Source organism: Chitinophaga pinensis DSM 2588, assembly GCF_000024005.1.
In the GTDB taxonomy this organism is placed as follows: domain Bacteria; phylum Bacteroidota; class Bacteroidia; order Chitinophagales; family Chitinophagaceae; genus Chitinophaga; species Chitinophaga pinensis.
The window spans coordinates 3,171,786-4,094,531 of record NC_013132.1 but is presented as its reverse complement, the minus strand read 5'-3'; the positions used below and the strand labels follow the sequence as shown (position 1 = coordinate 4,094,531).

Below are 922,746 nucleotides of genomic sequence, written 5' to 3'. Positions count from 1 at the left end.
GTACGGCGAACCTATAACCTTCCAACCGAAGTCCTTTAATAAGGGCCAGATCTTTGGCGGATTGCTCTTCGGATTTGGCTGGGCATTGACAGGCGCCTGTCCGGGACCATTGTTTGCGCAGATAGGGGCCGGATTCTCCGTGGTAATCGTTACGCTCTTTAGCGCAATACTGGGTACATGGGTGTATGGTAAGCTGCGGGACCGCCTGCCGCATTAGCGGATACAGCCACCCGAAGGCAGTATGGCTGATAAATACCCGTCGTTGCATATGGTGGCAGCATAACTCATTGATTACTTGCCCGCTATATACTGGGGAGATCGATTGCTTTAAACAATCATTCCCTTGCCGTCCCCAGCAGGCACTTTCCAATAGAAATTACTTGTTCTAACAAGTTTAAAATTGACACTTTTCAATCCAGGCAAGCGAAAGGAGAGATCAAACGATTACAAAGATGTTAATTTTTGGTTAACGGGACGCTAAATCATACGTTAACCAGATAAAATATAGCCTTTACCAAAATGCACTTGGAGGCTGACGGCTCTCTATTATCTTTGATATAGGTTTTTCATAGGATATGGTTAAAAAATTTAGGGCGGTATTCTTACCGCCCTTTTCCTTTTCTACTTCTTTCCGTTTATATGCTATAGTTTAGCGTTATATTAAAAGTTATTATCGGGATGACATACGCACTCATTACAGGGGCCAGTAAAGGTATTGGTCTGTCTATGGCACACGCCCTTGCTTCCAGAAAATATGATTTACTGTTAATCGCCCGTTCGGAGCAGGAACTCACTGCTGCCGCCAATGAATTGCGTAATAAATGGCAGGTAGAGGTAGCCTGGCTGGCCATTGATCTGTCCTCCCCTGAAGCAGCTGCCCGTGTCGCTGAATGGGCGGGCAGGTATCCCGTCTCTATCCTGATCAATAATGCCGGCTACGGTGTATGGGGCAACTTTTCCGACCGCTCTTTATCTGAGCACCAGCAGATGATTCAGGTGAATGCGGAAACACCGGTGGCACTTTGTCATCACCTCCTGCCTGTATTGCGTCAGCAACCACAGGCTTATATATTAAATGTCTCCAGTACGGCTGCTTATCAGGCGGTGGCCACGCTGACCTTGTATGCGGCGACCAAGTCGTTTATGCTGTTGTTTTCAAGGGGTTTGAGACAGGAGCTGAAAAAGAGTAATGTGTCGGTGACGTGTTTGTGTCCGGGGCCGGTGAAGACGAATTTTATTGATCGTGCGGGCATGCAGGCGATCAAGGAGACGGCGGATAAATACGGTATGTTGGCGGATGATGTGGCGGATATTGCCATTAAAGGCATGTTCCGGAAGAAAGCGGAGATTATTCCCGGGGCGATGAATGTGGTGACGGCGTTTATGACGCGGATAGTGCCGAAGGCAATCGTAGAAGCAGTGGCCGCCAATCTTTATAAGACCAGATAAATAATCATTTTTATTATAGATACGGGTAATATCCAGTAGGAAGAATGCACCCTTTCATTGGTTTTTCGTTATTATTTTCCTTTTCCAAATGTTTACAAGCGCTGATGTCATTGCCTTCCTGGGACTGATGCTTTAGGGCTGCGTCAGATTTGCAGATAGGATGACGGGCTGACGCCCTCCACGCATTCTTGCAACGGGGCGGGGGAAAGCGTTGAGGGCTGGGATGTTGATTAAAAGCTTGTGGATAGGGTGAACAGTGCGTGAAGGGCTAAGGCCCTTTCATCTCCATCCGCAAACCTGACGGCTGCGCATGAAGTGGCGGCTTTGTTTTAGGGAGAGATGAACGTTTGCAAAGATACCGGATGATACATGGAAGAGTTGTTTTGATTATCCTAAAAAGTATGTGTCAATGTTAATGTGATTTTACACAATCGGTAGTATGCTTAAAAAATAAGACGAATCTTGTGCAGATTCGTCTTGCTGATATGAAAGAAAGCAAATGTATTTGTGTGCTTATGTAATTATGCTTGATTTGGACAAGTGCATGTAAGCCATCCATGTAATTTACTATGCCTGGCCAGCACATTTTACTGTATATCTGATCTGATAGCTGATAGTCGACCCCTTATTTCATCACCTATATCTATTGGTAAGTGTTGCTATTCCATACACTTATCCCTTATTTATACTTTGCTGATGCTTGCTGATTCTTTATTACTCCCTGACTAATCATCTGCCGCTCCTGTGTATTATATACGGTCTGACACGATGACGAATGACCTCCATTATTTCAGGATAACACCGGCCAGTCTTTGATACAGGAGGGTCGGACTATTCTCATGTTTAGGTTCATATTTTCCGGCAATGATAGGCACATAGATCACGCGTCTGCGGCTGGCCTCTCCTATTACATTTGACTGGGCTACACGATGCCAGAGACGACCATCATGGACAGTAAGATCACCTGCATTGGGCGCGATTGCCAGTTCGTGTTTATCGGGTTTGTGACCGATAAAGTATTTCTTTCTGAACAGCATACTGAAGATGTTCTGTCTATGTGTACCAGGAATGATGCGCAATCCGCCGTTTTCCGGACGAAGATTACTCAGGTGGATACCTACATTCAGCATGGGGTTTAGTTTCCCATGCAGGAAGATATCACGTAAACCATCCGTATGCCAACCCATTTTAGTGAAAGTGCTCTCCGGACCATTCACATAATGATTCAACACCATCCCATCCTTTTCATTCTCTCCGATACGGGCGCCGGGGCCTATTAATTGTAAGAGGGTCTGTAAGCGATTGTCCTTCAGCAGATCTGAAAGTACACGCGTATGTTGATTGATAAAAGCAAATCGTTGTACTATCGGCTGACCGTCCAGATCTTTGCCATATTTCACCGGTACTCCATTCACCTTCTCTACGTTCCCCGAAATCCATCTCTGCTGCACCTCTTCTGATGCGTTGACGATCTCCTGCACCTGCTCCGGCGTCAGAAAATTAGAGAAATGGATATAACCGTTTTCTTCAAAAAATGATTGTTGCTCCTCGGTAAGCGCATTACCGAGTGTAAATGTTTGATAAGCGACAGACATAGATGCGTAGGTTTAATAAGTGTTCAGCTGTAAGTAAGCTTTAAATTAAAATCTGACTGTAATAGAAAGTGAGACTCTCCTCCCATCAGCAGAAAAACGATGGGATATAGATAATTCAGCAACAACAATAAGGGCACCTTTTGCTTATGGGTAAGCAGGAAGTCATTAAGTGATATGTGCCTGACTGGGGATGCATTATTAGTCTACTAGTTTTGTAGGATAAAGATAATTGGAATATTATTATTGAACAAAAAAATTATCTCCTCCTGCCTGCCCCCTATCCCTCGCCCCATAGTAAGAACGCGTAGAGGGCGTCAGCCCGGAATCCCATCTGAAACCGGCCAGGCCCCTAAAGACGCGAAACAACAAAACTCCAGTAATTTACCCCAACATAGCAAGAACATATAAGAAACCACCAATACTCAAAAAACTTAAGCTCACCCTTTTGACTGCTTCTCCTCAAACCGCCTCCTATTCTCCTTAATCGCCTCCATATGCTCCTGCCCCCAACTCGTCAGCTGCTGTATATGCGGCACTAAACTCCTCCCCAAGTCCGACAACTCATACTCCACCCGCGGCGGTATCTCCGGAAAAAACTGCCTTATAATCAACCCATCAGACTCCAACGACCGCAACGTCACCGTCAACATCTTCTGCGAAATATCCCCGATCGTCTGCGCAATCTCACTAAACCGCAACTTCCCCTCATGCGACAATAACTCTATTACCAAAATCGACCACTTATCGCCAAAACGATCCAACACCTGCCGTATCGGACAATCCCCTATCCATATTTTTCCATCACTATTTTTCACCATAACAAATTGATTTTCACGATCGTTACTAAAAGGTAAGTAAGTTGCCGTGACGAAACGTTATTGTTTAACATGTGTCCGCCTCCTACCTTTGTTCAGCTTTCCAAAAGAAAGTAACTCTCTTATAAGAGTAAAATTATCATAAATATTTAAAGAAATGAGAAATCGAAAATAGTGTAATACCTTAACCTAGTTTAAGATTTCTGCAACGATATATGTTGAAACATATATTCTCAAAAAAAAGATCTAATTTTAATTTTCTAAACAAGCGCAAACATGAAAAAAATCACAATCATCGCCTCTTTACTGGCACTTTCCGCAACAACATTTGCACAATCTAAATGGTCTGTAGATAAAGCACACGCTAGACTGGGTTACACTATTTCCCACATGACACTGTCTGAAAGTGAAGGTAACTTCAAATCTTACACTGCTGATATCACTGCTTCTAAAGCTGATTTCTCTGACGCTTCTTTCAACATCAGCATCGATGTAGCTAGTCTGAACACAGAAAACGAAATGCGTGACAAACACCTGAAAAGTGCAGATTTCTTTGATGCAGAAAAATATCCTACCATCACTTTCAAGAGCACTTCCTTCAAGAAAACAAGTGGTAATCAGTACAGACTGGTGGGTGATCTGACCTTCCACGGTGTAACTAAACAGGTAATGCTGAACGCAGTATACAACGGTACCCAGGAGAATGCACAGAGCAAGAAACTGGTTGCTGGTTTTACTATCACTGGTACTTTCAAACGTAAAGATTTCGGTTTCGCTACAGAAGCTCCTGCTACCATGCTGGGTGAAGATGTTAAGCTGAGGGCAAGTGGTGAATTCGTAAAAGAATAATTTAACTTACGGCAATGAAAAGATTAGTAATATTTTCATCAACACTGCTGCTCACAGCAGCAGTGTTTGCCTTCGCCGCACTGGCACAGGCATGGAACATCAGTGGCAAGTATAATATTGCCTTCTCTACAAATGAAGCAAGCGGTATCTTCAAAACCTTTAAAGGTACTATCGCTTTCGACGAAGCCAATCTGGCTGCTTCTAACTTCAGTGTATCTGTTGATGTTGCTTCTATCAACACCGGTAATGCACTGATGAACAAACACGCTAAAAGCGACGAGTGGTTTGATGCAGCGAAATATCCTGAAATCAAATACACCTCCAAAAAGATCGTAAAAGCAGGTGCTGGCTACCAGGTAACCGGCGACCTTGAAATACATGGTGTTAAGAAGGAATTCACCATTCCTTTCACTTTCAAACGCGCAGGTAACGGCGCAACCTTCGATGGTACATTCAAAGTAAATCGTAACGATTTTCATATCGGTAAACCAGGTGGCGACGTAGCTGACATGGTCAACGTAACAATAGCCGTTCCTGTTGTAAAGGGCTAATCCTTAAATCAGATATATGCTTAAAAAAATATCACTGCTTGGACTGCTCGCAGTATTAGTAGGTGGGCTTTCCGGTGTGGCTGCTCTCGTTTATCAGAAGGTGTATATTGAAACGATAGGAGAAGGATTCGTAAATGTCGCCAGTATTGCCAATATGTTCAAATACACACTGGCAGGCGCATTCGTTGCAGCAATCGGCTATTTCTTATTGAGCCTGGTGCTGAAAGGTAAAACAGACATGGTGTTTAACCTCCTGTTTGTCATCCTTACTTTCGCAAGTATACTATATCCCATCGGCCATCAACTGCCGCTGGATCAGGAATCACCTGAATTATTTCCCGGACTCGCAGTGCCTATGCACTTTTTCCCGGCGCTCGGATGGTTCGCTTTAAAGCCACTATTCGGCAAATCAATCTAACAATCCATTTGCACTGAAATTATATAAAAAGGGGCTGCTCAGTAACTGAGCAGCCCCTTTTTTATCGTCTGTACTATGACTGTCTAAGCTGTTTATACAAATGCACTGAACCCGGTGATCGCCCTTCCCACAATCAGCGAGTTGATCTCCTTCGTACCCTCATAAGAATAGATCGCTTCTGCATCCGCTACAAAACGCGCCACATTATATTCCAGCAGTATACCATTACCGCCCATTACCTCCCTCGCACGACTCACAATATCACGCGTACGCAATGAACAGAATACTTTCGCAATAGAGGCATGTTCATCTTCCAGCCTACCCTCATCCTGTAACTCCGATAAACGGTAGACCATCGTCTGCATAGCCGTCAGATTCGACAGCATCTCCACCAGGTGATTCTGGATCAGCTGGAATGAACCGATCGGGCGACCAAACTGCTTCCGCTTCTGCGTATAAGCCAGCGCATTCTCATACGCCCCCCTGGCACATCCTACTGCCAGCCAGGCGACGCCTGCACGGGTCATCCGTAATACCTTCGCTGTATCTTTAAAGGAATTGGCGTGTTGTAAACGATCTTTCTCTTCCACCACACAATCCTTCAACGTAATCACTCCGTTCTGTACTATACGCAACGCCATTTTATCGTGCATCTTCTCTACACTGAAACCCGGGGTATCCTTCTTCACCAGAAATCCTTTTACCTCATTATCATCCACATCTCTTGCCCAGATCACCAACACATCCGCAAAGGTGGCATTCCCGATCCACTTCTTCTGACCATTCAGTATCCAGGTATCCCCGTCCCGTTTGGCCGTAGTAGTAAGTCCGCCAGCCGCACCGGAACCTACTTCCGGCTCTGTCAGCCCAAAAGCACCGATCTTTTCCAGCCGCTGCATACCCGGCAACCACTCCTTCTTCTGTTCCTCCGATCCCAGCAGATAGATAGAACCCATCGCCAGACCACTCTGCACCCCGAAGAAAGTCGCCATGGAACAATCCACCCGTGCAATTTCCATTGTGATAATACCTTCCATCAGAAAAGAGGATTGAATACCGCCATACCCTTCGTAAGTCGAGCCGCAGATATCCAGGGCTGCCAGCTTCGGCAGTAACTGAAAAGGAAAATCAGATTTCACCCAGTGTTCATTGACAATAGGTTGCACCTCAGATTCCATAAATTCGCGGACCTTCAGCTGCAACGCCCTGTCCTCCGGACTCAGCATTCCGCTCAGGTCATAAAAATCACCATTTACGGGTGGTAACTCTTTTTTTCTTTCTCCGCCGCTGCTCTGCAGCATACGCATCAGACCAGAAAGTTGCTGGTCATTCATTTTACCTACAGTGGCCATTACTTTCGGCAGATCTATCTTCTCGGATAAACGCCCCAATTGTTCGAAGTCAATGTTCTTCAATAAATGGAAGGCCTGCCTGATGGTGGACAATTTAACTGCCATGGGATCAAGTATTAGTCCCTTAATTTAGCCAAAACTGTTAAATGTTCATTCCACCTGGTACAATAATTTCGAAGAATCTGTCGATATACGAATATGAGACATCTCCTCCTCTAATTTTTCGGCTACTTTTTTCCGGGCAAACAGATTATAAGGAAATCGTAACCAGACCTTAAACTTAATGGCAGGTTCTTCATTATCCAGGCGATAGCCAAAACGGATCTGTCGTACTTTACTTTTGCCCAGCGCGTTAGTGAGATGACGGACTACTTCCGCCGGATTCTCCAAAGTTGTGAACTCTTGCATGATTTGACGGCTTAGGTTTTACTCTCCAAAAGGCATTTCAATAAAAAATATTAACTCTAAAGTTCATTTCACGGACTTTCATGGGACCAGGACGGTAGACTCAGCAATGAATTTATGGATCTAATCAGGTATCTTTGGGCGAACACGTATCCTACTATGTAACGCTGATGAAACTATACCTATTCTCCCCCATCGAAAAAAAATACCGGGAGGAGTTTAATCAACATACGAGACAGCAGAATATTAAAGTAACTGCATATATAGCACTGATCGTCGCCATTGCGGCTATCTGTATCAGAGTGGCATCCTGGATCATCCCTTACCAGGAGATGCTGTTGCCGCAACGTTATACTGAATACGTTGTTATTAATAACTGCATGATCAGCATTTCTGTGTTGTTTGCCTGTCTCCTTTTTATCATTAAGAAAAAGCCTCAACCAAAGCAGCAAAATCGATACCACTTTGTCAGTATCCTCTATACGCTTTTATTTACAGGCAGTTGCATGTCCCTGACATTCGTCGCACAACACAATCCCAAAAATACAATGACAATGCTGTTGCTTGGATTACTCACTGTGGGGGTGTTGCTTATTTTCTCGATCCGCAACCTGTTGCTGGTCGCCGGACTCTCCATTGTTACATTTGTATTATTCTTCGGTATATTCCAGGTTTCAGAGGATACACGGGCACTCAACTACGTCGCTTTCTGGCTGATCATCGCCTGTTTCATGGTTGTTTCCCGCCTCATATATTCATATCATGCGAACTATTTTATCAAGCTGAAAACTATTGAAGACAAAAACGAGGAAATCCAACGCACCAACAAACTGAAAAATGAGATCTTAGCCATCGTTGCACACGATCTCCGGAATCCAATTGCGGGTATCCGTTCAGTTACACACCTGATGCAGGAATATCCCTATACGCCGGAACAGGAAGACAAATACCTCTTCTGGATAAAAGATGCCTGCGAAACGGCCGACCAGATTATTGAAGAATTACTGCTTGCAGCGAAACAACGGGAAAGTGCTCTCTTACAGACAGACTACATCTCACTGAACGAATGGCTCCAGGAGGTACGCGATAACTGGTTACAACAATCCGGCTTTAACAGGGCGATATTACTGGAATTACCTCCTGAAGAACTGAAAGCCCGGATACATACCGGGAAAATGCAAAGGGTAGTAGATAATCTGCTGCACAATGCGGCTAAATTCACGCCCATAGAAGGTGATATTACAATCGGTATGCGCCGGCACAGGGGCGGTGTCCGTATATCCATTGCAGATACGGGTATAGGTATTCCCGAAGCACTGATTCCGAACCTCTTTGATCAGTTTACCAGTTCCAGCCGCAAAGGCTTAAATGAAGAACCTTCCAATGGCCTCGGACTTCATATCTGTAAACAACTCGTACACGAACATGGTGGCAGAATTTATGTACATTCACAGGAGAATAAGGGAACGATATTTAGTATAGACCTGCCATTTACGCTGTTTTAAGAAAGCATTGGAATGAAGGACGGAGGATACGGATAGCACCTGCCATTTATGCTACTGTGTAAACGCCTGTTCATTTGCCAGGTCTCTGACTATAGTCAACCTACGTTAATGTTACCATTTTAACGCAGGATCAACGTAAGATGACTATAGTATAAGTATATTATAACAAAGAAAAAGCCCCCAAAGCAGTACACTTCGTGGGCTTTTTCCTTGTTATAACACAATTGCTTATCACGCTTAATTCTTCAGTAGTTTCTCCGCATCTTTATCATCATACTGCGTTATCAGTACCTTCAAACGTTTCTTCAGGTTTACTATATTCTTCGCCTGTGCCGGATCATTGTAAATATTATGCAGTTCCTGCGGATCGTTTTTCAGATCATACAATTCCCAGAAATCAGCAGGTCCATAAAAACGTACCAGTTTATATCTCTCCGTACGTATGCCAAAGTGAGGCGATACATGATGCGGCTCCGGGAACTCGTAATAATGATAATACATATCCTTCCTCCAGCGGGTAGTATCCCCTTTACCGCTCACCAAAGGCATAAACGAAGTACCCTGCATATCTGCAGGTGCTTTTACGTGTGCGATATCCAGTAAGGTAGGCGCCCAGTCAATATTCAGCATAAAGCTATTACTGTTTGTACCGGGTTTGATCACACCAGGATAACGCATTACAAAAGGCGTATGTAAAGACTGTTCGTAAATAAAACGTTTGTCAAACCAGCCATGTTCTCCCAGGTAGAAGCCCTGATCGGAACAATAGATCACCACTGTATTGTCGGCCAGTCCGGTGCTATCGAGGTATTGGAGGATGCGTCCGATATTCCTGTCCAGGGAACGGGCAGTAGCGAGATAATCGCGCATATAACGCTGATATTTCCACGCTGTAAGTGCTTGGCCACTCAGGTGCAGGGAATCGAATTCGTGGCTTATTTTCTGCTCATAATACTGAGCAAACGGCGCCAGCTGCTCTGGTGTGAACCTGCCGTATTCACTGTTTTTATTTTGCTGATAGTTTACATGCACTTTCAGGTCTTCTTTCAGTCGCATCGTGTTGGAGATGGTCATATCCTGGTCGAGGGCTGCACGACGGCCTTTATAGTCGTCGGAGAAGCTAGCAGGCAGCGGGAAATTAATACTGTCGTACGCGCCCAGATCAGGCAGGTCAGGCAGCCATTCGCGGTGTGTTGCTTTTTCTCCTACAACGAGCATAAAAGGACGGCTTGTATCCCGGCCATTAAGCCAGGATACAGACAAGTCCGTAATAATATTAGTGACATAACCGCCCATCCTCACCGTATCATTCGGTGTGGAAATGAAGTCCGGATTGTAGTATTTACCCTGACCAGGCAAAATGCTGAAGTAATTGAATCCCTCTGGCAATGTACCAAGGTGCATTTTACCTATCCATGCAGTCTGATAACCATTTTGCTGCAAAATACCGGGGAAAGTCTGCTGGGTATTGTCGAATCGTTTTTCATTCAGTGGATACCCATTTTTATGGCTGTATTTTCCTGTCAATAACGTAGCTCTGCTTGGTCCACATATGGAGTTGGTGACCATGGCATGATGGAATAAGACCCCTTCGCGTGCTATCCGGTCGATATTTGGCGTTTGCACATACCTGTTACCATAAGCACTGATGGCCTGGTAGGTATGATCATCTGAAAGAATGAAGATGATATTTGGTCGTTTCGACTGTGCACTCAACAGAATTGGTGCAAGGAGTACAATAAGTGCGACAACTACAGATCTGATATTCGTAATTTTCAACATAGAAGCTAAGATACTCAATAAGGTTTAGTATCCTAGTACCCACTGACAGATTAAGGGTATGATGTATGACCATATCCTCTGTCGCCCACATGTACAACCTGCAGTATACGTGTGGCAATTGCATTTACTAATTGTGGATCTGCGGCATAGTCTGCATTTGGCTGGAGGTAACCATTGATCTGCAGTAAATAGTCGATTGAATGGTCCTCGTCAAGTACAGCTTTATAGTGCTCAATGCCCATTGATTCGTGAGGCTGTACAACTACAATGTAATTGTCTCCTTTCAGATCAAAATCTAATGTAAAATCTTTCATACGGCATTTTGTTTAGGAAGAACAGTTGTATGTAATCTAAATATAACAAAATTAAAGCCATGTAGTTGCAAAAAGATTTCATTGCTGCTAGTCTTCTTTTGCCCCTTTTTCTCCGGCAAACCAATGCTCTTTCTGCTTAAAAAGTACATTAAAGGTTGTCAGCGAACCGTATATCCTGGTGATATACTGCTGCATGTTTATTTTGTCTTCATCGCTCAGTTGCTTGTGACTGTTAACCTGCTGTTCCAGCACACGAAGCCGGTCGCGGACCATTACTATTTTATGAAAAAAGACCTCAATGGGTATCTCCTTGGCCTTCAATGAAGGATCCTTCGGTTGTAATAACAAGGTGCCTCCTTCCCATCTGTCCCCCAGTGGAACGACCTCAGAAACATCGCTCCAGAGACGCAGAATTTTCAATAATGACGTTTCAACGGCTGATACCGTTTCCACTTCGATGCTCCGGTTTTCTGTGTGTAAAATTTCGAACAACGGATCTGTTTTGTCCACTTCTATTATCCCCTGATCCATGAAGGTAACTACGTACTGTGCGTATTTCACATCGATGATCACTCCGGGGCCATAACGTGCGTGCTGAACTCTCGACCCTTTGCCGGCGGTTAATTCTTCCATTCAGTGTAATATTTGCCAGACAATATAATACAAGTTATTGAAAAAGTGCTCTTTACGATATCCCCAAACAATTACATCCGGCTACGACTGCTCCCGTATCGTCGTTGACAAACCCAACCATACGGGAGCATACAATATACTACATATATCCGGACAATTCCTGTTAATTATAAACGTCAATTATACACACATTCAGTCTAAGCTGACAATAGCCTTTATAACGCCATTAGATGGTTCTAACCAACCTTCAAATTCATCCTTTACCGCATCAAAACCCACTCTGTGAGTAATATAGGTAGTCGGATCAACCTGCCCGCTTTTCATACTCCTTATCACATGTTCGAAATCTTCACGGGTAGCATTACGGCTGCTCATCAGCGTACCCTCTCTTTTGTGGAATTCCGGGTGACTCACCACCAGTTCTCCCTTCTGCAGACCTACCAGTACATATCGGGCGCCATGCGACATATAGTTAAATCCATTATTGATCGCCTGCTGACTACCAGTAGCATCAATCACAACAGTCGGCATATCATTATTGGTAATTTCGCGTAAACGCGCCATCACATCTTCCTGCTTTGCATGAATGGTATGAGATACCTGCAATTTTTCTTTACAGAAGGTAAGTCTGCCTTCATTAATATCCATCGCTATCACATGCGCGCCGGCAATACGCGCAAATTCCATGATACCCAAACCGATAGGTCCGGCCCCTATGACCAGTACAAACTCTCCCGGTGCCACACCTGCCCTGCGTACGCCATGTGCGCCAATAGCCAGTGGCTCTACCAGTGCCAACGCGTCCATACTCAGTCCTTCTCCATGTACCAGCGAGGCAGCAGGCACCTGTAGGTATTCAACCATACCACCGTCTACATGTACGCCGCAGACCTTAATATTGGTACAACAATTCGGCTTCCCGTTGCGGCAGGCAATACAGGTACCACAATTGAAATAAGGAATAAATGTTACCGGTTCTCCTACCGTAAATCCGGGCGCCTCGTCAAAAGAAACCAGCTCCCCGGCCAGTTCATGCCCCAGTATCCGGGGATAAGAGAAAAAAGGCTGTGTTCCTTCGAAGGCATGCAGGTCAGTACCACAAATGCCAATCCTTTTGATCCTTATTATGGCATGTCCGGCTTTCTGCACGGGCATATCCGCTTCGCCATATTCAAAGTTACCAGGCGTGGTACAGGTCAGTATTTTCATAAGTGCACTATCTTTCGTGTAAGGGACTAAAATAATAAAAAAAAGGCCGCATGGTATATACCACGCGGCCATATATGCAAAAACCAATCGTTTTATCCTTCTTTAGGCACCCTGAGGCTGGCAGAATCTTTGTTTCCGCTTTTCTTACGATTATTGTCCTTTCTCTCTGCTTCCTTCTCTTTTTTCTCTGCCTCTTTTTTTGCTGCCTTCTCTTTCTTCTTATAATAACCACGCAACAGGAAATTATGTTTTAAAGCTTCCATATTTTCACTAAATCCATCCGATCCTTTACGTATGGACCTCACCGTTCTCTTGGCTTCCGTTACGGTACCTTCCAGGCTGGTCGCCAGACTATCACTATACAACAGCCGTCCTATACTACCCTCTCCATGGTTGATCCTGGTGGCAATATCGGCCAGCTGCTCCGTAATGACCTCGGCATTAGCCGCCACACCAGACACCCTGTTGATCACCTGGTCATAGTCTAGCGGATCTACCGCGTGTACAGAATCACCATCTTTTACCGGTTCCGCATTTTCCTTGCCGGAACTGATGGTTATCAGCTTATCTCCCATCAATCCATCAGAACTGATACCGGCCACTGCCCCTTTTTTGATAAATGGCTGTACCTTCTCCTTGATACGCAATGCTACACGGGCCGTCGTATCAGATAATATTTCGATACTTTCTACAGTACCCACATCGATCCCTACAAAGCGGACATTATTACCTGCTTGTAGTCCGCCTACATTTTTAAAGGTACCATAGAGCAAAAATGTATTACCAAACATATTCTTATTCCTCCCAATGAGGAAAACGCCTATAAGCAATAATGCAAAGGCGACCGTAGCAAAGATGCCGACCTTGATCTTTTGTTTTGCTTTCTGCTGCATACTTCACTATTTAAAAAAGTTATTAATGAGTTCATCCGGCGACTTCGCCAATTCATCGTATGTGCCTGTTGCGATATATTCACCGTCATTCATGACGACGATACGGTCTGCTACAATACGGGCACAATTCATATCGTGGGTGATAATAATAGACGAGGTTTCATATTTCTCCTGGAGTTTTATGATCAGCTCACTGATCTCCCGGGAGGTGATAGGATCCAGTCCGGTCGTAGGCTCGTCATACAGCATAATTTCCGGCCGTAGTATGAGCGTTCTTGCCAACCCGACCCTTTTACGCATCCCTCCGGACAAGTCAGAAGGTAGTTTATCAATCGCTTCTTCCAGTCCGACACTTTCCAGCACCTCTTTCACGCGCTTTTCAATGTCCGCTTCATCTTTCATTTTTAACACGCGGGTAAGCGGGAAAGCCAGATTCTCACGTACTGTCATAGAATCATACAATGCGCCACTCTGAAAAAGGAATCCGATCTTCATACGCAGCTCACGCAGTTCATCCGGCGAAAGTTCCTTTACCTCTTTTCCCAATACTTCCAGCACCCCTTCGTCAGGTTCCAGCAAACCTGCAATACATTGTATTGTTACTGATTTACCCTGACCCGAGCGCCCAAGTACCACAATATTCTCGCCCCTGTGCAGCTCCAGGTTAATGTCTTTCAACACCTCGTTATCGCCAAAAGATTTTTTCAGATGTTCGATACGGATCACCACTTCATCATCCGTGGCCACCGGAGTTTTCTTTTCTTGTACCAATGTATCATCCATAAGTGTGTCTGCTTGAGGTTAATAATAAATCAGGTTGGTGATCTGTACTGCTATCGCATCTATCAGGATAATCCAGAGAGAGGCGCTTACCACAGCGGAGTTAGCCGCTTTTCCCACACTTTCCGTACCACGGGCGGAATGATATCCTTTATAACATCCGACAAAACCGATCGCATATCCGAAGAAAAATGTCTTTATCACAGAAGGCACGACGTCGCTAAATTCCAGTGCTTTGAAAGATTTCTTAAAAAAGAGGGTTGCACTGACGTGATCCTGTATGTTGACGCCTACCCATCCACCTAACATGGCCAGCCCATCAGCCATAATCGTTAGTAAGGGTACCATGATTGTGCAGGCAAGGATGCGCGTTACGACGAGATACTGCACCGGATTAGCGGCCGAGACCTCCATGGCATCTATCTGTTCCGTCACTTTCATACTACCCAGTTCTGCCCCGATACTCGATGCTATTTTACCTGCACAGATCAACGCAATGATCACAGGTCCTATTTCACGTATAATGGAAATGGACACCATACCGGGTACATAACTTTCTGCGCCAAAGTCTTTTAAAGTAGGTTGCGTCTGTAACGTCATTACAAGCCCGATGATGAACCCTGTAATACCAACCAGGCCGACGGACAGATAACCAACAATAAAACACTGGCGGATAAATTCTCCCCATTCAAATCCTCCCCGGAAAATATTCCGGGCAAAGCGACCGGTAAACAATACCTGATCGCCGACAATTTCCATATATCTGTTAAACGAAGATGTAAGCGCACTAGCCATAGTTATAAGCATTGGGTCATGTACAGTGGAAGCGACTATCGCTTATATAAAGCAGATGCAATTTCATGCCATCGTCGTAAAGCATGATTTTCAGGCGGAAACAGCAATAAAAAACTACTGGACTGGGTAATATTTTACACAAAATGTGAGCGACATCGTATTTACAAATCTGTTTATTATTTTTGGTGGGAATATATACCTTAATATGGCTCATGTAAAAAAGTGGCGCCTGTGTTTGTTGATCCTGTTGATAGCCGGCGCCTGTCGTGAAAAAAAGAATGCAGATTTTGCGGTAGATAAGATACCGGACCCTATGCAGCATAACAGTTACGTCAGTAACCCGGATCACCTGATCAGCGATGCGACCGAACAGACTTTAAATGAACAGATGCGGCAGATGGATCAATCCGGACGTGCGCAGATAGCAGTTGTACTGTTGGAGACGATCGGTGAAAAGGTACCGAAAGATGTTGCGCATGAAATATTCAGACTTTGGAAACCGGGCCAAAAGGATAAAAACAATGGTCTGGTTGTCTTACTGGTGAATGATCAGCATCGTATTGAATTTGAAACGGGCTACGGACTGGAAGGAGATCTTCCGGACGTGGTTTGTTATCGTATACAGCAATCAGAAATGCTGCCGTCCTTCAAACAGAAAGATCTTGATGGCGGTATGCTGAAAGGTATGACCGCCGTCGTTAAGGTGTTGAATGATACAAATGTAGCGCAGGGTGATGCACAGGAAAATGAGGCTGATGCTGCAGATGGACTATCCGATACCGCTATCGCCGCACAGGAGATGATGACAAAGATAGATAGTTTTGTAGCTGCGGATAGTGCCGGCTTCGCGCAACAATTTGGTGCTGTACCTGACAATAGCGACCCTGTCATAAATGTAGGAGAAACATCTCCTGATTACCCCCAGGAGACATATACAGCAAAAGAACAAGGAGACGATATGGGGGTCGGCACTTTAGTGCTGTATGTCTTCTATGCGATATTCGCTACCATATTCGTGATCCAGACGGGCAATGCAAAACGCAGAAAGAATACCACTTCGCTGTTTAAGACCAATATCTTCCATATGATCTGGATATATGGAGCGCCATTTATATTGACGCTGGTGTTAATCAATTTTTTTGATGTGGTATACCGCTGGTGGATATTGCCAATAATTATGTATGGCAACCTGCTGACTTACCTGATCTACCGTACGATTGTCGTTCACACAAAGGCTGCCTTTCTGCTGAAAACTGCTGACAGACGCCAGCAATACGATGCCTGGAATCAGGCCAATAAAAGTACCTGGCTGGCTGGCTTTTTCTTTCCGCTGCCTTTTCTGCTCTACTCAAAATGGCATAAAAAACGCCTGGAAGCACTCCGGTTTGAACCATATGACTGTGAAAATTGTCACCAGCAAATGGCAATATTGAAAAAGAAAGAAAAACAACAATTCCTTAACACCAGTCAGCTGGCAGAAGATAAAGTAGGTTCTGTCATATATGACGTATGGAATTGCAAGCAATGCAACAGCAGAAAAGTGCTTGGGTATCAGGACCTGGATGTCAATGCCGACGAGTGTCCATCCTGCCATGCCATCACCATGGTACCCGGCAAAAAGAAGGTATTACGTCGTGCTACCAGCAGTCGTGAGGGCGAGGGTATCCAGCATTATGACTGTAAACATTGTAATCATACAAAGCAGGAATATTATGTCATCCCAAAGCCATCTTCCGGCAGTTCAGGCAGCTCTGGCTCGTCAAGCTCTTCCTCTTCATCGTCCAGCAGCAGCTGGGGCGGAGGCAGTTCCGGAGGTGGCGGAGCAGGTAGCAGCTGGTAAAATTACGATTCACTGATCATGATCATTGTTTTTTGTCCGGAATAGGGATAATTTTGCATTATGAATTCTGAAAAACAACTGAGGAAAGGACCTAACTGGTGGCGTCAATTTGATTTTCTGGGGTTGCACCTGCTGCCGATACTGGCATTTTGGACGCACGTCACAACATTTGACTGGATTTTATGTGCGGTATTGTATGTAGTACGCATGTTCTTTGTAACAGGTGGCTATCACCGATATTTCTCGCATCGAACGTTCAAGACCTCGCGATTCTTCCAGTTCATTCTGGCAGGAGGCGCACAGAGTAGTTTACAGAAAGGTGTATTATGGTGGGGAGCTAATCATCGCGTTCACCATAAACACAGTGATACACCTGAGGATCCGCACTCTGCAAATATTTACGGTTTCTGGTATGCACACATGGGCTGGATTATGGGTCCTGAGTTCAAACCAACCCGTTACGAACTGATCAAAGACTTCAAACAACCAGAATTATACTGGCTGAACAAATATCATTGGGTACCAGGTGTTATATTGGGTGTTGCCTGCTACTTTATCGGTAACAAAGTAAATGGTGAAGGCTGGTTCGACTGGCACGCAGGTCTTTCTACACTGCTGGTTGGTTTCGTGCTGAGCACTATTTTCCTGTACCACGGTACATTCACTATCAACTCCCTGATGCACAAATGGGGTAAACCTCGTTATAAAACAGGGGATTTCTCCAAAAACAGCGCTATTCTGGCACTGGTGACCCTGGGTGAAGGCTGGCATAATAACCACCACTACTATCAGAGCGCTACCCGTCAGGGCTTCTTCTGGTGGGAATTTGATATCACCTACTACATCCTGCGTACACTGGGCGTATTCGGTATCGTTTGGGATATCAGAGGTGTACCAGAAAAGGTAAAATCCAGCAATCTGCTGACTGATGAAGCAAGAGAAGAAGTGAAAGCAGCGAACAGAAGATTGGTAGAAGAAAACAGATAAAGCAACTTTAGTATTTCTTTTTATAGAAAGGACGGTCTGGTAACAGATCGTCCTTTTTGTTTTATGTATTAATAGTTCCGCCCGCTTCCGCAGGACTTTATTCCGAAAAAATTACACCAGGATTAAAAGCGGTGCCTGTAAACTTCAATAAGGATTATCTGACAATAATGTAAACCTGTATCCTGAATATACCTGCTTCGAGGACAACGTGCTTCATTCAGGAAGACATTTCATAGAGGCAACTATGGAATATCTTTACGATGCAAGCGAGACTAAGATAATATTAGATTGATTATAAATGCAATAAGCTGATTCACATCCCTCTTTCCCTAAATAATCCAATTAAAACTTGCATTAAAACATCAGATGTTTATCAAAACATCCTACCTTTGTGAAACATCAGACGTTTAAAACGATGACTAAACCAATAAAACTTGCAGACAAAGTCATTTTTGAGCTGCAAAAGGAAATTTCCCTCGGGAAATACAAAGTGGGCGAACTGATCCCACCAGAGCCGGTATTAATGGAACAATTTGGCGTAGGCCGCTCTACTATCCGCGAAGCGATAAAAACACTCTCTAATGCGGGGGTACTCAAAGTACAACAGGGCGCTGGCACCTTTGTATGCGCTCCCGCAGAGACAACAGAACCATTAGACCAGCGGCTCAGAAGAGCCGCATTACAGGAAGTAAATCATGTGCGGCAATTGCTGGAGGTAGAAATCGTACAGCTGGCAGTCAGTCACCGCACAGCAGAAGACCTGGCAATGATGGACAGTCTTTTGCAGGAAAGATGGGAGGCGATCATTACAGACAATTACGAAGCCTGTGCCGATGCCGATATCCGTTTCCATAAAGCGGTAGCCGGCGCTTCGCATAACAGCGTGCTGGCGGATCTGTATCAGACTTTCTCCAACGCGATCATGCGCACCTTTCAGCAAAGGGAGAAGCCGCACGTATCGCAGTTCCAGCGTACGCATGAACTACACGTGCAACTGGCAGCAGCGATCCGTGAACAGCAGGCGGAACCCGCCATCAAAACTGTCAGGGCCATTCTTGAAAATAATTTTTAATCAATAACTATTGTCATGTCGATTCTGGTATTCACACTCATTCTGCTGGTAGGCGCCTTCACGGCGGGTATGCTGGGATCTCTCACCGGTCTCGGTGGAGGGGTCGTATTAATCCCTTTACTTACACTCGTATTTCATGTCGATATCCGATATGCGGTGGGCGCTTCTCTTGTAGCATCCATTGCTAATTCTTCCGGTGCCGCAGCGGCGTATATCAAAGAAGGTATCACCAACGTGCGTATCGGTATGTTCCTCGAAATAGCCACCACCACAGGCGCTATAATCGGCGCTGTACTGGCGGTATATACACCGACGCATCTGGTTGCGATCCTCTTTGGATTTGTCCTGCTGTTTTCTGCTGCCATGACGCTCAGAAAAAAGAACGAACACGGCGACAACGAAAGCAACAGTAAACTGGCCCGCATCATGCGTCTCAACAACTCCTACCCTGTCAATGGTGTAGAAGTCCCTTATAAAGTAAGAGGCGTTGCAGGTGGTTATGCATTGATGACCGTAGCAGGTGTGGTATCCGGATTACTGGGTATCGGTTCCGGCGCACTGAAAGTACTGGCGATGGACGGCGTTATGCGTATCCCTTTCAAGGTATCTACCACTACCAGCAACTTCATGATCGGTGTAACGGCGGCAGCCAGCGCAGTGATCTATCTGCAGCGTGGTTATATTGATCCGGGTATCGCATTGCCTGTTGTATTGGGCGTACTGGCAGGCGCTTTCGGAGGATCCCGTCTGCTCATGAAAATGAACACACGCAAGCTCCGCCTGCTGTTCTGCGTAGTAATCAGCGCACTGGCACTGGAAATGATATATAATGGTTTTACCGGGAAATTATAAGCAGATGAAAAAGATATTCTCAAAAGAATTCTGGCAGGAAAGAGACGTTGAACTGTTCATCGGACAGCAACTCAGATGGGGGGTGATTACCTCCAGCATTATTGCGCTCATCGGTGGTATTATTTACCTGATCAAAAACGGCGGTAATACGCCTTCTTATACTGAATTCACCGGTGCGCCGGAATACGTGAGACACCTTCCTGGTATCTTACGCGGTATTAAACAATTCGATGGTATGGCGATCATACAGTTAGGTGTGGTGGTACTACTGGCTACACCGATTACCAGGATCGCGTTTTCTGTATTAGCTTTTGCAATGGAGAAAGATACCTTGTACGTGGTTATTACGCTGATTGTATTGGGGGTGATTACATTTAGTATTTTTAGTGGCTTTGGAGGCTGAAGACAATCAAAAATTAAGAATTAAAAATTAAGAATTAAGAATTGGGCCTCAGTGAAATGACAGTCTATCATGTAAAAAGCTGCGAGGATTAACCTTTGCAGCTTTTTACATGATAGTTATTTCCCGAATAGACCAATTGTCATTCATAAGCCAATTGGAACGGGACCTTAATTCTTAATTCTTAATTCTTAATTCTTAATTCTTTACGTGTTTCGCTCATGCTGCAACAGCATATTCATCGCATGATCAAATGAACCCGCTCTCGTAATCTCGCCATTGTTCACGAAGAAGATTTCATCTGCGTTTTCAATGGTATTCAATCTGTGCGCAATGATCACGCGGGTCGTATGTGCCGGCAGCTTTTTCAATACGGCTTCCAGTTGTTGTTCTGTTACCGTATCGATATTGGCAGTGGCTTCATCCAGTACCAACAGGTCCGGATTACGTAATACCGCCCGCATAAAGGCTATGAGCTGTTTCTGTCCAAGGCTGATACCGTCATTACCAGAAACGATGTTTGTAGCCAGACCATCTTCAAAGCGTTCCAGCAGGGCGTCCAGCCCTACTTTTTCCATCACTTCCCGTAATTGCGTTGCGCTGTAATCAGCATAGGTCGGATTGCCATAAACTATGTTCTCCTGGATCGTACCGGAGAAAAGGAATGGTTCCTGCAAAATGAACCCGATTTTACGGGTACGCTCTTCCGGTGTATAAGAACGGATATCGCGGCCATTCAGCAATACCTGTCCTTCGGTAGGATCATACAAACGTGCAATCAGTGAAGCTGTAGTTGTTTTACCTCCGCCTGTAGGTCCCACCAGGGCATATGTTTTACCCTGCTCCATGTTGAAGCTGACATTTTTCAGGATCTCCTTACTATCGGCATAGCGGAACTGTACATGCTGAAAACTGATCAGCGGTGCATTCTCTTTTGCTGGTCCGGCAGGAATTACTTTCAGATCTGTTTCCAGTTCGAGGATCTGGGAGATCCTGTCCCAACCTGCCATCGCCATCTGGAAGTTAGTCCATAAAATAGCCAGCTGACGGATCGGGTTATAGAAATAAGTGGAGAAAGACAGGTAACTGATCAGCAGTCCTACCGTGAACTCACCTGCTGATATCAGATAGATACCATAGGCCAGTACGGCCAACATGGCTATCTGGGAGCAGAAAGAGAACACCGGGTTGAAGATATTATTCAGCACACCTGCAGCAGTAGCGGTTTTATAGTTCTGCTGATTGACCTGGTCAAAGCGTTTGCGGAAATAATCACGGCGATTGAATGCGATGATCACTTTAAAATTGCTCAGACTTTCCTGTATTTCAGCACTCATACCACCGGTACTTTTCATGTTGGCAGCGTTTCTTTTCTTCACCAACGGAGAAAGGATACGGGTAAAAAGCAACAGCAAAATAGCCGGTGTCAGTGTAGCGATACCCAGTTTCCAATTGATAGACAACAGGAAAATACCCGCGCCGATCATGGACATGATACCACTTGCAAACTGTACGAGGGACTGAGAAAAGAACTGGTTCATCTTATCAGTATCGTTATTGATACGGGAGATCAGGTCACCGGTTTTATTCTGATTAAAGAAGGCGATCGGCAGTTCCTGCAATTTCACAAATAATGCACTTCGCAGCATATAAAGCATACGCTGCCCTACTTTTCCCATCATCAGGGTCTGGGAGTAGGCAAAGATCAGGTTCACCAGGAATATAGCCAGCAGAAGACCTGCACAACGGAGTATGCCGGAAAAGTCCTTGTGCGCTACATAATGATCGATCGTATAACCTACCACATATGGAACCGTGATGGTTAATGTCTGGCTGATCACCATGATACCGAATACACCCAGCAATGCACGGTGTTCTGTTTTTATATAGGCCAGTAATTTCAGGAGGCGTTTCCCCGAAGTACTCTGCTGTTCGTTTGTATCTGTATTATTCAGGTTGTAATTCATAATTGCTGGTACTACGTTGGGAATTAAAGATCTGTACGTATTCGGGACATGTCTGCATCAGCTCCTGATGTGTGCCTGTGGCCACCACTTCACCATCCATCAGCAGGATTATCTGGTCAAAATGTGCTACAGAAGCTATTTTTTGTGTCACAGATATGAGCGTCAGGTGCGGATAGTTTTCCTGCACATTGTCCAGGATACGTTGTTCGGTGTTCGCATCTACCCTGGCGGTAAAATCATCCAGCAGCAGGATCTGCGGATTGATCGCCAGTGCCCTGGCCAGCATGATACGCTGTTTTTGTCCGCCGGAAAGGCTGTTCCCCCTTTCAGAAACCACGGTGTCCAGTCCGTCCGGAAGACTGGCCACAAACTCTTTCAGTTCTGCGGTAGCTATCGCCTGTTTCATCAGGTCTTCACTTACGTTCTCATTGAAAGCAATGTTTTCCCGCAGACTCATATTAAACACGATACTATCCTGGAATACGAGCCCCACCTGTTGCAACAGCGCGGTTTTATCATAGTCGGAGAGGTCCGTGTTGTCATAACTGATATGCCCCCCGTTTGGTTTCAGCAGACCGACAATAATATTGAGCAACTGTGTTTTACCGGCGGCTGTCGGACCGATAATCGCAGTACGCGTACCTGCTTTTACGGAGAAAGAGACCTCTTTCAGGATCGGTTTACCATCCAGGGAAAGGTCAATATGATCTACATGGAGGTCGCCTTTCAGGGTATCTGTCACAGTACCTTTTTCTTCGGATTCGGGTGCATGAAGTACCTCTGCGATACGTTGATAGGAAGCGGTGGCCTGTGCGATCAGGTTACTCATAAAACCGATGACGATGATCGGGAAGATCAGCATGGCGATATAGCTGTTGAAGGCGGCGATATTACCCAGGGTCATTTCTCCGTTGATCACGAAGTGACCACCCAGCATTAAGGTCGCCAGGGTTGCCATACCACCCAGGAAACTGATGACTGGTACTAGTCCTGCAAAAAGGCGGACTACCGCAATACCCAGGGACATGGATTCCCCATTCGGAGCTATGAAGCGGTCATATTCCTGCTGCTGCGCATTGATCACGCGGACCAGGGCCGCACCGGTAATACTCTCGTTAATGGTCTTATTCAGTTTGTCGACCACTTCCCTGCTCTTTTTGAAGGTCGTTCTTACCTTCCGCAACACCGTGCCGAATGCTACGGCGATGAAAGGCACGACGGAGATAACGGTCAGACCGAGTTTCCAGTCGATGCTGATCAGCAACACGCAACAACCGATAATCATAAATACGGAAGAAGCGATAGAGATGATGGCCTGCGATACAAACAGTTTGATACTATCGACGTCGCCGGTCAGGTTGGTCAGTAGTTTGGAAGGATTGACCTGCTGTATATAGGCGTAGTCCTGGCGGGAAATACGTGCAGCAAGGTCGGTACGTAACTGGCGGCCTACCCTTTCAGACATATAGGTCTGAATGATACTCTGCACATACGTAAAGATGAAAATAGCGATAGCAGCGCCGATGAATTCCACGACCAGGCGGTTCAGATCGAGCGTGCCGGCGGTGTATGCGTCGATTCCTCTGGACGTCAGGTAGGGCAGCACCAGGTTCAGCAGGTTACTACACAGGGCCATCAGCATCAGTAGGAATAACTGGCCTCTGTAAGGGCGCAGTAGAGACATTAATCCGGAGTTTCCTTTGCCCGTCTTGGTTACGGGCTTGTTGGTCTTCTTCATATCAGTAGCAAATATATAACAGGCAGCAGACCTGTAGGCTGCGGGAGGCCAAATTTACTGTAAAAAAAAAGGTGTCAGGTGCAGGTATAGGGTAATGGTACACGTGTTACAAGGAGGAAGACGAATGAACAAAAAGAATATTGCATATCCGGCAAAAAAAATCCTTCCGGAAAAACCGGAAGGACTTCGACGCGTCTGCGTCCCAGATATTTTTTATGGAGCAACCCGGTTAGGCGATACCAACCGAAGGTTTCCATGAATATTCTGTAGATTGCATGAATACCTCCTTTTCTTTGATGAATTATGAATTTACGGATTTTATCCGAAAAAGCTTCACCCATTTGTCTGTTTTAGCGAATAATTTTCGTGTTATTTATGATACTTATCGAGACCTATATTCCGACACAGCTGACCCATCTGATCAAAACCTGCTGGTACCTTGAGGTACCAGCTAAGCTGCCACATCCTTACCAGGAAGACATATTGCCCGACGGGCACCATGAAATCATTTTTCACCTGCCTCCGCATACAGGTAAACGTCGTTTTAAAGCAGGAGAATGGCTCGAAGAGCCTGCTGCTTTTATCGCAGGACAGACGCTGACCAGCTATACTTTAGCCCTGATGCCCGGCGCACGCCTGTATGGTATCCGCTTCTATCCACATACATTGTCTGCCTTTCTGAAAATGCCTGTACCAGATACCGAAACAGGTATCACACCTTTGAGCGATATCGTGCCGGAAGCACCTTTTTGGGCGTGTATAGCAGCAGATCCGCAGCAGACTTTCAGACAGTTTGAACGTTTGCTGACAAGCAGCATCAGCAAACTGGAGCCGCCATCCGGCGCTTATGACTATGTACATGCAGCGGTCGCCGCTATTCTGCAAAACAAAGGGAATATTTCGGTGGACAGGCTGATACAACGTACCGGCGTTTCGGCCAAACACCTGGATGTCCTGTTCAAACGACAGGTAGGACTGACACCCAAGGCAATCAGCAATATTATCCGCTTTAATCATTTTATTGCCTGGAAAAACCGGCATCCGGAGCAGAATTATACCGCCAGTGGTTATGAGACAGGCTTTTATGACCAGTCTCACCTCATTCGCAGCTTCCATCAGTATACACAACAATCGCCCAAAGCCTGGTTCAATAACAATACCGGCATCAATGACGTATTCGTGAACATCTGACAGTTCACTTTTTTACAATTCCGTCCGGCAGCCGCAGGATAGCTTTGTATTAAAAAAACACATGCGATTATTACTGAGCATAGCCCTTCTTCTTTCTTTCCGGGTATACGCACAAGATAAAAACATCGCCCAGTTTGTGATCTGGGAGCCTAAAGAATGCATGGAACAGGCGTTTGAAAAAGGATACCAGTTGCATTTACAGTGGCATATCGCCAATAGTGATCTCTGGGACTGGTATGGCTGGTATTTTATATCCGGACCACGGGACGGACAACTGTTGGATGCTACGGTAGATCATGCCTGGGCGGACTTTGACCAACGGCTGAAACCTGCTGAAGATGCGGCTGATAATCAACTACACGTTCATCCTTTTGCAAAACTAAGGGCTGTTATAAAAATGGAAAAGATGGCCAGCTGCGGGCATAATAAAGGCTTACAGGCCCGCTTCCTGCGAATGATCACCATCACGGCCTATCCATTAACCAATGCCATCAAAGCGCTCGATAACGTAACTAAGCAATTGCACGCAGACTGTTTTTATACGTATAAGATCGTAGATGGTGGCAATCTCCATCAACTGGTACTGCTTCTGGGATATGATAGTTTCAGTGAATTAGGCAAAGACGCGGACATTACGGAACTACTCGAAAAGCAGGCCGGTTTTACATTAAAGGGAATTGAGTCTGAGATACTGTCGTTTAAGAAAGAGATGAGCCGTTTGCATCAGTAAAAGACTGCTTTTTCTCATAGGCCTCGGCCTTCCAGAGGAGTGAAAATATCCAGCCTGTTTCTATCGTATATAACAGCAGGACAACAAGATATAGTACCCTTTGTGTTGTCTCGTCGATAATCTGCCCTTTGTTAAGAATAAGCTGGAGAGTAGCTTCTTCCGCTTCCAGGGAAGGCTCCGCCCACCTGATCACACCCGGAGGGAAAGGGTTTACTTCTTTTGGTGGAAATACCTTTTGTATACAATACAAGACCGGTTCTCCCCAACCATATGCCAATACCAGCGTAAAAACAATGAGCCAGTTACGGACCTTTCTGCCCTTTCCAGCGTCAGTCGCATACCCCCTGCCCCAGCGGAACAGTAAAAAAATAACGACGAAGATGGGGATCAGGAAGATGGCATAGAACAATATGCCAAAAGGGATCAGTATAGCCCACTCCCATAGTTTTTCCGGGAAAACATACAGACTGAGGACATCCAATACATTACGGGAAGGATATAAATAATGTCTGATATGCGGCAGCAGACCGATAAACAGAACGGCTGCAAGGATCTGGGTATGAATGGATATTTTTTTGCGTAGGGAGGCGTGAGTGGTCTGGTCCATTGACATAGTTAATGACCGAAATATAGTCATTATTCTTTATTTCAGTAAAAAGGCCCTGCTTTCGCAGGACCTTTTACAGATTACTTATACCATCCAGCCACTGTGTCCAGATAATTTTCTATTGGCATTGATCTACGCATTTCCATCAGTTGATTACCCATTGCGCTCAGTACAGTACGGAACTGTTTACTGGCGCCGGTAGCCAGGGCGTAGATAGCATCTACAATGGTTTGCGGATCGTCCAGCGGGCCATTCTTTGCCTCCTGCATCATCTGCCTGACGCGTGTTGTAATGGCTTCGTAATCCGTTATTTCCGGATGTTCATTCCAAATGACTTTATCTACGAAACTGTTACCACTCGATCCGCCCTGTTCTATCAGGTGCAAACTAATATTCAATGGCTCCAGTTCATAATACAGTCCTTCGGTCAGTCCTTCCAGTGCAAATTTGGACATGTTATATAAAGAGCCGACAGGTACGGCGGTAGTCACGCCCATGAAGGAACTGATGTTGATGAACTTCCCTCCTTTCTGTGCCCTGAAATGCGGCAGGAAGGCACGGATAACATTGATAGGGCCGCGTACGTTTGTTGCAAACTGCCAGTCAATTGTTTCTTCTTTTGCCAACTCCAATGCACCGTATGTGCCTGCCCCCGCATTATTTACTACGACATCAATTTTACCGAATGCAGCAACCGCCGCTGCTACTGCTGTATTTACCTGTGCGATATCCGTCACATCCAGTTTAAAGATCTTTATATTTTCATATTGCGTCAGCTCTGTTTCTTTCTCTGGTGTACGCATGGTAGCGGCTACATTCCAACCCTGTGATGCAAAATATTTAGCGGTCAGCTTACCCAGTCCGCTGCTGGTACCTGTAATGAATACTGTCTTTTTCATATCTGAGGATGATGATTTTTATAATACTGGAACTTTTGTTCCGCTAAGGTAGTTATAACGGAACAAAAGTTCCAAATAAATCTGCTTCTTTTTTAAAAATTCCGGAATATTAGTTCCGATTACGTACCTTTATGATTAAGAATTAAGAATTAAGAATTAAGAATTAAGAATTAAGAATTAAGAATTAAGAATTAAGAATTAAGAATTAAGAATTAAGAATTAACGCGAAGATCTCCGCTGCATTCCAATTCTTAATTCTTAATTCCTAATTGTTAATTGAATTACATCATATGGCACGAACAAAAAGATTTGACGAAGAGGAAGTGTTAGATAAAGCGATGCAGTTTTTCTGGCACAAAGGCTACAACGGGACTTCTCCGCAGGAGATCCTGGACGAGCTGGGACTGAGTCGTTCCAGTCTGTATGATACATATGGCGATAAACGTAGCCTGTTTATCAGTGCGCTGACACGTTACAGGAATACGGTGACGGGCAATATCCTTGAGCTACTGGCTACTGCAGAGAATGTACCTGAAACGCTGAAATCACTGTTCATTATTTCTAAAAACAACTGCTTTGTCAATGAAGACAAAAGAGGTTGTTTCATGGTTAATTCCATTATGGAACTGGCCACACATGATGAGGAAATTGCGGAGATTGTAAAGGAAAACAGGGAAGCGCTGGAAAATGGGTTTACGGGAGCGATCAAACGTGGTCAGGATTTGGGACAGATCTCTAAAGAAAATACGCCCCGTTCACTGGCGCGTTTTATCATGAATAACCTCTGGGGATTGACTGCGCACTCGAAATCGGGTGCTGACAAGAAAGTGTTTGACGACATTATCAGACTAACAATGTCAATGCTGAAGTGAGGCTACCCACCATATGGCGGATAGCCTCTTTTTTGTTGACTGTAGCTTTTACTGCTGCAGTCTCATGGTTTGTAGTCATATAACAAAGGCTTTAAAAGCTGGTAGATTTTGTCAATGCTTCTTTTTCTTTAAAAGCGTCTTTCAATAACTCCAGTTTAGCCATACCCCGTTCGTAAGCATCTGAACCCAGTAACAGGTATACAGGAGGCTTTTGTTCGTTGACAATCGCGATCATGGCTGCCGCTGCTTTGTCAGGATCTCCTGCCTGTTGACCATCCATTGACTCGTATTTCTCATGCGAATTTCTGATAGCGGTATATTCCGGAATCTTATTTTTCGCCATGGTCAGTGATTCTTTTGTCAGGAAACTGGTCCTGAATGCGCCCGGCGCTACAACGGTCACTTTGATACCAAACTCTTTCACATCTTCTGCCAGTACTTCGCTCAGACCTATCACCGCATGTTTTGCTGCACCATAGATGGACCAACCGGTGGCTGGCGCAATACCTGCGATGGATGAGATATTGATGATGTGTCCTGAACGCTGTGCCCTTAACTGCGGCATTGCCAGGCGGATCACATTGAGTGTACCGAAAACATTGACGTCGAAGGCATCCCGGGTTTCTTTATCAGTCAGTTCTTCTATACTACCGCCGATACCATAACCCGCATTGTTTACTACGACATCCAGTCTGCCGAAAGTAGCAATTGTCTTTTCAATCGCTGCTGTTACACTGGTTTCACTCACCAGGTCAGTTTCCAGTGGGAGGAAATCTGCAGACTGTTCACTTACCGCCTTTACCAGTTCTCCTATCTTTCTTGATGTTGCTGCCACGCGTTGACCTGTGGCCAGCAGCTGTTTTACCAGGCTTAATCCCAATCCCTTGGAAGCACCAGTTACAAACCATACTCTGTTGTTGTTGTTGCTCATCGTTGCTAAGTTTAATGATGCAAAACTACATCGGATCTCTATGCCGGTTATTACATCATTCAAAGCAATACTTGCGGAATTCAAACAATCCTGAAAGAGGATGGCGTCTGGCTGGTCTGTTTCCTGAAAAAGTTGTTGAAATGGGCCGGTTCCTCAAAGCCCAGGCAGTAACTGATCTCAGAAACGTTCCAGTTGGTGTGTTTCAGCAGGGCTTTGGCCTCGCTGACCAGACGTTCTGAGATGTGCTCGGTGGTAGTTTTACCAGTGGTTTCCTTGATGGCCCTGTTCAGGTGATTGACGTGTACGGCCAGGTGGTCTGCAAAATCCTTGGCTGAACGGAGTGTGAATCGCTGGGATGGGGATTCAATAGGAAACTGTCTTTCAAGCAGTTCTGTGAAGATAGAGGTGATCCTGGATTTGGCATCGGGATGTTTATATAATGTCCCGGTAGGCTCCAGTTTCAGGGCATAATGGATCATTTCAGTCACATAGTTCATCAGCAGATCATACTTATACCGGTAATCAGAGTTGATCTCCTCCAGCATTTTGGTGAAGATCTGGCTGACGTGTGCATCCTGTTCTTCCGTCAGCATATAAGAAGGTTTACCTCCCGGGGCGAACATGGGTAATTCATTGATACTGCCTCTCATACGCTCCGTAAAGAAGCCTTCTTTAAATATACAGAAGAAACCTGTCTTTGTTTCAGACAGGGTCTCATATGTATAAGGTACCTGGGGATTGAAGAAAGTCAGGGTGCTGCCATCCAGTTCTACGCTTTTATCTGCATAGTGATAGACATTCCGGCCTCTGACCAGGTTGATCTTATAAAAATCCCGGCGGCTGTATTTAAAGGTCTTTGCAGACGGCCCCTGGAAGTCTTCCAACCGGAACACATTGAAATGTCCTATATCCTGCTGTAGGTTTTCAGGCAGCCAGTTGAACTTCTGCTGATAGAATTCCGCTAATGTTTGTGTTTCTGCCATACTGCTAAGTTACAAAATTCAAACATTCCAGGAAACGGGTTTTCTTAAACGCTATTGATGGGGGATCAATGTGACCGGACCGATCAGACCAGAAGCCTGCAGGGGCCAGCCTGCAGCATCAAAAGACTTATAATTGATATTGACGAAATTGATCTCATGATAGTTTCGCCAGGGAATGCCATGTTGATCCATATAACGGATCCGGTTGGCCATCAGATTGGCTACTTCTATCCTGATCTCATTTTTACCTGGACGCAGATATTGCCCCACCCTTCCCTGGAAAGGAATGGCCCAGTAGATACCGGCGTCTTGTCCGTTGATGGTGACCCTGGCACTTTCGTGCACTTTCCCCAGGTCCAGCAGATATTCCTTTTCCAGCTTATCCGGCAGGGTAAATGTCTGGGTATAAACCGCTGAACCACTATAGGAAGCTGCTGCGGTATCGGAAAGACTTGTCCAGGATACCAGCTGGTCCAATTGGCGGTCGGCGGGCTTAAAAGGGCCTCCCTGGGTAAAGGTCAGGTCCCATTTGCCCGATAAAGGAAGCGGCGTTCCTGGTTTATTCAGGTATCTCCAGTTGCCAACCGCCTGCTCTGCGGCAGTGACCGGACCGGTTCTTACTATCAGCGACTGGCCGGGTTGCAACTGGATCCTGACCACATCATTCACATGGTGATGGCCCACTGTTGCGGGACCATATACTCCTGTCATCGGATCGAGGAGTAAGACGGTATCTTCAGCACCCATCTGGTTAAAAGGGACCGCATCATCTACAGCATCCGCCGTGTGATTGACGATATAATACCAGGTTCTGTCTTTGTCTTTTCTGCGGATAAACTGTAAGCCTTTCGCTGTTAGTTTTTCTCCATCGATATGCTGTATGTGTAAGGCTTCCTGTATCCCGTCATAGTTGTATATAGTGCCTTTTCCCAGCCTGGTGCCGGCTATTTTGCCTGATAAAGCCCCTTTCACTTTTTGCTGCAGTGCTTTCAGCTGCTGTCTGCGTTTATCAAGATCATGCAGACCAGGAACATCTTCCGGCATCGATTCAAAGATGACAGTAGCTCCCGCTTCTACAAGTTTGATGATCTGCTGAAATGTCTGCAGGGGCATAAGTTTCATTGCAGGAATGATCAGCACCTTATAGGGGGCTGCATTGGTACTCGTAATGAGTTTTCTTCCCTGCACCAGCGTCTTGCCCAGTTGTTTATCTGAAATAAAATCCAGTGAATACCCTGCCTGTTGCAAACTTTTTACCTGTTTATAGAAAGGTGTAGGGTGCAGCCATTCATCGATATCATGGACTTTCAATGGCAAATCTTTCCCTTTGGGATTTTCCCAGCAATCATATACCGGCCAGTAGATCAGCAGTTCATTGTCAGGGATGCCGGTCTGTAGTACGGATTGTACCCGGGAAATGTAGTTGTTCAGTCCTGTCAGGTGCGGCCAGCAACTATTAGTAGGTACGAAATTGACCGAGGCATAGAACAACCAGCCTGGCCAGGGTACATCCGGCGGAGAAAAGGTATTCCCATGATAAAATACATGATTGACACCGGCCAGAAATGCCTGTTCCACTTCAGGTTTACACTGGGAAAGGGAGGTCTTGAAATGCTCCGTCAGCCAGGTGAATGTCTCACAGGACACCAGGGGATGTCCTGTTACATGCGCAGCGGAGGAGGCGAATTTCAACATAACCGGATCAGGAGCTACAATCCGGATATCGGCACTGTCTCTTCTGAGTCCGGGGATCGGGAAATAAGTAGAGCCGAAGGTTTCGCATTCAGGGATATCGACTGCTGCGTACAGATCAAGGAGATTACCGGGAGAGCCATGCGCCTGGTTCTTTGACACACTATTGTAGCGATGTGCCCATTGGGTCCAGGGACGAGTAAAATTGTCAAGGAGTAATTCGGACATGGTTTCGCGGTAGTCAGACTTTACCCTGCCTGCCGTTTCGCTCTTCTCTTCGCTGATGAGTTCCGGCAGGTATTCCCGGAGGTCATAGCCCCTGTGTGTTTTAAAGGCGCTGAAAAACGCAGGCGTCCAGTCTGCGTTATATACTTCATAGCTATCGTTATAGAAGGAGCGTACACCCGGCGACTTGCCTTTAAAGGCAGTATCAAAACGTTGCAGGTATACCGGTAAGGCAGTGGCAGAAAGATGATCCAGGGTATATCCTTCTCCACCCGGAGCAGCCCTTTTTACCTGCTGCAGCGTCCAGCCGCTAAACAAAGCATACAGGGTCCAGTCACCCGCAGGCGGTATCCATTGGAGTTTACCCTCCTTATCTACTTTACTGATCAGGGAGATACGTTGTTTGCCATTGTAAGCGGTCAGGGCCTGTAAAGCAGCCCCTTGTTGTTTATTATCGTTGATCCGTATCTGTGCTGTAAAGGGAGTACCGCCTTTTACAGGATAGGTTTGTATAATGAGACGGGAAGCGGCTTGTGCTTTTGTGAGCTGCGGACCGCCAAACGGCCATCCCGTACCGGTGGTCAGATCTACGCCCATATTATATCCGGCAGCTGTTTGTACGGTATAGCGCAGCAGGTCGATCCACTGTGGCGAGAGAAAACTAACGTATCGGGATTCATATCCTTTCGCCCCATAGATCGGGGCTATTTCAACACCGCCAAATCCCGCATCATGCAATGTCTTCAACGACGCATCCAGACTTTTCTCATCTACCGCACTTCCTACCCACCACCAGCGGGTCCAGGGCTGATGCAGCCTGTTACCCGGTGCAGGCCATACGTCAGGGCGCAGGGTGTCAGTATGCGGTATGGCAGGTTGTTGGGCGACAGCCGGCTGTAAAAGCAGCATTGACAGGATAGCTGGCAGTAGCTTACAGGATCTTCTGATTACAGTTTTCATAACGTCATTTATTGTTCGGTAGCCGACCAGTCAAACTCAGGGTTCTCCGCCGGCATTTTGGATTGCAGCATCAGTCCGGAGAGCGCTTTCACTTTCTGTGGGTATTTTGTGGCCAGGTCATGTTCTTCTCCTATGTCTTCGGATAGATGGTACAGTTCAAAACGTTCGGGTGTGCCACGTTTTTTAAAGCGGATCAGTTTCCAGTCGTCTTTCAGCAATGCTTCCTGTAATCCGCCTTCATTAAACTGCCAATAGAAGTGATCATGCTGCCTTGCGGGTTTCGTTCCGTTCAGCGCTTTTGTGTAAGATAAGCCATCTATTCCGGATAAAACAGGGGAATGCGTAATATCACTCAAAGTGGGCAATACATCCCAGAACGCCCATGGAATGGTGCTAACCTGTCCTGCGGACACTTTACCCGGCGCTCTCACGAGCAGGGGTACTCTGATACCTCCTTCATAGAGATCGCGTTTAATGCCTTTTAGGGGGCCATTACTGTCAAAATAAATGGGGTCTGCACCACCTTCTCTATGCGGACCGTTATCGCTTGTAAAGAAGATATAAGTATTGTCGTCAAGACCAAGTTGTTTTATCAGTGCGCTGATCTCCCCTACGTTCCTGTCCAGTTTCGTGACCATCGCTGCGAATGCTGCATGTGGATTTTCCTGACTGCGATAGGTCCCGTTCTTACGCTCATAAGGCGTTTCCGGACCTAACTTACTGCTGCCATCGGCATTGAGGAAGGCTTGCATATCAGTAGCTGGCGGCGCAAGTTCTGCATGTGGCAGGGTAAATGGCAGGAAAAGGAAAAAAGGCTTGTCTTTATTGTCATTGATGAAAGACAGCGCATGTTGCAGGATCTCATCCTGGGAATAGACATTCGTGTCCCTGGGTACACGGCTGATCTGTCCTTCCTTTACTTCAAAGAGATAGTCTGTATAGTAGTTATGTGCATGTTGCTGATTCAGATAACCAAAGAAGGTATCAAAACCTTTGATCTCCGGGGAGCCTGTCGTACCGGATTCTCCCAATCCCCATTTGCCAAACATACCGGTACGGTAACCGTTCCCTTGCAGCAGCTGCGCCAGGGTACTGTCCTCCGCACGTAAGGGAAGGCGTGTATTCCCCCTGATATAGGCATGTCCCATATGCTTTCCGGTGAGCAGGGCACAACGGGAAGGCGCACAAACGGTATTACCGGAATAGAAGTTCTTGAATTGAATTCCCTCCTGCCCCAGTCTGTCAATATTAGGCGTTTTAACAGGGCTTTTGCTGTTATAAGCGCTGATATTACCATATCCCAGATCGTCAGCCAGAATGAAGATAATATTGGGTTTATGGGTCTGTCCCTGGGTCAGGATAGTAGTCAGTAACGCGCATCCTGTAAGCATGACGCGCAGCATTTTCTTCCGGTCCATAGTATTGATTGATCGACGTAAATAATTTGTTAGCGAAGGCCAATATACACAACTCTACTAAATTAATAGACTAATTGAAAATAAAAGAAAGTAATGGGGTAAATGAGTATCAGGCATCAGGATCTTGGGCTGGTACAGGTGGAATGATCTTCAATAGCAAAAGGCGTCCTGTTATAACGGGACGCCTTTTGCCTATAATCGCTTGCTGGAATTATTCAGTCACTTTAAATGTAGCTACTGTGCTTTCGATCACAGGCGCCACGCTTGCTTCGTCTTTTACTTTTGCTACACCGGTGATGATATAGGCGATGCCATTTTTCACCACTGTATAGTTGCGGGCGACAACGTCAGCGCCGCCAGTCTGGTCGGAACTGTATTTGAACCATTTACCTGCCAGTCCGTTGATTTCTTTATCACCACTGTCCAGCACCTTGAAATTGCTCATATATTTCCCCATGGTAGCCATGGTTGCTTTATGATAATCCTCGAAACTAAGCTTACCGACATTCTCACTTACAATGTTGATATTGGAACGGAAACCGTCTGTTTCAGTCGGCGCAAACAGGAAAGTCAGTTTGATACCATTCAGCGTGGTATCTGTTTTTCTCCATCCCGCAGGGGCATCAATTGAAAACTTACCTGCGCCGCTGTTCATATTCTGCTGGGCTTGTTCCAGCAGTTCCTTTGACGTCTTTGGGGCGTTATTACCATTCTTACAGGCGCTGAAAAACACGGCTCCTGCAACAATCAGTAAAGAAATGTACTTCATAAATTGGTGTTTATTAATCCGCTAAAGTAAAATCATTTTATTTAAAATCAGCATATTTCGGACAAGGACCGTGCCGTCCATACTATTCTACAATATGCTTTTTTGCAGATTTTCTATATTTAATACAGGTTTTTACCTTTTAATATATTATTTTCAACTTAACTCTTATTGTCATTATTGTCACTACCTGTGCCAGATTATGTGGTAGAATATTTCAAACAGATAGCAAATTATGGTCAGATACTATGCAATATTCAGGGATGGAAGTTATAGTCCGCTACACAATCTTGAATCGATTTCTGCTTTTTCGGAGTACGCGTATATTCTCATGACAACGGATACCTTAAAACCCAATGGTTACGTTGAATCCACCATTTATCAGTTCGTGAATGCAAAAGGGGAACTGGAAATGCTCAGAATCGCCAACTGGGAACTCCTGTATATCAGTCCCTGGACCTTCAATTCAGAAGGCCTCCGTTACTGCCTGTACAACCACCTTACGAAAACAGCCCATGAATTCCGCGGAGAAGAAACCAGCCTTTCCTTCTTCAAAAACGACTTGTTTCCTAAGTTAAGGGAGCTCTCAATTATACCTGATTATCATCAATATCTGCTGAGTGAAAAGGTAGACCTGCTGGAAGAAGAGCTGACTGAACTCAGAAGGCGGCTCTATGAAGTAGAGAAAGTATTGAAGAGATAAGCGTCAAATGACATAACTTGCTATTACTGAACAGACAGGTTATGCGCACATCAGAAGAAATTATCATTATAGGGGCTGGCGCCGCCGGCCTCCTTGCAGCCAGGGAATTATCTGCACATCATAGCGTTACCGTGCTGGAAGCCCGGGATATGATCGGAGGAAGGATACAGACCGTTTACCGGGATGGTGTCAAATCCGCCGAAACCGGCGCTGAATTCGTACACGGTGAGTTACCCATCACACTCGGTCTGCTGAAAGAAGCAGGACTCTCCTACTATCACATTTACGGAAAAATGTTCCAGGTGCGGGACGGTAAATGGGATGCCCGTTACGAAATGATCGAGGATTGGGACGGACTGCTGGAAAAAATGAGCAGCATCCCGACAGATACGACCATGCAGGCGTTCCTGGATGAACAATATCCCGTGGAACAGTATGTCAGTCTGCACGAAAGCGTGAAGTCCTTCGTACAGGGTTACGACCTCGCCGATATGACCAGGGTGAGCGTAAAAGCCCTTTACAGTGAATGGACAAACGAAAGTGAGAATAACTTCAGGATCGACCAGGGTTATACCGCCATGGTCCGTTACCTGGAAGACGTTTGCCTCCGTCAACAGGCCCGTATTGTTACCAGTGCAGTAGTACGCCATATTGAGTGGTCAGCTGGTAAGGTAACCGTCACCACGGAGGCAGGCGCCACCTATACTGCCCACAAAGTGATCATCGCTGTTCCCTTAGGCATCCTGCAACAAGGCCATATCCACTTCTCTCCTGCCCTCCCCGATCAGATGGCAGCAGCCAACAATATTGGCTGGGGTACGGTGATCAAAACAGTCCTGGAATTTAAGGAACCCTTCTGGGAAAAACAGGCACCACAAGTGGGCTTTGTACTGGGAAAGGCGCCCATTCCTACCTGGTGGACGCAACTGCCGGATAAAGCCAATGTGCTTACCGGCTGGCTGGGCGGACCACCCGCTTTTCCGCATCTCCACAAAACAGACGACGAATTGCTGGAAATGGCGCTACAATCGCTGGCCATTCTTTGTAATGAAGACGCAGATACACTGAAAGCATTGCTGACAGACAGCCATATCTCCAACTGGGCGAATGATCCGCATGTAACGGGTGCTTACAGCTACAGTACACCGGCCACAGCGGCGGCACAGGTATTATTGAATACACCGGTGGAAAGCACCCTCTACTTTGCCGGAGAAGCCCTGTATAAGGGCGCCAGTCCGGGTACAGTAGAAGCAGCGCTCAGCACAGGTAAGGGGGTTGCAGAAAGGATCTTACAGGGAATTAAGAATTAAGAATTAAGAATTAAGAATTAAGAATTAAGAATTAAGAACGCGAAGATCTCCGCTGCATTGCAATTCTTAATTCTTAATTTTTAATTCCTAATTGAAAAGGGCGTCGCAGAAGTGACGCCCTTGTTATTCATTCCATTTTTTATAACTAATTACTCATTAGAGCAAACTTTCCAGTAGTGGCTTCAGCTCCGGCATGGAAGGTCTTGGCGCATCAACAGAGACAATATTGCCCTGTTTGTCAAACACCATGAAACGGGGAATACCGTTTACATCATAGAACTTCTGCATGTCAGACCAGCCACCGGCAAAGAGCTGGATACCACCCATTTTCTTCTCTTTCACAAATGCTTTCCATTTCTCTTTATCTTCTGCCTTGTCCGTCGAGATGCTGACAAAAGCTACATTTTTACCATACATTGCTGCCTCCAGTTCCTGCATGAAAGGAATCTCCTTTTTGCAGGGACCACACCAGGTAGCCCACATATCAACCAATACTACTTTTCCTTTCAGGCTCGCCAGACTCACTGTATCACCGTTAATACCCGGGAAGGAGAAGTTGTAGCCTGTCGTCCCTTTTTTGAAAGTGCTGAGGGCTTTACGCGTCTCAAACAGTGCCTTCTGCATATTGTCAGTCAGCAGGTATTGCTTATAAGGCGCAAACACTGCATCAAACTTCTCCAGGGATCTGTAAGACCTGAAATCATTCATTAACCACACCCCTTTCAATGTATCATTGCAAAGCACAGACAAAGACAATTCCACCCGGTTGGCCAGGGTGATACTATCCAATCTTGATGCCGCCAGCATCGCATAACGCTGTACCAGGTCAGCGCCTTCTCCCAGTTCCAGGATAGCGGCAGAGCAATAGTGTTTAGGCTGGAGAATAGTGTTGTAATAAGCAGGCATGTGCTTCCTGTCAGGATGCATAGAACGCGGCATCACCAATATACCCATTGCGGTTGATTCCATGTCCGCGTCAACAGTCATCGTCAGCAGGCGATTGAACACACCATTCTTTGTATGAATGGATTTTTTAAACGTCGCTACTGCAGGCTGAATAGCATCTACTGCCGGGAAAAAGGCACGGTAAGTAGTTGTGTCGTTCAGACTGGTCTTACTTTTCAGTGGTCCGATCAGCTGTTGCCAGGTGTAAAGCAGCTTATTCTCTTCGCCACCTTTTAAAACGCTGTAATGCCCCTGGTCATCCTGAATATCCAGCGTCACCTGCTCGCCGGCCTGCAGATACACCCGGATATTGTTTCTGCTCGCCTTTCCGTCAACTGACATCGCGAGGTAGTAGTAACCGGCGGTAGGTACAGGGATAGCAAACGCGAAGTTATGTGCCGTATCAAGGGTCGTACTGGCGAATTCCACCAGCCGGCCTTCTTTCACATTATACAGTTTCATGCCATTGGCTGTTTTCAGGGCACAATTACCGCTGATCATAGCTGGCGAGGGTGCGGCATAGGTTGCCTTCATACCTGCCAGCGCTGCCAGCAGGAGGATCATTTTTTTCATATGTGAGCAGGTTTAACGTTCTCTGTAAGTGACTGTTTTGATTTTACCAAAGCCGGTGTAAGATTCACTCAATACCAGGTTACCATTCACAGGCGGTACCATATAGAGTTCAAAGCTACCGGCGCTTTCTGCAGGCAGGGCCGGGTCATATACACCCACCTGTAATTTGTTATAGTAAGCTTTCGCTGCTACGGTTGAAGTACCCATGAAGCCATCGCATTTCAGGAAAGACACTGATTTCTGACCATAGTCTATCATCAGTTTTGTAGCTTTTGTGCTGATATCATACTCGTACAATTTTCCGCCTACATTATAAAACACATAGCCCAGGTCAGGGTGTATCGCAATATTCTCTGCCTTTGCAAAGTCCGTCGCCAGTAGCTCCTCATAATAAGTCTGGGCGATGGTTGCAGCCACATTGAATCTTGCCAGGTAATATTTCTGGTGTATAGAATCAAGTATCGCATAAGTGTCCCCGCTATTGAAACGGCTGGTTTCCATAAAGCGGAGGTCTTTACCAGTGGTGAAACTAAAGCGCGTACCTGCAGGCATATCGGTGCAGTTGGCCGGCAAACTGTATATATGCCTCACGAAGCGTTTTTCATCTTCATTGTATAAAACATGTACCTCTGTGGACCCGGCTGAATTGTCAACATACCCTATATATTTTGAAACTTTGAAAGGAACGGATTTTCCATACATCACATTCACCGGTAAGCCAAAATAGATGTTGAACGTATACATATAGTAGTACATGTTATTATCACTTCCATGCAGGTACATGGTACCGGACGTGCGCTGGGTTAACCTGTCCGCATAGAAGCCTGCAGGTAAGGTACTGAATACATCTGTCTGCAAAGGAGACTTCAACTTGAATGTTTCACCATCCAGACGGCTGGTGCCATCAGTTGTACTGACATATACCGCGTGTCCTGTAATAGCAGAAGTGGTACGGACAAACTTTACGTCCACCGGCTTCCCTGTCAATGTAAGACCAGCGCCGATACTGCCTAAGACGTCGTATATAGGTTTGTACCCGTTCACGCCTTTAGATAGCATATCCAGTCGGCTGTTCGCATTGACTTCCGACAGCAATACCCATCCTTCATATACACTGGTCACCACTGCCATCAGGAATCTTTTGGAATAGCTGATACCTGTTTTCTTATCAGTCACCCGGTATATCACGGTGTACTGACCAGACGGTAAGGTAATACGTGCATCGAGATCATGGCCGTAGGACAAGGTATCGTTATCGACCGTATTACCGGTATTTGTAATGGAAGCCACCCACAGATAAGTGTAGTTGCCAGTGTCCTTTGTAGCATCCAGGGTAAAAGACAGGTCAGGCTTCAGGGTAAATACACTGCCATAGTCAACTGTATACAGACTGTCCACGCCAGAGATGTTCACCACATTGACATCGGTGTAATCGTAATTGCCCTTGTCCTTATAGCAGCTGCTCAAAGCAAATGCGGTAAGAATATATAAGAATAATTTCTTCATGTTTAGTTGATAAAAGGATGATCAATCGTTTGCGGTCTGCACACAGATCACTGGGAAGCTTCTCCCATGATCATTTCTCTGCCATCTTCTTCATAAATGATATTTCCGGCTGCGCGCTGCTGGTTAAGGTAGCGTTGCATGGCCTTACCCATATATACCGCTTCTGCAACGGATATGGTAGTAAAATCATTGATGGTCATATCCAGTTGTTCGCATATCAGCAGGATCTTTTTACGGGAAAATTCTCCCAGATAAATATCCAGCCAGCGGGTGGGCTTGGGGATCAGGTCTCCGATATACAAGGTAATTGAACCAGTGGACACGAGAGAGTCTTTCGTCTGGGGCTGTGTCAGTGTCGTATCAAAATCCTGATTGGGCATTAAGCGAAAATGCAGCAGAAACTGGCGTTCTGACATCTCCTTCGTACGGTGAATATGTACGGGAATATACATCCAGGATTTGTTGGCCGGCATGACAAAGGATTCCGCCAAAGGCTCATAATGTACACCCGCTACTGCAGAGCTCAGGCTATCAGTCACCTTTACAATGAAGTTCCTGTCCTGATTAGTCTGCCGTCCCAACAGGTCTACTCTCACCTGCAGGATGCTATCTTTCAGATTGGCATCTGCCAGGGAAAAGGTGAACAGCAGTGTATCGATACGCTGGGTATTTCTCGTATTACCGTAATTGATAGAATTATCGAAATACAGGGTGGAAGTACCACTATAAAAATCTATTGTTTCCTTTTTGCAGGCAGTCATTGCAAGTAGCAACACCGCGGCGATATAGAATGCTTTCATACTGTGATCAGTTGTAAGGAGATTAACGATAATCAGATTCACTTTTCGGCAGCGGCACTACATATGTTTTTGCCGACATGGTAAAGTTGCCGCTGGTAGCGCCACCTCTGGGAACAGTTGCCTGTGCTTTTCTTTTGTAATAGAAAAATACCTGTCCTTCGCCATAAAACTCTTTCTGATATTCTTTCCTGAGTTCCGTCTCTATAGCTGCTGTTGATGGCAGATCTGCCAGTCCGCGGTTATACCTGACCGTATTGAGATAAGCCAGCGCCGCCGTAGGATCAGTTTCGCTTTCTGCCGCGATGTAATACATCTCACTGATACGCAGCAAAGGCATCCTGTAGCGGAACAGTTCCGAGCTATCTTTATTATCCAGGTCTGCAAATTTGAAGAAGCAACGGAAGGTCTTGTTACCACCTGTAGGAATGATCCAGCTTGGATTATAGCGGTAATCGCCTTCCAGTGATTCGTAGGTCGTCGTCAGCCTTGTAGGGTGAGCGGCCAGGATCTTTGCGTCTGTCGTACTGGGCGAAAAACTACCCGTATAAGTCACATACAGTCTCGGACAATAAATATCAAAGAGATGTTCCGTCGAGAAGGTTCTGTCAGGGAAACCGCCATTACCGGTCACCAGCTTCAGGTTTGTCCACGGGAACCATTTCCCGGCGCCTTCTATCACTGCTTTTGCTTCCGCCAGTGCCGCAGGTTTATTCACACGATAGAGCTGTATTCTTGCCTTCAGGGCTTTTACGGCGAAGTAGTTCAGGCGGCCGTTACGCTGTTGTAAAAAGAAGTCCACCTGCTGCTGTCCGGGAATACGGCGCGGACCGGCACTGATCACAGGATCATTACGTAAACAGCTTTCCGCCCGATCCAGGTCAGCCAGTACGCTATCGATCAGATTATTAGCCGGCAATAGCGGACGAACATTAATATCAGCATGGGTGACATAAGGCACGCTCTTACTGGTGGAATCCGTCAGATATACCGGTCCATACAATCGTAGCAGGTCAAAATGCACAAGAGCTCTTATTGCATAAGCCTCTCCCCTGATGATAGAATCCCTGCCAGGACGCAGTACACCCGGATATTTGTCCATGTTCTCCAGCAGATTATTACTGGACATGATCACCTTATATCCATTGGTCCATACAGCATCTATCGCTGGTTCTGTCAGAGAATTGGTATATGTATAATTAGCGTGCTGATACCAGTCATGCCCGCTCGTTCCGGAAACATTATATTCCTGTCCCAGTACGCTTATAAAGGTGAGCGTGAGATTACCACCGTATAGGCTGGCTGATCCCAAATCCTGGTAGAGACCGTTGAGATGGTTGATGAAGCCCTGTTCTGTACTGTAAACAGCACTTTCCACGAACTGATCTTCCGGTTTTACGTCCAGGTATTTTTTGCAGGAGAATAATCCTGCAGATAATAAAGTTATAATAGCAGCGATCCTGAATGATCTTTTCATAATCTTACTTTTAGAAAGTGGCCCTTACACTCAATGAGTAGGAATTCGAGAAAGGATAGTCCGTTCCACGTTCGCTTTTGATAGTCGCCAGGCGGAACACATCATTTGTATAACCTGAGAAACGAAGCGTAGACAATCCGGCCTGACGCATCCATGCTTTGTTCAGCAATTCATAGCTGACATTGATGGATTCTCCTGCCAGGTAGTTATTACGCTGTACATAACGGGAAGTCATTTTCACTGCCGTGAAATCATTGATCGCCTTAAAACGGGATACATCTCCCGGTTGCTTCCAGCGCTCATACAGGGCACGTTTATCCAGGTTCTCTTCTGCTACTTTTCTGACGGAGATATTCTCTACACGGTCATACAGCGCCTGGTTAAAGACGTCGCCACCATAAGTATAGCGGATGTTCATACCAAAGGTGAATGCGCTCCAGCGAAGGTTCGCACTAAAGATGCCTTCCATTGTAGGCTGTGCATTACCAACTACGACCTCATCTCTGGCCTCATAGTCGAATGATTTGGTGCCATCTTTTTTGACAAATACTTCCCTTCCTGTACCAGGATCTATACCGGCAGAACGTACCGCCCAGATAGCATCCGGACTGCTTCCATCTCTGAAGCGCTGGAGTGAATTATTATCCTGTGCCAGATCATTCTGTTTCTCCATCATGGTCAGGAAACCACCGTAGGTACTTTTCTGGTAACGGCCGGTCATCCCCAGCGTCAGATAGAGGTTTCTCTGCAGATTGCGGATGGGTGATGCCTTCAGGTTCCATTCCACACCACGGGTATGCTGATAACCGATGTTAAAAGGGTATGCACTGATACCGGTGGAAGAGGGTGTCGTCACTAATGCGATCAACGGATCGGTGTTCTTTTTATAGTAGTCCACCGTCAATGTGATACGGTCTTTCAGGAACGACATATCCGCACCGATATCCGTTGACATGGAATTCTGCCATTTCAGGTCGGGATTACCAATGTTTTTGATAGTATACCCCTGTCCGAACTGGTTATTGGCTGAATTGATGCCGTAAACGGATTCAGAGGAAAGTCCCTGGAAATTCTGGTTACCCGTCAGACCAATATTCGCACGGAGCTTCAGCAATGTGATCCATTTCACATCACGGAGCAAAGCATCATTGTGCAGGTTATAACCGACACCAGCTGACCAGAAAGGCGAGTATTTATTATTCGTACCAAAGGAAGTCGAACCATCCATACGGAAGGATCCATCCAGCAGGAAGCGGCGGTCGAACATATAACTGGCTGTCGCCAGACCAGCTACGCTACGCCTGACTGACCTGGCATATACAGGTATACCATCGGGCTCATAACCGTAGGCAAAGGAAGGATTACCCGGCGCACCAACAGGGAAGCCTGAAGCCGTAAAAGCCTCGCGAATGCTCTCCTCATTCCTGATCTCGCCACGTGCGTTCAGGTTGACCTGGTGTTTGTCTCGGATCAGTTTTCCGAAGGAGACCATCAGGTTAGCATTGTATCCGAATTGTCTTTGTTCATCGTAGTCATACGTACCTCTGTTTTCTGCGGTTTTACCGATAAAGGTCGTATTCATCGGAGACAGGAAAGTCTTTGTTGTGGCGTTATCAGTGGTGATGTTGATACCACCGGTGATGCGCAGGTCGCTGTTGATATCATAGATCATCTGCAGATTCTCTGAGATGGCCTGTGACTTTGTATAATCGTAACTATTGAGCGTTGCATTATACAATGGGTTTCCGGCGGTATCGATCTGGTTGTTGGAAGTCCTGTATATATCAAGATATGGATCAACCGACCCGTCTGGATTTCTCTTTTCAAAGTAAGGCAATACCTTCACCCACTCTGAAAAAGAACCATATGGAGATTGGTCTGCACGGTATCCATTCAAATAGAGTTTATTGCTGATGTTCAATTTGCCTTTACGGTACTGGAGATCTACGTTGGCGCCCCAGGTGTTACGGCCGGAGCCTTTCATTACACCATTGAGGTCCTTGTAGTTCACACCTACACCATAGCGCATCTGGTTATCTCCACCTTCTGCATACAGGGCATGTCCGTTGGTGATACCGGTACGTACTGGTTCATTAAGCCAATAGGTATTGATGCCACGTTTTACATTGGTAAGGCGCCTGGCATACAGGTCATCCAGCAGGATCTGTGATTCATACAGCGGCGCCATACTCTTGTTGATCGTATATCTGCCTGCCAGCTTTTCATATTCAAGCTTCTCTGTGGCGTTCATCATATTATAGCTGGTCAGGTCAGGCGCTTCCATGCGAAAGTCATAGTTATAACTTACGCGCATAGCGCCTGGCTTGGGCTTCAGTGTTTCGATCACCACAACCCCGTTGGCCGCACGTGCGCCATACAGTGCGGTGGACGCCGCATCTTTCAATACGGTGATAGCGGCCACACGGTTCATATCCAGGTCATTGATAACCTGCAGGGTGGTTTCGAAACCATCTAATATAAATAATGGCTGGTTGGCGTTTGCGTTGGATTGCGTCTGAACGGAGATAAGACTGCTTTTACCACGTATTTCAATATTAGGCATTGCGTTCGGGTTAGCGCCTACCATATTGTTTTCGACGATGACGAAAGAAGGGTCCAGTGTTTTCAGACTTTGCAATACGTTCTGGTTACCTACGGTTTTTAATTGTCCGCCGGTATAAGTCGCGGAAGCGCCTGTAAAGCTTTCCTTCTTACGATTAACGATACCGGTTACAACGACTTCTTTTGCGTTGTTCCTCGATACCAGGGAGATCTTGAGCGATGTACGTCCTTTGAGGGCCACCATTTGTGGCTCCATACCGATATAAGAAACCTGCAGAATGGCGTCCGGAGAGGTTGTTATTTCGAAGTTGCCGCTTTCATCGGTAAAAGCCCCTATATGGCTTTTGAGGTCCAGTATGGTAGCCTTACCCAGCGCCTGCCTGTTGTCGTCTGTAATGTTACCGCGTACGGTCACCAGTTGAGACGCCTGTTCGGTAACCGTGTTGATGTTTGTTGGAGTGGACGCCGGCGTACCTCTTTTGATAACGAGTACCCCGTTTTCCATATTCCAGGAAAGGCGGGCGTTGCCTAATGCTTTGCGCATTACTTCATCGAGGGTAGCGTTTTTCACACGCATGGTAACAGGAGGCAGCTTTTTCAGCTCTTCCTGGTCGTAGATAAAACGTAGTCCGGCCTGTTTTCTAATTTCATTCAGTAATGCAGGTACGGTAATATTCTTTACGTCAAGGGTGATGCCGGGTGTAGCCGGTGTTTGCGCATAGACACCGACGGGCATGAGGGATAGTGAAGAAAAAAGCCCGGCAGGAGCAGCTGCGAGCAGTAACCATACCGCCCCCCGCCTTAAATGGCTTCCATAACAATACTTTTTTTTCATTACTTTTAATGAGATTTAGGTAATAGAACCCCCACTCCTTGTCTCCGACAAGGAACAGGTTTTACTTAGGGCGGGTCTTGTTGCAACCAGGACCCGTCTTTTTTTGTGTGATTGTGCTACTTGTTTACTGCATAACCTGTTATTGTTCTCTCTTTTTGGTTGACATTAAAATGAACGTCTGTCATTTTCTCAAGTAATTCTGTTATGGTGCTGATTTCTTTGTATTGTGGCAGATTTGCTTCGATCTTACGGTTCCTTATTTCGCCCTCAGGTAGTATGATCCTGTAATTATATATCCTCTCAAGCCGGCGGCAGATATCTTCCAGCGTCGTTTCAACAAACACCAGTTCTCCATCTTTCCAGGCCGTATATATATCCGTATCTACATTACGGACCTTCGCGTTGTCGTATGGCGCCTTGCTGAGCAGTTGCTCTCCCGGACTGAGGTAAGTACTGTCCCCCTTATGATGCACTACTATTTTTCCCTGTACCAGTGTAGCTGCGATATTATTTTCGTACGTATTGATATTAAAAGCTGTCCCTAAAACTTTGATGGAGGCATGATTGCTCTGCACAGTAAATGGCCGTGCTGCATCTGTCGTCACTTCAAAATAAGCCTCTCCTTCTACGCTCACGAGGCGTGCATCCTGTGGGAACCTTGATGGATAGCGGAGACGGGTGTCAGCGTTCAGCCATACCTTCGTACCGTCTGACAGTACCAGGTGATAAGTGTATCCTCTGGGCACTATCAGGGTATTATAGGAAATATGATCGTTCGTTTCCTGTCCCTTTTCGTATATCAGTTCCTCACCATTTACAGCTGTTGCGCCATTTAAACGTTTCAAGGTGTCGAGCTGTACTTCGTCTCCTTCAGCAGTAAGTAAGGTAATAGCGGAAGGGGATGATTTTTCGGTTGATCCGGCGGCTAGTTGAGATGGATGCTGACCAGCAGACCAGAAATAGTACCAGGACGCTCCTGCCAGTAACAATACAGCAGCTGCAGCTGCATACCCCCATATCGGACGAACCCTGATTTTCTTTGGTACATTCCAGTCAATATCCTGCTGTTGCAGGCGCTGCCCAAGCGCTGCCCAGCCTTCCTCCACATCCGCCTTCGCCCATTCCTTCAGATCCATCTCCTCTTTTATGGCCTGGTATTGACGCAGCAATGCCTGTTCTGATTCATTCAGATCAGAATCGTCCTGCGTTTGACCATTTTCCAGGTAATGGAGCAGTTTATCGTTGTCGATATTCTTTTTACTGTTGTCCATGGGCTACTACTATAATGACAAGTGAGGTTTAAAAAAGGGTGACTGGCCTACGCAACTTTTTTTTAAAAAAATAGCGCTGTATAGAGCATCTTGAAGATTACCAGGTAGATAAGCAGCTTTTCCAGCCTTTCACGCTCCTGTCTGAGCGTCTCATAGGCTTTACGAAGCTGGGTCTTCACGGTATTCAGGGAAATATTAAGTTTTTCGGCAATTTCGCTGTACTTATAACCATCTCCATTGCTGAGGAGAAATATCCTACGGCGCTGTTCCGGTAAACGTTGCACGGCCAGCAGCAATGCCGCTTTTAGCTGATCCTCTTTCTGCAGAATAGCTTCTTCCCGCTGCGGATCATAGGTATCAGGGGCTGCGGATTGTACATTGTGTTTCGTGCGGGTGGCGGCGCTGTTCTGGTAGTTGATGACGCCATTACGGATGGCACGGAAGGCATATTTCTCGAAACTATCTGGTGTGGGCAGGGTATCTCGTTTACCCCAGCAACGGAAAAAGAAGTCCTGCACTACATCTTTTGCAGCTTCCATATCTTTCAGGTAGCTATAAGCAAAAAGGCATAATGGTTGATAATGGTCCCTGAACAATTGTTCATACCGTTGTCTGTCTGTCCACTGCTCATGCATCAATAGTTCGTATCATCTTTTTGTAAGCGGAGGCACAAAATAAGAATTATGAATTAAGAATTAAAAATTAAGAATTGGCCTTGCAGCATATTATATATGCTGCGGGAGTTTGAGCCCCCGTTCGTTAAACTACTCTTTAGGGAAAAATAATAACGGCTGACCTGTATGGCCAGCCGTTCCTACTATTGTAATTTATTTATAATCTCGGATCGACTGGCTCACTTTCCAGCGCCAGCAGACCAAAAACGCATTGGTGTACTTTCCGCAAAGGCTCTTTCGCTACGAAGTGCTCTATTGCCTGTACCCCCAGTGCAAACTCCCGGAGTGCCAGTCCGCGTTTAGCGCCTAGTCCCCTCTTCTTTAAGCGGTTCAGATTGGCTTCAAGGGTGTATTCAGGACCATATATTATCCGCAGATACTCCCGGCCCCTGATCTTTATAGCGGGCTGTAAAAGGCCTTTGCTACCCCTTTCAATGAAGGAGAGCGATTTTACTACCATGCCTTCTCCATCTTTAGCCGTCAGTGCCTCCCACCAATTGACAGCGTCTGCTATGCTCCGTTCATCTTCCAGGTCCACCAGCTTCCACTTGGTCGGGATCAGGGGATTCCCCTCTCCGCCACAATAGCGGGCGATCGTCTCCATATGCCAGACGTGGTCTTTATTGAAATAGGTCTTCCCTTCGGTAGCCAGGATATGAAAAGGCGCCAGCTGATAATCTGACAGGGATTTTACTTCCCAGCAATACTGCCGGTAGGCATCTACAAACTGCCTGCACATCTCCGCCCGTTCCTCATACCCTTTCAGCAAAGGCGCCAGTTCCGGCAGATTAGCCGCTGTACGTAGGGTCTCCACCACATCTGTCATCGCGTGTACCGCAGCAGCGCCTGTAGCGGCATACTGGTGCTGTAAAAGCGCTTGTGCTTTCGCATTCCAGGGCATCAGTTCACTGTCCAGGCATACCCAGTCGGTGTCCATTTCCTCCCAGAAATTCCGCTCGGTAAGTGCATCCCTTACCATACCCAGGAAAGCCTGTTCAAGCGTTTTATCCGTGAAAAAAGCTCTTCCCGTACGGGTATAGCAGGTACCAATACTGTCTTCCTCTAATCCGAAGCGCCGGTTAACGACCGTACTGTCTTTACAAACGATCACCACGGCCCTGGAACCCATGTGCTTTTCTTCACAGATCACCTTCGTGACGTCATTCTTTTTATAATAACTGAAAGCGCCGGTCGGATACTCCAGGTAATCAGGCAAGGTGCTGGTTTCTGTAGGCGACATCGTTGGCGGCAGATAGATCAGCCACTTGGGATGTATGCTGAAGCGACTCATGGTCTCCAGTGCAGCAGTCGTATATTCCTCTCTGACAGTCACCAGATTGAGCAGACGCGTTTCTATCACCTGTTTGCCCATGAGGTCTTCTATGTCCAGCACGTCATCCTGTTCATGCTGCAGGTTATTACCGGTGCCTGGTACCCTGAGTGGACGCGTAGGTGCCATATAGGTAGCCAGCGCGGGCACATCAACCAGTTCTTTCTCCGGATAACGAAGCGCTGTCAGTTTACCACCAAAAACACAACCGGTATCGATATCAATCGTATTATTAAACCACTGTGGTTCATATACCGGGGTATGGCCGTATACCACCATAGCCTTTCCTTTGTAGCTGGATGCCCAGTTGTATCTTACCGGTAAACCGAATTCATCGATCTCACCGGTCGTCTCACCATACAGACAGAATTCACGTACCGCACCGGAACCTCTGCCATGCATCTCTTCTTTCAATCCGGCATGTGCAACTACCAGTTTACCGTCGTCCAGTACGTAGTGACTGACAAGACTATCGAGAAAGACTTTTAGGGCATCAATGAAGCTCGTTTCCTCTGCTGCCAGTTGGTCTACGGTCATCTTCAACCCGTGACTGAGCTTTACATTACTACCACGCAGATATTTCAACAGTTTCATATCGTGATTACCTGGTACGCAGAGCGCTGTACCTTCCTTTACGGTATTCATGACCAGTTTAAATACTGCAGGACTTGCAGGTCCTCTGTCGCAAAGATCTCCCAGGAAGAGCAGTTTCCTGCCTGTCAGCACCTCTACGCTATGCGTGGCTGCATCTACCCGGTGTCCCAGTTTCGTGAGCAGTGTACACAGTTCTTCATAACAACCATGTATATCACCGATGATATCAAAAGGTCCGTGTTCCGCTTTCTTCATATTCCACAATGGCTCCCGCTCTATGCCTGTAATCGCTGCTACTTCTGCTTCTGTATGGAACTCAAATATTTTGCGGAATCCTTCCGTCTTCAGTTTACCGATCCCTCTTTTTAAAGCATGTATATGATTAGTCACTAGGTGTCCGGCAAGGCTTCTGTCTGTCCGCATTTCATTACGTGCGAGACACACTTTATCCGGCAGATTCATCACAATAGCTACCGGTAAGGTGTGATATTCCCTTGCCAGTGCCACCAGGTTCTTTCTATCTTCAGATCTTACATTCGTCGCATCTACCACGGTCAGTAAACCACGTTTCAGGCGCTTACCGACAATATAATAAAGCAGATCAAATGCATCTGCTGACGCATCCTTTGTGTTCTCACTATTGCTTACCATTTCCCGGCAACGATCGCTGCTGACTATCTCGGCGTTACCGAACCATTTTTTTGCGAAAGTGCTTTTTCCTGAACCCGTTGCACCGATAAGTACAATCAGGGATAATTCAGGTATTTGTATATTCATTAAAGAGAATTAAGAATTAAGAATTAAGAATTAAGAATTAAGAGTTAGAATTTGGCAGTTAATAATTAAGAATTGAACACAAGGAATACTCCCTTATCAACGGAGCAATTCTTAATTGTTAATTGTTAATTGTTAATTGTTAATTGTCGTAAAAACTGCCATTTGCGTAGGCGCACCTACTTTTTCCGCTTCATCACCTATCGCCTTGATGACATAAGTATAGCCATAAGTTGTGCTTATTTTCTCACACCAGGTACTGAATTCTGCCCGTGTCCATTCGAAGCGGTGGTCGTTATGCCGCATCATGCTTGTATCCTCTGTAAAAGTGATATTCCATTCCTTGTTAGGCGTAGTTACCACCACCTTAGCTGGTTTAGCATATTCAAAGACCGTCTTTTCCAGTGCTTTGAGCCGTTCATGATCCAGGTGCTCGATCACTTCCACCAATGCAGCTGCATCAAAACCTTCAATTCTGCGGTCCCTGTATACCAGCGAACCCAGTATGAGGCGGAGACGCTTACGCTGATTATCTGGCAGCTGATAATATTTCAGTCGGCGGTAGGCCACTTCCAGCGTACGGGAAGAGACATCCATACCGGTAATATGTGTCAGTTGCTGATGTGCCATTAACAGCTTCAGTAACTTACCTTCTCCGCAACCCAGGTCAAGTACAGACCTGACAGGTGTGCTGAGTAATTCGTCACATACCAGTTGTAACCTGGAATCGTGCAGTTTAGGCGTCGGTATTTCCGGTTCTGAGATCATTTCAGCTTCCACCAGTTCCTCCGGAATATCATCTTTCATCAGCATCGACATGGCATCGTTCATCAGGCTTTTCTGATGACGCAGGTAACGCCTGGAGATCAGTTCACGCTCCGGATGCTTATCCAGCCAACCTTTTCCTTTTGCCAGCAGTTTCTCTACTTCCTCCTTGTTTACCCAGTAATGTTTATCATTATCCAGGACCGGAATCAGTATATAGAGGTGCGTAAGCAGTGACTGTAAGGTGACCGTATGTTTCAGTACAACGGTAAAATAACGGCTATGCCCCCATTCGGGGAATTTGTCGTCCAGCGTATACTGCGTAGCGTTTACTGTATAACCCAGTGGACCGAACATGCGTTGTATCATTTGTTCACCACCGTTAACCGGCAACACAGACAACTTCACTTCAAATGGCATCGGCATCTCTACCATTTCCGGCTTATCCTTACACTTGCCGTTCAATGCCGACGCAAATGCTTTGGAAATGGCATTGCTCATGATAGAAGAAGCCACATAAGGTCTGTCGTTCACATACTGCTCCAATGCGAAGTTATTACCCGAAGGGCCCTCATTGGCACGTACCAATCCTACGGGATCAATGTCCAGTACCATGGCACAGGTACATTCCTGCTCAGTGGCAACAGGATAAAATATATGAGCCTTTCCTTTAGAAAGTTCTATATCCTGCACCTTTGCAGGGTGTTTGTGCAACAGATAACCAAGATCTGTGGCAGGCATATGTCTGGTTGTAATAGTCAGTAACATCTTTGCTTAAAATTGATACTGTAAAGGTGCGCTACATGTGCGAAGTCTTTTTGCGCAGGAGTGGACAATCTTTAAAAAATCTTTCCAGGGAAAAACAAACAGCTGATAATCAATATCATTAAAAAGGGCGCTGGCAGGGGCATATCATGAATGCCCCTGTGTCAGTTTCCAGATCACGAAAAAGCCGATGGCGGCCAACAGGAAATATACCCACCACCAGCTGCCCATATGGGACCTGTATTCCTCATCCTCGTCATCATGGTGATGGTCGTCTTCCTCATGCTGTCCGTAATACATGTAGATCTCCCAGTAGCAGTTCTCCACCTCTTCGGCTGTCAGCGCTTTTTCCATCCCATCCTTCGTAAAACGGGTCCCAGTCAGCAGGGTCAGCCCGTTCTTGTCAATCAGCTCCTCCATAGCCGTTAGCAGCTGCTCTCCTTCTGCGTCAGCCAGTGGTCCTGCTTCCAGGTATCGCGTCAATAATGCACTTATCTGTGGTAATTCCATACGCCAATTTATAAAACATTCCCGAGTGGCGAAACTTCCTGCATGATAACTTTGCCCTATATTCCCCCTTGCCGTTCTGGAAATACCCGGTAACTTTAATGTGAAAACGCACCCGGGTATGCAATTCAGACAAATACCTCCTCCGCAATATCTCAGGGACTACATCCGGTTCTTCTGGGTACTGGAAAGTAACGATAAAGATGTTGCTGCTGCCACCTTCAGGACAATTGCTGATGGTTGCCCGGGACTTATTTTCCAGCACCGGGACCACGGCATACTGTTTCAGAACGACAAACAGCTGCCCGGGACCATTCTCTACGGACAGGCTACCAGACATGCCGCTTTGCGGATAGACGGCCGTTTTGATACCATTGGCATATTTTTCTACCCACACGCTTTAAAGTCCATCTTCGGACTGAATGCCGATGAACTGACAGATACCTGTCTTGACCTTGACGGAATCCCGGCATCCCGTGGTTTTCAGTTATCTGCGCAACTGACTGATATCAGCGCTCCTGAAGCCAGGATAGATATCCTTTGTTCTTTCCTGCTGGCACAGCTGACAAAGTATCATCAGCAGTCAGACAAGGCCATGCATCATGCGCTGGACCGTATCCGGCAGACCAATGGCAATATCTCTGTAAAAGCGCTGAGAGAAGAGTTACAGTTATCAGAAAGAAGTTTTGAGCGCAAGTTCAAACAGCATGTGGGCATCACACCCAAGCTCTTTGCGCGTATTGCGCAGTTTCAGGCATCCATGCAGTTAATCCGCCAAAGCGATTATAACAAACTCTCTGATATCGCTTTTGAAAATGAATATGCCGATCAGTCTCATTTCATCCGCGCCTTCAAAGAATTCGCAGGCGCCTCTCCTTTTCAGTTCATGAAGAAATCAGAAGAACTGATCGAGAACCTTTCCATCCTGACGAAATAATCCCGCTGCCGGTTTTGTTCTATTTTCCGCTGTCGCCCCCCAATAGCTTTGTGATATAAAACAACCTATCATGAAACTAATCATCTTTGGCGCCACTGGCGGTACCGGTAAACAACTGACGGAACAAGCCCTTGAACAGGGACATATTGTAACCGCTTTTGTACGCGATCCGTCCCGCCTGGGCATTATGCACTCCAATCTGAACATTGTAAAAGGCGACGTTATGGACGCTGCTTCTATTATACCTGCCATGCAGGGACAAGAAGCCGTATTATGTGCCATCGGCTCGCCTGCCAATAAGATCGGTACCATCCGGTCCACAGGTACCAAAAACATCATACAAGCCATGAAAGCAACAGGGGTAAAACGCCTGGTATGTCAGACCTCATTAGGTTATGGCGACAGTAAAAAAACACTTGACCAGACGCCTTTTATCTTTAAATATATCATCGTTCCGTTCATACTTAAAAAAGGCTTTGCCGATCACGCCTTGCAGGAAGAATATATAAAACTAAGTCAGCTGGACTGGGTCATTGCCAGACCTGCGAACCTTACAGACGGCGCATTAACACATAGTTATAAAAAAGGATTTTCTGCTGCGGAAAAACAGCTTAAAATGAAGATCTCTCGTGCAGATGTAGCGGATTTTATGTTGGGGCAGATCAGTGAGAATACCTATCTGCGGAAGACGGCGGGACTGTCTTACTGAAGATGGTAATTGACTGACATAAATTTCAATTAGGAATTAGGAATTAACAATTAAGAATTACTCCGTTATAAGCGGCAGCATTCTTAATTCTTAATTCTTAATTCTTAATTCTTAATTCTTAATTCTTAATTCTTAATTTATCCGAATGTGAGTTCTGCTCCCACCTCCACCTCATACGCTTCTTTATCTTTCTCGAAAATCTTTGCTGACAAAGCACCTTCCAATGTAACACGTTTATCTTTTATCCTGATCCAGCTGCCTTCTCTTAATCCGACTACCGGCAGGTCCTGTTGTACCTGAAATTCGCGGATACGCGTCTCCCTTGATTCGCCCATATGCGGCAATCCCGGAATAGGATCCAGGTAATGGGGATTCAGGTTGAAAGGGATCAGCCCCATCGTCTGGAAACTGGGTGGATATACAATCGGCATATCATTCGTCGTCTGCATATTCACCCCACCGATATTGCTGCCTGCACTGGTGCCCAGATAAGGCGTTCCTTGCTCTACGGCTGCTCCCAACAACTCCATCAGTCCCAGCTCATGCAGTTGTTTCACCAGCAGGAAGGTATTTCCCCCACCTGTAAAAAATGCCTGTGCGTCTCTGATGGCTGCTGCGGGTTCTTCAAAAGTATGCAGTCCCCGCAACTTATAACCGGCAGCGGCAAATACAGTCGCCGCCTTTTCTGTGTACTCATCATGAGAGATGCCACCCGGACGGGCATAAGGCACAAAGATCACTTCGGTAATGCCGGCAAACAATTCTTTCATGACCGGCAGCAGATAAGACAGATAGGTTTCTCCATGTAAGGTGGAGGTACTGGCTAAAACGACATTTTTCATGGGCTGCAATATAAAGAGATCAGCGATAATGACCACCTTTTCTCTCATGCTATCCCTTAGAATGCCTCACCCAGGTTAATGCTGAAGCGGGTACCGTATCGGCTGATGCCATAATCCACCGCAATATTTGTATTGGATTTCTTGTTGAATTTAAGACGCAGACCGCCGCCGCCTGCCGGATGGAAAGCGGTAAAACGGTAGCGTTCACCATCAGTCACTGTATTCATATTAGCAAACAGGACGAATCCGAATAATCCATCCCGGGTAATATCCCTCCTGTATTCCGCTTCAAGATCTATCAGCCCTTTTCCACGGAAACGGTTCTGGTCCATACCTCGGCCACTCCGGAAACTGGGGTCCCAGCCAATACTGGGCAGATCCAGGTAAGGTGTTTTTGTGCTGAGGGATGTCCAGTAAAATCCCCAGAAAGCCAGTACATTTTGCTGCTTTCCGTTACCAAGGTTGAGGTATTTACGATAATCGAGGTAAAGTGACTCCCAGTTGTCATTACTGCCCAGAAAGGTCGGATTGATCCTGAAAACGGCATTGAAATAATGCCCCGACTGCGGGTTAATGGAGTTCTGACGGGAGTCTTTCAAAAGGTTGAGGGAAACACCGGAGGAAACGGTTTGTCCGCGATCCGTCCCGTAATTATACCCCACAAATTTCGATAATTGTACACTGTCATTCGACCGGATCCCGATATTGGAATGCCAGTCCAGGTGATACCCCACACCTACCAGCCATTCTTTGGTCACCCTGCGATAGAAGGTTTCATACACACGGAAGTAATTATTGCCTAACAGTTGCTTTTGCTCGTCTGGTACGCCGTCTCCCACTCCCCAGGTATACTGCGGATTAATGATAAAGCGGATATCGCCCACCATATTGTACGCGTTATCCATGAACCAGACATTCGACCGCAATGCAAAGGAAAAACGCCCTTTAAAAGAAAAAGAAGGCGTAAAGGACACGTTGGACAGATTCGTCGTACGTCGTGGCCCCATATAAAAAGCCGCATTCGTAGATGTGATCAGCGCAATACCACCACCGGGAATATTCGAGGGCGCCGGCAGCAAAGAGTAGTAAATCCGGCGTTTACCCCGTTTCGGCGGCTTTGCCTTATACTTGATAACACTTTTGAAGATATCAATGACGTCTTTATGAGGCACAGTGTCCTCGTCTGACTCGTAATCCCACGCCCAGCGTTTATCTTTATCCTGGGCCGCCACCCAACAAGGCAGGGCTAAAAACAATATGATCAGTGAAAGCTTATTCATCCAGTTGTACAGTCTTATTTGCTGACGGAATACTAAGACTATGTCCTAATATTGTGCCAGTGGAAAAGGCCACAACCGGATGACTAACTACTTCTTCGCCAGATTAGACAATGCAATCAGACCTGTGCCCGCAATCACCGCAGCTCCGACAAAAGGCAAACCTGCACCGATAAGATCATTCACGGATCTTGAATAAAGAAATGGCAAACAATATAACATCCCCAAAATGCCCATTATAATAGCAGCCTATGCCCCAAAACGTGCAATAGTTGCATCCGAAAGCTGAAAAGATTTACCTGAAAAAGTGTTTTCAGGCGCCTGTAAATTATCCATAGGTATAATTAAGTTAAACAGAGAGAGTAAAATAAAGGAAAATCCTTATATATTAGCAATACTTAAACATTTTATGAAACGAATACCTATCCTGCTGATACCACTGTTGCTCCTGCTTGCTCAATTGCAGGCACAGAAAGCAGCACCACTATCCATAGGTGAAACGCATACTTTTCGCTCGGAGATCCTACGTGAAGACAGAACGGTGAATATTTATCTTCCGAAAGAATATAATCCTGCGGCAGACAGGCATTACCCGGTGATCTATCTGCTGGATGGTGCGATGGATGAAGATTTTGTACATATCGCCGGACTTACACAATTCCTCACCATGATCGATACCCTGCCGCCATCGATCCTTGTTGGTATTGCCAATGTAGACAGGAAACGAGATTTTACCTATCCCAGCACCATCAAAGAACTGACGCAAAAATATCCTACGACCGGAGGCGCTGCCAACTTCATCGCTTTCCTCTCACAGGAACTACAGCCTTTTGTAAAAAAGCATTATAAGGTCAATGATTCCACTACCCTGATCGGACAATCACTGGGCGGACTCCTCGCTACCTCGATCGTACTGAAGCAACCTGATATGTTCATGAATTATGTTATTATCAGTCCGAGTCTGTGGTGGGATGAAGGATCACTATTGACCATGGCCCCATTCCTTATCTCCACCAGAAAGGATATTCATGCGCATGTATTCATTGCTGTCGGAGATGAAGGTGAAGAGATGCAGGACGCGGCTACCAGACTGGCCACCGTATTACAGGATGCAAGACAAAAAGAGCTTTACACCAATTTTCTATATCTCCCCAGAGAGACGCACCGCACGATCCTGCACAACAGCGTATACAAGGCATTGCAGGTCCTGCATGTAAAACGAACCCGATGAGTGAAAACAATAGCCGCATCACTTTTCAAGAGCAGGTCATCTGGACCAATACCAGCCTCCGGGACCTGGTGTTACTACTGCTGATGCAGGAAAGCACACTACCGCAATATCAACCGGAAAGCAGATTATTACAGGACTATCTGCTGAAGAACCTAAACGTCTTCTACGATACAGAACTGGATACGATACTGGCGGATGTGGCTGTTGCAGACCAGCTGGAAAAAATGTTATTGCAGATCGGTGAAGCCATCGGGCAAAGCACCCCGAAAATCCGCAATGAGTGGCGGCAAAAATTGTTCGGCATATACCTGAAAAACAAACCCGGTACCGATAAAAAGAAAGCTGGATGGGCATTACAGCAATTACCTGATATGGCTGATCCGGCGGTCACAGCACTGCTTGGTCAGCTGACAAGAATGATCAGGGGAGAGTATATCTTTGAAACGGTTAGAGATGTTACCATTGAACAACTATCCGGCAAATGGCAGTCTATACAGGTGAAAGACACGCCACAATATGATATCAACTTCAATATGATGGATGATATCAGTCCCCGGCACGAGCCCATACGCATTTCCATTCAAACTACGGACAATACATCCTCCATTCTTGTTGAGACACCCGTATATAACTGGGCTACCCGCAAAAAGGATACCCTGGACTGGATAGCTGGTGCTGTCACTATTCATGAAGGTTGCTTGCTTGTGAGCTCCCACGGCAGAAAGGACTACCGCATTCCGGTATTGAAAATGGAGCCTGATTATTTTGAAACCTTCCTCTTTCACACGTACATAAGTCTGGAAAGGCTAAAAGCATAAAAAAACGGCTGGCAGAATAATCGCCGCTGTTGGCGTCAGGTAATATAATGGATGTCACCAGGGCATTATCGGTATATCTTCCGCCCCTTCTGCACCAGTTCTTTCTCAACCAGGTACTTAATCGCCCTGATAACTGTCTCTACCCTGAGTCCGGTGAGATCGGCTATCTGTTGCCTGGTAAGGTTAACAGGATACAATTCATCAGTATAACCGTCTCTTTCCTTCAGGAAATCTATCAGGGTAATGATGCGATGGCTGGCATCGTAGAGGCTGATCTCTTTGGCCATCATCGACTTAAAGTAAATACGTTCAGACAAGCTTTTCACCAGCTGCATCTGCAGGGTAAAGTTCTGTGACAACAACGTCAGCAACTTTGCCTTCTCCAATACCAGCACTTCACAATCCGTAATCGCGATAGCGGAGGCAGGATAGGTCACGTCCAGGAATAAAGGAGGTTCTGCAAAACTGTTACCGGCTTTGAAAATACCCTGTATAAACTCCTGACCATTCTCCCCGGTATTGACCATCTTCACTTCGCCGCTGATAATCTGGAAATAAAATCTGGCATGATTGCCTTCTTTCAGGATCGTATCCCCTTTCTTAAAACCGCGTGTCACTGCGCCTGCCTGTATGAGTATTTCGTTATCCAGCATTTTTTGTCTTTATGATCCAGGTCATAAACCCGGGTGCAAATGATTAGTTCCTTTGTGATATAAAATTACACATTTATGGAAACGGTTCATATCAACTTAAACGATAAACAAAAAACAGACGACGTCATCGCAAAACAGTTTGTACAGGTAAAAGCACAGGCTATTCCTTATAACAATGCCACACAGACGCTTAGCCTGTGGCAACAGTTCCTGCAATATGCGGAAGCGCAACAACCTAACCGCTTTGGCTGGCTCGCCTTCTCTTTCTTTATGCAGGGCTGTGTGCTTGTTCCCATCACACTGATGATCGTGGTAATGCGTGGCAACCCGTTTGAATTGTGGATTCCTTGTCTGGTTGGTTTTGTCATCACAGAAACCACCAACCTGGCCGCCATGCCTACTAAAGTCACTATTCCCGTGTTCTGGGCCGGCGTTATTATAGACCTTCTGGTTATTGCCAGTTGTTTCCTGTTTTATTGATTACAACAAATACCACCTGGGGCGATCTGCGCAAAGTGGATTCGTACAGACTTACTCCTGCAACGAATGATCGCCGCCGCTTTATTTCCTATTTTATTAAATGAATGATACGACCATGAAAAAAGATATCACGACAACAGAAGATATACAGCTGCTGGTGAATACATTTTACAGCAGGGTAAGAGAAAATGAGATCCTTGGATATGTCTTTGACGATGTTGCACAGGTAAACTGGGAAAAGCACCTGCCTGTCATGCACAGTTTCTGGGCAACCGTATTGTTTGGCAGGGCATCCTTCAAGGGTAATCCTTTGGCAAAACATACCGCATTGCATGAGCGGGTACCGCTGACAGAAGAACATTTTGCAACATGGCTGGTACTCTGGCACGAGACAATCGACGAACTGTTTGACGGCAAAGTAGCCCAGAGTGCAAAAAGCAAGGCAGAACTGATGAAGATACTGATGCTGGGCAAGATACAACAGCTTAATACTGCCAATGCGGTGTAAGCAGATATTGATGTGAATGAATGCCTGTTTACAAGCAGCTGCAAGTCAGAAGGATGAGATGCATTGCAGATGGCCTGGAGGTCATTCCGGAGTACCGGGATGGCCTCTTTATTTTTGGTGTCAGGCATTATCTTTGCACCTGTCGGTTAAGCTAATCGTTACCAGCCATGACTAAGAAACACCTGTCTTTATTACCACTACTTCTTTTAGTAGGTCACTTTGCCATCGCCCAACAATCACCTGCTGCCATACCTGTTCCGTTTAATCTCAAACAAGCCGGATATGTTACTTTGGTGATTGAAAACAGTGATGGTACGCGTGTACGTAACCTGATATCAGAAACCTACTTCCCTGCCGGCGCTAACACCGTGCAATGGGATGGGCTGGACGATCTGGGCAGAGATGCCGATGGCGCCAAACATGGCGTCTATAATGTACCGGGCAAAATGGTCGCTCCGGGTCAATATACCGTCCGCGGACTCGTCAGGGGCGCTATTCATGCACATTATGAAATGGCCACTTATTCTCCCGGTACGCCTCCCTGGAGAACGGAAGATCATACCGGCGCCTGGCTCGCTAACCATACCCCTCCGCAAGCCGCTTTATTTGTACCCGCAAAAGCTTCCCCTTCCCGCCAACCGGCGGTCTTACTCGGCTGTTATGTAACAGAAGGGCCGGATGGACTGGCCTGGATAGATATGAGCGGACGTAAACGCGGCGGACGTAGCTGGGTGGGTGGCGCATGGACAGCCGCTCCTTTTATTGCAGTGGATAATGGTCCCAAAGCACTACCAGGCAACGACGTGTATGTGGTATCTGCCTGGGAAACAGATAAACAGTCCGGCGTAGCCGAACTACGCCTCAATGCCCTGAGTGTAGGGAAAAAGAATGATTATAATGTTAAACAGATCGTAAAACGCTCATTAGGTGCAGTACCGCTGGAACAGGTAAAAGAGATGATCACCGGCTTTGCAGTGAACAATGGTATTGCACTGATCAGTATTGCGGGTAAAAATCGTATACTGATTGCCGATATTGCTAAAAGCAGGTTGACCGACAGTATAAAAGCGAATGCCCCCACCGGCATGTGTTATGATAAACAAGGCAGATTATTGTTACTCGTAGGCAATCAGCTGATCCGCTTTTCCGGTACATTACCGGATGATAAAGGACAGGTACTGATAGCTAACGGACTTGAAGCCCCTGTCGCACTTACGCTCGACAATAGCGGTAAGATCTATATCAGCGATCGTGGGAAGAGTCATACCGTTAAGGTATTTTCTCCCGAAGGAAAGTTCGTCCGCCAGATTGGTACACCAGGCGCCCCTGCTGCCGGTCCTTATGATCCGCAGCATATGAACAATCCTGCCGGTATTACCATCGATGCGGAACAACAGTTATGGGTTACTGAAAATGACTACCTGCCCAAGCGGGTCAGTGTCTGGTCCCTGGATGGAAAACTGATCCGTGCGTTTTATGGTCCACCGAAATATGGCGGTGGCGGTACCCTCGATCCACAGGATAAAACCCGTTTCTACTATACTGAAGAAAGCAAAGGCGCGATGGAATTTGCGCTGAACTGGCAAACGGGCACTTCTACCGTAAAGCAGGTCTATTATCGTCCGGATGCAGCTGATATGCCACTGGCGTTCCGTAGTGCAGCACCAGAGACACCGCTTTACTATAACGGACAACAATACTTCACCAACTGTTATAACAGTAGTCCGACAAATGGCTGGACCACTGCTTTCCTGTTCGTCAAACGTAATGGTGTAGCTGTTCCTGTAGCTGCTATGGGTCAGGCCGCACAATGGGATCTGCTGAAAAGTGACGCCTTCCGTTCCCGATGGCCACAAGGCGTAGATCTGAATGCAAAAGGCAGCTCCTCCCAGGCATTTTTTATCTGGCAGGATCAGAACGGAGATGGCCGTGCACAGGCAGGGGAAGTACAATACCAGAAAGGCAATAGTGGTGGTGTTACAGTGATGCCGGATCTTTCTTTCTGCATCGCACGTATCAATGATAAAGCGATGAAATTTGCCGTTACGGGTGTATCCAAGGCAGGTGTACCGATGTACGATATTACAAAAGGGAAAGTAATGGCAGATGGCGTCCTGACACCAGCGTCTTCGGGTGGCGATCAGTTGATGGAAGGACCTGACGGATGGAGTGTGATCACTTTAGGGGTGAAGCCCTATTCGCAGCTATCCCTCAGCGGCGTTAAAAACGGCGTCCCTGTATGGAGTTACCCCGATCTCTGGCCCGGTTTACATGCTTCGCATAATGCACCGGAAGCCGACAGACCCGGACAGCTCATTGGCACGACCCGTCTCTTAGGTGGTTTCTTCAGCGTAAAAGGATCAGCTGCTGGTCCCTTATGGGCCATCAATGGTAACCACGGGAATGTGTATGTATTTACGGCGGATGGTTTATTTGTCGCCTCTCTCTTTGAAAATATGCGCAGCGGTACCCAATGGCGTATGCCAGGCGGTAAGCGTAATATGTCCCTCGACAGTATTACACTGGGTGAAGAAAATTTCTGGCCGGGTATTACCGCTACGGATGATGGGAAGGTATACCTGGTGGATGGTGCGCGCAGTGCTGTAGTAAGACTGGACGGACTGGAAAGCATCAGTCGTTTATCTGATACAAAGATTGCAGTGAATCAGTCATCGCTGAACCGTAGTCTGGCTGTTATGTCTGCCGCATCTGCTACACAACAGCAGGCAGGCGGTCCACGTGTCCTGGAGGTAAATATCAGTACACAAAAGCCTGTTGTTGACGGTAAACTGAATGAATGGGCAAAGGCATCCTGGGCAGATATCGATAAGCGGGGTGTGAAAGCTAATTTCAATTCGAACTCAAAACCATATGATGTCAGCGGCGCCCTGATGGTGTCCAACGGCCGATTATATGCCGCCTTCCGTACCGGCAATGCACACCTGGCAGATAATTCCGGAGAAATGCCTATGGCGCCTTTTAAAACCGGTGGTGCGCTGGATATCATGATCGGTTCTTCCGATACAAAGGCAGATCCTGCAAGACGTACGGCTGTCGCAGGCGATTACCGCCTGCTCGTCAGCGTAGTAGATGGTAAACCACAGGCTTTACTTTACAAAGCCATCGTACCAGGCACTAAACAGGATGATAAAGTGCCTTTCTCCTCTCCTTCCCGGACCATCACCTTTGATAAGGTGGATAATATCAGCAGTCAGCTGCAATTTGCCGGTTCTGAGGGCAATTACGAGCTTTCTTTGCCGCTGACGGCACTTGGTATTCAGGCTGGCAATGGAACGCAAATAAAGGGCGATATAGGCATTTTAAGAGGCAGTAACGGGGAAACCACCTCCCGTCTCTACTGGAGCAATAAAGCAACCGGTATTACGGCGGACGTTCCTTCCGAAGCCATACTCGCCCCAAATCTCTGGGGCACCTTCTTATTCAAAGGGAAATAAGTACCTTATAACAAAGCGGGGGCTGGTGCAATACATGCACCAGCCCCCCGCTTTTTATTGTAAATAACTATTCTGACCGCAGACTCTTCACCGGGTTTACCAAGGCTGCTTTTACACTCTGAAAACTAACCGTCGCCAGTGTAACCAGAATGATCCCTACGCCTGCGACAACAAAAATCCACCACGCGATTTCAGATCTGTAGGTATAATGCTGTAACCACTCGTGCATAAAGTAGTAAGCCAGTGGTACGGCAATAGCTAATGCAACACCTACCAGCAGCAGGAAATCTTTAGAGAGCATGGCCCACAGATTGAATACCGATGCTCCCAGCACTTTGCGTACGCCAATTTCTTTCGTACGCTGTTCTGCCATAAAGGAGGCCATACCAAACAGCCCCAGGCAACTGATAAAAATAGCCAGTATGGCAAAGAAGGTCGTCAGTTTACCTACCCTCACTTCATTGCCGAACTTTCGGGCATATTCTATATCGACAAACTGATAATCGAACGGTTGTTCCGGATTATACTTCCTGAACACCTCTTCTATTTTTGCTAAAGCAGTATGACTACTTACCGCCGGATTGATCCTGATATTGGTGATACCCAGAAAGTCCCGGTTCATGACATACATCGAAGGACGTACTGGTTCATACGGAGATTCTGCCACCAGGTCTTTAATCACGCCAATGACGATGAACGGCGTCCCATCCCAATAGACTGTTTCACCTACAGGATTCTTTAAGCCCATCAATCTTACAGCAGATTCATTCAGGACAAAGGCGGCGGAATCGGTCGCATACGCATCAGAGAAATCACGTCCTGCCACAAACTGCCAGCCGATCGTCTTTCCGTATTCAGGCGATACGGTTTGTGTAGGCATATCAACCGTCATCGAAGGATCTTTCCCTTTCCACCTGATATCGCCGTTTGTTTGCCATACCGTAGTAACAGGTGTACTGGCTTCCGCCATATCCACAATAGCACCGGCATTTTTAAGCGCCGTTCGTACTACCTCAAAATGGTCGTGAATATTCGTCATACTCATTTCCATTGACAGCAATCCTTCCCTACTATATCCTACCGGTCTGTTTCTTGCAAACTCTACCTGCCGGAATACGATGATAGTACCGATGATCAGTATCAGTGAAGCGGAGAACTGTATTACGACCAGTACCTTTCTTGGCAAAGCAGCATGACGCCCTGCGCGGAAAGTACCTTTAAGTACCCTGACTGGTTGAAAAGACGATAGATAGAAAGCGGGATAACTACCGGCAATAAAGCTCGTCAGCAGGATGAATACAATACCTGCCAACCAGAACAGCGGTCCTGTCCATGGTATCGTAATCTTTTTATCAGCTACATTATTGAAAAACGGCAATGCCAGTTGTACCAGGATCACTGATAATACAAATCCGATTATCACCACCAGCAAAGATTCACTAAAAAACTGCCAGATCAGCTGTTTTCTGAAAGAGCCCACTGCTTTACGGATACCTACTTCGCGGGCACGTTTTTCCGAGCGTGCGGTACTCAGGTTCATGAAGTTGATACAAGCCAGCAGTAAAACCACTACACCAATGGCGCCAAACAACCATACAAACTGTATACGTCCACCTGTATTCATCCCATTTTTAAACGACTGGAAGAGGTGCCATTTACTCATAGGCTGTAAGAAGATGACCGGCTTATAACGTCTGTCTTCCGGACGTACATTATTCAGTTTTGTATCAGCGATACGGGCGGAGACCTTTGCGAGATCAGCATTGTCGGCCAGTCGTACAAATAGCAGGAATGCGTTATTGCCCCAGGGATCAGACACTGTTTTGATCCAGGCCATATATCTATCGATAAAAACATCCCAGGAAGCAATGAAATCGAGATTACCGAAAGAAGAGTTGTGTGGCAGATCTTTGTATACACCTCTCACGATGAGGGATTGTTTATTGTCCAGCAACAGGGTTTTGCCGACAGCATTCACCTCTCCGAAATAAGCTTTCGCAGCAGAAGCGGAAATAAGGACTGTACCAGGATCTTTCAATGCATCACGGGTACCTGACAACATACTGACGTCTATCAGTTCCGGGCCACCTGCTTCCATAAACCGGCCTATCTTACGCAGCTTTTTATCACCTACAGCCAATACTTTATACATATCCCAGGAAGACTTTACGACCTGTTTAAAGTTATCTCCATACTGATCACGCAATACTTCCCCCATATAATAGGGCATCGTCGGCCAGGTGTCTATCTGACCGTTAAAAGTCTGGTGCTGCATTACCTGGGCGATACGGTCATAATTACGATTGTACCTGTCATAGGTGACTTCATCCCAGATCCAGAGTCCGATCAGCATTGCGACAGCCATGCCTGTTGCCAGTCCGCCGATATTAATAAACGTATATCCCCTGCTTTTTTTGAGATTGCGCCAGGCAATTTTAAAATAGTTCCTGATCATAGTGGTATGGGTTATGCTCTCAAACTGTACAGAAAAGTATGCCAACGAACACAAAGATTGAAAATCAATCGCTTAAACCAAACAATATGTATTACAGTGTCCGTTTTCGTTACACGCAGGTGTCCGCTCCCGGATCTTTGCTACCTGCAGTAGTGTTGCAGTAAGATAATGTATTTTCATGCAACAGCCGTGAAAGGATACATTACACTGTTTGAACCCTTACAATGCCAGCTGATCATCAGGGCGGACGAAAACACTATACTTATTTTATAATTCTTGACCATGCACATTGCATTTGTTATTGACCTTCCCTCGCTGGAAGGCTTAGGCGCCACGATTACTTCTCTTGTGAGGAACTGTTCCGACACAGCACAGCTTGACCTGCACTTTATCTGCAACAATTTAGGCACCAGACATAAGAACAATCTCCTGATGTTATTACAGACGGAGAGCTATCATGGCCGTACGCGGTTCTATGATTTCGATGCGCAGGAAATGTTCGGGCATCTCAGTGCCGTACATGGTTCACGTACCAGTTATGGCCGTTTCCTGATCCCTAAACTGCTGGATGCAGACTATGTGCTCTGCCTGGATCCTGACCTGCTTATCTTACTGGATGTAATCACGTTTGATCAGATACGCTTTGAAGATCATTTCCTGGCAGCCGTACCGGGCGGTCCGTTCAGGAATACCCTGGAAGCGAAACTGCTGCCAGGGCAACTGAGCGTCTGCAAGGACGAGCAATCCTTTATCAGCGGTATGCTGTTGCTCAATCTCCGCAGATGGAAAGAGCGGGATATCTGCCATGAAATAGAGAAGATTTGTCTGCGTCATGGCATGGCTTTACAGGAAGCAGATAATACCGTGCTTAACACCATCTGTAATGGCAGTTTTTATCACATTGAAGACAGGTTCAACTGCATCTGGACACCCGGGCAGGCAACACCTTCTTTTAAGGAAAATGCCATTCTGCATTTTGCCGGTGCACCCAAACCATGGGACTTCCTGGGCAGAGAGGTACATGCAGGGTATCAGCGGTGGGCGGATTATGATACGACGTTCTGGGACAGAAGGTATAAACGCGTCGCTTTTGCCGGATTACAAAGGATATGGAAGATCAGAAAGTCACTATTCAGGTACTATCTGAAGAGTTTCAGGGCGGCGGGTAGTTTGAAATTAGGAATTAAGAATTAGGAATTGTTGCAACAAGGCTGAAGATGAAAGAATTGACAGCTGGAAGTACAGGATAATAATCGTAAATTACTTAGTCATTTCTCCCCTCTTACTATACTTAGACTATACTTAGACTATACTTATCTTTCGTTGATCTTACGTTAAAAAGGCAGTATTAACGAAAGTTAAAAGCGCTTTAAGTACGCATTTCCACTCTGGAAAGTATTACGTACTTAAAGCGCTTTTTCTAATTCTTAATTCTTAATTCTTAATTCCTAATTCCTAATTCCTAATTCCCTCCAGGTTCCATGCCTTCAGGCTCTCCAGCTTCACATCACCCTCTTTTGCAAACACTGCCCATCCTGTTGCCTTTGCATCCGGAAACAGCAGCGTGGTCAATACCTTCTCTCCTCCGTTCACAAATACCTCCAGTGAAGACTTATCCAACAGAACCTGTAACCTGATCTTACCATTGACTGGTTTTACAGTGAGTTTATCTGTTGTAACGGCAGATTGTCCGTCTTTTACAGTCGCTACATACAGTTCATTGGTGGCAGGATTATAGCCTAATATCGCCTCACTTTTGGTGTCCTTGTTCTGGACGAGTTTTAAGCCGAATTCCTTTGCCGTACCGGGTACAAAAATCAGGTCTGCCCAGTTCGTGTTTGCATCGAATTTACCGCCTTTATTCAGCTGCATTTCTTTACTGCGGATATCGGTCTGCTGCATCACCAGTTTTTTTGCGGCCGGCAGTGCTGCCAGTATTTTATCCAGGGTAGCAGCAGGCTGCTGGTATAACAGCACGCCATCGGTACCTGATTTCAGTGCAAGATCTCTGGGGATGGACATCTGGCCTCTCCAGGGATAGGTAGGCGTTTCAAACGGCATCAGCCAGCCCAGCATCATCTGACGGCCATCCGGCAGGTTATTGTAAGGGATGGCTGCATAATAGGTACGGCCATAGTCTACAAACAGCTGGTAGTTAGCCGGACGATCATTCGTGAATGTTTTACCATCAAAATCACCGGTGAAGTATTGCATACCGGTAGCGCCATCCTGGTTACCGGAAGAGATCATCAGCAACCATTTCTTTTTAGCCGGGTCTCCGTCTACAAACAGCGGTGTCATAGAAGGGCATTCCCATATCTTGCGGATATCTCCCTGGTTACCGAATTCACCCTTCAGGGTCCAGTCTCTCAGGTTTTTTGAGGCATAGAACTGTAGTTTATGTTCATGCGGTACTGCTACGGTCATAATCCATTGCTGCTGGTCTTCCATCCATACAACGCTGGGATCGCGGAAGTCTTTTTTCTGAATATTGACGACCGGGTTACCGGCGTATTGTGCGAAGCTGGCGCCACCATCATTGCTATAAGCAACAAACTGCGTTTCCAGCTGCTGTTTAGGCTGATCTGCGGTATATACAGCTACCAGTGGCGCCTTACCATTCTGGCCGAAACCGCTGGTATTTTTAGTGTCCAGTACTGCGCAACCGGAGAAGATCCAGGTGGTCGTATCTTTCTTTTCGATTTCCGGAATTGCTACGGGGAGGTGTTTCCAGTTCACCAGGTCTTTACTGGTGGCATGTCCCCAGCTCATATGGCCCCATTTATTTTCAAAGGGATTGTGCTGATAGTAGAGATGATATTCGCCATCCAGGTAAATGAGTCCGTTAGGGTCATTGGTCCAGTTCTTCGCCGGCGTAAAATGGTATACAGGCCGCCATTGCGGCGTAGGTGTCTGATCCTGCGCGATAACTGCTACGGGCAATAAGGCGGTCAGGAGGGCAAACAAATGCTTTGTCATACAGTGGAGCTTTAGTCGCCTGTAAAATAGACAATTCTGTAAATAAAACGAGGCCACCCGGTCAAACCAGGTAGCCTCATTATCTGATATGTTCAGCGGCATTACAGTTCCGCAAATATTTTCTCTCTGCTGGCAGCCAGTAAGTCCAGTACGTCCTGTTTATTACCGGTGAATGGTCCGGAAGACTCAATGTTCATAGTCGCCATTGCAGCGGCAAATTCACCCGCATATTGCAGGGTAGCACCTTTGCTGCGCTGATAGAGGTAACCTGCCATATAAGTATCGCCACAACCTGTTGCATCGATCACCATGTTCGGCAGGTAAGCCGGGATACGGTGGAATACGCCCTCCGCATAGATCACGGAACCCATACTACCCAGTGTGATCACCACTTCTTTCACGCCCCACTCTGCCAGTACCATCGCACCTTTACGTACGTCCTTATGACCGGTCAGTACTTCCATTTCGTGCTCGTTGGCCTTCAGCGTATGGATGTATTTCAATGCCTCCTGTTTGGCCGGCCAGTCGATCGCGTGTACGTTATGGTCTTCCACTTTACGCAGGTAACCCTGTACGTCCAGTGACACCTTTCCTCTTGCGGAGAGTGCTTTGATCAGCTCTACCGGAAAATCGTCAGCCAGTAATGGTCCGAGGTGGAAAATACGTGCTTCCGTATGCGACAGTGCCTCGATGGTAAATGGATCTGCTTTCTGCAATACACGCTGGGTGCGGTGATCCTGGTTTTCTGAATAGATATTCTCGAAATAGACGGTGTGTTTACTTGGCAATGCATCCACTTCAATGCCTTTCGCTCTGAGCTCATTTACACTATTCATTTCACTCTCTGCCAGCGCGGTTACCAGTCTGTATTTAACGTCCATATGACGGATAGCATTGGAAAAGTAAAACGAAGTGCCTCCTGCCATATGTACCACGGATTTCGTGGTCACTACTTTATCCAATGTGATATGCCCTACACAACAAATATCGTACATGTACTTTCTTAATGTGATTAATATTCCAGCTAATTAGGGGTCAAATATAGTTAATAGATGTCTATCTGCGGCTGGAATACTGTTTTTGGGCACCCCTTACTTTCTTTCTGATTGGTTTTCATTACTTTAGGAAATTCACCCTTCGCACAAAAGCCCTCATTTCACCCAATACGCAATTTTTACTTATCCTACCTGAAAAGAGGCGCTTTTCCTGCTGAGCTCCTCTTACAGTCTTCCCTTTAACAAAGGACTTTCTTCACGCAACCAAAATCTATATATCAGTTAATCACACTTTATCTGCAATTCAAATATGGCATTACTCTTATCTCAAAACATAATACTTGTCTTATTGATTATTCTAAATAATTTATTTACATTCACTTAACCCTTAATAAATCTGTAGCAATAAAGTCAACCAAGAGCACATTCCTAATATTCCGTCCGTTTTTCTATTCCATCATCTTTAAACAAAAATCACTATGAAAAGAAATCGACTATTGGCCCCCGCGTTCCCCGTTATTATGCTGATGCTGATGACCATCGCCTCCTGTACAAAAGACGACAAGATCCTAAACGTTCGTAAAGGCGTACTGACACCCCAACAACACCAGGACAGAGGTTTTCTTATTATCGCCAAGGAAGGCGCTAAATTAGCCGGCATCTCCGAGAGCCTGACCAAATTACGTGTCAAAGATTTTAAGCTGAAAACAGCCAACCAGGAGCTGGGTCTGATACGTGTACAGACGCCCGACCCTTCCTTCCCTGAAAAAGCAAGACAGATCGCAGATGTGCAGTCTGTAGTAGTGGACGTTGTCATGAACTGGCGGCTACCCGAAAAAACCTTCCGTGCCAGCAAACCTTCTCAGCCTGTTGCCAATGCAAAGCTGAACAATCCATTAGCCAACAATCCTTTCAGTCCATTACAGTGGGGCCTTCAATCAGTGAAAGCACCACAGGCATGGGCAAAAGGCTACAGAGGACGCGGCGCGAAAGTAGCGGTGCTTGATGGCGGTTTCCTGCTGGAAAACCCTGAAATCAAGCCAAACATTATCCTCACCCACAACTTCATCGAAGGCGAAGAAGTGCAATACCACGGTATTGAAGGATTCAGCCATGGTACGCACGTAGCGGGTACCATCGCCGCCATCGACGACGCCAATGGCGTAGTAGGTGTTGCCCCTGATGCAAAACTGATTCTAGTAAAAGTATTGAATGACGCCGGCAGCGGCGCCTTCAGCGGTATCATTGATGGTATCTTTTATGCTTCCAACCATGGCGCTGACGTCATTAACATGAGTCTTGGCGGAGAACTGCCACGTAAGACCTATACGGATGACAACGGTACGCCCGACGATCCTTCCGATGACTATGTTGTACAATACGACAGAGACGTGAAGGACCTGATCATCGCCATTAACAGGGCCACTTTATATGCGACCCTCCGGGGTACGACTATCGTAGCAGCAGCAGGCAATGATGCCTATAACTACGATGTTGAAAAACGCTTCATCACCTACCCTGCCGCAGCGCTGGGTGTTATCTCCATTGCGTCTAACGGTCCGCTGGGATGGGGTATCAACCAGGATACTTCCCTGTACCTGCCTTCCATCTTTACCAACTATGGTAAGAACTTTATCTCCTACGGCGCACCTGGTGGTAACTACAGCATTCCGCTGAATACGCAGATCGTGACTGTAGCAGGTATCACCTACTATGAATACGTATTTGATTTCATCTTCAATATCGGTTTCTGGGATGAAGCCACGAATGAATTCAGCTATGGATGGTCAGCTGGTACCAGTATGGCAGCTCCTCATGCCAGTGCGGTGATTGCATTACTGTATGGCAAACATCCAAGGATCAGTCCTGTACTGGTAGAACTTATATTGCGCAAATCATCCAATGATTATGGCGCTCCCGGCAAAGATCCGTTCTTCGGCAATGGACAGATCAATGCGGGAAAAGCAGTTAGTTATTAAAATGGGAAAAGGCATCCGCTTATGGTGGATGCCTTCCTTTTTAATATCATCTGTTCACTACTTCTTCTTACCGTAGTCAAATACAAGCTGACAAAACACTTTCACTCCTGCGTCCAGTTTTGAATCATCTATATAAAAATCAGGCGTATGGTGAGCCGCCGCTTTCAAGGGATCCTGTCCCGGCGGCAAGCCTCCCAGGAAGAAAAAGAAGGCAGGCGCTTTATCACCATAAAAGGAAAAGTCCTCTGCCCCTGTCGTCCAATCTGCTTCTTTTACATTCTCCTTTCCGACAGCCGCTTCTAATGAAGGCAGCATCTGTTTTACCAGCGCCGGATCATTATAGGTCACTTTGGTTTTAGTATCAATGGAGACTTCTGCTTCGGCTCCGGAGGCTTCCGCAATCTTTGTGGCCGTCAGTTTCATGCGTTCGTGTACATCGGCCTGCATATGACTGTCCAGGGTCCGGATCGTACCTTCCATCACCAGTTCTTCCGGGATAATATTGCTTCTTACACCGCTGTGGATCTTACCGACGGTAATCACAACCGGGGCTTTGGTCAGTTCGGCCTGCCGGCTGACGATCGTCTGAAAGCCCTGTATGATCTGCGCGGCTACCACTACCGGATCAATGCCATGCCAGGGCTGTGAACCATGGGACTGTTTCCCTTTTACCTTTACGACAAACCAGTCACTTGAAGCCATTTCTGCGCCTGATTTATACTTGATGACGCCAATCGGCGTCTGTGAATTGATATGTAGTCCGAAGATGGCGTCTACTTTAGGGTTATCCATCACCCCTTCTTTTATCATCAACGGCGCACCACCTTCTTCATCTCCCGGGGCGCCTTCTTCTGCAGGCTGGAATATAAACTTCACCGTACCCGGCACCTCCTTTTTCATGGCCGTCAATACGGTGGCGGTACCCAGTAACATAGCGACGTGCGTATCATGTCCGCAGGCGTGCATCACCGGCACCTGCTGTCCTAGGTAATCAGCCGAATCAACTGATTTAAATGGCAGGTTCGCTCTTTCATATACCGGCAGCGCGTCCATATCTGCGCGTAAGGCGACTACCGGACCAGGCTTGCCTCCTTTCAGGATAGCGACTACCCCTGTTTTTCCGACGCCGGTCAGTACTTCCAGTCCGAGGGCTTTTAAATGAGCGGCTACATATGCGCCCGTTTTATACTCCCTATTGGACAATTCAGGATACTGATGCAGGTACCTTCTCCAGGCTACTACCGAATCTTTGACCCCGGCAACATTTTTATCCAGGTCTTTCACTTGTGCCATCGACAATACCGGCAACAAGGTGAATAATGCAAGCAAGGGGTATTTCATAAGCAATAAGAGATTTGGGTTGATTGATGCCATACAAAATAGACATTTTAAGGCGAATGACATAACCCTTTACAGATAATACGCAGGAGGGCGCCTACTCATTTCAGTCAGTCCCGTGGGAAGTGATAATCATCCGGCTGACTGACGAAGGTCATGCTTCACCCCAGTCCGGCCCGCTAATTTGCAGTATCAAATTCAAGTAAACAGACTATGAAAACATTATTCAAATCGACCGCGCTGTTGTTGTTTATCCACTTTATTGTCAGTACAGGTTTTGCCCAGGTGCAATACCAGCAGAAGAGAGACTTTAATCTCAGTATCAGCGGCACTTCCACCATGCATGACTGGGAGATGAAAACATCCAAGATCGCGTGTAACGCTACCTTTACCTTCTATGAAGATGGCGAACTTGGCGGCTTATCGCTGCTCGATTTTACGATGCCCACGGAAAGTCTGAAGAGTGAACGAACGGGCCTGGATGCCGTCGCTTATAATGCTTTAAAAACAAAGCAGCACCCTACGATCACCTTTAATCTGATCAAAGCGTCCGTATCCAAACAAGGCACTTTAATCAATTGCTCCGGTAAGCTCACCGTGGCCGGCGAGACCAGGGAAGTAGACCTGGTGGCAGCTGCCAGAATGAGTCCGGACCACAGCATCAATATCAGGGGCAGTAAGCAGATCGATATGCGTGATTTCGATATCGACCCTCCTACTTTCCTGTTTGGTAAGTTCAAGACCGGCGAGATCGTTACCATCAATTTTGACCTTACTTTCAGGCAATAATTACGTATTCCACTGTCTTCCATGTAAAAACAGCTAAAAGTTCATCAGCATCTGTTAAAATATGCGTACCTGGTGCAGATCAATTCCGGATCTTACACGGGCATCACAATATTTATTTAAACAGGTCATACATGAGGAAATCATTCGCAGTATTCCCATTGCTAGTAGCTTACATGCTGACGGGAAAGCAGTTATCAGCCCAGGAGAAAGAGGGGGTACACGAAATGTCCAAAGATTACCAGGCGCCAAAGGATCCACTGGTGATCAGAAAACTATCACAATGGCAGGATCAGCGTTTTGGTCTGTTCATGCACTGGGGCACCTATACACTATGGGGGGAAGTAGAAAGCTGGAGTATCTGTCCGGTTGACTGGGTAGTAAGAAAAGGTCCGTACAGCGAAGATTATAACACTTACAGAAGCGCGTATGAACATCTGCAATACGAGTTCAATCCGGTACAATTCAACCCTGAGAAATGGGAGAAAGCGGCTAACGCAGCCGGTATGCGTTACGTGGTGTTTACCACCAAGCACCACGATGGATTTTGCATGTTCGATACAAAAGAAACTGATTATAAGATCACCAGCCCGCATACGCCATTTTCAAAAAATCCCCGAAGCAATGTCACCAAAGAGATCTTTGAAGCCTTCCGTAAGGACAGTTTCATGATCGGTGCTTATTTCTCCAAACCAGACTGGCATAGCCAGGATTTCTGGTGGAAATACTATCCGCCGAAAGACGAGTATGTCAACTATGATATTAAGAAATTTCCGGAACGCTGGAAGCAATTCAATGATTATACCTACAACCAGATACAGGAACTCATGACCGGCTACGGCCCTATTGATATTCTGTGGCTGGATGGCGGATGGGTAAGACCAGACGGCAAACAGAGCCTCGATATGCCGCGTATTGTGGATATGGCGCGTAGTCACCAGCCAGGTCTTATCGTCGTGGACAGAACCGTACCCGGTGAATATGAAAACTATACAACACCGGAACAGTCTATTCCTGACAAACCATTGCCTTATCCCTGGGAAACCTGTATGACGATGGGGTATTCCTGGAGTTACAGTCCGCGGGACGAATACAAACCATCCCGTCAGCTGGTATCCCTGCTGGTAAAGATCGTATCAAGAGGAGGTAACTTCCTGCTGAACATCGGCCCCAGCGAAAAAGGAGATTGGGCGCCGGATGCTTATAAGCGTCTGGAAGACATGGGTAAATGGATGGCGATCAATGGCGAGGGTATACACTCCTCAAGACCAGTAGCGCCTTATTCTGATAAGAACGTCTATTTCACACAATCCAAGGATCAGCACTCCATTTATGCATACTATCTTTCTGAAACAGATGATGTAACACTGCCGGCAGAGCTACGTTTTGCAGTAACAGATGTAAAGAAGATCAATAAGATAGTATTGTTAGGTAGCAAAGCAAAGCTACAATGGACAATGAAAGATGGTCATGTCACCATTAAGATCCCTAAGAGCGTACAGGCGCAAAGCGGACTGAAATACAGCGCAGCTTTCAAGATCAGTGTATAAGTTACTCAGAGACAATTAAAAGGGCTATCCGTTAGTGACGGATAGCCTTTTTGTTTATATGAAGCCAATATTAGTTAACGTTCCTTTATCAATCCCTTAACTTTTTATTTAAATACGATTAGGCATTTTTACAGCGAACCTATACGTAAACACTCTTAACTAAATTGATTATGCTCAGGAAATGTACACTTGCATTGGCGTTAGCTGTATTCACGGTATTTATTTCATCAACAGGATTTGCCCAAACGAAGATTGCCTATATTAATATGCAACAGTTGATCACCGGTATGCCGGAAGCAAAAAAAGCATTTGATACACTACAGGTTTATCAGCAGGAACTGGCGAAAGACGGCCAGGAACTGGTGACTGAATTTCAGGCGAAAGTGTCCAAGTTCCAGGAGGCGGAGCCTACATTAAAACCGGACATCAGAGAAACGAAACTCAAAGAACTGGAGATGATGAAGGCCAATATAGAACAGTATAACGCACGTATGGAACAGCGCATGGCCGAAAGAGAACAACAGCTGACAGCACCGATCATTGCAAAAGCGAAGAAGGCGGTATCAGACCTGGCTGCGGAGAAAGGATTTGCCTGTGTACTCGATAACTCAAAAGATATTGTTATAACGGCTACCTGTGAGGATCTGTTACCAGCAGCGAAACAGAAACTCGGTATTAAGTAGTCATTCATCCATTGTGAACCCAAAAGGGCGTCCGTAACGGAACGCCCTTTCTTTTTTTTTGTATAAATAACTTTGTACTTAGAAGCCGTATCTGATACCAAACTGGATCTGCCATGGATTACCGGAAGGCACGATCACACCGGAGTTCACATTCACGTTGTACACGTAGCTCCTGGTGTCTTTATCAAAACCTCCGATAGAATACAGGTTCTGTTTACCCAGTGTTTTGATAGTACCCCAATCCTTCTTGATCATATTAGCGATGTTGAAGAAATCAGCAGAAAGCTCTACGAAATGTGATTTATGGATCTTGATCTTATTCGCGATACGCATATCCCAGATACCATAGAAAGCATTTACACCACCGTTTCTTTCCGCCACCTTACCGCTGCTTTTTCTGATATAATCCTTGATACTTTCAGATGCCAGCGGATTATCGAGAATAGACTGTAAACCCTGACGAACCTTCTCAGGTACATTCTGGTTTTTAGTATCAAACACATAAGCCAGGTCATTGGAGTTTACAAAGTCACCGTTCACATTACCGCCTACTGCCAGCGAGTAACGGGTACCACCGATACCGGAATAACGGATACCGATGTTAAAGCCCCAGAAAGAAGGTAGTGTACCATAGAATACTACTTTATGACGGAACTGGTTATCGGAGTAAGACATGCTACGCAGGTTACGCGGATCATCTTTCACCATCAGTGACAGGGTCGCTGTATTAGCTACGTCGCCATTATAGGAAGTGTTATCTTTTGCATCATTCCAGGTATAGCTGAAGGAGATCTCACCATCTCTGAAATAACGGTAGGTACCATCTACGACAAAAGCAAACTGGTTCACCTTCCCTTCACTGTTCAGCTCCAGTACACGACCCACTTTTTTGCTCTTACGGCCGTCCATCCAGTTGGAGTTACCTGTTGCTCTCTTCACACTATCCAAAGGTACAAAGACGCCGCGGTTGCCTTCGTTGGGCAGCGTGAACAATGGATTGTCGACCATGTTACGGTCTACGTACATGTAGTTATGACGCGCCAGGGTCATGAAAGCAGTGATACCCATTTTAAAGCGCTCATTGAAGAAGTGGTTGTAAGAGATATTCGCTTTGTATACTACCGGGATACGGGCGTCTTTACCATTCATGTTAATGGTACCCTGACGGTCCAGTCCCAGTTGGTCAAACAACTCTTTACCAGGCGCAGATGAAGGATTCTTACGGTATTCCACGAAATTAGGCGCAGGTACGCCTACGTTCTGGATATCTACTGTCAGTACCTTGGTACCATCAAACAACTGGTTATTGATCATTGCATAGTTGTTGATATCGGAACCGAAGATCGCTGCACCAAAACGCAGGTAGTCTTTGTGTTTATCATTGATATCCCAGTTGAACTGTAAGCGCGGCTGTAACTGGAATGTATTCAGTTTATTATCCGTACGCAGTCCGAGTTCCTGGTATACTATCGGGTTGAAGTTGGCATTATTCAGATAGGTAGTATAATCAGCACGGATACCGGCAATCATTTCAAAACCTTTGAAGAGTTTGGTCTGCATCTGTGCATACAGGCCGCCTGCTACCACATTCTGGTTGATGCTTGGGTCATCCGCCAGCGCTACTTCACGTGCATAGCGGTATGGCGTCATGTTGTTAAAATTCTCCAGACCGGTAAAGTAAAAGCGACCATTCATTTCACTACCATACAGGGAGTTCATGTGACTATACATGATATCTGTACCGAAGGTAAAGTTGGCCTTATTGGTACTGAAATAAACGTTATCTACCAGTTGCACGACGTGGTTATAGAAGTGTTCCGGAGAATAACGCTGACCACCCAACTGAATATTGGTAAATACGCTGTTACCACCCACATTTGATTCTACGCGTTCAATGATTGCACGAGGAATGTTCTGTTTTGGCAACTGGCTACCCGGTGAACTTTCTTCAAAGGTATACAGGTGTTGTACTTTCAGTTCGTTTGTCAGCCGTGGGTTCAGCACCGTACGTAAAGTAGCGAGGATACTGTTGTTCACAGCTTTTGCATCCGCATATACTTCATACAGGTTGATGGAGGTATTATCGTCCCGACCTAATGGTGCGCGGTCACTGATATAGTTGTCGCGCAGTGTCAGCAGACTTTTCTCACTCAGCTGGATATCTACACGGGCAAAGATCGCATCTGTGCTTCTTTTCTTATCGAAAGAGCCGAACTGAGGTGCATTGGACACACCGTATTTGCCACGGGCAATGTTCAGGAAATTATCCAGGGTACTTTGTGTAACGTTCAGACGTTTTTCATCTGCAGGTGACTGAATATCTGCCAGCTGTAAAGGGCGGGCATCTGCCTGACGATCCCATGCGACGAAGAAATGCGCTTTGTCTTTTACAATCGGTCCTGATAAGGTGAAACCGAACTGTTTGGTAGAAAAGTCATTGACACGCTTCGCACCACGGATGTCATAATTGGAGGACAGCTGATCCGCTCTGTAAAACAGGAAGGCGCTCCCTGAGAAGGTATTGGTACCTGATTTTGTTACCGTACTGATGGTACCACCACCACTACGGCCAAACGTTACGTCGTACTGGTTAGTGACGACTTTGAATTCCCTGATCGCCTCCATGGATAATGCGTAAGGACCGCCGATACGGGCGTTCGTTCCGCTGCTGGAAGTCGGGTTTTTCGCACTGGTACCATCGATGGTAATGTTGGTAGAAGAGCCCAGCTGACCTGCCAGGTTACCGCCGCTACTCAATGGAGAGAGATCAATGAGTGAGGAGAAGTTACGTCCGTTCACCGGTAATCTGGCGATATCACGCGCAGTAACAGTGGTAGCAGCGCCAAAGTTTTCTGTTTTGTTCTTCAGTGCATTACCGGAAACGGTGATTTCTTTCATCCCTACGGTAGAAGATCTCATACCTACATTGATCCTGACGATATCTCCCTGGTTAAGCGCGTAGCCGGAAAGTTTCTGTTCGCTGTAGCCTACGAAAGATACGGTTACGGTGTATGGTCCACCGAGTGGCAATTCCTTCAGCAGGAATTCACCTTTTGTGTTTGTAATGGTCCTGCTACTAAAACCAGTAGATTCATTCCGGACAAGCACGGATGCACCGGGAATCAACTGTTTGTTTTCATCTGCAACGACCCCTGCAATGGAGGCTTGCGTGGTCTGGGCGAACAACTGTGTATGGGCTAAACAACACAGCAGTAGCAATGTAATGCTGGCAAATATAGGTTTCATAAGCGCGAAAATATAGTCATGCTGAAAGCAATGCAATACAGTTACGGCTTGTTAACGAAGATTTCATATTACGCGTCAGTGCGACATTACTTACGTGTCCATTCTTCATGGATAGGATCTCCTTTTGAGCTCTTGCCACTATGATCCCATTTATTGCCTGATACACTCCCTTTAAATGTAAGCGTTGCACCTACCCTGCTGTTATCTCTGGAGAAGAATTCTATCTTTTCTGTATATACCCCATTTTCAAATGTATAAGCACCACCGCCGGACCCAAAGAACTGTCCTGTTTTAGTATTCATGGCGATCCACTGAAACTTTGTGCCTGTGAGTATTTTAATGGTTTTTCTGTCACCGGGTTGCATGGTATTCATAGTACCGTTATTCTCTCTGCCAGTGATCTGCCATACACCTGCCATCGGACTGTTACCATCATCTATTCTTGTCCAGGTAGTTGTTTTATCGCCTAAAGTGGTGACAATATTATCTCCTTCAAAAGTGACATTGGCTTCGGGTCTCGTACCGACCTGTGCAGAGTCTGCAGAATTAAATTCGATGTTCGTAATACCGTTATCATCCCAGGTGCCTCCCATAGTTGATTTAAAACCGGTGGCATCATAGGTGATAATACTGAAATAACCAGGGATGATCAACATTAAAGCATGCGTGTTTCCTGTTTCCGCTTTCCAGGCGCCTGCCGGAGCATTTTGAGCCTGGGCGGATGCCGTCAATGTTACAGCAAAAAACAGGATAAAGAAAAAATGGATGATTGTTTTCATAACTGGTGGATTTTATAGTTGTAAATGTACATTAACAGGATGAGTAAAAGAAAAAACCTATCTTGACACGTTTCCAATAAATATCTGATGACAAATAACTCAACAGCAAAAACACCGGCTGCACTTTACCTGGAACACCTTGATAAGATCTTCCAGGTGGAGCCCGCTTTCTACAGGGAGAGCAGTATGATTGAAGGATTACCGGGTATCACGGCCATTGTATACAAGGATATCCCGGAAAAGGGGTATACCACAGCCTTTACTTATGGTCTTTCACTGGGTACACATGCGGAGTGGAAATCAGGGCGTCCGGAGTTATGCGTATGTGTGGCTTCTGACAACGATGCCTGGGGACAGGTGGCAGCGTATATTGCGAATAAACTACGCGGGGATTGTCCTTTTTTGTATGGACAGACCATCAATTTCGGTACGCGTATCAGCGAGGATTCTGATATGGATGCATTCTTTGTATTTGCACCGAGTATACTTGAGCGGGAAGATTATACCGATATAGACGTCGGCACTGATTATAAAATCAATATTGCAGGATTGTATCCGATGTATGCAGATGAAACGGAAGCATATGAAAAGCTGGGATTAAAAGACTTCTGGCATCACGCGGATTACGATAACTATAGTGTGAACAGGAAGCGGGTGACCTTATAAGAAAAGTGTATCAAATCAATTATTGAATAAAGGGAGGCTATGGCACAAGTATGCAGCAGCCTCCCTTTATGACTAATATACGCCGCTCAGGTTCGTATGACCATTACTTGCCGGCATATCATAAATCTTCTTCAGGTTCTTACCATCTACATCACAGGAATAGATATCATCTTTATTCGCTGTCGCCTTTGTATCAATACCAACGAAAAAGAGTTTTTTACCATCAGGAGAGAGATGTGCATCACCATCTATTTCCACACCAGCAGGCAGTGTGATGTTGACCTTCGTCTGACCGGTTCCATCATAATTCATCAGCCAGATCTCATTACCTTTATCCACGTCATATTTGGAAAAAACAATCTTGTTTAGCTGTGTGGCGCTTCCTGCAGCAGGATCAACAGACAGTACACCTGTATTGCTTACCGCAAGACCATCCCCAACAATGACACCACCCAATGTGGCTCTTGTTGCCGGAGGCAGGGTATAAGTGCCGTTTCCGTTACCTGCCTGGGCATCGGCAGACTTCTGACAACTGATCTGGAATAACAGTATTGCAGAGGAGAACAGGATCAATGTAAATGATCCGAGGATTACTTTTTTCATACAATGAATTTGAAGAGATAAGGGATTGGAGGCTGTACTACTTTTTTTGTCCCGAGGCGAATATATATTAATTTATTTTATAAAACAAAGCAGACAATCATGCGATAAGTTAAAACTACTGGATTTCCGGGATCGGCAATACTGTTGTTTTCATATACATTTGTCCGTAGTAAATAGAACGGATTAACCATGTCACATAGAATGTATTTGTATAACCTCTCCGGGAACGAGGTTACAGCAAAATCGTCTGCAACAACAATGCCCCTTGCCAGTTACGGCGTAAACGATACGGATGTGCGTATGATGATGGAATGGAAGTATGAATTCCCGCTTTTATTTCATCCCCTCTTTGACGATACAACCGCTATTGCTCCACCGGTCTATAATGGCAGTGAAGGGGGCTTATATGCGCCTGCTGCTCCCGGTATTGAAGCCTTGAAGGCTTTGTATGATTTTATCGAAAAGCATCAGGACACGCTGATTGATGACATTGCTGCTTTCCAGGAAACGAAAACAAAGATCTTCACCTGGTTCAGCAGGAAAGTCATCCATCCGGCCTTCCACCTGGATGCCTGGGATGTATTCAATATGAGTGATGAATCGCATGAGACACAGGCTGAAGAACTGATCGCTCTCATTCATGCAAACAATAAGGCCCTTGCAGCCGCTATTGCTGCGGATAATCCCGCATTGCTGGATAGCTGTCCTTATTTCCAGGAACAGGGTAATTATTTTAAAACGTTCAGGCAGTTACTGAATGAGCCATTGTATCAATTTGGCTGGAGTATACTGGCATCAGGTATGTCCGGCGATGAAGACGAGCTCCAGGTCTTCAGCGAAGGAAATCTGAAAGGGCTGAAAGATACAGACGGGAATGAAGTAGTAGCGGCTATCTATGAGGAGATATACGGCTTTCCTTATGGTGCAGACCTGGCCGTGGTTATGAAAAACGGTAAAGCCGGTTATATCGATAAATCGGGCAGAGAAGTAATGCCCTGCGTATTTGATGATGCATATGATTTCGAAGATGGATATGCGGCGGTTGTAGCTCATGGTAAGTTTGGACTGATAGACACGGAAGGTAATTTTAAACTTCCCGCAATCTATGAGGACGGACATGTATTATCAGCCACAGCGATCGCAGTACAGCAGGATGGATTATGGGGGATTATTGATATCGACGGACAGGTACTGCTCCCCTTCCGGGATGTGAAAGAGATCATTGCGGAACAAACGTACACATTCACTTACTACAAACTGGTAGGGCATCAGCAGGAAGAAAGCTGGTATACCCATGCATTCAAACCACTGGTCATCGGCCCCGTATCAGGTATCGAATGCTTTGGAGAATATTATATCGTTACAAAGGACGGGCGTGCAACTCTAATAGATGCCCAGGGCAATGTGTTACTGGGAGAAGGCTATCTGCATATACGTGCTGAAGAGCTGTTAAATGCGCTCATAGTACAATCAGCAGCAGGTACTGGTCTGTATATCCCTGAAAAAGGCTGGATACTCCCCTGTGTGTATGAGGCAATCTTTCCGCTGGAAGACGCGAATCCGGAAGAAGATGGTACCGTCTATGTCATCGTGAAGAAAAACAAGGAGGCCGGTTTATTTGGCGTAGGCGCTAATAGTCGCTGGATCAAAGCACCGGGTTATCAGCAGTTCAGGTGGTTGAAAAAGGATTTTCTGAGCTACCAGGAAAACAAGTTATGGGGATGTATGGATGCCACAGGGCGCTTACTGACAGAAGCGATATATACGGCTATCAACAGCAAATTTGGCTATCTGCCATATGGACTTGCACTCGGTTTTCATAGTAAGGGTATCGATGTCATCGATGAAGATGGCAGTACCCGTCTATTTCAATCTGTAGAGGCCCAGAATGAGCTCAATGACTATCCGCAGGCATGTTACTCCAAAACAGAGATACAACAGCTGAAACAAGTCGCAAAATCAGCAGAAAAGGCATTGACCTTTTTTGAAGAAGCACAGGAATATAAAGAGCAGGGGCAGTATGAAAAAGCATTAGACCTGTTCCGCCAGTCCGCTGAACTGGGCAATCCGGCAGCACTCACCAGCATCGGTCATACGTATGAAGTAGCCTATGATGATTTCGACAAGGCATTTGCATATTATTCGCAGGCAGCGCAGCTGGGAGAAGTATACGCCATGTCCAACCTCGGCCTTTCGTATCAGTATGGAAGAGGAACAGCGGTGGATATTCCTGCGGCGATTGATTGGTTTCAGAAAGCGGCCGACCGTAAACATGGGGATGCGTATCTCTACCTGGGAGATATTTATTATCATTCGACGTTTAATGTAGTGGATTATGATAAGGCGCTCTTTAACTATTCAAAAGCGCATTTATTACAGGAGCAGCCGGTGGCGGATGCAATAGGACATATCTACGAAGTGAAGCAGAACTATGAACAGGCGGTTTATTACTACGGTGTGGCGGTAGAAAACGGGAATGCTTTTGCGAAATGGCGGCTTGCCTGTCTTTATATGGATGGCAATGGGGTAGATACAGACCTGGAGAAGGCATTGCTGTTATTACACGAGGCTGTTGCAGAACAGGCGGAAGCGCATCTCGACCTGGTTGCCATTTACATGTCGGCCGATTATTACGATGAAGATAAAGCAGGCGCGCATCTGGCAGCCGCAGAAGAGGCGGAGGTACCTGATGTTGCAACTTATAAAGCCCGCTATGAGATATTATGGAAGAGACGGCGCTGATCAGCGTCGTTTCTCCAGGTATTCGATATTGGGATTGACAGCGCGTAGTTGCCCGATAAAAGCTTCCTTATCCTTAGGAGACACCAGGATCGTATCAAATTTATTGAAAGCTATTTCCAGTCTGTCGAGCGATGCTGCCGGGGCACTCAATGGATTACGTGTTGGCCTGATACTGCGGATGGACTGAACCGACAGGGTTCTTTTGAAAAGAATACCGCAACGGATGGTCAGTTCATCACCTTCCAGCTGGTATACAACAGAAAAGATCGTATAGAAAGCAAACGCTGAAGTCAATAGGATGAATGCCAGTAATCCCCAGGTATGCGAGATGACAGCGGTGATCAGCACGATCGAAAAGATGATGATAACAGGCACTATGATGCCGGCGCTTACAGCCGATTTATAGGTAATCATATGTCTTTCAGGTTGTGCAGGCAAAGATACCGAAAATTACATCGCTGTTGGTACAGTAAGGTCAGGTACCGGGATGACGGTGATCAGTCTGAAAATGCCCCCAACATTTAAACCCTTACCAGTAGCGTTATTAGGAAGAATTTCTTCGATTAAACCCTTACTACGCCGTTATTACGCCGTTATCTCTTCGTTCAGGAACGTACAGGTATGGGCATAATAACGGCATAATAAGGCTGTACAACGAAGAACAGGCAGACAGATCGAAGCTACCTGAACGCAAAAAGCATATATCCATGAGACTAAATCAGTTATTGATTTATCCCATGGATATATGCTTTTCCTTACTAAACAGGTATTTATACGGTCGGCGTAGTCGGATCTTTATCCGGCGCAGCAAGCGCCTGTTCTACGGCAACATCGGCTACCGGTGCAGGAGCTGTTACATCATCAGCAGTATCATCTGCATGATCAGCAAGACCTGCCGTGTTGATCATTTTCTCTTTTCTCCTGCGGGTAAACAGGTTTTTGAGGAAGGCGATCAATGCAGCAAAACCTATTGCGACAAATTTCCAGCCGGCGATCAGGAACTTCAGGATAATGGCGAAGAAGCCTACTTTCGCCAGTATTTTTCCCGCTACCAGTCCACCTATCGTCCATGCGGCTACCTGGTCCATTTTCGGATCGAAATCAAAGTAAGTATTCCCATCTGTGAATTTGGCCATATGCAGCACCTGGTTAATATTGGCTTTCACCAGCGGCAGTTCGTCCATCGTACAGATAGCATTCAGGGACAGGACGCCGTGACGACCCAGTATACGCACATTATAATTGAGCGTATTAGCCCCTTCTTCGTCCCCAAACTTCACTTCCTTTGCCCAGTGCAGCACCTTGTTTTTAGCGTCGTAAAATGGCTTTTGCGCCCATCCTACAATGTGCACAGTTGAGTATCCATTCTTTACACGTTCTTCATTGGTGGCTTTTTCATCGGTCTGCATATTCTTCAGCATCTCGTCGTAATCGATCTTTTCTGCGTCATCGTCTTTCACATAACCAATCTCCTCAAATTCAACGATAAAGGCATAAGACCCTTCTGTAAAAGGATCTCCTTTTGCAGGGAAGATCATTCCAAGTACATCTTTCGCATTTTCAGGCGGGTTTCCCCAGAGCGTAGTCAGTACGTACTGACTCTGTTCCTTGTTCAGGAACTTAAAGCCTTCAGGTACTTCGATATTGGCTTTACCACCCGGCAGGTGGATTAGGCCGGTCTCAAATTTTTCTGATTTTCTGACAGAATCTACGAACTGCTCATACTGCCGCTGATAAATTTCGGTAGAATCTTCCACAGGGCCGGCAGCTTTTACGGCAATGGTTGCCAGTAGTAATACGGCAACATAAATGGATCTTAACATCTGATGGTTGTTATTATTCGTTATATAGGTATATTTCTGCTGATAAGAGTTGGTTAACAACTTATTACAAACTACAATTGTCCCTTTGCGCATCAAATGTAATAAATCTCAGGCATACACGTATCATATGGGCCTCTTTTTTCAGATAGCCCCGTGCCTGCGGTCAGGAGATTATCCAGTGTTTTCACGTAGAAGCCGATCGGCAATTTGCGATTATTCATTGGTCGTTGTATGCGCATAATAATGCCCTATTTCTATGAACAGGTTATCAAAATAAAAGTAGAACCCGTAGCTGTTCCTGATCTTTGCAGGCGGTCTGTCCACAGCAATATTACCCGAGCGCAACCTTTCATAAAGTACATCTACCGCGGCTGTATCATCTAATATAAAACCGAGGTGAAAAGCCCCAGGATATCTGGTATCGTCATTTTTATCTGTCATCAGTACAAGGGTAAAATTTGCCTTGTTTGTCAGTACAGCAATGACATCGCCTTTACGCGTTTCACAATGAAAATCCAGGTATGTTTCGAAAAAAGAAACTGCTTCCGGTAGTTTTACAACGACCAGGTTTAAGTGATTAATAGTCATATTTATTATTTTATTATAACCGAACGATCATTCGCTTATGAGGTAAAAAAATTTTATGTTGCCAGTGCTGCCAATACGAGTTCGAGTGCTTTCTTTAATTTCTTTTCTGTTAATGAAAAAGCAGCACCGGCCATATTTGCATTGGAAAGATGGAATCTGACGAGTGTGTAGAACGGACCGTAAGCGATTGCCCAGAAAAGCTCCGGAGACAAGTCTTTTATTTCTCCTCTTTTAACGGCATTACTGACGAAGTCATTCATTGCCTTCCTGAAGGTGGCGGGCTTTATATCTTCATGATTGATCAAAGGAGAATTTCTGAACTGCTCGTAAAACTGATACGCAACCGGATGCTGATTGATATTTTTGAGCCGGTTTTTCCATTGCAGCCAGAGTCCGTCTGCAAATGACATCTCCGGTGAAAACCCGGTGAGGGCATCCTTTTCAAAGGTATGCTGTACACCCATGTACAGTTGATTCAGCAGGTCTTCCCTGTTCTTAAAATATATATAAATCGTAGAAGCAGAGATATTCACTTCTTTGGCCAGTTTTTGCATACTGAGTCCATCAAATCCCTCACTGACGATCATCGCGATCGCTTTTTCCCGGATCATCAGTTCTTTGTTCTCATCCCTGTTTCTCATGATACAAAGATAAACGAATAATCATTCGGTTATAATCTGGGGCGGATTATTTTTGGTCGATAATTTGCGGGCAAATGGATAACTTCAGCTAACAAGCGTTTAATCAAATACTTGTAAAACAACAATCATGAAAGATCAGACTATTATAGAAGCACAGATGTTGATCAGGAAACCTGCCAGTGAGGTATTTGATGCCTTTATTGATCCGGAGAAGACCCGGCATTTCTGGTTTACCAAAGCCAGCGGTAAACTGGAAAAAGGGAAAACGATCACCTGGGAATGGGAAATGTACAAAGTATCTACACAGGTGATCGTAAAGGAGATTGTTCCTGATGAACAGATCACGATAGCATGGAATTCCCCCGCTACCACGGTTGAATTTATATTCAACGCCGTATCAGCAGATCAGACTTATGTGATTATCAAAAATTATGGTTTCGGACAACAGGGAGCAGACCTTGTCAAGGAAGTCATGAACAATACAGGCGGATTTACAACCGTGCTGGATGGTTTGAAAGCCTATATGGAACATGGTATTAACCTGAACCTGATTGCAGATAAATTCCCCGCAGGGAAATAGTATTCAGAAGGCTTCGCCGGTGAAGAAATAAAAGCCGGGCCCTTCTCTTGTCATCCCTACATCCAGGCGCAGGAAGATGTCTTTTTTGGGGAACAGGAGATAACGTAATCCTGCGCCACCGGCAAACTGTGTTTTATCCAGCTGAAAAGCCTTTATTGCAGGTGCAACTGCGGCAGTGCCCGCAAAGATAGTAGCGCCCCAGCGCTGGCTGAATGCAAAAGGCAACATCCGGTATTCTACCTGTGCGGCCAGCATATTCTTATCTCGGTAACGCCCCTGATAGTAGCCACGCATCATCATATCTCCCCCCATCAAAGCCAGCTGGTTAAAGGGAACCTCTCCACTGATAAAATTACCGAGTAGTTGCCAGGCAAGTACATTATTCTTTTTAATGGGATGGAAAGCGCGGACGTCCAGATTCACGCTGCCAAACTGAAAATCGCTTGCCACTGAGGGATGATAACCCAGATATGAGATTTCTCCAAACCAGCCTTTCCGTACATTCAGTACATTGTGGCGGTCATCGTACACCAATGCAGCGCCAAATCCCAGATTCGTGGTACCGCCACTACCAGCAGGTAATGCATGATGTGGTCCTTCCTCCGGCTGATTGAAATCGGCGCTGAAGAGATGCTGGTAATCGATCTCTGGTCCAAAGAACAGGTTAGGACTGATCTTCCGTAATACCCTTTGTCTAAGGAGAATATAATTCGCATCTACCACTGCCGGATGATCACCATCCGTGCTATGTCCGATACCGTAATATAACAAAGGAAAGCGCTGGATCCTGGTCCTGCCCAGGAAGAACCATTTGTCTTTATCCCCATAAACAGCATTGTCTATCCAGAGACCATACTGTCCTTTGAAAGTAAAGAAAGAAAATGCCTGTACTTCACTCAACCGGTTCGTACTGTCTCCTTTGGCGCGGAAAAGCCACAATGAGGAAGCTCCTAACTCCACGCCTGTTTCCGGCGCATATCCCAGTGTCGGATATACACGGAAACTTCTTTCTGCGGCGGAAGTAGTGTCTCTGAAAAATCTGTTCAGCTGTCGGTTTACCCAGCCATTCTTTTCGGATTGAGCCATGGCTGTTGTCGTAAGGCACAACAATAGGATAATGTTCGCAATAGTAGGTCGCATATAGGAAAATATACATAAAAAGGGCCAAAGTTATAAATTGACGCCTTTTATCCGTCAATTTTATAATTAACTATATTCGTAGAAAGTACCTCATTTACCAGCACGCTGCTGTAACCCGGAAAAACCTCCAAAACATGAAAAAACAAATCAGCGAAGAAGCCTTTGACGAGATCCTGGATGAACTTGTCATATCGTACGCGAAACAGGCCGACGCCAGAGAACTACACCAGATGGCGATGGAATGGAACTGGGATGACGATAAGCCCTTCCTCCACTGGCTGATAGAGAATCCTGCTACGGATCGTGGCACCATCCTCATGATTTACTGGAAGTATGGTCCACGTTACTGGAAGCAGTTCAAAGACAGGGAACATGTACTCGCAGAAGATGAATATGTTGAAAGCTTTGATATCATTGAGAACATTGAGCAGAAGTACACCAGTGGCTTCTACAAAACGGGACGTTTTGCCTTTGATCCGAATGAGAAAGATTATGACGGAATGGTGTGGTCAGAAGAATACAGCGACAAACCTGCTGTAAGCGAAATACCGGCCGTTATGTTGCAGAAAGTGGATGGAGAAACCGTGGAGCCACCGGAAGATTTTGAAGAAGGACTCCCTCCTGCCCTGATCGAGCAAATGGAGGATGCTTATGAGCAATATGACATCGACGAAGATTAATTTATACAATAGAAAAGGATAGCTACACATGCTATCCTTTTTCTGTAGTTATCCCCCCCGCGATGCATCAACAATATTCAGTATTTAACAATAAACGCATAGATCTGAAAGGAACAAATATTGGCTGGTGTCAGATTTTTAACTAGATTTAATCAGTAAACAGACACGTCCCTTTTAGCCGAAATACCACGGACTCATATATCATACCTTACCTCAAACACCACTATAATGGCAGTCCCCCAAAAACTACGTACTGCAATCGCCCGGATGGAAGCTGCAGATGGCGCATTAGCAGATGAAATCAGCAAGATTAGAAGTAATCCCTCTTACAAGGAAGAAGCACGTGAGATCGCACCACGTATTACGACCGAAGTACCTGAAGGTTTACAGGAAGGGTTTAACACCGACTTTGCGCTGGAGACCATCGTGCTGCGCGTAGGCCGGCCGGTATTACGCATCAATGACAACCTTCCCAGTCTGGAATTCGAAGATGTAGAAAGCCAGATCTGGAAGAGTAAACTGGAGCAGGCGCGTAATACCCTGCTGCAGACGATACCTTCTGTAGGCCGTATAGAGGTTAAACACCACCCCTCTTTCGAATGGCTTGGTACGGGTTGGATGGTAGCGCCAGATATTGTCGTAACGAACAGACACGTTGCACAGGAATTTGGCAGAAGAAACGGTGACGGTTTCGTGTTCCGGCAGTTGCTCGATAAACCGGTCAGTTCTTCTATCGATTTTTTACGGGAACAGGACCTGTCACCCGATCGTTCTTTTCAGGTATTGAAGATCCTGCATATAGAAGACGATCGCGGACCAGACATTGCTTTCCTGAAAGTAGCATCGTCAGGCGGCGCCACACTCCCACAGGCATTACCGCTTTTCACCGGTACTGCTGTCAGTAACACGGATATAGCAGTAATAGGCTATCCGGCAAGGGACAGTCGCATCCCTGATGTGGCATTGATGGAAGATATCTTTGGTAAGATCTATAACTTTAAAAGACTGGCGCCAGGTAAGATAACAGCGGTTACACCTGAGCGGATCTTTCATGATTGTACTACCCTTGGTGGTTGTTCCGGAGGCATCGTATTTGATCTTTCCAACGGACAAGCGCTGGGATTACATTTCGCAGGTCGCTTCCTGGAATCCAATTATGCCGTACCTGCTGCTATTGTAGCAGAGCGGTTAGCAACAATACAACGATCTGGCCCTGTTTCTGCGGCTATCGTATCCGAGGATAAGCCACCGGCATTACAACAATTACAGGCATCTCCATCCACTCAAACAAACAATGTAAACGTGCAGACACAGACATTCTCTTTTAACGTTCCCATAGAAGTGACGGTTACTGTCGGTCAGCCTGTCATTGCAGGAGCAACAGCTGCAGCGCAAAACATACAGGCTACACAACCGGCAAACGTCGAAAGTGAAGACGAATACTATACGGAAGGTGTTGCAGAAGATTATGATGACCGTACAGGCTACAATCCTGCATTTCTGGGTAATGAGTTCATGGTACCACTGCCAGAGATTGCAGATCCTGCGAAAGCCGCAGATGTACTCCGGTATGACAGAAATGGTGAGCAGGACCATGTACTGCGTTATGAGCATTTCTCTGTTGTAATGAGTAAAAAAAGACGTCTTTGTTATTTCAGCGCTGTCAATATCAATGGCGCTAAATCAAGAAAAGCGACCAGAGTAGGCTGGCGTACCGATCCGCGTATAGCAAAAGATGCCCAGATCTTAAAAGAGTGTTATGGTAATCCGCCTAAATTCAGCCGTGGACATATGACCCGCCGGGAAGACCCGGTATGGGGCAGTGAAACAGCTGCATTACGTGGAAATGCGGATTCTATGTGTGTGACTAACACCATTCCGCAGATGCAGTCTTTTAATGCGCCGGTATGGCTCGGACTGGAAGATTATGCATTGGACCATGCACGTGAAGACGGCATGAAGATAACAGTATTTACAGGGCCTGTTTTCAGAAAGAATGATCCGGTGATCTATGGCATCAAGATACCGGTGATCAGCTGGAAAATTATAGTCTTTATAAATGATGAAACAGGAAAATTGTCGGCTACTGCTTATAAGATGTCGCAAAAGGATCATTTGCCGGAAGAAGAATTTGTCTTTGGCGAATATGAAGCTGCGCAGACTTCTATCGCGAACATTGAAAAGCTGACAGGATTATCTTTCGGAGACTTATCCGCACATGATCCATTAAATGAGCAAAACGAGTTACAAGCTTTCGCACTGGAGCATGTCAAACAAATCCGGTTTTAAATACCTTCAATAAACACTCCGATAAAAAAGTAAAAGGCTGCCTGCTATCAACGGGCGGCCTTTCACATATACTATCCTTCAATCAGGCCGACCATCGCATCTTTACATTGGGCAAGAAACATACCCACGGAGACATGTCCCTGCTGACTGCTATCCAGTCCTTGAATGTAGCTGTACGGTACATAAATGCGGCAGCAATATCCCAATGACAGCGTTAAATAACTACGCGCTGAATCTTCAAAATTCTGATCCCATTTACAGACCTGTTTCCAGTCAAACGAAAAGTATTCATCCAGGGTTTCAATTAATTTAGGCCAATCATCCCGATACCATTTTCCGGACAGCTGGTGCAGGTTGGCCGGCGTATTAATTTCCTTTCTGAGCAGCCGCTCTCCATCTGCAATAGGAATATCCAGGCTGGCGACGTATTTATTGAAATGCATGAACTTGATATGACGGTCGACCTCAACTTCGAAGAGTTCTCCATTGATGGTAACAACTTCTGCATTGACCCAATCGAGCGGCATACTATACAATGAATATCCCTGTTGTTTTACAGTGCCTGGCCAGATATCCATTATCAGATATTGTTTACCGTCATTCCCCCATAGGAAGTCCGGAATGGCTTCTGTCGCCCATGGCTTATTGACCTTTATAGACGTACGGTCCCAAAGTACATCTATCTGATCGCTGCCAATGGACTGTACGGCATAATGGAGTCGTTGGGTCAAAGGCTGACGACCTTTAAGGTCTGAGTTATCTTTGAAGAAAGGCTGAAATTTAAATGGTTTTGTCGGCACCCAATGACTGAAACGTGCTTTTACCAGTTGCAGGAAAGAATTGATGAACTGATTGGACTGACCGTTGTAGGTATAAAAATTACTTATCTGTTCGATCAGGTGCAGCATATCACTCCAGGTGCGATGCATGGGTGTGATATGTATATGTTCTTTACTGGTAAAAGGTGCGATCTGCTGACGAAGTTGTTCCTTACAATCTTCACCCGTACGTTTTACTTCGAAAATGATCTTAATATCTTTGATAGAAATCACCAGGTCAGTGATGTTCATCTTGTTGATGGCATCTATGTTCTTTTCTATGCCAGTCCAGTCTTCCCTGGCGGTCGTATCTGTTAGACCGATAGCATATAATTTGCGCGTTTCCTCCACGAGTGTAGACGTCTCTATCTGCATGTCAAAATCGATAGAAGTATCTTTTTCATGTACATAAAACAGGAAGTTATAGTCCTCGGTAGAAAGCACTTCTCGCAGAAACGCGTACAATAACACGGGGTCGTGTTTCAGACAAAGTGCGAAGGCGCGGGTAAGGTTATTTTCGATGAATGTAGGTTCTTCACTTTCGTGATAAAAGTTAAACAAATGAAGATGATGATTCATAGTATCGGATTTATTCGTTGGGTACAAGGTTGACTGAAATTTCAAAAACTGACATATTAAAAGAAGAGTTGCATTGATAGATGCAGGGTAACACCCATATTTTCTAAAAGAGAATAATTTCAGCGTGAATCGATGGTACCAGGTTTATGCTAGCCAGGAACCGGGAGGCAGGAGATCGTCTTAAAAGAGTACCGGTTATTTTACTGGGAGATACCCGATCCCGCAAGCTGGTATAGTATATGACGCGGAATGCCAGGTGTGTGCAAAAGGAAAGCGGATACCAGTCTCCTACCCTGAAAAAGGGGAAGATAACTGGTTTGTAGAGCGTGTTAATACGGATAAGAAGACCTGGTTATTTCGTATTTATTTTCCTGGAATTGAAACAGACGATAGCAGTATAGCAGTTGCTGGTTTGAAGGATCTATATCCCTATCGGGGATTGGCGTTTACCGGTAGATGCACATTGTAGTTGACAAGGCTTACTCCTGACTGATAATCAGCTCCCTAGAGCGGTCCTGAATTTGAAAAAATATGTATTTAAAAATTTTGAAAGATTAATTTTATTATTACATTTGCATCCCGTCGTTTTAATACCGACAATACCGGTTTCGGGACGTAGCGCAGCCCGGTAGCGCGCTTGCATGGGGTGCAAGAGGTCGCTAGTTCGAATCTAGTCGTCCCGACGTTAAATCTTTCAACAGGCTGTAGATCTTCTACAGCCTTTGTTTTTTTCCGGCATCATCTAACACTTCTTTTCCAAAAGCCTTGCTGCTATTGGATTTTACTATTCTATTTATTGTTCTATAAATATTGCCACCCTACAACCGGGTAGGCATTCATCACTAAATAAGCTTGTTGTTAAAACACCTGCATGGTTACCTCAAAAGGTTACCTTTTTGCAGGTAACCTTTTCACAATAAGCTATTGGTTCACCAACAGTTAAGCTATTGAGGTTTTGAGCTGGCAAACAGACCTGTTTCTAAACCTTAAAACTTATCTGCATGAAAGATGATCAATCCTTCGGTGTTCATTTTATGATCCGCAGGGATAAGGCACAGGATAATGTAGCTCCTATCTATGCAAAAATTTCGGTTGACGGTGATTCTGCCTTGCTCTCCACAAAGTATTGGGTACCCATTGCCGCCTGGGAAAACAAAAAGGGCCTGGCAAAATCAGGCATCCCAGAACTAACGCAGTTGAATACCGATCTTGAATTGGAACGTTCGGCCATTACCAACTGTTATAAAACGCTTCGTGAAGCAGGCGAATTATTATCACCTCACCTGGTAAAGGCTACCTATCTTAAAGGTTCTAAACAAGCAAATGGATCGGTGGCTCCCCGTCTTACACTCCGCACATTAATGCAGAAGTATGAAGAAGTGGAGGGCAAGCGACTTAAGAAGGGAACCTGGAAGAATTATACTTCTACATTCGCATATCTGGATGGGTTTCTTAAAAAGGAGATTCCAGGTGGAGATATACGAGTAGATAAACTAACAAAGGAGTTTCTTACCTCCTTTAAAACGTACATTCCAAAGAATCCCATAAAAGAAGGCTTCGTGTGTCAGGGAAACGGGTTGGCTAAACATATTGAAAGAACGATGCGCATGGTCAATTGGGCGGTGGACGAAGAATTACTGGACCGTCCTCCTGTAGGCTCGTATAAGGTAAAGAAGAAAAAACCTAAAAAGATCTTTCTGGATGAAGAGGAACTGGCAAGAATGGAAGCGCAAGTCTTCCTGGATGAAGAAGTTGCTTATGTACATGACCTGGCTATCTTCGCTTGTTACACAGGTCTGGCCTATTGCGATGTTATGAATGTTATCGATCAGGATATAAGCATATTGTTTGGCGCTACCTGGTTAAGTAATGAGCGTATAAAGTCTGAGGGATACTTCAAGGTGCCTCTGTTGAAGAAACCATTGAGCATTTTGAATAAGTACCGTTATGCACGTGATCGCGGCAAACGGAAAGAAATTTTCCCATATATCTCCAATCAACAGGTTAATAGGGCAATCAAAGTCATTTTACAAATTTCCCGCATTCATAAGAAAATCACTTTTCATAAGATGCGCCATACGTTTGGAACCACGGTCACATTAGCGAATAATATGCCTATTGAATCGCTAATGAAAATGATGGGCCATTCTAAAATCAGTTCAACGCTGGAATATGCCCAGGTTGTCGATAGTAAGCTTATGAAGGATATGCAGGGGTTATCAGAACGGCTGGAAAAGCCGGTACATATTCGTAGACCGGTATTCGATGGAAGCATCAGAAACCTGATGTACCAGGCTTGTAGCTGCGTAAATTAGCTTGTAGAGTATAGCAAGTTCGTTATTTCATTAAGCCCCTTCGCAGGAAGGGGCTTTTCCGTGTCATACAGGTATACCGGCTTATAAACGGGGTCATAAAAGAGGATAATGAGTTATCTTTATAGGAAACGATCAAAATGACCTACAGGGAGTATTTTGAACAATTACGTACCGACTTTGCGTATAAAACCGATGCTTATATAAAAGCGGAAAAGCAATTAACGGAAGAGCCTGCATTTATTGATGAACAGGTGATGCGCCACTTTATTGATGCTAAAAGTGCCTGGCAAATGGCTGCAAATAAGTATAATGCGTTGATCGATTTTGCTCGGCTACATAATGTTAATCCTGATGAGAACATGGTCACTCTCTCGTATTAGCCACAAGGCTGTACTGGTTAACAGAAACCTTACGCAAACGAACGCGGAGCTGCATATTTCCGCATCTTCCTCCAACAGGAACAACAATGGCTTCAGCATGATGTTCGGCGGAAACGGCCCTCAGATCAATTACACTATAAACCCCGACAGGCAGGCCATGAGCGGAGGGTTTGTAGTTTCATTTGATGATTATGAGCTGTTCTGGAAGGAAAAAGGAGTATATGATAATAACGTTACCCAGCTCGATGCGAAGCAGATAGCAGATATAATATGGACTAAATGGCTGGAAAGCGTGGGTATCCTATAAATATTTGGTGGCAGCCAGGAGCCTCGCAGTAGTTAATCAATAGCTTCTGCGAGGCTCCTATCCTACCATATGTCACGAGTATCATATCAGCACCTGGTGGCTTTATTCCGCCATAACACCTTCGTATACATATTCCACCGCACTCCCATCTTCATTCTGCACATCCCAGGCCGTCCTGATCTTAGCCTTAAGATAAGATTCATATTCATTTCCTGCAATATCTACTGCCAAGTCAAACAGCATCTTATCGAGGGTAACAGTCAACTCTCCTTTGTGATCATGGAGCGATTTAATGATTTTAAGATCTATGGGCGATAGAACCGCAGAGAGGTAGCCCACTACCTGATTAAGCCGTTGAAGGCGGCCAGCTTCGTCTTCCCGTGTATGGGATAATGTAATATGATCAATCATATAAATTCGTTTATTTTAAAGCTACTGCATTTATTTTTGTAAAATACCCTTAGATCATCACCTCGAAAAAATAAATCAAATGCGCAAAAAAACTGCGCATATTCTCCTGAAATTTATATCGACAAGAAATTTTATCGCTATTTAAAGGCTTCATTATCATGAACAATAATTTAAACGACACCAATACTACTGATGGAGTTTACTATCGCATCCCCTCACACCCAGCTATAATAAGCGCTCTTGGCAGATGTTTATATAATTATTTAGCGCTGGAAGAATCAGTAGTCGCAATTATTTATGAAGCAGATGAAACTGCTTTAACATTGGTACGTACCAAAATGGGAAATGCTAAAGTGCAGGCACTTACAAAGTTCACAAAAAACCTTCAATCTAATGGAGCACCGCAGCATCTTATCGATACACTTGAGAAGGCTATCGCTGCCTTTGATACCATCACCAGGAAGTATCGTAATGCCATTGCACATGCCACCCCCTTTACAGCAGGCAAAGACGAAAGTGGCTCGTACATGCCAGGTTTGTTTTTTCGTATAGAAAATACATACCTATACAAGCCAGACGATTTACATAGAGTTGCTTTAGCTATTGAAGAAGCTATTGATCCCCTTGGAAACGCACGCATGGCAGTAAGGGAATACATCCAATCGACATCAAAAAAATAATTATGCTTAACGTCTAATTTGTTATAATTTATTAAACATAGGGGTGCTCTCTACCGCATCTGCTGCATTTTTCAATTCCGAATCCAACAACTCATTAGCTCTTTGAAATTCAGTCTTCTCTAATTTGTCAGAATGTTCGAAAGAAAATACATTTTCTTCAGATTTAACCAATTGAACAAATGGAGTTGGAGAAGATGAAGGAGTATTGATAGAAAAATCATATCTGCTTTGCTTCAAAGGACTGTTGTCTGCATAAATGAATAATATTATTTTTAAATCTCTACTACTTCTGGATGGCGGAATGGCGATATAAAACCTTCTTGTGTAAGGCATATTATAGTGTAGAACTTTTGCAGCTAACACTTCGGTATCTACCTTTCCTTTCATTCCTGCGCTGACATCAACGCTTTCTTTTTCATAGAAGAATAACCCATAAGTACAACCTAATGAGTATGAAACATTATGGGCGGTTAAGTATCTTGAAAAGTTATGAATAGTAAGTACAAATGACAATATTGCGTGATTTCGAGCAGGTGTCGTAAATTCTTGCGTTTTAATAAATGCTCCTAAATCAGGCATTTTTATTTGCTTCATCAACGCTTCAATGTAATGGTGAGGAGCTGCTCTGGTATGCCCGTCTAATCTCATCCAATAAATGTTCTGAAACTGGTGTGGAGGAAATGAACTTCGGCTGGCCTCTAATATATAAATAAAACCTCCTTCAGGACATTGCATCTGATGATACAGGACTCCAGCGGGTGCTGGAATAATAGAGTTGACAACCCTGGCCATAAATTGGTCCTTGGGGATATTGATAGGCACAGGCGTTAAATTGCCATAGAAGTGCTTCTCCTTTACCCCGTCAGTCATAGCTTCTACACCTTCAGGACTACCCCAAACAATGATCCCTCCATCACTATTGAGGAATCCGCAGATTGTCTTTAATACTCCATTCTCCCGTTCTCTCTTCTCTTTCTCCGGTTCCTTGGCTTTATCATCCTTTACGTAATAAGATTTAAACTCTATGATGTTACTTTCAACCTTGGGAGCGTTAAAGTAATCCAACACATCATCATAAGAAACTTCGTTTAGTTGTTTGCCAAAAAGCAGTTCTGAAAACATCGTGGTTTTTTGAGAAAGGCATCAGTTTATCTGCACATGCCCTGTGATGAAATAATTATGCGTTGCCAGATTGGTTGTTACACAATATAACGAATACTTGAAGGAGTATCGGAGGTAAATATTAAAACATCCTCCTCAACACCTTCCCATTCGCCGCCTTCACCTTCCCATCCCCCAAATCCCCCCACAGATCCCCTTTCCTATCCAGTCGACGTTCAATCGTATCCACCGTAAACGCCCATCGGTCCAGCGAAGCATTCACTTCCCGCCACGAGAGCGGCGTGCTTACCAGCGGCTGATGATATGGCCGTATGCAATAAGGCGCGGCCAGCGTATCCGCGTAATCATTCTGCCCCGCATCGATGTACACGCGGGAACCCCGCTGGTTGATATTTGTATTCACCGTACTGATCTCCGGCACCAGGTCATGCACCTCCGATGCCAGCACGCTTGCTAGTAACCGGGCCTGACGAAAACCAAACCCCTCGCAGGGTATATAAATATGTATCCCCGTTTTACCCGAAGTTTTCACAAAACTCTTCAGCCGGTGCTTATCCAGCACTTCCTTTACAGCGCGGGCCACCTCTATCGCATCAGCAAAACCACGGTTCTCTGCTTTTATCAGCGCATCACCTTTCAGCTTTTCCGGACTCGTAGGATCAAGATCAAGCCACAAGTAATCCGGATACTCCGGCTGTTGTATCCGGGAAGCCCAGGGGTTGATATCTATACAGCCGGTATCCACCATAAACAGCAGCGTCTCGGCGTTGTTGGCTACCAGGTAGTCGATCTGGTCGCGCTTTCCGGCTTTCTTTGTACGGCGTGTATCGGTGAATACGGTAGCACATTCCGGCTGACGGCCCTCCATGTCTTTAATAAAGAAGCGTGGTGCTCCGGCATGGGTCAGCTTCAGGTGGAGCGATTGGGGCCGGTCTTTGATGTAGGGCAGTATCAGGTGCGATAGGCGGTTGTAATATACCAGCAGCTTGCCCTTTGGTACATCGGTCCACAGTTCACGTTCGAGGTCGTGAACACGAATGGTGCATTTGCGCATGGTAAAGTCCATCCATTCCGCGCCTTCCTGTTCTTTGTCTACGGCTTTCCAGTTGCTGTCTGTGTTCAAATAGGTGGCTCTCGAAGCACCAGGCGCCTCCACAGGCGAAATTATGGGATCGCCTTCTTCTTCACGTATAACTTCTTTCGCGTCTTTGTCTTCCCGCAGTCCTTTGAAGGGTGCCGGATGGCGAATGGTACCAGACGGGGTGTAAAAGCCGGATAGGTCAAATTCAGCTACCAGTTGCGGTTTTACAAAGTGTTGACGCGTTTCGGTTTTGGCAGTGTTAATGAAAGGTTTCTTTGTTATTTCGAGTTGCTTTAACCGCGCGAAGAGGGCCTTGCCTTCTTCGGCTGACCAGCCCCCTCCGGAGTGGTGTACGTATACCAACTCCCCAGTAGGAAGGTATTCGCCGAACATGAGGGAACGGAACCGGCTGGGTGAGTCGGCTTCGGTATAGCCTACAATAACAAACTCCTGCCGCTTACTGAGCTTCACTTTTATCCAGGCGTCACCTCTTTTGCCGGAGGCGTAGGCGCTGTCGGCTTTCTTGCCTACTACGCCTTCCATACCCTGCTCCTGCATTCGATTAAACAGCGCCCCGCCATCAGTGTAAACCGTGCTTAGCTTTAAAACCGGGCCTTCTTTTATCAGCATCCGCAGCAGCTCCTGGCGCTGGGTAAGCGGCAGGCCCGTAAGGTCTTGCCCATCCAGCCATAGCAGGTCAAAAAGGTAATAGTAAATGGCCGATCGCTTGCCGTTGTAGCGTTGCACGGCATTGAAGCTGGGTTTGCCGTCTTTACCAGGCACTACTATTTCACCGTCTATTATGCAGTCATGGCCAATAGCGGCCAGGGCTTCGGCTACCAGCGGGTAGCGGGCGCTGTAGTTGAGTCCTTTCCGGGAGTGGATGCGGGCTTTTTTCTTGCGTACGGAGGATATAGCCCGGTAGCCGTCCCATTTTATTTCGTAAATATATTCATCCCCTGGTGGAAGCGTTTTCAGGGGCGTACAAAGCATGGGTTCTATATAATCGGGCATTTTGTTGTTAACCTTCCGCACCATAGCAGTAAGTTGATAAGAAGTGAATCATGCGTCTTTGAGAACGCCTTTGACGTAGGCGGCTACTTCGTCGTTCGCGTCGGGGGTTTTCATCCGCTCACGTAAATGTTCATCCCAGTCGGTGAGTGCTTCACCAGGGGTGGCACCGCATCCGAATATACCGGCTTGCGGGTCCGGACCTAACAGGCAGCAGTAGCTGTCGCCTTCCTTGAATAGAACGGGGTGTAGTTCTCGTATGGCGCGGGGCAGCTCAGGCTGCCCGTAGTCAATCGCACACTGCATATCAGCAGGTATCTGCATCTGTTCCATAGTAAGACCCTTTGTTGGTAGCATCCAATAAACATGCCTCAACTAACTTATATCAGTAACCGAATGGCATACTTTTAGGGGCTTGTCTGTTAAAATAATATTCTATGTCAGACGATAAAAACATACGCGATCAGCGTGATAGAAACCGCGTTTCAGCGGAGGAAGGTTATGAGCTTGCTTATCTTGAGGAAAAGTTCAATCTTACAAGAGAGCAGGTAAAAAACGCAGTAAAGGCCGTAGGCAGCGACCGCCAAAAGGTGGAAGCTTACCTGGCAAAACAGTATAACAAGTAATTATGAGTTGTGAAGAATTACCAGAGCAATTAGCGCTTGCGTACGAGGGCCAATCGCTCACAGTAACCATCCTTTGTTCACTGGAAAAAACCATTTTTCAGGTTCCGTTCACCAAAGGTGCGGAACCTGTTAATATTACTATGGAGGTGGATGATGATGGTAATGAAAGCTGGCTGGAGAATGGCACACCTACCGATCGTGCGAACGAGGTAGGCCGCATATTGGAAGCTACTTGCTCATAGATATTTTAGTATCTCAATAATCTGCCGTAGATCGGTTATCGGTTCGCCATCCATCCTGTAATAGGCTCTTTGGCCGTCGTAGGTGGTGGCCGGCTGAACAGTTTCTGCCATTACATGTCCTTCCGGCACTTGCTTTATAATGGCTTTTACCTCTTCCAGCGTGTAGCTGGTTATTAGCAGTACTTCTATGTCTGGCAGGTCTTCGTCAGCGTAATCAGAAAGTATATACTCACCCGGCAGCAGGTGTATCAGCTCTTCTACATCTGCCCTGCATTCGGCACTGAACTGGTATATGTTCACAGTGCGTCTCCCTCCTGATGTTCCTGTAAAATAACGTCCGACAGTTCAGATTCGAATGCCGCTATTTCTACGGGTATCCGGTCCTTATCCGTTATCATAAAACCGGCTTCACTTCCCTGCAGGTGAAAACGGAAGGTGTCTTTTCCATCTAACCGCACGTTCACTCTAAAGAGCTGTAGTTTTCTGATGTTGATCGGGTCGAAATGAAACTCGTACTTCGTCTCTCCCACCGTAAATCCCTTCACAAATCGTTTTATAGTCATAGTTAGTTCAATCAAATAAGTCAGGCCCCGTCGGGCCTCGGTTATATAAATTCCTGCAAATCCACGGCAAAGCCAGCGGAGGATATGTCAGCTATTGGCCTTAAAACATAAGCGAAAAAGCTCATTCCTCCACAAATGCCCATCCAACCAACAAATGAAAACCAAAGAACAATCCGCCCAGGTATGTTTTTCAGCCAATAGCTGACATATCCGGAGCGCCCTCAACTATTCAGCTTCTTTATCCCCGCCTTTTCCATCTGTTCTACGGCAATGGTATGCACTCCAAATTCTTCTATTACCTTCCCGGTAATAAAGTAAAACCCCCGCTTCTGAAAAGGATATCTCCGGGCGCTTTCCGGAAAGTGTACGCTGTCTACCCAATCGCCTTTTACGTCCAGCCAGGTACCAAAGTGCATCACCTCTTTGTTCTTCTTGGTGTAAGTGTCCTTAGTGCATATCAGGTATACCAGGCAGGTAACCGTTTGGTGTACGCAGCCCGGTATGTCCGCCGCCAGCTTGTGCTGGTAAGGATCGGCATCCACCAGTTCGAACATGTTTTCCAGTGTAAAACCCAGCAGCTCTATATCCTGCATCATGTCTTTCAGCCGGTTCTGCTTTAAAGCAGGTAGCTGAAAGCTGATCTCCGGCTCCTGAAAAAGCGATTGGCCCGCAGGTATGCGCCGGGTATTCGTTTTCTGCAGGGTGTTGGCTTCCCATAGCAGTTCCCCCTTTGTTTTGCCGGTAAAGCGCAAGGCGTTTACTTTAATGAGCGTATTCAGTTGCTCCGGCGGCACTTGCGTGCGTTCTATAAAGTCCTGGAGGTGAAGATAGGCTCCGTTGCGGTCCCTTTCTTCCAGTATTTTCTCCATTAATGCGCGTTCCAGGTCTTTGATGTGTATAAATCCTACATAAACGATGTCGTTTTTTATGCTGGTCAGGTAGTCGGAGTTATTGATACAGGGGTTGTACACCGTGGCTCCGTGCTTTATCAGTTGCTGAAAGTAAAGCGCCCGGTTGTAGAATCCACCAAAGTTATTGATCACGGCTACCATAAATTCCACGGGGTAGTAAGTTTTCAGATACAGGCTCTGGTAGCTCTCTACCGCAAAGCTGGCGGAGTGCGCTTTGCTGAAGGAGTAACCGGCAAAGGAGGATATTTGCCGCCATACTTCCCGACTGATACCGGGGTCGTAGCCCCTTGCCTTACAGTTAAGGAAGAACTGCTCTTCTAACCGCTGCATTTGCTTGGTGCCTCGGTATTTACCACTCATGGCGCGACGCAGAATGTCCGATTCTGCCATGTCAAGCCCCCCGAAATGGTGCGCCACTTTTATTACGTCTTCCTGGTATACCATCACGCCGTAGGTTTCCTGTAACAGCTCTTTCATCTTGGGATGCAGGTATTCGAATTTATCGGGGTTGTGGTAGCGATAAATGTATTCCTGCATCATACCCGATTGTCCTACACCGGGCCGAATAATAGAGCTGGCGGCTACCAACGTAAGGTAGTCGCTGCACCGCAGCTTTTTCAGCAACTGTCGCATACTGGGCGATTCTATGTAGAAGCAGCCAATGGTATCGGCAGACCTGATCTGCTGTGCCACGCGTTTGTCTTGCTTAAACAGTTCTACGTCGTGTATGTCTATGGCTATGCCCCTGGTCTTGCGCACCAGGTCTACGGTGTCCTTGATATGCCCCAATCCACGCTGGCTCAGTATATCAAACTTAAACAGCGATATATTCTCCGCCACAAACATGTCGATCTGTGTAGTATAAAACCCTTTCGGTGGCAGGTCGGTAGCGGTGTAGTAATGAATGGGATTTTCACTGATCAGCATACCGCCGGGGTGTATGCTCAGGTGGTTGGGAAAGTCTTTTATCAGATCACTGTAGCGCAGTATCTGTGCGTGTACCTTATCGTCCGATTGCAAGCGCCCTTCCGCCAGCAGGTCTATCTCTGTTTTTGGCAGACCGTATACCTTCCCCAGCTCCCGCACGGTGGCTTTGTATTGAAACGTGGTATACATACCCAGCAGGGCTACATGTTCTTTCCCGTATTTTTTAAATACGAAGTCAATAATATCATCCCGGTCCACCCAACTAAAGTCGATGTCGAAATCAGGCGGCGAGGTGCGGTAAGGATTTAAAAAGCGCTCGAAGTATAAGTCCAGCTCTATCGGGTCCACATCGGTGATCTGCATACAGTAAGCTACTATCGAGTTGGCTCCGCTCCCTCGCCCTACGTGAAAGAATCCTCTGCTCCGGGCGTATTGCAGTATCTCCCAGGTAATAAGAAAATAGGCGTTGAAATTAAGGTCGTTAATGATCTTCAGTTCTTTCAGCACCCGCTCCCGTGCCACCGTATTGGTTTTTCCATAGCGGTACAGCAGCCCGTCCGTCGCCAGCTTTTCCAGTAGCTGCCGGTCGTCTTCTTTGCTGGCTGAGGCGTGTTTTTTATTCTTATCCTCTTCATAGTCCATGTCCAGGCTACACTTCTCCATCAGCAGAAAGGTATTGATGATGATCTGCGGATACGCCTCAAAAGCCAGCAGCAGTGTAGCAGGAGGCATAAAGGTTTCATGCTCACCGGCCTTGTGGGTGTCTTCTTGTTTGGAGAGTATGATGTTCTTATCAATAGCCCGCAGCAGGCGGTGTACATTGTAATGCACTTTATCCTGAAACGTTACCGGATGACGCATCAGCAACCGGCTGCCCCATTGCTGCATATCCACGCCATACAGCTTATTTACTTCCGTTGTCTGCACCCCCATGTATTCATTCACCGTCAGCAGCGGTTCGCTTTGCAGCCATTCTTTGTTAAAAGGATAGATCACAAAAACATCCGCTCCCAGCTCCACCCGGTCAGGAAAAGGCGCTTTGGCAATAAGATGTGTGGAGAGAAAACGATTGATCTGGAAAAAACCTTCATTGTTGCGGGACAGCAGCAGGTAGCACAGCGTATCTTCGTTGCGTATCTCCACGCCCGCTACCGGTTTAATGCCTGCCCGCTTACAGGCACTCACAAAGTCCCAGATGTCGGAGGTGTTGTTAATGTTGGTCAATGCCATCGTTTTCACGGCCAATTCAGATGCTGTTAGCACCAGCAGCTCATGCGGAAATGTACCGTACCGGTAGCTGAAATATGTTTTGCAGTTTAAATACATCGTTGTTCACTATTTCCTTAATCCCCTGGCTCGCATAATAGCGCCACTTCCGAATTGATTTTTGATGCTGTCGATCGCTTGGTACAGCTTGATCGATGATTCTTTATCGCTGAAAAGATTGATCTGGTAATTACCCGCTACCAGGTCGGTAAAGCTGATGCCTAGCAACCGCACCAGCAACCGCCGGTCGTAGAGTTTGTGGAATAGTTCTTTGGCTGTTTTCAGCAGCACGGCATCAGCGGAGGTATAAGCGATGGTATGGCTTTTCGTAACGGTGTTAAAATCGGAGTATCGTATCTTCACCGTTATGCAACCAGCCTGCTTATTCTGCTGCCGCAATTCAAAACCTATCTTCTCCGTCATGCGCACGAGCTGTGCTTCAAGAAAGCGCATGTCAATGGTATCGTTGGTAAACGTATCCTGCGTGGAAATGCTTTTTTGTTCAGTGTAGGGTATTACCGGCGTTTCGTCTATGCCATTGGCTTTTCGCCAGAGATCATGCCCTTCTTTGCCGAACATTTTTTCCAGCATGTATTTGGGTATGTTGGCCAGGGCGGCAATGGTGGTCACTTCCAGATCGCGCAGCAAGGCGCTGCGTTTGGGACCAATACCCGGCATTTTTTCGATCGCCAGCGGCGCGAGGTAGGCTTTTTCGGTGCCATGATACACCTGTATGGCGCCGTTAGGCTTTACTTCGTTGGTGGCTACCTTGCTTATGAGTTTGTTGCCGGCCAGTGCGTAGGATATGGGCAGTCCGGTTTCTTTGAGTACCAGTTGCTTTAGTTCTGCCACCAGTCTGGCATTGCCGAAGAATTTGTCCATGCCCGTCATATCGACGTAGAATTCATCGATGGAGGCTTTTTCGTAAAGCGGTACTTTGGAAGCGATCACCTCGGTTACGAGGCGACTGTGCTTGCTGTAGGCTTCGTAGTCGCCGCCGATTACAATGGCTTGCGGACAAAGCTGTTTGGCCATCCTCATGGGCATGGCGCTGTGTACGCCAAATTTGCGGGCTTCGTAGCTGCAGGCGGCGGCTACTCCGCGTTCTCCCCCTCCTACTATCAGCGGTTTGCCCTTTAGGGCGCTGTTATTCTTACATTCGACGGATACGAAAAATGCATCAAGGTCGAAGTGTGCTACACTTCTTTCCATATACTTATGTTTTCATCAGTTTCTTTAAAAAAAGCCTGTTGAATACTTACATGCGCACATAAGTGGTCTATTCCATAGGGTGGGAATTAAACAGGTAGTTTCTTGCTGCAATATTACCAATATTTTTAGCATTTAAAAGCTAAATAAATTAGCATTTATCCACATTGCTTGTTAGAAGGCAACATACATTTTAATTGCATAAATGCATTCTATAATAGATGCAGCAAAGCAGCAGGGCGGTAACAACATGCAGGGAGGTCGCGGCGGATCAACGCCGGGGAGCGAACGGAAGGCGAAGAAATTTTGCTGCCGCCCGTTTCTTTGGTTCTTTCTTTGGGGGACTTCTAAAGAAAGAACCTGCCCCGTTTTCGGGGCGGGCCAGTACCAGGTGGGAGAACTATTCAATCATAAGTGGCTGAAAGCGTTCGGTGTGCAGGTTAACCACGCCACCGTAGCTGAAGGTATGGTATTCGGAAAACAGCTTCCATAAATACCGGCCCGCGCATACGCCTACGATCGGGTTTACAAACAGATCCTGCCGATGCAGCGCTTCCTGTGCGGAGCAGCTAGGCCCCTGTTCTTCGCTATCAGCCCCCGCTTGCAACAGATCACCGTATAAGTCGGTGATAAAGGACAGCCGGTTCACCGTTTCATAGTCCGGAGAGGTAATCTGCTTTATCGGATTCACCGTGGAAAATATATACTGTCCGGTGTTGCGCGTATTGCCTAAATCCATATAATAAAAGGGCTGGTCGCGGTGGTGTCCTCCCCTGCTGTTGCAGCGTTTAATCAGTTCTATTATTTCATACCGCGCCGGTACATTATCTACGCAGCCAATGGTAATATTAGCATTCACCACGGCTCCTATCTGGTGAAAACTATCCCTGCTGTAAAAGCAATCATATGCCTGCCATCGGGTGCCGGAGCAACGGTTGTAGCGCGCTACCAGCGCCGCTGCTTTGTTCATCCCTACTTCGTCTTCTAAAAACCCCTGCCGCAGCCTATTGTTGTGGGTAACAACATCTCCGTCAAATACGCGCACCTGCAGTCCGGGATGTTCCAGTTCGCGCAAACAGTAGTTGATCCTCGTCAGCCATTGTACCATGCTGCTGCCATTGCCGCCGCAGCCGATCAGGTTCACGGTTACGGGGTTGGTGGGGCGCAACAGGTATTGTTCGGTAAAATGTATCTTTTTCATGCCATCAGTTTTTGTAAGGTAATAGCGGTAGGTTTTAGCAGTTCTGTAGGAAAAGCCTCGCCCGTTTGCACCAGCTTCGTCCACAGTTGTAGCAGGTTGCCCGTGATGGGCGATTCCTGCTGTATCGAATGGGTAAATTCGCTGTGAAAGAAGTAGGCCTCCCATAGCTTCATAAAATTTTCCAGATAGGTATCGTGAAAAATGGTTTTCACATTGCCCATACATACTTTACCATCGTAGCCGGTATTAAAGAAAGGAGCGCGGCACAAAGGTGTTTGCAGTCCCGGCTTTTTATCATCCTGCAAGGCATATATATACAGGTTGCTTTTGCTCGCTTTCCACACCAGCGGTGGTACACAGGCCTCTCCATCCGGCAGCTCCAGCTGGCCACCAAAGCAGAGGGAAACCTTTCTCGCAGGCGTGTACCAGATCACATGCCCGTCTACACTGGCATCAAAATGCAGCACCTGTTCCGGCAGCAGCCCCTTGCAGCGTAGAAAAGCCTGCTTTTGTTCGTCGCTTTCCGGGTAAAGCTCGTACAGCGCTGCTTTCAGCCTGTCGGCGTCTTTATAGCTTAACGGGTGCGGATTGATCATCTTTCCCCGCGCATCAAAACTGTACACCTCTGCATAAGCCGTTTCGCTGTTAGCGGAAAATACCAGCGCATACTCCGGTTGGTATGCGGAGTGTAGTAAGGCTGTTATTTCGTTCATGGTGGTCGACTGTTTCATAAGGGTAAAATTTCAAGGTCTATCAATTGACGTATCAAATCATCCAGCAACCGGGCAAAGGGCAGCCCTGTTTTTACACTGTCCTGCGGCTGGTCAAACACTTGCTTCCGGTAAGGCACCAGCGATCCGCCGTATTCGCAGAAGTCGTTATTAATGGCCTGTTCCAGCATTCGATACAGCTCCCCTTCTAAGCTCCATACAAAGGAGAGGTAGTTATACGGAGTGGCAAGGGGCGCGTAATCATCATCCTCCTCCGGTTCTTCTGAGAGGTATTCGCTAAAGCTGCCACGCGGGTACTGCGTATACAGTGTATAGGCATTTTCTGCGATGGCTTGTAGCAGGCGTTCTGCTTCCGTTGTAGGATGGTAACCCGCTAACCGTTGTGGCCATTGCGTACAGTGTATACCATTCCTTAACTTACGTCCTATCACGTCACCCCAATAATAAGCTGCTTTCAGTTCTTCCAGCGTCATTCTGTAATGTTCATATTCCACGCCATCCAGCAGCGTATCCATTAGCCACCCGTATTGGTCGTATACATAACTGTCCTCTTCCCGGTAGCTGGGTATGCCTGCATACCTCAGCAGGTAATGATAAACGCTCATAAGCAGTTCAGCGCTTTGCCGCTCTCCCTTCTTTAGCAGATCATACAGGGGCTTAAAGGGAATGAATAACAAGGTATGGGAGCAATCCACGGTACTCTCAGCACGGATGCAGTAGCTACTGCCTGTATCCTCTAATGTCAGCGTGGTTTCCGGCTCATTGTACTGTATCCATCCCTGCGCCTGTTTCAGCGCCATCAGTATATTGTTTGGAAAAGGATAATCATCCGGTACCAAGGGCTGAAACTTATATGTATCAGCCAGGTATCGCAGGGAGGTAAAGAACTGCGTGGTAAGGCGTTCCCGCACCTTTAGCAGGCGCTTGTCGGTAATAATGGGTGCAAGGCGCTGGTTTAAATACTGATGCCTGCTATCTCGCGCGGAGCGGTCTTTAACCGGTTGGCCTTTGCCTCTTCTGCGGTGGCGAAGGCGCTTATCTCCTGCATGGCTTTGTAAAGCCGCTGATGTAAGTTCCATATGGGTTCTTCTTTTTTAATTGTTTTAATCTGTCTGGCTTTCTGTTGCATGGTTATCCTTTTGATCCTATGGTAGTTTTGCATTTGTATACGATCTCGGTGGCTCCCATGCTTTCCAGTTCCGGCTGCGCCAGACTGAGTATGGGGTAGATACCGGAATAGTGGTCTAACACCTCTTCGGGCGACATGCGACCGTTGGAAGGATCAGGCAAACGAATGGGTTGTTTGCCTGTCTGTTCAACTATAAATACGCGCTTGGCGGTGGTTACGTGTAGTTTCATGTGCTAATGGTTTAAAGTAAAAGATCACTTCTGTTCTTATATATTTCCGCAATCATCGCGTCAATTTCTTCCGCATGTTCCGGAAATCGCTCCTTGCTCGGCATGGCGCTTTTTGCCTGTCCGTATTTCTTCTGCAGCAGCAGCAGTTCCACTTTCTGCTTTGCAGCCAGGTATTCGCTGTTGGGTGCTAACCTTAACTTTTCCGGCAGCTCATATCCCGGCTTTTCCTCTTTGCTGGCAGGCTTTCCCGTCTTCTGCTTCAATTTTTCCTGTGCTTTTTTGTAAGAGGCTTCTACCTCCTTTACGTTGCTCACCAAGCTGTTATCCAGCCTCACCATCCATTCGCCAAAAGCCGTGAAGTAGTCTTTATCCAGTTCTGTGGCAGGGCCGGTAATGTTCAGCGGTATTACATTGGTCAAGTGTTCGCTTTTCAGCGTTGGGTGTTGTATGGCGGTGGTAATCGTAAAGGTGTTGTCCTTGTTGCGGGTAAATACCATCGTTACAATCCCGTCTATGTTAAGTGCGTCTATCGATTGAAAGAATCCCATAAAATGATCATTGAAATGAAGAAATGCTTCCGTGCTGTAAAAACTCATATCCATTGCTTATGATCGAATCCATTACTGCCTTATCGCTGGTGCGGTTTTCATACTCCTCCTGCAGGTGCTTATACAGCCATTGATTTAATGTCTGGCATACACAGGTGCATACTTTATCCAGTTGGTCCAGTGCGTTCTCTATGTTAGGGTAACTGTCTCCGCGAGGTCCATTCACGGTGGCATCAAAATAAACCTGCACTCCATAACCTGCCGATGTGCTGTCTACTTGAACAGCAAGCGATATCAGGTCTTGCTGTATCAGCTTTACAAGGCGTTTATCATAGTCCGTACGGCAGAAGTAAAGGTCTTCTTCGGGCGCATATTCCTTCCATGCTTTATTTTCTATACAGGAAAGCATTTGCACCATATCCACATCGGCGGTAAAGCAGCTGCCGTCACCCTGAGAATAGAATCCGGAGAAGTAGATCAGGGTAATATCCATCGTTAGCCCAAAATAGCCGCACAGGTTTTGGAAGTCTTCATACACTTCGTTCCACCAGTTAAAGCCGGTGTTTATTTCGCGGCATTTGTCGAGGGCTTTGCGTTGGGCTTGCTCGTTCAGTTCATTAAAAGGAAAAACCTGTATTTCAATAGTTCTCATATAGCATTATTTTATTGTGATCGTGTAATACCCTTGCGGGTCTATCCAGTATACAAATCCACCGTTGTTGCAGGTATTGGTCGCTTCTATACAGGCGAACGCTTCATCGGCCAGTGTTTCCCTGCTGTAGTCTTTTAACCGTTTTCTGTTAAGTGCCGTTACGCCATGATACCGGTTGTAGGCGTTAATGGCATTAAGCAGCCACCGCTTGCTTTTCTCGTGGCAGGCTTCGCGTATTTCCTCCCATCCTTCTATGCTTATACTTATGCTCCATGCCATGATAATGTCTTTTTAAGGTTACCTAAATGCTTGTCCACCCACACCAGCACTTTATTACCGCTGGCTTGCGGAAAATCCTTCCATACCTGTATGCGCTGGCTGCTATGGTTATAGGGCAATACCTGCCCGTTATAATGCAACCGGGTAATAAGCTGGCTACTCAGCAGGTAACGGCTGTCCGGCACTACGCCCTCCACTTCTTCATCCCGGAAATGATAAATAAGGTAGCTGCCTTCCACGCCTGTCAGCACAATGTCGCGGCACCATCTTTCTGGCTCTGTAGCTCCGTAGTACACAAGGGTGTATACGGTATCTGTTTTAAGTGGTAAATAGGTCATTGGTTAAGATTAATGTGAAGAATAGGGGCAGCGGCAACTGCCCCGATGGCGGTATCAATAATTTTCCCCGATCAGTTGAAGGACTTGTTGGGCGCAGAATACGCCGTTGCTGTTCAACTGGCGTTGCCACGCTCCCTCGCTCGGCGCCCATATCAGTCCCCACTTTCTGCACATTTTGCGGGCAGATTCAATGGGTTTGCGGGGAAAGATCAATTGCACCCGATTGAGTTCAACGTTTTCACGGAATATCACCCCGTTCATAACCGTTTCTTTTGACTCGCGGGTGGTCGCCGCCTCCAGCTCTTTAATGCGCTCCTTTATGCGCCGCATGTTCTGATTGTTATTAGTTAGCTTATACGGTGGAAATCCCTTTGCGCCAAAGCGCGGATTACTAAGTTGCTGCCACATGTCTTCGGTGGCGAGGCTGAGTGCTAAAAAGCCGTCTTTATTGTTTTTTCGGATGCATACGTTCGCATCTTTCATAAACTGCTGCACCTCCTCCAGGTGAGTGAGCTTTTCCTGTAGTTTTTGTACGGCGTTCGGATCATCGGAAGAAATAACAGCTTCGTGTTGTTCGAATGAAAATCTCATACTGTTGCCGGGTTGTTTATTGTGCTGCCGCCCGGTAGCGGCAGGTTTGGGTGATGGTTTATTTTTGCGGGGAGGGAGGCAGGTTTTGCATGTTCTGCTACGCTCCCGCCCTGCTTTCACCCTTAGCTATAGAGAATGGCAACGGACGAGGTGGGAGGCCTGGGTGCCAGAAAAAAATACTACCCGGCGCTGGCGCCGGGTAGTATTAGGGAGCGGGGTTCCGGAAGATCTACAGGGGAAGGAAGAACAAGGGCGGCGGGTGGAGATTTTTTTCCCGCGCCCTGGCCGGACGCGTCGGCCGGCCATTATCTTTGCGAAGGGGGGATTTCAGGGCATTAAAAAAGCGCCCCTTCGGGCGCTGCTGGCTCCTATACGTTTTCTGCATCTCCTAAGTAAATTCACTGCACTTCAGCGTACATTAACAGCAATATTATTTAGCATGAATACGATCGCGCTCTTATCCAGGAGTGCGGGTTAATGGTAGGTTCGCATTTATTAATGCCAACCATCGATATTATTAATTCTGCCTTTCCAGGCAGAATTCTTTTTTTGTAGGGTTTGACTTATATTGCGTATATCCTTATTCTTAATATTCATGCAATTTAGAAACCTGGCAAAGGAATATCCTGAGTACTTAAATGATCGTTATGCCATAAGCTTCTATTCTTACGGAAACAAAGCCTTAACTAAAGAAGAAAGAGAAGCTTTCATTGAAAAATGGAAAAGTGGAACAGCTACTTTGAAGGATTGGATCAGAGCAGGCTCTGACGCGTTTTCGGCATCAACGCTAATAAACGACCCAGAAGCAATAGGCGAAACAACAGCTGCAAGGCGGTCAAAACTATATGATTGGTGGATTGAATCGATAGTCCAGCAATATCATATGAGAAGAATAAAAGACGTCCTGAGATACACACCTTCCTATGTGCAAGAGTATGCAAAACTATCTTTGGAAGAACTTGATCAGTTTTTATCAGGTAATCTGGGGCGCTATGAAGAACAGAGGTTTAGGCAGGAACTGGGATTAAAGGCTGAAGTTAATTACGGAAAGCTGATAAGTGATTTTAATTCAGGCGTATTAAAAAGTTCAGAAGATATTCATGATCCGCAGCTGGCTCACCATGCAGAAGCTATCCTGCGATACAAAAGTTATCTGGAGCTTATTGCAGCCCAAGGAATTGAGACCCCTCAGCAAAATGGCCATTCCACAGACAGCCTTACACCTCAATCTCTTTGGCCTGAGATATTTGAACTTGGTAAAAATATCACTGTAAAATACCGGTCACAGGATCATTATTATAAAGAAGATGCTTTTGTTGATTATCAGATAATCTCAGTTTCAGGAAGTTATTCACCGTCATCACTCCGAAATAAGATCGTCTCGTTATTTCAACCGGGTTTTGAGAAATTAATTGCCGAAATAAGAACGGAAAGCATAGAAGATCAGGCAGATATAATATCTGAGATAAAGGATGAACTGGAAGAGTTAAAAGATTATGTACAGAAAGCTGAGTATGTTAAAGAAGAAAGTGAATATGGTCCGCGCAAAGAATACCACTTTTTAAAATTCGACCATCTGAAGTTTGAAGGTGATAGCCCCAGCACTTTTGCATTCCACGATTCATCACGTCTGTTTATTTCGAGAAAATTAGCTCCCTATGCCGATGAATGGCTGGAAGGGATTAATGAAATTAGTAGAAAATTAGAGCATGCTGCAAATAGCTTACACTTATTGAAGCAAAGTTCCACTCCCGTAACGTATGATGTCGAGGCTATTCTTTCAAACGTATTCGTAGTAGAATCGCCTTCAGGCGGGTTACAAGGCACTGCATTTCACTTGAAAGGAGTTGGATTGGTTACCTGTGATCATTGTATCGTAGATCCTACTACAGGTAATATTCTTACGGATCTGGTTATCTACAGGGGTGGTGATCTAAATCAAAAAATTCAGGTGAAGGTATTGAAGCATAATGAACACATGGACCTTGCTATTTTGGAAATTCCGGAAGAATCACTGTCTTTTTTGAAAGATGGATTAACTGTCGGCAATTCAGACGCATTAAAACACCTTGACGATATTGCCGTTGCAGGCTACCCCAATTATAATTTTGGTGATACGGGATACTTTAATTTAGGTAGAGTATCTGGCTTTCGAGTGATTAACGGTATGAGCCATGTCCTCGTAAGCAATATCTTAGTTGGAGGAAACAGCGGTGGTCCGGCATTGAACGCTTCGGGTGAAGTGATTGGCATTGTAGCTACCGGTGCGGATAATTTTCGGCAATCGCATACAACCGAATGGCATGGCATTATTCCATCGAATATTCTGCAATTTTTAAAATAGACAAATATACACGGTCCACGTAAAATCATCAGCAACATGCAACAAACCGATCAATTCGAAAGATACGAAAAAGAAAAACCGGCGTTTTTCCAGGCAATCCGGACGCTGGAAGCCAAACATAATACCTCCATCATCGAAAAGATGAAGGAGAGAAGATATGACTTTGACAGTTTCCGTGGCGTAATGATAGAAGTTGAATTTGGTCTGTTTCTCGACCAGTTCGCCGAGAAGCTGGAATATGAACCGAACATCAACGGAAAAACACCGGATTGGCTGGCTACCATCAATGGCAGGCCAACTATCGTAGAAGTCGCCCGGCTTAAAGACTCAGCAGAAGTAGCAGAACAATCAAAATTGGATGAGGAAACCGGCATTATACATTTTCGTTTGCTAGGCAGCAAGCCTCAACGGATATTCCATAACGTTATTTGGCGTAAATCCGATAGATACGCTAACATATTGAAATCTACCGGCTACGCCTTTATCATCGGCATTTACAATACACCTGGCTCCGAAGTACGCAAATCCGATGCAGCACAATTACTCCATGGGAGATCGATCGAATATCAGTATAGCAAGAAGATCGAAATAGACAGGAGCGACACAATTTTTTATTCAGAGAATTATCCCGATATCAAGGCCATTCTTAACGGTGTACTTTGGCTGGAGCAGCCGTCCTTCGATCCATCTACCGGCATTAATGCGCAAAACCGCTTCATGTACTGGAGCAATGATAATGCGGCTAATAGCATCGGTGAGGTGGAAGCCCTGAAAGCCATTGCCGGCCGGTACGACTAAAAACCTTCATACTAAATCGCTACTTCTTTTTTTATTAAAACTTTAAACTGGGTAGGTGCCATCAATACCTGGCTTTCAATATCGCCCGTTAACTCATAAAACTCGGCAAAGTTATTATCGGCATTGTATTGATAAAGCCGGTAAATAGCATATTGCTTTGCATGCAGCCGCATGAACGCTAACTCATTATGTGTTAGATAGAAGGGAGTATATTCATTGCCGGTGGTGGTTTTAACTTCAATGTACTTTTCATTTCCCTGCTCGTCAAATGAATATACATCATAGCCCTCACCATCCTTTACAATACCAACCAGCGCTGCCTTGTCGTGCAGGTTGTGCCGCTTAAGAAAGGCTACTTCCCGCTGCAATACCAACCCCTCCCCTCTATCACCCAGGTCTTTCTGCTCCTTTCCCTTCTCCACATAGTCAATATCTACTCCAGTAAAGCTGGGTTGGCTGGCAGGCATTGTATCATAACCGTCTGTAGGCTTTTCCTTTTTAACCAACCTATTTTTAAACAGGCTTGGCTGAACGGTATGTCCCCAAGCTGCCATTACAATTTCGTCGTAATGGTTTGTGTAGGCTTCTATAAATCCAACACAGATACTAATCAAGTCGGCAAGGCTGGTATTTACCAGCTCCTCAAAAGAAATAGTATTCCGTTCGGCCTCGTCGGGAATCAATGACCTGCAAAGTTCCACCTGGCTGGGCAACAGTTTGGAATCTCTTGTTTCCTGGCAATCTATCTTGTATATAAATGCTTCCCTGGCGGCAGATGCATCGAGCCCGAAAGTAAAAAATATATCTTTCCCTTTATCTGCATCCTTAAAGATCTTTACCCAGGTATAAGGCTTTACAATGGCCGCCTGTACATTACTGCCGTCTTCACGTTCCTTCCATCCCCGCTGGCTCCAATACTTTCCTCCCTCCAGCTGAAAGCCCTCTAGTCTTTTCACTACCTCCTTTCCCAATTTGATGGTCTTATCCCAAACCGTGTCCATTAAATAGGTTTTCGCTGCTACATGTTCGGCATCCTTGGGATCGTACGATCGATATTGCCATTGTTTGAAGAACAAAAGCTCCTCCTGCTTGAAATAACCCCCATCAGCAATACCAGCATCGGTTGTTAGGGAGGCGAATTTCCTATAGTTATCATCATTCCGCCAGAATCTCTTGCATTCCTCTGCCTCCGAAAATCCGTACAGGCTATCCTTTAGCTGCTTAAATGATCCCTTACCCAGTTTCTCAGCTACTTTATAAAAGCCGTCGCCATGATCATTTCTGGCTTTATCTTTATAAATGGCTAATGAACTTAATAAGGGACGGGCCGGCACCTGGCTGTTCTCATAGGCAGAAACCTCGCCCAGCACTTCACTCAGCTTCTTTCTACCAGCCTCGCTGGAAATATCAATGTCCAAATCGCAATCTTTTACTACATCACTGTAATAAACGACCCTTTTACTTTCTCGCGCGGCTTCAATTAAATAAGTACGTACCCGTGCATTCATTTCTACTACTGTTATTTATTTACAAATAGGTAAGAGAGATCTTAAATGATTACTTTATCAGCCCTCCATTGTTGCAACTCGTCATAAAGCTTGTCTACAATGTCCCGATAGGTATAGAATATATCATCGCTATCGAGATCGTAATTTTGCCAGGATATCACTAAGTCATCAAGTATTCTATACAGCTCGCCGTCAATCAGTTTAAGTTCCGCCAGGCTGCTTTCATAGTTGAATCCATTATTAGGATCTGCCCTCATTGCCAAAAACTTACCAATAAATACTTCAACAGCCTGTGAGTAATAATTAGCACTGTATTTATAATACGTCCTGATATCATTAAGCTCCTGAATAGTGCATTTGTGCTCGTGATAATCTAACAGAAACTTTTCCCTAGGAAATCCCATATCTAAATACAAAGGCAGCATTTTGATATGATCAAGGCAATTGCCTACATGCTCCACTAGTTGTGGTGTAAATACTTTCGGCAAGAACGCTCCTCCATTAAAACGACGGCTTAGACAGGGGCCCATGTATACGCCCTTAAGACGTATGTAGATATGCAGTAGCTCATGAGTAAATGATCCCATGCAATAATTGCTTAACGGAACATAGAAAGTTACCGTTTCACCTTTGGCATTACAGCTATATTCCAAATTAGGGGACGGATGAATAATAACTTCATATTTGGAAGTAATTTCCTTCCATAACTTGTCGTTTCTACTGTCAATCAACCTGGTCAAGTTTGGGTTTAGCATTAGCTTTCTCTTAGATTAACGAGATAAGGGAACGCTGCAATTAACAGAAATTGAACTACAATACAAAAGTCCGCCGTCCAAAACCGGAAATTTCCCCTGCCGCCGCATTGTTGCACTTACCCTACCCCTGGTAACACGATCTTTTCCAAAAAACCGCCTTTATTATTTTTCCGTTAATAAAAATTTGTCAGGCTAATTCAATTTTTTACCTTCATTATCAATATGTCAGGTGAATCCCCAACCATTACAGTGATCCATTTTAAGGGGCAAATAGTACCTTTTGAACAGCTATATAAAACCAACTTCAAACGGTTGCTAACGAAAGCGCGCTCCTTGCTCGATGATGATGGAAAGGCCGAAGATGCGGTCCAGGAGTTTTTTGTGCAGTTGTGGGAGCGTAAATCAATCGAAATTACAGGATCTTCTGTTGAAGCATACCTTATGATGGGCATTCATTACAAATGCCTAAGCATTCTTAATAAAGAACAGCGTGTTAATAAATGGAAGCAGGGCTACGTCTATGCCCTGCTGGCACAGGATATAAATGTACCCAACCTACTTCAGGAGTCGCCGCGTGAGGAGCAGTTAAAAATGCTCGAAAAGGCGATTGATAAGCTAACGAACAATCAACAGGAAGTGATGCGTAAATGCTACATGGAGAACAGAAGCCAAAAAGAAGTGGCTGCCGAAATGAATATTAAAGTAAACACGCTGAAATCTCATATCGAGCGAAGCCTGGTAAAATTTAAAAGCTTTTTTCAGGAAAAATGTGGTACTTCTTTATAGATACATATACTTATAGTAGTACCCGCATGATAACCTTAACATGTCTTACAACGAAGAACAAGCATACATAGAAGTTCTGCTTATAAAGAAACAGCTCAACGAAATTACTCCGGAGGAGCTACAGCAGCTGGAAGCCCTTTTAAAAGCAAACGAAGAGGCTGTCCGGCAATCGCATTGGTTCGAAACGAAAGCTTCCCAATCCATTGGTGATATTAAAACTTTGGAGGTAGATGACAAATGGAACCATTTTCAGGCTCAAATAAACGGAGACCAGCATCCAACACGCTCGCGTTGGTGGATTCGCCCCTACTCTATTGTTGCGGCAGCAGCGGTTTTAGGAGTCGTTTTATTGGCGATGAATCAGTTCTTTTTTCAGCAGCCTGCTGCTATTGATAAAATTGCTGACCAATCGTCAAAATCCACTGCTAACCAGGTTACCTTACGCCTAGGGAATGGCACCCAGGTGGTCCTGAACCAGACTGGCCGCCAAACTGTTCAGGCAGGTGATGCGCAATTGGTTGCGGATAATAAAACACTGAACTTAGCCGAAACGAAATCGGAAGAGAATTCCTGGAATATATTGGAAGTTCCGCGGAAGCTGGATTACAAGATCAAACTACCGGACGGAAGCTCTGTCCATCTTAATTCAGCCTCTAAACTAAAATTCCCTTTAGCTTTTAACTCAAATAAGCGAGAGGTCTATATAGAGGGTGAAGCATATTTTACCGTAGTAGAGAAAGCGGAAGTACCATTTATTGTACATACCCCTGCAGGAGATATCCAGGTATTGGGTACTGAGTTTAATGTTAATACGTATGCAACCAATGTGCTTAAAACCGCGTTGGTTAGTGGATCTGTAAGGGTAAATGATAAAAATAACAGTACGGTCTTAAAACCTGGGGAATACTTAACCTGTAATGAAAAAGGCAAAAAGTTAAGTACACTTGACACTAAATCAATTTTATCCTGGAGAAACGGCGTCTATTTCTTTCGTAACACCCCCTTCAGGGAGATCGCAGATATGATTCCACGCTGGTTCGATATTCAGGTAATTATAGACGATGAAGAACTTAATAATATGCCGTTTACCGGACAGCTAGACAAGTCAGAATCGCTTGAATCATTTTTAGCGCCTATACAGTATACATCAGGGATTAATTATACTTTGCGAGGGAAGCTATTACATATCTACAAGTAATTACAGTGGGATTTTTTACCCAGGATATTTAAAGTGCTTTTTAAAAATATCCCAACTGTACGCTGAAGGCGACTGAGCAACGTTGGTTTCCGGATCCACCATTACAATGAAAGGTTTATCGCCATCATCATCCATAATGTGATTCGGAAAGGTGGAATTTGCTTCGATTTCTTTTTTTAAGCCTACTAATAGTTCTCCTATGCTGTCTGCCACGTGGTTAATCAACCACACTGCAAAATAATTGATAGTGTAATCACGTTCTTTTTCTCCAAAAGTTTTAAATGCTTTTCGTAATCTCTCAGAACAGATAAATTTAATTGTAAAATCGCCCTGGCTCAATTGCAAAGTAACTGAATAATTGTAAGCGTCCTTCTTCCGGTGAATCAGATCAGACCGATAATCATAAAGTTTTATTGCCAGTGCCCTATTAATGCCTATTATTACCTGAGCGATGCTTTTACTACTGAAAGGGTTGGTCTTATCATTGCACTTTTTTGATAAGGTAGACCAGCTAGGAGATTCGTCTTTATTATTCGTTGTAATAAAGCTAGCAAGTATCGCCATATAGTCATATACCGAAGCCAGATGAAACACTATGCTATCAAGCAAAGCAGTTACTTCCTTTTCCGCGTATTCAAAATGCGGATTTTTAGGATATATTGGATCTAAAATTTCCTTAGGCGATTCATTTAATAGCTTTTTAAAGCGGTGCTCAATTACATAATGTCTTTCTAACAACAGTTGCAAATGAAACAATGAACTAAAGAATCGATAAATAACATTATCCCTAAGTTCAAATATCTTGTGCTTGCCCCAGGTATTTTCAATGTGAAACCCATAGTCAGTTGCCAATGCATAAAATCCATCCCTCAACGCATTAAGGCGTTCGTCAACCTCTTGAAAAGCCTTCTGCCTGTCAGAAAGATCTAGTACTTGTTTTTTATTATCTCCTGAACTCATTTAATATAGTTATATTATAAATATCGACAATTTTCAACTAATAAACGCGAGCCATTAGCGGCTTCCGGTATTCCCCACCATTGAGTAATATTTCAATGAACATAAACATATGCCACTAATCCTTCAGGCGTCCAGAATGTAAGGTATTAAATTGTAATTCGATAGTTTCGATCAATGGCAGTTAAGGAGCCTTTCTCCAAATCGGGCCCTAGTGATCAATTAGCGTCTTAAATATAACGGACTTTTATCAAATTAATGAGACCCCTCAGTGGTACATTTTGACCTTAAATCATACTTAATATTAAGAAACAATTGGTGCTTGAACGTTCTTACTGCAAAGCTGCCTCATCCACTATTACTATTTTAGTCATAAAGACTTCTAAATTATGATGAGAATATCCATATTTTTTACATGCATTTATTTTGGAATCGCTGCTTTTTCATCTGCTCAGAAACCTGCTATAGATTTTGATACATATAAAACATGGAGCAACATCAGTCGCTACGAGTTGAGCTCCAACGGTAAGTATATAGCATTCCTCATCGAAAATGAACCTGGCGGCAGTCAAACTCTGATAATTAAACCAACAAACAACAAGTGGGAGAAGCAATATATAGGAGCGACATTTTCTGGATTCACCTATAACAATAACTCTGCACTAATAACTAAGTCAGGCGGAAAATTAGTCGAACTTAATCTTAAAACAAAGAATGAAAACGACCAGCCAGTACTGCCGTTGAGGAAGGAATCGCCTGAGCCAGTAAGCATCCAAAGATCTGATATACATGAAAATCGAATCATAATAAAGTCACTCTTCGATAATCAAATAGACTCTATCGACAATGTATCCAGTTTTATGACTGCAATTGACCAAAGCGCGGTAATCATAAATGTCGATGGCATAGGAGGCCAACCAGAATTATATTGGTATGATTTTAAATCACATTCAAAGAGCAAGATTTGGGAAGGACATCGTGGGCAAAAAGTAGAATTCTCTCATGAGGAAAATTGCAACTATAATTTATTTAAATGTATTAGCCCATTACCTGAAAAAAATACTTCCTTACCGGAAGTAGATATTTGGAGCTATAGAGACGCAAACTTCCCGGACCCATTCACTCCAAAGGGTAATAGTTCGGAAACTTTTTTTTCAGTTAGTTGCAATAAAGATCATTTTGTAACCAAGTTAACTTCCCATGGTGAAAGGCTTATATCGGCAAAGGGCGACTATGCCTTAGTTGAATATCGTCCTGGCAAGTTTTTATGGGAAGCCAAATGGAATGAAAATGCAAAGGCGACAATTTACTGTATATCAATGGCGAATGGAAGGAAAACTGTTGTAGCAACGCAAAGTTCTTATCAATTACTAGAAGCAAAAATTTCTCCTGATGGTCGTTACATAATAATGGCAGACAATAATCTTAAACATTATATTTCATATGATACCAAAAATGAAACTTCCAAAATTATATCTAAAAGAAGCGAAATCCTAATGAGAACCCTGTACAGTAGCATCAATATCCTGCCATTCGAAACCGTTTGGGTAGATAGTAGTCATTTTGCTATTCGTGATGATAATGATATTTGGATGTTTGATGCAAGTGGAAAAGAGGAATGTGCTAACTTAACAAAAAGCTATGGAAAAGACAACCATCTTTCTTTCCGCTTTTCATCTGTAAAATACCTCAACAAATTCCTTTTACTTAGTACGTTTGATGAAGTTAGTAAAAACTGGGGGTTTTATAGGATTTCTTTAACAAAGCGAGGTTCACCCGAAAAGCTTAGTATGGGAGACTATTACTTCGGCGGAAATGGACCTCTCATTTCCAAGGCAGAAAAATCCAATACGTATGTTATTGTAATGGAGAAATCAAATGAATCACCTAATCTATTTATTACAAATGATTTTATCAAATTCCAAAAGGTATCTAATAATCATCCAGAAAAGAAGTATAACTGGATGAAGGCTGAATTGATAACTTGGGAAAGGCCAGACAAAGTTATCTGTAAAGGCATTCTTTATAAACCGGAAGATCTTGACTCAACCAAGAAGTATCCATTAGTGGTCAGTGTTTACGATTCTTATACGGAGCAAATTAATGCCTTCATTAAACCGAATGAGTACAGTACTAGAAACGGATATGGCAATTGGCTACCCGCTGCCTGGTTAGTGAGTAATCGTTACCTAGTGTTTATACCTGATATGGAAAATAGAAAGGAAGACTCAATATTATACAGTTTACAACAAACGACTACATCGGGCATCGCAAATTTAATTAATAAATTCCACTATATAAATAAAGATAAAATAGGAATACAAGGTTCTAGCTGGGGAGGAGAATTGGTTAATTACATAGTTTCACATACTACCATTTTTGCAGCGGCTTTTAGTGGTGCTGGATTCACAGATCAAATCAGTAGAAGTGGTTTCTCAGACGCAATTTCGACCAGGTACTATTTACCGTGGGTGGAAGGACAAGAGGGTGGATCTCTAACAGATGTCCCTCAACGATATATAGATGAATCAGCTCTGTTTGCTGCAGGCAAAATAAAGACGCCTCTGTTAATTAAACATAATAAAGATGATGGCGCTGTTCCGTTTTATCAAGGGCTCCAATTTTTTAGATTGCTTCGTAGATTAAATAAAAAAGCCTGGCTATTACAATATGATGGTGGTGGTCATGGAGTGAATCCAGGTAAAAATCTTGAAGATTTCAACATACGGTTGATGCAGTTTTTCAATTATTACTTGAAAGATTCGCTACCACCAATATGGATGACAAGCATTATTCCGTCTGAATTGAAACAAACGGTCACTGGATTGGAGTTAGATTCTACTGGCAAGTATCCCTAATATCTGCCTATCCAATTTCACTGTTTTACTCAAAAAGACAGCTATAAAGTTTGATAAACTGTTATTGTTGGGCAGGTTCGTGTTGATAAACTGGTTGTAGACCAGGTAGTAGTTGTCGAAAAAGTAATGGGATTTACTGTGGTTGTATAGGTGGTTGTAAAAACAACCGTACAATAAGTCCTCGTTACTTGCGGTCCACCAGGAGTGGTTGTTGTAAGAGTAGTTCCATTACTATAAAAAACATTTAATCCTCTGGTTGCGTTAAAGGCAGATACACCCGCGCTAATTGCGATCGCAAATAATACTACCAAAGTTGTCTTCGCTTTATTAACCATTATAACAATTTTAAATTTCTAGACAGATTAATGGATCCTATTCGGCATAATGAACAGAACACACTAAAGAATAATAGTATAACGAATTTATCATCTTATATTAAATAGTCGAGTATACAGTAATTGTAAGGCAGGATCTAGTAGTGAGTTCGGTGGTATACCAGGTAGTTGTTTTGGAGTAAACCAACGGATTCACAGCGGTAGTATAAAAAGTAATAATCGGTATGGTACAATAAGTTCTTGTGACCAATGGGCCGCCAGGAGTGGTTGTTGTAAGAGTAGTGCCATTACTAAAAAAAAGAAATAATCCTCTATTTGCTTTAAAAGCTAACAATCCTGCGCTAACCGCGAATACAAATAAGACTAATAAAATCGCCTTTGCTTTACAAACCATTTTAAACAATTTAGCTTTAAGTAATCTATCTAACGAAATATGGACATGCATTTTGGAACAATCCACAATACCTTTTAAAAGGTATTGTGGATTGAGTTGTTGTCCTATTTATTAGATAGTTGAGTAAACAGTTATGGTAGGACATACTCTGGTAGTCAGACTGGTGGTAGACCAGGTAGTAGTAGTTGATAAAACCAGTGGATTCACGGTAGTTGTATAAGAAGTTGTGAAAGGAACCGTACAATAAGTCCTTGTCACTAATGGGCCGCCGGGTGTAGTTGTTGTAAGCGTAGTTCCATTGCTGAAAAATACGTTAGGAATCCTTGAGGCCTTAAATGCTAATGCTCCGCCTACTAATGCAAACATTGCAACTGCGGACAAAATAACTTTTGCTTTACGCATAATATGCTTGTCTTTTAACTAAAAAGACTAAATTCTGATAACAAACAAATATTGCCTACTCGTTTCTAATGGTTTTCGGCACACCCATTCAGCTGGAACGTCTCTTGCAAGTAGACGACAGCCTATACTATATAGTAATAATTTATGCTTTGCGATTTTAATTAGTTGCTATCTATCATATAGGAAGGTTCTTAGATACTGTGAATACTTCTATTACCGTATGCTATTATTGTTTGGTTACTTAGGCATTCCGTCAACCAACATTTACAGGGTCAAAACCTTACGGTGAATATTTGATGGATGTTTGTTATATTTTCTCCATTCTATGTGGCTTCTCGTTTATAGGCGATTAGTTCAATTCCAAATTTAACGACAGGATGTTGAAAAATGGATAATAGTTAGCCTAATAATTTGGAGACCGGGAATATTGATTAATAACTTCTTCGCTTTTATCTCTGCTAACCTGTTTTAACAGATGAAATGGGTTGGATATCCACGATGCTACGCTAAAAAAAAAGCCACTATCGGTGGTACATTATGGGCAATATTTGTACAATAATGTATAGCTAACGTGTATAAGTATGATTTGAAGACAAGTTAGTAGCTGATTAGCCCCTTTATATATAATATTTATTATAACCAACCAAAATTGAATGCGATGAGATTGTCATTATGGCTTTTCGTTTGCCTATTTTATTTGCAACTGCCAACATATAGCCTTGGGAAGGCACAGGCAGATCGAAAAATCACGCTTTCGGGAACCTTTACCTACCACCAGATTTTTAGAAGCGTCGAGAAACAAACTGGGAAACGAGTCTATTATACAAATAGTATCATTAACGACGAAGAACAGACAACAGTTCACCTAGAACAAGCTCCTTTGCAGGTAGCATTAGCTCAAATATTAAAAAACAAAGATCTGGAGTGGGTAATTGATGAAAAATACATTTCATTGAAAAGACACAATAAGTCCTCCCACTTCACATCATTGAGTACCTCTGATAGCTCGATGTCTATTACCGGAAAAGTAATAACTGAAGATGGTATCCCAATTTCAGGAGCTACGGTTTTGATTAAAGGATCTTCACTTGGAACTACCTCTTCTGCAGACGGATCGATAAAATTGCGTAACGTAAAGTCGGACATTATAATTATAATTTCCAGCATAGGTTTCATTTCAAAAGAAGTATTCCTTAAAGTTGGCAATTCCTTGGGAACGGTTCAGCTAGAAAGATATGTGGGCACTTTAGACGAAACGCAAATAATAGCATATGGACAAACGTCTAGGAGAATAAGCACCGGCAACATTAGCACTGTCAAGGCAAAAGATATTGAAAAATCTCCTGTCGCTAATCCCCTATTAGCAATAGCCGCACGGGTACCAGGGGTATTTATTCAACAGTCTACGGGAACTCCTGGAAGTGGGATAAAGATTATCATTCAAGGACAAAATAGCATTAATGGTGGCAATGATCCATTTTACGTTATTGATGGAGTGCCTTTTACATCTCAGCTATTACCTGGACTAACAGGAGAATTAGGTTTGTCCGGGCCAGGAACTCCTGGAGCTAACCCGGCCTTAAATACTCAAGGTAACCCGCTTAACTTTATTAATATTCAGGATATCGAAAGCATAGACATCTTAAAGGATGCGGACGCTACGGCTATTTATGGGTCTCGTGCAGCAAATGGCGCTATAATTATCACCACAAAAAAGGGGAAATCTGGAAAGACGGCTTTCAATGTAAACTATCAGAATGGATGGGGCGAAATATCGAAAAAAGTAAAGCTTTTAAATACAGAACAATATCTGGAAATGAGAAAGGAAGCTTACGCAAATAATGGAGTTAACACTTACCCTGTTGATGCTTATGACCTTAACGGAACATGGGATCTCAATAAATACACTGATTGGCAAAATGAACTTTTGGGCGGAACAGCTAAATATACAAATATACATGCTACATTATCCGGTGGATCGTCAAATATACAATATCTTTTAGGAGGCGGATATCAAAGCGAAGGTACTGTTACTCCAGGCGATTTAAGCGATCGAAAGACGTCAGTTCATTTTAATATCAATTCAACTTCAACTAATCAAAAGTTCAAGGTCAATTTTTCAGGAAGTTATGTATCTGACAATAATAAACTTGCAGTCGTATCAGATATTGCGAGTAGGGCTTTCACAATGGCGCCGAATTCTCCCCAGCTTTATAATGATGATGGCTCCTTAAACTGGGAGATTCGCAATGGAGTTATTACCTTTTTTAATCCTTTAGTGAATCTTGGTTCTAAGTACATTAACAAAACTTCAAATTTATTGTCTAATGCAACTTTTTCGTATGAATTGATACCAGGGCTTGATCTAAAAAGCAGCTTTGGCTACAACAAACTGTTATCTGATGAAGTATATGCGTCTACAACAAGTTTATATCCGGCGCAATTTATACCCTATCTTCCGCGAACAGCTAACTTCAATACAGCAGAAATTAGCAACTGGATAATTGAACCACAAATCACTTTTATTAAGAAGTTTGGTCCTGGTGTATTTAATGCGCTTGTCGGTGCTACGATCCAACAGGAAGATAGAAATAGACAAAATCTGAAAGCCTCTGGATTTTCCTCTGATGAATCGATGCTGAACTTGAAAGCTGCATCTTCAGTAATAGTTGCTGATGAAGATAATGCAGTCATATTAAGTCAATATAAGTATAATGCAATCTTTGGTCGCATAAACTATAACTTAAAGAATACATACTTATTGACATTTACCACAAGGCGTGATGGATCCAGTCGTTTCGGCCAAGAAAATAGGTTTCACAATTTCTTTTCAGTTGCCGGTGCATGGACCTTTTCAAATGAGCACTTTATTAAAGATAACCTACCTTTTATCAGCTTTGGGAAAATTCGATCCAGCTATGGCATTACAGGAAATGACCAGATAGGTGATTATAGCTATTTAAACCTATACCAGAACGTTTCAACTTTGGGTACGAATTATCAGGGTATTGTCGCTCTTTCTCCATTCAACAATTTTCCTAATCCTTATCTACAGTGGGAACTAACTAAAAAGCTATCTGCTACATTAGACCTGGGTGTGTTGAAAGATCGAATCTTATTCGCTATCACTTATTATAAGAACAGATCATCTAATCAACTATCAACCCAATCACTTCTTGCTGTAACCGGCGGAAATGGAATTAACACTAATCTTCCGGCTGTTGTTGAAAATAAGGGATTTGAGCTATCATTGAATAGCTCAAATATGAAAGGAAACCACTTCACTTGGAATTCTTCAATAAATGTTACAATACCTCAAAACAGACTAGTTGGATATAGTGGTATTGACGCGGAAGTAAAAGATGAATTTGTGGGCAAGGCGCTAGGTTCTTTTAAAGTCTACAACTTTTCAGGAGTCAACCCTTCTTCAGGAGTTTATGAGGTGATCGATAGAAATGGGAAAGCGACATCTAATCCCGACGCAAGCCTTGATAAAACCATTTTTATCGATTTAAACCCCAAATATTATGGCGGATTTCAAAACAGTTTCAGCTATAGGGGACTGTCATTGGATGTTCTTTTTCAATTTGTAAAGCAACTTGGAGGGAACGGTTATTTTGGAAGCTTTTTGCCAGGAGTTAGTCCTATAAATGAAGTAACATCGGTATTAGAGAGATGGCAGAAACCTGGAGATAACACATCGATTCAGAAGTTTACAACAGATTTAGCGTATGCAGACAAATTTAGAATTGCAGCGGAAAGTAATAGAGCATATTCAGACGCGTCCTATATAAGACTTAAGAACTTGTCGTTATCTTACCAGTTTTCATCTTCTCTTATTAAAAAGAGCTTCCTACAAAGTGCTCGAATTTATGTACAAGGTCAAAACCTGCTAACTTTTACAAAATACGTAGGAGGTGATCCCGAAAATAGAACTCTTAGAGGTATGCCACCTTTAAAGATGCTCACATTGGGAGCACAAATTGTACTATAGTTGCCTTGACAAACCGTCTTATAGCTAAAAATATTCGCACAATTCTACAAGACCTAAAAAAATGAACATGAAATATTGGGATATAAAATTGGGTAAATTTACATTAGGTAAATATGAAACGTTGTTAGCTGAAACCGCAAAGCATTTTAGTGTAAGCAAATATCTTTTCTTTCCCTGCGTGCTGTTAATTATTGTAAGTCTGACTAGTTGTTCCAAATTTGTGGAAGTTAATCCTCCAATAACAAACATAAATGGTGAAAACGTATATAATGAAAACGGCACCGCCATAGCTGTCCTAACAGGAATTTATGTAAACATGAGCAAAGCTGATGTAAACTTTGCTTCTGGTTGGTTAACTAACACTTGCTTTACCACAGGCCTAACAGGGGATGAATTAGACTTATGGGATAAAAACAACACCTATTATGCACAATATTATTATAACAACATATCACCCCAAGAAACTACATGGGGTAATGTTTATACCATGATATTTATTGCTAATTCAGCAATAGAACGGCTACCAAATGGGAAATACCTAACATCTGAAGTAAAAAATCAATTATTAGGAGAAGCAAAGTTTATCCGCGCATTAAGTTATTTCTACTTATTTAATACTTACGGCGATATTCCACTTACAACAACAACAGATTATAAGGTAAATAGCCTCCTACCCCGATCTCCTAAAAAAGATGTATATGACCAAATTGTGAGAGACCTTATAGATGCCCAGCAATTGTTAAAAGATAATTTTCTTTCAAAAGACGGAGTGAGTATAACAACTGAAAGAATAAGACCTTGCAAATGGGCTGCTACTGCTTTATTAGCACGTGTATATCTTTATCTTGAGAAGTATAATGAGGCAGAGCAACAGGCATCTGATATTATTGCAAATACCTCCTTGTTTGAATTGGTTGATTTAAACTCAGTTTTTGTAATGAATAATAAAGAGGCAATATGGCAATTGCAGCCGGTAGGCATCCCTGGTGATAAAACAGCTAATACACGGGAAGGCCAAGTATTTAAGCTACTCCCCCCTTGGCCTGATTTCGGCGGGCCTGCATATTTAACTGATAATTTTGTAAAAAGTTTTGAAGCAAATGACCTAAGGAGAGATAACTGGACAAATAGTATTGTCGTTAATGGAAAAAAATTCGCTTTTCCGTATAAATACAAAATTGGGTTGGAGGAAGAACCAACAAAAGAATACTCAACTGTATTGAGGTTAGGAGAACAATATTTGATAAGGGCAGAAGCAAGGATTCAACAGGGAAAACTAGCCGACGGCATCTCAGATTTGAATGTTATTCGCATGCGTGCTACTAATGTAAATGCTGATCCGGCAGATCAACTTCCTCAACTTTCTTTGACTTTATCTAAAAACGAAGCATTGCTGGCTGTTGAAAACGAAAGAAAACATGAATTGTTTACCGAATGGGGACATCGATGGTTTGATCTAAAAAGAACAGGACGTATAGACCAAGTGCTGCCACTGGTTAAGTCAGGCTGGCAATCTACAGACCAACTCTTTCCATTACCAGCTAATGAGGTTAACGGGAATCCCAATTTAGTAGGTCACCAGAATCCAGGATATAATTGATTAGATTCCAATTATCACATTTACCAGTATAAACGAAACTCTTTTGTTCATCTCTAAAATAGTCATGATGATTGTTAGAAAAATCGTATTTGCATTAATTATTGCCGCTCCTTCAATGGTCCACGCTCAGGAAAACACCTTAAATCAAGATTCGGTAAATAAGATTAGGTCTATTGTAGGTCAGGAAATATTAGAGCCTGCACTTCGTGATAAAAGCAGTTCTCCTGATTGGGGTAAAATTATCGCTTCGGTTAAAGATAAATATGGCCCAGTAGGGCAGGAAAAAGTTTATGGAACACAAATGGTGTATTATCTAGAAAAAAAAGACTGGGAAAATTTTGGTAAGTGCTATGCGCTTTATTATAAAACGGCATACAGCAGAAGTGAATATCATATCAATAATGTAACCTGGCCTATTTTTGAGCATATAACCGATCCCAACGTCTTGTCAATAGCTGCCGAAACGATGAAGTATTCAATAGATAATTTTGACAAAAGCAATTATCAGGCATACGACACTTACGCTAATCTTCTCTACAAAGCAGGTAAAAAGCAAGAAGCCATAGAATGGCAGGAAAAAGCCGTAAAAGCATTACCTAACGAAAAAGCACTCGCCGAAACACTCGAAAAAATGAAAAAAGGCGAGCCCACCTGGAATTGATCTCGCCAGCCGCATCTTTTCGACTAAAAAGAAATCCGACTTAGTATTAGTACCCTTTCCAACTTTTCGCGTTCTTAACCATGAAAACCCTTTAACCCGCGATTTTTGCCAAAGAACACGGGATTCCAATTGAGTCATAAGAGAAGGTGGCAACGCCTTCTCTTCCCATTTTTATTAACCAGCAACCTGATTTTGTGAAGAAGAACAATAACCTATACCAACCTGGTCTTGTACAACGACTGAAGAAAGACGATGAGTCAGCTTTAAGAGAACTTATTACCCACCTCACTCCTACCCTGGTGTCGGATGCGTTAGCAGTATTATCAGACCGCCAGGAGGCGGAGGATGTGGTACAAAACGTATTGATCAACTTCTGGCGGGTAAAAATGAACCTCGCAAGTGATCTGGATTGCAGAGTGTATTTACGCCGGGCCGTTCGGTACGTAAGCGTAGCGGCGGTTAGAAGCAAAATGGCAAGGAGCAAACGGCATCAGCATTATTTTTATTCGAAAGACAAATTCTACGCCCGCCTGCCGTTGGAAAATAAAGAACTGTTGCAGCAAATTGTACAAGCCATTGGCAGGTTACCACCCGCCGTGCGGCATAGCTTTAGCGACATGTATTTACACGGTAAGAGCCATAAAGAAATCGCTACAGAACATAACATCAGCCGGCAAACCGTGAAAAACAACATCTCACAGGCGTTGAAATTCCTTAGAGTTCACCTGAAGCATTTATTGCAGTAGCCAACAATCAACCGCACCCAAAAGCGGAAAAAGGGATATCCCGTTTTTAGTTGAGAGACAGGGAATATCATTCCGCGTTGTAACATCCATACAATTCTCTATTGTAACTTTACAGTAGAATCTGCTTCATTAGATCGAACATTGGTCATCGTTTAATCGTCCTTTGCTCGCCCTTTGATCGGTCGCGAACGATCAACCTACGACCAGGTACTGGTTAATTCTCGTTATTAGCATGTTTTAGTTATCTCAACAACATTAAACTTTGTTTTATGGCAAGGTATCTTAAAGGTATATTAGGCCCCTTCGTTGGCCTGGTAGGCACCGTAGTAGGTGCCAGTTGGAAAGGCATTCAGGTAATGCGCAGCCGCCCGGTAAAAAGCGGCGATAACCCCTCAGAGGCGCAGCAGCGCCAGCGGGCCATCTTTACGCTCGTAGTGCAATTTCTCCGCCCTATCACCGATGTTCTTAATACCGGCTTTCAGGCGTATAATAAGGAGCTCACCCCGTTCAACGCGGCTTTTGCTGCCAATATGGAGGCGGTTACCGGTGTATACCCGGCGCTTACCATTAACTATGCGCAGGTGATGATCGCCAAGGGCAACCTGCTGGCATTGCCGGCCATTACCGCTCGAAGCGCCGTTCAGGATCAGTTTAACTTCAACTGGGTGAACAATGCTTCGCCCGATAGCAGCAATGGAACGGATATGATCAGCTTTCTGGCGTACAACCCGGCCAAGCAGGTATTTGCCAGGGCACTGCGTGTGGTTACAAGGCAAGCTATGTCGTACAGCATGGATCTGCCCGCGGGCTGGACGGATGATGTAGTGCATGTATGGTCCTTTGGTACCAACGCGGCCGGCAAGGTAAGCAGCGATTCCCGCTACCTCGGTTCGGATGTTATCTCTTAACGGTTCTTATGCAAGGCAGCCGCCAGTGGCGGCTGCCTTTTCTTTCATCTTTAAAATGATCTATCATGGCCAGATTGAAAAAAGGCATTTTTAACGGCTTTTACGGCGTTATCGGCGGCGTGGAAGGGTATGAGCTGAACGGACAGTACATCCTCCGCTCTCGGCGCCGCAAATCCACCAGGCCGCCTACGGAAAAGCAGCTGGCCTGCCGCCTGAAAATGAAATTGGTAAATGATATGCTGAAGTGCTTCCCTGATTTCGTGAAGCTAGGTTTTGCCATCGCCGCACAAAACCAAACTTTCACCGCTTACAACGCTGCTGTGGCCTACCAACTTACCCATGCCATCACCGGCAGCTATCCTGCTTACGAGATCAACTATAGCCAGGTGCTGGTAGCACAATCCTCCGCCCCTGCTATTCAGGTAACTGCCTCCGTCTCTGTCATCGCACGGTCACTGCAGTTCACCTGGCCCCCTCACCTTACCTACCCGCATAGTACAGACCATGCCATGCTGCTGGCCTATTCCCCCTATTACCGGCAGGCAGTAGTTAACCTCTGCGGAGCCAAACGCAAACAGGGGACAGAAACCCTACCCATACCTGAAAGCTGGAACCTGCAACACCCCATCCAAACGTACCTCGCCTTCCGGTCAGAACAAACCGGCGCCTGCACCAATAGCATCTACCTTGGAAGCATCGAACAATAAGATCTCCATACCCGAAACAAGCATCGTTAACAAGCCATTAACCGATGAAAATGGTAAAATTCGTAACATGCACCTACTAACGGTAGCTCAAAATAACTTGTGGGGGTTGGTGGCCTATCTGGCCAATCCATTAAGCATTTCTAACGGTATACGATCGTAAACGTTCTTCATTTTCATTTCTTCAACCATCATCAAAAATCTCAACACTATGAAAAGAACCAGACTCTTTTTCTCCGTATTGGCGTTGCTTACTGGCGTAGGCAGCGCATGGGCATTAAATGCTCAACCAGCCGCTGACCAGATATATCACGACTGGATCGACTGGAATGGGCAAACCATCCTGTATTCGGCCACGCAAACGCAGGCACAGGGCTTTTGCTCGCCTTCGATCGATGTATGTCTCCGGGCAAAGGACAATGTGTTGATCTATACCAGTGGTTATCTGCCGTGGTAGTATAGTAATGGGCGGTTATTAACGATAACCGGGGTTTTGAACAAGCGATGGATTTAGAACGATCTGGTTAGCAGGTATGGGCCACAGAAGCCCTGTGCTTTTCCAGCCGGGCTTTAAGCTTTGCATCAGCCCATCCGCATTACCGGCGCGTTTTAAATCCATCCATCTGTGTCCCGATTCGGCGAAGAATTCTATCCTTCTTTCATGGCGTATCAGCGCCATCAGGTCCGTCGCGTTCATATTTGGCTGTGTTTCGCCAATAAGCGGCAGACCGGCCCGACGTCTTATGATATCTATGTCTCTAATAGCCGCGGGCAGTAATCCCTGTACTGTATTACACTCTGCCCTTATGAGGTAGATCTCGGCAAGCCGTAGCAGGTTGGTATATTCAGTAACCTTGAAATCCGCAGATGCATCCAGCCGTTTTCTGTATTTGAACGGGTAGTTATAAGTGATACCGTTATTGTTTTGCGATGCCACCCAGTTCGTTTGCCGCAGATCGCCTGGTTCAAAGGCGCTCATAAGCGAGGTAGTAATCGCAAAAGAAGGACGAATACCGGCGCTGGGTATAAACAGAAAACCATCCATCGTGTTATAACGCTGAATCACAGGCTGTATTTGCAGTATAGCTTCTTTACTGGTTAGCAGGAACACACTATCCGGCCCTACCAGCCGGTAGGTGCCGGAGCTAATGATCTGGGTAGCTTCCTGCAGGGCCATTGGCCAGTTTTGTTCGTAGAGATACATTCGTGCCAGCAGCGCAGCGGCACTCCATTTATTGGCCCTGGCCCGGTCGCTGGTAGGATAGTTTTCTTTAAGTAGTGCCTTGGCATCCCGCAGGTCGGTAAAGATCGATTCTTTTATAACAGCCAGGGGTATCCGGGGCATGGTTTCAATAATCAACTGATCGGTGCTGGTAACTAAGGGTACTTCTCCAAAGAACTGCATCAGGTAGAAATAAAGAAAGGCCCGGAAAAACTTTGCCTCCCCGGTAAGCTGGTTTCTCAGGCCGGCATCCAAACTTTCACTGGCAGCTAACCCTTCTATGCAGGCGTTGGTGCGGTAGATGAAGTAGTAGGTGTTTCTCCAGAATATAGTTTCGAGCGTGGTATTGCCGGAATTGAGCGTGCTGTTGGAGAATTCAGTGATCGGTACGGTCAGGCCCGTGTATACGAGTTCGTCTGCGTACAGTCCTCCATAAACAGATGCCCCGGCGCTGAAGAAGTTACTGGTGGATGATATGCCTTCGTATATACCGGTTACGGCTGCGATGGCGGAGTCGGGGTTTTGAAATATCTGCCGCCCTGCCACTTTATCGAGCGGTACGTCGGCTTTAATAAGAGAGCAGGCTTGCACCAGCAGGCAAAGGAGTAAAGAGAGTATAGTTTGTTTAGGTGTCATTAGCATCGTTTGTGGTGGCCATTAGAGTGTTAAATGAATGCCTCCGGTGAAAGTGGTAAGCGTACCAAGCGAAAGCACATTGGCTGTTTCAGGATCTCCGGCTTTGTACGGACTAATGGTAAACAGGTTCTGCCCTCTTATAAAAACGCTCAGGTGCTGGCAATGTACCCGTTTGGCTATCTTTTCGCTTACCACGTAGGTGAACGACATTTCCCGGCATTTGAGGTAGTCGCTGGCGGTAAATGCTTCGCTGGAGTTGATGATCATGGTCTTGGTGCTGTTGGCTTCACTGGAAGAAAGTGCGGAGGGCTTTTGATAAGTGGCCTGGTCGCCGGGGTTTTTCCAGTAGTCAAGTGTTGCTACTATATGGTTGGTAAGGCCTCCCAGATATCTGTCTGACAGTTGCATGGAGTAGACGTAAGATGGCGCCATCTGCTTCCTGTAATCGAACCGCGCACTGAGCGTAATACTTTTCCAGCGGTATTGAATAGACAAGCCGGCAAGCAGTACAGGATCGAGTGAGCCTATGGGCTGATAGTCTGCCACATTGTAAATCCCGTTGCCGTCTCTATCGACGAACTGGTAAAGGCCGTTAGCCGAAGACACACCGGTTGACTTGAATTTATTAAGCCCCGTTATGGGCTGGCCTACCTGAAAGAGGGTGCTGGTCTGCCGGTCGGCGTTGGCAATGGAAAGCACTTTATTACGCGGCCGGGCGAAGTTGGCAGCTATATGCAAACTGGTTTCGTCGCGTTGAATGATGTCGCCTCCTATTTCCACCTCTATGCCGGAGTTGAGCACCTTGGCATCGGTATTACGCAGCATATCGGGAAAGCCCGCCTGGGCAGGTAGCTCTGACTTCAATAGCTGATTGTAGCTTTTGTTGTGGTAGTAGGAAAAGGTGGATTGTAAGCGGCCCTTGAAAAATCGCAGGTCAAGCCCCAGCTCTTTTTTTAGTGATAATTGCCAGGTAGCGCGGGAGTTGAAGGGATCCTGCGGACTGATGCCATTCACCCCCTGGTAAGGGTTGTCGCCCCCATTGCCGGCCCATACGGCCTGGTTCTGGTTATCGTCTATGTCGTCACTACCAGTGATCCCTATACTACCACGAAGTTTACCATAGAGCAGCTTAGAGTTGTTGTGTTTTAACAGTGGTTCTTCAGAGAAGATCCATGCGCCGCCAAGTGACAGAAAGCTTCCTGTGTTGCGCAGCGGACTAAACCTGCTGCTTACATCGCTCCTGTAGGTAAAGCTGGCCAGGTATTTTTTCTTGCTTTGGTATCTTATCTGGGTAAACAGGGAGCCGTATACATATTGAGACCGGTTATGGATATTGAGGTAGTTGTGGGGAGCGTTTTCCATTGTTATCAGGTCGGCGTCGCTGGTATATCCGTCTCCTGAGAATAAAGTGCTTTTGCTGGTGATCTTTTGAAAGGAAGCGCCGATAAGCAGGGTAATATCGCCTGGTATAAAACGGGGATAGTATTCCATTACCGGTTCAACAATGTAACCCAGTATGCTCCTCTTTGCAAGCGTATAGCTGCCCTCCCTGTTGGCTACGGACCACGGGTTCTGACTGGCGATAGGCAATTGATCGGCTTCGTTGGTGGCCAGGCCACTTAAACCAGCGGTGGTTTTGATCAGCACGTTGGAAAGGGGCCGCCATTTAACTATGTTGCTGAAAAGGAAGTTTCTTTTGGCAAAAGAATAGGTTTTTAGAAAATCAGCCCGCGGGTGGTTGATCCCCGGCTCCCAAATCAGTTCGTTGTTGTCACCAAGGTTGCCGGGAGCATTGGGCGGAGTGAGCACGCCTATTAGTGATCCGGTGAAGGATTGGCTGAAGTCGTAGGAATAGCCCATAGAAGACCGAAATTGGAAGTTCATGTCATTGGTGGAATAGTCTGTAACAACGTTAACGTTGGTGCGTTGATAATACTGATTAGCCGAAAACACAGTGGTTTGTTTGAGGAAACCACCTCCGATACGGGTTTGAAGATTCCGATTACCCATGGTAACGGCAATATCGGCCTCAGTGGTTCGGGCGTTTTTACCTATCAGCTCCTTCTGCCAGTTGGAATACAGGTTAGGGTCCCACAGCGTTTGATCGGGTGAGTATCCTTTATCGGTGGGAATGTTGCTGGGGGTTAGCCCGTCATTACGGAAGGCCACCTTTCTCATAGTAAGATACTCTTGCGTATCCAGCAAGTTGTATTTTCTCGCTACACGGCCCACGCCGTATACTAAATCAACATCGAAGGTGGTTCTTCCCGGTTTTCCACGAAAGGTTTCTATCAGTATTACGCCATTGGCGCCACGGGCTCCGTAAATGGCGGTGGCTTCTGCATCTTTCAGTATAACGATAGACTTAATGGGTCCGAACATCTGCAAGCTAAACGGACTCACGCCACCGTTTACATTTTGCGAGGAAATGGAAGGACGAAGATTGATCGTTGATAGATTGCCCGCGTAGGGTATGCCATTGATCACATATAACGGTCCCGCTCTGCCGGTGAAGGAGCTTCTCCCTCTCAATTGCACCGAAACCGTACTGTTGGGCACTCCGCTGGTTTGCTCCACCAGCAGGTTGGGAACGGCACCCTGCAGGTTAGTAACTGCATTGTCGTTGCCCAGCGACTGAATGTAGGTGAAGTCTAAATGATCAATCGATCCTATAGTAGACCGTTCGGAAGCTTCTGACATGCCCGAAACAAAAACATCATCCAGGCGCTTATCAGCAAAATGCAGTTGTACGGCTATAAACCGCTGGTTAGGCGAGAGCAATAGGCGCTGCTTCTCGTACCCGATAAAGCTTATATCGAGCAGTGTATCTGCCTTACTAATAGGCAGGGTAAACCTGCCAGCATGGTTGGTACTAACACCTCTGTTCTGGCCATACACGCGTACCGTAGCTCCGGGCAGGGCCTCGCCGGTGGTGTCGGTTACCAGACCCGTTAATGTAGTAGGCTGCAATGGCAGCTCAGCGCTGGTAATACTGCTATCTTTCTTTGTTGGTTCGCGGAGCACCACCATACTGTCCCTTAGTTCCCAGGTATAACCCTTCGGGGTAAAACTTTCCTTTAAGAGCTGGGGTACCGTAACACCGTGGGCATCCACCGTAAATCCCCCTGCTGTAAGGTCAAACCTTCCCGTAATTTCAACGTTGGTCTGTTCCTTAACAGCTTTTTTAACGTCTAACAGTGTTCCATTCTTCAGCACCAGTGTTACCTTACGCTGAAGTGGTGGTATGTCTTTCCCCTGAGCAAATAAGCCGGCAACGTGTACAAAAATAGTTAGCACAAATAGGTATACGCCCTTATGGCATAAAAATCGTCCCATAGTATTTATTTAGCTATCCCCCTCTGTCTGAGGTTTTTCTACCAATATGTCAAAGCAAACAGGGCATAAAAACAAATAAGGATAACATATATCTGTAATGATTTACAGTTGCAATGGTTGTGTGTCAATTTAATGTTGGCACCAATGGCATTTGTATATAACTACTGCGGCAACCCATTTTTTTTCTAAATTTTTTTGCCGGTTTTGTCACTATTGCCATTTTGCTTTGACATATAGGTATAGGTTTCCCTCAAAATAACCATCCACGATATGCTGCTATGTAACGTGACCGGTTGTAGCATTTTTATTTAGTCAGGTCGAACATATTTTCAAATCATCAAAACAATTTGTTCAAGAAATGCAAGATGAAGAATTAATTGAATTATTAACAGGAGGTGATGAGGGCCTGGCCGAAAAGGCATTTAATGTAGTATACGACAGGTATAAGGCTTCTGCCATTCGTGCAGCGGCCTATATTACCAAAGACGCGGAAGACGCAGCGGATGTGGTACAGGATGTGTTTGCGGATCTGTGGCAGAAACGCGCAAAGAAAGAAATTGATGGCAATTTGGGAGCCTATTTAAACCGGGCTGCCCAACATCGCGCCATGAACATGCTAAACAGTGGCATTAAAAGGAAGAAAAGACATTTCCATCATGAAGAAAAGTACGGTATGTTAAGTGATCAGATGCTGAGACAGGAAAAGCTAAAACAATTAATAGAGGCGGTAGATAAAATCGCCCCTGAACCATATGCAAACGCATTTAAAGACTCAAATATATACGGAGAAGAGGACCAGGACGTAGCCGACAAATACAATATACCACTCAGGCGCGTAAGGTATCTTACTTCGAAACTCACGGCAAAACTTAGATCGATTTTTAACCCAAAGTAAGCAGCTAGTAATGCTTAGTAACATAACCACTTATCTCCTCTAAAAATGATATTATGAAAAAGAGTACCCGGCAAATTACCACCCTCATAATTGCTGAAATCACCGGATCGATAACCCATCATGAACAAGAGCTGTTAAACATGTTAGTGAACAAATATCCTCAGGTAAAAGCTTTACACGGCTATTTGCATGAGAACGCATTGCTCGTAAAAGAACATATTTCGGCAGTAAATGAACACGAAGCTTTAGAGATCATAAAAAAGGTGAAACAGCAAACGGAGCGGAAAAGAATAAAAATAATACCCCTGGCAGCGGCCGCCTGCATATTGGTGGTGGTTGTAGTAGGTATTGCCCTTTGGCGACCGGCCATGCGCAAGCACCCTCCCAATCTGGCAGACATCACGCGGTTTAGCCGCATCACGCTTTTAATTGGCCGGGATACCCTCCCTATAGCCGATACGATGGTATTAATAGATGCTACCAACGGCATAACAATGAAGAGCGGCCCTTTGCTCGCAACCATGAAGAAAGAGTACAGGGGCGCTAGAGCAAAAATAGTGGTACCGGCCGGCAAACAATGCAGGGTGGTAATGAGCGAAGGCTCCAGCGCTATGCTCAATGCTTTTTCCCAGATGGATTTTCCGCTGGTATTTGAGGAAGGAGCACGATCCGTTGATCTGCATGGCGAAGCATATTTCCGGGTGGCGGCTACTAAGGCACGTCCCTTTAACGTCCATTCGGCCAATGCAACAGTAAACGTATTAGCTACCGAATTCAATGTTAACAGCTACGATAACCATCACACGCGGGTAGCGCTGTTTTCAGGCGAGGCAACAGTTTCCGGAAGCCATACATCTGTAGCGCTGAAAACAGGCTATGCGGCGGATATAGTGGGCGGAAAGCTGGCTACCATGCGATTTGATCCCCAAAAGGAAGTTGGCTGGATGACACGCATTATACACATGGAAACAAGAGATGAAAATGAAGTAAAGGAGATTGCGTACAGGTACTTTAACGTAAAGCTGGAAATGGATGGTTGGACAACGGATAAAACCGCATTTGCAGTGATCAATCTTGATAAGCCTATCGAGGACTTTCTCACCCAGTTGATCATTGAAGGCGATATTAAGAAAGATAAAAATGGAACTTATCATATAAAACTAAAATAGATGGTTAATTAGATCCTATAAAATCCTGACTTGGCTTGAACCAATCAATTAGTCAGTTGTGTTCAGGCCCGTATTACACCCGGTTTGTTAACCCACCGTTAGTAATCGTGAACAGCCGGTAATTCCTTACTGGCTTTTTTCATTTTTGCCGCTGCTGCATAACAGCAACTAATTCGCTTCCCCTAAAAAATATACCGGATCTCCTAAGTTTTAACATGCAATATTATCGCAATTTTGAAGTAGCGAGAACAACAACTGCTTTTGCACCACCAACTGCCAGATAGCGCTTGCGGCCAAACAATTTTGCTTTTTTTCATGAAGAAAGGTTTCAGTTTATGCTGAAACCTTTTTTGCATGGAAACTTTTAAGACGAAGCGCTTTTCGTAGCATAATAATGTTGTCAGGTAGAAAATTATGCTTTCTCCAAAGTTTATAGCCATACTACTAAGTTAAACAATGCCGCACCAAACTATCTTCGTAGTGACAAAGACATAAACCGCCATATCAAGTTTTTAACCCATGAACGATACAAATACTATACATCTTCTTCAAAACTCCTGTTACTGCTGTTGTTGTTGCAAACAGTAACTATTCCATGAAGTTTTATGATATTCCACCAAACCCTAAACTGAATAAGTTCTCCTTATAAATATTTCAACTACTTAATGCTGATCAGCACTACCAATTTGATTGCAAGCAGATTGGTATGGGGAAGCCGAAAACCATCGAAGAGAGTAGGCATTGTTAATGTATTAAAGTTAGCCTTTGAAATTAAAGGCAATGGTTTTTATGAAAAAAGCTCGTATCATTTTAGCCGCTCTGGCTATCTTCGCTACAGTAGGTGGCGCTTTCGCTTTCAAAGCTGCAAGATTTAATGGTCAGCCTATCTGGCATGCAACCAACTCTCTTACCACTGTTTTGAATGGTAAAACGTATGCTACTTTTGGCGCCTTCTATACTTCTGCTGGTGCTACCCTGTATATTTCTACTACAGGTATCAGCTCTACAGTGTATAAAACTACTGCAACATTGCCTCCTACTACCGTTGCTGCAACTGCAACTGACGGTTCTGGTGCAACTGCTCCAATCACTACTTACTCTGCAGTACCTACAGTTACCCGCGTTACTACGCTGAACTAATAGCTATTGCATATTATCTTATCAGCCGGAGTTTAAGTACTCCGGCTGATTTTATCGTAGTAGTATTTCGTTATGTCAAATGTTGAATTATGCGGCTTGCGAGATTTATTGTGATCATTGTTCTTTCACTGGGGTTCCTGGGTAGTATACTGGCTTCTAACTTAGCTAAATACAATGGACAGCCAGTGTGGCATTCAACTTTTTATATCATCAGGGTAACCAACGGGGTTACCTATGCTACTTATGGAAGTTTCTGTACTCAAACAGGTACCACAGTGTTTAGTTCTTCTACAGGTGTGCTATCAACAGTGTCTAAAACCACGGCAGGCTTACCACCTACCAACGTGGTGGGAACAGCGACTAATGGGCTCGGATTTACAACATCTATTTTAACTTACCAATGTATTACGGGGGCTACACTTGTTACGTTTGTTAACTAAGCTTTGGCTTATTTAAATTATTTGCCTTATGAAATCGGCTAAAATTATGCTGGCGTGCCTCGCCTGCGTTACAGTCGTTGGAGGAGCACTTGCATTGAACGCCAGGAGATTTACCGGTTATCCGGTATGGAGAACCACCGATTATATTACTACTGTAGCAAATGGAAAAACGTATGCTACCTATGGCTTTTTTTATACCGGCACCGGTACCACATTATTTATATCCACAACGGGAACACTTTCTACCGTATATAGAACCACCATATCCCTGCCGCCCGTGCCCGTAATAGGAACAGCTACAGATGGCTCCGGCTTTACGGCTGCCATCTTTACGTATCCCGTTACTTTAACCACCACCAGGGTAGTTACTTATTTTTAGCTATAGCATAACTACCCTTGTTGTAGTTAGCGGGTATTCAATCCGGACCGTATACCTTTTGAAGAATAAGGCACTCCGGCTTTCATCCACCCCGGAAGCGGACCGTCTTTGAGGTAATGATTGAAAAACTGCTGCTGCCGTATGGAGTAATCCAATCGAACAGGCGTGCTGCTTAGTACGTGCTCTTCCCCATCGTATTGAAGCATCCATACGGGCTTGTTAAGCCGCCTCAGGGAGTTGAACAGCAGTAAAGAGTGCGCAAATGGAACGGCACCATCTTCTTTGTTGTGTACAAGCAATATCGGTGTCGTCATCTTATCTAAGGTGTAAAGCACTGAGTTGGCTTTATACATATCTGGTTTTGCCCAGGGTGGACTACCCATCTTTAACTGGCCTTCTTCTGTCATTTCTATTAAGCTTTTGCCTCCAAATCCCAGGCCCGCATATTCAACGATCATATCAGATAGTCCTGCGGTTGATTGGGCAGCGGCAAACAAGTTCGTTTGTGCGGCCAGTATGTTGGTAATATACCCCGCGAAGCTATGCCCCTGAATACCCATTCTTTTGGTATCAACCCACTTATATTGCTTAAGATAAGCAACGGAAGAACTTATTATATTGTTAAGATCGCTGCTGAATTCTCCCGCTCTGAAGCTGATATCCGGAATAAATACCAGGTAACCATTACTTACATACCAGGGAATCGAAAGCTGTCCGTTCGGAAGTTCGGGCGACCAAAAACGATTTAGTTCATTACTTCGTAGTTCGTAGTAGTTGTAAATAATGGGATAGGTTTTGCTACTGTCGAAATTTTCCGGCTTGTAAAGTATGCCTGTACCTTCTCCCCCTTCCTCAAGCGGCCAATGGTGAATTTCAGCAGTAAGCCAGTTGTAGTTGGCCTGGGGAGCAATAGAAGATAGTTGTTTGAAGTGTTTGAAATCGTCAGTAATAAAAACATTAGGAGCTTCCCGGGCCGTTTGGCGCGTTACGAGGTATTCGTTCGAGTTGCGGGCTTTTAGCGGGGCCCTGGGATGGTCTACATAGATATTGGGAACAAAGTAGAGACAATCGTCTAAACCATGGTCGGTCAGTTCATTTTCTTGATTAAGCTGTATAGTAAAAAAGCCGTTTCTTTTAGTCTGTTGATCAAGTGCTGCTAAAAGAAGCTGACTTGTTAATTCGAACTGGCTCATTTTATCTTCATCGATGCCTGCACGTAGTAGTATCTTATGCTTACTTCCAAAACTTTTGGTAAGATTAACAGGACGTTTCTTAGCTGAGGGGTCCACCTGCCATATATCATACTGATCATAAATCAACAACGCTCCGTCATTTTTCAACCATCCTGCAGTTCCTATCGGACCCGCCACTTTGGCAATGGTTCCGGGATTGATAAGTGATCCTGATATGCCATCAGATATATTTCGGGTAATACCCGATTTTATCTCATACGTGTAGTAGTGTTTTGATATGGTGTCGAACCAACATACGAACTGCTCGTTGGGAGAGATCGTCATGCTGGTTTGATTGGAGGCAATAGTCTTTCGTTTACCATCGCGAATGGATAGGAGATCGTAGGTATCTGCCAGATCCGGATTCCAGTACATATCTGCCATAAAGGTGGAAGGCCTTACAAGGGCATAACGGCTGCCGATGGAGCTGGCAAGCATGGTGTCCTGATTTTCGATCTGTATCAAATTATTATTGTAAAGATTAAAAGCAGCCGCATACTTGCGATTCCTTATTTCGCCGGCGGTAAATGCCTGGTTGGATTGAAGGAAAGCATCCTTATAGTTCCAGATATCAACGTTTGCTGCAATAACAGTGGTATCTACCGCTGGAGCTGCTGTTTCCTTCCCTAGTCGCAAAAGAATAGCGCTTCCATCTTCTGTAAACCTGGGTGGCTCATCTGCCACATAAAAACCTTTTTTTATGCTACGGCTGCCGGAGGTTATTTTTGCAATGGCACTGTCTCCACCCGCCTTAAAATAAAATATTTTATTCTCCTCTCCTTTCAGTAAAAAGCATAGCTGCTGCCCCTTCTGGTCAAATGTAATGTCATCGGGCACCGGACCAGTGTAAATCACTTTTTCTTTTCCCGTGCCTATATCTACCTGTGTTAGTTTATTCTTGCTGAAGTACAGTAGGCTACCACCCGTTTCATTTAACCAATACTTCGTAATATCATTATATGATTTTATGGTGGATGATTGCAGGTCGCGCTGTAGCAGATTTCCTTCTCTTAAAAAGAATATCCACTTGCGGCCACCCGCTTCACAGTATTTTAGTTCGCTGGCGTTGGGTATATATTGAAGCGTATCTTCTCCGCATTTCAATATTCCGGCCTTTTTATTTGCAATGAACAGCACGTAGTTACCTCCATCGATAAACCAGGCCTGCTGTAGAGAATCAAGTACCTTTTTGTAAGCGCCCTGGGTGGACTGCAGAATTTTGGTATCTCCTCCAGCCTCACCACCATAGTTATAAAGCACATACCTGCCATCATCAGATATGTGGTAATCACGCAATTCTATCCAGCTTTTGTAGGTATCGTTGTTAATGACCGGCTTTTGTGCGTGAGCAATAAAGCTTCCAAAGCAAAGCAATGCCATGCAGAAACAGACTCTTTTCATATTACACACCGAAATTAGTTATGGAACGAGGGCTTTCAAATTAAATGTATTAACGTTCCGTGAAATTACATTGCAGTATAGAACGCAATAATTGTGATAACGTACTATTAAATATTCGAGAAATTAAATAGAAGTGGAATAGTGATACTCTTTCGCTCCAAATTATAACAATGGGGTACTAAACAGGAAATTATCATTTGAGGTAGATTTAGTCAGTATTCATCTTAAACTTAGCCTTTGTAGTAAAGGCAGCATCCTTATGAAAAAAGCACGTATAATTCTCACATTTATAATCCTTTCAGCCCTGGCTGGCGGCGGATTGGCCTTTAAATTTAACGGTCAGCCTGTTTGGCGGATTACCGCTTATCTTATAACTATAATCAGCGGTAGAACTTATGCAACTTATGGAGTCTTTTATACCTCCAGCGGAGTAACATTATTTATTTCAACGGCTGGCTTTATTTCCACCGTTTATAAAACTACAGCTATCCTGCCGCCTACAACTGTTGTCGCTACTGCAACAGACGGTTCCGGCCTAACCACTCAAATAACTACTTACACGGTAATAAGTACTGTAACAAGGGTAACCGTACTTAACTAACACCCAACTATTTGATATGAATTACTCCCGCTTTATCGGTATAATATTCAATTGTATTTGTTAACTGCATGCCTCGCAGGGCTATATCTATGGATTGGTTCTTGTATATTACACCGGTAAAGTATTGTTTCGCCACCCGCTCATTATCAATCGAAACGGTTACTCCATAACACCTTGATAAAACGCGGCTTATTTCCAGAAAGTTTAAATTATTGATAAAATATTTCCCTTCCCGCCAGCTCAATACCTCTTCGGCATCAAAATCACTGGTTTTTAAACCGGCAGCATCACTTGTTAGTTCAAAGCCTGGTTTTAATAATTGCTTTTTGTTACCAGCCTTTACTGCAACAGATCCTTCCACAAGTGCCACCTTATGAACACCGCTATCGTAGGTATTTACATTAAACTCAGTACCCAGCACTTGCACTGTTCCGTGAGGAAGATGTACAATAAACGGCTTGCTGGCCTGCTTGGCCACCTTTATATAAGCCTCTCCATTGATGGATATGTCACGGCTTTCTTCACTAAATTTCAATGGAAATTCGAGGCGGGTACCCGCATTTAAATGAACTTCAGACCCGTCATTTAGGTGGATCTTATAATCCTTTCCGTCCGGCACCTGTAGTACAGCCAGCGCTCCATTATCTTCGCTCATAGCTTCATAGCTTAGCGCTTTGCTTGCTGTACTTATATTAATGTTTGCGGTATTAAGTTGCTTGGTGGCAGAGTCGAGCAAAATTTCTTTACCGTCCGGTAAGCGTAACAGCACAGAAGTATCTGTATGATTAACTTGAGAAATAGCAGTATTGTTTTTATGAAGTGTACTTTCTGGCAGCAGGTATTTTATCGCAGCAAAAGCTATTAATCCCGATGCTGCTATGGCAGTAGACAGTCTCAAAATAGTCTTTTGCCTCTTTTCCCTTTTATAAATCTGATCGAGTATCTGGGGGGCTTTTTCATCAGCAGGATGATTGGCAAGGTAGGCCCTTATTTCATCGTTTGCCAGCTCTCGTTTAAGCTCTTCTTTCAATGCCCACATGGCAGGATCTTGTCTCACAGCCTCATCGAGCATGGCTTTTTCGGAGTCGGTAATAACTCCGGATAGTTCTTTGAGGACTAACTGTTCTATTAAATATCGATCTGGGCTCATGCTATTGTATAACGCCGAAATAGTAAAAAAGTACCAGGCTATTTTTATTTTATTAATACCTGCAAGTTGTTGCGAAGTTTCTTGAGGGCATTAGATACCGTATTTTTCACTGTTTGCAGTCGAAGATTATGCTCCTGCATAATTTCAGCATAGCTCTTGTCTTCTATATAAACGTAGTTGAAGATACGCTGCTGCGCTTCACTAAGCTGTTGAAAAGCCGTTCGAAGCTGTTGCCCCAATTCCTCGTCTTCCATTGGCTTCATCTGAAAATAGTGTGACTGGCCCGCTGTGAATCCTGCATGCCTTCTTTTCCACACCTTTCTTTTCCGCAAAACAGAGGTTGAGGCGTTTTTGGTGAGTACGCTTAAATATACATCTAATGATGTGTCCGGTTTTAATTTGCTTTTAACATTCCAGAGTTTGATGAACACCTCCTGCACCACATCATCTGCTTCCATCACATCACCCAGCATTCTCTGGGCCTGCATAAAAAGAAAGTCGCGATAGCGACCTATAACTTTTGTCAATGCCTGCTCATCTCCTTCGATAAGGCCTCGCAGTACAAATTCATTGCAGAATGTGCTTTCTTCCTTCATATGCTACCTGGCGGTTGGTTAGTATACTTATAATTTTTTTATTCTATATCAGAGTTTTGGATAGCTTTTCTGGAGGGAGTATTTCGTATTGTTGTCCAATTTAGTGATAAAGTAACAATTTTTTGATCTCCCGGAAAAATTTCGTTTTCCTGGAAGACAGATTTGTTTAAAAAAATGGCAAGGTGGCATGGTACCTCCTTTATCATTTTGCGTTCTATTGCTAAAGGGGTATTCAGTATCTATAACAAACCAACCGTTCTAAGTGCTATCTGAATGTATGTACATCAGGAGATGGGGAATTATTGTTTTATACTTATTGAAATTCCTATCCAATGCTGGAGGTATATCTTTTCCCTGAAAGAAAGCTTTATCAGAAGTGATTGTCATGTATATAAGGTAAGTGCTTTTTTATTATACCTATAAAGGAACCAACCATTTTACTAACCAATTTAACTGCGATTATGCAAAAACTACTTCGCATAAGCTGTCGGCTTATTTTGCAGTCTGTATTTTTATTGCTTTGCTTTCACTTGTCTCTGTTGGCGTACAACCAGAGCGTTGTTCGCCCGCCAGACAAGTTAGTTTCATTGTCTGAAAAAGATGTTTCGCTGAGTGTTATCTTAAGGAAGATTACCAAGAAAACGGGTATTACTATCTTCTTCAACAACGCAGAGCTGTCTTCGTTTACGGGTGTTACCCTTAATGTCAAAAATGTTCCCTTCAATGAGGTAATGAATCAGCTGCTAACAGGCAGGGGATTGAGTTGGGTAGCCGTAAATGCAACTACAGTTACCGTTCGAAAAGGTAAAGTTGAAAGTTCTCCTCCTGCAACCCCTGCAGCCAGGGGAGCAGATACGGTATTAGATGTATCGGGCAAGGTGATCAATGAAAAGGGAGATCCGGTACCTGGTGCTACCGTTATGGTTAAAAATAGTAACAAGGGAAGTTCCACGGATGCCGACGGCAATTTCATTATCAAGCAAATTCCTTCAAATGCGTATCTAACTATTACAAGCATTTCTTTTGTGCCTAAGCTGATTGCAGTTAGAGGAAAGCCTTACATGGGCAATATCGCTCTACAGGAGTACGTGGGTGATCTCGACGAAACAGTTATTAAAGGTTATTACAGTACTACAAAACGGTTTAATACAGGTAACGTAACTACTATTAAGGCGGAGGATATAGAAAAGCAACCGGTATCTGACCCCTTACTTACTTTGCAGGGAAGAGTGCCAGGCATGACGATTACGCAAACTACGGGAGTTCAGGGTGGCGCAGTGAATGTTCAGATACGCGGACGCAGTAGTATAAACAATGGCACACAACCTCTTTTTATAGTAGATGGAGTACCCTACGAACCTTCTATTACTTCTCCCCCATTCGCAAATTATGGCGCGGTAGGCTTAACAGCATCTACACTTAATTTTTTGAACCCGGCAGATATAGAAAGTATAGATGTATTAAAGGATGCCGACGCCACTTCTATATATGGGAGCAGGGGAGCAAATGGCGTTATTCTAATTACCACTAAAAAGGGAAAGATCGGTAAAACCAATATTAACCTGAGTGCTAATACCGGTATCCAGAAAATGTTGAACAAACGGGAATTGTTATCAACAAAGCAATACCTCGCCATGCGTAGAGAAGCCTTTAAGAACGATGGCGAGGAACCTTCGGTTGAAAATGCACCGGACCTGATGATGTGGGATACTACAAGGTATACAGATTGGCAAAAGGAGATGATCGGAAAAACGGCCAGGTATACCGATGCTCAGGCATCCATTTCCGGAGGTACGCCTAATTTTCAATATTTAATGGGCGGCAATTTTCACCGGGAAACAACTATTTTTCCGGGCGATTTTCATACCCAGCGTGGTGGAATGCATTTCAATTTGTCTGGAAATGCTTTTGACCAGCGATTGAAAGTTTCTTTTATAGGTAACTATACGCTTAGCAACAGCGATTTTCCGGGTGGCGATTTTGCCACTAATATTTATCTGCCTCCCAATACGCCGCCGCCCTTTAATGCAGATGGAACGCTTAACTGGGCCAATTCCAGCTGGATCAACCCCTATTCACAACTGGTTAGCAGAATTCTGGAAGCTCAAACGAATAATATCGTTTCGAATGTTGATGCGAGCTTTCGGATTTTACCGGGATTGGTGGCGAAGGTAAATATGGGCTATAATGAGCTTAGAAACAGCACTTTTAGCGGAAAACTACTGGCGGGTGTGAACCCCGCTGATTTGAATTTTGAGACAGCGGAAGCTGATTATACCACTACGAAAGTAAAATCATGGATATCGGAACCGCAGATCTCTTATTCGACCATGATGGGCCCTGGCCGCTTAGAATCGGTATTGGGCGCTACCATTCTTGCCAAGAGAATGGAAAATCAATATGTGTACACCGGCGGTATTGAAGATGACGCACTTATTAAAAATCCGGCAGCAGCTACTTCTTTCAATGTGCTGGGTGCAAGTAGCTATTATAAGTACATAGCCTTCTTCGGCCAGCTTGGCTATAATATGAATGAACGATACCTGTTGAATTTCGGCTTTAGGAGAGACGGAAGTAGCCGTTTTGGTCCCAACAGGCAGTTCGCATCTTTTGGTTCGGTAGGGATGGGCTGGATTTTTTCGCAGGAAGATTGGATGAGGGCTAATGTGCCCTTCCTTAGCTTTGGAAAATTACGGGGTAGCATCGGTATAACCGGAAACGATCAGATTGGCGATTATCAGTTCCTGGATCAATACGAATTTCAGCGAGGACTGTATCAAGGCACTAAAGGGGTAAGAGTTACAGGGCTGTACAATCCTGATTACGAATGGGAAAAAACCAAAAAAATGGAATTAGGACTTGAAATGGGATTTTTAAAAGATCGCATTTCATTAAGTGTTAGCCGGTTTTATACCCGCTCCAGTAACCAGCTCTCGGTTTATTTTCTTCCTGTCATTGTGGGTAATACTACCGTTCTCGGTAATTTGCCCGCCGTTGTTCTTAACCGTGGCTGGGAAGTGGTGCTTTCTACCCAAAATATTAAACAGAAAAGCTTTACCTGGTCTACCTCTTTTAATATTTCTGTTAACCGCAACAAACTGGCTGCTTACAGCGGGCCAGATATCTCACTTAAGGAAGGAAGATCGCTTACAACGGTTAATTTGTATAAGTCCTTCGGCGTTGACCCTGTAACAGGAAAATACCTGTTCGCAAGTATAGAGGGAAAGCCGGTTGAATTAAATGCACCAGCAGATGGATTTCAGGCGACGGTAGATCCGGCCCCGGCTTTCTTTGGTGGAATGGAAAATAGTTTTACCTATAAAGGCCTGCGACTGGATATCTTTTTACAGTTCGTGAAGCAGAAAGGGCTGAGAGGCGTATTCAATAATGAGGCCCTCCCCGGCATTATGAAAAATCAGCCATTGGAAGTGCTGGACAGGTGGCAAAAAGAAGGAGATAAGGCCCTGGTACAACGTTATAATCAGAACCAAAGCATGTTCTTTGATTTCACTACCTGGAATATGAATAGTGATGCAGCGTATGGAGATGCTTCATTTGTCCGCTGCAAAAACATTGCGCTCTCCTGGCAGCTACCCGCAAAATGGATGAAAAAGATGAACGGCGGTGCCGCCAGTTTCTTTGTAAATGGTCAAAATTTATTCACAATTACAGGATATAAGGGATGGGACCCTGAAACACAATCCGTAGTTGTTATTCCTCCTGTGTTCACACTTACTGGTGGCTTTAGATTAACACTTTAATTTTTAATGTATGAGATTTACTAGCATAAGACTGTCTGCGCTTTCTTTCATCATAGCTTCTCTATTTGTCTCTTGTAAAAAATTCCTGGATGTTGGTTATCCTCCGGATAAGATTGTTCCCGAATATATCTATTCTTCTAATAAATCGGCAGCTAACGTACTCACGGGTTTATATTATGATATGCAGCTTGGTGGCAGCCTTGCACACGGCCGCTATAGCTTTTCAGTTCAACTGGGTTTGCAGGCAGATGAAATTGCCGCTTTACCCGGTAGTTTCTTAAACGGTCAGTACCGGAATATTTTTCGCTATGATTTCTGGACGACCCTTTATAAGCTTATTTATCGTGCCAATGCCGCTTTAGAAGGACTAACGGCTTCTACTTCTCTATCACCTGATGTTAAAAACCAGCTATTAGGAGAGGCTTATTTCTTAAGGGCCTTTTATTACTTCTATCTGGTGAATTTATATGGTGATGTTCCTTTAATTCTTAATTCTGATTATAAAAGTAATAGTAATGCTTCGCGAACACCCATGGCCGATGTTTATAATAAAATGGTGGGCGATTTGAAATTAGCGGAGCAGTTGTTATCGGATAACTACCTGGCACCGAACGCCGCTTCCGTGGTAGACGATAGGCTGCGCCCTACCAAAGCCGTCGCTACTGCAATGTTAGCAAGGGTTTACCTGTATCAGAAGAACTGGAAGGATGCCGCTGCGGAAGCGAGTAAAGTTATCGATAATAAAGCAGTATACGATACCGTGGCGCTTGATCAGGTTTTCTTAATGAACAGCAAGGAGGCTATCTGGCAGTTGCAGCCAAATTATGAAGAAGGCACCTTTAATAATACACTGGATGCTGATGTGTTTGTTTTGATCAACGGCCCGAACCCTTTTCAAAAACCGGTGGTGGTAGCTGACTTTTTACTGGAAGCGTTTGAAAAAGGTGATCAGAGAAGGCAGCATTGGATAGGTGTTAACCATGCTAGTAACGGAACCACTTACTATTACCCTTTTAAGTATAAAGTTTATGAGCCGGATGTGGACCGTGCGGAGTATATCATGGTGATGCGTTTGGCGGAGCAATACCTGATCAGGGCTGAGGCTAGAGCTGAATTGAATGATATAAAGGGGGCACAGGATGATCTTAATACCGTACGTTCCAGGGCCGGATTGCCTGATACCGACGCATCGGACAAAACAGCATTGGTGAAAGCGATTTTACATGAGCGTCAAATAGAGCTGTTTTCAGAATGGGGCCATCGCTGGTTGGATCTTAAGCGCACTGGTACGGTGGACGATGTAATGGGAAAGATCACCCCGCTTAAAGGCGGCACCTGGGAAAGTTATAAACAGCTTTTTGATATTCCAGTATCGGAGTTTAAGTACAATGGAAATCTGGTGCAGAATACTGGCTATCCATCCCGGTAGCTAAGACATGCTGCATTTAGGTACAAAGCTGGAGAATGTTCTTAATTTATAAAGTCATATGTAATGTTTAAAAAAGAATGTAAATGTATTTTGTTGTCACTGTCGTTGGGTGTTATATTAACTAATGTACAGGGACAGGCTAATGGGAACTGGCAGGCGCCTAAGGATGCTATCGCAACGCGCTGGACGAAGATGGTGAACCCTTCTAATGTGTTGCCGGAATATCCCCGACCGCAATTGGTACGCAATAATTGGACGAACCTTAATGGCCTTTGGGAATATGCCGTAACGCAGCAAAGTGTAGGAACTCCTGATAATTTTTCAGGCAATATCCTGGTGCCCTATCCCTTTGAATCAGCTTTATCAGGTGTAAAGAAAAGATTGCAACCGGATCAATGGCTTTGGTATAAACGCAGCTTCACCAAACCTGTTCTAAAGCCAGGTGAGCGCCTGCTGCTGCATTTTGGTGCAGTGGATTTTGAAGCGGTTGTTTTTATAAATGATAAGGAGCTGGGAAGCCATAAGGGAGGATACCAGCACTTTTCTATCGATGTAACAGATGCTTTAACTACAGGGAAAAACAACCTGGTGGTGAGAGTGTGGGATCCAACCGACAAAGGGCCTAACCCGCATGGTAAGCAGGTGCTGAATCCGGAAGGTATTATGTATACCCCCAGCAGCGGCATTTGGCAAACCGTGTGGCTGGAGGTGGTACCGCAGGTGTTTGTGCAATCGTTGAAGATAACGCCGGATGTAGATAAGCATCAGGTGAGGGTCGATTTTGCCGTAAACAAGGATGGAAAATCACCTGATCTTTTTGCCGCAGGCTCCCCTGCGGCAACCACCGGCCTTTCGGATTATACGGTTGAATTGAATGTGAAGAAAGGCACAACCGTTGTTACATCGGTTAAGCAGCCCTTAGAGAAATCGGCCTATATCACCTTACAGAATGCCCGGCTTTGGAGCCCTGACGATCCTTTCTTATATGATCTCCAGGTAAAGCTATGGAAAGGAGGCAAACTGGTAGATGAGGTTACCAGTTACTTTGGTATGCGAAAGGTGGATATACAGAAGGATAAGCAGGGTGTAGACCGTATTTTCTTAAACAACCAGTACACCTATAACCTGGGAACCTTGGATCAGGGCTTTTGGCCGGATGGATTGTATACAGCCCCTACAGACGCTGCCCTGAAATTTGATATTGAGGCGGCAAAGGCGATGGGTTTTAATACCATTCGTAAGCATATAAAGATAGAACCAGACCGCTGGTATTATTATGCAGACAAGCTGGGAATGCTTGTTTGGCAGGATATGGTAAACCCCGGTAATGATGCCCCCGCCGGCCATAGCCAGTTTGAACAGGAAAATAAGGAGAACGTAGCCCAGTTATACAACCATCCTTCTATTGTTACCTGGGTTTTGTTCAACGAAAAGTGGGGACAGTATGATCAGGAACGACTCACCAACTGGTTTAAGGCGCAAGACCCTACCCGCTTGATCAACGGCCATTCCGGTGAAATGCTGTATGTGAATGATCAGCTCCGTAGCCCATCTCCTAATGCCTGGGTAGCGGCTGACATGACGGATGTTCACTCCTACCCCTTCCCCCGTAATGCTCCGGCAGAACCAGGCAAGGCACGTGTGCTGGGTGAATTTGGTGGTATTGGCGTGCCTGTAGAAGGGCATTTATGGAGCGATCTTCAGGCTGGCTGGGGCTATGACGGCGTTGTTAGTCCTTCTGTAATGCAACAGCAATATAAGCAGATGGCTGATTCGCTGAAGGTGCTGGAGCGCTTAGGTTTAAGCGCTTCTATCTATACGCAACCCTTTGATGTGGAATCTGAACAAAATGGTATAATAACGTACGATAGAGCCATCATTAAGCTTCCGGTAGCAACTATTAGAAGCATAAATGCGCAGGTATGGCCAGCTACTAAAAACTTTCTGCTGGCTACCAAAGGATTTTCGGCTTCCGTAGCAGATACGGTATCAAAATCGTACGCGGTACGATTGAAAGAATACCAGCAAGGCAAAAAGGATTCTGCCTTTTTAAGGGCGCTCACCGTATTGGCAGATGCGCAAAAAGACCCGGCAATGGTGGAAAAGCTCGCCGCGGAACATATTAGTCAGATGAAAAATCCGCTAAGTGAGGTGAACCTGAAATTCATTATGCGGTTTACCAACACTACCCGCGATCCCGGATTTGCGGTATTATACAAAAACGTTCAAAAGGTAAACGAGATACTTGGCAAAGACGAAGCGGAAAGTAAGATTACCGCCGCTATAGAAAAGGACGAAATCAATCCCTACCTGCCAACAGACGGAAAGCCCGATTGGACGAGCATTGAAAAGCGCGCCATAACAAAGTATGGAGATTTGGGCAAAGAGATCGTTTGGCAAACCAAGGTGTTCTATGCTGCCAATCACCAGGATTGGGATGGCTTTGGCCTGGCGCTGCGGCCCTGGTTTGAGAAGTATGGCTCTAAACGGAAGTGGATCACCTCCGGCACCATTAACGCGCTGGGCTGGGCAGCATTTGAGAATACCACCAATAGAAATACATTGGAAGCAGCGCTCGTTCTAACCTCACATGGAGTACAGCAGGAGGAGCAAACCAACCTCTTGGACACGCATGCGAACCTGTTGTATAAATTAGGCAAAAAACAAGAAGCCCTTCACTGGGAAGAAAAAGCCTTAACGGCCTCTAACGGCGATGCCGAAATTCAAAATAATTATGAAAAGATGAAACGCGACGAGCCTACCTGGCCTCGCGTGAATTAATTGCATCCTTCTGCCATATTTCATTCATTGCCCCGTTGGAACCATAAAAAGGCACAACTATTATTGAGTCAATTTCCAACTAGTGGTTAACCTGCAGGAAGGCTTCGGCCTTCCTGTTTCTGTGTACAGACCTGAAACAATTTAAAATCCAATACATGAAAATATCCACATTAACAATCAAAGGATTTAAATCCTTTGGCCCGCAGGAAACCAGGATCACGCTGCGCAAAAATCTCGCTGCCTTTATTGGGCTAAACAGTGCTGGCAAAACCAGCGCGCTTGAAGCACTGAAGCGGCTATTCGGCTCTTCATTGGCAGAAAGGGAGATCTACAGAGAAGATTTCCATATTGGCAAGGATGAAAATAGCGACGAAATAACAGAAAGGGAGCTTTCTATCGAAGTAAGAATTGATTTTACGGAGGAGGAACAGGAAGCCGTGCCGCACTTCTTTTCCAATATGGTGGTAGACGATATGGATATGGATTTGTATATCCGTATCAGACTGGAAGCTACCTGGAAAAAATCGGACATGACGCCTCAGGGAGAAATTGAGATTAAAAACTATTTCATTAAAGTGCCGGAAGGCTCGACCGAACAACCTGATAGCAAACAACCTTTCCCTAATCATTTCAGGAGCCTGATTCAAATTCTGTATGTTCCCGCCATCAGAAGACCAGCCGAACAGCTGAAATATGCATCTGGCACTATCCTCTACCGGGTATTGAGAAAAATAAACTGGAAGGATGATTTTAAAGAGGAGTTTGATGCGAAGATAGAAGAGATAAACGAAGCGTTTAAAGGCTTACCAGAGTTCGCCACCGTACAAACGTCCATTACAGGCTTTTGGCAGCAGTTTCATAAGGATGAACGGTACAGAGATACGCAGATCGGATTTAGCGGAAGTGATTTTGAAACGGTACTCAAACGGCTGGAAGTATCTTTTAATCCTACAGGCACGCATAAATCGTTTGGTATAGATGAATTGGGTGAGGGTTATCGTTCCATGTTTTATCTCACCCTGGTATGTTCCCTCCTGGATGTGGAAGAAAAGATGGCTGACACTGAGGATGAAGAGTCGATCGGCGTCAACAGACCGCTGCTTACGATCCTGGCTATCGAAGAACCCGAAAATCATATTGCTCCGCAACTGCTGGGAAGGGTAATTAAAATACTTAAAACCATTGCAGAGAAGGAGAACTCACAGGTTGTATTGTCATCACATACACCTGCGATTATAAAACGGCTGGACCCGGAAAGTATTTTGCACTTCCGGATCACAGAAAACTATGAAACGGAAGTAAATAAAATAAAACTTCCGGTAAAGAAAAGTGAGGCATATAAATATGTGAAGGAAGCGGTGCATAATTATCCGGAAATTTATTTTGCCCGCCTGGTGGTTATCGGTGAAGGTGATAGCGAGGCTGTAATATTTAACCGGCTGATGGAGGTGATGAATGTTGATTTTGATGACAACATAATCACGTTTGCGCCGCTGGGACACCGTTTTGTTAATCACATCTGGAAATTGTTGGATGCGTTGAAAATTCCGCATATTACGCTTCTCGACCTGGATAGGGAGAGAGAAGGTGGTGGATGGGGACGAGTTAAATATGCGATAGAACAGTTACTTGAAGTAAATGTTGAAAAGAAGGACCTGCTTGAATTAAAAGATGGGTCAGTTCTGCCGGATGAAGACTTTAGGAAAATGCACACATGGTCAATAAAGGATAAAGATGATATCAAGAAACTGAACGACTGGGTTAATTCGCTTAAAGAGTATAACATCTTCTATTCAGTCCCTTTAGATCTGGATTTTTTAATGCTTACCCATTATACTGATGCTTATAAAAAAGCCATACCTAAGGGAGGTGGTCCCGAAATACCGGATAAAGAGAAAAATGAGCAGGGATTTAAAGACAAAACTGAAGGTGCCGTAAAAGCTACCTTAAAATCGGAAAAGGCCACTGGCTTTACGTATTCACAGGCGGAGAAAGAACTGATGATTTGGTATAACTATCATTTCCTTGGAAGAGGAAAGCCATCTACACATATTGAGGTGCTATCGAATATGACCGATGAGGAGATTATTAAAGATCTGCCCCCTGTATTTAATGATGTTTTTAATGCTATTTCTTCCATCTTAAAACCAACTTCAAAGAATGAAAAGAGTAAAGCCTGAAGATTGGCAACCGGCGGACGATATGACGCTTGAACGTACGGCGATGAATATCGCAAGGCGGTCTAATAACAAGCTGGTTGTGGCAGGGCCGGGAGCTGGCAAAACAGAATTGTTGGCGCAAAAGGCTTGTTTTCTTTTGCAAACGAATACCTGCCGCTTTCCTTACAAGATCTTGGCCATCAGCTTTAAAAGAGATGCTGCGCATAATTTGAAAGAAAGAGTGCGCGATCGTTGCGGAGATGATCTTTCAAAAAGATTTGAGTCTTTAACGTTTGACTCCTTTGCAAAACAAATACTGGACAGATTTAAGCAGGCCCTGCCAGAAGGATATAAGATAAGCGATGATTATGATGTGGAGTTAAGCGACCGGAAAATACTTGATAACTATCGTTTCGAGGATGAGAATTATCTGAACAGCACAGATCCGGAGGTAGTATTGAAGCTGCATGCTGCCACCTTGCCTCATTCGGCCAGGACTAAAGCGGAAAGAATAAGAAATAAGATCTGGAAGGAAATGCTCAGCTCCTCTCCTTCTCAATTATCTTTCAAAATGATAATGCGATTGGCGGAGCTTATTATTAAAACCAATCCAAAGATTAAAAAATACTTACAGCAAACATATCATTATGTTTTTTTAGACGAGTTTCAGGATACGACGGACATACAATATGATCTGTTTAAAACATGCTTCCTGGGTAGTGGATCCCATTTTACGGCTGTAGGAGATGATAAGCAACGGATTATGATATGGGCCGGCGCCCAGAATACGGTGTTTGAAGATTTCATGGACGACACCGGTGCCGCTCGTGTGGCACTGAGCACAAATTTCCGTTGCGCTCCCCGCCTGGTTACCTTGTTGAACCATCTGACTGAACACTTGCTCGAGAAAACAGATTTTGCTACTCCATCGGACAAATGGCAGCCGGATCAGGGCGAGTGCTCAATCTGGTTGTTTGAGAACGCTGAGAAAGAAACGCAGATTCTTTTCAGGGAAGTAAAAGAGTGGATTACGACGGAGGGCATTAATGCGAGAGACATCTGCATTCTTGTTAAGCAGCAATTAACCATGTATGCAGGAAATCTCATAGAGTATTTTAACAGAAACGGAATTAAGGCAAGAGATGAAAACAAGTACCAGGATATGCTTACCCAGGAGGTATCTGTCTTCATCATTAATGTATTATACCTCATCTATGATCCTCAAAATACCAATGCGAAAAAGGATGCATTCGATTTTCTGAGCAATATTCATACGGAGCTGGAAGACCAGCAGTTGCTTAAACTGGAGTTTGCCTTTACCAAGTTTGTTAAAACCCTTCGTAAGGATTATCCGAATCAGTTCTTTGGTGGAGACGAAATTGAAACGATGATCGCTGCAATTGTCGATTTCGCTGGCAAGGATCGCATTCGCGCTCATTTTACTCATTATAAGAATATAGGAGTGCTGAACAAAGCAATAGACGATCTGGAAAAGGAACTGCTCCACTGCTACGATGTAACGAATGATATAGTAGATGCATTAGACATGTTAATTGGCAAGGATACCATTCCTGTAATGACTATTCATAAAAGCAAAGGTCTTGAATACCATACCGTTGTATTTATCGGTTTGGAAGATGGCGCTTTCTGGTCTTACGAAAAGCAGCCGGATGAGGATAAGTGTACTTTCTTTGTGGCGCTTTCGAGGGCGAAGGAGAGAGTTGTTTTCACATTCAGCGAAGTAAGACCCAGCAAGTTTGGACCACGGGAACAGTCGATGCACACTATCAGGCAGATTGTGGAAGAACTGGAAAAATCAGGGGTGGTGGAGATTGTTGAAAAAAACTGACCTTTTCTCAGTTTTAAGCGCCTCACTCAGAAAATGAGGCGCTTGTTGTATTGGTTATCTGTTGGTTATCTGAAGTTTTATAAAAAAAGTTTACTCTGCGCAAAAAGAGTTCGCACAAGCATTGAAATTTTGTTATTGTGGGAGACTAAGCAACTACTATAAAAATATAAATTAGCGCCCAATGAAAGACGAAACATTATATACCTTATTCCGAGACTTTGTATTTGATATATACCCGCTTTTAGATCCGGCATTGGAGAAGAAATGGATCAAAAACAGATACGACAAGTATCCGTCACTCAAATATAGAGATAACGGGATGCCATACTTAAGTAATTATAGCCATAATGCCCCCTATAATATTACTGATTTGTTTAGGGGTTGGGGAGGTAAAGCTGATATTGAGATAAAAGAATTTCAGTCTTACAAAGAACTGGAAGCATACCTCCTGAATCATAAAGAATATAGGGAAACTATCTACCCAACGAATAAGGAAGGTTTGGATAGAAAACGTTTCGACTGGATGGCGATACAGGTTATTGAAGATATTCTGGAAAGATATTATCTTTTAAATAAAAGTAAGCAGCAAGATGAAACCTTGTTCCAATCCATTTATATGGAATTTGAGCACTATACTTACACAGAAAACCTGGAGTTTGATATTGCCATACCAATATTGTTTTTGCAGTTTGAGGAATCGGAACATGTTATAAATGATGGTATGTTGATAAGAAGAATCGGGGATGATTATCAACGGGCCAGGTTTAACGTTAGAAGCACTTCTTCTCTTATGCGCGATAGTGTAATTGCAGGCGCTACTCATGAGCTGGTGTTTAAAAACTGGCATATCAAAAAAGAAAAAAAGTACGCTGATACCAGCCTTAGTAATGAAAAAGCGTTTCCAATAGCACAGTTTGAGCTGTTTTTTAACGCTATCAAAATTGCTACGAATTATAATTCAGGTTTTGCTCAGATATTGATTTACCCAAAGGGGTGGGCCGATTTTTACTCAATGGATCTACCACCGTTGAGTGGTTTAACCGTTAGAAAGTATCCTAACGTTTTTGATGACCACTCCTGGAATGATTCATCTGTTCCCGTAATAACGTCCGCCGAAACTCAACGCATAGCGTCTATTTATGAGAACCTGCTTACTAGCGATAAAAATAAAATACAATTCGCGAATAAAAGGCTACGATCTTCTTACCTAAGAGATAACGAAGAGGATACGATTCTCGACATAATTATTGCACTGGAAACGCTTCTAAGCGACAATGATAAGGGTGAATTAACGCATAAATTAGCTATGAGAACGGCAAAGCTTCTTAGCGTTTATAATAAGAAGCATAATGTAATGCACGTTTTTCAGGCTATTAAAAAAATCTATAGCTATCGTTCAGCGGTGGTACATGGTACAGGTAAGGCCGATTCAAAAAGAGAAATCAAATTGCATAATGAGGCAGATCCCATTCCGGCAATCTCATTGGCTAATGACTACTTGAGGGAGGTACTTGGGATAATGATAGAGCATCCCGAATATTTAAATGCAGAGGAGGTTGACCGTTTGTTGTTGGAAGGTTAGAATTAAAGCACTACCCTATTAACAATGCCCCGCTCTTCCAGCGGGGCATTGTGGTATTATAATAAGTAATTACTTGGCCTTCTTCGTCCTTATCACCTTGTTGAAATTTTACTAGAAATGACTTTTTTGCAGGGATTAATCGAACCACCGCACTGGAGGGGCCACTCATCGCCGGCTAACCCAGTCCATGTATATTATCTGCAATTAGTTTTGCTACTACACCAACACCTATCTTATTTGCGGTATCAATAACCCATTTGCCGCCCTGTTTTAAATACTCTACTACCTTATTGCCATTTTTGTTTCTCGCTTCCGCTTCTGCATTAGCAACAGTGGCAAGTGCAGTAAATTCTTCTGGAGTTTTAGCAGTTAAATGGAGCTCGTCTTTTAGCTTTGATAATTCAGCACTTAGTGCTTCATAGTCAAGATCTGCAGGCACATTATTGTTGATTTGATTGAAGGTGCCTTGTACATTGGAATTATTACCCGTGGTAAAGCCCTGGGAATGGCTGATATTGTTTGTGGTCATAACGTTTAATTTGTCAATGATAGTAAAAACTTGCTGTTTTGTATGAGGTCGGAAATTACTGCTTTCAATTTGCTTCTTTAATATTGCCGATTCGCCAGGACGTAGCTCGTCGAATTTCTCCTGAAAATAACTCAAAAAATTGTTAACTGAAAGCTCCTGGTCTAAATATTTGTTGTCTTTTGAAATAATATCATAGGCATTATAAAGATACCGTTGCAGCCTTTGCGACTCGTCCGAAAAAGGTGTAACATGTAATACTTCCTTATAAATGGCTTCCAAAACCTTGCTAATGCACGAGTATTCTGAATGCAATCTTAATATGGAAATGCGCAGCGCTCTGTTGAGGTCAATTAATCCGGAAACTGTCTTTCTTTCATGTAACCAAACCCGGAAAGTAGTGTTGAACACCTGGTACCAGCTTCCTCTTAAACTGAAGGGGAAAGCAGGTTTTGCACCCTCCACTCGATTAAACCTAATCCCTTTTTCTTTTACCCGCTCTCCTGCATCGAGGTACACATATAGTTGCGGCACACAGGCTAGTACCGTCTCAGGATCCACCCCCGCTATTTTATCTTTACGCGTGGTATTCCGAATGTAATGCTGCTTAAGTTGTTCTTGCAATTTGTTTATGGGAACGCTCGCCAGGTGCGTGTCCTTAATCCTGACCTCTAATGACATGAGCGAGGAGAACACCTCGTTCAAACTCAGAGGATCGTCATAAACATCCGTTACGGTAAATACGAATTCGTATTTCGAAAGCACTCGCCCCTGGGAAGCATAGAAATGTTTCCCGACATTCTTAATCTTAATATTATCATCATCTAAAGAGGAAAACCGGATAGACCGCTTTATTTCACAAATACGGTCTTCACCGATCCAGTTATTCATCCCCATCTTGCGTCTTTGAATAATTGTCCCGGCGCCTCTGTAAAATTCGGTAAACGGTTCAGGTAGTGGCCATACCGGTTTTGAAAGCAACATACTTTGTTGCTCCTCCGTAAAGCTACGCAAGTCGGTGAATGTGTATTGAAGAAACAGTACCATAAAAAAAACCCACCGTGTCTAACACAAATGGGCCGAAACTTTGCATCCGCTGCTTTCGCAGGTATCAAGGTTTTGATACGAAATATCAAAAACGGTCCTATGATAGCTTCATTCCCTTTGGGTGATGCATATTAGCTCCAATCCATGGGATGACACGATGCATAATTGTTCTCAAATCGAATGCAGGTTAGGTCCTTTGCCACCCGCTAACCTAAATTACCGAATTAGTATTGACTTACCAAAAAACAGTTAACATTTAGGCATAGAAATGAGCAGCGTTAGCTACTTGATCACTTCATCCATCTTCTTAAATACCTCATCCACTACTCTCTTATTCTCCTCCGCAACATGCTTCCACGGCACCGGGCGGGTATGAATAATATCCAGCTCGTACCCGTATTCTTTTCCTAGCGTTTCTATATACTTTTTTACTTTACCCGTAGGCCTGCAGGTGCATAGTACAATATCATATCTTTTAGAAATAGAATAATCGAGCGCTATCCGTAAACGCTCTGTAAGCCCCACTCCTACGCTGATTAAGTAAATGGGAGTGCCTTTGTACTTGATCTCTTTAATGATCTCTGCTGGCCGGTGGCCGCGCATTAGCGGCCGGGTTCCTGTAATCTGTTGGTAAATGAGTCGTACACAGTCTGATTTTCCGGTGTTCTCGTATCCGGATAAATAAATAATCTTCTTCAAAACGAATGGTCAGGTTGGTTAGTCAATAGCCCTTCTTGTGAGGCGATATTTTACCAGTCTCCCTTTTTATAAAAAAGTACTCAACTACCGTGGTACATTTTTTCCTTCTTCGCGTTATACGTGGTTGCAGCCAAATTTTATGACCGTTAACAAGGGATTAACGCTTTATAAAAAATCAGCTTTCTATCTTTATCCCGGCAAAAATCGATTCACATACTCTCTATTAAAATCCACGAACAGCTATGATGTAGCATCCCCTCAACCTTATCGTTTCCCCGCTTTTCCCCGTAACCATCGTTTCCATAACGAGTAAAATGCAGTTTGCAGATGAAGCAGTTTTACTGTTTAGGGCTGTTGCTTGCCCTAACCCTTACCCTCTATGCCCGGCAGGATAGCCTTGTCGCGTTACCCGCTGGCTATCTTAAAGAAGTAAAGGCCAAAACCGATCGTTTACAGCAGCAGGTTAACCGCTGTACAGAGAAGGCAATTACAGCTCAAATTAAGCTGGAAGAAAAGCTGCATAAGCAGTACAGCAGGGTAAACCCCGCTGCTGCGGAAAGCCTTTTTAAATCATCGCTCGATAGCCTGCAACAGCTGAAAGAGCGCCTTCGAAGTAAGGTCGCTAAGCCTTTGTCTGAACTGGGTTTTGCTTCTCCTTACATGGATTCATTAAAGACTACACTGAACTTTTTAAACGATAGTAAGCTGGCAGCACTGAAAGACAATAAGGCCGTGAACGAGGCGCTGGAAAAAATGAACGGACTGGAAGATAGGTTAGGCCAGGCCGGCTCGGTGCAGGATTTTCTTACTGAAAGAAAACAGTTACTGAACACGGAGTTGGCGAAGTATACACAATTGGCCGGCAGCCTGAAGCACCTGAATAAGGATACGTATTATTATACAAAGCAGCTACAGGAGTATAAGGAAGCGTTTAAGGATAAAAAGAAGGCGGAGGCGAAGGCCATGGAGCTGTTGAATAAAGTGCCTGCTTATAAGGATTTTCTGGCGAAGCATTCACAACTGGCCGGGTTGTTTAACCTGAAGCTAACGGATGGCAAACGCAGTGTGGAGGGCTTGCAAACGCGTTCGGTAGTGGAGGCTACCATACAGGAAAAAGTGGGTACGAGCCCACAGGCGAAACAGGCGGTAAGCGAGGCGATGGACAAGGCTTCGCAGAAGTTTGACGAATTGAAGAAGCGGTTTCCGTCGTTGAATAACGCAGGTGAAATGCCGGATTTTAAACCCAATAACATGAAGACGAAAAAGCTGGCAGACCGGCTGGAATGGGGCGGTAATCTTCAGTTTAAACGTAATTCTACCTTCCTGCCTACGACTACCAACATGGCGTTGCAGTTGGCGTATAAGTTTAATGAGAAGACTTCCGCAGGGGTTGGACTATCGTATGCACTGGGCATGGGGTCCGACCTGGATCATATTAAATTATCGCATCAGGGCCTGGGCCTCCGCAGCTTTTTTGAGATGAAGGTGAAGGCCTCCTTCTTTGCGGTGGCTGGCGGTGAGGCGAATTATCTGTCGCATATTCGGCAGGTGGGTGAGTTAACCTCTTTTCAGAAGTGGCAGCCTTCGGCGCTGGTGGGCGCTGAGCTGAAACATACCATCAAAGGCAAGTGGAAGGGGGGCTTGCAGGTGTTGTATGATGTTATAGCTCACACGCAAGCGCCCCGGCAAAGCCCCTGGCAGTTCCGGTTTATTTATACAAAATCTAAATAGTTCTAATAAAGCAAATCAACCTTTTCCTAAACCAATTTTTATGAAACGTATTGTAGCATGTTGCATGGTGCTGCTGGTATCCCTTACCCTGAAGGCACAGCTTTATACCGATGTTGTTAACTATAAAGCGACCGGCACCCCTGTTTATGGGGTAAAAATTAAAACCAATTTCCCTTTTGTCAATGGCTCTCAAATGCCCAGCATTCACTTCCAGGGCTATTCCTATGGCTCGTCTGAACCCATTGATCTTACACTGGTGTATTATGTGTGGGACAATACCTTTATTCATCAGTGCCTCAGCAGCGCCGGTGCCTATACCCCACCTATGAAGCTGGCGAATGAAAATGGCAAGGTGTCCATTTTTATTGACAGCAAAAGTTATTTCCAACGATTTAATGTGCATGTAGATGCAGGCGGCCTGGCTGGCGAGAATGCATCGAACCTCGCGGGGTGGACCGCCGTGGATTCTAACCTGATCTCCTCCGCTTCGGCCGTTACCCAGGTGGCCTATGTGAACCGCTTTAGCGGTACGGTGTATCTGCCGAATGGTAAGGTAGATAGCGCTTCTACGCGCATTGAAAGCGATGGCGATGCCGTGTCGTATGCGAATATGATGTTAGGGGTAAAAACCACCACTTCGCTGGGCACTACGGCGCCGATGCTGTATAATTTATCCTTACGCAAGGATGGTTTGTTTTCTGGCAATACCACCGCCCCTACGCTGGAACTCTATGCCCTTAGAAAGAATGGAACCTTTATAGCGCCTTTTCTGGTAATGCCGGATGGTACGGTGGTGCTGGCAGGCGCGCAGAACGCGGTGAACGGGAACGTGGGCATTGGCGTGAGAGACACTAAGGGGTATAAGCTGGCCGTAGGTGGTAATATGATCGCTGAAAAAGTAGTGGTGAAACTACAGGCAAGCTGGCCCGATTATGTGTTTGCCCCTCACTATAAGCTACCTACGCTGAAGGAGCTGGAAGCGTACCTGGAACGGGAGAAGCATTTACCGGGCTTTGCTTCGGCAAAGGAGGTGGAGGAGAATGGAGTGGATCTGGCCGCTACGGCGAAGGCACTTACAAAACAGGTGGAGGAGCTTACCCTTTATATCATACAGCAGCAGAAGGAACTGGAGACATTGAAGGAGCTGGTGAAGAAGTCAGCTTGTAATTAATTAATGGAGGGTTTCTTATTTATCACTGCAAATGTTTGTTATGAAGTGGTTTTCTTTATCGCTTGCGCTGCTGGTAGCGCCGGTAGTGGCCTGTTTTGCACAGAGTAATTCTCCTAATCCGGCGGTTATACCTAAAAGTTTTTCTGCGGGACCGAACGAGGCTTCGCTGGATAAGTTTACGGAGTATGAGGTGGATTTTTCGAAGGGATTGGCGGAGGTAGGTATTCCGCTGCATACTATTAAAATGGACGATGGTGAAATTCCTATTGCATTCGGTTATCATGGTGCAGGTATTAAGGTAACGGAAGTGCCAGGGTATTTGGGCGCCGGATGGTCGTTGAGCGTGGGCGGTAGTCTCACCAGATCGATCATGGGCGGCAGGGCCGATGAGGCAAGCACTGGCTATATGAGAGATACAGTACGCACGGCTATTAATAAGCTGGTGGATGCCGACCTGTATTATTTGAACCAGGTGGCTACCGGCGAGGTGGATGCGCAGCCGGATGTTTTTTCGGTGAATGTACCGGGTGCGGCAGTGAAGTTTGTAATGCCCTGGAATAATGGGTATAAGCCGGTGACAATACCAAGAAGTGCTGTTGCGGTGGATAAGTCGTTTGACCCGGTATCGGGTAAGCTGTTTTTCACAGTGACTACTCCGGCAGGCGTACGATATATTTTTGGCGAGAATTACCGGGAGGTGACTACCTCCAATAATGGTGGCGTTGAGTCGATGGCGACATCGGCCTGGAAGCTGGAAAAGGTGATCTCTGCCAATAGCAGGGATACGGTGTTTTTTAAATACCATGCCCAGAGCAGTATTGCCATTCAGGATGTGAATGAGGTATGGGGTATCGACGATAGCAGAACGCTGGTATCGCCGGATAATGATGTGCCGTCTGGCAGTATCTATCCAAACAATTCGCAGGTGTTCCTGAATGCTTCTTCGTATTCGTCTTCTACCCTGGAATACCTGATTGATACGATTGCTTATAAAAACAGGCGGCTGGTATTTGAAGAAGCCGCGCAGGGACGTAAGGATTTTGGAAGCACCTGGCCTTCTAAGCCCTTTAAGAGCATGAAGGTGTATGCGCTTAATTATGCTACGGGCGCGTATGAGCTAACGGAAACAGTGGAGGGTTACCTGAGTTATTTTATGACGGGCACCGATACGTTAACACGTAGACTGCGGCTGGATTCTGTAAGGTTTCTGGACGCGAATAGTGTAGTAGTGAAGATGTATAAGATGCAGTACGACAACCAGGGCCTGCCCCGCAGGGATTCGAAGGCGAGGGATCTGTTGGGCTATTTTAATGGTAAGAATAATAGTACGCTGATACCAAGAATGACCCTGAATTATATCACCGGTGTAGGCGGCACAGGAAGCCCGATCACCATAGGCAGCGATATAGCGAATGGTCGTGATCCTGATTCGGTGAAAAGCCAGGCTTGTGTGTTGAAACGATTATATCTGCCTACTGGCGGGTATAATGAATATGAGTATGAGCAGAACCGGTATCTGGAGGATGATAGTATTATACTGGCCGGAGGCTTGCGCATTAAGAATATTAAAGGCTATGACCCGCTGGGGAACACGCGCCTGACGCGGTTTTATAAGTATGGTGAGGGAGAGAATGGCGCGGGTAAGAAGAACTTTGTGTTGCAGGATTTTAATTTTGTTACAGCGCAAACGCATAATTACTGGCATTCGTTTTCGGGCGGCATCATGTTGATGTTGACAAAGCGACGCCGTACCGTAGGCGCTTCACCGAACGTGGACCTGGTGCCCTGGGATGCAGCGCCGGTTATTTATAGCACGGTGACGGAGTATAGGGATAGCCTGGGATTGGGAGGTAAAACGGTGATGCGGTATACGGATCAAACCGATGTCACGTCTACTGCTTCGTATGCGAAGCCGTTCCGCAATAGCTATTTCTATCGACGCGGGCAATTGGCCAGCAAGGAGGTGTACCGGAGAACGGGTAGCGCTTATGTGCTTAAGAGTTCGCAGCAGTATAATTATCAGGCGTTTTCGGATACGCTGTACCAGTTCGCCGGATTGGTGGCTATTCGTAATTCGGTAAATGAGGGCGAATTGAATGGAGGGGTGATCCTCCCCAGCAGTGCTACGAACCCTTCGGATGAAATGTATATACAGCATAGCTGGTATGCGATCAATTCAGGAGATAACGCAGTAACGAGTGTGGTTACGCGCGAGTATGATGACAATGATCCTTCTCGCTTTTTTACTACGGTTACAAAGTATGAGTATGATAATGTAAGGCATCTGAAGCCTAACAGAACCACCACGCTGAATAGTAATGGCGATTCTTCCCTGGTGGCGTTTAAGTTTCCGGCGGATTATGTAACTACCGGCAGCACCACCGGCAACGGTGTGCTGGATGGTATGCTGAGCAGGAACATGCAGTCTTTCCCAATTGAGGTTACAGAGTATAAAATTACGAAAGGCAGCACCGCCAGAAAGTGTTATGGCAGTGTGCTGAACCTTTATAAGAGCGTGAATAACGGTAAGGATCTGGTGCCGGATGTAATTAAGCGCCTGGCGCTGGATTCTCCGGTGGTGAATTTTACGCCTTCTTCTATTGCCGCAGGCAGTATTCAGTTTGACAGCCGGTATAAGAATGTGGAGAGCTTCCCGGTGTATAGTGCTACCGGAAAGGTAGCGCAGCATGCGCCTAAAACAGATCCTCCGACTGTATTTATGTTTGATTATAGCGATGAAAGCCTGGTAGCAGTGGTGCAGAATGCGGCGCCTTCTGAGGTGGCGTATACTTCTTTTGAAACGCCTGTTAAAGGGAATTTTAGCTTTTCGGGTGCCACTACGGTGGACGCCTCGGCCCCAACGGGTAAGAAGGCGTATAACCTCTCTGGCGGTGGCATTACATTCCCCGCGCTCGTGAGTTCTAAAACCTATACGGTGTCTTACTGGACGAAGAATACGGTACCCTATTCTATTGCCGGCACAGTAAGCGGGTATCCGGTAAAGGGTAAGTCGTATGGTAGCTGGACGTATTATGAGCATAGAATACAGGGTGTTACAGGCGCTACGCTCACGGGCGCGGGATGGATCGATGAACTGCGATTGTATCCGTCGGCGGGCAGGATGGTGACCTGCGCTTATACGCCCTTTGGCGCTGTGGCGGCTAAGGCGGATGAAGCAGGTAACCTGATGTTTTACGAGTATGATGCTATGAGCCGGTTGAAGACGGTAAGGGAGTTTGAGCATATCGTTAAAACAGTCGATTATAATTATAAGAAGTAACCCCTGTAAATATTGAGTCATGAGATTTTTGAGACTTTTTCTTCTTGGTTTATTGGTGCTGGTGCCGCACCTGGCGGCATGGGCCCAGTCGTATAGCATTCAGGGGCCGTCTTGTGTTTTACCGGGACAGGCAGTGACGTTTAGCATTAATGGCTCCTGGAGCATTGGAGATAGTTTTTCGTGGTGTGTGAACGGCGGTACGATCTCGGGTGTTAGCACAAGTTGTAAGAATGGCCAGAACGTGTCGAATATTACCGTGATCTATTCGAACAATGCCGGCTCTACACAAATAAGTATGAGTAAAAATGGCGGTACTACGGTGTATTTTTCGCCGGTGGTGCTGAGCGATAATCAGATCAATGTAGGCGCTACGCAGAATATAGTGAGTGGTACGGTGCCAGATCCGCTTACCTCTGTTACCGCCATTCCTGGCTGTGAGGGGTATACGTTTCAGTGGCAGCAGAATCCGTATACGTTTAATGCCTTGTCAGACGACTGGACAGACATCGATGGTGCTACGAGCGCCACGCTTACGTTACCGGCAATGACACAAACGATGAACTATAGACGTGTGGTGTTTGCAGGTGGCTTTTCGGTAACGTCTACCGGCATCACGGTGAACGTGGTTCCGTCGCTAACGGGTGGTACCATAACCAACCCGGTAAGCCAGCCGGTGATCTATAATACCAATCCGGGTACCATTAACTCTGCCACGGATGCTTCCGGCGGCTGGAACGGCAGTTATGCGTATCAGTGGCAAAAAAGCACAGATGGTACGAATTATTCGGATATCTCCGGACAAACGGGCCTTTCCCTGAACCCCGGAGCGCTTACAGCGTCTACCTATTTTAAAAGGATGGTTAAGAGAGGCACGGAAACAGCGTTTTCGAATGTGGTGTTGATCAGCGTGTATCCGCAGTTTGTGATTGGCAGTATTGCCAGCCCGGTAGGCAGCGCGGTGAATTATAATACGTCTGTCCCGCAGATCAATGGCCCTACCCGCAGCGGTGGTGGCTGTTCGGGAAGTTATTCTTTCAAATGGCAGTCTTCCACGAATGGTACTACGTTTAGTGATATTGCGGGGGCAACGGCGTTGAACTTTACACCCGGACCGCTTACGGCTTCTACCTATTACCGGGTGGTGGTGTTCTGTGGATCGGAAAGCAGAACATCGAACAGCATTTATATTCAGGTATATCCTCAGTTAGTGGCTGGCACGCTTTCACCCGCCAGCCAGAGTATTGATTATAATACAGTGCCCACTGCTATTACCGGCACGGCAGCTACAGGCGGCAACGGCACGTACAGTTATGCCTGGCAGTCTTCGCCGGATAATATAACCTTTTCAACCATCAGCGGAGCTACGGGCGTAAATTATACGCCTCCTGCGCTTACGGCTACCACACATTATCGCAGGTCTGTTACCTGCAATGGAGTAACGGTGTATGCGCCTAAAGTGACGGTAACAGTAGATCCTCCCCTCACCTCGGGCGGTACGATTACACCGGCTACTGTTACGGTAAATTACAATACCAGTCCCGGACAGCTTTCGGGTACGGTGCCTTCTGGCGGTGGACCATTGTATGACTATAAGTGGCAGTTTTCAACGGATAATGTTAGCTGGAGCTACATCAGCGGGGCTACGGCCCAAAATTATACGCCACCTGCGTTAACCAGTAAGCGGTATTACCGCAGAGAGGCGATCAGCAATGGAACCTCTATATGGAGCAATACGGCGACGGTGTTTGTGTATGCGGCGTTACAAGCCGGTAGTATATCTCCTGCCAGCGCAACGATAAATAACAACGCGGTGGCACCACAGCTAACGGCGAATCCTACGGGCGGTAGTGGTGTGTATACCTATCAATGGCAGTCGTCGGATAACAACAGCACCTGGACAAGCATTTCCGGGGCTACAGACGATCAGTTGAATCCGGGAATGCTTACCGAAACGGCTTATTACAGGGTGATTGTTACCAGCAACGGAGTTTCGGCTACTGCTGCAAGTGTAGCGGTGAATGTATTGCCGGAGTTCTCCGCAGGCGCCATTAGCCCCGCCCTGAAGAGCATTAACTACAATACAGCCGCCGGCTCGTTTACGGTGAGCCCTTCGGGCGGTAACGGCACGTATAGTTATGTTTGGCAATATACGGAGGACGATGGTTATTGGTACACCATCAGTGGGGCTACGTCAGCAACATACACCGCGGGTACTTTAACGAAGGACAGGTCTTTCCGGGTGATCGTTACGAGCAATGGCGTTTCACAAACAAGCATAAGTGCTACCGTAAAGGTGTATCCCCAACTGGTGATCGGAACGGTGAGTCCGGCTGTTCAAACGGTTTCGGTGAACGGCGAGGCGCAAAGCTTGCGGTTGTCTACCGTGTCAGGTGGAAATGGCGTGAACAGCTTTACCTGGCAGCAATCGGCGAACGGCTCTTCATGGGCAGACATAGCCAATACGGATAACCAGAATTATCAGCCTGCTGCGGGAACAACGAATCAGTATTACAGGGTGAAGGTAACGAGCAACGGAGTATCAGTGTTCTCCAATCCAGCCCTGGTGCAGGTGCAATTGCTCGGTGGCATTATTGGCGTATCGGCATCGCCCGTGGCGCCAGGTGGCAGCGCCAGCATTACGAATGTGGCGGGTGCTTCTAATGGAGCTTGCGCCGGTGGGTATGCCTATGAATTTCAGAAGTCGACCGATGAAATGAATTGGGATGTGCTGCCTTCGGCCAGCCTTACGGGCCTTACCGGCACGGCTTTTTATAGAAGAAAGGTTACCTGTGGAGCGGAAGTTACTTATTCCAATACAGTATGCATTCGCGTGGAAGGTGCGCAAACTATTATTCCGGATACGTCTACGATGGTATCGGTTACGGAGCCAGTAGCAACAATGAAGGCATACGGATCGGGCGCTTCGGCCACGAACATGAATTATATCCGTACCAGAACGGTGCGTAAGTCTGGCGTTACTACAGAAACGGCGGCCGATGCGCTAACGAATGTACAGGATGTACGCGAGAGCACAGAGTATATGGATGGTTTCGGACGTACGCTGCAGGTGGTGGATAAGAAGGCGACGAATGCAGGCAAGGATTGGGTGAAAACGACCTTCTATGATGACTTGGGCCGGGAAGCGGTGAGCTTTTTACCCTATCCGGATAATGCTTCGGATGGCAATTTTAAACTAAGCCCTGGCAGTGTGCAGACAGCCTTTTATAATACCTTCTATGAGAATAAGGAAAACTTTTACTATTCGAGGAAGGTGTTCGACAATGCCCCGGATGATGAGGTAAATGAAACGCGTAAGCCGGGTAAGTCCTGGGAAGGAAATGCCCGTGGCAACAGAACGCTTTCACGCACGAACAGATTGAGCGAGGGCGTGCGGGTTTGGAGAATCGGCTATAGCGAGTCGGACCTGCCGGTAAGTACCGCGGTGTATCCGGCCGGTAGTTTGATGGTAACGGAAACGACGGATGAGTCGAATACCAAAACGGTAACGTATAAGGATGAACAGGGTCAGGTAGTGCTGGAGAAGGTGCAGTTTGGAGCTAAGATCGGCGAAACACATGATGACTGGCTGTGTACCTATTATGTACGGGACGATTTTGGTCGCCAGCGCGTGGTGATTACACCGAAGGCGGTAAATGCGATTAAGAGCAATTGGGTGATGACCTCTGCGATTTTTACGGAGCTGTGTTTTGGTAGTTTTTATGATAAATATGGCCTGGCGGTGGTGAACCGCATGCCCGGTGCCGTGAATGAAATGGTGTACGATGGCCGGGAGCGACTGGTATTGGAGCGGAACGGAAATGATAAGCAGCGCGGCTATTGGCGGCTGGTAGGCTTTGATGCCCTGAACCGGGTGGTAATGAACGGCCAGTACTTCTCTCCTTCTTCCAGACTGGTACTGCAGGATAGTCTGTTAACCTACGGCGTAGCGTCGAAAACGGTTACTCACAGCTATCCGGAAGTCAACCTGGTGATGGAACAGTATGGCGGGGCTGCTTTGTATGAGGCAACTACCAGCATTACTTTGCTGCCGGGCTTTAATACGAATACGTCGGCCGTTACGCTGGAAATAGACCCGGCGGCGGCGGGTGATACAGAGGTGGTAACGCTGAATAGTTTCCTTACAGCCGTGAATCCCGCTTCTCTCAAGGTAAATAAGTATTTTTATTACGATGATTATACGTTCGCCGGTGCTTTGCCTGCTGTTCCGTCGTTGTTGGGTAAGGCGAAGGTGTATAGCAATGATAACCCGGATGTTCCTGCTGCTTTTAGCACCATAAACACCGGTTTGTCTACGGGCGTTAAAGTAAGGATTTTGGGCACCGATCAGTGGCTGGTAAGTACCGCGTATTTTGACCATAGGAACAGGAATGCCCAAATAGTAAGAAATAACAGCAGTGGTGGCATTTCCACTACAACTTCGCTGTATAACTTTTCTGGGGAGCTGCTCAGCAGGTATGTTGCACACATGAACGCAGCGGCAGCCACTACTCCTACTACCTTATTGTACACGTATCATTTCAACCCGGCAGGAAAGATAGATTCTGTTAAGCTTTGCCTGAATGATGACTTTGCCGCACAGCGCACCATTTCGTATAAAACGTATAATGAGCTGGGCAAGGTGAGTAAAAAACGGATCGGCGTAACCGGAACAACCGCCCAACTGGAAACGTTTGATTATAGTTATGGCATGAACGGATTGGAGGGTATTAATAAGAGTTTTGTTAATGGTACGGGCGGTTCGTCGAATTGGTTCGGACAGGTGATTGGTTTTGATAAAGGGTTCAGTGCCCGCCAGTACAGCGGTGAGCTGAGTGGTAGTAGCTGGAAAACGAAAGGATCGGTAGCCCGCGCACTCGGTTTTGGGTATGATCAAATGAGCCGCCTGGTGGAGTCTGACTTTAGTCAGCAGAATGAAGGCAGCACCACCTGGACCAACAGCCCTGTCGATTTTTCGTCTGCCTTTAAGTATGATGACAATACCAATCTTTCTTCTATGGTGCAGTATGGTATGGATGGCGCGGTGAGCAGAAAGGTGGATAGCCTGGAAATGGGCTTTTATGCGAATTCGAATAAGCTGAATTATGTGAAAGATCATAAGAATGTAAGCGGTGGCCAGAACCGGGATGATTTTAATGAGCTGGTAAGTAATACGGCTACCGACTTTACGTATGACCAAAACAGTAACCAGACCAGAGATCGTAACAAAGGGATCGATTCTACCTGGTACAATGTGCTGAACCTGCCGGAAAGAGTGGCCGTGCCTGGAAAGGGTGTTGTTTCGTTCTTGTATGATGCAGATGGTAACAAGCTGAGAAAGCTGGTAGTAGATAGCACCAGCACACCGGTAAAAAGGATAGAAACGGATTATATGGGAGATCTGGTATATACCAATGACACGCTGAGAGAGGTATTTTATGATGAAGGCAGGATAAGAATGGTGTACAAGGAGAACAGACCTCCTAAGTTTAGCTGGGATTATTATATACCGGATAACGCAGGTAATATAAGAATGGTGATTGCCACCGAAAGCGATACGTCTAAGTACGTAGCCACGATGGAACCGGAGTATGCGGAAACGGAGAATTTACTTTTCAGTAATATCGACAATACCCGTGTTCCCAAACCGGTAGGCTATCCTGCGGACGCATCGAATGCCCCTAACAACTTCGTGGCCAAACTGAATGCACAGAATGGACAGAAGATCGGCCCTTCCCTGGTATTGCGTGTAATGGCCGGTGATACGGTACAGGTGGGCGTAAAGGCCTTTTATAAATCGGGCAGCAGCAGTTCCTACACCTCCCCTGTTAACGACCTGGTAACCGCGTTGCTTTCTGCCTTTAGCGGCGTGGGCGTGGTCGACGGTATCCATAAAGGATCAGGCGCGGGAAGCCCGATCAGTACCATGAATGCCGCCTTGTATAACGAAATGAAGAATAACGACCCATCCCAGAACCAGCCGGATAAGCTGAAGGCATTCATGAACTACGCCGGATTTGACGATCAGTTCAATATGTCGGATGATAACACAGGGGTGTTACAGGTACAGAATGCGCCCGATGCGGTGCAGGTATTGAGTACGGGCAAAATGGTGGTGAAGAAAACGGGCTTTATGTATTTCTTCGTATCCAACGAAACCGGACAGGATGTGTACTTCGACCGGCTGGTAGTGGAGCACTATGGCCGCCTGTTGGAAGAAACGCATTATTATCCGTATGGCGGTATCATGGCAGGCATTAGCAGCAAAGCATTGAAAGGCGATGACTATATCGAGAACCGCAAGCTGTTTGGCGGAAAAGAACTGAACGACAAGGAATTTGCCGATGGCGCTGGTCTGAAATTGGCTGATTTCGGTGCCCGCTGGTACAACGCCCTTGCAGGCAACTGGACCACCCTCGACCCTAAAGCCTCGGAAATGCAGGCATTCAGTCCTTACAATTATTGCTTAGGCAACCCGGTTCGCTATATAGATGGAAATGGCAAAAAACCTACCGATATTGTGTATATAGATATATACGGACGGGAAGTGCACAGAATCAAGAGCGATGCGGAGTTCAGAACATTCATTCAATTCTCCTATATGGCAGCAGATCCTGCAAAGTCGAACATAGGCTGGATAGAAGTACCGATGCCTGGCATTATCGCGGAAAAAGGGGGAATGGCTACTACAGACGATAAATATCAGCAATACGACTACCTGATCGCCGCACGTACCGGCTATGTGAACCAGGCAAAGAATGCAGGCGCTTTGCAACTGTATACAGAAGGAGGAAATCCAATACCCAAGTCGGAGCTGGCTCAGATTCCTGATCTTAATCCTACCTTGGTGAAAGCAATGGTAATGGAAGAATCTACCATGGGCGATCGCGGCATAACGGATATTATGCAATCAAACGTCCGCGGCGACTGGAAAACTTCCCATCAGTTAAAACAAGCCTATGGAATAAAAAAGGACGAAGTAATGACCCCTTCCATATCACTCTGGTTAGGCGTTAGAATACTTATGACCAAAGGATTCAAAGGCGGAATAAAAGTAGACAAAGGCGGGAAAAAGACCTACACCTTCCAGGGCTACAAAAAAGCCGTTAAAAATTACAACGGTGGCGGCAACGAGTTCTACACGGAGCAGATAGAGCAGTTGCTGAAGAAGGTGATAGAGGGTAATAAATCAATACCAAAAAAAGCCATAGAGTGGCTTAGCAGGCCTCCACAGTTAAAAATTCCAGAGCAGCAAAAAAACGAACCAATACTTAGATAAAAACATAAATGCACGTATGAAAACACCATTTTTAGTAAGCCCGTTTAGTAAAAACAGTTGTATCAACGCCCCTCAGGGTAACAGCGCGTTCAGTAATATGAAAGCAGCATTCTTGATAGGAGCGTTCATGCAGGTCTTCTTAACAGCCTGTTCGCAGAATGCAGACTACCCTAAACAGGTAGTAGAAAAGGGCGAAGTAGGAAAACAGGTCGAGTATGAGATCAAAGGCGATCCCGACCGCACCAGGTACAGGATGACCTATATGGGATCTATAAAAACAAAAAGTGATACAACGTTAAAATTTCTCAACCTGATAAATATAACCGGCGGTTTTGACAGTCGCAAAGCACATTATACCGGAGCAGTGTTATTATACGACCAGCATAATAACTACTTAGGTGATTATGCAGTACCGGACACCCTTTCGCTTCCGGTAAAAATAGAAGGCACCAGCCTTGTTTTTCCAGGTCAGCAGGATTGTAACGCCATCACGAAAATTGATTTTGCTAACCAAATTCCAAAAGAGATCTTCATCAAATGTGTAGGTGAATCAGGAGACTTCTACCCATTTGACCATGTTGATTTCTCTCCGGACCATAAGTAATGCTGCTGGCATTACTTATGGTTTATCAAACCGGAAAAACGAAGTACGCAAGCTGACCTTACTTCTCATTATCGGAATGGATGAACGGAGGTGATGGAACTATTACTTGTGCTTTGAATATCCACTAATTGGGGTGTAGTGATACGATGTGTCACCATGGTACATTCCTGCGACACACGTATTAATCTACGTTGCATGAATAATGGCTGAACAGTCTTGTTCGGCCTGGTATTTCTTTGCCCTTACGGCAAAGACAGCTTTTGCTTTGCTTCTTGTTTAACATTACTATAATGATCAGGAGATACAGGATAAAGACGCTCTCCAATGTACAGTTGGAGTTTTTTCATACGAATTCTTAGAGCTGGATATTCTTGTCCGGCTATGTATATAACCTGTATCAAATGATTGAATGGAGAAGGACAATGATGAACATACTTTTACGAACATGGCAGATAGAAAGTGAAACAGACGACGACGCTCTTTCGGAAACGGTTGAAAGCAGTAGTGACAGGAGCCATAAGAGGATACGCATCAAACTGGTATCAGAGATAACGAACTTGAATTAGTACCAAGTCCGGCCTCCAGGCCGGCATTTGTCCAACCGAGAGCTGGGTATTCTTATCCGGCTAGTTATTCTTTTCCCTCAAAGGCTGTAAACGATAAAGGTCATGTGCATTATTAATATAAAAACGAAGGGGTTCTACCAGTTTACAAGTCAATCAATTAACAAATACTATAACAACAGAATCATGAAGTACTGCTTAATTTTAATGCTAACGGTCATTTGTAGCAACACGCATGCGCAAAACACCTCGCCAGCTTTGAACAAAACGAAAGTGAACCAACAAAATGCTTCACCCAAAATTACTAAAGCGCACCCCCAGCTGCGAAGCGCTGCAACAACAAACAGCCAGACATCGAAACATCAGCCGCAAAGCTCGTTAACAACGAACAGTCAGGTGCCGAAAGCGCCGCCTGCCACCGGCAAGACGGCAATTTCTGGTAGTGCACAGGCGAACCACAGCCAGCCTCGAACGAAAGAAGCTGCCAGCGATAATACTACACAAATCAAAATGGTTCGGTCAACAGTTAACGAAGAAGACCGGAAGTTTCTGACCGCCGAAATAAGGAAGTTCGCGAAAGAAACCTTCGGCAATGATTCAGATAAAGACATTCAGGAAGACCAGTTCAAAAATGCTGCTGAAATATTTGAATTTCGGCTTGGTGCAAAACCTGAAGACCCTGCAGTGATCAAGAGACTACTGGAATCATCCGGTCCCCAGGTGGTGCAGGTGCTGAGGTCTAAATTCTTAAAATACTTCCCGCAATTTAAAATTGTGGTATTGTCCGCAATATCGACAACGGGAGCCCCGGTTGGGATGGAGTTTCACTGCATGGATGGCGACTCGGTGAGTTACTACAGTGAAACACAAAAAAAATGGTTAAAGGTCCTCTTCTCACAACCAGGTTAACGACAGCCAATCCATTCAATCATAAAATCATCATCGATGCCCTACAACGAACTGATGTCGATGGTTACAACAGACAGAATATGACGAAGTACGAACGTTTAATGGACGCTATTACCCCGGAATTAATATGTAACGGTTTTACACGGATACAAACAGAGTTTCATTGCTCCCAAAAGGGCTATCATGGTATCATTAGTATGCAAAGGAATTCGAATAGCTATACCAACAACTACAAGTTCACATTAGTAATTGGCGTAGTCTGTAGTGCCTTGAAAACATTCTTCAACGATGTGGTTCAGTTTCGGTCCTATAGAATACACGATGCACATTGGAGAGAAGAGCTAGGGCCATTCATACTAGGCAATCAACGGCATTGCTGGGTATTGAACGATGACAACATCAGCATAGTTGCCGATCAGGTGCTGGAAGTGCTTAGAAAAGTTGGCCTGCCACTGTTAAATAAATATATGGTAGAAGACCATTTGCTAAGAGCATGGAAAGTTAAAAACGGTAGCGAAATCATGGAGTTCAGGAACATGGTGAATCTTACCAGCCTATTAAGGTTTCGCGCTAATCCGCAATGGCAGGTAATCGCCAACGACTATAAAAAGAAATTACAATCTCACCACTTGTACAATGAGTGGCAAAAGCATGTGAGGTGGCTTAACAGTTTTCAATAAAGTGATGCCCATGTCAAGGCAATATAATGCACCAATACACTATCGGCATAAGCCTGCGGGAAGCTTGTTAAGTGCCAGGGCATTTTGCAATAAGGGGAACCATTATTAATTGAGATGTGAATGAGAATGATGCAAACTAATTTTTTGTTAGGTGAATGGATAATCGATGATGCAACAACCGACGACACCATGCCCGTGCTCATGAGAGACATGGACAGTCAGACGTACATACCCAAAAAGGACATACTTATCAGATTCACGGAAAGAGGCGAACTGACATACAGCAGCCCTGTGCTCGGACCGCATCCTTTCATCTACATGCGGTATCAATTAGTGAATAACAAACTGATTACACGTATGCACGGCATTCCCTACGAACGGAAATACGAGGTAGAGCCCCTACCCGATGGCAGATTGCACATAACAGGCAGCAATGATGCATCAGCTAATGAGTTCATCGGCCGCCGCGAGATGTTTCTGAAAAGATATGTTCCGGAGAAAGGCAGCGGTAAGCAGGAATAATTGAAAAATGGGAATTACCCCCATGGTTTTTTAGGTTAATTCTAGGTGCGAGTCTGGATATTCTTATCTGACTCTATGTTTTCCTTCACCGACTACCCAGTAAACAAAGATTTAACGATAACTATAAATGCAAAGAAAAATGACAACACAATTGAAACAAGGCCCATCGCGCCTCAAAACTACGGCAGCCACTTTAGAAATGAGAAGATTCAGCATGCTCCGCGCAGGCATGTCACCATTCAAACCCGTATTCTCCTTTCGTCTTTGTACGCAAAGGGATCAATTACAGGCACACTTCTACGAACAGTACCAGGGCCAGCTAGTGAGATTGCAGACCACGTTGGCGAACGACCTTCCACAGGCGGATAAGCAGGCTGCATGGAGTTTTCACTTTGACGATAATCGCCCACGTCTCCTGGAGATCGGGGGACAAACGGTAGTACTTGCGATTGATCAACCAAAACCAACCATCAATATATCCATAGATGAAATGACTGTTCAATAGCCGTCACACTTTTTTTCTATACCCATATCCGCCAACCAAAACCAGGGAACCTTGCCATTTGGCGAGGTTCCATCTATTCTTTTTTCCGAACTGAAACGAAATGAATATGAGATTTATGGTAATGAGCCTAGGTGCTATGATGATCACCATCACCACTTTCGCTCAAAAGCGTCCTCGTTATACAATATATACCGGCGACAGGAAGTATTTTAATGAGCAGTTTAATAAAATTATAAAAGAAGACTTTCCGGAAATGCAGGACATTGCTTGTAGGCCGGATATTGCTTGTCTTCGCTTTCGTTCCGATACGTTTAAGTTCCAAATAACAGCCGGGTTTTCAGGTGAACGAGAAATAGCAGCTTCACTTGAAAAAGCGTCCATCACTTTAACGAGTATCTTCTGGCGGAAACTCTTCAACGAATTTCCTGAGTTTAACTATTTCCAGGTACTTGCTTTGGATCCCAAAAGCAAGCGGGAAATAGCATTTACCTATCACTTCTTAGAAGGCGGATTGGCGGAGTACTTCAGCAAAATATACAACAGATGCTACAGAGTCGATCTCACCCCTGTCAAAAAGCAGTAATCATGAACAGGAAACTTATAATGACATGGGCCCTTATCATGAGCTGTTTTTATGCACAGGCACAGCGTAAGAGTAGAACCGCCAATAACCTTGAGGATAGGAAATACCTGACACTGCAGATCCGGAAAATAGCAAAGGAGCTCCTCTCCCCCTTTATGGACCGCGATATAGACCTGGTTCCTTCCTGGAATACCGATACTATTTTCATACATATTGATACCGGTCCTGGAACGGAGCAAGAGGAGAAACGATTCCTGGAAGATATCGGCGCCTTGTTTGTCAGAAAAATAGGATTGGAGGTGCTACCCGAATTTCCACAATTTAGATGCTTCGATCTTTCGCTCCAAACAGAGGGCCGTAAGCAGGTACACCTCCTCTTTCGTTTTGTTGGAATCAATACGGCCGAATACTTTAGTCTCAGAACAAATCAACGAATAAGAATGAGCTTTCACCCCGACCGTCCGTCGATTGAACGCGATCCGGTTTATTAAGTTGTATTCATTAACCGTTATTGCTATCAGATCTGAATTCAGCCAGAGCAGGGTTTCAGATATAGATAGTTGTCACAAAATTATTTCGCTCCTTTAAAATCATGCAGTATGATCTATCACGAACTGAGAGATATAGACGTTGCCCAGCATTACAATTGGGATGCCCTGAAGTCGCTGGTCATTAACAAAAACTATTTTCATTTTGCGCTGATGCAGCTGAACTGCCAACATATGGACACATTCCGGTACAGCCACAAAGGAAACGATGTGCGCATCGAAGCAATAGGAAGCCAATGGTGCTTTCGCTACTCTACTGATCCTGACGAGTTAAATGTAGAAGGCAATATCATAGACTTCTTTTTACATTTTTACGGTAGAAAAAATGCGAGACCTGAGCCTATTTATGCCAGGATAAAACAGGAGTTGCTCATTTTGGAAGCAGCAGAGACGCTTAAGCTGCCTGCCATCCAGCATTTAGAGCATAGAGGATACCTTCATCCGGATATCTATTTCCATTCAACAGTGCCTTTAAATGTGCAGTTCCTCTCCCATCTGGGAATACTGGACCAGAACGGCATTATCAATTACGAAAAAACCTTTCAGGCGAGATCGGTATTACAGAGAACCCTCAAAAGCAATCAGATAACCACTACAGCACGCATAGGGGGCAATACCGTTGCATTCACCTTTGAATTCGGTTATCGGAATAAAGAAAGGATAAACCTCTTTGAAGACATATACTGGAAAAAAGTGATCATCTCGTCGAATGGCCAAAGCCGGTCGTGGCAGATGAGTCGTTATAGCTTACCCGATCCCGAAACCTTATGCAACCACCTCCTAAACCCGCCTGACATACAAATACGGACTATAAATACCTACGGCCTTAACGTCCCTGAAAAGAATCCGGAGGTAAAGTTTAATCCCAAAGAGGGTTTATTCAGTCCTCACATGCACAAACCATAAGCTTATTCATTAGAAATCAAATTATCGCTATGTTATATCACGAGTTAAACGCCATTAATAAGATCGATCTTGAGAGTATAACTTTCCTGGAACTAGTCGCTTCTACCAAAAACTACTTTCACCCGATCTTCATGAAAACAGGGGCCATTCATCTGGACGTCAACCAGTACGAGTGTCAGGGATGGTACTTGTCGCTCCACAAAGTAAATAACCAGGTAAAATTTGACACGTACGGAGTTCACAACGGAACTATATTAGACTACTACACATGGTGCAATAAGTTGAAAAAACTTTCTCAGAAAGACCGATACTGGCAAATGAAAAAAGACATGCAAACACTGGAAGCTATCAAGCTCCTCAAACTTCCTGTCATTCAGGACCTAGAAGTTAAAGGTTACATGAAACCAGATCTATGCTTTCACCAGGCCATTCCATTAAACCAGCAATTACTAATGCGTCTGGGCATATTGAACGAAGAGGGAAGGCTTTCGTTTGACAAGATAATACAAACCCGAAGCGAGCTTGAATCAAGAACGGATAAAATTGAAATTAGCACACTTGCCCGCCGTGGAAAGGAAAAAGTAGAATACCGGTTTAATTTCATTGTGGCTAACAAGAAAAACATCAATCTGTTCAATGATATTCGATTGTACTGTATAGATGTTTCCTCCGCAGACCTCAACAGCATGGTAGGTATTGAAGACAACGTACTTCCCGATCCCGAAACAGTTTACCAGATGGCGCTTGAAAGGAATCACAGACATCATTTGTCCAAAGAAGAGATTCTGGCTAAAGGGTTCAACTTTTTTGCCGGCTAAAAGTAGCAATAACCAAGGCAAACCATCGCCCCCTCATCTTGGCCTTCGTCTCTCCATAGTACTCAAACCCTTGGGGAGACGAAGCCACTACCCTCCGAAAACGCCCCCAAAGTGTCTTTCGCATCACAACAATAAAAGCATCATCAACGCAATGCGGCAAAGCCCCCTCCGGGTGACAGTACGAGTTCCGAGTCAGTCACCCCTTTGCTGCCGGCGAAGCATGCAGCCACCAAGATGCGCCGTGCCACGGTGCTACATCTTGCTGGAAGCGTGCAACAGCCGACGGAAAAAACATCACCTCTTCATCTTCACTCCACCCGGCGACAGCCGCTTCGCCACCCGCTCATAAATTTTCAGCGCAACTTTAGCAGCCTTCACGTAGTGGTCAATCGAGAACCCGGTAACGCCATTGTTCATCCGGATAGCCAGGAAGTTGATAAAACCGCCCTTGTCACCCGGTCGCAGATGGTTCACGTAGGTGAAGTGGTTTTGCTCCTGGCGCACCTGTATCAGCTCCGAGTCGCCTTTGGCAAAAAGCATCCGCTCCTGCTGCGTGTAACCGTGCCCAGTCAGGTACGGCGAGAACAGATTCACTGAATTTACTTTGCCGGCAATGCGGGACAGCGACCGCAGTTGCTCCTTGCCAATCATATCTTTTCGCTTACCCATAATGCCACAAATATGCGGTAGCAGCACCCCGGTTATGGTACACCAGGTATACAGATGTATCAAAGTAAACAGGCCATCGGTATGGAAGCCACGAACAAAAGCACATAGCAGTGGTAGGTTTTGTGGTCGGCGGAGGGTGAACGGAACAGCAGCAGTCGCACGGCCACCGTCCAGTGGACCACGAGCTGGATCAGGAAAATGATCAGGTCCACCGCTACGGAGAAGATGTCGTGCAGACTATCCTGGGTGAGCATCGCGCATAGAAAAGTGGCGGGTAGAAAGATCAGGTAGTGGATACAGAGGTACCATCGCGCCCTTGTGTCGCCTACAACAATGGGCAAGGTGCGACGTCCTCCTTTGAGGTCGCCGGCCATATCGCGCAGGTCTTGTATAGGCAGTGCGAAGCCCGCCCAGGCACTCATGAGGGCGAAGTAGACTTCGAGATTGGTGCCAATATGCGCGTCCGCAGGCAGGGCAATGCTCCATTGCACGTTGAAAAGAATGAAGGTTCCCAGCGTCATTCCAACGAGATTTTTGGTGGCCCAGTGGTTGCTGCCGCCACCAAGATTGAGGTAGCAGGATACAATGATCCAGGCGATGGCGTACCAGAAAGTGCCCAGCAGTAGTCCGTACAGGGCGTAGAGGATGTTGTAGATCCAGAACCGCCGGTAGGTTTCGCGCACGGTTACCAGGCCCGTTACGAGCGGACGGTATGGCTTGTTGAGCCGGTCTTCTTCTACCCCATCGAGCTGGTTGCCCATGCAGAAGGTGTAGATGTAGAGTACCGCGTAAGAAAGGGAGGTGAGGAATGGCAGCGGCAGTTCGGCCCATGATCGGCCATGGTAGATCCAGCCGGTGAAGAAGATCATGAGGGACGGTAGTATGGTATCCCAGATGTCGTTGTCTATAAATTTCCAGGCTATGTATAGCTCTCGCTGGAGGGTCCTGCATGCAAACAGGACGGGTTTGAAGGAATAGGCGGGTGACATGGAAAGGCTCTCCTTCCCATAAATGTAATCAGATTTGGTTCATATTACTTAGTAGAAAAAGCTTTTTCGGACAAAAATTGGCGGTTAATACTTAATGAGTTATAGAATTTCAGCATATTTTTCCAGTACATCGGACAAGATCGCCAGCAGCAGGTTTCGGTCGATCGGTTTTAGTATGTGCGCGGCGGCCCCGGCCTTTTGGAAGTGGGCGACGTGTTCTTCTGAGGTACTGCCACTGGCAATGATGACTGGCGTGTGCAGGTGAACGTGACGCAGGTATTCGAGCAGACCAATACCTCCCATGCCCGGCATGTGGTGGTCGGAAATGATAACGTCAGGATGATACACCGCCAACTGACTGATAGCCTGTTCTGCCGTGTCGGCACAGGCCACCTGGGCGCCGGCCAGGGTGAGTATTTTTTCCAGCAGCTTCTGGTTCATCATGTCGTCTTCCGCTATCAGGATCTTTACACCGGCAAGTGGTTGCGTGGGTGCTTCAGCAACAGGAACTGCGTTGGAAGGGGTAACCACCAGCTTTTCCGGTGCAGGCGTGCCGGCAGCGTCACCGGCAACAGCTTTCACATATGGCAACCGCACGGTAAAGCGGGTATGCGTAGGCCCCGTATGTACGGAAACGGAGCCATGCAGGTACTCTACCAGCTTCTTGGTAATGGCCAGTCCCAGCCCCGTTCCGGCCGTCTGCAGGTTGCGTTCGGAGTGGAATTGCTCGAACAGCAAAGCGGCTTTGTCTTCCGGAACATAACTCTGGTTGGTAAAACTCAGCTCCATTTCCTCGCCCCTTAACCGCGTGCTGATGGTGACTTCACTGTTGTTAAGCGTGAACTTTATAGCGTTAGACAGTAGGTTGTTGGTGATCTTCAGTATGAAAAGACGATCACTTTTCACCTCCTCCACCCTCCTGTCGTAGGAGCGAACAATGCGCACGCCCTTGCCTTTGGCCAGGGATGCATGCTGGTCGATGCTCCTATCCAGCAGGTCGTGCAACGAAAATTCGGAAAGCGATAGCTCATTAAACTTACCCGCTTCAATCTTCGCCATATCGAGCTGGTTATTGATAATATCCCGCATAATGGTGCCGCCATCGTGCAGATGGTTGATCACTTCCAATATTGCCTCACCATCCCGCAGCGTGAGTAGCTGCCTTTCCCAATCCAGCAGCAGCTCGGTATTTCCAATAATCGTATTGAGCGGCGTACGCAGTTCGTGGGAGGTTTCGTGCACGTAGTTGGTTTTTTGAAGGGAAGCTTCTTCCGCTTCCTGCTTCAGGCGGTCGTTCTGCCGGATCATATTCACGGTAACAAAGAGCATCAGCACCATCATACCGCCGCAACAAAGTATGGTTACGATGGGCAGAAATTCAGGCGGAAAATGTTGCGCGGGTATGAACTTGAAGCTGCGGTTTAGATAGACCACCACCCATAAGGCAATAGTAGCAGCGATAAACCCGGCGCGGGATTCCCAGGCCTTGTATACCTGGCAGCTGGAGCCGATAAGGTACACGAAGAGAAAGGCGGCAATCAGTTCTACCGGCATGGCCTCTCCCAGCCAGGCACCGAAGTACACGGCACTGAAGCAGTGGGTAAGGTACATGCCTATTTTTGAGTAGTGATACTTACCACGGTAGTTGAGACAGATAAGCGTAGCGAAGGCGCTGGCTTCGAGGATCAGCGCAATGAGAAAAGGGGTGGACGGAACGATGGAGTAGATGATACCACCAAATACGATCACCATCATGCCGGTTACTGCGGCAATGATATTAAAGTTGCGTAGGGCGCTGCGTTCTTTTTCGGGTACACTGTTTTCTCCTGCACGTACAATGGGCCTAACGAAATGTTGTAGTAATAGTTTGAGTTTGCCAGTCAGGGTAACAACACTCAATACCTTTCCGGGACTTTTCATAAAGCGTAAGGTTCGAGGGAATAGCCGTTAGTTTTTCCAATTAGTCATAAGCAAATTAGAATTTTTAAAACGGTTTGCGGTTAATGACTTGTTAATAGCCGTTGATAAGAGCGGCTATTATCTCCGTCGGCTTTTGTTTTCAGGGGCGCTGGATATAGCCACACGCCGGGTTATACTGCTATACTGCTTCAGTATTTCTTTTTTGTTTATGTCGAGCAATTTAAAGCCGAAATACGATTTTTGGCTGCCGTTCTCCACCTGCCTGCGGGCATGCTGCACAAAAGCATCGGCTTCTTTTTCATTAGCTACAGGACGGTCGATAGGAAAGCGTTGTCCATTAAGGAAATGCGGTGCTACATCATAATGTAAGTACATAAGAGGTGATTTTAAAAATGAGGATGAATGATTTTACATCATAAAATTGTAGCACGTCTAACTCACTTTTATACATCGCCCATACACCTGTATGCCTTATGTGCATTGCTATCTGCTAAATTTTTAGTAAACTTGATATTGCAATAAGGCTCATTGCTTTCCCTTACCCTCCGGGAGATGCGATGCATGTAGCCCCTTAACTTGGTCTCAAATCCAAACCATTGAACGACATACCTGCAGTTATGAAATTCAAGGTTCCGCCCAACATGGAACCGCACATTAGAGTTAGCAACAAAATCCCTTCTTCGCATGCACAGTACCAGGTAAGCCATGCGGGAGCAGAGTTCGTAACAGGCGATTTTGGCTCTTTTCTCACCCAGGAGATAACTACCCCATTCTGGAGACTGGGCTGGCTGAACTTTTTTATTAAAGAAGACAGCTACTTATACCCTACGACGCAGACTGCTATGGTGGCGTTGTATGCTACCATTGACGGCGACATACCCTGCAAGCTGGAAGGCTTTGGCGACCTGGTGCTGCAAAACAGGCGGTATGGGTTTTACTACATTCCGCCGGAAGTGAAGAACGAAGCTTTTTTTCAGGCAGGGGATTACGATGCGGTGTATGTATCGTTCTCGCTCACGTTCCTATCACAGTTCATAGACGAGAACCCCCGGTTTAAGGACCTGTACACCCGGCAGAACGAACAGGTAAACAGCGGCATAGCGTTGCCAACCTACCCTATTACGCAGGTGGAGCTGGATATTTTGAATAAGATACGCTATAGCCGGTACAAGGGTAAGAGCCAGGAACTGTTTATTCAGGCAAGGATCAACGACCTGCTGGTAAGCTATTTTCAGGCGCTGGAAGGTGCGGGTAAGGAGGAAGTGGATACTAACGAACTGGAACAACGCATACAGGATGTAGCGAATTACATAACGCATCATCTGCACCAGTCCTTATCCATAGCGGATCTGAGCAAAAAGGCCCGACTGAACCTGGACAAGTTTGAAAAAACGTTTAAGCAGGTAATGGGCAGCGCTCCGCAGAAGTTCATTGAAGATACGCGTATGCAGGAAGCAGCCCGGTTGCTGCGTACAACCGACATACCTATTGCAGATGTGGCGTACAAGGTAGGCTATGCAGATCAGGGGTATTTTACCAAAGTTTTCAAGCGCGTATTTGGTGTTACACCACGTAAATACCGGCAGGATAATTCTGACGCTAACAATAGCGTATAAATGAATGATTTAGGGCTATACTGCAGGTATGTTGCGGTGGAATTGAAAGATTCCTAATTTTTAAATGAAATTTTACCAATCCATTCCCATCAATTTCAGCAATTTTACTACGCAATAGATAAGCACCAAAACTTAACTATGTTTAACCTAAAGAGTATCCACAATGTTCGTTACAAAATCTCTACCTCATTGATAAATACTTTTACCTTATAGGTTGCCAATGCCTAGATAAAATTGGTTCCAGGTTTTCTGATCTGCTATCGTAGGGAGATAGCAGATCAGCGGACCGCCCTCAAAATAGTATAAAAGAGAATTATAGTTACCATTGTATTCATGGGCTGCACTTGCAGTATAAGATGTATTTTATGAAAACAAAATTAGTTAAACTGATTACTAGCCTGCTGGTTCTCCTTTTCGTATATGCCGGTCTGATCAAACTGTTCGATCATGCTAATTTTGAATTACAATTGGCTAAGTCACCATTCATGTTAGGCATGTCGTCATTGGTATCCTGGCTCTTACCACTTTCGGAATTAGCCGTCGTTGGACTTTTGTTGTTTGAAAAAACACGTCTTATTGCACTTTATTGCTCCTTCTTTATGATGGTCTTATTTACCGCATATATTATCGGCATATTAAACTTCAGCTATTATATTCCTTGCTCTTGCGGAGGTGTACTAAACAGTTTAGGATGGAACGAGCATTTGATATTTAATGCCTTCTTTGTCATTATTTCCTTGATTGGAATTATTCTACAGAAAAGGTTAAATATTGAAGGATTACGTCCAGCAACACCTCAATTTGGATGATTTTTACTATACTTAAATAACCGCTATGAGAAAGGTTTCCGTAATTGTGTTTAGTCTGGTATTAGGTGTATCTGCTGCTTTGGGGAACTATTATATGTTTCCGGGAGAGGCAAAACACCATGCTGAAAAGCCGGAAACTTGCGACCATAGTGAAGGTGGTATCCTGTGTGCTTCCGAATATAATGACGCGAATGTTATTGTGAGGGAATGGTACCACGAAGCCCAATAAAACGATATTTCAAAGATATTTAAATGCGCATTTAATGGATAGGATGCGGTTTTTACTGGGGTCCTTGACAACCCTTCTAAGGGTTTAGCAACAAACACACATGTTAATCATTAAAATCTGTTAAAATGAAAAAGTTATCTTTCATCGCCATTGCCCTGGTTTTAGGAGCTTCTGCTGCTATCGCTAATTACTACATCATTCCTGGCAGCTCACAGCACCAGTCAACTAAACCAGCAAATTGTACATTAGAAGACGGAACACTGTGCGCTACTGAATTCACCGATGCAGGTGTTCAGGTTAGAGAGTGGTTCAGACTTTAACATTTTCCATTGCAGGGCTGTTTATTCAGCCCTGCAATAAATATTCAATATGAAGACGATCATCATCTTTATAAGCGCGTTATTAGTTGTTGTTATATTATTTCAGCTTTCCAGGTCGAATGAAAGAAAGACTGATTTCGCCAGAAAAAAAGTAAACATCACTTCAACCAGCAAATTAGATGCTCCTTACAACGATTACAGACTTATCGGAAAAACGGCGCATAACATCTTTATATATTCCCATACAGATTATTCTATTAATTGCTTAAACACGCAAACCGGAAAACTCTCAAAACTTTGGAAGGCGAACAATATGATGGACAGCACTTATAGCATGTCTTTTACATTACAATATGATTCCCCCGCCCTTTATAAAATAGACTATAAGAACAAAAAAATAATTAAATCCCTATCCGGTCAAAATTCAACTGAGGTTGTTAAAGATTTTTCAGACTTAGCGTTCTCAAAAGGCTATCTAGCGGACACTAATACTTTAATTTGCATGAGCTATCCTAAAGGCCTGAGGGATAGGTTATTCACCTCTGTTAATTTACAAACTGATAGCCAGGCAATTTCTAAGGATATAACCCTCATAAAACATGATGGCGGTATTTCGGAGGACGGCATGCTTAATTACGACAAAAAGACTAAAAAACTACTTTATCTGCACTACTACTACAATAAATTTACGGTGTTTGATAAAGATTTAAACAGCCTCAAAAATGGAAATACCATTGATACGTTTTCATCGTATAACGCTAAACTAAATGAATCCAAAAGTGACAACGGAACAGTCTTGACAACAGCTGCCCCTCTTAACACACTGAATACATACTCCTGCACAGATAATGGATTGCTTTATGTAGTGTCTACATCTTTAAAAAGAAATACGCTATTTTCAACTACCAATATATCGCCCATTGATGTCTATGACTATATGACTAACCAATATAAGGGTACATACTTTATTGAAACGGATCGGAACGATAAAATAAAAGGTATTGCTGCTTTGAACAATCAACTAGTTATTTTAACCACTAATAATGTACTGATTGCTAACGTTACTACTGCCAACTAGAGTAGGATATATAGGCAAAAATAAAGCTACGCTGTTGCGTAGCTTTATAATGGTTAGTTTCTAATTTTTATTTAACATTTACATCAAAACTTAGCGGTAAGCATCATTGGTATCCCAAGTTCTGCTTTAATGCTGGATTAGCCTTTATTTGCAAAGCCGGTATGGGCCATAGTTGATCTGTGGTCTGCCAATTTTGACCTTTTAATGGCTTCAAAACATTGTCAGCTTGCCCAGTTCGTTTAAGATCGAACCATCGGTGCCCCCACTCTGCGAATAGTTCGATCTGCCTTTCATGCATAATGGCAGCTAAACATTGCTCTTTATTAATTCCTACTGGCAAATCAGGCAATTTAGCTCTTGAACGAACAACATTCACATCGCTTCGCGCACCTTCGACATCGTTGTTATTAGCCCGTGCTTCAGCTCTTATTAAATACTGTTCAGCTAAGCGAAGTACTATATAGTATTCATTAAGGGGATTACCGCCAGATCTGATTTTATACTTATAAGGATAATAAGAAGGATTGCCGTTCGACATAACACTTCCTACCCAGTTAATTCTCCTTTCATCACCTGCTTCAAAATCGGATAAGAGCCTAGTGGATACTGGATACAGAACCGTTGAAGTAGAGGGAATAAAACTTGCTCCTACCCAGGTATTATTGTTTGGATTGACGGGCTTGAACTGAAAAATCGTTTCTTTACTATTGTTTAGGAAAGCTGTCGATGTGGTTGGAAGTGGAGAAAAGATCTCAGGCTCAATTACCTTACTTGCTTCATCTTCAGCATTAACCCAATCCTGCATGTATAAATAGACTCTGGCCAGCAACGCATGTGCGGCATAGCTATCGGCACGTATTTTCTCTGAATTATACCCTACAGGTAACAATGTTGCCGCTTCCTTTAAATCAATCACGATTTGTTTGTAAATATCTGTTACCGCTGCCCGTGGTAAATTCTGGTTGTCCTGGTATTTCGTAGTAGTCGCCAGGGGGACAGGGCCCCAGATATTGACTAAATAGAAATAAGTAAACGCCCTTAAAAACCTCGCTTCACCTGCGAGTTGCTTTTTTAATGCTTCCGGAAGGCCATTTGATGCATCTAAACCTTCTATGGCAGCATTTGCTGAGTAAACGTAACTATAGAGGAAACTCCAATAATTGTTGATGTCGTTATTATCGGTGGGAATGTTATTATTCAGAAAAACGTTTGTTAATGGACTGAAATTGGACAATTCATCAGAAGCCATACCACAATTCAACGTGATTGCCCGGCTTATAATTCCAGAATTAATCCTGATCATTTCCTCATAAATACCTAAAACGGCAGAGTTAGCGGTATTTTCATTGTTATAGATTTCGCTACTTACGTACTTATCCTCTGGAGGAGCAATGTCGAGGAATTTATCGCAACTAGTGAGCGAAAGAAGTATAAGAAACGAAAGTGCCACTATATTATATCGGAAGTTGTACATAATATTATAATTATAAAGTTATTTGAATACCGCCTGTCAACATTCGCAATGGGGGTAATCCGGAAATCTGAGTTTCAGGATCTAATCCTTTGTAGTTAGTAATTGTTAATAGATTCTGGCCCTGAATATATATCCTAAGCAGTGCTATTTTATACCTACTTAACAGTTGACTAGGTATACTATATGATACAGAAAGGTTCTTTAGTCTTATGAAAGATGCGTCAGTTATCGCGGCTTCAGAATTACCTAGCTTGTTCCAAGCTTCATAAGCATCTCCAGTTGACGCGGTATACTTTTGAAATTCTCCTCCCGTCTTACCCGTTTGCCATCTATTGAGCACATCGACAGGCTGATTCATTATAGCACCTGGTGGATTAGTACTTAATATTGGATTTAAATAGTTATTCCCTTCCTGTTTTACGAACTGAAAAAGGAAATCAACTTCGAAATTTTTAAATCGGATATTATTCAAAACACCTCCGTAGTACTTAGGATCTAAACTTTTAGTAACCTGTTGGTCAGTAGGCGATGATATGAATCCATCTCCGTTTACATCTAAATATGTATAAATGCCTGTATTAGGATCTATACCGGTGTTCTTATATACTTTTCGAGCGTTTAATGGCTGACCTATTGTATAAAATGCAGCATAGCTGGTATTTTCTATACCAGGAAAGGAGACTAATTTATTATTGATAACACTGAGGTTTACAGAAGAATTCCAAGACCAATCCTTTCGGGCTACATTATTTGTCTTCAACTCAAATTCAACTCCGGTGTTCTTAACAACCGCAGGAAAGTTACGGACCACAAGAGAAAAGCCAGTTTGTGTAGGTAATGTATAGTTGATTAGCTGATTGTCACTCTTGTTTTTAAAATAATTAGCATTGAATAAGATGGCGTTATTTAGGAATCCGAGTTCGAGCCCAAACTCAAGTTTTTTATTCACCTCCCAAGCATAGTCTGAATTAAAGATTTTTGTAGGCATAAGTGCTGAAACACCTCCATACGGGTAGATCGTGCCATCGGAGAGATCTAAATATTGATAATCGCCTATCTTGTCGTTTCCAGACGATCCATAACTGCCTCGTAACTTTCCATAAGACAGGAAGGACAAGTTGTCTTTTACGAAAGCCTCATTGAAGAATAACCAAGCAAGACCTGCCGATGCAAAGTTTCCATATTTTTTACCAGGTCCAAATCGCGTGGAACCGTCTCTTCTTCCATTAAAGTTGACAATATACTTATCATTCAAAATATACTTTAGCCTTCCGAATAATGAAACAAACCGATACTGGCTGTAGTTTGTTCTGGCGGTAATATTAGAGGCGCCTGTGGTTGTTCCAATTGTACCATCATCATTGTAACCACTTGCATTTATTGTATTACCACTTATCACCGACTCTTGAAAAGTGCTTCCTACCAGTGCTTCGATATTTCCACCGAACAAACGGTTAACATACTCTATTTGAGGTTCAGCATTCCATGTTTTTATTGTATTGTTTCCAAAATCTGCTGTGGCGATTACAGTATAGTCAGGATTCTGAGATGCGGCAGGATTAGTGCTGGTTTGCTTTAATTGAGTGTTAGTAAAACCCAAATTCGCCTTAACAGATAATCCATTATAAATGGAATATTTCAAATTGGCATTGCTTATAAAATTATCCGTTAATGCAGAATAGGACTTCAGGAGATAGGCATAGGGATTTTGGAAATTATAGCCTTTATAATACCACATTAATTTACCGTCCGGAGTGTGCGTATCAGGGAGGTTAGGAATTAATGAAGAAACAAAAGAAAGATCCTGACTTATTAACCTGTTGTTGTCATTGGAATAACTAGCGGATATATCTGCTTTAAATCTGTTGTCAATTGAACTGTGATTTACATTTAAACGGGCTCCGATTCTCTTGTCGGAAAAATCACCAGGAAAAACAGTTGTCTCGTAATGGTAGTTGCCACTGAATAAAAAAGTAGTTTGTTGACTTCCACCTGAAAGCGACAGTTGAGCATCCCTGTATTGAGACGTACCTCCTATTAGTTTACGTTGCCAGTCGGTACTCCTTGTAGTATCCCAAACCAAAAAATCATACGCAGTTGCATCAGAAGGTGCTACACCGTCATTTTCAAATGCTTCCTTTCTCATGGCAACATACTCCTTGGTATTCATGTAGTCTAGGAATCTGCTTACTTTCCCATATCCGGCAGATAAATTTAAACCAAGTTGTGTTTTTCCGGTTTTACCTTTCTTCGTTGTAACTAATACTACTCCATTAGCGCCTCTACTGCCATAGATCGCGGTAGCATCTGCATCCTTCAAGATATCTATACTTTCTATATCACTTGGTGGTATGCTATTTAACGGATTTTGGTAGAAAATTTCACTCCCACTTAACAAATTTATTGGTGTAGAATTAAAAGGTACGCCATCAATCACATATAAAGGTTCATTTCCGCTCTGTATTGAATTCCTTCCCCTGATTTGAACATTGACACGAGATCCGGGCATGCCTGTATTTTGAGTAACAACTACCCCTGCAAGCCTGCCCTGAAGGGTTAGCATTGCATTGGCTACTGGTTGCTTTTCTATTACTGCGCTTTTAATGGTACCAATTGATCCTGTATTGTATTTTTTCGTTGTAGTACCATAGGCAATAACAACGGTTTCTTCTAACAAATTAACGTCTTCCGACAATACCACATTTATGGTGTGGCCAGCCGATATTTGCATATCCTGAGCCCGATAACCGGTATGACTCACATGAAGTGTCCCTTGAGGCGTTTGAGTATTCAAAGAAAATTCACCACTTTCATTGGTAGTCGTACCAATTGCAGTACCTCTTATCATTACCGTAACTCCTGGGATTGCAATACCTTTTGAATCGTTAACCCGTCCTTTAATAAGATAAGTACTGTCGGTACGGGATGAAGAACTGTTATCAGTAGCACCAGCCTGACTTTTAATAATAAATATATTCTTATCTATGAACTTATAGGAGAATCCTTTTTCCAAAAACAATGTTTTTAAAGCTTCGGAAACGGGTTTCTTATTCTGATCAATCGTAACTCTCCGTTTGATGTCCAAATCTCCGCTATAATTAAAGCGCAAGCCTGTTTGCTTTTCTATGCTCTTAAGTACTGTTATTAGCGGAGCATTGACAGCAGAAAGTGATACTGGTATGTTTTCTGCTACTGCTGGTGTTTGACCTAATATAGTGAGAGGACTATTTAGGAAATAGCACATAATAGGAAAGAATATAAAAAACTTTCCGTTTTTAAGCAATTTTAGCATCTGTTTAAATTTAGTTTGGTTGATTGTATAGGTAATTTATATTGCATGAGTCGGATAGCAAAAGCTATCTAAAACCATTCTTATCGGAAGTCAAACCATTATTGCTCTTTTTTTTCAGTATGAAGACTTCATATTCTCTTGTTGCTTCCTCAATCGTTAATCCATATTTTTTAAGATTCTTTCTGATTTCAGTCCAGTTAGGATATTCGTTAATATCTAATCTCATATAGAGATTTATGGATTGAGACAACGAACCAGTTGTAGCGTCTACCACAGGCTCCACATTATTAAAGGCATTTAAAAATGTAGCAAGTTTTTTAACGTTCGCAAATTTCCACAAATTAGTAGAGTCTATATCTTTTCCGGTTAAACGAAAACCGGAGCTATCATTGCTATTAACCCCCTTAATTTGTCTTATTTCCCAACATTTACCAATTCGTGTTTCAATGTGGCCGTGGTAAGGTGTTTTGTTGTTTAAATCCTCCAACATCCCCTTGAAAAAGGCTTCCTGTGGAATAGCATTTTTCAATGCAAACTCATAAGCGACCAGCTGCTTTACATCATTTGTGTCCGAACCTGCAAGATCAACGATAAATCGTTTGCGGTTAACAGCTCCCATAAGCTCTCTCGGAACTGAGTATGTACTATAAAACAAACGTAAGATCCTAACATTCAATCCAACGAACCTCTTAACCGAATAAGCGTCAAGTGAGTCTCTAAATATTGCTAAACTAGATGCAAGGCCAGGAATTTTTTCCGCAAAAAGTGAATAGGACGTGATAGATGCCCTTTTAAGTATCGACGGGTCCGTATAAAGAGGTTTCGTATCGTCAAAGGTCAAATTGTCTTCTTTCATGTTTAGGCTGAGCTCCTGATTATTCATAGCCTGCCTAACATTAGCTTCCGTAATTTCCGTTGCTTCTGTAATAGCTTTCACTTTGCCATCTTTACCTATCCACACCTCATGCGGTATCATTTTATGTGGGAAAAGTTTGTGCAAAACAGTATCCTCAGTAATGAATGGAAGTTTAATGTTTTTTAATTTATCACTTTTACTCAAAAATTTCTGGACCTCGTTCGTGGTTTGATAAGTTACAGGAATGATAATTATAGAATCTTTGAATGTAGTATTTATAGAGTCGAGCTTAGGCAAAGATGCCACACAGGGACCACACCACGTTGCCCAGAAATCCAGAATGATTATTTTACCCTTAAATGCACTAAAATCCAATACATCATTCGAATAATTGTAAAGGCTACTGATTTGTAGCATGGGCAAAGGATCCCCTACTTTTAGAGGTATATGGCTCATGGCTGAATCTACTAGCTGCTTATAATTAATCTTCCTGCCAGCGCCTCCCTGTGCAATACAGGAATTATTAAATAAACAGCATACATACAGTATGCATATAGATGCAATTCTCGAAAAACTCGACATAAGCTGTTAGAGTTACTTTGGTTGGTTCAATACATCATTCGTCATCCCCATGACCTAAACAATGTGAAAATGATGTCCCTATACTACTAAGTATCAAAAACAATCAAATTGCACTATTCGAATTAGAACTTTTTTTATAATTTTTTGCCCGAAACATTAAAACAGTATGAAAACCAGCCTCTTCGTTAGGGAAATTAGACATTAACCTCCCGTTAACAACCAAAGAGGCCATATTTTGGTTAATTAGTAGAGGATTAGGGAGCTTATACAACTTACTAGCTAAATACTATTACTAACGCTTACTTCATCTTATTAAACTTTCGTCATATATATTAATATTTCGAAAGTATCATACATCTTTATATTTTTGTTGAAACCGATCATACACCAACGAATCACTTATCCTCGTGATTGTTTAGGCCAATTTTGGGGTGGCCAATTAGTGTTTACGTATAGTCAGGGTTTGAGAATGCAATCGACAAATGATATTGAATTATTACAGCTTATAAAATCGGCGGATGAATCAGCATTCGTTGAGTTGCATGACCGTTATCATAGGGTCATGTTCCTGGAAGCGCGCAATCGCCTCGAAAGTGAGGACGAGGCGAAGGACGCTGTGCAGGAAATTTTTATGTGGGTATGGGAAAAACGCCATAAAATTAATATCCAGCACTCCTTTCGGGCTTATCTTCTACAGGCTATACGGTTTCATTGCTCTAAACGTATTCAGGCGGAGTCTTCTTTGAGAAAGAAGCAGAAAAGGTATTCGGAGGGAATGATGGAGATCTTTACCAGCAGCCTGCCAGTGGAGAATAAGGAGCTGAACCAGCAGATTCGGGCGGCCATGGAAAAGGTATCACCGGCCCGGAGGGCGGCTTTTAAGAAGGTGTACCTGGATGGAAAGTCGCTAAAGGAAGTGGCGGAGGAGCTCGGCATCAGCATTTATACGGCGAAGAATAATATTATTAATGCGGTGAAAACCCTCAGGGAGAACCTGAAAAATTTACATTAATTGTTACTAAGGATAGTACTTTTTGCCGGTTTCGGCTACTAGGTAGTAGATAGTTTATTAAATGAAAATCGATCCAGAACATATCAGAACGCTTACCCTGTATGAAAAGGGCGCCACCATTACACCTGAAGAACAGGAGTATTTGTACGAGGCCGTTGTGCAGAATGAAGAAGCGAAACAGATCTACAGAGAGCTGATGACCGACATCTCGCAGGAGGAGCTGAACCGGGTATCAACGGAGCTGAAAGCCGATATTAAGGTGAGGCTGGCGGCTGCGAAGCAGAAAAAACAACGGGCAAAGGTTATCAGCATAACAGCTACGGCCGTGGCAGCGGCAGTGTTGGCAGGGGTAGCTATTTTGCCGGTAGTGAATAAAAACGAGCCAACCAGGGCTCCCCTGGCTCATGCTAAAGCTAATAACGACATTGAATTGAAGATTGGGGATGCGGCAGCCATTAACCTGGGCGCCCAGCAGGGCGTCATTAAATCAGGCAACGCCACCTTAAATAATAGCAACCAACAACTCTCACTAGTGGATGCGGCAGGCGACACACGCCTGGCCACCCTCACGGTGCCAAATGGCAAGGAGTACGTAATGGCATTGCCAGACGGCAGTACGGTACACCTGAACGCGGCTACTTCCTTAAAGTTCCCCTTGTCTTTTACCGGTAGTTCACGGGAGATCACCATTTCCGGGGAGGCTTATATTACGGTAAAGAAGGATGCTGCCCGGCCGTTTTTGGTGCATCTGCCGCATGGTACGGTGCAGGTGCTGGGTACGGAGTTTAATATCAACACCTACAACCAACAGGAAGATCGCGTGGCACTGGTAAGCGGTTCTATCAGGGTGAGGTCAGGAAATGACTCTTCGCTGGTAAAACCGGGTTATGAGACAGTAGCAGATGATGCCCCCGGCCTGGCAGTGGATCAATTCGACCCGTACGACGTACTTTCCTGGAGAAAAGGCGAGTTTCCGTTTACGAACGCTTCTCTGAAAGAGGTGGCGGTACTTATAGAGCGTTTTTACGGCATTCCAGTTGTTTTCGAAGGCAGTACTTCCGCTCAGCAATTTACGGGCGTAATAAGCCGGAAAACACCGGTTAATAACTTTTTGACAGGATTGAAGCTAACCGGCTTTGTGAAGGAGTTTAGCTTTGACAAGGATGGCACTTTGCATGTTAAATAAAAAAAGCCGGTCTTATGTAAGACCGGCCGTGGATTTATTGAGGCCAACTATATTTCTGAAAAGTGTGACAGTTGCTTCTTTCGTTTCAATTTTACATACTGTATGTAGCCGAAACCCATTCCAAAGGCGAGGCTAATGATCATTGGACCAACGCTGTTTTCGTCAAGGCCTTTCAGATATCCCGATAGCAGAACGGAAACAAAAAAGATCAGCCCTCCATGAATAGCGGATACCTTGATCTGCTGGGTAAGCATAAGGAACGTAACAAAGCCAAACACGCCAAGTATGCCGCCAAAAGGCCCCGTATGAAACAAAGGCGAAATGTTGGAGAAGAGAACGGCCTCTATATTGCCTACTATTCCCGCTGCCAGGTATATTCCTAAAAAAGTCAGTGTTCCTACATATTTCTCAAACAGATAGCCCTGTATAAAAAGGATAGTAGTAGTTACTATAATATAAATGTACCCTCCATTCAGAAAAAGATAGGCGACGATCCACCACCATTCTCCCTGCTGAACCACTGAATGGATATGTTTGCCTAGTTGATCCATCTCCTCAGGTCCCAATTTCATGACATCATATCCGCAGCTCCAGGCTATGGCAAATACAAGAAAATTAATGGCTATAAGAACAGGAGTAACTAGGTATCCCTTCCTTGGCAGGAAGATATTGACGAAAGTGGCGATAGCGTTCCGTAATTGAGGCTCCGCGGTAGTATATTGCTTGTTGGACATAAGTACGACTGTGTTTCATCTCTTGTTGCATTAGTTGCTGAATAGTAACACGTGCAATGCAGAAAAAATACAGATACACTCAAACAGCCCCTCTTTAACTCCTTTAAACTCTTTAGCTCTTAGCTACTTGCTCAGGTGCAGCACCTTTCCTTCGTACCGGTAATAAATATCCCCGGTATTTGAGAGAACAGTAAGAAACAGATCCAGCTCTTTCTTTTTATCAAGGTGGCCTGTGAAGGTCACCTTGTTCAGTTCCGGATCGTCGATCACTACCTGTATATCAAACCACCGCTCGATCATACGGGCGATGTCTTCAACGGGCGCTTCATAAAAGAAGTAGATGCCCTTCATCCAGCTAAGGGTTGACCGGCTTTCGAATTCCTGTATGGAGATATTCTCGCCGTTGTTAACCACGGCTTCTTTTCCGGGCTGGAGAACTACCTTCTGGCGGCCTGCCGCTACGGCTACGGCGCCGTTAACGAGCGCGGTTTTTATTTTGCCTTGTTGGTAGGTATTAATATTGAATTCGGTACCCAGCACCTGCACATCAGCCGACGAAGTGTGTACGATGAACGGCTGACTGGCATTGGCTGCTATGGTAAAATAGGCTTCGCCCTCTACATATACCTCCCGGCTTTTTCCGGTAAAGGCTAAAGGGAACCGCAGCCGGGTGGCGGAGTTGAGCCGCACCTTTGAGCCGTCTGGCAGTGTGATGGCGTAGTCCATCTTTGCAGGTACAGTAAGTTCGTTCCAGCCGGTAGGCGGTGTGGCGGATGCGGGAAGGCTTAGCCCCTGGTTGCTGGCAACTAGTTTAGCATCGCCTGCCTGTATTACCTGGCGATTGGCCTGGGTAAGGTCGTATGCTTGCCCGTTAGCGAGCTTGAGTTGTATGCCCGTTGCCTTTATTGGTTCATTTGCTTTTGCTAGAACAGGTTGATCACCGGAGGAGCGGTTAAAGTAGAAAATAGAGCCTATGCCGATGATCGCAACAATACTGGCGGCTGCCACCAAGGTAGTGCGCTTTATAGCTTGTTTTCTGCGAATATGCTCAAGATGTGGATGAAGCGTTGCCCATTGGCCACTGGTGTCGCGCAAAGCGGGCTGCGCATCAAGTACACCCCGGCGGATCTTTTCCTGCATGGCTTCCTGCATAGCTTTTGCTTCAGGATGCTGGAGCAATAGCTGGTTTAATTCTTCCTCTTCTTCTGCCGTAAGTTCACCAAGATACTGCCTGAATAATAGGGCATCTATGCGGGCTTTTTCTTCATCGTACATGTTTTGCAAAGGTTGTTGCTCTTGTTAAGACGGTTATTCGCTAAAAAATGGTGACTAAGGAACTAAATTAAGATGAATGAAGGAGTTTTTTAACGGCTCTTTTTAAATGGGTGCGAAAGGTGTTGAGCGATATGCCAATGAGTTTGGCACCTTCGGCGTGACTTTTCCGGTCGTAGTAGAACATGCGGAAGGCGTTTTGCTGCTGTGGTGGCAACTGCTGAAAGGTTACCTGAAAATCGTTCCATTGTTGCAGCTGGGTTTCGCGCTGCTGGCGCTCGTCAACCGGGTTTTCCCAGGAGTGGTTTTCCTGCTCAGCGTTGATGAAGTATCTCCTTTTTCTTTTAAGCTGCGTTTGCTCACTTTTTACGTAGTCGAGACACCGGTTATGGATCATAATGAACAGGAACGACTCGAGCGATTTGTTCACGCGCTTCCACAGTTTCTTTTCCCACATTTTTATGAAACATTCCTGCACAAGATCTTCCGCAGCAGTAGTTTCTCCTACCATGCTGAGTGCTTTGTAGTATAGCCGGTTGAAGTACCGGGCATATAGCTGCTCAAAAGCTCCCTCCTGCCCTTCTTGCAGGGCTTTGAGTAGTATGTCTTGTTCACACGCCATAAGAGGGCTTAAAAATATAATTTCCTCTGTTTAGTTCTGGTTAAGTCTTTATTAAATACCTACGGATGTTGGTCAGATTCCGTTTTTTTTCCAGGATTGAGGGAAGGCTAATAGTGAGGTGATTGTTAAACAAATATACTTAGAAATGAAGGAGCTTGCCAAATATTTCTCCGTGTGTACTCATTCGTGCAAAAGCTTGAATGCACTATGATGGCAGCATGAATTGAATTGATTCTGATCCGCTGATTACCGTACATGTAAAACTTTGTGAGTAGGGAAAGAAATTGTACCAAGGTAAGCAATAAAGCGAGTAAATTTATAACAGTCAACCTAAGCTTCGCATGATGCGAATGATTACCCATTAACCTTGTTGTATGAGATTGCACGTACATCCCTCTAACCTGCCCGACCCTGGCATTGTAGCAAAGCCGCCTCCATCTGTTCGCGCCTTCATTATCCCCTGGGCGCAGATCGATTACCGGACGTACAGCTTTGGAAGTATTCTTCGCCAGCATTTTAGAAGCAGGCATTTTACGATCTATCACTTCTTATTTGATGTGGTTAAACCCACGCTGGTGGAGCTGCATTGCTCTCAGCCTTATGTAGCCTTGCAATTTACGCTCGTTGGCAAATGTTATGGCAAACTACTGGGAGGTATGAATTATGTGGCGGAGGAAGGGAAAACAATTCTGTTCTACCTGGCGAAAGGCATCCATAACGGCACGATTGAAACGGGCCGGTATCAAAGCATATTGATTCAGTTCAACCTGATGATGCTTACAGAGCTGGCAGAGGATATGCCCTTCCTGGAAAAGCTGCGGGAACGGTTGTTGACACTGGCAGGCAAAGGCGATCAGCTCCCTCCCCTGCCCATCAGCTATTTTATGGCGGGTGTAATTGATAAGATGTTAAAGAGCCGCCTCACCAACGGAGCACTTAACCTGGCATTAAAAACAGGCATCTTTGAGCTGGTAGGCCTTTACAACCAGGCGTTGACTAGTAGCGAGTACACAACCAACCTCCCTGCTGTTCAACACAAGGATAAGCTGGTGGACATGTACAATACGATCCTGTACCGGCCCAATATACGTAGCTGTAAGCTATCGGTATTTTCGCAGAAGTACTTTTTAAGCCAGGTAACGCTAAGCCGCTATTTTAACCAGCTTTTTCAGGTGCATGTTGCCGATTTTGTTCTGGAGCAGGTGATGAAGAAGGCCACCTGGCTGCTATTGAACACAGATAACCCGATTGCTGATATTGCGGAAGAATTGGGCTATTCTTCCGTATCCAACTTTTCCCGTGCCTTTACGGAGTATAGCGGCCACTCGCCTATGCAACTGCGAAGAAGGAAGGAATAGTGGCCTTACTAACAAAGAAGCGTGTGAACAAATGTTTGAAATGAATACTCGATTGTCGCAAATGAGAACAACCATCTTAGATTTTTAGCAGAAATTAGAGTTCATTGGAAGTAGTAACCCGGTCCCTCAAAATGACTGGAAGGTAGTATATACTAGCTATGATGGTATTGTAAGAACCGGATGGAAAGCCGGTTGCCAAACGCTTACCCTTACGTTTAAACAGATGATTATGCCTCCCGCACTGCAAAGTGGGTGATGAACAGCCATTGCCCCGCATGTTACATTCTTTCTAACCTAAATACTATGCCTGTATGACCACGGATATTTTGCACCGCGTGCAAAGGATAGATCATTTAATTAAAATTAAAGGTACCGGCTCGGCTGCCACCTTAGCCAAAAGGCTGGGTGTATGCGAGAAAAGCGTGTACCTCCTAATTAACCTGATGCGGGATTTTGGAGCGCCAATAAAGTTCTGCAACGCACGTAAGACGTTCTATTATGATATAGAAGGTGCGTTTGTTATCTCCTTTAGGCCCGCTATTACGCACGATCAAACCCTGGAACTCCAAGACTAAACACCATGAAAACAACTGAGCCCATAACACCTTCCACTGAGGAAAATACCGTGCAGCCGCAGGCCACGCTATCGAACAGTAAGGTGATAAACCAGCATTATCTCATTACAAAGATCTTAAGAGATACGCCCAAAGGAAGTGTATTTAAATGCTTCTACCTCAAAGGCATTCTGAAAAGTGGTATGTGTATTTTAAAATCAGGTAAACGAGGCGCCAGTATGGACAACTGGGGACGGGATATGAGAGACAAACTGAAATGGCAGGAGGAGTTACATAGAAAGTTACAGTATCTCGTTCCCCTACCTCGTTTGCTGGATGCGTTTGAGTATAGGGACGATTATTATATAGCTATAAGTTATATTAATGGCCTATCACTTTCAAAAAAAGTTCATGAAGTAGGAAGAGATTTTCAAAAGCAGCTGCAAATGGGCAACAAAAAGGCTATTGCAGTTTTATCTTACCTCATAAACATCACTGAAATTTTGAGCCGGCTTCACCACAATGGGTATGTACATCGCGATGTTACTGTCGAAAATTTCATAATAACCAAGTCCGGTAAAGTATATATAATTGATATGGAACTGACTTATTCTATGAAAGATGCTATGCCTGATCCACCTCACAAATTAGGAACCTATGGATATATGTCACCTGAACAGCTTATGGGTACAAGACCAACAGTGAAAGAAGACATTTTCGGCTTAGGAGCATTACTGTTCAAGGTATTGACCGGAATAGACCCCAATAAAGTAGTCGGCGGCCCTGCTGAGGAGTTACAACACAAGGCACAATTTTTCGTGACAGATGCAATACTGGCCCAGTTAATTGCATCGTGCTTAATGCCTGATCCAAAATATAGGCCGGAAATAAGGGAGATCAAAAACGTTTTGGAAATGTATAGATTAGATATAACTCGGGGTAGAAAGCGGCCTATCTTGTCTCCTGGTGATAACCTTACAGAAGAAAGCTATATAACAACGATAATTCAACGCACTATTAATTGCATGGCATCGCCATTAATGGTAAAAGAAGAACTATGGTTTTCTGAGCGCATGGACATGGAAGCCAGTCAGGAAGCAACATTAAACATTGCCCATTACCCTTGCTTCAGCCGGGGAGTAATGGGTGTTTTTTACCTCCTGGGAATATGCAAACGTGCCGGATATGACATCAGTAATCACAATTCCATAATTGACAACAGTATTGATTTTGTTGTCAATATCCTCCAAAATAGTTTCAACGATTTGCCACCCGGACTTCATTTCGGAAGGGCAGGCATTGCAGCAACAATAACTCTGGGAATGGATATGCAGCTGCTTAAACCAGAATTTGATCATAAGAAATGGATCATCAAATTGTTAAAGGATGATCCGGAAGAGTTAGGCTTTATGAATGGCATAGCTGGTATTGGCATGGCAGTATTAATGTGTTCGGCTTATTTGCCTTCAGAGGATGTTGAACGAAAACTATTTCAGTATGTTAATCATATAATAGAGGGTCAGAGAAAAAGTGGAAGTTGGCAGCGCATAAACAGCAGAGGTAAGCCAGAAGTAAATATAGGCTTTGCGCATGGAAGCAGTGGAATTATCTGGTTCCTTTTTGACTATTATGAGCAGTTTGGCAACTCCGATGTATTAAAAGCCGCAGAAACTGGATTAAAATACATCATAAGGAGATCTAAAAAACGAAATAACGGAAGAATTGACTGGAAAAGCGATAAAGAAAATGAAATGGATTACTGGTGGTGTGAAGGAGCGCCCGGTATAGCCATGGCATTTCTGAAGGCTTACAAGGTTACTAAAAAGCAGGTGTATAAAATGTACGCCACGATGGCATTGAATACACATGAATCTCATATCGTTAATAACAACCTTACGCAATGCCATGGCCTGGCTGGCCTGGGTGAAATTTATTTAGAAGCATATGCCATTTTGAATGAGCCAGAATGGCGCGAACGGGCGCTGTGGATTGTGAAAGCATTGATAGAGTTAAAAAAGGAACATCCAATATATGGTTCTTACTGGCTGCTTCAGAAAAAATTATATCCGGTAGCTGACTTCATGATAGGAAACGCAGGAATTATTCATTTCCTGGTTAGGTATTTAAAGCCTCGTGAAATATCATTCCCATTATTACGATCATGTTAAAAAGATTGGGGTCCAGGCAGTTTCAAAATGGTTTATATCTTGTATTTTTTGTAGATTTCCTATAAAGAATATTTGAAAATGAACTTTTTAAAAATGCTTAAAAGTAGGTTAGGAAAAAAGACGCTTCGCCCTACCCCAGCACCTTCCTCAACAAGCCAGGGACAAACAACGGTTAGATATCTGAACAATCACAACATTTTGAAGTTCTTGGATGACCTGGAAAGGTATACCGTTCGTGATTTAAAAGAGTTGACAAGGGTAGCACGGACCAATGAATGGTTAGATAAGTTTAGAAAACGTAAGGGCGAAGGAAGGTGTGCTACAGCGGCTGCGAGTCTTTGTTTTGCAGTTATCGAGCAGGTTGGTCTGATTTTACGAAATGATTTGGTCGACCCTGCTAATCCTGCTGATCTGACACTGGCAAGGACAGCATTGAAAAAGGGAAATAGTAGAAACGCGGAGTCATTTTTTGCTTATGCACAATCGAAGGGTATACAAACCATAAACAATAGCTATTTACAAGCCATTTATATCCTATTCCGAAATAAAATAACGCATAACTTATTTCCCGCTCATGGCCTGGGAGTTAGTCAGGACAGCCGGAATAATTTAACGGACCTGGTAATATCAATAAACGGTGCAAATAGTCTTAGCATAAATGCACTAGTCGATTGTATTGTGAGAGTAATCCTGAACCTAAGAAAAGATGTTAACGATTCCGGCAATTACTACCTAGTGCTATCTTTAAATGATACACTAACGCGTTTATCGGATGCTGAGATAACGAATTTGAGAAATAAATATGCAGATCCAGACACTATTAGAAAATATCCTGCTTTGCAAACTGAACTTCACAGGTTGTTACCGGGCTTCAGATTTTAATAATGTAAACGTTACAGTAACGAATTTTTATCTCAATTGCTTTCAATCTGAAAGAACCTGTTCAGATCATTTTTAACGGTCACAGGAACGCTCTTTATCTTTTCATACGCCTTTCCGTTATTGCAGTAATAAAACGTTGGGTGTAAGAAAATTAGATTATTAAGGTAAGCTGAGTTAGTTCCATCAAAATACACTTGTCGATCTTTCGATGGAACTCTCTTATTTTTTGATGAGAAATAGGAATGAATAGCCTTCATGCCATTTCCGGTAATAATAGCGATGTGATTATTTGGCAATTGATTAAGATATTTGTTAAGATAGTCAATACATCTATCGCGGCAAAACGGGCAACTGGCATCTATAGGTATAATCAGTATGGCTAACGAATCCTTGTATTGGGATTTAGTAGAATCATTTATAACATCCATCAGCTTGCTGAAAATAATTTGTTGCTCATTCAGAGGAATGGGACTGGAGCTGCTGGCGATAGGTCTTTGGGGTTCGCTTCTACATGAAAACAGCACCGGTAGTATAATGGCAATAAGAAAATTGATTTTATTATTCATAAAATAACAGTTTATTTGATAGCTGCCTGAATCTTAGATGGTTTGTAAGAATAATCCAACCTAACCAAGTAGATAGTATCCTCCGCGGCATCACGGTGAACAGGAGCATATATTCCTCGGGGAGTCACCAGTAAAGAACCAATATCTACAGAATGATCTATAATGGATTCTCCTACTATCTTAAATTGACTATCAAGAATAATTAAGCTCCGATCCTTAATAAGTCTTTTTGAAATGTAGTTTGCATCGGTAATTTTCTGCTCTGCTACGCGTAAGTAATAATTAGCAAAGGTGTCATGATATATCTGACCATAAGTATTTCTCTGCAGAAGCGCTTTATGGCTGTTTTCGCTTCCCTTAAAATCATCAGCAAGATAAGACGATGTATTACCTTTGATATACTTGCTTCCTGCTGGGTACTTGATGGCAAAGCTCTTAAAATCCGTGACTTCTATACTGCTGTCAGCGGGCAGGCTAAAGACAAAATACTGCTTTTTACGATCGTAACTGTAAAACGGCGATAATAAACCTTTATCGTAAATACTATCTACAAACTCCTCAGTGATGCCATGTAATAAAAAAGATTGATGTTTACTCCAATCGATTTTATACATAGTTCTCCATTTCTTACGATCCTTTCGTTCTCTAGGGTCCAGTGTTGGAAAGGCCGGTGCATACATTACATTACTCAAAAATACAGGCTGTTTCCCGTTTATAAAAAATGTAGAGGCTCTGAAGGGCCTATTAAGCAACTTAATGCTATCTCGCACAGTTAATAGGCTATCCACTAGGAAAATGTGCATGTCTGCATAAACGTAAATACTGTCAAAATTTTTGAAGAAAACCTTGGTACTGGAAATATTCCTGTTTTGAACCATAAGCCGCCGCATATCCAACTTAGCCAGGCATTTTTCTTTTTTAAGATCGTAAATATGATAAAATCTTTTGTTTAAATCTAAAAAAGCAAATATTAGATCATTACCTACCTGTTGACAATTGAAATAAGCGAATCTGTTAGATGTCGTTGAATCCACTGCCAGCTTTATTGTATCCTTCGTAATGATTACCTGTATACTATCATAATTTGGACTGAATTCAGCAACATTAGTTTCTTTGATGGGCTTCTCATATTGACAAGCAACTAAAAAGAACAGACAAGCAATTACTTCTATCAGAATTTTATAGAACTTGATCGGTCTCATATTCAAATGAATAAGTTAGATAAAGGCTATTCATTCTGAAATAGCCTTTATCTGAATTACAGAACGATATTACTCAAATGGGATTCTGGCAAAAAGGATCAGAGAACCTTTGATCGTCTCCGGTAGTAGTACAGTCAAAGGGCTCTACATTGGTTTGACAAGTATATATCCCTTGGCTTATCTGAATACATTGGCCATTAGGAATAAATTTTTCAGTCTTGTCAGCAGCTTGAGCTGAAAGTCCTACAACCGCTGTTATGGAAGAAGCCGCCAAAATAAGCATTCCCCAAATGGTTTTTGGTTTCATAATAACTGTTTTAAATGTTTTATAATGTTATCAGCGCTGAATTGTCATTTACAAAATTAGCTTGGCGAATTGTAATAGTATTACAATTCGCCAAGCGTCTATTTTAATTGAGTAAGGCCTGGGGTATCCAGGCCTTACTCAACTAAAATAACAGTAACTTTTACTTAAGTAGTCTATTAATCAGTTCAATTTCATCTTGCCCATTTCCTAGGGGTCTTGAATCCGGAGGAGATGCCCTGACAATCCTGGCCGATTTATCAATAATTACGAGACGCGGATATCCCTGAACGCCATAATCATTTATGATCTGATGACGATTACCCTTTCCTTCTGTGTATAAACATACACCTAAGCCAGTAGAGTATTTGCCTTTAGCTAAGCTGTTCAACCATTGTTCCTTCTCCTTATCTATAGAGACATTTATAATTACAACATTCGGATTATCATTAAAATGTTGTTGTATTTGCCTAAGAGTGGGAACTAGCTGAGCACACGGATGGCATCCTGTAAACCAGAAGTCAATTAAAACTACCTTACCTTTGAAATCGTCTAATGTTACTTTCTTGCCAAAGTTATCAACCAAAGAAAAGTTAGGTGCCAGATTACCCTTAGAAAATGAATTAGACTTCTGGTAAAGACCTTTTACAAATTCTTTGTAGCTTTTAAAACCAGTCTCTGATAAATAATCTTCAATGTCGCTTTTTAGAAAACTGGAGCTTAAGTCAACGTACTTTATGTATTTTCTAAACAACCTGGTTAAAATTCTTTCCCTAAACATTCCTGAATAGCTATTTTTGGACAACAGGTACTCATTATGATAAGTAAAATCTAAACTACTAACAGAAGCTCCGGATTTCCTCATTTCCCACTTCACTTTATTAGGAATGGCAGTTACATGAACGTATGACAAATATGAAAGGGAATAAGCTAAATTCTTATTATAAGCAATCTTGTTAATGAAGGACTTATTTACAGTTGAATCATAAATTGCGAGCAAATCCTTCTCTGTTAAGCCGAATTGTTTATATTTCCTTACGAAATCATCTAACTTGCTCAACCGGTAATGTTCAAGTGGACACAGTATTGAGGCCTGAACTAGCGGATAAACATCCTCAGAAATAGAATCTTTCTTACTTTCAAGATAAGCCAATCTCACCCTTTGAAGATCCTTATAATAATTTGATGTTATTAGGTAATCGTCTAACCCTGAGCATACGAACTTAGCCTTATTTTCAGACTTTATCATGTTTGTATTTATTTCATCAGCAGCCTGTTGAACACGGCATTTAAAAGCACCCCTTCCGGAAAAAGTAAGTTGATCCCATTCCTTATTTTCGACAATCTCGATATGAAGACTATCTCCTGGCTCCAAATAAAAAACGTTATTCAAATTATATCCCACGGCAAACTGAGCCACGTGCTTCAAGATACAGGAGACGGAGAAATAGCCCTCTTTTACAGGGACCGTTATCACCCAATTATGCCAGTCAGCAATATCTTCATTAGCATCCCAATAAAACATAATGCTATCTATCCTTTTTTCTGATTTTATATGACCACTAATTTTAGACATTCTAGCGCCCTGACTGTTAAACTTGTTTTGGCAAAAAAGATGTCCAGAAACCAGAAGAAATGAAAAAAACAAAATGGTACTTTTCAGAATCAACAATTTCATGTTAGTTTAACAATAAGACGGCATAAATGAGAAAATGGTGACAAGGGATAACTTAAATATTCCCTCAAGTGTACCAACCGAATAATTTCATCAAAAACTTGTCACTATTTACATCTACCCTATCGTCTTCTATCTATAACCTAAGTCCAAAGGATAGAAATAAATTAAAAACTTAAACAACCACTCATGTTTCAGAAAGCACTACTAATGGTGTTCGGCTTATTCCTGTTTTTCTATATGTCAGGTTGGGGACAAAAGAAAACCAGACAGGAGCGAATAACAATTTCAGGAACGCACACTCTAAGAAAAGTTTTTGACATTATCTATGACCAGTCAGGCATTCAAATCACCTATAATAACCAGGTATTAAATGATCGCGAAAAGGTTAGTTTAGAAATAACAAATAGTACCATCGACGATGTGCTACAACAAGTATTAAAAGGGAAAAATATTGTTTGGGTAAGAGAGGAAAAGTTTATATCTATTAAATCCTCTGTTCAAAAAAACAATAGTCAAGCCAATAGGACAGATGCAGGCTTTAATATATCAGGCATAGTTCAGTCTCCTGACGGAAAAAACTTAGCTGGTGCAACAGTAATGATAAAAGGTACTGGAAACGGCACTGCATCTGACAATATGGGTAGGTTTTCTTTAAACAATGTAGCTCCCAATTCTAAGTTAACAATTTCTTATACAGGATACATTTCGCAGGAGATTGTTATATTAAATACATCGGATTTGACAATAGTTATGCACCCTGCAGATAATTCACTTGAAGAAACGGTTGTAGTTGCATATGGTACTACCACAAAAAGAGGTAATACAAGTGCTGTTACTGTTGTAAAGGGTGAAACCATAGCTAACCTGCCTAACAGATCAATTGATCGTAGTCTTCAGGGGCAGGTTCCAGGCTTACTAATAACTGCTGGAAGCGGAGCACCAGGAGGCGGAACAAGTAATTTTGTGTTACGAGGCGTTGGCACTGGTGCCGACCTGAGATTAATGGGAGGAATTGTTAGACAACCACTTATAGTAATTGATGGAGTACCAACATCTTCAGTTAATACTGTCCAATATCAAACCGGATCGAATCAGGCATCCTATACTAATCCGCTTGCACAGTTCAATCCAGATGATATTGAAGCTATATCCATTCTGAAAGATGCCGCCGCCATAGCCCTATATGGATCCAAAGCCAGTAACGGCGTGGTCTTAATATCAACCAAGAAAGGGAAAATTGGCAAATCTTCGTTCGCTTTACATCATCAAACTGATATTGCCAACCCACTCACCTATTCAGATAAGATGTTGAATCAAGATGAATATTTAGCCTTATTAAAAGAAGCTTACGTTGCTTCTAATCCATCCCAATGGACTGATGCTGCTATTGAAGCAGACTTAAAAACCAAATTTCCTACGTATGTAAACGAATCAGGTGATAAAGTATTTTATAGTCAACCTGACTGGTTTGATGCTATTTATAGGAAAAGTGCAATTACTGTAACCAACGAAATATCTAACTCCGGCGGTGGCGAGAAGAATCAATATTATTTCAGTTTGGGTCATACTACCCAAAAGGGCACAGTTAAACACACAGGCTTTGACAGAATTGCGGTTCGTTATAATTTTGCTAACCAACCTGTCAAATGGTTAAACTTTGGGCTTAATTCTACGATAACTTATACAAGTCAGAACTATCTTAAAAGCGGATCGGAAGAGCAGTCAAATTCAGGAAATGGTTTCGCCTACACTATATCACCCTTAAATCCGGTTAGACTACAAAACAATCAATATAACCTATATCCCTTCGTAAGTAGTGGTCTCACGTACAACAATCCGGTCGCCGAATTAGATTATAATATTAACAGAACCCAGTCTTACAGAGGATTAGCAAATTTTTATGCGCAGGCAAATATTACAAGAAATGTTACAATACGAACACTTTTAGGGGCTGACATATTGTTTGCACAGGTCAAAGAAAAGATTGATCCTAGATTATCCGTTAGCTTCAATCCACCAGGTGTTGGCCTGATTAACCAATCTGATCCCTTTTCCTCCAGGATTATTAACACAAATACTTTTCAATATAGTAATACCTTTAACAATTCAAATACAGTAGAATTACTGTTTGGACAAGAAGCTCAAATTGAGAAAAGCGCATTCTTCAATGGTTCAAAACAAGGCCTTTCTGTACCATATTTAACCGACCTTTCGGCTGCATCTACTATCTCTGATTTAAATGGAAGTGAGAGCAAATCGACTCTTTTGTCTTATTTCGCTCAGGGAAATTATAACTACATGGCTAAGTATTACTTTTCGACCAGTTTTCGCCGTGACGGTTCATCTAAGTTTGGAACTAAAAATCAGTATGGCAATTATTGGTCAATTGGAATGGGCTGGGTACTTTCAGAAGAGAAATTCCTCAAAACTGATTGGGTAAACTTTCTAAAGCTAAGAGGAAGCGTTGGTACTTCAGGCAACTCTGCATCCCTCAGTTCAACCGTTAGATACGACTTGGTAAGTCCAAGCGCTTTATATAATAACACTGCCGCTGCGACAATTACCCCAGGAAATCCCGAAGTAGAATGGGAAAAGACTTTTAATCATGACATTGGTCTTGAATTCACGCTATTCGGGAAAGCTTTATCGGGAACAGTGGATTGGTATTACAGGCGCATTTCTGATTTGCTGTATAGCTTTATGCTACCAGGTACATCCGGTGCTACATCTGTTATGCAAAATATTGGTGAAATGGAGAATAAAGGTTGGGAAATAGCTCTACAAGCGAACTTAGTCAAATCGCCAAACTTTAATTGGAACCTTCAGGCCAACTGGAGCACTAATAAAAACAAACTCATAAAAGCCAGTTCTCCTTTATCAGTTACACAGTTCGTCGCGGATAAAGAAGGAGAGAATTTTAATTCATACTATTTAGTTAAATGGGCAGGTGTAGATCCCACTGACGGAAAGCCACAGTGGTATGATTTAGAAGGCAAAATCACAAAGACGTATGCAATTGCAAATAAGCAAATTGTAGGCAAACCCCAGCCAGACGGTTTCGGAGGAGTAACAAACAACTTCAATTATAAAAACTGGGATTTATCATTTTTATTCTATTACCAATATGGATACCAGATTTATGATTTTGCTAAAAGCTCATTACTTAATGACGGAGGAACTGCGAGCAATGCTTATTCCAATCAAATACGGGAGGCATTAGATAGATGGCAGAAACCGGGAGATAAATCACCAAATCCAAGAAGAATATTAAACAACACCGATGGAGGAAGCTCAAATGCGTCAACACGTTTTCTGTCAGACGGTGACTACATAAGGCTTAAAAATATTTCATTAGGATACCAACTCCCTGCTCATACACTGCATAAGATAAAGCTCAGTAATCTTCGCGTCTATTTGCAAGGGAACAATCTCTTTCTAATTACGAAGTTCAATGGATTTGATCCTGAAAATGTAGGCGTAGGATACGCTCAAACTCCCTATCCTCAATCAAGATCTTTTTCCATTGGTTTAGATGCTAAATTTTAAACTTCTTATTATGTCAAAATATTTAAATAGACGCTTTTCTTTTCTCGTAATGATATTTGCAATGCTATTGTTTGTTGCTAGTGCATGCAAAAAAGATTTCTTGAATCCGCCTACTACAAACCAGGCTGTAACGGATGAATTTTTCACCAGCCTTTCCAGTTGCGAACAAATGCTTAACGGATCATACGTCATTCTGGCTGAGCCATTTTACAACGGAACAAATACTATTATTTACCCTGATGTAGTAGCCGACAATGTAAAACCAGTGATTGGCGGAACATTTCTTACTGCGCACTATTCATGGGCACAAGTGCCATCAGATCTTACTACCGGCACATCCTTCAATTTGAATACTACCTGGCGTACAGCATATCGTATAACACGGCAATTGGCATATGTTCTAAAGTACATTGATCAATTTCGTAATGAAAATCCTACTAAAGCCGACGATATAAAAGGCCAGGCCCTGGCTTTACGGGCGTTGGTATACTTTCAGCTTGTAAATATGTTCTCACAACCTTACAGTTTTACGGCCAATGCTTCACATCCTGGAATCCCTTATGTAATCGCAGAGGACATCACGGAAGGCGTTAGCGGCAGAGAAACAGTACAGGATGTATATCTACGTCTTATAGCTGATTTAAACGCAGCTATACCATTATTGAGTAATCAGTTGTCTAATAAAATTTACATGAATAGAACGGCTGCAAAGGCCCTGCTTGCCAGAATCTATTTATTTAAAGGCGACTACCAAACTGCGAAGGCATTAGCTGTCGATGTAAACAACAACGTTCCAATAATGATTGCAAACTATCCGTCAAAGCTGTTTACAAACACAGAGACAGAAGCATTGTTCCAGCTATTACCTATGCAAAGGAGCCTTAATGGAAGCGTTACCACCAGTTACGCTGGTTACTATTTTTCGACCACTAGTCTTTCTTTCATCGCCACAACTGATATAGCAACCTTGTTAAATGAAATCCCGACGGATGCAAGAAAAGCATGGGTTACTGCTAGTGGAACTACTTTCAGAATAAGCAAATATCCGGCAAATGTAATAAGTGGATTTACCCAAACTGCCAGGTCTCACTATCAAACACTTTTACGCTCATCTGAAATGTATCTAACTGCTGCAGAATGTTACGCCAAGTTAAACAATGAAGATAGCGCTCGTTGGTATGTCAATGCTATTCGAATACGCGCTTATGGTACTGGCTTTGAAACTGTTGCCACTGGTCCAGCTCTACTCGATACAATAGCGAAAGAGAGACGTAAAGAGCTGGCATTTGAAGGGTTCCGCATGTATGATCTACTACGTAACAAACAAGGAGTCAATCGCAGTGATGCAAATTCGCCAGACGCTTTAACCCTTCCCTACCCTAGTCTGAAGGCAGTTGCGCCTATTCCAACAGTTGATGTGCTAGTTAATGACCTGAAACAGAACGACGGCTACAATTAACCTTCTTCAACCCTCAAAATAACCGTCCCCATGGCTATGAAGACCATACCTTTCCTATTGATAATACTGATTCCCTTATTCGCCATGCCCCAACAGCCTGTTGACGGCCCCTATGTATTCGAAAAAGGCGATAGCCTGCAAGTATTCACCATTATGCAGCAGGGCGATCAGTCTTTAGCCGACCGGAAGATGGCACCCCGCTTGAGTGCTGTTGATCAGGCGCTGGAGGTAATGGTTCCTGTAGACCGGAATGCAGGATTCCAGGTGAAGCTTCGGGCCAGGAATGCAGTGCCTTCCGATATCTATGCGGCACCCAGCAGGCTTTTTATTGTTTCGGATATCGAAGGAGAATTTTTACCGGCAAAAAGGCTGCTGATGGCGGCTGGCGTGATGGATGAACAGTATAACTGGATCTTCGGCAATGGCCACCTGGTTATTGCCGGAGATCTATTTGATAGAGGCAGCGAGGTGCTGCCTTGGCTATGGCTGCTTTATTCGTTAGAGGAGAAGGCTATGGCCGCTGGCGGCCAGGTGCATGTTATCCTGGGAAATCATGATATTATGCAGCTATCAGGTGATTACCGGTATACCGACGCCCGGTATTTTAAGCACGCCTGGCTGATGGGCCGCTCCATACGGGCTGTTTTTGATGAAAGCAGTATCCTGGGCAGATGGCTACGGACGAAAAATGTGGTGGAAAAGATCGGCGATCTGCTGGTACTACATGCCGGAGTATCGCCTAAGCTGCTTAGCACAGGCATGACGGTTACCGATATCAATAATCAATGCAAGCGGTATTATGGCCTGAGCCGCAGGGATATTCCCGATAGCTCGCAATTTTTATTCGATAACCGCTCACCTTTCTGGTACCGGGGCTATTTTATGGAGCCTAAGCAGCCAATGGCGCTGGTAGATAGCACGTTGCAGTGGTTTAATTGCAAACGGATCGTTGTCGGTCATACGGTGATGGATTCCATTAGTTCGCTTTATGATGGTAAGGTGATCGGCGTGGACGTTAATCATCATGAAGGAAAACATGAGGGGCTGTTGATAGAAGCAAATGGTATTTTTGTGGTGGATGCTGCAGGTGGTAAACGGCCATTGTAATAATTGCCTATCGGCGTTCAAAAGCTACGCGTACAAGTAACGCTGATATATCATCGTTACATCTTAGAAACGCCGCCGCCGTTGCGGATATCGTCCCATTCTGGAAAATCTTTCATAGTTGATCCTCTCCTGTTGCTGTTGCAGTTTAGCTCTTTGGAGTTGCTCTTCTTCACTTGCCGTTTTTATGTTGTGTATAGACGTGGTAACCCACGACAGCAATTTACCGTTTTTGGCCGCTTCTATGAACGCTGAGCGATGCCATTCAACAAGTATCGCCGCTGTTCCTATCCGGGTAGGGAATAAGCAATAAATGCTATTTCTAACATCCTGGTTATCCTCCATCGATCCATCTCCCCAAAAATCGAAAAAGACGGGAACGGAGCTTCCCACCCATGCTGATGGGAAGTATTCATCAGGGCGGTTAACGCGGAATGTCCGCTGTGCTACCACCTGAAGATCCTTTCTTATCCCAAGGAAACGGGGAAAATCGCCCTTTAGCCTTGTGCCATCCACTACCCAGATCAGGTTGTGATAAAACGCTTCACGGCTGGCTCGTTCTTCCGGATCAATAGCTGAGTGCTGAAACTCTATGGTAAGGCCATGACTGGTACATAGATCGGCAATGTGTTTTTCGTCGGTCCGTTCGTCGGGCAGAAACACTTCCTGCCATGCTAAAGGGAAATTATTTTTCCATGCCCGGTGCCAAGCGGTTTCAGGCTCCCACCAGCGATCGCACATTTCAGTGGTTTGATGCGCCCAGTGGTGTATTCTTTTTGTGCCGCATTTGGCGGTTACCGGCTGCGTACAGCCCGGACAGGTACCTTTTAACTTCGGAGCGGCCGGGGTGAGTTTGTTGTTTACATAGGCAAGTCGCATAGTGTCCTATTGTATGCTTTTGGGGAATTAGTTGGTAATATAGGGCTTCTTGTTATCACTTAAAAGAACAAACTGGTATAGGCTTAAGATTGTTTAGCGCTATGCGCTGTTTAACGTCAACGTTCATGACACCCCAGAACGACACTCAATCGTTTGAAATCCGCTATTGGCAAGTAGGTTTCGTTCCAGTTGTGAAAACCCGCTTCAAACGCTTTTCCTTCGATAACCGCACTGTCAGGCCCTAAAAGCCTGCCGGTTTTATTCGTTTATGCCCCAATGCACGACACTCAATTGACACTCAGGAACATTTTGTATATTTGCAGTGTAAAAAGGTCTTTATTTACCGGCTCAACACCTCATTGGTTACCCGCCGGAAAAATTCAAACTATAAGTTGTTGATTTATAAAAAGTTGGATGCACTGTTATTCGTTCAGTCGTCCCGACTAAAAAGAAAAAGCCCTTCAGGTCCTTGGATTTGAAGGGTTTTTCTTTTTGATAAATTCAGATCTATCAAGAAGGGATTTCCATTGATTTATTGTGCGTGATTTCCATGCATAGACAATATGCAAACAAATTAGGCTACCCTGTTGATTTCTGCGTTCAAGATAGTTTTTATGAAAAGTAAGAAGGCGGTAGAAAAGTTACACTGTACACAAAGACATTCTGATTAGGCAGAAATTAGCCATCTTAAAAAAAGGCGATATGTTAATTTGATATGATTTTATTGACATTTGTCACAGTGCTTTTATTAACAAATGTCCTTTCAGGCGGGCACGGAAATCTTCAACTCTGGATCGTAAGAATACTTCGAATAATCCAGTGCCTGTTGAGCTGCTACGAACTAAATAGACGACATAATCAATGAGTTGAATATTCTATTTAAGCTATTCCCAGGTATGAGAAGCTGACACGTTTTGGAAAGCAGATGTTTTATACACTAATTTCAAGCCTATACCCTTTTCCACGTATCACTACAATATTGACGTTCGGGTCAAGTTCCAGCTTTTTTCTAAGTTTTGATATAAACATATCCAGGCTACGTCCCACAATTACACCTTCATCTTCCCATATCTCTTTTTGCAGCCGGCTCCTCTCTATTGTCTCGTTAGGCGACAAAGCGAAAATCGAGAATACACGGGTTTCAGTGCTGGTTAAGTCTATCGTAGTTCCATTTATTATCAGTCGACGATGCTTCGCCTCAAACAACACTGCACCCAAAGCAATCATACCCGTATGCTGATTATTTTCTGGTAAAACCTCCGGCAAAGTCTCCGGCAGGGCTTCAGGTAAAGTTGCAGGCAATACTTCAGATATAGCAGTTCGCGGTTTAACGGATGTAAACAACATAAAAAACAAAAATGCTAAAAAGGGCAGGCTCCCTAAAAGATACCCTCTTTTTGCTGTATTGACGTTCCGGGGTTTGAATTGAATGTTGATCATGTAACAGGCGGTGGGCTGCTTTCTTCCTCTACAGGCTACGATATCATCTTTTCTATTTTGGGATATAGCATACCCATAAGCGACACTGGCGTCACTACAGTTCAGAACGTTAACGACATAATCACCGGCGAGCCTGTCCTGGGCCAACAAATGCTGGGTAGTATTCACCAGGGAATCCGTTTTAAAAGTAAGCTCCTTCTCAAACCTGATTTGGTATTCATTTTCCCCGATCTTTTTTACCGGGAGCACCCTTGACGTGCTGTCGCCCGACTGTAAAAGCAGTTCATGTCCGATCCTGCGAAGTAACACCTCTCTCCTGGCAATATCAAAGCCGTCCCTGTCCTCCATACCAAAAGCCAGGCAGACGACAGAGATAAACAGGAATAATATCAATCCTGCCAGGTATTTGCGTTTTCCGTAGAAGACATTTCGACTAAGACGCATATTGTCAATATTTTATTTACAAAGTTTACAATTCTATTTACAAGCCGGATACATTGCCCTGAAAGATATCAAAGTAATTTCGTCTGGGCAGCTTTGATATGAAGGGAAAGATAAAAGAGCCGTTTTATACCGCCTGACGATCATCCTGGTAACAGCGGTAAATGAGACTGAAAGGTAGCCTATTTGACCCGTACTATTGCTCTTTTTCTTTATCGATAATTTCTGACAATAAATAACACAAATCATGAAATACACACTGATGTATATTTTCCTCTGGATGCTTGCTTTTCACACTTCTGGCAAAGGACAAAACAAAGCAGATCTCACCAAAGAAAATCTCAAGTCCGAAATAAAAAATATAGTTACTGCATCCGGACCTAATGAAATCACCCGAAATATTATACAAGACAGGAAGGGCAACATCTGGATTGCCTCATGGGAGGGTATGTTTCGATACGATGGAAAATCCTTTACCAATATGACCAGTAATGTGAGTAAGGCCCGTTTCTTTTCTGTTTTGGAAGATAGCAAAGGTAACTTCTGGTTCGGCTCTATTGGTGCAGGTGTTTATTGTTATGATGGGAAATCCTTCCGAAATTTCACGGTCAGGGATGGACTGCTTAATAATGATGTCGGCAGTATTTATGAAGATAAAAAAGGCAACATCTGGTTCGGTGTCTTTGGAGGAGTAAGCCGCTACGATGGGAATGCCTTCCAGAATTATATCATCAATGGAGAGACGATGAATGAAGACCGGACAGGGAAAACATTTCCGGATAGACCACCTTATGAAGTCAATGCAATTATTGAAGATGAAACAGGCAAGTTTTGGTTTGCTACAAGAGGCAATACCTTCGTATATGACGGAAAAACATTCACCGTTTTCACCCACGAAAACATACCTTTTAAGAATGTTCGTTCTTTAATCAAAGACAAAAAAGGAAATATCTGGCTTGGCGGCCCTGACGGTCTTTGGCGTTATGATGGTAGTGCATTTACCAATTTCACGAAAACGTTTGTTGGTTATATCATCGAGGATAAAAAAGGTAATATCTGGACCAGTTCAGAAAGAGATTATAGTCAAACCTGGGCGCTTTCCATGTATGACGGAAAGACATTGTCCAATAAGGCCTGGGCACTTTCCCGTTATGATGGAAAGTCCCTATCCGATGGCAGGCCCAATATAACCGAAATACAGTCCGTAGAAGGCATGTTTTTCGGCATTTTAGAAGATAACAAAGGCAATATCTGGTTTGGCGCTTTAGATGGCGCGTATCGTTATGATGGTAACACCATTAAAAGTTTTAAAAACAAAACAGGGCAGCTATAACACGCATAACCGTACATAAATATGGACGTTTCAAGACATCAAATTTGGACGTTCTACGAAACCAGGGTACATAAATCATTGCTGATATTTGTCATGCTATTAAAAAAATGATCATGGCAAAAACAGTATCAAAAAGTACATCAGACAAAAAGAACTACATTATCACTGGTCCGACATCAGGCATTGGTTATGCAACCGCACTGGAGCTTGCCAAACATGGCAACGTCATCCTGATGGGCAGGAACCCGGATAAACTGAACCAGGTAAAAGAAGAGATTGTAAAAGCAGGACATCAGGCGGTCACCGTAGTATGTGACATGTCAGATCTGAAAAGTATTCAACAAGCCGTCGCGAAAATTATCCAGCTCAACGTACCTATTGCAGGACTGCTTAATAATGCGGGAGTAATGCTGACAAAACCAGGTAAAAACGCGCAGGGATGGGACTTGACTTATGCTACCAACTATCTGGGTGCATTCGCATTAACAGAAGCCCTGGCGCCTTACCTTTCTGATGGCGCGAATGTGGCCTTTATTTCATCAGCGATTGAAGATCCTGAACGTAAACCCGCCAAAGCGATGGGTATGAAAGGAGCGCGCTTTATTTCTGTGGCAGCAAGTGCAAATGGTGAATGGTTGGCTGACGGCTCTAAATTGGGAGGCATAGACGCATATGCCACCTCGAAACAATGTGTACTTGCCGCCGCTTTATACTTCGCCCGTGAAAATCCGCGATTACACTTTAATGCGATTGAACCGGGGATCACGCGTGGCACTCGTCTCGGCGGTGCAAATCCAGTCGTACAATTCATTTTCGGGCATTTAATGGCGATCATACCACCATTCTCTCATTACGCCAGTACACCCAGAAAATCGGCAAAAGTCATTACCCGGGTATTGACGGATGACTCCAATACAAGCGGCGTTTATTTTGACGAAAAAGCGCAGCCAATGCGCGGATCTATACTAGCACATGATCCTGTTTTCCAGGAGAAGGTGGTACACGAAACGAGGGCTTTTCTGGCAAAGTTTTTTTAACTTCCGATACGCGTATGAAAGTATCTGTCAGTCAAACCCGGCTTGTAGGTCCGCCAGTACCCCAGGAACAATTTATTCCTGAACATCTTTTTTTCTACCTGGAAAAGGGGGTAATGAGCGGGTATTATGGCCACAAAACTTACACCTTATCATCAGGTGAGTATGGCATTGCCCGTAAAAACCGGCTCAGCAAACAGCAGGATATTCCTTATGACGGAGATATCGAAAAGATCATCTTCGTCTTTGATGAAGCATTTTTAAAAGCCTTCCAGAAGAAACACCGTTCAGAAGCGGTAAGATTTAATGCTACTGAGAGTTTCGTCAGGATTGATGACAGATCCCTGGTACCGGCATTTATTCAGTCTTTGAAGCCTTATTATAACGAAAAGGGCCAGATCGATCAGGAATTTTTTGACATCAAGCGTGAAGAGCTTTTACTAATCCTGTTGCGTTTGCAACCAACACTCGCAGGTATATTTTTTGATTATGCGGTGCCGGAAAAAATAGACCTGGAGGCCTTTATGAATATGAATTACAGGTTTAATGTGAGTGTCGAACGGTTCGCCTTTCTTACCGGGCGTAGTTTATCGGCATTTAAACGGGATTTTCACCTGATCTTTGGTCAGACGCCTAGCCGTTGGCTGGTACAAAAGCGTCTGCAGGAAGCGTACTTTTTAATCGAAAAAAAGCAACAAAAACCAACAGATATATTCCTGGACCTCGGATTTGAAACCTTATCCCATTTTTCATTCGCCTTTAAAAAGCAATTCGGTCAGACGCCGACAGCATTAGCCAGGCAATCGAAGATTCCTCCTGCTTCAATAGAATAACAAAAGATAAATTTCACTATCCCGACACTCATTACGGATACCTTTTCTGGCGATTCGGATACCTTTTATTTTGGCATTTCCTGAAACTTTGCTCCCATAAAATTAGAAGAGTATATGCAATTACAGAACAAAGTCGCTATAGTTACAGGAGCCTCAAAAGGCATCGGAGCTGGCATAGCCAAACAAATGGCTGCTGCGGGCGCTAAAGTTGTCGTAAATTATGTTTCCAGTGCAGAGAGTGCTGCTGCAGTGGTAGCTGCAATAACAACAGCTGGTGGAACTGCCATTGCCATACAGGCCGATACGGCTAAACAAGAAGACATTCAGCGCCTTTTCACACAAACCATCGCTGCTTATGGTAGCTTAGATGTGCTGGTGAATAATGCGGGCATTTACGAGTTAGCCCCCTTGGTGCATGTTACAGCGGATAGCTTCAACCGCATCTTTAATATAAACGTATTGGGCATCATTTTAGCATCGCAGGCGGCAGTACAATTTTTTGGTGCTAAGGGTGGTAGCATTATTAATATCAGTTCTTTTGCCAGTACCCGTCCGGAGCCATATTCCCTGGTTTATGCCGCTTCTAAGGGAGCTGTAGATTCAATCACCATTTCGCTTGCACAGGAATTAGGACCACAGCATATCCGGGTGAACGCTGTTCAACCGGGAGGCGTACTAACAGAAGGAGTTGCCAAACTCGGCGCAACTGCTGATTCTGAGCCAATCAGACAAACAATCGCAAGAAGTGCACTTGGCCGGATGGCCACCCCGGAAGACATCGGCAATACCGTCGTATTCCTCGCTGCTGATGAAGCAAGTGTCATCACCGGCCAGTTTATTGAAGTATCAGGTGGTTTTAAATAATTGGTGAGAAATTGAGGACCTGTATGGAACAGTGAGTACTTCGCTTGCTGTTCCATTGATAAACCGGACATCATGAGCCGCACAGCAACCGACATAAAAAGTATCAATTCTGTTTCAGAAATGCATCGGCTACTGCAGTTGCCACCACCGAAACATCCTTTAATTACTTTGATTAATCATGCGGATGAATCACCCGTTGATGAAAGTCCGGCTACCAGGTTGGTCATGAACTTCTATCATATATGCATTAAACGGGATTTTCAGGGACAAATGCGCTATGGTAAACATTACTATGATTTTGATAATGGTACTATGACATTCACCGCCCCCAATCAGGTAATGGGCGTTGATCAAGGGAAGGAACGGAGTCGTAATGGCTGGTCTTTATTGTTTCATCCTGACCTGATCCGGAACTACGCCTTAGGGAAATCCATCAAAAATTACGGCTTCTTTTCTTATGAGGCGAATGAAGCCCTTCACCTCTCAGATGAAGAAGAAAAGCTGATTGAAAGCCTTGTTCGTAATATTGAAAATGAATATCTCTCAAGGGTCGATAACTTCAGTGCAGATGTGATTACCTCAAATCTCGAATTATTACTCAATTATTGTAACCGGTTTTATAGTCGACAGTTTTTAACCCGTAAAATGGCAAGTAATGACCTACTGGTCAAATTTGAAGAAGCCTTATCAAAACATTTTGAACAAGATCTGTCTTCCAATCTACCCACTGTTAACAGCTTAGCAAGTGATTTACACGTTTCACCTGGGTATTTGAGTGATATTGCCCTCTATCTGTCAAAGAAAAAATAGACGATAAACATCCCCACGAACGTAAGAATGCCTAATGCCATGGATATCCAGAAGGGAGATAAAATCCATAACCATGACCAACCGGCCATCGGACTCACGTCACAAAGCTTCAGTACAACAATAAGAGAGGTTAACGGAAATATTAATTTCACTCCTCCGGGGATATGTTTCCACGTCTGGTTCCGCGGTTTTGTTATTTCTGGTAAATCGCTCACTTATAATCTGATTATTCGTAGTAAAATAAATAAATAACGGAAATCCTCCTATTTTAAATTGTCTTTAATTGGGCTTACGACTTCTAACCTGATTTATGTAGTAAGTGCGATAGTTTCCAAAGCAGGTAACTGTTTATAGTATGGTTCAAGCACAGCTGGTTTCTCGATCAGTAGCCGCACATGCAGCAATAGTCGCGCAGCACTATACTTTTATAAACCGAGAACAGCTACTGTTTTTTTAACCTAACCGTAAATTTTAAAATGGGATTACAAGAAAAAGAGAACACACTTGCCGGCTTCCCGCTTGAAATGGAAGTAAAGTAGGAAACACTATAACAAACGACGATTTTTCTAATCGTCCAGCTATTCCGACAGCAATAGCATTAGCTGAACATTTTCGTTATCAGGGAGTTGATTAAATCCCAATCTGTGTGTTTAGTTGGCTCCCCTTTCAACACAACCAGACTTTTCTGGAATTCAGCCCTTCTTTCCTGGTGTTCCTGTACCAATTGCTCTTTATTGAGACGTGTAGTACCCCAGTCTTTTTCCACCGCTATTCCTACCTGTGTGTCCATGGCATCAAAAAAGCGATGTCCAAAGTCTTCCATTTCATTGACAAATGCTTTGTATTCCATTTCAACAGCTCCGTTCTGAGCTGTCCACACAGGAATATTGTTTTCTGTCAGATGGTCTGCCTTCCAGACAATAGAAATATTATTCCCGTTTCTGAAAAAGCTGATGCCCGGTCCGCCAGTTAAATGCATCGCATTCAACGTTCGGCTGTATATCCATTCAATCGTCTTCTCGTAGGTATCTACATCAATGGAAGCATCTTCAGCTGCATTATCTATCCATTTTGTAACAGCCGTGTAAAACCTGTACAAATAGCTATTATCCTTTGAAATTGCGTAAAAAGCATCCGGGACAGATTCAGCAATAGATTCAAAAAGACCTGTCCAGTCTTCTATCAAACGCACCAATTGATATTCGACATAAGTAGAGTCGTTTCCATTCCCACCAGCCAATACTTCATTTGTATATTCGTAAAGCGTCGTCTTATTTACATCAAGCCAATATTCACCATCCGTGAGCGCGGTCCAGTCCATGATTGTATCCGGTTGATCACCCCAGGGAATGATGTTATCCGGATGCCTGAGTTTGAAATTAATGAAAGCCATAGAAAAAATTAAAAAGTCAAAGTATCGGCAAGGTAGTATAAAAAGTGAAATAAGTTGAATCCTCATTCCGGCTAATCATTCTCTCGTTTTGGTTTATTGGGGGCATTGCATTCGTGAGACATTTGCATCATAACAAATATCAAACGAATAAATTCTCAGACAATGAACAAGACTATATTGATTACAGGTACCTCTACAGGATTTGGCGCATCAGCAGTACATTACTTCGCACAAAAAGGCTGGAATGTAATTGCCACCATGCGTGACATCACAAAAGCAGGAGACCTGCAAAACATGGATCGTGTTTTCGTTACAAAGCTGGACGTACAGGACAAATCAAGTATCGAAACGGCTATCACAGGAGGTATTGAACGCTTTGGTAATATTGATGTGGTAGTGAATAATGCCGGATATGGTCTCTTTGGTATTTTTGAAAGTATCTCTCCGGAAGGCATACAGGATCAGTTTGCTGTCAATGTATTCGGCGCAATGGATGTTGTAAGAGCCATCCTCCCGCATTTCCGTGCAAAGAACAACGGTACGATCATTAATATCAGCTCAGGTGCCGGCGCCATAGGTTTCCCGATGGCCTCTGTTTACAGCGCTTCCAAATTTGCGTTGGAAGGCTGGTCCGAAGGACTGAGATATGAACTTGCATCCCTTGGCATCAAGGTAAAAATCGTTGAACCAGGCGGCGCAACAAAAACGGCTTTCATAGAACGTATGGGCGGGGAAAGCGCTGGCTTGCAGGCGATCGAAAACTACATACCGTTCTTAGAGCAGATTGGTAAAGTATATGGCGGTATGGCAACAGCTGCGGACGCAGATGCCGTAGAAAAAGTGGTTACTGCCATCTATGACGCTGCGACAGACAACACCGACACACTCCGTTATGCTCCTACCAATGACATTCAAGCCCTGCTGAAAGCACGGCGTACGACTTCTGAAGAAGCTTACCAGCAATTTACAAGCGGGGTATTCGCTCCGGCAGCTGAATCAGTCAGCCATTAAAAAACACCAATGGAGGTAAGACCGTTATCCACTGTTGGTCTTACTTCCGTTAACATTCGTTCGCCTGCAAATTGGCTATCTTTACAAGCATAATTAGTCCGGACAACTCCTTTTATTAGTTACATGCAGGTATATTCATTAGAATAACCTCGCATTACTGATACAAGCACTGCGCTGACCTAATTCAACAAGAAAAGCATTGTACAATGATTGATAAATCCGTTCCTAAAAAAGGGTTACATCACTTCAGATCTATCTCTGATCTGTGTAAAGCTTTAGGCGTTTCAAGTCCGCGGCATCCGTTGATCGCCGTCATCATCAATCATAACGAAATGAAACCGGACTCTCCATTAAGATACCTGTTGCATGATTTCTACATGGTCTCCTATAAAAGTACGATGAACGGCAAACTAAAATATGGACAAGGGTATTATGACTTTGATGAAGGTGGGTTAATATTTGTCGCGCCTAATCAACCACTATCTATAGTAGACGAAAGTGATCCATGCCAGGGTTACAGCCTGTTTTTCCATCCGGATATCATAGCGGGAAGTCATCTGGCCAAATCCATCAACAAATATGGTTTCTTCTCCTATAACATCAACGAGGCTTTACATCTGTCGGAAAAAGAACGACAGAAAATCTTACATCTCTTTGAAGAAATCCAGGATGAATTAGATACATCTATTGATGACATCAGTCAGGACCTGGTAGTCTCCTATATTGAAGTTTTACTGAACTACAGCAACCGGTATTACAAACGGCAATTCATTACAAGAAAGACCGTCAGCAGTCCGATTATAGAACAATTTGAAACACTGCTGAACACGTACTATACCGATGAAATGGGCCTGCAACATGGTATACCTACGGTGAAGTACTTTTCAGACCAACTGAACGTATCTTCCGGTTATCTGAGTGACCTGTTGCGCAACCTTACCGGACTGAACACACAACAGCATATTCATGCAAAGCTGATTGAAGCAGCTAAACAAAAACTCTCTACCACAGCGCTTACAGCGGCAGAAATCGCATATGAACTGGGATTTGAACATCCGCAGTCATTCAATAAACTCTTTAAAAGCAAGACGAACATGACGCCGCTACAGTTTCGCGAGGGACTTAAGTGAGTGAAGGTATCTGAAGATCGCTATTAATAAAAGAGGATGTCTGCCATATAGCAGACATCCTCTTTTATTGAATGATTATTGCAATACCGCCATATTAACCGGCAGTAATGATGAACAGTTTATAACTTCTCACACAAAAGGACATTATTCAGATAAAGATCCTTTCTGCGGGGCAAAATAGCCGCTAACACCATCGCATACAGGTTCATGGAACTATATACGACCAGACGGGCCAATGACCTTACAACCGGTATTTTACGGAAAACTGGTAGAATATGCTTCGCTACATAAGTAATCTTTAATTGCATAATCGTCTCTATGTTACCGCCGGTTTTATCTATCTGCAATACTTTAAAACCACTCTTTTCAAATAGGCTGCGCAATGCAAATTGCGTATAACGGGCATAATCGTTGGGTTCTTCATGCTCACAGATCGCAAACGGACAAGTGATCAGTATACGACCTCCTGATTTCATTACCCTATTGATCTCCAGCAAAATCTCTTCCAGGTTGAATACATGCTCAAATACCTCGGTACTGAACACTGCATCAAAATGCTGATCCGGGAAAGGCAGGTGTCTGCCATCATAGAAAACATCTACAGGCTCGTCATCATGCGGATGGCCTTCACTGTCATAATCCACACCGATATATTCATCCACAGAAAACAGACTCTTATAGGGTTTTGAACCACAGCCAAAATCCATTAAACGCCCTTTCAATTGAGGAATGTAAATAGTCAGCGCATTCAGGAGCGCCTTCCTTGTGAGATAGGCCGGATAGCGTATGTCCGGGTTAAAAGCGTAAGGTATTTGTCTGTCTGGCATCTGGTAAAAATAAAAATAATTTTCAATACGCAGCAGCTTACTGGAAAAAGGGAACACGCAAGGGCAAATTAAAAAAACGCTATATTTGCCCCGTTCAAGTTCTTTTTCTTTCCCCAACTTAAAAAGGTTCTGCTTAGCCGCAGATTAATAGGGAATCGTGTGTAAATCACGAACTGTCCCGCAACTGTAAGTAACACAATCAGTTGCTGCCAAAAAATATCCACTGTTCAGCCGAAGGCGGATGGGAAGGATGGTAGCAATGTTACAAGTCAGGAGACCTGCCTTTTTTATGCTGGCAATGCTTTCGTGGACTGAAGCAACGTCGAGAATGGAGGTGTATAGCCGGGGTGTAATAAACAATTACGCCCGTGGACTATTTGTGTATTTATACAAGCCTCCGGCCTTTTCTGTATAGCTGTACCCGATCGCATGGTAAAGTGCTGAAGAACATTTTTTTTATATTCTTCATCAACGCTATCAATGCAAATTTCTACAACAGGTAATGCCAGAACAGGTCATTATTACTTTTCTTTCTCTTTACAGGTTGTTTTTCTTTGTGCGCTTGTATGCATGGTGCATCCTTTTTTACAGGTGAACAAACTCCATGCACAATCGCAGACAAACGCAGCTCGTACCGGTGATTTGCGCGGACAGATCACTACAGAAACGGGGCAACCATTGGCGGATATCACCGTAAGACTACATGGCACCGGTCATGGTACAGTAACGGATACGGAGGGCCGCTTTACGTTTTCAAACATCCCTGAAGGGACATATACACTCGCAGCCAGCGGCGTAGGTTACCACACTGGTAAACACCCGGCTGTTGTCACCGGCGGACAAACAACCTCTCTCTCCTTTCAGCTGAACAGCCATACCGGCCAGCTATCGGAAGTAACAGTGAGTACCGCACAGGTATCCTCCTTTGCCGGTATTAATAAAATAGCGGTTCCTGTCAGAGACTTACCGCTGACCACCTCCGCAGTTTCTGCCCGTACACTTGAACAAAGAGGGACAGACGATCTGGGAGAAGCCATAAAAAACACGACAGGCGTACGTGCCAATACTACCTATGGCGGTTTCCAGCACTTCACTATCCGTGGTTTCAACAACTTTGTGTTACTCGTAGACGGTGTCAGAGATGAACGTCATAACATCTCTACCAGTGCCCCCAGTACGAACCTGGCTAATATTGAGCGTATTGAAGTACTGAAAGGACCCGCCTCTGTATTATTTGGGCATTCCGCACTGGGTGGTATCATTAACCTGGTACGCAAACGTCCTTCTAAGGAACAGAAAGCAGAATTCTCCGCCTCTTATGGCAGCTTTAATACCCGTCGTATGCGTGCTGGTGCAGGTGGTGCAATCAATAATAAACTCGCCTACAGAGTAGACGTCGGATTATCAGAAACAGATGGCTATCGCCAATCAGGCGTCAATACTAACAATGCTTATCTTGCCTTAGAATACACACCAACCTCGCGTGACAACTTCTATCTGAGTGTTGGCGCTAACAAAGACAAATATGATACAGATGCAGGTATTCCCGTAATGGAAGGCGGTAAGATCGCCCCGGGTATGAGCGTTGATACACGTTACAATGATCCCGCGGATTTCCTGAAGAATACCCGCTACGATTTCCAGCTGCGATATACGCATCAGTTCAACAGTAAACTCGTACTGTCTGACCAACTGTCTTACTCCTACGATAACATCGATTATCTTTCAACAGAGGAACTGACCTTCAACGAAGGAATGGACTCGCTGACACGTACCTCTCCCCTGTATTTTAATCATATCACCAAACCCCTGCAAAACCAGCTGGAGCTGACGTATACGACGCAAACAGGTAATATCGGGCATAAATTATTGTTTGGTTATTCCCTCAGCATCTTAGATCGTAAAACTTACAACGGTAATATTTCTGGTAGCGGACTTTATGCACAGATCGCGGTACAAAATCCGGTGCTGAGTCAGGGTAATATCGATTATTATCAGACACAGTACAGGGCGACAGAAGAGCAGGTACATGGCTTCTATGTACAGGAATGGCTGAAGTTATCGGATAAACTGAAAGCATTGGCGGGCCTCCGTTATGATCTCTTCAGGGGCACTTATTATACCAATAAGATAGACAGAACTCACCATGTAACAGATAAAGGCGCCAAAACAGACATCCCGTCTTCCGCATTCACGTACCGCGCAGGACTGGTATATCAGCCCATTGAAGCATTGTCCGTATACGGGTCTTACTCCACCTATTTCAAACCTTCCCGCAGGGTTGCACCTAATGGTGAAACCTTTGATCCGGAAGATGGTTACCAGGCAGAATTCGGTTCCCGGCTGGACCTGAGCAAAGCATGGTCACTCACTGGTTCGCTTTATTATATGAGAAAGAATAACCAGGTGGAGAGTCTGCCGGGTGGTCTATACAAACGTGTTGGTGCTGCGGATTCCAAAGGATATGAAATCGAATTGCAAGGTAGTCCGCTGGCAGGGCTTGATGTCAATGCCGGGTATACATTTACGGAAGCAAAGTATCGTCCTTTTGCAGGAAGTGAGATCAATGCTGTTGCAGGCAAAACAGTGGCGCTGGCGCCTGAACACATGGCCAACATATGGGTAAACTATCAACTGCAACAAACTGCCTTACGTGGTCTGAGTCTGGGGATGGGTATGAATTACATGAGTGATACTTATGCCAACAGTAATAATACATATGTATTGCCGGCATATACCATACTGGATGCAGCCATTGGCTACCAGACCGGTAAAATTGGGCTGCGGTTGAATGTAAACAATATCGCCAACGAGCGTTACTTCGCCAATGTGATTATTACAAATCAGTTCTATCCGGGTGCTACCAGGAATTATCTGCTGACTTTTAAATATTCCCTCTGAATACCAGCATCCCTGCTGCTGTAAAAGTAGTGGGGATGCCTCTCTTTCATCCTCCGATTATATTTCAAATGTTTATTAAACAGCTGAAAAAAATCATTCTGCTACTACACCGGTACCTGGGCTTTGTATTGAGTCTTCTGTTTGTTATCTGGTTTATCTCAGGCTTTGTGATGATGTATGTGAGTTATCCGACGATGAAATATCATCAGCGCCTGCAACAGTTACCAGCGGTGAATATGGATCAATGCCATCTCAGCGCAAAACAGGCGATTACAGCAGCACAACTTACAGATACGGTTACTATTATCCGATTGGGTATGTTACTGAACCGGCCTATTTACAGGATCGTTACACAAAAGAATAAACACCTGGCCGTCTTTGCCGACAATGGTGAGCTTTTGCCTGAAGTAGATACGGCACTGGCCAGCCAGATTGCACAAGCTTTCGTTGGCGGCAGGAGCCGTCCGGCATCTGTTGAAAAATTAACACAGATAGATCAGTGGATGGCAGCGCATCGTTCTCAGGGATACCTGCCACAGGTCTATCGTTTTAAAATGGATGATCTGGAGAAAACGTATGTGTATGTGTCCATATATACCGGCGAAGTGGTACAGATGCTGAACGCCAGACAACGTTTCCTGGCCTGGTTAGGGCCTGTTCCCCACTGGATCTATCCGACAGTACTGATCCGTAACCGGCCCCTATGGAGTCAGGTAGTGATATGGGTGTCCCTTATTGGGGTAATAATGAGCCTCACGGGTATTGTAATGGGTTTTATCCGTTATAAAAGAAAGAAAAAACAGTCGATCGCTTTTAGTCCTTATAAGAAACCCTGGTTTCGCTATCACCACTACACCGGATTTGTGTTTGGGATATTCATATTCACCTGGATACTGAGTGGCTTATTTTCTATGAGTCCGGTTGACTTTGGTCCCGATAGCGGCAAAATACTGGAAGAGCACAAACGTTTATCCGGCGGACCGTTAAACACTAGCGCATTTACTTTATCACCAGCACAAGCATGGAATGTATTCAAGCCTTTATTAACGGTCAAAGAAATACAATTGATACAGGTGTTGGGTAAACCTTATTATCTCGCTTACCAGGATTATCATCATACCCGCTTACTGGCCGCAGATCAGGCTGATGGACTGCCATTTGACATATTCTCTTCCAATGCATTGACAGAACAGATACAAACATTTCAACCAGGACAAGCGATACAGGATACAGTTGTAATGAACAGTTATGATAATTATTACTATTCCCGCACCTATGAGAAGCGTTTACCTGTACTGAGAATCAGAATGAATAATCCGGAGAAAAGCTGGTACTACATTGATCTGAAAACAGGCCAGCTGGCACTGAAACACGAAAAAGGAAGCCGTATTGAGCGTTGGCTATATCATGGATTACATAGCCTGGATTTCGGATTTCTCGTATATAAAAGACCCTTGTGGGATACAGTTATGTGGCTACTCCTTTTCGGAGGCTTATTAGTCAGTATCACCGGATTGGTACTCACTGGAAAATGGATTAAAAGAAAAGCAAAAAAAATCAGCTCATAACAGTATAAATAACTGGTGTGGCATTCCCTCTGGGAGGATGGGAATTGTCGCTGCCACTGCCGTCCCGGTTCACCGGGGCGGCTATTTTATTTAAAGTATATGAGCCTATACTATAACTATAGTCTGACTATAGTTATAGTATAGTTATCTTACGCTTGTGCTTCGTTCAGAACGCAGCATAAGCGTAAGATAACTATAGTCAGACTATAGATTAAGGCTGTCCGTTTCCTCCGGAAGCACCATAGATCTGACCGGTAGCATAACTACCATCACTAGCTGCCAGCTGTACATAAATAGATGCCAGTTCGACAGGTTGTCCTGGTCGTTTAAAAGGCGTATCTCCCCCGAAATTTTTTAGTTTTTCCATAGTCGCGCCGCCACTTACCTGCAGCGGAGTCCAGATAGGACCAGGAGCTACACCATTCACACGAATACCTTTTTCTGCCAGCTGTTTGGCCAGTGATTTTACATAGCTGGTAGTGGCTGCTTTTGTCTGTGCGTAATCATACAATTCTGCGGAAGGATCAGTGGCCTGTTCGCTGGAAGTAGCAATAATCACAGCACCTGGTTTCAGGTGTGGCAAAGCGGCCTTTACGGTCCAGAACGGCGCATAAATATTTGTCTTCATGGTGGCATCAAATGCCTCACTGGTAATATCCAAGATACTTTTCTGCGTCTGCTGACGTGCTGCATTATTTACCAGGATATCCAGGCCACCCAATTGGCGAACCGCCTCTGCTACCATTTTCTGACAAAAAGCTTCTTCCCGCAGATCACCGGGAATAGCAACTGCTTTGCGACCGGCTTTTTTGATCAGTTCCACCACTTCTTTTGCGTCCTCTTCTTCAGCAGGCAGGTAATTGATGGCTACGTCAGCACCTTCACGCGCATAGGCAATAGCGGCAGCACGGCCCATACCTGAATCACCACCTGTAATCAATGCTTTTCTGCCGGCCAACCGGTTTGATCCTTTATAACTGGCTTCACCATGATCGGGTCTGGGTTCCATTTTGGCGGCCAGTCCCGGCCAGGGTTGAGATTGCTCTTTAAACGGAGGTTTGGGGTATTTTGAAACGGGGTCTTCTAATCCTGCGCCAGCGTCTGCTCCCGCCGTACTTCCTGCCGTAGCACCAGCAGAAGAGGCACTGAATGCCGGGTTGACCATCAATGATGCCAGCCCCACTCCGATACCCCCGATAGCCTGACGACGATTATATAAATTTTTGCTGTCCATATAAAACACTTTGAATGAGTAATGAATGGTAAAACTTACCTCATCTTTTCATCCGAATTTCATACCAGCAGCATTCTTCATCACAGCTTCGCCGTTGCAGGATTGTATCTGTAGAGAACTATACCTGCTGAACGTTTATAAGCTGCTACACTTCCGGGCAATGCTTACTTAAACCGGCTGACGATCTGCTTACATGCCAGCGAACTCAGGGCCATGATCGTCCATTGGGGATTGACGGTGATACTAACCGGGAACAGGGAAGCATCGGCTACAAACACATTATTATAACCCTCCAGGCAGAAAGACTCATCTACGACACGCTGTGTACGGTGAGGCGACTGACTACCCGCCATCAGGTTACCGCCCTGCGGGTGAGCTGTACTGACGGGCAGGTCTTTCATCCTTACGGGAAAGCCGGATAATTGTCCGATAAAACGGTCAACTTCGTCTTCGTTGGTGAGATCTATTTCGATGCCTGGCTTTGTCGGAATCACTGCTTTCACAGCGCCCCCGAACCGGCCTAATTCTATCAGTTTTTCAATGGCAAACTTGATCTTTGAAATATCTTCCTCACCTAATTGCCATACAAATGCCTGTCCATTGATCAAATCAGCCTTTTTAAGCACCTCTCCCCCAGCGGATGAACCAATGAGTGCCCCCAGGTTGAGATAATAGCAATAACGGCCTGTAATAGCGTCTCTGCGGTCAAAAAAGAAAGGGATGCTGCTAAGACCAAAAGAGGCAGGCGGATTGAAATACGTCTCAAAAATAGCCCTGCCCTTACTGTCCATCGCAGCCATCGTGATCTGATCGCCATCATACGCCCTGACAGGGCGGTCAAATTCAAAGGCCACCGGTAAGGCAAAATTGCAGCTCAGACGTTTACCTATATTCTCGTTCTTAACGCCACTGCGCATCAGGAAATGGCTGCTGGAAATCACTCCGCCGGCAACAATGACCGCCTTCCTCACTTTTACCCGCTGTAAATTGCCATTATCCGCACGTACTATCACTTCTCCGGCCCTTCCCGGCTGTGCAGGATCTTCGATGAACTGTACTGCCGTCATATTAGGAATGACCTTTACGCCCCTTGATTCCGCCCAGGGAATATAGGTTTCCAGCATACTGCGCTTACGCATCCGTTTATTTCCTAAATTCCAGTTACCGTCTCCCATTGTATGCAGGTGATTGACCAGTACCGGAAAGGTGGTGATCAGCTTATCTGCGGCGGTCCGGTTATATCGTTCAACTGCCTGACTGAACCTGGCGGCAACCTCCCTGTTTACGCCATTTGCTTCCAGTGGTTTAATCGACAATTCAGCAGCAATCTGTTGATATTCCATATCCAGTCCGGACAAATCTATATCATACTGCTGTTGCCATATTTCCCTGATCGTATTAGGTATCGTAAAACAAACGGCATTGTTGACAACAGTCGTACCACCTACGCATTCTCCTTGTAAAAGGGTCATGCTGAAGGTTTTTGTCTGCTGTAATCCGCCTTCCTTATAGACCTTCTTCATCATCTCTATCTCCGTATCCTGGAAATCCTGTAAAGGCTGATAACGGGTTCCTCTTTCCAGCAATAGGATACTTCCGGGATTTGCTACTGTACATGCCAGTCTGTAGGCAGCCACGGCCCCTCCCGCACCCGAACCGACAATAAAATAATCCACCTCCTGTGGCAGTTTTTCCTCTTTCACAGGTGTGGTTACTCTCGGTGCTACTTCTTCTTTTTCCGCTATACCGGCAGGCTTGAAATTAGCCGGATCTTTTTCATCATGCGGCAGCCGTGCAATACTTTCATGCGGCGGCGGATAAGCAGGCATATCACCCTGTGTACGATCTCTCGCATTGACAGGTACATACCCCATGGCATTACGCACATTGATAGTAGAGAAATTTGCAAACATGATGATGGAATTCAGGGACAATCCTATCTGATACGCCAGCTCCGCCAATGGGGGAATAAATGCCCGTTTACGCTGCCATTCATTACGGAAGAAATAGCGGCTCAGATAGTACCGTTGTTCATCCCTTTGCATGGAAGAAAAACAGGGCCGGATGCCATAGACCAGGTTCAATACATTTTCGAAGAGTGCAAAAGGCAGGTTCAGTAATCCTCTTTTACGCCCTTTGATACCACCCGCATATTTATCAACCAGTTCCAGGTCACTTGCCTGTTGCTGGTTATCACTGCTAAAAAAAGCATTGCTCAATGCCATCACATTGATGGCAGAAGAAGGACTTAAAGTATTAGTCGTATAATCAATATCGTAGTACATTTTTCTGATCCTGATCATCAGTGTAGCCAGTAAAGCATGTACTAATGCAAACAATGGGAAATACCAGTTCACCTGTACGCCTGCGCCGGATCTGGTGGTGATAAACACGCCGCCATTCAGATCACCGGTGATCAGCCATAACACCGCGATACTACCACCTGCCAATAATGGGATGACCAGCGCATTAAAAAAATGATTACGTAGGGCTTCTTTATTGATCAGGAAGATACACAATACAGCCAGGGTGGCATACAAGGTAACCGTATTACCGACCATCGGATCCGGCGCTCCATAAACGGCTCCTATTCCGCCATCTGGTGATGCTTTTAAACGAATCAGTACAATAGCTGCACAAAATAACATGAAGAGTACAGACATCCCGGTATACAGGTATTTCACCAGTGTAAGCGGTACGGAAAAATTAATCGGCAGATCTCTCGCAGCTGCATGTATTGCTGCTGCTTTTTTATACGCTATCGCCATCCAGACAAACAGTACCAGCAAAGCACCGTCTGTGATAGCAGAGGTCAGTAAAAAGTTAGTAGGATCCGATGCCTGCAACGCCCTGCAATAATGGAATACCAGCGCATAGACGGTAGACACTGAATGTCCAGCAAATAATGCCAGAGAACAGTGATAACGCAGAGACTTATTATACGCAGCCACAAAAGCGAGCGTAGTCATCAGGATGATCTTAAAATAAGTATTGATGGCCAATGCCGGATTAGCATAAGTCATCTTTATCAACTGTTGTACCTGACCCGGCCAGGCATGTTCTCCCAGGACGCCAATGATCAGTACCAGCAGATAAAAAAGATAGAAAGACCCCAATATCCGCAGTGCCAGAAAAGCAAAATCCCTGCGGGGTTTCGGAATATTTTCGGAAGAACGCGCTTCGCTGAAAAACAGTTTGTAAGCCCTTTCATCAGGTTCGGTGATATCCTCTTTTTTCCCGAACAGCAGCCTTGCCGCAATCCGGTACAACCAGATAGACAATACGCCGAAAATAAGGGCATATAAGGCGAATATCAGCAACAACCGCAATACCGGCGGCTGGAGCGCTGCGAATATAAAATGACCGTCGTATTCCCAGCAGGCAGGATGCAGGGCGCTGCTTTGACGGAAATGATTTTCCTGGTACAGATCATATAGAAAAAACGGGGCGAATACCAGCAGAGCGGTGACCAGCGAAGAACATTTCCGGAGTAATATATTTAGCGGACCATACAACAGGCTGTTAACAACAGCCATAACGATCAATACCGTTGTGGTGCGGAAATGCAGCGATGGTCCTGCCAGCAGGAACAATCCCACGCTGAGGATCGCATTGATCAATATCGCCAGGAGCATACGGGCAAAAAGTGGTGTATAATCCAACGGATCCCGCTTTACATAACCGTGGAAATAAAACAATACAGGTATATGCATAAGGGCAATTTAACCGGGGGTAACGAAAGCTGATTGAACACAAATACTAAAAGAGGCCCGCCCGGAACGACGAGCCTCTTTCTGAGGTTGGATATAAAGTTAACCTGTTATTCTATAACCGGCAATACCAACCAGTTTGTATTTATAAGGTAAGGGGCTGCCTGACTAAAAACCGGTTATCTGTCGGGAAGACCGGCTGACAAATAAAACTGCGGGAATTTCACCCGAATTTCATTATATTTATAACAACAGTGAATGTTTGATGATGTTCTAAAATCTTATCAGCTACCGAATGACGCCAGATCGTATCAGACGGTACTTGCTTTTCCCCTGTATGCTGCTACTCCAACTGTATGGCTGCAAAGGTGATAGAACAATCAGGCCATCCGGGAAGGTGTATATATCCAGGGAAAATGGTAAGTATACATTATATCGAAACAGTACCCCGTTCCTGGTAAAGGGAGGAGCCGGTTACACTAATATGTCCACGTTGAAAGCAATAGGAGGTAATACCATCCGTACCTGGGATACCGCCAATCTTAAAGCAATTCTGGATGAAGCTGCTGCCAACAACCTTGCCGTCGTTGCAGGCTTTTATGTTCCCGAAAGCAAGTATCTGGACCATTTTTACCGTAATGAAAAGAAAGTGGAAGCACAATATAATGCCTTCCGGAAGGTCGTATTACGTTACCGCTCCCACCCTGCTTTGCTGATGTGGTGCCTGGGTAACGAAGTAGACTTTCCTTACAGTCCTAAATACAACCGGTTCTATGCCGTTTATAACCGCCTGCTCGACATGATACATGCCGAAGACCCGGATCATCCTGTTACCACGGCGATGATCAATTATCAGTTCAGAAATATTATGAACATCCGGTTAAAGATCTCCGGACTTGATCTGCTATCGTTTAATACTTTCGGCGATCTGAAAAAACTGGACGAGCAGCTGTCGGATAATGACTGGTTATGGAAGGGTCCCTTCCTCGTCTCTGAATGGGGGATCTATTCTCCGCAGGAATCGCGGACGACGGCATGGAGCGCACCGATTGAACCTACCAGTACCGAAAAAGCAAAATATTATCATGAATTCTATACAAAATACCTTCCGGTAAACAATCCACGTTTCCTTGGCGCACTGACCTTTTACTGGGGATATAAAACGGAAATCACGCCTACCTGGTACAGCATCGTCGATCAGCATGGCGCTCAGACAGCCCTCCTGCAGGAAATGGAATCCTGCTGGACAAACAGACAGCCGCTACATCCGGCACCGGCGGTAGAAAGGTTGCTGATAAATGGCAAGAAACCGATCGATAACATCTTTCTGTCTCCTGACACGATACAGACTGCTGAGTTGAAAATGATAACGACTGATACCTCCCGGCTCCGTATTCTATGGGAAGTGACAGACGAGGATTTTGACCCTGGATACAGCGCTACCATCCACGTTTACGATGCAGGGATTACTCCTCAGAACAGCGCACGGATCACCTTCCGTTCGCCATCAAAAGAAGGCCCCTATCGTATCTATTCATGGGTCTATGACAAATATGGAAATATTGCAACTGCCAATACCCCCTTTTACGTAATTGAAACAAAAGACAAAAATACGGGCACGCGTATCCCGGCCTACGCGCATTGAGTTATTGATCCTTAGGTTCATCATTGTAACCGGGATAGCCAGTATGGGAATACTCCTGTACAGCCTCTTCAACCCTGCCAACATAGGAAATAAACCCCTATATTGGCTGATGATGTCGGGCATTATCTACTTTTGCCTGAAAGTGCTGCACGAATGGTATCACTACTTCTGTATCTCCATGCCCGTACGGCCCCGTACTAAAATAAATCCCACGGTAGATATATTTACCACCTTCTGCGCCGGAGAGCCGTATGAGATGATCATAGAAACACTCACCGCCATGCAGGCTATTACCTATCCTCATACCACCTGGCTCTGTGATGAAGCCGATGATCCCTATCTCATAGCCGTATGTCAACGACTGGGCGTACGGCACGTCACCAGGACCAACCGTAAAGATGCCAAAGCAGGTAATATCAATAATGCCCTACAATATGCTACCGGCGAACTATGTGTTGTGATGGATCCGGATCACGTACCGATCCCGGAATTCCTCGATCGCGTAGTGCCTTACTTTATTGATCCGGAGATAGGATTTGTGCAGATCGTACAGGCATATGGTAATATCGGCGATAATATCATTGCCAAAGGCGCCGCCCAGCAAACCTTTCAGTTCTATGGTCCCATGATGATGACCATGAACACTTACGGTACGGTACAGGCAATAGGCGCGAACTGTACCTTCCGACGCAGCGCACTCGACGCTATCGGTGGTCATGCTGCCGGACTTGCAGAAGATATGCATACCGCCATGCAATTACACGCCAAAGGCTGGAAATCAGTCTATGTACCGGAAGTACTAACCCTTGGATTGGTGCCTTCTACTCTCTCTGCTTACTATAAACAACAGCTGAAATGGGCAAGAGGAACGTTTGAGTTACTGGTCACTACCTATCCCAGATTGTTCCGGAAATTTACCTGGCGACAAAAACTGCATTATGGTACACTCCCTTTTCATTATTGCTCAGGAGTCATGTCTTTTATCAACTTCCTGGTGCCGGTGCTCGCGCTGGTACTGGATATCATCCCCTGTCAGTTCGATCTGCTTTCATTCGGTATTATCAGTATTCCTTTTCTGGCCAGTACGATACTGGTAAGACATTTTGTACAACGCTGGGTAATGGCAGAAGAGGAAAGCGGGTTTCATATCGTCGGCGGACTACTACAGATAGGCACCTGGTGGATCTATGTGTTAGGACTGTTCTATACCATTATCCGTAAAAAAGTACCCTACATACCAACCCCCAAAGATGATAAAGAAGGTACCAGCTGGAAATTGTTTATTCCTAACGGTATTGTTCTGCTGGTTTCAATCACGGCCATCATATACGGATTGTGGCTGGACTGGAATCCTTATTCATGGGTGATGGCAGGCATTGCATTTATCAACTGCCTGATCATGCTGTTTAATATCCTGGCAGGTATCTGGAAAGGTCGTATGAGTAATGTCGCGCCGCAAACAACCATGGAGGTTATATATCATCATTACTATGCAGTTAAAGTAAGACTCTGGAAGTTCAGACACGGTGTGTATGTCATGATGCGTAAGTCTGCCATGTCGCTTACATTAATCGTTTGTGGTTTCACCTCCTGGTTTATTTATGAGGATAATAAACCTCCTCCTGCTTATCAGTCAGCACACGCATACAAAGAAGACGTCTTCTATACAGGGATATTCAGTCCGGCAGATTCCAGCGGCATGACGGCCATGGAGCATGTAATGCATTACGTTGCCGTGAAAGGAACCCCGTTTAATATCATCTCCTGTTACATCCCCTGGGGAGATATGCCTGCCTGTCTGCCAGATGATTCACTTATGAATGAGATTTATTCCTTTCATGCTGTTCCGATGATCACCTGGGAACCCTGGGCCGCTCTTTTTAAAGATCAGTTTAAAGACGACGAACTGCGTAATGAGCTGAAGATAATGACACATATCAGCAACGGCAATTTTGATGGCTACCTGCAACAGTTCACACAACGTATCATTGCCTTGCGCCGGCCTGTATTCATCCGCTTTGCACATGAGCCGGACAATCCTGCTTATCCATGGTCAACAAAAGGACATAACAAAGCCGCAGAGTATATTGCCGCATGGAGATATGTGCATGACTTCTTCCAGCGGGCAGGGGCCAGAAATGTGGTATGGGTATGGAACCCATGGAAAGCAACGGCAGCAAACAGGTATTTCCCCGGCAGAGAATATGTTGACTGGCTGGCTGTTACGATGCTTAATTACGGCAGACTAAATCCCGACGGACAATGGTACAACTTCAGTCAGTTGTACCAGCCATTTCATACACAGGCACTTTTCCGCTCAGGATTGCCGGTGATGATCGCAGAAACAGGTTCTCTGGCCAGAGAGCCCGGACAAAGCGGCTGGTTACAGGACGCATTTGCGGATATTACAGATCATTTTCCGGAGGTAAAAGCCACTATTCTTTTCAACAGCAGTTTCGATAAAAACACTGTCGGCAATACCCATGTAGACATGCTGAACTGGGAACTGCTGGAACCTTCTGCACCATTGTCACTGCTCAATGATCTGCAGAAAAACAGTGCTGCTCCGATAAACAGACCGGTTATGCTGCCTGCCGTTAATGTGGTGAAGCATAGACAAAACACCCTGTTGAGCGATACCATCAGAGGTGTTATCTATTCAAAGGGAATCCCCTGGTTCAGGAACCATCATACGCTGACGCGAAAGGAAGTGATGACAGATCTCCAATCCATGCAACGTATCGGTATCAATACGATCAGACGCTATGGTCCAGGTGTATATGATCACAATATTTTTTCCGTTGCTGCGGATCTGGGTATGCAGATACAATACGGTTTCTGGCTACCGGAACCCACCATTGAGCAGGGGCTTGAAGAATGGCCGGAAGCCTATATCCGTTCAGTAGTGAATACCGTCCGCAAAAACAAAGACAACAACAATATCATCGGCTGGCACCTGGGGAATAATTACTGGGAAGCACTGGACGATAGCTACATTGCGCCTTCATTGCTCTATCACCAGGACCAGTATATCCATTGGTTGCGCAAGCTGGTACGGCAGATAAAAGCAGTCGATCCCGGCAGACCAGTTACACTCGATGTACCTGAGGGACACCGCTTCTCGCTCACCGTACAAACGATCGCGGACGCCATTCCGGAACTCTCTGCAATAGGACTTGTATCTCCCAAAGATCCTGGCGGTGGCAGTATTACCGTTACAGATATACCGTACTTCTTCAGCGGTATCAATGCGGACAACTATATATCCTCCAACAGAAAAGGACCGGTTTTTATTGATGCCTGGCAGGATGCGCAAACAAGAGACGCGATCACATTCAATGGGCTGACGGACCTGTATGGCCACTACAAACCCGATGCGGTACGTCTTGCGCAATACTGGCATGGCAGCGTTGATGCACCTGCATTACCTGCGATAAAAATACTGAAACCGGCAAAGGTGACTGATCCCGGGGCTGTACTGACTTACAGTGCACTGATATCGGAAAAAGGACAATGGAACCTGGACGGCTACTTCGATCCCTCACTACATTTTGAGTGGTACCTCTACAAAACAGATGGATGGGAAAATGGTATTTATATGGAACATGCAGGCAGCGGCCCGGTGCTCCACCTGCATATCCCCGAATCGCCGGAACTATACCGGCTGTATCTTGTAGCGGGGAAAGGACAATATGTAACGACCGCCCTTTCCAATCTGAATACGCCACTGATAAAATAAACGCTTTATTTATCTAATCCGAAGAAGTGACAGGCTTCAGACGGACTATCATACGCCGTAGAAGTCATCCCCAACAACCTTGGGAACCTGAATGTCTGCTGAGGGACGGTATGCCCACCACCCGATATACTGATCAGTTTTACAAAGGCATGTCCTTCTTTTATCCATGTACGCTGAGAGATCGTTCCTGATGTGGTTTCAGGTTGTTGTTCTACAGCGTTGTTCCTGTCTGCAAAATGTTTTGCCGTAGCAGGCGCAGAAATACCGATGCCTACTTTCTTAAAGAAAAGCGTTACTTCTCCTCCCTTATAAGGAATGATCTTATCGGCTGTACCATTGATCAGCAGTACTGGTGGAGTAGCGCCCTGCATCGTACATGAGCAGGTAGCGGCATCCGGTAAACTGGCACACACTGCTGCGATAGCAGCTACCTTTTCAGGTGTTTCCATAGCGAGTCTGAAAGCCATTTGTCCGCCGTTGGAATAGCCAAACACAAACACCTTTGCCGGATCAATATTATATTGACGTTCATAGTATGCGATCAATGTATGCAAAAAGCCCATATCGTCAATATTCAACTGTTTTGCCTCAAAAGGAGCATTGATACGGCAATCATTCCAGTTGCCTTTATAACCGTCGGGATAAGCGACAAGAAAGCCATGTTTATCTGCCAGCTGATCGAAGCTATAACCGGTCCATTCCCTGAAACGCTTCCCGTCCAGACCGGAACCATGTAACATAATGACAAGTGCCGGATGATCGGGTGCTTTAGCAGGCACATATGAAAGGAAGCTACGTTCCAGTTCGCCCACCTTAATTTTAGATGTTCTGATAGTTGCGCTGAGCGGGGGCGTCTTAGGTATGGGCGTATAGACATAGTAACTGTACAAAGCGGCGATGATGACCAGTAATACGGCCAGGCTGATACATCCAATCTTTAGTAAATACATTGCTGATAGTTTTAATTTCCTGTAATGCCGCAAACTTATGTACATTAGTTCCCGCTTTCGTATTGATAAGTTAAAGGTTAGCGCTAACCTTGAAGTAACTGCCTGAACTATGCACGAGTGTAATTTTAAGGATCCGTTATCCGATCAGCAATGTGAAGAGATGATCAATGCTGTGGGAGACGCCCTGTATGTCATCGGAGGAAAATGGAAACTGCGGATTATCATCGCACTTTCCAATGGAAGGAAACGTTTTAACGAATTGCAGAAGGCTTTAAACGGTATTTCTGCCAGGGTCTTGTCAAATGATCTGAAAGATCTTGAACTGAACGGTTTCGTCCGCAGAATTGAACGTAGTGAATCCAGCACATTGCTGGTAGAATATGAATTGCTGGAGTACAGTCACACACTGCTGAATGTCATCTCCTCGCTGAATGAATGGGGCACCATGCATAAGAAAAAGATCATGCATAAAGATTGAAAAAAATAGCCCCCCCAAGAATGGGGAACGGCCTAGATTAAAACAGAAAATCTTTATTACATCATCTTACGATATTTCTTGTGTAATTGAACGGCAGCTTTCACGGCGTCTCCCTGTGGCTTTACGGCATATTTATCATGCCCGTTCGCCCATTTCCACTCAAATGCCTTCACCTGCTCTTCAAATGCCTTTAAATCGGCTGTTTCGCCCTTTTTGAGGCTGGACTCCAGCAAAGTGAAGAACTGCTGCCAACGAGGCTTATAAAAGCCTTTAATCAGCCCGTTCCACTGACGGTTTGAATATTCGTGTACCGGACTATCCTTATCCCCCCACAAGGTCACCAGGTCTTTTGCATTGAACTCATACAGGTCCTGCTCTGCCGGCGTAATACCATTACTGCGCGCATCGCTTACCCATTTGCCCAATAGAAATCCTTCCTGAGTCCCCAGCAGCATATCCATGTCATCCAGTAGTCCGATGAATTGTGTGCTGTATTGTTTAAATGCCGCCAGATCTTTATTGCGATAAGCAGTCGCTACACGCTGTTGTAATGGACTGGCATAGTTACCAAGCACCTGACGGGTCAGGTCTACCAGGTCATACTTAAATCCTTCTGTTGGCTTCAGCTGTGCGGCTGCATTGATGAAGAGATCCCATGCCGGTACTACTTTGGCAGGATCATATTCAAGTTTGGTCTTTACTCTCTCTGCTGCGATATCCAGTGTTGGTCTTGCAACAATGATCGATTCCGGCGCGCCTTCTGTCGGACCGCCAATATACACGGTATGATACAGGATCTGCCATGCCTTGTTTACTGCCTCATTCTCTGCACCGTATCGTTGTTTTGCATACGATTGCAGCCAGGTATCTACGTTGATCGGCTGATCTCTCCAAACGTTATCAATCATCAGCTGGTACAGCGCAGGATTCTGCTCAATGCCCTCCGGCGTCAGACCAATACCCGACATCTTTCCGGAAGCAGGATCATGCAACGCAGTAGCCGGATCGTGTGCAGCGGCATCCATTCCACCCCACATACCGGTATTACCACCAAAGTTGTGCAGCATATTCCAGATCCATGGTTTGCCGTAATAAGCCTGTGTATTCCTCCATTCAGGATGACTTTCACTATACAGATCCAGTACGATCATATGATCATCAGGCACTGCATTTAACAAGGCTCTGATCTGTGGCTGATGCCAGTAACTCGCATTATAATGGAACATCCATCCCTGCATTACCCACACGGCTTTCGGATCAGCAGCTGCCATAGACGCATATACCTTACGACTCATGGCATCCAGGAATGAAGAATCGCTCGAAGGCGGCACATTTTCATTGAAGGTATCCGCTGAGTAAAAGTGATCAGTACCAAAAGCTTTGGTCTGTGCTTCCAGGAACTTCTTCCCGATCTTGTCAAACATCGGACTGTTTGGATCGAGGATATATACATCCGGGAAACCAGCGTCCCAGTTAGTCGGCTTTACGATCTCATTCGGATATTTATCTTTAAAGGCTGGCGGTACGTGTCCGGTAAAGGCTGGTAATATTGGCAACATACCCATACTACGTTCTGCGGCCAGTATCTGTTGCTGTAATACCTTATGGCTGTCTTTCCAGTGTTGTGGCAATGGACCGCCCCATGCATCGATATTCCCCATCCAGAGCCAGGAGAAATAAGCGGGTCCGCTGAAGAACTTGTCCAGTTCTGCATCCGTAAAGCCCATCTCTTTATACACTTCCTGCCAGATCGCTTCTTCACCGGTAAGCGCCAATGGCATGTTAATACCATTCATCGCCATCCAGTCTATTTCCTGCTGCCATCTCTCCCAGTTCCACCAGCTCATGCTGTACTGGAATGTACAGTAGTTGATATAATAACGGTACCTGTACGGCGTCACATGATGCTCTTTCTCTTTCACAACCGGCAATACAGCCGGCAGGTGCAGGTTGGTGCCGTTCCAGGTAATGATTGAATTACAGTAATTTCTGAGATAGTAGTTCAATGCTGATGCTACGCTCACGCCGTTGTTTCCGCGCAACATAATACGGCTGCCGTTACTTTCTATTTCAAATACATCCTTTCCGTTATCCGCAGGCAGGTATTCGCAGGTAAATGCGGTAGCCCTGTCCTTTACTACCCTTTTCAAAAACGCCTCCGTAGCGGCCTTGTCCAGCTGTGCAAACGCAGGTAATCCCGCGGTGCTGAGCAACAAGGCAGCAATGATCTTTTTCAATTGCATGAAGAAACTACTTTAAAGGAAAATGGCGGATGAAACCAGCCATTTTCCTTCAGATTGATGAATGATAGTTGTGTTAGTAATTCTCGTTTTGCTTCAGTACACCATTGCTCTTATCAATCTCTGTTTGGGGCAATGGGAAATAATAATGCTTAGGTCTGATGAAATTACGTGCCTGCACCAGGATATTACCATCTCTGCCATATTTGGGCTTATTATAGTAAGTGGTAATATCCAGCAGACCTGCTTTGTCCCAACGCATCAGGTCCTGATGGCGTTCATTTTCACCACTCAGTTCCATACGACGTTCATGGATAACGGCTGGCATACCTGCGCCGCTTACATCGCCCAGGCCCGCTCTTTTACGCACTTTATTGATCTCTGTATCACCTGCACCCGCACCAGCGGTACGGATCTTCGCTTCCGCTACCAGCAACATGATATCTGCTGTTCTCAATAAAGGCGTTTTCAGGGAATAGTTCAGACCACCGTTAGGTTTCCAGTAAGAGAATTTACGGAAGTGATAACCGGTCTCTGACATGTTTGCATTGTATGTGGCGATAGAAGAACCGATATTGATCTTATCACCAGGAGACATGATCGATACTGCCTTACGCGCATCATTCTGTTCGAATTCATCTACCAGTTGCTTCAGTGGCTGGTGGAAGTTCCATCCGTTCCATTCACGCGGTGTATAGTAAGTAGTGAAATCTGAGTAACCCCAGGTATCGCTTGTCTGCACGGCAAACAGCATTTCATCATTGTTACTTGTTTCTGGTGTGAAGTTCGCTACATAAGTCGGCGCAAGATTGTACTTACCGCTGTTGATCACTTTCTCACCATAGATGATTGCCTGATCCAGCTTTTCCCAGTACATATACAACTTACACAGTAAGCCCCATGCGGAACCTTTTGATACACGACCTCTGTCAGCACCTTCATAACTATCCGGCAGTAAGTCTGCCGCTGCCAGCAGGTCCGTCTGGATCATGGAGCGCAGACTGTCTATACCTACTTTCGGTTTGTTATAATTACCTGTCAGTACATCGTCTTCTGATACTACCGGCGCTTCTCCGTATACCAGCATCAGTCTCCAGTATGCAAATGCACGCAGGAAACGTGCTTCACCCAGACAACGGTTTTTAATATCCTCGTCGATGGAAGTGATTTTTGGAATGTATATCAACGCACTGTTTGCGCGGTTGATCATTTCATATTTCCATTTCCAGCCGAAACGGACCTGTGCATTTGCTGCATCGTAGGTAAGGTTTTCGATGGCTACATCTTCAGAATGGTCACCTGCACGGTACTGATCGTCAGAAGGATCATCAAAGGTAAACTCGGCATGTCCCGTGAAATCTTCTTCCAGCAGTACGTTGTAAATACCGGTAATACCATTAACTGCGTCTGACTGGTTACGCCAGTAGGTAGCGGTCGTATAGGTGCCTTTCGGTGTTACGTCCAGGATGCTATCGCAGGAAGTCATGGAAGTGAACAGTACCGCAGCTATAATTAAAAGTTTATAACGATTTTTTGTTGTCATGGTTCATTGGTTAAATGAAGCTTAGAAATTCATTGAAGCACCAAATGTTATACTTCTTGCCTGTGGATAGGTGGCTACGTCCACACCTCTTTGTTTATTACCGTCTGTATAACCCAGTTCAGGATTCAGACCGGAGTAGTTGGTGATGATGAACATATTCTGTCCGGCTACATACACACGGATACCAGGCGCATTGGACTGGCCACCCCATACTTTCGCAGGAATGGTATATCCGAGTGAAACGTTGCGCAGGGCGAAATAGTTACCTTTTTCAATGAACCTGTCTGACGTACGGTAGTTACCATTGTTATCGCTCAGGGTCATACGGGATACGCTGTTGCTGGTACCCTCACCATGCCAGCGGTTCAGCTGTTCTGCATAGTAATTGTATGAATAGGTGGGATCCAGGCCCTGCATTTTATCTGCGTTATACAGTTTTACACCTGCTACACCGGTAAAGGAGAGGTTCAGGTCAAAGCCTTTGAAGTTACCACCTGCCTGGAAACCGTATTGCAGACGTGGGTTAGGATCACCCAGATACACACGGTCGGCTTCCGTGATTGCACCGTCATTATTAACGTCTACGAAACGTACGTCACCTGGTTTGATATTCGCTTTCCTGCCATCTTTAGCGATATAAGGATCGTTGTCTATCTGTGCCTGGTTCTGATACAGACCAGCTGTTTTCCATCCGTAGAAAGAAGCGATTGGCTGTCCTTCGTAGGTACGGGAGATTTCCTGGTTCTGGCGACCGTAGTTAGACGAACCGATATAAGAATTGCTGGAATACAATCTGGTCACTTTATTCTTCAGTACAGTGGCGTTAGCGGCTAGGAAATAAGTAAACGCTTTTTTACCACCCTGATAGGACACTTCAAACTCCCAACCGTGGTTGTTCAGTCTGCCCATATTCTCATCAGGCACTGTAGATGTACCGTGCAGGTCCGGCTTTGCAGCAGGTACCAGCATGTCGATGGTATTCTTGTCAAAGTAAGTGATGGTACCATTCAGCGCGTTGTTCAGGAATCCGATCTCCATGCTGATGTTGGTCATGTGTGCTTTTTCCCAGGTAATAGCGTTGTTCGCAAGACTGGAATTCCAGATCCCGGTATAAGGCACATCACCGAAGTTATACTTACGGTTTTTAACCACGGTAGCTAAGTACTGGAATTCGGTCACGTTCTGGTTACCCAGTACGCCCCATCCACCTGTCAGTTTCAGATTGCTGACAGCATGTACGTTATTCCTGAAGAAGGCTTCATCAGAAACACGCCATCCTGCAGATACAGCAGGGAAATAGCCCCAGCGGTTACCCGGTGCAAATCTGGAAGAACCATCTGCACGCATAGTAGCGGTCAGCAGGTATTTGCCTTTAAAGCTATAGAAACCTCTTACAAATCCGGATGCCAGGATGTTGGTAGCATAATAGTTACCAGCGGCATTGTATACGATGGAACCATTGTCCAGCACCAGTACATAAGGAGATTCATCATCAAAGCCATTACGCTGTGCGTTGAAATAGCTACCTGTATATTTCTGGTAGGAAACACCGCCTGTTAAGGATATCTGATGTTTCTGTGCAAGGGTCTTATTATAACTCAGGAAAGCTTCTCCCAGGTGTTGATTGGTACTTGTATTCGCCTGGTTTAATTCTGCATCGTCACGGGTACGTACCTGTGTCAGTGTCTTAGGCAGGAAGCTGAAAGAGTTGCTCAGCGTTCCGTCAAATGCGTAGTTCAGCCGCAGTTTCAGGTCTCTGATGATCTCTACTTCTGCAAAAGCATTTGCCAGGATACGATAGTTCTTAATCCACGCATCTGTTGTTTCAGCGGTATATACCGGGTTGTTGATGTCACCCAGTTCATTGCTGCCCTGAGCGGATCCGTAGTTACCTGTTTCATCCTTCACAGGAATAGCAGGGTTGAAACGCAGGGCGCTGAAGATAAGACCCGTCTGTGAGGAATAGGTATCCAGTGAATTACCCTTACGGGCGGTCAGTTGTAAGTTCTCCCCTACTTTCAGGCGGCTGTTGATCCTGTGTTCGGAATTGATACGTACGGTGAAACGTTTGAAATAGGTATTGGTGATCAATCCTTTTTCATCATAGTAGCCCAGTGAGAACAGGTAGTTGGAAAATGCACTACCGCCTTTGATAGACACATCCGCATTGGTCACGTGACCGGTATTGAATAATGCTTTCTGCCAGTCGCTACGCTGTACCGCATAATATGGATCCTGCCAGATAGCTGGTACGGACAAACCATCATTGGTATAACGTTCCTGTTTCAGTTTTACGAGATCAGGCGCAGTTAACAGCGGCAGATATTTACGCACGTTAGATACACCACGATAGATGTTTACGGAGGTATTCAGCTTTTCGTTGTAAGTACCTTTCTTAGTGGTAATGATGATTACACCGTTAGCAGCGCGGGTACCATAGATAGCAGAAGAAGAAGCGTCTTTCAGTACTTCCATGGAAGCGATATCATTATTATTGATATCACTCAGGCCGGAAGAGGCAGCAGGCACACCATCGATCACGATCAACGGTTCTGAGTTATTGATAGTACCTGTACCACGGATACGGATACTTGGCGTCGTACCAGGAGATCCATCCGAACGAACGATATCGACACCAGCTACGCGGCCCTGAATGGCCTGTGCGGCATCACTCACCGGCAGGTTTTTGATATCTGCGCCTTTTACGGTGGAGATAGTACCGGTCAGGTCGCGTCTTGTCTGTACACCATAACCCACTACTACTACGTCATTCAGACTGGTAGTACTGGTGGACAGGGTAATATTATTCAGGTTGGAGAGCGCGCTGACAGTCACCGGAGAGAATCCGATAGTCTTGAATACCAGCGAGTCATTGTTTTCAACCCTGATAGAGAAGCTACCAGTAGCGTCAGTAGTTACACCCCTGTTTTTGCCTTTTACGCCTACGGTAACACCGATCAGCGGCTGGCCTTTATCATCTTTTACCTTACCTTTTACAGTGATAGCGGTATCCACCGGCAGTGACAACATATCGCCTTCCAGCGCCATATCAGCCATCACGCTCCGGGTATTCCGGGTAATAATGATCTGTGTTTTATTCTGTTCGAAACTAAAATCAGAGGTATTGAGCAGTTGTGCCAGGACTTTGTCCACCGGCATATTGCTGACATGCATACTTACGGGTGCAGTCGCCTTGATGTGGGAGGAATTGTAAACAAAACGGAAAGGCGTCATCTGCTGGATCCTTTCCAGAACGGCTGACAGCTTCATATTGCTGACAGTCAGGTTGATCTTTACTTCTCTGATATCCTGTCCGTCGGTATTATTGGCGAACAGAGAAAATGAAAAGGTAAAGGCAAATATCAATATATAAACCGAACATCGCATGAGAAATAATAAGAATTGGATACACGAGCCCCGTGTATGCGCTGTTTTTTCCATAACTTTAATACGATTTGTTGTTAGTAAATAATGAATCCAGGGTATGCAGGTTTGGCGACATGAAATACCCTGTACAGGCGTCCCCTGTACTCAGGTGCAGGGACGTTTTGTTTATATTACGTACTGTTTATACTCTGCGGCATATATGTCCAGATGGTTTTTCTCTTCCTTAATTACATGACAACCCGTGGTTTCTGTTTCACTCACTGACAACCTTTTCCTTCCAGCGTCACAATGCTACTGTCTGCACTGAAGGTATATGTTGTATTATTGATCTTACAAAGTAGATCTATCACACGGGATACTGCTGATTCTTTCTCAAAACTGGCAGTGATCATACACTGCTCTAACGTGTTGTTGGCGAATACTACTTTAACATGATATTTTCTGTTGATGGCCCGGGCTATTTCCCCGAAAGACTGATCATAAAACTCCAGTTGTCCGCTTGTCCAGGCATGTGCGTTGGCTGATACTACTTCCTTCAGTACCGGTGGATGCTGGCTCGCATATTTCAGTTGTTTATTAGATGTCAGTACAGTAACTGTTTTTGTTTGTTTGTCCTCCAGTCTGACTTTACCACTTGTTACCGTGATATAAAAAGGCTCGTCAGGATAAGCTTTGATATTGAATGCGGTGCCCAGTACCTGTGTCGTCATACTACCCGACTGTATGATAAAGGGCTTCTCCGGATCGCTGGCTACATCGAAATAGGCTTCCCCTGTCAGATCCAGTTTGCGTTCGTTGAAAAACGGAAAATCTGTATATACCAGGCGGGTTTCAGCATTGAGCCACACCTTACTTCCATCTTTCAGCACGATCTGCTGTGGATACCGTAGTGCCTTATAAACGGCTCTGTTGCTGAAAAACACAGTGAGCAATCCTCCTGTAAGCAGCAGCAATGCGCCTGCCGCCATCTGCCATGCTGATAAGCGTTTTACCAATGACCGTCGTGAACGATGATGGGCTTTTACCCGCTGATCGATCTGCTTCTTCATCCTTGCCTCCAGCGCAGCTTCGTCCTCTTCTGGCAGGTTGATGCTCAATTCCTGCTGATTAAAGGAATAATACCATTTTTCCAGCAAGGCATGCTCCTCAGGAGTGGCAGTACCTTTCAGGTACTTAGCAGTCAGATCAGTCAGCTGTTCTTTGGTCATAATTTCATAGTAAATACAGATAAGAAACGTTTCCTGACAAAGCACAGCAAACCGTGTTCTAAGTAATAGTGTAAAAAAGGCGACCCTACCCTACCTCTCCTGAAAAAATATTTTTTGAATGCTTCCGGTCAGAGGAACCAGACCATGTGTTTCAGTTGTACACGTAACTGACGGAGCGCCCTCGTAATATGCTTTTCGACCGCTTTTGTGGAGATGTTCAGTTTCTCGGAGATATTTTTATTTCCCAGTCCTTCTTCCCTGCTGTAGTGGAACACGAGGCGACATTTTTCCGGTAAACGGTTAATTTCCCGGTTGATCTCATCCTGTAACAATCTGCTTTCGGCGGAAGGCTGCTCTACCGGCAATGACAAGAGCTCTTCCAGGGAAGCAGTACTGTTGGATGGCTGGGCAAAATGATGAAAAACGGCATATTTGGTAGCCGTAGCGAGATAGGTATACAGGTATTTAATATCGGAGCGTTCGCGGGCAGCCCAGAGGCTTGTAAATATCTCCTGGACAATATCTTCTGCTGCCTCACTATCTTTCAGATGGTAAAACGCCAATGCATATAATTTACGCCAGTAGCGAAGGTAAATTTCGTCGAAGGCTTTTGCGTCAGAAAGCCTGACCCTGTTCAATAGTTCATTGTCCTCCAATACGCTGTATGACATAGGCGCCGGTAAAAAGTAACTCAAAGTACCAATAATAATTTTCAAATCCAATACACCGCTTACCGGCAAAACATAAATTTAATCAAGGCTGTACCGCTTTGGAAGGCTTTATTTTCGTTATCTCGCAGACAACGTTCTGTTCTTCATCATCTGAAATAACAGGAGCCGATGCAGGTCTGATATTCATTTTACTGTAAAAAAGGTCGTTATCACAGAAAATAACACCACTGAAATCGCAGTTGTCGAATGTCAGATATTTGATCCCGGATGGCATAAAGTCCCTCCTGTTTATCATATCAGACAGCCAGTACCAACCTGCAATAATACAAACAAAACTAATATATCGGCGCATCCATTACATCATCCCTGGCGGGATCGGTGACATTTTACGATGAATGCACGGAATATAAAAGCAGGGATCCTAATGCCAATAATACATATAACAATGTGATTATTAAATGATTAATCATTCGTTCTATTCATTTTCAGTTATTTACCGGGGAAAAGTAAAATAGCGCCTGATGCGCTGCCTAATGCGAATTTCTATTACTTTTGCAGCCGGTATTTTTTCTAAGAAAAGGTATAGACACAGTTAGTAAAGCATGCATATATTACTCAAAAACGTTCAGGTAGTCGCTCCATCGTCCCCATTTCACGGACAGCAGCAGGATATTTTAATTGAAAACGGCATCATCCGCCAGATTGGGACAGGGCTTTCCGCTCCTCAGGCCAGGGTTGTTTCCGGAGATAATCTGCACGTATCCCTCGGATGGACAGACCTTTTCGCTCATTTCAGCGATCCCGGTCAGGAATACAAGGAAGACCTGCAGAGTGGTGTTGACGCAGCTGCCAAGGGTGGCTATACTACCGTGATGATTGTGCCGAACACCCAGCCGGCCCTTCATACAAAAGCACAGATAGAATATGTGATCAGCCGTACCCGCCACAGCGCGGTACAGGTACTGCCTATCGGGGCGGTGACCAAAAACCTGGAAGGAACTTCGCTGGCAGAGATGTACGAAATGAGGCTCGCAGGTGCGGTTGCTTTCTCAGACGGATTGAAACCGATCCAGTCACCGGGTATTATGCTCAAAGCCCTGCAATATGTAAAGGCTGTTAACGGTACTATCATCCAGTTGCCGGATGACCTCAGCATCTCTTCTCATGGTCTGATGCACGAGGGTATCTACAGCACACAGCTGGGTATGCCGGGTAAACCAGCTATCGCAGAAGAACTGATCATCCAGCGCGACCTTGAGCTGGCACAATATACCGACTCCCGTATCCACTTCACGGGTATCAGTACACGTAAATCAGCAGAACTCATTGCTAACGCGAAAGGAAAGGGTATTAAAGTGACCTGCTCTGTGACGCCTTATCACGTTTCGCTGACGGATGCACACCTCCTCTCTTACGATTCCAATCTGAAACTGAATCCTCCACTGCGTACAGCTGAAGATGTACAGGCATTACGGGATGCGGTGAAAACAGGTGTTATCGACTGCTTTGCTACCCATCACCTGCCACAGGACTGGGATGCCAAACAGGTAGAATTTGAATATGCAAAGAATGGTATGATCGGCCTGGAAAGCGCCTTCGGCGTACTGCGTAAGTACCTGCCGGAAGTACCAGTTGAAAGACTGATAGAAATGCTGTCCGCGCAACCAAGAAAGATCTTCGGACTGCCGGAATTGTCACTTTCTGAAGGCGCGACTGCCAATCTGACTATATTCAATCCGGAAGAAGAGTGGGTACTCAGCACGGCGCATCTGGCCAGCAAGTCTAAAAATTCAGCGTATATTGGCGCGGAATTGAAAGGCAGTGTGAAAGGAATCATCAACGGCCAATATGCCCAAGTTTAAAACAGTCATTCGTGTATGAGTAATGCAACATATCCTAATCCCGGTATAAAATGGGGACTGATAGCCGCTGTAGTGGTGATCGCTACAGGTATAGCCCTGTATTATACCGATCAGCCTACGTTTTTCAGCCTGAAATTCAACTTTATACAACTGCTTATATGTGCGATTGCCGGCTTATTGGCTGGCCTCGAACAAAAGAAACATCAGGGTGGCTTCATCGGTTTCAAAGCCGGGTTACAGCCTATCTTTGCGACTTTTGTTATCGGCACACTGGCAGGTACAGCCCTTACCTATATCATTGTCAACTTTGTAGATCCTGAACTGCCGGCCCGTATGAAAGCCATGGACCTGAAGATGCTGGAAGAGATGTCTAAAACCCATCAGGGGCCGGGTGTTACCGAAGCAGATCTCGACGCGCGACTGACCGAACTGAAACAAAGCGACTACAGCATCACCTTCGTAAGAAGCATACTATCCTATTTTACCGGATTATTCCTTGACTTTGTGATTGCTGCAATACTGGCGGTTGTTATCCGCAGAAAGCGTATTGCATAGATTGGCACTTAATTAGATAGATAAGCATCCTAAACACATTGTTATAAACATGGATATTTCCGTAATCGTTCCCTTAAAAAACGAAGAAGAATCACTGCCTGAACTGGCTGCCTGGATTGACCGTGTCATGCAGGAGCATCGATACTCATATGAAGTATGGATGATAGATGATGGCAGCACTGATAATTCCTGGGATATCATTCAGCAACTCGCCGCCAGCAATCCAAATATAAAAGGCATCAAGTTTCAACGTAACTATGGTAAATCCGCCGCCCTTAATGAAGGCTTCAGAGCCGCACAGGGCGATGTGGCGATTACTATGGATGCCGACCTGCAGGATAGTCCTGACGAAATTCCTGAACTATACCGCATGATCAAAGAAGATGGCTTTGACCTGGTCAGCGGCTGGAAGAAGAAACGTTACGACAGCGCACTCACCAAAAACCTTCCCTCCAAATTATATAACTATACCACTACCCGCATGAGCGGTGTAAGGCTGCATGACATGAACTGCGGACTCAAATCCTACAGTCGTAAAGTCATCAAAAGCATAGAGGTATATGGAGAAATGCACCGTTACATCCCGGTTATCGCCAAATGGAACGGTTTCAGGAAGATTGGTGAGAAAGTGGTAGAGCATCGCGCCCGTAAATACGGCACCTCCAAGTTTGGCCTGGAACGCTTCATCAACGGCTTCCTTGACCTGGCTTCCATCATGTTCATCAGCAAATTCGGAAAACGTCCGATGCACCTCTTCGGCGCACTGGGCACACTTTCCTTTATACTTGGTTTTGGTATCTCCGTATACCTGGCCATTCAGAAATTTGCCTACTCCCAGTATAAGATGACCGAGCGTCCTCTCTTCTACCTGGCCCTGCTGGCAATGATCATAGGGTCACAGTTATTCCTTACCGGCTTCATCGCCGAGCTGGTCACCAGGAACGCGCCGGAGAGGAATGAATATCTTGTGGAATCTATCCTTGATCGCACTAAATAACAGCAGATGGCTAAAAAGAAAATTCTTTTTCTCGGTCCGGCATGGCCATTCAGAGGTGGCTTGTCTGCCTATAATGAAAGACTCGCGGAAGAACTGCAAAAAGATGCAGAAGTAGAAATCTGGACGTTTACCGTACAATACCCCTCCTTCCTTTTTCCGGGCAAGAGCCAGTTTACGGACGCTCCTGCGCCTGCAAACCTGCGTATCCGCAGACTGATCAATTCTGTCAATCCGCTGAACTGGATCAAGGTAGGCCGCATGATCCGTAAATGGAAGCCCGATCTGATCGTAACCAAATACTGGCTCCCGCTGATGGGACCATGTCTGGGTACGCTGCTTCGTCTGGGTAAAAGTAAACACACGCGGGCAGTGTCCATCCTCGATAACGTGATACCACATGAGAAAAGACCTGGTGATGTGCCATTTACAAAATACTTCCTCAAACCCGTAGATGCGTTTATCGCTATGAGCCAGTCCGTACTGGATGATCTGCGTCAGTTTGAGCCCGGTAAACCAGCTTCTCTCATTCCTCATCCTGTATACGACAATTACGGTACGCCTGTATCAAAGTCAGTAGCCAGGGAACAGCTGAAACTGGAGCAGGATAAGAAATACATCCTGTTTTTTGGCTTTATCCGTGAATATAAAGGCTTAGATCTGCTGCTGAAAGCCATGGCCGACGAACGGCTGAAAGCAATGGACGTACGCCTGGTAGTAGCAGGTGAGTTTTATGGCGACTCCGCTAATGTTATGCGTCTCCTGGATGAACTGAAACTAGGCGAAAGGGTGATCCTGCACACTGATTTTATTGCAGAAGACGCGGTAAAAAACTATTTCTGTGCAGCCGATCTGGTGGTACAACCTTACAAAAGCGCCACACAGAGTGGTATTTCCCAGATAGCTTATCATTTTGAAAAACCAATGGTGGTTACCCGTGTTGGTGGCCTGGTTGAAATGGTACCGGACAATATCGTCGGTTTCCAGTGTGAACCGGAACCTGCAGATATCGCTGCTAAGATTGCGAAGTACTACACCGACAACCGCGAGGCTGATATGACGGCCGCTGTTCGTGTAGAGAAAAAGCAATATTCCTGGGAAAGACTGGCCGGAGAGATTAACCGACTGGTTTACAGTAAATAATACGATATATTACATGCTTTAACCGGAAAGATCTGCCAAGGTCGTTCCGGTTATTTTTTTGCGGTTAATATATAAGCAATATTTTAACTTCTTTTAAACAAGATCGCGAGATACACATGCGCAATTGTTTTATCTTGCAGCACTTATAAAAACGGAATTACTGTGATTTATCGTAGCAAAGCACCATTACGCCTGGGCCTGGCCGGAGGCGGAACAGATGTAAGCCCCTACTCTGACATGTACGGCGGCGCAATCCTCAATGCCACTATTTCCCTTTATGCCCGCGCAGCGATCGAACCTATCACTGAAAACAAGGTTTACTTCGAATGCGCCGACAGGAATGAAACACTGGTATGCGAGGCTGACTTCCCGCTTCCGCTGGATGGTAAACTGGAGATACTGAAGGGAGTGATTAACCGTATACATAAAGACTACGGCATTCCGTCCGGCTTTAAACTGACCACTTTTGTAGATGCGCCCGCCGGTTCCGGTCTGGGTACCTCTTCTACACTGGTTGTAGCCGTACTCGGAGCCTTCGCTGAATGGCTGAAACTTCCCCTGGGTGAATACGATATGGCACACCTGGCCTACGTGATCGAAAGAGAAGACCTGCAACAGGCAGGTGGTAAACAGGACCAGTATGCCGCTACTTTCGGCGGTGTGAACTTCATGGAGTTCTATCACGACGATAAAGTAATTGTAAACCCGCTGCGCATCAAGGATAAATACCTGGATGAACTGGAGAACAACCTGGTATTGTACTATACCTCTACCAGCCGTCTTTCCAGCAGCATCATTTCCGAACAACAGAAAAACGTTCACGAAAAGAAAGAAGCTTCCATTGAAGCCATGCACCACCTGAAAGAACAGGCAGTCATGATGAAAGAAGCTCTTCTTCGTGGTAACATTGATAAAATTGGCGATATTCTTGATTACGGTTTCCAGCATAAAAAGAACATGGCCAAAGGTATTACCAACTCACAACTGGATAATATCTATGACGCAGCTAAACGTGCAGGAGCATCCGGTGGTAAGATCTCCGGCGCCGGTGGCGGTGGATTTATGATCTTTTATTGCCCGGGTAACAGCCGCTATCAGGTAGTGGAGGCACTGAATACTTTCGGCGGACAGGTTAAACGTTACCACTTTACGCACAACGGCGTAAATAGCTGGTGCATGTAATTCTACAATTGAACAACGACATCATTTCATGAGTAACAATATCATCAAAACAATACAGGAAAGTATCGCCGTAAAGCAGGCTATCTGCGAAGATGCAAACCTGATCAATACTATACAGCAGGTAGCTAATGTAATCACCAGCAGTCTGCAACAGGGACATAAGATCCTGTTCTGTGGTAATGGCGGCAGCGCGGCTGATGCACAACACCTCGCAGCTGAATTCTCCGGACGTTTTTATAAAGACAGAACACCGCTGTATGCAGAAGCGCTGCATTGCAATACCTCTTATCTGACCGCCGTAGGCAACGACTATGGTTATGACCAGGTATACGCACGCATCCTCAGAGGTATCGGTCAGGCGGGTGACGTACTGGTAGGTATTTCTACCTCCGGTAACTCCGCTAACATCCTGGAAGCGTATAAAGTAGCGAAAAGCAAAGGAATGATCGTCATCAGTATGACCGGTCACTCCGGTGGCAAAATGAAAGACGGCAGCGATTATCTGCTGAATATGCCTTCTTCTGATACCCCTCGTATCCAGGAGTCACACATCACCGTCGGACATATCATCTGCGAAATCGTTGAAAACAATCTCTTCCCATGATACAGGAATGTATTGTACTTGCCGGCGGACTCGGAACACGCCTGCGTAGTGTAGTAGCCGATAAACCCAAATGTATGGCGCCTGTCAACGACAAGCCGTTCCTGTTCTACCTGTTGCAGTACCTGATTAAACAAGGTATAACCCATGTCGTACTGTCCCTGGGCTATAAATCAGAACAGGTCATTGAATGGTGTGAACAGGCTGGATTACCACTCACGCTCTCCTACGCAATTGAAGAAGAACCATTAGGTACCGGCGGCGCTATACTGCACGCTATTTCTCATATCAAAGGTGATGAATGTTTTATTGTCAATGGTGATACGTTCTTTGAGGTATCATTATCAGACTTCCATCAGTTTCATCAGCAGACACAAAGTAAACTGACCCTGGCATTGAAACCAATGCGCCAGTTTGAACGTTACGGCAGTGTACAGCTGGATCAGCAGGGCCGTATTACCGCCTTCCTGGAAAAAAAATACTGTGAAGAAGGACTGATCAATGGCGGTGTATACGTGGCTTCCAGCGAATACCTGCAAAGCCTGGGACTACCACAACAGTTCTCCTTCGAAAAGGAAGTACTGGAACCACAGGTACAAAATAACCAGGTGTTTGGCTTTGTAAGCGATACCTATTTTATCGATATCGGAATACCGGCTGACTATGAACAGGTCCAGGTGGATTTCCGTTCATAAGCCTACTAATTGAAGAATATGCAGATTGATGCTTCCTGGACATTGTTCCTCGACAGAGATGGGGTGATCAACAACGAGATCAAAGACGGATACGTGCTCAGCTGGGATATGTTCCATTTCGAAGAAGGTGTACTACCCGCACTGAATCACCTGGCAAAGAAATTCAGCCGTATCGTACTGGTTACCAACCAACGTTGTATAGGCAGAGGACTATTGACAGCAGAAGGACTACAGGAAATACATACCAGGATGCTGGAAGCTATCAGCGCCAAGGGTGGCAGAATAGATAGGATCTACTACTGCCCGGATATTGACAGTAACAGTCCCTGCCGTAAACCGAATGACGGCATGGCCCTACAGGCCAAAGCCGACTTCCCGGAAATAGACTTCTCCAAAGCCATTATGGTGGGTAATACGTTGAGTGATATGAAATTCGGTAAGGACCAGGGTATGACAACCGTTTTCATCCCTTCCACCAAACCGGATCTCCCATTCCCGCACCCGCAGATGGACTATCGTTGTAAAGGACTACTGGAATTTTCCGAGCTCATACAATAATTTTGTATCATATAACGTAATAAGCCTGTAGTTTTCATTTCAACTAAAATTATGATCAGAACCTGCTTTCTATTGTTATGCTGCACATTTCTTTCCTATACCGGCCTGCAGGCCCAGAAGGTAAGGATCAGTCCCGCTAACGAAGAAGTCCTGCGTAAACAACAGGATTCATTACAGGTCCTTTCAGACCTGATCCTCCGTGGACGGGATGAGGCCATCAGACAGAATGCAAATGACCGTTTTATTCCGAAACTGGTACAGGCATTAAAAACGCCCTATTCTTTTTACTTCAGATTTGACTCGCTGACCACTATTTCCATTCAGTATCCGGCAGATAGCGCCTTCCGCATCTTTACCTGGGGACTGGAGCAGGAAACCAGCTTCTATCACCACTACGGGGCGATACAGATGCGCACCGAGGGAGGAGAACTGAAACTGTACCCCCTGTTTGACAGATCTGACTATATCAACAATCAGGACACCATCACCAACAATAAAGAATGGTATGGCTGCATGTATTATAAAGTACAGCACCGCCGCTATTTCAACAAGGATTACTATACCCTCTTCGGCTGGGATGCCAACAATATCCGTAGTCAGAAGAAAATGCTGGATATGCTGACTTTCAAAGATGGCGAACCGGTATTTGGCGGTCCGTTTTTCAGTTTTGCGGAAGACACTATTCCTAAAAAGACGCGTAACCGTATTATACTGGAATATAAAAAAGACGCCACCATCAGTCTGAGCTATAACCCGGAAATGGACATGATTGTATATGATCACCTGATCTCTGAAACCAATCAGCCCTCCAAGCCATCTACCTTCGTACCGGATCTCGATTATGAAGGCTTCAAATGGAAAGCCGGCAAATGGATGCACATTGAAAAAGTCTTCCATGATGCGCTGCCACAAGGCAAGGTCCCTGTAGACCAGCCAATGAATCAGAAGCAGAAAAGGATGATGGATCCGCGCACTGCCGAGGATATCAATGAAGGCTTACAACAACCGAAAAAGCCCAAAGGCAAAAAACAATAAATAAAAAAGAGGGCATCCGCTAAATGGCAGATGCCCTCTTTTTTTATCCGGATACAAACTCCGTTTATTTCCCTTCCCCTTATTGCACCAGCACCTCATCTACAAATAACCAGACGTACTTCCCTTGAAAAGATACCCTTCGGGAATGGTACCAATTGTCTTCGCTACAATCCGTATATAACGGGCCTTTTTCTTCCTTATATTGACATGAAATGACTCCAGGCAAGCTCACCCATTACAGAGCCTTTAAGGTTCTTTTGGGTGCCTGCCAGCTCATATTTCTTTCCATTGCTAATCCTAGTAAAATAAAAAGCCGTCCCGCTGAATGCGAGACGGCTTTTATAAATTGATAAGATATTATCAGAACAATTCTCCCTGTCCCTGTACACCTCCTTCATCTGGTTCCTCTTCGTCAGAGGCCAGTTCGGCACTGATCAACTCTTCTCCGGAGATACGTGTACCTACGGTTCTGTAGTTGGTTACTTCCACGAATTCAGCCAGGTTGATTTCCTCTTCATCCGGGTTACGTTTCTTACCTGTTTTCAGCAGGATAACCGGCTCGGAGTGAGTGGTGATCATTTCCAGATAGTTACCTGCGCCTTCTTTGATGAAGAGGAACTTGTTGTTCATGGTCTGCGTTTCGATCTTGAAACGTTTTGCATTGAACTGTTTCTTGTCTGCATCAAAGTAGATAGCGGATACGACCTTCTCAGGATTGAATTTCTCGATATAAACAAGCTCATTCGGATCATAACGGTTAGTCAGTTCGAAGTTTGTCAGCTCGTAAGTACCATTTTTAAAGGCTACAAAGATCTTGTCTTCTCCGTCGAAGGAACCGATATAAACACCACGTTCTTCCATATTGAGACGTCCGATCTCTGCATCGTACCAGATCTTCTGGCCCGCCAGTGTAGAGGCGCCTTTCTCTTTAAATTTCACGTTGCGGATCGGGTATTTCGTCACCTGGTTACCTTGGGAGTTACGTCCCTTGATGGCAATGGTTTCAAAATACAGGTCAAATTCCTTGTTACGCGCTGCACAGTTAGGGCTCAGACGGATGCTTACCACTTCTGCCTCTCCGTTCGGATTAGCAGAGAAATAATGCACTTTTGAATTCTTCTCTCCTTTCACTGTCAGATCATATTCCTTATCACGGGTAATACCTGTTACATTGAAGCGTTTGGCGTAACTCATACCGGTCTTGCCATCCACGTAAATCATGTTGTAGGTAGTACGTTCGTCATTCTTTCTGAATACATCTACGTGAATGATATCCTTACCTACGAAGACTTTATCAGCTACTTTGGTAATGATCATCTTACCGTCTTTTTTGAAGACGATGATGTTATCGAGGTCAGAACAGTCGGCAACGAATTCATCTTTCTTCAGGGAAGTACCGATGAAACCATCTACTCTGTTCACATAGATCTTCGCATTGGCAATCGCAACCTGCTGTACCTGGATCGTATCGAATGTTTTGATCTCGGTAATACGTTCGCGGCCTTTGCCATATTTCTTGAGCAGGTTCTCATAGTAAGCGACAGTGAAGTCAACCATATTGGCCAGGTCATGCTTCACATCTTTGATATCCGCTTCTATGGATTTGATCTGCTCATTCAGTTCGTTGATATCGAGTCTGTAGATACGGCGTACCGGTTTCTCCGTCAGTTTCAGGATATCTTCACGGGTAATCTCTCTTTTCAGGTTCTTCTTGTAAGGAGCGAAACCTTTGTCGATAGCCGCAATCACTGCTTCCCAGTCTTTGTGTTTCTGCTCCAGTTCCTTATAGATTCCTTTTTCGAAGAAGATCTTTTCCAGGGAAGTATAGTGCCATTTGTCCTGCAATTCGCTGAGTCTGATCTCCAGTTCGCGTTTCAGTAAAGCCTGTGTGAAATCTGCAGAAGATCTCAGCAGTTCGCTTACCGTCAGGAAACGTGGCTTATCGTCGATGATCACGCAGGCATTGGGTGAAATGGATATCTCACAATCTGTGAACGCATACAGCGCATCGATCGTAATATCAGGAGAAATACCAGGCGCCAGCTGCACTTCAATCTCTACATCTTTCGCGGTATTATCTACTACTTTCTTGATCTTGATCTTACCGTTATCATTGGCTTTTACGATAGACTCCATAAGAGCGGTAGTCGTAACGCCATACGGTACGTCTTTGATCAGCAGCGTCTTTTTATCTTTCTCTTCGATATGTGCACGTACACGTACTTTACCACCACGACGACCATCGTTGTAGTTAGCCACGTCTATCATACCGCCGGTAGGGAAATCCGGGAAGATCTCAAATTTCTTTCCTTTCAGGTATTTGATAGACGCTTCCAGCAGTTCTATGAAGTTGTGTGGTAATATTTTGGTAGACAAACCAACCGCAATACCTTCCGCACCCTGTGCCAGCAGCAAAGGGAACTTCATAGGCAGTGCCAAGGGTTCATTCTTACGACCGTCATAGCTCAGCTGCCATTGGGTAGTTTTGCTGTTAAAGCCTACTTCCAGCGCGAACTTAGACAGGCGGGCCTCAATATAACGGGCTGCTGCTGCATCATCACCGGTACGTACATCCCCCCAGTTACCCTGGGTATCTATCAGCAGGTCTTTTTGTCCGAGGTTAACAATCGCATCACCGATAGAAGCATCCCCATGCGGGTGGAACTGCATGGTGGACCCTATCACATTGGCCACTTTATTAAAACGGCCATCGTCCATTTCCTTCATCGCATGCAGGATACGGCGTTGAACAGGCTTTAAACCATCTTCCACGCTGGGTACCGCACGCTCCAGGATCACGTAGGACGCGTAATCAAGGAACCAATTCTCATACATATCCCCCAGGTGGAGGATATTCTGTAATGATTCGTCTGCCGGTTGTGTATTATCGATGTCGCTCATAATCTTATTTATTGATCATCTTTTCAAATTCATCTCTCCAGATACGTATGGAATCTTTCCGTACATCAGCCATGGAGTTCAGTTCGATAAAGCAGCAGTCTGTCACGGCTATCAGCTGGTGCCAGACGTTCACGGCCACTTCTATGCGGGCCGGCGCTTCGATCGTAATGGTCTCTATCCTGTTGCCATCCAGCGTACACCAGTCCATACTGGCTTTACCGGTCAACAGGTAAAGTATTTCCGGATTCTTATAATCAGCCTTTCCTTCGTGGTAATGCTGTCCGCTGCTGCTACCGGCTTTTCTGTAACACAGAATGAAATCGCCGCTACGGTCCGTATTCCATTCATAATTACTTCCTCTTTCATCTTCTCCGCTCAGCTGTACAGGCGTTACTTTTACCATTTTCCGGGTGTTAGGCGTTAGTTGTTTCCGAAGGTATTTTTACTTCAAAATCTTTAATTGTTTTCAGCTCTCCCCTGCTTTCCAGTTTGCCCTGTTTCACTTGTTCTTTCACTCTCCATCCGAGAAACTGGTCCATCACCGGGTATTTCAGTTTACCGGTTACGGCGTTCACCAGTTTAGAGGCTTTCTGGAATTCCGCTGTTGCAGCCTGCAACAGGTCTTTGTCATAGAAAGCAGCAGGTTCTCCCCTGAGTTTTTTACCACCTTCCAGCAGACGGATACCGGCATTTTCATTCATCATGCGGCTCCATTCATCGCCATCTATTTCAAATTCTGCCAGCGATACCGGTCTTGCCAGTTTCTTTGCTTTCAGGAATTCTTTTGCGAGAATCTGATGCAGGTGAGTCGGGTAAAAAACGCTTCCTTTTTCATTGAGGAACGGAAGGTTGTTCAGGTAAATAATATGAATGCGGCCGGCGAAGTCATATAACTGACTGATCAGCCAATAGTAACCACATACGTCTCTGGCATTCTGGCCAGCCCAGAGGTATACTTCCTGTTCAGGATCAGCTTTGAGCAGGGCTTTCAGCTGACGGAACTTCTCCTGGTCGCCTGTTTCTTCTTCCGGCTCAGGCGTCGGAGCAGGCTGTTCACCTTCCAGCAAAGTTTCTGCTACCGGCTGGGGCTGAATGCCTGACAGTTGCATCCACCATTGTTTGCGGGCGTTCTGACCATCCTTTGTATCGAGGATAAAGAGAGGACCTATGGACAGGTCATCTTCAAAATAAAGTATGTCTCCTTTCAGCTTTTCATCCAGTTCAAATGCACCAGATAGTGCAGTCGCGGATGGTTCGCCGAAAACGATATGTAGCAGTGCCATTGATTTCTTTGATATGCTGATTATTTACCGCTTGCTTCTACAGGTTCATCTACTGTATCCACCAGGTCTTTTTCATAACGGAGGTTGCCGATAATAAATTCCTGTCTGGTCTGCGTATTTTTACCCATGTAATATTCCAGCAATTTCTGAATATGCGTGTCTTTGGACAGGATCACCGGTTCCACTTTCATGTCATCATTGATGAAATTAGCGAATTCGTCCGGAGAGATCTCTCCCAGCCCTTTGAATCGGGTGATCTCAGGTTTATTGCCCAGTTTTTTGATCGCTTTTATTCTTTCCTCGTCTGTGTAACAGTAAATCGTCTGTTGTTTATTACGTACACGGAACAAAGGTGTTTCCAGTATATAAAGGTGACCATTCTTAACCAGGTCAGGGAAGAATTGCAGGAAGAAAGTCAGCAATAAAAGGCGGATGTGCATACCGTCTACGTCGGCATCGGTAGCTACCACAATCCTGTTGTAACGAAGCCCTTCCAGGCCTTCTTCAATATTCAGCGCATGTTGCAGCAGGTTAAACTCTTCGTTCTCATACACGATCTTTTTCGTCAGACCGAAGCTGTTCAGCGGTTTACCTCTGAGACTGAATACAGCCTGGGTTTCCACGTTACGGGACTTGGTGATGGAACCACTCGCAGAGTCACCTTCTGTGATGAAGATGGTTGTATTCAGTCGTTTGGTTTCCAGATCGTTTTTATCTTTTCCGCTCACCTCTTCATTCAGGTGAATACGGCAGTCGCGCAGCTTACGGTTATGCAGGTTCGCCTTTTTCGCTCTTTCGTTGGCAAGTTTCTTAATACCAGCCAGTTCTTTACGCTCACGCTCACTCTGCTCAATACGTTTCTTCAGTGCTTCCGCAGTAGTCGGGTTTTTATGCAGGAAATCATCCAGGTGTTTGGACAGGAAATCCAGCACGAAAGCCTTCATGGAAGGACCATTCTCGAATACGGTCAATGAACCGAGTTTAGTCTTCGTCTGGGACTCAAACACCGGCTCCTGTACCCTTACAGAAATAGCGGCACAGATAGACGCACGTATATCTGTCGCCTCATAGTCTTTCTTATAAAAATCACGGAGTGTCTTTACAAATGCCTCACGGAAAGCCGCCAGGTGCGTACCGCCCTGGGTGGTATGCTGACCATTCACAAAGGAATAGTATTCTTCACCGTATTGGTTCTCGTGGGTAATAGCGACCTCGATATCTTCTCCTTTCAGATGGATGATCGGATAGCGCAGTTCATCCTCATTGGTTTTACGCTGCAGGAGGTCCAGCAGACCATTTTTGGAAATATATTTCTTGCCGTTGAAGCTGATGGTCAGTCCTGCGTTCAGGAAACAATAGTTCCAGATCTGGTTTTCCAGGAACTCAGGAATAAAGCGGTAGTTGCGGAAAACCGTATCATCCGGCGTGAATGTCACCAGGGTACCGTTAGGCTCACTGGTATTCGCTTCTTTATGTTCCTTTGTCAGATTGCCCCGTTCAAATTCTGCCACTTTACCACGGCCTTCACGGAAAGATTCGACCCTGAAATAGCTGGATAAAGCATTCACGGCCTTGGTACCCACACCGTTCAGACCAACAGACTTCTGAAAAGCCTTACTGTCATACTTGGCGCCGGTGTTGATCTTGCTCACCACATCCACCACTTTTCCCAACGGAATACCCCGACCGTAATCGCGGATGGTTACGTTGTGTTCAGTCACCCTGATATCGATCTGCTTGCCGAAACCCATTGTGTGTTCGTCAATACAGTTGTCAGCAACCTCTTTTAACAGTATATAGATACCATCGTCCATACTTGAGCCGTCGCCCAGCTTACCAATGTACATACCCGGACGCAGGCGGATATGCTCACGCCAGTCAAGCGACCGGATCGAGTCTTCGGTATAGGCAGCAGAGAGATCTTTCTTATCCGTAGTAGCCATAATTATATAGAAATTCCAATTTACAGTTTTATAACAAGCGGACTATCAATGCACCATCTATGCCAGTCTTCCTCAGGGTCATTTCTGCAGGCATGATGTCCGGGCAGCGAATTTACTAAAACTTTTAGCAAAATCCGGTTGCTGGCAAAAATACAGGTTTCGGCGTTTCATCCCAAGTATTAGTTATACACTACGCTTAAATATATGAATAACAGTTATTTGAGGACCGTTCTGATACCAGGTTTTACTCAATCAGGCCGGGGCCTGATTTCGCCAAGATAAGACAAATATATTTTCTTCAAAATATTGCTCCCGGGAGAAAAGCTTTTCAGGATAAAAGTTTTTGAGAAATGATACTTAATATAACTAAATATTTTATATTTACAGTTAGTCGTCTTTTTGAGCAAAAACCTGGTAAAACCTAAAGTCCTAATCTATGAAAACTACATTCCTGATCTCACTGGCAACAGTGCTGTCCATCGCGCTACTCGTTACTTACATGGTTAGAAGAGAGCAACGCTCCATGAGCCAGCTCAGCGCACGCTTCATCAAACTTGTCCAGAAATTTAATTCCTGGCAGATGATGAAATAACAATATTTCACTATTTAATACGTCATTTCCTATGAAAGCGGGACTGCTATTTAAACTGGCCTGTTTACTGATCGCCTCTATGGTGCTGGCTGCACATTTTGTACGCAAAGCACTGAGCAAACTGGGGACTACTACTGACAATCCAACAAAATAATTCATCAGTAAACAACTAAAATGAAAAGGGCGAAAGACTAATGTCTTTCGCCCTTTTCTCTTCGTTATGTCAGCGATAAAACGTAATTACCTGTTGTAATACTTGTTAACAGCATCTGTACGGCTCCTTACATGCAGTTTCTCATAGATATTATGCACGTGTCTGCGCACCGTCTCTATACTGATAAACAGATTGCTCGCGATCTCCTTGTATAAAAATCCTTTAGAAAGCTGGTCCAGGATCTCTTTCTCCCTGGAAGTCAATGCCTCCAGCGCCGGATTCGGCTTCGCCTGCTTCTGGAAATATGCCACTACCCTACGGGCAATCTGAGAACTCATAGGAGAACCGCCTTCATGCAGGTCTCTGATAGCACTCAACAACTCGCTGGGAGGCGTTTTTTTCAATATATAACCACTTGCACCTGCTTCCAGTGCCTGGAAGATCTTGTCATCATCCTCATACACCGTCAACATCATAAAATGCATATCGGGATATTCTCCTTTTAAACGCGCAATACACTCGATTCCATTCATGCCGCCCGGAAGGTTAAAGTCCATCAGCACAACGTTGGGTAACAAACTGGGGATCTGTTCCACCGCAGTCTCCGCATTATTAAATGCGCCTATACAAGCATACCCATCAGAGCCATTAATCAACAATTCCATGGCTGTACGGATATCATGGTTGTCTTCAACAATCGCCACAGAAATAATATCCATGTTATCCTGAGATTTCTTTTTCGAGTATACAGTCATCTATATCAGTTGTTATGTTAAGAGAGAGGTCAACGTAATAATACCACGTTTATGTTATCTTACAAATCTATATTAAATTAATGGGATATCTAGCAAAACTATCGTACCATGATGCGACTTGATATCAGCGTTTCCACCGACGGCCTGCATCCTCTTCTGAATATTCTTTAATCCGTTTCCAAACAATCTTACTTTCTCCTGATCAAAGCCTTTGCCATTATCTTTAATCATAATCGTCATGTTCTTATGCATCTGTATTTGTATTACTACCTCAGATGCCTGTGCATGTTTCACCACATTATGTAAGGATTCCTTTACCGCCAGATATATATTACGCCTGGTACCCCCACTTAGTTTAATATTGGGGATACTTTCCGGAATATAGAACTGGTGGGTGATATGCGCATGTTCCAGAAAATCGGCCGCAAAGCTGCGCATATAAGCAATCAGGTTCTCCAGTGAGTCATTCGAAGAATTCATCGCCCAGATGATCTCGCTCATTTTGTCTACCAGCTCTCCTGCCGCCTCTGATATACGTTCCAGCTCCTTCGTCTGCGATGTATCTGTGATCTTCCGCTTCGCGATCTCACTCAGCAGACGTATCGTAGACAATCCCGATCCCAGGTCATCATGCATATCACTGGAAATTCTCGCCCTTTCCTGGTCCACCGCCTGTTCTTTCTCCAGTTTCAGTTTCTCATGACGGATCTTGTAATCAAGATAAAGCGTAGAGAAATAATAAGCAACACCCAATAATAACAGCAGCAACAGGAACCTGAACCACAATGATTGCCAGAATGGTATCCTGATCGTGATTTCCAATGTGGTAGGCGTCGAGTTCAGAATATCATCGTTATTGGATGCCCGCACATTGAAAGTATAGGTACCCGGACGCAGATTCGTGTAACGCGCCATCCTGAATGCACCTGCCTGTACCCAGTCTTCATCCGCTCCATCCAGCTTGTACTGCACCTTGTTCTTCAGCGGATTTGTATATTCCAGTGGCACAAACTCAATAGCGATGGTATTGTGATTGTAAGGCAATTCTATTCTGCGCAACAGCGATAAAGCCGTATCTGACTCATAAGGTTTATCCAGCACCTCCATCCGCATGATCACCACTTTCGGCTTGGAAGTATTCTTCTTAAAATCTTTAGGATAGAAGCCATTTGAGCCCCTTATACCACCAAAGAAGAGTTCTCCGTCCACCGACTTGAAAAAAGCGCCTGTATTGAACTCATTTGACTGCAAACCATCCTCATGATTGTAGGTCGTGATCTCGTCACCTGAAGGATCAATCTGTGAAAGCCCTTTGTTATGGCTGACCCATATTTTGTCCTTCTCATCCAGCAATACGCCATACAGATAATCATTGATCAATGCAGGATAGTCGTAACTATTGTAATGTTTCTTTCTGTGGTTATTTTCATCCAGTACAAACAGCCCTTTGGAAGTCGCCAGTAATAATTCCTTACCGGCTCTTTTGCTGATCGATTTCACGATCGTACCCTGCGGCAGGGTGATCATCTCCCAGCCTGCACTGCCCGTCCGCTTCACGTATGCAGCCACTTTGGTACCCACATATTTATTCCCCATCAGGTCTTCGTAATAGGTAGTCAGAATCTCATCCGGGAATTCGTGTACGATTGCCACTTTATATCCTCCATGCTCTCCCGGCATGATCTGTAACAGATAACGGCCGTAGTTGAAGTACACCTCGCCGCTGGTCCGCTTGAACAGGAACGGATAGATGTCTTCCTGTGGCGGCAGCCCCAGTGCGCTCACATATTTCGTCAGGTCCTCAAATTTTCGGGTATGTACATTGAACAATCCAATGTGCATGTCAGAAAAATGGAACCAGAGGTGTTCAAAATCTTCCCTGCAGATCGCATTCAGATTTTTCGCAGGGAATACCCCTTTGCGTTCATCGTTTGGTATGCGCTCCAGGAACTTGCCTCCTTTTTCGTAGATATCCAGTCCGTCGTTCAGCAGTCCTACATACAACTTACCATCGTCGTGCTTATAAACAGCCCTGACCATATTGTGCGTGGTAGCCGGCGAACGATAAAGATTGAATACTTTCTTATTAGGAGAATATTTTTTGATGCCATCTCCATCTGTACCTACCCACATGTTATCCGCAGCATCTCTGTACAGATAGGTCACTACATTCCAGGACCGTGTTTCAGAACCGTTAAAGCTGACAATACGGGTAACGATCTCATTGCGTTTTACATTGTAAATCATAATGCCGTCCGTACCACCGATCCAGATATTACCGTTCTGGTCCAGCTCCAGGCATAAAGGAATGAAATTAGCATCCTTAGGATCACGCTGATCGAAAGGTATATCAGTGTATTTGTTCTGCTTTTTATTGAAAATGATCAGATGTCCACGGCAGGCAATGATCAGAGAGTCTTTATTGAGGTTTTTAAGTACTGTGTGAGAAGTGATCCCGGGCAGACAATAAGTGGTTAAGCGGAGGTTTTTGGTATTCATCGCCAGCAGCTCACCTGCCTCAAAGTTCATCCAGATGGTATTACCGTCCTTATACATGGAATTGGCGGAAACACCCCTTTGTAACATCGCCTTTGGGTAGAGAATCACCCTTTTTTTGACATAAGTGGAATCGTCGAGTATATAGAGGCCTTTGGAAGGGCGCCATACCCACATGCTGTTAGTTAAGGAGTCTTCACCGAGTATTCTGAACTTATTGCCACTGTCGCGCTCCCCGTTGTTTTCATACATCGTGTCTTCCAGCACCGTCTCAAAGGAGTTTTTATACTCGTCATAGACACTGATACCGTAATTATGCGTCAGCATCAGCTGGTGCCTTCTGTTACGGTATAGGGAATACCCTTTGTACCCTTTCAGGGCAAAGCGGTTAATCAATGCACGTCCCCCATTGTTATTCCGGACTACCAGGTTTCCTTTCCCCTGTCCGGCCCGTTCCTGTAAACTAGGATTGAACCTGTATTCATTGAACCCATATCCGTCGAACCTGTTAATGCCATCATGTGTAGCGATCCACATAAAGCCCTGATTATCTTCCAGGATATCATAGACAGAATTCTGAGACAAACCCTCATTCACCCCATAAGAGTCAAAAATGTAAGGCTTATCCTGTGCGCTCAACACAGATACGGATAAGGTACATAGGAAGAAAATTAATAAGGTCCTCGTCATCTGCGCCCGCGATTGCAATGCTATTTAGTAAAAGAGGTTATAAAAATACTGAGTCACATAACGCAGTGCTTGCAAATATATAAATCTACCGCACACTTTCTAATGATTTTGTATTTTTCTTGCCGCAACCTAACCCATTCAAACCAGAAAACAACATGTACAGCAAAACGACACCTGCCACAGTAAAGGTTTCCCACTGTAAAGCACTTTTTTTAAGCTTTCTTTTTTCAATTGCCTTTTTTCCGCTCTTTGGGCAGTCCGGCTATGTCATTCACTCAGAACAGGCTCCTATTAAGGGTATTCGCGGGATGAACGTTGTAAACCATAGCGTTATCTGGGTATCAGGTACCGAGGGAAAGGTCGGACGTTCTGTTTCCAACCGCGGTACTAACTGGGAATGGCTGACGGTACCTGGCTATGATACCTGCGACTGGCGTTCCCTCGTTGCTTTCAGTGATAAGCGGGCGCTGCTATTAAATGCCGGTGAACCAGCACATATTGTATTAACTACGGATGGCGGTCAATCGTGGAAAGAAGTCTACACTAATACAGCGAAAGGCATTTTTTTCGATGGTATGGTATTTAAGAATGCAGCAGAAGGCATGGCGATCGGAGATCCTGTAGATGGTAAATTCACCATTATCCGTACAATGGATAGCGGAAAGACCTGGCAGCCTGATCCTCCGGCAAAACTGCCCGAAGCCAAAGAAGGAGAAGCCATTTTTGCGGCCAGCGGTACCAGTTTGCGGATGCTACCCAACGGACAGGCCTGCTTTGTTACCGGCGGTAAACACAGCCGTTTCTTTATCGGATGGGATAAATGGAAAGCTAACAACTGGAACTTCACACAGGGCGAGTCCAGCCAGGGCGCTTTTTCTGTCGCGTTTGCGGATCAGCTGAACGGAGTAGCTGTCGGTGGAGATTATCTGAAGGATTCTGTTACAACAAATAACTGCTTCATCACAAAAGACGGTGGTCGTAGCTGGCAGGTGGCAGTGACGTCTCCCGGTGGCTATCGTTCCTGTGTACAACATATTACCGGTAAAAAATACCTGGCTACCGGCCCTTCAGGGACCGATATCTCGGAAGATGGCGGTCTGAACTGGCATACTATCAGCAAAGAAGGATTTCATGTTGCAGGCGTAGCGCCGGGCGGCGTATTTGTATGGCTGGCCGGCAGTAAAAAAACCGGACACTTCCGTACGATGCAACAATAAATTTTATGAAAAAGGGGTGCAAAAAAACACCCCCGGAAAAAAATAGGTTAAAGCAAAAAGTACATTAATACTACTCAAGGTAGGATATACACGAATATGTTACATACACGTTTTAGCGAATGTGTTATTTTTACCGGTAAATGGCTGGTAAACAGCCTCCACCGCAAAAGCGTGTTAAAACAATATTTTTTACCTAATTTGGGTAGTGACAGGGAAAGGGAATCAACTTGTTCATACAGTCCTACAACCAAACGTAACACTGGAACATTGATTCAGGAAATTTAAAAGCGATCTAATGCAAGTAACAACCTCCTCGGGGAAATATTCGGCGAAACATTATCCGGATAATATCAAAGACTGGAAGAAAGAAGGCAACTACTTCTACTTTTATACAACAGAAACAATCCTGGAAGTAAGGATCATCTCAGACAAGATCGTTCGTTTCCGCTACGCAGCCGACGGTAATTTCCAAAGAGACTTCTCTTACGCTGTCAGCGACAGGCTCGAAGAATCGCCTGTTAACTTCGGATTGCACGAGTTCGAAGAAAATTTCGAAATCTACACAGAGGCATTACGCATCTACATCTCAAGAGATGACCTGCGTCTGACCATCACTGACCTGGAGGGTTGTATCATCAACCAGGACGAACTGGGTTTCCACTGGCAGTATTATCTGCAGAAAGGTGGTAAAATCGTGTATTGCAGTAAACAGATCCAGGAAGATGAATGCTTCTTTGGGATGGGTGATAAACCAACTGATCTGAACCTGCATGGCAAGCGTATGGAGAACTTCGGTACAGACGCTTATGGCTTCCAGAAAGACACCGATCCTTTGTACCGTAATATTCCTTTCTACTATGGTTTACATCGTGGTAAAGCATACGGTATCTTCTTCGATAATACCTTCCGCACCATTTTCGATTTCGGTAAAGAAAGAGATAATGCAACCAGCTTCTGGGCAAGAGGCGGAGAAATGAATTATTACTTCATTTACGGACCTGAACTGCTGAAAGTGGCAGAAGGATATACCAGTATCACCGGTACTGCCGAATTGCCGCCATTATGGGCATTAGGCTATCAGCAGTGTCGCTGGAGCTACTATCCGGATACACGTGTAAAAGAAATAGCTGCTGAATTCCGTAAACGTGAAATACCATGCGACGTCATCCACCTGGATATCGATTATATGGAAGGCTTCCGCTGCTTCACATGGAGTAAGGAAGGTTTCCCGGAGCCGGCTGGACTCATAAAAGAACTGGCTGCACAGGGCTTCAAGGTAGTCGTGATCATCGATCCTGGTATCAAGGTAGATCCGGATTACAGCATCTATAAACAAGGTATACAGAATAACTACTTCTGTAAACGTGCAGATGGGGCCTTAATGGAAGGCGATGTATGGCCGGGTAAATGCGTATTCCCGGATTATACCAATCCGGAAGTCCGTAAGTGGTGGGCCGGCCTGTTCAAAGAACTGGTTGATGTGGGCGTCAGAGGCGTCTGGAATGATATGAACGAACCTGCCGTATTCGAAATGGGTACCTTCCCGGAAGATGTACGCCATGACTATGACGGAGAAGCGGTGAGCCACCGTAAGGCGCACAATGTATACGGACATCTGATGAGTAAAGCGACAGCTGCCGGTATGAAGAAGTACCTTATGCCGAACAGACCTTTCGTGATCTCCCGTTCCTGCTATGCCGGCGCACAACGCTGGACCTCCTTCTGGACCGGCGATAACGTATCCAGCTGGGATCATTTGTGGCTGGCATCTGTACAGGCGCAACGCATGGCAGTATCCGGTATTTCTTTCGTAGGAAGCGATATCGGTGGTTTCATCGGCGAACCCGATGGCGAACTTTATGTACGCTGGATCCAGCTGGCAGTATTCCACCCGCTGATGCGTACGCACTCTGCAAGTAATGAAACCGGTTTTAACCAGGAACCCTGGAGTTTCGGTACAGAATACGAAGCAGTCGCAAAGAAGTTCATACAGCTACGCTACAGTCTGCTGCCTTACTTATATACTACTTTCTGGCAATACTCCCGTTTTGGTACCCCTATGCTGCGTCCGCTGGCATTCGTGGCACAACATGACAAACAAACATATGATCGCTCACATGAATTCATGTTAGGTGATTCATTGCTGATAAGTCATGTATCTGAACAGGGCATGAAAGAAAAAGAAATATACCTGCCGGAAGGACAATGGTATTACTATTTTAATGACCAGATGTATACCGGCGGACAGGTCATTAAAATCGCTACGCCACTGGATGAAATGCCATTGTTCGTAAAAGCCGGTGCTGTTATTCCGAACTATCCGAAGATACAGCATGTAGATGAACGCAATACAGAAGAAATGATGCTGCATGTTTATTATTCAACAGAAGAATATAGCAGTTCATTATACGAAGATGCAGGCGATCACTACGGCTATAAAAATGGTCAGTATAATGATATCCGTTTCAAACAGCGCTCTGAAAAATCACATTTCGCGTTGAGAAAAAAATACTTCGGTCAATACAATGCAGCGTACAGAAAACACAATATTTCCGTGCATGGTTTACCGTTCAAAGCGAAAGAATATGTGTTGGATGGAAACGTTGTAAAGCTTACTCCTGCTAACTTTGTGGGGAATGTTGTAAATATCGTGGTGGAACGTAAATTCGAAAATCTCATTATCAGATAAACGAAGTAAGTGGACTTTTCACTGATTATAAAACCCAAATTCTTTCACAGAATTTGGGTTTTGTAGTTTTAAACCCTACTTAAAAAAAAGGGCACTGTAGATTGAGATCTTAGTGCCTTTTCATAACCTATGCCAACTTTAGAGTTATCCAAAATTAGGATGTTATAACTTATAGACAAAGCATACAAACGTCGTATAGCCAAAATGAACAAAATGAACAGATGCGAATTTTGTGAACGGCTCAGTTTATGTTAATGCCACGTTACAAATGGATTTTCACGATCGTCAATGTGACATTTCTTAACATTTCATTCACTTTCTTTATTATCTAATTTCAATTGGCGTTCTCACGCTACAGTTTGTCAATTCTACTCCACGCTTATTGTAAAAATGTGAGAAATTTAAACGTGTAAAGTTGTTATCCAATGCGTTATACAACCGATCTTTCATACGCGGCATAATAGTTGTGCCTACTTTCACGAATTAGAGTCAATTTCCTACGTTAGATGGAACCCATTTTTTAACCTTTCAAATTCATTCTTATGGCTGCAGAACAAAGCAATCACTTCACAGAGCAGGACAAACTGGAAAGGGAAAACCTCAATCAAGACCGTGAATCAAGAGAATCAACAGCACATGGAAGTCATGCAGAGAACAAACATTCAACTCCCTCAGAAGACAAAACGACAACAAGCCGCAAAGATAAACGTGGTTTCGCATCCATGGATGCAGCGATGCAACGCGCTATAGCCAGTAAAGGCGGACGCGCAGCTCACGCACAGGGTGTTGCTCACGAGTTTAATTCCGCTGAAGCCCGCGAAGCAGGCCGTAAAGGCGGAGTAGCTGTCAGCAGAAACAGACAGCACATGGCTGAAATAGGCAAAAAAGGCGGTGAAGCTGCTCACAAAAAAAGACAAAAAGATAGTTCGAATTCATCGGTGTAAGACAACACGGTTTCTTTCCTTTAACTGGAACGCCTGGTAAGTATTTAAGTACATACCAGGCGTTCCTTTTTTTATACATTTGCCAGATATATTTAATTGTTAAAACAAGCATCCTTTGCAAACACTTATTGCTAATTCCCGTCGCCTCTATCCCTTTCTCCTGCCCTATCTCGGTATACTGATACTCGTACTGGCAGCCAGGCTTTTTTATTCCAAAGAAGACATCTACTTTTTCATCAATGGCCTGCACTTCCCCGCCGGCGATGTATTTTTTCCCTATATGACTGAATTAGGTAGTGGTGTATCTGCTGTAGTCATATGCCTCCTGCTCCTTTTCTTCAGCTATCGTAGCAGCGTTTTAATGGCCTCCGGTCTTATCCTGAGCACCGCCGTTAATGTATCTCTTAAAAATCTTTTTAGCGCGCCCAGACCCAGCGTTTACTTCGCAGGGCACACACGTCCGATATACTATGTCCCTGATGTGGAACTCCTGACCAATAACTTCAGCTTCCCTTCAGGACATACCGCCTGCGCATTCACCATCGCAATGGTGCTGACATATGTCACTCCCAATAAAAAGATGGGATATCTCTATCTGCTCTTTGCCCTGCTGGTCGCTTATTCCCGCATGTATATGAGCCAGCATTTCCTGGAAGATGTCACAGGTGGTTCCATTGTTGCAACAGTAGTGACCCTGATCTGGCTGACATGGTCCGGTACCTGGTCATTCTTTAAGGATCCGCGCTGGGATGGCTCACTGAGCAGAAAGAAAAATGCCGCATAAAATAAAAAGCGCCCCGGTCATAATGACCAGGGCGCCCAAAATATTTCTCCTTAGATGATTGGTTACTTACTTCAAAATTGTAGGTTCGTCTGTTCTGTTCATTGTGATGAGACCTTCTGATTTGCTACAGTCAGCTCGCTGTTAGTGCCCTCTTTATTTCTATTGAGACTTTTGATACAGTACCCGATAACTATTATCCTTTATTGCCCTTTTTCTTCTGGTTCTGGTGAGGTAATGCAGGTGGTGCAGGTGGTGTTGCAGGTTTTTCCGATGCAGCCGGTTTTACAGGCGCTTTTCCGAATTCTTCTTCTGTCACTGGCTCTCCGCGTCTATAGTATTCCTTCATCATCTTTCCATCTTCGTCATATACTTTCCACATACCATTACGCTGGGAACTGCCATCTCTTTTTACTTCCTCGAATTTTTCATCTCCGGTGATCGGATCCACGATTCTGAAGTAGTCTACTTCACCGTTGATGTCCATTGCCACGAAAGCACCTTCCGCGCTGACCTTACCGTTTGGATAGAAATAACGTGCATAGCCATTCAGCTGGTCGTGTTTGTAGGTTTCTTCTGCGATAATTCCTCCGGATACGGCATATTTCTTCCATATTCCTTCTTTTTTGTTATCGACATAGTTTCCCTCCCAGGTATAACCCGGTTCTCCGCGGACTTCAGGCATTTCCTCCTGCCATTCCCCTTGTTTGCGCTGCTGCTCGTCAACCTTGTTGACCCGGACCTTGGGCATCTGGGCAAAAGCCGCCAGGACCATGAATTGCAGCATTAAAAATACACTCAGTTTTCTCATAGGATTAATTTGTGCAAAAGTAGGTATAAAAAAAAACCGGCACAACAAAGTTGCGCCGGGTATAAATAGTCGTCATTTTTTGATTTAACCTGAATTACCTATTTCTTCAGCTTAATCTCTTCTACTTTCGTATTATCACCTCTGTTCACCGTAACACCCGTCACCGTGGTGTCTTTGTAGCCATTGGATGCATTCACAAATACTTTATAAGTACCTGCTTTCAATCCTCTCAGCTTGTATTCTCCATTCTTCCATGGTAATGCATAAGCCGTGTCCTGATCATTATAAACCGTGATCACAGGGAATGCCTGCCATGGACTTACTTTACCAGAAATACTACCTGTCTGTTTCACCGTGAATACATGGATCACCGGACGCAGTAAGAACTCTCCCTTACGTGTCTGGATAATAGAACGGTCTACGTCAAAGTCCAGCCAGAGGCGGAAATTGCCGTTTGAAAATTCTTCCCACTCATCATGACGTACCTGGATTACCAGACGTACCTGTCCGGAAGCAGACTTCAGCGGATAAGTCACACTGTCTTTTACCAGGTAATTGTTGTCGCCCAGGGTGATCATGATCTTTTTGATCTTTCCCTTAGGAACGATACCATCGCCCAGGATCGTGTCGGTACCATTACGCAGAGACAGTACATCATATACGCCTGCGCGGATACCCAGAGAATCCCATACCTGACAACTGTCTTTGTTGTCGCGGCGGTCTTCCCACCACCAGCAGCGGTGATAATCATCGCCCCAGTTGTCGTCGTTGCCGCGGGTAGTTTCGCAGGTATCTACCAACACCTGCACCTTGCGGATGTCCAGGAATACGTTGTCGAAAAATCCCGGATCATCTGACAAATAAATGTTTAGTCTTTGTTGCCCTGGACCAGGTGACAAGGACGCGGAATTGTCCTTCTGGCAGGCATGGAAAACGAAAGCCAACAGCAATAATGCGGCTAGTCCCCATCCGGTGGTTCGGAGATAGGTCTTCATAAAAAGAATGGTTTATGGTTAATAATACGCCGCGTCAGAAGAGTACTTCTCTGAGTAAGGCAGTATTTAGATAGCAAAAATAAACAAAAGTTTAACACAGTAGTAAAAACTCTTATATATCCTTAATATCGGGACCATCAACCTTTATATGGTTATTTTATTGCTCTTTTGAAAATACTCGCGCCCAGCGGGGGGATGCGGAGTTGTAAAGAATGGGTTTTTCCGTTCAGGGGAAGCGCCTGTGCCTCCAATATGCCTGCATTCACTACTCCACTACCAAAAAACTCGGCGTGATCGCTATTAAGAATCTCCTGCCATGTGCCGCCGCCGTCTATACCTAACTGATACAGCTCATGGGCTGCCGGGGTCATATTGAGCACGATCAGCATATCTTCTTCCGGTTTGTAGCTCTTACGGAGATAGGCCAGTATACTATTATCATAATCCGATACATTCACCCATTCGAAGCCATAGTACTCGAATTGTTTGATATATAATGCGGGTTCGGAGGTATACAGGTGATTCAGCGCTTTAACGTACCGCTGTAAGCCCTGGTGAGAGAGGTGTTCCAGCAGATGCCAGTCCAGTTCTGATTTATAATTCCACTCGGTTGTCTGTCCGAATTCATCGCCCATGAACAGCAGTTTAGTACCAGGATGGGTAAACATATAACTGTACATCAGGCGTAAGTTGGCCAGCTTCTGCCAGTCATCGCCCGGCATTTTATACATCATAGGCGATTTACCGTGTACCACTTCATCATGGCTGAGCGGCAGCATGAAATTCTCCGTAAATGCATAGGCAATACTGAAGGTCAGCTGATCCTGGTGCCATTTACGGTGATAAGGATCGCGCTTAAAATAAGCCAGGGTATCATTCATCCAGCCCATCATCCATTTCATACCAAATCCAAGTCCACCCATATAAACAGGTCGGGATACGCCATAGAAGTTGGTAGATTCCTCTGCGATCGTCTGCACATCCGGAAACAATTTGTAGATCGTCTCATTCATATGTTTCAGGAACGACACTGCTTCCAGGTTCTCCTCTCCTCCCAGTTCATTGGGCTCCCATGCCCCTGCCTCACGGGAGTAATTCAGGTGAATCATGGAGGCGACGGCATCCACCCGCAGCCCGTCTATATGGTATTTCTCCAGCCAGAATACGGCATTACTGAGCAGGAATGAACGTACCTCGCTACGGGCATAGTTGAAAATATAGCTGTTCCAGTCAGGATGATAGCCCTTACGCATGTCGGCATACTCGTAAGTATGCGCGCCATCGAATCTGTACAATCCATGGGCGTCATAAGGGAAATGAGAAGGCACCCAGTCCAGGATGACACCTATACCTGCATGATGAAATGCGTCGACAAAAGCCATGAAATCCTGCGGAGAACCGTATCTTGAAGTAGGTGCATAATAACCGGTACCCTGGTATCCCCAGGAACCATCAAAAGGATGCTCCATGACCGGCATCAGTTCCACATGGGTGAAACCCATATCCTTTACGTAAGGTACCAGCATGGCGGCTATTTCCGCGTATGTATAGAATAATTCGTGATTAGATTTATCAGGCCGGCGCCAGGAGCCCAGGTGTACTTCATATACACTGAAAGGACTTTCCAGGCTATTATGTTTATGACGCTGTTCCATCCAGCGCTTGTCTTTCCATTTATAATCCAGCTGCCAGGTTACAGAAGCCGTCAACGGACGCTGTTCCCAATAGTTAGCGTAAGGATCTCCTTTTCGCAGTTCTTCCCCGGAATTGGATCGGATAAAATATTTATAGAGCGCGCCTTTTTTTACCTGTGGGATGAAGCCTTCCCATATGCCGGACTTGTCCCATCTCGGGTACAAAGTGTGACTATAATGATCCCATTCGTTGAAATCTCCGATAACGGATACATATGCAGCATTAGGCGCCCAGACAGCGAAATAAGTTCCTTTTACGCCTTCATATTCCAATGTATGCGCCCCGAATTTCTCATACAGGTGCGCGTGAGTTCCTTCCTGAAACAGTTCTACATCCCTGGCGGAAAGCAGGGAAAAGGGTACTACCGGCTGTAACTTCGACTTTTTATTTACTGTCATAATAGGGTACTGCTAAGAGTAACAATATAGCTTAAATACTAACACCATCAAGTATCAGACCGGAAAAGAAATTAGGAATTAAGAATTAGGAATTAAGAATTAGGAATTAAGAATTAAAGACTGCCGTGAAGATCTACGCTGCATTCCAATTCTTAATTCTTAATTCCTAATTCTTAATTGAAAAAGAGAAAGTCCGTAAGAAATAGTCAGACTATCTCCTACGGACTCACAATTATTATTACTTCAGTCTACCGACTAGTATCTCTTTCTGAAACCACCAGCACGGCTGCCACCGGCGCCTGCGCCACCGCTGTTGCTACCTTCCCAGCGTCTGCCACCGCTACCACCTTCACGTGGAGGACGGCCACCGCCACCCGAACGACGTTTATCGCCATCCTGAGACATTTCGATACGTACGCTACGACCATTGTATTCTGCTTTCTTGAAGGTCTGCTGGAATTTCTCCACAACATCATTCTCTACTTCGAAGAAGGAATAAACACCTTTCAGATCGATACGACCTATTTTGTTACCACGTACACCACTGGTGTCGCACAGGTAACGTAACATATCACCACGGGTGAAGTCATCTACCGAACCAAGGTTGATAAACAGACGGGTAAATTTACCGTTGCTACTTCTGCGTTCTCCACCTTCAGCAGATCTTCTTTCTTCTTTCACATTCAGATCAGGTGCATCCTGATAATATTCCAGGAACTGATTGAATTCAAGAGAAGCAAAGCGTTTGATGATCTCTTCTTTGGTCATGGACGCAAACTCTTCAAATATGCGTTCCAGGTATGGTTCGATCTGCTCTTCGTTTACAACTACGTTGTGCACTTTATGAACGAGGCCGAACAGTTGTTTTTCACATACTGCGAAACCATCAGGCACGTCTACTTTAGTGAATTTCTTACCGATCACTCTTTCGATCTGACGGATCTTTCCGGTATCACGACCAGTAATGATCGCGATGGAAATACCAGACTTACCGGCACGTGCGGTACGACCACTACGGTGTGTGTAGTTTTCTACATCATCAGGCAGTTCGTAGTTGATTACGTGTGTTACGTTGTCAACGTCGATACCACGGGCTGCAACGTCCGTTGCTACCAGTACCTGTAATGATTTTTCACGGAAGCGTTTCATTACCTTATCACGCTGCTGCTGCGTCAGGTCACCATGCAGGGCATCTGCATTATAACCGTCACGGATAAGTGATTCCGCGATTTCCTGTGATTCTATTTTAGTACGGGTAAAAATGATACCAAAAATCTCAGGGTTGTAATCCACGATACGTTTCAGTGCTGCGTATTTTTCACGCGGACGTACTACGTAGTATTCGTGTTCGATGTTAGCGTTACCGCTGTTTTTATTACCTACGGTCAGTTCGAAAGGATCTGACATGTACTTCTGCGCAATGCGGCGTACTTCCTGAGGCATGGTAGCTGAGAACAACCAGGTGGTTTTCTCTTCAGGCGTATTGGATAATATATTATTGATGTCTTCCTGGAAGCCCATATTCAGCATTTCATCTGCTTCATCCAGTACAACATAACGTACATTCGCAAAATTTACTGCCTTTCTTTCGATGATATCGAGCAAACGGCCGGGAGTTGCCACTACGATGTGCACTCCTCTTTTCAGATCGCGCAGCTGCTGCACGATGCTTGAACCACCATACACCGCTACGATGCTTACATCACCCAGGTGTTTACTGAAGTTTTTCAGGTCATTGGTGATCTGCAAACATAATTCACGTGTTGGACACAAAATCAATCCCTGTGGATGACGTTGTTTAATATCGATCTGCTGTAACAGCGGCAGGCCAAATGCTGCCGTCTTTCCTGTACCCGTCTGGGCCAAACCTACAAAGTCCCGGTCACCACCCAATAACACAGGAATAGCTTTTTCCTGAATTGGCGTAGGTGCAATAAATCCCAGGTCCTGGATTCCTTTTAAGATGGGCTCCTGTAAGCCTAAAGTTTCAAATGTAGTCATTGATTTGCTTTGATCAGGCTCCGTCGGGAGCCTTGGTATACTATTCAGTTTTGTTAAACTGATTACTCTTGAAATAAAATTTAGTGCCGGTCAACAATCACAATGGATCACACTCATCATTGTTTACACCAGTTCCCCTTCCAGGTCATAATCATATGCCTTGGTGATCCTGACATTAACAAATTCTCCGGGTTTCAGGCGTTTGCTGGTATTAATGATTACTTCATTATCTACTTCCACAGAATCGAATTCTGTGCGAGCCAGGTAACGGCCTGATTCTTTTTTGTCTACGATTACACGGAATACCTGGCCAACTTTTTCCTGGTTTTTCTCCAGGGAAATTTCCTGTTGCGTTTCCATGATATCCTGTGCCCTGCGTTCTTTTTCTTCCGCAGGGATATTATCTTCCAGCTCGTAAGCACTGGTACCTTCCTCGTGACTATACGTAAATACGCCTACCCTGTCCAAGCGCATCTTCTCAAGGAAGCGTTTGGTCTCTTCCACGTCTTCCAGCGTCTCACCCGGATAACCGGTGATCAGCGTGGTACGCAGACAGATGCCGGGTACTTTTGCACGGATAGCGGTAATCAGATCTTCCATTTCAACGCGTGTAATCTGACGTTTCATGGATTTGAGCATATTATCGGCCGCGTGTTGCAACGGCATATCAATATACTTACAAATATTCGGGAATTCATTCATTACGTCCAGCACTTCCATCGGGAATTTGTGCGGGTAAGCATAATGCAGACGGATCCATTCCAGACCTTTCACCTGTGCCAGCGCTCTTAAGAGGTCGGCCAGTCTACGCTCCTTGTACAGATCCAGACCGTAATAAGTCAGTTCCTGTGCAATCAGCATGATCTCCTTCACACCTGAATTCACCAGTTTTTCCGCTTCTGCTACCAGTTGCTCGATAGGACGGGATACGTGACCACCGCGCATCAACGGAATAGCGCAAAATGAGCAGGTACGGTTACATCCTTCAGCAATTTTCAGGTAAGCATAGTGCGTAGGAGTAGCCAGCAGACGTTCACCGATCAGCTCTGCCTTATAATCAGCATCGAACTTTTTCAGGATCAATGGCAACTCCATTGTACCAAACCAGGCATCTACACCAGGAATTTCACTTTCCAGGTCTCCGCGATAACGCTCGCTAAGACAACCTGTTACATATACTTTCTCCAGGCGACCCCGATTTTTCAACTCAATCTGTTCCAGGATGGTGTTGATAGATTCCTCCTTGGCCTTATCAATAAAGCCACAGGTATTTACAACAACGATATTGTGATCCTTTTTGGCGCTTTCATGCACCACATCGATTTCATTGGCCAGTAACTGACCGCTGAGCACTTCAGAATCAACCATATTCTTGGAACAGCCAAGCGTAATAATATTAACCTTATCTTTCTTTAAAGTTTTTGTCTTCAAGCGCGAATATTTTAATCTGGCAAGAGGGCCTGACACCCAGTTGCTTACCGCCACGAAGACATCCAGACACGAATTGAAGAGAACAGCGAGACTTACTGTTATGTGACTATGAGCCTAAGTGGGGGTTATTTAACTAAGAAATGCAAAGGTAATACTTAATTGTGAATTGTCAATTACCAATTGCGAATTGTATGTTAAAACAATATTTTGATGATGTGAAATATATGAATTCTTCCTATTATTAGCAGTCTATGGGCTCATCCGGCAGCTTCCAAAACCCTTTCTGCCCGTCTTCTGGCCACTTTTCTTTTGTAATGATACCACCATTCCGGCGCCAGTCTGATCAGGAGGTTGTTCATACTTCTGAGTCCGACGATATGATACAACCCATTCAGCTTTCCCGTCAACGTCTCATCCAATGCCCGCAGACTCATCGCAAAACCGCTGTCCATATATTCCATATGATGCCAGTAACCACCTGGCATAAACAGTGTATCACCATGCTCCAGCACCGTTGTATACGCCTGGGCTTTCTCCAGTGCCGGGAAATGCTCGGTATCCAGGTGATCATGCCAGTTCACAAAGCTGGCGGCACTCTCCACCGTAAAAGGCATCCGGTATATATACGGAGATTGCCTGTTTTCCAGCAATAACACCCTTTTTCGTCCGATAAACTGTGTATGGAAAATATGAGAGAGATCAATATCGTAATGCATATGGGCGACCGACCCCGCCCCGCCCACAAAGAGCATGGGATACTTCTTCAGAAAACCGGATAGCAGCTGATCCGGCCATGTGAAATCCTTCACTATTTCAGGGGCATGCTGGAAGATGTTAAACAGGAATATCCGGAGTTGTACCGGTCCTTTTCTGACCATATCCAGGTATTCTCCAAAGCTGATGTAGGTATCTGCCCCATTTACCAGGGTTTTGGCCCCTGCACGTTCATTATTATATAATCCTACCGTCTGTTGCCCTACGATGGATTTGAAATAATCCCAGGTCCATTTCTCATATGCCGGCCAGTTTCTACTCAGGCCGGTAATCACTAATGGTTTCCGTGGTTCGAAATACTTCTTACGGAATACTTCAGCTGAAATACTCTCTACGCGATCTATGGAGGTTAAATGCATAAAGAAGATACATTAATGAGTACGTGAAACAATAGATACACCGGCCTTTTGCCGGGTAAGGATATTGAGCGTAAAGCAGATGGTAGTATCTGCCAAAGCAAACACCGCAATAATAATGCCGCTGCGCATAGCAGATATGGGTCGACGCAACAGCTACCAACAAAAAAAAGAGACCATTAAGGTCTCTTTTCATTATCATCAAACACTTACTGTGTTTATTACTCTTTTATGCTAAACAGTGAGTCTACGAATTCCTCTTTACTGAATACCTGCAGATCCTCCATTTTCTCACCGATACCGATATACTTCACCGGTATTTTAAACTGATTAGCGATTGCCAGTACGACGCCACCTTTAGCGGTACCATCCAGTTTGGTAATAGCCAGTGCAGTTACTTCGGTAGCCGCTGTAAAATGACGGGCCTGTTCCAGCGCATTCTGTCCGGTAGAACCATCTAATACCAGCAGCACCTCATGCGGCGCATCCGGAATCACTTTCTTCATCACACGTTTGATCTTACTCAGTTCATCCATGAGATGGGCTTTGTTGTGCAGACGACCTGCGGTATCGATAATGATCACTTCAGATCCCTTTGCAGCGCCACTTTGTACGGTATCGAAGGCAACAGCTCCCGGATCGGAACCCATCTGCTGTTTTACGATCGGTACACCTACACGGTCACTCCAGATGGTCAGCTGATCAACCGCTGCGGCTCTAAACGTATCTGCAGCGCCGAGTAATACAGACTTACCCGCTTTCTTGAAGTTATAAGCCAGTTTACCGATAGTGGTCGTTTTACCAACACCGTTTACGCCGACAACCATGATGACATAAGGCTTCTTATCAGCCGGCACATCAAAGTCACGGAATCCGCTATCCGGAGCATCTACGAGCAGACCTGCAATTTCTTCCTGCAGGATCTTGTTCAGTTCTGCGGTACCGAGGTACTTATCTTTCGATACGCGTTTTTCTATTCGGTCAATGATCTGTACGGTTGTATCCACACCAACATCAGCAGATACCAGTGCTTCTTCCAGGCTGTCCAGTACTTCTGTATCAACGGTGGTTTTACCCGCAATGGCACGGCCTATTTTGGTAAGAAAACTATCTTTCGTCTTTTGTAATCCCTGGTCCAGGCTTTCTTTCTTCTCCCTTGAAAATAGCTTATTGAAAAAACTCATGGTTATTCTTTTGCGACCGACAGTCCGGCGTCAATAGGATATGTATTGACGGTAGTCGATTGTTAAGGCGTTAAGTTACAGAAAATACTCCATACTAGTAGCGTATTGACTATTGGGGCTCAGCGTTTAGTGGCAGTTATATAGAAAAAAGATATAACTGGCATTAGCATACTTATTACCAACACAAAAAGCTGTCCTGATAACGGACAGCTTTTATAGTATAATTGGTAAAGCCGAATTACTTCTGGTTAATGTGCTCCACAACTTTATCCTTGTGCACGATAGACTCTTTGAAAGAGTATGCACCAGTTTTAGGAGAACGTACAGCTCTGATTACTTTAGTCCAAACTTTGGACTCAGCTGCTGCCTTCGCGTCTTTTACTTTCGAGTTCTTAGATGCCGCTTTTGCCATAATATTATTAGATTAAAAGTTAAAGTGAATCGTCAAAAGTTACCTGTTAATTGCTAATCGCGACCGAATGCACTAACATGCTACCGATTAACCCTCAACATTAACGATCAATTACTTAATTTCTTTGTGTACAGTTACCTTTCTCAGGATTGGGTTGTACTTCTTCAGCTCCAGACGCTCTGGAGTGTTCTTCTTATTCTTGGTGCTGATATAACGGGAAGTACCTGGCTGACCTGAAGTCTTATGCTCTGTACATTCCAATATCACTTGCACCCTGTTACCTTTTTTTGCCATTTTGTATACAAATTAAAGTTGAATGCCAACAATTAGATATTCTCTCCAGCTGCACGCAAGTCTTTAACTACTGCATACAAACCATTCTTGTTGATGGTTCTTAAACCATCAGCTGATACTTTCAAAGAAATCCAGCGATCTTCTTCCGCCAGGAAAAAACGCTTTTTCTGCAGGTTAGGCAGAAATCTCCTCTTTGTCTTAATATTAGAGAAGGAAACATGGTGACCCGTAATCGGCTTCTTTCCTGTCACCTGACATACTCTTGCCATGATAGAAAAATTTTGGATTGCAAAAGTCGCACTTTTTTGTCGATTTTGCAAATAATTGTAATCCGATTTTATTAACACTTACGAGATGTGTAAATCCAAATTAGAATTCACCTCTCGTAAATATCTGAATATCAACAGAATCCATCGGTAGAATTTCTGAAGTATAAAGATATCCACATTTTGAAATTCGCACAGAATCAGCGATCTATTTTTACAACAGGGCCAATTTATGCGATCCTTTGCTGCCTTACAGCAGTACTACCAGGCTTCTCAATACAGCACCTAATCTCACTCCTTCCAACACACGCTGTTGTGAAGTACCATGTTTCAGTAACGCATCTTCGTGTGAAGTCACGCACATCTCACAGCCGTTCAACGCCGATACCACCAGGCTCACCAGTTCGAAAAACTCTTTACCTAAAACCGGATTCGCCATGATGCTCATACGGATACCTGCTGGTGTAGCAGTGTAAAACTCCTTATTTACGAAATGACGGAAACGATAGTACACGTTGTTTGCGTTCATCAGGGATGTACAGCTGTAGATTTCAGCAATCTCCTTGTCTGTAGCACCTTCCTGTGTAGCCAGCTTTTCAAATGCGGCCTGCAGCTCTACGTGTTTCTCATTTACTGCAACTGACAGACCCAGGAGGTATGCCTCCTTTCTGGTCAGTGTAGCGGCAGATAATGAGTTGGTAACGTTTATTTTAAGATCTTTCAGATAACGGGCGTCAGTGTTGGCCAGGGTACGTAAACGATCAGAAAGATGCGCCTCGGTTAACCCTACTGCTTCCAGCAACTGTACAGCCGTATCAGTATTTGAAGTTGCGAACATAATAATTATTTTGCAAATGTCTGTAAAAAATAAAAAGTCCATAGCCGGACGATCCTTTCGGATACAGACTATGGACCTTAAAAAAGATTATGCGTTCAGTGTAGCCTGGCCTTTTTCCCAGTTACAAGGGCACAGCTCGTCTGTCTGCAGCGCATCCAGTACACGCAGTACTTCTTTCACGCTACGACCTACGTTCAGGTCATACAGAGATACCCAACGTACGATACCCTGAGGATCAACGATGAATGTAGCACGGTAAGCAACTTTTTCATTTGCTTCCAGGATACCCAGCTCTTCAGCCAGAGATTTGGAAGTGTCGGCCAGCATCGGGAACTGCAGGTTACGCAGATCTTCGTGGTCTCTTCTCCATGCAGCGTGTACAAACTCAGAATCAGTAGAAGCACCAATTAAGATAGCATCACGGTCAACGAAATCCTGGTAATGTTTGTTGAATTCAGCGATTTCAGTAGGACAAACAAACGTAAAGTCTTTTGGCCACCAGAACATTACTAACCATTTGCCGGAATTCTTCAGTTCTTCGGAAGACAGTTCATAGAACTCTTTACCTTTCTCGATTGATACTACAGCGGTCTTCTTGAACTCAGGAAAGCTTGCTCCTAAAGATAATGTTACATTCTTCATTGTGCGTATATGATTTATTATTTACGTTATATCCTGTTTATATATCCAACTTTCCGGACGCGTGTCATATTCACATGAATTACATATGTCCTTTACGGTTATTCGGGTGCAAAATTGCATGTCTCCTCATTATTAATCAAATAGATTTTGAATACCCCGGCATTGAAATTCTCTATATGCTGTCAAAAATGGCCCTCCTCCTAACTTTACGGCGTTTTTTAATTTTTATTTTATTCCATTAATACAACCTTAACATAAAGTGAAGCCAAACGGAACAATTTGGCACGTTATTTAGTTATATATAGTACCAAAACTTTAACGAATATTATTAAACGACAGGCTATGAAACTAAAAAACGTACTCTTGGTGATTTTTACGATTGGAATTGCACTCATCCCGTTAATTAAAAACGGTCTCGGCAAACATGATGAATTTGATGCTACACAAGACCTGTTCATCTAATGGTTAACGCGCAGATGGTGCCGTATCCTGTAAGAATGACTTTCCTCATGGAGAGCAGGCACTGTTATGCTGGTCAGTCAATGGTAAATGCATCGTTATACTGCGGCTTTACGATTGATTGTCAATACTTTTCCTCTGCCAGTTCACTAATGACTCATTAGTAGCTATCAGCGGGGAAATGCCCCGCATAGCGAACGCATATAGGCTCTCCTTTATTAAAGGATGAACTCATTCCCCATGAAGGAATTACTAATTATGGTTAATTGGTAGTTCCTTTTCGCATTTTAGGCAGTCTTATACCATTTCATAAGCATTCCGGCAGATCTGCGAAATATCGCTGTTTAACATATGAAATCAATGAAAATGGCCCTCATACAAAAAGGCTTCCGCAACGCGAAAGCCTTTTCTATAATATGAATATCGTTTTACTCCACAATCAGTTGCAAATGATGTTGTTAAACATCCACAACATCACGTTACATTATTAATTAAATCTCTAAAGCTACTGATTCCCAACATCTTAACTGTTTTGAATCCTTCCGCATAAGATACCCCAACCATTTTGCCGAATGTAGCGTCTCTAGCTATTACGCCATCAAAGAACGCGGAAGAAGAAATGTAGGTCTTCGGTTCACTATCACCTGCCGCAGCCAGGAACTGGGTCCTGTAGGCCCTGATCGCCTCTTTTTTACGCTCTATGACAGACGATACGTCTATCACAAAATCGGGCTCCTCAAAACGGTCCTGCAGGAAGTGAAATACCTGTTTAGGTCTCCAGGCTGCCTGCGGTTCGCCATTATCAAATGTTTCGATACGTCTCAGACCTGCCAGGAAACAGCTGTCTGCTATCAGACGGGCTGCTCTTCCATGATCCGGGTGACGGTCCTCAAATGCATTGGCCAGCACAATATCCGGCTGGTATTTGCGGATCGCAGCGATCAGTTTGATCTGTTCTTCGGTATCATTCCGAAAGAAGCCGTCTGCCAGTCCGAGGTTATCTCTCACCGATAATCCCATCACTACTGCAGCATCCGCTGCCTCTGCCGCTCTTATTTCAGGTGTACCACGAGTGCCGAGTTCTCCCTTTGTCAGGTCCAGTACCCCAACCTTCATCCCCTGCGCGGCATGTACCATCAGGGTACCTGCACAGGCCAGCTCCACGTCATCAGGATGTGCAGCGATAGCCAGTATGTCTAATTTCATCGAAAATATCCTTTCTTTTGGTGGAGTGCAAAGATAATGCTTAGTTAGTCTTACTGGTGATTAGTATTCCGTATCGCTTGCCGGCATGATCACCGGGCACATCTGCCAGTTTTGCAGCGGGTATGACTTTTATGCTGTCAAGGTTCTTTCTTTCCAGGGCAGCCAGCATTTGTGCCTGGTTGCTTTCAATCGGCGCTCCATCCAGGATATACAGAAACGCACTGTCGCTCCCCTCCTTTTTCAGTTCCTGCTGATAATCAGCAGACAGCTCACCAAACATACGCGTGTATCTCTTTCGGGCAAAAGGCACTGTTTCAATAAAGATTACACCATCCTCACCCCTCGGACCATACTTTTCCTTCAATTTTGATCCCTTTACGATATCAATCAAGGCGATCTTTGTAGGATCCAGTCCTTCCATTCCATTCTTACTTTCCACACTATCAATGAAGATCAGGCCATTCCGGGGAACGCCAGGTATCGAACTCAGGTCTTGTGACATAGCGGCAGCCCCACATAGCAGCAGGCATGCGATCATGAAAATTCTTAAATGCATGTGTGAATTTACGGCAGATTTGCCAGAACAGGGGTTAGCTTAGGTAGAAGGGATTGTTAAAATGAGAAAAGGTCATTCAGCATGAGAAAGGACACTTAGTAGTTGTATGCCCGGGAACCACGGTACATCTCTATTTCCTGTACAATGGCCTCAATATCCCTGTCCTCCTGGGTGTCATAATCGCTCTTCAGGTTACCGCCAAAGAAAAAAGCTACCGTCTGCCACATACGGGCGGAGAAACCACCTTTCAATTCCTTGATAATCTCATAACAGTTCTGCCCGGTCTCCCTGTTAATCAGTTTCATCAGCACCTTTCCCTGGTAAACAGACAGGTTTTCCAGCTTGTCGCCAAACTGGTCTTTCATCTTCTTCTCGATTTCCGAGAGATACTTCTTCCGGTCTTTTTTGTCGTGCAAGGTGGCCAGGTGAGAATTAACGTCTTTTAATATTCTGGCCGCAGATTTCGCATAAGGGTAAGTCACGTACACCGCATTCCGCAAACGCGTCCATGCTTCGCGTTGTTTCCGGAACTTTTTAGGCAGCTTGTCCACGACCTCAAAGATGTGTAAAGTGATGGAAGGAATTGTGTCTGAACCAACTATAATAGCCCCCACTGCAATACTGTCTGCTCCATGACGCGACTGGGCATAACCCCTATTGCGACCGGCAAGGCATAAAATGCTGGCAAACAGGATGAAGAAAGCGGTGAGACGACGCATAAACTCCTAATATGATCTTAAAATTATACTAAAGATATGCTAAAAAAACGATAGCTGCTAAGAGCAGGAAAAACAATAACGAGGCGTTTAAATAAGGGTTTATTCCGGGAGGCTTTTCATAGATAAGCCGTAGATAAACCATAGATAACCCGTATATATCCCAATCTTACAGATACGGGTTATCTACGGCTTATCTACGAGTTATCTATGGGTTATCTACGAGATATCTTGCCGATTGAAACAAGTTTAAGCACAATGTCTTAGGTACAAAAAATCTTACAGTTGACTTATTGAAGCAGGATTAGCTTTACAGGTGTGAGATTATTTCAGCGAGCGCCTTACATGTGTAAATTACTCATTGGGTATAGTCCTGATATAGGTTACGCTATGTTCGATAATCATGGTTTAGGTGGACATGTAGGACAAGTCTTCCAGAACAAACTGCTGTATGCAATATTTGCTGCACATCAAAAACCAACATAATGAATCGGACGAATTAAAGCTCAGTTAGCCAAATCACTAAACCGTGGAAAATGCTGCTTAGTGACTGCTATAAGTTGAAGGAAGTGAATAAAAACAGCCTCCTGCAGATTGTCTGTAAACGGAGGTCGAAGCAAAGGGATAAAAGTAATGAAAATAACAGCTTTACTTACATCATCACTTCAAGTAGTATAGACATCATATTGATAACCAGATAAATGCAATTTTATTTAATTGATCTGCTTTAGAGATACTTACCGATGATTCAGGAAGCTCCGTAACGTGCTTTTTATGCCTCTTTACGTCGTAAATGACCTGATTTTTCATCCTACTTAAAGTAGAATTTGAAGTACAGCGAAGAGAGAAATCTATGCCTTACAATAATTATTTATGCAATAATCCTGCCCCTTTCAAATGACATGTTCCCTGGGAAATTATACTGATCCCGACTATAAAAATCTACAGTTAAAACAAAATCATTAAACACTGATAATCAATATAATAATTCTATCAGATTCAATATTTAACACCACCTGGCAGACCGGAGTGGCACTCCATCAAGCCTAAAACCTTGATTTACACATTTAAATGACCGTGTCAAACAATTCTATTTCTCTGAAAAACAATTATTTATAAAGAATAACTCAAAAAAGAAATGCAAACCTCCTGACACAAAAAAGCCTGCTACGGCCTTAGCAATAGCAGACATTATTTGCCTGGTCTTTAATTCAATATTGGATAGCTGTGATTTCAACCTGGTCAATTAGGAAATGTATGGTAGAAGTGGCTGAAATGTTATGTAGCAATATAACGCTTTCTTACTCAACTTTCTACTTCACAGGTAGCAGGCCCAGCTTTTTTTCTGCGAATGAATCAATCACCCTTTCTACCGCCGGGACATCTTTGGAAGTCAGATAACAACCAATCACATGTGCATCCGCATCCGGGATGGCTACTGCCTCTTTCTTATCCGCCGGCGTACCAAGGGCTTTATGCATGGCAAGGATCGCAGAGACCTTTACCGTTGGATCCTGGTGTTCCTTATCCCGAAAGTAATAAACGTTCAATGCCGGCTGTTTAACGCTGTGAAACACGCCTGGTTCCATCGTTGTTTCCAGCAGACTTTCCAGTTCGACTACAGCTTCTAATCTATATTTATTATACCAATATTTACCCAGCTCCGGCTTTTTCGGAGGCGCCTGTCTGTAATCCCCGTTGCAAACCAGACGGGCCAGTTGTAAGCCCCAGGGATTATTAGCAAGAAAGGCCATGTCGTCATTGATCGCCACATTCGGCGACATATTGATAATGGCATAAATATCATTAGGGTAAGTAGCGGCAAGTTTTAATCCGAGGGTACTTCCGGTCGAGCACGTCACAAGAATCACCTTTTCACCCAGCGCCTTCCCGATACCCAGTGCCTCTTTAGCATCCCGCCACAGTCCACTGGCGGTCATCGTCAGCAAAGGCTCCGAAGTATCCAGTCCGTGACCATCCAGGCGGGATAGGTAAAGGTTGCAACCGTATCGTTTTGCGAAATCCCGGTGTACAGGATTACCTTCCTCCTGACTGGCAGAAAAGCCGTGCAGGTACACTACGCTGAAAGGCGTCTTGTGATGCAGGGAATCATACCATACGATCCGGGCTTCGTTATCAGGCTTTAACTTGTGAAAGCTTTCCTTCGTGGCAACATATTGATCTAATGCTGAAGGTTGTTGTGGGACGGTGGGTAATAAAGGGTCATACCGTGGGGTAACCGGTCGGGGACCAAGGTAATATACAATTACCAGTATTGCTATTACAATCAGGGATATTCGCAGCCAGCTGCTTTTCATGGGAAGTGTATTGTTTTATTCCCGGAGACAGGGACTAGCTGGCGCCTGTCCCCGGGAATAAAAGCGTTATGACTGAATCGATTTTGACTTGTTCGCTTTCACTCTTTGCACAATACTCATTACAAACCCAACAACCATCACCAGGATACCTAACCACAATACATTGATGTATGGGAATATAAATGCTTTCATCACAATATAATCCTTAAACGTATCTGATTCCTTTACTTGTATCTGTATCTTTTTCTCTTTTGGCAGCACTTTACTAAACTTAACATACAGCGACAGTGGCGCAACGGTATCTGGTACGATTACTTCGTAACTGCTGTCACGCAGACTATACACCGGCATCAGGTTGTACTGCTCGTTATTTTTAGTCACCACTCTCAGTTGCGCACCTACCGCCAGGTCATTTGGCTGCGGCGTGTAATTGCGGTTCTGTGGCTGCGGCTGGATACCTTCCAGTATGATGTAACCATTGGCAAAGAACACGGAATCACCCGGCGCGATGTCATGATTATTATACTGGGCAGTATCGCTGGAAGCATCCTTGATAGGCACTGCGGTGATATAAGTAAAGATATCTTTTGTAAAATAATGTTTCGAATCCGGGTTAGGCGTCAGCTGCTGCTGGCCTTTGTTGCTCAGGAAGGCATCCGGATGCAGGGTAAATTTCTCAAGAATATTACCATTTGACGGGTCACGACGCTCGTAACGCACCAGGTAGTAGGTCTTTGCATCACCTTCTGCCAGGGAGTCACCAGCATAGGTAACATGATAGTCGCCCATCTGTACCGGGAAGTTCTTTGGCAGCATCAGGTTTTCCCTTGGATTTTCCTTGCTTTCCTTACCGAAGAATCCGCCATCCAGCATTTTCATCCTGTCGATAGAGATCACCTCTTTCTTAGAAGAAGAGATCAAAATACCTAACAGGACCATACCGAAGCCAACGTGTGCAACGGAACCGCCCGCTACGCGTAATTTGCCTTTCTGACCTACTATGATAAACATAGCGTTTGCCACGATGGCATATACACTTGTGAAGAGCATTACATAGATTGCTCCCAGGAAACCACCGCCGTAAGCATCGTAAGTGATATTTCCGAAGATACCGATCAGACCAGTAATCACAAGACTGATCACAGTAGGAATACCGATTTTCTTAATAAAATGACCTTTAGGCGTGTCTTTGTATTTCAGGTACTGTACGATTGCTGTCAGAATGCCCAACACGATTGCCACGAAGATCTGGATCTTATTATAATGGAAGACACCATCGGAAGGAGGCGCTATGTCCTGCTCCAGACCAAACAGTTTCTTGAGGCCCAGTCCGTTGATGATCTTGTTCCATACCGGAATAGAAGTCGTAAAGGTGATCTGGATGGCAGCGATCATCAGGATCAGCGCACCGACAAACAACCAGAACTCACGGGAGTAAGTGCTTGCTTCTTTCGCTACATCAGGTATCTCCTTACTTCTGATGATCAGCAGGGCAAACGCCGGTATAACAAATACCGCCATATAGACCAGCAACTGACCACTCATACCGAGATCGGTAAATGAGTGTACAGAGGTATCACCCAATACACCGCTACGGGTCAGGAAAGTAGAATATAGGATCAGTACGAAAGTGATAAAGAAGAAGAAGAAAGTTGGTTTCAGTGCATGACCGGAAAACTTAAAGGCCAGCAGGGTATGTATACCCGCTACCAGGGTCAGCCATGGCACCAGGGAAGCATTTTCTACCGGATCCCATGCCCAGTAACCACCGAAAGTCAGTGATTCGTATGCCCAGGCAGCTCCCATCATAATACCTGTACCCAGGATCATGGCAGAGAACAGTGACCAGGGCAGCGCTGGTTTGATCCATTCTTTATATTCACGGGTCCAGAGACCGGCGAAAGCATAGGCAAAAGGAATGATGGTAGACGCAAATCCCAGGAACAGTACCGGCGGGTGGATCACCATCCAGTAGTTCTGCAGGGAAAGGTTCAGCCCATTACCGTCCTTGATGAAATCAAGATAATTCGCATTAGCCACCCATGGTAATCCCTGGTTTTCTTCTGCCAGACGTAGCAGCAGGAAAGGATTGCTACCAACGCGGTAATCTAATATATAGATACCGATCAGCATACTGCCCAGGAAGATCTGTGCAAAAGACAGGGTCGCCATTACCGGCGCCTCCCATTTCTTACCAAAACGTATCAGGAGCAGGCCCAGTACACTGTGCCAGATGGACCACAACAGGAAACTACCTTCCTGGTCAGCCCAGAAGCTGGAGAGCAGATAACTTACCGGCAGGTCGCGGGAGGAGTTCCTCCATACGTATTTGTATTCGAAATAGTGATTGTATAAAGCGTAGTACAGACTGCCGAAAGTGGTGAAAACGGCGAGGGCTTGTATAATGAATGCCCAGCGAGCCAGTTTTTTCCAGGAATTCTTCAACACATCATCTTTGGACTGTACCGCCATAAAGTAGCTGATGCTTGCTAATATAGCTGCGACAAACGCCAAAACTGCCGAAAAATGCCCTATCTGTCCGGGCAACAGATGTTCCCCTATGTATTTTGTATCCAAGACCTGATATTATTAAAAGACCGCAGACGGTCGTCTGCGGACGAAAATTGAATAATAGTTATATGTGGAAGATGGCCCTTAATAATTATGCTTTTCCAATCGCCACCTGATCATTCTTATATTTTGAAGGACACTTCATCAGTATCTTGCTGCATTTGAACTCTCCATTAGACATTTTTCCGGTCAGTACCACACTTTCCGCTTTTTCAAAGTCGGTTGGCTTGGTACCATAGAAAACAACAGGCTGGATCTCTCCTGTTTTATCAACTACATAAAAACGAAGCAGATTGGCATCTTTTACCGGATCATATTCCAGTGTCTTTGTTGTATCGAGTTTACCGATCACCTGAAATTCCTTTCCTTCTTTCTGCCGGGCTGTCGCAAATGTCTCATAAGTACTGAAATCGCCTGCTACTGTTACAATTACGCCAATAGCTACAGCAATGAGTACCAGCAGGACAATATTAGATTTCTTCATATCGCAAATAATTCAGATTCTTCCTTAATGCTCCTTAATCAAAAGTGAAAAGCCGTATACCTTGTTTTTCTTCAATATACAGTCTTCGTCATTGGCAAAATTACGCCAAAATGAACTTCAAGTGTCTTTTTTTACATAAAAGAACACATGATCTTTATCATATAAATTATGGAAAATGGATGCAGCCCCAACTGTGGTAAGCCTCTTATGGTCAAAGCATCATAAATTACTATCTTTGCGCCGGAAAAATCGTTTTGTATGAACGGTTTTTTCCTGGGACCGCCTGTAGGTGGCCTCTTTTTATCAAATTACATTATCATGGCGGATTTATCTCAATTTGATCCCAATTCGGTAAGCCTGTTGTCCAACAACATTTTTGGCCTGCCTACAACTGAAGAGGATGCAAAACTGGTACTATTACCTGTACCCTGGGAAGTGACGGTTTCTTATACGCACGGTACGGCCAGAGGTCCTGAACAGATCTTCAAAGCCTCCCTCCAGGTGGATCTGTATGATACAGATGTAAAAGACGGATGGAAAAATGGGTTTTTCATGCGTGATATCGACAAACAGCTGCTCCTGCGTAGCGATTATCTCCGCAAAGAAGCTGAACTCTACCTTAAATTTCTGACAGAAGGTGGAGATGTCTGTGAAAATGAATTTCTTAAAAAGACCCTGATTGACGTCAATACCGGTACGGTAGCCATGAATGACTGGGTATATCGCCAAACCAAAGACCTGCTGAACAGCGGCAAACTGGTAGCCCTCGTTGGCGGCGACCACAGTACCCCGTTGGGCTTCTTCAAAGCCATCGGTGAGAAAAAGGGCGATTTCGGTATTCTCCAGATAGATGCACACTGTGACCTCCGTAATGGTTACGAAGGTTTCCAGTACTCCCACGCCTCTATTATGTATAATGCACTCAAGGAAGTTCCTCAGCTGACCAAACTGGTACAGATCGGTATCCGTGATTACTGTGAAGAGGAAGTAGATTATATTAATAACAGCAATGGGAAAGTGGTGACCTTCTTCGACAAGGACATCAAAACCCGTCAATATGAAGGTGATACCTGGAAGACGATCTGTGACGAAATCGTTGCTACACTCCCCCAACAGGTGTATATCAGTTTTGATATCGATGGTCTGGATCCAAAGCTGTGTCCGCGGACGGGTACCCCGGTACCTGGCGGCTTCGAAACAGAACAGCTGTATTACCTTTTCCGAAAAATCATTGGCAGCGGCCGTAAACTGATCGGCTTTGACCTGAACGAGGTAAGCACCTCTCACGATGAATGGGATGCGAATGTAGGCGCAAGGGTGCTGTTTAAGCTGTGCAATCTATTGATACTATCGAATCAGTAACAATTAAGAATTAGGAATTAAGAATTAGGAATTGGGCTGCTTCGGGACGAGGGTATATATATTATATAAGCACCTTGTTAAAAAGCGGCCTGATAGGATTTATATAAAAAAGACTGTTGATGAGCGACAATATGACTAAATACAGGATCAGGATACTCCAACCGAATGCAGAGACGCGCCTTCGCATGCAACCTGTTATGCACGGCCTGGCCGGCATTCTCTTTTTAATGAATGGAATAGGTGCATACAACAGTCCGTCGCCTAACTGGGCGATGGCCATCTTTTTTATCATACTGGGTATTGGCAGTCTGGCGTTTCCGTTTTTCATGAAACGCTTCCGTAATATACAATCGGCCAACAGCCTCGCCCGCCTGATCCAGGCATTTGTGAGTCTGACCGGTTGTCTGTTCTTCCTCAGCCATATGCAGCCGCTCATTGGTATCCTGCTATTCCTGACAGGTGTTGCTTCCGCTTATATCGGATGGGCAGAGTATAAGCTCTTCCAGCCTTGTTATATTAAGATTGACATGATGGGTCTGAGTCTGCCGGGTACCTTTTCAGACAAGGTGATTGGCTGGAACCAACTGAATAACGTAATTTTGCGGAATGACCTGCTCACGATAGACTTCAAAAACAATAAGGTATTACAACTGGAAGTGATTGACGAAACGGGTGCAGCGACCGCGGAAGAAATGAACGCTTTTTTTAAAAGCAGAATCTGATAACGCAGCGGACAATATTACAAATTCAACAAGAAACTATCTGAACATTTGAAACAGTCTCCATACATCCTTTATTCTGATGGTAAAGGCAATATCTTCGAAGACACCTCCATGCTGACTACCGGCCGTAGTGGCTGGGACGCCTGGCCGATCGATCCGGAAGAATGGATAGAATTGCCGGAAGGTGGTTCTCTTTATGAACTGCCAGGACGCCGGGGTATCGGTCTGGATGCTAAAACCGGTGAAATGGGTATCTGCGACAAGGGATGGGCCGTTGCTGCCTTTATTCCGCCTGCACATACCGGTTATTACCTGGCGGCATACGAAACGATGCCGGATGCACCTACCCTGCCCCTTTTCTGCTATACCGCAGTAGGTTGGCTGGATGGTAAGTTTTATGTACCTGCTACCCGTATCGAACAGGACATCCGTCAGGAATGTGCCGGTTTTGATGATAAAAAGGTGAAACAGGGCGTAGAACAATTACTGAGCGCATATCCGCACAACCGCCTGGTGCAACACCTGGCAGATAACTGTGCCCTGACATACCACTGCCCTGCTGCCCGTAACTATTTCATGGGTCGCTGGGAATGTCCGATCCCTTCCTCTCCTGCGTGTAACGCCAACTGTATCGGTTGTATTTCTTTCCAGCCGGAAGAAGAAACAATCGTATCTACACAGGACCGTCTGCGTTTCAAACCGACTGCTGAAGAGATTGTGGAGTATACAGTCCCTCACCTGGAAACAGCGCCGTTCCCGATTGTGAGTTTCGGACAGGGTTGCGAAGGCGAACCACTGCTGATGTGGGAAACCATCCGCGAATCCATCATTGAGATCCGTAAACATACACCGAAAGGCAGTATCAACATCAATACCAACGGTAGTAAACCAGATGCAGTACGTGAACTGTGTAAGGCAGGTCTGAACAGCATCCGTGTAAGTACCAACTCTGTACAGGAGAAATTCTATACGCCATACTACCGTCCGAATAACTATAAATTTGAAGACATCATTGAAAGTCTGAAAGTGGTACGTGAATTTGGCGGATGGACGTCCATTAACTATTTCACTTTCCCTGGTATGACCGACAGCGTGGATGAATATGAAGCGCTGCGTAAGCTAATCAGGGATACCGATCTGCAGATGATCCAATGGCGTAACTTTAATATCGATCCTGACTGGTACCTGGGTCGTCTGGGTATTACCGAAGTAGGCGACTGCCTTGGTATCAAACAGCTGCAGGAGCTGATCCAGGAGGAATTCCCTCACCTGAAATATGGTTATTTCAATCCACCGATTGAGAGGATCACGGGTGATTACGAGAAAGACTTCGCACACTACTAGTCAATTAAGAATTAGGAATTAACAATTAAGAATTGATGGGTTAGTGTCTTACAATGATCTTTAATTGTTTTAAGATAAAAGAGCAAGGCGTCTGCTGATATCAGCGGACGCCTTGCTCTTTATGTTTATTCAGTTCGGGGAATACTAACTTTTTACCAGTATTTCCACCTCTTTATTATCAGCTGTTTTTTTATACAGGATATAGAATCCTATTCCGGTCAGAGTACATAGCGCAGTGGTACAATACCACCAGGAAGAAAAGCCGTAGTGGCCGACCATAAAAGAGCCCAGCGTAGGCGCAAGTATACTTGATATGGAGAATGACATGGTGTAGAGACCTGCGTATTGTCCGCGGTTATGATCACTGCTTCTCATGACAAAAAACGAGTTCATAAAAGGAATACTCAGCATCTCTCCTGCTGTGAATAATAATATAAACACGACGCCTGCGGCGGCTACCGGTGGCAGTAAGTTAAAGCTCAGATAACCGATACCGGCCAGTATCACACCACGGGTGATGAATTGCAGGCTATGCATCTTTCCTTCCAGTTTATATACCAGTACCATTTCAAAGAAAGCGACCAGTAAACCGTTTAACCCCATCAGCATACCGATGTGGGCTTCCTGCATATTGACCACTGACTTCAGGTATAGCGGTACCATGGTGGATAGCTGAAGGAAGCCGGTGGTAAATACGACGATCAGCAGTACGAAAGCGAGGTACACCCCATCTTTATAAACGCTGTCTGATTCATTGGATTTCACGCAATCTACCGGTTTAGGTGGCTTAGGCGCTACTTTTACCGGTGGAAGCAGTACCCGCATAATGATGATGGCGATGATACAACTTAAACCATCCACCCAGAAAAGGAGGTGATAACTATAACCCGCCAGAATCCCCCCCAATGCCGGTCCGACGGACCAACCCAGGTTAGATGCCAGTCTGTTAAGTGAATAAGATCTTGTGCGGTTTACAGCGGTACTATAATAAGCCGTAGCGGCAACGTTTGCCGGTCTGAACGCATCGCCCACACAACTCAGTATAAAGATGCAGACACAAAACTGTGGTAAGGTGCGCATCTGTCCCAGTACCAGGAAAATGAGCCCCTGTAGCAGCAGGCTCCAGAACTGCACGGGATAGAAGCCGATCCTGTCGGAAAGACGTCCGCCGATAAAAGATCCGCAGATAGCGCCTGAACCGAAACAGGCCATTACAATCCCCGCTTGTTCGATGGAAAAATGCAGTTCATGCGTCAGATATACCGTCATGAAAGGTATTACCATTGCGCCACTGCGATTGATTAACAAAACTACAGCCAACAGCCAGGTTGAAGGTGATAGGCCGGCATACGCCTTTCTGTACAAAGAAAAAATTGGTGACATCCCTGAAGCTCTAAAGATGGTACAAAATTAGGTGAATAAAGTTGATGCTGGCAATAATAATTACACATGAAAAACAGTTAAATAATTATCTGATCCCTTTTCAGGACCTGGCAGTCGGAAATATTGGGATTCAGCGGGTTATCAGAACGGGTAATAAGACACAGGATAAGAAAAGCCTGACGGGCCGGACAGGCTGTATACACTTTAAAAAATATCCTTACTTTTGGGTATGCCGAAAAAAGAAGACAATACGGACAAGAATTTAAAAGCAGCCGGCGCCACCATTGCCGTACACGCATTAGTGTTAGTTGTGCTGCTACTGGCAGGTTTCTCTGCACCGCCTCCTTTACCGGATCAGGATCTGGGTATGGAAGTGAATCTCGGTACTTCAGATGAGGGTATGGGAGATGAACAACCATTGAACCCGAATCCACCGAGCAGTGGTGAGGCCAGTGCGTCTACCCCTCAGAATGAACCTGTGCCTTCGGCTGACAATGCTACCCAGGAAGACATTGCCACACAGGATGATGAAGAGGCTCCGGAGATCACCAAACCGGAAAAACCGGTGGAGAAACCAAAGGAAACCAAAAACCTGGAACCAAAGCCAACCAAAACACCTCCTAAAAAGAATTCAGATAATCCGCCGGCGCCGGTACCTCCTGCGCCGAAGCCTAAAGCAGTATACGCAGGTGGCAGCTCCAGCAGCAGCAACAGCGGTAATAACGCCCAGAGCAGTAATAACTCTACCGGCGAAGGTAATACGGGCAAACCAGGCGACCGTGGCCAGATCAATGGTAATCCTGACGGCGGCGGTTATACCGGTGGTGGTCTTGGCGGTGGACGTTCAGACTTCCGTCTTAATGGCCGTACCCTGCTGAGTAAACCTTCACTGACCTACGATGGAGACCAATCAGGTTATATTGCGGTTAACATTAAGGTAGACAGGCAAGGTAATGTGATCGCCACTTCGCACTCCCTGAAAGGTTCTACGCTGAATAACCCACGTCTGATCGAAATTGCCAAAAGAGCAGCCTCTCAGCTGAAATATAACGTTAACGACGACGCACCTGAAGTACAGTTCGCACTTATTAGATTTTATTTTAAAGTACAATAAGATATTTAAATATATTTGCATGGGAAGAGATCGCTGATCTTTTCCCATTTTCTTTTGTAGTGCCCGCCAATAAACGGCTAGATATTTGCGTTATTGGGGGGAAACCGAACTGCCAACTAATTACTGCATATGCCATTTCGTGTAAAGCTGTTAAGACATCTACGACTGTTATTCATTGCCATCTCTTTATTTGGGTCATATGAGGCCCGGGCTCAGTTTACCTTAGGAGGTTATTCCAATAGCCATTACGCGGGTATTCATGGTGTGCCCAACAACCCTGCGATGGCCGCAGGTACACATTACAAATGGGACGTTAACATCGCCGGTATCAACGCTGCTGCCGGTAACACATATATCCGTTTCCCACGCTCTATTCTTCTGCATCCTCCTGATTCTCTGAGAGACCTGAAAAGAAACCGTGATTACTTCCCGGATACAGCAGGTACAGGCAGACAGTTTGCATGGGGCAACGTAGACGTGATGATGCCATCCGTACTGTACTCCCTCGACGAACTCAGCGCTGTTGCATTCACCTGGCGTGTACGTTCAATGGTTAACGGTGGCAACGCTACTACTGATGTTGCCAACTTCTTTGCACTGGACTTCCCGAATCCCCGGTTTAACAACCAACGTTTCGACATGGAATGGGTAAACGCCAGCTTCCATTGGTGGAATGAGTTCGGTTTTACTTATGCCCGTGTACTGAAAGATGATGGTAATACCGTATTCAAAGCCGGCGCCACCTTAAAACTCCTCTCCGGCGTAGCCGCAGGTTACGCACAGGTAGAAGGCGCTTCCTTTGCAATGCATTCTACTACCAACGGTGAAATCAACGATGGTACCCTGAAAGTAGGCTACAGCGATGGACTGGCTAAATGGGAAAGCCCTACCCTGAGCAACTATAAAGTATTCGGTAATATGGGTCTGGGGATGGACCTGGGTATCACCTACGAATGGCGAGAGGTGATAGACGGTCTGACCGGTTACGATGACTCCCAGTGGAATCCCGAAGCGGATGACTACAGGCTCCGTTTAGGTGTATCCCTCACCGACCTCGGTAGCATCACCTATAAAAAGTCACCCGACAGCAAAGACCTGGACCTCCGCACAGAAAACATCAATACCAGCGATCTGAGGCAGCGCAGAGGTGAAAGTGTACAGGCATATTACCGCCGTATCAGCACTTACTTCAACGAAATTCCTTCTGATGAAAAGTTCCGTATGAACACACCTGCGGCACTGAATCTGATGGCAGACTATAACATCGACGGCCGCTTTTATGTAAACGCTGCTGGTCGTCTTGCGCTGAACTCCGGTAAATATGACCCTAGCAAAACATACGTGATGTCTTACTTTCAGGTAACGCCACGTTATGAAGCCCGTCATATCGGTGGCTATCTGCCTTTGAGCGTAAACCGTAACGGACAGTTCGATGCCGGTCTTGGTCTGCGTCTCGGTCCATTGGTCATCGGATCTACCACCATGTTATCTAACCTCTTCCAGAAGAACAAAAACCGTCTGGATGGCTTCGTAGCCCTGCGTATCATTCCTATCAAACGCGGTGAAGGTAAAGTAGGATGCCCTGGCACCAACTTCTAAGAATTTTACCGACGATATTTATATGAGTTAATTTACATTTGGGGTCCGGAACAAATCTTGTATTTGTTCCGGCATACCAAATGTATATGAACTACCAGGAAACGGTTGACTACCTCTATCAGCAGCTACCCATGTTCACCCGGGTAGGCGCCAGTGCCTTTAAAAAGGACCTTCACAATACGATCGAGCTTTGCAAACAGCTCGGCGATCCACAGCATAAATTCAAATCCATACATGTAGCCGGCACTAACGGAAAAGGCTCTACCAGTCATATGCTGGCAGCTCTATTCCAGCAAGCAGGTTACAAAACAGGATTGTACACCTCTCCTCACCTGCTTGACTTCCGTGAGCGGATCCGTATCAACGGAGAAATGGTGTCTAAAGAATTCGTCGTTGCATTCGTCGAACAAATGCAGCCCGCTATCGAAAGCCTTGAACCTTCCTTCTTTGAACTGACCGTCGCCATGGCCTTCCAGTACTTTGCACTGGAACAGGTCGATATCGCCATCATCGAAGTTGGCCTCGGCGGCAGATTAGACAGCACCAATATCATCACCCCCGAACTTTCCGTCATCACCAATATCAGCTATGACCACATGCACATCCTCGGTAATACCCTGCCGGAGATTGCATCGGAAAAAGCGGGCATTATCAAAGCAAATGTGCCGGTCGTTATTGCACAGACGCAGTCAGAAATTGAGTCTGTCTTCATCGATAAAGCCGCCTTCCTCGGTGCACCGATTCATTTCGCTGATCAGGAATGGCTGATCCAGGAGACGGAATTTGCCCAGGGACAGCTAAAATTGGGCCTGCAGCATACGCATAGCGGCGATATGAAAACCATCCGGACAGACCTGAGCGGCCAGTACCAGATGAAGAATATTATGGGCGTGCTTTCGGCGTGGAAAATACTACAGAAAGCGGGTTGGGAACTGCCGGAGCAGACAGTCCTGACGGCGCTGTCTCATGTTAAAAAACTGACCGGATTGCGGGGGCGTTGGGAGACGGTTGCACATGATCCGCTGACGATCTTTGATGTGGGGCATAATGAAGCAGGGATTACAGAGATTGTGCAGCAGCTGCAGCATATGGTGTATCGGCATTTGCATATTGTGACCGGGTTTGTGAAGGATAAAGAGGTGAATAAAGTGTTGCCGTTGTTCCCAACGGCGGCGACGTATTATTTTTGTAAGGCGCAGTTGCCAAGGGCGATGGATCAGCAGGAGCTGGCGGAGCTGGCGCAGCAGCATGGCCTGAGAGGGCATGCGTATGAGACGGTGCAGCAGGCGTTTCAGACGGCGAAGCAGCAGGCACATAAAGATGATATTGTGCTTGTGTGTGGTAGTTTCTTTATCGTTGCAGAGGTGATGTAATTTATTAATTCATATTTGAGAGGACTGCGTAGTTGGTATGCAGTCCTTTTTTTTTATGCTGCGGTTTAAGATAATAAGTGTTTCCTTCTGTTCGTCTTGGCGGGTTAGATGTTTTCAGGATGCACTTTTGGTTGATAAGCTGTGTTGGGCTCCTGTGCTGCAGTTTCAGATAGGCCCGCGAACCTATCTGAAACCCTCCGCTGTTATCGCCTGGCCGGGAGCATATTGGTTTTAGTAAGTAAGTGAGTGTTTGGATCTGTTTCTACTTCTCAAACCGTCTGCGGTTATCGCCTTGCCTTGAACATATTGTTTTAGTAAGCAAGTACGTGCTGGCCTTGCATCAGCAGGTGATCAGGATAGGCACAAAAAAAGGAACGCTTGTATGTCAGGCATCGTTTGATGTTGCTGAATACAAGCGTTCTTTTATGTGGGTAGTACGTTGATCTCAGGTGTTTGGACCAGGATTCATCTACGGCTACTATGCGATGTACAAAGTACAGTACTTAATGTACGATGTATGCAATGTTATACTATACGCATTTTGTGGTAATGCGGTTATGCAGGTGTATATTGTATACTGCATCACTGTAGTGCATGCCTTATGCCTTTTGGATCTTTAATTCCTTCAGACGCAGTAATGCATAGAACAAACAGCTGACGTGCAGACTTTGCAGGATCTGGTTGTCGAGGAGCAGCTTTTCTACGTCTTCGAGATCCATGAAGACGAGTTCGATTTCTTCGTTTTCGTCGAGATCCTGTTCCTGTACCTTTTTACCACCGGTGGCCAGGAACATATGTGTCAGGTTGTTGCTGGAGGCAGGATTGGGTGCAACGGCGCCGAGGTTGATGAGTTTATCAAATTCGTAGCCGGTTTCTTCCAGTAATTCACGGCGCATGGCAAATTCAGGGGATGGATCTGTATCGTCCATTGTGCCGCCGGGAATTTCGAGGACCGCTTTACCGATGCCTTGTCTGAACTGGCGGACCATGATGATACGGCCGTCGTCAGTTACAGCGACACAGTTTACCCAGTCATTGTATTCCAATACATAATACGGTTCAACAATCTTTCCCTGAGGCGTTTCACATTTGTCGCGACGGGCTGTTAACCAGTTGTCTTTGAAAAGGTATTCAGAACTTAATGTTTTCCAGTCTAATGATGCCATGATTCTTCTGTTTATTGTTTAGTGCCAGTTATTGCGCTCTTTTAATCTTTCTACCTGTGCCAGGTGATGCCGGCCATGCCAGGAATAGGTGCCGGCCAGGGTCCTTAAAGCGATGGTTTTACCGCTTTCAGGATGTACAAATGTGCGGGCCCACTGTTCCGGTGTCAGGTTATCCATGAGGTTTACCCAACGGGTATGTAAGGCATGTAATAAAGTCAGCGAAACATTGATGGGTGTTTTCTTTACATCCGGTAATTCCGCCCAGGCACTTTCATTATAGGCTTTGATGACAGGATTGTCTTCTGTCAGCGCCCACTTGAAACGGGTGAGTGCCTGCGTGTGACTGTCCACCAGATGGTGTACAACCTGGTATACCGCCCAGCCTTCGGGTCTGTAAGGAGTGGCTAACTGCGCCTCGTCCAGACTTTGTACTACGATCTCTATCAGGGATGGTAAGTATCTGATATCGCTAATGTAACCTTTCAAAACGCGGTCTGAGATTTCAGCAGGCGCTTCGAATTTGCCGATAGGGTATTTGAGTTGCTCCAGGTCGATGTCCATAATCGTGTCAGTATGATTTGGGTAATATAAAAATCGGGAGGATCCACACTAATCTTCTCTCAGGCCTTTGCCGGTCATGTGGATGAACACATCTTCCAGATTGGCTTTCTTCACTTCTTTCTTACGCTCAAATCCACCGGCTACCAGCTGATCAATCAGGCTGTCAGGAGACTCCAGCGCAATGATACGGCCGCTGTCAACAATCGCACAGCGATCGCAGAGGAATTCGGCTTCGTCCATGTAGTGTGTGGTAATAACAACGGTAGTACCCTTGGCGCGTACTTCCTGGATCAGGTCCCAGAGATTACGTCTTGCCTGAGGATCTAAACCGGTTGTGGGTTCATCGAGAAATATAATCTTAGGCTTGTTGATCAGCGTTGTGGCAATGGAAAAACGCTGCTTCTGTCCGCCGGAGAGTTCTTTATACTTGGCTTTCGCTTTATCTTCCAGGTTAAAAGAGGCCAGCAGCTCTTTAGGATTGACTTCCTGGTTGTACAGTCCGCAGAATAGCTCTATCAGTTCTGTCAGGTTCAGTCCGGGATAATATCCTGAACTCTGTAACTGCACCCCTATCAGCTTTTTGATGGATTCCGGATCCTTATCCAGGTCATACCCGTCAACGATCACTGTTCCGGAGGTTTTATCCCTCAATGTCTCTATAATCTCTAAAGTAGTGGACTTACCTGCGCCGTTAGGGCCTAAGAGGCCGAATATTTCATTTTCGTAAACATCGAAACTGATACCTTTAACTGCCGTAAAATCGCCATATTGCTTAACCAGGTCCTTTACTTCGATAATCTTCCTCTTTTCCATGGAACGAAAATACAATTCAATTAGGAATTAGGAATTACGAATTAGGAATTGGGACATAAATGCTCCTAAACCAGCCAATAATTTCTTCAGGGATATTGACTTATTTCTGTATAATAAAAAAAGCGGGGTGCTTTATATAATGAAGCACCCCGCGTAAAATGTTATTAATTAATCATTAGTAATAAGAATCCGATTCTCTTCTCCATCATCTCCGCTGCATTTAATTCCTAATTCGTAATTCCTAATTCCTAATTGAATTGGCTATTTCTTCACGAAAAACTGCGTAAAATAAGTAACCTTTCCTTTCTGAGTAGCACCGATGCCGATCAGGTTAAAATCACCCAGCATATTGCGACGGTGACCGGGGCTCTTAATCCAGCCATCTACCACACCTTTCGCATCCAGGTTACCATAAGCCACGTTCTCTCCTACGCCGGATACACCATGGAATTTCAGTGTAACTGCGTCATTACGGATCTCAAACTGATCGTGACCAAAGGCTACTTTGCCGGAGGCCATGTTATCGCTGTGCTTCTGGGCCAGCTGTGAGCAGTATGATTCCAGTTTCAGGGGAGGCAGACCTTTGGTGGCTCTGAACTCGTTGGTATAATAAAGGATGTCCTTGATCAGTTTTGCGTCGCCGTCGGCAGTCGGTTCCTTGCTAACAGGAGCAGGTCCCTCTTTTACAGTGGTATTGCTTTTAGCAGGTGCTGCCGATCTGGAACAGGAAAATACGAACAGGTGGAAAGTCAGAAAAAATCCGAATACGGCAAATGTGAGCTTGCGGTTCATAGTGTGTATGGTAATAGATAATAAATAATTTACATTAGACAAAGATAACCAGTGCTGGTTTAGCAATAGTTATACCAAAAGCTCATATTTGCATTTTTTTCTAACTATTTACTATTCGCTGCCAAACATCCATCATGTTTCTGGACCCCAAAAATACCGGCACCCGCTGGTGTAATTTGGATGGTTTCAGTTCCAGCAGTCTTTGTCTGCCGGTAGCCATTGCCAGTCCGCCGGCCTTTTCCATGATGAATGACATGGGGTTGCACTCATAACATAAACGCAAACGTCCCCCTGCATATTTTCCAAAAGCCGGATACATGAAAATTCCTCCCTGAATAAGCGTACGGTGTACCTCTGCCACCATACATCCTACAAAGCGATGGCGGTATATTTTGCCATGTTCATCTTTTGCCAGGAAATAGTCGATCGCATTACGGACCTTATCTTCATAGAGATGATAGTAACCTATGTTGACGGAAAAGATATCACTTTCTCCTGGGCATTTAAGGTTCGGATGGGACAGACAGAACTCTCCGATAGACGGGTCGAGCGTGAAGCCCTGTACACTACGGCGGGTTGCGTATACCAGCATGGTGGAAGAACCATAGATGATGTAACCGGCTGCAATCTGTACATAACCCGGTTGCAGGAAGTCTTCCAGTTCACAGACAGTACCGGTAGGCGTTAACCTGCGATAAACAGAAAAGATGGTACCGATAGAGACATTGACGTCGATGTTACCGGATCCGTCCAGGGGGTCCAGCAGCACTACATATTTGGAGTTTTTGGAGTGCTCGTCGTCAAAGGCGATAAAGTTCTCTTCCTCTTCAGAGGCTACTCCGCAGCAATAAATACTACTACGCAGAGAACTGATGAACTGATCATTGGCAAATTCATCCAGTTTCTTAACTTTCTCGCCCTGTACATTGATTTTGCCCGCCTCTCCAAGAATATCGGCGATACCGGCCTTGTTGACTTCTACGTTCACACGCTTGGCCGCCAGACCTATATCTCTCAATAAACCAGACAGTTGTCCTGTTGCTCCGGGGTAATTCCTCAGCTCCTGGATGGTAAACTCATCCAGGGTCATTACTTTTCTGTTCATATATAATGGATTAGTTTTCTCATAACTGTGAGCTGCCTCTGGCATTCTCGTCTCGTCAGCTAATTTACCGAAAACGGACATTTTAATGAAACTGTCATTTTCCACGAAACAAATTTTAAAACAAATTCAAAGTTGTCTTACTTTGCCCCGTATTTTTTTCACGGAAGATTAAGCATATATGAAGGTTTTCAAATTTGGAGGTGCAAGTTTAGAAAGCGTTGAACGTATTCAACAGGTAGCTACTATCGTACAGTCATTCCCGGATCAGCAGATACTGATCGTGATATCGGCGATGGGCAAGACAACGAATGAACTGGAGAAAGTGGCGCAGAACTTCTATCTGCGCAAGCGTGAAATAGCAGCGCAGCTGCTGCATAACATTGAAGAGCAACACCTTGAAGTAGCAGATAAACTGCTGGGTACCCGGGATAATCCGGTATTCGAACAGTTACAGCAATTCTTTACGGAGGCCGAATGGACACTTGGCGAAAAGCCAGGCCGTTCATTCGATTACTATTACGATCAACTGGTAAGTCTCGGCGAATTACTGAGTACTGCTATCGTCAGCGCTTATTTTAACCTCGCCGGTGTGAATAATAACTGGATGGACGTTCGTGACGTATTCCGCACAGACGATACCTTCCGGGACGCAAATATCGACTGGACCGTAACAACACAGAATGTTCAGGAAAAGGTGCTCCCCCTGTTTAAAAAGGCTAATATCATCATTACGCAGGGTTTTATCGGCAGTACTGACCAGAATGAAAGTGTAACACTGGGCCGTGAAGGCAGCGACTACTCAGCCGCCGTATTTGCCAATATGCTGAATGCAGAAAGCCAGACCATCTGGAAAGATGTGGAAGGTTTGAAAAACGCGGATCCGAAATTATTCCCCAACACCATCAATATCCCTGAAATTAGTTACAGTGAGGTGATCGAAATGGCTTATTATGGTGCACAGGTGATCCACCCAAAGACCATCAAACCACTCCAGAACAAGCAGATTCCCCTTTATGTAAAGAGTTTTCTGAATAAAGACCTTCCGGGTACCGTGATCAAGGAAGAAACTGAGACAAAGCAGTTACCGCCCATCATAGTACTGAAGAAAAATCAGGTGCTGCTGACCATCACTTCCCGCAACTTTGACTTCATCACAGAAGACAGGATCAGCGACGTCTACGAGCGTTTTCACCAGCTGAAAATCAAGATAAATTTGATGCAGAATGCCGCCATCAGTTTCTCCTGCTGTATTGATAATAACCCGGAGAAAATAGAGGCTTTAATGAAGGCATTACACGATGACTTTAAAATCTCATATAACGAAGGTTTGGAATTACTGACCGTTCGTTATAACCAGGATGGATTGTTGGAAGAACTGAGCAAAGACAGGACTGTCTTGTTGGAACAACGATCACTCATCACAATTCAGCGTTTACTGAAATAAAATTTCCTACCTTTTTGCAACCTTTTCAGTGCAGGTTCGTCTTTTAATAAACAACCTGCATGAAAAAGGTATCCATATTTATAATTATAACCCTGGGTATCCTTGCCATTATTGCACTGGAGGGCAGGGCTTTACATCAACTGCGAACGGAACGAACGGGTGCCAGCCCCGCAATGCTTCCATTTTACCTGCTCTGTGTCGGATCCGAGTGGGTGATACCCGCTGAGAGTAAGCCATCCCACCAACACGCTGAGATTTAACCTTATGAAAAAAATTCTTTTGATTGTCATCCTGGTAATAGCCGGGTCAGGCACTATTTATGCCCAACAGGTTTCAGGAAAGATCACCATTAAAACAACGGAAACCAACGGGCACCCCATTCCTTTCGCCAATGTACTATTACGGAAAGCGAAGGATTCCTCTCTTGTAAAAGGTGAACTGAGCTCCCAGGAAGGAAGCGCCACCTTTGATAAAGTAGAGGCAGGCCGTTATTTTATCCAGGCCAATCTCATGGGATATACCAATGCCAGCACCTCGGTATTCAGCATTGACGCACAGCACAAACTGGTGCAGCTCCCTACGCTGACACTTTCTCCGGCCTCTAAAACACTGGAAGGCGTCACCGTATCTGCCCAGAAACCCTTCATTGAACGAAAGAACGGCGCTACCGTATTAAACGTGGAAAGCAGTCTGGCTGCCTCCGGCGGAACCGCCCTGGATGTACTGAAAAGAGCGCCGGGTGTACAGATCGACAAGGACGATAATGTGATCCTTCAGGGTAACCAGGGAGCGACCATTATGCTGGACGGCAAACTCACCTACCTCTCCGGCGAACAACTGGCTAACCTGCTGAGAAGTCTGCCGACTTTGACGAAGGCGGTTTGCTGTGTGCTTCTCCCGGACAGATCATCAATCATGGTGATGGAGACAACGCCGTATGTTCTCAATACACCCTACTGCTGCATCCGGATTTTCTCTGGAACTATCCGCTGGCTAAGAAGATCAAACACTACGGCTTCTTTTCCTATACAGCAAATGAGGCGTTGCATCTATCAGAAGAAGAAGTGGCCACGATCCTCTCTATCTTTGATTTGATCGATAAAGAACTAAATAGCAGGATTGACGAGTTTAGCCAGGATGTGATTGTATCTCATATTGACTCATTACTGAATTATGCAAACCGGTTTTATAAACGTCAGTTTATTACGCGAAAGGTAGTGAACAATGATCTGTTAACCAGGCTGGAACAGGAGATAGATACTTATTTCAATAATGACACCTCTGCCAGTCAGGGCTTACCCACCGTTCAATTTCTCGCGGAAAAACTACACTTGTCGCCCAGTTATCTAAGTGATATGCTGCGATCCCTGATAGGGCAAAATGCGCAACAGTACATTCATGAGAAGTTGGTAAATAAATCAAAGGAGTTATTGTCTACAACAAATCAGTCCGTATCGGAAATTGCTTTCCAGTTAGGATTTGAACACTCCCAATCGTTTAGCAAGTTTTTTAAGATGAAGGCGAAAGTATCTCCTTTACAATTCAGGCAATCGTTTAGTTGATACCGCCATAACAGATCGCATCACTTTTCCCTTACCTGCAATCCTGTTATGACAAACCCCAATTAGGTTAGTTTGCCGTTCCTCATGTTCCCGAATTTTGAGAAAAAATAAGGAACGATGAAGATTGTTATCACAGGCTCTCTGGGCAATATTGGTAAACCACTGACCGACAGATTAATCCGTCAGGGACATCAGGTCACTGTTATCAGCAGCAAAGCGGAACGCCAATCAGCGATTGAGGCAGCAGGTGCGCAGGCCGCAACAGGCACATTTTTCGATGTTGACTTTCTTACAGAAACCTTCAAAGGTGCTGATATTGTATACCTGATGGAAGCATGGGAAGGTATAGGCAGCATTTTCGACAAAGACATTGACTTTGTTGCCGCATTTGAACAAATCGGCAATAACTACAAAACAGCAGTCGGACAATCCGGCGTCAAGCGCATTGTACATCTCAGCAGCATTGGCGCTCATACAGATCAGGGAACAGGCAGCCTTTATCTCCACAACAGAACCTGTCGCCGGGTTATTTAGGCGATATGCTGCGTACATTAACAGGACAGAATGTACAACAGCTGATTCACGGTAAACTGGTTGAAAAAGCAAAAGAAATATTATCTACTTCAGATTTGTCTGTCGCAGAAATCGCCTATCAACTGGGCTTTGAACATCCACAGTCTTTCAGCCGGCTCTTTAAGACAAAAACCAGTTACTCTCCACTGGCGTTCAGACAATCTTTCTTATAGTCAATAGTGATTCTTTTCTTACTGTCCGAAGGTCAGTAAATTATTATCCGGATCCAGCATGGCAAACTCCTTTTGTCCCCATGGTTTTACCTGGAGATGTCCATTAGGATGGATAGGCAAACCTTTGTCCAGCATAGATTGGTATAAACCGGCGATATCATTTGTCCTGATATAGATCTGCCCGTAATTGGATGCAGGATCGAGCTCTTTGTATTCGAAAAAATGCAGTTGGATCTGGTCTTTCTGTACCATCAGGTAACCATCATAATCTCCACCAAAGCGCTCAAATCCTAGTTTATTGATATAAAAATCTATTGTAGCCCTTTTATCCCTCATGGGCAATTTTGGGTGAACGGCGGTCATCATAAGTGAAGCTATTTGATAAAATACTCCGGCAAATATGGCATTCTTCTCTCAGATTACAACTTGATTAGCATCAAGAAATGTTACTGCGCAGCCCGGATACGGCTAAGCGTCTCGGGGGTGATCTTCAGATAGGAAGCAATGAATTTCAATGGAAAAGTCCGGATGATAGTTGGTTTGTGTGTCATCAGGTGATTATATTTCTCTTTCGGAGACATTCGCTGGTCATAAAAACCTACACGAAACCAACCCGGTTGTAAGATCTTACCCAACTGAAAAAATACCGGAGAAATACCGATCAGCTGATGTAGGGTATGGATGCTTAATGTCAACACTTCACAATCTGCAAAGGCTTTTATAGGATGTTCAGCCGCTTGCTGCAAAAAGAAGCTGGACGGACTGACGACGCAATCATAGGCGCAATAGAGCTCAATGATATTTTCATCTGTATCTTCAGTATAGGACTCATAACAAGACCCAGTCAGCAGGAAGCTGATGGCATTGCAGATGGCTCCCTGTTGCAGGATATAATCATTCTTAGCGATATACCGGTGGCTGCATTTTGATGCAATGAGTTCCAGTTCGGCAGGAGAAAATGTACCGATGTCCTGTAAACACCTTTGCAAGGCCATTATTTGATCCATATGCAATGATAATAGCTGGCGGGCAAATGCAGAAATGAATTATTGACCTGCCTATCATTCCACCGCTCCTGCCTTCTTAAAATCAGCGGCTGCCAGGTCTTTTTTTCCCATCTGCTCATACACCTTGCCCCGTTCCTTATATACGTCCACATCATTCGGGTCCAGCTCAATCGCCTGGGTATAATCTTTAATAGCCGCCTTATAATTGTTCAGGTACTTATACGCCAATGCGCGATTAACATATATCGTCTTACTGCCAGGATCCAGTTTGATGGAAGTGCTAAAATCCTGGACGGCCTGTTTATAATCTGCTTGTAAAGCATAGGCCAGTCCGCGAACCGCATAACTTTCTGCTTCTTTTGGCGCCAGATCGATCGCCTTGCTGATATCAGCAATGGCTAATGCAGGCTTATTGACGTATGTATAAAGATTCCCCCGGTAGCGATAGGCAACTGCATTAGGCGGACCTTTGGTGATTAAGGTAGTAAAATCTGCTATAGCCGGTTCATATGCGCCCCACTGGTAGTAGGCCAGCCCACGATTATAATAGTGCTGCAAAGCATCCGGGTCGATTTTAATCGCGGCTGACAAATCAGCGATTGCTGATTCCAGTTGCTTTGTTTCTATATACAATGCACCCCGGTAACCCAATGCAAGCGATGACTGCGGATCGAGTGTGATTGCGCTTGTAAAGTCAGCAATAGCGGAGTCTGTCTTATTAAGTTTTGCATACAGGTAGCCGCGATCCCGAAAAGCAGCGCTGTTCCCGGGAAACAGCGTAATCACTTTTGTATAATCACGAATCGTCAATGCATACTTTTCTTCAAGCGTTGAATAAGTTGTACCCTGGGTAGCATAGAATTCTGTGAACGGTTGTTCTTCTATATACTGTTCCGTCGTATCCGAGATATCATCAGCAGGAGCTGAACTTTGTTTAGGTCCTTTCCCCTGCAGATAAAGATTTTGCAGACCGTAATAGGCTTCTGTATTATCCGGATCGAGTGCGATTGCTTTCTTATAATCCTTTACCGCCTGTTTATTTTTCTCCCGGCTCTCATAGGCGCGCGCCCGTTGTAAATAAGCACTATCATCCTTAGGATCCTTTCCTATTTTCTTCGTATAATCCCGGATCACCGATTTATCTGATACCGCATTCTGAGCGCCGGACAAATCCCCTCCTTTTGCATTTAGTGCAATGGCCCTTGAGAAGTCATTAAAAGATAATTCCGGGACGTTAATTTTCGTATAAAGATATCCCCGGAGACAATAAGCCCAGGCATAGTTTCCATTGAGATCAAGCGCCTTATTCAGGGCAACAAATGCATTTTTATCATTCTCCTTCCGGATATAGGCAAATCCAAGGTTTGCATATGCGGAGTCAGTGGGATGAATGGCGATCGCCGCTGTAAAACTCTGAATGGCGGCATTATAATCCTTCTCTTTGAGGTAGCTCTTTCCCTCAGCATAATACGCAGTTGATCTGCTATGCACCAATAATGAATCTGTCTGGCCGTAAGCCATTGTTGTAGTCAGCAGTAAAAGTCCTGATATATTTCTTACTAGTTTGAGCGGTATGTATTTCATACGACGTATAGCTTGGGTTAACAAAATCGAACGTCCACTAACTACATAAATCGAACCAAAATGAAAACGGCAGCGTTTGACAGACAGGGAGATGATATCCATAAAAAAAGCGCACATTCGTGCGCTTCAAGTGTTCCCAGGCATTAAAAAGCCAAAACAGATTGCTATAATATTTCAGATCATCACTCGTTTACCTAAAAATGATCAACATAGTCTCAACACTTCAACATATTATTATCATTCTCTTTAAAAACCTATCAATTCCTCTTTCAAAAAGCCAGGATGCCGCCCAACAATACAAACGGCATCCTGGAATATACATTCACACAACCTTAACTATTTCGCCTCTGCCTTCTCCGGCAATGCTACAAACTGGATTACATTCTCACCGTTCAGGTACTTAGTGGCAGCCGACTTAACAGAATTACCCGTAATCTGCTTGAGTCTCTTTTCCACATCAGGTAATGCTTTCAGTTCTTCCTCTCTTTCCAGTCTGCCTGCAATGTATTGCAACCAGAATTCATTGCTTTTTACCTGCAGTTCAATCTGCGTTCTGTATCCGGCTTTAAACTTCTTCAATTCATCGCTGGTAGCGCCTTTGCTTTGCAGATCGGCGATATCCTGTGCTACCAGGCCTACCAGGTGGTCTACATGCTCTGGTGCGCAACCAAAAGAAACGTTGATAGCAAATCGCTGATCAGGCTCTTTCATCATGCTACCCTGGGCAGATGGCGTATACACCTCTCCTGCTTTCTCTCTCAGGCTGGTCAGCAATCTGTATTGCAATACTTCTGTCAGCGCCTGCAGTTGCAGGTTTTCTTCAGCACTGTATGCACATTCGCCGTTGTATACCAGCAACACCGTAGCTTTATTACCTTTCCCTTTTTCTACTACTTTTACCAGTTTGCCTTTCGGTACCTCTCCGTGAAGGATGACACCTTTCTCTTTCAGGTTTAATGCAGGCAATGCACCGAGATAACGCTCCAACAGGGGCTGAATGCTATCTGCATTGAAGTTACCGACAAACACGAAATTCGCCTGAGAAGCATCTGCAAACCTGTCTTTATAGATAGCCAACGCTTTATCAAGGCTGATACTATCCAGTCTTTCCAGTGTAACCGGACTTGTACGATAGCTATAACCACTCAGTACAGCACTAACGGTATCTCTGAACACATTGTTAGGATCATCATACCTGTTTCTAACCGCTTCTTTAGAACGGGCAATCGCGTTGCTGAATAAAACAGGGTCTTTACGTGGCGCTGTGTAGCGCATGTAAATCAGCTGTAATGCCGTTTCAAGATCTTCTGTTCTGCAACCACCGTTGATACCCTGGCTACGACCACCGATATATGCACCTACAGCTGCTGATTTTCCGTTCAGCATTTTTGATAACTGAACAGGAGAATATTCGCCCAAACCGCTACCACCGATAATACCGATCGTATTGGCGGCTGTCGGAAATTCTTCATTGGAATATTTATTGATACCTCCCGGTGCAAAAGACATGAACTGAATCTGGTCATTGGCATAGTTGGTCGACTTCAGCCACACCTTGATACCATTGCTCAGCGTCAGCTGTTTGATATCCAATGCGGCAACAGCAGACTGAGACACGACTTTACCACCTGCAGGAATGGTTTTCAGCAACACACTGGTAGCGGTAGAATCGTTATAAGGCTTAATAGCGGCAACGGCCATTTTATTAAACCATCCTTCGATAGTAGCGGAATCAGGCAGATTACCTTGTTCCTTTTCAGGCGCTACCAGGAAGATGTCCCTGTTGGTAGTCGTAATGAAATGCGTACCTACCTCTTTGATATCCGCTAAGGTGATACCGGGCAATGTCGCTTTCACGAAATCATATTCCCAGTCGAAACCAGGTGCAGCAGCACCATCCAGGAACAAACGCTGATATTCCGATACATAACTGCTGGAAGGCGTTTTGCTTTTTTCCTGTTTAGCGGCATCCATGCTTGTCGCATAGGCCAGCTTCACCCTGTCTAATTCAGCCTGGGTAAAACCATCACGTTTTACCTGTTCTATCAACTGCCAGGTATCTGTGAAAGCTTCCTGCAGTTTACCAGGTTTGGCTGTAATGGAGAAAGTGAATTGCTCCAGACCACCGGAGAAACCACCAACACCCGCTTTAACACCCAGATATGGAGGATTTTCCTGCTGGCTTAACTCTCCGATTCTATGACTCAGCATCTGATTAAACAGGGATGTTTTCATGGCATTCCTGTAATCGGCAGTGGTGATCAGTTTGGAACCCGGATGTTTTACCAGCAACTCAAGTTCTGTTGCTGTCAGTTCGGGATCCGTAATCGTTCTGAACTGATTTTTGCCTGTCAGCTCGATTTTATATTCCGGACGTGGACGCTCATTAGCCGGATTCTTCAGATCAGCAAACTGTTTCCTGATCTGTTTTTCAACAGCATCCACATTAATGTCGCCTACCACTATCAGGGCCTGCAGATTGGGTCTGTACCAGTCCTTGTAAAAACGGTGGATAGCGGCTACCGGGAAGTGCTTCAGAACAGTGTCAGTACCAATAGGTTGTCTGACAGCATATCTTGAATTATTGAACAATACCGGAATAGTCTGTTGTTGTATTCTGTTACCAACGCCCTCCTGTAATCTTTTCTCTTCCAGGATAACGCCTCTTTCCTTATCTACATCATCCGCATCCAGGATCGCTTCCTGTGCCCAGTCACGCATGATATTCAGTCCTTTACCTACCATAGCGGGATTGTCAGTAGGAATAGGCAACTGGTATACGGTTTCATCAAAAGAGGTATAAGCATTCAGGTCTGCACCAAATCTTACACCTGCTTTCTGTAGATAATCAATCAGGTCATTCTTCTTAAAATGCGTGGTACCGTTGAAGTTCATGTGCTCCATGAAGTGTGCCAGACCCAGTTGGTCTTCATCTTCTAAAATGGAACCTACTTTATTTACCAGGTAAAAGAACGCTCTTTTTTCCGGCTCTGCATTTCTGCGGATATAATAGGTAAATCCGTTTGGCAACTTACCTGTACGAACTGCGGTATCAAGAGGCATAGGCTGGCCCTGCTGTTGCGCAAAAGCTGCTTTTCCATTTACCAGCAACAGCATTAACCCTGCTGCAGCCCAATGGCGATAGTGCATAATTTGTTTTTTTTGTTGTAACATCCCCCCTCAGGGATTATCAATTTAGACTATAACATATCCAGTATTCCTTCATTCTCAATAATGATCATGCCCTGTCTGTCAGTAGTAATACCTTTCTGCAGCTGATATGTATACTGCGGCACGTTATTGTTCATGATGGTTGGAAGGAATTCAAACGCGATCTGTGATCCACCATTATTCAATGCATGTCCGACTTCAAATATATGCGTGGAAATGATAAAGAAACAATTTGTAAAATCAGTGAACGCTTCAGTTACCGCCAGGGTAGCGTCATAAGCATCTTTTACGTTTGTACCTTTGAACAGCTCATCAAAGATGACAAACAAAGATTTATCTGTAGCTACTTCTTCTGCTACCTTTTTCACGCGCAGTACTTCCGCATAGAAGTGACTATATCCTTTATTCAGGTCATCGGGCACATTCACGGAAGAATAAATACCATCCAATATAGAAAATTTCACTTCAGTGGCTGCTACCGGGAATCCCATATGCGCAAGATAAATGAGAATACCTGTCGACTTCATCAATGTTGACTTACCCGCCATGTTTGCACCGGTAAGAAACAGGACATTCGTACCGGCATTAAAGGACAATGAGTTAGCGACGCCCTTATCAAGCCCCGGATGTCTCAGTCCTTTAGCTTCCAGTATATTCCGATCCTTCGGTAATGCCTGTGCATAGGAGAAGCCTTTTGCCTTCGCTACGCCTGCTACTGCCAGGTACAGGTCTGTTTCATAGATCAGTTCAAGGAGCGTTTTCAGCTGACTACGAAATACGCCTGTCAGCATATGATGCAGCCGTACATTATCCATTAAAGACCTGGCAGGCTTAGAGAAATCTTTCAACCGGTCATCTGTAGTGATCGTGCGTACGATCTCTGACCATTTTACCCATGGCTGATCGTTATCGCGTCCTTCCTGCTCCAGCTGTTTGAGTAGCTTTTCACAGGCTTTTAATACGGAGATGCTGCTTTCTATACCTGTTAAGGTCAGGTCATAGGTATCATCTTTTACCAGTACTGATGCTACTTTCTTCCGGCTTAATTCCCATAATGCCATGATATAACTCCCGTCACCGCCTTCATCCATATAGGATTCCATACGTTCCAGCTGCTTTTCATCAAAAGGGAAGCTGACAGGATGTTGATTGAAATAGCGGAAAACAGCACTTCTGTTGTTGATCGCTTCCACATCCGATAAGGGATGCAGGAACATGGCATCCAGTAATTTCTCGGCGCCCCTGGTTTTTACCTGGTTAAAAAGACTGAAAACAGAACCAGGATTAAATTTACCTAACAAGGACAAATCGTCTAGCATTTGTTTGTCTGCAATAAAGCTCATGCGTTCTTATTTACTGTTTTTTTTCTCGCCAGGATATCCAGGATACCTTCGTTTTTAATAATTACCATACCATGTCTGTCAGCCGTAATACCTGATTGCAGCTTGTGCGTGTATACAGGTTTATTACCTTCCATCAGCGTCGGCAGAAATACGAAATTAATATTTGCACACTTTTCCCTCAATACATCACCCGCTTCAATAATGTGTGTAGACACTACAAACATGCAGTTCTTTCTGCGGGCAATTGCACTGGTAACGGCAATTGTAGCTTCATGTGCATCTTTTACGTTTGTTCCGCGGAACAGTTCATCAAAGATGACAAACAGGTATTTATCCCTGCTTAACTCCCTCGCCACGTTTTTGATACGCAGTACTTCCGCATAGAAGTGGCTGGCGCCCATGCTCAGGTTATCCGGCAGGTTGATGGTGGTGAAGATGCCATCTCTCACTGAAAACTCCATTTTTGAAGCGGGTACCGGGAATCCCATCTGCCCCAGGTACATACAGATACCCAGCGCCTTCATGAAAGTGGATTTACCCGCCATGTTCGCACCCGTCAGAAATATGACATTACTGGATGGTGAAATGTTGATGGTGTTCGCCACAGGCGTCGTTAGTGAAGGATGGTAAAAATCCTCCAGGATAACGGTTTGCTGTTCACGCGGCAAAGCGAGCGGGAAAGAGAATTGCTTCTCTGCCGCGATACGTGCTACAGAAATATAAACGTCTGTCTGATAAAGTAGCCGTAACAGCCTGTTCATAACATCCCGTTGCCGGAAGCGGAGTATTTTATCATACTCCGCCACCTTGGCAAAAGGTAATTTTTGTTTAGCTGGTTCCTGCAGGATCGCCTGTAGTTCATTCTCCTTCAGAAGTTCTTCTATAACGGCCAACTCTTTACTGTAAGGAGTGCCTGTCATCTGCCGGCGTATTGTATCGGCAAACTGAATAGTAGTCTGCAAGATCGCGATCAGGCTTTCCACACCTTTCTCAATCGCCTTATACGCATTGTCTCCTGCTATGAGCTGGTTTAATTTTCTCTTCAGATTGTCCTGTTGATCACTCAAACGGCTGCGTTCATCCGTATCCAGCAGATATTGTTCTGCACCGTCAAACCAGGTAGCGTCATAAGGAAACGCGATCCCGTTTGCTCCAAATAAACGGATAGTAGTACTACGTGCATTCACTGCATCTACTTCCGACAATGGATTACGGAACATTTCTTCCAGCAGCTCTGATCCTCCTCTTGTATGCGTACGGTTAAAGATGGAATATATACCACCGTTCGTACCGCTTTTACCGAAGATATTCAGATCATTCAGTGTTTGTTTATCCGTCATTAAGCCCATACCAGCAAATGTTTTTACTTTCTTTTTCTTCTGATCAATAAGATAGTGCTACCAATCAGCAAAATACCCGGAATAACCCACATGAGAAAGTATTTCAGTCCTTTTACACCTTCTTTGGTCAGGGAAATATCGTTATCAGTAGAAGGCGGACGACTTACATCTACCGGTACGGTGCCATAAGATAACCAATGGAACATGCCCGGGATCAATGAGAAGTTAGATGCGCCATAACGTCTGATTGGAGGATTCATACCACCGTTGCTGATACAATCGGCATCTCCCAGGATCATAATACGCTGTTCCTTGTTGCCTACTTTTCTTGACAAAGCATAGGCAGTTACAAAGCTGTCCACTTTTTCTCCGGCAGCAACATCTACGGAAGCAGAATCATTGACGAAGTCAATCGTTTTAACCTCATTCCATGTTTTCATGGTATCTACTGTCTGCAATACCGGAACTGCGTTAAAGCCTTTTTCAGGACTAAATACTAAACCCGCGCTTTTCACCATTCCTACATATCTGCGTTGTGCACGCATCAACTTGTATATCGGCGCAATTTTCTCTGCTGCTGGTGTAGCAACTGCCATTACAACGTTTGCCGCTACATCCTGTTTAGGCTGCACCAGCTGACCAGGAATAGTTTTAACACCGAACTGCTCAATGAAAGCTTCCATTACAGGAGAGCCTGGCTTTAAGGTAATAGCGAGGTTACCGCCATTAGCAATATATACGTCCAGTTTCTTTTTAGTAGCGCTATCCAATGCTTCTTTCATATCTGAGATAACGATGATATCGATACCCTTTGGAATCTCTTTATCACCTGTCAGGTCAAGAGCTTCCACATCACAACCCTGGTTAGTCAGTGCATAACGAAAGGTCTTTACAGAAGAGAAGAGTGTATAGTCTTTGATCCTGTCTCCTTCGATTCCTCTTTCTCCATGCCCCTGCAGGAAACCGATTTTAGGCAGCTTCATCACCATTCTCTTGAACATAGCCGTTACCTCGCCTTCATCCGGGAATTTCATCATATCCTCATAGATCCTCAGCCATGCTTTCTGCCCGTTACCTCTTTCTACTAAACGAACAAAGGTATTGCCCTCATCCGTCAGGTTGACCTGTTTCTTGATCTGCTCAGGCGTCAGGAACATATTGATATCCAGATCACGGATCTCTGCTTCCTTAGCAGCCATTTCAGCGAGCGTTTTATTCTTATAAACAAAATCCAGTCGTGGATTATTGCTTGGTTTATCGTAGTAGTAAACGTATTTCAGTTTGGTTTCCGGTTTGAAACGGATATACTGTTTTAGACGTTCCTTATCTTCATTTACCTGGCTTGGAATACCGTTGTAGTATTCTCTGTCGAGGATGTTCACATAAGTGGTGATAGTGAGGTCTCCATCGAGCTTAGCCATCACAGCCTGACTGTTGGGCGTCAGTGTATTACGTTTCGTCTCTGTCGTATCCCAATAAGCCATGAGCATAGGACGGGAAGTAGCATAGCCCACCAGCATCGCCCCAACCACCACTACTGCGTATCTCCCCCATACTACTGCAAAAGAAGCATGAGTACGGTTAGCCTGTAATTTCTGGATGCTCAGCGTGAGGAACATAGCGATAACTATCACAAAGTACAGTACATCTTCGCTACAGATCAATCCCATGATCATCTCATTACAACGACCGGAAATAGACAACCAGTAAGTAATATCACGAACAAAATCAATATCCTGCCCTACCTGTTTCATATAACTGAGTGCTGCCAGCAGCACCAGCGTTCCTAATGCAGCCACTACCTGATAGGAAGTAAGGCATGACATAAACAGGCCAATAGCCGCATACGCACACAGTAGCAGGTATAATGACAATAAGCCTGATAATACGGGAGCCAGTTCAAAGTTTTCTACGGTGCACATACCTATCACCACATATATCATCAGTATGCCGATCAGTATCAGACTGTAAAGCATCATGGCCGTGAATTTACCATAAATGATCTGTGCAGAGGTTACAGGTGAAGAGTACAATAATTTAATAGAACCACTGCTCAGTTCACGGCTCATCAGCCCCATGGTAAGCAACGGCATATACAGATATAGATACCCCTGAACGGTTGAAAATAAACCGAGCTGACCGGAGAAAATGCCTGCCGTAATAAAGTAGTTACCCAAACCAATGTTTTTAGCGCGAACAACCTCCTGCAGGTGCTCAGCAAAGGCCATTCCCGTCTGGAAAGTAAAAACTATCAATATCATCCAGGCGATCGGCGAATAGAACAAGGTGAACAATTCTGCCTTGGCGATCTTAAAAATACGTCTCATTTAATATCTTGTTATCGGATTTTACTTATTGTTTTTCTTTGACAGTCTGGCAAATACCTCATCAAGTGAGCTCTTTTCAATGATCAGTTCCATCAGTCCCCAATCCTGGCTCACACTGGCAGCAGCAAAGCGTTGTGGTGTTTTCTTTTCACCATCATAACCCAGACGGTATCTGAAAGGAGCAATCTGCTCTACGGATCTGATACCTTCCACGCTCATCAGTGCATCACTTACAGGAGGTGTATCCAGCGTGACTACAAGTGTATTGGGTTCTATGTAGTTATCAAACATTTCCAGTGAACCGGAGAATACCATCTGTCCTTCTTCGATCATTTTGATCTCTCTGCAGGTAGCCTGTACCTCTGTGAGAATGTGCGTAGAAAGCAGAACTGCACGGTCCAATGCGATCTGTTTGATCAGGTTACGTACTTCCACTATCTGATTCGGGTCGAGACCATTGGTAGGTTCGTCCAGTACGACAAACTTCGGGTTGTGTACGATCGCCTGTGCGATACCCACACGTTGCTGATAACCACCGGAGAGGTTACGTAAGAGACGCTCTCTGAAATGCGCTACGCCGCATCTTTCCAATGCATCGGCCACCGCTTTCTTTACCTGTGTTTTTTCTACCATTCTCAGTTCAGCACAGTAGGTCAGGTATTCCTCTACCGTAAAGTCGAGATACAGGGGCAGTTTCTGCGGCATAAAGCCAATATTGCGTTTAGCAGCTACAGGATTTTCTTTCAGGTTGACGCCATTGATAAATACTTCCCCTTTAGACTGCTTCAGCACCCCACAAATGATATTCATTGTGGTAGATTTACCAGCTCCGTTAGACCCTAATAGTCCGACTACTCCCTGGCTGCTGATCTCAAAATTTATATCTCTTACCGCCCACTGTGACGCGTACCGGTGAGATAAGTTTTCAACTTTTACGATAGTATGTTCCATTCATTACGGATTGTTTAATAAATAAAATAGCAGGCGTAAGCACGGCTTACACAATTACCAGCAACAATAAAAGATCTGGGAGTAACTAACTTCCAATTGCCCGGGGACTTAAACCCCGGACAATTGGAAGGGTTAGGGATCAATAAGTGGCGTTCGCGATGGCGCGTACGTCAATATTGAATTTTGACTTATAGTAGTTCACTAATAAGTCGAACTTCTGTTTGATCATAGGATATGAAAGATATGATGCCATCTGCGCGTCGGTACGTGTCAGGATAGCAAGAAGATAGGTCGTCTGATCATTGCTCTTGGCTTGCGGCCAGGAATAGGTTCCGTAGTACCACTCAGATGGATTTCCGTTTGGCAAATAAGAGGCTGGTAAGAATCCTCTTTGTCTGAATGCATCGACGTTAGCAGGGTTGGACGCATTGATCGGAGATGCCGGGTAAGTCACATAATCACTGATATCATAGAAAGCAGCGGGGAAATCCATGATCTTATTCTGGATATAGTAATTCCAGATGACCTGAATCAATATATTCCTTTTTGCCACTTTATCAGCTGATGACATGGTGCGCAGTGATGCGTTCATGCCGGCAAAGGCGATGGATTTTCCTATTACTTTGTAGTCGAAATAGAGGTATTCTCTTCCCGGCGGATATCCTACACGATACTGTTTAATAGTATCGGCCATAAATACGCGATAAGGGATACCCTGGGATTTTTTGAAGTCTTCAGGTAAAAACTTCAGCCAGATATCATCCAGGAATTGCAGCATATCCATGGTGTAGGCAGGATTTGCCAGCACGGCTGTATCAATTTTAGAATTTCCTCCACCCGTTGACGGCACCCACAGGAAGTCTTTCTGTGTGAAATTATAGAGGAAATAGGAACCGTAGGTATTGTAAAGGGATTGAATTTTATCATTGGCCTCCGCTGGTGCATCACCCTGTGGTAAAACATAATCTACCGGTACATCGATCTCGGGGCCGATAGCTACGTCCTTTTTGCAGGAATACAACACAACACTGCAAAGACAGGTGATAATAAATATATGCTTCATAGATGAATGAATTGCTTGTTAGTATTATTATTGTCCTACTCTGTCTGGCATCTGACCAGAAGGGTTCTGTTTAAGTGCCGAATTCTTCAATATCACACTTGTCGGAAAAGGCAATACATACATAGCATCGTTCTTAGTAAGCTTGTATTGTAAAACACTTTCCCCCAGATCATGCTGATAACGATGTTGGATCTCAGGCATACCATAACGACGCAGATCAAACCAACGGAAACCTTCGTATGCAAATTCCTTACGACGCTCATCCCGTACTGCCTGCAGCAAGGTTACCTTATCGGTGATCACTTCATCCGCATACCCCTCAATACGTTTACGCCGGAGATCATTCAGGTCTTTCAGGGCGCTACCCAGTTCACCCAGTTGCACATTGGCTTCTGCCCTGTTCAGCAAAGCTTCTGAAGAGCGTAAGGTTTGTGCCAGATCAAGTCCTGTAGGCAGCTTAGACACCAGTTGTACATTGGTATTTGTTTGCAGAGAAAAGCCGACCCTGTACCTGGCGTCGTTGCTATCGTAGGTGGACAGGAACCTTGCAGCAGGCACATAAGTACTCTGGTTAGGCTGTGTGTTGCCACCAAACAGCCACTCTACCTCAGCATTATTATAAGTAAGCCATGTACCAGACTCTGTAGCAAGCGTGGTCATGTCCAGTATCTTACCCCCCTCTTCAAACACCTTATTGGCTTCTGCCACACTTTCTTTCCATTTCTCCATAAAGAGATATACTCTTGACAATAAAATATGAATGGCAGGTTGATTGATATGATAATCTCTGCGCATAATCTGCAAGGGATCCATCAATGATGATGCTTCCAGCAGGTCATGTACGACCAGGTCATACACTTCTCCGACTGTGGCCTGCGGCAAGGGTGTTGACACGATGCCTGATGTCACCTTTAATGGTATACAAAGCGACTTTGGGTTGTAGTTATAAGGCTCTCCATATACATTTGCAAGCCGGAAATAATACATTGCCCGTACCGCCAGTGCCTCTGCTTTTACACGATCTTTTTCCTGCTGGGAACCGATAGATTTATCTATATTTTCCAATACAGCATTACAGCCTAATATTTTCGTGTAATACTGTGCATAGGCGGTAGCTGAAGGGTCTTCTGCAATCAGCACGCCCACGCCATTTATATCGGCCAGTTTAGGCTGCCAGGTATACCAGAGGTAGTTCACCTGTGCATCATAAGAACCTACTACATTAGATGGATCATTTGCATATTCCAGGAAGAAATCAACGTCATCATCCATGAAATAAAGAAAATTCAATGGCTCTGAATTAGTCATATATCCGGATCCAATCAGCAATTCTCTGAAATCTGTCGCCGTTTTAGGAATCACGTCACTCTGCGATTTCTCCTCCAAAAATTTTTTACAACTGCTCAAAGTAAGCAGACCGGCCAGACCGGCTATTAAAAATAACTTACGTTTCATGCGCTATAATGTTAGAGTGTCATGTTAAATGAAAGCGACGCCAGTCTGCGTGCCGGCCAGCCCACTGTTTCCGGATCATAACCTCTCCATTTCTTATCAAATGTGATCAGGAAAGGGTTTGTTAAACTGAATGATGTGCTCAGACGTTTAATATGGATTCTTTCGAGTATCGACTGTGTGAATTCATAATTCAGTGACATCTGACGACAACGGATAAAATCAGCATTTCCCACCATATAATCAGATGCATTATACAAGGTATATGGTGTCAGTGTTGTTGATTTATTTAACTGCGGTAAAGTCAACTCATAGTAACGGGGGTTACCTGGAGGGATTACCGGCACATTGGTATTTAATTCATCTCCCGGATGTTGCCAGCGTTCTTTCAGGATACGTGGCACATTCTGTTCAGGAGTTGGGGCGCCACTTGCATTATAAAATGAAGGCAGACGTTTGCTGGCGCCAAACGCCACTGCAAACTGCGCACTGAAGGATATATTCTTATACCTGAACATGGTATTGGCACCACCTGAAAAATCGGGTTCCAGTTTTCCTGATTTAACGAGGAAATCAAGATCATTGGAAGTAGGCTTGATATCCAGATTATTAAACATAGGGATACCGGTGTTGTGGTTAAGTCCCGCATAGGAATAAGAATAGAAGGTAGAGTATGCCTCGCCATTCACAATCGCCTGACCGCCCAGATAGTCGGCTAGCAGGTTGACTCTTTCATTCTCTTTCACCTTGTTTCTTGCCAGACCAGTATTCACAGAAATCTGCCAGCTGAAGTCCTTTGTTTTAACAGGGATAACACTTATAATCAGGTCATACCCCACATTTTCTATCTGAGAGCCAAATACGGTTGCAGAACCCATACCGTTTTCAACAGGTATCTGGCGGGAAGCCAGCACATTACTTGATTTCCTGTAGTAATTCGCTGTCGCATTGAATCGGCCATTCCATACAGAAACATCCAGCCCAAGGTTCCAGGTCTTGGTTTTTTCCCAGCCTAAATCCGGGTAGGGCAAAGACTTAATATTAAGGGTGTATTGTTTGAACTGGTCATTCAGCCCTCCGTCTGTGGCGATAAGGTATGGAGACACGGCTTCCACTGCGTTACCCTGATAACCATAAGTGGCAGACAGATCCAGCGCATTCAGCCAGTTGTTGTTGTTAAGGAATTTTTCATTTGCAAGGCGCCATCTGCCACCCAGTGACCAGGTAGGTTGAAAACGTTTGTTTTTATCCTGGCCAAAACGATTAGAGGCATCCAGTCGCGCGTTAAAGTTGAAAATGTAACGGGCGTCATATGCATACACAGCAGAGAAATATTCGCTCAGGAAATTGCTTTCCTGGTTCACGATCCTGGAATTCAGTCGCATGTCCTCATGCAGGTTTGGCGCGGAAAAATTTGTCAGCATTGCCGGCATCAAAGGCACCGGTGCAAAGCTTTCTCCGCGGTAGCGCAGATAACCATAGCGGGTATTGGTGCTTCCTTCCAAAAGAGAAGATCTTGCTTCGATACCACCCTGTAAGGTCATATTATGCTTTTGTGCAAATGAGTGGTTGTAAATAAGGGCATTCCTTACGGTATAGGATCTGTTGGATGCACTTTCCAGCTGTGCCAGTCCTCCGAAAGGCAGACGGCTGGCCAATTCTTCAGGGCTATTGGAAGACACCGTACCAAATTCATACCCTCTGTATTGCGTAGCAAAGTAAGAGAGTTCGGTCGCATAGGATTTGATGTTGGAGGTGGCTGAACTATAAGAAAGCAGACCCTGGTATTCCAGCCCTTTTGCCAACTCATAACGTACATCGATAGTAGATCCCAGTGTAGTCGTATTATTTCTGTTACCCGTATTGTCTATTTCGTTCTGAATATTGTACAGGTAAGAAAATTTATTGAGATAGGAAGTACTGGAGATCTGGCTTACCTTCTCATGAAAGAAAAATGTTCCGTCATCGTTATACAGCGGGATGGTCCTGGCAGTCTGATAGGCATAATCGAATGGATTCACACCATATGCGAAACCATCAGTCTTACGTACAGTACCATTCAGCAGGAAGTTTACAGTCATCTTCTTACCAAATTTCAGGGTCGTATTAGATGAAGCGGAAAAAGTACTCAGATCATTTCCTTTAGCTTCTCCTTTCTGCTGTTGCACATTGAAGGAAGTTCTGTTCATGATCTTCTCTGTTCCTCCGGAGATGCTGATACTGTGATTCTGGTTAAAGGAATTACGAAAAAGCAGTTTAAACCAGTCTGTATTCTGGTTTTCCATTTTTCTATACCTTGCCAGATATGTAGGGTAGTCTATTTCTTTATTTTGTAATTGCTGGATAAGCTGACCGTAACCAATTGGCAAAACAGTATTGGTATAACTGTCGCGGTTGGCGTATACTTCTTTGGAGAACTGCATCAGCTCCTGGGAGTTCATCAGATCATACATACCATAATCAGGACGCTGACCCACAGACAGACTGTTAGTATATGAAACAGATAACTGGCCAGGGCGTGCTTTTTTGGTAGTAAGAACGATTACACCGTTGGCTGCCTGAGAACCATAGATGGCGGTAGCAGACGCATCTTTCAATACAGTGATGGTTTCAATATCATTAGGGTTCAGCCAGGCAATAGCGTTAGATGCGATTAGTCTGAGATCGGCAACATCACCTGCCAGCGAACCACTACCATTCGGAATAGGAAGCGGATCACGCTGAATGATACCATCTACAACCCAGAGTGGTTCCTGATTACCCAGAATAGTTGAAGTACCACGAATACGGATCTTAGGACTTCCGCCTACCTGGCCCGTCTGTGTTATTACAGACATACCGGGAACAACCCCCTGTAACATCTGATCGATCGAGGTTTCACCCGCAATTTTTATCTCATCGGCTTTTACAGAATATACAGCGCCCACATAGTTACCTTTGTTGACGTTCATATAACCGGTAATCACCACATTATTCATTTCGTAATCCTTCCTGTTCAGGGTAATATTCAATACAAGATTATTACCTTCTGTCACCAGCAAAGAGCTGGCCTGCGCTTTATTGAGTGTATAAGCAGAGTATCCGTTGGCAGATTTCTGCACCGCGATTTCCAACGATTCGAATCCCAGCATGGAAACCTGGATCACTGTATTTTCAGGAAGGTGATTGAAGTAAAAGGTACCGCTGTTGTTGGTGATCGTACCATTGACGGTATTTTTAATTCTCACGGATACACCCGATAACAATTCCCCTGTACTGGTACGGATCGTACCGGTGATGGTAGTTGGAGGTAATACTTCCGCAGCTTTCCGTGACAGAACGATCGTTTTGTCCTTGATAAGATAAGTGACCGGCTGGTCCTTCAGCATTTCATCCAGAAATTCCGTTAAGGGCATATCCTTGGCGGAAACTGATACTGTTGCGGTTTCACTGATGGTATTTGTATTGCTGAATACAACATATCCGGTTTGCTGCTTGATGGCAGAAAAAACTTGTTTGTAAGGTATAGTTTTACCTGATATAGAGATAGTTTGTGCATGCCCTGTGGCAGCGGCCTGCAAGATGACGGTAATTAGTAATACAGCGGTCAGTTTCATAGCCAGAAAGATTTTGGTTAGGCTGGCGCTTGTAACCCGGCGATCGGGTGGCCAATAGCGTTTTTTTTGCATAAATTGCATCAGATTTGGTTGTTAATAAATGTGAATCGAAAAGACATTAATGGACTAACCAGGTCATGTTAAACGTCACGGCCGCAATCCGTGACGTTCTTTTTATTGGTTAGTTTTTGACAATACATCTCCTGACCGGAGTTCCTCCAGTAATTAATTACGCTTTCGGCATAGCTTTGGTTGTTTACTTGTTTATTACGATGAGCTTGCGTCCCTCCACCCTAAAGTCGACCTGAAATCTTTTTAAAATATCTAATAAGTCTGTTAAAGCAATCTGCCTGGTCATTTCCCCGATAAACTTATCTGCATTCGGAATACCATTCTCATATACCACTTCTATGTCATACCATCGTTCCAACTCGCGCATGACTTCTTCAAGGTTGGCGCCGTCAAAGTTGAACAATCCATTTTTCCAGGCTAATATTTTCTCCGGATCCTGATTATCTGTTATGGTGATCTTATTATTTATTATCCCCGCCTGTTGGCCTTGCTGTAGTGTTACAGCCTTTTTATGATCGGTTGATGGCACTCCTACCCTTATGCTACCATTAATAAGTGTGGCACGGATGGCGCGCTCGTTCTCGTATGCATTCACATTAAAAGAAGTACCTAAGACTTCTATATCAATCTTGTCTTTAACTGCTACAATAAAAGGCTTATTTGCATTCTTTATGACATCAAAATATACCTCTCCGGTTATTTCTACCCTTCTTTCATTCCCAACGAAGCTGGTAGGAAACCTGATAGAACTGGCCGCATTCAGCCATACATTAGTCCCGTCGGGCAGTGTTACCTGGAATTGTCTGCCTGCGGGTGTAGTCATTATATTATACTGAGCATCCATATTTCCGGTTGTGGTCGGATCGTATACTAACTGTCCTTCGGAGAGGACGATGGATGCACCGCTCTGATTAGCTATTATACCACTGCGCAGACTATCCAGGACTACTTCCCGGCCATCTGACAGTGTAAGAATGGCTCCTTGTTTACCAGGCTCAATGTTGACCGGTACTGACGCTATTACAGCCGGTTTGTTGTGGAGACGTGATGCCCAGTAATAAGAACCACCTACTAAAAGCATGGCGATCGCTGCTGCCCAACCCCATTTTCTCAGATAAACAGGGCGTATGCGTACAGGCTCGTCATTAAATTCAGGTATATGCTGGCTAATCTTACGGATTATTTTGTCTGAATCATAGGTATAGAACTGCTGCAGATGCGTGGTGAGCTGCTGGGGATCAGTCATCTGTTCAAACAGATCACGGTGGTGGGCTTCAGCATTTATCCATGCTGTCAGCTCAATCTCCTCAGCTTCATTCAGGCTGTTATCAAGATATTTAGCGATTAATGCGGCTATATAATGATTCTTTTCTGTCATGCTATACTACTAAAACAACTAACTCCACTTTATATACCGGTCTACTTTAAACTTTTTTTAAGTTTTTTTTACCGGTGTAAAATATTCAACGCTAAAACGAGCATGGGCAAGGAAAGTAACTTATTTTTAAGGATGGCGGTACGCAGTAATGCTACCCCTTTGGCTTTTTGATTCAGCACTGTCTGATAAGCCATATCTAATTCAGCGGCGATTTCGGGAGCGCTTTTCCCTTCTATAATGGCCAGGTGTACAACCTGCCGGCATTGTGGTGGTAATTTTTCTATTTCCCCTGATATAATATGTAAGACTTCTGTTTTTATATATGCATTCTCTACATCTATTGAGAAACGTTCGGCCCCCCTTTCTATGGAATTATGAATATTATCATGGCGTTTTTGCGCCTTTATATAATTAAGTGCCGCATTTTTTGCTGCGGTGAACAGGAAAGACTTCAATTGTCCTAAGGAAGGAAAATCCTCTTTTCGCTGAAAAGCGTTGATAAAACATTCTGAAACAATGTCCTCTGCCGCCATAGTATCCCCGATCAGCTGCTCTGTAAAAAAACAAAGTGACTGTTGATAGAGCGTATATACCTGGTGCAAAGCTTTTCTGTCTCCTCGCTGAAAGGCGGAAATCAGCTCAATTTCTTCATATGCTGTTCTGGCTGACAATTCGGTTAAATCCAATTGAAGTCACAAACTATGTTAAAAAAAGTTAACGCTCAAGAGTATCTCGCAAATATTTAAAATATAATTAAACGACATATAATATAATATTGGCCCCTATCCTTGTAAAAAGTGCATTCTGTCGCTTTAAAACAACCAATTATAATTAAATAAACGAACTGAGCAGCCATCTTACTATAAATTTTTAGTGAACCGTCATCCATTCCTGATATCTGGTGTCCTGCTCATATTTGTTATATGTCCGAAGCCGCTGCATTTATCGACCGCATCAAAAGTGCTTATACCAGAGAAGAGCTACCTGCCAAAACTTTGCTGGCAAAGGAAGGCGTATTAGCCCGGAAGTTATTTTATATTGATAAGGGTTGCTGTCGGTGCTGGTTCAACAACGACGGTATAGACGTTACCTTTCAGTCTCTTTTTGGTTGTCAGATCAGTTCCGTGGTACGGAATGGAAACTGCTGCTTTTTAATGAGGAAAAACTAAGTGGTCAGCATGAACAACCGGAGGTGATCAACAATTTAGAGGAAAATATCAGTAAGGCTTATGGCATAGATAAGGGAGCCGTGTTGATCAGACCTGATGGTTATATTGCTTTGATAGCTGCTACAGCGGAGATGCACTGGACTATCTGAAAGATTTAAACCGCAATTAGCTTGATAGAAGAAACCCGGCAAGCCTACACTTGCCGGGCGTGTCTTACTGGCTACTTTGCAATCTGCAAAAGCAGATCGCTTACTTTATCTGCCTGAGTGAGCATCGGGCAGTGTCCTGATTCAACGGAGTAAACATTTTTAATACCAGCTGCACTGATCATCTTTTTCTGCAGATCAATAGTGATTGCATGGTCCTGAATAGTTTGAATATAATATTTGGGAACGCCCGCGAAAGCCGGGTTCTTTAAAAATACTTTATCAGCCTGTGGAGCGATAGGCTCTGGTCTGTTATTGTCCATGAGCAGTTTTTTCACCTCGTCATTGGCATCCTGTGCGAATACAGGAACGATTTTATCGTTCGAAATAATAGCAAGCGAGCCATCTGCAGAAAACTCTAATGACGGACCAAACAAAGAATTAGGATCCATGGTGGTCAGATCAAGAATGGATTGGTTGTTAGCAGGAACGAAACCGGCCAGGTATACAAGCCTTTCCACCTTGCCAGGAATTGAATCGGCAACAGCGGTAATGATCGCGCCACCAAGACTATGCCCCACCAGTACTACCGGACCGTTTGTTGCATTGATCGCGGCCACCACTTTATCACGATAAGTGTTGATGGTAATTTTTTTAGGATCAGTCTGATCCTGACCATGGCCTGGCAACTCCACAACAACTACGTTGTTTCCGGAAGCTTCCAGTTTTGTTTTTACAAACTGCCATGCATAAGGCGCCTGAAAAGCACCGTGTACCAGTACAAAGGTTTTTGAAGGATGTTCATTGTTGTCATCTTTAGAACAACTGCTGAAAGTTAACAGCGTAGCTATTGCCAATAAGCCTAAATAGACCAATGGTCTTGCGATACGCGTTCCTAAGTGTGTTTTCATGTCTGTGTGATTAATTTCCACAAACCTCGGCCGATTCTATCTGCTAATTTTTCACTTAGGTTAATTTTCGGAAAAGTTCCGGGACATAGGGGTAACATGCTTATGACCTAACACAGCGTATAAACGTTTTAGGATTACTTTTTTTCTTCCGGATTTTCTTTTTTAAGGATGCCCTTTTCAACACTTTCATTCAACAATTGCTCTGCATATGCCCAGATAGCGGTGGAACCATGCTGGATAGCTTTCTTCTTATCATACACTTTTTGGTAATCAACATTAAATTCAACCCAGGTACCGCCATTGTTTGACGTATTCTGCAATAAAGGCTCAAACCTGTCCATCGTTTTTGCAAATTTTGCATCATCAGTAAGACCTTCTTCAAACTCTTCCCATATGGCTATAAATTCCTGCGCCTGCGCTTCCGGCAAGATGCCGAAGATACGTTGTGCAGCCAGGCGTTCTTCGTCTGTATTCGTATGATTTTTCGCAGTATCATAAATAAAAGTGTCGCCTGCATCAATTTCAACCAGGTCATGAATCAAGACCATCTTTACGACCTTCAGTACATCAATTGGCTTGTCGGCATGTTCTGCCAGCACGAGCGTCATCATTGCAAGATGCCAGCTGTGTTCTGCATCATTCTCGTGCCTGTCGCTGTTAAATAGTTTAGTTCTACGTTGGATGTATTTTAACTTATCAATTTCTTTGATAAAAGCTACCTGTTGCAACAATTGGTTTGTGTTCATCAGTTTGCGCGTTATGAGATAATTGTAAAACGCAAAGGTAAGTTGCCTGCACACAATAAATGCATGTAGCTGATGTAAAAACAAAATAGCTTCACAGGTTTGTGAAAGCTATTTTATCGTTCAATGTATGAATCTCCTGCTGCTATATTACCGGGAAATTACCGCCGTCTATGGCATAATTCGCACCCGTGATATAGGAAGCTCTGGGCGTAACAAGGAAGTAGATCAGTTCTGCCGTTTCTGCCGGATCAGCCATTCTGCCAAGTGGTACACCGCCCACTCTTTCGAAAAGCCGCTGGGTGATTCCTTCGACTGTAAGACCTGCCTTCTGTGCCAAATCCTCCAGAAAAACCGACATTGCCTCCGTATTATTCAACCCGGGAGATACGGTGATGACCCTGACTCCTTTGGCAGCTACTTCCTGCGATAGCGACTTACTATAAGCATTTAATGCTGCTTTAGCGGCGGTATAAGCCATCGTAGACTCCCAGATCGGGAACTGGCCACTGGTAGACGAGATATGGATGATAACACCGCTCCCCTGCTCCAGCATTTTGGGTAATAAAGCCCGGTCCAGGCGGACTGACGACAGTAAATTGATCTGCATCGCCTGATTCCAGTGATCGTCTGTTAATGTGCTGAATCCTCCTCCTGGGAAAGTATTAGCGCCCATGTTGTTGATAAGGATGTCCACTCCGCCAAATAACGATTGGATCTCTGTAGTAACTTTAACCACTTCTGCTGGCTGTGAAAGGTCAGCCGGTATGAAATGATAAGCAGGATTAGCCTCTTCCGGCTGGTTACGGGCAGTGACGATCACTTTTGCACCTGCCTCCAGTAATCTGGCGGTAACTGCTTTTCCGATGCCTTTGGTACCACCTGTTACGAGGGCTATTTTGCCTTTGAGCTCTCCCTGTTGATCTTGTTGATTGTTCATTGTTAGAATAAATTTACTTTTGTTTCGTAAAGAAACTAAAGCAAATAATAACATCCTTCTTTGCATGGCTAAATAGTGGTTACATGCTGGCAACTAAAAGGCAAAAAGTGGTAACATATTAGTAACTAATGAGAAAAGCGCTTCAGAATCCAGAGAACTGCGCGGTCGTACGCACAGTAGGGTATATTGGAAACAAGTGGAAGCCGATCATACTGATCAGGCTCCTCACGAGTGGTAAAGTTCGTTTTGGCCAGCTGGCCTCCAAAATACCTGACATATCCCGAAAAATTTTAAGTCAGCAGTTAAAGGAGCTGGAAGAGGACAAACTGATTATTCGTCACAGTTTTATGGAAAAACCACCACGCGTTGAATATGAGCTAAGCAGTCTGGGAAAAACACTCATTCCTGTATTAAAGGCGATGTTTGATTGGGGTAATCAGCTGGAAGAGCCTGATAAAAGATGCATCTGGGAGCCTGTGATTGATTAACAGCAATCTGTATATCACGTTTCGGGGGGCTAAGCAATTAAGTGTTGTTTTAAATACTTCGCCGTCTCAGATACCTTATTTTCCAGCAGCTGCCTGACATTTCCCTGGAAGACCAGTTCACCGCCATATTTACCGGCTCCGGGGCCAATATCCAGGATCCAATCTGCCTGTGCGATGACATCCAGGTTATGCTCAATGACAATCACGGTATTGCCCTGCTCTACCAGCCTGTCCAGGACTTGCAGTAGTTGCCCGGTGTCTGCCGGATGAAGTCCGGTACTTGGTTCGTCAAGTACGAGTATTTTATTGGCTTCCGCCAACTCGGCGCTTAACTTTAAACGTTGCCTTTCACCACCTGAAAATGTGCTGAGGCGTTGTCCTAGTTTCAGGTACCCGAGACCGAGTGCAATCAGCAGTTCAAAATGTGTGACAAAATCATATTGCTCAAAAAAGGTCATCGCTTCCTCTACTGTCAGATTCAGCACCTCTGCTATATTCTTATGCAGGAATTTATACTTTAAGACTTTAGGATCAAATCCGGTTCCATGGCAGACGTCGCATGGTTGTTCAATATCATCCATAAAGGCAAGGTCTATTTTTTCAACCCCCAAGCCTTTACAATCAGGACATGCGCCGAGACTGTTGGTACTGAAAAGCCGGTCACTGACCTTGTTTGCTGAAGCAAACAATCTTCTTAGTTTGTCAGACAGGTCCAGATAGGTCAGTAATGTACTTCTTTGACTGCCTGTAATCGGAGACTGGTTGATTATTTTCACCTCCGGCAATTGTAGCGGCAACACCTTCCCTATCAGTGTACTCTTGCCAGAACCGGCGACGCCGGTAACGACCGTTAATACGTTCCTGGGAATATCCACTGTAATATTCTTAAGATTGAACAGGCTGGCATTCTCTATCCTGATGGATGTCTGAGCCGTACGTGGGTTGTCTCTGTATGTACGTTTCTGTGAAAAATACTTCCCGGTCTTACCCTTTGAAGCGAGCAATCCTTTAAACGATCCTTCATAAATAATTTCTCCCCCATGGACACCTGACAGCGGACCTACATCTATTACGTGATCCGCGATCTTGATGATATCCGGGTCATGCTCTACAATCAGTACCGAGTTTCCTTTTTCCTTTATTTTCCGGATGATCTTTGAGATGTTATCCAGATCCTTTGCATGTAGACCAATACTTGGTTCGTCGAAAATGTACAGCAGATCCTCGATACTATTTCCCAGATGTCTGACCATCTTGATTCGTTGTGACTCACCGCCTGAAAGCGTATCAGTGGTTCTGTCCAGTGTAAGATACTGCAACCCTATGGTGACTACATTCTCCAGCTTTTTCTGCAACTCGTACCGTATTGCGCTAAAGGACTTCGAAGAGAGCGTATGAATAAATGCGAGTAGTTCGCCAACAGGCATTGCAGAACAATCTGCAATATCCATTCCCTTGATTTTACAGGAAAGTACCGTTTTGTTAAGCCTTTTGCCCTTACAATCAGGACAGCTTACCGTGTTTATAATTTTCTGCAGTTCCTTTTTCCGCAGATGATGTTCTTTAGATTCCTTTTTAAGAAAGTCGTTTTTAATCCTTGGCAGTAAGCCGATATACTGCATTGTTTTGCCCCAAGACTTATCCGGATGCGGTGGCTTATGTTCCTCCGCATAGAGTAGTAATTCCAGTTCTTTCTTACTATAGTCTCTTAGTTTTTTATCCCGGTCAAAATAACCTGAATGGGCATAACGGATCCATCTATAGCCTCCAGGCTGGAAGGTAGGGAACAATATGGGGCCTTCATTCAGTGACTTATCCTTGTCAAGCAGTGCATCTGTGTTAATCGTACTTATAAATCCCAGTCCTTCGCAGGTGGGACACATACCCTGGGGGTGGTTAAAAGAAAAGATACTTGAATAACCTACAAAAGGGTTTCCCATCCTAGAAAACAAAAGCCGTAAAGAGGCGTAGATGTCAGTTGCGGTCCCGACTGTAGACCTGGCATTACCTCCTATCCGTTTCTGACTGATGATAACAGGAACATTCAGGTGTTCAATCTTATCGACATCCGGAATACCGAGATGGCTCAACCGGTTCCTGGTGAAGCTATGCTGGGTTTCATTTACCTGTCGCTGTGCCTCTGCGCCGATCGTTTCGAAAACCAGGGATGATTTTCCAGATCCTGATACCCCGGTAAAAACAACAATCCGGCCCTTAGGGATCTCCAGTGAGATATTTTTGAGGTTATTCTGGCGGGCTCCTGATACCTTTATCATACGGTTATTCGATTTCATATGCTGCTCTTTGTTGTTAAAGCAACGAAATTAGACCAGGGTTGTGACAGCTATATGTCAGGGGTGCTGTAGTGCTGTTGAAAAAATTCGCTTAGTGTCATTTTTTGCGGTGTAAACTTCTCTTGTAAGGGTTCCAACAGTACTATCCTGTCCAGGCGGAAAACCCGAAAGTCCTTTCTCAGTCTGCAGTAAGCTATTATCAACCAATTGTCGCCTGTCCCGTAAAATGCAAATGGTTCAATTATCCTGTCTGTAGCTACAGCATGTTCATCCATGTATTTAATTTTTACCAGCTGCGCATTGGTCATTGAGATTTGTAATTGCGACAGACAGCTGCTTGAGTGTTCTTTATAGGCAGCTTGCTTAACAATGGTCCTGTCTTGCAACAAATTGACCTTTTCCTTCATTGTTTCCCGGAGTAATGCCTTGATCTTTGCTGTAGCGCCGCTGAATGCCGCCACGAAAGAGGCATCCTTATTTCCCGAGACGATCTCTTCCGCGGTAATAAGCGCATTAGCCTCACTTTCGGTAAACATGACCGGCGGTATACGATATCCATCCATTAAAGTATACCCTACCCCCTCTTCAGTAACTACGGGCACACCTGCCTGCTCCAGGGTTCTTATATCCCTGTAAATGGTTCTGACACTCACGTCAAATTTTGCCGCCAGTTCTGAAGCTGTGACAATCTTTTTAGTTAGTAAACGTATCAGGATAGCGGTTAGTCTCGTCAACCGTTTCATATCAGAGGGGGGCATACTATTCGCTTTATGTACTGTTTACAAAAATCAGGCAAATCTGTCTCCCCGGGTGACTTTAACAATTTTCTGTTTTTTTTCTAAAAGAACACGGATTTTAACTAAAGTGAAAATTCCCCTGATAATTTCAACGGAGCTTTGAAAAAACAAAATACACACATTTAATTTTTCAAAGCTATGAAACTGAATATCAAGAAAATATCGATCGCAGCATTATTGGCCATCGGATGCAGTCTGACATTTAACGCACCTGTTGCCAAAGCCCAGGACGCTACTGACCAAAAAACCCTTACCCAGGGTGACAAAGCACCTAATTTCTCACTGAAAGACCAGGATGGTAAAACATTCAAGCTATCCAGTGTTGTTGGTAAGAAAAAGCTGGTTATTTTCTTCTATCCGAAAGATGAGAGTCCGGTATGTACTGCAGAGGCATGTGCATTCAGAGATGCTTATGAAAAGTACAAAGATGCTGATGCTATCGTAATTGGTATCAACAATGGTACAGTAGAGAGCCATAAAGCATTTGCAACTAAAAATCATCTTCCGTTTACCCTATTGAGCGACCCAGGCAACGTAGTGTTGAACAAATTCGGCGTAAAAGAGCAGGATTTCGGCAACAATATGAAAGCGAGTGGTCGTGAAACTTTTGTTATCGGTCTGGATGGCAAGGTCGTTTACAGTTTCCGTGATTTTATGAAGGGCGATGAACATTCCAGCAAGGTATTAAGCTACCTTTCAGGTAAATAATTTTCTCTGCTTTTTAAGCGCCGGGCATTTATACGTGTCCGGCGCTTTTTTGTACATCCAAAAAGAAATAAAGATGCGCATAAAGGAGCCTGCTAATTATGCAGACGGAAAAGCTATTTTATGCTTTAATTGCTTATGAATTTTATGACACTCCTTATTAAGGTTTGCAAAATCGAAGTCTTTATTGAATTCGTCCTGGCCTGCCCATAGAAACGTATTTGCTGCTTCTTCTTTGAACGCCATAAACAATTCACTTCTGAAAAGAGGTTGCATTTCCGGGTCTTCTATTTGAATAGCATAATCTTCGATAAGGCCAGTTAAGGTATATAAGTCATCGAGCGCGGCATGAAGAGAATCGAAGTCTTCCTTTAAGATATCAAAATCCAAAGTGTTATATGGAATGGACTGTGAATGCAGATACACCGACCATTGTTGAAGGTTTTCGTGATCATCAAAATTAGATTCCAAAGCAATGGCTTTTGAGAGCGTTTCAATATCCCGGAAAAAGAATATGCGCTGTTTTACATCCAATAGCCATTTATCAGTCTCCTCGTCAAACATATCAGTTCCCCATACGGCGAAATAATGCTGATTGTCAAAAATCACATCTACTAAATACTTCCGAAATTCTTCGGATGCCTCTTCTAATGATTTTATCATTTTACTTAATTTTAGCAGGATATTCGTAGTGATGTTTCCTCGACGTATCAGCGCGAAATTCCCTTACTCGTCTGTCCCAGAGATCCTTTTGCCTCTTGACCCGCCATTCCTTTGAAAAGAAAAAAAAGAATACATATACAATGAATCCACCGAAAACGGCGCCTTTTAAAAATATTCCTATATTTTTCATTTACCAGTAGCTTATGCGACTATTCATACATTGTAGCAGCAATTAATATGTGACCAAATGTCTTCCAATCTACATGCTGAGGAATTGGCAATCCAGTATTTTTATAAAATCCATTCATATCCTCTATCCAACTGTACATAGCGTTCAGATAGCTGCGTAGATCCTTATTTTCCCATGATTGAGGATTTGTTTCGAATTGTGTAATGAGTTTATCAAAAAAAGCCAGAAAATCTTCCTTGCTATTTATTTCAAGAGCGTCATTTGTTAAATCATCCATATTATTTAAAGAAGAGTTGTATAAAAAAAGACAATAAATATGAGAAAGAAGTAAAGAATTATCAAATCAATTGTGATGATATCTGATAAACACCTTGAGCACAAAATTGATCGTTTATTCATGCTTTGTTGCTATACCCAATGGTACATCACAAAAAAAAATCGACATAAGCTGTAATTTAGAATCCGTCAGAACAAAACTCAATCTTCGTCCACAATATTATTCAATGATCCTACATAAACGCTGGGATTTAGTAAATTTTCAAGGCGACCTATCTTTAACAAATCTTCGATGACCTTTTCGATACACTCACGGGTCAGTTCTTTAACAAACAGATCAGGAGGACGGACATAGGCTCCATTCAAATTCTCTCCATTCTGCTGATCGATTAGTCTTGACGTCTCAAGGTATTTAAATGTCCAGACGTTTATACCATAACGTATTCCTTCTTTGGTATCAACATGAATGTTGCAAAACTCGTTTTCAACATCATAATCGCCGTAGTCCACTGCTTCAAATTCCAGCCAAAGCTTAAAATCAGGCATAAGGTATTCTTATATTTTAAAGTTGTATGCGAATATACTACAACATCCATATAATATGATTGAAACAGACAATACATCGCAGCCCGGGTAGGAATACATCTTTAGCGTTAGGGTATTCGGAATGAGATACGAGAAGTTATATAAGCTCCCGCCCCTACTCTTCCTACTTTATTTCTGAACCTGGCTGAATATGGATTCCAGCTCTTGCTGGAATTGTTCGCCCCGAAAATTTTTGGCAACAATTTTCCCGCTTGGATCAATCAGGTAAGATGATGGATTTTAATACTTTAGATGAAGTAAGCAATTTTATTCGCCAGTGACTTAGGCAGGTGATATAACATCATCACGTTTTTCAATCTTAGAAAGGAGGCATCACTAAACATCACATCAGAACTGAAATAGCGGCTTGAGGTATCTTATTTGTAAATCAAAAAAGTATGGTACGGATTGTATTGATTGGAAAGGGAAAAAAGAGAATGAAATGGATTACTGGTGGTGTGAGGGAACTCAGGGTATTGCTATGGCCTTTTTAAAAGCTTATAAAGTCACGGAAAATCCAATCTATAAATGGTACGCGACAATGGCCTTTAATATGCACACACCTCACGTAATAGATAACAATCTCACACAATGCCATGGACTAACAGGCTTAGGAGAAATATATTTGGAAGCTTATAGTATCTTGAATGAAGAAAAATGGCTCGATCGTGCCACCTGAATTATTCAGGTATTGATTAACTTAAAAATGGAACACCCTAAATATGGACCATACTGGCTGACACAAAAGAAGCTGCAGCCTACAGCCGATTTTATGTTTATCTTATCCAAAACTAAAGCTGTTAAAAATTACAACGGTGGCGGCAACGAGTACTACGTGGAGCAGATAGAGCAGTTACTGAAGAAGGCGGAAGAGCAATATAACTCAATGTCGAGAGGAGCCAGAGAGTGGCTTAGCAGGTCTCCACAGCTAACAATTCCAGAGCATCAAAAAAACGCACAAATAATCAAATAAAAACATAAATGCACGTATGAAAACACCATTTTTAGTAAGCCCGTTTAGTAAAGATAGTTTTAGCAACGCAGGTTTTACCAGCTCAGCATCTGGCAGTACAAGTGCTGATGGTGCAGGCGCTAAAAGGACAGACTCCATCAGCGCCAGATCCGGCACAGGGAAAATAGCGTTGTACAATAGTAAGGCTGCATTTTTAGTGTGCTCGCTTATTCAGATCTTCTTAACAGCCTGTTCTCAGAACACTGACTACCCCAAACAGGTAGTAGAAAAGGGCGAAGTAGGAAAACAGTTCGAGTATGAGATCAAAGGCGATCCTGACCGCACCAGATACAGGATGACGTACATAGGATCTATAAAGACGAAAAGTGATACAACGTTAAAGTTTCTCAACCTGATAAACATAACCGGCGGTTTTGACAGTCGCAAGGCACATTACACCGGAGCAGTATTATTATACGATCAGCATAATAACTACTTAGGGGACTATGCGGTACAGGACACCCTTTCACTTCCGGTGAGAGTGGAAGGCACCACCCTGGTTTTCTCAGGTCAGCAAGATTGTAACGCCATTACGAAAATTGATTTTTCTAACGAAATTCCAAAAGAAATATTCATTAAATGCGTAGGCGATTCAGGAGACTTCTACCCATTCGACCACGTTGATTTCTCTCCAGACCAGCAGTAATGCCCATGGCATTACTGCTGATTTATCAAACCGGAAAACGAAGTACGCTCGCTAACATTGCTCCTCATTAGGAGAATGGATGAACGGAGGTGATGTCCAGGACTGTACAAAACCATTATCTGGATATCCTGAAATTCTTTAATAACCGGGCCACCAATGCGGCGGCAGAATCATTTAATGCGAAGGTAAAATCATTTAGAAACGCTATGAGAGGAGTAAGGGACGTGAACTTCTTCCTTTTTAGGCTCGTTAAATTATATTCCTAATGGCAATCCCCCAAGAATTCAACTTGATCCCCAAAAGGCAGTTGATAATAAAGACATTAAAGATACTCCGTAAAAAACTAACAGCTCCAAGTCATTGAACTTGAAGCTGTTAATTTTTTCGTGATCCCGCTGGGACTCGAACCCAGGACCCATACATTAAAAGTGTATTGCTCTACCAACTGAGCTACGGAATCATTCCTTCTTTTTGTAATTGGGAGTGCAAAGATAGGATAATATATTTTATAAACAACACCTTTTTAAAAAAACTCCTTCAAATATTTCATCACATGACTTATCGAACATGCTCAAAACCTTATCTACAAAGCACCTCCGGCCCAGTTATTCAATCTCGCCGCCATCAATAAAACACCACACATCTCATGAAAATCTGCACCTTTGTTCGCATGAAGTATAATAGGTGCTCTGTTTCTGATCCTTACTGAAAGCTGATTAAACTCCTTCTTTCCACCTTCCCTTACTTTGCGTAAACTCTCTTTTCCATCTAATCCGATCAGCTCCGCTGGGTAGAACCCTTCAATATCACTAAGTAGGACTGCACAATAAGTCTTTCCATCAAAACCCACTACTTGTCGGGTACATAACAAAGTCCATTCACCACCTGGCTTTGTGAAAAACAGAACAGGGACTCCCATTAATGACTCATCGATATGTGATGACAATGCTGCTTGTTGTTCAACTGCCAGGTCGTCAAACAAGCAATTAAATTCCGACAATCCAGGAAATTGCCGGACCTTACATATATACCTCTCTTTAAGAAATTGGTCCGTTTTCTGTGCCATATGCCGCTATTTCTTCCGGAAATACTTTATCTGCTCCAACCTCACTTTCGCGTCTTCTTCACTATAGTCAGCCTTCGACAATTGTTCAATGGATGCATGATTCTCAAATCTGAATTGTTTGACACCAGGTCCTACTGATAATAAATTATACTCGTTACAGTTATTACAACGTATAATAGACCAGCTGAAATCCGGGATGCTCGGTTCTTTGCACAGGATAGAAGTGCGCAACGGTAAGTTACAGCTCGTACAGGGCTGTTCTATCGTTTCTATAATTTTCTCCTGTCGCTTTAGCAGGTTGCTTATTCTAAGCATTGCGCCCAGTATCATACCATGCAGCCAACTATTCAGATCATGTTTTATATCGGCATCAACGATCCGCGACAATTCATAATAATAGTCACAGATCAGCCCACGCTCTTCTGTATCAAAGTAGGAAGCATCAAGATTTTCCAGGCTGGTTTTAAGGATCTTCGATAATTTCCTCTCATTAAGATCCTCCTCTACTGCGGCAATCAACTGATCGGTACATATATTCATCTGCGTCTGTAACCACTGGCACAGCTCATCATCAGAAGGGTTTAAACCTCGTTCCTGAAATACACCGTAGGAAAATTTGTCTCTGCGTTTAAAACCAGATAGGGCAGTCAGGATATGTTCTTTCTCGCTCATAATTTTCATAGACATTGGAAGACAATCAGGGGATATATGCTCTCAAATGTGATCAGATTCTATCTCCCATGGGTACAGCATCTTTCTATAAGATCTGCAATGCTACTAAAATGATTGCAAAAAGAGGCAAAATAAAATAAGATCTATTGTTTGATTTTTGCAGTTTTTGGATTGATATCCGCATATTTAGCCGTGCCGATACCCCAAATTTTGCCCGTCAATTAATCAGTTTTTTATGGCTACGCACAAAATAAAGGCGCGGAGACTACATCAGCTCGGCATCAAACACCTCCATTTGGATGCTATCGCAATTCCGCAGCCAGGGTCGAATGACCTGCTTATCAGGGTAAATGCTGTATCTATTAATTACAGAGACAAGTCTATCGTTGACGGCATTTACAATCCGGACATTTTAAGCAAAGATCCCAACACCCTGGCCTGAGATGCCAGCGACACCATCGTGGCGCTGGTACATATATAAACAGGAAACGGCGTTCGCTATTAGCAGAACACCGTTTCTTAGCAGCTCCTGTATTGAAAACCAGGGAACTCAATGTTATAAATCTGCTATTCGTCAAAAAACCAATCGAGTAAATCCTCTCTTCCATCCTCAAATGTATTTTTCCAATCATCTGCATCATCCAGCACCTCTCTCGATAAAGTCAGGGATTCATGTATTGGCTCATAATCTGAATAGTCATACTTTGACCAGATCTTTTTGATCTCCTTGAAATACTTTTTAATTAACTTTTCTGTGTCATCATCCTCACCGTATGCAATAAGAAAAGCTGTCCATTCATACACCCGTTCCTTTTCCTTCAGTTTATCTGCCTCGCGGATCAGGTATATTCCGAGATCATAAGCATACATTAACTCCAACGTTGGCTCACCTTTTCTCAACGGAGAACCAAAATCGATGTAGATCTGCTTGTCCATCGGATCAAAATAAGCAACTACGTCATTTCGCAGATGGATTCCATTTCTTTTTAATATCCCGGTTAATAAACTCAATGTCCTTTTTTTTGAGGAGTTTCTCAAAATAGGCTTCATTTCCTTTATAATCAGGGTGCTCTGTGCAGTCGATCGTTTTCGTATAACCTGTCTTGAGCAGAACAGGCATTACTCTGAAGTTCGTGAATGAACAATCGTGCTGGTCCTGTATAGCATACAGGTTCCCAATCAATTGAATTTTCTTTTCGTTTGTTGTGTCTATTTTATCAACCAGGTTAATTCCTTCTTCTACCAGGCTTTCAATTTCCCACATGGACATGATTATAGGGTTTTAGGGGTTAATTTGAAAGCAAAATATACACTATTTATATCTAAAGCAAGCAGGTAATCATTCGCTGTTTCTAAAGTCCCATTCGATGCAAAATGGTATGGAGATAAAACGTAATCGGGAAATATGGGCAATACAAAAGGAAATACAGATATCTCTACAAGCAATGAACAGACCTATCTTTAACTAACAAAAAGAAATGCTATCATAATTGTCGAACTAAAGAATATTGCAAGATGAAAAGTTTCATAAAAGAAAATACCAGATCAATTTTTATAACACTGTTGCTATCCTTCACAACAGCTACGGTAGCTAATGCACAACGTGTATCCAGGGATTCATCAATGATGATGGACAAAATGGAGCCGCAACAGATGTCTTACACCATTCCACAAAAACCGGAAGATATCAGTCCATTACTAAACGGGGAAAAGATTCCAAAAGCGATATTGACCGATTTATCCGGAAAAAAATTCGACCTCAATAAAGCAGTGTCGGAAAAACCGACCGTGCTGGTGTTCTACCGGGGAGGCTGGTGTCCCTATTGCTCCAGACAACTTTCCGGCTTGCAACAAGCGGCCCCCGATCTCGAAAAGTTGGGATATCAGTTAATCGCAATAAGCACTGACACTCCGGAAGAACTTATGCAATCTGCAACAAAAGAAAAACTGGACTATACATTGCTTTCCGACGCCGATCTATCCCTATCAAAACAATTTGGGATCGCCTACAAAGCACCCGAAGCATATTGGAACATGTTGCCTAAAACAACTGGTGGCCTGGATACAGCGTTGCTACTACCCGTACCATCAGTTTTTATATTAGACAAAAAAGGAACCATCCATTTCGAATATATCAACCCTGACTTTAAACAAAGATTAAGTGCTGATCTATTAAAAGCTGTCACCAATAGCATCAGGAAGGATCTCTAAATATGTGAGCGATAATGCAACTAAAATTAAAGAGAAATAGATATTCGGATTGGTCGGTTGCCGGATTACGTACAATTGCCGGGATTGGTTTTATTGTACACGGCTGGGCCAAGATTAGCCGGGGAACAGCAGGTTTTGAAAAACTACTTTTACAAATTCATACGCCCTATGCCCACTTCATGAGTATTTTGGTTCCCTATCTGGAACTAATCGGAGGTATGTTGCTCATACTCGGCTTTCTCACGCGAATTATATCCACAGCGCTTATCGTTGTAATGTTAACTGCAATGTTCACGATACATATCCGTTATGGCTTCAGCACTATCCAAACGACGGGCCTGAATACGGATGGCCCAATATTCGGTCCGCCGGGATATGAAATCAATCTGCTCTATATTGGAATTCTTGCTTTTCTATTGATAAATGGAGCAGGAAGAGTATCAGCAGATAGTGGAATAAAAAGAGGAAGCGCATGATAATGGGTACGCGGTTACAAGTTGAAGATGTAGTTAAAAGGGGAAAGACCGCATATGATCAGTCCATCTCATGCTGGTTGATAATATTCAATGGGTAATGTTCACCTAAGCCGGCATCTCGCAGTGCTTTCCTGAATACCCGTCGGTAATCGGACGGAGTGGTCATTAGCAGCCTTAAAAATGTTCGACGCAGAGAACTAAGACCACCGAATCCGCACATTTCTGCAATACTTTCCAGTGAGTTGTCAGTATCCTCCAATAATCTCCTGGCCTGCTCGACACGCACTTTCTCTACAAATTTTGCCGGGGAAGAACCTGTCTGCTTATTGAATACCCTGGTAAAATTACGGGGGCTCATATTCAGGTGATCTGCAATCCTTCTCACATCTAATTGTTCATTCAAATGTTCCAGCACCCAGGTTCGTAATTTCTGGCTAAGACCTGTACTTTCCGTGGACGGTAACAGATTAGCAAACTGGCTTTGATAACCTGGTCTATATAAATAGACTACCAGTTCCCTCGCTACCTGGATAGCTATTTCCTTACCAAAATCTTCCTCGACCATAGCCAAAGCCAGGTCGATGCCTGAAGATACCCCGCCTGATGTATAGATATGTCCATCCTTGACAAAGAAGGGATTCGTGTCTACGCTGAGCTGTGGATAGGTTTTTTGTAGTTTTTCGTTAAGTCCCCAGTGTGTTGTTACTTTATGATTGTTGATAAGACCTGCCTGCGCTAAAGCAAATGCGCCCGCACACACAGAAGCGATCCTCCTTGTATTATTGGGTGTTCTTTTTGAAAGCCATCTATAGAAAGGTTCGAACAATTCGGTGAAAGATTCATGGGAGTCATAATTGGATATAATCAGCGTATCGATACGCGACCTGATGTCAATTGCACTAACCTGGCATAAAATATCTGCACCTGCTCCTGTAACTACTTTTTTTTCAGCTGTAGGAGAAGCGATCCTAACATCATATCCTTCATGGATATCGGAGTGTTTTAAAAATATATTGGCAGTTGTAAATACGTCTGCCGGGCCAACGAAGTCCATTAGCATACGGCCAGTCATAGCCACAATAACAACCTTCTTTTTCTCTGTCTTTCTTTTCACTACAAGAACCCCTTCTTTCATAACAACAAAATTAGGTTTTGCGCATATTGTCTCAAAGGACATAAATGACGCACTTTAGGCCATTTTTCATTGCTGCAAAAAAAATCATATTCCATCTATCATGAAAATTCAAATAAATAAAAATCAAATCATTATCTAAGCAAAAGAGATAAAATTAAAGTCCGAAAATGCATTCATTCTGCAATTTCCAGATATGATTTGCGGTGTAGTGGAATTGCGAATACAAACAGAAGGCAGATAACTTTGCGCCATACTAATGAGGATGGAAATGACAAAAGCAACACTAGCCGGAACAGGAATACTAAGAAAAGGATCAAAACAAAAAAACTATACTCCCTTGATCTGGACATTGGCGATTTTCATCAATGGTCTGATTACGGTGTCCTACTTCTTACCAAAGATCGATACACTAAAGCACTATAATTTCTCCGTATTACCTTTAGTCAATGCGGTATTAAACGGTTCAACATTTATTGCTTTACTCACGGCGTTGATCGCTGTCAATAAAAAAAATGAGCTATTACATAGAAGTTTTGTGTTTCTGGCATTCGCGTTTACTTCTTTATTCCTGTTTTCCTATTTGCTTTACCATTTTTCAACTCCTTCAACGCAATTCGGAGGTAGTGGCGTTATCAAAGGGATTTACTTCTTTATACTGCTCACGCATATTTTTCTGGCTGTTTTGATCGTACCGCTGGCACTGATCACTATGGGATTTGGGTTAAACGGTAATATTATAAAACACCGTAAAGTCGCAGCGTGGACAATGCCCATATGGTTATATGTGAGTCTCACGGGTGTCATCGTTTACCTCATGATATCTCCTTATTATCCTCATTAATATTTCTACACTTTTTTATCACTCCATATATAAATTTTATGAATAGAAATCTGATATATGGCATGTTAGCTAATGCTATCATGCTTTCGGGCTGCTCATCAGGCGGTACACAATCGCCAACCGCAACAACACCAACAGTACCGGTGGCCACCGTTAATGCAGGTGACGCCGTTGTCTATACGGAATATCCGGCGAAGATTGAAGGTCAGAACGACATTGAGATCAGAACACAAGTTGCGGGAATACTGGAAAAAATCTACGTTTCCGAAGGGGCATATGTAGAAAAAGGCGCTCCCTTGTTTCAAATTGACGCGCGACCATATCGCGAAGCATACAACAATGCCGAGGGAGAATTACTCGCTGTCAAAGCAGGCGTAGTCACTGCAAAACTAGAGGTTGATAAGCTAACACCACTGGTTCAAAGCAAGGTGGTATCTGCTTACCAGTTAAAAACCGCACAGGCTGCCTATGAAGCTGCCCTGGCGAGAGAAAAACAAGCAGCAGCCAAAGTCGGAAATGCGAAGATTACCTTGGGTTTCGCGACCATCACGGCACCGGTAAGTGGATATATCGGCAGACTTTTCAAGAAAACAGGAAGTCTCCTTGCGCCTTCGGACACTCAGCCCTTATCCTATCTTTCTGATAACCGGGAAGTACATGCCTATTTTTCTATTGGAGAAGCTGATTTTGTCACGTTCAAAAATGAGTTAAAGGGCGCTTCAATTGACGAAAAATTAAAGCATGCGGCGGCTGTAAATATGTTGCTTTCCGGAGGAACAGCGTATTCGCAAACGGGCGTATTGGATATGGTTGACGCGGCTTTTGATAAAAATACCGGAGCAATCACTTTGCGCGCGACATTCCCCAATAAAGGAGGTTTACTTCGTTCCGGTAATTCAGCCCGGATAAAATTGGCACTTAAACAATCCGGAGTGATCCGCATCCCCCAATCTGCCACTTTCGAAATGCAGGATAAAACATTTGCGTTTATCGTTGACCAAAATAGTAAAGCACGACAGGCGGCACTGACCATATCCGGATCAACGGGAAATACCTATTATATCTGCGGTGGATTAAAGGATGGCGACCGGCTTGTTCTAAAGGGGTTGGAGTCTCTTAAAGATGGTACAGTCGTAAAACCTGAAAGATCGAACGAAAAATTGGCCAGCAATTAATTTTAATTACAGAATCATGTTGAAAGTTTTTATTGACAAGCCGGTTATCGCAACGGTGGTTTCCATCATGCTGGTGATTCTCGGTTTGGTAGGTCTGATGGACCTGCCTATACAGCAATTCCCCGATATAGCGCCGCCAGTGGTACAGGTGTCAGCCAACTATCCTGGTGCAAATGCAGAAACTATGGTGCGTGCCGTAGCGCCGCCATTGGAAGAGGCTATTAACGGAGTAGAGAATATGACTTATATGAGTTCTACCTCTGCTAATGACGGAACCCTGATTATTTCGGTCTATTTTAAGTTAGGTACTGATCCTGATCAGGCGGCGGTAAATGTGCAGAACCGTGTATCATCTGCTACCGGACTCTTACCGCCTGAGGTAGTTCAGGCCGGCATAAACACCCAAAAGGTACAGAATTCACTCATTATGGCGATCAATCTGATGAGCGAAAATCCTCAATTGTATGATGCGACTTATCTGACCAACTACGCACAAATAAATATCATACCGGAACTAAAACGCATACAGGGTGTTGGTCAGGTCACCTTCTTTGGTAGTAACAGGGATTACTCCATGCGGATCTGGCTCAATCCGGCACAAATGGCCACTTACAACATCACCCCTACTGAGGTGATGACTGCCGTCAAAAGTAAAAATCAGGAAGCAGCTCCCGGAAGATTTGGAGAGTCAAGCAACAGGTCTTTTGAATACGTGTTAAAATATGCCGGCAAGTATACTAAACCGGAGGATTATGGCAATATGATCATAAGAGCGAACGCAGATGGTAGTATGCTCAAACTGAAGGATGTGGCGAAGGTTGAATTAGGCAGTTATACTTACAACTCGCTAAACACGGTGAATGATAAACAAAGTGTTTTATTCCAGGTCATACAACTGCCAGGTTCTAACTCAAGGGAAATACAGACAAAGGTGGCAGCGTTTCTAAAAAAAGCAGAGAAGGATTTTCCCCCTGGCATCAAACAGCAAATACTTTACAATACGAAAGATATGCTGGATCAATCTATCGATCAGGTGGAGCATACTTTACTGGAAGCCTTTATCCTCGTCTTTGTTGTAGTCTATATATTCTTGCAGGACTTCCGGTCAACGCTGATCCCTGCCATTGCTGTTCCTGTAGCAGTTATTGGAACATTTTTCTTTATGTCCGTCTTTGGGTTCTCCATTAATTTGCTGACTTTATTTGCGCTTGTTCTTGCCATTGGCATTGTTGTGGATGATGCCATTGTGGTCGTAGAGGCAGTGCATTCCAAATTAGAGCATAGAAACATCAGCCCCAGGAAAGCCACTATGTCTGCCATGCATGAGATCACAGGTGCGATCATCTCAATTACCCTTGTAATGGCAGCGGTATTTCTTCCGGTCGGTTTTATGCAGGGCTCAGCAGGTGTCTTTTACAGGCAGTTCGCCTTTACGCTGGCGATTGCTATTGCCATATCTGCGTTAAATGCCCTGACGCTTAGTCCGGCCTTATGTGCTTTACTACTGAAAGATGTCAATCATGACCACCAGGAAAAACCGGCCAATTTCAAGCAGCGGTTTTTCATTGCATTCAATAAAGGTTTTGAAAACGTCACCGGTAAATATGTTGGAGCGGTTAAAACAATGATCAGATTCAAGTGGGTTAGTCTTGCCGGATTATTACTGGTCGTGCTGATAACTGGTTGGCTGATACGCAGGACGCCTACCGGCTTTATTCCATCAGAAGATTTAGGTTTCATTGCGATCTCAGTGAATCTTCCTCCAGGCTCTTCGATGAACAGAACGCAGGCGATCCTCGATGAAGCGGCTAATAAGGTGAGGGATATGAAAGCAAAATTCGCCTTCAATGAGGTTGCTGGCTTTAATGTGTTAACCAGTTCAACAAGTCCATCATCCGGCGTAGCTTTTTTCAGGATGAAAAAAGACGGAGAACGTGGCGAAATGAACGACGTCTCTGCTAATATTGCTGAACTGCAAAAGCGCCTGAATACGATAAAAGGTGCGCAATGCTTTGTATTTTCCTTTCCAACGGTGCCTGGCTTCAGCAATGTCGACGCGCTTGATCTGGTCCTGGAAGATAAGGCAGGTGGCAGGCTAGATAAGTTTGGAGGTATCGCGAACCGCTTTATTGCTGAATTAATGAAACGCAAGGAAATAGCTATTGCCTTTACGACATTTCGCGCAGATTATCCTCAATATGAAATGCTGCTTGATCATGAAAAGATCGAACAACTCGGGGTTGATGAAAAAGATGTGTTAAGCACTATGCAATCTTATTTCGGCAGTGCCCAGGTCTCTGATTTTAACCGGTTCGGTAAGTATTACCGTGTAATGGTACAGGCAGAGAAAGAAGAACGAGCTGATCCTGCATCCATGAATGAAATCTATGTAAAAAACAGAGCTGGTAACATGGTGCCAATAAATACGCTCGTAACTTTGAAAAGGGTATTCGGACCAGAAGCCATTACCCGTTATAACCTTTTCAACTCAATAGGCGTCAATGCCGTACCCAAACCAGGTTATAGTACAGGAAATGCGATCCAGGCTGTCAGGGAAGTAGCTGCAAACGTATTGCCTACAGGTTATTCATTCGAGTTTTCGGGAATGACGAGAGAAGAGATCTCTTCCGGCGGCCAATCTTTACTTATATTTAGCCTCTCTCTGTTATTCGTCTACTTTTTATTGTGTGCCCAATACAATAGTTACATACTGCCATTAGCGGTGGTATTCTCTGTTCCTACCGGTATCATTGGTGTCTTTCTGGCAATCGGTATGGCTGGTATTGACAATAATATTTACATCCAGGTAGCACTTATTATGCTGATCGGATTGTTGGCAAAAAATGCCATTCTGATCGTCGAATTTGCGGTGCAACGCAGACATGCAGGACATACACTGGTAGAATCAGCATTGGAGGCTGCCAGACTTCGAATTCGCCCGATCATAATGACATCAATTGCATTTGTAGCAGGTATTTCTCCTATGATGCGAGCGACCGGCCCTTCTGCTATGGGTAATCATTCGATTAGTATAGGTGCGGCCGGCGGCATGCTGGGTGGGGTCGTTTTAGGGCTCTTTATCATCCCTGTATTATTTGTTGTGTTCCAGGCGCTTCACGAAAAAGTTGCCGGAAAAAAGATACTGGTTGAAGAGGATCTGGTGCTTAAACATGAACCATCACCTGTTCTTTAATCGCCTAATATACAAACCATGAACCATCATAAAAAAATATATCTGCTTCTTTTCTTCATGGCTTTGGCAGGAGCCTGCAGGGTATCAAAAGACCTGCCAGATCAACGACCGGAGACACCGTCCGCTTTTCGTAACGGCAATGATACAGACACTTCCAGCATTGCAGGTATTCCCTGGAAGTCTTTTTTTACGGATAAGGTGCTACAGGAGTTGATCGATAGTACTTTAGCAAGGAACTTCGATATGCAGTCAGCACTTAAAAACCTGGAGCAATCGCAATTAGTGCTGCAACAGTCTAAATGGAACAATGTTCCTGTCGTGGGCTTAAACGTTACGGCTTCCACTACGAATCCATCAAACAATAGTTTAAACGGTTTGACGCTTGGGCAGTTTTTAGGGACAGATCACCTGGAAGACTACTCCGCAAATCTAAGCGTTAGCTGGGAAGCGGACATATGGGGTAAAATCAGGAATACAAACAGACTGGCCCTGGCTTCCTACCTGCAATCCCAGGAAGCCCGTAAAGTTCTGCAGACGGGCCTGATTGCAGCTGTATCACAAGGTTATTTCAATCTTTTGATGCTGGATGCGCAGCTGAATATTGTCGAAAAAAATCTTACACTCAACGACAGTACAGTGCTTATCGTTCAGTTACAATACGAAGCCGGCCAGGTCACCTATCTGGCGGTTCAGCAAGCGATTGCCCAACGTCAGCTGTCAGCGGGCTTGCTACCTCAATTGGAGCAGGCAATTATTATCCAGGAAAATGCAATTCGCTTCTTAAGCGGACAACTTCCAGACAAGATAGATCGAAACAGCTTGCTTGAAGACATCACCTTTCCTTCGATCTTATCTGCAGGTATCCCATCTGAAATGATCAGCCGGAGACCTGATGTTAAAAGCAGCGAATTTGAGCTGATGATAGCTAATTCACGGGTTGGTATTGCAAAAGCTCAAATGTACCCTTCATTACGGATAACTGCTTCCGGCGGCGTCAACTCACTCAGGGCAAGTGATTGGTTTAATATACCGGGCTCCATCTTTGGTGTCGTAGGTGGAGGTGTACTGCAACCCTTACTTCAGCATAAAGAACTAAGTACGCAATACCGGGTAGCTCAGCTAGAACGCGAGAAAACCGTTTTACTTTTCAGGCAGACGGTATTGAAAGCTGTAGGTGAGGTATCGGATGCATTGGCGAGTATCGAAAAACTAAAGGTAAGGGAAAGCGTTACGGCTGAACGTGTAAAAACCCTGCAGGAAGCTACGATAAATGCAAATGCGCTTTTCCAAAACGGCATGGCCAACTATCTGGAGGTGATAACTGCTCAAAGTAATGTGTTACAATGTGAACTTGACCTTGCAGCCATTAAATGTGCTGAATTAACAGCGATATCAGACTTATACCGGAGTCTTGGCGGTGGTATTTAGCAGCGAATTGATTATTCAGCAACATCATTATTAAAAAAGCCAGCTGCTTTTACAAGCAGCTGGCTTTTTTAATTTGTAATAGCTAATACTTGATCTGACAGATTAAGCATTTTTGATTCGCAAGATCGTCTATAAACCTGTGCATATTTCATGGATAAAAGGCCTCAGGTTGACACTTTTCCTCTGGCATACAATTGATCAATCTTTTTCTCATTAGCTAGTTCCTTGCTATCTAACCAGGTTTGCATGGGCGTTTTCCCAAAGCAGTAACGCCCGCTATGGGAACGTTCTGTATTATAATAATGAAGCCACCTGTCAAGATCTTCTTGTAGCGCATCCAATGAATCGTACATTTTCTTCCTAAACGCAATAGCATAGAACTCTTCCTGCATTGTTCGGTGGAATCGCTCGCAAATGCCATTGGTTTGAGGACTTTTGGCTTTGGTCCGTGTATGATCAATATCTTCGATAGTCAAGTATAACTGGTATTCGTGATGTTCTCTAGCTCCGCAATATTCTGTTCCGCGATCTGTGAGAATACGAAGTAGATCAATTTCCTGCTCCTGATAGAAAGGTAACACTTTATCGTTGAGTATCTCCGCGGCAACCAGTGCATTTTTTCGATCATAAAGCTTAGCAAATCCAACCCGAGTATAAGTATCAATAAATGTCTGTTGGTAAATTTTACCCACTCCCTTAATGTATCCGACATAATAGGTGTCTTGTGACCCGAGGTAGCCAGGATGGTGTGTTTCAATTTCGCCCCTGCTTTCCTGTTCTTCTTTTTTACGTTCCAGGGCAGCAACCTGGCTTTCTGTGAGGATAAGACCATCCTGAGCAACTTTGGCTTCTAAAGCCTTTAAGCGCTTCTGCATTGTCTCTAAATCGTGCCGCAGCCACACACAGCGGATACCAGCCGGAGATACAATGGTTCCTCTTTTCCTTAATTCATTGCTAGCGCGAGATTGTCCCTGTTCAGGATGCTCAATGGCGTAAGCAACGACTGCTTCTTCGTCTTGACTAGGAATCCGATTCTTTAGCAGAGGCTTACTGCGACTGATCTCTTTGAGAGCCAGTTCTCCTCCCTCTTCATAAAGTTTCTGGAAACGATAAAATGAGTCCCGACTATAGCCCATAACTTTACAGGCTTCGGATACATTGCCGAACTTCTCGGCCAACTTCAACAGACCCATCTTTGGCTGGATAATCTTTTGAATTGTTGTCATGACTTTAATCTTTTACAATTATTAATTAACAATAACTGTCAGATTAAGTTTTAACTTTTACATATAAACTATTCCCCCAAAAAAAAGCTCCAAGTCTTTAAACTTGAAGCTTTCCCTGTGATCCCAGGTATGGGAAACTCGAACCAAATCATTGAAGAATTAACTACACTCAATAGCAATTGGCATTAATGAGTTAAAATAATATGACAAAAGTTCGAGGCTCTTCTTTGGGTAGCTAACAAAACTGTAAGGATAAGTCTTGACTATTTCAATTAAAGATCAAAACCTCCTCCTTCTACCAAATAAAAACTGTTTGCTTCTTAAAGCGTTTTCACGCTGCTCATCTGTCCATAATTCTTGCCGTCTCTGCGTATCCCAAACCGCGGCTGTCTCATTTTCTTATCTAAAACCGTTCATAAGTCCCTCAAACCATAAAAGCCATTCACCTTTAATCACTTTCTTAATGAAATCATCAGGTGTTAACTCCGCAAAAACGGCGCTTCCTCCAATTGAGATCGGGAACAAGCAGTACAGATATTTGTGTGCATCGAAAATATTACCTTCCGGGGCTACAGCTCTAAAGTCGAATATAACAGGTTTGGAGCTGCTCAGCCATGTAGAGTGAAAGCATTCTTCGGGACGGTCAACATGGAATATGCCACTCTCTTCAGTAAACTTAAACTTCCCCTGATTTTTAAAAAAACGCGAATAATCATTCTTTCGGAATGCTCCATCAACCACCCAAACCATATTCCCATAAATACTTTCCCGGGCGTCGCGTTCTTTTTTTTTAATACTTGAATGTTGAAATTCAATTACTAAATCATGTTCAGTTTGGACATCGGCAATATGAATTTCATGAGTTCGTACATCCTGCCTAAAAACTTCTTGCCATGGTTGGGGAAATTGACTTTTCCAGGATCGATGCCATTCAGTTTCTGAATCCCACCACCTATCGCACATCTTTTCGCCGGCATGTGCCCAATGGGCTACTCTCACATCACCACATCTTGCAAAAACTTGCTTTCCACATCCAGGGCAAGTTCCTTCTAGCGCATATAGAGCTTCAATAAGTTGACCATCAACTAACGCAAAGCGCATATTCCAATTCTTTAGATTTTCTCAGCCTTTTAAGCATCTATGCTAATCTTTGGGTAAGACAGAATAAATTCTCAGTAAGTCACGTGAGTTAGTGATTGAAGAATACCTGATACCTTTTCTCGTTTAACATCTTGATCTGCGGGAACTACTTATCAAGAAATAACGTGCGACGCATTTTTCAGGTGGGATAGCAGATAGCAACAGGCAAACAAATATTTATCTTTTACAGCTTTATTGTCATTTTTTAGAGGCCATTTCAAGAAGTACACAATAACATTGCTAGTTTATTCCATCGTAATTGATTCAGTCCTGATGACAATATCATTTCCTGTATTCTCGCTATACCTGACTATAACAATACCTGGCTTACTGCGATCAATTTCGATTGGTGTTACACCGTCTTCCCATTGGTTACAGTGAGTTGAAAAGGGAGGCACCGCATGTCGCCAATTCCCCATTTTATAGGTGTATACATGGTACAATCTCCAACAGCTGGTGAACCAACCAGGTAATAATCCGAGTTCGTCTTTGCCATCCAGGTTAAGATCTCCAAGGTTGTTAAGTCCACCACTTATACAATTTTCCACCTTAATCTGCGGAATATGATTAGAAAATTTCAGATAACTAACACAATCCCCTACGCAATCCATACCTTCTTCATCAATTTTAGGAGGTACCAACCATACAAATTCCGTTTGACCATCTCCATCAAAGTCTCCCTTAATAGCACCTGTAGGTATTTCATTTTTCTTCTTTTCAAGATTTCGATCGGTAGTCATGTCTCCTTCCACTATGATTTTCCAATCGTCTCCTATTTTCCGGAAGATCAGATAAGCTGAATAATCTTTTTCGGTATCATCGAACTTCACTGTTTTGATAAAAATGCACTTAAAATCACCACTGTTCTGCATTTCCGTTTGTACGTTGCCAGTAATATGTTGTCTGAAATACTTATATTTCCCTAGAAGATTAAGTTTAAGTTCAATACATGCGTTTTTTTCTAGCGGTGTCCCGTATATAAGAACAGAGTTGGCAAAAAGTTTCGCAAAGACGCCTATATCTTTTGTATTATGAGCATCATTCCATTCATGCACTAGATGTTCGAAATCCTGAGATAATACTTGAGCATTTATTATATTGGCCGAGGTTGAATTGCTTGAAGTGTTTGATCGCTGGTTTAATAACAGCACTATTGACAAAATGATTAGGGCACTACATAAGCTTGCAACAAGAAAATATACTCCTCCTCTTTTATGCGAACTACTTTCCGCGTGCATCATATTTTCCTTTTCGCGTATTTTTTGTTCTGCTTCATTCCTGATGCGCTCTTCTCTTCCTGCATAACGGTTACGCAGCTCCTCTTCTCTTTTTCGTAGCTCTTCTTCAAACCTTCTTTTCAACGTTTCTTCGTACCTTTTGAGGTCATCACTGTTAATTTTAGATGACCTAAACTGCCTCAATCGCTCATCGTAGGCCTTTCTTTTAACAACATTAGAAAGTGCTTCATAGGCCTCCTGTATGGCTTTAAATCTTTCTTCAAAAAACTGTTCTCCGTTATTCTTATCAGGATGGAACTTTTGGGCTAGTTTTCTATAAGCAGTTTTGATTTCTAGTTCTGTAGCATTATTTTCGACACCAAGGATGTAATAATAATCTCGCATAAACAAGTATAAGGTAAGTATAGCTTTAATTCACATATTGAAATTTACAAAATATAGTAGGATTTTGTAAAACTTTCTTTGTATATATAACATATAACCGATGGTTTGCATAAATCCTCATTATCCTCGCTCTATTAAAAAGGTAGACTTCTTCATATAATCCAACCTCCTAACTTATTAAGATCATTGAGGGTTAGATCTGTTAATATTGAGAACAAGTTCTACGTAATTGCTTTCCGAAGAAAGTTTACAATATGCAGAAAGCGAATTTGATAGCTGGATGGACATAGCATCACTATGAATTGGGTTTAAATAGCAGTGTCAGATCTGTTCGACTGGCTCGATTAGATTGGTTGCGTCTTTAATTGTGATGGACAGGATTTTATGATCTTCAAGTCACACATTATCTGCGTTTCCAAGCCATTGAATGCAAGTGTTGTTCGCGAGCTTGATTTAAGCCTTGTCACAAACAGCTTGAGTTTCAGTATGTGTACTGGATGCGCAAATGCAAAAGAAAACCCACTGGGACTCGAACCTGTTTAATAGTTGATAATGAAGATAATGTATGAAACGCCCAAAAATGTAAAAGCTCCAAGTCCTTGAACTTGAAGCCTTTAATTTTCCTGTGACCCCAAGTATGAGAAACTCGAACCAAATTATTGATGAATTAACTATATTCATTAGTACTTACTAACAATATGTTAAAATAGTACAATAAAAGTTCGAGAATAAACTCAGGGTCTATGATCTTTGTACTTACTCTAATTTAATCCCAATACTGTTTAAAAGAGTAATATGTCTATAAAGGGCGAAATTTTTTTCCTTTCGGTAAATAAAACAGACCAATTTTGACACCTTATGTTATAGAAAAATTAAATTCCATCAAGGCAGTTCGTAAAATTTCAACCTAAATTGCCGACTATCAGTGCCTTATCTTAAAATTCATGTGAATGAAAACTATAAAAAAAATTAAGCTCTTGAATTTCAAGCGCTTTCCCAGCCTTGAAATAGAATTCCAGGACGATCTGAATTTGCTTATCGGAGATAATGAAGCTGGTAAGAGTTCCATTTTATCTGCCATAGATCTGGTGTTAAGTGGTAGCCATAGTAAGGTGGAAAGCCTGGGAATAGATGTTCTTCTGAATTCTCAAGCTGTAGAATCCTTCTTTGCGGGAGCTAAACAGTATAATCGCTTACCAAAGCTTGAAATTGAATTGTATCTCAATGATCAGCAAAATGCAGAACTAAATGGAAGAGCCAATTCTGAAAATAGAACATGCGATGGCCTCCGTCTTTGCTGTGAGCCGAATGACAGTTTGAGTCACGAGATCAGCCAAATTCTATCAGAACCAGACAACAATTTCCCATTCGAGTATTATACAATCAGCTTCAAAACATTTGCGAATCATCCTTATACTGGATATACGCGTTATTTGAATCATGTTCTGATCGACAGTTCCCAAATCAACAATGAATATGCAACTAAGGAATATGTAAAAAACATGTATCGTGCGAGTGTAAGCGATGTTCAGCGTTATAAGCATTCGAATGAGTACCGAAGGTATAAAGGCGACTTTACAAATAATAAACTCATAGATGTAAATAGAACACTGTCCGTTTACCAATTTGGTGTACGTAATAGTACCAAAGCAAACCTATTTACAGACCTTACTCTAAACGAAGGCAGTATTAACATTGAAAATAAGGGTAAAGGGAAACAATGTTTTATTAAAACGGATTTTGCATTAAATAGAAGGCATTCACTTGATCTTATCTTACTTGAAGAACCTGAGAATCATTTAAGCCACGCTCATACCAAAAAGCTGATTGATCAAATAAAAGGCACTGCCGAAAAACAGCTTTTCATTAGCACTCACAATAGTCTGATTAGTACCCGTTTAGATTTGAGAAAGTCCATTTTATTAAACAGCAATACTTACGTGAACGCTGCTTTGAAGGACTTATCCAGGGATACTGCTAAATTCTTCATGAAAGCTCCAGACAACAGTGTTATTGAATTTGTGTTGTCGAACAAGGTATTATTGGTGGAGGGAGATGCAGAATATATCCTTCTAGAGCAATTTTACCGTAGGGTTTCAGGTAGTTCGCTGGATGCTGATTTAGTGCATGTGATTTCAGTTGATGGCACTAGTTTTAAACGTTATATGGAGCTCGCTGCGTTATTAAATATCAGAACTGCTGTAATCCGAGATAATGACGGAGATTATAAGAGTAATTGCATTGATAACTATGCAGGATATACTTCAGAAACTATTCAAGTGTTTGCTGATCAAGATCCTGCAAGGCGCACATTAGAAATTTGTGTATATCAAGATAATACGGCACTTTGTGACCGTGTATTCACTACCTCTCGTCGTGAATTGCCAATTCAAGAATATATGTTGAAGAATAAAACTGAAGCAGCATTTAAACTGCTGGACGATGAAGTAGCAAGAACAATAATAGTTACGCCTAACCACATAGCAGAAGCAATAAGATGGATAAGAGAGTAATTTTTGCAGTTGCAGGATCTGGCAAAACAACATATATAATCAACAAGCTAGACCTACAAAAGAGAGCACTTATACTAACGTATACAAATAACAATTACAATAATCTAAAAATCGGCATTTCTAAAAAGTTCGGTTATATACCTGCGAACATCAAGGTAATGACGTATTACGACTTTTTATATAATTTCTGTTTCAAGCCTCTATTATCTCATCAAGTAAAAGCCGCTGGCATTAATTGGTCACCTAACACCTCTAGATACCATAAGGCTACTGATAGGGGATATTTTATCGATAGTTTTGATCGTCTTTATAGTAATAGAATAACAAAATATTTTAAAGAAACCGGAATTGAAACTGAAATCAACGAAAGAGTGGTTCAATATTTTGACATGCTTTTTATTGATGAAGTTCAAGATTTTGGCGGACATGACTTCAACTTTTTAAAAAACATTGCGCAGGCAAATATGGACATTTGCCTAGTTGGGGATTTCAACCAGCACACATATGATACAAGTAAAGATGGAAATGTAAACGGTACTCTGCATGATGACTATAATAGGTATCAGGCACATTTTAGATCTATGGGCTTATCCATTGACACCACGACTTTAGTAAAAAGCTATCGCTGCAATCCGGAAATTTGCAAATTCATTACGATTAAACTCGGTATCCACATTGAATCTAATCGCACCGATAAATCGCAGTGGTATACGGTATCAATGGAGGATGAAGCCGAACGACTATTCAACAATAATGCAATAGTTAAACTTTTCTATGACGAACATTCAGCATATAAATGTTATAGCAATAATTGGGGCGCCTCAAAAGGCGAAGATCATTATAATGACGTCTGTATAATTATGAACAGAAAAAGCTGGAAGCATTTGGAAGATGACAACCTCAACACACTTCCTTCAGCAACCAAAAATAAATTATACGTAGCTATCTCACGTACAAAAGGTGATTTATACTTTGCACCGGACTCGATGTTTAAAGCGTATAAAAACAAGTAACTGAGAAAGCATAAACTAGGCAAAATTCTGTAAAAAACTGTTACTAGTGATAATTGCAAATGCCGGGTTGGGATTTCGTGTTCAATAAATAAATAAATAAGCATCGTCAACTGCCATTTAATTGTAATATCAGCATTAGTCTACATAACTATATTTTTTGCGTACTAAAGATATTTGCACTTTCTTCAAAACTCACACGGACATGACCAATCCAAGTATCTATACAATCATTATTCTTGGATAAGGACCTTCCTTTACCATAGAAACTAAATAATCTTTTGTGAAATCGTTTTTATCTAATTTTAATATAATAAACGCCTGACTATCTTCTGTACGTCGCATTAAATAATCCAAAAATAGACCGGCCATACTGCCCCATACATATGCATTAGTCGCATCAATTAAGAGTTCTTTACAAGTTTTATCTATTTTGATATTATTGAGATTTGAAGGATAATATAAAGATTCTTTCTCAATTAGAAGAAAACATGGGGCATTATATTTAAACTCTCCAATCTCATCAGAAAAGGCAAGTGTCGTAACATTTGGATTGCCTTCCTCATATTTAAATTCACAAACACCTTTATACCTTTTCATGAAGTCGCGCATAATTTTGATGCCTTTTCCATCTGTTGTCGCTTCTGCTGTAAATGGATTAAAGCTCTTTTCACTATAATCATAGATAGAGATAGTATTTCTGGCTACACTGATTTGAGCATTGGGACTGTAGCCATGCCCAAAGAGGTTCAAGATTAGTTCTGAACAAAAGTGAAACAGATCTCTACGCAAATCCTTGGAAAGGTTTAAATCCTCTAGTCTAAAAAAATCTTCGATTTCAGCCTCCTTGCTAAAGGTTTCGATTAGAGATTCACAAATCTGATATTCTTCCCGCTTTCTAACAGCAAATGGATAATAGCCACTTGCCTGCATTTGCATAAAAGGAGTTTGCTCATATTTACCAGTAAGTAATATTTTTTTTAACGCATATTCGTGAATTACAGGAAGAGTCAAGTAATTATTCTCGTTGTCATAAATGCTAGGGTTATCAATTGCTTCAAGAATATACTTTGTAAAAACCCCATTTTTATACTGAGGGAAAGCCTGTGATCTTTCATCTTGTTTACAGGAACAGAGGAAAAAAAATCCTTCCGATCCTGCGATATATCTTTGTTGATAGTAAGCCGTCATTGCCGCATCTTCACCAGACTTAAATTCTATTCCAAAACCTGAATGGCATGCATCCAATACATACACCTGATTAGCAGGTACTAACTCACTTAATCGCTCGTAGATGGTTTGGGTAGACACTAGGTTTTGATGAAATTCTAAAAATGTTTGACCTTCTTTAAATTTTCCATGTCCAGAAAAATAAAAAAAAATACTGTCATTTTGGCCAGTAAACAATTGGCTAATCAAATTTATGGTTCGATTAAGCTCTCCGTAAACATCAGCGACTGGTGCCTGTTTAGTGCTAACTATTTCAAATATGTTCTCGTTGGCATAAAGACAATTACTAAGCAATCGCTTTTTCAATTCGACTACATCGTTAGAACAATATCGTAAAGGGAAATTTTCATAATCATTAATGCCTATCAATATGGCATAGCGGGTTTCGCTCATGTTCTTGATTTAAGGGATAAAGCCTGAATATTCCATTTTTCAGACTTAACTATTTATTAAAATAATAATGGCTGCCTTGCAATTATCGTTGTTTGTCATCTAAGACTAATCGCCAAGACTTATGCGAAAACAGTACGGAATTGTCTAAATCACAAGAACTGTTTATGATGCCTAGCACTTTGACTATTGACATCGGCGAAAGTCATCCTGTTAGCTAAATCGCTAATTACCATTTTTTACAAAAAACAACACCTCATATTACTTCTAGAAGAAGAACTTTCCTTGAGCACGAAAACCCTTGGGATAAGGGTACGGCAATTTTTCCATTTCTGCTAATTCGCCATTTCTAGTATAGATGTCAAAGATTTTATCTCGATTTTTACCTTGAAGATGTTTACCTGTTCTTCTTTCCAGCCAGGCGCTTGCAGTAACGCCAACAAATTTCTTATAATATGCTCTTGCTGCCAATGGCGACGACATGCTAAATTTTTCGCGGGAGTTGCCTGTCAAATTAGCTTGAGGATGTGACGAATGATCGTATTTCCACCAAACCGAAATTCGTAATTCTTCAAATCCAATATCATCCCATAAAACTACGGATGGAAAACCAAATAAATCAAGTAACACATGCCCTTTAGGCTCATGCGAATAACTACCGGACTTTGATTCCAATGTAATTAAGCCTCTCTGCAATAATTCATTCGTAGCTGCAATGAGAAGTTTACGATAAGGATCTATTTTCAGTGAAGAGCCCTTCACAGACTCACCTGGAACTGATACTGAAGGGGAAGCTAGATCAATACTTTTGTTTTTCCGTTTAACTTCAACTTCATATTTATTCACAAAATCTTTCCAATTCGAAAACCCCACAGAGGCTGCGGCCATATCCAAGGCTTCATAGTGAGGTACTTGCTGTATTTTCTTAATGCTTTTAGCTTTTCGCTTTATGTAGGCTGCAGTATAGCCATTGACTTTTTGATCCATCTTTTTCCGATCTCCCGGCGAAAAAATGTCACTCGTCAACCATCCTTCGAAACGGGAAATGGTTTCGATAGTCATAAAATTGAAGGCGGTGCCGATTCAGCTTTGCTTAAGACGAGTGGCAAGCTTCCGCTAAGCTCCTAGCGAATATACAGAAAGCAGTATAAAAAACAAAATGCTTTCGTGTATTACCTGACATTTATCCAATAGATATGTCTAAAACAGACAAACCGGGCAAAATACCCGGTTCGTCTATACGATAGTTAATAAACGTCTTTCAAATTATTCAGCTGATAATATCCGGAGTGACTTAGCCGATTCAGTAAATTTTCCGATATTCTCTGGCTTAATGTTTAACAGTAAGATTTCATGATTCCCTTTGACTATCACTTTTGTCTCGCGGCCTTTCTGAGGCATAAAATCTGCTTGTTCGTCAATGTAATCTATCAATGGTAAAAAATGGTCGAGATAGTCCACATCAGGTATAAAGCTGCTGTCTTCTTGGTTAGCTGATTGCGAATGATTTGTTCTTACAATCAGGTTCTCACCGTTCTTATAGTTGAACAGCATATAAGAAGGCATATCTTCATAGTAATCTCTCAGTTTTGACGGTAGCTGCAAAGTATACCGTGATGGTTTAATAGCGGGTCCATCGGCAGACAGTGGAGGATACTGCGGCAATGTAAAGACCAGCGAGTCTTCATACTTTTTAAATAGCTCAGGCGACAGTTGTTTATGTACTAATGGCAGATCCTTCTTTTGAGCCTGGGCACATGAAGAAATACACAAAACTAATACGATACATTTGAGAGAAAATTGTAGCATAATCTGGATTTTAATTTAACAAACATTATCGAACTGGAGGAGGATTGTTATTATTATTGTTATTCTCGCGTCTTCGCCTCTCTTCTTCTTGCTGCCTAATGAATGCTTCAATTTTTCGGCGTTCTGCTTCAAATTTACGCATTGCTTTTAGGAAATCATCCCAATCTATTTCAGCAAAAAGACCATGCTGATTGAAGAATCCTAGCGCTCGGTAGATTGTAGGGATCATTTTTCCTCCCATTGCATTGTTTGGATCAGCTTTCCTATCACCACCTCTCTTATAGCCTAACACAATGTTAGGTCGGTCATCATTATGCTCTTGCAAGTCTTCCAGATCTCCCGGAGTATGGTCTGGCCTATTTGCGCGTGAAGACGGTTCGGCCAAACCCATTTCAAGTAATTCATCTTTTGCATCATTCCACCTACTTGGATGCGTATGTCCACTCATTCTGTAAAGATCTCCACGCTGTACCAGATTGGCGCGTGCTTGCGCAGTTACTTGTGGCGGGACTTCCCTTGCTAGTCCCTGGAAAACTGCACTGACTACTCCCCGCGTGCCTATCTCAAAATAATATTCTGTGCCATTCGCCTCAGTTGAAGTATAAGCCTCATTCATCGCGCTAAGCATTTCTTGTCCGGGATTGATCAGGTAATAACCATTGTCAATAAATCTATTGACTGTTGCTTCATCTTTGCTTTTAGTTAAAAGTAAATTTACGTTATTTGTACCATCCTCTCTGTGAGCAACTTTTTCGCCTTTTAAATTTATATAATCGCTCCAGGGCATCATTCCATCAGGATCAATAAACTTAATTGGGTTATTGAATGCAAACGTGTAAGGAGAATAACGCCTCATTTTATTTGCTTTGGGATCTACGATCATCCAGCGGCCTATTTGTGGATCATACATTCTGCTCCCGAAATCGTACCAGTCTAATGAGCCACCATCTCGATACTCCTTACTTTGAAGTTCCTTTCCAGCAAATAAGATCCGATTTCTACTGTATCCAGCCGCTGAAAATGCTTGGGTGCTGATACCTGCCATACTTACACCAAATGGATAGTAATGCATACTTTGAACCAGCGGGCCTGATGTATGGTTTATCACCAGATTATCGAAAAACACATCTTGCGCACTCTCGTTGCTTACAAATATATACACAAATCCGCTTTTTTGAATGGCGTAGCGTATTGTAGCCAGATTTTGAATGGCGTCGGGCGCTCCCTGAACTTGACGCACATAAGAGTTTTCCGGTATCAGTTTAAATTGATTATCGTAAGCCACTACATGTAAGTAAGCTTTAGGCTTATCACTTAGGTTTTGTGCCGGGTCCTGGTTTAATAACGTGGTATAATCTGTACTGCTAAAGGTATTTGCAATAGGAGCATTCGGCCCAGTGGCATTGTGTGCACCATTTACAGCACCGGTTGCAAGGAAAGCTTGGACTACGGACATCAACATTTGAGCAGGGGTTGCGTAAGACGTGCTTGCTGCTGTTGATTTATAAAAAGCCTTTACCGCTACCTGTATGGTGTCACCTGCCTGTACATATAGCGCTTTACCTGGCCCGATCTTCTGGCCGTTCTGTGCATTGAGCCTAATCAGGTAATCATTAGGATTGGTAGTCGGGTCATTGGGGTATCCAGAAGGCTTAGCTGAACGTGTCAAATCTATATTGCTAAACAAGGCATTCTCCAAAGCACTTCTGCTACTTTCCATTGTAGCAGCATAAATAGCCGTGTCGCTCCGGGTAGTCAAAACCACACGAGTGCTGCCCAGGTGATCTTTTATAAAATATTCTTTTTTGAAACCATTAAGGATACCATTTTTTATCACAGGAATAGTACGGCCTTCGGGATGGTTTATATACTCTAGCGTATCGTTCCTATATGTAAAGCCATCCATGTAATAGGTCACATCCACATAGCCAGCAATTGATGTGTCATTAACAATTTTACTAAGTATAGTGCCGTCACCACCGGTTTGGTAAAAAATGCTTCCTCTTCCACTATCCTGTACAATTGCTGGGATATTGTTGTGGTTATAATATATAGTAGCAATGTCCTTATTATCGTCTTTTGTAATAAAACCCGCGGAATTATAGGTATAATCGGCGCCCTCGTTATTGTCTATCTCTTTAAAATCGCCCAATCGACTATTAGCTACATTCTTCTTATCTGTGACGTAGCTCAGCTTATTACTTCCTATTAAATAGCCATATTTCAAACTATCGATCGTTTTGATTGTCTTACCATCCATGCCCACCTGTTTCAATGCAAGGATATTTCCATTAATGTCGTAACTGATACCATTTACTGAAAAGTCAACCTGATCATTTGTCCAGTTGCTACTTCCGCCATTCTGTTGCAAAAAATCTGCCCGAATAAGCTGTTGGGATGTGTTATATTCATAACCATATAAGCGACCTAAACCATCTGATCTGCTTTTCCATTTGGCACCTGCGATGTTACCATTGTATTGGAGCTTGGAGAAACCACTATCGAAAGAAAGCTGCTCACCGAACCAGTTACTCGTACTGCCCACATTATTAACATAATCTTTATTGATACTTGTCATCCAATCTTGCAGATTGTGTTCATAATTGACGCTTTCCAGTTGTACTGTAGTACCAGTAATACCTAATCGTTTCTGTTTGATTCTGCCCAATTCATCGTAAACCGTAACTGCAACAGTTTCTAATGGCCCATTGTCATTGATTCGTTCCTTTACAGAATCGACACGGCCTGCGGCATCATAATGGTTCATTCTTAGCTGGGTCACCACAGGAGTGAGAGTAGATCGTGGATTGGTCTGTTTCGTATAAGTGCTCAATTCTTTTCCGGAAAAATCATATAGCGTATTTGTGGTAGTTTTTCCTCGCAATATTGTCTTTGATCACTTGTGTTGCTCTGTCCTTTTTATCATAGTAGAAAGTAGTAGTAAGCCATACATCCAGTAATTCGACCCGGATACGCTCGCCTGTTTTCAAACCTCGCGTATTTGTGCTTGGACTAGTAGGTAATACTTCAGCATACGGGTTACTACCAGCCAAGACCTTGCCGATGTCTGTGGGGTCATAGTTTGATTTGCCCTGGAAATTGTAATCATCGTAGTAAGTGTATACCAATGGAAACAAATTACCGTCCGTTCCGACAGGTATAGCGCTTGTATCACTATAGGGGTAAACCCTAAAGTGCTCCTCCCATTGAGCGCGAGTATAATTAAACGTCAATAATGCTTTTAGAATTTCTCTGCCCTGCCCATCATAACGAAAGACCTTCCAGCGCCCGGTTTCCTTCAGGTTACCATCTCTCCATAGAGCTATCTTATCATGTTTATTATATACGTATTCAATGCTATCTGCCCCTGGAATCTTCTCAACAATGATCTGCTTCCTTGCATTATACCTGTAGATAAAACATTGTTCCGTGATTACTGAACTTGTTAGCGACCAGTTGCTACGGATTATTTCTACGCCTCTCGGCTGTATCACAAAACGCAAGTTACGCAAGGCGTCATAAACATAATAAGTACATGCCCAGCCAGTATGTGCGTTACCTGGATTGCTGGTAACTTGTACCTTACGAAGTACAAGCAAATCATCCATATCCTTATATTCTACTACCTGTCTGCCATTCGGATCTGTGACAATCATTTTTTTCAATGTACGGGCAGGATAGAATCCGGTTGATGTAGGAGTAACTGCTGATCCGATTGTCCATAGACGTACAGAATCTGATACCACGTTTACGGCGTAAGTTGATATTGTAGGATGATTACCGCCAAACTTCGCCCAGGAATCACCTGGGCTGTAAAGACGATTTTGCCTGTTAAGCATCGATTTTTCATACTCAGTCTGTCCATAAAAGGTACTTTCACCTGCTACGCCAGGATTTAGGCTGATGTCCTGATAAAATTGTCTCTGAGCCGCAAAGGCATCGGACTTAAAAAAGCCGTCATTGTTGTTGCCATTCTTAGGTACATATGGGGCAAAACTATATTGTTCTCTTCCAACGCTGTCGTAATGAGTAATGCGAACGATATCTTTACCAGATGGACTTGTTTGTTTGGTTACAGTCTGTATTGTTCTACCTAGACCGTCCAAATATTCTGTAGTACGGAATACCTCAGCAACAGATCTGGAGGTAGATTTGACGGCGTTAATATCGGCAGTTGGATATTTAATTTCCCATGTCCGTATGAAATTGATTTGGCCGGCTTGATAACTTCCAGGGCTAAAGACCTGACTGACCGAAGGTCGCGTCACATTTGATGGAGCATTTTGGGCAACTAGTTTGCCGGTAAAGGCAAAAATGAACAACCCAAAGCCTATTATTGTATTTTTGTATATGCGTTGCATATGAATATGGTTATTGAAGGGTTGGAACTTGGAATTGATAATCGTAGACTTTCATTAGTTTTCGCTCCCTATCACTTACTGCGATCAGACGACCTAGAGCATCGTAGCTATATCTGATGATTTGATCGCCTGCACTGCTTACACTAGTCATTCCTACCATTGGCTCATAAGTGTAAGTCACCATCTGAGCACCTTCTGGATACAACTTCAATTCATCTATTTTGAAGTTTCCGGTAAGATTGATTACTGTTACCCCACTAATCTTGTGCTCAAAGTACCTCCAGCCGTTTACATTAGCAGTTCCATGTATGTACGCAATAGTTCCCGCTATGGTGAATGGAGTAGTCTTATCTGTCCAGTAACTGAGAATGTATGTCCGGTTTATATCCAGTCCGGATTTGTAAATACCAGTGAGTGGACGATGAACTACCTTCCCAGTCATCGCATTGGTATCAGCTATAGAGTTGTCCTCGTAAATCCAGCCACCTCTATTGTCTGCTTCAAAAGAAGTATAAGCAATCTGATCTATTGTTGTATTAGTCGCCACTGCTGTTCTGTAACTGAAACGATAATCCCATATGGTGCTTATCGGAGGATTGTAGTCCGAACTAAGCTGATGGACTACTCCGCTGTCAAATAACACAGACGCTTCGCGCATGTACCTGGAATCTTTGGATAGATTATTACCACTAATGCCTGATGGGCTAAAGCTATTACTTGGAGCCGCTATCGGTAGTGTCTGCAATTGATTCGGACTTACCCTGAAGGAGTCATTCATTCGCTTATGGAGATTGATCTTGGCATCAACGAGCAGTCCCGCCTTAAATGTAGACTGTTCTACACGTTCATTGTTATTGTCTAATGCCATGCTGTATATAGCAGCCAAGTTGGAATCGGCTGTGCTTCTGTAACCACGACGGCACCAATAATAGTCAGTAAATCCCAGCTCTTTTTGCAGTCTGCAGTCAGAGTATGTAATGCGGGCATTGTCCATACATTTCTGATAGGCCAAAAATGCATTTGTATAACAAGCACCTCCCTGACCAGCGCAAGCATTCTGCGCAGCTGTGTAGGTAGCTTGACAAGAATTGCAGACATTGCGATAATTATTACTGCAAGTGAGAACGTAACCACAATTAGGTTCATAATCTTTGACATATTTATTTGTCGTGACTATTGAATCTCCTTTGGAGTCGAAATAGACTTCTTTAGTGGGCGCATTGTGATACTTACTGCCATAATAAACTGTTTGCGTATTGGTCAAAAAATCTGGACCGTCCTCAGCATACATTGTCGTATATATCACTTCCCTATATTTCCGGCTACTCGTGAGCCAGTAGAAAGTACCTAAGTAAGTGCCTGAAAGTGCAGCAGCCATAAAACATCGAGTACTGTCAGTAGGAGTATCGTAATGATGAGTATACAATACATCTTTTAGGATCTTTCCATCGCTACGGAAATGCATTTCCTCTTTTAGTTTGCCTCGTAGGTTATTGTATTCGTCGGGAGCATAAGGAAAATTAGGCACCGAATAAGAGCAGGTACTACGGTCTACGCTTGTTACTGCAAGAGAAGGTGTTACATATCCAATTGGCATTCCTGTATAATAGCGATATACGGAATATCCATTGTCGGGTTTACCTACGCTTACTTCCTCATAACCGATATGTTCACCTTGACTGGTACTCATTGGTTGTATGCTATTGGCGGAGCGAAAATAGGGGAAACCTACACAGGCAATACATCCTTGTGGACTGCAAGCTTGCTGAAAGCCGGATGGCGACCAGTCTCCTAATTGCGCCACCAGATCATTACGTATCAGCGCTGCATAAACAGGACGGCTGTAAAGTATTCCACTGCTGCGGCCATTTTGATTATAATCATATTGTGTAGCATTCGTTGTACCAGAAAGATGGTCGTATGCGAGTATATTTTTGATGCGTAAGCCACCAACAATCACATCTGTAGGGCCGCTAGAGCCAGTATATCTATCAATAATACCGGTTGCACCGTTCCCAGAAGTAGAGCCATTTTCAAAAGTATTCTTGATAATGGTCATAGTATATACTCCGTCTGGCAGCGTACGAATTATGGAGTCTGTCAGCTTCGTATCAGTGTTCGTCGAGATACTGATATAGTAGTCGCCTGTAGTGTTGTTTTTTAGCGAAAAATGAGCATCACTCCCCCCGGTAGTATTCAATAATGTTATTTTATAAGAGCCACCGACTAGCGTAACTGTGTCTGTTTTAACTTCAGGATTGCTGCCGTCATAGCCTATTGCCAGATTTTTCCTGTTTACATATTGTGGTGTGCCAATTGATGTAGTGACGAAATGCGGTTCAAATTGATATTCTGTATTACCGCCTGTCGGCCAATAAATCCGCTTTAAAGTACCAGCCCGCATTTGCGGCCAGCTCGGCGCTCTATTAGCGCCTGATATTACAGTAGTAGTACCTGTTTCGGTGATAGTAGGTGTCAGCTTCGCATTACCTGTTTGTCCATTATAGAAACCCCAATAGTCTTGGGCGAAGGTAAGCCTACGGGGAACGAACTCTGTAAAATATTCAAACTTGATGGCCGGTTGCGAAAGCTGGCCGGTACAAGACATTTCCTTTATACTATCAAGGCGAAGACGTTTCCGGTCTGTATTGATTGTCAGGCTACCTAGTTGAGTAGGTAAAGCTGTAGTATTGTCCTGGAAATAACTAGTATAGAAATTAAACCGCTTACAGAAGCTGTGATTATTGGTGATATCAATAGAACTAATGGGACGCGCCTCTGAATTGACTTCAGAATCTCCTAATTCCTTCGTGTTATATCCACCTAAATCTGTACGTGCTGCACCATAATTAATCAGTACAGATCCGGTTTTCCAATCTATACGAGTAAGCCGTTTCCCTTTGACGAAGTTCTTGATCAGATTTGCGTCATATGAATTGGTATTATCTAGGCTGCTTATTGGTGCGGATGTGATGCTATGAAAGCTATAGTTCTCAGAAGCATAAGTAAATGTTATGGTCTGAGCCAAATCAGTACTGACAATTTGCGTCAGATACCAGGTAGAAATCACTTTCCCCTCTTGAAAACCTGTAGCAACAGTAAAAGGGCTAGTAACTTCTGCATTATCAGGACTTAACAATATACCGCCGAAGTTATAACGAGTACCATCAGGAGTAATCAGTACGAAGGTTCCGATACTATTCCCTCCTAGATAAGTACAACGGATTTCAATATCTAGGTTCTTTCCGTCTGCAAGGATCACCGGCTTGCGATCATCAGAGAAAAAGAATTTTCCGACGTAGCCTGCAAAGTTAAATGTATACAAATCTGGTTCTCCATCATGCCGACCAGCGGCAACACCCTGCCAGTCTTGCATTAGGTTGCTGTAGAAGCGACGCATGTAACCTGTGTCTGAATACCATCCATGATCCTGGTTGTAGATAGTACTGGTACTCCTTTCGTCAGGAGCGCCGCGAACTGTTCGAGTAATAACGCCGCCAGCATTTAGCGCGAAGCCTAGTCCTGCTGCACTACTTGGTTCAAGTACTTTAAGCCCGGAAGGATGATTCCCTAATGTAATTGGCAATTTGAGATTGCCGGTTTCGATGGTGTAAATTGGTATGCTGATTTCCGGAATACCCGTATGTGTATTGACTGGGAAATCCACATATTTTCCCAGACTTGCAGGTGTAGGGGAGGAAATGGTAGTGCGGTCATAAATATTGTCCTGTGCCAGACCGCAAACAGCGGATAGTAACAGGAAAGTCATGACCATGACCTTTCTGAAAATAGTACGTTTCATCTTAAGGTTGATTAAATGATAATGATGAATTAGAATTTGTAGTGGTAACGGATTTTTAGAGAATTAGTTTGTGGGATACTGCGTTGGGCTTCAAAGTCATAAAGTAGCAACATGCCAGCCTTATCACTTACCATTACTTTTATACCAGCAAGACTGCTGCGTGACCAACCGGTCCATTTTTTCAGCTCAGTCATTGAATTAATACGCATAAATTTGTTGTACTCAATCCCAGCAGTAGCGTGGAGTCTCCCTTTGAGCCTATAATTGGCAAAAGACCGAAAACCAATTCCCTCAGTAGTGAGCGTAATGTGTGAGAGGCTTTTGCCCCAACCGACCTTATATACTAAACCAAAACCTGCCTGAGTCTTGGGGCTAAACTTATAAGCAACCTCTAAGGCTATATCAGTCATTGTAGGAAGTAATGTTGTACTGCGTTGCGATTGGACATTTCCTCCGTATTCCAAACGTTGTAGAAAGCGTTTTGTCTTCAAGGGATTGGGTTGGAAGTCTGGCATGTCATCTACAGAACCGGCTCCACTTGATACTTTCTGTTTTGCCTGGTCAATAACTGATACCGATTGATCCATTTGTTGGCTAACTGTCTGTTGGGCAGAAGGATCAGAACCAATACTTTGCTGAATCTGTTGCTCTACCACACTACGACCTTGCAGATTTTGCAGGGCTTGTGTAGGATCTTCGCTCATATTTATGTTGAATAACCCAGACAGCATAGAGTTCTTTTGCATGAAAGTCTGGAACATCTTATTCTTACGAAGCAATTCCATAGCCTTTTTTTCGGCTTTAGATGGATCATACAGTATATCTCTATATTCGTTAAGTCGCTGAGTATAATAAACAGCTTGCCTATTCATGTCGCTAAGGATATGCCTACAATTTGCTATCCCTGCCAGCTCCTTTGACAACTGCTGTTTGCGTTCTCGGATTTGCTCTTGGATTTGCGAAGATATATTCAGTTGGTCTTTTACATTAAGTAGATTTTGTTTGGCTTTTTCCAGTTCATTACTGCTTATGATACCTTTCAGTCTTTGATTGTCTAAAAAGTCCAGGATACTTTGAAGGGTATCTGTGTAATTGTCTAAATAGCCGCCTCTACTCACTCTTTCCTTCGATTTGGAAAGCAACTTATCCTTCATATTAGATGCCCTATTGGTACTTATGCTCCATAAAGACTCCACACGCGATGGATCGGCCTTTTGGAGTTTAGTCTTTAGCTCGTTTTCCAGCTTTTCCATTTTTCGCAGGGCTTTCAAGCTGCTTCTAGCAACGAGGTTTTCTACTCGTTTTGTTTTGTTCTGGACACTGTTCAGATATTTTCCAGGTAATTGGGATAACAGGCTATCATCTGCGCTGGGCAATTGGATGCCCTGAGCGCTGACCGTTAGGCATAACGCAATGAATAGCCCTGTGAAGAAGTATTGCTTCATGTGCTATAGTATTATACAGGAATGTTAGAGTTTGGGATGTTGCTCAGGGATACGGTGGGGTCTCTATTCGTTTTTTAGGTTTAAGGTTTTAAGAGTTATGGACAAAAAAGAGGCACTTATTACAGGATTGAAGGTAAAACAGCTTTTCAACAAATCTGTTAATGACTCGTTAATCTTTGGAGATTCTTTTATAATGCGCGTCGAGGTTCTTCAGATGCTTACTAAATAATCATTGTTTAGACGAATACTGTCTCATGTCTTCGACCGTCCTAAATTTTTTTAATTTTGAGAGCAAGTCATTGGCTTGTGAAATCTCCTTACCTATATACCTGAAAATTAATTGTGGGTCAACTTCGATATATAAACCAAATCTGTATATCTCTTTAATTCCAAAGTCAATAGGATTTCTAAATTTATTGGAGAAGCGCGTGTGATTTACTCCCATTTCGTCTGCCATAGCTTTCGAAAATAACGGTTCCAAATCGCGCAATCTAGAAAGCTTTCCAGCTTCGATCAGTGTTTTTATAGAAAGACATTTGGAGGCGATGTCTTGTTTAAGCTCCTCAAGACTTTTAGTTTTCCGACCCCGTGCTTTCGGAGAATCACTTTCCGTTGAATTTCTCGTGCTCTTAGCCATAGACAATATTGATGGTTAGCAAAAATGCTTAAACACGTTGAGAATGAGCTTATTAATATACTACTCGACTATTTATATATACAATCTGTTTACAGATTTATTTGTATCGTATATTTTATTTGCTTAGATTGCTATCGAAATGACTATACTTGTATATAGCTATAGATAATGAGTTTACTTTTTCATAGGAAATCATTATTTTGCGCTACTAGGATATAAATGTAAGCGTTTAACGAATCTCGTCTATCGAATCTGACAGTTTAAAGCACGAGTGTAAGTTAAGGCGCCCAATCCATATAAAAAGGGTTGGGCCTACTTACGTATTGTGCTTGACTACCGAAAGGTAGTTGGCTTTGTCAGAGCCAGATAGACAATGCGGGTAGGTTCCGACCCTTTTCATTTCCGTTCTGTTCAATGCTTCTTCTTATCCGTACGCATTCTTTCCTTTCTATTAGTCTACTTTTTATCTTTCAGCTTCTTCAATGGGCTTGTCTTATTTCCATGTAAACATTAAAGGAAACTGATTCTTGTTATAGGCCAAGTAATTATTTATTAGGTGATAAGCTATCATCTAACAAGAAATCTATTACTGATCAGTAGAATTGATGTAAACGAAATGGCATCTATAGTGTTTTCTCCACTGTTTCTTGCTTATTTGATACTACGGCTTTCTCTAACCGTTATAACCAACGTTTATGAATAATAACAAAAAAAAGTTAACTCAAAAAGACAAGTCTTTCGCATTCTGTTTGTCGGATGACGAAATCCTAAATCCGGAAGATGTTTTCTTCTCCTTCTGTGATAGATCCAACATACGTGCGGAAATTAATAAGCTAGATCGATTGCTAGAAACGGTATCTAAGACTGATTCTGAGAACATTCGCCTTTGTTATGATCTCGTTGATAATGAATATAGGCGATTAATCGAAGCTGCATTTCTCTTTACGGGTATTCAAGCCAACGAGGAGGTATCCGTGGAACGATTTCTTGGTTTATTTGCTCATGAGATTAAAACTCAAATATCAGGGGCCTCCTTAGCGGTAGAAGCCATAATGGAAAAAACGGAGCCATCCTTTTCTTCTCGACCTGATTTAGCTTTCTATTTGACTACTCTCAGGAGTATTCTTTTTAATAGCAGCCAGATTCTCACTAATATGATTACTACCGTCCGATTTAGTGAGAATTTTTTCACACTACGGACTGATCCCAAGTCATTTAAAGTAGATGATTTTATAGATAGCTGTACAATTCCCTATCAGCTTTTTAATGAGAATTTTAACAAAAACCTGATAGTGGAATTGAATGAATTACAGGGCAAAACGCTACTCACAGACGAAGTTAAGCTCGGTCAAATTATTCAAAACCTTTTAAGCAACGCTTACAAGCATAGCAAAGGGAGAGATATTCTATTAGTCGCAAGTAGCGAAGATCGATGGGTTTCTTTTTCAGTTATTAGCCATGGTCACACAATCCCAACAAAAGAACTTAAACAGCTTTTAAAGATATATTATAAAGCCAGCCAAAGTAATGCAGGATACGGCATAGGACTGTATTTATGCGAACTGTATGCAGAACATCTTTTTGGAAACATCAAAATAACAAGTAATAAAGGCGTCACCACTTTTACAGTGAGCATTCCTTGTGAAATAAGAGACTAAAGTGGCATAGGTCATCCGGCAGTGGAATCTTCCTACGCCGGAATCTATTTCTAAACTATCATAACTATACCTCAATCTATATTATGAAAAATTTGCCCAATTGGCATGAAAATCCGCTCTCACTTACCAATGATGAAATATCTGATCCTATAAGTGTTTTGTCAGATTTCCTTCATTCTTACCCACTGCCTGAAGTCAGGGAATATATAAAAGCACTACTTCTTATGGCATGTAGCGACCCTGATTGTAACGCAGCATTCAATATAATTTTTTGTGAAGACATTATTCGTTTAATCGAATCATGTCATATAATAAATCAAACAAACAATGGAAGAAATAACAGCCAATGAACGTGTCATATCAAGGATAAGGGAGCGTCATTTTAGAATTTGGAATATGAAAAATGACACAATGGGACTAAATAACAATAAGCAATCCGACAGCAATAGTAAGTCAGTCAATGATTTAGCTAATTCCCAAGAGAAAAAGACGAGGAAAAAGTCGACATCTAAAGCGTTCTTAAATTCGACGTTCCCGACCTTACTTGACTTTAAGCATCCATACCGTCAGATTCTTATGGCTATAAAAACGAAGCCATTCTTGATAATGACCGGCATATGTGGTACCGGTAAATCTAGGTTTGCGAGAACCCTTGCGTACCAAACATGTCCGAAAAATTTACAAGAAGGAGGGCAACCGGGTAATTTCCAAATGATAGCAGTTCAATCAGACTGGCATACTTCAGTTGAAGTAATTGGATGGACGAACTTACAGGGCATTTATCAATTTACTCCTTTTATCCATTTCCTGATAAAAGCGTGGAAGCATCCCAATACTCCATTCATATTATGCCTTGATGAAATGAACCTATCGAAGGTGGAAATGTATTTTGCGGATTTTCTGTCTATAATTGAAAGCCGTCTTTGGGTTAGAGGTGAGCTCACATCGGATGCATTTATTCCTGCAAGTCAATTTAGATCTTGTTTAGAAGTAGATCCTGATTTATGGGCTAAAATTGGGATAAAGATTGATGAAAGAATGCAGCAGAGATTTCTAACAAAAGGATTGACCCTACCTCCTAATCTAATAGTGATCGGCACTGCAAATATGGATGACGCCGGAAAGAAGTTTAGTATGAAAGTATTAGACCGAGCTTCTATTATCGAAATGCCCGATGTTGACTTTTATAATGGTATCAAATCAAGCGATACGGATCTGAAGTTTCCGGATGTTCCAATATCTCTTGACCAAATATCGGGATTAATGCTATATGGGAGAGAAGCGTATGAGTTTTTTCCCAAAAACGGAGATTTGATCATTTCAGAACTTTGTGCCTTAGATAAAATACTCTTGGAAACGCCGTTTAGGTTCGGGTATCGGTTGCGCGATGCGGCCCTTATATATTGTAGTCACAACTTTAACTTGCCCGGATCTACCAATAATAAAGAGTCGGTTTATAAATATTTAGATGAAGTGTTATTGATGAAAATGCTTCCTCGTATATCTGGTTTCAGTGTGACGGAGAAACTGATTGACAATTTACTTTGTTTCACTAAAAATAAATATCCGCTGAGCTTTAAACGGCTTACACTGATGAAAAACGGAGCTAATGAATATACTGGCTTTTCTTTTTGGTAGGTGTTATTGTATACGTTAGGCATTGCACCATCCAGATAACTATATTACTAAGCACACATTTAACTCGATTTTAAAAGAATTTAAATAAAAAGCAAATATTCTCAAATCACAGTCAAATAGTTTTAGAATGTTTTTCATCTAGAGTTGAATAAGTTCAACAAAGCCCCCTTCTATTGATTGAGGGGCTTTGATGTCTAACGGCATTTTTTTCGGTGAAATTTGAAGATCTTTTTTACCATCTGAGCAAAAGCAGGGAACCAGTTTATGGCGCAGTCATAAATTGCCTTCAAATAACATTCCTATGTCTCAGGTGATTACTTTAAATGACTGGCTAAACATTCAACCCACTAACACAGAAACAGACCAGCGACTATACCTCACAGAAGATGAAATACGATCGTTCAAGCAATTTGAAGATGCGAGTCCTGAAGAGCTAAAAAACATCATTGCCACGCTTCACAGCCTTGCTTTAATCACCTACGACTTGTATTGTAATAGATTAAAGAATGACGAAATATCTTCCGCTGCCTGATTCTAGTATTCTGTTAACCTGATAAAATTAAACATTAAAGACCCATGCAAGATCAAGATATTTTCTCCAAATATGCTAAGGGAGCAAAGCCCATAGTAAAAGACAACCGTCTATGTGTCATATACACCAGAGTGTCAACTAAGGAACAAGCAGAAGGGAATTTGAGCCTGGAAACCCAGAAAAAAGCCTGTAATCAATTAGCTGGTAAGCAAGACTATGAGATCCTAGCTTATTTCGGTGGTACCTACGAATCTGCCGCTAGTGATGAAAGAAAGGAGTTCAAGCGAATGATTGAGTTCTGTAAAAAGCAAAAGAGCAACGTTAAGATCATTGTTTACAGTCTTGATCGGTTCAGTCGTACTGGTGACAATGCCATCTGGCTCACTCGTCAGTTACGCGACTTAGGCATTCAAATCATTTCAGTTACACAGCCCATAGATACAAAGAATCCAGCAGGCGTACTTCAGCAAAATATCTTGTTTCTCTTTAGTCAGTATGATAATGATTTAAGGCGGCTAAAGACCATAGAAGGCATGAAAGAAAGGCTGCTGAGAGGTGAATGGCCTTGCCATGCTCCTTTAGGGTATGACCATGTGACTGTCAACGGCCAAAAGACAATTGTGATTAATGAAACAGGGAAGTTATTAAGGAAAGCCTTTCTATGGAAAGCCAATGAGGGTATAAGCACTGTCGAAATCCTCAAAAGACTACACGCTCACAGCTTGAAACTTACCAAGCAGGCCATTGGCAAAGCGTTAGTAAACCCGTTCTATTGTGGATTACTGTCTCATTCGTTATTGAATGGCGAAATAGTGGAAGGAAAACATGAAAAACTGGTGAGCCGGGATATTTTTCTAAAAGCCAATGAAGAAAAGAACAAGGTAACTCACGGCTTTGTACAAAATCCGTTAAATGAAGCGCTACCGTTAAAACTCTTCATGAAATGCGAAGCCTGCGACATGTATTTGAGGGGATATTTGGTCAAACGTAAGAACCTATACTATTACAAATGTGACAATGGTAGCAAATGTTCTTGCCATATAAGCGCTGCCAAACTGCACGATCGGTTTATGACTATCCTCAGCGAGGTAACCCTTCCTGAAAAGTATATCCCTCTTTTTCAGCTACAATTGAGAAAGCTATTTACTACCGTCAATGCAGAAAGAGAGGAAACGACTAAACATCTTAAAGCAAGGCTTACGGAACTGGAAGAAAAGATTGATAAGCTGGAGGAACGTTATGTTGAAGATAAGATCACAGAAGAGCTTTATAAAAAGTTCGCCGATAAATACGTTACAGAACGTAAAAAGTTGCTGGAGGAATTACAATCGTCTCCAATAAACGCCTCGAACCTCGAAAAATACATCGAATTTGCTACTCAGAAAGTCACAGAACCCGCACTAGTATGGGATCACAGCAATTACAGAGAAAAACAACGTTTGCAGAAAACAATATTTCCTGAAGGCATCTATTATAACAAGGAAAATGACCAACCTCGAACCACTAAAATAAATCCATTATTCGCTCTCGTTGCAGACCTGACGGGCACTTCATACAAAGAAGAAACCCGACCTTTTGAGACTATTCTCAAGAAGCCGGGCTTTCGTGATCCCGCTGGGACTCGAACCCAGGACCCATACATTAAAAGTGTATTGCTCTACCAACTGAGCTACGGAATCAATCCCTTTCTGTGATTGGGAGTGCAAAGATAGGAAATATATATTCCGATCCAAATATTTCTTTAAATAATTTATCCCTTGCTAAAATGTATCTTAAACTTCACTGCAGGATCATCGTTCTCTTTCAGATCAAACACATGCAGTAAATAGTATTTTCCTTGTACCCAATCCTGCACTGCATTGTCATAATACGGACTACCCGGATTACCGCTCTGTCCTCCGGGATAGATACCATAAGCTTCTGTCTTCGCGCTCAGCTGTACTACCATTTTCCATGAAGGACCATGCAATTGTTTTGTCGCATTTACAATATGCCGGCCACCGCCCGTACGGAGATTCATTGCGCTGAAAGGTATAATAGATCGTGTCAGGTGACGGATATTCGTACCACGGAAACGGCCGAACTCCAGTTTCTTTTGCGCATCTAATGTTTTGGCACTGTCTACCGCTATTGTGAACGCGCCTAAAACAATTTGTGAGAGTGTCTCTTTTTCTGGTGTATGTTTATTATCGATGAACTTCATGGAAGAGTCCCGCAACAACCATAACAAGGTTGTTTTTTCCCAGGGCTGTTGTAGAGGTGTTTTGTCTACAAGTATGTCATCGTCCCAAACAGACGACTGCAATTCATCCCAGAAGATATTAAAGATAGTCGCTGCCTTGCTGTCAGGTCCACTTTGTAAATCCCATTTATCAAGGATCTGCCAGTAATTCTTCTGATCGGCAGTCAGCAGTGATACCGGCAGATGTTTGCGTATCAAAGGCAGAGCGGCCCGGGCAAAAGGATTCAGGTTATCGTTTTGCAGATCCATCATGTCCTGTATCGTGATCTGGCTATCAGCGGCCAGTACTTCATTGATGCGTTTGCCACGGAACAGGTCGAAGTCTGCTACATAGCGATATGGGTAGGTGCTGTCTGTCGGATGCTGATTGGCAGAGCTTACAAAACCACGTGCCGGATTGTAAATATGTGGGTTCTCACCTTGCGGTACATATCCCTGCCATGCAAAGGAGCTATCACTGCCCGGCATGATCCATTTTCCCTGATCTTTCCAACGTAAAGGGAACTGTCCGTTATGCCAGAGTGCTATTTCACCGGTTTTAGCAGCAAAGGCGAAGTTCTGTGCAGGACAAGCATAATATTTTAAAGCGGCGAGATAATCATTGTAGTTATGTGCTTTGTTAAGTTCCAGGAAGGTCCTGATTTCAGCAGAAGGATCAAGTGCTTTCCAGCGCATGGCAAGGAACTGATGATTGGTAGCCGTGTCCGGGAAAACATTGTCGTATACCACAGGGCCCCAAACAGTATAGGCAACAGTATCGTAATAAGGCGCCGCTCCTTTGACGTTGATCTTTTCAATACGCATTTCTGCATCGCGGTAAGTCCCGTTGAAGAGATATTGCTGCTTCCCGTTACGGAACTGCATCAGGTAATAATCTTTTACATCCTCAGCTGCGTTGGTCACGCCCCAGGCAATATGATCGTTGAAGCCGATGATCACACCAGGTGCACCTGGTAATGTAGCGCCATAAACGTTCATCTCAGGTGTATGGATCTGCGTTTCATACCAAAGGGAAGGTAAACTCAGGCCCAGGTGAGGGTCATTACAAAGGATCGGCGCACCGGCACGTGTTTTCGAACCTGCCACTGCCCAGTTGTTACTACCATTGTCGGGATCAGGTCTCTCCTCTTTGAAGTGCAGCGCAAGACCGGCGGCATTCAGGATGCTATCCACGGGTAGTGTAGCCTTTACTGTCGGCGTCGGATATTGTGTGCCACGGGGAATGATCGGATCGATGCTATCGCCGAAATCAGGGTACAGATTGTCGAAGTCTGCTTTACTGAAGAGGCGGCGGGCATTGGTATATACCAGGTCATTCACACCGCCGGCCAGATCTGCCGCCATCATTTTGAGTAACAGTGCTGAATTCAGCGGCGTCCATTTCTCCGGTTTATAATTCAGCAATTTGTATTCTAAAGGAAGTGTCGCATTAGTGAGGGTATTAATGTAAGCATTGATCCCATCGGAATAGGCATTGATTGCCGGACCAGCCACTGAATCTGCCTCCATTGCCTTCAGGGCCTGTTCGGCGCCATACAGCATCCCGTTACGGCGCTGCTGACGATCATAAGGGATCATTTTTGCGCCCAGGATCTCTGACAGGCGACCTGCTGCTGCAAAAGATTGCAACTCCATCTGCCATAACCTGTCACGCGCATGCATATATCCCTGTACGTAGTAAGCGTCAGTAGTATTTTCTGCGAAGATGTGAGGCACCATCCTGTCGTCCAGCCAGACTTCCACCTTTCCCTTCAGACCAGGCACCTGTAAATCTTCATTATAATCTTTACTGATAGAGGTCGCGTTTTGCCAAAAGCCTTCCTGCGGACTTAACAAACGTCCGAGTGGTGGAAGTGAGCCCCAGGATCGGTCAAGGCAAACTATCAGTGCAATGGTTATCACCGCTGAAACGGTAAAGGGAACAAATCTCATACGTGCTTACTTGTTCTGCTAATATACATAAAATATGCCGCAGCCATCAGCGTTATCCTGCCAGGCCCTTTATCAGACGGTCTACTTCTGCCTCCGTATTGAAGCTGTGTAAGACAATCCGCAATCGCTCTTTGCCTTTAGGGACCGTCGGATGCAGGATAGGCCGGACATCAAGTCCGGCGGACTGTAACCCGATCGCGATCCTCCGCGTCTCTTCATTTCCAGGGGTCAGGACGATCTGTATAGGCGTCTCGCTGTATAAAGTACTAAAACCCACTACTCCTTTCCTGAAACGGTTGATTAAAGCAGACACGTGTTCCCTGGCCGCCTGCATATACGGGAAAAGTTCATAACTGGCCACTATTGCTGCAATGGCTGTAGGCGGTAATGCCGTGGTATAAATAAATGAACGGGAAAAGTTGACCAGGTAATCCCGCAGGTGCGGACTACCTAATACCACCGCCCCATGACAACCCACCGCTTTACCGAAGGTGTGTACTCTGGCAAAGCAGGCATCCTGTAATCCCAGGTGCTGTACGAGCCCTTCTCCTTTTAAGCCCACTACACCGGTCGCATGCGCTTCATCCACAACCAGATGTGCGCCATGTTTATCGCAAAGCGCTGCCATTTCCTGCAAAGGCGCAAAATCCCCATCCATGGAATACACAGACTCTACTGCCACGAAAATATTACCAACAGCATGTTGCAATTTCTTCAACAGGTCTTCCAGGTCATTGTGCAAAAAAGAAAATGCCTGTGCCTTGGATAAGCGGATCCCATCCCTGATGGAGGCATGTATTAACTGGTCATAAATGATGGTATCCCCTTTCTGCGGGACCGCTGAAAACAGGCCCAGATTGGCATCATACCCTGAATTATAAATCAGTCCTGCCTTTGCCTGATGAAAGGTAGCCAGCATTTCTTCTGCTTCCTCTACCCAGGCATAGTTGCCGGCCAGCAGACGTGATCCGGTACTACCATGCATATACGGCCTCGCCTGTAATAAGGTATGGACTCCTTCCTGCATGGCTGCACTCTGTGCGAGTCCCAGGTAATCATTGGAACAGAAGTCCACCGATCCGGGCGCTGGTAATCTCAGCCGGCGGAATGCGTGCTGCGCCTCGCGCTGCGCCAATTGCTGCAAAAGAAAATCTTCTTTCATCTCCCAAAGCTAAGTAACTTTGCCCTATGAGTAAAGTCTCCATATTAGGTCTGCATCTTCCTACTGATCCGCGCTGGGTAAACCTGGCAGCTATCTCCCTGGAAGAAATTCTGACGGACCATGCCTTCTGCGAACAAAAAGCCGCTACCTCCTGTATTTCCCTGATCCAGCGCTATCCTGAGAAAGATAAACTGGTACAGGAACTCGCTCCTATCGTTACGGAAGAATGGGGCCATTTCCGTCAGGTACTGGCTGAAATGCGTAAACGCGGGTTCTCTCTCGGTAAACAGCGAAAAGATATGTACGTGAATGCCCTGATGGAACACCAGAATAAAGGGGGAGATCCGCAAAGTGTACTGCTGGACAGATTACTGATATTCGCCCTGATTGAAGCCCGTAGTGCGGAGCGTTTCCGTTTGCTGAGCGAGGGTCTGGAAGATGAATACCTGAAAGAGTTCTACCGTAAATTCATGATATCTGAAGCGGGACATTATCGCCTGTTCATCGATCTGGCCAGAGAATATGTACCGGAAGAAAAAGTGAAAACCCGCTGGCAGGAATGGCTGACACTGGAAGCTGATATTATGAACAATCTGGAAGTGCGTGGAGACAGGATGCACTAAAAGTTAAATCCGATGTTGACATACATCCGTAAGCGTCCGTCCTGGTCACAATACATCACGGACGCTTCTATTGGACCCATAAAGGAAGAATACCCGCCCGTTACCCCGTAGCCACTCAGATATTTATACTTAGAAGATACGTCTCCCAGGAAGTCATATACTGCCACACCCGCACGGGGTATTGCGTAGGTATTCCGCATAAATTCATACTGCCAGGACAATTGCAGGGTTGCGGCGCTGGAAGTCGTAATCTCTGCCTCCCGGATACCGACCAGTGGCAACTGGTTACGGATCACGTTATTCAGACCTCCCAACAGGAATGCATTAATTGGTCCCTGCCGGTGTGTAAAATTAGCGGCTCCACCCATCTGTACCTGGAAGGTATTTCTCGGATTGAATGGCACATTGTATTTCGCCTGTAAAATCGTGCGCTGGTAATCATTAAAATTAAATCCATAGTCTGATGGCATGATCTCTACTCCATCCTTATAAACCCTGTAGCCCGTCTGCTGGTGATATACCCAACCGGATTCAAACTGCAGATCCATGCCGCGATGCGGATAGACCTTTCTATCCAGTGAATTCACTCCAAAGAACAGGAAACTATTCAGCTGATTACCATTCCCTCTCAATACCTCCACCGATTCATAGCGCGGACTGATATTCATGAACTCGTAACGCGTGCCTAAGCCCATCGCCATCATACTATTCAGGGTATACTGGAACTTCGCCTCACCATTCAGGTATTTCAGATGATACTCCATCTGTCTTTTCAAGTTTTTGTATAAGGAAAGTGCATCATCTTCAAAATAAACGCCCAGTCCGAAGCCAAAGTTCCGCTTTGGTCCCAGGTATTTGAAGAATTCACCCTGTACTCTCGGATTCTCACTGATCGCCAGACTTACAAAAGCACGGGAATTCGGTACCACAAAATTGCGTTGTGTGATATTGATGATCGCACTGGCATTCGTAAAACTGTTATACTGCAAGGCAAACTTCACATAGGTCAGCGGGTTTTCCTCCACCTGTATATCCATGATACTTTTACTGTCTCCCTGCGGGTTCAAATGATAAGTGATCATTTTATAGAAACGTGTACCGAATACATTCAAGACCGCGTCTTTGATATCCTGTGGTGTATAACAACCGCCCTTCACCAATCCCAATCTTCCCAGGAAAAAGTCAACATCTGAATGCACGAGACCTGTTACACTAATGTCTACCAGTTCAATATCGGGTGTAAATGGTAAGCGGTCCTTCACAAAAGGTTTCTCCGATGGGTACAGGGCATTGAGTGAATCCGCCATCTGTTTGAAGATCGGGTACATTTCGGCGCCCTTTTTCTTCCCTATTGCCAGCAATGAATCCACACTTCCGAAACTGGCAGCGCTATAATCATCGAGATGATGTTGTATATATATGTCTGTCAGTTTCTTTGCCTGTTTAAAATCATCTGCGTCTTTGTAAAAGCCTAACTGATAGATAATATCCAACGGTGTCACCAGCTGATCCGCTTTACGCAAACCACCACTGACATTGGATCCGATCACCAGGTCAGCCCCCATTTCCTTTGCCGTGATCACCGGGAAGTTACGTACGACGCCACCGTCTACCAGTTTTCTGTCGCCGATCTTCACAGCAGTAAACACAGAGGGGATCGCCATACTGGCGCGGATAGCGGTGACAATATCACCTGTATCCAGGGTAACTACTTCACCGGTAGTGACGTCTGTGGCAATACATTTAAAAGGAATATTAAATTTTGAGAAGTCTCTGACATTGTTAACCGGCCAACACAAACGGGCCAGTTCCAGCCAGAGTTGTTCGCCCGCAATTACACCAGAAGCCAGTTTCGGCTTTCCATATTCAAAGGGGATCTCTATCAGATATTTATTGTATTCGCGTTTTTCTTCGTAGGAGATATCCGTCAGGACCGGCTGGTTGGAGAAGAGATTATCCCAGTCCATCTGACGGGCGAGTTTTTCAATGGCGTCGCCGGAGTAGCCCATGGCGTACAGTGACCCGACAATGCTCCCCATACTGGTACCGGTTACATAATCGATCTTTAATCCCGCACTATCCAATGCCTGTAAAATACCAATGTGCGCCAGTCCTTTGGCGCCACCACCACTGAGTGTCAACCCTATTTTAGGTCTTTTTGCCGCTTCCTGTGCGAAAATAGCCACAGGAAACAGTAAAAAAATGAAGATAATAACTAAAGCCAGTCGTTTACGCATATATGATTAGTGTGGTGCTATCCGGAAGCCTGAAAAAGTTCATTGAAGATACTCATAATAAAGACGTATTTCAAGCGCCTTTCCCCTATTTAAATATGTAAATACTATAACATTTACAACAATTTCCCTATATTATACATCGATATCAACCAAGTAACCACGTACACGTCTATGAACAACAGCAAAATCTCACAATCCATCTGGCAGGTAATACTGGCCTCTTCCGCCGGGACACTGATTGAATGGTATGACTTCTACATCTTTGGTAGTTTGTCCGCCATCATTGCCCAGAAGTTTTTTCCGCCCAGCAATCCTGATCTGGCCTACATTGCCACATTGGCGACTTTTGCCGTGGGATTCATTGTTCGCCCTTTTGGCGCCATCGTCTTTGGCCGGCTGGGTGATCTTACCGGACGTAAGTACACCTTCCTGCTCACCCTGTTGATTATGGGCGGCTCTACCTTTGCTATCGGGCTGGTACCCGGTTATGACAGCATTGGTATGATGGCCCCGATCATAGTATTGTTGCTCCGTCTGCTACAGGGCCTTGCGCTCGGTGGTGAATATGGCGGCGCCGCTACGTATGTCGCAGAGCATTCTCCGCATGACCAGCGGGGATATTACACCAGTTTTATTCAGACGACCGCCACCCTTGGCCTGTTCGTCTCGCTGGCGGTAATTCTGCTGACACGTTCCAGTCTGACACCGGAAGACTTTAACGCCTGGGGCTGGCGTATTCCTTTCTGGCTGTCCATTTTGCTGGTCGTGATGTCCTACTACATCAGGATCCGTCTGAAAGAATCGCCCCTGTTTGCCAAACTGAAATCAGAAGGCAAAACCTCACTCAATCCCATCAAAGAAAGTTTCGGTAAAAAAGAAAACCTCCGCCTGGTATTACTGGCACTTTTTGGTGCTGCCATGGGTCAGGGCGTGATCTGGTACACAGGTCAGTTTTATGCATTGTCATTCCTCCAGAAAACGATGCAGGTAGAATTTGTACAGTCCAATATTATTATCGCCGTCGCCTTGTTACTTGGCACTCCTTTCTTTATTTACTTCGGTAAATTATCTGATAAGATTGGCCGTAAGAAGATTATGATGACGGGTATGCTGATCGCCGCGTTGGCTTATTATCCGATTTATGCCGGTATGGATCGTATCGGTGATCTCAGTAAGAAAACAGAAGACGTTCCCCGTTTCAGTATTGAGAACTCCATCAGTCGTAATGACAAAATGCAGAATATCGAAAAATCTGTAAAAACAACTACTTATACAGATGGAGCAAAGTACCGGGAAACAACGATCTCCACTGATGGAAAAACAGAAACCATCAAAGAGGTCATCGTCAGCAATACACAACTCTGGCAGCTGATCTTACTGGTATTCATACAGGTGGTTTTCGTCACTATGGTTTACGGACCCATTGCCGCATTCCTCGTAGAACTGTTCCCTACCAGGATACGGTATACGTCCATGTCATTGCCTTATCACATCGGGAATGGCGTCTTCGGCGGATTGTTGCCTACAGTGGCCACACTGCTCGTTACCGAAACGCACAATCACCTGGCAGGACTTTTATATCCTATCGCGATTGCACTGGTCTGCTTCGTGATAGGTGTCACCGGGATTAAAAAGAATATGATCAGTGAGGAGTAACTATCATATCTTTTCATGATTGGCGGAAGAATCTTCACTATTTAATTTAACTATTATTCAGTATCAATCTGACAACACAAAACCCGCGTAATAGCCTTGTATTACGCGGGTTTTATGTTTTTATAAATCTCCTTATATCGTTGGATATCAACCTGTCCAGACAGCTTTTTTTTAGCTCCTTTTTGTAGTTATCAAAAATAGTCCTAACTTTTCCTTACAATATGGATCTGTGTTATTGTTTAGTGAGTTTCCCCAAATTCCTGATCATTTATTATTACCCCCAAAGTCACAACAGCAAGGAGAAGCCAATAGTACAGTCATTATCAGTAAGTCTATCATTAAGGTATACCGTTATTTCTGTCCGAACGCAAAACGGTTTACCCCATTATGTCTGGCATCATCACCACAATACCGGGCGCACTTAGCCGCGGACTGTTTGCCATAGCCGCCGTTGGTTTATTTTATTATACTAAATGTAATGCTGTCATGGGAGAAGATTTTTGTAATGCTTTATCGGGCAATGACCGCCGCGTATTGCAACAGCAGACGGACAGCTTTTTGCGTACCCTCAACGCCGGCGCAAATCAGCAAGAGAATATAACAGCCATCATTCAGTGGCTGTCCGCCCATCCCTGCGTCAGTCAGGTGAAAGCCGGACATGGTATGCTGCGCTCTGATCCGCCGGTGAAGGAGTTTTTTGTAACGATGAAAGATAGTCCGGGCGGTAGCGTCACCATCGGCGTAGAATTCGCCCCTGACAAATTGAAATTTCATACAAAATAACTGCAACAATGAACCCCAATGAACTGCATTCACAACAAAACGAGATGCTGAGCAACCTCGAAAGTGTAAAGCAATCCCTATTGCAGCTACCGAATGTTATAGCAGTGGGAATCGGCATCAAGGAATCCAACGATACCTTCACTGATGAAATAGCCTTCCGCGTCTTTGTAGAAGAGAAAAAACCACTGAATGAACTGAAACCGGAAGAAGTGGTACCCTCTGTTATTGCCGGTGTAAAAACCGATGTACTCAAACCTTACGTCGTCAAACCACGACCTGACGTATGTGGGACCGAACGCAGAACACTCACCAAACACAGACCCTTACAGGCAGGCATTGCCATCTCCATCAACGCTACGTCTTATGGTACGCTTGGCTGGTTTGGCAGACTCACCGCTGACGACAGCGTAATATTACTAACCAATAAACATGTGATCGGCAATACCGCAAACGATAAAGTAGCGCAACCTAAATTAGGCGATGTCAGCAAATGCTGTTGCTGCGAATGCGGAGATGATAATGCCATCGGCAAAGTATTGTTTGGTATCAAAAATAATGTCGTCGACTGTGCGATAGCGCGTGTCGACGAAGAATGGACGGCAGGACTTAATCTCCAGATCACCAATGACGCCACTTCTGAAGTACTGGAAGTCGCTTCTCCTCCTACGGCTGCGGCAGTAGTAGGCGATGTGGTGAGAAAGATAGGCGCCCGCTCCGGATTTACCACCGGTGTGGTCGTACATATCGGTGATGCAGCAGTTGCAGGTACAGACCCTGCGGGAGGCACCATTACCATTATACCCGATCAGGTGCTGGTGATCCCACATTCCACAGAAACTTATCAGGTATCTGATATGCATACCGGCACACAGGTGTGTAAGTTCGCCTTCTCCAACAACGGAGATTCCGGCTCTGTCATACTCAATGCCGATAATAAGATTATTGCCTTGTTACACGGCGGTGATGAAACCACCAACTCCGTGGACATAACCTTTGCCAATAACATCGCGAATGTGCTGGCAGCGTTAACTACCGGCACATTCCCTGTTACACTTTCCTCGACAGATGCAGGCAGACGCGATACAATTAAAACACGCACCATCACAAGATCAGCGCCTGTCACAACAGACAATCAACTGGAAGCGCTACGCGACGCCAACAAAGACAGCGTACTTTACCAATTGTACGAGAAACATCATGCGGAAGTCTTACAACTCATCAATCATAAACGTCCGGTAACAGTCATATGGCAACGTCACCAGGGGCCTGCATACGTCGCAGCCCTCACACGTGCCGCCAGGGAAACGGGATATGAACTGCCTTTAATCATCAATGATATCTCGCGGGAAGACCTGCTGTTAGCCATGGAGAACACATTACATGCGCACGGATCTGCTGCGTTAAAGCAGGATTTGATGTACTACAGAGAAGCCATACTTGCCTCGCTTTGTCATACGCAAAGCCTGGATGCGATTGCGGCTGTCTGTAAGGCCACCGGATTGATTGAAGCCATTCCATCCCCGTCTATACCTAAACTCATTTAGCAATGGCAGCAGCAAGACAAATAGGTACATTCGAGGCGATCACCATGGGCATCGGACACTTTCTGTCTCCATTGGAACAGGAGCTTGCCGGAGGAAAGGCGCGGGATCTGCTGGCTTCCCTGGGATTACAACTCCCACCTGCTGCAGACGGCGTGCCTGCCTTCTCCAGTGCTATTGCCGATACCTATAATAACGCGAAACAGATTCCTACGCTGATCAATAGTCTGGTAACAGCTATCGACGCGGAGAACATCGGTAATATCTTCAATGCCTCCAAAGACCTTGCGCAGGCGATTGTCAACACTATCAAAGGCTTTGACGGTGTAGCTACTGCCATCAACGGACTAAGTGGCCCAACCGGCATTCCTGGTCCGGTGTTAAATGATTTTGCCACGAAGCTGCCGGGGCGTCTGATGGATTATCTCATTGTACGTAACATCGAACAGGCCCCTGTCATACCGGAAGTCCTCGAATTTATTGGTGCGATAGAACGAAAACTGGTGAATGCGGGTTCTGGTGATCCTAATCTGCCGGAGTTTGAAGAATACAGGTTCCATATTGATAAATTGATGGACTTCCTGTCTGCTCCGCTGGACCAGTTAAAAAGCATCTACGACTGGGGTGCCAGTAGCTTTAATGGTGATAAATTACTCCCGGCGCTACAGCATCTGGCCAACTGGGCAGGTTATCCGGCAGTGATCGATACCAGCGTCAACCCGAATGTGCTGGATATCTTATTCGCAGAAATCTCTCCTAAAACAGATATCAATCCAAAAGGGATCTCCATCCGGTTGGTGAAGAAAATAGACGTTGATAAAAGTATCCCGTTCAACCAGGGAGGCGACTGGCAACTGGAAGCCCTGATCAGCGGAGATATTGAAGCCTCCACTGCTGTAACCATTCAACCGGATGGCAATATCACCTTTGCACCGCCTACCGCTACTGTCAATGGTGATTACGGTGTACGCTTTACTTCCGGTAAGGCAGATGGTACACCTTTTATCATCTTCGGACAGCCCGGTAACTCGCGACTGGAAGTCAAACAGTTCATTCTGGAGGCCAAGACCAAATTGAGTTTTGGAACCAGTACGGCTCCCACTGCCCCGTTTGTGATCAGTGGCGATATCAAGGGCGGTAAACTCATTATTGACACTTCCGGTGCAGATGGTTTCATTAATAAGTTGCTGTCAGGGATCAGGATAGAAAATGAGTTTGAGCTGGGTATGGGCTTTAGCTCTTCTCAGGGACTTTTCTTCCATGGCAGCAGTGTGCTGGAGGTACGACTAAACGTACACCTTTCTCTTGGTCCGATAGATATCAACGGACTCTATCTGTCCTTCGGGATGCAGGGAAAGGAATTCCCTATCGGTCTGGCGACAGATATCAAAGCCAGTCTCGGACCACTGAATGTCGTAGTAGAAAACTTCGGCGTACAGGCCAAGATCAGTGTACCAGACGACCGAAAAGGCAATGCAGGTCCGCTGAATTTCGACATAGGTTTCAAACCGCCGAAAGGCGTTGGTTTATCGATAGATGCCGGCATCGTGAAAGGTGGCGGTTACCTCTATTTTGATTTCGATAAAGGAGAATATGCCGGTGTGCTGGAACTCTCCATTGTTAAGATTGTCACTGTCAAAGCCATCGGGCTTATTACGACAAAGTTGCCCGATGGCAAGCCGGGCTTCTCTTTGCTCATTATCATCACGGCGGAATTCGGTACTGGTATACAGCTAGGTTTCGGATTCACGTTACTCGGACTGGGAGGTTTACTTGGTTTAAACCGGACTATGTTACTGGAGCCACTGGCATCTGGTATCCGTACAGGCGCTATCAACAGTATTATGTTCCCGCCGGACCCTGTTGCCAATGCACCGCGTATTATCAGTGATCTGCGGACATACTTCCCTCCTTACGAAGGAAAGTTCCTGATTGGTCCCATGGTGAAACTGGGCTGGGGTACGCCGACGCTGATCAGTGTAGCCTTTGGTATTATCATCGAGATACCGGGTAATGTGGCGATCATCGGCGTGTTAAGGATCAATCTACCAGACGAAAATGTGCCGATCGTCACTATTAACGTAGCCTTTGTCGGTGCGCTGGAATTCGACAAAAGCAGGATCTGGTTCTTTGCTTCCATGTTCGACTCCCGGATCCTGTTTATGACGATGGAAGGAGACATGGGATTGCTGATGGATTTTGGTTCCAATCCGAATTTTGTGTTGAGCGTAGGAGGTTTCCATCCGCAGTTCAATCCACCGCCATTACCTTTCCCGAATCCGAGACGTATACACATTGACGTACTACGTACGCCGGTAGCGCGTATTACGGCAGAGAACTATTTTGCCGTCACTTCCAACACCGTGCAATTTGGTTGTCGTGCAGAGTTCTTCTATGGCATCAGCGCCTTTAATCTGCATGGTGATTTCAGTTTTGATGCGCTGTTCCAGTTCTCGCCGTTCCGGTTTATGATCGATATGTCCTTCTCACTGGGCATGGATGTATTTGGCGTGGGCGTGTTTACGGTACGACTCAAACTACATCTCAGCGGACCAGCACCCTGGAATGCGCGCGGTACAGCTACGCTGTCTATCGACCTCTGGCTGTTCTCTATTGATATTTCCGTCGACTTTGATATCACCTGGGGTGAAGCGGACAATCCGAAACTGCCAGCCATCGATGCTATACCAATCCTGGTGATTGAATACAACAAGGCAGATAACTGGAAAGCGGAGATCCCTGCGAATCTGACCCTGCTGGTATCCCTGCGTAAGCTGGATACCACAATAGAAACGCTGGTATTACATCCGCTGGGGACTTTGCGTATCAGTCAGCGCGCTATCCCTTTAGGCATCAATGTGGACAAAGTAGGCGCGAATCCTGTTCAGGATGCACATCTGTTCTCCGTAGAAACTGCCAGTCCGGGACTGACCATCACGAGTGTCGCTCCACAGGAACGATTTGCCATTGCGCAGTTCCAGGAAATGAGTGATGCGGATAAATTATCACGTCCTGCTTTCCAGGAAATAAATGCCGGTGTTGAACTGGCCTATTCCGGCAAACAGTTAGGTTCTTCTAAAGTGACAAAGCGTATCGTGCGCTATGAAGTAAAGATCAATGATGTGGATGGCAAACGCCGTGCGTTCCGCTGGTTTAAGAATATAGGTACCCTGTTCTTCCACTGGCTGGGCGGTAATGCAGTCAGCTATTCCGCACTGTCTTACAGCAGGAAGAAAGCCATGGTACCAACGCTGGCAGATGATAGGATTAAGGTCGCACAACCTGGTTATGTAGTAGCCGGCGTGAATGATAATAAGCCATTGTCCAGCGCACCGGTATTTGCTTCAGAAGCCCATGCACATGACTATCTGCAGAAAACGTTTATCAATAATCCCGGGATGATAGAAGAGATTCATGTCATTCCAACATTTGAAGCCACAGCAGTATGAGTATTGCAACTTATTCCTTTCTGCCTTACCTGCGTCAGGGACTGGCAAACGGTCTGCAATCATCCGGCGGAGCCCGCGGTACCTTTACCGTGGATCTGAAAGTACGCGGTGACAGCGCCACTGCCCCTGTTGAGCAAAAGAAGGTAGAGATCTATGGCCCCGGAGACATTGTCGGCATAGATCCCCGTGCGATTGTTAAGACTGACCCTCACCCCTGGATTACCAATTTTGAGCCGAATTACCTGGCTTATCTCGACTTTTACAGCGAAGACTACCCCTGGCGCTATACGCCGGTACAAGCGACCGGAAAGCGCTTAAATCCATGGATTTCGCTGGTCGTACTGGCGGAAGGTGAGTTTACCGAAGTCGGACAAACAACAGGACGGCCATTGCCGGCCGTTAAACTGAGCAATCCGGGCATCCGCGACTTCTTCCCCAAAGCCGATCAGCTATGGGCCTGGGCGCATGTGCATATGAACGGCGACCTGACTGCCAGCGACAGTACCATCGTAGTAGACGGACAGGTAGCTGTAGATGCGGCATTGGACAAGTTGCAGGCAACGCTGAATAATAACGCGGATATGGCGTATTCGCGCCTGATGTGTCCACGGAAACTATTACCAAGTACCCCCTATCATGCGTTTGTGATCCCGTCTTACGAGAGCGGACGTCTTGCAGGTCTTGGTGCAGACGCTGCGGCTATTGCGGCAGCCGCATTGAATATCGGCTGGCAGCAGCCGAATGTGGAATTCCCTTATTACTATCGCTGGCAGTTCAATACCGGCAAAGAAGGGGACTTCGAATACCTTGTGAGGTTATTGAAACCCAAAGTAGCCGACAGTCGTGTAGGAAGACGCGTCATGGACATGACTAAACCGGGCGCTAATCTGAAATGGCAGGAAGACCCTGCGCACAATCTGGGCGGTATACTCCGTCTCGGGGGCGCCTTACAGGTACCGGACGAAGCGCTGACAGATGAAGAAATTGAAAAGAAGGAAAAATTTGATAAATGGGCCATCCGTAATCTGCCGGCCCTGCATCCTTTCCAGGTGCAGCTGGCCGGCTTTTTAAACCTGGCGGATGACTATAACCTGGTGAAATCTGCGGATGCCAATGTAAATGCGAAGGAACAAAGCCAGCTGGATATTGATCCTAATGAGGATGAAGATCCGCTGATCACCCCTCCTATTTACGGCAAATGGCACGCCATGGTGGAACGTGTATATGTAGACCGTGATGGTGCCCGTATAGATCATAACTACAACTGGTTGAATGAACTGAACCTTGATCCACGCTTCCGCGTTCCGGCACATTTCGGTACACGTGTGGTACAGGAGAACCAGGAAGATTATATGGAGGCGGCCTGGGAGCAGATCGGCGAAGTCTTAAAAGCCAATAAGAAAATACGTTTTGCGCAATTCGGGATGGCGGCGGCCACCGCTTTGTATAATAAGCACCTGATAACCGCGAATGCGGTATCTGCACCTAAAACATTACTGCTGACGGCGCCTGTACAGAAGCGGATCATGTTTAATAATGCGACCGTCTTCCATAATATGCGGCAAAGCGTATTACCCAATACAATACTGTCAGCACCCATGCGCAGGATTGTCAGACCAAGAGGACGCATTGCCTTTCATCTGCAAAAACAATTACCTGCCGGTGAAAAACTACGGCTGGAAACTGTCGTGGCAAAAGTCAATGACGGAGAAATACTACCTGCGCCTCCAAAGACGGTTCCTCCAGCATTACCGACTGTTGATAAAGTAGCAGGTAGTCTGGAACCGAATATTCCACCGTTCCTCAAAGACCTCCTGCGTCGCCACAAGTGGTTGCCACTGGCAGCATTAGGCATTGCCATACTGATCATACTCCTGTTACTGTTGTTTGGAGCGGGTGGCGGATTATGGGCTGTGGGCATTGTGATCGCAGCTGGATTTGTCTATCTCTGGCGCTTGTTGTCACAATGGGCGAAAGCATTGAATGCAGCGGCAGCAGTAGCATCAGACAACCTCATGTCTGCTACGGTGGATGAAATGCCGAAGAGCACTGATTTCCATCTGACCGATATAGGCGACACATTCAGACCCACTACAGGTAATACCGATAGTGCGAACAGCGTAAAATTCAAACAATCACTGAAAGATATGTACCGCCTCTTCGAAGGCGTAAAAGCGGAGATCCCTGCGAAACGCGTACCGATCCAGCTTAATCTCCCACAGGTAGCGACGACGGTCGTCACCCAACTGCAACCACAAAAGACCATACCCGCCTGGATCTGGCAACAGGTATTCTTCCCTCCATGGATAAAAGATCAGATAGATACGGAAAGGTTCACAGAAGCAATGGCCTATCCGAAGATCAACAAACCGATGTATGAAGAGCTGAAGAAAATCTCTGATGAACTCTTCCTGCCAAATGTTGATAAGATAGAACGAAACAGCATGACCTTACTGGAAACGAATCAGCGTTTTATTGAGTCTTATATGGTGGGACTAAACCATGAGTTTGCGAGAGAGCTGTTATGGCGGGAATATCCGACGGATCAGCGCGGTAGTTATTTCAGACAGTTCTGGGACGTATCCAGTGTGTTGAAAGATCCTGCTTTGCAGGGTGAGGCAGAAGAGATTGCACGCGAACCTTACTATGACATTCCTAAACTGCATTTCTGGAAAAGGGCCAGTAAACTGGGCGGTCACGATCATAGGCAGCCGCCAGGAGAACCACCAAAAGAAGAAATCGTACTGGTGATACGCGGTGAGTTGCTGAAGAAATACCCCACCACTGTCGTGTATGCACATAAAGCTATCTGGTCTAAGAACAGTAATGGGCAGTTTGATGTGAAGCTGATCCGGAGTCTGCATATGCAGGCGGAAGGCGACAAAGAAAAGCCTGATCCGGAAGTGGTACGTACCCCTCTATATCAGGCGAAGATTGACCCGGATATTTATTTCTTCGGATTTGATCTGACGGTGGATGAAGCGAAAGGAGAAAATGAACCCGCGAATCCAACATTAGAAAACGCCGGATGGTTCTTTGTGTTGAAAGAAAGACCCGGTGAGGCGCGCTTCGGACTGGATGTTACGGCCACAGATGGCGGCAATCAGAATCTGGTCAGCTGGAATGACCTGGACTGGGCGAGAGTCTTACCAGGCGATGGCGCCATAGACGTACTGAACCTGCCGGCGCCGCTGTCGCTGCCTGCCAGTGCGCCGCCGGTTACTGACTCTAACAACACGGAAGAAACAGGACAGCGGGACCAATATCTTGACGACAAGCAGATCACCTGGGATAGCAATGTGGACGCTGCTAACCTTGCCTACATCCTCTACCAGGTGCCCATGATGGTGTGTACACATGCGGCAGACATGCTTTTAAAGAAATAAACTAATTAAACAGCTCATGGCCGATTTTGAACAAACCAGGAACGAATTAAGCAAAGGTCGCAACGATCGCGACAATGCGCGGCAGGACCTGAACAGTGCAGCCTATCAATTACGTCGCCTGCAACAGGAGCTCGATGCACTGGAAAGACAGAAAGGAGATAATAACCCTACGTATTTAAAGCGTCGTGCAGCACTGGAAAAGCAGCTATCTGCAGCGAATAACAACTATAGCAGACAGCAGGAAAGGTTCAAAGGTATCAGCGGACAACTCGTTCAGCTGGAGAATGCTTTTGAATTCTTCACAGATCCCCGCAGGGAGCTGAGTGCACACTTCTCCAACCAGATCCCCTTCCTTTTATTTCCCTTGCGTTTGGAAACCCGGTTCAAGACTGTCGATAATGTTCCGCAGTTATGGGTACGTGTTTATCCGGATGAATGCCTGGTAGATGGTTTTGAGCCCTTACTGTCTGAAAAGGAAGTGAACAATGCCGCACGTTTCTGGGCGGAGTATTATAGTGCCGGTACGTCTGCCGATCCTGACAATCCGGATCCTGCGGTTGTTAATTTACAGAAAGCTGCATGGGCCTTACTGGTAGGTGCAGCAGGTGACGGCAGGGCCGCCTGGATCACCCGGCAACTGAAACCAGATGAGACGACCAGCGTATTTCCTTTACGCATAGAGGATGCCGTTATCCTTGCGATTGCGACTGACAACTGGGATGCCGGTGCACAGGCAGCGATTTTCGATCTGTTCACTAAATTATGGTATGCCTATGGTAATGAGGCATTGTCTGTACAAATTAAAGATCAGTTCAATACGGCTAATCCGACGCTGAATGCGGATGCCGTTTTCACTACCTACCGGCCTGTTAACTTCGATGACAGGTTACCCATCAACATAAAGAAGAGAGAAGATGCAGACGTGAAGATAGCAGTAGCCGTCTTTCCGGACCTTGCAGACAAAGCCGGTAAGGCACATGGCTGGTCACAGGCTTCACGGGTGAATCTGTTGCCTGAAAGACTGGCATTGATCCGTTATAAAAACAATGCGGCTATGGAGCCGGTATTTGGCAGGACCATTCCGGCTACACTGGCTACCAGCCCAGACCCTTCTGAAGATGCGGAAAAGCAGTTTGAACAGAATGAGGCGTATGACATGGAATTTGCCGAAGAGATCAAATGGATCGCTGATTTTGATAAGGCGATCAGTATCGGTATGGGCTTTCGTATTAATCTTGCGCCCGATGAAGTGAATGGCTTTCAACGGCTGATTGTACTAGGCGTGCGACTGGGCAGTGATGCGGTAACCGGTAAGCAACAACTGGAAACATTATTCGATCATCATTACTTCAGTAAAAAAGGATTTACGCTCTTACCACAGGGTACGCCGACCAACAATACGGGCAGCAGCAATTCCGGTTATACCGGCACAGAAGATCCTGATAAGACTTTCGACCTGTATTTTAAAGGAAAGGCTGGTTTTACAGAAACCCCTGATGCCAACCTGAAACGCGATGGACAGTGGATGGCAGAGTGGCTGGGACTGGACTATGCGACCTTTAAAAAGGTACTGTACAGTGACCGGAAAGACCAGGCAGATGCCCGTAATATGAACATCGCCCTGTGGCCCGGTACAATGGGTTATGTACTGGATGCACTGATGCAGGGAGGATTTAGCGGAGAGACACAACTAAATACGCGTACATTCTTTAATAGCTATGTCAGCGGAAGAGGCGCCGTGCCTGCTATCCGTATCGGCAACCAGCCTTATGGCATATTGCCTGTAGCGCCTTTTCAGCGCCTGGAGTGGCTTAATCCGCAAACACCGGTGCCAGGGATCGCTGTGATCAATCAAAGCTTTCCTGCCTTTCTGAGAGGGCTTTATCAGCTCTTATTACAACTACATGAACGCTGGCGGGATGATATGCTGAACCAGGTACCTTTTGTGGCAAAAACGTCTTCTCAACCTTACCAGGATCTGCTTGATATTATCGGGCTGCATCCTAATTCGGTGGAGTTTCATCGCCGGTATATGGAGAGCCTTATTGAAATGAAGAATAAGGTGAGTATAATTAATCCGGCCTTCCAGTTCAACAGTAATATCGTCAGTGATGCCGTCAATTTATTACAATCACTCAAATATCCAACGGAGATACTTCCGCAGATAGCCGCCTTGTTAGGCTTGCCATGGGAAGCGCCTATTCTGCAACTGATAGACGATCAGCCTTTATCCGAAGAAAAAGGTATCCGTGAATATACCGCTGACCATAAGAATTACATTGCAGCACTGGTCGCACAGGCCAGTAAATCACTGAATGCAATACGTACAGGCGAGGGGCTATCGGAAAGACCAGCGGCTGAGTTATACCGGTTGTTAAAGTATGCACTTGAACTCGCCTATCATAAAAGCGCCGTAGATGCGGCGGAAGAAAAGAAGGTTTTCAATGCACAACAGCTTCTTGCGATGCGCACGGAGCAACCGTTTATGCATCAGCAATGGAAAGACACGGTAGTGGAAAGCCGTTATGCATTGTTGTATGATACCGTACCACAGATATCGTCCAACAAGACAGTATCCGAATACATCCGGGATTCGATCTTCCTGGAAGAAATTCCCTTCCATTCCCGCTATCTGGCTTCACAGCTGAAGGCGCTGGAAAACCTGAGTGATGCTTCTACGGCAAGACTCGAACGGGCGTTTGTCGAACACCTGGACAACTGTCATTACCGGCTGGATGCCTGGAAGAGTGGTTTGTTGACACTGGGGCTGTCAGACATGCGTAATAACCAACCAGGGGCGCATTATGATAATCGCAGCACAGGTATTTTCCTGGGTGCATTTGGCTGGCTGGAAAATGTAAAACCGGAGAAGAACAAGGTGCTGACACCTAAGCAGATTCCGGAAGAACTGAAAGACGACTTCAACAAAAATGGCGATAAGGTTTTTGTAACAGATGCCGCCAATGAAGGATATATTCATACTCCTTCGCTGAACCAGGGCGTTACAGCGGCGGTATTACGCAATGGGTATATTTCGCATGGTAAGCCGGATGCCAATAATGTGCTCGCGGTTAATTTGTCTTCCGAAAGAATACGACTGGCCTTGTCCGTGATTGAGGGCATACAGGGCGGTCAACCGCTACCCGCGTTACTAGGCTACCATTTTGAAAGAACATTGCATAACCGCAGCGACCTGACCGCTAAAAAGATCGATAGTTTTATTTATGCGATCCGTAAAATATTTCCGCTGAATGCGGACCAGTTAAAGGACACAAGGGTAGCCAATACCAACGATCCCTCCGTGGATCCTGATACCGTTCCGATTACTGCCATCGAAGCACGTAATGTGGTTCATGGCAGTAATCTGGTTAAACATGTACAACAACAGACAGGTGTCAACCGGCAGTATCCATTCAACTTAGCCCTGCCTGACGGCGAAACCGTGATCAAAAACGCGATCACCGAGACTGTTTTACAGATCATGGATATCGCGGATGCGATTGCAGATCTGGGTATCGCAGAAAGTGTACATCACGTTGTAATGGGCAATACGGAGCGGGCAGCAGGTGTATTGGAAAGTTACAGTAAAGGCAACTATCCGCAGGAACCGGATGTGATACGCACGCCGCGTAGCGGTCCGACGCTGACCCATCGCGTGTCCATTCCATTTACCTATATAGCGACAAATGCAGGCGGAGCGCCCCGTGCACTGTCAGAGCCTTCTGTGAACCAGTGGCTGACTGATATACTTCCTCCCTTGAATAAGATCGTTTGTCAATGTGCATATTTCAGTCGGGCGGATGGTACAGAAAAGCAACTTGAGATCTCCCTGCAGGCTATCGGACTGGATCCGCTGGATCTGTTGTATATGCTGAATGCGCTGGATACGCAATCACTGAATGAACTTGACGACCGTTTGCTTTTCTTTATACACAGCACTGCTGACCCCATCATCGACAGTGCAATTACCTTTAACTACATCGAAGAACCAACAGACACCAGTAAGCTATCTGTCTTCCAGGTGATGCCGTTAGTGAAGAGTCTGCGGGCGCTGATCGTTGAATCGAGTCCGCTGACACCTGGTGATGTCGCCCTTCCGAACGAAGTGGATAAAAATGACCTGCCCGCCCCGGAACTCTCTTCACAAAGAGTGCTGGGCTTACGGGATAAACTGGCTGCCGATCTGGCGGCTGCGAAAGGAACAGGTGGTATTGTCAAAGCACTCCAGGACCTTCCAGCCTTCGATACACTGACAGATCCGCAGGCGGAGACAATCCGGCAAAATGCGGGTACGACCCTGCAACGCTTTGCTGCATTCCTGCTGACATTAGGCAGCTATGGCTTACCGCAGACCAGCATCGGCGGTATCTATGCGCAGCAACAACAATGGTATGTATCCTTAAAAAATAAGGTAAAGGAACTGGGAGATCGCTGGGCACAGAAAGCAACCGATTATACGACTTTGCTGACTGCAAACCCGGTACCAACAGAAGCGATATTGCTGCACCTTGAAAGACTGATTTCTTCTACTACGACAACCGGTGTTACCCTACCGGCGGTTCAAAGTAAAAAGAACCTGTTTGATCTGGAACTAAACAAACTGTCGACCATCCTTGCTACCCGGTACAATAGTGTGTTTGCACTCATACAGGACATCCGGAATGTACATACCGAGCCGTTTGATAATGTGACACTGGACATCAGCAATGAACTGCGGCAGATACCTGTATTCATTTATGATTTGCAAGTCCGTGCGGCGGAATTGCTTACCGAACTGGAAACAAAGAAGATCCCGGCGATCAATGCCATACTGGGAGATCTGCCGACATTGAGTCCGGTAGACCAGGCGAAACAGGTAGAAGCAGCTGTGCGGATCATCCTGGGTGATCAATTCAAGCTGTTCCCCCGTTATGCCTTGCCTCCTTCGCAGCAGACAGAGATCAGCAATTCCTGGAATGATACCAATGCCCTGCTGAATCATCTGACTACTACCGCCGGTTACCTGAACCCGGTAGAGGATTGGTTGCACGGTATGGCGCGTGTGCATGATAAAATGAAACACCTGGAAAATTGCGTCCTCATAAGGGAGGCTTTTGGTAAGGCGGAGGGAGATATGATCCTGCATCCGGTACAATTGCCTTATCTGACAGCAAAGTATCACTGGATGGCCATGCCTTTCCCACAGGCGGATGTAGATCTGGAGGCGCAGAACATACTATTGTATACGGCATATACACCGGCTTTAGCCCCCCCGCCGAATGAAGTATGCGGCGCACTGGCGGATGAATGGACGGAGATCATTCCCGCTACGGAAGAGACAACAGGCATCACCTTTCACTATGACCGTCCGAATTGTGAAGCGCCACAGACGCTGCTGCTGGTAACACCGTCCCGGCATACAGGTAACTGGGACTGGAACGACCTGGTGGATTCGCTGACGCATACGCTGGAATCTGCCAAATTGCGGGCCATAGGTCCGGAACAGTTCAAGGATACACCGTTTGCCACGCTGTTGCCTGCGGTCATTGCTGTGGAGAGCCTGTTCCCCTACTCCATTGTACTGGATAACAAATTACATTATACCACCATCGCTTAACCTTCGTTTATGTTAATACCTGCCGAAGTCGAACTGAAACAGATTACCAAAGCAAAGGCGTTCCCCGTCTCCTATTCCTGGAGCCGGCTGGAAGGACGTCCTGTTACCGATAACTTTGACCGAGCATTAAAAGCGGAGGTAAGAGACGCCCTGTGGATGCTGACCCGGCAATGGCAGCTGGGTGAGTTTGAAGGGGATGATGCAGGATCGCCTGTTACGGTAAAACTCTCTACTTCTGCCATTGAAGTGAATAAATACAAGGCGGATGATCAGACTGTGCAGTCCTTTAATAAGAACATCCCCTTTGAAGCGACTGTCGAACAACGCCCTGTTCCCTTTAATACGCTGCAACAGGACCTTTCCCTGGACTTACGGCTGATTATGGGGAGACGCTGGTTACTGCTGCTGAAGAATAAAGGGCTGTTAGACGCCCCTATGAAACAGTTCTTCCTCGATCATTACGGCATCCGTAAACCGGCGCCTACTAATGCTGCAGATGCCGGTATCTGCGCACATCCGGAGACCTGGCAGCAATATGCGGCGGTCGCCGGGCGTATGGTTGATGGCGGTAAACTGTATCTTGAGCTGAAAGATAATACCGTTCCTCATTACTACGATCTGCCTGATTTTCCTCCCGCCGATCATACTGTATTGGATGGCATAGAAAAAGAGTTCCGTACCTGGTTTTCGAATCTGTTATACCAGCCGGAAGATCCAATCAATGATGCCTGGAAACCGGAACAACTGGAATACCAGTTTGCGATTTCCGCACCTGCGGGTAACGGAGAAAAAGTGCTCCATGCAGAAGAATATTATCATGGACACCTGGACTGGTATAATGTCGACGTGGCGAAGGATACGCCTACATTAGGCGAATTACCACCTGATGCGCCGCCGCCCCCGGTACCAGTGAAAATCACACAATCATTAATACCAGCCCCCGTTCAGTTCGAAGGTATGCCGAATACACGCTGGTGGGCATTTGAAGATTCCCGGACAAACTTCAGTTATGTCAAGCCGGATACAGCCGAATTAGCAAAACTCCTACTCATTGAGTTCGGGTTGATCTATGCGAATGACTGGTACCTGATTCCTTATAAACTCCCTGTAGGCACGCTGACCAGTATCAAGGGCCTTACCCTGACCAATTCCTTTGGCGAGAATTTCTGGATAGATGCTGCCGGTAAAGGAGATACGAACGATTTCCTGCGCTGGAATATGTTCTCCATGAAAGTGGATAGTGCAACACCTGTGCCTACGGATAATGACCTGCTTTTATTGCCGACTGTCGCTAAGATACAGGAAAGCAAAGCCCAGGAAGAAGTACTTTTCATCCGGGATGAAATGGCTAACATGGTATGGGGTGTAGAAACAATCATTCCCCTGCCTGGTGGTACCAGTAAATCAGGATTCGAAGCCGCAGTAGAGTATCATTCCTTTTTGCAAAAACTGATCGATGATAGTGGTGTTGTGCTGCCTCCTGGTCCGCCGGTAAAGGATGGTGATGAAGAAGCCCGCATAAGATATGAAGTGATGAATGCTATACCGGAAAACTGGATACCATTTGTGCCCGCACATGTTGAAGGGAGTAACCGGGAGGTACAGTTGCAGAGAGCAGCTATGCCGCGGATATTGAATAATGATCCTAAAACAAGGCCGGATAAGATTCGTCCGAGGACGTCCTTGTTGCAGTATAAGCTGGCGGAGAAAGGGGCTTATTTTATTCATGAGGAAGAAGTGCCGAGATCCGGGGTAAGAGTTGCGCAGTCTTATCAGCGGACGAGGTGGAATGACGGGAAAGTGTTTGTATGGTTTGGGGTGAGGAAAACGACGGGTAAAGGTGAAGGTAGCAGCGGATTAGGGTTTGACAGGATTGTGAACAGGCCGGCTGATACCCCTTGATATGGATGCGCAAGTTTCTTCAGGGCTCATATTAAAGAAGCGTTCAGGATCGGCTGTATTGATCACCATTTCCTGTAGTTTATCCGCCGGATATATTTTCGCACGGTTCTTTTGTGGGTCATAGCAAAAGATGAAACTCTTTGTTCTGCCTACATAGTAAAATGTACTATCGGAAATAATCTTGTTGCCATCAAGAACCATATCCGTTCCGCTATATAAGTAACGCTCCTTTACGAGTCTTGCGTTTAACATGCTATCCAGGCTGGTTAATAATATAGAAGAGGTAAACATAAATACAAGTAATTTCCATTTATAGGCGGGATTCTTCTGGAAGAATCCCAGATCTCCCTTAGCTGTATAAGTGAAGAAAATAAGCGCTACTGGCAGGTATACTGCCATGCAGATCACCAGAAATTGTCCTTTTGCCTGTGTATTTGTGTCAGATGTGATAATATGTATCAGCAACAGGCAAAAAGAAAGTAGTATATTAAATGAAAAGCTCCATCCGGATAGCAATACAATCAACGGGATAAGCAATAACAGGTAATTCGGAAGCTGGTGCAGGAACAGCTCGCCTATTTCAGAAATGTCGACGTAGTCAATAATGGGTATATTGAAAGTGTAGTAGTAAGTGACAAGGTTTACGACGCTTACTAAGATCATGAGAAATGAGCACTTCAGGAAAAGGTCCAGTGAGGAGGAAATCTGTTCCTGATTGTTGGGAGGTTGTTGGGGGTATTGTGTATAGATACTCATGGGTCGATTGATATGCGAGACGCTATTAAGAGTAAAAGGAACTTTCAGAATACATTACTATACGTTTTCTGTCATTAAAAAAAATGAGCCAGACTGATATTATAATAAAAGCATAATGCGGACAAGGTGCTAATACTAGATTCACATTCGCTGTTTCTATCCTGCCTACATGAATACTAGTGTCATTGTATACATCTTCCTGAGTGAGAGATCTTTCTTCCCGGAGTTGCTTTAGCACAATAGCAATACTCGTTAATAGCTTTAGTGTCACGTATCTGTCCCATAGTATCGTGAAAGTCATTACAAAGTTATTTACCCGAAGATTATTTCCCAAAGTTTGTAATATGACTTTATTCCTTCATTTCCGGGAAAATCAACGAAATCTACAAATAAAAAAATAGACATTTACCTATATTCAAAGAAATAATGATCTATTTACTTCAGCAATATAAGTGCAAGAGAATTTATTAAGCAGTATTCATCTGACCGGTTATCTCATACAGAGGCGCCGGTTAGCATGCATCCATACGTCAACACCGCTATACACACGAGACACCCCGGCTATACAGGTGGACTTATGCCGGAGTTGATGTACTTTTCTCTCTTGGCAGATATTTACAGTAAATAAAGAAGAAAGTTACCTTTAAGGCAATAGAAGACTATTACAGCAAGCCTGTTTACAAAAATGGTATATCATTCACATACAATATCCAATAGAAAAATCCACTCCAAATACATACCTGCAGCCAATATCCGCTATTCCCGCTGAACGAACACCTGCCGGCAACCCTCATATGCAGCAATGGCAGTCACCGACGGCATATGATGCAATATCTGACGTTGTGGATATACTAAGTTATTGATGACCTCTTTCGGCTCAGGCAGTTCCACGGCAATAATATCCGCTGCCATATACTTCATATTACCGGAAGGCAATTCATTATACAGCCCTCTTACCTGCAAGGTCACTATCAATACACCATCTCCCGGCACATCCAAGGGCAATTCCGCACCTGCAAACGCCTCCCCTGTTTTAATAACCAGCCGGACAGCATCAGTCGCTATTACGGTATGCTTCGAAAAACTGATACGGGCGCCGATTACTTTTACTTCCAACGCCGTTATGCCATCCATCTCCGGCAATACCTGCGGCGGAATATATAAAGTGCCTTTGTTGACACACACCGGCATTTCAAGGAAGAACCGTTCTATCCCTGTACTTTGATTAAAACGGAAGCCCTGAAGCTGCGTAATACCTCCCGCCTGAATAAGCGCCTTATTTAATCTGTTAATCCGTCCTGTATCACACCGAACATCCAGTTCGTTTGCGAAAGCACTACGGATCAATGCGCCTTTTTTGCTCGCCAGACCAAAGCGTTGTGCTGCCTGGCGGGTAGCGACCGTCTGCCGGATGCTTGCCGGTTTGGCCCGCAACAGGAATTTCCCTTTGCGTTCATAGCCGATCATGTTACCAAGTTGACCGGTAAAGGTGATCAATGAAGTTTGTTTTGCCATATGATATGATTTGGGTGATGGTATGAAAATACCATATTTCCGGGCCTTACTGATTGCTCCGGATTGAAGACTATCTAAGCCAGCCCGAAGTTGCTTTGCAAAAAGTCCAAAGCTATCTTTACCGGGTTGAGCAATGGTCAATGCCACCCGAATTACCTTTCGAAAACGACGAAAAACAGCGGCGGGATCTATCTTTGTAAGGGGAAATTTCCCGGCCTCATGCGTTGATAAAAAAAATAATACATAATTAAATAATTTAGACCTATATTGGGTCAGGATTCTATGATTTGAGTATTTTGCTTGCGAACTATTTTTGCTATTTTATAGTAACTAATCCTTCTCATCTTTAGCTCTCGCCTTAGTCTTCTTTTTACGGTCAACCGTATATATGTCAGGAACTATTTCAAACCTACACACATTATTTACTCAGGGGGTTTCGCCTGTAAAAATCCTGTGCTCACTTTAAAACACAACATAGAAGCATGTCCTTTATAGAAAATGTATTGGCTCGTCCAAGTTACGGATGGAAGCACGAGGATGGATCACTTGTAAAACCGACGCCTAAACAGCTGTTTTCGGAATTTTTCCGCAGACTGGACATTACCGCTTCGCGTAAGAACTGGTTGCCATTTTTCGCCTGGCTGAAGATCCTGAGTCTGTGTCCGTTCTTTTTCATCTTCATTGCAATGGAAATAAACGACTTCAGCATCTGGCATCTGGTAGCTGGTTTTGTGTACGGGATGATCTTTATGGGCACGCATGGTACGATCTGGTATCACCGTTACGGCACACACCAGGCATATCAGTTCACCAATAAATTCTGGCGCTTCCTGACAGGCAACCTGGTAATGAAGATGATTCCGGATGAAATCTATGTCGTATCACATCATGTGCATCACTCCCTGTCCGATAAACCGGGCGATCCATATAACGCAGAAGGCGGCTTCCTCTATTGCTTCCTGGCCGATGTGAACCACCAGCCTATTGCGAAGGACCTGAGCGAAGAAGATTATAAAAAGGCAGCTGCGCTGATGAGCCATACCGGTGTTAAAGCAAACAGCTATGAGCAATATCAGAAATGGGGCTCTATTGCACACCCGCTGACGACCATACTGGGAACGATCGCTAACTGGGGTTTCTGGATCACAGCATTCTATCTGATCGGTGGTCTTTATCTGACGGCAGCTATCCTAACCGGCGTATTCATCTGGGGGGTAGGTGTAAGGACCTTTAACTACGAAGGACATGCAAAAGGTGAAATCAAACACGTAGAAGGCTTTGATTATCACTTCAAAGATAAATCTATTAATCAGTGGTGGCCTGGTATCGTTGCCGGCGAATGGCATAACAATCATCACCTCTATCCTGCCAGCGCAAGATCAGGTTTCCTGAGAGGACAGATCGATTTTGCATGGTATTATATCAGGACGCTGAAGTTCATCGGTGGCGTCAGCTCCTTCCGGGATTCCAAAAAGCAGTTTATGGAAACCTACAGGAAACCTTACCTGGAAGAATTAGAAAGAATGAAAGCTGCCGCTAAGCAGCCGGTAGTCGCCGAATAAATAAATAAAACGTTTTGTGAAAGGTGTTTGGCAACAATAGAATATTTTCTATTTTGCGAAACACCTTTCGTATTTTAATTAAATAATCCAAAATGTTCGACACCCTTACCAGTCTTATAGGACTGCCTATCTCTGATGACCGTATCATAGCATTTATTGAAAAAAACGGATTCAAATATCCCAAAAAGCCAACTATCTCTAACCGTTCTACTGACACTACCTATTGGGTGGAAAATAAGAAACTCGGCTTCGACCTCTTATTCAGTGCACAGGTTTACGTGGACAATTACCCCTTAATAGCCGGGGATAAAAAAGGTATTTTTATTCCGATACTGAGCCATGTCAGATGGCATAACAATAAATCAAAAACCCGTTTGCCCCATGACCTGGATTTCAACTTCAAATTTGATGCGTTAAAAAACTTACTGGGAGAACCAACCCTGAAAAGCAGCGATATTGCACGGGTATGGATAAATGATGACGGGAGCGAGAGTTTTTACCGCTGGCAATTGCCCGTAGACACTGAAAAAAATATTTACTGGGGATTACAGTATGACGATGATGACAGCATCCGCGATTTTAGTCTGGGTCTGCCATACGACATGCCTGTCCTTGAGTTTTATGATAAATTCATGAGTGAAAACTTCACTACCTTCTCAAAAGCAACAGGATTCTACAGAACGGCCAAGTTAATGTTCCTCCAGTGGGCTATCGAGCGGGACCTGCTGCAACTCGATACTGAAAAGGCGAAAATCGCAGCTGCCATCAAGGAAAGAAAAGCTCCCATAACGGACATGATCAATGCGCTTGACAGAGGCTACGTGCTGGAAGATGACTTTTCCTCAGAAAATAGCTTTGCCCGTATCTATACGCATAACTTAAGTGGCTTTAATATACTCTATACCCAAGACGTAGCTTATAATTTTCTTCAGGATGCTACACTGAGAGAGAATTACTTCGGAGAAGCTGCCAGAAAGGAACTGAGTGCGTTCGTGTACAATGAGGAGAATTATCAGATCGTAAAAGGCATCATTGACAACCGGCTGGCAGAATATAAAAGCCATAAATTCAGTAAAAGCAAACAACTGGCTTAATTACCAGTAACAATAACAATATTAGTGATAAGCCATCTCCGTATATTGGGGATGGCTTATTCATTATAAGAAATGTAAATTGCAGAGATGAAAGAAAAAACGATCAGGGCATTGTACGATGAGGAATCGATCACTGTTTATCAGGCATACAATGGCCTTATTGCAAAAAGAGCGGTAGAAGCGCAGACATTCACAACCCCTCCGTTTAGAAGAGATAGAATGACCTGGATCAAACCCTCTTTCTGCTGGATGATGTATCGTTCCGGATGGGCGACCAAAGAAGACCAGGAGTATATCCTGGCGATTAAAATAAAGCGTAGCGGATTTGAATGGGCCTTACAAAATGCAGTATTATCGAAATTTGATCATAAGATCCATAGCACTACTAACGAGTGGAACAGGTTACTGAAAGCATCTCCGGTAAGGGTGCAATGGGACCCGGAAAGAGATATTTATCTGCAACCAACCGATCAACGTGCCCTTCAGATCGGGATATCGGGTACAGCTGTTGATCAATATATTTCTGAATGGATCATCGGGATAGAAGATATCACCGCTTATTCTCAACATATCGGACAGTTGGTGAAGGTACGTAAGATAGAGGAAGCGATGGCATTACTGCCCCAGGAACGCCCTTACCCTTTGCCTGTATAGGCAGGCAGTGCGCCATCGCATCTACGCCTTATCTTCTTTGCCATCAGCAAATTCTTTTTACACCTTCAATGCACCACGGAAACCTCTTGCCGCATAGTAAGATTCCGCTCCATTGTGATAGGTAAAAATATGATCGTAACGGCGGTCACAGAAGATGGCGCCACCTAATTTTCTGATCTCAGCAGGTGTTTTTACCCAGCTGGAGGTTTTCAGATCAAACTTTCCCAGTTCCTGTAATGCACGGTACTGCTCTTCCGTCAGTATTTCTATACCCATCTCTTCTGCCATATTGATCGCACTGTCTTCGGGTTTATTTTCTTTTCTGGATGCCAGCGCTTCCCCATCATAACAGGTACTTCTACGGCCCTTCGGACTTTCAGCCGCACAATCAAAGAATGTATATTCGCCGGTCTTCTTATCCTGTGCTACTACATCCGGTTCACCACCTGTTTCTTCCATTGCATTGAGCGACCACAGTTTATCTGCACTGGCTTCCAGTTTCGCCGCCACCGCTGCCCATTCAATACCTTTATGGCGGGCCGTATGCTTCTCAAAACGCGCCTTCAGTGTCTTGAGTAGCTCTTCCTGTTGTGCAGATGACAATTTCTTCTTGGTATTCATAGCTTGAATTATTGTTGTTGATAAGATAGACCCGGCATTATGTAGCCAAGTGACTACAAATATACATGTAGCTATTTGACTACGCAAATTTTCTCAGAGATATCCCCAAATTAATTGAAATACAAGTAAATAATCCTGCTCAGGACGGATGAATGATCCTGGTACAGACGTTATATCGGGCTGCTTCCTCTATCACCCGGGCAGGACCGGCACTCCCCACATTCCTGACTTCATTCCATAAAAGCATAAGGGTCATGTGTTCGCTTCCGTTTGCCAACGCATCCTGTAACATGCGGATGTTCAGTTGCTGGAATACATTCGTTTTACGTTGTTCTGTCGTTTGTTTCTCCTACATGACTACCGGCAACATAGACAGCAAACGGTCAAAACGCTGATCCCATTGCTGGCCGGCAAATGATACTGATTTCTGTTTAATACGGCAGGTGTCATCGGTAGATACAGGGTAGCCGGAATGCCCAGTTCCAGACATGCCTCCAAAAAAGAATATCGCCACCACAGGCGCCGGAGGCAATGCCCTGTAATTGTTCCCGCTGTGCTAACTCTTCTACTAATTGTGCTGATGCAGCACTGCTGCTGTGACAATCTGTTTAAAGATACAGATAACTGTACGAGTCGCCAAACACGTCATTAGTGCAGGAAACCACTGTCTCTATTGCTGGAAATCAGCCGCTAAATGCCTATATTAGAGACTGGTATTACCCAAGCCAGCGATGATTGAAATATTTCAGAATATCCGGGAGATCTATGACTTTAGAAAGCCAGTTGAAGACCTGGCTCATTTCGTCGAATTCTTCTCAGAATCCTCCCCTTCCGGCTTCGATCAGTACTTTGCCAAAGGACATTCCCAATCGGGCATGTTTGCCAGCTGGACGCCCACTTTTTATATCAACCTGGGCACTCCCTACCGGATCCAACTGGATAAGGTTTTTCATCATATCGGTGCGACAGATGATATACTGATCCTGCGAAACGGTCAGGTGACAAGACATATCCTGCCGACAGACCTGATCTTTACAGTAAAGTTCTATCCCGGCGGACTGGAAGCTGTTCTTGGTATCAGTCAGACCAAACTGGATCACAAGGTTATTCCCCTTGGACAGGTATTACCTCCTTCTTTGCTGATGAAGATGAAACAACCCATCACCTTTACAGAACGGGTGCTCATCATACAGGAATATCTCCTCCTGCAAAGAGCCAAACGCGCAAAGAAAGACCATTACCTGAAAATAGTCAACGACGCTATCGGAGAATACCATACTACCGGCATGCAGCTCAACACTTCCCAGGTGGCAGAACGGCTGTTCCTGACCTCCAAAAGCATCAACCGTTATTTCTCTAAAGTGATCGGTCTCCCACCCAAGGCCTACTTTTCCATCCTGCGAACGCGTGCTGCCCTGACCGCCTTTATCCAGACCAGAGAGACTTTCGACCCATGGGACTATGGCTATTATGACCTCAGTCACTTCTCCAAAGATGTGATCAAACTTACAGGTCAACGACTGAGCGATACCCTGTAAATTGTCCGTTTTTTACTTTCTCAGCAATCCCCTTGTTACGTTCTTTGTATTATGAAAAAGACACTCCATACGCTATTTATCCTTTTGGCTATCACGCAATTATCATATGGCCAACGATATACTGTTTCCATCACGCCCTACCCGCAACTGGTAAAGGCCGATCCCCGGCTGATACTGCAAACGGGCTACCTGGTGGTACCCGAAAAACGTAGTAAACCCAATGGACGTAAAGTGAAACTACCTTTCTTCTTCGTACGCCGTCCCGACCAGGATGCCAGTAAAATGGTGAGCCTGTATATGACAGGAGGTCCTGGTTACAGTACCATCGACTTTATCGATAGCATCAGCTATAATTCCGGCTTCCTGCGTTATGGCGGTTTCATTGCCATTGACCAGCGAGGTACCCGTAAAGCACAACCCTGCCTGGAATGCTTTGAAGTAGACGCAGCCATCAAACAGAGCTACCGGGAAAACAAAAACAAAGACAGTCTGATACGGATAGCTGCCACACAATGCCGGGAAAAATTGCTACGACAAGGTATTGATCTGTCAGCATATAATACTACAGAAACAGTAGAAGACATCAACGATCTGCGCCTGGCCCTGCATATAGACTCTCTCAATCTCGTTGGCATCTCCTATAGTGGTGGATTGATGATGGCGGTGGCTAAAAACCATCCTGAAGCAGTACGCGCCCTGATCCTCAATTCTCCGCTACCCAGCTTTACACGTTATGAAGAAGAAGCGATGTTCAATATCAATGAAGCACTGGAACAGGTGTTTACGAACACCATGACTGATTCGCTGAATAAACCGGAATATACAGACCTGCGTAACCGTTTTCACCAATACTTTACGGATATACACGGAAGGAAGTTTAGCATCCGGTATCTGGAGAAAGGACAGCATGACAGTATCGACATTACCTATACAAAAAATGAATTGCTGGATGCTGTGTTAGGTCATATGAATAACACACAGATAAGCGCCGTTCCTGCCGTGATCAATGACATTATCAATGGCCGGCATCAGGACTATATAAAAGAAGTCCTGGATGGCTATTTTACGACAGATACGCACCTTTCGATGGGTATGCGCTATTCCGTCTATTGCAGTGAACAGATTCAATATTCGAACCCTGTACTGATCAAAAAACAAGATGAGGTACTCCCCTGGCTGGCGGGTTATGCTTTTAATAATGTCGACCATCCTGTCTGCGATTGCTGGAAAGTCAATCCGGCGCCTAAAACAATGAAAGATCCCTTGTATTCATCAGTCCCTGCGCTGATCTCTGCCGGTGATATTGACCGCTGGTGCCGTCCGTTTTACAACCGTCTTATCAAACGATATCTGCCTAACGGTCAACTGCTGATCCTGCATAATAAAGGACATGGATGTGGCTTCGCCATAGATGGTGTTTCTTATGTTGACGGTTTTATCAGTGAACCTTATAAAAAGCTGGTATCTCAGTCTAAAAATCTTATTGTAGAATAAATAACTGCAATAAAAAGGTTGAATTTTGACCGATGGGAATAGCCTTTGAATCAAAAAAGTAAAATCCTGTCCAGAAATGGACTGTTTTCGTTCGCTATCGAACAATCAGACGATCACCAATTCCTCAATGTATGCGAGAAATAAGCCTTTCGGGAGGTGGCATGAGTCTTGAGCGAGCTCAGAAACTTCATCCACTATGCTAAACAACTACTTTAAAATCGCCTGCCGGAATATTGTCCGCAACAAAGCCTTCTCCGCGATCAATATCATGGGGCTGGCCCTGGGTATTGCGTCAGGTCTGATACTGTTGTTATGGGTACAGGATGAACTACGCACCGGCAGACAATATGCCGATATAGGGCGTTTATTCCGCATCATGGAGCACGAAATAGCCGATGGAAGGATCGTAACGGATGAGGATACACCGGGTCTCATGGCGGATGAAGTCAAATCACATATACCTGAAATTGCCTATGCAGCTGGTATCTCTACGAATGAAGAGCATGTGTTGAGTGTAGGAGAAAAATCCTCCCGGTTAACAGGGTGTTTTGCGGGAGCAGACTGGTTCCACATCTACAATATACCCTTACTCGCCGGGGCTGCCACATCTGCGCTAAGCATGCCTGATAATATTGCGATTTCCCGTAAGGTAGCCACTGCTTTCTTCAATGATCCCTATACTGCCCTTGGCAAGAACGTCCGTTTTGATGGTTCGGATTATAAAGTAACGGCTGTATTTGAAGATCTGCCACATCAATCAACAGATAAATATGACTATCTGCTGAACTGGCAACTTTACCTGAAAAGAGAACCCTGGCTCACTGTATGGGAGAATACAGGACCAGGCACCCGTATTCAGGTGAAACCAGGTACTGATCCTAAAAAAGTGGAAAGTAAACTGAAGACCTTTCTGAAAGGCCGCAATAAAGATATCAGTGCCGTTTACAACATCGAATTGTTCCTGCAACCGGAAGCGGACGCGTACCTTTATTCTAACTTCAGCAATGGACAGCGCGATGGTGGTCGTATCGGGTATGTACGGCTCTTTATTATTGTAGCCGCGTTTCTGCTGCTGATCGCCACCATCAATTTTATGAACCTGACCACCGCACGTTCCATCAAACGCGCAAAAGAAGTAGGTGTCAGAAAAGCGATCGGCGCACAACGCCTTTCACTGATCTGGCAGTTTATGCATGAAGCCCTGTTGATGACGGTGATTGCCACCATCCTGGCAATTGCCACTGTATGGTTAAGTTTACCCTTCTTCAACAGGCTGACAGACAAGACGCTGTCATTGCCCTTTGGAGATCCCGCTTTTGGCATATCGCTGTTAGGAATACTCATTGTTACGTCTCTGCTATCCGGTAGCTATCCGGCATTCTTTCTCTCCGCTATCAAACCTGTACGGGTGCTGAAAGGAACGTTGCAAACAGGCCCAAGCGCACAATTATTCAGACGTGGACTGGTAGTCTTTCAGTTTGTATTGTCTATCCTCATGATCGTTGGTACGATCGTCGTTTATCGGCAGATGAAATATATACAGCGCAAGAATCTGGGATTTGATCGCGAAAATATAATCATCCTCCGTGGTGAAGGTGACATCGCGGCGCACTTCCAGACCTTTAAACAGGAACTCTTACAGCAACCGGATATTCAGTCTGTCTCACATATGCAGACCAATCCTTTGCAGAATCGCAATACTACGGACATCGTAAACTGGCAGGGAAAAGATCCCAGTCTGGCGATTCAGTTCAATAATACAGCAGTAGGATATGATTTCGTTAAAACAATGCACTTGCAAATGCTTCAGGGAAGGGACTTTTCGCCCGCCTACGGCGCCGATTCGACCAATTATCTGATCAATGAATCCACCGCGAAACGACTGGGGTATAAAGATCCTGTCGGGCAACCATTGACATTTGGCAAACAGGCGGGTATTATTATAGGCGTACTGAAAGACTTTCATTTCAATTCATTACATGTGCCTATTCGGCCTATTATAATCCGTTTGAATGAAAAACAGGTGTACGATCATATTCTGATTAAAACCCAGCCGGGACAAACGAAACAGGCACTCGCCGGTATTGAAAGACTTTGCCGGAAGATGAATCCGGACTATCCGTTTACATATTCATTCCTGGATAGTGACTTTCAGAACAGCTACAAAAGTGAGACCATTGCCGGTAGTCTCATCGCCATCTTCGCCTGTCTTTCGATATTTATCGCCTGTTTGGGTTTGTTTGGTCTGGCAGCCTTCACGGCTGAACAGCGGACGAAAGAAATAGGAGTAAGAAAAGTACTGGGTGCTTCTGTGGTAAGTATCGTCAGACTGCTATCCGGCGATTTCCTGAAACTAGTCTTCGCCGCTATTATCATTGCGTCTCCCTTGGCCTGGTATACTATGCGTCAGTGGCTTGATACATTTAGCTATAAGATATCCCTGTCCTGGAGCGTATTCCTGCTGGCAGGATGTATCGCCATAATGATAGCAATACTGACAATTGGGTTCCAGAGTGTAAAAGCGGCTTTACTGAATCCGGTAAAGAGTCTGAAGGAGGAATAATATTAAAGGATGGATATTACCTCCTATTGCCAAAAAGTTATACTTTTAGCCTACACTAAATTGTAACTCCATCCTATGAGTATGGTCCTCGAGCTTCTTCGTGCGACGCCAGCCGAACTTGAAGCCTACATACAAGACAGTTCTTTATTGGAAGACAGGATTTATGAAGCTGAAGAAGAAGATCCCGCTATGGTCAATCTGGATAAATCCTGGGAAGGCATCCTGTTTCTGCTTACCGGTAAAGGGCTCCAGCACAATGATCACCCCATGCAAAAAGTTTTCTTCAGTGGACAAAACATTGACGATGACATGGACATCGGATATGGCCCCGCAGAGTACCTGACGCCGGAACAGGTGAAAGAAACATATGCCGAACTCTGTGCAATCACCGAAGAAGAACTGACAGCCAGATTCGACCCGGCGCGCATGCTTGAACTGCATATTTACCCGGAGATCTGGGAAGAAGAAGGTATAGTGTATTACCTGCTTGCCTTTTTTAATGAATTGCGTACCTTCTATGCGAAAGCCGCAGAGAACAACGAGGCCGTGATCACTGCGATCACCTGATCTGATCTCATACAATATGATATTAAAAAAGGTCCACCGTATGATGGACCTTTTTTAATGATTCCCCCCGTAGGTGGTTTATTTTTTAACGTTGATACAGTGCGTAACGATATGCGCTACTGTTTTGTAAGGCTTACCATTGTGCGTACCAGGCGTCTTTTCATTCGCAGATACTTCTAACAGGTACTGACCTGATTGCAGTGGTACAAAAGATGCTTCTCCTTTGTCATTGCTTTTGAATTCCTTTACCCAGCCATCCGGAGAGATCGCTTCGATCTTCGCAGCAGCTAGTGGCAGTTTATCGCGTAATACAGTCAGTCCCACTGTACCTTTAGGCTCTTCAGCAGCCGGTACCACAGCCAGTGCAGTACTTGCTGATAATTGTGAAGGCGTTTCTTTCCCTACGATTACCGTAGCCGTTGCATAATATTCTATTTTGGTTTCACCGTAAATCGTTTCTACCGTATGGCTGATAGACAGTGTATAGTTACCATCTGTCGCCGGTATGAAGTTACCTGCAAGATGATTCCCGTTTTCTTTGATAGCAATTTCTTCCCGCTTGCCATCAGGCACTGTCACATAAAGCTTTACATCCTTTAAATTGCTGAACCAGTGAGTAACGGAGTCTCTTTGATTTTCTGCATATTCACCCAGGTAAACGCGCACATCCTGCGACTTATTCTTCGTGCCTTTCAGCGCGGTTTCAATCCAGACTGCATGTGCGGAGGCCAGGAAAGCGCATAACATCAGCGCAATGCTCAATGTGATTTTTTTCATCTTATATCGGATTAGCGTTTAGTAGGAAAACAAGTCATATCGTTACATATCATGTACGAATGACCCATCGATCCCTGATTTACATTTTGCAGGGCAAAAATGCACTAATCCGGATGGAGCAGCTACGCGAATCGGAAATTTGTTTTACGCAAAAGGGAAATAGATGGATATATAGGCGTTTTATCACATCTTTTGTTTGATCCGGTCCTGGATAGATCCGATCAAACCAATCGCTTCCTGAAGACGACCATAGGCAGCCCCATTGTCCAGGGCCATTTCTTTCTTTGTCACTTCCTTGCCCGTCAGAAAGGCTTCCAGATAAGACAGGAAGACAGCGCCTTCGCTGTTTAATACATTGTAGATCTGGTCATTCAGACGGTCGCCTTCTGCACGCAGTTCATTATTGGTCAGATCCGTTACATTCCGCATCTGCCGGAGTACCTCTCCCATCTGCGTTTTCAACACTTCTGCATTTCCGGGATCTGGATTACCAGGCGCCACATTCTTACGAAAGATGCTGTCAGACAAATTCTTTCTTGTCTTTGTATAAGCAGCAAGATCTGTTTTGAGCAATTCCAGGTTACGAACCAGCTCCGCCCCTTTATCACGAGTAAAATATTTATCTACGTTGGAATGGAGATGCCGGGTCCAGGTCAATAGATTCTTTGAAACGTCTTCTACCGGTACGGACTGCGCGTGGGCCGTCGCAGAGAACAGGACTATCATTAATATGAAGAGTGGGCGTAACATCGTTTATATGTTTTAAATAAGAAAAAGGGAAAACAGTGGAAAATTAAGAATTAAAAATTAAGAATTAAGAATTGGAATGCAGCGGAGATCGCTCCGATCATTAATTCTTAACTTTTAATTCTTAATTTCTAACCTGGTGCCAGCGATAATTGCATAAACTTTAAGACTTCCTCATTCACATCTTCCCGTGCCAGCATTCTGAAATGGTGATTAAACTGATGTGCATCCCCCGGTACAGGCGCTATCTTCTGAAAACAAAGATTATCATTGTAAGGCTGTGTAAAAGGGAATACCACGTGTACAAAGCTTTTACCCAGTTGCGTGATCCAGGCTATCCGTTTATCTCTTATCCCGATCCCCAGCATAGATTTGGTGGGATACAGGTAAATGTCTCCCAGTTGCTGATATTGCGTGATCAAATGAGATAACAATGTTAAGGTCTGTTCAGACTTTCCGGCAATGAATGCCTCAAAAAGAGTTACTGTAGATTTATCTTGTATCAGTTTCGATAACATGTTTTTAAATAAATTTGCAGTTAATGAAACACTGTTTCCTGCAGGATGATCTTTGTACGTAATAAAGATATCAAATTTGCAGTGTATCAATAGAAAATGAATCACATTAAATAATCAGGACACTATATAAAGTACTAACATGCATGTAGCAACGGAAAGACTGGCAATAAGACCGATCCAGGCCGGTGATAAAGATCAGCTCTTCGCATACAGATCGGATGCGGAAACCAACCAGTTCCAGGGCTGGATACCTGCCTCTTTAGAAGACGTAGAACGCTTTATTGACAAACAACCAACGGTGTTTAACACCCCGGATACCTGGTTCCAGCTGGTGATAGTAGAAAAGACGAAAGACCTCATTATCGGTGATATTGGTATTCACTTTATAGGCAGTGAACAATTCGAATTTGGCATCACGATCCATAAACAATATCATCAACAGGGATATGCGGTTGAAGCACTCAGGGCTGTGATCACCCATATGTTCAATGATCTGCACAAACACCGGGCAACTGCCTCTATCGACCCGGAAAATTATCATTCCATACGGCTGGTGGAACGGCTTGGGCTCAGAAAAGAAGCACATTTTAAAGAAAGTCTCTTCTTCAAAGGCCGATGGGTAGATGATCTGGTCTATGCTGTGCTTAAAAAAGAATGGATCTCTAATTAATACTAACAAATGGAATTTACAATAGCACCTGTCAGCAAAGCTGACTATATGGAAATTATCACTGTCTGGGAGAAGTCTGTACGCGCAACACATCATTTTCTACAGGAAGAAGATATTCAATACTACAAACCACTTATTTTAAATACCTACCTGGATGCCGTGGAACTACGTTGTGCGAGAAATGCTGCCGGTATTGCAGGTTTTGTTGGCGTTGCGGAGCATAATATAGAAATGTTATTTATTGATCCGGAGTACCGGGGTAAAGGTGTAGGTAAACAATTACTGGATTATTCGATCAAAATGCTACATGCAGACAAAGTAGACGTAAATGAGCAGAATGAACAGGCAGTTGGTTTTTATCTGCATTGTGGCTTTGAGATCATTGGCCGGTCGGCACTCGACTCAAGCGGGAAACCTTTTCCGATCCTGCATATGCAATTGCATCGGCAAGATTAAAACCAGCGGCACTAAGATCATGCTTAGTGCCGCTGTTGTTTTATGGTATATCCACGCGACACCTGAATATCAGGGCGCTTAATTCCTGCGATATCTGGAAGTTATCGAAAGCCATATTCGCCGCGTGTGTACGGATACCTGCCTTACCACTGATCAGTGGAGAAGGATCGGTATAATCGATTGCCGGCGTAGACATATCATTGAGATAGATCTTTATGTTAGCTCCGTTTAATACGGCCCTGAGTTTATAGGTTTGTCCCGGACTCAATGCCTGTGTTTTGGAAGCCAGGGAAGTCCAGTTATAGTTCTGTTTTCCCAACACAATGCCACCGGCGTCTATGCCTGCGTAATAGCCCTGAAAGTAATCAGAACTAAGGGCATTGGAAGTACCGAATTCTGCGGCTGCCGGGTTTCTCACCCTGAATATCAATCCGCCATTACCGCCAGAAGGACATTGCACATCCGCTTCTACCGTATAATCCGTCCATCCTGCATTTCCCATCAGGCGTTTGCCAAATCCATCAATAGCCGCCCTGCCGGAAGCAATGGAGTAATTGCCGTTATCATAATTCCACAGTCCTGAGAAGCTACCGGAATTGAAGTTATCCGAACCATTGGGCGCCGTTGTCGTTCCTGATTCAAACTTCAATGAGGAGAAATCAAATTCCCCTTCTACCGTCTCCAGGCGGATGGTATGATTACCTGCCGGCAAATTCAGGTTCTTCAATACGGCTGTACGCCAGGCTGACCAATCGCCTGTTGCGGGGATCGCCACAATGCCGGAAACATCTGCGCCATCACAGGATACACGGACTTTACAAGCGGTGTAAGTAGTGGCATACCGGAGTTCCAGGTGATAAGGCCCTGCCGCCTGCACATTTACATTGTAGTGGTACCATTCACCAGTCTGGTTCCAGCCGATATTCTCTCCGCCTTCTTCACAGTCGCGGATATCTACCCTGTCTGTCCGGTATTTGCCACCGGTATTTTCGATCGTCAGGTCGTGATAACCCACTCCTTCTCCTCCTTCGTTATAATGTACCGCCGGGATAGTGCCGGGTACCGGTTTATAAAAACCGAATACGCCGCTGCCATTCACCCGGTTGCTGAAAGCGGTAAATCCGAAGTCGGCATGATCGTTATACGTGGCTACCCCAATCTTACCGCCGGCAGTAATATTAGCCGTACGGGTTGATTTCAGCATACCATCCAGGTAAATGCGGAAGGTAGTGCCCTGTTTTTCGACGCGTATGACATGCCATTTCTGATAGTCCCAGCCAGCTGGCAGCGGAATAGCGCTTACGCCGACAGAGACGCCATTCACTTTGACATCTGTTTCCAGTGTGTTATTAAAACTGCTTAGCAGTGCGGAACCAAACGTATTTTCATCTACATAAGAAAACACGGCGCCAAAGCGTGCGCCATTCCCTCCCCTGCTCATTTCCTTCATATTGAATTCAGCCGTGTAATCGGCTGCTGAGGTAGCGGTCGTAACTTGGCGATACCATTGCGTCGTCGTCTTGTTATCCTGCCACATCAGCTCCTGGTTGAATATTCCCCAGTTACCGCCGTTAATGTTTGTCCAGTTACTGCCAATGGCAGTACGGTCAAAACGGTCATAAAAGGTCGGTAATGCCGGCGATGGTTGGGTCCAGTAAGTAGGACCATATACCAGCAGTTTGTCGCCGTTAAAGCCCATCGGATCGATATTCAGCTTCCTGTTAGGACCGACGATACTACTTTGACCTAATAGGTTGTGATAGGCAATAAACCAGGTATCCAGATCCGGACCAATCACGGAACCGCTGTGTCCCAGTCCGAAGAAGCTCCCTTCCGTATTCAGGACAATAGGATTGTTCGTCCCTGCTGTATAGGCTCCTAATGGCGTGGTAGCTGTTGCATAATGCACCCGGTAGCCCCTGCTGAAGACGTGATTACCCGTATAGGTCATGTAATAAATACCATTGCGCTTAAAAAGCGTGGAGCCTTCTGTCCAGCCGTTCAGCGAGGTACCACTCAAGGTACTGCCTGCACCGGTGATCGCTAAAGGACCACTCATGGCAGCCGCCTGTATGCCCGAGCCCCCGGCATAGGTGAAGTACATCTGTGCGTTGTCGTCAATGAATACAGAGCCGTCAATGGTATGGCCTATGTTGCCGGTCTGCACGGTGAAAGGTCCCGTCGGACTGCCGCTAGACAAAATATAATGTCCATTACCTGCCGGAGATGTATACATGTAGAAGGTACCGTTCCAGTAGATCACTTCGGGTGCATAGGCGCCTTTGGTGATGGTAACTGTATTGTCTACACAAAGACCTTCGTAGGTCCAGTTGGCCAGGTCCCAGCTGCTCCAGCATTTAACCCCGCTCTGGTCGTCGCGGGTGCTGCAATACAGATAGAACTTACCTCTGAATTTAAGGATATAGGGATCTCCTATACCGTATTCGCCCCATTCCTGTGGAAGTGTACGGGGATTGATGACCTGACTGTAAACCTGCGTGGAACAAAGGATAACGCTAAATAACAACGTAAACAGGTGTCTTACAATGGTATTTTTTCTTTGGATCGTGCTCCCTTTGAGGCAGGGCACGAAAAAGTGTGAGGGCATAAAATAGGTTTTCATAAAAAAATGTGATTTCACAGATAAGATAAATCTTTAAATCGACTCATTCTTTCGAAATAGCGAGTATCCTTCCCCAATAGCTTAATCTTAAGTTAACACCTGTTTTGTTTAACTCAATTAAACTTTGTTTAGTATTGCTATTATAGATAAAGCATTGATCATCTATCTGCATTGATCCATGAAGCCAACAATTATGACTACCGCCTCATGACAATGGCAATTACAATCTGCTGACATGAAACAGTTTATACGGTCCGGTCTTGAGAAGTGGCCCTATAGCGTCGTGGCTGTTATTACAGCCCTTGCTGCATTCGGCGCATATACCAGCATGTATGCATTCCGGAAAGCCTTTTCTGCTGCCACATTTGAAGGCGTGGAATATCTTGGCGTAGATTATAAAGTATGGCTGGTCATTTTCCAGGTGATCGGGTATACCTGTAGTAAGTTTTATGGTATCCGTTTTATCGCGGCTATCGAAGGGAGTAAACGAGGTCTTGCCGTGCTTTTCCTGGTAGGAATCGCCTGGCTGGCTTTGCTGTTTTTTGCGCTTGTACCGGCGCCCTGGAATGTACTGTTCCTCTTTGCCAATGGCTTTCCCTTAGGCATGATCTGGGGATTGGTATTTGGCTACCTGGAAGGCAGACGCGCAACGGAGTTCATGGCGGCTGTAATGTCGGTTAGTCTCATATTTGCCTCCGGTTTCGTCAAAACAGTTGGTCGTACCTTACTGGATCAGTTTCATGTCAGTGAATACTGGATGCCTTTTCTGACAGGCTTGTTATTTGCAGCTCCACTGGTGTTCTTCACTGCTATACTGGATTGTTTACCACCGCCTTCCGCGCTCGATCAGCAATTGCGATCGGTAAGAAAACCTATGACTGCGGCAGATCGTAAAAGCTTCCTTCACAACTTTGCTCCTGGCATTGCATTACACTGATCATTTACATCGTACTCACCGTTACCAGGGATCTGCGGGATAATTTCGAAGTGGAGATCTGGCACGACCTCGGTGTAAAGGATGTGCATATATATACGCTGACTGATTCCCTGATATCGTTACTGGTATTGATTGCACTCAGTTTGCTGATCCTGATCAGACATAATTTCAAAGCCTTTAAGGTCATCCACCTCATGATCATCGGCGGGTGTATGCTCACGGGCATCTCACTGCTTTTGTTCCATATGCACCGGATAGATGGTATCACCTGGATGAGTCTTGCGGGTCTGGGATTATATATGGCTTACATTCCCTACAATGCGATTTTCTTTGAAAGAATGATCGCTGCCTTTCAGGCAAAGGGTAATGTGGGTTTTGTGATGTACATCGCAGATGCAGCGGGATATCTGGGCAGTGTGACGGTGCTTCTTTATAAGGAATTTGGCAACAGCGCTGGTGTGAGCTGGAGTCATTTCTTTCAGCAAAGCCTTATCTGTGTCGCTATCGCAGGTAGTGTTGCAGGTATTTGTTCGCTTGCATTCTTTGTACACAAAAAGAAAGTAAAAAATATGGACATGCCAATATTGGTGGCATAAACAACATTCAGCAGTACCTCCGCATATGAATAGTTTGAAGTATACGATGACACTGCTCCTGGCAGCAGGCAGTCTTTCCGCTATTGCACAAAAAAAAGACAATACCCTTTATCCCGAAGGAATTCAGCATGTCGTAGTAATCGGCGTGGATGGCCTCAGTCCGGATGGCATCCGGCAGGCAGCTACGCCCGTATTGCATAAGATGATTACGGAAGGCAGTGTGAAATGGAATGTACGTACCGTCCTGCCTTCTTCCAGCAGTTCCAACTGGGCCTCCATGATCATGGGCGCAGGTGTTGAACAACATGGTATCACAGACAATGACTGGGAACGTGACGCGCATTCACTGCCTGCAATTGTACGCAATGAGGAGGGTATCTTTCCGACTATCTTTGGCGTTTTACGTAACAACTATCCGCAAGCAGAGATAGGCGCGGTATATCACTGGGGCGGGTTTGGCCGTCTCTTTGAAAAGCACGCAGTATCCTATGATAAGACTTTCTCTACAGAAGATTCCACCACACAGGCATTCACGGCTTATCTGCAAAAGAAACCCTTATTCGCCTTCCTGCACCTCGACCATGTTGATGGCGCTGGCCATGAACACGGACATGGATCAACAGCCTATTATCAGGCCGTATCCAAGGCTGATTCCCTGATCGGAGAAGTATTGACAGGCATCAAAAAAGCAGGTATCGCACAGCAAACGCTGGTCATCGTAACTGCAGATCACGGCGGCGTTGGATATGGACACGGCGGCGCTACGCCGGAAGAAACAGAAATTGCTATGATCCTGTATGGTAAAGGGATCAGAAAAGGATATCTGATACCTGAACAGGTAGCTACATATGATCTTGCAGCGACGATTGCTTTTGCACTGAAGACAGTCCCGCCCTATGTATGGATCGGCAGACCACTCAGGAGCGCTTTTGAAGGCTTTGCTGCACCATCTAATCTATGGTTGGGCAAATCACTGCTCTCCGCGCCTGTGATCGAACCCAAAAAGTACCTCTACCAGCAGGCCGGCGGTTTATATATCAATACCACTGCACAGGTAAGTATCAGCACCACCGCGCAGGATGCAGTGACCAGGTATACCCTGGATGGTAGTCAGCCGGATCACACTTCTCCACGCTATACACAAGCTTTTACGCTGAAAAAGTCTACTGTAGTGAGAGCTGCTTCGTTTGACAAAAAAGACAATGAAAGCAGTCCGGCAGTCGCTTATTACAGACTGGTGGATAGTACGCAGGGTAATGGACTGCGCGTGCAACTTTATACCGGACAGGGATGGAAATACCTGCCATTATTTAAAGACCTCACACCTGTGAAGGAATGGCAGGCATATGAATTTGCGTTAAACCGCGAACAACTATTGTCAATGCCCGATCGACAAAACGGCGTATTCGGCATTGTCTTTACAGGTTATCTGCAGATAGATACCAGCGGAGAATATACGTTCTACAACAGCTCCGATGATGGTAGTAAACTTTTTGTAGATGAAAAAGAAGTCGTTAATAACGATGGTAATCATGGTGTAACAGAGCGCTCCGGCAGTATCCTTTTAAGCGCAGGCAGGCATCCGATACGGGTAGAATTTTACAATGGAGAAGGCGGTTTCTGGCTGGATGCATTTTACAAAGGGCCAGGACTATACAAACAATTGATCCCGGCGGACAAACTTTTCTTAAACAGGCAATAACCATTCAAAACATAGACTTATGCAACTGAACAGGCAGGAGATTGAAGCGCGTATAGAGGCCATCTTCAATCTGTATAATAAGTACGGTCAGGAGGAATACGGAGAAGGCGTTACACAATTAATGCACATGGTGCAGGCGGGTAAACTGGCGCAACAGGAAGGTTACGATAATGAAATGATACTGGCTGCTTTTTATCATGATATCGGGCATTTCCTGGAACACGGGGAAAGCATGGGGGTATACGGGAAAATGGCACATGATCAGTTGGGCAAACAATACCTTGCAGAAAACGGTTTCCCTGAAAAGATGGGTATACTGGTCGCAAGTCATGTAGACGCCAAACGCTATCTGACCTACAGCAATGCAGCCTATTACGACCTGCTTTCCGAGGCTTCCAAAAAGACACTGGAATACCAGGGCGGACCGATGACGGCTGAAGAAGCAGCCGACTATGAAAAAGATCCTTTGCTCGACAGCTATATCAAGCTGCGTTACTGGGATGACCAGGCCAAAGAGATCGATATACCGGTAAATCCGGCGGATGTGCAGATGTTCCGGGAACTTACGCTGCAATACCTGCTGGCATACCATGGATTACCTGCATAAAGGCAACAAGGCAGTCCGCCGGCCAGACTTTTTCCGCAGGGAGTATTTTGTTTACCGCTGAGTTCTATTATATTGGGGGTTGAATCATATCAACGTAAATAGATCCATGCTGAGAAACATCTTATTGTCAGGTCTGCTGTTGGGGACTCCCCTGTTTGCTTCGGCGCAGCAGCCTAAAACCCAAACCAATATCTATAACAGGTCGCCCTTGTCTGCTGATAGCTATGTACAGCTGCCACTGGGAAGTATCAAGGCGAAAGGATGGCTGCTGAAACAACTGGAGTTACAGCGTGATGGTGCAACTGGTCATGCGGAAGAATTATACCCGGAGGCGGACAATCTCGGACCCGCTTCTGACTGGCTGGGTGGCACGGGTTCCGGTTGGGAACGTGTCCCCTATTATGTAAAGGGACTGACCGCACTCGCTTATACATTAGACGACCCGGCATTAAAGGCACGTTCTCTCAAATGGATCAAATGGACATTGGATCACCAGCACCCGGACGGCTCTTTCGGTCCCGCGAAAATGAAAGACTGGTGGCCACGTATGCCGATGATGTATGCTTTGCAGAGCTACTATGAAGCCACTGGTGATAACAAGGTCATCCCCTTCTTTACCCGGTATTTTAAATATGAACTGGCCAACCTTGATTCCGTACCTCTGTACGAATGGAGTAAATCCAGGACCGGCGATAATATCGAAATCGTCTTCTGGCTGTATAATAAAACCGGCGATAAATTCCTGCTGGAACTGGCGAAGAAACTGGATCAACAAGCTTACCCATGGGCGGATATCTACACGAATAACGCCTTCTATCACTTCGGCGGTGATTTCCATACAAAACATAGTGTGAGTGTCGGACAGGCATTAAAATTCCCTGTACTGTACGCACAACTCAACCATGACGACGTGTACCGGCAGGCTACGCAGAAAGGCATGGCACATCTGCTGCGGGATCACGGACTGGCAGGTATTATTGCCTCCGGCACGGAATTCCTTTCAGGTAAAAGCTCCTTCCAGGGAGTAGAAACCTGTACAGTGGTAGAATGGATGCAAAGTCTGGAAACTGCCAGCAGGATCGTACATGATGCACATCTGGGCGATCAGCTGGAAAAGATCGCTTTCAATACATTACCGGCACAATTCAGCCGGGATATCAAATCTCATTTATACTATACCCAGCCCAATCAGCTGTTTTGCAAACATGGCAACAGCGGTTTTGATGAAGATTATGATGGTGGCATCCTGCTGAGTCCTTACTCCGGTATGGGTTGTTGCCGTTATAATATGCACATGGGCTGGCCTTATTTCGTTAAAAACAGCTGGGCGCTGACGAGCGACAAAGGTCTGGCTGTAATTGCCTATGCGCCGGTAGAAGTGAATACGTTTGTCGGAGAAGGTGTGGGGGTCAAACTCAATGTTGAAACCAATTATCCATTCGAAGAAACTATCCGGATCCATGTAGATCCGAAGAAAACGGCGGCGTTTCCGTTGACACTCAGGATACCTGCCTGGTGTAAGTCTCCGGAAGTGAGCATTAATGGTGTAAAACAAAACGGAGTTGCCGCCGGTGATATGCTTACGCTGCGCCGTGGCTGGGAAAAAGGCGATGTAGTGTCGCTGCATTTCCCGATGGAAGTACATTTCAGCGATCAGGTCAATCAGTCGGTAACTGTGGAACGCGGTCCGCTGGTATATGCCCTGAAAATAGATGCCGCCTACTCTGTTCGAAAGGAGCATCCGGTAAAAGGCTTCTTTGACTATGAAGTTAAACCTACTTCTCCCTGGAACTATGCACTGGCGGTCGACCGTAATCAGGCAGCACAATCAGTAAACGTAGAACAGCAGGCCATGCCGGAAAACCCTTTTGTACAGGCGACGACGCCTGTCCGTCTGAAACTGAAGGCACAAAGGCTGTCCTCCTGGAGAGTATCTGACAATGAAATGCACGCGGAAGAAGTGCCGAATAGTCCGGTAAGTTCAACAGCTGCACAGGAAGAAATCACACTGGTCCCTTATGGTTCGGAGAACATCCGTATCAGTAATTTCCCGGTGGTCGGTACGCCTGTGGCGCCTGCGGGCAGCTTCCAGGAAGATTTTACCAATGCGACATTAAATACCTGGATTAACTACGGACAATGGTTCATTAAGGACGGCGCTATCCACGCGGCTTCCAATAAAGGTTCCTGGGGTTACGGCATACACGGCGTGAAATGTATTCCTTCCAATACCTATTTCGGTGACCTGCGTTGTGAAGCGTCTGTCAAAATAGGTTCTGCTGGCAATGCGGGCATCATTTTCCGGGTTTCTTCACAAAACCTGGGCGCTGATGCCTATAATGGCTACTATGTCGGTATTGACGCTGAAAATGGCAAGATACAACTGGGTAAATCCTCCGGCAGGAAATGGACTTTACTGATGGAGTATCCGCAGCAGCTGGAAAAGGACAAAGCCTACACGATCAGGATAAACGCCGAGGGCGATCAGATCATGGTTTACTTTGAGCAGGGCAGCACACCTGTTATTACGGTAACAGATAGTGAATTTGCGGCAGGTACGATAGGCGTCCGGTCTTTTGACTGTATGGCTACAGTAGACGATATTAAAGTAACCGCTTTATAATAAACGTATTCAATCAGGCGAAAGGCCCGGCACCCTTATCCGGGTCTTTTGTCTTTATGCTTTTTAACCCATTGATAGTCACTCCCTATACTATCAATTCATAAAAAAAACTCCACTGCGCAAAAAAAGTGCGCACCGCCGCTCTAATATTGCTATCATTAAAGCCATTGCGATGATCAGGAAATTTTTACAGCGTATATCCGGAACAAACAATAACCCAACTGAATGGCGGACAGACAAGTCCCTGTTCGACTTCATTTCCAATCACCTCACACCGGATGGACGACTTGACAAGGCTGCCTACGATTTACCTGACCGGGAGAAAGCACCCGATGAGATTCAATTTGCACCAGGTTTGCTGGATGCCATGGTTGGCGGAAATCAGTCTGTGGAATCACAGGCATTGGTGGACACACTGATGACACACCTGGAAGCCATCGCCATCAGGGGAGATAAAACCAGCGAACAGGCATTCTATCAACTTATTACGGCAAATGAAGGCATTACCGATGTGGTGGACGATCTCCTGGAAGCAGCCGCAGAAGCAGCATTACCATTGGATCCATACCTCGCGCCTTTTGTAAAAGACCTGATCACCAGATCCGGGCACCGGAATGCTGTAAAAATGGGTATTTCCATCGGCGGTTTATGCAGGGACACGTCCATGTTGTCAGCCATTAAAATCCTGGCGCTTCATGATGAATTTACCTTGTATGCAGCCATTGCACTGTTTAACAGTTCAACGACGCCTGTCGGGGAGCTGTGGGACCTGGCAAAGAAGGTAGACGGCTGGGGTAAAATTCAACTGGTAAGCAGACTGGCCACCCTGGAATTATCCGAAGAGATCAAAGACTGGCTTATTCTTGAAGGCTATAAAAACAGTATTATGATTGAGTATCTGGCGTATACCTGCGCGACCTATGGTCAGTTGCAGGAAAAACTAGCCGCATCAAACATCGATGATGCTCTTTTCAAGGCATCAAGTGAAATTATTGGCGCCATGATCTATGGCGGTCCGGCAGAAGACATTTCTATGTATACGGATGCTCCGGCTACCGTAGAACACTATATCCGGCACGCTGCCGAACATGCCAGTGATATCACTGACTTTGTAGATCTGGAAAAGTTAAAACAATTCCTGACCAGATTAACAGAAGACATTGGCGAACACGCCAAAAACGGATGGACGGAAGATATCATTTCCAACTGTCTGATCGATCTGTTAAAGATCCTGCACAACGACAACTGGAAACAGCTGGCGATCGAAGCACTGACAAGTGACAACGACGGTATTTACTGGCATGGTAAAATGGCCGCCGCTTCACTGGGCATTGATATCTGGGATACCTCCTGGAAAAGACTGCAACAGCATCCGCTGAGCAGTTCCCACTGGTATGACGTGACCCATCAGGCGCCGGCAGCTATGACAGACACCGTGATTGATTTTGCATTAGCACATCTGCCGCTGCAGGCATATGCAACCGGCCCTAAAGATTCAATGGGCTTCGGCGAAGGCTTCGACAAATATCAAAGCCTGGAATATGTGGTAACATTCCTGGAAAATCATCCTCAAAAGGGGGAAACGATTATCCTGGCAGCACTTGATAGTCCGGTAACCAGAAACAGGAATATGGCCATCAGGACGCTGCAGAAATGGACGCCGGCTTTATGGTCAGCCGCCATATTGGCGAAAGTAAAACGACTCAGCACAATAGAGCCGAATACCAATACCAAGGAAACCCTGGAGAAACTCCTGCAGGAACACCAGCTGTAAACCAACGCAGACATCCAGGCATCATGCGATACCTCATTATAACAGGGATCATTCCAGTCGGAGATGATCCCTGTTTTTGTTTCTACGACTATCTGCAAAGAACTTAGACATTCTTTGTACTTTTACCGCGGCAGGACCAGCAATACACCTTGATGAAAAAGCCCGCAATCATAATACATACAGAGGAACTGAAGAACAAAGGCGTCGATATCAGTCCGATAGGCCAACTGCAGGATTATGCGCAGATCGCTCACCGGGATGATCATTATATGTTTATTCTTCAGCAGCAGGGACGTTTCATCTGGGAACTTGATTTCACCGAAATGCCCCTGAAAGGCCCGACTTTATGTTTCGTAACACCGGGGCAGGTACACAAATACATCAGCTACGCCAATTGCGAGGGATGGATGGTATTTGTCAATGCTGAACGCATTCCCAATCAATACCGGGAGATCTTTGAGACGTATGTGAATACTCGTCAATCCGTTGCTGTAAAGAAAGAGGATGCCGCATTCCGCGTAGCGGCGCTGTTAGAAGAAATACTTGCGCAACCGGCATTACCATTAAGGGCGACGCTGATCGATTCAGCCGTAGATACTTTAGCAGGACTGATCGCATCCGGTATTGTGCAATCACAGCACTCCCCCGCCCTCGTCGGCGGACAGAAATACAATACAGTGATCCGTTACAAGCAACTGGTGATTGCACAATGTAAAACCTTAAAACAGGTGAAAGCATATGCCTCCCTGCTCAATATCACGCCCCTTTATCTCAATGAAGTGGTGAAGGAGATCACCGGCTTTCCAGCAAGTTACTGGATCAACCAGGAAATACTACTCGAAGCTAAACGCTTATTATACTATACCCCGCTAGATGTGAAAGAAATAGCCTTTGACCTGGGCTATGAAGACCACGCTTATTTTTCCCGCTTTTTCAGAAAAAATACCGGTATGACGCCGACCGAATTCAGGGGATAAAAACCATTATTTGTCCTATTATAACCATTGATCGGCTAACCTGCCCTGCCAGTGGCTATCCTAGTTTTGCATCGTTAAATTTATCTGAATGAATACGATACAAACTATCAACAACACGCAAAGCAACACCCCTCCGGACACGTTTTCGTCGGCTCGTACCGCTGCTGAAAAGACATTTGCACAGATCATTATCCCGATCATTATTTCCGTTTTTGCCATATATCTTACTATCGGTATGACACTGGGCTCCATACCAGGGTTTGTCAAAAACGATCTCCATGCAGGCAGTCTGATTGTCGGCATAGCCATCGGCCTGCAATCACTGGCTACCTTACTGACAAGGGCGTATGCGGGCAGGATCACAGATACCAAAGGCGCTAAAAAAAGTAACCAACATGGCGTATTACTTATTATGGCGGCGGGTGTGATCTATGTACTGGCAGCAGTATGTAGTCAGCAGGTGAGCATGGCCTTAGGACTGGTCTTCCTGGCGAGGATCATACACGGCATCTCAGAAAGTCTGTCGATAACCGGCGCCCTCACCTGGGGTATTGGTCTGGTGGGTACTTCGAAATCAGGCAAGGTCATGACCTGGAATGGTATCGCCATGTATGCAGGCATTGCTGTCGGTGCACCGGTAGCGATATGGATGAAGGGAGCTGTTGGCATCAGTTATGTGTTCGGACTGATTATATTATTGTCCGCTATCAGCTGGCTGGCTACGATCAGGCTGAACGCGCTGCCGGTAGATGCGGCACATTTAAGACCACCGTTCTACAAGGTCATCGGACTGGTTACCGGACAAGGTCTCGGACTCGCATTTGCGTCTATTGGATTTGCCTGTATATCCTCTTTTATTTCCCTGTTATTTACAGAAAAGAACTGGGGGAATTCTTCTCTGGCTTTTATAACATTTGGTGGTTTCTATATACTGACGCGCGTATTTTTCTCTTCTTTTCCTGATAAATACGGTGGATACAAGGTGGCGCTGGTATCATTGTGTATAGAAGCATTTGGTCAGCTATTGATAGGTACAGCGTCTTCTGCCACTATGGCTATTGTGGGTTGTAGTCTGACGGGAATAGGTTTCTCCCTTATGTTCCCATCCTTAGGTGTACTGGCTATCAGGAAAGTATCGCCACAAATGAGAGGCACTGCATTGAGCGCTTATTCTGCGTTCTTTGATCTCTCGCTGGGACTGGCCGGTCCTATTGCCGGTATTATCGCCGGGTGGTATGACTACGAAGCCATTTACCTGTTTGGTACGGTTAGTTGTCTGCTGGCTGTTATGATCCTCTTCTTCAACAATAAAAACCGGTAGTGTAATACCTGTACCGCGCAACCCCCCACCAGCCCCAAGCGCTGGTCTTGCCCAGTGGCAAATAATACAAGCCCTGCGTTCATAGGTATAATGGGATTTGAAGCAAAAGTAATATATTGCTACTTTTGCCATCCAATCAACGGGAACTAAATTATGGCATCGGGTATTTTTGCAATTTTAGATGATATAGCCAGCTTAATGGACGACGTGTCTGTGGCGGCTAAAGTAGCAACCAGAAAAACAGCAGGGATCTTAGGAGATGATCTGGCCGTAAACGCGGAAAAAGCAACCGGTTTTCTGGCTTCCAGGGAATTACCTGTATTGTGGGCCATCACCAAAGGTTCTTTACTGAACAAGCTCATCATCGTTCCGATCGCTTTATTGCTGAATGCATTTTTTCCTATCGCCATCAAGGTTGCATTGGTACTCGGCGGATTTTACCTGGCATATGAGGGCGTAGAAAAGATTATAGAGTATTTTTTCCATCACGAAGCAGCAGGTCATGAAGCAGCGGAAGCTGTGCAGCTCAGTGCCAGTGAGGCAGAAAAAGCGAAGATCAAATCTGCGATTGTAACTGACTTCATCCTTTCTGTAGAGATCGTCATTATTGCCCTGGGATCTGTACTGGAAGCAGAACTGGTTACACAGATCCTGACCGTTTCCATTGTTGCCATACTGGCGACGATCGGTGTATACGGTATCGTTGCCCTCATTGTCAGAATGGACGATGCAGGATTTAAACTGATCAAACACTCCGGCAATAAAGGGGCACTCTCTGTATTAGGAGGTTTGCTGGTAAAAGCACTTCCATTGATTATCAGAATGCTGGCCGTTGTCGGAACAATTGCTTTAATCCTTGTTTCAGGGGGCATTTTCGTTCATAACATCGACTTTTTACATCACCTGCTGCCGACGTGGCCATCCTTTATTAAAGAGGCCGGCATCGGACTACTTGCCGGTTTATTGACAGTAGGTGTCGTAACCGTTAGTAAAAAGATCGTGGCATTGGTAAAGCGCTAATCTGCAAGGACATACGAAACATTTTCATCACTGTAAATAACCGGCCGGCTGCACCTAGCAGCCGGTTTTTTTATGTGCTGATCGTGGTATTCAGACAGGAAAGCTAAGCACATTTTTATTTCTCCGAAATACTCAAACCACCCCTCAGCCATACTTTACTGACACTCAAACCCTTATGCATTTACACTTATTTCTGTTTATTTCCTCCACGCATTAAAAATGTCCGTTAAATGTCTTTACTTTGCTCCCTGAAAGGAGTACAATATAACCTAACGTGTGATTATCCCTTAGACCTTTATCTATGAAGTTTGTTTTCTTTATTCTGTCGTTACTGATAGCAGGTAACGTCTATTCGCAATGTACGAGTAGTACATTCAGATTTATTCTGAGGGGAAATGGTTCGGAATCAGCTCAGAGTATTATTGAAATTGCTGGCGGAGACATGATCATTGGTGGAGAAACCACCAGTTTCGGCGCTGGTAACACCGACCTGTTTCTGACCAGGATCACCCGTAGTGGCCAGATCGTATGGAGTAAGACCTACGGCGGTGCTGCACGTGAGCAATTCAGAAGAATGAGTCTGGCGCTGGATGGTTCGATCATTTTAGCTGCGCAGACTTTCTCTTATGGCAATTCCGGCGGTGAAGCGATGGCTATGAAAATAGACGTTGACGGTAACCTGCTATGGTCTTCCAAATTTTCCATCAGCGGCGACACCAGCCTTGGTCTTGACATTCTCAGTACCACTGACAATGGCTACATTTTAACCGGACTTGAATATGCTTCCAGCTATGCATCCGACTGGATGATCGTAAAACTTGATGATGCAGGTAACATCCTCTGGACGAAAAGGCTTGCCTTGGATTCAGACGAAACAGCTTATTCTGCCATCCAGAAAGGCGATACCCTGATCGTGACCGGTATGGGGCGCCATCCTTATGAACACGTCGACATATACCTTAAAATGTCGCTGGCCGATGGTACATTATACACTACTGACGCTTACAGTATTGATAACAGAAGCTCTTTCAGTACAAAAATTGAACATTCTCCTGTAGGAGAATACCGTGTGGGTGTGCATATTATCGATGGCGCCGATTATACCCAGAAGCAGGATGGTTTTATCATCTTTGATGACAACATGTTGCCCAAACAGGCATTTAAACTGGACATCAGTACACCTTATAATAATGGCTGGTATTCAGGGTTTGTACAAACTGCGGATAACGGATACATCCTGGCTAGTAGTCCGCGGACGGGCAACACCGGCTACCTGTTCAAATTTGATCAGAACCACAACCTCGTATATACCAAACGTTTTACCTCTACACAGCAAATGTGGACAGGGTATACCATTGAAGCTACTGACGGAAGCATCTGGACAGTGGGAAGCGAAGACAATCACGTACTTGTGATGAAGCTGACGGCCGCTGGTATGTTTGACAACTGTCCGAATGAAGATGTGTCGAGAACGACTACCCCTGTCAGCTATACCAAAGTGCCAGGTTATGCCTTTAACTCCATCACTGACTATAATTTCCTGAATACACAATTCACAGCGGCCAGCACCAATTTTACGTTTAACGTAGATTCTCTGTGTAAAACGGCGGCTGTCTGCGGAGATATCAGTATACAAGGAAGAGATACGGTGTGTAGTCTGACGGATTCTGTCACATACATTGCCCGTACAGGTGCATGTGGTATCGGCACTGCCAGCTGGACATTGCCTGCAGGCGCTACTTCCAGAATCGTGAATGACTCAACGATCAGGGTCGTATTCGGTACTGCCGGTGCGCAGCAGCTTATCGTAGAAAACCAGCTTGCCTGTGAGGTACAGCGGGACACGTTGCTGGTACGTGTACTGCCGGCGCCTGTTCTGGAACTGGGAAGAGACAGCATTGTCTGTAACGGTCTGGCGGTGACGCTGGATGCCGGTGCCGGATTCCGTACCTACAGATGGCAGGATGGCAGCACCGCACAGACGTATATTGTGAATGGAATGACAGGCAGATATTACGTAACAACCACAGACTATTGTAATAATGTATTTTCAGATACGATCCGTGTGAACTACCGTTCCCTGGCGGACTTCTCCGTGTATCCGACTGATACTACCCTTTGTTCTCCATCACCGATCAACTTCCTGGCTACAGGGGGAGATACCTACGTATGGACGCCGGCTACCTATTTAAATAATGCCAGTATCAGCAATCCGGTAGGTACGCCAACGGCATCGATCGTGTACAATGTAATGATCTCTGATACCGTTTGTATGAGAAACCAGCAGTTGACTGCTACGATTCATATCGAAACGCCGCCTACCCTGGAACTGGGTGCTGACACGATTATCTGTAACGGCGCTGCTGTAACGCTGGATGCCGGTGCAGGTTTCCAGACTTACAGATGGCAGGATGGCAGTACGTCCAGCACACTCACCGCAACTGCTGCAGGGGAATACTATGTAGACGTTACTGACAACTGTAATCATATCATATCAGATACCATTCACCTGAGCTACCGGACTGCTACACAGTTTGCCGTAACGCCGACTGATACCACAGTCTGTGCGTCTGCGCCGGTGAATTTCCAGGCTGCAGGTGGAGATGTCTATACATGGACGCCGAATACTTACCTGAGCGCTGACAATGTCAGCAATCCGATAGCGACGCCAACACAGTCCATCACTTATAACCTGGTGATTTCTGATACTGTTTGTAACAGATCTCAATCATTTAGCATCAATGTCAACGTAGCGCAGGTACCTACGCTGGAACTGGGAGCCGACAGCACCATCTGTGATGCCGGCAATATAACGCTGGATGCCGGTGCAGGATTCCGTAGCTACAGATGGCAGGATGGCAGCACTTCACAGACACTCACAATAAATGCTTCCGGTACGTATTATGTAGACGTCATTGACAATTGTAACAATGCATCATCAGATACGATTCGCATGAACTACCGTCCGGCTACACTGTTTACGGTAACGCCGGCGGATACCGCTATCTGCCTTCCCGGACAGATCAACTACCGGGCTGCAGGCGGAGATACTTATGCATGGACGCCGAATACATACCTGAGCGCTGACAATATCAGCAATCCGGTAGCGACACCGACACAGGCGATCACTTACAATGTAGTGATCTCTGATACGGTTTGTCACAGAACACAAACACGGACAGTGAACGTTACGATCAATCAAACACCTCTGCTGGAACTGGGTGCTGACAGTACCATTTGTGACGGTCGTGTGATTACACTGGATGCCGGTGCAGGATTCCGTACTTATAGCTGGCAGGACGGCAGCACTTCCCGTACTTACACGGTGAATGCACAATCAGGCGAGTACTATGTAAGAGCAACGGACAACTGTAATAACATAGTAACAGATACGATCCAGCTGGACTACCGTTCTGCGGCTGCATTCACAGTAAATCCGAGCGATACCTCCTACTGTGAACTTTCTCAGATCAACTTCCTGGCGACAGGCGGAGATACTTACAGATGGACGCCGAGCACTTATCTAAGCGCTGATAATATCAGCAATCCGATAGGTATGCCTACTGAGTCGATTGAATATAGTCTGCTGATCTCGGATACGGTTTGTCACAGAACAGAACAAATGACGGTAAGGATCAATATTGATCCGGTACCGGATGTGACTGTCTCTAAATCCAATGATATCAACTGTTCCGTGGGCGCCGCACAACTGATCGCTACAGGCGGTACCCGTTATGAGTGGTCTCCGGTAACGGGACTGAATAATCCGGCAGTAGCGAACCCGGTTGCACGTCCGGGAGCAAGCACCACCTACGCGGTAAGAGTCTACAATGCAACAGGTTGTTATACAGACGATTCAATCAGGGTAGAATTCCTTAAAACGGGTAGTGCCGAGATTTACGCACCGACAGGTTTTACACCTAACGGAGATGGCGTAAACGATATATTCCGTCTGAGAAGTTCAGGAGAGAATAAAATCAAAGTCTTCTCTGTGTACAATCGCTGGGGAGAACTGGTATTTACCACTACTGATGCCTCAAAAGGCTGGAACGGTATGTACAAAGGAGCCATGCAGGAAGCGGGTAGTTATTACTGGTTTGTACAGGCGTCTAACCCTTGTGACGGAGAGTTTTTAAGGAAAGGACATGTGATATTGATTAAGTAAACATATTGTAAGAACATAAAAAAAGCTGCCTGGTGCCAAAAGACACCAGGCAGCTTTTTTTATGCCAACCTCTTTCCTGCCAGCTGATAAAATGGAATACGCTATCTTTAATATATTGATACTTAATGGCTAATAAAGTTATCTATGGTTCATCTTAAAATGTTACTATTTGCGCTGTTGTTTGCAGTTGTCGGTCATCATTGTTTTGCGCAGGAATCCCTCCCTCCTGCAGGCGTTGACAGTACCACAATTAATGAAGCGTTGCTGGTGAAGGAAGAACAGCAAAAGCGAATAGATTCATTAGTCAAACAACAGTTAACCAAAGAACTAGCTGTTGTGGCCGGCAATGTCAAGCGTACAGAAGAACTTGAAGCACAACTACGGCGTATTGCAGTAAATGACTCTTTGCGCAATATCACACAACTGGAAAAGCTCAAAGCCCTGAAAAAAAGCACAAATGGTTATCCTGTTATTCTTAATCAGGATACCTTGTTTTTTATTTTTACACGCACAGGGTCTTTTAATGCAAGAGACAGAGCCAGCGCGGTATCAGGTAAAATAGAGCGATTGTATAAAGCCCCTTTCTTCGAAGCTGATTCACTGGTAATGGTTGAAAACGAAGGTTATTATGACATCATCTACAACAACAATGAAGTTATTATCAGCATAGGTAATCTGGACGGACTTTGGTTTGGCAAAAGCAATATAGATCTGGCCCAAACGTATCTGGCTATCATCAAACAAACTATTACGAAGGAACGCTCGTCACATAGTCTTGTTAACCTGCTGAAAAGGATTGCCCTTGTAGGAGTGATCATTATCCTGCTGACGCTCATTGTCGTACTGGTAAATAAAATCTTCCGCCGGATAGCTGTATTCATATCAAAAAACAAAGAAAAATACCTGCATGACCTCCGTCTCAGAAAGATAAAAATCATAACCGCTGTCCATCTCGAAAAGGCATTGCTCAGATTAAACACGGTCATAAAGATCCTGTCTATTGTCCTGATCGTTTACCTGTCATTTCCCCTTTTGTTCAGTGTATTTCCTGAAACAGAAGCCTGGACCGACACACTCCTTAAATGGATCTTATCTCCATTAAAATCTGCAACCAGAGCTATCATAGACTATCTACCCAATCTCTTCAAGGTAATAGTGATTTATTTCATTTTCAGGTATCTGCTGAAAGGGATCAGATACTTTTTCGATGAAGTGAAAGGAGGGAATATTCAACTTGGCGGATTTCATCCTGACTGGGCAATACCTACTTTTAACATCCTCCGGTTTGTGCTTTACGCGTTTATGTTAGTGCTGGTATTTCCTTTCCTTCCCGGCTCCGGCTCACCCGCTTTCCAGGGAGTATCCGTATTTCTTGGCATCCTCATTTCACTCGGTTCATCCAGTGCTATTACTAATATTGTGGCAGGTCTCGTTATTACTTATATGCGTCCGTTCCGCATTGGGGACCGGGTAAAGATTGGTGAGGTTGTCGGAGATATTGTAGAAAAGTCTATGTTGGTAATACGGATAAAAACGATTAAAAATGAAGATGTGACGGTGCCCAATTCGATGGTATTGTCCAGTTCGACGATCAATTATTCAAGTCACACCAAAAGTGAAGGTCTTATTGTACACTATACTGTTACGATCGGGTATGACGTACCCTGGCAACAGGCATATGAATTGCTGATTGCGGCGGCGTTAAAGACTGTACACGTAGAGGAAGCTCCCAAACCATTTGTGTTGCAGACCAGTCTTGATGACTTCTATATCTCTTATCAGATCAATGCTTATACAAAAGAAGCGAACAAACAGGCAGTGATATATAGCAATCTTCTTGAAAACATTCAGGATGTTTTTAACAACGCCGGAATAGAGATTATGTCTCCCAACTACCATGTAGTCAGGGATGGGGGAAAGGTATAATCTGCTTATCTGACTATACTCATCTTTCGCTCATCCAACCTTTGTTAACGAAAGACGAACGAAGGATGACTATACTCAAAGCAGCATCAAAGCTTAGTTTTATAATATCTCGATATACCCTTCTGTGCCATTGACCCGGATTCTTTGTCCATCCTTAATCAATTTAGTGACATTGTCTGCACCTACCACTGCAGGCAAACCATATTCCCGGGCAATGACAGCACCATGTGTCATTAATCCTCCGACTTCTGTGACCAGTCCTTTTATAGACACAAATAAGGGCGTCCAGCTGGGATCGGTAAAGGCAGTCACCAGTATATCTCCTTCTTCCAGATCCGCTTCCTCCATGTTCAGGATTACGCGTGCACGACCTTCTATTACACCGGCAGAAACCGCCATACCTGCAATGGCATCAGCCGGAAGATATGTATGTTTATATCTACCTGTAATAACTTCACCGTCAGATGTAATGACACGAGGGGGTGTTAGCTTTTCATATAAGGTAAACGCAGCTTTCCGTTGACTGATCATTGCGTTATCCAGCTTAGCGCTGCGTACGACTTCCTGTAGTTCTTCAAAAGAGAGGTAAAAGATATCCTCCTTTTCGCGGATAATATCAGCCTGTGTAAGTACCTCCGCAGCTTTCAGTAATGCCTGTTTATAGATGAAATAGCGATTGACCATACCATATTTAGGGTATTCCCGATAGCCGATAAAATTCCGGAGACGGCTGATCATTTCTTTGGTGTCACGGGCCTTCCGTTTACCATTGGGCAATTGCAGTAAACGGGCTAATAATTCCTGTTCTTTCTGGCGGGCGTCCTGTTGCCCTTCTTCAAATTTTCGCCAGCCGGCACCCGTTTCGAAGTTCTTGATATTACTGAGAATAGCAGGCAATAATATCGCAGGCTTTTCGCTCCAGCGGGTTTTCGTGATATCAATTTCTCCGACACATCGCATACCGTATTTATCGAGGAAAGCAAGAATGGCATTACGGGATTCCTGACCACCTTCGAGTGCAGGTAATTCATCAAGGAAGTTATCTGCTTTTGTTTGTTGCAGGTAGGCAACGACGGCCGGGTAAGGACGAATAACATCTGCGACGTGCAGCAGTGCCAGGCCCATTTCAGAAGTGATGTTATTGGCGACGGATTGAGAAAGGATATCGGCGGCGCCTTTTTCACCCAGCCATTTATTCATTTTATCATTGAGCCATTCAGTCGCATTGATGCCCGCCATAATCACAGCCATGCTCTGTACTTTAAACATGGCGGCTTTTTGTTGCCGGATATCTTCCAATATGAAATCCAGGCTATCGGGTACAGACAAGTGCTGCATGTTTTGTTTTAAGGCTGCGATGGATGCCTGTGTAGTATTGATCAGATCTGTAACAATTGCCGGATCGTTTTCAACAGGCGTCTGTGCTGCTGCCAGCGGATGTACTTTAGCAGGTGTATTCATGTCATCCGGGATCTTCCTGATAAAATCATTCCGCTTTGTAATGGTCAGGAGTGCATCTTTTATCAGGGGATGGGATTTTCCCAGCGTTTCTATTACCCCTTTCCTGCTGGCAGGTTGCGAGAGTTGCCGGGTAATATCTATAAATATTCTCCCGCCGGCGACCCGCATCAGGGCAGGCGTCATCAACAGGAAAAAAGAGAGTCCCAATGGCTTCATGGCGTCCGTCATCATCTGGTTATGTCCGACAGAAACATATACCCGGTTTTCGGTATCATCTGCTTCGGGGATCGGGTATAAAGTGGTGATAGGACGACTCTGGACGATAAAAAACGTACCGTTTGCCAGACACCATTCTATGTCTTGCGGCTGACCAAAATGTCTTTCTATCTTTCTTCCAAGCTCACTCAATGCGAGCACCTGTTTATTGGTCAGCGAGGGCGTATGTTGCCGTTCCGGAGGAATCTCCTGTGTGGCGGTACCACCCTTTGTCAGTGAAAGAACAGCTTGTTTCTTTACAGCGATTTTTCTGCTGATCACTTTACCGGCACGTACCTTATAATTATCCGCATTGACGATACCGGACACCAGGGCTTCGCCTAAGCCGAAACTGGCATCGATAGATAATACTTTTCTGTTGGCAGTCACCGGATCTGCGGTAAACATGATACCGGCGACTTCGGGAAAGATCATCTGCTGCACGACGACAGACAGATATACCTTTTTATGATCAAATCCGTTTTGCAGGCGGTAAGTAACCGCCCTGTCCGTGTACAGTGAGGCCCAGCAACGGCTGATATGTTGCAGAATGGCTTCTTTTCCGATAATATTCAGATAGGTATCCTGCTGACCAGCAAAGGATGCCGTCGGCAGGTCTTCCGCGGTAGCACTGGAACGTACGGCGAAAGCCTGTTGTTCATCGAACGTGTCGAGGTATGCGCTGATCGCTGCGGTGATATCGTCCGGAATGGTAATATTTTCGATAAGGCGACGAATCGAGGTACAGACTTCACTGATCCCTTTCCTGTCATCCGCTTTCAGGGTATTCAGCTGATCCAGCAGGGAACTGAGTTCCGGACTATTCGCTGTAATCGCCTTATAAGCCGTTGTAGTAACACAAAAACCTCCGGGCACATTAATTCCTTCTATCTGAGATAAAACGCCCAGATTGGCGCCTTTGCCCCCTACAAATGCAAATGCCGATGCATCAATATCCTGCAATCCAAGTATGTAAGCACTCATATCCGACGCTTTTATGGTTATTTATTATTGAGTTTATCTGTTGTTTCCTGCATGATGGCAATGGCCTGTGAGAAATAACTTTCAATGATACTGCGTTCGTTCTCAGCAAAGGAGGCCAGGAGCTTTTCCGACTGACTGCGGAAGCTTTTATAGAGCGGCGTCAGCAAGGCCATGATGTTTTCGGTAATAGGTTCAATCAGGACTTTCCGTCTGTCATCCTCGGCAAATCGTCTTTTTACCAGCTTTTTCTTCTCAAATCTGTCTATCAATCCGGTCACTGCACCGGTAGTCAAACCAGTGAGTGTTGACAGCTCCCCTGCAGTCATCTGCCCTTTTTCCATTAAGAAGCCGAGGTATTTATGGTCAGTACCTGAAAGTCCGGCCTTCCGGGCAACCGCCTCGTGCATCTGGATAGAAGTATATGCGTATAACTGGCTCAGCTTTCTTACCTGCCTGATCTGATCTTTATCCATATATTATCTTATCAACTAAATATCTTAGACACTAAGATAATATTATCCGGACAATCAAGATGAATAATTTTCAATTCCGGTATAAATATGCCTGGGGAAGGAAGATGAAAATAGCAGCTGCCTGTAAAAGTTTACATTTGTAACAGAGAATAGAAAAAGATGCGTAAAACAAACAAGTCCATTCCTGTCAATCACTTCGACGACACGTATAACTCAGGCATGTCTATTGAAAAAATATTCATCAAAAACTTACGCTCTTTAGAGGAATTAGCCGAGGTCGAAGATATTGATACTATTGAGGGAATTGCGGAAGCCCACCGGCATGATCGTCACTCCTTCTACCTGGTTGAAGGCGGAACGCTTTCGATGGACATTGACTTTGAACATTACAAAATAAAGCCTTCATCCATCATGTACATGCATCCTGACCAGGTACACCGTACAATGGAATTTAAGAATGTGACGGTTGTCAGTCTGGCGATCAATAACGAAAACCTACATTCTGAATACCTGCAGCTCCTGGAGGATATCACACCTGTCAAACCTTTGGTATTAAAGAAAGAGACTTTCGATACCATTGCAGAAGCGGCCGCGCTCTTCATACAATTATCCAAACGGGATTATAACAAGGTATACCATACTTTATTAAAAGACTGTTGTAATGCACTGGTTGGGTTGATCATCGGACAATACCTGGAACAATCCAAACCGGCTGATAAACTCTCCCGGTTTGAAATCGTCACCCAATCCTTCCGGAAGCTATTAGACCGCACATTTACTACTGTAAAACGCCCCGCTGAATATGCCCAGCAATTAAACTTATCTACACCCTACCTGAACGAATGTGTCAGGAATACTACTGGCTATTCTGTTTCCTATCACATACAACAACGCGTTATTTTAGAAGCCAAACGACTGCTTTATCATTCCGACAGATCTGTAAAAGAGATAGCTACTATATTGGGCTATGATGATTACCCCTACTTTTCACGCCTGTTTACCAAAGTCACCGGTATGACGCCGCTGGCTTTCCGGAACAAAAACCTCGATTAGTCCAATACTTACTACGTTTTACCATTTTCCAGTCCGGCTGCCGTTCGTTCCTTTACAGCGTAAATTAAATGGTATAAGCAATGGACATACTAAGAAAGAAAAAAGTACTTGTTTCCGGTGCAAGTTTCGCCGGACTTTCAACCGCTTACTGGATGAACAAAATGGGCTATGACATTACCGTCGTAGAAATCTCACCTGATCTCAAGAGAGGTGGCACACCTGTTAATATACGCGGCAACACCATAGATATCGCTCAGCGCATGGGTATTCTTGAACAGATAAAAGCTAACAGGCTTCACCTGGAGTTATGTGAATTCAAGGATGCGGAAGATGTAACAGTAGGATCTATGTTATTGAGACAAGCAGGTGAAGCCCTTCCCGATGATGATTTAGAGATTGAACGGGATGTATTGCTGGATATCCTCTTCAACTCTATAAAAAACGATGTTGCATTTATTTTCAGCAACAGCATTACCACTATTGATGAAACCGCGGACGAAATCCATGTTGTATTTAAGGATGGCTCCCAGGATTCATTTGACCTGCTCTTTGGTTGTGACGGTATACATTCAGCCGTGAGAAGAATCTGGTTTGGACCTGAATCTGACTACATTCATTTTCTCGGACAATACTTTTCTATTACGATTGTCAACAAACTACTGATAAAAGAAAACAGTGCACAGTTTTATAATGTACCGGATAAGGGCATTATGTTGAATGCCTATAACAATAAGACTGATATCATTTTCTGTTTCCGTTCGGATATAGATATCCCTTATGATTATCGCGATGAAGCACAACAAAGAGCGATTATTTCCACACAGTTTGCAGGTGAACGCTGGAGAAGCGCTGAACTCCTGGAAGAAGTGCGGCAGTCCGGGACTTTCTATTTTGACAAACTGTGTCAGGTAAAAATGCCTTCCTGGACAAAGGGTAAAGTAGTCCTGGTAGGCGACGCTGCCTATTGTGCTTCTCCTGCTGCCGGTATGGGAGGATCCCTGGCAATAGATGGCGCTGCGGCATTAGCAGATGCTATGTATACACACAAGGATGACCTGGCGCTGGCATTCCAGGCGTACAATAAAGATTTCCGTCCTTTTATTGAAGCAATTCAGGAAGAAGCGGTAAAAAATGGATTAGAGTCCTTTGTGCCGAGAACCGAAGAAGCCATCCAGAAAAGAAATACGGTAGGCTTTTAAATGTTTCTGGTCTAAAAAGGCTACTTGACATTCCGATATGAAAAGCATATGTTTGTACATACATAATAATATTCCATGTACAGACATATATACATTATTATCGTTATAGCCATCTTTAGCTCCTGTGTAAGTCAGCGGGAAAACCTGTCCCGGTATGTAGATCCGGGTATCGGTACCGCCCATAGCCGCTGGTTCTTTTATACCCCGGCCGCGTTACCGCATGGTATGGCGAAACTGGCCCCTTCTACAAACGGGCATTATGGTAATCCCAGTGGATGGGAAGCTGTTGGTTATGATACCCGGCACCGGTCTATAGAAGGATTTGCGCATTTTCATGAATGGCAGGTAGGCGGGATTGTCGTGATGCCTGCGACCGGTCCGAGGATACTGACACCCGGCAGCCTGGAAGATGCAGAAAAAGGACTTAAAAACGGTTATAGATCCCTCTTTGACCATAAAAGCGAGGTAGCCCAACCGGGATATTACAAGGTAAAACTGGATGACTATCACATCACTGCCGAACTGACGGCCACTGAACGGGTGGGTTTTCACAGGTATACCTTTCCGGCAGCACCTGATTCCAGGATTATACTTGATATTGGCAATAAACAGGGAGAAAGTGGTGAAGTACTGGATGCAGCAGTACACATGACGGATGAAAGACATTTCGAAGGATTCGTCACCACCTACCCTGCCTACATCAAAAAGTATGATCCACAGGGAAAAATATCCATGTATTTCTATGGAGAGATCAGCAAGCAGCCCGCCACTGTAGGTGCATTCAATGCCAATGGTATACAGGAAAACAGCAGGGAAAGTAAGGGCAAGGGTGCAGGCTTATTCCTTGAATTTGCCACTACTGATCAGGAAGTCGTAGAACTGAAAATCGGTCTTTCCTATACGTCTACCCTTCACGCACAAAAGAACCTGGTGGCAGAGGCCACCGGTATTGACTTCAAAAAGGCACAGCAACTGGCAGCAAAGGTCTGGGAGGGTGAACTGGGCAAGCTTAAGGTCAGTGGTAAAGCAGTACAGGATAAAACCAAATTCTACACCGGACTGTATCATGCGCTTTTAGGACGCGGTATTATCAATGATGCCGGACAAGCGAATTTATATAATACGGATGCTATCTGGGGCGCTTTCTGGAACCTGACGCAACTCTGGGCACTGGCTTATCCGGAACATTACAATGACTATGTACGTTCGCAGATCGATGTGTATCAGAAACGGGGATGGTTTGCAGATGGTGTTACCAATGGCTATTTTACTTCCGGCGTCGGTACCAACTTTGTGGGACTGGCAATTGCGGCTGCTTATCAATGTGGTATACGTGATTATGACACAACATTAGCTTACAAGGCCATCAGGGAGAATGAGACTGATGGTACAGACAGGCCCGTAGGATCCGGAAAACTGGATGTAGCAGCCTTCAATCACTATGGCTACTCCCCTTATCTTGAAGAGGATAAGACTGATTCGACCGGGTCCCGGTTTGCGGCCTCTCATACACTTGAATATAGTTTTAGTGCATTTGCTACCGCACAAATGGCGAAGGCCATGGGTAAAACAGCGGACTACGACTATTTCATTGGCAAATCGAAGGGATGGCAACGGCTCTTTAATCCTGCATCCAAACTGATACAACCTAAAACTGTCAATGGCCAGTTTATTGACAAATTTGATCCCCTGGAACCCTGGCGGGGATTCCAGGAAGGGAATGCCGTACAGTATACCTTCTATGTACCACAAAATCCGGCTGGTCTGATCGAGGCCATCGGTAAAGAGGAATTCAACACGCGGCTTGACAACATCTTTACGGTTGCCCGGCAAAACAGCTTTGGCGGCGGGAAGACAATCGATGCGTTTGCAGGTATCAAGGCCAGTTACAATCATGGTAATCAGCCTAACCTGCATGTCAGCTGGTTATTTAATTATTCCGGTAAACCCTGGCTGACGCAAAAATGGACCCGTGCCATCTGTGACGAGTTCTATGGTACAGAAAGCATACATGGTTATGGATATGGTCAGGATGAAGACCAGGGCCAGCTTGGCTCCTGGTATGTGATGGCCGCATTAGGATTGTTTGATGTGAAAGGATTGACAGACCTTCGACCAGTGATACAGCTGGGTAGTCCGGTATTTGACCAGGCAAGTATCCAACTGGGCAATGGTAAAACCCTCCATATCACCACCGAAAATAACAGCAAGGAAAATATATATGTGCAGGAAGCCCGCTTTAATGGTAAACCATTGGAGAACGCGTGGTTGTACCGCGATGAGCTGATGAAAGGAGGTAAACTATGGATGAAGATGGGGAATGTGCCGAATGAAAAATGGGGTAGAGAGGCGCCACCTTCTGTGCAATAAACATCATCAGCGTTCACATAAAGAATAATCCCGGATCATATAACATGATCCGGGATTATTCTTTATGATATACAGCGATCTCTTTTATCAATCACCGTTGAAACCTACATAAAAAGTGGACGTCATATCGCTGATAGAAGGATTCGCATTGGATACAATCCGAATCTGTATCAACGGGCTATAGCCAGGACTGATGTTTGTAGGCAGCAATGGCGTATTCTCTACACGATAATAGCCGGTATTTGGCACATTAGCAGCCAGTGTACCTTTAAGAGAGCCTTTTTCAAAAAGCTGTAATGATACGGTTGGTGTATTTACCAATGTATTGTTCCAGGTGATGTCAAAGCTTGCATAAGGCTGGCTGTAACGATCGCCACCAAAAATGCTGTACCCATATAATGGTTCATACTTGCCTTCCGGGAAGGTGATCCAATGGTCATAGGTCTGCCATGGATAGAGATAAGCGATCGCTGCTTTGTCGTAAGTAGAGAAACCATTCCATGGAAGTACTACACCACCGTTGTAAGGACCGGAGTTCATAATTGAACTGGGATCGCTTTGTGGCGTACCAGGTATTAAATAACCAGGATGGTATTCATCGGTGTGCGCCAGACCTAATACGTGTCCCAGTTCATGTGTAAACAGGAATTCCTGCTGACTGAGACTCAGGTTGGCGCTTAGATTGGTATTCACGCGTATTCTCCATCCAGGATAACCTGAAGATGGGAATTCAGCTTCTCCCCAACCTGAAATTGAATTATCCTGGAAAAAGGTAACATCTGCATAAGTACTGAGGTTAGCACGCTCAATAAAGCTGAAGTTAACCTTACTGTTTGTTTCCTTTGCCCAATGACCTAATGCTTCCTGGATACCCACTTCATAATACAGGTTTTTGAGTATCGGATCAACATAGACTTTAATATTTTCTACATTGTAAGAAGTAATAAGAGTGGGGTATTGCCATTGTTCAGTATGAACGTCTTTGTCATTTGATGCTTTTTTCATGGCAAAATATTGTTCTACCTTTTTTACATCTGTTGCATTTTTTCTGAATAGCAGATCTCCTGATACTTCATAATAATCGCCACGGTCTTTAATCTTTTCATCACTGAAACCGGCATCTTTGAGGGTTTCATACAATTTTTTGTCGGTAAGCGTAGCGCCGGAGGATTGGGACTTTTCTGCATCATCCTTTTTACAGGATGCAGCTGATACAAGTACAGCAAGGGCAATGCTGAGACGAAATAGTCTTCGGGTTTTCATAATGTGCATTTAGATTGTGAGAACTGGGTTAATGATATAAGGTTATTAAGATTTGGCTTACGGTTGATAAATCGAGGGTGCTAACTGCGTTTAACTGAAATGAAGATATAAATTAAAGGAAATAGAACTGGAAACGAGTGGGTTATCAAATTGTTAACAAAAGGATTAATATATCCGGAGGAATGTTATCATCCGCGATATAAGTTGTCAAACAGGTCTGTAATAATGGCAAGGTATGATTCTGTACCGGTTTATCGTTGTTTCATCACATTTTGTATGTGCAGTATCATTTCTCACATACATTAGATAACTGGTACCGATGTTGAGAACCTTATATTAACCTGATCATGATAGGAAGTTATGTCAAAACATCCACACGCAATTTATTGCGCAATAAGCTATTCTCCTGCATCAGTATTGTTGGTCTTGCCATCAGTATGTCTGTCGGCTTATTACTTATTGCTTTTGTACTGGATCTGCGATCTTATGACAGGTTCCATAAGAACGGTGAGCGGATCTACCGGATCTCCAGTGTGGCTACATTCAAGGGAGAACAAGGTGGCAAATATGCATCTGCATCCATAAAAACCGGGAAGTTGATAAGAGAAAAGCTGACAGGCATTGAAGAGGTGGCTATTTTACGGAATGATTTCTCGCAGGACGCGCAGGTTGGCGACCATATTTTGCCTATCAAGGGCTTCTGGGCGGAACCTTCGTTCTTTCGCATCTTTACCTTTCCGATGCTGCAAGGCAATGCGGCGACGGCTTTAAGAGACCCTTATTCGATTGTGCTGACAGAGACGGCGGCCAGGAAACTATTTGGCAATAAAGATGCGATGGGCAGCATGATCAGGTTTGATACACTCGAATATCGTGTGACTGGTGTAATGAAGGATGTTCCTTTCTTTTCACATATCCATTTTGAAGCGTTAGTGTCACTGTCGACCGCCGATCAGCTCAATAAAAATGATCCGCACTTCGGAGACTGGACTAATATATGGTCTAACTTCGTGTATATCCTGCCATCGAAAAATGCCGACATGGCGGCTATTCAGTTGCAACTCGATGCCATTGCAAAAGAAGAAAACCTGGCTGACAAAGATACCCGGATCCAGCTTTCGCCGCTTCCGCTATATAATATTGTAGTTGGAGAGAATCTGCGTCGTTCAGAGGGAGGACCTGGTTACGTAGGACCGCATGTGCCACCAGTCGTACTTGGGCTACTGGGTGGACTTGCATTGGTTGTGATACTGTCTGCCTGTTTCAACTATACCAATCTTTCGATCGCACGTGCCATGCGCCGTTTTAAGGAAATAGGTATCCGTAAAGCCATCGGCGCCGGTGCAAGCCAGGTAAGGCTGCAGTTTCTTGCGGAAGCAGTTATGATCTCTCTGATAGCCCTTTTACTCTCATTCCTGCTTTTCCTACTATTACGTCCACAGCTTATCCATCTGGCTCCGGAAATGCAAGGTACCGTGAAACTTGACCTGACTCCGGCTATGATCATTTCCTTTATCGTCTTTTCTGTCACTGTAGGCGTTATTGCCGGTTTCATGCCTGCCATCTTCTTTTCAAAGGTTAATGCTATCAATGCGCTCAGGAATGTATCATCTGTAAAAGTATTCCGGCACCTGACACTCAGGCGGGCCCTGGTCGTGATACAATACACGGTCACGTTAATCTTTATAACGGCCACCTCGATAGCTTATGTACAGTATAAAAATATCCTTGCATTCGACCTGGGCTTTCGTACAACAAACATTCTGAACATCTATACGGAGGGTAATAAACCCAATGTATTGCTTAATGAACTGCGTGAGATACCGGAGATTACTGCACTATCCAGGTCTCTGATCGTTACCGGAATAGGCAATTACTGGGGTGGTAACATGAAATATAAAGATGTCAATGACTCCACCCTGGTCATGACCAATCATGTCGACGAAAACTATTTACCACTGCATGGATATAAGCTTATTGCCGGCGGAAATTTTATTTCAAGACCGACTACAGCAGAAGCTGTCAGCGAGGTAATTGTTAACGAACAGGTGCTTAGGCGATTCAATATAGGCATCCATGCTCCCGAAAAAGCAATCGGCGAACAGGTAATGTTGAACGGTCGCAAATTGACGATTGTAGGAGTTATGCAGGACTTTCACTATGGCAAGGTTGAAAATCTCATCGGACCGGTAGCATTCACCTGCTGGACACCGGAAGACAGGGCGGTTATTAACGCCAGCGTAAAAAGCGATGATATGCCGGCGACTATGGCTAAAATTGAGGCGGTGTGGAAGAAATTCGATCGTGTACATCCATTCAATGCTACATTTTACGACCAATCGATAGAAGATGCATATAGTGAATTTTCTATCATGATTAAGATTATTGGATTTCTGTCGTTTCTTGCTATTTCTATCGCTTCGATGGGGCTGTTCGGTATGGTAGTATTCACCACCGAGACACGACTAAAAGAGATCAGCATCCGGAAGGTGATGGGCGCCAGTTTCGGCAACCTTATATACCTACTGAGCCGTAACTTCCTTTTATTACTATCGATATCCGCAGTCATCGCGCTGCCCGTCACATATCTCTTCTTTGAGAAAGTTGTGTTGAGTAACTTTCCATATCATACACCTGTTCAGATTGTCGAGTTGTCTATTGGATTTTTGGCAGTACTGCTGATTGCAATTATTATGATCGGGTCACAGACGATGAAAGCGGCGAGGGAAAATCCTATAGCGGTACTGAAAAGTGAATAAAAAGTATCTGACAATCCCGAAAACCGGGAGAATCTGCGGGCAGGGCCATTGCAAAGCGGATTATAGCAAAAAACCTCGTAGAGCTTACGATCCACGAGGTTTTAGTGTTTTGTGTCCCAGGTATCAGTACCTCGGACACAAGCATACAAAATTTACTTCCTTTATTTCTCCATAGATCTGTATAACGTTTCCTGCCTATTTACAGTTGCTGCTAATTTGAACAACAATGTTTATAGGACCTATCAGGCTGTATTATTACAGATGACAATTGGGGCAGGTAGTTTGCTCCAGGGATGTCAGACAAACATCACCTTTAGGTTTTGGCTGACTGAGATTGGCAATTTTGATTTTCACTAATTGGAGCTTCTTTGGAGTTGTCTTCTTTTTCATGGTGATAATATTTAATACAATAATCCTCTCCTGTCTTTAGCCAGGGGGCAATGCCGTGGAGTGGTTGTTCAGCATATAATCGAAATGCCGAAATGCTTCAGCGTGTTATTACAGGTAATATGCAAGGTGAACAGGCTACACTATCCTCTATCGGGTTAAGCTTTTAGGGTGATCAGAGCGCGTAATAGCCATTACTAATTTAGGGGAAATTTTTCAATAAGCAGTAAGAAAGATACAAGAATCGCCTATCGCCATAAATATTACCTGGATTATTCTTTACATCCCAACAGCCAACTACCCAATATACAAATCCTGTATCTATTGTAATACTGAGCAATACCACCAACACTGTCTTAAAAAATCACAAAGATGCAATGCGACAAATTCCACCAAACAGGATCGAAGCAATATCCCCTGCTGTTCCATCAGTTGCGTTGTTATCGGACTTAGTTCCAACAGTCCTCATATACAATAACTACGTTCCTCCTGAGCATACACCAGGAACCGCACATCAGAATTCTCCATATAGTACCGCATAACAACATGGTCCTCCCCTTTTGAATAGTTTATTCGCTAAAATTGTCGCATATTGCAGCCCAAAATATAACTTAAACGATTAAACTGTCTTTGTACTAAAGAAGTGGACAATAAAAAATATGCCAGCAAAAAAAATTCCTATCAGACCATATTGACGCCATATCCTCGTCTTTCCGAAGGACTGCACTTTGTATTTCACACCACATGACCATCATTTAAACTTATAATACAAGCTGATTAATGAAAGAAAAGAAATTAATATCCATCGCCATTACGGTGGCACTGGTAGTATTTGTAACTTGTGTAAGGCTACGTGAATCTTCTGGTAATAAGAGCTCAGACAAACCTAAGAAAACCAGTACGGCGAAATCCGCTCACAATACCACAAAATCATCCCGCAATATCACAAAATCATCTGGTAGTACGACAAGATCATCTGAGGCGACAACAGCCTCACGAATGATTGTACCTTCATCATCCAACGATTGCGATACACGGGTAAAAAACACCAGCGATAACAATCATCTGTTACTAGGCAACCCATCTGATGCACAACCATGCATGATGCTTGTCAACAATTATCTTATAGACAGAACGTATTATGTGGCGTCTTACAACAGCCAGCGTGGTATCCCTAACTGGGTAAGCTGGCACCTGGATGCCGATGATCTGGGTAAAACTAACAGAACTGATAACTTCAGGGCAGATCCTGAGTTACCCGGCAACTTTTATCATGTAGAAGGCACCGACTATGTCAACTCTGGTTTTGACCGTGGACATAACTGTCCCTCCGGTGACCGTAGTAATAATACCAGCGCTAACGAGTCTACGTTTCTGATGAGTAATATGATTCCACAGGCACCCAGGAACAATAAACGTGCATGGGCAGGCTTTGAGGAATATACGAGAAATACACTTGTAAGACCCGGCAATGAATGTTATATCATTATGGGCAGCTATGGTACTGGTGGTACCGGATCAAAAGGAAAGGTGAAAACAATCGATCAGGGAAATGTTACGGTACCTGCACGTATCTGGAAAGTAGTAGTGGTTATTCCCGCCGGGGATAATGACCTGGAACGTCTTGGCAGCAGTGATGTTACTGTTGTCGCTATTGATACACCTAATAATAATAAAACGATTGATAACAGCTGGCGAAAATATATTACCTCTGTGAAAGCTATAGAAGATTCGACCGGTTATCATTTGTTGTCAAATCTGCCGAAGAAAGTGCAACTGGCACTGAAATCAAAAGTATATGTGCCGTAGTTACTGAAGTATTTAAGTTACACCAATAAAATGGGCCTGGCTCAATTGATCCAGGCCCATTTCGTATTACGGCGATAATGCATTAAGAGCTGCGTTCACCGGCGGCTGTCCTGATTATCTCTTCACTTGCATCCCTTGCTCCGGAACATACTTATCATACTCCATATGTTTTGCAATGCGCAGAGCCGCTTCTTCTCCCCTGAGTCGCGCCACCAGGTGCAATGCCCCGTCGATGCCCGCTGATATACCGGCGGTGGTAATCACCCTGCCATTGTCCACGTAGCGTACGTTGTTTAACACTTTAGCGCTGGGAACTGCCCCTTGTAAATTTTGGATACTGTTGTGAAAGGTGGTTACAGTCAAACCATCCAGCAGACCTGCTTTACCCAGTACGAACGCCCCCGTACAAACAGAGAAGTAGCCTTCAGTGGTGGCATCGCGCTTTTTGATCCAGCTGATCACCTCCGGATCGTTCGTTGCTATACCATCATCCCCACCGAAAATAGCGAAGTAATTAGCAGGCGGTGCATCCGCAATGCTGTAATCCGGAATCACTTTTAGTATACCTTGCACTGTTACCGGCGCTTTGGTTTTACCAACAGTAAATATCTTAAATCCTGCATAGGAGAATACTTCCATCGGACCGGCAAAATCCAGCACTTCCGTGCCATCATACAGGTAGAAGCAAATGGAATAAGTAACAGGTTTAGCCGTATCTTTTGGCATCAGCGCCATACCACAGTGGGCGCAAACGCCGGGGGCATGATGAATAATGGAGTCACAGGCACGTCCACAAGGCGGGCATATATAATTAGCTTGCTGTTGCTGTGCCAGCCCCCACAAGGGAAGGCATAATAGTAGGATAAACAAATGTTTCATGGGCATTAATTCTGCGAACAAATTATACCTATATAATTTGTAAAGAAGGACAACACCATAGCAAATCGGGCCATTTTAGCCATTACTCCATTTTCTTGCCAGCTGGCTTAGCTGACGGCTGCTACCTATGCCGCAGGTTTTGCCTACCCAGGCCAGTTTATGCCCTTCCTTTAGTAACTGAGCGGCCTTCTCTTCCCGGAGATGGCGGATGTAATCTCCTATAGTCATACCAGTAGTTGTTTTAAAGAGGCGTGTGAGGTTGCGGGGCGACATATGCGCCAGTTCTGCCAGTTCAGTAATAGTGAGTTTAGTATGGAGTTGCCGGGTAATATGATCCTGCACCTGATGCACCTGGTGACTGATATGCTGCCGGTGTTGCAGATGAATACTATGCTGGGAAGCATCACCATCCCGGCGGATGTATACCACCATATCTTTAGCTACTGTATAGGCGAAAGCCGGCCCATAATCTGCTTCCACCAGGTACAGCGCCAGATCAATACCCGTAGAAATACCAGCGCTGGTATAGATATTATCACTTTTCACAAACAGCTTGTTCTCTATCACGTTAGTCCGCGGAAAACGTTGCGCCAGCGCCTTCGTATATCCCCAGTGAGTGGTACAGTCGCGACCATTCAGTAAACCCGCTACCGCCAGTACAAAAGCCGCTGTACATACCGAACAAACGGTAGCCCCGATTGCTGCCGCATGCTGCAACCAGTGTAACCATTGGTCATCCGCCGTATGATCCCATTTGCTGAGGTCAATCCCCGCTACGATCACAATATCTTCCGGCTGTACCACCACAGCCTCAAGCGGCTCTACTTTTGTAAAGCCAAGACCTGCGGAGCTTCCAATGGACGGATAAGGAGATACATAGCGTAATTCATAGGGACGACCGCAACATCCTGCTTCATAAAAAACTGTTACGGCGCCTGCCAGGTCCATTAAATGAACATGGTCCAGCAAGAAAAAAATAACGCGCTTTTCCATGAAACTAAGGTAAGGATAAGATTATTAAAGGTCGCCTCATAGCATCCGGGACAAGCACCGGGCAGTATCGGGAATAATCCGTCTATCATTACTTAACTTTTGCTCTTTGTCATCCTCTTTCCCCGCCTTGCATTTACCATATAATTTGGCGAAATTAGCTTCTGTTTCAATCAAAATCTTTTCATGCCATTCGTTTTCTCCCTCCGGTAATGCAACATATTACATTTTAATATTGCTTTATTGAACGACGGACAATTTATTGATGCTTCTGGGCTTTGCCGCCGCATTGCAGCTGGTGATGAAGCCGCATTTAGCCAGCTGGTAGAGCTGTTCGCTCCCCGCCTTCAGGCTATGGCGGCCCGTATTACCGGCTCTGTAGCTGTGGCAGACGACCTCGTTCAGGATACCTTCCTGAAAGTATGGCTCTCGCGCGACCAATTGAGCGATGTTGCCCAACCGGCAGCCTGGATAAAAAAAATATGCTTTTACCGCGCAGTAAACCATGTGCGCCGGCAATCTATTCACGATCACGTGATAGACGCCGTCGGACTACAAAAAGAAAATACCGTAAAAACGGCTGAGATCGTGGAGTTCCGACAGCTACTGACGATGGTGAATACCGCCGTGCAGCAACTCCCTGAAAAACAACGCCAGGTATACCGTCTGAGCCGGGAACAGGCCCTTAGTATCAGCGAGATTGCCGAGCATATGGATCTGGCGGTTAGCACCGTCAAAAATCTGATGGTCATGGCACTTAAAAGCATCCGCACTTCCCTGCAAAAAAGTGGCTACCCACTATTTGTCCTGCTTTTATTAGACTTCCTTTATTAAATATGCCTCCACCGAAAAAAACTTTGCTTTTTTTCGGTACCAATCGTCTTCCCGATTGTCTGGTATAGATAGGGAGCCATAACTCGATTATTTACTCCTATTTATAATGAAACCAAACGCCCGATTAACATATTTACTGGAACGCCTGGTCAGCCACAACGCTACAGCGGAGGAGCTGGACGAGCTTAGCGCCCTGGTCGACCGTGACGTCGCCGATGCATCTATCGATGATACCGAAAGCTGGCTGGAAGTTCATGTCAATCAGCAGCTCCCCGCCTACAATCCCCAACAATGGCGACAGGTGGCTGATCAGATCCTGCGGTCGGATAAACTACCTGCCGATCCTGTTGCGCCGCCGGCAACGCGTGTACACTACCTCCACAAATGGTGGTGGGCAGTAGCAGCCGTCGTACTGATAGCAGCCGGGGCCATGTATCTTAACCGGAACAACCCACGGCCCGTGCGCCAGATGGTACGCAATGCCTCATTGGACGTTGCACCCGGACAAACCGGCGCCATGCTCACACTCGCCGATGGTTCGCAGCTCGTACTGGATAGCACCGGTAATGGCGTCATTACCCGGCAGAACGGCACTTCCGTGGCAATGCAAAACGGCGATCTGCAATATACACCGGGACAGGCATTGGCTGGACCAGTACAATATAATACCATTAGTACGGCCAAAGGACGGCAGTTTACTATTACGCTGTCAGATGGCACTAAAGTATGGCTCAATGCCAGCAGCTCGCTACGGTTTCCGGTGGCATTTAACGGCTCCGACAGAACGGTCGAATTTACAGGTGAAGGATACTTCGAGGTGGCCGCCAATGCCCGGCAACCATTCCGCGTGCATGTGCCGGACCAGATCAGCCTGGAAGTACTGGGTACCGCCTTCAACATCAATGCCTATACCAATGACCGGAACAGTTATACCACGCTGGTGAATGGCGGGGTAAAGATATCGCCGGCGGGAAAAACCAGTGGCGCTGTAGTGTTAAAACCGGGTGAGCAATTGCTGGTCACAGGCAGCCACTTCGATGTAATGAGCAATGCAAATGTGGAACAAGCCATCGCCTGGAAAAACGGCTTTTTTAATTTCGACAGTGTAAGTCTGAAAGATATGATGCGCCAGCTCGAACGCTGGTACGATCTGGAAGTGGTATACGAAGGCAATGTGCCGGATATCATGTTCTTTGGGGAAATGAGCCGCAATTTGAAATTATCTGACGTATTAAACGGGCTGGAACGATCCAATGTACACTTCCGGCTGGAGGAAGGTCGTAAGCTAATCGTAATGCCATAGTATATTTTACCTATGCCTTAATTATCAATTGAAATCGTAAACATGAAGTAATATTTATCAACTAAGATCGGGCTATCAGATAAAAAAACCGGAAGTGCGGCAAACACTCCCGGAAGATTGTTGGTAGCTGCAAAACGGGTTTCGAGACCTCCATTTTTAACAACCAAACGTTGCAAATCTATGCAAAAAACAGCTTACTGGAGCCGTTGGGGTATGCCATGCCGGCTTCCAACCAAAATGCTTCGGATGATGAAACTAACCAGTGCCTTTCTGCTCCTTTTTTGTTTACATGTGTCAGCCAACACCTTTTCCCAGTCAATTACCTTCTCCGGAAGAGGGATACCCATGAAACAGGTATTCGCGGCAATAAAAAAACAAACCGGATATGTAGTATGGGGAAAGTCGGATCTGCTGCAACAAGCAGATGCAGTTTCGGTCTCCGTACAAAACATGCCGCTACTGAGTTTCCTGGACCTCATCGTTAAAAACCAGTCTTTCAATTATAAGATAACAGACAATACTATTTTCATTTATAGTAAAAATGATCCTGTATCCGGCGATGCCACTATCGCAAAAGTCACCCCCTTGGCGGGACGGGTAACCGATAGTCTGGGCGTACCATTGATCGGTGCTACCGTAATAGTAACAGGTGGTGGCCGGTCGGCCATTACCGATATGAATGGCAGCTTTTCCGTTCCTGCAGATGCAGGGAATGTGCTGCGCGTCAGCTTTATTGGTTATCAAAACAAAGAAATTGTTGTTACCACCGCCATGCAACAGGGAGGCAACATCGGCACCATCATACTGACCCACGTTTCTTCTACGCTGAATGAATTGAACGTAACCGCCAACACCGGCTACCAGTCTATCCCAAAAGAACGCGCTACCGGCTCGTTTGGCGTTATTACCGAAACCACACTGGGCGCCAGGATGGAAACAAGTATTATGGATCGCCTGGAAGGCACCGTGCCGGGGCTTTTCATTCAAAACGGCGTGCCTACTATCCGCGGTCTGTCTACTTTATATGGCAATCAGCAGCCATTATATGTGGTAGATGGATTTCCTTATGAAGGAGACCTCAATTATATTAATCCTGCCGATGTGGTAAACGTAACTGTGATGAAAGATGCAGCAGCAGCTTCTATCTATGGCACACGCGCGGCCAATGGCGTGATTTCCATTACCACCCGTCACGGCAGTAGCCGGAAGCCGGTTGTGACCTTTAGCAGTGGCGTTTTTTTCTCGGCCAAACCAGACGCCGGTTATATGAATCTGCTCAATTCCTCCCAGATGGTGGATCTGCAACAGGAACTCTTTAACAAATGGCACCCAGGCTTCAGTGACGGGATCAGACGCACAGGCAACACCAAAGTGCTGCAGGCATTGTATAACCAGGAACAGGGCTATATTACTCAGGCGGAACTGGATGCGACCCTGGGAAGGCTTAAAACACAGGACGGGCAAAGTCAGCTCGAAGATCTGTTCATGCGCAACAATGTAAAACAACGCCATGCCTTTTCTGCCAGTGGAGGCAACGATATACATCAATACAATATGATGATAAACTATACCGGCAATAGCGGGTATGGTTTACGAACCAGCAGCAACGATATCAACCTGGGGCTGAGAGACCGCGTAAAAGTGTTTCGCTGGCTGGATGCCGAAATCGGTACCAACACCAACATCCGCACAGGAAAATATCAACCCGAAAGCCCCGAATCGTTTTACTGGAACATGCCCTATGAAATCATCCGCAATCCCGATGGCAGTCCGGCTGATTTCACGAAACTAAAATCGGATTATGAGATCCAGCGTCTGATCAGCCTGGGCCTGCATGATGAATCTTACCATCCACTCGAAGAAACGGACCGCGCTGATTTGTCGTATTGGTCGAACTACTTCCGCGTACAGGGGGGCTTTACGGCAAAGATTATTGAAGGACTCACGCTCGATCTGAAATACCAGACCGAACGCGGCACGAGCTATAATAAGCAGTATTACAACTCGTCCTCTTACTATGCCAAAAGGATGATCAACGATGCCGCGCAGGTCATCGACAATGAGCCGATAAAAAATGTTCCCGACGGCGGACAACTATACGAAACACGCGGTAACTCCAAATCGTACACCGCACGTATGCAGCTGAACTTTGACCGGACTTTCGCCTTGAAACATCACATCTCCGCCCTGGCCGGCGCCGAACGCAGGGCCATTTCGAATGCCAGTACCTCCGTATTTAAAATGGGCTACAGCGATAACAACCTGCAGTTCCAGCCAGTAAACGAACTCGCACTCGGCAACCTTAAAGGAACGCAGTCGCTAACCAGCACCTTTGCCCTTCCCTTTAACGACGGCAACAATTTCTATTATGGCGAAGAAAGATACATTTCAATATATGGCAACGCTGGTTACACCTATAACGGCCGATACAATCTGACAGGTAGTGTACGCGTAGACAACTCCAACCTCTTTGGCACCGATCCCCGCTACCGTTACCTGCCGTTATGGTCGGTAGGCGCGAGCTGGCGAATCACCGAAGAAAACTTCATGAAAGATATCAACTGGCTGAACAGTCTGAGCATTCGTTCGACCTACGGTTTAGGTGGCAACGTGGCCCGCACCGTCGGACCGTTCCTTCAGGCACGTTCTACATTTTTTGCTGAAGCCAATGCCACCGCCACCGATATCATATATCCGCCCAACAAATCATTGCGCTGGGAAAAAACGGCCACCACCAACCTCGGTATAGACTTCGCCGTACTGAACAACCGGATTTCCGGGTCTATGGATTATTACGTGCGCAATACCACAGATTTACTCGGCGAAAAAACGATCGATCCCACTAATGCCTTTCCCAACGCATTGATCAACTATGGCAGTCTGAATAACAAAGGTTTCGAACTGGCATTGAACACCCGCAATATTGCAGGGAAGAAATTTTCCTGGAACAGTACACTGGCATTGAGTTTCAACAAAAACAGGATGACTGAGATCAACACCAAAGACGAAACTGTTTATACGCTTACCGGCGGCTATGGTGTAAACAAAATCGGTTATCCGATGGATGCCGTATTCAGCTTCCGTTCAGCAGGACTCGATCCCACCAACGGTTCCATGCTGGTATACGATGCCGACGGGAAAATAGTCCAGAACTATGATCAGAGCGGTACAATCGTAGCCAACATGACCAATGTGAAAGGGTTGGTATACAGCGGAACACTTCGCCCCATCTACACTGCCGGACTTACCAACAGCTTTACCTATAAACAGCTTTCCCTCAGTGTAATGATCATTTCCAATGGTGGCAACGTGATCCGCGATGTAGTGCCTACCATCCAGACCAACTTTCCACTCAGGAACACCGACCAGCGTGTAGCGAATTTCTGGCGTAAACCGGGCGATGAGAAAATACCAGGTATTATGCCTGCCCCCGACCTTAAAGGCGATGGCGGCAGTTATTACACACTCCTCTCCTATGCGTCTGACCGCAACGTACTCAAAGGCGATTACGTAAAAGTGCGCGATATTGCCGTCACCTATAACTTTGAACGGTTGCTGTCGCGGATCAGAAAACTGGCTGCTGCCAAACTGACTCTCCAGGTGCAAAATCCATTTTCGTGGCACGCCAACGATGCCGGTATAGATCCGGAAGCGTACGAACACGCCTCACAATATGCCAACAGGCTGTTGCCGGTGATGCCAGTTTACTCAGCAGGCATTGATATCACCTTTTAAAAAAGCGGAACCATGAAAAAATTATCTATATATATATTCAGCTTCGTTGTTTTATCCGGTTGCGACAAGTTTCTGGACATCAAACCGAAAGATAAGTTCATTCCCATCACCACTACCGACTATGAGAACATGCTCAATTCGGGTACCATGGTTAACTTTGGCGATTATTTCTGGGATTTGCAGTCCGATGACGCATTTTTACCCGAAGGAGAACCCGGCAACCTGTATACGAAGCAGCAACTGCACGGCCGGCGCATATACACCTTTAACAACAACCCCTACGATCAGGGCGCCAACGATTATCTCTGGAGTGAAGGTTATAAAAGGATCTTCTACTACAATAGTATCATCAACAATATTATGGATGCTACCGAGGGAACGGAGGCCAACAAGAAGAGCGTTCGCGCCGAAGCTTATCTGGGCCGTGCTATGGAGCATCTGCAAATGGTAAATGTCTATGCTCAGCATTACGATGCAACTGTTGCCGCCACAACGCCCGGTATTCCCATTGCGTTGATCGCCGACATCAATGCTAAATTTACCCGGAACAGCGTAAAAGAAGTATACGATCAGATTTTGCGCGATGGAGAAGCCGCAGTAGCTGATCTTCCCGAGAAAAATAAACTCACAAAATTCAGGGCTTCAAAAGCCGGCGGATATGCACTACTGGCCAGGACCTACCTGTTCATGGGCGATTATGAGAATGCCGGTAAAAACGCTGCACTGGCTATTTCTCTACAGGGCGGACTTAAAAACATGAATGATTACAGCATCATCATCCCCGGTCCGTTTCCGAATGTGCCGGGTGCACCGCTGGGCTGGACCAACATCCCGGATGCGCAGCTGAATCCTGAAACCATCGTGGCGCGACATTTCCTGCGGCCATTCGGCTTGGGCATGGATGTTTGCGCTTCACCAGAATTGAGTGCCTTGTTCACCAACGACGATAAACGCTGGACACTGTATTATGCAGATGGCTGGCCGCCAGCTCCTCCGTTCAATTATATGTCGAGGTACCAGGTAAAGATTTTCCTTCGCGGAGACTTCTACAGCAACTATCTCAACGTGCCTGAAATGTACCTCATACGCGCCGAATGTTTCGCCCGCGAAGGCAAAAAACAGGAAGCCCTGGACGATATCAACAAACTACGTTTGAACCGGATTACACCGGCCGCTTACAAGGTATTTATGCCAGCAGATTTCGGGAACGATAATGAACGTATACTCCGTTTCGTACTGGAGGAAAGACGCCGTGAGCTGGCATTTACCGGTATACGGGTTATCGATTTGAAACGTCTGAACAAGGAAACCCGTTTCCGTAAAACAATTAAACATACCGCCGAAGGAAAAGAATATGAATTGCAGCCCGGCAGCGACAAGTACCTGCGGCAGCTGTGGCCCAACGCCACCATATTTAACCCTGACTGGCCACTGAACCCATAAAAATATCCAACCAACCATACCCTTCAGGCGCCGGAAGTTTCCGGCGCCATTCATCTCTTATTGCGTAATAAATTGAATATGCAGGATAATATCGTAAAAATCGAAGGACTGTTTCACCGTTACAGTAAAGACTGGGCGGTGCAGGACATCAACTTCGAGATCAACAGGAACGGTATTGTAGGACTACTCGGTTCCAATGGCGCCGGAAAATCTACAACCATGAACATCCTTTGCGGCGTATTGAGCCAAACCCGTGGCCAGGTGTTAATAGAAGGCATCGACATGCGTACTGACCCGGAAGAAGCCAAAAAACGGATCGGCTTTTTGCCGCAAAACGCCCCGCTGTACCTTGAACAAACCGTAGACGAATACCTCACTTATTGTGCGCACCTGCGGTTGATAGAAAAACGAAAGATTCGCGAATCCGTGGACAAGGTGAAAGAAAGATGCGGCGTAGCGCATTTCAGCAAAAGGCTGATCGGTAATTTATCCGGCGGCTACCGGCAACGGGTAGGCATTGCCCAGGCGATCATTCACCGCCCATTGCTCGTTGTCCTGGACGAGCCCACCAACGGCCTCGATCCTAACCAGATTCTGGAAGTACGACAACTGATCAAAGAAATTGCGACAGACCGCTCAGTAATTTTTTCTTCCCATATCCTTTCGGAAATACAGGCTACCTGCCAGGATATCATCATGATTGAAGGTGGCAAAATCGTGTTTAAAGACACGATGGATACTTTCAACAATTACATCGAACCGGATAGCCTGGTGGCCACCATGGAAAATCCACCTGCAGCTGAAGAACTGAGGGCAATCGGAGGCGTAAAAGAAGTAGTGTTCCTCACGGAAAAAACCGTTCGTATGCGGTTCGATCCCACCGCGGACATTGCAGAAGAACTGGTGGAAATGAGCGTTCACCGCAAATGGCGCCTGAAAGAAATCACACTGGAGAAAAGTTCGCTCGATGCCATTTTCGCACAGTTATCCAACAAAACATTTAAACCATCCGTTCAATCATGAAAGTAAATATCAGAATAGCCCGCCAGGAACTGAGTCTGCTGTTTCATTCGCCGGTAGCCTGGCTCATCCTGATCGTGTTTCCCGTACAGATAGGCGTTAACTTTCTTTATTACATACAAATGATCGGCCGCGCACAGCGTATGGGTAATCATTTTAACGATGTCACGTCCATGGTGTTTGCGGGATTACAGGAAGGATTTTATCCCGGTGTAAAGAATACCCTCTACTTCTACATTCCACTACTTACCATGGGTCTGATCAGTCGTGAAACACACAGTGGTTCCATAAAACTGTTGTTATCATCTCCCATTAAAGTAAAAGATATCGTACTCGGTAAATATGTGGCCATGATGGGCTATGGCGCACTATTGCTCGTTATTATTTGCTTGTACGGCGTGGCAGGCTCGTTTTTTATCACCGATATCGATTGGATATTTTTGGCTTCCGGCGCTATCGGACTATACCTGTTAATCTGTGCCTATTCAGCCATCGGACTGTTTATGTCTTCACTCACTACCTACCAGGTAGTAGCGGCGATCAGCACACTGGCAGTATTGGCGGGACTTAACTTCGTAGGCGGGTTATTCCAGGGGAACGACACCGTACGACATATCACCTATTTCATGTCGATTGCCGGCAGGACCGAACAATTTATTTTCGGGCTGATCAGCACCCAGGACATCATTTACTTTTTGATTGTGATCGGCTTCTTTTTAGCCATTACAGGTATGCGGCTGCAAGACCAGCGAGAGGCCCGCTCAAAGCCCGTACGCACTGCCCGCTATATCGGGTTGGTCGGACTGTGCTTCCTGATCGGCTATCTGAGCACCATTCCCGCTTTAACCGGTTATATTGATATGACGGCTACACAAACGCATACACTGGGCCAACAAAGCCGGGAACTGATCTCCAAAATGGAGCATCCGCTAAAAGTAACGACTTACGTAAACATCCTGGACAATAACTACTACCTCGGAGCACCCGAAAAGAAAAGTGAAGACGAACGAATCCTCACTCCCTATCGCCGTTTTATGCCCGATATGAAGATGGAGTACGTTTATTACTACGATTTTTCCAATAATGAAGGACTTTACAAAAACTATCCTGGGGAAAGCGATGGAGCGATTGCTAAAAAAGTTGCCGATATCCAGGACCTCGATTTCAGGAATGTACTGAAACCAGACGCTGTAAAGAAGATCGTAAATCTGAATCCCGAAGAAAATCGACTGGTAAGACTATTGGAGTATGGTGATAAAAAAACCTTTTTACGCTATTACAATGATATCCGCATCTATCCTGGCGAACAGGAATTTACCGCAGCGCTGAAAAGGCTTATCACGCCTGAAGACATCCCAGTTATTACTTTCCTGCACGGCAATGGCGAACGCAGTATTACCAAAGCCGGTGATGCTGAGTTCAGAACGTTCGTAAACGAACTTACATTCAGGGGAGCACTCATCAACCAGGGTTTTAACGTTGATACGGTAAACCTCGCACAGCAAGACATTCCCGCATCCACTTCCGTACTGGTGATCGCCGATCCAAAAACTGCATTCTCCGACGAAGTACAACAAAAACTGGTGCAGTACGTAGCTAGTGGCAGAAACCTTTTTGTGATCACGGAACCCCTTTCCCAAAACGTTGTAGCACCGCTTTTACAGCCGCTTGGTATACATCCCGAAGCTACTACGATACAGGAAGAAAGCCGCGATTACGCGCCCGACTTTATCCTTGCGCACTTTGCTGACAGTGCAGCCACGATAGCTCCTAAACTAGCCGGCTACAGGGCCGACAACGGCGTGGTATCGATGGTAGGGACCTCTGGCATCAGCTACCGGGACACAACCGGCTTCCACATTGTACCCTTGCTGGTAGCTAAAAACAACAAAGCGCTGGCCATCGCCGCGCAACGCAGTATCAATGGCAAGGAACAGCGGATCATCGTGACCGGCGATGCCGATTTCATGAGTTCCAGTGAACTAAGCCGCCGCAAGCCATACAACTGGAATCAACCGCTCATTACAGAAATGTTCCGCTGGTTCACCTACGGCACGTTCCCTGTTAACACCGGCGCCATCCGCTCCAAAGATGCGATTGACAGCGACGATCGGGGCATTTTAATGATGCGTATTATCTTCTTTGGTGTAATACCAGGCGGCTTGTTAATCTTTGCCGCCGTACTATTATTATACCGCCGGAGGCGATAAAAAGTAAAAGCTGCTGCAAGTATAACAGCTGCTTTTATATATGTTTTCGAAGACTCACTCCAAACCAAATTCTTCAATGGCAATTTGAAGGGCACGAGCGCGAGCTGCAATATTGATAAAAAAGAAGAGGATGTATCGAAAATAAATGAACATCCTTAGAATTACTTAAATGACTACCTGATTCCATCAGGTACCCGAATAAAGAGAGCCTGTATCTTACTTTTGATACAGGCTCTTCTTTTCCAGTGATCCCGGGATGGGGAACTCGAACCAAATTATTGATGATTTAACACAACTATGCAATATCGATTTTAACGATGTCAAAATAATACAATAAAAGTTCGAGGTATAGCATCTGGGATCTGGCTAACCGGTTTAATATGATCTTGATGTATAATGAACACGTGGGTTTTAGTTCTTCGGATAATCCGTACTATTAGATATGTTTTCCCATTCATCTACTTCTTTTCCAGCCTGCGCCGTTTTCATCCGGAATGCAGCTACCGAATCAGACCCTAAAGGCAGATGTATTGGCGGATTTTCGCTGGCGGCCAATTTAATAATTGCCTGTGCAAGTCTTACGGGGTCGCCCGGCTGATTACCGTCTATCTGACTAATAAACTCCCTAATATGCCCTACCGTTTCTTTATATGCATCTAATTTAATCTCAGACGCCTGATATGATTCAGTTGAAGCAAATTTTGTTCTGAAATATCCAGGAGCAGCTGTTGTAACATATATGCCTAATGGTTTTACTTCAAGTGCTAACCCTTCAGTTATACCTTCAACTGCAAATTTAGTTGAGCCGTAAAGGCCAAAGCCAGGCACAGATGCCGTATAGCCAAGTAATGAAGATATGTTAATAATATGTCCGGACTTTTGGCTTCGCATATGAGGTAAAACAGCCCTGGTAACGTTCAGTAAACCGAAAACATTGGTGTCATATTGTTTTCTTACCTCATAGTCGGATACTTCCTCGGTAGCGCCAAGCAAGCCATATCCAGCATTATTAACCAATACATCTAAGCGTCCGAATTTGTTTATAGCATCCTGTACACCTTGCTTTACCTGATCCTCTTTGGTAACGTCGAGTGTCACAACCAATGCATTCTCTTCGTTGTTAAATATCGCTTTAAGATTTTCGGCATTGCCTCTGACTGTTGCCGCAACTTTATCACCGGCTTTAAGTGCTGCTTTGGCTATTTCCAATCCAAAGCCTTTTGATGCGCCTGTTATAAACCAAACTTTTTGCTTTTTCATGATATTATTTATTATTCCTGTTTCAAAATGAGATTCTAACATTTAGTGTCCATGGGCTTCGTTTGAAACTTCACTCCAGGCATCCCATTCCGCATAGCGGGTTTGATAAACCTGTTTTACCCAGGGATAAGCCTTGCTGCCAAGAAATAACCGTAAGGGAGGTTTTTCACTGTCTACGAGTTTCAATATCGCCTGGGTAGTCGCCTCGGGTTTACCAAAGAAATCCGGAGTAAAGCCTGCCTGTAGGTCTGCCTTTACCTTATCATAGACAGGATTCGCATTTGTATGAATGGCTGAAGCACCACCCCAGTCAGTTGAAAATGCATTGGGTTCTACCATAGAAACTTTTATACCGAGTTCTGCTACTTCCTGCGCTAAAGATTCTGTTAAACCTTCCACTGCAAACTTAGATGCATTGTACAAACCGAGTGTTGGAACAGTTACTACCCCCAATACACTTGACAACTGAATAATATGGCCACTGTTCTGTTCCCGCATAATTGGCAATACCGCTTGTGTTACCCAAAGCAGGCCGAAAAAGTTTGTCTCCATCTGGTCACGGGCTTCTTGCTCAGTAGTTTCTTCAATGGCACCGAACAAACCATAGCCGGCATTATTTATGAGCACATCAATAGCGCCAAAATGTTCTTTTCCCGCTTTGACAGCAGCAAAAACTGCATCACGGTCATTCACATCAAGTTTAAGTGGGAAGATTTTTTCTCCATAATTTCCTACTAAGTCTTTTAGGTGACTTATATCGCGGGCTGTAGCAATTACTTGATCACCGCGATTTAAAAATGCTTCTGCCCAGATTTTACCAAATCCACGGGAAGCGCCTGTAATAAAAATTGTCTTTGTCATTGTTGTATGGTTTATTAACAACTCAAAGATCACATTGAAAGTCGAGGTGACTACGTGACCTACATCACCTTGATGACAATGAACTCATTTTGTGATGTATATCACACATTGGGGCGATGGATAGAGAAAGTAATGTTTGGGAACTTAATAATGCTGTTGATATGCAGATAAAAGCTGATTATAGTCAGAAAAACCACTTTTACTATTCCGCTCAACAGGTAGCTGAATCTGAGAATTATCATAGGGGCTCTTCATCTTTAAAATGCATAACAAACATAAATGAGAAACCAACTGGTCAGAAACCAGTTTAAGGAGGAATGTTATGTTGACCAGAGATCACAGAATAACTTTATCAAAAGCTTGCCTGTAAATTAAATAGAACGTAAAAAAGCGCTGGAAGAATTAAAAGTGTTTCCGGTAAACGCCTTGAATCTGGACAAAACTCATCGAATGGCTACCTAGCATGTCACAGTACTCGTGCTAGTATGGAATCACAGCAACAAAGAATACAGAAAACGATATTCCCTGAAGACGTCTATTATAACATGAAAAATAACTGGTATCTAAAAAGAATCCTGGCTGAAACTCGAACCTGCCTGAAGGTTAATAATGAGGATTATATGCAGCTGGAACAACATTTTGTCACCTGACCGATAGCCTTAGTCCTTAACCCCCAGAACAATTAGTGAACCAAAACACATCTTTAATTGGAAAAAGCAAATGTTAATATGAAATTATTTTATACAAACGATGTGTGCTATATTCAAGAATAAAAAGAGCTTTATGAATGTTAAATGCAAAAATTGTCTACCAGAAGAGGGGATTGAGATTCCAGAATTAAGTCTATCAGAGAAAAAAAGAATATTGGAATTGAAGCTCCAATCCCCTATCTATTCAGTAAAATATCTTATCGATTTTTGTGGACTTAGCCATATGGAAGCCAAATATATTGTAACTCATGTTAATAGAACTTATGGACTTTGCAATAGGTGCAATTTTGACAAGCTTGATAAGGAGTATATGATTTGCCCTAAATGTGAGTCATTAAATTTTAATTGGAAATGCTGAAATATACGGCTCTAGCAAAGATGGTTTAGTGGTATATTATACACCGCTTCACCACACTGTTAGACACACTTACCTAAAATAGGGCTCGAGTTTGATTAAAGCTGGCTGAATGATTTAATAGTAAATATAAAGAGAACAAGTTTGTTGATTTAAGAATTTTCATACTCCTTTTCTTCTGTGTGAAGGATTCATCGTAAAAGCCACCCGTTTGGACTCGAACTGGCTTAAAGGTTGCTAATTAAGATATTGTATGAAATGCTATAAAACAAAAACGCTCCAAAGTCGGTAAAGCCTTCGCTCACGGAAAGAGAGCTGGAGGTTTTGCGGTTGCATGCCCAAGGCTTTTCAATCGATCAGATTGCGGAGAAGTTGTTTGTAGCTCCGGACACGGTGAAATATTACCGTAGGAGGATCTTTGAACGACTTGAGGTGGGCAATGTGATGGATGCGTTGTGATTTGTAGTGGCAAGTAAGTTGATTTGAGGGTTAGCTAAAGGGCGATGGCTTTTGCCAAAAAATGTACTATCATTGTTTAACTCAAGAGAATTCCTGTCCGTGTAATTCGGACCACTTCAACTTGCTGGCGATTTTCAGATAGCACCATATCGGCAAGCGGTCACCGTTGGTGAAAATACGTGGAACCGACAAACCTTTAATTAAACAACAAAGGCAAAATATGAAGTATTTCTTCTTTTTTATTTTCTTTATTTCGATCAACACCTGTGCGCAACAAGTGGATATTATAGTGATAGGTGTTTCCCACAACTATAGCAACTACCCCGGACAGGATTTTTCCGGCATTCATAATAAAATCAAAAAATTCCAACCTGATGCTTTTTTTGGCGAATTCTTGAGTAAGGAAGATGAGCGCCTTGTGATGGATTATTGGTGTAAACAACCCAATATCCAACGGCTAAAAATGCTGATGAACAATCGAAGTATACCAGTAGCGTTGCTCCCTAAGAGAATTGACAGCCTAAAAAAATTATCGCTAACAGAACCTCAAAACTATCGGGTAAAAACTGACTTAGCCCATGCTTATTATCTTAATCAGGACGTTGCAAATGGACATTATCAATTTTGGCAAGTTTTCAATAATCTCCAGCAAATACCTAATGCTGAACTTGAAAACTATGTCAATAAATTACTTAGTCCCCAATTGGATACAACGGGGCGGAGCATGAAAAGACTAAAAACTTCTGAATATGCGCTAATCGCATTTCCAATGATGCAGGAGATGGGAATTCAGGAATTGCTTCCTATGGATTGCCAAGATTACGATTTGAATTGGCAAGCATCCTGGGTAGCATTCGATGCAAAATTCGATGTATTTAAAAAAGGTACTACAACATCTTTTAGAAAAGAATTGAAATCTAATTTGGATAAGATCAATAAGGGGTATGAAAAGTATGACAGTGTAGAAAAATCTTCGAAAAACGTAACGGAATGGTTAAACACAGAGGAGGCATCTGCCATTGCTGCCTCAGGGGATTTTTATTTGCCGGAGATGTATGATATGAATAACTTCCCTAAAGAAGAAATGCTTTCGAAAATACATTGGTGGATAATGAGAAATAAGGGAATGTGTGATAACGTTGTGAACAGAGCGAGAAAGGCAGGGGCGAAAAAAGTAGTCGTTATCGCCGGGGCTAATCATAAAAAGTATATGCAGGACATTTTCGAAACTATGCCAGATGTAAGGGTAAGAAATATCAATGAATTCGAATAGATATAATCCATTCACTAAACCTGTCAACCAAAAACACACTACCTGAATTAGGACCGTACGACCCAATATTGTTTTGGGCTATCAATCACTCTGTCAAACACATTGAACTTGCTAATCTCCACCTATATTTGCTTGGGATATTTTTCTTTCAAAATCAAACCACAGTGTCCGTCCTTGCACATCCAATCTGTTATAAAAAGTTTTTTTGTACAAAGAACTTGCCCCGGGGCCCACTCCTTGGCCATATCGACTATTTCGCTTAAGCATTTTAACGAATTTATCAATAAATGATTTTACTTTTTTGTCCGGTGTTTTTGATATGATCCGAAGACTAAGCATTTCCAATTCGTCCTTAGTATGGCGTCCACCAAGCCCCTCAATTGCATGTACACAAAATTCGTCATCATAAAAGCTATCAAACTTCCCCGGATCGAAAGTTTCGGAGGAAATAAAGAAGGAGCGGTAATGCTCATCGATATTTTCAGCCAGCTCCTCCTTCGTTGCTATTTTAATAAAATTCCATTGGGTACCGATTCTTTTTTCCAGATAAAAATACAGATCCATCTCATTTACTAAATCCAAAATTTCAGTATAAAATGAGCAAATGTTAATGAATATGTTTGTGAGATTAGCCATATTTATCTTTACATGTTCTTGCTTATTACCAAGCCAGAATGAATGATTTTTTTTATTTACCAGCATCTTTTTTGCGGATCCGGTAGAGTTTCTTATCACTGTTGGCAAACAATGCATACCGGAGATGAGGGTTAGTATAATACATATAACCATCTACTCTCTCTAACGGCTGTACTTTATTTTTAGAGAAATTGCCAATAAGCATACCGTCAATTTTAATAGATGAATTGGGACGCTCTTCGTCCAGATACATGAATTCTTTAATTTTTATCGTATCCTTGTGAAATACAATATCGGTAAAGAGATAACCTGGGTAAAGCACAGCAGTGAAACCGGCCGCATTGCCACCAGGCCCGGAAAACTTAATCTTCTCTTTTTTCAGCCGGTGAAAGTAACGGTAGATTAAAGTAGCAGACTGGGTGATTTCACCCTTATTTACAAAACTTTCATCTGGTCGCCTGAAGAGATTGTTCCAAAGAAGTTTCTGTGTGTCAGACCATGGGAAATCCCTGCCGGTATTAAGGGTCGTATAAAACTGGAAGCATTGATCACCGTTGAAATAGGTCAGCACAGTGAAAGTTATGGGTACCTGCGTAGCCTGGATCTTTCCGGCAGCAGCTTTTTCCGGCAATGCACTCTTTGAACGATAGTCCACTAAGACTATACTTTGTGCAGCTTTAATTTCGGCCAGCTTGCTTTTCTGCATGGCCGTGTCCCAATTCAGCCTGGCATTTTCTGTTCGTATTTTAATGGGTACTTTATTTCCGTTAAAACTCCATGTATAATACTCGTTCATCTCTTTATCGATGATAAAGCCTTTTACAAATGCTAAATCGCCGCCCCTGCGATCAAGCCTTAACGAGTCAGTGATCTCTCCATCAATACCGAGTTTATAGAATGTATTGTTTCTCTTACCGTGGACCGTGTAGATGATCACATCGTTCTCTTCAGTTAAAAAAGACTGTATGTTCTCCTCACTTTCAAGTAGCAGTTCCAGCCTCGCCGCTCCACTTTCTATCTCATTAGTGCTATCGATCGGTTGATACCATTCATATTTTTCTGGTATCTTGTCATGATTCTCCCAATTGCAAGCAGTGGAAAACACCTGGTACAAAGCCGCTACAATACCTGTGAGTGGAAAAAAACAAAAACCTTTCATGGTGAGAAATATAAATCAATTACTGGATACTCGATTTTGAGAAAATAGCTGCCAATCAATACTATCATAATATGATAAAATCGAATAGGAGCTGTATACGACTTAACGATCAGGGATAGGACTTCTATATTTCTCACCAGCCACCTTCCCCTAAGTTGTCAAAGTCCTCAATATTGGAAAGTTTGGCTAAGCCTTCAAGAGAAATATCTGACCATTTTTCATCGAAAACCTCGTCTCCACCTTCTGCGGTAACATTTTTATTAATCCGCTCCAACCGTCTTTTGGTTAAGAAATTAATGCTTACCTGCCTGTCGATCCTCGGGCCGGTATTGTTGCTGGCATCATAGCCAATAAGATCAAAGTCTGCTCCCCGAAACCTGAAGGTATATTTCCAGCATCCATACCTGCCATGTGCGTAATGTATATAGAGCTTATTGCGCAAAATTTCGATGGAAAGCTCCGGAGCCGTATACACCCCGCCGTCCTCATTTTCAGATGAAAAACATTGCAGATTTTCCACCGCCTTCTTAAACTGCCCTTTCCTCCCCAAAAATATGATCAGTCCGCGGCGATTCCTGTCTATTAATTTGTTCCCTTGATCCATCTCAAACCCGCCCATTTCTGTTGATTTCACTATGAGAATGCTGTCCGGTATTCCGTCTCGATTCAAATCACCTCCAATGCGATCGACAACCCGGTATCCCTTTGGCGCTGTGAGTTCTGGCGCAACTGTTTTCTTTAGTGCAAGCACCTTCTCAGGTTGGAACATACTGTTGAAAGCTTGCGGTTGAGAATAAGCGTTTTCAATCAGGGCGGGGCTATAACCCGAGGATAAAAGAGTTACTAAAATATGTATGGAAAAATATGTTATCATTGACAGCAAAATTTATGCGCGTAAATTCATACAGTGCCTAAGGTTACCTTCGCTTATTTCTCAACACTAATGTCCTCCAGTTGATAAGAATCATCAAGCTGGCAATATATTTTCATATCCGGATATTGTTTTTTTGCTTCAAAGATCATTACAACAACATTGTCGGGATAAAAACATAAGTGTACTATATCCAGTGAGCTTTCAAGACTGGCGTAATCTTCCTTTGAAGGTTGATAATCCGACTCCCCATAGGCGGCGTCAGTCAATTCCCTGGCAATATCTTTTTTTAGCCGTGCAATGGTCGTAGCGCTTAGACCATTCGCCCAGTCACCGGCACTTAAAATCAGCTCGGTAAAATCCGACTGATCTGAAGTATCCTCCTCTTCCAGATCTAATTCGGCAATAACTTTTACGGAATCGGGCAGCGTAAGATATCCAACCATACAACCGTCTTTTAACTTTAAATCGTTAAAAAGTTCAATATTGTTAGGCATTCAGATAGTTTTAAAAACTTAGGTTTATAGGCTTTCCTTATACGATAATCCAGAAACATATCGCTAAACGACAAAAAATTGATGCATTATTGCGGATGAAACCGAATAGTCATACGAAACTAATTTTGTACTCTTATGAAGCGGAGGCTACAGATCAACGTATGCCTTATCTATAATAAAGTCTATTGCTTCCTGAACTGCTATCCGCCCTTCGGTCTTTGTAAGGTCCAACCCACAAAAGGTATTATTATTAGTGGTGGCATAAATATTAAGGTAGTAGATACCTGAGACAAGCAGAGCAGTAATTGCGCGATACACCGGTGCCTTCGTACCGAAATGAGGATCACAGATATTTTTAAAGACTGCCTCTCCTTCTTTCTCTCTGTTATCGGCGAGCTTTTTCAGTGACCGCCGCTTTTCGCTAAGCCCCCATAAAACTATTTTCTGCAGCTCCTTGTTTTTAAATACATAGTCAAACTGCGACAGCAGCAAAGCTTTTGTAAGCGCTTGTCCACCATCTTTCAGATCGGCTTGCTTCGGTTCGTATCGTACATTACTCCAAAAATCCTGACTCCCGATATACTCGTCGATCAGCTTGTCCGTACCACCGAAGTAATCATAGATTAGCTTTTTATCAGCACCGGCAATAGAAGCAATGTCATTGACCTTCAATGCCATATATCCTTTCGATTTCAATATTTTTCCAACCGCATGTAAAAATTTCTTCCGGGTCCTCTCTTTGTTTTTAAGAGCGCCATCTGTAGTCTTTCTTTTCATAATGGTAGAAGTACGTGCAAAAATGGTACAATCGAATATAGTATAAAAATATCACTATTTAGTGATATTTTTATCAGACCCACTAAGCTGAAGCGGTATTATAATGAAAGAATATTCACAGCGTGAAAAGCATAGCCTGCAATAAGGTCCTTTGTATTACCCATACAGCGAACCAGATCTACCTACAAACGTTAAGTAATTTTATTGTCAGGAGCCCGTTTTGTCAAGAAAATGATATCGGGATGTTAATTTGTAATGATCGTGTACGCTCATCTTTTATTGCAATTATTTAGAGTAATTGGTCGAACGATCAACAAATATCACCTTACCTTCCTTCATGACGAATACTACGTTTTCAATCGCCTCGATGTTTGTTAATGGATTTTTATCCAAGGCAATAATGTCCGCGAAATATCCCTTTTCGAGTAGTCCAACCTTTCCTTCGCCTGCGATCAGGATGCCAGGATTCATTGTAGCTGATTGTAAGATCTGGATGTTGTTCATTCCGGCTTCAATATATGACCTGTAAGTGCTTACGGTTACCTGTCCCCGATTTCGCTGTGCATCTAAAAAGTACATATCTGATCCAAAGGCAATCTTGACGTTTGCAGCCAAGGCCCGTTTAATCCTTTGCTGATATCTTTCAACGCCCGTTCTATCTGTCGGAACAAGATATACGCCTTGCGCAGCCATAAGCTTAAGCACATCGCTTGACAAGGTGTATCCATGCTCGATCGAATTTACCCCAGCTTTGATTGCCATTAGCGAAGGTCCATCACCATTGGTTGCATGAGCAGCTACCTTAAGATTAGCTTTGTGTGCTTCTTCGACAATGGCATTGAGCTCTTCCTGATTTAAACACATCCGGTCGTTATTAACGATAATTTTGATGCAGTCAGCACCATCATAAATAGCTTCTTTTACAGCCCTTCGGGCTTCCTCGACTCCACTTATTTCAACATACTCCCTTTGGACGAGTTCTCGCCGCACATCGTCCGGCATCCTGGTGAATTGCCCTCCAATGGGCGATATGGCACGGGTGGACGCAAATACTCTCGGACCGGGAATCCAGTTCTTGTTGATAGCATCACGAAGGGCAATATCTGCATTGACACCTGAATTGCCAAGGTCCCGGACAGTGGTATATCCAGAGTTGATCATATCGCGCGCATTTCTGACACCAATCAAGGCTCGTGTGGCATTATCTATAACGGCGGTCTCAACAACTATATTTGCTCCTGGTACTTTCTCCAGTTCATATTGATACTCATGACATAAATGGGTATGAGCATCTATAAGTCCAGGAAGTAAATACTTATCACTAAGATTAATAACAGTAGCACCCACGGGGATTTCAAGGTTACTCCCTGCTCTTTCTATTTTCCCGTTAAGGATATGAATAACTGCTTGTTCAATCAATCTACCATTTCTGACATCTATCAGGCCTTTTGCTTTTATTACGGTAAACTTATTCTGTTCCGGTGCCAGATCTTGTGCATTCGACACATGAGAAGCGATAATGCAGACAAACAGATTAAAGAAAATACATACTATCTGTGCGGAAGGGGTTGATCTTTTCATTTGAGTTTTATTATTAGTATTATTGGGTAGAGACATTATGCAAACCTTTGCTCTTCGATACGGGAAGTCTTATAACGCGTTCTGAGAGATCATTAATTCTTATTTGCTTGAAAATGATATTCACGTGGAAGACAGTATTTGTCGGTAACAAGAAAGTCATTGGTTTTGCCACATTAAATATGGATGCGAAGGTCGTTTTTTCCTCCTAATATCGGAAATAAACCAGGAGCTGCTGGCGCTCTTTTGATGTTCAATGGTTGGAATTTGAATTCTATAGGATCACCGTTTACGTGTTGGGCAAGAAAGTTATCCAAATTGTCTTATGAAACCATAACGATCGTGAACAAGTAAACGTGGAGCCGATAATTTAAGAATGATAGTTCAGCTTAATGGAGAATGCGATGAAATGAGCACTTTCACTGGATAACCGCTTTCATTTTTTCACAGTTATCAATTAAGTTGTGTGAAAATATCGATTGATCGCCATGATAAATAATTATTGATATACAACCTAATGAGACTCGAACCTTCTATAGGTTTGAGAATATGCGTGTTATGTTTTTTAACAAAAACAAAAACGCTCCAAGTCTTTGAACTTGAAGCGTTTAAAGTTTTGTGATCCCGCTGGGACTCGAACCCAGGACCCATACATTAAAAGTGTATTGCTCTACCAACTGAGCTACGGAATCATTCCCGCTGAACGGGGGTGCAATATTACACTTAAAGATTTACAATTCCCACTTTTTTTAAAATTTTTCTTCGCGTAAACTTTTTTCACCTGCCTTCAAAGTGTTTCAACTCCTTCTCCAGCCGCAAAAACGGGTGCTCTTCCATCAACTGTTTTGTCTTTCGTGCATACGTCTGTAAGAACTGCTGATGCTGCGCTCCGTCTGGATTAAACGGCCTATGCTGCATTGCGCGGATGATCTCTGCTACGCGTGGTAACAGTTGTTTATCCGACTCTTCCAGACAGTTCGCAGTAAAATGATCCCACACATAATTTATGGCTTGTTCATTCGGATGTACCAGATCTTCTTTATAGAATCTGTAATCGCGCAGATCATCTATGACCAGTTCGTAAGCCGGGAAATAAAAAAGTCGATCGAATTTATTCACCAGATGGTGTACGGTTTGCATCAGCACTGCCTTACTGAGATTATTCTCCACAACACCGTCACGTATATAACGTACAGGGCTAATGGTAAACAGGATCTTTACTTTTCTGTTACGGAAAAATAAACGGTGCATCAGGTTGTCCAGTGCGGAGATGGCATCCGGGGGAGATAAAAGTTTCTTATAGAAAGATGCTGCGGGTACTTTATGGCAGTTACCCACCACATAGTTATTGCTGGTCAATGAATAAGTAAATGCAGCACCAAGGGTAATAATGAGCCAATCTGCCTCTTCCAGTTGTCTTATGGCAGATTCCTGAGCGGTATTGATACCTGAGAGTACCTCTTCGGGATTGACACCGGAGAAACGGCTGTGATGGTCCCAGCTATGCCATAAGTCATTTTGCCGGAACAGATCATCTGTAGTATATTTTTTACCGTCGAGATAAGTATGTAATGCCTGTGTGATGCTGATGGGATTATAAAGGATCCCATGAGGATTGATCAAAGCATCGAAGTGATATTGTTGTAAGCGCTCTCCTATTTCTTCTGCGAAGCAGGAACCAACCATCAATATCTTATCGGTATATCTGACAGGTGTTGCAAGCGGAGAAACGGGAAAGGTCAGACGAAAATTTGTCATGATACAAGACTAATAAAAAATACGGTCTGCTAGCTGCTGAGCGATCTGTAATGCAGCGAAGTCCAGTCCCAGCTGTTCGTGACGCTGTACGCTGAAGTCGAGCAGACGCTCAGTTGCAAGATTGCCGACCAGTTCATCTTTGGCCATCGGACAACCACCAATGCCTTTTATGGCGCTATCAAAACGTCTGCATCCCTGGTCATAGGCAGCGGCTACTTTTTCCTCCCAGTTATGGGGAGCAGAATGAAAGTGTGCACCGAATGCTACTCCCGGGTGAGCAGGTATAAGCGTAGAGAACAGTTTTGTGATGATCTCCGGATTGGCAACACCAACCGTATCAGCCAGGGAAATTATTGTAATGTCCCTTTTTACCAATTCTTCCACCCATTGTAAAGCGATGGAAGCATCGTATGGATCCCCATAGGGATTACCAAAACCCATAGAAATGTAGACCACCAGCTGTTTACTGTTTTTGATACACAGTTCCTGCATAGTATCTACCAGCTCCATTGAAGCACTGATCGTTTTGTTGGTATTACGCAACTGGAAAGTCTCGGAGATAGAGAAAGGATATCCCAGATAAGAAATTTCATCGAACGCCACCGCTTCTTCAGCTCCCCGCTGATTAGCGACGATTGCCAACAGTTTGCTCCTGGCACTGCTCATATCCAGACGGGATATCACATCAGTGGTATCGGCCATCTGGGGAATGGCTTTAGGCGAAACAAAGCTGCCAAAATCAAGGGTATCAAACCCTACCTTCAGCAGGGCATTCAGATACTCAACCTTTTCATCCGTGCTGATTAACCTGTGCCAACCTTGCATGGCATCACGTGGACATTCGATCAATTTCATTTACTGGAGATTTTTATGCGCCTCTCTGTTTCATGGCCTCATACAGGATAATGCCCGCCGCAACAGAGACATTGAATGACTCAAAGTTTCCGGCCATAGGAATGTGGAACAGGGTATCCGAAGCTTTTATCAATGCCGGGAACACGCCTTTGTCTTCCGATCCCATAATTACTGCTACCGGCTCCTGCAGCTGACAGTCATAGAGCTTTGTTTCAGCCTCCATTTCGCTGGCAATCACCTTGATACCATTCAGATGGAGGGTATCAATCGCTTTCAACAGACTGTTCACCCGGCATACGGAGATTGTTTCCAATGCTCCTGCAGAAGACTTAATCGCTTCCTCATTCAGGGCAGCAATTCCTCTGTCAGGGATAATGATTGCCTGAGCCCCGCAACACACTGCACTACGGGCAATGGCGCCGATATTACGGACGTCGGTAATACCGTCCAGGATCAGGAATAAAGGAGTCTGGCCCTGTTCGGTTACATGAGATATCACATCCTGAAGATCCAGGTAGTTGATATTGCCAGTGATGGCCACACAGCCCTGGTGATTGGCAGAGGTTAACCCGTTCAGTTTCTCTACCGGAACCAGATTTATCGGAATATTATATTGTTCTGCTAACTGTCTGATCTGAGGGATAATCTCCCCTGTTGCACCGCGCAACATAAAAATACGCTCAATGGCCTTGCCTGCTTTCATCGCTTCCACAATTGGCTGTCTGCCAATCACCAGAGATGATGCCTTGGGCCTGGGAGCATGCTGACGGAAACCGCCAGGCTTCTTAAATTTTCGTTGTTCCATTACTGCAAAGAACGGAATTTATAGTCAATTAGGAATTACGAATTAGGAATTAGGAATTTCCGATTCCTATAAACTGACAGCTAATATCCCGTATTTCTAAGCTACAAGGCTGACTGAATCTCGCCTTCCAACATCATCAGTTTTAGCTTCAGAATGGCGGCAACAGACATGGAATCAGTGATTTCATGGTTTTTCACCATCTGATAAGCGGTCTCAAAAGGCACTTTCTTAGTGAACAATTGTTCAGTTTCTTCTGGTTCTGCCTCGCGCTGTTCCAGGTTACGGGCCAGAAATATCACAGCCGCTTCATCTGAGACTGAATTGGACAGGTGCATGTGGACAATGGGTTGCCAGTCTGCAGCTACCAGACCCGTTTCTTCCAGCAATTCCCGCTGAGCTCCCAATAACGGATCTATGCCTAATGGCCCACCGCCTTCGGGAATCTCCCAGCTGAATTGTTCAAGTGGGAAGCGATACTGCCCTACCAGGTATATATTATTGTGTTCATCCAGGGCCACCACGCCGATTGCGGCGTTCTTAAAGTGTACCACGCCATAGATGCCATTACCCCCGGAAGGGTTGATCACCTGGTGTTCTGTCACTTTTATCCAGGGATTATCGTATTTCTTCTCGCTGGACAAAATCGTCCAGGGGTTCTGTTGCATTTCCATACAGGGACGAAAATAAAAAAAAACCGCCTCGTTAAGAAACGAGACGGTGTCAACCAGATGTCGGCGGTAAATACCTTTTGAACATCATACCTAAATCTAAATCGTATCTTTTATAATATTATTTTCACTTGTGATAGATGATGTTTTAAATGATGCAAATAATCCGTCACCACATATTGCAGTGTGACAGGTTCTTTCTCATTAATACTGATAAGGTTGTTTAGTGCTCCGGCGGGTATGGCGCGTATTGTTAACGCCAGATGTCTGTTCATCACCGCCCATAATTCAATAATTTCCTGCCAGCTGCTCAACTGCCAGGCTTGTCCCTTTACCCAAAATTCCTGTGTATAGCCAGGAATTTCCAGCAAAGATATTTGTTGTGATCGTATAAAACGAACATTATTATTAATTGCTGAATCAATTAAATGTCCGACGATCTCCTTTGGACTCCATTTATACCTGGAAAACCGCTCTGCTGCTGTCATTTCTGACATCTCACGTAAAAGCGGTAACGCCGCATTTACCGTTTTCAGAAGTTCCTCCGCGATGATATAATGAGGATTTTCCTCGGCCAGAATGATCTCCATCTTGATATCACTCCGCACGTAACGTCCCTCTTCCACAGGAATTTCTCTAAATCCGAGCTTCTGATACATCGTGATGGCAGGCGCCAATCTTGTATTGGAGTATAATATGACCTTTTCCAATCCTTTTTTCCTGGCCAGGTCCAGGATGCCTTTTGCCAGCTTCCAACCTATCTTATGTCCCTGATAAGCCTCGTCCACAGCCATCTTGGTCATCTCTGCACTAACGGCGTCTATTGGTTTCAAGGCGACTGTTCCTACAATATTTTCACCTACAGCGGCAAAAATAATGTCTCCTCCTTTGGCGAGAATATGCTTATCAGGATTACCAAGCACGTCCACGTCTACCGGCTCTACGGTAAAATACTTTTCTATCCACCACCGGTTCAGTCGTTCGAAATGCACTTGATAAGCTGGTATGTAGTCGATGAGTCTAACCTCATGATTTAGTGGTTCCATATTCTTTTTTGTTTCTGTTTACAGCCATATTTACCATATAAACGCCGCCCAAGGTTACCAGGCAGGAAAGCCCTGTTGTCCAGTTCAGGTGCTCCTGCAGGATCAGCCATCCCAGTAATACCGCCACAATCGGATTAATATAGGCGTATACGGAAGCCAGGGAAGTCGGCAGGTTGTTCAATGCGAACACATAGGAGGAGTATCCCAGTATGGAACCGAAGAAGACAAGATAAAAAATGCTCCCCCAAAGCTCCCTGTTAAAACCGTCTAACGGTAAAGAATACCCCATTAGTATGGCTGTCCCTGTCATGACAATACCACTGAACAGCATCTGAAAACCGGCGCCGTATAAAAAGTTTATCTTGAGCGCCCATCTTGCCGTCAGTACCGAACCGATCGCCCAGCTGATACAGGAGATCAGGGTCAGGAAAATACCGAACCGAAACTCCGGATTTGCAAGGCTCGGCAGATAATCATAGAAGATCCCTCCCACACCCAGTAATCCAACCAACATGCCTGTTATCAGCAAGATGGTAAATTTTGTACGTTGTACCAGGAAATAACTGAATATAGTTATCCAGATAGGCACTGTTGCAACAATAATTGCACAAAGACCACTGGGAATGTATTGCATGGCCCACGTAATTAAACCATTGCTCATACAAAGCATCATGACCCCAATTACAAAGAGACGTGACAGAATAATCTTTTCCGGAAACTTAAATCCTCTCAGCAAAAAGAACCCGGTTAAAAGGATACCGGCGATTGTTTGTCTGACTCCCGCCAGCATTAATCCGTGCGTGTGGCGTACGCCAATCCTGGAAGCCAGATAGGTGGTACCCCAGAAAATACTTACCAGCACCAATGCCATATAGGCATTCGTGTTTGACTTTTTCATACTCCGAAGTTGTTATGGTGAATTAATAATAGATCAGTCTTCTTCTACAGTAGGCCCGGCTGCCTGTTGCAGCATATCTTCCCATGCAATGGTCAGATCCTTTTCTGTAGTGCGCCAGTTGACGAATGCCGCGCGGATAGCCGGAACGCCCTGATAAACTGTTGGCGTCATCATAACTTTACCGCTATCATTCAATGCTTTCAGGAATGCATCGATGCCTGCCTGTTTTTCTTCGTCCGCTACATGCAGCGTAAAACAAACAACGCATAACCTGACAGGGGCCAATAAGTGGAAAGCATCACTCTCACTGATCAATGTTCCCAACTGACGGGCTAACTGTATATTATTATTCACAATAGCTGTATATCCTTCGGCGCCATAGGCCACCAATGTGAACCAGGCCGGCAATGCACGCAATCGTCGTGAATTCTCAGGTGTATAATTGCTGTACTTAAAATCTTTCTCAGGATCGCCCAGGTAAGCAGCGCCTACATTCTTAAATGTATCCAGCTGCAGCTGTAAATGGCGGGTGAATACCATTGCCGCATCATAAGGCACATTGAGCCACTTGTGCGCATCAATAGTGATACTATCTGCCTCTTCCCATCCATCTAACAGCTGCTTATATTCAGGGACACATGCTGCAAATGCGCCAAAGGCTGCATCCACATGTAGCCAGAAGTTATACTCTTTCTTCAATGCCACAATTGCCTGCAGGTCATCAAAGTCAACTGTATTAACAGTACCTGCACTCGCCAGCACAATCAATGGTTCTCCTTTATGTGCCAACAGGTATTCTTTCAATGCTTCAATATCAAATGCTTCTCTGTCTGGTAAGGCGGGAATCTTTACCAGAGCATTTCTTCCAAAGCCTAACATGGCCATTGATTTCACACTGCTGGAATGTGGTGTACAGGAAACGATCTTTGCATTTGCCAATGCAGCCATTCCTTCCTGTGCTACATCAACACCCAGCTGCTTTCCTAACCATTGTCTTGCAATAGCCAATCCGGAGAAATTTGCCATGGTAGCCCCAGTTACAAAGTTTCCGGAAAAAGCATCCGGCAACCCAAACAGTTGCCGGAGCATTGAGATGGTTTCTGTTTCTATTTTGAATGGCGGTATGTCTCTGTCTGATGCGTTCATATCGAAGACGGATGTCAGCCAGTCTCCGGCGATCGCTGGTATCGTTGCGCCTCCCGTTACAAAGCCCCAGTTACGCGGACCACTATTCCCCGCGAGATGTTCTTCGTATCTCTTTCTGAATTGTGAAAGCGTATGCATCGCCCCCATTCCCTTTCGCGGAAGATCAAAATTCTCAAATGAAGCAGTCGCCGCCTTGACTGGCAAGGTCTCTACGCTGGATAAGAATAACACGCTGTAATCCTTAATCTCCTGTAAGAAATTATCTAATTGCTGTAGATCCTGGTTCAATAACTGATTCATCTGAGGTGGATTTATGGTGAATGGGTATCAGACTTCAAAATTGGAATAATTCCGGGATATAAAACAGATTCAGTTTTGTAATTTTTGACCAGATCAGATTTGAAATTTCAGGGACTAGATCAGTTGATACTTTCGGTATGTTATGTTTCGCTTTATTTAAGTTTTGTTTTCTTGCGGAATATTATTGTTGTATCAAAACAGCTCCAGTGAACCGAATTTCTGTTTGATTTCATGCTCCAGCAGCCATTTCTTGCGCCACAATCCACCTGCATATCCGGTCAGCGAACCATCGCTGCCTATTACACGATGACAAGGTACTACGATTGCAATCCTGTTCTTGCCATTAGTCGTCCCTACCGCACGGATACTCTTCGGATTATTGATACGTTTAGCCAGCTGCAGATAGGAGATCGTCTGGCCATACGGGATGTCTTTCAGTTGTTGCCACACTGTTTGTTGGAACTCGGTTCCTGGTTGTGCAACCGGAAAATTGAATCCCTGTAAACTACCTGCGAAATAAGCATTTATTTCTTCCACACATTGTAGCATGATATCGGATAGTGGCTCCTGTGTAGGGACTCTTCCTTCCTTAAAAGTGAGCGTATTGATCGCATGGTCATTTCCAATAATCGTCAGAGACCCTACCGGCGTAGTAATAATATGGATATGTTCTATCGTCATAATAATCAGTATTGAAGATGTTATAACACTATTGCATTAATGATCTCCATAAATAAAAGGTGGCATATGCGGCATATTCCCGCCAATGCCCTGTGTATGCTTTTACGTCTGCCAGCGACGGTTTAGCTGTCAGCTGTAACTGTTGCTTCAACGCATTATGTAGTCCGGCGTCCTCCAGCGGTAATGCCTCGTGATGACGGTGATATTTCATCAGCACATAATTGGCGGACCAGTTACCAATCCCCCTGAAAGAGATCAGATGCGCTCTTGCCTGCTGGTAATCCATTTCCCATAACTGCTTATCCGTCAGCAGACCACCAGTCATCGCTTTTGCCAGTCCTATGATATAGTCCGCCTTACTACGTGAGAACTGCATGGCTATCAATGACGCAGGTTCCAGTGATGCAACTACTGCCGGATGTGGATAGACATAATAGTCTTTCCCATTTATTACAGCGTGATGACCGAATGCCTGGATAAACCGCTGCCGTAATGTATAGGCGAATCCCAGGGTGATCTGTTGTCCGGTAATACTCCATGTCAGCGCTTCAAACAAATCAGGAATGCCGATCAGTCGCAATCCCTTATAACGGTCAGCTAATGGCTTTAAGACAGCATCCTTCTTTGCGAACTTATAAAATGGCCGCAAATCAGCTTCCAGGTGTAACCAATGGCTGATATACTTTATAATATGCGCGTCGTCGATGTCTTCGCCAGGTCCGTCCAGCACCCTTGCCTTCAATGCCTTGGCAGCAGGATCATCACTGATTTCCAGCAATACAGGGTGTCCGTTGGATATCACCATTTTCTGTACCGCATTATCCTGTACATAGTGCAGACATTCTTTCTCCGATCTGCTCAGAAACACCAGGCATTCTGCGAATGAGAAGTTATCATGATCTGTAACAGGTATATGTATCAATCGGCTGTTCTTCATGTGTTTCCTGGTTTTGTCAGGGCTTGCAGCGTTTGCAGGCACGATATCCGTTTTTCAATGCCTCTTCCCTGGTGATGTAAAATGTTACGTTATCCGGACGTGGATTTGCAAAGCAAGAGGGCTTGCAGAATATACCGGTAGTCCTGACTGCGTTGTAGAAAAGTCCGTCGAAATCTTTATCCTTACTCAGCATAGCCTGCAGCATCACGGGTTGGGTTAGCGGCGATCCCTGCTTGTATGCAGCCTCTTCCACGAACACGCCGTGATCGTTCTCCAGCGAGCGTTCTCCCCATTGGAGATAAGCGTCCAGCCACTCTTTCAGTGCATAAAATGCGGCTTTATTCAGATAACCGTAGCGTTCTCTGCCAGCCTGGTAGATCTTTATCCAGCCGCTTTCTTCCAGGAATTGTAAGTGTTTTGAAACTGCCTGACGAGAGATCTCCTTGAAGTGCTCGTTGATCTGGTTCACGTTTAGCGGCTGCAGACGCAGCAGTGACAGGATTTCTCTTCTTACCGGATCGGCGACGCCTTTAAATAGCTCGTCCATTGCGCAATTTTTTAGTTGCATAAAATTATGCAATTTTATAGTTGCGCAAAATATATTTCGTATGAAATTACCTAGTTGAGGCGATTGAGGTGGTTCCTGGGGGTTTAGGTTAATAGTTATTGGGAGGTATGAGACGTTTAAAGGATTGGCGTCGTTTAGAGTTGCAGATGGCCGATGGACTGGTGTCCTAGCTATTTGTGGTATCACCTGTTTGAAGGACTGGTTGAGACAGGGGCGTTGCTTTGGGTTTCAGATGGGCCGACGGGCTAAAGCCCTTTGGCTCCATCTGAAACCCAAAGCAGATACTGTCGGATAACTGATTTATTGTTTTTCTATAACAATAGGGAGTGAGCCTAAGTCTGGGTAATTGCTATGCTTACGTATCATACTGTGGCTTATATGGTGTGTATCGGCAATATCCTGGAGTGTATAACACCCCAAAATGCGGAAACCATATCAGTTTAAATTTACTTACATTTGAACCAGATCAGTTCAACCAATAGCCATGTTAAAAACCGCTGAACATCTTTATCTTCAGATTGCCGACAAACTGGAGCAACTTATTGCCAAAGACGTATTGAAAATTGGAGACAAGCTTCCTTCTGTTCGTACCATGAGCGAGGAACAGGGAGTTAGTATGAGTACTGCTTTTCAGGCTTATTATCATCTGGAAGCGAAGGGACTTATTGAATCCCGTCCTAAGTCGGGGTACTATGTCATCTTTAGTCCGCGGCGGATGCCGGAGATGCCTAAAGTCTGTGAGGCTGTTAAAAAGCCTTCGGAGGTTACTGTGCATGAAATGGTGACACAGGTTTCTCAGGATATGAGATTGGAAAATATTACCCGGTTTGCTTCTGCTGCGCCGCCGGAGTCGATGTTGCCGGCTGCCAAAATCTCTAAAGCACTTATACAGGCGCTGCGGAAAACACCTTTTGCGGGTGTGGGATATGAGCCTGTGCAGGGGAATCCTGATCTCCGCAGACAAATAGCCCGTAATTCTATTCTGTGGGGTGGTGCTGTCAGTGAAGATGAGATCGTTACTACAAGTGGTTGTATGGATGCGCTGACACTTTGTTTGTCAGCCGTTACGCAACAGGGAGATACGATTGCGATTGAAAGCCCGGCGTATTATGGTTCCCTCCAGCTGGCAGAAACGCTTGGACTGAAGGTGCTGGAAATACCTACGCATCCTGGTACAGGGGTCGACCTGGAATACCTGGATAAGGCTATTCCCAAGTTTAAGATCAAAGCCTGTCTCTTTGTGACCAATTTCACCAATCCGCTGGGCGCCTGTATGCCGGACACACATAAGCGTGAACTGGTGAGGTTACTGGAGAAATATGAGATCCCATTAATAGAGGACGATATTTATGGGGATATGTACTTTGGTAAAGAACGTCCTGGTGTCTGCAAAACTTTCGATACCAATGGACTTGTGTTGTTATGTAATTCCTTTTCCAAGTCCGTCGCACCGGGTTATCGTGTAGGCTGGACAATTCCCGGCAGATACCTGGAGAAAGTACTGAACCTGAAAAGGCATCACTCTATCTCCTCTCCTTCCCTTCCGGGTGCAGCAATTGCCTGTTTCCTCGAAAATGACCGCTATGAGCATCACCTGAGAGGAATGCGTAAAGCCCTGCATACACAGTATATGCGACACCTGCAGGCGATCAGAGAGTATTTTCCGGAGGATTGCTGCGTGTCTCGTCCGCAGGGAGGTTTTGTACTATGGGTGGAACTGAATCCGAAAGTGAATACATATGAGTTGTATGAACAGGCAATCAAGCATAAGATATCTTTTGCACCCGGCAGGATATTCTCTTTACAGGATCGTTATACAAACTGTATGCGTATCAGCTATAGTAATCCCTGGAGCAAACAGATGGACGACGGACTCAAAACACTGGGCAGACTTATCAGAAAGCTATCATAAATAAAAGGACCGGGATAAGACTATCCCGGTCTCCTGTTAAACCTACAACTGTATATACTAATAAAAGTTTTATGCTGTTTTACGATAGTTCCAGATAGCCCAGCCATTCAATACCAATGCAAAGGCCAGTTCGTACAGGAATTGCATTTTTATATCCGCAAAGCGACTCCCTTTCAACACCACCATTCTCATCACATCTATAAAATGTGTCACCGGGGTTAAGTTGGCAATCATCTTCGCCCATGGCGGCATATTATCCACCGAAACAAAGAGTCCACTCATCAGCATGAAGATCATAATGAAGAAGAATGCCACAAACATCGCCTGCAACTGGTTATCGCTGTAAGTAGAGATCAACAGGCCGAATCCCAGCAATGCTACCAGGTAAACAGCCAGAAACGCGTACAGGAGCAACAGACTACCCAACGGAATAATACCATAGACAAATCTCGCCAGTAACAATCCCAGGGTGAAGTCAACCATGCCAATCACCCAGAAGGGAATCAGCTTACCAAGGATAAACTGCCACTTTTTAACAGGTGTTACATTGATCTGTTCAATGGTGCCGATCTCTTTTTCCTTTACGATATTTAAAGCGGCGATAAAGCCTCCTACCATGGTCACCAGTAATACCAGTATTCCCGGCACCATATACAAACGATAGTTCATATTCGGGTTGAACCAGTTTGAAAACGTTACGTCTATAGTACCTGGTCCGGGTGGTGCTTCCGGCAACCACTTCATCCGGATCTCATTGTTAAAGTCCGTCAGTATGGTATTGAGATAAGCGCTTCCCAGACCGGCTTTTGTGCCGTTAATCGCATCAGCAGCTATATATACTGATGCCTTATTTTCCTTTACAAGGTCTACTTCAAAGTGAGGTGGTATTTCCAGGATAATGTCCGCTTTCTCCCGTTCGATCTGTTGTCTTGCGGGTGTGTAATCCGTATAATAACCTGTAATATGAAAATAACCGGAAGAGGCGATCTTAGCCACCATCTGTTGTGTATAAGTAGAATGATCCCTGTCTACAACAGCCAGATTGATATTCTTTACCTCGAAATTCGCAGCCAGTGGCATGATCAGCAGCTGCATCATCGGCATCACAAAGATGATAGGCAGTAAGCCTTTATCACGGAAGATCTGCCTGAATTCCTTTTCCAGTAGTAAGCGTAATGTTCTCATGACAGCCGTGTTTTAAAGCTTTTAATACTGATGGTTAGTAATACCAGGGTCATACCTGCCAGTATGAGTGTTTCTTTCCAGACCACTCCGATACCCAACCCTTTCAACATCACGGCTTTTACGATGACGTAAAACCAGCGGGATGGCAGCAGATTGGAAATCAACTGAAGCGGTAAGGGCATATTCTCCAACGGAAAGATGAAACCTGTAAAAAGAATGGTAGGCAACATCATGCCCATCATAGAGACCATCATGGCCGTCTGCTGGGAACGGGTGACGCTGGAGATCAGTAATCCGAGGGAAAGACAGCTGATAATAAACAGTGTGCTTTCGAAGAACAGAAGTGCCAGGTTTCCCCTGACCGGCATTTCCAGGGCAAGTACACTTAGTATCAGTATGATGACGAAATCGACCATCGCCAGTGCCAGATAAGGCACTGCTTTTGCCAGTACCACATAAACGGGTTTGAATGGCGATACCAGCAGTATTTCCATGGTACCCATTTCCTTTTCTCTTACGATGGATACGGAGGTCAGTGTAGTACAGATGATCATCAATACCAGGGCCATTACACCAGGTACAAAGTTCATCGAACCATTCAGTTCGGGATTATAGAGCATACGGGTAACGGGGTCTATCCGCATCGGGATGTTAGCCGTCGGATTGACCTGTTGCTGATAATCCGCTACAATCGCAGTAATATAATTAGTCAGCGTTTTGGCCGTATTCGGATCAGAAGCATCAGCTATCACCTGTAACTGTGCCACCTGTCCGTTCAGCAGATCATTTCCAAAGCCAGTCGGGAATACCACCGCGCATTTTACCTTCCCTTGCCTAAATGCTTTATAAATATCTTCATCTGAAGCAGTGCTTCTGTTGATATCAAAATATTTGCTGGCAGCGATCATGGTAGTCAGCTGTTGCGAAGCGGCATCCCCGGCATGATCTACAATAATGATCTCCGCATTTTTGATCTCGGTGGTGAGCGCGTAGCCGAAAAGGAGGATCTGCATGATCGGCAGTCCGAAGAGTATCAGCAGGGTACGCCTGTCCCGGAAGACGTGATAAAATTCCTTTCTGACAAATACCATGAATTGTTTCATGTGTATAATAAATTTTAGTCGGCAGAGCGTTTTGCGCTTCTCGCCAGTGCATAAAATACTTCGTTCATGGAGTTTGCCCCGAATTGCCGGCGTAAGTTCGCTGGTGTATCCAGTGCATCTATGCGCCCATCCACCATGATGGAGATCCGGTTACAGTATTCTGCTTCATCCATGTAGTGCGTGGTAACGAATACTGTAATCCCCCTTTCTGCTGCATCATAGATCAGGTCCCAGAACTGTCTCCTTGTAACGGGATCTACGCCACCAGTCGGTTCATCCAGGAATACAATCCGGGGTTGGTGGATAATGGCTACAGAGAATGCGAGCTTTTGTTTCCAGCCCAGCGGCAGACTCCCCACCATCATCTTTGCTTCCTGCTGCATACCTAGCTTTTCAATCAGTTCGTCTCCCTTCTCTTTTAGCTGTTTATCTGATAAGCCATATACGCCGCCATAGAAACGGATATTTTCTCTTACGGTCAGACTCTCATACAGTGAGAATTTCTGACTCATATAGCCAATATTCTTTTTAATCTCTTCCTGTTGTCCGAACACATTAAAACCCGCTACGGTCGCTTCTCCTGAAGTAGGGTAAGACAGTCCGCAGAGCATACGCATAGCTGTCGTCTTGCCGGCGCCATTGGCGCCAAGGAAGCCGAAAATCTCCCCTTGTTCCACTTCGAATGAGATATGATTGACTGCAAAGAAGTCCCCGAAACGTTTGGTAAGATCTTTACAGGTGATTGCCTTGTTGTTCATGTCCACACTATTTCGGGTTACTTAATTTTTCGATAAAACAATCCTCGATATCCGGTCTTATCTCCTTTATATCTACTGTCTGATGACCTTTGTTTTTGAGGTAAGTCAGCAATTGTGCAGGATGGTCTTTTCCATCTTCCTGAAAGGCAACATGCAGTTTTTCGCCTGCAGCATAACATTGCCTGATGCCTTCATAGCTTCTTGTATCCGGCAATAACAGGTGTACTTTCGGCGACCTGAGTGCGTACAATTTGCCAGGGTAAGCAGCTACGATATTATCCGGTGTATCGATGGAGAGGATGTGTCCTGTCTGGATCAAAGCGATTCTTTCACAAAGACTGGCTTCATCCATATAAGGCGTAGAGACGACGATGGTGATGCCTTCATTTTTAAGGCGTTTCAGCATGTCCCAGAACTCCTGACGCGATACAGCGTCGACACCTGTGGTAGGTTCGTCAAGAAAGAGTACTTCCGGCCGGTGCACCAGTGCACAGGAAAGTGCGAGTTTCTGTTTCATCCCACCTGATAACTTACCGGCACGTCTGTCTTTAAAGGGCGCAATCTGTTCGTAGATATCTTTGATCAGCGCATAGTTTTCAGCGATGGTCGTACCAAACAGTGTGGCAAAGAAATTCAGGTTTTCTTCTACGGTCAGGTCCTGATAAAGTGAAAACTTGCCTGGCATGTATCCTACGCAGCTACGGATCTGGTGGAAGTCTTTCACCACGTCATATCCGGCTACGGTAGCCTTACCGGCGTCTGACAACAATAAGGTAGTCAGTATGCGGAAGATGGTAGATTTACCGGCGCCATCCGGCCCTATCAGTCCGAAAAGCTCTCCTTTCTTTACTGAGAAGGATACATTTTCCAATGCCGGAGGCGCATCCTTTATATAGGATTTGCTGATATTTTCCAGTACGACTGTATCCATGATTAATGGAATTGAGTGAGCGCAAACATGCCTATTTTCAGATATCCGTCATTCGGAACGCGTACTTTGATTGCATAGACGAGGTTCGCGCGTTCTTCTTTTGTCTGGATGGTCTTTGGCGTAAATTCTGATTTGCTGGAGATGTAAGAGATGACACCCGGGTAAGACTTGTATTCCTTTTCACCGGCATCGATCAGTACTTTTACGTGTTGTCCCAGTTTGATTGCAGGCAGTTGTGTACCTGTGATATAAGCTTTCAACAACAGTGTGTCAGTATCAGCGATCTTATACAATGCCTTTCCTATCACGGCCATTTCCCCCTGCAGTGCATAGCGGGCGAGTACGGTGCCTTTTACGGGATTGGCCACTACCCCTTTCCCGATTTCATCATCATATCTGGCCAGTGATTTCTGCAACGGGCCTTTTTCACTCAGGACGCTTCTGTTCTGGTTTGCGACATTGGTTTCGCTGACGGTGAGTTGCTGACGGGTAGCCAGTATCTGTTTCTGCATCTGGTCGATAGAGGCGTTCATATCATCCAGTTGTTTAGGCGTAGCGGCATCTTCTTTTACCAGGTTCTCTGTACGTTTCTGTTCATGCAGCAGTTGTTTCAGCTGTGCTTCCTGTATAGCGAGTTGTTTACGTACAAGCGCCAGTTGTGGCTGAGGATCCGTCGTCTTTTCCCTGAGTGCGCTGATAGTGGCTTCTGTCTGTTCTTTCTGGAGTGTGAGTCCGTTAACGTCTATTTGTCCGACGATAGCGCCTTTTGCAAGTGTATCCCCTTCTTTCGCGGTAAAGGACAACAATTGTCCGTTCTGCTGCGCAGAGACGATTACTTCATCCGCTTCAAAATTGCCCTGTGCGTCAGCTTCTGTTTCCTTGCCGGAACATGCTGCCAGGCAAAAGAAAATTACGGGGATGGCTAAGTATTTCATATCTCAAATGACGATTTTATTAGTTACCTGATGTGTTTTTATGATTGTACTGTGCCTGCAACAATTGTATCTCATGCAGGACGAGTGATAGTCTGGCCTGGTTTTCAGCATTCACCTGACTGATATAGTCGTGCGAGGTGATAACCCCGTTTTCCAGTTGTGCGACTGCTGCCTTTTTTACGGAAGTACGCAGATCAATGATTTCCAGGTCTTTCTGTATAAGATCGGTGTACTGGGCCACTTCCATCTGTTGACCGATCATGGTCTGCTTTGTATTAAAGAGGAAGGTTTCTCTCTGTACATCCAGATCCTGATGGTTGATGCGCAGCAGCTGTTTACTGTTCTTATTGGTATATAAACTACCCAGGGCCCAACTGAAGCGGACCCCGCCTATTCCGTAAAAACCGAAATCATTGCTTACGATATTAAGAGTAGGCCGGCCGTAATTGCCCTGTACGAATGCATTGACCTTTGGCAGGTAACTCACTTTCAGCTGTTTTTCCTGGATGGCCAGGCTTTTCTGCTGATAGTCATACAGTAATAGTTCCGGCCTGCGTATTTCGGGGGATAAGGGCGTCTGTGCAGGACGTACCAGCCGGACCTGGTTATCCAGGGACTGATTGATAAAGAGTCCCAGCATCTGCAGGTAAGCTTGTCGGTTGGTTTTCAGCTGTGTAGTGGATTGATCGGTGTTAAGGATCTCCGCTTTCAGTTCGTCGAGGCTACTACGTAAGGCGGTGCCATTGTTGACAGCTCCCTCTGTTTTATGCGCGCCGCTCTGGATGTCTTCCTTTCTGAGCTGGTTCTGCCGGAGCTGTTCATCTATCAACAGGATACCGAAGAAGAGCTGACTGACCCGTTCCCGGATATTAAAGAGGTTGACTTCCAGCTGTTGTTGCTGAACAACGGTGTTTGCCTTACTGAGTTCCTGCTGATAATGAATATTACCTCCATCAAAAATGGTTTGTGTAACTTCTGCCTGGACCTTATACTGGTCCTTGCTGATCTCCGGGGCGCCTGGAATGGGGATGGCTACTACCTGCGTCTGATAGGTAGCCTGTCCGGAGAAATTCAGCTGTGGCAGATAGCCTTTAGCGGCATTGGCCACATTATAAGCACCGGCTTTGCTGATCAGTTCCCGCTGCCGGATGAGCGGATAGTTCTTTTGCGCCAGCTGATAACAGTCTTCCAGCGTCAGGGAAGTTTGCCCCATGGCAGGTGAGCTACATAATAACATGGCCCATACGAGATACTTCATCATTACTAACTGTTTATTTTAACCAATTGGTTAATTTATATTCCAAAAAAAAGCCAGTTAAGGCTTTAACCAGGCGAGTATTACATCTGCCACCATTTTCTTCCGTTCTTCTATCAGCAGATCGAACTGTACGTTGTCTTGCTGAAAGATCCCCTGTACGAGTGGCCGGGCCACGAAGGGGAATATACATAGTGATACGATGTTCAGGAAGAGCTGAATGGGGCTGACTTCCCTGATTTTACCATTTTTACCTGCTTCGATCACTTCCCTCATGAAATTCATGACGCTGCCAAACGAAGGCTGGGAATTGAGCCTTTTTATCATGATCTCCGGGCGCTGATTGACCTCGCTTAATATAAATATCGGGAGGTAAGGCACCTGGGAGATACCGGTGATATAATGATTTATCACTTCTTTAATCTTCTCCTCTATTGGTTTAGACCCTTCCAGGATATGTCCCAGGGGCGTCACTACTTTAGAGAATGCCTCGTTGAACACGATCTCAAACAGTTTGTCCTTACTACGATAATAATAATGCAACATGGCTTTGTTGATACCGGCTTCATCTGCAATATCCTGCATACGGGCTCCATCGAGTCCACGTTTTACAAAGATCTTTCTGGCCGCTTCTATGATCTGTTCCTCTGTATTTTTTTCCTGTGCCATTTTAAACTATCCGATTTAACCATTTGGTTAATCAAAGGTAATATGCAGATATTAATCTGCAAAATGTTTTAAAAAAATGATCAGCTTAACTGTCCGAAGAAGGAAGAGAGGTATTTCATCATCTCTTTGTTAATGGTTAACTGAACATTGCGTCCGGTTTTGTCATAAATCAGTATCCCACTGTCTACCAGGATCTTAATATGGTGGGACACAGTGGGTTGAGACAAACCGGTGAGTTCGGTGATTTCGCAGCATTGGATAGCGGATTGCCGGGAGGCGGCCAGTATAATGGATAACCGGTGCTTGTCAGCGATTGCGTTTGCTGCTTTCTCTATCGTTACTGCGTCCATTCTGTAAAAATAGATATTTTTCGAAGCCTGTGAAAATACGGACGGAAAATAGCGAACTCATATTTATAAATATTTTCATCATTAACAAAAATTAACAACCGTATACGTCTGACGTCCGTATATCAGAGACACCTTATTGCCAGCTATGAAGAGTTACAGGCATGTGCAGATCCAGTTGTCGTTCAACAAGAATGAGCCGATATACCAACAGATCAAAGCATATATAATTAATGAAATCGTGAGAGGCAGGCTTCTCCCGGGAGCCTTATTGCCAGGGTCCAGGGTACTTGCTCAGCAACTTAGAGTTAACAGGAATACGGTCATGCTTGTGTATGACCAGCTAATTGCCTCGGGATGGCTTACTTCTCATTACAAGAGTGGCACCCGGGTGAGTGATAGTATGCCCTCAGGGCATACGGGTCCACCGGGACAGGATAATCCGCCGAAACAGCCCCTCCAGATCCCTTTCCGTCATGTGAATATCTCTCTCCCCCCATCCAATCCGAGTGGTAATTATGATATAATATTTGATGATGGTCTGCCAGACCTCAAACTGATCCCTGTTGCCGAAATCACCAGAGAATGCAGAAGGCTTGTGCAACAGGACGACCAGCGTACTATATATAATAATAATAGTGAGCGGGGAAACGAGTATCTGTTGCAGGAGATCAATGCAATGTTAAATAATGACCGCGGACTGGCTGTTACTACAGAGAACATTTGTATTACACAGGGAGGACAGATGGCTTTATACCTGACGGCGCAAACACTTTTGTCGCCTGGCGATCACGTAGCTGTGGAGCAGCCGGGATATCAGCCGGCATGGCAGGCATTTGCGATGGCGGGCGCTCAATTGCATTATATACATTCTGATGAACAGGGTATTAACCTGGATGAACTGGAATCACTTTGTCAGCAGACACCGTTGAAGGCATTATATATTACGCCGCATCATCAGTATCCGACTACAAGTACATTATCCGTAGAGAAGCGTCAGCAGCTGCTGGCGCTGAGTGAGCAGTATAACTTTATGATCATAGAAGACGACTATGATCACGAGTATCATTTTCATACACATCATATACCACTGGCTGGTATGCCACATGCGGACAATGTGATCTACATAGGATCGGTAATGCATACACTACCGATCAGCTTTGTGTGTGGTCCGGCGGACTTTATCAAGTCCCTGGCTGCTTATCGCAGTATTGTGAACAGAGAGGGTGATCCGGTATTACAACAGGCGGTTGCCAATCTGATGATAGCGGGCGATATCAGGAAGCACATTCATAATACCCGTTACGTATATATGAAAAGACTGGATCTGGCCCACAATATCATACACTCTGTCTTTGCCGGACAGGCGCATTATACGCGTCCACAGGGAGGACTGGCCATATGGCTACAGTTGTATAAACAGGTGGAGTCAGAACACTTATTACAAAAGATGCAGTCGGCAGGTGTGAACGTAGTGAATCCGTTAAGTTATTATAATCCTAAGTACAGTCATGCGCCGGGTTTGCGGCTTGGTTACGCGTCAATGGATGAAACGGGCATTATAAAAGGATTGGGAAAACTGGCAAAGGTGATTCAGCAATTATAATGATCCTTTATTATCGGATGATGATATGACTCTGGCTGGCCCTGACAAGCTGGAATGATCTATACAGTCAATCTGTAATTCTGCGGATAACAACTTTTTCTTAAAGAGGCGGCAGTAGTGCTGCCTTTTTTTGTTGCCTTCATAGTGTGCGCAACTATAACACATACGTTGCATACCACCTTTGTCTTTATCATACAGGCCGGCGATGATGGTATAAACGGACTGGTACAAACTGCTTTTCTCCTGTAAGGGTCTTTTCTGCAATATGGTATCCAGTTCGGCGATATACTGTTCTGCCTGTGTCAGCACGTCTCTGCCTGTATCGGTAAGCAGGAATGAATAGCTACGTCTGTCACGCATATCTTCTTCCATCCGCAGAAATCCTTTGCTGACAAGTGCTGCAGCTGCATCACTTACTGTGGGACGACTCAGTTGTAACTCCGTAGCGATATAGGCCACTTTGTTCACTTCGACGGTATGATGACCTGTAAATAATAATATCTGTAATTGTAAGGGCGTTATGCCCAGCATTCTCGCCTGCTCCCACTGCATTGCCTTGAGCATATCACTCAACCGCTGTAATGACAGCAAGAGTCTTGCGTCCAGCGAAGTAAGTTGTTGCTCAGGACTGAATCCTGATGTTTTCTTCATTGTCAAATGTAAAAGGAGGACAAAAATAGATTGTAGATAATACTGATATAAGTACCAGATATTAGTTTTTTTTGAATAGTCTGGCCCAGTGGAAGTCAATTAGCAATTAGGAATTAAGAATTAGGAATTAAGAATTATATGCTAAGGAGCTGCCTGTGAATAGATGACCTGAAGCAATATCAGATGTATTCATTATTTGATACTAAACTCACTGGTAGTTAACCAATTCCTAATTCCTAATTGTTAATTCCTAATTGCATTTATCTTATCTTAGATTTATAACTGTTACAACGGCCCCGCCCCATCACGTATTTATACGTTTTATTTCCAGCATTTCTACCCGGTAAAAACCCGGTCATATCTATTAGCTTACATATTCATTCATTATAAAACCGCTATTATGAAGCACCGTAACATGATACGTTTCTTTTTCGTGGCCATCCCCATCGCCGCACTTTCAGCATGTACTCATGGTCCTTCCACCCCAAAAGGCGACATTCCCCTGGATCAGAGCAAAGCCTTCGAGCACGTTATTCCCATTGAAGAAGCCCGGAGCCTCCGGCAGGGTTATCTGGCCGGCAGAAAGGAGTTGCAGGCTAAACTGGGAGGTAATTACCTGGACAGTGCTTTTAACATCCCTGAAGGAGAAACGTTTAACCGCCATGCCATCGCCGCCATCCTCAATGCCAAAGGAGCTGACGGACTTCGCATCTATTTCGGCAAAGATCAGAAGGGCCAGGTAAGACTGGTATTACTGCCTGTGGATGCTGAGGGAAAAGATATTCTGACAACCCTTGTAGCAAGGGAGAAAGCTGCCAACGTACCGGGCGTTTCGTCTGCCAAAGCGGGTTCAATGGACCAGGCCATGGAAAGTGGTCAGCGTTGTCCTCCCCTGTGTAAAAGTGCATTATAATCATCCCTCATTATCCTTGTCCTGATGAATAATATAGGCGCCTTCCTGGTAAGCCAGCTGGTCATTATTCCTCTAGCAATAGGGCTGATACGCTTCAACAGAACGGTTGCAAGCTTTCAGCCCTTCCTGCTACTTCTCTCCCTGGCGTTCCTGTCGGAAACGATCGGCTTTATCTGCATCCGTGTACTGCATACCAGCAATGCTGTTCCTCTCAACCTGTATGGTCTTGCCGAGTCTATTGTGATTGTATACCAGTTCTTCGTATGGGGTACGCTCAAGCGAAAGCGTTTGCTTTTTATCGGATTACTATCTGGTTTGGGAGGAATCTGGATTACGGAAAATATCATCTTTAACAGAATAGAAAGCTTCAGTCCTTATTTCCGGGTGATCTATGCCTTCGTGACGGTGTTGCTCAGCATCAACGAGATCAATTATCTCATTGTAAAAGATAACAAATCATTATTCAGGAATGCCCGGTTCCTGGTGTGTATGGGATTTATCATCATCTTCATCTATCAGATTATCTATGAAGCGTCGATGTTTATAGGTTCTGATACGGTGCTCTCGCTGCGTATTATTTTTATGTTTAATTATATCAATGCTTTTGTAAATTTGATATATGCAATAGCAGTGCTGTGCATACCTGTTAAGCCATCCTACTATTTCAACAAACATTTCGACGCATAGCCGAAAGCCACAACGCCCCCAAAATGATGATGCCCCATGGACGACAAAATATTTTATATCACCATATTTATCTCGCTGCTGATAGCCATCATCATTCTGTTTTTCGTCATCTCTATTGTCTTGTATCATCGCCGGTACATACAGCTGCAACGCGAACGTATCGTTGCGGAAATTACCATCCTGGAGAATGAAAGGAAAAGGATTGCCGCTGACCTGCATGACAGCATGGGCCCTTTATTATCTACTATCAAACTCAATATTCATAGTATCGAGGTGACAGATGAAAGGGACCATCAGATCATTGTCCGCTCTTCCGGTTATATCGATGAGGTGATCAAAGGACTGAGGCAGATATCACACAACCTGCTGCCAGCGACACTTGAGCGTAAGGGGCTTACGGAGGCGTTACATGAATTCATCCGCCAGTTGTCAGGTAAACAGGATCTTGAAATTAAGTTTCATACTTCCGGAAAGATCGACATTGCGCCTGAAAAACAGATCCATATCTTCCGTATTATACAGGAGATCACGCACAATACCCTGAAACACGCCAAAGCCACACAATTACAGATTGTGCTGACGAGAGAAAACGGATTCTACCTTGTACTGGTGAAGGAGAACGGGATCGGGTTTGATGTAAAAAAAGCCAGAAATGAATCTGCCGGACTTGGTATGAAAAGTCTGGCGATCCGTACAGACATCCTTCGGGGCTCACTGTCTATCGATTCTGTACCGGGCCAGGGTACCAACTATTTCGTAAAAATTCCGGTGGGATAATGTAACTTTATAACACGTTTAATCCCGGTCACACAACTTACCCCAATTCTAATAATCAATGAATCACGACATCCGATTAGTGATAGCTGACGATCATGAGATATTCCGTGACGGACTTGCATTAATGCTTTCAAGACAACCTGACATTACCCTTGTAGGGCAGGCCAACAATGGCAGGGAATTACTGGAACTACTGACAAGCGTCGAAGCGGACGTAGTCATGACTGACCTTAAAATGCCTTTGATGGATGGCATTACGGCTACCCGTGCATTACTACAACGTAATCCAGACATTAAGATCATTGCTTTGTCGATGTTTGATGAAGAGGAGCTCATTGTGGAAATGCTGGAAGCGGGTGCAAAAGGTTATCTGCTGAAGAATGCAGATAAACAGGAGATCATCGAGGCGATTAACAGCGTGTATGAAGATCATATTTTCTATTGCCGGCAAACTTCGGCCAGGCTGGCGGCGATGATTGTCAAGAGTCGTTTTAATCCTCCCAGAGAGAATAATGCGGTCACTTTCACCGACAGGGAGAAAGAGATTATCCGGCTGATCTGTCAGCAATTTACCGCCCAGGAAATAGGTGATAAGATATTTCTGAGTAAGCGTACAGTGGAGGGACACCGCACCCGCATCCTGGAAAAAATGAATGTCAAGAATACCGCCGGTGTCGTGGTTTTCGCCCTGAAAAACAACCTCATCAGTGAGGCTGAACTGCTCTGAGGTTTCGATTCCTGCGGATCTGTGCGTATATTTGCGGCAACCAACACAAGAGTGCCTATGACACGTATAGCCCTGATCCGTCACGGAAGTACAGCATGGAACAAAGAAGGGAAAATGCAGGGTAGTACAGATATTGCCCTGGACAATGAAGGACTTGAACAAGCCAGAAAACTGGGCATACGCCTTTCTGACGAATCCTGGGACATCGTTTACACCAGTCACTTATCCCGCGCAAAAAGGACGGGAGAAATCATTGCCGCCGAACTCGGCATTGAAGATGTGCGTGAAGATAAACGTATCATGGAAGTTTCCGGAGGTCAGACTGAAGGAACAACGGAAGCAGACAGGATTGCCAAATGGGGAACCGGCTGGCGTCAGCTGGAACTGGGTATGGAGACGGAACAAGCGGTTCTGACCCGTGGTATGGCTTTCCTGGATGATCTGATGCAGGAACATGCCGGCAAACACATTGTCATTGTCAGCCACGGCAGCTTTATCCGCCATCTACTGAAAAAACTGGCGCCCAGCCTGGTACAGGATTCGAATCTGAAAAACACCTCAGTTACGCGTTTTACTGTGAATGACGATGTATGGGAATGCGAATTGTACAATTGTACAGCTCACCTGGTATAGCAAATATTATCATGAATTTATATGAGTGCCGGTCCAGTTCCGGCACTTTTTTTGGCCTCATATGAGCGTTTGGCCGGAATGCCCCCTATCAGGCTAAAAAATACGTTTGACAGGAAGTATACAGGGAGTATATAGGGAGTATCTATGCTTGATCTCATGCAGTATCCAGGTCTAAAGTGGCCAATTCATGACCAAATCACCACCTTTAAAGTGGCTATTTTCCATCTAATCATTAGTTTAATAAACAAGTGTCCGTTAACCATGGGCTGAATGGCCCATTATACCGTCATTACGCCGTTATTAAGCCCATATTTGTTCGTTCCTGATCGAAGAAATATGGGCGTAACAACGGCGTAATAAGGGTATACAACGAAGAAAAAGACCCTATATCGGCTATAGATAAGCATTCTAAGGCCAGGGGTAATTATTTTTTGCATCCCCGTTTCATTTAATTACTTTTGTTACCCGCAGAACGAAAAGAGGAATCATGGAAAAGATATCAAAAAGACATAAGGAAAATAGTCATGCTTACGAAATGAAGTGGGATGCAATCGGTATAGGGGCATCTTTAGCCTGTGCCGTACACTGTGTACTCCTGCCGGTCATCTTCACCACACTGACCCTGTTTGATATAGATATTTTAAAAAATGTAATGCTGGAGGTTCTGACGATCCTTGTGTCCATGAGTATAGGTGGCTGGGCTATCTGGAAGGGATATAAACGTGTGCATGGACAGAAATCCGTGCTTGTATATTTCGCGATTGGTCTGACGCTGATGATTGCGGCCAACTTTATTCATGGCAGCGCCTTTGAAATGGGGTTAAAACTGATCGGGGCTACCTTACTGATCACTGCACATATAAAAAACTGGCGGGGCTGTCGCAATTGCGAAGTGCATGCTTCTGCTAATCATACCACCACCTCTTCTTCTTCTATGGCTGCCTGAGCCGCCAAAGGCGGACCGTACCACTGCTAACGCAGCAGTACGGTAGTACCTTTCTTAAATACTTTCTTACCGGTATCTGTTATTGTATATCGTAACATCCAGACATACGTACCTATATCAGCAGGTAATCCTTTCACGGTACCATCCCACTTCTGGGTCCAGTTCGTTGAGTGGAAGACGAGTTGTCCGACACGGTTATATACAGAAAAGTCGAGGTCCGTTGCTTTATATGCACTCAAGGGATACAGGAAATCATTCTTTCCATCATTATTAGGCGAAAACGCGGTAGGCACATCGATGTAACAGCTGGTAACTGCTTTGATCACATGATCTGTTGTATCCAGACAATTCTGTGCATCCAGTACGATCAGGCGGATCCGATAATCCTGCTCCTTACGTGTAGGATAATATGTTTGTGGCAATGGTGTGGCGTCTATACTGGTAATACCATTTCCATAATCCCAGAGATAGGATACGATGTTACCGAAGCTTTCATTCTTAGGCGATACGACGTCCATCGGGCAATAAGGCCCGGGGTCAACGCTAAAGATCGCTCCCAGCGTACGTTCCAGGTTGATCTCCTTGTACACTGAATCCCGGCATACACCATTGGAAACCAGCAAAGAGACCTTCTTGATGCCAAAGTCACCATATACTTTATTGACATTCTGCGTATAGCGATTATCCGTACTATCGAAATTCCAGTGCCAGTAATTCACGCTATTGGCGCCGTTATGTGTCAGATCCAGCACACTTAACTTACAATTTCTATTTAAACCAAAATCAAAATCTGCTGATACGGTATCGACTGTATGAAAATTCACCACCTGTCCTAAAGGCGCCGGCTGACCACATTCTCCCAATATCGGCGTACCATCGCTACCGGTAGTCAGCGTGATCGAATAATTTCCCTGCCGGTATAAGGGTTGCGTAAATTCTATCAGGACGGTATCCGCCAGATTATTGCTGTTACAGATCCCTGATGCACCACGGATACTGGCTGCCGGCGATCCGCTCAATCTGAAATCACTGCCGTTAGGTGCAATAGAACCACAACGTACCGGCACTGATAACGGAATCTTTATCTTATCCGGCGCGCAACCTGGCGCTACTACATCATACAGTACCACTGTAGGTGGAACCTCAACGCGGAAACTTGCGTGTTCTCCTACTGCGAGTCCGTTACCACAGATATCCAATATCGTATTCCCATCACTACCATTCTTCACTGCAATGGTATAATCTCCCGGCGCCAGCGGAGCGCTGGTCTTCACCAATATTGAATCGGCGTCGAATCCATTGGTACAATTCACACCTGTAGCACCCACAATCGTACCGGTACCACTGGTTAAAATGAATTCGGTCCCGTTGGTACTAAGTGTCTTACAAAGCGTCTCCTTGCTGAGCTTAATACCTATCGTATTATCATGGCAATAATAGCTTGCCCATTTAACAGCTGGTATACCCGGACTGGTAATATCGGCTGTGCCACCACCAAACTCCAGGTCATACCCTGACTGTGTCTGGGTAAAGTGGCTCAGCAATAAGAGGTACTCGTGTCCTTCTATCAGCGTCGGCATTTTGCTGAACAGCGACATTCCCAAACCACCACACACATCAAAAGACGTCCCTGCTCCGGAAGCGCCCGTTATACCGCCCTCCCCTGACCAGTTCATACATACGTATAAGCTACGGTCTGTATAGGCATCGTTAGGGTTACGTCCGGTAATATCAAAGATCTGCCAGTCATAGTCATCTTCCATGACTTTAGGCGTGATCTTAAATCCGAGTGTACCACCTTTATAACATGTGAATTTATACCAGAAGGGGTTGATATCTGTATGTCCGCCGTCACCACTGCCATTACAACCGGGACCCAGAATAGGTCTGCCGCCACAGATAGGAACGGACTCCTGGCTAAAGACTTTTGTTCCACAGACGGGGAAGGCCGTGGAAGCATTCTGACCAATCCCTGTGCAAGTGGTCTGAGCCTGCGTTCTAACAATGTTGGCAAACAGCAGGATTAAAATTGGGTACAGGAAGCTGAGTTTAGATTGCATGTTTATGGTCCGTAGTGGGTATCTGTAATGCCTAAAAATAGTTTTTTTTCCCGAGCAAAACCAATCTGACAAAGGATTTTAAATAGATGAATATGTATCTTAAAAAGATTTTTTTTGAAAGTTCGATCAGTTTTATACTTTTGCAGCGGAGAAATGGCAGAGCGGTCGAATGCGGCGGTCTTGAAAACCGTTGACTGTCAAAGGTCCGGGGGTTCGAATCCCTCTTTCTCCGCAGAAATTAAAAGCCTTCAGATGTGATCTGAAGGCTTTTTTTATGGCAGACGGTTGATGCGCGGTCTTGTCAGAACTAAGGATCAAGTTGAAAACCTGGAACTTGCCATCAGGCATAACTACTCGTATCATTCAGGAATTGATTATTATTGATAATGCATCAGAACAGCATCATTTCGAAACAGATAATTTCTACTGTTACCCAGAGAGGCCCTGATAAAAGCACATGCCCTTCTGAGATAGCCAGAATGCTCTTTGCTGACAATTGGCGGGACTATATGCAGCAGGTCAGAGATGTAGCAATTGATTTGCAAAAGAAGGGGTTGATCATTATTACTCAAAAAGGATTACCAGTTGATATCAATGATTTCAAGGGTCCAATCAGAATAAAGCTCCAGAACAAATTATAACATAAGCTACCCCCTATTGAATTAGCCTAGACCTTTTTATGGCAGATAGTTGATGCGTAGTCTTAGATAAAATGATTTTGACTAATCAATATCCCGGGGTTTGAATCTCTCTTTCTCCGCAGAATCTCGAAGAAGCCCGCGCTAGTCAAGGATTTTCTATTTTAAGTCGGGTATTTAGCTGAGTTCCGATTAATGCCCTCTCATTTTTTATGTTATTTTCTTAAGGCTAACTATCACTTACTAAGATACTTGTAAATAGATTCTTACACTCCCTCCACCAATACCAAAATAGATTTAGAAAAAGTGTATGCATTCCGGTGTATCATAATACTCCCTGAAGTTTCTGCTAACAATAAAATGAAATGAGAAGTTTGAATTTGAGACGGATACAATCCCCTGCCAAGTTTGATTTACACGTTAACTACAATACATCTATTCCGTTCCCAAAAAAACATGAAAATTATTGCGCTTCTTATATCGTTCAGCCTGCAGCAGCTACATGTCATAGACTGATTAGTGATTATTGGGGAGATGTTCTATGACATTGATGATACAAATCTTCATTGTCACCTCATTGGCGCAGTTGCTAACAGTTCTTGTTACTATATCCCATCCTGGGGGTTGATTAAGGATATAATTAGAAAATTAAGCTTGGGATGCTGCTTCCGGTACATAGAAACGTAAAAGCAAAGCCACAAACTACTTAACGTATTTGCGGCTTTGCTCTTCTGCTTTCTTAACAGACAAAGGCAATCGATGTTTTAAAACATCCAACTATTAGTATCTGGGTCTAAATCCAGGGCGTGGTCCGGATCTTGAGAAACGATTATTTTCCGGTCTTTCAGGTTTTGGACGAGCCTCATACACTACTATTTTCTGGCCATCAACTACAGAATTATTCAATTCCTTAATTGCCAGTACTGCATTGGAATCGTCTGGCATTTCAACGAATGCAAAACCTTTAGAACGGCCACTGTACTTATCATAAGCCACATTAATACTATATACAACTCCAAATGGGTCAAATAAAGACCAGATTTCATCTTCAGTTGTTCTGTCACTTATATTACCTACAAAAATATTCACAAATATAATTTTAATTAAATATACATACTACTGAAAAACAGGGAATGAGGAAGAAAAAGAAACTCAAACTAGCTCAGAAGACGCCAAATGCAATCTTGTTAAAGTTAGAGCAATAAATTGAGTATTACAGGATTAATTTCTGGGGATTGGATTATTAGCATTAGCACATCACCTGCGCAAAGCAGCTTAAAATGGCTGAAGAATTTAAAATTAGCGCATTTATAGAGGACCTACAAATTCTTAAAAGAAGTTCTTCTTTTATAAAATACTGAATTTCAATTAGATTATCCAAGAACTGGTTCGAACATAGTTTCTCTTACCTCGCAGAAGTTAAAAGCCTTCAGATGCGTCTGAAGGCTTTTTTTATGGTGGATGATTAATGCGCGTATGTCCATACCATATATTTTATGTTTGCACACCAAAATCACCCCTATTTGAGCACTTAGTGTAAACATCACACGACCAAACCTAATAAAGATTCCGCTAAGAATTGATTTTCACGCGATTTACACAGCGTTGAATATTGTTTCTCCGGGAGCGTCTCTAACTGTAATCTTCGTTCATTGTAATTTGTCTGATCTGAATCTTTTTAGATAGACGCCGTTCTGTTCTTTTTCCTTTGCTGTATAATCTGGTATACGGTACCGGCAATAAACAATACCAATAGGATTAGCAGCGTCTTAGCAATTATAGGATCTTTTATATCCTTAGCCAGCGGGTGACCTAACGGAACACGGGTGAAAGTTTCATTAACCGTTGGTATCAGTGACAGGAAAAAGCTGAAAGACAAGCAAAAGTTTTCAAAATATCTGGCTCTAACATTCCCTTTCTTTCTCCAATAAAGCAAATATGCGCCAATAATTAAAATAACGATAAATATCGAAAAAGCATGTCCCGGATTAAATCCACCATGTTTGGAGATACCTAAAGCTGTTAGTGAAGTAACTAACGTACCATAAAAATAAATTTTACCAGATAACTTGCTTAAATCGATTTTTCCAAACTTTACAAATGCTATCAGTGCAGCAATGATGGCTACTACGCCTATTACAGTATGAAAAATTCCTAAATTTGATAAGCCCATGATTTTTTCAGTTTTAAATTAATTGCCATTAGTGACATTGCAAATGTAGTTTTAAACAATAGGGAGCATTTCGTGATTTAGTTCAATCTTTTGGTAATTTGGTTCAAATCATTTAAACGTGGTTTCCCTATACTTTTTGCACGATTTAATTAGCTTCTGTAAGAAGTTTGTTTTTCTTCCGGGAATTAATGCTTCTACACAACACTTGTTACTTCCTAACGGCACCAGGTATCTCCAAGCATGGGATAGGCTAAGTGGCTACATCGGGATTTGTTAAACGACCTGTATTTAACAAATTAAGCATTTGAACCAAATAACCAAACTATTGGCCTTATTCACAAAATCCTTATCTGCTTTGTATCGCATCTTTGTACTGTCAATACTGGCAATCAAAATAAAAACTATAAAAGATGAAACGTACAGCAAAAGCACAATGGACAGGAAATGCAAAAGAAGGAAAAGGTGAATTAACTACTCAGAGTGAAATATTAAACAAAACAAACTACAGTTTTAAGACGCGCTTTAGTGGTGAAGAAAAAGGAACAAATCCCGAAGAATTATTAGCTGCAGCGCATGCAGGTTGCTTTACTATGGCTGTAAGTTTTGCACTTACCGAACAAGGCACGCCGCCAGCATTACTGACTACTGAAGCTACTTTGTCAATGGAAGGTTTTGCTATATCTGGAATACATTTATCTATTACAGGCATCATACCTGGAATCAGTTTGGATACATTCAGTGACTTCGTAAGAGCAGCAGAAAAGAACTGCCTAATATCTAAAGCATTAAGTATACCGATTACTTCGGAAGCCCATCTTACTTTTATTGAAAATTAAAGCAAAATTCTGCGAATACTGATAGCATCCAATTCAACAATTAAGGAGCATGACCTACTTTGGTATTTGACAGCCATTAAAGAGTGGCGTATATTATGACTGGAAGCGACATCTGTTTCCAGTCATAACTTATAACCAGGCAAAGACAAGATCATTAGCAGCTATAGCCCTGCCGTTGACCATTGATTATATAATAATAATTATAGTTCGGCATGTATACAAAGTGTAATAAATCAATTTTTGTCAGTTGATTTCATAAAAAAACTGTTTTCCTGTACATTTGAGGTAATTAGTATTGTCCTTAAAATTACAAATACAAAAATCACATCCTGTCTGTGCATTCACAGCTGTCGACAGACCAACAAATAAGAGATATGGTAACTGACTATAAAAAGATGGACTTATTTGGGGAAACCTTTATTCAAAAAGTTATATTACAACCCCCTTTCGAGTTTCCCTTTCCAGTAAGAGACAGTGCATGTTTTTTATTCTCTATGGAGGGGGACTTACAATTTCACCAGGAAGAAGAGCAATATGAAGTTTCAAATAACTACTCGTTACTTCTAACATGTGTAAACAGTGGAAAGAAAGTCAGCAACTCCGCAAAAAGTACTAAAAATGAGGTTGTAGTTATAAGTTTTCACCCTGGTACCTTAAAAAAAATTTATGAGAGGGACCGGCCTTTACTGCTTCAAAAGCCGAAAAATAATATATCAAATCAATGCAGCGAAAAGGTAAATAATGATTTTTTGATAAAAAAATATATTGAAGGTCTTTTGTTCTATTTTGAAAATCCCTCTTTGGTAAATGAGGATATTTTAATTATAAAATTAAAGGAAATTATTCTTTTACTTTCGCAAACTCAAAATGCTGACACAATCCAGGTAATTTTATCTCAGCTATTCTCTCCGGCCACTTATACTTTCAAACAAATTATAGAGGCAAATATATTTTTACAAGTAGGTGTTGAAGATCTCGCACAGAAGACCAATTTAAGTGTTTCATCTTTTAAAAGGGAGTTCGCAAAACATTATAACGACTCTCCAGCCAACTATATCAAAACTAAAAGGCTTGAAAAGGCCGCTGAATTGCTTATCGCCTCTGATGAACGTGTCACGGATATTGCATTTGATTGTGGCTTTAATGATCTGGCAAATTTCACGAAAAGTTTTCATGATAAGTATAATATTACACCTACTAACTATCGCTTGAAATCAAAGTAAGCACTTATAAATAAGACATTTTTTTTCTGAATGGGGTAAGCTCTGCTTTATTTTCGGGTATACTATACAGTTCATCCGGGGCTGATAAAGACATGGACTACTTTTAAACAAGCCTTCTTTTCACCAATAAGAATTGCTGTATTGGTTTATAAATTGTTTTGATCCCTTTTTTCAATCCGTCCTTATATGCGGCCAGGTACTTTGCTGATAACTTAGGATTTTCGTCAAAATGCAAACGATACAATTCAAATTTACTGTCATTTACCAACTCCCTTGCATAATGTAGCCCTCTGCCGTATTCACCGTAAGCAATTTTCCTTACCCCTGACTCAATAATGCATTCAAAACAAAAGATGGCAATAGAAAACTGTTGACTGGCTATTCTTACGCCAGCCATTGTATATAATACATCCGCATTATCCGGATTGATAATGAATGCTTTAATGATATACCTTTCAGCCATTCTCCATTTCCTTTTATCTATCTGCTCACGCATAGTATTGTCATCTTCAAACCTGCATTCATCAAGATAAGTCTGGGCAATACACTGAAGCAGGTAATAATCTTCTTTATAATCCAGTTTTTTAATAAGATTCCTGGCCTTTACAGAATCCGTTCCAACTGTATTGCGGTATTCATCGATTATTTTTTCTTTGTTTATCATCTGATTGAATTATTTTTTGCGATTTAGGTATATGATAAATAATTGTATACTGCAGCTATATGCGGCACGAATTTATTTACATGGCATATTGTCCCATCATATTTCGAAGAACACGATAAGCTGAGGTATTGACAGACAAACGTATTATTTACTTATAATCAATCAACGAGCATCCGGATTTACACTTTGATCGTCCGTTTTGTCGCCATAAAGCCTGCTCAGTACCCAAACCGCCCAACCTATATAGGCCAACAGGATTGCCAGCTCTGTGATCAATAATGACAATGAAGGCTTGGCTGGCTGTGCAAAATCATCCATTAAAGCCAGTATACCGCTTCCCTTGTCTACCGGGGGCACATAACTACTATATTCTTTCACAGCTCTCTGATAATAAGCTATTCTTGTTGGAATCGAAATAACGATCGATACCAGAAGGATATAACAGGCGACCTGGAGCGGCAATTTTTTTTGTTTGTCACGAAATTGCACAAAGGCAATCATTAGAAAAACTGCAAACAAAATTGAAAAAAGCGGTATATACGAAAGGGTATAACTCCTGGTCCACATAGCCAACGGATATTTTATCGTATCCAGGACTTCGTGTGGGAAGCACAGGAACAATGTAATACGTGCTGCATCGGGTAGCCGAATAGTCAATAGATTCAAACCCAGGGGTAAGATCCATTTTACAAGGATAATCAAAGCTATCACTGCCGCCGATGTTGTAATCTGTTTTCGCTGGAGGGTCTTCATAGGTACATTTTAAGACGAAAATAGAAAATTGCCGGGTGGGAAGCAATATACCGGAATAACAGGATAAACTTGCCGTTGAATTCCCAGGGAAGACACCAGATATAAACCGGGTGATAATAATCACTAATTTTGAGTCGATGGATAAATTGATTGAATACCTATTGCAATTTGGCGCCCTTGACAGCGACCAAATTCAATTTATTTCCAATAAAGGGAAAGTGGTGACGCTGGTGACAAATGAATATTTCTCAGAAGCGGGAAAGACACCTAAGTATGTCGGTTTTATTCTTAAAGGTATTTTTCGGACTTGTTTCTATAATAACAAGGGCGATGATATTACGCATGATTTTATTGATGAGAATAATTTCGTCACCGATATGCAAAAGTTCGAAGCACAAGCTGTTGCCACTGAATATATACAGGCAATTACCGACTGTGAGGTGATCGTTTTTACGAAGAAAGACTGGGATGACATTGGCAAAACCATTGCTAATTGGGATGCCATTACCGGGCTAATATTAAGAAAATGTATCGGAGAAATTTTAGAAAGAAGAAACTTTCTGGTGACAGGAGATGCAACTGCCCGTTATATATCATTTATGAAAAAGTTTCCGACTTTCATTAATCGTATTCCGCTTTCGTATATCGCGTCCTATTTGGGAATGGCACAACCCTCCCTTAGCAGGATCCGAAAAAATATCAGCGAGAAAAACGCTTTTTAGCATTTGTTAAATGCCATGGTGTAAGATCTATGAATATTTGCATTCATAATCTTAAACACCTAGCAATGAGTAGTAAAGTTGTATTAATAACAGGAACCAATAGTGGATTTGGATATGTAACAGTAAAAACGCTTGCTTCCTTGGGGCACCGCGTGTACGCTACAATGCGGGATATACAAGGAAGAAATTCGGATCAGGCCAACGAGCTTTCTGCCATACCGAATGTATCGGTATTGGAGTTGGATTTGACGGATGAGAACAGTGTCAGTGATGCAGTTGCTACTGTGATCGCTAAGGAAGGTGCGATAGATGTACTGATTAATAATGCAGGCTTTTCAATGGTCGGTTTCGCAGAGAGTTTTACCGTTAGGGATGTACAGGAGCTTTTTGATGTCAACGTTATCGCGCCCTGGCGCTTAATAAAAACGATATTGCCGACAATGCGTAATCGGGCTGATGGGCTTATCATCAATATCAGCAGCGGATTTGGGAGGTTTTCATCACCTTTCTCAACCATGTACAGCGCTACAAAATTTGGTTTAGAAGGCATCAGCGAAGGCTTACACTACGAATTGAGACCTTTAGGCGTGGATGTTGCCATTGTTGAACCGGGCCCTTTCCCTACCGGAATGATGAATAATATCAGATACGGTTCTGACCAGTCGGTTACACCTGCTTACGAATATTTTGCAGAATTACCCAATAAGGTAGGTGCAGCTATTGGTGAATTGCTGCAAACAGTTCAACCTGACCCGCAAGAAGTAGCAGACGCCATTAACAACTTGATCAATCTATCAAAAGGACAAAGACCGCTGCGCACCGTGGTAGACAGGGCAACCGGCGAATTTGTAAAAGCAGCCAATGATGCAGTTCAGGTGCAATACGAAAAGGGATTAAGAGCTTTCGGAATGGGTGAATTGCTGCATTAATGCGCTATCAGGAAACGAGGCTGTATCATTTTTATCAATGATACAGCCTCGTTTGGTTAGCATATACACCTGATAAGGTAATGCTGAGTTACCTGAACATCGTTATATTCGTTACACCGCCATCTGATAGGATTTCGGTACCTACGACAAAGGATGATTCGTCAGATGCAAGAAATACGGCGGCTCTCCCAATGTCTGACGGCTGACCAATCCGTCCGGCTGGTATTAAATCTGTCCAGATTTTCTTAACGGTATCAACCTGTTCTTCCGGAATAAACTTATCAAACACTGGAGTATCTATTGTACCTGGTGACAATACATTTACACGGATCTTTCTATCCAGGAGGTCTAATGAAAAGCCCCTTGCAAAGGAAATGACTGCGGCTTTCGATGCCCCATAAACCGACATACCCGGAAATGCGCGGTGCCCGGCTATTGATCCTATTAGTACAATTGAACCGCCATCATTCATATAAGGCAATGCTTTATGCACTGTAAAATATACGCTTTTTATATTCAGGTCTATGTAGGCATCAAAATCAGCCTCTCCGATATCGGCAACAGAGCCCATTTTTCCGCCTTCTACCGCGCCGCCCGCATTAACAACAAGCGCGTCGATTTTTCCGTATTTGTCATATGTTTCCTTAAACAGGCGTTCGAGATCATCCAATTTCGTAACATCGGCCTGAATACCAATAAATCGTCCATCCAGGCGAGCAACTGAACTGTCTATTGCGGCCTGTTTTCTTCCTACGATGGCGCCTACGGCACCTTCGCTTTTAAATGCTTCAGCAATACCAAATCCGATCCCACTGTTACCACCTGTTATTACGGCTACCTTATTTTCCAACTTCATAAACATTAATTTTTACTATTTTCAAAGGTCACACTAAGCGCCTGATACTGAAAGGGCATTTGACGCAAAATGCTTGTGACAAATATCACAGGTTACTACCAGGTCGCGCTACCGGAATGTCGGCAATACAATCGTCTTTTAATGCCTGCATAGCTTCCTGACTAACAGTGTTCGAACCGTGATATCTATCAAACAAAGGACGGACAGGGTAGACAGGTCCGAACGGCACTATCGCTGTTCTGTCACGAAAATTTCATTTCTTTAGGCTGAAGCAGATAAACACCGATTTTGAATAATTTCGCTTAACGTATAGAAAATAATGTTTGAAGTATTTGAACAATACCTAATTGAAAAAGCCGGACTGAATGAGCAGGAAATTGCAGCGGTACGGGCCGTCAGCGTGGAAAAGAAACTCCGCAAAAGGCAGTATCTGCTTCAGGAAGGAGATGTTTGCGTCAATAACTGCTTCGTTGTAAAAGGATGTCTGCGTTTGTATCTTGTAGGCGAAAATGGTACCGAACACATGCTGAGATTCGCCGTAGAGAACTGGTGGATGAGCGATCAGGAAAGCTTAAATAATGGTATACCATCTAAAAACAACATTGATGCGCTGGAAGATTCTGAATTGATCCTGATCAGTCAAACAGATTACATCCATTTACAAATGACTATCCCCAAGCTACGTGACATGGTCGAAACCCTTAAAGCAAGAAGTTTCGAAGCCAGCCAACGCCGGATAGTCAGCAATATCAGTTTTTCAGCGGAAGAAAAATACCAGCATTTCATCAATACTTACCCGGACATCTTTTACCGGATTCCGCTACATATGATCGCCTCATATCTGGGCATCTCAAGGGAAACACTTAGTCGCGTCAGGAATCATTTCCTTCACAAATAAAGCGCGTATCAGAAAACCTTATTGAATTCGCTTCAGGATCGAACAAAGATCAGATTACAGCCATACCCGCAGGGTATAATATCTATCTCCTTTTTTTAACCCTTCCATATTTGACCGTTAACGTAGAGGAGCAGGTGTCAGGGCTACTCTTTCTCCACAATTATGCTTTTGACATAGTGACAAATGTCACATGTATTTTAAGTCAAATGACCGCTATCTTCCAATACAGTCGTCCTACTTTTGACCCGAAGCAAAGACGGGAAATATTCGCTATCCGCACTGACTTCATAAACTTCAATTCAAAAAAATGAGACTCAAAAACAAGGTAGCAGTAATAACCGGCGGCAACAGCGGAATAGGATTCGGTATAGCCAAAGAATATGCGGCAGAAGGCGCAGTAGGTACAATTGTGGGTAGAAATGAAGAGACGCTTAAAAGTGCTGTAGCTGCACTTGGCGATCAATTTATTGGGATCAGATGTGACGTAACTAAATTGGATGAGCTGACTGGCATGTTTGCCGAAACAGCGCAGAAATTCGGTAAACTGGATGTACTGGTCGTAAATGCAGGTGGCGCCATAGGTGCAGGTACTGCCGGAAATCTGGCGGACGTTACAGAGGATAGTTTCGATAAAATAATGAACCTGAACCTCAAAAGCGTTTTCTTTACTGTACAGAAAGCACTCCCCTACTTAAAAGATGGCGCATCGGTAGTGATGATCGGCTCTCTTGCAGCACACAAACCCCTGGACGGACTGACGACCTATGGAGGCGCTAAAGCAGCTGTAGTGAACTTTGCCCGCTCGTTTTCAAAAGACCTGGCCAATAGGAAGATCCGGGTGAATATATTAAGTCCCGGAACAATTGATACCCCGGTGTTCGAAAAGTTTGGAATTCCTACGGATATCGCCATGGAGCTAAAACAACATGTCGGCACCTCGAACCTCGTTCAGCGTATAGGGCTCCCCTCAGAAATGGGTAAAGTGGCCGTTTTCCTTGGTTCTGACGACTCTTCTTTTGTAATCGGCCAGGAAATCGTTGCCGATGGCGGAGTATATCACTTTTAAACAGGTTCCATACCCTTACTTATTGTTAAACAGTAATGTTACCCGTGCCGCAGATTTCAAAGCGCATCATTAACGGTCTTTGAGCAGTTAACGCCATTCTACCATTCGGATGAACAATTTTTGCTATTTGGCATGCTTTTTAATTAAATAATAACAACTAACAATACAAGCATGAAAACTAAAACTGCTCCCAGCAAAGTATTAATCGTTGATGACGAAGGAGACCTGTGTCTGCTGTTGAACATACTACTCGAAGGAAAAGGAATGGAGGTCGAACATGTACAAAGTATTGCCAAAGCTGAGGAATTTCTTCTACAAGAAAAGCCTTCTCTAATATTATTAGACAATCGCCTGCCTGACGGTTTTGGCATCGACTTTCTAAATTTTGTAAAAGAAGAACATCCTGCAGCAAAAGTCATTATGATCTCTGGTATTGATGCGGCGGCTGAGGATGTAGCACTCGAAAATGGTGCTGATGCCTTTCTCAAAAAACCGTTTACAAAAACACAGTTGCACGAGGCGGTTAACAAGCTATTGAATAGAGAAGAAACTGTTATTTCGCCATTCTAAACGCGCTCCGGCGATGTTATGTTTGCAATTTAAATAGCATATTGAAATGGGCAGGGCATTCAATTGCCCTGCCCTATTGATGAAAAGCCTTGTAATTTACAAACATTTCTGTTTTAGACAAATATGTAGCGTCCTGCTTCATCGCGATAATAGCTATTCTTGCTTTAGTGTCATAAGCTTTTCTGAAATCATATTCCACCATATTGATTTGGGATGTGTTGTGTCTTGCTTGATGATAAAATCAGTTAAACGTTCTCTGTAAAAAAAACCAGGCACGTAAAGTTGAATACTATAACCTAAGGAATGGCTTATCCAGATTTCAGATTTGGGAGTACTTGTTACTGTGTCGAGTCTGTTTATAAAAAAGTAATCAATTAAGTCTCTTGAATCGAATGACATGGCTTTATTGTTTGTCGGCTCATGACTTGCATTATTGAAGTACGACTTTACATATCCCTGCCCATTATCAATCCACAAAATGAACCCTTTCTCCCCGGGCAAGGAGCCATTATCAAAAATGTATTTGCAAAGCATAATTGTGTCGATCCCTTTTTTTATTAAGGAACAAGCAAAATCCTCCGACTGCTTATCAATATTGTTAAGTCCGGCCCGACTCCAGCTATTGTTTACATTTCTAATTTTGAATTTACAACCAGCAGCATAATTTACATTATTTATGGAGTCATTTATCCAATCCTGCTCGTATTGTTTGTGACTGTCCAATAGATCCACGCTTGTAATGTAGGAGCAAGCTACAGGAACATAGTTACCTTGAATTTTTAGCAAATAAATATATTTATTTACACCCGACTTTTCGGTGAAGATATGCGTAACAATACCGGTATCACCCGCCTTGGGCTCAAATGTACCCCAACCACTTTGTCCTCCTCTTTTCCTTATCTCTTCAGATGGCCACTTAATCTTTTTCGACATATCAAGTGTGGAAAAAACGCCGCCCTCATGCCAGATCTTCACAGGTCTTCCAATAACATCCTTTACATCAATTGAGTCTTTCAAACAATAGTCTGGTTTGATGGTTTTGCTGTAATGTATCAATGCCTGGCTTTTTAATGTCAGGTTTGAAAAAAATATCAGGCCAGAAAGTACAAGTATTATTAGATGTTTCATTGTTCTTTGTTATGATGTAGAAAGAAACTATTTCTCTTCTACCGTACAGGAGTGATATTATTAAACTTGATTTAAATAATAACAAAAAAGGTTTTGTAATATTAATGCTTTTAAAATTATCAATAAGAAGGCTCGACGGTTCTCCCTGTAAGTGCGCAGGAGATTAGAAGCTGTTCGCGCTTTCTGTTTTATCCTATACCCTACACTTACCTTTTGTTCGGCACCGAAGATCAGTGTAAATCAATGCATCAACTATACGTCCAAGATCCAATTCATTAAGAAAAAATAAATCAGATTAGAGCTTATAATGAAATATTTTATCCCGTTACTAGTAACAGTTTGCTTTGTTTTAGGATGCCGTCCCTGCAAATGCTGTAAGTCGCATAACAGAATGCTCGTCCGAATCGATACAACTAAGACGCATAAATATTGGGGAAAGATGTGCGTGGTTAACGTGAAAGATACACTGTATGAAAATAGCGCAGGTCTGGTGTGTTTTGACATATTTGAGAGTGTAACAGGCAGAAGGGTGGAGGATGGTGTCATATGGTTTGATGGCGTTGATACATTTAAGCTGGAGTTCAATAAGGGCCAGGGATGCCGTATGATACCCAAAGGTATTTACAAGATCACAGTAGCAAGTTTTGATGGATATTCATTGGATGCCATTAAGAAAAATGTAAAAATTGAAAACAATAGAATAGATTTCAGATGTTATATGGGAAGATCCTTACAGTTTTAAGTATTTCAGGATCGACCATTTGGATAGGCTATCTAACATCAAGATACCAATGTTCTATACACCTGCCTGCAAATAAAAAAGAGCCTGTATCAAAAGTAAGATACAGGCTCTCTTTATTCGGGTACCTGATGGAATCAGGTAGTCATTTAAGTAATTCTAAGGATGTTCATTTATTTTCGATACATCCTCTTTTCATCATATAGTATATCCACTTCCTACATCTTAGCGAAAGTCAGTTTAATGCTATTCATATTCTTACGGTGGATAACTACGAAATACATCCCTGCCGGTAAAGCAGCAACATTTACAGTTAGCTTACTATCACCATTCAACGTTTCATATAGACACGCTTCCCTGTCGCACTGGAAATTTCAACATTACTGGCTGTTAAGGAAAACCCGCGTAAAAAATTATGGTAAGTGTTCCGATATATCTATGATATTCGTTGTCAGCAGGCGCTGTCCTGGCATAACTTTAGAACCCGTAAATGCCACCGGAAACAGCAAGCTGCTCTCCGGTAATCCATGCTGATTCATCAGAAGCTAAAAACACGGCTGCTTTTGCAATATCTTCAGGCTGTCCCATTCGGCCAAGCGGCGTATTTGCAATCAATACTTTCTCAAAATCACTGCCCATCACGCCCGATGTATGTGTACCTTCAGTTTCCACGGAACCTGGCAAAAGAGAATTGATACGGATATTTCTGGCACCCAGTTCTTTTGATAAAGCAACGGTTATAGCATCCAATGCAGCCTTTGACGCAGAATACACGGATCCTGTTACCATAGGCATTTTACTGGCGCCGGAACTGATATTGATAATGTTCCCTCCTTTATCGCCAAACAATTTTAATGATGCCTGTATCGTCAGAATAGATCCCCAGACATTTGTGTTGAATTGCTGGTGAAATGTGGTAGCCGATACCTGTTCAATTGGCTCGTATTGATAGATACCTGCATTATTGATCAAAACATCTAAACCACCAAAAGCATTTTTGGTTTCGTCAAACAGCCTGTTAACATCGGCTTCGTTTGCTATATCTGCCTGTACAGCAATAGCTGTACCTCCATTATCAGTAATCGCTTTTACTACCTTCTCTGCGCCCTCTTTACTGGCTGCATAATTCACTACTACCTTTGCTCCCTCTGCTGCGAGATACTTTGCTATAGACGCTCCGATTCCTTTTGATGCACCTGTTACCAGGACTACTTTGTTATTTAATTTTCCCATGTTTCTATTGATTTAATTCCTGAGCTACAAAGGTAGAGCAGCAAAGTTTATTTTAGTAACCTTGTAACTAAAAGTAACAGTAACATACAGGTAACAAGGTAACTCCTATGATACCAGGAAAAGTATCGGACCCCAATAGCCGCTTTTATTTAGACTACAGCAAAAGTGGTTTAGGGTAATTTCTTACTGCGTGTCCGGAACTTTTTTTAATAAAAAAAACATAAATGAATACAGGAATCAAACCAATTAGTAAATGCTGAACTGTTGACTATATGTTCATGCCGCCGGAAACTTCTATACGCTGCGCGGTAACCCATCTGGCCGCATCTGAGCATAAGAAGGCGACTACTCCGCCGATATCGTCTGGTTCTCCTACACGACCTAATGCGGTCAATGCAGTTACGTTGGCCCTGAATTGTGCATTATCCTTTACGATACCACCACCAAAATCTGTAGCAGTCGGTCCGGGAGCAACCGAGTTCACCCTGATACGTCTGGAGCCCAGTTCTTTTGCCTGATAGCGGGTAAGCGTCTCAACGGCGCCTTTCATAGATGCATATGCCGAATAACCGGGTACGCCTGATTGTGCCAGTCTGCTGGACAGGTTCACAATAGCCCCGCCATCCCGCGTGTAATGAAGTGCCTGTTGGGTAAAAAAGTATACTCCTTTGAACAGGACATTCAGGAGCAGGTCGAATTGTTCCTCTGTTGTGCTTTCAAAAGCCATGTGTAATCCGATACCGGCGTTGTTGATCAGATAGTCAAAACGATCGGTGTGAAAGTCTGTCTGCAGAATAGCAGTGAGTGTGGTAAAGAATGTGGGAAACGCACCCGTATTTTCTGTACTCAGTTGTAATGCAACAGCGTGTACGCCGGTGTGCTTTATCTGTTCAACTACTGCGAAGGCTTCCTCTTTCCTTGTATTATAGGTGATAATAACATCCGTTCCCTGGGCAGCTAATTTTAAAGCGATGTCTCTGCCAAGGCCACGGCTCCCACCGGTGACCAGTGCTACTGTCTTTGATACTGACATGTTCTATAGTTTAATTGTAGACACGAAACTATAGCAGCCTGAAAAATCGAAGCGTAGTCATTCAATGGTTATGATAGGACAAATAATGGTTTTAATTTGCTAAATCCTACAGGCCGGGGAATAAAAAAGGGAACACTTATTATAAGTGCTCCCTTTCTGTTTTAAACGCGGCCCCCCATTATAAAAATTATTCTATCATCACCAGGATTGATCTTACTAATGTTCTTTTCTACGTACGCCGGTGCTTGTAAAACCAGCCAGATTACCTTTCACATGATCCTCGTCAACAGGATCTATTGTTAAAGTCACATCATAGTCCTGGGATGTAAAGTCAATCGCCGCCGTCTTTCCGTTTTCAGTCACTTTGGTAATCTTAGTCAATTCTGCCCCGGTTGAGTCCTTTATTACCCCTCCTAGTTTACCATCCTTTCTTTCAAGTACAAAGGTCCTTTTCACATCACCATAAGGGGTACCAAAAATCATTACATCCCATGTACCAGGATAAAAATCTTTTGATTGTGCCTTTATGCCAGATACGGCAAATAGGCTAATAAACAGCACAAGCGTTGCTTTCAGTTTTTTCATGTGGTTTGTAGTTTTTGGTCGTTGGTATTTGATGTTTTAGTGATTAATCCTTCATTTCCCACAATAGTGGTATTGTCTTAATAATCTAACAGTTACACCATTTAGTATATTTCACTAAATGAATATAAAGACAATATTTCATTATTTAGTAAATTTTACTAAATAAATTTTAAAAGAGACTTTCCGCCACCGGAAAATGTTATTTTTGGAGATGCAAACAGAAGAAGAATTCAGGGATTTTATACTAAACGGACACTTGTATTACATTCCCCACGTTACTATCGACTGTGCTATCTTTGGTTACCATGCACAGCAACTCAAGCTGTTGCTTATCAAACACAGAAACATCGATAACTGGTCTTTGCCAGGGGGATATATTAAGCGTGCTGAGAAGTTGCTGGACGCTGCCAATCGCAATATAAAAGACCGTACAGGCATTGACAATCTGTTTTTGCAGCAATTCAAGACTTTTGGCGATCCGGATCGCATTCAGTTTGACAAATTCGATAAAAAGAAATGGCTGGAAGACACCGGATTGCCATCCTGGGAGGGCAACTGGCTTATTAATCAGACGATTTCGGTTGGTTTTTACGCTATTACTGATTTTTCAAAAACCAGACTACAGACAGACTTCATTACTGAGGCATGTGCCTGGTTTGACATTAATAATCTGCCACCGCTGGAATATGATCATGACGAAATGGTGCAGGAAGCGATGCATACCATGCGACTGCATCTGTATCACTATCCGATCGGGCTCAATATGCTGCCTGAAAAATTTACTTTGAGCGAGATCCATGCTTTATATGAGACATTATTGGGGAAAAAGCTGGACGTCAGTAACTTTCCAAAGAAACTGCTTGCGCTCAGACTGCTAAAAAAACTGGATGAAAAAAGGAGCATTGGCGCACACCGCTCGCCACATTTATATAGCTTTGATAAAGAAATGTATGCGTTAGCTTTGAAAGAGGGACTGGTATTAAGTTAAGACAGATACAATAAATAAACGATCTGACACCGGCGGACAAGCAATCAGGACGATTTATACCTGCATCAGGTTCATAGATAGCGATCAACCAGAATTATAGCATTCAAATTAAAGAGCTGATAAGTCATGTGCTCAACAACTACCAACAGCAATGACTGAACACGCATGATGGCATTATAGGGGGACTTTCGTTCATGACACTTTCATTTGAAAGTTACTGTTAAATTTAATTATTATATTGTTCGGGACAAGATGACGTATTATAAGAAGCTCACGGATCCGGAGTTGGCCGACCTGTTGAAGACCGGCGACGAAGCTGCTTTTAAAGTGGTCTATCAGACGTATTGGGACAAATTGCTTGTCATCGCAGGCAAACGTCTGGGAGATATCAATGAAGCAGAAGAAACCGTTCAGGATATCTTCCTGAATCTCTGGCGGCGTAGGGAAAAGTTTGAGCTGAAAGTCAATTTTGAACATTATTTTGCTGTGGCCGTCAAATTTGAGGTCATCAACCGACTGGCAAAAAGGTCCAGGGAACAGCAAAGAAATGATGCCTTTGCAAAAGAAACCCCGGTACAGCAGCTTCCTGTAGATGTCCGTTTCGACCTGGAAACGCTCCGTAAGGAACTGGAAACAACGATTAATACGCTTCCTCCCAAATGTCAGCTGATCTTCAGAATGAGCCGGGAAGGCAACCTGACGAATAAGAAAATTGCAGAAGCCCTTCATATTTCAGAAAAGGCCGTCGAAAAACATATCACTACTGCACTGAAAGTGCTCAGGTCCCGTTTCGGATCCCGTTTTACCATTGTATTGCTGTTATTGTCAGGCATGAAACATTAATTTCCCCTGCTCTATAGGACGATGCAACTATAATTTTCACTTTTTTTAATAATTTCTTAAAATTAAGGTAGGGTATCGTTCATTCTAATTGGCTATATAAAAAAGGAGCCGATATGAATCAACCAAACAACCCAGATCGGATTAACCTTCTCGCCCAAAAATGGCAGGAGGGCACTATAACAGCAGAAGAACGGGAGGAATTCGAAAAGTGGTACAATAATTTTGACAACTCTCTGGAAATAAACTCGGATGAATCGCAGACAGCAATGGAGCAGCGACTTTATAGTCTTATTGCCCAAAAAGGAAATATCCGTACAAAACAAACTATAAAATGGCCGCGCCTGGCAGCAGCGGCATCAATACTCCTTTGCCTGAGTATCGGCAGTTATTATTATATCAGGCAGGGTGAAGTAAAACAAGCCGCAAAGGTCATCAATCAGGACGTATCTCCAGGCAGTAATAAAGCGACACTGACCTTGTCGAATGGTCAGCAAATCTCGCTGAATGATGCAGGAAATGGTCCGTTGGCTGTCCAGGGAAATACTAACATCACCAAAACATCAGACGGGAATCTCGCTTATGAACCGGCGGACAAGCATACACCGGTATCTGCTTCAATTATTTACAATACAGTGACCACACCATTGGGGGGCCAATACCATCTTAGCCTGGCAGACGGAAGTGAGGTATGGTTGAACGCCGGTTCATCTATTAAATACCCGACAAGCTTTAACGGAACAGAACGAAAAGTCGAGATCACCGGCGAGGTTTACTTCGAAATTGCGCATAATGCGGCTAAGCCTTTCCGGGTCCTTACTTCACAGCAGGTCGTAGAAGTATTGGGCACACATTTTAATGTAAATGCATATCTGGACGAGACAGATATCAAAACCACTTTGCTGGAAGGTTCGGTGAAAGTAACCGGATCGAATAATACCAAAATCATACAACCAGGAGAACAGGCCGTTTTGAACAGCAATGGCCTGAATGTTACAAAAGCAGACCTGGAAGAAGCCGTTGCGTGGAAAAACGGTGAATTCCGGTTCAATGATGAAAAGATCGGCAGTATCATGCGCAAGCTCTCGCGCTGGTATGACATAGAAGTCACCTTCAAAGGTCCGGTGCCGGAAGAAGGGTTTAATGGAAAAATATCCCGGTACAAGAATATCAGCCAGGCATTAAAGATGCTCGAAAAAACAAAGGCCGTTCATTTTCAGATTGAAGGAAAGAAAGTAGTTGTGACGCAGTAGCGCTATGCTATCACGCTATCAGTTTCTGAAAAGCCATTCCGGGGTTCGAGACCGGAATGACTTAATGAATGGATATTTTCAATAGTCTTTAAACTATTTAAACCGCGAAGCACCCGGATCATCTGGACAATGCAAAGGTGCGACGCCTAAATCCATACTATACAAATGTACAAACTTCACGCTAAGATTCCCATGCAGCCGCCCGGCTGTATGGCTAAAATGCTATTGACTATGAAGTTAACTGCACTTCTCATGATTGTATTTACGATACAAGTCAGTGCGTCAGCCTTTGCTCAGAAAATCACGCTAAAAGAAAAGAACACACCGCTTGGTGAAGTTTTTAACAAAATCAGTAAGCAAACGGGCTATGATTTCTTATACACCACTTCTTTGCTCAGGGCCGCTAAACCAGTGAACATTGACGTAAAAAACACGGAGCTGAACGTCGTTCTTAAGGCAGTTTTTGCCGATCAGCCTTTTGATTTCAGCATTGAAGACAAATCAGTGGTCGTTACACCGAAGGCAAAACAGGTGGCACCGGCTGGTTCTTATAATATGCGGGCACTCATTGAAATCAAAGGCACCGTTGTAGACGCGGCGTCCGGGCAGCCAATTTCGGGTGCGATCGTCCTTATTAAAGGTTCCACACAAGGTGTGAGAACTGCGCCAAACGGCTTTTTCGTATTAAATAATGTTGACGAGAACGGGGCTATTATCATCAGCGCTGCCGGCTATACATACAAAGAGCTGCCTGTAGCCAAAAACATGGGTACGATAGCACTGGAAATTGCGACCAAGAATCTTAAAGAAGTAGAAGTAACAGTGAATACAGGTTACCAGCGCATCAAGCCTGAACAAAGCACAGGCGCAGTTGCCCAGATTAGTACAAAAGCCTATGAATCGAGAGTTAGCACCAACTTCCTGGATGGTCTGGTCAACCGTTTACCGGGTCTGATGATCAATAACAGCGTCTCCTTTACCAGTACAACACCAGGTGCAACAGGATCAAACTCAAGGAGTCTGTTCAATATTCGTGGTATATCCACCATGTCAGCTAATCAAACTCCGTTGATCGTGGTGGACGGCTACCCAACGGAGCTGAGCCTGAATATGATCGATCCCAATGAAATCAAAAGTGTAACTATACTCTCAGATGCAGCAGCTGCTACCATTTATGGGGTGAGGGCTTCTAACGGTGTGATCGTTATTGAACGTAAACAGGCGCTTGTCGGGAAACCAAGATTCGAACTCCGGCTTACCTCCAATATCACCCCTAAAGAAAACTATAACCGGTACAGGTACGCAGATGATGCCTCTGCCATTGTTACGGACTATGAACGAAGTATTAATACCGGTAGCGTCAATGCAACTACCTGGCCATTGTTATCAACGATCGGGAGCAGTGCTATTGTACCACACACGCCGGTGTACTACCTGCTTGCCCAGGCTGCTGCAAAGGTTATAACACCGGAACAATTTGCGTCCTCGTATGCAGCATTACAGCAATACGATAATAAGAATGAATACAGTAAATTACTATTGCGCTCAGCTGTCACCCAGACCTATACTTTAAGTACTTCAGGTGGTAATGAAAGAGCGCTGTATTATATTAAAGCAAATTATACACGCAACCGCCTGTCTCCACGTAATAATGATGATAATAACTGGTTACTCTCTGCAAGGACTACGCTGAAATTATCGCCAAAATTAACGCTGGATTTAACGACTGACTATGCAGAGTTAAGGAATAATAGTGCTCCCGTACCCGGCCTTGAAAGCCTCTCCCCTTTTGAAGCGCTGCGGGACGTTAATGGTAATCCACTTTATTCAACCAGAGTATCTCAGGTAAATCCTTATCTGAATAATTCACTGATGGGCAAGGGTTTGCAGGACATTCTTTATTATCCATTGGTTGATGTAGAGCAGATCAGTGATAAAGTCAAAACCGTCAATAATAAAATTACCGCCAACTTTAATTATAATATCGGTAAAGGCTTCGGATTGTTATTCGGCGGTATTTATGAGAACTCAAATACTGACACCCGTCATTATGCATCAGAATTCTCTTCTGAAGCAAGGGAGTATGTCGCTCAATACGTCACTGTCAATACAGATGGTACACTTAATTATAACATTCCCAAGGGTGGTTACCTGAGACAGGAAGCAGATAATTTCTTCAGCTATACAGCCAGGGCGAGTCTCTCTTATAACAAAAAAATAGCTTCTGATCATTCGTTTAATGCTATCCTGGGCGGAGAGTTGCGGAACGTTGTTTCAAAAAGTAATCTGGCTTCTTACTTCGGGTATAGCGATGAAACATTACTACAGCAACCAGTGAATTATGTAGGCATCACTGACGGATCAATAAGAGGTACTTTCCTGACAAGCTCGCCTCTTGCTAACCGCTATAATTCACTTTTTGGCCAGCAATACAATGAGGACAGGTACCTGTCGGGCTTCTCCAATATCGTTTATTCGTACAGGGATATGTATTCACTCAGCGGAAGTATCAGGATTGATCAATCCAATCTTTTCGGCACTAATCCTAAATATAAATATAAGCCGCTATGGTCCATCGGAGCGCGATGGAATGTCGAGAAAGAACGCTTTATGCAACAACTTGATTGGGTAAATCAGCTGACATTCCGTGCATCTTATGGTTTTAATGGTAACGTCGCGAAACTCTCCCTGCCACAGGTTATCGCAGGATATACGCTGACTCCTTACACAACTCCAAGAAGCACTGCCCTTGAATTACTATCCTATGCCAACAGCAGCCTGAGATGGGAGCAGACAAAGAATATTAACTTCGGAATGGACTACCGCATATTTACACATATCGATGGAACCATCAACTATTATATCAAGAAGAGCACCGACCTGCTTGGTAATTCGTTGATAGACCCTACGATAGGTATTAGTCCTTCCATTATCAACAATGCTTCTATTAATAACAGGGGTATTGAGCTCAGGCTGAATGCAGACTGGATCGCCCGTAAAAATTTTAACTGGAATACGGGATTTGTTATTGCAAGAAATACCAGCAAAGTAGTGGATGTTTACCAGCGGGTTGCTTATAATCCACAGACGTTAAATTCATTAGGATATGTGAAAGGCTATCCGGTAGGTGCGATGTTCTCCTATCGTGACGCTGGTTTAAGCAGTGCCGGTTTTCCACTGATAACAAATGGAAAAGGTAAAGTCTATGAGGTTGATAACAGCTCAAATAACACGCCACAGGGCCTCATGCTTACCAGTCTTCTTTCCAATGACACATCAGGCGTAACGCGTTATGCCGGCTCTTCTATCCCAACGATTAACGCTGGTCTGAGTAACCGGTTCGACATTGGCAGGTTCTATGTTTTTGCAATGGTCAATTACTACGGCGGGTTTAAAGTACGCGTTCCGGTGCCTGATCCTTCCGTTCTCCGACCACTTGCAGGGTCTGGCAACTACTGGAAAAATCCGGGGGATGAAAACCACACAGATATACCAAACCTCGCTACTTATAACAGCGGTAATCCCAGCTTTGTATACAGATATTCAGATAAATATGTTGTCAACGGCGATTATATCACATTAGGCGACCTTACGCTGTCATATAGCCTGGATAATCAGCCATTCGTAAAAAATATTGGATTTACGCACTTCGAAGTGAAACTACAGGGGTCTAATTTATGGACAAAGGGTTTTAATAAATACAATTACAGCGCGGCGGCAGGCAGTTTCCAGAAATCCTACATCACGCCGACATATTATCTGACAATTTTCACCAACTTCTAATAAGAAAACTAATGCACCGTTATAGTTATACCTTACTTTTTCTCATACTGGGTTGTTCGGTATTCACCGGCTGTGACAAGTACCTGGATATTCAACCGAAAGGCAAAACCCTTTTATCTACAGTGAACGATTATGACCAGTGGTTGAACGCTCCATCACTTGCCAATAGTTTCGGGGCTCCTTTCGGGTACACCAACTTCATGACTGATAATGTCGATTTCGTAAACGCAGCGACACCCCCAACTACGCCACAGGAACTCCTGTATACCTGGTCACTACAGTTTACATCAGACGTTGTTAGTGCGCCGGTTTTGTGGGGTGAGCATTATGCACACATTAACCACTACAATACTGTTGTTTTAGGCATTGATATGGCGACCAACGGAACAGGAAGCCAAAGGAGAGCATTGAGAGCGGAAGCACTGCTTGGCAGATCGCTGGAATACTTTTACCTGGTAAATGAATATGGAAATCCTTATGACTCAATGACGGCTGGTAAAGATCTTGCAGTTCCGTTTGTAACATCCAATGATGTCACACAAACAGTACCAGGGAGAAGTACGGTTGACGAAATCTACAAACATATCATTGATGATACCAACGAAGCCCTTGCTGATTTGCCGGTAAATAACAGCATGAACCGACTGCGTGGTTCCCGTGCAGCAGCATACAGTTTATTGGCCAGGATCTACTTCTATGCACGTAACTATACTGAGGCCAGCAAGAATGCAGAACTTGCGCTGAATAATACGCAGGCAACAATGATCAACCTGAATGGGCCGCTTCCTACGTCGGACCAGGTAGGCGTCCGTCCTGACGTTATATATGGCAGATTTGTTCTTGGCAACTTCCCCGCAGCTTTAGATTTTATGCGCTCTTTTGCCGGCAACGACCTGCGGGTGACCCGGATGTACTACAGTCTGGACAATTATCAATATACAACCCGGGGAGCAACTTCATTTATTCCCCTGCAGGTTACGCCATCTCTACAATATGTTAATACTGGTACGTCGATACAGGAGATGAAACTCATTATTGCTGAAAACGCTGCCCGAAATGGAGAGCTGTCAGTTGCCTTGCAGCAACTGGATGACATACGTAAAAACAGATTTGCCGCATCGAGCTATGTGCCTTTTCAATCTTCCGATAAAGACGAAGTACTGGAGGAAGTCCTGCTGGAAAGGAACCATGAATTGGCATTTTCAGGATTGCGCTGGTTCGACATGCGAAGACTGGATAAAGAAAACAGGATGGGAACAGTGACCAGGTACGATGCCAACGGGAATGTCATTGCCACACTACCTCCGCATAGCAGCCGATATACGCTGCAAATACCAACTCAGGTTTTAAGTTTTAATCCGGGAATGCCACAAAACCCATAATATTTACATTTATGTCTAAATCTTATATCATCATATTATGCTGGCTGACAATGCTATTAGCTGCCTGCTCTAAAGAAAAAGGCATTGAAGCATTACCAGATAACAGCGTTGCTTTCGATTTAAAGGCAGGAGAAGATACCGTGGTGATGCCGCTGTCTATTCAGGCTGACTCTATTATCACCGTCAATTTCAAGGCGATTTTATCAGGCTCCCCCTCTTCTACTGATCATTGGGTGAATTTTGCAGTGGACACATCCAAGATGAGTGCGTACCGCCTGAAATACGGAGCCGCATTAGCGCTTCCATCTAATTCTTATCTTTTTTATAAATCACAGACCCGTTTAACAGCCGGTTCATCCACTTCTGAGCCAACGCAGTTAAATATAGTCATGCAAACCAAGCTGACCGAATACACTACTTATGTACTGCCCATTGTGATTCAGTCAGTAGACGGAAAACTGGAAGGACCCGCCAAAACGGAAGTATTGTATTACGTATTTAAGACAGGCGCCCCCCTGGTTATCAGCAAGACAGGTTGGACAATCGCCGGAGTGTCCTCGATTTTCGGCTCTTTTGTAGCCCCGAATGTGATAGATGACAACAAAACAGGCACTTACTGGACCAGTAACATTACGCAATCTATGCCACAATGGATAAGTATTAATTTTAACAGGGATATTACTTTTTCCACTGTGAGTTATTCGGTCCCAACCTTACTGAACTACCCTGCTCAGGGTGGCTATCCAACTTCTATGCAGATTGAAACCAGCATGGATGGGAACACATGGGTGGACAAAGGAACATTTGCCGGTGACATTAATAATAATACGCAGGCGATCAACATAGGAACAACCAAAGCCAGATATCTACGTTTTACATCATTAGCGTCCGTTAAATATGCAGGCGTTTATTCCGCCATATTCATCAGTGATATATCCCTGGTACCTTAAAGGAAAAATAAATCAATAACAAATGAAAACAATCAGATTAATATTAGGAACGATGTGCCTGCTTCCATTGGGACTCAAAGCACAAAACAGTTTCTCTGTTCAGGGAAAAATAGCTCCGAAAGACGTGCCGTCAATGGTTTTCCTGAATTATTACGAGGAAGGCAAATCAGTTAAAGATTCGGTAATGCTGCAAAAAGGACAATTCAGTTTCAAAGGCAAGGTGAGTAGTCCGTCAGAAGCCATGATCTACCTGAAAGAACAAGATGCAAAACAAACTACCGGAGGTGACGAAATCACATTCTACCTGGAAAATTCGAAGATCACAATCACCTCGCCGGATTCACTCTGGAAAGCAACTGTCAAAGGTTCAAAAACCAATGACGACCAAGCATCACTTCGTCTGCTGCAAAGACCCTATCGGAAAGTGGCAGACTCCATTATGCGTGTTTACAACAGCTGGACACCTGAACAGCGAAAAGATACGGCGCTGACAAAAACACTTGCACCTCCTATGCGTGCATCCCAGGCCGGCTATGACAGTGTGAACCGCGCATTCATCAGCAGTCACCTGAACTCCTTTATTGCATTACGTGTATTCAAGGAAATGGAACTGGGTTATGATTTCAACCCGGATACTGCGGAAGCAAGATTTGCACGTTTCCCGGCTAAGCTGAGAGAATCTTATTCAGGAAAGAAACTGGCATCCATGATTGAAATAGGTAAAAAGACCAATACAGGTGTGGTCGCTATGGATTTTATTCAAAACGATACGACAGGAAAACCTGTTAAGTTATCAGACTTCCGCGGACGATATGTACTGGTGGATTTCTGGGCGTCCTGGTGTAAACCATGCCGTGCAGAGAATCCGAATCTGCTGAAAGCCTATAACAAGTTCAAAGACAAGAATTTTACGATTCTGGGCGTATCGCTGGATGATGAAGATGGCAGAAAAGCCTGGCTGCACGCCGTGGCAAAGGATGGTATGCCATGGACACAGGTCTCAGATCTGCAAGGCTTTAAAAGCAAAGCCGCAATTGACTATGGGGTAAATGCTATTCCGGCAAACTTCCTGATTGCACCGGATGGAAAGATTGTTGCCAGGAATCTTCGTGGCGATGATCTCGAAAAGAAATTGGCCCAGATATTATAAACACACTAATAATGTTAAACGTGAAACCATTTAGCTTACTCATATTTTCAATCGCTATCTGCTGTTTACCACTAACCGTGCTTGCACAGAAAGGGTATACCATCACCGGTAAAGTCGGACAGTTAAAAGTTCCGGCAAAGGCAATGCTGCTCACCGTTCAGAACGGTGCTTTCAGAAACCAGGATTCAGCGATCATTAAAAATGGCGTTTTCCAGTTCAAAGGCAAAGTGGAAGAACCCAAACAGGCGATCGTATCAATCATCCGCGATGGCGCAAAAGGTGCAGAAGCATCTAACGACTATATTTCGTTCTTTCTTGAAAATTCAAAAATCACTTTAAAGGGAACAGATTCTATCAGGAACGCGCAGATCGAAGGTTCAATAGCTGACAAACAAAACCGAGACCTCGAAGCATCTATACAACCATACACCCGACTCATTATAAGGTTAAACGATGAATTCCGCGGCAAACCTAAGGATGACGCATGGAAGAAAGCATCAGACAGTGTCACAAACGCTATCGCCCAGATCAAACTGCTCAATGCCAGGTTCGCCGAATCACATCCTAATTCCTTTATGGGCCTTTATGTGTATCATTACAATGTTCTTGGCAGTAAATTCAACCCGGCAGAGGTAGAGCCGATATTTCAGAAATTTTCCCCTGCATTACAGTCTTCTCCGCTTGGTATACGCACACTGGAAAAATTAACAGCAAGCAAAAAAGGACAGGCAGGCGTAAAAGTGACTGATTTCACACAAAACGACCTGAACGGCACACCATTTACGTTGTCATCACTCAGAGGCAAATATGTACTGGTTGACTTCTGGGCTAGTTGGTGCGGTCCTTGTCGCGCGGAAAGCCCTAATCTGGTGAAGGCCTACGAACAGCTTAAAAACAAAAACTTTGAAGTTGTCGGGGTATCTCTGGACGAAAACAAGGGCGCCTGGGAAGCTGCTGTCAAGAAAGACGGCCTGCCCTGGATCCAGGTTTGTGATATGAAAGGATGGAAAAACGATGTAGCTGTACTTTACGGTGTAAACTCAGTGCCACAAAACTTTCTGATCGACCCTAATGGCGTGATCATTGCGCGTGACCTGCGCGGCGAAGGGCTAACGGAAAAGCTATCCACGCTGATCAAATAAACATCAGGACGATCAACAAAGGTATTTATTCAATAACCAGCCAACCAAGGGGCGCCTTCCTATGAGGAGACGCCCCTATCCTTTTCCTCCACATATACCCCATAGCCGTCTGAAAAAACGTGTATCTTCGTGCAAGAATATATCTTACACAATAAGCCTCAACAACCGCTTTAGACTATGGAACCGGAGTTTCCTATTTCCACCTATATTACACTACAGAAAGAACTCAATACAGAACGGGCTTCGCTTGAAAAAGAAAAAGCAGACTGGAATTTAGTCAGAGCAACCCTTAGTGAAGCGGAAGCCGAAGAGCTGGACAACCGGTTCTGCACAGACATTGAATATCTTATCAGGACGATATACAACCCAACTGCCCCTCCTTTACTGGAATACCGCAATTCACTCAGGGCACTTGTAAAACAAGGAGCTTCCGCCAGGTTAATGAGTACACATGAACTGGACGGCTATAACCTCGCGATGTTCATTAAAGACATCTACCGGATCAATGGAGAGGAAGAACTGGACCTGGCAGCAGATATTGTCAGAACAACCATTATCGCTGATGCAGACATGGAACATCAAAAAGCATATGTAGGCAATGGCGGTATTACCTCCATTGAACAGGTATGCGCATATCTTGCCATTGGGGTAAACTGGGAGTTTGCCAAACTCACGATTGAACAATACGGCTTCTGCTATCGTATATTTCCCTGGCTCGCGCAAAGGCAAGATCCGTTGATTTCCGAACACGGAGAATACAACGAGCCCTATCATCTTTTCAGACGTATGCTCCGCTCATCTCCTGATGTAGAAGATCTCCAGGAGAAAACATTACTGCGGATAATGAGCCTTGGATGGACACCATTTTCAATCACTGATGAATGGTTAAGCGCCCGTGCTTTTGCCCAGGTAGCACTCGCTAATTACAGATTACTGACCATGCTGATACCATATGAGCGGGAAGAACTACAGCCATATCTGGACATTGCACGGGAAAGAATAAATCCGGTTATCGTCAAATACCTGTTGAATGCTTTCACCAGTGATAAGAAGATCAGAAAGCATGTCAGAACCTTCTTCTCCCATCGGCCTCACTGGCTGTTAAAAAAGATCCTCTCAGAGACGCCGGAGACGATCTTTGACCTGGTAAGAAGAAATGAGCAGGACCTGCTGATACCCTTCCTGAAACATTACAAACAGGATATCATTGCGTTGCGGAATAAAGACGATCAAACCTTATTACAATATGCTGTAAAATGCAGAAGTACTGTAGAGAATACCATACAGCTTTTACGGCAGACAGGCATTGCAGAACAGCGTTAAATACACCCTCTTATTTTCCGGTCATTTTTTTCAGCGCTTCCTGCATCATTTTGCCTGCCTCGGCGACTAACTCTTTATTAATTTTAGCCGTTTTCTTCGTATTCTTCAGTAATGCCTTACCTGGTTTCAATATCAGATGTGCCAGCACATCCTTACCTCCCCAGAAATAATCATACACGAACGCCTCACCCTCGTCTCCAGCCTCCATATATAATGCGGCGCTTTTCAATACAGCCAGCATAGGTAGTAACTCGTAGTAATTCTCCCCAAACATTCCGCTGGCAAAGTAGTATACGCCCTCTTCGTGTTTTTCCAGGCTGAGTGTTTCGTCTGTATCTATAAAAGATTCAAACACTTCGCCATTTGTATCTTCTGATTCCATCGGAATTTCTTTAAGCGGAGATTTGGAGTACATCTCACGGCTATCCCACCACGATGTCCAGTCTGCATCTACTTCGGGAGTTGTAAGTTCCGCTTCAAAAAAGCGTTCGAGGTTTTCTTTTTTAATCTTGAGTTTAACGAATAAAGATCTTAGTTCTGACATAAAATCCAATGTTAATTTGAGCTGTAAATACAACGACTATGGTTTTGGGAGCCGCTGCGAATGAAGTCAACGATGAAATATAGGTTATATACGGCCTCTAATATATAAAAAAACATTCAAGTCTTTAATTCTTTTTCACTACTTCGCTATTCCGCAATAAATCATTCCGGGTAAATGCCTATTGCAAAAAGAATATTGGTTCAACAAGCTGATATATAAGCGTACCCGGGGACTCCTTCTTTGAATTATTTGAACAACTACATTTTACCGCCTTTTTATAGCTATGTTTTCTTCTACTACACGTAGTAAACTGTCATCTATACATTCAGTAAACGTATTAGAATATACCTGAGATGTATCATAACTCCTCCCCAGGGCCAGCCGGCAGGATACCCGATGCGCTCCGGTAAAATGACTGATCTTGGATACAATTAACTCTCCCGGCATCAGATAAATGTGAGGTTGTCCTGTACCACAAAACCAGCCTTCACCTAGTTTCTCTGTCACTTTTACCCATTGTCCCCGGCTATTCAGCATTTCGCGATGTACTGTTGAAACACTAAAACTTATTCCCATTGAAACAGCCGTATCTGAAATATTACGTATAAGCACCACGGATGCATGATAGTAACGGTTAGAGTCACAATAACGGTCAATAACCCGATCCTCATTCAGGTACTCTACCGGTTGGCATACAGCCGACAGCGTATCTACCTGAATAGCTACATTAGCGCCTGATAACTTATAAACACAGTACGGTGGATGTTCTCTGAATCTCTTCTCCCGGCGCAACCAATAACGTTTGCCGGTACGGATAGTATCTGTCGTAGGGCCAATGTAAAATATAGGATATGAATCATCTTCCAGAGACTTTAAATATTCATTAGCAGTGAAGACAGTGTCTTCCAGGATAAACGTCCCTGTGTTAAAATAACTGACAGGTATAGGTTTACGAAAACATGAGGACAACAGTAATAGTAGTGAAATAATAATCCCCGTTCGCATAGTGTTTTTAATATAGATGCGAGACAGGGATTATTCCATATTGTTGTCCTTCCAACAGGACCTGTATTATACCTGATATGTAATTACAGATAGCTGGCTACTGATTCCAGTCTGGGTACAGCAATGCCCTTGCTTTTTGCTTCTGCTAATACATCCCGGCAAAAAGACTTCACTTCTTCCGGATTGGAATGATTCAGCAATGAATGTCTAAAAGCAGGATTTAACTTCATCACTGTTCTCATTAATAAACTTACCAGCGATGGTGGTAGTTTGAAAAGCGCTGCTTCCCCCTGTACCTTTATACCCCGCTGTTGTAATACAGGAAACAATTCCCGCACATTCAGTACCACCTGCTGACCATGCTCCTTTGAGGATAACAACAGTCCTAAAGAACCTGCACGCAGCGCTTGTGAAAGTAAACCGGCATTCACCAGGAAGTGAATGGATAACCATGTTTTAAAATCCTTGTGTTCCAGGATCTTAAATCCGCTTGATTTAAACAGCTGGCGAACGGCAATTTCCCGTGCTGTAGGTGCTGTACCAAAGGTGCCAAAGTGAACACGACCAAACAATGCCCCTTTCAACACCCCCCGCTGATCAACACCACCTGCTGCCATAGGGAAGCCCCAGGCCAGCTGGTCTTTGGGTAATGCGGCTGCTTCCGTCATGGGATCGTTCCAGAAGTTATTGAAAATGAGTATTGTTGCATTGCCTGCTTTACCTGATAAGAATGCAGCTACATTCTTAAATTGATAGTGTTGTACACTTACAACGATCAGGTCATAATCATGATCCGGTGGTAAATCCTCCCGCATGGTCACCCGCCAGGTGGTCTGAATATGTTTTCCCCTGTCATAGATATCCAAAGGAATCGCCGCTGCTTTCTTCCCTGGTCTTACATAAAATTCAACGGTATGTCCTGCTTTTTCCAGGACATAAGCATATTGCGCGGAGATAACCCCACGACCAAACATCAAAATTTTCATTGGCTTATTGTAGTATGGTCGCTAAATTAGAACTAATATTAGGTTGTGAAAAGAGGGAACGCCTCCGTCCCCTAAGCACTTTGTAGTTAGAAATGAGCCTGACAATGGATGACGACAAAAAAAAATTTGAAAGATTTACAGCCCTGCAGGAAAAAATATCCGCAGGGCCAGATGCCTATAAGCATAGTATACTCTACGACTGCTGCTCGATATTCGCCAATAAATGGAACCTGTTAGTCGTGGTATCACTCATGCAGGATACCAAACGGAACAGCGAATTGTTACAGCAGATCAATGGTATCTCCCATAAAATGCTGAATGAATCACTCAAAAAACTGATCAGTTTAAAGCTGGTAGAACGAAAGGTATATCCTGAAGTACCGCCCAGGGTGGAATATTCACTGACCGAATTTGGCCGGAGTCTGTCTGGTCCGCTTTTAGCTTTTCTCGACTGGCATGAAGAGTGGAAGGATAAATTTGAAACACTCTATCAATGAACTCTCAAATAGCATGTTTTCATTTACTTTAGTAACTTTGTAACAAATAGTAACCTGGAAATAGTAAATTAGCCTTTATGGAGTGCAGGAATGCTCAAGGAGAAGAACACAAAAGAGAAATGATGGCGGTGCAGGATTCAATGGATGTACTGAACGGGAAATGGAAAATTCCTATCATTTCATCCATCTGTTATTATAAACAAAGACGATTCTCCGACGTTTTGAATGATGTAGACGGTATATCAAACAAAATGCTGAGTAAGGAATTAAAGGAACTGGAGGTTAATAAACTGATCAGGCGGATCGTTCTGGATACGCAACCTGTAACGGTGCTGTATGAACTTACGGAACATGGTAAAACCTTGCAGACAATTATTAATAACCTGACAGAATGGGGAATTAAGCATAGGAAGGAAATTGTGGGCAGGTAAATACTAACGCTTCTCTATATTGTCCTTACAAACAGCTATCTGCTTTTTCATTTCATTCAACTCCTGTATCTTCTCATCAATCTGCACCAACTTCTTATTCAACACTTCAAGCTGCGCTTTTTTACTGATCTTTTTCAGGTACCATGCATCAACCACTTCTTTAATCTCACCCAACGTAAATCCTACGGCTTTCGCCATTTGTATAAACCGCAGTTTGTCGATAACATCATCGCCATAATACACATACTTGTTGGTTTTTACTTCAGGCTTCGTCTCCCCGTTAATAAGACCTGATTTCTCGTAAAAGCGGATGGTACCAATCGGGATACCTGTTTCCTTTGACAGCTGGTTAATTAATCTCATTAAAAAAAATATATGAACTATGAAGTATACTGTATAGTTTTCAGTACCAAAAGTATTATTTAAGTTTGATCCGACAATTGATTTAATAAAAGATAATCGGATGTATTCGGATCAGGAATTGCTTCAGAACCTTCCAGGTTTTGAGAATAAATATGCAGTGGTGAATGGTGTCAGCTTGCATTATGTACAGGGTGGTAAAGGAGAACCTTTGATTTTAATTCCCGGATGGCCGGAAACATGGTGGGCTTATCATAAAGTAATGCCCTTGCTCGCTTTGCATTATAATGTGATAGTAGTGGACCTGAGAGGGATGGGCGGCTCAGATAAACCGTCAGCAGGTTATGACAAAAAGAATATGAGCAAGGATATATATGACCTGATACAGTTATTGCATTATGAGAAGGTGCATATCTGTGGTCATGATATTGGCGCCCATGTAGCCTTTAGTTTCGCGGCCAACTATCCGGAAGCTACCGGTAAGTTAATGATGCTGGATACACCGCATCCTGATGATTCGATGTATCAGTTGCCTATGCTACCTATACCGGGTTTGAATTATACATACCCCTGGTGGCTGGCATTCAATCAGGTAAAAGAACTGCCGGAAGCGCTGTTGGCAGACAGGATGCATCTTGTCATTGACTGGATTTTCAACACCATGCTACAGCATCCGCATCACCTTACGGATTTTGACAGGGCGGTTTATAGCCAGGCGTATGACAGTCCGGAGGCGATCCGGTCTTCCAATGCATGGTATCAGGCATTTACCCAGGATATACAGGACATGAAAACTTATCATACAATCAGCAGCCCTGTTATGGGGATCGCCTGCAGCAACATCTATCAGATGCTAAAATCCTTCCTTACCAAAGCTACTGCTGAGGTCCGGCTGGAAGAAATCGAGGACAGCGGTCACTTTTTATTAGCGGAACAGCCACAGGCAATAGCCCGGCTGATCATAGGTTTTTTGAAGTGAGACCGGGATATATCCTATCTTTACAGCTTGAAAATGAATGCAAATCTCGCCGAAATTGCGGCCATCGCACAGCAAAAGGAAGCTGAAAATCAGTCGTTTAAAGCGTATTTAAAATCTCAGCCAGCTGATGATATAGATCAACTTGTGCAGGAACTCGATGCACTTGTTACACCTCAGGTCGATTGTACGGCCTGTGGTAACTGCTGCCGTTCTCTCATGATTAATGTGGAACCTGATGAAGTCACCCGGCTGGCGGCACACCTCAGCCGGACGGAAGCGGATGTAATAGACAGTTATATAGAAACGGGGGTTAATAACAGCATGATGGTGATTAACCGGATCCCTTGTCATTTCCTCGAAAATAGCATGTGTACGATCTATGAGCACCGGTTTGCAGGTTGCCGGGAGTTCCCCGGACTGCACCTGCCACAATTCACCAACAGGCTATTTTCCATGATGATGCATTATGGCACCTGCCCGATTATTTTCAATGTACTGGAGGAAATGAAGGTAAGACTGGACTTTAGCGCTGATATGCCCGTTACTTGAAAAGAAGCAGTAAAAAACACATGAGAAATCTGGTTTCCCGTTACAGTATTCAAAAAGAACCTACAACAACTGATCTGATCTTAATACCCTCTTAATAAAGCATATAAATATCTTCTGCTAATTGTACAGCAGGCTGCTGCACAATTAGCAGAAGATGGTATTAACTGAAGATCATCTCAGGTGTATCGACTATGATAAATGCATCTGATACATCTGAATATAGAAATCCATTTTGCTGCAGCTTTTGCATTTGTTGAATAAACAGATCAAAAAAGCCATTAGAGTTAATGATAAAGATCTTCTTATTGTGAAGACTCAGGCTGTTCCAGGCCATTACCTCTATCATTTCATCAAATGTGCCAATACCACCCGGTAAAATAATCACGGCTTCGGATAAACTGTACATCAGCTTTTTTCTTGCATGCATATCCTCTACCACATGCAACTGCGTTAACCTGTCGTGCCGGAACTCTCTTTGAATTAACAAATCCGGCATCACTCCCACAACCTGTCCTGCATGATCCAATACCTCATTAGCGACTACTCCCATCAAACCACTGTTCCCTCCGCCATAAACAAGCGTCACTTCATGTTTAGCTAACAACTTTCCAAGGACGGAGGCATGTTGAGCAAAAATAGGATCAACACCGAGTTTAGAACCACAGAATACTGCGGCTGATTTAAATTGTAAAAACATAGTCAAAAGTAGCAAATTATTATGGTGTCTCCAGTTTCCACAACTGTGCATCAGCGCCATTCCAGGTCCATGACCTTACATCTGCGCCCGGCGTAGGATCACCATCCGCCAAGTCCATCACATTATTACTTCCTTTTGCCATAATCCGATAATATCCGTTACCGGCTGTTTCAATCCGCCACAACTGGCAATCATTTGACAACACATCCCATACCTGAATATTCGCCCCTCTGTCAAGTCCACAGGCATTCAGGTCTAAAGCTTTGTGATTGGGCAACGCTGAGATGATCTTATAATAACCATTGTTCTGATAGGTAAATGTCCATTTCTGACCATCACAATTGGTTCTTGTCCAGGTTCTTACGTCCGCATTCCCAGTGGCGCATCCCGGAATATCAAGATACAGACCGGCTCCTGCGGTCGTATTGACCCTGGATCTGATAACGTATTGTCCATCAGGAACAGGATTAGGCGTATAACAGATACCATCGTATCCGACTACACCGGAGTTGGTAATATTTACCGGCAGTATATTTCCTGCACCATCAAAAAATAGTCTGTCAATAGCCACCTGTCTTTCGTCCACATTGGTACTTGTCCGCCGATGATAGACAAAATAATATTCATCACTACAACCAGCCTTGCGGATCACTGCATTATGACCCGGGCCTTTAACAGGGCCCAGTGGAGATGTAATACGCCCTTTATAAGTCCATGGTCCCATAGGACCGCTGGAAGTGGCATATTCCACATGGTAGTCGTCATTCCTGTAATCGTTAATGGAATACATGAAGTAATAAATACCATTTCGTTTCAACATATAAGGCGCTTCGAAATAATTAGATGGTTTATCATGACTGCGGGTACCAGTCAGTGATATCATATCAGTATTCAGACGTTGCATATTCAATGTCGTATTACCCCAATAAAGATACGCCTGTCCATCTGTGTCAATAAAGGCCATCGGATCAATAGGATCCGTTCCGTCTCCGGTAGCCAGTGCACTACCCCGGTCAATAAAAGGCCCTGTCGGACTCGTACTCACTGCAACCCCTATTTTCTTGGCTGCCGTAAAGTACATATAGAAATTGCCATTACGTGCTACCACGGACGGCGCCCATCCCCCCGTATGCGCCCAGCTGACGTTGTTTAAATCCAATACGACGCCCTCATCATTCCAGCTTAGCAGGTCAGTGGACGAATAAGCGTGAAATTGGCTGTTATTAGGCCCGATAGCGGTGGTATAGACGTAATACTTGCCATTGGCATAAATGATATCCGGATCGGCTGTAGGAACCGGTAAAACAGGATTTCCGCTCATAAGATCAAGTGCGGCTAAAACTACAGGACTGGCATTGGGATCCGCAACGGCAAGCGCAGACGGACGATGCAGATTGTTATCATGTGAACAGGCACCGATACACATACTAAGTACAAATGCATAAAGCAATAATCTGGTGGAATTTTGCTCAGTTTTTCTCATGGGTTTTCAATTTACTAGTAATAAAAAGAACCTGCGTCGGGTATAAACGCAGTAGTCTGGTAGCAATGGAGATAGGCGGGTTTACGGAGAAATATCGGCTATCTCTAAATTTAACGAAAATGTCCGGTATTTTTGCCCTGGATGGCCAGGCAAAAGCAGGAATTTCAGGATATACAATAGTCTGACTATAGTTACTCTCCGTTAGCGCTGCCTTTTGAAGGCAGCACTAACGGAGAGTAACTATAGTCAGACACTACTGACATAGGGTTGTCACCTCCCCCTGGTAAATTCGCTGCCAATAATCAAAAACACAAATAATGGATATTCAACAGTTTAGCGTAATTGGTATCAGCATCGTAACCACAAACGAAAACGGACAGTCAGAACAAGACATCCCGGCATTATGGCAGCGCTTCTTTTCTGAAAATATACAGGCATTGATTCCTAACAAGATCGATGATACGATTTATAGCATATATACAGACTACGAGAAAGATCATACCAAACCATATACAACCATCCTGGGTTGCAGGGTATCCTCCCTCGATGTCATCCCTGAAGGCATGACAGGAAAAACAATAAATAGCGGGAAATACCACCTGCAGGTAGCAAAAGGGAATGTATCCCAGGGCGCCGTCTATCAGGAATGGGTAAAGATCTGGAATTCAGACCTGAAAAGAACCTATACGGCCGATTTCGAAGTGTATGGGGAACGTGCGCAAAATCCGGAAATGGCAGAAGTCGATATCTTCATCGCTGTTGAATAATGTTACAATACATAATGAAGCGGAGAAAGATTGACTATATTGTAGCAAAAGAATATTACAATTGCTGATGACCAATGAAGAGTTAAGGATGCGCTTGCTGCAATATGGGAAAGAAATTTTCAAACCGGGAGATTTTCATGATCAACTCGCCCCTGCCGTGATGGGTTATTCAGATCTCTTATCTGCACACTTTGTTATAGATGCGAAGGAAGGAAGAGCGCATATCAAAACGCCCCACGGAAACGCCATCGGCTCTTTATGGGCAGCACATTGCGGACGGGAAGTATTGAGAACCCAACGCTTTTCAAGAGGACTTGCTCATGCAATATCGGTAGTGCTGCTCAAAGGCAAAAAGCCCGTACACGTTTTATATGCCGGAACAGGCCCTTTTGCCACTTTAGCCTTACCTGTTATGATGACATTCAAAGCGGAAGACGTGCAGTTTACATTCCTGGAAATCAACCCTGAAAGCATTAATGTATTAAAGCGGGTCATAGATACTTTAGACCTCCATGCTTACGTGAAAGACATTCATCAGTGTGACGCGTCTGTATGGGAAGTTGTTTCAACTGATGTGGATATCGTTATCAGTGAGACCATGTATAAAGCGCTTTCAGCGGAACCGCAGGTGGCCATTATGCTCAATCTGGTCAGTCAGCTCCCACCGGAAACCGTTTTTTTACCTGAAGAAATTAAGGTATCACTCTGCAAATGGAACCAGCGGGATCAAGTGCCGCAACAAGTAGCAGAACTGATTTCTTTTGATAAGGAATGCATGTATTCCATCATCCAACAATCATCCGGTAAAAACTGGGTATTCAATAATCAGCAGATACAGCTTACACTGTCGGAAGAAGAACAACTTTATCTGGCGACAGATATAAGGGTCAATGAGGGGAATACGCTGCTCCTGAATGAAAGTTCACTGAACCTTCTTGCAAAAGTAAAGCTTACCAAAAAACAAGGCGCCATCAGCCTGCATTGCCGGTATAGTCTGCAAGATCCTACCGGGTTCAGTATCAGCGAAATTGAATAGCATCTTTTTATATTGAATAACGGGGTTCGTCACTTATATGAGAATAAGTAAGTATTATCTGCAAGCAACACTCTATCCATTCCTGATCACAGTCGCCATTACGGCTATCTTTACCGTCGTAGAAAACAAGCACCTGAGTAGTCAGGGGTTGACACAGAAAACGGCTATAACAACAGCCATTCTGTCCAGTATTTTATACTGTTTGTTGCTGAATGTACTCTGCCTCACTATTTTCTTATGTAAACTGGAAGTAGTAAAAAACAGCCTGTTACTGACAGTATTAAGCTGGTTTTTATTACCCTTGTCCCCTACTTTAGTGATCATCCTCAAAGATTTCAACTACTACATGGACATTGGATTATCATCAGCAAGCGGGGACCTGCTGTATTTAACATTATTGAATGGACCACTTATAATCGGGTTGATCCGGGCGTTTATATCTTACAGGAAAGCATTATCCTCTCTTCAACAGACAGATAAATAATTTGAACAGCCAGGCAAATGCCCGGCTGTTCAAAAAACACAACTGCTAAAACCAACCTCTTTTAGTCTCTTTTATAAAAACAGCTATCACTTTACCTGGATCACTTTTGTAAAGTGAATGTTATCAGCGGCAGCACCTATCTGTAATTCAAATGCACCTGGTTCTACAACATAATTCATCTTTTCATCGTACAAACCCAGCTCTGAAACCGGTATTTCCAACTGTACTGTCCGGGTTTCTCCTTTCCTGATCAATTCCTTGCTGAATGCCTTTAACTGCTGTACAGGTGTTGCAACTGAACTCACCTTATCACGCACATATACCTGTACTACTTCCTTTCCATCCCTGTTGCCGGTGTTTTTTACATCGACGGCAATTTTGATAACGTCTTTTTCCGTCAATATAGTGTCTGCTATTCTGCAATCCAGGTATTGAAAAGTTGTGAAACTCATTCCTGTCCCAAATGCCCAGAGCGGATCCGGACGATCAAAGATATAATGGCCTTTAGGCTCTTCCGGACTACCAGGTCGGTCGAAAGGTTCATTACGATCTGTTATAAAATGGTTGTAATAGATCGGCGTATTGCCGGTACTACGTGGGAAAGAGACGTTCAGCCTTCCGGAGGGATTCACCGCCCCTGTCAGTATATCGGCCAGTGTATTACCTTGTTTTTCGCCGCCATACCATTGTACCAGCAGAGCATTAGCATTTTCCTTTACCCATGGCATAGCCAGTGGTTTACCTGCGATAAATATAACGATAAATGGTTTGCCTGTTGCTTTAATGGCTGTCAGCAGTTCCTGCTGTACACCTGGTAATTCCAGTGAACTGAGATCAAAGCCTTCTCCCGCAGTAGAATATTGCGGACTCCTTCCCAGAAAAGTACTACGCGTTCCTATAGCTACAATGGTCAGGTCACTCGCCATTACATTTTTTACTGCAGCTGCTATACCTGTCGTATCCTTACTCCACCAGTCGCAACCCTGTGTATAGTGCAGTTGTACCTTATTGCCAATCGCTGCTGTCAGACCTTCTAATAAGGTAGTCCCTTCTTTGGTATTACGACTGGTCCAGGAATAATCACCAAAAACGGTCTGATCTGCATTAGGGCCAAGCACGGCGATCGACTTATACTTTGCTACATCCAGCGGGAGAATGTTATTTTCATTCTTGAGCAGAATGGCGCTTTCATCGGCCACCAGTTTGGCTATTTCGACGTGTGCCGCACTGCGCACTACCTTACTCACCCTGGCCGGATCGCCAAAGGGATTCTCAAACAGTCCCAGTTCAAATTTAACCGCAAGTACATGGCGAACTGCCTCATCGAGATACCTGATGTCCACCAGACCACTTTCTACTGATTTTTCCAATGTACCCTCATAAGCTCCGTCCACATCCAGATCAATACCTGCGATCAATGATTGAATAGCGGCCTGTTCACGGGAATCTACCATATGATGAAAGCTCTGTAAACGTTCTACTGATCCCCAGTCAGAATAAACATAGCCTTTAAAACCTAACTCTCCACGTAAGATATCTGTCATGTAATAGCGGGAACCACTTACCGCTACGCCATCATAAGCGCTGTAACAGGACATGACAGATAAGGGATTGGTATTCGCGATCACCTTTCTGAAAGGATACAGGTACAAACTTCTCATATCCCGCTCTCCCCCACTCACATTAGCACAGTTCAGTCCTCCTGAAGGTGAACCATGTGCCACAAAATGCTTAGGCGTACAGGTGATATTGAAGGACTGATACCCTTTAATAAAGGCTGTTCCCATTTCAGCAATAAGGAATGGATCTTCCCCAAAAGTTTCTTCCACACGTCCCCAGCGAAGTTCCCGCGCAATATCCAGTACAGGAGAAAGTATCTGATGAATACCAATGACCTGCGCCTCCTCTCCTGCAGCGGTGGTCATCTTCCTGATCAGTGCAGGATTAAACGTACTGCCCTGCGCCAGTTCATGCGGAAAGAGGGTACAATTGTTTTGCAGAATCCCTTCGATCCCTTCCACAGCAGTCAATACCGGAATGCCCAGCCGTGTTTTTTTCAACATGTAAGTCTGGAGTTGCTGGTACATCTCTGCGCACTCCTGCGCATTCATACTCATTTCATGTGTACAACCGAAACTCTCTCCTTTAAAAATATTCGCTATTTCATCAGTCTTTCCGGCTCCCCTGTTTTGCAACTGCAATACCTTTTCCCGTAGGGTCATGCGTTTCAGCAGATCTTCCACACGTGCAGATATCGGGGCTTTCTTGTTTTTATACAGCGCCGTATCCAGTTGTTGACCTACGACAGCAGATATGCCGTAAGTCAACATGAATATGCTGAGAATGATTATTTGTTTCATTTCCGTACGATATGGTTATTAAATGGTTCTGCAGTGAGCTTGAACCCATCTTTACCAACTGCATTGCTATCGAACTCAATCGTTACTGTCTTTGTCTCACCATTCATCAGGGAGAAATAGTTATCACTAAAAATGGCAGGAAGAATCTGCTTACCATCTGTAGCACCGGTCAGCAGCAGTCTGATTCCAAAAGCGGCGCTTGCCGATGATACCGGGTTATTGATTGTAGCGGTAACATATGTTTTGCCATCTGCTTTAGTGGTCTTGTATTGTACTTTCAGCTCCGCCTTTCCAAGGGTATTTAAAGCGCTATAGTCCTTGCGCTTATTACCACGCCAGTAAAAGTTTTCAGAGATAGGCCGACCATCCTTACCGGCAAGCTTCAGTTTGATGAAATGTACGTCACTCAGTCCGGCGCTGGCCACATCCCCCTGATATACTTCAAAATCAAACAGCGAATACCCCCACCAGCTACCGCGCTCTATACCATGCATTCTTACATAACGTGCAGACACTTCAGGGAAAACAATCTTCTGCTGCCCAACACGTCCTTCATCAGTACGGTATACCTGCTGCCATCTTGAATTATCATCAGAGACCTCTATTTTAAAGGATTTCGCATAAGCCTCCTCCCAGTTCAAACCGACGCCATTTACTACTGCTGTTTTTCCCAGATCCACACAGATCCATTCATCATCGTTATACCTGCTGGCCCAGCGCGTCTGTGCATTGCCATCATTGGTAGCAGATGGATCTCCGTCCTGGGAAGAAGAAGCAAACATCTTTTTACCTCTTGCGAGATCCGTCTGATCTGGTGTCAGATCGAGTTTAAAGGCTTCACCCGCACTATAAGCAGGAGAAGAAATTTGGGCAGATTTACTGTATTGTTTAACAATACGCCCATCCAGGTTATAAATTTCTGCACTGGCAGTAAGATCGGTCACCTCGCTACGCGTGGTGTTTACGACCTTAATGGCATTGGTAACCGGGTTCCATTGGATGTGTAATGGCTCACATGCCTTTTTAGCTCCAAAATAAGCCCCCGTGAGGTCGTAATAATAATCGTAGGTCTGCCATACCATAGATGGATATGCGGACTGGCTCATCCAGGTCATTACACCAGCGGCATCTTCTCCGATGTGATCCAGCCAGCCTTCATACATCGCTTTATTACTTTCGAGATTGACAAACTGCGCCTTACGGCAATAATCCTCAATACCTTCCGGTTTTCCATATCCACGGGAGATCATCTGGTCGTATTCATCCGGACCGGCATTGAAGGCATTCGGACCAAAAAAGTGCTGATTCCACATTTCATTACGCGGCCACCACTTCTCCTGTGGCATAAACTTCTTAAAGCTCTCTATGTTCACAAAAACAGCGGTGCCGATCTCACTACGCATTCCCCAACCTTTGTTGCCACCAAGACCTGTCGGATAAGCTGTAAAGTAATACCTTGGATCTTTTGCCATCCAGGGACCACTACCGGTCAGTCCTTCCGCATGAGAATTAGGTTGATAAAAGCGGTCTCCTTTATCAAAAACACGCACATCTTCCCTTAACCAGTTATTCAATGGTGGTTCTGGCCAGCCTTCATTATCTGCACACCAGATCGCCACAGCAGGATGATTCCTGACACGTTTGATTTTTTCGATGGCGTTGGCATTGAAAGCCTGTAGATCAGCAGGCAGATTCGGATTAGAATTCAACCAGAATTCATCCCATACCATAATACCATACTTATCGCAGGCTTCGTAGAACTCTTCATCAGTCGTCAAACCGATCCAGTTACGGATCATATTAAAGTTCATTTCCTTGTGCAGACGAACCTTCGTATCGTATTCAGCCCCACGGCAACGCAACATGTACTCCGACATACCCCAGTTACCTCCTTTGATAAACACCGGCGTACCATTGATTGCAATATGCAACACATCACCGGTAGTATCATAGCTATAGCGTTTAACACCAAACTTGACCTGTTTTTCATCGGAGATATTATCCCCTACCGTCAGTTTCAGATCCAGCTCATAGAGATTAGGCGCGCCATAACCATTGGGCCACCATAAACGGGGATTGTTCAATATCAGTTGTTCAAAATCGCGTTTGGTAAAGCTGATATCTTTGGTGCTGTTGCGATTAACACGCACTTTCTGTGAAAACTGGATGTTACCAGGCATGATAGTACCCTGTAAGGTGCCATCCACATCCTTCGAAGCGCTGTTTTTAACCTGCATGGATAAGGACACATAAGCCTTTGCATTGGTCGGCAGGTCTGTACGTACCCATGGATCCTGTATGGAGAGATCGCCGCTGGCGCTAAGGAACACTTTATCTGTAATACCTGAATTTAATCCGGGTACATATGGGATCCAGTCCCATCCTGCACTCGCCACATAATTGGGGCTACCCACATTCGCCAGTGGCTGTATAGGGATGCTTACAAGTACTGCCAGTACATTATCTCCATTGGTCACAGCATCATCAGTAATGTCAAAATGACCACGATCCATAAACCCATCCAGGTTACCAAGCAGTTTTCCATTGAGATAAACGGATGCCTTTCTGTTGACACCATTAAAGTTGAGCCAGACTCTTTTTTGTGCATAGGCTGCTGGTATTTTGAACGTCGTTCTATACCAGAAATCCCTGTCATATTTACTGCGATCTACCTTATAGATATTATCGCCGAAATTGGGATCTTCTTCCTTGCCCGCGGCAACAAAAGAAGAAAAGGTAGTACCCGGCACGATTGCTTTCGTCCAATCCGATGTTTGTAATTGCGAATCCTTTGCATTTGTACCGGTTTCGGCAGCTGATTTTACATACCAGATCTGCTGGTCTGAACTACCCAGACTGACAGTATTTACCTGTGCAGCCACTACTGTTGGAAATCCGAGGGCAGCCATTACAACCAGCGCCCTGCCTAATAAATGGTTCATTCCCGTCATTAGAAAATTGAGCTTTAAAAAATATATTCCTGTAACAAAATCCCGGTATTGTAAGACCGGGCAACATAGCAGCCATGCAACACGACATTACACGGCTGCCTGTTAATGATTATCTTATCCTGAGTGCTACTTTTTTGAACTGCAGATAGGTATAAACTGATCCGCTGACCACCCATCCAAAGGTGACGGTGGTTTGCTGTGTCAATGTGAATGTAAGCGTATGTGTACCGCCGATAGATCCGCCATCTCCATGGAATAAAGCCAGTACGGCACTGTTACCACTGAGGTTATCGATATCAGGCAAGGTTGTACCGGTGGCCACCACCTCATTGGCATCCATGCTACCACCGTTGCCTGCTGTTACAACATCCAGGTCGTAGGTACCGGCAGGCAGTGTGAATGATTGATACACTTTACCATTCACCAGCGGCGCATCACCCCAGTTCTTTGATTCAAAGTGAATACAACCGCCATTATCCGTAGACCATCCACCTCCCTGATCGTTATTCTGGTTCCTGGCATTGGCGTTCACCTGCCAGTCTCTTGGCAAGCCCCATTTGCCGGTTCCATTATCACTTCTGTAAAAAGGATCTCCAGGATTCTTGATAAATACAGCCGTTACGTCGCCGGCACGTGTGATCTGTGCAAAATTGCTGACATCCCCCACCTTAAATGTATCCAAGGCATTGCGCTGAGGAATATAACTGGATTGATAAGTGACGGTGGTACCGAATTTAAAATCGGCCAGGGTAATGGCATTGCTGTCCGGAGATAATTCTACTGTCTGTAACATATCATTGTTATCAGTGTATTGCAGCTTCGTGCCTGTATTGATAGAATCAGGCGTATTAAACTGTACCCTGACACTACCGTTGAGCAGATCCAGGAGATAGGGTGTAGCGGCATTATAAGGGCGGTTAAAGAGACCACTCTGGTATTTAGTACCATACACCCGGACACCGTTAAGATTCACCGCTATGGATGTCCTTCCTTGTCCGTCGACGGAATACACATTGAAATTATACGTACCCTCACTCAGGCCCGGAACGATCACAGCCGCCGTGTCATTCGGATCATGACTATCCGCTGTAAGCGTCAGTGAATCCTGTTTATTATTCCAGTAGATCTTATAATGGGTGATCTTAGGATCGGGACTGGGATTCCAGTAAAGCATCGTACGCAGGTTACCCGCCCTGTAACCGGCATTCTGGATAATACCTGGATAATAGATCTCCCCATCTTTCACCAGGTCTCTGTAGGCTTCGTTCTTTTTGGAACAAGCCGCCATCGTCACTGCAAATAGCAGCCAGCTGATATTTTTTATGTTCAGGTTCATTGCTTTGCTCGTTGTTGTGGTTATTGCGGAATTCCGGAAAAGGTGACTTCTCTGATAATCGTGTAATCAAGTCCGAACCAGGTATCTTTCACGACAATCCGGACGTACTTTACTGGCGGGATACCTGTCGGCATACTAAAATCAATCCCGTTATTTACATAGGCTCTGTCAGCCGCATTGGTTTGTCCCTGTGGCAAACCGGAAGGAGGATCCGGTACCCGGAAATTGCCGAGGCATATCCAGTCACCGCTCTGTGTACCCTGTGGTACACCGCCGGGCGTGGTCGCATCTGCAGGGTTTTCAACGTTAGAACCATAGATGGTAAAGTTTTTCGGATTGTTGGCCCCATAGTCCCTGAAATACATCATAAAATGGGTCAGCGTATAACTTCTGCCGATACCAAAAGAACATTGCATCAGTCGCTGACTGGTACCGATAGTCGTCTGCCAGGCATTAGCACTGTTATCTTCTGTGATATTACCATCCCACATGTTCTGTACGACACCACCATAACCGATTACGGCATCACTTGGCATGAGGTAAGGAAAGAAGTTCCTTTTATTCAGTATTTCTTCATAACCGGGGGTAATTGTCACGACCATCGTATCAGAAATATTGCCGTATCTGTCGGATATATAAACACCAAATTTGGTGGGCTCAGGCTTATAACCTCTTAATGAATAGTTAATGGCGGCCAGATTTGTATAGTTTTCGTTGGCTATTGCAAAATTGCCGGTCACCGGATCTATAGTAAGAGTATTGATGGCAATTGCATTCTTTGCCGTATTAGCCGCCTGTATATTGATCCCACCATAGTCACTGCCTATTTTAAGTGATTTCCTGATCAATGCGTAATAAGGGGTATCAGGATGTACCACAACCGTTACCGGATCGGAAGCAATATTAGAACGGGTCACTGCCTTCAGTGTCACTGTATACTCCTTACTGTCATGGAAGCCTTCCAGGCGGAGGGTATCGAAGAAATAACTTGATTTGATCTCCCTGTTGACACCATCCCGAATACTATAATTAGCCACTACATACAGCAGGTCCTGGTCACCGGGCAGATCGTATTTAACAACTGCTGCTCCATTGTAGTTGGTCACTCTTACATTGGTGACCGGCCCTGGTTTATTCTTACCGGTAGCATCCGGTTGCCGGTAAACATCGTCTTTATTGCAGGCGCTCAAGGTAACTGCTGTCAACACGATCAGCAGTATGGCGACTATATGATAATTTGTTTTCTTCCAGTTCATAAAATAACGTGTAATTGGTTTATCAAAATCATATTACCAGGCCGGATTCTGAACGAGATTGCTGTTTACAACAAGGCTGTTTGTTGATATCGGCCACAGGTAGTCGCGGGTACCAAACACAGGTATCTCCACGTTCTTCGCCCGGTAATAGTTGATGGCCTGGTCTTCATAGACACTCCATCCTTTCAGGGGAGCGCTTAATACCATCTGCAACTCTTTCCATCTTCTCAGGTCCCATCCGCTCTGACCTTCAAAACAGAGTTCGATACGGCGTTCCTGGTGGATGATATCTCTTAAACCGTCTTTGCTGTTTGGTTTGTTAGGATCTTTTGCATACCGGGTCCAGGCATCTGTTACACCCAGCAGGCCGGCACGTTCCCTTACCCTGTCAACATAGGACAAAGCCTCTGCCGTCGGTCCGTTTACTTCGTTAAGCGCTTCCGCATACAGCAGATAAAGACCTGACATACGCATTACCGGCATAGAGAAGTCCGTCCAGTTAAACCCGTTATCATATACGGTGAGATAGTTGGCCAGCTTTTTAGGCCAGTAACCGGTGATATTGGTTTTCTGTAATGTCTTCGGACCAGCAAGTGAGGATTGTCCGCGTGCTTCCACATAATGCGGGTTAGCGCCATCCAGGATGCCATTTCCAAACCATATACCGCCATCAAACCCGATGCTGGCATAGAACCTTGTCTCCCGGTTAAAATGGGCTTTAATGGTCGTATAACCCTGTTTAATGTAGGGTGCATTTTCAGCATCTCCCATCTGTAACTGATTACGGCCACCGTAATCCCAGTTTTTATCCTGTTCTATCGGCACGCCATTATTAGTATAAAACAGATCAGTCGTGGAGATAGGCACCGCAAAGTAGGCTGGGTTATCATTGTCATTCTGGTTCGCACGCTGCGTCATACGGGGTATGCAATACTCCTGTCCGTGCCATATCGCATTTAAAGACCAGATCAGTTCTGTATTGATATCCCAGCGTTGCGTCAGCGAGGTCTGGAAAACAAGTTCCTGCCTGATCTTGTCCGGTAGGTTACCGACACCAGGTGCGGGTATAAAGGTGTTATTCAGCCGTAAGCCTACACCTTCGCATACATCGATCGCTGCTTTACATGCGGCAGCTGCTTTTTGCCATTTAGCAGCATCATAAGGGGAGAAAAGTGCGGTCCCTTCTTGGTCTTTAAAATTGGAATAGTCAGGATTTCCATTGAACAAAGGACTGGCGGCCGTCATCAGCATTTCTGCTTTAATGGCCATTGCCGCTGCTTTCGTCACTCTGCCTAACTCCTTGGCAGGGTTATCGATGGTGGCAGGTAAATCTGGTATTGCTTCATCCAGCAGTGCTGTGATGTAATTCACGACTACATCAACCGGCTGCCGTTTCACTTTCACTTCCTCCGGACTGGCCTCTACCGGCAGATTTTTATCTACTATCGGTATAGGGCCATAGAGACGCAACAGGTAGTAGTGGTAATATGCTTTTAAGAATTTGGTCTCCGCAATCCATCTGATTTTCTCTTCAGCTGGCAGATCCGCCGGTTTATCAATATTCTCCAGCATGGTATTACATTTCCGGATGGCCTTATACATAGCGATACCGTTACCGCTACCATCCCAGTAGTTTAATCCCGGATTACCTGCGTTCTGTGTACCGGTAATCAATGCAAACCCGGTTATATCAATCGGATTGCCAGGCAGATTCATTGGAAAGATGATCTCTGAAGACATGGTGAAGCCAGGGCTTCTGTTAAGGTCATTGAGATTCTGTATCGCATTATAACAGGCAAAGAGATAATTTTCCGCTTCATTTCTGCTTCTGAATGCATAATCCAGCGTACCCACATCAGGCGGTACCACATCCAGGTATTTTTTACAGCCGTTGCCGGACAGCAACAAACCGATCAGGCATAAATATTTATATAATGATTTCATATTGTTTGCGCTTGTTTTAGAGGTTGACATTGAGACCGGCATTAAATACTTTCTGAATAGGATATGCGAAGCCGCTGCCACCCAATTCCGGATCCCACAGCTTGAAAGAACTCCAGGTAAGCAGGTTCATCCCATTCAAATAAATTCTGCATTTCTGGATGCCCAGTCGCTTGATGACAGGTGCTGGTAATGAGTAACCGATTTCTGCGGATTTAAGACGCAGATAAGAACCATCCCTCAGCCACCAGGTACTCGGCTGCAGGTTATTCTCTATATCGTTACGATTGATCCCTAAACGAGGATAAAGCGCGTATATATCCTGGTTGTCTTCTGACCAGTGACTATCCGCAAACTGTTTGAGCAGCTGCGTATTGCCGTAAACATAGGAATCCGGACTCTGCACAAAAGGGCTGACTCTTTTAGGATCAATGAAGAAGGATACCCTTGCCTGTCCCTGGAAGAATGCGGAGAGATCCCAGCTTTTATACTGTATGGAAAAGCCGCCACCATATATAATTTCCGGCACCATCGGGTAGCCGACAAAAGTCTGATCCCGCTCATTGATTACGCCATCTCCGTTGAGATCATAGTATTTAATGTCACCTCCTCTTGGCGCTTTACCGGTAGAAGAAAAGATCTGCGAAGGGGAACTCTGCGCTTCTGCATCGTCTACGAAAAGGCGTTCAGCAATATAACCATAACCTGAACGGATCGGGTGACCAACAGTACGGCGCCATGGCTCCGGATAATCCGGTTCTTCATAGTAAGTGTATTTACTGGTAGCCAATGTAAAGTTACCCCGACCGGATACCAGCAGGTTTTTCCCCAGCTGACTTCTGTAATCCGCAGAAAGGTCAATCCCTTTTGAGCGGGCCTTACCCAGGTTGGCATATATATCTGCTTCCAGTCCGTTGGTAGTTGGAATATAAGAGCGCTTCTGCAAAATGTTATAGCGGTTGTAGTTGTAATATTCCGCTGTAATGTTCAGGTTTCGAAGTGTTGTAAGCTCCAGCGCGAGGTTCAGTTGTTTAGATGTTTCCCAGGTCACTTCAGGATCGGGATAGTTGTTAATGGCAACGCCAGGTCGGCTATAGCCACGGTTGATACCGAATTCAGCTCCACCTCCTCCAGCAAGGTTGACATTGGAACTGTAGAAGAACCTTCTGTCGCTGATTGCGTCGTTACCTACCAGGCCATAGCTTCCCCGGACTTTTAACCTGTCAAAAATATTATGTAATGGTTGGAAGAATTTCTCTTCTGACACGATCCAGCCACCACCGATTGTTGGGAAAAACCCAAAGCGGTGTTCTTCAGAAAATCTTTCTGAACCGTTATAGCCGAAGTTAAATTCTGCGAAATACTTTCCTTTATAGTTATAGGCGGCACGACCTGCCAATCCCATGTTTCTGTGTGGTAATGCATCCACCAGTTTGCTCGCATTGGAATAAACGACCTGTTGTCTGGTTAATACGAGTGTACCAGACACATTGTGATCTTTGAACTGTCTGCTATAATCGAGGTTACCCTGTATGTATACATTCGTATTGATTGTTGAGCCGCCAGGAAAATATTCCAGGTACTCGATCGCATCTCCCGGATTCTGATTCAGCCAGCTAAGGGAATAGCTGTTCTTAGCCCTGTCATAGGAAGCGACATTATAGTAGAAAGGCTTGTACCCCAGATTAGCATCAAAATAAGCATACCTGTTGGTCTCGAACAAACCATGAAAATGTAGTCCTTTCGTCAAAAAATCAAACTTCTGGTTCAGTTCCAGCTGTGCTAATACACGGGATTCAGAAGAGGTTTTGTGCCCTCTCAGTAGCAGCGCATAAGGATTGTTAAAAGGGATACTGTTAAAAGTACCCTGTGGTGCGCCAAAAAGAATATGTTGCGTTGTAAGGTTTGCGGAATCTGCCGGGAAATAAGCAGGGAATAAAACAGGACTGGTATGTAAAGCCAGGTTGTAGATATCCGAGTTAAATGAACCATCTGTTGTCAATGGTCCCTGATAGGAACTAAAGGTACCGCTGAATCGTAATATTATCTCCGTTGTTTTGGTAAGGTTCAGATTGACATTGGAACGTAACTGGTAGTTCTGAAATTTGATATTGTTGTTATTGTTGTTGTTCCTGTCCTCTGCGAGGTTACCATGATCCAGGTTATAAGAGCCTGCCACATAGTATCTTGCCAGCGGACTACCACCACTGATACTCATATTCCCGCGTTGGGTACTTGTACGTTTCTTGAGCAGTACACTTAGCCAGTCAACAGCAGGATATACATATGGATTATAACCCGGGGCTTTATTAATAGTGTTGATCGTGTTGTTGATCTTATCCTGGTTAAAAGGGAGTGGCTGCGTCGGATCACGGGTCAGTGTACCTTCGTTGAACAGCTTCATATAGGTAACAGGATCGGCGATCCTGAGGGATTGGGTATTCTGGGAAATCGCATTTTCCAGCCTTACGTTGATGGCGAGTTTACCCATCTTACCTTCCTTGGTATTCACCAGGATCACCCCGTTTGCACCACGTGCACCATATAGAGCGGTAGCACTGGCATCTTTCAGGATAGAGAAGCTGGCGATATCATCCACGTTCAACCGGGCCAGGTCATTTGTGCTGAGTTCAATGTTATCGATCAATATCAGCGGGTCTACCTTATAGCCAAATGTGGTCACACCACGGATAAAGAACTGGGCGTTATCCTGACCGGGTTGTCCGGTAGGCTGATAAGCGATAATACCAGCGGCTTGTCCGCCTAAGGCCATTGTCAGGTTACTCGCAGGAATCTTCAGATCAGCCGGTCTTACAGAAGTCACCGATCCTACAACCGCCTCTTTACGTTCCTTCTTACCAAAAGCCGTGATCACCACTTCTTCCGCACGCCTGATATCATCCTGCAAAACAACTTTCAGTGCTTTATTAGTACTGGTAACCGTAAAGATCTGACTGACAAAACCAACATAGGAAATTCTCAAGACTGTGCCTTCCTTTACAGTCAGCACGAAGTTGCCGTTGGCATCTGTAACGGTACCTATTTTAGGATTATCAGCAACAGTAACAGTCACGCCAGGCATGGTCTGTCCTTTGGAATCAGTGACATTACCCGTTACGGTAATGTCAGCATCGGCTGCCTCGATATTATTCTTTTTAACAGCACCGCCTTCATGCGCCATCCCGATACTGATATTCTTATCCTGGATCGTGTAATTCAGCGGCGTATTTTTCAATACCTCTTTCAGTGCTGTTTCCAGTGGTGTGTTATCAAAATCGGCATTAAATCGTGGCAGATCTTTGATCATCTTTGCCGACCATACCACATTGTATCCGGTTTGTTTATTCACTTCCACGAAAAACTGTTTCAGAGAAATATCTCTTTCGTGCAGTGTCATTTTTTGTGCGAACACCGAGGCGTTCGCTTGTAACAGAGAGAAGAAGAGCAGTACTGTAGTGATCTTCATAAATCGCAGAATTTTTCCTGCCAGACCGGGAGGCCTGCAAGTGTTGACAATAAAAAAATGTGGCATCTGATAAAAGACGGTTTAAATAAATAACGTGTTGAATCGCCCAAAGACGCAACCGGACGGCCTCTCCAGGTAGCTTCTCTTCAGCATAGTTGGTTATAAATGATATTTTTTGGTTGCTTACTTTCTACTGATCATAATGGTGGTTCCTTCCTGCCGGAAGCGGGCGGCCCCGGTGTTTTCAAGGAGATTAAGCAGTACAGAGATATTACTCTGGCGGGTAGCTACCACACCAAAGGTTTCACTACGCAGGCTTTGATCTTCAAAAATATAACTGACATTGTACCAGCGGGACATTGCTTTCATAATGGTTTCCAGCGACTGATCATCAAAACGGAAATAACCATCTTTCCATGCAATCACGTCGTCAATATTCACTTTGGATACTTTCATGGCGCTCTGATAATTTGCCTGTTCGCCCGGTCTGAGTGAAGCCTGCTGCTCACCGGCAATTACCCGTGCAGCGCCACTGACCAGGGTTGTACTGATACCCGGTTCATCTCCATAGGCTTTGATATTAAACTCCGTTCCCAGGTCTTCCGTAATAACCGATCCTGTGACTACCCTGAACGGCATCTTTTCGTCGTGCGTTACCTGGAAATAAGCTTCACCGGTTAATGTGATACGGCGCTCGCTGGCATTGGAAAATGTGACAGGAAACTTCAGACTGGACATCGCATTGAGCCAGACCGTCGTCTTATCCGGCAACACGACCATAAACTGACTACCAGCAGGCGTACTGATCACGTTATAAGCGAGCGCCCCATTGCTACCTTCCTGTTGTTCTCCTCCCTTAATATTATATATCAGCTGACCATTAGCAGCTTTTGTAACAGTCACATTACCCTGAGTGGCGATATCGCCGTTTGCAGCGTCAGAAAGCAACACCTGGCTACCATTGGAAAGTGTCAGAATGGCGCCACCTGCCAGCTGTTTACCGGTCGTATCAATCCCTTTTTGTACAAGCTGCTGCTTGGGCCTGTGTTTTGTAAAATATATACTGGTGGCTGTAATGGCAATGAATGCCACAGCGGCAGCGACCGCCCATTTTTTCCAGTTCCGGGAAGAGGTGTTCAAACCGGTCGCTTCATGGATACGGGACAGCATTTCGTGGTAAACCTCATCCTCCTTTTCATAGGATACAGCATCATGGTATGACTTTTCCCTATACCAGGCATTCAGCTCCTCCTCTTCGGCTTCGGTAGCTGTGCCATCGGTATATTTCTTAACTAACTCATTAATTCTCTGTAAATCCATATGTTAGTTTGCCGGTGGAATTATTCAACCTGGTCGTATGTTACAACGACGGCTGCTTTCATAACGTACTATATGTATATAGTGTCCATGAAAAGGGTGCTACACCCTATGAGAGAAAAAATTATTTTCGGAGCAATAAGATCTGGGCGATCGTCAGTAATGGGATACCATGGTTTCTCAGTTTACCACGGATAATGCGCAATGCCCTGTTTAATGTATTTTCCACCGTTTTCTTGGTGATGCCGGTCCTTTCGGCGATTTCCTCATTTTTAAGCCCCAGATTCCGGCTGTAATGGAATACCAGGCGGCATTTTTCCGGCAATTCTTCTACAATGCCGTCAATCATATCTTTTAAAAAGCGGGCATGTAATTGCCCTTCCTCTTCATAACGATCGTCAAAAACGTAGTTTTCCTTTGCGAGCAGTGCACGACGCTGCTCCTTCCGGTAATATTTAAATACCTGGAATTTAACGGCAGTGGCCAGATAAGCAGCCAGATTCCGGATCTCGTAGCTATTACGCTTCTCCCAGAGGTCAATGAACACCTCCTGCACAATGTCTTTGGCAGTATAATCGTCCTCACTGTGATTTAATGCGACAATGAGCATTCTCTTCCAATACCTGTTGTAAATCTCGTTATAGGCGCCTTTTTTACTTTGTTGAAGGCCTTGCAACAGTTCTTCATCTGTGTATTGTCCGTATCCCATATTCAACCATCTAAGAAGCAATAACGTGTAATTATCCTCGTTTACATGACATCGGCAGCCCTTTTTACAGGTATAAGCAGCCTGGTACCTGTGTGGATCTGTAGTACAATTGCCGACAAAGGTATAAATAGTTATCGGCTTGTGGTAGTTACCCGATGATTTCGTGCTGAAGGGGGAAGAAACCGTTCCTCCTATGCAGAAGGAACGGTTTGGCAGGTTCAGCCTGCTATTGTTTGACAAATTTCAAGACCTGGTTAATCCCTGTTGATTTCAGTTGTATTAAATATACGCCTGTTTTCAGATGGTCGACCGCGATCGATTTCCCGAAGGAGCTCAGCTCCAGCTGACCCGAATTATTATATATTTTAATACTTACAGGTGTTTTGAGCCCACTTATATATAGGGTCGTCTGGGCCGGATTCGGATACACGGCAATAGTTCTTGCTACTTCTTCCGGATGGGTATCCGTAGCAGCCAGTGCCGCAACAGCAGCTATCTGCTTTACAGTATTAGTACTTTGTGCCAGGTTGATAACAGGATCACTGCCAAAGACACCTGCACCATCCAGCGGCGCATAAATTTCAAGACTCGATTTGAGCAAATTACCATCTACCATCGCGTTAATCTCCTCTGCGACCATACCGGAACGATAAAGGAGTAAGGTACTGTAGTTCGCCGCAGGGGCATTAGCTCCATTCAGGTCGAACATCGTTGGTACTATCTTTTCGTTGACTGAACCCTGCAATACCTTATCCACATATAACAGGGTTTTGCCCATTGCATAATAATGCGTCAGGGTGACTTTATGCCATTGATTGTTGTTGAGCACAGTAATACCCGGAATACCGGCTGAGGAAGCAGACGTATAATCTATTTTACCCGAAGCATTGATTGTTAATTTGTTCTGCCCGGCTGCAGTTGTGATCAGCAATACCTGTCCTGTGGACGAAGTCTGTATGTCATAAGAATAAGTAAAGGAATGCAGGATCTCTTCCGGTTTGATCTGCAATTTATATCCGCTGCTGGCACTCAAACTTAAAGAGGTACCGTTTATTTTATAGGGCTGGGTTTTGCCTGCCTTCAGGGCATCAAACAAAGAAGGAACAATGGCATACTTAAACTCCTGGTGTCCGGCATCATTCGGATGCAGATCATCGCTTTTATAACCAGTAGCCCATTTACCGGCTCCATTGTCCAGCGCTCCTAATAAATTTACACTGGCAACGTTCCAGGAATGAATCAATAAGTTCATCTGTTTAACAAAGTTGTACTCGGTTGCGGTATAATCTTCCCGGCTGTAACAGTTGGTAATGATTGGTTCAATCCCCTGCTGTCTTGCTTTATTGATCAGCAGTTTCAAATTGTCCCTGAACTGATTGAATGTCGCTTGTCCGCCAGTAGTGATGCCTTCGTTTCCCAATGACAGTGCATAAATTACATATTTACCGCAAACCGGTAACAGGTCCTTATCCCACCTGTTTATCACACTAATGGTATTATTACCCGGAATGGAAATATTCGACACATTCCAGGTCTGCCCTACTCCACTGCCGGCACGGGCGGTAAGCAACTGCGCATATAACTGGGCATATCCCTGGTTGTTGGTCGCCCCCGTACCAGAAGGAACAGAAGAACCCATAATAGCGATGCGGCTGATATCTTTTGTAAGACAAGCTGGTTCAAAAGCAACTGGGTCTACCTGTTGCATTTTCATCACGCCCAGGTAACCAAATGCACCTTCTGTTCTGGTGACCGTCAGGTTGATATGACCATTGTCATCAGGCATGATAATATCTGAGGTCCAGATGGTTTTGTTATTACCATTGTACCCCGTTCCGCCCAGATCTGTTCCTGAGGTTTGCAGCGTTCCGTTGTAGAATGTAGCGCCTGTCAGCGAATAAGTGGTAACGCGTTTTTCAGGATCATTCCGGGTACCAAACAAATTAAAGACGTAGCCTTTTGTTTTATCCAGACCTCTTATAGAAAGATCAGATGATCCGGTTGTGTAAAAATAGTCCTGTGTAGCAGCAGGAACAGCTACATCACCCAGCAAAGCTGCATTCGGTGACAGTAAACCGCCATTCTGAATACCATTGGAAAGAAAACTGGTAGTAATCGTAGCATATGCCCCGGTAGCTGCATTTGCTTTATCTACAAAATTAACCCGTGGAGCAGTCGTATTGATGTTGGTTACATTGTTCCAGTAGTTACCATTCTGATCAGGACTCGTAGTAATATTCCCGTTGGTAACATCATTAGGACCAAAATCAACATATACTGTTTTTAAAGGCGTCACAGGCGTCCTGACCTCCTCAATTTTCAGCACACCGATATAGCCGAAAGCACCCGCTTCTCTTTTAACGGTGATGGCAATCTGGCCTTTTATATCAGGGACAATCGTACCGGTGGTCAGGATTGTGCTGTTATTACCATTATAGCCTGTTCCGCCTAAATTTGTTCCGGAGGTCTGCAATGTAGCAGTATAGGTCGTTTTACCAACAAGTGTGTAGTTGGACCGGCGCACTTCCGGATCATTACGCGTAGCAAAAAAGTTAAAGACATAGCCCTTACTGACATCCAGCCCTTTTATGATAAAGGCGGCGGTATTGTCTGTATAAAAATAATCCTGCGTAGCTGTGTTGATCGCAAAATCCTTTAGTAAGGTGGCATTTGGTGATAATAAGCCGCCATTTTGAATACCATTAGTGCTAAATCCGGCGGTAATATTTATAAACGCACCCGAAGATGCGTTCCTGTTTGTTACCAGGTATACTGACGAAGCAGTTGTTGCAGCATTGGTAACATTGTTCCAGTAGTTCCCGTTGCCGTCCGGGCTCGTGGTGATATTGCCATTAGTGACATCATTCGGGCCGAAATCTACATAGAAAGTCCTGAGGGCCTGGGCATAGGTGTTGGTCGTGACAACACAAAGCAGTAAAAGATAGAAAAATAGTTTTTTCATGGTTTAATTTTTAGGTGAAGTGGACAGACCGGTAATCATCTGATGAAGGACAGATCCGGTCAAAACGGGGTACTGGGAGGGTCGCTATCATATGGTTAATGACATAAAGTGGAATCTCATGATGAGGTGATACAGGTCATAACGCCTCAAATGACAAATCAAGATAAGTATTTAATGGAGCAAATAGTAAAAAATCTAAGGAAGTATGCCGTATTAATAAAAAAAGCCCTCAGACGTATCTGAAGGCTTTTTGTTATAACATCCTTTTATAAACGGCTATTCAGCTCTCAGGCTTTTAACCGGGTCTGCTATTGCCGCCTTTACAGACTGATAACTCACTGTCAGCAAAGCAATTGTTACCGATAATAGTCCGGCCACTACAAACACCCACCACTGTATACCTACCCGGTAAGAATAACTTTGCAGCCACTGATCCATGCTCCACCAGGCGACAGGTGCTGCCACAAAAAATGAGATGGTTACCAGTTTCACAAAATCTTTTGACAATAACCCTGTGATACTGAGCACGGAGGCGCCCAATACTTTTCGTACGCCGATTTCCTTGATCCTGTTTTCCGCCATATAAGTAGCCAGACCAAATAAACCGAGGCATGAGATGAAAATAGTCAGCCCTCCGAACAAACCAGCCAGTATACTCTGGCGTTTTTCGTTTTCAAACTTCCGCGCATATTCCTGGTCAACCATTCTCGGATCAAACGCATATTCAGGATTGTATTTCTTAAATATGGTTTCCGCCTTCCGCAGGTTTTCTGCTATAGCAATATCCTTATTCAGCTTGATCTGCATCACGCGGAAACTCATAAAACTGCTTTTCGCACCGCATATCAGTATGGGTCTGGTGGGTTCATAAGGACTGGTCAGAATGAAATCCTTGATCACTCCTACAATATGCCACCGTATATCCAGATCATCTACTGTCTTACCGATCGGGTCTTTAAATTGCATGATCTTTAATGCCGATTCATTTATAATCAGACCTGTTGAGTCGGTCGGATATTTCTGCAGATCAAAATCACGTCCCTGTACAAATTGCAGTCCTGCGGTAGTTCCCAATCCTTCATCGGATAAATACCGGTCGAAAGAAGTTTTATCATTAGGGTCTTTCCCTTCCCAGTTCTGTCCCCACCCATTGCTCCATCGTTCTGTAAGCGGAGAGTTGGTTTTTGTAACAGAACTGGCGACTCCTGATGCCAGCAATTCGTTTTTAATCAGGGCATAATTCTTAGGTATATCTCCCGTCATAAACTGGTACACGAGATGTTCCTTGTTATAACCTGCATTCCGGCTACGCGCATAGTCTATTTGTTGCTTGACGATAATCGTGCAGATAATCAGGATGGTGGAAAATGTGAATTGTACCACCACCAGCAATTTCCGGGGAGTTAATACTGCATTCGCGCTCCTGAAGGTGCCTTTCAATACCTTAATAGGTTGAAATGAAGACAGGTAAAATGCAGGGTAACTACCCGCCAATAAACCAGTGAATAATATAAACCCGATAAATGCCAGTATTGCATAGGCATTGGTAAAGTCGATAAACAACTGTTTGTCGGTCAACTGGTTATAGGCAGGTAAACATAGCTGAACAATAAACAGCGCTATGATACCGGCCAGGAAAGCAAGACAGATAGACTCTCCGATAAAATGACCGATCAGGGATGACTTCTGTGCGCCTATCACTTTTCTTATTCCTACCTCTTTTGCCCTTTTTTCACTCCGCGCTGTACTGAGGTTCATGAAATTGATACACGCAATTACCAGTATAAATGCGGCAATGATGCCAAACAGTTTAACAAAAGTACCACGGCCGCCATTATCTTCTACCCCATTGGTGAAACTTGAATATAAACGCCAGCGATCCAGCGGATAAAGGAACAGCTGCCATTTCAGTGTTTTGGCGTCGTCGCTGTAATGCTGTTTCAGATCTCTCGCCTTCAGTGATGCCGCTGCATAACTTGCATTCGGTTTTAACAGAACAAAAGTGGGTGTACTGTTATCATTCCAACCCAGATCATGCCCTTCCCCATTTTTCAGATTGCTCCTGGGCAACAGGAAATCAAAATCAAACCGGGTGTTATTAGGAAGATCTTTGAGTATACCGGTAATGGTAAAATTACCCAGTTCTCCGATCTTTATAATTTTCCCCAACGCGTCTTCCTGATTGAACAAACTCTTCGCTGTGCTTTGTGTAACAACCACCCCGTGTACATCATTCAAAGCCGTTGTCGGATTACCTTCCAGCATCGGAAAACTGAATAGCTGCAGAAACCCGGTATCAACAATATTTCCGGACCTCATTATTCTGGTCTCCCCGTGGGATAACAGTTGTGAATTATTATGATTGACCCTGACCACACGCTCCACTTCCGGCAGATCTTTTTCCAGCGCAGGGCCAACCGGGTCAGACACCGTATTCCAGCAGGACGTGTTCCCTTCTACGGATACCCTGTTCCATACTTCGTATATCCTGTTTCTCTTCTCATGGAACTGGTCATAGCTGACCTCATTCTGTATCCAGAGCAGGATGAGTATGGTAGCTGACATGCCGATGGCTAAACCCGTAATATTGATAATGGAAAAGCTTTTATTGCGGATCATATTCCGGCAGACTATCCTAAAGAAGTTGCTGATCATAATAAGTCAATGATGTGAACAGGGCAAATTGATGGGAAGAATGAGCCAAAAAAAATGCCAGTTCGCCTTTCTCTATGATTTACAGGACTATACCATCGGTATAAACGTAAATTTGTTCATTTCTGACACAAAACCTGTCCGGTTTTGAACAATAATTGCCCTCGGTCTGCTATTTTAAAAGTCCGCTCATTGCCCACCCTTCAACAAATCATCCAAATGCGATGTACCCGGTTTAGGCTTATTATCGGCATATTCTTTTGGCGTCACCTTGAACTGCTGCAGGAAACATTTTGAGAAATAGGATGGAGAACTAAAGCCCGTCATATAAGCGACTTCCGTTACCGTATGTTCACCGTTTACCAGGAGTTTTGCCGCATGTTTCAGTCTTACGAGCTTTATCAGTTCGTTAGGCACATATCCCGACAGGGATTTCAGCTTTTTATGCAGATTGGACCTGCTCATGGCCATATTCCGGCTCAGCTCCTCTACTGAAAGCTGCGGATCTATGATACGTTCTTCAATAATGCTCACTACCTTTTCCATAAATGCTTTATCGCGGCTATTGGTAGCTAACACGCTTACGTCACTGTTCGGCTGTTCTGAAAATTTCAGCCGGAGACTTTCCCTGGATGCCATCAGGTTTTTCGCCACCGCCACAATATGTTTGAATTTAAAGGGCTTCATGATATAAGCATCCGCGCCTGCTTCAATGCCTTTCAGCTCTGATTCACTATTTCCCCTGGCAGAAAGCAGCATAAAAGGAATGTGACTATACTCGATATTGGTTTTGACCTGCTGACACAATTCAATCCCGTCCATCTCTGCCATCATAATATCAGAGATCACCAGGTCGATGGCATGGGCCTCAATCAAGGCCATAGCCGCCTTCCCGTTGGCTGCCTTCAATACACTATAGCCGGTATCGCGGAAACTAGCAGCCAGGAACGTCTGTATCGCCATATCATCCTCTACCACTAAGATCAACGGTCTTTCCTCATCAAGGATATCGTCCTCCTGGCTATGTGCCTGTTTAGGGGCTTGTTCTTTTGTAACCGGTAGTTCCAGGGTAAAAATGGTCTGTTCCCCTTCCCTGCTTTCCACCAACAGCTTCCCGCCATGTTTATCTGCCAGGGAACTGGCCAGTGCCAGACCAATACCGGTACCTCCCGGGTGACGATCCTCCTGTCCTTTCCTGACCGTGGTAAAGAACTGTTTAAAGATGTTTTTCAGGTCGTCTGAGGGTATGCCAATTCCATCATCTTCCACACTGATACAAAGTCTTGCCACATCACTTTCTACACTGGTCATCTCATAAACAGAGATGCTGACTTTTTTCTTTGCATACCGGAATGCATTGATCAGGAGATTGCTCAGTATCTTATTCAGCACTTCGGGATCTGCTGGCAATGATAAACTGCTCACCCGTATGCTCAAAGTAAATTCAATATCTTTCTGATAAGGCAGTGCGGAAAACCTGGAATAAATAGATTGCACCAACGATACCACTTCTACTTCTTCCTTCCGGATCTCATACGCATCGCTTTCGATTCTTCTGAAATCAAGCAACTGGTTCACCAGGTCCATCAATCTTTCTGCATTTTCGTCCATTACAACCAGCTGTTGTTTTTCCTCCTGCTGCCACTTATTCATGGACAACAGTTTCTCTAATGGTGCAATGATCAGTGATAAGGGTGTCCTTATTTCGTGCGCCATGACTGTAAAGAATTCAATCTTCCTGGCGTAAAACTCCTGCTCTTCCTTGTTTTTCAGTCGTTCTATCCGAATCTGGTGTTTCCTCCGGATATAAGCAGAAGAATACAGATAAACACCATAGGCAGCGCCTAATGCCAGCAATACAAAAATGATATACGCCACTGTCGTTCTATAGAAAGGCGGCTTTATAATCACCTTCATGGTGGATTCGGTCACATCCCAGTTACTCTTCTCTTCTGTAGCCTTTACCCGGAACGTGTAAGTACCGGGCGACAGATTGGTATAAGTAGCCTTGCGCTGGTCGCCCACATAGTTCCAGTCTGTGTCAAAACCATCCATCTTATAAGCATAACTCAACTTCTCTGGTGCACTGAAATTAAGGGCAGCGAATTCAAAACTGATCACAGATTGGTCATGTTGTAAAACCAGTTTACTGGCATAATTGATCTGTTTAGACAAGGGGCCATCCTCCTGTATCGGTACATTTCTGTTGAACAACTGAAAGTTGGTAAAAGAGACACGGATCTTGTCTGTCACCGTGGAAACTTTCTCCGGATAAAAAGCATTAAACCCTTTGATACCGCCGGCAAACAATTTACCGTCTGACATTTTATAAAATGCCTTGTAGTCGAACTGACGGCTTTGAAGGTTGTCCTGTGGTGTAAAATGCCTTGCTTTGTGTGTTGCAGGATCTATACTATAAATGCCATTATTTGTCGTTATCCAGATCAGTCCTGCATCATCCTGCCGGATACCATATACCACATTAGCATTGATACCCGCTTTGTCATTGTAAGCTTCTACCTTCCTGGTACGGAAGTCATACTTATGCAATCCGCCACCGTCTGATCCTATCCAGAGATGCCCCTGGTGATCATCATACAGACTGGTCAGCTTGACCATCCCATCTGCTACAACTCTGTCCCATTGGTCGGTTTTCTTATTATAGAATATCAGGCCATTGTTGTAGGTAGCAAACCAAAGGGTCTTATTATCGTCTTCATAAATATCATAGATGATGGTGTTACTAACGCCTTCGCGGAGTACCCGTGTAAAATCACGCCGGCCACTATCATACTGGTCCAGTCCTTTGTCTGTCCCGATCCACATACCACCGTCCCTGTCCTGGTAAATACAGAAAACATTGTTGCTGTTCAGGGAATGAATATCTTCCGTATGGTGCTGCAAACAGGTTACCTTACCCGTCCTCGGGTCCAGTACGTTGATACCGGCCGCAAACAATCCTATCCAGATATTACCTGCGTTATCTCTCAATAAGGTGTGAATATTGTGATAAGAGAGTTTCTGCTGTGTGGGCAGAAACGGATATTGCTGGAAGGTATGGGTGATTGTATTAAAGTATTGTAAGCCGCCGTCTTCTGTACCGATCCACAACTTTCCGGGACCATCTTCCAGGAAGGAGCTGACTGCACGGCCTGACAGTCCATTTTGTTCTCCTGTAGGATAATACAATTCAAAGACAGGTCCTTTCTCATTAAAATAACTGGCGCCTCCGAAGAACGTTCCTATCCACATCGTACCAGCCCTGTCAGGGAATAAGGAGTAAATGGCATTGTCGCTGATACTGAACGGGTCATTTCCTTTGTTGATGTAGGCTGTAAATCTGTTTGTCGCAATATCCAGTACATTCAATCCCTTCTCTGTCCCCACATATAACTTATCCGGGGACACCTGGCATATCGCCCGTATAATATTATCATTGATGTCATAAGGATGGCCATTATTGCGGTACACCTGAAAGTTACGCGCCACGGGATCCCATTTGCACAAACCGCCATTCATGGTGCCTACCCACATGATACCATCCTCGCCTTTATAGATAGCATTGATCACATCATTACTTAATCCGCTGGTACCTGCATGCAGATTGGTAAATGTACCGGTAACAGGATTATAGATATCAATCCCATCTCCGTACGTACCGATCCAGATATTTCCGTCGTCATCCTGTGCGATCCGGGTCACATTATCGCTGGACAAGCGGGAATTGCCTGCCTTAAAGTTATGGAGAGATTTTTTCTGCGGATCATAGCTGTATAAACCATTCAGCCGTGAAGTAAACCAGATGATACCCTCCTTATCCCGGAGGATATCAAAAACAGTTTTCTCCTTTGGCGGACCGAAATGAGAAAACTGTTCTTTTTCCAGATCAAGTATGTATATCCCGCTTTCAGTACCTATCCAGAGATGTGTACTATCGATACGGGTGATGCAATGTAAAAAGTTGTTGCCGAGGGAAGTAGCGTCGTTCTTTTTGTACTGAAAGTTTCTGAACTGGTATCCATCAAAACGACTGATACCGTTTTTGGTACCAAACCAGAGATAACCCTGGTCATCCTGTGCAATCGTACGCACAGTGCTGGAAGGCAGTCCTTCCGCCACGGAATAATTCCGAAAACGTATCTGCTGTCCGCTGGTCTGGTAACACAAAAAAATCAGGCAATAAAAAAGAAGCTGCTTCATCGACTCATATCTGTCCATTTCAATCTGGCGGACAACACCTCATAGTAACATTCACGTATTATTTGCACAACTGTTTGATAAAGGCTTCTTCGTCTTTACTGAAAGGCGTTCCATCCTTTCTGTAGATATCATGAAACCAGAGCTGTGGTTCTTTCCCATCAGGCATCGGCGTATCCCAGGCGTAGATAGTATTGGTTTTTCCGCTTACGAATCCCCAGTTGATAGCGCCTACATTTTCAGCTTTGAGCAATGGCAGGATCAGCTGAAACAGACTTGCATTTCTCCTGGCCATGTACTCCGTACAGATCAATGGTCTGTCATACTTCCTCAATGTATCAATGGTATGCCGATGATTATCAATGTACGCATAATTATGGTAAGTGATCACATCAGAATTTTCCAGCTGAAACCGGTTCAGTTCACTGAATGCAGATCCGTCGTTCCACACACCGGCAGATATAGGTTGTGAAGGTCTGATTTCGCCCGCCCATTGAAACACCTTCTGTAGCAGGGGCATACTTTTGCCCAGCTGTTTATTATTGCCGGGCTCATTGTAAAGATCCCACAACAGTATACGATCGTCATTTTTGAAAGTAGTCAGTACATCTTTTACATAAGCCTCTAATACTTTCAACGTATCAGGATGCGTGTAGATCATCGTACCTGGATCTCTTACCCAGCCGGAGTTATGTACACCTGTTTTCGGTTCCGGTTGTTTTCCAAGCCAGGCGGTATCATTCCAGCAATCATCAAAAAATACAAACAGGGTTTTGATATGATGTTTTGAAGAGATGGTCAGATAAGTATCCAGTCTTTTCTTAAATCCGGCCTTATCAGCAGTCCACAACAGGTGATGCAGGTATACCCGCATCACATTAAATCCCAGGTTTTCTGCCCAGCCCAGTTCGCGGTTAATAGTGGCCGTATCAAAGGTTTCCGGCTGGAACATTTCCAGCTGATTAATAGCCGTAGAGGGCTGGAAATTACTTCCCTTCAGCCATCCCTGCTTTGCATACCATTCCTTTGCCTTCGCGGCGGACCATTTACTTTGTGCGGTAGCGATGTTTACAGAGAACAGACCACACACTATCCATATCATTAGGTTTCTTATGCGCATACATTTACGTTTAACAGTTGATCAATCATGCTATTTTTTACCGGGTTTAGGAAACACATTGTGGGTATTTGCCCATTGTCTCCATTGTGCCGTCATACGGGCGACTACATCGGGATGCTGTGCCGCCAGATCGTTTAATTCCGTTTCATCCTGGTTGATCTTGTAGAGATGCCAGGTGGAATCGCCGGACAAGGAGACCAGTTTCCAGTCGCCTGCTCGTACATAACGGGCGTTGAAATGCTCGTTATATAACACATCATGTCCTGGCTCCTGTTTACCTTCGAAAGCTGGTAGCAGACTGACCCCAGTGGAAGGAGTAATACTATGCCCCTTATAAGTCTGCGGATAACTGGCTTTTGCCACATTCAGGAAGGTAGGCATGAAATCCATGACGTGTGCGAGTTGGTCTGCATACGCCCCTTTCGCTTTAATACCCTTCGGCCAGTAGGCAATCATCGGCGTACGCACACCGCCTTCATAGGACTGTGCTTTCGCGTATTGATAAGGCGTATTCACTACATTCGCCCAACGCTCTCCAATGGAAGCAAAGGTGGTCTGAGGACCAGGCAATACATCTTTCTTTACCGGGTAACTGATCTCTTTTCCATCCCTGGTTTGTCCCGGACGATCGAAGCCCGGACCATATCGCATACAGTTCTCCGGACTGGCGCCGTTATCGCTTAAGAATATGATAATCGTATTGTCCAGTTTACCCGTTTCCCGTAATGTCTGAATCAGGCGACCAATGCCCTGGTCCATACGATCAACCATCGCAGCATGTACTGCCATGGCCCGTGCATCCCAGTCCTTATCCGGATTTTTATCCCAGCTCAGCTGGTTATTGATACGGGGCGATAATGGTGTGGTTTTGGGATCGATCAGCCCCTGTGCTACCATCCTTTTATAACGAGCTTCCCGGATAACATCCCAGCCACCCTTATAAGTCTGTTCGTATTTCTTTATGTCTTCCGGTAATGCCTGTAAAGGCCAGTGCGGGGCAGTATGTGCAACATACAGGAAGAAGGGTTTATCTTCTTTACTGAGCGCTCTCACATAGCTGACAGCTGTATCGTTGATCGCGTCTGTATGATAATAGTCTTTCGGAACACTTTCCACCGGCGTCGTACCATTCACCAGACTGAAAGGATCAAAATAATCGACCACACCGAAGATATTACCGTAATACTTTTCAAATCCTCTGTTGACAGGATATTGTTCCACTGGTGAGAAGTAAGGATGTGATGCCTGGTGGTTCAGCCATTTCAGTTGTGCTGCCGGTGTGGACTGTTCCACTGTATTGGATACATGCCACTTGCCTGACATAGCCGTATGGTAACCGGCATCTTTCAATACCTCTGCCAGTGTAACCGTATTCTCGGTGATATAACCCCTATATCCGGCCTCTGCTCTCGCGGTCGTCATCTCGCCGATACCTGCCTGTTGATTATATAAACCGGTCAGCAGGGAAGCCCTGGAAGGGCAACAACGCGAAGTATTATAGAAATGCCTGAAGCGCAGACCATTTGCTGCCAGATAATCGAGATTGGGTGTTTGTATCTCCCCGCCGTAACAACCAAGATCTGAGTAGCCAAGATCATCCGCCAGTATCAGCACGATATTGGGTCTTTCATCCTTACTTACTGTTGTCTTGTTGTTCTTACGACTCCCTGTACAGGAAGATAGAATGATCAATGATGATAGTAATACATTCCGCGCTTTCATAGTGTCAGTTTTTTCAGTTCAGCTTTCAATGTCTTTATGATTTCCGGATGTTGGCCGGCGAGATTATGCGTTTCTCCGGGATCCTTATGCAGATCGTATAGTTGTTCCACAGGTGACAGTCCGGTAGCTATTTCCTTGTTTTTCATCCAGTCAGGCGTAGGCGTCGTCTGAGGAGCGATATACTTCCACCTTTTATCCCGCAACGCCAGGGTGTAAGATTCTTCCAGCAGGTATTTCCTGCCCTGTACTGACTTGCCCAACCATACGTCCAGCGCATTCTGACTGTCAGGTGCAGCGCCTGCAGGTAATTTTTGTCCTGTCAATGCTGCAAAAGAAGCCATCAGGTCTACCTGCGAACACAAAGCCGCTGAAACACCAGGACGTATAGTACCCGGCCAGTAGGTAATGGTAGACATCCGGGTACCGGCTTCAAATGCGCTGTATTTCCCACCATTGAATATCCCTGCCGGTTTATGACTTTTGTTCAGTTGTCCGGCCTGGTCTTCATAGCCATCGTCTAATACAGGACCATTATCACTACTGAATACAATCAGTGTATTTTTCGCGATTCCCAGTGAATCCAACAGCTGTGTGATCTCTCCCACTAACCAGTCCATTTCTGCAATGACGTCTCCACGGGCGCCAAGTGCCGTAGTACCGGCAAATTTCCTATTCGGTGTACGCGGTACATGGATGTTAGGGAAAGGATAATAAAGGAAAAACGGCTGCTCTTTATGCGTAGTTATGAAGTCTTTCGCCTTTCCGTTCAACACCATCGGGATCTCTTCATCTACCCAACGGGCACGCTTGCCACCGGTCATGAAACCGATCCGGCTGATGCCGTTAATAATCGTATTGCTATGCTGTGTATCTGCCCGTTGCTTCAGCAATTGTGGATCTGAGAGTCCGGTAGGTTCATCCCCGATCATCGCGGCATAACTCACAGCAATAGGATCATTGGGATCCAGGTCAGGTACCCTTCCATTCTCCACAAAGACAGTAGGTACCCGGTCAGTAGTAGCCGGAATAATAAACGAATAGTCAAAACCTATCTCATTCGGCCCCGGACCAATGTTATCATTCCAGTTAATAACGCCGTTCCCCAATCCTAAGTGCCATTTACCGATCACGGCGGTCGTATACCCTGCCTGCTGTAACATACGTGGTAAAGTATACGTATCCGGTGGGATCAGCAAAGGCGCATCACCAGGAAGGATAGCTGCTTTCTTTCGAAAAGCATAAGTGCCTGTCAGTAAGGACAGTCTTGATGGCGTACAGGTAGCCGCTGTACAATGCGCATCTGTAAATCGTACTCCTTTACTGGCAAGACGGTCGATATTCGGTGTTTTTACTGCCGACGCGCCATAACAACCTACGTCACCATATCCCAGGTCATCTGCATACAAGAGGATAATATTGGGCTTTGACTGGGCAGTTACACCCGATCCGGATAAAGCGCATAGCGCAGCCAGCAATAGTATGATATGGTATTTATTTCTTTGCTCCATAATGCACAATATCTACAAAATCATTAAACCATAAAGGATTAGGCGTATAAGATCCATCTGCCTGCTTTTGCAGACTCTTCATCGGGAATATCGGATTCACAAACCATATACCGGTACCAGGAGTGACCTTTGCCGGGGCGGACTGACTCAGATAACCATAAGTAGCCAGCACCACACCATACTGCCGGAAATATCTGTAGTAGGTCTTCATAAAATGCGGCGGAAACCAGGACCGGGAAGCAAACATACGCTCCCATTCTTCCGCACTCACCTTCTCCGTATTCACTTTACTATACCATTCGTACAACTTCATATCAGGCGGATAGTTGTATTTACGGGCAAAAGCGATACCAGCTTCACTACTTCCCAATTCGTCGGACACATGCTGATTATACAAGCGAAAAAGAGAGAATTCCGGCACAATGATCGGTTTATCCGGCATAATAGTACGAACAAAACGGAACGCTTTTTCCATATCAAGTGAATCACTGATATGCAGATGGATAGCCAGTCCTTTGATACGGCTATTGTTCTGTGCCAGCCGGATCAATCCTGTTACTCCCGGCTTCTGCTGTTGTTCTTTTTCAAACAGTGCAGGCAATGAGCCTGCATACACATCAGGACGTGTCAGCTGTGGATGTTGCCGGTAATAAGGCTCCACCACTTCATTCAATAATCGCTCTGTAAACCTGACCAGCGGTACGATGCCTTCTGCATTGACCTGCAGGTCCTCTTCCATCGTTTCCAGGTTAGGTTCATTACCCAACTTAAAAATGTCTATAGAAGCGCCCACACGATTGAGTATAGCGGCTACCGTTGCAAAATACTTTTTCTCTTCCGCCGAACCCGGAGCTGGTATCGGCAATTTATATTTCCTGAAGTCCCAGCGGAAGCCAAAGGCTACTTTATAACCCGCTTTTTTCGCTTCGATCAGTTGCTGTAAACCCGGTTCGGTAGCTGGGTCCTTTGCGCCATTGATATATTCAAAAATATAAGGCGTAGTACGGATCCACTCCACCGGTGTTTTCCGCAAATATGCCATATCAATGATCTCAGGATCGTGATTAAAGTTAGCGCCTATTTCCTGGGCATACATGCCGCCAGGAAGCAATATTATCAACGCTGTAAATATCTTTCTGATCATGTTAATTTGATTTAAGAGCGTCATAGAATTTTGCCGCACGATCTGTATCCGGCCGCAGTTTCCCATCTGTCCATTTTACCGGTACAAGTCCTGGTCTGCAGGTAACCGTAAACTTTGTACCCATGATCCCTCTTGGGTTAAAGAAGGTAGTTGACCACCAGTAACCATCCAGGTCCTTAAAGATATTGTTATGACCACCTTGTAAGATAGCGGCATAACGCGGACCATAAGGACCATAAATATTATCAGCTTCTGCCACTACTACATCATAGCTATACAAAGAATCCTTTCTATTTTTATCATCCCGCAGGTATGAAAAAGTACTATCCGCTTTTTTTACAGACCAGATAGTTTGCAGGAGCTGGTATTTCCCCTCATGCCTGGTGATAAATACACCTTCAATATAGGGTTCCTGTTGATAGGGTGTTTCTTTCAATCTGCGAAAAGGTGCTGCTACATCACTCAGATCGTCCTTCATCCTGGTGATAAAATGATTATGTCCGATCAGATATACCGCGCCGTTATCATCTTCAAAAAGGCTGAGATCTATATTGGGGAAGAGTGCCTTTTGCCTGTTCCCTTTTATGTTTCTGTAAGGTCCTTCCGGCTTACCTGAAATACTTTCCAGTACAAAAGATCCGATACCACCATTGATACAGGCGATCAGCAGCCATTTCTTTTTACTTTTGATGTAATGCAACTCAGGCGCCCATACTGCACGGTAGAATGAATCAAGCAGGTCTTTGTTGGGAGACATCGCTCCAGGCTCCAATACTTTTCCTTTTTGCTGCCAGGGAGCAGCGTCCTTGTCAAAGCTCCAGATCCTTCCCATAGACTCCCATTGCTGCATATTTTTTGATCGCCACAGATACAGTCCGTCATTATAATCCCAGCAATGCACACGCCCTGCAGGAAACACTCTGCCAGGCGTAGCTGTAGTACCGGTCATATAATAATATCCATCCGGTCCGGTCATAACGTATGTATCCCGCATCCATTGATCCATCACCGGTACGACGGATGCCGGTACGGTTAAAGCAGGATCGCCAACCGGCGCCGTTGGGTTACTGTATGTAGGGGACTGTCCATAGGATACCAGTGCAGACAGGCATACAAACCATGTGATAGCAATACTTCGTTTCATCATAATGAATACTTCCTTTAGCTTATACTATTGATCAATAATCCGGGTTTTGCTTACATGCCGGATTCGCATCAATTTCCGTCTGGGGTATCGGGAATAATTTATGCTTGTCAGCGGCAGCAGTAATCCCTCTTGCTTTCGCCAGTGAAATGAATTTATCATGACGCAGCAGGTCTTCTCTTCTCAGACCTTCACTATAAAACTCCCATGCTCTCTCCCGCAGGATCAGGTCTCTCAGTACTTCTTTACCTGTAGCATCCGCCATCGTCAGATTGCCGATACCCGCTCTTTTCCTGACCTGGTTGATCAGATCCAGCGCTTCCTGTGTAGGACCATTCACCTCATTCAATGCCTCTGCACGGCTCAGTAATATGTCGGCATAGCGGATAATAGGCACGTCGTTGCCGCTATGGTTTCCGACAGTGGCATTATCCCAGTATTTCAGACTTCTCACATTATCCGGTGTGGAGAGCAGGTTCACCCAGGCATTCGAGGTATTTACATAGTGACGCAACAGGAGAATGGATCGCTGGTCATTGATGGTATCAAATGTATTGGTAAATGCGGAGCGCATTCTGTATTGTGTGGCAAAATTGGCCATAGAAGCTGTCCAGACAAACGAAGGCACCTGAGCGGATGTTTTGAAACCAGGCGGTAAAGCACCTGCTGAATACCAGTTACCAAAGCCATCCTGATTCCGGCAGGGATGTACCATAATCATTTCCTTGTTACCTTCATTTTCTACGGTGAACAGGTTCTGATAAGTAGGGAACAACTGGTAATACCCGAAATTTGTGACCTGCTGACAAGCATCCGCTGCCTTCTGCCATTGACGGGTATTGAGATAGAACTTGGCCAGCACACTCCAGGCAGCGCCCTTATTAGCCCTGGCAAACGCTTCCTCCTTACCGGGATCCGGCAGATCAGTAATGGCTGCTGCCAGCTCCGTCTCTATAAAAGACTTCATCTGTTCGTCCGTTGCCCTTGCCAGTGTTGCTTCAGCAGTACTGGATGTACGCAGCGGCACCGGGCCAAACCAGATATACAGCAGATAGTAGCCATATGCCCGCAGGAACCTGGCTTCTGCCGCATAGCCTTTTTTGCTGGCATCCGGCGCATTTACGTTGCCGATATTTTCCAGTACAATATTCGCATCGCGGATTGTACGGTAAGTAGGCGCCCATACGTCTGCCTGCAAAGTACCCAGCGAAGCATCCCATGTAAAGTTGATCAGCTGCACCAGTGTGAGGTTTTCCGCACCACCGGTATTATAGCCGACATCAGTGGTTACTTCCGCATTGTTGATCAGATAGCGGGTGGGTGTTGGATTTTGAATACCTGCATAAGAAGAAAACAAAACGGATCTGATTCCTTTCTCTGTCGTCAATACATTTCCAGGTGCGAACTCTCCCGGAGGCGTAACATCCAACGCTTTCTCACAGGCAGTTTGAGTCAGTATAGCGACGATTATTAAAGACAGTATGATAAACTTTTGCATAAAATCATTTTTAGAATTGAACATTTAACCCGAATAAAAAGCTGCGTGTCATCGGGTAAGAGCTATAGTCTATTTTCAGGATATCATCACCGATGGAATTCACAGCAGGATCAATGCCCGAGTATTTGGTGATGGTGAACAGATTCTGGCCGGTCACATAAGCCTGGAGCCCTTTTATTACTTTATTATGCAAATTGAAATCGTAGCTGAGCCTTACAGATTGCAGCCGCAGGTAAGAAGCATCTTCTACGGTTCTTGAATTCACTGTTTGTTGTCCCTGTGATGTAGGGTTGACAAATGAAGGATATTCATTTGTCGGGTTCTCCGGTGTCCAGCGGTTCAGGTAAGGTTTTGCCAGTTTATTCCTTCTGAAGCTGATAGGAAAATAACTGTCAATAGCTGCATTGTTCAATACACTACCGCCTTTTGAACCTTCCAGGAATACAGAGAGTGATACACGTCTGAAGCCGAAAGTATTGGTAATACCATAGGTAAAATCAGGCAGTGACTTACCAAGAATAACACGGTCGTCTGCATTGATCTGTTTGTTATTATCCAGATCCCTGAACTTCAGATCACCTGGTTTCACACCGGTTGGCGCGTTAGAGAAATCATCATGCGTCTGCCATACGCCCAGTACTTCATATCCATAGTAAGACCCCAGGGATTCGCCGGGTTTGATAATACTGGCATTGGTAATGAAACCTGCGCCACCGGTGATGATCTGTTTCAGCGGTCCGAGACTTAACACCCGGTTCTTTACAGTAGAGAGTACAGTACCGATGTTCCAGTTGAAGCCTTGTTTACTGCGAAGCACATCGGCGGCAATATGCAGGTCAATACCGGTATTTTTCATACGACCGATATTCTGCGTTTTTACAGCAAAACCAGTACTCAAAGGTTGTGGCAGATCGAGTAGCAGGTCTGAAGTACGTCGTTCATAATATTCAAGTGAACCGGTAAGCCGGCTATCGAAGAGTGCAAAGTCGATACCGATATCCGCCTGTTTAGCCGCTTCCCATTTCAGGTCCGGGTTGGCTACACGGGAAGGCGCCAGGGAGGTATAACGGTTTCCGCCAAATACGGCATCTCCTCCGCCGGAGAAGGTGGTGATATAAAGATAATTGGCGATCGACTGGTTACCGATCACACCATAGCTGACTCTGAATTTCAGTTCATCGATAAAGCTGACACCTTTCAGGAAAGACTCTTCATGCATTTTCCAGCCCAGTGCGACAGAAGGGAAATAGCCAAAACGGTTATTAACGCCGAACCTGGACGATCCATCTGCCCTGAAGCTGGCAGTCAGCAGGTAACGATCTTTGTAACTATAGTTCACCCTTCCCAGGAAGGAAATGATTTTTGTAGATGCACGGCCGCTACCAATCTGGTTCAGGGTACTGTTGCCGGTACCGATGGCATTATAGGTAAGATCGGGTAATGCATATCCACGACCGTTACCACCAAAGGAATTGGATCCGAAATGTTCAGAGGTAGCGCCTGCTACTGCATTGATAACATGATCCTGACCAAATTCCTTTTTATAATTCAGCGTAGCCTCTCCCATGTAATAGTTCACGTTACCGGTATTAATGGAAGCGATACCGCCTGTGGGTGCACCCAATATCGTGGATGGGTCCAGCCAGGTATTACGCTGGGTAATATTCACATCCCCGGATCCTTTTATTTTAAGCGAAAAGCCTGGCACGAAAAAGTACTCGCCATACACAGTACCGAAGGTCCGGAACCCGTCACTATTAGCATATTGTCCATTTGCAAGAATCAGCGGGTGATCGATGGTAGTCATGAACGGTGAGCGGTTATAGCTACCATCCGTATTGAATATCGGATAGCTGGGATCGTAGTTGATCGCAGCATATAAGGCACTGGCGTTTTCATTTACACCGATCCCTACAGAGTTGAAGTTATCCCGTATATAAGAGGTATTGAAGCTGACCCCAAATGCATACTTCTGTGCCACGCTATTTTCGAGGTTCAACCGCGCAGTATATCTTTTTACAGAAGAATTCTGCAATACGCCTTCCTGGTTGAAATAACCCAGTGAGGCATAGAAACGCGTATTGTCCTTTCCGCCGGATAAAGAAAGGTCATGGCTCTGTACATTGGCGGAGCGGTATAGCTCCTTTTGCCAGTCTACATTTACCGGGTCATTGGTCACCCTTTCGGAGGCAACCCCGCCGCCGTCGTCAATAATGGCGTTTAGTACGTCTTTATATTGCTGACCGGTCAGCATTTCCAGTGAATTGGATGCTTTCTGTACACCATAATAGGTGCTGTAGTTAACGCTTAGCCTGCCGCTCTTCCCTTTTTTAGTGGTAATCATGACTACCCCATTGGAACCACGGGAACCGTAAATAGCGGTCGCAGAAGCGTCCTTTAGTATTTCGACTGACTCAATATCTGCCGGGTTCAGACTATTCAACGGATTACGGGGATTGGGCGTAGCTACAAAGCCGGCACCGCTACCTGTTACCGGAGAAAGGTTATTCACCGGCATCCCGTCAATGACATATAAAGGGTCATTTCCGGCAGTAATCGAACTCGCGCCACGGATCTTCACGCTCATGGCACTGCCAGGTTCCCCGCTTTTCTGGTATACCTGTACGCCGGAAGCACGTCCCATTAATGTCTGCTCGACGTTGATATTGGCGCCTGGTGTAAGATCTTTTGATTTCAGGGATACGACGGCGCCCGTCACATCCGACTTTTTCACTGTTCCATATCCGACAACGACCACTTCGCCCAGGTTCTCGTTCTTTAATTCCAGGGCGACCTCCAGAGTGCTATTGTCAGCTACAGGCACTTCCCGGGTGGCATAATCCACTAAATAGAATAATAATACGGCCTTATTGTCCTGTACCTGGATCGAAAAGTTACCGTTGGCATCAGTGGTGGTTCTGGTATTCCCCCCTTTTAATAATACGGTTACGTTGGCCAGTGTCGTCCCTTTGTCGGCTGACGTAACCTTCCCCCTGACAATTCGGTTCTGGGCATTCGCCAGCAACCCAAAAAATAATAGCAATTTGATCAGCAGCAAACGTGCAGCAAGTGTTGGAATTCTCTTCATTTGAAATTGGTTTTAACGGGTCTTGGCAAACCAGGGATGCAGGAATGAGTGCCTGAGGCTCAGTGGTGGAATTGCCCCTCAGTGTTCCTGATGTATTTTAAAATTGCGGCCGTAAGGTGGGTGGGCCAGATAAGAAATGATGCCGCAGGAGCACTAAACGGCCCTGTCAGCGTTTTTGAAAAACGTAACGTACTCTTCATGATGGAATTTATATTGGCTCGTATAAAGTACCGTTCAATAGGTCGTTACGACTGTAATTTTTGTAGCAAAAAATGAGAATTATGTAGCAATAGTGATGGAGACAAAAATATATCAAGCTGATTTACAACGTCTTACATTTATTTATATCACTAGAGTAGGTCTTACAGTAACTTTATTAACAGCTGACGCTTTTCTTACCTGTATAAATGTTTATGCCTGAATCAGCTATTCTACCTGCGGGCATCATCGCCGGCCTTTTCTTCGATGTATCCCCTTACTACACCGCCATTACGCCGTTATTTCTTCGTTCATGAACGGAGAGATAGCGGCGTAATGGCGGGGTAGTAAGGGTTTTATCGGACAAATAGGGACAAACATTAGCCTGAACCCTATAAGCTGTCATCAGTAAATTTTCCGCATTGCGTAAATTCTTTTCCCGATTGTTAAAGGGTTAATACGGCTGACTGCGCCAATTTTGCGGAAATTACACCCATCACACCATGAGGCAATTTTTTCAGATTTTCCTCTTATTGTTACCTTTCTACTGTTTGGCGTCTGTGAATGAAGAGAATGATTTTGGTACCATTAAAGGCAAAATAACAACCAACGACAACCGCCCTGCATCCGCGGTAACCATTATGATAAGAGGTGCAAAAAAGACAACACTTACAAACGAGGATGGTACATTTACCATTTCGCATGTTCCGACAGGCACTCACCAGCTGGAAGTATCCCTGGTTGGTTATGCCCCTTTACAGGAGGAAGTAAGTGTGGAAAAAGGAAAGGTGACAGAGATCGCGCTGCAATTGCAGGTATCCAGTACACAGTTGAAGGAAATATCCATCACTTCCAATCAGAATAAATTCAGTCGCAGGGAAAGCGAGCAGATCGCCCGTCTCCCCATTAAAAATCTGGAAAACCCACAGGTATATTCAGTAGCGGGAAAAGAACTGATCGAAGAACAGGTGATCACCGAGAGAACTGACCTCTACCGTAACATCCCCGGGGCAGTACCCAATTTCGCCGCCGGTGGTTCCCAGGGTATGACCATCCGTGGTTTTTCAAATGGCATGGGTATGCGTAACGGCATGGTTACCAGCGCCATCGTTCCACTGAACCCGATCATTCTGGAAAAAGTGGAGGTGATCAAAGGCCCCTCCGGTACTTTGTTTGGCAGTAACCGTAATACCACCTTTGGCGGCGTATTTAATTATGTCACCAAAAGACCTTATGACACCTTCGGTGGTGAAGTCAGCCTTACAGGTGGCAGTTTCCAGTTTGGCCGTATCACCGCAGACATCAATACACCCCTTAATAAGGAAAAGACACTCCTGTTCCGCCTGAACGCAGGCGCCCAAACAGAAGGTTCTTTCCAGGACCAGGGCTATGCTAAAAACTATACCATTGCGCCTACCATTACCTATCAGCTGACCGACCGTCTGAAATTAACGCTGGATGTGGAGCTGACCAGGGCTTCTTATACCACTACCTCCTTTGGTATAGACTCTATGAGCAAAGTGACGGCCCGTAACTTTAAAGACCTGCCGATCGGCTACAAACGCTCTTATATTAATAACAGCGTAGATGTATCCAACGGTATCAATAATATCCAGGCGCAGGCAGAATACAAGATTTCCGACAACTGGACTTCCCAGACCAACTACCTGTATTCCGAGGGCTTTTACAAACACCTGCTCTGGACGACACTGTCACTGGTAAGTGATTCCATAATGGCCCGTACCGTCAGGAACCAGACGCCGGAGACATTTGGCAATATCCAGCTGCAACAGAACTTTATCGGTGATTTCTACATTGGTTCCTTCAGGAACAGGATGGTCATCGGACTGGACTACAACTATAACTACAATCAGTTGTACCGCGCCACCGTATCATATGATAAGGTAAACATCAACAATCCGTTACCGGATATCAGTGCAGAGAAAATAAATGCCCTGGCTTACCAGAAGGGCTTTGTAGGTACAACCTCTAAAGCGTACAATTACAGCGCTTATATTTCGGATGTATTTAATATCACGCCTTCCCTGATGGCAATGCTGAGTTTACGTGCTGACCGTTTTACGACGGACGGAACCTACGCCATCGCCACCGGCAAATACACCGGAGAGTATAGCCAGAACTCACTGTCCCCTAAATTCGGACTGGTATACCAGGTCGTAAAAGAGAAAGTATCCATTTTCGGTAACTACATGAACGGTTTCGTAAACCTGGGCCCTGTAACCCAACCGGACAACACGATTCTCACCCTGAAGCCGCAATATGGCAATCAGTGGGAAGGTGGTGTAAAGGTGGACCTGATCGAGGGTAAACTGAGTGGAAGTGCCAGCTATTACGACATCGCTGTAACTAACTCCACCCGTACAGAAGTACAGGATGGTAAGACCTTCACCCGTCAGGACGGTACACAACATAGCAAGGGTTATGAAGCTGATATTACTACCAGCCCTGTATCCGGCTTAAATATCGTAGCTGGTTACGCACATAACGAAAACAAATATACCAATGCCAGCCCTGCCCTGCAAGGCAAATATGTGACCGCCAGTCCTAAAGATGTAGCAAACATCTGGATCAGCTATCACCTGACACGCGGTAAGGCAAAAGGGCTTGGTTTTGGCGCTGGCGCGAATTATATCAGCGATTCCTGGTTTGAGGCGACCAACACCTTTGTATTGCCTAGCTATACACTGGTCAATGCAACCGTATATTACGATCAGCCTAAATTCAGATTATCTGTGAAAGCCAATAATCTGCTGAACCAGGAATACTGGAATCCGGTAGGTACGCCACAAAAACAACTGAACTTCCTGGGTAGCATCGCCGTGCGATTCTAGGCTATCTGTTTAAAAGCATAAAGAGAGAGGGTGTCCGCCATTAATAGCAGACACCCTCTCTCTTTTAGTGAACGGGTAAAAGCAATTATTAGTGCTGTACCTGTGAAATATCCTGTTGCTGCAAACTGGTATAATCCAACTTGCCATTAGGCGTCAATGGAAAATCATCCACCAATTTCGCTTTAAAGGCTGTCGGATGTAGCCCCAGCTTTTTAGCCAGCAGGGATCTTATATAACCTTCTTCCAGTCCTGTCAGCCGGTGAAATACCAGCAGGTGTTTGTCTTCAACACCGACACAGGCAAATGTTTCTCCCTGTATCTCCTGTTTTAATATGCTTTCTACTTCATCGAGGTTAATACGGGTACCAAACAACTTTACAAATCGTTTCAAACGACCGGTAATATAATAGTACCCATCTTCATCACAGGTAGCTACATCACCGGTATGCAACACCGGTAAACGCTCAAAAGTAGTCAGATCAGCTGCTAATGTAGCATAACCGCCGAATACATTGGGTCCGCTGTATAACAGTTCACTGGTATCAGGGGCCAATGTGAACTGACCTCCCTTGATGGGTTTACCAATGGACCCGTTTTTTGTCAGCAGGTCATGAGGTGGCATATACGCCATACGGGCAGTCGCCTCCGTCTGACCATACATCACAAAAAACTGCTTGTTTCTGTCAGCCATGTATTCACCGAAAGACCGGATCAGGATACCATTCAATTTCCCACCTGCCTGTGTCATGTATCGCAATGAAGGATATTCCTTGCGGTTAAACCCGATCCGGTGTAATAGCTCATAGACATAAGGTACGCCTGCCACAGAAGTATATCCATAGCGTTCCATATCCTCCCAGAATTCCTTCTGTACCACATCCCGGTTACCACATACGATCTGTCCGCCGGCAATGCTGTTGGTTGTAAACACAGACAGTCCGTATGAATAGAATACCGGTAAGTTCAATGGTGTAATATCACTGTTATTTACAGGCAGATAATCAAGAATGGACAAGGCATTTTGTACCAGGTTATCTTCGGATAATTTTACAAACTTGGGCGAGCCGGTCGTACCTGAAGTACTCAGTAATAATTTTATATCCGGGTGTATTACATTCCTGATGCCCCTACTATTACAGAAGAGCATATTATCCTGTAAGTCCCAATCGGGTATGGCAGTTCTTGTTACATCGTAAATGTAATAAGGTGCATATGTCTCTTCCAGCCGCTGTTTATAATCAGGATGCAGCTTCGGACTTAGCAATGCCAGGGTTAACCTGCTATTCAGACATTGTAATAACATCTTTACAGATGCAATAGAATTATCCAGGTATAGAAATGCCAAAGCAGGTCTTTCTGTAATATCCCAGACGTCTTTCATCAGATCCGGCAGCGTATAACTGTCTCCGGTCACTGCATCGAGATACCGGAGACTTTTATTCTGCGCAATCAATCCATATAAACTCATATCTCTATGTTATGCTTTCTAAGGGTTTCCTTTACTTTTTCCACGCTGCTCATTTCCAGTACTTCGTCTGTATCAATAGTGATATCAAAAGCAGCTTCCAGTTCTGTAATAAGATAAATGTGCGATACAGAATCCCATTCCGGGATACTCTGATAATTAAGGTCATCCGTTACCTGTTCTGCAGGTATAGATAATGCAGCTGCGATGATATCGTGTAATGTTTGAGTTGTGTTCATAAGACAATATTTTTTGATCAGATCTTTACTTTTTTCCATTTACCGCTACGGAATACGATAAGACAAGCAGCGGCCAATACTATTTCAGATGCCAGTATAGCAATGAAGATACCCTGTGGTCCCCAATTGGAATGTATACCTAAGAACCAGGCCAGGGGCAGCTGTGTTATGTAAAACATCAGCACATATAACAGGGTGACCACATTCACAGAACCTGCGGCATTCAGTGAGCGGGAGATCACCATTGTATATCCAAAGAAAAAATAAGCAATAGACATATAACGGAGATAAAGCGCCGCATGCTGCGCAACGGTTTGTTCGCGGGTAAAAATGTGTACAATACTTTCTCCGGAGGCCAGCAGAAATAAGGCGATACTACCCAGAAAACACATATTGAAAGCGCCGGTTTTCCAGACAGATTGCTCTGCCCTTTCCGGCTGACCAGCACCCAGGTTCTGCCCTGTCAGGACACCGGCAGCATTAGCGATACCCCATGCGGGTAATACCGTAAACATGATAATACGGTTCGCCACAATATAGCCCGCTAATACACTCTCTCCCAGTTTCGCAACGATGATAATCATCAGAAAACGGCTGGAAGAAGGAATGATGTATTGTAGTGTACCGGAGACTGCCAGTTTACATATACGTTTAATGATAGCCGGCACCAGCATCAGTTGCTGTCTGCCGATCTTGATCACTTTTTCCGCCTTTGCAAAATACCAGCATTGATAACTTACGCCTACAAGATTCGCGATACCGGTAGCCATTGCTGCGCCTAACAATCCAAAGGACGGAATAGGACCTACACCAAAGATGAGTACCGCACACAATACGGCATTCACAGCATTGGACAATAACAATGTACGCATCGCCATGGCTGCATTACCTGCACCTCTGAATATACCATTCATTAATACGCGCATCACCACCAGCAGAATACAGCCAAACATAATACGTGAGAACAGATCGCCCTCATGTACGAGTTCGGCGGAAGCGCCTGCCAGGTGCAGGATACTTCTGTTAAAGCTGATGGATAGTGCGCTGAATATGACAGAGATCGTGATACCCAGGTAGATGGCCTGCATCGCTGCAAGGCCAGCCGTACGTGGTTTCTTCTCTCCTACCCGCCTGGATATAACAGCAGTAGCGGCAATACTCAGGCCCATCGCTACAGAATGGAAAATGATGACCACTGAATTGACGATCCCTACAATGGTGATAGCCCTTTCACCCAGGCTGCTCACAAAAAGAAGGTCTACCATCACAAATAAGGATTCCATCGCCAGTTCCAGCATGGATGGTACAGACAACAGAAAGGTGGCGCGATTGACACTACCGGAGGTAAAATCTTTCTCCGTACCGGCAATCGCGCTCCTGAACAGATTTAATATAGAACGGGCTCTCAGCAGCACAGCATTCATTCGTAATATGGTTTAACGTTAATGGATGGCTAAGTTACTAGCAGTTTCTTTGACATTGATAACACCGAAATCCTGGTAGGCAATGCGCTCTTCTATCTTATACACTTCTCTGCCCGCAATCGCATTAATGATATGTGAATTGCGATAAGCGCCCATGCCCAGATCCGGCGTTACAAAACCATGCGTGTGCAGTTCTGCGTTCTGTACAAAGATCTCGCTGTTCTGGATATCTATGGTGTAGTTACGGTGTACATCCATCAGGTTGTCGGATGTACGACGGATACGCTCTTCAATACCACTGATGATAGCAGGCTCATTGTATTTATACCCTGTTGCCAGTATAACCGACTTCGTATCCAATGAGAAGCGGCGTTGCTGCTGCACATGGTTAAAATGTAAGGTATAAGTATCTGCACCGGTTCCAGGTTTGATGTCCGTCAGCTCGCTATTGGTGTTTAACTGTACATTGAGCTTTTTACCCCCCACACTCATTTCATACATGGTATCAAAGATCTCATTGATCAGATCATAGTTGATGCCTTTAAAGAGCGTATTCTGGGCCGCCAGGATCTTCCTGCGGCGCTCTGGTGGCATTTCATAGAAATAGTCCACGTACTCCGGAGATGTCAGCTCTAATGTCAGCTTTGAATATTCCATCGGGAAAAACCTGTCCGCACGTGTAAACCAGTTCAGTTGCAGCCCATTCGCTGTTGCTGGCAACAGGTCATAAAATATCTCCGCAGCACTCTGGCCGGAGCCAATGATCGTCAGGTTTCCTTTTTCCAGTATATCTGCCTTGTTAGGAATATAAGCGGAGGTATGAATGACGCCAGGCAGTTGTTCCCTGTTCACAAAAGAAGGTGTATAAGGTTGTGTACCTGTGCCGAGTACCAGTTTTTCCGCATACCAGGTAGATACATCACCTGTCCTGGTATTTTGTACCGTTACTTCATACAAACCGTCTTTATAAGCCAGGCGGGACACTTTATGAGAGAAGCGGCAGGAGGGCAATTGCTTTATGGCCCACTGACAATACAGATTGTATTCTCTGCGCAGCATGTAATAACTCTCCCGGATAAAGAAAGGATATAAACGACCAGTTTGTTTCAGAAAGTTGAGAAAGCTGAACCAGCTGGTAGGATCAGCCATCGTTACCAGATCAGTACCCATAAAAGGTGTTTGTAAAGTTGCACTGTGCAACATCAGACCAGGATGCCAGTCGAAGCCTTCTGACTGATCAAAAAATACGGCGCTTACGTCTTTAACAGGATGCAGCAAGGCAGCAAGTCCCAGATTAAATGGCCCTATGCCGATACCAATAAGATTATATACGGGAGCGTGTTTCATGAGTTGTTTGTTTAATTGTTGGAATGGTGTTTTGTGCAGCGAGATGCTGGTTCTCCGGAAATTTCGCCCAATACCATTCACGGTAACAGAAATTGAGATTGGCCTTTTTATGTGGCAGCTGTATGACCTTCTCTACACGGAAGCCAACATGTGCTTTGTTCATTAATGCAGCCAGAGATTCCACAGATCCCTCGCCTACCATCTTACCCACTTCCGGATGCGCAAATACCCAGTCAAGCATACATTGGGTGGATGGAGAGGAAAACTTCAGCTTAGGGTCTACCGGTGCAATGAACTGATGGGTGCCGTAATCTGTTGGCAAGGCATCGTAATAGTCCGCCAACACATCACGCACTACCCAATACACTTCAAAGTTGTAACTGGGCGTACCATTGATTTCTCCTATGTAACTATGCGACCAGTTTCCCGGCAACATCGTGCGGTAGTACAGTTCCAGTTCACGCAGGGGCCAGTCCATCTTCCAGATCTTCTTTGCATGTTCACGGTTAAACCAGTCATGCACCATTTCCAGATCACGGTCGATATCAAATGGCCGTATACTGACAGTGATATCTTCTTTCGGAAAATACCGGCTGTATACCGATTCTTTCCCCACAGGCTGAATAAGCGCAGCTGAAAAGAATGCCTTGTGTAATGGATTGGGATAAGGACGAGTCACCTTATCCTCTCCCAACAGAAAGGATAACAATTCATTAGGCACCGATAACTTATTACTGTTTAACAAGGGATGATCCACCAGTGATTGTTCACATCTTTCGTAAATGGCACTTAGCAGTTTTGTTTCATCTGCCTGTTGCTGGTAACCCAGACAAGCCACCATGGGTAATACATCCTGTACCAGCCATTGCTCCGGTGCTGCGTGCCGACTGATATCTGTAACCGATAATAAGGTATTAAATGCTGCCATATTCCCCCCTTCCAGCTGCGACGGACAAGGGAAAGCGGATAACTTATCCAGCGCCTGTTCCAGTTGTATGGCAGGATATTCCTCCTTTAGATGATCGGCTATTACTGTCAGTAAGCGCGTAGCATCGATCGTACTGATCAGATCATCAGAGAGCGTTCTCTCTATTGCAGGATAGTCAAATACATGATAACCGCTTTCAGAGAAATAACGGAACGGAACAAATACTTCCTTTCCAGCTATACTGAAGTCCAATCGCAAATGGAACCGATGCCCTGTAGTGGAGAAATAGTCCGCAAGTGCCTTGTCATATTTTGGGATGCCTTCATAACAGCTCCAGTTGGAGAATCCCCTGCAATAGCTGTTAATGATGGCAGTCATAATAGGTGTGTTCATTTTTATTGTTTTACCTGTGACAGCCATCGACGTATTTCCTGTACAGCCAGCTGCACACGCAGCTGACCAAATAGTCTTCCCTGTTCAGGTGTTGCCAGACAGGGATCTCCGGATACGCCGGCAGCATCCAGCGGACCATTACCCAGATGCGTCGTATCTCCGGCAGCCAGATAAGCGGTGCGTACTGCTGCTGGTAATACGGCCCAAGTTTCCGCTGTATCCCACAAGCCGCCATGTCCACCGGGCACCAGTCCCTGACGGGCGATACCGGCTTCTATCTGCGCTCTTGCTGTCGCGTATCCATCACTTGAAAAGAAAACCCGTACTCCTCCGGGGCGGAGCGTACTATCCAATTTGGCTGCCAGTGTTTTTAAAGGACGCTGACTGTTAAAGTGATCACTCATCAGGATGATATAACGGAAGCCGGAACCCACCATACTTCGCACCAGTTGTTCATTTACATCAGAGAAAGTCTGATCGGTCAATGAAATGGTACCAGGATAACGTTCCAGTACCGGACTGTTAGGTGCAAAAGGAAGTACCGGTGCTACAAGCGTATTACCCAGACTATCCGCGATCTGTGCTGCATACCGGTATACACGATAGTTGTGCTTACCTAGTGCCAGGTGTGGACCAGACGCCTCTGTACCTCCGCTGAAGATCAGCACTGTGTTAGCTCCGGCAGCCATACGAGTCGCCAGTTCCCGCGAAGTCATGGCCTCTATCAATACCTGTTCAGGCGCTTGTGCCCATACACGGATACAGATAAGAAAGAGCAGACAAATAACACCGGCTATCTTTCTCATACGGTGGCCATTTTAGTGTAAGACGGCGAAGGACTGAAAGCCGCTATCGGGTTTTCTACAATGCCAATAGCAGGCACATCGAAAGGATTTGCCCTGTTGCGTAACTGCCGGTTATTACTGATCTGTAAGCGGTTCAATGCATCCGGATTAATCTCTTTTACAAAGAGGTCATACTGCTGAAACTTCTGTTCCAGTTGTGGATGTCTTTCCCTGTATGTCAGTATTACCTGTGCTACCAGTTCCCAGAAACTTTTCTCCGGATAATCCATATGCTCTTCGAGAATGGCCGCTATAAAGCGGAAAATACCATCGAATATCTGTGTGAATAATGGCAGGGTTCTTACTTCGTCAGGTACGCTCACACGTAAGCGACTGGCAATTTCCGGCAACGGTACCTCTGCACTGAGTACAGATACTTCCTCTCCTATATCTTTCATGATCGTGCGTACCGGCACATGATTCTCCAGTACGAGTATGATGTTCTCGCCATGCGGCATAAACACCATATCATGCTGATAGAAACAATGCAGCAAAGGACTCATGTAAACATGTATATATTGCTGTAACCACGCATCTGCATCCAGACCGGAAAGTTGTATCAGTTCGGGCAGCAACGCCTCTCCCTGTGTATCAACATGCAGCAGGGCTGCCATGGTCATAATACGCTGACCAGCTTTCATTTTGGATAAAGGACTTTCTCTCCATAATGCAGCCAGCATTTTCTTGTATGGATTGTCTGTCTTCGTCGCCTGCTCATAGTAATGATTCGAATAGCCGGTAGTGGCAATCTCCCGTAGCGTACAGAAGCCGGTCTCCTGAAGGTAAGCATCCTGTAATACCAGGTTATTCACCCATTCGTTAATACCAGGTGTCGTACGCATAAAATAAGGCGATAAGCCACGTACATACCCCATATTCAGAATAGAAAGGGCCGTCTTGACATAATACTTCTCCGGATGATCTGTATTGAAGAAGGTACGTATAGATTGCTGTGGCAGGTACTGATCCTGCCCATATCCCAGTAATACCAGTTTATTAGCCGCTACATCAGGTGCAAAAATACCCGCCAGCTTATTATACCATTGCCAGGGATGCACTGGTATATAAATGTATTCCGCCGGCTGTAAGCCTTTGCCGTTAAGTATGGCATCAAAATCAGCGGCCTGGCTACCCAGTTCCTGTTGCTTCACCTGTGCATAATCCAGTGGGGCAATGCTGGTAAATTCCGTGCAACTTTGATGTCCGGCCAACCACAACAAAGGCATCGGCTGCGCAGCTTCCGGTGCAAAACTGCGGTAATCACCGGCATCAAAACCCACCCTGCCATTATTGGCAATAAAGCGGGGATGCCCGGTCATGGCATGTTCTATTTCCTGGTAGCCCGCGCCAGCCAGGTATGCGGAAGAAGGACCTCCCTGCACATGCATATAAGCACTGCCATACAAGGTTGCTGCCACTTCTTCCATATATACCGGCAGCATGGAGGGATCCATATTCAATTGTTCACTGAACTCTACGATAAATGCCAATGCATCCAGCGCAGCGGGCTGTCCGTTTACCATCTTTTCAATGGACTCCGTAAGGATATACCAATGATTCAGGTGTAATATTTTTGCGCGGAAGCGATATTCTATATCAGGTTGATCAGACGTCAGCACATACACGACCCATCCCTGTTTTACATGTCTGTAGGAAGGTTGTATGATCTGTTCATGCGCATATTCCGCAATCATCTTACGGATGTGCAGGCGGTTGACACGCGCCCATATTTCCGGTTGCAGGTGCGCAACTGCTTCCCGGGGAGTAACTGTATTAAACATGTCAGTATCTTTAAATAATTAAACGACCGCTACCTGTCTGTGCTTAAAGGCCGCCAATGGATTTTTAAACGTGCCTGCAAACTGCTGGCTTTTGAAAGGATTGTTAGGCTCGATCATCCGCTGGTTATTACGGATCTGCAGCCTGTTCAGACAGGTTTTGACGATTTCATCCGCAAACAGATCCGTGCGTTTGAACTTCTCTTCCAGTTCGGGGTGTAATTGCTGATAACGCTGAATACATTCTGCCGCCAGTGCCCAGAACTGTTCCTCCGGATAGTCGGCATGTTCCACAAGGACATGTGACACAAAGCGGAAGAAGCAATCAAAGATCTGGGTGAAAATAGAGAGTATCTTTAGTTCTTCCGGCACCGGAATCACAATGCGTCTTACATTCTCCGGCAGATCCAGTTCACTGTTTACGACCGCCACTTCTTCCGCGATATCTTTCATGATCGCTTTTACCGGCACATTGTTCTCCAGTATCAGGATCACGTTTTCACCATGTGGCATAAAACGCAGATCGTAGTAGTAGAAACAATGTAACAGCGGACTCAGATAGCAATCCATATACTGCTGTAACCAGCTGGTGATATCGAGACCGGATGCCCTGATCAACGCAGGTAGCATTGCCTCGCCATGTGCATCTACATGTAGTAAGGCGGCCATTGTCATCAGGCGTTGTCCTGCCTGCAATTTGCCAACCGGACTTTCCCGCCAGAGTGTCGCCAGCATTTTCTTATAGGCGCTCTCTCCTTTGATCGCTGTTTCAAAGTAATGATTGGTATAGCCCATGGTCGCGGCCTCCTTCAGCATCATGAAGCCCTTTTGCTGGAGATAAGCATCCCCTTCTATGATACCGGCTACCCATTCGTTGATACCCGGGGTTGTACGCATATAGTACGGGGAAAGACCGCGCATAAAGCCCATATTGAGGATGGACAATGCCGACTTCACATAAAAGCGTCCGGGGGTAGTGACGTTGAATAAGGTACGCACGGATTGCTGTGGCAGGTATGCATCTTTACCATAACCCAGGCAAACCAGGTTGTTGGCAGCGATATCCGGTGAGAAGATACTCGCCAGCTTGTTATACCATTGCCATGGATGGGTTGGCATCAGGTAATAATCTTCCGGTTGCAATCCTTTCTCTTTCAGCATACCATGAAAACTTGTGATAGTATCGGTGTCAAGCTCCTGTTGCAATACCTCTTCATATTGCAGGGTGTCTATACCTGTAAATACGGTTCTGCTTTTATGACCAGCCAGCCAGATAACCGGGAAAGGCGTGGCTGCTTCCGGGGCATATTTGCGGTAATCCACCGTATCATACCCTATACGGCCATTATTAGCCACAAAACAGGGATGACCGGCCATCATGGCATGTTCTATATCCTGGTAGTCTGCGGCCGTTAATTCAGTCGCTGTAGTGGTATTATAGGTATGCATATAGGCACTGCCATACAGCGTACTGATAATCTCTTCCAGATAAGTGGGTAACAGCACAGGATCAAATCCCAGTTGCTCACTGAACTCGGTAATAAAGTGCACTGCATCCAAAGGAACAGCTGCACCGTTTACGGTTTTTTCAATAGAGGCGGTATCTATGTGCCAATGGTCCAGGCTCAGTAGCTGGGCACGGAAGCTATAGTCGATACCAGCTGCGGGCGACAAGGTATAGTGTCCCCAGCCGGCAGTTGTTGCCTGCAATACAGGCGTTATCAGCAATTCATGTGCAAATTCTGCAATGATCTTACGCACATGTAGTCTGTTCACCTTCAGCCAGGTGTCTGGTTGCAGATGGGCGACCGCTTCTGCTGCTGATATATTGTTCGTTTGTGGATTCATAAACGGGCTTTTATTGGCGCCATGCAGCACCAGTCTCTTTAATGGTGTTAAGAATGAAATGTACATCGTCCAGGGTGGTCAACGGATTCAGCATAGTAAACTTCAGATAGAAGTTACCGTTGACACGTGTACTTGCCACTAATACCAATCCGGTGTTGAACATCGTCTTTTTGATGTATTGGTTCAGGGCATCCAGATCGGCAGGATTATACTGTTCCGGTGCATATCTGAACAGGATGACACCGATATCCGAATAACTCAGCAGTTCCAGTTCAGGATCCAGTCCGATGACTTCCGCAGCTTTTTCCGCTGTTTCGATGATGGTTTCCGTATACGCACCGAGTTTCTGTTTACCCATCAGTCTCAAGGTGAACCACAACTTCAATGCATCAAAGCGACGGGTACTCTGCATGATGGACTTATTGATCTGGTTCAGATCGTCGTAATCTTCATCCTTTGGATTGAGATAGTCGACATGCATACGTAACAGCCGCAGGTATTGTTTATCCTTCACGATAAAGGCACTGCTGCTGATAGGCTGAAAGAATGATTTGTGATAGTCGATCGTAACAGAATGTGCTGTTTCCATACCATTCAGTAAATGACGGTATTTCTCCGTCAGCAGCAGCCCACATCCATAGGCAGCATCTATATGATACCACAGGTTGTATTTAGCCGCGATACGGCCTATATCAGCCAGCGGATCCAGGTTACCGAAATCAGTGGTGCCTGCGGTAGCCACGACTGCAATAGGAATATTCCCTTGTTGTATCTCCCTGGCAATCGCTTCTTCCAGCAGTTCCGCATCCATACGGAAGCGTGCATCTGTTTTTATTTCTACTAATGCCTGCTCCCCCAATCCTAACAATGCAGCGCCTTTATGGTTGCTGAAATGTGCTTTTTCTGAAATGAAAATGCGATAACGGGAAGCATCCCCAGGTAAGCCCTGCTTTTTAATATTATGACCGCCGTTTGTAATCGCATAGTGATCTCTGGCTAGTAATAGACCCATCAGGTTACTCTGTGAACCACCCGCTGTAAATACACCATCAGCAACTGTACCGAAGCCAATTTCACGTGCCGTCCAGCTAATCAGCTGTTGTTCCATCAGGGTACCGCCTGCACTCTGGTCCCAGGTATCCTGAGAAGAATTGATGGCAGCAATCAGTACTTCAGCTGCAACTGCCGGTATCACCACCGGGCAATTCAGATGTGCGATGTATGCTGGCAGATGAAAGGCAGTGGCATGTTTTACATATAGTTCCTGTACTTCCTGCAGGAGACTTTCGTAATCAGGTAATGGGGTATCAAAATCTACTGCTGCAAATGCTGCTCTCAGTGCAGTAGAAGAGACGCCGCTGAAAGGCTGGCGATTCCGGTGCAGAAAATTAGTGACCAGTTCGCGTGCGCCATTGATGGCGTTTTCATATTCAGCAGCCGATCCTTGATGAAAAATATCTTTATAGGTCTCTTTTACAGGCAATACAATGTCCTGCAGCGGCTGTTCCCAGCCTGCAAATGCGGTAGTACTCATATGTGGATGCTATTTTTCCGGGTTTGATTAAAGGTTTGCCAGGTGAGCGCTATATACTTTTCCGTAGTGCTCTTCCATGATGAGATAAGGGTTTTCGGGGTGGGTTACTTCACGGATGTTAATCAGGCTGGTTTTGCTCATCATACGTAACATAAGACGGCGTTCGCATTTTACCAGCTGACCATTTTCCTCTCTGAAGCCTGCCAGGAAAGCATTCCGGCCATGGGCACAAAGATGATTATTCACAAAGATCAGGTCACCTGACTCAGGAACGAAGTCATTATATATCAGTTTGCGCGCCTCTTCCCAGAATCTTTTCAGATTATGTAAAGCTTCAGGATCCTGATTGGCGTCTTCATTATAAATCTGTTCCGCAGCATCAAAGCGCATGAAGGGAGCGGATCTGCTACCATATAAAACAGAAGTACGGATGTCATCTCCCAGGGCTTCTTCGGAAGCATAGTTCGCATCCTTCGGACACTTATAGATAGGCTTGAAAAGCTCCTGTAATATCGCATCCGGTCTGCCATGAGAGCGGATAGAATATAAGGTGGAAGGCACACGTTCTTCATTCCGCAGGAAAAGAAAACTCAGAAAATCAGCCGCATTATGCAGGAAAGCATCTTCTGTATGTACAAAAAGATCTGTACGGGAACCTGAGCCTGTTTGTGTAAAGCTCATATTCTCATCAGGAATAATCGCGTGCATTAAGCCACCACCTTTTCGCTGCGCGAAATACTCGACGGGTTTGGATGGTACAGCGCCATGTAATAAGGAGGAAATGAAGCCATATTCCATAATCTTTTCATGGTCGGTTTCCTGCCAGGAACGTGGGGTTGGGCCTAATTCATCCTGACCTATTTCTATCAGTCCACGCAATACGACAGCTCCGTATTGCTGGTCGGAAAAGTCTGTACCGAAATTACTCAGCACCTTTGCTATACGCTCCGGTAGCAGCGTATAGGCATTTAAGTGCAGCATTGAAATAAAACCGGGATCATCATAGCTTTTATACTTTCTTTTTAGCTTTTTCCCGATATAGGTAATTTCCAGTTTTTCTTCTTCAGTAATATCTATTATCAAAGGCTGTAAAGGAGGTTCAGCAGCAAAATGCATAGTGCGCGGAAGGTCCTGGGCTCCTGGGCTAATTGTGGGTGTCACGTCTAAGGGTCTCATTCAATAAAATGTTTTAACGTTCAAGGTTGAAGAATGAAAATGATTAATAAGGGTCTGACATATGTTGTTACATGAAATTTCAGTAACAACAACATGCAAAAGGGCGTCTTTTAATGTTATAAATGCTTATCGGATTAACTAAGCGTCACAAATTTGCATCATCTGCGTTGAGTGCGATAATCAAAAGCGGAAAACATTTTACGCAATCAGGAAAAGACATCTGGTGGCGGGTTTCGGAGGTCAACAATATTATTTTTTCATTAAAGCAGCTAAAACGGAATAAGGTAAATGGTACTTTTTCGTATAGACATTTTTAAAAAATTCAATGGGGTAACTAACTATACGAAAGTACACATTTTTTTTCATCTCTGCAATCCCGATGCAGGAGAAAATGTTTCATCATGATTACTTATAGTTGACAGAAAAATAGCCTTCGAATTGATCCAAAGGCTATTTATAAATGAGCGTGAAGCTGTTAAGTTATCCTAGAAAATCCATTTCCTCTTTTGAAAGCGACATTGTGGCCGCTGCTATATTTTCTTCCAGATGTCTGATAGATGTTGTACCAGGTATTGGCAGTATCCATTCAGATGTATGTAATAACCACACTAGGTTCAGCTGGGCCACGGAAATACCATGTGCATCTGCCACCTGTTTAAGCTTTTGCTGTTCCGTAGGCAGAGATGTCTGCAGGGAGAAGAATGGAATAAAGGGTATCTCCTGCTGCTCACAGTAAGTCAGTACTTCGCCTCCCTGAAAAGCAAACGGACTTTCCGGGTCAGTAATCCGCTGGGTATAACTATATAAGTTCTCCACGGTAGCGATATGAGTTTTCCCTGTAGCATATTTAAATTGTGCGACATTCACATTGGTTAGTCCGAGGTGCAGGATCTTTCCCTCTTTTTGTAATTCCAGCATTGCTTCAAACGATTCCTCGTAATCACCTTCACTACCTTGTCTTTTTCCCAGGTGCACTAACGGCAATTGTTCCAGTTTTAACTCCTTTAAGTTATTCTCTACACTTTTGCGCAGTTCTTCCGGTCTGGCATATGGCTGCCAGCTTTTATCTGCTCCACGGATAGCGCCCACCTTTGTTGCGAAAATAAGGTCGCCGGAGTAAGGGTAAAAAGCATCCGCTAAGAGCTTATTCGTGATACCCGGACCATAGAAATCTGCCGTATCAAAAAAGTTGACGCCCAGATCCGCTGCTCTCCGTAATAATTGAATAGCGCTGTTACGGTCTGCCGGTTCGCCCCATATATCCGGTCCGGTCAGGCGCATCGTGCCGTAACCAGGTTTTCTGACAGTTAATGGATGTGCCGTATGTTTTCCGATGATAATTTCCGATTGATTCATCCTGTTGATTGTTTATGATGGTTTACCGGGTCTGATACACTGCTCCTCAGTTGTCTGAAAGTGACTTTCTATAAGCGGAAGGTGTCTGTCCGGTAAATCGTTTAAAGAACTTAGTAAAATTGGATACATCGTAGTCCAGGCGATGCGCTATATTTTTAATGGACAGTGAAGGGTCTGCCAATAGCTTTTTTGCCTCTTCCAGGATACGGTGTTCATAAAAATAACAGGCATGATGCCCCGTATGTAACTTGACAATATGACTCACATGTCCGGGGTGCAGACACATGACCTGAGCGATCTCTTTCAGTTCATACATCTTATTAACCCTTCCCGCCATAAAATCATCGATATGGGCGTTCAGTATCTGCATGAACTGTGCGGCTATTTCCTCTTTACGGTTTAAATAATTCGCTGGAATGCTTTTTCCCATGTCAACCCTGTTATGTATTACTTAGTGCAAATATCAGCCCCGGGAGATGGAATAAATGGTGAAGTATCTAGTTTTTTGGGACAAGGGGTAAAAAAGTCTGTAAAACAAGAATCCCGGCCATTGCAGTAGCCGGGATTGCCATCGATATTGTCTGCCAGAGGCGGACGATTCCTGTTTATAAATATTGCGGCTGTCTTGTACCTGCTTTATAGTACAGTTCGGCCAGTTTCTTCTGATAACCGGATATAATACTCTCCCGCTTTATTTTCATGTCAATCAGCTTGCTTTCGCGGCTATTGATAAGAAACAGCGTACTCTCCCCCAGATCGAATTTCTGCAACTCACCGTTCAGCAGTAGCTGTTGGTTGTTGATACTCTGGATCTGTACGGTCATTTGCGATTTATATGCCGTCAGACTATTATATGACGCGGTAATGGTCGTACTGATCTCCCGACCGGATTGCACCAGGTCGTAGCTTAGCTGTTGCTGTTTGATCTTTACTTCCTTCAGTTTACCCCGCTCTGATCGTAAAAAGAGAGGAAACGCAAACTCTACGCCTACCTTGTAATTACTCCAGTTAAAATCGTAGTAATCCGGTACATGGGAACCAAAATCCCTGCGCGTTGACAATAAAGCGCCGCTGATATTGACCTTTGGTTTCAGCAGTTCCTGCCGGTAACGGCGTTCAATATCCAGCTGATCACCTTTCGCACGCAGTTTTACCAGTTCTGGATGTTGTCTGTCAGCCTGGCCTAATAAAGTATCCAGCAGGTTCCTGTCAGGCAGATGCAGGTCCTGATCTACTTCCTGCGGAACGGCGTTAAGGGGTAGCTCCAAAGGAACCCCATTTTCATTCCATAGATGGTTGGAGAGTATCAGCATGGCGTTCTGCACTTCTATGACGCTTTTTGCCAGCTGTATTTCCCTATCCTGAACGGTAATACCCGCCTCGATGGAGTCGATAGGAGGTTTATCACCCATGAGCGTCTGACTGCTGACTGCGCGGAAGCGCTTCATGGCCAGATCAACTCCTTCTTTAACGAGCATATATTCCCTGTAGGCATAATACCAGTTCCAGTAGTCTTTAACGGCATCAAACCACACGCCGTTGATCTGCTTCACCTTGTCCGCCTCAGCGTAATTAACCATCGCTTTTGCCTGCCAGAGGGTACTGCGTCGCGCATCTATCAGCATTCCCTGCCCCAGCGGTATGCTCAGCCCTATTGCGGTAAGTCCATCCGTACCGGTACGTGTCTCGGGAGCGGTATAGGTGCCTACGTTACGGTCATACCCAACTTTCAGGTCGGCGCCTGCCACATACAGCGGCACTTTCAGTTCGCCACCCCAGTTATTATAGTATTCTGTATTCCCAAATAATTTACGCCCTAATGCCGCTTTCAGTGCCGGGTCAAAATACCCCAGGGACTGTAGTACATGGGCCCTTGCCACATCGCTTAATAATGCCGCCTGTTTTACGATAGGATGATGCCTGAAAACAATTCCTTCCAGGTCTTCCAGCGAAAACATCCTGCCAGTATCCGCCACCGGCGTGGTCTGCGCAAAAGCGCTTCCCCGCAGCAGCAGTAATACAAACAAGCCGGCAGCTAAATAACGTTTTAGTTTCATCATCATGTTTATAAAGTGTACACCGGCTTTATCATTTCTTTCCAGACTCTTTCTCAGAAGGTTCTTTCTCCAGACTTGGCGGGAAGCCGTTCAGCTGTCGCCAGATCTCATACCATAAGGGTACTGAGCGGAGAATAATACGACCATATACGCCAGAGCCCTGTCTGAGCTGTATAGGCCATGGTTCGTCATTCTCCGGTACCGGCGCCGTCTGTTTTATCAGCAGACGGTATTTACCGCCATTACTGCTCACACGGTCGATCGCCCATACCTTACCGGCGAAAGTACCTACCGCTACAGAAGGCCAGCCAGAGAACTGTACCGAAGGCCATCCTTCAAACTGGAGTCGTACATCGCTGGTATCGAGGATCAGCGGTACGTCCATCGCGTTTACATATAGTTCAGCTGCTACCTGCGGATGCAGGGGTTGCAGTGTGGCGATGGATTCCCCTTCTTTAATGTTCTCACCAATACCAGCCTTCAGCGTCTTTACCACAAATCCATCCTGTGGGGCACGCACAATGTATAGCGCACGACGTATAGATATATTGGAGATATCATTCCGCAGCTTAGCGATCTCTCCGCGTACACTCGCACGGCTGGATAAAGCCGAACTCATATCAGATTGTGCTTTTGCCAGGGATTCCTGGTACTTGGCTTTAATATTATCCAGGTCGATAAGAGCATTTAACAAGGCCTGCTTCGAGTTATTAAGCTTGTTTTGTTGTCCGATCACCTTAGCCTGGTCTTCCTGTAATTTCAGGCGACGGGTTTCTATATCCGTAAGGGAGAACAATCCGTTTTTATACCCCGACTCATAACGCTGTAAACGCGCTTTCGATGTCTCATAAAAGTTCTGTACCGCCACGAGATCAGCGCTGTCTATCTTGACATAGTTTTCGGACTGATGTACTTTATTTTCAGCAGCCGATAACTGATAACGCAGTCCGCTACCCAGCGCCTGTATCTGTGCATTGGTTGCATCCATCTTCTGTAAGGCGGCTGCTTCGCTGCCCTTCTTTGCTTCCAGCTGTTCATCCAGTCGCAAAGGCAGTTCCGGGTCAAAATAGGACTGGCTGGTCTCTGATATCACGAGTATGGTATCTCCTTTCTTCACTTCCTGTCCTTCTCTTACGGCCCAACGCTCGATACGTCCCCCAATCTGGTTCTGTACTGTTTGTGGCCTGTCTTCTGGTCTTAACGCTGTTACCGTCCCTTTACCAGGGATCGTCTGCCGCCAGGGCAGGAATAAAATAATGATCAGCAGGATGAGGCAAACGGTGATGATCCTGCCCAGTATACGCGAACCCTTTACCTTGATCAATTCTGACTGTGACTGTGTCGCCAGTGTTTCTATCTGCTTATCGTGTAAGCTGCTATGTGCTAATTTCCCCATTTTATTTTCCCTCCTCTAATTCCAGATCAGTTACGACAGCCAATTTCTCGCTGCCGGTAACCATGTCAAAAACAGTGTTCAGGTTAGTCATCAGTTTTTCTACCGCATAACTGATCTGTACAATAATCACTTCAGCAGCTACGAACTGTCCGAAGGTCATTTGTCTTTCTACCACGAAAAACGAACCCAGGAGCAGGAGTCCACCCATCAGAATAGTACGCAGTGCGACGGAACTGATAAAGAATTTCTTCAGCACACTAAAATGATCATTACGGGCCATAAGATAACGGGCGGTGATCTCGTCAGTGGTTTTAGCTACTTTATCCATCATTTCGGGCTTACCACGGTATTTATCCAGGTCAGCCGCTACATCTTCCAGGTGCGCCACCAGTTCGTATTTATGACCTGATTCTTCAATACTGGTTTGTACTCCTTGTTTGTAATACAACAGGATGACTAATGCAATGGCCAGTAAGGCAAAAAGTCCTACGGCCATGAATACAGGATGATAAAACGAAAGCAGTATGGCACTGAAAAATATCTGAACAGCAGCGGCAACAATGTCCACCAGCAGTTTGGTCAGCCCTTTCTGTATGGTGAGAATATCAAAAAAGCGGTTCACCAGTTCCGGCGGATGTTCACCCTGGAGTTCTTCTTTTTTAATACGCGGCAAACGGAAGGCGAACTCCATGGACGCTTTTGCAAATATTTTCTGTTCAATAAACTCAACCAGTGTGAGCTGGCCAATTAAAAGTGCGCCTACAATCACAACACCTATCAATACTACAGCTATCAGTATGTAGGTTGAGCTATACATAGATCCATTGGACAACAAATTATATACTGCCGTCGTACCCAAAGGCAGTGTCAGTCCGATGATACCAATCAGTACGGCATAAATAAAAATGTAGTTAATAGAACTACGCTCATGATGTAACAAACGCACCAGTCTTTGCCAGGGCGAAGGAGCATTGGCATGCTTCTTATTCTTCATAAAAAGATATTAATATCCGGTAATAAATAAACTACTTAGCGCTGTGATACTACAATGTTACGTATGCCTGCCTGCGGGATATATACACATGACTATCCCCTGCGCATATACAATACTGCTATGCACCAAAACAAACTAAAACATGGCATTATCAACCAATACGAACCTACCCGCCATACGGGAAAGCACGTTACGTCCTTACATGTAATATCAGGCTATATGGAGTGGAGGTGGCGTGAGAACATCCCTGAGCGGTTCTTTAAAGATTGTGTAGCTGTACACACACCATAAAGTGGATGGAGGAGTTGCCCAGGTAACTGTAAAATTTAAGTCGTTCTCAAAATATGAAAAAAGCTTTTTAGCGCTTTTATTAAAACAGTCCTCGTTTGTATCGGGACCGCGTGTTTCGTCGTTATTCGTATTCTCTATGTCACAAGACTTATAATGGGTATAGTAATCAATAAGAAACTCGCAGGACTTTACAGTGAACACCGTCATCAGCAGTATCCATATTATCCCCTTTGTTGATCTGTTTCTTAACCTGTTCACTATATCCACTTTCGCAAATATAGTGACTCAGGGCCTTTTATACAAACCTGACGGATTTCTTAACAATCACTTTAACAAAAAATTACTATCAAAGATGCACTTAAACATGTGAAAAAGAAAGCATTTATCAACAGTAGTACTAACTAAAAAAGGTCTGACAGCTTCAGTCCCAATACCTATTTCTACCATATATTCTCCGATTTGTACCGTTGTATTAAATGCTAATGCAGGATCTTTGTACCGTTTTTTTAAGTAATTTAAAGTATATGACCTTTACGGAATACCAGGCGCTATTTGACGATATATTATCAAAGAGCGCTGAAGAACATACCGCACCATACAACAATCATGCATATCTTGAATATGTGAAGCTGAACCGTTCACGCATGAGCCGCTGGTTTAAAACAGGGAAACTGTCTTCTAAACTGACTGAACTAGTCGAAAAAATTACAACACCTCAGCAATGGGTCGTGATTACCGAAGCCTGGTGTGGTGACGCCTCACATAGTGTACCTTTCATGAAAATGATGGCGGACCTGAATCCTTTGATCGACCTGTCATTTGAATTAAGAGACAGCCAGCCATATAACATCGAGCATTACCTGACCAACGGAACCCGGTCCATCCCCAAGTTAGTGGTACGGGATGCGGATGGAAAAGACATCGGCACCTGGGGACCACGTCCCAAGGACTGTCAGATCATGTATAAAACCTTGTTGAGCAACCAGGCATCTTCTGAAACGATCAAGATCGAGATGCAAAACTGGTACAACAATAATAAAGGTGTTGACATACAGGAAGAATTGTACGAGATGTTAAGCATGGCACTGCAACAGCAGGAAGCCTAAGTATCTTTCCCCATTACTAAACCTGCAACTGTTTTAGCAAGCGATCATTCATACTTCGGATATAAAATACAAATATCTGCTTGTTCTGATGGCAATATGCCATATATAATAAAGAGTATAGTAGCTTTGTCTTACAATCATACCGACAACTATGGATAAGTTTGATAGTAAGATACTCCGGCTGCTGATACAAAACGCCCGCATCACCGGTGCTGATATTGCCCGGAAAATTAACCTCTCTCTTCCCGCAGTTACAGAAAGACTACGTAAGCTCGGCCGCTCCGGTATCATTGACAGTTACACCATCAGGGTGAACAGGGAAAAACTTTCGTTGCACTTAATGGCTTTTATCAATATCTGGATTGATCATACTAAAAACACCAACGTCAAAGACCAGATTACCGCAATAGACGAGGTATTGGAATGTCATCATGTAGCGGGTGACTATGACCTTCTTTTAAAGGTACTGGTAAGCGATACAGCTGCACTTGAAAACCTGCTGGTGAATAAGATAAAAGCCATCAAGGGGATTACACGTACGAGTACTACTATTATTCTCAGAAGTTATAAAGAAGAAATTAACTCCAAAGCTTTCTGATATGACCATCACGCATCTCCATCTGTTGATGGAAAAATTTGAGACCTGTACTTTGCCGAAAGAAGAATGGACACATGCCAATCATTTTGTGATGGCGCTCTGGTACTGTACCCGATTGCCAATACCGCAGGCTATTGAAAAGATAAGAGGCGGGATCAAAAAGTATAATGAAAGCATTGGCGGAAAAAATACGGCAGATGCGGGTTATCACGAAACGATCACCTTATTCTATACCCGTACCATTGCGGATTACCTGCTGACAGCCCATATCCACACACTGACGGACGAGACACTGCATACCTTTCTGCAACAGGCATTTCTGAAAAAGGATTATATCCTCCGGTTTTACAGCCGGGACCTGCTCATGAGCAAAGATGCCCGGCTGTATTGGAAGGCTCCTGATAAAGCAACGATGTATTCCGTTTAATAGCACGATCAGTTCACACCGGATATTCCGGAAAGATATCAGTAGACGGCACTGGCGGTCGGTCCGCTGGAAGGTCTGTTCAACAATGTAAATGACTGGTTATGATCTATCAGGCGGGCGAAATAAATAGCGCCTGCACGGGTCAGGTGCCGGGTATCCTGACTGATAAACATACAACTATCTGTAAATACAGGCACTTTGCCATTTTCATCAATCACCATCCCTATCAGATCGATGTATTTATTCCCCCACTGTGACTTCAGGTCATTGTTTATTTTAAGCGCCTGCTGACGGATATTCACGCGCTGTGTACAGTAGTTATTATCCCCCCTCCTTCTGTAGAAGATCCCGTTGTTGGTACCGAAATTCTTATTACCCACGATCCATACTTTCGTCGTATCAATATCATATCGTTGTGTCATTGCGCGGAAGGTATCTACTCTTATTTCGGTGAAGAAGATCACATCAGCCTTCGCAAGCCGCTCCTTAATGTTCTTACAGGAATTGATGTTGTAAGTGTAACAGATATCCAGATCCTGTCCGTATTTTGATTCCAGCAGGATATTAGACCAATCACGCGCATAACTGTTCCCGATCACCAGCGTTTTGATCTTTCTGTCGCCTGCATATAGTTTATCCAGGTCATAGATCCGAGAATTGTATGCCTGGTGTAAATGTCCGTTTGATTTCCCCTCACTATTCGTCGCATACAATCCCAATTCCGGTACATCCCTGATGATACCAGATCTCATATATAGAAACAGCGAAGACACAGAAGTTAACAACAGCACTACGGCAGATACAGACAGCAGCATTTTGCTACTCACCTTCGCTTTGTTTCTGAATGGCTGTTCTATGAACTGATAAGACAAAACAGACAACACCAGTATGATCAGAAAGAGTACCACCGCACTGGCGATATCAATTCTTTCCAATACGAAGTAGCGGCTATAAGCTAATACGATCTGATGCCACATATACAGGCTGAAACTGATCTTTCCTATCCAGACCATGTATTTATTCTCCAGGAACGCATTCGTCAGTCCTTCGTTGGTATTGCCCGGTAATAGTAAACCCACTGCTGACACCACTACTAAGAGCAGATTAACAACTGGTGAGAGATACACACCAAACAACAGGACGCATAATATGATAAAGAGGAAGCCAATTTTATAGCGGTGATCAATTGTCCTGTTCCTAAAAAAGATAGCCCCTAAACCACCTAGTGCCAGTTCGAAAAACCGGTACTGGATCAGATAAAACCGGGAAAAGGTATTAGAAGTCGATAAAAAGAAAAACAGGGAAACGACTGTCAATGCGATCAGCAAAGGCAGTATCCATTTCTTTCTTGCACCTGTAAGAAAGAGGAATATCAGGGGATAGATCACATAAAACTGTTCTTCCACACCCAGACTCCAGGTATGCATGAGAGGTTTATAGTCATTGAAAATATCCCAGTAGTCGCCGACTGTCTTCAGCAATAGTATATTATTTGCAAACAGGTTGGTAGCGATGACTGACTGACTGAGGTTTTCCAGGTCATCCGGCAGCATGACAAACATCCCTGTTACCAGGGCGATAAAGGTGGTAAACAATACTAGTGGAATAATACGCCTGATCCTTCTCATATAAAAACTGATAATAGAGAAACGATCTTCAAGGGCTTCATTGTAGACGATCTTCGTAATTAAGTAGCCACTGATGGCAAAGAAGATGTCAACACCGAGATATCCGTTCGGTAGATATCCCATATGAAAGATAATTACTGAGAGGACAGCAAGCGCTCTGAGTCCGTCGATGTCTTTCCGGTAGTGCTCCGGTTGAATGGTAGCCATGGACATATGTTTTTTAGTTGATCAAGAAAGAAATGGTTCATTCGGCTCCAATGGAGCTAAGGGGTTTGTCTGGAATCAGATTTCGTGTCTTTGGTATGCAAAAAGCCTGTCGGTTGATTCAATTGTGGTCATCTTCAATGTCCGGAAGAACTGGGGTTATCCGGGCTAAAACGCTCTTAATGTATTCGCATTAATGGAAACAATAGTTGTCAATAAAGTGTCTCAAAACGTAAAGGTTGATATTGTGTCCGGCATCTGAGATGCTGCCTGTCTGGTTATTGATAGAATAACCTAAAATAACGCTAAAAGCTGACTCCGGAAATGCCTCATTTAAGCAGTTTCCAGTAGCCAGCACCCTATAACTTGATGATTTTCTTTAATTTATCACCTATACTAAATCGTATGAGTAACGGATGTCCACGTGGATATCAGACATCCGCAGGCAGAGGTTGAGCAGCAGGAATATCCATAACTGCAGGTTTGAGCGCCCGTGCTTTTCTATGCAGATAGATACAGGATAAAACAATAATAAGCGCCGCAGCTATACATAGGATGATATAATAGGGCATTCCCACCAGACCTAATATGTCCTGCTTATCCTTGGGAAAAAACAGGAATAAGGCGGCGGTTCCGTTGTTCGTTGCATGTACAATGATGCCTGGAATAATGGAATTAGTCTTGTAAAATAACCAGCCCATAAACAGACCGATGCAAAAAGCAGGTAATGCCTGCCAGGGATTCATGTGTATCAGACCAAAGAATAAGGCGGAAATGATGATCGCCTTCCGCGGCGGATAGCGCTTTAATAATCCTTTTAACACGATACCGCGACAAAGTGTTTCTTCCAGTAAAGGCGCGGCTATGACAATAGTAATAATTGAAAAAAGATCGTTCTTGAACAGGTCCTCAAACATTTTCTCAATGACCTCAGGCATTGGTATCAGCATCGCCAGGCGCTCCATTCCTACCACTAAAGCCAATGTACTGATGATAATTACCGGTATCAGTACGGGTTGTATCTTATTAATGCTCAAATTGAGGGGCGTATGCTGCCATTTTTCACTCCTTTTCGCTGCATATCTGATCGTGAGTAACAAACCCATTGTGTATGAGATGAAACTTAACAATGATTTGAGTAAAGGTGAAATCCGGTCTCCCGCAATAGCTGTTATAACAGCTCCCGCTATTCCTATCAGCATCATGCATAAAAGCATGATCCCGAATATCCTGAAGAGTGATTTTATATCAGGATAAGCCACTTTCGCAGTTGACTGAGGGACATTTAAAGTATGTATTACTTCATTTTGAAATTCCTGTTCCATTCATGCATTGTTATATACGGTAATTTAACACATTTCCCTGTTATCAAGCCTCTCTGCAATGACTACTATTGATATTTTGTTCAAATTGCCGGAATGATCTACATTGTGTCAACAGACAATACTTTGTGTATACTCAGATATTAGTCATGTTTCGTTGATGCTGCGTTGATCAACGCAGCATCAACGAAACATGACTAATATCTAAGCATCATTTAACCGGAAACAAACAGTTAACAGCAGCTGTACGAACCCGCTTCCCTGGACTACCCATATTTCTACATTGTGGCATTGTGAAGATATCCCATATTCACCTAATTTTGCATCCGCAAAACGCTATGACAGCTGTGGTTACCGGCTCAGCAATACCAACCTGTACATCTTCTTCTTAGTTGAAAACCAACTAAATAGCAGATCACCGGATCATATTAAGGTAAATCTTAAGGAATAGCCACGGCAAACAATCACGATAAAATAAGCAGGGATACGTACATGAATCTTTCTGATCTTCTTATAAATGACAAGGAACAGGTATCGCTCGACGATGTACTGTTAAGTCAGGACAATAAAACACGCATCGGACAACTCATCAAAGAGCATTTTTACATCGTGGAACTGCATAATGTGGGGCTGCCGGTGAACAACAAACTACTCTTGCACGGTAGCTCTGGTTGTGGCAAAACGACGACTGCCAAGGCAATTGCCAGTGCACTGAAAAAGCCATTACTGATCCTGGACCTCAGTAGTATCGTATCTGCCCGTATCGGTGAAACCTCCCAGAACATCAAACAGATCTTCGATAAGGCCATCCGGGAGAAGGCTGTGCTGTTCCTGGACGAGTTTGACCAGGTAGGTAAAGCCCGCGGTAATGACGATAAAGACGTGGGAGAAATGAGGCGTTTAGTTAATACACTCATACAGCTGATCGATTATTTCCCCGACAAGTCACTGCTGATAGCAGCCACTAACCATGCGCATATCATTGATAAAGCCCTCATGCGGCGTTTCCAGTTGCACATTTCCTACGAAATGCCTACCGCCACGGAACTGGACCATTACTACGACAAACTGCTGAGCAAATTTCCGCCCGATATGCAGGCCATTACCCGCAGGTATGACATCTCCTATGCCGAGGCCAAAGATGACGCCTTTACCCAGCTAAAAGCGACCTTTATCAGTAAGCTGGAGCAAAAGGTGGATATATCTGTATAATAAGACATCATCAACTTATATAAAAGACAAGCGCCGGTGCATCCTCTGAATGCACCGGCGCTTGTCTTTTATACGATAGCAGTCTTAATCCTGTACCCTTATTGCCTCTTCCAGGTTATCAATCGGCGCCTGGTTCAGCTCATATCCGGAATATCCGAAATTCTGATTTAACCTGCCATTTCTATTGGCATCAATATCTGATTGTGGTACAGGCCATAAGATATGATAAGGACTTGCCGTAAACTGCGTACCATATACGGTCTTTACACCCTTATTATAGAAGTTATTGTACCGGGTGATCCTTTCAAACCAGTAACTGCTTTTAGACAGATTATCTACCTGGTACGTTTTCCCGAATTCATCCGGGATGTTCGTAGTAGCAAAAATGTAAGAGATACGGCTTAATTCCACATGTCTTAATTCTTCATAATAAAGCTCCCTTGCCCTTTCATCCAGGATTACACCAATGTTAATCTCGCCTGGTGCAAACATCTGTGTACAATGCGCACGACGACGAATGGCATTTACATCTTCAGCGGCTTCTGCATACCTGCCTTTCCAGAAATAAGCCTCTGCACGCAGCAGATAGGTCTCTGCCAGTCTGTAGATGTACCAGTCGCTTGCACCGCCATCATAGTTATCTACTGTTTCAGAACGCGGTGTCTCTACCCATACCTTATAATGTGGCCAGTCAAACCAGGTCCTGATGGTGTCGGTCACCAACAGCTTACCGGAGCTATTGTATTTCTGCAGTTGCTTTCCGTAGTACTGGTCACCGCTGCTCAGCAGCGAGGGATGGTTATACACCATATCTTCCATATGCATCCAGTTACCAACGGCACTGTTGTGACGCAAATCGCTGGTATCCGTCCAGATCGTATTGCTGCTATACCAGGTAGGTCTTGTTTTGGCAATCCCTCTGCCATAGGTCTTACGCAGGTCTATCTTATCCTTCGTCTGACTATAGCTGGTACTCATGCCTTGTTTACCGGAAGGGGTACTGATCAGCTGATTGCCCGTACCGGAATAGAAAGGAAGCGCATTGCGCATGGTCACCATATTCTGTCTGCTATTGGCAAATTCTTCTCTGCTGATCAGGTTGAAGATCGTTTCCCTGTTCGCCGCAATGGATTTATTCTGTCCGCGGTGCAGGTCCCATATCACATTCCTGGTGATGTTATGAATGGCTGGCGCCGGATTGACAAATGTGCCGAAAGGTTGTGTCATCAGGGAATAGCCAGCACTGTTAATAAGGTCATTCGCCACTGCAATCGCTTTGTCAAACTCACCGGCAGCCAGGTAACATTTGATCAGTAACTGCTGACAGGCGCCTTTTGTGACCGTACCATAGTCGCCATTGGCAGGTACATGTCGTACGGCGAACTCCATATCAGCTACCAATTGCTGCAAAATGACGCCTCTTTTAGTAGAGCGGAAATTGAACTTAGGCGAAGTGATCTCTTTGGTCAGTAAAGGAATATCTCCGAAGTCGAATATCAGCCACATATAGCGGAAGGTGCGGTGGAAATAAGCCATGCCCATCATCTGATTACGCAGCGTCGTATCAAGCCCCTGTACACGCGGCAGATTGGTGACAATCGTATTGGCATATTTAATCCCCTTATACCCCTCAAACCAGAAGAAGTTGATCTTATTGGTATTGACGTCGTTATTATTGGAAGTAGGCGTGATCATGGCATTCAGGTCCTGTGCAGGACCTGACTTGTCTGTCGTACCATCTATCGCTACATCAGAAAAAAGCAGGTCAGTCAGCAAAGGTGCTCCTTCTCCTGTCCATACGTAAGTCAGGTTCCTGTTACAACTGGTGATGGCGGCCTGCAATCCTTCTTTTGAAGTAAAAGTAATAGAGGGCTCATAGAATGACTGCGGGTCAGGCTTCAGGAACTCTTTAGTACATCCCTGTGATACGTGTAAGGCCAGCGTCAGCAACAATATCCTGGTAACTTTATTTATCTTGATCTTCATAAAAATCAGTTTGAAACATTAAAATGAGGCTGTAATTCCGACTGTATAATACCGGGGCATTAATGAAGTGGTTTCCGGATCCCAGTATTCCCAGTCTTTCGCCCATACCGCTACGTTGCGTACACCTGCATATACCTTGAGCTGGGCCATATCCATTCTCCTGGCTACATCAGGAGGCAGCGAATAAGACACCGATATGTTATCAAGGCGGATATATGTTTTATCAATCACACGGGAAGGCGTGATGTTCTGCACATTGGTGGAATTCAGTCTGGCGTAAGTATCAGAAGGATTTTCAGGCGTCCAGTATTTTCTCACATAAGAATTGATCCTGTCCGTCTGCGAACCGAAGTTATTCAGATAATCGGTGGAAGTCGCCTTATGTCCCCAGTTCGCATAGATATTAAAAGAGAAATCAAAGTTTTTGAAGATAGCAAAGTCATTGCGCAGCGTCCAGCGGAAGCGTGGTGTGGTCGTACCCAAAAACTTCTTATCGGCATTGGTATATTTTCCATCTCCATCCACATCTTCCACTTTCACATCCCCGGGGATCTCTCCATATTTAGCCGCCTGTTCTCTTTCATTTTCCTGCCAGATTCCCTGTACATTATAGGTCCATATTGAGGACAGATCGTGACCGATAAACCATCCGTTAGAGATATCGTCAATCTCTTTGGAGCCGACTAATTTACCATCTGCATTTAATACGTCTTCATAGGTATAGTAGAGGTGCTTCACCTTATTTCTATTAAAGAAGAAGCCAAATGTGGTACTCCATTCAAAGTTCTTTTTCTGTATGTTCTGAGAAGTGATTCCTAATTCAAAGCCTCTGTTCACCACTTCCCCGAGATTGGTCGTTACGGTACTGAAACCGGTAAAATCAGGCAGGGACTGATCCATCAGGAGATCGGTGGTAGGCATATAGTAAACTTCCATATTACCGGTAATCCTGTTATTGAGGAATCCGAAATCCAGACCGGCATTCCAGGAGGAAGTAGCTTCCCATTTCAGACCATAGTTGGCCATACGGTCAACGTACAACTGAGACAATTCATACACCGTGCCATTCGATTGCACATAAGGATAACGGCCTGCACCGGTGGTCAGATTAGACAATGCCTGGTATATACCGATGGAGCGGTTACCGTTCATACCCCATGACAAACGCAGTTTACCGGTACTCATAGGCGACCAGTGGAAGAAACGTTCATCTGCAAAGTTCCAGGCAAAAGCGAGGGCCGGGAAAGTGGCTCTTGGATTGGAAGCGCCAAATGCAGAGTAACCATCCCGGCGTACAGAAGCCGTGATCATATACCTGTTATCATAGGAATAGAACAGGCGGGCCATTAACGCATCACCGGTACTATGCTGGTCATTACTGCTGACAGTCGTCTTTAAAGGATTGGCAGCACCGATATTATGGAAACCCAGGGCATCTGTAGGAGAAAAATCCCTGGCAGTAATACTTTCATTCCAGGAACGGTGTTCTTCTGCGTTCTGAAGCAGGGTCACTTTCACTTTATGTTTACGGGCGAAGGTATAATCCCATGAAATGATGTTATCGATCTGCCAGTCAAAGTTTTTGGTGTTTTCCCTGATTACTTTTCCGTTATCAGACCATAATGGGTTCTGCGAGGATTCATGATACCTGTTATAGAACCACTGCATTCTTGGGGAGAAATTCAGCTGATAGGTAATGTTGAATGGCAGTTTGATCGTCTGGTAAATGGTGGTATTTAACACCGTAAATCCTTTCTCCAGTTGCTTGAACTGATTACCATAAGCTGTATTGACACCCTGGTTTACACTGGCGCCCATGGGCTGTCCGTCAAGGATGCCATTTGAATCCAGCGGAGAGGCATAGGGAGAGTTATTAATAATCTGTCCTTCCCAGTCCGCAGCCAGATTACCATCTGATCTATCCTGGAAATTGATATTTACGCCGGTGTGCATCCATTTATTCACCTTTCCGTCCAGTTTGATATTCGACCGGTATGCACGGTATTTATCACCCACCACGATACCTTCATTATTGAGGTATCCCATGGAGATATAGTAATTGAGGGCGTCTTTATTTCTGCCTGACAGACTTACATTATAGTTCTGCTGTACACCATGCTGGAAGGAGCCGTCAAACCAGTCATAGGTTCTGCCTTTTGAATAATTAAGCCTTTCTTTTTCAAAAAGACCGATACGCAGCAACCAGATCTCTTCAGGCGTTCCGGTCAGCGCATCGTAAGCTAACCAGTCGTCCAGGGAGACGCCATATTTATTAAGATTCTCTGGTGTAGGATTTACATATTTAGCAGGCGTAGCCCATCTTGTACCACTATTAAAGAGGTCGGAGCGGAATTTCAGATATCCCTCCGCATCATATACCTCGCGTTTTTTACCCATGGCAGCAACACCTCTGTTGGCGTCAAAGCGGATAGTAGGTTTATCGGAAGTACCTTTTTTCGTTGTAATGATGACCACTCCATTGGCTGATTTAGCCCCGTATATAGCGGCGGCGGAGGCATCTTTCAAGATATCAAAGTGTTCGATATCCTGTGGATTGATCTCAGATAATTCCCCGAAGAAGATCACGCCATCCAGTACGATCAGCGGATCATTACTTGCTTTCAGGGAACGTTGTCCGCGTACCAGCATGTCTCCCCCACCCTTTGCGGAAGTATTTTGTCCGACGTACAATCCAGGCACACCGCTACGCAGCAGGTCCTGTATAGAGCGGGGACTCTCCTTTTCCAGGCGGGCTGTTTTCAGCTGACTGATAGAGCCGGTAAGGTCTTTTTTCTGCATGGAGCCATATCCTACTACCACGACTTCATTTATCTTCTGTTCGCTGTTTTTAAGATCCACCCGTAAAGAGAATTCAGCGCCTGCTTTCAGGTTATAGCCTGACAGGGTTTGTCGCTCATATCCCATAAAGGAAAAAGAGAAAGTATACCCCGGACCTGCCGGCAATCTGGTGAAGGTGAAATAGCCGGCGCTGTCGGTTTGTACAGAAGCGGTAAAACTGTTTGTTGCATTTTTGACGGTGACACTGACACCCCAGAGCGGTTCGCCGTTTTCTTCGCTTTTTACAATACCCGATACATCGGAGCGGCTTTGCTGGGCATGCAGCAATAAAGGAATAATGCTTAGGATGACTGCAATACATAGCAGTACACACGTGGAATTACGCTGTTTCATTTTCTATAATGTCTGAGATTAGGCAAATAAGGTCCCTTTCGTTGATTCGCTCAACGACCCGATAGTTTACGTGCTATATGTTCTTGCTAATTTTTCTCCCTTATGATATAACGATTCTGGTCTTTCTCAATAGTAAGTTGGTTTAGTATTGCTATATCGTTCAGTATAGTTTCTAACTTGTCTGTTTTTCGCATTCTTCCTGAGAAGTATTTGTTATTGATCTCAGAAGGATAATAATAAATCTCTATCTGGTAGTAGCTGCTGAGCTGATCGAATACTTCTGACAGTGGTGATATGTCAAATGTATAAGAGTCAGGCCGGCGTACGTGATAATCAGCACCACCGGCAGGTGCAGCTCTCACCAGCTGTTCTGCTGGTGCATTACGTTTAATGCTGGCTACCTTGTTTACTTTGTCATAGATCAGTTCATCACCAGGACGGAGTATTTCTTTTCCGTTCCATTGCTGTGCCAGCGTATCCGCAGCGGTTACCTGTACTTTCCCCTTGTGCAGTTTTACCCTGATCACATCGCTTTCATCAAATGCATCTACGGTAAAGGAAGTGCCTAGCACTGTGGTGGCGAGCATATCTGAGTATACAATGAATGCCCTGCTTTGATCTTTCTCTACATTGAATAAGGCCTTTCCCCACAGATATACCAGCCTGTCTCTGTCTGATACAAATGGTTCATAATACCGGATGTAACTATGTGGCTCCAGTACGACAAAAGATCCATCTGCCAGCTGTACACGCAACTGTTTATCTGTATCGTTCCGTTTTTCCGTCATCTCCTCCTGCGTGCCGGCATGGGCGATACCACGCTGCACACGGGATTCCCTGACGGTCAGATAGGCCCATAAAGACCCCACCAGGAGACTGACGATTACGGCTGCAGCTGCCAGCCTGATCATCATACTTCTCCGGGAGTTTCTGAAGGTTTGTCTGCTGACTCTTTCAAACAGATCCTCCGAAAGCTCCTGCGGGAGTTCTTCATTTACTACATATTGATCCCAGTCATCTTCGTTCATATACCTGTTCCACTCTTCGGGATTATTCCTGAAATATTCCAGTACCTGCTGTCTTTCATCATCAGTACATTCATTCCTGAAATACTTGTCAATCAATTCCCTTTGCATGGTGTCGAGTTAAGATAATGGGACTTTGTTATTAATATCGTTTGAGAAAGAGGGAACCCCTAATGGGAGGAGATTTTTTTTTTCAGATAAGGTACAGCAGGAGGAACAACAGTAACAGCACGCTCCTTAAATAACTGATAGCTAAAGACATATGATTCTCTACCGTTTTAACCGAAAGGGACAGTTGTGCGGCAATTTCTTTGTAGGATTTAAATTCGTAACGGCTGAGCTCAAAGACTTTTCTTCTGACAGGGGGCATACTATTTACTGCCTGGCGCACCCTGATCAGCTGTTCGCGTGCTTCAATGGTATCGGATATATTAACGGTGTCTGATTCGGGCGGGTTCTCCTGTTTGAGAAAGCGGCCTTTAACGGCTTCCTTTCTGAGGAGATCGATTGAGGTGGCCCGGGCAATATGGAAGATCAAACGGCTGACCGGCTCTGATTCATCCAGTTTATGCCTGTAATCCCATAGTTTGATAAAGGTAATCTGGGTAGTTTCTTCTGCGATATAGGGAGAGTGGGTCTTGGAGAGCACGTAGAAATACACCTTCCGGTGATATTCATTGAATATATCACTGAAAACGGAAGGATCTCCTTCTTTCAGCGCGGAAATAGTATTAAACGTGGACATGATGCACTAATATAGAAATAAATTACCGATAGTAGTCCAAAAATTTCTATCGATTGCATAGAAGGTGGCGGAGCACCGTTTTTTAGGATATAATGCGGGAGCCGGTGAACCGGTATAATGGTCAGGGATATATGCGCATAAAAGTCGGGCCTGTTATATAGATATGATTATCAATACTATTCAGGTAGTAGCGTGTTAAAAAGAATCAGCACATGATTTTATTATTTTAACTATATTTAGTTAAGATTTACAGGGACAACGGGGTTTATTAACCTCTGACAAAACGTTATGGTAACTACCTCAATTGATCTTTTATCAACTCCGTTTGCCGCTCTTTAATATCGTTAATTCCAAAATTCAAGCATTCATAGAATGTATTTAAATGACTTATCCCGCACCCTGGCTGCAAGCACAATTGCATCCTTTTTCCATGGCAACAGCAGCTTATAATACATCCACTGCCTTCGCCACATGGATCCGGGCCAACGCTGGACACTAGACACTACATCTTTAATCACACATAACATTAACCTCATGAATCTCAAAGACATTTTTACCAAGAAATCTGAAATATGGACTTATGCCCCTCTGACGCCTGACCAGATACCCGATGAACCTAAAACCGTAGAAGACATCCCGATGAACAAAGGGTATCTGAACATTACCGTACGTTCTATGCACATTACCGACGTACGTAAGTTCACTTCGACTTATTACGGTGTCGTACACAGTGTCGTAAAGCTGAATCACCAGGGAGGTAAAGACGCAGTTTTTCAGAATGTCACCTCTCCTTCCGAACTCAAAAAGCTGGATGGCAAACACCTCGACAGGGTGATCGTTAAAAATATACCGATTGTTAGCCTGGTACCTTACCGCGGAGAAGAGGTCAGTCTGGAACTGGGACTTTTCTCTGTGAAACAGTCCGACCTGGCAGCTCCTTTCATTGACCTCCTGGAAACCATGGCCTCCACCGCCGGCGTATCCGTACTCAGTGCAGCCGTACCTTTTGTAGAGCCCCTGAAAAAAGGAATCGACGGTATCATCGGAACGGATGCTGACTCCGCATTGGAGATCGGTATTGCCACCACCTTCAATCCGCCTAAAACAGGCTGGTTTGTAGTCATGCGTACACCCAAACAAAGCAACATTATCCCTACACTGGAAGTTACCCCTTCTGACTATGTACTTGTAGATAAAAACTCAAAAGAGCCGCTGAAAGATTATCCATATGTGATCTATTCCATCGCATATAGCCGGGAACGAAATGACTGGTTTAAACTGCCTTATCTGATGGATAGCTATCAGGCCATTCAAAAAGCGATTCAGGATGGAAAAGATACAGATGCAGAGGATAGTCTGAAGGTATTTAAGCGATATGCCATCACCAGCCCGGATATTTTAAGAGAAGACGCGATACGTATCTGTAAACTGGTGGAAGAGGAATTAAAGAGTGTACTCTCCTTTACACTGGAGACGAAATCAATTGCACCTGGTAAACAGCTACGGGATCTGGAATCTTATCCACTTTACCAATAGTCCTCCTACCCTGCTATGGAATGGAATAATATTTTAAGAGAGTTAAATTATTACCTGGCGAACCTGTATATCACAGACTTCAATCACCATACGAAGCTGAGATTAATAAAACTGGTTGGTCTTCCTGCACATCTGATGGAGTTTCCTTCCCCGGCTGTGGCCACCTGGTTTTATATTATGGAATTCGCTGAGGGACGTAATAAACTACTGCCCTTACTGGAACTGATCGCATCTCCTGAAGAAGGAAATGGAGACGATCAGTTTCTGCAGGGCGCCATTGCCATGCTCAAGGCAAAAAAGGATGTCAAATCAGTCACACTGGACCTGTCTAACTGGAAAGGAGGCAACGATCTGCAACTATCCAGAGAGAAAATCATGGGTAAAAAAAGTACGTTGCTGCCGATCGGATTCCTGGAAAATGGCACAGAAGCGGCAAAGGCAGTTGTACGTATTGTATTGGGCAATACGATGGCCACCGGTTTTCTGATTGAAAATAGCTGGCTGATTACGAACAACCATGTACTCGCAGATATGGATGCCGCCGAGTCGGCCATTATTGAGTTTGGTTATCAGATCAAAAAGGGCGTACGGCTTTCAGAGACGAAAATAACCGAACTGAAAGCTGAATACAGCTGTAAACTGACCCCAGGTTTACGGGAAAGTCCCTTATTTGAAACCAATAAGGAAGAAGACTGGACTTTGGTAAAAATTGACGACCCGGCCATTACTTCTTATGGGTCATTCAAGCTGTCCAACACAGGTGTAAGGGCCGGCGACTTTGTGAATATCATCCAGCATCCATTGGGCGGACCGAAACAGATTGGTATTTACAACAACATCGTACAATATGCGGATCAGGATATCGTGCAATACCTCACAGATACAAATGACGGATCCTCCGGTTCTCCGGTCTTAAACAGCGACTGGGAGGTCGTGGCTGTTCACCATGGCGGCGGATGGCTGATGGACAAAGCAAGTGGACAAAATGTAAAAAGGAATCAGGGTACGAACATTGAGCGATTGAAAGACACCATTAAAAAATTCACCGAAAAATTAGTCTGACATGGTATTTTCTGACAGACAGCTACACAAAATTCAGACTATTTTATACCAGCGACCTGCAAACCTCGCTGAGGTTTATCTGAAACATGCAAATATACATAGCCCCCTTTCCGGAGGTGCAACCAATGACTGGGTAAAATGGGGAGAAGCGCTTGCCTTTGTCAATTCATCCAAAGAGCGGATGAAAAGATTTCTCGAAGAAGCACTAAAGAGCGAAGAGCTGCCCGTATTACGTTACTATTATAATGAGCTGTTGTCCAGCAGGGAGAATCGACTCCTGCAACTGGCGCATGACCTGATTACCGGACGTTGCGTAGTATTTCTGGGACCCGATGTATTGACATTGACAGAAAACAGAAACATCGTTTCCTTCAATGAATGGATGTCTTACCAGCTAATGGAAGAAATGAATCTCAGCAATGTATATTATGACAAAAACCTGCGCGACAATCTCAGTTACATGGCTAGTTGTTACAGGGAAATGCCTAATTATGTGCATGGAGACATTGCTCATTTATCAAAAGAAAAGTTTGAAGAACACCTCAAGAGCAGAAGAATTAATCTCTCCCTATACCAGGAACTCAGTAAGCTACCGCTCAAAATAGTGATCAATGCCAACCCTGATGAACTATTATATAACGAAATCAACAAAATAAAAACAGATGGCTGTAGGTTGGCATATTATGATATGTCCTGTAGAGACGCCGGACCGGAGCCGGAAGAACTGTCAGACATGCAGGTGTCTGACGATGGAGAGTTTTCGCCTGGTCAGACCGTTGTATATAATCTCTTCGGCTCATTTCGCAATGAAAGCTCCGTATTGCATACCGAAGCGGAATTCCTTGATTTCATCAGCCGGGTGACGATGGGCAATCCAAAGATAGATGAAGAATTACTGTCTGAATTCAATGAAAAGGACAGTTATCTTTTCCTGGGATTTGACTTTGAACAATGGTATTTCAAGGTATTGTTCCATTTGTTCAAACTAAAGAAAGAACAGAACAATGCCGTTTCCTGCAATGTGGAAGATAACGATCCTAACAAAAGACGCCGCATTAGTCCCAGCACACGGGAATTCTTTGAAGAGGAATTCCGTATGTTTTTTGTCAACGATGAACTCGTGACATTCATTGCCGATCTAAATGCCGTACTTACCAATATCACCCCCAGAATTGTATGATAGGCACTACAACACTTCCCAGTCGTTATCCGGGTATAGTCGCTTTTGATGAAAAACAGCACTCCCTTTTCTTTGGCCGGAGCCGGGAGAAAAAGGAGCTGTTGCAGATGTTGAAAAACGAGCGGACCATTGTATTATTTGCCAAATCCGGTGTAGGTAAATCTTCGCTGATCAATGCCGGACTTATCCCCTATATGCAGGAAGACGGATTTTACCCGATTAAGATCCGCTTTCAGTACACGGAGTCTGGTCGCATGAAAACACCCTTACAGATATTACATGAGGTGATCTCTTATAAAATTAAAAAAGAAGGGACCATTCAACAACGGTCAGCTGATATTCTTTTCGATAAAGAGAAACCCCGCCTATGGGAATTGTTTAAGGTACTTGAGTTCCCGGTATATGAGGAGAAGAAAGGCATAAATGATTATCTGGTCAAAGAGCTCCTGGAACAAAACACAGGCACGGCTGCAAATGAAGTAATCACAGATAAAATAAGCCGGCAGCAAATCCCTGTGCTGATCTTCGACCAGTTTGAAGAGTTCTTTAACTTCCCTATAGCACAGCAACACGACTTTCTCGCAGAACTTGCAGAGTTATTGCATGAGATGTGTCCAAACCGCATACTTGAATGGCTACGTTCTTTCAGCAGTGCATCAAGAACAGAGGAAATGATCATGTGGTCTAAACAACCCATTATCAAATGTATATTCGCCATACGCGGGGATAAGCTGGCAGAACTGGATTCCCTACGCAGATATATTCCATTGATTCTGCGTAACAGATACCGCCTCGGGGCATTAAATACCATCAATGCCAGGGAAGCGGTTACAGGACCGGCCAGTTTATCTGATCAGGAATTTATATCCCCTCCCTTCAAAATAGACAAACTGTGGCTGCAAGCTGTTCTCAATAAATTAACCGGGAACCAGAAAACGCCTAATAGTGAGACATCACTGGACGACGAGAAAAAGTATATACCAGAAACAGGTATTGACGGGTCACAGCTGCAGAAAATATGTTCATATATCGAACAAAAAGTCACAGAAAAAAAGACACCAGGGTTAGTGGTGAACGAGGATACAATAGGAATACTGGATGTTGAAAAAGTGCTGGATAGCTTTTACGAGGACCAACTTATGAAAATCGGAAAGGACCAGGACATTGCCTTGTGCCGGAAAATTATCGAAGATCATCTGGTAGCCGGCGGTGGACGCACCAGTCTGACGGAAGGGCAGATCACAGAATTGCTGGGGAACAATACGCATTTACTGGAAAAGATGATGGAGGTGCGTCTGGTAAAGGAAGAATTTACGCATCTCGGGAAGACATTTGAGCTTAGTCATGATACACTCGTACGGGCTGTGACGAAGTATGCAATCATTAATAAAGAGAAACGACTAGAATCGGAGAAAAAAATACTGGAAATACAAAAGAAAACGCAATCGCGTTATACAAGGATTTTCGTTTTATTAACGTTATTCATTTTTCTGTTATTTATTTATGTATTAAACACAAGCAGAAAAGCAACCAAATATCTCAATAAAAGTCTGCTGCAACAGGGCCAGGCATATTATAATTCCAATAATCACCGCACTGCTTTTAGAATATGGTCTAACAATAACAGTTTTGTATTATTTGACCGACCAGGTCAAAACCGGTTGTCCGCAAAACTCGATTCTTCTTTCTTTTATGATATTTCAGGTGGTAAACGGATAGAATGGTTACCTCCTAATCATTATGTCGTACAGGAAAATCAAATGTTATTGAATATATATACCATTACTCCTGGCCAGGAAAATCAACTGCAGGTAAAATCCTACACCGATCTTAAATTATATGCCCATTCTAGCTCCAACAACTACTTGCTATGTAAGAATTCAAAAAGCAAGCTAATCATATACGATGTCGTTGCTAATGATACATTCAGTATTGCACAAGAGTATGTTTTACCAAAACAATTTATAAAAGATGTTGGCAAAGGAAAAGTGCCTGATTATGATCCTGAGGAGGAACCAGGAATCGAAAGTTTCGTCGGGGCAAATGACTTCATATGGTTTAAGACGAAAAGAAATGTGGTCACGGTATACGATCTAAAAAATAGACGGCCTGTCAATATAAATCTCATGATTACTTCAGATGACCCGTCAGAATCCATGTCATCTGCAACAATATCTCCAGACGGGAAATTAATGGCTTTTTCTGACACGACAAGAAAAGATAGAATGTTAATCGTTTACGACATCTCCAATCCGAGGCAACCAGTGCTGAGAGAAAAAACACCTATAACAACACTCATTACAGAAACAAACTCAAATGAGTCCATTGTTTATAAACACAACGATTCCATCTATTTTTCCTCTTATAAAGATGGCTGGCGTCATACCGCCAGCAAACGCGACAAACTACAGAGAATATTTTCCTTCAGAGAACGAAAATGTATCATTTATATGTCAGATACAACCGGCATCAAGATCTGCGACATATACGGAAATATCATAACACGTATTGCCGATTACAACCGGACTTATATTACAAATCCTGACTTCGATCCCCGACGACAATATACACTGGGCCTATCATTAAGCAACGGCATATTAACATATGTAAATAACGCGCGAATACTCAAATCATATAACCTCCTCCCGTTTAAAGAAATTCGGACGTTAAGAGTTGTTCGAGGTGTTTCACCTAATAGAGAATATTATATCCGTTTGGATTCAATAGGACACTTATCAATCCGGCGGATTGACAACAACCAGATTATCTTCCCATTTGGGGGCGAGAATGCCATCATGCCTAAATTAGTCAATTATGGTATAGTGAGACCACAGTGTTATTTTAATCCTCAGAGCACAATTATTGCCTATCTGAGAGACAGTAGTGACGGCCATCACTATCTGGAAGCAGTAGCGCTGGATAAAAAAGAAATTATACATACGCAGCGTATAGACAACTCTACATCACTCCTTTCTTTCGATGGAGAAAAAAACGTCATGCTTGAAAACGAGGAAGATAACATTGGCATAATCATTCTAAATAATCAAAAACGTACGCAGCAATATTTCAACAAATTATATCCTCATTTCACCGATGCTGAAAAGAAAATACTGGATGATAATCTTTAAACCTGTTGACGATATTGAGATGCTGGAGATTAAAGACAATCACAATTTATCAATAACATTCTTATACCCTCTTCCGCATCGTAGATGGCATATATTGTATTAGCATCGCTGATGGATCTCATTTTCTTTATTTTACGATAATCTTCGTCATCGCTCTCTACATTGTCTATAAAGTCGTTATAGACTACGTAGCCCCTCTTATTGGCTAAAATATAATTATAGGAGAAAAAGCCTCCGATATTGTTATAATTGCTACTGAATTTACTACCACGGAAAGTCCAGTCATAATGCGGACGGCGGAACTGATACCACATATCGATTGCCCCGTCTACAGACTGTCTCTTTGGAATAGCATAACTACTTGTTTCTTTACCCGACTGACCGATCTGCACAATACCGATCTGCCTAAGACTGGTTACATATGCACCGCCACCTCCTTCTCCAGGGGCAGCATTACGTCTGTCGACATCTATCTAAAATCATACGATTGCCTTTCGCCCGTTTGTGCGGACGTCTCTATGGCGTGGATCATTCTATGTCTGATCATGGCATCCTGGAAGGTAGGCGCCTGACCGGAAAGAATCAGGGGGTAGTTCTGTCCGGTATTGGTAGGGATCGGTCCCAGAGAGCCGTCCGGGATCAGGTTATATTCCGCCGGAATTATCAGTTCTTCCAGCGGACCGTTTTCTCCTTTACTGGCTTTAACGTTCAGGTCAAACACCGCCAGACTAGCCCCAGGGGCTGTAATCTGGATATCGCCTTTTGTACCGTTGATTTCCCATAGGAAATTGGTACCTGGCAGCGTACCTCCCCTGAAATGAGCCGTCGCCACAGCGCCGCTTTCCAGGATGCCGCTTACAGCCACCTGATCCGGCGTATTGGCAGGGATTTCCTCTCCTGTTTCTATTACCATCGTCTTTGTTCTCCTGATAGCTGTAGTTGCAGAAAGGCTTGTAAACTCCCCCAGTACATGACACAGGGCATCCACCGCATTGGAAAAGATCACCGGTAATAAACCAGCGCCTGTTTCCGGATTAACGATATAAGTATTCGCCTGATCTATGGCCGCGCCATAGAGAATGCCAGCACCTACCATGGTGGTAGACAACACCTCTCCGATATGCCCCTGCGCAATATAGTCCCTGATAAACCGTACCGCCGGCACCGACCGGGATTGTAAGCCTACAAAGCCTTTTACCCCTTTTTCCTTTACCAGGGCAGTCAGGGCTTCCGCCTCCTGCAGGTTCCGGCCTAAAGGCCATTCACTAAAGACGTCTTTTCCGGCAGCCGCGGCAGCGCTGATCAGTTCGAAATGAGAAGGTACTTTTACCGCCACCAGTATCATATCTACCGCTTTACTGTGTACCAGTTCCTGTATTTCATTATAGACCAGGGGAACATCAAAAGCAGTTTTTAAAGTATCCGTATGCTCCATTTTTGAAGTAAACAATGCACTGATCTCATAGTCTGGTAATGTCTTCAATGCCGGGATGTGGGCCCAGGCAGCCCATCCTCTTTTTTCGCTTGCGCCGATAATACCGACCCTTGTTTTATTTGCGTTCATATTACATTCATCATTTTCGATATCAAAGGTATCTTCAACTTGCTATACCTTTGTCAGCAGTATCACGGATGATACCATACCATGAAAGATCAATGCATCAAAGTACAGCAAACCGAGGAGGACATTAAAGCCCTGCAGGACACCATCTATGTGATCGGTGGCAAGTGGAAACTGCCTATTATACATTCCATCTGTAACGGCAATAACCACTTCAAAGAGATCGAGCGGAGCATACCGGGTATCACCACGAGGATGTTGTCGAGAAGTCTGCGGGAGCTTGAGGACAATAAACTGATCACCCGCACCGTCGATCCGAATGTACCGACACTGGTAGAATATGAGTTTACCGAATACGCGAAAGAATACGGTGTATTGATCAATGAAATGATCAGGTGGGGTAAACATCATAAGAAAATGATCATTGGCCAGCTATAATACCGCCTTATAAAAATAAAGACACCAGCCAGGAATAGCCGGTGTACTGCTTAAACCTACAACTGTATCAATCGCTGATGAAGCAATTGTTAGAACTGTTAAATTTTTAGTCTGCGGCAAATATTGCACTTTCTTCCAGGCTTTGCCTGCCACATCTGATGAACCGACTATAATGTAGTTTGAAGAGGAAAGATCCCGTCATGAACCGTGACAGGGATACAGCAATACAACTGGTGTATTGTTAGTGAAGTGGACGATGAAGGATAATAAGTGGATGCGATACACTGATGGCAGATAACTCAGGCCCGCTGGCGTTCCGCCAGTTCTAATCTGACCATCGTCTTGCCGGCTTTACGCTCTTTCTTCCAGTATATTCTATGTAAAAGCGGTCTTAAATGTTTCCATCTTTCAGTAGCAGTAGTAAGATGTCCTTTTCTTTTATATGCCATAGTAACAGGGGATTAATACCGGAAGTCCGGAAAACAAAACGAATATATATTTTATTTACCAGACTCCCGGTGATACCGCTTTACTTTGCTTCAAAACGGTCTATCATGTTCCTGATACAACGTACTGTTTCCCCGGGTTGCTCTTCCGGCACATAATGCCCTGCATCTTTCACCACGATCACTTCCGGCGTTGCCAGCTGTTGTAAAGCATTGCCTATCTGTTCGCCAAGTGCATATTGTCCGCCCAGGGCCAGTACCGGTACCTGTAAACGGTGCAGATCTGCCCTGTTATGCTGTGCACTGGCTGTAAATGCCCTGTAATAGGCAAAACCCTGTTTCAAACGTTCTATACCCGTATAAGCCCGTACATATTCGTCCTGGTCCTGCTCATTGATGGCCGTTTTAACAAAGGATTTGTTGGAGAAATACCAGGATAAATACGCTTTCTCCTTTCCTTCTACCAGTAACTCCGGAATATCGCTTACCGCATGGAAATAGAACTGCCAGATTTTCTGCGCATTTTCCGGTTTGAATACGGCTTCTGACATCAGTCCGGGTATTGCTGCATCGATGACTGTCAGGGTATTGAGCTGTGCTTCATGGTTCAATGCAAATGATACGGCCACCCAGCTGCCTACATCATGAGATACCAGGTGTACCTTGCTGATGTGGAGCTGGCTGATAAAACGACTGATCAATGCCGCTACAGCTTTTGTATTATAAGCCGGCGCCAGACCACTGTTACCCAGTCCGGGCAGGTCCACTGCAATAACCCTGTTATGCTTCGCCAGTAATGGCATTACTTTCCGCCAGACGTAGGAGGTCTGTGGCCAGCCATGCAATAACAGAATGACGTCTCCCTGACCTTGTTCATAATAACAAAGCTTTGTACTTTCGATCTCTATAAATTTTGCTTCAGGCATTTGTGCTTTCATTGTGCTAACGGATAAAAATGGGATTAGTGCTGTAAGAATCATCAGGTGTCTCATACCGCAAATTTAGGCCCGCGACCGTCCGGACAGGAAGACAAAAAACCGTTCATTTCTGCCAATGCTGACGGTCGCTATATTACAGATCTACCATGAGCAAAGAAGAGAAACATATCGTCATACTGGTGCCTTCCAATTCCGCATTGATGGACATGGCAGGACCCATGGAAGTATTCAGCAGAGCAGCGGCAGAACAGACTAAAATGGATCATCATCTGCAATATATCGTACATACTGTATCCGGTGAAGCCACGAGGCAGATCGTCACTTCATCTTTCCTGCCGATATTGTGTGAATCAACTTTCGAAGAAATCAACTACCCCATCGATACACTGATCCTTTCCGGTATTCCTGCGGATGATGATCAGCCATTACATCCCAATCTGCTTCCGTGGATAGGCGCGCAAGCCAACCGGGTACGGCGGATCGGTTCCGTTTGTTCTGGTTCTTTTATGCTGGCACAGGCAGGCGTATTAAATGGCAAAAGAGCTACTACTCACTGGCGGCTCTGCCAAAAGATGAAAGAAAAGTATCCGGACGTACTGGTAGAGCATACCCCCGTCTTTGTAAAAGACGGACACATTTATACTTCCGCCGGCGTTACCACCGGAATGGACCTGGCGCTGGCACTGGTAGAAGAAGACATGGGGAGGACATTTGCGCTGGACATTGCCAGACAAATGGTCCTCTTTCTTAAACGTCCCGGTAATCAATCACAATATAGTACCATGCTGGCGGCACAGGCTACGGACTATACACCCATCAACAATGCGTTGTCCTGGCTGCAGACGCATCTCCATGAAGAGATCAGCGTCGAGCGACTGGCACAGGAAGCTGCCATGAGTCCCCGTAATTTCGCCCGGATATTTGTACAGGAATTGCATATTACCCCTGCCAGGTATATTGAAAAACTGCGTGTCGAACTGGCCTGCAGAAGTCTGACGGAAAAGAAACTGACCCAGGCAGAAATCGCCTTACAAAGTGGCTTCGGTAATGCAGACAATATGCGCAAGGTATTCCTGCGGGTCATGGAAGCAACGCCTTCTGAGTACAGAAAACGCTTCAAAAGTGCGCTGCACACCTAACAGTGTAAACCTGACTTTGCGTCGTCTCTCCCCTATTCCGGCCAGCCTTCTGGCAGGTTTTTCCTTATAAATTCCTCCTTCTGCTGCCATACTGACCCCGATTTTTCCAGGGTAGGGTATTTGATGTGCCATTATAAATCGATTTTATTAAAACTATGGATGCATATTCTCAACTCATCATTGACGCTGTCGAGAAAGCCAGTCCCGCAGTTGTCAAAATAGAACGGTTGGAACGTCGTGGTAACCAGGAAACGGTATCCGGAACAGGATCCGGATTTCTCTTCTCGTCTGACGGTTACCTGTTCACCAACAGTCACGTCATCAATGGCGCCACCCGTCTGAAAGTGCGGCTGCAGGATGGACGTGAATATACGGCTACCCTGGCAGGGCAGGACGTGCCTACCGATCTGGCCATATTGAAGATTGACGCAGGGGAGTTTGCGACGGTAAAACTGGGCGATTCCGATGATCTGAAAATCGGACAACTGGCCATTGCCATCGGGAACCCACTGGGCTTCCAGCATACGGTAACTGCCGGTGTGATCAGTGCAGTCGGCAGGTCGCTACAAGGACAAAACGGCGTTACAATGGATGCAATGATACAGACAGATGCAGCGCTGAATCCCGGCAATTCCGGCGGACCGCTTATCAACAGTGAAGGCGAAGTAATCGGTGTCAATACTGCCGTGATTATGGGTGCACAGGGACTCTGCTTTGCGATCAGTATCAATACCGCCAAAGCTATCGCCAATCAGCTGATCCGTTTCGGGAAAGTAAAACGGGCCTATATCGGCGTTGCCATGCAACAGATAGACCTGGTACCCCGTTTACGCAGTATTCACCAGATCCGGAACAAACAGGCGCTGTTTGTATCTAATGTAGAACGTTACAGTCCGGCGGCCAAAGCCGGTATCCTGAATGGCGACATTATTTTCCAGTTCAATGACCACCTGGTAGAAACAGCCGACCAGTTCTTCAAAATGCTCACTTCTGATAAGATCGGACAGTTCCAGTATATCAACGTGATCAGGGATAATACCCTCCTGGAGCTACGCATTACACCTGTTGAAAGAGGCGACTGATCATCACACCACATGAAAATACAAAGGGGTAGTAATCAATGATTAATACCCCCTTGTATTGTATATCATCGCACTATGCAAATTAATAGTGCATAATACCCCTCCGCCTGTTCCATTCCAACAGAAACATCAGTAAATTAGAAGAGATTTCGAATTCCACGACTCACACTTTATACTCGTTCCTTATGGGTAAACAATTGTACTTCGCGATATTGGCCCTATTGCTGTTCAACCTCTCTTCCGTTCCCCTTGCGGCACAAAACACCGGTATCTTTGACGCCCATGGCGATATTGGTCAGGTGAAACATCCGGGTAGTCTGCAATACGATCCCAAAACACAACAATACACCATTACCGGCGCCGGTACGAACATGTGGTTTGGCAGCGATGAATGTCATTTTGCCTGGAAAAAGATGAAAGGTGATTTTATCTTACGTACCCGTGCACAGTTTAACGGGAAAGGTCAGGAAGCACACCGCAAATGGGGACTGATGGTACGTAGTAGCCTGGATACAGGTGCACAACATGTCAATGGTGTGGTACACGGCGACGGACTCACCTCTCTTCAGTACAGAAAAACCAGCGGCGCGAATACAGAAGAGATCAAAACCGGTGTGAGTGGCGCGGACATTGTCCAGCTGGAAAGAAAAGGAAATACCTACACCTTATCCGTTGCGCGTAATGGCGTTCCTTTTAGTAGTGAAACACTCGATGATATGCCTCTGGGCGATGAAGTGTTTGCAGGGCTTTTCGTCTGTTCACACAACGCCGATGTAACAGAAAAAGCGGTATTCAGCAATGTACGGCTGACAGCACCTGCACCTGCGGACCTGAAGGCTTACAAACAGTATATAGGCAGTCAGCTGGAACTGATGGATATTGCCACCCAGCATAGTATCATCGTTTATCAGACGCCAGGATCTATACAGGCGCCTAACTGGAACCAGGATGGCCAATCCCTGATCTATAACAAAGAAGGGAAATTATATCAGTTCGACCTGCGTACCCGGACACCTTCACCGATCAATACCGGTGTAGCAAAACAGAATAACAATGATCACGTGTTATCTTTTGACGGAAAGATGCTGGCCATCAGTAGCGGTGAAGGAGAAAACGGGGCTTCTGTAGGATATGTCGTTCCACATACCGGCGGAGATCCCGTTCGTATCAATAAGGTCGGTCCGTCTTATATGCATGGCTGGTCGCCTGATGGGAAATACCTGGTCTTTACCGGACAAAGGAACAACGACTTTGACATATACCGGGTGCCTGCAAAGGGTGGAGAAGAAGTACGGCTGACGACTGCACCTGGTCTTGACGACGGCCCCGAATATACACCCGACGGTAAGTACATTTATTTCAATTCCGTGCGTAGCGGTATGATGCAGATCTGGCGTATGGCCCCTGATGGCAGTAATCAGACGCAGATAACAAATGATGACTTTCATAACTGGTTTCCGCATATCTCACCGGATGGCAAATGGATCGTTTTCCTCTCCTTTCTGAAGGAAGAAGTAGACGCATCGGACCACCCTTTCTATAAACATGTATATCTGCGGCTGATGCCGGCAACGGGAGGCCCGGCGAAAGTAATTGCCTATCTCTATGGAGGACAGGGCACGATCAATACGCCTTCCTGGTCGCCTGACAGTAGGCGTATTGCTTTCATCAGCAATACAAATCTGTTGTTTCCTGTATTTCCGATGGAAAAGTAAGCTTAACGGCGGCTCAGTTGCTTGTTGATCTCTACGGCGGCACTGATCAGGGCCAGGTGGGTAAAAGCCTGCGGGAAGTTGCCCAGGTGTTCTCCTTTCATGCCCAGTTCTTCACTGAAGAGCCCTAGGTGATTGGCATAACCGATCATCTTCTCAAAGCTTTCCACCGCCAGGTCAATTTCCCCGCATTTGGCCAGCGCTTCTATGTACCAGAAAGAACACATGTTAAAGGTGCCTTCCACTCCGTCAAGACCATCAATCCGCTCAAGGTGATTCCGGTAGCGGTAGATCAGTACATCCAGCCGGAGGTCGCGATCTATGACTTTCATGGTAGACAGCCATCTTGGTTCCAGCGGCGTAATAAAATGTGTCAATGGCATCAGTAGCGCGCTTGCGTCCACCGTTTTTGCGCCTTTATACTGTACCCAGGCGCCGAGTTCTTCGTTCCAGAAGTTATGATAGATATCGTTGTAAATTTCATCACGGACGGCCTGCCATTCCATTTCGGGATAAGGGAAGGAACGATGTTCTGCAATCTTGATGGCCCTGTCCATCGCTACCCAGCACATTAAACGCGTATGCAGGAATTCGCGTTTCACGTTCCTGATCTCCCAGATACCATGATCGGGTTGTTTCCAGCCGGCCACCACACTGTTTACCTGTTGTTGTATCAAGGTCCAGAATTCGTAGGTGATCGGTTTATAAGACTTGTTGTAGATATAGATCGTGTCAATCAGTTCTCCGTAGATATCGATCTGCAATTGTGTGGCTGCAGCATTCCCGATACGTACCGGCCTGGCGCCTTTATATCCGTCCAGATACTTCAGTTCGTGTTCCGCCCCGCTTTTAGTACCGTCCACTTTGTAGAGCAACTGGAGTTTACTTTCCGTACAAAGGCTGGAAATCCAGTTCATGAAGTTTGTCGCCTCGTCGTAGAAACCCAGTTTCAGGAAAGCATACATGGTAAAAGCTGCATCCCGGATCCAGGTAAAGCGGTAATCCCAGTTACGGCTGCCGCCAAGGGTTTCTGGTATACCGAAAGTAGCTGCTGCTATTACTGAACCATACCTGGCGGAGGTGAGTAACTTCAAAGTAATGGCGGAACGCTGTATCAGTTCCCCGTAATGCCCTTTATAAGTCGATTTCCCTACCCATTCCCGCCACTTTGCGATCGTTTGGTGATAGGTATCATGTGCATAGTAATTAATGCCGGAAAAGGCTCCTTTATGGTCTTTTTTAACAGCCTGTAATACGATATGCGCCATTTCGGACTCCTTCAGCGTAAACTCCGCATAACCATCCATCCGTTTCAGCTGCAGTGGAATATCCGCTATCAGGCGTAACTGCACATTCCCATCATTAATAGCGGTGAAGATGATCTCATTCTTTTTCTTTTTCAGGTCTGCCTCGTGTTTCGCCTCCGCATAATCAAAACGGGGTACGCAATGTAACTTGAAAGTAATATCGCCACGGATCGCCTTGATCTTACGCACGATGGTGCTGTCCGTCTCGTCTCCCGCTGCCTGCAGGGGCATATAGTCCGTCAGTTCGGCAATACCTGATTCAGAAAAAAAACGGGTCAGCAAGACCGCCGTACCGGGTATATACAATTGTTTGGAGTTATACTCCCCCATCTGTGGTTCTACGGAAAAGAACCCGCCTTTTGTGGAGTCCAGCAGGGATGCGAAAATAGTGGGGGCGTCAAAGCGGGGAAAACACATAAAGTCAATGGACCCCGTCAGGGAAACCAGGGCGACTGTTTCAAGGTTGCCGATGATACCATAATTTTCAATACGCTGATATGGCCGTTCCTGATGCTTCATACTGGTATTTATCATGAACCATGCCTAAAACAAAGGTATCCCTTACCTTTACTGCATGTTACAATTGCCCATTACTGTGCGTATTCCTACTGACGCGGAACTGGACCACCGTCCTGATATTGATGAAATTCTTATCCGGCGGAGAAAGGCGAAGATCGTAGAAGGATACAATCTGCAGATGAACGAAAATCCGAAGCTACCTTACCGTTTTCAGGCGACTATCAATATCAATAACGATCGTTTATGGGCGCTTTTTCTTACACTGGCAGAGACACTGCCGTCGAAGGTAAGTTGCGTATATGGCATTTATGAGGAAGAGAACATGACGACATCCCTTTTACAGAAGGATTTTGTGCTGAAGGAGCTGGAGAAATATGGGCCCGAACTGGCACAGGATTGTCTGCTGGAAGCCGGTATGTTGTTTCAGACCAAAGATATCCTGATAGAACTGGGTATCAGTGCCAGTAAATATATCCGCTACTGGGGCGCAGAACTGGAACGGTTTCGCCTGCTGATGCAATCCTTTAAGCTACCTTTTGTAGAAGGACTTGAGTTTATCGATGAATACCCGAGAATAGTGACACCCCTGCGGGAACTGGTCAGAACAGCCAAAGCACCGGAGACAGTGTTGTATTATCTTGATCAGGCATTCCGTGTAGACAGAACCGCCCCTGAACCTTTCTTTGACTGATAAAAAATATCCCGGCTGTCCAGCAGCCGGGATATTGGTATGTGTTGCAAAAAAGATCGCTGTTCATCACCTCCCGGTGTGATAGTTATTAGTTACTAATTATGGCAACACATTAATGCGATACGATTTCCCGTTACAATGCAGGATTAGCTGCATAGTCAGCCCACAGCTGATCAACAGTTTTACCGGTCAGCGTTACCCAGGTATTAGCAGTGTAGGTGTGATTACGTAAAGCAGTATTCAGATTGGTTACAATCGTGTTGCTCACGTGATTTTCCAGCCATGCCAGGAAACGTGCGGTTACGCGATAAGAATTCGTATAAGACTGAGATGAAGAAAATGCAGGCAAAGACCATCCTGCTGCTGAGTTATTCACGCCGTATCTGTAACGTACCAGGTCAGCAATACCCTCAGTTAACCAGCCGGGAGTACCGCCGGTATAAGCCTGAATGATATGCATGATCTCATGCGTTGCTACGTCCACATCCTGTGGATTGCTCTGGAACCATGCCGCACTGTAGGTAACTGTTGTACCGGAAGTATAGGCTACTCCACTGTAATTAGGGTCAATTACATAGGTAATTGATTTGGTGACACCGGGGTTGAAGCGGGTCAGCAATTGCGGATAGGTACCAAAGAAGATGTCTACGATCTTCTGACGTACGGTCTCATTGAAATTAGGATCGTTGTTGGTCAGCGTCAGTTTATAACCATTGCTGGTATAAACAACAGTGCCAACAGGTACTGCGAGCGCGGCAACTTCGCCCGTTGCCCTTGAGTTTTCATTTACGGCCTTTTCTTCGGGAGTGACGCTATCAGATTTGCTACAGGCAGACAACAAAAAGATACCAAGGGTACCGATAATCATGGAATTTTTAAGCGAGTGTCTCATTTTTCTGAGTGGGTTTACAATAGGAGGCAAATGAACAACGCGATCTACCCTTATAAACGCATGATGTATCGTTTTCGTACATCCTGGCCCCCACTGCCGGTAGCCTGTTTTTTACTTGACAAGTTGAATCCCCTACACTGCCTGTACATCCGGCCATCCGGCTGCTTCTTCCAGCCGTTTCCGGGTATATTCCAGTCCGGTCTGATAAATAGCGTCGAAACGCTTAAAATCAAACATCCCAAACTGTCCCAGTCCATCCGGTTCTATAAAGAGGCTGCATAATTGCCTGTTTTTCAATACCGGCTCCTGGATAGCCATATGCATGGTACGATCCATCGCAGCCGAGATGCTGCCTCCCGGATTGTAAGGCGTCATGGGATTGACATGTACGCCGATAATATCATTATAAACACCCAACAGCGGTTCAAGCGGCAGGTTGCTGGATATCCCCCCATCGATATAAGGTATACCATCTATTACCACCGGGGGAAATAACATGGGAATAGTCGAAGCCGCCAGTACCGCCGGAATCACTTCTCCTTTGGAAAAAACAGTTTGTCTGCCGGTTCCATAGTCCGTCGCCGCGATATATAAAGGAATGGGCAAAGATTCAAAAGTAGTATGACGCAGGGTCTGTTTCAGTACCTTCTCTACCGTCTTTAATGACAGGAAACCAGATTTGAGATTCCGCCACTGCATAGACAGTCCCATCTTTGTATGCTGGAATATTTCTCTGACTTCATCCGGACTATAACCATCACAGATAAAGGCAGCAGCGATAGAGCCGGCACTGGTAGCTGCAATCGCCTGGGGAAAGATGTCCTGTTCTTCAAACGCTTTTAATACACCGATATGAGCATAACCACGGGCCCCACCACCAGAAAGCACAAAGGGACGTCGCATAGGGATTTTCAACTGCTGATTCATCCGGCTAATATATATAAAGAAAGTAAAATCTGCTACCTTTAGTGTCATCAATAATAACCCATGAAACGCTGCTATCTGCTACTGAAGACCGCACTGATTGCCTGTACCCTGCCGGTATCTGCGCAGTCAGTTCCGGACGCCACCACAAAGACCGTCTGCATTACCCATGCAAACATTATAGACATAATTAACAACAAAACACTGCCTGATCAGACAATCATCATTGAAAATGACCGGATCGTCATGACAGGGCCTTCCAGGAAACTGAAGATCCCTGCCGGCGCGACCACCATCGATGCTACAGGACGCTTTGTAATGCCGGGTATGACAGATGCGCATATACATTTCTTTCAGAGCGGCGGACTGTATACCAGACCTGATGCACTTGACCTGAGACATGTCTATCCCTACGAAAAAGACCAGCAATGGGTAAAAGATCACCTGGGCGACCTGATGGCCCGTTACCTGGCCTGTGGCATTACCACGGTAGCCGATGTGGGTGGTCCGCTGCGCAACTTCAGTATCAGGGAACAGGCAGCAAAAGACTCCCTGAGTACTAATGCCTGGGTGACTGGTCCGCTGATATCAACTTATCTGCCGCCCAACCTGGATAAAAACGATCCTCCTATCGTGAAAGTGACTACCCCGGATGCAGCACGTGAACTGGTCAGAAAACAAGTCCCCTACAAACCTGATTTTATTAAGATCTGGTACATCGTGGTGCCTGGTCAGCCGGCAGAAAGCACCTTGCATATCGTACGCGCAGCCATAGAAGAAAGCCACGCGCACGGACTAAAAGTTGCGGTACACGGTACGGAATACCAGACTGCAAAACTGGCGGTCAGCGCCGGTGCAGACATTCTGGTGCACAGTGTAGATGATCAACTGTTTGACAATGAAATGCTGCAATTGCTTAAAAGTCATCAGACCGTATACATCCCCACATTAACCGTGATGCATGGTTATAAACGGGCCTTTACACAACAGTTTGATTTTCCTGCACAGGACCTGGCCTATGGCGATCCGTTTATGCTGGGTACCTTGACTGATCTCCAGCACATTGACAGCAGCGTGGCTAAATTCAGTTACAAACAACTGCGCACCCTGCATCACGTACCATCAGAAGAAGATACCATCATGCTGAAAAACCTGAAACTGGCACAGGATGCAGGTATTAATATCGTGACAGGAACTGATGCCGGGAACATCGGTACACTACACGCCTCTTCTTATTTTACAGAACTGCAAGCCATGCAGCAAGCCGGACTGACCAACATGGAAATCATCCGTGCAGCGACTATCAATGCGGCCAGGGGTTTCGGAAAAGACAAAGATTATGGCAGTGTTGAAAAGGGAAAAGTGGCAGATCTCCTGCTGTTATCCAAAGATCCTGTACAGCACCTGGATGCACTGGCACATATAGATACAGTCATACACCGGGGTAAAACCATCGAGGCCGGAAAACTATTACCTGTTACACCAGCCATACTTGCCCAGGAACAACTTAATGCCTATAATGCGAGAAACATTGATGCATTTCTGGCGCCCTACAGCGATAGCGTAGTCATCTCCGATCAGGCAACAGGACAGATAATGATGAAGGGTAAAGAGCAGATGCACCAACGGTATAGCAGTCTCTTTGAACGGGCGAAAAACCTGCACTGTCAGCTGGTGAACAGAATGGTGTTGGGGAATACGGTGATAGACCAGGAAAGTGTTACGGGTATGGGGAATAAACCACTGGAAGCGATTGCCATTTATACGATTGAAAACGGGAAGATAGCACACGTGTCTTTTATCTCTCCGGGAAAGAAGTAATAGTACGGTAGCGTATTACCTCTCCCCACAGCTTTTGTGTATATTTAGCTCATGAGTGGTATTACAGATCTGTCCCAGTTACTTAAAAACATGACACCTCAGTTACAGGAGGGTGAGTATGTTTTTTGCACTGTCCCTGATAATCAGGCGATTGACATAAAAGAGGTGCTTGGTAGCTTCCGGGAAGAAGAGGGAATTACACTGATTCTCTCCCGCGAAACAGCTGACAGACTACAATTATCCTATACATACATTGCCGCCTGGATCACCCTGAAAATACATTCTTCGCTGTCTGCCGTCGGACTCACCGCCGCTTTCTCCGCTGCACTGGGCCGGGAAGGAATCAGCTGTAATGTGGTGGCTGCTTTTTACCACGATCATATTTTCGTGGCAAAAGAAGATGCCGGAAGAGCGATGGAAGCACTTAAACAACTCACTATCAACAATTAGGAATTAGGAATTCAATGCAGCGTAGATTTTCGCGGAGTTAATTCTTAATTCTTAATTCCTAATTCCTAATTCCTAATTTCTTCTTCCCGTTCACTACCGCTCAAAAGAACAGATAGCCGCTGTTATAAATTAACGCAGCTCCTCCCTCCCCCCTGGCGCTTTGAAAATAATTTTTGTATCTTTCGTCAGTAAATCAGATTCACCTATCTATCCCTAACGAAACCTACATGAAAACGAACACACTATCACGGATAACAACCGCTGTTGTTGCTATCTTCTGTATGAGCGTCACCACTGTACTCGCACAAAAGAAAGTGCCTAATCCTGGTACATTAAACATCGAAAGAAATGGTTCGGTCTTCTCCTCTAAGGATATCAGAGGGAATGCGACTATTGGCAGCAGTAAGATGGCCATTATGAACATGGAGTGTACACTACGTGACGGAAAACGAATCCTGTCCCTGAGATTTGATCTGAAAAAAATAGGGGAATTCAAACCAGTTACTATTACGTTTGATAAGTCTACCGGAGAGGACCAGGCAGGCAACTTTGCACAGTTCCTGAACTATCCGCAGGATGAAGCAACAGAAACTGCAGACGAGGGTTCTGGCAAAGACGTATCTTCCAGTGCAGAGAAAGGTTCTTTCACGCTGACGGAGATCAGATTTGATGATGTGAAAGCGTTTATTTCCGGAAACTTTGAATTTACGGGTCCGAATGACATAGAGTCCGGCGCTGAAAAAACCGTTACTGTTAAAGGCACCTTCAGCGGCGTACAGGTCGTTTGTATGGGTCCTCATCCATGATATTATGATCAAGGGCGGGCATCCTGCTGAGGTATGCCCGCTGTTGACTATAGTTCTTTACCGGTCAGGCAATAAAAGAGATTCTGTAACTGGTGTACATATACCAAAGGTTGTCCGTAAGGCACCAATTGTCCCGGCGCTTCTGCCAGCAGCTGAAAAGAGTAACCTTCATCTCTCACATAGATACTGTCCTTACGATTATATCTGAAGGAAAATACATTTTCATCTTCCCCGTGATCTCTATCTCCCTGTACAAATCCCAGACTGTTAAGATGTCCCGTATCGAGCGTTAACGGATGCACACTGGCCAGCGGCAGTTTGCTTTTAGGCAATGAAGAATTATAGATAAAGCCGTCCAGTATCCCTTCCACTTCAAACACCGTCTCATTCATATACAGATCATAATACCATACCAGGTTGCCGGAGCGCACGTCAGTTGCTTCTATCATGATACCATATCTTTCTGCAAGTATAATGGTATATTCTAATTATCAAATGAGACACTGCGACTTTCCTTTATAATATCTTCCTCTTCAGGATCATTCCTGTCTATCAGTCCGGCAAATACCTGCACTTTCCCGCTTTTAAATACTACACTGTCAACACCCGCATTCGCACCTGGCCTGCGCATATTGTTGAAAGCCATCTTCTTTTCCCTTCTACGGCCTACATTCACTGCAACCACTCTGACACTGTCTTCCGGATCATTACTGGTGATGTTGTATACAATCTGCCCTGTTACGGCGTCATAATCAAGTACCTGCTCATATTCCTGGTATTCCGGCTGACTTTCCTTACTCACCGTCATCACCGCAAAACACGCAGTTCCGCAATAGTATTCGAAGAAAAGGTGCTTTGCATTCTCCCCGGCATAACGGGGAATGTATTTCCAGCTCAATGCCAATACCTCTGACTGCGGAATAAGCAGTTTACTTTTGCCGTTAACACATTCAATATACAGGTCTTTGTATTTTGTCTTATCGTCCCTTACGAGATATCTGACCGACCACCCACTGGCCGTCGTGGTATCCTGTGGCATCATGCCTCCTTCAGCATACTCGTCATCTTCTCTGTTCAGAGGAATCATTGCAGCTGAATGATTGCCGCGTGCTGTCTTGCTGACAGTACCGTCACTTTCTAAGAACTGAGCAGCAGTATTTTGTGTATTTTCAGCTGGTTGATGGCAGGCAGACAGGAAAGCCGCCACACATGACAATGCGTAGATCTTTGCGTATTTCATAGGTAATATTCTATGCATTAAATGTAGCTAACAATTGGCAATTGGCAATTAGGAATTAGGAATTAGGAATTATGCCTCTAAAAATGTGTTTCTGTAAAACTAAACCCTGCTGAAATAATTTTTTCTGCATAGCGTTTTTTATAAAATAATGACATTGTCAGCTTACAAATGTTTATGGCAACTTAATTCTTAATTCTTAATTCTTAATTCTTAATTCTTAATTCTTAATTCTTAATTCTTAATTCTTAATTCTTAATTCTTAATTCCTAATTCCTAATTCTTTAAAGTAGTATATTTGAACGGCTCTACCCTCATGCCCTGGATATTTCACGTTAAAGAACCGACGCAGATTTTCAACACCCTTTATGTAAACTCAAAATAACCTGGTAAAATCTATGAAAAGCCTGTATCTGTCAGCGATCCTGCTGGCTGCCGCTGCATTGCAAACGCATGCACAAACACCCGTTTCTGTTGGCGCCGGAAGCTATGCTTCTTTTCCTCCGGCCTCAGAAAACACAATCGATGGGAATAACGATGGTAAAGGAGATCTCTATCAGTTTGTCTATGACCGGCCCATTTATGTCGCGGCTGACAAAATGAACAAACCTATTCCGACCAATGACTGGTGGACCGACCTCGTAGTATCACAGTATGGAGGCCTGATGTGGGCCTATCCCTTAGTGGCTGATCCTGAGGACTATGGCGTTAAAATGTATTATCCGAACAGCTTTGTCGCCGACGGTTCTAACATTGCCTATGGCGGTAGTATGATGATCAAAGCTGCCGGCTATACGCCCTCAAAAGCGATCGCTAAAGACTGGTCTGACTGGGGACTGGTAATGTCTCTTCCTGACAGTCTGCACAACAAAAACATGGATGTGACCATGGCACATGGTATTCCATTTATGTGGCTGGAAACACAGGGTATCAATCCCGAATTCTCTTTTGACAGAGGCGCATCCTACCTCACACAAAGCGGTAGCGCCATTCAGTTCCCTACCAGTAATTCCTTTGTCATACAGACGGATGGCCGTTATTTCGGTATCCACCTGAGTGGCAGCACGACTGCAGAATTACAGGGACAACAGTATGTCAGGATCGACCTGGGATCTGTACAGACCATTACTAAAGTGAAACTGAACTGGGAAACCGCCTTCGCAAAAGGTTATGCCATCCAGGTATCCAGTAATGGTACTACCTGGAGCACCGTGGCCTCGGAAGTGAATGGTAACGGCGGACTGGATAGTCTGAGTTTCAACACTTCCGGTCGCTATATCAAACTGGCGCTGGGTGAGAAAGGCTCAATCTATGCCTATTCCCTGTGGGAGATGGAAGTCTTTAATGGCGCTACGCTGCTCTCACGCAACAAACCGGTAGAAGTATCTTCAGTAGAAGCTGCCTTTGCCGGCGCCAATGTCAACGATGGTAATACCGGTACCCGCTGGGCCTCCGATGGCAGTGCAGCAGAACGACTGGTACTGAATACCGGTAATGGTAACGCGTATTTTGTAGTATCTGCCCTGCCTGCACCGGGCGACCTGCCGACTTACGAGACCTATGCCTTCAACAAGGTGACCAACACCGCTGTAGGCTATGATTATGATGCCAATGCCGGTAAAGTGTATGTCAACTGGAATATTACCACCGCAAACCTGAAAGGACAGGCTGCCGGTAATACAATACAGGGCTTCCTGCCACACCTGTATCAGAATGCGGCCAACAGTATCGCATTCACAGCGGTCAACTATGTAACGCCCAGAGGATCTATGAAAACGGCTATCGGAAAGACCTTCTCATTCACGTATGATTTTAATGGTATCCTGCCTACTTATAATTCACCTTACCGGAACGCGGCAGATGCCAGTCCTTACAACGCCAACGCCATGTTTGACATGCTGACCCGCTTCTCTAAGAAAACCGGTTATGGCGGCGATACCTACTGGGGTGGTAAAGACCTGGTCAACTATGCCAAATACACGCTCATGGCAAAGGAACTGAATCACCAGGCTTACCAGTCACTGAAAGCTAAAACAAGAGAGAGCCTGGTCAACTGGCTGACCTATACCCCGGGTGAAACGGAGAAATTCTTCGCCCGTTATGACAGATGGGGCGCTATTGTTGGTTTTAATGAATCTTATGGTTCTGCCGAATTTACGGACAATCATTTCCACTATGGTTACCTGATCTATGCCTGCGCATTATATGGTATGACAGATCCGGATTTCCTGACACAATATGGTCCGATGATCAAACTGGTGGCTAAACAATACGCCAACTGGGACAGAACGGACAATTTCCTGCCTTTCTTCAGAACATTCGATCCATGGATCGGACATAGTTATGCGGGCGGTACCAGTTCGTCTACCGGCAATAACCAGGAGTCTACTTCAGAAGCGATGCAATCATGGATCGGACTGTTCCTCCTTGGCGACATGCTGAATGATGAAGCCATCCGCGATGCCGGTGCTTTCGGTTATATCAGCGAAGCGTATGCCACACTGGAATATTGGTTTGACTGGAAAAACAGGAACCTGCCGGCAGCCTATCCGCACAACATAGTAGGCATTCTTTCCAATCAGGGTTTTGCTTATGGCACTTATTTCAGCGCCAGTCCCGTACACATCCACGGTATACAATACCTGCCGGTTAATCCGGGTTTCAAATACCTGGCGAAGGATACCACCTGGGCGAAAAGAGAATATAGTGATATGATGACGGAATCAGCAGCGATAGACGGACATACCAGCGAAACTGATTTTGGTGACGACTGGGCCCATGTGGCACTCGGTTTCCGTCAGTTATTCGACCCTAAATATGCAGCTGGTTTCATGGCCAATAACCTGGCCCTGGCGCCTACTGACACCAGGTATATCATGGATTACGAAGTAGCAGGTATGACTTACTTCTACACCCATGCAAATCAGAACCTGGGTTTTTTCTCCTTTAACTTCCGTACCAATTTCCCTTCCAGCAGCGTATTCGAAAAGAACGGCGCCTTCAGTTACGCAGTAGCATATAATCCTGCTGCAAGCGCAAAAACCTGTAATGTGTACAATGCTGCCGGAGCGATCGTAGCTTCTTTCAATGTGCCTGCCAGAACCCTGGTGACCTATCCTACCCTGCCCACTACCGGACAACAGCCAACAGGTTGTTACGGTCTGTTACCGGCCACCGCTACTGCCACTTCCGGTAATGCGGCACTGGCTGTTGATGGTAGTCTGGGCTCCCGTTGGGAAAGCGCCTTTACAGATCCGCAGCAACTAACAGTTGATCTGGCTGTGATTTCCACCGTGAATAAGATCAGTATCTCCTGGGAAGTAGCCAATGCGAAGAACTACACTCTGACCGGATCTTTAGATGGTAATACCTGGTTGCCGATAGCTACGAAAACCAATATGCCTACGGGCAACAGGACTGACATCATTGACAACCTGAATGGCAACTACCGTTATATCCGTATGGATGGTACAGCCAGGAATACGCAATGGGGTTACTCTATTTACGAGCTGGAAGTATGTGGTACAGCAGCTACCGGAGCAGCGCCTTTGGTCGCCGACAATACGCTGGCCAGCAAAGCTGAACTGAAGACCGATGTAACAGCACCTATCCTCTATCCGAACCCTGCCAATGACTGGGTAAAGATCCAGAGTAAAACGAAAGACATTTACAGTCTGACGGATCTTCAGGGCAAAATGATTCAGACCGGCAAACTGGATGCGGGTATCAATACCATAGATATCAGCCGCATTCCAAAAGGTCTTTATATCATCAGGATCAAAGATCAGACTTTCAAACTCATCAAATCCAATCAATAAACAGCATCGCTGTATAAACAACGAGGGTGTACCGATAAAACGGCTACACCCTCATTTTTATAGTGAACAAAACAATCCTCTCAGGACTCGGCAGACACGGCTACCGCTTCTGCAAATGGCTGCAGGTCATTTCTCAGTGTTTCAATAATGTCGACAAACTTATCGGCTACCAATCCGAAACCTTCATTGGTAGGATGAATTTCGTCATACCAGGAATCACGCGCCACAATATCTCTCACATTGACATAATATACTACGCCAGGGAATGCAGCCGCTACTTTCTGTAGCCGTTTGTTGAATTCGTCGACAATAAACTTAATCACGGATTCTCTTTCCGCCTGTGGATTCATATGTTTCAGGATCATGTATTTACCCAGCCAGCTGGTTTTCTTTGGCTGCAGATCCGTATCCACCGGTATGATATAGTCATAGCTATGCACCAGTATGCGCAGGTTAGGATAACGGTTGTGCAGTTCTGTGAACATATCCTTATACCATCTTTCCAGGTCGTCCAGTTTGTCATTGAAAGCACCTTTGAGATAGCGGCCCGGCGTGATATCATCTTCTGCCGGTGTATCCCGCAGGAACTGCTGGAACTGTGACCCGAGTATATCATTACCACCACCGCTCACCAGGAATATCTGGGCCTGTTCATCTTTGATGGCGTTGAGGTATTCTTTTTCTTTCAGATAGTGCTCCAGGGTATCGCCTGCTTCTGCGAAGCTACGGATCGCATACAGCTTATACAGGTGATCAAGGGTATCCAGTAAACGGATAGGGTACTGGAACCAGGAATCGCCCTCTGCAACGATACGGAGCCGGTCTGTTTTCTTCAGGCGGTTATACAATCTTCTCCGCTGACGGGTTTCTATGGTATTCGCCGCCCATAATACCACATCGCCCCAGATACCTCTTTCTTCTTCCGGTAGTTTTATTTCCGGTTTCAGTTTCAGCTGGGTCGGCTGTCCGTTCTCGTCAGGCACAAGGTCATAATAAAGCCCTGCGGCGAAGTAAGAAGTCTCTTCGTAGTCCATCAGTTGTTTCAGGATCTCACTGTCAATACGATTGAACGCCGGGTTATTAAACACCAGTGTGAGCGTTTGTGTGATCCAGCCATTGAAGACTGCAGGTGTTTCGTCCTCCATCACTGCGCCACGGGTTACTTCCATTCCGCCTCTCAATATTCCGCGGTCTCTGTCTGCCAGTACATACGGCGCAGGCAGATTACCCAGTCCCAATGCCTTCACATTAAATTCTTCTGTGCTGGCAATGAGCTTCAGGGTCTCTATGCTCAGTGGCCAGTTATATTCTCTTACAAAATCATCCTGGCGGATAATAATCCGGTCTTTCCCTTTTTTAGCCATGATGATAAACTTACCTGGTTCCAGCAGCCAGGGTGATTGTACCTGGTAATCCAGGTAACTGCTGAACTGTATACCCAGGTAAAGCGCAGCTACATATAAGTTTTGATTAGTGGTATTGGTCAGTTTTATTTCCATAGCACCTTCCCAGAGATCTGCACTTTCTTCAAAATTGAAGGTGGCCCTTCCGGAAGAAATATCCAGTTTCTCACGACAACCATCCGTATACAGGCGGGTCAGTTCGATACGCAGGGGTTGCTCAGGAAAGCCGGGAGGAATACTGCTGTTCTGTAATTCTTTAATAAAATGCCACTGGGAAATATGCTTCAGTGTTTCCACCAGTTCCAGGTTGCCATTATCTTTCAGGAGATCCAGCGGACGTACTACCGGACGATAAGGATCATTGGCACGTGTGATCACAGCCTCTCCTGCACGGATATGCAGGGTATAATCTGCACTGCGTCCGTTCTCTCCTGCGGCAGTCTGGAATTCGAAATGACCGCTTGCTTTGCTCTCTATTTCATCCAGCAGTTTAGCCATCTCAGCAGGATGACCATTACTATTGTTCAGTTCAAGCAGGATCCGGCCACTCATCAGTCCTTCTACAAAGGCCTTATGCGCACGGTCCTGATCAGGACTTCCATCAATGCGAAGGCTACTGTAATCAATAAACACGTTATTAACTACAGCGTTCCATTTACGGCTGGTATCTGCGGCATCCGCTATTATGATCTTTGTGTTTTTGTCCACACCATGAATAGCTCCCAGGTTCAGCTGCCAGCCTTTGGTGTTGTAAGTTACTTCACCAATAGTAGTCTGATCACTGAGACTGCGGTTCAGGAATCCGAGCGCCAGCAGTTCGTCCATGTTACCAGAAACATAGATCTTGGGCGTCTGTTCAAAACTGAAACGCAGGTATTGCCTGATACGGCTGCTTAATTCATTGTAAGAGACATTACCGGTACAGGCATCAAGTGCGCCAAGGAGTTTCTTGGTGAAGACGCCTTCGCCATTTACCTCTACGGCAGACTGATTACTTTCACAAGCTGCCATCTGGATATGAATACCTTCCGGTAAAAATTCATCCGGCTTCCTGCCTTTGATATCCTCTTCTTTGATAACATCACCGAAGATAAATTCCGTCCATTCACGTTGCGGGAATGCACCGGAATAACGGGAAGTATCCTTAACCATCCGTTTATTTACCTTGTCATTCTTATAAGCGGTGTCTACCAGGCGGCCACGGGTATTATCACCGGAGTGGCAACAGTCGAAGATGGTCACAATGTGCGCACCTGTCTTTTCATAAAGTTTTGCGAGCATATAACGCAGCTCTTTATCTGTCAGCAGAAAGTCCGCTGCTTTTTCTGCACCACCATCATAACAAACCAGGCATTCCAGTTTGCCGTCAGTTTCATCCCATATAGGAGCGGCATCTTCCTGGGTACCATGGCCGGAATAATAGACAAGGATCGTATCTCCCTTACCCGCATTGCCCAGGTGTTCTTCAAATGCTTTTACCATTCCGGCACGGGTAGCTGCTGCATCTGTCAGTTTCACGATACGGCAGTCAAACGGCGTACGGTTTTTTAAGTAGCTCTCTACCTGTTGTACGTCATGCAGACAACCACTCAGTTTACGTACCCTGTCGTACTCATTGATACCGGCAAGTAAGGCGTATACCTTACCGCTAGGCTGTGTAATATCTTTCTTAGCGTTTCCTTCGTAGTTCAGTGGATTGTAACCTTCATTGTCGGTAGCTTCCGGTGCGCCTTCCTCTACACCTGTTGTATCAGCAAACTGCGCGTTGATACCTGCTTCGGATGTAACAGCGGGGGATAATTCACGGGCGGCAAAACTCAATGAACGGGCAGTTGTGGCAGGTGTGAACTCAGCGGCAGTAACACCACTGATCAGGGTGTTCCAGTCAAAGGCAGGACCGATATCCCACTTACCGGAGGCGCGGTAGTTGATATGGGAGACAATACCTTTAAAAGTGAGTACATCGTTGGTCGTGGTGTATCTTTTATCTGCCGGCAGGAATTGTCTCGGGATATTATACTTCGCTGTCAGATAGCGCAGCAGAATGATAGTGCTTTCTATCTGTTCCGGGGTATAAGCCGCATAATACACCTGATCCCTGAATGGCTGATTGATCTTAATATAAGCGGCGCTATTACTCAATGCGCAGTATTCATCAACCGGACCAGGTTTTCCATTGACAGGCTGACGGGAGTAAATAGTTTCCAATACGCCGTCGTGCGGTACGAGATAGGCATAATTAGATAGTTCGATACCAATACTTACTTTGTCCTGTGCATTCTGTGTACCCTGATTGCCAAGTCCCGGACCGATATGACCGGACCAGTTGGCAGAAGGAAACAACTGATAAATGGTACCATCCCTTGCGATGACAAAGGGAACGGAAACATGTCTGTCCTGTGTGGTCAGGCTTTGCATGTCGGACCTCAGATTACCGGCTGTAAAATGCAATACTATCCGTTCCTTGTTGTGGGTTGCCGGATAGAAATAATTGCTGCGACCAGGTTTGTACAATTGTCCTTTCAGAAACAACTGTTCATTGGGAACCTGCAGGGAAAATGGCGTCAATAGAGATGCTGCTTCACTCTTGAAACGAGCCTCGATCTGGGGTAAGGAGTCGTATCTCATGTAGAGGTTAATTTAAATTTACTGGGGGTACTGGTAATGCCGGTGCTTTATGGATTAAATGATCGTGTAAAACGTGAAAATTGTGACGATAAAAACTGAATTCCCGAAATGTACTATATATGATTATGCCCGTTCCAAATATATGATTTAAAATCCAGAATCACCTGACAATCCTTACATTACGATACTTATCCGATTCCACGGATGTGCCTGTATACATATTTACCCCCTTTTTATCGGGAAGTCCACATTAACATAATAGCCATATTCAATACTTAATTATTCATGAGATATAATAGCATGATCTATAGTCTTGTTCCCATTCCGCAGAATCAAGCAGGATTTTAGCAATAAATACTATTATTAATTCTCTTTAAAACAACGAGTCATGAAAAAGCATCTTACAACATGTTGTTTGCTGATCGTATCTGGCGCATTTGTTTACTTCGGGGTAAATACAACGCCATCGTACGCAGCAAGTATAACAGACGACGAGGCATATGTTGCCTCTTTTGATCAGTATAAACAGGACACAGTTCCCGGTACTGACACATCCAGACACAAATCGAAAATGAAACACAAAATGAAAAAAGACACCACCTGGAAAAAAGACTCAATACCCCAATAAGCTAACTATACAGGCAGCCTCCGTGTAAAAACGGGGGCTGTTTCTTTTGATCACTTATCCCCTGCGTTTCGTCACATTTAGCGGGCAGTCCTCATTCTGTTCACTAGTATTGCTGTCAAATCGCACACTACTATGAAACACGCCAATTTCCTTATGCTCGTCCTGCTCTGTGCTATACAGGTTGATGCGCAGCGACAGTTAGGGAAACTCAATCAATACTTTAATCATGTTGCGCAGCAGGGATACATGAATGGGAATATACTGCTGGCGCAAAACGGGCAGACAATTTACCAGCGCTCTTTCGGCATGGCTGATATTGCCACCGGCAGACCCAATAATGACTCCTCCCGGTTTAACCTGGCTTCCATTTCCAAAGTATTTACATCTACCGCGGTCCTGCAATTAAAAGAGAAAGGATTGTTGCAGTTGAATGATACTTTTCAACATTATTTTCCGTCGTTTCCTTACGGCAATATCACCATCAGGCAGCTGCTGACACATACCTCCGGATTACCTGATCTGGAACTCTATGAATCACTGATCAGGGCATATCCCGATACGATCGTCACTAATGACATTATCATCCCGACCCTTATCAAAGAAAAAACAGCCCTGTATTTTTCTCCGGGCGATCAATTCAGGTATTCCAATACTAACTATTCGCTGCTGGCTTTGCTGGTAGAACGGTTAAGCGGACAGTCCTTCGCTGCCTACCTGCGCCAACATATATTTGAGCCGGCTGGTATGCGGCTGACCAGTTGTGATGCTTCGTCTTTCCGGCCGGCAGATAGGGCGATTGTGACGCCGCAGGTCTATGGTATGCTTTACGACTCCGTCTATACAGCAGTCTTTAATGTGAAACGGTTCATGTATACTGCCTATAATAACGATGCGGCAATCGGAGCATCCAATATCGTCAGCACAAGCGGCGATCTACAATTATTTGACAAGGCTTTCTTTGAAGGCCGGTTGATCAGTGCAGCATCAATGAAAGAAGCTTTTACACCTGTTGTATTGAACAATGGCGATACCTTATGGGAGCATATGGATACGATGAGGGGAGCAGGGAAAGGCAGTTACGGATTGGGATGGGGTATTTTCAGACAACCGGGATTCGGGACGGCAGTCGGACATGGTGGTTTTAAATTTGGTCTGGCGACCTTTTATTACAGGAATATAGACCTGGGGCAGACGATCATTGCTTTTGACAATGCACCCGGGCCTCCCTTCGGCGATGTGGTCACCTCTGCGTTCTGTATTATGAATCAGCAACCTGCATTTCCCACGCATGTCAGACAATCGCTGGTCCGGTTATTTGCACAGGCTATTACCCAATATGGATTTGACAATGCGGTGAGTTGTCTGAATACCTTAAAGAGCGATACCAGTCATTACTATTTCAGCGAAAAAGAAATGAACCAGCTGGGGTATGAGTTTCTATATTTTTCTTCTTTCCCGGCACATCAGCAACTGGCAGTACAGACATTTATGATCAATATGCTGTTGTACCCGGACAGTTTCAATACATATGACAGCTATGCGGAAGCGCTGTCAGCGACAGGCAAAAAACAGGAAGCCATCCTTATGTATCAGAAGTCCATTGCGTTAAACCCAAACAACGAAGACGGTATAGAGGCCCTGCAACGTTTACTCAGCCAGCATTAAGGGGCAGCCGGTCTGTGTTGTAAAATAGTGTGGCATTTACACGCCACACTATTTTTTTATGATTATCTGTTGTTCAGATCGGCAATCATGGACACCAGCTGTGAAGCGCTGACAGGTTGCAGATTGAAGCTGACAGGTGTATAGTTAGTACCACTGGCAGGCGCTGCAATGGTCGCATCCAGGAGCTGTGCATAGAACTGTCCGTTAAGGGCAGTAATGGCCAGGAATGTACCTTGCTGTCCGACAGGTATAATTGACTGATAGCTCAGGAAGCCGTTAAAACCGGCAGGTGCATTCAGGATGATGTTAAAGAACTTAACAACAGAGTTAATGTTCCTGGGTTTAAAGAACAGCATACTTGGCTGCTCAGGAGATGAATTAGGCGTGTCATTGTTGTATACATCAAAATAACCCAGTACGGTTGTTTTAGGTCCGGTACTACCGCTGAACACGTCGCAGTTCCTCCATTGCAACAACTGGGACAGCTGGAAATCAAGCGTACCGGTAGTTGCATTGAACAGGGCATAATCAGGCGCCTGTGTCCAGTTGATACCAGGATCCTGTGAAGCAGGTTGTGTGACAGATGTAGGCTGATTCAGCTGATTGTAACCATTGATGGTGTAGTACACGGTTGTATCACCATCCCACATAGGTACTTTTTCCTGTGGACGAACCTGGGTTCTTACAACGGTCTGTACGGCGATTGGCGCAGCCAGTACCAGGTCGGCCCCAGCTTCTGTAGCACGTACAAAATACTCTCCGTAAGACAGCAGATAAGCGCCGGCAGCAGCAGTCGGTCTGTTGCTCAGCACAAAGTCTTTCGGACTCAATACTTCTCTGATAGCCACTGAAATCGGACCGGTGGGTGCGCTACCATCTTTTCTGCGCAGCGCGCCGGCAGGAATGGTATACTTATTACCGTTTGTGGTGGTAACGGTTACCTTCTCCTTACCCTGAACGGTGAAGAACTGGGTTTTAGGACCTGCACTGGCAAAAAGCTGTGCCAGTAACTGTGCGTCTCTGTTGGGTTGTGCTTCCGCAGCGGCAATGTTGCTTTCGGGATTCAGTTTTTCTACAGTGGATTGTTTGTTACAGGAAACAACGGCAATAGTTGTCACCAAAGCGAGTGCTCTGACAAGGGATTTCATAAATTATCAGTTTTTAGTTAGGAAATTTCCAGGGTTGTTACGTTTTGCTACATATAGGTGCGACTTGATGCAAAATTAGATGTTATGACTTGAAATCATACCGCAGGAAACAATTAGGAATTAGGAATTAAGAATTGGTTAGCCGACAGTGTGATTTGCATGTCATATATTGTATAATTGGGTGGGTAATACTTATTGCATATTGCAAGAATTTTTGATGATAGCTGTATTTATTACTAATTGTTATATGCACTAAAAAACTACATGAACCTGCGGCCAAATGTATATTAAGCGGATGCTTATTGATGAATAAATTCTTAATTCTTAATTCTTAATTCTTAATTCCTAATTCCTAATTGTTTTATATGCTGAGAAATTGCTGCATGACATCTCTCTTATAATCTGTAAAGCTTCTGCCGGAGAAGTTCTTAAAGAACTTACTGAAGTGGGCGATATCATCAAACCCTAAACTATAGGCAATTTCCTTCATACTGGCGCCGGAATAGGTTGCCAGACGCTTGGCTTCCAGTATGACCCGTTGCCTGATATGATGGCTGGCAGGGAAACCGGACATTTTTTTAACCATCTCATTCAGGTGGTTCGGCGTTACCGCCAGTTCGTCGGCATATTCAGCGACGAGCTTATATTCCATATATTTCTTTTCAACAATGGAGAAAAACCGGTTGACCAATGCTTTGTTGCCTGCTTTTATAACAGGCGACATTGCGGGGCGATATTGACGGGTAAGGTAGATCATGAAGATGTTCAGTAATCCCCTTAATATTTCTGATCTGAGCAACAGGAAACTGGCAAACTCTTTCAGCATCTTTCCTGCGAGATCTTCCATTTCTTCACGGATGTCGGCGGACAACTGAATAATGGTAGTACCGGACAGCTTATGAAAGGAGCTGGCGTGAAATATCAGGGCGGCATTATCTTCGGGCATCAGCAGAAATTCTGGGCTGAAAGTGATCACAAACCCTTTTGTGCTGGTATCAGGCTTGAACTGATGCAGCTGCCCCGGGGTCAGACAATACACCATATCCGCACTCACCTCATGCTGCTCATTGTCTACTAGATAATCACCACTCCCCTCCAGTACCCATACCAGCTCAAAACTGTTATGCAGGTGCGGCTCACCATCTTTCAGGTGGTGGTTACGCCCCACATCTTCCAGTTTATGTATCTCAAAGGGTACGGTCGTCTTGTCTTCCCGGGCGGGGGGCTGTTCCGATTTGCTCTTTGAGGCTCGTTGTACGATGCAACTTCGACTAGTTTTTGTCATAGAGTGTAGTTAATGGTTCCTAAAAATTGGTCAGGCGTTGTTTTCTTCCACCAGCTCGGGGGCCAGTGGGAAGTCTATTTCTATCTGGGTAAGATTATAGAGATAATTCATGGCGATGTTATCGCTGATCTGCAGGATGAGATCTACAAGGTTCCCTTTGTCATATCCAGCCTCAAAAAAGCGCTCAAGGGCGTCAACGGACACCCGCCCCTTATTTTCCGCGATCTCCTTTGTCTGGCCGGCTAAGGCGCTTAATCTCGGATGGCTGCTGTTCCCTGTTCTGACAGCCATCAACTCTTCTTCTGATATACCATTTTTCCTGCCCATCGACGTATATGCACTCTGGCAATAACGACAACCGTTCACCTGTGCCATCACCAAGCTGACCGCATCCCTTTCCCGGTTATAGAGGGAGGTTTTTGCGGTCTGAAAGGCCAGGTACTTATTCAGTCCGTTTTCGGAATAGGCGATTGTGGCATATAAATTCGGCACCATTCCCAGTCTTCTTTGCAATGTGTCAAAGGCCGCTTCGTTTCCAGGATAAATCTGCTCTCTTGTGGGTACGCTAAAGTCTATCATTCTTCTTACTGTTTTGTTGTGACGTTGGTATAGCGGCATAGGGAAAACAAAACACATACCATACGGATAAAGGATTGGGAAACAGTCATTTGATGAAAAATCACCATTCGACAATTAACTATATTTAGTGATTTCGCTGTTTTTCTCCACTTTATTTAGTGAATAGTCGTGACTTTTTTCGCTGCGCGAAAGAATTAGGAATTAACAATTAAGAATTGGTCGCAGTAATTGAGTCCTTTATTATTTAATGAGTCAATAGAGAAGGTGCTTACCATGAAAATTCTTAATTCTTAATTCTTAATTCTTAATTCTTAATTCTTAATTCTTAATTCTTAATTGATTTTACGAAATCTAATAAAGGAATTCACGTGAAAGCCTGCGATATGACGAAATATCGTGTTTTTATATCGAGCCAAAATACGCAACCATGTGAATATCAATAAATAACAACTCAGGCATACAATTGGCCATTACGTTGGCATAAAACCACTGCATTATGAAGTATCCAGAATATTGCCCCCTGTTAAAGCTCGAAGACGTAGACGCCAATCTGCCATTCCAGATCCGTACATTTAAAAATATGCGGGAAGAAATCATCGCGCACAATAGCTCACCGCATAAACAAAACTATATAGAGATCATCTGGATCACAAAAGGAAGCGGTACCCTGGTACTGGACCTTGAAATCTTCAAACTGGAAAGTAACAGCATTTTTTGTATTACCCCCGGACAGTTACATCAGCTGAGAGAAGATGAAAGTACCGAAGGCTTTATATTATCATTTACCGAGGCATTCCTGCACATGGGTGAACAGGAATTTGACCTGATGTATAATTCGGGGCTGTTCCAGGCGTTCTCCCGTTCTGCAGGTATCAGCGTGAACAACGATATCGCGAGAGAGATGCAGGAAGTTGCATTAAAAATGCTGAAGGAATGTAATAATGTCTATCTGTTCAAAACGGAGATGCTACGCCGTTATCTGAAAATCTTCCTGATTTATGTTACCCGCCAGTTTCAGGGACCATTGACCACCGTTATTCAGACGCGTAACCTGGAGCTGACGGAGAAGTTTAAATCCCTCGTAGAAGTTAATTTCAAAACACACCGGAAAGTAGCTGATTATGCGAAACTGCTGGCAGTAACCCCTAACTATCTCAATGAGATCATCAAAAAGACGACTGCCTATCCCGCGAGCTATCATATCCGCCAGCGTATTATACTGGAAGCAAAAAGAAGGGTGGCCTATTCCGATGAATGTATGAAAGAAGTGGCCTGGTATCTTGGTTTTTCTGACATTGCGCACTTCAGCAAATTCTTCAAAAATGCAACCGGTATTACCTTCTCTGATTTCAGAAAGGAATGCCTGGTTATCAGCCCCGCGTGATAACAGGCATTCCTGCAGTTTTTTATTCTATGATTTTCAGCAATACAGTACTTACTGAGTCCGGTTTGGACAGAAAAGGACTATGTCCTGTATTGAGCGCATATATATTTTTGATACCTGCCGCAGCCGCCATCTGATTTTGCAGATCTATACCGATCGCGTGATCCTGATTGGTGTGGATATAATACTCGTCAACTGAACCAAAGTTGGCCGCTGTAACAACCGCCTTATTCGTGAACGGGATAGCCGGTTCGTCACGATATTTCGCGACCAGCTGTTCTTTTACTGCAGCTGATCCATCCTGACAAAACACATCGATCAGATTCTCTGGTTTTACCGCAATGGTAGCCGGTGTCGGAAAGATCAGTGAAGCCGGCAGTTCCGATTGTTTATCCATACCGGATAGATCCAGGACAGACTGACCGTTTGCAGGTACAAACGCCCCTATATACACCAGTTTCTCAATCTGTGCAGGTATTTTTTCGGCAGTAGCCGTAATCACTGCACCTCCCATACTGTGTCCTACGAGGACGACCTTTTGTTTCGTTGCATTGATTGCCGCGATCACTTTATCCCTGTATGCATCAATAGTTACGTTCTGCGGAGCAGTCGTATCTTCTCCATGTGCGGGTAGTTCGACAACGACCACTTTCTGCCCGTGTTGTTCAAGCAGTGTTTTTACGGATTGCTATACAAAGGCGCCCTGCCAGGAACCATGAATGAGTACAAAGGTTTTCGCCGGCGGGGCTGAGAGGCATATAAAAGATAAGCCCCTGAGCAATCATGGCTGATTTGTCAGGAGCTTTTATATAGTAACAGTGTTCGTTTACTGTTGCAGATATTTCTTCAGTTCTGCACCGGCATGATCCATCGCAGAACGCGTACCAGAAACAGTAGCGAGTGGGTTTAATAATCCCCAGTCATGGATCATTCCCTGGTAACGCACCAGCGCTACCGGTACCCCTGCCTGATCGAGTTTACGTGCATATGCTTCTCCTTCATCACGCAATACATCATTCTCAGCTACCAGCACTAATGCGGGCGGGAGTCCTTTCAGCTGTTCTGTCGTCGCCTGTAAAGGTGAGATATGAATATCGCTGCGTTGTGCAGGTGTCGAGTAATTATCAAAGAACCATTTCATCATTTCTTTTGTCAGGAAACGGCCTGTTGCAAACAGGTTGTAAGAACCGGTTTCGAAATCGGCGTTTGTTACCGGCCAGAGCATTACCTGTCCTTTGATTGCAGGCCCGTGTTTTTCTTTCGCAAGAATAGCTACAACAGCAGTCATATTACCACCCACGCTATTACCAGCCAGTGCCAGGTTCTTACCATCTACACTGATCTCATCACCATGTTCAGCTACCCATCTGGTAGCAGCATATGCCTCATTGATCTGTGTAGGGAATTTTGCTTCCGGTGCAGGTGTATAATTAGGGAAAACGGCAACAGCGCCGGATGCCACTACCAGGTCACGCACCAGTCGTTTATGTGTAGGGAAATCGCCCAGCACCCATCCACCACCGTGGAAGAACATGAACACCGGCAGTTTACCGCTCACACCAGCAGGACGTACGATATCCAGTTTGACGGTGATTCCTTCAGATGTGATGGTCTTCTCGGAAAACTCCACGCCCGAAACATCTACCTGTACGGATTCCTGTGCACCTGTCAGCACGGCGCGTGCATCCACAGGTGATAATGTTTCCAGTGGCTGGCCACCACTTGTATTTAAAGCGTGCAGGAACGCTTTAACTTTGCTGTCAATAGCAGGATCTACATCCGGATCCAGTGGTAACCTGATCTCTGTGCTCATTGTGTTTAAAGTTTATGTTGATGAATTAACAATTGCCAAAGGCGAATAGTTGCAAAGCTATTTCCAATATAGTGCCAGGACAATTGCCAATTACCTGCAAGTGTTGTCATTTTTATCGAGCAGAAAGATGTTATGACGCCGGTTACTGCGACCATCTGCACGATAAAAAAGACAAAACATACTATGATCTGACAATTGATCTATAGCGGGTCCATGCATAGATTTGAGTTCCATTACAATAGAACATGAACACCACATACAGCGCTGCGCGGTTGAATGATGCGGAAGTACTTACTATGATGTCCACGGAATTATACGGCGAGATCATCAGCCGTAAAAACCTCGCTCAAAATAAGATCGTATCTACCTTACTTTTTTATGAACAACATCACGACATGGGTACTGTCAGCATAATTGCATGTGATGGAGAACCGGCCGGATATGCCATTTCATTCTGTTACTGGAGTAACGAATACGGCGGACTAATGCTCGGGATTGACGAATTGTACATACGCCGGCAGTATCGCAGAAAAGGCATTGCCGGTAATTTTATCAGGAGTCTTATCCACGCAGGCGGACATGATCAGCCTTACGCGGGTATTGAAGTCAGTATGCACGTAGCCAATGATGCCGCCATTAAATTTCTCAACACACTGGGCATTCTGCAACATGCGCAATCCACCTATGTGAGGCTATTCGGTAAGGAGTACTAACGTCCATAATTAATACAAATTAAACCCTGATTCCTGCATTGCTATACAACATCATTTTTTTCACCTTTGTATTGTTATCAATAAGATATCGGATCATCAGCGAAAATTAAACCTGATATTTTTATCAAGTTGGCATTGGTTACCAAACGGCTGTTTCTATTCAGAAACAGCTTTTTTTATTATAGTTAACAACAAAAATAAATAGCGCCACAGAGTTGTGGCGCTATTGGGTTACAAACATTTATCTACCTATTACAACTGTTTTATTTTTCATCCCCTATTTCCAACCTCCTCCCAGACTCCTGTATAATTCAACAGAAGCGCTCAGTTGCTGACGGGTAATATCAGCCTGTGTGAGTGATGCCTGTAACGACCGGCCCTGCGCAGTGATCACATCCAGGTAGTTAGCCATGCCACTGCGGAACAGCATTCTTGCCTGAGAAGTAGCCAGCGCCAGTGTAGTTACCTGGTTAGAGGCGATTACCTGCTGCTCTTTCAGCTTATCCAGTCTCACCAGGGAGTTGGACACCTCTCCGATCGCATTCAGCGCTACCTGTCTGAACCTGATCACCGCTTCTTCACGCTGAATCTTTGCTACTTCAAGGTTCGTTTTGAGTTGTCCACGCTGAAACACCGGTTGAGTAAGACTTCCTGCTACCATACCAAACAGCGAAGCCGGTAATGTAAACCAGTCGCTTGCTTTAAAAGCATTCACGCCGCCACTTGCCGTAATGTTCAAGGCCGGATACATACTGGCCTGTGCTACGCCTACTTCTGCATTCGCAGCTACCAGCGCCATTTCCTGTTCTTTTACATCCGGTCTGTTACTCAGCAGTGCTGCAGGTACGCCGGCAGGCATCAGTTCGCGGAGTGGTGTGGTGATCAGCGTCGTACTATATGCCACCGTACCAGGCAGTTCTCCGGCCAGTATACGCAGGGTATTCTGTTCGATCGCTTTTGCCTGTTCCAGCTGCGGAATCAGTAAAGCAGCTGTCTGACGTTGTGCCTCTGCCTGTTGTACCGCCAGTTCGGTGGTTTCGCCGGCCGTCTTCTGCAAACGGATCATCTGTACGATAGTATCACTCAGTAATACGTTGCTCCTGGCGATTTCCAGCTGTGCATCCAGCATCAGCAGGTTATAATAACTGTTGGCAATATCTGCCACCAATCCTGTCTGTACCGCATGCATGCCTTCAAATGTACCGAGGTAGCTGGCCAGTGCCGCTTCCTTGCGACGTTTGATCTTACCCCATACATCGATCTCCCAGGAAAGGCCGGCATTCAGACTGTAGTCTTCGATATGCTCAGTACCCAGGAAAGTATTCAGACTGGTTCCGTTCAAACTATTCTTTGAAGGGATGGAAGTAGACGCTGCTGCCTGGAGATTTACCGTTGGCAGCCAGCCTAATTTCGCTTGTTTTAAGTATGCCTGTGCCGTTTCTATGCGTTTAATTGCCAGTTGCAAATCATAGTTCCCGCTCAGCGCCCTTCCTATCAGTCCCTGTAATGTCGTATCTGTAAAAAACTGTTTCCATTCCAAAGTCGCAATGCTGCTGTCAGCACTTGCTGCCGACACTGTATCATTGTACTGAGCCGGCAGTGCCAGGGAGGGTCGTTGGTAATTGCGACCCACCCGACATGCTACCAATCCCGCAACTATAAGTGTAGAGACGATTGAAAGGCGAATATATTTTAGTGTCATCCTGTTTTCTTTATACTTTAATATTAGAAGCGCTTATACGGTTGCATCGCTTGCTGCATCTGTATGTGTCGTCTTGAACGGCTTACCGCTGATCCTCTCCTGTAAATACTGGAAAATGATAAACAATACAGGAATAGCGAAGATACCCAGTATCACACCTGTCAGCATACCACCAGCCGCGCCGGTACTGATGGAACGGTTACCCAATGCCGAGGAACCTGTCGCCCGCATCAGCGGTGTCAGACCAGCCACAAAGGCGAAGGACGTCATCAGGATCGGACGGAGACGTAAACGGGATGCTTCCAGTGCAGCAGCTAATAGTCCCATACCATTACGACGTCGCTGTACGGCATATTCCACGATCAGGATCGCGTTTTTCGCCAACAGACCAATCAGCATGATCAGACCTACCTGCACATATATATTATTGTCAATACCAAACAGGTTAATGAATACGAATACACCGAAGATACCCAGCGGAATAGACAGTAGCACTGACAACGGCAGGATATAACTTTCATACTGTGCGGCCAGCAGGAAGTATACAAACACAAGACATAACAGGAAGATGATACCTGCCTGTCCGCCTGCCGCAATCTCCTCTTTCGTCATACCTACCCACTCATAAGAATAACCTCTTGGCAGGTATTGCTGTGCCACTTCTTCTACTGCCTTGATCGCGTCACCGGAGCTGTAACCAGGTTTCGGCTGACCGTTAATCGTTACGGCATTGAAGAGGTTATTACGGGTCACTGTTTCCGGACCGTATACTCTTTCCAGTTTCACGACTGCATTCACCGGTACCATTTCACCGGTACTGTTCTTTACAAAAATCTCGTTCAATGAAGCCGGTTCTGCACGTGCAGGCGCTTCCGCCTGTACAATTACACGGTAGTATTTACCGAAGCGGTTGAAGTCGGAAGCGAAGGTGCTGCCATAATATACCTGCATGGTCTGGAGGATATCTGATAAAGAGATACCCAGCTGTTTGGCCTTTGCTTCATCGATTTCCAGGTTATATTGCGGGTTACCGGCATTGAAGGTGGTGAAGGCAAAAGCGATCTCTTTACGTTTCATCAGTTCGCCGATAAAACCATACGCCGTATTGGCCAGTTTATCGATTGGTCCGCCGTTACGGTCCTGCAGGATCACCTCAAAACCATCCACGTTACTGAAACCAGGCACGGTCGGAATGTTAAACATGAAGATATTGGCTTCCTTGATGCCCGCCAGTTTAGCCTGCATCATGCCCATTACATCTTTCAGGTCTTTCATCTGACCACGCTCTTCGTGTTTCTTCAGTTTCACGAAACCTACGGCAGAAGCAGAACTGTTAGAGTTGGTGAGCAGGTTGAAACCCGATACGCTCAGGAAACTGTTCACTGATTCCAACGCTTTCATTTCCTTCTCTACTTTATTCACCACTTCCTGTGTACGTTGCAGGGAAGATCCCGGCGGCATGGTTACAGAATATACCACAAAACCATTATCCTCTGTGGGGATAAAACCGGTCGGGGTTCTCTTCACCAGCCATACGGTCACACCGATAATAATTGCCAGCGCAGTTAAAGGCACCCATTTGCGTCTTACAAGGAAACGAACGCTATGGATGTATTTATTGGTCACTGCTTCAAAACCGGAGTTGAAAGCTGTAAAGAAGCGCTTACCAAAACCTTTTGTATAAGCAGTGCCGTGCGTTTGATTGCTATGGTTGTTCTTCAGCAGCAGCGCACATAAGGCCGGACTCAGGGTCAATGCGTTCAGTGCGGAGATCAGGATGGCAATTGCCAGTGTGAAGGCGAACTGCCGGTAGAATACCCCTGCCGGTCCCTGCATGAAACCAACCGGTATGAATACCGCTGCCATTACGAGGGTGATGGAGATGATCGCACCGGATATCTCCTGCATACTGGTGATCGTGGCTGCCCTTGGGGACATATTAATGGTCTCCATTTTTGAGTGTACGGCTTCGACGACCACAATGGCGTCATCCACCACAATACCGATGGCCAGTACGAGTGCGAACAGGGTAAGCAGGTTGATGGTAAAACCAAACAGCTGCATGAAGAAGAAAGTACCGATGATCGCTACAGGTACTGCGATAGCAGGAATCAGGGTAGAACGGAAATCCTGCAGGAAGATGAACACAACTATAAACACCAGGATAAAGGCTTCTATCAGTGTATGTTTCACCTGGTCGATCGATTCATCCAGGTATTCCTTGGTGCTGTAGATATTGAAATAATCTACCCCATTCGGGAACAGCCCGGCTGCTTTTTTCATCAGCTCGTTTACCTGCGTCTGTATTTCGTTGGCATTGGAACCGGCCGTCTGATAAATCGCGATACCGATACCATATTTACCATTTACGTGTGTGTCACTGCTATAAGTAAAGGAACCGAATTCTACACGTGCCACGTCTTTCAGGCGCAGCAGCGAACCGTCTGCATTTGCTTTCAGTACGATGTCTTCATACTGTGCATTCTGGTTACGCTTTCCTTTGTATTTGATCACATATTCAAATGCTTCCTTGCTGCTTTCACCGAAACGACCTGGTGCTGCTTCAAGGTTCTGTTCACGGATCGCGCTCAATACATCCTGGGGAGACAGGTTATTGGCAGCGAGACGGTCAGGGCGCAACCAGATACGCATAGAGTAATCTTTCGCACCGAATACCATTGCCTGACCGACACCGGTCACACGTTGTATTTCGGGGATGATGTTGATCTTTGCGTAGTTCTGCAAAAACTTCTCATCATATTCAGCCATTTCGCTGAACAGGTTCACCACCATGATCATACTGTTCTGCTGTTTCTGTGTGGTGATACCTGCGCTCACTACTTCTACCGGCAGGAGGCTGGTCGCTTTCGCCACGCGGTTCTGTACGTTTACAGCGGCGAGGTCAGGATCAGTACCCAGTTTAAAGTATACGGTCAGCGTCATGGAGCCGTCGTTGTTGGAAGTGGAGGTCATATAGGTCATGTTCTCCACACCATTCACTGCTTCTTCAATAGGCGTTGCTACTGAACGGGCTACCACTTCCGCGTTCGCACCCGGATAGGAGGCTGTTACGGCCACACTGGGCGGTGCGATATCGGGGAACTGCGTCACGGGCAGGGTGGCGAGCGACAATAATCCCAGCAATACCAGGATAATGGACACCACCGTTGCCAGTACGGGTCTTTCTATAAATCTTCTTAACATAATTGCTTGCGTTAGTTGTTTGTCAGGATGTCCGGAGTGTACTATCCCCTGCGGTCTTTTCAAACCGTGACAGCGGGGAGTACATTACTATACTGTCGTCAGTTAGAGCGGTCTGGCTTTCAGCAGACTATCCATTGAAATGGGTTGCGGTTGAATCACCATTCCATCACGCAGACGGTCTAACCCGGTGTATACAACAGATTCACCGGCGCTCACGCCTTTTGCCACGAAATAGTACGCACCATTTTTGCCTGATACGGTGATCGGTTTGCTTGCTACTTTATTACTGTCGCCAACAGTAAATACGAAGATCTTATCCTGTAATTCGAAAGTAGCTTCCTGTGGTACCACCAATGCAGCAAAGGATTCAGAGAGTTTTACTTTACCTGTATTGCCGGAGCGCAGCAGACCGTTCGGGTTTGGAAATGTAGCGCGGAAACTTACGGCGCCCATTGTTTTATCGAACTGACCTTCCATGGTTTCGATGCGGCCTTTTTCAGGATAAATGGTATTATCGGGTAATACCAGTTCAACCGGCGGCAGTTGTTTTACTTTTTCCGCGATGGTATTGCCTGGGAATTTATCCTTGAATTGCAGGAAGTCAATTTCACTCATAGAGAAGTAAGCATATACTTCATTTACATCAGACAGCACGGTGAGTGGCTGCGCTTCGCTACGACCTACAAGGCTACCATTCTTATAAGGAATGCGGCCGATATAACCGCTCACAGGCGCTGTGATCAGCGTAAAACCTACGTTAATTCGTGCATTGCTGACCATGGCCTGTGCCTGTGCTACATTGGCTTTTGCAGCCTGGTAAGCGGCTTTGGCCGTTTTCAGCTGTATGTCGGATACAACATTATTGTCTACCAGCGGCGTCAGTCTGGATACTTCCAGCGATGCTTTTTCTTCATTGGCCTGTGCCGCCAGCAGACTGGCTGATGCGTTGCTCAACTGTTCCTGATAAGGACGATCATTGATGCGGAATAATGGTTGTCCGGCTTTCACATAAGCGCCTTCATCTACAAAGATCTTATCGATATATCCATCTACCTGTGCACGGATCTCCACGTTCACCTTACCTTCCAGTGCAGCGTTATATTCACGGTGAGTGGAAGCAGGAACCGCGGCGGCCTTGAATACAGGCAACGCAGTTACAGGAGGAGCACCACCTTCCGGATTAGCGGAAGAGGAAGCGCAACCTGATAATACTGCCAGCAGTATCAGGCTATAGAGAAAGCCTACAGGCTTTTGTTTGTAAACTTGTTGAAATAAGTGGTTCATACGGTTTTGTGTTTTCTTTGATTATTGACAATAGCCGGACACGCTGTAATCTTTATTGGCGATTTCAGACACATTGTGGAGCTATGGGCAAACCTTGCCATATCCCTTCCCGGTTGATGGAAAGAAAATAGTTGTCGTTGCGTAGTGTTGGAACTACGGGGTAGATTTACTAATAATAGCTAATAGAGAAATTTGGTTCCTGATAATTAACAGGTGAGATCATTGTACTTCATGAGCGTTCGGTTTTAGTTGACGATTGCTAAAACAGTTTCCATTCTATCCGATTTACAAAAATAGGACGTATAAAAAAGAAAATCATTTAACTAATTACGGTATTAATTGTACTTTTCACGGATGCTACGTTGAAAAGAAGCAGGTGTTGCACCTGTATGTTTTTTAAAGAAGCGATTAAAATAACCGTCATCTTCAAAGTTCAGTTGTCCTGCAATCTCTTTAATTGTATGTTCACCCCAATACAATAACCGCTTTGCTTCAGTAATACGTTTTTCGTCTATAATTTGTTTAGCGGTCTTCCCTAATGCGGACTTAATCGTGTCATTCAGGTGACCTGGCGTTACAAACATCAGTTCTGCGTAATGGGCTACCTGTGTTTTATCTTTATAATGGATGTCGGACAGTTCATTGAATTGTCTGACGATACGGTTAGGTAAGGTATCCGACTGGATAGAGGCGATATCGAGTTGCGGCAGTCTGGCGGTAGCGGCCATCAGCGATTTCAGCTGACTACGGATGATCAGGTCACTGAGTGGCTGCGGATTTTCCGTTTCTCTGAGCATGAGGCGTGCAAAGCCCAGCAGCTCTTTGAGCTGTCCGTCGGTAAGTGGCACAATCGCTTTTTCAAATACGCATGACCAGCACACCATTCCACTGGCAGATGTTTCTGGCAGCAAAAATTCCGGAGAGAAGGAAATGTTCACAATTTCAGACAGGCTATCACCGGTATACCGGTAGATCTGATCAGGAGATAACATGATCAGTGCCGGTGCTTTCACGGTATATTTTTCGAAGTCTATATATTGTATGCTTTCGCCGGATAATAACAACGTAAGGCTGTAATTGGAACGTCTGTGCGGCTCAGACACATCTTCAGGTTGTACCAGATAGGTTGTACGGTCAATATGAAATCCTCTCACAGGATTACCAGGCCTGTTGACGTCGGCATAGTCGTAAACGGGTATCAATACATTATTCCTCATAATACTTGACGTTTGGTATTAGTAATGCACACTACAGTAAATAAGGGGATCAGGCAGATCTCATTATTGGATCCGGACAGAAGCAGGTGGTAACAAGTAGTATTAACGTATGGTGTTCGTTATGGTGGTACAAAAGTATACATTCCACCCACAAATCATAGTTATTCTTCTGATATTAATTTATATCTCGATAATTTAGTTCCATACAGTTTGCGCTACTTTTCAATCCTGCATTTAATTAGCCGGCTAAATAAATAATTTAAAAAAAAGGAAAAATGCGCCTATTCTTCCTCTTCTATGTTTTCCAATACCTGCATTAGCAGTCGTCTGAGCAATACCTTTTCTTCTGTACTCATGTTTTTTACCATCTGCTGTTCCAGCTTATTCCAGGTAGTATCTATTATATCGGTGGCTGCTTCTTTTCCTTTATCAGTCAGGCTGACTCTCACAACCCGCTGATCGTTATTACATTTTTCTTTTGTGAGAAACCCGTTTTTCTCCAGTCGTTCGGCTGTTCGTGTTACAGTTGCGGGTGTTACTTCCAGATTTTCCGTGAGTTCATTCATCGTCATAGGCCCCCCACACAACAGCTGCGCCAGGAAGTGCTCCTGACCGGCGTGGAGCTGATGGGCAGCCAGCATCTGGTTGCCTTTATTCCTGTGTACCTTGCAGATCTGCGTCAGCAGGTGACTGATGGTACTACACATCATCGGTCTGTTCATAAAACGAAGATAATACAAATTAATTAGCCGGCTAAAGAAATATTGCAAGTATTGAGAATTATTGGAGCGGGGTCAGGCGAAAAACCATTAATTATTAATTTTCATCAAGTGTTAAAAGGCATTCGCATCCTTCCTCACCTAAAAGCTTTCAGGGGAGAAAATGGTCGCTGAAACAATTGCTGACCTGTCAAGTGAACCTGCATTAAATATGCTAGTTATAAAGTTGCTTCGGTTGAGATTTTATTCAATATTTCAGATAATTCCCAGATAAGCCGTAGATAACCCGTATATAAGCCGTAGATAACACATTCTTATAAGTACGGGTTATCTACGGCTTATATAAGGGTTATCTATGGGACGACATTGGTTTATATCATATTACGAAGCGAGACAGTATAGTTATTCAGTACAGAAAAACCTTACAGTTGATCTATTGAATGCAGGATAGCATTACAGGTGTGGATTGTTTCAGCGAGCGCTTTATATTCAGGTCCAAAAAAAAGGGCGCCTCAAAATGAAGCGCCCTCCTGATTATAATATGTAATAAATGCTTAATTCTTCATTAAGTACTACTTAGCCGTTTCTTCTTTCGGCCGCTCTTTCACCAGTACCAGGTCAGACAGTGCCACGTTCATCGGAATATTGCCGAGTTTTACGATACCGCGTTTGTCGCGGACTTCCATCAGCTTTCCTACCTGGCCATTGCTCTTGATCTTTACCTGGTCGCCCAGTTTCAGGTCGGCTCCTACTACCTCCAGGAATTTATCCTGAATTTTCTTTTCGAAGCGTTCGTTGATCTGTTTCTGGCGTTTATGGAATAACAGGGCTTCTGCCTGTTTCATGACTTTCTGTTTGTCATCTGTACGTTTCCACTCAAAAACAATCTGTTTCAGCTTGCGCTCCATATCCTTGAGGTACTGGAGTTCTTCTTCCTTGATCTGGTTTTGCAGTTTCAGGGTAGTGAATTGCTGGGTTTTCCTTTCCTTATCGGACAGGATCTCGTATTCACGTTTCAGCTTTTCATTCTCCTTCAGGAGTTTCTGCAGTTCTTTCTCCTTGGCTTCTACTTTCTGCAGATCCTGTTCTGCTTTGTTGAGCAGTTTATCCAGCTGGAAGTGCCCTTCGTCCACCAGGTTTTTGGCCCGGGCAATGAGGGCAGGCTGCAGACCGATACGCTGCGCGATAGAGAACGTATACGAGCTACCTGGTTTACCTACGATCAGTTTGTACATAGGCGACAGGTTTTCCTCGTCGAAGCCCATAGCGCCGTTGATGATACCACGTACCTTATTGGCCATTACCTTCAGGTTGAGGTAGTGGGTGGTAACGATACCAAAAGCGTGTTTCTTGGCCATTTCTTCCATGATCACCTCTGCGAAGGCGCCCCCGAGATTCGGGTCAGAACCGCTACCTAATTCATCGATGAAGAACATGGTCTTACCATTGGCGTTCTCCATGAAGTACTTCATGTTCTTCAGGTGAGAACTATAAGTACTCAGTTCAAATTCCAGGGACTGAGTATCACCGATATGGATCATCAGCTGACGGAAAATACCGAGTTGTGAGCTGGGGTGTACAGGCACCAGCAGGCCTGCCTGCAGCATGAGCTGGATCAGGCCGACCGTTTTCATGGTCACGGTTTTACCGCCGGCATTCGGACCGCTGATCACCAGGATATGGTTATCCTTGTTCAGGGTCAGGTTCACCGGGATGGTCGGTTTCTTGTTACGGCGGTTATACAGGAGCAGCAGCGGGTGGTGCGCGTCTACGAGATGCGCTTCCGCGTGCGGCGTCAGCATGGGGTAGTTACCGTCCATGTCCAGCGCCAGTTTGGCTTTTGCCCTGATAAAGTCGTATTGTCCGAGTATCTCGTGATAGTTATTGAGCAGGTGACTGTGCTGACTGAGCTGGTGGGTCAGTGTACGCAGTATTTTGTACACCTCTTTACTTTCTTCCCTTTCGAGGGACATCACGTCATTGTTCAGTTCTATCGTTTCTTCCGGTTCGACGAAAGCAGTACGGCGGGTATCGGACTCCCCGTGGAGGATACCTTTCACCATACGTTTGTTTTCGGCGTAGATCGCCACTACCCTTCTTCCGTTCAGGAAGGCTTCTTCCGTATCGGCGAGGTAGCCAAGTTTACTAAGTTTACTAAGACAGCGCTCAAATGCGCGGCGTAGTTCGTTCCTTTTACGGAACAGGTTCATACGGATTTTAGCCAGTTCAGGGGTGGCGTTGTCGCGTACTTCTCCATGCTCATCAAGTACTTCGTCGATGAGCGCGGTGATTTTCTTCTCATAGTGGGTATGAGTAATCACGCTGAACAGTCCTGCATAAGTGACACGCCTGTCGTGATCAAAGAAACGTACAATGCTGTGCATACTTTCCGCCAGCTTACGCAACTGCATAATCTGTTCTTCGCTCAGTACAGCACCCTGGATGCTCAGCAAACGCAGTTCATTTTTCAGGTTCAGTACATAATCGTTGGGAAAGTGTTCCTGCAGCAAAGTCAGCTGCTTGTATTCATGGGCCTGTTGCAGGGCCGTTTTTACATAATCAATGTGGGTGTGCAAACGCAGTTCATCTGCCATTTGTTTGCCCAGCTCCGTTTTACAATGCTCTTTTAACAAAGCCTGTACCTTGTCAAATTCCAGCTGTACCAGTGCTGAATCGGGAAAATATTTCATCTTACTTATCCATACAAAGCCTGTAAACCCTTTGTTTACAGACGGTTAAAATTGGCTGATGCCGTTCCGAACCTTCTACGGGCCGGCAAAAGGAATGTTAAAGTTACTTAACTTGCTGGTTTATTCCGTTAATCTTGTCGTAATTTAACTGGCTCCGGGTATCTGAGCCCTGACCGCAAAATGCTACTTTCAACATTTAAAAATCATGCGAAGATACTCAATATTAAGCTGTTTACTGGCACTAACTATTTGTGCCTGCGGACAGGGTGAAAAATCAAAGGATAAAGTACCAGACGATATGGCAATCAGCAATAACATAAAAGCAGCTAAAGCCACCTTTGGCGGCGGATGTTTCTGGTGTACAGAGGCACAGTTTCAGTACCTGGATGGGGTGATCAGTGTGGAATCGGGTTATGCAGGCGGCACCGTTGCCAATCCCGGTTATGAAGACGTGTCAACCGGTACTACCGGCCATGCAGAAGTCATACAGGTGACCTACGATCCGGTAAAGATCTCCTATGACGAGCTATTACAGGCTTTCTGGCAAAGCCATGACCCGACCCAGCTAAACCGGCAGGGAAATGATGTCGGAACGCAATACCGTTCCGTTATCTTCTATCACAATGAGGATCAGCACAAACTGGCCGAATTGTATAAACAGAAACTGGATGCATCCGGCGCATATGATAAACCGGTAGTCACTGAAATAGCCCCCCTGACGGATTTTTTTAAAGCGGAGGACTATCACCAGAACTATTATAACGAAAATGGCTCCCAGCCATATTGCCATTTCGTTATACAACCCAAACTGGCCAAATTCAAAAAAGTATTTAAAGATAAATTAAAGACGAATTAACTTATTGTTATACAAGTTCTTGCTAACGCGAATGGGTAAACCTCATTCGCGTTTTTACATAATGTCCAGACATTACATATTTTTACATATTTAATATTTGGCGTATATTGCACTCCGGACAATATCCCGACCCTATCACACAGCAACTGTTAAGCGCTATATATACCTAAACCCATGAAATACGAACTATCCCCGGGCGCAACTATCTCCGAACAGGAGAAAGCCTTTCGCTCCTTTATCAGCAACGACCCTGCGCTGAGCTACTTTCTTGAAACCGGCACCCTGCGCAAGAATGCGAAGTTTGCCAAAGAAGAACTCTACAAGGACCCGGCGTTCCTGGCTTTTATTGCTCCTTATTTTGAAGACATCTATGTGAAGGCTGTATTCAGGTGTTTTGACCTGAAAGACACAAACCTGATCAGCGATATCGCGGCGAATCCCCTCCTGCTGGACGACACGCACAAGAAAATCGCGTTTGATAAGATCTTCAAACTCCTGGAAGATAAAAAGGCCAGACTGATATCTCTCTACAACAATATCCAGATGGGCTACCAGGTGGATATGATCGAATTGTCAGAACAGACAGGCGTAATGACGATCTGTATACTGAACTATCTGCCGGTTGATTTTCAGGCATTCAGAACGACATATGGCAATGAGATCGTTAAACTGGTACGTTCACTGATGACCAAAGACTTCAACAGTGCACGTAACATCATTACAGACGTACGTCAGCTGAAAGCGGATGCACAAACAACTTATGATGCAGAACAACTGTATCAGCAGATGGAAAATGCAGCACAGAAAGCAGCTGCTGTGGAGAGTGCAAGAGAAGAGAGAAGTAGTGGCGGAAATATCATCTGGGCGGTGATCGGGTTTATTATTTTTATTATTAAGATGATAATGCTGTTTGCAGATTAAGCTTTGATATGATGCATTGATGCATAGCTGAAAATGACTATAAACAGAAAGGCTCCTCAATTGATTGAGGAGCCTTTCTGTTTATACCGTAAAGCGGCCCATCACTTTTTGGCCCGCCTTTCTTTTATTGACAGGAAGCCCTGGTACCAGGGTAACATGCGGATATACGCAGAAAAATGTTCTGCCACCTTGAAGCCCGTTTTTTCATTTACCGAAGCATACTCATACACAGGAGGATCATCCCCAGCATTTAAAGGAAACCAGGCTGCAGAAGGTCCATGGAAGTCAAAGTTAAATACGAATATGTTTTCATCAATTTTCACCATGTCATCCCCTGCAGCCATTTCAATAGCGGCATCTCTCATTCCCTGATATTCGGGATACTCAAAACTATTCTCTGCAATTGTAAAAGAACTGTACTTGCCAAATATCATGACAAGCTCACGATATGCCCTGGGAAACTTAATCCCGAGCGAACGTTCCAGTTCGTCTACTTCTTCTGCGGTACAAGGATCATCGTACTCCATATATACAGCGCACTCCTGTAGAAAATCCAGGTATAAATATTCAGGCGTCTTCATTATCTCTTGTATTTTCCTTCGTAAACAGTAATCTCAATATTAAATCTTTTCTTGAAATCTCTGATAACATTCAGACATGATGGACAAACCGGACGTTCAGTATACAAAATCAGCTCCTCTATATCTTCCGCCCTTAATTCTTTTTTCTCTAGTTTCTCCAGAAGATCTTCAAAATACTTCGATTCAGAATCCTGAATACGAGGGCCCCCAACTGTAAACTGATCAAAATGCTTATTATCCTCGTTTACTTTCTTTATAGTACCCTCGATGCTCTCGCTAGTTCTGTCGGCGGTGCGGCCTCCGCTATGCGACACTTCCTGTATCGGTTTGCCATTTTTCATCCGGCGCTCAACTACCAGTACATTCGAATTCGGATGGATAGTAAATGCTTTTCTAGCTTCGTCTATTTTACCCCAGCCTTTGGCATCCAGGGCTGCATAGCGGAATACGGCGGAGTTAAGTACGGCATTCGCAAAATAATCCTTATTAAAATCTCCGTTTTTATTCATGTACTCCGTCATTTTTCTTCGGGTGGCCGCATATTCTACAAATGGTTTCACATCCTCTGCATTTTTGACACCCTCGATCGCTTCTTCAATAGCGGAATTCATTACAGTAAATAATTTCGGATCATCTGCACAACCTGTCAGTAAGGCTTCCCGGTAAGTGGCAAACTTTTTACCTTTTACTGTAACCTCTACTTCGGGCAGGGCATTTGCTATCACCTGTAAAATCCTTGCATTCTCCTGATATGCCTTTACAAAATCAGCATTTTTTGATAGCCTCAGTGCCAGTTCACTACCAATGCCAAATATACGTTTAAATTCAACTACCAATTCACTCACTGTAGTTGCTTTGACTGCTTTTAGGCCCAGTGTTACCACATCTTTATCAGATGCCGGCGGCACGGCCTGTTTGCCTACCACAACACTTGTACTATTATCTATATACCCTGCTTCATCGATATACCTGAAACTGTTATCTGCCTCAATCACACCGTTAGAGTATACCCTTACCGGACCATCATTAGCAACCACACTACGTTTTAATTTACGGCTCAGGTGCTGTGCGGTTTCAATATCACCACAGGATAATAATACCAGTTGTTTATTGGCCGGGAACAGCCCTTCATTTGCAAGGATCCAGTTGGCGAGGGAACGATGGTCCATTATCACCTCTTTACCGCCATGCATTACCTTGAAATCTCCACCGACCGCATGAACCGCCAGATAAATATTTGGATCCGCATCTTCGGCAGTATTTAACCAGGATAATACTTTGTTAATATCCTCCTCTTTACTGATTGTTACAGCCCTTCTGCTGATCTCAGCTGCATCTTCTGCCACTTCCGGTAAATGAGCCGCTGCAGATAATTCCTGTCTTATACGTTCCAGCGCCGCTTTCTCTCTTAACTGTTTTGCACTCAGTCCACTCTTACCATATTTCGTATTCAATACGGCATCCAGTTCACTTACCTTCCGTTCAATTCTAGGTATCGCCAATGCCATACTTGGCAAAGAACAAACGAAAGACGCAATCTGAAGACTCGTTCTCAGTTGTGGAGAGATCGCATCTTCATCCAGCAACTGTAAACCGATACCCGCTGTAGAGCCCAGCAGATCAAGCGCCACAATAGACTTTCTGACATAATTACCTGCCGTAAAGAGGATTTTGGCTTGTCCGATACCGATGACCATTGTGCCGACATCAAACGCCAGCCATGCCGTTTTCGCTGCTACGTCCGCGGTATTGATCTCTGACATTAAGCCAACCTGTATCGCAGGTATATTCAGAATGGTACCCTTTGCGAACGTTGAATCAACGCCGTTGATTTTGATGGTGAAGGAACCTGCTACCTGTACAGATACGATATCATTATAGTTATATGGCTTTTCATCAATGAGGATCTTATTACCTTCAGGGAAATCAATGCCGGCATTCTTAAACTGCAGCATATCTCCTTCCAGTTGCGCCACAATATCAGGATGATCGATCTGTTCCGCCTTCTCCGCTATCAGATAATTACAGTGCCCTGTGTTAGTGATCATGTTGCTATAAGTCATCATGGTCGCTATCTGCATCTTTGCAGGCATCAGGAACCTGTTGAATGGATTATAGATGTTACTGAACAAGATGCTATCCTCTATATATTTCAGCAAGGCCGTCTGATCTGCCACACCCTTAAAGCTGGTAAGGAGCTTCAGGTATACCTCGTCCTCATGTGGAAAATCAGTGGTACTGTTCTCGTATAGCTTTGTGATAATTTCCAGCGCGATGCCTCTCTTATTAACAGCTACCGTCTGCAGATGTATATAAGGCTCGTCCCTGACATGCGGGAATACTTCATAAACAGAAGCTCTTCTTGTCAACGTATCCCAGAACTTATTATCGGTCGCTATGGCAGTGACAGTGATATAATTCACAAATTCCGTGTAGAACTTCTTATAGAACCGGACTTTATCACCTGTATAGGCCGTTTTTATCTCAGCGCTATCTGCCAGTAATTTACCCCATGGATAATCTGTCGCTCTTTCCGGTCTTGAGTCAGAATAATGCGTCGTTGACAATGGCATATCAAAACTCAGCGGTACTTCCCAGTTACCGGGCTTCTCTCGTCTGCCGCCGGTTACGCTCTCTTCTACTACCACTTCCGGCTGTGTAAACCGGGTGAAGTATTCGGGATATACCTGCCGTACCTGTGCGATCTTATCCAACCAGAGATATTCAGCACCAGCACAATGATTTTTCATCATGCTTACGGTAGTCGTAGCAATACAGTATGGACACCTGTTGTTCACATCAGCAGGTAACTCCTGACTTAAAGTAATAAACGACAGCGGATCATTCATGATCGTGTTGACCGCAAATGGCCGGAATGTTTCTGCAAAGTCCACAAACTTCCTGATCGGATCTCCTGCTTTATATAAGGGAATAGTATTGCGTGTGAACTTATACATCCTCATCTTGCCATCGCACTGCAACGGATAGATAAATCCGTCAACCATGTCTTCCGCAGCTTCCTGCTGGAACGCGGTGCCCGTTGATTCGCTTTTGTACGTACCGGTATTATCATAATACAGATAACGTTGTACTGCATTGCCGGTATCTTTCAGTTCAAAACTTCTTACTGCCCCTACTGTAAGATCGGGACCGAAATTCAGCTGATCTGTGGCGGCTGATTTATAGACAGCTCCATACTGGAACTCCACCTTACCCAGCTTTTCCCATGGTACTGCCAGTACGGTTGCAGAAGGTGTCAGGAAGGAGACGGTCTTCTTATCCTTGTTCAGGAATATCTTACTGATATTTACACCAAAGTAGTTTTCACTATCCGCATCATCTTCAAATATGCCCCATACACTGCCCGGATCATGCAGGATATCCCACTGGTATTTCAACAGTCTGTATCCACCGCTATAATCCATCAGGTTATCCGTGGTCCGTTTCTCCAGTCCGATACCTTCACCGAATGTATGTTCCAGTGTATAGTCTCCATGTCCGATCTCATGTAGTACGGTACGCACGACGGCCTCTCTTGCAGCATCCTTTGTGAAGATGAAACCAAACTGGCTATTACGCGGCATTTTACCTAACAGATCTCCGTCAGCTAAAGCCACTTCATCTACAACAAACAGGTACACGGCATCATCGCTGAGTTTTGTCCTTTTCTTATACAGTTTCTTCAGTATTTTCTCTTCACCTGTAAAGTTGTTGCTCAGGAATGCGCTACCTCTGTCCTGCAATACGTTGTCATGATTGCTATCCCAGTCTTTGTTATTTTTGAAAGACTCATCCACTTCAACCGTGTAGTTAATACCCAGTTTTCCGTAGATGTGTTGCAGGCTATCCAGTAATACTTCTTTATTGACAACTGCCTCACCGATTGGTATCAGTACAACAGTCTTCTGCAATGGCGTATAACTTGCCACCAGCAGTTTACCCATACTGATATACCCGCCTTTTCCATCAGGATAAGCCGCATATACTTCCTGGGCATCACCACCAGGACCACCAGTTACTTTCACGGAGTATTTAGCATCACCCAGGTCTTTTGACTCCAGGACAATGCCTTTACCTGTCACAAATTTCAACTTGGAACTTGTGATATCAGCGCCAGCGCCCTTGAGTATCGCCACCAGTTCTTCCTGCACACCTGGTACAATTGCTTTCGCGCTTACGCGGTACTTACCATCTGCCAGGGATTCATATTTATTCTCTAATACAGATTTACCGCTATAGCTATCTTTCCATTCATCAAATGCATATGCATTATCACCCGATGCGGAGAATGTCACTGTACCTTTGCTCAGGTTCAGTGTTTTCAATGATGCCAGGACTTCTTTCGTCAGTGAAGTATCACGCTTACCAGCGGACGTTACCTTACCTCCTTTATCAATATTATACAGGTTGCCATCTGCATCTTCCAGCACCAAAGGCAGGGTCTTACCTTTGTCTTTATAGTTGATAACTTCTTCTTTACCCGTCTCACTATCTTTCAGCGTAATGGTACCTGCGTCTACATTTACTTTAATATTAGCCGGAGAGAAGATCTTCAGTTTTGTCGTGATATCAGGAACGATATCTCCTGTTTTCACCTTACCGACATCATTACCACCGCGTTGTTCATCTACTTTATCCTGGATGAATTTATCGATACCCTCGGTCACGGCGTGCATCTCTCCTCCTGTCACGACCATATCCGTATTGACAGTTACATCTTTAAACTCCATCTGCAAACCGATACCAAAGCCCAGGGTAATCACACGGCCTTTACCGGTGAATTTACCAGCACTGCCACTTACTTCTGTCAGTATCACATCGTAGTTGCCTACGCGGAAAATACTGCCCACATGTGCGCTTGCCAATGGCTCTTTATTAGCCGGTGCTGTCATCAATGCAGGATCGCCACATACGAAGGTTTTAGCGGAGTCGGTCTTCAGTGTCACAACATCACTCAATGGTCCATAGATACCTTCTATTTTCCATTGTAACCTACCTTCATAGGCACGACCCGGTTCTAAGCCATTCGCCGTAAATGCGGTATCTCCTGCTGATTCCTGCGTCTGCCAGTCAAACTCTGTACTGCCTGTTTTAGCTGCACGGTATTGCAAACGATAGGTTTCCACCTGGTAGCCTGCATCTGCCAGTGGCCAGCTGAAACGTACGCTGCGCTGTCCTGTGCTGCGCCCTCCTAATACAGGTTTCGGTATATTTCTTTGAGTAAAAGGATTATTTCCCAGGTAATTGAAAGTGCAACTCAGACTCAGCCCGTTATTGCTGAACATATCCCTGCCGCTCTTATCCCGTGCCTGCACTGTCCATACATACTGCATACTATCTCTCAGCTGCGGCTCTCCCGGACCATATACAATGGTATTCATCTCTGTCACCAGTGTATAGATCGGTTTAGCGCTTCTGACGATATAATCAGGATTGCTGCCTGCCGGTCTTACTTCATACAGGGAGAAGACATATTCTGTACCACTACCGGGTAAAGGACTAGGGGAATTACGGCTGCTCCAGTTGAATGTCAGGAACTGCGGATCCAGTTTTTCCACACGGCTGTTACAGATAGGAAGGTTCAGTAAAGGCGGATCATTTTTCCGGAAGAAGAAGACATTGGCCCCTGTGTTACTGACCTGTACCTGTGGACGACGATAGTCATATGCTGTAAATGAAATGCGGTAAGCCCCTTCCGGCAAGGAACGGGTCTTCTCGTATACTTCCCGGCTGAAACCGCCGCTATACTGGATATTTGCCGGATTGAGATAGTCCGCCAGATCGATACCACCGATGATGGTAGGAATACCCGGACTTAAAGTCAGAGGTTTGGGAATAAAGTTCGGCGACGATCGCATGATCACACTGCCATTCTGCTCTACAGTCACCTGTAGCCTGATATCATAACTGGGTACGGTCAGGTCATTCTGTACGAGTATCACACGTAATTTATCACTACCCGGCACTGCGTAATCCGGCAGATAAACACTATAAGGCGGTACGATCTGCGTACTGGCTGTGACAGGGTATTGCTGGGCATCAGCATGATAGAAGCCCGTGAGCAGCGTCAGCAGGCAAAGCAGGTATCGGAATATACGAGGCATTTTCAATGCAGGATATGTTATCAAAACGAATAGGTATAGTTAAGGGTGCTTGTCAGTTCATTGTAACCACGCTGATTGGCGGTAGCACCGCGTAGTACCCATGAAATATTAGCCCCTATGGTGTGGGATTGCTTATTGAAGAACTTTCTTTTTCCTTCACTGTCTGTAGTGGTTTCAGACTGCCTGCTCTTCGGACTGTAGTTGATATTCAGGCCGGTATTGAACAAGGTACTGTTGGTCGTCGTTTTCAGTCCTTCGCCCAAAGTACTTGTTGCCTCAGTGATATTATACACCGCAGAAACACCTGTCCGCAAGGTCTTCTCCAGGAAGAGCTTATTCACATTCACACCAGGACCGACAAAAGTAGTGCTGAGTCCTGCGGCGCTGTTCTTGTAGTAGTTCACCGATGCACTCATGGTCAGGTCCTTCGGCGGTAGCGTATAAACATAACTCAGATTAGACGTAAAAAACTTACTGAGTACAGGTCCTGTGCTATCATTACTGCTACGGTCGCTGGCGTACTGATAAGAGGCATTGAAAGTAATCGCCTGCTGTCTTTCCTTATTACCTGTATGATACATGACCATACCGTTGTAGGTATTGTTTACCTGGTAAAAGTCGAGCGTATCCAACGGATTATTGAAATAAGGATCGATCTGTGGTCTTACACGGGTATAGTTACTGAAGTTGGAGTAACCGCCATTGAGTACCCAGTGTTGTCCGGCACTGACGTTGGCATTCCCGTTCACTACCCAGCGTTTGGCCTCACTGTTCTTACTGTTATCCAGGTTATTGACCTGCATACCGGCGTTTGCGGATAAATTCACTTTACCGTTGAACAGCTTAAAGGTGGGCGCTACGGTGATGTTACGCATATCGTTCACTACATTATACGCGCCGAGCGTGACATAATCAGGTGCGACCCTTTCATAGCGGAGTTGCAGGGTATAGAAGGAGCCATTATAACCCAGTCCGGCCTGTATGGCGTCAAAGTAACGGGTATTATTCGTCGGCGAGAGAAAGTGACTGAGCAGATTGGAAGTACCCCGGCTGCTGTCAAATGCGTTCTTCTCTCCGCGCACATCCCTGTTGAGGGCAGACACTGAATATTCCAGGTCTACGAAGATGTGTTGTATGAGCGTCTGACGTACGTTAAAAGCAATAGCGACATTCTCCCTGGGAGTGATAGTCGCATCGTCAGGTATATAAGGCAATGAAGATGCATCATCCTTTGCGTGGAAGAAAGAAACGCCATAAGTATTTCCTTCATTCTCATAAGCTACTTTCAGCCCCTGCCCTTTGCGTTCGAAGGAAGCCCTGCTGTAACTTTCAGGAGACAATACATCAAAGGGCACTGCTTTCAGCAAGGTGCCATACATCGCGGAGATATGCCATTTGGGGGGTGTCAGCTCAACGCCCACACCATTGAACATATGCCCAGCCAGTGTATAATTACTGAAGTTCATACTGGTATTTCCCACGTACAGCCGCGCCCATTTATAAGAAGGTGCAAACCTGAACTGGTTGAATGGCTGCGAATAATTCTTTCCCTGGTTACTGTAACTAAAGGAAAATGGCATATCATAGCCAAACAGGTTAATATTAATGTTCCCGTTCACATACCAGGCAAACGGATCCCGCCTGCTTTCAATACCATGTGCCGCATAGGCTGTGGTACTGGTACTGAGCGATCCATTCATGGTGACGCCCTTCTTTGTACTAAAGGCGTCCAGCGCCTGCGCCTGTGCAGGACGTACATCCAGCAAGCAGGCGCCTATAGACACAATGAACAATAGATATAGGTACTTCATAGGTTAAAGGGCATTTATCGGGATATAATAAACCGGACATCCCTGCTTTCGCTTTCAGTGATGATCCTCAGGATGAATGTGCCGGAAGCGGTACCACCGACAGTAATATTATCGTCTATCTGTAAAGCTGGCGCATATTGACGTTTTGCAGAAATGATACCGTTCATATCATATACATAAGCCACGACCTGCTGTTTGCGGTTCAGCTTTACGGTGAATCTGAAATAACCGTTGTTCGGATTCGGTGACAACATGACCGTATCAATAACACTGACAGGTACAGTGTAACCCGGACCAGACAGCGGATCGTACGGACTGATGATCAGGTCTTTTCTTTCTGTATAGGTACACTCTCCGAAAGTAGCCGTCATCTCCACCCAGTAAGTGCCCGGTGCAGAGAACTTAATCAATGGCGTACCATCGTTTTCATACCCCAGTAAAGTGGCAGCAGGAGAATAGTTCCAGCGAACATGATCCGGCGCCGGCAGACTGATTTCCCTGATGATCAGGGTATCCATCGCATTCTTACGGGAAGCCACCAGGAAGTTGATATCTGGTTTGACATTCACCTTACCGATCTCAAAGTTTTGCACCACCTCACAACCATGTGCGTCCTGTACGCTCATGTTGTACTGACCAGCGTCCATTTGGGTAAATGCACCCGTTGTAAGCCAGTTGCTCTGGTTGAGCGAATATTTATATGGTAAAGTGCCACCGTCTACAGCTGCATCGATCGTACCGTCGCTCAGTCCGTCACAGATAGGAGGCGCTGTTACTTCCAGCGTCAGTTTATCCGGTTGCGTCACCTCATGTGTGAATGTGCGGAAACAACCCGCACCATCAGTCACCTTTACGGTATAAGTACCGGCAGGAATCTGTTGTAATGTACTACCTGACCCCCCCCCAGCATTCCATTCGTAGGTATAGCGACCATCGCCACCTGTTACATGCATCACGAGCTTTGCATCTGAAAGCGCATTACAGCTAACGTTGGTAATATCGGCAGTGGCGTCAATCGGTGGATACATAGCTTTGATCTCCTGTGTGATATTCACCCTGCAACCATTCAGGTCTTTGACAGACAATGCATATGTGTTGGCAGGTAATGCTTCAAATAAGGCTGCTGACTGCCAGTTACCATTATTCATCGCAAAGGCATAAGGTGTGGTACCTCCACTTGCCTGTAAATGAATCTTACCAGTAGGGTTTGCACCACATGGAAGATCTTCTTTACTGCTGACCGCCAATTTCAATGCGGCAGGTTGTTGCAGTACCACCTGGCGATTAAGCACACAACCACGGCCATCTGCTATTTTAATGTTGTAGTTGCCTGCCGGCAGATTATTATAACTATTTGTAGCAGTGTATGCACTGTTATTGACACTATAAGTATACCCGGTGTAATTACCACCGTTCCCACCGTTGGTTGCCAGGCTGATACTACCATCACTCAGACCATTACAGGAGATCTGTACACCGTTATAGGCGGAGGTAGTGACTACCGTATTCAGTGCTATGGCTGGTGCAGATATCTGTTTCACAGCAGATACCGGAGAGTAACATCCGGCAGCATCTTTTACACGGATAGTATAAGCACCATCGCCTAATTGCGTGGTATTGGTAAATGTATTATTGTAAGCACCGCCATTCCAGGCATATTCGTTGGTGAGGATACCGGTACCGCCATGCGCCTGTACCTGTATCGTTCCTTTCTGTCCATAGCATACGATGTCATTCACGGTAATATTGTCGATCACTATAGGGGCATTAACAGGTACAAGGCTCACTGTAATGGATTTACCACAGCTGTTGAGGTCTTTTACCCAGATCGTATAAGTACCTCCTACGAGGTTACTGAAAGTAGTGCTGGTCTGCCAGTGGCTATTATCAATACTGTATTGTAAGCCACCTGCGCCACCGCTACCTGCTACCGTGATACTACCGGCAGGTACGTAGGCACAAGGCACGTCCTGTTTACTTGCCAGGGTCAGGTCAATAGCCAGGGCGGATTGTGTAAACTGATAATTCCGGGAAACGATGCAACCTCTGCCGTCTTTCACATGTAATGTATGCGTACCGGCATTGATACCTTGTATCAGTGGTGTTGAAGTATACGCACCGTTGTCAATTGCATAGGTGTATCCGGTATAATTGGCGCCGTTACCGCCAGTAGCCTTGATATCGGCGAAGGCATTACTACCGCCGTTACAGGAGATATTAAATCCGTTATAATCAGATAATGTCGCTGTCAATGCCAATGGCGCAGTTGGTGTGGTGATCAGCAATGCGGTAGGGTAAGTGGTGATACAACCTTGTCCGTCGGTAACACGTAAAGCGTAATTACCCGCTGTGAGTCCGGCGCCACTGGTATAGCTGGCCGCGTTTGTCCAGTTGTCCGTACTGAGACTGAAAGCGTGTATACCATCACCACCGGCAGCATCAATGCTGATATGCCCTGTCGTACCGTAACACACCATATCAGTCACTACTGCACTATTAATCGTCAGCGCAGGATAAGTATACACGATGCTGATAGCAGTATCTTTTGTACAACCATTTGCATCTGTGATATGAATCGCATAATTACCAGCCGGTAACTGTTGCATCATTGTGCCTGCTGTTACTTCCGTACCGTTTACTTTGAGTATATAAGGAGCAGCGCCACCTGTGATGTCGGTCCTCAGTGTACCTGTAGCAGCGCCGTTACATAAGATATCGCTCTTTGTGAGCGTTACCGCGATAGCTGGCTGTAAGAGGGTGACTGTCTTCGTGATCTGACAACCTCTGGCATCTTTTACCTTGATCGTATAAGTACCGGCTACCAGGTTGTTGAAGACAGCATCGGATTGATAAGTAGCACCATTGATGCTGTACTGGTAACCAGTATAGCTACCACCATTTCCGCCCTGAGCATTGACAGTGATCTTTCCGTCACTGGCATCTTTACAGGATATATTGAATCCATGATAATCAGATACGGCCATGGTGAAGTCCAGTGCCGCAGCAGGGAGTACTATATTATAGGTATTATCGGCGTCTGTTTTACAACCATTGCCATCTTTTACCTGTAACTGATAAGTAGCTGTTGTTGTAAAAGTAGTGGCTGCGGTGAACGGCGTATAAGTCGTACCACCGTCTGTCGACCACGAATAGGTATATGCACCGGTACCGCCGCTGGCGCTCATACTGATATGCACACCATCTGCCAGACATACGGCATCTGTTACTGTGATATCTGTGATCTTCAGTTCGGTCACATCGTTGATCACTATTTCATCTGAAGTGATTGCACAGGCAGGCGCTTTCGCATCCGTGATGATAACGCGGTAAGTACCGGCAGGCAATGCTTCAATCTTCGTATCTGTTTCAAACCAGAAGCTGTTACCGGCCCAAATGTTATTCTTCAGTTGCTGCCAGGTATATTTATAGGAACCGGATCCACCGTTTACGGTTGCTTTTATCGTGCCATCTTCCGCCTCAAAGCAGGAGATCAGCGTAGATTGCAACTGTACGCTCAACGGACTACGCTGGAAGATATCTACCTGTTGGCTGATCTGGTCATTACAACCGGCGGCCTGGTTTGTTAACTGAATGGTATAGTTACCTGCAGGAAGGTTATTGAAAATTCCGTTGGCATTGGTACGTGTACCGATAGCAGCGCCACTCAATGTGAATGTATAAACACCACTTCCACCAGTAGCGGAAAATTCCAGTCTGCCATCACTACCGCCATTACAACTTACAGAATCACGTGCGTTCATCTGTAATGTCAATGGAGCGGGTGTAATCAAAGTAGTATCCCCATTCCATGGAGGACAACCCGCTATATCATCATTAAAGAGTTGTACGATATAGTCGCCACCTGTTAGTCCGGAGAAGGTATAAGTACTCTCCGTCACGGAACCGGATTGTTGTTGTATTTCGCCGTTCTTATACAGATCGTATCTGAATTTCGATACGCCTGTTGCATTAGCGGTGAGGGTAATGCTACCATTACCTGGCACATTACAGGTTGGTTCGGCAATAAAGATATCACCGGTCACCTGCTTCGGTTGTGTCAGTTCAATATCGGCGCTTGTCTTGATCTCACCACATTTATTATTTCTGACCCGCAGGCGGTAAAAACCTGACGGCAGGTTATTCCATGTCATCGTCGCGCCGTTACCCGGCTGTTCGGGGATATAAACCGTATTATCACTATGCAGTAATGTAAACAGGTACTGGCCCGCAGGATCTCCTCCAGTGGCGATTGCCGTCAGCTGACCATTATTCGCATTATAACAACTGATATTCTTGTGTGCTGACACATCTTCTGTCAATGTCACGACTGGAAAAGAACTTACGGTAAAAGGGTAACTGGAAAAGCAACTTCTTGCTTCCTGTCCGGGGTTGACAAACCACAGTGTATAGTTACCTTCTGTCAGTTTATCGTAGTAGATTTCTGTGGCCAGCGGGACAGTGCCATCACTCTGAGCGATACCATTACCACAGTTGGAGTTCGTTCCGGGGAAACATGGATCTGTTACAGTACCGGGTCTGAGTATCCAGCGCATAGTAGAGTTAGGGCCGCTCAAAGCGCCCGCAGGTACTCTAACGCTACCATTTGATTCGCCCAGGCAGGTCATTACTTTCTGCACCATGGAGCTATTCACGATCGGCGGAGGTGATAATATCTCAACATAGCTAGCCGGCGTTGCCGACCAGGGAGAGTATTGTGGTCTGCCGCTGTATACCGCTTTGGCGCGACAGCGGAAGCGTACATACTTTGAACCTTCAGATAATTCCGGGATCTTTTGTCTTACGTTGAAGCCCATGCTATAAGACACACCATACACACTCGTTGAATCGAGATTTTTCCAGTTGTCTGTTCCGGTATTCAGGATATTGTATTGATACACGACAGAACAGGTCACTATATTATCATTAAACAGATATCCGTTATAGTCGGATATAAGCGATAAAAAGCCATTTCCACACACTGTACTCACATAAGTAGAAACAGTGTTGGGCGCCACCATTGCATACAACCATCTGGCTGTCATTGTGCCGCTACCATAATTATAGTTAGTATACGGTCCTACAAAAGGCAGATCTTCTCTTTGATTTCCTTCAAAGGCAAATGGATAAATGACATTGGTATATATACCGGGGCCAGATCCATTGGGAAAATTAAGCTGATAGGGGCCTGCTACTTTGATGGCTGCAGCGGCTACCAGTCCGGGACCAAGTGGCGTTCCTCCCAGACCCTGGTCCGTTGTATACCCTGTGTACTTCACAGTGGTATTATTCGGCGGAGGAGAACCCTGAATCTGGGCAAACAACCAGCTGGAGGTGGACATTGTCTGTTGCTGCGCAGCCAACGGCTGCACCTTTCCTGCTATTAAGATGGTTGTACAGAACAACCAGGTAAGTATTTTGCTAATTTTCATCAGCTGTAGATTTAGAATTTAATTTCTACCACTCTGCTCATCTCTGCTTTCACATCTCCTTTCATCACAGCGGTAATTTTATATTTATAAACATTGCCTAAAAACACTTCATTATCTGTCCATTGCTGGATGCCGGCATCGGTAGTGGTATACAGGATAAAGGGGTTGTCGTTCTTGGCACGATAGATACGGTATTGTTTCACTTCCGGCTGGTTATACTGCCAACTCAGTTCAATGTGTTTCTTTTCTGTATTGACAATGCCTTTGAAGTTCTTTACAGCGTTCCGTTTTCCGGTTTCAAACCAGATATCGCCACTGATTTCTTTTGCGTGATTACCGGCGTCATCATACACCATCAGTTCGTAGTAATAGGTATTTCCTGCTGTTAATGCGGTGTCTACATAACGTTCACGCTTAGCAGCGGTATCCCATACAGCGGCTTCCCTGCGGGTGCTGTCTTTGGTATTGATACTGTACAGTGCATATTTCACTACGTCCTTACTGGAACTGTTGATCCATTCCAGTACAATTGCATGCAGACTGTCAGAGCGGTATGCTTTGGTGATCAGCGGACGGGAAGGTGCAATCGTGTCTGGTCTTCTCAGCATGATGTAAGGAGAATATTCAGAGGGATTGTAGTTCTTATCGACTGCAATCACTTTATAAAACACATGTGCCGTCAGCGTGTGTAAAGTCACGGTATCGGCAAACAGTGGACGTGCTAATATCTCACGAGTTACTTCCACAAATTCTTCTTTATTGCTGTTCGCCCGGAATACACGATAACCGCGTAAGTCTATTTCTGTATTGGCCGTCCATTGCAGGGAAACAATACCCACGGAGTCAATCTTACCGGCTAATCCCACAGGCACTGCCGGAGGCGTACTGTCTATCAGTTGCGCAAAGTAAGGGAAGGAATAAATGGCCTTACCACTCTTTGTAATACCCTTGATACGATAGTAATTGGATGTTAAAGGCTTGTCATCCGTAAAGGTGAGGGCGTTTCCTTTCAGTGTACCTACCGGTGTAAAAGGACCACGGCTATTATCGGCACGGGTGATGATCAGTTGCGACAACTGCTGGGATAACTTGCCTGGCAGGGTCCATTGCAGCGTGATCTTTTTATTATCTGCAACAATGATCGTGTCCATTACAGGACGGTCAGCTACAGCCGGTACCCCCATTCCTTCGACGGTCTGAGAGTAAGGACCATATTCGCCAAAAGGCGAGATCCCTTTTATGCGGTAGGTATACCTGTTATCGTTGTCAGGGAGTGAATCCTGGTAATAGGAGAAACCATTCTTATCCGGTGCTGTCGGTATCACCGGCAGTGCAGATACAGGTTTGAAGTTCTTGCCATCTACTGCTCTTTCTATCACATAGGCAGAATACATGCTGCAGGAGTAAGTGGTCACCCATCCCAGTGTAGCGGTGCTGTCTGCACATACAATGGCCAGTTCCTGTGGTTTTGCCAGCAGGAATGTTTCTTCCAGGGAAGTCACGATATAGGCGGTGTCGATGGTCAGATTCTGGGGCTGACGTGCAGGTGCAATACGATAGGCGTAACGCTCTCCTTTTTTCACGTCCGTATCTTCCAGGTACAAGGCGGCACTCTGTGCTGCAGTCACAGACAGGTCTGCATTCAACAGGGCCATGCCCATGCGCCAGTCATTAATATTCTGGTTTTCCAGGAAAGAGCCGATACCTTCTTCCGGCGTTACTTTCTTTGCTCCTTCGCCGTAGATCAGTTCTGCCATGATGGCGATCCGATCATCTTTTTCGGCCAGTGCTTCCATGCGTTCCAGCAGATAGGGCTTTAAAGGCTGGCGTGTCAGCATCACGGGTTTAGGGTGACTGACAAGAACGCCGTTCTCGGAAATAGTAAAACGTTCAACGGTATAACCATATTTATTACCGATCTCCCAGGCAATATAGCTGGAAGGAGACCAGCGTAAACGGATCATTCCTTCTTTGGGGGCAGCCAGACCAGCGATCTTATGCACATTTTCCTGTGCATAGGACCGGTCTATACCGCAGCAGAACAACATCACGGAACACAAAAGGGTCAATAGGATACGGTGCATTCGACTTATAATTTATAATAGATACTCTTGGTTATTGTTGATGATATCTGGTTGAGACCCGGTAAGCGATATTGTATCTCTACCGGATAATAAATGTTGCCATCGAGTTCCGGGAACATGGTGTTCAGTAGGGTAGTCACCTTCGCTGATCCCTTTCCTTTCACAAAGAGACGACTCGCTTTACCAATCAGGTCAATGAAATCTTCATGTGCGGTAAAAGGCACGAAGTACATGAACCGGCAGGCCCCTGGCTTCAATGGCGCCACGCCGTCTGTGATGTGGTTACTTTCCAACTGGTGATAGACATCATTGTTATTATACATCTGCACCGCTTCCAGTGGAGGGACACCGCCTGTCGTAGCAGGATCACGGGACACTGTCATAGATGGATCAAAAGGATAGCCGTTATACAGGAGTGGCAGGATCTTGTTCTGCAACCAGGAGTTGTTGGTACTTGCCCTGAGATACAGCAATGGTTTGGTATTCATAGCCCCATCCCCTTGTATATCAAATCTGTCAAACTGTTCGTCTGTATTGAATCGCGTACCGATCACAGTTACCCATCCGGTAGCTACATCCCAGACGTCCTGTTGACTGGTCACCGCGCTCATCTTCTCACTGAAGGTGTTGTATTTGCTCGTACGGAAACTGTAGGCGATCACTTCTTTATCTGCCTCAGAATTGGCGTTGCCTTTCAGGGCCGTCTGGGTGATTGTGGTACTGTCCCCCAGATCGCTTACCGTGAGATTTTCTTTCTTTGTTACGTTGTTGGCAGCGGTTTCACCGTCCAGTGAGGATCTCACAATATTATAGGTATAGACCATTTCTCTGGACATACCGTCCGGAATGTCGAAATTCACCTGCGCTGTTGATTCATCATAGGAGACATTGGCACTGATCGCCTGTTTCTGGCCGGAAGTAAACTTCGCTGCTATGCTATAGTTCTTACCCTGGTCATCTGTCTTTCTGAACAGTTTCGGCTGACCATATTTCAATTTAATGTACCCTTTTTTATACTCCCCAGGCAGGAAGTTATACTGATTCCTTACCGGATAAGTGTAAACTACGTTATCCCAACCGATAGTTGTTGGTTCTTCACCGGTGGTGAAGGTGGATGATTTCACTTCGTAGTCAATATTCTTACCATCGCTTTTCAATGCGTCCCATGCTGCTCCATTCTGTTTTTCAAAATGCACTTTTGCGGAAGCCGTCAGCGTACTGAGTCCGGGGAGGATATCGCGCTGTTGCAGATAAGCGGACATACCATCCGGGTTAACGATCAGTTGTCCGGTGATAGGCGTTTTATCTTTCATCAGTTTTACTTCATCCAGTTGCGCACGATAGGTAGCCACCTGATCATATTCATTCATCATAGAGAATGGACGCTGGATAGCGATATTAAATGCTACCTGCGGAGAAGAGAATACACTTACTTCTGTACCCTGGTCATCCGGTTTGATTTCGCTGATCACTTCTACATTGATTTCTTTTGCGCCTACGATATCACACTCGGAGCCGAGTTCTACTTTGATATTGGCTTTTCCTTTCACCATGCCGCCCAGTACGGAGTATTTCACGCCCACCATACCTCTGAACCAGGAAGGGTTTGGTCCTTTAGCCTGTAAGAGTACGGCGGCAGTTAATTTTGCGATAGAGAATCCTTTCTTCTTACCGAATACTTTCACACGGATACCTACATCCCCTTTCAGATAAGCGTATGCCTGTCCGGCAGCATACCATCCGTTAAAACCGATCACACTGTTACTTCCTTTACATTTTGCCTCACCATAGTTGCGCAACAGGATATCAGCACCAGCACCAACTGCGAACTCGCCGTAGACGCCATAATCAAAGGCAAACCCTGTTTTGAAGTGTGCACCGAAACCAAAACCTTTACCGGTACTCATGGTATTCTCCATGGCCATGAAATTGGTATTGATATCATCAAACACCTCATTCACTTCGGAAGGCAGCGGTGGCATATCTTCTACCCTGGAACCCATCATGAAGTAACTTCTTACTTCTGCGAGTCCGGCGATAGAAAGACCAAACATCTGTGAAGGACGTCCTATATAGAAGTACCAGTCATCGGGACCGACATGCAATGCGGCTTCCCCTACCAGTCCTCTTTCATTCACACCTTTGAGCACCCCCATAATGTTGATATAGGTTTTCATGTTGGCATCGAAAGTGCTGTTCACGTTGTCGTAGCGCATTTTGAACTGTACCCACGCCGGTGCGGAATCATCTTCTTTTGCTTCGTTCTTGCTTTTTGCTTTCAGCGCTTCGTGCATCACATAACCTGCACCATCAAACTGTGCGTACCGGAAGCCGCCGTTGGAGCCAAACTGTACTTCCAGGGCCACGTTCACATTGACCACCATTTCTGTAGCCAGTGCCAGTGATACACCGCCCATAAAACCCAGACCAGCGTCTTTTGATGGGACATACTGGAAGATCTCGCTGACGTCTTTCATGCCCCCTTTCTTGTCGATCGCATTCCTTGAGTCGTATGGATCGAAGTTAGAAGGGCGTTCCATATGATAAGACATACCACCCATCATCCCTGTGATCTGCAAGACCGGTGGTACAGGAATGCTGACACCTATATAGGCATCCACATGCCAGTAACGGTAGTCGTCTTTCGAGCCGAAGTAAGCAGTTGCTTTTGCCTTTGGAATCGGACCCGGTATGGAGAAATCAAGCATACCTCTGAAACCGTTACCGTATACCGGGTGCTGATCAAACAGCGTGATGATACCGTGCATCTGGAAGGCCATTACTTTCACAGTCAGATCGATATCGCTGACGGTGACCTTGTCCAGTTTCCAGTGGGTGGCTATTTTTTCAATCGCCACGTTATTCACCATAACGGTTGACTTCTCCTCTTCCTGAGCAGCTGTGACAACAAATCCGGCGCTGCCGCTGAAGCCTTTGTCACCGGAGTTCATGAAGTTCAGTTTCACCGTAGCGCCTACGGCAACCTTTCCTTCTGAAATCCCCAGACTGAGGTCATCAAACCCGATCGGGAAACCGCTCATTTTGGAACCGCCATCCGTAGCGATATCAAATGTACCGCTGTGTACATAAGGTTTTTGTGTGGATAGTGTCAGGTCTTCGAAGGAGATCCCTTTTACATTGAGGACGCTTTTATTGAGGTCTACTTTACCCGTCAGCGTTGCTTTAGGAATAAAGTCTTTATCTGTTTTGGTTACCTCGATGCGGCAGTCTTTATTTAAAGTGATATTACCGGCAAAGAAGGAATATGTTTTATCAGCGGTGGTCTGTAAGGCGAAGGAATAATAAGTGTCACCGCCACGCATACTGACGGTAGCATCATAGTCAAGCGGATCGTCTCCCAGGAAACCGATTTTTAGTTGTCCGCCGAGAGAACCCCCATTCAGTTTATTCTTACTGAAACTCAATCCTACTTTTTCAATCGACAGTGGCCATCCACCAGCGCTGGCATCTCCCAGTTTCACAATATTCTCTGCTTTGATGGAACCGCTCACCCCCTGATCGTCAATAATAAAGTTGGTTACATTTACTTTTGGCCTACCCTGTTTTGATGCCATCTGTTGCGGTAATCCCACTTCCAGTTCCTGTAAGTAGAAACCTCTCCACAACAGCGGACTGGAAGGATCTTCCAGCATATCTGCCGTAACGTTCAAGCCACCCGGATTCGCCACATCGCTCATATCTATTACGGCGTGTTTCACCTTAAAGCTGAAGTCATTCAGACCGCTGATCCGGAAGGCAGGAATATCAATATCAGCCATGATATTGCTGAGATCTTTGGCATTGACATTCAGGGCTGCTTTTACCTTGTCTTCATTCGGATTATCGGGCTGTAACCAGCCTTTATCGAATTCGAACATACCGGCGAGATTAGCTGACTTAAAACCGTTACAGTCCCATTCCACGAAATTACTGCCATTGCCGGGGAAGGTGAGTTCAACGTGTTCGTTGATATGCACTTCCTGGTCATTGAGCAACATGAGTTTTGTGGATGTGCCGGCGCCGATACCTCCGGGAGTAAAAGCAATATTCTTTCCTCCGAAGATCAGTTCGCGGTTCGTACCGGGGAAGGTAAAACGGAAATAAGCGCTTAAAAAAGCTCCTTGCGGCGTCATACGTACGCTGTCGATGGCAATGACATAGACTTTACCGTTGATCTCCCGGACAAGGCCAACTGGCAGGGTACCGAGGGATTCATTGGTCAGGAAGCTGATAAACTTGTTTTTTTCCTTGATCTTATTAAACACGCCAATCGCATAATCTTCTATTCCGGGTTTTGCGGTGTCCGCCGCGGGGAAAGAAGTTTTCGCATCTGCTGCAGTACTAACGACAGGCTTTAATAAGAACAGTAATAAACAAAACACTGCCATTCGCAGTGAGGTTACAGGGTTGTGGTTCATAGGTTCGGTCAACAGGATAGGGTCCTTGATGTTAAATATTATACAAATTTAACAAAATATCACTTATTATTCATTTTTGAAATATATTTTTCTTAACACGCTGTAATTCAGTCTTGAAGCAGAAAGTAAGTGGCACAGACAGGCGGTTGAGGTAGCTATAGTACGGGCTGACGCATCTGGGAAGTGAAGATAAAAGCGAGTATGATGCCGGCCCGAGGTGGAGTTGATACGGGGTATAGATGATATAACAGAGACCTTTTACCGGAGTGAACAATCCAATTGTCAGGCCCGGTAAAAGGTCTGCTGGTAGTTATTCCATGGTTGATTCATGGATCATATGATTGATCTTTTTCTGTGTTTTGCGGAGATGGCGGTTGGCTACACGACGGGCATCATCTGCAGTGGATTCTGCCCCGTCCAGCAGACGTTGCATACCATTTCTGCTACGTGTAAGATAAAGGATAACTCCTGCTGCTGCTACGCCGACAATGGAAGCGGCTATCAATGCTTTTTTCATGGCTAAAATTTTTTGGTCCGCAGTGGTTAATACAAGAGTTATACCAATTGATGCCAGATTTTATATTTTTGCCGGCACAATCGAAATCAAATATGCCCGAAACCACAACCACACCTGTCTACAGCATTCCGTTAAAATACCGGAAAATGGAAAATCTGCATATCGTTTTCTGGTTGCTGAAAGATATAGGCTGGTGCCTGATCTGGAAGCCACTGGGCATTGCTATGATATTTCCTACGCTGATCATTGCGCTTGTCATTGCCTACCGTACACGGCAATTTATGTCCGAACTGTGCCATAACCTTGCGATTGCGGTATGGATTACGGCAAACTCCTATTGGATGGTCAGTGAGTTCCTGCACTTCGATGCGGAGATTGTTACGGGGACCATTACCTACAAACATCTGGCGTTGATTCCTTTCCTGACCGGTGTGCTGATACTGACATATTATTATTGCTGGTATAAACCAAAGCATCCGGAGGAACTGGAAACCATGTAATCTCAGCGGTCCCACCACATACGGTATAACCAGTCATCCGTCCCTCCCATTCTGTCCAGGGCTTCCTGGTAATGGATGGTATTGCTGAATGCTTCTGTGGCCGGATAGAATAATCTGCGCGGCAACACACCGTTTGTCTGAGACTCACTGCCTTTATCAGTGATCGGCGCCAGCACGGGATAACCGCTGCGGCGCTGATTGGCATATGCTTCAAAGCCATTGGGAAACAAAGCGACCCATTTCTGCATATTGATCTGCTCTATTTCCTTTCCCGGCGTCAGGACGTGTGCGTTGACAAAGGCATTAATATTTTCCTCCGGGATATAACTGATCTCCGGATATAATTTCAACTGATCGATAGCAGCCCTTATTCCCTGCTGATACCAGCGATTCGCCGTTTCCGGTATCCATCCTCTCACTGCTGCTTCAGCCAACAGGAAGCAGACCTCTGCATAGCCCATGTGCAGAAAAGGTGTGTGTAACTGATAAAAAGGCTGGTTGATGAAACAATACTTATTCGCAGCAGGAATAATGACACCCTCCGGACTCACATACCGCAATTCATCATCCCAGTAGTACATACCCGGTGCGATAGACAGGTAATGGGTGATGCTGGTGATGTCATTTCCATCTGCGTCCTGGTTTGTAAAGAATGTGGGGAGTCGCGGATCATTTTCTGTCTTCAGGTAATTCACAAAAGTGCTGCAGCCTTTTGCCCATTGATAGACCTTGTCTTCCTGTAATGCCTGTGCATAACTGTTGCCTCTCAGATCGGGATAGGCGTAGTCATCGTGCAGCATACGAAAGTTGTCCATTTCGTCTGTCATCAGTCCTGCTGCATAGGCGGTCTGCACTTGTATCTTCGCCATTGCAGCATTGGCTTTGGTCAGCCGCATGGCTAAGCGCAAACGTAAAGATGCTGCCAGGCGTTTCCATTTGATGATATCACCACCGTAGAGAATATCATTGTAGATCGGTTCCTGAGACAGATCAAACTGCGCAGCTGCCTCGGTTAATTCTTTGAAGAAGTCAGCATAGATATCTGCCTGCCGGTCATACGCCGGTGTATAGTTTTTTCCATACCAGGCCATACCGGCTTCTGAGTAAGGAATATCGCCATAGGTATCTGTGAGCAATGAAAACACATAGACTTTCAGTATACGCGCAGCAGCGCAATAGTTGACTACTTCAGGATTGTCTTTATGACGCGCCAGCAGATCCGCCAGTTGTTTGATACTTTTCCCATAGAGGTTTTCCCACATACAGTTGTTATAAAACTCATTCAGGATATACTTCCCGCCTGCACTCATACCGGGGGCGCCACTGAGGTACTGTACCATGGGTTGAAACAGGTAAAGATTCGGATACCCCATCTCTCTGCCACCATCCATAAAGTAAGCAGCAGCAGTCAGCTGATCTCCCGGCGGAATACTGTCTGATTTACGCGGATCGGTATTGATCCTGTCAAAACCTGCTGTGCAGGATGACAGTAATATTATGAGCAGATATATATTCCATCCGTACTGTTTCATCCGCATTGCTTAAAATTTGACATACAGTTTGATACCGTAAGATCTTCTCATCGGCAGGGAACCATATTCCAGGCCCTGCGCCGTGGTATTGTTATAACTTGATTCAGGATCAATATTAGGTACCGCCTTATACAGGGTCGCCAGGTTACGACCTGTCAGTGATACAGTTGCTTCTTTGAACCGGGTGGAAAAACGAGGCAGCTGATAATCGAGATGCAGCTCCCGTAATTTTATAAAAGAGGCGTCATAGACAAAAGCTTCAGGAATATTGTCAGACACCCGTGTCCAGTAGGTCTGCGGATTAACGTACGCCTGTACTTCATTCCCTGTGCCTGCCTGTACACCGCTGACCAGCAATCCCCCCGTAGGCGTCCATTCTTCCGGTCTTTTACCTGCGCTGACACGTTCCTCTTCGGAGCGGGTCCATGCATCTCTGCCTGCCAGCGTGCCTTTTTGTTTACCGTTGCCGTAGGCAAGGAGATTGGTTATAGAGTAGATATTGCCACCATACCGGATGTCCAATAGTATCGTCAGACTAAGCCGCTTGTAAGTCACTTTATTGGTAATACTGCCCGTCCAGTCATACTGGTTATTTCCCAGGTAGCCATCTGTGGTAGTATACTTCGGCAGGTTATTCGCGTCGAGTACCATCCTGCCCTGTACATCCCGCAGAAATTGTTTCCCGCTGATCATCCCGTAAGCCTCCCCTTTTTTTGCGACGATAGAGGCATTACCCCAGCGTCCGACAGCCATGGTATAATAGGGTGAAACCAGCGTATTCAGGGAGCGTATACGATTACAATTGCGGGAAAAAATAAAACGGGTATCCCAATGTAACTGCTGACGGGTTAAGGGCACGAGGGTGAGTCCCAGTTCTATTCCCTGGTTACGGATATTGCCGGAATTGATCACCGCACTCGTATAGCCACTGGATGAAGACACAGGAGCATTCAATACCTGATCGAGGGTATTGGTATGGTACCAGGTGGCATCCAGACTGACACGATCATTAAAAAAGGCGAGATCCAGGCCCGCTTCATATCCTTTGCTGATACCGGGACGCAGGTCGGCAAAAGGCACATTATCCACGGCTACTCCACCAATCGAATAGCCTTTTATACTGGGGATATCCGGATTATAGGCATAGCTTAAACGCAGCAGGTAAGGCTGTGCGGCATCTGTACCTGTTTGCGCAACAGAGACACGCAGTTTACCGGAAGACAGGATACGTTTGTCTTTCAGCAGTTCACTGAACTGAAATGCGGCGGAAGCAGAAGGGTAAAAATAAGCATTGTGATCAGCAGGTAATGTAGACGACCAGTCATTACGGCCTGTCAGCGAGAGATGCAGCAGTCGTCCGTAATCTTTATCCAGGGAAGCATATATGGAATTAATCCGTTTTCTGAGGATCATTTCATTGCGCATACGTGTACTGAAATTTTCAATACCCCTGTTTCCCCTGATGTTCATTTCCCTGCCGGTGGTATTACGCACCCGTTCCTGGTAGTCCATACGCGTGGCGCCGGTGTTCAGTGTAATTCCCCAGCGGTTTAACTGGCGGCTGTAAGTAAGCAGGAGATCTGTATTACTCTCCCATAGTCTTCTGTCTTTAAGCGAGATAGCGCCTAAGGGATTGACCGGTGTGGAGTAATTCATCAGCTCATAGAAAGAAAAATCGGAGTAGTCCATACCAGAACGAACGTGTACCGCCAGATCCGGGGATATCTTATACTTCAATTGCAGGAAACCATTGAGCCGGTTCTGTACACTGGCATTGGGCTGTTCATAGACAGCCCAGTAAGGATTGACCTGGTAGGTGTTGTTATTCCAGTTGATATAATTACCGGTGACGCGATCTTTATAATGCTTCAGCCAGTTCAGATCAATATTGGGCGCTACACCCGTTAATACATAACCGACATTGTTAGGATTATCGGAGAGTGCCGGGCGGTTCTGCACCTGTTCGTTCAGCCAGGCCAGCCGCGTATCCAGTTCGAAGCGACGTCCCAGAACGGTTGTCACCCTGGCAGAAAGATTATGCCTTTGCAAACCGCTTTGTGGCAGGATATCGTGCGTACCTGTATTAGTGTAGGAGAAACGCAGCTGTGTATGTTCATTCCCTGTTGCAGCGGCCAGGGTATTGATGCGTGTAAAGCCTTCACGGAAGAAGTCAGCAATGGAATGACGCGCCTTTACGTAAGGCGCCTGTTGTCCGTTCCATAACCACACCAGGCTATCCGGGTGCAGTTTTGGTCCCCAGCTGTACTGGGATACCCATCTGGCTTCTGCAGCGCTGACAGGGAGTACGCCATCGCGTCCGCTGCCATAGCTATCCTGGAAATCGTATTGATTGTTGGTCTGCTCCAGCTGTATATTCGACGTAAAGGCCATTTCCAGCCCTTTACGAACACCTTTCCGGGTTGTAACAAGAATTACTCCGTTTAAAGCCCTTGTTCCGTATAAAGCAGCGGAAGCCCCTCCTTTAAGCACGGAGATCGTCTCGACATCATCAGGGTTAATAATGGCCGTTCCGTCACCCAGGTCATAACCGCCATACCTTTCTGCCTGTCCGGGAGAGGAATTATTGACGGGGATACCATCCATGACCAGCAAGGGTTGGTTATTACCGCCTAATAAACGCATACCTCTGAGGGTCAGTTTGGTCGATCCTCCCATACCGCTGTTTACCGCACTCACTTCCAGTCCGGCTACCTTTCCACTCAGGGTATTCATGGGGTGTATATCCCGGGCAGCCGTCATTTCTTCTCCTTTTATTTCAGCATAGGCATAACCCAGTGTGTACTTGGGCCGGTTGATACCCAAGGCTGTTACTACCACGGTATTCATCTGCATGATACGGGCAGGTTGCAAGGTATCGGCTGTCAGGGAAGTTTGTTTTTTAAAGCGGATGATAATCTGGTGACCGATGGTCCTGATATCATATTTTGCGGGAGGAAAGATACGTTCGAGGATTGTCTGTACGGTGATATCGCGTTCATTGATAGTAACGGATGTACGACCTTCTAATATTTCGTTGGGATAAGCAAAGGAGTTACCTGTTTGCTGGCTGATCCACTTCATGAAGGTAATGACCGGCATGTTCTTCACCCGTACATCCAGGCGTTGCTGGAGCAGTGCTGACTGTTGTGCCGTTCCTGTGAGGAATACACATATTGAACAGGTGATCAAACCTAAGATGGCCAGGATCCTCATGTGGGTTAAAGGAGCTCAATTATTCATCTAAAACGGTCGCCAGGATTTCCATAGCTTGTTCGGCCGGCGTGTTATGCAGGTGTAAGGTAATACGTTTATGTTTTAGATTTTCAGGTATTTTTAAGGCAGGGATTTTATAGTAATCTGCGATCACTTTTGCGACGTGTACCGCTTCTTCATTTTCGAATAACAAATCATCTGTAGCCCATACACACTGGTTGCTGTAATCACCCTGTGGATGCAGGATTTCGCCACTTGCAGCATCTGCTGTTCCCTTGTTTCCATCACCACTACTGAGTACCAGATTTTGCCCGTTCTGTTGTAAACTTATTTTCCCTTCAAACACGATTACCTCTGTTCTATTCTGTTCTATTCGCACATTAAATGCCGTACCTAATACACGCACAGTTGCATCTCCTGCCTGTACAAGAAATATATGTTCGGCTGCTTTCATTACATCGAAATATGCTTCGCCTGATAGGAGGACAACGGTGCGGTCAGAAAAGGGTTGTTTATATTTCAGAGAGGTACCTGGTTTGAGATATACAAGTGAACCATCCGGTAACGAGAGACTATCCCGGTCTGCGGTGTGAGCGATATAAGTGGTCCAGCGGACAGCAGTTGTCTGCCACCACCAGATACCTGTACCCAGGAGCAGGAGCAACACAGCGGCGGCCACTGTTTTCCAGGGGAACATGCGCTTTACGGGCGTATCTGCTGCTATCACCAGCAGGAGTTCATTCCATCCTTGTTCGCTGTCAAATGGCACGGGGGGGACTGCTGCGGCAGCTTCCCAAAGCTGCTTCAGTTCTGCATACAGCAGGCGGTTGTCTTCCGACTCCCGCAACCACTGGTTTAATGCAGCCTGTTTGTCCTTGTTACTGGTATCTGTCAGACAATCAATGACAAATTCAGTTACGTCCTTGTTGTTCATCAGTTATACATATTACGACAATTCAACGCCGTGTTACTTTGATGCTACTCTAATTTTTTTCCATTCAGCAACTGTGTACGCAGGTGCTTCAGGGCCACTGCCAGCTGGAAATAGACGGTATTGACCGCAATGCCCAGTTTATCTGCAATCTCGGCAGGTTCCAGTCCGTCGAAACGACTGAGCAGGAAGATCTCCCGGCAACGTGGCGCTAAGGTCTGTACCAGCCGCATGATCTCTTTCTGCAGTAAAAGATGGTCGGTTATATCATGCAGGGAAACACTATCCGCCTGCCATTGCAACGCTTCTTCACTCACATGACGGGCCCTGCGCTTCAGTTCATTGATACTTCTGTTAGTAACCGCACGATACAGGTAATGCCGCACATTTCCGGTAATGTTAATCTCCGGCCCTTTTTCCCACAAATGGGCAAAAAGACCCTGTACGACTTCCTTCGCCAGGTCATAATCCTTGACCCAGCGGTAAGCCAGCAGATACAGTTCTTCACTGTACGCATTGTAAATATTCCGGAATACGTCGGCATCACGGCTACGGAGTGCCTCAGTAGCTTCATCAGCAGAGATATGGTATCCGTCGTGCGTCATCAGTCGTTTTGAATGGCGCACAAAGTATTATTTTTTTTAAATAATTGATGGGGAAAATAAACGGTCTGGCTAATAGGTTTCAGCTGCTTTATTCGCTAAGCAGTGAAAGATCCACATAATTATCCTTCAATTCCACACCGGAAAGACGCAGTTTCATCGCCTCCTGTAACAGGTAACAGATCTTCCCTGCCGCAGGGATATACTGCAACCCATCCTGACGGATGTTGGAAATACAGTTCCGGCCTTCGTCCGTATTCCCGGGACGGGGATTAAAGGTGATATAGGCTCCCATACTATCGGCAGCACTCAGTCCGGGACGTTCTCCTATGAGTACAAGTGTCATCTTTGCCTCCAGCAGATCCCCTATTTCATCTCCTATTGCCACCCTGGCCTGCTCTGCCAGACAAACCGGCGCGATGGACAATCCGGCTGTTTTCAGCATGGGCAGTAAATGATTCAACAAAGGAGCAGTATGTATATTCATAGCAGTAGCGGAAAGTCCGTCGGCAATAATAATAGCGACATCTTTCTGCCGGAAGGCATCCGGCTGCGCCCTGAGCATATCAATACTCTGTGTATCCAGACGGCGTCCTTTGTCCGGACGTTGCAGGTATTCATAACGATCAGCGGCACTGCTATGTAAGGGTAATACCGGCAGCAAAAATGCGTGTAATTCTTCCAGCAGCAGATTGGTATCCAGTTTTGAATAAACCGCATCCCTGGCATGTGCATGTGCCAGTCTGAAAGACAAGACTTCTTTCAGCGGAATAGCCGTTCCTGTTCTTCCCAATGCAATCCGTGCAGTGGTGAATGCCTTGAGTGAAGACCAGGGATCTTCCTTTACTGCGTTGCTGTGTCGTATATTACTCATCCTGCCTGATAACTTAATAAGTGATGTGCTTTCCCTACCTGTTGCAATTGTCCCTGTGCATCGGTAATGCCTTGTTGCTGTAACCAGGCATCAAATTCCGGCGCTGCTTTTAATCCTAATACTTTCCGTGCATATAGTGCATCGTGAAAAGAAGTAGACTGATAATTCAGCATGATATCATCTGCACCCGGTACGCCCATAATAAAGTTACAACCTGCTACACCGAGTAATGTCAGCAGATTATCCATATCATCCTGATCTGCCTCCGCGTGATTGGTATAGCAGATATCCACACCCATCGGCAGTCCCATTAACTTACCACAGCAATGATCTTCCAGCGCCGCCCGGATGATCTGTTTACCATCGAAAAGATATTCCGGTCCGATGAAACCAACGACGGTATTTACCAGCAAAGGAGAGAACTGCCGGGCTACGGCATACGACCTTACTTCACAGGTCTGTTGATCTACACCGGCGTGTGCATTGGCAGATAAAGCGCTCCCCTGTCCTGTTTCAAAATACATGACGTTATTGCCTGCCGTACCTCTTTTCAGGGACAGCGCCGCTTCATGCGCTTCTTTTAGCATATTCAGGTGAATACCAAAACTGCTGTTTGTTTTTTCTGTCCCACCAATAGACTGAAATACCAGATCTACCGGCGCCTGGTGCATGATCTGCATGGCAGTGGTGACATGACAGAGAATGCAGGATTGTGTGGGAATGTCGAACTGCATTCTCAGCTGGTCCAGCATCCGTAGCAATTGTATGACTGTCTGCGGACTATCCGTAGCAGGATTGATGCCGATTACCGCATCGCCGCTGCCGTATAGTAGTCCGTCGATGATACTCGCCGCTATACCTTTGGGATCATCCGTATTATGGTTAGGCTGCAGGCGTACAGAGAGATGTCCTTTTAAACCGATGGTATTCCTGAAGCGTGTAACCACTTCACATTTCTGCGCTACACTGATCAGGTCCTGGTTGCGCATCAGTTTAGAGACAGCAGCTACCATTTCCGGTGTCAGTCCTTTTGATAATTGTTGCAACGTGCGGGTGTCTGCTGCGTCGCTTAAAAGCCAGTCCCGCAGCTCTCCTACTGTAAAATGACTCACAGGCGCAAAAGCCGCATGGTCATGCGTGTCTATGATCAAACGTGTGATCTCATCCTCTTCATAAGGGATGATGGCTTCCTGCAAAAAAGCCTTTAAAGGTATGTCTGCCAGCGTCATCTGCGCTGCAACTCTTTCTTCATAGGTATCAGCGGCAAGACCAGCCAATGCATCTCCTGAGCGGAAAGGCGTTGCTTTTGCCAGCAGTGTGCGCAGGTCGGCAAACTGATATCGTTTATGTTGTATGGTATGTTGATATGACACAATTATCTTTTTTATCAGGCTATTACTTCCCCTGGCTCGGGCGTTGTTTCCTTATGTTTTCCTGTTGACACAAAAACACCCAGGGCAATCACCATTCCTGCAAAGAAGAGAATACCCAGCTGCCAGTTATAGTATACAATCGCAATTAATGATACGATGGACAACACTAAAGCAATCCCTGGAAACCAGGGATAAAAAGGCGCTTTAAAAGGACGTTCGAGCCCTGGTTCTTTCTTCCTTAAAATAAACAGGCTGATCATGCTCAGGATATACATCACCACAGCCCCCATAACTGAGAGGATCACCAGCTGGTCTGTCTTACCGAAATAGAGCGCGCCTACTCCTAACAGTCCGCCGACGATCAGTGCCACATAAGGCACCTGTCTTTTAGGACTGAGCACTGCCAGTACCGGCGGCAGGTAACCTCCCCTGGCCAGTGCAAACAGCTGGCGGGAATAGCTGATAATGATCCCATTGAAAGAGGCGATCAATCCAAAGAGACCAATACCGGCAAATATCTTGGTAATACCGCTTTGTTTACCCAGTACGACGCCGATAGCCTCCGGCAATGGATAATCGATGGTGGATAACTGTCGCCAGTCTGTAATACCACCAGTGAGCACCATCACCCCTACGGCCAGTATCGCGAGTGTGAGCATCGCCGAGATATATCCTTTGGGAATATTAGCCCCGGGATTCTTTACTTCTTCCGCCACCATGGCGATGCCTTCTATACAGACGTACAGCCACATGGCGAAAGGCAATGCAGCGAATACCCCCATCCATCCGGCAGGCATGGCATCATGCAGGAAATTGGCTGTACTGAAAGAAGGCGCTACGATGCCCATGTATATGAGCAGTTCCACGACTGCCAGTAAAGTGATGATAAGGGAGAAAAAGGCCGACTCCTTTATCCCCAGCAGGTTCACGCCTGTCAGTATCACATAAAAAGCGATACCGCAGCCAAACACCGGCAGCGCCGGATGCAGAAAGTGCAGATAATTGCCCAGGGCAAAAGCGATAGCGGGTGTGGCCAGCAGGAACTCCACAGCGGTAGCATATCCGGCTATGAGTCCACCGAAAGGGCCCATCGCCCGGTGTGTATAAGTAAACGGTCCGCCGGCCTGCGGAATAGACGTTGTCAGTTCAGTAAAGCTGAAAATAAATGTGATATACAGTACGGTAATGATAACAGTAGCTACCAGAAAACCGACAGTACCTGCTACATCCCAGCCATAATTCCAGCCGAAATATTCACCGGAGATGACCAGTCCGACGCCAATGGCCCATAAGTGTATGGGTTTGATTACTTTCTTTAAAACAGTTTCCTGAGCAGACATATAAATACGGGATTACTGGCAATGCATGGCATCACCACTGGTTGATATAATCTATTCCCGTTTCCCTTCGTGAAGTCCTGTCAAGTTACGCAAAAAGATCACATTTCCATCTGCAGGGAGGCATTACGGCTACCGGCAAATTTGAACCTGTATTCTGTGGGCGTCAGACCGACTTCTTTTCTGAATACTTTACGGAAAGCTTTGATATCGTTGTATCCGCAATCGAGCATTACAGCGAGGATACTGTTACCTGTCTGTTCCAGCATTTTCTTGGCGGCTTCTATACGCGTTTTCTGCAGGTATTCGATCGGTGTGATACCGGTGGCCTGTTTAAAGCGCCTTACGAAGTTGCGGCGGCTGGCAGGAATATTTTCCATAAAAGATTCCACATTACGCGCTTCACGAAACTGGGCTTCCATCCGCTGTTGCACTTCCGTGATCAGTGGATCTGCGTGTTTTTTATCAGGCAGGAACATACCGAAATAGGATTGTGTGTCACGGTCCATATCAATGGCAAACAGTTTGGCAGCTTTTACAGCCATGTCCTGTCCGCAGTATTTTTCTACCAGGTACAACAACAGGTGAAAGGTGCTGGTAGCGCCACCACTGGTATAAATACCGGAGGCCGCCGTCAGGACTTTATCAGGTTGCAGTAACACATCGGGAAAATGACCGGCGAAAGCGGGACAGGCATTCATATGAGTAGTGGCAGGTTTACCATCCAGCAGACCGGTAGCCGCCAGCAGGAATGCGCCGGTACAAAAACTGGCTATTTCCGCACCTGCATGATGTTGCTGACGGATCCAGGGGATGAACGTATTATTGGCGGTAATAGCCATATCTACATCACCTGCAATGAAAGCGGGAATCAACACAACATCTGCTTTCACCGCATCTTTCAACGGCACCGTACTATAGCGGCCGTAATGCGGTAAGATGTCTACACCTTCCTGGTCAGGCAGGACAAGCTGTATATTGAAACAAGTTGGCTGCTGGCCGGCGGCATACATCGAATTGACTGATTCAAACACATCAAGAATCGCGGCCGTACTGATCAGCCGATGATTGTAAGTGAGCAACAATGCCAGATTCGTCATAACGTAATTACAGGTTTTAAAACAAGTACCTGTTAAGTTACAACATTTGTCCCAAATACCCCCTATGACTGTGTTTTTAAGATGTTCAAGAAAAGATTCTAGTTCCGTATCTTACGGTACGTAATTCACGAAATCAATGGAAAAGAAAAAAGCAGGTACTATTTTATGGCATGACCTTACCGTTCCAGACGCAGGTATTGTCAGTGACTTTTATCGTCAGGTGATCGGTTGGGAAAAATCTCCCCTCAGTATGGGAGAATATGATGACTACGTCATGCAGGTGCCGGACGCCGGAGAAGGCGATCATACGATGACCACAACCGGTGTTTGTCATGCGAAAGGACAGAATAGTTCTATTCCTCCGCAATGGATGATCTATGTCGCTGTTGATGACCTTGAAAAGAGCATGGAACAGTGTACCCTGCACGGCGGGAAGATCATCGGTGAAAAACGCAGTATGGGACAGGAAGCAGTATACTGTCTGATACAAGACCCTGCCGGCGCACATATGATGCTGTACCAGCAGCTGTAAATTCAATTAGGAATTAGGAATTAAGAATTAAGAATTGTAATGCAGCGGAGATTATTGCGGCGGTGGAAGTCTTTGAATATTGTTTACAATGGAGTCAATAATAGAAGAAATTCCTAATTGCTAATTGCTAATTGCTAATTCCTAATTGCTAATTCCTAATCCTAATTGCTAATTCCTTTCCCTATACATTCCACACCTAACTATGAGCACGCTTTCATATCATATACTTCTACAAGACCGCAACGTATTCCGCAATAGCCGAATTCAAATCCCTCGAAACATGAAGAAAACCATCAATTCCCTCCTCCTTTGCATGACTATGGCAGCTATGGCCACTTTATTATTTATGTGCAAAAAACAGGATCAGAACAGCAATGCGCCATTGCTCAACAAAAGTCTGACAGCAGCAGCCGGAGTGGCGCCCGCTGTTTTTGTTCATCCGGGCGTGTTGAATACACAGGCCAGTCTGGACCTGATCGGCTCGCAGGTCAACGGTGGCGAGGCCATACGTTCCGCCGCCTACCAGAAAGTACTGGATTTTGTCAATGGTAATGCTTTACCGACAAAATTCTGGGAAACCGTTACCGTGGGTTCCAACGGAGCCACTACAGAATCCAAAAGCCAGATCAGAAAAGACGCCGTACTGGCGTATGCACTGGCACTCCGCTGGGCGAAAACCGGTACAGCAACCTATGCACAACAGTGCATTGCCATTCTGAACGGCTGGTCCTACACGTTTAAACAATATGCGTTAATGGACGGGGCTAACCAGTACCAGCCCTCCCTGGAAGCATCCTGGACGACGCCCAGTTTTGTAGCAGCAGCAGAGATCATACGCTATTACAAAGCATTCGGACAATCAGCCGGCTGGTCAGATGCCGATATTAACCAGTTCAATAACTACCTGAACCTGGTAAAGAACAATTACATCAACAACACGCCAGCGTACAACAACAACTGGAATGCCTCCGCAGGTTATGCAAAGATGGCGATCGGCATTTTCCTGAACAGCGCGACAGTTTACCAGAATGGCTATAACATCATCGCACAGCACCTGCCGATTATTATCAAAGCAGATGGTACCATTCCGGAGTACTGTGACAGAAATGACTGCGTGCATTTCCAGTATTCACTGACTGCATTCTCCTACGCAGCGCAACTGGCAAAGCTACAAGGGGATAATTCCCTCTGGACGTTCAATTCCAACCTGCTCAGCAAAGGATATGACTACATGAGAGCGGCATATAATCAAACTACTTCTTGTAACAAATGCTCAACTTCCAGCCCGGTATTCCCTGGTACGGAAGTCGCATATGGTTATTATAAAACAGCTAACCTGCAATACCTCCGGGAATTGCAGGATCCGTTAGGAGTACCTAACGACAAAACGTTCCTTGGCTTTACCTCCTACACGCATTTTAACGTACCAGGTATCTGATAACACACTATCAATTGCATCAACAGGCTATTAGCGGATAAAAAAAGACCGTTCCGGTATATACCAGGAACGGTCTTTTTTTATTCAGTCATCTATCAGACCATTTAGTTTCGCAAATGGATCGTGATGTGGATCCTCGTTCCATTCGTATTCGGCTCCATTGGCGACACTGATAGCAACATCATGTCCGAATAGTTTTTGTATAAGCGCCAGGGCCATATCAGTGCCTGCTGAAACACCTGCAGAGGTAAAAAACTTTCCGTCTTCCACCCAACGGGCCTGCTTTATCCAGACGACCTTATCACGCTGGCTGGTCGCCCATTTAAATGCCCGTTTATTGGTGGTCGCTTTTAAGCCGTCAATTAACCCGGTTCTGGCCAATATAGCCGCCCCGGTACAGATAGAGGCCACATGAGGTGTACGTTCGGCCAATTTCCTGAAGGCGTCCACAAAGGGCTGATTATTCACTTCCCGCCGGGTTCCCATACCTCCTGGAATCAGCAGCATATCCAACGTGGTGATTTCGTCAAAGGTACGGTCAACGACCACAGCAGGACCTGCGCTGCTTTTTACGATTCCGGACCGCTCCCCGATCATCAGTATATCTACCTTGTCTTTCAGGGCGCCAAACATCTCCAACGGACCGAAAGTATCGAGCAGTTGAAAACCATCAAATACCACCATGCCCAGTTGCAATTTATTATCATTGTTTTCCATCATAGCTGTATGCGCCCCTATTGTTCGGGCAATTCCCTCAATGGCCCCAGCGACAGCAAAGCTGTTGCCGCCACCATCGACTTAATAAAGTATCTTCTTGATTCGGGTGATTCCGTTTTCATCCAATGTCTTTTTGCATTAAATGATGCATTTACAGCCGCCGCCATGGATACTTAGCCTCCCGTTTCAACTGTATGAAAATACTGCGTATATAGACAAGATCCAAAAGGAAAGTAGTTCCTACAATGATATTCATAAAATGGGAAGTAGTTCAGCGTTCATCATTGGATGACTTTATTTACCTGCTGCCAGATGCTGCCGGTGAAAGCAATGGGCTCTTTGCAAAATGATTACAGGCAAGCACGTATCCTTTGTTCAGATAAAGCCTGTGTGCATCATGTAACATGTACCCGCTGTCAAGATGTACAAACTTAATATCCGCTGCCAATGCGACACCATCTACAAAGTCGAGGAGCGCACCTGCATAGCCCTTACCACGGGATTCCGGATCGGTATACAGATCGTCTATATAAATAGACCAGCTTGTTCTTAATGTATGCATTATCCTATAACCGACGAATGCTGCTGCTTTCGTGTTGTCTTCATTAGGTATATATGCCAGCTTAAATGCTTCTTGAGCCATCATATCTATGATCAGGTCGATATAAGTGGCACTATCCAGGTTTGTCCTGAATGCAAAAAGCGCTTCCTTACAAAATGCTATCTGTTCTCTTGTTTCAGCGATGATTATCTCCATTTTATAAACTTGTTATTGATTAGTCCTTTATGTTTTTGTGTATAATTACACTATTAGTCTCTTCACCTTTTCTGCGGCGACATCCAGTAGTTTTGCACCCATATCTACACCATCCATTGTGACGGCTGATATGTCTTCAAGTCCCATAATAGTGAACACTGTCCTCAGATAGTTACTTTGGAAATCCATGTGCTCATAATATTCCCCTGAACCATAGCCGTCGTTACCGCGCACCATCAGCAAGTACACCTTTTTCTCTTTCAATAATCCTGTATAGGGGTTTTCAGGATTATCCTTACTGACTAAGACCGTCTCGTTTACTCGCAGCACCTGGTCAATATATGCTTTCAGTGCGCTGGGTACGGACCAGTTGTACATGGGTGAACCCACAACAATGACATTTGCTTCTTTTAGTTCGGCAATCAGCTGATCGCTTATTTTAAGCGCTTCTAAATGTGCTGCGGTTCGTAATGCAGCTGGTTTAAAAGCCCCGGCTATCCATGTTTCTGTTACATGTGGAATAGACTCCTGTCCGACTTCCCTGTAAACAATAGCATCATCCGGATATTTTGTTTGCCAGGTTTCGACAAATACATTGGTCATATACCTGCTTAATGACCGTTCCTTACGGGCGCTCGCGTTTATTATTAATACTTTATTCATCATTACAATAGATTTAAAACAGATACATTGTTCCTGTAATACCGATGTAGACGTTAGCCTCTCCAGGATTCCCCAAACAGCCCAGGGGATCTGGTACAGGCCAAAAAACAATCTCTTTTGAATATCGAAACAATGATCGGATAGACGGATAACTGTTGTGCATTTCGTAATTCATTAACGAGGCAAAATTATCCCAGGTGAAAACCTGTCTGACGGGCCAGACAATAATATTCAGGTAGTCCAGCTGATTTATCAATTTCAGCAGTTTGATTCCTATCACATTTTGGCTACTTTTGACAGCTGTCATTCCATAGCTGCGCTTATATGCTTCCTTATAAAAATTTGCTTGTCATAGATAAAAACAGCGACGCGGCTGTTTTTAACCAGATTGCTATGCAATTCATTCACCTTATAAAGGAAAACTTTTGCCAGGTACGGCATTACCAAGTACGCGTACACTGGCACTTGATCTGGGGCTACACCGGAAAACGATTGTGGCAGCTTATGAAACCCTGGTTTCGGGCAACTGGGTGGATAATCTGCCACGCAAAGGCTTCATCGTATCACCTAATTTACCGGTCCTAAGGCCACAGTCTTACCATAATGGCCGGATCGGCGCATATGATGCAGATCCCGGATTTGAATATGAACAATCTGACAGCTTTCCTTATCCCTTATCGTTACCGGCTAAAGACGGGATCATCATTGATGATGGATTTCCTGATATAACATTGCTTCCCAGTCAGGTGATGCTAAAAGAATATAGACATGCATTGGATCATTCCGTGTTGAAGAAAATAAGCGCAGGCTGGGACATCGAAGGATCTTCAGATTGCAGACATGCGCTGTGCGACTTTTTGAACCAGACGCGGGGAATAGATATCAAAACCGACAATCTGCTGATTACAAGAGGCGCCCAGATGGCGATCTACATAGCGGCGGCCCTGATCATTAAACCAGGGGATAAAGTGATCGTTTGTGAACCCAGCTATATCTTCGCTAATATGGTCTTTGAGCAACTGGGGGCGGAATTAATCCGGGTGCCGGTTGACGGTGAAGGCATGAATACAGAAAGCGTGGAAGAGATACTGAAAACGCAGCGGGTCAGACTAATTTATATTATTCCACATCATCATCATCCGACTACCGTCACCATGAGCGTAGCACGGCGACATCATTTACTCCGGTTGATCAGACACTACCAGCTCGCCGTCATTGAAGACGACTATGATTATGACTTCCAGTTTCAGTATGAACCTTATCTGCCACTGGCCAGTGGCGATCATGAGGGCAACATTATATATATAGGATCATTGACCAAAGTCTTAGGCGCCCCTTTCCGTCTGGGCTATATGGTCGCTCCGGAAAAATTCATCCACGCTGCCGCTACCAGGCGAATGCTAATCAATTTGAGAGGAGATATCTTCACAGAGCAGGTCGTTTCGAATCTGATTAGGGGCGGTGAATTGACACGTTTAATACAGAAAGCCAATAAGGTATATCGTCAGCGCTGCCATTTCTTAGCAGATCTGTTAGATACAGAACTGGGCGACGTGCTAAAATTAACACGACCTAACGGAGGTATGGCACTCTGGCTGCGCTTCAACCCTGATCTTCAACTGACCAAAATACTTGAAAAAGCTGCTGGCAGGGGTCTCAGGATAATGGGGAGTATTTACGCCAAGGGGAATAACGCAACATATAATGCCCTTCGGTTTGGCTTTGCCTCACTCAATGAAGCCGGGTTAAGCAAAGCCGTAAATATCCTTAAAACATCTATCCACAAACCGAAATAATTAAAATACAGACACTTACAGCAATTCTCCACAGGATTTTTTCCTTGTATAAGAACCCTTTTGCCCCATTTCCCCTAATTTTTTCAAAAAAAAAAGAACCTATGCAACGCAACGTACGTTTTTAATACATACCTTTGAAACATGAGCTTATTTAAGAAAGATCCAACTCCTGATATGGTGCCTACCAAAACAGAAATGGACGTACTACAGGTACTCTGGCAGTATGGCCCTTCTACTGTGCGTTTTGTGCATGATAAGCTGAACGAGCAGAAAGAAGCCGTTATCTATACCAGTACGCTGAAACTGATGCAGGTAATGAAGGAGAAGGGAATGCTGGACCGTGATGAAAGCAGCATGAAACATGTTTACAGCGCTGTTGTGGAGGAAAATAAGGTAAAGGGTACTATGCTCGGCCGCTTTATGGATACTATGTATAACGGCTCTCCCAGCGATCTGATGGTCGCCCTGTTAGGTAACGACAGGACTTCCACTGAAGAACTGCAAAAGATAAAAGAGCTGCTGAAAAAAATGGACGATAAATAGTCAAATACAAGCCCATGTATCTGTACCTCGACATACACTCCCTTGGAGAACGCCTTTTACAGGCATTCAGCTGGATGCTGGTGCATTCCCTCTGGCAGGGTATGCTGATTGCGCTGCTGGCAGTGATATTCTTACAGCTAAGCAGCAAAGCGGCATCCGCCGTGAGGTACAATATTCTGTTAGTACATTTTGCCGCATTTGCGCTGGCCTGTATGGTCACCTTCTTCCGGGAACTGACAGGCAGTATATCACAAAGGTCGGTACCACTGGCTGACAGTATCGGACATGGCGCTTCTACCCTCTTCCGGCTAGACGCAGTGCATGTAAAAACATTGGCGGTCAGCAGTGCCGCTCATATCTCTGCTAATGCACACCTGCTCGTAATATTGTGGGCGCTGTTCTTCGCTTTCCGCTCCCTCAGAATGATACAGGGAATGCGTTACCTGCGTCATGCCAGAAAACAGCAGGTATATACCGCAGCGGAAGAATGGCTGGAGCGTTTACAACAGCTCTGCAAAGCGCTGGGTGTGACGAAATCTGTCCGTCTGCTGGAATCTGCCTTTGTAAAAGTACCGGTAGTGGCGGGGCATCTGAAGCCCGTTATACTGATGCCGGCTGGTTTATTGGCAGGTCTTCCTGCCCAGCAGATTGAAGCCGTATTATTACACGAACTCGCACATATCCGCCGGCATGACTACATCATCAATCTGTTACAGGTATGTTGTGAAACGGTCTTCTTTTTTAATCCCGGGTTTCTCTGGATCTCTGTGCTCTTACGGGATGAAAGAGAACATTGCTGTGACGATATCGCCCTGCAGCAAACAGGTAGTAAAAAGACCTTTATCGAAGCGCTGATCAGTTTCAAGGAATACACGCTTTCTTCACAATACCCGGCGGTCGCATTTCCTGGCAGAAAAAACCAGTTATTGCAAAGAGTCAGCCGTATTATCAACAACCGGCATCAATCACTGGGAACAGCTGAAAAGATCTGTTTTTTTACAGGCATAGCGATGTTAAGTGTGGTATTATCCACCGCTGCCATCACGCAACTGGGGCGTCATACCAGCATGAAAATAAATACGCCTTATGTACTTGCCAAAGGCGAAGAAATTCTTGCACTTCCTGTAAAGCCGCCGCGGGATACCGTTGTGCCAACACCACCAGCAATCGTAGTGACACGACACGAACCAATTGTCACCGTTACCCATCATAAACCGGCGGTAAAAGTCGCCCCCCAGGTAGAAGTGCGACATGTTTCAGCAGCATCTCCTGCACCAACGCCATCTACCGCACCGTCACCTTCTGCTGCACCGCCTGTAAGCGATGCACAAATGTCCGCCCCGTCGCCCGAAGTACAGGCACAGCGTTATATGATAGAAGCTGACAGACAACAGAAAGAACAGGTAAGATTAGACAGGCTGCAGGCAGAGAGAGACAGACATCAGGCGATGATGGACAAATTGCAGGCTGACCGGGATAGGAAACAGGCAGTACTCGACCGCTTACAGGCGGATAAAGACAGGGAACAGGCCAGACTGGATCGCATACAGGCAGACAAAGACAGACAACAAGCCGACCGTGACAGAGCACAGGCAGAGAAAGACCGGCAACTAGGGCTGATAGACCGCTCAAAGGCTGATCAGGAACGTGCAGTGCATGAAATGGCCCTGGCAAAACATGAAGCAGAAAAAAAGGCTTTGCTTATGCCGCATTATAACGGCAACTATAACGTAAACCGTTATCAGGGTAAAGCACAGTAATACAGGCCACCTAAACACACAGGCCGATCATTCACATTTAAAAGTTCAGTTTTTAACAACTGCGCATACTGCGCGGCAGGCAGTTTATTGCCCTCACTATCTTCTATTCATTATACACTAACAATATTTTTTCACCGTCACCGGCTGAGACAGGCAATTTATTGCCTATACCTACCGGCACATTATTAACAATTACTAAATCCATCAGACATGAACGCGATCAACACCATGCGTAACACTTTACTGGCTGGTTTACTCATTTGCAGCGTCAGTGCTTACGCACAAAAGAAACCAAAGCCAACTATATATGGCACGCACACCAACAGGAATACAAATACCAATGAAGAAACCATCAGCACTGACAAGGATGGTCAAACCTATGAAATGACCTTCATAGACGGTAAAATGACCTCTTTCTCTGTTGATGGCAAAACAATTCCTGCGGAGCAATGGGGCAGCTACCAAAAGCAGATCGATGAAATTAAGGAGCAGGTAAAGAAAGACCGCGAGCAGGCTGAGAAAGATCGTGCACAGGCAGCAAAAGACAGGGAACATGCGAAACTGGACCGCATACAGGCCGATAAAGACAGACTACAAGCCTTACAGGACAGAAAACAGGCAGAACTCGATCGCCAGCAATCATTAAAAGATAAAGCCCAGGCAGATCGCGACAGAGCCCAGGCGGATCAGGATAGAAAGCAGGCAGAAAAAGACAGGCAACAGGCCGTCCTCGATCGTGCGCAGGCAGATAAGGATAGAGAACAGGCAGATAAAGACAGAGCACAGGCAGATAAAGACCGTGCTGCTGCTGAAGAGGAGAGAAAGCTGATCAATGACCTTGTCAGCGATCTCGTAGCCGATAAACTGATCACTGCTAAAAGCGATCTACATGAACTGGTGATCAGCGATCAGGGAATGACACTTAATGAGCAGCAACAACCAGACGCTATTTATCAGAAATATATCAGTAAATACCAGGACCTTATTAAGACCGGTATTTCATACAAAGCTGAGGGTGGGAATATTTCAATCCGGCGGAACTGGAGGAAAAAATAAAATCTGCTGGTGAAGAAAGAAAAGGCCCGCCATTACGGCGAGGCCTTTATTTTTTTATGCGATAACCAGTGAAATTCCATGCATGCAAAATACTATCTGCCTGCACGGCGGTAATAATGGTATGATGCGGCTGGTCCGGTGCGAAAAACTCATATTTCCAGTGGTGCGTACTATCATAAAAGTAATAGATAGTCACCCCTTCATGTCCACCTTCCACCTTCCGGACGATATTATCCAATTCGCCGATGATCTCATCCTCTTCCACATTTACAATCTTCATACTTCTATACACCGAATCTTTCTTTTGCCCTTCCGGCGGAAACCATGCCTTGCGTTCTGACCTGTTTGGCGTCGTCCAGTCTTCAGGCAGCGGCAGGATACCTAATCGCTTTCTTTCCTCGTTGTATTTCACACCATATCGTCCGGCAGCAGGACCATATTTGTCCCATAAGGCCGGACCAAAGAAAGTAAGAAATATTGCTACTCCTGTGACAACCGGCATCCATTTTCGATTTTTTAACATAGATCAGGGTAAATTGACAGCTCCTTAAAAAAAAGAGACTGCCTGTAATAAAGCAGTCTCTCCTTTATTCATTATTCCGGGATCAAGTTACTTAATTTCTTTCAGCATTTCGGTCACCGCTGCTTCCAGCTGGTTATCCTTTCCACTGAAAGCATCTTCATAACGCAGCGGTACACGGATATCCGGTTCCAGCTGTGTATTCTCCAGCGGATGATCGCCTGTTTTACCGAAGGTTGCTACCATCGGGATACCAAATACCAATGACTGATCAATCTGTCTTTCCCACCATACGGCAGTACCTGTTCCTGCTACCGGCATACCGACCAGTTTACCCAGGTTGTCCTGTTTGTAAATGAAAGGGAAGATATGCGCGTCGCTATAGTTACCCTCTCCCATCAGTACACAGCTTGGTCTTGTCCAGCGGGTCTGTGGTTCGAAGGATTTTGTACGGTTACCCTGTGGTGCAAAGTTCAGATAGGTCTTACCATCCAGGAAGTTATACAGATCATCATGCAACCATCCGCCACCATTGAAACGGGTGTCCACGATCAGTGCTTTTTTCTCCCTGTTCTTACCCATTACTTCGTCGTATACAGAACGGAAGCTCGCGTCGTTCATACCCTGTACGTGTACATAACCTACTTTACCGCCACTGAGTTTATCTACCATCGTCCGCATGGTGTTTACCCAACGTTTGTACATCAGGTTACCTTCTTCACCGTTGGAGATGGGTCTTACAGACTCGTCCCAGTGTTTGTTAGCAGCAGGATCGTAGATGCTTACCAATACGTTATTACCCGTCTTACGGTTCAGGAATAAGGCCCAATCCTGTTTAGCGGAAACTTCTTCTCCGTCAATACGCTCGATGATATTGCCTTTCTTCAGTTTGCTGAAAGCCTTGTCAAACGGTCCGCCGCTGATCACTTCATCTACTTTCAGTCCGTTGCCTGTATAGGTTTCATCATACAATAATCCCAGTGCAGCAGTGTTATCACCATCAGCGCGTCCGCCATAATAACGGCCACCTGTATGAGAAGCATTCAGTTCTCCCAGTAATTCACTCAGCAGTTCCTGGTAATCGTAGTTGTTGCTGATGTAAGGCAGAAAACGCTCATAGTTCTTGGCATACATTTCCCAGTCTATCTTCTTCAGTGTCGCCGGATCATAGAACTTGTCTACTACCTGTTTCCAGGCGTGTTCGTAGATATAACGGCGCTCCGCTTCCTGATCGAGTACAAACTCCGTATTGATGGATACAGGTGTTATTTTGCCGGAAGAGGCGTCTACTTTTACCACGCTGCCACGGTTGCTGACAAACACGGTATTACCGTCTTTGCTCAGGGCGATACTACCCGGACTACCACCGAGTTTAGCCAGTATTTTGGTTTCTCCGGTTCTCGGTTCGGTTGTCCAGAGATCATAGCCTTTTTCAAAGGCGGCCATATAGAAGATCTTGCTGGCATCGCTGTTCAGCACATAATCACCGATAGAGGCGCTGTTAACCGTAAATCTTACAATCCTGCTATCCAGGTTATTGAAATCAGGATTAAAAGGCTTTTTAGGCGCTGCGCTGTCTTTTTTAGCCGCTACCGTATCCTTTTTCTTAGCGTTATCTTCTTTCTCTTTCAGGAGGTTAAAATCGTCTTTGGACAGCTTAAATCTGTCATAAGCTTCCTGGTCGAAGAACACGCCGAAGATGTCTACTTCTGTGCTTCCCTGGCGTGCCAGTCCGCGACGACCATCACGGTCGCTCAGCCAGGTCATGATTTTACCATCTGACGCCCATTTGGTGTTGCCTTCGCCAAAACCACTCATTACCGGATAGATTGTCTGTCCTTTACCATCCGCAGGAATAATCCCTGCATTGGTGACATTGAAATAACCCTGGTGGTCATCTGTTACGATCCATTTGCTGTCGGGACTCCAGGCAAATTCCCAGTCACCGTCAGAATAGGAGAAGTTGCGGCCGGCAGGTAAGAGGGTACGGCTTTTCTTTGAAGCGATATTATATACGCGGAGTACGTTACGGTCTTCTACAAAAGCGATCTCTTTTCCGTCAGGAGAGAATACCGGCTGGAATTCTTCTGCATCCGTAGCGATCAGCGGTTCTTCTTTCAGCAGGGTAGCTGCAAAGAAATAAGGCTCTTCTGCACGTACGATGGTTGTCTGATACACGTCCCAGTTACCGTTCCTTTCGGCGGCATACACCAGTTTCTTTCCATCAGGCGACCAGGCAACAGAACGTTCCTGTTGCGGCGTGTTTGTGATACGTTTGGTCATATTACCTTCTACGCTGGTCACAAAAACCTCCCCACGGGCCACGAATGCCATTTCCTTTCCGTCAGGACGCATAGCAAACTGGGTCACGTTACCACTGATGGGAATCGGTTTGGTAACGGAAGAACGGCCGTCATTGAAGATCTGTACAGCAAGTTTCTTTGGCTGCTGTCCTTCTTTGAGGGTATAGATTTCACCGTTCCAGGTGAAGCAGAGCAGGTTATCATCAGATTTAGACAGGTGACGTACCGGATGTTTTTCGAATTTCGTCAGCTGTTGCATCTTGTTTTTATCTATAGCAGATGCTTTGAAGAGGTTCTGGGCGATCCCACCTTTTTCACTCAGGTAGTAGATATCATTGTCGCCGGCGAACAGTGGTTCGCGGTCTTCTCCTTCATAGCCGGACACCTGTTTATAGGTTTTCGCAGCTACATCAAACACCCAGATATCTCTTGTTACGGCAGAAGTGTGGTGTTTACGCCATGGATCTTCATAGCCTTTCCTGTCCTGAAAAATGATCTGTGTGCCTTTGCTGTTATAGTGGGCATTTTCTGCGCCGGCGGCACTTACCAGCAGGGAACGGCCACCCGTAACAGGTACGGTATACAGATTGGCAAACAGTCCGGAGCTGAAGCGCACGCTCGCAGCAGGTGCATTACGGGAGCTGCCGAAAAGTACCTGTTTATTATCAGGTGAGAAGTCGTAAGGATAATCGCTGGCGCTGTTGTAGGTCAGACGAACCGGGGTACCGCCGGTAGCAGGCATTACGAATACATCAAAGTTACCGTAGCGGTCACTGGCAAAAGCCAGGTATTTACCATCATGGCTCCATACGGGCATCATGTCCTGTGCTTCATGAATGGTGACAGGTACTGCAACCCCACCATTTACATCTACGCGGTAGATGTCTCCTTTGTAACCGAAGGCGATGGTTTTACCATCAGGAGAGATAGCGGGATATCGTAGCCATTGTGCATTATCCTGCGCCTGGCTAAAGCCGGCAGTACAGCACATCGTCAAGGCAAGTAGTAGTTTTCTCATAAAAAGGCGGCTGTTAATTCGCCTCTCAATATAACAAATGCAATGACGTATTCCAGTGAGGAAATGATAAAAGGTGCGCTCTCCTGATGGTTTGCTTTTTTAAGGTTGCTGTCCTTTGGCTACCACACTATGTTTACGGCCATAACCAAAGTAAATGGCAAAACCGATCAGTAACCATACAATCAGCCTGATCCAGGTATCCAGGGGCAGGGAGAACATCATGAGTAAGCAGGTCAGAATACCCAGGATAGGCACTACCGGCACCCATGGCGTTCTGAATGTTCTTGGCAGATCGGGCTGTTCTTTCCGCAGGATGATCACTGCCAGACATACCATTACGAAGGCAAGCAAGGTACCGATACTGGTCATTTCTCCTACTACATGAATAGGTACCAGTCCGGCGAAAAGGCTGATGAACACGCAGAGTACGATATTGGATTTGTAAGGCGTTGCGAAGCGCGGGTGTAATCTGGAGAATACCGGTGGCAGCAAACCGTCTTTACTCATGGAGTAGAACACGCGGGACTGTCCGAGGAGATCTACCAGTATCACGGACGTATATCCGATCAGGATAGCTGCGATCACAGCGAGGAACAACCACTCATACGGGGTATGTGCAATGGCGACTGCAACCGGGGCAGCGTTGTCTTTAAACTCGGTATAATGCGCCAGACCGGTCATCACGTAACCAAACAGGATAAAAAGAATTGTACACACGATCAGGGAACCGAGAATACCTATCGGCATGTTCTTTTTAGGGTTTTTTGTTTCCTGTGCCATGGTGGCAACGATATCAAAACCAATGAAGACAAAGAAGACCACACCTGCACCACGTAATATACCACTCAGTCCGAAGTGCCCGAATTCGCCGGTATTCTGCGGAATAAAAGGTTTATAGTTTTCCGGATTGATATAATGCCATCCTAAAGCGATGAAGACCAATACAACACTGATCTTCAGTGCTACTACAATCGCATTGAATAAGGCGGAACCTCTCGTACCAAAGATGATAATAGAGGTAATGAATACGATGATTAATACAGCGGGCAGATTGATAAACCCATGTATCTGCGTACCATCCGCCAGTTTGACCAGTTCAAAAGGAGACGTGACCAGTTGTGCTGGCAGATGAATATTGAATTTAGCGAGGAAGGTCACCAGGTATTTAGACCAGCTGATACCCACGGTAGCAGCGCCTACGGAATATTCAAGTACCAGGTCCCATCCGATGATCCAGGCAAACAGTTCCCCCATCGTGGCATAGGCATACGTATAGGCACTACCTGCTACAGGCACCATAGAGGCCAGTTCTGCATAACAAAGCGCACTGAAAGCACAGCCTACGGCTGCCAGCAGGAAAGACAGTATAACGGCTGGTCCGGTGTTATTAGCAGCAGCGATACCTGTCAGGGAAAACAGTCCGGCGCCTATGATTACTCCAATTCCTATAGCAATAAGATTAACGCCTCCGAGATTGCGTTTTAATGTATTGGCCCCGCTTTGGGCTGCTTCCTGTTGAAGACTCTCAATTGACTTTTTTATCACAGGTAAAGTTGGTTTGGCTGCAAAGGTAATCGCTTCAGATTACCCTACAAAATTAATAGGCTTTAACATGACATTTAAAAGACGAAACTATTTTGGTTTTGTTAACGAGTCATTAACTATATCAAGCGACCTCTTTTATATCTTACAGTCTTATATTTCATAGGTATAGGGATATCAGACAGCTGCTCTTTATAGGGCGGCTTATCTTTTTTTAAGCGGTTTCCACTCACAACACAGGTAGATTCAATCCCTATAAACCTTCTCCCGTATTGATTTACAGCGAAATACTCCTTCTGTCTTTCAACAGCGTCACTGCTACTGTGATGACAGCAGTCATTTTCAAAATCAGTAAAAAATATTGAGCAGATTTTTAGTTACTACCGGCAAGTGTATGCATGACAATTATCTGATTAAACAGATCACCGTAGAATATGCAGATTTATACCGTAGGTATATCGGGGGATATTAATAGCGGTATATCGGCTTTTAGCAGAGGGAAAGATTAATCAGGTGAGATTCGGTAACGAAGATACGAATTTGAAAAAACATTATACATTTATTACTTCAATATCCCTTTAACCTGACTTATGATGCTGCCTACAATATTGCCGATCCTTCTTTTTCGTTAACTTTAAGTACATGATACAAGAAGAAGGCCCTCTTACCAATGAAGACATCCGGCTCCTGAAAACTGCAGGACGAATTACGGGTATACGCTGGCTGCTGCTGTTATTGTTCACCGCTATCACGCTTATTCTCGCATCATTACTGCTGATGGCCGTGTGTGGCAGACAAGCACGCATCTATATTCCCGTATCCGTTACCCTTTTTATCTCTATCGCTATCTGCTTTTTTATGTGGCGCAGCGCCCTTAAAATGAGAAAACGCAGCAGAAGCGGCCTGCATAAAGGAAGGAAAAAAATAGTGCGTATGCGCATCAAGAATCTCATTGCCAGTCCCAAAGGAGATCTGCAATATATCACCTACAACCACGAAGTCATTGAAGTAAAATCCGCCCTGCCGGACAGAAGCTTTTTCTTTGAACAAAAATCTACTTATCAACAAGCCATTATCAGCAATATTTCCGGTCTGACTAACTATGAAGTCATCCTCCACATCAGTATGAAAGGCAACATCCTGCTGAAAGCAGAATACCCGCATACCTACTACCGTGAGACCACTGCCCGTATCACCCCGGACGACCTGCAACTGATGAAAGAAAAACAGGCCACCCTTGTCAAACTCTTCCTGACCGGTTGTACTGGTCTGGCACTCATACTACTGCTGGGAGGCATAGCCAAAGGTAATTATTCCAACCTCTACCTCGTCATTGCCGGCGTATACCTGGTCTTCTTCTTCCTGGCCACACCAGCCTACTATGTTTACAATAGCTATACGCAGGCTGAAAGTAAGGTAATCATCCGGGGAAAGGTCACCGAAATCATCTCTACTATGCAACCTAACCGGGGCACAGGAGATGTCTATTATCGCATCTGCGACAAACTATACCTGGTCAGACCCATCGAGAATATCGGTGCCAAAGTGTTGCCAGGAAACGAGGTTGAACTCCATTTTGTGCGAAAAGCCAATGGCAGACGCGGCAGGATGCTCTATGATATCAAATGCCAGCGCTAACAAAAAGTTAGTACCTTTGTATCCTGCCAAATGTGAGAAAGATGCCAAAATTTTCTACCACACCTCCTGAAAGCGAAGCAGCATGTAATGCCTCTCTTCAGGCCCTGGGTGATGCCTTATATGTTATCGGAGGAAAATGGAAACTCCGGATCATCATCGCCCTTTCCGAAGGACTCAAAAGATTCAACGAAATACAACGCAGAGTGGATGGTATATCAGCCAGGGTATTATCCAGCGAACTGAAAGATATGGAACTGAACGGCTTTATCAGCAGAACGGTCCACCCTGGTAATGCGAACCTGGTAGAATATGAGCTGACTGAATACAGCGGTACCTTACAGGACGTTGTCAGGTCGCTGATAGACTGGGGAACCATGCACAGAATAAATATCAAAAACAGGATGAAACAGGTAGCCGAAACAAGCTCTTAAAACGATGCAGTTAAGCGACGGGAAATTTTATGGCAATACTGTTCGTCAGACGATACTCACTCATTTCTGTCTGACGCAAACCGTGTACAGCGCTGATGTAGCCCTGCCACGGCACCATCATGAAAATCCTTATTTCAGCCTGCTGCTGGAAGGTAATTACCTGGAGAAAACACAAAAGGAAGAAACGATCATTGCTGGCGGACACTCTATATTCCGCCCCTTCGATCATGAACATGCGAATATCTTCGACGGTAAAACCGGTAAATGCTTCAATCTTGAGCTCAAAAATGATATCAGCAGCCATTTTTCCCGGGAGATGAAAGAGCAGCGTCCCATTATCCTGCAACAATCGTCGCTGGACCTTTTCCTCCTGTATTACCGTTTTATCAAAGGCCATCCGGCAGATACACTGGACATGTTGTCTTTTGAGATCATCACTGCACTGTTTGAAAAGCAACAATTGTCACGCTTCGGACAAACACCCTGGATCAACACCATCACCGCACGTATCAATGATATGCCGGCAGAACAACACAGCGTGGATAGTCTTGCCGCTGTCGTGAACGTACACCCTGTCTATATGCTGCGTAAGTTCAAAGAGAAAACCGGTCTGCGTCTCTCTGAATACATTACCCGTGTACGACTGGAAAAAGCTGCCAACAGCATTGTGGCCGGCAAAGACAACCTGACCGCCATCACCTATGACAGCGGTTTCTATGATCAGCCGCATTTTACACGCCAGTTCAAGCGTTATTTCGGCGCCTCCCCCAGAGACTTCGGAAAGACCTTAAAAGGTTAGTTACATACAATTTTTCCCCTTCTGTCTTCCCTTACTTTGTATACAGGAAAACACCCTGTATAACATGAAAAAAATATGGCTCCCGATTATATCGTTTATCATCAGTATACAAATATGCAGCGCAGTACCCGTCCATCTGTTATGGGACAAAGCCGAACAGGCATTCTTTAACTATGACCTGTCCGGGTCGGCGGCTGCCATCAGAGAGATCATCCATTCACCGCAAACAACGCAGGAAGACCGGGCAAAAGCATTCCGTACCCTGGCAGGAAGGGACTGGCAGTTTTACAATGATTATACATTGGCTAAGAAACATATTGACAGCGCCCTCTCTGCTTTCGCTACACCCGACAACTATACCCTGCTCAGCGATATTGAAGCCGGTGCTGCTCACTACAGCGCTTCGCTGACCGCCGCTGATAAAGCACTCTCCTCCGCCAGATCTCCCGCTGAATGGCAGTCCGCCGCCCTTTGTTATGCCCGTACCGCTTTTCTGCAAAACCACACACACGGTACACTGAACACCCCTGTTTTACATAAAGCGGCCAGTCTGCTGCAAACGGTCCTGGAACAGATGCCAGGGCATCCACAGGCAGCCAGACAACTCATTGGTATCGGCATCCTGGACAAAAACGGTCCCCTGATACTGGCAGGATGGAAAGCCTATTTCCACTTCTCCACCCCTCAAAGCGTATGGAACTACCAAAAAACAAATGCGGAGACCTTAGCGGCCATTTTGCCACAGTGGACAGGCCGCAATACCACAGAGAATGAAAAGATTGCCCGTGCCCTGGCCAGTTCGCGTTTCTATGAATATGCGGCCTTGCTGGCCACACCTGCCCAACAGGATATCTTACACTATGCCGCTTTTCTACGGCAGACGGATAAACTGATCACATATTATTATCAACAGCTGGCATTAAAGAAAGCGAATGACAGTCTGTTTGAAACACACTTACTGCAATCCTGTGCACAGCTCCTCCAGCAACTGCACCTGTCTGCCGGTACGCAGCCATTAACCTATGATACTTTCCTGGAAATCATGACACCCCGCTTTGGTACCAGCGGCTTTCTCGGCGTCAGTTCCGGCTTTTCCTCCAAAGAAATATGCCTCGGCCACATCGTCAATATCACCCATAAGGAAGTCCTGCAATACGGGTACAAAGGCTCGCTGACGTTCATTGAAGTAGACCTGATGACTTCCAACGGCTTTACGGGTTGGTTTACAGACGGGAAAAGCAGGAATGGAGGCTGGTCTGTGAATGATACCATTTACCAGGTCAGGGAAGCATATATAGAGGAACCGATGAATGTCTGGACCATGGTGACCGACAGCAGCGTACGTAAAGAAAGACTCGCGCCTTTTGAAAACGTAATGGGCAGCCATGATACCGCCACTATTCTTAACGGTATAGGTGTGCGTATGCGCATGGATGCACTGGACACGCTTTATGCGGTACTGAAAAGACAGGGATTACAAGGCAGGGATCTGCAGGTGGCTTTTATGACCGCCTTTGAAACCAAACAACAGGATGCCTCCATATTTGCACATGAAGGCAGACATAGTATCGATCAGATCTATTTTAAAAAGGAGTTTGAGGATGCTCCTTCCAAAGAAAGAGAATACAGGGCCAAACTATCAGAGATTGCCTGTGCTGAGTTCCCGGTATTCCTGCTCGGTAAAATTATCAGCAGAACGGGACCGGGTGGTCATGGACAGGCCAATCAGATGATCCTTAATGAGGTACTGCAGTGGATGTACAAACACCCCTCAGCTATCAATGGATATGATCCGGAAATACCTGCCATTAAACAGATCTACCTGTTATCTGCAGCACAGATCAGGAACTGTTTCAGAGACATAGACCCGCTTTATAAAGGATAATAATTATTCGCCTTTCAGACTTTTTACAGGATCAGCTACCGCTGCCTTTACTGCGTAGAAACTCACGGTCATCAGTGCGACACCTACTACCAGGAATGCAGCGGTGGCGAATATCCACCAGCTGACTGTAATACGGTAAGGATAACTCTCCAGCCATTTATTACTTACTATCCAGGCTATTGGCATAGACAGTACAAAGGATATGATCACCAGTTTCAGAAAGTCTGTGGATAGTATGGCTACTACCGCAGCTACAGAGGCTCCCAGTACTTTGCGTATACCAATCTCTTTGGTTCTTTTTTCTGCGGACAGGACGGACAAGCCGAATAGTCCGATACAGGAAATAAAGATCGTCAGAATTGCACTGAACAGGATGATCTGCTTCCATTTGGCTTCAGACTCATACCGTTTCAGGTTTTCATCATTCATGAAAGTATACTCATAAGGACTCAGTGGAAAGTATTTCTTGTAAATAACTGCAATATGCGCCAACGCGGCGGTTTCCTTACCTGGTTTTATTTTGACAAAGGTCGCACCGTATTGATTGCTGTTCTTCATCGTAAAGAGCTGCTCCGTGATGCGTTGTTTCAGGTCTACATAATGATAGTCTTTCACGACGCCCACTACGGTATACTTTTCGTCTTTGTTATACCAGAAGTTGACCTCTTGTCCGATAGGATCTTTCCAGCCGGCCGTTTTTACAAACGCTTCATTCACCAACACCGCGTGTGTCGAATCCGAAGGAAAAGCTTTAGAGAAATTTCTACCCTTTACGACAGGTATTTTCAATAGGGGCAGGTACTTTTCATCTACTGTCTCATAGCTGAAATTAACTGTCAGATCCCCATTCACTTTCGCCGACGTCATCCAGTCCCCTACGTTCTTAAATGCGACATCTGCAACAGCGCCATTCCGCATCAGGTCTGCTCTGAATGCATCTGCCCGCAGATAAGGAATACGGCTATGCCTGAGTATCACCAGGTCCTTATCATCATAGCCCAGCTGACGGGTAGTCAGATAACGAAACTGGCAATAGATCGTAATAGTACCTATGATCAGGAAAGAAGCCAGCGTAAACTGTAATACCACCAGTCCTTTCTGCAGATAATTCTTACCGGATAAAGTGAACCTGTTGTATAATACTTTCACTGGGTTAAAACCAGACAATACCAGTGACGGATAGAAGCCTGCCAGGAAACCGGTCATAAAGAAAAGTAACAGATAGCCCCCTACCAGTTTAAAATCGAAGAGGTAACTTATCGCCAGTGCTTTATTGGATAATTCATTAAATACCGGCAGGGAAAGCTGCACGAGTATCAGGGCCAGTATAAAAGCGGCGATGCTGAGAATAAAGGACTCTCCCATGAACTGCATAATAAGCTGCATTCTTCCGCCCCCGACTACCTTACGGATGCCTATTTCTTTTGCACGTTTCACAGAACGGGCAATGGTCAGGTTTACAAAGTTAATACAGGCGATCAGTAGAATGAATGCCGCAATACCGGAGAGAATGTAGGAGAAAATAGGATCACTGGCGTCTGTCAGTCCGTTGTCCGCTCTGTAGGTTTTACTGAGGTGCAGCTCATTCATGGGCTGTAACTGGTAAACCGTCTTACCCTGCGGACCATATTGCTGCTGCTGACGTTCAAAAACGGCTGCTGACTGTGCCGTATAGACCTGTTGCATGTTGGTCTCTACCTGAGTTCTGTCAGCGCCCGGATCCAGTACAACAAATGTATTGAGGAAGAAATTGAACCAGTTTTCATCATTGCCCTCATCCTGTGCCGAAGCCCGGATAGGAACTAATATCTTGAATTTAAGTGAGGAGTTCTGTGGTATTCTTTTGGCGACGCCCGTTACGGTATAGGGTTTAAACTGATCGTCACCCTGTTTCATCATCAGGACCTTTCCTAATGCATCCTTTGTGCCGAACTGTTCTTTCGCTACATCTTCTGTAATCACAACTGCATCAGGCGCCAGTAAAGCTGTTTTCGGATTACCGCTGAGCAGCGGAAAAGAGAAGATAGAAAAGAAGCTGGAATCAGCCAGGTGTATTTGCCAGGCTTTAATATGCGCACCGTTCTTCACATCACGCATATCCTGTTCTACCCTTGTAAAGGCATTAATACCCGGTACATCCGCTGCAAAACGTGGTCCCTGAAGATAACCGGAGTAACCCATGGCCCCCTCTCTCTTGCCTTCCACATTATACTGTACGGTACTGATCCGGTAGATATTATTCAGATTGTCATGAAAGCGGTCATAACTGACCTCGTCTTTCACATACAAAATGATCAACATACCACAGGCAAGGCCCATACTCAGTCCGAGAATGTTAATGCCAGAATAGATCTTATTCCTTAACAGGTTCCTGAATGCAGTCTTAACGTAGTTTTTGAACATAACGGCTAACTTACTGCGGCGATCGGTGCAAAAATAATGTCAGTTTAAGCAGTAAATGATTATCAATTAATTACACTAAGCCACCGCAGTAGAGGTGTCCGCTTTTGATACAGTTACTGTCCGCTTTCAGGTGTTCCCTGCAATGGCGTCCATGGAGCTGGTAATACTTTAGCGCGTTTGGCATAATCATCCCAGATCGCACTCATTTCCTTTACCATATCAGGATGTTGGGCGGATACATCGTGTAATTCACTTCTGTCAGTTTTGATATTATAGAGTTCCCATTTACCCAGCTCATAGTTCTTCCATTCACCATAGCCATCTTTCTCACTCAGCAATTCGCCTTTAGCGACCAGTTTCCAGTCTCCCAGGCGTACGGCCCTGTTCATCTCATGTTCCCAGCAAAGCGCTTTACCCCTGTCCAGTGCTTTACCAGTGAATAAAGGCACCAGGCTGATCCCCTCCATCGGAATGATCTTATTGTTATGCCAGTCAGATGGATAGGAAGCACCTGCCAGTTCGGCTACCGTTGGCATGATATCAATAAAATGACCTACAAAATTGCTGCTGTTATGCTGGCGGATACCTGCCGGATAATGAATGATCAGCGGTGTAGAGATACCGCCCTCATGTACCCAGTGTTTATACTCACGGAAGGGCGTATTGGAAACATTGGCCCATACCTTTCCATATGAAACATAAGTTGTTTCCGGACCACCAATGATACCCTCTCCTTTCATGATCAGTTTACCGTCTCTGGTCATTTTAGGGATCACATCATACTCTACTTCGCCTTTTGCCCTTGGTTTTATCTTTTCAGGGTTTGCTGCTATCGGACCGGTTTTTCCTTTTGTACCGATTTCCTCTGCGCAACCACCATTGTCCTGCATAAACATTACAACGGTGTTTTCATCGAGACCCTGTTTTTTCAGTTGTGCCATAATCTCCCCGATTCCCTGGTCCATTTCATCGATCATTGCGGCATATACTTCCATTCTTGCTGCCTGTACCGCTTTGTTCTTTTCGTCTTTCCAGTCAGGCGCATCGGAAGGGGACAGTTCTGCGTTGGCAGGCAGGAGACCCAGTTTCTTCATTTTCTCAAAACGCTGTTTACGGATAGCCTCCCAGCCTTTATCATACATGCCTTTATATTTCTTAATATCAGCCGGTTTTGCCTGTAAAGGCCAGTGTGCGGCCGTATAAGCCAGGTACATAAAGAACGGCTTAGCAGGGTCGCTTTCGCTGATAAAACGAATCGCTTCATGCGTTACCGCGTCTGTATAGAAATAGTTAGCTGGCTGGTAAGCAGTATCAGTTGCGGGTGTTATCAGCTGATTTCCCCGGCACAAAGTAGCAGGATCATAATAGCTGCCTGCACCCTGTATCGTACCGTAAAACCGGTCAAAACCACGTTGTAAAGGCCAGTTGGCCAGCGGACCATCCTGGCGGATACCCTGACTGACATGCCATTTACCCACCATCAATGTGGTATAACCTGCCGGCTTTACCACTTCCGCCATCGTTACGGCATGTTTACTCAGTCCTCCCTGGTAACCTTCCAGACCAGCATCTTTATCCCGCATCCAGCCCATTCCTGCCTGATGGGGATACAACCCGGTAAGCAGGGAAGCCCTGGACGGACAACAACGGGCGGTATTATAAAACTGTGTAAAACGCAGCCCGTTTTTATACAACTTATCAAGATTGGGTGTCTGGATCTCGCTGCCATAACAACCCAGATCCGAATATCCCATATCGTCACTTAATATTACAATGATGTTCGGCCGCTTAGCCAGCTGCTGTGCAGACACCTGGAACCATACACTCAGGCAGACGATGAGGGAGAGGAAGTTTTTCATGTGATAGAAAAATAGGAATTAAGAATTAAAAATTAAGGATTAAGAATTGAGCTGTTTCAATTGCATCCTATAAAAATTCATTAACGTGATAGTTTACCGGAAAAATAATTCTTAATTTTTTAATTCTTAATTCCTGATTTCTTTAACATATCAGTTTATAGCCCACACCTCTGATACTAAGGATCTGGATGCCCGGTTCATCTTTCAGCAGTTTACGTATATGTGTCATGAATACGTCCATACTGCGCGTATTATAGTAGCTGTCGTCATTCCAGATCTTTAACAGGGCTTCCTGTCTTTCCAGGATATCGTTTTTGCGGCGAATCAGCATTTCCAGCAAAGCTGATTCTTTAAAGGATAAGGTATGCTTTCCGCTGGAGGTCACTAATGTCTGCTGCACCGTATCCAGGGTACAGGTTCCAAAATGATACAGTGTTTCCTTCCCGGCTGGTTGCTGTTGCGGGGCGCCCGAGAAACGATATAGTAAGGCTTCTATACGCACCAGCAGTTCCTCCATACTGAAGGGTTTCTTAAGGTAGTCATTCCCGCCTGTCTTAAACCCTTTCACCACATCTTCTGTCAGTGATTTTGCACTCAGGAAGATGATCGGCACCTGGTGGTCTAACAGCCGGATCTCTTCTGCAATCGTGTAGCCATCCTTGGATGGTAGCATGATATCCAGCACACAGATATCGGGCTGAATGGTTTCAAATGCGGACAAAGCTTTCTTTCCGTCGGTAATCAGGTGTACTTCATAGCCGCTTGCTTTTAAGCCATCACTGACAATGCGTGACAGAAATGGCTCGTCTTCTACATATAATAGCTTATAACTCATGTTGCTGCCGGTAAACTGATCATAAAATCGCTGCCCTTTCCAGGCTCACTTTTCACTGTAATGGTACCATTCAGGCGGGTGACGATACTCCTGACGTAGTTCAGTCCCAGTCCTGATCCCTTTACATCGTGTATATCTCCTTTCACGGGCACACGGAAAAAGCGGTCAAATATTTTATCATGATAGATCTTATCAATGCCTGGCCCGTTATCCTTAAAATGCACCACGACCCTATCATGGACAACCGCACAGCTGATTTCCAGCAGAAGCGGCGCTATTGCATACTTAATCGCATTTTCAATCAGGTTATAGCATACATTCGTCAGGTGTACCGGATCTCCATATACAAAACAGGGTTCGGGTGATAGCTCCAGCTTACATACCGCACCTGCATTCGCCAGTTGTAATTCCATCGAGCGCACTACATCCTGCAGGCCGGTCTGTACGTCATACAGCACCCTGTTCAACGGATAATCAACATCCTGTTCCCTGCTAAGGTTTAATACCTTCTCAATCATCAGGTTCAGGCGTTGCAGTTCCTGCCGGCCGATAGACAGGTATTCTTCCAGCTTCTGCGGCTGTTGTACCAGGTCATAACGGGTGATGGACTCCAATGCCAGGGCGACGGTCGCAATAGGCGTTTTCAGTTCATGGGTCATATTACTGGTAAATGCGACCCTGGCTTCTGCATACAGCCGCTGATTGCGCATCAGTCGTATGATAAAGTAAAAGGCCGCACAGGTCAGGACGATCATCAGCAGAGAGGAGAGTACATAATAACGCATTTCATACCACACATATCCGGTAATGGATTCTACCTGTATCTGACAACGTCGCCTGTATTCAAGATTATAGGTATACAGATCACTGATATAACCGGGATCATCAGGGTCCCTCGCTACCCCGATTTTATCCCCTAAGTCGCTCAATATGATATGAAACTTACTGTTCAGACCAATCTGTTGCAATCGCACCCTGACGGTACTATCCATCATCCGTAATATCATTGAATCAAGACCGGGTATTTCCGGCGAAGAATAATACCTTCCGCTTTTACGTCTTTTGCTGCTTTCGCTGCCCGGGCGGAAGAAAACGAATTTAAAGATGATATAGGTGGTGTCTTTACTATCATCTGACATATCGAAGGCTTTATACATATTAGGGGCTCCGAGTCCGTCGAAACCCTGCCGTAACTGTATCCACTCCGGTGACAATAAAAAACGACGATATATAGTGTCCTTTAAACCGAGATACTTCGCGCTTTCGTAGGAAACCTCCTTTGCCGAATTATTAACGATCTGCTCTATCTGATCGCGGACATGCGCCCGCTGTTCAGTAAATAACTGTCTTAACCAGGCAATTTGCAGCACTATGCTGACAAGCACCGAGATGACCACAAGTGGATAAGCGTATTTTGCAGAAAGCCATTTCATAACCCGAAAATAGCCATTTTATCATGCGCTTATGCAGATCAGGAGCGGATTTAACTTTATTTAACCGAGTTTAACTTTCGTTTACAGCCCTTCAGAATACGTTTGCATCACAAAATTACAAATGATGAAAACGATTCTACCCATATTTATACTGATCAGCTTTACGCTTTCGGCAGCGGCACAGCAAAACCGCCCCGATACCATGAAAGTACAGCAGCTGAAAGATATTGTTGTAACCAGTCGTCTGCCACAGGTGGAACGCAGGAACGATAAAGTGATCTTCAACGTACAAAATAGTATCCTGGCCAGCGGCAGCACTGTATGGGATGCATTGCGTAAAGCGCCAGGCATACAGACCAACGAAAATGGTCAGGTAACACAGGGTACCAAGAGTATGACCGTGTATATAGACGGCAAACAGGTACAGATGACCGGAGAAGATCTTACCGCCTACCTCAGCGGATTACCAGCTGATAACGTCTCCAGGATAGAGATCATGCGTACACCTTCTGCCAAATATGATATTCAGGGTGGTGGTATTGTCAACATCATCACTAAAAAATCGAAAGCACAGGGTTTCAATGGGACTATCAATGGCGCCTATACACAGGCTACATTCGGTAGCCAGACTGCCGGTGGTACCTTCAATTACAAACAAAACAAACTGAATATCTATGGTAACTATGGCTTTAGCAATAAAAGCATCAGACGCCAGATGAATACCTATACCATTTACCAGACACCTGACTCCTATTCTGACTGGCGTGGCAAACGTACAATCGATCCGGTGAATAAAAGCCATAGTTACCAGTTAGGGCTGGATTATGATATCAATCCCCGGCAGGTGTTTGGTTTCCGGGTGACTGGTTTTAACTCCGACCGTAATACCGACTCCAGGACCATCACCAATGTATTCAATGACCATGTATCCGTGGCTGATTCTACCTTGAACACCAATGTCCGTTCAAATTCCGCCAGCAACAACTACAGCTTTAACCTGAATTACAAATTAAAACTGGACAGTGCCGGTAATAGCCTCAATATTGATGTTGACTATGTACCTTACGCCAACAATAGCCGGCAGTATGTCAACGCCCTTACTTATATACAGGATAAAAACCTCAATAACAATTTCAACATATTCACACCATCGACACAACGTATTAATATATGGTCAGGAAAAGCAGATCTGACTTATAAAATTGCCGGAAAATGGGCGATGGAATCAGGGATAAAATACACCAGTATTGCCTCAGACAACCTCTTCCTATACAATAATGTGCTTGAAGGCGCCTTTTCCCCGGACGACGGTAAAAGTAATAACTTCAAATACACGGAGAATACGGCTGCCGCTTACACCAGTATCAGCGGTACCCTTGGCAAGTGGGACCTGCAGGCGGGATTAAGAGGAGAACATACCCGTACTACCGGTAATTCCATTACACAACAACTCATCACCCGTAGAAACTACCTCCGCTTATTCCCTACCCTCTTTATCACCTATAAGGCATCAGAGGATCATGTGTTCAGTTTCAATTATAACAGCCGCATGGAACGTCCGGCCTATATGCAATTGAACCCTGCCAGATCGTACAGCAGTCCTTACAGTTTCCAGCAGGGTAATCCGGCGCTGCGACCTGCTATATTCCGAAGCGGTGAACTGAGTTATACCTTTAAACAAAACTATACGCTGACTGCTTCCTATTCGAAACTGCAAGACCTGGTCAGTAATGTAACGGTACAGGATAACGTCAGCAAAACATTTTACGACACACAGCAGAACCTTGATAATATCGAAGACTATACCCTGGGCTTCATGACAAACCTCCGGCCTACAGACTGGTGGGATATGAATGTAACGATCGAAGGCGCTTACCGCAAACAACATTCTATGTACACAGACGGTTATTTTTCTTCTGACGACTATATTCTTTACCTGAACACTACCCAGTCATTTGTTCTCAGCAAAAAACACGGTATAAAAGCGGAACTCTCCGGCAGATATGAATCGCCTGTTTACCAGGGTGTATATCATGTTGACAGGACTTCAGATATCAGCCTGGGATTCAGCAAATCTATATTAAAGCAACAGGGTACCGTTAAACTCGCTTTTGCAGATATATTTTATAAGAATCCTTACAAGCTGGATATCGCTTATCTGCAACAACGCAATGGTATGATACAAAAGAATGATACAAGGAATGTATCCTTATCCTTCTCGTATAAGTTCGGGAAAAACACCTTCTCTTCGCGTAAAAGGCAGACGGCGAGTGAGGAAGAAAGAAGAAGAGCCAACTAAAAACAATTAGGAATTAGGAATTAGGAATTAAGAATTAGGAATTGATGGCAATTGTCCTCAATTCCTAATTCTTAATTCCTAATTCCTAATTAGCTTATCGGTTCAGATAACTGTGATCAGAAGATATATCTCGCTCCTACCTGCAACTGCCATCTTGAAATCAGGTCAGGGTTAGTAATGAAAGTACTTCTTTGTGAAGGATCGAACTGATAAATCGCTTTACCATTTGTTTCTCTTCCTGCAAAACCCAGCGGCTGATAGTAACCACTGTTACTCGCATACTTACGGAGCCCCCATTTACTGCTGATCAGGTTACCCAGATTCACCACATCAAGGCTGATCTGTATAGTGCTGGTTTTCTCTTTACCTTTGAAGTTGAAGTCCTGTAACACACGCATATCGATCTGACTGAACCATGGTGTTTCACCCGCATATTTACCGGTATACTGACCACGGTGACTGCTCAGGTATTTATCCTGACCAATAAATGCTTCCAATGCAGCGCCTTGAGCGGCAGCATTCTGGGTGTTACCGTCTGCATCTGTCAGTGTAGCAAAGCTCATATTCCTGATCTCTGCGGCAGTAGGTACATACATCAGGTCATTCGCAGCAGAACCATCATTATTCAGGTCGCCACCGTACACATAAGAGAAGCGGTTACCGCTTGTCCAGTTGGCGAAGAAGGAAACAGTCGTGGCATATTTACCTTTACCATATTCAAACTTCTTGATACCCGCCAGCGTAAAACGGTGTTTGTTACCATACAGGGAGGTTGATTCCACTGCCCTGTTAGCATTCCCCAACACCGGATTACGGTCGAAGGCATCACCGGAAATCTCTGCTGAAATAGAACTGGCATCTTTTGCAATCAGGAAGTTATATCCGAACATGAAAAAGTAGCCTTTACCAACGGTCTGTTGTGCCTGGAATGTCGCGTTGTAAGAATAACCGGCTTTTACGTTTGTGAATACATAAGTAGCCGTACTTCCTTTGTCAGCTGCCTGGTAGATTTCGCGGTTGTCGCCGGTACCTGAGTTCAGGGTGCCGGTTGGTGTACCCAGACCATAGTCACGCACCATCATAGAATTGATATCTTTTGAATACGCGAAATCGCCGGTCAGTACTGTTCCGGTAGGCAGTTTATAATCCAGACCGATATTAGAACGCCAGATCTGTGGCCATTTGAAATTATGCGCCGTTACGTTGTAATAACCGGTGAAAGGATTACCTATGGCATTACCTACCCATACAAAGGGGAAGCGGCCCGTAAAGAGTCCTGTACCACCACGCAGTTGCACGGTCTTATCTCCTTTGATATCCCAGTTAAAACCTAAACGCGGAGACACCAGGATCTTACCGCTTGGGGTACTGGTATTATCGATGGTCTGCCCGGGACCATTCTTAACCGGATTACCATTTTCATCAAACAGGGTCAGGTTATCTGCATTCGGCACAGTCGGAGAACCTGTTACAAAAGTACCTGCGAATGTTCCATCCTGGTTCACATTAGGGCTGTTATAACTTGCTTTGGATGGGAAATAAAGCGCTTTATCGAAACGCACGCCGTAAGTCAGTTTGAAGTTGCTCGCTACGCTGAATTCATCCTGTAAATAAGCAGATACCTGTCCGACGGTCAGGTAGTACCAGGTCCACTGGTCAGCCGCCACACGGTTCTTTGCATAAGTTACATTGGCATCATATTGTCCGGTCTGTACATTGTTCAGGAAGGTACCAATATCTACTCCGGAGAACACGGTAAAACCAAATCCTGTCAGGTTAAAAGAGTTCCCAAACTTAAACTGCTCATAAGAAGCGCCTATGGTCAGCGTATGTTTCGGCAGGATGATATTGAAGTTGTCCGTCAGCTGCAACGCGTCCTGGTTCAGGCGGTTATTGATAGAGAACGGTTCATATCCTGCTACGATGTATGGTACATTGTATTTCGTGATGTTCAGCACCGGGAAAGGCGAGGAGAACGGATCACGTTTATCTCTGAAGCTGGTGAATACCGCCCTGAACTTATTGGAGTAGGTATCATTAAAGTTAGACTTCAATTCCAGTCCGAAGGAATGCAGTTTATTAATCATCTTGTACCCGGAGTTACGGAATTGCAGGGTAATTGCGTCCGGTCCGCGGCGATTGATCGCATTCGGGTGTGCACCTTTTTCCTGCGATGCATCCAGTCCGTTATACGTAAATGACAGCGTATGTTTACTGTTGATCACCCAATCCAGTTTCGCCAGCCATTTATAGTTCTTACGCTTATACTCATAATCCTGGTAAGGGCCTGTCACATATCCAAAACGACTGCTGAGTGAATTACTTACGGCTACGAGGTCTGATTCCAGTACGCGGGACGTAGTTACATCTCCGGCGTTGCTGTTATTCCTCGCTACGTAAGCACTTGCACCATCTGTACGTTGTTCTGTTTCGAAATTCACGAAATAGAACAGTTTATCTTTTTTGACTGCACCTCCCAGTGAGAAGCCTCCCTGGAAGTGATCAAGTGTGGGTACCTTGAGTTTCTGTCCGTCGATCTTATCACCGGAGATAGCATCATTCCTGTAAAATGCATACACTGTTCCGGCAAACTTATTACTACCACTTTTCGTTACGGTATTCACACCGGCGCCGGTAAATCCGGACTGCGTGACGTCATACGGCGCAATGTTGATTTGTATCTGATCTATCGCATCCAGCGAGATAGGTTGTGCGTTTGTTTGTCCGCCGGGAGCTGGTGCATCCAGTCCGAACGGGTTATTAAACACCGCCCCATCCAATGAAAAGTTATTATACTGTCCATTCCTTCCCGCAAAGGAAATACCGTTATACGTCGGTGAAGCAGAAGGTGTGATGCGCAGGTAGTCGTCTGCCGAACGTGATATCGTTGGCAGTTGCCGGATCTGTTGCGCACTGATATTGGTAGAAGCACCGGTACGCTGGTCATTGAAAATAGTGGAGCGTCCGCTGATCACCACTTCGTTCAGTTTGCCCGTCGATTCGGAGAGACGGAGGTCGAGTGCGGTGTTTTGTCCGAGTGTGAGGAATACACCCGTAGCAGTTTCTGTGGCGAATCCGGTATATGAGGCAGTAACGGTATATGGCCCGCCTACACGAAGATTGGGGACTACGAAGCTACCGTCTGATTTCGTAACGAGGCCTTTGTTAATGCCTGCGTCGGCGAAGGTCACCCTGATAGTCGCACCAGGTAATGGCTGGCCTGCTTCATTTTTGACGATACCGCTGAGAGTTGCGGTGGTCACCTGGGCTTGCGCCCGCAGTAGCAGAAAACAGGCAATGAATAAGCTTCCTAATAGCTTAGTTAGATTTGGTTGATGCATCTTTTATAAATTGGGTGGATAAAAAGCTGTTACAAATAAAACCGTAAACGCCCTCCCTACAAGCCCAAACAACCTATACAAGTTACTTCAAATTTTGCGTATTGGGGTCAGTAGATCTACTGAAATTTCAGTTTTTGAGTGGGGGGATTTGGATATATAGTGAAAATCATCAGGTGTGTGTTACTGGGTTGAGTAGTGCGGTTTTGTTTCAGTTTTTGAGTGAAGGGGGACGGTTTTGGGGAAGGGATGAAGGATTTAGAAAATGTATGCTGCATTCTCTCCTATCCGGTTTACAGACTGATCTTTCCCCAATTAGCTGCTTTCAGCGTCATTTATGTTAAAATTATATCAGTCTTCTTAAGCTGATTGTTTTACAGATGCCGGTTTGATAATACTCATCTTACGTTGATCCTACGTTGGTGAACGTAGGATCAACGTAAGATGAGTATTATCAAATAAATATCTAAACAGGTTATAAGTAACTATATCGATGAACCCCTTTGACGACCTTGAAACCGACGAGCTTATTCACCTATACTATTTTAACATCATCGCTACTGGTAACCAGATGCTCATGTCACTCTGCCCTCTGTTTGACCAGGCGTAATAGGGAATCAAAGTGATGGCCTGGGGGCGGGATTCGTCATTTAGGGGCTGATAGAGCGCCTTATTCTGGTTATTGGTGATCAGGAGACGGGCGACTCCGTCAAGGGCTGTAATGCGGCCGTTTGCGATTTTCATAGAGCGGGGCTCAAAGTGGATGTTGGAGGGGATCAGGATGTTGGTCAGGGACTGGTCCTTTAAATCGGGGGATTCAAGGCAGTATACGACCGGACCTCTTTTGACGGCGACCTGGTTGCGTGTCTCCTCTACAAGGGGATTGGCAGTGATCAGGGTGGCCGGCATGTCGAGGGTGAGGGTGATCTTGTCTCCGGACTTCCATTGGCGGTTCAGTTTGTGATAGGAAGCGGGGGTGATGGATGGAGTGGCTGTTTGACCAACAGGTTTACCGTTGATGGTGATGCCGGCCCGCTGGCACCAGCCGGGTATACGGAGGGCAATGTCAAAAGGGTGAGCAGGTGCGTCCTTGATGGTGATATTGATGGTACCATCCCAGGGGTAGTCGGTTTCTTGTTCCAGACTGAGGGTGCTGCCGTCCTTGAGTGTCGTCTTGAGCTGGTTGCCGCCGTATAGGTCGATGTAGATACCTTTATCATCCAGACTGTAAAAGTAGTTGCTGACCTCAGCGATGGTGCGGACCGTATTCGGGGGACAACAGTTAGATAAAGCAATATAAGGCTGCCGGCCACCCATCCAGCGTAGCTGGTAGGGAAAATCGCGGGAAGCAGCTAAAGGGTTTGTGTAGAAAAAGTCTGCGCCGTCCATACTCACACCACTCAGGATACTGTTGTAAAGGGTGAGTTCTACGATATCGCCATACTTTGCATCTCCGGTAAGTTCAAGCATACGACGGTTCCATAACAGGTTACCGATGTTGGCGCAGGTTTCATTGTGGGCAAATAAGTTGGGTAACTGGTAATTCCTGCCGTAAGACTGATGTACCTTCTGTACCGTGTCAGGATTGTAGGAAATGCCATCTACGGATACCCCGTCATATAAAGCACCACAACCACCAGTTACATACATCTTTTTGTTAATAACGTCATCCCAGAGGAGGTTGAGGGTATGTAATAAGGAGGTGTCGCCGGTTTCAGCGTATACGTCTGCTACGCCGGCCAACAGGTAATTAGCTCTTACTGCATGTCCCGCTATTCTTTTCATGTCGCGGAAAGGGACACGATCGGAATTGTCGTCCGTACCTGGTGTTAGTCCGCGGATGTCAATAAGTTTACGGGCAAGTGCCAGGTACTTTTTGTCCCTGGTGGTCCTGTAAAGTTCTATGATACCCATGTAGTGAGACGGACAGATCGCATTACGGGCCTGCTCAGGACTGGCAGTATTGTAAAAGCCTATCAGGAAATCGGTCGCTTTCTTTGCCACCTCCAGCAGATTGGTTTTGCCGGTTGCTCTGTAGTGGACACAGGCCGCTGTCATCAGGTGACCGAAATTATAGGCTTCGAAACTGAGTTTATCGTCAAAAAGATGTTGTTTACCGGTTTGTTGTTGTTCGATGATGGATTTGGTGTAGACATAACCATCCTTTCGCTGTGCCTTGGCAATGACGGCAATGGCTTCGTCCATCATGCGGTCCAATGCAGGATCTTTGGTAACGGCATATAAACCGGCGACCGCTTCCAGTGTTTTGTAGAAATCACCGTCATGGAAAGAGGGACCAACGAAAGTGCCGGTATCTAGTCCGGCGGCTATTTCAAAGTTTTTGAAGGAATGGCATTTCTCCGCATCATGGTAAGTTTTCCAGAGTGCGGGCACCATGGTGTTTTTACATACTTCGTAGCGTTCTGCCCAGAAGCCTTTCGTCCATTGTACGCTGCCCATGTCAACATCCTGTAAACGTGCGTATGGACTAGCGCTGGTGTTGATCAGTCCTTTCTGCGCAAAGGATACACAGGATGCCAGCGTAAGGACGATCAGCAGCAGGATTTTATCTGGTTTTTGCATGTGTTTCCGGTTTTGGCGCCTGATAATTCACTACGTAACTGGTGGCTGCCCGCATGGCCATCTCATACCAGTCTTCTCCTTTGTTTACCAACGTACCTGTTTTGCATACTGGCTTTATTTTACTGCGAAAACGCAACAAGCCGGTACCGGCAGCAGTCGTGATCTTCATTTCCTTCGTACTGCAATAGAGCACGATATCACCATTGGGTGTCGGCACCTTTCCTTCCATCCATTGTAAACCACCTAATGCAGGTTGTACGGTGTAGGTATTGTATCCGGCGGAAGTAGGTTTTACGCCCAGATAGTATTTTCCTAACAGGTAAAGCGGACTCGCTCCCCATGCATGACAGAGGCTTCTGCCAAATGCACGACCGTACATCGCATAGTGCTGTACGCCTGTTTCCGCAGGATTGTAGACTTCCCAGAAACTGGTGGCCCCCAGTTTGAGCATACCGCCCCAATAGTCCTTCATTTCTTTTAGTACGTAGTCCTGTTCTCCCATGGCACATAATGCTTCCAGTTCATAGAAACGCATATAAGGGGTAGTGATCTTTTGTATACTGTCGTTCAGTAAAACAGATTGTTTTACGGCATTCTTTTGTGCTGCGTTGAAGTAGTCGTAAAAAATGGCAAACATATTAGCGTAACGGGTAACATTGGCTGTCTGCTGACCATCGACCCTGCTGTGTACCAAAGCTTGCTGCTGTTGATTCCAATAGAGCTCAAAGAGTTGTTTCTTCAGTGTGGCGGCATATTGATTGTACTTTGCTGCATCAGATTTATCACCGACAAGATCGGCACAAAGGCCCATGGTTTCCAGACTACGACATAGCAACAATTGCTCAAAGCTGACAGCGCCTTTCTTACTTAATCCGTCGGCCCAGTCTATGAATACCCAATCACCGGATAAGCCCTGCATCAGTCCTTCTTTATTTCTTCTGCCAAGACAGTATTCCATCATGGTCTGCATACGTGGGTAGAACTGTTTAATAAACGACTGGTCACCGGTGTAGAGGTAGTAGTCATAAATGCTGAGGAACCAATAAAAGGTATAGTCCATGATGGTATTGATATGGCTGGTCACCGGGTCTTTCCCTCTCAAGGCGAGGATGGTTCTGGATACAGTGGCATTATCAAAATACAGGTAATAGTTCATCAGGTAACTCTGATACGCATCACCACTCCATACCCATCTGTCACGTTTGATCCCGTCAATGAAGAATTCACGGGTATTGAGTTCGAAGGTATATTTTGAGATATCATAGATACGGTTGACCTCTTCGTCTGAGCAACGGAACTGTCCCCTCTCCTTCAGACCTGCATATTCATATAACATAGAGATACTATCTACTTTGACATCTCCGCTGGTAACGATATTAACATAACGGAAGGCTTTGGAAGATGGTAGCAGGGAATCTGTTTTAGAGGATTGCCTGGAAGAAAAGACGTCGTATGTCTCGGCTGACTTTGCATGCAATGCTTCCTCTTTGCTTTCGCCATAATATAAGGTTACGTTACCGGTACCCTGCACGCCATGCAGGCGGATAAAGCCGAAGGTCTCTTTCCCGAAATCAACGAGTGTACCACTGTTACTTTTATTGGTACTGACGGCATATTGTGGCCGTACAGGTAGTTTACAGGCGGATGGTAACGTCTGCGAATGATGAAAATTCCAGCTACCTGCATTCAACCATTTTGTCGCAGACACGTCAGAGGCTTTACCTGTTTCGTCAATCCATTCCTTATCTTCAAAGGTTACCAGCCAGCTGCTGTCGGACACGATCGTTTTTCCTTCCACATAGACAGCAGGTACGTTTGCCTGATTAAACACTTTGATATTGATGCGGTGATGACCGGCTGGTACTGTTATCTGTTGTGGTACGCCTTCTATTGCACGACCATCTATTTTAACGTTATAAGCGCCTTCTGTGTAGATCTTTACTGCTTCGGCAGTCGTCAGATCAAAGTCTTTGTGAAAATCTATCAGTGGATAATGGCTGTCATATTTCCAGAATACAGGATAAAAAGTATTCCTCTCTGTACGACGGTTCTGCATGTTATTACTTAACCAGATTTCGAAATCACCGGGGTACCATATCCAGGTAGGCCGGGATTGCGCCAGGAGATCCTGACAAAATACAAATAAGGTAATGAGCAGCGGGCAGGCTTTCAGCATGTTGTTTTTCATAATCCGTGTCCGTTATTGATGATGTTGATTGATCGCTTGTATTGGAAGAGACGTTGTCTTTTCAGACAACAGATAGTGGTAAGCAGGTTCCAGTCCGGCAGTTTGTTTGATACTGTCGCTTACCTGCGGACCATTATCTTCCCAAACGTTATTCGGTCCGTTGGCGTTCTGTAAGAACTTCTGTGCCGGACACCAGTTATGTGCCACCGTATAATAGGCAGTGCCTTCATCTGTATACAGGTAAAACCAGTGATCGGGAATATGTGCGTATGGCGCTTTGTAGATACTGTCGATATAGTTATAACTGATTGTTGACCCCGGTTGTGCAGATAAAGTATAAATACCGGCAACGTCATACATATGCCGGGCATAGTGATGGATCTTATTGGCAATGACCCTGTTATTGTGCATCACGTTAACGGTCTTTGTCCATCCCCAGCCTACACTGATACCCGTATAGGAGACTTCATTGATTTCATTATGTGCGATCGTCACATCGCTGACATAACCGGCGCTGATACCCAAAGTGCCCCAATCTTCATTGGTAACGTTTGTCAGGAGGTTATTCATTACTCCTATATTGCTGCATACCGCTCTTCTATCCTGCGGATTGTAAGGGAGGTGTGTTTCCATGGCTTCATCTGAGTAGATCCCCAGCTGAATACCGGTTCCACCGATATCCCTGAACAGATTTGCGTTGATGGTATCATAGTGACAAGCAATGCGGTAATCCAGTCCGGTGGACGCCAGGTGTTCGAAGCGGCAGGCATCAAAGGCGATATGATCAGCATAAGAGACATCTACGGCTGCCGGAGGCCGACCAATCCATGCCTGGTTTTCCAGTCCCTTCTTATCAGGCGTACCAGGTGTTTCCAGTTTATAGGCATCCAGGAGATAGAGTCCTGCCTGTAGCGGTACATGCCCCTTTTGTGAAGGACGCAGCCAGGAGGTGTGTTGAAAAGAGATGCCTTTAAAAGCGATATGCGATACAGGATGATCGAGGGTACCTTGCAGCACGATCAACGATTCCAGTACGGGAGCAATGACGACAGCGCGGGACATCTCCTCCTGCGGAAGAGGCATATAATAGAGCTGCTGTGCCTTTACATCGAGATACCATTCACCAGGTTCATCGAGAAGAGACAAGGCGTTTGTCAGCCAGAAGGCAGAGTTCCCTGACGCTTTGGATATCCAGGGTGCGGGCCATGGATGTGCGGACTGTATTTTACTTTCCGGTTCGTGAAAAGTCAGCAGCGTACTATCACCACGTACTGTCATACTTTTGATACGCAGGTTGGCGATAGCCCACCATTGGTGGATGAACATTTCCAATCCGGAAGTATTGTTTAATCCGCGGATATGCGAAGAGGGTATCCAACAGCTACCTGTCTGATGATCCCAGGAGAGAATACGGCGCATACTATCACCATTGGTATCTTTTGCGCGAATGGCTTTTGTGTTATTGACCCAGAGCTGGCGGAAATTGAGTAATGCATTACCAACTGCAGGTACATCCGCCACCCATATTTTAGGATTATTCCTGAGTGGACGCCAGGCAGTAATACGGATACCACCACTAAACACCGGATATTCTCCAGCTGCAGCTTCAATGATAGTGGGACTTTCCGATGTGCCTGCATCTTCGGGACGAATAAATACAGGTTCATATAGTGTGTAGGTGCCACCTTTTATGATGATATGTATACCATCATGTCTAGCGGCATCCTGTAGTCTTCTTAATTCTCTTGCTTGTTGCAAAGCCGCGCTTAAAGTTGCTTTGGGTTGCGTGATAGTACCCGGGTATTGATCATTTCCGGTAGGCGCAATATAAATATTCGCAGCATCTACCGATAGGACATACAGACAAAAGCAACTGATGATCCACCATTTCCTCATTGTGCAGTAGTTATTGCCTGACTCCATACCTTTTCCAGTTGTGTAAAACCATGGATAGCAGTCGCCGGCAGGCGTTCTCCTTTTTCTCCGAATACATACATGGCAACAGGCTGCTCAATGGTGATCTTTGATTCATCGGCAGCAGCGCGGTTCAGACCAAGATACTTTGCCATAAAGTCGTAGACTGCGGTTCTTTTATTGATACCGAAATCGTGTCCTTCAGTGGGCAGGTGTACGTTGCTGACATAATCTGTCTTGCCATAGTAAGTGTAGATTTTCTGCAGATAAGGAAAATCGTGTTCAGGTGTTTTATCGGTCCAGTCGCCACCATCACTTACCAGTAACTGCGGATGCGGGGCTGCCATCGCAGCGATTTCTACATTATCGGTACGATTGCCGCAGGCATGAACCGGCATACCACTTTCACAGGGACAACCACCATAGAAATAGGAACTGATGGCCACTACGGGGGCGCTTACTTTTATACGGTCATCTACGGCAGACATCAGAACGGTATGACTACCAGCGCCGGATCCACCAGTGATACCGACACGGGAGGTATCCGCGTCTTTTAGTGAAAGCAGGTAATCCAGTATACGCACGGAACCCAATGCCTGTATGGTCATGGAAAGACTTTTCCGGTGATCGGCTTCCTCGAATTGCAACTGGGATTCTCCCCAGGCAAAGAGATCATAGCTAAAAGCCATCGCGCCCATACGGGCGAGTACCGCACAACGGTATTGACAATCGGGACGATACCGTTGTTGTTGCCAGTGACCATCGGGATTAAGGATCACCGGTATCTTGCCTTTGTATTTTGCAGGTTTGTATAGTGAGCCGTTGATATACACACCAGGTAAAATCTCAATAGCGATGTTACGTACGGTATAACCGTCATACTTTCTTTCTGCTGTGATGATGGGAGATGATGCAGGAGCGGCAGGCAGATGTGCTAATTGCAGGGCTTCCAGCAGACAGGGTTTCAGTTGTGCTTTACGCTGTTCCCATTCCTGTTGATTATTATACTGCGCCGCTATTCTATCCAGTTCGGCCCAGCCATCAGATACTGCCCAGCGGTAATATTCATATTCACTCAGCTTATACAGGCCCTTGTCCTTTTTCACTTTCAGGTCAAGCGGCGACAATATATTTTCCAGTGTGGCTTCTAATGTAGGACGGTATCGCCAGTCGGCATAAGCGACGTATTTATTGGCCACCAGTTTTTCATTGTAGCGGATCTGTACGCCAAACTTCTTCTCAACATCCGCGATTACTGCTTTCAATGGTCGTTTGTAAGCGCTGTCGGAAGTCTGCTGTGCATACAGACGGGTATAAACAAAGAGTAAGCAGCCCATGGAGAGCAGCAGGAATTGCATCGTTTTTTTCATAACATGGCATTATGCGAAACGGAATCTAAAATAAAATCACAGAGAGATCATCCTATGCTGTCTACTTACCGGAGAAGTCGAAGTATAGTAAAATCTGTAATGCCCTTTCCGGTTCTTTCTCATAATCATAGAATATGTTTTTCTGTCCCATAGGACCGGTTGTTTCATTTCGCTGTGTTTTGGTACCTATACTACTGATCCCCTGCAGAAAAGAGATATCGCCGCTGGGGAAAATGGGTTCATAGTTATGCCACTGGTCTGTTTTCCAGGCAGGTGTGAATAAGCGCAGGAACAGGCTTTCATTCTCTGTATACACCCGGAAATATTGCTGCCTGGTTTTAAAACCGCACCAGTACATATTGGCGTAGTAGCCTTTGAATTCCGGGTAATTCCAGCTCTCCCCTGTCTCGGTGTCATTATAGTCTTTATGCCATATACCGAAACGGGTACCCTTTAAGCGGTTTTTCCAGACCCTGTAAGGCCCATCTCCCATATAATCAACACTCACCATGTCGGACGCCGGAAAAGAGAAATTAAGGCCTGCTAATGACGTAAAATAAGCATCAGGGAAATAACGTACTGTCATTTTCACTATGCCCGATGGATAGATGGTCCATTGGAGGGTGTTATAACTTTGTTTGCGGTCAAAGGTAGAACTGATTACCAGGTTCTTCTCTTCATAGTGATGGGTGAAACCAGCAAAGTTGTTTTCTCCTTCCTGGATGATGGGACCATTATTAAAAGGAATGGTCTGGCCATTGCTGCGGACATTTTTTAGCAGCCCTTTGTTTTTGCTGAATGTCAGTTCAATATTTTTCGTGCTTACGGTCCAGAGGGAATCTGCTTCTTTGAAGAAAACTTCACCATTCCCAAGCGTATCGATGCTGCGATGTGTGACCTGAGCAGGATTGACAATGGGAAAACTCCAGGTAAACAGTTCACGTTGTTCCTTATCCCTGGCCGTAACGTAGAGTACATCATAGGAGGACCAGTTGGCAGGCAATTGTAATTGCAAACGGCCTTTTTCAAATGGAGCGACATCAGGCGCTGCAATAGCGAATGAATCCCTAAGTTTCATGTCGGATCCGGCCAATGTAGCGGAGAAGCTGCATTGATGCAGGTTCGTGAATGCATAGCGGTTTTCGATATGCAGTATACCGTCAAATGCAGGTGTAATTTCTCTTCTTTCCATATAAACCGGGCACCACACTTCTTTGATCGTAAAGAAACTACCTTCCTTTTCATGATGCGGCCCGACGATACCGTCTGCGCCTCTGTGATGATCTGTATCCAGGGAGTCATGCAGGTCTTTCCTTACTACACCCTGATCTGCAAAATCCCAGAGGAAGCCGCCTGCACTTAGTGGATTGTGCCACATCTTTTCCCAATAGTCTTCCAGACCGGCACCATGGCCACCATCAAACTGTCCGTGGAGGAATTCAGTCGGCATGACGATCTCTTTGCCATGCTCGTAGTTAGCGATGCCATAGTCGTATTCACGGTAGTGTTGTGTTTCGATACCATTGAACAATTGCCAGGGATGTACGACAGGACGTTGTTGCGGATCCAGTTCCGGAAAGAGGTGATCCAGTGCTTTATTGTGTCCGCCTTCATTACCATTGGCCCAGATAACGATCGATGGATGGTTTACATCGTGGGTAATCATCTCTTTTACCAGACCAGTACCTGTTTCGGTATCATAATTTCCATGCCAGCCGGCCTGTTCGTCCATTACATATAATCCCAGGGAATCGCATGCCTCCAGGAAATGTGCATCAGGCGGATAATGAGACATACGCACGGCGTTCATGTTCATCTCTTTGATCAGCAATACATCTGCGATACTGATTGCCTTACTGGTTGTTCTACCACTCTCCGGGCGGAAGGAATGACGATTCACCCCTTTAAACTTCATCTTGACACCATTGACATAAATACCATTGCGTTGCCTGAGCACGACAGTGCGAAAGCCGATACGCTGCCGGATAGTGTGAATGACCTTATTATTATAGAGCAGCGTAAACTCAGCGGTATACAATGCCGGTGATTCTGCGGACCATAATTCAATATGTTCATATGTTGCGTCGAGTTGCAGGGAGGTACCGTTGACGGTTTTCGTCTGCAAAGGACCGACTTTCCGCAGTGCTTTATCATACAACTGCATCGTTACCTGAGTAGCAGTGGAAGTCTGCAACTGCACATCCGCGTGTAAAACACCCTCCGCAGTAGCATTCACCTTCACCATTTCAATATGTTGCGCGGGCAGGGCTTCCAGGAATACGGGCCGGAAGATGCCGCCGAAGATCCAGAAATCAGCCCTGCGCTCCGCCGCGTTGACGGACTCATTCGCAGAATGCTTTGCTACGGTGACTTCCAGCAGGTTTTTAGATTGACCATATTGCAGTAATGAGGAAATATCATATTTAAAAGCATAGAAAGCGCCCTGGTGTACCGGACCAGCAGAGACGCCATTGACTTTTACAGTGGCATCGGTCATTACACCTTCAAAAACGATGTTCACCTTTTTGCCTTTCCATGCAGCAGGAACCTGGAAGTTATACTTATATAAACCTTGCTCCTTTCCACGGATACTGTCTTTTGCAAAACCATAGTCATATTTACCAAAGCCCTGTAATTCCCAGCAGGAGGGTACAGGAATAGTCGTCCATTTACCGGCGTTGCTGCCGCCAGTACAGAAAAACTGCCAGTTGACCGTATGATCACTCCCCGTACCGGAGAGGCATTGTATTTCAGTGGATTGCGCCATGGCATGTAGTGCCATGACGAGTAAAGTCAGACATATCAGTGGAATTCGTTTCATCATCCGTGCTTTATTTTAGGATAGCAGGCGGATGACAAGATAGTAAAAAATCCTTTGTAGAAATAGAAAGCAGGCACTTTAAATGTAAAAAAGACACCAATATTAAAAAGAAATTAAGAATTAAGAATTAAGAATTTGGCACGGGAAAAAGCCTGAAATGCGTAGAAATAGTCGGAAATTTGCTTCGCATCAGTACGATAGACCCATGAAACTGTTATCTGAATCAGCGTTAATAACATCTGCCATAGTGGCGAATAACCGTATGAACCGGGAGCGCAATGCCAGTGGCGTCAATAGTTATGAACAGGAGTTTAAGTTCAAACCGGAAGCATGGCTGGCGGCATACATTCAGCAATATGGCCATGTAAAATGGCTGGACATCTGCTGTGGTCAGGGGAAAGCGTTGATACAGGCGGCTGGTCAGCTGGCGAAGAACCAGTTACAGGACAAGGCGGCGTTAAGTGGTATGGATCTTATTGATGGGTTCTGGTCCGTACCTGACGGTGTTAACTGTTTGTCTTTTGCTATACAATCGGCTGTCAGCTGGGAACCCGCAACACCATACGATCTCATCACCTGTGTGCATGGCCTGCACTATATGGGTGATAAACTGCACGTGTTATCAAAGATATTTGCAGCTATCAGCGAAAACGGTGTGTTCTATGGTAACTTTGATGTGAATAGCGTGATCATCACCGGTGCCGGCAAAGATCATCTGAAAAAGATCTTCCGGCAAAATGATATACAATACAATGCCAGAACGAAAGTCTTGTACTGTAAAGGGCCAAGGGCAGTCACCTTCGGAAGGGAATACGTGGGAGCTGATGACCAGGCCGGACCTAATTATACTGGTCAGGAAGCTGTTACTTCTTATTATAACTGATTATTATAAAATTATACCTATGCCGCAGAGCAGTACTTATCAAAGAACCGAAGCACCCAGTTTATTAAGAATTGCCATTGGGGCGTCTGTCAGTATATTATCTGCATTTGTATTGGGGAATTGCTATGCAATGTCCTCTTCTCACTCAGGTACTTACAGACCGCAAATCGTATTCATTATCATCATCCTTGCCTTCATGTTCCTCTTCAAATGGCTAAGAGGCTTTACGAAAAGTAATAACCGGACCCTCCATCTGGTCATTGCAGGACTTAGCTGTTATATCTGCTGGGCTGTCAGTTGGGATATACAATCATACGGCGGATTAAAGGAATCGGTCGCTTTACAGCTACCCTTTAATCCGAGAGTGTTGTTTCAAAATATACATGAGCGGTTTGAATACCTCAGCAGTAACACCCGGATTTTCATCTGTCGTCCGGTCATATTGTGGATTGGTTACCTGGGAGAATTTGCCGCATTTGTATTGCTGGCAAAGCGTATATCATCCAGTAAAGTATAAAAGACTTTACTTTTCAAAGATCCAGGTCTTAAACTCAAGCGGTGCGTTCAATAATGCGGCTTTAAATGCTGCGGCATTGTTATAGGCCAATGCGGGTAACAACCGCTTTTCATATTGCACCTGCAATTGATCCGGTTGGAAAGGCCAGGGGCTCACCGTAAGTGTATCTGTGTCTTTCTGGATAAGCTGATACTTCTTTTTATCAGGTCCCCGGCTGATGTCTACAGCCCGATGTTCTGGCTGATTCTCACGTTGGCACAGCAACAGGGAAAGGGCATCGCACCATTCCAGCAGGGCATAGTCCCTGTCAGCCTCAGCGGATGTCATTTTCAATTGATGTCTCCACTTCACACGCGCTTTTTGTTGTTCTTTCAGAAAAGCCGTTACCCGTTTCCCACAGTTTTTCCCGCATACAAATTCCAGGTGCATAGAACAGAGTAAGGCAATATAAGTGCTCTTGCTAAGGGCAAGATTAATGGTATTGATACAATGTTCAATCGTAATCTCACGCATCTTAAAATCTACGGGACCACCTGAGGCGGTAAGCAGATCTGCTCCATTAAGCTCTGTTTGTCCGTCATCATGTTCTGCTATCGCCATTAATGTCTCCAGCCAACGATGCGTCTTCACATTATCGTTCCAGTTATATGCGATTGCTGCGGACAGCATCCCGTGGGCACGTTGTGTAATGATCTCCCAGCCTTCACTTGTATAATTAACTATCATCTGCTGATTAATTATATCTTATGCAATTGAAAATACCCCAGATGTATTTCATCGGCAGCGCTACTATGAGCAGGCGTAAGCCGGATCTGATACCGGACTTTATCTTCCGGAGCCAGCAGATCGTCAATACGATATATCTCATCCACATCTATCCCGTATTTCTCATCAATGTGCGTATTGGCGCCTTTTACGGCGGGAATTGCATTCGTCTTAAAGAAATCAGTCCGTTTCGCCGCTTTCATTGCGCCTGTGCGGTCGTCCTGTACCGTCAGCAGGGTATCATGTTGTTCTTCCAGTTTACCGGACTGATATCCACCCAGGTTAATAAAAAATAATTTCCTGGCGGATGGGATCAGTGTTTCCGTTTTGGGAATAACGGTTACGCTGTACCCATCGACATTGGTCACTTCCCGCCAGCCATCAATATGCAGACTATTCCCTGCTTCAGGCCAGAAAGCCTTCATTTGTGGAACCAGGTCCCGAAGACTGGCGGCAATTCCAAAGAAATAGTCGTGCTGTTCCACATGACGTCCCCGCCCTCTGGACCCTAATAACACCATATATAACTTGAGCGGATAATCTGCTGTCTGTTGCATGTCAAAAAAAAATAATTGTAAGAGGAGTAGTACAATTGTCAGACCATTCATCACATTAACTCCTTATATAGGCATATTTTTTATCTATGCCCTTGGATAAACCGACAGATGGTTTAATTTTGCCGCTGTGAGAAAAGTATGCCTCTACATACTGGTAATATTTATGACAGTGGAAACTACTTCCCTGGATCAGTTTCTGAAGCTGCCGGTGCTGTTTGAGCACTTTAAGGAGCATCAGGAGCGTGATCCTAAGGTGAGTCTGCTGGAATTTCTCGCTATGCACTACTGGGGACAGGACCTGGACGACAATGACAACGCCAGGGATAATCAGCTCCCTTTCAAAAAAGTAAATATCAATATCCACCAGGTACTGATTGTACGTTTCTCTGCTGTACCGCAGATCATTGCGGCTGAACAGATCATCCCACGGACATTTATAGCCTATAAGGACCAATATCACCCGGATCCTGACCTCACTTCTCCTTTCAGACCGCCCTGCGCCTGATTTGCCCACATTTTATTTATTCAATGCGTTGACCTGATATAGCGGTATTATCTCCGTTAGTGTCCTGCATTGATTTTCCAGCAATTTATTCAACAGCAATCATGCTCGATAAGATCATTCAATTCTCAGTTAAAAACAAACTGGTAATTGGGTTGTTCATGCTGCTATGGATTATCTATGGCATCTTTGAAGTGACCCGTCTGCCAATTGACGCCGTACCTGATATCACCAACAACCAGGTACAGATTATTACGACCGCACCTGCTTTGGGAGCACAGGATGTGGAAAGACAGATCACCTTTCCCATCGAACAGGCCATCAGCAACATTCCGCATCTCAAGGAAAGTCGCAGTATGTCCAGGTTCGGATTGTCATTGATCAGTGTTGTGTTTGAAGACGATGCAGACGTCTACTGGGCCCGTCAGCAGGTAACAGAAAGACTGCAACAGGTCGAGATAACGGCGAATGCCCGTAAACCGGAACTGGCACCTGTTTCCACCGGTCTAGGGGAAATATACCAGTATGTATTACGTCCGGAGCCCGGTTATGAAGGCAAGTACAATCTTGCAGACCTCCGCACCATACAGGACTGGCTGGTGAGAAGACAGTTGCTCGGTACAAAAGGCATAGCAGATGTATCCACCTTTGGCGGAGAGTTAAAACAATATGAGGTCGCTATCAATCCCTATCAGTTGAAATCACTGGGACTGACCATTAATGACGTCTTTACCGCACTACAGACTAACAACCAGAACACCGGCGGCGCTTATATAGAAAAAGGGCCGACCGTGATGTATATCCGTAGTGAAGGGCTGGCAGGCAGCATTTCAGATATTGAGAATATCGTCGTAAAAAATACTTCTGCCGGCGTACCTGTACTGATCCGGCACGTAGCCAGTGTGAGAATGGGCGCTGCTACCCGTTACGGGGCGCTTAATTACAATAATACCGGGGAAGTGACCGGGGCCATCGTGATGATGCTGAAAGGGGAAAATTCCTCTGAAGTGATCCAGAATGTAAAACAACGTATTGCGGAGATCCAGCAGACATTACCCGAAGGACTGCGTATAGAGCCCTTCCTGGATCGTACGAAAATGGTGAACAATGCGATTGGCACTGTAGAGCATAATCTGCTGGAAGGTGCGCTGATCGTCATCTTTGTACTGGTGATATTCCTGGGCAACCTGCGTGCGGGATTGATCGTAGCATCTGTCATCCCCTTATCCATGCTTTTCGCCATTATTATGATGAATACCTTTGGCGTGAGTGGTAATCTGATGAGTCTTGGTGCACTGGACTTCGGTCTGATCGTAGATGGGGCCGTGATCATTGTGGAAGCGATTCTCCATCACCTGCATTTTTCTAAAAAATATCAGCACATAGACAAGTTATCCCAGGAAGAAATGAATGCGGAGGTAGCTGGTTCTTCCTCCCGTATGATGAATGCGGCGGTATTCGGACAGATCATCATCCTGATCGTATACCTGCCTATCCTTTCCCTGCAGGGCATTGAGGGTAAAATGTTCAAGCCGATGGCACAAACCGTCGCGTTTGCCATTATGGGCGCCTTTATCCTGTCTTTGACCTATGTGCCGATGGTGAGTGCATTGTTTATCAGTAAAAAACTCACACACAAACCGAATCTTTCTGACCGTGTAATGGATAAACTGGAGCGTATCTATCAGAAGGCGCTGAGCCGGGCATTGCGCATACGTAAGACGCTGGTGGCTTTTGCCTTCGGCTTATTTGCCCTGGCAATACTCATATTCAGCAGAATGGGGGGTGAATTCATCCCACAACTGGAAGAAGGTGATTTCGCCGTAGAAACAAGGTTACTGATCGGTACAAACCTGAGTACAACGATTGCTACTTTCCAGCAGATCTCCGGTTTGCTGAAATCCAAGTTTCCGGAAGTGGAGAAAATCGTATCACGTATCGGCAGTGCGGAAATACCGACAGACCCGATGCCGATTGAGGGAGGAGATATGATCATTGTATTGAAAGATAAATCTGAGTGGACCAGCGCGAAAAGTTTTCAGGAGATGGCGGATAAGATGTCGGCGGTGGTACAAAATGCAATCCCTGGTGTGACCATGGGCTTCCAGTTCCCCGTACAGATGCGTTTCAACGAACTAATGACAGGCGCTAAACAGGATGTAGTATGTAAGGTATTCGGAGAAGACCTGGATCAACTGGCGAAATATGCAGAGCAGATCGGGAATATCAGTAAGACGGTAAAAGGTACTGCGGACTGGTATGTGGAAAAGGTAACCGGTATGCCGCAGGTGGTGATTCGTTATAACAGGAATGAGATCGCGAAATACGGTCTGAATATCGATGAAATAAACCGTACGGTAAATGCGGCCTTTGCAGGCGCTGCTGCCGGACAGGTATATGAAGGTGAAAAAAGGTTTGACCTGGTCGTAAGAGTGGGTAACGAAGGCCGCCGTAATATCGAGGATGTACGTAACCTGATGATTGCTACATCCACCGGCAACCAGATTCCTTTATACCAGGTGGCGGCTATCGATGAAATAGAGGGACCTAATCAGATCCAGCGTGAGAATGCCAAACGTAGAATTACGATAGGCTTTAACGTGAGAGGTAGAGATGTGCAGTCTATCGTGGAAGAATTACAGCATAAGATCAACAGTAAAGTAAAACTGGAACCGGGTTATACCCTTACTTATGGCGGTGCTTTTGAGAATCTGCAACAGGCAAAAAAACGACTGAGTATTGCGGTACCTGTATCGCTGCTGCTCATTTTTGCGATGTTATACTTTGCCTTTTCTTCTGTGAAAGAAGGGGCGCTGATTTACACAGCCATTCCGCTATCTGCTATCGGCGGTGTATTTGCACTGGCGATACGCGGCATGCCTTTCAGTATCTCTGCCGGTGTAGGATTTATTGCATTATTCGGCGTAGCCGTACTAAATGGTATTGTATTGATCTCTGAATTTAATCGTATCAAAAGCGAAGGACGTATCACAGATACGTTAGAACTGGTGATGCAGGGGACCCGTAACCGTCTGCGGCCGGTATTGATGACAGCTGCGGTAGCCTCTCTGGGTTTCCTGCCAATGGCATTAAGTGATGGTGCAGGAGCAGAAGTACAACGACCACTGGCGACGGTGGTGATTGGTGGACTGCTGACAGCTACCCTGCTGACCTTATTTGTATTACCCGCCTTGTATCTCTTATTTGAAGGAAAGAAAAAAGTGACGGTAAATAAGGCGGTGATCATTGCAGGTATCTTATTCCTGAGCATTCCTGTAGCAAAGGCACAGGAGCGCCCGGTGGGACTACAGCAAGCCATCAACATTGCGATGCAGCATAATATGCAGGCGGCGAATGCCCGTTTGAATGAAAGAGCGGAGGGGCTACGACAAAAGACGGGTGTGGACCTTCCCAAGACACAGTTAAACGCCGATTACGGAAAGATCAACAGCATCAATAACGATAACCGCTTTGGTATTACGCAGGCATTGAGTTTTCCGACGGTCTATGGTCATCAGAAAAAGGCATTAAAAGAAAACTATCTCGCGGCACAGGCACAGACACAGCTGGCCGAGCAGGATATACGGGCGAATGTCCGGAGGGTGTTCTACGACTGGGTATGGTTGTATGAAAAGCAGCAGTTGTTGCAGTATGCGGATAGTATCTATCATTTATTCGAAGAAAAGGCGACCCTGCGTTTCAAAACAGGGGAAACGAATATACTGGAGCAGACAACGGCGGTATCTCATAGACAGCAGATTGCGAATCAGCTGGAGATGTTATCTGCTGATATACAGGTAGCGACTAAACAGTTCAATTTGCTGTTGGGAGATAGTATTGCCTATCAGCCTTCCCCGGACAGTATCCGGCTGGTGTACAACACGGTGGCAGATACCAGTTTCAGTCAGCTGCCGCAGATCAAAACCCTGGAACATGTGTCAGCCGCTGCACAATGGCGTTGGCGGACGGAGCGATCAAAATTGTTACCGGACTTCTTTGTGGGATATAATAACCAGAGTATTAATGGTCTGCAGAACGTGAATGGTCAGGAAGTATTTTATGATAACAGCAAACGTTTCAGTTATGTGAATGCGGGTATTAATATTCCCTTGTTCTTCGGTACACAGCGTTCCAGGGCAGCAGCTGCACAGATAGACTGGCAACTGGCGCGTCAACGGACAGATTATGCGCTTTTACAGACACAAACGGAATGGCAGAATGCACAGACGCAGCTGCGGAAGTATGCGGCGAGTCTGCAATACTACCAGACAAAAGGGCTGGAGAATGCGGCGGCCATCATCACAACAGCCGATAAACAATTTGTAGGCGGAGAGATCGACTATCTGCAATGGGTGATCCTGGTGGACCAGGCCATTGGTATCCGGAATGAATATCTCGATATGCTGAACAACTATAACCAGTCTGTTATACAGGTACTGAAACTACAAAATAGCTAATTCAACAAGACATGCACAGATATCTCTTTTTATATGTCCTTTTCCTGGCCGCGTGTAGCAGTCATGAAGCCTCCAAAGCACCCGCAGCGACAGAGGCTGCACCAGCAACGGCTGACAGCAATGCTGTTAGTCTGACGCCGGAACAGATCAAAAACGCCGGTATTGAAACCGGTACTCCTTCCACGGCAGCGGTCAACGGTACCCTGCGTTTACAGGGCACGATCGACGTACCGCCACAGAGTACGGTCAGTGTCAGCTTTCCGCTGGGAGGTTATCTGAAAAAAACAGACCTGTTGCCGGGCACACATGTCCGCAAGGGACAGGTACTGGGCGTACTGGAAGATATGCAGTTCATCCAGTTACAGCAGGATTATCTGCTGGCCAAGGAGAAATTCAGCTTTGCGGAGACCGAATACAAGCGCCAGCAGGAACTGAATGCCAGCAAAGCCAGTAGTGATAAAGTATTCCAACTGGCGAAAGCGGAGATGGAAAGTCAGCGTATTGCCATGCAGGCGCTGGGACGTAAACTGGAGCTGATCGGGATAGATCCTACCCATTTACATGCGGGGAATATCTCTAAAAGTGTGAATATCTACTGTCCTATCAATGGATTTGTGGCGAAAGTGAATGTGAATATCGGCAAATACACTTCTCCGACCGATGTATTGTTTGAGCTGGTGGATCCCAGCGATATCCATTTATCCCTCACAGTATTCGAAAAGGACGTCAATCAGCTCTCTATTGGTCAGAAGGTAATTGCTTATACCAATGAGCACCCCGACAAGAAATATGAGGCAGAAATCCTGCTTATCAGCAAAAACCTGGATGCAGAGCATATGGCGACCATTCACTGTCATTTTAAACAGTTTGACGCTTCTTTATTGCCCGGTATGTTCATGAATGCGGAAGTGGTAGTCAACAATGTGACGGCCCTGACGGTGAATGAAGCGGCGATTGTCCGCTGGGAGAATAAATTCTATGTCTTTGAGGATAAGGGCAATAACCTGTTTAAAATGGTTCCTGTGACGCCGGGTAATGTGTATGAGGGACAGGAGCAGTTTTCAGCGCCAGGTATTACGGAGACAACCAGACTTGTTACTAAAAATGCATATGCACTGTTGATGAAAATGAAAAACAGTGCGGAAGAAGAATAGTTGAACCTACACCAGTACACGTAAACAAAACACAAAGGCCCGCCGTTCCGGCGAGGCCTTTGTTGTTTTTATCTTGCAGACTATAAACGCCAGTCCACCGGTTCAATACCGGCCTTAGACAGCAGTTCATTCGTCTTGGAGAAGTGTTTACATCCAAAAAAGCCTTTATCGGCACTAAAAGGCGAGGGATGGGCTGCTTTCAGGATATGGTGTTTGGTAGCGTCGATCAGGACCTGTTTATCCTGTGCGAAACGTCCCCAAAGAATAAATACCACATTTTCCTTCAAATCAGACACTTTCCGGATCACGGAGTCCGTGAAGCTCTCCCAACCTATTTTGCTGTGAGAAGCAGCCTCGTTTGCCCGTACAGTGAGCATTGCGTTGAGTAGCAGCACCCCATTATCAGCCCACTTTGTCAGGTTACCACCCTGCGGGATCGGCAGGCCCAGATCTTCTTTCATCTCCTTATAGATGTTCACCAGAGATGGCGGGGGCTTGATACCATCCTGTACAGAAAAACATAATCCGTGGGCCTGATTGGGACCATGATAGGGGTCCTGGCCCAGCAGTACGACCTTCACCTTGTCAAAGGGGGTATGCTCGAATGCATTGAAAATCAGGTTTCCAGGAGGATAAACAGTATTTCCTACCGCTTTTTCATGCTTGAGTGCCATGACAATTTGTTCGAAATAGGCTTTGTGAAATTCGTCTTTGAGGACCTCCTTCCAGCTGGGTTCAATTTTAACCTCCATATTTTTTTTTAAAATTTATTTTGAATTAATGGATTTTTACATAGATTTGCACTCCCAAATGAAACGCTAATGTATGGCAAAAATTTGGAAAACGGACCGGTAGCTCAGTTGGATAGAGCAACTGCCTTCTAAGCAGTAGGTCAATGGTTCGAATCCATTCCGGTTCACTAGAAAGCGCGATTTACATCGCGCTTTTTTTATGCGATAAGTTCGTAGATATTGCGGCAAATCCTGCTGACCTGGAATAACACAAGTGCTTATACTTGTACCGCCTGGTAAGCTTTCAAGGATTCTTACATGGCTTTCAAAAAGGATCAGAGGTATTCACTAAATAAAATATCCCGGCTACATAAAGCAACCGGGATAATTTATTCCATCGTCAACTTTTTTAACGACGATTCATATCATACTGCTCAGGTTATTGCACCGCCAGCGCAAACCGTTCCTGATCCACATTGGATTCCGGCCACAAGACACACTTTGTTCCATTAGCGGGATTAGCTCCTGCCACGTTAACGCAGCTCGATGGTGCACATTTCGGTTTCAATTTATAATAGCCGTGATAGTCGTAAACAACTTTAAATGCCTGTGATGAATTGTTATTACTTGTCCATATCTCTATCGGGGTGTTGTTCTCGGCGCTTCCTCCGGTCACATCCAGCGACGTCCCTGTGTTATGCTGTGGTACAAGTCTGAAATAACCATATCCCAGGGATACCATCCGGAATTTCTGATTTAATCCGTTATTCCAATCCCATATTCCGGCAAGTGAACCACTGGCGGAACCAGCGATATCCAGGGCACTGTTCTCGTTAATCTTCGGAATCAGTCTGTAAACTGAATTATTGGTAATGCCAGTTGGCTGCGTTGTCGGCGTGATCTGCTGCATAATTACGCCTCCAATACATTCTACCGCTGTCGTAACGTTATCGGATGGTGTGGTCGTTGTCCAGTTGTTCCACATCAGGTTTCTGTCTGTGCGGCGTATATTCCAGGCGGCATCAGCATTCTGTTTCATCCAGGTGTAATAGGTACTCCAAAGATTGTTATCCCGAACAAATTCGCCCAGTCCCCTGATAAATTCGGACTGCCAGGTACCCTGACGTTGTCCATTTGTCATAATTCCGTTGACCGTCTTATTGTTCCTTACATAATCCACTGACCGTTTGGCATCATCGTAATACACAGCATTTCCGGTCAGGCGGTGAAGGTGATTGGCTGCACTGACAAAAGCACCAATATTATAAACATTGGCATCGGCGCTGACTGTTCCATCAGGACGGATATTCTCATATACAGCACCCGTAGCTGAATTATAGAGTGTAGCCTTTACCCAATTGTATATCGCTATCACTTTGTTCAGATAGCCGATATCCTTCGTGGCCTCATAGATATAACAGCCCAGAATCATTTCAGGGTTGTTACTCAGTCCGGATTTACTTTCGTGGTTAACATCCCACCAGACGCCTCCGCCCAGTTCAGTTGTCCAACCGCGGTTATAACTACGATCAAAGGCATATTTCGCCTGATTAAGATAGGTAGTGTTGCCGGTTATCTGGTAACCCCGTGCAAAGGCAATACCTGCCCACTGAAGGTCATCATTGAAATCATTCCAGTTCCAGTCATATAATCCGCCGCTGCCCTGGTTCTGCTGTAGAAAGGTATTCAGCATATTGGTTATCAGAGTTCTATGAGCACTACTCTGCGTGCGCAGGTAAACGTCTTCGACCATCTGAATATCCAGCGCCTGGCGCCAGAAATAATCCTTGCCCGAAACATTCAGGGCCTCTTTGTAATATTGAGTTGTTCCGGAAGAAACCAGAAAACTCGAATTGAATGAATTGAACGCCGCATCGGCATTAGGGTTAGCTTCCACCAGCAATAATGCGTTGGCCGCTGACTTTGTTGTCAGATCCAGCTTGTCTACGGGCAGTGATTGCTCTGCTTTCTTACAGGAACTGAGTAGCAGAAGCACACTTGCAAATGTGACTGCAACTCCGAAAAGGTTGCTTTTCAGTGTTTTCATAAATGGAATTTTCTTTAGAGGTTTAAAATTTCGATTATATATAGGTATCCCTGCATCTTTAGGGTTCCATAGTGGTTTTTTCAGATGGGGATGATGCAAATAACAAACATTCAACCTTCAGGGGCTTGCCCATTCGTCCATATTTTTTGACGTAAAGTATTTTGTTGCCCTTTGTTGTGTAAATGTGGAAGAAAATGAAAAATTCAGGTCCGAAAGGCCTCCTGGGCAGGGGGAAAATGGTAGAAATAACGGTAGATGGACTAACTGATTATGATAATGCAGATCTCTATCTCTTAATAGAGAAACCAGTATTAGGAGATCTGCACCAACAGTATTATATTGATTTGACCGGAAGCTGCAGATAAGAAGAATGAGCTCCTCCGGTGTGTATGATATGCTTTCCTTTATTTTCCGGAACCGCAGCCGGATCAGGATACTCCTCTCTGTCTATTTTCATAGACATAAAAGTACAAAAATCAAACTGGTCTTATGTCTCACTTAAAGAGGTTTCTTATAAAGCCAACATTCTTCCAATACTAGTATAAAACTATTCTCTGAAACAGTGAGTGGAGATTGTCTATTGCTGATTCCCTATTTTGATGCGTTTCTCAGACCTTTTACAAATTCGGAAGGAGTGCTTCCATATTCTTTCTTAAACATCCGTGAAAAGTACGAACTGCTCTGTAGCCCTATTCTGTCGGCGACTTCTGACAGCGTTATATCCTCGTGTGTCATAATATAAATAGCCTGTTTTAAACGAATTGTCTTAATAAATTCGCCAACGGACTGTCCTGAAATGCCTTTGATTTTCTGGTAAAGCTTTGTACGACTTATGTTCATACGCATACACAGGAATTCCACTTCCAGCTCAGGGTTTTGTATATTTTCCTCAATAATCTGGAGCAATGTATTCATGAAATCCTTGTCTTTTTCTGAATGCACTAATTCCGTGGCCTCTATGAGATGATCTTTCGTATAGCGCTGTTTCAGTTTCGAATTCTGCTCAAAAATATTATTAATAGTCAACAGAAGGAGGGACATATTCAGTGGCTTTGCAAAATAGTAATCAGCCCCTGACTTCAGACCTTCTATTTTGGTTTCCAACCCATCCCTGGCAGATAAAATTACGAAAGGAATATGGCTGGTCTCGAAGGTTTGTTTAATGTGTTTACACAAGTCGATACCATTCCCGCCCGGCATCATTACATCACTTATTATCAGGTCAGGATTAAGTTCTGTGGCTATAGTCATTGCACTATTTCCATCCGCGGCTTCATGTATATGGTAATATGGTTCGAGCGATTCGCGCAAAAAGGTACGTAGCTCCTGGTTATCTTCCACTAACAGGATATGCCTGGCTTTTCGGGTACTCATTGGCGCCGTAGGCACAGGCTTTGACAATAATGGCGTTGGACTATCCAGCTGCTCCAACTGCGACCCCGACATACTTCCGGGCTCTATGATCTCACCAGCGCTGTAGTTTTCTTTACCCCAGGGTAAGGCCACCAGAAATTCCGTGCCCTTATTCCGCTCACTAAATACGGCTATCTCTCCTTTGTGTAATTGAGTAAGACTCTTTACTAAAGCCAGGCCAACACCAGATCCCAGGTGATGGTTGCTCACCCTGTAATAACGATCAAATATGCTTTGAATAGATGCTTCTGAAATTCCAATACCACTATCGGAGACCAGGAAATAAATATATTTGCTGGCCTTAAACTCATTTGGCAATCGGAAGCCCGTATCAAAAGATGGTTTAAACTTATCCTCATCCAGAAAATACTGCATGGTCACCTTACCACCGTTGCTTGTATATTTAAAAGCGTTATTTAACAGATTCAGCAAAATCTTCTCAAGTACCTGTGCGTCAAAATAGCTTATAATATCCCGTTGGCCTATATCGCCTGTGATATTAAAGGCTATATTTTTACTCTCTGCTAGAGCTCCAAACTCTGTATATAGGCTCTGGCAAAATTCATCTATTGACATAGGCTGTACCTGTAGGCGGATAGCGCCATCTGCTACCTTTTTAAAATTCATCAGTTCACTTACAAGATTGATCAACCGTTTCACATTGCGTAGCATGAGCTGGTAAGCATGTAAATGTGTTGACTGGCCATCATGTGAGATCAGGTATTCAAGTGGACCACGGATAAGCGTTAAGGGTGTACGGAATTCATGGGAGATATTTGTAAATAACTGTAATTGTTGCTGGTACATTTGCTCACGCTGCTGATGAATGTCTTCTCTTTGTCGTTCTGCTACGGCACGCAGTAGAAGCTCATTCTTAAGCCGGTACCACCGGGCCTGATAAATATAAATACCTACCAGGACCGCCATAATAAGTAAAATGTAAAATAGCTTCGCCGGGAAGCTCTTCCACCATGGTGGTATCATAATAATAGTTACGCTGGCCTGCTGACTATTCCAGACGCCATCATTATTAGAGGCTTCTACTATGAATTTGTACTCAGTAAAGTCAAGGTTACTATAAGCGGCGCTGGCATGGTTACCATCTGTATATTGCCAGACGTGATCGTAGCCTTTCAACATATACCGGAAGCGACATTTCAAAGGGTTCGCATAGTGCATGGCACTAAAGAAAATTACGAAATTATTCTGCAGATAATTAAGGCGTACTGCGGCGACGTTTGTGATATAACGGGCAGAGTCCGCAGCTTCGTTGTTCACAGAAAGGCGGCTAATTTGTGGGACGGCAGCTATAGGGTTGGCTGTGATCTCCAATGGCTGGAAATAATTCAACCCGTTTATACCACCGAAGAATAACATTCCATTGGCTCCGCGGCAGGAAGAATTAACCTTGAAGCTGTTTCCCTGTAGTCCGTCTTTTTTATCATAGCGAATTACCGCACCAGTACGCGGATCTAAACGTTGCAGACCATTGCCTGCCAGCCATATAAAACCTTTATCATCTACTTCCAGTCCTTCTACATCTTTAAAAACACCTTTAGTAAACTGGGTAATGGCGTAAGTATCATCAGCACGGAGGATTATGCGGTTCAGTCCGCCGCCGATAGTTCCTATCCAATATATACTGTCGTTCTGTTTTGCAATCGGATAAGTATAGTTGGAACTAAGTGAATTAGGTTTACCAGTAGCTTCGTAGCTCCAGCTTTTTACAATATTACCTTCCTTATCTATTATAAGTCGCTTCAGGCCATGTGTACTGGAAATCATCAACTGGGGCTTCACGGAATCTGCATGTATAAAAAAGCTTTCCCCGTATTCTTTTACATGGTATTTCCCTACGGCGTCTTTAAAGATTACGCCAAATTTATGTGTATGGTCACCAAACCAGATATTACCAAAGCAATCTTTGGCCAATACATCTATAACATGTGCAGGAAAATTCTCTGCCCCCGGTGGTCGCCAAAGTTCCTGGCGATTGGGGCGCATGACAGTAATACCGCTCTGCCCCCCTATCCACAAATTATGCTCATTGTCAGTTGCCAGTGCCGTGATTGTATTCTCAGGCAGACGCACCGTACTATTATAATTGTTATATACCTGTACCACCTGCTGCTTCTGAAGATCATAGTGGTTCAGCCCATGATCGCTTGTGCCTACCCAGAGATCCTTCCCGTTCTCGTCCAGAATGGCCCGCACATAGCTACCCGAAAGAGAGTAGGGAGTTTCCGGCAGGTGCTGAAGGGTATAAAATTTCTTTTCATTAAGGTCAGCATATTGTACCCCATTGCCAAAACTGACGGTCCATATACATTGAGATTTGTCAATGAAAAGGCTTTGAAGTCCGCTTAGATCGACGTATTTAATGGGACTTTCATTATTGATCTCCTGAACAAAAACCAGGTTTTTATCCAATCTTGTCAGACGCTGACTGCTATTAATCCAGTAATTGCCTCCCGCCTCCTGCACCATATCGCTCACCTCACCACGAATGGCAGCAGTTTTGACCACGCTCGGGTAGTCGCCCACTGTCTGAACCAGGTAAAGTCTTTCACCCGTAGCGAGTAACAGGTGTCGGTTTTGGTCAATAAAGAGTTTGCTGAAGTGATTTTCGGCGCAACCTGCCACTTTTATCATATGCGCAATACCATTTTCGCCCAGCACCCATAAGCCACTTGTAGTAGCCAGATAGAGCTGTCCCCCGACGTCCATAGCTATGTCACTGATGCCGACGCCTTCAGGCAGATGCAGCTTCTTCTCCTGTAGGGTTGTGCCTTTCAGCAAATAACAGCGCAGCTGATCTTTGCTAGCGAGGGCGTAAAAGGTATGTGATGAGGAGATCACAATTTTCGTAAGGTCATTCGCTGACGATCCCTGGCTAACCGGGTAATCGATATATTGACTTGTACGGGTATCAAAACGCTGAAAACCGGCTTCTGTACCCAACCACAAAAAGCCGGTACTGTCGACTGCCATACAGATCACGCGATTGCGGTAAGCATTATTCAGGGGTATATTACTATTATAATATCTCCGGACGTTGTATCCATCAAATTTGTTGATGCCAAAAAGAGTCGACACCCAGATGTATCCCCATCGATCCTGCACAATGTCAGTAGCATCTGTATGAGAAAGTCCCTCATCTACCGTGAGGGCGTTAAAATGGTAAGGGTATGATTGTCCCAATACATGCTGCCTGGTTGTCATCAACATGATCAACCCTGACAACAACACTTTCAAAAAATATCTGTACGGCAGAACTGAGCGTTTTTGGTTTAATACAATCACTGGCAAGTTTACAAATTAAAAACCGCAAAACACGCTACAGTTGGAATTCTTACCTATCAGATGTATGATAGTGACAGAAAAATGTACGATCTGGCAAGCGCATATTATCCACTCCTATAGAAAATAAGTACAAAAGTGTTGGTCATATGCATACAAAGGCAAACTGCCTACCCCTACTTTTCTCAATTTTGAGTTTCTACAATCTTATACCATCATTATCAAATTCCAGTTACAAAACATCCACGCATGAAACGAACACCAACCGACGGAAACAGCTTTAATAAGCGGTGGCTTTCCGGCGTAACCTTGTTGCTGATTTTATTTTTACCATTACTGTCACTTGGCGCAGATATAACAGTCGCCGGACTGATAACGGACGCCTCCGGCCAACCAATACCGGGCGCTAGTATTTTAATAAAAGGGACAAACACGGGCACGCAAACAGACGCAATCGGACACTTTACGCTGAAAGCACCAGATAAGGCTACACTGGTGGTTTCTTTTTTAGGCTATGAAAGCCAGCAGATACCGGTCGCTGGCAGAGCAGTTATAAATGTTCAGCTGCAGGAATCAGCTAAAGTACTAAACGATGTGGTTGTAGTAGGTTATGGTACACAGAAACGAACTTCCCTGACTGCAGCTATATCGACTATTAAGACTGCCGAGATTGCTAACAAACCGGTCGTGAATCTGAGCAACAGCTTAGTGGGAAGAGTATCAGGACTTATTGCCACTCAGGGTTCTGCAGAGCCGGGCTTTGATGCCTCTAATATCCAGATCCGTGGTGCCGGCTCCATCGGAAGTACTGCTCCACTGCTTATCGTGGATGGTGTACCCCGTGATTTCAGCCGGCTGGACCCTAATACAGTAGCAACTTTTACCGTATTAAAAGATGCGGCTGCAGTGGCGCCTTATGGCGTTGCAGGGGCCAATGGTGTAATTCTGGTAACGACCAAAACAGGTAAGGCTGGTAAACCTACACTGGCTTACAATGGATATTATGGATTTCAGAACCCTACGCGCGTACCTAAGTTTGTAAACTCTTACCAGTATGCAATGCTGCGTAACGAGGCAAATGCCAACGATGGACAGCCTGCCGCCTACAGCGCAGAAGATATTCAGAAGTTCAGAGACCATTCTGATCCCGATGGCCACCCTGACGGTCACCCGCTTGACGACATTATTAAGCCTAACCGGCCAATTACTTATCACAACCTGTCTTTAAGCGGTGGCGGCAGCGACTATCAATATTTTGCGTCCGTCGGATACCAGCACCAGGATGGTATGTGGAGTACCACGTATTTGAATAAATATATGGCTAATCTGAGTCTGACTGCGAACGTAACTAAAACCACGAAGGTTAGTCTGATGGCTAATGGTTACGTCGAAGACCAGCATTTTCCTGCTACCGGCGCGGGCAGCATTCTCGACCAGGCCATGCGTCAGGCGCCTACAACGCCGGTTTATTACAGCAACGGTTTATGGACAGGCTATATTGGTCAGTCGCTTATTGGTGAAATTTACCATAGTGGCTACCACCTGAGTGAAAACAGTTCCCTGATCACCCAATTGTCCATTGATCAGCAATTACCTGTTAAAGGACTCAGTATCAAAGCAGTAGTTAGCTACGACAATGGTCCGGACCCTATCTTCAACAACAAAACTTCCTTCCAGCGCGAATACCGGACACCCATCCCATTCTGGAACGTGGATACGACCAAACGTCCATACGAATATGTGAAGGGTATTCAGGGAAATTCCAAGGCCCAGTTCTACGAAGATTTTTCGATGAATAAGGCGCTTACTTACCAGGGAATGCTTAATTATATTGGTCACTTCGGTAAAAGTGATATTACTGCGCTGGCCGTCGTGGAAAATCGCTCGGTAAAATATCAGACGTTCCGCGCACAACGTATCAACTATAACCTGGACATTGATGAGCTGAACTTCGGTGGTCCGGCCGCTTCAGATGCAACCAGCTCCGGACTATCCAACGGTCAGCGCCAGCTCGGATACGTCTACCGCATCGGTTATAGTTATGACAATAAGTATCTTTTCGAGGCAGCTGGTCGTTACGATGGCAGCTACCTGTTTGCACCTGGTAACAGGTTTGGCTTTTTCCCTGCATTCTCTGCCGGCTGGCGTATTTCCGAAGAAGCATTCATGAAAAAGATCACATGGATAGATCAACTTAAGTTACGAGGTTCCTGGGGCGAATCCGGAGCATATCCCAGCTCCGGCGGCAGCATCCAGACTTACCAGTACCTGAGTCCTTACAATGTAAATGGAAATTCTGCTGTAATTGGCGGCAATACTACACAAGGCATCAAAGAAGCGCTCCAGGGGAATCCTGATATCACCTGGGAACGTGCCAGGAAAACAGATATAGGATTTGATATAAGTCTGTGGAAAGGCTTATTGAGTATAGAGGCAGATTATTTTAGTGAAAAACGTTCCAATATGCTTGTAGGCATAGGTAACTCCTTACCCGCAGAATATGGTATTGGTGTAGGTTTGATTAACGCTGGTATCATGCAGAACAGGGGGATTGACCTTAGCCTGGGCAGTAGCAAAACATTCTCTAACGGTTTACGACTGGATGTGACGGGTACTTTTACCTATGCACGTAACAAGCTGCTGAAAGTATACGAGAACGATGCTACCTACAAAAATGTCAATCGCCGTCAAACCGGACGCCCTAACGGTACGCAGTTTGGCCTCCAGGCCATCGGCTATTTCCAGGAGAATGATTTCAATAGTGATGGAAGCCTGAAAGCTGGCATTCCTGTACCCAGTTTCGGTAATGTAAAGGCGGGAGATATACGTTATGCCGACTTATTAGGTCCAGACGGTAAACCCGATGGCAGAATCGATGCAAACGACATCACCCGCATCGGTTACTCCAGTACACCTGAAATTATTTATGGCCTTGAGCCTCGTCTGTCTTACAAGGGATTTGACGTGGACCTGCTGTTCCAGGGTTCCGGTCACAGTTCCCTGTATGTGAGCCAATACTTTGTATGGCCCTTCCAGTCATCCGGCTCAGCCACTGAGCTGGCATACGAGGATCACTGGACGCCTACCAATACTGACGCATTATATCCAAGAATTACAGGCGCACCTACCGCCAACAATACACAGCAATCATCCTGGTGGATGCGTAATACATCCTACCTGCGGCTTCGTAGTGCTGAGCTGGGATATACATTCTCATCCAAAACCCTGGGTCACAGTATCAGCTCGCTCCGCCTGTACGTTTCCGGGCAAAATCTCTTCACCTGGACTCCCCATATCAGGGAAATACTGGATCCGGAGAATAACAGCAGCAATATGAACTACTTCCAGCAACGGGTTATCACATTCGGTATTAATGCCACTTTTTAAATGTAAAAATCATGCAATATAAATATAATTCATACGGTCATGTCCTCGTGCTGGCACTGCTGATCTTCATTACGAGCGCCTGCAAAAAAGATGGCTTTCTGAATGTAGATCCAAAAGGATCCCTCACTGATGAAAGCACCTTCGCCACTGAAGCAAATGCTGATCTTTTCGTAAATGATATTTACGACCAGCTGCCTGATATGAATAATGAATCTCAGCTGCTGGACCAATGGACGGATAACAGTTGTGTAGGCGCCACGTGGATGACAGGACAATCCCTCATCCGTTCTAATGCGTTGAATCCATCAAATGCGCCGGATGGACCTGGCGCTATGTTTAAATGGTCCGAGAACTACAGCCGAATCCGCAGATGTAATGTGTTCCTGCAGCAAGCTGCAAAATACCGGGATCATTTCTCCGATGAATGGTATCAACAACGCGTAGCGGAAGTAAAATTCCTGCGTGCACTGTTTTATTCCTTCTTGTATCAAAACTATGGAGGTGTTCCGCTGATATCCGAGCCACTGAATAATCAGACGATGGGCGACAAAATATTCATTCCTCGCGCCAGCATGGAGGAGACGCTGGCATTTATCGAAGCTGATTGCGATGCCGCGGCTGCTGATCTGCCTACAAAAGCTGCTGCTACAGGCCGCGCTACTAAAGGTGCTGCCCTTACCCTTAAAGGAGCAGTAGATCTGTTTGCTGCCAGCATCCTTGTAAATACTAATAACGATCCGGCCCGATGGGCAAAAGCTGCCGCTGCTAATAAAGCGGTTATAGATCTTAATGTTTATGACCTCTTCCCTGACTACAATGGGCAATTTCTGGCAGCAAACAACTGGAACATTGAAACGATCTTCGCAAGAGGGTATGCAGTCCCAAGCAAAGGACACCGCCGGGAAGGTATGCAGGGACCAGTGATTGTACATGGCGTACAACAGGCATGGGGAAATCTTGAACCTACCCAAAATCTGGTGGACGACTATGAAATGGCGAATGGCCTGCCTATTACAGACCCTGCTTCCGGTTACGATCCGCAACAACCATATGTAAACCGCGAGCCACGATTTTATGCGACGATTGTATATGACGGCTCTACCTGGCAGGGTTACACATTCCTATCACGTGTAGGCGGCAATAACCAGATCGATCTGGGTTCCTCCAGCGACATCAGTAATACTGGTTACAATGGCAAAAAAACCCTTGACGAATCTATTCTTGGCCAGACCAGTCTCGGAATTTACCCCGGTACTTCCAACTATATCTTTTACCGCTATGCGGAAGTACTGCTTAACTATGCTGAAGCGCAAAACGAAGCTACCGGACCGGATGCCAGTGTATATAGTGCCATTAATAGTGTGAGAAGACGCGCTGGTTTACCTGCGTTACCGGCAGGAATGACCCAAACCGAAATGCGTATAAATATCCGCCGCGAACGCAGAATAGAACTTGCGTTTGAAGACAAACGCTGGTACGACATCCGCCGCTGGGATATCACTACAAAGGGGGAAGCCGTACTTACTCATCCGCAATATGGTATGAAAATTACGACGGAGGCTAATGGTAGACTAACCTATACCAAGGTACCCATATTTAACAGTACATTCTCACAACATATGAACTGGCTGCCCATTCCACAAAGTGCAATGGAACAAAACACACGACTTACACCTAATGCGGGATATTAAACGTTGTATGGTATAAATAAACCAGTACAGCGCCGGCTCCCCGGCGCTGTACTGGTTTAATGAAGCGGAACCAATCTCTTTACTAAAATAAAATCATGAAGTTTTCATTATTAAGTCTATTGATTGCCGTCAGCATGACCGGGTCGTCTTACGCATTCCAGCAAATACAGCTACAGCACGGCCCATGGCACAGCAAAACTGACACCGCGACTGTGCCCAAAGAAATTGAAGATCCGGAATGCCTGGGTATCAACAAAGAACCTGCCCATGCCACCCTGATGCCTTACGCAGATCTGAAAGAAGCACTCAACGCAAATCGCTATGCCTCTTCTTTTTCAAAGTCACTCAACGGCACCTGGAAGTTCAATTACGTACCCTGGCCGCAACAAAGACCGGTGGACTTTTACAAACCAGATTTTTCAGTGGAAAAATGGGCAGATATCAAAGTACCGTCCTGCTGGCAGGTAGAAGGTTATGGCACACCATACTATAGTAATTTCAATTATATCTTTCAGAAGGATTTTCCCCGGGTAATGAGTACTCCGCCAGTCAATTTTACAGCCTATAAAGAACGTAATCCGGTAGGCAGCTATCGCCGTAATTTTGATGTACCTGCTGACTGGGATGGCCGGCGGATATTTATAACCTTTGATGGCGTAGACGCAGGTTTTTTCCTATGGGTGAATGGTCATAAAATTGGCTATAGCGTCAATAGCCGCAATGCTGCGGAGTTTGACATCACTGAATTTGTGAAACCCGGCGCAAATATCATTGCTGTGGAAGTGTATCGTTTCACTACCGGCAGTTATATGGAAGATCAGGACATGTTCCGCCTTAGCGGCATTTTCCGCAATGTAACGCTGTGGAGCGCGCCCCAGGAGCATATCCGTGACTTCCTTATAAGTACTGATCTCGATGCGAACTATGTGCATGCCACCCTGAATGCATCCGGTAAAATAAAAAACTACGGCACTACAAAAACACCAGCAAGAAAAGTATCCGTAGAATTGTATGATGGTACAAAACTGATTAAATCAGGTACAGCGGATGTAAGCGCCCTTCAGCCAGGCGAGGAAGCATCCTGGAAAGTCGCTTTTCCGGTATACAATCCCCGTAAATGGACCGCTGAAACCCCAGCGCTTTACACTACTGTAGTTACTGCACTTGACGGAAAAAAGGTAATAGAAACCATGTCGTCCCGCACCGGTTTCCGTAAAATAGAAATCAAGGGAAGGGTATTCATGGTAAATGGTGTTGCAGTAAAACTGAAAGGTGTAAATCGTCACGAGAACTGGCCGGAAACAGGACATACAGTGTCTGAACCCGATATGGTCCGGGACATCCTGCTGATCAAACAGGCTAACTGTAACCACGTGCGCACGTCACACTACTCCAATGATCCCCAGTGGTATGAGCTATGCAACGAGTACGGCCTCTACCTGCTCGCAGAGGCGAATGTGGAATCACACGGCGCATGGGACGAATTTAATGAAGATCCCCGCATTAAAGCGGCTATCATAGACCGGAATATCTCTAATGTGGAGAATTTCAAAAATCATCCTTCAGTCATTATCTGGTCTCTCGGCAACGAATGCGGTAGCGGAGGCACCAATTTCCGCGCAGCATTGGCCGCGATCCAAAAGCTGGATCCCACCCGCCCTACGCACTATCAGGGATTTGGCACAGGTGATAAAAACCCCAGTGATATGGACAGCGAGATGTATACGCAATTACACGAGGTACGTCGCCACGCTACTGAACCAGGCCTGACCAAACCATTCTATCTCTGCGAATACGCGCACGCGATGTTTAACTCGATGGGCAGCGTAGAGGAATATAGCGACTTGTTTGATGAATATCCGGCATTGTTAGGCGGTTGTATCTGGGAATGGGAAGACCAGGGTATCTGGAACCGTATTGATCCTCAACACCCCATCATTGCTTACGGCGGAGGTTTTGGTGAATGGCCAAACGACCGTTTCTTTATTCATAAAGGCGTAGTATTTTCTGACCGCAGTGTCAAGCCTCATTACCCGGAACTAAAACATGCATATCAGTGGATTAAAGTTAAACCAGTTGATATTGCCCGGGGTAAATTACGAATATTGAACAAATACCAATTTATCACGCTGAATGGCTATAATGCCAGCTGGACGTTGATGAAAAATGGTGTTATTACCGATAGCGGAAAAATAATGCTTCCGCCTGTTGCAGCAGGCGATTCTGCTGACGTACAATTACCCAGATTCACTAAGCGCACATCAAATGCTGAGTATATTGTGCGACTTTCTTTCAAATTGACAAATGAAGAAAGCTGGGCGCATAAAGGTTTTGAAGTAGCCTCACAGCAACTGGAAATACCTGGCGGGAATGGCGACTTCACAGGCATTATGCAAAAAGGCCCACTTGCAGTAAAAGAAGCTGACAATGATATCGAGATTGATGGCAGTAATTTTTCACTTGTTTTTAATAAGCAGAAAGGAACCTTTACCTCGATAAAAAGCAAGGGACAGGAAATGCTGGAAACAAACGGTGGCCCCCTACTCCATTTATGGCGTGCCCCTCATCGCAATGACGACATGTGGGCGGATGATGAATGGGAGCGCTATGGTCTTAAAAGAATGGAGTGGAGCGCAAGCGATATAGCAATAAAAAATGAGGGTGATATAACTATTACTGCAACACTAAATGGAAAAGGCCGCAACGGCTTCACCGTAAATCACCAGGTTTCCTATGTAATAAGCGGTGATGGTGTGGTAAAAGTAAATAATAACCTCAGCTTTGGAACTGTGAATATTCCACTCGCAAGAGTTGGTGTAAGATTACTACTAAAAAGTAATCTGGATAAATTTCAGTATTATGGCCGTGGCCCTGAAGAGAACTATGCTGATCGTAAATCAGGCGAAGATGTAGGTATCTGGGGAAGCAGTGTAAAAGCGCAACTCACTCCTTACGAAAAACCCATGGAATGCGGTAACCATGAAGATGTGCGCTGGGCGACTGTGCGTAGCAATGAGGCTTCACTGTCTGTTGTAAAAACTAAAGACCTCCTGCAAGTATCTGCCCTGCCGTATCGCGACGAGGATCTGCAGCATGTTGAGTATCGCATAGACTTGCCGGAGAGCAAACTTACGGCGCTTTGCATATCCACACATACTTTGGGTGTAGGCTCAAACTCCTGTGGTCCCCGTCCTCTTGACCGCTTTGTGCCGCGTGCTGTGTCACAATCTTTTTCTTATGTACTAAAAATACAATAATTCTATGGTCGTTTGACTATCCTCGGGATATGGGTTGATTGTCTGTAATCGAAAAGGACATATCCCGGGGATAACCAACGATCAAGCCTTCTAACAATCCTTTACCATATCATTGGCCATCCCGACGGATACTCCTGACGCTGAAATAAGATGGGCAACTGATCAAATGTTAACCTGGTAGTTCAAGGTAAGTTCATCACCTGCCTTTCCTCGTATGCCCCAATTACGCGCCGGTGTCTCGATAAGTGTGATCTCTACATCATTCGGTTCAATACCCAAAATGGAGCGAAAAGATGCAAAAATGAGCTGATATAATTTTTTCCTGGCTTCGACCGTACGCCCCTCAAATAGCAGTATCTCTATAATCACATATCGATCACTACGATCTTCCGGATAAAGGAAATCACCATTATCAAGATATACGCATCAGGCATATGAACCCTTTTTTCATCACCAATGTACCTTCAGTTCGGGGTTGGCAAAAAAAATACAACAATACAATTACTGGTGAAACCTGGCAATATCCTGAGTTTAAAGGTTATCACTCTGAGATATCGGCCAATACCGTAGTAGATAATCTCAATTAGGTGCTGCATTCGCGCCCTTGTGTTTTCAGAATGACACTATACATTGTCATTCAACACATTATCAGCAATTTCGCATCCATTCCGGTTCACAAAACGAAAGAGGCTATCAAATTGAGATGCCTCTTTTGTTTATCTCAAATTTATCGATCTCGCCATCTTCTTCGGCTTGTACGTCCTTTCTGTTTTGTTAAAACCAACCTGAAATTTTACTTTCGTACAATATGAATATTTATACTACCCCTGGGGCTGTTACCATTACCTGTCATAAGCGAAACGCACTTTATCTGGAACAGGAAATAAAGGAGCTTGGCTTTGAGCAGACAGAAACTTTTGTTACCGGTGTAAGGTTAAAAGCAACAGTAAATGAATGTATCAGGCTCAACCTGAATCTCCGTTGCGCCAGTCAGGTGTTATATAGTCTTCAATCTTTTGAGGCAGGTAATGCGGATGATGTGTACAATAATATTCACCAGTATCCCTGGGAAGATATTTTACCCGATGGCGGTTACTTTTCCATCACCAGCAATGTCAGCAACGAAAGTATCAATAACAGCATGTATGCTAACCTGCGCGTGAAGGATGCCATTATTGACAGGATACGTGAAAAAACGGGGAAACGTCCCTCTACCGGCGCAGCTTTAACGGGCGCCGTCATTCATTTGTTCTGGAAAGATGAACATGCCGAAATATTTGTCGATACCTCGGGTGATTCACTGGCCCGTCATGGGTACCGTGCAATATCCGGTCCTGCGCAAATGCTGGAATCACTGGCTGCCGCCACCATTTATGCTTCCCGTTGGGACAGAGTGAGTCCATTCGTGAATGTTATGTGCGGTTCCGGTACTGTTGCTATTGAGGCCGCAATGATCGCCACTAACCGCAGACCTGGTCTGTTCATAACCAACTATGCCTTCATGCACCTGAAGGGTTATGATATACAGGTATACCAGCAGGAGGATGCCCGGCTCGAAGAGCAGATCAAAGAAATACCGGGGCTTCGCATTATCGCCACTGATCACAGTGCAAAAGCCATCGAGAGTGCCCGTAAGAATGCGATAGCAGCCGGTGTAGGCAAACTGATAGAATTTGCTGTTTGTGATTTTACTGCCACAAAGGTGCCTCCCGGTGTGCCCGGTGTTTTTTATGTCAATCCTGAATACGACGAGCGAGCAAATGAAATAATGGTGCTCGAAGAAACATATAGTCGTATCGGTGATTTTATGAAACAAAAATGTGGTGGTTACTTTGGCTATGTATTTACCGGTAATCTGGAATTGGCTAAAAAGATCGGCCTGAAAGCTAAACGACGTATAGAGTTCTATAGCAGTACTATTGACTGCCGCCTGCTGGAATATGAATTGTACAGCGGTACCCGTACGGAGCCAAAAGTAACGGAGACTCCGCCTACTACAGCGTAAATCAATTAGTCATAATGATACCAGGTAGAACGGTTGACGCCATATCAGCGTCGTATTATCTCCTGTATGTAGCCGGGCCAGCAAATGCCGATAAATATGAATGAACTGACTAAGATCCTGCTGGAATATTCTTCTTTTAACCATCAGGAGATCGAACTTATAAGTGACCGTATCAGGCACCGAGAACTTTCCCGGGGCGATTACCTGCTGAAATCAGGAAGGATTGCCAGGGAGCTGGCATTCGTCACATCCGGCATTATCCGTGTGGCGCTGCAATCGGAAACAGGAGATGATATCACCAGGGCCTTCATCCCGGAATATCATTTCGCATTAAATTTTAATAGTCTTAATAATCAGGTGGCATCCGGCGTCAGCTTTATTGCTGTAACAGATTGCCGGCTCCTTGTCATCGTTGAGCAGGACTTAACGGAGTTGGGCAATACGATCCCTCACTGGCAGCGATTCCTGTCAAATATCGCTGTCAAAGTGCTGTCCAATAAAATGAATCTGCTGAATGACATGATGTTACAGGATGCAGAGACGCGGTACTTAGAGTTCTTAAAAATATATCCGGGATTGGCCAACCGTATTCCATTGTCGACCCTGGCATCTTACCTCGGTATCAATCAGTCTACGTTAAGCCGGATACGGAGAAATATCTCATAGTTTTTTGACAATTGTCAAAAAAAGGACTGTTGGGAAAGGTGAATTTTGAAGAAAAACAACATGTCAATTTATTCACCAGAAAGCGCTCCATACGGCAAAATTGATATCAGCAATTGGCGGCAAGCCCATAACAACAAATGGGCATTCAACCATGTCAATGAAATCATTCCCACGACAACAGTAGAAAACGACAGTCAACGCTCATTTATATTCCGGCACACTGAAGAAAATATCAACGATCCGCTTTTTGAACAGCTTCTAGCTGAGACGGAAACAGATGCGATAATTGTTCTGCACAAGGGAAGAATCGTCCATGAACAGTATGCCAATGGGAATAATAAAGATACACATCACATCCTTATGTCAGCAACCAAGGCAGTTATCGGCCTGCTTGCCGGGATCATTGAACAAAAGGGCATGATCGTCCTTAAAACGCCGGTGTCAGCTTATATCCCGGAACTACATGGAACGACTTATGGCAGTATCACGCTGCGCAACCTGCTTGATATGCGTTGTGGTATTATTCTCAATAAAGAACAGGAGATGCGTTATGCAAAGGCCGCCAACTGGGATCCTGTGCCGCCAACAGATACCCGGATCGGCCTACATGATTTCTATCTGGAATTAAACAATCTGCAACCTACTTCCGATGATACTTTCCGATATATTTCCGCCAACACCGATCTGCTTGGCTGGGCGATTGAACGGGCAACAGGCCAACCAGTAAACAAATTGCTGAGTGAAATAATCTGGCAACCAATGGGGGCTGAACATCCTGCATATATGACTGTTGATATCAATGGAGCAGCAAGATGTACAGGCGGACTGTGTGCAACAATCCGGGACTTCGCTTTACTGGGACAATCTATCATCGGCCAAGGTGGACAGCAACAAGGCATTCCGGCAATTATACCTTCTACCCTGTTGGATGATATTGCCGAAAATGGTGACCGGGAAGCCTGGCAGAACGGAGAATGGGGGAAAGCATTTGCGGCGATCAGTGATAATATGGCCTATCGCTCCGGATGGTATATCATTCATTCCGATCCGAAGTTAATATTCGCCATGGGCATTTATGGCCAATATCTTTTTCTTGATCCTTTTAACCAGATAGTGATCGCCAAGTTTTCATCCTGGAAGGATTCATTGGATTATAGCGCCATCAGTAAGACACATCAGCTGGTAGCCAGGATACGCAGTATATTGACCGGGGAAACCGTTTAGACCCCTTCAAACATTGATGCAATTGGTTATGCTCATTAAGCTTATAAAGAGAAGGTGCCTCAATTTGAGGCACCCAATTGTCTTTTATATTCCAGCGGTGATAAATTAGTCTTTGCTTTGAACAAGCGGCTAAGCGACTGTGGATGTTCGAACCCCAACACATAGGCAATCTCACTTACGGAGCGTTCCGTTGTTGATAACTGTTCTTTAACATGCTCGATGACCCTGTCCTGGATATAGTGCTGCGTACTCTTTCCCGTCAGTAGTTTTAGTAAGCTGCTCAGATAACCTGGTGAGACATTCAACGATGAAGCGATATACTGAACCGTTGGAATGCCCTTCGTCGAAAGATGTTCCTGATTGAAATACTCGTCTAACAAGCTTTCCAGGCGCTCAAGGATAAAGTGACCTGACTTTTTACGGGTAATGAACTGACGCTGATAAAATCTGTCGGCGTAGGTCAGCAGTAATTCAAGTTGCGCAAGGATGACCGGCTCACTGAATTTGTCAATGTTGTTTTTATATTCCTGCGCCATAATTTCCATAATACCCTGAATGGATTTCTGTTCCTTATCAGACAGGAATAAAGCTTCATTGACGGAATAACTAAAATACTCGTATTGCCTGATTGACTTTGACAGGGACGTTTTCCAGAGAAAATCAGGATGAATCAGTAATATCCAGCCGGAACGGTTGATGGAATCTGCGCTCAGCAGCTCAACTTCAAATACCTGTCCGGGCGCCATGAAAAACATCACTCCTTCTTCAAAATCTCCGGACTGCTGACCATACTTCATATTGCCCTTAAAATCTTTATCCAGCAGGATCGTGTAAAAATCAAAAACAAAACTCATGCTGGCTTTACAAGGCAGGGTAACAGACTCATAGTCAACCACGCTGATCAGTGGATGCTCAGGTTTGGGAAGCCCCATTACCCTATGATATTCACTGATTGTTTTTATACTATGGACCACCTTCTTTTCCATACCCGAAGTTAATGATTAATGTTGCGTGATTTCTTCCAGCTTTTTAACAAGGTTTTCAGGTTGTTCACGCATAGCGTAGTGTCCGCCTTCAAGACTATAGATTTTCCATTTTCTTTCCTTTGCTCTTGCAATACCCATTTTGTCGTGAGCAGGACTTCCTTTCCCGTCCTTGGTCATCTGGATAAATACTGCCGGGATTTTCCGGGCCAGGGGATTGCTCAGTTTTACCGGCTCGATAAAGGTGTTAAGCGGTTGCGGAACATCTTTCGGCGTCGTTCCAAAAGGATAAAGTACCATACTATCTTTTATATTCCCCTGGGTCATAGGCGCCCATAGATCACCACACACATCTTTGGCGCTTTCTCCGTCATTAGGCACCATTGCATCCAGATAAATGAGTTGTTTGATGCGACCCGGCACCTGTTCTGCTACCCCGGAAATCACCATTCCCCCATAACTGTGGCCAACAAGGATCACATTATGCAGGTCTTCAAACTGCATCAGGTTCCGGATGTCGTTGATATAGGTTGTCAGGTTAATGCCGGGATTTGCCAGATGAACTCTTTCTCCCAGTCCGGTAAGTGTAGGCCGGTATACGATATTTCCGTGTGCGCTTAATATAGAGTCAACTTTTGCGTAGTCCCAGCCCCCGTCCCAGGCACCGGGAACGAACAAATAGGTATCGCGTTGTTGTCCATGACAGATAGCAGAGATGGTGAGGCTCAAAAAGAAGATTAGTTTTTTCATGAAATAACATTTAGTAGACACAAAATTGGCTTGTCTACTGCTGGCGGGCCTAACCGAATCTGCTTTTGTTGTAACAAAATGTGAGATGTCATTATTGAGCTCTCTTCTCAAGAGCAAAAACGTCCATTATAAAATAAAAATCCTCCATGTTCCAGGAATGAATACCAGGCCATCTTTGCATTGAAATAATCGTTTACAGGTCAGCGCTAAAAAAGGCTTGACCAGAATGATACCAATACGATTTTACACAATTCAAAATATGGAATTATGAAGCTATTTTATTTCACAGATCCGATGTGTTCCTGGTGTTATGGCTTTAGCACTACGGTGAAAAAGATAAAAGAGGAGCATCCTGATGTTGACTTACAAATTATATCTGGCGGATTTGCGCCGTTTAGCGACCAGGTTGTAACAGATGAGTATAGAAAATTCCTGGAGTATCACTGGAGAAATGTAAACCTGCGAAGCGGACAACAATTTGATCATGCAATGAAGTTTGTGTCAGATACCTTCCGTTATGACACCGAACCCTCAAGCCGTGCGCTCACAGTAGTACAAAGCCTATTACCGGAAAAGGATTTTGAATACCTGCGTCTTTTGCAACAATCATTTTATGTCGAAGGCAGGGATATTACAAATGATGGCGTATTAGCTGACCTGGCTGAAGCCATTGGCATAGATAAGCACACTTTTTCAGCGCGTTTTCATTCCGATGAAATGAAGCGGAAAACATTGCAGGGGTTTGAGTTTAGCCGTCAATTAGGCGTGCAGGGGTTTCCAACACTGCTTACTTTAGAAAAAGGCGCTGTTAAGGTGATCTGCCGTGGATACCAGCAATATGACGCATTAAAAGGCGCTATCGATCAGCAGTTAAGTATGGCAAGCGAGATAACGTCAGGCGTTGGTCAGTCCTGTTCAGGTGAATCCTGCGAACGCTAAGACTTACCCACTATACAAAGTGTGCTCCCGTGTATTGTGAGGCAGGGGGTGTAAGATGGGGCACTACAAACAAAAATGATTTATCAATAAATTTCATTTAAGCATGTCGGTTTCAGATCTATTTAAGCCGCTTACGCTGTTGCATGGTCCGGCCATGAGAAATCGTTTCATGATGGCGCCGCTTACCAATCAGCAAAGTGAGCATGATGGCACCGCATCCGAATTCGACCAATTATGGATCGAACAGCTTGCAAAAAGTGGCTATGCACTGATCCAGACCTGCGCAGCCACAGTAGAAGCGGGAGGCATCGCATTTGAACGCCAGTTAGGTATTCACAGCGATGATCATTTACCAGGTCTCAGGAGGATGGCCAGCAGCATTCGTGAAGGAGGCGGATTGTCAGCGGTGCAGTTACACCATGCCGGGCATCGTGCCGACCCGTTATTAGGGGGAATCCCTTCACCTGCTTCCAGTGATACATTGCCAGGCATTAACGCGATCACAACAGAAGCGGTAGAGCGCATTCGCGACAGTTTCATCACGGCGGCAAAGAGAGCGCAACTGGCGGGTTTCGATGGTATCTCCGTACACGGTGCATTCGGATGGATCCTTTCGGAATTCATGTCTCCGGATTTGAATAACCGTAAGGATAAATATGGCGGAAGTCTGGAAAACCGTGCACGGTTCACGATCGAAGTGATCAAGGGCATTCGCCGGAGCTGCGGACCAGACTTTCAGATTGGCTGGCGACTGTCAATCGAACGCTACGGATTGCGTATGGAAGAATTGCGGGAAATCACCGGGGAGATCTTCGATCAAGAGCTGATCGACTATCTGGACCTGGCTTTGTGGGACTCTGCGCAGATTGTACGGGAAGGAAAGTATAAAGGGAAGACTATGCTCAGCGTATTTACTGAACTTCCCCGAAAGGGCGTGCGTCTGGGGGCAGCCGGAAAAATCTATAGTGCCCGGCGAGCAGGAGAATTGCTGGATGAAGGTTGTGATTTTGTGCTGATTGCACGGGCGGGTATTCTTCAACGGGATTTTCCCCTTCAGGTGATGGCCAATCCTCTTTATGATAGTCCTAAGCCACCAGTACCGGCCGAATATCTTCGGAAAGGGGGACTAAGCGAGCGGTTTATCAGTTCATTGCGGGGATGGCAGACCTTCGTGAAGCCAGGATCTCCGTGAATACTATCAACAGCGCGTAAGACGGGCTTTGTTTCCAACTGGCATTAAACGAACAGACATACTAATATAATACGCGCGCTTGCGCAACAAAGGCTTGCAATTAATTGCAGGTCTTGGTTGTTTGTGCCCGGAAATCGAAAAACTACAACAGCAGTATCCCATTGCAAGCACCCGCATAAGCACGTTACAGCAGGCAACCGGCAATGCCCATCTTTTGTTTAAGATTGGTATCGCTAATTACCTGGAAGTAATAACTGCCCCAAATAATATGCTGCAAAGCGAACTGGAGCTGGCTTCCTTTAAGCGGCAGCAGCTTAGCGCTGTGGCAAGGCTGTACTGCTCGCTTGGCGGCTGGAAATAGGCAGGATTATAAGTGGATGTGGGCACACAAAGTTGTCCATTAAATAGTCGAAAACATCCATTCATCACGAACGTAGACACAGCGATCTTTGTGTTATAAATCAATATATATGAACAAAACAGCAGTAATCATTTTATCTGATCCCAAAGCTGGTTCAGAAGAAGCTCTTGGACGTGTATTCAACGCATTAGCGTCGGCATATGAATTTAAACACGCAGGTGAAGATGTAAAGATCATCTTTCAGGGTGCAGGTATCAGATGGCCTGAGCAACTGGAGAAAGCTGATCATCCTGTTAATGGACTTTATCTGCAGGTAAAGGATTATGTACATGGTCTTTCTAAAGGCTGCGTTACCGTATTCGGCACGGAAATTTCCGGATATGATCTGTTAAGCGATAATGAAGTACCGGGAACGCCAGGTCTGCCAAGCTTACTTAATCTGAGAAATGAAGGTTACAATATCTTAGTTTTCTAATCAGGTTTGCTGACTGTCCTCCGGTTATGCGGGGGACATTTTTTACTCTTAACTTTAATACGCGGAACAGGTTTAGGTTTCATATCCATCTACGAAAGAAAGCAGCAGAGCTACTATGTTTAACCTCATTCAGGGCATCGCGGACACTGGTTTGAAAACTATCTCATTGAGATCAAAAGAAATTTATTTTTCTATTTACTGTGAATTACTTTAAGGATTTTGCAATCGTTTTTTTGAATTTCGATATAAGCAACGCCCCCTCTTTTCTTTTTAGGAAGCGAGCCATCTACTGCCCAAACACTATCTCCCACCAGAGAAACAACATAGGGTTTTTCATCATAAATTCTCTCCCCATAAATAGGCAACCAAATAGCTTCGGCTATTTTCTTTGCTGTTTCCTCATCTGGCACATAGTCACTAGCGCTCGTTTTATCATTCGTATTCTCTTTTGCGGAGATACATATGGAGGTTATTAAGGCAACCAAAATAAGAAGCATAACATTTTTCATACTACCACCATTATTTACCGTTAAAATAATAGAAAAATCTGTTAGCAGTATATAGCCCGTGATATATCTTTTGAGAGAGCATACAGTATGGTAATAAAACAAATACCTTCAGGTATGTCGCCTGAAGGTATTTATTCGTTACTTCTTTCACGGAAGAAGGAAAATATCAATCAATGTGGATGCTCGCAATGCCTTTTTCCAGAGCATGTTCTTTAATCCCTGGAAGTTTGACACCTTCTACCCGGAAAACGGTCACGTCAGTCATCCCTAAAAGTCCCAGGAAGCTTTTCAGATAAGGCGCAACGAAATCATTAGGTTTAGAAGGGCCTTCGGAATAAACACCCCCGGAAGACATCGCTATATACACTTTTTTACCTTTGACCATTCCAACCGGTCCATTTTCGCTATAACCGAAGGTAATGCCAGCCCTGGTAATATGATCGCCCCATGCTTTTAAGGTAGTAGGAATCGTCAGATTATAGAGTGGTGCACCGATGACGAGGATATCGGTTGCCATTAATTGTTTCACTGCCTCGTCCGAATAGCGTATTGACGCTTTGGCTTCTGGTGTCAACTGATCAGCCGGTGTAAACATCGACTGAAGGATCAATGGCGTCAGATGCGGGATGTCCAGGTTGTTCAGGTTGACTTCTTCGACTGTACTGCCGGGGTACTTTTCGATAACCTTATTCACAATTGCATTGCTGAGTTTATAACTGTAAGATTCATTGCCCTGAATACTCGAAATCAGATGAAGGATACGTTTCATAAAACCTTGATTATTATTTATTAGCATTATATAGCGGAGACCCGGCGCCGGCTTTACCCGCTCCTGCTATTACTGCCAGCAAAGGTACTTGTGACAACCGGTGAATGGATCCTACTTACCTAAAGGAAAGCGCTCACTTTCAGGAAAGTGCGTAACTTTAGATATGGCTATAATGGTTGATAACAGAGAGACGATTCCTTCCAAACAGGAATGTGACAGTTCACTTAACTACGTGGTGGATGCATTATATGTGCTTGGGGGTAAGTGGAAATTACCACTGATTTTAAGCCTTGTACAATCCCCTAAGCGGTTTAATGAAATTCAGCATGAACTGAGCGGGATATCTCCGAAGATACTGGCGAAAGAGTTGAAAGATCTGGAGCTGAATGAATTTATTACGCGTAAGGTATACGCCGGTACACCGGCAACGATTATTTATGAGGCAACACCTCATAGTCTGACGTTGAAAGATGTATTACGCGAATTAAGCGCATGGGGGAAGGAGCACCGGCAGAAGATAAAAATGAGTATGAGACGGGAAGCTGAAAAACGTGCCTAAGCAGGTTCTTCTTCAGGGATGCTTACAGATTCCGCTCTTTCATCGTCAACAGCGCATTTTCAACTGCGGAAAAGAGTCTGAATTCAACGCTTATGGTTGTTCCTTTATTGCTGTGAATGCTAAACTGTCCTCTGAGTTGTTTTGCGAGTCCCTGCATCATTTCCATTCCCAGTGAGCTTGATTGACGGATATCAAAATCTGGCGGCAAACCTTTCCCGTTATCGCTAATCGACATCACCACTGTATTGGTATCTTTATGACTACGGAATGTAACGGTGATTTCTCCTCCATTTTTACCAAACGCATATTTAATGGCATTGGTAATGGCCTCGTTTAATATCAGTCCGACAGGAACAGCCTGTGCTACGTCAATGTTAATCCCTGCTATCTGCTGTATAAATCTGACCTTTCTTTCTGAAGTATCAAATCCATCCATCATATATCTCAACAGATCCGCTACATATTCCGGCATATTGATGCTGGAGAGATTATCCCCGCTATATAGTTTCTGGTGGATCAATGCAATTGATCTTACCCTGTTACCACTTACCATGATTGCTTCAATGGCATCTGAGTTTCTAAGATGTGCTGATTGAGAATTCAGGAGGCTCATGATAATCTGCAGATTGTTCTTTACCCGGTGGTGTATCTCCTTCAGTAACCATTCTTTCTCTTTCAGAAACTGGTCTTTCTGGGACAGGAGTGTTTGCAGTGCTTTATTTTGTCTGTCAATCTCCTCCCCCTGCAATTGCAGTTTAAGGTTGCTACGTTGTTTATTACGATATCCGTAGTAGGCCCATATAGCCAGCAGAAGCAGGAAAAGCGCACCTGCGATTATGACATTTCTGACTGTATTGGCTCGCTGTAAGGCTGCTACGTTCTTTGTTTCTTTATTACGAAGTATTTCGATGTCCTTCAATCGCTGCTCTGTTTGATATTTAAGACTCAGCTCATTCATTTCCCTGCTTCTATGTACGCTATTGATCGAATCATACAGATTTTTGTGGCGCTCAAAGTTTTTGATGGCCGACAGGTAATTTCCGAGGGCAGAATCCGATTTAAACAGTAGCTCATAGGTTTCCAATGCCTGTCCGGCATCGAGGAACTGTGCATTTTGCATTGATTTATTCAGATATAGATTTGCTTCACGATATCTTCCGCGTTCAGCGTAAAATTTACCCATCAGAAAATTAGCCCCACTACCAGTTACTCTCGAATGTGATACATTGATATTCCTTCCGTTTTCCTCCGCTGCTGCTCTATCCAAACTTAGCATTTCAAGATATGATTTCTCTGCTTTAGCATAGTCACCCATTATTGCATATATCTGTCCGTAGGTACTTGCGTTTTCCTGTCTGTCACTTATTGATGTGGATGGATGTGCTTTTATATAATCATCCAGGAATGCCACTCCCTTTTTATGATCGCCACTGACAACCATGACGTAAGCTATTTCATTTGCAACGTGTAGTTTGGCGGTACTATTTCTAAAATCAAGATGATTAAAGGCAATCTGAAAATGTTTGAGACTGTTGGGATAATCCTGAATCCTTGAATATAAGATACCCAGTACAAGGTTAATATTGGCCTGTGCTATAATGTCATCTTCTTTTGTAACTTTTAAAGCCTCCAGTATGTAATATAAAGCTTTATCATACTGTCCGGTAAACCGATAGAAATCGCCGATATTGGTGTATGTTGTTGGTGTAACTCTCTCTCCGATGGATTTAAGTATTGTCACAACTCTCAGCAATTGTTTTTCAGACGAGTCTATCTGATTATGATTCCCATTTACAATACCAAGATCCCGTAAGCTATAGGCTGCTTCCTTCAGATTATTTGCGAGATAATAGTAATGTACGGCCATTTCAAAACTATGGCGGATATCCTCAAATGTGCTGTCATTCTCCGGTGTATTGTTACCTAATTTCGACCAGGCCTTTGCCTCCAGACCATAATCCTTTGCTTCATGGTGTTTATTAACGATCCTCATGAATGATTCCCTTCCAGCCAGGAAGTCTCCTTTCTTGAAGAAATATTTTCCCTGAAGCACAAGACACTCCTGCCACCAGCGGATAGAATGATATTCTTCACAGATTTTTATAGCCTGAAGTACCAAGGGGAGAGCTTTTGCATATTCCGGGTCGTCTCTATCAAATTTGAACACATAGTACTCTCCGATTCCCAGCATCAGGCGGACACGCTGCTCGCCATAAGCAGCTTCTACCAGTTTCGTTGCCTGGCTGACATCTTTCTTTTCCGTGTAAAATTTGCAAAGCATATAGCCAGCTTCATTCCTGCCTTCTGTATATTTCAGCTGGCCACTCAGCTGGTAAGCGGCATTAGCGTACATAAAACAGCTGTCTAACTTTCTGTCAGCAGCTCGTTGATGCCAATAGATATGGGAGGCTCTGATAGCTAATTGTATGTAATTCGTATCCCGTTTGCCATTGTTCATTGTCCTCACCACTGTGGCGCCGTCCGTCTCTGACTCCCGCTTCACTGCCAGTTCAGGAGGAGTATTTTGGGCATATGTTACAAGCGGGGATAAAAGCACTGGTATCAGATAAAACAAAAATCTGCGTAGTCCCATTATTCTGTTTAGTTATAAGGTAAAACTTCAGCGTAGAAGGTCGGCCGGTATGTATACCAAATTGAGGGTAAGATAGTAAAAGAATTTCCGATTCTCAATATGAGTGTAAAGGAAACATTTAATATATTGTATAATTGAAAGCGTTGTTGATTGCTCCTTTTGATATAACGTGATCAGGATTTACATAAAAATCCACACACCCGTACGTTATGAAAAACGTATCCACGTATGGTCAATTATTCAGAACAGGTCTGTTGTAGTATAGAGAAGAGATAGTATTATTCTGCCACTAAGGAAAACGTATACGCACCCACAGATATAAAAATATTTTATGAAATGTTTAAAAAGTTCAGATTACCAGATATGCTGGCTACTGGTTTTATTATCGATTTTGCATGCCTCGTGTAAGCAAGGCAATAAGGATGCCTATGAAGGCTGGACAGTCTATGGCGGTACGAAAGATGCAAGGCATTACTCATCGCTCGCGGCGATCGATACGAGTAACGTGGGGCAGCTGCGGGTTGCCTGGACGTATCGTACCGGAGATGCCGATACCGCCCTTCATACACAGCTACAATGCAACCCGATTGTTATAGATGACATGCTGTATGGCACTACCCCTAAAATGAAATTATTCGCATTGCATGCGGCAACGGGGCAACAAGCCTGGGTTTTTGATCCCGCTACCAATATCCGGCCAGCTACTAATGCGGGCGCTAACCTGGCGGCATTATTCTCAAATACCGGCCGTGGCCTTACCTACTGGACCGACGGCAAGGATGATAAAAGAGTATTTTATACTGCCGGGCCTTATCTCATTTGTCTGAATGCGGCCGATGGCAGCCCTGTTCCGGCCTTCGGTAATAAAGGCTGGGTTGATCTCCATGATGGATTAGGGTTTGACGTGAAGGACCGTTTTATTACGTCCAATACGCCTGGTATCATTTATAAAGATCTCCTGATTGTCGGCTCCCGTGTAGCGGAAGATGCCACGGCAGCTCCTGGTCATATCAGGGCGTACGATGTTCACACGGGAGCGATAAAATGGGTATTTCACACCATTCCTCAACCTGGCGAAGCCGGTTATGATACCTGGGAGGATAAAGAGGCATGGAAGCATCTCGGAGGGGCGAACTGCTGGGCAGGTATGAGTCTGGAAGAAGAGACGGGAACCGTATTTGTGCCCACCGGCTCTATTGCATCTGATTTCTATGGCGGAAAGCGGCCGGGCCAGAATCTGTTCGGCGACTGTATCCTGGCACTGGATGCTGCCACGGGTAAGCGTATCTGGCATTTTCAGACGGTGCATCATGATCTGTGGGACAGAGATCCGCCGGGAGCTCCTGTATTAGTCAATCTTACGAAGGACGGGCAAAAAATTAAGGCACTGGCACAGACAACCAAGACAGGGTTCATCTACTTGCTGGACAGGGCTTCCGGCAAACCTGTTTATCCTGTGGAGGAACATCCTGTACCTACTACTTCTGAACTGGCAGGGGAACAACCATTTCCTACCCAACCCTACCCAACCTTTCCCAGGCCTTTTGTACGACAATCACTCACAGTTGCTGATCTGAATGACCTGGTGTCAGACTCCTCCTACCAGGATCTTAAACAGCGCCTGGCAGGATACAGGACGGGGTATATTTTCAATCCGCCGTCAAAACAGGGCACTGTCATTTTCCCCGGCTTTGACGGAGGGGCAGAATGGGGCGGTCCTGCGTATGATCCCGGCACAGGAATATTATATGTCAATGCGAACGAAATGCCCTGGATCCTGACAATGATTGAGGCAAAGGAAACATCAAGAAAAGAAGAAAATTATATAACAGCGGGTAAGAGGCTGTACAAATCGAATTGTATGGCCTGTCACGGTCCTGAAAGACAGGGAGGAGGTAATTATCCATCCCTGTTGGCGGCGAACAAAAAGTACAATCAGGAGACATTCCATCAACTAATTTCTGCCGGCAGGGGAATGATGCCTGCCTTTAATCAGCTTACAGATCAGGAAAAAGACGCTATCGCCTCTTTTATCCTTGATATGAAAGGCAAACAATCACAAAAATTCGTCTTCGAAGACAAAACAGCTGATAGTTATCTACATCTCCCCTACACGAACACCGGTTATAATAAGTTTCTTACCAAAGAAGGCTATCCGGCCGTGAAGCCACCCTGGGGTACGCTGACAGCTATTAATCTCAATACGGGAGAATTTGTCTGGAAAAACACTTTAGGCGATTATCCGGCATTCAAGGCGAAGGGCATACATACCGGCACTGAAAATTATGGCGGACCGGTTGTTACAGCGGGAGGACTGCTGTTTATTGCGGCTACCAGGGATAACAAAATGAGGGCATTTAATAAAAGTAACGGGAAATTGTTATGGGAGGCTGAGTTACCGGCATCCGGGTTTGCGACACCTGCTGTTTATTCCGTAAATGGTAAACAATATGTAGTGATCGCCTGTGGTGGCGGCAAACTGAAAACAATATCGGGAGACGCTTATGTGGCTTTTGCACTTCCCTGATTATTTCAGGTTCTTGTGTTTGTCTCCCCATTTTTCAAGTTGCTTAATAATGGGTTTCAGTTCGTAGCCAATAGGCGTCAATTCATATTCTACACGGGGCGGTACACCTGCGTAGACAGTTCGTGTGACAATCTTACTATCCTCCAGTTTCCGGAGTTGTAATGTCAGCATTCGTTCTGTAATATTTGGTAATAATTTTCTCAGTTCGCCAAATCTGAGTTTCCCGTTTATTAACCAGGAACAAATCACCAAAGCCCATTGCCCGCCTATAATATTTGCGGCATAGACTTCTGAACACTCATCCGCCAGTGCCTGTTTATTGGCAAAGTTGGTGGATGTTTCTTTTATCTTCGACATTACTTACATTTTTTATAGTACCCCACATTGGGTAGTTAAGGTACAAATTTCGCGCTAAGCACTTTAATATTGCTGCAGAAAAATGATCATCAGATGAAAACATTGGTAGTCGTTATACATCCTGACATTAAAAGTTCGGCTGTTAACAAAAGATGGGTAGCAGCGCTTCACGAGCATCCTGAAAAATATGTCGTTCACCAGCTGTATGCCGTGTATCCTGACGAAAGACTTGATGTGCAGGCTGAACAGCAGCTGGTTGAGCAATATGATAAAATTGTATTTCAGTTTCCCTACTACTGGTTTAATTGTCCACCGTTATTCAAGAAATGGTTAGATGAAGTACTGACGTATGGCTGGGCATATGGAAGTAAAAGTGGTTATAAAATGTCGGGGAAGAAAATCGCACTGGCGATATCAGCAGGTGTTGACGAGCACGAATACAGGCAATCGGAACGATATAAATATACGCTGGAGGAATTAACACGTCCTTTTGAGCTGAGTTTTGAATATGTAAAGGCGGATTACCGGCCTCTATTTGCGTATTACGGAATGGAGTTCAACACGTCGGAAGAATGGATCGAGCGAAGTGTGCCGTTGTACCTCGAATTCCTGGATGCGTTGTAAGTAACTGGCAGGTGGTCTGGTATCATCTTTGAAAGACAAATGATATTGGCGACGCAGCTAATTCCCGAAGATGATAGTTTGCAGAAGCCTGATCATTTAAATTCATTACTATGGCAACCTTTATTAAATCATCCACTGAACAGACATCCGGAAGAATTGTCAATCTTGATCTGGTAACGCATATCAATGCAGGGAACGGCGAAACCGGAGATTATCAGATACGGTTTTACTTTAGCAAAGAGCATTATGAGATATGGTCTTATGAAGATCTTGCTGCCCGTGACAGGGACTATGACAGCGTTCTTTCTAAAGAGGTGAGAACATTAAGCGGTACATTGGATATTTAGGCTTTGTGCTGTTTTAGGTTTGGGGCGTCCGCCGACGGCGGGACGCCTTTTTATTTTATATTGCAGTTATAGTTAGTTGCACACATCCCTACCGATACCATATCAGCAGATCTTCTATCCTTTCGATATGCAGATTTTCCTTTGTATTGATATGACGGAGGCGTTCCTCCAGGAGGACAAGCTGCTTTTCAGCTTCTTCCACTGCTTTTCCCAGTGCGGCTCTATCAATGACCAATATTGTATCCGGTGGTGTTGGTTGAAGTGGCGCATTTTCCCAATATGGGTATTTATCGGGAATATTTACTCCCTCCTAATTCGAATATTCAATTTCAAGTACGGGTATGAGTTCTATTATCATATACTATTGTAAATGGAACTGAAAGTTTTCAGGTTATCCCAGAGCGGATATTCGTTTTTCCCATTGTGATATTTTGCATATATCTCATGGTAAAAGCTTTCCGTCCCGGTAAAATCATATGTACTGATCGTTATGCCTTTTTCTACGATAACGGCATTTATCTCTTTCTGAATATCTATTGTTAGTTAACATTAAATCCATACAGGCATTTATGTGCCCGGACAAACTCAAGCAAGTTAAAGAATATATATGCAGTTTTGAAGAATGCCATTATAAAGACAGAGAAAGAAGATAGTCGGTACAGTGTTCAGTATGGCCAGAAAAATATCTTAGTTACATTTACTCGTCAAATGGCGCTTCACCAAGAAACTCTTCAGGAACAGGAATTTTAAGTGTTCCGGAACGATGGTGCTCTATACACGTACACATATGAAAACGATGTGGATATGGCTGCTTACGGTCCAATTCATCCTGAAAAAATGCCAGAAACCCTTGCTTGAACCCTAACCTTGGGTAATGTTGAAGAACTACTTGTAAATCTTTAGGATCAATACTTATTTCAGGCGGCAAAGCGGTCAGATCATAGAGAATACCAAGCTGCATCAACCGAGTTGTTTCATCTTTGAAAAGATTAATATCGCCAACATGCAATGCTATGTTATGCCAGACCCTCCACGAACGTTCATCTGACACACCATGTTTGAGCAGGAAATTCCTCGCCGCGTGCGCACCTTCGATCTCAAAGCGGTTATGGCCACGTCCAGCATCAGTAAATCCCAAATCGTGTAATATTGCAGAAATGAATATCAATTCTCTGTCGGCTTTTGAATTCTCCTTTCGGGCGAGCAGTTCGGCAAAGTAATAGCAACGCATAAGGTGGTTGAAGAGCATTTCATTAGAAACCGAGCGGGCAAATTCCGCTGCCTGTCGGGCTATAGCCGAATCAGGCACTTTAATGTCCAGGATCATATCTATAGATTTTTATTTTATAAACACATTTACCTATTCATCGAACGGAGCGCCATTTAGCCAGGCTTTCGGATCGGGAATTTCAAGTTTCTGTCCTTGCTCATGTGCGATACAGGTACACATATGAAAACGGTGTGGATAAGGCGTTTTAGCGTTCAGTTCCTCACGGTGCATCTCATAGAACCCTCGTTTAAAATCCAGACGAGGGTAGCGCTTCACTATTTCTGCTACATCCTGTGGATTGAGTTTAAGTTCTGGCGGCAATGCAATGACATCATATAATATTCCCAGCTGGGAAATCCGGGATTCATCTTCTTTAAATAAATTGATATCCCAGGTATGTGCAGCAATATTTGTCCATACTTTCCATGTACGATCATCGGATACTCCCCAGGCTTTCAGATATCGACGAGCTGCATGTGCCCCTTCAATTTCAAAACGATTGGGCCCGCGGCCGACGTCTGTAAAACCTAAATCATGCATGGTCGTCGACAAGAAGATAAGTTCACGGTCGGCTTTTGAATTTTCCTGAAGAGCGAAAAGTTCAGCAAAATAGTAACAACGCATCAGGTGATTATACAGCATATTATTTGACGTAGAGCGAATCAGATCGTGTGCTTGCCGGACTACTTGTGTGTCCGGCAGTTCAAAATTAAGCATCATAAGTTCCTTGTTTTTAAGTGTCCCCCCCGAACACATGACCATTAAAATATTGTCTACAAGTTATACGATCAGCCGACGGCTGATCGTATAACTTTATCAAGCCTTACTCTCATCCGGAATATCCCTTAAAACCTCCGTCAGTTTGCCGGAATTCATCTCATAAAAAAATCCATATAGCTTGATGTTCTTAGGTACTGCCGGGCTATTCCGCAGCAATTGAAGATCATGTTGCAGCGACTTTTCATAATCCATGATGGCCATACTATCATGATCTATGACACTGGTCAGATCGGCATGGTGATGTTCGTGGAATTCATTGATCAGTTGTTCAGGAGTGAATGCCGTAGCGCCGCAAAAAGAATGATGCACGACTACAACGTTCTGAACGTGGAAGAGGTATTCCATAGTAGCTACTGACTGCAACGCAGACAATGCGCGGCCACCTGCATTCGACACTTCAAACAGCGTGCGGGTATGACCTACCCTGGCGCCTTCTTCATTGATAATGTTTTCTCCGGGATAGACCTCATCACCGAAATAGGTGGCGACCGCCTGTGGAATTTCCGCGGCACGAGGGTCGAAGCAATAGATCACGATGGTCTTCATCGGGATTGCCTGATTAAATCCCTGGAAATTCGATTGATCGAACCAGGGCTGTGTTCTGAATTGAAATTCTTCAAATTTCCCCATTTTATTTTCCTCCTTTGTTTTAATGATTCCTTTTTTATAATTCAATCATTTTAACAAAAGTATACAGATCTGTCTACTTATCCAAATAAAAGTAGACAGATCTGTGTACTTTTACATTATCCTAAAACAATGCCGGAACATCAGCGTTAAAAAATAAATCTTAATTTGCCGCTTTCAGTTGGCAGAATGCTATATTGACTAATTGAGAATTACTATGTTGAATACTACTTCGGATTTCAGGGACCTGCGCTTTGAGAAGATCGAATCACTGAAACCACGTGAACGGGTTTTGAAAACGGCGATTGCTCTTTTCAACAAGCATGGTGTACATACTATCGGCATCGATCGTATTATTGCTGAAAGTGGCGTATCGAAAAGATCTTTCTATAACTACTTCCCCTCTAAGTCGGACCTTATTGCTGCGTACCTGGATTTTTGGGATGCTTTTCGTTTTGACAATCTCGAAAAACACATTTCAATTGCGAAAGGTGGCGCCAAAGGGGAGATCCTGGCAGTCTTCGACTCTCTTGAAGACTGGATCACCCAATCGGACTTCAACGGTTGTAACTTCACCCGTGGTTTGAATGAATTCAGTGACGAAGATACCAGACCACTTCGCGAGAAAGTGGACGCCCATTTTAAAAAGAGTACAGATTTTATAACTGCCCGTCTGGCTGATCTTGTAAAACCTGGTAAAACGAAGACGCTACTGCCACAACTCTTGAGTCTTATTTTGGGGGCAATGGTTGTTGCTCACATAACGGGAGACACAAAAATCGCACAACTTAATAAAAAAATTGCCCGGACCTTATTAGAAGAGTAGCCAGGGTACTGAATGCACCTTTATATTTAACCCTGCTTACGCCATGAAGGCGTAGCTTTTCCTGAATTCGCTTGGAGTAATACCAATATTCTTTTTGAAAAACTGTGTAAAATTTGGTTGTTCGGCAAAGCCAATCGATATTCCTATATCATTCAATGTCCAATCTGTTTGCAGCAACAGTGCTTTGCTTTCTTCTAACAGGCGGTTTTTAATATGCGTACTGATATTCTGTCCTGTGTATTTTTTCAGCATGGCATTCAGGTAGTTTGGCGATAGCGCAAGGCGATCTGCAAACTCTTTTGCGGTCTTGATGCTGATCGGGTTCTGTTGATTTATATTTGATGCCTCCATTTCCAGTAACCGGAAGAAGTGATGGATATGTCTGTAATCCTCAGAGACGCTATCCGGTTTGGGAAATTCTGCTGTCTTCACGCTCTCCACGATCAATAGCTGCAGATATGCCTGCAAGGCATCTTCAGACAGTGCTCCTCCGGCGTTGCCATATTCATGCATCTGCAAAAATAATTTATTGATCGTTTCTGCCGGAGCCTCCTGAAGAGTGATCACGCTTCTGCTCGTGTCAGTAAACAATTTATGCTTATCCATTGCGTATTTCAACATTGAATGTGCATCAACGTATCTTTTCTTAAAAAGACAGTAATGACCTACCAGCGAGGATGAGAAGCTACGCCAGGAAATGATCTCATTCGGATGAAGAAAGAGAATTGTTAATCCATTGATCCGATAGTTATTCTCACCAAGGGAGAACAATCCGCTTCCTTCTTTAATAAATAAAATCTTATAGAAATCCCGCCTGTTAGGAGATATATAATTCTCACAGGCAATCGACTCACTGTTCACAACACGAATATTCCAATTCTGAAAATAATCCCTTGTGACGGGAGTCCGCATGGGAAAATCCTGCAACTGAGAAATAATAGCCATGTGGGGTATCAGTATAGATTAGAACGATTTAAAGAAGTACGGAAAACACGCCGGTAATCAGACGGTGTTGTCATCAGATGGCGTAAGAACATCCTACGCATGGATACCAGATTGCCCAGTCCACAATGTTCTGCGATCCTCTCCAGTGGCATGTCAGTATCTTCCAGGTATTTCCGGGCTTTTTCCACCCTCATCTTTTCTATAAACTTCGCCGGGGGCATCCCCGTTTGTTTTTGCACTACCCGTGTAAGGTTACGGACACTCATATTAAAATGATCGGCTATTCTGCCTACATCTATTGGTTCATGCAGATGTTCTTCAAGCCAGTCCTGTAATTTTTTTCCGATGTTGGCTCCTTCATATGCAGGCAATAGATTTCCAAACTGCGCCTGGGAACCGGGTCTGTTCAGATAAAACACGAGCTGTCTGGCAACCCTGTTGGCAATATCCCGTCCGAAATCTTCTTCAACGAGTGATAGTGCGAGATCAATTCCTGATGAAACGCCCGCTGAACAATAAACATTTCTGTCCCGGGTAAAAAATGCGTCCGGATCGACTTCTATCTGCGGATACTCCTTCTTTAACTGGTCAAGCATTGACCAGTGTGTCGTGGCTTTCCGCCCATTCAGTAATCCAACTTTCGCCAGGGCAAAAGCCCCGATACATACGGAGGCGATCCGACGCGTATTATGCTCATTCTTTCCTGCGAGCCACTGATAAAATGGTTCCAGATCGCTGGCTACAGGTTCCAGGTGATCTTCTCCGGCTACGATCAATGTGTCTATCAGCGTATCAATGTCCATCGCACAGGTCTGGAAATTAATTTCCATGCCTGTAGTCGTACGAATCTTCCTGTCACGCGTAGGTGCGACAACTGAAATATCATACCCCTCTTTGTTTCCCAGCTCCAGCAGGCATTTATCCGCATTCGTAAATACATCTGACGGACCGGCAAAATCAATGAGCATTTGTCCGGTAAGGGCTACGATTACGACTTTCTTCTTTGTTCCGGTATGATTAGCGCTAATAGATTCATTAATCATTGTCCAAATTTAAAGACCAGGAAATTTGCCCCAAAGGACATATTTTATACAATTTAGGACATCTGGTCTTTTTCGTACTAATTTAGCTATCTATTTCAGTAGCACTGAATTTCCCCACCCAGGCATTGATCTCTTCATCTGTTTTCGCTCTGCCGGACCTATATATCTCCAGGGCGTCCTTACCTACGGGCAGATGAACAGGGGGATTCTCCACTCCGGCCAGCTCAACGACCACTTTTGCCAATTTAGCCGGATCTCCCGACTGATTACCATGCAGGGAGGCGGGCAGACTTTTCATCTGTCCTACTGCGGTTGATTCATAATCTGCAATCGGATTTGTTGCATAAACATGGGAGCCGGTACTCAGGAATTGAGTACGAAATAATCCGGGCGCCAGCGAAGTGACTTTTATATTAAAAGGGGCCAGCTCGAGCGCCAATCCTTCAGAGATACCTTCCACAGCAAATTTAGTAGACCCATATAGTGCGAATCCCGGGATAGCACCATACCCAAACAAGGAAGAGAAATTGATAATATGTCCTGAACGGTGCCGGCGCAAATGCGGTAACACAGCCCGCACTACATTCAGCAGCCCGAATACATTTGTATCGTATTGTTTTCTCGTCTCTTCATCGGAAGCTTCCTCGATGGCAGCCACAATGCCAAAACCTGCATTATTTACAACCACATCCAGTCTTCCAAACCTTGTTATCGCTGTACCAACAGCCTGCTGAACTTCCTGTTCATTTACTACATCCATATTCACAACCAGCAGCTCAGGGACATTTCCCAATGCGGCTTCCAATTGTTCCACATTACCTCTGACAGTAGCAACCACTTTATCTCCGGCAGCAAGTACCGCTTTTACGATCTCTAAACCGAATCCTTTACTCGCACCTGTTACAAACCATATTTTCTGTTCCATAATTATATTTTATTTATTAGACTATTCCATTATTTAAAACCTATCGGATTTCGATCTGCCCCCTGGTAGGGCAATCATTATTGATTATTCGAATGCTGCTCTCGTTCTCGCGAAAAATTCAGCAAGTGTTGTTGGTTTCTGGCCAGTGATCGATGCTACATTATCATTTGTACCTGCAAATATGCCATCAAGACAATCCTGCGCAACATGGGTGACATGCTGGGTAAAATGAGTATGAGCTCCTTTTTCAGCGTCTGCTTTAGTAAATTCCTGTATGCTGACCGGATCGTAGGTAATTTTCCGACCCAGTACATCCGAAAGAATTTCGCTCATCTCAAACACATCATATTCTTCAGGGCCATAGAGATTAAGGGTTTTACCCGCATATTCACCGGGATTTACAAGAATTGCGGCCACGACACGTCCAAGATCATCAGAATCCACCGGAGCCCAGCGACCTTTTCCAAAGGGCAGCTTAATTATATTGTTTTGCCGGATATCTTCCCGGATGTATAAAAACCAATCATCAAAAAAAGTCGGTCTCAAGTGCGTCACTGGCACACCTGACATGTCCAGTAACCTTTCACCCAACCAATGGTCCTGAGCAGCGTTACTTTTAGCATTACGTCTGGCCGATACCTGAGACATATTAACGATACCTTTAAGCCCCGCCTCTCGGGCTGCCTGGGCGAAATAAGCCGTTGCCGGCAAAACGCCCGGTGTCAGGACCGGGAAACAGAAATACGCGGTATCAATACCCTTCATTGCTGCTGACATATCATCAAACCGCAATAAATCTCCTACTACTATTTCCACCCCCCGAGCTGCAAGCTTCTCGGAACGTTCGTCCTGACTATGTACTAAGGCCCTCACCGGAAAGCCCAACCTGAGCAACTCTTCAACAGCACTTCCGCCGCTCTTGCCTGTTGCCCCGGTCACCAAAACTTTGAATTGCTTATTCATATCTGTATGTTTTTGCTTTAGATCAGAGGTCATACATCCTGTGAAGCATTACGTTAGCCTTGTCAACGTAATATTTATGAATTTCAACTATGCCTCAATAGTATCAATGTTAGCCATCCCTGTGAGAGGATGTGCTTTTACTTTTACAAAAAAATCAGCGTGGGTATCTCCCAACCTGTGATTAATAGTAATTACAAATCCTGGATATGGTCATTAGTACCGGGAATAAATGGTCTGATCATTATTTTTATAGCCGGCCGTGGGTTTAAAAAGCTCCCATACCAATTCCTGGGAGCAGGAGCTTTTACATAATGCAGGTCAGGTATAATAGCGCGATAAGCCATTTGTTTACTCCGGCCCTTGATAACATACTTCATACACGACGTATGCATGCTTATACACGGAGTATATAGGGAGAAGCTCCATACGATGGGTAATTTTGCACATCGGATTCGCTAAGCAGTAACGCGACCGTCCCGGTTTTATTTCTGATCCACATCTACAAAAACATCAAAAGGAGCCCCTTTAAGCCACTAAATACAGGCACCCCCTAAAACACAAAACATTCAACAGTCAAAATTTGGGTACTTAAAACTCGATTGTATTGAAATTAAAAAGCCCCTGTAATTACAGGAGCTTTTCAGTATTTCTACTATTTTCTGATCGCTAAACTTCGCGCGCGGTTTGACGCAAGTTTATAATAGTTTAATTGTTTATTAATTAAAGTGGTGCAATATAGCACCCGTACGAAGTGTAATATTTACTTAATGTGCAGGCCATTATTACACCAGGTATAAGGAACAATTCTGCATCCTTAGGGAAGTGCTTTTTTTGCCTACCACATCATTTCTACGAGGTCTGGCCCAACAGGGTTAATTCCTCGGATCCTGTTTGCTCATTAGCTGGTATTCTTTTGGCGGCTCCTGGTGAAGCAGGTTACGAACAAAATAATCCCATCTGCGGCGCATCATGTAAGGTCCATCTCCTGCGAAACCATGTCTGGCATGTGGGAATACGATCAGATCATAGTCCTTATTGGCTTTTGTCAACGCATCTATCACCAGTAAAGTGTTATAAGGAGGCACATTATCATCCATCATACCATGTGCCAGCAACAGTTTTCCTTTCAGGTTACCGGCATAGAGGGCATTTGCCTGTTTGGCATAGTCTGACTCGGATGTCAATCCATTATAACGCTCTCCCCAATCATCTTCATAGCTACGATTTTCGTGGTTACCTGATTCTGAGATACCTACCTTGAAGAAATCCGGATAACGGAATAATGCGGCGGCAGTGGCGAAACCTCCTCCGGAGTGGCCCCAGATACCTACGCGGCTGGTGTCGATGTAGGTGTAACGGGCTGCCAGTTGACGTATACCGGTGATCTGATCAGGCAGCGTATTTTCTGCCATGTTACCGTAGTTCATATCATGGTAACTTTTACTGCGGAGCGGGTTACTGGTTCCTTCCAGTACCATCACAATGAATCCAAGCTCTGCGAGCGCCTGGTGGTCCAGACGGGCTGGCAGGAAAGACCAGTCACGTACGCCACCTCCCTGCGGACCAGGGTAGATATAATCAATAATAGGATATTTCTTTTGGCTATCGAGATGAGTCGGCGTAAACATTACACCATAAATGTCGGTTTTCCCATCGTGGGCTTTTACGGAGAAAGGCACAGGCGCTTTCCAGCCAGTAGCTGTCAGGCGTGAGATATCGGTCTTTTCCAGGCTCACCATCAATTTACCTTTCAGGTTGCGTAAAACAGTGATTGGAGGAACGTCTGGTTGAGAATAGCTATCCACGAAGTATTGTTCATCGGGAGAGAAGCTCAGTTTGTGGTTGCCCGTCTCAGGTGTCAGATCAGTGAAGCCGCTGCCATCAAAATTTACTTTACAAAAATGGCTGAAATAAGGGTTATGCGCATCCAGACCACAGGCGTTAAAGAATATCATTCTATTCTTTTCATCGACCCGCTGCACGCTGGTAACCAGCCATTGTCCTTTGGTGATCTGGTTCTTTACACGTCCGGTTGTTGCATCATAGAGGTACAAGTGTCCCCAGTCATCACGTTCGCTATACCAGATAATTTCATTCGTTTTCTTCAGATAATGCCAGTTGATCGCATCTTGTCCGGATTCAAACTGGGTAGCTACGTTTTCTTCCAGCACTTCACGTACTGCGCCGGTAGCTGCGTTAGCGATACGCAGTTTCTCCTGTTTGTGATTCCGTGAGGTAGATACGAATGCCAGTTCGGTATTATCATCACTCCAGTCAACATCGTCGAAGGTGCCGCTGGAAGAAATATCATCACTGAGGGTGCCACGATGCGGATCGGCCGGTACCTGTATCGGAATCACTTTTGCCTGATCAACATCAATGATCACCCGGTGGATCATGGCAATCACCGGATCTCCTGCTAATGGGTATTTCCAGGCTTTCAGCACTGGTTTACCGATATTAGTAGTAACGAGGTACATATCGCTTACCTGGCGCTGGTCCTGTTTGAAGGTGGCAATTTTACGGGAGTCATGTGACCAGCGTAATACGGGTTTATCGCTGCTGTGCCAGCCGGCATTGTCAGTGGCGTATCCGAAGTCCTTTATGCCATCTGTGGTCAATGCACGTTCAGCACCACCGGAGATTTCGCGCACCCATAAGTTATCGTCTTTTATAAAGGCTGCGAGACGACCATCAGGGGAGACTACTTCATTGGGACCGTAAGTCACACTATTTTCAGTTGTCTGCTTAGCTTTCTGACATTGATAAGACTGTAAGTCACAAGTCCAGGCATCCCCTGCTACATTAAAACTGATACTTTTATCAGCGTTTATAAATCGGAAACTGCGGAAGGGCAATGCGTAGGCCTGATAGGTTTTACCTGTTGCCCGGGATAGCGCTGCTGCCAGTTTCTCATGATCGAAAGCGGCAGTACGGGTTGCTTTAGCCGGATTGACGAGAATAAACTCAGCACCGCGGGCCGTTAATGTACGGTACCAGCACCTGCCATCTTCCAGCCACTCGGGTGCGACCGGAAGGTTGTCTATCAGCTGGGAGGTGTTATAAATAAGCCGGCTTTCGGCGAAGCGGTAGTTGTCGGCCGTCAGCGCTTGCTGCGCATACAGCTGGCTGGCTGCAAGAACACAGGAAACGGTTAAAAGTAGTTTGTTCATATTCAATTCCAGATGCATGGGCTTGTTAGTTCGGACTTAAAGGTAAGATTGTGAAGGTAAATTACCAGATATAAGTCCCCTGCATACTTATCTGTTGTTCATATTTCTTTTGTACACAAGTAAACGTAAGGCATTAAAGACCACCAACAGGGTTGATCCTTCGTGTGCGATGATAGCCGGACCGATATTGGCGACACCGGAGATCGTCAGGGGTATTAGGATGGCCACTACGCCGAGGCTGACAACCAGGTTCTGCCGGATCACGGCTTTGCTTTTCCGACTCAGCCCGATTGCAAAGGGCAGATTATCAATTTTATCGGCCATTAAGGCAATGTCTGCCGTTTCCAGGGCCACATCACTACCGGCGGCTCCCATGGCAATTCCGACGGTGCTTTTGGCCATTGCAGGGGCGTCATTCACCCCATCACCTACCATCGCCAGTTTGTTTTCCTGTTTCCGTAATTCATCAATGGCGGCGACCTTTTCTTCCGGCAGTAGGCTTCCCCGTGCTTCCGTAATGCCGATCTTTTTAGCTACCGCATCGGCAACGAGTTGGTTATCACCCGTCAGCATGACCATCTTTTTGATGCCCATCTCTTTTAATTCGCTGAGTACAGATGCGGCTTCCGGTCTTGGCAGATCCATTACACCCAATATACCGAGATAAATATCTCCCTTACGGACCAGCATGGCGGTATTTCCTTCCTGCTGTAACGCTGCTATTTTCTGTGTGATATCTGCTGGTATATCAGCGCCTCCGATAGCTTTAAATAGTTCGTCGTTACCTATCCAGACCTTCTCTCCTTTCAGGCCGGCCTCTACCCCTTTTCCCATGACGGCTTTTACATTGTCTGCATCTTCGATGCTGGTATTCCCCAACTTCTCCATACCACCTTTTACAATGGCAGATGCCAGTGGATGATCGCTTTGCTTTTCTACGGCAACAGCTACCCTTAAAAGTTCCTTCTCGCTGGTTCCATTCAGTGTGACGATGGTGTTCAGCCTGGGTTTTCCTTCTGTCAGTGTACCTGTTTTATCAAATGCCAGTGCCGTCAATACGCCAAGATCTTCCAGGGGACGTCCACCTTTGATTAACACTCCTTGTCTGGCAGCTCTTGCTACACCACTTAAAACCGCACTTGGCGTTGAAATAGCCAGCGCACAAGGACTTGCAGCCACCAGTACAGCCATGGCGCGATAAAAGCTTTTGCTGAATGATTCATCGATGACAAGAAAAGCAAACAACAGTAAGGTCACCAATATCAATACTGCCGGCACATAAAACCTTTCTATCCTCTTAGTGAATTGTTGTGTGGGAGATTGTTGCTGTTCTGCTTCTTTTACCATCTGCACGACACGGGCCAACGTAGAGTCTTTTGCTTCTTTTAAAGTTTTGATCTCAAGGACGGCGGCTCCATTGATTGTTCCTGCAAATACTTTATGCTGTCCGGGGATTTTCTTTTCGTCCGGATAATCTGTTCCGGGATCAGAGACCGCTACCTTTTCAACAGGTATACTTTCCCCGGTGACAGGCGCCTGGTTTACGGCACTGGTACCCGATACGACAATACCATCTGCCGGTATTTTGCTATTGGGTTTTACCAATACAACATCTCCTTTCTTTAATTCCTCTACTGGCACCTCGACCTGCGATCCATTACGACGTATCAAAGCCGTTTTAGGCGCCAGGCCGGCCAGTGCTTCAATTGACTTCCGGGCTTTTTCCATAGCCATGTGTTCAAGCGAATGCCCCAGGCTAAACAGGAATAACAATAATGCACCCTCTGCCCACTCCCCCAAAGCAGCAGCACCTGCAGCAGCCACCAACATGAGGAAATCAATTTCAAACTGACCTTTGCTGATACTTTCTACTGCTTCTTTTATGGTGAAGAATGCACCAAAAATGTAGGCTATCACAAAAATGGCAATTCCAATCCAGGCAGGTTGGAGCTGCAATAACTTTTCATCCAGAAATCCTGCGAGGAGGAATGCGCCACATATTAGTGAGAAGATCAATTCCGTGCTTTCTCCGAAGAGACCTCCATGTTTATGCGCATGTTCATGCTGATGATCATGCGCTTCGTGCGGTCCTTTATGATTCGTGTGTTGACTATTACTCATGATACTTTAAGGTTAATAACAGGTATAACAGGCGATTTTACAGGTCATATTTAAGGGAGGGAAGAAGAACATTAATGTCCTTCTTCTTCACTGTTCTTTAGTTTTGACAACAGGTCGTATGCACCATTAAGAACGATTTTACCATTTACATTTCTATCTTTTGGTAGTTCCACCTGCACAAAACCTCCATCAGCATTCCCAACAGCGATTTCGATCATTTCAAAATAGTGTATTTTTTCTGTACCTGTTACTGGCGTCCCCATGTCTCCACTGGCAGATGCCTTTTCCTTAGAGGTATGCTCACCAGCCGGCGCCACAGTTTCGACAAATATGTATTTCTTTCCACTGAAATCTACAATGGCGTTTTCCGGCAAGGCAAGCGCCTGCGTTTCGCCGGTTTCTATCAGGGCTTTCAGGTAGGTTCCCGGCAGGAATGCCTTACTGCCGCCATCCGCAATTGCATGGACAGTGACAGTTTTATCAGGTCTGATCTCCCGCCCCACCAGCTGCACGGTTGCTATCTGTTCAGTCGTTTCGCCCGCCAGTGTAAAGCGTACCCGCTGACCGGGTTTCACCATGACTGCATCTTTCTCGAATACGTTCAGCTCCACATGAAGATCTGCGCCGTCTACTATTTCAAACATCACATCATTAGGATTAACAAATTTCCCGCCATTAACGTTCACTTTTGTTACATAACCACTTACGGGAGAATAGACGTTTACACGGCTCCGTATGTTGGAAGGTGTCAACGAAGACGCATCGATATTAATCAGCTGCAGGCGCTGGCGAAACGCACTTTCTCTTGCCTGGGCAACCTGGTATTGTGCTTTTGCCTGCTGCAGGACTTTTTTTGAGTTTACGTTCTCGCTGGCGAGTGTCTGCTGGCGCTCGTATTCCGCGTCAGTCAGTTCCAGCTGGCTTTTACTTTCCAGGTAGTCCTGCTGCAACTGCACATAGTCCTGGTTTTCCAGTACCGCTATCACCTCTCCTTTTTTAACCGTACTTCCCTGTAACAGCGGCGTTGATTTGATGATTCCCCCCATTTGTGTGGTGACGCTTGCCAGGTTTTGCGGAGGCACATCAATATAGCCATTCACTTTCAGCAGACCACTGATCGCTTTCATTTCAGCCGCACCCAGTTTCACACCGACTGACTGGTATTGTGCCGGTGTGACCTCTACTATATTTTCGTTTTCTGTATGTCCTTCTTCTCCTGTTGTATTCGTTTCTGCTGCTTTCTTTCCTCCGCAGGCGCTGAAGGTTACTACCATCACGCTTGCAATTGTTATTACGAAGAGGTTTTTTATTTTATTGTTCATACTTATGCTCATTTATAGACCAACCAGGTATTTGATCCGGTAAACTGATTGATTATATTGATTGACTGTTTGCAGATAATTAAAACGCAGGTCTGAAGCCGTCCTGAGTGCCTGCAGATACTCCACATAACCCACTTCTCCATTCTGAAAGGATAGCTGCGCCTGCTTCAGAATAAGCACTGCGTTGGGCAATGCGCTTTTCTGGTAATATTCAATACTGCGCGCATTCTTTAGCATTTCCTGGTATGCCTGTTTGTATTCTCCCTGCAGATTGTTCTGCAATAACATTAACTGACTTTCGGCTATCTGCTTTTCGATCTTCGCAGCTTTCACGCGGGAAGCGAAGGACCTGAAGAATATCGGGATAGCAATACCGGCCTGCAGTCCCTGGAAACGCTTTCCCCCACCGAAGTATACATCCTGTCCGTTGACATTCTGCATACCGATAATAGACTGGTTAAAGTAACCCAGGGTAAAGTCTGGCGCGGACAAAGAACGTTCAAGATGTACAGCCCTTTCTGCGATTTCAACCTGTTGTTTCTGCTGTGCCAGTAAGGGACTTTGCTGTGTATTGGTGTCAGGCGGTGTTAATAAATATGCATCGGGCTTGTACTCTTCTTCAGCGAGTATGATATCATCCGGCGTGTTCAGCAGGCGTTGTAATTCTGCTTTATAAGCGCGAATGTCCGCCTCGTTCTTCTCCATCTGATTATGTATTTCATTGCGCTGGGTCTCGGCGGTGGCGGACTCCAGGAGTCTTGTTTCGCCTGTCTGATAACGGAGGGCCGCCGCTTTCTGAAATCTTCCATAGATAGAATCCTGTTGTTTATACAGTACTTCCAGTGCATAGTAGTAGGATAATTGTCCATATGCACTCCTTACTTCGTAAATCAGTCCGGTCTGATTTACTGCCAGTCCGGTCTTTGCACCTTCGATACGCGCCTCCGCCAGTTTGCTACGATTCTTTAATACGCCTGGATAAGGAATAGACTGGGATATGGTGATGTTATTATCCCGGTTATTACTGTTGAACTGTCCATACTGGACATCCAGGTTCGTTTTACCGATGTCTCCTGATGTTCCTTTTAATGCCTGTTGCCGGTCGATCTCCAGATTAGCGGAACGGATGGCAGAATTGTTTTTGATGGCGGTTTGGATAGCCGCTTCCATAGTCAGACCGCTACGTTGATCCTGGGCTTTGGCTGCCGGGGAGAATGTCAGGAGTGATCCCAGCAGCAATATGATGGAGGCTACTGCCGGCAGTTTCGATATTTTAGGCTTCCAGCCTTCGAAGTAGGTGTATAATACCGGCAGTACGACCAGGGTAAGGATGGTTGAGGTGATCAATCCGCCAATCACTACTGAGGCTAAGGGTTTCTGTACTTCTGCACCGGCAGCAGTTGAAATAGCCATTGGCAAAAAGCCGAGGGAAGCCACTGTTGCCGTCATTAATACCGGTCGTAGACGTACTTCTGTTCCTTTCAGCACTATTTCATCCAGTGAATAGCCGTCATCTTCTTTCCGCAGGCGGTTAAACTCAGTAATGAGCACAATACCATTTAATACGGCCACACCAAAGAGGGCGATAAAACCAACACCTGCCGAGATACTGAAAGGCATCCCTCTCAGGAGTAAGGCAAAGATTCCTCCGATAGCTGCCATCGGAATCGCGGTGAATATGAGGAGCGATTGTTTTACAGAGCCGAAGGTAAAATAGAGCAGCAGGAGGATCAATCCCAGGGCAACCGGCACGGCGAGGGAGAGTCTGGCGCTGGCTGCTTTCAGGTTTTCGAATTGTCCACCGTAAGTAATATAATAACCGGTGGGCAGTTTGATCTGCTGATTGATCTTTCCTTCGATCTCATTTACTACACTTTGTATGTCTTTTCCGCGTACGTTGAGTCCGACTATAATCCTTCTCTTTGTGTCTTCACGCTGGATCTGGTTAGGGCCCAGTTTAAAAGTTACATCTGCGAGTTGTTCCAGTGGTACCTGAATACCGGTAGAAGAAGTGATGTATATATTCCTTACATCTTCGATGCTCTGGCGGTTTTGTTGTGATAGTCTTACGACCATATCATATCGTTGTTCACCTTCATAGACCAGGCCCGCTGATTGTCCGGCGAAAGCAGCATTTACTGCTTCATTGACACTTTCTACACTCAGGCCATACTGTGCGATACGGTCACGGTTAATGTTCACAACGATCTGAGGCAAGCCTTCCGCCTGTTCCAGGTACAGATCTTTTGCACCATCCACTTTGGAAACGATTGTGCCGATCTTCTTTGACAATTGTGTAAGTACGTCGAGGTCGTCCCCAAAAATCTTTATACCAATATCCTGTCTTACACCTGATATCAATTCATTGGAGCGTAATTGTATAGGCTGAGAGAAGCCAAAGTTTACACCCGGCACCTGTTTCAGCGCCTCGCTCATCTTTTCTGTCAGTTCGTCCCTATTGCGGGCAGATGTCCATTCCTTTTTATCTTTCAGGATGATGGTCAGGTCACAGGCTTCCATCGGCATAGGATCAGTTGGTATTTCCGCAGCACCGATCTTTCCGACTACTTCCTTTACTTCGGGGAATTGCTTTACCAGGATAGCGGAAGCCTGGTTTACCTTGTCGATAGTCTGCGACAAGGAGCTACCGGTCAGCAGACGGGTCTCTACCGCGAAATCACCCTCTTCCAGGCTGGGAATAAATTCACCACCCATGCGGGAGAAGACTAATATACTTATCACCAGTAAGGTGGCAGCTGTAATAGTAACGAGCAAACGTTTTCTCAGTGCACCTTTTATGATAGGGATATAGCGTCTGTGCAGGAAATCCATCATACGGTCAGAGAAAGTCCGCTTATGTGTGGTATTCTTACTCAATACCAATGCTGATACCATGGGAACGTAGGTCATAGACAGTATAAAGGCTCCCAGGATGGCAAAAGAGACGGTTTCAGCCATCGGGCGGAACATCTTACCTTCAATACCGACCAGGGCGAGAATAGGCAGATAAACGATCAGGATGATGATTTCGCCGAAAGCAGCAGCAGAACGGATCTTTACAGCGGACTCCAGTACTTCCTCATCCATTTCCTCCTGCGTTAGTTTACCCCGGTTTTTGAGGCCAAGGTGGTGCATGGTTGCTTCTACGATGATCACAGCACCGTCGACAATAAGGCCGAAGTCTATTGCACCAAGACTCATGAGGTTGCCCGATACACCAAAAACGTTCATCATGCCGATGGCGAAGAGCATCGCTAATGGAATCACGGAGGCCACTACTAATCCGGCCCGCAGGTTGCCCAGGAATATCACAAGTACAAAAATGACGATCAGGGCGCCTTCGATCAGGTTTTTGGCTACGGTACCAATTGCCCGGTCTACCAGGGCGCTACGATCCAGGAATGGTTCTATAACGACCCCTTCCGGCAAGGTTTTACTAATACGTCCGATCCTCGATTTCACTTCCCCTACTACCTTTTTGGCATTGGCGCCTTTCAACATCATCACGATTCCTCCTACTGCCTCCCCGCTGCTATTCGCAGAAGTACGGGTCAGGGCGCCATATCGGATGGAATTACCGATCTGCACCGTGGCAACGTCACGTATCAGGACGGGCACACCGGCTTCACTATTTTTCACAACAATTTTATTAATATCATCCAGGTTTTCCACCAGACCTTCTGTACGAATGAAATATGCATTCGGCTTTTTATCTATATAGGCACCACCGGCGTTCCGGCTGTTCAGTTGCAGTGCATTAAAGATCTCTGTGATGCTGAGATTATAGCTACGCAATTTATCCGGATCGAGTGCTATTTCGTACTGCTTGAGTAATCCACCGAAACTGTTCACTTCGGCTACACCGGGTGTTCCCAACAGCTGTCGACGCACGATCCAGTCCTGTATACTACGTAACTCCCTGGCATTGTACTTTTCTTCAAAACCAGGCTTTGCGTGAATAACATACTGGTATATTTCTCCCAGTCCGGTTGATATAGGCGAGATCTCCGGATTACCCAGACCTGCGGGTATATTATTCTTAGCCTCGGCCAGCTTCTCGTTAACCTGCTGGCGTGCCCAGTAAATATCCACATCGTCATTAAAAACGATGGTCACCACTGACAGGCCAAACCTGGAGATAGAACGTACCTGTTCCAGTTCGGGGATAGTAGACATCACCTGCTCCACAGGAAAAGATATCAGGCGTTCTACCTCCTGCGCTGCAAGCGATGGAGACAAGGTGATTACCTGTACCTGGTTATTCGTAATATCGGGAACGGCGTCAATGGGTAATTTTTTCAGCGAGTAGATCCCCCAGATGACCAGGCCCAAAGTCATGAGCGCAATGATCAACTTATTCTTTATGGAAAATTGAATGATTCTATTTAGCATTTCCAACTATTTTAATCGCGGTTACGATCTGCAAGAGCGTAATACCGCAACAGATCACATCATGCGACGGCGGCGTCTATAACAGACGTAACATAAGGCAATTTATCTGGCAGATACAGGCATGTGCAGCAGTCCTGTTTTAGGAACTGGCAGGCATACGTGTTTCAGATGAATGAATGAGTTACCTATGTGGGATGGTCCCACTCAGGTTGAAGAGATGAATAAATAAGAAATAGATTAAAACCGGGGAGGTTGCCAGATAGAGGCGGAAATCTTTATTACCGGAGAAGACAGATAAGACGCATACACCGGTTCTGGTAAGTTACTGATGGCAATAGTAATAGGATCTAAATGAACCTGGTAGTAAGGAACGGAACAACATGCGCAGGAACATAAAGGAGTGCATTCATCATTGTGCTGACTATTATGTTCATGGTTCTGCGTCATCGTCTGCGTATTGCCTTCAGGCAAGCGGTTTGCATCAGCGCAGGGCACGAAGCCGAGCACGAACATAACCAGACTTAATATGAAAGTGGCAATTCGCATGATGTAAAGTTAAAATGTTATCGGAATATCACCAACAACTAAAACAACAACTGCGTTGCAAACCGGTTTTTCAGCGAATAGGGTACTGTATTGCTCCGTTTGTAATAGTAACGGATCATCGTTTTGCCTTATCTTGTGCTAGTTTATTATAAACAGTATGGATAGAGGAATAATGGATTCAAAAAGACGTGATTTAAACCAGGGCATGGCCGAGAGAATTCTTTCTTTGGACTGGTCAAAGACCCCTGTAGGTGAAAGATCCTCCTGGCCGCAAAGTCTTATATCCACGATTAAGATGTTGCTTGGTTCGAGATATCCGATGATATTATTATGGGGAGAAGAGCTTATTCAAATATATAATGATGCTTACACCGCGTTGATCGGCGATAAGCATCCCTATGCCCTGGGCAAGTCAATCAAGGAAACCCAAGCTGAATCATGGGCCGTCATAGGACCGATGATCACAGAAGTGATGACTACCGGCATATCCAACTGGGTACCTGAGCAATTACTTGCTGTAAATCGTACTGGGTTTAATGAAGAAACATATTTCAGTCTTTCCTATAGCGCTGTTGAAAATGATGAGAATAAGATTTCGGGGATGCTTTGTGTGTGCAGTGAAATCACCCATCAGGTTGTAGCAGAAAGACGGTTACGCATACAACGTGATCTTTCTGCTGCAGCCAGTAACGCCAATAGTATTGAACAGGTGTTTGAGGATATTATGGCAGTAGCTGGTAATTATACAACAGATCTCCCATTCACGATCCTATATATGCTGGAAAATGAGCAATGGGTTTGTCGTGGGATGACGGGCGTGCCTGCCGATGAATATGCATCTGCCCCATGGCAGATGGAGAAGGCTATGCATGGGCAAACCATCATAACTGATAATGTAGCGCAATTCATGACAGTACGGGGAGGATTATGGAACGAACTGGTACAAAAATCAGTAACAATACCCATTCCTTCCGCGATACCATCCAGGCCACTTGGGATGCTGGTCGCAGGAGTTAACCCTAATGCGGTACTGGATGAAAACTACTTATCGTTTTATGCACTGCTGTCCGGACAAATATCTGTAGCTGTCAGAAATGCATTTGCTTATGATGAAGAGCGTAAGCGCACAGCTTATCTGGCGGAAATTGACAGGGCTAAAACTGCTTTTTTCAATAATATCAGTCATGAATTCAGGACGCCCCTTACGTTGATCCTGGGACCGCTCCACGACATCCTTATCCATCAGGCCAATTCAAGTAGCAAGCACACCATTGATCAAGTCAGTATTGCTTACAGCAATGCGGTCAGGTTGCTAAAGCTGGTAAATACATTACTGGATTTCTCACGTATAGAGGCTCATAGAATGCAGGCCAGTTATACTCCTGTCGATTTATCACAGTTTACAACTGAGCTAGCCAGTTCTTTTGAATCGGCTATTAAAAAAGAAAATCTCTTCTTTCACATCGATTGTACCCAACTAAGCGACGTTATCTATGTGGATACACAGATGTGGGAGAAAATTGTCTTTAACATTTTATCCAATGCGCTTAAATTCACTTTTACAGGTGGCATTTCTGTCTCCTTGCAGGAAACAGCTGAAAATGCGGTGCTTATAATTTCAGATACTGGTGTGGGGATACCTGCAGAAGAGTTGCCCCATATATTTGACAGATTTCATCGTGTCACCTCATCGCGTTCACGTACGCATGAGGGTACAGGAATCGGGCTCGCACTTACCAAAGAATTGGTGACCATCCATGGAGGAGACATTACGGCTGTCAGTCAACCGGACGTTGGCACAACATTTACCATACGTATACCAAAAGGTACTGCTCACCTGGATGCTAAGTCAATCAGGGAATTCATTGATAAAGAGGGAACTGATTTCTTACAGGAAAGTTATACTAATGAAATTTCTTCCTGGCAAAGGATGGATGACAAAGCAATTACTACTACCGATGCGGATGGAGATCTTATCCTTGTAGTGGATGACAATTCACAGATGGCCAACTATATTCAAAAAATGCTCTCAAGGCACTGGAAAGTAATAACTGCCAGCAACGGGCGTGAAGCACTATCATTGATCTATCAGGAGGCTCCTGCACTTGTAGTCTCTGATGTGATGATGCCTGACATGAATGGTTTTGAACTGCTGAATGCCATAAAAAGCGATGTTGAAATCAGCAACATTCCAGTGATTCTGCTGTCTGCCCGGGCAGGAAAAGAAGCCACCATAGAGGGGCTTGAGAAAGGAGCAAATGACTACATCATTAAACCATTCTATGCGGACGAACTGATTGCCAGGGTATCCACACAGCTACAGCTCAGGAAAGCGGAACTTGCAAATACGCATCTCAGGGAGCGTGCAGAAAGTCAACGCCTGTTTCAGAAAGAACTGGAGCGCATGGTAAGGGATCGTACTGCTGACCTGACAAAGATCAATGCCGAACTTGAGCAATTTGCTTTCGCTGCAAGTCACGATCTGCAAGAACCGCTTCGCAAGATATTGCTCTATTCGCAGATGCTCGCAAATGAAATTTCTTCAGATCAACAGAAAGCTGGCAGATATCTGGAGAAAATAATGACTTCATCTGCGCGGATGCGTAACCTGATTAATGACCTCCTGAATTTTTCACGCCTCAGTATAAAGGAGGTAGCATTCACATCAACTGATCTCAATACAATTCTAGAGAACTTACTAGTTGATCTGGAGCTACAAATCAACAGGTCACAGGCAAAAATTACATATACCGATCTACCGGTCATAGAGGCAGTACCACTACAAATGCAGCAGCTTTTCTTCAATTTGCTTTCGAATGCACTTAAATTCAGCGATACCAGAAGAACTCCGGCTATTACCGTGCAAGCCAGTATAGCAACATCAGCGGATGTAGCTTTACTTAGTGTACCTGACCCGTCAGCGGAATATGTCAAAATTGTCATAACAGACAATGGCATCGGCTTCGATCAGAAATATGCTGATCAGATCTTTACCATGTTTCAAAAACTACATCACCGCACAGCTTATGCGGGGACCGGTATAGGACTGGCATTATGCAAAAAAGTGGTAATTAACCATCATGGTATTATTCATGCAATGTCTGTTGAGGGTGAGGGCAGTAAGTTTACGATTATACTTCCGTCGCGGCAATCAACCCCAAATGGGGGTACCGGTGTTAGTGACGGGGCAGACTTATAAAGGATGACGGGGTGCAAATGAATGCATTGAGTCTGGCAATATTTTTCAGCACTTTACTAAAGATTACTTATGGATATCCAGTTGCTCCTTACGCATATGCGACAATTCGTTGAACCAACCGAAGAGGAAATTGCCTTTCTGGAATCCGGTTTGATTGCCAGACCCTTTAAACAGGGAGAAACCATTGTGCAAAGTGGCGATCCGGCGCGCTACCTGGCATTTGTCAATCAAGGGTATACGCTTACCTATTATACCGATGGAGAAGGCATCGATCATGTGATCCGTTTTGCAGCAGCGGGCTGGTGGTCAGGAGATCTTTATAGTCTGAGTACAGAGGCCCTCACACCATTAACGACTAAAGGTTTAAGCGATGGCGAGTTATTGCTATTACCAAGATTAGTACAGAATCAGATGCTGGATAAGTACCTGAAGTTTGAGCGGTATTTCCGGAACCTGTTTCAGACTGCCCTGATGCGACAACAGATGCGTTTTGTCGAAAGTCATTCTATCCCTGCTGAGCAACGCTATTTAAAGCTAAAGGAAACCTTTCCGGGCGTAGAGCAATACCTGCCTCAGAAGTATATTGCATCTTATCTTGGCATTACGCCAGAGTTTTTAAGTAAGATCAGAAAACAGCTTTCCCGAAAAACGTCTTAACCCAGATTAATTTCTTTCCGCTTTTTTACTAACCTGCTTTATTAACGCGGGAGTAGTACCAAGGTACCTTTGCTGCATCACTAAATGAAGCAGTATATGAACGATCAAAGTAAAATCAGCTGGAAAATTGATAACGGACACTCCTCTGTAGGATTCAAGATACGACATATGGCCATCGCCAATGTAAGCGGTGCATTCCTGGACTTTGAAGGCCAGGTGTACAGTACATCGCCGGATAGCTTTGAAGGAGCGGCTGTTGATGTTGAGATCAGGGTTGATAGTCTTAATACCAATCATAGTGAACGGGATACACACCTCCGGTCCGAACTATTTTTTGACGCAGCAAAATATCCTGTCATCCGTTTTAAGGGCATATTGCGTGGCGATCAACTCAGTGGTGAGCTAACCATGTGTGCTATTACAAGGAATGTTGTATTGGAAGCCAACCTGATGGGATCAGGACAGGGGCGTTTCGGAGAGATGCGGGCAGGGTTTGAATTAAACGGAAAGATCAACAGGAAAGATTTTGGTCTGACATGGAGCATGCTGACGGAAGCAGGCGGCCTGATCGTTGGTGAAGAAGTGAAACTGGATATGAATATTGAGCTGGTCCGATCTTAACTCCAATATGTGGATTATTTCAATAATCCACCTGCTGACCAAACACAAGGCTCCCGGCATCATTTTACGGGCAATACTATTTTGAAAAGAGCGCCTTCCCCTGCTATTCCTTCCGCTTCGATTGTACCACCATGACGTTCTACGATCTTGCGGCAGAGGGATAATCCAAGACCGGTACCTTCGTACTGGTCTTTTGAGTTGAGGCGATAATAGGTCCGGAAAATATTCTGCGCATTGCTTTGATCAAAGCCAATTCCGTTATCCCTGATACAAATAGCCACATATTGAAGTTTTGGATTCAGTCCGTTGACAATCACTTCCTGTTCATGCAATATACCCGCCGAAATTTCTATCTGTGGAGGTATATCAGGTCTGGAGAATTTTAGCGCATTATTGATAATGTTATAAAACAGTTGTTGCAGCAATACAGGCATACCCTTTACAACAGGCATCACATCTTTAAAAATGATCTTTGCTTCTTTCTGCTGTATGGCAAGCTCCAGATCTGTCTGAACATATTGCATGATTTGATTCAGATCTGCGTGCATACTCTCCTGCTGCTGACCGTCGACAGAGGCATATTGCAGGATACCTTCGATCAGTGCTGCCATTCTGGTGGCCGCATGTTCAATCTTCTCACTGTATGCGACTGCTTTGTCGGTATTACCTCTTTTTAGTTGCTCCTGCAAAAGGTTTGTGAAGATACCAATCTTACGGACCGGTTCTTTGAGGTCATGGCTGGCGACATGTGCAAACTGCTGCAGTTCATTATTTGAACGGAGAAGTGCCATATTCGCCTGATTCAGCTGTTCTGTTCTTTCCGCTACTTTGTTTTCAAGCAGGACCAGTGACTGTTGCTGTTCATCAACGTCTGTCAATGTACCCATCCATTCGATAATGTTACCTGCAGTATCTAAGATGGGCGTACCCTGCGAGAGGAACCAGCGATAGTTGCCATCCTTGCCCCGTAACATGTGGGTTATTTCAAATGGCTTATTTTTGGTCCAGGCTACTTTAATAAAATCAATCACTTTCTGGAGGTGATCAGGATGGTGTAGTTTCTTCCATCCCCATCCTTTCATATCCTCCATCGTTGTTCCGGTATATTCGAACCATCTGTCGTTATACCAGTACATATTGCCATCGGCATCAGCCATCCAGGCAAGATTCTGTATTTTGTCTGCTAATGTCCGGAACCTTGCCTCGCTAACTTCCAGCCTTTTCTTATTTTCTGCCACTATTTGTGAAGCTACCCTGGTTTCGGTAATGTCTTTGGTGATCGCCAGCTGGGCGTGACTACCATCTGCCATGATATGCGGTATTGCGCGTGTCTGCAGATAACGGCGTGTTCCTTTCAGCCCAACCACCTCATATTCCCATTCCAGTGTATCGCCTGCACATACACGCCGGTTCATGTCTAACCAGAGCGTACGGTACTCGGGAGCGATAAGATCGAAAACGACTTTACCAATTGCTTCATCCATACGTATGGCGTCAATATATGACAGACCAGTTTTGTTAATATAGAGAATGATACCTTCCTGGCTTACTAATTTTACACATTCAGGAATGGCTTCCATAACCGTATTTCCAAAAAGATTATCGATGTTGCTGATGAGAGGCTTTTCCACTTTATTAACGTTGATATGTCATTTGTCCCCGGATGAACTAACGTAGGGATCAGATTAGCTCATGGTATCTGCCAATATACAACAAATTAAATGCCACCAAACATGATGTTCAGTTCCATCCCTATCAGTCACCGGTTTCGTCATGAGGTGCATCTACCGGTTTTGACTGTGATGATCCTTTTTGCCGCAGATAGATCGACAGCACTACGATCGTGAAGACCGACAAAAACTCGCTTTGCCAGTTCTGGAAGGACTCAAACCAAAAACGAGGTTCGGCTATATATTGGCTAAACGACTCCGGAGGTAGCCCTTTCTGCGCCAATTGATCATTTTCATCTTTCAGACTACCATAAAAGTGCAGGATAAAAGACAGGATGAACAGTGTTAGCAGGGCGATTGTGAGTGAATGCTTATAAACCTTAAGCACCCATCCTCCCTTCCGTACCGCCCAGGGAGCTCCTTCACGGTCAGGAGAGGGTTCGCGGTCAACTTCTTCAGGTTCATCACATTTCTTTGACTCGGATGAGCCTTTTTGTCTCAGGGAGATTGTCATCACCACCAGCAAGGCCATTTGCAGAAACTCGCTTTCCCAGTTCTCAAAAGTAGCCTGTATGAAATGTCCGGAATGAAAATACTCACCTATTTTTACAGCCGCCTGGCCTTCCTCCATTCTTTCCTTATTATACTCTGATAAACCGGTAAAGAACTGGCCGAGCAAGCTAAGGGCAAAAAGCATAAAAAAAGCGATGGATAGTCCATTGTTACGTAAAAAGCTGCGCATGTTCGGTCTTATTAATCTAAAATATACCGATACCAATTACGTACCATTTACATTAGGTCTCCTAACCTTACCGGGACAACGAGAGGCGGCCGTCAATATAGGTCAGCCGATAGCAGCAAAGCATATAAAACCTGTAGAGGTAACGACACGGGCCGGTACATTCGTACACAAATTTCCTCGATCCCGGGTAATGCTACTTCCAACCGTTTTCAATAAATGGTTCACCGGCTGGTAAAGGTTTATCAATAGCCGGAGCTAGGCTCATACCTAGTTCGGGCCACTGTCCACCGACTACCTCTCTTGCTGATGTACCGGTCAACTCGTTATATGGTGCTAATGCTGTCAGGTTTTGCAGGTAAAGCACAGCACCGAATGCTGGATCTTTTGCGGTGAAATATAACAGTCCGGAACGTGTGCCGACCTGTTTGACGTGTACTTCGCCGGCTGTGTTTTCTGGTTTATTGTCCTCAGCAGATATAATGATGTCACGCGGCCAGAAAGGAACGAATAATGGCACCGCGGGCGTAAAGGTTGTCTGATAATGTAATGCGGGCAGATCGTCGTTATCAATTGTGATGTGTATCCGTTGTGCACCTGTGGGACTATCTGTCCCGATATCAACGCCACTGTCTGTTTTGATACAGTATTGTACAGTCAGCTGGCCCGCGGGACAGAAAGCAGCCCTAAACATAACTTTCGCACCTGAAGAACGGTTGACCGTTACCCATATGGAATCAGGTGCCGCATGTACCTGGAATACGAAGGAAGCATATTCTGTTTTATAGAGTTCCAGTTTTTCATCAGTTGTAAAATAGCGGGAAGCAGCCACAGCCCATGGCGACAATGCATTCAGCATAGCAATTAGTTTATGATCCTGAAACGGGTCGTTAACCGAATCTTAAAATCAAATGCTAATACTATACATATCTATTCCAGCAAACAAAGCAGCTGTGTACGGATTTCCGCTTCCACTGTGCTGGAGAATATTATTCCTACATCATGCTTTAAAAACAGGCAACAGTACTTCATCTACCATGGACTCAAGCCGCTTCTCACTGATATTATCAGGGCGGACCAGGTTTTCCATCCTGATCATATCAAAGGGGAGCATTAATGTCGCCTTGCTGACTTTCTTCACCTTCTCCCCTCTCGATTGCGCCTTTTCCAATAGGGTTTCCATTGCGCGGATATATTTATCCAGCGCAGCCGTATGCACAACCGGCTCCTTATTGTTTTCCTTATCCTGCATCCGCAGATAAAAGTAATTATTCAACACGTCCGCACCGATCTCCATATACATCTGCTGGTAAAAGGTAAGGAACTGAATAAAATCGCCACGTAGGCTCCCGGTATCTTTCATCTCTTCCAGAAAATCTCCTTCAAATAACCTTTTGGCTTTGTAGGTATAAATATCCTGTAACAGGTCAAATGTAGTGGGCCAACGGCGGTACAAGACAGACCGGCTTGTTTTGGCAGCGTCTGCAATCTGTTGAAAGGTAATGTTGGCTGGTTTTATCTCCTCCATCAACTTCATCGTTACCTCATACAGGCTTTCCAGCAGATCATCCCCCCGTCTTCTTACATTTTTTTGTTCCTCCATACTTCCTTTTTCTGGCTATAAAAATACAAAATAAGATACAATTTGTTTCTTTTTAAAAAAGAAACCTATATTTGTATTAGAATACAATTTGTATCTTATAAATCTTATTTATGAAACATCAAAATGTACACTCATGAACGGAGTAAATGAAATAAATGACTTCTCCATAGCAACGCTGGCCGGATTTTTCAATAGCCATCATGATAAACTGCTCTGTACGGCAGATAAAAACGGCGCACCTAATATCGCGCTGATGGGTACTCCCAGGATGACTGACAACGGCAGCATAGAACTGGAGTTAAGCGATGAACCTTCTATAACATTGCGGAACATGCGGGAAAACAAAGAGGTGGTATTCATGCTTTACCTTTCCGGACAAAGGGCCAGGGATTACAGTGGCGCCAGGGTATACGCAGAGGTCACGGAGATCATAACATCCGGCGAGAAGCTGGAGAAGATAAGGGCGATGATCAGAGAGCGCTTTGGGAACGAAAAAGCGGATGAGTTAAAAGCGACTGTCACTTGTCGTATAAAGAAAGTACGTCCGGTGGTAGACCGTGGTCAGCAATGGAATGAGGCCGCTTTTGAAAATGCCTGATAGAAATGGATCGATGGTAAACCAGTTAAGCAAATCCTAATCGCAAGGCAGAATGATCAACGGCGTTGTCTAATGCTGCCTGAAATATAAAAAAGGAGCGCTCCATCTTTCGATAGAGCGCTCCTTTTTTATGCCTGTTAGTTGATATCGGTTTGTCTATACTTTGACTATAGTCATCCTTCCTTAGTACTCCGTTTATATCGTAGCATCAACGTAGAATAACTATAGTAAGCTTACAGGATGCCCCATTATTTACTGCGAAAATACGCGTTTTTCCCGCCTCAGCCTTCTAAAAGTTATCTGGCGCGATACCTATTGTTATTAGTAGCACAGGATGCAAATACTCATACGGCCCCGGATAAGGCCGACCTAAAGAATTAGTATCCGTGATGCTATCGGGAAACGAAAGGAATAAGCAATTGTTCTTAATCTGTATGTTTATTTACCGCTTGCTTTAGTGTTGGGTATAAAATCAATCCTATCACGAAGCCGCTGAGCCATCCACCAATATGCGCAGCATTATCAATATCGCCTGTCATACCCATGATCAGGTTATACGCGATAAAAACCAGGGTGCTCACAAGTGCGGTCCTGGCTATCTCCGGTGGATAAACTTTCGTAATCAATGGTGCAACAAACACACCATACAATCCGAATACTGCACCTGAAGCACCGACGCTAACACCTACATCACGCCATTCGGCGTATATACCCGTAAGCGGCAACCTGCTGATTTCCCTGATCGTATTCGGCTCCGTCAATTTACCGGCGGCCGTTGAGATATAGTACTGGGCAATAATTACCGGCACGGTCAGGAATATCCGGGTAAGCATACAATACAGATCTTTCAGATTACTACGGCCAGATAACTGCAGCATTAGCAATACTAAATCTGCCCCGGAGGTAAATCCATGCTGCTATGGCTGCCAATCCTGCGCGAATTGCAAAATGTGTAACACCTTCTTTTAACTGGAACAATTCCAGCCTGATGATGAGCAACCAATGTAAAAAAGTATAACCGGTTGTTAGTCCGATAAGTAGCAACAAATAGGGCTTGAAAATGATATGCAGTTTACTTTCATTGTTTAGGGCTCCAATCGGATCAATTTGCTGTATTGCGCTGGTCCTGTCAAAGTTAAAAGAAAGCAGCATATCATATTGCTATCTCAAAATTGTAACAAGTTCTTCGAACGGCTTACGTACCTTTTTCAATGGCAGGTTCCAGTCATTGACCTCATTGCGGTAACCCAATGCCAGCAGCATGGAACTCTTCAGTCCTTTTGCGGGTAATTGAAGGAGATCATCTAACGCAGTCGCATTAAACCCTTCCATAGGGGTTGCGTCGATCCCATTCAGGGCAGCGGCAGCTACTGCCAGTCCGAGGGCAATATGGGCCTGTTTGGCTGCATGGTGAAAGTTTTCATCCAGGCTGAGTTGTCCGAAGTATTGTTTGGCAAACCGGCGTTGTTTGTCGGCCGCCCCTGGTTCCAGCCCCCTTTCTTTTGTCAGGTGATCAAATACCCGGTCAATCCTTTCCGGACAATATTCATCCCAGGCCGCAAATACGAGTAAATGCGAAGACTCCACTACTTGTGGCTGGTTCATAGCAATGGGAAGTATCTGTTGTCTGAGTTGCGGGTTACTGATGACGATGATCTCGTAAGGTTGCAGCCCGATACCGGAAGGCGCCAGGTGGGCTGCTTTTAAGATCATATTTAGCTGTTCTTCCGGTACCACCGCTCCCGTCATCCGCTTGGCGGCATATCGCCACTGTAAGGCATCTATCAGTGACAGGTTGAATATCTTGCTCATCGTTTTGTATTTTAATTGTTTCCGATGATGCAAAGATCGGTTGACCGGTGGGCGTCGTCCATTGACAATTACCTGAAAAAAAAGCAAACAAATGTCAATGGATATGGACTACTTACTTTTTAGCCGCGTTCTTACGGATACGCGTCAGGGTTTCGGGAGTAATGCCGATATAAGAGGCAATCATGTGCTGGGGCACGCGATTGGCAATAGCAGGGTGTTTTTCGAGGAATTGCTGGTATTTCTCTTCTGCCGACAGGCTAATGTTAGCAAGTATACGGTTCTGAGACACCAGGAAGCTCTTTTGCAGAATGTTGTTCACCAGGTTGTTTAACTGAGGGATCTGCTGACAAAGCCCATCAAAATCCTCTTTTTTTATGAGCACGACTTCCGAATCTTCAATAGCATCGATATTCAGGCGGGAGGGAGTTGCGTGCATCAGACTTTCACGATCGCCACACCAGTAGTTTTCCGGTGAAAAGTTCAGGATATGTTCCATTCCATTGTCATTGACAGAAAATGTTTTCAGGAAGCCACGACAGACAAAGGCGTTATATTTCCAGACATCTCCTTCCTGCAGCAGATACTGCTTCTTACGGAGCTTCTTCACGATCGCCACTTCTGCAATGGCAGCGATTTCCTCCTCCGACAATTCAATCTTTTCCGTCAGGTATTTCTGAAAAGCAGCAAACATAGTATTGAGTTGTATTGATAGTCGGTAAAGATATTAAATGGGCGCAATAATTGTTTGTATAAAGGCCCGGGGCGTATACTTTACTATTGAATCGGCAAGTATAACAGGGATTTAAACAAGAGAAACCAGCTTCTCCTTCAAAATCAATACACTGGCTTTAAACCGGCTTTATTTTAAAATTTCTTCTTATTTATTAAAATATTCGTTCCAGCTGTTCGTCTTATTGATTAAAACAGGATTTTTATTCATATGGTTAGAAGGTTTTTATTGATACTATTACTCTTCCTGGCAGGTGATCTGTATTTTTACCAGGCAGTTACTACGCTTTCGCACAATCCGACACTCGACCTCAGCTATTGGCTGATTGATATATTATTGATCGCGGGGATTATAACCGCCATCGTGCTGCTCAGATCAGGCAGACATGTACAGCGTTTTATGGCAGTGTTGATGTCTACAATGCTGCTGATCTTTATTCCTAAGTTATTCTCCTCATTGTTTCTGCTGGCCGAAGATATCATCCGGGTATTCCGGGGCTTCCCTCCCAGAAGCATTTATGTGAGCGAGGCTGCACTGGCCGTGGCTACGGTGCTTTTCCTCGCTATTCTGTTCGGTCTGACGCGGGGCAAGCACTTTTACAAGGTTAAACGGGAGACGCTTCATTTCCCCGACCTCCCGGAAGCATTTGACGGCTTTACTATCACCCAGATCTCTGATGTACACTCCGGTAGCTTTAGCGATGCTGCAGGCGTACAGAAAGGACTCGATCTGGTGAACGCCCAGAATAGTGACTTGCTCCTGTTTACAGGCGACCTGGTCAACAATATGGCTTCCGAAATGGACCCCTGGATACCTATGTTCACCAAACTGAAAGCGCCTTATGGTAAGTATTCCGTGCTGGGCAATCATGACTATGGCGACTATATCCGTTGGGAATCGCCTGCAGCAAAAGAAGCAAACCTTACACGCGTTAAGGCAGTCCATGGGGAAATCGGTTTCAATCTGTTACTGGACGAGGCTGTTAAAATCACCAAACAAGGACAAAGCATTGCGCTGATCGGCGTAGAGAACTGGGGAAAAGGCGGCTTTCATAAATATGGCGATCTGAAAAGAGCGACTGCTCATGTACCTGACAACGCCTTTAAAATACTGATGTCTCATGACCCTTCTCACTGGGATGAAGTGACGGTAGACCATGACCAGCATGTACATCTTACACTTGCCGGACATACCCATGGCATGCAGTTCGGTATTGAACTGTTTGGTTTCAAATGGAGTCCGATCAAATATTTCTATAAGCAATGGGCGGGTATGTACAGCCAGGATGGTAAATACCTGTATGTGAACAGAGGCTTCGGCTACCATGGCTTAAAAGGCCGGGTAGGCATATGGCCGGAGATCACAGTGCTGACCCTGAAACGGGGGAATGCCGCTTAAGCGATGTAAACCGTGCCGGTGTTAAACGCACCGGCATGGTTTGCTGTTTACCCTCTGACACCTTTATATACCAGTTTAGTAAAGAAGTCCGGTCCGATCACGAAATTACCCCACTGTGCATCGTAATCACGCGTAGGCTTCGCTGCAATCACTTCCTTGAGGGACATACCGCTTTTCTTCAGTTTACTTACCTTATCGTTAATCGCTACCAACATATCCCTGTAGGCCGTCAGCTGTTGCTTATCTCCTACCGGACCATGTCCCGGAACTATCAATGTTTTATCCTTAGCGATGCTCACATTATGATCAGCTGCTTTGATCATGCCACCGATGCTTCCACCAGTGTTGTAGTCAATAAATGGATAAAAGCCATTCCACCAGGTATCTGCTACATGCAGTACATCACTATCCGGGAAATATACAGAAATGTCTGAGTCTGTATGTGCAGGTGCATAATGCCAGAGCTGGAGGGTCTCTCCCTCGAATGGCAGCATATATTCCTTTTCAAATACGATTGCAGGCAAAGCGTCTGCCGGTGCAGGTGGAAAGGTATAGTTCCAGTCCTCTACCCGGACCGTCTGTGAGAGCCGCTTCCGTGTGTTGGCGTGTGCGATGATCTTTGCGCCTGCCTGGTGTACCCATTCGTTACCACTGGCGTGATCAAAATGCCAATGCGTATTGATCAGGTACTGGAGGGGCGCCTGGCTGATAACGCTTATCTGCGCTTTCATTTTATCTTTCGACACATCAATACCCGCGTCCACCAGCAAATTGCCTTTCTTTCCTGCTGCCAGGATGATATTGCCGCCGGAACCATCCAGTAAGGTGAGATTGCCGCGTAATGGTTTAGCTACTACCGGCGACTTCCTGGCTTCGCCGATGATCATTGTAACCGGACTTTCTGCTTGTGCAAATACTGATTTCGGGGAGAGCATAAAGGCGCCGGCCAGCACGCCTACCGAGGATATAAAATGCCTCCGGTCCATGGAATGTTGTTGTGATTTCATATGTGTCTTTTTTTTCGTGGCAAAGGGAAATGCTTTGTCCCTCTGTCTGAACCAATTCCGGTGCCAACAGAACAACTTATTAACAAACAATCACTTGCAACACACAACTAGTGAATATCAGAAACGATATTTCGCTAAATAGTTTCAGGGCGTGAATGATGCGGATGTGTATGTGAGAAGAGTGATAATTTATTAAATCCTTACTTTTTTAATTAAATTTAAGCCAGGGGGAAATCTTTATATTTTCAGTGGTGAACGAATACACACATAATGATACCGACCAGGAACTGCTCAGTCTTATCAAAACAGGGTCAGAAATAGCATTTCAGCAATTATTTCAACGACATTGGGAAAAGCTGTTCGTATCCGCCAGTAAGAAACTGGGCGACCAGGAACTGGCGCAGGAACTTGTGCATGACTTGTTCCTGGATCTCTGGCGACGCAGGGAAGAACTTGCAATAGTGAATCTTCCGGCATACCTCGGAAAGGCCCTCCAATACCGCATTATCAATAAACTGATTTCTAAAAAAGATAAGTTCTTCTTTGAGTTACTGGAAAATACAGAAGAATCGCTTTACAAAGCAGATCAGGCCCTGCTGGAAAAAGACCTGACTGCTCTGATCATATCGTGGGCAGAAATACTGCCGGAAAGACGGCGTCAGATATTTATACAATATTATCTCCACCACCTCACTACCCTTGAAATTGCCGATAATCTCAGGATATCCCAGAAAACGGTACAAAACCAGCTTAGCATCTCTATACAGGATTTAAAGGCACATTTCGGCCATTTGCTTATACTTCTGGTCCTGCTGGACGAAACTTTGTAAATCTTTTAAAAAAAGTGGCCAAAGGTCGGGAAAGCGCTCCTTTTTTGCTGACTATATAGTTAAAGCCACCAGTTATGTACAATTCGGGTAAGGATCAACAATACTTTTTCAAGCTGCTCAGCAGGTATAACGAAGGAAAAGTTACACCGGAAGAAGCGGCATTTGTTGATCGTTACCTTGAATTACTGGATTACCGGGAAAAAGATGTTCTAAAAGATTTCGACCAGCAAAAAGTCCAGATAGCGGCCAGTATGCAGGAACGGCTGCTAGAAAGCATCCGGCATGAGCCGGTTGTAAACCGTATATACCCTGTACGCAGATGGCTTACAGCAGCGGCTGCTGTCCTGTTATTACTCGGTAGCGGATATTATTTCTTTGAGAGGCAACATACACCGGCAAAACATCAGACGGCTCAGCATACGGATATTCTTCCCGGAAAAACCGGCGCCATTCTCACCTTAGCGGATGGCAGTAAAATTGTACTGGACAGTTCACGGAACGGCGTAATCGCTATGCAGGGTAACACCACAATACAACTGAACAACGGAAAAATACGCTATAATAAAGGTGGCCATGAAAGCTCCCCTGCAAGTAAGCCGGTGGGATACAATACGATCACTACGCCTCGTGGCCGCCAGTATCAGCTGGTATTGCCTGACGGAACCAGTGTATGGCTGAATGCGGCCAGCAGCCTTAGCTATCCGACTGATTTCAATGGGAAGGAGCGCAGGGTAAGGGTAAGTGGTGAGGCTTATTTTGAAGTTGCCAGTAATGCCAGTCAACCATTTATAGTAACAGTCAACGATGCGACTACCATCCAGGTATTAGGCACGAAATTCAACATCAACGCTTACAAAGATGAATCCAGTATTAATACGACCTTATTACAGGGGGCAGTAAAGGTCACCTACCGGAAGGCATCGCAACTGCTGAAACCAGGACAAGCCGCACAGATCAGTCAGGAGCTGCGGTTGATACCAACAGCTGATGTCAACGGCGTAATCGCATGGAAAGAAGGTGTATTCGCATTTAATAATGCCGATCTGCCAACTGTCATGCGACAGCTCGCGCGATGGTATGATATTGAAGTGAGCTATGAGGGCAGCGTATCAGCGGCTACGTTTACAGGGGAAATAGATAAAAGCCTGACCTTATCACAGGTATTACAAGGATTAACAGCTACAAGCATCAACTATAAAATCGAAGGAAACAGATTAATTATTATTCAGCATTAAAGAGAACCAAAATCGCGTGAACTAAATGAAAAAACCGGGTGCAAAGATTGGCGTCCTACCCCCGGTTTTCGTTTAAGTCTTGCTTATTACTCAACATTAAACGTTGCAAATGTATGCAAATCATGGGTTATTTCAATCCCGGCGTCCCCCCTATGCCTACGGGGACCAGATCAACCAAAAAAGTACTTGTGATGAAATCAATCATCCTCTTTTTCTTCATGGTCGTGCTACATATCAGTGGCAGTGTATCGGCTCAGACAGTCACTTTTACCAGTCAGTCAGCGTCATTACAGAAAGTATTTGCCAGCATCCGGCAACAAACGGGCTACAAGTTTTTCTACCGTAACGAAGATCTGCAGGATTCCAAACCAGTCACAGTACAGTTGAAAGATATGCCTTTGATCAGGACATTGCAGATCATCCTGGCCAATCAGCCCCTGACATATAATATACAGGGCAAAACGATTTTCATCAGCCGTAAGGCTTCGTCAATAGTGGAACCTGCCGCTGTTGAAGCCGTAAATCATTCTTATATTGTCGGCACCGTCAAAGACGATCAGGGCCAGCCTCTGCCCAATATTACTGTTATGTTGCGTAACAGGTATCGGTACGTTATAACCAATGAAAAAGGAATATTTACGTTATACGGCCTGGTTCCTGATGATACACTTCAATTCAGCAGCATTAATCACGAAAGTGTAGTAGTCCCTTACTTTCAATTGTCAGAGAATATGACTGTTATCATGCGTTCACGTATTAGTGCATTATCAGCAGTAACCATTTACAATACCGGGTATCAGCAGGTGAGCAAGGAAAGGGCTACCGGGTCATTCGGCAAACCGGATATGGAAGTATTCAGAGAACGTGTCAGCACCTTTGACGTAGTGGGCCGTCTTGAGGGACAGATACCTGGCCTTACGGTAGGAACGGGCAGCACTACATCGGGTAGAACGGGTAACGGGTTCTCAACGAGGTCGAGTGTGATCAGGGGATATTCTACTATCAGCGGCGGACAACCAACCAATCCATTGTATGTGGTAAATGGCGTGATCACCACAGATTTCAGTTCTGTGAATCCGGATGATATTGAAGATATCACGGTCTTAAAAGATGCTGCAGCAGCAGCTATCTGGGGTGCAAGAGCTGCGAATGGCATTATTGTTATAAAGACTAAAGAAGGTAATAAAAATCAAAAACTAAGCGTCAGCTACACAGGTTCCATCAGTTTTCAGGGCAAGCCGGACTTTGACTACAGTCAGCGTATGAATAGTGCTCAATATATTCAGGCTGCCAGAGAAACATTTGACCCTGTTAATTATCCATGGAGTTCACTGGCCACACAGGTGGTGCTGCCGCATGAGGTAGTGCTCTATAATCAGTACCGGGGCCTTATCAGCGCTGAACAGGCTAATAAAAGCCTGGACAGTATGGGGCGCATTGATAACCAGTCACAGATAAAAAACCTGTTCTATCGCAATCCGGTAACGACCAATCATACGGTGTCTGTGTCGGCTGGCAATAATGTGTATGCACTCTATGCTTCACTGGGCTGGACAGGTGTACAGGATAACGTTCCCGGTAATAAGAACAACACCTATAAAGTCAATCTTAGCCAAAGCTTCAATGCAGGAAAACGGATCAGCGTTACATTAAACACCTCCCTGATCAACAGCGTTTCGAGCAGAAAGAATGTGCCATCCGTGGATAATTCTTTTGTGCCATACCAGTTATTTGTTGACGAACACGGCCAGCAGCAGAACCTTGCGTTTACAAACGGCTGGTCGGATTCTACCCGCAATAACTACTCAAGAAGAAGCAGGGTGAACCTGGATTATTATCCCTTACAGGAAATTAACTATGCTCATTCCAATACCAATACGATCAGTATCAACATGACAGCTAATGTTGGTATCAGATTGTGGAAAGGACTTAGTTTCCAGGGGACTTACGGCTACCTGAAAGCGCCAGGCACCCTGAGCACATTCACAGACAGTCGCGCCATTGGCCAACGTAAACAGTTGTTATCATTCACAGTGGCACCTACAGCGGCATCTGCGCCGGTGTATTACCTGCCGGAGAATAACAGCTTATATATTTCCAACAATAATGACCAGCGCAACTGGACGGTGCGTAACCAGCTGATATATACCACCACCCCCAGAGCAGGAAAGGATGCGCTGACCTTACAGGCAGGTCAGGAGGCACAGGAAGCAAGTGCATCACGGACCACAACAAACGTGGTTGGCTATGATGAAGCCCTTGGCACCTACCCGTTAATTGACTATGCCCGTTTACGGCAGGGCGTATTTGGCACTGTAACAGGCTTTGGCTTTTTCAGTACGCAGCCTTACCAGATATTCAGTCAGCTGACCCGTTTTACTTCCTGGTTTGCATTGGGCAGTTATACTTTTGATCATAAATATAGTCTGGATGTCAGCTGGCGCCAGGATCACAGTAATCAGTTTGGCAGCGATATATCTGTACAGAATAAACCGGTTTGGAGTGCAGGCGGTAAATGGCAGTTACGTAACGAAAGCTTCATGCAACAGGTGAAATGGGTCGATGCGCTGGCATTAAGAGCGACCTACGGCATCACCGGCAACTCTCCTTATGTGGGTGCGGCTTCATTGTATGATATATTAAATGCGCAACCACAGTCGCAGACCGGTGGCGTAGCCGGAGATGCACTGACACTGAACCAGCCGGCTAACAGAAAGCTGGCGTGGGAAAGAACCCGGACCATCAATGCAGGAATAGACTTTTCCGTACTGCGTAGCCGTATCTCCGGTGCGATCGATATGTACAGTAAAACTACTACGGACCTGCTGGGAAGTGTGCCTTTAAATCCATTTACCGGCTTTAGCAGCCAGACTGGAAATGTAGGTAAACTAGTCAACAAAGGGATCGAATTCTCCCTGCGCACGGTAAACATCAGGAAACAGGACTGGAGCTGGTCCAGCAGCCTGGTATTCAGTTATAATTATAACAAACTCGTGTCTTACGCGACATTGAATCCTTCACTCAATACGGCTAGCTACAAAATATTTGCGCCCTTTTGGATAGGATACAATTCCAAGCCCTTATTTGGCTATCAGTTCGCAGGACTGGACAATGTAGGAGATCCGCAGATCAGGCTGGCAGATAAAACAGTGACGAAAGCTCCTAACGTTACAAAACCGGAAGACATCATATATATGGGTACTACTCAACCGCCGGTCAATGGAGGATTTACCAACCGTTTCCAGTATAAGGGGCTTTCGCTTACAGTGAATATGATTTTTAATACAGGCGCCGTCATGCGCAGGAACGTCAATATCTTCTATAGCGGCAGAATGCCTACTTCTACATCGCTGGGAGGCAATAATCTGTATACATCATTCCAGGACCGCTGGAAACAACCGGGAGATGAATTAAAAACTGATATTCCCGCATATGTTTCCAACCCAGGTATCAGCTATTCACGCAGGGATATCAACTACTATGCTTATGGCGACAACAACGTCATAAGCGCATCCTATATCAAAGTACGGGATCTGACCCTGGCTTATGAACTACAGGCAGCTGCGCTGCGCTTCCTGAAACTACAAAGACTAAACATTTATGCACAGACCACCAATTTCCTGATCTGGACGGCCAATGATGAGCGGATAGATCCGGAAACAGGTTTCCCGGGCGCACTGTATAAACACCAATACAACCTGGGGATAAATGTTACACTTTAATTCAATTAAACAGAGAAGGATGAGAAAGCTTATATATATCACCATCATGGTTTCCTTTATTGCCTGCAAGGATAGTTTCCTGGAGGTAGTTCCGCTGGGATCACAGGTAGCAGTAACAACAGACGACTATGATAAACTGATGAATGATCCGGCATATTATCTTCAGTCATTTGCAGGCGGCTGGCAGGAACAAACCCTCATGGAAGATGATATTGATGCAGAGGAAGTTTATCTCTTACAGGGTAGTCAGCAGATGCTGCGACTCTTTCAGTGGCAAGATGTCATTTACCAGCAACAGGATCAGGCGCCGTGGGCGGTAACGCTCTGGCTGGAGCAGTTATATTCCCTGAACAAGATTATCAACGAAGTGATGGTTTCCAGCGGAGGCTCCAATGAGCAGAAAAGATCTATTCGTGCACAGGCGCTGGCAACCCGTGCATGGACCTATTTCCAGTTCATCAACTTCTATGGCAAACCTTATGTTGAAAGCACTGCTGGAAATGATCCGGGCTTTCCTATCATAGAACAGGCAGATGTGAGTATGACCGGCTTCACACGCGCATCTGTACAGTCAGTGTACGATTTCATTATTAAAGATCTCAATGCGGCTATTGCAGACTTACCGGTAAAACCGCTGATACAGACCAGGATGTCCCGGCCTGCTGCTGAAGGATTACTGGGCAAAGTATATCTGTATATGGGACGGAATGATGATGCATTAAAAACGTTCAATGCTGCATTTACTGATCTGGCGGGCAGCGATAGCCATTTGTATGATTATAATCAGACACTGGCTCCAGGTGGCGCTTTTCTACCTGTAGATATGATGATCGGACCCTCTCAGGGGCCGGGCAATAACCAGAACGACCTCACGGAAGCGGTGATATCGAAAGTATTCTACAACGGACCTTACAGTGGTAATCAGCTCGGGAATAATGGTCTGGTACTGGCGCCATGGGCAGCGGCATTGTATGGTGCATCAGACCTGCGGCTGCAGTTATATACCAACACCAATCCTGATCTGTCGCCCAATACCGGCGGCCGTCTCCGGAAATATGGCGTACAATATGCAAGAATGGGCCTGCAATTACCTGACCTTTATCTGCTTCGCGCAGAATGTAAGGCACGTCTGAATGATCTGCAGGGGGCAGTGGCTGATATAGAAACCCTTCGCAAAAACCGTATGCCTGCTGCCGACGCTACTATTCCGGCTAGCATCGCAGGTAACCAAACGGCGCTGATCCGTTTCATATTTGACGAGCGCGTCCGTGAGTTTGCTGCTGAAGGCTATCGGTGGTTTGATATGCGAAGACAGTCTGTAGATCCCCTGTTCGCCGGTCAGGTATTCACACATACACTCCATAAGGCAGATGGTACAGCAGCTACCTATACACTAAAGCAACCCAACCGCCTTGTGCTACAGTTGCCGCCCACATTAGTTAATGCTAATCCGGGTATACCAAACAATCCTTAATCCAACACAAAAAAATAATCAATGAACAGTATTGTAAAGCTGGAGCATTTATCACATCGCTACACCAGCTCATGGGCAATCCGTGACATCAATATGGAGATCAGTCAGACTGGTATAGTAGGTCTGCTTGGTTCTAACGGCGCAGGTAAATCCACTACGATGAACATTCTGTGCGGCGTACTGAACCAGACAGAAGGTAATGTATTTGTCAATGGTATCAATATGCGGGAAAACCCAGAGCTGGCAAAACAGGCTATCGGATTTCTTCCACAACATCCTCCTTTATACATGGACCTGACGGTAGACGAGTACCTCACTTACTGCGCCGGTCTGCGCCTCATGCCAAAAGAAAAAATTCAGCCGGCATTGAAGGAAGCGAAGGAACGTTGCGGTATTGCACATTATAGTCAGCGCCTGATCCGTAATCTTTCCGGTGGTTACCGGCAGCGTGTGGGTATTGCGCAGGCTATTATACACCGGCCATCACTTGTTGTGTTAGATGAACCGACTAATGGACTCGACCCTAACCAGATCATTGAAGTAAGGTCACTGATCAAAGAGATCGCTACAGACCGTGCGGTAATATTTTCATCTCACATCCTGTCAGAGATACAGTTGTTGTGCAAGGAGATCAAAATGATAGAAAGCGGTAGAATTGTGTTTGCAGATACAATGGACGCCTTCAATAACTATGTCGAACCACACAGTGTGCTACTCCATATGGAGAACCCTCCACCGGTGGCAGCATTCATGGAGATAGCCGGTGTTACTAAAACAGAGTTTCTGACGGAAAGACAGGTACGCATTTATTTCAGTGGAGATCAGGATATATCAGAACGTCTCATCACTGCAAGTGTACAACAAGGCTGGAGACTGAGAGAGATCAGTCTTGATAAGACCGCTCTGGACGAAGTATTTAAACAATTATCCAATCAATCATCACAATAAAGCAGCATGAAGACGGTTTTCAGAATTGCGAAAACAGAATTACGTACCCTTTTTTATTCCCCTATAGCATGGTTTTTATTGATCGCTTTCCTGGTTCAGTGCGGCATGGCGTATATTGCTGGTCTTGACAGTAATGCGCGCACACAGGAAATGGGCGGTATGGGACTGGAATATATGACCCGCCTGACTGACCGTATTTTTGCAAGCAAAGGCGGCGTATACAGTGTGGTAATGCAAACACTGTATCTCTATATACCGTTGCTGACCATGGGGCTGATAAGTCGCGAGGTCAATAATGGCACTATCAAATTACTTTACTCCTCCCCTGTTAAGGTCAGCGAGATCGTATTTGGCAAATTTCTGGCGATGATGGTTTACAATCTGCTCATGATATTGATATTGGGCATTTTCATTGCCGACGCCCTCGTCCATGTCAATCATGCAGACGCAGGTATGCTGCTTTCTGCTTCTCTGGGCTTCTATCTGCTTCTATGTGCTTACTCCGCCATCGGCCTGTTTATGTCCAGCCTCACCTCTTATCAGATTGTGGCAGCAGTATGTACATTCATCATGATTGGCGTATTGACTTATATCGGTACTTTATGGCAGGGTATTGCATTCGTAAGGGATCTCACTTACTTCCTTTCGCTCAGCGGACGTACTGAGAAAATGCTGGGCGGATTGATTACCAGTAAGGACCTCATCTACTTCGTTATGATCATTTACATTTTCCTTGGTCTCAGCATTTTTAAACTGAAGGCAGGAAGGGAATCCAAACCATTTGCCGTAATAGCCGGCCGGTATGCCACCATTATTACTTCAGCGCTGGCAATCGGGTATATCACATCCCGACCTGCATTAGTGGCCTATTATGATGCAACGGCCAACAAGTCAAGGACACTTACACCTAACGCGCAACATATTATTAAAGAGCTGGGGGATACGCCACTGGAAGTCACTGCATACAATAATATGCTGGGACAATTCTATTATTTCGGTGCTGAAGAGTACCGTAATATGGACATTGCCCGCTGGGAGCCTTACATGCGTTTTAAAGACAATATAGACCTGCAATACGTTCAATACTATGACAGTGTATTAGATAATCCAGGCATGATGCGTTTTTACCCTGGTAAAGATCTGCAGGAGGTAGCTACACAACGTGCCAAAGGCATGGGACTAAAGATCTCACAGTTCAAGACACCCGCGGAAATCCGCAAAGTAATGGATCTGCGTCCTGAAGGCAACCGTTATGTCATGCAGTTAAAATACAAAGACCGTGTTACGCTATTACGTGTGTTTGACGATCAGGCACAGTGGCCGGGAGAAACAGAAGTAACTGCTGCATTAAAACGCCTTTTACAGGCAAAAATCCCTAAAGTCGCGTTCCTGACAGGCAATCTGGAAAGGAGTATTGAGAAAACGGGAGAACGGGAATACAATACGCTGACGAAGCGGAATAGTTTCCGATATGCGCTCGTTAATCAGGGTTTTGATGTAGATACCGTTTCATTGGAATACCCTGGTGTTCCTGCGGACATTTCAACACTGGTCATCGCAGACCCTAAAACTGATCTCAGTGGTATTGCACTGCAAAGAATCCGGAGATATATAGATAACGGCGGTAATCTCCTTATTGCCGGAGAGCCGGGCAAACAGGCGGTCCTGAACCCCATGTTGCAACAGCTGGGCGTACAATTGATGGACGGAACTGTCGCACAACCAAGCAAAGACATGACACCCGATGTGGCTTTGCCATTAATGACCGCTACGGCTGCAGGCTTCTCCAAAACCCTGGCAAAAGCGTTTAAAGATAGTGTAGTGATATCAATGCCGGGAGCCGCAGGACTTTCTTACAGTGATAGTATTTTCCAGGTAAAACCTTTGTTAGTAACAGACGCAGGGAAAAGCTGGGTAAAGAAAGACAAACTGGTGGCAGATTCCGCCGACATATTATACAATCCGGCCAATGGAGATGAGAAAATAGCCGTTACTACTGCTGTAGCACTTACCCGCAAAGTACATGACAGGGAACAGCGTATTGTGGTAGCTGGAGACGCGGACTTCCTCAGCAATTCAGAGCTATCACGATATGATGTAAAAACAGCCAATTTCTCCTTTAACACCGCTCTTTTCAGCTGGTTAAGTTATGGTGAATTTCCGATTGACACGTTCCGTCCGGATGCAAAGGATACCCGTGTATCAATAAGTAGCGATAAAGTGGAATTACTGAAAATTTTCTATCTATGGGTATTACCAGGTGTCCTTATCGCTTTTGCTACTATTCTGCTCATCAGGCGTAAAAGGAAATAAAGCATATGTTATTTACTACAGACAAACAGACGCTGGAAGACCTGAATATATTCGGGAGACATGGCGGGAATGCGGTGTACAATATCTTTAACCAGACGATTTCACGTGGAGGCGCTGCGCTACTGGAAGACATGTTCCGTCATCCATTGTCAGATCATATCACGATCAACAGGCGCAGCAGTATTATTCAGCAATTTGCAAAACCGGGTACTGAATATCCTTTTTCTGCCGTGCTCTTTGATGCCGTGGAGCCATACCTCGGCAATACGGATGAACGGACAAAACTGTCAGCCGATGACCAGTCCATCAGCAAAAAACTGGCGGACATGATCGCAGCAGACGGAAATATGCAGATGGTTTATAAAGGAGTACAGGCATTGGTGGAGATAATGCAAAGTACACAGGCTTTTGTTGACAGGAAAGAAGGAGGCACCGCATATGAAACTGACAGGAACACGCTCGCTTCCCTTCTTTCAGCGCCGGCATTTTCCCCGGTGCTGGCACATCGGGGAAAATTGTCTCATGCTACGATCGCATCTTATGATGTACTCCTGCGTTTCCGCCACCGGGAGTTGATTCAGCAATTACTGCATCAGCTCTATTACCTGGATGTATACCTTTCTGTAGCAAAGGTAGCCGCAGCACGTGGATTTGTATTTCCAAGCGCCCTTGCACGGGGCTCCTGTAGTGCTATTGTGGAAGGGGTGTATCACCCGCTGTTGAAAAACGCAGTACCCAATACCGTCCATATCACGGAAGAAAATAATGTACTCTTTCTGACCGGAGCGAATATGGCAGGGAAGTCTACATTTATGAAATCGCTCAGTATTGCATTGTTCCTGGCGCATATGGGATTTCCCGTTGCTGCGGCTAAAATAGAATTCTCCGTACTGGATGGTATTTACACGACGATTAATCTGCCCGACAATCTTGGTATGGGCGCAAGTCATTTTTATGCGGAAGTACTACGGGTGAAGAAAATAGCCCAGGAACTCAGCCAGGGAAAGCATCTGTTCATTGTGTTTGACGAGTTATTCAGAGGCACTAATGTGAAGGATGCCTATGAAGCCACCATTGCTATCGCGAAAGGATTTGCCGGTAAGCGTAACAGCATATTCGTTATTTCCACGCACATCATCGAAGCGGGAGAAATATTGAAAGCAGCATGTGCGAATGTACATTTTGTCTACCTGCCTACGCGTATGGAAGGCGACAGACCCGTATATTCCTATACACTCGAAAGTGGTATTACAAATGACCGGCATGGTATGATCATCATTCACAATGAAGGCATTCTTGAAATGCTGGAAAACGGCTTGTCCAAAAAGAAATGAGCATGAGTTTTATAGCTGATAAGCAAACGCTGGAAGACCTGAATCTGCTCGGCAGGTTCAAGCCAAACTCCATCTATAACCTTTTTTGCAAAATCAAAACCACCGGAGGGGACCGACTGCTGGAACGTATGTTCCAGCAGCCCCTTATTGATCCTGCCGCTATTAACAAACGTAGCGCCACCTTCCGGTACTTTCAGGAGCGGCAACTATCTTTCCCTTTCACTAATGAACGTTTTAAGCTGGCAGAAAACTACCTGATCATGGGTGGAGGGACAGGGCTGTCCGTTATTCTCAAAAAGAAACTGAATGCATTTCTGAATGACGATGCGTATGAAAAACTGCGCAATGGATTGGCTGCTGCTATAGATGTATTGCTTGCTTTCCGGACTTTTCTGCAACAACTTACAGATTTTGCGGATGCAAACGCCTGGCGCAAAATATTGTCTCAACTCAGCTGGCTGGATAATGCCCATGATTTGTCTATCATGACCGTAGCCCGGTATGACCGTCAGCTGCGACATACGTTGCGTGCGGAAATGGAAACCCTACTGGAGGGTATTTACCAGCTGGATGTTTATATCGCTGTCAGCGATGTGGCCCGGCAACGGGGCTTTCATTATGCGACTGCATTGCCGGCCTTTCCTGCGATGTTCCATTCCACAGCATTACGACATCCTGCACTCAACGCAGGGATCAGTAATCCAGTTGCACTTAGCGAGGAATCCAATGTCATTTTCCTGACAGGCGCAAATATGGCGGGCAAATCTACCCTGATGAAGTCGATTGGTATTGCTGTTTATCTGGCGCACATGGGTTTCCCCGTAGCGGCAGCTGATATGAAATTCTCTGTTCGCGACGGCCTTTACTCTTCTATTAATGTGCCTGATAATCTGAATCTGGGATATAGTCATTTTTATGCAGAGGTACTCCGGGTTAAACAGGTAGCCGCCGAAGTCGCTGCCGGAAAAAACCTGCTGGTGATCTTTGACGAGCTGTTTAAAGGTACTAATGTCAAAGATGCTTATGATGCTACATTGGCAGTCACCGCTGCATTTGCCCGCTATCATCATTGCTTTTTTATCATTTCTACGCATATCATTGAAGTGGGACATGCACTGGCATCAAATCCCAGTCTGCAGTTCTGCTATCTGCCTACTTTGCTGGAGGGTACAATCCCCAGGTATACGTACAAGCTTGAAGAGGGGATCACGAATGACCGGCATGGTATGACAATTATCGAGAATGAGCGGATACTCGCATTACTGGAAGGATAATCTTTTTTCCACAAGACAAATGATTGATTCAACCTAAACAAAAAAGTTCTGTCAGTAATGGCAGAACTTTTTTGTTTAGGCTGAATACAAAAACACCAGCCCATGACTGGGCCGGTGTACTACTTAAAACCTACAACTGTTACACTTAAAGTGCATCGTATACTAAACTGTTATTTGCATGAGTACTTCATGCGTGATATCGTTATGGATATATTCCTGTCCCGGTACTATTAAAATGGCAACAGCGATACCGTTATATTCGCATACGGTATGGTACTGATATTATTGGAAAGGAAATACTTATTGGATTTCTCATTCCGTTCATACTGTCTTGAGGTCAGCGGGGTCAGTACGCCGCCGTTCACCCCTAACATTAAAAGCTTACCTACACGAAATTCCAATCCCGGGCCCGTTTTCAGGTCCACAGAAGAGAAACTTGCATCTGCGGGCAGTACTGCATGTGACAGGCGGAAGAAGGAAACAGAACCGGCTATAGCGCTACCGAAGGTGAACCAGCTTCTTTTTGACAAAGCAGTTCTTACACCAATACGTTGCGGCAAACTGATATCCAGTTCCAGCTTGTTGGGGAACATATGCCAGTATACAAACAGCGGCAAGACCGGAATATTGACCGCCGGATCGACGTTTAATAAAAGGCCCAGGCTTACATTGGTAGTACGTGTCTGTTTCAGTTGAAAGATCATCCCACCCAGGAAACTGATCTTCTGTGCCAGCCGGTAATCGTCCGAGAGGACGGTAAGACTACCTGTATAAATCACCCGACGGCCAAACAGGGAATCTACCCGCTGAAAGGAGGCGCTTACCCCTACCGTCACCTTATTCATCGCCGTATCATGCACATTTATATCAGCCGGCATATACACCTTATTGCTCACCAGGTTGAAGTACTGGTGGAATAAGCTGAAAGAAGCAGTGACCTTATTCTTTCCCCAGGCCACTACCGGTACGTTAACAAGCGCTGAAGTGCGTATCTGGGATATTTTGCCGTCAAACAGGTTATTGCCATAGAGCTTACCATTAATATCTGCATTAGATACAAAATCAGTAGAGACCATGACCTGCCGTAAAGACACGCTCCTGATGGCCGCCTCCCGTATATACACCTTCTTTATTGAATCTATCATTCTCTTCTGCGCAGGAGGCACCTGCCCCTGCCCCATCAGTTCATTTGTAACAAAAACAGCAAAAAGGCCGAAGTAAAGAGAGGACTTCATCAGCGATGTGTTTAATTTGTTGTGGTAAAAGAATCCCAGCCGGCAGCCGGAACAAGTCATTTGTTACAGCTGCCGTTATCTGGTTATAAAGAAATATGATCAGGTAGTACTTAACCTGGTATCAGGTGTTGATTTTTTCTGGAAGCGGTTCTTCAGTCGCTCGATGATGACGTACATGGCAGGTACCACAAATAAGGTCAGGATCATTGAACTGGTCAGGCCACCGATGATTACCCAGGCCATGCCGTTTTTGATCTCAGAACCAGCACCTGTTGCCAATGCGATGGGCAACATCCCCAGGATCATGGCGAGGGTTGTCATCAGGATAGGACGGAGACGTTCTTTCCCTGCTTCGATCAATGCATCATTCACACTCCGTCCTTCTTCTTTCAGCTGGTTGGTGAAATCGACAATAAGGATCGCATTCTTCGACACCAATCCCAACAACATAATGACACCGATGATGGAGAAGATATTCAGTGTCTCCATAGCTAAAGCCAGTGCCAGCAGCGCACCAATCAGTGCAACTGGTATAGAGAACAATACTACAAACGGATAGATGACACTTTCATACAGGGCCACCATGATCAGGTATACCAGCAGAATCGCGGTTATCAGTGCCAGTCCCAGACTGGAGAATGCATCCCCCTGGTTTTTCACGTCACCCAGGTATTCTACAGATACACCTGGCGGTAATTTAATACCAGCCACTTTTTTCTTTATATCCTCAGCCACTGTTCCTGATGGACGCCCGGCCACATTGGAGTTTACAGTAATAGAGTTCAGGCGATCACTTCTTTCCAGTACGCTTTCTCCCATTGTTTCCTTTACATCTGCAAACTGACTTAACACAAAGCGTTGTCCGTTATTGTTGGAAAACGTGAGGTTCTTTACATCATTGATATTGGATCTGTCATAGCGGTCAAGACTCACCAGGATATCGTATTCATTTCCTCCCTGTTTGAATTTACTATTATCATTACCGCTGAATGCATTCTGTAATGCTCCGCCGACCTGGGCGGCGTTAATACCCAGCAGTGTCATCTTCTCACGATCCAGCTTTACTTCAATCTGTTGTTTAGGGGCTTTTACAGATAATTGTACGAACTGTGTACCCGGCACACTGGCTACTTCTTTCATGTATTGTTCTGCGATAGAGCGCACAGCTTTCAGGTCCAATCCTTTGATGGCGATCTGAATAGGCGCCTGGGTACCATTACCTGTAATGGAGGTAGGAGAAGCGGTGACCTTTGCACCGGGAACAGCAGCGGTCAGCTCCCTTTGTATCATGATACCAAACTCCTCCGCCGTCATATTCCGTTCATCAGCACCTTTCAGGGTAACCGTCAATTCTGCCCGGTTGGCATTGTTGCCGCTTCCGGCTACGCCACCTGTGATAAAGCCGATACTTGAAAATACCTTGTCTACTTCCGGACGCTTCATGACTATCTTTTCTACTTCCTGGGTCACCATGTTCGTCTGGTAAATACTGGAAGAAGGATTCAGTTCAAGATTGATCATGAGCTCTCCCTGATCTCCCGAAGGGATAAAAGAAGCGCCAATAAAACCCTTTGCCAGCAGCATAACAGATCCAATGATCATGACGATGACACCTGACAGTAACCAACGTTTCTTTTTCAGCATCACCACCAGTAAGCGGGCATAACTTTCTTTTATGTTGTCGATCAGGCGTTCAAAGCCCAGGTTGGCTTTACCCCACCAGCTTTTCGGATTAAGATATTCCAGGCGACCAAACCGGCTGGCCAGCATAGGCGTCACAGTAAAGGACACAAAGAGGCTCATCAGCGTAGATACTACTACAACCAGTGAGAATTCGCGGAGAATGGCCCCTATAATGCCCCCTGACATCGCCAGCGGCAGGAACACGACCACGTCCACCAGGGTGATGGCCATGGCCGTAAAACCGATCTCATTACGTCCTTCCAGGGCAGCTGTTCGTCTGTCTGATCCCATTTCCAGGTGTCTGTAAATATTTTCCAGCACCACAATAGAGTCATCCACCAGGATACCTACCACCAGCGAAAGGGCCATCAACGTCATCAGGTTGAGGGAGAAGCCCAGCAGGTACATGGCAATGAAGGTCGGAATCATTGATGATGGCAGTGCCACCATTACAAACATGGAACTCCGGAAGCTGTGCAGGAAGGCGAGCATCACAATACCTACAATGACTACGGCCAGTACCAGGTCTTCCATTACTGCGTCGGCGGAACGGAGTGTGTATGTAGACTGATCCGTGGAAATAGTAAATTTCAGCTGGTTGTTTTTATACTGTCCTTCGATACGTTCGAAAGCGGCTTTTACCTGCCGGCTTACGTTCACGGCGTTTGCGTCTGATTGTTTGATGATCTGGATACCGATAGAAGGCACCCCGTTGATGTGGTTAATCGCGGTCGCTTTCGCAGTCGCGTCTACTACTTCTGCCACATCCCGTAAATAGATACTCCCCTTTCCTGGTTGCTGACGGACGATCAGATCGCGCAGCTGTGCAACGGAAGCAACATTCGCATCATATTGAATAGTGAACTGCTGTTCTGTTGTTTCGATGCTACCTGCCGGAAATGACTGATTCGCGTTATTCACCGCATTCGTCACATCGGAAATACTTAATCCGTAGGCCCACAGTTTACTTTGATCCACATTAATCTGGATCTGTCTTTCATCTCCCCCGATAATATTCACCTGTCCTACCCCTGTTACGTTCTGAAGGATCGGACGCAGTTGTTTATCTACGAATTCATACATTGCGGCGGGCGTCAGGTTAGATGTGACACCGGCACGTACCACAGGCGCTTCTTCCAGGTTGACTTTATTCACCAGCGGACGATCAGCATCATCGGGTAGATCGTTGATGGCCTGATCTGCCTTACGCTGTACGTTTGCTTCTGCTTCGTCGATATTGGTACCGTTTTTAAACTGTATGATGATCTGTGAGATCCCTTCCTGGGAAGTGGAATTGATCTTATCCAGCCCTTCAATCGCCGCAAACACATCTTCCAGCTTCTTCGTAACAGATGATTCCACTTCCGAGGCCGAAGCGCCGGGATAGATCGTACTGACCGTGACCGTTGGCACTTCTATTTTTGGAAGCAGGTTATAATTCAGTTTATTGTAGCTGATCAATCCGAAAAGGATAAGCACCGTAAATATCACAATGATCAGTAAAGGCCGTTTTACGGCAACTTCTGCTATTGACATGAGCGATAATATTTTTATTTGGAGACACTGACAACACTGCCATCCTTTAAATTAATCTGACCGGAGGTCACCACCTGTTCTCCTGGTTTCAATCCACCGAGCACCTGTACCATGCCGTTCACATCAGCGCCCGTCTGTATTTTACGCTGGTGTACCACGCTATCCTGCAATACGTATACGGCAGCGTCTTTCACGCTCTCTGTCAGTGCTTCTCTGGGGATGACCAGTACCTGCTGTTCTGTCTTCCGGGAGAAATCAACGTATACAAATGTGCCTGATCTGAGCAGGGTTTCGTTGTCGTTTCCGATAAGGATCTCTACGAGGTAGTTGTGCGTTTCATCTGCCTGCGGACTTATAAAGCTGATCGTACCACTGAATGTTTTACCGGGATAGACGTCTGTGCTGATCTTCACGGGTTGTCCTTCCTTCACTTTATATACTTCGGCTTCCGTAAGATTCACCTGTACTTTTGCACGGGAAAGATTAACAATGGAGGCGATCTCCGTACCCGCATTTACAAACATGCCCTGTTCTACTTTCTTGGCAGCGATCACACCGCCTGTAGGCGCCAGAATAGCGGCATCTGAAATATTCTTTCTTGCCTGCTGTACCTGGTTAACGGCATTTTCATAGTCCTGTCTGATACCGTTAACTTTCTCCTGTGTAGCGGCCTTACCAGCCAGGAGTTCGGTGTATACATTCAGGTCATTCTTCAGTTTGGCGGCGTTCGTTTCTGCCTTCTGCAATTCCAGTTGCGCGAGGCGGGTATCTGTCACTGCCAGTACCTGTCCCTGTTTTACCTTATCGCCCAGGTCGAAGTTTACTTTTAATAGCGTACCACCTGACATAGCCAGGGCTTTTGCTTCTTTAAACGGGGCGAGGTTACCCGTTTTGAGAATATTGATCTCCAATACCTGCTCTGCAGCTGCTGCGACTTTTACAGGAATACGTACAGCGGCAACCGGGGCCGGATTATTCTTTTCATTCAGTTTGCGCTTATTAGCGGCCAGCTTAAACACGATCAGTGCAACGATCGCTATGATGGCAATAATGGTAATATATCTGGTTCTCATGTGCTGATTTATAAAGCCGTATAAAAAGTCTTCAGGGTGCCCGCAGTCTTTTCCAGTTCCAGTCTGGCAAGAATGAGGTTGTAAAGGGAGTTGAGATAATTATTCTGTGCTTCCTTTACCGAGTTCTGTGCATTGAGCCAATCGGTCATATCGGTGGTACCTTTTTCGTACTGCAGGTTGGTCACCTCAAATACTGATTGTGCGAGGTCAATATTTCGCCGGTTGTTTTCCACATTGCTCTGTTCCTTCATCGTCTTTGTCCGCGCGTTCTCATATTCCAGTTCATATTTTCCTTCATCCAGTTTCAGTTTCTCCACTGCGTTCAGGTGTTTGTACTTCGCCTGATTGTACTGTGCATTGCGTTTAAAGAAATCCAGTAAAGGGAAACTGAGTTTTAATCCGATAGCAGAGTAAGTACTCATGGTAGAAAATGACTGATTCAGTTTATCTCCAAAGCCAATGGCACCATAACGGGCGTAGGCGGTCAGGCGGGGATAGATACCGGCCTTAATACGCCGCTGATCAATATCCAGTAGTGATGCGTTGACTTGTGAAAGCTGATAGTCTGTACGATTGTAGACGGAGAAGTTCTTATCTTCTGCCAGTGCCGGCGCTACTACGCGCAGGTTACCCTCTGCGGCATTACTGTCGACCAGGATCCGGTCTTTAATGGGGTAGCCCATTTCATACTTCAGCTGATTCTCTGACAAGGTGATGTTACTTTCTGCTACCGCGATCTGAGATACGGCATTATTATAGTCCACCGTGACTTTATCCAGTTCCTTTTGCAGTACGGTGCCTTTATTGACACGTTGTGCGGTTACATCCATCTGTTGACGGTATTTCTCCTGGTTACTTTTCAGCATACCCAGTTGCTCCCGGTAGATGAAAATCTGGTAGTAGGCGTTTGTGATGTTGTAGATGATCGTTTCCTCGCTCTTCTTCTGGTTGAGCGTAGCCTGCTGTACGTTGTACTTGTTGGCTTTTAATCCCACGATCAGTGACTGGTCATAAATCGTCTGATCCAGCTGGGCGGATCCGTTGGAATTAAACTTTTTAGTGAAGGCCACACGGATATCGTCTGGTCCGAAGATACCAGCAGGGATAACCGTTTCCTGTACTTTCAGGTTGTCATCCAGGGAGCCATTCAGGCTAACGGAAGGCAGATAGGCGGCGAGCGCTTCTTTTGCCTGTGCATCTGCGGCTTTCTTTTCATTGTCATAGATGACATTGTTACGGTTATTCTTCATACCGTACTCAATGCAGCTACGTAATGTCCAGACTGACTGTGCAAAGAGTCCGGAGGGCAGTAATGCAAGTGTTGCTAATAATAGTTTTTTATTCATATATCAACTAAGAGATCCATAAAGTCCGTTCCGGCCGCCTCTTTACAGGCGCCGTTCAGCAATTAAAAGCAAAGCTAGATGATACCCGGGTGCGCTTTTTTTATATTCTTATGAGCGACACAGATGGGGTTATGAAATGACCAAAATCACAAACGAAATGCCAATACAATTAGGAATTACGAATTAGGAATTAGGAATTAAGCGTTAAAAACCAGGAGAGTCTATACTAATCAATATGGGGCAGTATCAAAGATAGTTATTAGCGCATTCAGATGGAAAAGCCATCTTCAGGACATTTGAGTTACCAATTCCTAATTCGCAATTCCTAATTCCTAATTAATTACTGTTCTACCCAACGGAGGAAATCCTGGGCTTTGAGCCTGCTGATAATAATCTTATCCGGCGTCTGGCAGGTAGTTTTCACGATAAGTCTGCGGTTGAAATAATGCTCGATATCCAGGACGATATTTCTGCTGATAATGAACTGCCTGTTAGCCTTAAAAAAGACCTGTGGATTCAGCATTTCTTCGAGCTGTTCGATGGTATAGGGAACGGTATATTCCGGTCCTTCCGTGGTATATATCCTGACAATCCCGTTAGACGTATATACGAAGGAAATACTGCCGACCTTAACAGGAACGATCTTTTCCCTGTAGTAGATCAGAATGGACTGTTTGTAGTTGTTGTCCAGCTGATTCACCGCCCTACTCAGATTGGTAGCATATGCACCCGCAGAGAAGTGTTCCCGGATACGGTTATATTTCTGTAAACTGCGTTCCAGCATACTCTCCTCAATGGGCTTGAGTAAGTAATCAATACTGTTGGATTCAAAGGCATTAATAGCGTACTGGTCGAATGCAGTGGAGAATATCACCGGTACGTTGATCTGTACTTCTTTAAAGATATCAAAGCTCAGTCCGTCTCCCAGCTGTATATCCGAGAATATAAGATCCGGCGTCGGGTTTTCACGAAACCACGTAACAGCAGTCGCCACAGAGGGTAAGATAGCCATGACATTGATCTCGGGATCGATGTTTTCCAGCATAGACTTTAACTCAATCGCTGTTCTCCGTTCGTCTTCAATTATGATTACGTTCATTGCTGATTAAAGGTAAACTGACTGTAAAGGTTTCCTGGGTGTCGTTCACCCTGATATCTTTGTTAAAGAGCAGCTGATACCTGTCTTTAATATTCTGCAATCCCAGACCGGTGCTTTCTGTCGTCACCTTTTTAGGGCGACAGTTGTTAACTACCTCTAATTCTCCTTTACTATTGACAGAGAGGTGAATATGCAAAGGTGCTTCCGGCGACAATACGTTATGTTTGATCGCGTTTTCCAGCAGCAGCTGTAAGGATAGCGGAGGAATGAGGCAATCCAGGTAACGGTCGGGCACCTCAATATTTACATCCAGGGCTGTTTCAAAGCGCTGGTGCAGGATATAGAGGTAAGAATGAATAAAAGAAAGCTCTTCAGAAAGGGATGTCACATGGTGCTCATTGTAATTGAGCAGGTATCGGTATACATGTGCCAGCTGAACAACGAATTTCTTGGTATCCGTGTCGGCGGCAATGTTCTTTAAAGTGCTGAGTGAATTAAAAAGGAAATGAGGACTGATCTGTTGTTGCAACGATATCAGCTGTGCATGCAGATGTGCCTGTTTAAGGTGCTCGTTCTCCAGTTGTGTCTTTTGCAGGATGTTGTTGGTGTAGACGATATTAAATACGATATAACAGATCATGCTAAGATAAAATCCTGCCATCAGTCTCCTGAGGAAATCTGCAAAGGTATCTCCTGTCATAGCCTCACGTGGAGGTACTAGTCCCGGCGGCAGATACTGGTCATAATAGTATATAATGCCCAGGGCAATCACCATCGCCGTTGTAATACTGATAATGATCCTTGCCCTGTTGTGTATGGGTAATTTCAGGTTCCTGAAAAAGGCGTGTACAAGCCAGCAGGAAAAGATCAGAAAAGTGATTGACAGGATATGTCCAAGCACTTGTCCGATGCCCCATAGCCTGACTTCTCCCAGCCTTATAACAAATGTACTACCGGCGAGTATACCGATAAGGATAAAGCACCATTTAAAGTGGTATGACCTGAACATGCTGCAAATGTACACATTAGGAGCGCCGGACGGCTCTTAAATGACCCGAAATGGACATTTTAAGGTCTGAAATGGCCGATCCTCGCCACTGCCTATTATATACACCTGTACTATCTCAGGGACCGTGTCTTCATTTTCACTTTTCGAAATCAGGAAAAATGCCTCTTTTAGCCGTTCCGTGGAGTAATATTCATCCACGGATGTGATGATCTGTTTAACAAGTCCTTTCATAGTAAATAGGTAAACCGGTTCAGATACATTCTTTTCCATTTAATCTGAATTCTCAGGCATAGCGTCCGTTTTCACATTTGTGCTATGCTCCGGCCTGATCATCTTTTAGCTTTACAGTCAATTCAATAACAACATGAAAATCACCAGTATATTATTCATCACCCTACAGCTCCTGGCGGGATGGCAGGCGAATGCACAGCACAAGGATGCGCTGAACGCCCGTTTCAATACCATGACCAGGGAAACGAGTCCTGAAAAGAATGTAGCGGCCATCGCTGCCCTTATAAAAGCGTTTAAACTTGATACCATTAAAGACGCAGGCGATATTGACATCATGAAGGGGATCACTGCACTGACCTTTCTTAAAGTAAAAGACTTTCCTCATTTTGAAGTTTATATCAGCCAGATAAAGAATCCGTTTAACCAGACTTCTTATCTGAATATGGCCGTGAATGAGCTGATTAATAATAAAACAAGTCTGACATATGCGGAACTAACGGCGAAAAAGACGGTTGATTTGTACCATTCTTTTAAAGATGATCCTTCTGCAAGGCCGGCAGATTTTCCTTTACAGGACTGGAACCGGTTTATGTCCATGGCACAATATCCTTATTATCGTTCTTATGCAGAGATACTTCATATCAACAAGAAGGATACGATAGCTTTGGATTATATAGAGAAGGCTTTTAGTTACCTCCCGCTGGACAAAACGGATCAATCCTCTGCGGAGTTATACGCAGCACTTTTGGAAGCAAATCATCGGGAAGACGATGCCTACGATATCCTACTTAATAGCGCATCAACGGGCAATGCCAGTCTGCAGATGCAACAACAACTCAGAAGACTGTTAATTAAAAGAACGGGTAACGCAGTACAGGTAACCCATTTCCTGGACTCTCTTCAACGCAATATAGTACAGGCATACAAGCAGGAACTGATGAATAAAATGATCAAAGACATAGCTGCCCCCGGATTCACGCTTACCAACACGGAAGGCGAGCGCATCTCGCTTGCTGATATAAAGGGTAAGGTTGTCGTACTTGATTTCTGGGCTACCTGGTGCGCGCCCTGTAAAGCAGCTATGCCAGCAATGGAACAATTAAAACATACGCATCCGGAGCTCTGTTTGCTCTATGTAGCCACCATGGAAAAAGGAGCAGATGCGATCAGCAGGATAAACCAGTATCTTAAAAAACATATGCATCCTACCAGTACATTGATCGATGTCCCTGTGGCGGGTCATCCGGATCGCTTTACAACAGCCGGTGCTTATCATGTGAAGAGCATCCCATGCAGGGCCGTCATTGATAAAAAAGGAAAACTCCGGTTTTTGTCTGAAGGATATACTTCGGATACAGCGCTAATCAATGAAATGGAAGCCATGATCGATATTGCCAAAGAGCAATAAGACAGCTCCCGGATAAATCAATTATATTGAGTCACCTAATCATCATTCATCGAATGCGCACAGCAAATCTCCTGTTTATACTGGCGTTTTTTATCGGATTGTCTTCTGCGAATGCACAGGCATCCAACACCATACGCTTATCCGCTATTCGCATAAGCGGTTCCGGACTTCTTTCCAGCCGAATAGAGAAGCTGCCTGACCAGCGTCTTGTGCGGGTCTATACTGCCGGTGGATTTATTACAATAGATCCGGATCAAACGGCTGGCTCCCCGCTGCCTCCGCATTATTATGATGCGTATTACACGAACAGTAAAAACAAGTCCAGAGATAGCTTCTCAGCAGGAAAGGGTACACCGCTGTATCTTAAGGTAGGACAGGAATACACGGTTGATATACGAAATCAGCAGACGGACTCGCTTATCATCAGCTATCTTATTAAAAGGGTGCAGCTGATACCGGATATCATGCTGTACAGGAAGCAACGAGGACATGTACTTTCAACGCGTATTTCCCATAATAACCCTGTTAAAATACAACTCCAACCAGGGGAAAAAATCGCAGTGGGACTCGCAGGTATACCTGAAATCGACAGTACTGAAATTGAATACACACTCGTCAACCTGAAAACCAGGAAAACAACCTATGTTGTCAGCAATACAGGCGCCGGGCCATTTGACTTTGATTCAAATACAGAATATCAGTTATGGTTCAGGTATTCTATTCAACAGGAAAATATGGGCAGCTGTTACCTGAGCGTACAAGGTTATTGGTATCAGTCCCCGGTCGTATATATTGCGCTTACCTTGCTGTTGATCGCAATTTGTCTGCTGACTATCATAAAGGGTTTTAAAAGAAAACTTCGTACCTCCAAAGCAAAGCAGGATAAACTGGAAGATGCCGCTATCAAATTACAATCCCTGTTAAATCCGCACTTTACCTTCAATGCCCTCAGCACTATCCAGGGATTGATGAACACCGGCCGTATCGATGAAGCGAACCTGTACTTACAGGAGTTCAGTTCCTTACTAAGGAAAGCATTATCCAAAAGCCAGCAGGTGCTCAATACACTGGATCAGGAATTGGATATGATGCGGCTCTACATCGGATTAGAGGCTTTAAGATTTAACTTCAGCTGGCAGATAGAAGTAGCCGAAACTTTACATCCTACGGACATTGAAATACCTACCCTCCTGCTACAGCCATTGATAGAGAATGCTGTTCATCACGGTATGGCAGGTACGGGCGATAAAGGGCGGCTCCATATTATCTGTAAAGAAGGAGACAAGAAAGATACCCTCGTCATTATCATCAGTGATAATGGTACCTGGAAACAAACAAGCGCCGAACCAGGTTATGGTCTGCGACTGACGGAAGCCAGGATACAGACGGCGAATAAACTATTCCATCGTACACAGTCAATAAGTCTTACTTTTAATAAGCAATCAGGCACAGCGGCTGTTTTAATCTTTCACAACTGGATAAATCAATGATCACGGCTATCATCGTAGATGACGAAATCATCAATATCAATAACCTGCGAGCCTTACTCAACAGACATTGTAAGGCGATCGAAGTAACGGGATCTGCGATGAATGCAGCGGCTGCAAGAAAGGCTATTATGCAGCTTAAACCGGACGTTGTCTTCCTGGATATCGAGATGCCGGACGAAAATGGCTTTGACCTGTTAAGGTCCATCAAGGAGATTGACTTTGAAGTGGTGTTTGTGACCGCATACGATGCCTATGGCATCATGGCGGTGAAATTCTCTGCCCTGGATTACCTGCTGAAGCCTATCAATATCGAAGAACTAAAGATCACCGTCAGTAAAATAGAGGAGTCTGTCAATAGCAAAAACCAACACCAGCGACTTGGTAATCTGCTACATTTACTGGATCAGCAGCAGCCGGATGCCTACCAGAAGATTGCCTTACCGACACAAAAAGAGACCTTTTTTGTACCGGTAAAGGAGATTATCCGGTGTGAGTCATCCAATAACTATACAACCTTTTTTCTTACCAATGGCAGTGAACACCTGATATCAAAACCCCTCTATGAATATGAGGAATTACTAAGCCCCTATGGGTTTATTCGCTGTCATCAATCACACCTGGTAAACCGCATACATGTAACAAGTATGCTGAATGAAGACGCCGGTTACCTGATCCTGCAGGATACGGCAAAGAAGATCCCTATTTCAAAGCAAAGAAAGAGTCTGGTGAAATCCTTACTCCGTATGTAACGGCTAGTTGAATGATTTCCTGAAGTCCAGCGGAGAGAGCGTCGTTTGTTTCTTAAAGAATTTATTGAAGGACTGCGGATATTCAAATCCCAGCTGATAGGCTATTTCTGCGATAGTAAGATCTGTTGTACTCAATAACTCCCTTGCCTTGTGGATCATTTTCAGCTGGATGTATTGCTGTGTATTTACGCCTACCAGTGTGCGTAACATATCACTGAGATAACGTTGGGACACGTTGAGTTTAGCCGCTATTTCCTCTACAGCGGGGATACCTTCAAACAAGGCATTATTGCGATCGAAATAGTTGCGCAACATATCATCTAAAGTGGAGAGCTGATCGTTGTGCACGGCTTTCCGGGTGATAAACTGACGGTTGTAGAAACGGTTACTGTAATTGAGTAGCTGTTCTATTTGTGAGATAATAATATCCTGACTAAAGTGATCGATAGCTGCATGTAGCTCCCGTTTGATGCTTTCAAAGATGCCCATGATGACGTCTTTTTCCTGTTCGGAAAGACCGAGTGCTTCATTCACGGAGTAATCAAAGAAGCCATAATCTTTGATTGTTTTAGCCAGGGGATAATTACGCAGGAAATCAGGATGGATGAGTAAGGTCAGTCCGCTGTAATCCGCTTCTTCCTCCCCTGCGGCAATCACCTGCATTGGAGATGCAAAACTCAGTCCGCCTTCGTCAAAGTCGTAGTACTGTTGTCCGTACTTAATCTTTCCCCTGAAGTTAAATTTAAGGGAGATCTTATACATATTCAGGACCATCCCTTTGGAGAGTTCGGTCACATCAGCAGTAATCTCCGCGTAGTTGGTGACGGTGAGTAATGGGTGTTGCGGAGCAGGTAGTCCCAATGCTCTGAGTAATTCAGATACGGAGTTAAATACAGGCGGCGCTTTTTTCTGTCCCATGATACAAATGTATTTAAAAGTGAAGGGAATTCTATCCCTTCACCGTGATATTGAGCTGGCTTATTCTCCGAAGAAAAGCGTTGTTCTTTCTTTATGAAAAGCGTCATTGCCAATGGCAAGGCTGCGGGCATACAGTGTTTTTGCATCCTCACCCGCCAGGTAGCGTAGCTGTTCTTTCCCGTCGGTAGCTGCTTCATACACCACCTCCGCAATCTGCTCAGCTGTTGTAAAAGCTGTGGGATCAAAGCCTGCGTATAACTGTCCCATCATCTTTTCATAGGCAGGATGTGCCGCAGTGTCAAGAGAGCGGCCTGTAAAGTCGGTTTTGATACCACCAGGCGCCACTGTTTTGATCCCGATTCCCAGTTGACCTAATTCATAAGACAATGCTGCCGTCCAGCCCTCCATGGCAAATTTACTGGCACAGTACACGGAACTCAGGGGAGGACCGAACACGCCTCCCATAGAAGTCGTAGTGATAAAGAGTCCCCTACCCTTTTCCCGGAAATAAGGAATAAAGGCTTTGGTGATCCTGATCACGCCCATGACGTTTGTTTCAAACTGCCGGGTGATCTGCTGATCGCTCACTGCTTCCAGTGGCGCAATCAGGCCATAACCGGCATTATTAAATACTACATCCAGCTCGTATTGCTGTGTAATCTTTCCTACTGTCTTTTCAATCTGTACAGGATCGGTTACATCCAGTGATATGAGTATTACATTATCCAGCTGAAGCAGGTCTGTTTCCTTTTCAGGGTTCCGCATAGACGCTATTACGCGCCAGCCCCGGGCAGAGAATAATCTGGCGGTAGCTTTACCTAATCCGGAGGAAGCGCCTGTAATAAAGATCGTTTTCATGTGTTGTGTTTATACCACAAAATTGAGGGAACCAGCACCCGCCGTAATAGCCGGATTGGTAAATGTTGTATCCGGGTTAGTAAAGTATCCTGCAACCGTAGTCATATATTTTATTATTAAATAGGTTGACTTTTTCAACTTATTTACTTTACTTCGCGCTATGAATTGGTTGAAAAAGTCAACCTTTTATTACAATCTCAATTAACAGGAACAATATGCGTAAGATCGAATTATCGGATATACAGATAAGAAACACCTTACTGCCGGGTGACCTTGGCTATATAGCCCATATGCACGGCGACCTTTATGCCAGGGAATGCGGTTACGGCATCAACTTTGAAGCCTATGTACTGGAAGGCTTAAAAGACTTTGCCCGGGCGTACAATCCTACACAGGACAAGGTATGGATCTGCCAGCATGAGGGAAGGATCATTGGCTCCCTTGTAGCACAATACAGAGGCACCCAGATACAGCTGCGTTATTTCATTTTCCAGCCGGAGTACCGGGGCATTGGTCTCGGCAAAAAGCTCCTGGAGGAGTTTATAGGGTTCGTGCGGGAGAAAGGCATCCGGCACATTTACTTACTGACCTCGGAGGAGCAACATGCTGCTATTGCCTTGTATACTAAATTAGGATTTACCCTGACTGAGGAAAAGTACTCTGAAACGTTCGATAAACCATTAATCGAACGTCGTTATGACCTGACATTGTCTTAATTTCGCCCCTCATGATCTGAGCGTGTGTCCGGCGCTAATAACGCATTTTATGAAAGATAAAAAAATCATCGAAAGTATAAGAGCATTTAACAGGTATTACACGGATCTGATCGGCCTGCTGGACGACCATTTACTAAATAGCGACTATTCTCTTGTAGAGGCGCGAACCTTATATGAAGTATATTCACATCAGCCCGTGAGCGCCTCTCAGATCATGGCCGAAATACACATTGATAAAGGCTACCTTAGCAGAATATTGAAGCAGTTTGAGAAAAAGGGGATCATTTCAAAAGAGATTTCGGATGAAGATGCAAGAATAACACTGGTATCTCTCACTGAAAAAGGCACTCAGCTTGTTCATGAACTGAATGATACATCCAATCAGCAGATAGGTGCATTGATAAAGAAACTGACAAAGGAAGAACAGCAGGAGCTACTAAGACACATGCAGGCGATCAGGGAGCTGCTGGGTAAGCATTGAATCAAAACGCCGGCTACTTATTAACAGGATATACGAATCATAGCTAACATTCATATTGCTACACGATGCATACAAACGACAAATTTATGGCGCGTTGCTATCAGCTTGCCGACATAGCCGCAAAAGAAGGTGAAAGTCCGGTAGGCAGTGTTATCGTCAAAGATGGCATCATTATCGGAGAAGGTTCAGAGAAGAGCAAACAACAGAAAGACATTACCCGCCATGCTGAAGTAGTGGCGATCCTGGACGCCTTGCGCAATACAGACAGCCTGGCCGGATCCGTCTTATATACAAATGTGGAGCCTTGCCTGCTCTGCTCCTACGTCATCCGTCATTATAAGATCGCGGAAGTAGTGTTTGCCAGACACTCCGGAGAACTGGGTGGCACACATCAGCCTTTCGATCTGCTGACGTCTCCTGATTTTAAGTCCTGGGCCCAACCACCGGTCATCACTATATATGAAGAGAAAGCAACTCATTGATCTGTCCTGCCGGCAAATAATTCAGCACAACGGCACAAGGCAGATGTAATGGCATTTTTATTGATCAGATACCCATGATAGTACTTGTATGAGTTTCCCATGTAAAGTAATCGCCTTTGGCATTTCGGCAGGTGGACTACCACCATTAAAGTCCATCCTCAAAATGCTTCCCGGGGATTTAAATGCGGCTCTCGTTATCGTGCCACACCTTTTTCCTGATTACCGTAGTCATCTGGATGCTATACTGGAAAACGCAGTATTCAGGCCGGTATTGCGCATATACCATGGTATGCATATTGTCTGCGGCAGCATTTATGTGCTGCCGGAAGGAAAGATCCTGGGGATTCAGGACGGTGCATTTATACTTTCGGAGAGGCCGGAGACCGAAAAGATCAACCAGGCCATCGATCATTTCTTCCATGCAATGGCTGCAGAAATCGGATCGCAAAGTATTGGGGTGATACTGTCGGGAGCCGGATATGACGGCATCAAAGGAGCGAAGGCGATAGAAAATGAAAAAGGTGTTGTCATTGTGCAGGATCCGGCAACAGCCGAATTCCCGATGATGCCACAGGGATTGATTGCTTTTGATCACCCGGATTATATATTGACGCCGGAGGAAATTGTGAATAAACTGACGGCGCTTGCCACTGCAAATTCTCCCCAGCACCAATAAGATCCATTCACCCTTTCTATACGTCTTTATATTTTCTTTTTACACGACACCGGAACATCACTCATTTGTCACCGGCAATCTGGATAACCGTCTTGCCGACCATCCTTCCTGTTTTACTTTCCTGAATAACCTGATGCACATTGTCCATATTAAATGTATATATCTTACCTAACCAGGGATTGATCCTGCCCGCTTGTATGAGCTCACTTACCTTGTCCAACAGTGTGTGTGAGGCATCCAGAAAAACCGGTACGTAGGCAATTTTTCTTCCGAAATAAGCACTTATCATTCTTAAGCCTATATTGACGGCTAATTTCAGGGCGGAGGGCACAGTCACCTTTTCATCTTCATCTCTTGCTATCGTAACAAACCGCCCCTGAGAACGGAGCACTTTTTTGGCATCTAGCCATTGTTCCTTACCACCAACACAGTCTATCACCATATCCAGTGAATTTTTATCCAGCAGACCGGCCCACTTTGTAGTGGTATAGTCAACGGTAATATCTGCGCCTAAGGATCTGACAAAATCGCTGTTCTTCTTACTACACACACCGATTACTGTTGATGCGCCAAGTGCTTTTGCGATTTGTACGGCAAAAGATCCTACGCCTCCGGAGGCGCCTATAATACAAACACGGCTATTCTTTGTCAATCCGCCTTTTGTAAGCGCCAGATATGCCGTCTGCGCCGCCAAAGGAACAGCCGCCGCCGCTGCATAACTGATGTTTGCAGGTTTTATACTGACCAGGTCTTCTTTCACGTTCACATATTCAGAAAGACCGCCGCCGTTTATTTTGTTATCACAGTATACGGCATCCCCTGTTTTAAATCTCCTGACCGATGATCCGACAGCAACAACATCACCTGCGATATCAAAAAAAGGAACAAAGGGAAACGTACGTTTATGAATTAAACGCCTGTTTCCTTCCATCATCTGCCAGTCAATCGGGTTTACTGAAGTTGCATACACCCTGATCTTTACCTCGTCTGCCATCAACTCATTTACCGGATGTGTATCAGAGAATATTAAAGCATCTCTGCTATTCCCATACTGTAATTGAATAACTGCTTTTTGTTTGTCCATTTGATGTTTTGATGCCATACTGCCAGCCGTTTTGGTCTTGTAAAAGTTTTTACAAAGAAATTTAAAAATCAGTATACTTTAGTATGCAGTATACAATAGTATATCAAACGTAGTTTATGAAAAAAGTATCCAGGCAGCAGATAGATCTTCAGGTTGACCTGAAATATCTTGAAGACACCTTGTTTGTAATCAGCGGAAAATGGACAATGAAAATAATATCAGCGCTTAGCTGCGGGAATAAAAGATTCAGGGAGATCGGGAAAGCGATCCCCGATATCACTTTCAGAATGCTGTCGAAAGAACTGCAACAACTGGAAGCCAACAAACTGATCTCAAGAACGGTTACTACGGAGGGAAGAATGCTTATTCATTACGAGATCACTGAATATGCCAAAACGCTTATACCTGTCATTTCTGAAATGATTAAATGGGGAAAAGATCATAGGAGGGCGTATCGAAGCGTATGATACGCCGTTACTGACAGCAACACCTGGTAATCCCATTTCCTGCTTATCCTTCTTTCCGTTGCCGTTTTTATCTACATAGACAAATCCTGTGGCTGTCTCTGCAACAGCGTTTGCTATGGGCAACATACTGCCCATTACCCGCAATACGCCATACAGGTATTGCGGGTGCAATATATTTTTACGCATGTGTTAAATCATTTAAAAAGATCAGGATAGTACTTTCTTATCAGCGCCTGATTGTTGGGATCCAGCTGTTGCAGCAACACAGGTTTATCCTGTGGGCGCAATCCTTTCTGGTTGATGACGTTCATTAAACTCCAGTCTTTCGCTGCTTTGCCCGGTGACGGATCTGCCGGTTCCTTTGCTTTCAGGTCATAGCGGGTAAAATCGATGACGTAAGCAGGTGCATTCTTCTGATGCCAGTCGCGTAATAGCGCCAGCCGGAATGTTTTATTCATGAACCAGCGGATCTCCAGGTTGTTATAAGAATCTCCCAGTCCGGAGCCCCGTTCAACAAAGCGATAGTTCATATCCTCATTCGTTTTGTGCTTTTCACGCCACATCATCCCAAACTCTCCGAAGGTCACAAAGCGGGTATCCGGCCAGCGCTTTTTTGTCTCTGTCACCCAGGTTTCCATGGCTTTGCAGATAAACTCCTGTCCGAACTCGTGCGTCATCTGTGCTTCCCAGATATTCGTCACCCAACCGATTCCATTTAACTCCACACCTTTATCAAAGTGAATGGCCTGTGTATGCATCACTTCGCGGATGCCCAGGTCCAGTCCCCATCCTGTATAGGTCTCGATGGGACCTACGCCCCTGCGGCTGTTATATCCTTCAATACCGTGTCCCATTGCTCCGCTACGACGTGCGCACAGGAAATCGACCGTCCAGCCGTCCAGGTTTACACAGTCAATAAAATCCTTTTTACCCTGTGCAGGCTTACAGAAATGCTCTCTGGAAGGATAAAAGGGATAGGAAGGAGAACCATCTGCACCACCACCATCGATATTATGCTGACTCCAGATCACGGCGTGTGCAACATGGATATCTTCTTTTTCTGCCAGGTAACGGAGATTATCTGCAGCGAGGAAACCACCCATAATAGATTTCGGGCGATATCCGTTACCTACCATTTTCGATATCAGTTGGATGGCTTCAGACATTTCCCTGTTTACACGTTCCCTGGGCAGGTACATTGCCGGGAAATAACCAGGGAAATAAGATACTTCGTCACCATATTTCTGCTGACACTCCACTACGTAGGCTCTGATCTGTTTGTAGTTTTCCGCCTGTTCTTCCAGCGCATTCAGGGTAAATCCCCATGTCAGTCGTCCGTCAGGGTTATTCTTTGCAAATGCTTCCCTTAGTGCGCGTACCCCTTCCAGGGTATGCCAGCTACGTTCATCACGCGGATGCAGTTTCACATCTCTCGATACTTCCCAGGGAGTAGTCCGTATCATGATACATAAGGTCACAAAACGTTTTCCATCCAGTGTGATAGCGGTATCTGCGACGGGTGAGGCCATCACCATACGTGCATATCCCAATGTGACAATCAGCAGCAATAATGCCTTCAAACAATGCTTCAAGTTGTATACTTTTTCCATGAACAATAATAGTAAGGAGGAACACCCCGAATAAAGACATTACGGTTTCTCTTTGCCGTACAATTCTCCCCATGCACACAGGGCATCCATGATCGGGATCAGTTGTTTACCCAATTCGGTCAGTTTATATTCTACCCTTGGCGGTACTTCCGGAAATACTTCTCTTGTGAGAATACCGTCTCTTTCCAGCTCACGTAACTGTGCGGTCAGTGTCGTATGCGTAATATGTTCCATTTCTCTGCGCAACTCACCGAAACGTTTCGGGCATTCCCGGCGGATCGTATCCAGCAATAACAGTTTCCATTTACCCCCGATCGCCTGCATCGCTTCCATCATCGGATTGGGTGGCTGTTCTTCAGATATTGGTTGTGATTGTCTGTCTTCCGTTTTTTTTTGCATCACACTGTATTTTTTTAATTCACTAAACCACTGTTATTCATCAATAGTATCTTTTTTCATACCAGGTACGTTCTGTGACACTACTTGTCTGATAAGCATGACCTGCTCAATTTTGTTGCAACAAAAATACATAAAACCATCCTTAGGGATAATTATACACAGGATATGCGTACGATGCTTCGTCAGACTATTACTTACAAAACAACTTCCTATCCGTCGATCTACCGTTGGGTAGCATTGTTAATCGTCTCAACAGCGGCTTTTCTTTCCGTGGTGGATCTATTTATCGTGAATGTGGCTTTACCCTCTATACGGGAAGGTATTCATGGTACAAACGGCGACAGCCAGATGGTCATTGCCCTGTATCTGCTGGGACATGCGATATTTCTGATCACCGGAGGACGGTTCGGGGATTACTATGGTCATAAAAAGGTGTTTATCTGGTCCATGCTGCTATTTACAGTCGCTTCTGTATGTTGTGCCGCTGCACAAAATGCCACGCAACTGAATATTGCACGGCTGCTGCAAGGCACATTTGCCGCGTTTATGGTACCACAGAGTATTGCCTACATTCAATTCCTCTTTCCGGAACATCATGAGCGGGCAAAGGCTTTGGGTATTTATGGCGCTATTGCCGGCATTGCGTCTGTATTGGGTCAGTACCTGGGTGGCTTATTACCGGAAATACAAAGTGCCATCAGCGGCTGGCGATGGCTGTTCCTCGTCAATCTGCCTGCAGGGCTATTATCTGCTGCCGCTGCGGCGTACTGGCTGAAGGCGCCTGCTACCAAAATCAACGGCCGACCAGACTACAGCGGTGTGCTGAAGCTAAGCCTGGGACTGATCGCACTGATCTATCCATTGATCCGGGGAAGGGAATTGGGCTGGCCCTTGTGGAGTGTGCTTTTATTGCCACTTTCCTTTGTATTACTGGCCTGGTTTATCAGGGACCAGTATTACAAGCAAAAGAAAGGAAAGCAGTCCCTGATTGATCTGCAATTATTCCATAACCGCAGTTTTAATACCGGCCTGATGACGGCAACCGCCTATTTCATTGCGCAGGATTCTTATTTCCTGATTAATACGGTATTACTGCAGACCGGCATCGGCTTATCACCTTCCTCCACCGGCAACTATTTCGTCATACAGGGCGTAGGATATGTGGTGGCAGCTATCTTTTCTATCCGCCTGACAGTCCGGTATGGAAAAGCTGTCTTGCAGGCGGGTGTACTGCTGATGTTGACCATGTTGCTCGTGCATATACTGATCATGGAAACGGCGCCTGCAGATGCGCTGTTATCGGCCACGGCCTACCGGCAGGTATTCCTGGCGGTGCTGTTTTTATATGGAATGGGCTGCGGATCGGTATTGCCTTCCCTCCTTACCATTACATTAAAGAAAATCCCCACACATCTGGCATCTACTGCGGCGGGTGCGTATGTGACTTTTCAACAGATCTCTATTGCGTTGGGGGTGTGTATTACCGGCGGACTTTTTTTTCAGTTCCTGGGAGCGCATCCTTCGTTGGCGCAATGGCTGACGGCTTATCGCTGGGCGACGGGCGCTAATATGTTCTTTTTACTGGTAGTGGCCGCGGCTTTGTCCGTTAAAAAGGATTGATTATGCCTATTATACCGTCATTATCCCTTTACTACGCCGTTAGTGCTCCGTTGATGAACGAAGCATTAACGACGTAATTAAGGGATAGTAAGGGGATAATACGAAGAAAAGGGAGATATTCTGCCCCTACCGGGTACCCGAAGTAAACACGACGTATACATGCTTCATACACGGCGTATAGGTAGACTTGATCACCTTTACCCAATGATTTATAATCTCTTATACTACCTGATAGTGGCAATGCAGGGAGTCATAGTAACTTTACATAAGTTCTTTGACAGTATGGATTTTAATACAATATAAACTATTGATAAAGAAATCATAAAAGGAGAAAAATGGGCTAAATAATGGCCTCTTTTCATACAATATCCGGCAGTGGAAAGGCGTTATATAAGCGTAATAAAATACGTTTTTCTAATGAAGTTCTTTGTTAATCCCAACGACATTATCCTCGAATTCTGGACAAGAAAACAGTACAATCCAGCCCCTTACCAGGAAGTAAAAGGTTTTTTCTTTACGCCTGAAGAGGCAGCTAACAATGTGGATGCTGCGAATCTCTTTGATCATTTTCTAACATTGGCCCAGCGTGATGGCTTCCTGACTTATTCCAGTCATGAGTATACCAATCCGGATGGTAGTCCGATGAAGATTTATTCTCTGACGGCGCATGGCAGAGAACTGGGGCAGCGACTGGTACAAGCCGGTACCTTGTAAGATCTTTAAGCTGTTATGGAAACCGGGGCTGATGAGGTGTGTATACCACTTCATCAGCCCCGGTTAATTTTATCGTTGCTCCGGGAAATTACAGGGAACGGATATATTCATCCAGTTCTTCTTCTTTTGCCAGACTTAACTTCAGTTTAATGCGGTAACGCGCCATAATGATACTTTTAGGCGCAATACCCAGTCGCTGTGCTACTTCCTTGTTGGTGAGTCCAAGGTAAATGTAGGAGCAATGTTTCAGGTCCAATCGGGAGAGCATATTCGCAGACCGTTCTTTTAACTTCTCAAAGAATTCAGGGCTGATGTTATCAAAATCAGCTTTATTATCTGCGAAGGATTCATCCAGCTTTTTATCATGCTCGATGATATGGTTGAGTTGTGATAACACAGATTTATCATTCCTGTTCCTGGCAATTGTCTGTTGCAGGGTTTGCAGCAAAACTGTTTTTTGTTCTACCTGCAGGGTACCGGCCAGGAGGTCTTTTTCTAAGCGTTCCTGTCTTTCCTGTAAGAGCTCATGTTCTGCGATCAGCCGCATGGCTTCTTCTTCACTGAGACGGGCCTGTAATTCGGCTTCCTGTTTTTCCATGGCCAATTGCCTGTTCTCATTCTGTTTCAGCTGTGCGAGTAAAGCGGCATCTTCTTTTTCTTTCTGCACCAGGCGCAAACGGAATCGCAGGGATCTGAAAAGAAAGACGGCAGCGGCCACAGAGGCCAGTCCCAGACCAATATACAGATAGCCTAGTCTTTTATGCAATATGGCGGTCTGTTCTAAGGTCCTGAGTGCCGTTGCATTTTTTTCTGCCTGGTATTTTGCTTCCAGCTCCTTCGTCATATTCATCTTTTCTTCATTATACAGGTCCGTATACAAGGCTGCATATTTCTGCTGGTATTCGTAGGCTTCTTTATAGTGCCCTTGTTTTTCGGCCACTGTTGCCAATGAGCTCATAAACTGTACCTTGGTAGCCAGGTTCCGCGCACTGTCGGCATTCACAAATTCCAGTCCTTTCAGCAAGAGACCTTCTGCTTTTTGATAATTACCTGCGGCTACTTCATAGTCGCTTTTCATACCATAACAGTTGGCCACTACCTCAAGATGATGGGTTTCCATGCCTATCTTCTGTGCAAAGTCGAGGTAATAAAATACGCTGTCACGATAGGACGCCGGGAGATTCTGTGCATAGAGATCTGCGGTATTGAGCGCTATAATGGCCATGGTGCTATGAAAGATCATACGGTCTTTCCGGGCCAGGAAGAGCTGCATAGCTACCCTGTTGTAGAAGAAGGCTGCATCCAGTGCGGAGCGGTCATCCTGGTGTTCCATGTGATAATATTGCCAGTAGGTGCCTAAAGTCTGATAGGCCATGAGGATGTTATCATAGTCCATGTCTTTAATGGCAGCCTGCAAACATAGCTGCGCGTATTTCTTATGCAGGGGACTATCATACAGGTTCGCATATATACTGGCGATAATATAATAGACAGAAGACTGATAGTTTACATCTTTGCTTTGCTCCAGGTATTTTAATGACTGTTGTGCGCTTATGAGTGCTTCCTGCGGCTTTCCCTGCAGGTTTTCCATCCAGGCTTTTCTATACCAGGCGATTCCTTTTGCCAGGGCATTCTCAGTCATTGTAGCATAAAAGACAGCACTATCTACCATCTGTGCAGCAGCAGTGAGGTCATTTTTTTGCAGATAGATAGGCGCCAATATGGCATATGCCATTGCGGTATGTTGTACATCTGAAAGTGAGCGACTGAGTTGAACAGCCTGTAAGCCCAGGCTGATTGCATGATCAGTTTCTGTAATAGATTTTGCCCTTGCGAGCAGACTGAGGGTCATCACCCGCTGTTCAGTTGTGATATTTTTTTGTAATAAAACCCGGCTCATTGAGTCCGCTGGTATATTGGCCACACAAACAGTCGCTGAAAAAAAAGTAATTATAACGGATATGACTATCTTATTGATTATGTGCAACATATAAGCTCTTGTAAGTTTCATGTAGATGGCATTCTCACTCTCTTGTAGAGCATTTGTAGATACCAGATTTTCATTTTCGCTGCCTGCGCTAACTATTTTGGAGGACAAATAAGCGAACGTAAATATAAGTAAGAAGATAAAATCAGCGGGTAAATGATGGAATATTTTGAATACCAGGAAGAGAATGTATCCTGTTTTTTTGAAATCACGTTAGAGCACAGGGTAGTCAGAACACGTCATGGACGAAAGGGGTCAAAGGGCGTGACGACGGAGAAAGTATTCGGGGATGCAAATATGGCAGCGAAGGAATATGAACGATTATTACAAGAGAAGAAAGAAGACGACAGTTTTTATTTCAGACTAGGGGATACTTACCGGTTGTAAAAAGCATGCGACTTATGCAGGCACTGTCCTCTCATAGCGCAAAGCTTTATTCAAGTACTTTTCGCATCAGGAGATCTGTCTGATCATCTTCCCCAAGCCGGAAAACATGTGTACTAAAAGGGACAAAACCATTCTTTTCATAGAAGCGTATGGCTTTTTTATTGTTTTCCCATACGCCTAACCAGATGGATGACTTATGTTGTAGCTGTGCAACCTCCAGCGCCTTTTCATACAGCAGCTGACCTACCTTTTTACCATGGTAAACGCCCAGTACATAAATACGTTCTATTTCCAGTGAATCTGCTTCTTTCAGGTCGGTCTGTGCTTGTCCGGTATTCAGTTTCAGGTAACCGATAGGACCGGGACCATCCCATACGATGTAGAAGAATGATTCGGGATTGTTCAACTCTGTTAATACTTTTTCCTTACTGAAATTATTATCCAGATATTGTTTCATATCTGATTCCGTATTGCAGTGCGCAAAGGCTTCGAAAAACGTCTGCTTTCCTATCTGTTGTAAAACACTTACTTCCTCCGGAGATGCCTGACTGATCCTGATATCTTCCATACTATAAACCGTATTGTTCTTTTTCGATGACGTAAACAAAATTCAATTTAGGATTTTCTCCGAAATACGCAACTTCCTGTTCGCTGGCTTTCTGTGCACCAAGGCGGGATATAGCAATCTGAGAACGGATATTTTGTGCACCGATATGGAAATACACAGCGGATACATACCGGAAGAGATAGTCAAGCATCATTTTCTTGACGGACTGATTCAGTCCTTTTCCCCAGTACTTTCTGCCATAGAAAGTATAGCCGATCAGGATGCTGTTATCTTCCGGATTGTAATCGTAGATACGTGTGCTGCCCATGACTTCACCCGTTTCTTTGTGTACAATCTTAAATGCGCCTTTGCTTTGCAGGGCGCCCTCAAAGAAGTTTTGAAATACGTCCCTTTTCCAGCGGTCTTTATTAGGATGCTGTTCCCATACCAGCGGATCGGATGCAACCTGGTATAATAACTCAAAATCGTCTTCCTTCAGCGGGTAAAGGATGACCCGTTCATTTTCCAGTGTGGGTTGAAGATTGAACTGCATATACTTTCTGTCAGTTTATTTAGCGTGATAGTGTAAATCTTACTTTGTGTTTTGTTATGCCACCAATTCGTTTATAGAACTTAATGGCGCTGTCATTAAACGCAGGCGTCTGTCATTGCACATTGATACAGTTCCGGGCTTTGCCGATGGCGGCGGTGCAAACTTATTCAAACATTGGATTACCTTCATAGTCCAATTCGAAGATAATGGATAGTCCAATTATACTACAGGTCTTTGCGGGCATAAAGCCTGATTTTTCTGCGGAAAGATCGGTTTACCTGCAATTGGCGGATGCTGTACTGACATTGATCAGGCAGGGAAAGCTGCGTTCCGGACAAAAATTGCCGGGTAGCAGGGATCTGGCGGCACTATTACAAGTCAACCGGATCACGGTGTCCAGGGCCTATGAAGAACTACAGTTACAGGGTTGGCTGGAGAGTGCGGTAGGCCGGGGGACGTTTGTTTCCAGTCATCTGGGCGATCATACACGTGAAAAACTGATCCGGACAACAATGGCAGCAGCAGCAGTCAAAGCGGGGTTCACTATTCCCTCTAAAGACTATCCTGATAATACGCAGGATGTACCTGTGACGACTTATCACCTGGACGATGGTTTTCCGGACCCGAGATTAGCGCCGCTGAAAGAGTTTTACCGGGCCTACCGGAGCCAGTTAAGCCGAGGCGGATTGTATTATCAATTTGGGAGTTATGGCAATGCTGCTGGTCCGAAACACTACCGGCAGGCTTTGTCTGACTATCTCAATGATACCCGCGGACTAAAAACTACTTACCGGAATATCTTATCTGTCAGAGGTACCCTGATGGGAATTAACCTGGTGTGTAATGCGCTGATCAGTCCGGGAGATGTGATTGTATCCGGTGTGCCCGGGTGGAAAAGGGCGCAGCATAATTTTGCACATAGCGGTGCTACACATATTGGTATACCGGTAGATGAACATGGATTAGTGGTGGAGGAGCTGCGTAAGATCTGTGTGCAACAACCTGTGAGAATGGTGTACGTAACGCCACATCATCATTATCCGACCACTGTGGCTTTGCGTATTGACAGAAGACTGGAACTGCTGCGGCTTGCCAATCAATACGGGTTTATCATCTTTGAGGATGATTATGATTTTGATTTTCACTTTAAGCACCGGCCACTTTCCCCATTGGCCAGTGCAGATGAAAACGGGATGGTGATCTACTGTGGATCTTTTAGTAAGAGCTTCTCTCCTGCTTTCCGGATGGGTTACCTGGTGGCAGCGGAGAATGTGATTGAACTGTTATCCAGGGCACGTATACTGCTGGACCGGCAGGGAGATCATATCCTGGATAATGCGATGGCGGATTTATTGAATGACGGGACGATACAACGTTATCTGCGCAGAACTTTACCTGTGTATGAAGAACGGCGGGATCATTTCTGTGGATTACTGCAACAGCAGTTAAAAGATGTGGTAAAGTTTGGGGTGCCTGAAGGAGGTATGTCTGTCTGGACGGTCTTTGATCAGGCTGTGGACCTTTCACTACTGTCAGCAAATGTATTCAAAAAAGGACTGACTATTTCCAACGGAAAGGTGCATGTTTATCCACAATTTAATGCGAATGCGCTGAGATTAGGTTTTGCTTCTGCGTCTACAACAGAATTGACAAAGAGTGTTGACATATTGAGAGAGAGCCTGTTTTAATAAAAACAAACAGCCGCTGTTCGTCAGAGCGATACAGCGGCTGTTACGATATACTATATTCCTTTTAGTGGAAGGTTACGCTTGATTTTACACGAGCTGTCTGTGGCACAGGCATAGCAGCCTGTCTTTTGATCAGTATGACAGCAAAGAGCACACCGCCAACGGCCATTAAGGAACCCACCAGTACCGGAGAGTTATAACCATAACCGGCGATGAGCGGCAGGCCACCCAGGAATGCACCAAGGGAGTTACCAATATTAAAAGCAGCTTGTGTTACACCAGCACCGAGCATTTCAGCACCTTTTGCCGTTCCTATCATCAGTATCTGGATAGGTGCTGCCAGCGCGATAGATAATGCCCCTGCAATAAAGGTCAGCACCAGTGATACGGGTTGAATGGCAGAAAAGAAGTAGATACAGGTCAGGGTGATAGCCATAGCGACTAATAAACCTGCACAGGTTTTGGCAGGGTCAAATTTATCTGCCATACGACCACCGATAAAGTTTCCAACCACCATACCGAATCCTGCCAGTACCATGATACCGGATACGCTGTCAGCAGGGAAACGTGAGATATTGGTCATCAAAGGCGCGATATAACTGATCCAGGCGAATAATCCACCGGTACCGATTGCGGTGATAAGAATGATCAACCATGTTTCGGGGTTCCTGAATATCTGGAACTGGGAACGGGTATCACCTTCCTGTTCGGCAGGCAAGGCCGGTAACCAGGCTTTCAGGAATATCAATGTAATCACGCCGATCAGGGCTACTATGCCAAAGGTATAACGCCATAAAAAGTGATGCCCAACCCAGGTACCTACTGGTACGAGTAAGAGGTTAGCGATCGTAAGACCGGCAAACATCATAGAGATGGCCTGTGCCTGTTTGCCTTTATCTGCCAGCCGGCTGGCCACTACTGAACCCACGCCAAAGAAAGCGCCATGCGGCAGTCCTGAGAAAAAGCGCGCGAGCAGCAAAGTAAAAGGTGAAGGTGCAAAAGCAGATAAGCCATTGAAAGCAGTAAAAACGATCATGAGTCCGATCAGTATCTTCTTCGGCGGATAGCTGCCACTCATCAATACCAGTAGAGGCGCACCGATTACTACGCCCAGGGCATAGGAAGAGATCATATGACCTGCCTCTGGTATCGTGATCTTCATGCCCAACGCGATATCAGGCAGTAATCCCATCATGACAAATTCTGTTGTTCCAATTCCCAGTCCGCCCAACATCAGGGGGAATAAACTCTTCTTCATTCCGGTTTGTTATTATTTAATTGTGCTGACGACAATTATCCCAGCAGTAAACTTTAAAATTAAGTATAATAGAGTACCTCGTTCAGCTATTTAAGGAATGAGTTACTGTACTATCGTTGACATAACGTCACCAGACCAGCAGTGTAAACTAATAAGTCGTTGGAGGGAATTTATAAAGGAGATGGTGCAAAGTTAAGACTTTGGTAGCAGCATTTGTTGTTGTTTCCGATATTGGGCAGGACTGACGCCATTATGCTTTTTAAACAGCCTGTTCAGGTGACTTTTATCTGTAAAGCCAAGTCCGTCGGCAATTTCATTCATACGCATATTACTGTGGAGCAATCTGCTTTTCACCATCCGTAATTTATAATGAATGATATACTCCTGCAGGGTTTCATTGGTCTGTTTCTTAAAATAGCGGCCCAGGTAATGCTCGGAGATACCAAATTGCCGGCTGATCGCTTTGGCCCTTATCTTCTCAGGTGAGGCGATATTCGTCTGTACATACTGTAAAATCTCCAGGGCTTTTTCGGCTGTGTTTTCATTTACCTTTTCCGGCAGCAGGGTCGTGATATTGCGTACGATCAGCATCAGGACGGTATCAATAAACTGTAACAGCAATTCCTGGTGATAGAAACTACGCTCTTCATGTTCTCTCATAACCGCTTCCATAATGGACTTTGCCACTATCTGATCACCTTCATACCGCAACAGGCAGCCTGGCTGGTGATTGGCATTCTTTAGTATATAGGCGATGCTCTGGCGGGAGCGCTCCTGTACTTTAGAGGAGCCAATATAGGATTCATTGAACCGAACAAAGAGCAGGGTCGTTTGTTCCTGTATATCGAAATGGTGCGTATCGTCGGGACCGATCAGGAACAGGTTACCCGGCGCGTATTCCAGCCCCGATTCATTCACAAAGTGTTTACCTGTGCCGGATACCACATATATCAGTTCGAAAAAGCTGTGGGAATGGATAGGCCGCGGACATTCATCCATAGGTTCAGAAACAGCAATTTCGAAGGGTTCGTATAAGTGCGACTTGACCATAGTACAAAAGTACACTTTTATAGCAAACCTATACCCCAAATAAACCCCAGAAGAGGTACATCTTTGCTATGCAATTCACAGAAAGGTCATCGGAGATGGCCAACATCATCAACAGATAAATTTCAAACAATGTCTACTGATACACAGATCAATGACAATATGAAGGCGCTCGTACTGGAAAACTACGGAGAAGCGTTTAAGGTGAAAACACTACCTGTTCCTGTTCCGGGGAAAGGACAGGTATTGGTCAGAATCATCGCCAGCGGGGTCAACCCACTGGATACGAAGATCAAAAGAGGCGAAGGCAAACATGCCAGACAGGCGGTACCCGCTGTACTGGGACTGGACCTGGCAGGTATTGTGGTGGCTATCGGAGCAGATGTAACAGACTTTAAACCAGGCGACGAGGTATATGGTATGGCAGGCGGTATTGGCGGACGTCAGGGTACCCTGGCAGAATATGCGGCAGTAGATGCGGCACTACTTGCCCCTAAAGCAGCCAATATCAGTATGCGGGAGGCCGCAGCCCTGCCACTGGTGTTTATTACCGCCTGGGAAGGGCTGGTTGACCGTGCCCAGGTAAAAGCAGGACAACGTGTACTGATCCATGGCGGCGCAGGCGGTATCGGCCATGTAGCGATACAGCTGGCACGTGCCTTTGGCGCGACTGTGTTTGCCACCGGTAGCAGTCATTCTTTAGCAGTCATCGGACAGTTAGGCGCTACAGCGATTGACTACAAAAACATGAGCGTAAAGGAATATGTGGACAAATACACCGATGGAGAAGGATTTGATATCGTTTTTGATACGGTGGGAGGAGAAACACTGAGTCAGTCGTTTGAAGCGGTACGCACCTATACCGGGCATGTAGTCAGTGCACTGGGTTGGGGCAGTCATAGTCTGGCGCCGCTGTCATTCAGGGGAGCCACCTATTCCGGCGTATTTACCTTATTACCCATGCTGACCGGGAAAGGGATGCAGCACCATGGCGATATCTTAAAAGAAGCCAGCAAACTGGCGGCAAACGGACAATTGAAGCCATTACTGGATAGCAGGAGTCTGTCACTGGAAGATACAAACCTAGCGTATGAGGCCATTGAAAGTGGCAGTGCAAGAGGAAAGCTGGTGATCAATACCTAAGTAACATAGAAAAGGCGGCACTTTATAAAATTGAGTCATCTGGTAACGGCAGACAAGTACGGATCAGGGATTCTCATAGGGACAAATTTATCCGTATTGCCATATTCGACCAATGGGAGTAAATTTACCTTATGTACGAAAAGAAAATTCCCATCAATCTGAACTGCGGCCTTGATCTCATCGGAGAAGTGTTGTATGGTAAATGGAAGATCCGTCTGTTATGGTTTATCCATGAGGGTTTTCAACGTCCGAGTGAATTACAGCGCAAGATACCTGATGCTTCCCGGCGTGTATTGAATGTACAGTTAAACGAACTGGAAGCAGCAGAACTGGTGACGAAAGTGGTGTATCCACAGGCGCCGCCGAAGGTGGAGTATAGTCTAACGGAATTTGGTCTGACACTGATACCGGTGATCAGTGCTTTAGGGCAGTGGGGAGATGCGCATGAAGAACGCCTGCGATCGGCGATATTGAAGCGGCATATTCCGCAGGAATAGCTGCTATCAAGACAGCTAAGATCGAGTAAAACAGCGCTATAAAAGAAAAGCGGACTTTGATCAAAGTCCGCTTTTCTATATCAGATGCGATGAAAACTATTTGCTTTCCAGTAATACCCATGGACTGCTATCTTCTGAAAGCAGGTCACAATGTCCGCCATGGAGTTCATCCAGCTGCTCGATGTCTCCGGTCCACATGGCGAACCCTATGAGATAGTTTTCCCCGAGGTTGGCCCAGCTGGTATAATTATGTAACAACTCCTTTCCGAATTTACGGATATAGCGCATGGATTCTTCTCTTGAGAGGAAGCCGGCATCATAACCCCAGCGACAGAGGTTGATAGCGCGACCCAGGTCCCAGGTGAGGGCATCCAGTTTACATTTCTTGCCTTCGAAGCAATCGGATATTTCGCGGAGGTGTTTATAGCATTCAGAAATATTGGCGGCATATTGTTCTATCGGCACATCATCGCCTTTAGCCGCAAAGTCCTGCTGTAATTTATCCAGCGCTTCCGGACGTTCACGTACCGGCAGGGTAGTCAATATCTGCCAGATGGGCTTAAAATAGACCCGATGCCCTCTTGTGGCCAGTCCGTCGATCGTGCTTAATAACTTATCCCGGGTATTGATATGCCAGTCTCTTCTGAGCATATGCCTGATTTCATCCTGTTCGGTATCGGTTTCGAGTGTATCCAGTCTTTCTCCCCGGAGGTAGATCAGATTGGCGCCACAGGCGATATACTGGCGGTCATGCAGGGACAGTACGCCGTCCTCGCTGATCAGAGGTTCATCCTCAACAGCTTTATCTCTTTGCTGCTCGCGTTCTTTCATCGCTTTGGCAGCGATTTCCTTTGCCCGGCTGTTGAGCTTCATTAATTTTATGATAACGAATACGATGTAGACTGCGGCTACTACTCCGATGATAATAAACGTTTTCATGTGGAATCTGTTATATGGTGTCCCTGGTATCGGTGCGGGACTTTCCATTGTTACTAAAAGCTGTTTTCTCTCCTGACCTGTAATAGTGACGATGTGTCTGAATAGTGTTGTCTCCCTTTCAGCAAGGGATGTTTTTCATATGCTATGCAATATCGCATTTTTAAAGGGAATATTTGTCACTTCGTTGTCCGGAACAGGGGAATGATAACAATAGTTAACAGAAAACATGAACGCAATGAATAAGAAGAGGATTATCTTTGCGCACCAACATTTAAGAATGTAATACAATCTATTATGAAAAAAGGCTTTTTTGCATGTATTATTGCTGCCACACTTCTATTAACCAGCACTGGTTGTGAAACCTCCCAGCAGATACTCAATAACCTGCCATCCTACGGACAACTCAGCACTACGCAGATAGCAGCTGGTCTGAAAGAAGCACTGACCATCGGGACACAGAACAGCGCTAACAAACTCTCCTCTCCCAACGGCTTTTTTGCGAATGCCGCCCTTAAAATCCTGATGCCGCCGGAAGCGCAGAAGGTAGAAAGCACCTTACGCAGCATGGGTATGGGCAGCATTGTGGATAAAGCGATCCAGTCCATGAATAAAGGGGCTGAAGAAGCTGCAAAATCAGCTGCGCCTATTTTCGTAAATGCGATCAAACAAATGACTATCACTGATGCTTTAGGCATCCTGAAAGGTGGTAATAATGCGGCAACCAACTATTTCAAAGACAAAACCACTGCATCCCTGACAGCGGCTTTCCGCCCGGCGATCAGTGAAGCGCTGAAAAAGGTGGATGCTACTAAATATTGGTCAGACGTTTTCTCTGTATACAACAAATTCTCTTCTACCCCTGTAAATACTGACCTTACTGCTTATGTTACTGAAAAAGCAGTTGCCGGTATCTTCTCAGAAGTAGCTCTAGAAGAGCAGAAAATCAGACAGGACCCGGCTGCCCGTGTGACTGATCTGCTGAAAACAGTGTTTGGCAGTGCACAGGCACAACAGAAATAAATTTCCTGCTTAGGATAAAAAAGAAGATCCCGTACAGCTTATAAGGCGTACGGGATCTTCTTTTTTTATTATTTTACACCCTTTATCCCTAGTCCCTGCCGCTACCGGCTCCTTATACGCTTATGATTCGAAAATCCCTTGGCATTGCCCGGATAGTGACACACGTCCTTGTATTCATTGTCCTGACCATGCTGACACAGCTGGGAGGCGTTATCTATCTGATTTCCAGGCGTACACATCCCCTGATCATGCAGAAAGTGACCAGGCCCATGCTGCAGCCACTGGCTAAAATCGGCGCGTTCCTGCTGATCTACCTGTTCAGTACCCTGCTTATTATCCCCGTGCTGGCCAAACCTTTTGGCAGGGTGCCGTTGCCTGTCTTCCGTAAGGATGGTTTACAGCCTTTGCGACTGACCACCTGTCTGTTGAACAGGCATTATGTAAGACCGGTCATGAGACATGCCGCCCTGGATATTGCTTTGAAAATGAACCGTTTCCATCCCGGAACAGCGGTCAATTACCTGGATGGTGGATTTCCTTTCTTTAACAGCTTTCCCATGCTGCCGCATCTGAGTCATAATGACGGGAAAAAACTGGACCTGGCTTTCCTTTATATCGATAAAGCAAGCGGCGCCCCTTCAGATAATGCGCCTTCTGTGATTGGTTACGGAGTGTGCGAGACGCCACGCCCGGGAGAAATCAATACGGCTGAAAGTTGTCGGGAACAGGGCTATCGCTGGTATAATGTCCTGCAGCAGATCGCCCCGCAGGGAAACAAGCAGCGATATATGTTTGACAGCCTGCGGATGCGGGCATTAATGACTGTTATCATCTACCATCCTGCTATCCATAAGATATTTATTGAGCCACATCTGCAGACACGCCTGCAGCTGGAAAGTGATAAGATCCGTTTTCATGGTTGCTATGCGGTACGGCATGACGACCATATTCATATTCAGCTGTAAGAGCGGACTTTCTCTTTTACGAGTTTCTGGTCCAGGTATTGAATGAGTAATATCAGTGCCAGTCCGACAGGCAGGATAGGTCCATAGTGCGATAATAACTGCATGACAGGACTGTTGCCGCTAAAAAACACCAGGGCGGACACCGCCCCTCCACCCAGTAACAGGCAGACGGCCGCTATCAGCAAGTTAAAGCGGACCTCTGTTTTTCTGCCTTTTTCCAAGCGGATCCTGGCGCTTACATTCGCCGCAAAACGAATAGACAGGTCCGGTACGACCGGCTGCTCCAGCACCTCCCATAAGGCGGTGTAGTGTTCCAGCTCCTGCTCCTCTCCGGCAGATAATGCTGCATCAGGAAGGCTTAACCCCTGTTCCAGCATCTCCTGTAATTTCTTTTCATCTATCTCTTTCATGATACCTCATTTTTAAGATAAACACCTAATTTATCCTTCAGCAATTTACGTCCACGGAAAAGATAACTTTTCACGGTTCCTTCCGGCATACCGGTTATTTCTTCTATCTCCTGGTAAGAAAACTCATTCAGATGATATAACGTCAATACCGTTCTGTATTGTTCAGGCATCTGGGCGATCAGGCGGTTAACATAGGCCGTCACGTCCTTTTTATCCAGCAGGCCGCCAGGATGTTCATCCGTAAAGCTATAATTTTCAATATCCTCCGGGTGAGATACCGTACGACCACTACTATACTTTTTACTGTAGTTAATAGCCGTCAGATAGGCGATACGGGCAATCCAGGTAGACAGGCGGGACTTATACTCAAAGCGCCGCAGGTGCTGGTGCACCTTGATAAATACCTCCTGACAGATATCTTCCTTGTCTTCCTGCGTATTGATGATCCTGTTCACCACATGGAATACCAGCCCCTGATATTGCGTTACCAATACCTCAAAAGCTTTCATATCTCCATGTAAGATGCGGGGAATTAGTTCCTTTTCATCAATCATGTCAGAGTAGACAACGGTTTATTACTAAATGTTGCAAAAAATCTGCTCATTTTGCAACATTTTTGGAAATACGTCTGTCTACTGAAAAAAACAATCGTATATGTTCAATATCATCGAAACACTTGGCAGCTTTATCATGATCATCAGCGTTTTTGCTATTACGGCATCCCTGATCGTTTCTTTCCTGAATTACAGGCTTAAAAGACGGTTGCTGGATGCAGGACCGATAGACGACAACGCCCTTAAACTGCTTCCAAGCATTCCAAAAAGCAGCAGCGATATGCTGAAGTGGGGAATTATCCTGTTTTTCGCAGGACTGGGACTAATTGTACTGGAGTTCATACCATTCAACGTAGAAAGCTCTCCGCTTCCTTATGGTGTTGAAACCGTATTTATTGCTACCGGCTTCCTGGTATATTATTTCCTGATCAGCAGGAATAATAAGTAAGCCCTTTCGTTTCAGACCAACCTACTGCCCACTCCCACCATACAATTCCAATTTTTCATACGCAATACCCCGGGTTCTAAAAGCATTACCGCTTTGAACGGGCATTGCCATGCCTAAAAAGACCGTTATGTATAAACTGTTATTATACCTTGCCTGTAGTATTCCCTTACTGCATGTCAGTCTGACAAGTCAGGCCCAGACAGCAGACACCCTCCGCAGCCGGGGACTTAAAACGGTGACTGTCACCGGACAAAAACCACTAATCCGACAGGAGGTAGACCGCCTCATATACGACCTCCAGGCAGATCCCGACAGCAAAGGCAGTAATCTGCTGGAGATCATGCGAAAGGTGCCTTTTCTGTCTGTGGATGCTTCCGGTAATCTATTACTAAAGGGGAACAGTAGTTATAAGGTGCTGATTAATGGGAAGGAGTCAGGTATGTTTGAAAGAGATCCCGCTATGGTACTGCGAACAATTCCTGCTTCTACGATACAGCACATAGAGGTGATTACCACACCACCGTCGAAGTATGACGGAGAAGGATTAACAGGGATCATCAACATTGTTACTATCAGGCGTAAAGCAGATGGGTATAACGGAACGATTAACATCAGTGAGCGCTTTCCGGCCAATGGACCGGGTGCAGGTGGTTCATTCGCTATGAAAGAGGGGAATCTGGGCATCTCTGTTTATGGCGGAGCAGGGTATGATCGTCGTCCACATGCGCGCAATGATATGCAGCGAACGGCTTATGCCAAGGTACCCATTACGCTGTTACAGGAAGGCGACCGGCATAACCATCGTAGCAATGGGTATTTCGGCACAGAGCTAAGTTATGCGGTAGACACCCTGCATCTGTTGACTGCACAATTCAATTTCAATGCTTACGGCGGAGCAGGAGAAGATCAGCTGCTTTCCCGTATGATCAGCGGTGGCAATGTTAACCAGCAATATGCCATGCACAGCAGCAATAACAATCATGGCAATGGGATGGATGCCGGGATCAATTATCAGATCACTTCTCCTGAACATAAAAACAACCTGATTACCTTTTCTTACCGTTATGCCACCAATGGCAGAAAGCAGGCGTATGAACAGCAATTTACAGCTACAATCAACTATGATATTTCCGGTTACCTGCAAGACAATGATGAGCAATTCAGGGAGCATACGTTACAGGCAGATTATGTTCGTACCTTTCGGTACTTCAGTATGGAAGCAGGCGTAAAGGGTATATGGCGTAGCAATTATAGTGATTATCTCAATGCCTACCTGTCAGCTGATCCTGTCTCAAACGGGTTTGACGGACAGCAACGCGTATTCAGTGTATATAATGCGTATACTTTCTCTTCAAAACACTGGGACCTGAAGGCGGGTTTACGTGCGGAACAGACCTTTATGGAAGCCAGCTGGCAAAGTGATTCTGTGAGACTGCACAAGCAATTTCTTAACCTGATTCCATCGGTAGTCATCAACAGAAAGTTGGGTAATAACAGTTCGCTGAACCTGGGCATTTCCCGACGCCTGAAACGACCTAATATCTACAAGCTTAATCCATTTAAAGACCGCTCCAATCCCTCGCAGGAATCATCCGGGAATCCGGCATTACGTCCGACGCTGACTACGAACGTTCAACTGGGATATAGCTGGTCAGGGAACCTATCTTTTAATGCGGCTGTCAGCTATGCGTTCCTCAACAATATGTTTATGGAGATTACCTCCTATGATACCGCCCGGAATATTACCACTACAAGCATCGAAAATAATGTCAGGGGTAGTGGTTTAGGATTTGACTATACCATCAACTATCCGGTTACCAAATGGCTGAACCTGGGTATTAACGGCAATGCGGTTTATCTTTCATTGGATGGCGCGAGCAACGCTGCCCCTATTGCGCTGCACAGATGGAATTATGCTATCAACGGAAATGCATCTGTACGCCTGAATAAAGGCTGGAAACTGAATACGTCGTTAAATATAACCGGACGTAACCAGGCGTCCTTACAGGCGACCAATAATGCTGTTACTGCTATTACCATCGGAGGCAGTAAAGATCTGATAAAAGATAAACTGACCTGTTCTGCTGGTATCAGCAATCCATTTCAGGCATACAGACAGAACCGTACAGCGCTCTCAGATAAACTATTTACGCAATACAACAACACACAGGAATATTTCCGGACGGTCAATGTGAGTATCAACTACAATTTCGGCAGACTGAAGCAAGCTATCCAAAAGAATAGGCGCGGTATCAGGAACGACGACGGTAATTAAGCGGGGTTCTTTGTATATTAGTATACAATATTGAATGACCCATATACAAACGATGATCTCATGAAATACAGGAAATTAGGAAACACAGATGTCTCTCTCTCCGCTATCGGATTGGGATGCATGGGCATGAACCATGCTTATGGAGAAGCCAATGATGCTGAATCCATCGCTACATTGGAACATGCTATAGCGCTCGGCGTTACATTCTGGGATACGGCCGATATTTACGCTAATGGTAAAAATGAGGAACTGGTGGCAAAAGTGTTGAAGCCAAACCGTTCTAAAATATTCCTTGCTACCAAGTTCGGATTTACTTTCACGGATGGACAACCCGGCGGGTTTGATGGCTCACCGGCATATATGCGCAAGGCGGTTACGGATAGTCTGAAAAGATTACAGACAGATGTGATTGATCTTTACTATGTGCATCGCGTAGACCCCAAGATACCAATAGAGGAGACTGTGGGTGCGATGGCAGAACTGGTAAAAGAAGGAAAAGTACGTTATCTGGGATTGTCAGAGGCAGGCGTGAATTCTATTCGCAAGGCCCATGCGGTACATCCTATTTCGGCTTTGCAGAGTGAATACTCTCTGCTGACAAGAGATGTGGAAAAGGAGATTATTCCGTTGTGCAATGAACTTAAGATCAGTTTTGTGCCTTTTAGTCCGCTGGCACGTGGTCTTGTGACCAATACCCTGGATCTGGGCGCACTGAAGGATAATGATTTCAGGAAGTCGCTTCCCCGTTATCAGGCGGCACATGCCGATAATAATCAGCAACTGGCAGCTGCATTCGCAGAACTGGCGGCAGCTAAAAACTGTACGGCAGCGCAACTGGCTTTGGCGTGGGTGTTGAATCAGGATGAAAACCTGATACCTATTCCAGGTACTAAACGCAGGAAATACCTGGAAGAGAATGCGGCGGCGGTGGATATCAGCTTATCTGATGCAGATAAAAAGGAGATTGATGCTTTACTGGCGAAGTATCCGGATACCGGCGAAAGGTATGGAGCTGCACAGCAACAGCTGGTAGACAGAAGTTAAAAATTAGGAATTAGGAATTACGTGTTCGTAATGGGAGTATCGTTTAGTTATTAAGATATAGTAAAAAGAGACTGGCGTAAACCAGTCTCTTTTGCTTTTACAGCTGATCAAACAGATAATCCAGTTGTGCTTCTTCCAGTACGATACGATTGACGTTCTTTCCTTCCTGGTCCCATTTCACCAGGCGTATTACACCTTCTGTGATTTCTATACCGGTGATATCTCCATCACTGAAACAACAGCAGCCGGTATTAAAGTAACTGGGGCTGACCATTGTTTTGACAAACTCCTTTCCTGCATATTCTGCTCTGCGTTTTTCCAGGGATTCCTGTAAAGCCTTTGCCCGCTCCTGGTCACCGGCGGCCAGCGCTTTCTCCAATGCCTTGGTAAGGCGGTCTATGTGGTCCATAGAGGCAAACACCGGTTTATGCGTATGACCGGAGATCAGCAATGTTTTTCTATACTGTTGGCTCCATTCATACATGATGATGTTGTGTTTATCTACGAGGTCAAAGCTATCTGACACCGTATCGAGTCTGATGTTGAGCCAGCGTTGTATAGGCGTCCATATGGCTGCTACAAACCATTTACTGAAAGCGTTACCATCGGCTCTTTTATCGCCCTGGTGACCATGCGCCAGGAAGATGGTTTCATCGGCATTTTTATACTTCATCTTCAGTACCAGGCCTTCGTATACCTTCAGTTCTTTTCCAAATATTGGTTTGAGGAACTGGTCCCGGGGGATCTGGTAATTCCATTCCAGATCGTGATTACCAAAGATGCGGTAGTAGCGTTGTTGCTGCAGGAACAGTGCTTCTTCCAGCAAAGCGGTTCTATTCTTTTCCAGAACGACAGAGGGTTTATTTTCCCAGAGTTCTTCACAATCACCCAGATTGATCAGTGTGAAGCCTTTTTCATAGTAATAACGCAATGCGGTGAGGTAAGAAGTCTCGGCGAGCATGAAGTCGTCAGAGCCGTCTCGTCCACCTTTATGCTGATCTGAAAATACAATGATAGAGGCCTGTTGATAGTCGTAAGTCAGGACAAGTCCTTTGTCCTTTTTCCCCTCCTCTATCTGTTTATATAGCTGGGAAAGTGATTCGAATATAAGCTTCTTATCGGGATTGGAAGAGAAGCGCCGGGACAGACGTATAATGAGGTTACGCAATAGTTTCTTCATATCTGAAAAGCTAAGGTTGCTGATGTTCTGGCATAATATTTCAGGAAGATAATTAAAATGTAAATGTATGAAACGGAAAACAATTTATATCAACTATCATGCGGAAGACATCCAGGTGGATATTGATGAAAGTAAGGGCAACCGTTCGTTCCTGGTCTATATGCCCGGAGAAGAGGGGCACCTGGATATTGCTGTGAGGACAGATGTGGCAGGTAATGAAAACTGGTATGAAGGAGAACAGGCGACTCCCCGCGCGAAGGAGATCGGTGAACTGATTGAGTTAGCCACGATGTAGTTATATACGCTGGAAGTCGGCGGGTCCGACCAGGAACCATTCTCCATCAAGTTCCAGTACATCCCCTGGCGCTACAGAGCGGGTACCATCTGCCACAAGTGGATCCGGTGTAACCTCTTCCCTGCTCACCCATGGGAGGTCTTCATTCTGGCATATTTCAAATGCCTCGCGCAGATCGGTGGCATCCACATCTGCGATATGTTGCAGGTTCTCAATTTTCACGTCTTCGCCTGTCAGCGGAAAACCTAATGTATAATCAGGATTAAAGTATACTCTTATCATAAAATTAATTTACCCCTTTTCTGATTCACAAAAAAGGTTCCAATTCTTTAACATTTCTTTAAGGGGTTACCTTTTGCGGTTTACTGGTATAAAATGTAAACAACTTTCTTATGCGTGTCCCCCTATATTACATGGCGCCAGTGGTGCTGCTGACAGCTGCATGCTCTTCCGGTTCGAATCATCACAGTTATAGCGAGGCTGCTGATTCCGCGGCTATATCAATGAACGAAGTGGCGCAGGCCGCTGATTCCACGGGTTTTACCAACGACATTAGTTCGGTCAATTCTCCATCCCGAAAACGCATCAGGACTGCGGATGTACGCTGTCGCGTAAGTAGTGTATTCAATGCCGTATCCACACTGGAACATGCGGTGCGAAGTGTTGATGGAATGGTCTCAGAAAGCGTGATGCAGAATGAATCAGTCGTAATCAGAGACATTGCGTATTCCGCTGATTCTCTGAAGCGTATTGAACTTTTTACGCCTACGGCCAATCTCACTTTACGCGTGCCTGCCGCCAGTCTGGACTCTGTTGTACATACGCTCACCGGTATGGCTACCTTCATTGATTATCGCACATTAAAAGATGAAGATAAAACGTTGAATTACCTTTCTAACGCGATGAAAAACAACAAGCCTGCACCTGCTGTTGTAAAACCTGCTGCGAAAGGTACGACGCTCGATGTAGCGCAATATAAGGATCAGAAGTATGAAACAGAAACAGACAGAAGGATTCAGAATCTTGCTATCCTGGATGATGTACATTATGCCACATTTACGGTACAGTTATTTCAGCCACAGCAGGCCGATGAACAGATTATTGTGAACCCTGAAAGAGTGACCCGTGCGCAGTTTGGTACAGAATTCCTATTGGCTGTACGTTCTGGTTTTGAAAGCTTTGGCGCCTTATTTATATTCCTTGTCAGCTGCTGGCCTTATCTTATCCTGCTGGCGTTGGGGTTATTTATCTATCGTAAAACATTACGCAAAAAATTAAGTCCACAGTAGTCTTCCACTTGCCCGGAGCGTATAACTATTGTTATATTCATCACTGAGCTCCCATCATACATTACATCACTGTAAATTTCTTTTATGAACAAGTTATTCCGTACCTGTTGCGGCCTGGCATTGCTATGCCTTTCCATCAGCTGTGGCCAGTCTTCAGATGTCCTATCCTTTCTCAACACTTCCAATCTTCCTTTTGTGCTATTGGACATCAACACAGAAAGAGATACCACATTAGCACTTCCAGGTGGAACAATCATAACATTTCCTGCACATGCACTGAAAGCAGCAGGAAGCCAGACTGCCTATCTTCTTGCAACAGAGGCATTGACAACAGAGGACATGTTATCAGCCGGATTTCGGACCCAAAGTGGCGACCAGCCACTGAGTAGCGGAGGCATGATTTCTCTGGAAACCCGGCTATAATAGATAATAAAGGTATTACCTGTATCCTGACCTTATATCTATAGCTAAACCCTGTTATTGATTTCATCCGTCTCTATACATATGCACATAGCCCGGCCAGTTATACTGAGTCGGGCTTATTTTATTAACAACTTAATAATCAGTAACTTAAATTATTTATATGCCGTTTTATGGAATCTTTAACAAACGCGCATCATACCCCCGGAAGATCAACCAACAGTAGAATTAAATCTATATTTATGTCACTTAAAAACTGATACCCTTGAAATTAACTATACTCCTTCTCTTTTTACCAACTGTGCTTGCTGCTCAGGTTAACACCAGCGTTGACCCCATCATATCGCAGGATTATACCGAGCAGGTAAGAAAACTGAGAAGCAGCATTGATCCGGTTGATTCAGTAGCATATAAGCGGAATACAATGCTGAGGCTAAAAGGTCAGTTTTCGCCTGGTACGCACATTAGTCGTCTGAAGATTGCAGATGGCTTTATGCAGATATCACCTGTATGGCCCCGTACCCTGAAGTTATCGGGGAGTTATAGTGGTACCATTGAATTCAAAAACCACAACCGGCTACCGGGATTACAAAACGATTATGCACAAGGCAGATCATCTGACGGAGCATTGACATGGAGGGGAGCGGAAACTGGAGAAATGTTCAGTTACGGTCCGGCACTGTCATCACTTGAATTTGACGGTAGCAGCTACCCCTATGACCAGTCAGGGAAACTGGTACCCGCCGGAACGGGTAATGGTAATTCCGCTCACCCCTATCGGGAGGGTATTTTCAGGACGGCCATGGTGCAATCCCATCAGCTGAGAATACTATCAGAATTATATCGTTATGGGAAACGTAGCTGGAATTTCGGGTTAAAACTGGGGCACGGTAACGAACAATTAATTATCAGGGACAATAAAGGATCATCCAATAGCCTGGCAACTGAATTAGGTACTAGTATCAAATGGCTGACGATTAAAGGTACTTACCTGTACAGCGAACAGGAACGCACAACAGCCAATCGCAATGGATTGTTGAACAGAGCCTATCAAAATGCAATATTAACCCCTGTCAGCTTCAGTAATGAGCAGGGTACAACACTGGGAGAAGGACAACGCAGTTACAGTGATATGGCAGATAATCCATGGTACCTCCTGAGAGATAATAAAAATAAGTACAACTGGAGGGAGCATAATGGTAGTCTGCTACTGGTATTAGAAAAACAACACTGGTATGCAAAGATCCACCAAACCTTGCAACAGGTAAAGGAGGAGCATACAGAACGCTATCGCCCTGGTACATTTGCATGGGCAGACGGACAATATACCAACAGAAGCAAAAGAGATCTTAACTATCAGTTACAGTCACAGGCAGCACATGAAATTGAGTATGATAACAATGATTTTGAGTCAAGAATCCAGTTCTCTCATACGTTTAACAGCGAACACACCCGGATACGCTATCAGCCTGATAACAGCAATTATAATTATCAACGCTCGTCTCATGATCTGTTCATCAATACAGTCAATAAATTTAAGACAAGAAATGTGACAGTCATACTGAATGCCGGTAACAAGGGATATATCTCCAATACTGCTGTGAAAAATAAGTTCCTGTTGCCCTCTGTGGACATGGGTATCACACTGGAAAATGTTTTACGCGTACTGACCTTGAATGCTTCAGCTTCTTATCATATGATCAGCAGAGAGCTGGCCATTAATAAACCGATGAACTATACCAATCTTTTACAATATTCAGTGGGCGACATATCCGGATTCCGTCCGGTAAACGAAGTCAGCGGATTCCGTGGAGTGAGCACCATCAATAACCGCGAATGGGATGCTCATCTCAATCTGTATCACAGACGCAATTTCTCACTGACAAGCAGTTTTTATATCAAAAACATATATGATGATATTTATCCTGTTTTCGAAAATGGCGGTATAGTATTAAAAAACCTGGCGGATCTGCGCACAAAGGGTATGGACCTGACGTTCGGCGTGTCCAGCAAACGTCTGCTTAAAAATGTTTATTTAAACAGTTCTCTATCGGTCTTTTCATATCGTACCCTTGTCACTAAAGTACGGGAAGGATATAATTTCACCCCTATTGCAGGCTTCCGTAATGTACATAAAACACTGGTTCAGGGGCAAGCGCCGGGTGTGATCGTAGGTAATGCATATCAGCGGGATGTGGCAGGAAATATGGTCATTGGAGCAGACGGATTCCCGCTGGTGAATCCGAGTCCAACATTAGTAGGCAATCCGATTCCCGACTTTGTAGCCAAATGGAGCAATAACATTAACTGGAAATGGTTTGCTTTAGGAGCTGATCTGGAATGGAAAAAGGGTGGCCAGGTGTGGAATGGTACACAGGCCGTATTGGATTATTACGGTCGCTCCGCCAACAGCGCAGCAGAAAGGAATATTACCGGATATGTGTTCAAAGGGGTTAGTACGGACGGACATATCAATGAAATACCGGTAAAATTCTACGACCCCTCTCAGGGAGTTGAAACGAATCGCTGGACCAGATACGGCATCACAGGAGTGGCAGAACAATATGTGCAGAAAGCGGACTATCTGCGGCTGAATACAGTTGGTCTTACTTACAGGATCAATCTGAACAGAAACAAACAGCAGCTTAAGCTCGTCACTTATGTGAATAATATTCTTTTATGGTCTCCTTACAAAGGAGCAGGTCCTGATCAGCTGCTGTATGATCAACCCAATACATCAGGACTTGATTTCTTCAACCTTCCCGCTGTAAAGACATATGGATTCAATGTTACCTATCAATTCTAAGACCCATGAAGTTCAATATAAAAGCATTGCAGCTGTTGATAATGGTACTGCTTTCCTTTGGTGGCAAAACAACGGCACAGCTTACAGATTATAACAACAATAAAGAAAAGATCTACATACAAACCAGTCACGTATTCTTCAAACCAGGCGAGGACCTTTTTTTCAAGATCTACCTGGTGAACGCAAAAAATCAGTTCATCTCTGTACTAAGCAACGTTGTGTACGTAGAGATCGTAGGACCTGCGGGAAATATTATACAAACACACAACTATCATGTGGAGGATGGCTATGCAACAGGTCACTATAAGTTTGACGCATCCGCCAATGGCGGTATTTATAAGCTCAGGGCATACACCACCTGGATGAAAAATGAGAAAGAAAGCACCTGGTTTACAAAAGAGGTTACTGTTCAAAAGGTGATTGCTCCCCGTGTGTTGATGAAACTGGACTTTCCTCAAAAAGGGTATGGCCCGGGAGATGAAGTAAGCGCCTTATTCTATCCGTAGTCTTGCAGATCGTCCTATCACCGGATATGAAACCAAATTCACGGTATCACTGGGAGGTAAAGCTGTTAAGACAGGTACTTTTAAGACCGACAGCAAGGGGAAGGCAGATGTCAGATTCAAACTACCGGCTGACCTGGAGACCAATGACGGCCTGCTAAATATTACGATCAATTTTGACGGCTATACAGAAGCTATCTCCAGAAGCATCCCTATCGTACTGAATAAAGTCGACCTGCAATTTATGCCGGAAGGTGGCACCCTGGTAGATGGATTATCTACCAATATAGCCTTCAAAGCCATTAATGAATTTGGCAAACCAGCTGATGTAAAAGGCGAAATTAAGGACGATAACAACAATACCGTCGCTACGTTTGAAAGCTTTCATGACGGTATGGGACAGCTGGCATTCACGCCAGAACCAGGCAAAAAATACAGAGCGGTATTAGCCAAGCCTGCCGGCGTTCGTCAACATTTTGATCTTCCTGCTGCCGCGAAGCAAGGGCTTGTGATGAACGTGAGTAAAAAAGGGAAGTTATTGCAGTTCAATATTGCAGTAACCCGGGATATAAATGTAAAACTGGTAGGACAAAGCAAGAATGACGTGCATTATCTTCAGGAATTATCGCTCAGGAAAGGCACACAGGTCGTTGAGGTAGATGCAGAAAAGTTCCCTGTCGGTATAGCCCGGTTCACGATTACAACCAATACGCGGCTTCCGCTGGCAGAGAGACTTGTATTCCTGCATCCTGACAGAAAACTACAGGTAAAGATCACTGCTGACAAAGAACGTTATCAACCAAGAGAGAAAGTCACCTTACATTTAAAAACGCTGGACGAAGCCGGTAAGCCGGTGGCTTCTAATTTCTCACTGGCTGTAATGGATGATAAACTGTGGTCACTGGCTGATGATAAACAGGACCATATTCTCTCCTGGCTACTCATGGGTTCCGAATTACATGGTAAGGTAGAAGAGCCTCAATTTTACTTCAAAGATGAGGAAAAAAAGGCCATTCCGGCACTGGATCTGGTGATGTTGACCAATGGCTATCGTTACTTTGATTACATTGACTACCTGGAAAAAACAGGCAGACCTAAATTTAGCCCCGACCTCAATAATATTATCACTGGTGTGATTGTAGATAAAAACGGTAAGCCTGTAAAATCAACCGTCTATTTGCTGAGCAGTATTAATCGTTACAACTATGATCAGGGCGAGGTTATTCAGCAGGCAACAGCAGATGATGGGGTTTTCTTCTTTACAGATATTACCTCTGCGTTCAGCTATCATTTACTGGCCTCCTCTGCCCGCAAAAGAGAACCTGTCAGTATTAAGTTGTTAAGAGAGGGCGTGGATTATATCCCTAGCCCCGCCCGAAAGGTAAAAGACCCTTTTGAAGACGATCGTCTGCCACCACCGCTGCTGGCAGAAAGAGGGAATAAAGATAAAGTAGAGATGATGGAGGATGTCTTTAAAGAAAAAAAACAGGCGCCAAATAAGCCTGACAATTTCGCTATAGGGAAAATGAATGACCGTAGTCTGAATGAAGTGGTTGTGGTGGCGTATAATCAGACAACCAAGCGCATGATAACAGGATCCATTACAACAGTTAAAGCACAGGATCTTACAAGCACCGATGTGCTTTCTGTATTGCAGGGAAGGGTTTCGGGCCTGGAAGTCACAAGGCCGACCGGTGCTGGCGGAGCGACCATAGTGATCAGAGGTGTTTCATCATTACCCCAAAACGATCAACCGCTGATAGTCCTGGATGGCGTACCGATATCAAAAATATCCGATATAGTCAACCGGGAAGATATTGATTATATAGAAATACTCAAAGATGCTGACGCAACAGCTATTTATGGTAGCAGAGGCGCTAATGGTGTCATCTTGATTACTTCCAAAAACAATAAACGCCCGTCTATTGTATTCAACCTGGAACGCACCGATTACTATGCATCACAGACAGTACAACTTAAAAAAGATCAATATACGATAGCCAAACACTTTTATGCTCCCAAATACCTGTCTCCCAATACGACAAAAAGGGATGATTTCCGGGAAACGATTTACTGGAATCCGGTTGTACAGACCAATAAAGATGGAGATGCCAGTGTGGAATTTTACAACTCTGACGCCAATACTACTTTTCGCGCTATCGCAGAAGGTATCGGCTTCAATGGTAAGCTGGGACGAGCAGAAAAGACATATGCAGTACAATCTCCTTTGACAGTAGACGCTAAACTGCCTCCTTACATGACTGCTGGTGATATTGTACAAATTCCGCTGGTAATAAAAAACAATACGGACAAAGCCATCACCGCCAAAATTGACATCAGTCTTTCCGGCGATATTGAACTGCGACCTTACCTTGACACCATCAACATTCCATCAGATAGTGCCGTTCAGGTACCAGTTACTGTCAGGGCACGTACTGCGACAAATGGATCCTTTTCCTGTAAAGTAATGGCGGGAGACAATAAGGAAAGTCTGTATCTGCCAGTCAGTGTCACCAGTAAAGGTTTCCCTGTGACCACGACAATATCGGGCAACAGATCAAAAGAAACCAATTTCACCATCCATCATATGCTTGAAGGAACACTGGCTACCGAACTGAAGGTATTTACAAAGATGGAAGACCGTCTGTTGAGTGACGTAGAAGCCATGTTAAGGGAGCCATATGGTTGTTTTGAGCAGACCTCCTCTACTACTTATCCCAATATCTACATTCTGAAATTACTGCGTTCTTCGGCTAAAAAACATACAGCAGCAGAGCAAAAAGCGATGGACTATCTTATCACCGGCTATAAACGGTTGATAGGTTTTGAGACAGCGGAACATGGCTTTGAATGGTTTGGCCGCACGCCGCCTCATGAGGCATTAACAGCTTACGGATTACTGGAGTTTACAGCCATGAATGAGTTCATTAAAGTGGACAAAGGTATGCTGGAACGCACACAGCAATTCCTGCTGGGACGCAGAGATAAAAAAGGGTCCTTCAATATCCATAAGCAGGGACTGGACGCATTTGCATCAGTACCAGATAAAATCGCAAATTGCTACATCGTATATGCACTAACTGCTTCCGGTATCAAAAACGAGATCAAACTGGAATATGAAACCGCTGTTAAAAAAGCGCTGGAAAGCAACGATGCTTATCTGTTATCGATGATGGCACTGGCAGCCAGCAATATGGGCCGTGCAGATGATTTTAATACACTGCTGGCTGCAGCCAAAGAAGCGAAACTGAATGCCACAACAACCGTGGTTAACTCCAGGAGCAGTTCCTTACGTGTAGAGACCATGGCGTTGTATGCTTTGGCGCTCATGAAAGAAAAAACGCCTGACATAGGTAGCATTTCCAATCTGATTGCTGATATCATGAAACAGAAGAGCTATTACGGATACGGCTCTACACAGGGCACCGTACTGGCACTACAGGCAATATGCGGCTATCAGCAACTGATAGGCGATCAGATAGCAGGTTCGCAGATGGAAATAAAAGTGAATAACAAAACTATTTATGCCGGCGCCAGCGCAACATCTTCCATTAACAATATCGTTGAAGGAGAAAATACATTCTCGATCAAATATAAGGATGAGAAAGCCAATGCGCCTTATCAGCTGGAACTGGCTTATTTCACATCCTTACCACCTAATGACGCTCAGGCAGAACTGCAACTGGCGACTGAATTATCTACCAGTCAGACGAAAGTAGGAGAAACTGTCAGGATGCAGGTGGCAGTGAAGAATATCAAAAATATCCTTCAGCCAATGAGCATTGTAAAAGTGGGTATTCCTGCCGGTCTGACCGTACAGCCATGGCAATTAAAAGAAATGATGGAGCAGGGACAGATCGCTTACTATGAGATATTTGACAACTATCTGGTATTGTACTGGATGGGTTTTGCACCAGAAGAAACCAAGAAGGTGAACTTCGACCTGAAGGCTGAAATAGCCGGTAAATACAAAGGAAAGGCAAGCACCACCTATTTGTATTATACCCCGGAATTCAAGCACTGGAATGCAGGTACCGAAATTACCATCGAACCTTAATACTGTTGTAATGTAATAGCAAACGGGCTGTCCACCTTCAGCGGACGGCCCCTTTTTTATACAGGCTTACCATCCAGTATATTGCGGATCATTTCCCTGATCTTTAAACTGGATGTATTGCTGATTTTAGGCGTTGTACGTGTAAATATAATACCTGCTACATGGTGCTTCACATCAATCCAGGGATGTGCACCAAATGCACCCGGACTGCTATTTTCTTCGGCCACTCCATTTGCATTAACTACGTCTCTCCAGTTACCCATACCATAACGCACTTCTTCTGTTTTGTATGGCGTATAAGGATTAAGCGGATAAGGCGTATTCTCAATAACGGCAGCGGCGGTCTGGTCCTGCAGCATTTCTTTAACAGCTGCTTCACTCAGGATGCGACGCTGGTGAAACATACCTTTATTAAGCAGCATTTCCAGGAAGTTCAGGTAGTCCCTGGCACTAGTGCGTACACCACCTGCTATGAGCGGATTATCTGGTCTTACAAGGATGTAATTCGCCTGCATTTCACAGGGGTTGGCGATCCGTTCGTTGAATAAAGTCTGCCAGCGTTTTCCACTCACTACCTCCGCTATTCTACCGGCAATATGCATACTCACACCACCATAGTTAAACGCTTCTCCAGGTTTATGAATCAGATCTGTATAGCGCGCAAATGAGTCTACTGCTATTGCCAACGGCAGATCTTTGCTATATTCATAGCGCTGCGGAGAGTCGCCGGGAAAACCGGAGGTATGCGAAAAAAGCTGTCTGATTGTAATATTTCCTTTACCATACGCAGTGAACAGGGGGAGGAATTTACCCACGGTATCATTCAGTGAAAGTTTCTTTTCGTCCACCAGGGACATGATTACAGCAGCAGACAACCATTTAGAAGCTGAAGCGATGATACGCGGCTGTGTAATATCCAGGTTGACTTCTTTCTTATAAATAACAGCGTTATTTTTTGATACGAGTACTGCAACAGCGTTACTATATTCTTTCACATGTGCGTCGACGTAAGTATCTACTTTAGTGAAATCATATTTAACAGGATCAGGTGTTAGTCCTGGTTGTTTGGTACAGAGTGTGAAGATGAGACTGGTGGAAAAAAGTAGCCATTTCATATTTTAAGATTTTCATTACATATATACGGAGATTATATAAGTTGCACCAAGGATTTTCGTGCCAACTGGATTTTTTTTAGGGGTGAAGCAGAAAATTTGCGGACTCAGGCAGATAAACGGTTTTAGCATTTCTTTAACTAATATTATTTTAATGAAAACTAATGCCAGCGTACCCCTTCCTTCACATATGAATACATACCTTTAGGCAGATTAAACCCACATTAATATGAGAACCCTCACTCGCCGGCTGCTCTGGATAGCAGTCTTCTCCGCATTCATTGCCTCCTGTACAAAGGATGACAATCAGACACTTCCAACGCCATCTTCTACTGACACCCGGGAAGCAACTGTCGAAGCAATCACACTTTCAGAAAATTTTGAATCCGGCACCAAAGCTGCCTATGCGGCCACCAATGTAACGCTTGGCAGCGGTAGCTGGAATTTCGACGACGCACTGATCGGCAATCTGTCTACAGATGCCAAGACGGGCGTTGCTTCTGCACGTATTCGTAACACGGGATCTATTACTATGAACTTCAATGCCACCGGCGCCAATACCATCAGCATTGCGCATGCTGTATTCGGCTCAGACGGCAGCAGTACCTGGCAACTCTGGATCTCTACTAACAATGGTAGTACCTACACGCAGACAGGCAGTACTGTCACTTGTTCGTCTACAAGTCTGCAGACGGTAACTTTCAACGTAAATGTAACAGGCAATGTTCGCCTGTCCATACGAAAAGTATCCGGTGGCAGCAATCGTATCAACATCGATAACATTACCATTAATACCACTGGTGGCGGTACCGGTGCTGGCGATAACAGCCACCTGTTGCTAGGTAATCCAAGCGGAGCTATGGCAAGTATCGCGTTTCCTACCAACTATCTGGTAGACCAGACCTATTACAGCTTCTCTTACAATAACGCGAGAAGTACACCGAACTGGGTAAGCTGGCACCTGAACAGCGGTGATGTAGGGAGTACCTCCCGTCAGGACGACTTCCGCCCTAACACTGCTTTGCCTACGGGCTGGTACCAGGTAGGTTCCGGCAGTTATTCCGGTAGTGGCTTTGACAGGGGGCATAACTGTCCTTCAGGAGACAGAACCTCTTCTGTCGCAGCAAATTCTTCTACATTCCTGATGACGAATATGATTCCACAGGCGCCACAGAATAATCAGCAGACCTGGAATAACCTGGAAATATATATCCGTTCGCTGGTAACTGCAGGTAATGAGGTATATATAATTATGGGCAACTATGGCACTGGCGGTACGGGAAGCAATGGCGGTACAAGTACCTCAATCGATAATGGTCATGTGACGGTACCGTCTAATGTATGGAAAGTGATTATTGTGATCCCTGACGGTAACAATGACCTCAGTCGTATCAGTACTTCTACCCGTGTGATTGCTGTTAATACTCCTAATATCAACAGCATCAGCAGTGACTGGAAGAGCTACCGGACTACTGTTGATGCGATTGAATCTGCTACAGGATATGATCTGTTGTCGGGTTTACCTACCAACGTACAGCAGGTGATAGAGGCACAGGTAGACAATTTATAAACAAAGGATTAAAATAAAAAAGGAAGCCTCATCCTGGACTTATGCCGGGACAAGGCTTCCTCTTTCATTTTTAATTCTTAGTCGACTTACAGTTTTCCAGGTAAGTTCACATAACCAACCAGCAATCCGCCGGTTTTCGATGTATTAGTAACCTGATAGTAGTTTGTAGCAGATACACCAGAAGCTGCGATTGTAGCAAATTTGAAGTTAGCCAGCGCGCCGGTACCTTCAGTTGCAACTGCACCATTTTCCAGGTAAATGTAGTATTTCGCGTAGATGGTACCCACACCTTTCAGCGGAGCAATGAATACGTTATTGTTAACGATGTTCTTGCCGGTCTGACCGCTGTAACCGTTGATACGGAGGGTATTACCTTTTACGTTTGCTACTGTGTTATTTACGAATTGTACGGCTGCACCACCTGCACCTCTCATGCTCACACCGTCACTTTCGTTATCAGCAAACAGGTTGTTTTTAACAACGTGTACTGTACCTGAACCGTAGAACTGATACAGTTCACCCCAGCCATTACGAACGATGTTATCGTGGGTATTGGTGTTAGTAGTACGACCACCAATCAGGATACCACCATTATGTGCTGTATTGTGCTGTGTAGCCCAGTTGGTAACAACGTTGGAATGTACTTCCAGTTTGTCGATAGCTGCTGTCTGAATACCATCCAGACCGCTGTTAGATACGGTGTTGCCGTAGATCAGTACGTTGTACCATTTGATTGGCTCAACATACTGGTGACCGGCAGTCATACCTGAAGTAGCACCATAGTAAGGTACATTGGCAGTCAGGTCCCAGTAAGTAGCTGTGTGACCGATGTACATTGCCTCGTTCCTGGTATTATTAATAGAAATACCGTGGATAGACAAATTGTACATTGTAGAGTTTGGATATGCAGTAGACGCATCTCCTTTTACAGGTTCAGTTTTAGCGACGATACCGGTACCACCGTTGTTCATACTCAGGTTGTAGATCTCGAAGTTGTCGGTATGTTTGCCCAGGTGAATGTTGAAGTAAGCTTCTCTTACTGAAGTGGTAGCACCATTGATAACCATATAGTTTTTGCCATTAGGGCTACCTAATTTGATATAGTGGCAATTGTCAAATGAGAATGCGCCAGGATATCCGCTAGATCCAGTCCAGGAAGGATCACCGATGGTAGCAACTGTACCAGAAGCATTTTGGATTTTGATAGGAGCAGCTGCTGTACCGCTCATGTTAGAAATGAAAACCGCTTTGAAGTTTCCTTTCAGATTAATAATGTCTCCGGCTTTGTAAGTACCACTCTTGTTGTCTATAACCAGTCGTCCGTTTGCGTCCGGCCCCAGTGTGAATGTCCTGCCTGTTGCAGCGGTGACACTTGTTTCAGAATTTTCGATAGTCTTGTCAATGCTTTCGTCTGTCTCTTTCTTACATCCCACAATAAACGAAAGGAGTGTTGCAGCGGCAATAAGCGCATGCCGGCGGTAGTCATGTCTAATTTTCATGGTTCTTCTATAAATGTTATGGTTCAGGCAAGCCGCATTTCCTTGCATATTTTTCCCCTGCAAGCGGCTATAATGATATGGTTTTAAATATTAAATTTTCCCTTAATGTTGTTCGGCCAAAAGTTTTTCTCTAAATATTAGCATTTTTTCTCTGCAATGCGTTTTAACTGATAACAATACCCCCTTTTTTTTTAAAAGTTTTCAAAAAACTGCAAAAGTACTTTCTCCAAAACGGGAGCGAAGTTAAAATATTATGTGTGTAATAAAAGTTTTTTTTCGCCCCAAATACCAGAATATCAATATCTAATATACAAAATAAATATACGTAATTTTTCTTAATGTGTTAATTATTTATAAAATAAACTTTCCAGCGGACAGAACAGACAAGTCGGTCTACTATGCAGCCGAACACATATAAAAAAGTAGTTTTATAACGTAGACGAGAGTATTAAAAATAGTTAGTTTCTCTAACGTGAAAGAATATATAACAAAATATATAATACATAATTAATCTCCATGCATCTCAGGGTTGATGGGTATTTAACACTTATTGATATGGGCCGTCTATTTTCTGCGTGTTTCTTATGATCAGCATATATATCATCCAAGCATTATTAAAAGTTGCCTGTAGCAACTATACATTTTGTTATGCTTGTACACTCCGCTTGTCTTCATAAATCAATAATAATCAACTACTAATACATCTGGAACCGTTTTTGCAAGCACTACAGTATATAACGGGCATATAAAACAGCAAGGTTTTACATGCCTTTTTATTCAGCAAAACAACTTTATATGATGACGAAAGCACAGTATGTTGTTGCGGTTTGGCTGGCAAATTTTAACCATGAGAAAGAACTGCGGAATTATCTTGAAGTAAAGTACGATGAAGATGGCAACAGCCTTTCAGCATTTGGCGACGCTGTAGGCATGAGGCACTTCGACATCGACTTCCTTGAACATGCTTCTTTCACCAACGCGATGAAACCTGAAGAGATTATTAATGGGGTATCCTTTAGTGAATACTTCAAAGATGATCTTACTCCTCTGATTAACCATGACATATTATATCACCACAACACCATTATCTTCCTGTATGGAAAACAGGACCGATATGGCGCTATCAACGAGCATATATTCACCCTGGCCAACATGCCCCAACGGCAGTTGCCATTCAGTTTTATTGGTACGGTTAAATTTGAGATCGAAAACCAGTAAATATACTGGTAGCAGTAAAAGAAGGTAATAACGAAGAAGGGCTTACAATACGTAAGCCCTTCTTTATTTAATTTCCATTGTTCTTTCTCTTTAATGATCCCATTGACCTTTATTTTTCTGAAAACTATAGATCAGGTAAAATAAAGCCGGCAGGATAAAGATGCTGCCTAACAGCAATGCCATTGCCAGTGAATAAATAGTCCGCTCCTGCCCTGCGTGTTCCATCAGGGAGAGATACTTCCCTCCTTTCAGAATAACAATATTGGGATAGTGTCTTAAAGTAATTGCTAAAAGGATCATGGTCACCTGGAAACCTGCCAATACCCGGATGATATACACCTTCCCTTTTTTCAGTAACAGGTACCAGAGCAGGATCAGGGACAGCACCGCCGCTGTCAGCGACATTATTCCCACTGTATTATCAAATAACCATTTGTCCAGCGGAATACCTTCTGCCTTTGCAGCGGTAAACACCAATCCACCGAAAACGACTGCCGCCACATTCATCTGTTTGGCCTTCCGGATAAAACGTACTTTACTTGCATCGTCTTTTGTTTCCCCGATAATAAAGATAGCTGCCAGATAACCACAAATAGCCACCGTAAAGAAGCCTACTGTTATGGAAAACCAGTTCAACCAGCTGAATACATACGCAGAAAGAAAATCACCTGCATTGGTATCTATTCTGCCAGATACGGCACTTGCAGCAATTACTCCCAGAAAGAAAGGCGTTACAAAACTGGAATACACAAAAATCTTGTTATAGACCTTCTGCATATTATCTACCACAGCGTCATAATTCCTGAAAGTAAAGGCGGTTCCCCTGGCGATGATACCAAACAACATGATCACCAATGGTATATGCAGATGCGTAGAAACCGTCGTATAGATTTGCGGGAAGCCTACAAACAGTACCACAATGGCTATGATCAGCCACATATGATTAGCTTCCCATACCGGACCGATTGCCTGGTACATGGTGGTACGTGTATATTGTTTATTCTTTGCAGAAGTAAACATCTCGATGATGCCCGCGCCAAAATCAGCTCCGCCTAATAAGATATACAGCAGAATAGCTGCCCATAGATATGCAATCACTACATAGATCATGATACTGAAGTTTTAAGCTGACGGTGAAACATCATATAATTTACCAACCATCCTGATCTGCCTGTATAACAGGAAAGTCACGATCAGGGAAAGGGAGATATAGACTGCTGTAAAGATGTAAAAAGAATAGGCAATACCCGGCATCGGTGTAACGGCATCTGCGGTACGCATGATACCATTGATGATCCAGGGTTGACGGCCGACTTCAGTCACTGTCCATCCTGCTTCCACAGCAATAAACCCCATAGGCGTGGCCAATACGAATGCCCGCAGGAACCAGGCCTGCTGCATCCAGCTTCTCTTCTTCCAGATAGCGATAAAATAACACACAGAGATCAGTAACAACAGCATTCCTATTCCCACCATCACCTGAAACGCATAGTGTGTAATTGCTACCGGTGGATGATCCGCTTCAGGTATTTTATCCAGTCCGTTGACAGGCGTTTCAAAATTGCTATGTACCATGAAGCTGAGCATTCCGGGTAATTTAATCGCGTATTTTACTTCCTTTGCTTCTTCGTCAGGTACTCCACCCAGTATCAGTGGCGCCGCTGCTTCTGTATGAAAATGGGCTTCCATCGCCGCCAGCTTAGCAGGCTGTCTTTTAGACACATCTTTTGCAGAAATATCTCCGCTTAGCGGTTGCAGCAACGCTGCTATACACGCAAACACGGCCGCGATCCGGAAGGATTGTGTATGAAAACGGATATTCTTTTTCTTGAGAATCATGAGCGCATGTATACCCGCTACGGCAAACCCCGTTGCTGCAAACGCCGCTATACACATATGCAATGCCTGAGAAAACCAGGCATCATTAAACATCGCTTTGATCGGATCTATATTCAGGTATTGTCCGTTGACGTAGTCAAATCCCGCAGGGCTATTCATCCAGGCATTCGCAGCCACAACTAGTATACCAGATACCAGTCCGCTGACACCTACTACCACACCTGTAAACCAGTGAAACCAGCGGTTAAACCTTCCCCATCCATATAGAAAGAAACCCAACGCAATGGCCTCTATGAAAAAGGCAGTCCCTTCCAATGAAAAAGGCATCCCGAAGATGGGTCCTGCGTGTTTCATAAACTCAGGCCACAGCAATCCCAATTCAAAAGACAATACGGTTCCTGACACGGCGCCGGTAGCAAAGAAGATTGCCACTCCCTTACTCCATGCTTTGGTAATATTCCTGTATACAACATCATTTGTTCTCAGCCAGTAAAAGTGCGCTACAGCCATAAAAAAAGGCATCACCATACCGATACAGGAGAATACGATATGAAAGCCTAAAGACAGTGCCATCTGCGACCTGGCAGCTATGAAATCATTCATGTAAATCCAATTTACGCCTCAAAGCTACTAAATACCCGACAGGCGACTATGACAATTATCATTTCGCAAAGAATGGATATAAAAAAGGCTTTAAGTGTTCCTTAAAGCCTTCTCATTTTAGTATTCTGTAAATGTTGATTTCATCACCCTTTCCTCTTCCTTTATCCTGTTTACCAGCGGGATCAGATAGATCATTAATCCTGCTATCAGCGTTATCCAGGCATGGAAGAAAATAGCCAGACCAATCAGTTCCGGTATAATATTCAGGTAATAATTCGGATGTTTTACCAGGCGAAATAATACGGACTTATTAATAGCGTGGTAGCCGGGAGGTGCAATGATCAGTTTGACAGTCCATACGTGTCTGATCGAATAAATCACATAATACAGCATACCAATGGCCGCTACAAAAATACCCAGTCCGAGATAGCTGACGGTATCATCAAAAAAGGCGCCTCTCAGCGATCCTTCTGTTGCGGCGGCAACATAATAAAGCGTATGCGCCAGCACCAGTAAGGTGGAATTCTTTTTACCGTACTCCACGGCGCCCATTTTTTTAAGCTTACGCTCGTTTGAACCAGAGATAGCCACACTAATAAAACGTGCGATAACGGTAATGAAAAAGATTGTTGTGGTAATGGTATTCATCGGGTAATGGTTATTTTCTTTAATGCTATTACTTAGGACTCCAGCATAAACCAGTCATATCCTTCAATATGAAGATATTCTGCCGGTACTTTTTTCAGTATCTCCCCTTTCTCTCTATGCGGCGGATAACCTTCTGCTTTAGTACGGATGAACTGTTTTTTATTTTCCGGATCCCTGTAGATATATTCTACGGGTTCCACAATGGTATCCTTCCATTGTAGTTTATAGAGGGGCACTTCTCCCGGATGACCATATTTAACACCACGAATGATCTTTTCATCAGGAAAAAAGTCAGGATTGATAAAATGATAAGTATCCCCAAAGCCTCCTGTACGGGGATCATATCTGTAAACAGTATAGTCATTCCGCAGACAGCAACCGGAAGAAGCATAGGTGATCAACATATAATCTTTCAGCTTATCTCCATTCACATCGCCAATACTATCTCCTACAAAATTGTTCACCGGGATTGTATCGCTTGTTATTAACCTGAAATGATCCTGCTCAAATAAATATACCTGTTCGAGAACATCAAACTGGAAATTACCGGTCGTACCTTTCACATACAAATGTGTCCTTGCCGGATCAAACAGATGTCCATAAATAAGGGCAGTGCGGAGCGTGTCTCCTTCCTGCACAGGCATCAGTAACTGATGAGTAAATTGGCCCTCTTTTGAATGAACTGCTGCGTAACTGAGCGCATCACGAAGCACTTGTCTGGTAACGGAATCTCTGTAACCAGCATTCTCCTCATACGTTCGCTGTACTTCACTTTTCCCTGATTCGTCTGGTGTAACAGTCGTATCCGTGGTGACGCCTGGAGGGGGAACAGTCTGACAGCCGGTCAATGCTATAAATAAAACTAAAAAGAGGGTTCGCACTTATAATGGTTTATATCACAAAATAATATAAAATCTTGCGAAGCGCCATCTTAAAAAATGAATCTTTACCTTGCTTTCAGTAAACGATCAGCCATGGACGCCAGGACCTATCTTGATACATATTTCCCCCAGTTTGAAGCGGGGTTAAAGGAACAGATTGCCATTAACACTGTTATAAAGACTATCAAAGCGGGAGAACAACTGATCCAGACCGGCCAGTACTTCCGCTCTACAATGCTGGTCGTTGAAGGCAGACTGAAACTATACAGGGAAGGTGAAGAAGGAAATGAGTTCTTCATGTATTACCTGTTACCGGGGAATGCCTGTGCATTGTCTATGGTTTGTGCCACCCAGACACACCAAACCAGCGAGATCATGGCTAAAGCAGTGGAAGACAGTATCGTACTGATGGTTCCTCTGTCCATGATGGAACAGCTGATGCAGGAGTTTAAAAGCTGGTACAGCTTTGTAGTGGAAACTTACCGTAGCCGTTTTGAAGAATTATTAAGCATCGTTGACCAGGTAATGTTCAAAGGAATGGATGAACGGCTGGTTGTATATCTTGATAATCAACAGAAAGTATTGCAAACGCAACAGCTTTATATCACCCACCAGGAGATCGCCAATGACCTGCATTCATCCCGTGAGGTGATTTCCAGGCTGTTAAAGAAGATGGAGCAGCAAAACCGCTTAAGGCTGCACAGAAATTATATCGAAATGCTGCCTGTGTGACCTGAGTCACCAAACTACTCCCTTCGTCATGCGAGCTTTGTGTCATAAACATCACCTATGACAATGCTCAGATATCTTAGTCAGCCGTGGCCCTGGTATATTGCAGGACCTGCAATTACCGCCGTCATGCTGTCGCTGCTCTATTCGGGGAAGACTTTCGGATTTTCATCCAATCTCCGTACCATATGCTCCATCGCCGGGGCAGGCACAAAAGTGCCCTTTTTTCAATTCGATTACAAAAAACAGTACTGGAACCTGCTTTTTCTCCTGGGCGCCATAATAGGTGGTTTTATCAGCCGATGGCTCATGAACTCTGGCCAGTTGCAATTATCTGGTGAAGCTATTCGGGACCTTCAGGCACTGGGGATATCCTTTGACGGACAGTTACTACCAACGGCATTATTCGGCACACAAGCCCTACTGTCGTTCAAGGGGTGGATCATGCTGGCCGGTGGAGGTTTCCTCGTCGGTTTTGGCTCCCGTTATGCCGGCGGCTGTACTTCCGGGCATGCCATCAGCGGATTATCCAATCTGCAATGGCCGTCTCTCATTGCCGTTATGGGGTTCTTTGCCGGCGGACTTATCATGACACATCTATTTTTTCCATTAATCTTTTAAGATGCTGAAAGGAATCAGATTCATTATTACAGGCATTGCCTTTGGAATTATTATGAGCAAATCAGAAGCTGTATCGTGGTATCGTATACAAGAGATGTTTCATTTCCGCTCCTTCCATATGTATGGGCTCATCGGGTCAGCTGTTTTATCCGGCATTGCAGCGGTCTGGCTGCTGAAACGTTATAATATAAAAGATCGTCATGGTATACCCATTACGTTTACAGCTAAAAATAAAGGCTGGAAGCGCTATCTGCTGGGAGGCAGCATATTTGGCCTGGGTTGGGCACTGACCGGCGCTTGTCCCGGACCAATATTTGTACTATTGGGGCAGGGTTTTCCTGTCATGCTGCTGGTCATAGCAGGTGCACTATCAGGTACTTATACATACGGCATACTCAGAGACCGTCTTCCTCATTGACATTTAAAAGCGATCAGATGAAAGTTAAACAGTTTGAAGATAAATCACTTGCTCACTATTCCTACGCGATCCTGGAACCAGGCAGCGCTTCGGTCGTACTGATTGATCCGGCCAGAGATCCGCGGCCATACCTGGACTATGCTGCTGCACAAGGGGCAAAAATAGTCGCGGTCATAGAAACACATCCACATGCGGATTTTATCAGTAGTCATGCAGAGTTAAAGGAGCTGACAGGCGCTGATATCTACTGTTCCGTACATACGGATGCCGACTATGCTCATAAGACCTTTGATGACGGACAAACCATTAGTATCGGCACTATGACACTCCGTGCCATCAATACACCAGGGCATTCGCCTGACAGTATATCAATCGTGTTGAACAATGCGGGGCAGGATTATACGGTGTTTACCGGCGATACCTTGTTTATCGGAGATTGCGGGAGACCGGACCTGCGGGAAAATGCAGGTAATCAGAAAGCCAAAAGAGAAGCCTTAGCCGGACAAATGTATCATTCGCTTCGTGATAAACTGCTGCTGCTGGCGGATGATGTTGTCGTGTACCCTGCGCATGGAGCGGGTACCCTTTGTGGTAAAGACCTGCGCGACGCATCACAGTCCACAATAGGTGAAGAGAAAAAATCCAACTGGTCATTACAGTCCATGGAAGAAGCGGACTTTATAACCACCCTGTTGAAAGACCAGCCCTTTATTCCCCAGTATTTTGGTTATGACGTTGACCTGAACCGGAAAGGCGCTCCTGCTTTGCAGGCATCTCTGTCTGCCATCAGAATTTTACAACCAGCTACGGCCTTTATTCCAGATGAAATCGTCATCGATACCCGGCCAGCTGAAAGCTTTAAAGCCGGTCATCTTCCAGGCTCTTTTAATATTATGCTGGAGGGAAAGTTTGAAACATGGCTGGGCGCTATCGTCCCTCCGGAAGATCCTTTTTATCTGCTGGCAGCCACACAGGAGCAATTACAGGCAGCCATGGAAAGAGCGGCCCGCATCGGCTACGAACCATTTATTAAAGCAGGCCTGATACTTGACTCCGGAAGCGAACAACAGACACCTTTTGACCCTGTGTATTTCCGGGAGCATAGTAAGGACTTTACTATTATCGATGTACGCAATGAACCGGAAGTAAAGAAACGACAGATCTTTCCACATGCCTTACACATACCCTTGCCGGAGCTCCGTTTACGTCTCAAGGAGATTCCCCTGGATAAACCCATCGCTGTTCATTGTGCAGGAGGTTATCGTAGTGCTGCCGCCAGTAGTATACTGGAAGCGGCATTACCGGATAACCTGGAAATTACTGACATCGGTGAACACATCAAGGAATTTTAATAATTGTGTTACTTTTCCATCAATAGTGCAACCACGGATTATTTCTTATCAAGGCAATATAACTCCTCTACTGCAGCACCATTGCCGCATGGACAGTTATATTGCCAGACTTAAACCACCTGCACTTTACAATGAAACGTTCTGCAAAAACCCTTCTGTTGTCCGCCCTGTGTACGGCTTTTGCGGCTGACAGCTATAGCCAGTCTTCCTGGCAGATGCAGCCAGTGCCCATCCAGACCCGTTGGGCAAAAGACGTCAATCCTGATCACGTATTACCTGAATATCCACGTCCACAACTGGTCCGTCCTAAATGGACCAATCTGAATGGCCTCTGGCAATATGCCATTACAGCAAAGGAAGCCGCCATTCCTACTTCTTTTGATGGTCAGATACTCGTCCCCTTCCCGGTTGAATCCGCCTTATCAGGTGTAAAAAAGCCCGTATTGCCAACGCAACGTGTGTGGTATAAACGTAGCTTCTCCAAACCGGACCTGCAGGCAGAAGAAAAAGTATTGCTGCACTTCGGGGCAGTGGACTGGCAAAGCAAAGTCTATGTCAACGGGAAGGAAGCTGGACAACATAGCGGAGGATACCAGGCATTCTCTTTTGATATTACCTCGCTGTTGAAAGAGGGAGAAAATGAACTACTCGTAGACGTTTATGATCCGACGGATCAGGGACCTAATCCCCATGGTAAACAGGTACTGGCGCCCAAAGGCATCCGGTATACTGCAACGACGGGCATCTGGCAGACGGTATGGCTGGAAACTCTGCCAGCTGTCTATATCACCGATCTGGTTATCACACCTGATGTTGACGGAGGCTATCTGTCTATTAAGGTGCATACATCCGGCGACACAAAATTTACAGTGGAAGCCGAAGCCAGTGCAGATGGCAAAATGAGCGGTTCTGTAAAAGGAGCCGTCAATCAGTTATTGAAGCTGCCATTACGGAATGCGCATCTCTGGAGTCCGGAAGATCCTTTCTTATATGACCTTAGCATCCGGCTCATAAAGAATGGCGTTGTAAAAGATAAGGTCACTTCGTATGCCGGTATGCGGAAGATTGAGATCAAGAAAGACAGTAAGGGACAGGAACGTATTTTCCTCAATAATACATACACCTATCATCTCGGGGTACTGGACCAGGGTTTCTGGCCGGATGGTATCTATACAGCGCCCACAGACGAGGCTTTACGTTTTGATATAGCGGCTATCAAAAGCATGGGGTTCAATACCATCCGTAAACACATCAAAATAGAACCTGCCCGCTGGTATTATCATGCTGATAAACTGGGTATGCTGGTATGGCAGGACATGGTCACCTGCGCCAGTCTGGATGCGGACGCAAAAGCCGCATTTGAGGCAGATAATGCAGCAAACGTGCAACAGTTATACAATCATCCCTCTATTATCTGCTGGGTACTGTTTAATGAAGGTTGGTACAGTTATGACCAGCCCCGGCTTACACAATGGTTTCATCAGAAAGATCCTACACGGCTTATCAATGGGCATACCGGAGAGAATTATGACAAGGAAGGCGCTACGACTGTTGTCAATAAATGGCCAGGCAGTGACCTGGCAGATATACATGATTATCCGGGGCCGGGTATTGCACCTGCCGTACCAGGAAAAGCGCGTGTACTGGGAGAATGGGGCGGTGTAGGCGTACCTGTAAAAGGTCATCAATGGAACGCAGCGGCAGGATGGGGATATGTGAAGATCACACCATCAGAAATGACGGAAAAATATTCTTCTATGGTAAAGAAGCTGAAGCAATATGAAACAGATGGACAATCCGGCTCTATTTATACGGAACCTTTTGACGTGGAGATAGAAGAAAACGGAATGATCACCTATGACCGCGCAGTGGTGAAAGTACCTATGGAAGTACTAAGACAGTTACATGCTCCTTTTGTTCCACAGGAACGTAGTAAACCGCTGTTACCTATGCTTGCCTTAAAAAATGCGGATACCAGTTCCATTCCTGATCCCCATCGCCGGCAATTCCTCGCCTTACTGGAACTGGAGGCAGATGTAAAGAAAACACGTAACTACAAAGCACTAACGGATACTTTAACAGATTATCTCCAACATGGCGGCAGCAGCTTCTCTCCTGCCAAAATTGCCAGCATCTCAAAGAAAGTGTTTGAAGGTACCAGTGATGTCGGTTTATTAAATCAGGCTTTAAAATGGATGGAGAAAGCAGTGGATATGGAAAGGAATTCATTTACCATGAGCACTTATGCCAATCTGTTATATCGGCTCGGTAATAAAGCCGAAGCGCTGAAATGGATGGATAAGGCAGTGGTACTGGCGCCGGAAAATGAGCAGCCGGATTATAAGGTAGTGATGGATAAAATGCAGAGAGGGGAAAATACGTGGCCTGCAAGCAATATTAATTAAGCAGTAGGTAAGAACTTTTCATAGTAACTATATGCTGAACTATTTTGATGGCATACGAAAAGAGGCGTTCGCTAATTGCGAACGCCTCTAATTTTTTATAGTCGTTTATAACTATCGTTTTCTTTTCGGTTTCGCACCTCTCGTTTTGGGCTTACCATACTTCAGCTTCATCTTATCCGCATGACGGATCTTCACATTTACTTTTTTATTCTTTGCTGATTTCTCATGGAAGGCTGGTCCTGCTTCCTCTCTGCTAGGTAATTTGATCAGGAAGTTCTTCATTTTCACCTGTGGTTTTTCATCTTCGGTCAGCACGTCAGAGATTACCAGTTCTTCAGGTAAAGGCAATACAGGAATCTGATAATTCATCAGTTCCTCGATATTGTCTTTGTTTTCTTTCTCCTGTGGTTTGGTAAACAGGATGGAATGCCCTTCTTTATCAGCACGACCGGTTCTTCCGATACGGTGCATATAGCTTTCGGGTACTTCCGGTGTATCAAAGCTGATCACATGTGATACTTCTGCAATATCCAGACCTCTGGCGATGATATCTGTAGCGATGATAAAACGGTAGCTACCGTCTTTGAATTTATTAACTGTATTAAAACGGTGGTTCTGCGCCTTATTGGAATGAATCACGCCTGCCTGTTCGGGGAACTTGGTTTCCAGTTGCTCGTACAGGTCATTAGCCATTTCCTTGGTGGCGACAAATACCAGCACCTTGTTCATAGAGCTGTCTTTTGCCAGCAGCAGTTCAAGGAGATTCACTTTTGTATAGAAGTTCGGCACGTCATAGGCTGACTGGCTGATATTTTTCAGCGGCGTACCTGCCGGTGCTGCTTCTACGGTAGCGGGCGCGTTAAAATGTGTTTGTATCAGCTTTTCCACATCCTCGGTAATGGTAGCGGAAAACAGGAGATTTTGTCTTCTGACAGGCAAGAGATCAAGGATACGCTCTACCTGCGGACGAAAACCGAGATTCAGCATCTCATCCATCTCATCGATAACGATTCTTTTAATCGCCTTGAGTTTCAGCGTACCGCTCAACACAATATCTACCAGGCGGCCGGGAGTAGCGACTACTACGTCCAGTTTACCGGAGGCGGTCTCCATTTGCGGATTCATATTCACACCTCCGTAAAAACCGGCTATTTCTACGCTCATATAAGGCGTCAGCTGTTTAACAGCGTCTACTACCTGTACCACCAGTTCACGGGTAGGCACCAGGATAAGTAATTGCGGAAAGCGTTCTTTGGAGAATTTAAACTGTCGCAGACAGGGCAGCAGATAAGCGAAGGTCTTTCCCGTACCAGTCTGGGCAATGCCACATACATCCTGACCGGACATCACTACTGAGAACACCTTTTGCTGTATGACCGTAGGCGTTTTATAGCCCAGGTCTTCCAGTGCATTGAGTAAAGGTCTGCTCAGGTTTAAGTCATCAAAAGTCATAATACTGATAAAAATGAACGGCAAAGGTACTGCTAATCCTGCACATTCGTTGCCTGACGGGCATTATCTGTCAAACCGGAGCCAGGACGGGAGATATTCTTCCAGGAAAGCAGCGCCTGCTCTGGCCCTGAGACGGGTACTTATTAACTGTAATACAAGCAGCAGCCCGGTGGTGATAGCAAGGGCGACACAACAGTAAACGCCGGCGGGGATATCCCGGGCATAGAGGTACATATTGTATTCTTCTGTATTCATCAGCAGGAACACAACAGCGCCTGCAGCATAAGTAAATATGATAGTCAGCAGGGATTTACCGATCCGCAGCCAATAACGGTCTTCTTTAGAGGATAATAATTCCGCGACGTTCAGCAACAAGAGGCTAAACGATAAACCATAGGTAAAGATCCATCCCTGATATATAGTTTTGCGATCCGCTTCCAGCAGACTACTCTTGAAACCTAGATAAAGTACGTTGTTCGGAATCATCATTGTTAACCAATAAATTATGCCAAAACACACAACAATGCCGATATAAGGAAGAAACCCTCGGAATGCCATCAGGGAAATATTAGTTTAAAGCAAATATATTAATATAAGTATATATATTCTTATGCCAGTCATCCTGAAGTTATACAGAACTTATCCCGATTTTTATATCTTGTCTGTTCCGTTTTTAGTTTAAAAATCATGTTACCGATGAGAATCAGACGCTTAAGTGCCATGGTTGCGCTGTCTTGTTTTATGGCGGCGCCACTGTTTGCACAGCAACAGAAAAGGCCGAATGTACTTATAATTTACACTGACGACCAGGGCACCCTGGATGTGAATTGTTATGGCGCCAAGGATCTGCATACCCCTAATATCGACCGTCTGGCCAAGGAGGGGGTTCTCTTCAGCCAGTTCTACGCAGCAGCGCCAGTATGTTCTCCTTCCCGCGCATCCCTGCTGACGGGCAGGTATCCACAGCGTGCACAACTGGATAATAATGCACCCAGTGAGGAAGGACATGCCGGAATGCCGGGATCGCAGTATACCATGGCAGAAATGTTTAAAGATGGCGGCTATACGACAGCGCACATCGGTAAGTGGCATATCGGTTATTCACCGGAGACCATGCCGAATCAACAGGGATTTGACTATTCCTTTGGTTTTATGGGTGGTTGTATAGATAATTATTCACATTATTTCTACTGGGCGGGACCTAACAGACATGACCTGTGGAGAAACGGGCAGGAGATCTGGGAGGATGGGAAGTTCTTTGCTGACCTGACAGTACAGGAAGTAAACGGATTCCTGGAGAAAAACAAGCGGGCTGATAAGCCTTTCTTCCTGTACTGGGCGATCAATATGCCCCACTACCCTTTACAGGGACAGGAGAAATGGAGACAATATTACAAAGATCTGCCGGCGCCACGCAGAATGTATGCTGCCGCAGTTTCCACAATGGACGAAAAGATCGGACAGGTATTACAGCAGCTGGACCGTCTCGGACTGGCGGAGAATACGATCGTTGTATTCCAGTCCGATCAGGGACATTCCACAGAGGACAGAAGCTTTGGCGGTGGCGGTTTTACCGGTCCGTACAGAGGGGCGAAATTCAGTCTGTTTGAAGGTGGCATCCGTGTTCCGGCTATTATCCGCTGGACTGGACATCTGCCAAAGAACGAGGTACGTGATCAGCTGTGTGTAAATATCGACTGGTATCCTACATTGGCCGGACTTTGTAAAGTGGCTTTACCGCAGCGGAAGATTGACGGAAAAGATATTCAGCAGGTGATCACTTCTTCCAAGACCAGCTCTCCTCATGACATTTTCTTCTGGCAATCGCAGGGCACGAAGGAGAATCCGCAGTGGGCTGTCAGACAAGGTAACTGGAAACTCCTGCACAATCCTTCCAGTGCGAAGAAAGCAGAAACAGGCCCGGACGACCTCTTCCTGGTGAATCTGCAACAGGATACTTCAGAAGCGAAGAACCTGGCAGCACAACATCCGGAGATTGTCTCTTCCTTAAAAGAGCAATACCTGAAATGGATCAACGAAGTCGTACAACAATAATAAAGGGGGCCATTTGAGCCCCCTTCTTTTTTATTGCTGTTGATAGCGGCCTGCTATCTTTATCAGTCTGTCCGGGTAATCGGTAATGATACCATCCACTTCCATTGACATCATCTTCTCCATCTCAGCCGGTTCGTTCACCGTCCAGGGTAATACTTTTACCTTCTTTTCATGTGCTTCCTTTACCAGTTCAGGTGTTACCATCAGGTAATACGGACTGTAGATCGCAGGCGTGAATCCTAGTTTCTGCAGGTTATCCGTCAGGCTATATTTGTTCATCACAAGGAATGCCAGTACCTGTTTAGGATCCGTTTTGTGGATCACCTGGAGCGTACGCGGATCAAAAGACTGTATCGTCACTTTGTCTGCAATTTTCTTTTTCTTTATCACATCCATCACCAGACCTGCAAACACATCCGGTTTAGGATGAAATTTATCATCCCCGTCCGGAGAACATTTTGTTTCAATGTTATAGTTCACCGGTTTCAGGTGATGCTTTTTAATATATGTTTCTACACTATCAATCAGATCAGACAACAAAGGCTTATATGCCTTTATCTTTACCTGTTCAGGGAATTTCGCATAAGGTTTAGCGCCTACATCAAACTTACGGATACTGTCGTAAGTCATGGTATATAACGCATACTGCTTCTCCTCTTCCTTCTGAATATCCGAACCATCAGGTTTCCGGATAAACTCAGACGACATGAACACATCATGCGACACGACTACTTTTTTATCTGAAGAGATTACACAGTCCAGTTCCAGGGTTCTTACTCCCAGGTCAATGGCGTGTAACATAGCGGGAATGGTATTTTCAGGCATTAATCCTCTGCCTCCGCGGTGGGCCTGCACATCAGTTTTCTGTTGTGCGCAAACATTTGCTGTGAATAATACAGCTGCTAATGGTAAAAGAATGGTACGTTTCATCGACATGCTATTATAATGGCAAGTTGATACTTTCAGCAAGAAAATTAAAATTATCTTAATGTTAAGAGAATCTACAATAATTTTTTGAGAGTCTAAATTTCGTATGTATTTTAGTCTCTGGCTGCAGGTGCAGTTATCTCTCACGAATTGAATACTCCGGCAATCATTTTGTTTTTAGTTTGTTAATCTTAACACTTTCGTTATGGGGAGCAAGCCATTCTATGATCCTGTCTATATCATTGAGTTAAATGAGCAGCGGCTGGAGCAGTATGCGAATGCGTTGCAGAAGAATACGGAGAAGTTCACTACGTTGTTAGTGTTATATTCTGCGTTGTGTATTTTTCTGGTACCAGTGTGTCAGAAATTGTTTATTGAGAAGGCGGTACGGGATGTTGGGTTTTATTGGGCGTTTTATGGTTTTGGGGCGTTGTTTGGGGTGTCGTTGGTGTTTGCGGTGTTGCAGATGTTGCCGGAGAGACTCAAAATGCTCAGGGATCCTGAGGTGTATTATAGATATACTAAGCAATTCTACGAATATCAGGGTATGTCCCAGGAACAAGTAGACCTTTACGTAAAGACAAATTACTTATCTGAACTTGAAAAAACATTGATAAAAGAAGAATCAGACTACTACGTAAAACAACGTTCTACAACCTCGCATTTTATTTTGCAACAACTGCTTTCATCCCTTACCTGTACTGCATCTGGAATAACATAAATATCAAAAAAAGAATGAATCATTAACCAATCCGAATATTAATTCAGTAATTTCACCAAAAACCAATCATCATATGTGGAGAAAAATCTAAACAAAAAGAAATAGATGAATATGCAGTTAAAAATCTCATTTACAAATTGCCTGGTGTTGATGTCAGTAAACTAATTCCTACCGACAGTATGACGGGATGGTTATATCCCTGGGGATTTGTCCCTGACAGACATCAGAAAAATCCTATGCTCAAATGATGTGTGAGCAGTTCATGGAAAAGGAACGAAACAAACGTAATGAGTAATTATCTAATAGTTGACACCCGAAAATGTGGAGAAAAAATATCAAAACATAAAGAATAGATGAACATGCGCTTGAAAATCTGATTTACAAACTGCCTGGCGTTGACATCAGTAAACTACTTCCTGTTGAGGGTATGACTGGATGGCAATATTCCCGGGGAGCCTTACAGACATCAGCCTAAGTCAATTCCAGCAATCATCTACCAGCAATTAATGAAAAAGAAACGTAAAAGCCAAAACAACAACTAGCTATTAAGAAGCACTAACCGTTATTGTGATTAGTGCTTCTTCCTGCTTTTCACAATCACCCCAAATGGACCATACTTATGCTGCATAGCAGAAAACGTATCCGCAAACGGTACTGTTGCAACATCAGGGGGTTTTGTGTTCAGATCAGGCCAATCCTTCTCAAACAATTTCTCCGTTCTCGGTTGGGAATTTACAAACGCTGCTACATCCCAGGCTTCTTCATCTGTCAGATGTGCATTGTTCAATGGCATATTAGCTTTGATATATCCGGCAAATTTTGACAGTCTGAAGATACCGGCACCGTTATTATAACTACGCGGTCCCCACAATGGAGGGTAAACATATTCTTTTGTCAGCGGATCATACTTTCCCATTCCATCTGCACCATGACATTCCCGGCATTTACTTTCAAATACCAGTCTCCCTTTTGACGTATCAGCCGCCCGAAGTAAATAGGGCAGCTCTCTGATACCACTGCCGGGCGGCTTAGCGCCATTATTCACTGTCATTCCAACCCATTCGATATAGGCGATCATTGCCTGCATCTCACGACTCTTTCTATCAAGCGGTGAGCCGTTCAGACTTCTGATAAGACAATCGTTTATACGCTTATCCAGCGATTCAATCGTTCCGCTCCTATCGCGGTAACGGGGATAGTTGGCCGCTGTTGCCGCATAATTATTTCCCATGAATTTCGTCCCCGCTTCCAGGTGACAATTCTGGCAGTTCATCCCGTTGCTGATAGCGGCTACCTTGCCACCAGGGCCCAGATAGACAGCGGTATGCACAATCAGATCCCTTCCATACCGGATCAGATCTCCGGATGTATTATGCGGAATACTGGCGGTATCAGGCGCTGTCCAGACGTGCTCCACCCTTTTACAGGAGACAGACATGGCTATAACACCTGCTACGATGTAGCCGGACAGTAACGGTATACGAAAGTACATAGCCTATGATTGGCAGATCAACCAGCGAAACAATACGAACAATTCTTTTCCTGCGCACGACCTATCGCCCATACACCAGAGGGTACAACCTGCACACCTGGTAATATGCCGGCCATCCAGTCTTTCTTCACTTCTTCCGCTTCGGTGCCCATCTGCTGGGCAACAACGGCGCTATAAACTGTCAACGCAACATTACAGACGCAGAACATCACGCCGCTCTCCTGTAGTTCATTGATACCAATGGCTACATTACCCACACCCGGCACTTTAAAATCTCCTGGTTTGGGCTGCCAGAAAGGATTCCTGGTGGCAGGCGTTTTCGTCAGCGGATCGTCAGCCTTAAATACTTCGCCAAATTTATATTTGGCCCATAAGTCATCTTTCATGGCATAAGGAATCGCATCATGACGCAAGACGACTACCACGCCGCAATCTTTTTCAGGGACGCCAGTAGCTTCATTCGTGAGTAAAAAGACACGTGCCCAGGCAAAAGGCATGATCTCATGTGGACGAGGAACATCGATGATCATGCGGTGTTTCCCCTTGATCCTGTTCATCCAGGCATCGGGGTCCTCGCTGTTGGTAGCAGTGGTGGCAGCAGCTGTAGCAGCTTGCAACGGTAATGAGGAAAGTACAGGTAAACCTAATGCGGTTGCGCCCAGCATCATCTTACCCAGGAAGTCACGGCGGTTCGTAAGCAGGTCAGCATTTTCCATGTGTACAATTTTTATATCAGTTCAGTTGCGGCATAACGACAAACTAGCCCGATGGGGTTATATTATTGGTATTCTGGAATACGGCCGGTTACATGTGAAGTATAAACAGAAGTGCTAGGAACAAAATTAGGAAAATAAATGAGGGTGGCATCGGATAAAAGTGACAATTTTAAGCGATCGCCTGTTCGAAGAGTGAAGGGGTACCGGTATAGGCTCCTGGCAAACAACCCGCAAAATAATGGAACTCATTGATGAAGTGCGTCTGATCGTAATAACCACAGTCCTGCGCCAGTTTTGCCCAGCACAATTGTTTTTCTTTTTCTATGTGCGCGATCGCTTTTCTGAAACGGGTGATGCGACAAAACATTTTAAGATGCAGCCCTGTCTGTAGAAGAAACCCTCTTTCCAGTGTTCGTTTTGTCTGAAAGGTGGCGCGTTCCAATTGACGGATGATCACATTACCACCAGTATCCAGAATAATGCGCACTGCATCGCGTATACTCCTGGTATATTGTTTTTCCTGCTGCAAATGCTGCCCTAATAAAGTATCCAGCAGGGTACACATGCTTTGTGCGTCCTTACATTGCAATAGCTGCTGCTGGATATGATCCAGTTGCAAAATATCCTGGAACAGGTGACTTTCACTGCCGGCTACACCTTGTACAGCCAGTATTTTCATGGCCGGATCTATACTGAAAGCGAGTGATTGATGATGTGCGGGAATGAGCAGGTATTGTCGCAGGTATTCGCCGGTGTGTCTGTTCTGTACAGCAGGCGTTTCCCCAAGATTAAAAAACAGTAAAGGATGTACCTGGGGTAATAAAGTGTAATCGCGGCTGATAAGATCCGGAAAATCAGCCTGCAGGACAATATAAGCACGTATATGGTCCTGCAGCTGATCATCAGGCTGCAGATATTCTTTACAGAACATACCGCTTTTAAGATCGGGAACTGACATGGCAGGTATTCTCTGCTTAAAGATCGCCAATTCCCCTGATATTCCGGTTATTTCGCACCATCAAGGGTGCTTTGTTTATAGCTGTTGATAACAGGACGGTATTTCACATTTTCAATCCTGATCACTACCGGATTAGGCCATTTCCTGTCAGTATAGAAACGTTGTCCGTTTACGGCGGAGATCAGCAGTCCGACAGGCGTGGACTGTGAATAAATACCTGCATCAAAACCCTCTTTGTACTCTACCAGTTCGCTGGCATATCCAAGGATAGCCACTTTCGTCTGTGGATTGCCTTCCAGGGTGCGCAGCACCAGTTCCTTTCGCTCGCCATATTTCCAGTCCTTTCCGCCCGGTACAAAAGCGTATACCGTACTCGTATCTTTTCCACGGGTAAACCAGATATTTCCCTCCCGGGCAATGTTCCAGGGTCTTACACCGTGTACGGACTCTCCGTTTGCCAGGTTCCAGAGTGCCAGTTCACGGAGCAGGGCTTCCTGTTCTATCTGGATTTCACCGTCCGGTTTAGGTCCGACGTTCAGCAGGAGGTTCCCTCCTTTTGCACGGGTTTCGATCAGCATGTTGATCATTTCTGTACCTGATTTCTGCGGATCGTTGGTCGGTTTATATTGCCAGTCGGTACCCATAGTAAAGCAGGCTTCCCATGGACCAGGCATGATAGCCTCCGGCAATTCCTGTTCAGGCGTGTTCATTTGTCCGCGGGTGACTACAATATCCGGTTGCAGTTCCCAGGCATATTCTTTCAGCCCCTCTGCCGGACCATCAAAAAAGATAAAATCGATCTTTCCGTAGTTGCTAAGCAATTCTTTCAGCTGGGATTTGTCATATGCCATCAGCCCAGGATTCTTTTCCGGGAAATGTTGTGGCAACTGCATTCTGCCGATCGGTACTTTATGTTTGTAGAGGTAATAGAAATCTTCAGGGGAAAAGTACACTCCGATAGCAATGCCCTGTTTACGGAATGCGTCGAAAATGGCGCGGGTGGCATCCTTCTTAAACGGGGTATTCATGATGTTGAAGGGTGTCGTTTTGGTATCCCACATACAGAAGCCGGCGTGGTGTTTCGCAGTGAAGACGACGTACTTCATACCGGCGAGTTTTGCGAGTACGGCCCAGTCATCCGGGTTGAATTTATGCGGATTAAAGGTTTTGGGCAGTTCGGTGGTAAAACGTTCCAGGTATTCATCAGAAGCGCCTGCCATGGAATGACTGATCACCGCTCCGACCTGGACATCCACGCTCCAGTGAATGAACATACCTAAACCTAGGTCCATAAACCATTTCTCCTTTGCGGGGTCATTCGCTGTTTTTTGTGCGCTTGCATACATACACACGACCAGGCAGGAAGCTGCCAGAAAGATTCGTCTCAACATATTTTGTTCACTTTTGGCTGAATGATAATAATACACAGAAATGTCAGTAAGTGCAAGTGCTCAATTGGGGCGGCCACAATGATTTTCAATGTTATAGGGGTATTCGGGAGATTTACCGTTAAATAACTATCAACATCCGGTAAAATCGGTCAATTGGGAAAAACACCCCGTATTGCACAAAAGTGCTGTAAATCAAATCGAAAGCTATCCGCAGTGAAATGTGCTACATTGCTCACTGTCGGGCTGCTCGGGACTGGTCTTCAGGACAATACAGATAATTTCACCGGATTGGTAGATAGAAATTAACATTTTATATCTATCACACTTAATTACATTGCTTTATATTTACATTTAATTGTATTTTTGAACTAATGCTGACTTATTATATCCTACTTCCGTTTATCTACATGATTTCCCTATTACCGTTTCCGTTATTTTACGGACTCTGTGATGTGATGTTCGTGTTGCTGTATTATGTAATCGGCTACCGTAAGAAGGTCGTATTACAGAATCTGCAGAATGCTTTTCCGGAAAAGTCTGCTAAAGAAATTGAAAAGATCCGCCGCCGTTTCTACCGCTATTTCTGTGATCTGTTACTGGAAACATTCAAAACGCTGACTATTTCCAGGGCAGCTGCTATCAGGCGTTGTAAACTGACGCCGGAAGCACAGGAACTGTTTGACCGCTATGCAGCAGAGAACAGAAGCATTATGATCGTGATGGGACATTACGGCAACTGGGAATGGGCAGGTAATACGTTTAGTCTGCAGGGAAAACATCACCTCTACGTAGTATATCATCCACTCAGCAATAAATATTTCAACGGACTGATGTATCGTATGCGTACACGCTTCGGTACCGGTCTGATTGCTATGAAAGATACTTTTCGTGATATGGTGGCGCACAAAAGTGAACTGGATGCGACAGCTTTTATTGCTGATCAGACACCGGCTCCTACCAGCGCTTACTGGACTGATTTCCTGAATCAGGATACGCCTGTATTCCAGGGTACGGAAAAGATTGCCCGCAAAATGAACTATCCTGTGGTATATGTACATGTACAGCGGGTAAAACGCGGCTATTACGAGATTTCAGCACGTACGCTTTTCGATCAGCCATCCGCTACAAAAGACGGTGAGATCACTACAGCACACACACAGGCACTGGAGCAGGATATCTGCGCACATCCTGAATACTGGCTGTGGAGTCACAGAAGATGGAAACATAAACGCCCGGTGCCGGCACAAGAGCCGGCCGTCGCGGAGCCAGCTATATAGGCGTAATTAACAATAAAAAAAGCTGCAACATCCGATAAGAAGATATCTACACCACATTTATTACTATCAATGCTAACTGGAAAACAATTAATCCTGGCAACGAAGCCATATGCGAAAGAAACGAAGTGGAAAAGCTGGTATTACACGCTTTCTACTGCCGCCATCCTGATCGCGCTTTTTGCCTGTACCGCTTTCTTACCGTCACTGTTTCTGCGTATACCATGCAGTATACTCACCGGCCTGGTGATTGTGCGCATGTTTGTCATATATCATGATTTTCAACACCATACGATTCTTTATCAGTCAAAAGCGGCGAATATACTGTTCAGCGCTTTTGGTGTGTTCATTCTTGCGCCGGCAAGCATATGGAAGCGTTCGCATGATTATCACCATGCACACAATTCCAAACTGTTTACCGCAAGCATCGGTTCTTTTCCGATCATGACACAGCAGAAGTTCCAGGAGTCCACGCCTGCGGAGAAAAGAGCATATCTGGCAGCCCGTCACCCGCTGACGATCCTGTTTGGCTATTTCAGCATGTTCATGATAGGTATGAGTGTAAAATCATTTACGAGCAGCCCATCCCGCCATATGGACTCCCTGCTGGCGCTGGTGCTTCATTTCGCCATGGGTACCCTGCTGTACATCTATATGGGCTGGTTGAGCCTCCTGTTGCTGCTGATCGTTCCGTTCTTCATTGCCTGTGGGATCGGGGCGTACCTATTCTATGCACAGCATAATTTCCCGGGTGTTACCTTCAGGGATAAAGAAGGCTGGTGCCATGACAATGCTGCTATGGCCTCTTCCAGCTATATGCAGATGAATGCATTCTGGAAATGGGTAACCGGTAACATCGGCTATCACCACATTCATCACCTGAATTCACGTATCCCTTTTTACCGTCTTCCGGAAGCAATGGAAGCGATTCCGGAGTTACAGCGGGCAAAGACTACTTCACTTTCTCCTAGGGCAATTCTGGCCTGTCTGAGGCTGAAAGTATGGAACCCTGAGATCAATAAAATGATCGCACTGGGCGAAGTAAGCGCTGATCCTGTGAGTTATGAATTAAGAGCCTGATCCAGGTAGTAAGATATACCGGTAGCAACCGGCATTGAAAGACAGATCTTCCCGGTCTGTCTTTTTTGTTTTTACAGCTATTTGTCCTGAATGCCCCCTAAAAGGGCAAAAAATAGCTTAGACACGAAGTATACAGGGAGTATACAGGGAGTATCTACGGGAAAGCTATACCTAAGCATAGTAAAATAAGTATCAGAAAAAGTATGCTTTGTTCCCAGATCAGGGTTATATAATCCTCATCCTTCGTTCATCCTTCGTTGGTGAACGAAGGATGAACGAAGGATGAGGACAATCTAACTAAGTCTTTACCATATTCAGGTATAAATACCTGTCATATTCAGGTACTTTCTACCCGGATTCCCGACCTGGCCGAAGCTATCTTTGCTATCATCGTTTAACCTCCAAAACAACCCCAAAATGTCCAAAGAAAAAAATGGCCGCACATCGGCCGCTGAAAAACAGTCCCTTGTTGACATACAACACATCCGTACCCAGGTGGTACAGGACAGAACCCTCTTCAACCTTGATGCCGTAGGCCGCAATTATAAACTGGGCCAGGCATATAAAAGTGTCCGCAATCTCAAGCTGACGGATAAGAATAATATACAGCTGAAAACGTATGCGGAATACCTGCAACTGTATAAGAAATTCCTTGACCTGACACCACTGATCGAAGAAAAACCACGGCCTTCCTATCCTTCCGGAGAAAGCTATCTGAATACCTATAGTCTGCTGCGTTTTCCCCGGGGTAAGGTCCTGGTGATGGTACATGCCGATATCTTCACACAGGTACAGGATCGTGTAAACAGATATGTGCTTGACCTGGGCCGTGATGGTTTCTGGGCGACGATCCACGTTGTAAAGGGTGGAAAGCCTGCCTATATCCGGAATTATATCCGCAGTAAATCACCGGCAGGCGTCGTGATGGTCGGCGCGATTCCCGTTCCCTGGTTTGAAATGGATGATGATTTCTATGGCGCACATGCCGAGTTTCCCTGCGACCTTTTTTACATGGATACCAATGGTACCTGGACAGATGCAGATGCTGACGGTAAATACAATGCTGTTAGCGGAGATGTGAGTCCGGAGGTATGGGTAGGACGTATCTGGACACCCACTGCCAATGGGAATGATGCTGTATTAATCAATAACTATTTTGACCGTAATCACCTGTTCCGTACCGGCGGACTGGGACATTCCCGTTCAGCACTCGCTTATGTAGAAGATGACTGGACAGGCTTCGATGATTGTGAAATGGATCTGATGACTCCTTCTGCCTATATTACCAAATACACTAATCCTGACATTACAGATGCCGATCTGTATAAAACAGAAATCAACCGTACACGTTCTTTTGTACAGCTCTGTTCTCATTCCTCGCCTCATGTACATTCTTTCCGGATCCCCGCTGAGGGTACGACGGAATGGATTGACCGGTCTTATTTCAGAGACGAACGTTGTCCGAATGCAAACTTCTTCAACCTGTTCTGCTGTAGTACCGCCCGTTTCACAGAAAATGATTATCTCGGTGGATGGTACATCTTCGATAAAAGCGGCAGTGAGACCAATATGGGGCTGACGGTTGTAGGCAGTACCAAAACAGGGTCAATGTTATTCTTTGCTGATTTCTATGAGCCGATCGGCAAGGGTAGTTGTATCGGACAAGCCATGGTACAATGGTGGCAGGCGCGCGGCGCTGATCATGATCTGGGAGAAAGACAATGGTTCTATGGTATGAGTATCCTGGGAGATCCTACGCTGACCTGGTGGAAGGGAGCGGTTCCAAGATTGCAGGAACCTGCTGAAGGCGCCGTATTCAATCATTATCCACGGACGCTGACCTTCCGTTGGTTGCCGGTGAATATTCCGGGTGCGACCTATTCCCTGGAGGTAGACGCCTTTGGCGCCATTAATGCCGGACAATGGGCAGCTCAATCGTTCCGTAGTTTTGGTGTATATCACAACATTACAGGCACTTCTTTCAACCACAGTTTCGTTGGCGCACAACCTGGCCGCTGGCGTGTACGAGCGAAAGTGGGCGACCGCTATTGCTCCTGGTCTGAGTGGTCCTATTTCCGTTTCACCATCTGATAATAACCCACAAGCCGACAAATACAGGGTGACCGCTCCGAAAGGGAGACGGTCACCTTTCTTTTAATATTCTCCGGAGGCGCCACCACCACCACCGGTACCACCACCATAATTGTATTGGTCCGGTTGAGGCGAAGGTGTATGACTCATTGTTTGCGCAATTATCAGGGATTCTATCTGTACTGCTTCCATCATATTCCGTTCATTTGCAGAATCGGCGGTGAAACCATTACGGGGCACTTTCAGATAGCGTATCAATCCGTAGGCAATACCGATCATCACCAGACCACCGACCGTCATCGCCACTTCTAATGGCGCCACACTATGATAATAACGGATGGTGTAAACCATTACAGCGATCAGCAATAATCCGACACCGATCAGGATCCGGTCTTTTCTACGGATACCGAGATAGATGTATAACAAGGGCAATGCAACTGTCAATATCCAGAAGATCCAGCCACCTGCAATATCCTGGCCTTCCGCCAGATCGAGGTTGAACATCTCAATGCTTAATTCTCTTACTACAAAATAGTTGCCACCCAGGTACAAGGTCAGCAGGGACACTCCCTGCAACACCTGTAAGCAGGTCTTATAATGACGGTAAGTATGGATCTTCGATAGCTTCAAACTTACAATGTATACTCCCAGGGATATCAGCATCACCGTAAAGGGAACAACAATCTTTCCGGGGGTACCCAGGTATTCCAGTATAGAGAACAGCAATGCCAGCAGCGATAAATGTGCCACGATACTCATGCCCACATCTGCGAAACGCAGTACAAACAAGGTAGATAATAGCAGGGTAACCAGGCAATAACCCCATGGATTGCCCTCTGCATTCGCAGCGAGTATTACGCCACCCAGGATAAAGCCACCGGCAATCCATATCAGGGCAGCGTCTGCACCGGACTTATAGTGTTTCTTATCCTTCACCATGAACTCTGCCAATGCATATGAACCAGCACCGAAAAAGAAACAGAGTACAGAAAATGCTTTTTCACTCATGGCGCTTACCATGATCAGACAAAAAAGTCCGAAGGAAAACTGCATGATAATGGTGGTCAATATAAAAATACCGATCCGCATGTAGGGATTAGGTGTGTAGAGATCAACCGGATAAGCAGCTTTCACCGCTTCCAGTTCTTCAGGCGTAATAAAGGCTCTTTCTTTGGCATCTTCCGCCTGCTCCTGTATATCGCGGTTATCTAATGATTTACTGTTATATGCGATCATGCTTTTTTCAGTTTTTTGTTCAGTTTCACAAGTAAAATCACGAAGGCAATAGCCGATATGATGAAGTATAATAATCCGGCGTAGATAGCACCGATATCATCTATCTCTATTAACAACTGTACTAATACATAGCTCAACCCGACATAAGCATACAGGGTAATGATCAATGCAAAATAGAAGGATTTATGTTTGATGGCCTGTGACATGAACAGGGCAACAGCGCCTGTAAGCAGGAAACTCCAGAGGGCGACACCACCATCAAAAGCGGTAAACAATCCCGCCAGCGTCGCTATAAGAAACACGTGGACACCGAAGTTGCTGTAAGTAAAAGTGAAATGCGCTTTGATATTTTTATACTTACTGACCGCAGCAGCGCCCACCAGGATAATACCCAGCAGTAGTCCGCTGTAGATCAAAGGCATACTGCTGAAATCATTACTTGTCAGCAATTGCAAAGGTGTTACCGTTACTCCCATCCAGGCGGCGAGGTTGGTGATGCCCATGCTCAATACGCCGAGATGATCGAAGTAATACGCGGCAAAGAACAGGATAGCCATTGGAATAAAGGTCGCCATGCCGTAACGCGTACCAAATACATTATACTGTACCTGCAGATACGTAATGAAAGTAATCAGCAATAAACATCCTAACAGGAGGATGTAATCGAAAAGCACGTTCGGGGCGGGCACTTTCTCTTTTGAGAATGGCAGTTTGTGTTTCAGGCAATAATAAAAACATCCTGCACACGCGAGGGCGATCGCAAGGAGAATCACCTGGTGACCGATCGTATCGATATTTTCATACACGAGAATACCCAATCCACCGCTCAATAGCAATACGCCGAGATAGAGGATGGTTTTGAGTTCCCAGTGTACAGAAAAAAGTCTGTGAGCAGTGACCGTCCGGATCTTTTCTGCGGACGTAGCGGAGATAATACCTTCTTTTTGAAGTCGTTCAAACAATTCTTGGTCCATAGCATTCAAATGACCCGGGAAAATATAACAAATAATTCATATTGACAAAGATTCTCCGGAAAAGAAACAGGCTGTCTCCGGCGTGTATACCGGCGACAGCCTGTCTGCTAAGTGGATGTTATATCGTTAATTACCCCAGGTCACATTGATGTTATGTGCTTTGGCGTATGCTTTTCCTTCGTTGGTCAGTTTGATAAACAGCTCCTCAAAGTGCGCTGCGTATTTGTTGTCGATCTCCAGTGCCAGGGCTGCGATATCTTCTTTAGATCCGCCACTGTCACAGAGTTTCGCAAGTGCTGTATATTCATTCTGGTAAACCGGCAATACATATTCATGTAAAGCGATGGAGGTCTGCAACATCTCTTTTGTTTCATCGGTCTGCTTCAATGCCTTGATATCTTTCAATGCTTTCTCGATGTACTTTGCTTTGCTGTCTACCATGGTGAATGCCTGATTTTTAGCTGTATCTCCTTTTACACCTTCGTACTTCACGGTAGTGGCGATCAGCATCCTGGTGAAATTCTCACTGGCGAAATCATTAAACATATTGGTATTGAGAACAGCCCTGTCAAAATAATTTTCGGGGGTGGGGTTAGTACATGCGGTAAAAGCCAGGAATAAACCCAGGACGAACATGTACATGATGTGTTTTGCTTTCATGTTGGCTTTTTTTTAAACGGGCGAAAGGCAGCAATTATCGTTCCATAACCTGTTGTAATAGCCTGGTTATCTTTCTGGCCTGATGATTGCCAGCATTATAATTGTACTGTTATCCTCAATTTCCATTAAAACCTGCTATTATGGAAACCGAATCCAAAAAGATAAGACAAGGGACTTCATTACCTGTTATTTTACCCGGTCTCGGCACTGCCGGCTTCCAATGGTCTTACCAGATCAGTAATACGGCATGTGTAGAAGTCAGCCCGCACGACGAGGAGACGGATGCCATCCGGCAGGAAGCCCGTATCAATAATGAAGAGTCATTTGTGATCAACGGGAAGGAACCGGGACAGGCAACTGTCACTTTTGAGCAACGCCGCACCTGGGAAACAGAGGGGCCTGCCATCAACTCCAGAAAATTCGAAATAACTGTCATCTGACCTTTTTTCGGGAATTTCTTTCTAAAACCTGCCATCTTCAGACCCCGATAGCTGTAAAAACAGACTATCCCTTACCTGTTTTAATTATTGAAATAAAAAATATATATTCCCTTACCCACCCTTTTTTTTCATCTCCGAGTATTTACCTGTGAAAGTTAACTGTTGCTGGCGGATGCTTCCTTCAGGGGCCTCCGTAATTGTGCATGGCTATATGCCTATACCCTGCCAATTTATTGACCGAAATCTAATGACCGTTCATGAAGCGCATCTTTACTATTACCCTATTATTGTCCATCTATACCAGCACGCAGTTAATGTATGCACAAACCTTTACACCGATCACCGTAACGGGTTATAATGCAGACATTGTAGCAGAAGCAGGTACTGATGCGGTGGCGGTAACGTCTACCGTGATTGATGGCAGCAACCACATATTGTATACCCAGTCATTCGCAGCTACCAATGGTATCGACGGTGGCATCGTTGACAATGGTACTTTCGTCAGCGGTACCCGTACTTACCAGATGAACCCTTACACGGCTCCGAATGGCTTATACCTGTCCGCCAGCGGCAATGTAGCCAACTCCCTGGCGGCAGGCACACTGACGCTGGCTACACCGGCGATGTACAGTAACCTGAGTATCCTGGCTTTTGGTACAGAGAATAACAGTACTGTCATTGTCACCCTCAATTATACGGATGGTACATCCTCCAATGCCGGTACGCTGCAGATCAAGGACTGGTTCTTCGGAACACCTTTTATCTTCAGTGGGATGGGGCGTCTCACCCGGACAGCCACTTTTCCGACAGTAGACGGATTGCCGAGCGAGCCCCGTATGTATTCCTTTGATTTCAACATCCCCTGTGCAGATCAGTCTAAGCTGGTGAGCTCTGTTTCATTCCTGTATGTACAGGGACCGAATATCAGTTCGCGGGCACTGATTGTTGGTCTGTCAGGTGTATCCTTTACACCGCTGACCTACACCAGCACCAAAACAGATGCTGTCTGCGGAGGAGCCAGCGGCAGTATTGCCGTTACGGCAACCGGCGGCACACAACCACTCTCCTACAGCTGGAGTACTACACCAGTGCAGACCACGCCTACAGCGACCGGACTGGCAGGTGGCACTTATACCCTGGCTATCAGAGATGCTAATAACTGTGTGACCAATGTGACGGAAACCGTGGCTATGTTGTCTACTACCACCTTGACCGCAACGGCTATGCCAACACAGATCTGTGCCGGTGAGACATCGACACTCAGCGTGACTGCCAGCGGCGGGACGGTCAGCAACTATTCCTGGACACCGGGCAATGGGACCGGGAGCAGTATAACTGTTACACCAACGGACACCACTTCTTATATCGTATCCGCACAGGATGGATTGGGTTGTACAGTCAGAGATACCGTGGAAGTAGCGGTTAAACCTACACCTGTTGCTGCCTTCAGCGTATTGCCAGATACAGTTTGCCTGGGAACGGGTAATACGCTGACGTTTAGGGGTAACGCAGGACCGGGCGCCACCTACAACTGGCACAACTTTGCCGGCGCGACGGTACAAAACGGTACGGGAGCAGGTCCTTATGATATCCGTTTCAATGCAGCAGGGCAATACCCGATACAATTACAGATCACTGAAGACGGTTGCGTGTCAGCAATGGCCACGCATGATATTGTGGTGTCACAACCACCTGTTGCTTCGTTTACTGTCAGCAAAACGCCCATCTGCGCGGGGGAATCCATCACCATTACTTCTACCGGCAGCAATGGTCCGAATGCAGTGCCTACCTGGAACTGGGGAGGTGGCGCCATAAGAAGCGGCAGTGGGTTTGGTCCATATTCAATCACTTATGAGCGGAATGGCACCATTACTTTTTCCATCAAAGACGGTGTATGTGCTGATACGGCAGTACCGGTAGCTATTACTGCGATACCGGTACCTGTACCTGATTTCTCAACCGATCTGACGACAGGTTGTGCGCCACAGGAGATCAGCTTCACCAATCTGTCACAGCTGGCCGATAGTTACACCTGGTCACTGGGTAATGGTACACAGACTACTGAAGAAGACCCTGTTGGCAACTATACAGCGCCTGGTACCTATACGGTTTCACTGACTGCCAGCGCCCAGGGATTGTGTACAAAGACCATTACAAAGACAGCCCTGATCAACATACTGACACCACCTGTAGCAGCTTTCAGTGCTGCCCCGGGAGAAAATGTACCCGTAGAATTTAAGAATGGCTCCTTTACGTTCAATAACACCTCTGAATTTGCAGTGAACTACAGCTGGGATTTCGGAGATGGCAATTCCGCCGATACAGAAGACGCACAGCACAAATATGAATTACCCGGCAGCTACAGAGTAACCCTTTACGCAGCAAATGAGATCGGCTGTACTGACAGCATCAGTCATGCATGGTACATCGTAACGCCTGACCTGGTACTGGAAATTCCGAATGTATTTAGTCCGAATGGAGACGGGATCAACGACACCTGGAGCATCGACGGTCTGAAAGCAAGGCCAATGGCTACAACAGAAATCTATAACCGCTGGGGCCAGATCGTATTTACGGGCATCGGTTATACCCCATGGGATGGCACCAGACGTGGTCAGCCGCTACCAGTGGGTACTTATTATTATGTCATCAAAACATCGGCAGACGAGAAGCCCTACACAGGATGGGTGGCGCTGCTACGGTAATAAATTTAGTATCAACCAAA

General features: G+C 44.9%; 711 protein-coding genes, 6 tRNA genes, 5 pseudogenes and 1 riboswitch (1 of these 723 cut by a window edge). Of the genes and pseudogenes, 331 read left to right on the top strand and 391 right to left on the bottom strand.

The genetic code is table 11. The features are described from left to right. Nucleotides 1–217, top strand: the final stretch of a protein-coding gene (locus CPIN_RS16530; RefSeq protein ID WP_012790973.1) for a DUF6691 family protein. 263 nt of this gene lie to the left of the window's left edge; only the last 217 of its 480 coding nucleotides appear in the window; its start codon lies off the left edge, out of view; its stop codon occupies nucleotides 215–217. A gap of 461 nt (nucleotides 218–678) precedes the next feature. After that, nucleotides 679–1,449: an SDR family NAD(P)-dependent oxidoreductase gene (locus tag CPIN_RS16525; protein WP_012790972.1), complete on the top strand. Its 771-nt coding sequence runs from the start codon at nucleotides 679–681 to the stop codon at nucleotides 1,447–1,449. Nucleotides 1,450–2,234: 785 nt separating this feature from the next. Here the strand turns inward: CPIN_RS16525 and CPIN_RS16520 are convergent. Beyond that, nucleotides 2,235–3,044 (bottom strand): phytanoyl-CoA dioxygenase family protein, encoded by an 810-nt coding sequence (locus CPIN_RS16520; protein WP_012790971.1) that lies wholly within the window; start codon nucleotides 3,042–3,044, stop codon nucleotides 2,235–2,237. A 437-nt stretch (nucleotides 3,045–3,481) separates the two neighbouring features. Beyond that, nucleotides 3,482–3,862 (bottom strand): winged helix-turn-helix transcriptional regulator, encoded by a 381-nt coding sequence (locus tag CPIN_RS16515; RefSeq protein WP_012790970.1) that lies wholly within the window; start codon nucleotides 3,860–3,862, stop codon nucleotides 3,482–3,484. 273 nt (nucleotides 3,863–4,135) lie between these two features. On the opposite strand from CPIN_RS16515, the gene CPIN_RS16510 reads away from it, so the two are divergent. From CPIN_RS16510 to CPIN_RS16500, 3 genes are read left to right on the top strand one after another with little or no spacing between them, the layout of a single operon-like run. Further along, nucleotides 4,136–4,708, top strand: coding sequence for a YceI family protein (locus CPIN_RS16510; RefSeq protein WP_012790969.1), 573 nt, complete (start codon nucleotides 4,136–4,138; stop codon nucleotides 4,706–4,708). A 14-nt stretch (nucleotides 4,709–4,722) separates the two neighbouring features. Continuing rightward, the gene (locus tag CPIN_RS16505; RefSeq protein ID WP_012790968.1) at nucleotides 4,723–5,259 is read left to right on the top strand and encodes a YceI family protein; all 537 of its coding nucleotides are present in this window, start codon (nucleotides 4,723–4,725) and stop codon (nucleotides 5,257–5,259) included. 16 nt (nucleotides 5,260–5,275) lie between these two features. Continuing rightward, a complete protein-coding gene (locus CPIN_RS16500; RefSeq protein ID WP_012790967.1) occupies nucleotides 5,276–5,677 on the top strand; it encodes a hypothetical protein in 402 nt (133 codons plus the stop codon). A gap of 92 nt (nucleotides 5,678–5,769) precedes the next feature. On the opposite strand, the gene CPIN_RS16495 is transcribed toward CPIN_RS16500, so the two are convergent. Then, nucleotides 5,770–7,134, bottom strand: a complete 1,365-nt coding sequence (locus tag CPIN_RS16495; protein WP_012790966.1) for an acyl-CoA dehydrogenase family protein — start codon at nucleotides 7,132–7,134, stop codon at nucleotides 5,770–5,772. Between the two features lie 45 nt (nucleotides 7,135–7,179). After that, nucleotides 7,180–7,437, bottom strand: coding sequence for a hypothetical protein (locus tag CPIN_RS16490; RefSeq protein ID WP_012790965.1), 258 nt, complete (start codon nucleotides 7,435–7,437; stop codon nucleotides 7,180–7,182). A gap of 134 nt (nucleotides 7,438–7,571) precedes the next feature. Here CPIN_RS16490 and CPIN_RS16485 point away from each other — a divergent pair, with 134 nt between their 5' ends. Beyond that, nucleotides 7,572–8,939 (top strand): sensor histidine kinase, encoded by a 1,368-nt coding sequence (locus CPIN_RS16485; RefSeq protein WP_044218918.1) that lies wholly within the window; start codon nucleotides 7,572–7,574, stop codon nucleotides 8,937–8,939. A gap of 237 nt (nucleotides 8,940–9,176) precedes the next feature. Here the strand turns inward: CPIN_RS16485 and CPIN_RS16480 are convergent, their stop codons facing one another. From CPIN_RS16480 to CPIN_RS16450, 7 genes are all read right to left on the bottom strand, one after another. Beyond that, entirely contained in the window at nucleotides 9,177–10,721 is a 1,545-nt protein-coding gene (locus tag CPIN_RS16480; RefSeq protein WP_044218915.1) for a sulfatase family protein, read from the bottom strand. Between the two features lie 50 nt (nucleotides 10,722–10,771). Next, entirely contained in the window at nucleotides 10,772–11,035 is a 264-nt protein-coding gene (locus tag CPIN_RS16475) for a hypothetical protein (RefSeq protein ID WP_012790962.1), read from the bottom strand. A gap of 87 nt (nucleotides 11,036–11,122) precedes the next feature. Further along, the gene (locus CPIN_RS16470) at nucleotides 11,123–11,668 is read right to left on the bottom strand and encodes a DUF8685 domain-containing protein (RefSeq protein ID WP_012790961.1); all 546 of its coding nucleotides are present in this window, start codon (nucleotides 11,666–11,668) and stop codon (nucleotides 11,123–11,125) included. Between the two features lie 192 nt (nucleotides 11,669–11,860). Further along, the gene (locus CPIN_RS16465) at nucleotides 11,861–12,877 is read right to left on the bottom strand and encodes a zinc-binding alcohol dehydrogenase family protein (protein WP_012790960.1); all 1,017 of its coding nucleotides are present in this window, start codon (nucleotides 12,875–12,877) and stop codon (nucleotides 11,861–11,863) included. A 92-nt stretch (nucleotides 12,878–12,969) separates the two neighbouring features. Further along, nucleotides 12,970–13,770, bottom strand: coding sequence for an MlaD family protein (locus CPIN_RS16460; RefSeq protein ID WP_012790959.1), 801 nt, complete (start codon nucleotides 13,768–13,770; stop codon nucleotides 12,970–12,972). Between the two features lie 6 nt (nucleotides 13,771–13,776). Next, nucleotides 13,777–14,553: an ABC transporter ATP-binding protein gene (locus CPIN_RS16455; protein ID WP_012790958.1), complete on the bottom strand. Its 777-nt coding sequence runs from the start codon at nucleotides 14,551–14,553 to the stop codon at nucleotides 13,777–13,779. Nucleotides 14,554–14,571: 18 nt separating this feature from the next. Beyond that, nucleotides 14,572–15,345: an MlaE family ABC transporter permease gene (locus CPIN_RS16450; RefSeq protein ID WP_044221761.1), complete on the bottom strand. Its 774-nt coding sequence runs from the start codon at nucleotides 15,343–15,345 to the stop codon at nucleotides 14,572–14,574. Nucleotides 15,346–15,550: 205 nt separating this feature from the next. On the opposite strand from CPIN_RS16450, the gene CPIN_RS16445 reads away from it, so the two are divergent. The 5 genes from CPIN_RS16445 (at nucleotide 15,551) to CPIN_RS16425 (ending at nucleotide 20,499) form a co-directional block, all read left to right on the top strand. Further along, nucleotides 15,551–17,185, top strand: a complete 1,635-nt coding sequence (locus CPIN_RS16445) for a TPM domain-containing protein (RefSeq protein ID WP_044218912.1) — start codon at nucleotides 15,551–15,553, stop codon at nucleotides 17,183–17,185. A 60-nt stretch (nucleotides 17,186–17,245) separates the two neighbouring features. Next, complete coding sequence (locus CPIN_RS16440; RefSeq protein ID WP_012790955.1) at nucleotides 17,246–18,172, top strand: acyl-CoA desaturase; 927 nt, start codon at nucleotides 17,246–17,248, stop codon at nucleotides 18,170–18,172. Between the two features lie 391 nt (nucleotides 18,173–18,563). Further along, nucleotides 18,564–19,244: a FadR/GntR family transcriptional regulator gene (locus CPIN_RS16435; RefSeq protein ID WP_044218909.1), complete on the top strand. Its 681-nt coding sequence runs from the start codon at nucleotides 18,564–18,566 to the stop codon at nucleotides 19,242–19,244. Nucleotides 19,245–19,259: 15 nt separating this feature from the next. After that, on the top strand, nucleotides 19,260–20,096 hold the full coding sequence (locus CPIN_RS16430; protein WP_012790953.1) for a sulfite exporter TauE/SafE family protein: 837 nt from the start codon (nucleotides 19,260–19,262) through the stop codon (nucleotides 20,094–20,096). A 4-nt stretch (nucleotides 20,097–20,100) separates the two neighbouring features. Beyond that, nucleotides 20,101–20,499 carry a DUF1634 domain-containing protein gene (locus tag CPIN_RS16425; protein ID WP_012790952.1) on the top strand — a complete coding sequence of 133 codons (399 nt, stop codon included), beginning with the start codon at nucleotides 20,101–20,103 and terminating at the stop codon, nucleotides 20,497–20,499. 203 nt (nucleotides 20,500–20,702) lie between these two features. Here the strand turns inward: CPIN_RS16425 and CPIN_RS16420 are convergent, their stop codons facing one another. Together CPIN_RS16420 and CPIN_RS16415 are read right to left on the bottom strand one after the other, a co-directional pair. Continuing rightward, the gene (locus CPIN_RS16420) at nucleotides 20,703–22,463 is read right to left on the bottom strand and encodes an ABC transporter ATP-binding protein (protein WP_012790951.1); all 1,761 of its coding nucleotides are present in this window, start codon (nucleotides 22,461–22,463) and stop codon (nucleotides 20,703–20,705) included. Then, nucleotides 22,444–24,201 carry an ABC transporter ATP-binding protein gene (locus CPIN_RS16415; RefSeq protein ID WP_012790950.1) on the bottom strand — a complete coding sequence of 586 codons (1,758 nt, stop codon included), beginning with the start codon at nucleotides 24,199–24,201 and terminating at the stop codon, nucleotides 22,444–22,446. Before CPIN_RS16415 ends, CPIN_RS16420 begins: the two co-directional genes overlap by 20 nt. 375 nt (nucleotides 24,202–24,576) lie before the next feature. Between CPIN_RS16415 and CPIN_RS16410 the strand changes: the two genes are divergently transcribed. Then, nucleotides 24,577–25,392, top strand: a complete 816-nt coding sequence (locus CPIN_RS16410; protein ID WP_012790948.1) for a helix-turn-helix domain-containing protein — start codon at nucleotides 24,577–24,579, stop codon at nucleotides 25,390–25,392. Nucleotides 25,393–25,453: 61 nt separating this feature from the next. Further along, complete coding sequence (locus tag CPIN_RS16405) at nucleotides 25,454–26,122, top strand: hypothetical protein (RefSeq protein WP_012790947.1); 669 nt, start codon at nucleotides 25,454–25,456, stop codon at nucleotides 26,120–26,122. Here the strand turns inward: CPIN_RS16405 and CPIN_RS16400 are convergent. Together CPIN_RS16400 and CPIN_RS16395 are read right to left on the bottom strand one after the other, a co-directional pair. Continuing rightward, nucleotides 26,091–26,729: a hypothetical protein gene (locus tag CPIN_RS16400; RefSeq protein WP_044218906.1), complete on the bottom strand. Its 639-nt coding sequence runs from the start codon at nucleotides 26,727–26,729 to the stop codon at nucleotides 26,091–26,093. The genes CPIN_RS16405 and CPIN_RS16400 overlap by 32 nt on opposite strands. 80 nt (nucleotides 26,730–26,809) lie before the next feature. Beyond that, a complete protein-coding gene (locus tag CPIN_RS16395) occupies nucleotides 26,810–27,628 on the bottom strand; it encodes an SDR family oxidoreductase (protein ID WP_012790945.1) in 819 nt (272 codons plus the stop codon). Between the two features lie 290 nt (nucleotides 27,629–27,918). On the opposite strand from CPIN_RS16395, the gene CPIN_RS16390 reads away from it, so the two are divergent. Then, nucleotides 27,919–28,500 (top strand): TetR/AcrR family transcriptional regulator, encoded by a 582-nt coding sequence (locus tag CPIN_RS16390; RefSeq protein ID WP_012790944.1) that lies wholly within the window; start codon nucleotides 27,919–27,921, stop codon nucleotides 28,498–28,500. A gap of 91 nt (nucleotides 28,501–28,591) precedes the next feature. Here the strand turns inward: CPIN_RS16390 and CPIN_RS16385 are convergent, their stop codons facing one another. The 5 genes from CPIN_RS16385 to CPIN_RS16365 form a co-directional block, all read right to left on the bottom strand. After that, entirely contained in the window at nucleotides 28,592–29,431 is an 840-nt protein-coding gene (locus CPIN_RS16385; protein WP_012790942.1) for an SDR family oxidoreductase, read from the bottom strand. Nucleotides 29,432–29,511: 80 nt separating this feature from the next. Then, nucleotides 29,512–30,414 (bottom strand): helix-turn-helix domain-containing protein, encoded by a 903-nt coding sequence (locus tag CPIN_RS16380; protein ID WP_012790941.1) that lies wholly within the window; start codon nucleotides 30,412–30,414, stop codon nucleotides 29,512–29,514. 51 nt (nucleotides 30,415–30,465) lie between these two features. Beyond that, nucleotides 30,466–33,291, bottom strand: coding sequence for a glycosyl hydrolase (locus tag CPIN_RS16375; RefSeq protein WP_012790940.1), 2,826 nt, complete (start codon nucleotides 33,289–33,291; stop codon nucleotides 30,466–30,468). 8 nt (nucleotides 33,292–33,299) lie between these two features. Then, nucleotides 33,300–34,709: an arylsulfatase gene (locus CPIN_RS16370; RefSeq protein ID WP_063715249.1), complete on the bottom strand. Its 1,410-nt coding sequence runs from the start codon at nucleotides 34,707–34,709 to the stop codon at nucleotides 33,300–33,302. Nucleotides 34,710–34,920: 211 nt separating this feature from the next. Next, nucleotides 34,921–35,478, bottom strand: a complete 558-nt coding sequence (locus CPIN_RS16365; protein WP_012790938.1) for a hypothetical protein — start codon at nucleotides 35,476–35,478, stop codon at nucleotides 34,921–34,923. 232 nt (nucleotides 35,479–35,710) lie between these two features. Here CPIN_RS16365 and CPIN_RS16360 point away from each other — a divergent pair, with 232 nt between their 5' ends. Continuing rightward, complete coding sequence (locus tag CPIN_RS16360) at nucleotides 35,711–36,178, top strand: hypothetical protein (RefSeq protein WP_012790937.1); 468 nt, start codon at nucleotides 35,711–35,713, stop codon at nucleotides 36,176–36,178. Between the two features lie 41 nt (nucleotides 36,179–36,219). Next, nucleotides 36,220–37,488: a flavin monoamine oxidase family protein gene (locus CPIN_RS16355; protein WP_012790936.1), complete on the top strand. Its 1,269-nt coding sequence runs from the start codon at nucleotides 36,220–36,222 to the stop codon at nucleotides 37,486–37,488. 156 nt (nucleotides 37,489–37,644) lie between these two features. Here the strand turns inward: CPIN_RS16355 and CPIN_RS36720 are convergent, their stop codons facing one another. The 10 genes from CPIN_RS36720 to CPIN_RS16305 form a co-directional block, all read right to left on the bottom strand. Continuing rightward, nucleotides 37,645–39,006 (bottom strand): TlpA family protein disulfide reductase, encoded by a 1,362-nt coding sequence (locus CPIN_RS36720; protein ID WP_012790935.1) that lies wholly within the window; start codon nucleotides 39,004–39,006, stop codon nucleotides 37,645–37,647. 12 nt (nucleotides 39,007–39,018) lie between these two features. Beyond that, nucleotides 39,019–40,512: a PKD-like family lipoprotein gene (locus CPIN_RS16345; RefSeq protein ID WP_012790934.1), complete on the bottom strand. Its 1,494-nt coding sequence runs from the start codon at nucleotides 40,510–40,512 to the stop codon at nucleotides 39,019–39,021. A 47-nt stretch (nucleotides 40,513–40,559) separates the two neighbouring features. Continuing rightward, entirely contained in the window at nucleotides 40,560–41,312 is a 753-nt protein-coding gene (locus CPIN_RS16340; protein WP_012790933.1) for a DUF4843 domain-containing protein, read from the bottom strand. Nucleotides 41,313–41,334: 22 nt separating this feature from the next. After that, on the bottom strand, nucleotides 41,335–42,786 hold the full coding sequence (locus CPIN_RS16335; protein ID WP_012790932.1) for a RagB/SusD family nutrient uptake outer membrane protein: 1,452 nt from the start codon (nucleotides 42,784–42,786) through the stop codon (nucleotides 41,335–41,337). A 10-nt stretch (nucleotides 42,787–42,796) separates the two neighbouring features. Then, nucleotides 42,797–46,183: a SusC/RagA family TonB-linked outer membrane protein gene (locus CPIN_RS16330; protein WP_012790931.1), complete on the bottom strand. Its 3,387-nt coding sequence runs from the start codon at nucleotides 46,181–46,183 to the stop codon at nucleotides 42,797–42,799. Nucleotides 46,184–46,299: 116 nt separating this feature from the next. Continuing rightward, the gene (locus CPIN_RS16325) at nucleotides 46,300–47,454 is read right to left on the bottom strand and encodes a FecR family protein (protein WP_012790930.1); all 1,155 of its coding nucleotides are present in this window, start codon (nucleotides 47,452–47,454) and stop codon (nucleotides 46,300–46,302) included. Nucleotides 47,455–47,516: 62 nt separating this feature from the next. Further along, the gene (locus tag CPIN_RS16320; RefSeq protein WP_012790929.1) at nucleotides 47,517–48,089 is read right to left on the bottom strand and encodes an RNA polymerase sigma-70 factor; all 573 of its coding nucleotides are present in this window, start codon (nucleotides 48,087–48,089) and stop codon (nucleotides 47,517–47,519) included. Between the two features lie 196 nt (nucleotides 48,090–48,285). Beyond that, nucleotides 48,286–50,829 (bottom strand): polynucleotide kinase-phosphatase, encoded by a 2,544-nt coding sequence (locus CPIN_RS16315; RefSeq protein WP_012790928.1) that lies wholly within the window; start codon nucleotides 50,827–50,829, stop codon nucleotides 48,286–48,288. A gap of 132 nt (nucleotides 50,830–50,961) precedes the next feature. Then, nucleotides 50,962–52,359 (bottom strand): 3' terminal RNA ribose 2'-O-methyltransferase Hen1, encoded by a 1,398-nt coding sequence (locus CPIN_RS16310; RefSeq protein ID WP_012790927.1) that lies wholly within the window; start codon nucleotides 52,357–52,359, stop codon nucleotides 50,962–50,964. Between the two features lie 144 nt (nucleotides 52,360–52,503). Continuing rightward, nucleotides 52,504–52,866: a hypothetical protein gene (locus tag CPIN_RS16305; RefSeq protein WP_012790926.1), complete on the bottom strand. Its 363-nt coding sequence runs from the start codon at nucleotides 52,864–52,866 to the stop codon at nucleotides 52,504–52,506. A gap of 118 nt (nucleotides 52,867–52,984) precedes the next feature. On the opposite strand from CPIN_RS16305, the gene CPIN_RS16300 reads away from it, so the two are divergent. After that, the gene (locus tag CPIN_RS16300) at nucleotides 52,985–53,800 is read left to right on the top strand and encodes a helix-turn-helix transcriptional regulator (protein WP_012790925.1); all 816 of its coding nucleotides are present in this window, start codon (nucleotides 52,985–52,987) and stop codon (nucleotides 53,798–53,800) included. A 70-nt stretch (nucleotides 53,801–53,870) separates the two neighbouring features. Next, nucleotides 53,871–54,509 (top strand): NAD(P)-dependent oxidoreductase, encoded by a 639-nt coding sequence (locus CPIN_RS16295; RefSeq protein WP_012790924.1) that lies wholly within the window; start codon nucleotides 53,871–53,873, stop codon nucleotides 54,507–54,509. 137 nt (nucleotides 54,510–54,646) lie between these two features. Here CPIN_RS16295 and pepE read toward each other — a convergent pair whose 3' ends face one another. Continuing rightward, on the bottom strand, nucleotides 54,647–55,351 hold the full coding sequence (pepE, locus tag CPIN_RS16290) for a dipeptidase PepE (protein WP_012790923.1): 705 nt from the start codon (nucleotides 55,349–55,351) through the stop codon (nucleotides 54,647–54,649). 56 nt (nucleotides 55,352–55,407) lie between these two features. Continuing rightward, the gene (locus tag CPIN_RS16285) at nucleotides 55,408–56,631 is read right to left on the bottom strand and encodes a BamA/TamA family outer membrane protein (RefSeq protein ID WP_012790922.1); all 1,224 of its coding nucleotides are present in this window, start codon (nucleotides 56,629–56,631) and stop codon (nucleotides 55,408–55,410) included. Nucleotides 56,632–57,037: 406 nt separating this feature from the next. Between CPIN_RS16285 and CPIN_RS16280 the strand changes: the two genes are divergently transcribed. After that, the gene (locus CPIN_RS16280; protein ID WP_012790920.1) at nucleotides 57,038–57,859 is read left to right on the top strand and encodes an alpha/beta hydrolase; all 822 of its coding nucleotides are present in this window, start codon (nucleotides 57,038–57,040) and stop codon (nucleotides 57,857–57,859) included. After that, nucleotides 57,856–58,677, top strand: a complete 822-nt coding sequence (locus tag CPIN_RS16275) for a hypothetical protein (protein WP_012790919.1) — start codon at nucleotides 57,856–57,858, stop codon at nucleotides 58,675–58,677. The genes CPIN_RS16280 and CPIN_RS16275 overlap by 4 nt, the downstream gene beginning before the upstream one ends. Before the next feature lie 65 nt (nucleotides 58,678–58,742). On the opposite strand, the gene CPIN_RS16270 is transcribed toward CPIN_RS16275, so the two are convergent. Next, nucleotides 58,743–59,330 carry a Crp/Fnr family transcriptional regulator gene (locus CPIN_RS16270; RefSeq protein ID WP_012790918.1) on the bottom strand — a complete coding sequence of 196 codons (588 nt, stop codon included), beginning with the start codon at nucleotides 59,328–59,330 and terminating at the stop codon, nucleotides 58,743–58,745. A gap of 75 nt (nucleotides 59,331–59,405) precedes the next feature. Here CPIN_RS16270 and CPIN_RS16265 point away from each other — a divergent pair, with 75 nt between their 5' ends. The 3 genes from CPIN_RS16265 (at nucleotide 59,406) to CPIN_RS16255 (ending at nucleotide 63,773) form a co-directional block, all read left to right on the top strand. Next, a complete protein-coding gene (locus CPIN_RS16265) occupies nucleotides 59,406–59,810 on the top strand; it encodes a hypothetical protein (protein WP_012790917.1) in 405 nt (134 codons plus the stop codon). Nucleotides 59,811–59,925: 115 nt separating this feature from the next. After that, complete coding sequence (locus CPIN_RS16260) at nucleotides 59,926–60,318, top strand: group III truncated hemoglobin (RefSeq protein ID WP_012790916.1); 393 nt, start codon at nucleotides 59,926–59,928, stop codon at nucleotides 60,316–60,318. A gap of 167 nt (nucleotides 60,319–60,485) precedes the next feature. Further along, a complete protein-coding gene (locus tag CPIN_RS16255; protein WP_012790915.1) occupies nucleotides 60,486–63,773 on the top strand; it encodes a hypothetical protein in 3,288 nt (1,095 codons plus the stop codon). 67 nt (nucleotides 63,774–63,840) lie between these two features. On the opposite strand, the gene CPIN_RS16250 is transcribed toward CPIN_RS16255, so the two are convergent. Beyond that, nucleotides 63,841–66,228, bottom strand: a complete 2,388-nt coding sequence (locus CPIN_RS16250; protein ID WP_012790914.1) for an ABC transporter permease — start codon at nucleotides 66,226–66,228, stop codon at nucleotides 63,841–63,843. A 282-nt stretch (nucleotides 66,229–66,510) separates the two neighbouring features. Between CPIN_RS16250 and CPIN_RS16245 the strand changes: the two genes are divergently transcribed. Next, a complete protein-coding gene (locus tag CPIN_RS16245) occupies nucleotides 66,511–67,422 on the top strand; it encodes a glycosyltransferase family 8 protein (protein ID WP_012790913.1) in 912 nt (303 codons plus the stop codon). Nucleotides 67,423–67,683: 261 nt separating this feature from the next. Here the strand turns inward: CPIN_RS16245 and CPIN_RS16240 are convergent, their stop codons facing one another. Together CPIN_RS16240 and CPIN_RS16235 are read right to left on the bottom strand one after the other, a co-directional pair. Next, nucleotides 67,684–69,207 carry a glycoside hydrolase family 32 protein gene (locus tag CPIN_RS16240; protein WP_012790912.1) on the bottom strand — a complete coding sequence of 508 codons (1,524 nt, stop codon included), beginning with the start codon at nucleotides 69,205–69,207 and terminating at the stop codon, nucleotides 67,684–67,686. Nucleotides 69,208–69,308: 101 nt separating this feature from the next. Then, nucleotides 69,309–70,202, bottom strand: coding sequence for a PfkB family carbohydrate kinase (locus CPIN_RS16235; RefSeq protein WP_012790911.1), 894 nt, complete (start codon nucleotides 70,200–70,202; stop codon nucleotides 69,309–69,311). A gap of 479 nt (nucleotides 70,203–70,681) precedes the next feature. Between CPIN_RS16235 and CPIN_RS16230 the strand changes: the two genes are divergently transcribed. Further along, a complete protein-coding gene (locus CPIN_RS16230; protein WP_012790910.1) occupies nucleotides 70,682–72,181 on the top strand; it encodes a S8 family peptidase in 1,500 nt (499 codons plus the stop codon). Between the two features lie 57 nt (nucleotides 72,182–72,238). Here the strand turns inward: CPIN_RS16230 and CPIN_RS16225 are convergent, their stop codons facing one another. Continuing rightward, complete coding sequence (locus tag CPIN_RS16225) at nucleotides 72,239–73,522, bottom strand: amidohydrolase (RefSeq protein ID WP_044218893.1); 1,284 nt, start codon at nucleotides 73,520–73,522, stop codon at nucleotides 72,239–72,241. Nucleotides 73,523–73,732: 210 nt separating this feature from the next. Here CPIN_RS16225 and CPIN_RS16220 point away from each other — a divergent pair, with 210 nt between their 5' ends. From CPIN_RS16220 to CPIN_RS16210, 3 genes are all read left to right on the top strand, one after another. After that, on the top strand, nucleotides 73,733–74,308 hold the full coding sequence (locus tag CPIN_RS16220) for a YceI family protein (protein WP_012790908.1): 576 nt from the start codon (nucleotides 73,733–73,735) through the stop codon (nucleotides 74,306–74,308). Nucleotides 74,309–74,439: 131 nt separating this feature from the next. After that, on the top strand, nucleotides 74,440–75,855 hold the full coding sequence (locus tag CPIN_RS16215; RefSeq protein ID WP_012790907.1) for an alpha-L-fucosidase: 1,416 nt from the start codon (nucleotides 74,440–74,442) through the stop codon (nucleotides 75,853–75,855). Between the two features lie 170 nt (nucleotides 75,856–76,025). Beyond that, nucleotides 76,026–76,538, top strand: a complete 513-nt coding sequence (locus CPIN_RS16210) for an OmpH/Skp family outer membrane protein (RefSeq protein WP_012790906.1) — start codon at nucleotides 76,026–76,028, stop codon at nucleotides 76,536–76,538. 78 nt (nucleotides 76,539–76,616) lie between these two features. On the opposite strand, the gene CPIN_RS16205 is transcribed toward CPIN_RS16210, so the two are convergent. After that, entirely contained in the window at nucleotides 76,617–79,784 is a 3,168-nt protein-coding gene (locus tag CPIN_RS16205) for a TonB-dependent receptor (protein ID WP_044218888.1), read from the bottom strand. Nucleotides 79,785–79,870: 86 nt separating this feature from the next. Then, nucleotides 79,871–80,563 carry a hypothetical protein gene (locus CPIN_RS16200; protein WP_012790904.1) on the bottom strand — a complete coding sequence of 231 codons (693 nt, stop codon included), beginning with the start codon at nucleotides 80,561–80,563 and terminating at the stop codon, nucleotides 79,871–79,873. 87 nt (nucleotides 80,564–80,650) lie between these two features. Between CPIN_RS16200 and CPIN_RS16195 the strand changes: the two genes are divergently transcribed. Beyond that, nucleotides 80,651–81,229, top strand: coding sequence for a suppressor of fused domain protein (locus CPIN_RS16195; protein ID WP_012790903.1), 579 nt, complete (start codon nucleotides 80,651–80,653; stop codon nucleotides 81,227–81,229). A 72-nt stretch (nucleotides 81,230–81,301) separates the two neighbouring features. Here the strand turns inward: CPIN_RS16195 and CPIN_RS16190 are convergent, their stop codons facing one another. Further along, complete coding sequence (locus CPIN_RS16190; RefSeq protein ID WP_012790902.1) at nucleotides 81,302–81,832, bottom strand: TolB family protein; 531 nt, start codon at nucleotides 81,830–81,832, stop codon at nucleotides 81,302–81,304. Nucleotides 81,833–82,021: 189 nt separating this feature from the next. Between CPIN_RS16190 and CPIN_RS16185 the strand changes: the two genes are divergently transcribed. After that, nucleotides 82,022–84,574, top strand: coding sequence for an SEL1-like repeat protein (locus tag CPIN_RS16185; RefSeq protein ID WP_012790901.1), 2,553 nt, complete (start codon nucleotides 82,022–82,024; stop codon nucleotides 84,572–84,574). On the opposite strand, the gene CPIN_RS16180 is transcribed toward CPIN_RS16185, so the two are convergent. The 4 genes from CPIN_RS16180 to CPIN_RS16165 all read right to left on the bottom strand — a co-directional run bounded on the left by CPIN_RS16180 (nucleotide 84,575) and on the right by CPIN_RS16165 (nucleotide 87,626). Next, nucleotides 84,575–84,988, bottom strand: a complete 414-nt coding sequence (locus CPIN_RS16180) for a PH domain-containing protein (RefSeq protein ID WP_012790900.1) — start codon at nucleotides 84,986–84,988, stop codon at nucleotides 84,575–84,577. Nucleotides 84,989–85,344: 356 nt separating this feature from the next. Further along, complete coding sequence (locus tag CPIN_RS16175; protein ID WP_187294781.1) at nucleotides 85,345–86,397, bottom strand: DUF2167 domain-containing protein; 1,053 nt, start codon at nucleotides 86,395–86,397, stop codon at nucleotides 85,345–85,347. 213 nt (nucleotides 86,398–86,610) lie between these two features. After that, on the bottom strand, nucleotides 86,611–86,985 hold the full coding sequence (locus CPIN_RS16170) for a VOC family protein (RefSeq protein WP_012790898.1): 375 nt from the start codon (nucleotides 86,983–86,985) through the stop codon (nucleotides 86,611–86,613). 53 nt (nucleotides 86,986–87,038) lie between these two features. After that, nucleotides 87,039–87,626 (bottom strand): TetR/AcrR family transcriptional regulator, encoded by a 588-nt coding sequence (locus tag CPIN_RS16165; protein WP_012790897.1) that lies wholly within the window; start codon nucleotides 87,624–87,626, stop codon nucleotides 87,039–87,041. Nucleotides 87,627–87,753: 127 nt separating this feature from the next. Between CPIN_RS16165 and CPIN_RS16160 the strand changes: the two genes are divergently transcribed. Beyond that, on the top strand, nucleotides 87,754–88,206 hold the full coding sequence (locus tag CPIN_RS16160) for an SRPBCC family protein (RefSeq protein ID WP_012790896.1): 453 nt from the start codon (nucleotides 87,754–87,756) through the stop codon (nucleotides 88,204–88,206). Nucleotides 88,207–88,209: 3 nt separating this feature from the next. Here CPIN_RS16160 and CPIN_RS16155 read toward each other — a convergent pair whose 3' ends face one another. Further along, entirely contained in the window at nucleotides 88,210–89,346 is a 1,137-nt protein-coding gene (locus CPIN_RS16155) for a BamA/TamA family outer membrane protein (protein WP_012790895.1), read from the bottom strand. Nucleotides 89,347–89,480: 134 nt separating this feature from the next. On the opposite strand from CPIN_RS16155, the gene CPIN_RS16150 reads away from it, so the two are divergent. Both CPIN_RS16150 and CPIN_RS37920 read left to right on the top strand, forming a co-directional pair. Then, entirely contained in the window at nucleotides 89,481–90,026 is a 546-nt protein-coding gene (locus CPIN_RS16150; RefSeq protein ID WP_012790894.1) for a DUF4274 domain-containing protein, read from the top strand. 228 nt (nucleotides 90,027–90,254) lie between these two features. Beyond that, nucleotides 90,255–92,315, top strand: coding sequence for a DNA/RNA non-specific endonuclease (locus CPIN_RS37920; RefSeq protein WP_012790893.1), 2,061 nt, complete (start codon nucleotides 90,255–90,257; stop codon nucleotides 92,313–92,315). A gap of 71 nt (nucleotides 92,316–92,386) precedes the next feature. Here CPIN_RS37920 and CPIN_RS16140 read toward each other — a convergent pair whose 3' ends face one another. Beyond that, nucleotides 92,387–93,712 carry a hypothetical protein gene (locus tag CPIN_RS16140; protein ID WP_012790892.1) on the bottom strand — a complete coding sequence of 442 codons (1,326 nt, stop codon included), beginning with the start codon at nucleotides 93,710–93,712 and terminating at the stop codon, nucleotides 92,387–92,389. Nucleotides 93,713–94,321: 609 nt separating this feature from the next. On the opposite strand from CPIN_RS16140, the gene CPIN_RS16135 reads away from it, so the two are divergent. The 4 genes from CPIN_RS16135 to CPIN_RS16120 all read left to right on the top strand — a co-directional run bounded on the left by CPIN_RS16135 (nucleotide 94,322) and on the right by CPIN_RS16120 (nucleotide 96,714). Further along, a tRNA-Pro gene (locus CPIN_RS16135) sits at nucleotides 94,322–94,395 on the top strand. A gap of 318 nt (nucleotides 94,396–94,713) precedes the next feature. Further along, the gene (locus tag CPIN_RS16130) at nucleotides 94,714–96,027 is read left to right on the top strand and encodes a site-specific integrase (protein ID WP_012790891.1); all 1,314 of its coding nucleotides are present in this window, start codon (nucleotides 94,714–94,716) and stop codon (nucleotides 96,025–96,027) included. A 137-nt stretch (nucleotides 96,028–96,164) separates the two neighbouring features. Further along, on the top strand, nucleotides 96,165–96,407 hold the full coding sequence (locus CPIN_RS16125; RefSeq protein WP_012790890.1) for a hypothetical protein: 243 nt from the start codon (nucleotides 96,165–96,167) through the stop codon (nucleotides 96,405–96,407). After that, nucleotides 96,379–96,714 carry a hypothetical protein gene (locus CPIN_RS16120; RefSeq protein ID WP_012790889.1) on the top strand — a complete coding sequence of 112 codons (336 nt, stop codon included), beginning with the start codon at nucleotides 96,379–96,381 and terminating at the stop codon, nucleotides 96,712–96,714. Before CPIN_RS16125 ends, CPIN_RS16120 begins: the two co-directional genes overlap by 29 nt. A 102-nt stretch (nucleotides 96,715–96,816) precedes the next feature. Here CPIN_RS16120 and CPIN_RS16115 read toward each other — a convergent pair whose 3' ends face one another. Next, nucleotides 96,817–97,125, bottom strand: a complete 309-nt coding sequence (locus tag CPIN_RS16115; protein ID WP_012790888.1) for a hypothetical protein — start codon at nucleotides 97,123–97,125, stop codon at nucleotides 96,817–96,819. A gap of 158 nt (nucleotides 97,126–97,283) precedes the next feature. Between CPIN_RS16115 and CPIN_RS16110 the strand changes: the two genes are divergently transcribed. Then, nucleotides 97,284–97,805 carry a hypothetical protein gene (locus tag CPIN_RS16110; RefSeq protein ID WP_012790887.1) on the top strand — a complete coding sequence of 174 codons (522 nt, stop codon included), beginning with the start codon at nucleotides 97,284–97,286 and terminating at the stop codon, nucleotides 97,803–97,805. A 21-nt stretch (nucleotides 97,806–97,826) separates the two neighbouring features. Here CPIN_RS16110 and CPIN_RS16105 read toward each other — a convergent pair whose 3' ends face one another. The 3 genes from CPIN_RS16105 to CPIN_RS16095 all read right to left on the bottom strand — a co-directional run bounded on the left by CPIN_RS16105 (nucleotide 97,827) and on the right by CPIN_RS16095 (nucleotide 101,352). Next, nucleotides 97,827–98,927: an AlbA family DNA-binding domain-containing protein gene (locus CPIN_RS16105; RefSeq protein WP_012790886.1), complete on the bottom strand. Its 1,101-nt coding sequence runs from the start codon at nucleotides 98,925–98,927 to the stop codon at nucleotides 97,827–97,829. A gap of 121 nt (nucleotides 98,928–99,048) precedes the next feature. After that, entirely contained in the window at nucleotides 99,049–101,046 is a 1,998-nt protein-coding gene (gene ligD, locus CPIN_RS16100) for a DNA ligase D (protein WP_044218883.1), read from the bottom strand. 24 nt (nucleotides 101,047–101,070) lie between these two features. Next, nucleotides 101,071–101,352 (bottom strand): hypothetical protein, encoded by a 282-nt coding sequence (locus tag CPIN_RS16095; RefSeq protein WP_012790884.1) that lies wholly within the window; start codon nucleotides 101,350–101,352, stop codon nucleotides 101,071–101,073. Between the two features lie 104 nt (nucleotides 101,353–101,456). Here CPIN_RS16095 and CPIN_RS16090 point away from each other — a divergent pair, with 104 nt between their 5' ends. Both CPIN_RS16090 and CPIN_RS16085 read left to right on the top strand, forming a co-directional pair. Further along, entirely contained in the window at nucleotides 101,457–101,645 is a 189-nt protein-coding gene (locus tag CPIN_RS16090; RefSeq protein ID WP_012790883.1) for a DUF3606 domain-containing protein, read from the top strand. 2 nt (nucleotides 101,646–101,647) lie between these two features. After that, complete coding sequence (locus tag CPIN_RS16085) at nucleotides 101,648–101,887, top strand: hypothetical protein (protein ID WP_012790882.1); 240 nt, start codon at nucleotides 101,648–101,650, stop codon at nucleotides 101,885–101,887. Here the strand turns inward: CPIN_RS16085 and CPIN_RS16080 are convergent. From CPIN_RS16080 to CPIN_RS16020, 13 genes are all read right to left on the bottom strand, one after another. Next, nucleotides 101,882–102,187: a hypothetical protein gene (locus tag CPIN_RS16080; RefSeq protein ID WP_012790881.1), complete on the bottom strand. Its 306-nt coding sequence runs from the start codon at nucleotides 102,185–102,187 to the stop codon at nucleotides 101,882–101,884. The two genes, CPIN_RS16085 and CPIN_RS16080, sit on opposite strands and share 6 nt — an antisense overlap. After that, the gene (locus CPIN_RS16075; RefSeq protein WP_012790880.1) at nucleotides 102,184–102,450 is read right to left on the bottom strand and encodes a hypothetical protein; all 267 of its coding nucleotides are present in this window, start codon (nucleotides 102,448–102,450) and stop codon (nucleotides 102,184–102,186) included. Before CPIN_RS16075 ends, CPIN_RS16080 begins: the two co-directional genes overlap by 4 nt. A 221-nt stretch (nucleotides 102,451–102,671) precedes the next feature. Next, nucleotides 102,672–105,614, bottom strand: a complete 2,943-nt coding sequence (locus CPIN_RS16070) for a DNA polymerase III subunit alpha (RefSeq protein ID WP_012790879.1) — start codon at nucleotides 105,612–105,614, stop codon at nucleotides 102,672–102,674. Between the two features lie 9 nt (nucleotides 105,615–105,623). Beyond that, on the bottom strand, nucleotides 105,624–106,766 hold the full coding sequence (dinB, locus tag CPIN_RS16065) for a DNA polymerase IV (RefSeq protein ID WP_012790878.1): 1,143 nt from the start codon (nucleotides 106,764–106,766) through the stop codon (nucleotides 105,624–105,626). A 397-nt stretch (nucleotides 106,767–107,163) separates the two neighbouring features. After that, complete coding sequence (locus tag CPIN_RS16060) at nucleotides 107,164–107,964, bottom strand: PRTRC system ThiF family protein (RefSeq protein ID WP_012790877.1); 801 nt, start codon at nucleotides 107,962–107,964, stop codon at nucleotides 107,164–107,166. Beyond that, nucleotides 107,961–108,695 carry a hypothetical protein gene (locus CPIN_RS16055; RefSeq protein ID WP_012790876.1) on the bottom strand — a complete coding sequence of 245 codons (735 nt, stop codon included), beginning with the start codon at nucleotides 108,693–108,695 and terminating at the stop codon, nucleotides 107,961–107,963. The genes CPIN_RS16060 and CPIN_RS16055 overlap by 4 nt, the downstream gene beginning before the upstream one ends. Next, a complete protein-coding gene (locus tag CPIN_RS16050) occupies nucleotides 108,692–109,774 on the bottom strand; it encodes a hypothetical protein (RefSeq protein WP_012790875.1) in 1,083 nt (360 codons plus the stop codon). Before CPIN_RS16050 ends, CPIN_RS16055 begins: the two co-directional genes overlap by 4 nt. A gap of 52 nt (nucleotides 109,775–109,826) precedes the next feature. Further along, complete coding sequence (locus CPIN_RS16045) at nucleotides 109,827–110,054, bottom strand: PRTRC system protein C (protein WP_012790874.1); 228 nt, start codon at nucleotides 110,052–110,054, stop codon at nucleotides 109,827–109,829. Between the two features lie 11 nt (nucleotides 110,055–110,065). Further along, the gene (locus tag CPIN_RS16040; protein WP_187294780.1) at nucleotides 110,066–110,650 is read right to left on the bottom strand and encodes a hypothetical protein; all 585 of its coding nucleotides are present in this window, start codon (nucleotides 110,648–110,650) and stop codon (nucleotides 110,066–110,068) included. Then, the gene (locus CPIN_RS16035) at nucleotides 110,610–111,254 is read right to left on the bottom strand and encodes a DUF8835 domain-containing pootine (protein WP_012790872.1); all 645 of its coding nucleotides are present in this window, start codon (nucleotides 111,252–111,254) and stop codon (nucleotides 110,610–110,612) included. Before CPIN_RS16035 ends, CPIN_RS16040 begins: the two co-directional genes overlap by 41 nt. Before the next feature lie 6 nt (nucleotides 111,255–111,260). Further along, nucleotides 111,261–111,533: a hypothetical protein gene (locus tag CPIN_RS16030; RefSeq protein ID WP_012790871.1), complete on the bottom strand. Its 273-nt coding sequence runs from the start codon at nucleotides 111,531–111,533 to the stop codon at nucleotides 111,261–111,263. Further along, nucleotides 111,518–111,871 (bottom strand): hypothetical protein, encoded by a 354-nt coding sequence (locus CPIN_RS16025; protein WP_012790870.1) that lies wholly within the window; start codon nucleotides 111,869–111,871, stop codon nucleotides 111,518–111,520. The genes CPIN_RS16030 and CPIN_RS16025 overlap by 16 nt, the downstream gene beginning before the upstream one ends. A gap of 54 nt (nucleotides 111,872–111,925) precedes the next feature. Further along, nucleotides 111,926–112,462 carry a hypothetical protein gene (locus CPIN_RS16020; protein ID WP_012790869.1) on the bottom strand — a complete coding sequence of 179 codons (537 nt, stop codon included), beginning with the start codon at nucleotides 112,460–112,462 and terminating at the stop codon, nucleotides 111,926–111,928. Nucleotides 112,463–113,057: 595 nt separating this feature from the next. Here CPIN_RS16020 and CPIN_RS16010 point away from each other — a divergent pair. After that, nucleotides 113,058–114,806, top strand: a complete 1,749-nt coding sequence (locus CPIN_RS16010) for a S1 family peptidase (protein WP_012790868.1) — start codon at nucleotides 113,058–113,060, stop codon at nucleotides 114,804–114,806. Nucleotides 114,807–114,842: 36 nt separating this feature from the next. After that, the gene (locus tag CPIN_RS16005) at nucleotides 114,843–115,604 is read left to right on the top strand and encodes a hypothetical protein (protein ID WP_012790867.1); all 762 of its coding nucleotides are present in this window, start codon (nucleotides 114,843–114,845) and stop codon (nucleotides 115,602–115,604) included. Nucleotides 115,605–115,615: 11 nt separating this feature from the next. On the opposite strand, the gene CPIN_RS36710 is transcribed toward CPIN_RS16005, so the two are convergent. Beyond that, nucleotides 115,616–117,112: a protein NO VEIN domain-containing protein gene (locus CPIN_RS36710; protein WP_012790866.1), complete on the bottom strand. Its 1,497-nt coding sequence runs from the start codon at nucleotides 117,110–117,112 to the stop codon at nucleotides 115,616–115,618. Between the two features lie 41 nt (nucleotides 117,113–117,153). Next, nucleotides 117,154–117,843, bottom strand: coding sequence for a hypothetical protein (locus CPIN_RS15995; protein WP_148230580.1), 690 nt, complete (start codon nucleotides 117,841–117,843; stop codon nucleotides 117,154–117,156). Between the two features lie 246 nt (nucleotides 117,844–118,089). Between CPIN_RS15995 and CPIN_RS15990 the strand changes: the two genes are divergently transcribed. Both CPIN_RS15990 and CPIN_RS15985 read left to right on the top strand, forming a co-directional pair. After that, entirely contained in the window at nucleotides 118,090–118,653 is a 564-nt protein-coding gene (locus tag CPIN_RS15990) for an RNA polymerase sigma factor (RefSeq protein ID WP_012790864.1), read from the top strand. 40 nt (nucleotides 118,654–118,693) lie between these two features. Next, nucleotides 118,694–119,851, top strand: coding sequence for a FecR domain-containing protein (locus CPIN_RS15985; protein ID WP_012790863.1), 1,158 nt, complete (start codon nucleotides 118,694–118,696; stop codon nucleotides 119,849–119,851). Between the two features lie 15 nt (nucleotides 119,852–119,866). Here the strand turns inward: CPIN_RS15985 and CPIN_RS15980 are convergent, their stop codons facing one another. Then, nucleotides 119,867–120,811, bottom strand: a complete 945-nt coding sequence (locus tag CPIN_RS15980) for a hypothetical protein (RefSeq protein ID WP_012790862.1) — start codon at nucleotides 120,809–120,811, stop codon at nucleotides 119,867–119,869. A 386-nt stretch (nucleotides 120,812–121,197) separates the two neighbouring features. Here CPIN_RS15980 and CPIN_RS15975 point away from each other — a divergent pair, with 386 nt between their 5' ends. Beyond that, nucleotides 121,198–123,666, top strand: a complete 2,469-nt coding sequence (locus CPIN_RS15975; RefSeq protein ID WP_012790861.1) for an alpha/beta hydrolase family protein — start codon at nucleotides 121,198–121,200, stop codon at nucleotides 123,664–123,666. An 840-nt stretch (nucleotides 123,667–124,506) separates the two neighbouring features. Here CPIN_RS15975 and CPIN_RS37905 read toward each other — a convergent pair. Continuing rightward, nucleotides 124,507–124,797 carry a hypothetical protein gene (locus CPIN_RS37905; protein ID WP_012790858.1) on the bottom strand — a complete coding sequence of 97 codons (291 nt, stop codon included), beginning with the start codon at nucleotides 124,795–124,797 and terminating at the stop codon, nucleotides 124,507–124,509. A gap of 658 nt (nucleotides 124,798–125,455) precedes the next feature. Here CPIN_RS37905 and CPIN_RS15970 point away from each other — a divergent pair. The 7 genes from CPIN_RS15970 to CPIN_RS15940 all read left to right on the top strand — a co-directional run bounded on the left by CPIN_RS15970 (nucleotide 125,456) and on the right by CPIN_RS15940 (nucleotide 133,867). Beyond that, on the top strand, nucleotides 125,456–128,791 hold the full coding sequence (locus tag CPIN_RS15970; protein WP_012790857.1) for a SusC/RagA family TonB-linked outer membrane protein: 3,336 nt from the start codon (nucleotides 125,456–125,458) through the stop codon (nucleotides 128,789–128,791). A gap of 67 nt (nucleotides 128,792–128,858) precedes the next feature. Continuing rightward, nucleotides 128,859–130,391, top strand: coding sequence for a RagB/SusD family nutrient uptake outer membrane protein (locus CPIN_RS15965; protein WP_012790856.1), 1,533 nt, complete (start codon nucleotides 128,859–128,861; stop codon nucleotides 130,389–130,391). Between the two features lie 64 nt (nucleotides 130,392–130,455). Continuing rightward, a complete protein-coding gene (locus tag CPIN_RS15960) occupies nucleotides 130,456–131,052 on the top strand; it encodes a tetratricopeptide repeat protein (protein ID WP_012790855.1) in 597 nt (198 codons plus the stop codon). A gap of 194 nt (nucleotides 131,053–131,246) precedes the next feature. Then, nucleotides 131,247–131,798 (top strand): RNA polymerase sigma factor, encoded by a 552-nt coding sequence (locus tag CPIN_RS36705; RefSeq protein ID WP_187294779.1) that lies wholly within the window; start codon nucleotides 131,247–131,249, stop codon nucleotides 131,796–131,798. Nucleotides 131,799–132,067: 269 nt separating this feature from the next. Continuing rightward, a complete protein-coding gene (locus CPIN_RS36700) occupies nucleotides 132,068–132,706 on the top strand; it encodes a DUF6266 family protein (RefSeq protein WP_012790853.1) in 639 nt (212 codons plus the stop codon). Between the two features lie 65 nt (nucleotides 132,707–132,771). Then, nucleotides 132,772–133,413: a DUF6266 family protein gene (locus CPIN_RS15945; protein WP_012790852.1), complete on the top strand. Its 642-nt coding sequence runs from the start codon at nucleotides 132,772–132,774 to the stop codon at nucleotides 133,411–133,413. A 208-nt stretch (nucleotides 133,414–133,621) separates the two neighbouring features. Then, complete coding sequence (locus CPIN_RS15940) at nucleotides 133,622–133,867, top strand: hypothetical protein (RefSeq protein WP_012790851.1); 246 nt, start codon at nucleotides 133,622–133,624, stop codon at nucleotides 133,865–133,867. Nucleotides 133,868–133,885: 18 nt separating this feature from the next. Here CPIN_RS15940 and CPIN_RS15935 read toward each other — a convergent pair whose 3' ends face one another. Next, complete coding sequence (locus tag CPIN_RS15935; protein WP_052306818.1) at nucleotides 133,886–135,268, bottom strand: RagB/SusD family nutrient uptake outer membrane protein; 1,383 nt, start codon at nucleotides 135,266–135,268, stop codon at nucleotides 133,886–133,888. A gap of 21 nt (nucleotides 135,269–135,289) precedes the next feature. Beyond that, nucleotides 135,290–138,604, bottom strand: coding sequence for a SusC/RagA family TonB-linked outer membrane protein (locus tag CPIN_RS15930; RefSeq protein WP_012790849.1), 3,315 nt, complete (start codon nucleotides 138,602–138,604; stop codon nucleotides 135,290–135,292). 358 nt (nucleotides 138,605–138,962) lie between these two features. Here CPIN_RS15930 and CPIN_RS15925 point away from each other — a divergent pair, with 358 nt between their 5' ends. The 4 genes from CPIN_RS15925 to CPIN_RS15910 all read left to right on the top strand — a co-directional run bounded on the left by CPIN_RS15925 (nucleotide 138,963) and on the right by CPIN_RS15910 (nucleotide 142,627). Continuing rightward, a complete protein-coding gene (locus tag CPIN_RS15925; RefSeq protein WP_012790848.1) occupies nucleotides 138,963–139,499 on the top strand; it encodes an RNA polymerase sigma factor in 537 nt (178 codons plus the stop codon). Between the two features lie 53 nt (nucleotides 139,500–139,552). After that, nucleotides 139,553–140,668 (top strand): FecR family protein, encoded by a 1,116-nt coding sequence (locus CPIN_RS15920; protein ID WP_012790847.1) that lies wholly within the window; start codon nucleotides 139,553–139,555, stop codon nucleotides 140,666–140,668. Nucleotides 140,669–141,457: 789 nt separating this feature from the next. Further along, nucleotides 141,458–141,808, top strand: a complete 351-nt coding sequence (locus tag CPIN_RS15915) for a hypothetical protein (RefSeq protein WP_012790846.1) — start codon at nucleotides 141,458–141,460, stop codon at nucleotides 141,806–141,808. A 468-nt stretch (nucleotides 141,809–142,276) separates the two neighbouring features. Then, on the top strand, nucleotides 142,277–142,627 hold the full coding sequence (locus CPIN_RS15910) for a hypothetical protein (RefSeq protein WP_012790844.1): 351 nt from the start codon (nucleotides 142,277–142,279) through the stop codon (nucleotides 142,625–142,627). Nucleotides 142,628–142,653: 26 nt separating this feature from the next. Here the strand turns inward: CPIN_RS15910 and CPIN_RS15905 are convergent, their stop codons facing one another. After that, nucleotides 142,654–145,260 (bottom strand): alpha/beta hydrolase family protein, encoded by a 2,607-nt coding sequence (locus CPIN_RS15905; RefSeq protein WP_083781110.1) that lies wholly within the window; start codon nucleotides 145,258–145,260, stop codon nucleotides 142,654–142,656. A 259-nt stretch (nucleotides 145,261–145,519) separates the two neighbouring features. Between CPIN_RS15905 and CPIN_RS15900 the strand changes: the two genes are divergently transcribed. After that, the gene (locus CPIN_RS15900) at nucleotides 145,520–145,861 is read left to right on the top strand and encodes a hypothetical protein (RefSeq protein ID WP_012790842.1); all 342 of its coding nucleotides are present in this window, start codon (nucleotides 145,520–145,522) and stop codon (nucleotides 145,859–145,861) included. Between the two features lie 7 nt (nucleotides 145,862–145,868). On the opposite strand, the gene CPIN_RS15895 is transcribed toward CPIN_RS15900, so the two are convergent. Together CPIN_RS15895 and CPIN_RS15890 are read right to left on the bottom strand one after the other, a co-directional pair. After that, the gene (locus CPIN_RS15895) at nucleotides 145,869–147,011 is read right to left on the bottom strand and encodes a FecR family protein (RefSeq protein ID WP_012790841.1); all 1,143 of its coding nucleotides are present in this window, start codon (nucleotides 147,009–147,011) and stop codon (nucleotides 145,869–145,871) included. A 44-nt stretch (nucleotides 147,012–147,055) separates the two neighbouring features. Beyond that, the gene (locus CPIN_RS15890) at nucleotides 147,056–147,607 is read right to left on the bottom strand and encodes an RNA polymerase sigma factor (protein WP_012790840.1); all 552 of its coding nucleotides are present in this window, start codon (nucleotides 147,605–147,607) and stop codon (nucleotides 147,056–147,058) included. A 587-nt stretch (nucleotides 147,608–148,194) separates the two neighbouring features. On the opposite strand from CPIN_RS15890, the gene CPIN_RS15885 reads away from it, so the two are divergent. The 6 genes from CPIN_RS15885 to CPIN_RS15860 all read left to right on the top strand — a co-directional run bounded on the left by CPIN_RS15885 (nucleotide 148,195) and on the right by CPIN_RS15860 (nucleotide 161,168). Then, complete coding sequence (locus tag CPIN_RS15885; protein WP_052306817.1) at nucleotides 148,195–151,368, top strand: SusC/RagA family TonB-linked outer membrane protein; 3,174 nt, start codon at nucleotides 148,195–148,197, stop codon at nucleotides 151,366–151,368. A 10-nt stretch (nucleotides 151,369–151,378) separates the two neighbouring features. Beyond that, nucleotides 151,379–152,797, top strand: coding sequence for a RagB/SusD family nutrient uptake outer membrane protein (locus CPIN_RS15880; RefSeq protein WP_012790838.1), 1,419 nt, complete (start codon nucleotides 151,379–151,381; stop codon nucleotides 152,795–152,797). Nucleotides 152,798–152,860: 63 nt separating this feature from the next. Further along, on the top strand, nucleotides 152,861–155,578 hold the full coding sequence (locus CPIN_RS15875) for a glycoside hydrolase family 2 (protein ID WP_012790837.1): 2,718 nt from the start codon (nucleotides 152,861–152,863) through the stop codon (nucleotides 155,576–155,578). 155 nt (nucleotides 155,579–155,733) lie between these two features. Then, a complete protein-coding gene (locus CPIN_RS15870) occupies nucleotides 155,734–157,758 on the top strand; it encodes an ATP-dependent nuclease (RefSeq protein ID WP_012790836.1) in 2,025 nt (674 codons plus the stop codon). Next, nucleotides 157,739–159,586 (top strand): UvrD-helicase domain-containing protein, encoded by a 1,848-nt coding sequence (locus CPIN_RS15865; RefSeq protein ID WP_012790835.1) that lies wholly within the window; start codon nucleotides 157,739–157,741, stop codon nucleotides 159,584–159,586. The genes CPIN_RS15870 and CPIN_RS15865 overlap by 20 nt, the downstream gene beginning before the upstream one ends. Nucleotides 159,587–159,767: 181 nt before the next feature. Next, a complete protein-coding gene (locus tag CPIN_RS15860; protein WP_012790834.1) occupies nucleotides 159,768–161,168 on the top strand; it encodes a HEPN domain-containing protein in 1,401 nt (466 codons plus the stop codon). A 175-nt stretch (nucleotides 161,169–161,343) separates the two neighbouring features. Here CPIN_RS15860 and CPIN_RS15855 read toward each other — a convergent pair whose 3' ends face one another. Together CPIN_RS15855 and CPIN_RS15850 are read right to left on the bottom strand one after the other, a co-directional pair. Next, complete coding sequence (locus CPIN_RS15855; protein ID WP_044218854.1) at nucleotides 161,344–162,741, bottom strand: hypothetical protein; 1,398 nt, start codon at nucleotides 162,739–162,741, stop codon at nucleotides 161,344–161,346. A gap of 282 nt (nucleotides 162,742–163,023) precedes the next feature. After that, a complete protein-coding gene (locus CPIN_RS15850) occupies nucleotides 163,024–163,344 on the bottom strand; it encodes a hypothetical protein (protein WP_012790832.1) in 321 nt (106 codons plus the stop codon). 423 nt (nucleotides 163,345–163,767) lie between these two features. Here CPIN_RS15850 and CPIN_RS15845 point away from each other — a divergent pair, with 423 nt between their 5' ends. From CPIN_RS15845 to CPIN_RS15785, 13 genes are all read left to right on the top strand, one after another. Further along, nucleotides 163,768–165,171 (top strand): hypothetical protein, encoded by a 1,404-nt coding sequence (locus tag CPIN_RS15845; protein ID WP_012790831.1) that lies wholly within the window; start codon nucleotides 163,768–163,770, stop codon nucleotides 165,169–165,171. 40 nt (nucleotides 165,172–165,211) lie between these two features. After that, nucleotides 165,212–166,342 (top strand): hypothetical protein, encoded by a 1,131-nt coding sequence (locus CPIN_RS36695; RefSeq protein WP_012790830.1) that lies wholly within the window; start codon nucleotides 165,212–165,214, stop codon nucleotides 166,340–166,342. A 40-nt stretch (nucleotides 166,343–166,382) separates the two neighbouring features. Beyond that, nucleotides 166,383–169,622 (top strand): hypothetical protein, encoded by a 3,240-nt coding sequence (locus tag CPIN_RS15835; RefSeq protein WP_012790829.1) that lies wholly within the window; start codon nucleotides 166,383–166,385, stop codon nucleotides 169,620–169,622. Between the two features lie 19 nt (nucleotides 169,623–169,641). Continuing rightward, nucleotides 169,642–176,898, top strand: coding sequence for a DUF8696 domain-containing protein (locus tag CPIN_RS15830; protein ID WP_012790828.1), 7,257 nt, complete (start codon nucleotides 169,642–169,644; stop codon nucleotides 176,896–176,898). A gap of 16 nt (nucleotides 176,899–176,914) precedes the next feature. Then, complete coding sequence (locus CPIN_RS15825) at nucleotides 176,915–177,502, top strand: hypothetical protein (protein WP_012790827.1); 588 nt, start codon at nucleotides 176,915–176,917, stop codon at nucleotides 177,500–177,502. A 749-nt stretch (nucleotides 177,503–178,251) separates the two neighbouring features. Continuing rightward, the gene (locus tag CPIN_RS15820) at nucleotides 178,252–178,974 is read left to right on the top strand and encodes a hypothetical protein (protein WP_148230577.1); all 723 of its coding nucleotides are present in this window, start codon (nucleotides 178,252–178,254) and stop codon (nucleotides 178,972–178,974) included. Between the two features lie 80 nt (nucleotides 178,975–179,054). Beyond that, a complete protein-coding gene (locus CPIN_RS15815; RefSeq protein ID WP_187294778.1) occupies nucleotides 179,055–179,654 on the top strand; it encodes a DUF4304 domain-containing protein in 600 nt (199 codons plus the stop codon). A 126-nt stretch (nucleotides 179,655–179,780) separates the two neighbouring features. Beyond that, a complete protein-coding gene (locus tag CPIN_RS15810) occupies nucleotides 179,781–180,176 on the top strand; it encodes a hypothetical protein (RefSeq protein WP_044218848.1) in 396 nt (131 codons plus the stop codon). A 139-nt stretch (nucleotides 180,177–180,315) separates the two neighbouring features. After that, nucleotides 180,316–180,681, top strand: coding sequence for a hypothetical protein (locus CPIN_RS15805; protein ID WP_012790823.1), 366 nt, complete (start codon nucleotides 180,316–180,318; stop codon nucleotides 180,679–180,681). Between the two features lie 106 nt (nucleotides 180,682–180,787). Next, a complete protein-coding gene (locus CPIN_RS15800; protein ID WP_012790822.1) occupies nucleotides 180,788–181,264 on the top strand; it encodes a hypothetical protein in 477 nt (158 codons plus the stop codon). A 2-nt stretch (nucleotides 181,265–181,266) separates the two neighbouring features. Then, a complete protein-coding gene (locus CPIN_RS15795) occupies nucleotides 181,267–181,755 on the top strand; it encodes a hypothetical protein (RefSeq protein WP_012790821.1) in 489 nt (162 codons plus the stop codon). Between the two features lie 108 nt (nucleotides 181,756–181,863). Continuing rightward, entirely contained in the window at nucleotides 181,864–182,718 is an 855-nt protein-coding gene (locus CPIN_RS15790; RefSeq protein WP_012790820.1) for a hypothetical protein, read from the top strand. A gap of 29 nt (nucleotides 182,719–182,747) precedes the next feature. Then, nucleotides 182,748–183,536, top strand: coding sequence for a hypothetical protein (locus CPIN_RS15785; protein WP_012790819.1), 789 nt, complete (start codon nucleotides 182,748–182,750; stop codon nucleotides 183,534–183,536). Nucleotides 183,537–183,830: 294 nt separating this feature from the next. Here CPIN_RS15785 and CPIN_RS15780 read toward each other — a convergent pair whose 3' ends face one another. The 4 genes from CPIN_RS15780 to CPIN_RS15765 all read right to left on the bottom strand — a co-directional run bounded on the left by CPIN_RS15780 (nucleotide 183,831) and on the right by CPIN_RS15765 (nucleotide 187,489). Further along, nucleotides 183,831–184,205, bottom strand: a complete 375-nt coding sequence (locus CPIN_RS15780; RefSeq protein ID WP_044218839.1) for a hypothetical protein — start codon at nucleotides 184,203–184,205, stop codon at nucleotides 183,831–183,833. A 59-nt stretch (nucleotides 184,206–184,264) separates the two neighbouring features. Next, entirely contained in the window at nucleotides 184,265–185,074 is an 810-nt protein-coding gene (locus CPIN_RS15775) for a UbiA family prenyltransferase (protein ID WP_187294777.1), read from the bottom strand. 219 nt (nucleotides 185,075–185,293) lie between these two features. After that, nucleotides 185,294–187,114, bottom strand: coding sequence for a hybrid sensor histidine kinase/response regulator (locus tag CPIN_RS15770; protein ID WP_012790816.1), 1,821 nt, complete (start codon nucleotides 187,112–187,114; stop codon nucleotides 185,294–185,296). A gap of 117 nt (nucleotides 187,115–187,231) precedes the next feature. Next, nucleotides 187,232–187,489, bottom strand: a complete 258-nt coding sequence (locus tag CPIN_RS15765; protein WP_012790815.1) for a hypothetical protein — start codon at nucleotides 187,487–187,489, stop codon at nucleotides 187,232–187,234. A 266-nt stretch (nucleotides 187,490–187,755) separates the two neighbouring features. Here CPIN_RS15765 and CPIN_RS15760 point away from each other — a divergent pair, with 266 nt between their 5' ends. The 5 genes from CPIN_RS15760 (at nucleotide 187,756) to CPIN_RS15740 (ending at nucleotide 191,166) form a co-directional block, all read left to right on the top strand. Next, nucleotides 187,756–188,730 (top strand): helix-turn-helix transcriptional regulator, encoded by a 975-nt coding sequence (locus CPIN_RS15760; protein WP_187294776.1) that lies wholly within the window; start codon nucleotides 187,756–187,758, stop codon nucleotides 188,728–188,730. A gap of 365 nt (nucleotides 188,731–189,095) precedes the next feature. Then, nucleotides 189,096–189,539 (top strand): MauE/DoxX family redox-associated membrane protein, encoded by a 444-nt coding sequence (locus CPIN_RS15755; protein ID WP_012790812.1) that lies wholly within the window; start codon nucleotides 189,096–189,098, stop codon nucleotides 189,537–189,539. Between the two features lie 25 nt (nucleotides 189,540–189,564). Then, nucleotides 189,565–189,768, top strand: coding sequence for a hypothetical protein (locus CPIN_RS15750; protein WP_012790811.1), 204 nt, complete (start codon nucleotides 189,565–189,567; stop codon nucleotides 189,766–189,768). A 125-nt stretch (nucleotides 189,769–189,893) separates the two neighbouring features. Beyond that, nucleotides 189,894–190,088 (top strand): hypothetical protein, encoded by a 195-nt coding sequence (locus tag CPIN_RS15745; RefSeq protein WP_012790810.1) that lies wholly within the window; start codon nucleotides 189,894–189,896, stop codon nucleotides 190,086–190,088. Nucleotides 190,089–190,137: 49 nt separating this feature from the next. Further along, nucleotides 190,138–191,166: a hypothetical protein gene (locus CPIN_RS15740; RefSeq protein ID WP_012790809.1), complete on the top strand. Its 1,029-nt coding sequence runs from the start codon at nucleotides 190,138–190,140 to the stop codon at nucleotides 191,164–191,166. A 103-nt stretch (nucleotides 191,167–191,269) separates the two neighbouring features. Here CPIN_RS15740 and CPIN_RS15735 read toward each other — a convergent pair whose 3' ends face one another. The 3 genes from CPIN_RS15735 to CPIN_RS15725 all read right to left on the bottom strand — a co-directional run bounded on the left by CPIN_RS15735 (nucleotide 191,270) and on the right by CPIN_RS15725 (nucleotide 197,244). After that, nucleotides 191,270–192,640, bottom strand: a complete 1,371-nt coding sequence (locus tag CPIN_RS15735; protein WP_012790808.1) for a RagB/SusD family nutrient uptake outer membrane protein — start codon at nucleotides 192,638–192,640, stop codon at nucleotides 191,270–191,272. Between the two features lie 10 nt (nucleotides 192,641–192,650). Next, nucleotides 192,651–195,932: a SusC/RagA family TonB-linked outer membrane protein gene (locus tag CPIN_RS15730; RefSeq protein ID WP_012790807.1), complete on the bottom strand. Its 3,282-nt coding sequence runs from the start codon at nucleotides 195,930–195,932 to the stop codon at nucleotides 192,651–192,653. Between the two features lie 64 nt (nucleotides 195,933–195,996). Then, nucleotides 195,997–197,244, bottom strand: a complete 1,248-nt coding sequence (locus CPIN_RS15725) for a TlpA family protein disulfide reductase (RefSeq protein WP_044218836.1) — start codon at nucleotides 197,242–197,244, stop codon at nucleotides 195,997–195,999. 595 nt (nucleotides 197,245–197,839) lie between these two features. On the opposite strand from CPIN_RS15725, the gene CPIN_RS15720 reads away from it, so the two are divergent. Together CPIN_RS15720 and CPIN_RS15715 are read left to right on the top strand one after the other, a co-directional pair. Then, nucleotides 197,840–198,382, top strand: coding sequence for an RNA polymerase sigma factor (locus CPIN_RS15720; RefSeq protein WP_012790804.1), 543 nt, complete (start codon nucleotides 197,840–197,842; stop codon nucleotides 198,380–198,382). 61 nt (nucleotides 198,383–198,443) lie between these two features. Next, nucleotides 198,444–199,568: a FecR family protein gene (locus CPIN_RS15715; protein WP_012790803.1), complete on the top strand. Its 1,125-nt coding sequence runs from the start codon at nucleotides 198,444–198,446 to the stop codon at nucleotides 199,566–199,568. 47 nt (nucleotides 199,569–199,615) lie between these two features. On the opposite strand, the gene CPIN_RS15710 is transcribed toward CPIN_RS15715, so the two are convergent. The 3 genes from CPIN_RS15710 to CPIN_RS39620 all read right to left on the bottom strand — a co-directional run bounded on the left by CPIN_RS15710 (nucleotide 199,616) and on the right by CPIN_RS39620 (nucleotide 202,085). After that, nucleotides 199,616–200,302: a rhomboid family intramembrane serine protease gene (locus CPIN_RS15710; protein ID WP_012790802.1), complete on the bottom strand. Its 687-nt coding sequence runs from the start codon at nucleotides 200,300–200,302 to the stop codon at nucleotides 199,616–199,618. A gap of 123 nt (nucleotides 200,303–200,425) precedes the next feature. After that, entirely contained in the window at nucleotides 200,426–201,577 is a 1,152-nt protein-coding gene (locus CPIN_RS15705) for a FecR family protein (RefSeq protein WP_012790801.1), read from the bottom strand. 67 nt (nucleotides 201,578–201,644) lie between these two features. Continuing rightward, a complete protein-coding gene (locus CPIN_RS39620; protein ID WP_369126334.1) occupies nucleotides 201,645–202,085 on the bottom strand; it encodes an RNA polymerase sigma factor in 441 nt (146 codons plus the stop codon). Between the two features lie 485 nt (nucleotides 202,086–202,570). Between CPIN_RS39620 and CPIN_RS36690 the strand changes: the two genes are divergently transcribed. From CPIN_RS36690 to CPIN_RS15680, 3 genes are all read left to right on the top strand, one after another. After that, the gene (locus tag CPIN_RS36690; RefSeq protein ID WP_012790799.1) at nucleotides 202,571–203,554 is read left to right on the top strand and encodes a helix-turn-helix domain-containing protein; all 984 of its coding nucleotides are present in this window, start codon (nucleotides 202,571–202,573) and stop codon (nucleotides 203,552–203,554) included. 580 nt (nucleotides 203,555–204,134) lie between these two features. Next, a complete protein-coding gene (locus CPIN_RS15685) occupies nucleotides 204,135–206,276 on the top strand; it encodes a lanthionine synthetase LanC family protein (RefSeq protein WP_012790797.1) in 2,142 nt (713 codons plus the stop codon). 78 nt (nucleotides 206,277–206,354) lie between these two features. After that, nucleotides 206,355–207,158: a hypothetical protein gene (locus tag CPIN_RS15680; RefSeq protein ID WP_012790796.1), complete on the top strand. Its 804-nt coding sequence runs from the start codon at nucleotides 206,355–206,357 to the stop codon at nucleotides 207,156–207,158. Between the two features lie 32 nt (nucleotides 207,159–207,190). Here the strand turns inward: CPIN_RS15680 and CPIN_RS15675 are convergent, their stop codons facing one another. From CPIN_RS15675 to CPIN_RS15660, 4 genes are all read right to left on the bottom strand, one after another. Beyond that, a complete protein-coding gene (locus CPIN_RS15675) occupies nucleotides 207,191–207,724 on the bottom strand; it encodes a hypothetical protein (protein ID WP_012790795.1) in 534 nt (177 codons plus the stop codon). An 11-nt stretch (nucleotides 207,725–207,735) separates the two neighbouring features. Further along, complete coding sequence (locus CPIN_RS15670; RefSeq protein ID WP_012790794.1) at nucleotides 207,736–208,926, bottom strand: DUF4221 family protein; 1,191 nt, start codon at nucleotides 208,924–208,926, stop codon at nucleotides 207,736–207,738. A gap of 73 nt (nucleotides 208,927–208,999) precedes the next feature. Then, nucleotides 209,000–209,233: a hypothetical protein gene (locus tag CPIN_RS15665; RefSeq protein ID WP_012790793.1), complete on the bottom strand. Its 234-nt coding sequence runs from the start codon at nucleotides 209,231–209,233 to the stop codon at nucleotides 209,000–209,002. A 160-nt stretch (nucleotides 209,234–209,393) separates the two neighbouring features. After that, complete coding sequence (locus CPIN_RS15660) at nucleotides 209,394–210,806, bottom strand: TlpA family protein disulfide reductase (protein ID WP_187294775.1); 1,413 nt, start codon at nucleotides 210,804–210,806, stop codon at nucleotides 209,394–209,396. A gap of 288 nt (nucleotides 210,807–211,094) precedes the next feature. Here CPIN_RS15660 and CPIN_RS15655 point away from each other — a divergent pair, with 288 nt between their 5' ends. From CPIN_RS15655 to CPIN_RS15645, 3 genes are read left to right on the top strand one after another with little or no spacing between them, the layout of a single operon-like run. After that, nucleotides 211,095–214,454 (top strand): TonB-dependent receptor, encoded by a 3,360-nt coding sequence (locus CPIN_RS15655; protein ID WP_012790791.1) that lies wholly within the window; start codon nucleotides 211,095–211,097, stop codon nucleotides 214,452–214,454. A 10-nt stretch (nucleotides 214,455–214,464) separates the two neighbouring features. Next, a complete protein-coding gene (locus tag CPIN_RS15650) occupies nucleotides 214,465–215,913 on the top strand; it encodes a RagB/SusD family nutrient uptake outer membrane protein (RefSeq protein ID WP_012790790.1) in 1,449 nt (482 codons plus the stop codon). A gap of 36 nt (nucleotides 215,914–215,949) precedes the next feature. Then, entirely contained in the window at nucleotides 215,950–217,020 is a 1,071-nt protein-coding gene (locus CPIN_RS15645; protein ID WP_187294774.1) for a metallophosphoesterase, read from the top strand. Between the two features lie 63 nt (nucleotides 217,021–217,083). Here CPIN_RS15645 and CPIN_RS15640 read toward each other — a convergent pair whose 3' ends face one another. Together CPIN_RS15640 and CPIN_RS15635 are read right to left on the bottom strand one after the other, a co-directional pair. After that, nucleotides 217,084–217,896 (bottom strand): competence protein CoiA, encoded by an 813-nt coding sequence (locus CPIN_RS15640; protein ID WP_012790788.1) that lies wholly within the window; start codon nucleotides 217,894–217,896, stop codon nucleotides 217,084–217,086. A gap of 930 nt (nucleotides 217,897–218,826) precedes the next feature. Further along, nucleotides 218,827–219,729, bottom strand: coding sequence for a winged helix-turn-helix domain-containing protein (locus CPIN_RS15635; RefSeq protein WP_222838212.1), 903 nt, complete (start codon nucleotides 219,727–219,729; stop codon nucleotides 218,827–218,829). A gap of 295 nt (nucleotides 219,730–220,024) precedes the next feature. Between CPIN_RS15635 and CPIN_RS15630 the strand changes: the two genes are divergently transcribed. From CPIN_RS15630 to CPIN_RS15610, 5 genes are all read left to right on the top strand, one after another. Continuing rightward, nucleotides 220,025–221,110 (top strand): ligand-binding sensor domain-containing protein, encoded by a 1,086-nt coding sequence (locus tag CPIN_RS15630; RefSeq protein ID WP_012790786.1) that lies wholly within the window; start codon nucleotides 220,025–220,027, stop codon nucleotides 221,108–221,110. Between the two features lie 113 nt (nucleotides 221,111–221,223). Further along, entirely contained in the window at nucleotides 221,224–222,147 is a 924-nt protein-coding gene (locus CPIN_RS15625; protein WP_012790785.1) for an SDR family NAD(P)-dependent oxidoreductase, read from the top strand. Between the two features lie 14 nt (nucleotides 222,148–222,161). After that, complete coding sequence (locus tag CPIN_RS15620) at nucleotides 222,162–222,977, top strand: helix-turn-helix domain-containing protein (RefSeq protein WP_012790784.1); 816 nt, start codon at nucleotides 222,162–222,164, stop codon at nucleotides 222,975–222,977. Between the two features lie 114 nt (nucleotides 222,978–223,091). Next, nucleotides 223,092–223,841 carry an SDR family NAD(P)-dependent oxidoreductase gene (locus CPIN_RS15615; protein ID WP_012790783.1) on the top strand — a complete coding sequence of 250 codons (750 nt, stop codon included), beginning with the start codon at nucleotides 223,092–223,094 and terminating at the stop codon, nucleotides 223,839–223,841. Nucleotides 223,842–223,913: 72 nt separating this feature from the next. After that, nucleotides 223,914–224,651 carry an AraC family transcriptional regulator gene (locus CPIN_RS15610; protein ID WP_187294773.1) on the top strand — a complete coding sequence of 246 codons (738 nt, stop codon included), beginning with the start codon at nucleotides 223,914–223,916 and terminating at the stop codon, nucleotides 224,649–224,651. A gap of 598 nt (nucleotides 224,652–225,249) precedes the next feature. Here the strand turns inward: CPIN_RS15610 and CPIN_RS15605 are convergent. Then, entirely contained in the window at nucleotides 225,250–226,044 is a 795-nt protein-coding gene (locus CPIN_RS15605) for a DUF5984 family protein (protein ID WP_012790781.1), read from the bottom strand. Between the two features lie 162 nt (nucleotides 226,045–226,206). On the opposite strand from CPIN_RS15605, the gene CPIN_RS15600 reads away from it, so the two are divergent. Then, nucleotides 226,207–227,055 carry an SDR family oxidoreductase gene (locus CPIN_RS15600; RefSeq protein WP_012790780.1) on the top strand — a complete coding sequence of 283 codons (849 nt, stop codon included), beginning with the start codon at nucleotides 226,207–226,209 and terminating at the stop codon, nucleotides 227,053–227,055. Between the two features lie 206 nt (nucleotides 227,056–227,261). Beyond that, nucleotides 227,262–228,185, top strand: coding sequence for a helix-turn-helix domain-containing protein (locus CPIN_RS15595; RefSeq protein ID WP_012790779.1), 924 nt, complete (start codon nucleotides 227,262–227,264; stop codon nucleotides 228,183–228,185). Nucleotides 228,186–228,304: 119 nt separating this feature from the next. On the opposite strand, the gene CPIN_RS15590 is transcribed toward CPIN_RS15595, so the two are convergent. After that, the gene (locus CPIN_RS15590; protein ID WP_044221688.1) at nucleotides 228,305–229,012 is read right to left on the bottom strand and encodes a class I SAM-dependent methyltransferase; all 708 of its coding nucleotides are present in this window, start codon (nucleotides 229,010–229,012) and stop codon (nucleotides 228,305–228,307) included. A gap of 107 nt (nucleotides 229,013–229,119) precedes the next feature. Next, a riboswitch (cobalamin riboswitch) is annotated at nucleotides 229,120–229,312 on the top strand. 180 nt (nucleotides 229,313–229,492) lie between these two features. Here CPIN_RS15590 and CPIN_RS15585 point away from each other — a divergent pair. Continuing rightward, nucleotides 229,493–231,913: a TonB-dependent siderophore receptor gene (locus CPIN_RS15585; RefSeq protein ID WP_222838211.1), complete on the top strand. Its 2,421-nt coding sequence runs from the start codon at nucleotides 229,493–229,495 to the stop codon at nucleotides 231,911–231,913. Between the two features lie 68 nt (nucleotides 231,914–231,981). Then, the gene (locus tag CPIN_RS15580; protein WP_222838210.1) at nucleotides 231,982–233,481 is read left to right on the top strand and encodes a PepSY domain-containing protein; all 1,500 of its coding nucleotides are present in this window, start codon (nucleotides 231,982–231,984) and stop codon (nucleotides 233,479–233,481) included. A 211-nt stretch (nucleotides 233,482–233,692) separates the two neighbouring features. Here the strand turns inward: CPIN_RS15580 and CPIN_RS15575 are convergent, their stop codons facing one another. Continuing rightward, on the bottom strand, nucleotides 233,693–234,715 hold the full coding sequence (locus CPIN_RS15575; RefSeq protein ID WP_012790775.1) for an SDR family oxidoreductase: 1,023 nt from the start codon (nucleotides 234,713–234,715) through the stop codon (nucleotides 233,693–233,695). Nucleotides 234,716–234,879: 164 nt separating this feature from the next. Then, a complete protein-coding gene (locus tag CPIN_RS15570) occupies nucleotides 234,880–238,428 on the bottom strand; it encodes a GMC family oxidoreductase N-terminal domain-containing protein (protein WP_012790774.1) in 3,549 nt (1,182 codons plus the stop codon). Between the two features lie 490 nt (nucleotides 238,429–238,918). On the opposite strand from CPIN_RS15570, the gene CPIN_RS15565 reads away from it, so the two are divergent. Then, a complete protein-coding gene (locus CPIN_RS15565) occupies nucleotides 238,919–240,070 on the top strand; it encodes a glycoside hydrolase family 2 TIM barrel-domain containing protein (RefSeq protein WP_187294772.1) in 1,152 nt (383 codons plus the stop codon). A 43-nt stretch (nucleotides 240,071–240,113) separates the two neighbouring features. Then, nucleotides 240,114–243,809, top strand: a complete 3,696-nt coding sequence (locus CPIN_RS15560; RefSeq protein WP_012790772.1) for a glycosyltransferase — start codon at nucleotides 240,114–240,116, stop codon at nucleotides 243,807–243,809. A 5-nt stretch (nucleotides 243,810–243,814) separates the two neighbouring features. Here CPIN_RS15560 and CPIN_RS15555 read toward each other — a convergent pair whose 3' ends face one another. Continuing rightward, on the bottom strand, nucleotides 243,815–244,759 hold the full coding sequence (locus tag CPIN_RS15555; RefSeq protein ID WP_012790771.1) for a CE1 family esterase: 945 nt from the start codon (nucleotides 244,757–244,759) through the stop codon (nucleotides 243,815–243,817). A gap of 109 nt (nucleotides 244,760–244,868) precedes the next feature. On the opposite strand from CPIN_RS15555, the gene CPIN_RS15550 reads away from it, so the two are divergent. Further along, nucleotides 244,869–245,237: a winged helix-turn-helix transcriptional regulator gene (locus CPIN_RS15550; protein WP_012790770.1), complete on the top strand. Its 369-nt coding sequence runs from the start codon at nucleotides 244,869–244,871 to the stop codon at nucleotides 245,235–245,237. A gap of 56 nt (nucleotides 245,238–245,293) precedes the next feature. On the opposite strand, the gene CPIN_RS15545 is transcribed toward CPIN_RS15550, so the two are convergent. The 6 genes from CPIN_RS15545 to CPIN_RS15520 form a co-directional block, all read right to left on the bottom strand. Further along, complete coding sequence (locus CPIN_RS15545; RefSeq protein WP_012790769.1) at nucleotides 245,294–247,480, bottom strand: alpha-N-acetylglucosaminidase; 2,187 nt, start codon at nucleotides 247,478–247,480, stop codon at nucleotides 245,294–245,296. A gap of 73 nt (nucleotides 247,481–247,553) precedes the next feature. Continuing rightward, nucleotides 247,554–249,020, bottom strand: coding sequence for a RagB/SusD family nutrient uptake outer membrane protein (locus CPIN_RS15540; protein ID WP_012790768.1), 1,467 nt, complete (start codon nucleotides 249,018–249,020; stop codon nucleotides 247,554–247,556). Between the two features lie 21 nt (nucleotides 249,021–249,041). Then, nucleotides 249,042–252,407: a TonB-dependent receptor gene (locus CPIN_RS15535; protein WP_187294771.1), complete on the bottom strand. Its 3,366-nt coding sequence runs from the start codon at nucleotides 252,405–252,407 to the stop codon at nucleotides 249,042–249,044. 257 nt (nucleotides 252,408–252,664) lie between these two features. Next, the gene (locus CPIN_RS15530; RefSeq protein WP_012790766.1) at nucleotides 252,665–253,615 is read right to left on the bottom strand and encodes a FecR family protein; all 951 of its coding nucleotides are present in this window, start codon (nucleotides 253,613–253,615) and stop codon (nucleotides 252,665–252,667) included. A 128-nt stretch (nucleotides 253,616–253,743) separates the two neighbouring features. After that, entirely contained in the window at nucleotides 253,744–254,286 is a 543-nt protein-coding gene (locus CPIN_RS15525; RefSeq protein ID WP_012790765.1) for an RNA polymerase sigma-70 factor, read from the bottom strand. Between the two features lie 82 nt (nucleotides 254,287–254,368). Next, nucleotides 254,369–254,560 carry a hypothetical protein gene (locus CPIN_RS15520; protein ID WP_012790764.1) on the bottom strand — a complete coding sequence of 64 codons (192 nt, stop codon included), beginning with the start codon at nucleotides 254,558–254,560 and terminating at the stop codon, nucleotides 254,369–254,371. Nucleotides 254,561–254,888: 328 nt separating this feature from the next. Here CPIN_RS15520 and CPIN_RS15515 point away from each other — a divergent pair, with 328 nt between their 5' ends. From CPIN_RS15515 to CPIN_RS15475, 9 genes are all read left to right on the top strand, one after another. Then, complete coding sequence (locus CPIN_RS15515; protein WP_012790763.1) at nucleotides 254,889–256,148, top strand: dihydroorotase; 1,260 nt, start codon at nucleotides 254,889–254,891, stop codon at nucleotides 256,146–256,148. A 15-nt stretch (nucleotides 256,149–256,163) separates the two neighbouring features. Beyond that, nucleotides 256,164–256,703 (top strand): DUF4199 domain-containing protein, encoded by a 540-nt coding sequence (locus CPIN_RS15510; protein WP_012790762.1) that lies wholly within the window; start codon nucleotides 256,164–256,166, stop codon nucleotides 256,701–256,703. 49 nt (nucleotides 256,704–256,752) lie between these two features. After that, nucleotides 256,753–257,700: a glycosyltransferase family 2 protein gene (locus CPIN_RS15505; protein WP_012790761.1), complete on the top strand. Its 948-nt coding sequence runs from the start codon at nucleotides 256,753–256,755 to the stop codon at nucleotides 257,698–257,700. Nucleotides 257,701–257,706: 6 nt separating this feature from the next. Next, a complete protein-coding gene (locus CPIN_RS15500; protein WP_012790760.1) occupies nucleotides 257,707–258,840 on the top strand; it encodes a glycosyltransferase in 1,134 nt (377 codons plus the stop codon). A gap of 162 nt (nucleotides 258,841–259,002) precedes the next feature. Next, the gene (locus tag CPIN_RS15495; protein WP_012790759.1) at nucleotides 259,003–260,022 is read left to right on the top strand and encodes a GHMP family kinase ATP-binding protein; all 1,020 of its coding nucleotides are present in this window, start codon (nucleotides 259,003–259,005) and stop codon (nucleotides 260,020–260,022) included. A 28-nt stretch (nucleotides 260,023–260,050) separates the two neighbouring features. Further along, on the top strand, nucleotides 260,051–260,626 hold the full coding sequence (locus CPIN_RS15490) for a D-sedoheptulose-7-phosphate isomerase (RefSeq protein ID WP_012790758.1): 576 nt from the start codon (nucleotides 260,051–260,053) through the stop codon (nucleotides 260,624–260,626). Further along, nucleotides 260,623–261,318: a nucleotidyltransferase family protein gene (locus CPIN_RS15485; protein ID WP_012790757.1), complete on the top strand. Its 696-nt coding sequence runs from the start codon at nucleotides 260,623–260,625 to the stop codon at nucleotides 261,316–261,318. The genes CPIN_RS15490 and CPIN_RS15485 overlap by 4 nt, the downstream gene beginning before the upstream one ends. Nucleotides 261,319–261,336: 18 nt before the next feature. Beyond that, nucleotides 261,337–261,876, top strand: a complete 540-nt coding sequence (locus CPIN_RS15480; RefSeq protein WP_012790756.1) for a D-glycero-alpha-D-manno-heptose-1,7-bisphosphate 7-phosphatase — start codon at nucleotides 261,337–261,339, stop codon at nucleotides 261,874–261,876. Nucleotides 261,877–261,927: 51 nt separating this feature from the next. Continuing rightward, the gene (locus CPIN_RS15475; RefSeq protein ID WP_012790755.1) at nucleotides 261,928–262,911 is read left to right on the top strand and encodes a hypothetical protein; all 984 of its coding nucleotides are present in this window, start codon (nucleotides 261,928–261,930) and stop codon (nucleotides 262,909–262,911) included. Nucleotides 262,912–263,271: 360 nt separating this feature from the next. Here CPIN_RS15475 and CPIN_RS15470 read toward each other — a convergent pair whose 3' ends face one another. The 4 genes from CPIN_RS15470 to CPIN_RS15455 are packed head-to-tail and all read right to left on the bottom strand — an operon-like array spanning nucleotide 263,272 to nucleotide 269,038. Continuing rightward, on the bottom strand, nucleotides 263,272–265,812 hold the full coding sequence (locus CPIN_RS15470; RefSeq protein WP_012790753.1) for a DNA gyrase/topoisomerase IV subunit A: 2,541 nt from the start codon (nucleotides 265,810–265,812) through the stop codon (nucleotides 263,272–263,274). Nucleotides 265,813–265,816: 4 nt separating this feature from the next. Then, complete coding sequence (locus CPIN_RS15465) at nucleotides 265,817–266,215, bottom strand: hypothetical protein (protein ID WP_012790752.1); 399 nt, start codon at nucleotides 266,213–266,215, stop codon at nucleotides 265,817–265,819. 10 nt (nucleotides 266,216–266,225) lie between these two features. Next, on the bottom strand, nucleotides 266,226–267,095 hold the full coding sequence (locus tag CPIN_RS15460; RefSeq protein WP_012790751.1) for a DUF1835 domain-containing protein: 870 nt from the start codon (nucleotides 267,093–267,095) through the stop codon (nucleotides 266,226–266,228). Between the two features lie 20 nt (nucleotides 267,096–267,115). Next, a complete protein-coding gene (locus tag CPIN_RS15455) occupies nucleotides 267,116–269,038 on the bottom strand; it encodes a DNA topoisomerase IV subunit B (RefSeq protein WP_012790750.1) in 1,923 nt (640 codons plus the stop codon). Between the two features lie 436 nt (nucleotides 269,039–269,474). On the opposite strand from CPIN_RS15455, the gene CPIN_RS38990 reads away from it, so the two are divergent. Together CPIN_RS38990 and CPIN_RS39450 are read left to right on the top strand one after the other, a co-directional pair. Continuing rightward, a complete protein-coding gene (locus tag CPIN_RS38990) occupies nucleotides 269,475–269,630 on the top strand; it encodes a hypothetical protein (RefSeq protein ID WP_012790749.1) in 156 nt (51 codons plus the stop codon). 31 nt (nucleotides 269,631–269,661) lie between these two features. Continuing rightward, entirely contained in the window at nucleotides 269,662–269,784 is a 123-nt protein-coding gene (locus CPIN_RS39450) for a hypothetical protein (protein ID WP_012790748.1), read from the top strand. An 86-nt stretch (nucleotides 269,785–269,870) separates the two neighbouring features. Here CPIN_RS39450 and CPIN_RS15450 read toward each other — a convergent pair whose 3' ends face one another. Continuing rightward, the gene (locus tag CPIN_RS15450) at nucleotides 269,871–270,503 is read right to left on the bottom strand and encodes a response regulator transcription factor (protein WP_044221676.1); all 633 of its coding nucleotides are present in this window, start codon (nucleotides 270,501–270,503) and stop codon (nucleotides 269,871–269,873) included. A gap of 108 nt (nucleotides 270,504–270,611) precedes the next feature. After that, a complete protein-coding gene (locus CPIN_RS15445; protein ID WP_012790746.1) occupies nucleotides 270,612–273,725 on the bottom strand; it encodes a ligand-binding sensor domain-containing protein in 3,114 nt (1,037 codons plus the stop codon). Between the two features lie 308 nt (nucleotides 273,726–274,033). Here CPIN_RS15445 and CPIN_RS15440 point away from each other — a divergent pair, with 308 nt between their 5' ends. From CPIN_RS15440 to CPIN_RS15425, 4 genes are all read left to right on the top strand, one after another. Further along, nucleotides 274,034–274,942: an oxidoreductase gene (locus CPIN_RS15440; protein WP_148230574.1), complete on the top strand. Its 909-nt coding sequence runs from the start codon at nucleotides 274,034–274,036 to the stop codon at nucleotides 274,940–274,942. A gap of 295 nt (nucleotides 274,943–275,237) precedes the next feature. Continuing rightward, nucleotides 275,238–277,631 carry a glycoside hydrolase family 31 protein gene (locus CPIN_RS15435; RefSeq protein ID WP_012790744.1) on the top strand — a complete coding sequence of 798 codons (2,394 nt, stop codon included), beginning with the start codon at nucleotides 275,238–275,240 and terminating at the stop codon, nucleotides 277,629–277,631. Between the two features lie 542 nt (nucleotides 277,632–278,173). Then, complete coding sequence (locus CPIN_RS39175; protein WP_012790743.1) at nucleotides 278,174–278,575, top strand: KGG domain-containing protein; 402 nt, start codon at nucleotides 278,174–278,176, stop codon at nucleotides 278,573–278,575. A 115-nt stretch (nucleotides 278,576–278,690) separates the two neighbouring features. Continuing rightward, entirely contained in the window at nucleotides 278,691–279,359 is a 669-nt protein-coding gene (locus CPIN_RS15425; protein ID WP_012790742.1) for a phosphatase PAP2 family protein, read from the top strand. A 193-nt stretch (nucleotides 279,360–279,552) separates the two neighbouring features. Here the strand turns inward: CPIN_RS15425 and CPIN_RS15420 are convergent, their stop codons facing one another. The 18 genes from CPIN_RS15420 to CPIN_RS15340 all read right to left on the bottom strand — a co-directional run bounded on the left by CPIN_RS15420 (nucleotide 279,553) and on the right by CPIN_RS15340 (nucleotide 299,763). Beyond that, the gene (locus CPIN_RS15420) at nucleotides 279,553–280,167 is read right to left on the bottom strand and encodes a toxin-antitoxin system YwqK family antitoxin (protein WP_012790741.1); all 615 of its coding nucleotides are present in this window, start codon (nucleotides 280,165–280,167) and stop codon (nucleotides 279,553–279,555) included. Nucleotides 280,168–280,265: 98 nt separating this feature from the next. Continuing rightward, nucleotides 280,266–281,162, bottom strand: coding sequence for a DUF4382 domain-containing protein (locus CPIN_RS15415; RefSeq protein ID WP_012790740.1), 897 nt, complete (start codon nucleotides 281,160–281,162; stop codon nucleotides 280,266–280,268). A 152-nt stretch (nucleotides 281,163–281,314) separates the two neighbouring features. Continuing rightward, a complete protein-coding gene (glgB, locus tag CPIN_RS15410) occupies nucleotides 281,315–283,255 on the bottom strand; it encodes a 1,4-alpha-glucan branching protein GlgB (RefSeq protein WP_012790739.1) in 1,941 nt (646 codons plus the stop codon). A gap of 255 nt (nucleotides 283,256–283,510) precedes the next feature. Next, a complete protein-coding gene (locus CPIN_RS15405) occupies nucleotides 283,511–285,256 on the bottom strand; it encodes a DEAD/DEAH box helicase (protein ID WP_012790738.1) in 1,746 nt (581 codons plus the stop codon). Between the two features lie 123 nt (nucleotides 285,257–285,379). Beyond that, complete coding sequence (gene rimO, locus CPIN_RS15400; RefSeq protein ID WP_012790737.1) at nucleotides 285,380–286,687, bottom strand: 30S ribosomal protein S12 methylthiotransferase RimO; 1,308 nt, start codon at nucleotides 286,685–286,687, stop codon at nucleotides 285,380–285,382. A gap of 257 nt (nucleotides 286,688–286,944) precedes the next feature. Next, a complete protein-coding gene (locus CPIN_RS15395) occupies nucleotides 286,945–287,820 on the bottom strand; it encodes a cupin-like domain-containing protein (protein WP_012790736.1) in 876 nt (291 codons plus the stop codon). 218 nt (nucleotides 287,821–288,038) lie between these two features. Then, nucleotides 288,039–289,001 carry a signal recognition particle-docking protein FtsY gene (gene ftsY / locus CPIN_RS15390; protein ID WP_012790735.1) on the bottom strand — a complete coding sequence of 321 codons (963 nt, stop codon included), beginning with the start codon at nucleotides 288,999–289,001 and terminating at the stop codon, nucleotides 288,039–288,041. Nucleotides 289,002–289,239: 238 nt separating this feature from the next. Further along, complete coding sequence (locus CPIN_RS37635) at nucleotides 289,240–289,413, bottom strand: DUF4295 family protein (protein WP_012790734.1); 174 nt, start codon at nucleotides 289,411–289,413, stop codon at nucleotides 289,240–289,242. Nucleotides 289,414–289,524: 111 nt separating this feature from the next. Then, the gene (gene rpmG, locus CPIN_RS15385) at nucleotides 289,525–289,707 is read right to left on the bottom strand and encodes a 50S ribosomal protein L33 (RefSeq protein WP_012790733.1); all 183 of its coding nucleotides are present in this window, start codon (nucleotides 289,705–289,707) and stop codon (nucleotides 289,525–289,527) included. Between the two features lie 32 nt (nucleotides 289,708–289,739). Then, nucleotides 289,740–289,976, bottom strand: coding sequence for a 50S ribosomal protein L28 (gene rpmB, locus CPIN_RS15380; RefSeq protein ID WP_012790732.1), 237 nt, complete (start codon nucleotides 289,974–289,976; stop codon nucleotides 289,740–289,742). A gap of 247 nt (nucleotides 289,977–290,223) precedes the next feature. Further along, nucleotides 290,224–290,811 (bottom strand): carboxymuconolactone decarboxylase family protein, encoded by a 588-nt coding sequence (locus tag CPIN_RS15375; RefSeq protein WP_012790731.1) that lies wholly within the window; start codon nucleotides 290,809–290,811, stop codon nucleotides 290,224–290,226. A gap of 87 nt (nucleotides 290,812–290,898) precedes the next feature. Further along, complete coding sequence (locus CPIN_RS15370; RefSeq protein ID WP_012790730.1) at nucleotides 290,899–291,453, bottom strand: peroxiredoxin; 555 nt, start codon at nucleotides 291,451–291,453, stop codon at nucleotides 290,899–290,901. Between the two features lie 933 nt (nucleotides 291,454–292,386). Then, the gene (gene bshB1, locus CPIN_RS15365) at nucleotides 292,387–293,118 is read right to left on the bottom strand and encodes a bacillithiol biosynthesis deacetylase BshB1 (protein ID WP_012790728.1); all 732 of its coding nucleotides are present in this window, start codon (nucleotides 293,116–293,118) and stop codon (nucleotides 292,387–292,389) included. 40 nt (nucleotides 293,119–293,158) lie between these two features. Further along, nucleotides 293,159–293,674, bottom strand: coding sequence for a P-loop NTPase family protein (locus CPIN_RS15360; protein ID WP_012790727.1), 516 nt, complete (start codon nucleotides 293,672–293,674; stop codon nucleotides 293,159–293,161). A 95-nt stretch (nucleotides 293,675–293,769) separates the two neighbouring features. After that, a complete protein-coding gene (locus CPIN_RS15355; RefSeq protein ID WP_012790726.1) occupies nucleotides 293,770–294,393 on the bottom strand; it encodes a DUF4294 domain-containing protein in 624 nt (207 codons plus the stop codon). A gap of 1,310 nt (nucleotides 294,394–295,703) precedes the next feature. After that, nucleotides 295,704–296,708 (bottom strand): alpha/beta hydrolase, encoded by a 1,005-nt coding sequence (locus CPIN_RS15350; RefSeq protein ID WP_012790724.1) that lies wholly within the window; start codon nucleotides 296,706–296,708, stop codon nucleotides 295,704–295,706. A gap of 66 nt (nucleotides 296,709–296,774) precedes the next feature. After that, complete coding sequence (gene ccsA, locus CPIN_RS15345) at nucleotides 296,775–299,285, bottom strand: cytochrome c biogenesis protein CcsA (protein ID WP_012790723.1); 2,511 nt, start codon at nucleotides 299,283–299,285, stop codon at nucleotides 296,775–296,777. Nucleotides 299,286–299,370: 85 nt separating this feature from the next. Beyond that, nucleotides 299,371–299,763, bottom strand: coding sequence for a cytochrome c maturation protein CcmE domain-containing protein (locus CPIN_RS15340; protein ID WP_012790722.1), 393 nt, complete (start codon nucleotides 299,761–299,763; stop codon nucleotides 299,371–299,373). A gap of 258 nt (nucleotides 299,764–300,021) precedes the next feature. Between CPIN_RS15340 and CPIN_RS15335 the strand changes: the two genes are divergently transcribed. The 3 genes from CPIN_RS15335 to CPIN_RS15325 all read left to right on the top strand — a co-directional run bounded on the left by CPIN_RS15335 (nucleotide 300,022) and on the right by CPIN_RS15325 (nucleotide 303,191). Continuing rightward, a complete protein-coding gene (locus CPIN_RS15335; RefSeq protein ID WP_012790721.1) occupies nucleotides 300,022–301,125 on the top strand; it encodes an agmatinase family protein in 1,104 nt (367 codons plus the stop codon). 119 nt (nucleotides 301,126–301,244) lie between these two features. After that, a complete protein-coding gene (locus CPIN_RS15330; RefSeq protein ID WP_012790720.1) occupies nucleotides 301,245–301,847 on the top strand; it encodes a hypothetical protein in 603 nt (200 codons plus the stop codon). Between the two features lie 48 nt (nucleotides 301,848–301,895). Further along, a complete protein-coding gene (locus CPIN_RS15325; protein WP_012790719.1) occupies nucleotides 301,896–303,191 on the top strand; it encodes a radical SAM family protein in 1,296 nt (431 codons plus the stop codon). Between the two features lie 144 nt (nucleotides 303,192–303,335). Here CPIN_RS15325 and CPIN_RS15320 read toward each other — a convergent pair whose 3' ends face one another. Continuing rightward, entirely contained in the window at nucleotides 303,336–304,475 is a 1,140-nt protein-coding gene (locus CPIN_RS15320; protein ID WP_222838209.1) for an MFS transporter, read from the bottom strand. A 328-nt stretch (nucleotides 304,476–304,803) separates the two neighbouring features. Between CPIN_RS15320 and CPIN_RS15315 the strand changes: the two genes are divergently transcribed. The 3 genes from CPIN_RS15315 (at nucleotide 304,804) to CPIN_RS15305 (ending at nucleotide 308,660) form a co-directional block, all read left to right on the top strand. Then, nucleotides 304,804–305,688 carry a hypothetical protein gene (locus tag CPIN_RS15315; RefSeq protein WP_012790717.1) on the top strand — a complete coding sequence of 295 codons (885 nt, stop codon included), beginning with the start codon at nucleotides 304,804–304,806 and terminating at the stop codon, nucleotides 305,686–305,688. A 129-nt stretch (nucleotides 305,689–305,817) separates the two neighbouring features. Then, complete coding sequence (locus CPIN_RS15310; RefSeq protein ID WP_012790716.1) at nucleotides 305,818–307,287, top strand: DUF5723 family protein; 1,470 nt, start codon at nucleotides 305,818–305,820, stop codon at nucleotides 307,285–307,287. A gap of 86 nt (nucleotides 307,288–307,373) precedes the next feature. After that, nucleotides 307,374–308,660 carry a bifunctional folylpolyglutamate synthase/dihydrofolate synthase gene (locus tag CPIN_RS15305; RefSeq protein WP_012790715.1) on the top strand — a complete coding sequence of 429 codons (1,287 nt, stop codon included), beginning with the start codon at nucleotides 307,374–307,376 and terminating at the stop codon, nucleotides 308,658–308,660. A gap of 599 nt (nucleotides 308,661–309,259) precedes the next feature. On the opposite strand, the gene CPIN_RS15300 is transcribed toward CPIN_RS15305, so the two are convergent. The 5 genes from CPIN_RS15300 to fbp all read right to left on the bottom strand — a co-directional run bounded on the left by CPIN_RS15300 (nucleotide 309,260) and on the right by fbp (nucleotide 313,097). Next, nucleotides 309,260–309,826: an NUDIX hydrolase gene (locus CPIN_RS15300; protein ID WP_012790714.1), complete on the bottom strand. Its 567-nt coding sequence runs from the start codon at nucleotides 309,824–309,826 to the stop codon at nucleotides 309,260–309,262. Between the two features lie 18 nt (nucleotides 309,827–309,844). Further along, nucleotides 309,845–310,387, bottom strand: a complete 543-nt coding sequence (locus CPIN_RS15295) for a YfiT family bacillithiol transferase (RefSeq protein WP_012790713.1) — start codon at nucleotides 310,385–310,387, stop codon at nucleotides 309,845–309,847. 48 nt (nucleotides 310,388–310,435) lie between these two features. Continuing rightward, nucleotides 310,436–311,200 (bottom strand): ABC transporter ATP-binding protein, encoded by a 765-nt coding sequence (locus CPIN_RS15290; protein WP_012790712.1) that lies wholly within the window; start codon nucleotides 311,198–311,200, stop codon nucleotides 310,436–310,438. A 261-nt stretch (nucleotides 311,201–311,461) separates the two neighbouring features. Further along, nucleotides 311,462–311,992 carry a CAP domain-containing protein gene (locus tag CPIN_RS15285; protein ID WP_012790711.1) on the bottom strand — a complete coding sequence of 177 codons (531 nt, stop codon included), beginning with the start codon at nucleotides 311,990–311,992 and terminating at the stop codon, nucleotides 311,462–311,464. Between the two features lie 100 nt (nucleotides 311,993–312,092). Beyond that, complete coding sequence (gene fbp / locus CPIN_RS15280) at nucleotides 312,093–313,097, bottom strand: class 1 fructose-bisphosphatase (RefSeq protein WP_012790710.1); 1,005 nt, start codon at nucleotides 313,095–313,097, stop codon at nucleotides 312,093–312,095. A 178-nt stretch (nucleotides 313,098–313,275) separates the two neighbouring features. Here fbp and CPIN_RS15275 point away from each other — a divergent pair, with 178 nt between their 5' ends. The 5 genes and pseudogenes from CPIN_RS15275 to CPIN_RS15250 all read left to right on the top strand — a co-directional run. Beyond that, a complete protein-coding gene (locus CPIN_RS15275; RefSeq protein ID WP_012790709.1) occupies nucleotides 313,276–314,541 on the top strand; it encodes an aspartate kinase in 1,266 nt (421 codons plus the stop codon). A 264-nt stretch (nucleotides 314,542–314,805) separates the two neighbouring features. Next, a complete protein-coding gene (locus tag CPIN_RS39530; protein WP_071820375.1) occupies nucleotides 314,806–315,636 on the top strand; it encodes a peptidase associated/transthyretin-like domain-containing protein in 831 nt (276 codons plus the stop codon). Further along, complete coding sequence (locus CPIN_RS15260; protein ID WP_336469982.1) at nucleotides 315,585–316,103, top strand: helix-turn-helix domain-containing protein; 519 nt, start codon at nucleotides 315,585–315,587, stop codon at nucleotides 316,101–316,103. Before CPIN_RS39530 ends, CPIN_RS15260 begins: the two co-directional genes overlap by 52 nt. Before the next feature lie 117 nt (nucleotides 316,104–316,220). Continuing rightward, the gene (locus CPIN_RS15255) at nucleotides 316,221–316,637 is read left to right on the top strand and encodes an SDR family oxidoreductase (RefSeq protein ID WP_052306809.1); all 417 of its coding nucleotides are present in this window, start codon (nucleotides 316,221–316,223) and stop codon (nucleotides 316,635–316,637) included. Further along, nucleotides 316,613–316,849, top strand: a pseudogene (locus CPIN_RS15250) (helix-turn-helix domain-containing protein); the annotation flags it as partial. The gene CPIN_RS15255 and the pseudogene CPIN_RS15250, both read left to right, overlap by 25 nt. A gap of 18 nt (nucleotides 316,850–316,867) precedes the next feature. On the opposite strand, the gene CPIN_RS15245 reads toward CPIN_RS15250, so the two are convergent. The 13 genes from CPIN_RS15245 to CPIN_RS15185 all read right to left on the bottom strand — a co-directional run bounded on the left by CPIN_RS15245 (nucleotide 316,868) and on the right by CPIN_RS15185 (nucleotide 336,804). Continuing rightward, a complete protein-coding gene (locus tag CPIN_RS15245) occupies nucleotides 316,868–317,215 on the bottom strand; it encodes a bleomycin resistance protein (protein WP_044218798.1) in 348 nt (115 codons plus the stop codon). Nucleotides 317,216–317,295: 80 nt separating this feature from the next. Then, nucleotides 317,296–317,856 (bottom strand): Crp/Fnr family transcriptional regulator, encoded by a 561-nt coding sequence (locus CPIN_RS15240; protein WP_012790706.1) that lies wholly within the window; start codon nucleotides 317,854–317,856, stop codon nucleotides 317,296–317,298. A gap of 54 nt (nucleotides 317,857–317,910) precedes the next feature. Next, complete coding sequence (locus CPIN_RS15235; RefSeq protein ID WP_044218793.1) at nucleotides 317,911–319,440, bottom strand: tetratricopeptide repeat protein; 1,530 nt, start codon at nucleotides 319,438–319,440, stop codon at nucleotides 317,911–317,913. A 336-nt stretch (nucleotides 319,441–319,776) separates the two neighbouring features. Then, nucleotides 319,777–322,590 carry a M16 family metallopeptidase gene (locus CPIN_RS15230; RefSeq protein WP_012790704.1) on the bottom strand — a complete coding sequence of 938 codons (2,814 nt, stop codon included), beginning with the start codon at nucleotides 322,588–322,590 and terminating at the stop codon, nucleotides 319,777–319,779. A gap of 50 nt (nucleotides 322,591–322,640) precedes the next feature. Beyond that, nucleotides 322,641–323,954, bottom strand: a complete 1,314-nt coding sequence (locus tag CPIN_RS15225; protein ID WP_012790703.1) for a MutS-related protein — start codon at nucleotides 323,952–323,954, stop codon at nucleotides 322,641–322,643. Continuing rightward, nucleotides 323,951–325,303, bottom strand: a complete 1,353-nt coding sequence (locus CPIN_RS15220) for a MutS-related protein (protein WP_012790702.1) — start codon at nucleotides 325,301–325,303, stop codon at nucleotides 323,951–323,953. Before CPIN_RS15220 ends, CPIN_RS15225 begins: the two co-directional genes overlap by 4 nt. 14 nt (nucleotides 325,304–325,317) lie before the next feature. Continuing rightward, complete coding sequence (locus tag CPIN_RS15215; RefSeq protein ID WP_012790701.1) at nucleotides 325,318–327,621, bottom strand: Gldg family protein; 2,304 nt, start codon at nucleotides 327,619–327,621, stop codon at nucleotides 325,318–325,320. 21 nt (nucleotides 327,622–327,642) lie between these two features. After that, on the bottom strand, nucleotides 327,643–328,572 hold the full coding sequence (locus CPIN_RS15210; protein WP_012790700.1) for an ABC transporter ATP-binding protein: 930 nt from the start codon (nucleotides 328,570–328,572) through the stop codon (nucleotides 327,643–327,645). A gap of 139 nt (nucleotides 328,573–328,711) precedes the next feature. Then, nucleotides 328,712–329,635, bottom strand: a complete 924-nt coding sequence (locus CPIN_RS15205; protein ID WP_012790699.1) for a hypothetical protein — start codon at nucleotides 329,633–329,635, stop codon at nucleotides 328,712–328,714. Between the two features lie 27 nt (nucleotides 329,636–329,662). Next, nucleotides 329,663–331,090, bottom strand: a complete 1,428-nt coding sequence (locus CPIN_RS15200; protein ID WP_012790698.1) for a RagB/SusD family nutrient uptake outer membrane protein — start codon at nucleotides 331,088–331,090, stop codon at nucleotides 329,663–329,665. Between the two features lie 11 nt (nucleotides 331,091–331,101). Then, nucleotides 331,102–334,683: a SusC/RagA family TonB-linked outer membrane protein gene (locus CPIN_RS15195; protein ID WP_083781202.1), complete on the bottom strand. Its 3,582-nt coding sequence runs from the start codon at nucleotides 334,681–334,683 to the stop codon at nucleotides 331,102–331,104. Between the two features lie 256 nt (nucleotides 334,684–334,939). Then, nucleotides 334,940–336,133: a FecR family protein gene (locus CPIN_RS15190; protein WP_012790696.1), complete on the bottom strand. Its 1,194-nt coding sequence runs from the start codon at nucleotides 336,131–336,133 to the stop codon at nucleotides 334,940–334,942. A 68-nt stretch (nucleotides 336,134–336,201) separates the two neighbouring features. Next, nucleotides 336,202–336,804, bottom strand: coding sequence for an RNA polymerase sigma factor (locus tag CPIN_RS15185; RefSeq protein ID WP_012790695.1), 603 nt, complete (start codon nucleotides 336,802–336,804; stop codon nucleotides 336,202–336,204). Nucleotides 336,805–337,241: 437 nt separating this feature from the next. Between CPIN_RS15185 and CPIN_RS15180 the strand changes: the two genes are divergently transcribed. Beyond that, nucleotides 337,242–337,451, top strand: a complete 210-nt coding sequence (locus CPIN_RS15180) for a hypothetical protein (protein ID WP_044218781.1) — start codon at nucleotides 337,242–337,244, stop codon at nucleotides 337,449–337,451. Nucleotides 337,452–337,522: 71 nt separating this feature from the next. Here the strand turns inward: CPIN_RS15180 and CPIN_RS15175 are convergent, their stop codons facing one another. The 3 genes from CPIN_RS15175 to CPIN_RS15165 all read right to left on the bottom strand — a co-directional run bounded on the left by CPIN_RS15175 (nucleotide 337,523) and on the right by CPIN_RS15165 (nucleotide 340,042). Next, the gene (locus CPIN_RS15175; RefSeq protein WP_012790694.1) at nucleotides 337,523–338,359 is read right to left on the bottom strand and encodes an alpha/beta fold hydrolase; all 837 of its coding nucleotides are present in this window, start codon (nucleotides 338,357–338,359) and stop codon (nucleotides 337,523–337,525) included. Between the two features lie 134 nt (nucleotides 338,360–338,493). Then, nucleotides 338,494–339,105: an HD domain-containing protein gene (locus CPIN_RS15170; RefSeq protein ID WP_012790693.1), complete on the bottom strand. Its 612-nt coding sequence runs from the start codon at nucleotides 339,103–339,105 to the stop codon at nucleotides 338,494–338,496. Between the two features lie 142 nt (nucleotides 339,106–339,247). Next, the gene (locus CPIN_RS15165; protein ID WP_012790692.1) at nucleotides 339,248–340,042 is read right to left on the bottom strand and encodes an SDR family oxidoreductase; all 795 of its coding nucleotides are present in this window, start codon (nucleotides 340,040–340,042) and stop codon (nucleotides 339,248–339,250) included. A 128-nt stretch (nucleotides 340,043–340,170) separates the two neighbouring features. Between CPIN_RS15165 and CPIN_RS15160 the strand changes: the two genes are divergently transcribed. Then, the gene (locus CPIN_RS15160; RefSeq protein ID WP_012790691.1) at nucleotides 340,171–340,530 is read left to right on the top strand and encodes a winged helix-turn-helix transcriptional regulator; all 360 of its coding nucleotides are present in this window, start codon (nucleotides 340,171–340,173) and stop codon (nucleotides 340,528–340,530) included. Between the two features lie 29 nt (nucleotides 340,531–340,559). Here the strand turns inward: CPIN_RS15160 and CPIN_RS15155 are convergent, their stop codons facing one another. Continuing rightward, the gene (locus CPIN_RS15155) at nucleotides 340,560–342,824 is read right to left on the bottom strand and encodes an ATP-binding cassette domain-containing protein (RefSeq protein WP_012790690.1); all 2,265 of its coding nucleotides are present in this window, start codon (nucleotides 342,822–342,824) and stop codon (nucleotides 340,560–340,562) included. Nucleotides 342,825–342,874: 50 nt separating this feature from the next. Continuing rightward, nucleotides 342,875–343,567 (bottom strand): helix-turn-helix transcriptional regulator, encoded by a 693-nt coding sequence (locus CPIN_RS15150; RefSeq protein ID WP_222838208.1) that lies wholly within the window; start codon nucleotides 343,565–343,567, stop codon nucleotides 342,875–342,877. Nucleotides 343,568–343,759: 192 nt separating this feature from the next. Between CPIN_RS15150 and CPIN_RS15145 the strand changes: the two genes are divergently transcribed. Further along, nucleotides 343,760–344,329 carry a peroxiredoxin gene (locus tag CPIN_RS15145; protein WP_012790688.1) on the top strand — a complete coding sequence of 190 codons (570 nt, stop codon included), beginning with the start codon at nucleotides 343,760–343,762 and terminating at the stop codon, nucleotides 344,327–344,329. 96 nt (nucleotides 344,330–344,425) lie between these two features. Here the strand turns inward: CPIN_RS15145 and CPIN_RS15140 are convergent, their stop codons facing one another. From CPIN_RS15140 to CPIN_RS15125, 3 genes are all read right to left on the bottom strand, one after another. Then, the gene (locus CPIN_RS15140; RefSeq protein WP_012790687.1) at nucleotides 344,426–344,989 is read right to left on the bottom strand and encodes a hypothetical protein; all 564 of its coding nucleotides are present in this window, start codon (nucleotides 344,987–344,989) and stop codon (nucleotides 344,426–344,428) included. Nucleotides 344,990–345,198: 209 nt separating this feature from the next. After that, the gene (locus CPIN_RS15130) at nucleotides 345,199–345,456 is read right to left on the bottom strand and encodes a DUF7660 family protein (RefSeq protein ID WP_012790685.1); all 258 of its coding nucleotides are present in this window, start codon (nucleotides 345,454–345,456) and stop codon (nucleotides 345,199–345,201) included. Nucleotides 345,457–345,656: 200 nt separating this feature from the next. Beyond that, nucleotides 345,657–346,001, bottom strand: a complete 345-nt coding sequence (locus CPIN_RS15125) for a hypothetical protein (RefSeq protein WP_012790684.1) — start codon at nucleotides 345,999–346,001, stop codon at nucleotides 345,657–345,659. 406 nt (nucleotides 346,002–346,407) lie between these two features. Between CPIN_RS15125 and CPIN_RS15120 the strand changes: the two genes are divergently transcribed. The 4 genes from CPIN_RS15120 to CPIN_RS37625 all read left to right on the top strand — a co-directional run bounded on the left by CPIN_RS15120 (nucleotide 346,408) and on the right by CPIN_RS37625 (nucleotide 347,964). After that, nucleotides 346,408–346,719 (top strand): lanthionine synthetase LanC family protein, encoded by a 312-nt coding sequence (locus CPIN_RS15120; protein WP_044218775.1) that lies wholly within the window; start codon nucleotides 346,408–346,410, stop codon nucleotides 346,717–346,719. Nucleotides 346,720–346,746: 27 nt separating this feature from the next. After that, entirely contained in the window at nucleotides 346,747–347,013 is a 267-nt protein-coding gene (locus CPIN_RS15115) for a hypothetical protein (protein ID WP_012790682.1), read from the top strand. Nucleotides 347,014–347,029: 16 nt separating this feature from the next. Then, on the top strand, nucleotides 347,030–347,698 hold the full coding sequence (locus tag CPIN_RS15110; protein ID WP_012790681.1) for a hypothetical protein: 669 nt from the start codon (nucleotides 347,030–347,032) through the stop codon (nucleotides 347,696–347,698). 92 nt (nucleotides 347,699–347,790) lie between these two features. Beyond that, on the top strand, nucleotides 347,791–347,964 hold the full coding sequence (locus CPIN_RS37625) for a transposase (protein WP_222838207.1): 174 nt from the start codon (nucleotides 347,791–347,793) through the stop codon (nucleotides 347,962–347,964). A 121-nt stretch (nucleotides 347,965–348,085) separates the two neighbouring features. Here CPIN_RS37625 and CPIN_RS15105 read toward each other — a convergent pair. From CPIN_RS15105 to CPIN_RS15095, 3 genes are all read right to left on the bottom strand, one after another. Then, nucleotides 348,086–348,158, bottom strand: a tRNA-Lys gene (locus tag CPIN_RS15105). A gap of 123 nt (nucleotides 348,159–348,281) precedes the next feature. Continuing rightward, entirely contained in the window at nucleotides 348,282–348,764 is a 483-nt protein-coding gene (locus tag CPIN_RS15100) for a hypothetical protein (RefSeq protein WP_012790680.1), read from the bottom strand. A 6-nt stretch (nucleotides 348,765–348,770) separates the two neighbouring features. Further along, nucleotides 348,771–349,436: a DUF4844 domain-containing protein gene (locus tag CPIN_RS15095; protein WP_187294770.1), complete on the bottom strand. Its 666-nt coding sequence runs from the start codon at nucleotides 349,434–349,436 to the stop codon at nucleotides 348,771–348,773. A 235-nt stretch (nucleotides 349,437–349,671) separates the two neighbouring features. Between CPIN_RS15095 and CPIN_RS15090 the strand changes: the two genes are divergently transcribed. Continuing rightward, a complete protein-coding gene (locus CPIN_RS15090) occupies nucleotides 349,672–349,878 on the top strand; it encodes a hypothetical protein (RefSeq protein WP_012790678.1) in 207 nt (68 codons plus the stop codon). 125 nt (nucleotides 349,879–350,003) lie between these two features. Here CPIN_RS15090 and CPIN_RS15085 read toward each other — a convergent pair whose 3' ends face one another. Both CPIN_RS15085 and CPIN_RS15080 read right to left on the bottom strand, forming a co-directional pair. After that, nucleotides 350,004–350,372, bottom strand: a complete 369-nt coding sequence (locus CPIN_RS15085; RefSeq protein ID WP_012790677.1) for a hypothetical protein — start codon at nucleotides 350,370–350,372, stop codon at nucleotides 350,004–350,006. Between the two features lie 22 nt (nucleotides 350,373–350,394). Continuing rightward, on the bottom strand, nucleotides 350,395–350,706 hold the full coding sequence (locus CPIN_RS15080; protein ID WP_012790676.1) for a hypothetical protein: 312 nt from the start codon (nucleotides 350,704–350,706) through the stop codon (nucleotides 350,395–350,397). Nucleotides 350,707–350,951: 245 nt separating this feature from the next. On the opposite strand from CPIN_RS15080, the gene CPIN_RS15075 reads away from it, so the two are divergent. Continuing rightward, on the top strand, nucleotides 350,952–351,647 hold the full coding sequence (locus CPIN_RS15075; RefSeq protein WP_012790675.1) for a peroxiredoxin-like family protein: 696 nt from the start codon (nucleotides 350,952–350,954) through the stop codon (nucleotides 351,645–351,647). A 14-nt stretch (nucleotides 351,648–351,661) separates the two neighbouring features. Beyond that, the gene (locus tag CPIN_RS15070; protein ID WP_012790674.1) at nucleotides 351,662–352,123 is read left to right on the top strand and encodes a DoxX family protein; all 462 of its coding nucleotides are present in this window, start codon (nucleotides 351,662–351,664) and stop codon (nucleotides 352,121–352,123) included. Between the two features lie 58 nt (nucleotides 352,124–352,181). On the opposite strand, the gene CPIN_RS15065 is transcribed toward CPIN_RS15070, so the two are convergent. Further along, complete coding sequence (locus CPIN_RS15065) at nucleotides 352,182–353,258, bottom strand: GlxA family transcriptional regulator (protein WP_044218766.1); 1,077 nt, start codon at nucleotides 353,256–353,258, stop codon at nucleotides 352,182–352,184. Nucleotides 353,259–353,595: 337 nt separating this feature from the next. On the opposite strand from CPIN_RS15065, the gene CPIN_RS15060 reads away from it, so the two are divergent. The 4 genes from CPIN_RS15060 to CPIN_RS15045 are packed head-to-tail and all read left to right on the top strand — an operon-like array spanning nucleotide 353,596 to nucleotide 359,895. Continuing rightward, nucleotides 353,596–354,099, top strand: coding sequence for a DUF420 domain-containing protein (locus CPIN_RS15060; RefSeq protein ID WP_245552113.1), 504 nt, complete (start codon nucleotides 353,596–353,598; stop codon nucleotides 354,097–354,099). A 38-nt stretch (nucleotides 354,100–354,137) separates the two neighbouring features. Then, a complete protein-coding gene (locus CPIN_RS15055) occupies nucleotides 354,138–355,274 on the top strand; it encodes an efflux RND transporter periplasmic adaptor subunit (protein WP_012790671.1) in 1,137 nt (378 codons plus the stop codon). 16 nt (nucleotides 355,275–355,290) lie between these two features. Beyond that, nucleotides 355,291–358,467 carry an efflux RND transporter permease subunit gene (locus tag CPIN_RS15050; RefSeq protein WP_012790670.1) on the top strand — a complete coding sequence of 1,059 codons (3,177 nt, stop codon included), beginning with the start codon at nucleotides 355,291–355,293 and terminating at the stop codon, nucleotides 358,465–358,467. Between the two features lie 18 nt (nucleotides 358,468–358,485). Beyond that, entirely contained in the window at nucleotides 358,486–359,895 is a 1,410-nt protein-coding gene (locus CPIN_RS15045) for an efflux transporter outer membrane subunit (protein ID WP_012790669.1), read from the top strand. Between the two features lie 164 nt (nucleotides 359,896–360,059). Here the strand turns inward: CPIN_RS15045 and CPIN_RS15040 are convergent, their stop codons facing one another. From CPIN_RS15040 to CPIN_RS37890, 3 genes are all read right to left on the bottom strand, one after another. Continuing rightward, nucleotides 360,060–361,121 (bottom strand): IS481 family transposase, encoded by a 1,062-nt coding sequence (locus tag CPIN_RS15040; protein ID WP_012790668.1) that lies wholly within the window; start codon nucleotides 361,119–361,121, stop codon nucleotides 360,060–360,062. A 399-nt stretch (nucleotides 361,122–361,520) separates the two neighbouring features. Beyond that, nucleotides 361,521–362,222, bottom strand: coding sequence for a competence protein CoiA (locus CPIN_RS15035; RefSeq protein WP_012790667.1), 702 nt, complete (start codon nucleotides 362,220–362,222; stop codon nucleotides 361,521–361,523). Nucleotides 362,223–362,506: 284 nt separating this feature from the next. Further along, nucleotides 362,507–363,883, bottom strand: a complete 1,377-nt coding sequence (locus CPIN_RS37890; RefSeq protein ID WP_012790666.1) for a J domain-containing protein — start codon at nucleotides 363,881–363,883, stop codon at nucleotides 362,507–362,509. A gap of 950 nt (nucleotides 363,884–364,833) precedes the next feature. Here CPIN_RS37890 and CPIN_RS15025 point away from each other — a divergent pair. Together CPIN_RS15025 and CPIN_RS15020 are read left to right on the top strand one after the other, a co-directional pair. After that, nucleotides 364,834–366,396: an ATP-dependent nuclease gene (locus CPIN_RS15025; protein WP_012790665.1), complete on the top strand. Its 1,563-nt coding sequence runs from the start codon at nucleotides 364,834–364,836 to the stop codon at nucleotides 366,394–366,396. Beyond that, the gene (locus CPIN_RS15020; RefSeq protein ID WP_012790664.1) at nucleotides 366,381–367,409 is read left to right on the top strand and encodes a UvrD-helicase domain-containing protein; all 1,029 of its coding nucleotides are present in this window, start codon (nucleotides 366,381–366,383) and stop codon (nucleotides 367,407–367,409) included. Before CPIN_RS15025 ends, CPIN_RS15020 begins: the two co-directional genes overlap by 16 nt. 219 nt (nucleotides 367,410–367,628) lie before the next feature. Here CPIN_RS15020 and CPIN_RS15015 read toward each other — a convergent pair whose 3' ends face one another. The 8 genes from CPIN_RS15015 to CPIN_RS14980 all read right to left on the bottom strand — a co-directional run bounded on the left by CPIN_RS15015 (nucleotide 367,629) and on the right by CPIN_RS14980 (nucleotide 381,080). Beyond that, on the bottom strand, nucleotides 367,629–369,029 hold the full coding sequence (locus CPIN_RS15015; protein ID WP_012790663.1) for a caspase family protein: 1,401 nt from the start codon (nucleotides 369,027–369,029) through the stop codon (nucleotides 367,629–367,631). Between the two features lie 264 nt (nucleotides 369,030–369,293). After that, nucleotides 369,294–370,088, bottom strand: coding sequence for a hypothetical protein (locus CPIN_RS15010; RefSeq protein WP_012790662.1), 795 nt, complete (start codon nucleotides 370,086–370,088; stop codon nucleotides 369,294–369,296). 204 nt (nucleotides 370,089–370,292) lie between these two features. Further along, a complete protein-coding gene (locus tag CPIN_RS15005) occupies nucleotides 370,293–370,835 on the bottom strand; it encodes a hypothetical protein (protein ID WP_012790661.1) in 543 nt (180 codons plus the stop codon). 25 nt (nucleotides 370,836–370,860) lie between these two features. After that, nucleotides 370,861–373,602: an RHS repeat domain-containing protein gene (locus CPIN_RS15000; RefSeq protein ID WP_012790660.1), complete on the bottom strand. Its 2,742-nt coding sequence runs from the start codon at nucleotides 373,600–373,602 to the stop codon at nucleotides 370,861–370,863. An 82-nt stretch (nucleotides 373,603–373,684) separates the two neighbouring features. Then, nucleotides 373,685–375,196 (bottom strand): DUF6443 domain-containing protein, encoded by a 1,512-nt coding sequence (locus CPIN_RS14995; RefSeq protein ID WP_012790659.1) that lies wholly within the window; start codon nucleotides 375,194–375,196, stop codon nucleotides 373,685–373,687. Nucleotides 375,197–375,206: 10 nt separating this feature from the next. Then, nucleotides 375,207–378,998: an RHS repeat domain-containing protein gene (locus CPIN_RS14990; RefSeq protein ID WP_012790658.1), complete on the bottom strand. Its 3,792-nt coding sequence runs from the start codon at nucleotides 378,996–378,998 to the stop codon at nucleotides 375,207–375,209. 29 nt (nucleotides 378,999–379,027) lie between these two features. Then, complete coding sequence (locus CPIN_RS14985) at nucleotides 379,028–380,443, bottom strand: hypothetical protein (protein ID WP_012790657.1); 1,416 nt, start codon at nucleotides 380,441–380,443, stop codon at nucleotides 379,028–379,030. Between the two features lie 229 nt (nucleotides 380,444–380,672). After that, nucleotides 380,673–381,080 carry a hypothetical protein gene (locus CPIN_RS14980; protein WP_012790656.1) on the bottom strand — a complete coding sequence of 136 codons (408 nt, stop codon included), beginning with the start codon at nucleotides 381,078–381,080 and terminating at the stop codon, nucleotides 380,673–380,675. A 695-nt stretch (nucleotides 381,081–381,775) separates the two neighbouring features. Between CPIN_RS14980 and CPIN_RS14975 the strand changes: the two genes are divergently transcribed. The 4 genes and pseudogenes from CPIN_RS14975 to CPIN_RS39615 all read left to right on the top strand — a co-directional run. After that, nucleotides 381,776–382,738 (top strand): sensor histidine kinase, encoded by a 963-nt coding sequence (locus CPIN_RS14975; protein ID WP_012790655.1) that lies wholly within the window; start codon nucleotides 381,776–381,778, stop codon nucleotides 382,736–382,738. Nucleotides 382,739–383,065: 327 nt separating this feature from the next. After that, nucleotides 383,066–384,376, top strand: coding sequence for an McrB family protein (locus CPIN_RS14970; protein WP_012790654.1), 1,311 nt, complete (start codon nucleotides 383,066–383,068; stop codon nucleotides 384,374–384,376). 301 nt (nucleotides 384,377–384,677) lie between these two features. Beyond that, the gene (locus CPIN_RS14965; protein WP_012790653.1) at nucleotides 384,678–384,908 is read left to right on the top strand and encodes a hypothetical protein; all 231 of its coding nucleotides are present in this window, start codon (nucleotides 384,678–384,680) and stop codon (nucleotides 384,906–384,908) included. Between the two features lie 44 nt (nucleotides 384,909–384,952). Beyond that, nucleotides 384,953–385,774 (top strand): annotated as a pseudogene (locus tag CPIN_RS39615) (recombinase family protein); the annotation flags it as partial. 740 nt (nucleotides 385,775–386,514) lie between these two features. On the opposite strand, the gene CPIN_RS14960 reads toward CPIN_RS39615, so the two are convergent. The 3 genes from CPIN_RS14960 to CPIN_RS14950 form a co-directional block, all read right to left on the bottom strand. After that, nucleotides 386,515–386,587, bottom strand: a tRNA-Lys gene (locus CPIN_RS14960). Between the two features lie 71 nt (nucleotides 386,588–386,658). Beyond that, nucleotides 386,659–389,082: a penicillin acylase family protein gene (locus CPIN_RS14955; RefSeq protein WP_012790651.1), complete on the bottom strand. Its 2,424-nt coding sequence runs from the start codon at nucleotides 389,080–389,082 to the stop codon at nucleotides 386,659–386,661. A 52-nt stretch (nucleotides 389,083–389,134) separates the two neighbouring features. Beyond that, complete coding sequence (locus tag CPIN_RS14950) at nucleotides 389,135–390,244, bottom strand: 8-amino-7-oxononanoate synthase (protein WP_012790650.1); 1,110 nt, start codon at nucleotides 390,242–390,244, stop codon at nucleotides 389,135–389,137. 26 nt (nucleotides 390,245–390,270) lie between these two features. Here CPIN_RS14950 and CPIN_RS14945 point away from each other — a divergent pair, with 26 nt between their 5' ends. Beyond that, on the top strand, nucleotides 390,271–390,867 hold the full coding sequence (locus tag CPIN_RS14945; RefSeq protein WP_012790649.1) for a MiaE family protein: 597 nt from the start codon (nucleotides 390,271–390,273) through the stop codon (nucleotides 390,865–390,867). Here the strand turns inward: CPIN_RS14945 and CPIN_RS14940 are convergent. After that, the gene (locus CPIN_RS14940; RefSeq protein ID WP_012790648.1) at nucleotides 390,864–393,104 is read right to left on the bottom strand and encodes a patatin-like phospholipase family protein; all 2,241 of its coding nucleotides are present in this window, start codon (nucleotides 393,102–393,104) and stop codon (nucleotides 390,864–390,866) included. The two genes, CPIN_RS14945 and CPIN_RS14940, sit on opposite strands and share 4 nt — an antisense overlap. Nucleotides 393,105–393,275: 171 nt before the next feature. Here CPIN_RS14940 and CPIN_RS14935 point away from each other — a divergent pair, with 171 nt between their 5' ends. The 7 genes from CPIN_RS14935 (at nucleotide 393,276) to CPIN_RS14905 (ending at nucleotide 411,417) form a co-directional block, all read left to right on the top strand. Next, a complete protein-coding gene (locus CPIN_RS14935) occupies nucleotides 393,276–394,760 on the top strand; it encodes an MFS transporter (protein ID WP_012790647.1) in 1,485 nt (494 codons plus the stop codon). 387 nt (nucleotides 394,761–395,147) lie between these two features. Beyond that, nucleotides 395,148–395,543, top strand: coding sequence for a hypothetical protein (locus CPIN_RS14930; RefSeq protein ID WP_012790646.1), 396 nt, complete (start codon nucleotides 395,148–395,150; stop codon nucleotides 395,541–395,543). Nucleotides 395,544–395,551: 8 nt separating this feature from the next. Beyond that, nucleotides 395,552–397,087 (top strand): chymotrypsin family serine protease, encoded by a 1,536-nt coding sequence (locus CPIN_RS14925; protein WP_012790645.1) that lies wholly within the window; start codon nucleotides 395,552–395,554, stop codon nucleotides 397,085–397,087. A 2-nt stretch (nucleotides 397,088–397,089) separates the two neighbouring features. Continuing rightward, nucleotides 397,090–400,533, top strand: coding sequence for a DUF6603 domain-containing protein (locus CPIN_RS14920; protein WP_012790644.1), 3,444 nt, complete (start codon nucleotides 397,090–397,092; stop codon nucleotides 400,531–400,533). Next, nucleotides 400,530–403,919, top strand: a complete 3,390-nt coding sequence (locus CPIN_RS14915; RefSeq protein ID WP_012790643.1) for a hypothetical protein — start codon at nucleotides 400,530–400,532, stop codon at nucleotides 403,917–403,919. Before CPIN_RS14920 ends, CPIN_RS14915 begins: the two co-directional genes overlap by 4 nt. A gap of 16 nt (nucleotides 403,920–403,935) precedes the next feature. Then, complete coding sequence (locus CPIN_RS14910; protein WP_012790642.1) at nucleotides 403,936–409,515, top strand: hypothetical protein; 5,580 nt, start codon at nucleotides 403,936–403,938, stop codon at nucleotides 409,513–409,515. A gap of 9 nt (nucleotides 409,516–409,524) precedes the next feature. Beyond that, a complete protein-coding gene (locus CPIN_RS14905) occupies nucleotides 409,525–411,417 on the top strand; it encodes a hypothetical protein (protein ID WP_012790641.1) in 1,893 nt (630 codons plus the stop codon). Here the strand turns inward: CPIN_RS14905 and CPIN_RS14900 are convergent. Next, the gene (locus tag CPIN_RS14900; RefSeq protein WP_012790640.1) at nucleotides 411,373–412,173 is read right to left on the bottom strand and encodes a hypothetical protein; all 801 of its coding nucleotides are present in this window, start codon (nucleotides 412,171–412,173) and stop codon (nucleotides 411,373–411,375) included. The two genes, CPIN_RS14905 and CPIN_RS14900, sit on opposite strands and share 45 nt — an antisense overlap. A gap of 756 nt (nucleotides 412,174–412,929) precedes the next feature. Further along, a complete protein-coding gene (locus CPIN_RS14890) occupies nucleotides 412,930–413,688 on the bottom strand; it encodes a hypothetical protein (RefSeq protein WP_012790638.1) in 759 nt (252 codons plus the stop codon). A gap of 482 nt (nucleotides 413,689–414,170) precedes the next feature. Between CPIN_RS14890 and CPIN_RS14885 the strand changes: the two genes are divergently transcribed. The 3 genes from CPIN_RS14885 to CPIN_RS14875 all read left to right on the top strand — a co-directional run bounded on the left by CPIN_RS14885 (nucleotide 414,171) and on the right by CPIN_RS14875 (nucleotide 416,998). Further along, nucleotides 414,171–415,250, top strand: a complete 1,080-nt coding sequence (locus CPIN_RS14885) for a fatty acid desaturase (protein ID WP_012790637.1) — start codon at nucleotides 414,171–414,173, stop codon at nucleotides 415,248–415,250. A 92-nt stretch (nucleotides 415,251–415,342) separates the two neighbouring features. Continuing rightward, complete coding sequence (locus CPIN_RS14880; protein ID WP_012790636.1) at nucleotides 415,343–416,344, top strand: hypothetical protein; 1,002 nt, start codon at nucleotides 415,343–415,345, stop codon at nucleotides 416,342–416,344. A gap of 87 nt (nucleotides 416,345–416,431) precedes the next feature. Beyond that, entirely contained in the window at nucleotides 416,432–416,998 is a 567-nt protein-coding gene (locus tag CPIN_RS14875; protein WP_012790635.1) for a DUF4291 domain-containing protein, read from the top strand. 57 nt (nucleotides 416,999–417,055) lie between these two features. On the opposite strand, the gene CPIN_RS14870 is transcribed toward CPIN_RS14875, so the two are convergent. Beyond that, a complete protein-coding gene (locus tag CPIN_RS14870; protein WP_012790634.1) occupies nucleotides 417,056–417,619 on the bottom strand; it encodes a DUF4256 domain-containing protein in 564 nt (187 codons plus the stop codon). A 349-nt stretch (nucleotides 417,620–417,968) separates the two neighbouring features. Further along, complete coding sequence (locus CPIN_RS38980) at nucleotides 417,969–418,109, bottom strand: hypothetical protein (RefSeq protein ID WP_187294769.1); 141 nt, start codon at nucleotides 418,107–418,109, stop codon at nucleotides 417,969–417,971. 241 nt (nucleotides 418,110–418,350) lie between these two features. On the opposite strand from CPIN_RS38980, the gene CPIN_RS14865 reads away from it, so the two are divergent. The 4 genes from CPIN_RS14865 to CPIN_RS14850 all read left to right on the top strand — a co-directional run bounded on the left by CPIN_RS14865 (nucleotide 418,351) and on the right by CPIN_RS14850 (nucleotide 423,781). After that, nucleotides 418,351–419,157 (top strand): helix-turn-helix domain-containing protein, encoded by an 807-nt coding sequence (locus CPIN_RS14865; RefSeq protein WP_012790633.1) that lies wholly within the window; start codon nucleotides 418,351–418,353, stop codon nucleotides 419,155–419,157. Between the two features lie 51 nt (nucleotides 419,158–419,208). Continuing rightward, nucleotides 419,209–420,651, top strand: coding sequence for an alpha/beta fold hydrolase (locus CPIN_RS14860; protein WP_012790632.1), 1,443 nt, complete (start codon nucleotides 419,209–419,211; stop codon nucleotides 420,649–420,651). 196 nt (nucleotides 420,652–420,847) lie between these two features. Further along, nucleotides 420,848–423,214, top strand: coding sequence for an ABC transporter permease (locus CPIN_RS14855; RefSeq protein ID WP_012790631.1), 2,367 nt, complete (start codon nucleotides 420,848–420,850; stop codon nucleotides 423,212–423,214). Nucleotides 423,215–423,289: 75 nt separating this feature from the next. Then, nucleotides 423,290–423,781 (top strand): YfbM family protein, encoded by a 492-nt coding sequence (locus CPIN_RS14850; protein WP_012790630.1) that lies wholly within the window; start codon nucleotides 423,290–423,292, stop codon nucleotides 423,779–423,781. Between the two features lie 78 nt (nucleotides 423,782–423,859). On the opposite strand, the gene CPIN_RS14845 is transcribed toward CPIN_RS14850, so the two are convergent. The 3 genes from CPIN_RS14845 to CPIN_RS14835 form a co-directional block, all read right to left on the bottom strand. Next, nucleotides 423,860–424,558 (bottom strand): hypothetical protein, encoded by a 699-nt coding sequence (locus tag CPIN_RS14845; RefSeq protein WP_012790629.1) that lies wholly within the window; start codon nucleotides 424,556–424,558, stop codon nucleotides 423,860–423,862. A 183-nt stretch (nucleotides 424,559–424,741) separates the two neighbouring features. Continuing rightward, complete coding sequence (locus tag CPIN_RS14840) at nucleotides 424,742–425,308, bottom strand: hypothetical protein (protein ID WP_012790628.1); 567 nt, start codon at nucleotides 425,306–425,308, stop codon at nucleotides 424,742–424,744. 128 nt (nucleotides 425,309–425,436) lie between these two features. Continuing rightward, complete coding sequence (locus CPIN_RS14835) at nucleotides 425,437–425,823, bottom strand: hypothetical protein (RefSeq protein WP_012790627.1); 387 nt, start codon at nucleotides 425,821–425,823, stop codon at nucleotides 425,437–425,439. A gap of 139 nt (nucleotides 425,824–425,962) precedes the next feature. Between CPIN_RS14835 and CPIN_RS14830 the strand changes: the two genes are divergently transcribed. After that, nucleotides 425,963–426,493 carry a GNAT family N-acetyltransferase gene (locus CPIN_RS14830; protein ID WP_012790626.1) on the top strand — a complete coding sequence of 177 codons (531 nt, stop codon included), beginning with the start codon at nucleotides 425,963–425,965 and terminating at the stop codon, nucleotides 426,491–426,493. A gap of 9 nt (nucleotides 426,494–426,502) precedes the next feature. Then, entirely contained in the window at nucleotides 426,503–426,949 is a 447-nt protein-coding gene (locus CPIN_RS14825) for a GNAT family N-acetyltransferase (protein WP_012790625.1), read from the top strand. 40 nt (nucleotides 426,950–426,989) lie between these two features. Here CPIN_RS14825 and CPIN_RS14820 read toward each other — a convergent pair whose 3' ends face one another. Continuing rightward, nucleotides 426,990–429,557 carry a family 43 glycosylhydrolase gene (locus CPIN_RS14820; RefSeq protein ID WP_012790624.1) on the bottom strand — a complete coding sequence of 856 codons (2,568 nt, stop codon included), beginning with the start codon at nucleotides 429,555–429,557 and terminating at the stop codon, nucleotides 426,990–426,992. Between the two features lie 250 nt (nucleotides 429,558–429,807). Here CPIN_RS14820 and CPIN_RS39610 point away from each other — a divergent pair. The 10 genes and pseudogenes from CPIN_RS39610 (at nucleotide 429,808) to CPIN_RS14770 (ending at nucleotide 447,220) form a co-directional block, all read left to right on the top strand. Further along, a pseudogene (locus tag CPIN_RS39610) lies at nucleotides 429,808–431,105 on the top strand (DUF5690 family protein). A gap of 25 nt (nucleotides 431,106–431,130) precedes the next feature. Next, nucleotides 431,131–432,807, top strand: coding sequence for an alkaline phosphatase family protein (locus CPIN_RS14810; RefSeq protein WP_012790623.1), 1,677 nt, complete (start codon nucleotides 431,131–431,133; stop codon nucleotides 432,805–432,807). Between the two features lie 19 nt (nucleotides 432,808–432,826). Next, complete coding sequence (locus CPIN_RS14805) at nucleotides 432,827–433,414, top strand: HD domain-containing protein (RefSeq protein WP_012790622.1); 588 nt, start codon at nucleotides 432,827–432,829, stop codon at nucleotides 433,412–433,414. 106 nt (nucleotides 433,415–433,520) lie between these two features. Next, nucleotides 433,521–436,037 (top strand): beta-L-arabinofuranosidase domain-containing protein, encoded by a 2,517-nt coding sequence (locus tag CPIN_RS14800; RefSeq protein ID WP_012790621.1) that lies wholly within the window; start codon nucleotides 433,521–433,523, stop codon nucleotides 436,035–436,037. Between the two features lie 172 nt (nucleotides 436,038–436,209). Then, nucleotides 436,210–437,811, top strand: a complete 1,602-nt coding sequence (locus CPIN_RS14795) for a hypothetical protein (RefSeq protein ID WP_012790620.1) — start codon at nucleotides 436,210–436,212, stop codon at nucleotides 437,809–437,811. A 152-nt stretch (nucleotides 437,812–437,963) separates the two neighbouring features. Continuing rightward, nucleotides 437,964–438,788 (top strand): AraC family transcriptional regulator, encoded by an 825-nt coding sequence (locus CPIN_RS36680; protein WP_012790619.1) that lies wholly within the window; start codon nucleotides 437,964–437,966, stop codon nucleotides 438,786–438,788. An 88-nt stretch (nucleotides 438,789–438,876) separates the two neighbouring features. After that, a complete protein-coding gene (locus CPIN_RS14785) occupies nucleotides 438,877–440,109 on the top strand; it encodes an MFS transporter (protein WP_012790618.1) in 1,233 nt (410 codons plus the stop codon). A 153-nt stretch (nucleotides 440,110–440,262) separates the two neighbouring features. Continuing rightward, nucleotides 440,263–441,129: a DUF808 family protein gene (locus CPIN_RS14780; RefSeq protein ID WP_012790617.1), complete on the top strand. Its 867-nt coding sequence runs from the start codon at nucleotides 440,263–440,265 to the stop codon at nucleotides 441,127–441,129. Nucleotides 441,130–441,430: 301 nt separating this feature from the next. Then, nucleotides 441,431–445,294 carry a T9SS C-terminal target domain-containing protein gene (locus tag CPIN_RS14775; protein WP_012790616.1) on the top strand — a complete coding sequence of 1,288 codons (3,864 nt, stop codon included), beginning with the start codon at nucleotides 441,431–441,433 and terminating at the stop codon, nucleotides 445,292–445,294. Between the two features lie 144 nt (nucleotides 445,295–445,438). Continuing rightward, nucleotides 445,439–447,220 (top strand): mechanosensitive ion channel family protein, encoded by a 1,782-nt coding sequence (locus CPIN_RS14770; protein ID WP_012790615.1) that lies wholly within the window; start codon nucleotides 445,439–445,441, stop codon nucleotides 447,218–447,220. 99 nt (nucleotides 447,221–447,319) lie between these two features. Here the strand turns inward: CPIN_RS14770 and ppsA are convergent, their stop codons facing one another. Further along, nucleotides 447,320–449,920, bottom strand: a complete 2,601-nt coding sequence (ppsA, locus tag CPIN_RS14765; protein ID WP_012790614.1) for a phosphoenolpyruvate synthase — start codon at nucleotides 449,918–449,920, stop codon at nucleotides 447,320–447,322. 17 nt (nucleotides 449,921–449,937) lie between these two features. Beyond that, a complete protein-coding gene (locus CPIN_RS14760; RefSeq protein WP_012790613.1) occupies nucleotides 449,938–450,393 on the bottom strand; it encodes a MarR family winged helix-turn-helix transcriptional regulator in 456 nt (151 codons plus the stop codon). A 159-nt stretch (nucleotides 450,394–450,552) separates the two neighbouring features. Here CPIN_RS14760 and CPIN_RS14755 point away from each other — a divergent pair, with 159 nt between their 5' ends. The 3 genes from CPIN_RS14755 to CPIN_RS14745 all read left to right on the top strand — a co-directional run bounded on the left by CPIN_RS14755 (nucleotide 450,553) and on the right by CPIN_RS14745 (nucleotide 455,015). After that, on the top strand, nucleotides 450,553–451,446 hold the full coding sequence (locus CPIN_RS14755) for an AraC family transcriptional regulator (RefSeq protein ID WP_012790612.1): 894 nt from the start codon (nucleotides 450,553–450,555) through the stop codon (nucleotides 451,444–451,446). Nucleotides 451,447–451,526: 80 nt separating this feature from the next. Further along, nucleotides 451,527–452,645, top strand: coding sequence for an FAD-dependent monooxygenase (locus CPIN_RS14750; RefSeq protein WP_012790611.1), 1,119 nt, complete (start codon nucleotides 451,527–451,529; stop codon nucleotides 452,643–452,645). 75 nt (nucleotides 452,646–452,720) lie between these two features. Beyond that, on the top strand, nucleotides 452,721–455,015 hold the full coding sequence (locus CPIN_RS14745; RefSeq protein ID WP_012790610.1) for a GH92 family glycosyl hydrolase: 2,295 nt from the start codon (nucleotides 452,721–452,723) through the stop codon (nucleotides 455,013–455,015). A gap of 87 nt (nucleotides 455,016–455,102) precedes the next feature. Here the strand turns inward: CPIN_RS14745 and CPIN_RS14740 are convergent, their stop codons facing one another. Then, on the bottom strand, nucleotides 455,103–456,278 hold the full coding sequence (locus tag CPIN_RS14740; RefSeq protein ID WP_012790609.1) for a M57 family metalloprotease: 1,176 nt from the start codon (nucleotides 456,276–456,278) through the stop codon (nucleotides 455,103–455,105). A gap of 347 nt (nucleotides 456,279–456,625) precedes the next feature. On the opposite strand from CPIN_RS14740, the gene CPIN_RS14735 reads away from it, so the two are divergent. Further along, entirely contained in the window at nucleotides 456,626–459,037 is a 2,412-nt protein-coding gene (locus tag CPIN_RS14735; RefSeq protein WP_012790608.1) for an ABC transporter permease, read from the top strand. A 1,167-nt stretch (nucleotides 459,038–460,204) separates the two neighbouring features. Next, on the top strand, nucleotides 460,205–461,233 hold the full coding sequence (locus CPIN_RS14730) for a DNA/RNA non-specific endonuclease (RefSeq protein WP_012790606.1): 1,029 nt from the start codon (nucleotides 460,205–460,207) through the stop codon (nucleotides 461,231–461,233). Nucleotides 461,234–461,347: 114 nt separating this feature from the next. Here the strand turns inward: CPIN_RS14730 and CPIN_RS14725 are convergent, their stop codons facing one another. Continuing rightward, nucleotides 461,348–462,112: a DJ-1/PfpI family protein gene (locus tag CPIN_RS14725; protein WP_012790605.1), complete on the bottom strand. Its 765-nt coding sequence runs from the start codon at nucleotides 462,110–462,112 to the stop codon at nucleotides 461,348–461,350. Nucleotides 462,113–462,187: 75 nt separating this feature from the next. Next, nucleotides 462,188–463,105, bottom strand: a complete 918-nt coding sequence (locus tag CPIN_RS14720) for a GlxA family transcriptional regulator (protein WP_012790604.1) — start codon at nucleotides 463,103–463,105, stop codon at nucleotides 462,188–462,190. A gap of 240 nt (nucleotides 463,106–463,345) precedes the next feature. Here CPIN_RS14720 and CPIN_RS14715 point away from each other — a divergent pair, with 240 nt between their 5' ends. The 6 genes from CPIN_RS14715 to CPIN_RS14690 all read left to right on the top strand — a co-directional run bounded on the left by CPIN_RS14715 (nucleotide 463,346) and on the right by CPIN_RS14690 (nucleotide 473,647). Then, a complete protein-coding gene (locus CPIN_RS14715) occupies nucleotides 463,346–463,936 on the top strand; it encodes an RNA polymerase sigma factor (protein ID WP_012790603.1) in 591 nt (196 codons plus the stop codon). Nucleotides 463,937–464,042: 106 nt separating this feature from the next. Further along, nucleotides 464,043–465,239 carry a FecR family protein gene (locus CPIN_RS14710; protein WP_012790602.1) on the top strand — a complete coding sequence of 399 codons (1,197 nt, stop codon included), beginning with the start codon at nucleotides 464,043–464,045 and terminating at the stop codon, nucleotides 465,237–465,239. 180 nt (nucleotides 465,240–465,419) lie between these two features. Further along, nucleotides 465,420–468,974, top strand: a complete 3,555-nt coding sequence (locus CPIN_RS14705; protein ID WP_083781104.1) for a SusC/RagA family TonB-linked outer membrane protein — start codon at nucleotides 465,420–465,422, stop codon at nucleotides 468,972–468,974. A 12-nt stretch (nucleotides 468,975–468,986) separates the two neighbouring features. Then, on the top strand, nucleotides 468,987–470,417 hold the full coding sequence (locus CPIN_RS14700; RefSeq protein ID WP_012790600.1) for a RagB/SusD family nutrient uptake outer membrane protein: 1,431 nt from the start codon (nucleotides 468,987–468,989) through the stop codon (nucleotides 470,415–470,417). A 78-nt stretch (nucleotides 470,418–470,495) separates the two neighbouring features. After that, nucleotides 470,496–471,440 carry an ABC transporter ATP-binding protein gene (locus CPIN_RS14695; RefSeq protein ID WP_012790599.1) on the top strand — a complete coding sequence of 315 codons (945 nt, stop codon included), beginning with the start codon at nucleotides 470,496–470,498 and terminating at the stop codon, nucleotides 471,438–471,440. Further along, complete coding sequence (locus CPIN_RS14690) at nucleotides 471,437–473,647, top strand: Gldg family protein (RefSeq protein ID WP_012790598.1); 2,211 nt, start codon at nucleotides 471,437–471,439, stop codon at nucleotides 473,645–473,647. Before CPIN_RS14695 ends, CPIN_RS14690 begins: the two co-directional genes overlap by 4 nt. A 411-nt stretch (nucleotides 473,648–474,058) precedes the next feature. Here the strand turns inward: CPIN_RS14690 and CPIN_RS14685 are convergent, their stop codons facing one another. Further along, nucleotides 474,059–474,907, bottom strand: a complete 849-nt coding sequence (locus tag CPIN_RS14685) for an oxidoreductase (RefSeq protein WP_012790597.1) — start codon at nucleotides 474,905–474,907, stop codon at nucleotides 474,059–474,061. A gap of 42 nt (nucleotides 474,908–474,949) precedes the next feature. Next, the gene (locus tag CPIN_RS14680) at nucleotides 474,950–475,768 is read right to left on the bottom strand and encodes an SDR family NAD(P)-dependent oxidoreductase (protein ID WP_012790596.1); all 819 of its coding nucleotides are present in this window, start codon (nucleotides 475,766–475,768) and stop codon (nucleotides 474,950–474,952) included. A gap of 1,368 nt (nucleotides 475,769–477,136) precedes the next feature. Between CPIN_RS14680 and CPIN_RS37605 the strand changes: the two are divergent. Both CPIN_RS37605 and CPIN_RS14665 read left to right on the top strand, forming a co-directional pair. Then, nucleotides 477,137–477,292 (top strand): annotated as a pseudogene (locus CPIN_RS37605) (helix-turn-helix domain-containing protein); the annotation flags it as partial. A 220-nt stretch (nucleotides 477,293–477,512) separates the two neighbouring features. Beyond that, complete coding sequence (locus CPIN_RS14665) at nucleotides 477,513–478,565, top strand: DUF5694 domain-containing protein (protein ID WP_012790593.1); 1,053 nt, start codon at nucleotides 477,513–477,515, stop codon at nucleotides 478,563–478,565. A gap of 111 nt (nucleotides 478,566–478,676) precedes the next feature. On the opposite strand, the gene CPIN_RS36675 is transcribed toward CPIN_RS14665, so the two are convergent. The 17 genes from CPIN_RS36675 to CPIN_RS36670 form a co-directional block, all read right to left on the bottom strand. Continuing rightward, entirely contained in the window at nucleotides 478,677–479,267 is a 591-nt protein-coding gene (locus CPIN_RS36675; protein ID WP_012790592.1) for a hypothetical protein, read from the bottom strand. Continuing rightward, nucleotides 479,254–480,360, bottom strand: a complete 1,107-nt coding sequence (locus tag CPIN_RS14655; protein ID WP_012790591.1) for a hypothetical protein — start codon at nucleotides 480,358–480,360, stop codon at nucleotides 479,254–479,256. The genes CPIN_RS36675 and CPIN_RS14655 overlap by 14 nt, the downstream gene beginning before the upstream one ends. A 133-nt stretch (nucleotides 480,361–480,493) precedes the next feature. Beyond that, complete coding sequence (locus tag CPIN_RS14650; RefSeq protein ID WP_012790590.1) at nucleotides 480,494–481,234, bottom strand: hypothetical protein; 741 nt, start codon at nucleotides 481,232–481,234, stop codon at nucleotides 480,494–480,496. A gap of 53 nt (nucleotides 481,235–481,287) precedes the next feature. Further along, nucleotides 481,288–481,728: a hypothetical protein gene (locus tag CPIN_RS14645; RefSeq protein ID WP_012790589.1), complete on the bottom strand. Its 441-nt coding sequence runs from the start codon at nucleotides 481,726–481,728 to the stop codon at nucleotides 481,288–481,290. Nucleotides 481,729–481,875: 147 nt separating this feature from the next. Next, nucleotides 481,876–482,505, bottom strand: a complete 630-nt coding sequence (locus CPIN_RS14640) for a TetR/AcrR family transcriptional regulator (RefSeq protein WP_012790588.1) — start codon at nucleotides 482,503–482,505, stop codon at nucleotides 481,876–481,878. Nucleotides 482,506–482,790: 285 nt separating this feature from the next. Further along, complete coding sequence (locus CPIN_RS14635) at nucleotides 482,791–484,086, bottom strand: amidohydrolase family protein (RefSeq protein ID WP_012790587.1); 1,296 nt, start codon at nucleotides 484,084–484,086, stop codon at nucleotides 482,791–482,793. 616 nt (nucleotides 484,087–484,702) lie between these two features. Further along, a tRNA-Lys gene (locus CPIN_RS14630) sits at nucleotides 484,703–484,775 on the bottom strand. Nucleotides 484,776–484,860: 85 nt separating this feature from the next. Beyond that, complete coding sequence (locus CPIN_RS14625) at nucleotides 484,861–485,841, bottom strand: GSCFA domain-containing protein (protein ID WP_012790586.1); 981 nt, start codon at nucleotides 485,839–485,841, stop codon at nucleotides 484,861–484,863. A gap of 9 nt (nucleotides 485,842–485,850) precedes the next feature. After that, entirely contained in the window at nucleotides 485,851–486,696 is an 846-nt protein-coding gene (locus CPIN_RS14620) for a hydroxymethylglutaryl-CoA lyase (RefSeq protein WP_012790585.1), read from the bottom strand. A gap of 13 nt (nucleotides 486,697–486,709) precedes the next feature. Then, entirely contained in the window at nucleotides 486,710–487,501 is a 792-nt protein-coding gene (rlmB, locus tag CPIN_RS14615) for a 23S rRNA (guanosine(2251)-2'-O)-methyltransferase RlmB (RefSeq protein ID WP_012790584.1), read from the bottom strand. A gap of 101 nt (nucleotides 487,502–487,602) precedes the next feature. Beyond that, a complete protein-coding gene (locus tag CPIN_RS14610) occupies nucleotides 487,603–488,172 on the bottom strand; it encodes an NUDIX domain-containing protein (RefSeq protein ID WP_012790583.1) in 570 nt (189 codons plus the stop codon). 110 nt (nucleotides 488,173–488,282) lie between these two features. Then, nucleotides 488,283–489,215, bottom strand: coding sequence for a GNAT family N-acetyltransferase (locus CPIN_RS38975; RefSeq protein WP_012790582.1), 933 nt, complete (start codon nucleotides 489,213–489,215; stop codon nucleotides 488,283–488,285). After that, nucleotides 489,196–490,113 (bottom strand): EamA family transporter, encoded by a 918-nt coding sequence (locus CPIN_RS37415; RefSeq protein WP_012790581.1) that lies wholly within the window; start codon nucleotides 490,111–490,113, stop codon nucleotides 489,196–489,198. The genes CPIN_RS38975 and CPIN_RS37415 overlap by 20 nt, the downstream gene beginning before the upstream one ends. A 33-nt stretch (nucleotides 490,114–490,146) precedes the next feature. Then, a complete protein-coding gene (locus CPIN_RS14595) occupies nucleotides 490,147–491,559 on the bottom strand; it encodes a pyridoxal phosphate-dependent decarboxylase family protein (RefSeq protein ID WP_012790580.1) in 1,413 nt (470 codons plus the stop codon). Between the two features lie 192 nt (nucleotides 491,560–491,751). Continuing rightward, entirely contained in the window at nucleotides 491,752–492,240 is a 489-nt protein-coding gene (locus tag CPIN_RS39445) for a methylated-DNA--[protein]-cysteine S-methyltransferase (protein WP_012790579.1), read from the bottom strand. 28 nt (nucleotides 492,241–492,268) lie between these two features. Then, the gene (locus CPIN_RS14585) at nucleotides 492,269–493,177 is read right to left on the bottom strand and encodes a DNA-3-methyladenine glycosylase family protein (RefSeq protein ID WP_012790578.1); all 909 of its coding nucleotides are present in this window, start codon (nucleotides 493,175–493,177) and stop codon (nucleotides 492,269–492,271) included. A 16-nt stretch (nucleotides 493,178–493,193) separates the two neighbouring features. After that, nucleotides 493,194–493,724, bottom strand: a complete 531-nt coding sequence (locus CPIN_RS36670) for an ArsR/SmtB family transcription factor (protein ID WP_012790577.1) — start codon at nucleotides 493,722–493,724, stop codon at nucleotides 493,194–493,196. Nucleotides 493,725–494,229: 505 nt separating this feature from the next. On the opposite strand from CPIN_RS36670, the gene CPIN_RS14575 reads away from it, so the two are divergent. Further along, nucleotides 494,230–495,657 (top strand): aminotransferase-like domain-containing protein, encoded by a 1,428-nt coding sequence (locus CPIN_RS14575; RefSeq protein ID WP_012790576.1) that lies wholly within the window; start codon nucleotides 494,230–494,232, stop codon nucleotides 495,655–495,657. 69 nt (nucleotides 495,658–495,726) lie between these two features. Here CPIN_RS14575 and CPIN_RS14570 read toward each other — a convergent pair whose 3' ends face one another. The 8 genes from CPIN_RS14570 to CPIN_RS14535 form a co-directional block, all read right to left on the bottom strand. Further along, on the bottom strand, nucleotides 495,727–496,842 hold the full coding sequence (locus CPIN_RS14570; RefSeq protein ID WP_012790575.1) for an ABC transporter permease: 1,116 nt from the start codon (nucleotides 496,840–496,842) through the stop codon (nucleotides 495,727–495,729). Beyond that, nucleotides 496,839–497,945 (bottom strand): ABC transporter permease, encoded by a 1,107-nt coding sequence (locus CPIN_RS14565; protein ID WP_012790574.1) that lies wholly within the window; start codon nucleotides 497,943–497,945, stop codon nucleotides 496,839–496,841. The genes CPIN_RS14570 and CPIN_RS14565 overlap by 4 nt, the downstream gene beginning before the upstream one ends. 14 nt (nucleotides 497,946–497,959) lie before the next feature. Continuing rightward, nucleotides 497,960–498,703, bottom strand: a complete 744-nt coding sequence (locus CPIN_RS14560) for an ABC transporter ATP-binding protein (protein ID WP_012790573.1) — start codon at nucleotides 498,701–498,703, stop codon at nucleotides 497,960–497,962. Nucleotides 498,704–498,710: 7 nt separating this feature from the next. Continuing rightward, the gene (locus CPIN_RS14555; RefSeq protein WP_012790572.1) at nucleotides 498,711–499,634 is read right to left on the bottom strand and encodes an ABC transporter ATP-binding protein; all 924 of its coding nucleotides are present in this window, start codon (nucleotides 499,632–499,634) and stop codon (nucleotides 498,711–498,713) included. A 2-nt stretch (nucleotides 499,635–499,636) separates the two neighbouring features. Continuing rightward, nucleotides 499,637–500,569 (bottom strand): HlyD family secretion protein, encoded by a 933-nt coding sequence (locus tag CPIN_RS14550; RefSeq protein ID WP_012790571.1) that lies wholly within the window; start codon nucleotides 500,567–500,569, stop codon nucleotides 499,637–499,639. A gap of 19 nt (nucleotides 500,570–500,588) precedes the next feature. Then, nucleotides 500,589–501,830 carry a TolC family protein gene (locus CPIN_RS14545; protein ID WP_063715244.1) on the bottom strand — a complete coding sequence of 414 codons (1,242 nt, stop codon included), beginning with the start codon at nucleotides 501,828–501,830 and terminating at the stop codon, nucleotides 500,589–500,591. A gap of 54 nt (nucleotides 501,831–501,884) precedes the next feature. Beyond that, on the bottom strand, nucleotides 501,885–502,493 hold the full coding sequence (locus CPIN_RS14540) for a TetR/AcrR family transcriptional regulator (RefSeq protein WP_012790569.1): 609 nt from the start codon (nucleotides 502,491–502,493) through the stop codon (nucleotides 501,885–501,887). An 80-nt stretch (nucleotides 502,494–502,573) separates the two neighbouring features. Beyond that, nucleotides 502,574–502,843 carry an ArsR/SmtB family transcription factor gene (locus tag CPIN_RS14535; protein ID WP_012790568.1) on the bottom strand — a complete coding sequence of 90 codons (270 nt, stop codon included), beginning with the start codon at nucleotides 502,841–502,843 and terminating at the stop codon, nucleotides 502,574–502,576. A 145-nt stretch (nucleotides 502,844–502,988) separates the two neighbouring features. Between CPIN_RS14535 and CPIN_RS14530 the strand changes: the two genes are divergently transcribed. Next, nucleotides 502,989–504,446, top strand: a complete 1,458-nt coding sequence (locus tag CPIN_RS14530) for an aminotransferase-like domain-containing protein (protein ID WP_012790567.1) — start codon at nucleotides 502,989–502,991, stop codon at nucleotides 504,444–504,446. On the opposite strand, the gene CPIN_RS14525 is transcribed toward CPIN_RS14530, so the two are convergent. After that, the gene (locus tag CPIN_RS14525; RefSeq protein WP_012790566.1) at nucleotides 504,441–505,097 is read right to left on the bottom strand and encodes a MarR family winged helix-turn-helix transcriptional regulator; all 657 of its coding nucleotides are present in this window, start codon (nucleotides 505,095–505,097) and stop codon (nucleotides 504,441–504,443) included. The genes CPIN_RS14530 and CPIN_RS14525 overlap by 6 nt on opposite strands. 400 nt (nucleotides 505,098–505,497) lie before the next feature. Between CPIN_RS14525 and CPIN_RS36665 the strand changes: the two genes are divergently transcribed. The 6 genes from CPIN_RS36665 to CPIN_RS36660 all read left to right on the top strand — a co-directional run bounded on the left by CPIN_RS36665 (nucleotide 505,498) and on the right by CPIN_RS36660 (nucleotide 509,780). Then, nucleotides 505,498–506,010 (top strand): hypothetical protein, encoded by a 513-nt coding sequence (locus CPIN_RS36665; protein WP_012790565.1) that lies wholly within the window; start codon nucleotides 505,498–505,500, stop codon nucleotides 506,008–506,010. Between the two features lie 24 nt (nucleotides 506,011–506,034). Continuing rightward, nucleotides 506,035–506,697, top strand: a complete 663-nt coding sequence (locus tag CPIN_RS14515) for a hypothetical protein (RefSeq protein ID WP_012790564.1) — start codon at nucleotides 506,035–506,037, stop codon at nucleotides 506,695–506,697. Nucleotides 506,698–506,733: 36 nt separating this feature from the next. Continuing rightward, a complete protein-coding gene (locus CPIN_RS14510; RefSeq protein ID WP_012790563.1) occupies nucleotides 506,734–507,474 on the top strand; it encodes a sensor histidine kinase in 741 nt (246 codons plus the stop codon). Nucleotides 507,475–507,532: 58 nt separating this feature from the next. After that, nucleotides 507,533–508,201 carry a response regulator transcription factor gene (locus tag CPIN_RS14505; RefSeq protein WP_012790562.1) on the top strand — a complete coding sequence of 223 codons (669 nt, stop codon included), beginning with the start codon at nucleotides 507,533–507,535 and terminating at the stop codon, nucleotides 508,199–508,201. A gap of 57 nt (nucleotides 508,202–508,258) precedes the next feature. After that, nucleotides 508,259–508,834 (top strand): histidine phosphatase family protein, encoded by a 576-nt coding sequence (locus CPIN_RS14500; RefSeq protein WP_012790561.1) that lies wholly within the window; start codon nucleotides 508,259–508,261, stop codon nucleotides 508,832–508,834. A gap of 487 nt (nucleotides 508,835–509,321) precedes the next feature. Continuing rightward, nucleotides 509,322–509,780, top strand: a complete 459-nt coding sequence (locus CPIN_RS36660; RefSeq protein ID WP_012790560.1) for a MerC domain-containing protein — start codon at nucleotides 509,322–509,324, stop codon at nucleotides 509,778–509,780. Nucleotides 509,781–509,806: 26 nt separating this feature from the next. Here the strand turns inward: CPIN_RS36660 and CPIN_RS14490 are convergent, their stop codons facing one another. After that, nucleotides 509,807–511,840, bottom strand: coding sequence for a T9SS type B sorting domain-containing protein (locus CPIN_RS14490; protein ID WP_012790559.1), 2,034 nt, complete (start codon nucleotides 511,838–511,840; stop codon nucleotides 509,807–509,809). 147 nt (nucleotides 511,841–511,987) lie between these two features. On the opposite strand from CPIN_RS14490, the gene CPIN_RS14485 reads away from it, so the two are divergent. Then, nucleotides 511,988–512,072, top strand: a tRNA-Ser gene (locus tag CPIN_RS14485). A 154-nt stretch (nucleotides 512,073–512,226) separates the two neighbouring features. Next, entirely contained in the window at nucleotides 512,227–512,481 is a 255-nt protein-coding gene (locus CPIN_RS39605; protein ID WP_012790558.1) for a DUF3253 domain-containing protein, read from the top strand. A gap of 777 nt (nucleotides 512,482–513,258) precedes the next feature. Here the strand turns inward: CPIN_RS39605 and CPIN_RS14475 are convergent. Further along, a complete protein-coding gene (locus CPIN_RS14475; RefSeq protein WP_012790556.1) occupies nucleotides 513,259–513,567 on the bottom strand; it encodes an RNA recognition motif domain-containing protein in 309 nt (102 codons plus the stop codon). A gap of 589 nt (nucleotides 513,568–514,156) precedes the next feature. Beyond that, nucleotides 514,157–514,651: a DUF2306 domain-containing protein gene (locus CPIN_RS14470; RefSeq protein WP_012790555.1), complete on the bottom strand. Its 495-nt coding sequence runs from the start codon at nucleotides 514,649–514,651 to the stop codon at nucleotides 514,157–514,159. A 410-nt stretch (nucleotides 514,652–515,061) separates the two neighbouring features. Between CPIN_RS14470 and CPIN_RS14465 the strand changes: the two genes are divergently transcribed. Continuing rightward, complete coding sequence (locus tag CPIN_RS14465) at nucleotides 515,062–515,487, top strand: OsmC family peroxiredoxin (protein ID WP_012790554.1); 426 nt, start codon at nucleotides 515,062–515,064, stop codon at nucleotides 515,485–515,487. A 374-nt stretch (nucleotides 515,488–515,861) separates the two neighbouring features. Beyond that, the gene (locus CPIN_RS14460; protein ID WP_012790553.1) at nucleotides 515,862–516,710 is read left to right on the top strand and encodes a helix-turn-helix domain-containing protein; all 849 of its coding nucleotides are present in this window, start codon (nucleotides 515,862–515,864) and stop codon (nucleotides 516,708–516,710) included. 103 nt (nucleotides 516,711–516,813) lie between these two features. On the opposite strand, the gene CPIN_RS14455 is transcribed toward CPIN_RS14460, so the two are convergent. Both CPIN_RS14455 and CPIN_RS14450 read right to left on the bottom strand, forming a co-directional pair. Beyond that, nucleotides 516,814–517,374: a hypothetical protein gene (locus CPIN_RS14455; protein WP_012790552.1), complete on the bottom strand. Its 561-nt coding sequence runs from the start codon at nucleotides 517,372–517,374 to the stop codon at nucleotides 516,814–516,816. A gap of 162 nt (nucleotides 517,375–517,536) precedes the next feature. Beyond that, entirely contained in the window at nucleotides 517,537–518,127 is a 591-nt protein-coding gene (locus CPIN_RS14450) for a hypothetical protein (protein WP_012790551.1), read from the bottom strand. 137 nt (nucleotides 518,128–518,264) lie between these two features. Here CPIN_RS14450 and CPIN_RS14445 point away from each other — a divergent pair, with 137 nt between their 5' ends. Together CPIN_RS14445 and CPIN_RS14440 are read left to right on the top strand one after the other, a co-directional pair. Continuing rightward, nucleotides 518,265–518,849, top strand: a complete 585-nt coding sequence (locus CPIN_RS14445) for a Crp/Fnr family transcriptional regulator (protein WP_012790550.1) — start codon at nucleotides 518,265–518,267, stop codon at nucleotides 518,847–518,849. Between the two features lie 65 nt (nucleotides 518,850–518,914). Continuing rightward, nucleotides 518,915–519,778 carry an SDR family oxidoreductase gene (locus CPIN_RS14440; RefSeq protein WP_012790549.1) on the top strand — a complete coding sequence of 288 codons (864 nt, stop codon included), beginning with the start codon at nucleotides 518,915–518,917 and terminating at the stop codon, nucleotides 519,776–519,778. An 88-nt stretch (nucleotides 519,779–519,866) separates the two neighbouring features. Here CPIN_RS14440 and CPIN_RS14435 read toward each other — a convergent pair whose 3' ends face one another. Beyond that, nucleotides 519,867–520,634: an SDR family NAD(P)-dependent oxidoreductase gene (locus CPIN_RS14435; protein WP_012790548.1), complete on the bottom strand. Its 768-nt coding sequence runs from the start codon at nucleotides 520,632–520,634 to the stop codon at nucleotides 519,867–519,869. Nucleotides 520,635–520,953: 319 nt separating this feature from the next. Between CPIN_RS14435 and CPIN_RS14430 the strand changes: the two genes are divergently transcribed. The 3 genes from CPIN_RS14430 to CPIN_RS14415 all read left to right on the top strand — a co-directional run bounded on the left by CPIN_RS14430 (nucleotide 520,954) and on the right by CPIN_RS14415 (nucleotide 523,168). Further along, entirely contained in the window at nucleotides 520,954–521,532 is a 579-nt protein-coding gene (locus CPIN_RS14430; protein ID WP_012790547.1) for a Crp/Fnr family transcriptional regulator, read from the top strand. A 307-nt stretch (nucleotides 521,533–521,839) separates the two neighbouring features. Then, on the top strand, nucleotides 521,840–522,598 hold the full coding sequence (locus CPIN_RS14420) for an SDR family NAD(P)-dependent oxidoreductase (protein ID WP_012790546.1): 759 nt from the start codon (nucleotides 521,840–521,842) through the stop codon (nucleotides 522,596–522,598). Between the two features lie 171 nt (nucleotides 522,599–522,769). Further along, nucleotides 522,770–523,168, top strand: coding sequence for a response regulator (locus tag CPIN_RS14415; RefSeq protein WP_012790545.1), 399 nt, complete (start codon nucleotides 522,770–522,772; stop codon nucleotides 523,166–523,168). A 153-nt stretch (nucleotides 523,169–523,321) separates the two neighbouring features. Here the strand turns inward: CPIN_RS14415 and CPIN_RS14410 are convergent, their stop codons facing one another. After that, complete coding sequence (locus tag CPIN_RS14410) at nucleotides 523,322–524,296, bottom strand: hypothetical protein (RefSeq protein ID WP_012790544.1); 975 nt, start codon at nucleotides 524,294–524,296, stop codon at nucleotides 523,322–523,324. A 439-nt stretch (nucleotides 524,297–524,735) separates the two neighbouring features. Between CPIN_RS14410 and CPIN_RS14405 the strand changes: the two genes are divergently transcribed. Beyond that, the gene (locus CPIN_RS14405) at nucleotides 524,736–525,038 is read left to right on the top strand and encodes a hypothetical protein (protein ID WP_012790543.1); all 303 of its coding nucleotides are present in this window, start codon (nucleotides 524,736–524,738) and stop codon (nucleotides 525,036–525,038) included. Nucleotides 525,039–525,512: 474 nt separating this feature from the next. Here CPIN_RS14405 and CPIN_RS14400 read toward each other — a convergent pair whose 3' ends face one another. The 3 genes from CPIN_RS14400 to CPIN_RS14390 form a co-directional block, all read right to left on the bottom strand. Continuing rightward, a complete protein-coding gene (locus CPIN_RS14400; protein WP_012790542.1) occupies nucleotides 525,513–526,268 on the bottom strand; it encodes an SDR family NAD(P)-dependent oxidoreductase in 756 nt (251 codons plus the stop codon). 268 nt (nucleotides 526,269–526,536) lie between these two features. Next, nucleotides 526,537–527,301 (bottom strand): SDR family NAD(P)-dependent oxidoreductase, encoded by a 765-nt coding sequence (locus CPIN_RS14395; RefSeq protein WP_012790541.1) that lies wholly within the window; start codon nucleotides 527,299–527,301, stop codon nucleotides 526,537–526,539. Nucleotides 527,302–527,517: 216 nt separating this feature from the next. Beyond that, complete coding sequence (locus CPIN_RS14390; RefSeq protein WP_012790540.1) at nucleotides 527,518–527,886, bottom strand: hypothetical protein; 369 nt, start codon at nucleotides 527,884–527,886, stop codon at nucleotides 527,518–527,520. Between the two features lie 211 nt (nucleotides 527,887–528,097). Between CPIN_RS14390 and CPIN_RS14385 the strand changes: the two genes are divergently transcribed. From CPIN_RS14385 to CPIN_RS14345, 9 genes are all read left to right on the top strand, one after another. Further along, entirely contained in the window at nucleotides 528,098–528,874 is a 777-nt protein-coding gene (locus CPIN_RS14385) for an NUDIX hydrolase (RefSeq protein ID WP_012790539.1), read from the top strand. A gap of 252 nt (nucleotides 528,875–529,126) precedes the next feature. Further along, nucleotides 529,127–529,717 (top strand): RNA polymerase sigma factor, encoded by a 591-nt coding sequence (locus CPIN_RS14380; protein WP_012790538.1) that lies wholly within the window; start codon nucleotides 529,127–529,129, stop codon nucleotides 529,715–529,717. A 113-nt stretch (nucleotides 529,718–529,830) separates the two neighbouring features. After that, complete coding sequence (locus tag CPIN_RS14375) at nucleotides 529,831–530,967, top strand: FecR family protein (protein WP_012790537.1); 1,137 nt, start codon at nucleotides 529,831–529,833, stop codon at nucleotides 530,965–530,967. Nucleotides 530,968–531,198: 231 nt separating this feature from the next. Then, nucleotides 531,199–534,750: a SusC/RagA family TonB-linked outer membrane protein gene (locus CPIN_RS14370; protein ID WP_222838205.1), complete on the top strand. Its 3,552-nt coding sequence runs from the start codon at nucleotides 531,199–531,201 to the stop codon at nucleotides 534,748–534,750. Between the two features lie 11 nt (nucleotides 534,751–534,761). Next, entirely contained in the window at nucleotides 534,762–536,132 is a 1,371-nt protein-coding gene (locus CPIN_RS14365) for a RagB/SusD family nutrient uptake outer membrane protein (protein ID WP_012790535.1), read from the top strand. A gap of 11 nt (nucleotides 536,133–536,143) precedes the next feature. Next, complete coding sequence (locus CPIN_RS14360; RefSeq protein ID WP_012790534.1) at nucleotides 536,144–537,082, top strand: discoidin domain-containing protein; 939 nt, start codon at nucleotides 536,144–536,146, stop codon at nucleotides 537,080–537,082. A 22-nt stretch (nucleotides 537,083–537,104) separates the two neighbouring features. Then, the gene (locus tag CPIN_RS14355) at nucleotides 537,105–538,232 is read left to right on the top strand and encodes a TlpA disulfide reductase family protein (protein ID WP_012790533.1); all 1,128 of its coding nucleotides are present in this window, start codon (nucleotides 537,105–537,107) and stop codon (nucleotides 538,230–538,232) included. A gap of 11 nt (nucleotides 538,233–538,243) precedes the next feature. After that, entirely contained in the window at nucleotides 538,244–539,374 is a 1,131-nt protein-coding gene (locus CPIN_RS14350) for a TlpA disulfide reductase family protein (RefSeq protein ID WP_012790532.1), read from the top strand. A gap of 177 nt (nucleotides 539,375–539,551) precedes the next feature. Further along, entirely contained in the window at nucleotides 539,552–540,697 is a 1,146-nt protein-coding gene (locus CPIN_RS14345) for a hypothetical protein (RefSeq protein ID WP_012790531.1), read from the top strand. Nucleotides 540,698–540,707: 10 nt separating this feature from the next. Here CPIN_RS14345 and CPIN_RS14340 read toward each other — a convergent pair whose 3' ends face one another. From CPIN_RS14340 to CPIN_RS14330, 3 genes are all read right to left on the bottom strand, one after another. Then, nucleotides 540,708–541,241, bottom strand: a complete 534-nt coding sequence (locus tag CPIN_RS14340; protein WP_012790530.1) for a hypothetical protein — start codon at nucleotides 541,239–541,241, stop codon at nucleotides 540,708–540,710. A 264-nt stretch (nucleotides 541,242–541,505) separates the two neighbouring features. Then, the gene (locus tag CPIN_RS14335; RefSeq protein WP_012790529.1) at nucleotides 541,506–542,246 is read right to left on the bottom strand and encodes a hypothetical protein; all 741 of its coding nucleotides are present in this window, start codon (nucleotides 542,244–542,246) and stop codon (nucleotides 541,506–541,508) included. Between the two features lie 83 nt (nucleotides 542,247–542,329). Further along, nucleotides 542,330–543,232, bottom strand: coding sequence for a ketopantoate reductase family protein (locus tag CPIN_RS14330; protein WP_044218684.1), 903 nt, complete (start codon nucleotides 543,230–543,232; stop codon nucleotides 542,330–542,332). 104 nt (nucleotides 543,233–543,336) lie between these two features. On the opposite strand from CPIN_RS14330, the gene CPIN_RS14325 reads away from it, so the two are divergent. Both CPIN_RS14325 and CPIN_RS14320 read left to right on the top strand, forming a co-directional pair. Beyond that, the gene (locus CPIN_RS14325) at nucleotides 543,337–543,729 is read left to right on the top strand and encodes a winged helix-turn-helix transcriptional regulator (RefSeq protein WP_012790527.1); all 393 of its coding nucleotides are present in this window, start codon (nucleotides 543,337–543,339) and stop codon (nucleotides 543,727–543,729) included. A gap of 77 nt (nucleotides 543,730–543,806) precedes the next feature. Further along, nucleotides 543,807–544,160: a winged helix-turn-helix transcriptional regulator gene (locus tag CPIN_RS14320; protein ID WP_012790526.1), complete on the top strand. Its 354-nt coding sequence runs from the start codon at nucleotides 543,807–543,809 to the stop codon at nucleotides 544,158–544,160. A 3-nt stretch (nucleotides 544,161–544,163) separates the two neighbouring features. Here the strand turns inward: CPIN_RS14320 and CPIN_RS14315 are convergent, their stop codons facing one another. Continuing rightward, nucleotides 544,164–544,523, bottom strand: a complete 360-nt coding sequence (locus CPIN_RS14315) for a MerR family transcriptional regulator (protein ID WP_012790525.1) — start codon at nucleotides 544,521–544,523, stop codon at nucleotides 544,164–544,166. Nucleotides 544,524–544,623: 100 nt separating this feature from the next. Between CPIN_RS14315 and CPIN_RS14310 the strand changes: the two genes are divergently transcribed. After that, complete coding sequence (locus CPIN_RS14310) at nucleotides 544,624–545,499, top strand: alpha/beta fold hydrolase (RefSeq protein WP_012790524.1); 876 nt, start codon at nucleotides 544,624–544,626, stop codon at nucleotides 545,497–545,499. A gap of 33 nt (nucleotides 545,500–545,532) precedes the next feature. Further along, the gene (locus CPIN_RS14305; protein ID WP_012790523.1) at nucleotides 545,533–546,048 is read left to right on the top strand and encodes a YkgJ family cysteine cluster protein; all 516 of its coding nucleotides are present in this window, start codon (nucleotides 545,533–545,535) and stop codon (nucleotides 546,046–546,048) included. Nucleotides 546,049–546,208: 160 nt separating this feature from the next. On the opposite strand, the gene CPIN_RS14300 is transcribed toward CPIN_RS14305, so the two are convergent. After that, nucleotides 546,209–546,745 carry an LOG family protein gene (locus tag CPIN_RS14300; protein WP_012790522.1) on the bottom strand — a complete coding sequence of 179 codons (537 nt, stop codon included), beginning with the start codon at nucleotides 546,743–546,745 and terminating at the stop codon, nucleotides 546,209–546,211. A gap of 19 nt (nucleotides 546,746–546,764) precedes the next feature. Then, complete coding sequence (locus CPIN_RS14295; protein WP_012790521.1) at nucleotides 546,765–548,228, bottom strand: family 43 glycosylhydrolase; 1,464 nt, start codon at nucleotides 548,226–548,228, stop codon at nucleotides 546,765–546,767. A gap of 317 nt (nucleotides 548,229–548,545) precedes the next feature. On the opposite strand from CPIN_RS14295, the gene CPIN_RS14290 reads away from it, so the two are divergent. The 3 genes from CPIN_RS14290 (at nucleotide 548,546) to CPIN_RS14280 (ending at nucleotide 550,515) form a co-directional block, all read left to right on the top strand. Continuing rightward, nucleotides 548,546–548,995: a GyrI-like domain-containing protein gene (locus tag CPIN_RS14290; protein WP_012790520.1), complete on the top strand. Its 450-nt coding sequence runs from the start codon at nucleotides 548,546–548,548 to the stop codon at nucleotides 548,993–548,995. Between the two features lie 67 nt (nucleotides 548,996–549,062). Beyond that, a complete protein-coding gene (locus CPIN_RS14285) occupies nucleotides 549,063–550,031 on the top strand; it encodes an SAM-dependent methyltransferase (RefSeq protein ID WP_012790519.1) in 969 nt (322 codons plus the stop codon). Between the two features lie 37 nt (nucleotides 550,032–550,068). Next, nucleotides 550,069–550,515 carry a hypothetical protein gene (locus CPIN_RS14280; RefSeq protein ID WP_012790518.1) on the top strand — a complete coding sequence of 149 codons (447 nt, stop codon included), beginning with the start codon at nucleotides 550,069–550,071 and terminating at the stop codon, nucleotides 550,513–550,515. Between the two features lie 86 nt (nucleotides 550,516–550,601). Here CPIN_RS14280 and CPIN_RS14275 read toward each other — a convergent pair whose 3' ends face one another. From CPIN_RS14275 to CPIN_RS14190, 18 genes are all read right to left on the bottom strand, one after another. Beyond that, a complete protein-coding gene (locus tag CPIN_RS14275; RefSeq protein ID WP_012790517.1) occupies nucleotides 550,602–552,875 on the bottom strand; it encodes a glycoside hydrolase family 3 N-terminal domain-containing protein in 2,274 nt (757 codons plus the stop codon). After that, nucleotides 552,872–555,817: a discoidin domain-containing protein gene (locus tag CPIN_RS14270; RefSeq protein ID WP_044218676.1), complete on the bottom strand. Its 2,946-nt coding sequence runs from the start codon at nucleotides 555,815–555,817 to the stop codon at nucleotides 552,872–552,874. The genes CPIN_RS14275 and CPIN_RS14270 overlap by 4 nt, the downstream gene beginning before the upstream one ends. Before the next feature lie 118 nt (nucleotides 555,818–555,935). Next, entirely contained in the window at nucleotides 555,936–557,162 is a 1,227-nt protein-coding gene (locus CPIN_RS36655) for a DUF4998 domain-containing protein (RefSeq protein WP_012790515.1), read from the bottom strand. Between the two features lie 20 nt (nucleotides 557,163–557,182). Continuing rightward, entirely contained in the window at nucleotides 557,183–558,418 is a 1,236-nt protein-coding gene (locus CPIN_RS14260) for a DUF4959 domain-containing protein (RefSeq protein ID WP_012790514.1), read from the bottom strand. A 33-nt stretch (nucleotides 558,419–558,451) separates the two neighbouring features. Then, on the bottom strand, nucleotides 558,452–560,362 hold the full coding sequence (locus tag CPIN_RS14255) for a RagB/SusD family nutrient uptake outer membrane protein (RefSeq protein WP_052306958.1): 1,911 nt from the start codon (nucleotides 560,360–560,362) through the stop codon (nucleotides 558,452–558,454). 16 nt (nucleotides 560,363–560,378) lie between these two features. Continuing rightward, nucleotides 560,379–563,825, bottom strand: coding sequence for a TonB-dependent receptor (locus CPIN_RS14250; protein ID WP_012790512.1), 3,447 nt, complete (start codon nucleotides 563,823–563,825; stop codon nucleotides 560,379–560,381). A gap of 183 nt (nucleotides 563,826–564,008) precedes the next feature. Continuing rightward, the gene (locus tag CPIN_RS14245; RefSeq protein ID WP_012790511.1) at nucleotides 564,009–565,145 is read right to left on the bottom strand and encodes a FecR family protein; all 1,137 of its coding nucleotides are present in this window, start codon (nucleotides 565,143–565,145) and stop codon (nucleotides 564,009–564,011) included. A gap of 121 nt (nucleotides 565,146–565,266) precedes the next feature. Continuing rightward, nucleotides 565,267–565,851 carry an RNA polymerase sigma-70 factor gene (locus tag CPIN_RS14240; protein WP_012790510.1) on the bottom strand — a complete coding sequence of 195 codons (585 nt, stop codon included), beginning with the start codon at nucleotides 565,849–565,851 and terminating at the stop codon, nucleotides 565,267–565,269. Nucleotides 565,852–566,077: 226 nt separating this feature from the next. Beyond that, on the bottom strand, nucleotides 566,078–568,813 hold the full coding sequence (locus tag CPIN_RS14235) for an SGNH/GDSL hydrolase family protein (RefSeq protein WP_012790509.1): 2,736 nt from the start codon (nucleotides 568,811–568,813) through the stop codon (nucleotides 566,078–566,080). A gap of 276 nt (nucleotides 568,814–569,089) precedes the next feature. Beyond that, a complete protein-coding gene (locus tag CPIN_RS14230; protein WP_245552112.1) occupies nucleotides 569,090–571,432 on the bottom strand; it encodes an ABC transporter permease in 2,343 nt (780 codons plus the stop codon). 222 nt (nucleotides 571,433–571,654) lie between these two features. Next, entirely contained in the window at nucleotides 571,655–575,665 is a 4,011-nt protein-coding gene (locus tag CPIN_RS14225) for a hybrid sensor histidine kinase/response regulator transcription factor (protein ID WP_187294768.1), read from the bottom strand. A gap of 58 nt (nucleotides 575,666–575,723) precedes the next feature. Continuing rightward, nucleotides 575,724–576,782, bottom strand: a complete 1,059-nt coding sequence (locus CPIN_RS14220) for a glycoside hydrolase family 2 TIM barrel-domain containing protein (RefSeq protein ID WP_012790506.1) — start codon at nucleotides 576,780–576,782, stop codon at nucleotides 575,724–575,726. Nucleotides 576,783–576,812: 30 nt separating this feature from the next. Beyond that, a complete protein-coding gene (locus CPIN_RS14215) occupies nucleotides 576,813–578,504 on the bottom strand; it encodes an arylsulfatase (RefSeq protein WP_012790505.1) in 1,692 nt (563 codons plus the stop codon). Beyond that, entirely contained in the window at nucleotides 578,501–580,012 is a 1,512-nt protein-coding gene (locus CPIN_RS14210; RefSeq protein WP_012790504.1) for a sulfatase family protein, read from the bottom strand. Before CPIN_RS14210 ends, CPIN_RS14215 begins: the two co-directional genes overlap by 4 nt. After that, entirely contained in the window at nucleotides 579,996–581,156 is a 1,161-nt protein-coding gene (locus CPIN_RS14205; protein ID WP_012790503.1) for a hypothetical protein, read from the bottom strand. The genes CPIN_RS14210 and CPIN_RS14205 overlap by 17 nt, the downstream gene beginning before the upstream one ends. Before the next feature lies 1 nt (nucleotide 581,157). Beyond that, a complete protein-coding gene (locus CPIN_RS14200; protein WP_012790502.1) occupies nucleotides 581,158–582,303 on the bottom strand; it encodes a family 43 glycosylhydrolase in 1,146 nt (381 codons plus the stop codon). Between the two features lie 31 nt (nucleotides 582,304–582,334). Further along, nucleotides 582,335–583,798 carry a RagB/SusD family nutrient uptake outer membrane protein gene (locus CPIN_RS14195; RefSeq protein WP_012790501.1) on the bottom strand — a complete coding sequence of 488 codons (1,464 nt, stop codon included), beginning with the start codon at nucleotides 583,796–583,798 and terminating at the stop codon, nucleotides 582,335–582,337. A gap of 10 nt (nucleotides 583,799–583,808) precedes the next feature. Next, a complete protein-coding gene (locus tag CPIN_RS14190; RefSeq protein WP_012790500.1) occupies nucleotides 583,809–586,886 on the bottom strand; it encodes a SusC/RagA family TonB-linked outer membrane protein in 3,078 nt (1,025 codons plus the stop codon). A 701-nt stretch (nucleotides 586,887–587,587) separates the two neighbouring features. Here CPIN_RS14190 and CPIN_RS14180 point away from each other — a divergent pair. Beyond that, complete coding sequence (locus CPIN_RS14180; protein WP_012790499.1) at nucleotides 587,588–589,936, top strand: TonB-dependent receptor; 2,349 nt, start codon at nucleotides 587,588–587,590, stop codon at nucleotides 589,934–589,936. Between the two features lie 88 nt (nucleotides 589,937–590,024). Here CPIN_RS14180 and CPIN_RS14175 read toward each other — a convergent pair whose 3' ends face one another. The 15 genes from CPIN_RS14175 to CPIN_RS14105 all read right to left on the bottom strand — a co-directional run bounded on the left by CPIN_RS14175 (nucleotide 590,025) and on the right by CPIN_RS14105 (nucleotide 608,716). After that, a complete protein-coding gene (locus CPIN_RS14175; RefSeq protein ID WP_012790498.1) occupies nucleotides 590,025–591,404 on the bottom strand; it encodes an AMP-binding protein in 1,380 nt (459 codons plus the stop codon). Next, nucleotides 591,401–591,640, bottom strand: a complete 240-nt coding sequence (locus tag CPIN_RS14170; RefSeq protein WP_012790497.1) for an acyl carrier protein — start codon at nucleotides 591,638–591,640, stop codon at nucleotides 591,401–591,403. Before CPIN_RS14170 ends, CPIN_RS14175 begins: the two co-directional genes overlap by 4 nt. A 17-nt stretch (nucleotides 591,641–591,657) precedes the next feature. Continuing rightward, nucleotides 591,658–593,064: an MATE family efflux transporter gene (locus CPIN_RS14165; protein ID WP_012790496.1), complete on the bottom strand. Its 1,407-nt coding sequence runs from the start codon at nucleotides 593,062–593,064 to the stop codon at nucleotides 591,658–591,660. Between the two features lie 18 nt (nucleotides 593,065–593,082). After that, nucleotides 593,083–594,411 (bottom strand): lysine N(6)-hydroxylase/L-ornithine N(5)-oxygenase family protein, encoded by a 1,329-nt coding sequence (locus CPIN_RS14160; protein ID WP_012790495.1) that lies wholly within the window; start codon nucleotides 594,409–594,411, stop codon nucleotides 593,083–593,085. Next, complete coding sequence (locus CPIN_RS14155; RefSeq protein ID WP_012790494.1) at nucleotides 594,389–595,732, bottom strand: GNAT family N-acetyltransferase; 1,344 nt, start codon at nucleotides 595,730–595,732, stop codon at nucleotides 594,389–594,391. Before CPIN_RS14155 ends, CPIN_RS14160 begins: the two co-directional genes overlap by 23 nt. Nucleotides 595,733–595,734: 2 nt before the next feature. Then, nucleotides 595,735–596,538, bottom strand: coding sequence for a creatininase family protein (locus CPIN_RS36650; protein ID WP_012790493.1), 804 nt, complete (start codon nucleotides 596,536–596,538; stop codon nucleotides 595,735–595,737). After that, nucleotides 596,535–598,358, bottom strand: a complete 1,824-nt coding sequence (locus CPIN_RS14145) for an IucA/IucC family protein (RefSeq protein WP_012790492.1) — start codon at nucleotides 598,356–598,358, stop codon at nucleotides 596,535–596,537. The genes CPIN_RS36650 and CPIN_RS14145 overlap by 4 nt, the downstream gene beginning before the upstream one ends. Nucleotides 598,359–598,376: 18 nt before the next feature. Then, nucleotides 598,377–600,203: an IucA/IucC family protein gene (locus CPIN_RS14140; protein ID WP_012790491.1), complete on the bottom strand. Its 1,827-nt coding sequence runs from the start codon at nucleotides 600,201–600,203 to the stop codon at nucleotides 598,377–598,379. 10 nt (nucleotides 600,204–600,213) lie between these two features. Then, entirely contained in the window at nucleotides 600,214–601,737 is a 1,524-nt protein-coding gene (locus tag CPIN_RS14135) for a pyridoxal phosphate-dependent decarboxylase family protein (protein ID WP_012790490.1), read from the bottom strand. A 27-nt stretch (nucleotides 601,738–601,764) separates the two neighbouring features. Then, nucleotides 601,765–602,913, bottom strand: a complete 1,149-nt coding sequence (locus CPIN_RS14130) for a Fe(II)-2OG oxygenase family protein (RefSeq protein WP_012790489.1) — start codon at nucleotides 602,911–602,913, stop codon at nucleotides 601,765–601,767. A 480-nt stretch (nucleotides 602,914–603,393) separates the two neighbouring features. After that, nucleotides 603,394–604,269 (bottom strand): aldo/keto reductase, encoded by an 876-nt coding sequence (locus CPIN_RS14125; RefSeq protein WP_012790488.1) that lies wholly within the window; start codon nucleotides 604,267–604,269, stop codon nucleotides 603,394–603,396. A gap of 46 nt (nucleotides 604,270–604,315) precedes the next feature. Then, nucleotides 604,316–604,699 (bottom strand): helix-turn-helix domain-containing protein, encoded by a 384-nt coding sequence (locus CPIN_RS14120; protein WP_012790487.1) that lies wholly within the window; start codon nucleotides 604,697–604,699, stop codon nucleotides 604,316–604,318. 175 nt (nucleotides 604,700–604,874) lie between these two features. After that, nucleotides 604,875–606,332, bottom strand: coding sequence for a TolC family protein (locus CPIN_RS14115; RefSeq protein WP_148230570.1), 1,458 nt, complete (start codon nucleotides 606,330–606,332; stop codon nucleotides 604,875–604,877). Between the two features lie 25 nt (nucleotides 606,333–606,357). Further along, entirely contained in the window at nucleotides 606,358–607,722 is a 1,365-nt protein-coding gene (locus CPIN_RS14110; RefSeq protein WP_012790485.1) for an HlyD family secretion protein, read from the bottom strand. 1 nt (nucleotide 607,723) lies between these two features. Continuing rightward, nucleotides 607,724–608,716, bottom strand: a complete 993-nt coding sequence (locus CPIN_RS14105; protein ID WP_012790484.1) for an ABC transporter transmembrane domain-containing protein — start codon at nucleotides 608,714–608,716, stop codon at nucleotides 607,724–607,726. 815 nt (nucleotides 608,717–609,531) lie between these two features. Between CPIN_RS14105 and CPIN_RS14100 the strand changes: the two genes are divergently transcribed. The 3 genes from CPIN_RS14100 (at nucleotide 609,532) to CPIN_RS14090 (ending at nucleotide 611,138) form a co-directional block, all read left to right on the top strand. Beyond that, complete coding sequence (locus CPIN_RS14100; RefSeq protein WP_044218659.1) at nucleotides 609,532–610,113, top strand: thioredoxin family protein; 582 nt, start codon at nucleotides 609,532–609,534, stop codon at nucleotides 610,111–610,113. Nucleotides 610,114–610,264: 151 nt separating this feature from the next. Continuing rightward, nucleotides 610,265–610,711: an Lrp/AsnC family transcriptional regulator gene (locus CPIN_RS14095; protein WP_012790481.1), complete on the top strand. Its 447-nt coding sequence runs from the start codon at nucleotides 610,265–610,267 to the stop codon at nucleotides 610,709–610,711. A 1-nt stretch (nucleotide 610,712) separates the two neighbouring features. Continuing rightward, on the top strand, nucleotides 610,713–611,138 hold the full coding sequence (locus CPIN_RS14090) for a hypothetical protein (RefSeq protein WP_012790480.1): 426 nt from the start codon (nucleotides 610,713–610,715) through the stop codon (nucleotides 611,136–611,138). 38 nt (nucleotides 611,139–611,176) lie between these two features. On the opposite strand, the gene CPIN_RS14085 is transcribed toward CPIN_RS14090, so the two are convergent. Together CPIN_RS14085 and CPIN_RS36645 are read right to left on the bottom strand one after the other, a co-directional pair. Continuing rightward, the gene (locus tag CPIN_RS14085) at nucleotides 611,177–612,973 is read right to left on the bottom strand and encodes an acyltransferase family protein (RefSeq protein WP_012790479.1); all 1,797 of its coding nucleotides are present in this window, start codon (nucleotides 612,971–612,973) and stop codon (nucleotides 611,177–611,179) included. Between the two features lie 428 nt (nucleotides 612,974–613,401). Further along, nucleotides 613,402–614,295: a CPBP family intramembrane glutamic endopeptidase gene (locus CPIN_RS36645; protein WP_012790478.1), complete on the bottom strand. Its 894-nt coding sequence runs from the start codon at nucleotides 614,293–614,295 to the stop codon at nucleotides 613,402–613,404. 489 nt (nucleotides 614,296–614,784) lie between these two features. On the opposite strand from CPIN_RS36645, the gene CPIN_RS14075 reads away from it, so the two are divergent. After that, entirely contained in the window at nucleotides 614,785–615,504 is a 720-nt protein-coding gene (locus CPIN_RS14075) for an AAA family ATPase (protein WP_012790477.1), read from the top strand. 84 nt (nucleotides 615,505–615,588) lie between these two features. On the opposite strand, the gene CPIN_RS14070 is transcribed toward CPIN_RS14075, so the two are convergent. The 4 genes from CPIN_RS14070 to CPIN_RS14055 all read right to left on the bottom strand — a co-directional run bounded on the left by CPIN_RS14070 (nucleotide 615,589) and on the right by CPIN_RS14055 (nucleotide 622,452). Next, a complete protein-coding gene (locus CPIN_RS14070) occupies nucleotides 615,589–617,490 on the bottom strand; it encodes a RagB/SusD family nutrient uptake outer membrane protein (RefSeq protein WP_012790476.1) in 1,902 nt (633 codons plus the stop codon). An 18-nt stretch (nucleotides 617,491–617,508) separates the two neighbouring features. Next, complete coding sequence (locus CPIN_RS14065; protein WP_012790475.1) at nucleotides 617,509–620,682, bottom strand: SusC/RagA family TonB-linked outer membrane protein; 3,174 nt, start codon at nucleotides 620,680–620,682, stop codon at nucleotides 617,509–617,511. 86 nt (nucleotides 620,683–620,768) lie between these two features. Then, a complete protein-coding gene (locus tag CPIN_RS14060; protein ID WP_012790474.1) occupies nucleotides 620,769–621,818 on the bottom strand; it encodes a FecR family protein in 1,050 nt (349 codons plus the stop codon). Nucleotides 621,819–621,900: 82 nt separating this feature from the next. After that, nucleotides 621,901–622,452 carry a sigma-70 family RNA polymerase sigma factor gene (locus CPIN_RS14055; RefSeq protein ID WP_012790473.1) on the bottom strand — a complete coding sequence of 184 codons (552 nt, stop codon included), beginning with the start codon at nucleotides 622,450–622,452 and terminating at the stop codon, nucleotides 621,901–621,903. Between the two features lie 534 nt (nucleotides 622,453–622,986). On the opposite strand from CPIN_RS14055, the gene CPIN_RS14050 reads away from it, so the two are divergent. From CPIN_RS14050 to CPIN_RS14035, 4 genes are read left to right on the top strand one after another with little or no spacing between them, the layout of a single operon-like run. Then, complete coding sequence (locus CPIN_RS14050) at nucleotides 622,987–623,988, top strand: hypothetical protein (RefSeq protein WP_044218656.1); 1,002 nt, start codon at nucleotides 622,987–622,989, stop codon at nucleotides 623,986–623,988. 15 nt (nucleotides 623,989–624,003) lie between these two features. Continuing rightward, nucleotides 624,004–625,050, top strand: a complete 1,047-nt coding sequence (locus CPIN_RS14045; protein WP_012790471.1) for a trypsin-like serine peptidase — start codon at nucleotides 624,004–624,006, stop codon at nucleotides 625,048–625,050. A gap of 1 nt (nucleotide 625,051) precedes the next feature. Then, nucleotides 625,052–626,230, top strand: coding sequence for an SIR2 family protein (locus CPIN_RS14040; RefSeq protein ID WP_012790470.1), 1,179 nt, complete (start codon nucleotides 625,052–625,054; stop codon nucleotides 626,228–626,230). After that, nucleotides 626,227–629,358: an nSTAND1 domain-containing NTPase gene (locus CPIN_RS14035; protein ID WP_012790469.1), complete on the top strand. Its 3,132-nt coding sequence runs from the start codon at nucleotides 626,227–626,229 to the stop codon at nucleotides 629,356–629,358. The genes CPIN_RS14040 and CPIN_RS14035 overlap by 4 nt, the downstream gene beginning before the upstream one ends. 29 nt (nucleotides 629,359–629,387) lie before the next feature. Here the strand turns inward: CPIN_RS14035 and CPIN_RS14030 are convergent, their stop codons facing one another. After that, entirely contained in the window at nucleotides 629,388–629,750 is a 363-nt protein-coding gene (locus tag CPIN_RS14030) for a hypothetical protein (RefSeq protein WP_012790468.1), read from the bottom strand. Between the two features lie 77 nt (nucleotides 629,751–629,827). Continuing rightward, nucleotides 629,828–630,922 (bottom strand): Gfo/Idh/MocA family protein, encoded by a 1,095-nt coding sequence (locus CPIN_RS14025; RefSeq protein ID WP_012790467.1) that lies wholly within the window; start codon nucleotides 630,920–630,922, stop codon nucleotides 629,828–629,830. Nucleotides 630,923–631,003: 81 nt separating this feature from the next. Between CPIN_RS14025 and CPIN_RS14020 the strand changes: the two genes are divergently transcribed. Further along, the gene (locus CPIN_RS14020; RefSeq protein ID WP_012790466.1) at nucleotides 631,004–631,357 is read left to right on the top strand and encodes a winged helix-turn-helix transcriptional regulator; all 354 of its coding nucleotides are present in this window, start codon (nucleotides 631,004–631,006) and stop codon (nucleotides 631,355–631,357) included. Between the two features lie 299 nt (nucleotides 631,358–631,656). Here the strand turns inward: CPIN_RS14020 and CPIN_RS38970 are convergent, their stop codons facing one another. Both CPIN_RS38970 and CPIN_RS14015 read right to left on the bottom strand, forming a co-directional pair. Beyond that, entirely contained in the window at nucleotides 631,657–631,806 is a 150-nt protein-coding gene (locus tag CPIN_RS38970; RefSeq protein ID WP_012790465.1) for a hypothetical protein, read from the bottom strand. Between the two features lie 80 nt (nucleotides 631,807–631,886). After that, a complete protein-coding gene (locus CPIN_RS14015; protein ID WP_044218646.1) occupies nucleotides 631,887–632,741 on the bottom strand; it encodes an alpha/beta fold hydrolase in 855 nt (284 codons plus the stop codon). 146 nt (nucleotides 632,742–632,887) lie between these two features. On the opposite strand from CPIN_RS14015, the gene CPIN_RS14010 reads away from it, so the two are divergent. The 3 genes from CPIN_RS14010 to CPIN_RS14000 all read left to right on the top strand — a co-directional run bounded on the left by CPIN_RS14010 (nucleotide 632,888) and on the right by CPIN_RS14000 (nucleotide 636,677). Beyond that, entirely contained in the window at nucleotides 632,888–633,880 is a 993-nt protein-coding gene (locus CPIN_RS14010; RefSeq protein WP_012790463.1) for a GlxA family transcriptional regulator, read from the top strand. Nucleotides 633,881–634,035: 155 nt separating this feature from the next. After that, on the top strand, nucleotides 634,036–634,962 hold the full coding sequence (locus CPIN_RS14005; RefSeq protein ID WP_012790462.1) for a S1C family serine protease: 927 nt from the start codon (nucleotides 634,036–634,038) through the stop codon (nucleotides 634,960–634,962). Nucleotides 634,963–635,147: 185 nt separating this feature from the next. Then, nucleotides 635,148–636,677 carry a TolB family protein gene (locus CPIN_RS14000; protein WP_012790461.1) on the top strand — a complete coding sequence of 510 codons (1,530 nt, stop codon included), beginning with the start codon at nucleotides 635,148–635,150 and terminating at the stop codon, nucleotides 636,675–636,677. Between the two features lie 2 nt (nucleotides 636,678–636,679). Here the strand turns inward: CPIN_RS14000 and CPIN_RS13995 are convergent, their stop codons facing one another. Continuing rightward, nucleotides 636,680–638,500, bottom strand: a complete 1,821-nt coding sequence (locus CPIN_RS13995) for a glycoside hydrolase family 15 protein (RefSeq protein WP_012790460.1) — start codon at nucleotides 638,498–638,500, stop codon at nucleotides 636,680–636,682. Between the two features lie 55 nt (nucleotides 638,501–638,555). Here CPIN_RS13995 and CPIN_RS13990 point away from each other — a divergent pair, with 55 nt between their 5' ends. Then, nucleotides 638,556–639,191, top strand: a complete 636-nt coding sequence (locus CPIN_RS13990; RefSeq protein ID WP_012790459.1) for a hypothetical protein — start codon at nucleotides 638,556–638,558, stop codon at nucleotides 639,189–639,191. 133 nt (nucleotides 639,192–639,324) lie between these two features. Here CPIN_RS13990 and CPIN_RS13985 read toward each other — a convergent pair whose 3' ends face one another. After that, nucleotides 639,325–640,083 (bottom strand): basic secretory protein-like protein, encoded by a 759-nt coding sequence (locus CPIN_RS13985; RefSeq protein WP_148230569.1) that lies wholly within the window; start codon nucleotides 640,081–640,083, stop codon nucleotides 639,325–639,327. Between the two features lie 132 nt (nucleotides 640,084–640,215). Then, complete coding sequence (locus CPIN_RS13980; RefSeq protein WP_012790457.1) at nucleotides 640,216–640,986, bottom strand: patatin-like phospholipase family protein; 771 nt, start codon at nucleotides 640,984–640,986, stop codon at nucleotides 640,216–640,218. Nucleotides 640,987–641,070: 84 nt separating this feature from the next. Between CPIN_RS13980 and CPIN_RS13975 the strand changes: the two genes are divergently transcribed. The 3 genes from CPIN_RS13975 (at nucleotide 641,071) to CPIN_RS13965 (ending at nucleotide 644,084) form a co-directional block, all read left to right on the top strand. Then, nucleotides 641,071–642,828 (top strand): amidohydrolase family protein, encoded by a 1,758-nt coding sequence (locus tag CPIN_RS13975; protein WP_012790456.1) that lies wholly within the window; start codon nucleotides 641,071–641,073, stop codon nucleotides 642,826–642,828. A gap of 51 nt (nucleotides 642,829–642,879) precedes the next feature. Beyond that, the gene (locus CPIN_RS13970) at nucleotides 642,880–643,278 is read left to right on the top strand and encodes an ACT domain-containing protein (RefSeq protein ID WP_012790455.1); all 399 of its coding nucleotides are present in this window, start codon (nucleotides 642,880–642,882) and stop codon (nucleotides 643,276–643,278) included. A 227-nt stretch (nucleotides 643,279–643,505) separates the two neighbouring features. After that, a complete protein-coding gene (locus CPIN_RS13965) occupies nucleotides 643,506–644,084 on the top strand; it encodes a hypothetical protein (protein WP_012790454.1) in 579 nt (192 codons plus the stop codon). 47 nt (nucleotides 644,085–644,131) lie between these two features. Here the strand turns inward: CPIN_RS13965 and CPIN_RS13960 are convergent, their stop codons facing one another. Together CPIN_RS13960 and CPIN_RS13955 are read right to left on the bottom strand one after the other, a co-directional pair. Then, a complete protein-coding gene (locus CPIN_RS13960) occupies nucleotides 644,132–644,533 on the bottom strand; it encodes a hypothetical protein (RefSeq protein WP_012790453.1) in 402 nt (133 codons plus the stop codon). A 35-nt stretch (nucleotides 644,534–644,568) separates the two neighbouring features. After that, on the bottom strand, nucleotides 644,569–645,324 hold the full coding sequence (locus CPIN_RS13955; RefSeq protein ID WP_012790452.1) for a hypothetical protein: 756 nt from the start codon (nucleotides 645,322–645,324) through the stop codon (nucleotides 644,569–644,571). Nucleotides 645,325–645,719: 395 nt separating this feature from the next. Here CPIN_RS13955 and CPIN_RS13950 point away from each other — a divergent pair, with 395 nt between their 5' ends. Continuing rightward, a complete protein-coding gene (locus CPIN_RS13950; protein WP_012790451.1) occupies nucleotides 645,720–649,139 on the top strand; it encodes a glycosyl hydrolase in 3,420 nt (1,139 codons plus the stop codon). A gap of 80 nt (nucleotides 649,140–649,219) precedes the next feature. Here CPIN_RS13950 and CPIN_RS13945 read toward each other — a convergent pair whose 3' ends face one another. Next, the gene (locus tag CPIN_RS13945; RefSeq protein WP_012790450.1) at nucleotides 649,220–653,170 is read right to left on the bottom strand and encodes a caspase family protein; all 3,951 of its coding nucleotides are present in this window, start codon (nucleotides 653,168–653,170) and stop codon (nucleotides 649,220–649,222) included. 388 nt (nucleotides 653,171–653,558) lie between these two features. Between CPIN_RS13945 and CPIN_RS13940 the strand changes: the two genes are divergently transcribed. Continuing rightward, on the top strand, nucleotides 653,559–653,798 hold the full coding sequence (locus CPIN_RS13940) for a hypothetical protein (RefSeq protein WP_012790449.1): 240 nt from the start codon (nucleotides 653,559–653,561) through the stop codon (nucleotides 653,796–653,798). Between the two features lie 132 nt (nucleotides 653,799–653,930). Next, the gene (locus tag CPIN_RS13935; RefSeq protein ID WP_012790448.1) at nucleotides 653,931–655,463 is read left to right on the top strand and encodes a serine hydrolase domain-containing protein; all 1,533 of its coding nucleotides are present in this window, start codon (nucleotides 653,931–653,933) and stop codon (nucleotides 655,461–655,463) included. Nucleotides 655,464–655,525: 62 nt separating this feature from the next. On the opposite strand, the gene CPIN_RS13930 is transcribed toward CPIN_RS13935, so the two are convergent. The 3 genes from CPIN_RS13930 to CPIN_RS13920 form a co-directional block, all read right to left on the bottom strand. Beyond that, complete coding sequence (locus tag CPIN_RS13930; RefSeq protein WP_012790447.1) at nucleotides 655,526–656,611, bottom strand: hypothetical protein; 1,086 nt, start codon at nucleotides 656,609–656,611, stop codon at nucleotides 655,526–655,528. A 361-nt stretch (nucleotides 656,612–656,972) separates the two neighbouring features. Continuing rightward, nucleotides 656,973–657,896 (bottom strand): AraC family transcriptional regulator, encoded by a 924-nt coding sequence (locus CPIN_RS13925; RefSeq protein WP_012790446.1) that lies wholly within the window; start codon nucleotides 657,894–657,896, stop codon nucleotides 656,973–656,975. Between the two features lie 30 nt (nucleotides 657,897–657,926). Next, the gene (locus CPIN_RS13920; RefSeq protein WP_012790445.1) at nucleotides 657,927–658,475 is read right to left on the bottom strand and encodes a carboxymuconolactone decarboxylase family protein; all 549 of its coding nucleotides are present in this window, start codon (nucleotides 658,473–658,475) and stop codon (nucleotides 657,927–657,929) included. 496 nt (nucleotides 658,476–658,971) lie between these two features. Here CPIN_RS13920 and CPIN_RS13915 point away from each other — a divergent pair, with 496 nt between their 5' ends. Further along, complete coding sequence (locus CPIN_RS13915; RefSeq protein WP_012790444.1) at nucleotides 658,972–659,859, top strand: AraC family transcriptional regulator; 888 nt, start codon at nucleotides 658,972–658,974, stop codon at nucleotides 659,857–659,859. 22 nt (nucleotides 659,860–659,881) lie between these two features. On the opposite strand, the gene CPIN_RS13910 is transcribed toward CPIN_RS13915, so the two are convergent. Both CPIN_RS13910 and CPIN_RS13905 read right to left on the bottom strand, forming a co-directional pair. After that, entirely contained in the window at nucleotides 659,882–660,532 is a 651-nt protein-coding gene (locus tag CPIN_RS13910) for an alpha/beta fold hydrolase (RefSeq protein WP_083781098.1), read from the bottom strand. Between the two features lie 153 nt (nucleotides 660,533–660,685). Further along, on the bottom strand, nucleotides 660,686–661,672 hold the full coding sequence (locus tag CPIN_RS13905; RefSeq protein ID WP_012790442.1) for an alpha/beta hydrolase: 987 nt from the start codon (nucleotides 661,670–661,672) through the stop codon (nucleotides 660,686–660,688). Between the two features lie 245 nt (nucleotides 661,673–661,917). Here CPIN_RS13905 and CPIN_RS36640 point away from each other — a divergent pair, with 245 nt between their 5' ends. Beyond that, complete coding sequence (locus CPIN_RS36640) at nucleotides 661,918–662,385, top strand: GNAT family N-acetyltransferase (protein ID WP_012790441.1); 468 nt, start codon at nucleotides 661,918–661,920, stop codon at nucleotides 662,383–662,385. Nucleotides 662,386–662,662: 277 nt separating this feature from the next. Here CPIN_RS36640 and CPIN_RS13895 read toward each other — a convergent pair whose 3' ends face one another. From CPIN_RS13895 to CPIN_RS13870, 6 genes are all read right to left on the bottom strand, one after another. Next, nucleotides 662,663–664,087 carry an efflux transporter outer membrane subunit gene (locus tag CPIN_RS13895; protein WP_012790440.1) on the bottom strand — a complete coding sequence of 475 codons (1,425 nt, stop codon included), beginning with the start codon at nucleotides 664,085–664,087 and terminating at the stop codon, nucleotides 662,663–662,665. Nucleotides 664,088–664,120: 33 nt separating this feature from the next. Next, nucleotides 664,121–667,291: an efflux RND transporter permease subunit gene (locus tag CPIN_RS13890; RefSeq protein ID WP_012790439.1), complete on the bottom strand. Its 3,171-nt coding sequence runs from the start codon at nucleotides 667,289–667,291 to the stop codon at nucleotides 664,121–664,123. Nucleotides 667,292–667,393: 102 nt separating this feature from the next. Then, nucleotides 667,394–668,575 carry an efflux RND transporter periplasmic adaptor subunit gene (locus tag CPIN_RS13885; protein ID WP_012790438.1) on the bottom strand — a complete coding sequence of 394 codons (1,182 nt, stop codon included), beginning with the start codon at nucleotides 668,573–668,575 and terminating at the stop codon, nucleotides 667,394–667,396. A gap of 335 nt (nucleotides 668,576–668,910) precedes the next feature. Continuing rightward, nucleotides 668,911–669,792: a helix-turn-helix domain-containing protein gene (locus tag CPIN_RS36635; RefSeq protein WP_012790437.1), complete on the bottom strand. Its 882-nt coding sequence runs from the start codon at nucleotides 669,790–669,792 to the stop codon at nucleotides 668,911–668,913. A gap of 281 nt (nucleotides 669,793–670,073) precedes the next feature. Then, nucleotides 670,074–670,514: a MarR family winged helix-turn-helix transcriptional regulator gene (locus CPIN_RS13875; protein ID WP_012790436.1), complete on the bottom strand. Its 441-nt coding sequence runs from the start codon at nucleotides 670,512–670,514 to the stop codon at nucleotides 670,074–670,076. A gap of 569 nt (nucleotides 670,515–671,083) precedes the next feature. Beyond that, nucleotides 671,084–673,201, bottom strand: a complete 2,118-nt coding sequence (locus CPIN_RS13870; protein ID WP_012790435.1) for an endonuclease MutS2 — start codon at nucleotides 673,199–673,201, stop codon at nucleotides 671,084–671,086. Between the two features lie 298 nt (nucleotides 673,202–673,499). Between CPIN_RS13870 and msrA the strand changes: the two genes are divergently transcribed. Both msrA and CPIN_RS13860 read left to right on the top strand, forming a co-directional pair. Next, nucleotides 673,500–674,057, top strand: coding sequence for a peptide-methionine (S)-S-oxide reductase MsrA (gene msrA / locus CPIN_RS13865; protein ID WP_012790434.1), 558 nt, complete (start codon nucleotides 673,500–673,502; stop codon nucleotides 674,055–674,057). A 174-nt stretch (nucleotides 674,058–674,231) separates the two neighbouring features. Further along, nucleotides 674,232–674,978 carry a hypothetical protein gene (locus CPIN_RS13860; RefSeq protein WP_012790433.1) on the top strand — a complete coding sequence of 249 codons (747 nt, stop codon included), beginning with the start codon at nucleotides 674,232–674,234 and terminating at the stop codon, nucleotides 674,976–674,978. A 101-nt stretch (nucleotides 674,979–675,079) separates the two neighbouring features. Here the strand turns inward: CPIN_RS13860 and CPIN_RS13855 are convergent, their stop codons facing one another. From CPIN_RS13855 to CPIN_RS13825, 7 genes are all read right to left on the bottom strand, one after another. Next, complete coding sequence (locus tag CPIN_RS13855; protein ID WP_012790432.1) at nucleotides 675,080–675,559, bottom strand: SMI1/KNR4 family protein; 480 nt, start codon at nucleotides 675,557–675,559, stop codon at nucleotides 675,080–675,082. Then, on the bottom strand, nucleotides 675,559–681,663 hold the full coding sequence (locus tag CPIN_RS13850; RefSeq protein WP_012790431.1) for a deaminase domain-containing protein: 6,105 nt from the start codon (nucleotides 681,661–681,663) through the stop codon (nucleotides 675,559–675,561). Before CPIN_RS13850 ends, CPIN_RS13855 begins: the two co-directional genes overlap by 1 nt. Before the next feature lie 20 nt (nucleotides 681,664–681,683). Continuing rightward, on the bottom strand, nucleotides 681,684–683,474 hold the full coding sequence (locus CPIN_RS13845) for a hypothetical protein (RefSeq protein WP_012790430.1): 1,791 nt from the start codon (nucleotides 683,472–683,474) through the stop codon (nucleotides 681,684–681,686). A gap of 14 nt (nucleotides 683,475–683,488) precedes the next feature. After that, complete coding sequence (locus CPIN_RS13840; protein WP_012790429.1) at nucleotides 683,489–688,903, bottom strand: T9SS type A sorting domain-containing protein; 5,415 nt, start codon at nucleotides 688,901–688,903, stop codon at nucleotides 683,489–683,491. 11 nt (nucleotides 688,904–688,914) lie between these two features. Then, the gene (locus CPIN_RS13835; RefSeq protein WP_012790428.1) at nucleotides 688,915–690,987 is read right to left on the bottom strand and encodes a fibronectin type III domain-containing protein; all 2,073 of its coding nucleotides are present in this window, start codon (nucleotides 690,985–690,987) and stop codon (nucleotides 688,915–688,917) included. Nucleotides 690,988–690,992: 5 nt separating this feature from the next. After that, on the bottom strand, nucleotides 690,993–695,375 hold the full coding sequence (locus tag CPIN_RS13830; protein WP_012790427.1) for a hypothetical protein: 4,383 nt from the start codon (nucleotides 695,373–695,375) through the stop codon (nucleotides 690,993–690,995). A gap of 340 nt (nucleotides 695,376–695,715) precedes the next feature. Then, entirely contained in the window at nucleotides 695,716–695,922 is a 207-nt protein-coding gene (locus CPIN_RS13825; RefSeq protein WP_012790426.1) for a hypothetical protein, read from the bottom strand. 92 nt (nucleotides 695,923–696,014) lie between these two features. Here CPIN_RS13825 and CPIN_RS13820 point away from each other — a divergent pair, with 92 nt between their 5' ends. Then, on the top strand, nucleotides 696,015–696,422 hold the full coding sequence (locus CPIN_RS13820; RefSeq protein WP_148230568.1) for a hypothetical protein: 408 nt from the start codon (nucleotides 696,015–696,017) through the stop codon (nucleotides 696,420–696,422). A 2-nt stretch (nucleotides 696,423–696,424) separates the two neighbouring features. On the opposite strand, the gene CPIN_RS13815 is transcribed toward CPIN_RS13820, so the two are convergent. The 8 genes from CPIN_RS13815 to CPIN_RS13780 all read right to left on the bottom strand — a co-directional run bounded on the left by CPIN_RS13815 (nucleotide 696,425) and on the right by CPIN_RS13780 (nucleotide 707,384). Then, complete coding sequence (locus tag CPIN_RS13815) at nucleotides 696,425–697,954, bottom strand: SusD/RagB family nutrient-binding outer membrane lipoprotein (protein WP_012790424.1); 1,530 nt, start codon at nucleotides 697,952–697,954, stop codon at nucleotides 696,425–696,427. A gap of 9 nt (nucleotides 697,955–697,963) precedes the next feature. Beyond that, nucleotides 697,964–701,167 carry a SusC/RagA family TonB-linked outer membrane protein gene (locus CPIN_RS13810; RefSeq protein ID WP_012790423.1) on the bottom strand — a complete coding sequence of 1,068 codons (3,204 nt, stop codon included), beginning with the start codon at nucleotides 701,165–701,167 and terminating at the stop codon, nucleotides 697,964–697,966. A gap of 19 nt (nucleotides 701,168–701,186) precedes the next feature. Then, nucleotides 701,187–702,101: a FecR family protein gene (locus CPIN_RS36630; RefSeq protein WP_012790422.1), complete on the bottom strand. Its 915-nt coding sequence runs from the start codon at nucleotides 702,099–702,101 to the stop codon at nucleotides 701,187–701,189. A 44-nt stretch (nucleotides 702,102–702,145) separates the two neighbouring features. Continuing rightward, entirely contained in the window at nucleotides 702,146–702,724 is a 579-nt protein-coding gene (locus CPIN_RS13800; RefSeq protein WP_148230567.1) for an RNA polymerase sigma-70 factor, read from the bottom strand. 67 nt (nucleotides 702,725–702,791) lie between these two features. Continuing rightward, entirely contained in the window at nucleotides 702,792–703,574 is a 783-nt protein-coding gene (eutC, locus tag CPIN_RS13795; protein ID WP_012790420.1) for an ethanolamine ammonia-lyase subunit EutC, read from the bottom strand. Then, the gene (locus tag CPIN_RS13790) at nucleotides 703,571–704,947 is read right to left on the bottom strand and encodes an ethanolamine ammonia-lyase subunit EutB (RefSeq protein ID WP_012790419.1); all 1,377 of its coding nucleotides are present in this window, start codon (nucleotides 704,945–704,947) and stop codon (nucleotides 703,571–703,573) included. Before CPIN_RS13790 ends, eutC begins: the two co-directional genes overlap by 4 nt. A gap of 14 nt (nucleotides 704,948–704,961) precedes the next feature. Further along, nucleotides 704,962–706,287: an ethanolamine permease gene (gene eat, locus CPIN_RS13785; RefSeq protein ID WP_012790418.1), complete on the bottom strand. Its 1,326-nt coding sequence runs from the start codon at nucleotides 706,285–706,287 to the stop codon at nucleotides 704,962–704,964. A gap of 98 nt (nucleotides 706,288–706,385) precedes the next feature. Then, nucleotides 706,386–707,384: a GlxA family transcriptional regulator gene (locus CPIN_RS13780; RefSeq protein WP_012790417.1), complete on the bottom strand. Its 999-nt coding sequence runs from the start codon at nucleotides 707,382–707,384 to the stop codon at nucleotides 706,386–706,388. A 136-nt stretch (nucleotides 707,385–707,520) separates the two neighbouring features. Between CPIN_RS13780 and CPIN_RS13775 the strand changes: the two genes are divergently transcribed. Together CPIN_RS13775 and CPIN_RS13770 are read left to right on the top strand one after the other, a co-directional pair. Then, nucleotides 707,521–707,916, top strand: coding sequence for a VOC family protein (locus CPIN_RS13775; RefSeq protein ID WP_012790416.1), 396 nt, complete (start codon nucleotides 707,521–707,523; stop codon nucleotides 707,914–707,916). Between the two features lie 280 nt (nucleotides 707,917–708,196). Next, on the top strand, nucleotides 708,197–709,354 hold the full coding sequence (locus tag CPIN_RS13770) for an alginate lyase family protein (protein ID WP_012790415.1): 1,158 nt from the start codon (nucleotides 708,197–708,199) through the stop codon (nucleotides 709,352–709,354). A gap of 84 nt (nucleotides 709,355–709,438) precedes the next feature. On the opposite strand, the gene CPIN_RS13765 is transcribed toward CPIN_RS13770, so the two are convergent. The 3 genes from CPIN_RS13765 to CPIN_RS13755 all read right to left on the bottom strand — a co-directional run bounded on the left by CPIN_RS13765 (nucleotide 709,439) and on the right by CPIN_RS13755 (nucleotide 711,494). Further along, nucleotides 709,439–710,074 (bottom strand): DJ-1/PfpI family protein, encoded by a 636-nt coding sequence (locus CPIN_RS13765; RefSeq protein WP_012790414.1) that lies wholly within the window; start codon nucleotides 710,072–710,074, stop codon nucleotides 709,439–709,441. 295 nt (nucleotides 710,075–710,369) lie between these two features. Further along, a complete protein-coding gene (locus CPIN_RS13760) occupies nucleotides 710,370–710,828 on the bottom strand; it encodes a GNAT family N-acetyltransferase (protein ID WP_012790413.1) in 459 nt (152 codons plus the stop codon). Nucleotides 710,829–710,873: 45 nt separating this feature from the next. Next, entirely contained in the window at nucleotides 710,874–711,494 is a 621-nt protein-coding gene (locus CPIN_RS13755) for an FMN-dependent NADH-azoreductase (protein ID WP_222838203.1), read from the bottom strand. A gap of 422 nt (nucleotides 711,495–711,916) precedes the next feature. On the opposite strand from CPIN_RS13755, the gene CPIN_RS13745 reads away from it, so the two are divergent. The 4 genes from CPIN_RS13745 (at nucleotide 711,917) to CPIN_RS13730 (ending at nucleotide 716,646) form a co-directional block, all read left to right on the top strand. Then, on the top strand, nucleotides 711,917–713,287 hold the full coding sequence (locus CPIN_RS13745) for an aminotransferase-like domain-containing protein (protein ID WP_012790410.1): 1,371 nt from the start codon (nucleotides 711,917–711,919) through the stop codon (nucleotides 713,285–713,287). Between the two features lie 141 nt (nucleotides 713,288–713,428). Beyond that, nucleotides 713,429–713,830, top strand: coding sequence for a BlaI/MecI/CopY family transcriptional regulator (locus CPIN_RS13740; RefSeq protein WP_012790409.1), 402 nt, complete (start codon nucleotides 713,429–713,431; stop codon nucleotides 713,828–713,830). 14 nt (nucleotides 713,831–713,844) lie between these two features. Then, nucleotides 713,845–715,590 carry a M56 family metallopeptidase gene (locus CPIN_RS13735; protein ID WP_012790408.1) on the top strand — a complete coding sequence of 582 codons (1,746 nt, stop codon included), beginning with the start codon at nucleotides 713,845–713,847 and terminating at the stop codon, nucleotides 715,588–715,590. 210 nt (nucleotides 715,591–715,800) lie between these two features. Next, entirely contained in the window at nucleotides 715,801–716,646 is an 846-nt protein-coding gene (locus tag CPIN_RS13730; RefSeq protein WP_012790407.1) for a hypothetical protein, read from the top strand. A gap of 46 nt (nucleotides 716,647–716,692) precedes the next feature. On the opposite strand, the gene CPIN_RS13725 is transcribed toward CPIN_RS13730, so the two are convergent. The 3 genes from CPIN_RS13725 to CPIN_RS13715 all read right to left on the bottom strand — a co-directional run bounded on the left by CPIN_RS13725 (nucleotide 716,693) and on the right by CPIN_RS13715 (nucleotide 722,032). After that, on the bottom strand, nucleotides 716,693–717,169 hold the full coding sequence (locus CPIN_RS13725; protein WP_148230566.1) for a hypothetical protein: 477 nt from the start codon (nucleotides 717,167–717,169) through the stop codon (nucleotides 716,693–716,695). An 87-nt stretch (nucleotides 717,170–717,256) separates the two neighbouring features. After that, the gene (locus CPIN_RS13720; RefSeq protein ID WP_012790405.1) at nucleotides 717,257–720,487 is read right to left on the bottom strand and encodes a S41 family peptidase; all 3,231 of its coding nucleotides are present in this window, start codon (nucleotides 720,485–720,487) and stop codon (nucleotides 717,257–717,259) included. 99 nt (nucleotides 720,488–720,586) lie between these two features. Further along, a complete protein-coding gene (locus tag CPIN_RS13715) occupies nucleotides 720,587–722,032 on the bottom strand; it encodes an amino acid permease (protein WP_012790404.1) in 1,446 nt (481 codons plus the stop codon). 639 nt (nucleotides 722,033–722,671) lie between these two features. Here CPIN_RS13715 and CPIN_RS13710 point away from each other — a divergent pair. The 4 genes from CPIN_RS13710 (at nucleotide 722,672) to CPIN_RS13695 (ending at nucleotide 726,782) form a co-directional block, all read left to right on the top strand. Next, on the top strand, nucleotides 722,672–723,667 hold the full coding sequence (locus CPIN_RS13710; RefSeq protein WP_012790403.1) for a hypothetical protein: 996 nt from the start codon (nucleotides 722,672–722,674) through the stop codon (nucleotides 723,665–723,667). Nucleotides 723,668–723,708: 41 nt separating this feature from the next. After that, a complete protein-coding gene (locus CPIN_RS13705) occupies nucleotides 723,709–724,098 on the top strand; it encodes a winged helix-turn-helix transcriptional regulator (RefSeq protein ID WP_012790402.1) in 390 nt (129 codons plus the stop codon). A gap of 4 nt (nucleotides 724,099–724,102) precedes the next feature. After that, complete coding sequence (locus CPIN_RS13700; RefSeq protein ID WP_012790401.1) at nucleotides 724,103–724,897, top strand: helix-turn-helix domain-containing protein; 795 nt, start codon at nucleotides 724,103–724,105, stop codon at nucleotides 724,895–724,897. A gap of 64 nt (nucleotides 724,898–724,961) precedes the next feature. Beyond that, nucleotides 724,962–726,782: a hypothetical protein gene (locus CPIN_RS13695; protein WP_012790400.1), complete on the top strand. Its 1,821-nt coding sequence runs from the start codon at nucleotides 724,962–724,964 to the stop codon at nucleotides 726,780–726,782. Nucleotides 726,783–726,785: 3 nt separating this feature from the next. Here the strand turns inward: CPIN_RS13695 and CPIN_RS13690 are convergent, their stop codons facing one another. The 4 genes from CPIN_RS13690 to CPIN_RS36625 form a co-directional block, all read right to left on the bottom strand. Further along, complete coding sequence (locus CPIN_RS13690; protein WP_012790399.1) at nucleotides 726,786–729,185, bottom strand: ABC transporter permease; 2,400 nt, start codon at nucleotides 729,183–729,185, stop codon at nucleotides 726,786–726,788. Between the two features lie 113 nt (nucleotides 729,186–729,298). Beyond that, the gene (locus tag CPIN_RS13685) at nucleotides 729,299–731,044 is read right to left on the bottom strand and encodes an arylsulfatase (RefSeq protein ID WP_012790398.1); all 1,746 of its coding nucleotides are present in this window, start codon (nucleotides 731,042–731,044) and stop codon (nucleotides 729,299–729,301) included. A 142-nt stretch (nucleotides 731,045–731,186) separates the two neighbouring features. Next, a complete protein-coding gene (locus tag CPIN_RS13680) occupies nucleotides 731,187–731,879 on the bottom strand; it encodes a response regulator transcription factor (protein WP_012790397.1) in 693 nt (230 codons plus the stop codon). Then, nucleotides 731,876–733,312, bottom strand: coding sequence for a sensor histidine kinase (locus CPIN_RS36625; protein ID WP_012790396.1), 1,437 nt, complete (start codon nucleotides 733,310–733,312; stop codon nucleotides 731,876–731,878). Before CPIN_RS36625 ends, CPIN_RS13680 begins: the two co-directional genes overlap by 4 nt. Nucleotides 733,313–733,436: 124 nt before the next feature. Here CPIN_RS36625 and CPIN_RS13670 point away from each other — a divergent pair, with 124 nt between their 5' ends. Further along, complete coding sequence (locus CPIN_RS13670; protein WP_187294767.1) at nucleotides 733,437–735,611, top strand: TonB-dependent receptor domain-containing protein; 2,175 nt, start codon at nucleotides 733,437–733,439, stop codon at nucleotides 735,609–735,611. A gap of 116 nt (nucleotides 735,612–735,727) precedes the next feature. Here the strand turns inward: CPIN_RS13670 and CPIN_RS13665 are convergent, their stop codons facing one another. The 6 genes from CPIN_RS13665 to CPIN_RS13640 form a co-directional block, all read right to left on the bottom strand. Next, a complete protein-coding gene (locus tag CPIN_RS13665; RefSeq protein WP_012790394.1) occupies nucleotides 735,728–738,952 on the bottom strand; it encodes a TonB-dependent receptor in 3,225 nt (1,074 codons plus the stop codon). 537 nt (nucleotides 738,953–739,489) lie between these two features. Continuing rightward, nucleotides 739,490–741,532 carry an aceric acid hydrolase gene (locus CPIN_RS13660; protein ID WP_012790393.1) on the bottom strand — a complete coding sequence of 681 codons (2,043 nt, stop codon included), beginning with the start codon at nucleotides 741,530–741,532 and terminating at the stop codon, nucleotides 739,490–739,492. Then, a complete protein-coding gene (locus CPIN_RS13655; RefSeq protein ID WP_012790392.1) occupies nucleotides 741,516–743,720 on the bottom strand; it encodes an alpha-L-rhamnosidase-related protein in 2,205 nt (734 codons plus the stop codon). Before CPIN_RS13655 ends, CPIN_RS13660 begins: the two co-directional genes overlap by 17 nt. 12 nt (nucleotides 743,721–743,732) lie before the next feature. Next, nucleotides 743,733–745,616, bottom strand: a complete 1,884-nt coding sequence (locus CPIN_RS13650; RefSeq protein WP_012790391.1) for a hypothetical protein — start codon at nucleotides 745,614–745,616, stop codon at nucleotides 743,733–743,735. Then, nucleotides 745,613–747,004: an alpha/beta hydrolase family protein gene (locus tag CPIN_RS13645; protein WP_044218610.1), complete on the bottom strand. Its 1,392-nt coding sequence runs from the start codon at nucleotides 747,002–747,004 to the stop codon at nucleotides 745,613–745,615. The genes CPIN_RS13650 and CPIN_RS13645 overlap by 4 nt, the downstream gene beginning before the upstream one ends. 61 nt (nucleotides 747,005–747,065) lie before the next feature. Further along, nucleotides 747,066–749,828 carry a glycoside hydrolase family 2 protein gene (locus CPIN_RS13640; RefSeq protein ID WP_012790389.1) on the bottom strand — a complete coding sequence of 921 codons (2,763 nt, stop codon included), beginning with the start codon at nucleotides 749,826–749,828 and terminating at the stop codon, nucleotides 747,066–747,068. Nucleotides 749,829–749,982: 154 nt separating this feature from the next. On the opposite strand from CPIN_RS13640, the gene CPIN_RS13635 reads away from it, so the two are divergent. Both CPIN_RS13635 and CPIN_RS13630 read left to right on the top strand, forming a co-directional pair. Further along, nucleotides 749,983–750,708 carry a methyltransferase domain-containing protein gene (locus CPIN_RS13635; protein WP_012790388.1) on the top strand — a complete coding sequence of 242 codons (726 nt, stop codon included), beginning with the start codon at nucleotides 749,983–749,985 and terminating at the stop codon, nucleotides 750,706–750,708. 19 nt (nucleotides 750,709–750,727) lie between these two features. Continuing rightward, nucleotides 750,728–751,225 carry a hypothetical protein gene (locus CPIN_RS13630; protein WP_012790387.1) on the top strand — a complete coding sequence of 166 codons (498 nt, stop codon included), beginning with the start codon at nucleotides 750,728–750,730 and terminating at the stop codon, nucleotides 751,223–751,225. A gap of 6 nt (nucleotides 751,226–751,231) precedes the next feature. Here the strand turns inward: CPIN_RS13630 and CPIN_RS13625 are convergent, their stop codons facing one another. Together CPIN_RS13625 and CPIN_RS13620 are read right to left on the bottom strand one after the other, a co-directional pair. Beyond that, the gene (locus CPIN_RS13625; RefSeq protein ID WP_012790386.1) at nucleotides 751,232–751,951 is read right to left on the bottom strand and encodes a DUF3891 family protein; all 720 of its coding nucleotides are present in this window, start codon (nucleotides 751,949–751,951) and stop codon (nucleotides 751,232–751,234) included. A gap of 11 nt (nucleotides 751,952–751,962) precedes the next feature. Continuing rightward, nucleotides 751,963–752,547 (bottom strand): DUF1543 domain-containing protein, encoded by a 585-nt coding sequence (locus tag CPIN_RS13620; RefSeq protein WP_012790385.1) that lies wholly within the window; start codon nucleotides 752,545–752,547, stop codon nucleotides 751,963–751,965. A gap of 127 nt (nucleotides 752,548–752,674) precedes the next feature. On the opposite strand from CPIN_RS13620, the gene CPIN_RS36620 reads away from it, so the two are divergent. The 3 genes from CPIN_RS36620 to CPIN_RS13605 all read left to right on the top strand — a co-directional run bounded on the left by CPIN_RS36620 (nucleotide 752,675) and on the right by CPIN_RS13605 (nucleotide 758,660). Next, nucleotides 752,675–753,052 (top strand): hypothetical protein, encoded by a 378-nt coding sequence (locus CPIN_RS36620; protein WP_052306800.1) that lies wholly within the window; start codon nucleotides 752,675–752,677, stop codon nucleotides 753,050–753,052. Between the two features lie 101 nt (nucleotides 753,053–753,153). Beyond that, nucleotides 753,154–757,506, top strand: a complete 4,353-nt coding sequence (locus tag CPIN_RS13610; RefSeq protein WP_012790383.1) for a CusA/CzcA family heavy metal efflux RND transporter — start codon at nucleotides 753,154–753,156, stop codon at nucleotides 757,504–757,506. 11 nt (nucleotides 757,507–757,517) lie between these two features. Then, the gene (locus CPIN_RS13605) at nucleotides 757,518–758,660 is read left to right on the top strand and encodes an efflux RND transporter periplasmic adaptor subunit (RefSeq protein WP_012790382.1); all 1,143 of its coding nucleotides are present in this window, start codon (nucleotides 757,518–757,520) and stop codon (nucleotides 758,658–758,660) included. An 80-nt stretch (nucleotides 758,661–758,740) separates the two neighbouring features. Here CPIN_RS13605 and ung read toward each other — a convergent pair whose 3' ends face one another. Then, a complete protein-coding gene (ung, locus tag CPIN_RS13600) occupies nucleotides 758,741–759,412 on the bottom strand; it encodes a uracil-DNA glycosylase (protein WP_012790381.1) in 672 nt (223 codons plus the stop codon). A gap of 93 nt (nucleotides 759,413–759,505) precedes the next feature. Here ung and CPIN_RS13595 point away from each other — a divergent pair. Next, nucleotides 759,506–759,579, top strand: a tRNA-Arg gene (locus CPIN_RS13595). 251 nt (nucleotides 759,580–759,830) lie between these two features. On the opposite strand, the gene CPIN_RS13590 is transcribed toward CPIN_RS13595, so the two are convergent. Next, on the bottom strand, nucleotides 759,831–761,438 hold the full coding sequence (locus tag CPIN_RS13590) for a glycoside hydrolase family 76 protein (protein WP_012790380.1): 1,608 nt from the start codon (nucleotides 761,436–761,438) through the stop codon (nucleotides 759,831–759,833). 194 nt (nucleotides 761,439–761,632) lie between these two features. On the opposite strand from CPIN_RS13590, the gene CPIN_RS38965 reads away from it, so the two are divergent. Beyond that, on the top strand, nucleotides 761,633–761,803 hold the full coding sequence (locus CPIN_RS38965; protein ID WP_187294766.1) for a hypothetical protein: 171 nt from the start codon (nucleotides 761,633–761,635) through the stop codon (nucleotides 761,801–761,803). A gap of 226 nt (nucleotides 761,804–762,029) precedes the next feature. On the opposite strand, the gene CPIN_RS13580 is transcribed toward CPIN_RS38965, so the two are convergent. Next, nucleotides 762,030–766,100, bottom strand: coding sequence for a response regulator (locus CPIN_RS13580; RefSeq protein ID WP_245552127.1), 4,071 nt, complete (start codon nucleotides 766,098–766,100; stop codon nucleotides 762,030–762,032). A 300-nt stretch (nucleotides 766,101–766,400) separates the two neighbouring features. On the opposite strand from CPIN_RS13580, the gene CPIN_RS13575 reads away from it, so the two are divergent. The 3 genes from CPIN_RS13575 (at nucleotide 766,401) to CPIN_RS13565 (ending at nucleotide 774,486) form a co-directional block, all read left to right on the top strand. Further along, nucleotides 766,401–769,538: a SusC/RagA family TonB-linked outer membrane protein gene (locus CPIN_RS13575; protein ID WP_012790378.1), complete on the top strand. Its 3,138-nt coding sequence runs from the start codon at nucleotides 766,401–766,403 to the stop codon at nucleotides 769,536–769,538. An 11-nt stretch (nucleotides 769,539–769,549) separates the two neighbouring features. Next, nucleotides 769,550–771,229, top strand: coding sequence for a RagB/SusD family nutrient uptake outer membrane protein (locus CPIN_RS13570; protein ID WP_012790377.1), 1,680 nt, complete (start codon nucleotides 769,550–769,552; stop codon nucleotides 771,227–771,229). Between the two features lie 95 nt (nucleotides 771,230–771,324). Beyond that, nucleotides 771,325–774,486: a glycoside hydrolase family 2 TIM barrel-domain containing protein gene (locus CPIN_RS13565; RefSeq protein WP_012790376.1), complete on the top strand. Its 3,162-nt coding sequence runs from the start codon at nucleotides 771,325–771,327 to the stop codon at nucleotides 774,484–774,486. 162 nt (nucleotides 774,487–774,648) lie between these two features. Here CPIN_RS13565 and CPIN_RS39600 read toward each other — a convergent pair. After that, nucleotides 774,649–774,891 (bottom strand): annotated as a pseudogene (locus CPIN_RS39600) (tautomerase family protein); the annotation flags it as partial. 403 nt (nucleotides 774,892–775,294) lie between these two features. On the opposite strand from CPIN_RS39600, the gene CPIN_RS13555 reads away from it, so the two are divergent. From CPIN_RS13555 to CPIN_RS13545, 3 genes are all read left to right on the top strand, one after another. Further along, a complete protein-coding gene (locus CPIN_RS13555) occupies nucleotides 775,295–776,491 on the top strand; it encodes a THUMP domain-containing class I SAM-dependent RNA methyltransferase (protein WP_012790374.1) in 1,197 nt (398 codons plus the stop codon). 96 nt (nucleotides 776,492–776,587) lie between these two features. Next, entirely contained in the window at nucleotides 776,588–777,157 is a 570-nt protein-coding gene (locus CPIN_RS13550; protein ID WP_012790373.1) for a Crp/Fnr family transcriptional regulator, read from the top strand. A gap of 60 nt (nucleotides 777,158–777,217) precedes the next feature. After that, on the top strand, nucleotides 777,218–778,381 hold the full coding sequence (locus tag CPIN_RS13545) for a serine hydrolase domain-containing protein (protein ID WP_012790372.1): 1,164 nt from the start codon (nucleotides 777,218–777,220) through the stop codon (nucleotides 778,379–778,381). A 59-nt stretch (nucleotides 778,382–778,440) separates the two neighbouring features. Here the strand turns inward: CPIN_RS13545 and CPIN_RS13540 are convergent, their stop codons facing one another. Next, on the bottom strand, nucleotides 778,441–779,367 hold the full coding sequence (locus tag CPIN_RS13540) for a helix-turn-helix domain-containing protein (protein WP_012790371.1): 927 nt from the start codon (nucleotides 779,365–779,367) through the stop codon (nucleotides 778,441–778,443). Between the two features lie 15 nt (nucleotides 779,368–779,382). After that, on the bottom strand, nucleotides 779,383–780,114 hold the full coding sequence (locus tag CPIN_RS13535) for an alpha/beta fold hydrolase (RefSeq protein WP_012790370.1): 732 nt from the start codon (nucleotides 780,112–780,114) through the stop codon (nucleotides 779,383–779,385). A 267-nt stretch (nucleotides 780,115–780,381) separates the two neighbouring features. Here CPIN_RS13535 and CPIN_RS13530 point away from each other — a divergent pair, with 267 nt between their 5' ends. From CPIN_RS13530 to CPIN_RS13515, 4 genes are all read left to right on the top strand, one after another. After that, nucleotides 780,382–781,053, top strand: a complete 672-nt coding sequence (locus tag CPIN_RS13530; RefSeq protein WP_012790369.1) for a DsbA family protein — start codon at nucleotides 780,382–780,384, stop codon at nucleotides 781,051–781,053. Nucleotides 781,054–781,156: 103 nt separating this feature from the next. After that, nucleotides 781,157–782,245 carry an NADH:flavin oxidoreductase gene (locus tag CPIN_RS13525; RefSeq protein WP_012790368.1) on the top strand — a complete coding sequence of 363 codons (1,089 nt, stop codon included), beginning with the start codon at nucleotides 781,157–781,159 and terminating at the stop codon, nucleotides 782,243–782,245. 79 nt (nucleotides 782,246–782,324) lie between these two features. Continuing rightward, a complete protein-coding gene (locus CPIN_RS13520; RefSeq protein WP_148230564.1) occupies nucleotides 782,325–782,606 on the top strand; it encodes a TolC family protein in 282 nt (93 codons plus the stop codon). A 109-nt stretch (nucleotides 782,607–782,715) separates the two neighbouring features. After that, entirely contained in the window at nucleotides 782,716–783,081 is a 366-nt protein-coding gene (locus CPIN_RS13515) for a DsrE family protein (RefSeq protein WP_012790367.1), read from the top strand. A 191-nt stretch (nucleotides 783,082–783,272) separates the two neighbouring features. Here CPIN_RS13515 and CPIN_RS13510 read toward each other — a convergent pair whose 3' ends face one another. Together CPIN_RS13510 and CPIN_RS13505 are read right to left on the bottom strand one after the other, a co-directional pair. Then, complete coding sequence (locus tag CPIN_RS13510) at nucleotides 783,273–783,590, bottom strand: YbbC/YhhH family protein (RefSeq protein ID WP_012790366.1); 318 nt, start codon at nucleotides 783,588–783,590, stop codon at nucleotides 783,273–783,275. A gap of 166 nt (nucleotides 783,591–783,756) precedes the next feature. Then, nucleotides 783,757–784,359: an FMN-dependent NADH-azoreductase gene (locus CPIN_RS13505; protein ID WP_012790365.1), complete on the bottom strand. Its 603-nt coding sequence runs from the start codon at nucleotides 784,357–784,359 to the stop codon at nucleotides 783,757–783,759. Between the two features lie 163 nt (nucleotides 784,360–784,522). Between CPIN_RS13505 and CPIN_RS13500 the strand changes: the two genes are divergently transcribed. Continuing rightward, nucleotides 784,523–784,918, top strand: coding sequence for a winged helix-turn-helix transcriptional regulator (locus tag CPIN_RS13500; protein ID WP_012790364.1), 396 nt, complete (start codon nucleotides 784,523–784,525; stop codon nucleotides 784,916–784,918). 22 nt (nucleotides 784,919–784,940) lie between these two features. On the opposite strand, the gene CPIN_RS36615 is transcribed toward CPIN_RS13500, so the two are convergent. Continuing rightward, nucleotides 784,941–787,511, bottom strand: a complete 2,571-nt coding sequence (locus CPIN_RS36615) for a tetratricopeptide repeat-containing sensor histidine kinase (protein WP_012790363.1) — start codon at nucleotides 787,509–787,511, stop codon at nucleotides 784,941–784,943. 331 nt (nucleotides 787,512–787,842) lie between these two features. Between CPIN_RS36615 and CPIN_RS13490 the strand changes: the two genes are divergently transcribed. Then, nucleotides 787,843–790,038, top strand: coding sequence for a BamB-related PQQ repeat family beta-propellar protein (locus tag CPIN_RS13490; protein ID WP_012790362.1), 2,196 nt, complete (start codon nucleotides 787,843–787,845; stop codon nucleotides 790,036–790,038). On the opposite strand, the gene CPIN_RS13485 is transcribed toward CPIN_RS13490, so the two are convergent. Continuing rightward, complete coding sequence (locus CPIN_RS13485; RefSeq protein WP_012790361.1) at nucleotides 790,039–790,395, bottom strand: winged helix-turn-helix transcriptional regulator; 357 nt, start codon at nucleotides 790,393–790,395, stop codon at nucleotides 790,039–790,041. A 93-nt stretch (nucleotides 790,396–790,488) separates the two neighbouring features. On the opposite strand from CPIN_RS13485, the gene CPIN_RS13480 reads away from it, so the two are divergent. Continuing rightward, entirely contained in the window at nucleotides 790,489–791,019 is a 531-nt protein-coding gene (locus tag CPIN_RS13480) for an NAD(P)H-dependent oxidoreductase (protein ID WP_012790360.1), read from the top strand. 110 nt (nucleotides 791,020–791,129) lie between these two features. Then, the gene (locus tag CPIN_RS13475; RefSeq protein ID WP_012790359.1) at nucleotides 791,130–791,366 is read left to right on the top strand and encodes a hypothetical protein; all 237 of its coding nucleotides are present in this window, start codon (nucleotides 791,130–791,132) and stop codon (nucleotides 791,364–791,366) included. An 88-nt stretch (nucleotides 791,367–791,454) separates the two neighbouring features. Here CPIN_RS13475 and CPIN_RS38960 read toward each other — a convergent pair whose 3' ends face one another. The 4 genes from CPIN_RS38960 to CPIN_RS13460 form a co-directional block, all read right to left on the bottom strand. Continuing rightward, on the bottom strand, nucleotides 791,455–791,601 hold the full coding sequence (locus CPIN_RS38960; protein WP_187294765.1) for a hypothetical protein: 147 nt from the start codon (nucleotides 791,599–791,601) through the stop codon (nucleotides 791,455–791,457). A gap of 462 nt (nucleotides 791,602–792,063) precedes the next feature. Beyond that, entirely contained in the window at nucleotides 792,064–792,693 is a 630-nt protein-coding gene (locus CPIN_RS13470) for an HD domain-containing protein (protein WP_012790358.1), read from the bottom strand. Between the two features lie 33 nt (nucleotides 792,694–792,726). Then, nucleotides 792,727–793,356: an HD domain-containing protein gene (locus tag CPIN_RS13465; RefSeq protein WP_012790357.1), complete on the bottom strand. Its 630-nt coding sequence runs from the start codon at nucleotides 793,354–793,356 to the stop codon at nucleotides 792,727–792,729. 96 nt (nucleotides 793,357–793,452) lie between these two features. After that, entirely contained in the window at nucleotides 793,453–794,046 is a 594-nt protein-coding gene (locus CPIN_RS13460; protein WP_044221518.1) for a carbonic anhydrase, read from the bottom strand. Nucleotides 794,047–794,248: 202 nt separating this feature from the next. Here CPIN_RS13460 and CPIN_RS13455 point away from each other — a divergent pair, with 202 nt between their 5' ends. Continuing rightward, nucleotides 794,249–794,869 carry a TetR/AcrR family transcriptional regulator gene (locus CPIN_RS13455; RefSeq protein ID WP_222838202.1) on the top strand — a complete coding sequence of 207 codons (621 nt, stop codon included), beginning with the start codon at nucleotides 794,249–794,251 and terminating at the stop codon, nucleotides 794,867–794,869. Between the two features lie 36 nt (nucleotides 794,870–794,905). Here CPIN_RS13455 and CPIN_RS13450 read toward each other — a convergent pair whose 3' ends face one another. From CPIN_RS13450 to CPIN_RS13410, 9 genes are all read right to left on the bottom strand, one after another. Further along, nucleotides 794,906–795,814 (bottom strand): AraC family transcriptional regulator, encoded by a 909-nt coding sequence (locus CPIN_RS13450; RefSeq protein WP_012790354.1) that lies wholly within the window; start codon nucleotides 795,812–795,814, stop codon nucleotides 794,906–794,908. Between the two features lie 8 nt (nucleotides 795,815–795,822). Beyond that, a complete protein-coding gene (locus tag CPIN_RS13445; protein ID WP_012790353.1) occupies nucleotides 795,823–796,857 on the bottom strand; it encodes a GlxA family transcriptional regulator in 1,035 nt (344 codons plus the stop codon). 82 nt (nucleotides 796,858–796,939) lie between these two features. Further along, nucleotides 796,940–797,782 (bottom strand): SDR family NAD(P)-dependent oxidoreductase, encoded by an 843-nt coding sequence (locus CPIN_RS13440; RefSeq protein ID WP_012790352.1) that lies wholly within the window; start codon nucleotides 797,780–797,782, stop codon nucleotides 796,940–796,942. A gap of 84 nt (nucleotides 797,783–797,866) precedes the next feature. Next, nucleotides 797,867–798,745 carry an NmrA family NAD(P)-binding protein gene (locus CPIN_RS13435; protein ID WP_012790351.1) on the bottom strand — a complete coding sequence of 293 codons (879 nt, stop codon included), beginning with the start codon at nucleotides 798,743–798,745 and terminating at the stop codon, nucleotides 797,867–797,869. A gap of 872 nt (nucleotides 798,746–799,617) precedes the next feature. After that, a complete protein-coding gene (locus CPIN_RS13430; protein ID WP_044221515.1) occupies nucleotides 799,618–801,918 on the bottom strand; it encodes a S9 family peptidase in 2,301 nt (766 codons plus the stop codon). 87 nt (nucleotides 801,919–802,005) lie between these two features. Next, entirely contained in the window at nucleotides 802,006–804,039 is a 2,034-nt protein-coding gene (locus tag CPIN_RS13425; protein WP_012790349.1) for a heavy metal translocating P-type ATPase, read from the bottom strand. A gap of 71 nt (nucleotides 804,040–804,110) precedes the next feature. Beyond that, nucleotides 804,111–805,361 (bottom strand): efflux RND transporter periplasmic adaptor subunit, encoded by a 1,251-nt coding sequence (locus CPIN_RS13420; protein WP_012790348.1) that lies wholly within the window; start codon nucleotides 805,359–805,361, stop codon nucleotides 804,111–804,113. A 12-nt stretch (nucleotides 805,362–805,373) separates the two neighbouring features. Continuing rightward, on the bottom strand, nucleotides 805,374–809,753 hold the full coding sequence (locus CPIN_RS13415; RefSeq protein WP_012790347.1) for a CusA/CzcA family heavy metal efflux RND transporter: 4,380 nt from the start codon (nucleotides 809,751–809,753) through the stop codon (nucleotides 805,374–805,376). Between the two features lie 237 nt (nucleotides 809,754–809,990). Beyond that, on the bottom strand, nucleotides 809,991–810,299 hold the full coding sequence (locus tag CPIN_RS13410; RefSeq protein ID WP_012790346.1) for a DUF6660 family protein: 309 nt from the start codon (nucleotides 810,297–810,299) through the stop codon (nucleotides 809,991–809,993). A gap of 157 nt (nucleotides 810,300–810,456) precedes the next feature. Between CPIN_RS13410 and CPIN_RS13405 the strand changes: the two genes are divergently transcribed. From CPIN_RS13405 to CPIN_RS13395, 3 genes are all read left to right on the top strand, one after another. Continuing rightward, nucleotides 810,457–813,498, top strand: a complete 3,042-nt coding sequence (locus CPIN_RS13405; RefSeq protein WP_012790345.1) for an ATP-binding protein — start codon at nucleotides 810,457–810,459, stop codon at nucleotides 813,496–813,498. A gap of 69 nt (nucleotides 813,499–813,567) precedes the next feature. Further along, a complete protein-coding gene (locus CPIN_RS13400) occupies nucleotides 813,568–814,155 on the top strand; it encodes a Crp/Fnr family transcriptional regulator (protein WP_012790344.1) in 588 nt (195 codons plus the stop codon). Between the two features lie 96 nt (nucleotides 814,156–814,251). Then, a complete protein-coding gene (locus CPIN_RS13395) occupies nucleotides 814,252–814,776 on the top strand; it encodes a YceI family protein (RefSeq protein ID WP_012790343.1) in 525 nt (174 codons plus the stop codon). 59 nt (nucleotides 814,777–814,835) lie between these two features. Here CPIN_RS13395 and CPIN_RS13390 read toward each other — a convergent pair whose 3' ends face one another. The 4 genes from CPIN_RS13390 to CPIN_RS13375 form a co-directional block, all read right to left on the bottom strand. After that, nucleotides 814,836–816,407: a sensor histidine kinase gene (locus tag CPIN_RS13390; RefSeq protein WP_245552111.1), complete on the bottom strand. Its 1,572-nt coding sequence runs from the start codon at nucleotides 816,405–816,407 to the stop codon at nucleotides 814,836–814,838. A 124-nt stretch (nucleotides 816,408–816,531) separates the two neighbouring features. Beyond that, nucleotides 816,532–817,188 carry a DUF6766 family protein gene (locus CPIN_RS13385; protein WP_012790341.1) on the bottom strand — a complete coding sequence of 219 codons (657 nt, stop codon included), beginning with the start codon at nucleotides 817,186–817,188 and terminating at the stop codon, nucleotides 816,532–816,534. A 193-nt stretch (nucleotides 817,189–817,381) separates the two neighbouring features. Then, nucleotides 817,382–818,044: a hypothetical protein gene (locus CPIN_RS13380; RefSeq protein WP_012790340.1), complete on the bottom strand. Its 663-nt coding sequence runs from the start codon at nucleotides 818,042–818,044 to the stop codon at nucleotides 817,382–817,384. A gap of 141 nt (nucleotides 818,045–818,185) precedes the next feature. Continuing rightward, nucleotides 818,186–818,788, bottom strand: a complete 603-nt coding sequence (locus CPIN_RS13375) for a TetR/AcrR family transcriptional regulator (protein WP_012790339.1) — start codon at nucleotides 818,786–818,788, stop codon at nucleotides 818,186–818,188. 133 nt (nucleotides 818,789–818,921) lie between these two features. On the opposite strand from CPIN_RS13375, the gene CPIN_RS13370 reads away from it, so the two are divergent. After that, nucleotides 818,922–819,386, top strand: coding sequence for a PX domain-containing protein (locus CPIN_RS13370; protein WP_012790338.1), 465 nt, complete (start codon nucleotides 818,922–818,924; stop codon nucleotides 819,384–819,386). A 425-nt stretch (nucleotides 819,387–819,811) separates the two neighbouring features. Here the strand turns inward: CPIN_RS13370 and CPIN_RS13365 are convergent, their stop codons facing one another. The 3 genes from CPIN_RS13365 to CPIN_RS13350 form a co-directional block, all read right to left on the bottom strand. Next, the gene (locus CPIN_RS13365; protein ID WP_012790337.1) at nucleotides 819,812–820,264 is read right to left on the bottom strand and encodes a rhomboid family intramembrane serine protease; all 453 of its coding nucleotides are present in this window, start codon (nucleotides 820,262–820,264) and stop codon (nucleotides 819,812–819,814) included. Nucleotides 820,265–820,547: 283 nt separating this feature from the next. Continuing rightward, nucleotides 820,548–821,198, bottom strand: coding sequence for a nitroreductase family protein (locus CPIN_RS13355; RefSeq protein ID WP_012790335.1), 651 nt, complete (start codon nucleotides 821,196–821,198; stop codon nucleotides 820,548–820,550). Nucleotides 821,199–821,310: 112 nt separating this feature from the next. Further along, entirely contained in the window at nucleotides 821,311–821,889 is a 579-nt protein-coding gene (locus tag CPIN_RS13350) for a Crp/Fnr family transcriptional regulator (protein ID WP_012790334.1), read from the bottom strand. 249 nt (nucleotides 821,890–822,138) lie between these two features. Between CPIN_RS13350 and CPIN_RS13345 the strand changes: the two genes are divergently transcribed. Continuing rightward, nucleotides 822,139–823,326 (top strand): metallophosphoesterase, encoded by a 1,188-nt coding sequence (locus CPIN_RS13345; RefSeq protein ID WP_012790333.1) that lies wholly within the window; start codon nucleotides 822,139–822,141, stop codon nucleotides 823,324–823,326. 47 nt (nucleotides 823,327–823,373) lie between these two features. Here CPIN_RS13345 and CPIN_RS13340 read toward each other — a convergent pair whose 3' ends face one another. Further along, nucleotides 823,374–824,333: an MBL fold metallo-hydrolase gene (locus CPIN_RS13340; protein WP_012790332.1), complete on the bottom strand. Its 960-nt coding sequence runs from the start codon at nucleotides 824,331–824,333 to the stop codon at nucleotides 823,374–823,376. 251 nt (nucleotides 824,334–824,584) lie between these two features. Between CPIN_RS13340 and CPIN_RS13335 the strand changes: the two genes are divergently transcribed. The 8 genes from CPIN_RS13335 to CPIN_RS13300 all read left to right on the top strand — a co-directional run bounded on the left by CPIN_RS13335 (nucleotide 824,585) and on the right by CPIN_RS13300 (nucleotide 837,463). After that, complete coding sequence (locus CPIN_RS13335; protein ID WP_187294764.1) at nucleotides 824,585–825,163, top strand: RNA polymerase sigma factor; 579 nt, start codon at nucleotides 824,585–824,587, stop codon at nucleotides 825,161–825,163. A gap of 74 nt (nucleotides 825,164–825,237) precedes the next feature. Next, complete coding sequence (locus CPIN_RS13330; protein WP_012790330.1) at nucleotides 825,238–826,398, top strand: FecR family protein; 1,161 nt, start codon at nucleotides 825,238–825,240, stop codon at nucleotides 826,396–826,398. 191 nt (nucleotides 826,399–826,589) lie between these two features. Beyond that, complete coding sequence (locus CPIN_RS13325) at nucleotides 826,590–830,120, top strand: SusC/RagA family TonB-linked outer membrane protein (protein ID WP_187294763.1); 3,531 nt, start codon at nucleotides 826,590–826,592, stop codon at nucleotides 830,118–830,120. Nucleotides 830,121–830,139: 19 nt separating this feature from the next. After that, on the top strand, nucleotides 830,140–831,594 hold the full coding sequence (locus tag CPIN_RS13320; RefSeq protein WP_012790328.1) for a RagB/SusD family nutrient uptake outer membrane protein: 1,455 nt from the start codon (nucleotides 830,140–830,142) through the stop codon (nucleotides 831,592–831,594). 21 nt (nucleotides 831,595–831,615) lie between these two features. Continuing rightward, nucleotides 831,616–832,542 (top strand): ABC transporter ATP-binding protein, encoded by a 927-nt coding sequence (locus CPIN_RS13315; protein ID WP_012790327.1) that lies wholly within the window; start codon nucleotides 831,616–831,618, stop codon nucleotides 832,540–832,542. Between the two features lie 6 nt (nucleotides 832,543–832,548). Next, a complete protein-coding gene (locus CPIN_RS13310; RefSeq protein ID WP_012790326.1) occupies nucleotides 832,549–834,855 on the top strand; it encodes a DUF4350 domain-containing protein in 2,307 nt (768 codons plus the stop codon). A gap of 5 nt (nucleotides 834,856–834,860) precedes the next feature. Further along, the gene (locus CPIN_RS13305) at nucleotides 834,861–836,189 is read left to right on the top strand and encodes a MutS-related protein (RefSeq protein ID WP_012790325.1); all 1,329 of its coding nucleotides are present in this window, start codon (nucleotides 834,861–834,863) and stop codon (nucleotides 836,187–836,189) included. A gap of 2 nt (nucleotides 836,190–836,191) precedes the next feature. After that, nucleotides 836,192–837,463, top strand: a complete 1,272-nt coding sequence (locus CPIN_RS13300) for a MutS-related protein (RefSeq protein WP_012790324.1) — start codon at nucleotides 836,192–836,194, stop codon at nucleotides 837,461–837,463. 230 nt (nucleotides 837,464–837,693) lie between these two features. Here the strand turns inward: CPIN_RS13300 and CPIN_RS13295 are convergent, their stop codons facing one another. The 6 genes from CPIN_RS13295 to CPIN_RS13270 form a co-directional block, all read right to left on the bottom strand. Then, nucleotides 837,694–838,698: a DUF6268 family outer membrane beta-barrel protein gene (locus CPIN_RS13295; RefSeq protein WP_012790323.1), complete on the bottom strand. Its 1,005-nt coding sequence runs from the start codon at nucleotides 838,696–838,698 to the stop codon at nucleotides 837,694–837,696. A 99-nt stretch (nucleotides 838,699–838,797) separates the two neighbouring features. Further along, nucleotides 838,798–841,917 carry an efflux RND transporter permease subunit gene (locus tag CPIN_RS13290; RefSeq protein ID WP_012790322.1) on the bottom strand — a complete coding sequence of 1,040 codons (3,120 nt, stop codon included), beginning with the start codon at nucleotides 841,915–841,917 and terminating at the stop codon, nucleotides 838,798–838,800. A 14-nt stretch (nucleotides 841,918–841,931) separates the two neighbouring features. Further along, on the bottom strand, nucleotides 841,932–842,990 hold the full coding sequence (locus CPIN_RS13285; protein ID WP_012790321.1) for an efflux RND transporter periplasmic adaptor subunit: 1,059 nt from the start codon (nucleotides 842,988–842,990) through the stop codon (nucleotides 841,932–841,934). A gap of 8 nt (nucleotides 842,991–842,998) precedes the next feature. Beyond that, a complete protein-coding gene (locus tag CPIN_RS13280; RefSeq protein WP_012790320.1) occupies nucleotides 842,999–844,336 on the bottom strand; it encodes a TolC family protein in 1,338 nt (445 codons plus the stop codon). Between the two features lie 340 nt (nucleotides 844,337–844,676). Continuing rightward, nucleotides 844,677–845,435, bottom strand: coding sequence for a LytR/AlgR family response regulator transcription factor (locus CPIN_RS13275; protein ID WP_012790319.1), 759 nt, complete (start codon nucleotides 845,433–845,435; stop codon nucleotides 844,677–844,679). Beyond that, nucleotides 845,416–846,444, bottom strand: a complete 1,029-nt coding sequence (locus tag CPIN_RS13270) for a sensor histidine kinase (RefSeq protein ID WP_012790318.1) — start codon at nucleotides 846,442–846,444, stop codon at nucleotides 845,416–845,418. Before CPIN_RS13270 ends, CPIN_RS13275 begins: the two co-directional genes overlap by 20 nt. A gap of 364 nt (nucleotides 846,445–846,808) precedes the next feature. On the opposite strand from CPIN_RS13270, the gene CPIN_RS36610 reads away from it, so the two are divergent. From CPIN_RS36610 to CPIN_RS13250, 3 genes are read left to right on the top strand one after another with little or no spacing between them, the layout of a single operon-like run. After that, on the top strand, nucleotides 846,809–848,083 hold the full coding sequence (locus tag CPIN_RS36610) for a TlpA family protein disulfide reductase (RefSeq protein WP_012790316.1): 1,275 nt from the start codon (nucleotides 846,809–846,811) through the stop codon (nucleotides 848,081–848,083). A gap of 53 nt (nucleotides 848,084–848,136) precedes the next feature. Beyond that, nucleotides 848,137–849,573: a sensor histidine kinase gene (locus CPIN_RS13255; protein WP_012790315.1), complete on the top strand. Its 1,437-nt coding sequence runs from the start codon at nucleotides 848,137–848,139 to the stop codon at nucleotides 849,571–849,573. Continuing rightward, complete coding sequence (locus CPIN_RS13250) at nucleotides 849,570–850,322, top strand: LytR/AlgR family response regulator transcription factor (RefSeq protein ID WP_012790314.1); 753 nt, start codon at nucleotides 849,570–849,572, stop codon at nucleotides 850,320–850,322. Before CPIN_RS13255 ends, CPIN_RS13250 begins: the two co-directional genes overlap by 4 nt. 3 nt (nucleotides 850,323–850,325) lie before the next feature. Here the strand turns inward: CPIN_RS13250 and CPIN_RS13245 are convergent, their stop codons facing one another. Together CPIN_RS13245 and CPIN_RS13240 are read right to left on the bottom strand one after the other, a co-directional pair. Next, nucleotides 850,326–851,240, bottom strand: a complete 915-nt coding sequence (locus CPIN_RS13245; protein ID WP_012790313.1) for a helix-turn-helix domain-containing protein — start codon at nucleotides 851,238–851,240, stop codon at nucleotides 850,326–850,328. A 60-nt stretch (nucleotides 851,241–851,300) separates the two neighbouring features. After that, nucleotides 851,301–852,098 (bottom strand): SDR family oxidoreductase, encoded by a 798-nt coding sequence (locus tag CPIN_RS13240; protein ID WP_012790312.1) that lies wholly within the window; start codon nucleotides 852,096–852,098, stop codon nucleotides 851,301–851,303. 215 nt (nucleotides 852,099–852,313) lie between these two features. Between CPIN_RS13240 and CPIN_RS13235 the strand changes: the two genes are divergently transcribed. The 4 genes from CPIN_RS13235 (at nucleotide 852,314) to CPIN_RS13220 (ending at nucleotide 854,453) form a co-directional block, all read left to right on the top strand. Further along, nucleotides 852,314–852,814, top strand: a complete 501-nt coding sequence (locus CPIN_RS13235) for a GNAT family N-acetyltransferase (protein WP_012790310.1) — start codon at nucleotides 852,314–852,316, stop codon at nucleotides 852,812–852,814. A gap of 49 nt (nucleotides 852,815–852,863) precedes the next feature. After that, nucleotides 852,864–853,295 (top strand): MarR family winged helix-turn-helix transcriptional regulator, encoded by a 432-nt coding sequence (locus CPIN_RS13230; RefSeq protein WP_012790309.1) that lies wholly within the window; start codon nucleotides 852,864–852,866, stop codon nucleotides 853,293–853,295. Nucleotides 853,296–853,360: 65 nt separating this feature from the next. Further along, nucleotides 853,361–853,777 carry a nucleoside deaminase gene (locus CPIN_RS13225; RefSeq protein WP_071820373.1) on the top strand — a complete coding sequence of 139 codons (417 nt, stop codon included), beginning with the start codon at nucleotides 853,361–853,363 and terminating at the stop codon, nucleotides 853,775–853,777. An 88-nt stretch (nucleotides 853,778–853,865) separates the two neighbouring features. Continuing rightward, nucleotides 853,866–854,453 (top strand): chemotaxis protein CheB, encoded by a 588-nt coding sequence (locus tag CPIN_RS13220; protein WP_012790307.1) that lies wholly within the window; start codon nucleotides 853,866–853,868, stop codon nucleotides 854,451–854,453. A gap of 61 nt (nucleotides 854,454–854,514) precedes the next feature. Here the strand turns inward: CPIN_RS13220 and CPIN_RS13215 are convergent, their stop codons facing one another. Continuing rightward, the gene (locus CPIN_RS13215; RefSeq protein ID WP_044218572.1) at nucleotides 854,515–855,555 is read right to left on the bottom strand and encodes an NAD(P)-dependent alcohol dehydrogenase; all 1,041 of its coding nucleotides are present in this window, start codon (nucleotides 855,553–855,555) and stop codon (nucleotides 854,515–854,517) included. Nucleotides 855,556–855,653: 98 nt separating this feature from the next. Here CPIN_RS13215 and CPIN_RS13210 point away from each other — a divergent pair, with 98 nt between their 5' ends. Next, the gene (locus tag CPIN_RS13210) at nucleotides 855,654–856,004 is read left to right on the top strand and encodes a winged helix-turn-helix transcriptional regulator (RefSeq protein WP_012790305.1); all 351 of its coding nucleotides are present in this window, start codon (nucleotides 855,654–855,656) and stop codon (nucleotides 856,002–856,004) included. Between the two features lie 194 nt (nucleotides 856,005–856,198). On the opposite strand, the gene CPIN_RS13205 is transcribed toward CPIN_RS13210, so the two are convergent. Both CPIN_RS13205 and CPIN_RS13200 read right to left on the bottom strand, forming a co-directional pair. Next, the gene (locus tag CPIN_RS13205; RefSeq protein ID WP_222838201.1) at nucleotides 856,199–857,596 is read right to left on the bottom strand and encodes a DUF3863 domain-containing protein; all 1,398 of its coding nucleotides are present in this window, start codon (nucleotides 857,594–857,596) and stop codon (nucleotides 856,199–856,201) included. Nucleotides 857,597–857,653: 57 nt separating this feature from the next. Beyond that, nucleotides 857,654–858,013 carry a winged helix-turn-helix transcriptional regulator gene (locus tag CPIN_RS13200; protein WP_012790303.1) on the bottom strand — a complete coding sequence of 120 codons (360 nt, stop codon included), beginning with the start codon at nucleotides 858,011–858,013 and terminating at the stop codon, nucleotides 857,654–857,656. A gap of 165 nt (nucleotides 858,014–858,178) precedes the next feature. On the opposite strand from CPIN_RS13200, the gene CPIN_RS13195 reads away from it, so the two are divergent. Further along, nucleotides 858,179–859,633, top strand: coding sequence for an MFS transporter (locus tag CPIN_RS13195; protein ID WP_012790302.1), 1,455 nt, complete (start codon nucleotides 858,179–858,181; stop codon nucleotides 859,631–859,633). Between the two features lie 417 nt (nucleotides 859,634–860,050). Continuing rightward, entirely contained in the window at nucleotides 860,051–860,347 is a 297-nt protein-coding gene (locus tag CPIN_RS13190; RefSeq protein WP_012790300.1) for a hypothetical protein, read from the top strand. 88 nt (nucleotides 860,348–860,435) lie between these two features. Here CPIN_RS13190 and CPIN_RS13185 read toward each other — a convergent pair whose 3' ends face one another. Continuing rightward, the gene (locus CPIN_RS13185; protein WP_012790299.1) at nucleotides 860,436–862,247 is read right to left on the bottom strand and encodes a hypothetical protein; all 1,812 of its coding nucleotides are present in this window, start codon (nucleotides 862,245–862,247) and stop codon (nucleotides 860,436–860,438) included. A gap of 243 nt (nucleotides 862,248–862,490) precedes the next feature. Here CPIN_RS13185 and CPIN_RS13180 point away from each other — a divergent pair, with 243 nt between their 5' ends. Next, nucleotides 862,491–862,721 carry a WGR domain-containing protein gene (locus CPIN_RS13180; RefSeq protein WP_012790298.1) on the top strand — a complete coding sequence of 77 codons (231 nt, stop codon included), beginning with the start codon at nucleotides 862,491–862,493 and terminating at the stop codon, nucleotides 862,719–862,721. A gap of 46 nt (nucleotides 862,722–862,767) precedes the next feature. Here the strand turns inward: CPIN_RS13180 and CPIN_RS13175 are convergent, their stop codons facing one another. Both CPIN_RS13175 and CPIN_RS13170 read right to left on the bottom strand, forming a co-directional pair. Then, on the bottom strand, nucleotides 862,768–863,289 hold the full coding sequence (locus tag CPIN_RS13175) for a GNAT family N-acetyltransferase (RefSeq protein ID WP_012790297.1): 522 nt from the start codon (nucleotides 863,287–863,289) through the stop codon (nucleotides 862,768–862,770). A 1-nt stretch (nucleotide 863,290) separates the two neighbouring features. After that, the gene (locus tag CPIN_RS13170; RefSeq protein WP_012790296.1) at nucleotides 863,291–863,821 is read right to left on the bottom strand and encodes a GNAT family N-acetyltransferase; all 531 of its coding nucleotides are present in this window, start codon (nucleotides 863,819–863,821) and stop codon (nucleotides 863,291–863,293) included. Nucleotides 863,822–864,027: 206 nt separating this feature from the next. Between CPIN_RS13170 and CPIN_RS13165 the strand changes: the two genes are divergently transcribed. Next, complete coding sequence (locus CPIN_RS13165; protein WP_012790295.1) at nucleotides 864,028–865,509, top strand: aminotransferase-like domain-containing protein; 1,482 nt, start codon at nucleotides 864,028–864,030, stop codon at nucleotides 865,507–865,509. Between the two features lie 64 nt (nucleotides 865,510–865,573). Here the strand turns inward: CPIN_RS13165 and CPIN_RS13160 are convergent, their stop codons facing one another. Together CPIN_RS13160 and CPIN_RS13155 are read right to left on the bottom strand one after the other, a co-directional pair. Further along, a complete protein-coding gene (locus CPIN_RS13160; protein WP_012790294.1) occupies nucleotides 865,574–866,767 on the bottom strand; it encodes an MFS transporter in 1,194 nt (397 codons plus the stop codon). A gap of 192 nt (nucleotides 866,768–866,959) precedes the next feature. Further along, nucleotides 866,960–867,817, bottom strand: a complete 858-nt coding sequence (locus CPIN_RS13155; RefSeq protein ID WP_012790293.1) for a helix-turn-helix domain-containing protein — start codon at nucleotides 867,815–867,817, stop codon at nucleotides 866,960–866,962. A 129-nt stretch (nucleotides 867,818–867,946) separates the two neighbouring features. On the opposite strand from CPIN_RS13155, the gene CPIN_RS13150 reads away from it, so the two are divergent. Beyond that, nucleotides 867,947–868,957 carry a zinc-dependent alcohol dehydrogenase family protein gene (locus tag CPIN_RS13150; RefSeq protein ID WP_012790292.1) on the top strand — a complete coding sequence of 337 codons (1,011 nt, stop codon included), beginning with the start codon at nucleotides 867,947–867,949 and terminating at the stop codon, nucleotides 868,955–868,957. Nucleotides 868,958–869,088: 131 nt separating this feature from the next. Beyond that, on the top strand, nucleotides 869,089–869,454 hold the full coding sequence (locus tag CPIN_RS13145; protein ID WP_012790291.1) for a winged helix-turn-helix transcriptional regulator: 366 nt from the start codon (nucleotides 869,089–869,091) through the stop codon (nucleotides 869,452–869,454). A gap of 96 nt (nucleotides 869,455–869,550) precedes the next feature. Here the strand turns inward: CPIN_RS13145 and CPIN_RS13140 are convergent, their stop codons facing one another. Continuing rightward, nucleotides 869,551–870,393 carry a DUF1266 domain-containing protein gene (locus CPIN_RS13140; RefSeq protein ID WP_012790290.1) on the bottom strand — a complete coding sequence of 281 codons (843 nt, stop codon included), beginning with the start codon at nucleotides 870,391–870,393 and terminating at the stop codon, nucleotides 869,551–869,553. A gap of 294 nt (nucleotides 870,394–870,687) precedes the next feature. Between CPIN_RS13140 and CPIN_RS13135 the strand changes: the two genes are divergently transcribed. After that, on the top strand, nucleotides 870,688–871,413 hold the full coding sequence (locus CPIN_RS13135; protein ID WP_012790289.1) for a DUF4197 domain-containing protein: 726 nt from the start codon (nucleotides 870,688–870,690) through the stop codon (nucleotides 871,411–871,413). 122 nt (nucleotides 871,414–871,535) lie between these two features. Next, on the top strand, nucleotides 871,536–872,378 hold the full coding sequence (locus CPIN_RS13130) for a hypothetical protein (RefSeq protein WP_012790288.1): 843 nt from the start codon (nucleotides 871,536–871,538) through the stop codon (nucleotides 872,376–872,378). Here CPIN_RS13130 and CPIN_RS13125 read toward each other — a convergent pair. Both CPIN_RS13125 and CPIN_RS13120 read right to left on the bottom strand, forming a co-directional pair. Beyond that, nucleotides 872,369–872,788: a hypothetical protein gene (locus CPIN_RS13125; RefSeq protein ID WP_012790287.1), complete on the bottom strand. Its 420-nt coding sequence runs from the start codon at nucleotides 872,786–872,788 to the stop codon at nucleotides 872,369–872,371. The two genes, CPIN_RS13130 and CPIN_RS13125, sit on opposite strands and share 10 nt — an antisense overlap. After that, nucleotides 872,785–873,342: an RNA polymerase sigma factor gene (locus CPIN_RS13120; protein WP_012790286.1), complete on the bottom strand. Its 558-nt coding sequence runs from the start codon at nucleotides 873,340–873,342 to the stop codon at nucleotides 872,785–872,787. The genes CPIN_RS13125 and CPIN_RS13120 overlap by 4 nt, the downstream gene beginning before the upstream one ends. A 100-nt stretch (nucleotides 873,343–873,442) precedes the next feature. Here CPIN_RS13120 and CPIN_RS13115 point away from each other — a divergent pair, with 100 nt between their 5' ends. The 3 genes from CPIN_RS13115 (at nucleotide 873,443) to CPIN_RS13105 (ending at nucleotide 877,109) form a co-directional block, all read left to right on the top strand. Further along, a complete protein-coding gene (locus CPIN_RS13115) occupies nucleotides 873,443–873,790 on the top strand; it encodes a hypothetical protein (protein WP_012790285.1) in 348 nt (115 codons plus the stop codon). A 127-nt stretch (nucleotides 873,791–873,917) separates the two neighbouring features. Further along, a complete protein-coding gene (locus CPIN_RS13110) occupies nucleotides 873,918–876,065 on the top strand; it encodes an outer membrane beta-barrel protein (protein ID WP_012790284.1) in 2,148 nt (715 codons plus the stop codon). A gap of 60 nt (nucleotides 876,066–876,125) precedes the next feature. Next, on the top strand, nucleotides 876,126–877,109 hold the full coding sequence (locus CPIN_RS13105) for an aldo/keto reductase (protein WP_012790283.1): 984 nt from the start codon (nucleotides 876,126–876,128) through the stop codon (nucleotides 877,107–877,109). 97 nt (nucleotides 877,110–877,206) lie between these two features. Here the strand turns inward: CPIN_RS13105 and CPIN_RS13100 are convergent, their stop codons facing one another. Beyond that, nucleotides 877,207–878,289 carry a metallophosphoesterase gene (locus tag CPIN_RS13100; protein ID WP_012790282.1) on the bottom strand — a complete coding sequence of 361 codons (1,083 nt, stop codon included), beginning with the start codon at nucleotides 878,287–878,289 and terminating at the stop codon, nucleotides 877,207–877,209. A 67-nt stretch (nucleotides 878,290–878,356) separates the two neighbouring features. On the opposite strand from CPIN_RS13100, the gene CPIN_RS13095 reads away from it, so the two are divergent. Next, complete coding sequence (locus tag CPIN_RS13095; protein WP_012790281.1) at nucleotides 878,357–878,584, top strand: hypothetical protein; 228 nt, start codon at nucleotides 878,357–878,359, stop codon at nucleotides 878,582–878,584. Here the strand turns inward: CPIN_RS13095 and CPIN_RS13090 are convergent, their stop codons facing one another. Next, nucleotides 878,585–878,866: a hypothetical protein gene (locus tag CPIN_RS13090; protein ID WP_012790280.1), complete on the bottom strand. Its 282-nt coding sequence runs from the start codon at nucleotides 878,864–878,866 to the stop codon at nucleotides 878,585–878,587. It abuts the gene before it with no gap. A 110-nt stretch (nucleotides 878,867–878,976) separates the two neighbouring features. Between CPIN_RS13090 and CPIN_RS13085 the strand changes: the two genes are divergently transcribed. From CPIN_RS13085 to CPIN_RS36605, 5 genes are all read left to right on the top strand, one after another. Beyond that, on the top strand, nucleotides 878,977–879,873 hold the full coding sequence (locus tag CPIN_RS13085; RefSeq protein WP_012790279.1) for a DUF4349 domain-containing protein: 897 nt from the start codon (nucleotides 878,977–878,979) through the stop codon (nucleotides 879,871–879,873). 84 nt (nucleotides 879,874–879,957) lie between these two features. Continuing rightward, nucleotides 879,958–880,296 carry a hypothetical protein gene (locus CPIN_RS13080; protein WP_012790278.1) on the top strand — a complete coding sequence of 113 codons (339 nt, stop codon included), beginning with the start codon at nucleotides 879,958–879,960 and terminating at the stop codon, nucleotides 880,294–880,296. Nucleotides 880,297–880,558: 262 nt separating this feature from the next. Continuing rightward, nucleotides 880,559–883,099 (top strand): hypothetical protein, encoded by a 2,541-nt coding sequence (locus CPIN_RS13075; RefSeq protein ID WP_012790277.1) that lies wholly within the window; start codon nucleotides 880,559–880,561, stop codon nucleotides 883,097–883,099. Between the two features lie 5 nt (nucleotides 883,100–883,104). After that, nucleotides 883,105–883,605: a hypothetical protein gene (locus tag CPIN_RS13070; RefSeq protein WP_148230563.1), complete on the top strand. Its 501-nt coding sequence runs from the start codon at nucleotides 883,105–883,107 to the stop codon at nucleotides 883,603–883,605. A 241-nt stretch (nucleotides 883,606–883,846) separates the two neighbouring features. Further along, nucleotides 883,847–887,659: a TonB-dependent receptor plug domain-containing protein gene (locus tag CPIN_RS36605; protein ID WP_052306796.1), complete on the top strand. Its 3,813-nt coding sequence runs from the start codon at nucleotides 883,847–883,849 to the stop codon at nucleotides 887,657–887,659. 56 nt (nucleotides 887,660–887,715) lie between these two features. Here CPIN_RS36605 and CPIN_RS13060 read toward each other — a convergent pair whose 3' ends face one another. Then, a complete protein-coding gene (locus CPIN_RS13060) occupies nucleotides 887,716–888,774 on the bottom strand; it encodes a serine hydrolase domain-containing protein (protein WP_012790276.1) in 1,059 nt (352 codons plus the stop codon). Between the two features lie 226 nt (nucleotides 888,775–889,000). Between CPIN_RS13060 and CPIN_RS13055 the strand changes: the two genes are divergently transcribed. After that, on the top strand, nucleotides 889,001–890,341 hold the full coding sequence (locus CPIN_RS13055; RefSeq protein WP_012790275.1) for a DNA/RNA non-specific endonuclease: 1,341 nt from the start codon (nucleotides 889,001–889,003) through the stop codon (nucleotides 890,339–890,341). An 86-nt stretch (nucleotides 890,342–890,427) separates the two neighbouring features. Here the strand turns inward: CPIN_RS13055 and CPIN_RS13050 are convergent, their stop codons facing one another. Beyond that, entirely contained in the window at nucleotides 890,428–891,840 is a 1,413-nt protein-coding gene (locus CPIN_RS13050) for a right-handed parallel beta-helix repeat-containing protein (RefSeq protein ID WP_012790274.1), read from the bottom strand. Nucleotides 891,841–892,635: 795 nt separating this feature from the next. On the opposite strand from CPIN_RS13050, the gene CPIN_RS13045 reads away from it, so the two are divergent. Next, a complete protein-coding gene (locus tag CPIN_RS13045; RefSeq protein ID WP_187294762.1) occupies nucleotides 892,636–893,058 on the top strand; it encodes an immunity 22 family protein in 423 nt (140 codons plus the stop codon). 90 nt (nucleotides 893,059–893,148) lie between these two features. Here CPIN_RS13045 and CPIN_RS13040 read toward each other — a convergent pair whose 3' ends face one another. From CPIN_RS13040 to CPIN_RS36600, 4 genes are all read right to left on the bottom strand, one after another. Further along, nucleotides 893,149–894,168, bottom strand: a complete 1,020-nt coding sequence (locus CPIN_RS13040) for a cytochrome d ubiquinol oxidase subunit II (protein ID WP_012790272.1) — start codon at nucleotides 894,166–894,168, stop codon at nucleotides 893,149–893,151. A 12-nt stretch (nucleotides 894,169–894,180) separates the two neighbouring features. Continuing rightward, nucleotides 894,181–895,500, bottom strand: a complete 1,320-nt coding sequence (locus CPIN_RS13035; protein ID WP_012790271.1) for a cytochrome ubiquinol oxidase subunit I — start codon at nucleotides 895,498–895,500, stop codon at nucleotides 894,181–894,183. A 117-nt stretch (nucleotides 895,501–895,617) separates the two neighbouring features. Continuing rightward, nucleotides 895,618–896,148: an isoprenylcysteine carboxyl methyltransferase family protein gene (locus CPIN_RS13030; RefSeq protein WP_012790270.1), complete on the bottom strand. Its 531-nt coding sequence runs from the start codon at nucleotides 896,146–896,148 to the stop codon at nucleotides 895,618–895,620. Between the two features lie 32 nt (nucleotides 896,149–896,180). Further along, nucleotides 896,181–897,029, bottom strand: a complete 849-nt coding sequence (locus tag CPIN_RS36600; RefSeq protein WP_012790269.1) for a hypothetical protein — start codon at nucleotides 897,027–897,029, stop codon at nucleotides 896,181–896,183. A gap of 93 nt (nucleotides 897,030–897,122) precedes the next feature. Here CPIN_RS36600 and CPIN_RS13020 point away from each other — a divergent pair, with 93 nt between their 5' ends. From CPIN_RS13020 to CPIN_RS13000, 5 genes are all read left to right on the top strand, one after another. After that, nucleotides 897,123–897,761: a Crp/Fnr family transcriptional regulator gene (locus tag CPIN_RS13020; RefSeq protein WP_012790268.1), complete on the top strand. Its 639-nt coding sequence runs from the start codon at nucleotides 897,123–897,125 to the stop codon at nucleotides 897,759–897,761. A gap of 57 nt (nucleotides 897,762–897,818) precedes the next feature. Next, on the top strand, nucleotides 897,819–898,379 hold the full coding sequence (locus CPIN_RS13015; RefSeq protein WP_012790267.1) for a YeeE/YedE family protein: 561 nt from the start codon (nucleotides 897,819–897,821) through the stop codon (nucleotides 898,377–898,379). Between the two features lies 1 nt (nucleotide 898,380). Further along, the gene (locus tag CPIN_RS13010; protein ID WP_012790266.1) at nucleotides 898,381–898,797 is read left to right on the top strand and encodes a DUF6691 family protein; all 417 of its coding nucleotides are present in this window, start codon (nucleotides 898,381–898,383) and stop codon (nucleotides 898,795–898,797) included. Between the two features lie 17 nt (nucleotides 898,798–898,814). Further along, the gene (locus CPIN_RS13005; RefSeq protein ID WP_012790265.1) at nucleotides 898,815–900,149 is read left to right on the top strand and encodes an MBL fold metallo-hydrolase; all 1,335 of its coding nucleotides are present in this window, start codon (nucleotides 898,815–898,817) and stop codon (nucleotides 900,147–900,149) included. Nucleotides 900,150–900,280: 131 nt separating this feature from the next. Next, nucleotides 900,281–902,554, top strand: a complete 2,274-nt coding sequence (locus CPIN_RS13000) for a glycoside hydrolase family 2 (protein WP_012790264.1) — start codon at nucleotides 900,281–900,283, stop codon at nucleotides 902,552–902,554. Nucleotides 902,555–902,665: 111 nt separating this feature from the next. Here CPIN_RS13000 and CPIN_RS12995 read toward each other — a convergent pair whose 3' ends face one another. Together CPIN_RS12995 and CPIN_RS12990 are read right to left on the bottom strand one after the other, a co-directional pair. Next, complete coding sequence (locus tag CPIN_RS12995; protein ID WP_012790263.1) at nucleotides 902,666–904,006, bottom strand: DEAD/DEAH box helicase; 1,341 nt, start codon at nucleotides 904,004–904,006, stop codon at nucleotides 902,666–902,668. A gap of 63 nt (nucleotides 904,007–904,069) precedes the next feature. Further along, a complete protein-coding gene (locus tag CPIN_RS12990; protein WP_044218546.1) occupies nucleotides 904,070–904,495 on the bottom strand; it encodes a hypothetical protein in 426 nt (141 codons plus the stop codon). A gap of 207 nt (nucleotides 904,496–904,702) precedes the next feature. Here CPIN_RS12990 and CPIN_RS12985 point away from each other — a divergent pair, with 207 nt between their 5' ends. Then, nucleotides 904,703–906,061, top strand: a complete 1,359-nt coding sequence (locus CPIN_RS12985; protein WP_012790261.1) for a sulfatase-like hydrolase/transferase — start codon at nucleotides 904,703–904,705, stop codon at nucleotides 906,059–906,061. 30 nt (nucleotides 906,062–906,091) lie between these two features. Here the strand turns inward: CPIN_RS12985 and CPIN_RS12980 are convergent, their stop codons facing one another. Beyond that, nucleotides 906,092–906,991, bottom strand: coding sequence for a glycerophosphodiester phosphodiesterase family protein (locus tag CPIN_RS12980; RefSeq protein ID WP_012790260.1), 900 nt, complete (start codon nucleotides 906,989–906,991; stop codon nucleotides 906,092–906,094). A 202-nt stretch (nucleotides 906,992–907,193) separates the two neighbouring features. Here CPIN_RS12980 and CPIN_RS12975 point away from each other — a divergent pair, with 202 nt between their 5' ends. After that, nucleotides 907,194–907,709 (top strand): hypothetical protein, encoded by a 516-nt coding sequence (locus tag CPIN_RS12975; protein ID WP_012790259.1) that lies wholly within the window; start codon nucleotides 907,194–907,196, stop codon nucleotides 907,707–907,709. A gap of 571 nt (nucleotides 907,710–908,280) precedes the next feature. On the opposite strand, the gene CPIN_RS12970 is transcribed toward CPIN_RS12975, so the two are convergent. The 4 genes from CPIN_RS12970 to CPIN_RS12955 all read right to left on the bottom strand — a co-directional run bounded on the left by CPIN_RS12970 (nucleotide 908,281) and on the right by CPIN_RS12955 (nucleotide 912,266). Further along, complete coding sequence (locus CPIN_RS12970; RefSeq protein ID WP_012790258.1) at nucleotides 908,281–909,201, bottom strand: c-type cytochrome; 921 nt, start codon at nucleotides 909,199–909,201, stop codon at nucleotides 908,281–908,283. Nucleotides 909,202–909,218: 17 nt separating this feature from the next. After that, nucleotides 909,219–909,917, bottom strand: a complete 699-nt coding sequence (locus CPIN_RS12965) for a hypothetical protein (protein WP_012790257.1) — start codon at nucleotides 909,915–909,917, stop codon at nucleotides 909,219–909,221. A 169-nt stretch (nucleotides 909,918–910,086) separates the two neighbouring features. After that, complete coding sequence (locus CPIN_RS36595; protein ID WP_052306794.1) at nucleotides 910,087–910,875, bottom strand: helix-turn-helix domain-containing protein; 789 nt, start codon at nucleotides 910,873–910,875, stop codon at nucleotides 910,087–910,089. Between the two features lie 47 nt (nucleotides 910,876–910,922). Next, complete coding sequence (locus CPIN_RS12955) at nucleotides 910,923–912,266, bottom strand: alpha-L-fucosidase (RefSeq protein WP_012790255.1); 1,344 nt, start codon at nucleotides 912,264–912,266, stop codon at nucleotides 910,923–910,925. Nucleotides 912,267–912,637: 371 nt separating this feature from the next. Here CPIN_RS12955 and CPIN_RS12950 point away from each other — a divergent pair, with 371 nt between their 5' ends. From CPIN_RS12950 to CPIN_RS12940, 3 genes are all read left to right on the top strand, one after another. Then, nucleotides 912,638–913,543 (top strand): lysophospholipid acyltransferase family protein, encoded by a 906-nt coding sequence (locus tag CPIN_RS12950; RefSeq protein ID WP_012790254.1) that lies wholly within the window; start codon nucleotides 912,638–912,640, stop codon nucleotides 913,541–913,543. Nucleotides 913,544–913,612: 69 nt separating this feature from the next. Beyond that, nucleotides 913,613–914,620, top strand: a complete 1,008-nt coding sequence (locus CPIN_RS12945; protein WP_012790253.1) for a fatty acid desaturase family protein — start codon at nucleotides 913,613–913,615, stop codon at nucleotides 914,618–914,620. Nucleotides 914,621–915,037: 417 nt separating this feature from the next. Beyond that, nucleotides 915,038–916,711: a C25 family cysteine peptidase gene (locus tag CPIN_RS12940; protein WP_012790252.1), complete on the top strand. Its 1,674-nt coding sequence runs from the start codon at nucleotides 915,038–915,040 to the stop codon at nucleotides 916,709–916,711. A 63-nt stretch (nucleotides 916,712–916,774) separates the two neighbouring features. Here the strand turns inward: CPIN_RS12940 and CPIN_RS12935 are convergent, their stop codons facing one another. The 3 genes from CPIN_RS12935 to CPIN_RS12925 all read right to left on the bottom strand — a co-directional run bounded on the left by CPIN_RS12935 (nucleotide 916,775) and on the right by CPIN_RS12925 (nucleotide 919,581). Beyond that, nucleotides 916,775–917,947 (bottom strand): hypothetical protein, encoded by a 1,173-nt coding sequence (locus tag CPIN_RS12935; RefSeq protein ID WP_012790251.1) that lies wholly within the window; start codon nucleotides 917,945–917,947, stop codon nucleotides 916,775–916,777. Next, nucleotides 917,944–918,921 (bottom strand): DUF2157 domain-containing protein, encoded by a 978-nt coding sequence (locus tag CPIN_RS12930; RefSeq protein ID WP_012790250.1) that lies wholly within the window; start codon nucleotides 918,919–918,921, stop codon nucleotides 917,944–917,946. Before CPIN_RS12930 ends, CPIN_RS12935 begins: the two co-directional genes overlap by 4 nt. 126 nt (nucleotides 918,922–919,047) lie before the next feature. Further along, nucleotides 919,048–919,581: a hypothetical protein gene (locus CPIN_RS12925; RefSeq protein WP_012790249.1), complete on the bottom strand. Its 534-nt coding sequence runs from the start codon at nucleotides 919,579–919,581 to the stop codon at nucleotides 919,048–919,050. 140 nt (nucleotides 919,582–919,721) lie between these two features. On the opposite strand from CPIN_RS12925, the gene CPIN_RS12920 reads away from it, so the two are divergent. Continuing rightward, nucleotides 919,722–920,021, top strand: coding sequence for a protease inhibitor I42 family protein (locus tag CPIN_RS12920; RefSeq protein WP_012790248.1), 300 nt, complete (start codon nucleotides 919,722–919,724; stop codon nucleotides 920,019–920,021). 257 nt (nucleotides 920,022–920,278) lie between these two features. Continuing rightward, complete coding sequence (locus CPIN_RS12915; protein ID WP_012790247.1) at nucleotides 920,279–922,726, top strand: PKD domain-containing protein; 2,448 nt, start codon at nucleotides 920,279–920,281, stop codon at nucleotides 922,724–922,726. Nucleotides 922,727–922,746: the final 20 nt, after the last annotated feature.

Bases quoted from the DNA above. Each gene is read 5' to 3' on its own strand.
- CPIN_RS16525 (WP_012790972.1), top strand. From the start codon at position 679: ATGACATACGCACTCATTACAGGGGCCAGTAAAGGTATTGGTCTGTCT.
- CPIN_RS16520 (WP_012790971.1), bottom strand. From the start codon at position 3,044: ATGTCTGTCGCTTATCAAACATTTACACTCGGTAATGCGCTTACCGAG.
- CPIN_RS16515 (WP_012790970.1), bottom strand. From the start codon at position 3,862: ATGGTGAAAAATAGTGATGGAAAAATATGGATAGGGGATTGTCCGATA.
- CPIN_RS16510 (WP_012790969.1), top strand. From the start codon at position 4,136: ATGAAAAAAATCACAATCATCGCCTCTTTACTGGCACTTTCCGCAACA.
- CPIN_RS16505 (WP_012790968.1), top strand. From the start codon at position 4,723: ATGAAAAGATTAGTAATATTTTCATCAACACTGCTGCTCACAGCAGCA.
- CPIN_RS16500 (WP_012790967.1), top strand. From the start codon at position 5,276: ATGCTTAAAAAAATATCACTGCTTGGACTGCTCGCAGTATTAGTAGGT.
- CPIN_RS16495 (WP_012790966.1), bottom strand. From the start codon at position 7,134: ATGGCAGTTAAATTGTCCACCATCAGGCAGGCCTTCCATTTATTGAAG.
- CPIN_RS16490 (WP_012790965.1), bottom strand. From the start codon at position 7,437: ATGCAAGAGTTCACAACTTTGGAGAATCCGGCGGAAGTAGTCCGTCAT.
- CPIN_RS16480 (WP_044218915.1), bottom strand. From the start codon at position 10,721: ATGTTGAAAATTACGAATATCAGATCTGTAGTTGTCGCACTTATTGTA.
- CPIN_RS16475 (WP_012790962.1), bottom strand. From the start codon at position 11,035: ATGAAAGATTTTACATTAGATTTTGATCTGAAAGGAGACAATTACATT.
- CPIN_RS16470 (WP_012790961.1), bottom strand. From the start codon at position 11,668: ATGGAAGAATTAACCGCCGGCAAAGGGTCGAGAGTTCAGCACGCACGT.
- CPIN_RS16465 (WP_012790960.1), bottom strand. From the start codon at position 12,877: ATGAAAATACTGACCTGTACCACGCCTGGTAACTTTGAATATGGCGAA.
- CPIN_RS16460 (WP_012790959.1), bottom strand. From the start codon at position 13,770: ATGCAGCAGAAAGCAAAACAAAAGATCAAGGTCGGCATCTTTGCTACG.
- CPIN_RS16455 (WP_012790958.1), bottom strand. From the start codon at position 14,553: ATGGATGATACATTGGTACAAGAAAAGAAAACTCCGGTGGCCACGGAT.
- CPIN_RS16450 (WP_044221761.1), bottom strand. From the start codon at position 15,345: ATGGCTAGTGCGCTTACATCTTCGTTTAACAGATATATGGAAATTGTC.
- CPIN_RS16445 (WP_044218912.1), top strand. From the start codon at position 15,551: ATGGCTCATGTAAAAAAGTGGCGCCTGTGTTTGTTGATCCTGTTGATA.
- CPIN_RS16440 (WP_012790955.1), top strand. From the start codon at position 17,246: ATGAATTCTGAAAAACAACTGAGGAAAGGACCTAACTGGTGGCGTCAA.
- CPIN_RS16430 (WP_012790953.1), top strand. From the start codon at position 19,260: ATGTCGATTCTGGTATTCACACTCATTCTGCTGGTAGGCGCCTTCACG.
- CPIN_RS16425 (WP_012790952.1), top strand. From the start codon at position 20,101: ATGAAAAAGATATTCTCAAAAGAATTCTGGCAGGAAAGAGACGTTGAA.
- CPIN_RS16420 (WP_012790951.1), bottom strand. From the start codon at position 22,463: ATGAATTACAACCTGAATAATACAGATACAAACGAACAGCAGAGTACT.
- CPIN_RS16415 (WP_012790950.1), bottom strand. From the start codon at position 24,201: ATGAAGAAGACCAACAAGCCCGTAACCAAGACGGGCAAAGGAAACTCC.
- CPIN_RS16410 (WP_012790948.1), top strand. From the start codon at position 24,577: ATGATACTTATCGAGACCTATATTCCGACACAGCTGACCCATCTGATC.
- CPIN_RS16405 (WP_012790947.1), top strand. From the start codon at position 25,454: ATGCGATTATTACTGAGCATAGCCCTTCTTCTTTCTTTCCGGGTATAC.
- CPIN_RS16400 (WP_044218906.1), bottom strand. From the start codon at position 26,729: ATGGACCAGACCACTCACGCCTCCCTACGCAAAAAAATATCCATTCAT.
- CPIN_RS16395 (WP_012790945.1), bottom strand. From the start codon at position 27,628: ATGAAAAAGACAGTATTCATTACAGGTACCAGCAGCGGACTGGGTAAG.
- CPIN_RS16390 (WP_012790944.1), top strand. From the start codon at position 27,919: ATGGCACGAACAAAAAGATTTGACGAAGAGGAAGTGTTAGATAAAGCG.
- CPIN_RS16385 (WP_012790942.1), bottom strand. From the start codon at position 29,431: ATGAGCAACAACAACAACAGAGTATGGTTTGTAACTGGTGCTTCCAAG.
- CPIN_RS16380 (WP_012790941.1), bottom strand. From the start codon at position 30,414: ATGGCAGAAACACAAACATTAGCGGAATTCTATCAGCAGAAGTTCAAC.
- CPIN_RS16375 (WP_012790940.1), bottom strand. From the start codon at position 33,291: ATGAAAACTGTAATCAGAAGATCCTGTAAGCTACTGCCAGCTATCCTG.
- CPIN_RS16370 (WP_063715249.1), bottom strand. From the start codon at position 34,709: ATGGACCGGAAGAAAATGCTGCGCGTCATGCTTACAGGATGCGCGTTA.
- CPIN_RS16365 (WP_012790938.1), bottom strand. From the start codon at position 35,478: ATGAAGTACATTTCTTTACTGATTGTTGCAGGAGCCGTGTTTTTCAGC.
- CPIN_RS16360 (WP_012790937.1), top strand. From the start codon at position 35,711: ATGGTCAGATACTATGCAATATTCAGGGATGGAAGTTATAGTCCGCTA.
- CPIN_RS16355 (WP_012790936.1), top strand. From the start codon at position 36,220: ATGCGCACATCAGAAGAAATTATCATTATAGGGGCTGGCGCCGCCGGC.
- CPIN_RS36720 (WP_012790935.1), bottom strand. From the start codon at position 39,006: ATGAAAAAAATGATCCTCCTGCTGGCAGCGCTGGCAGGTATGAAGGCA.
- CPIN_RS16345 (WP_012790934.1), bottom strand. From the start codon at position 40,512: ATGAAGAAATTATTCTTATATATTCTTACCGCATTTGCTTTGAGCAGC.
- CPIN_RS16340 (WP_012790933.1), bottom strand. From the start codon at position 41,312: ATGAAAGCATTCTATATCGCCGCGGTGTTGCTACTTGCAATGACTGCC.
- CPIN_RS16335 (WP_012790932.1), bottom strand. From the start codon at position 42,786: ATGAAAAGATCATTCAGGATCGCTGCTATTATAACTTTATTATCTGCA.
- CPIN_RS16330 (WP_012790931.1), bottom strand. From the start codon at position 46,183: ATGAAAAAAAAGTATTGTTATGGAAGCCATTTAAGGCGGGGGGCGGTA.
- CPIN_RS16325 (WP_012790930.1), bottom strand. From the start codon at position 47,454: ATGGACAACAGTAAAAAGAATATCGACAACGATAAACTGCTCCATTAC.
- CPIN_RS16320 (WP_012790929.1), bottom strand. From the start codon at position 48,089: ATGCATGAGCAGTGGACAGACAGACAACGGTATGAACAATTGTTCAGG.
- CPIN_RS16315 (WP_012790928.1), bottom strand. From the start codon at position 50,829: ATGAATATACAAATACCTGAATTATCCCTGATTGTACTTATCGGTGCA.
- CPIN_RS16310 (WP_012790927.1), bottom strand. From the start codon at position 52,359: ATGTTACTGACTATTACAACCAGACATATGCCTGCCACAGATCTTGGT.
- CPIN_RS16305 (WP_012790926.1), bottom strand. From the start codon at position 52,866: ATGGAATTACCACAGATAAGTGCATTATTGACGCGATACCTGGAAGCA.
- CPIN_RS16300 (WP_012790925.1), top strand. From the start codon at position 52,985: ATGCAATTCAGACAAATACCTCCTCCGCAATATCTCAGGGACTACATC.
- CPIN_RS16295 (WP_012790924.1), top strand. From the start codon at position 53,871: ATGAAACTAATCATCTTTGGCGCCACTGGCGGTACCGGTAAACAACTG.
- pepE (WP_012790923.1), bottom strand. From the start codon at position 55,351: ATGAAAAATGTCGTTTTAGCCAGTACCTCCACCTTACATGGAGAAACC.
- CPIN_RS16285 (WP_012790922.1), bottom strand. From the start codon at position 56,631: ATGAATAAGCTTTCACTGATCATATTGTTTTTAGCCCTGCCTTGTTGG.
- CPIN_RS16280 (WP_012790920.1), top strand. From the start codon at position 57,038: ATGAAACGAATACCTATCCTGCTGATACCACTGTTGCTCCTGCTTGCT.
- CPIN_RS16275 (WP_012790919.1), top strand. From the start codon at position 57,856: ATGAGTGAAAACAATAGCCGCATCACTTTTCAAGAGCAGGTCATCTGG.
- CPIN_RS16270 (WP_012790918.1), bottom strand. From the start codon at position 59,330: ATGCTGGATAACGAAATACTCATACAGGCAGGCGCAGTGACACGCGGT.
- CPIN_RS16265 (WP_012790917.1), top strand. From the start codon at position 59,406: ATGGAAACGGTTCATATCAACTTAAACGATAAACAAAAAACAGACGAC.
- CPIN_RS16260 (WP_012790916.1), top strand. From the start codon at position 59,926: ATGAAAAAAGATATCACGACAACAGAAGATATACAGCTGCTGGTGAAT.
- CPIN_RS16255 (WP_012790915.1), top strand. From the start codon at position 60,486: ATGACTAAGAAACACCTGTCTTTATTACCACTACTTCTTTTAGTAGGT.
- CPIN_RS16250 (WP_012790914.1), bottom strand. From the start codon at position 66,228: ATGATCAGGAACTATTTTAAAATTGCCTGGCGCAATCTCAAAAAAAGC.
- CPIN_RS16245 (WP_012790913.1), top strand. From the start codon at position 66,511: ATGCACATTGCATTTGTTATTGACCTTCCCTCGCTGGAAGGCTTAGGC.
- CPIN_RS16240 (WP_012790912.1), bottom strand. From the start codon at position 69,207: ATGACAAAGCATTTGTTTGCCCTCCTGACCGCCTTATTGCCCGTAGCA.
- CPIN_RS16235 (WP_012790911.1), bottom strand. From the start codon at position 70,202: ATGTACGATATTTGTTGTGTAGGGCATATCACATTGGATAAAGTAGTG.
- CPIN_RS16230 (WP_012790910.1), top strand. From the start codon at position 70,682: ATGAAAAGAAATCGACTATTGGCCCCCGCGTTCCCCGTTATTATGCTG.
- CPIN_RS16225 (WP_044218893.1), bottom strand. From the start codon at position 73,522: ATGAAATACCCCTTGCTTGCATTATTCACCTTGTTGCCGGTATTGTCG.
- CPIN_RS16220 (WP_012790908.1), top strand. From the start codon at position 73,733: ATGAAAACATTATTCAAATCGACCGCGCTGTTGTTGTTTATCCACTTT.
- CPIN_RS16215 (WP_012790907.1), top strand. From the start codon at position 74,440: ATGAGGAAATCATTCGCAGTATTCCCATTGCTAGTAGCTTACATGCTG.
- CPIN_RS16210 (WP_012790906.1), top strand. From the start codon at position 76,026: ATGCTCAGGAAATGTACACTTGCATTGGCGTTAGCTGTATTCACGGTA.
- CPIN_RS16205 (WP_044218888.1), bottom strand. From the start codon at position 79,784: ATGAAACCTATATTTGCCAGCATTACATTGCTACTGCTGTGTTGTTTA.
- CPIN_RS16200 (WP_012790904.1), bottom strand. From the start codon at position 80,563: ATGAAAACAATCATCCATTTTTTCTTTATCCTGTTTTTTGCTGTAACA.
- CPIN_RS16195 (WP_012790903.1), top strand. From the start codon at position 80,651: ATGACAAATAACTCAACAGCAAAAACACCGGCTGCACTTTACCTGGAA.
- CPIN_RS16190 (WP_012790902.1), bottom strand. From the start codon at position 81,832: ATGAAAAAAGTAATCCTCGGATCATTTACATTGATCCTGTTCTCCTCT.
- CPIN_RS16185 (WP_012790901.1), top strand. From the start codon at position 82,022: ATGTCACATAGAATGTATTTGTATAACCTCTCCGGGAACGAGGTTACA.
- CPIN_RS16180 (WP_012790900.1), bottom strand. From the start codon at position 84,988: ATGATTACCTATAAATCGGCTGTAAGCGCCGGCATCATAGTGCCTGTT.
- CPIN_RS16175 (WP_187294781.1), bottom strand. From the start codon at position 86,397: ATGTTAAGATCCATTTATGTTGCCGTATTACTACTGGCAACCATTGCC.
- CPIN_RS16170 (WP_012790898.1), bottom strand. From the start codon at position 86,985: ATGACTATTAATCACTTAAACCTGGTCGTTGTAAAACTACCGGAAGCA.
- CPIN_RS16165 (WP_012790897.1), bottom strand. From the start codon at position 87,626: ATGAGAAACAGGGATGAGAACAAAGAACTGATGATCCGGGAAAAAGCG.
- CPIN_RS16160 (WP_012790896.1), top strand. From the start codon at position 87,754: ATGAAAGATCAGACTATTATAGAAGCACAGATGTTGATCAGGAAACCT.
- CPIN_RS16155 (WP_012790895.1), bottom strand. From the start codon at position 89,346: ATGCGACCTACTATTGCGAACATTATCCTATTGTTGTGCCTTACGACA.
- CPIN_RS16150 (WP_012790894.1), top strand. From the start codon at position 89,481: ATGAAAAAACAAATCAGCGAAGAAGCCTTTGACGAGATCCTGGATGAA.
- CPIN_RS37920 (WP_012790893.1), top strand. From the start codon at position 90,255: ATGGCAGTCCCCCAAAAACTACGTACTGCAATCGCCCGGATGGAAGCT.
- CPIN_RS16140 (WP_012790892.1), bottom strand. From the start codon at position 93,712: ATGAATCATCATCTTCATTTGTTTAACTTTTATCACGAAAGTGAAGAA.
- CPIN_RS16130 (WP_012790891.1), top strand. From the start codon at position 94,714: ATGAAAGATGATCAATCCTTCGGTGTTCATTTTATGATCCGCAGGGAT.
- CPIN_RS16125 (WP_012790890.1), top strand. From the start codon at position 96,165: ATGACCTACAGGGAGTATTTTGAACAATTACGTACCGACTTTGCGTAT.
- CPIN_RS16120 (WP_012790889.1), top strand. From the start codon at position 96,379: ATGAGAACATGGTCACTCTCTCGTATTAGCCACAAGGCTGTACTGGTT.
- CPIN_RS16115 (WP_012790888.1), bottom strand. From the start codon at position 97,125: ATGATTGATCATATTACATTATCCCATACACGGGAAGACGAAGCTGGC.
- CPIN_RS16110 (WP_012790887.1), top strand. From the start codon at position 97,284: ATGAACAATAATTTAAACGACACCAATACTACTGATGGAGTTTACTAT.
- CPIN_RS16105 (WP_012790886.1), bottom strand. From the start codon at position 98,927: ATGTTTTCAGAACTGCTTTTTGGCAAACAACTAAACGAAGTTTCTTAT.
- ligD (WP_044218883.1), bottom strand. From the start codon at position 101,046: ATGGTGCGGAAGGTTAACAACAAAATGCCCGATTATATAGAACCCATG.
- CPIN_RS16095 (WP_012790884.1), bottom strand. From the start codon at position 101,352: ATGGAACAGATGCAGATACCTGCTGATATGCAGTGTGCGATTGACTAC.
- CPIN_RS16090 (WP_012790883.1), top strand. From the start codon at position 101,457: ATGTCAGACGATAAAAACATACGCGATCAGCGTGATAGAAACCGCGTT.
- CPIN_RS16085 (WP_012790882.1), top strand. From the start codon at position 101,648: ATGAGTTGTGAAGAATTACCAGAGCAATTAGCGCTTGCGTACGAGGGC.
- CPIN_RS16075 (WP_012790880.1), bottom strand. From the start codon at position 102,450: ATGACTATAAAACGATTTGTGAAGGGATTTACGGTGGGAGAGACGAAG.
- CPIN_RS16070 (WP_012790879.1), bottom strand. From the start codon at position 105,614: ATGTATTTAAACTGCAAAACATATTTCAGCTACCGGTACGGTACATTT.
- dinB (WP_012790878.1), bottom strand. From the start codon at position 106,766: ATGGAAAGAAGTGTAGCACACTTCGACCTTGATGCATTTTTCGTATCC.
- CPIN_RS16060 (WP_012790877.1), bottom strand. From the start codon at position 107,964: ATGAAAAAGATACATTTTACCGAACAATACCTGTTGCGCCCCACCAAC.
- CPIN_RS16055 (WP_012790876.1), bottom strand. From the start codon at position 108,695: ATGAAACAGTCGACCACCATGAACGAAATAACAGCCTTACTACACTCC.
- CPIN_RS16050 (WP_012790875.1), bottom strand. From the start codon at position 109,774: ATGGAACTTACATCAGCGGCTTTACAAAGCCATGCAGGAGATAAGCGC.
- CPIN_RS16045 (WP_012790874.1), bottom strand. From the start codon at position 110,054: ATGAAACTACACGTAACCACCGCCAAGCGCGTATTTATAGTTGAACAG.
- CPIN_RS16040 (WP_187294780.1), bottom strand. From the start codon at position 110,650: ATGAGTTTTTACAGCACGGAAGCATTTCTTCATTTCAATGATCATTTT.
- CPIN_RS16035 (WP_012790872.1), bottom strand. From the start codon at position 111,254: ATGAGAACTATTGAAATACAGGTTTTTCCTTTTAATGAACTGAACGAG.
- CPIN_RS16030 (WP_012790871.1), bottom strand. From the start codon at position 111,533: ATGGCATGGAGCATAAGTATAAGCATAGAAGGATGGGAGGAAATACGC.
- CPIN_RS16025 (WP_012790870.1), bottom strand. From the start codon at position 111,871: ATGACCTATTTACCACTTAAAACAGATACCGTATACACCCTTGTGTAC.
- CPIN_RS16020 (WP_012790869.1), bottom strand. From the start codon at position 112,462: ATGAGATTTTCATTCGAACAACACGAAGCTGTTATTTCTTCCGATGAT.
- CPIN_RS16010 (WP_012790868.1), top strand. From the start codon at position 113,058: ATGCAATTTAGAAACCTGGCAAAGGAATATCCTGAGTACTTAAATGAT.
- CPIN_RS16005 (WP_012790867.1), top strand. From the start codon at position 114,843: ATGCAACAAACCGATCAATTCGAAAGATACGAAAAAGAAAAACCGGCG.
- CPIN_RS36710 (WP_012790866.1), bottom strand. From the start codon at position 117,112: ATGAATGCACGGGTACGTACTTATTTAATTGAAGCCGCGCGAGAAAGT.
- CPIN_RS15990 (WP_012790864.1), top strand. From the start codon at position 118,090: ATGTCAGGTGAATCCCCAACCATTACAGTGATCCATTTTAAGGGGCAA.
- CPIN_RS15985 (WP_012790863.1), top strand. From the start codon at position 118,694: ATGTCTTACAACGAAGAACAAGCATACATAGAAGTTCTGCTTATAAAG.
- CPIN_RS15980 (WP_012790862.1), bottom strand. From the start codon at position 120,811: ATGAGTTCAGGAGATAATAAAAAACAAGTACTAGATCTTTCTGACAGG.
- CPIN_RS15975 (WP_012790861.1), top strand. From the start codon at position 121,198: ATGATGAGAATATCCATATTTTTTACATGCATTTATTTTGGAATCGCT.
- CPIN_RS37905 (WP_012790858.1), bottom strand. From the start codon at position 124,797: ATGCGTAAAGCAAAAGTTATTTTGTCCGCAGTTGCAATGTTTGCATTA.
- CPIN_RS15970 (WP_012790857.1), top strand. From the start codon at position 125,456: ATGAGATTGTCATTATGGCTTTTCGTTTGCCTATTTTATTTGCAACTG.
- CPIN_RS15965 (WP_012790856.1), top strand. From the start codon at position 128,859: ATGAAATATTGGGATATAAAATTGGGTAAATTTACATTAGGTAAATAT.
- CPIN_RS15960 (WP_012790855.1), top strand. From the start codon at position 130,456: ATGATGATTGTTAGAAAAATCGTATTTGCATTAATTATTGCCGCTCCT.
- CPIN_RS36700 (WP_012790853.1), top strand. From the start codon at position 132,068: ATGGCAAGGTATCTTAAAGGTATATTAGGCCCCTTCGTTGGCCTGGTA.
- CPIN_RS15945 (WP_012790852.1), top strand. From the start codon at position 132,772: ATGGCCAGATTGAAAAAAGGCATTTTTAACGGCTTTTACGGCGTTATC.
- CPIN_RS15940 (WP_012790851.1), top strand. From the start codon at position 133,622: ATGAAAAGAACCAGACTCTTTTTCTCCGTATTGGCGTTGCTTACTGGC.
- CPIN_RS15935 (WP_052306818.1), bottom strand. From the start codon at position 135,268: ATGACACCTAAACAAACTATACTCTCTTTACTCCTTTGCCTGCTGGTG.
- CPIN_RS15930 (WP_012790849.1), bottom strand. From the start codon at position 138,604: ATGGGACGATTTTTATGCCATAAGGGCGTATACCTATTTGTGCTAACT.
- CPIN_RS15925 (WP_012790848.1), top strand. From the start codon at position 138,963: ATGCAAGATGAAGAATTAATTGAATTATTAACAGGAGGTGATGAGGGC.
- CPIN_RS15920 (WP_012790847.1), top strand. From the start codon at position 139,553: ATGAAAAAGAGTACCCGGCAAATTACCACCCTCATAATTGCTGAAATC.
- CPIN_RS15915 (WP_012790846.1), top strand. From the start codon at position 141,458: ATGAAAAAAGCTCGTATCATTTTAGCCGCTCTGGCTATCTTCGCTACA.
- CPIN_RS15910 (WP_012790844.1), top strand. From the start codon at position 142,277: ATGAAATCGGCTAAAATTATGCTGGCGTGCCTCGCCTGCGTTACAGTC.
- CPIN_RS15905 (WP_083781110.1), bottom strand. From the start codon at position 145,260: ATGAAAAGAGTCTGTTTCTGCATGGCATTGCTTTGCTTTGGAAGCTTT.
- CPIN_RS15900 (WP_012790842.1), top strand. From the start codon at position 145,520: ATGAAAAAAGCACGTATAATTCTCACATTTATAATCCTTTCAGCCCTG.
- CPIN_RS15895 (WP_012790841.1), bottom strand. From the start codon at position 147,011: ATGAGCCCAGATCGATATTTAATAGAACAGTTAGTCCTCAAAGAACTA.
- CPIN_RS15890 (WP_012790840.1), bottom strand. From the start codon at position 147,607: ATGAAGGAAGAAAGCACATTCTGCAATGAATTTGTACTGCGAGGCCTT.
- CPIN_RS15880 (WP_012790838.1), top strand. From the start codon at position 151,379: ATGAGATTTACTAGCATAAGACTGTCTGCGCTTTCTTTCATCATAGCT.
- CPIN_RS15875 (WP_012790837.1), top strand. From the start codon at position 152,861: ATGTTTAAAAAAGAATGTAAATGTATTTTGTTGTCACTGTCGTTGGGT.
- CPIN_RS15870 (WP_012790836.1), top strand. From the start codon at position 155,734: ATGAAAATATCCACATTAACAATCAAAGGATTTAAATCCTTTGGCCCG.
- CPIN_RS15865 (WP_012790835.1), top strand. From the start codon at position 157,739: ATGAAAAGAGTAAAGCCTGAAGATTGGCAACCGGCGGACGATATGACG.
- CPIN_RS15860 (WP_012790834.1), top strand. From the start codon at position 159,768: ATGAAAGACGAAACATTATATACCTTATTCCGAGACTTTGTATTTGAT.
- CPIN_RS15855 (WP_044218854.1), bottom strand. From the start codon at position 162,741: ATGGTACTGTTTCTTCAATACACATTCACCGACTTGCGTAGCTTTACG.
- CPIN_RS15850 (WP_012790832.1), bottom strand. From the start codon at position 163,344: ATGCGCGGCCACCGGCCAGCAGAGATCATTAAAGAGATCAAGTACAAA.
- CPIN_RS15845 (WP_012790831.1), top strand. From the start codon at position 163,768: ATGAAGCAGTTTTACTGTTTAGGGCTGTTGCTTGCCCTAACCCTTACC.
- CPIN_RS36695 (WP_012790830.1), top strand. From the start codon at position 165,212: ATGAAACGTATTGTAGCATGTTGCATGGTGCTGCTGGTATCCCTTACC.
- CPIN_RS15835 (WP_012790829.1), top strand. From the start codon at position 166,383: ATGAAGTGGTTTTCTTTATCGCTTGCGCTGCTGGTAGCGCCGGTAGTG.
- CPIN_RS15830 (WP_012790828.1), top strand. From the start codon at position 169,642: ATGAGATTTTTGAGACTTTTTCTTCTTGGTTTATTGGTGCTGGTGCCG.
- CPIN_RS15825 (WP_012790827.1), top strand. From the start codon at position 176,915: ATGAAAACACCATTTTTAGTAAGCCCGTTTAGTAAAAACAGTTGTATC.
- CPIN_RS15820 (WP_148230577.1), top strand. From the start codon at position 178,252: ATGAAGTACTGCTTAATTTTAATGCTAACGGTCATTTGTAGCAACACG.
- CPIN_RS15815 (WP_187294778.1), top strand. From the start codon at position 179,055: ATGACGAAGTACGAACGTTTAATGGACGCTATTACCCCGGAATTAATA.
- CPIN_RS15810 (WP_044218848.1), top strand. From the start codon at position 179,781: ATGATGCAAACTAATTTTTTGTTAGGTGAATGGATAATCGATGATGCA.
- CPIN_RS15805 (WP_012790823.1), top strand. From the start codon at position 180,316: ATGACAACACAATTGAAACAAGGCCCATCGCGCCTCAAAACTACGGCA.
- CPIN_RS15800 (WP_012790822.1), top strand. From the start codon at position 180,788: ATGAGATTTATGGTAATGAGCCTAGGTGCTATGATGATCACCATCACC.
- CPIN_RS15795 (WP_012790821.1), top strand. From the start codon at position 181,267: ATGAACAGGAAACTTATAATGACATGGGCCCTTATCATGAGCTGTTTT.
- CPIN_RS15790 (WP_012790820.1), top strand. From the start codon at position 181,864: ATGATCTATCACGAACTGAGAGATATAGACGTTGCCCAGCATTACAAT.
- CPIN_RS15785 (WP_012790819.1), top strand. From the start codon at position 182,748: ATGTTATATCACGAGTTAAACGCCATTAATAAGATCGATCTTGAGAGT.
- CPIN_RS15780 (WP_044218839.1), bottom strand. From the start codon at position 184,205: ATGGGTAAGCGAAAAGATATGATTGGCAAGGAGCAACTGCGGTCGCTG.
- CPIN_RS15775 (WP_187294777.1), bottom strand. From the start codon at position 185,074: ATGATCTTCTTCACCGGCTGGATCTACCATGGCCGATCATGGGCCGAA.
- CPIN_RS15770 (WP_012790816.1), bottom strand. From the start codon at position 187,114: ATGAAAAGTCCCGGAAAGGTATTGAGTGTTGTTACCCTGACTGGCAAA.
- CPIN_RS15765 (WP_012790815.1), bottom strand. From the start codon at position 187,489: ATGTACTTACATTATGATGTAGCACCGCATTTCCTTAATGGACAACGC.
- CPIN_RS15760 (WP_187294776.1), top strand. From the start codon at position 187,756: ATGGAACCGCACATTAGAGTTAGCAACAAAATCCCTTCTTCGCATGCA.
- CPIN_RS15755 (WP_012790812.1), top strand. From the start codon at position 189,096: ATGAAAACAAAATTAGTTAAACTGATTACTAGCCTGCTGGTTCTCCTT.
- CPIN_RS15750 (WP_012790811.1), top strand. From the start codon at position 189,565: ATGAGAAAGGTTTCCGTAATTGTGTTTAGTCTGGTATTAGGTGTATCT.
- CPIN_RS15745 (WP_012790810.1), top strand. From the start codon at position 189,894: ATGAAAAAGTTATCTTTCATCGCCATTGCCCTGGTTTTAGGAGCTTCT.
- CPIN_RS15740 (WP_012790809.1), top strand. From the start codon at position 190,138: ATGAAGACGATCATCATCTTTATAAGCGCGTTATTAGTTGTTGTTATA.
- CPIN_RS15735 (WP_012790808.1), bottom strand. From the start codon at position 192,640: ATGTACAACTTCCGATATAATATAGTGGCACTTTCGTTTCTTATACTT.
- CPIN_RS15730 (WP_012790807.1), bottom strand. From the start codon at position 195,932: ATGCTAAAATTGCTTAAAAACGGAAAGTTTTTTATATTCTTTCCTATT.
- CPIN_RS15725 (WP_044218836.1), bottom strand. From the start codon at position 197,244: ATGAGCCATATACCTCTAAAAGTAGGGGATCCTTTGCCCATGCTACAA.
- CPIN_RS15720 (WP_012790804.1), top strand. From the start codon at position 197,840: ATGCAATCGACAAATGATATTGAATTATTACAGCTTATAAAATCGGCG.
- CPIN_RS15715 (WP_012790803.1), top strand. From the start codon at position 198,444: ATGAAAATCGATCCAGAACATATCAGAACGCTTACCCTGTATGAAAAG.
- CPIN_RS15710 (WP_012790802.1), bottom strand. From the start codon at position 200,302: ATGTCCAACAAGCAATATACTACCGCGGAGCCTCAATTACGGAACGCT.
- CPIN_RS15705 (WP_012790801.1), bottom strand. From the start codon at position 201,577: ATGTACGATGAAGAAAAAGCCCGCATAGATGCCCTATTATTCAGGCAG.
- CPIN_RS39620 (WP_369126334.1), bottom strand. From the start codon at position 202,085: ATGGTAGGAGAAACTACTGCTGCGGAAGATCTTGTGCAGGAATGTTTC.
- CPIN_RS36690 (WP_012790799.1), top strand. From the start codon at position 202,571: ATGAGATTGCACGTACATCCCTCTAACCTGCCCGACCCTGGCATTGTA.
- CPIN_RS15685 (WP_012790797.1), top strand. From the start codon at position 204,135: ATGAAAACAACTGAGCCCATAACACCTTCCACTGAGGAAAATACCGTG.
- CPIN_RS15680 (WP_012790796.1), top strand. From the start codon at position 206,355: ATGAACTTTTTAAAAATGCTTAAAAGTAGGTTAGGAAAAAAGACGCTT.
- CPIN_RS15675 (WP_012790795.1), bottom strand. From the start codon at position 207,724: ATGAATAATAAAATCAATTTTCTTATTGCCATTATACTACCGGTGCTG.
- CPIN_RS15670 (WP_012790794.1), bottom strand. From the start codon at position 208,926: ATGAGACCGATCAAGTTCTATAAAATTCTGATAGAAGTAATTGCTTGT.
- CPIN_RS15665 (WP_012790793.1), bottom strand. From the start codon at position 209,233: ATGAAACCAAAAACCATTTGGGGAATGCTTATTTTGGCGGCTTCTTCC.
- CPIN_RS15660 (WP_187294775.1), bottom strand. From the start codon at position 210,806: ATGTCTAAAATTAGTGGTCATATAAAATCAGAAAAAAGGATAGATAGC.
- CPIN_RS15655 (WP_012790791.1), top strand. From the start codon at position 211,095: ATGTTTCAGAAAGCACTACTAATGGTGTTCGGCTTATTCCTGTTTTTC.
- CPIN_RS15650 (WP_012790790.1), top strand. From the start codon at position 214,465: ATGTCAAAATATTTAAATAGACGCTTTTCTTTTCTCGTAATGATATTT.
- CPIN_RS15645 (WP_187294774.1), top strand. From the start codon at position 215,950: ATGAAGACCATACCTTTCCTATTGATAATACTGATTCCCTTATTCGCC.
- CPIN_RS15640 (WP_012790788.1), bottom strand. From the start codon at position 217,896: ATGCGACTTGCCTATGTAAACAACAAACTCACCCCGGCCGCTCCGAAG.
- CPIN_RS15630 (WP_012790786.1), top strand. From the start codon at position 220,025: ATGAAATACACACTGATGTATATTTTCCTCTGGATGCTTGCTTTTCAC.
- CPIN_RS15625 (WP_012790785.1), top strand. From the start codon at position 221,224: ATGGCAAAAACAGTATCAAAAAGTACATCAGACAAAAAGAACTACATT.
- CPIN_RS15620 (WP_012790784.1), top strand. From the start codon at position 222,162: ATGAAAGTATCTGTCAGTCAAACCCGGCTTGTAGGTCCGCCAGTACCC.
- CPIN_RS15615 (WP_012790783.1), top strand. From the start codon at position 223,092: ATGCAATTACAGAACAAAGTCGCTATAGTTACAGGAGCCTCAAAAGGC.
- CPIN_RS15610 (WP_187294773.1), top strand. From the start codon at position 223,914: ATGAGCCGCACAGCAACCGACATAAAAAGTATCAATTCTGTTTCAGAA.
- CPIN_RS15605 (WP_012790781.1), bottom strand. From the start codon at position 226,044: ATGGCTTTCATTAATTTCAAACTCAGGCATCCGGATAACATCATTCCC.
- CPIN_RS15600 (WP_012790780.1), top strand. From the start codon at position 226,207: ATGAACAAGACTATATTGATTACAGGTACCTCTACAGGATTTGGCGCA.
- CPIN_RS15595 (WP_012790779.1), top strand. From the start codon at position 227,262: ATGATTGATAAATCCGTTCCTAAAAAAGGGTTACATCACTTCAGATCT.
- CPIN_RS15590 (WP_044221688.1), bottom strand. From the start codon at position 229,012: ATGCCAGACAGACAAATACCTTACGCTTTTAACCCGGACATACGCTAT.
- CPIN_RS15585 (WP_222838211.1), top strand. From the start codon at position 229,493: ATGCAAATTTCTACAACAGGTAATGCCAGAACAGGTCATTATTACTTT.
- CPIN_RS15580 (WP_222838210.1), top strand. From the start codon at position 231,982: ATGTTTATTAAACAGCTGAAAAAAATCATTCTGCTACTACACCGGTAC.
- CPIN_RS15575 (WP_012790775.1), bottom strand. From the start codon at position 234,715: ATGGACAGCAAAAATTTATATAATCGTCGTCAGGCTATCGGGGGTATC.
- CPIN_RS15570 (WP_012790774.1), bottom strand. From the start codon at position 238,428: ATGCATATACCTGTATTGTTTTATTTCCACGGTTATGTAAAGCGGGAT.
- CPIN_RS15560 (WP_012790772.1), top strand. From the start codon at position 240,114: ATGGGAATACTCCTGTACAGCCTCTTCAACCCTGCCAACATAGGAAAT.
- CPIN_RS15555 (WP_012790771.1), bottom strand. From the start codon at position 244,759: ATGTATTTACTAAAGATTGGATGTATCAGCCTGGCCGTATTACTGGTC.
- CPIN_RS15550 (WP_012790770.1), top strand. From the start codon at position 244,869: ATGCACGAGTGTAATTTTAAGGATCCGTTATCCGATCAGCAATGTGAA.
- CPIN_RS15545 (WP_012790769.1), bottom strand. From the start codon at position 247,480: ATGCAATTGAAAAAGATCATTGCTGCCTTGTTGCTCAGCACCGCGGGA.
- CPIN_RS15540 (WP_012790768.1), bottom strand. From the start codon at position 249,020: ATGACAACAAAAAATCGTTATAAACTTTTAATTATAGCTGCGGTACTG.
- CPIN_RS15535 (WP_187294771.1), bottom strand. From the start codon at position 252,407: ATGCGATGTTCGGTTTATATATTGATATTTGCCTTTACCTTTTCATTT.
- CPIN_RS15530 (WP_012790766.1), bottom strand. From the start codon at position 253,615: ATGACCAAAGAACAGCTGACTGATCTGACTGCTAAGTACCTGAAAGGT.
- CPIN_RS15525 (WP_012790765.1), bottom strand. From the start codon at position 254,286: ATGTCATACAGCGTATTGGAGGACAATGAACTATTGAACAGGGTCAGG.
- CPIN_RS15520 (WP_012790764.1), bottom strand. From the start codon at position 254,560: ATGCCATCCGGGATCAAATATCTGACATTCGACAACTGCGATTTCAGT.
- CPIN_RS15515 (WP_012790763.1), top strand. From the start codon at position 254,889: ATGCATATATTACTCAAAAACGTTCAGGTAGTCGCTCCATCGTCCCCA.
- CPIN_RS15510 (WP_012790762.1), top strand. From the start codon at position 256,164: ATGAGTAATGCAACATATCCTAATCCCGGTATAAAATGGGGACTGATA.
- CPIN_RS15505 (WP_012790761.1), top strand. From the start codon at position 256,753: ATGGATATTTCCGTAATCGTTCCCTTAAAAAACGAAGAAGAATCACTG.
- CPIN_RS15500 (WP_012790760.1), top strand. From the start codon at position 257,707: ATGGCTAAAAAGAAAATTCTTTTTCTCGGTCCGGCATGGCCATTCAGA.
- CPIN_RS15490 (WP_012790758.1), top strand. From the start codon at position 260,051: ATGAGTAACAATATCATCAAAACAATACAGGAAAGTATCGCCGTAAAG.
- CPIN_RS15485 (WP_012790757.1), top strand. From the start codon at position 260,623: ATGATACAGGAATGTATTGTACTTGCCGGCGGACTCGGAACACGCCTG.
- CPIN_RS15480 (WP_012790756.1), top strand. From the start codon at position 261,337: ATGCAGATTGATGCTTCCTGGACATTGTTCCTCGACAGAGATGGGGTG.
- CPIN_RS15475 (WP_012790755.1), top strand. From the start codon at position 261,928: ATGATCAGAACCTGCTTTCTATTGTTATGCTGCACATTTCTTTCCTAT.
- CPIN_RS15470 (WP_012790753.1), bottom strand. From the start codon at position 265,812: ATGAGCGACATCGATAATACACAACCGGCAGACGAATCATTACAGAAT.
- CPIN_RS15465 (WP_012790752.1), bottom strand. From the start codon at position 266,215: ATGGTAAAAGTAACGCCTGTACAGCTGAGCGGAGAAGATGAAAGAGGA.
- CPIN_RS15460 (WP_012790751.1), bottom strand. From the start codon at position 267,095: ATGGCACTGCTACATATCGTTTTCGGCGAACCATCCGCGACTGCACTA.
- CPIN_RS15455 (WP_012790750.1), bottom strand. From the start codon at position 269,038: ATGGCTACTACGGATAAGAAAGATCTCTCTGCTGCCTATACCGAAGAC.
- CPIN_RS38990 (WP_012790749.1), top strand. From the start codon at position 269,475: ATGAAAACTACATTCCTGATCTCACTGGCAACAGTGCTGTCCATCGCG.
- CPIN_RS39450 (WP_012790748.1), top strand. From the start codon at position 269,662: ATGAAAGCGGGACTGCTATTTAAACTGGCCTGTTTACTGATCGCCTCT.
- CPIN_RS15450 (WP_044221676.1), bottom strand. From the start codon at position 270,503: ATGGATATTATTTCTGTGGCGATTGTTGAAGACAACCATGATATCCGT.
- CPIN_RS15445 (WP_012790746.1), bottom strand. From the start codon at position 273,725: ATGACGAGGACCTTATTAATTTTCTTCCTATGTACCTTATCCGTATCT.
- CPIN_RS15440 (WP_148230574.1), top strand. From the start codon at position 274,034: ATGAACGTTGTAAACCATAGCGTTATCTGGGTATCAGGTACCGAGGGA.
- CPIN_RS15435 (WP_012790744.1), top strand. From the start codon at position 275,238: ATGCAAGTAACAACCTCCTCGGGGAAATATTCGGCGAAACATTATCCG.
- CPIN_RS39175 (WP_012790743.1), top strand. From the start codon at position 278,174: ATGGCTGCAGAACAAAGCAATCACTTCACAGAGCAGGACAAACTGGAA.
- CPIN_RS15420 (WP_012790741.1), bottom strand. From the start codon at position 280,167: ATGAGAAAACTGAGTGTATTTTTAATGCTGCAATTCATGGTCCTGGCG.
- CPIN_RS15415 (WP_012790740.1), bottom strand. From the start codon at position 281,162: ATGAAGACCTATCTCCGAACCACCGGATGGGGACTAGCCGCATTATTG.
- glgB (WP_012790739.1), bottom strand. From the start codon at position 283,255: ATGACAGTAAATAAAAAGTCGAAGTTACAGCCGGTAGTACCCTTTTCC.
- CPIN_RS15405 (WP_012790738.1), bottom strand. From the start codon at position 285,256: ATGACTACATTTGAAACTTTAGGCTTACAGGAGCCCATCTTAAAAGGA.
- CPIN_RS15395 (WP_012790736.1), bottom strand. From the start codon at position 287,820: ATGCATTTAACCTCCATAGATCGCGTAGAGAGTATTTCAGCTGAAGTA.
- ftsY (WP_012790735.1), bottom strand. From the start codon at position 289,001: ATGAGTTTTTTCAATAAGCTATTTTCAAGGGAGAAGAAAGAAAGCCTG.
- CPIN_RS37635 (WP_012790734.1), bottom strand. From the start codon at position 289,413: ATGGCAAAAGCGGCATCTAAGAACTCGAAAGTAAAAGACGCGAAGGCA.
- rpmG (WP_012790733.1), bottom strand. From the start codon at position 289,707: ATGGCAAAAAAAGGTAACAGGGTGCAAGTGATATTGGAATGTACAGAG.
- rpmB (WP_012790732.1), bottom strand. From the start codon at position 289,976: ATGGCAAGAGTATGTCAGGTGACAGGAAAGAAGCCGATTACGGGTCAC.
- CPIN_RS15375 (WP_012790731.1), bottom strand. From the start codon at position 290,811: ATGTTCGCAACTTCAAATACTGATACGGCTGTACAGTTGCTGGAAGCA.
- CPIN_RS15370 (WP_012790730.1), bottom strand. From the start codon at position 291,453: ATGAAGAATGTAACATTATCTTTAGGAGCAAGCTTTCCTGAGTTCAAG.
- bshB1 (WP_012790728.1), bottom strand. From the start codon at position 293,118: ATGAAATTAGACATACTGGCTATCGCTGCACATCCTGATGACGTGGAG.
- CPIN_RS15360 (WP_012790727.1), bottom strand. From the start codon at position 293,674: ATGCATTTAAGAATTTTCATGATCGCATGCCTGCTGCTATGTGGGGCT.
- CPIN_RS15355 (WP_012790726.1), bottom strand. From the start codon at position 294,393: ATGCGTCGTCTCACCGCTTTCTTCATCCTGTTTGCCAGCATTTTATGC.
- CPIN_RS15350 (WP_012790724.1), bottom strand. From the start codon at position 296,708: ATGAAAAGCAGCTGGCTGCGAATATCCCTGATTGTAATAGCAATACTG.
- CPIN_RS15340 (WP_012790722.1), bottom strand. From the start codon at position 299,763: ATGAAGAAATCTAATATTGTCCTGCTGGTACTCATTGCTGTAGCTATT.
- CPIN_RS15335 (WP_012790721.1), top strand. From the start codon at position 300,022: ATGAACGGTTTTTTCCTGGGACCGCCTGTAGGTGGCCTCTTTTTATCA.
- CPIN_RS15330 (WP_012790720.1), top strand. From the start codon at position 301,245: ATGAGCGACAATATGACTAAATACAGGATCAGGATACTCCAACCGAAT.
- CPIN_RS15320 (WP_222838209.1), bottom strand. From the start codon at position 304,475: ATGGTAATACCTTTCATGACGGTATATCTGACGCATGAACTGCATTTT.
- CPIN_RS15315 (WP_012790717.1), top strand. From the start codon at position 304,804: ATGCCGAAAAAAGAAGACAATACGGACAAGAATTTAAAAGCAGCCGGC.
- CPIN_RS15310 (WP_012790716.1), top strand. From the start codon at position 305,818: ATGCCATTTCGTGTAAAGCTGTTAAGACATCTACGACTGTTATTCATT.
- CPIN_RS15305 (WP_012790715.1), top strand. From the start codon at position 307,374: ATGAACTACCAGGAAACGGTTGACTACCTCTATCAGCAGCTACCCATG.
- CPIN_RS15300 (WP_012790714.1), bottom strand. From the start codon at position 309,826: ATGGCATCATTAGACTGGAAAACATTAAGTTCTGAATACCTTTTCAAA.
- CPIN_RS15295 (WP_012790713.1), bottom strand. From the start codon at position 310,387: ATGGACATCGACCTGGAGCAACTCAAATACCCTATCGGCAAATTCGAA.
- CPIN_RS15290 (WP_012790712.1), bottom strand. From the start codon at position 311,200: ATGGAAAAGAGGAAGATTATCGAAGTAAAGGACCTGGTTAAGCAATAT.
- CPIN_RS15285 (WP_012790711.1), bottom strand. From the start codon at position 311,992: ATGAACCGCAAGCTCACATTTGCCGTATTCGGATTTTTTCTGACTTTC.
- fbp (WP_012790710.1), bottom strand. From the start codon at position 313,097: ATGAACAGAAAAGTAATGACCCTGGATGAGTTTACCATCCAGGAGCTG.
- CPIN_RS15275 (WP_012790709.1), top strand. From the start codon at position 313,276: ATGAAGGTTTTCAAATTTGGAGGTGCAAGTTTAGAAAGCGTTGAACGT.
- CPIN_RS39530 (WP_071820375.1), top strand. From the start codon at position 314,806: ATGAAAAAAATTCTTTTGATTGTCATCCTGGTAATAGCCGGGTCAGGC.
- CPIN_RS15255 (WP_052306809.1), top strand. From the start codon at position 316,221: ATGAAGATTGTTATCACAGGCTCTCTGGGCAATATTGGTAAACCACTG.
- CPIN_RS15245 (WP_044218798.1), bottom strand. From the start codon at position 317,215: ATGATGACCGCCGTTCACCCAAAATTGCCCATGAGGGATAAAAGGGCT.
- CPIN_RS15240 (WP_012790706.1), bottom strand. From the start codon at position 317,856: ATGGATCAAATAATGGCCTTGCAAAGGTGTTTACAGGACATCGGTACA.
- CPIN_RS15235 (WP_044218793.1), bottom strand. From the start codon at position 319,440: ATGAAATACATACCGCTCAAACTAGTAAGAAATATATCAGGACTTTTA.
- CPIN_RS15230 (WP_012790704.1), bottom strand. From the start codon at position 322,590: ATGCACTATCGCCATTGGGCTGCAGCAGGGTTAATGCTGTTGCTGGTA.
- CPIN_RS15225 (WP_012790703.1), bottom strand. From the start codon at position 323,954: ATGAGCTTTATTGCAGACAAACAAATGCTAGACGATTTGTCCTTGTTA.
- CPIN_RS15220 (WP_012790702.1), bottom strand. From the start codon at position 325,303: ATGGGCTTAATGACGGATAAACAAACACTGAATGATCTGAATATCTTC.
- CPIN_RS15215 (WP_012790701.1), bottom strand. From the start codon at position 327,621: ATGAGACGTATTTTTAAGATCGCCAAGGCAGAATTGTTCACCTTGTTC.
- CPIN_RS15210 (WP_012790700.1), bottom strand. From the start codon at position 328,572: ATGGAACATACTATCGTAAAAGTTGAAAACTTATCTCACCGGTACGCG.
- CPIN_RS15205 (WP_012790699.1), bottom strand. From the start codon at position 329,635: ATGAAGCATATATTTATTATCACCTGTCTTTGCAGTGTTGTGTTGTAT.
- CPIN_RS15200 (WP_012790698.1), bottom strand. From the start codon at position 331,090: ATGAAACGTAAGTTATTTTTAATAGCCGGTCTGGCCGGTCTGCTTACT.
- CPIN_RS15195 (WP_083781202.1), bottom strand. From the start codon at position 334,683: ATGAAACTGACCGCTGTATTACTAATTACCGTCATCTTGCAGGCCGCT.
- CPIN_RS15190 (WP_012790696.1), bottom strand. From the start codon at position 336,133: ATGACAGAAAAGAATCATTATATAGCCGCATTAATCGCTAAATATCTT.
- CPIN_RS15175 (WP_012790694.1), bottom strand. From the start codon at position 338,359: ATGAAAACACACTTAGGAACGCGTATCGCAAGACCATTGGTCTATTTA.
- CPIN_RS15170 (WP_012790693.1), bottom strand. From the start codon at position 339,105: ATGAACACAAACCAATTGTTGCAACAGGTAGCTTTTATCAAAGAAATT.
- CPIN_RS15165 (WP_012790692.1), bottom strand. From the start codon at position 340,042: ATGAACAATCAACAAGATCAACAGGGAGAGCTCAAAGGCAAAATAGCC.
- CPIN_RS15160 (WP_012790691.1), top strand. From the start codon at position 340,171: ATGAGAAAAGCGCTTCAGAATCCAGAGAACTGCGCGGTCGTACGCACA.
- CPIN_RS15155 (WP_012790690.1), bottom strand. From the start codon at position 342,824: ATGAAATCGAATAACCGTATGATAAAGGTATCAGGAGCCCGCCAGAAT.
- CPIN_RS15150 (WP_222838208.1), bottom strand. From the start codon at position 343,567: ATGAAACGGTTGACGAGACTAACCGCTATCCTGATACGTTTACTAACT.
- CPIN_RS15145 (WP_012790688.1), top strand. From the start codon at position 343,760: ATGAAACTGAATATCAAGAAAATATCGATCGCAGCATTATTGGCCATC.
- CPIN_RS15140 (WP_012790687.1), bottom strand. From the start codon at position 344,989: ATGATAAAATCATTAGAAGAGGCATCCGAAGAATTTCGGAAGTATTTA.
- CPIN_RS15130 (WP_012790685.1), bottom strand. From the start codon at position 345,456: ATGGATGATTTAACAAATGACGCTCTTGAAATAAATAGCAAGGAAGAT.
- CPIN_RS15125 (WP_012790684.1), bottom strand. From the start codon at position 346,001: ATGCCTGATTTTAAGCTTTGGCTGGAATTTGAAGCAGTGGACTACGGC.
- CPIN_RS15115 (WP_012790682.1), top strand. From the start codon at position 346,747: ATGGAACACCCTAAATATGGACCATACTGGCTGACACAAAAGAAGCTG.
- CPIN_RS15110 (WP_012790681.1), top strand. From the start codon at position 347,030: ATGAAAACACCATTTTTAGTAAGCCCGTTTAGTAAAGATAGTTTTAGC.
- CPIN_RS37625 (WP_222838207.1), top strand. From the start codon at position 347,791: ATGTCCAGGACTGTACAAAACCATTATCTGGATATCCTGAAATTCTTT.
- CPIN_RS15100 (WP_012790680.1), bottom strand. From the start codon at position 348,764: ATGGCACAGAAAACGGACCAATTTCTTAAAGAGAGGTATATATGTAAG.
- CPIN_RS15095 (WP_187294770.1), bottom strand. From the start codon at position 349,436: ATGAGCGAGAAAGAACATATCCTGACTGCCCTATCTGGTTTTAAACGC.
- CPIN_RS15090 (WP_012790678.1), top strand. From the start codon at position 349,672: ATGGCTACGCACAAAATAAAGGCGCGGAGACTACATCAGCTCGGCATC.
- CPIN_RS15085 (WP_012790677.1), bottom strand. From the start codon at position 350,372: ATGGACAAGCAGATCTACATCGATTTTGGTTCTCCGTTGAGAAAAGGT.
- CPIN_RS15080 (WP_012790676.1), bottom strand. From the start codon at position 350,706: ATGTCCATGTGGGAAATTGAAAGCCTGGTAGAAGAAGGAATTAACCTG.
- CPIN_RS15075 (WP_012790675.1), top strand. From the start codon at position 350,952: ATGAAAAGTTTCATAAAAGAAAATACCAGATCAATTTTTATAACACTG.
- CPIN_RS15070 (WP_012790674.1), top strand. From the start codon at position 351,662: ATGCAACTAAAATTAAAGAGAAATAGATATTCGGATTGGTCGGTTGCC.
- CPIN_RS15065 (WP_044218766.1), bottom strand. From the start codon at position 353,258: ATGAAAGAAGGGGTTCTTGTAGTGAAAAGAAAGACAGAGAAAAAGAAG.
- CPIN_RS15055 (WP_012790671.1), top strand. From the start codon at position 354,138: ATGAATAGAAATCTGATATATGGCATGTTAGCTAATGCTATCATGCTT.
- CPIN_RS15050 (WP_012790670.1), top strand. From the start codon at position 355,291: ATGTTGAAAGTTTTTATTGACAAGCCGGTTATCGCAACGGTGGTTTCC.
- CPIN_RS15045 (WP_012790669.1), top strand. From the start codon at position 358,486: ATGAACCATCATAAAAAAATATATCTGCTTCTTTTCTTCATGGCTTTG.
- CPIN_RS15040 (WP_012790668.1), bottom strand. From the start codon at position 361,121: ATGACAACAATTCAAAAGATTATCCAGCCAAAGATGGGTCTGTTGAAG.
- CPIN_RS15035 (WP_012790667.1), bottom strand. From the start codon at position 362,222: ATGCGCTTTGCGTTAGTTGATGGTCAACTTATTGAAGCTCTATATGCG.
- CPIN_RS37890 (WP_012790666.1), bottom strand. From the start codon at position 363,883: ATGCGAGATTATTATTACATCCTTGGTGTCGAAAATAATGCTACAGAA.
- CPIN_RS15025 (WP_012790665.1), top strand. From the start codon at position 364,834: ATGAAAACTATAAAAAAAATTAAGCTCTTGAATTTCAAGCGCTTTCCC.
- CPIN_RS15020 (WP_012790664.1), top strand. From the start codon at position 366,381: ATGGATAAGAGAGTAATTTTTGCAGTTGCAGGATCTGGCAAAACAACA.
- CPIN_RS15015 (WP_012790663.1), bottom strand. From the start codon at position 369,029: ATGAGCGAAACCCGCTATGCCATATTGATAGGCATTAATGATTATGAA.
- CPIN_RS15010 (WP_012790662.1), bottom strand. From the start codon at position 370,088: ATGACTATCGAAACCATTTCCCGTTTCGAAGGATGGTTGACGAGTGAC.
- CPIN_RS15005 (WP_012790661.1), bottom strand. From the start codon at position 370,835: ATGCTACAATTTTCTCTCAAATGTATCGTATTAGTTTTGTGTATTTCT.
- CPIN_RS15000 (WP_012790660.1), bottom strand. From the start codon at position 373,602: ATGAACCATTATGATGCCGCAGGCCGTGTCGATTCTGTAAAGGAACGA.
- CPIN_RS14995 (WP_012790659.1), bottom strand. From the start codon at position 375,196: ATGCAACGCATATACAAAAATACAATAATAGGCTTTGGGTTGTTCATT.
- CPIN_RS14990 (WP_012790658.1), bottom strand. From the start codon at position 378,998: ATGAAACGTACTATTTTCAGAAAGGTCATGGTCATGACTTTCCTGTTA.
- CPIN_RS14985 (WP_012790657.1), bottom strand. From the start codon at position 380,443: ATGAAGCAATACTTCTTCACAGGGCTATTCATTGCGTTATGCCTAACG.
- CPIN_RS14980 (WP_012790656.1), bottom strand. From the start codon at position 381,080: ATGGCTAAGAGCACGAGAAATTCAACGGAAAGTGATTCTCCGAAAGCA.
- CPIN_RS14975 (WP_012790655.1), top strand. From the start codon at position 381,776: ATGAATAATAACAAAAAAAAGTTAACTCAAAAAGACAAGTCTTTCGCA.
- CPIN_RS14970 (WP_012790654.1), top strand. From the start codon at position 383,066: ATGGAAGAAATAACAGCCAATGAACGTGTCATATCAAGGATAAGGGAG.
- CPIN_RS14965 (WP_012790653.1), top strand. From the start codon at position 384,678: ATGTCTCAGGTGATTACTTTAAATGACTGGCTAAACATTCAACCCACT.
- CPIN_RS14955 (WP_012790651.1), bottom strand. From the start codon at position 389,082: ATGAGATTTGTTCCCTTTACCGTTTCAGCGGTGATAACCATTGCACTG.
- CPIN_RS14950 (WP_012790650.1), bottom strand. From the start codon at position 390,244: ATGAAAGAAGATTTTCTTTTGCAGCAATTGGCGCAGCGCGAGGCGCAG.
- CPIN_RS14945 (WP_012790649.1), top strand. From the start codon at position 390,271: ATGAGTAAAGTCTCCATATTAGGTCTGCATCTTCCTACTGATCCGCGC.
- CPIN_RS14940 (WP_012790648.1), bottom strand. From the start codon at position 393,104: ATGCGTAAACGACTGGCTTTAGTTATTATCTTCATTTTTTTACTGTTT.
- CPIN_RS14935 (WP_012790647.1), top strand. From the start codon at position 393,276: ATGAACAACAGCAAAATCTCACAATCCATCTGGCAGGTAATACTGGCC.
- CPIN_RS14930 (WP_012790646.1), top strand. From the start codon at position 395,148: ATGTCTGGCATCATCACCACAATACCGGGCGCACTTAGCCGCGGACTG.
- CPIN_RS14925 (WP_012790645.1), top strand. From the start codon at position 395,552: ATGAACCCCAATGAACTGCATTCACAACAAAACGAGATGCTGAGCAAC.
- CPIN_RS14920 (WP_012790644.1), top strand. From the start codon at position 397,090: ATGGCAGCAGCAAGACAAATAGGTACATTCGAGGCGATCACCATGGGC.
- CPIN_RS14915 (WP_012790643.1), top strand. From the start codon at position 400,530: ATGAGTATTGCAACTTATTCCTTTCTGCCTTACCTGCGTCAGGGACTG.
- CPIN_RS14910 (WP_012790642.1), top strand. From the start codon at position 403,936: ATGGCCGATTTTGAACAAACCAGGAACGAATTAAGCAAAGGTCGCAAC.
- CPIN_RS14905 (WP_012790641.1), top strand. From the start codon at position 409,525: ATGTTAATACCTGCCGAAGTCGAACTGAAACAGATTACCAAAGCAAAG.
- CPIN_RS14900 (WP_012790640.1), bottom strand. From the start codon at position 412,173: ATGAGTATCTATACACAATACCCCCAACAACCTCCCAACAATCAGGAA.
- CPIN_RS14890 (WP_012790638.1), bottom strand. From the start codon at position 413,688: ATGGCAAAACAAACTTCATTGATCACCTTTACCGGTCAACTTGGTAAC.
- CPIN_RS14885 (WP_012790637.1), top strand. From the start codon at position 414,171: ATGTCCTTTATAGAAAATGTATTGGCTCGTCCAAGTTACGGATGGAAG.
- CPIN_RS14880 (WP_012790636.1), top strand. From the start codon at position 415,343: ATGTTCGACACCCTTACCAGTCTTATAGGACTGCCTATCTCTGATGAC.
- CPIN_RS14875 (WP_012790635.1), top strand. From the start codon at position 416,432: ATGAAAGAAAAAACGATCAGGGCATTGTACGATGAGGAATCGATCACT.
- CPIN_RS14870 (WP_012790634.1), bottom strand. From the start codon at position 417,619: ATGAATACCAAGAAGAAATTGTCATCTGCACAACAGGAAGAGCTACTC.
- CPIN_RS38980 (WP_187294769.1), bottom strand. From the start codon at position 418,109: ATGTCTGGAACTGGGCATTCCGGCTACCCTGTATCTACCGATGACACC.
- CPIN_RS14865 (WP_012790633.1), top strand. From the start codon at position 418,351: ATGATTGAAATATTTCAGAATATCCGGGAGATCTATGACTTTAGAAAG.
- CPIN_RS14860 (WP_012790632.1), top strand. From the start codon at position 419,209: ATGAAAAAGACACTCCATACGCTATTTATCCTTTTGGCTATCACGCAA.
- CPIN_RS14855 (WP_012790631.1), top strand. From the start codon at position 420,848: ATGCTAAACAACTACTTTAAAATCGCCTGCCGGAATATTGTCCGCAAC.
- CPIN_RS14850 (WP_012790630.1), top strand. From the start codon at position 423,290: ATGAGTATGGTCCTCGAGCTTCTTCGTGCGACGCCAGCCGAACTTGAA.
- CPIN_RS14845 (WP_012790629.1), bottom strand. From the start codon at position 424,558: ATGAAAAAAATCACATTGAGCATTGCGCTGATGTTATGCGCTTTCCTG.
- CPIN_RS14840 (WP_012790628.1), bottom strand. From the start codon at position 425,308: ATGTTACGCCCACTCTTCATATTAATGATAGTCCTGTTCTCTGCGACG.
- CPIN_RS14835 (WP_012790627.1), bottom strand. From the start codon at position 425,823: ATGTTATCGAAACTGATACAAGATAAATCTACAGTAACTCTTTTTGAG.
- CPIN_RS14830 (WP_012790626.1), top strand. From the start codon at position 425,963: ATGCATGTAGCAACGGAAAGACTGGCAATAAGACCGATCCAGGCCGGT.
- CPIN_RS14825 (WP_012790625.1), top strand. From the start codon at position 426,503: ATGGAATTTACAATAGCACCTGTCAGCAAAGCTGACTATATGGAAATT.
- CPIN_RS14820 (WP_012790624.1), bottom strand. From the start codon at position 429,557: ATGCCCTCACACTTTTTCGTGCCCTGCCTCAAAGGGAGCACGATCCAA.
- CPIN_RS14810 (WP_012790623.1), top strand. From the start codon at position 431,131: ATGAATAGTTTGAAGTATACGATGACACTGCTCCTGGCAGCAGGCAGT.
- CPIN_RS14805 (WP_012790622.1), top strand. From the start codon at position 432,827: ATGCAACTGAACAGGCAGGAGATTGAAGCGCGTATAGAGGCCATCTTC.
- CPIN_RS14800 (WP_012790621.1), top strand. From the start codon at position 433,521: ATGCTGAGAAACATCTTATTGTCAGGTCTGCTGTTGGGGACTCCCCTG.
- CPIN_RS14795 (WP_012790620.1), top strand. From the start codon at position 436,210: ATGATCAGGAAATTTTTACAGCGTATATCCGGAACAAACAATAACCCA.
- CPIN_RS36680 (WP_012790619.1), top strand. From the start codon at position 437,964: ATGAAAAAGCCCGCAATCATAATACATACAGAGGAACTGAAGAACAAA.
- CPIN_RS14785 (WP_012790618.1), top strand. From the start codon at position 438,877: ATGAATACGATACAAACTATCAACAACACGCAAAGCAACACCCCTCCG.
- CPIN_RS14780 (WP_012790617.1), top strand. From the start codon at position 440,263: ATGGCATCGGGTATTTTTGCAATTTTAGATGATATAGCCAGCTTAATG.
- CPIN_RS14775 (WP_012790616.1), top strand. From the start codon at position 441,431: ATGAAGTTTGTTTTCTTTATTCTGTCGTTACTGATAGCAGGTAACGTC.
- CPIN_RS14770 (WP_012790615.1), top strand. From the start codon at position 445,439: ATGGTTCATCTTAAAATGTTACTATTTGCGCTGTTGTTTGCAGTTGTC.
- ppsA (WP_012790614.1), bottom strand. From the start codon at position 449,920: ATGAGTGCTTACATACTTGGATTGCAGGATATTGATGCATCGGCATTT.
- CPIN_RS14760 (WP_012790613.1), bottom strand. From the start codon at position 450,393: ATGGATAAAGATCAGATCAGGCAGGTAAGAAAGCTGAGCCAGTTATAC.
- CPIN_RS14755 (WP_012790612.1), top strand. From the start codon at position 450,553: ATGCGTAAAACAAACAAGTCCATTCCTGTCAATCACTTCGACGACACG.
- CPIN_RS14750 (WP_012790611.1), top strand. From the start codon at position 451,527: ATGGACATACTAAGAAAGAAAAAAGTACTTGTTTCCGGTGCAAGTTTC.
- CPIN_RS14745 (WP_012790610.1), top strand. From the start codon at position 452,721: ATGTACAGACATATATACATTATTATCGTTATAGCCATCTTTAGCTCC.
- CPIN_RS14740 (WP_012790609.1), bottom strand. From the start codon at position 456,278: ATGAAAACCCGAAGACTATTTCGTCTCAGCATTGCCCTTGCTGTACTT.
- CPIN_RS14735 (WP_012790608.1), top strand. From the start codon at position 456,626: ATGATAGGAAGTTATGTCAAAACATCCACACGCAATTTATTGCGCAAT.
- CPIN_RS14730 (WP_012790606.1), top strand. From the start codon at position 460,205: ATGAAAGAAAAGAAATTAATATCCATCGCCATTACGGTGGCACTGGTA.
- CPIN_RS14725 (WP_012790605.1), bottom strand. From the start codon at position 462,112: ATGAAACATTTGTTTATCCTACTATTATGCCTTCCCTTGTGGGGGCTG.
- CPIN_RS14720 (WP_012790604.1), bottom strand. From the start codon at position 463,105: ATGGAAAAGCGCGTTATTTTTTTCTTGCTGGACCATGTTCATTTAATG.
- CPIN_RS14710 (WP_012790602.1), top strand. From the start codon at position 464,043: ATGAAACCAAACGCCCGATTAACATATTTACTGGAACGCCTGGTCAGC.
- CPIN_RS14705 (WP_083781104.1), top strand. From the start codon at position 465,420: ATGCAAAAAACAGCTTACTGGAGCCGTTGGGGTATGCCATGCCGGCTT.
- CPIN_RS14700 (WP_012790600.1), top strand. From the start codon at position 468,987: ATGAAAAAATTATCTATATATATATTCAGCTTCGTTGTTTTATCCGGT.
- CPIN_RS14695 (WP_012790599.1), top strand. From the start codon at position 470,496: ATGCAGGATAATATCGTAAAAATCGAAGGACTGTTTCACCGTTACAGT.
- CPIN_RS14690 (WP_012790598.1), top strand. From the start codon at position 471,437: ATGAAAGTAAATATCAGAATAGCCCGCCAGGAACTGAGTCTGCTGTTT.
- CPIN_RS14685 (WP_012790597.1), bottom strand. From the start codon at position 474,907: ATGAAAAAGCAAAAAGTTTGGTTTATAACAGGCGCATCAAAAGGCTTT.
- CPIN_RS14680 (WP_012790596.1), bottom strand. From the start codon at position 475,768: ATGACAAAGACAATTTTTATTACAGGCGCTTCCCGTGGATTTGGTAAA.
- CPIN_RS14665 (WP_012790593.1), top strand. From the start codon at position 477,513: ATGAAGTATTTCTTCTTTTTTATTTTCTTTATTTCGATCAACACCTGT.
- CPIN_RS36675 (WP_012790592.1), bottom strand. From the start codon at position 479,267: ATGCTGGTAAATAAAAAAAATCATTCATTCTGGCTTGGTAATAAGCAA.
- CPIN_RS14655 (WP_012790591.1), bottom strand. From the start codon at position 480,360: ATGAAAGGTTTTTGTTTTTTTCCACTCACAGGTATTGTAGCGGCTTTG.
- CPIN_RS14650 (WP_012790590.1), bottom strand. From the start codon at position 481,234: ATGATAACATATTTTTCCATACATATTTTAGTAACTCTTTTATCCTCG.
- CPIN_RS14645 (WP_012790589.1), bottom strand. From the start codon at position 481,728: ATGCCTAACAATATTGAACTTTTTAACGATTTAAAGTTAAAAGACGGT.
- CPIN_RS14640 (WP_012790588.1), bottom strand. From the start codon at position 482,505: ATGAAAAGAAAGACTACAGATGGCGCTCTTAAAAACAAAGAGAGGACC.
- CPIN_RS14635 (WP_012790587.1), bottom strand. From the start codon at position 484,086: ATGAAAAGATCAACCCCTTCCGCACAGATAGTATGTATTTTCTTTAAT.
- CPIN_RS14625 (WP_012790586.1), bottom strand. From the start codon at position 485,841: ATGACAAATTTTCGTCTGACCTTTCCCGTTTCTCCGCTTGCAACACCT.
- CPIN_RS14620 (WP_012790585.1), bottom strand. From the start codon at position 486,696: ATGAAATTGATCGAATGTCCACGTGATGCCATGCAAGGTTGGCACAGG.
- rlmB (WP_012790584.1), bottom strand. From the start codon at position 487,501: ATGGAACAACGAAAATTTAAGAAGCCTGGCGGTTTCCGTCAGCATGCT.
- CPIN_RS14610 (WP_012790583.1), bottom strand. From the start codon at position 488,172: ATGGAAATGCAACAGAACCCCTGGACGATTTTGTCCAGCGAGAAGAAA.
- CPIN_RS38975 (WP_012790582.1), bottom strand. From the start codon at position 489,215: ATGGAACCACTAAATCATGAGGTTAGACTCATCGACTACATACCAGCT.
- CPIN_RS37415 (WP_012790581.1), bottom strand. From the start codon at position 490,113: ATGAAAAAGTCAAACACGAATGCCTATATGGCATTGGTGCTGGTAAGT.
- CPIN_RS14595 (WP_012790580.1), bottom strand. From the start codon at position 491,559: ATGAATCAGTTATTGAACCAGGATCTACAGCAATTAGATAATTTCTTA.
- CPIN_RS39445 (WP_012790579.1), bottom strand. From the start codon at position 492,240: ATGACGATAGAACATATCCATATTATTACTACGCCGGTAGGGTCTCTG.
- CPIN_RS14585 (WP_012790578.1), bottom strand. From the start codon at position 493,177: ATGAAGAACAGCCGATTGATACATATACCTGTTACAGATCATGATAAC.
- CPIN_RS36670 (WP_012790577.1), bottom strand. From the start codon at position 493,724: ATGGACGAGCTATTTAAAGGCGTCGCCGATCCGGTAAGAAGAGAAATC.
- CPIN_RS14575 (WP_012790576.1), top strand. From the start codon at position 494,230: ATGTTAAAAACCGCTGAACATCTTTATCTTCAGATTGCCGACAAACTG.
- CPIN_RS14570 (WP_012790575.1), bottom strand. From the start codon at position 496,842: ATGAGAACATTACGCTTACTACTGGAAAAGGAATTCAGGCAGATCTTC.
- CPIN_RS14565 (WP_012790574.1), bottom strand. From the start codon at position 497,945: ATGAAACAATTCATGGTATTTGTCAGAAAGGAATTTTATCACGTCTTC.
- CPIN_RS14560 (WP_012790573.1), bottom strand. From the start codon at position 498,703: ATGAACAACAAGGCAATCACCTGTAAAGATCTTACCAAACGTTTCGGG.
- CPIN_RS14555 (WP_012790572.1), bottom strand. From the start codon at position 499,634: ATGGATACAGTCGTACTGGAAAATATCAGCAAATCCTATATAAAGGAT.
- CPIN_RS14550 (WP_012790571.1), bottom strand. From the start codon at position 500,569: ATGAAATACTTAGCCATCCCCGTAATTTTCTTTTGCCTGGCAGCATGT.
- CPIN_RS14545 (WP_063715244.1), bottom strand. From the start codon at position 501,830: ATGATGAAGTATCTCGTATGGGCCATGTTATTATGTAGCTCACCTGCC.
- CPIN_RS14540 (WP_012790569.1), bottom strand. From the start codon at position 502,493: ATGGCACAGGAAAAAAATACAGAGGAACAGATCATAGAAGCGGCCAGA.
- CPIN_RS14535 (WP_012790568.1), bottom strand. From the start codon at position 502,843: ATGGACGCAGTAACGATAGAGAAAGCAGCAAACGCAATCGCTGACAAG.
- CPIN_RS14530 (WP_012790567.1), top strand. From the start codon at position 502,989: ATGAAGAGTTACAGGCATGTGCAGATCCAGTTGTCGTTCAACAAGAAT.
- CPIN_RS14525 (WP_012790566.1), bottom strand. From the start codon at position 505,097: ATGAAGAAAACATCAGGATTCAGTCCTGAGCAACAACTTACTTCGCTG.
- CPIN_RS36665 (WP_012790565.1), top strand. From the start codon at position 505,498: ATGAAGCACCGTAACATGATACGTTTCTTTTTCGTGGCCATCCCCATC.
- CPIN_RS14515 (WP_012790564.1), top strand. From the start codon at position 506,035: ATGAATAATATAGGCGCCTTCCTGGTAAGCCAGCTGGTCATTATTCCT.
- CPIN_RS14510 (WP_012790563.1), top strand. From the start codon at position 506,734: ATGGACGACAAAATATTTTATATCACCATATTTATCTCGCTGCTGATA.
- CPIN_RS14505 (WP_012790562.1), top strand. From the start codon at position 507,533: ATGAATCACGACATCCGATTAGTGATAGCTGACGATCATGAGATATTC.
- CPIN_RS14500 (WP_012790561.1), top strand. From the start codon at position 508,259: ATGACACGTATAGCCCTGATCCGTCACGGAAGTACAGCATGGAACAAA.
- CPIN_RS36660 (WP_012790560.1), top strand. From the start codon at position 509,322: ATGGAAAAGATATCAAAAAGACATAAGGAAAATAGTCATGCTTACGAA.
- CPIN_RS14490 (WP_012790559.1), bottom strand. From the start codon at position 511,840: ATGCAATCTAAACTCAGCTTCCTGTACCCAATTTTAATCCTGCTGTTT.
- CPIN_RS39605 (WP_012790558.1), top strand. From the start codon at position 512,227: ATGCATCAGAACAGCATCATTTCGAAACAGATAATTTCTACTGTTACC.
- CPIN_RS14470 (WP_012790555.1), bottom strand. From the start codon at position 514,651: ATGGGCTTATCAAATTTAGGAATTTTTCATACTGTAATAGGCGTAGTA.
- CPIN_RS14465 (WP_012790554.1), top strand. From the start codon at position 515,062: ATGAAACGTACAGCAAAAGCACAATGGACAGGAAATGCAAAAGAAGGA.
- CPIN_RS14460 (WP_012790553.1), top strand. From the start codon at position 515,862: ATGGTAACTGACTATAAAAAGATGGACTTATTTGGGGAAACCTTTATT.
- CPIN_RS14455 (WP_012790552.1), bottom strand. From the start codon at position 517,374: ATGATAAACAAAGAAAAAATAATCGATGAATACCGCAATACAGTTGGA.
- CPIN_RS14450 (WP_012790551.1), bottom strand. From the start codon at position 518,127: ATGAAGACCCTCCAGCGAAAACAGATTACAACATCGGCGGCAGTGATA.
- CPIN_RS14445 (WP_012790550.1), top strand. From the start codon at position 518,265: ATGGATAAATTGATTGAATACCTATTGCAATTTGGCGCCCTTGACAGC.
- CPIN_RS14440 (WP_012790549.1), top strand. From the start codon at position 518,915: ATGAGTAGTAAAGTTGTATTAATAACAGGAACCAATAGTGGATTTGGA.
- CPIN_RS14435 (WP_012790548.1), bottom strand. From the start codon at position 520,634: ATGAAGTTGGAAAATAAGGTAGCCGTAATAACAGGTGGTAACAGTGGG.
- CPIN_RS14430 (WP_012790547.1), top strand. From the start codon at position 520,954: ATGTTTGAAGTATTTGAACAATACCTAATTGAAAAAGCCGGACTGAAT.
- CPIN_RS14420 (WP_012790546.1), top strand. From the start codon at position 521,840: ATGAGACTCAAAAACAAGGTAGCAGTAATAACCGGCGGCAACAGCGGA.
- CPIN_RS14415 (WP_012790545.1), top strand. From the start codon at position 522,770: ATGAAAACTAAAACTGCTCCCAGCAAAGTATTAATCGTTGATGACGAA.
- CPIN_RS14410 (WP_012790544.1), bottom strand. From the start codon at position 524,296: ATGAAACATCTAATAATACTTGTACTTTCTGGCCTGATATTTTTTTCA.
- CPIN_RS14405 (WP_012790543.1), top strand. From the start codon at position 524,736: ATGTGCGTGGTTAACGTGAAAGATACACTGTATGAAAATAGCGCAGGT.
- CPIN_RS14400 (WP_012790542.1), bottom strand. From the start codon at position 526,268: ATGGGAAAATTAAATAACAAAGTAGTCCTGGTAACAGGTGCATCAAAA.
- CPIN_RS14395 (WP_012790541.1), bottom strand. From the start codon at position 527,301: ATGTCAGTATCAAAGACAGTAGCACTGGTCACCGGTGGGAGCCGTGGC.
- CPIN_RS14390 (WP_012790540.1), bottom strand. From the start codon at position 527,886: ATGAAAAAACTGAAAGCAACGCTTGTGCTGTTTATTAGCCTATTTGCC.
- CPIN_RS14385 (WP_012790539.1), top strand. From the start codon at position 528,098: ATGCAAACAGAAGAAGAATTCAGGGATTTTATACTAAACGGACACTTG.
- CPIN_RS14380 (WP_012790538.1), top strand. From the start codon at position 529,127: ATGACGTATTATAAGAAGCTCACGGATCCGGAGTTGGCCGACCTGTTG.
- CPIN_RS14375 (WP_012790537.1), top strand. From the start codon at position 529,831: ATGAATCAACCAAACAACCCAGATCGGATTAACCTTCTCGCCCAAAAA.
- CPIN_RS14370 (WP_222838205.1), top strand. From the start codon at position 531,199: ATGAAGTTAACTGCACTTCTCATGATTGTATTTACGATACAAGTCAGT.
- CPIN_RS14365 (WP_012790535.1), top strand. From the start codon at position 534,762: ATGCACCGTTATAGTTATACCTTACTTTTTCTCATACTGGGTTGTTCG.
- CPIN_RS14360 (WP_012790534.1), top strand. From the start codon at position 536,144: ATGTCTAAATCTTATATCATCATATTATGCTGGCTGACAATGCTATTA.
- CPIN_RS14355 (WP_012790533.1), top strand. From the start codon at position 537,105: ATGAAAACAATCAGATTAATATTAGGAACGATGTGCCTGCTTCCATTG.
- CPIN_RS14350 (WP_012790532.1), top strand. From the start codon at position 538,244: ATGTTAAACGTGAAACCATTTAGCTTACTCATATTTTCAATCGCTATC.
- CPIN_RS14345 (WP_012790531.1), top strand. From the start codon at position 539,552: ATGGAACCGGAGTTTCCTATTTCCACCTATATTACACTACAGAAAGAA.
- CPIN_RS14340 (WP_012790530.1), bottom strand. From the start codon at position 541,241: ATGTCAGAACTAAGATCTTTATTCGTTAAACTCAAGATTAAAAAAGAA.
- CPIN_RS14335 (WP_012790529.1), bottom strand. From the start codon at position 542,246: ATGCGAACGGGGATTATTATTTCACTACTATTACTGTTGTCCTCATGT.
- CPIN_RS14330 (WP_044218684.1), bottom strand. From the start codon at position 543,232: ATGAAAATTTTGATGTTTGGTCGTGGGGTTATCTCCGCGCAATATGCT.
- CPIN_RS14325 (WP_012790527.1), top strand. From the start codon at position 543,337: ATGGATGACGACAAAAAAAAATTTGAAAGATTTACAGCCCTGCAGGAA.
- CPIN_RS14320 (WP_012790526.1), top strand. From the start codon at position 543,807: ATGGAGTGCAGGAATGCTCAAGGAGAAGAACACAAAAGAGAAATGATG.
- CPIN_RS14315 (WP_012790525.1), bottom strand. From the start codon at position 544,523: ATGAGATTAATTAACCAGCTGTCAAAGGAAACAGGTATCCCGATTGGT.
- CPIN_RS14310 (WP_012790524.1), top strand. From the start codon at position 544,624: ATGTATTCGGATCAGGAATTGCTTCAGAACCTTCCAGGTTTTGAGAAT.
- CPIN_RS14305 (WP_012790523.1), top strand. From the start codon at position 545,533: ATGAATGCAAATCTCGCCGAAATTGCGGCCATCGCACAGCAAAAGGAA.
- CPIN_RS14300 (WP_012790522.1), bottom strand. From the start codon at position 546,745: ATGTTTTTACAATTTAAATCAGCCGCAGTATTCTGTGGTTCTAAACTC.
- CPIN_RS14295 (WP_012790521.1), bottom strand. From the start codon at position 548,228: ATGAGAAAAACTGAGCAAAATTCCACCAGATTATTGCTTTATGCATTT.
- CPIN_RS14290 (WP_012790520.1), top strand. From the start codon at position 548,546: ATGGATATTCAACAGTTTAGCGTAATTGGTATCAGCATCGTAACCACA.
- CPIN_RS14285 (WP_012790519.1), top strand. From the start codon at position 549,063: ATGACCAATGAAGAGTTAAGGATGCGCTTGCTGCAATATGGGAAAGAA.
- CPIN_RS14280 (WP_012790518.1), top strand. From the start codon at position 550,069: ATGAGAATAAGTAAGTATTATCTGCAAGCAACACTCTATCCATTCCTG.
- CPIN_RS14275 (WP_012790517.1), bottom strand. From the start codon at position 552,875: ATGAAACAAATAATCATTCTCAGCATATTCATGTTGACTTACGGCATA.
- CPIN_RS14270 (WP_044218676.1), bottom strand. From the start codon at position 555,817: ATGAACCATTTATTAGGCAGGGCGCTGGTTGTAATGGCTGCCCTCGGA.
- CPIN_RS36655 (WP_012790515.1), bottom strand. From the start codon at position 557,162: ATGAACCTGAACATAAAAAATATCAGCTGGCTGCTATTTGCAGTGACG.
- CPIN_RS14260 (WP_012790514.1), bottom strand. From the start codon at position 558,418: ATGAACTGGAAGAAAACAAATTATCATATAGTCGCCATACTGCTGATC.
- CPIN_RS14255 (WP_052306958.1), bottom strand. From the start codon at position 560,362: ATGAAATCATTATATAAATATTTATGCCTGATCGGTTTGTTGCTGTCC.
- CPIN_RS14250 (WP_012790512.1), bottom strand. From the start codon at position 563,825: ATGAAGATCACTACAGTACTGCTCTTCTTCTCTCTGTTACAAGCGAAC.
- CPIN_RS14245 (WP_012790511.1), bottom strand. From the start codon at position 565,145: ATGGATTTACAGAGAATTAATGAGTTAGTTAAGAAATATACCGATGGC.
- CPIN_RS14240 (WP_012790510.1), bottom strand. From the start codon at position 565,851: ATGGGATACGGACAATACACAGATGAAGAACTGTTGCAAGGCCTTCAA.
- CPIN_RS14235 (WP_012790509.1), bottom strand. From the start codon at position 568,813: ATGAAAAAACTATTTTTCTATCTTTTACTGCTTTGTGTTGTCACGACC.
- CPIN_RS14230 (WP_245552112.1), bottom strand. From the start codon at position 571,432: ATGATCCGCAATAAAAGCTTTTCCATTATCAATATTACGGGTTTAGCC.
- CPIN_RS14225 (WP_187294768.1), bottom strand. From the start codon at position 575,665: ATGAAGCAGCTTCTTTTTTATTGCCTGATTTTTTTGTGTTACCAGACC.
- CPIN_RS14220 (WP_012790506.1), bottom strand. From the start codon at position 576,782: ATGCGCATAAGAAACCTAATGATATGGATAGTGTGTGGTCTGTTCTCT.
- CPIN_RS14215 (WP_012790505.1), bottom strand. From the start codon at position 578,504: ATGAAAGCGCGGAATGTATTACTATCATCATTGATCATTCTATCTTCC.
- CPIN_RS14210 (WP_012790504.1), bottom strand. From the start codon at position 580,012: ATGGAGCAAAGAAATAAATACCATATCATACTATTGCTGGCTGCGCTA.
- CPIN_RS14205 (WP_012790503.1), bottom strand. From the start codon at position 581,156: ATGATCAGAAAGATATTTACAGCGTTGATAATATTGCTTCCTGGCGGC.
- CPIN_RS14200 (WP_012790502.1), bottom strand. From the start codon at position 582,303: ATGATGAAACGAAGTATTGCTATCACATGGTTTGTATGCCTGTCTGCA.
- CPIN_RS14195 (WP_012790501.1), bottom strand. From the start codon at position 583,798: ATGCAAAAGTTTATCATACTGTCTTTAATAATCGTCGCTATACTGACT.
- CPIN_RS14190 (WP_012790500.1), bottom strand. From the start codon at position 586,886: ATGAAGAGAATTCCAACACTTGCTGCACGTTTGCTGCTGATCAAATTG.
- CPIN_RS14180 (WP_012790499.1), top strand. From the start codon at position 587,588: ATGAGGCAATTTTTTCAGATTTTCCTCTTATTGTTACCTTTCTACTGT.
- CPIN_RS14175 (WP_012790498.1), bottom strand. From the start codon at position 591,404: ATGAGTTTATATGGATTGATTGCGCAGAATAAAAGTCTCCGGTATCTC.
- CPIN_RS14170 (WP_012790497.1), bottom strand. From the start codon at position 591,640: ATGAACACAACTCAAACATTACACGATATCATCGCAGCTGCATTATCT.
- CPIN_RS14165 (WP_012790496.1), bottom strand. From the start codon at position 593,064: ATGAATGCTGTGCTGCTGAGAGCCCGTTCTATATTAAATCTGTTCAGG.
- CPIN_RS14160 (WP_012790495.1), bottom strand. From the start codon at position 594,411: ATGAAACACGCTCCCGTATATAATCTTATTGGTATCGGCATAGGGCCA.
- CPIN_RS14155 (WP_012790494.1), bottom strand. From the start codon at position 595,732: ATGAACACACCTATTATGACTGCCATCATTAACAGCTATTGCAGGGGA.
- CPIN_RS36650 (WP_012790493.1), bottom strand. From the start codon at position 596,538: ATGAGAAAGATAGCCGGTGTTATTTGTCTGCTCTTTCTTATCTGTATC.
- CPIN_RS14145 (WP_012790492.1), bottom strand. From the start codon at position 598,358: ATGTTTAATACAGTTACTCCCCGGGAAGCAGTTGCGCACCTGCAACCG.
- CPIN_RS14140 (WP_012790491.1), bottom strand. From the start codon at position 600,203: ATGAATCCACAAACGAACAATATATCAGCAGCAGAAGCGGTCGCCCAT.
- CPIN_RS14135 (WP_012790490.1), bottom strand. From the start codon at position 601,737: ATGAGTACTACCGCATTTGCAGGCTGGGAACAGCCGCTGCAGGACATT.
- CPIN_RS14130 (WP_012790489.1), bottom strand. From the start codon at position 602,913: ATGAGACCCTTAGACGTGACACCCACAATTAGCCCAGGAGCCCAGGAC.
- CPIN_RS14125 (WP_012790488.1), bottom strand. From the start codon at position 604,269: ATGAATCAATCGGAAATTATCATCGGAAAACATACGGCACATCCATTA.
- CPIN_RS14120 (WP_012790487.1), bottom strand. From the start codon at position 604,699: ATGGGAAAAAGCATTCCAGCGAATTATTTAAACCGTAAAGAGGAAATA.
- CPIN_RS14115 (WP_148230570.1), bottom strand. From the start codon at position 606,332: ATGATGATGAAACTAAAACGTTATTTAGCTGCCGGCTTGTTTGTATTA.
- CPIN_RS14110 (WP_012790485.1), bottom strand. From the start codon at position 607,722: ATGGGGAAATTAGCACATAGCAGCTTACACGATAAGCAGATAGAAACA.
- CPIN_RS14105 (WP_012790484.1), bottom strand. From the start codon at position 608,716: ATGAAGAATAAGAAGCATGCCAATGCTCCTTCGCCCTGGCAAAGACTG.
- CPIN_RS14100 (WP_044218659.1), top strand. From the start codon at position 609,532: ATGACCTTTACGGAATACCAGGCGCTATTTGACGATATATTATCAAAG.
- CPIN_RS14095 (WP_012790481.1), top strand. From the start codon at position 610,265: ATGGATAAGTTTGATAGTAAGATACTCCGGCTGCTGATACAAAACGCC.
- CPIN_RS14090 (WP_012790480.1), top strand. From the start codon at position 610,713: ATGACCATCACGCATCTCCATCTGTTGATGGAAAAATTTGAGACCTGT.
- CPIN_RS14085 (WP_012790479.1), bottom strand. From the start codon at position 612,973: ATGGCTACCATTCAACCGGAGCACTACCGGAAAGACATCGACGGACTC.
- CPIN_RS36645 (WP_012790478.1), bottom strand. From the start codon at position 614,295: ATGGAACAGGAATTTCAAAATGAAGTAATACATACTTTAAATGTCCCT.
- CPIN_RS14075 (WP_012790477.1), top strand. From the start codon at position 614,785: ATGAATCTTTCTGATCTTCTTATAAATGACAAGGAACAGGTATCGCTC.
- CPIN_RS14070 (WP_012790476.1), bottom strand. From the start codon at position 617,490: ATGAAGATCAAGATAAATAAAGTTACCAGGATATTGTTGCTGACGCTG.
- CPIN_RS14065 (WP_012790475.1), bottom strand. From the start codon at position 620,682: ATGAAACAGCGTAATTCCACGTGTGTACTGCTATGTATTGCAGTCATC.
- CPIN_RS14060 (WP_012790474.1), bottom strand. From the start codon at position 621,818: ATGCAAAGGGAATTGATTGACAAGTATTTCAGGAATGAATGTACTGAT.
- CPIN_RS14055 (WP_012790473.1), bottom strand. From the start codon at position 622,452: ATGTCCACGTTTAATACTATTTCCGCGCTGAAAGAAGGAGATCCTTCC.
- CPIN_RS14050 (WP_044218656.1), top strand. From the start codon at position 622,987: ATGAATCTCAAAGACATTTTTACCAAGAAATCTGAAATATGGACTTAT.
- CPIN_RS14045 (WP_012790471.1), top strand. From the start codon at position 624,004: ATGGAATGGAATAATATTTTAAGAGAGTTAAATTATTACCTGGCGAAC.
- CPIN_RS14040 (WP_012790470.1), top strand. From the start codon at position 625,052: ATGGTATTTTCTGACAGACAGCTACACAAAATTCAGACTATTTTATAC.
- CPIN_RS14035 (WP_012790469.1), top strand. From the start codon at position 626,227: ATGATAGGCACTACAACACTTCCCAGTCGTTATCCGGGTATAGTCGCT.
- CPIN_RS14025 (WP_012790467.1), bottom strand. From the start codon at position 630,922: ATGAACGCAAATAAAACAAGGGTCGGTATTATCGGCGCAAGCGAAAAA.
- CPIN_RS14020 (WP_012790466.1), top strand. From the start codon at position 631,004: ATGAAAGATCAATGCATCAAAGTACAGCAAACCGAGGAGGACATTAAA.
- CPIN_RS38970 (WP_012790465.1), bottom strand. From the start codon at position 631,806: ATGGCATATAAAAGAAAAGGACATCTTACTACTGCTACTGAAAGATGG.
- CPIN_RS14015 (WP_044218646.1), bottom strand. From the start codon at position 632,741: ATGAAAGCACAAATGCCTGAAGCAAAATTTATAGAGATCGAAAGTACA.
- CPIN_RS14010 (WP_012790463.1), top strand. From the start codon at position 632,888: ATGAGCAAAGAAGAGAAACATATCGTCATACTGGTGCCTTCCAATTCC.
- CPIN_RS14005 (WP_012790462.1), top strand. From the start codon at position 634,036: ATGGATGCATATTCTCAACTCATCATTGACGCTGTCGAGAAAGCCAGT.
- CPIN_RS14000 (WP_012790461.1), top strand. From the start codon at position 635,148: ATGGGTAAACAATTGTACTTCGCGATATTGGCCCTATTGCTGTTCAAC.
- CPIN_RS13995 (WP_012790460.1), bottom strand. From the start codon at position 638,500: ATGAAGCATCAGGAACGGCCATATCAGCGTATTGAAAATTATGGTATC.
- CPIN_RS13990 (WP_012790459.1), top strand. From the start codon at position 638,556: ATGTTACAATTGCCCATTACTGTGCGTATTCCTACTGACGCGGAACTG.
- CPIN_RS13985 (WP_148230569.1), bottom strand. From the start codon at position 640,083: ATGAGACACTCGCTTAAAAATTCCATGATTATCGGTACCCTTGGTATC.
- CPIN_RS13980 (WP_012790457.1), bottom strand. From the start codon at position 640,986: ATGCGACGTCCCTTTGTGCTTTCTGGTGGTGGGGCCCGTGGTTATGCT.
- CPIN_RS13975 (WP_012790456.1), top strand. From the start codon at position 641,071: ATGAAACGCTGCTATCTGCTACTGAAGACCGCACTGATTGCCTGTACC.
- CPIN_RS13970 (WP_012790455.1), top strand. From the start codon at position 642,880: ATGAGTGGTATTACAGATCTGTCCCAGTTACTTAAAAACATGACACCT.
- CPIN_RS13965 (WP_012790454.1), top strand. From the start codon at position 643,506: ATGAAAACGAACACACTATCACGGATAACAACCGCTGTTGTTGCTATC.
- CPIN_RS13960 (WP_012790453.1), bottom strand. From the start codon at position 644,533: ATGATAGAAGCAACTGACGTGCGCTCCGGCAACCTGGTATGGTATTAT.
- CPIN_RS13955 (WP_012790452.1), bottom strand. From the start codon at position 645,324: ATGAAATACGCAAAGATCTACGCATTGTCATGTGTGGCGGCTTTCCTG.
- CPIN_RS13950 (WP_012790451.1), top strand. From the start codon at position 645,720: ATGAAAAGCCTGTATCTGTCAGCGATCCTGCTGGCTGCCGCTGCATTG.
- CPIN_RS13945 (WP_012790450.1), bottom strand. From the start codon at position 653,170: ATGAGATACGACTCCTTACCCCAGATCGAGGCTCGTTTCAAGAGTGAA.
- CPIN_RS13940 (WP_012790449.1), top strand. From the start codon at position 653,559: ATGAAAAAGCATCTTACAACATGTTGTTTGCTGATCGTATCTGGCGCA.
- CPIN_RS13935 (WP_012790448.1), top strand. From the start codon at position 653,931: ATGAAACACGCCAATTTCCTTATGCTCGTCCTGCTCTGTGCTATACAG.
- CPIN_RS13930 (WP_012790447.1), bottom strand. From the start codon at position 656,611: ATGAAATCCCTTGTCAGAGCACTCGCTTTGGTGACAACTATTGCCGTT.
- CPIN_RS13925 (WP_012790446.1), bottom strand. From the start codon at position 657,896: ATGACAAAAACTAGTCGAAGTTGCATCGTACAACGAGCCTCAAAGAGC.
- CPIN_RS13920 (WP_012790445.1), bottom strand. From the start codon at position 658,475: ATGATAGACTTTAGCGTACCCACAAGAGAGCAGATTTATCCTGGAAAC.
- CPIN_RS13915 (WP_012790444.1), top strand. From the start codon at position 658,972: ATGAAGTATCCAGAATATTGCCCCCTGTTAAAGCTCGAAGACGTAGAC.
- CPIN_RS13905 (WP_012790442.1), bottom strand. From the start codon at position 661,672: ATGAGCACAGAGATCAGGTTACCACTGGATCCGGATGTAGATCCTGCT.
- CPIN_RS36640 (WP_012790441.1), top strand. From the start codon at position 661,918: ATGAACACCACATACAGCGCTGCGCGGTTGAATGATGCGGAAGTACTT.
- CPIN_RS13895 (WP_012790440.1), bottom strand. From the start codon at position 664,087: ATGACACTAAAATATATTCGCCTTTCAATCGTCTCTACACTTATAGTT.
- CPIN_RS13890 (WP_012790439.1), bottom strand. From the start codon at position 667,291: ATGTTAAGAAGATTTATAGAAAGACCCGTACTGGCAACGGTGGTGTCC.
- CPIN_RS13885 (WP_012790438.1), bottom strand. From the start codon at position 668,575: ATGAACCACTTATTTCAACAAGTTTACAAACAAAAGCCTGTAGGCTTT.
- CPIN_RS36635 (WP_012790437.1), bottom strand. From the start codon at position 669,792: ATGAGGAATAATGTATTGATACCCGTTTACGACTATGCCGACGTCAAC.
- CPIN_RS13875 (WP_012790436.1), bottom strand. From the start codon at position 670,514: ATGAACAGACCGATGATGTGTAGTACCATCAGTCACCTGCTGACGCAG.
- CPIN_RS13870 (WP_012790435.1), bottom strand. From the start codon at position 673,201: ATGAAATATTTTCCCGATTCAGCACTGGTACAGCTGGAATTTGACAAG.
- msrA (WP_012790434.1), top strand. From the start codon at position 673,500: ATGGCAATCAGCAATAACATAAAAGCAGCTAAAGCCACCTTTGGCGGC.
- CPIN_RS13860 (WP_012790433.1), top strand. From the start codon at position 674,232: ATGAAATACGAACTATCCCCGGGCGCAACTATCTCCGAACAGGAGAAA.
- CPIN_RS13855 (WP_012790432.1), bottom strand. From the start codon at position 675,559: ATGAAGACGCCTGAATATTTATACCTGGATTTTCTACAGGAGTGCGCT.
- CPIN_RS13850 (WP_012790431.1), bottom strand. From the start codon at position 681,663: ATGCCTCGTATATTCCGATACCTGCTTTGCCTGCTGACGCTGCTCACG.
- CPIN_RS13845 (WP_012790430.1), bottom strand. From the start codon at position 683,474: ATGAAGTACCTATATCTATTGTTCATTGTGTCTATAGGCGCCTGCTTG.
- CPIN_RS13840 (WP_012790429.1), bottom strand. From the start codon at position 688,903: ATGAAAATTAGCAAAATACTTACCTGGTTGTTCTGTACAACCATCTTA.
- CPIN_RS13835 (WP_012790428.1), bottom strand. From the start codon at position 690,987: ATGCACCGTATCCTATTGACCCTTTTGTGTTCCGTGATGTTGTTCTGC.
- CPIN_RS13830 (WP_012790427.1), bottom strand. From the start codon at position 695,375: ATGGCAGTGTTTTGTTTATTACTGTTCTTATTAAAGCCTGTCGTTAGT.
- CPIN_RS13825 (WP_012790426.1), bottom strand. From the start codon at position 695,922: ATGAAAAAAGCATTGATAGCCGCTTCCATTGTCGGCGTAGCAGCAGCA.
- CPIN_RS13820 (WP_148230568.1), top strand. From the start codon at position 696,015: ATGCCCGAAACCACAACCACACCTGTCTACAGCATTCCGTTAAAATAC.
- CPIN_RS13815 (WP_012790424.1), bottom strand. From the start codon at position 697,954: ATGAAACAGTACGGATGGAATATATATCTGCTCATAATATTACTGTCA.
- CPIN_RS13810 (WP_012790423.1), bottom strand. From the start codon at position 701,167: ATGAGGATCCTGGCCATCTTAGGTTTGATCACCTGTTCAATATGTGTA.
- CPIN_RS36630 (WP_012790422.1), bottom strand. From the start codon at position 702,101: ATGAACAACAAGGACGTAACTGAATTTGTCATTGATTGTCTGACAGAT.
- eutC (WP_012790420.1), bottom strand. From the start codon at position 703,574: ATGAGTAATATACGACACAGCAACGCAGTAAAGGAAGATCCCTGGTCT.
- eat (WP_012790418.1), bottom strand. From the start codon at position 706,287: ATGTCTGCTCAGGAAACTGTTTTAAAGAAAGTAATCAAACCCATACAC.
- CPIN_RS13780 (WP_012790417.1), bottom strand. From the start codon at position 707,384: ATGACGAATCTGGCATTGTTGCTCACTTACAATCATCGGCTGATCAGT.
- CPIN_RS13775 (WP_012790416.1), top strand. From the start codon at position 707,521: ATGGAAAAGAAAAAAGCAGGTACTATTTTATGGCATGACCTTACCGTT.
- CPIN_RS13770 (WP_012790415.1), top strand. From the start codon at position 708,197: ATGAAGAAAACCATCAATTCCCTCCTCCTTTGCATGACTATGGCAGCT.
- CPIN_RS13765 (WP_012790414.1), bottom strand. From the start codon at position 710,074: ATGATGGAAAACAATGATAATAAATTGCAACTGGGCATGGTGGTATTT.
- CPIN_RS13760 (WP_012790413.1), bottom strand. From the start codon at position 710,828: ATGGAGATAATCATCGCTGAAACAAGAGAACAGATAGCATTTTGTAAG.
- CPIN_RS13755 (WP_222838203.1), bottom strand. From the start codon at position 711,494: ATGATGAATAAAGTATTAATAATAAACGCGAGCGCCCGTAAGGAACGG.
- CPIN_RS13740 (WP_012790409.1), top strand. From the start codon at position 713,429: ATGAGCTTATTTAAGAAAGATCCAACTCCTGATATGGTGCCTACCAAA.
- CPIN_RS13735 (WP_012790408.1), top strand. From the start codon at position 713,845: ATGTATCTGTACCTCGACATACACTCCCTTGGAGAACGCCTTTTACAG.
- CPIN_RS13730 (WP_012790407.1), top strand. From the start codon at position 715,801: ATGAACGCGATCAACACCATGCGTAACACTTTACTGGCTGGTTTACTC.
- CPIN_RS13725 (WP_148230566.1), bottom strand. From the start codon at position 717,169: ATGTTAAAAAATCGAAAATGGATGCCGGTTGTCACAGGAGTAGCAATA.
- CPIN_RS13720 (WP_012790405.1), bottom strand. From the start codon at position 720,487: ATGAGAAAACTACTACTTGCCTTGACGATGTGCTGTACTGCCGGCTTT.
- CPIN_RS13710 (WP_012790403.1), top strand. From the start codon at position 722,672: ATGATACAAGAAGAAGGCCCTCTTACCAATGAAGACATCCGGCTCCTG.
- CPIN_RS13705 (WP_012790402.1), top strand. From the start codon at position 723,709: ATGCCAAAATTTTCTACCACACCTCCTGAAAGCGAAGCAGCATGTAAT.
- CPIN_RS13700 (WP_012790401.1), top strand. From the start codon at position 724,103: ATGCAGTTAAGCGACGGGAAATTTTATGGCAATACTGTTCGTCAGACG.
- CPIN_RS13695 (WP_012790400.1), top strand. From the start codon at position 724,962: ATGAAAAAAATATGGCTCCCGATTATATCGTTTATCATCAGTATACAA.
- CPIN_RS13690 (WP_012790399.1), bottom strand. From the start codon at position 729,185: ATGTTCAAAAACTACGTTAAGACTGCATTCAGGAACCTGTTAAGGAAT.
- CPIN_RS13685 (WP_012790398.1), bottom strand. From the start codon at position 731,044: ATGAAAAACTTCCTCTCCCTCATCGTCTGCCTGAGTGTATGGTTCCAG.
- CPIN_RS13680 (WP_012790397.1), bottom strand. From the start codon at position 731,879: ATGAGTTATAAGCTATTATATGTAGAAGACGAGCCATTTCTGTCACGC.
- CPIN_RS36625 (WP_012790396.1), bottom strand. From the start codon at position 733,312: ATGAAATGGCTTTCTGCAAAATACGCTTATCCACTTGTGGTCATCTCG.
- CPIN_RS13670 (WP_187294767.1), top strand. From the start codon at position 733,437: ATGAAAACGATTCTACCCATATTTATACTGATCAGCTTTACGCTTTCG.
- CPIN_RS13665 (WP_012790394.1), bottom strand. From the start codon at position 738,952: ATGCATCAACCAAATCTAACTAAGCTATTAGGAAGCTTATTCATTGCC.
- CPIN_RS13660 (WP_012790393.1), bottom strand. From the start codon at position 741,532: ATGCAAAAACCAGATAAAATCCTGCTGCTGATCGTCCTTACGCTGGCA.
- CPIN_RS13655 (WP_012790392.1), bottom strand. From the start codon at position 743,720: ATGAAAAACAACATGCTGAAAGCCTGCCCGCTGCTCATTACCTTATTT.
- CPIN_RS13650 (WP_012790391.1), bottom strand. From the start codon at position 745,616: ATGAGGAAATGGTGGATCATCAGTTGCTTTTGTCTGTATGTCCTATCG.
- CPIN_RS13645 (WP_044218610.1), bottom strand. From the start codon at position 747,004: ATGAAAAAAACGATGCAATTCCTGCTGCTCTCCATGGGCTGCTTACTC.
- CPIN_RS13640 (WP_012790389.1), bottom strand. From the start codon at position 749,828: ATGATGAAACGAATTCCACTGATATGTCTGACTTTACTCGTCATGGCA.
- CPIN_RS13635 (WP_012790388.1), top strand. From the start codon at position 749,983: ATGCGTAGAAATAGTCGGAAATTTGCTTCGCATCAGTACGATAGACCC.
- CPIN_RS13630 (WP_012790387.1), top strand. From the start codon at position 750,728: ATGCCGCAGAGCAGTACTTATCAAAGAACCGAAGCACCCAGTTTATTA.
- CPIN_RS13625 (WP_012790386.1), bottom strand. From the start codon at position 751,951: ATGATAGTTAATTATACAAGTGAAGGCTGGGAGATCATTACACAACGT.
- CPIN_RS13620 (WP_012790385.1), bottom strand. From the start codon at position 752,547: ATGCAACAGACAGCAGATTATCCGCTCAAGTTATATATGGTGTTATTA.
- CPIN_RS13610 (WP_012790383.1), top strand. From the start codon at position 753,154: ATGCTCGATAAGATCATTCAATTCTCAGTTAAAAACAAACTGGTAATT.
- CPIN_RS13605 (WP_012790382.1), top strand. From the start codon at position 757,518: ATGCACAGATATCTCTTTTTATATGTCCTTTTCCTGGCCGCGTGTAGC.
- ung (WP_012790381.1), bottom strand. From the start codon at position 759,412: ATGGAGGTTAAAATTGAACCCAGCTGGAAGGAGGTCCTCAAAGACGAA.
- CPIN_RS13590 (WP_012790380.1), bottom strand. From the start codon at position 761,438: ATGAAAACACTGAAAAGCAACCTTTTCGGAGTTGCAGTCACATTTGCA.
- CPIN_RS38965 (WP_187294766.1), top strand. From the start codon at position 761,633: ATGAAAAATTCAGGTCCGAAAGGCCTCCTGGGCAGGGGGAAAATGGTA.
- CPIN_RS13575 (WP_012790378.1), top strand. From the start codon at position 766,401: ATGAAACGAACACCAACCGACGGAAACAGCTTTAATAAGCGGTGGCTT.
- CPIN_RS13570 (WP_012790377.1), top strand. From the start codon at position 769,550: ATGCAATATAAATATAATTCATACGGTCATGTCCTCGTGCTGGCACTG.
- CPIN_RS13565 (WP_012790376.1), top strand. From the start codon at position 771,325: ATGAAGTTTTCATTATTAAGTCTATTGATTGCCGTCAGCATGACCGGG.
- CPIN_RS13555 (WP_012790374.1), top strand. From the start codon at position 775,295: ATGAATATTTATACTACCCCTGGGGCTGTTACCATTACCTGTCATAAG.
- CPIN_RS13550 (WP_012790373.1), top strand. From the start codon at position 776,588: ATGAATGAACTGACTAAGATCCTGCTGGAATATTCTTCTTTTAACCAT.
- CPIN_RS13545 (WP_012790372.1), top strand. From the start codon at position 777,218: ATGTCAATTTATTCACCAGAAAGCGCTCCATACGGCAAAATTGATATC.
- CPIN_RS13540 (WP_012790371.1), bottom strand. From the start codon at position 779,367: ATGGAAAAGAAGGTGGTCCATAGTATAAAAACAATCAGTGAATATCAT.
- CPIN_RS13535 (WP_012790370.1), bottom strand. From the start codon at position 780,114: ATGAAAAAACTAATCTTCTTTTTGAGCCTCACCATCTCTGCTATCTGT.
- CPIN_RS13530 (WP_012790369.1), top strand. From the start codon at position 780,382: ATGAAGCTATTTTATTTCACAGATCCGATGTGTTCCTGGTGTTATGGC.
- CPIN_RS13525 (WP_012790368.1), top strand. From the start codon at position 781,157: ATGTCGGTTTCAGATCTATTTAAGCCGCTTACGCTGTTGCATGGTCCG.
- CPIN_RS13515 (WP_012790367.1), top strand. From the start codon at position 782,716: ATGAACAAAACAGCAGTAATCATTTTATCTGATCCCAAAGCTGGTTCA.
- CPIN_RS13510 (WP_012790366.1), bottom strand. From the start codon at position 783,590: ATGAAAAATGTTATGCTTCTTATTTTGGTTGCCTTAATAACCTCCATA.
- CPIN_RS13505 (WP_012790365.1), bottom strand. From the start codon at position 784,359: ATGAAACGTATCCTTCATCTGATTTCGAGTATTCAGGGCAATGAATCT.
- CPIN_RS13500 (WP_012790364.1), top strand. From the start codon at position 784,523: ATGGCTATAATGGTTGATAACAGAGAGACGATTCCTTCCAAACAGGAA.
- CPIN_RS36615 (WP_012790363.1), bottom strand. From the start codon at position 787,511: ATGGGACTACGCAGATTTTTGTTTTATCTGATACCAGTGCTTTTATCC.
- CPIN_RS13490 (WP_012790362.1), top strand. From the start codon at position 787,843: ATGAAATGTTTAAAAAGTTCAGATTACCAGATATGCTGGCTACTGGTT.
- CPIN_RS13485 (WP_012790361.1), bottom strand. From the start codon at position 790,395: ATGTCGAAGATAAAAGAAACATCCACCAACTTTGCCAATAAACAGGCA.
- CPIN_RS13480 (WP_012790360.1), top strand. From the start codon at position 790,489: ATGAAAACATTGGTAGTCGTTATACATCCTGACATTAAAAGTTCGGCT.
- CPIN_RS13475 (WP_012790359.1), top strand. From the start codon at position 791,130: ATGGCAACCTTTATTAAATCATCCACTGAACAGACATCCGGAAGAATT.
- CPIN_RS13470 (WP_012790358.1), bottom strand. From the start codon at position 792,693: ATGATCCTGGACATTAAAGTGCCTGATTCGGCTATAGCCCGACAGGCA.
- CPIN_RS13465 (WP_012790357.1), bottom strand. From the start codon at position 793,356: ATGATGCTTAATTTTGAACTGCCGGACACACAAGTAGTCCGGCAAGCA.
- CPIN_RS13460 (WP_044221518.1), bottom strand. From the start codon at position 794,046: ATGGGGAAATTTGAAGAATTTCAATTCAGAACACAGCCCTGGTTCGAT.
- CPIN_RS13450 (WP_012790354.1), bottom strand. From the start codon at position 795,814: ATGGCTATTATTTCTCAGTTGCAGGATTTTCCCATGCGGACTCCCGTC.
- CPIN_RS13445 (WP_012790353.1), bottom strand. From the start codon at position 796,857: ATGATTAATGAATCTATTAGCGCTAATCATACCGGAACAAAGAAGAAA.
- CPIN_RS13440 (WP_012790352.1), bottom strand. From the start codon at position 797,782: ATGGAACAGAAAATATGGTTTGTAACAGGTGCGAGTAAAGGATTCGGT.
- CPIN_RS13435 (WP_012790351.1), bottom strand. From the start codon at position 798,745: ATGAATAAGCAATTCAAAGTTTTGGTGACCGGGGCAACAGGCAAGAGC.
- CPIN_RS13430 (WP_044221515.1), bottom strand. From the start codon at position 801,918: ATGAACAAACTACTTTTAACCGTTTCCTGTGTTCTTGCAGCCAGCCAG.
- CPIN_RS13425 (WP_012790349.1), bottom strand. From the start codon at position 804,039: ATGAGTAATAGTCAACACACGAATCATAAAGGACCGCACGAAGCGCAT.
- CPIN_RS13420 (WP_012790348.1), bottom strand. From the start codon at position 805,361: ATGAACAATAAAATAAAAAACCTCTTCGTAATAACAATTGCAAGCGTG.
- CPIN_RS13415 (WP_012790347.1), bottom strand. From the start codon at position 809,753: ATGCTAAATAGAATCATTCAATTTTCCATAAAGAATAAGTTGATCATT.
- CPIN_RS13410 (WP_012790346.1), bottom strand. From the start codon at position 810,299: ATGCGAATTGCCACTTTCATATTAAGTCTGGTTATGTTCGTGCTCGGC.
- CPIN_RS13405 (WP_012790345.1), top strand. From the start codon at position 810,457: ATGGATAGAGGAATAATGGATTCAAAAAGACGTGATTTAAACCAGGGC.
- CPIN_RS13400 (WP_012790344.1), top strand. From the start codon at position 813,568: ATGGATATCCAGTTGCTCCTTACGCATATGCGACAATTCGTTGAACCA.
- CPIN_RS13395 (WP_012790343.1), top strand. From the start codon at position 814,252: ATGAACGATCAAAGTAAAATCAGCTGGAAAATTGATAACGGACACTCC.
- CPIN_RS13385 (WP_012790341.1), bottom strand. From the start codon at position 817,188: ATGCGCAGCTTTTTACGTAACAATGGACTATCCATCGCTTTTTTTATG.
- CPIN_RS13380 (WP_012790340.1), bottom strand. From the start codon at position 818,044: ATGCTGAATGCATTGTCGCCATGGGCTGTGGCTGCTTCCCGCTATTTT.
- CPIN_RS13375 (WP_012790339.1), bottom strand. From the start codon at position 818,788: ATGGAGGAACAAAAAAATGTAAGAAGACGGGGGGATGATCTGCTGGAA.
- CPIN_RS13370 (WP_012790338.1), top strand. From the start codon at position 818,922: ATGAACGGAGTAAATGAAATAAATGACTTCTCCATAGCAACGCTGGCC.
- CPIN_RS13365 (WP_012790337.1), bottom strand. From the start codon at position 820,264: ATGCTGCAGTTATCTGGCCGTAGTAATCTGAAAGATCTGTATTGTATG.
- CPIN_RS13355 (WP_012790335.1), bottom strand. From the start codon at position 821,198: ATGAGCAAGATATTCAACCTGTCACTGATAGATGCCTTACAGTGGCGA.
- CPIN_RS13350 (WP_012790334.1), bottom strand. From the start codon at position 821,889: ATGTTTGCTGCTTTTCAGAAATACCTGACGGAAAAGATTGAATTGTCG.
- CPIN_RS13345 (WP_012790333.1), top strand. From the start codon at position 822,139: ATGGTTAGAAGGTTTTTATTGATACTATTACTCTTCCTGGCAGGTGAT.
- CPIN_RS13340 (WP_012790332.1), bottom strand. From the start codon at position 824,333: ATGAAATCACAACAACATTCCATGGACCGGAGGCATTTTATATCCTCG.
- CPIN_RS13330 (WP_012790330.1), top strand. From the start codon at position 825,238: ATGTACAATTCGGGTAAGGATCAACAATACTTTTTCAAGCTGCTCAGC.
- CPIN_RS13325 (WP_187294763.1), top strand. From the start codon at position 826,590: ATGAAATCAATCATCCTCTTTTTCTTCATGGTCGTGCTACATATCAGT.
- CPIN_RS13320 (WP_012790328.1), top strand. From the start codon at position 830,140: ATGAGAAAGCTTATATATATCACCATCATGGTTTCCTTTATTGCCTGC.
- CPIN_RS13315 (WP_012790327.1), top strand. From the start codon at position 831,616: ATGAACAGTATTGTAAAGCTGGAGCATTTATCACATCGCTACACCAGC.
- CPIN_RS13310 (WP_012790326.1), top strand. From the start codon at position 832,549: ATGAAGACGGTTTTCAGAATTGCGAAAACAGAATTACGTACCCTTTTT.
- CPIN_RS13305 (WP_012790325.1), top strand. From the start codon at position 834,861: ATGTTATTTACTACAGACAAACAGACGCTGGAAGACCTGAATATATTC.
- CPIN_RS13300 (WP_012790324.1), top strand. From the start codon at position 836,192: ATGAGTTTTATAGCTGATAAGCAAACGCTGGAAGACCTGAATCTGCTC.
- CPIN_RS13295 (WP_012790323.1), bottom strand. From the start codon at position 838,698: ATGAAGTCCTCTCTTTACTTCGGCCTTTTTGCTGTTTTTGTTACAAAT.
- CPIN_RS13290 (WP_012790322.1), bottom strand. From the start codon at position 841,917: ATGTCAATAGCAGAAGTTGCCGTAAAACGGCCTTTACTGATCATTGTG.
- CPIN_RS13285 (WP_012790321.1), bottom strand. From the start codon at position 842,990: ATGAGAACCAGATATATTACCATTATTGCCATCATAGCGATCGTTGCA.
- CPIN_RS13280 (WP_012790320.1), bottom strand. From the start codon at position 844,336: ATGAATAAAAAACTATTATTAGCAACACTTGCATTACTGCCCTCCGGA.
- CPIN_RS13275 (WP_012790319.1), bottom strand. From the start codon at position 845,435: ATGAACGTAATCATAATTGAAGACGAACGGAGAACAGCGATTGAGTTA.
- CPIN_RS13270 (WP_012790318.1), bottom strand. From the start codon at position 846,444: ATGTTCAGGTCATACCACTTTAAATGGTGCTTTATCCTTATCGGTATA.
- CPIN_RS36610 (WP_012790316.1), top strand. From the start codon at position 846,809: ATGAAAATCACCAGTATATTATTCATCACCCTACAGCTCCTGGCGGGA.
- CPIN_RS13255 (WP_012790315.1), top strand. From the start codon at position 848,137: ATGCGCACAGCAAATCTCCTGTTTATACTGGCGTTTTTTATCGGATTG.
- CPIN_RS13250 (WP_012790314.1), top strand. From the start codon at position 849,570: ATGATCACGGCTATCATCGTAGATGACGAAATCATCAATATCAATAAC.
- CPIN_RS13245 (WP_012790313.1), bottom strand. From the start codon at position 851,240: ATGGGACAGAAAAAAGCGCCGCCTGTATTTAACTCCGTATCTGAATTA.
- CPIN_RS13240 (WP_012790312.1), bottom strand. From the start codon at position 852,098: ATGAAAACGATCTTTATTACAGGCGCTTCCTCCGGATTAGGTAAAGCT.
- CPIN_RS13235 (WP_012790310.1), top strand. From the start codon at position 852,314: ATGCGTAAGATCGAATTATCGGATATACAGATAAGAAACACCTTACTG.
- CPIN_RS13230 (WP_012790309.1), top strand. From the start codon at position 852,864: ATGAAAGATAAAAAAATCATCGAAAGTATAAGAGCATTTAACAGGTAT.
- CPIN_RS13225 (WP_071820373.1), top strand. From the start codon at position 853,361: ATGCATACAAACGACAAATTTATGGCGCGTTGCTATCAGCTTGCCGAC.
- CPIN_RS13220 (WP_012790307.1), top strand. From the start codon at position 853,866: ATGAGTTTCCCATGTAAAGTAATCGCCTTTGGCATTTCGGCAGGTGGA.
- CPIN_RS13215 (WP_044218572.1), bottom strand. From the start codon at position 855,555: ATGGCATCAAAACATCAAATGGACAAACAAAAAGCAGTTATTCAATTA.
- CPIN_RS13210 (WP_012790305.1), top strand. From the start codon at position 855,654: ATGAAAAAAGTATCCAGGCAGCAGATAGATCTTCAGGTTGACCTGAAA.
- CPIN_RS13200 (WP_012790303.1), bottom strand. From the start codon at position 858,013: ATGCAAAAAAAAACGGAAGACAGACAATCACAACCAATATCTGAAGAA.
- CPIN_RS13195 (WP_012790302.1), top strand. From the start codon at position 858,179: ATGCGTACGATGCTTCGTCAGACTATTACTTACAAAACAACTTCCTAT.
- CPIN_RS13190 (WP_012790300.1), top strand. From the start codon at position 860,051: ATGAAGTTCTTTGTTAATCCCAACGACATTATCCTCGAATTCTGGACA.
- CPIN_RS13185 (WP_012790299.1), bottom strand. From the start codon at position 862,247: ATGAGCCGGGTTTTATTACAAAAAAATATCACAACTGAACAGCGGGTG.
- CPIN_RS13180 (WP_012790298.1), top strand. From the start codon at position 862,491: ATGATGGAATATTTTGAATACCAGGAAGAGAATGTATCCTGTTTTTTT.
- CPIN_RS13175 (WP_012790297.1), bottom strand. From the start codon at position 863,289: ATGGAAGATATCAGGATCAGTCAGGCATCTCCGGAGGAAGTAAGTGTT.
- CPIN_RS13170 (WP_012790296.1), bottom strand. From the start codon at position 863,821: ATGCAGTTCAATCTTCAACCCACACTGGAAAATGAACGGGTCATCCTT.
- CPIN_RS13165 (WP_012790295.1), top strand. From the start codon at position 864,028: ATGGATAGTCCAATTATACTACAGGTCTTTGCGGGCATAAAGCCTGAT.
- CPIN_RS13160 (WP_012790294.1), bottom strand. From the start codon at position 866,767: ATGAAGAAGAGTTTATTCCCCCTGATGTTGGGCGGACTGGGAATTGGA.
- CPIN_RS13155 (WP_012790293.1), bottom strand. From the start codon at position 867,817: ATGGTCAAGTCGCACTTATACGAACCCTTCGAAATTGCTGTTTCTGAA.
- CPIN_RS13150 (WP_012790292.1), top strand. From the start codon at position 867,947: ATGTCTACTGATACACAGATCAATGACAATATGAAGGCGCTCGTACTG.
- CPIN_RS13145 (WP_012790291.1), top strand. From the start codon at position 869,089: ATGTACGAAAAGAAAATTCCCATCAATCTGAACTGCGGCCTTGATCTC.
- CPIN_RS13140 (WP_012790290.1), bottom strand. From the start codon at position 870,393: ATGAAAACGTTTATTATCATCGGAGTAGTAGCCGCAGTCTACATCGTA.
- CPIN_RS13135 (WP_012790289.1), top strand. From the start codon at position 870,688: ATGAAAAAAGGCTTTTTTGCATGTATTATTGCTGCCACACTTCTATTA.
- CPIN_RS13130 (WP_012790288.1), top strand. From the start codon at position 871,536: ATGATTCGAAAATCCCTTGGCATTGCCCGGATAGTGACACACGTCCTT.
- CPIN_RS13125 (WP_012790287.1), bottom strand. From the start codon at position 872,788: ATGAAAGAGATAGATGAAAAGAAATTACAGGAGATGCTGGAACAGGGG.
- CPIN_RS13120 (WP_012790286.1), bottom strand. From the start codon at position 873,342: ATGATTGATGAAAAGGAACTAATTCCCCGCATCTTACATGGAGATATG.
- CPIN_RS13115 (WP_012790285.1), top strand. From the start codon at position 873,443: ATGTTCAATATCATCGAAACACTTGGCAGCTTTATCATGATCATCAGC.
- CPIN_RS13110 (WP_012790284.1), top strand. From the start codon at position 873,918: ATGTATAAACTGTTATTATACCTTGCCTGTAGTATTCCCTTACTGCAT.
- CPIN_RS13105 (WP_012790283.1), top strand. From the start codon at position 876,126: ATGAAATACAGGAAATTAGGAAACACAGATGTCTCTCTCTCCGCTATC.
- CPIN_RS13100 (WP_012790282.1), bottom strand. From the start codon at position 878,289: ATGAAGAAACTATTGCGTAACCTCATTATACGTCTGTCCCGGCGCTTC.
- CPIN_RS13095 (WP_012790281.1), top strand. From the start codon at position 878,357: ATGAAACGGAAAACAATTTATATCAACTATCATGCGGAAGACATCCAG.
- CPIN_RS13090 (WP_012790280.1), bottom strand. From the start codon at position 878,866: ATGATAAGAGTATACTTTAATCCTGATTATACATTAGGTTTTCCGCTG.
- CPIN_RS13085 (WP_012790279.1), top strand. From the start codon at position 878,977: ATGCGTGTCCCCCTATATTACATGGCGCCAGTGGTGCTGCTGACAGCT.
- CPIN_RS13080 (WP_012790278.1), top strand. From the start codon at position 879,958: ATGAACAAGTTATTCCGTACCTGTTGCGGCCTGGCATTGCTATGCCTT.
- CPIN_RS13070 (WP_148230563.1), top strand. From the start codon at position 883,105: ATGAAGTTCAATATAAAAGCATTGCAGCTGTTGATAATGGTACTGCTT.
- CPIN_RS36605 (WP_052306796.1), top strand. From the start codon at position 883,847: ATGCCGGAAGGTGGCACCCTGGTAGATGGATTATCTACCAATATAGCC.
- CPIN_RS13060 (WP_012790276.1), bottom strand. From the start codon at position 888,774: ATGAAATGGCTACTTTTTTCCACCAGTCTCATCTTCACACTCTGTACC.
- CPIN_RS13055 (WP_012790275.1), top strand. From the start codon at position 889,001: ATGAGAACCCTCACTCGCCGGCTGCTCTGGATAGCAGTCTTCTCCGCA.
- CPIN_RS13050 (WP_012790274.1), bottom strand. From the start codon at position 891,840: ATGAAAATTAGACATGACTACCGCCGGCATGCGCTTATTGCCGCTGCA.
- CPIN_RS13045 (WP_187294762.1), top strand. From the start codon at position 892,636: ATGATGACGAAAGCACAGTATGTTGTTGCGGTTTGGCTGGCAAATTTT.
- CPIN_RS13040 (WP_012790272.1), bottom strand. From the start codon at position 894,168: ATGATCTATGTAGTGATTGCATATCTATGGGCAGCTATTCTGCTGTAT.
- CPIN_RS13035 (WP_012790271.1), bottom strand. From the start codon at position 895,500: ATGAATGATTTCATAGCTGCCAGGTCGCAGATGGCACTGTCTTTAGGC.
- CPIN_RS13030 (WP_012790270.1), bottom strand. From the start codon at position 896,148: ATGAATACCATTACCACAACAATCTTTTTCATTACCGTTATCGCACGT.
- CPIN_RS13020 (WP_012790268.1), top strand. From the start codon at position 897,123: ATGGACGCCAGGACCTATCTTGATACATATTTCCCCCAGTTTGAAGCG.
- CPIN_RS13015 (WP_012790267.1), top strand. From the start codon at position 897,819: ATGACAATGCTCAGATATCTTAGTCAGCCGTGGCCCTGGTATATTGCA.
- CPIN_RS13010 (WP_012790266.1), top strand. From the start codon at position 898,381: ATGCTGAAAGGAATCAGATTCATTATTACAGGCATTGCCTTTGGAATT.
- CPIN_RS13005 (WP_012790265.1), top strand. From the start codon at position 898,815: ATGAAAGTTAAACAGTTTGAAGATAAATCACTTGCTCACTATTCCTAC.
- CPIN_RS13000 (WP_012790264.1), top strand. From the start codon at position 900,281: ATGAAACGTTCTGCAAAAACCCTTCTGTTGTCCGCCCTGTGTACGGCT.
- CPIN_RS12995 (WP_012790263.1), bottom strand. From the start codon at position 904,006: ATGACTTTTGATGACTTAAACCTGAGCAGACCTTTACTCAATGCACTG.
- CPIN_RS12990 (WP_044218546.1), bottom strand. From the start codon at position 904,495: ATGATGATTCCGAACAACGTACTTTATCTAGGTTTCAAGAGTAGTCTG.
- CPIN_RS12985 (WP_012790261.1), top strand. From the start codon at position 904,703: ATGAGAATCAGACGCTTAAGTGCCATGGTTGCGCTGTCTTGTTTTATG.
- CPIN_RS12980 (WP_012790260.1), bottom strand. From the start codon at position 906,991: ATGAAACGTACCATTCTTTTACCATTAGCAGCTGTATTATTCACAGCA.
- CPIN_RS12975 (WP_012790259.1), top strand. From the start codon at position 907,194: ATGGGGAGCAAGCCATTCTATGATCCTGTCTATATCATTGAGTTAAAT.
- CPIN_RS12970 (WP_012790258.1), bottom strand. From the start codon at position 909,201: ATGTACTTTCGTATACCGTTACTGTCCGGCTACATCGTAGCAGGTGTT.
- CPIN_RS12965 (WP_012790257.1), bottom strand. From the start codon at position 909,917: ATGGAAAATGCTGACCTGCTTACGAACCGCCGTGACTTCCTGGGTAAG.
- CPIN_RS36595 (WP_052306794.1), bottom strand. From the start codon at position 910,875: ATGTCAGTTCCCGATCTTAAAAGCGGTATGTTCTGTAAAGAATATCTG.
- CPIN_RS12955 (WP_012790255.1), bottom strand. From the start codon at position 912,266: ATGTTGAGACGAATCTTTCTGGCAGCTTCCTGCCTGGTCGTGTGTATG.
- CPIN_RS12950 (WP_012790254.1), top strand. From the start codon at position 912,638: ATGCTGACTTATTATATCCTACTTCCGTTTATCTACATGATTTCCCTA.
- CPIN_RS12945 (WP_012790253.1), top strand. From the start codon at position 913,613: ATGCTAACTGGAAAACAATTAATCCTGGCAACGAAGCCATATGCGAAA.
- CPIN_RS12940 (WP_012790252.1), top strand. From the start codon at position 915,038: ATGTCCAAAGAAAAAAATGGCCGCACATCGGCCGCTGAAAAACAGTCC.
- CPIN_RS12935 (WP_012790251.1), bottom strand. From the start codon at position 917,947: ATGATCGCATATAACAGTAAATCATTAGATAACCGCGATATACAGGAG.
- CPIN_RS12930 (WP_012790250.1), bottom strand. From the start codon at position 918,921: ATGGACCAAGAATTGTTTGAACGACTTCAAAAAGAAGGTATTATCTCC.
- CPIN_RS12925 (WP_012790249.1), bottom strand. From the start codon at position 919,581: ATGAAAGCAAAACACATCATGTACATGTTCGTCCTGGGTTTATTCCTG.
- CPIN_RS12920 (WP_012790248.1), top strand. From the start codon at position 919,722: ATGGAAACCGAATCCAAAAAGATAAGACAAGGGACTTCATTACCTGTT.
- CPIN_RS12915 (WP_012790247.1), top strand. From the start codon at position 920,279: ATGAAGCGCATCTTTACTATTACCCTATTATTGTCCATCTATACCAGC.